Origin of the sequence: Paenibacillus salivarius (assembly GCF_051307165.1) — a bacterium.
GTDB lineage: Bacteria > Bacillota > Bacilli > Paenibacillales > Paenibacillaceae > Fontibacillus.
Map to the genome: position 1 here is coordinate 2145614 of NZ_CP195592.1, position 922746 is coordinate 3068359.

858 protein-coding genes, 4 tRNA genes, 11 pseudogenes, 4 riboswitches and 3 other annotated features (1 of these 880 running past the window's edge) are annotated in these 922746 nt (G+C 50.4%); of the genes and pseudogenes, 561 read left to right on the forward strand and 312 right to left on the reverse strand.

Annotated elements, in window-relative coordinates:
- The 5 genes from ACSFXJ_RS09540 to ACSFXJ_RS09560 form a co-directional block, all read left to right on the forward strand.
- A protein-coding gene (locus ACSFXJ_RS09540; protein WP_435924923.1) for an ABC transporter permease crosses the window boundary here: on the forward strand, positions 1-383 show its final stretch. It extends 580 nt beyond the left edge of the window; only the last 383 of its 963 coding nucleotides appear in the window; its start codon lies off the left edge, out of view; its stop codon occupies positions 381-383.
- A gap of 12 nt (positions 384-395) precedes the next feature.
- The gene (locus ACSFXJ_RS09545) at positions 396-1391 is read left to right on the forward strand and encodes an ABC transporter ATP-binding protein (RefSeq protein WP_435924924.1); all 996 of its coding nucleotides are present in this window, start codon (positions 396-398) and stop codon (positions 1389-1391) included.
- Positions 1388-2329, forward strand: a complete 942-nt coding sequence (locus ACSFXJ_RS09550) for an ABC transporter ATP-binding protein (protein ID WP_435924925.1) — start codon at positions 1388-1390, stop codon at positions 2327-2329. The genes ACSFXJ_RS09545 and ACSFXJ_RS09550 overlap by 4 nt, the downstream gene beginning before the upstream one ends.
- Before the next feature lie 136 nt (positions 2330-2465).
- A complete protein-coding gene (gene bshC / locus ACSFXJ_RS09555; protein WP_435924926.1) occupies positions 2466-4106 on the forward strand; it encodes a bacillithiol biosynthesis cysteine-adding enzyme BshC in 1641 nt (546 codons plus the stop codon).
- Positions 4107-4177: 71 nt separating this feature from the next.
- Positions 4178-5446, forward strand: coding sequence for an adenosylhomocysteinase (locus ACSFXJ_RS09560; RefSeq protein WP_435924927.1), 1269 nt, complete (start codon positions 4178-4180; stop codon positions 5444-5446).
- Between the two features lie 323 nt (positions 5447-5769).
- Here the strand turns inward: ACSFXJ_RS09560 and ACSFXJ_RS09565 are convergent.
- Positions 5770-6914 (reverse strand): IS3 family transposase gene (locus ACSFXJ_RS09565; protein WP_435924928.1). Its coding sequence is split into 2 segments (ribosomal slippage): positions 5770-6641 and positions 6641-6914, totalling 1146 coding nucleotides; the frame shifts between segments, so codons are not numbered across the junction.
- Positions 6915-7160: 246 nt separating this feature from the next.
- Here ACSFXJ_RS09565 and mraZ point away from each other — a divergent pair.
- From mraZ to ACSFXJ_RS09710, 29 genes and pseudogenes are all read left to right on the forward strand, one after another.
- Entirely contained in the window at positions 7161-7598 is a 438-nt protein-coding gene (gene mraZ / locus ACSFXJ_RS09570) for a division/cell wall cluster transcriptional repressor MraZ (protein WP_435924929.1), read from the forward strand.
- A gap of 93 nt (positions 7599-7691) precedes the next feature.
- Positions 7692-8666, forward strand: a complete 975-nt coding sequence (rsmH, locus tag ACSFXJ_RS09575; protein ID WP_435924930.1) for a 16S rRNA (cytosine(1402)-N(4))-methyltransferase RsmH — start codon at positions 7692-7694, stop codon at positions 8664-8666.
- A gap of 1 nt (position 8667) precedes the next feature.
- Positions 8668-9045 (forward strand): hypothetical protein, encoded by a 378-nt coding sequence (locus ACSFXJ_RS09580; protein ID WP_435924931.1) that lies wholly within the window; start codon positions 8668-8670, stop codon positions 9043-9045.
- 23 nt (positions 9046-9068) lie between these two features.
- Positions 9069-11315 carry a penicillin-binding transpeptidase domain-containing protein gene (locus ACSFXJ_RS09585; RefSeq protein WP_435924932.1) on the forward strand — a complete coding sequence of 749 codons (2247 nt, stop codon included), beginning with the start codon at positions 9069-9071 and terminating at the stop codon, positions 11313-11315.
- Between the two features lie 79 nt (positions 11316-11394).
- Positions 11395-13353 (forward strand): stage V sporulation protein D, encoded by a 1959-nt coding sequence (locus ACSFXJ_RS09590; RefSeq protein WP_435924933.1) that lies wholly within the window; start codon positions 11395-11397, stop codon positions 13351-13353.
- An 86-nt stretch (positions 13354-13439) separates the two neighbouring features.
- Positions 13440-14930: a UDP-N-acetylmuramoyl-L-alanyl-D-glutamate--2,6-diaminopimelate ligase gene (locus ACSFXJ_RS09595; RefSeq protein WP_435925719.1), complete on the forward strand. Its 1491-nt coding sequence runs from the start codon at positions 13440-13442 to the stop codon at positions 14928-14930.
- Positions 14930-16327, forward strand: coding sequence for a UDP-N-acetylmuramoyl-tripeptide--D-alanyl-D-alanine ligase (locus ACSFXJ_RS09600; RefSeq protein ID WP_435925720.1), 1398 nt, complete (start codon positions 14930-14932; stop codon positions 16325-16327). The genes ACSFXJ_RS09595 and ACSFXJ_RS09600 overlap by 1 nt, the downstream gene beginning before the upstream one ends.
- Positions 16328-16349: 22 nt before the next feature.
- On the forward strand, positions 16350-17315 hold the full coding sequence (gene mraY / locus ACSFXJ_RS09605; RefSeq protein WP_435924934.1) for a phospho-N-acetylmuramoyl-pentapeptide-transferase: 966 nt from the start codon (positions 16350-16352) through the stop codon (positions 17313-17315).
- 2 nt (positions 17316-17317) lie between these two features.
- Entirely contained in the window at positions 17318-18742 is a 1425-nt protein-coding gene (murD, locus tag ACSFXJ_RS09610) for a UDP-N-acetylmuramoyl-L-alanine--D-glutamate ligase (RefSeq protein ID WP_435924935.1), read from the forward strand.
- Between the two features lie 49 nt (positions 18743-18791).
- Positions 18792-19889: a stage V sporulation protein E gene (gene spoVE / locus ACSFXJ_RS09615; RefSeq protein ID WP_435924936.1), complete on the forward strand. Its 1098-nt coding sequence runs from the start codon at positions 18792-18794 to the stop codon at positions 19887-19889.
- A 4-nt stretch (positions 19890-19893) separates the two neighbouring features.
- A complete protein-coding gene (gene murG, locus ACSFXJ_RS09620) occupies positions 19894-21012 on the forward strand; it encodes an undecaprenyldiphospho-muramoylpentapeptide beta-N-acetylglucosaminyltransferase (protein ID WP_435924937.1) in 1119 nt (372 codons plus the stop codon).
- Positions 21013-21210: 198 nt separating this feature from the next.
- Positions 21211-22116, forward strand: a complete 906-nt coding sequence (murB, locus tag ACSFXJ_RS09625; RefSeq protein ID WP_435924938.1) for a UDP-N-acetylmuramate dehydrogenase — start codon at positions 21211-21213, stop codon at positions 22114-22116.
- A 17-nt stretch (positions 22117-22133) separates the two neighbouring features.
- On the forward strand, positions 22134-23414 hold the full coding sequence (murA, locus tag ACSFXJ_RS09630) for a UDP-N-acetylglucosamine 1-carboxyvinyltransferase (protein WP_435924939.1): 1281 nt from the start codon (positions 22134-22136) through the stop codon (positions 23412-23414).
- A gap of 76 nt (positions 23415-23490) precedes the next feature.
- A complete protein-coding gene (locus ACSFXJ_RS09635; RefSeq protein WP_435924940.1) occupies positions 23491-24252 on the forward strand; it encodes a cell division protein FtsQ/DivIB in 762 nt (253 codons plus the stop codon).
- A gap of 236 nt (positions 24253-24488) precedes the next feature.
- Positions 24489-25739, forward strand: coding sequence for a cell division protein FtsA (gene ftsA, locus ACSFXJ_RS09640; RefSeq protein ID WP_435924941.1), 1251 nt, complete (start codon positions 24489-24491; stop codon positions 25737-25739).
- A gap of 57 nt (positions 25740-25796) precedes the next feature.
- Entirely contained in the window at positions 25797-26912 is a 1116-nt protein-coding gene (gene ftsZ, locus ACSFXJ_RS09645; protein WP_435924942.1) for a cell division protein FtsZ, read from the forward strand.
- Between the two features lie 193 nt (positions 26913-27105).
- Positions 27106-28190: pseudogene (locus ACSFXJ_RS09650) on the forward strand (LysM peptidoglycan-binding domain-containing protein).
- 102 nt (positions 28191-28292) lie between these two features.
- A complete protein-coding gene (gene spoIIGA, locus ACSFXJ_RS09655; protein WP_435924943.1) occupies positions 28293-29297 on the forward strand; it encodes a sigma-E processing peptidase SpoIIGA in 1005 nt (334 codons plus the stop codon).
- The gene (gene sigE, locus ACSFXJ_RS09660) at positions 29288-30010 is read left to right on the forward strand and encodes an RNA polymerase sporulation sigma factor SigE (protein ID WP_435924944.1); all 723 of its coding nucleotides are present in this window, start codon (positions 29288-29290) and stop codon (positions 30008-30010) included. The genes spoIIGA and sigE overlap by 10 nt, the downstream gene beginning before the upstream one ends.
- Positions 30011-30103: 93 nt before the next feature.
- Positions 30104-30886 carry an RNA polymerase sporulation sigma factor SigG gene (gene sigG / locus ACSFXJ_RS09665; protein ID WP_435924945.1) on the forward strand — a complete coding sequence of 261 codons (783 nt, stop codon included), beginning with the start codon at positions 30104-30106 and terminating at the stop codon, positions 30884-30886.
- A 574-nt stretch (positions 30887-31460) separates the two neighbouring features.
- On the forward strand, positions 31461-31799 hold the full coding sequence (locus ACSFXJ_RS09670) for a YlmC/YmxH family sporulation protein (RefSeq protein ID WP_435924946.1): 339 nt from the start codon (positions 31461-31463) through the stop codon (positions 31797-31799).
- A 60-nt stretch (positions 31800-31859) separates the two neighbouring features.
- Positions 31860-32711, forward strand: a complete 852-nt coding sequence (gene pgeF / locus ACSFXJ_RS09675) for a peptidoglycan editing factor PgeF (protein WP_435925721.1) — start codon at positions 31860-31862, stop codon at positions 32709-32711.
- Positions 32712-32718: 7 nt separating this feature from the next.
- Entirely contained in the window at positions 32719-33411 is a 693-nt protein-coding gene (locus tag ACSFXJ_RS09680) for a YggS family pyridoxal phosphate-dependent enzyme (RefSeq protein WP_435924947.1), read from the forward strand.
- Positions 33411-33860: a cell division protein SepF gene (locus ACSFXJ_RS09685; protein WP_435924948.1), complete on the forward strand. Its 450-nt coding sequence runs from the start codon at positions 33411-33413 to the stop codon at positions 33858-33860. Before ACSFXJ_RS09680 ends, ACSFXJ_RS09685 begins: the two co-directional genes overlap by 1 nt.
- A 37-nt stretch (positions 33861-33897) precedes the next feature.
- Entirely contained in the window at positions 33898-34143 is a 246-nt protein-coding gene (locus ACSFXJ_RS09690) for a YggT family protein (RefSeq protein ID WP_435925722.1), read from the forward strand.
- A 9-nt stretch (positions 34144-34152) separates the two neighbouring features.
- The gene (locus ACSFXJ_RS09695; RefSeq protein WP_435925723.1) at positions 34153-34935 is read left to right on the forward strand and encodes an RNA-binding protein; all 783 of its coding nucleotides are present in this window, start codon (positions 34153-34155) and stop codon (positions 34933-34935) included.
- A 71-nt stretch (positions 34936-35006) separates the two neighbouring features.
- Complete coding sequence (locus ACSFXJ_RS09700; protein WP_435924949.1) at positions 35007-35519, forward strand: DivIVA domain-containing protein; 513 nt, start codon at positions 35007-35009, stop codon at positions 35517-35519.
- 56 nt (positions 35520-35575) lie between these two features.
- Positions 35576-35855: a binding site (T-box leader), on the forward strand.
- A 63-nt stretch (positions 35856-35918) separates the two neighbouring features.
- On the forward strand, positions 35919-39014 hold the full coding sequence (ileS, locus tag ACSFXJ_RS09705; RefSeq protein WP_435924950.1) for an isoleucine--tRNA ligase: 3096 nt from the start codon (positions 35919-35921) through the stop codon (positions 39012-39014).
- Positions 39015-39120: 106 nt separating this feature from the next.
- A complete protein-coding gene (locus tag ACSFXJ_RS09710; RefSeq protein ID WP_435924951.1) occupies positions 39121-39489 on the forward strand; it encodes a DUF5665 domain-containing protein in 369 nt (122 codons plus the stop codon).
- On the opposite strand, the gene ACSFXJ_RS09715 is transcribed toward ACSFXJ_RS09710, so the two are convergent.
- Positions 39476-40213: a TraR/DksA C4-type zinc finger protein gene (locus ACSFXJ_RS09715; RefSeq protein WP_435924952.1), complete on the reverse strand. Its 738-nt coding sequence runs from the start codon at positions 40211-40213 to the stop codon at positions 39476-39478. The genes ACSFXJ_RS09710 and ACSFXJ_RS09715 overlap by 14 nt on opposite strands.
- A 221-nt stretch (positions 40214-40434) precedes the next feature.
- On the opposite strand from ACSFXJ_RS09715, the gene lspA reads away from it, so the two are divergent.
- From lspA to pyrE, 10 genes are all read left to right on the forward strand, one after another.
- A complete protein-coding gene (lspA, locus tag ACSFXJ_RS09720) occupies positions 40435-40932 on the forward strand; it encodes a signal peptidase II (protein ID WP_435924953.1) in 498 nt (165 codons plus the stop codon).
- On the forward strand, positions 40929-41876 hold the full coding sequence (locus ACSFXJ_RS09725; protein ID WP_435924954.1) for an RluA family pseudouridine synthase: 948 nt from the start codon (positions 40929-40931) through the stop codon (positions 41874-41876). Before lspA ends, ACSFXJ_RS09725 begins: the two co-directional genes overlap by 4 nt.
- Before the next feature lie 206 nt (positions 41877-42082).
- A complete protein-coding gene (locus ACSFXJ_RS09730) occupies positions 42083-43336 on the forward strand; it encodes an LL-diaminopimelate aminotransferase (RefSeq protein ID WP_435924955.1) in 1254 nt (417 codons plus the stop codon).
- Positions 43337-43858: 522 nt separating this feature from the next.
- Positions 43859-44398 (forward strand): bifunctional pyr operon transcriptional regulator/uracil phosphoribosyltransferase PyrR, encoded by a 540-nt coding sequence (gene pyrR, locus ACSFXJ_RS09735; protein ID WP_435924956.1) that lies wholly within the window; start codon positions 43859-43861, stop codon positions 44396-44398.
- 1 nt (position 44399) lies between these two features.
- Positions 44400-45311, forward strand: a complete 912-nt coding sequence (locus ACSFXJ_RS09740; protein ID WP_435924957.1) for an aspartate carbamoyltransferase catalytic subunit — start codon at positions 44400-44402, stop codon at positions 45309-45311.
- 55 nt (positions 45312-45366) lie between these two features.
- Entirely contained in the window at positions 45367-46650 is a 1284-nt protein-coding gene (locus tag ACSFXJ_RS09745; protein ID WP_435924958.1) for a dihydroorotase, read from the forward strand.
- A gap of 61 nt (positions 46651-46711) precedes the next feature.
- Complete coding sequence (gene carA, locus ACSFXJ_RS09750; protein ID WP_435924959.1) at positions 46712-47848, forward strand: glutamine-hydrolyzing carbamoyl-phosphate synthase small subunit; 1137 nt, start codon at positions 46712-46714, stop codon at positions 47846-47848.
- 1 nt (position 47849) lies between these two features.
- On the forward strand, positions 47850-51062 hold the full coding sequence (gene carB / locus ACSFXJ_RS09755) for a carbamoyl-phosphate synthase large subunit (RefSeq protein WP_435924960.1): 3213 nt from the start codon (positions 47850-47852) through the stop codon (positions 51060-51062).
- 80 nt (positions 51063-51142) lie between these two features.
- Positions 51143-51880 (forward strand): orotidine-5'-phosphate decarboxylase, encoded by a 738-nt coding sequence (gene pyrF / locus ACSFXJ_RS09760; protein ID WP_435924961.1) that lies wholly within the window; start codon positions 51143-51145, stop codon positions 51878-51880.
- Complete coding sequence (gene pyrE / locus ACSFXJ_RS09765; RefSeq protein WP_435924962.1) at positions 51877-52515, forward strand: orotate phosphoribosyltransferase; 639 nt, start codon at positions 51877-51879, stop codon at positions 52513-52515. Before pyrF ends, pyrE begins: the two co-directional genes overlap by 4 nt.
- Before the next feature lie 74 nt (positions 52516-52589).
- Here the strand turns inward: pyrE and ACSFXJ_RS09770 are convergent, their stop codons facing one another.
- Positions 52590-54221 carry an S-layer homology domain-containing protein gene (locus ACSFXJ_RS09770; RefSeq protein WP_435924963.1) on the reverse strand — a complete coding sequence of 544 codons (1632 nt, stop codon included), beginning with the start codon at positions 54219-54221 and terminating at the stop codon, positions 52590-52592.
- Between the two features lie 183 nt (positions 54222-54404).
- On the opposite strand from ACSFXJ_RS09770, the gene ACSFXJ_RS09775 reads away from it, so the two are divergent.
- The 8 genes and pseudogenes from ACSFXJ_RS09775 to ACSFXJ_RS09810 all read left to right on the forward strand — a co-directional run.
- Positions 54405-55202: an ABC transporter ATP-binding protein gene (locus ACSFXJ_RS09775; RefSeq protein WP_435924964.1), complete on the forward strand. Its 798-nt coding sequence runs from the start codon at positions 54405-54407 to the stop codon at positions 55200-55202.
- A complete protein-coding gene (locus ACSFXJ_RS09780; RefSeq protein WP_435924965.1) occupies positions 55165-56259 on the forward strand; it encodes an efflux RND transporter periplasmic adaptor subunit in 1095 nt (364 codons plus the stop codon). The genes ACSFXJ_RS09775 and ACSFXJ_RS09780 overlap by 38 nt, the downstream gene beginning before the upstream one ends.
- Entirely contained in the window at positions 56259-59168 is a 2910-nt protein-coding gene (locus ACSFXJ_RS09785; RefSeq protein ID WP_435924966.1) for an FtsX-like permease family protein, read from the forward strand. The genes ACSFXJ_RS09780 and ACSFXJ_RS09785 overlap by 1 nt, the downstream gene beginning before the upstream one ends.
- A 16-nt stretch (positions 59169-59184) precedes the next feature.
- On the forward strand, positions 59185-60081 hold the full coding sequence (locus ACSFXJ_RS09790) for an ABC transporter ATP-binding protein (RefSeq protein WP_435925724.1): 897 nt from the start codon (positions 59185-59187) through the stop codon (positions 60079-60081).
- A complete protein-coding gene (locus ACSFXJ_RS09795; protein WP_435924967.1) occupies positions 60078-61583 on the forward strand; it encodes an ABC transporter substrate-binding protein in 1506 nt (501 codons plus the stop codon). The genes ACSFXJ_RS09790 and ACSFXJ_RS09795 overlap by 4 nt, the downstream gene beginning before the upstream one ends.
- Before the next feature lie 336 nt (positions 61584-61919).
- Positions 61920-61993, forward strand: a tRNA-Met gene (locus ACSFXJ_RS09800).
- Positions 61994-62011: 18 nt separating this feature from the next.
- A tRNA-Ile gene (locus ACSFXJ_RS09805) sits at positions 62012-62085 on the forward strand.
- A 278-nt stretch (positions 62086-62363) separates the two neighbouring features.
- A pseudogene (locus ACSFXJ_RS09810) lies at positions 62364-63341 on the forward strand (serine hydrolase domain-containing protein); the annotation flags it as partial.
- Positions 63342-63527: 186 nt separating this feature from the next.
- Here the strand turns inward: ACSFXJ_RS09810 and ACSFXJ_RS09815 are convergent.
- Both ACSFXJ_RS09815 and ACSFXJ_RS09820 read right to left on the reverse strand, forming a co-directional pair.
- The gene (locus ACSFXJ_RS09815; RefSeq protein ID WP_435924968.1) at positions 63528-64373 is read right to left on the reverse strand and encodes a manganese catalase family protein; all 846 of its coding nucleotides are present in this window, start codon (positions 64371-64373) and stop codon (positions 63528-63530) included.
- 83 nt (positions 64374-64456) lie between these two features.
- Positions 64457-64795 (reverse strand): L,D-transpeptidase, encoded by a 339-nt coding sequence (locus ACSFXJ_RS09820; RefSeq protein ID WP_435924969.1) that lies wholly within the window; start codon positions 64793-64795, stop codon positions 64457-64459.
- A 239-nt stretch (positions 64796-65034) separates the two neighbouring features.
- On the opposite strand from ACSFXJ_RS09820, the gene ACSFXJ_RS09825 reads away from it, so the two are divergent.
- Positions 65035-65120 (forward strand) — tRNA-Leu (locus ACSFXJ_RS09825).
- Between the two features lie 149 nt (positions 65121-65269).
- On the opposite strand, the gene ACSFXJ_RS09830 is transcribed toward ACSFXJ_RS09825, so the two are convergent.
- Positions 65270-65611: a hypothetical protein gene (locus ACSFXJ_RS09830; RefSeq protein ID WP_435924970.1), complete on the reverse strand. Its 342-nt coding sequence runs from the start codon at positions 65609-65611 to the stop codon at positions 65270-65272.
- 147 nt (positions 65612-65758) lie between these two features.
- Between ACSFXJ_RS09830 and ACSFXJ_RS09835 the strand changes: the two genes are divergently transcribed.
- The 5 genes from ACSFXJ_RS09835 to ACSFXJ_RS09855 all read left to right on the forward strand — a co-directional run bounded on the left by ACSFXJ_RS09835 (position 65759) and on the right by ACSFXJ_RS09855 (position 71558).
- Positions 65759-67117, forward strand: a complete 1359-nt coding sequence (locus tag ACSFXJ_RS09835) for an IS4 family transposase (protein ID WP_435922015.1) — start codon at positions 65759-65761, stop codon at positions 67115-67117.
- 351 nt (positions 67118-67468) lie between these two features.
- Positions 67469-69721: an Ig-like domain-containing protein gene (locus tag ACSFXJ_RS09840; protein ID WP_435924971.1), complete on the forward strand. Its 2253-nt coding sequence runs from the start codon at positions 67469-67471 to the stop codon at positions 69719-69721.
- A gap of 139 nt (positions 69722-69860) precedes the next feature.
- Entirely contained in the window at positions 69861-70775 is a 915-nt protein-coding gene (locus ACSFXJ_RS09845) for a ComEC/Rec2 family competence protein (RefSeq protein ID WP_435924972.1), read from the forward strand.
- Positions 70772-71002 (forward strand): DUF3006 domain-containing protein, encoded by a 231-nt coding sequence (locus ACSFXJ_RS09850; RefSeq protein ID WP_435924973.1) that lies wholly within the window; start codon positions 70772-70774, stop codon positions 71000-71002. The genes ACSFXJ_RS09845 and ACSFXJ_RS09850 overlap by 4 nt, the downstream gene beginning before the upstream one ends.
- Positions 71003-71039: 37 nt before the next feature.
- Entirely contained in the window at positions 71040-71558 is a 519-nt protein-coding gene (locus ACSFXJ_RS09855) for a DinB family protein (protein WP_435924974.1), read from the forward strand.
- Between the two features lie 66 nt (positions 71559-71624).
- Here the strand turns inward: ACSFXJ_RS09855 and manA are convergent, their stop codons facing one another.
- A complete protein-coding gene (gene manA / locus ACSFXJ_RS09860) occupies positions 71625-72569 on the reverse strand; it encodes a mannose-6-phosphate isomerase, class I (RefSeq protein WP_435924975.1) in 945 nt (314 codons plus the stop codon).
- A 107-nt stretch (positions 72570-72676) separates the two neighbouring features.
- Between manA and ACSFXJ_RS09865 the strand changes: the two genes are divergently transcribed.
- Positions 72677-73717 (forward strand): LacI family DNA-binding transcriptional regulator, encoded by a 1041-nt coding sequence (locus ACSFXJ_RS09865; RefSeq protein WP_435924976.1) that lies wholly within the window; start codon positions 72677-72679, stop codon positions 73715-73717.
- Between the two features lie 39 nt (positions 73718-73756).
- On the opposite strand, the gene ACSFXJ_RS09870 is transcribed toward ACSFXJ_RS09865, so the two are convergent.
- A complete protein-coding gene (locus ACSFXJ_RS09870; RefSeq protein WP_435924977.1) occupies positions 73757-74371 on the reverse strand; it encodes a superoxide dismutase in 615 nt (204 codons plus the stop codon).
- A 208-nt stretch (positions 74372-74579) separates the two neighbouring features.
- Between ACSFXJ_RS09870 and ACSFXJ_RS09875 the strand changes: the two genes are divergently transcribed.
- Positions 74580-74828, forward strand: a complete 249-nt coding sequence (locus ACSFXJ_RS09875) for a DUF1450 domain-containing protein (protein ID WP_435925725.1) — start codon at positions 74580-74582, stop codon at positions 74826-74828.
- A 49-nt stretch (positions 74829-74877) separates the two neighbouring features.
- On the opposite strand, the gene ACSFXJ_RS09880 is transcribed toward ACSFXJ_RS09875, so the two are convergent.
- Positions 74878-75504 (reverse strand): helix-turn-helix transcriptional regulator, encoded by a 627-nt coding sequence (locus ACSFXJ_RS09880; RefSeq protein WP_435924978.1) that lies wholly within the window; start codon positions 75502-75504, stop codon positions 74878-74880.
- A 120-nt stretch (positions 75505-75624) separates the two neighbouring features.
- Between ACSFXJ_RS09880 and ACSFXJ_RS09885 the strand changes: the two genes are divergently transcribed.
- Both ACSFXJ_RS09885 and ACSFXJ_RS09890 read left to right on the forward strand, forming a co-directional pair.
- Entirely contained in the window at positions 75625-76278 is a 654-nt protein-coding gene (locus ACSFXJ_RS09885) for a PIG-L deacetylase family protein (RefSeq protein ID WP_435924979.1), read from the forward strand.
- 21 nt (positions 76279-76299) lie between these two features.
- Positions 76300-76902, forward strand: a complete 603-nt coding sequence (locus ACSFXJ_RS09890; protein ID WP_435924980.1) for a phosphatase PAP2 family protein — start codon at positions 76300-76302, stop codon at positions 76900-76902.
- A 33-nt stretch (positions 76903-76935) separates the two neighbouring features.
- Here ACSFXJ_RS09890 and ACSFXJ_RS09895 read toward each other — a convergent pair whose 3' ends face one another.
- The 4 genes from ACSFXJ_RS09895 to ACSFXJ_RS09910 all read right to left on the reverse strand — a co-directional run bounded on the left by ACSFXJ_RS09895 (position 76936) and on the right by ACSFXJ_RS09910 (position 79319).
- Positions 76936-77478, reverse strand: coding sequence for a DoxX family membrane protein (locus ACSFXJ_RS09895; RefSeq protein ID WP_435924981.1), 543 nt, complete (start codon positions 77476-77478; stop codon positions 76936-76938).
- A 61-nt stretch (positions 77479-77539) separates the two neighbouring features.
- Positions 77540-78079 (reverse strand): DoxX family membrane protein, encoded by a 540-nt coding sequence (locus ACSFXJ_RS09900; RefSeq protein ID WP_435924982.1) that lies wholly within the window; start codon positions 78077-78079, stop codon positions 77540-77542.
- A gap of 181 nt (positions 78080-78260) precedes the next feature.
- Positions 78261-78464, reverse strand: coding sequence for a hypothetical protein (locus ACSFXJ_RS09905; RefSeq protein WP_435924983.1), 204 nt, complete (start codon positions 78462-78464; stop codon positions 78261-78263).
- A gap of 90 nt (positions 78465-78554) precedes the next feature.
- Positions 78555-79319, reverse strand: coding sequence for a polysaccharide deacetylase family protein (locus ACSFXJ_RS09910; protein ID WP_435924984.1), 765 nt, complete (start codon positions 79317-79319; stop codon positions 78555-78557).
- A 169-nt stretch (positions 79320-79488) separates the two neighbouring features.
- Here ACSFXJ_RS09910 and ACSFXJ_RS09915 point away from each other — a divergent pair.
- From ACSFXJ_RS09915 to ACSFXJ_RS09925, 3 genes are all read left to right on the forward strand, one after another.
- Positions 79489-79561, forward strand: a tRNA-Val gene (locus ACSFXJ_RS09915).
- Between the two features lie 366 nt (positions 79562-79927).
- The gene (locus ACSFXJ_RS09920) at positions 79928-81229 is read left to right on the forward strand and encodes a PIN-like domain-containing protein (protein WP_435924985.1); all 1302 of its coding nucleotides are present in this window, start codon (positions 79928-79930) and stop codon (positions 81227-81229) included.
- A gap of 536 nt (positions 81230-81765) precedes the next feature.
- A complete protein-coding gene (locus ACSFXJ_RS09925) occupies positions 81766-83091 on the forward strand; it encodes a hypothetical protein (RefSeq protein WP_435924986.1) in 1326 nt (441 codons plus the stop codon).
- 396 nt (positions 83092-83487) lie between these two features.
- Here the strand turns inward: ACSFXJ_RS09925 and ACSFXJ_RS09930 are convergent, their stop codons facing one another.
- Entirely contained in the window at positions 83488-83769 is a 282-nt protein-coding gene (locus ACSFXJ_RS09930; protein ID WP_435924987.1) for a phosphatidylinositol kinase, read from the reverse strand.
- A gap of 1014 nt (positions 83770-84783) precedes the next feature.
- Between ACSFXJ_RS09930 and ACSFXJ_RS09935 the strand changes: the two genes are divergently transcribed.
- On the forward strand, positions 84784-85230 hold the full coding sequence (locus tag ACSFXJ_RS09935; RefSeq protein ID WP_435924988.1) for a GNAT family N-acetyltransferase: 447 nt from the start codon (positions 84784-84786) through the stop codon (positions 85228-85230).
- A 76-nt stretch (positions 85231-85306) separates the two neighbouring features.
- A complete protein-coding gene (locus ACSFXJ_RS09940) occupies positions 85307-85549 on the forward strand; it encodes a DUF3892 domain-containing protein (protein ID WP_435924989.1) in 243 nt (80 codons plus the stop codon).
- A gap of 79 nt (positions 85550-85628) precedes the next feature.
- Here ACSFXJ_RS09940 and ACSFXJ_RS09945 read toward each other — a convergent pair whose 3' ends face one another.
- Positions 85629-86363, reverse strand: coding sequence for an MBL fold metallo-hydrolase (locus tag ACSFXJ_RS09945; RefSeq protein WP_435924990.1), 735 nt, complete (start codon positions 86361-86363; stop codon positions 85629-85631).
- A gap of 115 nt (positions 86364-86478) precedes the next feature.
- Here ACSFXJ_RS09945 and ACSFXJ_RS09950 point away from each other — a divergent pair, with 115 nt between their 5' ends.
- Together ACSFXJ_RS09950 and ACSFXJ_RS09955 are read left to right on the forward strand one after the other, a co-directional pair.
- Positions 86479-87036 (forward strand): copper amine oxidase, encoded by a 558-nt coding sequence (locus ACSFXJ_RS09950; protein WP_435924991.1) that lies wholly within the window; start codon positions 86479-86481, stop codon positions 87034-87036.
- A gap of 95 nt (positions 87037-87131) precedes the next feature.
- Positions 87132-87449 carry a DUF1292 domain-containing protein gene (locus ACSFXJ_RS09955; RefSeq protein ID WP_435924992.1) on the forward strand — a complete coding sequence of 106 codons (318 nt, stop codon included), beginning with the start codon at positions 87132-87134 and terminating at the stop codon, positions 87447-87449.
- Positions 87450-87508: 59 nt separating this feature from the next.
- On the opposite strand, the gene ACSFXJ_RS09960 is transcribed toward ACSFXJ_RS09955, so the two are convergent.
- Positions 87509-88984, reverse strand: a complete 1476-nt coding sequence (locus ACSFXJ_RS09960; RefSeq protein ID WP_435924993.1) for an aminotransferase class I/II-fold pyridoxal phosphate-dependent enzyme — start codon at positions 88982-88984, stop codon at positions 87509-87511.
- A gap of 172 nt (positions 88985-89156) precedes the next feature.
- On the opposite strand from ACSFXJ_RS09960, the gene ACSFXJ_RS09965 reads away from it, so the two are divergent.
- Complete coding sequence (locus ACSFXJ_RS09965; RefSeq protein ID WP_435924994.1) at positions 89157-90452, forward strand: MFS transporter; 1296 nt, start codon at positions 89157-89159, stop codon at positions 90450-90452.
- Between the two features lie 278 nt (positions 90453-90730).
- On the opposite strand, the gene ACSFXJ_RS09970 is transcribed toward ACSFXJ_RS09965, so the two are convergent.
- Positions 90731-91354: a YktB family protein gene (locus ACSFXJ_RS09970; protein ID WP_435924995.1), complete on the reverse strand. Its 624-nt coding sequence runs from the start codon at positions 91352-91354 to the stop codon at positions 90731-90733.
- Between the two features lie 235 nt (positions 91355-91589).
- Between ACSFXJ_RS09970 and ACSFXJ_RS09975 the strand changes: the two genes are divergently transcribed.
- The 10 genes from ACSFXJ_RS09975 to ACSFXJ_RS10020 all read left to right on the forward strand — a co-directional run bounded on the left by ACSFXJ_RS09975 (position 91590) and on the right by ACSFXJ_RS10020 (position 103339).
- Positions 91590-92186, forward strand: a complete 597-nt coding sequence (locus tag ACSFXJ_RS09975) for a hypothetical protein (RefSeq protein ID WP_435924996.1) — start codon at positions 91590-91592, stop codon at positions 92184-92186.
- 157 nt (positions 92187-92343) lie between these two features.
- A complete protein-coding gene (gene gndA / locus ACSFXJ_RS09980; RefSeq protein ID WP_435924997.1) occupies positions 92344-93753 on the forward strand; it encodes an NADP-dependent phosphogluconate dehydrogenase in 1410 nt (469 codons plus the stop codon).
- Between the two features lie 150 nt (positions 93754-93903).
- Positions 93904-94416: a shikimate kinase gene (locus ACSFXJ_RS09985; protein ID WP_435924998.1), complete on the forward strand. Its 513-nt coding sequence runs from the start codon at positions 93904-93906 to the stop codon at positions 94414-94416.
- Between the two features lie 35 nt (positions 94417-94451).
- On the forward strand, positions 94452-95744 hold the full coding sequence (gene aroA / locus ACSFXJ_RS09990) for a 3-phosphoshikimate 1-carboxyvinyltransferase (RefSeq protein WP_435924999.1): 1293 nt from the start codon (positions 94452-94454) through the stop codon (positions 95742-95744).
- Between the two features lie 24 nt (positions 95745-95768).
- Positions 95769-96194 (forward strand): CoA-binding protein, encoded by a 426-nt coding sequence (locus ACSFXJ_RS09995; RefSeq protein WP_435925726.1) that lies wholly within the window; start codon positions 95769-95771, stop codon positions 96192-96194.
- A 162-nt stretch (positions 96195-96356) separates the two neighbouring features.
- Positions 96357-98093, forward strand: a complete 1737-nt coding sequence (ptsP, locus tag ACSFXJ_RS10000; protein ID WP_435925000.1) for a phosphoenolpyruvate--protein phosphotransferase — start codon at positions 96357-96359, stop codon at positions 98091-98093.
- A gap of 176 nt (positions 98094-98269) precedes the next feature.
- Complete coding sequence (locus ACSFXJ_RS10005) at positions 98270-98956, forward strand: response regulator transcription factor (protein ID WP_435925001.1); 687 nt, start codon at positions 98270-98272, stop codon at positions 98954-98956.
- Positions 98953-99990 carry a sensor histidine kinase gene (locus tag ACSFXJ_RS10010; RefSeq protein WP_435925002.1) on the forward strand — a complete coding sequence of 346 codons (1038 nt, stop codon included), beginning with the start codon at positions 98953-98955 and terminating at the stop codon, positions 99988-99990. Before ACSFXJ_RS10005 ends, ACSFXJ_RS10010 begins: the two co-directional genes overlap by 4 nt.
- A 118-nt stretch (positions 99991-100108) precedes the next feature.
- Complete coding sequence (locus ACSFXJ_RS10015) at positions 100109-100804, forward strand: ABC transporter ATP-binding protein (protein ID WP_435925003.1); 696 nt, start codon at positions 100109-100111, stop codon at positions 100802-100804.
- A gap of 3 nt (positions 100805-100807) precedes the next feature.
- Positions 100808-103339, forward strand: coding sequence for an ABC transporter permease (locus tag ACSFXJ_RS10020; protein ID WP_435925004.1), 2532 nt, complete (start codon positions 100808-100810; stop codon positions 103337-103339).
- A 71-nt stretch (positions 103340-103410) separates the two neighbouring features.
- On the opposite strand, the gene ACSFXJ_RS10025 is transcribed toward ACSFXJ_RS10020, so the two are convergent.
- Positions 103411-103935, reverse strand: a complete 525-nt coding sequence (locus ACSFXJ_RS10025; RefSeq protein ID WP_435925005.1) for a type 1 glutamine amidotransferase domain-containing protein — start codon at positions 103933-103935, stop codon at positions 103411-103413.
- A gap of 135 nt (positions 103936-104070) precedes the next feature.
- On the opposite strand from ACSFXJ_RS10025, the gene ACSFXJ_RS10030 reads away from it, so the two are divergent.
- The 4 genes from ACSFXJ_RS10030 to ACSFXJ_RS10045 all read left to right on the forward strand — a co-directional run bounded on the left by ACSFXJ_RS10030 (position 104071) and on the right by ACSFXJ_RS10045 (position 106922).
- Complete coding sequence (locus ACSFXJ_RS10030) at positions 104071-104514, forward strand: hypothetical protein (RefSeq protein WP_435925006.1); 444 nt, start codon at positions 104071-104073, stop codon at positions 104512-104514.
- Between the two features lie 106 nt (positions 104515-104620).
- Positions 104621-104962, forward strand: coding sequence for a bacillithiol system redox-active protein YtxJ (gene ytxJ / locus ACSFXJ_RS10035; protein ID WP_435925007.1), 342 nt, complete (start codon positions 104621-104623; stop codon positions 104960-104962).
- A gap of 112 nt (positions 104963-105074) precedes the next feature.
- On the forward strand, positions 105075-106079 hold the full coding sequence (gene ccpA / locus ACSFXJ_RS10040) for a catabolite control protein A (RefSeq protein ID WP_435925727.1): 1005 nt from the start codon (positions 105075-105077) through the stop codon (positions 106077-106079).
- A 135-nt stretch (positions 106080-106214) separates the two neighbouring features.
- Positions 106215-106922: a 5'-methylthioadenosine/adenosylhomocysteine nucleosidase gene (locus tag ACSFXJ_RS10045; protein WP_435925008.1), complete on the forward strand. Its 708-nt coding sequence runs from the start codon at positions 106215-106217 to the stop codon at positions 106920-106922.
- Here ACSFXJ_RS10045 and ACSFXJ_RS10050 read toward each other — a convergent pair.
- Complete coding sequence (locus ACSFXJ_RS10050) at positions 106917-108122, reverse strand: acetoin utilization protein AcuC (RefSeq protein WP_435925009.1); 1206 nt, start codon at positions 108120-108122, stop codon at positions 106917-106919. The genes ACSFXJ_RS10045 and ACSFXJ_RS10050 overlap by 6 nt on opposite strands.
- Positions 108123-108152: 30 nt before the next feature.
- Positions 108153-108785, reverse strand: a complete 633-nt coding sequence (locus ACSFXJ_RS10055; protein ID WP_435925010.1) for a GNAT family N-acetyltransferase — start codon at positions 108783-108785, stop codon at positions 108153-108155.
- A 209-nt stretch (positions 108786-108994) separates the two neighbouring features.
- On the opposite strand from ACSFXJ_RS10055, the gene acsA reads away from it, so the two are divergent.
- Positions 108995-110719 carry an acetate--CoA ligase gene (gene acsA, locus ACSFXJ_RS10060; protein WP_435925011.1) on the forward strand — a complete coding sequence of 575 codons (1725 nt, stop codon included), beginning with the start codon at positions 108995-108997 and terminating at the stop codon, positions 110717-110719.
- 59 nt (positions 110720-110778) lie between these two features.
- On the opposite strand, the gene ACSFXJ_RS10065 is transcribed toward acsA, so the two are convergent.
- Both ACSFXJ_RS10065 and rpsD read right to left on the reverse strand, forming a co-directional pair.
- Positions 110779-113877, reverse strand: coding sequence for a transglycosylase domain-containing protein (locus ACSFXJ_RS10065; RefSeq protein WP_435925012.1), 3099 nt, complete (start codon positions 113875-113877; stop codon positions 110779-110781).
- 261 nt (positions 113878-114138) lie between these two features.
- Positions 114139-114738, reverse strand: coding sequence for a 30S ribosomal protein S4 (gene rpsD, locus ACSFXJ_RS10070; RefSeq protein ID WP_435925013.1), 600 nt, complete (start codon positions 114736-114738; stop codon positions 114139-114141).
- Between the two features lie 465 nt (positions 114739-115203).
- Here rpsD and ACSFXJ_RS10075 point away from each other — a divergent pair, with 465 nt between their 5' ends.
- From ACSFXJ_RS10075 to ACSFXJ_RS10095, 5 genes are all read left to right on the forward strand, one after another.
- Positions 115204-117183 carry a sensor domain-containing diguanylate cyclase gene (locus ACSFXJ_RS10075; RefSeq protein ID WP_435925014.1) on the forward strand — a complete coding sequence of 660 codons (1980 nt, stop codon included), beginning with the start codon at positions 115204-115206 and terminating at the stop codon, positions 117181-117183.
- A 111-nt stretch (positions 117184-117294) separates the two neighbouring features.
- Positions 117295-118131 (forward strand): hypothetical protein, encoded by an 837-nt coding sequence (locus tag ACSFXJ_RS10080; protein WP_435925015.1) that lies wholly within the window; start codon positions 117295-117297, stop codon positions 118129-118131.
- Positions 118132-118224: 93 nt separating this feature from the next.
- Positions 118225-119340 carry an aminopeptidase gene (locus tag ACSFXJ_RS10085; protein WP_435925016.1) on the forward strand — a complete coding sequence of 372 codons (1116 nt, stop codon included), beginning with the start codon at positions 118225-118227 and terminating at the stop codon, positions 119338-119340.
- A 79-nt stretch (positions 119341-119419) separates the two neighbouring features.
- The gene (locus ACSFXJ_RS10090; protein WP_435925017.1) at positions 119420-119665 is read left to right on the forward strand and encodes an HPr family phosphocarrier protein; all 246 of its coding nucleotides are present in this window, start codon (positions 119420-119422) and stop codon (positions 119663-119665) included.
- A 228-nt stretch (positions 119666-119893) separates the two neighbouring features.
- Complete coding sequence (locus ACSFXJ_RS10095; protein ID WP_435925018.1) at positions 119894-120181, forward strand: DUF1507 family protein; 288 nt, start codon at positions 119894-119896, stop codon at positions 120179-120181.
- Positions 120182-120238: 57 nt separating this feature from the next.
- Here the strand turns inward: ACSFXJ_RS10095 and cax are convergent, their stop codons facing one another.
- Positions 120239-121309, reverse strand: a complete 1071-nt coding sequence (cax, locus tag ACSFXJ_RS10100) for a calcium/proton exchanger (protein ID WP_435925019.1) — start codon at positions 121307-121309, stop codon at positions 120239-120241.
- Positions 121310-121441: 132 nt separating this feature from the next.
- On the opposite strand from cax, the gene ACSFXJ_RS10105 reads away from it, so the two are divergent.
- The gene (locus tag ACSFXJ_RS10105; RefSeq protein ID WP_435925020.1) at positions 121442-121804 is read left to right on the forward strand and encodes an Asp23/Gls24 family envelope stress response protein; all 363 of its coding nucleotides are present in this window, start codon (positions 121442-121444) and stop codon (positions 121802-121804) included.
- 53 nt (positions 121805-121857) lie between these two features.
- Here ACSFXJ_RS10105 and ftsW read toward each other — a convergent pair whose 3' ends face one another.
- Together ftsW and ACSFXJ_RS10115 are read right to left on the reverse strand one after the other, a co-directional pair.
- Entirely contained in the window at positions 121858-123111 is a 1254-nt protein-coding gene (gene ftsW, locus ACSFXJ_RS10110; RefSeq protein WP_435925021.1) for a putative lipid II flippase FtsW, read from the reverse strand.
- Positions 123112-123123: 12 nt separating this feature from the next.
- A complete protein-coding gene (locus tag ACSFXJ_RS10115; RefSeq protein ID WP_435925022.1) occupies positions 123124-123465 on the reverse strand; it encodes a YugN family protein in 342 nt (113 codons plus the stop codon).
- A 204-nt stretch (positions 123466-123669) separates the two neighbouring features.
- Between ACSFXJ_RS10115 and ACSFXJ_RS10120 the strand changes: the two genes are divergently transcribed.
- From ACSFXJ_RS10120 to ACSFXJ_RS10155, 8 genes are all read left to right on the forward strand, one after another.
- Positions 123670-124830 carry an amidohydrolase gene (locus ACSFXJ_RS10120; RefSeq protein ID WP_435925023.1) on the forward strand — a complete coding sequence of 387 codons (1161 nt, stop codon included), beginning with the start codon at positions 123670-123672 and terminating at the stop codon, positions 124828-124830.
- A gap of 44 nt (positions 124831-124874) precedes the next feature.
- Positions 124875-125300 (forward strand): CBS domain-containing protein, encoded by a 426-nt coding sequence (locus ACSFXJ_RS10125; RefSeq protein WP_435925024.1) that lies wholly within the window; start codon positions 124875-124877, stop codon positions 125298-125300.
- A 90-nt stretch (positions 125301-125390) separates the two neighbouring features.
- On the forward strand, positions 125391-127082 hold the full coding sequence (locus ACSFXJ_RS10130; RefSeq protein ID WP_435925025.1) for a DNA repair helicase XPB: 1692 nt from the start codon (positions 125391-125393) through the stop codon (positions 127080-127082).
- Complete coding sequence (locus ACSFXJ_RS10135) at positions 127079-128929, forward strand: helicase-associated domain-containing protein (RefSeq protein ID WP_435925026.1); 1851 nt, start codon at positions 127079-127081, stop codon at positions 128927-128929. The genes ACSFXJ_RS10130 and ACSFXJ_RS10135 overlap by 4 nt, the downstream gene beginning before the upstream one ends.
- A 100-nt stretch (positions 128930-129029) precedes the next feature.
- The gene (locus ACSFXJ_RS10140) at positions 129030-129467 is read left to right on the forward strand and encodes a YlbF family regulator (protein ID WP_435925728.1); all 438 of its coding nucleotides are present in this window, start codon (positions 129030-129032) and stop codon (positions 129465-129467) included.
- A 39-nt stretch (positions 129468-129506) separates the two neighbouring features.
- Positions 129507-129770, forward strand: a complete 264-nt coding sequence (locus ACSFXJ_RS10145) for a YlbG family protein (RefSeq protein WP_435925027.1) — start codon at positions 129507-129509, stop codon at positions 129768-129770.
- A 97-nt stretch (positions 129771-129867) separates the two neighbouring features.
- Positions 129868-130773, forward strand: coding sequence for a selenium metabolism-associated LysR family transcriptional regulator (locus ACSFXJ_RS10150; RefSeq protein WP_435925028.1), 906 nt, complete (start codon positions 129868-129870; stop codon positions 130771-130773).
- Between the two features lie 19 nt (positions 130774-130792).
- The gene (locus ACSFXJ_RS10155; protein WP_435925029.1) at positions 130793-131683 is read left to right on the forward strand and encodes a PHP domain-containing protein; all 891 of its coding nucleotides are present in this window, start codon (positions 130793-130795) and stop codon (positions 131681-131683) included.
- Positions 131684-131761: 78 nt separating this feature from the next.
- Here the strand turns inward: ACSFXJ_RS10155 and ACSFXJ_RS10160 are convergent, their stop codons facing one another.
- A complete protein-coding gene (locus tag ACSFXJ_RS10160; RefSeq protein WP_435925030.1) occupies positions 131762-133510 on the reverse strand; it encodes an Rqc2 family fibronectin-binding protein in 1749 nt (582 codons plus the stop codon).
- 171 nt (positions 133511-133681) lie between these two features.
- On the opposite strand from ACSFXJ_RS10160, the gene ACSFXJ_RS10165 reads away from it, so the two are divergent.
- The 20 genes from ACSFXJ_RS10165 (at position 133682) to spoVM (ending at position 159009) form a co-directional block, all read left to right on the forward strand.
- On the forward strand, positions 133682-136480 hold the full coding sequence (locus tag ACSFXJ_RS10165) for a calcium-translocating P-type ATPase, SERCA-type (RefSeq protein WP_435925031.1): 2799 nt from the start codon (positions 133682-133684) through the stop codon (positions 136478-136480).
- 107 nt (positions 136481-136587) lie between these two features.
- Positions 136588-137418: a diaminopimelate epimerase gene (gene dapF / locus ACSFXJ_RS10170; RefSeq protein WP_435925032.1), complete on the forward strand. Its 831-nt coding sequence runs from the start codon at positions 136588-136590 to the stop codon at positions 137416-137418.
- A gap of 202 nt (positions 137419-137620) precedes the next feature.
- Complete coding sequence (locus ACSFXJ_RS10175) at positions 137621-139507, forward strand: bifunctional homocysteine S-methyltransferase/methylenetetrahydrofolate reductase (RefSeq protein ID WP_435925729.1); 1887 nt, start codon at positions 137621-137623, stop codon at positions 139505-139507.
- 35 nt (positions 139508-139542) lie between these two features.
- Positions 139543-140424: a YicC/YloC family endoribonuclease gene (locus ACSFXJ_RS10180; protein ID WP_435925033.1), complete on the forward strand. Its 882-nt coding sequence runs from the start codon at positions 139543-139545 to the stop codon at positions 140422-140424.
- A 51-nt stretch (positions 140425-140475) separates the two neighbouring features.
- A complete protein-coding gene (gene remA, locus ACSFXJ_RS10185) occupies positions 140476-140736 on the forward strand; it encodes an extracellular matrix/biofilm regulator RemA (protein ID WP_044479181.1) in 261 nt (86 codons plus the stop codon).
- Positions 140737-140749: 13 nt separating this feature from the next.
- The gene (gmk, locus tag ACSFXJ_RS10190; RefSeq protein WP_435925034.1) at positions 140750-141349 is read left to right on the forward strand and encodes a guanylate kinase; all 600 of its coding nucleotides are present in this window, start codon (positions 140750-140752) and stop codon (positions 141347-141349) included.
- Between the two features lie 24 nt (positions 141350-141373).
- Positions 141374-141595 carry a DNA-directed RNA polymerase subunit omega gene (rpoZ, locus tag ACSFXJ_RS10195; RefSeq protein WP_435925035.1) on the forward strand — a complete coding sequence of 74 codons (222 nt, stop codon included), beginning with the start codon at positions 141374-141376 and terminating at the stop codon, positions 141593-141595.
- Between the two features lie 161 nt (positions 141596-141756).
- Positions 141757-142977, forward strand: coding sequence for a bifunctional phosphopantothenoylcysteine decarboxylase/phosphopantothenate--cysteine ligase CoaBC (gene coaBC, locus ACSFXJ_RS10200; RefSeq protein WP_435925036.1), 1221 nt, complete (start codon positions 141757-141759; stop codon positions 142975-142977).
- Positions 142974-145529, forward strand: a complete 2556-nt coding sequence (gene priA, locus ACSFXJ_RS10205; RefSeq protein WP_435925037.1) for a primosomal protein N' — start codon at positions 142974-142976, stop codon at positions 145527-145529. The genes coaBC and priA overlap by 4 nt, the downstream gene beginning before the upstream one ends.
- Positions 145530-145640: 111 nt before the next feature.
- Positions 145641-146123, forward strand: coding sequence for a peptide deformylase (gene def / locus ACSFXJ_RS10210; RefSeq protein WP_435925038.1), 483 nt, complete (start codon positions 145641-145643; stop codon positions 146121-146123).
- An 8-nt stretch (positions 146124-146131) separates the two neighbouring features.
- Positions 146132-147076: a methionyl-tRNA formyltransferase gene (fmt, locus tag ACSFXJ_RS10215; protein WP_435925039.1), complete on the forward strand. Its 945-nt coding sequence runs from the start codon at positions 146132-146134 to the stop codon at positions 147074-147076.
- The gene (rsmB, locus tag ACSFXJ_RS10220) at positions 147073-148506 is read left to right on the forward strand and encodes a 16S rRNA (cytosine(967)-C(5))-methyltransferase RsmB (RefSeq protein WP_435925040.1); all 1434 of its coding nucleotides are present in this window, start codon (positions 147073-147075) and stop codon (positions 148504-148506) included. The genes fmt and rsmB overlap by 4 nt, the downstream gene beginning before the upstream one ends.
- A 147-nt stretch (positions 148507-148653) precedes the next feature.
- Positions 148654-149592, forward strand: a complete 939-nt coding sequence (locus ACSFXJ_RS10225; RefSeq protein WP_435925041.1) for a copper amine oxidase N-terminal domain-containing protein — start codon at positions 148654-148656, stop codon at positions 149590-149592.
- A gap of 728 nt (positions 149593-150320) precedes the next feature.
- Positions 150321-152897 carry a DUF5704 domain-containing protein gene (locus ACSFXJ_RS10230; RefSeq protein ID WP_435925730.1) on the forward strand — a complete coding sequence of 859 codons (2577 nt, stop codon included), beginning with the start codon at positions 150321-150323 and terminating at the stop codon, positions 152895-152897.
- Between the two features lie 240 nt (positions 152898-153137).
- Positions 153138-154184 carry a 23S rRNA (adenine(2503)-C(2))-methyltransferase RlmN gene (gene rlmN, locus ACSFXJ_RS10235; RefSeq protein WP_435925042.1) on the forward strand — a complete coding sequence of 349 codons (1047 nt, stop codon included), beginning with the start codon at positions 153138-153140 and terminating at the stop codon, positions 154182-154184.
- Between the two features lie 6 nt (positions 154185-154190).
- Positions 154191-154964: a Stp1/IreP family PP2C-type Ser/Thr phosphatase gene (locus tag ACSFXJ_RS10240; protein WP_435925043.1), complete on the forward strand. Its 774-nt coding sequence runs from the start codon at positions 154191-154193 to the stop codon at positions 154962-154964.
- Entirely contained in the window at positions 154961-157117 is a 2157-nt protein-coding gene (pknB, locus tag ACSFXJ_RS10245) for a Stk1 family PASTA domain-containing Ser/Thr kinase (RefSeq protein ID WP_435925044.1), read from the forward strand. The genes ACSFXJ_RS10240 and pknB overlap by 4 nt, the downstream gene beginning before the upstream one ends.
- A gap of 52 nt (positions 157118-157169) precedes the next feature.
- On the forward strand, positions 157170-158078 hold the full coding sequence (gene rsgA / locus ACSFXJ_RS10250; RefSeq protein WP_435925045.1) for a ribosome small subunit-dependent GTPase A: 909 nt from the start codon (positions 157170-157172) through the stop codon (positions 158076-158078).
- 4 nt (positions 158079-158082) lie between these two features.
- Positions 158083-158754, forward strand: a complete 672-nt coding sequence (gene rpe, locus ACSFXJ_RS10255) for a ribulose-phosphate 3-epimerase (RefSeq protein WP_435925046.1) — start codon at positions 158083-158085, stop codon at positions 158752-158754.
- Positions 158755-158928: 174 nt separating this feature from the next.
- Entirely contained in the window at positions 158929-159009 is an 81-nt protein-coding gene (spoVM, locus tag ACSFXJ_RS10260) for a stage V sporulation protein SpoVM (RefSeq protein ID WP_036621610.1), read from the forward strand.
- 94 nt (positions 159010-159103) lie between these two features.
- On the opposite strand, the gene rpmB is transcribed toward spoVM, so the two are convergent.
- A complete protein-coding gene (gene rpmB, locus ACSFXJ_RS10265) occupies positions 159104-159292 on the reverse strand; it encodes a 50S ribosomal protein L28 (RefSeq protein ID WP_044479170.1) in 189 nt (62 codons plus the stop codon).
- 176 nt (positions 159293-159468) lie between these two features.
- Here rpmB and ACSFXJ_RS10270 point away from each other — a divergent pair, with 176 nt between their 5' ends.
- From ACSFXJ_RS10270 to ACSFXJ_RS10350, 17 genes are all read left to right on the forward strand, one after another.
- A complete protein-coding gene (locus ACSFXJ_RS10270) occupies positions 159469-159828 on the forward strand; it encodes an Asp23/Gls24 family envelope stress response protein (RefSeq protein WP_435925047.1) in 360 nt (119 codons plus the stop codon).
- 14 nt (positions 159829-159842) lie between these two features.
- Positions 159843-161606, forward strand: a complete 1764-nt coding sequence (locus tag ACSFXJ_RS10275) for a DAK2 domain-containing protein (RefSeq protein ID WP_435925048.1) — start codon at positions 159843-159845, stop codon at positions 161604-161606.
- A 23-nt stretch (positions 161607-161629) separates the two neighbouring features.
- Positions 161630-162499 carry a DegV family protein gene (locus ACSFXJ_RS10280; RefSeq protein ID WP_435925049.1) on the forward strand — a complete coding sequence of 290 codons (870 nt, stop codon included), beginning with the start codon at positions 161630-161632 and terminating at the stop codon, positions 162497-162499.
- Between the two features lie 37 nt (positions 162500-162536).
- Positions 162537-164582 (forward strand): ATP-dependent DNA helicase RecG, encoded by a 2046-nt coding sequence (recG, locus tag ACSFXJ_RS10285; RefSeq protein ID WP_435925050.1) that lies wholly within the window; start codon positions 162537-162539, stop codon positions 164580-164582.
- Between the two features lie 676 nt (positions 164583-165258).
- Positions 165259-167562: an endo-1,4-beta-xylanase gene (locus ACSFXJ_RS10290; RefSeq protein WP_435925051.1), complete on the forward strand. Its 2304-nt coding sequence runs from the start codon at positions 165259-165261 to the stop codon at positions 167560-167562.
- A 94-nt stretch (positions 167563-167656) separates the two neighbouring features.
- A complete protein-coding gene (locus ACSFXJ_RS10295; RefSeq protein ID WP_435925731.1) occupies positions 167657-167944 on the forward strand; it encodes a stage VI sporulation protein F in 288 nt (95 codons plus the stop codon).
- Between the two features lie 159 nt (positions 167945-168103).
- Positions 168104-168853, forward strand: coding sequence for a TetR family transcriptional regulator (locus ACSFXJ_RS10300; protein ID WP_435925052.1), 750 nt, complete (start codon positions 168104-168106; stop codon positions 168851-168853).
- Positions 168854-168883: 30 nt separating this feature from the next.
- The gene (gene map / locus ACSFXJ_RS10305; RefSeq protein WP_435925053.1) at positions 168884-169630 is read left to right on the forward strand and encodes a type I methionyl aminopeptidase; all 747 of its coding nucleotides are present in this window, start codon (positions 168884-168886) and stop codon (positions 169628-169630) included.
- Positions 169631-169853: 223 nt separating this feature from the next.
- Positions 169854-171107, forward strand: a complete 1254-nt coding sequence (locus ACSFXJ_RS10310) for a DNA polymerase IV (RefSeq protein WP_435925054.1) — start codon at positions 169854-169856, stop codon at positions 171105-171107.
- Complete coding sequence (locus ACSFXJ_RS10315) at positions 171104-171580, forward strand: hypothetical protein (RefSeq protein ID WP_435925055.1); 477 nt, start codon at positions 171104-171106, stop codon at positions 171578-171580. Before ACSFXJ_RS10310 ends, ACSFXJ_RS10315 begins: the two co-directional genes overlap by 4 nt.
- Before the next feature lie 1105 nt (positions 171581-172685).
- Positions 172686-174911 carry a hypothetical protein gene (locus ACSFXJ_RS10320; RefSeq protein WP_435925056.1) on the forward strand — a complete coding sequence of 742 codons (2226 nt, stop codon included), beginning with the start codon at positions 172686-172688 and terminating at the stop codon, positions 174909-174911.
- A 57-nt stretch (positions 174912-174968) separates the two neighbouring features.
- Positions 174969-176162: a HEAT repeat domain-containing protein gene (locus tag ACSFXJ_RS10325; protein WP_435925057.1), complete on the forward strand. Its 1194-nt coding sequence runs from the start codon at positions 174969-174971 to the stop codon at positions 176160-176162.
- Between the two features lie 43 nt (positions 176163-176205).
- Positions 176206-177582 (forward strand): glycosyltransferase family 2 protein, encoded by a 1377-nt coding sequence (locus tag ACSFXJ_RS10330; RefSeq protein ID WP_435925732.1) that lies wholly within the window; start codon positions 176206-176208, stop codon positions 177580-177582.
- 112 nt (positions 177583-177694) lie between these two features.
- Positions 177695-178501: a response regulator transcription factor gene (locus tag ACSFXJ_RS10335; protein WP_435925058.1), complete on the forward strand. Its 807-nt coding sequence runs from the start codon at positions 177695-177697 to the stop codon at positions 178499-178501.
- Between the two features lie 66 nt (positions 178502-178567).
- Positions 178568-179932 (forward strand): nucleotide sugar dehydrogenase, encoded by a 1365-nt coding sequence (locus ACSFXJ_RS10340; protein WP_435925059.1) that lies wholly within the window; start codon positions 178568-178570, stop codon positions 179930-179932.
- A 26-nt stretch (positions 179933-179958) separates the two neighbouring features.
- Complete coding sequence (locus ACSFXJ_RS10345; protein WP_435925060.1) at positions 179959-180888, forward strand: hypothetical protein; 930 nt, start codon at positions 179959-179961, stop codon at positions 180886-180888.
- 112 nt (positions 180889-181000) lie between these two features.
- The gene (locus tag ACSFXJ_RS10350) at positions 181001-181498 is read left to right on the forward strand and encodes a Crp/Fnr family transcriptional regulator (RefSeq protein ID WP_435925061.1); all 498 of its coding nucleotides are present in this window, start codon (positions 181001-181003) and stop codon (positions 181496-181498) included.
- A 59-nt stretch (positions 181499-181557) separates the two neighbouring features.
- Here ACSFXJ_RS10350 and hmpA read toward each other — a convergent pair whose 3' ends face one another.
- Entirely contained in the window at positions 181558-182781 is a 1224-nt protein-coding gene (gene hmpA, locus ACSFXJ_RS10355) for an NO-inducible flavohemoprotein (protein WP_435925062.1), read from the reverse strand.
- A 452-nt stretch (positions 182782-183233) separates the two neighbouring features.
- Between hmpA and ACSFXJ_RS10360 the strand changes: the two genes are divergently transcribed.
- Complete coding sequence (locus tag ACSFXJ_RS10360) at positions 183234-183896, forward strand: YitT family protein (RefSeq protein WP_435925063.1); 663 nt, start codon at positions 183234-183236, stop codon at positions 183894-183896.
- Between the two features lie 26 nt (positions 183897-183922).
- On the opposite strand, the gene ACSFXJ_RS10365 is transcribed toward ACSFXJ_RS10360, so the two are convergent.
- On the reverse strand, positions 183923-184105 hold the full coding sequence (locus tag ACSFXJ_RS10365; protein ID WP_435925064.1) for a hypothetical protein: 183 nt from the start codon (positions 184103-184105) through the stop codon (positions 183923-183925).
- 73 nt (positions 184106-184178) lie between these two features.
- Complete coding sequence (locus tag ACSFXJ_RS10370) at positions 184179-184682, reverse strand: DinB family protein (protein WP_435925065.1); 504 nt, start codon at positions 184680-184682, stop codon at positions 184179-184181.
- 141 nt (positions 184683-184823) lie between these two features.
- On the opposite strand from ACSFXJ_RS10370, the gene ACSFXJ_RS10375 reads away from it, so the two are divergent.
- Positions 184824-185399: a CGNR zinc finger domain-containing protein gene (locus ACSFXJ_RS10375; protein ID WP_435925066.1), complete on the forward strand. Its 576-nt coding sequence runs from the start codon at positions 184824-184826 to the stop codon at positions 185397-185399.
- A gap of 96 nt (positions 185400-185495) precedes the next feature.
- Here the strand turns inward: ACSFXJ_RS10375 and msrB are convergent, their stop codons facing one another.
- Complete coding sequence (gene msrB / locus ACSFXJ_RS10380) at positions 185496-186464, reverse strand: peptide-methionine (R)-S-oxide reductase MsrB (protein WP_435925067.1); 969 nt, start codon at positions 186462-186464, stop codon at positions 185496-185498.
- 388 nt (positions 186465-186852) lie between these two features.
- On the opposite strand from msrB, the gene ACSFXJ_RS10385 reads away from it, so the two are divergent.
- Positions 186853-187560 (forward strand): TerC family protein, encoded by a 708-nt coding sequence (locus tag ACSFXJ_RS10385; protein ID WP_435925068.1) that lies wholly within the window; start codon positions 186853-186855, stop codon positions 187558-187560.
- A gap of 48 nt (positions 187561-187608) precedes the next feature.
- Here ACSFXJ_RS10385 and ACSFXJ_RS10390 read toward each other — a convergent pair whose 3' ends face one another.
- Positions 187609-188430 (reverse strand): AraC family transcriptional regulator, encoded by an 822-nt coding sequence (locus ACSFXJ_RS10390; RefSeq protein WP_435925069.1) that lies wholly within the window; start codon positions 188428-188430, stop codon positions 187609-187611.
- Positions 188431-188574: 144 nt separating this feature from the next.
- Here ACSFXJ_RS10390 and ACSFXJ_RS10395 point away from each other — a divergent pair, with 144 nt between their 5' ends.
- The 12 genes from ACSFXJ_RS10395 (at position 188575) to ACSFXJ_RS10450 (ending at position 201975) form a co-directional block, all read left to right on the forward strand.
- Positions 188575-189681, forward strand: coding sequence for a Gfo/Idh/MocA family protein (locus tag ACSFXJ_RS10395; RefSeq protein WP_435925070.1), 1107 nt, complete (start codon positions 188575-188577; stop codon positions 189679-189681).
- A gap of 45 nt (positions 189682-189726) precedes the next feature.
- On the forward strand, positions 189727-190503 hold the full coding sequence (locus ACSFXJ_RS10400; RefSeq protein ID WP_435925071.1) for a sugar phosphate isomerase/epimerase family protein: 777 nt from the start codon (positions 189727-189729) through the stop codon (positions 190501-190503).
- On the forward strand, positions 190496-191578 hold the full coding sequence (locus tag ACSFXJ_RS10405) for a Gfo/Idh/MocA family protein (RefSeq protein ID WP_435925072.1): 1083 nt from the start codon (positions 190496-190498) through the stop codon (positions 191576-191578). Before ACSFXJ_RS10400 ends, ACSFXJ_RS10405 begins: the two co-directional genes overlap by 8 nt.
- A 25-nt stretch (positions 191579-191603) precedes the next feature.
- Entirely contained in the window at positions 191604-192572 is a 969-nt protein-coding gene (locus ACSFXJ_RS10410; RefSeq protein ID WP_435925073.1) for a sugar phosphate isomerase/epimerase family protein, read from the forward strand.
- Between the two features lie 206 nt (positions 192573-192778).
- Complete coding sequence (locus ACSFXJ_RS10415; protein ID WP_435925074.1) at positions 192779-193099, forward strand: winged helix-turn-helix transcriptional regulator; 321 nt, start codon at positions 192779-192781, stop codon at positions 193097-193099.
- Between the two features lie 60 nt (positions 193100-193159).
- Positions 193160-193729 (forward strand): FAD-dependent oxidoreductase, encoded by a 570-nt coding sequence (locus ACSFXJ_RS10420; protein ID WP_435925075.1) that lies wholly within the window; start codon positions 193160-193162, stop codon positions 193727-193729.
- A 175-nt stretch (positions 193730-193904) separates the two neighbouring features.
- Complete coding sequence (gene ric, locus ACSFXJ_RS10425; protein WP_435925076.1) at positions 193905-194615, forward strand: iron-sulfur cluster repair di-iron protein; 711 nt, start codon at positions 193905-193907, stop codon at positions 194613-194615.
- Positions 194616-194869: 254 nt separating this feature from the next.
- The gene (gene nirB, locus ACSFXJ_RS10430; RefSeq protein ID WP_435925077.1) at positions 194870-197305 is read left to right on the forward strand and encodes a nitrite reductase large subunit NirB; all 2436 of its coding nucleotides are present in this window, start codon (positions 194870-194872) and stop codon (positions 197303-197305) included.
- 41 nt (positions 197306-197346) lie between these two features.
- A complete protein-coding gene (nirD, locus tag ACSFXJ_RS10435; protein ID WP_435925733.1) occupies positions 197347-197685 on the forward strand; it encodes a nitrite reductase small subunit NirD in 339 nt (112 codons plus the stop codon).
- A gap of 126 nt (positions 197686-197811) precedes the next feature.
- Positions 197812-198591, forward strand: a complete 780-nt coding sequence (locus ACSFXJ_RS10440) for a formate/nitrite transporter family protein (RefSeq protein ID WP_435925078.1) — start codon at positions 197812-197814, stop codon at positions 198589-198591.
- Between the two features lie 207 nt (positions 198592-198798).
- A complete protein-coding gene (locus tag ACSFXJ_RS10445; RefSeq protein ID WP_435925734.1) occupies positions 198799-199560 on the forward strand; it encodes an ABC transporter ATP-binding protein in 762 nt (253 codons plus the stop codon).
- A 3-nt stretch (positions 199561-199563) separates the two neighbouring features.
- Positions 199564-201975 carry an FtsX-like permease family protein gene (locus tag ACSFXJ_RS10450; RefSeq protein ID WP_435925079.1) on the forward strand — a complete coding sequence of 804 codons (2412 nt, stop codon included), beginning with the start codon at positions 199564-199566 and terminating at the stop codon, positions 201973-201975.
- 64 nt (positions 201976-202039) lie between these two features.
- Here the strand turns inward: ACSFXJ_RS10450 and ACSFXJ_RS10455 are convergent, their stop codons facing one another.
- The gene (locus tag ACSFXJ_RS10455) at positions 202040-202756 is read right to left on the reverse strand and encodes a Crp/Fnr family transcriptional regulator (protein WP_435925080.1); all 717 of its coding nucleotides are present in this window, start codon (positions 202754-202756) and stop codon (positions 202040-202042) included.
- 333 nt (positions 202757-203089) lie between these two features.
- Here ACSFXJ_RS10455 and adhE point away from each other — a divergent pair, with 333 nt between their 5' ends.
- The 20 genes from adhE (at position 203090) to ACSFXJ_RS10555 (ending at position 230397) form a co-directional block, all read left to right on the forward strand.
- Entirely contained in the window at positions 203090-205705 is a 2616-nt protein-coding gene (adhE, locus tag ACSFXJ_RS10460) for a bifunctional acetaldehyde-CoA/alcohol dehydrogenase (RefSeq protein ID WP_435925081.1), read from the forward strand.
- Positions 205706-205953: 248 nt separating this feature from the next.
- A complete protein-coding gene (pflB, locus tag ACSFXJ_RS10465) occupies positions 205954-208224 on the forward strand; it encodes a formate C-acetyltransferase (RefSeq protein ID WP_435925082.1) in 2271 nt (756 codons plus the stop codon).
- A 68-nt stretch (positions 208225-208292) separates the two neighbouring features.
- The gene (gene pflA, locus ACSFXJ_RS10470; RefSeq protein WP_435925083.1) at positions 208293-209036 is read left to right on the forward strand and encodes a pyruvate formate-lyase-activating protein; all 744 of its coding nucleotides are present in this window, start codon (positions 208293-208295) and stop codon (positions 209034-209036) included.
- A 208-nt stretch (positions 209037-209244) separates the two neighbouring features.
- The gene (locus tag ACSFXJ_RS10475; RefSeq protein ID WP_435925084.1) at positions 209245-210621 is read left to right on the forward strand and encodes an ABC transporter substrate-binding protein; all 1377 of its coding nucleotides are present in this window, start codon (positions 209245-209247) and stop codon (positions 210619-210621) included.
- A gap of 82 nt (positions 210622-210703) precedes the next feature.
- Positions 210704-211588 carry a carbohydrate ABC transporter permease gene (locus ACSFXJ_RS10480; protein WP_435925085.1) on the forward strand — a complete coding sequence of 295 codons (885 nt, stop codon included), beginning with the start codon at positions 210704-210706 and terminating at the stop codon, positions 211586-211588.
- Entirely contained in the window at positions 211588-212415 is an 828-nt protein-coding gene (locus ACSFXJ_RS10485) for a carbohydrate ABC transporter permease (RefSeq protein WP_435925086.1), read from the forward strand. The genes ACSFXJ_RS10480 and ACSFXJ_RS10485 overlap by 1 nt, the downstream gene beginning before the upstream one ends.
- Before the next feature lie 48 nt (positions 212416-212463).
- Entirely contained in the window at positions 212464-214308 is a 1845-nt protein-coding gene (locus ACSFXJ_RS10490) for a cache domain-containing sensor histidine kinase (RefSeq protein ID WP_435925087.1), read from the forward strand.
- Entirely contained in the window at positions 214305-215915 is a 1611-nt protein-coding gene (locus ACSFXJ_RS10495) for a response regulator transcription factor (RefSeq protein WP_435925088.1), read from the forward strand. Before ACSFXJ_RS10490 ends, ACSFXJ_RS10495 begins: the two co-directional genes overlap by 4 nt.
- 19 nt (positions 215916-215934) lie before the next feature.
- The gene (gene nagZ / locus ACSFXJ_RS10500) at positions 215935-217575 is read left to right on the forward strand and encodes a beta-N-acetylhexosaminidase (RefSeq protein WP_435925089.1); all 1641 of its coding nucleotides are present in this window, start codon (positions 215935-215937) and stop codon (positions 217573-217575) included.
- A 136-nt stretch (positions 217576-217711) separates the two neighbouring features.
- The gene (locus tag ACSFXJ_RS10505) at positions 217712-219994 is read left to right on the forward strand and encodes a copper amine oxidase N-terminal domain-containing protein (RefSeq protein ID WP_435925090.1); all 2283 of its coding nucleotides are present in this window, start codon (positions 217712-217714) and stop codon (positions 219992-219994) included.
- A gap of 153 nt (positions 219995-220147) precedes the next feature.
- Entirely contained in the window at positions 220148-220609 is a 462-nt protein-coding gene (locus ACSFXJ_RS10510) for a Fur family transcriptional regulator (protein ID WP_435925091.1), read from the forward strand.
- Positions 220606-220842, forward strand: a complete 237-nt coding sequence (yidD, locus tag ACSFXJ_RS10515) for a membrane protein insertion efficiency factor YidD (protein ID WP_435925092.1) — start codon at positions 220606-220608, stop codon at positions 220840-220842. The genes ACSFXJ_RS10510 and yidD overlap by 4 nt, the downstream gene beginning before the upstream one ends.
- Before the next feature lie 345 nt (positions 220843-221187).
- Positions 221188-223167, forward strand: a complete 1980-nt coding sequence (gene metG / locus ACSFXJ_RS10520) for a methionine--tRNA ligase (protein WP_435925093.1) — start codon at positions 221188-221190, stop codon at positions 223165-223167.
- 431 nt (positions 223168-223598) lie between these two features.
- The gene (locus ACSFXJ_RS10525; RefSeq protein ID WP_435925094.1) at positions 223599-224669 is read left to right on the forward strand and encodes a metal ABC transporter solute-binding protein, Zn/Mn family; all 1071 of its coding nucleotides are present in this window, start codon (positions 223599-223601) and stop codon (positions 224667-224669) included.
- A 36-nt stretch (positions 224670-224705) separates the two neighbouring features.
- Positions 224706-225488 (forward strand): metal ABC transporter ATP-binding protein, encoded by a 783-nt coding sequence (locus ACSFXJ_RS10530; RefSeq protein ID WP_435925095.1) that lies wholly within the window; start codon positions 224706-224708, stop codon positions 225486-225488.
- A 57-nt stretch (positions 225489-225545) separates the two neighbouring features.
- A complete protein-coding gene (locus tag ACSFXJ_RS10535) occupies positions 225546-226349 on the forward strand; it encodes a metal ABC transporter permease (protein ID WP_435925096.1) in 804 nt (267 codons plus the stop codon).
- Between the two features lie 28 nt (positions 226350-226377).
- Positions 226378-227091, forward strand: coding sequence for a cytochrome c biogenesis CcdA family protein (locus ACSFXJ_RS10540; RefSeq protein WP_435925097.1), 714 nt, complete (start codon positions 226378-226380; stop codon positions 227089-227091).
- A 112-nt stretch (positions 227092-227203) separates the two neighbouring features.
- On the forward strand, positions 227204-227629 hold the full coding sequence (mntR, locus tag ACSFXJ_RS10545) for a transcriptional regulator MntR (protein ID WP_435925098.1): 426 nt from the start codon (positions 227204-227206) through the stop codon (positions 227627-227629).
- A 118-nt stretch (positions 227630-227747) separates the two neighbouring features.
- The gene (locus ACSFXJ_RS10550; RefSeq protein ID WP_435925099.1) at positions 227748-229373 is read left to right on the forward strand and encodes a family 10 glycosylhydrolase; all 1626 of its coding nucleotides are present in this window, start codon (positions 227748-227750) and stop codon (positions 229371-229373) included.
- Between the two features lie 64 nt (positions 229374-229437).
- A complete protein-coding gene (locus tag ACSFXJ_RS10555) occupies positions 229438-230397 on the forward strand; it encodes a patatin-like phospholipase family protein (protein WP_435925100.1) in 960 nt (319 codons plus the stop codon).
- Between the two features lie 2 nt (positions 230398-230399).
- On the opposite strand, the gene ACSFXJ_RS10560 is transcribed toward ACSFXJ_RS10555, so the two are convergent.
- Positions 230400-230723, reverse strand: a complete 324-nt coding sequence (locus tag ACSFXJ_RS10560) for a hypothetical protein (RefSeq protein ID WP_435925101.1) — start codon at positions 230721-230723, stop codon at positions 230400-230402.
- 6 nt (positions 230724-230729) lie between these two features.
- Positions 230730-231743, reverse strand: a complete 1014-nt coding sequence (locus ACSFXJ_RS10565; protein WP_435925102.1) for a DUF1385 domain-containing protein — start codon at positions 231741-231743, stop codon at positions 230730-230732.
- A gap of 160 nt (positions 231744-231903) precedes the next feature.
- Between ACSFXJ_RS10565 and ACSFXJ_RS10570 the strand changes: the two genes are divergently transcribed.
- The 32 genes from ACSFXJ_RS10570 (at position 231904) to ACSFXJ_RS10725 (ending at position 258972) form a co-directional block, all read left to right on the forward strand.
- Entirely contained in the window at positions 231904-232398 is a 495-nt protein-coding gene (locus ACSFXJ_RS10570; protein ID WP_435925103.1) for a YqhR family membrane protein, read from the forward strand.
- 131 nt (positions 232399-232529) lie between these two features.
- Complete coding sequence (gene aroQ, locus ACSFXJ_RS10575) at positions 232530-232976, forward strand: type II 3-dehydroquinate dehydratase (protein WP_435925104.1); 447 nt, start codon at positions 232530-232532, stop codon at positions 232974-232976.
- A 115-nt stretch (positions 232977-233091) separates the two neighbouring features.
- Positions 233092-234165, forward strand: coding sequence for a M24 family metallopeptidase (locus tag ACSFXJ_RS10580; protein WP_435925105.1), 1074 nt, complete (start codon positions 233092-233094; stop codon positions 234163-234165).
- 82 nt (positions 234166-234247) lie between these two features.
- Positions 234248-234805, forward strand: coding sequence for an elongation factor P (gene efp / locus ACSFXJ_RS10585; RefSeq protein ID WP_435925106.1), 558 nt, complete (start codon positions 234248-234250; stop codon positions 234803-234805).
- 219 nt (positions 234806-235024) lie between these two features.
- Positions 235025-236278, forward strand: a complete 1254-nt coding sequence (locus ACSFXJ_RS10590; RefSeq protein ID WP_435925107.1) for an aspartate kinase — start codon at positions 235025-235027, stop codon at positions 236276-236278.
- A gap of 140 nt (positions 236279-236418) precedes the next feature.
- Positions 236419-236685, forward strand: a complete 267-nt coding sequence (locus ACSFXJ_RS10595; protein WP_435925108.1) for a YqhV family protein — start codon at positions 236419-236421, stop codon at positions 236683-236685.
- A 38-nt stretch (positions 236686-236723) separates the two neighbouring features.
- The gene (spoIIIAA, locus tag ACSFXJ_RS10600; RefSeq protein ID WP_435925109.1) at positions 236724-237749 is read left to right on the forward strand and encodes a stage III sporulation protein AA; all 1026 of its coding nucleotides are present in this window, start codon (positions 236724-236726) and stop codon (positions 237747-237749) included.
- Positions 237742-238260, forward strand: coding sequence for a stage III sporulation protein SpoIIIAB (gene spoIIIAB, locus ACSFXJ_RS10605; protein WP_435925110.1), 519 nt, complete (start codon positions 237742-237744; stop codon positions 238258-238260). Before spoIIIAA ends, spoIIIAB begins: the two co-directional genes overlap by 8 nt.
- Positions 238261-238321: 61 nt before the next feature.
- Positions 238322-238525 carry a stage III sporulation protein AC gene (gene spoIIIAC / locus ACSFXJ_RS10610; RefSeq protein WP_435925111.1) on the forward strand — a complete coding sequence of 68 codons (204 nt, stop codon included), beginning with the start codon at positions 238322-238324 and terminating at the stop codon, positions 238523-238525.
- A 10-nt stretch (positions 238526-238535) separates the two neighbouring features.
- A complete protein-coding gene (gene spoIIIAD, locus ACSFXJ_RS10615; protein ID WP_435925112.1) occupies positions 238536-238925 on the forward strand; it encodes a stage III sporulation protein AD in 390 nt (129 codons plus the stop codon).
- A gap of 17 nt (positions 238926-238942) precedes the next feature.
- A complete protein-coding gene (gene spoIIIAE / locus ACSFXJ_RS10620) occupies positions 238943-240136 on the forward strand; it encodes a stage III sporulation protein AE (RefSeq protein WP_435925113.1) in 1194 nt (397 codons plus the stop codon).
- A gap of 35 nt (positions 240137-240171) precedes the next feature.
- Positions 240172-240981, forward strand: coding sequence for a stage III sporulation protein AF (spoIIIAF, locus tag ACSFXJ_RS10625; RefSeq protein ID WP_435925114.1), 810 nt, complete (start codon positions 240172-240174; stop codon positions 240979-240981).
- Between the two features lie 13 nt (positions 240982-240994).
- Positions 240995-241639 (forward strand): stage III sporulation protein AG, encoded by a 645-nt coding sequence (gene spoIIIAG / locus ACSFXJ_RS10630; RefSeq protein ID WP_435925115.1) that lies wholly within the window; start codon positions 240995-240997, stop codon positions 241637-241639.
- 29 nt (positions 241640-241668) lie between these two features.
- The gene (locus tag ACSFXJ_RS10635) at positions 241669-242451 is read left to right on the forward strand and encodes a SpoIIIAH-like family protein (RefSeq protein WP_435925116.1); all 783 of its coding nucleotides are present in this window, start codon (positions 241669-241671) and stop codon (positions 242449-242451) included.
- A 201-nt stretch (positions 242452-242652) separates the two neighbouring features.
- Positions 242653-243138 (forward strand): acetyl-CoA carboxylase biotin carboxyl carrier protein, encoded by a 486-nt coding sequence (gene accB / locus ACSFXJ_RS10640; protein ID WP_435925117.1) that lies wholly within the window; start codon positions 242653-242655, stop codon positions 243136-243138.
- A gap of 15 nt (positions 243139-243153) precedes the next feature.
- The gene (gene accC, locus ACSFXJ_RS10645) at positions 243154-244497 is read left to right on the forward strand and encodes an acetyl-CoA carboxylase biotin carboxylase subunit (RefSeq protein ID WP_435925118.1); all 1344 of its coding nucleotides are present in this window, start codon (positions 243154-243156) and stop codon (positions 244495-244497) included.
- A gap of 105 nt (positions 244498-244602) precedes the next feature.
- Positions 244603-245010, forward strand: coding sequence for an Asp23/Gls24 family envelope stress response protein (locus ACSFXJ_RS10650; RefSeq protein WP_435925119.1), 408 nt, complete (start codon positions 244603-244605; stop codon positions 245008-245010).
- Positions 245011-245159: 149 nt separating this feature from the next.
- Positions 245160-245699 (forward strand): alkaline shock response membrane anchor protein AmaP, encoded by a 540-nt coding sequence (gene amaP / locus ACSFXJ_RS10655; protein ID WP_435925120.1) that lies wholly within the window; start codon positions 245160-245162, stop codon positions 245697-245699.
- An 11-nt stretch (positions 245700-245710) separates the two neighbouring features.
- Positions 245711-245944: a DUF2273 domain-containing protein gene (locus ACSFXJ_RS10660; RefSeq protein WP_435925121.1), complete on the forward strand. Its 234-nt coding sequence runs from the start codon at positions 245711-245713 to the stop codon at positions 245942-245944.
- 209 nt (positions 245945-246153) lie between these two features.
- Positions 246154-246609, forward strand: a complete 456-nt coding sequence (gene nusB / locus ACSFXJ_RS10665) for a transcription antitermination factor NusB (protein ID WP_435925122.1) — start codon at positions 246154-246156, stop codon at positions 246607-246609.
- A gap of 31 nt (positions 246610-246640) precedes the next feature.
- A complete protein-coding gene (gene folD / locus ACSFXJ_RS10670; protein ID WP_435925123.1) occupies positions 246641-247498 on the forward strand; it encodes a bifunctional methylenetetrahydrofolate dehydrogenase/methenyltetrahydrofolate cyclohydrolase FolD in 858 nt (285 codons plus the stop codon).
- 50 nt (positions 247499-247548) lie between these two features.
- A complete protein-coding gene (gene xseA / locus ACSFXJ_RS10675) occupies positions 247549-248928 on the forward strand; it encodes an exodeoxyribonuclease VII large subunit (RefSeq protein WP_435925124.1) in 1380 nt (459 codons plus the stop codon).
- A complete protein-coding gene (gene xseB, locus ACSFXJ_RS10680; protein ID WP_435925125.1) occupies positions 248903-249157 on the forward strand; it encodes an exodeoxyribonuclease VII small subunit in 255 nt (84 codons plus the stop codon). Before xseA ends, xseB begins: the two co-directional genes overlap by 26 nt.
- 19 nt (positions 249158-249176) lie before the next feature.
- The gene (locus ACSFXJ_RS10685) at positions 249177-250052 is read left to right on the forward strand and encodes a polyprenyl synthetase family protein (RefSeq protein WP_435925735.1); all 876 of its coding nucleotides are present in this window, start codon (positions 249177-249179) and stop codon (positions 250050-250052) included.
- 78 nt (positions 250053-250130) lie between these two features.
- Positions 250131-252044, forward strand: coding sequence for a 1-deoxy-D-xylulose-5-phosphate synthase (dxs, locus tag ACSFXJ_RS10690; protein WP_435925126.1), 1914 nt, complete (start codon positions 250131-250133; stop codon positions 252042-252044).
- A gap of 86 nt (positions 252045-252130) precedes the next feature.
- Positions 252131-252979, forward strand: a complete 849-nt coding sequence (locus ACSFXJ_RS10695; protein ID WP_435925127.1) for a TlyA family RNA methyltransferase — start codon at positions 252131-252133, stop codon at positions 252977-252979.
- 116 nt (positions 252980-253095) lie between these two features.
- The gene (locus ACSFXJ_RS10700) at positions 253096-253575 is read left to right on the forward strand and encodes a hypothetical protein (RefSeq protein WP_435925128.1); all 480 of its coding nucleotides are present in this window, start codon (positions 253096-253098) and stop codon (positions 253573-253575) included.
- A 17-nt stretch (positions 253576-253592) separates the two neighbouring features.
- The gene (gene ahrC / locus ACSFXJ_RS10705; protein ID WP_435925129.1) at positions 253593-254039 is read left to right on the forward strand and encodes a transcriptional regulator AhrC/ArgR; all 447 of its coding nucleotides are present in this window, start codon (positions 253593-253595) and stop codon (positions 254037-254039) included.
- Positions 254040-254055: 16 nt separating this feature from the next.
- A complete protein-coding gene (gene recN, locus ACSFXJ_RS10710; RefSeq protein ID WP_435925130.1) occupies positions 254056-255780 on the forward strand; it encodes a DNA repair protein RecN in 1725 nt (574 codons plus the stop codon).
- A gap of 115 nt (positions 255781-255895) precedes the next feature.
- Positions 255896-257233: a SpoIVB peptidase gene (spoIVB, locus tag ACSFXJ_RS10715; protein WP_435925131.1), complete on the forward strand. Its 1338-nt coding sequence runs from the start codon at positions 255896-255898 to the stop codon at positions 257231-257233.
- 234 nt (positions 257234-257467) lie between these two features.
- Positions 257468-258271 (forward strand): sporulation transcription factor Spo0A, encoded by an 804-nt coding sequence (gene spo0A / locus ACSFXJ_RS10720; protein ID WP_435925132.1) that lies wholly within the window; start codon positions 257468-257470, stop codon positions 258269-258271.
- A 248-nt stretch (positions 258272-258519) separates the two neighbouring features.
- Positions 258520-258972, forward strand: coding sequence for an AAA family ATPase (locus ACSFXJ_RS10725; RefSeq protein WP_435925133.1), 453 nt, complete (start codon positions 258520-258522; stop codon positions 258970-258972).
- 145 nt (positions 258973-259117) lie between these two features.
- On the opposite strand, the gene ACSFXJ_RS10730 is transcribed toward ACSFXJ_RS10725, so the two are convergent.
- Complete coding sequence (locus ACSFXJ_RS10730; protein WP_435925134.1) at positions 259118-259333, reverse strand: hypothetical protein; 216 nt, start codon at positions 259331-259333, stop codon at positions 259118-259120.
- Between the two features lie 153 nt (positions 259334-259486).
- Positions 259487-259927, reverse strand: a complete 441-nt coding sequence (locus ACSFXJ_RS10735; protein ID WP_435925135.1) for a hypothetical protein — start codon at positions 259925-259927, stop codon at positions 259487-259489.
- Between the two features lie 149 nt (positions 259928-260076).
- Here ACSFXJ_RS10735 and ACSFXJ_RS10740 point away from each other — a divergent pair, with 149 nt between their 5' ends.
- From ACSFXJ_RS10740 to ACSFXJ_RS10750, 3 genes are all read left to right on the forward strand, one after another.
- Positions 260077-260406 (forward strand): ArsR/SmtB family transcription factor, encoded by a 330-nt coding sequence (locus ACSFXJ_RS10740; protein ID WP_435925136.1) that lies wholly within the window; start codon positions 260077-260079, stop codon positions 260404-260406.
- A complete protein-coding gene (locus tag ACSFXJ_RS10745) occupies positions 260399-261364 on the forward strand; it encodes a cation diffusion facilitator family transporter (RefSeq protein WP_435925137.1) in 966 nt (321 codons plus the stop codon). The genes ACSFXJ_RS10740 and ACSFXJ_RS10745 overlap by 8 nt, the downstream gene beginning before the upstream one ends.
- 130 nt (positions 261365-261494) lie before the next feature.
- Positions 261495-261710, forward strand: a complete 216-nt coding sequence (locus tag ACSFXJ_RS10750; protein WP_435925138.1) for a hypothetical protein — start codon at positions 261495-261497, stop codon at positions 261708-261710.
- A gap of 50 nt (positions 261711-261760) precedes the next feature.
- On the opposite strand, the gene ACSFXJ_RS10755 is transcribed toward ACSFXJ_RS10750, so the two are convergent.
- Positions 261761-262135, reverse strand: a complete 375-nt coding sequence (locus tag ACSFXJ_RS10755) for a potassium channel family protein (protein ID WP_435925140.1) — start codon at positions 262133-262135, stop codon at positions 261761-261763.
- Between the two features lie 57 nt (positions 262136-262192).
- The gene (locus tag ACSFXJ_RS10760; RefSeq protein ID WP_435925141.1) at positions 262193-262486 is read right to left on the reverse strand and encodes a DUF2627 domain-containing protein; all 294 of its coding nucleotides are present in this window, start codon (positions 262484-262486) and stop codon (positions 262193-262195) included.
- Between the two features lie 145 nt (positions 262487-262631).
- Here ACSFXJ_RS10760 and lpdA (ACSFXJ_RS10765) point away from each other — a divergent pair, with 145 nt between their 5' ends.
- From lpdA (ACSFXJ_RS10765) to lipB, 5 genes are all read left to right on the forward strand, one after another.
- Positions 262632-264053 carry a dihydrolipoyl dehydrogenase gene (gene lpdA / locus ACSFXJ_RS10765; protein WP_435925142.1) on the forward strand — a complete coding sequence of 474 codons (1422 nt, stop codon included), beginning with the start codon at positions 262632-262634 and terminating at the stop codon, positions 264051-264053.
- Between the two features lie 118 nt (positions 264054-264171).
- On the forward strand, positions 264172-265194 hold the full coding sequence (locus ACSFXJ_RS10770; RefSeq protein ID WP_435925144.1) for a thiamine pyrophosphate-dependent dehydrogenase E1 component subunit alpha: 1023 nt from the start codon (positions 264172-264174) through the stop codon (positions 265192-265194).
- A gap of 2 nt (positions 265195-265196) precedes the next feature.
- Positions 265197-266183 (forward strand): alpha-ketoacid dehydrogenase subunit beta, encoded by a 987-nt coding sequence (locus ACSFXJ_RS10775; protein WP_435925145.1) that lies wholly within the window; start codon positions 265197-265199, stop codon positions 266181-266183.
- Positions 266184-266259: 76 nt separating this feature from the next.
- Entirely contained in the window at positions 266260-267672 is a 1413-nt protein-coding gene (locus tag ACSFXJ_RS10780; RefSeq protein WP_435925146.1) for a dihydrolipoamide acetyltransferase family protein, read from the forward strand.
- Between the two features lie 19 nt (positions 267673-267691).
- Positions 267692-268372 carry a lipoyl(octanoyl) transferase LipB gene (gene lipB / locus ACSFXJ_RS10785; protein ID WP_435925147.1) on the forward strand — a complete coding sequence of 227 codons (681 nt, stop codon included), beginning with the start codon at positions 267692-267694 and terminating at the stop codon, positions 268370-268372.
- A gap of 148 nt (positions 268373-268520) precedes the next feature.
- On the opposite strand, the gene prli42 is transcribed toward lipB, so the two are convergent.
- A complete protein-coding gene (gene prli42 / locus ACSFXJ_RS10790; RefSeq protein ID WP_435925149.1) occupies positions 268521-268613 on the reverse strand; it encodes a stressosome-associated protein Prli42 in 93 nt (30 codons plus the stop codon).
- A gap of 83 nt (positions 268614-268696) precedes the next feature.
- On the opposite strand from prli42, the gene ACSFXJ_RS10795 reads away from it, so the two are divergent.
- The gene (locus tag ACSFXJ_RS10795) at positions 268697-269830 is read left to right on the forward strand and encodes a M20/M25/M40 family metallo-hydrolase (protein ID WP_435925151.1); all 1134 of its coding nucleotides are present in this window, start codon (positions 268697-268699) and stop codon (positions 269828-269830) included.
- A 46-nt stretch (positions 269831-269876) separates the two neighbouring features.
- On the opposite strand, the gene ACSFXJ_RS10800 is transcribed toward ACSFXJ_RS10795, so the two are convergent.
- Together ACSFXJ_RS10800 and ACSFXJ_RS10805 are read right to left on the reverse strand one after the other, a co-directional pair.
- Positions 269877-270425, reverse strand: coding sequence for a tetratricopeptide repeat protein (locus tag ACSFXJ_RS10800; protein ID WP_435925152.1), 549 nt, complete (start codon positions 270423-270425; stop codon positions 269877-269879).
- A gap of 22 nt (positions 270426-270447) precedes the next feature.
- Complete coding sequence (locus ACSFXJ_RS10805; protein WP_435925153.1) at positions 270448-270633, reverse strand: Z-ring formation inhibitor MciZ; 186 nt, start codon at positions 270631-270633, stop codon at positions 270448-270450.
- 81 nt (positions 270634-270714) lie between these two features.
- Here ACSFXJ_RS10805 and ACSFXJ_RS10810 point away from each other — a divergent pair, with 81 nt between their 5' ends.
- From ACSFXJ_RS10810 to spoIIM, 3 genes are all read left to right on the forward strand, one after another.
- Entirely contained in the window at positions 270715-271278 is a 564-nt protein-coding gene (locus tag ACSFXJ_RS10810) for an NUDIX hydrolase (RefSeq protein ID WP_435925155.1), read from the forward strand.
- Positions 271275-272471 carry an endonuclease Q family protein gene (locus ACSFXJ_RS10815; protein ID WP_435925157.1) on the forward strand — a complete coding sequence of 399 codons (1197 nt, stop codon included), beginning with the start codon at positions 271275-271277 and terminating at the stop codon, positions 272469-272471. Before ACSFXJ_RS10810 ends, ACSFXJ_RS10815 begins: the two co-directional genes overlap by 4 nt.
- Positions 272472-272595: 124 nt before the next feature.
- A complete protein-coding gene (spoIIM, locus tag ACSFXJ_RS10820; protein ID WP_435925158.1) occupies positions 272596-273231 on the forward strand; it encodes a stage II sporulation protein M in 636 nt (211 codons plus the stop codon).
- Between the two features lie 423 nt (positions 273232-273654).
- Here spoIIM and ACSFXJ_RS10825 read toward each other — a convergent pair whose 3' ends face one another.
- Complete coding sequence (locus tag ACSFXJ_RS10825; protein ID WP_435925159.1) at positions 273655-274311, reverse strand: transcriptional regulator; 657 nt, start codon at positions 274309-274311, stop codon at positions 273655-273657.
- A gap of 295 nt (positions 274312-274606) precedes the next feature.
- Between ACSFXJ_RS10825 and ACSFXJ_RS10830 the strand changes: the two genes are divergently transcribed.
- The 16 genes from ACSFXJ_RS10830 to ACSFXJ_RS10905 all read left to right on the forward strand — a co-directional run bounded on the left by ACSFXJ_RS10830 (position 274607) and on the right by ACSFXJ_RS10905 (position 288666).
- Positions 274607-275083: a Fur family transcriptional regulator gene (locus ACSFXJ_RS10830; RefSeq protein ID WP_435925160.1), complete on the forward strand. Its 477-nt coding sequence runs from the start codon at positions 274607-274609 to the stop codon at positions 275081-275083.
- Positions 275084-275186: 103 nt separating this feature from the next.
- Positions 275187-275426 (forward strand): DUF4227 family protein, encoded by a 240-nt coding sequence (locus ACSFXJ_RS10835; protein ID WP_435925161.1) that lies wholly within the window; start codon positions 275187-275189, stop codon positions 275424-275426.
- A 69-nt stretch (positions 275427-275495) separates the two neighbouring features.
- Entirely contained in the window at positions 275496-276416 is a 921-nt protein-coding gene (gene xerD, locus ACSFXJ_RS10840; protein ID WP_435925162.1) for a site-specific tyrosine recombinase XerD, read from the forward strand.
- Between the two features lie 30 nt (positions 276417-276446).
- The gene (deoB, locus tag ACSFXJ_RS10845) at positions 276447-277634 is read left to right on the forward strand and encodes a phosphopentomutase (protein WP_435925163.1); all 1188 of its coding nucleotides are present in this window, start codon (positions 276447-276449) and stop codon (positions 277632-277634) included.
- A 17-nt stretch (positions 277635-277651) separates the two neighbouring features.
- A complete protein-coding gene (locus ACSFXJ_RS10850) occupies positions 277652-278479 on the forward strand; it encodes a purine-nucleoside phosphorylase (RefSeq protein WP_435925164.1) in 828 nt (275 codons plus the stop codon).
- 24 nt (positions 278480-278503) lie between these two features.
- Entirely contained in the window at positions 278504-279835 is a 1332-nt protein-coding gene (locus tag ACSFXJ_RS10855; protein ID WP_435925165.1) for a pyrimidine-nucleoside phosphorylase, read from the forward strand.
- A 203-nt stretch (positions 279836-280038) separates the two neighbouring features.
- Positions 280039-281232, forward strand: a complete 1194-nt coding sequence (locus ACSFXJ_RS10860) for a D-alanyl-D-alanine carboxypeptidase family protein (protein WP_435925736.1) — start codon at positions 280039-280041, stop codon at positions 281230-281232.
- Between the two features lie 89 nt (positions 281233-281321).
- Positions 281322-281675: an anti-sigma F factor antagonist gene (gene spoIIAA, locus ACSFXJ_RS10865; protein ID WP_435925166.1), complete on the forward strand. Its 354-nt coding sequence runs from the start codon at positions 281322-281324 to the stop codon at positions 281673-281675.
- Positions 281672-282124 (forward strand): anti-sigma F factor, encoded by a 453-nt coding sequence (gene spoIIAB / locus ACSFXJ_RS10870; protein WP_435925168.1) that lies wholly within the window; start codon positions 281672-281674, stop codon positions 282122-282124. The genes spoIIAA and spoIIAB overlap by 4 nt, the downstream gene beginning before the upstream one ends.
- 11 nt (positions 282125-282135) lie before the next feature.
- The gene (sigF, locus tag ACSFXJ_RS10875; RefSeq protein ID WP_435925169.1) at positions 282136-282891 is read left to right on the forward strand and encodes an RNA polymerase sporulation sigma factor SigF; all 756 of its coding nucleotides are present in this window, start codon (positions 282136-282138) and stop codon (positions 282889-282891) included.
- 140 nt (positions 282892-283031) lie between these two features.
- Complete coding sequence (deoD, locus tag ACSFXJ_RS10880) at positions 283032-283739, forward strand: purine-nucleoside phosphorylase (RefSeq protein ID WP_435925170.1); 708 nt, start codon at positions 283032-283034, stop codon at positions 283737-283739.
- Between the two features lie 154 nt (positions 283740-283893).
- Positions 283894-284541, forward strand: a complete 648-nt coding sequence (locus tag ACSFXJ_RS10885; RefSeq protein ID WP_435925171.1) for a stage V sporulation protein AA — start codon at positions 283894-283896, stop codon at positions 284539-284541.
- Positions 284538-284963: a stage V sporulation protein AB gene (locus ACSFXJ_RS10890; protein WP_435925173.1), complete on the forward strand. Its 426-nt coding sequence runs from the start codon at positions 284538-284540 to the stop codon at positions 284961-284963. The genes ACSFXJ_RS10885 and ACSFXJ_RS10890 overlap by 4 nt, the downstream gene beginning before the upstream one ends.
- A gap of 33 nt (positions 284964-284996) precedes the next feature.
- Entirely contained in the window at positions 284997-286643 is a 1647-nt protein-coding gene (locus ACSFXJ_RS10895; protein WP_435925737.1) for a spore germination protein, read from the forward strand.
- Positions 286644-286749: 106 nt separating this feature from the next.
- The gene (gene lysA / locus ACSFXJ_RS10900) at positions 286750-288081 is read left to right on the forward strand and encodes a diaminopimelate decarboxylase (protein ID WP_435925174.1); all 1332 of its coding nucleotides are present in this window, start codon (positions 286750-286752) and stop codon (positions 288079-288081) included.
- Positions 288082-288231: 150 nt separating this feature from the next.
- A complete protein-coding gene (locus ACSFXJ_RS10905) occupies positions 288232-288666 on the forward strand; it encodes a peptidylprolyl isomerase (protein ID WP_435925175.1) in 435 nt (144 codons plus the stop codon).
- An 86-nt stretch (positions 288667-288752) separates the two neighbouring features.
- Here ACSFXJ_RS10905 and tlp read toward each other — a convergent pair whose 3' ends face one another.
- The gene (gene tlp, locus ACSFXJ_RS10910) at positions 288753-288971 is read right to left on the reverse strand and encodes a small acid-soluble spore protein Tlp (RefSeq protein WP_435925177.1); all 219 of its coding nucleotides are present in this window, start codon (positions 288969-288971) and stop codon (positions 288753-288755) included.
- A 169-nt stretch (positions 288972-289140) separates the two neighbouring features.
- A riboswitch (FMN riboswitch) is annotated at positions 289141-289318 on the forward strand.
- 271 nt (positions 289319-289589) lie between these two features.
- On the opposite strand from tlp, the gene ribD reads away from it, so the two are divergent.
- The 17 genes from ribD (at position 289590) to ACSFXJ_RS10995 (ending at position 305448) form a co-directional block, all read left to right on the forward strand.
- Complete coding sequence (gene ribD, locus ACSFXJ_RS10915) at positions 289590-290696, forward strand: bifunctional diaminohydroxyphosphoribosylaminopyrimidine deaminase/5-amino-6-(5-phosphoribosylamino)uracil reductase RibD (RefSeq protein WP_435925178.1); 1107 nt, start codon at positions 289590-289592, stop codon at positions 290694-290696.
- 46 nt (positions 290697-290742) lie between these two features.
- Positions 290743-291426: a riboflavin synthase gene (ribE, locus tag ACSFXJ_RS10920; RefSeq protein WP_435925180.1), complete on the forward strand. Its 684-nt coding sequence runs from the start codon at positions 290743-290745 to the stop codon at positions 291424-291426.
- 34 nt (positions 291427-291460) lie between these two features.
- Entirely contained in the window at positions 291461-292693 is a 1233-nt protein-coding gene (locus ACSFXJ_RS10925; RefSeq protein ID WP_435925182.1) for a bifunctional 3,4-dihydroxy-2-butanone-4-phosphate synthase/GTP cyclohydrolase II, read from the forward strand.
- A 16-nt stretch (positions 292694-292709) separates the two neighbouring features.
- The gene (gene ribH / locus ACSFXJ_RS10930) at positions 292710-293177 is read left to right on the forward strand and encodes a 6,7-dimethyl-8-ribityllumazine synthase (RefSeq protein ID WP_435925183.1); all 468 of its coding nucleotides are present in this window, start codon (positions 292710-292712) and stop codon (positions 293175-293177) included.
- 69 nt (positions 293178-293246) lie between these two features.
- Positions 293247-294062: a segregation and condensation protein A gene (locus ACSFXJ_RS10935; protein WP_435925185.1), complete on the forward strand. Its 816-nt coding sequence runs from the start codon at positions 293247-293249 to the stop codon at positions 294060-294062.
- A complete protein-coding gene (scpB, locus tag ACSFXJ_RS10940) occupies positions 294031-294636 on the forward strand; it encodes an SMC-Scp complex subunit ScpB (protein WP_435925186.1) in 606 nt (201 codons plus the stop codon). The genes ACSFXJ_RS10935 and scpB overlap by 32 nt, the downstream gene beginning before the upstream one ends.
- A gap of 158 nt (positions 294637-294794) precedes the next feature.
- Positions 294795-295493 carry a DUF2953 domain-containing protein gene (locus tag ACSFXJ_RS10945; protein WP_435925187.1) on the forward strand — a complete coding sequence of 233 codons (699 nt, stop codon included), beginning with the start codon at positions 294795-294797 and terminating at the stop codon, positions 295491-295493.
- A gap of 160 nt (positions 295494-295653) precedes the next feature.
- A complete protein-coding gene (gene ytfJ, locus ACSFXJ_RS10950; protein ID WP_435925189.1) occupies positions 295654-296136 on the forward strand; it encodes a GerW family sporulation protein in 483 nt (160 codons plus the stop codon).
- A gap of 159 nt (positions 296137-296295) precedes the next feature.
- Positions 296296-297336, forward strand: coding sequence for a D-alanyl-D-alanine carboxypeptidase family protein (locus ACSFXJ_RS10955; RefSeq protein ID WP_435925738.1), 1041 nt, complete (start codon positions 296296-296298; stop codon positions 297334-297336).
- Positions 297337-297359: 23 nt separating this feature from the next.
- Positions 297360-297992: a nucleoside recognition domain-containing protein gene (locus ACSFXJ_RS10960; protein WP_435925191.1), complete on the forward strand. Its 633-nt coding sequence runs from the start codon at positions 297360-297362 to the stop codon at positions 297990-297992.
- A gap of 7 nt (positions 297993-297999) precedes the next feature.
- On the forward strand, positions 298000-298533 hold the full coding sequence (locus tag ACSFXJ_RS10965; protein ID WP_435925192.1) for a spore maturation protein: 534 nt from the start codon (positions 298000-298002) through the stop codon (positions 298531-298533).
- A gap of 191 nt (positions 298534-298724) precedes the next feature.
- Positions 298725-299492: a pseudouridine synthase gene (locus ACSFXJ_RS10970; RefSeq protein ID WP_435925193.1), complete on the forward strand. Its 768-nt coding sequence runs from the start codon at positions 298725-298727 to the stop codon at positions 299490-299492.
- 246 nt (positions 299493-299738) lie between these two features.
- Positions 299739-300266 carry a peroxiredoxin family protein gene (locus tag ACSFXJ_RS10975; protein ID WP_435925195.1) on the forward strand — a complete coding sequence of 176 codons (528 nt, stop codon included), beginning with the start codon at positions 299739-299741 and terminating at the stop codon, positions 300264-300266.
- A gap of 21 nt (positions 300267-300287) precedes the next feature.
- Positions 300288-301961 (forward strand): cytochrome c biogenesis protein ResB, encoded by a 1674-nt coding sequence (resB, locus tag ACSFXJ_RS10980; RefSeq protein ID WP_435925197.1) that lies wholly within the window; start codon positions 300288-300290, stop codon positions 301959-301961.
- Entirely contained in the window at positions 301958-303220 is a 1263-nt protein-coding gene (ccsB, locus tag ACSFXJ_RS10985) for a c-type cytochrome biogenesis protein CcsB (RefSeq protein ID WP_435925198.1), read from the forward strand. Before resB ends, ccsB begins: the two co-directional genes overlap by 4 nt.
- A 74-nt stretch (positions 303221-303294) precedes the next feature.
- Positions 303295-304011 carry a response regulator transcription factor gene (locus ACSFXJ_RS10990; protein ID WP_435925200.1) on the forward strand — a complete coding sequence of 239 codons (717 nt, stop codon included), beginning with the start codon at positions 303295-303297 and terminating at the stop codon, positions 304009-304011.
- Positions 304012-305448, forward strand: a complete 1437-nt coding sequence (locus ACSFXJ_RS10995; RefSeq protein WP_435925202.1) for a HAMP domain-containing sensor histidine kinase — start codon at positions 304012-304014, stop codon at positions 305446-305448. It abuts the gene before it with no gap.
- Positions 305449-305548: 100 nt separating this feature from the next.
- On the opposite strand, the gene serA is transcribed toward ACSFXJ_RS10995, so the two are convergent.
- Positions 305549-307138, reverse strand: a complete 1590-nt coding sequence (gene serA, locus ACSFXJ_RS11000; RefSeq protein WP_435925203.1) for a phosphoglycerate dehydrogenase — start codon at positions 307136-307138, stop codon at positions 305549-305551.
- A gap of 210 nt (positions 307139-307348) precedes the next feature.
- Positions 307349-307576 (reverse strand) — a binding site (T-box leader).
- A 161-nt stretch (positions 307577-307737) separates the two neighbouring features.
- On the reverse strand, positions 307738-308658 hold the full coding sequence (locus tag ACSFXJ_RS11005) for a hypothetical protein (RefSeq protein ID WP_435925204.1): 921 nt from the start codon (positions 308656-308658) through the stop codon (positions 307738-307740).
- Positions 308659-308754: 96 nt separating this feature from the next.
- Between ACSFXJ_RS11005 and ACSFXJ_RS11010 the strand changes: the two genes are divergently transcribed.
- The 3 genes from ACSFXJ_RS11010 to serS all read left to right on the forward strand — a co-directional run bounded on the left by ACSFXJ_RS11010 (position 308755) and on the right by serS (position 311222).
- Entirely contained in the window at positions 308755-309348 is a 594-nt protein-coding gene (locus ACSFXJ_RS11010) for a CPBP family intramembrane glutamic endopeptidase (RefSeq protein ID WP_435925205.1), read from the forward strand.
- The gene (locus tag ACSFXJ_RS11015) at positions 309345-309677 is read left to right on the forward strand and encodes a hypothetical protein (protein ID WP_435925207.1); all 333 of its coding nucleotides are present in this window, start codon (positions 309345-309347) and stop codon (positions 309675-309677) included. Before ACSFXJ_RS11010 ends, ACSFXJ_RS11015 begins: the two co-directional genes overlap by 4 nt.
- A gap of 270 nt (positions 309678-309947) precedes the next feature.
- On the forward strand, positions 309948-311222 hold the full coding sequence (gene serS, locus ACSFXJ_RS11020; protein ID WP_435925209.1) for a serine--tRNA ligase: 1275 nt from the start codon (positions 309948-309950) through the stop codon (positions 311220-311222).
- A gap of 26 nt (positions 311223-311248) precedes the next feature.
- Here the strand turns inward: serS and ACSFXJ_RS11025 are convergent, their stop codons facing one another.
- Positions 311249-312136, reverse strand: coding sequence for a polysaccharide deacetylase family protein (locus tag ACSFXJ_RS11025; RefSeq protein ID WP_435925210.1), 888 nt, complete (start codon positions 312134-312136; stop codon positions 311249-311251).
- Between the two features lie 95 nt (positions 312137-312231).
- Here ACSFXJ_RS11025 and ACSFXJ_RS11030 point away from each other — a divergent pair, with 95 nt between their 5' ends.
- The 3 genes from ACSFXJ_RS11030 (at position 312232) to prsW (ending at position 314123) form a co-directional block, all read left to right on the forward strand.
- Positions 312232-312594 carry a hypothetical protein gene (locus tag ACSFXJ_RS11030; protein WP_435925212.1) on the forward strand — a complete coding sequence of 121 codons (363 nt, stop codon included), beginning with the start codon at positions 312232-312234 and terminating at the stop codon, positions 312592-312594.
- A 185-nt stretch (positions 312595-312779) separates the two neighbouring features.
- Complete coding sequence (locus tag ACSFXJ_RS11035; protein ID WP_435925213.1) at positions 312780-313400, forward strand: genetic competence negative regulator; 621 nt, start codon at positions 312780-312782, stop codon at positions 313398-313400.
- 33 nt (positions 313401-313433) lie between these two features.
- Positions 313434-314123: a glutamic-type intramembrane protease PrsW gene (gene prsW / locus ACSFXJ_RS11040; protein ID WP_435925215.1), complete on the forward strand. Its 690-nt coding sequence runs from the start codon at positions 313434-313436 to the stop codon at positions 314121-314123.
- Between the two features lie 27 nt (positions 314124-314150).
- On the opposite strand, the gene ACSFXJ_RS11045 is transcribed toward prsW, so the two are convergent.
- Positions 314151-314402, reverse strand: a complete 252-nt coding sequence (locus tag ACSFXJ_RS11045) for a hypothetical protein (RefSeq protein WP_435925880.1) — start codon at positions 314400-314402, stop codon at positions 314151-314153.
- Positions 314403-314442: 40 nt separating this feature from the next.
- On the opposite strand from ACSFXJ_RS11045, the gene ypeB reads away from it, so the two are divergent.
- From ypeB to ACSFXJ_RS11300, 51 genes and pseudogenes are all read left to right on the forward strand, one after another.
- Positions 314443-315798: a germination protein YpeB gene (gene ypeB / locus ACSFXJ_RS11050; RefSeq protein WP_435925217.1), complete on the forward strand. Its 1356-nt coding sequence runs from the start codon at positions 314443-314445 to the stop codon at positions 315796-315798.
- Between the two features lie 149 nt (positions 315799-315947).
- Positions 315948-316601, forward strand: coding sequence for a flagellar brake protein (locus ACSFXJ_RS11055; protein ID WP_435925218.1), 654 nt, complete (start codon positions 315948-315950; stop codon positions 316599-316601).
- Between the two features lie 353 nt (positions 316602-316954).
- Positions 316955-317662: a (d)CMP kinase gene (gene cmk / locus ACSFXJ_RS11060; RefSeq protein ID WP_435925220.1), complete on the forward strand. Its 708-nt coding sequence runs from the start codon at positions 316955-316957 to the stop codon at positions 317660-317662.
- The gene (locus ACSFXJ_RS11065; protein ID WP_435925222.1) at positions 317659-318240 is read left to right on the forward strand and encodes a lysophospholipid acyltransferase family protein; all 582 of its coding nucleotides are present in this window, start codon (positions 317659-317661) and stop codon (positions 318238-318240) included. The genes cmk and ACSFXJ_RS11065 overlap by 4 nt, the downstream gene beginning before the upstream one ends.
- A gap of 122 nt (positions 318241-318362) precedes the next feature.
- The gene (rpsA, locus tag ACSFXJ_RS11070; RefSeq protein WP_435925224.1) at positions 318363-319598 is read left to right on the forward strand and encodes a 30S ribosomal protein S1; all 1236 of its coding nucleotides are present in this window, start codon (positions 318363-318365) and stop codon (positions 319596-319598) included.
- Between the two features lie 170 nt (positions 319599-319768).
- Positions 319769-321091, forward strand: a complete 1323-nt coding sequence (der, locus tag ACSFXJ_RS11075) for a ribosome biogenesis GTPase Der (protein WP_435925225.1) — start codon at positions 319769-319771, stop codon at positions 321089-321091.
- Between the two features lie 15 nt (positions 321092-321106).
- Positions 321107-321718, forward strand: a complete 612-nt coding sequence (plsY, locus tag ACSFXJ_RS11080) for a glycerol-3-phosphate 1-O-acyltransferase PlsY (RefSeq protein ID WP_435925226.1) — start codon at positions 321107-321109, stop codon at positions 321716-321718.
- Complete coding sequence (locus ACSFXJ_RS11085; protein ID WP_435925228.1) at positions 321711-322751, forward strand: NAD(P)H-dependent glycerol-3-phosphate dehydrogenase; 1041 nt, start codon at positions 321711-321713, stop codon at positions 322749-322751. Before plsY ends, ACSFXJ_RS11085 begins: the two co-directional genes overlap by 8 nt.
- A 107-nt stretch (positions 322752-322858) precedes the next feature.
- Positions 322859-323131: a stage VI sporulation protein F gene (locus tag ACSFXJ_RS11090; protein WP_435925229.1), complete on the forward strand. Its 273-nt coding sequence runs from the start codon at positions 322859-322861 to the stop codon at positions 323129-323131.
- A gap of 139 nt (positions 323132-323270) precedes the next feature.
- Positions 323271-323450: a DUF2768 family protein gene (locus ACSFXJ_RS11095; protein WP_435925231.1), complete on the forward strand. Its 180-nt coding sequence runs from the start codon at positions 323271-323273 to the stop codon at positions 323448-323450.
- A gap of 42 nt (positions 323451-323492) precedes the next feature.
- On the forward strand, positions 323493-324140 hold the full coding sequence (locus tag ACSFXJ_RS11100; protein WP_435925233.1) for a hypothetical protein: 648 nt from the start codon (positions 323493-323495) through the stop codon (positions 324138-324140).
- A gap of 11 nt (positions 324141-324151) precedes the next feature.
- A complete protein-coding gene (locus tag ACSFXJ_RS11105) occupies positions 324152-324499 on the forward strand; it encodes a 2Fe-2S iron-sulfur cluster-binding protein (RefSeq protein ID WP_435925235.1) in 348 nt (115 codons plus the stop codon).
- Between the two features lie 30 nt (positions 324500-324529).
- Positions 324530-325300, forward strand: coding sequence for a hypothetical protein (locus ACSFXJ_RS11110; RefSeq protein ID WP_435925237.1), 771 nt, complete (start codon positions 324530-324532; stop codon positions 325298-325300).
- 432 nt (positions 325301-325732) lie between these two features.
- Positions 325733-327211 (forward strand): stage IV sporulation protein A, encoded by a 1479-nt coding sequence (spoIVA, locus tag ACSFXJ_RS11115; protein ID WP_435925739.1) that lies wholly within the window; start codon positions 325733-325735, stop codon positions 327209-327211.
- Between the two features lie 241 nt (positions 327212-327452).
- Complete coding sequence (locus ACSFXJ_RS11120) at positions 327453-327725, forward strand: HU family DNA-binding protein (protein WP_435925239.1); 273 nt, start codon at positions 327453-327455, stop codon at positions 327723-327725.
- A gap of 90 nt (positions 327726-327815) precedes the next feature.
- Positions 327816-328076, forward strand: a complete 261-nt coding sequence (gene mtrB, locus ACSFXJ_RS11125) for a trp RNA-binding attenuation protein MtrB (RefSeq protein WP_435925241.1) — start codon at positions 327816-327818, stop codon at positions 328074-328076.
- Positions 328077-328152: 76 nt separating this feature from the next.
- Positions 328153-328692: a hypothetical protein gene (locus tag ACSFXJ_RS11130; protein WP_435925242.1), complete on the forward strand. Its 540-nt coding sequence runs from the start codon at positions 328153-328155 to the stop codon at positions 328690-328692.
- Positions 328693-328802: 110 nt separating this feature from the next.
- Positions 328803-329672 (forward strand): heptaprenyl diphosphate synthase component 1, encoded by an 870-nt coding sequence (locus tag ACSFXJ_RS11135; RefSeq protein ID WP_435925244.1) that lies wholly within the window; start codon positions 328803-328805, stop codon positions 329670-329672.
- Between the two features lie 8 nt (positions 329673-329680).
- Positions 329681-330406: a demethylmenaquinone methyltransferase gene (locus ACSFXJ_RS11140; RefSeq protein WP_435925246.1), complete on the forward strand. Its 726-nt coding sequence runs from the start codon at positions 329681-329683 to the stop codon at positions 330404-330406.
- Positions 330399-331271 carry a UbiA-like polyprenyltransferase gene (locus tag ACSFXJ_RS11145; protein WP_435925248.1) on the forward strand — a complete coding sequence of 291 codons (873 nt, stop codon included), beginning with the start codon at positions 330399-330401 and terminating at the stop codon, positions 331269-331271. The genes ACSFXJ_RS11140 and ACSFXJ_RS11145 overlap by 8 nt, the downstream gene beginning before the upstream one ends.
- Positions 331271-331897: a UbiX family flavin prenyltransferase gene (locus ACSFXJ_RS11150; protein ID WP_435925740.1), complete on the forward strand. Its 627-nt coding sequence runs from the start codon at positions 331271-331273 to the stop codon at positions 331895-331897. The genes ACSFXJ_RS11145 and ACSFXJ_RS11150 overlap by 1 nt, the downstream gene beginning before the upstream one ends.
- Positions 331878-332744 carry a menaquinone biosynthetic enzyme MqnA/MqnD family protein gene (locus ACSFXJ_RS11155; RefSeq protein WP_435925250.1) on the forward strand — a complete coding sequence of 289 codons (867 nt, stop codon included), beginning with the start codon at positions 331878-331880 and terminating at the stop codon, positions 332742-332744. The genes ACSFXJ_RS11150 and ACSFXJ_RS11155 overlap by 20 nt, the downstream gene beginning before the upstream one ends.
- On the forward strand, positions 332741-333715 hold the full coding sequence (locus ACSFXJ_RS11160) for a polyprenyl synthetase family protein (RefSeq protein ID WP_435925251.1): 975 nt from the start codon (positions 332741-332743) through the stop codon (positions 333713-333715). The genes ACSFXJ_RS11155 and ACSFXJ_RS11160 overlap by 4 nt, the downstream gene beginning before the upstream one ends.
- 97 nt (positions 333716-333812) lie before the next feature.
- Positions 333813-334256, forward strand: a complete 444-nt coding sequence (gene ndk / locus ACSFXJ_RS11165) for a nucleoside-diphosphate kinase (protein ID WP_435925252.1) — start codon at positions 333813-333815, stop codon at positions 334254-334256.
- A complete protein-coding gene (locus ACSFXJ_RS11170; protein WP_435925254.1) occupies positions 334247-335077 on the forward strand; it encodes a CheR family methyltransferase in 831 nt (276 codons plus the stop codon). Before ndk ends, ACSFXJ_RS11170 begins: the two co-directional genes overlap by 10 nt.
- A gap of 70 nt (positions 335078-335147) precedes the next feature.
- Positions 335148-335327, forward strand: a complete 180-nt coding sequence (locus ACSFXJ_RS11175) for a hypothetical protein (RefSeq protein WP_435925256.1) — start codon at positions 335148-335150, stop codon at positions 335325-335327.
- 225 nt (positions 335328-335552) lie between these two features.
- Complete coding sequence (gene aroC, locus ACSFXJ_RS11180; protein ID WP_435925258.1) at positions 335553-336722, forward strand: chorismate synthase; 1170 nt, start codon at positions 335553-335555, stop codon at positions 336720-336722.
- The gene (gene aroB, locus ACSFXJ_RS11185; RefSeq protein ID WP_435925260.1) at positions 336722-337825 is read left to right on the forward strand and encodes a 3-dehydroquinate synthase; all 1104 of its coding nucleotides are present in this window, start codon (positions 336722-336724) and stop codon (positions 337823-337825) included. Before aroC ends, aroB begins: the two co-directional genes overlap by 1 nt.
- Positions 337818-338195 carry a chorismate mutase gene (gene aroH / locus ACSFXJ_RS11190; protein ID WP_435925261.1) on the forward strand — a complete coding sequence of 126 codons (378 nt, stop codon included), beginning with the start codon at positions 337818-337820 and terminating at the stop codon, positions 338193-338195. The genes aroB and aroH overlap by 8 nt, the downstream gene beginning before the upstream one ends.
- A gap of 365 nt (positions 338196-338560) precedes the next feature.
- Entirely contained in the window at positions 338561-340123 is a 1563-nt protein-coding gene (gene trpE, locus ACSFXJ_RS11195; protein ID WP_435925263.1) for an anthranilate synthase component I, read from the forward strand.
- 20 nt (positions 340124-340143) lie between these two features.
- Positions 340144-341184 (forward strand): anthranilate phosphoribosyltransferase, encoded by a 1041-nt coding sequence (trpD, locus tag ACSFXJ_RS11200; RefSeq protein ID WP_435925265.1) that lies wholly within the window; start codon positions 340144-340146, stop codon positions 341182-341184.
- The gene (gene trpC, locus ACSFXJ_RS11205) at positions 341174-342013 is read left to right on the forward strand and encodes an indole-3-glycerol phosphate synthase TrpC (RefSeq protein WP_435925266.1); all 840 of its coding nucleotides are present in this window, start codon (positions 341174-341176) and stop codon (positions 342011-342013) included. Before trpD ends, trpC begins: the two co-directional genes overlap by 11 nt.
- Positions 342006-342644 (forward strand): annotated as a pseudogene (locus ACSFXJ_RS11210) (phosphoribosylanthranilate isomerase); the annotation flags it as partial. The gene trpC and the pseudogene ACSFXJ_RS11210, both read left to right, overlap by 8 nt.
- Positions 342645-342671: 27 nt before the next feature.
- Entirely contained in the window at positions 342672-343880 is a 1209-nt protein-coding gene (trpB, locus tag ACSFXJ_RS11215) for a tryptophan synthase subunit beta (RefSeq protein ID WP_435925741.1), read from the forward strand.
- The gene (trpA, locus tag ACSFXJ_RS11220; protein WP_435925267.1) at positions 343877-344698 is read left to right on the forward strand and encodes a tryptophan synthase subunit alpha; all 822 of its coding nucleotides are present in this window, start codon (positions 343877-343879) and stop codon (positions 344696-344698) included. Before trpB ends, trpA begins: the two co-directional genes overlap by 4 nt.
- A gap of 145 nt (positions 344699-344843) precedes the next feature.
- The gene (gene hisC / locus ACSFXJ_RS11225) at positions 344844-345941 is read left to right on the forward strand and encodes a histidinol-phosphate transaminase (protein ID WP_435925269.1); all 1098 of its coding nucleotides are present in this window, start codon (positions 344844-344846) and stop codon (positions 345939-345941) included.
- A 38-nt stretch (positions 345942-345979) separates the two neighbouring features.
- Complete coding sequence (locus tag ACSFXJ_RS11230; protein WP_435925271.1) at positions 345980-347077, forward strand: prephenate dehydrogenase; 1098 nt, start codon at positions 345980-345982, stop codon at positions 347075-347077.
- 304 nt (positions 347078-347381) lie between these two features.
- Complete coding sequence (locus tag ACSFXJ_RS11235; RefSeq protein ID WP_435925273.1) at positions 347382-348158, forward strand: SDR family NAD(P)-dependent oxidoreductase; 777 nt, start codon at positions 347382-347384, stop codon at positions 348156-348158.
- 29 nt (positions 348159-348187) lie between these two features.
- Positions 348188-349066, forward strand: coding sequence for an ROK family protein (locus tag ACSFXJ_RS11240; RefSeq protein WP_435925274.1), 879 nt, complete (start codon positions 348188-348190; stop codon positions 349064-349066).
- 257 nt (positions 349067-349323) lie between these two features.
- Entirely contained in the window at positions 349324-349917 is a 594-nt protein-coding gene (locus tag ACSFXJ_RS11245) for an RNA polymerase sigma factor (protein WP_435925276.1), read from the forward strand.
- Positions 349914-350516 carry a zf-HC2 domain-containing protein gene (locus ACSFXJ_RS11250; protein ID WP_435925277.1) on the forward strand — a complete coding sequence of 201 codons (603 nt, stop codon included), beginning with the start codon at positions 349914-349916 and terminating at the stop codon, positions 350514-350516. The genes ACSFXJ_RS11245 and ACSFXJ_RS11250 overlap by 4 nt, the downstream gene beginning before the upstream one ends.
- Positions 350517-350631: 115 nt before the next feature.
- Positions 350632-351231, forward strand: coding sequence for a histidine phosphatase family protein (locus ACSFXJ_RS11255; RefSeq protein ID WP_435925279.1), 600 nt, complete (start codon positions 350632-350634; stop codon positions 351229-351231).
- Positions 351232-351347: 116 nt separating this feature from the next.
- A complete protein-coding gene (locus ACSFXJ_RS11260) occupies positions 351348-352439 on the forward strand; it encodes a hypothetical protein (RefSeq protein WP_435925281.1) in 1092 nt (363 codons plus the stop codon).
- Positions 352440-352533: 94 nt separating this feature from the next.
- Positions 352534-353040: a gamma carbonic anhydrase family protein gene (locus ACSFXJ_RS11265; protein ID WP_435925283.1), complete on the forward strand. Its 507-nt coding sequence runs from the start codon at positions 352534-352536 to the stop codon at positions 353038-353040.
- Positions 353041-353063: 23 nt separating this feature from the next.
- Positions 353064-353246 (forward strand): IDEAL domain-containing protein, encoded by a 183-nt coding sequence (locus ACSFXJ_RS11270; RefSeq protein WP_435925284.1) that lies wholly within the window; start codon positions 353064-353066, stop codon positions 353244-353246.
- Between the two features lie 71 nt (positions 353247-353317).
- The gene (locus ACSFXJ_RS11275; RefSeq protein WP_435925286.1) at positions 353318-353749 is read left to right on the forward strand and encodes a DUF2487 family protein; all 432 of its coding nucleotides are present in this window, start codon (positions 353318-353320) and stop codon (positions 353747-353749) included.
- Positions 353750-353944: 195 nt separating this feature from the next.
- Positions 353945-354487: a ubiquinol-cytochrome c reductase iron-sulfur subunit gene (locus ACSFXJ_RS11280; RefSeq protein WP_435925288.1), complete on the forward strand. Its 543-nt coding sequence runs from the start codon at positions 353945-353947 to the stop codon at positions 354485-354487.
- Positions 354488-354503: 16 nt separating this feature from the next.
- Complete coding sequence (gene qcrB, locus ACSFXJ_RS11285; RefSeq protein ID WP_435925289.1) at positions 354504-355175, forward strand: menaquinol-cytochrome c reductase cytochrome b subunit; 672 nt, start codon at positions 354504-354506, stop codon at positions 355173-355175.
- 24 nt (positions 355176-355199) lie between these two features.
- Positions 355200-356075: a c-type cytochrome gene (locus ACSFXJ_RS11290; RefSeq protein WP_435925291.1), complete on the forward strand. Its 876-nt coding sequence runs from the start codon at positions 355200-355202 to the stop codon at positions 356073-356075.
- An 84-nt stretch (positions 356076-356159) separates the two neighbouring features.
- Positions 356160-356795 (forward strand): DUF1405 domain-containing protein, encoded by a 636-nt coding sequence (locus ACSFXJ_RS11295; protein WP_435925293.1) that lies wholly within the window; start codon positions 356160-356162, stop codon positions 356793-356795.
- A gap of 45 nt (positions 356796-356840) precedes the next feature.
- Positions 356841-357749: a sporulation protein YpjB gene (locus ACSFXJ_RS11300; RefSeq protein WP_435925294.1), complete on the forward strand. Its 909-nt coding sequence runs from the start codon at positions 356841-356843 to the stop codon at positions 357747-357749.
- A gap of 47 nt (positions 357750-357796) precedes the next feature.
- Here ACSFXJ_RS11300 and ACSFXJ_RS11305 read toward each other — a convergent pair whose 3' ends face one another.
- Positions 357797-358660, reverse strand: coding sequence for a YitT family protein (locus tag ACSFXJ_RS11305; RefSeq protein ID WP_435925296.1), 864 nt, complete (start codon positions 358658-358660; stop codon positions 357797-357799).
- 152 nt (positions 358661-358812) lie between these two features.
- Here ACSFXJ_RS11305 and ACSFXJ_RS11310 point away from each other — a divergent pair, with 152 nt between their 5' ends.
- The 16 genes from ACSFXJ_RS11310 to ACSFXJ_RS11385 all read left to right on the forward strand — a co-directional run bounded on the left by ACSFXJ_RS11310 (position 358813) and on the right by ACSFXJ_RS11385 (position 373950).
- Positions 358813-359145, forward strand: a complete 333-nt coding sequence (locus ACSFXJ_RS11310; protein ID WP_435925298.1) for a nucleotide pyrophosphohydrolase — start codon at positions 358813-358815, stop codon at positions 359143-359145.
- A gap of 51 nt (positions 359146-359196) precedes the next feature.
- Complete coding sequence (locus ACSFXJ_RS11315; RefSeq protein ID WP_435925299.1) at positions 359197-359739, forward strand: tetratricopeptide repeat protein; 543 nt, start codon at positions 359197-359199, stop codon at positions 359737-359739.
- Positions 359740-359768: 29 nt separating this feature from the next.
- Entirely contained in the window at positions 359769-360572 is an 804-nt protein-coding gene (gene dapB / locus ACSFXJ_RS11320; protein WP_435925301.1) for a 4-hydroxy-tetrahydrodipicolinate reductase, read from the forward strand.
- An 18-nt stretch (positions 360573-360590) separates the two neighbouring features.
- Complete coding sequence (mgsA, locus tag ACSFXJ_RS11325; RefSeq protein WP_435925302.1) at positions 360591-361013, forward strand: methylglyoxal synthase; 423 nt, start codon at positions 360591-360593, stop codon at positions 361011-361013.
- Positions 361010-361723, forward strand: a complete 714-nt coding sequence (gene bshB1, locus ACSFXJ_RS11330) for a bacillithiol biosynthesis deacetylase BshB1 (protein ID WP_435925304.1) — start codon at positions 361010-361012, stop codon at positions 361721-361723. The genes mgsA and bshB1 overlap by 4 nt, the downstream gene beginning before the upstream one ends.
- 45 nt (positions 361724-361768) lie before the next feature.
- Entirely contained in the window at positions 361769-362923 is a 1155-nt protein-coding gene (gene bshA / locus ACSFXJ_RS11335) for an N-acetyl-alpha-D-glucosaminyl L-malate synthase BshA (protein ID WP_435925306.1), read from the forward strand.
- Between the two features lie 54 nt (positions 362924-362977).
- A complete protein-coding gene (locus ACSFXJ_RS11340; protein WP_435925308.1) occupies positions 362978-364297 on the forward strand; it encodes a CCA tRNA nucleotidyltransferase in 1320 nt (439 codons plus the stop codon).
- On the forward strand, positions 364284-365255 hold the full coding sequence (locus ACSFXJ_RS11345; protein WP_435925310.1) for a biotin--[acetyl-CoA-carboxylase] ligase: 972 nt from the start codon (positions 364284-364286) through the stop codon (positions 365253-365255). The genes ACSFXJ_RS11340 and ACSFXJ_RS11345 overlap by 14 nt, the downstream gene beginning before the upstream one ends.
- Positions 365256-365553: 298 nt before the next feature.
- Positions 365554-366423: a 3-methyl-2-oxobutanoate hydroxymethyltransferase gene (gene panB / locus ACSFXJ_RS11350; protein WP_435925312.1), complete on the forward strand. Its 870-nt coding sequence runs from the start codon at positions 365554-365556 to the stop codon at positions 366421-366423.
- Positions 366420-367325 (forward strand): pantoate--beta-alanine ligase, encoded by a 906-nt coding sequence (panC, locus tag ACSFXJ_RS11355; protein WP_435925314.1) that lies wholly within the window; start codon positions 366420-366422, stop codon positions 367323-367325. Before panB ends, panC begins: the two co-directional genes overlap by 4 nt.
- Positions 367318-367701 (forward strand): aspartate 1-decarboxylase, encoded by a 384-nt coding sequence (panD, locus tag ACSFXJ_RS11360; RefSeq protein ID WP_435925316.1) that lies wholly within the window; start codon positions 367318-367320, stop codon positions 367699-367701. The genes panC and panD overlap by 8 nt, the downstream gene beginning before the upstream one ends.
- Positions 367702-367807: 106 nt before the next feature.
- Positions 367808-368434: a tetratricopeptide repeat protein gene (locus ACSFXJ_RS11365; RefSeq protein WP_435925318.1), complete on the forward strand. Its 627-nt coding sequence runs from the start codon at positions 367808-367810 to the stop codon at positions 368432-368434.
- Positions 368435-368583: 149 nt separating this feature from the next.
- The gene (dinG, locus tag ACSFXJ_RS11370) at positions 368584-371445 is read left to right on the forward strand and encodes an ATP-dependent DNA helicase DinG (protein WP_435925319.1); all 2862 of its coding nucleotides are present in this window, start codon (positions 368584-368586) and stop codon (positions 371443-371445) included.
- 38 nt (positions 371446-371483) lie between these two features.
- Positions 371484-372146 carry a redox-sensing transcriptional repressor Rex gene (locus tag ACSFXJ_RS11375; RefSeq protein WP_435925321.1) on the forward strand — a complete coding sequence of 221 codons (663 nt, stop codon included), beginning with the start codon at positions 371484-371486 and terminating at the stop codon, positions 372144-372146.
- Positions 372124-373422: an amidohydrolase gene (locus tag ACSFXJ_RS11380; RefSeq protein ID WP_435925323.1), complete on the forward strand. Its 1299-nt coding sequence runs from the start codon at positions 372124-372126 to the stop codon at positions 373420-373422. Before ACSFXJ_RS11375 ends, ACSFXJ_RS11380 begins: the two co-directional genes overlap by 23 nt.
- 42 nt (positions 373423-373464) lie before the next feature.
- Positions 373465-373950 carry a cell wall elongation regulator TseB-like domain-containing protein gene (locus tag ACSFXJ_RS11385; protein ID WP_435925325.1) on the forward strand — a complete coding sequence of 162 codons (486 nt, stop codon included), beginning with the start codon at positions 373465-373467 and terminating at the stop codon, positions 373948-373950.
- Positions 373951-374006: 56 nt separating this feature from the next.
- On the opposite strand, the gene ACSFXJ_RS11390 is transcribed toward ACSFXJ_RS11385, so the two are convergent.
- On the reverse strand, positions 374007-374300 hold the full coding sequence (locus tag ACSFXJ_RS11390) for a hypothetical protein (RefSeq protein WP_435925327.1): 294 nt from the start codon (positions 374298-374300) through the stop codon (positions 374007-374009).
- Between the two features lie 394 nt (positions 374301-374694).
- Here ACSFXJ_RS11390 and ACSFXJ_RS11395 point away from each other — a divergent pair, with 394 nt between their 5' ends.
- The 15 genes from ACSFXJ_RS11395 to ACSFXJ_RS11465 all read left to right on the forward strand — a co-directional run bounded on the left by ACSFXJ_RS11395 (position 374695) and on the right by ACSFXJ_RS11465 (position 389424).
- Positions 374695-375228: a hypothetical protein gene (locus ACSFXJ_RS11395; protein WP_435925329.1), complete on the forward strand. Its 534-nt coding sequence runs from the start codon at positions 374695-374697 to the stop codon at positions 375226-375228.
- Positions 375221-376723: an AAA family ATPase gene (locus ACSFXJ_RS11400; protein ID WP_435925330.1), complete on the forward strand. Its 1503-nt coding sequence runs from the start codon at positions 375221-375223 to the stop codon at positions 376721-376723. Before ACSFXJ_RS11395 ends, ACSFXJ_RS11400 begins: the two co-directional genes overlap by 8 nt.
- Positions 376724-376860: 137 nt before the next feature.
- Positions 376861-377733: a 3-hydroxyacyl-CoA dehydrogenase family protein gene (locus ACSFXJ_RS11405; RefSeq protein WP_435925332.1), complete on the forward strand. Its 873-nt coding sequence runs from the start codon at positions 376861-376863 to the stop codon at positions 377731-377733.
- The gene (locus tag ACSFXJ_RS11410; protein ID WP_435925334.1) at positions 377730-378935 is read left to right on the forward strand and encodes an acetate/propionate family kinase; all 1206 of its coding nucleotides are present in this window, start codon (positions 377730-377732) and stop codon (positions 378933-378935) included. The genes ACSFXJ_RS11405 and ACSFXJ_RS11410 overlap by 4 nt, the downstream gene beginning before the upstream one ends.
- A gap of 14 nt (positions 378936-378949) precedes the next feature.
- Positions 378950-380245: an asparagine--tRNA ligase gene (asnS, locus tag ACSFXJ_RS11415; RefSeq protein ID WP_435925336.1), complete on the forward strand. Its 1296-nt coding sequence runs from the start codon at positions 378950-378952 to the stop codon at positions 380243-380245.
- Between the two features lie 17 nt (positions 380246-380262).
- Entirely contained in the window at positions 380263-380955 is a 693-nt protein-coding gene (locus ACSFXJ_RS11420; protein WP_435925742.1) for a DnaD domain protein, read from the forward strand.
- Between the two features lie 230 nt (positions 380956-381185).
- Complete coding sequence (locus tag ACSFXJ_RS11425; RefSeq protein ID WP_435925338.1) at positions 381186-381719, forward strand: RNA polymerase sigma factor; 534 nt, start codon at positions 381186-381188, stop codon at positions 381717-381719.
- Positions 381716-382204 carry a hypothetical protein gene (locus tag ACSFXJ_RS11430; RefSeq protein WP_435925340.1) on the forward strand — a complete coding sequence of 163 codons (489 nt, stop codon included), beginning with the start codon at positions 381716-381718 and terminating at the stop codon, positions 382202-382204. The genes ACSFXJ_RS11425 and ACSFXJ_RS11430 overlap by 4 nt, the downstream gene beginning before the upstream one ends.
- Positions 382201-383298 (forward strand): hypothetical protein, encoded by a 1098-nt coding sequence (locus ACSFXJ_RS11435; protein WP_435925342.1) that lies wholly within the window; start codon positions 382201-382203, stop codon positions 383296-383298. Before ACSFXJ_RS11430 ends, ACSFXJ_RS11435 begins: the two co-directional genes overlap by 4 nt.
- 118 nt (positions 383299-383416) lie before the next feature.
- Positions 383417-384118 (forward strand): response regulator transcription factor, encoded by a 702-nt coding sequence (locus ACSFXJ_RS11440; RefSeq protein ID WP_435925344.1) that lies wholly within the window; start codon positions 383417-383419, stop codon positions 384116-384118.
- Complete coding sequence (locus ACSFXJ_RS11445) at positions 384115-385122, forward strand: HAMP domain-containing histidine kinase (protein ID WP_435925346.1); 1008 nt, start codon at positions 384115-384117, stop codon at positions 385120-385122. Before ACSFXJ_RS11440 ends, ACSFXJ_RS11445 begins: the two co-directional genes overlap by 4 nt.
- An 80-nt stretch (positions 385123-385202) precedes the next feature.
- On the forward strand, positions 385203-385973 hold the full coding sequence (locus ACSFXJ_RS11450; RefSeq protein ID WP_435925347.1) for an ABC transporter ATP-binding protein: 771 nt from the start codon (positions 385203-385205) through the stop codon (positions 385971-385973).
- A 7-nt stretch (positions 385974-385980) separates the two neighbouring features.
- Positions 385981-387903, forward strand: coding sequence for an ABC transporter permease (locus tag ACSFXJ_RS11455; protein WP_435925349.1), 1923 nt, complete (start codon positions 385981-385983; stop codon positions 387901-387903).
- 24 nt (positions 387904-387927) lie between these two features.
- The gene (locus tag ACSFXJ_RS11460) at positions 387928-388536 is read left to right on the forward strand and encodes a DedA family protein (RefSeq protein ID WP_435925351.1); all 609 of its coding nucleotides are present in this window, start codon (positions 387928-387930) and stop codon (positions 388534-388536) included.
- A 21-nt stretch (positions 388537-388557) separates the two neighbouring features.
- Complete coding sequence (locus ACSFXJ_RS11465; protein WP_435925353.1) at positions 388558-389424, forward strand: undecaprenyl-diphosphate phosphatase; 867 nt, start codon at positions 388558-388560, stop codon at positions 389422-389424.
- Positions 389425-389529: 105 nt separating this feature from the next.
- Here the strand turns inward: ACSFXJ_RS11465 and ACSFXJ_RS11470 are convergent, their stop codons facing one another.
- Entirely contained in the window at positions 389530-389922 is a 393-nt protein-coding gene (locus ACSFXJ_RS11470) for a RidA family protein (RefSeq protein WP_435925355.1), read from the reverse strand.
- 105 nt (positions 389923-390027) lie between these two features.
- On the opposite strand from ACSFXJ_RS11470, the gene ACSFXJ_RS11475 reads away from it, so the two are divergent.
- On the forward strand, positions 390028-390372 hold the full coding sequence (locus ACSFXJ_RS11475) for a winged helix-turn-helix transcriptional regulator (protein WP_435925357.1): 345 nt from the start codon (positions 390028-390030) through the stop codon (positions 390370-390372).
- A 208-nt stretch (positions 390373-390580) separates the two neighbouring features.
- Here the strand turns inward: ACSFXJ_RS11475 and mtnB are convergent.
- From mtnB to ACSFXJ_RS11500, 5 genes and pseudogenes are all read right to left on the reverse strand, one after another.
- Positions 390581-391231, reverse strand: a pseudogene (gene mtnB, locus ACSFXJ_RS11480) (methylthioribulose 1-phosphate dehydratase).
- An 86-nt stretch (positions 391232-391317) separates the two neighbouring features.
- Positions 391318-392163, reverse strand: a complete 846-nt coding sequence (proC, locus tag ACSFXJ_RS11485) for a pyrroline-5-carboxylate reductase (protein WP_435925359.1) — start codon at positions 392161-392163, stop codon at positions 391318-391320.
- Between the two features lie 53 nt (positions 392164-392216).
- Positions 392217-393464, reverse strand: a complete 1248-nt coding sequence (locus ACSFXJ_RS11490) for a glutamate-5-semialdehyde dehydrogenase (protein ID WP_435925361.1) — start codon at positions 393462-393464, stop codon at positions 392217-392219.
- A gap of 40 nt (positions 393465-393504) precedes the next feature.
- Positions 393505-394608, reverse strand: a complete 1104-nt coding sequence (proB, locus tag ACSFXJ_RS11495; protein ID WP_435925362.1) for a glutamate 5-kinase — start codon at positions 394606-394608, stop codon at positions 393505-393507.
- A gap of 378 nt (positions 394609-394986) precedes the next feature.
- Positions 394987-396192, reverse strand: coding sequence for a pyridoxal phosphate-dependent aminotransferase (locus ACSFXJ_RS11500; RefSeq protein WP_435925364.1), 1206 nt, complete (start codon positions 396190-396192; stop codon positions 394987-394989).
- Between the two features lie 161 nt (positions 396193-396353).
- On the opposite strand from ACSFXJ_RS11500, the gene ACSFXJ_RS11505 reads away from it, so the two are divergent.
- Entirely contained in the window at positions 396354-397178 is an 825-nt protein-coding gene (locus ACSFXJ_RS11505; RefSeq protein ID WP_435925366.1) for a carbon-nitrogen family hydrolase, read from the forward strand.
- Here ACSFXJ_RS11505 and ACSFXJ_RS11510 read toward each other — a convergent pair.
- Positions 397166-398074, reverse strand: coding sequence for a LysR family transcriptional regulator (locus ACSFXJ_RS11510; RefSeq protein WP_435925368.1), 909 nt, complete (start codon positions 398072-398074; stop codon positions 397166-397168). The two genes, ACSFXJ_RS11505 and ACSFXJ_RS11510, sit on opposite strands and share 13 nt — an antisense overlap.
- A gap of 192 nt (positions 398075-398266) precedes the next feature.
- Between ACSFXJ_RS11510 and lepB the strand changes: the two genes are divergently transcribed.
- Together lepB and ACSFXJ_RS11520 are read left to right on the forward strand one after the other, a co-directional pair.
- Positions 398267-398821 (forward strand): signal peptidase I, encoded by a 555-nt coding sequence (gene lepB, locus ACSFXJ_RS11515; RefSeq protein ID WP_435925370.1) that lies wholly within the window; start codon positions 398267-398269, stop codon positions 398819-398821.
- A 32-nt stretch (positions 398822-398853) separates the two neighbouring features.
- Positions 398854-399090 (forward strand): hypothetical protein, encoded by a 237-nt coding sequence (locus ACSFXJ_RS11520; RefSeq protein WP_435925372.1) that lies wholly within the window; start codon positions 398854-398856, stop codon positions 399088-399090.
- 100 nt (positions 399091-399190) lie between these two features.
- On the opposite strand, the gene ACSFXJ_RS11525 is transcribed toward ACSFXJ_RS11520, so the two are convergent.
- Positions 399191-400486 carry a hypothetical protein gene (locus ACSFXJ_RS11525; protein WP_435925374.1) on the reverse strand — a complete coding sequence of 432 codons (1296 nt, stop codon included), beginning with the start codon at positions 400484-400486 and terminating at the stop codon, positions 399191-399193.
- Between the two features lie 217 nt (positions 400487-400703).
- Between ACSFXJ_RS11525 and leuC the strand changes: the two genes are divergently transcribed.
- The 13 genes from leuC to ACSFXJ_RS11590 all read left to right on the forward strand — a co-directional run bounded on the left by leuC (position 400704) and on the right by ACSFXJ_RS11590 (position 418375).
- Positions 400704-402128 (forward strand): 3-isopropylmalate dehydratase large subunit, encoded by a 1425-nt coding sequence (leuC, locus tag ACSFXJ_RS11530; RefSeq protein WP_435925376.1) that lies wholly within the window; start codon positions 400704-400706, stop codon positions 402126-402128.
- A gap of 26 nt (positions 402129-402154) precedes the next feature.
- Positions 402155-402745 (forward strand): 3-isopropylmalate dehydratase small subunit, encoded by a 591-nt coding sequence (leuD, locus tag ACSFXJ_RS11535; RefSeq protein WP_435925378.1) that lies wholly within the window; start codon positions 402155-402157, stop codon positions 402743-402745.
- A 142-nt stretch (positions 402746-402887) separates the two neighbouring features.
- A complete protein-coding gene (locus ACSFXJ_RS11540; protein ID WP_435925379.1) occupies positions 402888-404390 on the forward strand; it encodes an N-acetylmuramoyl-L-alanine amidase in 1503 nt (500 codons plus the stop codon).
- 46 nt (positions 404391-404436) lie between these two features.
- Positions 404437-405039, forward strand: coding sequence for a GerMN domain-containing protein (locus tag ACSFXJ_RS11545; RefSeq protein WP_435925381.1), 603 nt, complete (start codon positions 404437-404439; stop codon positions 405037-405039).
- Positions 405040-405214: 175 nt separating this feature from the next.
- Positions 405215-406651 carry an N-acetylmuramoyl-L-alanine amidase gene (locus ACSFXJ_RS11550; protein WP_435925382.1) on the forward strand — a complete coding sequence of 479 codons (1437 nt, stop codon included), beginning with the start codon at positions 405215-405217 and terminating at the stop codon, positions 406649-406651.
- Between the two features lie 29 nt (positions 406652-406680).
- Entirely contained in the window at positions 406681-407292 is a 612-nt protein-coding gene (locus ACSFXJ_RS11555; RefSeq protein ID WP_435925384.1) for a GerMN domain-containing protein, read from the forward strand.
- A gap of 74 nt (positions 407293-407366) precedes the next feature.
- Positions 407367-410099 (forward strand): S-layer homology domain-containing protein, encoded by a 2733-nt coding sequence (locus ACSFXJ_RS11560; protein WP_435925386.1) that lies wholly within the window; start codon positions 407367-407369, stop codon positions 410097-410099.
- A gap of 868 nt (positions 410100-410967) precedes the next feature.
- Positions 410968-411636, forward strand: a complete 669-nt coding sequence (gene nth / locus ACSFXJ_RS11565; RefSeq protein WP_435925388.1) for an endonuclease III — start codon at positions 410968-410970, stop codon at positions 411634-411636.
- A 36-nt stretch (positions 411637-411672) separates the two neighbouring features.
- Positions 411673-411957 carry an NAD/NADP transhydrogenase alpha subunit gene (locus ACSFXJ_RS11570; RefSeq protein ID WP_435925389.1) on the forward strand — a complete coding sequence of 95 codons (285 nt, stop codon included), beginning with the start codon at positions 411673-411675 and terminating at the stop codon, positions 411955-411957.
- Positions 411958-412142: 185 nt separating this feature from the next.
- Positions 412143-412616 carry an IS200/IS605 family transposase gene (gene tnpA, locus ACSFXJ_RS11575; protein WP_025848656.1) on the forward strand — a complete coding sequence of 158 codons (474 nt, stop codon included), beginning with the start codon at positions 412143-412145 and terminating at the stop codon, positions 412614-412616.
- Between the two features lie 329 nt (positions 412617-412945).
- On the forward strand, positions 412946-416635 hold the full coding sequence (locus ACSFXJ_RS11580) for a dynamin family protein (RefSeq protein ID WP_435925391.1): 3690 nt from the start codon (positions 412946-412948) through the stop codon (positions 416633-416635).
- Between the two features lie 106 nt (positions 416636-416741).
- On the forward strand, positions 416742-417923 hold the full coding sequence (purT, locus tag ACSFXJ_RS11585) for a formate-dependent phosphoribosylglycinamide formyltransferase (protein ID WP_435925393.1): 1182 nt from the start codon (positions 416742-416744) through the stop codon (positions 417921-417923).
- 62 nt (positions 417924-417985) lie between these two features.
- A complete protein-coding gene (locus tag ACSFXJ_RS11590; protein ID WP_435925395.1) occupies positions 417986-418375 on the forward strand; it encodes an N-acetyltransferase family protein in 390 nt (129 codons plus the stop codon).
- 97 nt (positions 418376-418472) lie between these two features.
- On the opposite strand, the gene ACSFXJ_RS11595 is transcribed toward ACSFXJ_RS11590, so the two are convergent.
- Positions 418473-419363 carry an AraC family transcriptional regulator gene (locus tag ACSFXJ_RS11595; RefSeq protein ID WP_435925397.1) on the reverse strand — a complete coding sequence of 297 codons (891 nt, stop codon included), beginning with the start codon at positions 419361-419363 and terminating at the stop codon, positions 418473-418475.
- Positions 419364-419520: 157 nt separating this feature from the next.
- Positions 419521-420102, reverse strand: a complete 582-nt coding sequence (locus tag ACSFXJ_RS11600; RefSeq protein WP_435925399.1) for a hypothetical protein — start codon at positions 420100-420102, stop codon at positions 419521-419523.
- 231 nt (positions 420103-420333) lie between these two features.
- Between ACSFXJ_RS11600 and ACSFXJ_RS11605 the strand changes: the two genes are divergently transcribed.
- The 9 genes from ACSFXJ_RS11605 (at position 420334) to ACSFXJ_RS11645 (ending at position 430793) form a co-directional block, all read left to right on the forward strand.
- The gene (locus ACSFXJ_RS11605) at positions 420334-421992 is read left to right on the forward strand and encodes a response regulator (protein ID WP_435925401.1); all 1659 of its coding nucleotides are present in this window, start codon (positions 420334-420336) and stop codon (positions 421990-421992) included.
- Positions 421989-423779, forward strand: a complete 1791-nt coding sequence (locus ACSFXJ_RS11610; protein WP_435925403.1) for a sensor histidine kinase — start codon at positions 421989-421991, stop codon at positions 423777-423779. The genes ACSFXJ_RS11605 and ACSFXJ_RS11610 overlap by 4 nt, the downstream gene beginning before the upstream one ends.
- Positions 423776-424756, forward strand: a complete 981-nt coding sequence (locus ACSFXJ_RS11615) for a substrate-binding domain-containing protein (protein WP_435925405.1) — start codon at positions 423776-423778, stop codon at positions 424754-424756. Before ACSFXJ_RS11610 ends, ACSFXJ_RS11615 begins: the two co-directional genes overlap by 4 nt.
- A gap of 182 nt (positions 424757-424938) precedes the next feature.
- Positions 424939-425964 (forward strand): galactose ABC transporter substrate-binding protein, encoded by a 1026-nt coding sequence (locus ACSFXJ_RS11620; protein ID WP_435925407.1) that lies wholly within the window; start codon positions 424939-424941, stop codon positions 425962-425964.
- 172 nt (positions 425965-426136) lie between these two features.
- Positions 426137-427648 (forward strand): sugar ABC transporter ATP-binding protein, encoded by a 1512-nt coding sequence (locus ACSFXJ_RS11625; RefSeq protein ID WP_435925408.1) that lies wholly within the window; start codon positions 426137-426139, stop codon positions 427646-427648.
- 23 nt (positions 427649-427671) lie between these two features.
- Positions 427672-428679: a galactose/methyl galactoside ABC transporter permease MglC gene (gene mglC / locus ACSFXJ_RS11630; RefSeq protein ID WP_435925409.1), complete on the forward strand. Its 1008-nt coding sequence runs from the start codon at positions 427672-427674 to the stop codon at positions 428677-428679.
- 171 nt (positions 428680-428850) lie between these two features.
- Entirely contained in the window at positions 428851-429366 is a 516-nt protein-coding gene (locus tag ACSFXJ_RS11635) for a CAP domain-containing protein (protein WP_435925410.1), read from the forward strand.
- Between the two features lie 200 nt (positions 429367-429566).
- Positions 429567-430238 carry a PspA/IM30 family protein gene (locus tag ACSFXJ_RS11640; protein ID WP_435925411.1) on the forward strand — a complete coding sequence of 224 codons (672 nt, stop codon included), beginning with the start codon at positions 429567-429569 and terminating at the stop codon, positions 430236-430238.
- Between the two features lie 48 nt (positions 430239-430286).
- Positions 430287-430793, forward strand: a complete 507-nt coding sequence (locus ACSFXJ_RS11645; RefSeq protein WP_435925412.1) for a DUF4178 domain-containing protein — start codon at positions 430287-430289, stop codon at positions 430791-430793.
- Between the two features lie 91 nt (positions 430794-430884).
- Here ACSFXJ_RS11645 and ACSFXJ_RS11650 read toward each other — a convergent pair whose 3' ends face one another.
- Positions 430885-431778 (reverse strand): DMT family transporter, encoded by an 894-nt coding sequence (locus ACSFXJ_RS11650; protein WP_435925413.1) that lies wholly within the window; start codon positions 431776-431778, stop codon positions 430885-430887.
- A gap of 99 nt (positions 431779-431877) precedes the next feature.
- On the opposite strand from ACSFXJ_RS11650, the gene ACSFXJ_RS11655 reads away from it, so the two are divergent.
- The 6 genes from ACSFXJ_RS11655 (at position 431878) to gyrA (ending at position 440331) form a co-directional block, all read left to right on the forward strand.
- Positions 431878-432768 carry a LysR family transcriptional regulator gene (locus ACSFXJ_RS11655; protein ID WP_435925414.1) on the forward strand — a complete coding sequence of 297 codons (891 nt, stop codon included), beginning with the start codon at positions 431878-431880 and terminating at the stop codon, positions 432766-432768.
- A 212-nt stretch (positions 432769-432980) separates the two neighbouring features.
- On the forward strand, positions 432981-433787 hold the full coding sequence (locus ACSFXJ_RS11660) for a GDSL-type esterase/lipase family protein (RefSeq protein WP_435925415.1): 807 nt from the start codon (positions 432981-432983) through the stop codon (positions 433785-433787).
- A 33-nt stretch (positions 433788-433820) separates the two neighbouring features.
- Positions 433821-434804, forward strand: coding sequence for an ABC transporter ATP-binding protein (locus ACSFXJ_RS11665; RefSeq protein WP_435925416.1), 984 nt, complete (start codon positions 433821-433823; stop codon positions 434802-434804).
- Entirely contained in the window at positions 434797-435786 is a 990-nt protein-coding gene (locus tag ACSFXJ_RS11670; protein ID WP_435925417.1) for an ABC transporter permease, read from the forward strand. Before ACSFXJ_RS11665 ends, ACSFXJ_RS11670 begins: the two co-directional genes overlap by 8 nt.
- A 110-nt stretch (positions 435787-435896) precedes the next feature.
- Complete coding sequence (parE, locus tag ACSFXJ_RS11675) at positions 435897-437882, forward strand: DNA topoisomerase IV subunit B (protein WP_435925418.1); 1986 nt, start codon at positions 435897-435899, stop codon at positions 437880-437882.
- A 13-nt stretch (positions 437883-437895) separates the two neighbouring features.
- Positions 437896-440331: a DNA gyrase subunit A gene (gene gyrA / locus ACSFXJ_RS11680; RefSeq protein ID WP_435925419.1), complete on the forward strand. Its 2436-nt coding sequence runs from the start codon at positions 437896-437898 to the stop codon at positions 440329-440331.
- Between the two features lie 77 nt (positions 440332-440408).
- Here gyrA and ACSFXJ_RS11685 read toward each other — a convergent pair whose 3' ends face one another.
- The gene (locus ACSFXJ_RS11685) at positions 440409-441251 is read right to left on the reverse strand and encodes an aldo/keto reductase (RefSeq protein WP_435925420.1); all 843 of its coding nucleotides are present in this window, start codon (positions 441249-441251) and stop codon (positions 440409-440411) included.
- A 60-nt stretch (positions 441252-441311) separates the two neighbouring features.
- Positions 441312-442553, reverse strand: a complete 1242-nt coding sequence (locus ACSFXJ_RS11690; RefSeq protein ID WP_435925421.1) for an MFS transporter — start codon at positions 442551-442553, stop codon at positions 441312-441314.
- Between the two features lie 117 nt (positions 442554-442670).
- On the opposite strand from ACSFXJ_RS11690, the gene ACSFXJ_RS11695 reads away from it, so the two are divergent.
- Entirely contained in the window at positions 442671-443057 is a 387-nt protein-coding gene (locus ACSFXJ_RS11695; protein WP_435925422.1) for a winged helix-turn-helix transcriptional regulator, read from the forward strand.
- 92 nt (positions 443058-443149) lie between these two features.
- On the opposite strand, the gene ACSFXJ_RS11700 is transcribed toward ACSFXJ_RS11695, so the two are convergent.
- On the reverse strand, positions 443150-444016 hold the full coding sequence (locus ACSFXJ_RS11700; protein ID WP_435925423.1) for a LysR family transcriptional regulator: 867 nt from the start codon (positions 444014-444016) through the stop codon (positions 443150-443152).
- Positions 444017-444127: 111 nt separating this feature from the next.
- Here ACSFXJ_RS11700 and ACSFXJ_RS11705 point away from each other — a divergent pair, with 111 nt between their 5' ends.
- Together ACSFXJ_RS11705 and ACSFXJ_RS11710 are read left to right on the forward strand one after the other, a co-directional pair.
- A complete protein-coding gene (locus ACSFXJ_RS11705; RefSeq protein WP_435925424.1) occupies positions 444128-445207 on the forward strand; it encodes a branched-chain amino acid aminotransferase in 1080 nt (359 codons plus the stop codon).
- Between the two features lie 106 nt (positions 445208-445313).
- Entirely contained in the window at positions 445314-445739 is a 426-nt protein-coding gene (locus tag ACSFXJ_RS11710) for a MarR family winged helix-turn-helix transcriptional regulator (protein WP_435925425.1), read from the forward strand.
- 45 nt (positions 445740-445784) lie between these two features.
- Here the strand turns inward: ACSFXJ_RS11710 and ACSFXJ_RS11715 are convergent, their stop codons facing one another.
- Both ACSFXJ_RS11715 and ACSFXJ_RS11720 read right to left on the reverse strand, forming a co-directional pair.
- Positions 445785-446558: an RluA family pseudouridine synthase gene (locus ACSFXJ_RS11715; RefSeq protein ID WP_435925426.1), complete on the reverse strand. Its 774-nt coding sequence runs from the start codon at positions 446556-446558 to the stop codon at positions 445785-445787.
- 2 nt (positions 446559-446560) lie between these two features.
- On the reverse strand, positions 446561-447424 hold the full coding sequence (locus ACSFXJ_RS11720; RefSeq protein WP_435925427.1) for a class I SAM-dependent methyltransferase: 864 nt from the start codon (positions 447422-447424) through the stop codon (positions 446561-446563).
- Positions 447425-447596: 172 nt separating this feature from the next.
- Here ACSFXJ_RS11720 and ant(6) point away from each other — a divergent pair, with 172 nt between their 5' ends.
- On the forward strand, positions 447597-448451 hold the full coding sequence (gene ant(6) / locus ACSFXJ_RS11725; RefSeq protein WP_435925428.1) for an aminoglycoside 6-adenylyltransferase: 855 nt from the start codon (positions 447597-447599) through the stop codon (positions 448449-448451).
- A 120-nt stretch (positions 448452-448571) separates the two neighbouring features.
- Positions 448572-450311, forward strand: coding sequence for an ABC transporter ATP-binding protein (locus tag ACSFXJ_RS11730; RefSeq protein WP_435925429.1), 1740 nt, complete (start codon positions 448572-448574; stop codon positions 450309-450311).
- On the opposite strand, the gene ACSFXJ_RS11735 is transcribed toward ACSFXJ_RS11730, so the two are convergent.
- On the reverse strand, positions 450308-451150 hold the full coding sequence (locus tag ACSFXJ_RS11735; RefSeq protein WP_435925430.1) for a GNAT family N-acetyltransferase: 843 nt from the start codon (positions 451148-451150) through the stop codon (positions 450308-450310). The genes ACSFXJ_RS11730 and ACSFXJ_RS11735 overlap by 4 nt on opposite strands.
- 158 nt (positions 451151-451308) lie before the next feature.
- On the opposite strand from ACSFXJ_RS11735, the gene ACSFXJ_RS11740 reads away from it, so the two are divergent.
- Positions 451309-452088 carry an ABC transporter ATP-binding protein gene (locus ACSFXJ_RS11740; protein ID WP_435925431.1) on the forward strand — a complete coding sequence of 260 codons (780 nt, stop codon included), beginning with the start codon at positions 451309-451311 and terminating at the stop codon, positions 452086-452088.
- Between the two features lie 89 nt (positions 452089-452177).
- Positions 452178-453017, forward strand: coding sequence for a prohibitin family protein (locus ACSFXJ_RS11745; RefSeq protein ID WP_435925432.1), 840 nt, complete (start codon positions 452178-452180; stop codon positions 453015-453017).
- 8 nt (positions 453018-453025) lie between these two features.
- Here ACSFXJ_RS11745 and ACSFXJ_RS11750 read toward each other — a convergent pair whose 3' ends face one another.
- Genes ACSFXJ_RS11750 through ACSFXJ_RS11765 form a run of 4 tightly spaced genes read right to left on the reverse strand, consistent with a single transcriptional unit; the run spans position 453026 to position 457235 of the window.
- Positions 453026-454165: a GerAB/ArcD/ProY family transporter gene (locus tag ACSFXJ_RS11750; protein ID WP_435925433.1), complete on the reverse strand. Its 1140-nt coding sequence runs from the start codon at positions 454163-454165 to the stop codon at positions 453026-453028.
- Positions 454166-454180: 15 nt separating this feature from the next.
- Positions 454181-454405, reverse strand: a complete 225-nt coding sequence (locus ACSFXJ_RS11755) for a hypothetical protein (protein ID WP_435925434.1) — start codon at positions 454403-454405, stop codon at positions 454181-454183.
- An 11-nt stretch (positions 454406-454416) separates the two neighbouring features.
- Entirely contained in the window at positions 454417-455619 is a 1203-nt protein-coding gene (locus ACSFXJ_RS11760) for a Ger(x)C family spore germination protein (protein WP_435925435.1), read from the reverse strand.
- On the reverse strand, positions 455616-457235 hold the full coding sequence (locus ACSFXJ_RS11765) for a spore germination protein (protein ID WP_435925436.1): 1620 nt from the start codon (positions 457233-457235) through the stop codon (positions 455616-455618). The genes ACSFXJ_RS11760 and ACSFXJ_RS11765 overlap by 4 nt, the downstream gene beginning before the upstream one ends.
- Before the next feature lie 171 nt (positions 457236-457406).
- On the opposite strand from ACSFXJ_RS11765, the gene ACSFXJ_RS11770 reads away from it, so the two are divergent.
- Positions 457407-458450, forward strand: a complete 1044-nt coding sequence (locus ACSFXJ_RS11770) for an HD-GYP domain-containing protein (protein WP_435925437.1) — start codon at positions 457407-457409, stop codon at positions 458448-458450.
- A gap of 73 nt (positions 458451-458523) precedes the next feature.
- Here the strand turns inward: ACSFXJ_RS11770 and ACSFXJ_RS11775 are convergent, their stop codons facing one another.
- On the reverse strand, positions 458524-459150 hold the full coding sequence (locus ACSFXJ_RS11775) for a L,D-transpeptidase family protein (protein ID WP_435925743.1): 627 nt from the start codon (positions 459148-459150) through the stop codon (positions 458524-458526).
- A gap of 215 nt (positions 459151-459365) precedes the next feature.
- Between ACSFXJ_RS11775 and ACSFXJ_RS11780 the strand changes: the two genes are divergently transcribed.
- From ACSFXJ_RS11780 to ACSFXJ_RS11805, 6 genes are all read left to right on the forward strand, one after another.
- The gene (locus ACSFXJ_RS11780; RefSeq protein ID WP_435925438.1) at positions 459366-460379 is read left to right on the forward strand and encodes a phosphotransferase; all 1014 of its coding nucleotides are present in this window, start codon (positions 459366-459368) and stop codon (positions 460377-460379) included.
- Between the two features lie 25 nt (positions 460380-460404).
- Complete coding sequence (locus ACSFXJ_RS11785; protein ID WP_435925439.1) at positions 460405-461547, forward strand: GIY-YIG nuclease family protein; 1143 nt, start codon at positions 460405-460407, stop codon at positions 461545-461547.
- Entirely contained in the window at positions 461528-462025 is a 498-nt protein-coding gene (locus ACSFXJ_RS11790; RefSeq protein WP_435925440.1) for a hypothetical protein, read from the forward strand. The genes ACSFXJ_RS11785 and ACSFXJ_RS11790 overlap by 20 nt, the downstream gene beginning before the upstream one ends.
- 61 nt (positions 462026-462086) lie before the next feature.
- A complete protein-coding gene (locus ACSFXJ_RS11795) occupies positions 462087-462767 on the forward strand; it encodes an MOSC domain-containing protein (protein ID WP_435925441.1) in 681 nt (226 codons plus the stop codon).
- Positions 462768-462911: 144 nt separating this feature from the next.
- On the forward strand, positions 462912-463454 hold the full coding sequence (locus ACSFXJ_RS11800) for a polymer-forming cytoskeletal protein (protein WP_435925442.1): 543 nt from the start codon (positions 462912-462914) through the stop codon (positions 463452-463454).
- A gap of 135 nt (positions 463455-463589) precedes the next feature.
- Positions 463590-464813, forward strand: a complete 1224-nt coding sequence (locus tag ACSFXJ_RS11805) for an MFS transporter (protein ID WP_435925443.1) — start codon at positions 463590-463592, stop codon at positions 464811-464813.
- Between the two features lie 64 nt (positions 464814-464877).
- Here ACSFXJ_RS11805 and ACSFXJ_RS11810 read toward each other — a convergent pair whose 3' ends face one another.
- Together ACSFXJ_RS11810 and ACSFXJ_RS11815 are read right to left on the reverse strand one after the other, a co-directional pair.
- Entirely contained in the window at positions 464878-468345 is a 3468-nt protein-coding gene (locus tag ACSFXJ_RS11810; protein ID WP_435925444.1) for a DUF4982 domain-containing protein, read from the reverse strand.
- 54 nt (positions 468346-468399) lie between these two features.
- Positions 468400-469272 (reverse strand): AraC family transcriptional regulator, encoded by an 873-nt coding sequence (locus tag ACSFXJ_RS11815; RefSeq protein WP_435925445.1) that lies wholly within the window; start codon positions 469270-469272, stop codon positions 468400-468402.
- 250 nt (positions 469273-469522) lie between these two features.
- Between ACSFXJ_RS11815 and ACSFXJ_RS11820 the strand changes: the two genes are divergently transcribed.
- The 7 genes from ACSFXJ_RS11820 to ybaK all read left to right on the forward strand — a co-directional run bounded on the left by ACSFXJ_RS11820 (position 469523) and on the right by ybaK (position 478403).
- Positions 469523-470449 (forward strand): ABC transporter permease, encoded by a 927-nt coding sequence (locus tag ACSFXJ_RS11820; protein ID WP_435925446.1) that lies wholly within the window; start codon positions 469523-469525, stop codon positions 470447-470449.
- Between the two features lie 16 nt (positions 470450-470465).
- Entirely contained in the window at positions 470466-471338 is an 873-nt protein-coding gene (locus ACSFXJ_RS11825) for a carbohydrate ABC transporter permease (RefSeq protein WP_435925447.1), read from the forward strand.
- 93 nt (positions 471339-471431) lie between these two features.
- Complete coding sequence (locus tag ACSFXJ_RS11830; protein ID WP_435925448.1) at positions 471432-473120, forward strand: ABC transporter substrate-binding protein; 1689 nt, start codon at positions 471432-471434, stop codon at positions 473118-473120.
- Between the two features lie 929 nt (positions 473121-474049).
- On the forward strand, positions 474050-475387 hold the full coding sequence (locus ACSFXJ_RS11835) for an ABC transporter substrate-binding protein (protein ID WP_435925449.1): 1338 nt from the start codon (positions 474050-474052) through the stop codon (positions 475385-475387).
- Positions 475388-475393: 6 nt separating this feature from the next.
- Positions 475394-476287, forward strand: a complete 894-nt coding sequence (locus tag ACSFXJ_RS11840; RefSeq protein ID WP_435925450.1) for a carbohydrate ABC transporter permease — start codon at positions 475394-475396, stop codon at positions 476285-476287.
- 3 nt (positions 476288-476290) lie between these two features.
- Positions 476291-477124 carry a carbohydrate ABC transporter permease gene (locus ACSFXJ_RS11845; protein ID WP_435925451.1) on the forward strand — a complete coding sequence of 278 codons (834 nt, stop codon included), beginning with the start codon at positions 476291-476293 and terminating at the stop codon, positions 477122-477124.
- A 778-nt stretch (positions 477125-477902) separates the two neighbouring features.
- Positions 477903-478403, forward strand: a complete 501-nt coding sequence (ybaK, locus tag ACSFXJ_RS11850; protein ID WP_435925452.1) for a Cys-tRNA(Pro) deacylase — start codon at positions 477903-477905, stop codon at positions 478401-478403.
- 42 nt (positions 478404-478445) lie between these two features.
- Here ybaK and ACSFXJ_RS11855 read toward each other — a convergent pair whose 3' ends face one another.
- Positions 478446-479261 carry a lipase family protein gene (locus tag ACSFXJ_RS11855; protein ID WP_435925453.1) on the reverse strand — a complete coding sequence of 272 codons (816 nt, stop codon included), beginning with the start codon at positions 479259-479261 and terminating at the stop codon, positions 478446-478448.
- Between the two features lie 223 nt (positions 479262-479484).
- Between ACSFXJ_RS11855 and ACSFXJ_RS11860 the strand changes: the two genes are divergently transcribed.
- Complete coding sequence (locus tag ACSFXJ_RS11860; RefSeq protein WP_435925454.1) at positions 479485-479940, forward strand: hypothetical protein; 456 nt, start codon at positions 479485-479487, stop codon at positions 479938-479940.
- A gap of 107 nt (positions 479941-480047) precedes the next feature.
- On the opposite strand, the gene ACSFXJ_RS11865 is transcribed toward ACSFXJ_RS11860, so the two are convergent.
- The 5 genes from ACSFXJ_RS11865 to ACSFXJ_RS11885 all read right to left on the reverse strand — a co-directional run bounded on the left by ACSFXJ_RS11865 (position 480048) and on the right by ACSFXJ_RS11885 (position 485435).
- Positions 480048-481919 (reverse strand): LTA synthase family protein, encoded by a 1872-nt coding sequence (locus ACSFXJ_RS11865; RefSeq protein WP_435925455.1) that lies wholly within the window; start codon positions 481917-481919, stop codon positions 480048-480050.
- 95 nt (positions 481920-482014) lie between these two features.
- Positions 482015-483076, reverse strand: a complete 1062-nt coding sequence (locus ACSFXJ_RS11870; protein WP_435925456.1) for a glycosyltransferase WbsX family protein — start codon at positions 483074-483076, stop codon at positions 482015-482017.
- 165 nt (positions 483077-483241) lie between these two features.
- The gene (locus tag ACSFXJ_RS11875) at positions 483242-484414 is read right to left on the reverse strand and encodes a MalY/PatB family protein (RefSeq protein ID WP_435925457.1); all 1173 of its coding nucleotides are present in this window, start codon (positions 484412-484414) and stop codon (positions 483242-483244) included.
- Between the two features lie 97 nt (positions 484415-484511).
- A complete protein-coding gene (locus ACSFXJ_RS11880) occupies positions 484512-485075 on the reverse strand; it encodes a beta-class carbonic anhydrase (RefSeq protein ID WP_435925458.1) in 564 nt (187 codons plus the stop codon).
- 36 nt (positions 485076-485111) lie between these two features.
- Positions 485112-485435 carry an iron-sulfur cluster biosynthesis family protein gene (locus ACSFXJ_RS11885; RefSeq protein WP_435925459.1) on the reverse strand — a complete coding sequence of 108 codons (324 nt, stop codon included), beginning with the start codon at positions 485433-485435 and terminating at the stop codon, positions 485112-485114.
- Positions 485436-485579: 144 nt separating this feature from the next.
- On the opposite strand from ACSFXJ_RS11885, the gene ACSFXJ_RS11890 reads away from it, so the two are divergent.
- The 21 genes from ACSFXJ_RS11890 to ACSFXJ_RS11990 all read left to right on the forward strand — a co-directional run bounded on the left by ACSFXJ_RS11890 (position 485580) and on the right by ACSFXJ_RS11990 (position 510162).
- Positions 485580-487097: a carboxypeptidase M32 gene (locus ACSFXJ_RS11890; RefSeq protein WP_435925460.1), complete on the forward strand. Its 1518-nt coding sequence runs from the start codon at positions 485580-485582 to the stop codon at positions 487095-487097.
- Between the two features lie 150 nt (positions 487098-487247).
- The gene (locus ACSFXJ_RS11895) at positions 487248-488255 is read left to right on the forward strand and encodes an ABC transporter substrate-binding protein (protein WP_435925461.1); all 1008 of its coding nucleotides are present in this window, start codon (positions 487248-487250) and stop codon (positions 488253-488255) included.
- Positions 488256-488289: 34 nt separating this feature from the next.
- Positions 488290-489069, forward strand: a complete 780-nt coding sequence (locus tag ACSFXJ_RS11900) for an ABC transporter ATP-binding protein (protein ID WP_435925744.1) — start codon at positions 488290-488292, stop codon at positions 489067-489069.
- 3 nt (positions 489070-489072) lie between these two features.
- Entirely contained in the window at positions 489073-489915 is an 843-nt protein-coding gene (locus ACSFXJ_RS11905) for an ABC transporter permease (RefSeq protein ID WP_435925462.1), read from the forward strand.
- A 188-nt stretch (positions 489916-490103) separates the two neighbouring features.
- On the forward strand, positions 490104-491093 hold the full coding sequence (locus tag ACSFXJ_RS11910) for an aromatic acid exporter family protein (RefSeq protein WP_435925463.1): 990 nt from the start codon (positions 490104-490106) through the stop codon (positions 491091-491093).
- Positions 491094-491260: 167 nt separating this feature from the next.
- On the forward strand, positions 491261-491806 hold the full coding sequence (gene cotE / locus ACSFXJ_RS11915) for an outer spore coat protein CotE (RefSeq protein ID WP_435925464.1): 546 nt from the start codon (positions 491261-491263) through the stop codon (positions 491804-491806).
- Between the two features lie 136 nt (positions 491807-491942).
- Positions 491943-493385, forward strand: coding sequence for a putative amidoligase domain-containing protein (locus ACSFXJ_RS11920; protein ID WP_435925465.1), 1443 nt, complete (start codon positions 491943-491945; stop codon positions 493383-493385).
- A gap of 148 nt (positions 493386-493533) precedes the next feature.
- Positions 493534-496248 (forward strand): DNA mismatch repair protein MutS, encoded by a 2715-nt coding sequence (mutS, locus tag ACSFXJ_RS11925; protein WP_435925466.1) that lies wholly within the window; start codon positions 493534-493536, stop codon positions 496246-496248.
- A gap of 37 nt (positions 496249-496285) precedes the next feature.
- Positions 496286-498286, forward strand: a complete 2001-nt coding sequence (gene mutL / locus ACSFXJ_RS11930; protein WP_435925467.1) for a DNA mismatch repair endonuclease MutL — start codon at positions 496286-496288, stop codon at positions 498284-498286.
- Positions 498287-498310: 24 nt separating this feature from the next.
- Complete coding sequence (locus ACSFXJ_RS11935; RefSeq protein ID WP_435925468.1) at positions 498311-499090, forward strand: class I SAM-dependent methyltransferase; 780 nt, start codon at positions 498311-498313, stop codon at positions 499088-499090.
- Positions 499080-500054 (forward strand): tRNA (adenosine(37)-N6)-dimethylallyltransferase MiaA, encoded by a 975-nt coding sequence (miaA, locus tag ACSFXJ_RS11940; RefSeq protein WP_435925469.1) that lies wholly within the window; start codon positions 499080-499082, stop codon positions 500052-500054. The genes ACSFXJ_RS11935 and miaA overlap by 11 nt, the downstream gene beginning before the upstream one ends.
- Positions 500055-500079: 25 nt before the next feature.
- On the forward strand, positions 500080-500319 hold the full coding sequence (hfq, locus tag ACSFXJ_RS11945) for an RNA chaperone Hfq (RefSeq protein ID WP_331847509.1): 240 nt from the start codon (positions 500080-500082) through the stop codon (positions 500317-500319).
- Between the two features lie 118 nt (positions 500320-500437).
- Positions 500438-503095, forward strand: coding sequence for a PBP1A family penicillin-binding protein (locus ACSFXJ_RS11950; protein ID WP_435925470.1), 2658 nt, complete (start codon positions 500438-500440; stop codon positions 503093-503095).
- A 104-nt stretch (positions 503096-503199) separates the two neighbouring features.
- Complete coding sequence (locus ACSFXJ_RS11955) at positions 503200-503775, forward strand: DUF402 domain-containing protein (protein WP_435925471.1); 576 nt, start codon at positions 503200-503202, stop codon at positions 503773-503775.
- Between the two features lie 136 nt (positions 503776-503911).
- Entirely contained in the window at positions 503912-504445 is a 534-nt protein-coding gene (locus ACSFXJ_RS11960) for a YdcF family protein (RefSeq protein ID WP_435925472.1), read from the forward strand.
- Positions 504446-504523: 78 nt separating this feature from the next.
- On the forward strand, positions 504524-505501 hold the full coding sequence (locus tag ACSFXJ_RS11965; RefSeq protein WP_435925473.1) for an AAA family ATPase: 978 nt from the start codon (positions 504524-504526) through the stop codon (positions 505499-505501).
- 14 nt (positions 505502-505515) lie between these two features.
- The gene (gene hflX / locus ACSFXJ_RS11970; RefSeq protein ID WP_435925474.1) at positions 505516-506841 is read left to right on the forward strand and encodes a GTPase HflX; all 1326 of its coding nucleotides are present in this window, start codon (positions 505516-505518) and stop codon (positions 506839-506841) included.
- Between the two features lie 26 nt (positions 506842-506867).
- The gene (locus ACSFXJ_RS11975; protein ID WP_435925475.1) at positions 506868-508121 is read left to right on the forward strand and encodes an aminotransferase class I/II-fold pyridoxal phosphate-dependent enzyme; all 1254 of its coding nucleotides are present in this window, start codon (positions 506868-506870) and stop codon (positions 508119-508121) included.
- Between the two features lie 72 nt (positions 508122-508193).
- Positions 508194-508604, forward strand: a complete 411-nt coding sequence (locus tag ACSFXJ_RS11980; RefSeq protein ID WP_435925476.1) for a MerR family transcriptional regulator — start codon at positions 508194-508196, stop codon at positions 508602-508604.
- Between the two features lie 17 nt (positions 508605-508621).
- Positions 508622-509950: a type I glutamate--ammonia ligase gene (glnA, locus tag ACSFXJ_RS11985; RefSeq protein ID WP_435925477.1), complete on the forward strand. Its 1329-nt coding sequence runs from the start codon at positions 508622-508624 to the stop codon at positions 509948-509950.
- 122 nt (positions 509951-510072) lie between these two features.
- On the forward strand, positions 510073-510162 hold the full coding sequence (locus ACSFXJ_RS11990) for a YjcZ family sporulation protein (protein ID WP_435925478.1): 90 nt from the start codon (positions 510073-510075) through the stop codon (positions 510160-510162).
- Between the two features lie 6 nt (positions 510163-510168).
- Here ACSFXJ_RS11990 and ACSFXJ_RS11995 read toward each other — a convergent pair whose 3' ends face one another.
- Together ACSFXJ_RS11995 and lexA are read right to left on the reverse strand one after the other, a co-directional pair.
- Positions 510169-510489, reverse strand: coding sequence for a hypothetical protein (locus tag ACSFXJ_RS11995; protein WP_435925479.1), 321 nt, complete (start codon positions 510487-510489; stop codon positions 510169-510171).
- A 332-nt stretch (positions 510490-510821) separates the two neighbouring features.
- Entirely contained in the window at positions 510822-511448 is a 627-nt protein-coding gene (gene lexA, locus ACSFXJ_RS12000; protein ID WP_435925480.1) for a transcriptional repressor LexA, read from the reverse strand.
- Between the two features lie 270 nt (positions 511449-511718).
- On the opposite strand from lexA, the gene ACSFXJ_RS12005 reads away from it, so the two are divergent.
- The 23 genes from ACSFXJ_RS12005 to ACSFXJ_RS12115 all read left to right on the forward strand — a co-directional run bounded on the left by ACSFXJ_RS12005 (position 511719) and on the right by ACSFXJ_RS12115 (position 534688).
- The gene (locus ACSFXJ_RS12005; protein WP_435925481.1) at positions 511719-512084 is read left to right on the forward strand and encodes a LysM peptidoglycan-binding domain-containing protein; all 366 of its coding nucleotides are present in this window, start codon (positions 511719-511721) and stop codon (positions 512082-512084) included.
- A 178-nt stretch (positions 512085-512262) separates the two neighbouring features.
- Positions 512263-512436 (forward strand): DUF896 domain-containing protein, encoded by a 174-nt coding sequence (locus ACSFXJ_RS12010; protein WP_435925482.1) that lies wholly within the window; start codon positions 512263-512265, stop codon positions 512434-512436.
- A gap of 50 nt (positions 512437-512486) precedes the next feature.
- On the forward strand, positions 512487-513026 hold the full coding sequence (locus tag ACSFXJ_RS12015; protein WP_435925483.1) for a hypothetical protein: 540 nt from the start codon (positions 512487-512489) through the stop codon (positions 513024-513026).
- Positions 513027-513055: 29 nt separating this feature from the next.
- Positions 513056-513850: an HAD family hydrolase gene (locus ACSFXJ_RS12020; RefSeq protein ID WP_435925484.1), complete on the forward strand. Its 795-nt coding sequence runs from the start codon at positions 513056-513058 to the stop codon at positions 513848-513850.
- A gap of 16 nt (positions 513851-513866) precedes the next feature.
- Positions 513867-514280, forward strand: a complete 414-nt coding sequence (locus ACSFXJ_RS12025; protein WP_435925485.1) for a FixH family protein — start codon at positions 513867-513869, stop codon at positions 514278-514280.
- 353 nt (positions 514281-514633) lie between these two features.
- Positions 514634-518071: a methionine synthase gene (gene metH, locus ACSFXJ_RS12030; RefSeq protein WP_435925486.1), complete on the forward strand. Its 3438-nt coding sequence runs from the start codon at positions 514634-514636 to the stop codon at positions 518069-518071.
- An 82-nt stretch (positions 518072-518153) separates the two neighbouring features.
- Positions 518154-519080, forward strand: a complete 927-nt coding sequence (gene rnz / locus ACSFXJ_RS12035; protein ID WP_435925487.1) for a ribonuclease Z — start codon at positions 518154-518156, stop codon at positions 519078-519080.
- 208 nt (positions 519081-519288) lie between these two features.
- Positions 519289-520089, forward strand: coding sequence for a TIGR01457 family HAD-type hydrolase (locus tag ACSFXJ_RS12040; protein ID WP_435925488.1), 801 nt, complete (start codon positions 519289-519291; stop codon positions 520087-520089).
- Between the two features lie 78 nt (positions 520090-520167).
- Positions 520168-520986: an Fpg/Nei family DNA glycosylase gene (locus ACSFXJ_RS12045; RefSeq protein WP_435925489.1), complete on the forward strand. Its 819-nt coding sequence runs from the start codon at positions 520168-520170 to the stop codon at positions 520984-520986.
- Positions 520976-521830, forward strand: coding sequence for a deoxyribonuclease IV (locus ACSFXJ_RS12050; protein WP_435925490.1), 855 nt, complete (start codon positions 520976-520978; stop codon positions 521828-521830). Before ACSFXJ_RS12045 ends, ACSFXJ_RS12050 begins: the two co-directional genes overlap by 11 nt.
- 31 nt (positions 521831-521861) lie before the next feature.
- On the forward strand, positions 521862-522224 hold the full coding sequence (locus ACSFXJ_RS12055) for a cyclic-phosphate processing receiver domain-containing protein (protein WP_435925491.1): 363 nt from the start codon (positions 521862-521864) through the stop codon (positions 522222-522224).
- Complete coding sequence (locus tag ACSFXJ_RS12060) at positions 522208-523299, forward strand: SAM-dependent methyltransferase (protein WP_435925492.1); 1092 nt, start codon at positions 522208-522210, stop codon at positions 523297-523299. Before ACSFXJ_RS12055 ends, ACSFXJ_RS12060 begins: the two co-directional genes overlap by 17 nt.
- Positions 523300-523480: 181 nt before the next feature.
- Positions 523481-524995, forward strand: a complete 1515-nt coding sequence (locus ACSFXJ_RS12065; RefSeq protein WP_435925493.1) for a protein kinase domain-containing protein — start codon at positions 523481-523483, stop codon at positions 524993-524995.
- Between the two features lie 15 nt (positions 524996-525010).
- Positions 525011-525913: an SAF domain-containing protein gene (locus tag ACSFXJ_RS12070; RefSeq protein WP_435925494.1), complete on the forward strand. Its 903-nt coding sequence runs from the start codon at positions 525011-525013 to the stop codon at positions 525911-525913.
- Between the two features lie 13 nt (positions 525914-525926).
- On the forward strand, positions 525927-526604 hold the full coding sequence (locus ACSFXJ_RS12075) for a hypothetical protein (protein ID WP_435925495.1): 678 nt from the start codon (positions 525927-525929) through the stop codon (positions 526602-526604).
- Positions 526601-527443, forward strand: coding sequence for a hypothetical protein (locus ACSFXJ_RS12080; RefSeq protein WP_435925496.1), 843 nt, complete (start codon positions 526601-526603; stop codon positions 527441-527443). The genes ACSFXJ_RS12075 and ACSFXJ_RS12080 overlap by 4 nt, the downstream gene beginning before the upstream one ends.
- A gap of 6 nt (positions 527444-527449) precedes the next feature.
- Positions 527450-529327, forward strand: coding sequence for a pilus assembly protein CpaF (locus ACSFXJ_RS12085; RefSeq protein ID WP_435925497.1), 1878 nt, complete (start codon positions 527450-527452; stop codon positions 529325-529327).
- On the forward strand, positions 529317-531395 hold the full coding sequence (locus ACSFXJ_RS12090; RefSeq protein ID WP_435925498.1) for a type II secretion system F family protein: 2079 nt from the start codon (positions 529317-529319) through the stop codon (positions 531393-531395). The genes ACSFXJ_RS12085 and ACSFXJ_RS12090 overlap by 11 nt, the downstream gene beginning before the upstream one ends.
- 15 nt (positions 531396-531410) lie before the next feature.
- Positions 531411-531902: an ABC transporter permease gene (locus tag ACSFXJ_RS12095; protein WP_435925499.1), complete on the forward strand. Its 492-nt coding sequence runs from the start codon at positions 531411-531413 to the stop codon at positions 531900-531902.
- Positions 531903-531923: 21 nt separating this feature from the next.
- A complete protein-coding gene (locus tag ACSFXJ_RS12100; RefSeq protein WP_435925500.1) occupies positions 531924-532352 on the forward strand; it encodes a hypothetical protein in 429 nt (142 codons plus the stop codon).
- 34 nt (positions 532353-532386) lie between these two features.
- Positions 532387-532941, forward strand: a complete 555-nt coding sequence (locus ACSFXJ_RS12105) for a hypothetical protein (RefSeq protein WP_435925501.1) — start codon at positions 532387-532389, stop codon at positions 532939-532941.
- On the forward strand, positions 532928-533905 hold the full coding sequence (locus ACSFXJ_RS12110) for a hypothetical protein (RefSeq protein ID WP_435925502.1): 978 nt from the start codon (positions 532928-532930) through the stop codon (positions 533903-533905). The genes ACSFXJ_RS12105 and ACSFXJ_RS12110 overlap by 14 nt, the downstream gene beginning before the upstream one ends.
- A 105-nt stretch (positions 533906-534010) precedes the next feature.
- Positions 534011-534688: a winged helix-turn-helix transcriptional regulator gene (locus tag ACSFXJ_RS12115; protein ID WP_435925503.1), complete on the forward strand. Its 678-nt coding sequence runs from the start codon at positions 534011-534013 to the stop codon at positions 534686-534688.
- 56 nt (positions 534689-534744) lie between these two features.
- On the opposite strand, the gene ACSFXJ_RS12120 is transcribed toward ACSFXJ_RS12115, so the two are convergent.
- The gene (locus tag ACSFXJ_RS12120; protein WP_435925504.1) at positions 534745-535254 is read right to left on the reverse strand and encodes a C40 family peptidase; all 510 of its coding nucleotides are present in this window, start codon (positions 535252-535254) and stop codon (positions 534745-534747) included.
- Positions 535255-535541: 287 nt separating this feature from the next.
- On the reverse strand, positions 535542-536183 hold the full coding sequence (locus tag ACSFXJ_RS12125; protein WP_435925505.1) for a thiamine diphosphokinase: 642 nt from the start codon (positions 536181-536183) through the stop codon (positions 535542-535544).
- Between the two features lie 143 nt (positions 536184-536326).
- On the opposite strand from ACSFXJ_RS12125, the gene ACSFXJ_RS12130 reads away from it, so the two are divergent.
- A complete protein-coding gene (locus tag ACSFXJ_RS12130; RefSeq protein WP_435925506.1) occupies positions 536327-536962 on the forward strand; it encodes a trimeric intracellular cation channel family protein in 636 nt (211 codons plus the stop codon).
- Positions 536963-537047: 85 nt separating this feature from the next.
- On the opposite strand, the gene ACSFXJ_RS12135 is transcribed toward ACSFXJ_RS12130, so the two are convergent.
- Complete coding sequence (locus tag ACSFXJ_RS12135; RefSeq protein ID WP_435925507.1) at positions 537048-537776, reverse strand: alpha/beta hydrolase; 729 nt, start codon at positions 537774-537776, stop codon at positions 537048-537050.
- Positions 537777-538031: 255 nt separating this feature from the next.
- Between ACSFXJ_RS12135 and pdhA the strand changes: the two genes are divergently transcribed.
- Genes pdhA through lpdA (ACSFXJ_RS12155) form a run of 4 tightly spaced genes read left to right on the forward strand, consistent with a single transcriptional unit; the run spans position 538032 to position 542897 of the window.
- Positions 538032-539099, forward strand: a complete 1068-nt coding sequence (gene pdhA, locus ACSFXJ_RS12140) for a pyruvate dehydrogenase (acetyl-transferring) E1 component subunit alpha (protein ID WP_435925508.1) — start codon at positions 538032-538034, stop codon at positions 539097-539099.
- Positions 539100-539140: 41 nt separating this feature from the next.
- Positions 539141-540121 (forward strand): alpha-ketoacid dehydrogenase subunit beta, encoded by a 981-nt coding sequence (locus tag ACSFXJ_RS12145; protein WP_435925509.1) that lies wholly within the window; start codon positions 539141-539143, stop codon positions 540119-540121.
- 40 nt (positions 540122-540161) lie between these two features.
- Positions 540162-541475, forward strand: a complete 1314-nt coding sequence (locus tag ACSFXJ_RS12150; protein WP_435925510.1) for a dihydrolipoamide acetyltransferase family protein — start codon at positions 540162-540164, stop codon at positions 541473-541475.
- A 6-nt stretch (positions 541476-541481) separates the two neighbouring features.
- Entirely contained in the window at positions 541482-542897 is a 1416-nt protein-coding gene (lpdA, locus tag ACSFXJ_RS12155) for a dihydrolipoyl dehydrogenase (RefSeq protein ID WP_435925511.1), read from the forward strand.
- Positions 542898-544385: 1488 nt separating this feature from the next.
- On the opposite strand, the gene ACSFXJ_RS12160 is transcribed toward lpdA (ACSFXJ_RS12155), so the two are convergent.
- Together ACSFXJ_RS12160 and ACSFXJ_RS12165 are read right to left on the reverse strand one after the other, a co-directional pair.
- The gene (locus ACSFXJ_RS12160; protein ID WP_435925512.1) at positions 544386-546887 is read right to left on the reverse strand and encodes a DsrE/DsrF/DrsH-like family protein; all 2502 of its coding nucleotides are present in this window, start codon (positions 546885-546887) and stop codon (positions 544386-544388) included.
- On the reverse strand, positions 546884-547177 hold the full coding sequence (locus ACSFXJ_RS12165; protein ID WP_435925513.1) for an ArsR/SmtB family transcription factor: 294 nt from the start codon (positions 547175-547177) through the stop codon (positions 546884-546886). Before ACSFXJ_RS12165 ends, ACSFXJ_RS12160 begins: the two co-directional genes overlap by 4 nt.
- Positions 547178-547286: 109 nt before the next feature.
- Between ACSFXJ_RS12165 and ACSFXJ_RS12170 the strand changes: the two genes are divergently transcribed.
- The 9 genes from ACSFXJ_RS12170 to ACSFXJ_RS12210 all read left to right on the forward strand — a co-directional run bounded on the left by ACSFXJ_RS12170 (position 547287) and on the right by ACSFXJ_RS12210 (position 556240).
- Complete coding sequence (locus tag ACSFXJ_RS12170) at positions 547287-548333, forward strand: peroxiredoxin family protein (protein WP_435925514.1); 1047 nt, start codon at positions 547287-547289, stop codon at positions 548331-548333.
- 102 nt (positions 548334-548435) lie between these two features.
- Entirely contained in the window at positions 548436-549290 is an 855-nt protein-coding gene (locus ACSFXJ_RS12175) for an undecaprenyl-diphosphate phosphatase (protein WP_435925515.1), read from the forward strand.
- A gap of 96 nt (positions 549291-549386) precedes the next feature.
- A complete protein-coding gene (locus ACSFXJ_RS12180) occupies positions 549387-549845 on the forward strand; it encodes a GNAT family N-acetyltransferase (RefSeq protein ID WP_435925516.1) in 459 nt (152 codons plus the stop codon).
- 14 nt (positions 549846-549859) lie between these two features.
- Complete coding sequence (locus ACSFXJ_RS12185) at positions 549860-550294, forward strand: NUDIX hydrolase (protein WP_435925517.1); 435 nt, start codon at positions 549860-549862, stop codon at positions 550292-550294.
- 12 nt (positions 550295-550306) lie between these two features.
- A complete protein-coding gene (locus ACSFXJ_RS12190) occupies positions 550307-550900 on the forward strand; it encodes an AAA family ATPase (RefSeq protein WP_435925518.1) in 594 nt (197 codons plus the stop codon).
- 73 nt (positions 550901-550973) lie between these two features.
- Positions 550974-551768 carry a thymidylate synthase gene (thyA, locus tag ACSFXJ_RS12195; protein ID WP_435925519.1) on the forward strand — a complete coding sequence of 265 codons (795 nt, stop codon included), beginning with the start codon at positions 550974-550976 and terminating at the stop codon, positions 551766-551768.
- Positions 551769-551814: 46 nt separating this feature from the next.
- A complete protein-coding gene (locus tag ACSFXJ_RS12200) occupies positions 551815-552315 on the forward strand; it encodes a dihydrofolate reductase (protein WP_435925520.1) in 501 nt (166 codons plus the stop codon).
- 123 nt (positions 552316-552438) lie between these two features.
- Positions 552439-553935 (forward strand): glutamate synthase subunit beta, encoded by a 1497-nt coding sequence (locus ACSFXJ_RS12205; protein WP_435925521.1) that lies wholly within the window; start codon positions 552439-552441, stop codon positions 553933-553935.
- A gap of 73 nt (positions 553936-554008) precedes the next feature.
- Positions 554009-556240, forward strand: coding sequence for a DNA topoisomerase 3 (locus ACSFXJ_RS12210; protein ID WP_435925522.1), 2232 nt, complete (start codon positions 554009-554011; stop codon positions 556238-556240).
- A 76-nt stretch (positions 556241-556316) separates the two neighbouring features.
- On the opposite strand, the gene ACSFXJ_RS12215 is transcribed toward ACSFXJ_RS12210, so the two are convergent.
- Positions 556317-557096 carry an HAD family hydrolase gene (locus ACSFXJ_RS12215; protein WP_435925523.1) on the reverse strand — a complete coding sequence of 260 codons (780 nt, stop codon included), beginning with the start codon at positions 557094-557096 and terminating at the stop codon, positions 556317-556319.
- A gap of 16 nt (positions 557097-557112) precedes the next feature.
- Positions 557113-558027, reverse strand: coding sequence for an ArsR/SmtB family transcription factor (locus ACSFXJ_RS12220; RefSeq protein WP_435925524.1), 915 nt, complete (start codon positions 558025-558027; stop codon positions 557113-557115).
- A gap of 197 nt (positions 558028-558224) precedes the next feature.
- On the opposite strand from ACSFXJ_RS12220, the gene ACSFXJ_RS12225 reads away from it, so the two are divergent.
- From ACSFXJ_RS12225 to ACSFXJ_RS12245, 5 genes are read left to right on the forward strand one after another with little or no spacing between them, the layout of a single operon-like run.
- Complete coding sequence (locus tag ACSFXJ_RS12225; protein WP_435925525.1) at positions 558225-558959, forward strand: phosphonate ABC transporter ATP-binding protein; 735 nt, start codon at positions 558225-558227, stop codon at positions 558957-558959.
- Between the two features lie 8 nt (positions 558960-558967).
- Positions 558968-560251 carry a hypothetical protein gene (locus tag ACSFXJ_RS12230; protein WP_435925526.1) on the forward strand — a complete coding sequence of 428 codons (1284 nt, stop codon included), beginning with the start codon at positions 558968-558970 and terminating at the stop codon, positions 560249-560251.
- A 28-nt stretch (positions 560252-560279) separates the two neighbouring features.
- Positions 560280-560978 carry a response regulator transcription factor gene (locus tag ACSFXJ_RS12235; protein WP_435925527.1) on the forward strand — a complete coding sequence of 233 codons (699 nt, stop codon included), beginning with the start codon at positions 560280-560282 and terminating at the stop codon, positions 560976-560978.
- Positions 560975-562414: a sensor histidine kinase gene (locus ACSFXJ_RS12240; RefSeq protein ID WP_435925528.1), complete on the forward strand. Its 1440-nt coding sequence runs from the start codon at positions 560975-560977 to the stop codon at positions 562412-562414. Before ACSFXJ_RS12235 ends, ACSFXJ_RS12240 begins: the two co-directional genes overlap by 4 nt.
- The gene (locus ACSFXJ_RS12245) at positions 562398-562940 is read left to right on the forward strand and encodes a GNAT family N-acetyltransferase (RefSeq protein WP_435925529.1); all 543 of its coding nucleotides are present in this window, start codon (positions 562398-562400) and stop codon (positions 562938-562940) included. The genes ACSFXJ_RS12240 and ACSFXJ_RS12245 overlap by 17 nt, the downstream gene beginning before the upstream one ends.
- Positions 562941-563012: 72 nt before the next feature.
- Here the strand turns inward: ACSFXJ_RS12245 and ACSFXJ_RS12250 are convergent, their stop codons facing one another.
- Complete coding sequence (locus ACSFXJ_RS12250; protein ID WP_435925530.1) at positions 563013-564236, reverse strand: glucose-1-phosphate adenylyltransferase; 1224 nt, start codon at positions 564234-564236, stop codon at positions 563013-563015.
- Positions 564237-564429: 193 nt separating this feature from the next.
- Here ACSFXJ_RS12250 and glgB point away from each other — a divergent pair, with 193 nt between their 5' ends.
- The gene (gene glgB / locus ACSFXJ_RS12255; protein ID WP_435925531.1) at positions 564430-566361 is read left to right on the forward strand and encodes a 1,4-alpha-glucan branching protein GlgB; all 1932 of its coding nucleotides are present in this window, start codon (positions 564430-564432) and stop codon (positions 566359-566361) included.
- Positions 566358-567788: a glycogen synthase GlgA gene (glgA, locus tag ACSFXJ_RS12260; RefSeq protein WP_435925532.1), complete on the forward strand. Its 1431-nt coding sequence runs from the start codon at positions 566358-566360 to the stop codon at positions 567786-567788. Before glgB ends, glgA begins: the two co-directional genes overlap by 4 nt.
- A 46-nt stretch (positions 567789-567834) precedes the next feature.
- On the opposite strand, the gene ACSFXJ_RS12265 is transcribed toward glgA, so the two are convergent.
- A complete protein-coding gene (locus tag ACSFXJ_RS12265) occupies positions 567835-569580 on the reverse strand; it encodes an alpha-glycosidase (RefSeq protein WP_435925533.1) in 1746 nt (581 codons plus the stop codon).
- Between the two features lie 246 nt (positions 569581-569826).
- On the opposite strand from ACSFXJ_RS12265, the gene ACSFXJ_RS12270 reads away from it, so the two are divergent.
- From ACSFXJ_RS12270 to ACSFXJ_RS12285, 4 genes are all read left to right on the forward strand, one after another.
- Complete coding sequence (locus ACSFXJ_RS12270; protein WP_435925534.1) at positions 569827-570666, forward strand: transporter substrate-binding domain-containing protein; 840 nt, start codon at positions 569827-569829, stop codon at positions 570664-570666.
- Between the two features lie 95 nt (positions 570667-570761).
- Positions 570762-571424 (forward strand): amino acid ABC transporter permease, encoded by a 663-nt coding sequence (locus ACSFXJ_RS12275; protein WP_435925535.1) that lies wholly within the window; start codon positions 570762-570764, stop codon positions 571422-571424.
- Positions 571411-572133, forward strand: a complete 723-nt coding sequence (locus ACSFXJ_RS12280; protein ID WP_435925536.1) for an amino acid ABC transporter ATP-binding protein — start codon at positions 571411-571413, stop codon at positions 572131-572133. The genes ACSFXJ_RS12275 and ACSFXJ_RS12280 overlap by 14 nt, the downstream gene beginning before the upstream one ends.
- A 168-nt stretch (positions 572134-572301) precedes the next feature.
- A riboswitch (cyclic di-AMP (ydaO/yuaA leader) is annotated at positions 572302-572485 on the forward strand.
- An 11-nt stretch (positions 572486-572496) separates the two neighbouring features.
- Entirely contained in the window at positions 572497-573177 is a 681-nt protein-coding gene (locus ACSFXJ_RS12285) for a 3D domain-containing protein (protein WP_435925537.1), read from the forward strand.
- A 3-nt stretch (positions 573178-573180) separates the two neighbouring features.
- On the opposite strand, the gene ACSFXJ_RS12290 is transcribed toward ACSFXJ_RS12285, so the two are convergent.
- A complete protein-coding gene (locus ACSFXJ_RS12290) occupies positions 573181-573969 on the reverse strand; it encodes a polysaccharide deacetylase family protein (RefSeq protein WP_435925538.1) in 789 nt (262 codons plus the stop codon).
- A gap of 179 nt (positions 573970-574148) precedes the next feature.
- On the opposite strand from ACSFXJ_RS12290, the gene ACSFXJ_RS12295 reads away from it, so the two are divergent.
- Genes ACSFXJ_RS12295 through mobB form a run of 5 tightly spaced genes read left to right on the forward strand, consistent with a single transcriptional unit; the run spans position 574149 to position 577975 of the window.
- Positions 574149-574847, forward strand: a complete 699-nt coding sequence (locus tag ACSFXJ_RS12295) for a dihydroorotate dehydrogenase electron transfer subunit (RefSeq protein ID WP_435925539.1) — start codon at positions 574149-574151, stop codon at positions 574845-574847.
- Positions 574840-575772: a dihydroorotate dehydrogenase gene (locus ACSFXJ_RS12300; RefSeq protein WP_435925540.1), complete on the forward strand. Its 933-nt coding sequence runs from the start codon at positions 574840-574842 to the stop codon at positions 575770-575772. The genes ACSFXJ_RS12295 and ACSFXJ_RS12300 overlap by 8 nt, the downstream gene beginning before the upstream one ends.
- 34 nt (positions 575773-575806) lie before the next feature.
- Complete coding sequence (locus ACSFXJ_RS12305) at positions 575807-576151, forward strand: hypothetical protein (RefSeq protein ID WP_435925541.1); 345 nt, start codon at positions 575807-575809, stop codon at positions 576149-576151.
- The gene (locus ACSFXJ_RS12310; protein ID WP_435925542.1) at positions 576144-577421 is read left to right on the forward strand and encodes a molybdopterin molybdotransferase MoeA; all 1278 of its coding nucleotides are present in this window, start codon (positions 576144-576146) and stop codon (positions 577419-577421) included. The genes ACSFXJ_RS12305 and ACSFXJ_RS12310 overlap by 8 nt, the downstream gene beginning before the upstream one ends.
- Positions 577418-577975 carry a molybdopterin-guanine dinucleotide biosynthesis protein B gene (gene mobB / locus ACSFXJ_RS12315; protein ID WP_435925543.1) on the forward strand — a complete coding sequence of 186 codons (558 nt, stop codon included), beginning with the start codon at positions 577418-577420 and terminating at the stop codon, positions 577973-577975. The genes ACSFXJ_RS12310 and mobB overlap by 4 nt, the downstream gene beginning before the upstream one ends.
- An 83-nt stretch (positions 577976-578058) precedes the next feature.
- Here mobB and xerS read toward each other — a convergent pair whose 3' ends face one another.
- The 5 genes from xerS to ACSFXJ_RS12340 all read right to left on the reverse strand — a co-directional run bounded on the left by xerS (position 578059) and on the right by ACSFXJ_RS12340 (position 580954).
- Positions 578059-579147, reverse strand: a complete 1089-nt coding sequence (gene xerS / locus ACSFXJ_RS12320; protein ID WP_435925544.1) for a tyrosine recombinase XerS — start codon at positions 579145-579147, stop codon at positions 578059-578061.
- Positions 579144-579812 (reverse strand): spermine/spermidine synthase, encoded by a 669-nt coding sequence (locus ACSFXJ_RS12325; RefSeq protein WP_435925545.1) that lies wholly within the window; start codon positions 579810-579812, stop codon positions 579144-579146. Before ACSFXJ_RS12325 ends, xerS begins: the two co-directional genes overlap by 4 nt.
- 107 nt (positions 579813-579919) lie before the next feature.
- The gene (locus ACSFXJ_RS12330) at positions 579920-580327 is read right to left on the reverse strand and encodes a MarR family winged helix-turn-helix transcriptional regulator (RefSeq protein WP_435925546.1); all 408 of its coding nucleotides are present in this window, start codon (positions 580325-580327) and stop codon (positions 579920-579922) included.
- 52 nt (positions 580328-580379) lie between these two features.
- Positions 580380-580649: a hypothetical protein gene (locus ACSFXJ_RS12335; RefSeq protein ID WP_435925547.1), complete on the reverse strand. Its 270-nt coding sequence runs from the start codon at positions 580647-580649 to the stop codon at positions 580380-580382.
- Positions 580613-580954 (reverse strand): hypothetical protein, encoded by a 342-nt coding sequence (locus ACSFXJ_RS12340; protein WP_435925549.1) that lies wholly within the window; start codon positions 580952-580954, stop codon positions 580613-580615. Before ACSFXJ_RS12340 ends, ACSFXJ_RS12335 begins: the two co-directional genes overlap by 37 nt.
- A gap of 974 nt (positions 580955-581928) precedes the next feature.
- Between ACSFXJ_RS12340 and ACSFXJ_RS12345 the strand changes: the two genes are divergently transcribed.
- Both ACSFXJ_RS12345 and ACSFXJ_RS12350 read left to right on the forward strand, forming a co-directional pair.
- Positions 581929-583470 carry a 2-isopropylmalate synthase gene (locus tag ACSFXJ_RS12345; RefSeq protein WP_435925550.1) on the forward strand — a complete coding sequence of 514 codons (1542 nt, stop codon included), beginning with the start codon at positions 581929-581931 and terminating at the stop codon, positions 583468-583470.
- A 59-nt stretch (positions 583471-583529) separates the two neighbouring features.
- Positions 583530-584333 (forward strand): methyltransferase domain-containing protein, encoded by an 804-nt coding sequence (locus ACSFXJ_RS12350; protein WP_435925551.1) that lies wholly within the window; start codon positions 583530-583532, stop codon positions 584331-584333.
- A gap of 47 nt (positions 584334-584380) precedes the next feature.
- Here the strand turns inward: ACSFXJ_RS12350 and ACSFXJ_RS12355 are convergent, their stop codons facing one another.
- Positions 584381-585307 (reverse strand): L-lactate dehydrogenase, encoded by a 927-nt coding sequence (locus ACSFXJ_RS12355; RefSeq protein WP_435925552.1) that lies wholly within the window; start codon positions 585305-585307, stop codon positions 584381-584383.
- Between the two features lie 201 nt (positions 585308-585508).
- On the opposite strand from ACSFXJ_RS12355, the gene ACSFXJ_RS12360 reads away from it, so the two are divergent.
- The 4 genes from ACSFXJ_RS12360 (at position 585509) to ACSFXJ_RS12375 (ending at position 588787) form a co-directional block, all read left to right on the forward strand.
- Positions 585509-586465 carry a polysaccharide deacetylase family protein gene (locus ACSFXJ_RS12360; protein WP_435925553.1) on the forward strand — a complete coding sequence of 319 codons (957 nt, stop codon included), beginning with the start codon at positions 585509-585511 and terminating at the stop codon, positions 586463-586465.
- Positions 586466-586520: 55 nt separating this feature from the next.
- Positions 586521-587819, forward strand: a complete 1299-nt coding sequence (locus ACSFXJ_RS12365) for a WD40/YVTN/BNR-like repeat-containing protein (RefSeq protein ID WP_435925554.1) — start codon at positions 586521-586523, stop codon at positions 587817-587819.
- A gap of 167 nt (positions 587820-587986) precedes the next feature.
- Positions 587987-588172, forward strand: coding sequence for a hypothetical protein (locus tag ACSFXJ_RS12370; protein WP_435925555.1), 186 nt, complete (start codon positions 587987-587989; stop codon positions 588170-588172).
- A 207-nt stretch (positions 588173-588379) separates the two neighbouring features.
- Positions 588380-588787, forward strand: a complete 408-nt coding sequence (locus ACSFXJ_RS12375; RefSeq protein ID WP_435925556.1) for a DUF2500 domain-containing protein — start codon at positions 588380-588382, stop codon at positions 588785-588787.
- Positions 588788-588832: 45 nt separating this feature from the next.
- Here the strand turns inward: ACSFXJ_RS12375 and ACSFXJ_RS12380 are convergent, their stop codons facing one another.
- Positions 588833-590158, reverse strand: coding sequence for an FAD-dependent oxidoreductase (locus tag ACSFXJ_RS12380; RefSeq protein WP_435925557.1), 1326 nt, complete (start codon positions 590156-590158; stop codon positions 588833-588835).
- A gap of 236 nt (positions 590159-590394) precedes the next feature.
- Here ACSFXJ_RS12380 and ACSFXJ_RS12385 point away from each other — a divergent pair, with 236 nt between their 5' ends.
- The 3 genes from ACSFXJ_RS12385 (at position 590395) to ACSFXJ_RS12395 (ending at position 592785) form a co-directional block, all read left to right on the forward strand.
- Positions 590395-590817, forward strand: coding sequence for a cell wall hydrolase (locus ACSFXJ_RS12385; protein WP_435925558.1), 423 nt, complete (start codon positions 590395-590397; stop codon positions 590815-590817).
- Positions 590818-590857: 40 nt separating this feature from the next.
- Positions 590858-591307: a spore coat protein GerQ gene (gene gerQ / locus ACSFXJ_RS12390; protein ID WP_435925559.1), complete on the forward strand. Its 450-nt coding sequence runs from the start codon at positions 590858-590860 to the stop codon at positions 591305-591307.
- A gap of 158 nt (positions 591308-591465) precedes the next feature.
- Positions 591466-592785, forward strand: a complete 1320-nt coding sequence (locus ACSFXJ_RS12395) for a hemolysin family protein (protein ID WP_435925560.1) — start codon at positions 591466-591468, stop codon at positions 592783-592785.
- An 86-nt stretch (positions 592786-592871) separates the two neighbouring features.
- On the opposite strand, the gene ACSFXJ_RS12400 is transcribed toward ACSFXJ_RS12395, so the two are convergent.
- From ACSFXJ_RS12400 to ACSFXJ_RS12410, 3 genes are all read right to left on the reverse strand, one after another.
- Positions 592872-593726 carry a hypothetical protein gene (locus ACSFXJ_RS12400; protein ID WP_435925561.1) on the reverse strand — a complete coding sequence of 285 codons (855 nt, stop codon included), beginning with the start codon at positions 593724-593726 and terminating at the stop codon, positions 592872-592874.
- Positions 593671-594285, reverse strand: a complete 615-nt coding sequence (locus ACSFXJ_RS12405) for an RNA polymerase sigma factor (protein ID WP_435925562.1) — start codon at positions 594283-594285, stop codon at positions 593671-593673. Before ACSFXJ_RS12405 ends, ACSFXJ_RS12400 begins: the two co-directional genes overlap by 56 nt.
- Before the next feature lie 170 nt (positions 594286-594455).
- Positions 594456-595034: a TraR/DksA C4-type zinc finger protein gene (locus ACSFXJ_RS12410; RefSeq protein ID WP_435925563.1), complete on the reverse strand. Its 579-nt coding sequence runs from the start codon at positions 595032-595034 to the stop codon at positions 594456-594458.
- A gap of 112 nt (positions 595035-595146) precedes the next feature.
- Between ACSFXJ_RS12410 and ACSFXJ_RS12415 the strand changes: the two genes are divergently transcribed.
- Positions 595147-595344 (forward strand): hypothetical protein, encoded by a 198-nt coding sequence (locus ACSFXJ_RS12415; RefSeq protein WP_435925564.1) that lies wholly within the window; start codon positions 595147-595149, stop codon positions 595342-595344.
- A 74-nt stretch (positions 595345-595418) separates the two neighbouring features.
- Here the strand turns inward: ACSFXJ_RS12415 and ACSFXJ_RS12420 are convergent, their stop codons facing one another.
- Both ACSFXJ_RS12420 and ACSFXJ_RS12425 read right to left on the reverse strand, forming a co-directional pair.
- Entirely contained in the window at positions 595419-596651 is a 1233-nt protein-coding gene (locus tag ACSFXJ_RS12420) for an aminopeptidase (protein ID WP_435925565.1), read from the reverse strand.
- Positions 596652-596717: 66 nt separating this feature from the next.
- Positions 596718-598118 carry a TrkH family potassium uptake protein gene (locus ACSFXJ_RS12425; RefSeq protein ID WP_435925567.1) on the reverse strand — a complete coding sequence of 467 codons (1401 nt, stop codon included), beginning with the start codon at positions 598116-598118 and terminating at the stop codon, positions 596718-596720.
- Between the two features lie 91 nt (positions 598119-598209).
- On the opposite strand from ACSFXJ_RS12425, the gene ACSFXJ_RS12430 reads away from it, so the two are divergent.
- The 4 genes from ACSFXJ_RS12430 to ACSFXJ_RS12445 all read left to right on the forward strand — a co-directional run bounded on the left by ACSFXJ_RS12430 (position 598210) and on the right by ACSFXJ_RS12445 (position 601501).
- A complete protein-coding gene (locus tag ACSFXJ_RS12430) occupies positions 598210-598476 on the forward strand; it encodes a hypothetical protein (protein WP_435925568.1) in 267 nt (88 codons plus the stop codon).
- Positions 598477-598500: 24 nt separating this feature from the next.
- Positions 598501-599580 carry an AI-2E family transporter gene (locus ACSFXJ_RS12435; protein WP_435925745.1) on the forward strand — a complete coding sequence of 360 codons (1080 nt, stop codon included), beginning with the start codon at positions 598501-598503 and terminating at the stop codon, positions 599578-599580.
- Positions 599581-599723: 143 nt separating this feature from the next.
- Positions 599724-600191, forward strand: a complete 468-nt coding sequence (locus ACSFXJ_RS12440) for a hypothetical protein (RefSeq protein ID WP_435925569.1) — start codon at positions 599724-599726, stop codon at positions 600189-600191.
- A 173-nt stretch (positions 600192-600364) separates the two neighbouring features.
- Positions 600365-601501, forward strand: coding sequence for a zinc-dependent alcohol dehydrogenase (locus ACSFXJ_RS12445; RefSeq protein WP_435925570.1), 1137 nt, complete (start codon positions 600365-600367; stop codon positions 601499-601501).
- Between the two features lie 67 nt (positions 601502-601568).
- Here the strand turns inward: ACSFXJ_RS12445 and trxA (ACSFXJ_RS12450) are convergent, their stop codons facing one another.
- Complete coding sequence (trxA, locus tag ACSFXJ_RS12450; RefSeq protein ID WP_435925571.1) at positions 601569-601901, reverse strand: thioredoxin; 333 nt, start codon at positions 601899-601901, stop codon at positions 601569-601571.
- The gene (locus tag ACSFXJ_RS12455; RefSeq protein WP_435925572.1) at positions 601898-602275 is read right to left on the reverse strand and encodes a MerR family transcriptional regulator; all 378 of its coding nucleotides are present in this window, start codon (positions 602273-602275) and stop codon (positions 601898-601900) included. Before ACSFXJ_RS12455 ends, trxA (ACSFXJ_RS12450) begins: the two co-directional genes overlap by 4 nt.
- Positions 602276-602455: 180 nt before the next feature.
- Between ACSFXJ_RS12455 and ACSFXJ_RS12460 the strand changes: the two genes are divergently transcribed.
- The 9 genes from ACSFXJ_RS12460 (at position 602456) to ACSFXJ_RS12500 (ending at position 610695) form a co-directional block, all read left to right on the forward strand.
- Positions 602456-602947: an isochorismatase family protein gene (locus ACSFXJ_RS12460; RefSeq protein WP_435925573.1), complete on the forward strand. Its 492-nt coding sequence runs from the start codon at positions 602456-602458 to the stop codon at positions 602945-602947.
- Positions 602948-602958: 11 nt separating this feature from the next.
- A complete protein-coding gene (locus ACSFXJ_RS12465; protein WP_435925574.1) occupies positions 602959-603462 on the forward strand; it encodes a hypothetical protein in 504 nt (167 codons plus the stop codon).
- Positions 603463-603523: 61 nt separating this feature from the next.
- On the forward strand, positions 603524-604303 hold the full coding sequence (locus ACSFXJ_RS12470) for a TIGR00266 family protein (protein WP_435925575.1): 780 nt from the start codon (positions 603524-603526) through the stop codon (positions 604301-604303).
- A 73-nt stretch (positions 604304-604376) separates the two neighbouring features.
- A complete protein-coding gene (locus tag ACSFXJ_RS12475) occupies positions 604377-604811 on the forward strand; it encodes an Rrf2 family transcriptional regulator (RefSeq protein ID WP_435925576.1) in 435 nt (144 codons plus the stop codon).
- Between the two features lie 217 nt (positions 604812-605028).
- Positions 605029-605889, forward strand: a complete 861-nt coding sequence (locus ACSFXJ_RS12480) for a VOC family protein (protein WP_435925577.1) — start codon at positions 605029-605031, stop codon at positions 605887-605889.
- Between the two features lie 34 nt (positions 605890-605923).
- Positions 605924-606562 carry an NAD(P)-dependent oxidoreductase gene (locus ACSFXJ_RS12485; protein WP_435925578.1) on the forward strand — a complete coding sequence of 213 codons (639 nt, stop codon included), beginning with the start codon at positions 605924-605926 and terminating at the stop codon, positions 606560-606562.
- A 346-nt stretch (positions 606563-606908) separates the two neighbouring features.
- A complete protein-coding gene (locus ACSFXJ_RS12490) occupies positions 606909-607475 on the forward strand; it encodes a GNAT family N-acetyltransferase (protein ID WP_435925579.1) in 567 nt (188 codons plus the stop codon).
- Between the two features lie 129 nt (positions 607476-607604).
- Entirely contained in the window at positions 607605-608750 is a 1146-nt protein-coding gene (locus tag ACSFXJ_RS12495; RefSeq protein ID WP_435925580.1) for a hypothetical protein, read from the forward strand.
- Between the two features lie 121 nt (positions 608751-608871).
- A complete protein-coding gene (locus tag ACSFXJ_RS12500) occupies positions 608872-610695 on the forward strand; it encodes a hypothetical protein (protein WP_435925581.1) in 1824 nt (607 codons plus the stop codon).
- 69 nt (positions 610696-610764) lie between these two features.
- Here ACSFXJ_RS12500 and ACSFXJ_RS12505 read toward each other — a convergent pair whose 3' ends face one another.
- A complete protein-coding gene (locus tag ACSFXJ_RS12505; protein ID WP_435925582.1) occupies positions 610765-611277 on the reverse strand; it encodes a DUF3231 family protein in 513 nt (170 codons plus the stop codon).
- A 171-nt stretch (positions 611278-611448) separates the two neighbouring features.
- Here ACSFXJ_RS12505 and ACSFXJ_RS12510 point away from each other — a divergent pair, with 171 nt between their 5' ends.
- Entirely contained in the window at positions 611449-613005 is a 1557-nt protein-coding gene (locus tag ACSFXJ_RS12510) for an ABC-F family ATP-binding cassette domain-containing protein (protein WP_435925583.1), read from the forward strand.
- A 63-nt stretch (positions 613006-613068) separates the two neighbouring features.
- Here the strand turns inward: ACSFXJ_RS12510 and ACSFXJ_RS12515 are convergent, their stop codons facing one another.
- A complete protein-coding gene (locus tag ACSFXJ_RS12515; protein WP_435925584.1) occupies positions 613069-613737 on the reverse strand; it encodes a hypothetical protein in 669 nt (222 codons plus the stop codon).
- 155 nt (positions 613738-613892) lie between these two features.
- Here ACSFXJ_RS12515 and ACSFXJ_RS12520 point away from each other — a divergent pair, with 155 nt between their 5' ends.
- The 17 genes from ACSFXJ_RS12520 (at position 613893) to ACSFXJ_RS12600 (ending at position 628473) form a co-directional block, all read left to right on the forward strand.
- Positions 613893-614633 (forward strand): RNA polymerase sigma factor, encoded by a 741-nt coding sequence (locus ACSFXJ_RS12520; RefSeq protein WP_435925585.1) that lies wholly within the window; start codon positions 613893-613895, stop codon positions 614631-614633.
- Positions 614634-614736: 103 nt separating this feature from the next.
- Positions 614737-615546: a VOC family protein gene (locus tag ACSFXJ_RS12525; protein ID WP_435925586.1), complete on the forward strand. Its 810-nt coding sequence runs from the start codon at positions 614737-614739 to the stop codon at positions 615544-615546.
- Positions 615539-616336, forward strand: a complete 798-nt coding sequence (locus tag ACSFXJ_RS12530; RefSeq protein ID WP_435925587.1) for a VOC family protein — start codon at positions 615539-615541, stop codon at positions 616334-616336. Before ACSFXJ_RS12525 ends, ACSFXJ_RS12530 begins: the two co-directional genes overlap by 8 nt.
- Positions 616337-616350: 14 nt before the next feature.
- On the forward strand, positions 616351-617136 hold the full coding sequence (locus ACSFXJ_RS12535; protein WP_435925588.1) for a VOC family protein: 786 nt from the start codon (positions 616351-616353) through the stop codon (positions 617134-617136).
- Positions 617133-618611 (forward strand): effector binding domain-containing protein, encoded by a 1479-nt coding sequence (locus ACSFXJ_RS12540; RefSeq protein WP_435925589.1) that lies wholly within the window; start codon positions 617133-617135, stop codon positions 618609-618611. The genes ACSFXJ_RS12535 and ACSFXJ_RS12540 overlap by 4 nt, the downstream gene beginning before the upstream one ends.
- 122 nt (positions 618612-618733) lie before the next feature.
- On the forward strand, positions 618734-619234 hold the full coding sequence (locus ACSFXJ_RS12545) for a GNAT family N-acetyltransferase (protein WP_435925590.1): 501 nt from the start codon (positions 618734-618736) through the stop codon (positions 619232-619234).
- A gap of 179 nt (positions 619235-619413) precedes the next feature.
- Positions 619414-619971, forward strand: a complete 558-nt coding sequence (locus ACSFXJ_RS12550; RefSeq protein ID WP_435925591.1) for a biotin transporter BioY — start codon at positions 619414-619416, stop codon at positions 619969-619971.
- A 3-nt stretch (positions 619972-619974) separates the two neighbouring features.
- Positions 619975-621450 (forward strand): AMP-binding protein, encoded by a 1476-nt coding sequence (locus ACSFXJ_RS12555; protein ID WP_435925592.1) that lies wholly within the window; start codon positions 619975-619977, stop codon positions 621448-621450.
- A gap of 8 nt (positions 621451-621458) precedes the next feature.
- Positions 621459-622610, forward strand: coding sequence for a thiolase family protein (locus tag ACSFXJ_RS12560; RefSeq protein ID WP_435925593.1), 1152 nt, complete (start codon positions 621459-621461; stop codon positions 622608-622610).
- Positions 622607-622993, forward strand: coding sequence for an FAS1-like dehydratase domain-containing protein (locus tag ACSFXJ_RS12565; protein WP_435925594.1), 387 nt, complete (start codon positions 622607-622609; stop codon positions 622991-622993). Before ACSFXJ_RS12560 ends, ACSFXJ_RS12565 begins: the two co-directional genes overlap by 4 nt.
- Positions 622994-623356 (forward strand): MaoC family dehydratase, encoded by a 363-nt coding sequence (locus ACSFXJ_RS12570; RefSeq protein ID WP_435925595.1) that lies wholly within the window; start codon positions 622994-622996, stop codon positions 623354-623356. It abuts the gene before it with no gap.
- Positions 623349-624182: an SDR family NAD(P)-dependent oxidoreductase gene (locus ACSFXJ_RS12575; protein ID WP_435925596.1), complete on the forward strand. Its 834-nt coding sequence runs from the start codon at positions 623349-623351 to the stop codon at positions 624180-624182. Before ACSFXJ_RS12570 ends, ACSFXJ_RS12575 begins: the two co-directional genes overlap by 8 nt.
- Positions 624175-624975 carry an energy-coupling factor transporter ATPase gene (locus ACSFXJ_RS12580; RefSeq protein WP_435925597.1) on the forward strand — a complete coding sequence of 267 codons (801 nt, stop codon included), beginning with the start codon at positions 624175-624177 and terminating at the stop codon, positions 624973-624975. Before ACSFXJ_RS12575 ends, ACSFXJ_RS12580 begins: the two co-directional genes overlap by 8 nt.
- Positions 624960-625811 carry an ATP-binding cassette domain-containing protein gene (locus ACSFXJ_RS12585; protein ID WP_435925598.1) on the forward strand — a complete coding sequence of 284 codons (852 nt, stop codon included), beginning with the start codon at positions 624960-624962 and terminating at the stop codon, positions 625809-625811. The genes ACSFXJ_RS12580 and ACSFXJ_RS12585 overlap by 16 nt, the downstream gene beginning before the upstream one ends.
- The gene (locus ACSFXJ_RS12590) at positions 625808-626596 is read left to right on the forward strand and encodes an energy-coupling factor transporter transmembrane component T family protein (RefSeq protein WP_435925599.1); all 789 of its coding nucleotides are present in this window, start codon (positions 625808-625810) and stop codon (positions 626594-626596) included. Before ACSFXJ_RS12585 ends, ACSFXJ_RS12590 begins: the two co-directional genes overlap by 4 nt.
- A gap of 106 nt (positions 626597-626702) precedes the next feature.
- The gene (locus ACSFXJ_RS12595; protein ID WP_435925746.1) at positions 626703-627662 is read left to right on the forward strand and encodes an NAD(P)H-dependent flavin oxidoreductase; all 960 of its coding nucleotides are present in this window, start codon (positions 626703-626705) and stop codon (positions 627660-627662) included.
- A 37-nt stretch (positions 627663-627699) separates the two neighbouring features.
- A complete protein-coding gene (locus tag ACSFXJ_RS12600) occupies positions 627700-628473 on the forward strand; it encodes a GNAT family N-acetyltransferase (RefSeq protein WP_435925600.1) in 774 nt (257 codons plus the stop codon).
- 83 nt (positions 628474-628556) lie between these two features.
- Here the strand turns inward: ACSFXJ_RS12600 and ACSFXJ_RS12605 are convergent, their stop codons facing one another.
- The 4 genes from ACSFXJ_RS12605 to ACSFXJ_RS12620 are packed head-to-tail and all read right to left on the reverse strand — an operon-like array spanning position 628557 to position 631338.
- The gene (locus tag ACSFXJ_RS12605) at positions 628557-628901 is read right to left on the reverse strand and encodes a YxeA family protein (RefSeq protein ID WP_435925601.1); all 345 of its coding nucleotides are present in this window, start codon (positions 628899-628901) and stop codon (positions 628557-628559) included.
- Between the two features lie 21 nt (positions 628902-628922).
- Positions 628923-629654: an ABC transporter permease gene (locus tag ACSFXJ_RS12610; RefSeq protein ID WP_435925602.1), complete on the reverse strand. Its 732-nt coding sequence runs from the start codon at positions 629652-629654 to the stop codon at positions 628923-628925.
- 14 nt (positions 629655-629668) lie between these two features.
- Positions 629669-630421, reverse strand: a complete 753-nt coding sequence (locus ACSFXJ_RS12615; protein ID WP_435925603.1) for an ABC transporter permease — start codon at positions 630419-630421, stop codon at positions 629669-629671.
- On the reverse strand, positions 630418-631338 hold the full coding sequence (locus ACSFXJ_RS12620) for an ATP-binding cassette domain-containing protein (RefSeq protein ID WP_435925604.1): 921 nt from the start codon (positions 631336-631338) through the stop codon (positions 630418-630420). Before ACSFXJ_RS12620 ends, ACSFXJ_RS12615 begins: the two co-directional genes overlap by 4 nt.
- Positions 631339-631504: 166 nt before the next feature.
- Here ACSFXJ_RS12620 and ACSFXJ_RS12625 point away from each other — a divergent pair, with 166 nt between their 5' ends.
- The 13 genes and pseudogenes from ACSFXJ_RS12625 (at position 631505) to ACSFXJ_RS12685 (ending at position 648143) form a co-directional block, all read left to right on the forward strand.
- A complete protein-coding gene (locus ACSFXJ_RS12625) occupies positions 631505-632215 on the forward strand; it encodes a response regulator transcription factor (protein ID WP_435925605.1) in 711 nt (236 codons plus the stop codon).
- Positions 632216-632217: 2 nt separating this feature from the next.
- Entirely contained in the window at positions 632218-633621 is a 1404-nt protein-coding gene (locus ACSFXJ_RS12630) for a sensor histidine kinase (protein WP_435925606.1), read from the forward strand.
- A gap of 243 nt (positions 633622-633864) precedes the next feature.
- Entirely contained in the window at positions 633865-634707 is an 843-nt protein-coding gene (gene erm / locus ACSFXJ_RS12635) for a 23S ribosomal RNA methyltransferase Erm (protein ID WP_435925607.1), read from the forward strand.
- 138 nt (positions 634708-634845) lie between these two features.
- Complete coding sequence (locus ACSFXJ_RS12640; protein ID WP_435925608.1) at positions 634846-635985, forward strand: 5-methyltetrahydropteroyltriglutamate--homocysteine S-methyltransferase; 1140 nt, start codon at positions 634846-634848, stop codon at positions 635983-635985.
- Positions 635986-636065: 80 nt separating this feature from the next.
- Positions 636066-636227, forward strand: a complete 162-nt coding sequence (locus ACSFXJ_RS12645) for a hypothetical protein (RefSeq protein WP_435925609.1) — start codon at positions 636066-636068, stop codon at positions 636225-636227.
- A 156-nt stretch (positions 636228-636383) separates the two neighbouring features.
- Positions 636384-637442: a Cfr family 23S rRNA (adenine(2503)-C(8))-methyltransferase gene (locus ACSFXJ_RS12650; RefSeq protein WP_435925610.1), complete on the forward strand. Its 1059-nt coding sequence runs from the start codon at positions 636384-636386 to the stop codon at positions 637440-637442.
- A 449-nt stretch (positions 637443-637891) separates the two neighbouring features.
- Positions 637892-638101: pseudogene (locus tag ACSFXJ_RS12655) on the forward strand (ATP-binding cassette domain-containing protein); the annotation flags it as partial.
- Between the two features lie 152 nt (positions 638102-638253).
- Positions 638254-639612: an IS4 family transposase gene (locus ACSFXJ_RS12660; RefSeq protein ID WP_435922015.1), complete on the forward strand. Its 1359-nt coding sequence runs from the start codon at positions 638254-638256 to the stop codon at positions 639610-639612.
- Positions 639606-640889, forward strand: a pseudogene (abc-f, locus tag ACSFXJ_RS12665) (ribosomal protection-like ABC-F family protein); the annotation flags it as partial. The gene ACSFXJ_RS12660 and the pseudogene abc-f, both read left to right, overlap by 7 nt.
- A 129-nt stretch (positions 640890-641018) precedes the next feature.
- Complete coding sequence (locus ACSFXJ_RS12670) at positions 641019-642416, forward strand: right-handed parallel beta-helix repeat-containing protein (protein WP_435925611.1); 1398 nt, start codon at positions 641019-641021, stop codon at positions 642414-642416.
- Between the two features lie 299 nt (positions 642417-642715).
- Positions 642716-643606, forward strand: coding sequence for a metallophosphoesterase (locus ACSFXJ_RS12675; RefSeq protein ID WP_435925612.1), 891 nt, complete (start codon positions 642716-642718; stop codon positions 643604-643606).
- 572 nt (positions 643607-644178) lie between these two features.
- Positions 644179-645047: pseudogene (locus tag ACSFXJ_RS12680) on the forward strand (LysR family transcriptional regulator).
- Positions 645048-645878: 831 nt separating this feature from the next.
- Positions 645879-648143, forward strand: a complete 2265-nt coding sequence (locus ACSFXJ_RS12685; protein ID WP_435925613.1) for an MFS transporter — start codon at positions 645879-645881, stop codon at positions 648141-648143.
- 764 nt (positions 648144-648907) lie between these two features.
- Here ACSFXJ_RS12685 and ACSFXJ_RS12690 read toward each other — a convergent pair.
- The 3 genes from ACSFXJ_RS12690 to ACSFXJ_RS12700 all read right to left on the reverse strand — a co-directional run bounded on the left by ACSFXJ_RS12690 (position 648908) and on the right by ACSFXJ_RS12700 (position 651406).
- The gene (locus tag ACSFXJ_RS12690; protein ID WP_435925614.1) at positions 648908-649834 is read right to left on the reverse strand and encodes a GNAT family N-acetyltransferase; all 927 of its coding nucleotides are present in this window, start codon (positions 649832-649834) and stop codon (positions 648908-648910) included.
- Between the two features lie 85 nt (positions 649835-649919).
- Positions 649920-650570, reverse strand: a complete 651-nt coding sequence (locus tag ACSFXJ_RS12695) for a response regulator (protein WP_435925615.1) — start codon at positions 650568-650570, stop codon at positions 649920-649922.
- Positions 650567-651406, reverse strand: coding sequence for a sensor histidine kinase (locus ACSFXJ_RS12700; RefSeq protein ID WP_435925616.1), 840 nt, complete (start codon positions 651404-651406; stop codon positions 650567-650569). The genes ACSFXJ_RS12695 and ACSFXJ_RS12700 overlap by 4 nt, the downstream gene beginning before the upstream one ends.
- Positions 651407-651594: 188 nt before the next feature.
- Between ACSFXJ_RS12700 and ACSFXJ_RS12705 the strand changes: the two genes are divergently transcribed.
- Positions 651595-652985, forward strand: a protein-coding gene (locus ACSFXJ_RS12705) for an IS1182 family transposase (RefSeq protein ID WP_435925617.1) whose coding sequence is annotated in 2 segments (ribosomal slippage) — positions 651595-652177 and positions 652177-652985 — 1392 coding nt in all. Because the reading frame shifts where the segments join, the coding sequence is not laid out codon by codon here.
- A 79-nt stretch (positions 652986-653064) separates the two neighbouring features.
- Here the strand turns inward: ACSFXJ_RS12705 and ACSFXJ_RS12710 are convergent.
- The 9 genes from ACSFXJ_RS12710 to ACSFXJ_RS12750 all read right to left on the reverse strand — a co-directional run bounded on the left by ACSFXJ_RS12710 (position 653065) and on the right by ACSFXJ_RS12750 (position 661937).
- The gene (locus ACSFXJ_RS12710) at positions 653065-653613 is read right to left on the reverse strand and encodes a TlpA family protein disulfide reductase (RefSeq protein WP_435925618.1); all 549 of its coding nucleotides are present in this window, start codon (positions 653611-653613) and stop codon (positions 653065-653067) included.
- Positions 653597-654352, reverse strand: coding sequence for an ABC transporter ATP-binding protein (locus ACSFXJ_RS12715; protein WP_435925619.1), 756 nt, complete (start codon positions 654350-654352; stop codon positions 653597-653599). Before ACSFXJ_RS12715 ends, ACSFXJ_RS12710 begins: the two co-directional genes overlap by 17 nt.
- Positions 654345-655166: an ABC transporter permease gene (locus tag ACSFXJ_RS12720; RefSeq protein WP_435925620.1), complete on the reverse strand. Its 822-nt coding sequence runs from the start codon at positions 655164-655166 to the stop codon at positions 654345-654347. The genes ACSFXJ_RS12715 and ACSFXJ_RS12720 overlap by 8 nt, the downstream gene beginning before the upstream one ends.
- 5 nt (positions 655167-655171) lie before the next feature.
- Positions 655172-655717, reverse strand: a complete 546-nt coding sequence (locus tag ACSFXJ_RS12725; protein ID WP_435925621.1) for a nitrous oxide reductase accessory protein NosL — start codon at positions 655715-655717, stop codon at positions 655172-655174.
- Entirely contained in the window at positions 655714-657027 is a 1314-nt protein-coding gene (locus ACSFXJ_RS12730) for a right-handed parallel beta-helix repeat-containing protein (RefSeq protein ID WP_435925622.1), read from the reverse strand. Before ACSFXJ_RS12730 ends, ACSFXJ_RS12725 begins: the two co-directional genes overlap by 4 nt.
- 380 nt (positions 657028-657407) lie before the next feature.
- Positions 657408-657659, reverse strand: coding sequence for a VOC family protein (locus ACSFXJ_RS12735; protein ID WP_435925747.1), 252 nt, complete (start codon positions 657657-657659; stop codon positions 657408-657410).
- A gap of 178 nt (positions 657660-657837) precedes the next feature.
- A complete protein-coding gene (locus tag ACSFXJ_RS12740; RefSeq protein ID WP_435925623.1) occupies positions 657838-659235 on the reverse strand; it encodes a catalase in 1398 nt (465 codons plus the stop codon).
- A gap of 119 nt (positions 659236-659354) precedes the next feature.
- On the reverse strand, positions 659355-660221 hold the full coding sequence (locus ACSFXJ_RS12745) for a GNAT family N-acetyltransferase (RefSeq protein ID WP_435925624.1): 867 nt from the start codon (positions 660219-660221) through the stop codon (positions 659355-659357).
- Positions 660222-660437: 216 nt separating this feature from the next.
- On the reverse strand, positions 660438-661937 hold the full coding sequence (locus tag ACSFXJ_RS12750; RefSeq protein WP_435925625.1) for an alpha/beta hydrolase family protein: 1500 nt from the start codon (positions 661935-661937) through the stop codon (positions 660438-660440).
- Between the two features lie 537 nt (positions 661938-662474).
- On the opposite strand from ACSFXJ_RS12750, the pseudogene ACSFXJ_RS12755 reads away from it, so the two are divergent.
- A pseudogene (locus ACSFXJ_RS12755) lies at positions 662475-662567 on the forward strand (TetR-like C-terminal domain-containing protein); the annotation flags it as partial.
- 91 nt (positions 662568-662658) lie between these two features.
- On the opposite strand, the gene rarD reads toward ACSFXJ_RS12755, so the two are convergent.
- From rarD to ACSFXJ_RS12770, 3 genes and pseudogenes are all read right to left on the reverse strand, one after another.
- On the reverse strand, positions 662659-663537 hold the full coding sequence (gene rarD / locus ACSFXJ_RS12760) for an EamA family transporter RarD (RefSeq protein ID WP_435925748.1): 879 nt from the start codon (positions 663535-663537) through the stop codon (positions 662659-662661).
- Between the two features lie 138 nt (positions 663538-663675).
- Positions 663676-663987 carry a hypothetical protein gene (locus ACSFXJ_RS12765; RefSeq protein WP_435925626.1) on the reverse strand — a complete coding sequence of 104 codons (312 nt, stop codon included), beginning with the start codon at positions 663985-663987 and terminating at the stop codon, positions 663676-663678.
- 98 nt (positions 663988-664085) lie between these two features.
- A pseudogene (locus tag ACSFXJ_RS12770) lies at positions 664086-664352 on the reverse strand (SRPBCC domain-containing protein); the annotation flags it as partial.
- Between the two features lie 231 nt (positions 664353-664583).
- On the opposite strand from ACSFXJ_RS12770, the gene ACSFXJ_RS12775 reads away from it, so the two are divergent.
- Positions 664584-664940 carry an MmcQ/YjbR family DNA-binding protein gene (locus ACSFXJ_RS12775; protein ID WP_435925627.1) on the forward strand — a complete coding sequence of 119 codons (357 nt, stop codon included), beginning with the start codon at positions 664584-664586 and terminating at the stop codon, positions 664938-664940.
- Between the two features lie 115 nt (positions 664941-665055).
- Here ACSFXJ_RS12775 and ACSFXJ_RS12780 read toward each other — a convergent pair whose 3' ends face one another.
- The 5 genes from ACSFXJ_RS12780 to ACSFXJ_RS12800 form a co-directional block, all read right to left on the reverse strand.
- On the reverse strand, positions 665056-665637 hold the full coding sequence (locus ACSFXJ_RS12780; RefSeq protein ID WP_435925628.1) for a hypothetical protein: 582 nt from the start codon (positions 665635-665637) through the stop codon (positions 665056-665058).
- The gene (locus tag ACSFXJ_RS12785) at positions 665618-666265 is read right to left on the reverse strand and encodes a hypothetical protein (RefSeq protein ID WP_435925629.1); all 648 of its coding nucleotides are present in this window, start codon (positions 666263-666265) and stop codon (positions 665618-665620) included. The genes ACSFXJ_RS12780 and ACSFXJ_RS12785 overlap by 20 nt, the downstream gene beginning before the upstream one ends.
- Positions 666266-666556: 291 nt before the next feature.
- The gene (locus ACSFXJ_RS12790) at positions 666557-666886 is read right to left on the reverse strand and encodes a CatA-like O-acetyltransferase (protein WP_435925630.1); all 330 of its coding nucleotides are present in this window, start codon (positions 666884-666886) and stop codon (positions 666557-666559) included.
- 273 nt (positions 666887-667159) lie between these two features.
- Positions 667160-667558, reverse strand: a complete 399-nt coding sequence (locus tag ACSFXJ_RS12795) for a YkvA family protein (RefSeq protein ID WP_435925631.1) — start codon at positions 667556-667558, stop codon at positions 667160-667162.
- A 78-nt stretch (positions 667559-667636) separates the two neighbouring features.
- Positions 667637-668509 carry a cation diffusion facilitator family transporter gene (locus ACSFXJ_RS12800; protein WP_435925632.1) on the reverse strand — a complete coding sequence of 291 codons (873 nt, stop codon included), beginning with the start codon at positions 668507-668509 and terminating at the stop codon, positions 667637-667639.
- A gap of 305 nt (positions 668510-668814) precedes the next feature.
- Here ACSFXJ_RS12800 and ACSFXJ_RS12805 point away from each other — a divergent pair, with 305 nt between their 5' ends.
- The gene (locus tag ACSFXJ_RS12805; RefSeq protein WP_435925633.1) at positions 668815-669186 is read left to right on the forward strand and encodes an ArsR/SmtB family transcription factor; all 372 of its coding nucleotides are present in this window, start codon (positions 668815-668817) and stop codon (positions 669184-669186) included.
- 128 nt (positions 669187-669314) lie between these two features.
- Here ACSFXJ_RS12805 and ACSFXJ_RS12810 read toward each other — a convergent pair whose 3' ends face one another.
- From ACSFXJ_RS12810 to ACSFXJ_RS12885, 16 genes are all read right to left on the reverse strand, one after another.
- Positions 669315-671525: a heavy metal translocating P-type ATPase gene (locus ACSFXJ_RS12810; RefSeq protein WP_435925634.1), complete on the reverse strand. Its 2211-nt coding sequence runs from the start codon at positions 671523-671525 to the stop codon at positions 669315-669317.
- Between the two features lie 261 nt (positions 671526-671786).
- Positions 671787-672014: a hypothetical protein gene (locus ACSFXJ_RS12815; RefSeq protein WP_435925635.1), complete on the reverse strand. Its 228-nt coding sequence runs from the start codon at positions 672012-672014 to the stop codon at positions 671787-671789.
- A 43-nt stretch (positions 672015-672057) separates the two neighbouring features.
- Positions 672058-672702 carry a hypothetical protein gene (locus ACSFXJ_RS12820; RefSeq protein ID WP_435925636.1) on the reverse strand — a complete coding sequence of 215 codons (645 nt, stop codon included), beginning with the start codon at positions 672700-672702 and terminating at the stop codon, positions 672058-672060.
- A gap of 26 nt (positions 672703-672728) precedes the next feature.
- Positions 672729-673208: a hypothetical protein gene (locus ACSFXJ_RS12825; protein ID WP_435925637.1), complete on the reverse strand. Its 480-nt coding sequence runs from the start codon at positions 673206-673208 to the stop codon at positions 672729-672731.
- On the reverse strand, positions 673205-674098 hold the full coding sequence (locus tag ACSFXJ_RS12830) for an ADP-ribosylglycohydrolase family protein (RefSeq protein ID WP_435925638.1): 894 nt from the start codon (positions 674096-674098) through the stop codon (positions 673205-673207). The genes ACSFXJ_RS12825 and ACSFXJ_RS12830 overlap by 4 nt, the downstream gene beginning before the upstream one ends.
- Positions 674099-674111: 13 nt before the next feature.
- Positions 674112-674585, reverse strand: coding sequence for a hypothetical protein (locus ACSFXJ_RS12835; protein WP_435925639.1), 474 nt, complete (start codon positions 674583-674585; stop codon positions 674112-674114).
- Between the two features lie 66 nt (positions 674586-674651).
- Complete coding sequence (locus tag ACSFXJ_RS12840) at positions 674652-675218, reverse strand: hypothetical protein (protein ID WP_435925640.1); 567 nt, start codon at positions 675216-675218, stop codon at positions 674652-674654.
- A gap of 53 nt (positions 675219-675271) precedes the next feature.
- Entirely contained in the window at positions 675272-676156 is an 885-nt protein-coding gene (locus tag ACSFXJ_RS12845) for a YwqG family protein (protein WP_435925641.1), read from the reverse strand.
- 317 nt (positions 676157-676473) lie between these two features.
- Positions 676474-677232: an ABC transporter permease gene (locus ACSFXJ_RS12850; protein WP_435920756.1), complete on the reverse strand. Its 759-nt coding sequence runs from the start codon at positions 677230-677232 to the stop codon at positions 676474-676476.
- Entirely contained in the window at positions 677229-678014 is a 786-nt protein-coding gene (locus ACSFXJ_RS12855; RefSeq protein WP_435920757.1) for an ABC transporter permease, read from the reverse strand. Before ACSFXJ_RS12855 ends, ACSFXJ_RS12850 begins: the two co-directional genes overlap by 4 nt.
- A complete protein-coding gene (locus ACSFXJ_RS12860; RefSeq protein WP_435920758.1) occupies positions 678011-678724 on the reverse strand; it encodes an ABC transporter ATP-binding protein in 714 nt (237 codons plus the stop codon). Before ACSFXJ_RS12860 ends, ACSFXJ_RS12855 begins: the two co-directional genes overlap by 4 nt.
- 92 nt (positions 678725-678816) lie before the next feature.
- On the reverse strand, positions 678817-679827 hold the full coding sequence (locus tag ACSFXJ_RS12865; RefSeq protein WP_435920759.1) for a HAMP domain-containing sensor histidine kinase: 1011 nt from the start codon (positions 679825-679827) through the stop codon (positions 678817-678819).
- A complete protein-coding gene (locus ACSFXJ_RS12870) occupies positions 679824-680501 on the reverse strand; it encodes a response regulator transcription factor (protein WP_435920760.1) in 678 nt (225 codons plus the stop codon). Before ACSFXJ_RS12870 ends, ACSFXJ_RS12865 begins: the two co-directional genes overlap by 4 nt.
- A 199-nt stretch (positions 680502-680700) precedes the next feature.
- On the reverse strand, positions 680701-682065 hold the full coding sequence (locus ACSFXJ_RS12875) for a glycoside hydrolase family 2 TIM barrel-domain containing protein (protein ID WP_435925749.1): 1365 nt from the start codon (positions 682063-682065) through the stop codon (positions 680701-680703).
- Positions 681947-682666: a sugar-binding domain-containing protein gene (locus ACSFXJ_RS12880; protein ID WP_435920761.1), complete on the reverse strand. Its 720-nt coding sequence runs from the start codon at positions 682664-682666 to the stop codon at positions 681947-681949. The genes ACSFXJ_RS12875 and ACSFXJ_RS12880 overlap by 119 nt, the downstream gene beginning before the upstream one ends.
- Positions 682667-682679: 13 nt before the next feature.
- Positions 682680-686030, reverse strand: a complete 3351-nt coding sequence (locus ACSFXJ_RS12885) for a DUF5107 domain-containing protein (protein ID WP_435920762.1) — start codon at positions 686028-686030, stop codon at positions 682680-682682.
- A 167-nt stretch (positions 686031-686197) separates the two neighbouring features.
- On the opposite strand from ACSFXJ_RS12885, the gene ACSFXJ_RS12890 reads away from it, so the two are divergent.
- Positions 686198-687085, forward strand: a complete 888-nt coding sequence (locus ACSFXJ_RS12890; RefSeq protein WP_435920763.1) for an AraC family transcriptional regulator — start codon at positions 686198-686200, stop codon at positions 687083-687085.
- Between the two features lie 42 nt (positions 687086-687127).
- Here the strand turns inward: ACSFXJ_RS12890 and ACSFXJ_RS12895 are convergent, their stop codons facing one another.
- Positions 687128-687559 (reverse strand): VOC family protein, encoded by a 432-nt coding sequence (locus ACSFXJ_RS12895; protein WP_435920764.1) that lies wholly within the window; start codon positions 687557-687559, stop codon positions 687128-687130.
- A 114-nt stretch (positions 687560-687673) separates the two neighbouring features.
- On the opposite strand from ACSFXJ_RS12895, the gene ACSFXJ_RS12900 reads away from it, so the two are divergent.
- Entirely contained in the window at positions 687674-688621 is a 948-nt protein-coding gene (locus ACSFXJ_RS12900) for a helix-turn-helix transcriptional regulator (protein WP_435920765.1), read from the forward strand.
- A gap of 127 nt (positions 688622-688748) precedes the next feature.
- On the opposite strand, the gene ACSFXJ_RS12905 is transcribed toward ACSFXJ_RS12900, so the two are convergent.
- From ACSFXJ_RS12905 to ACSFXJ_RS12930, 6 genes are all read right to left on the reverse strand, one after another.
- Entirely contained in the window at positions 688749-689045 is a 297-nt protein-coding gene (locus tag ACSFXJ_RS12905; protein ID WP_435920766.1) for a putative quinol monooxygenase, read from the reverse strand.
- Between the two features lie 10 nt (positions 689046-689055).
- Positions 689056-689694 carry a nitroreductase family protein gene (locus tag ACSFXJ_RS12910; RefSeq protein ID WP_435920767.1) on the reverse strand — a complete coding sequence of 213 codons (639 nt, stop codon included), beginning with the start codon at positions 689692-689694 and terminating at the stop codon, positions 689056-689058.
- Positions 689695-689728: 34 nt separating this feature from the next.
- Positions 689729-690121 carry a MarR family winged helix-turn-helix transcriptional regulator gene (locus ACSFXJ_RS12915; RefSeq protein WP_435925750.1) on the reverse strand — a complete coding sequence of 131 codons (393 nt, stop codon included), beginning with the start codon at positions 690119-690121 and terminating at the stop codon, positions 689729-689731.
- 247 nt (positions 690122-690368) lie between these two features.
- On the reverse strand, positions 690369-690761 hold the full coding sequence (locus tag ACSFXJ_RS12920) for a collagen-like protein (RefSeq protein WP_435920768.1): 393 nt from the start codon (positions 690759-690761) through the stop codon (positions 690369-690371).
- 178 nt (positions 690762-690939) lie between these two features.
- Positions 690940-691365, reverse strand: a complete 426-nt coding sequence (locus tag ACSFXJ_RS12925; RefSeq protein ID WP_435920769.1) for a DUF1259 domain-containing protein — start codon at positions 691363-691365, stop codon at positions 690940-690942.
- Positions 691366-691416: 51 nt separating this feature from the next.
- Positions 691417-691836, reverse strand: coding sequence for a DUF1259 domain-containing protein (locus ACSFXJ_RS12930; protein ID WP_435920770.1), 420 nt, complete (start codon positions 691834-691836; stop codon positions 691417-691419).
- A gap of 157 nt (positions 691837-691993) precedes the next feature.
- Between ACSFXJ_RS12930 and ACSFXJ_RS12935 the strand changes: the two genes are divergently transcribed.
- Entirely contained in the window at positions 691994-693610 is a 1617-nt protein-coding gene (locus tag ACSFXJ_RS12935) for a GMC family oxidoreductase (RefSeq protein WP_435920771.1), read from the forward strand.
- A gap of 700 nt (positions 693611-694310) precedes the next feature.
- On the opposite strand, the gene ACSFXJ_RS12940 is transcribed toward ACSFXJ_RS12935, so the two are convergent.
- From ACSFXJ_RS12940 to ACSFXJ_RS12970, 7 genes are all read right to left on the reverse strand, one after another.
- Positions 694311-694940: a hypothetical protein gene (locus tag ACSFXJ_RS12940; RefSeq protein ID WP_435920772.1), complete on the reverse strand. Its 630-nt coding sequence runs from the start codon at positions 694938-694940 to the stop codon at positions 694311-694313.
- A 237-nt stretch (positions 694941-695177) separates the two neighbouring features.
- Positions 695178-699653 (reverse strand): beta-L-arabinofuranosidase domain-containing protein, encoded by a 4476-nt coding sequence (locus ACSFXJ_RS12945; RefSeq protein ID WP_435920773.1) that lies wholly within the window; start codon positions 699651-699653, stop codon positions 695178-695180.
- 111 nt (positions 699654-699764) lie between these two features.
- Positions 699765-703055, reverse strand: coding sequence for a family 43 glycosylhydrolase (locus ACSFXJ_RS12950; protein ID WP_435920774.1), 3291 nt, complete (start codon positions 703053-703055; stop codon positions 699765-699767).
- A 91-nt stretch (positions 703056-703146) separates the two neighbouring features.
- Complete coding sequence (locus tag ACSFXJ_RS12955; protein ID WP_435920775.1) at positions 703147-706641, reverse strand: carbohydrate-binding protein; 3495 nt, start codon at positions 706639-706641, stop codon at positions 703147-703149.
- A gap of 140 nt (positions 706642-706781) precedes the next feature.
- Positions 706782-707774, reverse strand: a complete 993-nt coding sequence (locus tag ACSFXJ_RS12960; protein WP_435920776.1) for an S-layer homology domain-containing protein — start codon at positions 707772-707774, stop codon at positions 706782-706784.
- A gap of 87 nt (positions 707775-707861) precedes the next feature.
- Entirely contained in the window at positions 707862-711065 is a 3204-nt protein-coding gene (locus ACSFXJ_RS12965; protein ID WP_435925751.1) for a family 43 glycosylhydrolase, read from the reverse strand.
- Between the two features lie 365 nt (positions 711066-711430).
- A complete protein-coding gene (locus tag ACSFXJ_RS12970; protein WP_435920777.1) occupies positions 711431-711904 on the reverse strand; it encodes a VOC family protein in 474 nt (157 codons plus the stop codon).
- Between the two features lie 100 nt (positions 711905-712004).
- On the opposite strand from ACSFXJ_RS12970, the gene ACSFXJ_RS12975 reads away from it, so the two are divergent.
- The 3 genes from ACSFXJ_RS12975 to ACSFXJ_RS12985 all read left to right on the forward strand — a co-directional run bounded on the left by ACSFXJ_RS12975 (position 712005) and on the right by ACSFXJ_RS12985 (position 714833).
- The gene (locus tag ACSFXJ_RS12975) at positions 712005-712913 is read left to right on the forward strand and encodes a helix-turn-helix transcriptional regulator (RefSeq protein WP_435920778.1); all 909 of its coding nucleotides are present in this window, start codon (positions 712005-712007) and stop codon (positions 712911-712913) included.
- A gap of 85 nt (positions 712914-712998) precedes the next feature.
- On the forward strand, positions 712999-714174 hold the full coding sequence (locus ACSFXJ_RS12980; protein WP_435920779.1) for a serine hydrolase domain-containing protein: 1176 nt from the start codon (positions 712999-713001) through the stop codon (positions 714172-714174).
- Between the two features lie 20 nt (positions 714175-714194).
- Complete coding sequence (locus tag ACSFXJ_RS12985; protein WP_435920780.1) at positions 714195-714833, forward strand: phosphatase PAP2 family protein; 639 nt, start codon at positions 714195-714197, stop codon at positions 714831-714833.
- Between the two features lie 147 nt (positions 714834-714980).
- On the opposite strand, the gene ACSFXJ_RS12990 is transcribed toward ACSFXJ_RS12985, so the two are convergent.
- From ACSFXJ_RS12990 to ACSFXJ_RS13005, 4 genes and pseudogenes are all read right to left on the reverse strand, one after another.
- Entirely contained in the window at positions 714981-716249 is a 1269-nt protein-coding gene (locus tag ACSFXJ_RS12990) for a cytosine deaminase (RefSeq protein ID WP_435920781.1), read from the reverse strand.
- A complete protein-coding gene (codB, locus tag ACSFXJ_RS12995; RefSeq protein ID WP_435920782.1) occupies positions 716218-717495 on the reverse strand; it encodes a cytosine permease in 1278 nt (425 codons plus the stop codon). Before codB ends, ACSFXJ_RS12990 begins: the two co-directional genes overlap by 32 nt.
- 339 nt (positions 717496-717834) lie before the next feature.
- Positions 717835-718350 (reverse strand): annotated as a pseudogene (locus ACSFXJ_RS13000) (RCC1 domain-containing protein); the annotation flags it as partial.
- A 78-nt stretch (positions 718351-718428) separates the two neighbouring features.
- Positions 718429-718896, reverse strand: coding sequence for a DinB family protein (locus ACSFXJ_RS13005; protein WP_435920783.1), 468 nt, complete (start codon positions 718894-718896; stop codon positions 718429-718431).
- A gap of 371 nt (positions 718897-719267) precedes the next feature.
- Here ACSFXJ_RS13005 and ACSFXJ_RS13010 point away from each other — a divergent pair, with 371 nt between their 5' ends.
- Positions 719268-720014 (forward strand): EcsC family protein, encoded by a 747-nt coding sequence (locus ACSFXJ_RS13010; protein WP_435925752.1) that lies wholly within the window; start codon positions 719268-719270, stop codon positions 720012-720014.
- Positions 720015-720091: 77 nt separating this feature from the next.
- Here the strand turns inward: ACSFXJ_RS13010 and ACSFXJ_RS13015 are convergent, their stop codons facing one another.
- From ACSFXJ_RS13015 to ACSFXJ_RS13065, 11 genes are all read right to left on the reverse strand, one after another.
- Positions 720092-720442 (reverse strand): thioredoxin family protein, encoded by a 351-nt coding sequence (locus tag ACSFXJ_RS13015; protein WP_435920784.1) that lies wholly within the window; start codon positions 720440-720442, stop codon positions 720092-720094.
- A gap of 94 nt (positions 720443-720536) precedes the next feature.
- Entirely contained in the window at positions 720537-721787 is a 1251-nt protein-coding gene (locus ACSFXJ_RS13020) for an MFS transporter (protein WP_435925753.1), read from the reverse strand.
- A gap of 128 nt (positions 721788-721915) precedes the next feature.
- A complete protein-coding gene (trxA, locus tag ACSFXJ_RS13025; RefSeq protein ID WP_435920785.1) occupies positions 721916-722236 on the reverse strand; it encodes a thioredoxin in 321 nt (106 codons plus the stop codon).
- 151 nt (positions 722237-722387) lie between these two features.
- Positions 722388-723041 carry an ArsR/SmtB family transcription factor gene (locus ACSFXJ_RS13030; protein WP_435920786.1) on the reverse strand — a complete coding sequence of 218 codons (654 nt, stop codon included), beginning with the start codon at positions 723039-723041 and terminating at the stop codon, positions 722388-722390.
- A 153-nt stretch (positions 723042-723194) separates the two neighbouring features.
- Positions 723195-725780, reverse strand: a complete 2586-nt coding sequence (locus ACSFXJ_RS13035) for a glycosyl hydrolase (RefSeq protein WP_435920787.1) — start codon at positions 725778-725780, stop codon at positions 723195-723197.
- A gap of 202 nt (positions 725781-725982) precedes the next feature.
- Positions 725983-727221 carry an MFS transporter gene (locus ACSFXJ_RS13040; RefSeq protein WP_435920788.1) on the reverse strand — a complete coding sequence of 413 codons (1239 nt, stop codon included), beginning with the start codon at positions 727219-727221 and terminating at the stop codon, positions 725983-725985.
- A gap of 30 nt (positions 727222-727251) precedes the next feature.
- Complete coding sequence (locus tag ACSFXJ_RS13045; RefSeq protein ID WP_435920789.1) at positions 727252-728271, reverse strand: ROK family protein; 1020 nt, start codon at positions 728269-728271, stop codon at positions 727252-727254.
- A gap of 175 nt (positions 728272-728446) precedes the next feature.
- Positions 728447-729082 (reverse strand): Vat family streptogramin A O-acetyltransferase, encoded by a 636-nt coding sequence (locus ACSFXJ_RS13050; RefSeq protein WP_435920790.1) that lies wholly within the window; start codon positions 729080-729082, stop codon positions 728447-728449.
- 116 nt (positions 729083-729198) lie between these two features.
- Positions 729199-731799, reverse strand: a complete 2601-nt coding sequence (gene ppsA / locus ACSFXJ_RS13055) for a phosphoenolpyruvate synthase (RefSeq protein ID WP_435920791.1) — start codon at positions 731797-731799, stop codon at positions 729199-729201.
- Between the two features lie 198 nt (positions 731800-731997).
- On the reverse strand, positions 731998-732438 hold the full coding sequence (locus ACSFXJ_RS13060) for a hypothetical protein (protein ID WP_435920792.1): 441 nt from the start codon (positions 732436-732438) through the stop codon (positions 731998-732000).
- Positions 732439-732465: 27 nt separating this feature from the next.
- A complete protein-coding gene (locus ACSFXJ_RS13065) occupies positions 732466-732723 on the reverse strand; it encodes a hypothetical protein (protein ID WP_435920793.1) in 258 nt (85 codons plus the stop codon).
- A 160-nt stretch (positions 732724-732883) separates the two neighbouring features.
- On the opposite strand from ACSFXJ_RS13065, the gene ACSFXJ_RS13070 reads away from it, so the two are divergent.
- A complete protein-coding gene (locus ACSFXJ_RS13070; RefSeq protein WP_435920794.1) occupies positions 732884-733249 on the forward strand; it encodes a YidH family protein in 366 nt (121 codons plus the stop codon).
- 60 nt (positions 733250-733309) lie between these two features.
- Here ACSFXJ_RS13070 and ACSFXJ_RS13075 read toward each other — a convergent pair whose 3' ends face one another.
- From ACSFXJ_RS13075 to ACSFXJ_RS13090, 4 genes are all read right to left on the reverse strand, one after another.
- Positions 733310-733843, reverse strand: a complete 534-nt coding sequence (locus tag ACSFXJ_RS13075; protein ID WP_435925755.1) for a YdhK family protein — start codon at positions 733841-733843, stop codon at positions 733310-733312.
- A gap of 130 nt (positions 733844-733973) precedes the next feature.
- A complete protein-coding gene (locus ACSFXJ_RS13080) occupies positions 733974-734507 on the reverse strand; it encodes a DinB family protein (RefSeq protein ID WP_435920795.1) in 534 nt (177 codons plus the stop codon).
- Between the two features lie 69 nt (positions 734508-734576).
- The gene (locus ACSFXJ_RS13085) at positions 734577-735524 is read right to left on the reverse strand and encodes a helix-turn-helix transcriptional regulator (protein ID WP_435920796.1); all 948 of its coding nucleotides are present in this window, start codon (positions 735522-735524) and stop codon (positions 734577-734579) included.
- Between the two features lie 99 nt (positions 735525-735623).
- Complete coding sequence (locus tag ACSFXJ_RS13090; protein ID WP_435920797.1) at positions 735624-737300, reverse strand: carbohydrate-binding protein; 1677 nt, start codon at positions 737298-737300, stop codon at positions 735624-735626.
- Positions 737301-737585: 285 nt separating this feature from the next.
- Between ACSFXJ_RS13090 and ACSFXJ_RS13095 the strand changes: the two genes are divergently transcribed.
- Positions 737586-738446: an AraC family transcriptional regulator gene (locus ACSFXJ_RS13095; RefSeq protein ID WP_435920798.1), complete on the forward strand. Its 861-nt coding sequence runs from the start codon at positions 737586-737588 to the stop codon at positions 738444-738446.
- Between the two features lie 47 nt (positions 738447-738493).
- Here the strand turns inward: ACSFXJ_RS13095 and ACSFXJ_RS13100 are convergent, their stop codons facing one another.
- The 6 genes from ACSFXJ_RS13100 to ACSFXJ_RS13125 all read right to left on the reverse strand — a co-directional run bounded on the left by ACSFXJ_RS13100 (position 738494) and on the right by ACSFXJ_RS13125 (position 741986).
- A complete protein-coding gene (locus ACSFXJ_RS13100; RefSeq protein WP_435920799.1) occupies positions 738494-738808 on the reverse strand; it encodes a DMT family transporter in 315 nt (104 codons plus the stop codon).
- Positions 738809-738811: 3 nt separating this feature from the next.
- Positions 738812-739147: a DMT family transporter gene (locus ACSFXJ_RS13105; protein WP_435920800.1), complete on the reverse strand. Its 336-nt coding sequence runs from the start codon at positions 739145-739147 to the stop codon at positions 738812-738814.
- Positions 739148-739242: 95 nt separating this feature from the next.
- Positions 739243-739340: riboswitch (guanidine-I (ykkC/yxkD leader) on the reverse strand.
- Positions 739341-739390: 50 nt separating this feature from the next.
- Positions 739391-739906, reverse strand: a complete 516-nt coding sequence (locus ACSFXJ_RS13110; RefSeq protein WP_435920801.1) for a GNAT family N-acetyltransferase — start codon at positions 739904-739906, stop codon at positions 739391-739393.
- A 34-nt stretch (positions 739907-739940) separates the two neighbouring features.
- Positions 739941-740393, reverse strand: coding sequence for a MarR family winged helix-turn-helix transcriptional regulator (locus ACSFXJ_RS13115; protein ID WP_435920802.1), 453 nt, complete (start codon positions 740391-740393; stop codon positions 739941-739943).
- Between the two features lie 184 nt (positions 740394-740577).
- Complete coding sequence (locus ACSFXJ_RS13120) at positions 740578-741354, reverse strand: TerC family protein (RefSeq protein WP_435920803.1); 777 nt, start codon at positions 741352-741354, stop codon at positions 740578-740580.
- 182 nt (positions 741355-741536) lie between these two features.
- On the reverse strand, positions 741537-741986 hold the full coding sequence (locus tag ACSFXJ_RS13125; protein ID WP_435920804.1) for a MarR family winged helix-turn-helix transcriptional regulator: 450 nt from the start codon (positions 741984-741986) through the stop codon (positions 741537-741539).
- 149 nt (positions 741987-742135) lie between these two features.
- Between ACSFXJ_RS13125 and ACSFXJ_RS13130 the strand changes: the two genes are divergently transcribed.
- Positions 742136-742618, forward strand: a complete 483-nt coding sequence (locus tag ACSFXJ_RS13130; RefSeq protein ID WP_435920805.1) for a glutathione peroxidase — start codon at positions 742136-742138, stop codon at positions 742616-742618.
- A 74-nt stretch (positions 742619-742692) separates the two neighbouring features.
- Here the strand turns inward: ACSFXJ_RS13130 and ACSFXJ_RS13135 are convergent, their stop codons facing one another.
- From ACSFXJ_RS13135 to ACSFXJ_RS13165, 7 genes are all read right to left on the reverse strand, one after another.
- A complete protein-coding gene (locus ACSFXJ_RS13135; RefSeq protein ID WP_435920806.1) occupies positions 742693-743901 on the reverse strand; it encodes a macrolide family glycosyltransferase in 1209 nt (402 codons plus the stop codon).
- Between the two features lie 12 nt (positions 743902-743913).
- Positions 743914-745341, reverse strand: a complete 1428-nt coding sequence (locus ACSFXJ_RS13140; protein WP_435920807.1) for a sensor histidine kinase — start codon at positions 745339-745341, stop codon at positions 743914-743916.
- Entirely contained in the window at positions 745338-746051 is a 714-nt protein-coding gene (locus tag ACSFXJ_RS13145; RefSeq protein WP_435920808.1) for a response regulator transcription factor, read from the reverse strand. The genes ACSFXJ_RS13140 and ACSFXJ_RS13145 overlap by 4 nt, the downstream gene beginning before the upstream one ends.
- A 215-nt stretch (positions 746052-746266) precedes the next feature.
- The gene (locus tag ACSFXJ_RS13150) at positions 746267-746629 is read right to left on the reverse strand and encodes a YxeA family protein (protein ID WP_435920809.1); all 363 of its coding nucleotides are present in this window, start codon (positions 746627-746629) and stop codon (positions 746267-746269) included.
- Between the two features lie 15 nt (positions 746630-746644).
- Positions 746645-748576, reverse strand: a complete 1932-nt coding sequence (locus tag ACSFXJ_RS13155; RefSeq protein ID WP_435920810.1) for an FtsX-like permease family protein — start codon at positions 748574-748576, stop codon at positions 746645-746647.
- Positions 748563-749330, reverse strand: a complete 768-nt coding sequence (locus ACSFXJ_RS13160) for an ABC transporter ATP-binding protein (protein WP_435920811.1) — start codon at positions 749328-749330, stop codon at positions 748563-748565. The genes ACSFXJ_RS13155 and ACSFXJ_RS13160 overlap by 14 nt, the downstream gene beginning before the upstream one ends.
- A gap of 165 nt (positions 749331-749495) precedes the next feature.
- The gene (locus ACSFXJ_RS13165; RefSeq protein ID WP_435920812.1) at positions 749496-750026 is read right to left on the reverse strand and encodes a GNAT family N-acetyltransferase; all 531 of its coding nucleotides are present in this window, start codon (positions 750024-750026) and stop codon (positions 749496-749498) included.
- A gap of 215 nt (positions 750027-750241) precedes the next feature.
- Here ACSFXJ_RS13165 and ACSFXJ_RS13170 point away from each other — a divergent pair, with 215 nt between their 5' ends.
- Complete coding sequence (locus ACSFXJ_RS13170) at positions 750242-750412, forward strand: hypothetical protein (protein ID WP_435920813.1); 171 nt, start codon at positions 750242-750244, stop codon at positions 750410-750412.
- A 60-nt stretch (positions 750413-750472) separates the two neighbouring features.
- Here the strand turns inward: ACSFXJ_RS13170 and ACSFXJ_RS13175 are convergent, their stop codons facing one another.
- The 4 genes from ACSFXJ_RS13175 to ACSFXJ_RS13190 form a co-directional block, all read right to left on the reverse strand.
- Positions 750473-752101, reverse strand: coding sequence for a thiamine pyrophosphate-binding protein (locus ACSFXJ_RS13175; RefSeq protein ID WP_435920814.1), 1629 nt, complete (start codon positions 752099-752101; stop codon positions 750473-750475).
- Positions 752098-753705 (reverse strand): ATP-binding protein, encoded by a 1608-nt coding sequence (locus ACSFXJ_RS13180; protein ID WP_435920815.1) that lies wholly within the window; start codon positions 753703-753705, stop codon positions 752098-752100. The genes ACSFXJ_RS13175 and ACSFXJ_RS13180 overlap by 4 nt, the downstream gene beginning before the upstream one ends.
- A gap of 153 nt (positions 753706-753858) precedes the next feature.
- Positions 753859-754212, reverse strand: a complete 354-nt coding sequence (locus tag ACSFXJ_RS13185; protein WP_435920816.1) for a helix-turn-helix domain-containing protein — start codon at positions 754210-754212, stop codon at positions 753859-753861.
- A complete protein-coding gene (locus tag ACSFXJ_RS13190; protein WP_435920817.1) occupies positions 754191-754634 on the reverse strand; it encodes an AraC family ligand binding domain-containing protein in 444 nt (147 codons plus the stop codon). Before ACSFXJ_RS13190 ends, ACSFXJ_RS13185 begins: the two co-directional genes overlap by 22 nt.
- A gap of 375 nt (positions 754635-755009) precedes the next feature.
- On the opposite strand from ACSFXJ_RS13190, the gene ACSFXJ_RS13195 reads away from it, so the two are divergent.
- A complete protein-coding gene (locus ACSFXJ_RS13195) occupies positions 755010-757421 on the forward strand; it encodes an Ig-like domain-containing protein (RefSeq protein ID WP_435920818.1) in 2412 nt (803 codons plus the stop codon).
- Positions 757422-757493: 72 nt separating this feature from the next.
- On the opposite strand, the gene ACSFXJ_RS13200 is transcribed toward ACSFXJ_RS13195, so the two are convergent.
- From ACSFXJ_RS13200 to ACSFXJ_RS13225, 6 genes are all read right to left on the reverse strand, one after another.
- Complete coding sequence (locus ACSFXJ_RS13200; RefSeq protein ID WP_435920819.1) at positions 757494-758201, reverse strand: hypothetical protein; 708 nt, start codon at positions 758199-758201, stop codon at positions 757494-757496.
- A 101-nt stretch (positions 758202-758302) separates the two neighbouring features.
- Positions 758303-758839, reverse strand: coding sequence for a GNAT family N-acetyltransferase (locus tag ACSFXJ_RS13205; RefSeq protein ID WP_435920820.1), 537 nt, complete (start codon positions 758837-758839; stop codon positions 758303-758305).
- 168 nt (positions 758840-759007) lie between these two features.
- Positions 759008-760231 carry an MFS transporter gene (locus tag ACSFXJ_RS13210; RefSeq protein ID WP_435920821.1) on the reverse strand — a complete coding sequence of 408 codons (1224 nt, stop codon included), beginning with the start codon at positions 760229-760231 and terminating at the stop codon, positions 759008-759010.
- A gap of 145 nt (positions 760232-760376) precedes the next feature.
- Positions 760377-761399: an ROK family protein gene (locus tag ACSFXJ_RS13215; RefSeq protein WP_435920822.1), complete on the reverse strand. Its 1023-nt coding sequence runs from the start codon at positions 761397-761399 to the stop codon at positions 760377-760379.
- Positions 761400-761453: 54 nt separating this feature from the next.
- The gene (locus ACSFXJ_RS13220; RefSeq protein WP_435920823.1) at positions 761454-762515 is read right to left on the reverse strand and encodes an ATP-binding protein; all 1062 of its coding nucleotides are present in this window, start codon (positions 762513-762515) and stop codon (positions 761454-761456) included.
- Positions 762512-763228, reverse strand: a complete 717-nt coding sequence (locus ACSFXJ_RS13225) for a response regulator transcription factor (protein ID WP_435920824.1) — start codon at positions 763226-763228, stop codon at positions 762512-762514. Before ACSFXJ_RS13225 ends, ACSFXJ_RS13220 begins: the two co-directional genes overlap by 4 nt.
- A 167-nt stretch (positions 763229-763395) precedes the next feature.
- Between ACSFXJ_RS13225 and ACSFXJ_RS13230 the strand changes: the two genes are divergently transcribed.
- A complete protein-coding gene (locus ACSFXJ_RS13230; protein WP_435920825.1) occupies positions 763396-765303 on the forward strand; it encodes a serine hydrolase domain-containing protein in 1908 nt (635 codons plus the stop codon).
- A gap of 149 nt (positions 765304-765452) precedes the next feature.
- Here ACSFXJ_RS13230 and tnpA (ACSFXJ_RS13235) read toward each other — a convergent pair whose 3' ends face one another.
- The 10 genes from tnpA (ACSFXJ_RS13235) to ACSFXJ_RS13280 all read right to left on the reverse strand — a co-directional run bounded on the left by tnpA (ACSFXJ_RS13235) (position 765453) and on the right by ACSFXJ_RS13280 (position 779319).
- The gene (gene tnpA / locus ACSFXJ_RS13235; RefSeq protein ID WP_148450401.1) at positions 765453-765926 is read right to left on the reverse strand and encodes an IS200/IS605 family transposase; all 474 of its coding nucleotides are present in this window, start codon (positions 765924-765926) and stop codon (positions 765453-765455) included.
- Positions 765927-766112: 186 nt separating this feature from the next.
- On the reverse strand, positions 766113-766925 hold the full coding sequence (locus ACSFXJ_RS13240; RefSeq protein WP_435920826.1) for a nucleotidyltransferase: 813 nt from the start codon (positions 766923-766925) through the stop codon (positions 766113-766115).
- Between the two features lie 148 nt (positions 766926-767073).
- A complete protein-coding gene (locus tag ACSFXJ_RS13245) occupies positions 767074-767703 on the reverse strand; it encodes a hypothetical protein (protein ID WP_435920827.1) in 630 nt (209 codons plus the stop codon).
- Positions 767704-767916: 213 nt separating this feature from the next.
- Positions 767917-772530, reverse strand: coding sequence for an NTTRR-F1 domain (locus tag ACSFXJ_RS13250; RefSeq protein ID WP_435925756.1), 4614 nt, complete (start codon positions 772528-772530; stop codon positions 767917-767919).
- A gap of 156 nt (positions 772531-772686) precedes the next feature.
- Positions 772687-773328, reverse strand: a complete 642-nt coding sequence (locus ACSFXJ_RS13255) for a FusB/FusC family EF-G-binding protein (protein ID WP_435920828.1) — start codon at positions 773326-773328, stop codon at positions 772687-772689.
- A gap of 295 nt (positions 773329-773623) precedes the next feature.
- Positions 773624-774418, reverse strand: a complete 795-nt coding sequence (locus ACSFXJ_RS13260) for an SDR family NAD(P)-dependent oxidoreductase (RefSeq protein WP_435920829.1) — start codon at positions 774416-774418, stop codon at positions 773624-773626.
- Between the two features lie 114 nt (positions 774419-774532).
- Positions 774533-775549, reverse strand: a complete 1017-nt coding sequence (locus tag ACSFXJ_RS13265; protein ID WP_435920830.1) for a helix-turn-helix domain-containing protein — start codon at positions 775547-775549, stop codon at positions 774533-774535.
- Complete coding sequence (locus ACSFXJ_RS13270) at positions 775536-776249, reverse strand: DNA alkylation repair protein (RefSeq protein ID WP_435920831.1); 714 nt, start codon at positions 776247-776249, stop codon at positions 775536-775538. Before ACSFXJ_RS13270 ends, ACSFXJ_RS13265 begins: the two co-directional genes overlap by 14 nt.
- A 76-nt stretch (positions 776250-776325) precedes the next feature.
- Positions 776326-777219, reverse strand: a complete 894-nt coding sequence (locus ACSFXJ_RS13275; protein WP_435920832.1) for a hypothetical protein — start codon at positions 777217-777219, stop codon at positions 776326-776328.
- 153 nt (positions 777220-777372) lie between these two features.
- On the reverse strand, positions 777373-779319 hold the full coding sequence (locus ACSFXJ_RS13280; protein WP_435920833.1) for an ATP-dependent DNA helicase: 1947 nt from the start codon (positions 779317-779319) through the stop codon (positions 777373-777375).
- 324 nt (positions 779320-779643) lie between these two features.
- Between ACSFXJ_RS13280 and ACSFXJ_RS13285 the strand changes: the two genes are divergently transcribed.
- Positions 779644-781587, forward strand: a complete 1944-nt coding sequence (locus ACSFXJ_RS13285) for an Ig-like domain-containing protein (protein WP_435920834.1) — start codon at positions 779644-779646, stop codon at positions 781585-781587.
- Positions 781588-781654: 67 nt separating this feature from the next.
- Here ACSFXJ_RS13285 and ACSFXJ_RS13290 read toward each other — a convergent pair whose 3' ends face one another.
- The 14 genes from ACSFXJ_RS13290 to ACSFXJ_RS13355 form a co-directional block, all read right to left on the reverse strand.
- Positions 781655-783349 (reverse strand): M3 family oligoendopeptidase, encoded by a 1695-nt coding sequence (locus ACSFXJ_RS13290; RefSeq protein WP_435925757.1) that lies wholly within the window; start codon positions 783347-783349, stop codon positions 781655-781657.
- Between the two features lie 285 nt (positions 783350-783634).
- Positions 783635-784072 carry a hypothetical protein gene (locus ACSFXJ_RS13295; protein ID WP_435920835.1) on the reverse strand — a complete coding sequence of 146 codons (438 nt, stop codon included), beginning with the start codon at positions 784070-784072 and terminating at the stop codon, positions 783635-783637.
- Positions 784073-784267: 195 nt separating this feature from the next.
- Positions 784268-785179 (reverse strand): tyrosine-type recombinase/integrase, encoded by a 912-nt coding sequence (locus ACSFXJ_RS13300; RefSeq protein WP_435920836.1) that lies wholly within the window; start codon positions 785177-785179, stop codon positions 784268-784270.
- 452 nt (positions 785180-785631) lie between these two features.
- Complete coding sequence (locus ACSFXJ_RS13305) at positions 785632-786564, reverse strand: aldo/keto reductase (protein WP_435920837.1); 933 nt, start codon at positions 786562-786564, stop codon at positions 785632-785634.
- Between the two features lie 90 nt (positions 786565-786654).
- The gene (locus tag ACSFXJ_RS13310; RefSeq protein WP_435920838.1) at positions 786655-787110 is read right to left on the reverse strand and encodes a MarR family winged helix-turn-helix transcriptional regulator; all 456 of its coding nucleotides are present in this window, start codon (positions 787108-787110) and stop codon (positions 786655-786657) included.
- A gap of 587 nt (positions 787111-787697) precedes the next feature.
- Positions 787698-788681 (reverse strand): BtrH N-terminal domain-containing protein, encoded by a 984-nt coding sequence (locus ACSFXJ_RS13315; RefSeq protein ID WP_435920839.1) that lies wholly within the window; start codon positions 788679-788681, stop codon positions 787698-787700.
- Entirely contained in the window at positions 788678-789247 is a 570-nt protein-coding gene (locus tag ACSFXJ_RS13320) for a PadR family transcriptional regulator (RefSeq protein WP_435920840.1), read from the reverse strand. The genes ACSFXJ_RS13315 and ACSFXJ_RS13320 overlap by 4 nt, the downstream gene beginning before the upstream one ends.
- Positions 789248-789613: 366 nt before the next feature.
- The gene (locus ACSFXJ_RS13325) at positions 789614-790771 is read right to left on the reverse strand and encodes an NAD(P)/FAD-dependent oxidoreductase (protein WP_435920841.1); all 1158 of its coding nucleotides are present in this window, start codon (positions 790769-790771) and stop codon (positions 789614-789616) included.
- Positions 790772-790776: 5 nt separating this feature from the next.
- Complete coding sequence (locus tag ACSFXJ_RS13330; RefSeq protein WP_435920842.1) at positions 790777-791508, reverse strand: methyltransferase domain-containing protein; 732 nt, start codon at positions 791506-791508, stop codon at positions 790777-790779.
- Positions 791498-792652 (reverse strand): type III polyketide synthase, encoded by a 1155-nt coding sequence (locus ACSFXJ_RS13335; RefSeq protein ID WP_435920843.1) that lies wholly within the window; start codon positions 792650-792652, stop codon positions 791498-791500. The genes ACSFXJ_RS13330 and ACSFXJ_RS13335 overlap by 11 nt, the downstream gene beginning before the upstream one ends.
- 139 nt (positions 792653-792791) lie before the next feature.
- Entirely contained in the window at positions 792792-793250 is a 459-nt protein-coding gene (locus ACSFXJ_RS13340) for a DUF2269 family protein (protein ID WP_435920844.1), read from the reverse strand.
- A 14-nt stretch (positions 793251-793264) separates the two neighbouring features.
- Positions 793265-793993, reverse strand: a complete 729-nt coding sequence (locus ACSFXJ_RS13345) for an NAD(P)-dependent oxidoreductase (protein WP_435925758.1) — start codon at positions 793991-793993, stop codon at positions 793265-793267.
- A gap of 240 nt (positions 793994-794233) precedes the next feature.
- A complete protein-coding gene (locus ACSFXJ_RS13350; RefSeq protein ID WP_435920845.1) occupies positions 794234-794566 on the reverse strand; it encodes a winged helix-turn-helix transcriptional regulator in 333 nt (110 codons plus the stop codon).
- 125 nt (positions 794567-794691) lie between these two features.
- A complete protein-coding gene (locus ACSFXJ_RS13355; protein WP_435925759.1) occupies positions 794692-795600 on the reverse strand; it encodes an ArsR/SmtB family transcription factor in 909 nt (302 codons plus the stop codon).
- Between the two features lie 176 nt (positions 795601-795776).
- On the opposite strand from ACSFXJ_RS13355, the gene ACSFXJ_RS13360 reads away from it, so the two are divergent.
- Entirely contained in the window at positions 795777-797267 is a 1491-nt protein-coding gene (locus ACSFXJ_RS13360; protein WP_435920846.1) for a glycoside hydrolase family 43 protein, read from the forward strand.
- A 106-nt stretch (positions 797268-797373) separates the two neighbouring features.
- On the opposite strand, the gene ACSFXJ_RS13365 is transcribed toward ACSFXJ_RS13360, so the two are convergent.
- The 5 genes from ACSFXJ_RS13365 to azlC form a co-directional block, all read right to left on the reverse strand.
- Positions 797374-798351, reverse strand: coding sequence for an NAD(P)H-quinone oxidoreductase (locus ACSFXJ_RS13365; RefSeq protein WP_435920847.1), 978 nt, complete (start codon positions 798349-798351; stop codon positions 797374-797376).
- Between the two features lie 33 nt (positions 798352-798384).
- The gene (locus ACSFXJ_RS13370) at positions 798385-798708 is read right to left on the reverse strand and encodes a MazG nucleotide pyrophosphohydrolase domain-containing protein (protein WP_435920848.1); all 324 of its coding nucleotides are present in this window, start codon (positions 798706-798708) and stop codon (positions 798385-798387) included.
- Between the two features lie 73 nt (positions 798709-798781).
- A complete protein-coding gene (locus ACSFXJ_RS13375; RefSeq protein WP_435920849.1) occupies positions 798782-799663 on the reverse strand; it encodes an SPL family radical SAM protein in 882 nt (293 codons plus the stop codon).
- Between the two features lie 61 nt (positions 799664-799724).
- A complete protein-coding gene (locus ACSFXJ_RS13380; RefSeq protein WP_435920850.1) occupies positions 799725-800051 on the reverse strand; it encodes a branched-chain amino acid transporter permease in 327 nt (108 codons plus the stop codon).
- Entirely contained in the window at positions 800048-800776 is a 729-nt protein-coding gene (azlC, locus tag ACSFXJ_RS13385) for an azaleucine resistance protein AzlC (protein WP_435920851.1), read from the reverse strand. The genes ACSFXJ_RS13380 and azlC overlap by 4 nt, the downstream gene beginning before the upstream one ends.
- A gap of 115 nt (positions 800777-800891) precedes the next feature.
- On the opposite strand from azlC, the gene ACSFXJ_RS13390 reads away from it, so the two are divergent.
- Positions 800892-802283, forward strand: coding sequence for a PLP-dependent aminotransferase family protein (locus ACSFXJ_RS13390; RefSeq protein ID WP_435920852.1), 1392 nt, complete (start codon positions 800892-800894; stop codon positions 802281-802283).
- A gap of 38 nt (positions 802284-802321) precedes the next feature.
- Here the strand turns inward: ACSFXJ_RS13390 and ACSFXJ_RS13395 are convergent, their stop codons facing one another.
- Positions 802322-803512, reverse strand: coding sequence for a pyridoxal phosphate-dependent aminotransferase (locus tag ACSFXJ_RS13395; protein WP_435920853.1), 1191 nt, complete (start codon positions 803510-803512; stop codon positions 802322-802324).
- A 153-nt stretch (positions 803513-803665) separates the two neighbouring features.
- Between ACSFXJ_RS13395 and ACSFXJ_RS13400 the strand changes: the two genes are divergently transcribed.
- The gene (locus ACSFXJ_RS13400) at positions 803666-804643 is read left to right on the forward strand and encodes an aldo/keto reductase (protein ID WP_435920854.1); all 978 of its coding nucleotides are present in this window, start codon (positions 803666-803668) and stop codon (positions 804641-804643) included.
- Positions 804644-804710: 67 nt separating this feature from the next.
- Here ACSFXJ_RS13400 and ACSFXJ_RS13405 read toward each other — a convergent pair whose 3' ends face one another.
- The 8 genes from ACSFXJ_RS13405 to ACSFXJ_RS13440 all read right to left on the reverse strand — a co-directional run bounded on the left by ACSFXJ_RS13405 (position 804711) and on the right by ACSFXJ_RS13440 (position 812697).
- Positions 804711-805910: an oxalate decarboxylase family bicupin gene (locus tag ACSFXJ_RS13405; RefSeq protein WP_435920855.1), complete on the reverse strand. Its 1200-nt coding sequence runs from the start codon at positions 805908-805910 to the stop codon at positions 804711-804713.
- A 411-nt stretch (positions 805911-806321) separates the two neighbouring features.
- Positions 806322-806660, reverse strand: coding sequence for a bacillithiol system redox-active protein YtxJ (ytxJ, locus tag ACSFXJ_RS13410; RefSeq protein WP_435925760.1), 339 nt, complete (start codon positions 806658-806660; stop codon positions 806322-806324).
- Positions 806661-806766: 106 nt separating this feature from the next.
- Positions 806767-808824: an iron ABC transporter permease gene (locus ACSFXJ_RS13415; protein ID WP_435925761.1), complete on the reverse strand. Its 2058-nt coding sequence runs from the start codon at positions 808822-808824 to the stop codon at positions 806767-806769.
- A gap of 11 nt (positions 808825-808835) precedes the next feature.
- Positions 808836-809852: an ABC transporter substrate-binding protein gene (locus ACSFXJ_RS13420; protein WP_435920856.1), complete on the reverse strand. Its 1017-nt coding sequence runs from the start codon at positions 809850-809852 to the stop codon at positions 808836-808838.
- Positions 809853-810012: 160 nt separating this feature from the next.
- A complete protein-coding gene (locus tag ACSFXJ_RS13425; protein WP_435920857.1) occupies positions 810013-810936 on the reverse strand; it encodes a DMT family transporter in 924 nt (307 codons plus the stop codon).
- Positions 810933-811787: a helix-turn-helix domain-containing protein gene (locus ACSFXJ_RS13430; RefSeq protein ID WP_435920858.1), complete on the reverse strand. Its 855-nt coding sequence runs from the start codon at positions 811785-811787 to the stop codon at positions 810933-810935. Before ACSFXJ_RS13430 ends, ACSFXJ_RS13425 begins: the two co-directional genes overlap by 4 nt.
- 130 nt (positions 811788-811917) lie before the next feature.
- Positions 811918-812361 (reverse strand): acetyltransferase, encoded by a 444-nt coding sequence (locus ACSFXJ_RS13435; protein WP_435920859.1) that lies wholly within the window; start codon positions 812359-812361, stop codon positions 811918-811920.
- A 156-nt stretch (positions 812362-812517) separates the two neighbouring features.
- Complete coding sequence (locus ACSFXJ_RS13440) at positions 812518-812697, reverse strand: small acid-soluble spore protein H (protein WP_435920860.1); 180 nt, start codon at positions 812695-812697, stop codon at positions 812518-812520.
- A 226-nt stretch (positions 812698-812923) separates the two neighbouring features.
- Between ACSFXJ_RS13440 and ACSFXJ_RS13445 the strand changes: the two genes are divergently transcribed.
- Positions 812924-813388 carry a hypothetical protein gene (locus ACSFXJ_RS13445; protein ID WP_435920861.1) on the forward strand — a complete coding sequence of 155 codons (465 nt, stop codon included), beginning with the start codon at positions 812924-812926 and terminating at the stop codon, positions 813386-813388.
- A gap of 82 nt (positions 813389-813470) precedes the next feature.
- On the opposite strand, the gene ACSFXJ_RS13450 is transcribed toward ACSFXJ_RS13445, so the two are convergent.
- From ACSFXJ_RS13450 to ACSFXJ_RS13485, 8 genes are all read right to left on the reverse strand, one after another.
- The gene (locus ACSFXJ_RS13450; protein ID WP_435920862.1) at positions 813471-815135 is read right to left on the reverse strand and encodes a DUF6138 family protein; all 1665 of its coding nucleotides are present in this window, start codon (positions 815133-815135) and stop codon (positions 813471-813473) included.
- A 46-nt stretch (positions 815136-815181) separates the two neighbouring features.
- The gene (locus ACSFXJ_RS13455) at positions 815182-817449 is read right to left on the reverse strand and encodes a hypothetical protein (RefSeq protein ID WP_435920863.1); all 2268 of its coding nucleotides are present in this window, start codon (positions 817447-817449) and stop codon (positions 815182-815184) included.
- Positions 817450-817519: 70 nt separating this feature from the next.
- Positions 817520-818593, reverse strand: coding sequence for a suppressor of fused domain protein (locus tag ACSFXJ_RS13460; RefSeq protein ID WP_435920864.1), 1074 nt, complete (start codon positions 818591-818593; stop codon positions 817520-817522).
- A gap of 361 nt (positions 818594-818954) precedes the next feature.
- The gene (locus ACSFXJ_RS13465) at positions 818955-819584 is read right to left on the reverse strand and encodes an RNA ligase family protein (protein WP_435920865.1); all 630 of its coding nucleotides are present in this window, start codon (positions 819582-819584) and stop codon (positions 818955-818957) included.
- Between the two features lie 10 nt (positions 819585-819594).
- The gene (locus tag ACSFXJ_RS13470; RefSeq protein ID WP_435920866.1) at positions 819595-820554 is read right to left on the reverse strand and encodes an AAA family ATPase; all 960 of its coding nucleotides are present in this window, start codon (positions 820552-820554) and stop codon (positions 819595-819597) included.
- A gap of 297 nt (positions 820555-820851) precedes the next feature.
- Positions 820852-821505 carry an NUDIX hydrolase gene (locus ACSFXJ_RS13475; RefSeq protein ID WP_435920867.1) on the reverse strand — a complete coding sequence of 218 codons (654 nt, stop codon included), beginning with the start codon at positions 821503-821505 and terminating at the stop codon, positions 820852-820854.
- A 164-nt stretch (positions 821506-821669) separates the two neighbouring features.
- Positions 821670-822146: a nucleoside deaminase gene (locus ACSFXJ_RS13480; RefSeq protein ID WP_435920868.1), complete on the reverse strand. Its 477-nt coding sequence runs from the start codon at positions 822144-822146 to the stop codon at positions 821670-821672.
- Between the two features lie 95 nt (positions 822147-822241).
- Positions 822242-822712: a CBO0543 family protein gene (locus ACSFXJ_RS13485; RefSeq protein WP_435920869.1), complete on the reverse strand. Its 471-nt coding sequence runs from the start codon at positions 822710-822712 to the stop codon at positions 822242-822244.
- A 161-nt stretch (positions 822713-822873) separates the two neighbouring features.
- On the opposite strand from ACSFXJ_RS13485, the gene ACSFXJ_RS13490 reads away from it, so the two are divergent.
- Positions 822874-823743 (forward strand): YitT family protein, encoded by an 870-nt coding sequence (locus ACSFXJ_RS13490; RefSeq protein WP_435920870.1) that lies wholly within the window; start codon positions 822874-822876, stop codon positions 823741-823743.
- A 22-nt stretch (positions 823744-823765) separates the two neighbouring features.
- On the opposite strand, the gene ACSFXJ_RS13495 is transcribed toward ACSFXJ_RS13490, so the two are convergent.
- The gene (locus ACSFXJ_RS13495) at positions 823766-824887 is read right to left on the reverse strand and encodes an NAD(P)/FAD-dependent oxidoreductase (protein WP_435920871.1); all 1122 of its coding nucleotides are present in this window, start codon (positions 824885-824887) and stop codon (positions 823766-823768) included.
- Positions 824888-824998: 111 nt separating this feature from the next.
- Here ACSFXJ_RS13495 and ACSFXJ_RS13500 point away from each other — a divergent pair, with 111 nt between their 5' ends.
- A complete protein-coding gene (locus ACSFXJ_RS13500) occupies positions 824999-825763 on the forward strand; it encodes an SDR family oxidoreductase (RefSeq protein WP_435920872.1) in 765 nt (254 codons plus the stop codon).
- A 172-nt stretch (positions 825764-825935) separates the two neighbouring features.
- On the opposite strand, the gene ACSFXJ_RS13505 is transcribed toward ACSFXJ_RS13500, so the two are convergent.
- Positions 825936-826931, reverse strand: coding sequence for a DHA2 family efflux MFS transporter permease subunit (locus ACSFXJ_RS13505; protein ID WP_435920873.1), 996 nt, complete (start codon positions 826929-826931; stop codon positions 825936-825938).
- A gap of 10 nt (positions 826932-826941) precedes the next feature.
- Between ACSFXJ_RS13505 and ACSFXJ_RS13510 the strand changes: the two genes are divergently transcribed.
- The gene (locus ACSFXJ_RS13510; protein ID WP_435920874.1) at positions 826942-827316 is read left to right on the forward strand and encodes a TetR-like C-terminal domain-containing protein; all 375 of its coding nucleotides are present in this window, start codon (positions 826942-826944) and stop codon (positions 827314-827316) included.
- A gap of 32 nt (positions 827317-827348) precedes the next feature.
- On the opposite strand, the gene ACSFXJ_RS13515 is transcribed toward ACSFXJ_RS13510, so the two are convergent.
- Positions 827349-828437, reverse strand: a complete 1089-nt coding sequence (locus ACSFXJ_RS13515) for a glycosyltransferase (RefSeq protein WP_435920875.1) — start codon at positions 828435-828437, stop codon at positions 827349-827351.
- Between the two features lie 116 nt (positions 828438-828553).
- Complete coding sequence (locus ACSFXJ_RS13520; protein WP_435920876.1) at positions 828554-830806, reverse strand: NTTRR-F1 domain; 2253 nt, start codon at positions 830804-830806, stop codon at positions 828554-828556.
- Between the two features lie 267 nt (positions 830807-831073).
- Here ACSFXJ_RS13520 and ACSFXJ_RS13525 point away from each other — a divergent pair, with 267 nt between their 5' ends.
- On the forward strand, positions 831074-832462 hold the full coding sequence (locus tag ACSFXJ_RS13525) for a glycosyltransferase (protein ID WP_435920877.1): 1389 nt from the start codon (positions 831074-831076) through the stop codon (positions 832460-832462).
- A gap of 58 nt (positions 832463-832520) precedes the next feature.
- Here ACSFXJ_RS13525 and ACSFXJ_RS13530 read toward each other — a convergent pair whose 3' ends face one another.
- The 3 genes from ACSFXJ_RS13530 to ACSFXJ_RS13540 form a co-directional block, all read right to left on the reverse strand.
- The gene (locus ACSFXJ_RS13530; protein WP_435920878.1) at positions 832521-836390 is read right to left on the reverse strand and encodes an immunoglobulin-like domain-containing protein; all 3870 of its coding nucleotides are present in this window, start codon (positions 836388-836390) and stop codon (positions 832521-832523) included.
- 36 nt (positions 836391-836426) lie between these two features.
- Positions 836427-836774, reverse strand: coding sequence for a phage tail protein (locus ACSFXJ_RS13535; protein WP_435920879.1), 348 nt, complete (start codon positions 836772-836774; stop codon positions 836427-836429).
- Positions 836775-836980: 206 nt separating this feature from the next.
- Complete coding sequence (locus ACSFXJ_RS13540; RefSeq protein WP_435920880.1) at positions 836981-839368, reverse strand: polyprenyl synthetase family protein; 2388 nt, start codon at positions 839366-839368, stop codon at positions 836981-836983.
- Between the two features lie 181 nt (positions 839369-839549).
- Between ACSFXJ_RS13540 and ACSFXJ_RS13545 the strand changes: the two genes are divergently transcribed.
- On the forward strand, positions 839550-840305 hold the full coding sequence (locus tag ACSFXJ_RS13545; protein WP_435920881.1) for a serine/threonine protein kinase: 756 nt from the start codon (positions 839550-839552) through the stop codon (positions 840303-840305).
- Positions 840306-840761: 456 nt separating this feature from the next.
- Here ACSFXJ_RS13545 and ACSFXJ_RS13550 read toward each other — a convergent pair whose 3' ends face one another.
- The 6 genes from ACSFXJ_RS13550 to ACSFXJ_RS13575 form a co-directional block, all read right to left on the reverse strand.
- Positions 840762-841247, reverse strand: coding sequence for a nitroreductase family protein (locus tag ACSFXJ_RS13550; protein WP_435920882.1), 486 nt, complete (start codon positions 841245-841247; stop codon positions 840762-840764).
- Positions 841244-841579, reverse strand: a complete 336-nt coding sequence (locus tag ACSFXJ_RS13555; protein WP_435920883.1) for a hypothetical protein — start codon at positions 841577-841579, stop codon at positions 841244-841246. The genes ACSFXJ_RS13550 and ACSFXJ_RS13555 overlap by 4 nt, the downstream gene beginning before the upstream one ends.
- 171 nt (positions 841580-841750) lie before the next feature.
- Positions 841751-842770 carry a 2,3-butanediol dehydrogenase gene (locus ACSFXJ_RS13560; protein WP_435920884.1) on the reverse strand — a complete coding sequence of 340 codons (1020 nt, stop codon included), beginning with the start codon at positions 842768-842770 and terminating at the stop codon, positions 841751-841753.
- Positions 842771-842774: 4 nt separating this feature from the next.
- The gene (locus ACSFXJ_RS13565; protein WP_435920885.1) at positions 842775-843398 is read right to left on the reverse strand and encodes a TetR family transcriptional regulator; all 624 of its coding nucleotides are present in this window, start codon (positions 843396-843398) and stop codon (positions 842775-842777) included.
- A 231-nt stretch (positions 843399-843629) separates the two neighbouring features.
- Positions 843630-844463, reverse strand: a complete 834-nt coding sequence (locus ACSFXJ_RS13570; RefSeq protein ID WP_435920886.1) for a methyl-accepting chemotaxis protein — start codon at positions 844461-844463, stop codon at positions 843630-843632.
- Positions 844464-844663: 200 nt separating this feature from the next.
- Entirely contained in the window at positions 844664-845413 is a 750-nt protein-coding gene (locus ACSFXJ_RS13575) for an SDR family NAD(P)-dependent oxidoreductase (protein ID WP_435920887.1), read from the reverse strand.
- 175 nt (positions 845414-845588) lie between these two features.
- Here ACSFXJ_RS13575 and ACSFXJ_RS13580 point away from each other — a divergent pair, with 175 nt between their 5' ends.
- The 4 genes from ACSFXJ_RS13580 (at position 845589) to ACSFXJ_RS13595 (ending at position 852222) form a co-directional block, all read left to right on the forward strand.
- On the forward strand, positions 845589-846227 hold the full coding sequence (locus tag ACSFXJ_RS13580) for a TetR/AcrR family transcriptional regulator (RefSeq protein ID WP_435920888.1): 639 nt from the start codon (positions 845589-845591) through the stop codon (positions 846225-846227).
- A gap of 303 nt (positions 846228-846530) precedes the next feature.
- Positions 846531-847763 carry a nitrate/nitrite transporter gene (locus ACSFXJ_RS13585; protein WP_435920889.1) on the forward strand — a complete coding sequence of 411 codons (1233 nt, stop codon included), beginning with the start codon at positions 846531-846533 and terminating at the stop codon, positions 847761-847763.
- Between the two features lie 42 nt (positions 847764-847805).
- Positions 847806-851723: a molybdopterin-dependent oxidoreductase gene (locus ACSFXJ_RS13590; protein WP_435920890.1), complete on the forward strand. Its 3918-nt coding sequence runs from the start codon at positions 847806-847808 to the stop codon at positions 851721-851723.
- A gap of 118 nt (positions 851724-851841) precedes the next feature.
- On the forward strand, positions 851842-852222 hold the full coding sequence (locus tag ACSFXJ_RS13595; protein ID WP_435920891.1) for a DnaJ family domain-containing protein: 381 nt from the start codon (positions 851842-851844) through the stop codon (positions 852220-852222).
- A gap of 1 nt (position 852223) precedes the next feature.
- Here ACSFXJ_RS13595 and ACSFXJ_RS13600 read toward each other — a convergent pair whose 3' ends face one another.
- The 5 genes from ACSFXJ_RS13600 to ACSFXJ_RS13620 all read right to left on the reverse strand — a co-directional run bounded on the left by ACSFXJ_RS13600 (position 852224) and on the right by ACSFXJ_RS13620 (position 856184).
- Positions 852224-853009, reverse strand: coding sequence for an ABC transporter permease (locus tag ACSFXJ_RS13600; protein WP_435920892.1), 786 nt, complete (start codon positions 853007-853009; stop codon positions 852224-852226).
- A 14-nt stretch (positions 853010-853023) separates the two neighbouring features.
- Entirely contained in the window at positions 853024-853905 is an 882-nt protein-coding gene (locus ACSFXJ_RS13605; protein ID WP_435920893.1) for an ABC transporter ATP-binding protein, read from the reverse strand.
- Complete coding sequence (locus ACSFXJ_RS13610) at positions 853892-854836, reverse strand: ABC transporter ATP-binding protein (protein WP_435920894.1); 945 nt, start codon at positions 854834-854836, stop codon at positions 853892-853894. The genes ACSFXJ_RS13605 and ACSFXJ_RS13610 overlap by 14 nt, the downstream gene beginning before the upstream one ends.
- A 2-nt stretch (positions 854837-854838) precedes the next feature.
- Complete coding sequence (locus ACSFXJ_RS13615) at positions 854839-855486, reverse strand: TetR/AcrR family transcriptional regulator (RefSeq protein ID WP_435920895.1); 648 nt, start codon at positions 855484-855486, stop codon at positions 854839-854841.
- Positions 855487-855641: 155 nt separating this feature from the next.
- Complete coding sequence (locus tag ACSFXJ_RS13620; protein ID WP_435920896.1) at positions 855642-856184, reverse strand: CueP family metal-binding protein; 543 nt, start codon at positions 856182-856184, stop codon at positions 855642-855644.
- Positions 856185-856422: 238 nt separating this feature from the next.
- Here ACSFXJ_RS13620 and sleB point away from each other — a divergent pair, with 238 nt between their 5' ends.
- Positions 856423-857049: a spore cortex-lytic enzyme gene (gene sleB / locus ACSFXJ_RS13625; RefSeq protein ID WP_435925762.1), complete on the forward strand. Its 627-nt coding sequence runs from the start codon at positions 856423-856425 to the stop codon at positions 857047-857049.
- A gap of 48 nt (positions 857050-857097) precedes the next feature.
- Here the strand turns inward: sleB and ACSFXJ_RS13630 are convergent, their stop codons facing one another.
- Both ACSFXJ_RS13630 and ACSFXJ_RS13635 read right to left on the reverse strand, forming a co-directional pair.
- The gene (locus tag ACSFXJ_RS13630; protein ID WP_435920897.1) at positions 857098-857271 is read right to left on the reverse strand and encodes a hypothetical protein; all 174 of its coding nucleotides are present in this window, start codon (positions 857269-857271) and stop codon (positions 857098-857100) included.
- Between the two features lie 62 nt (positions 857272-857333).
- The gene (locus tag ACSFXJ_RS13635) at positions 857334-860261 is read right to left on the reverse strand and encodes a glycoside hydrolase family 3 C-terminal domain-containing protein (protein ID WP_435920898.1); all 2928 of its coding nucleotides are present in this window, start codon (positions 860259-860261) and stop codon (positions 857334-857336) included.
- Between the two features lie 152 nt (positions 860262-860413).
- Between ACSFXJ_RS13635 and ACSFXJ_RS13640 the strand changes: the two genes are divergently transcribed.
- Both ACSFXJ_RS13640 and ACSFXJ_RS13645 read left to right on the forward strand, forming a co-directional pair.
- A complete protein-coding gene (locus ACSFXJ_RS13640; RefSeq protein ID WP_435920899.1) occupies positions 860414-863923 on the forward strand; it encodes an S-layer homology domain-containing protein in 3510 nt (1169 codons plus the stop codon).
- A 138-nt stretch (positions 863924-864061) separates the two neighbouring features.
- Positions 864062-865762 carry a stalk domain-containing protein gene (locus tag ACSFXJ_RS13645; protein ID WP_435920900.1) on the forward strand — a complete coding sequence of 567 codons (1701 nt, stop codon included), beginning with the start codon at positions 864062-864064 and terminating at the stop codon, positions 865760-865762.
- Positions 865763-865814: 52 nt separating this feature from the next.
- Here the strand turns inward: ACSFXJ_RS13645 and ACSFXJ_RS13650 are convergent, their stop codons facing one another.
- The 13 genes from ACSFXJ_RS13650 to ACSFXJ_RS13710 form a co-directional block, all read right to left on the reverse strand.
- A complete protein-coding gene (locus tag ACSFXJ_RS13650; protein ID WP_435920901.1) occupies positions 865815-867293 on the reverse strand; it encodes an Lsa family ABC-F type ribosomal protection protein in 1479 nt (492 codons plus the stop codon).
- Between the two features lie 280 nt (positions 867294-867573).
- Positions 867574-868695: an AI-2E family transporter gene (locus tag ACSFXJ_RS13655; protein ID WP_435920902.1), complete on the reverse strand. Its 1122-nt coding sequence runs from the start codon at positions 868693-868695 to the stop codon at positions 867574-867576.
- A gap of 172 nt (positions 868696-868867) precedes the next feature.
- Entirely contained in the window at positions 868868-871162 is a 2295-nt protein-coding gene (gene metE, locus ACSFXJ_RS13660; RefSeq protein WP_435920903.1) for a 5-methyltetrahydropteroyltriglutamate--homocysteine S-methyltransferase, read from the reverse strand.
- 165 nt (positions 871163-871327) lie between these two features.
- The gene (locus ACSFXJ_RS13665; protein WP_435920904.1) at positions 871328-871837 is read right to left on the reverse strand and encodes a DinB family protein; all 510 of its coding nucleotides are present in this window, start codon (positions 871835-871837) and stop codon (positions 871328-871330) included.
- An 88-nt stretch (positions 871838-871925) separates the two neighbouring features.
- Positions 871926-874196 (reverse strand): glycoside hydrolase family 3 N-terminal domain-containing protein, encoded by a 2271-nt coding sequence (locus ACSFXJ_RS13670; RefSeq protein ID WP_435920905.1) that lies wholly within the window; start codon positions 874194-874196, stop codon positions 871926-871928.
- Positions 874197-874400: 204 nt separating this feature from the next.
- On the reverse strand, positions 874401-875150 hold the full coding sequence (locus ACSFXJ_RS13675; RefSeq protein WP_435920906.1) for an ABC transporter permease: 750 nt from the start codon (positions 875148-875150) through the stop codon (positions 874401-874403).
- A complete protein-coding gene (locus tag ACSFXJ_RS13680) occupies positions 875151-875912 on the reverse strand; it encodes an ABC transporter ATP-binding protein (protein ID WP_435920907.1) in 762 nt (253 codons plus the stop codon).
- 174 nt (positions 875913-876086) lie between these two features.
- The gene (locus tag ACSFXJ_RS13685; RefSeq protein ID WP_435920908.1) at positions 876087-876428 is read right to left on the reverse strand and encodes a DUF1048 domain-containing protein; all 342 of its coding nucleotides are present in this window, start codon (positions 876426-876428) and stop codon (positions 876087-876089) included.
- Positions 876429-876813: 385 nt separating this feature from the next.
- Positions 876814-877611: an alpha/beta fold hydrolase gene (locus ACSFXJ_RS13690; protein ID WP_435920909.1), complete on the reverse strand. Its 798-nt coding sequence runs from the start codon at positions 877609-877611 to the stop codon at positions 876814-876816.
- 32 nt (positions 877612-877643) lie between these two features.
- A complete protein-coding gene (locus ACSFXJ_RS13695) occupies positions 877644-878255 on the reverse strand; it encodes a hypothetical protein (RefSeq protein WP_435920910.1) in 612 nt (203 codons plus the stop codon).
- 127 nt (positions 878256-878382) lie between these two features.
- Positions 878383-879468 carry an aspartate-semialdehyde dehydrogenase gene (gene asd / locus ACSFXJ_RS13700; RefSeq protein WP_435920911.1) on the reverse strand — a complete coding sequence of 362 codons (1086 nt, stop codon included), beginning with the start codon at positions 879466-879468 and terminating at the stop codon, positions 878383-878385.
- Between the two features lie 94 nt (positions 879469-879562).
- Positions 879563-879831: a binding site (T-box leader), on the reverse strand.
- A gap of 48 nt (positions 879832-879879) precedes the next feature.
- The gene (locus ACSFXJ_RS13705) at positions 879880-880356 is read right to left on the reverse strand and encodes a heme-degrading domain-containing protein (protein ID WP_435920912.1); all 477 of its coding nucleotides are present in this window, start codon (positions 880354-880356) and stop codon (positions 879880-879882) included.
- A gap of 109 nt (positions 880357-880465) precedes the next feature.
- Positions 880466-881185: a 2-phosphosulfolactate phosphatase gene (locus ACSFXJ_RS13710; protein ID WP_435920913.1), complete on the reverse strand. Its 720-nt coding sequence runs from the start codon at positions 881183-881185 to the stop codon at positions 880466-880468.
- 138 nt (positions 881186-881323) lie between these two features.
- Here ACSFXJ_RS13710 and ACSFXJ_RS13715 point away from each other — a divergent pair, with 138 nt between their 5' ends.
- Together ACSFXJ_RS13715 and ACSFXJ_RS13720 are read left to right on the forward strand one after the other, a co-directional pair.
- Complete coding sequence (locus ACSFXJ_RS13715; protein WP_435920914.1) at positions 881324-882625, forward strand: MFS transporter; 1302 nt, start codon at positions 881324-881326, stop codon at positions 882623-882625.
- A 112-nt stretch (positions 882626-882737) separates the two neighbouring features.
- Positions 882738-883604 carry a phosphosulfolactate synthase gene (locus ACSFXJ_RS13720; protein WP_435920915.1) on the forward strand — a complete coding sequence of 289 codons (867 nt, stop codon included), beginning with the start codon at positions 882738-882740 and terminating at the stop codon, positions 883602-883604.
- Positions 883605-883685: 81 nt separating this feature from the next.
- Here the strand turns inward: ACSFXJ_RS13720 and ACSFXJ_RS13725 are convergent, their stop codons facing one another.
- From ACSFXJ_RS13725 to ACSFXJ_RS13750, 6 genes are all read right to left on the reverse strand, one after another.
- Complete coding sequence (locus tag ACSFXJ_RS13725) at positions 883686-883862, reverse strand: transcriptional regulator (protein ID WP_435920916.1); 177 nt, start codon at positions 883860-883862, stop codon at positions 883686-883688.
- 94 nt (positions 883863-883956) lie between these two features.
- Complete coding sequence (locus tag ACSFXJ_RS13730; protein ID WP_435920917.1) at positions 883957-884418, reverse strand: GNAT family N-acetyltransferase; 462 nt, start codon at positions 884416-884418, stop codon at positions 883957-883959.
- Positions 884419-884562: 144 nt separating this feature from the next.
- Positions 884563-885201, reverse strand: coding sequence for a nitrite reductase (locus ACSFXJ_RS13735; protein WP_435920918.1), 639 nt, complete (start codon positions 885199-885201; stop codon positions 884563-884565).
- 64 nt (positions 885202-885265) lie between these two features.
- Positions 885266-887710 (reverse strand): heavy metal translocating P-type ATPase, encoded by a 2445-nt coding sequence (locus ACSFXJ_RS13740; RefSeq protein ID WP_435920919.1) that lies wholly within the window; start codon positions 887708-887710, stop codon positions 885266-885268.
- A 183-nt stretch (positions 887711-887893) separates the two neighbouring features.
- Positions 887894-888085: a hypothetical protein gene (locus ACSFXJ_RS13745; protein ID WP_435925763.1), complete on the reverse strand. Its 192-nt coding sequence runs from the start codon at positions 888083-888085 to the stop codon at positions 887894-887896.
- Between the two features lie 15 nt (positions 888086-888100).
- The gene (locus tag ACSFXJ_RS13750; protein WP_435920920.1) at positions 888101-888898 is read right to left on the reverse strand and encodes an FAD-binding protein; all 798 of its coding nucleotides are present in this window, start codon (positions 888896-888898) and stop codon (positions 888101-888103) included.
- Positions 888899-889121: 223 nt separating this feature from the next.
- On the opposite strand from ACSFXJ_RS13750, the gene ACSFXJ_RS13755 reads away from it, so the two are divergent.
- The 3 genes from ACSFXJ_RS13755 to ACSFXJ_RS13765 are packed head-to-tail and all read left to right on the forward strand — an operon-like array spanning position 889122 to position 892308.
- On the forward strand, positions 889122-890462 hold the full coding sequence (locus ACSFXJ_RS13755; protein ID WP_435920921.1) for an ABC transporter substrate-binding protein: 1341 nt from the start codon (positions 889122-889124) through the stop codon (positions 890460-890462).
- Positions 890463-890516: 54 nt separating this feature from the next.
- Complete coding sequence (locus ACSFXJ_RS13760; protein ID WP_435920922.1) at positions 890517-891413, forward strand: carbohydrate ABC transporter permease; 897 nt, start codon at positions 890517-890519, stop codon at positions 891411-891413.
- A 22-nt stretch (positions 891414-891435) separates the two neighbouring features.
- Positions 891436-892308, forward strand: a complete 873-nt coding sequence (locus ACSFXJ_RS13765; RefSeq protein ID WP_435920923.1) for a carbohydrate ABC transporter permease — start codon at positions 891436-891438, stop codon at positions 892306-892308.
- Between the two features lie 69 nt (positions 892309-892377).
- On the opposite strand, the gene ACSFXJ_RS13770 is transcribed toward ACSFXJ_RS13765, so the two are convergent.
- The 5 genes from ACSFXJ_RS13770 to ACSFXJ_RS13790 all read right to left on the reverse strand — a co-directional run bounded on the left by ACSFXJ_RS13770 (position 892378) and on the right by ACSFXJ_RS13790 (position 898851).
- Positions 892378-893559: an MFS transporter gene (locus ACSFXJ_RS13770; RefSeq protein WP_435920924.1), complete on the reverse strand. Its 1182-nt coding sequence runs from the start codon at positions 893557-893559 to the stop codon at positions 892378-892380.
- Between the two features lie 151 nt (positions 893560-893710).
- Positions 893711-894013, reverse strand: a complete 303-nt coding sequence (locus ACSFXJ_RS13775) for an ArsR/SmtB family transcription factor (RefSeq protein WP_435920925.1) — start codon at positions 894011-894013, stop codon at positions 893711-893713.
- 58 nt (positions 894014-894071) lie between these two features.
- Positions 894072-895850, reverse strand: coding sequence for a DUF5050 domain-containing protein (locus ACSFXJ_RS13780; RefSeq protein WP_435920926.1), 1779 nt, complete (start codon positions 895848-895850; stop codon positions 894072-894074).
- Positions 895851-895998: 148 nt separating this feature from the next.
- On the reverse strand, positions 895999-897828 hold the full coding sequence (locus tag ACSFXJ_RS13785; protein ID WP_435920927.1) for a UbiD family decarboxylase: 1830 nt from the start codon (positions 897826-897828) through the stop codon (positions 895999-896001).
- Between the two features lie 300 nt (positions 897829-898128).
- Entirely contained in the window at positions 898129-898851 is a 723-nt protein-coding gene (locus tag ACSFXJ_RS13790; protein ID WP_435920928.1) for a YebC/PmpR family DNA-binding transcriptional regulator, read from the reverse strand.
- Between the two features lie 131 nt (positions 898852-898982).
- Between ACSFXJ_RS13790 and ACSFXJ_RS13795 the strand changes: the two genes are divergently transcribed.
- Positions 898983-899924 carry a serine hydrolase domain-containing protein gene (locus ACSFXJ_RS13795; protein WP_435920929.1) on the forward strand — a complete coding sequence of 314 codons (942 nt, stop codon included), beginning with the start codon at positions 898983-898985 and terminating at the stop codon, positions 899922-899924.
- Between the two features lie 52 nt (positions 899925-899976).
- Here the strand turns inward: ACSFXJ_RS13795 and ACSFXJ_RS13800 are convergent, their stop codons facing one another.
- A complete protein-coding gene (locus ACSFXJ_RS13800; protein ID WP_435925764.1) occupies positions 899977-900645 on the reverse strand; it encodes an NAD(P)H-dependent oxidoreductase in 669 nt (222 codons plus the stop codon).
- A gap of 223 nt (positions 900646-900868) precedes the next feature.
- On the opposite strand from ACSFXJ_RS13800, the gene ACSFXJ_RS13805 reads away from it, so the two are divergent.
- The 3 genes from ACSFXJ_RS13805 to ACSFXJ_RS13815 all read left to right on the forward strand — a co-directional run bounded on the left by ACSFXJ_RS13805 (position 900869) and on the right by ACSFXJ_RS13815 (position 904824).
- A complete protein-coding gene (locus ACSFXJ_RS13805) occupies positions 900869-901585 on the forward strand; it encodes a YwiC-like family protein (protein WP_435920930.1) in 717 nt (238 codons plus the stop codon).
- A gap of 32 nt (positions 901586-901617) precedes the next feature.
- Entirely contained in the window at positions 901618-903327 is a 1710-nt protein-coding gene (gene ilvB / locus ACSFXJ_RS13810) for a biosynthetic-type acetolactate synthase large subunit (RefSeq protein ID WP_435920931.1), read from the forward strand.
- Between the two features lie 132 nt (positions 903328-903459).
- Positions 903460-903558: riboswitch (purine riboswitch) on the forward strand.
- An 87-nt stretch (positions 903559-903645) separates the two neighbouring features.
- Positions 903646-904824, forward strand: coding sequence for an MFS transporter (locus tag ACSFXJ_RS13815; protein WP_435920932.1), 1179 nt, complete (start codon positions 903646-903648; stop codon positions 904822-904824).
- Between the two features lie 194 nt (positions 904825-905018).
- Here ACSFXJ_RS13815 and moaA read toward each other — a convergent pair whose 3' ends face one another.
- The 17 genes and pseudogenes from moaA to ACSFXJ_RS13900 form a co-directional block, all read right to left on the reverse strand.
- On the reverse strand, positions 905019-906032 hold the full coding sequence (gene moaA / locus ACSFXJ_RS13820) for a GTP 3',8-cyclase MoaA (protein WP_435920933.1): 1014 nt from the start codon (positions 906030-906032) through the stop codon (positions 905019-905021).
- Between the two features lie 5 nt (positions 906033-906037).
- Complete coding sequence (moaD, locus tag ACSFXJ_RS13825) at positions 906038-906277, reverse strand: molybdopterin converting factor subunit 1 (RefSeq protein WP_435920934.1); 240 nt, start codon at positions 906275-906277, stop codon at positions 906038-906040.
- Entirely contained in the window at positions 906274-906720 is a 447-nt protein-coding gene (locus tag ACSFXJ_RS13830) for a molybdenum cofactor biosynthesis protein MoaE (protein ID WP_435920935.1), read from the reverse strand. The genes moaD and ACSFXJ_RS13830 overlap by 4 nt, the downstream gene beginning before the upstream one ends.
- Before the next feature lie 125 nt (positions 906721-906845).
- Complete coding sequence (locus tag ACSFXJ_RS13835) at positions 906846-907865, reverse strand: ThiF family adenylyltransferase (RefSeq protein ID WP_435920936.1); 1020 nt, start codon at positions 907863-907865, stop codon at positions 906846-906848.
- 39 nt (positions 907866-907904) lie between these two features.
- Positions 907905-909404, reverse strand: coding sequence for a nitrate/nitrite transporter (locus ACSFXJ_RS13840; RefSeq protein WP_435920937.1), 1500 nt, complete (start codon positions 909402-909404; stop codon positions 907905-907907).
- A 171-nt stretch (positions 909405-909575) separates the two neighbouring features.
- The gene (locus ACSFXJ_RS13845; RefSeq protein WP_435920938.1) at positions 909576-910091 is read right to left on the reverse strand and encodes a hemerythrin domain-containing protein; all 516 of its coding nucleotides are present in this window, start codon (positions 910089-910091) and stop codon (positions 909576-909578) included.
- Positions 910092-910112: 21 nt separating this feature from the next.
- On the reverse strand, positions 910113-910760 hold the full coding sequence (locus ACSFXJ_RS13850; RefSeq protein WP_435920939.1) for a response regulator transcription factor: 648 nt from the start codon (positions 910758-910760) through the stop codon (positions 910113-910115).
- Positions 910757-911821, reverse strand: a complete 1065-nt coding sequence (locus ACSFXJ_RS13855; RefSeq protein WP_435920940.1) for a sensor histidine kinase — start codon at positions 911819-911821, stop codon at positions 910757-910759. The genes ACSFXJ_RS13850 and ACSFXJ_RS13855 overlap by 4 nt, the downstream gene beginning before the upstream one ends.
- Complete coding sequence (locus tag ACSFXJ_RS13860) at positions 911818-912279, reverse strand: GAF domain-containing protein (RefSeq protein WP_435920941.1); 462 nt, start codon at positions 912277-912279, stop codon at positions 911818-911820. Before ACSFXJ_RS13860 ends, ACSFXJ_RS13855 begins: the two co-directional genes overlap by 4 nt.
- A 32-nt stretch (positions 912280-912311) precedes the next feature.
- On the reverse strand, positions 912312-913013 hold the full coding sequence (gene narI, locus ACSFXJ_RS13865; protein ID WP_435920942.1) for a respiratory nitrate reductase subunit gamma: 702 nt from the start codon (positions 913011-913013) through the stop codon (positions 912312-912314).
- Positions 913010-913570, reverse strand: coding sequence for a nitrate reductase molybdenum cofactor assembly chaperone (narJ, locus tag ACSFXJ_RS13870; RefSeq protein WP_435920943.1), 561 nt, complete (start codon positions 913568-913570; stop codon positions 913010-913012). The genes narI and narJ overlap by 4 nt, the downstream gene beginning before the upstream one ends.
- On the reverse strand, positions 913563-915104 hold the full coding sequence (gene narH / locus ACSFXJ_RS13875; protein ID WP_435920944.1) for a nitrate reductase subunit beta: 1542 nt from the start codon (positions 915102-915104) through the stop codon (positions 913563-913565). Before narH ends, narJ begins: the two co-directional genes overlap by 8 nt.
- Positions 915094-918772, reverse strand: a pseudogene (locus ACSFXJ_RS13880) (nitrate reductase subunit alpha). The gene narH and the pseudogene ACSFXJ_RS13880 overlap by 11 nt, the downstream one beginning before the upstream one ends.
- 438 nt (positions 918773-919210) lie before the next feature.
- Positions 919211-919597 (reverse strand): DUF2500 domain-containing protein, encoded by a 387-nt coding sequence (locus ACSFXJ_RS13885; protein ID WP_435920945.1) that lies wholly within the window; start codon positions 919595-919597, stop codon positions 919211-919213.
- Entirely contained in the window at positions 919597-920010 is a 414-nt protein-coding gene (locus tag ACSFXJ_RS13890) for a VanZ family protein (protein ID WP_435920946.1), read from the reverse strand. Before ACSFXJ_RS13890 ends, ACSFXJ_RS13885 begins: the two co-directional genes overlap by 1 nt.
- Before the next feature lie 8 nt (positions 920011-920018).
- Positions 920019-920714 carry a YjjG family noncanonical pyrimidine nucleotidase gene (locus ACSFXJ_RS13895; protein WP_435920947.1) on the reverse strand — a complete coding sequence of 232 codons (696 nt, stop codon included), beginning with the start codon at positions 920712-920714 and terminating at the stop codon, positions 920019-920021.
- Between the two features lie 16 nt (positions 920715-920730).
- Entirely contained in the window at positions 920731-922407 is a 1677-nt protein-coding gene (locus ACSFXJ_RS13900; protein ID WP_435920948.1) for a methyl-accepting chemotaxis protein, read from the reverse strand.
- Positions 922408-922746 lie beyond the last annotated feature (339 nt).

Here is a 922746-nt window from a genome sequence, read left to right on the forward strand (position 1 = left end):
TCAACATGTCATGGATTGTCCGCGGTGAAATTATGCAGCTCAAAAACCGGGAGTTTGTTCTGGCATCCCGTTCGATGGGCGCTGGTTCCGGCCGTCTTTTGTTCAAGCATTTGCTTCCGAATGCGGTAGGTCCTATCATCGTAACGGTAACCTTGTCCGTGCCGAACGCGATTTTCGCCGAAGCGTTCCTGAGCTTCCTCGGCCTTGGCGTACAAGCGCCTGTCGCATCGCTCGGTTCGATGATTAACGATGCTTTGACCGGCTGGTTGTATTATCCTTGGCGCATGCTGTTCCCGGCGATCGTCATCAGCTTGACGATGCTGGCGTTTAACATTTTTGGCGACGGTCTTCGCGACGCGCTGGATCCAAAACTGAAAAAATAGGAGGTGGATGTGATGGAGCCGATTTTACAAGTGAAAGATTTGCATGTCTCCTTTCAAGTTAAAGGCGGTGAAGTGAAAGCCGTACGCGGCATGAACTTTGAAGTAGGAAAAGGGGAAACGGTTGCGATCGTCGGTGAATCCGGCAGCGGCAAGAGCGTAACGGCCCAGACGATCATGCGCCTGATCCCGTCCCCTCCGTCAATCATTAAGCAAGGCGAAATCCTGTTCCAGGGACAGAACCTCATTAAAGCAAGCGATAAACAAATGGAATCGATTCGCGGTAAAGATATTGGCATGATTTTTCAGGACCCGATGACCTCTTTGAATCCTACGATTAAAGTAGGCAAACAAATTACTGAAGTGCTAATCAAACATCAGAAAATGTCAGCGGGCGAAGCGAAAGAAAAAGCCATTGAAATGTTGAAGCTTGTCGGCATCAAAAATGCGGAAGCCCGCTTTAACCAATACCCTCATGAATTTTCCGGCGGTATGCGGCAGCGCGCGATGATTGCGATCGCGCTCGCTTGCCGCCCCGCATTGCTTATTGCGGACGAACCGACCACCGCGCTCGACGTAACGATTCAGGCACAGATCATGGATGTCATGAAAGAAATGCAGGAGCGCCTCGGCACTTCCATCATTTTGATCACGCATGACCTTGGCGTTGTCGCCGGCATGTGCGATCGGGTTATCGTCATGTACGCGGGTGAAGTCGTGGAAACCGGTACGAAATGGGAAATCTTTAAAAATCCGCAACACCCTTATACGAAGGGATTGCTCAGATCGATGCCGCGTCTCGATCAGAAGAAGGGCGAACCGCTCATCCCGATTATCGGGACTCCGCCGGATTTGATCAAGCCGCCGATCGGTTGCCCGTTTGCGGCCCGCTGCGACCAGGCGATGAAGATTTGCGAACGGATCGATCCGGGCGCAACCGTATTTAGCGACACGCATATGGCGCGTTGCTGGGATCTTCATCCGATGGCCAAGGAGGGACAGTCTTCATGAGCAAAAATTTGATCGAGGTCGAAGGCCTCAAAAAATATTTCAATGTCGGCGGCGGCAATGTGCTGAAGGCTGTCAACGACATTAGCTTTTCGATCGCCGAAGGCGAAACGCTGGGCCTCGTCGGTGAATCGGGCTGCGGTAAATCTACCGCGGGACGGACCATCCTCCGTCTGTATGAACCGACAGGCGGCAGCGTTCGTTTTAACGGAGTCGACATTAACCAGCTGTCTCCGAAAAAAATGAAGGCGATGCGCCGGGACATGCAGATGATTTTCCAAGATCCGTATGCTTCCCTGAACCCGCGCTTCACGGTTACGGACATTATCGGCGAAGCGCTCGATATTCACGGGATGGCCGGATCGCGCGCCGAACGGAAAAAACGGGTGGAAGAGCTGCTTGACATGGTCGGTCTCAATCCGGACCACGCGACGCGTTATCCGCATGAATTCTCCGGCGGACAGCGTCAGCGGATCGGCATCGCCCGGGCGTTGGCGGTAAATCCTAAATTTATTATTTGCGATGAACCGATTTCGGCTCTGGACGTATCGATCCAGGCTCAGGTTGTCAACCTGCTGAAAGATTTGCAGGAGCGCCTTGGTCTTACGTATCTGTTTATCGCCCATGACTTGTCCATGGTGAAGCATATTAGCGACCGCGTCGCAGTTATGTACCTCGGTCGGATCGTGGAATTGGCGGAAAGCGAAGAATTGTACGCTAACCCGATGCATCCGTACACCAAGACGCTGTTGTCGGCGATTCCGATTCCGGATCCGGAAGTGGAAGCGAACAAAAAGCGCATTTTGCTTGAGGATAACGGCAACGGCCCGATTCATTCGGCGAAAGACGGCCCCGCAAGCGGCGGCGCGTTCGATCTGGAAAACTCGGAACTGGTCGAAGTGTCCAAAGGCCACTGGGTTTCCATGCCGAAAAAGGGATAACACGAATTTAGAGTTTGGCTCCTGTGCCGCTTTGTGCGGTGCGGGAGCTTTTTTGCATGATCCTTAGCGCTTTGGCGGCAGGTATGCTATATTTTTATAGTACGATGCAACGGAGGACAGGAGGAACAATAACCTGATGAATATTGTGCAGGAGCCTTTGCCGGGCGGACAGCCTTTGGCGGAAGCGCTCATTCAACATTTTAATGAAGTAAGCCGATTTTACGAATATAACCCGGTCAGCGATCACAGCTGGTCCGATAGACTTGACTGGCTTGACACCGGCAGTGATTTGAAAGTGGATCGCCGTAAACTTGTGGAAATATTGCGGGAATATAATCGTAAACATAATCCGCATGAAATGGTGGAAGGCCATCTCGATCAGCTGGAGCAGCCGGGAACGGCAGTTATTGTCGGAGGGCAGCAAAGCGGGCTCTTCACCGGCCCTCTGCTTGTCATTTATAAAGCGGTGACGATCATAAAAGCGGCCGAGGAAGCTTCGCGCAAGCTTGACCGTCCCGTCGTTCCGGTCTTCTGGATCGCGGGGGAAGACCATGACTGGGATGAAGTGGACCATGCGTACGTATTGTCTCCCGAGCTGCAGGTGACGAGGATTCGCCTGGAGCAGGAGCGGCATGACAAGGGGCGTCCGGTCAGCTGGACGGCACTAGACCAACAAGCATGGGATCAAGCGGCTAAACAGCTCCAGGAACTGTTGCCCGACACCGAATTCAAGGAGGGATTAATGCGGCTGTTTTCCGAGGCTGCGGCTTCCTCGACGACCTTGACGGATTGTTTTGCCAAGCTGATGGGAGAATGGTTCGGCAAATACGGACTCATTTTGCTGGATTCGGCGGACCCTGAATTGCGGCGCTTGGAAATCCCCGTTTTTGAAGCGATGATCGAGCGCAACGATGCACTGGAGGAAGCTTACATAAAGACTGCGTCGGAAATACAGCGGCAGGGGTATCCGGTGCAGGCTGAAGCCCGGGAACATGGTGCGAATTTGTTTTACGTCCATGAAGGCGAACGATTGCTGTTATATAAACAGGACGGGAGCTTCGGAGACCGCAAAAACAAGGTCAGTTTCACGAAAGACGAGCTGCTGCAGGAGCTTCATCTCCATCCGGAGCGGTTCAGCAACAATGTGCTGACCCGGCCGCTTATGCAGGACGCGCTGCTGCCGGTGCTCGGCACGGTGCTGGGCGCCGGGGAAACGGCGTATTGGGGGTTGACCCGGGATGCGTTCCGTGAGCTGGGCTTGCGAATGCCGATTCTGCTCATGCGGGAATCTTTCACTGTGCTTGAGGGCACGCTGCAAAAGCATTTGGATAAATACGGCCTGACCTGGGCGGACATCTCGAACCGCGAGACGTTTCAAGCGAAGCGCGAAGCTTGGCTGGCGGGTCAGGACACCCTGAACGTGAGCGGCCGCTTCGCCGAAATTAAGGCGGCTTTTACGGGGATGTACGAGCCTTTGATCGAGCAGCTCGGCGGCATTCAGGGCGGACTCATCAAACTCGGCAATGCCAACCGGGATAAGATTATGGATCAAATCGAATATTTGCACGGCAAAGCGAAGGATGCGCTGGAGAAATCGAACGAGACGGGATTGAGGCATTTCGACCGGATCGAGCTTTCCTTGTTCCCTCTCGGCAGACCTCAGGAAAGAGTTTATAATGTTTTTTATTATTTGAACCGCTACGGCACGGATTGGATTGACGGTTTGCTCGGAATTCCCTATGATGTAACGGGGAAGCACCGTGTTTTATATCTGTAGGAAATGAAGGAAGTAACCTGAACATCGGATTTTCAATTAAATTATGAATATACTTGTTGGAGGTAGACGACATGAGCTCATCAGCTATTCAGAACAGCATTGTTGCGGACTTGAAGCTTGCGCCCGAAGGACATTTGAAAATCGATTGGGTGGAAGCCCACATGCCGGTGCTGGGACGCATTCGCAAACAGTTTGAAGAGGAGCAGCCGTTCAAAGGTTTGAAGGTGGCGATCTCGCTCCACTTGGAAGCGAAAACTGCCTATTTGGCCAAAGTAGTTCAGGCTGGAGGAGCCGAAGTGACGATTACAGGCAGCAACCCGTTGTCCACGCAGGATGACGTTTGCGCCGCGCTCGTCGAAGACGGTGTGACGGTGTTTGCAAAATATAATCCGGAACCTGCCGAATATAAGCAACTGCTCGTCCGTGCGCTCGAAACCAAACCGGATCTGATTATCGACGACGGCGGAGATCTTGTGACGATTTTGCATTCCGAGCGTCCGGATTTGCTGGAGAACATCCGCGGCGGGGCCGAAGAAACAACGACCGGCATATTGCGTCTTAAAGCAATGGACAAGGAAGGCAAGCTCAAGTTCCCGATGGTTGCCGTCAACGACGCATACTGCAAGTACTTGTTCGATAACCGTTATGGAACCGGGCAATCCGTATGGGACGGCATCAACCGGACGACCAACCTGGTCGTTGCCGGCAAAACCGTCGTTGTCGTCGGCTACGGCTGGTGCGGCAAAGGCGTGGCCATGCGTGCGAAAGGCCTGGGGGCCAACGTCATCGTGACGGAAGTCGACGCAATTAAAGCCGTTGAAGCCTACATGGATGGTTTCCGGGTAATGCCGATGCTGGAAGCCGCGAAGATCGGCGATTTCTTCGTGACGGTAACCGGCAACCGCGACGTCATCCGCGGCGAGCATTACGACGTTATGAAGGACGGAGCCATTTTATCGAACGCGGGCCACTTTGACGTGGAAGTAAACAAGCCCGAGTTGGCGGAGCGTTCCAGCTCGATTCGGACGGTGCGCCGCAATATCGAGGAGTACCAGCTTAAAGACGGACGCAAAGTGTACATTCTGGCCGAAGGAAGACTAGTCAACCTGGCTGCCGGCGACGGGCATCCGGCGGAAATCATGGATATGACCTTTGCGCTTCAGGCTTTGTCGCTCAAATATGTAAACGAGCAGTATGAGCGGATCGGCAAAACGGTCCTTAACGTTCCTTACGAACTGGACGAACAAGTCGCCCGCTATAAGCTGGAAAGCTTGGGCATGAACATCGATACCCTGTCCGACGAACAGCGCACGTACCTGGATAGCTGGCAGGAGCATTAAGAAAACCCGTTTGAAAAGCGACCGGTTGCATGAGCTGTGCTAAATACAGCATTTTCGCTTAAATACGGAAGCAGAGCAATTGTTTGTTGCATTTTTTACAACATTTACACAAAAAAACGGCGCATTCCTTTGTTTTCAGCAGCTAATGTTGCATAAAGTGCAATTTGCGGCCATGTTTTTGGCTTTTGAAGCTGAATTGTTGTATTCTATACAGCTTTGCTTACCTTTTTGGCAGGTACAAGCGAGGCATCTTTATCAAAAAGCTCTCCCTTATGCGGGACTGACCCCCGTTTGTGAGACAGGGATCAAAACACCTTACAAGTCTAAGCAGCCAGTTGCCGGAAATGAACCGGTGACTGGTTGTTTAGTTTTGTTTGAATGCGAATTGAGTTATAGTAAGTAATGTAGTCTCGAACGGTCTGTTCGACGATTGCCGTCGTCGTACAGGTTAAACCTTCGAGATAGAACGTTTCAGACTTTAGTGTGGAATGAAACGATTCGATGGGGGCATTATCAGCGGGCGTTCCCTTGCGGGACATGCTCATGGTAATGCCTTTTCCTTTTATAGCCGCCTGATAAGCCTGAGACGTATAAACGCTGCCTTGATCGCTATGGAGCATCATACCCGGTACAGCTGGTAATTGGTTTAACGTGTCTAGAACAAGAGTCGTGTCTTGCTTGTCTGCTATACTGTAAGCCACAATCTCTCCATTAAACAAGTCCAAAATACTCGACAGGTACAATGTTTTTCCGCCAAACGGCAAATACGTAATGTCTGTTACGAGTTTTTGCATGGGGACATCGGCCTGAAACTGACGCTTTAACAAGTGTTCTGCGATGTAAGCTGGCTGCCCTGTAGGTTTGCGTTTCTTCACTTTGACACGACATTGGAGCCCCTCTCGCTGCATAATCCGCTGCACGCGTTTATGGTTAATCTTACATTCCATCCGAAGTAATGCCGTAATCTTCCGGTAACCATATCGAAATTTATGTTGAATGCAAAGTTCCCGGATTTTCTCCACCGTTGGTTCTGGACATTTTGCCTCCATAGTTGCTTTCCAGCGATAATAGGTGGCTCTTGCAATGCCAAGCCACGCACAAGCCTGCGTCACCGTGACTTCTTCTCGAATAGACTCGATCCAAGCAACAACGACTTCTGGTTCCACCTCCTTTCCAACTCCATGTACTTTTTTAGCAGGTCCAACTGCTGCTTTAAAAATCGGTTTTCTGCCTGTAGCTTTTCTAACTCTGAAGAGTGTTCTGGCCCCTTTCCATAGCTATATTGCTTACCCACAGGCTGCTCCAGCCGGTGTACGTCACCTTCTCGGTACCACTTCATCCATACCTTCAGCTGTGTCTTATTCCGTATCCCGAGTTGCTCCATGACCTCACGAACCGGAACTCCTTCTAATTTCATTTCAATGGCTTTCATTTTAAGTTCGAATGGGTAGCTGACTCTTGTTGCCAATGCAAAAACACCTCCAAGGTTATCCCCATATCTTACGACATGGTTTAATTCTCTTGAAGGTGTTTTAATTTGTCTCACGCTTTGGGGTCAGTCCCTGCATAGGGGGAGCTTTTTTGAGTTTAAATTTACCAATAAAAAAAGTTTGAAGTCGAGAAGGATTTTGGTGGTGAATAGAGAATAAGTAGTATTCATAGTGGTGGAAAGTGGTGCAAAGTGGGGGAAAGAGGTAAGGAGTGAGTACATCCAATGTTTATGGGGGAGTTCCAACATAGCATTGACGAAAAAGGCCGGATCATTATCCCGGCTAAATTTCGCGACCTCCTCGGGACCTCTTTTGTCGTAACCCGCGGTCTGGACCAGTGCCTCTTCGTTTATCCGATGCAGGAGTGGGAAGTGCTGGAACAGAAGCTTAAAGCTCTGCCGCTGATGAAATCCGATGCCCGGGCGTTTACGCGGTTTTTTTTCTCGGGGGCAACGGAATGCGAATGGGATAAACAGGGAAGGGTAAATTTACCGGCAACCCTGAGGCAGTACGCCAAGCTGGAGAAGGATTGCGTTGTGCTCGGCGTGTCGAACCGGGTAGAAATTTGGAGCCGGGATACGTGGGAGCAATACTTCCAGCAGTCGGAGGATACGTTTAACGAGATCGCCGAGAAGCTGGTGGACTTTAATTTCGATCTATAAATCATCATTGATCACGAAGCAGTACGGGGAGCATCCTCGGAATCGAATCTTGCTGGTTTTGAACGATAACTTGAAAAAACGGAGGCGTAAGTCTTGTTTCATCACATCACGGTGCTTAAAGAAGAAGCGACAGAAGGGCTACGCATCAAGCCGGACGGCATATATGTGGATTGCACTCTGGGCGGGGGCGGACACAGCTCCGTCATTTTGTCCAAGCTCGGGGAAGGCGGCCGATTGATCGCTTTCGACCAGGACGACTGGGCGCTGGACAATGCCAGGGAACATCTTGCCGGTTACGGCGACCGTTTAACGCTGGTCAAAAGCAACTTCCGCCATTTACAGCAAAAATTGCTCGAGCTGGACGGGATTCCACAGGATCAGGGAATTCCGCAGGTCGACGGCATCCTGTTTGACCTCGGCGTTTCTTCCCCGCAATTTGACGAGGGGGAACGGGGGTTCAGCTATAATGCGGATGCTCCGCTCGATATGCGGATGGATCAATCGGCATCCTTGACCGCCAGGGAAATCATCAATGAATGGCCGGAACGCGAAATTGCCAGGGTTTTGTTCCAGTATGGCGAGGAAAAATTTTCGCGACGCATCGCTAAGGTGATTGCGGAACGTAGGCTGGAAGCGCCGATCGAAACGACGGGCGAACTGGTGGAACTGGTGAAGGAAGGCATACCGGCGGCGGCGCGCCGTACGGGCGGACATCCCGCCAAGCGGAGCTTCCAGGCGCTCAGAATCGCCGTCAACGACGAACTCGGCGCGCTCGAAGAAGGTTTGCATGCCGCGGTACGCTGCCTGGCGCCGGGAGGAAGAGCTTCGGTCATCACTTTTCATTCGTTGGAGGACCGGATCTGCAAACAGATTTTTGCAAGCTATGTTGAAAAATGCACCTGTCCTCCGGATTTTCCGATGTGTGTATGCGGAGGCCGCGGACAATTGAAGCTTATAAATCGTAAACCGGTAATTCCGTCGGATGCGGAACTGGAAATGAATCCGCGGGCGCGCTCGGCCAAACTGCGCGTGGCGGAGAAATTGGGAAAACAAGCGGAGGAATTGTGATATGGCTTATACACGGGGGAACCTGGCGGTAAAAGAAAAAGCAGCGGAACGCAAAGTCCAGACAGAGCGATACCGCGAAACGACGAAGGTCGTAACCCGGCGTTCGTCGCTCCCCGTTCGGGAAAAACTGCTGTACATGGCAACGGTGATTTTTTGCGTCGCGGTCATGGGCGCATTGCTGCTGCAAAACTCGAATCTCTACAATATCAAACGGCAGATATACAATGTAAATGCTGAAATTCAGACGATGACGGTCAAGGTGAAGGAATTGTCCCTACAGAAGGAAAAACTGGAGGAACGAATTCCCGAAGAAGCCGCCAAACTCGGTTATGTCAAAACAGAGGAAGACGGGTTTCATATCGAGGTTCCGGCAAACTAAATTTATGTTAAAGAGGTTCCAAAATGATTAAGAGAATAAGACTTCGGACGCTGCTGATAGGGGGATGTATTACCCTCTTTTTTGCTGTATTGATGGGAAGAGTGTTCTGGCTCCAGGTCGTTCAGGCCGATTTTTGGCAGAATCATGCGGAAGAGCTCTGGTCAAAGAAAAAGATACTGCCTGCCACGCGCGGCACGATTACCGACCGGAACGGGGACGTGCTGGCCATCGATGCGCCGGCTTATACGGTAGCCGTCAATCCGCAGGTGATCAACAAGCTCGGAATCCAGGGCGAAGTGGTGGATGGTCTTAACAAGCTGCTCGGCAAAGATCGCACGGAGCTGGACAAGCTGGTGAACGCGAAGAAAGAAGACGGCCAATTTTATACCCAGCGGGAAGTGCGCAACGAAGGGTGGAAGATTGACCAGGAGCTCCGCGATCAGGTGGAGTCGTTCGCTAATGACTTGGAAGAGAAGCATAAAGTCGACGATGTCGGGATTTATCTGATCAAGGAACAAAAACGCTATTATCCCAAGCAAAGTCTTGCCGCCCACGTGCTGGGGTACACGGATCGCGAAGGCAAAGCGGTATCGGGACTCGAAGCTTACTATGATACGGAATTAAAGGGGCAAAACGGCTCCATCGAATATAAGAGCGACGGTCGAGGTATCGAAATTCCGAAAGCGAGCGAAATATACACTCCGGCGAAGAACGGTAAAAACATCCAGCTGACAATCGACTATACGATCCAGTATTATGTTGAGGCTGCGATGAAGGAGGCTTTTAAGGAGCTTCAGCCGATCAGTATGACGGTGATTGCCGCCGATCCGAATACGATGGATATTTTGGCCATGGCGAATATGCCGACTTATAATCCCAACGAGTACTGGGTCGATGTGGACCAAAAAAACTTTTACAATCACGCGATCAAGTCGGTTTACGAGCCGGGCTCGACCTTTAAAATCGTCACTTTGGCGGGCGCCGTGCAGGAAGGGCTGTTTCACCCGGAGGCGTATTACAAATCGGGGAGCATACGCGTACCCGGTCAAACGATTCATGACTTGAAACGCTCGGGCTGGGGCGAGATTACTTATTTGGAAGGCGTCAAAAGGTCCAGTAACGTCGCTTTCGTCAAACTGGGCTATGAAATGCTTGGACCGGATAAACTCAAGCAATATGTTGACAACTTCGGGTTCGGGCAAAAAACCGGGATCGAACTGCCCGGCGAAGCGGCAGGCCGGGTAACCCCGCAGCAGCAGGCCGACTTTGCGGCGATGGCTTACGGACACGGACAACTCCTTGTAACGCCGCTTCAACAGGTTGTCGCTATCGCGGCGGTCGCTAACGGCGGAAAGTTGCTCGAGCCGCATATCGTCAAATCGGTTACGGACCCGCAAACCGGCGAGACCGCCAAATCGGAACCGGTGATGGTCCGCCAAGTGATATCTCCGGAAAAGGCCAAGGAAGTTGGGGGTTATCTCGAGCAGGTCGTATCCGACCGTAAAATCGGTACGGGGCGCCATGCATACATCGATGGCTACTCGGTTGCGGGGAAGACAGGGACCGCGGTAAAAGTCGTAAAAGGGGAATATGACTACACCAAGCAGGTCGTCTCCTTTATCGGCTATGCGCCGGTGGAAAACCCGAAGATCGCCATGATCGTCCTGATCGACGAACCGAGGGACTCCGATCTGGGGGGCGGCGCGGCGGCGGCTCCGATTTTTCAGAAAATCGCGAGCCAGACCTTGCAGTATTTAGGTGTCCCGAAAAAGTACGACAAAGATTCCGCTAAAAATGCGCAGACCGTCAGCAGCGGAATCAAAGTTCCGGATCTGAAGGGGCTATCCCTGGAGGAAGCGAAAAATACGCTCAAGGGCAGAGGGATATCGTACGCAACGCTCGGAAGCGGCAAGGAGCTTGTATCCCAGTTTCCTAAAGCCGGGATTACCTTGAAATCGGGGCAGCATATGTACCTGTTGACCGAAGACGTAAGTACGATGACGATCCCGAATGTCAAGGGAGAGTCGCTGAGGGAAGCGATGGAGCTTCTATCCGCGCTGCAGGTTGCGGTGACCGCCGAGGGGCAAGGCTATGTGGTTTCCCAAACCGTATCGGAAGAAAACGGTCAGCGGAAAGTGCATCTTGTCCTGGAGCCGCCGGACAAGGAAATTGAAGATTCCGGGGATGCGGAAGAGGGAACGTCTGCGGATGACGGTGAGGCGTCCACGAGCGGAGATGAAGCAACCTCCGAATCCGGATCTTCTCCATAGCTTGTTCTAACCCCTGTTTGTCCTGAATATTCATGTGATGAGATCATCCATGGGTCAGGATGGAACAGGGGGGCAATCGATGAGAATATCCAAAGTAACCGTCAGACGTAGACTGTTCTTGCTGCTCGGGCTTTTGTGCCTGTTGTTTTCGGCTCTTGCCGTACGGCTTGCCTATGTCCAGATCGTCAAGGGCCAGGAGCTGTCGGCCAAGGCCGAGGAGTCGTGGCGCCGCGAGATTCCTTATTCCGCCAAGCGCGGTGAAATCAGCGACCGGAACGGAAATGTGCTGGCTTATAATATTACGACGCCTACCGTCATGGCGATTCCGGTTCAAATCAAGCAGAAGGAGCGGACAGCCAAAGCGCTTGCCCCGCTGCTTGGAATGACCGAAGAGTCGGTGCTAAAAGCGATTTCGAAGAATGAATCCATAGTCAGGCTTCGGCCCGGCGGACGCAAAATTACGATGGAAAAAGCGCAGCAAATTCGTGATTTGGCTCTTCCGGGTATTGTTGTTGCCGAAGACAACAAAAGGTATTACCCTTATGAAGGGCTCGGAGCGCATATCCTCGGCTTTACGGGCGTCGACAACCAGGGGCTGACCGGAATCGAGAGCAAGTACGATAAGCAGCTCAGCGGAATGAACGGAAATGTTTCTTATTTGTCCGACGCCGGCGGGAGATTGATGCCCGGTTCCTCGGAATTATACATGGAGCCGAAGGACGGCCTGAACCTGACGCTGACGATCGACAAATCGATTCAAAGCATTATGGAGCGGGAATTGGATCAGGCGATGGACAAATATCAAGCCAACTCCGCGCTTTCGATCGCGATGAATCCGAAGACGGGCGAGATTCTGGCCATGGCGGCCAGACCCGGTTATGAGCCGGCAAAATATCAGGAGGTGGATTCCGAAGTATATAACCGGAATCTGCCGATCTGGATGACGTACGAGCCGGGTTCCACGTTCAAAATCATTACGCTTGCCGCCGCCCTTCAGGAAAAGAAGGTGGATCTGAAAAACGAGCAGTTTTTCGATTCCGGTTATGTCAAAGTCGGGGGAGCGACGCTCCGCTGCTGGAAAAGAGGGGGCCACGGCAGCCAGACCTTCCTGCAGGTCGTGGAAAATTCATGCAACCCGGGATTCGTCGCTTTAGGACAGCGGCTTGGAAAAGAGACGCTGTTCAAATACATCAAGGATTTCGGCTTCGGCACCAAAACAGGGATTGACATGGCCGGTGAATCGACAGGCATTTTGTTCAAATTGTCCAAAGTCGGGCCGGTGGAGCTGGCGACGACTTCCTTCGGTCAAGGGGTATCCGTCACGCCGATTCAGCAGATTACTGCGGTGTCCGCGGCGATCAACGGGGGGAAGCTCTTTAAACCATTCGTAGCCAAGTCTTGGACGAACCCGGATACGGGGGAAGTGGTTTACAGGCAGGAGCCCGAGCTGGTACGCCAGGTGATTTCGGAAGACACCTCCAGACAGATCCGCGAAGCGTTGGAGAGCGTCGTCGCAAAGGGAACCGGCGGCAATGCCTTTATCGACGGCTACCGGGTTGGCGGTAAAACGGGTACCGCGCAAAAGGTCGTGAACGGCCGGTATTCGCAAAACGAGCATATCGTTTCGTTCATCGGCTTCGCGCCGGCGGACGACCCGCAAATCGTCGTTTATACGGCGGTAGATAATCCGCAAGGCATTCAATTCGGGGGCGTCGTGGCGGCCCCGATCGTCAGGAATATTTTGAAGGATGCGCTGGAATACATGAACATTCCGCCGCGGCAGGATCAGCTCTCCAAGAAATACAAATACGGTGAGACACCAGTCGTAACGGTACCTGATCTTATCGGTCATACCACGACGGAAATTTATGAGGATTTGAACATGAATTTCAATCTTGCAAGATCCGGTGCGGGCAATATCGTCATCAATCAAGCGCCTAAAGCCGGAACTAGAGTGGAAAAAGGATCGACAATCCGTATTTATATGGGAAGCGAAAAAGATGCGGAGCAGCTCGACGACCATCAACATAGCGAGTAGTGAATAATATTCCTGAACTTCTCAATTTTTGGTGATAATATGGATATTGTTGTTTCTGGAGTAATTGATGAGAGGGGTAACTAATGATGCTGCTGAAAGATTTGGGAACTCATTTGATAGCATCCGAACTGAAAGGTGACCCGTCTACGGATTGTACGGGAATCTCGATTGATTCGCGCAAAATAGAACCCGGAGATCTGTTCGTCTGCCTTCCGGGCCATACCGTCGACGGTCATAACTTTGCAGGGAAGGCGGCGGAGCAAGGGGCGAAGGCGCTCGTCGTCGAACGCTGGCTGGATGATGTGCCGCTCCCGCAACTGAAGGTGAAGGACAGCAGATTGGCGATGGCGGTGCTCGGAAACATATTTTTCGGCTATCCCAGCTCGAAGCTGAACGTCATCGGAGTTACGGGGACAAACGGGAAAACGACGACGACTTATTTGATTGAAAAGATTTTTGAAGACCAAGGCAAGCGTACCGGACTGATCGGGACCATTCAGCGCAAAGTCGCCGGACAGACGTTTCCGATGTCGGGCACCACGCCGGAGTCCCTCGAGCTTCAACGTTATTTGCACGAAATGAACGAAGCGGGCGCGGAGTACTGTGTCATGGAGGTTTCCTCCCATGCTTTGGAGCAGGGCCGGGTCAAAGGGACGAAATTCCGCACCGCGGTGTTTACCAACTTGACTCAGGATCACCTGGATTACCACAATACGATGGAGGAGTACCGGGCGGCAAAGGGTCTGCTTTTTTCCCGTCTCGGCAATACCTACGAATCGGCTTCGGAGGAACGCAGCTATGCCGTATTGAACGCGGATGATCCGGCTTCGGCCTATTTCGCCAAACAGACGGCGGCGGAGACGATTTATTACGGCGTGGATCGCGACGCCGACGTGCGGGCTTCGGACATCTCCATTACCGCGCGCGGGACATCCTTCCATGTGGAAACATTCCGGGGTAACATCGATATTCAGCTGAAAATGGTAGGCAAGTTTAATGTATATAACGCGTTGGCGGCCATTTCCGCAGCATTGCTGGAAAACGTTCCGCTTAGCGATATCAAAGCCAGCCTGGAGTCTATCAAAGGCGTGGAAGGCCGCGTGGAGGCGGTGGACGAAGGACAGGATTTCGCCGTGATCGTCGATTATGCCCACACCCCCGACGGCCTGGAAAACGTGCTGAATACCGTGAACGAATTTGTTACGGGACGGGTATTTTGCGTGTTCGGCTGCGGCGGAGACCGCGACCGGACCAAGCGCCCGCTGATGGGGAAAATCGCCGCAAGGCTGTCCGGCTATTGCGTCGTCACCTCCGATAATCCGCGGACGGAGGATCCGGACCTGATTTTGAAAGATATCGAGGCCGGGTTGATCGAAGACGGGGTGTCCGGAGATCGGTACGAGCTGATCGTTGACCGGCGCGAAGCCATTCAAAAGGCTATTGAAATGGCAAGCCAAGGCGATGTAGTATTGATTGCGGGGAAAGGCCATGAGACGTACCAGTTGATCGGAAAAGAAGTTCATGATTTCGACGACCGGGTCGTGGCCAAAGAAGCGATAAGGGGTTTGGACAAGTGATCAAACGAACATTAACGGAAATTGCCGTCATGTGCGGCGGAAGCGCCCCGGCGGACGGAGATTCCGACATCATTATAGAGGGGGTCGTCACCGACTCCCGAAAGATAAAACCGGGCTGCCTGTTTATCCCTCTGGTGGGCGACCGTTTCGACGGGCATGATTTTGCCGGGGAGTGTTTGGCGTCCGGCGCGGGTGCGGTACTTTGGGCCAAAGGCAAAGGGAACCCTCCGGGGCCTGCCGTGCTTGTGGACGATACGCTCGAAGCGCTGCAACGGCTGGCCAAAAGCTACTTAAACGCCTGCGGAGCCCGGGTTGTGGGCATCACGGGCAGCAACGGCAAAACGACGACGAAGGATCTTGTATACTCGCTGCTTGCCACGACGTACAAGGTGCATAAAACGCAAGGCAACTTCAACAATCATATCGGCCTTCCGCTGACGATCCTGTCCATGCCGGAGGATACCGAAATCGCGGTGCTGGAAATGGGCATGAGCGGCCGGCACGAAATCGAACTGCTCTCCAAGCTGGCCGAGCCGGAAACGGCCGTTGTCACGAATATCGGCGAGTCGCATCTTCTGCAGCTTGGATCAAGGCTCGAAATCGCCCGCGCCAAGCTTGAAATCGTTTCGGGCATGAAGCCGGGAGGACTGTTGGTCTATCATGGGGACGAACCTTTGATCCCGCAGGTCCTGGCTGAGGCGGAGACCGTCAAACCGGAAGGGCTCAAGACGGCAACCTTCGGCCTGAGCTCAAATAACGACGACTACCCGACCGGAATGATGTTTAAGGATCAAAAAACGTTGTTCACCTCCCTAATCGGAGGGGATACGACCTTTGAACTCCCGCTGCCGGGCGAACATAACGTCGTTAACAGCCTTGCCGCCTTGGCGGTAGCCCGGCATTACGAGGTTAGCGTGGCGGCAATGCGCGAAGGATTATCCGGAGCGGAGCTGACGGGAATGCGGATCGAAACGGTGACCGGCATCAGCGGGATTACGATCTTGAACGACGCCTATAATGCCAGTCCGACATCCGTGAAGGCAGCCATCGGCGTGCTGGAAAATAAACGCGGTTACCGCAAAAGAATCGCCGTGCTTGGAGATATGCTTGAACTCGGGGAGGATGAAGAACGATTCCACCTGGAAATCGGACGGTTTCTGACCCCGGAAAAAGTGGACGCCTTGTTTACTTTTGGCCCGCTTTCCCGTAAAATCGCGGAGGGTGCCGCAGAAAAATTGGAACCTGATGTCATATTTGCATATGATGATAAAATCGAGCTTATCGGCAAACTGGTTCCCATGCTTCATCCGAACGACGTGCTGCTCGTGAAGGCTTCGCGCGGCATGAGGCTGGAAGAAGTCGTCGACGCAGTCAAAAACAGCAATCTACAAGGATAATATCGGCGAAAGGGGTGATCCCATGGACTTTGGACTTATACTATTAACGACGTTCGTATCATTTGTTTTAGCGGTGATCTCGGCCCCTTTGCTGATCCCTTTGCTGCGGCGGATGAAATTCGGACAACAAATCCGCGGCGAAGGGCCGCAGAGCCATTTGAAGAAAGCGGGTACGCCAACGATGGGCGGCATCGTCATCATCTTGGCGTTTACGCTCGCATATCTGAAATTTTCCGCGATCAATACGGATTTTTATGTCATACTCGTTGCCACGCTGGGTTACGGGCTAGTCGGTTTTTTGGACGATTACATCAAAATCGTATTTAAACGGTCCCTGGGACTTACGCCCAGACAAAAATTGATCGGGCAACTGCTGTTTGCCGCCATCGTTTCGGCGCTGCTGATATCGGAAGGCCACAGCACGGCCATCGGCATTCCGGGAACCTCCGTTTCATTTGATTGGGGACCTTGGTTTTACTATCCGTTTATCGCTCTAATGATGCTGGCCATCAGTAATGCGGTCAATTTTACGGACGGGCTGGACGGACTGTTGTCCGGGGTAAGCGCCATTGCGCTCGGTGCATTTGCCGTCATCGCCATGCAGGCGACAAATCTTCCGGCGGCGGTATGCGCGGCCGCGATGATCGGCGCCGTGCTCGGCTTTCTCGTGTTTAACGCCCATCCGGCGAAAGTCTTCATGGGCGATACGGGCTCTTTGGGGATCGGCGGGGCGATCGCCGCGATCGCGATCGTGACGAAGACGGAGCTCCTGTTTATCGTGATCGGGGGGATTTTCGTTATTGAAATGCTGTCCGTCGTCCTGCAGGTCATTTCATTTAAGACAACGGGGAAGCGAATCTTTAAAATGAGCCCGATCCACCATCATTTCGAATTGTCGGGATGGTCGGAATGGCGCGTCGTCGTCACGTTTTGGGCTACCGGCATCGTGCTTGCCGTAATCGGACTTTATTTGAACAAGGGGTTGTAGAGATGAAGCATCCAGATGAATACCGGGGGCGCCAGGTGGTTGTCCTCGGTTTGGCCAAGAGCGGCCTTCAGGTCGCCAAAACCCTTCACCGGAGCGGTGCAATCGTAACCGTCAACGATAAAAAGGCAAGGGAAGAATGTCCCGAAGCATCCGAACTGGAGGCTTTGGGAATTTCTGTTGTATGCGGGGGGCATCCGGACGGGCTGATCCATCCCGGCGTGGACCTGGTGGTTAAAAACCCGGGCATTCCGTACAGCGCGCCGCCCGTGGTCAAAGCGTCGCAGCTCGGCATCGAGATCGTGACCGAGGTGGAGGTCGCCTGGCATTTGACGCAGGCTCCAATCATCGGGATTACCGGCTCGAACGGGAAAACGACGACGACGACATGGATCGGACGCATGTTGGACGCCGCCGGACTTGAACCGATCGTTGCCGGGAATATCGGAACCCCGCTTTGCGCGGCGGCTGAAGATGCCTCGCCCGACAACAGGCTCGTCGTTGAGCTCAGCAGCTTCCAGCTGAAGGGGACCCGGGAGTTCCGGCCGAGGGTGGCGGTGCTGCTTAACGTGGCCGAGACGCATCTGGATTACCATGGAACGATGGAAGATTATATTTCATCCAAAGCCAAGCTGTTTGCCAACCAGCAGGAGTCCGATACGGCCGTGATCAACTGGGACGACCCGGTATGCCGCGAGCTGGTTCCCTATATCAAAGCCAAGCTGCTTCCGTTCTCTACCGCGGAAGAACTGAAAACGGCCGGGGTTTACGTTTCCCCGGCGTTCGTTCCGGACGTTCAGGATGAGCTGGAACGCGAGGTCGTCTATCGGGACCCGGCAGGAACGGAACACCGGATCGTAAAAGTTGCCGAAATCGGCCTGCCCGGCCGCTTTAACGTAGAGAACGCCCTGGCTGCCGTAGCGGCGTCGATTGCCGCCGGAGCCGAGCCTTCCGCGCTTGCGGAACCGCTCCGGACATTCCGGGGCGTGGAGCACCGGCTTGAGTTCGTGGAAATCAAGTCCGGAGTCGCTTACTATAACAATTCCAAGGCTACCAATTCCAAAGCCACCTCGATGGCGCTCGGGGCGTTGGATAAACCGGTCGTACTGATTGCCGGAGGGCTTGATCGCGGATCCGATTACATGGAACTGCTTCCCGTATTCCAAGGTAAAGTAAAAGCGGTCGTGGCTCTCGGACAGACCAAAGAGAAAATCGGGAAAGTGGCCGGGCTCGCCGGTCTAAGCGATATCGTGCTGGTCGATACTGTAGACAGCGCCGCCGTTACGCTGCGGACCGCCGTCAAGGAGGCGGCTGCGCTGGCCGAAGAGGGAGACATCGTGCTGCTCTCTCCGGCTTGTGCTAGCTGGGACATGTTCTCGTCCTATGAAGAGCGTGGACGCATTTTTAAAGAGGCGGTGCATACCCTTTAAGTAGGGGGGTGGAAAAGCCCCTACTTTCTGTTAAGAGGTGGCTTCCACGATGGGCAAGAGCCTTGGAAAACCGGATTTCTGGTTAATCGCCAGCATTCTCGGCCTGTTGACGATCGGTATCGTGATGGTTTACAGCGCCGGTTCAGTCCTCGCTTTTCATAATTACGGGGATTCATTCTATTTTGTCAAACGTCAAATGTTGTTCGCCGGACTTGGGCTCGCAGCCATGTTTTTCATGATGAACTTCGATTTTCGGATTCTGAAAAAATATTCAAAGGTACTGCTGCTCATCTGTTTCGGCCTGCTTGTGATCGTGCTGATTCCGGGGATCGGCGTCGTGCGCGGGGGCGCGCGAAGCTGGCTCGGCATCAGCTCGTTCGGTATTCAGCCTTCCGAGTTTATGAAACTCGGCATGATTTTGTTTCTATCCTACTTGCTCAGCAAGGAAGATTACAGAATTACGCATTTTACGAGAGGGCTGCTGCCGCCGCTCGGCATGATCGGTGCCGCATTCGGCCTGATCATGCTCCAGCCGGACCTCGGTACGGGGACGGTCATGTTCGGCGCGTCGCTTTTGATCGTTTTTACGGCAGGTGCTAGAATCAAGCATCTCGCGGGTCTGGCCGCCTTGGGCGTGCTGGGCTTTGTCGGGCTGATTCTGGCGGCGCCCTACCGTCTGCAGCGGATTACGGCGTTCCTTGATCCCTGGTCGGATCCTCTCGGCGCGGGCTACCAAATCATCCAATCTCTGTACGCGATCGGCCCGGGGGGCCTGGCGGGACTTGGACTCGGAATGAGCCGGCAAAAGTACAGTTATGTCCCGGAACCTCAGACGGACTTTATTTTTTCGATTTTGGCCGAAGAGCTCGGGTTTATCGGAGGACTGCTGGTCCTGACGTTATTTTTGATATTGGTGTGGCGAGGAATGAGGGTAGCGATGACGGTGGACGATTTGTTCGGCAGCCTGCTGGCGGTAGGGATCGTCGGGATGGTCGGCATACAGGTCGTCATCAACATCGGCGTCGTCATTGGCCTCATGCCTGTCACGGGCATCACGCTGCCGCTCATCAGTTACGGGGGTTCCTCCTTGACGCTGATGCTGACGGCGCTAGGCATTTTACTTAATATATCCCGTTTTGCGAGGTGAGGTTATGCGCGTCATTCTGAGCGGCGGAGGCACGGGGGGACACATCTACCCCGCGCTGGCCGTTGCAAGCAGGTGCGCCGCGGAAATTCCCGGTTCCGAGTTTTTGTATATCGGCGGGCAGAGAGGTCTGGAAAGCTCTCTCGTCCCGAAATCGGGCATTCCGTTTGAAGCGATCGATATTACCGGCTTCCGTCGGAAGCTGTCGTTGGATAATGTGAAAACGGTCATGCGTTTTCTAAAAGGCGTGCGGAGCTCCAAAAAAATGCTGCGCGAATTCAAGCCCGATGTCGTGATCGGCACGGGCGGTTACGTCTGCGGACCTGTCGTATATGCCGCGGCCAAGCTTGGAATTCCCAGCATTATTCATGAACAGAATGCGGTTCCGGGCTTGACGAACCGTTTTTTAAGCAAATACGTTTCCACGGTCGCGGTCAGCTTTGAGGGCTCGGAATCCGCTTTTCCGGGTGCTTCCAATGTTATTTATACGGGCAACCCCCGGGCGACGACCGTTCATGAAGCGGATAAAAAGAAAGGCTTCGAAACCTTGGGCCTTGATCCGGCGAGCTCTATCGTACTCGTCGTTGGAGGAAGCCGCGGCGCTAAGGCGATCAATGATGCGATGGTCGACATGGCCCCTTACTTGAAAGAGCTTGGGCATTTATCTTTTGTCTATGTGACCGGGGACAATTATTACGAGCCGACACGGGAAGCGATTCAGTCCAAACTTGGTGGCCATTTGCCGAAAAACTTGATGGTTTTGCCTTATGTGCATAACATGCCTGAAGTGCTTGCGGCCACGTCTCTGATCGTAAACCGGGCAGGCGCCTCCTTTTTGGCCGAAATGACTTCGCTCGGTTTGCCGTCCATCCTGATCCCGTCCCCGAACGTGACGAACAACCATCAGGAGAAAAATGCAAGGACATTGGAAAATGCCGGGGCGGCCCGGGTCATCCTGGAGCCTGAATTGACCGGCAAGGCTTTATACTCGGCGATCAAAGACATTATGAATGACAAGAGCCGGCATGCATCGATGTCGGATGCTTCAAGACGGCTCGGAAAACCGGATTCCGCCCACCTGATTGTGGAGGAAATGCGGCGTCTCGCGGGATCGGGCCGCCGTTGACCGAAAGGCGCAAAGTCCGGCTCTGGGCGATTGTCACACTATCCGGAGGGAAGGCATAAGATACCCTATAAATCGTGACATTCTTGGAATTGGAGGAATCGTAAAAGAAGAACGCGCTTCTTTACCGTTCCTTCGCGGACCCAGGTGCCGGCGCCAAGCCGGTGATACATGCCGGATTAATCAGGGAGGGAATTAGCGATGCAGCAATGGATCACAAAATTACTACAACATAAAGTCGGGACGGTGCTTCCAAACGAACCGATGTCGAAATATACTACCTGGAAAATCGGCGGCCCGGCTGATGCTTTAATCGTCCCGGAAAATCAAGAGCAACTTGCGGATCTCATTCGGATTCTTCGCGAGGAGGATATCCCGTGGATGACGATCGGCAAGGGCTCCAACATGCTCGTTTCGGATAAGGGCGTCCGCGGCGCCGTTATCAAATTGGGGCAGGAGTTGGAGGAAATCCGTTTTAACGGGACGGAAGCGGAGGCCGGAGGCGGAGCGTCTTTCGTCAGGCTGAGCATTATGGCGGGGAAGCACGGGCTGACCGGCCTGGAGTTCGCCGGCGGTATACCCGGTACTGTAGGGGGAGCCGTGTATATGAATGCCGGAGCACATGGGTCCGATGTGTCACGCATATTCAAATCAGCTGAAATTGTTCTGGAGACAGGTGAAATGGTAACTTACGGGGCAGAGGATATGGAGTTCTCATACCGCCATTCCGTGTTGCACGGACAGCGCGGCATTGTGACCCGGGCCCGCTTTTCGCTCGAAACCGGCGACCGGCTCGAAGTCGCGGCGGCGATGGCGGCTTACAAGGACCGGAGACGCAAAACGCAGCCGCTCCAGCAGCCGTGCGCGGGAAGCGTATTCCGCAATCCGCCGGGAGACCATGCGGCAAGATTGATCGAGTCCGCAGGCTTGAAGGGCCGGAGGGTCGGCGGTGCCGAAGTATCCGAATTGCACGCCAATTTCATCGTCAATACCGGGCAAGCGACAGCAGAGGACGTTCTTACGCTCATGGAGCAAATCAAGGACACCATCGCTTCCAAATTTGAGATCGCACTGGTGCCGGAGGTCTTCTTCGTGGGTGAACGGTAATACTCGGAGGTGATACATTGGACAAATTGGTGATCGAAGGCGGGAGACCCCTATCAGGATCCATTCGTATCCATGGTGCGAAAAATGCGGCACTGCCGATTATGGCGGCCAGTCTGCTGTCTGAGGGCAGAGTGCAACTTCGAAATGTTCCCCGTCTGCTTGATATTGATGTCATGCTCGGAATTTTGAACCGATTGGGTTGCAGTGCGGTTCATCGTGAGGATACCGTAATTGTGGATACCGGGAGCGCCGATTCTTGCCACGTACCTGAGGATCTGATGAAACAGATGCGATCATCCATTTTTTTGATGGGCCCGCTTCTGGCAAGGTTTGGCGAGGTTTGTATCTATCAGCCCGGAGGGTGCGCGATCGGAGAACGGAAAATCGATCTGCATTTAAGGGGGCTGCAGGCCCTGGGCGCAGTCGTCGAGGAAAACGATCATCAAATTTGGTGCAGAGCCTCAAGATTGCGGGGAAATGATATCCACCTTGATTTCCCCAGCGTCGGAGCAACGGAAAATATCATGATGGCCGCTACTTTGGCGGAAGGAACGACCGTCATTACGAACGCCGCCCGCGAGCCGGAGATTCAGGATTTGCAGCATTTTCTCAACAAAATGGGCGCAAACGTGATGGGGGCCGGAACGGACACCATTACGATCAGAGGCGTGAAATCGCTCGAGCCGTGCGATTACGAGATCATTCCCGACCGGATCGTTGCGGGAACGGTTCTTATCGCCGGAGCCGCCACCCGGGGAACAGTGACGCTCACGCATAGCAATCCGGCCCATCTGACTTCGCTTTTCCACGTACTGCGCCGCGCCGGTGTTCAAATCGGGACGTGCGATGATATAATAACCGTAAGCAGCAGCGGGCGTCCAAAGGCTGTCGAGAAAATCGTGACATCACCTTATCCGTCCTTTCCGACGGATTTGCAATCCCAGGTGATGGTCCTGTTGTCGCTGGCCGACGGGCTCAGCCTGATGAAAGAAACGGTGTTCGAAGGAAGATTCAAGCATGTCGATGAATTGGTGCGCATGGGAGCCGACATTTCCTTCGATCTGAATACGGCCTTTATTCGCGGAGTGCCAAGGCTTTACGGCGCCGCGGTGGAAGCCACGGATTTAAGGGCCGGAGCCGCGCTGGTCATCGCCGGTCTGGCAGCCCAGGGCAAGACGGTTGTCGAACAGATTCATCACATCGACCGCGGTTACGACCGGATCGAACTGATGTTTCAGCGTCTCGGCGGCATGATGCACCGGGAAACGACGGCCATGAGACAATTGGATTTGGCCTGATCCATGTCCCCTCCCCGGAGGGGATAAAGGCTGAATGGAAGTATACAAGCTGAAAAAACGATATCGGAGAATTGGTATGCCAAAAGCGAATGTGCCCGCCCTTAAAGAGCCTCGCGCCAACAAGAAGGGCAGCCGAAAAGTTGCCGGAATTTTGTTCTTGCTCGTTCTGATTTTGCTTTGCGTGTTATTCTTTCGTTCTTCCCTAAGCAAAATTTCCGAGATTCACTTTGAGGGCAATACGTATTTGACGGATGAAGAATTGCTCCATATTTCCGGTTTGAAGACCGGAGCCCCTTTTTTCGGGACAAGCGCCTCCAAGATCGAGGCGAAGCTGACCGAAGCGAAATCGATTGAAAAAGTCGTGGTCGACAAATCCTTTCCCGGCAAAGTGAATGTGACGATTCAGGAATATCCGGTCGTCGCTTATTCGCTGAATGGTGAGGGGGGAATTGTAGGATTGCTGGCCAATGGGACAAGCATGAAGATCAAAAATGGAGTCGCCCCGATCGGGAAGCCGATCCTGACCGGATGGGCTGCCGACGATCCGAATTTGTCCAAGCTGTGCACGGCCCTGTCGAAAATTCCCGATTCCCTGACCCAGGAAATATCGGAAATTACGCCTTCTTCCACCTTGTCCTATCCCGATCGCGTCAAAATGTACACGCGATCGCATTTTATCATCATTACGTCGATCTCCGTATTGCCGTCCAAAGCGGAGTATATGAATTTGATCATGGACTCCCAGGAACCCGGAACGCTTACGCTACTTGAAGCGGATACCTATGTTCCTTTTGAACCTGTGGAAAACGACGAAGAAAATCAGACTACTCATGAGTAACAATTAATGATAAAATACATTTTATGGGCTAGTTTCCTGTCTCCCTCTTTTTTTTGCTGATTTTTTCTTCGTTTTATGCAAAAAGTGGAAGTCAAAAAATTTGTAGAAAAAAGAGGGATAGGTTAAACTGCGTTGAATATGTAGAGAGTGCATTTTTTTGATTATAGAATTACGTTGAAAGACGTCTTTCTCATAATGATATTATATTTATATGGAAAACAGGAGGTGCCAGGGGCTTGAGCAACAATGACATCATTGTTAGTTTGGACATCGGTACATCCAAAGTTCGTGCTATTATTGGGGAAATTACTAATGGAACCTTTAATATTATTGGGGTTGGATCTGCCGACTCGGAAGGAATTCGTAAAGGCGCGATTGTAGATATTGACCAGACGGTTCAATCGATCCGCAGCGCTGTGGATCATGCGGAACGAATGGTGGATATTCAAATATCGGAAGTGTATGTCGGCATTTCTGGAAATCATATTGGACTCCAAACGAGCCATGGAGTTGTAGCTGTTCAAAATGAAGACCGGGAGATCGGAGAAGACGATATCGACCGGGTTTTGAAGGCCGCCGAAGTGATCGCGCTCCCTCCGGAGCGTGAAATTATTGACGTTGTGGCTAAACAATATATCGTGGACGGGCTTGAAGGCATCCAGGATCCCCGGGGCATGATCGGGGTTCGTCTGGAGGTGGAAGCCACCATCATTACCGGCGCTAAGACAGCGATACATAATTTGCTTCGCTGTGTGGAAAAGTCGGGCTTGAAAGTCCGGGATCTCGTGCTTCTTTCTTTGGGAGCAGGCCAATTGGCACTGTCCAAAGACGAGAAAACGATGGGTTCGGTCCTTGTCGATATCGGCGCGGGTTCTTCGACCATCGCGGTGTTTGAAAACGGCACGATTTCAGCGACATCGACCTTGCCGATCGGCGGGGATTTCATCACCAACGATATTGCCTACGGACTTCGCACGCTAACGGACCAGGCCGAGAAGGTGAAGCTGAAATACGGCTGCGCTTCCATCGACGATGCGGCCGCCGATGTTACCTTTAAGGTTACACGGATCGGAAGCAACGTGGATAAGGAGTTCACCCAGGAGGATCTTGCCGCGATCGCGGAGCCTCGGGTCCAGGAGATATTTCAACTGATCAGGGATGAAGTCAAAAGGCTTGGTTACAATGAACTTCCCGGAGGTTATATACTTACGGGAGGCACCGTATCCTTGCCGGGATTGCTTAAAGTCGCTCAGCAAGAATTGGCGTCTTCCGTGCGGATAGCCGTGCCCGATTATATCGGCGTACGCGATCCTGGTTATGCGGGCGGCGTCGGCATTCTTTATAAAGTAATCAAGAACATCCGGATTCGAAATGCTGCGCCGCCCAAAAAGGCGGCAAACCGTCCGAAAGCCGCGGGAACGCAGGAAACGGTCAGCAAGACGGGCGTTATGGAACGCCTCAAGAAATTATTCAGCGAATTTATATAATCAGGATTTGTACGATGGACGGGCCATCCATGCATAATGAGGGGGAGATGGAAGAGTATGTTGGAATTTGATTTTGAGATGGAGAGTTTGGCGCAAATTAAAGTCATTGGCTGCGGCGGCGGCGGAAGCAATGCCGTTAACCGAATGATTGAGAACGGTGTCCAGGGAGTGGAGTTCATTACGGTGAACACGGATGCCCAGGCACTGCATTTGGCCAAATCCGAGCATAAACTGCAAATCGGCGATAAATTGACGCGCGGACTCGGCGCGGGCGCCAATCCTGAAGTCGGCAAGAAGGCGGCGGAGGAATCCCGCGATTTGATCGCCAACACGCTGAAAGGCGCCGACATGGTGTTCGTAACGGCCGGGATGGGCGGCGGCACAGGAACGGGGGCTGCCCCGGTCATCGCCGAAATCGCCAGAGAATGCGGCGCGCTGACCGTCGGGGTCGTCACGCGTCCGTTCACTTTCGAAGGGCGCAAGCGTTCTTCGCAAGCCGATATGGGGATCGAAGCGCTCAAGGAGAAGGTAGACACACTGATCGTGATCCCGAACGACCGATTGCTTGAAATCGTCGACAAGAAAACGCCGATGCTCGAAGCATTCCGCGAAGCGGACAATGTGCTTCGTCAAGCGGTTCAAGGTATTTCGGACTTGATCGCCGTACCTGGCTTGATTAACCTTGACTTTGCCGACGTCAAAACGATCATGACCGAGCGCGGATCCGCTCTGATGGGCATTGGACATGCTACAGGGGAGAACCGGGCGGCCGAAGCTGCACGGAAGGCGATCATGAGCCCGTTGCTCGAAACTTCGATCGAAGGCGCGCGCGGCGTAATCATGAATATTACCGGCGGGGCGAACCTGTCGTTGTACGAAGTCAATGAAGCTGCGGAAATCGTTATCGCCGCATCCGATCCTGAAGTGAACATGATTTTCGGTGCGATTATCGACGAAAACATGAAGGAAGATATCAAGGTTACGGTGATTGCCACCGGATTCGAGCACAAAGCTCCTCCGGCCATTCCAGGGCGCAAGCCTGTCGCCGGTACGGCCGAGCCTCAAGAGAACCGCTCTACGTCATCCACGCTGAGACCTTTCGGTAACCAGCCGAGCGGGGATCAATTGGATATTCCGACTTTCCTGCGGAATCGCCGGAACAATAACGAATAAGGATTTGTTCGCAAAACAGCATCGTATCTTCCCCGAAGACCTTGTCCCTCATTGGGATAAGGTCTTTTTTTGCGTTCTTTTCATAGGATGTTTATAGTGCGTATTCATCATTCGGATTCTCTGGCTACAGCATTTCGTGATATATAGAAGCTTTATTCTAGTGTTATTTTTGAAGGAAAGAAGGGAATCAGGGATGCAAATCCATGTGGTGGAACAAGGGCAAACATTGTCGGGAATCGCTCAATTGTACGGTGTCGGCGCACAACTGGTCACCCAGGCGAATGAACTCCCGGATCCGAATCGCCTGGTGGTCGGACAAACATTAGTCATCCCGATCGCCGGAAGCTATTATTGGGTGCAGCCGGGCGACAGCCTCTGGTTGATTGCTCAAAGGTTCGGCTTAACCCCCGAAGAGCTCGCCAGCATGAACGGCATTGCCTTGAACGCCACGCTATCGGTCGGAACCAGGCTGTATATTCCTCCCCGTCCAAAACGAAGCGCCGAATTTAATGCGTATGTCGAACCGCGCGGGCAAACCGTCTCCCCGGCCCTGGAAGAAAGCTCCCGGAAGGCTGTTCCGCACTTGACTTATCTTGCCCCGTTCAGCTTCCGGGTTTTACGTGACGGATCATTGAATGAGCCTCTGCTCAATTCATTTCCCGCTATAGCCAGGGAGAATCGTGTCGTTCTGATGATGGTTATCACGAATCAGGAGAACGATCGATTCAGCGCGGAGCTCGGTAGAATCATATTGAACGATCAAGCCGTACAGGATCGGTTTCTGGACAATATCGCGGCTACGGCCAACGAATATGGTTTCAGGGACATTCATTTTGATTTTGAGCATTTGCGCCCGGTTGATAGAGAAGCATATAACGCCTTTTTGCGAAAAGCGAGAGACCGGTTTAAACAGCACGGTTGGCTAATCTCCACGGCTCTTGCTCCCAAAACGAGCGCAACGGCTATGACTGGACCTTGCCGTTTGTGCCTGGAAGCGTCGCCCGGGCTGTCAGCCCGCAGCAGGCGATTCAAATCGCCGCCCGAAACCATGTTGCGATCGAGTTCGACTCGCGTGCTCAAGCGCCCTTTTTCCGTTATTCGGATGGCGAGGGGAGAAGACATGAGGTCTGGTTCGAAGATGCGCGTTCCATTCAGGCCAAATTCGATTTGATCAAGGAATTGGAACTGAGGGGGATGAGCTATTGGAAGCTGGGTCTTTCTTTCCCGCAAAACTGGCTGCTGATCGAGGATAACTTTCATGTCGCCAAAAGAGTCTAGCTCGACAAAATAAGTGCCGTTCGGCCTGCAATTTTAGACAGACTTTACGTAAAGAAGTCTTTATACTGATACCATCTTTACGTCATAGGCAGGTGATGGGGCATGGTCGTTTATCTCGATCTTATTTTTCTGATGAACCTGCTTATCGATGGAAGCCTGATTGCGGTTACCGCATGGATGAGAAAGCGGAAAATCGCGATCTGGCGCCTGTTGCTGTCCGCTGTGGCCGGCGCTTCATACGTGGTGATGATGTTCCAACCGCAGCTTTCGTTTATGTTCACCTTTCTGGTCAAGTTTCTGTTTTCCGTCGTCATGATTTGGATCGCTTTCGGGTTTGGAAGTTTGCAAACCTATTTACGCAATTTGGGCGCTTTTTATATCGTCAATTTTGCCGCGGCCGGCGGTGTTTTGGGAATTCATTATTTGTTCCAAAGCTCGGGAGAACTATGGAACGGGATCTGGTACTCCGCTTCGGGCGGACTGGAATTTTCGCTGGGGATCGGGACCGTGTTTGTGCTGGCTGCTTTTTTCGCCGTCATGGTATGGTTCAGGCTTGTGCTGTCTTCCAGACGCAGGCAGGAAATGATGACGACTTACCTGGCCGAAGTAACGGTACGGATTGACGAGACGGTGATTTCGTGCACCGGGCTCGTCGATACGGGAAACCAGTTAACCGATCCTTTAAGCCGGTTGCCGGTCATGGTGATGGAAACGTCGCTTTGGCAACCTTATTTGCCCGAGAGCAGAGGCGGTCCGGAGGCCGGAACCGAGGCGGACAACCTTATTTTAGAGTGGACGGAGGATGATTCGTTTCTCTGGCGCGACCGTCTTCGGCTCGTACCTTACCGGGGAATCAACAAAGGCTCGCAGTTCATGCTTGCCTTGAAACCGGACGAAGTGACCGTTCGCCTGAACGGCCGGGTAACGATTACGGATCGGGTGCTGATCGGACTGGACCGGGGGCGCCTTTCGGCGGAGGGAGCCTACCGGGCCATCATTCATCCGGCGTTGACCGAGGGCGAGGAAACCGCCGAGTCAAAAAGTACGGCGAAGGACGGCCGGACATCAGGGAACGTAATATGGGAGGAAAAAAAGACATGCGTGTAAAATGGAAGTTGAAGCTACAGCTGCAATACTATCGTCTATTGTTTTTATTCGGACTGAAAAGCGAAGAAATCTATTATATCGGCGGAAGCGAAGCCTTGCCGCCTCCATTGACGCGCGAGGAAGAAGAATATTTGCTTGAACGGCTTTCCACCGGGGATTCCGCGATCCGGGCGATGCTCATTGAACGGAATTTACGGCTTGTCGTATATATCGCCAGAAAATTCGAGAACACGGGAATCAACATCGAGGACCTCGTCTCGATCGGGACGATCGGACTGATCAAGGCGGTCAATACGTTCGACCCGGAGAAAAAAATCAAATTGGCGACTTACGCTTCACGATGCATTGAAAATGAAATTTTGATGTATTTGCGCAGGAACAGCAAGATTCGTACGGAGGTTTCTTTTGACGAACCGCTCAATATCGATTGGGACGGAAACGAGTTGCTGTTGTCCGACGTGCTCGGCACGGAAAATGATACGATCTATCGGAATATCGAGGAACAGGTCGACCGTAAACTGCTGCACAAGGCGCTGGATAAGCTCACCGAACGGGAGCGGATGATTATGGAGCTTCGCTTCGGGCTCGTCGACGGTGACGAAAAAACGCAGAAAGATGTAGCCGATATGCTTGGAATTTCCCAATCCTATATTTCAAGGCTGGAGAAGCGGATTATCAAGCGGCTGCGTAAGGAATTCAACAAGATGGTGTAGGAAGGATGGCCAGGGAACCTCAATTTCCGGAATAAAAATACAGCCCTAGGAGATAATGATCATTAATGTTTCTCCTTGGGAGGTAAAGACTTGATGACCCGAAACAAAGTCGAGATTTGCGGCGTTGATACGTCTAAATTGCCCGTTCTAACCAATGCGGAAATGCGTGAATTGTTCCATTCTTTGCAGCAGGACCACGTAAGATCAGCCAGAGAAAAGTTAGTGAATGGCAACCTCAGACTCGTACTGAGTGTCATCCAGCGGTTTAACAATCGGGGGGAGTTTGTGGATGACCTGTTTCAGGTCGGCTGCATCGGACTCATGAAAGCGATCGATAATTTTGATTTATCGCAAAACGTCAAATTTTCAACCTACGCGGTTCCGATGATCATCGGCGAAATTCGCCGCTACTTGCGGGACAACAATCCGATCCGCGTCTCGCGCAGCTTGCGGGATATTGCGTACAAGGCGTTGCAGATGCGGGACAGCCTGACGAACCAAAATTCGCGGGAACCGACGATCTTTGAAATTTCGGAGGCGCTCGGCCTGCCGAAGGAAGATGTCGTTTTCGCCCTGGACGCCATCCAGGACCCGGTTTCCTTATTCGAGCCGATCTATCATGACGGTGGCGATCCGATCTATGTGATGGATCAAATCAGCGATGACAAGAACAAGGATGTTTCCTGGATCGAGGAAATCGCGTTGCGGGAAGCGATGCAGCGGCTCGGGCGCCGGGAAAAGATGATCCTTTCGATGCGCTTCTTTGAGGGAAAAACACAGATGGAAGTCGCCGACGAAATCGGCATCTCCCAAGCCCAGGTATCCAGACTGGAGAAATCCGCCATTTTACAAATGCAAAAACATGTAAAGTCGTAATTGTTAAGGCCCTTTCGGGGCCTTTTTTATATTCCCCTTGAACCGGATTCGCTCAAAAGGAACCCGCCCATCGATTCGTATGGGCAATCGGCGGGTGAGGACAGGCTAACGAAACTGTATAACCTAATTTGAACAAAATGGCGTGTTTTTGAAATCTAACGAAACGTGGTATTGCTATTTTGGAGAGAAGCACTGGATAGGCGTCCGAAAGAGCCGAATAACGTTCTCTCGTTTCTTTAAATCGGCCAAACCGCTGAAATTGACGCAATAAGAATATGTCGTTTCGTTAGAGTGGGCCGGACGTGAGCGGGTACGACAAAAGGTTAGACTCATTGGGTTACCTTAAGTCATAACGCAATCAAGCGGTTTAGAAATATTAATCCCAGCTATGAGCATTTTCCGGGAAATGAACGGGCGGCCGCCAGCGGCCTGTTCAGACCTCTATGTTGACCATCGTTAGATCCTGGGCATTTCAATATTCCGGAAGGAAGTTCCGGTCAAGAAATAATGATGTTTTGGACCGCCCGCACATATAGTAAAGGGATAGCATTAGGCGGGCAGGGGGCGATAGGTAATGGATAATGTGGTCAGAGCAAGCATGAAAATTTCCGATTTTCAAACGAAAGACGTCATTAATGTGGTGGACGGCAAGCGGCTCGGGCATATCAGCGATCTGGAACTGGACCTGCGTCAGGGGGTGATCGAGGCGATTGTCGTACCGTCCGGATACAAATTTCTCGGTTTATTCGGCAGCGGCAGCGATTTGATCATCCCTTGGAAAAATATCGTCAAGATCGGATCGGATGTCGTATTGGTAAAAATGGAGGAACTCAGAGAATCCCGGATGGCGTCTGCTTATGAAACCACCGTTTACATTGACAGGGACGGAAGGGCGGAACGACGCGGTTCATAAGCGCACGGACCGGAATTTATGGTAAACTGTGTGAGACATACCGGGAGAGGAAGATGGATGATGGAACCGTTCGTAAGGAATGATATGGAGCGTTTGCCTGAGCGTTACGAGCTTCAAGCCTGGAGCAAGATGATGCCGGGACTCAGCGCCGGATTTACGGGAAGAGCCGGGGGCGTTTCGAAAGGGCAGTATGACAGCCTGAATTTGGCGTATCATGTAGGCGACGATCCGGAGGACGTTCTTGAAAACCGTCAACAACTGGCCGGAGCGCTCGGATTTCCGGCCGAATCGTGGACCTGTGGGGAACAGGTCCACGGAGCCGATGTTGCCGTTGTGAAGGCGGAAGACCGGGGAAAAGGCTTCCGGGACAGGAGCAGCGCGTTTCAGGCGACCGACGGATTAGTGACGAACGTACCCGGAATTTTGCTGACTTCTTTTTATGCGGATTGCGTTCCGCTTTACTTTTTCGACCCCGTACATCGGGTCGTCGGACTCGCCCATGCCGGTTGGAAGGGAACGGTAGGGCGGATTGCGGAAGCGATGATCGCGAAAATGGAGCAAACCTACGGGAGTTCCAGGGACGAAATACGGACGGCGATCGGACCGAGCATCGGCGCATGCTGTTATGAGGTGGATGAGCATGTTATGGGTAAAGTAAGGGAGGCGCTGGCAGAAGCCGAATGGGACCGGTGGGAACCTAAAATAGCGGAGCCATCCGTAAATTCGGACCGAACCATGCTGAACTTGAAAGAAATGAATCGAATGATTATGATAAAAGCAGGAATATTGCCGACACATATCGAATGTACATCATGGTGTACAAGCTGCGAAAGCGACCGGTTTTTTTCTTACCGCAAACACGGCGGGGTTACCGGTCGCATGGCAAGTTGGGTTGGTATGAAAGAGAGGTGATCCCTTCTTGACGCTCGAAGAACGGATACAACATGTCAATGAACGGATCAAGGCGGCCTGTGACCGGTCCGGGAGAAATCCAGACGAGGTTAAGGTCATTGCCGTGACGAAATATGTCTCCGCCGAAATGACGCGTTCTGTGTTGGAACATGGCGTCATTCACATCGGAGAGAACCGGACGGACGTCGCGCTCCCGAAATGGGAGGCGCTCGGCGGGCAGGGAGTATGGCACTTTATAGGCCATCTCCAGAGCAGAAAGGTTAAATCGATCGTCGGAAAATTTGAATATATTCATTCGCTGGACAAGCTGTCGCTCGCCATGGAGCTTCAAAAAAGGGCGGCGGCGGACGGTGCGAAGGTGAAGGCGTTTTTGCAGGTCAATATTTCCGGGGAAGTATCCAAGCAAGGAATCAAGCCGGAAGAAGCGGAAGCTTTTTTGGCTGAAGCGGGGAAGCTTGACCATGTTCAGATTGTCGGGCTCATGACGATGGCGCCGGAGGTGGACGATCCCGAGTTGACCAGACCCGTATTCCGGGGACTTCGCGAACTGCGGGATGAACTGAACGCCAAGGGAGCGGCCAAGGAACCGTTGACCGAATTGTCCATGGGGATGTCCGGTGATTTTGAAGTGGCGATTGAAGAAGGGGCGACCTGGGTCCGCCTCGGAACTCTTTTAGTAGGGAAAGGGGAAGTGACGTAATGGGAGTAATGAATCGATTCATGAACTTCTTAGGCCTGCAGGAGGAAGAGGAAATAGTGGAACGCGAAAGCTTAAGGGACCAGGCTGAACCGGAATTTGAAACCCCGAGCTTCGAAACCCGTAGAAATCAGAGGGGAAGCAATGTGGTCAGCATTCATTCGCAAAAGAACGTCAAGGTGATTCTTTATGAACCGCGCTCTTATGACGAAGCCCAGGAGATCGCGGATCATTTGCGTTCACACCGGAGCGTCGTCGTCAACCTGCAGCGGGTTCGCAACGACCAGGCGATGCGAATTATCGATTTTCTGAGCGGTACGATCTATGCGTTGAGCGGGAGCATTTCCAAAATTGGAGGAAATATTTTCCTGTGCACGCCGGATACCGTAGAAATTCAGGGAGCGATAACCGAAATATTGACCGAAGATTACGATTACAACAAAATGAGGTGAAGTCAGCTTGGGAAACACGATCGATACGATTGTTTCAATGATTTATAATATTTACACCACTTTGATCATTATTTACATTTTAATGTCTTGGCTTCCGAACGTCCGGGAAAGTTTTATCGGCGAGCTGCTAGGAAAACTTGTCGAGCCGTTTTTGGCCCCGTTTCGCCGGTTTATCCCACCGCTTATGGGAATGATCGATTTTTCCCCGATCATAGCGTTATTCGTTCTCCGTTTGGCGGCAATCGGCTTGAGCAGCGTGCTCAGATATATCTTCCCGGGGTAATGCGGCATGATGCGAACAGACATCTATGAACATTTCAAACCGGAAGAGCGCCAGTTTGTTGACCGGGCTTGGGAATGGGTCGTGAATGCGGGAGATTATCACGAAGCGAAGCTGAGCGACTTTCTCGATCCGAGACAAGGGCAGATTTTGCAAATGCTGGCGAACCGCCATCCGGACGTTGCCTTAAGGCTGGACGGCGGTTATGACGGCGCGGAACGGCGGAGGGCCTTTATCGCTCCCGATTACCGGGATCTCGAAAGTGAACCGATGCGGCTTAAAGTGCTCAGCATCACTTCCGTGGACCAGAAACTGGCTGAGCTTGCCCATGGCGATTATTTGGGGGCCATACTTGGCCTCGGTCTGAAAAGGGACAAAGTCGGGGATATCCATGTCCGAGAGGACGGATGCCACGTCCTTGTTGCGGAGGAGATCGCTCCGTTCATTACCTTGAATCTGCATCAGGTGCACCGGGCAAACGTGATGACCGACATCCTGGAATTGGACGCTCTGAGGACTTCGGAAACCGAACTCATGCCGCTGGACTTGACGGTGGCTTCTTTGCGTTTAGACGGCATCGTCAGCGATGTTTTCAGGTTAAGCCGCAGCAAAGTGCTGGCGCCGATCAAGGCTGGCCGTTGCAGAGTAAATTGGCGAACGGAAGAGGATCCGTCCAAGCTGCTTAAAGAAGGAGACGTCGTTGCCCTGCAGGGATTCGGGCGGTTCAAGGTGCTTGAATGTGACGGGGTGACCAAAAAAGGCAGACTTCGTGTCAAGATCGGTAAATTTCTGTAAAGGATTTGCAGGAGATCGGCAATTCCTGTCGAAATTATGTGGAAGTTGAATTTCATTAGGAGGTACGGAGTATGCCATTGACACCGCTGGATATACATAATAAGGAGTTCTCCAGACGCATTCGCGGCTATGATGAAGACGAAGTGAACGAATTTCTTGACCAGGTCATTAAAGATTATGAAATCGTGATCCGCGAAAACAAGGAGCTGCATAATCAACTTCTTGCCGTCCAGGAGAAGCTGGATCATTTCGCAAATATCGAAGAGACGCTGAGCAAGACGATTATCGTGGCTCAAGAGGCAGCGGACGAAGTGAAAAACAACGCGAAGAAGGAAGCCCAGCTGATCGTGAAGGAAGCGGAGAAGAACGCGGACCGGATCGTGAACGAGGCGCTTTCCAAATCGCGGAGAATCGCCATGGAAGTCGAAGAGCTGAAGAAGCAGGCTTCGATTTACCGGGCGCGTTTCCGCACTTTGGTGGAAGCCCAGCTCGATTTGCTGAGCCAGGAAGGCTGGGAATCTCTGGACAGCCGGGAGCGTTCACTGGACCAGGACCGGGACCACGAGATCAAAGAGATTTACTAGGACAAGCCTCCTCCGGGTTGACATACCCGGCGTAAATCAGTTATAAATACATTGATATGGATTTGATGATGGGAATACAGTACGCGGCGGTCATTGTTCCCCAGAGAGTTGGCGGGTTGCTGAAAGCCAACGTTCAAGACGCTGACGGAAGATCCTCCCGGAGAAGCCTGGCTGAATTCCCGTATAGGGAATCGTAAGTCAGGCCGGAAGCCGACCGTTATCCTGGCCCCATATGAAGCGTATGGGATTAAGGTGTCATGCATGCCGTCGAACGGTTTAGGTTTCGGTTATGCATGAAATTAGGGTGGTAACGCGAGCGCAAGTCTCGTCCCTTTCGGGGCGGGGCTTTTTTTGTTCGTTAAACTTGCATTCAGGAATAAAGGAAAGGAAGAGACAAACATGAAAAAAGTCGATGTCAAAGAACAGGCCCGCACCCGCGACCTGCGTATCTTAAACAAGTGGAACAGCGAGAATACGTTCAAACGCAGTATCGAGAACCGGGAAGGCCGTCCGAATTACGTGTTTTATGAAGGTCCGCCGACCGCCAACGGCATGCCGCATATCGGCCACGTCCTAGGTCGCGTTATCAAGGATTTTGTAGGCCGTTATCAGACGATGCGGGGCTACCGGGTGGTACGCAAGGCCGGATGGGATACGCACGGGCTTCCGGTCGAATTGGGCGTGGAGAAGGCGTTGGGTATTTCCGGAAAGCAGGAAATCGAGAAGTACGGCATCGAAGAATTCGTCAAAAAGTGTAAGGACAGTGTGTTCGGTTATGAAAAACAGTGGCGTGAATTTACCGAAGCGATCGCTTACTGGACCGACCTGGACGATCCGTATATTACGCTGGACAACAAATATATCGAGAGCGTATGGAACATCCTGGCCACGATTCATGATAAAGGCCTGTTGTACCGCGGTCACCGGGTAAGCCCGTATTGCCCGTGCTGTCAGACCTCGCTCAGCTCCCATGAAGTGGCGCAGGGCTATGAAGACGTTAAAGATCTGAGCGCCACCGCCAAATTCAAACTGGACGAAACCGGCGAGTATGTGCTTGCATGGACGACGACGCCTTGGACGCTTCCTGCTCACGTCGCGTTGGCGGTAAATCCGGACATGGAGTACGCCAAAGTTAAACAGGAAGACGGCGTATACATCGTCGCCAAAAATCTGGTCGAGAAAGTAATGAAGGGCGACTATGCGGTTCAGTCGGTCGTTAAAGGCTCCGAACTGGTCGGCAAAACGTACGCGTCTCCTTTCAGCTACATCAAGGCCGAAAAAGTAAACGTGATCGTTGGCGCTTCGTTCGTGACGGATGCGAGCGGTACGGGGATCGTTCATATGGCTCCCGCGCACGGGGAAGACGACTACCGGACATGCCGCGAGAACGGCATCAGCTTCGTAAGCGTCGTGAACGGCCAAGGCCGCTATACGGAAGTCGTGAGCGATTTTGCCGGACGTTTCGTCAAGGATTGCGATCTGGATATCGTTAAAACGTTGTCGGAGAGAGGCCTCCTTTACAGCAAGGAAAAATACGAGCACAGCTATCCGTTCTGCTGGCGTTGTAAATCCCCGCTCCTGTACTACGCGATGGACAGCTGGTTCATCGAAACGACGGCGGTCAAAGATCAGCTGATCGAGAACAACAACTCGGTGACCTGGTACCCGGGTCATGTCAGGGAAGGACGTTTCGGGAAGTTCCTCGAAGAGCTGGTAGACTGGAACATCAGCCGAAACCGCTATTGGGGAACGCCGCTCAACGTCTGGGTGTGCCAGGATTGCGGCGAGCAGTTTGCTCCGCACAGCCTGGAAGAGCTGCGCGCCCATGCGGCTCATGAAGTAAGCCCGGACCTGGAACTGCATAAACCTTATGTGGATGAAGTCAAAGTCCGTTGCCCGCACTGCGAGGGAGGCGTGATGGAACGGACGAGCGAAGTGATCGACGTTTGGTTCGACAGCGGCTCGATGCCGTTCGCTCAGCACCATTACCCGTTCGAAAACGTGGAGACGTTCGAAGAGCAGTTCCCGGCCGACATGATTTGCGAAGGGATCGACCAGACCCGCGGCTGGTTTTACAGCCTACTGGCCGTATCGACGCTCTTTACCGGCAAAGCGCCATATAAGGCGGTAATCGCGACTGGCCACGTCCTCGATGAGAACGGCCAAAAAATGTCCAAGTCCAAAGGAAACGTCATCGATCCTTGGGATATCATCAACGAATTCGGCACCGACGCGTTCCGTTGGGCGCTTCTGTCCGACAGTGCGCCTTGGAACAGCAAGCGGTTCTCCAAGGGAATCGTGGGTGAAGCCAAATCCAAAGTCGTGGATACGCTCGTCAATACGCATGCGTTCCTGACTTTGTATGCAGGTATCGACGGTTTCAAACCGGAGGAGCATGAGTATCGTCCGTCCGCCAACAAGCTGGACCGCTGGGTTCTGTCCCGGTTGAACAGCTTGATTCTGATCCTTGAAAAAGGATTGGCCGTCAACGACTTCGTGAACACCTCCAAAGCGATCGAGTCCTTTATCGACGAGCTCAGCAACTGGTATATCCGCCGTTCGCGCGACCGTTTCTGGGGCAGCGGGCTTGGCGAAGACAAAGTGTTCGCTTACCAAACGCTGGTTCATGTGTTGCTGACGTTGTCCAAAGTCATGGCTCCGTTTACGCCGATGCTGTCCGAGGATATTTTCACGAATCTCGGCGGCGGGGAGAGCGTGCATCTGACCGATTATCCGAAAGCGGACGAATCGCTGATTGATCCGGAGCTCGAAGCGGATATGGAAAGCGCCCGCCAAATCGTGGAACTGGCACGGAATGTCCGTAACGAAACCGGGATCAAGACGCGCCAGCCGTTGTCCAGCCTGATCGTCTCCATGGACCGCGACTTCAAGGTTGCTGAATATGAGGAGATCATCAAGGATGAGATCAACGTGAAGGCGATCGAAATCGAGACGAGCGACAGCGGGTTCGTGGACTTTACGTTAAAGCTGAACCTGAAGGTAGCCGGAAAGAAATACGGCAAAAATGTAGGCTTCCTGCAAGGCTTCCTCAAGGGACTCCCGCCGGAAGAAACGCTTAAAATCGTGGAAAACGGTAGCGTGAACGTTACTTCGCCGGAAGGGGAAGAATTGAACGTTACCGAAGAAGAACTGCTCGTCGAAAAACAGGCCAAATCCGGCTTCGCTTCGGCTTCCGGTTACGGAATCACCGTTGCGTTGAATACGGACATTACGCCGGAACTGGAGCAGGAAGGATGGGTGCGCGAAGTCGTGCGCGCCGTCCAGGATACCCGCAAAAAGCTGGATCTGAAGGTCGAGCAGCGCGTGCATTTGACGCTTGACGTCGACGATGAGCTGAAGGCGGCGATTCAAGCCTTTGAACATGTGCTTCGCGAAAATGTACTGATCACCGACGTAGATTTCGGCCAAGCGGAAGGGCAAGCGGAAACGGTCGATCTGGGCACCAAAACGATCACGGTGTATATTCGTCCATAAGACGATCATACTAGGATTAACCAAGAAGGAACGAGTCCGGGGCGTGAGTATCCTCCTATAAGGAAGATAAACCCCGCGGCTCGTTTCATTTTTCTCGGAGGTGCCGATGAAGCGTCGAAAACGGAGGAGAGATTCCCTGGCCAAAACGGAAAAATACGAAGAGCCGATCCCCGTGACTCCCGAAGAGCAAATGGGGGCCTTATACAGGCTAACCTTGCAATGGACGCGTGAGCTGGAGAGATCCAGAATCACCGAGTACACGCAGCTCCTTAACCGGCCCTGGCGTTTAGTATGGCTGAATGTATTGTCCGGCACGGCTCGCGGCGTCGGAATCGCGATCGGATTTACTTTTTTCGCCGCAACGATTATTTATGTGCTTCAGGTCCTGGGTGCTCTCAACCTGCCGATTATCGGAGATTATATCGCCGACATCGTCCGGATCGTGCAAAGACAACTCGAGCTTAATACTTATTAGACCCGGTTCCGAGGGAATCTTCGCTTTCCAGATGCTCGGTAGCCTTCATATGCTTGCGGTATACGCCGTTCCGGTAGAAAAATACATTATTTCCGTATATATCGGTGGCGACGAAGGATTCATAGGGCTCGACAAAGCCGTCGAGTTCTCCGGACGCTTCGATTTCCATATCGTTGTAATCGTCGATTTCGTTATCCTCCGCGAGGGCGGGAGAATTGGATGTCCCGTAGCTCTCCACGATCTGCCAGGCATCTTCTCCGTCAAAGCCGTTTTGGTCGCTTTGCTCGTCGAGGCTGGTTCGGCCGAACGGAGGCATCAGAAAAAGCTCTTCGACAGGGCGGGAAGCGGAAACGAACGTTTGCGGGCTGTCTTCCTTGCAATAGGATGTTTCCGGTATCGCCTTCAACCGCTCATAGCTGATCGGTTCACCGCATGTTTCGCAATAGCCGTATGTGCCTTCAGCTATCCGTTCCAGCGCTTCTTCAATCCGGACAAGCATGAGTTCTTCGTTCTCGATTAACGCGATATCTTTGCCTCGTTCAAACATCTCGGTTCCGACGTCCGCGGGATGGTTATCGTTCGTTGAGAGCTCTCCAGTCGTATCCCGCAAGGAGTTGCTGAGGCCGTTATGGTCTTGCTCTTTCAGCCTGCGGACAATATCGTCCCTGGCGGCCAAAAGGTCGGATTTAAGCTCGGCAAGTTGCTCGTTCGTCAGGTGGGACATGAGAAATTCTCCTTTCGGTATTTCCTTGAAGTCAATTCGTAATACGGAATCGTACAGCTATTTTACGCAAATGCATGACGTTTTACCTAAGGAAAATCCTTTCGCGCATGGACGGGCCAATTCCCGCTGTGCTACAATATATGAGTTCTTAGACGTGGTTAATTCTGCCTGGATTTTTATTGATCCGGAGGAATAATGAAAAAAATGAGGTGACTTCCCGCGTGATCTACTTTCTGATCGCATTGATTGTGTTTCTTGTCGACCAAGGGACGAAGTATCTGATCGCTACCGGCTTGTCCATTGGCGAACAAATTCCGGTCATTGGCGACTTCTTCCTGATCACTTCCCACCGAAATACCGGCGCGGCATTCGGCATTCTGGAAGGAAAACGCTGGTTTTTCATCGTAATCACGACGGTGGTTGTGGCAGGCATTGTTTGGTATATAACCAAAATCAAATCTTCACCGAACAAACTGCTTCCAACGGCGTTATCGCTTGTATTGGGCGGGGCCGTCGGCAATTTTCTCGACCGTGCCGTCAGCGGCGAAGTAGTTGACTTTTTGCAGTTTAATTTCGGTTCTTATACGTTTCCGATTTTCAATGTGGCCGACTCCTGCATTGTCATCGGCGTGGCACTGATCGTGCTGGATTCATTGCTTGAAATGCGTCGGGAAAAACAAGCGAAAGCCGGAAGCAGCGAACAAGAGGAGCAGGTATGATTTCGGATCATTCTTTTATTGACGCTGAAGAAGAGAGCATGGAATGGACAGCCGATGCCGAGGCGGCCAAGGAACGGATCGACAAATTCGTCAAGGCGCAAACCGGCGAACAATTTTCCCGGAGCCAAATTCAACTGTGGATTGAACAGGGGAATATCGTCGTTAACGGCAATCAGGTGAAAACGAATCACAAAATCGCTGCCGGAGACGTCATTTCCCTAACCGTACCGGAAGCGGAACCGGTAGAGATCGTTCCGGAGGACATTCCGCTCGACATCTACTATGAGGATAGCGATGTTATCGTGGTGAACAAGGAGCGGGGGATGGTCGTACATCCGGCTCCGGGGCACGCCAGCGGGACGCTGGTCAATGCGCTGATGCACCATTGCAAAGATCTGTCCGGAATCAACGGGGAGCTGCGTCCCGGTATCGTCCACAGGATCGACAAGGATACTTCGGGGCTGATCATGGCCGCCAAAAACGACAAGGCTCATGCTTCCCTTGCCGCCCAGCTTAAGGAACACTCCGTAACCCGCAAATATTTTGCGATCGTCCACGGCAACGTCAGCCATGACCAGGGGACGATTGACGCGCCGATCGGCCGCGATCCGCAGGACCGCAAGATGTACACGGTAATCGAACGGAACAGCAAGCATGCGGTAACTCATTTTCAAGTGGCGGAACGCTTTGGCGATTACACGCTGCTGGAGTTGAAGCTGGAGACCGGCAGAACGCATCAAATCCGCGTGCACATGAAGTTTATCGGCCATCCGCTCGTGGGGGATCCGATGTACGGCCGAAGCAAAGGAATCAAAATGTCGGGACAGGCGTTGCATGCCGCCGTGCTCGGATTTGTGCATCCGTCCAGCGGGGAATATTTGGAGTTTACCGCTCCGCTTCCCGCCGATATGGAGGATGTATTGCAAGCGCTCCGTAACCGGTAGGCTTGAACTTTAAATAAGCATCTTTGATCAGGCTGTGCGGTAGGCACGGCAGGAGCAAAGGTGCTTTGTTTTTTGTGTAATGAAATGAATGCCGACGTGCTTGTATTCTTCAAAAAGTACAAACGATCTGGTGATTTATCCATTCTCTAAAAATCCCGTATCCCGCATAGTTAAAAGGGAAATTTAGCAGAGGGAGAGATCTTGCTATGGGAATCGAACAGTACATGGATACATTTATTCAGCACCAATTTGCGGAACGTATCGGCGGTGTAAATTACGGAAAAGACACCGCTATTTATAAATTCGAGAAAATCAAACGCGCCAAAGCGGCGGCGAAAAAGGATTTTCCCGATGTGGAATTGATCGACATGGGCGTCGGCGAGCCGGATGAAATGGCCGATGGGGGCATCGTGGCCAAACTCGCGGAGGAAGCCGCCAAGCCTGAGAACCGCGGATATGCGGACAACGGCATTGCCGAGTTCAAGGAAGCGGCGGCCCGTTATTTACATGAAGTTTTCGGCGTGGAAGGGATCGACCCGGCTACGGAAATCGTGCACTCGATCGGGTCCAAGCCCGCTTTGGCGATGCTGCCTTCCTGTTTTATCAATCCTGGAGACATCACGATCATGACGGTACCCGGATATCCGGTTCTCGGAACCCATACCAAATATTTGGGCGGGGAAGTATATACGGTACCCTTGACGGAAGAAAACCAATTTTTGCCGGACCTGGATTCGATACCTGAGGATGTCGCCCGCAAAGCGAAATTGATTTATTTGAATTACCCGAACAACCCGACTGGGGCCAGCGCCACTGCAGCGTTTTTTACGAGCGTTGTCGAGTGGGCCCGTAAATTTAACGTGGTAGTGGTCCACGATGCACCGTATGCGGCCTTGACCTATGACGGATTGAAGCCGTTAAGCTTCCTGTCCGTGCCAGGGGCGAAGGATGTGGGCGTGGAACTGCACTCCTTGTCGAAATCATACAATATGACGGGCTGGAGAATCGGCTTTGTCGCAGGGAATCCGCTCATCGTCAAAGCGTTCAGCGACGTGAAGGACAACAACGACTCCGGCCAATTTATCGCCATACAAAAAGCCGCGGCTTACGGTCTTGCCCATCCGGAAATTACCGAAAAAATCGCGGAGAAGTATTCTCGCCGCCATAATTTGCTGGTAAGTGCACTTAACGAGTTGGGATTCCGGGCAAAGAAGCCGCAAGGCTCGTTTTTCCTCTACGTTGCCGCTCCCAAAGGCGTCGAAGGCGGACCGTCATTCGCATCGGCGGAGGACTTCTCCCAGTATCTGATTCGCGAGAAGCTGATTTCCACCGTTCCTTGGGACGATGCCGGCCACTATGTCCGTTTCTCGGTAACGTTTGCCGCGAACGGTCAAGAAGAGGAGCAGCGGGTCATCGCGGAAATCAAACGGCGGCTTGGCGAAGTGAAGTTTATTTTTTAGGAAGATGTTCTTTTGAGAAATCGGGAGAGCGCAGCCGGGCAAACAGCTCGACCATCAGGCCGATGAGATTCCGACTCTTATGAAAATGAATAGCTTGACGCATGCACCACCTGCCGCCTTGGTTTTCCAGGGCGGTTTTTACATTGCAACTGTTGTATAAATATAAATTATGGTGTATATTTATAAATAAATGAATGCGAATCTCCGGAACAGGCGTCATGATTCACCGTTCTTTGACAGTAATAATCATCCAGTCCGACTGTCTTGACAGGCAAGCCGTATTCTGTCATAATTCATGTAAATCAATAGAACCTTTAATTCAGTCCCGTGAGGCTGGCAAGGTAACGTGAATGAGGATTCCGACAATACTAGGTATATTGCTGCGGCAGTATACATCCGGGATCCGCATGACAGTCATGGTCATTTACCATGGCTAAAAACTCCTTGCCTGGGTCAGGCAAGGAGTTTTTTTGTACCTACCACGGATGCTGAATGCAATTTTATCCCGAGGAGGCAGATCAGATGAGCAGCGAGAGTCATACAATTATGGATGAAATGGCCATTCGCCGTGCCTTAACCAGAATCGCCCATGAAATTCTTGAGCGGAACAACGGTATTGAGGGCTGCGTACTGGCCGGCATTAAGACACGGGGTGTGTTTTTGGCCAAACGGCTTGCGGAACGACTGGAAAATATCGAAGGAACGCCGATCTCCTGGGTAGAGCTGGACGTGACCCCTTACCGTGACGACAGGGGCGAGCGAGGTTCCGAACGGGCAGAGGTTCAGATCGAGGTGCATGGCAAAACCGTCGTGCTTGTCGACGACGTACTGTATACCGGTAGAACGATCCGGGCGGCAATGGATGCGATCATGGATTGCGGGCGCCCGGCTTCGATCCAATTGGCCGTCCTTGTGGACCGCGGTCACCGGGAATTACCGATCCGCCCGGATTATATCGGGAAAAACGTTCCGACATCGAAAGCCGAAGAAATCGAGGTATTCCTGGTAGAAACCGACGGCAGTGACGAGGTACGGATTACGCAAAACCGGGGGGAACAGTGATATGACGATGACGGCATCCTCATTAAAAGAACACAGCCTGCTCGGTCTCAAGGACCTTAGCGCTTCCGAGATCGCCTCGATTCTGGATCGTGCCGCATATTGGGAGGCACGGAGCGAGAAGGTCGTTCCGGTCCTGAAGGACCGGTTCGTTGCGAATATGTTTTTTGAAAACAGCACGCGAACCCGCTTCTCCTTTGAGATGGCGGAAAAAAGACTGGGAGCCGAGGTGCTGAATTTTTCGGCCGCGGTGTCCAGCGTGGAAAAAGGCGAATCGATTTACGATACGGTCCGCACCTTGGAGTCAATGGGGATCGATGCCGGTGTGATCCGGTTAAAGCCGGTCGGTCTGCTGGCCGAACTCGCCGAGCGGATCTCGGTACCGCTCGTTAACGCCGGAGACGGCAATAACGAACATCCGACCCAGGCACTGCTCGACATGTACACGATGAGAAAGCACTTTGGTGAGCTGAAAGGCTTGAAGGTTTCGATTATCGGGGACATTAAGCATAGCAGGGTCGCCCGTTCGAACCTTTGGGCGTTGCAAAAATTCGGTGCGGAGGTCAAACTTTGCGCGCCGGACAGCATGCAGGCTCCGGAGCTTGCGGCGTACGCTCCTTATGTTCCGATGGATGAAGCGCTCTGCGCCGATGTCGTCATGATGCTACGGGTGCAATTGGAACGCCATGCGGAAGGACTGCTCAAGTCGGCGGATCAATACCGGCTCGAATACGGCCTGACGGAAGAACGGGTCGCCAAGCTTGCGCCACACGTGATCATCATGCACCCGGCTCCGGTAAACCGGAACGTGGAAATCGATGACGCGGTGGTCGAACATCCCCAATCGCGGATTTTTCCGCAGATGGCGAACGGAGTGCCGATTCGGATGGCGGTTATGGAAAGAGCGATGAGATAAAGCAAGGAACTTATTTTAAGGATTCTATAGATTGTAAAAAGCGGAGGTTCCATCGATGCAGCTTATTATTCGAAACGCAAGTGTCCTGAACGAGAGCGGAGATTTGGAAAAAAAGGAAATCCTGGTTGAGGACGGTGTGATTCGGCAAATTGCAGCCGCAGGCAGCTTTGCCGGAGAAGCCGGTAACGCAACCGTCATCGACGCCGAGGGCAAACTGGTAACCCCGGGATTTATCGATATGCACGTCCATCTGAGGGAACCGGGCTTTGAGCATAAGGAGACGATTGAAACCGGCGCACGTTCGGCGGCGAAGGGCGGATTCACGACGATCGCCTGCATGCCGAACACCAAACCGGTCACCGACACTCCAGAAGTCGTTTCGCTTGTCCTGAATAAGGCCAAGGAAGCGGACTTAGTCCGGGTGCTGCCATATGCGGCGATTACGAAGAACGAGCTTGGCCGGGAACTGACGGATTTCGCAGCCTTGAAAGAGGCCGGGGCGATCGGGTTCACCGATGACGGTGTCGGGGTCCAAAACGCGCAAATGATGAAAGATGCGATGAATCTTGCGGCTTCGCTCGGCATGCCGGTCATCGCCCACTGCGAGGACAACTCGCTGGTGGAAGGGGCGCCGGTGGCGGAGGGCGAATTTGCCAAACGTCACGGGTTGAAGGGGATTCCGAACGAATCGGAAGCGATCCATGTCGGGCGCGATATTTTGCTGGCCGAAGCGACGGGCGTACACTACCATGTTTGCCATGTCAGCACCGAGCAATCGATCCGCCTCATTCGCCAAGCGAAGGAAATCGGCATCAAGGTGACCGCGGAAGTTTGCCCGCATCACCTGATTCTTTCGGAGGAGGATATTCCGGGGCTGGACGCCAACTGGAAAATGAACCCGCCGCTGCGTTCCAAGCGGGATGTGGAGGCTTGCATCCAGGCGCTGGAAGACGGAACGATCGATATCGTCGTTACGGACCACGCACCGCACAGCGCGGAAGAAAAAGCGAAGGGAATGCAGCTTGCCCCGTTCGGAATCGTCGGGTTTGAAACGGCGTTCCCGCTGCTCTACACCAAGTTCGTTGCCGAGGGCCGCTGGACGCTCGGGATGCTGGTGAAGCGGATGACGGAGGATCCGGCCCGCGTGTTCGGATTGAATACCGGACGTCTGGTGGCGGGTGCGCCTGCCGATTTGACGATCGTCGATCTGGATCTGGAGAAAGAAGTGAACCCCGAGGAGTTTGCCTCCAAGGGCCGCAACACGCCGTTTACGGGATGGAAGCTGAAAGGCTGGCCGGTTAAGACGATCGTTGCCGGCAAAGTGGTATGGAGCGAATAAATCATAAGGATGCGATTCAATCGTATTTTTAAATAGACATAATGTAAAGGAGTGCTGCAGGATGCAGGCAAGATTGTTATTGGAAGACGGCACGCTGTTTACCGGAACATCGTTCGGCGCGGAAGTCGAAAAAACCGGCGAGGTCGTTTTTAATACGGGAATTACGGGATATCAGGAAGTATTGTCTGATCCTTCTTACTGTGGACAAATCGTTACCATGACTTATCCGCTGATCGGAAACTACGGAATTTCGAGGGACGACTTCGAGTCGATCGCTCCTTCGATCCACGGATTCGTCGTCCGCCGTTATGAGCCTACGCCAAGCAACTGGCGGGCGCAGTACAGCCTGGGCGACCTGCTTAAGGAGTACGGAATCCCGGGCATTACCGGGATCGATACCCGTATGCTGACCCGGATTATCCGCCAGCACGGGACGATGAAAGGCATTTTGACGACATCCGCCAAGTCGGTCGTCGAACTGACGGAAATGATGGCGACGACGAGCATCGACGAGCTGCGCAACCAGGTTGCCCGGACATCGACGCCAAACGTCTATAGCAGCCCGGGGTCCAAGGAACGGATCGTGCTTGTGGATTTCGGTGCGAAGAGCGGGATTCTCCGCGAACTGAACAAGCGGGACTGCGACGTCGTTATCGTGCCTCATGACACGACGGCCGACGAAATCCGCCGGCTCCATCCGGACGGGATTCAACTCTCCAACGGACCTGGGGATCCGAAAGACGTTCCTTACGCGGTTAAAATGATTTCGGAGCTGCTCGGAGAATATCCGATCTTCGGCATCTGCCTTGGGCATCAGCTGCTTTCGCTGGCCTGCGGAGCCGATACGGAAAAGCTGAAATTCGGTCACCGCGGCGGCAACCATCCGGTGAAGGATCTGGAAACCGGACGCTGCTACATCACTTCCCAAAACCATGGTTATACCGTAAACGAAGCTTCGCTTGCCGGTACGGACCTGGTCGTAACGCATATCAACAACAACGACAAAACGGTCGAGGGCGTCAAGCATACGAAATACCCTGCTTTCTCGGTGCAATATCACCCGGAAGCGGCGCCGGGACCTTATGATAACAGCTACTTGTTCGACCGCTTCATCGAGATGATCAGAACGCATAAGCGGGAAAATCCGCAAAAGCCTCGTCAAGCCGAACTGATGGCCGCAGCGAAAGGAGTACTGTAACATGCCTATCAACAAAGAACTGAAGAAAATACTCGTCATCGGATCCGGTCCGATCGTGATCGGGCAGGCGGCGGAATTCGATTACGCCGGCACCCAGGCCTGCCAAGCGCTGAAAGAAGAAGGCGTGGAAGTGGTGCTGATCAACAGCAACCCGGCCACGATCATGACCGATACCAATATGGCGGATAAAGTATATATCGAGCCGATTACGCTGGAATTCGTGACGCAAATCATCCGCCAGGAGCGCCCGGACGGACTCTTGCCGACGCTCGGCGGCCAGACCGGCCTCAACATGGCGGTCGAGCTTGCCCGCGCCGGCGTGCTGGAGCGCGAAAACGTGAAGCTGCTGGGTACCCAGCTCTCCTCGATCGAAAAAGCCGAGGACCGCGACTTGTTCCGCGAGCTGATGCGCGAGCTGGAACAGCCGGTTCCCGAGAGTATGATCATTACAACGGTCGACGAGGCGCTTAACTTCGCCGAGGAGATCGGCTACCCGGTGATCGTGCGTCCGGCGTACACGCTGGGCGGTACAGGCGGCGGCATCTGCGCGAATGTGGAAGAACTGAAAGAAACGGTCGCTTCGGGGATCCGCTACAGCCCGATCGGCCAGTGCCTGATCGAGAAGTCGATCGCGGGCATGAAAGAAGTCGAATACGAAGTCATGCGTGACGCGAACGACAACTGCATCGTGGTCTGCAACATGGAAAACTTTGATCCGGTCGGCGTACATACCGGGGACAGCATCGTCGTGGCGCCGAGCCAGACGCTGTCGGACCGGGAATACCAAATGCTGCGTTCCGCATCCCTTAAGATCATCCGCGCGCTGAACATCGAAGGCGGCTGCAACGTGCAGTTCGCGCTGGATCCGCAAAGCTTCCAGTACTATGTAATCGAAGTAAACCCGCGGGTCAGCCGCTCTTCGGCGCTGGCCTCCAAAGCGACCGGGTATCCGATCGCCAAAATGGCGGCAAAAATCGCGCTCGGCTATACGCTGGATGAAATCGTTAACCCGGTAACCGGCCAAACTTACGCTTGCTTCGAACCGACGCTGGATTACATCGTCAGCAAAATCCCGCGCTGGCCTTTCGACAAATTCGTGAGCGCCAACCGCAAGCTGGGCACGCAAATGAAAGCGACCGGGGAAGTCATGGCGATCGGACGGACGTTCGAGGAGTCGATCCATAAAGCGGTTCGTTCGCTGGAGATCGGAACGCACCGCCTCTATCTGAAAGGCGCTGAAAAGCTGGAGAACGATACATTGAACCAACGACTTGTCAAAGCCGACGATGAACGCCTGTTCCTGGTGGCGGAAGCATTCCGCCGCGGCTACACCTTGCAGCAAATTCAGGATTTGACGCAAATCGACTGGTGGTTCCTGGATAAAATCGAAGGACTCGTTCAATTCGAACGCAAAATCGCTTCGGAATCCGAACTGACTTACGAAACGCTGTATGAAGCGAAGCGCCGCGGTTTCACCGACCGGGCGATCGCCGAATTGCGCGCGTCGGGGCAGCCGAAGAGCACGCATCTGACCGAAGAAAGCGTAACGCTGTTCCGGAAGGAAAGAGGCTTGCGTCCGGTCTATAAAATGGTCGACACCTGCGCCGCGGAGTTCGAGGCATCGACGCCTTACTACTACTCCACGTACGAAACCGAGAATGAAGTCGTCCATACCGACAAGGAGAAAATTCTCGTTCTGGGCTCCGGGCCGATCCGGATCGGCCAAGGGATCGAGTTCGACTACTCTACCGTACATGCGGTATGGGCCATTCAGAAGGCAGGGTACGAGGCTGTTATTATCAATAACAACCCGGAAACGGTCTCGACGGACTTTAACACCTCGGACCGGCTCTATTTCGAGCCGCTCTTCTTCGAGGACGTCATGAACGTCATCGAACAGGAGCAGCCGGTCGGCGTGATCGTCCAGTTCGGCGGCCAAACGGCAATCAATCTCGCGGCGCCTTTGAAGGCGGCCGGCGTGAAAATCCTTGGCACTTCGCTCGAAAGCATCGACGAAGCGGAGGACCGGAAAAAGTTCGAAGCGCTCCTTTCGAGACTTCATATTGCACAGCCGAAAGGCAGCACGGTCACATCCGTGGACGAAGCCGTCGGCACGGCCCAATCGCTCGGCTATCCGGTATTGGTGCGTCCGTCTTATGTCCTCGGCGGCCGGGCGATGGAAATCGTCTACTCCGATGCGGAGTTGCTGAGATATATGGAAGAAGCGGTGAACATCAATCCGCAGCATCCGGTGCTCATCGACCGGTATATGCTGGGTAAAGAGGTTGAGGTCGACGCGATTTGCGACGGAGAAACCGTGCTGATTCCGGGGATCATGGAGCATGTCGAACGCGCAGGGGTCCACTCCGGCGACTCGATCGCCGTGTATCCGCCTCAATATCTTACAAATGAATTGAAAACCAAAATCGCCGATATCACGATCAAAATCGCGAAGGAATTGAAGACGGTCGGATTGGTGAACATTCAGTTCGTCATCTACGAGAATGAAGTGTACGTGATCGAGGTAAATCCTCGCTCTTCGCGGACGGTTCCTTTCTTGAGCAAAGTGACGAATATCCCGATGGCCAACGTGGCCACGAAATGTATTCTCGGTACGAAGCTGAAGGATTTGGGTTACGAAACCGGCTTGTGGCCGGAAAGCGAGCAGGTATCGGTCAAAGTCCCGGTATTCTCCTTCGCGAAACTTCGCCGCGTGGAACCTACGCTCGGACCGGAGATGAAATCGACCGGGGAAGTCATGGGACGCGACCCGCAGTATGCCAAGGCGTTGTATAAAGGCCTGATCGGGGCGGGAATGAAAATTCCGTCCACCGGCGCCATCATCGCCACGGTAGCGGACAAAGACAAAGAGGAAGCGGTAGAGCTGCTCCGCGGCTTCTCCAACCTCGGATATAAAATTATCGCTACGGAAGGTACGGCTTCCGCGCTGATCGAAGCCGGCATCCATGTAACCACCGTACACAAGCTGACGGAGGGAGAACCGAACATTCTGGATCTTATCCGCAACGGTGAGGCCCACTTTGTGATCAATACGCTCACCAAAGGAAAAGAACCGGAGCGCGACGGCTTCCGGATCCGCCGCGAAGCGGTGGAAAACGGAATCGTATGTATGACTTCGCTCGATACGGTTCGCGCTTTGCTGAACATGCTGGAGACGATTAACTTCTCCTCCCAGGCGATGCCGAGTTTCTAAACAGCAATTGAATAATTAACGAAGCGGCTCCGACTTGCAACTCAAGCATCGGGGCCGCAAGTATGATTGGAGGAGAACCTATGGCGATTTCATACGAGCAGGCAGCCGGAAAACTGATGGTTGCGCTGGACTATCCTTCCGCGGAGCAGGCGAAAGGCCTGATTCGCGAGCTTGAAGGAATTCCGTGTTACATGAAGGTCGGGATGCAGCTTTTTTACACCGCAGGGCCGGATTTTGTGAAGGAATTAAAAGCAAAGGGATATTCCGTTTTCCTGGATCTGAAAATGCATGACATCCCGAATACGGTAAAAGGAGGCGCGAACAGCATTACCCGGCTTGGAGTCGATATGTTCAACGTCCATGCGGCGGGCGGCGTCAAAATGATGGCCGCTGCCAAAGAAGGCGTCCTGGAGGCGATGGCAAACGACGCTTCCTTGCGGAAGCCACTCTTGATCGGGGTGACTCAGCTTACCAGTACCGACCAGGAGACGCTAAACCGGGAGATCGGCATACCGGGCAGCGTCGAGCAGGCGGTGTTGTCTTATGCGGCTTTGACCAAGGAAGCGGGCCTTGACGGCGTGGTGGCTTCTCCTTTGGAAGTACAAGCCATCAAAGGGCGGTTGGGGACATCGTTCATTACCGTAACCCCGGGGATCCGTCCGTCGGGAAGCGCCGCGGGCGACCAGTCCCGGACACTGACGCCGGGCGAAGCCGTCGGACAAGGAACGGATTATATTGTGGTCGGCCGTCCGATTACCGGAGCCGCCAGCCCGCGCGAAGCCGCGGAACAAATCATTGAGGAGATGATGGGAGCATGAGTACTCATAAAATAGCAAGTGATGTGGCGGGGAGTTTGCTGGATATCGGTGCCGTCGCGCTGCGTCCGCACCAGCCTTTTACGTGGACATCGGGCATTAAATCACCGATCTATTGCGACAACCGGTTGACGATGTCATACCCGGAGATCCGCGATTTAATCGCCGAATCTTTTGCGGCGGTGATTCGCGAATCCTATCCCGGGGCGGAGGTTATCGCCGGAACGGCAACCGCGGGCATCCCGCATGCGGCGTTTGTATCCCAAAAGCTAGGACTTCCCATGGCTTACATCCGCGACAAGGCGAAGGGACACGGCAAGGAAAACCAGATCGAAGGGCTGGTCAAGCCGGGGCAAAAAGTGATCGTGATCGAAGACCTGATCTCCACCGGCGGAAGCTCGATCAAGGCCGCGGAGGCTGTTCGCGAGGCGGGTGCCGAAGTGCTTGCCGTGCTGGCCATTTTCAGCTATCAATTGGACAAGGCGGTTCAAGGATTTGAAGCCGCCGGTATTCCTCTGCAAACCCTGTCCAATTACACGGCCCTGATCGACGTGGCTATCGAGCGCGGCGTGATTCAACCGGAGGACTTGGCGCTGCTGAAGTCGTGGCGAGAGGATCCGGCTTCGTTCGGAAATTAATCGAAAAAGGAACTGTCATCGTCCTTGCTGAATTGGGACGCGACAGTTCCTTTTTTTATAGTTTTCCCACAGAGTTAGTTTTGACGACTTTTGATCGCTTCGTATTTTTCCGCATTCCGCAGCGCAGGCCAGATTTCCGGCGATTCTCCGCCGATATGCCAAAAAGCGATCCCCGCGATATTCCGGTCCAATGCCATCATGTATTTTTTCGTAAGCGAGCGTGTTTCCTCCAGCCAAATCCGATGCTTGGCGCCGGAAGAGCGGTACTCCATCGTATATTGTCCCAGCGCGGAGTTCCAGGCCGGTCTGAGCCCCGACGCCTTGATCCGGCCGTTTTGCTCGGGAAGCCTCAACTCCTCGGTATTCACCGTTGCCCCGCTTTCGTTCACTGTCCAATCCCGGGTATATAAAGGCAAGGCTAAGATCACTTTGGAAGCCGGGACTTTTTTCAGCAAGGTATCCAGGCCTCTTTGCACCCAGGGAAGCGAAGCGACGGAGCCGGAGGCGCCGCCCGACCAGTGTTCGTCATACCCCATCAGAACCATATAATCCGCGCTTTTGCCCAATGCAGCGTAATCGAACGCCTCGGTCCAATCCGTTCCGAGATCCGGCGAAACGTCGACGGAAAGCACCATGCCGTTTGCATGCAGTTGGCCGGCAAGCGATTCTACGAATGAAGTGAGTGCGGCTTTATCTCCGGGAGCCACATTTTCAAAATCCAGATTGATCCCCTTCAGGCCCAGCTTCAGCGCTTGATTTTTGATTTTCGCGATCACGGCAGAGGTTTTTTCTTTGGACGAAAGCAGGGTATGCGTATTCTCCATGTTCAATCGGTTGCCGAACATCGCCCATACCTGTTTCCCGTTCTTTTTGGCCCATGCGGCAAGCGAGGAATTGCTCTCATCGGTGAGTCCGCCGTTCTCTTCCAGAAAGAACCATCTCGGCGAGATCACATTGACTTCGGAGTTCAGGATCGATTGCTTGTATTGTTCATCCGTTTGCCCGTATTGCCAGCCGATCTGGATGCCCGGGTCCGGCTTGGCCGATAGTTTTCCCGACCACGTTTTATTTTGCAGGAGACGTTCCAGGATCATTGCGATTTCCTGTCGCGTCAACGGTTGGGTCGGATTGAACCGCCCCGCGCTTCCCTCCATTAAACCGAGCCGTGAAATGATGCCAACGGAAGACCGGGCCCAAGTAGAAATCAAGGCTTCGTCCTCGTATTGACCGACGGTAGCCGACGTGCCCCGGTCCTCATTCAAAATACGGACGATCATCACTGCGGCTTCCTGCCGCGTCACGGGCTGAGACGGTTCAAATTTACCCGCCCCTTTGCCTTCCGTCAAACCCAGCTCGGTTGCGGCTTGGATGTCGGGGTAGTACCAAGTGCCCTTCCTGACGTCCCAGTATGCCGGAATGGGAGAATCCACCGCTTCCAAGCCCAAAATGCGGTTCATCGTGACGAGGAACTCTGCGCGGGTAATCGGCCGGGTTGGAGAAAATAGATGTTCCGACGTTCCTTTTAAAATATTTTTATCATATAGACGAATGATCGCTTCTCTCGCATAGCTATTCCCGATATCGCGGAACGGCTGCTCCATGCCGGATGCGGGCGTCTGCGGTTGAATGAAGGATGAAGTAAGTAAGCTTAGCGCAATAATCGCGCCTTTCAATTTTCTGATCGGAACCGCCTCTTTTCCAGACACAAAGGAATCTTTCATTATACTATCAAAATTGCTAGACTCGTTCAGTGTTAAAAATATGGAAATAAATTATCAATATCGTAAAAATCCTTGTAACTTTTTGGAATGATATATCGTTTATAATGCAGGCAAGGACGCACCAATTTGGAAGAGTGACTAAAATCATACATAGGAGATCGATACAAGATGCGTTGGCTTCGCAAACCGGTTAAGCCGGAGAAGGAAGCGCCAGCCGAAACCGCGGCAGCGGAGGAGGTTCAGGCTTCCGAAATTCTAACGATAACTGAAGAGCCCTTGGAAAAAGAAGAAGCGGGTCCTGTTTTGACCGTACGGGACGTGCATCGTTCTTTTCCGGTGGGCGGCGGCGAAATTCATGTCCTCAAGGGCATCAACATGGAAGTGCAGACAGGTCAACTGGTCATGCTCAAAGGGAGATCCGGCTCGGGAAAAACGACGCTGCTCAACATGCTTGGCGGCCTTGACCAGCCTTCTTCGGGAGAAATTTTGTTCAGGGGTCAGCAGATGCACGAGCTAAACGATGACAAAAGAACGCTGCTTCGGCGCAATCAAATCGGCTTTATTTTTCAGGCATATGCCTTGCTTCCCTTGTTATCCGCCTGGGAAAATGTCGAATTGTCGCTCCGGATGGCCGGCGTTCCGCCCCAGGAGTGGAAGGGAAGGGTAAGCCATTGCCTTGAACTGGTCGGGCTAGGCAAACGAATGTTCCACCGTCCTTTCGAACTGTCGGGGGGCGAACAGCAGCGCGTGGCGATCGCCAAGGCGATTGCGCACCGTCCGAAATTGTTGCTCGCGGACGAACCGACGGCAAACCTTGACTCCCAAATGGGGGCCCAGGTGATGGCCGTATTCAAAAACATCATACATACGGAGCAAATGACGATTTGTATGACTACTCACGATCCTACAATCTTGGAGGTAGCAGACCATGTTTACGAAATGGTGGATGGAAAATTTATCAACTAAAAAAAGGGGGCTCGGCCGGATCCTCGGTCTCACGACCGTTTGTTTCGCCCTTGTCGTGTCGGCAGGCTGCAGCCTGCTTCCTAACGAGAATGAGGAAGAGGTTCTTCCGGTCATCACCCCGCCTACGATTTCGAAGAAACCGGAATACGAGGTTCGATCGGAGCCGATTGAGCTCAAGGTCAACGCCGTGGGCAAGCTGATGAGTCAACGCGAGGAGCCGCTTTATTTTACGGAAGAGGGGCTTCATGTTCAGGAAGTGAAAGTGAAGGCCGGCGACAAAGTGTCCAAAGGCGACGTGCTGGTCGTTTTAGATGTGAAGGATTTACAGAAGGATCTGCGAAAGAAGCGGCTTGATTTCCGCCAGCAGGAATTGACGATGAAGGAAACGCTGCGGACAAAGGATGAAATGAGCGATATCGACTTCGAGAAAGCGCAGATCGTGTTCGAGGAGCAACGCCAGGAGTTGGTGGATCTCGAGCAAAAGATCGCCGACGGTACGCTCAAGGCCCCGTTCTCCGGGACGATCGTGTCCATGAACGCACAGAAGGGCGCCACGGTAAAGGCTTACGAATCGCTCGGCATCATTTCGGATACTTCTTCCCTGGTCGTAGCCGCATCTTTTGCCAAGGAGGAACTTGAGAAAATCTCCGTCGGCATGGCGGCCGAAGTGGATATCAATGCCCTTGGGGTATTTAAAGGCAAGGTCAAAGTCATGCCGACGGCCACGGATTCCTCGGAAAACGGCGGAGGGGGCGGCGCAGGCGTTCCTCCGGAGAAAGATTCGATCGACAAATACTTGATCGTTGAGCTCGATGAATGGCCGAAGGAAGCGGAACGCGGACGCCAGCTCAGCGTGTCCATCGTAACCCAGCGCAAGGAAAACGCGGTGCTGATTCCGATCTCCGCGCTGCGCTCCATCGGATCGCGGACTTACGTCCAAGTTGCGGAAGCGGACGGCTCCAAGCGGGAGGTTGATGTCGAGGTCGGATTGCAAACATCGACGGACGTGGAAATCCTTAAAGGACTCACGCCGGGGCAGAAAGTAGTGGGTCGCTAATGGGTGTTCCTTTATTGCGATTATTGTTCCGCAAAATGTGGAATACGAAATGGCTGACCTTAAGTACGCTGCTAGGTCTGATCGTTGCGGTATCTTTTACCGTCAGTATTCCGATGTATTCGGACGGGTCGTTAAAACGGGTCGTATCCAGCACTTTATTGGCGGAGAGCGAAGGTCTCCCCGCAGGCTCCCTCGTGATGAGCTACCAGGCTCCGGGCGGAACCAAGACGGAATTGTCCGGACTCGAGTCGGTCAATAAATATATCGTCGAAGACGTGCCGAAAGAAATCGGCTTTCCGTTTCAAACTTACGTCAACACCCGTTCCATCCGGGGAACCGAGGTCTATCCCGAGGATCCGACAAAGGTGGATGCCAGCCGGACGAGAACGATGGGCATCTCCACGATGAGCGGGCTCAAAGATCGGGTCTCGGTCACCGGCGGACAGTTGTTTTCCGATAGCGCCGGGGGCGGGACGGCCGTAGAAGCGGTAATGCTTGAAGAAGCGATGTACCGTCAGGACCTGCACATCGGGGATGTTATGGAATATCCCGTATATAGCGGTGCGGACGTCACTCTCAAGGTGAAGATCGTCGGCGTGTTCCAGCCGGTGGACGCCACCGATCCGTATTGGTATCAGGGACTCGAAGGCATGATGAACACGTTTTACGTCAGCGAATCGGCGTTTAACGACGGTTTGCTCAAGCAGTTGAACATCCCGCTGCACAATTCCAGCTGGTATTACGCGTTTGATCTGCGGGAAATCAAGACGGGGCAGCTGACATCCCTGTCAAGCACGCTGGATCGGCTCAATGTCGAGTTGTACCAGAAGCTCAAGGAGACCAAGGTCGATATTTCATTCGGCAGCTTGCTCGACGATTTCCGCAGGCAAAGCCTGCAAATGCAGACGCTGCTGTTTACGCTGGCCGCACCGATGATTGCCATGGTTTTTTATTTTATCGTGATGAATGCGCGCCAGTCCCTGGATAAACAGCAGAGCGATATTGCCGTGCTGCGGAGCCGGGGGGCTTCGACCAAACAAATCATATTCATTTATTTGCTGGAAGGATTGTTGCTGGGGATCGTTGCGATGGTGGCCGGACCGCTGCTCGGATGGTTTATGTCCAAGAGTATCGGCTCCGCCGACGGGTTCCTCGCCTTTGTCAACCGGAAGTCGATTCCGGTAGGTTTTAATACCGATGCGCTGCTGCTCGGAGCGGCGGCCGTCATCATTGCGATTTTGGCGACGGTGCTTCCGGCGATCTCTTATGCCAGAGCTTCGATCGTCAACGCCAAACGAAAGCAGGCCAGGTCCGATCAGCGTCCGGGCTGGCAAAAATGGTTCATCGATATCGTGCTGATGGCTGCCGCGGGCTACGGCTACTATTTGTTCTATGAACGCCAGGTGCTTACGTTTCAGACCGGGATGACGACGGATGAGCTGCAAGTGCAGCCGTTTCTGTTCTTCGTGCCGGCCATCGCGATTTTCTCGATCGGCTTGTTCTTCCTGCGGGTATTCCCATGGATTTTGAAGCTGATCGGATGGCTCGGCAAGAAGTGGCTGCCGGTGCCGTACTATTTAAGCTTGACGCAGCTTTCGCGCTCGGCTACGTCTTATTATCCGCTGATGATTTTGCTCGTGTTGACGCTTGGGCTTGGTATCTACAACGCCTCGGCCGCGCGGACAATCGATCTGAATTCGACGGAACGTACGCTTTATAAATACGGTGCCGACGTCATCATGCAGACCGTCTGGGAATCCACGCCGGAAATGTCCAAAACTCCGCAAGGCGGTCAAGGGCAGGGCGGATCCGGCGGCGGCGCGGGCGGAGGTCAAGGCGGAGGCGGCGGAGGACAGGGAGGAGGTCCCGGCGGCGGCCAAGGCGGCGGTCAAGGACAGCAGCCGACGAAGCTCATTTACTCGGAGCCTCCGTTTGAGGTGTTCCGCAAGCTGGACGGCGTTGAACACGCCGCCCGCGTTCTCCAGACCAAGGGCAACATCATCATTTCCGGCCGTTCGGCCGGCCAAGGCAACGTGATGGGGATCGACAACGTCGATTTCGCCAAGGTCGCCTGGTTCCGCAACGATTTGTTTCCCGCGCATCCGTATCAGTATTTGAACCTGCTCGGGATGAACGAAAGCGCGGCCCTCGTGCCGTCCAATCTCGCGGAGAAGTACCAGCTCAAGCCGGGCGACGTGTTTACGGTGTCTCTTGGAGAAGCTACTCTCGAATTCGCGGTTTACGGCATCATCCCGTACTGGCCTAGCCAATATCCGGATGAAAAACCGTTTATCATCGCGAATCTGGACTATATTTATGATCAATCGCCGCTGATTCCTTATGATGTTTGGCTGAAGATGAAGCCGGACGCCAAGGTGGGTCCGCTGATGACGAAGCTGAGCGAGCAAGGGGTCGACCTGTATTCGGTCAAGGATGTCCGCAGCGAGCTGGCCGCCCAAAGCAAGCATCCGACCCGGGGAGGCGTATTCGGGATTCTGAGTTTAGGATTTATGGTCTCGGTAGTCGTATCCCTTATCGGATACGTGCTGTATTGGTTCTTTAATCTTTCCGGCAGAGTCGTGCAGTTCGGCATTTTGCGGGCGATGGGATTATCCCGCAAACAGCTGACGTTTATGCTGTTGACGGAACAGATTTTAACGGCGGGCCTGTCGATCGTTCTCGGGATTGTCATCGGCAAGGTGGCCGGGAAGCTGTACTTGCCGTTCTTGCAGACGGCGGATAACGTGACGACCCAGGTACCTCCTTTCCGGATCATTTTCAACTCCTCGGATACGATGAAGCTGTATGTCGTCGTGTTGGTGATGCTGATCATGGGAGCCGGCCTGCTCTTCTGGCAAATCCGGCGGCTGCGTGTCCATCAGGCAGTGAAGATGGGGGAGGAACGGTAATATGAGCGACACGAGCATGATTCATTGCGAAGGACTCGTAAAAATATTCAAATCGGAAGACATCGAGGTCGTCGCGCTCCAAGGCTTGAATTTAACGGTGGAGCAAGGCGAGATGATGGCGATCATCGGCAACAGCGGCAGCGGGAAATCGACGCTGCTCAATATTCTCGGCGGCCTCGACCGGCCTTCTGCCGGTCAGGTTCATGTCGGAGGCTGGGATTTGCTCAAAATCCGCGACGACCAGCTTGTGGAATACAAGCGCAACACCGTCGGCTTCGTATGGCAAAATAACGCGCGCAACCTGCTGCCTTATTTAACGGCGCTGGAAAATGTGGAAATGCCGATGCTTCTGACGGGCAAGCTGGATCGGGCTTACGCCAAACAACTGCTGGAATGGGTCGGGCTCAAACACCGGATGCACAACAAGCTGCATCAGCTGTCGGGCGGGGAGCAGCAACGGGTGGCGATTGCGATCTCGCTTTCGAACCGTCCGAAAATGCTGCTCGCCGACGAACCGACCGGGTCCGTCGATACGTCGACCTCGGATCAGATCATGAAGATTTTCCGGGATGTCAACAGGGAGCTCGGCATTACGATCGTGATCGTTACTCACGACCTTGCCCTGGCCGGCAAGGTGGACCGGGTCGTTGCGATCCGCGACGGACTGACCAGTACGGAATTTGTCAAACGGAATCCGAATCTGGATCTGGCGGCTGCCGGAGAGGCCGGGTTCGGCGGCGGAGGTTTGCAGGAAGTGCATGAAGCGTTTGTCGTCGTCGACCGGGTCGGAAGGCTCCAGGTACCGAAAGAGTATCTTGAAGCGGTTGGAATCGGAGGGCGCGCAAGCATGGAGTTTGACGGCGAGAAAATCGTGATCACGGCGCCGAAACCACTGGAGGGGGATAAGTCATGAACAAGAAAGGGCACGGAAAGTTGCGGAAAGCCGTAATGGCTTCATTGACGGCGGTTCTGGCACTGTCGCTATTGGCAGGCTGTACCGGAGGCAAAGCTTCGGAAAAGAACGAGGAAAAGGTGCTGCGCATCGGTTTGCTGTACGGAAGCGCGGACGATTCCTGGTTCCGCCAGCAGTATACGGACCTTTTTGAATTTACGAACAAAAATATTAAAATCGAAATCGTGCCCGGTATCGACCAAAATCAATACCGGTACAATGACGGAACGCAGCCTTACGTTCAGCCGGATACGTTGGAGAGCATGAAGAAAATCATGACCGGCAGCAATCCGGTTGACGTCGTCGTCGCGGATACGAGCACGTTGAAGCAGCTGATTCAGGAAAATATGCTGAAACAGCTGGATCCGCTGATTCAGGAAGATAAATTCGATACTTCGGATTATGTTCCCGCGGTTCTCGATGGACTCAAGGATTTGGGCGAAGGCAGCTTGTATGCGTTGACTCCTTCGTTCTATTCTTCGGCGCTGATCTATAACAAGAAAATTTTTGCGGATGCGGGCGTCGAGCCGCCAACGGACAAATCGACCTGGGATGATATTTTTAATAAGGCGCGTCTGGTCTCCAAAGGGGAAGGCAAAGACCGGGTATTCGGATTCTCCTTCAACCGGTATAGAGGCAATGACCCGTATTGGGATATGCAGACCTACATTAATAGCCTCCAACTGAGAATGTACGACGAGAAAGCGGAGACGATGACCGTAGACAATTCCCCGCAATGGGTAAAAACCTGGGAGACGTTCAGCAAGCTGGCAAAAGATAAAATCATCCCTGACGCCAATTCCGCTAATCTGGGCGAGAATGAAGTATGGACCGCGATCAGCGGCGATCTGTTCTTGTCGGGCGATGTTGCCATGACCATTGCGGATAACTACTATATTAACGAAATCGTGGATGCCAACAACAATGCATCCAAGATCAAAAACTTCACTCCGGTCGAATGGGATCTCGTTACCGTACCGGTGCATCCGGAAAAACCGGATGTCGGCGGAAGCGTTAATTTTAACAACACGTTTTCCATTAACACCAACGCACCGAATCCTGAAACGGCTTGGGAGTATATCAAGTTCATTAACGGATCGGAATATGCGCAGTTGAAATCGCGAAGCAATACGTATGAAATGGTGTCGCGCAAATCCTACATTCAGCCAAAACAAGGATTGTCTTATAACATTCAAGCATTTTATCTGTTGAAGCCTCTTCCGCCTACCAATCCGAAGGACGATAAAATGATGATGGAGAAACCGGGATTGTACAGCATTTCGGACGTAGGCCGCCAGTATTTCCAACAGGTGCTGGACAACAAGAAAACACCGGAGGAAGCGCTCAAGGAATGGGCGGATAAGGGCAATGAAATGCTGCAGAAAATCAAGCTGAATCCTAAAACCCAATTCCAGGGCGACGGTACTCCGTATGTTCCCGAAGAGGGCGGAGTGAAATATTAGATTTTCGAAGAAGCTGCCGTTTGTAAAAAAAACGGCGGCTTTTTTTGTCCTTTTTTGGGTAATCTATAGGTAACGAAGAGGTTGAACAAAACGCCAGGAAAGGAGTAAAAATGAAATGCGCTGGGTATACTTTAATAAATTGTACAGAACCAAATTTCAAGCAGGCTGCCTTGCACGGAGACTTGAGCATGACGGATGGATTTACGGATTCGATGAAATGCGCGCAATTGAAATTTTCCGCTCCCGTCGGGGGAAATATGGTGTGAGATTTATTCCATAAATCTCTTGACTTATGGAGACATATTCGTGTATATTATTAATTGCGCTATTTAATGACGCGGGGTGGAGCAGCCCGGTAGCTCGTCGGGCTCATAACCCGAAGGCCGCAGGTTCAAATCCTGCCCCCGCAATTTATTTTTCCGGAATCCGGGCCCTTAGCTCAGTTGGTTAGAGCGGTCGGCTCATAACCGATTGGTCACAGGTTCGAGTCCTGTAGGGCCCATAGCGCCTGAAACGACACCCCCTTGCGAAGCAAGGGGGTTTTTTTATCCTTGTAGTATATAGTAACTACTTCGTAGTTCTTAATCATTCAATGTAGGACGAGTCTCATCTTACATTTTTGTTAGATAGATCCGGAAAATGTAACGTATATCGAACGAATTCTACATATAAAATGCGCTACTCTCGAATCAAGAAAAGGTAGACACTTAAAAAATAGGAGTGGAACGTTTGATGAGTCGGAGAGTGTGGTTACGGTGGACGGGATGGGTGTGCATCATGATGGTTATCGTTTTATTCGTTGATTCGGTGACTAATCGGGTCAAAGCGGAAGCAGCCAATGCTTCGTTCCGGGATATCGGGGAATTTAAGCAAGAACTGGACGAACAAGTTCCAACGTTACAAAAGAAATACGGCGTGCCCGGTGTTGCGATCGGTTTGGTTCACGAAGGCCGGATAAGCGAAATTCTTCATTATGGTTATGCGGACAAGAAAAAGGGGATTCCGCTCAGCGAAAATACGTTGTTTCGGGCAGGGTCAATTTCTAAAAGTGTAACGGCGTGGGGCATCATGAGCCTGGTTGAGGAAGGGCGTATTTCATTGGATGACCCGGTTGAAAAATACCTGACCGAATGGAAATTCCCCGAATCGGGCTTCGACCATCAGGAAATAACGATTAGAAGGTTGTTGAGCCATACCGCAGGTTTGCCTCCTCATAAAGGATACGTGGGCACGGAACCGGATGAGGAGCTTTATAGCTTAGTTGATTCTCTAAACGGAAAAGGAAGGTTCAACGAGCCGACAAAGATTACCGGCGAACCCGGGACGCAAGCGGACTATTCCGGCGCTGGATACACCATACTTCAGCTGTTGATCGAAGAGGTTACGGGAATATCCTATGAAGCGTATATGCAGGAACAAGTCTTGAAGCCGCTCGGGATGAACGCAAGTTCGTTCCGGCAAGATGCCGCCGATCCTTCTTTATCGAAAGCATACGGTTATTTCGGTCAGGAAATTCCGAACTATCTTTTTACGGAAAAAGCGGCGGCCGGTCTAAAAACAAACGCATCGGACATGTTGGCATTGATTATTGCTTCTCTGGACCGAGGAAACAAACTGGCTGAAGAAATGCAAAAGCCCGTGATGGGCGAAAATGGACTCGGGCTCTTTGCCAGGAAGTTATCCGACGGCAAAACGTTCATGTACCATTCCGGCGACAATCGGGGTTGGCATGCCCTTTACGGATTCGTTCCGGAAACCGGGGACGGGGTAGTCATTCTTACGAACAGCGACAACGGCATCGATTTAAGGCAAGATATTTATCATGCATGGATCGAATATGAAACCGGGGCGACGAGACCCGTAATTATAACGGCTGATCTTCGCATTAGCAAAAAGAGGCAATCCCTTAACGATTCGGGGATAGCCTCTTTTTCAAAGGGATATTTACTTTTCCTTATTCACCAAGTAAGGCGGAGTGCCCGGCGTGGAGTGCTGATGGTCGGCCGGAGGCAGCAGCTCCGGAGCTTCTCCGAAGGCCGGCGGGTTGGCAACATATTCAAAATGGCCTGTGCCGTCATAAAGCGGCCCGTTGGCCCAACGGCCCTCGCTGCTTTCCTCGCCCTGGGAGAAATTGTAGAACTGCCGGGTCGCTTCCTCGACCATCAGTTCTCTCGGGAAGGAGGCGGGGGCGATCGGTCCGTCCAGCTTTTCTATTTCCTCGATCGCGGCAAGCCACTGGTTTTGGTGGAAGGTGTCTCTCGCGATCATGAAAGACAGCATGTCCCGGACGCCAGGGTCCGTCGTTTGCTCGTATAACCGGACAACCTGGACGAGGCCTTGGGATTCCGCGTTCAAATTGGCCCGGAAATCGGCAAGCAGGTTGCCGCTGGATACGATGTATCTTCCGCTCCAAGGATACCCGTTGCTGTCCGACGGAGTCGCTCCGAGGCCGGCAACGATCGCGTGCTGCGGATTCATCCCGCCAAGTACGGCTCCCATGATCGGGTCTTTGGCGGCTTCTTCCTGCATGTCGGCAGGCGCGCCGTCCAAAAGCTGGGAAATCATCGTGCACAGCATTTCAACATGCGCGATTTCCTCGGTCCCGATATCGAGCAGCATATCGCGGTATTTTTGGTCACCCCGACAGTTGAATCCTTGAAAAAGATATTGCATCATGACGGACATTTCGCCGTATTGCCCGCCGAGGACTTCTTGGAGTTTGCGTGCGTATGCCGGATCAGGTCTGTCGGGTTTTGCTCGGTACTGTAGTTGCTTGATGTGGAAAAACATGAAATCCCTCCTGATGTATAGATGGCTTTCAGTTCGAGTAATAATTACCCGCCGCATTTTTTTCTAATCATCAGGAGATTTTCTTACTCTCTGATCGTCACTGCCGTTCCGATGGGAACCAGGTTAGCCAGTTGAGTGACATCTTCGTTGTGCATTCGGATGCAACCATGAGAAACTTCCTTTCCGATGGAAGAAGGGTCGTTCGTGCCGTGAATCCCGTAATGAGGACGGGATAACCCCATCCAGTAGACACCGAAAGGCCCCCCGGGATTCGGGGCTTTATTCACAATGGTGTAATTGCCTGTCGGGGTTTTGGTCAACATTTTGCCGATGCCGACAGGAAAACTGCGGGTTACGACATTATTGTCGAGCAGATAAAGTGTTCTGTCCGATAAATCCACGATGATGCTATAGTTTGGCATTCGGAACGCTCCTTTTTTGTTACCCAGAATATGATATGCAGAAGGAAAAGTTGAATCCGGGAGATAAACCGATAGCTCGTTCACTTGCATGCTTGCCATGCATCGCCTTGTCGTGCTATAATCAACACCGCAGGATTTTTTTGTGATTGCGCTTGAAAGTGCGATAATTTTTAATGGAAATTCTGCTCGAAATTCATCGGGTTATCGCCTTTATTTGGCGGTGAGCTCGCATCTTTTACGCCGGGGTGGCGGAATAGGCAGACGCACAGGACTTAAAATCCTGCGGTAGGTGACTACCGTACCGGTTCGAGCCCGGTCCTCGGCATTAACAAAAGTGGTAACTAAAAAATACGTCTCACCGTTATCATGCGGAGGAGGCGTATTTTTTGAATTTATGTGATTGTTTATGGATAAATTTACCACGTTGGATCAAGCCCTTGCGTTGAAGTTTGATAAGAAACCTATATTTGTTGGCTAAGGTTGATAAATGATGGCCAATAAAATCGTCACAGCTAGGAAAATTAACGTCAGCATACCGAAAATGGCAGTAACAAGCAATCGAGAATTCATGAATAATAACTTTGGTGACATCAACCCGAAAATAAAGAGAGTAAATGAAATTCCAGTAGAGTATAACATTCCAATTTCAAACTTGATGTCCTCTACGATTGATACAGATAAAACAGTAAACAGCACCTCTGCCAAAAATACAAGGAAAAATAGTCCACGGATAATTCTGAATCCTAAACGAATAGGTTCTTGAATTTCCGGTCCTTCATAGTAGCTAGTGATGTGTTTATCTTCTATGTAACTCAACTTTCGCACCTTGAAAATTAGTGTTAAGCCTTGATATGACTAGGATTTCTTATTGAAAAATCTCGTTCTTGACAGAAAAACACCTTTCCGTTTGGTAAAATGGAAGTAGCTAAACAAACCATTCCAAACAGAAAGGTGCGTAACTCTATGGTACAACACAACTTCCTGTCTGAAAAGGGCCAAGAACGAATCTCGACTTTATTTTCCGCTTTGCAAATCGGACAACTGTTGCGCAAAGCCGGCATTTCCAAGTCGTTCGGATTGTCCAGTCTTGCCATCTTTCAGCTGATCTTTACGCTCGTGTTTGAAGGGCGCAATTGGTTTCGTCTTCTGCATAGCGACCGCCGCCAGTCGTTGCCTGGCAAAGATGTAGTCTATCGATTCTTAAACCATCCACGCTTTGCCTGGCGACGATTTTTGCATGCCTTGAGTCTGAAGGTCGTTCAGCATTTTGATTCCTTAACCTCTTCGTCCCGCGTTCGGACGTTCATCATTGATGATTCGGTTCTTCGCAGGGATCGCAGCAAGAAAGCCGAGTTGCTTGCCCGCATCTTCGATCATACGACGGGGAGATATGCTCGCGGCTACAACATGCTCACGCTCGGATGGTCGGATGGCTTCAGCTTTGCGCCCATCGATTTTGTCATGCTCAGCTCGGCCAAGCTGACGAATCGCTTTTGCGAGATGAAGGAACGTCTGTCCAAGCGTACCCAAGGCTACAAACGCCGCATCGAGGCGCTTTCACGCAAACCGGATGCCGTGGCGGCTCTGCTTGATCGAGCGATTCAGGCTGGATTTAGCGCTGACTTTGTCCTGATGGACAGTTGGTTTACCCAAGCGCCTCTGTTGCGTGAACTGATGGCGAAAGGTCTGCATGTCATTGGGATGGTCAAGGCGATGAAACAACGATACCGGTTCGACGGAAAAAGCCTGACGCTCCATGAACTGTATGCCCTGTTGCCAAAGCAGAAAAACAAAGAAATCCTTGGCTCGGTCATCGTTCAAACCGCCTGCGGTTTGCCGATCAAATTGGTCTTTGTGCAAAACCGCCATCGGCGGCGGGATTGGCTGGTTCTGCTCAGCACCGATTTGGCGTTGGAAGAGGCTGAAATCGTTCGCATCTACGGCATGCGTTGGAGCATTGAGACGTTCTTCAAATTTGCCAAATCGTACCTGAAGCTGGGAACGGAGTTTCAAGGTCGTTCGTTTGATATGCTCATCAGCCACACCACGATCGTGTTTACCCGTTATCTCGTAATGGAATGGGAACGCCGTCACAACAACGACGCGCGGTCGTTGGGCGGTCTGTTTTTCCTGTTTTCCGACGAAGTTCGAGACCTGGATCTCAAAACGGCTTTGCAGCATCTGATCGCATTTTTCATGGCGTTCACGGAAGCGAAATCCAAACGGGATCAGTCTGCCGTTGTATGTCAACTCCAGCAATGGATTGCGAGTTTGCCCAATTATATCAAGGCTTTGTTCGGAAAATTAAGCTGCGAAAGTTGAGTATGTAACTATAAAATCTTTCTTTACGCCGTTTCCTTTCTTCCCGCTGAATAGTTGACATTTGCGTTCTAAAGTTCCTTTGAGCACGGTTGAGCATAGAAATCTCAATTCTCCTTTACCATTCTCCGTTTTTATAACTTTATTGTAAGATTCTACATGATATTCCTTAATCCTTCTTTAAGATAGTCAATCTTCGACTTTTTTAGCCTTTCCTGTTGCTGATCTTTTTTATAGGCCGATGGTCATATTTTTCGAAAAAAGCTTACTAATAATCTCCTAAAATCCGATATAATACGCATAGGCCTGGAAAAGGATGGTTTCCAACAAAGAACAATCAAAGGAGAGGAACGAATGACTGCGAACAGGAAAATGACGGGATGGATCCTGTCGTTGGCGCTGCTGCTTGCCGTGGTGTTTCCAAACGGCGCACTTGCGGCTACCGGGGATCTGGTATCCATTGAAATTGAAGGTTCGGGAACGACGGTGGATCTCACCGTAGGCAAGTCAACAAAACAGCTGAAGGTTTGGGGTACATTTGAAGGCTCGACCGTGAAACGGGATTTGACGAACACCGTCAAATGGACGTCCAGCGACGATACGATCGTTACCGTATCCCAAGGAGGTTCCCTTACGCCACTGAAAGAGGGGACGGTCACGATCCGCGCGGATTACGATGCCGCGACTTCCTCGATTCAAGTAAGAGCGAACGATTCCTATAAGGAATTGAAGCTGGAATATCAAAATGAGGGCAAGTTCAAGCTCGACGCCAGCGAAGATAAATTGGCCGTGAAGGCGATTGCGGCGGTCGAAGGTTCCACAACCGGCGCTACCAAGGATGTTACCGCGGATGCGGTGTGGACGAGCTCGGACACAAGCGTTCTGACGATCGACAAAGGACAGATCAAACTTGTCTCGGCGGGTACAGCTACGGTTACCGCTAAATACTCCGGGCTTACGGCTACGTTTAAAGCTACGGTAAGTTCGCCGTATTCGGAGCTGAGCCTGAACTATACGGTTACGGACAGCAACGGCAACGCTCAAACACTGCCTGCGAAGGATATCGAACTTGTCGTCGGCGATCCGGAGGTTGCCCTACAGGCAGTTTCCACCGCCGCAGATGACAAAACAGTAACTCAAAACGTTACGGATAAAGTGACATGGACCACTTCCGACTCTTCCGTCGCAACGGTAACGGAGGACGGTAAGCTTAAGGCGGTCGGACTCGGCAAGGTCACGGTAACCGCCCAGTATCTTGGCGTTAGGGCGGAGACGGACGTATATGTCCGGACGCCGTACGAAGTCATTTTGTTCAATCCTTCCGATGAACCGAATCTGTTTATCGGCGAAAAGCTGAACGTTGCCGCGGAAATGAGAAGCGGAGCAGGGAAAAAGGACGATGTCACCGCATCGGCTACCTGGACGTCTTCGAACCCGTTGGTGGCTAAAGTGTCCGGCGGAGAAATCTCCGCGATGACCGCAGGAATCGCAACGATCAAAGTGACCCATTTGGGGATCAGCAAAACCATGAAAGTTACCGTGTATCCGTCCTTGACCAGCCTGAAAGTGGAGAAGACGGAATTGGAAATGTTCAAGGGCGAATCCCTGAAGGTACCGGATGTGATCGGAACCAAGCTGGATGATGAAGAGCTGGACTTCAGCGATGAGGTCGAGTGGACCTCCAGCAATGACGATATCGCAAAAGTCGAAGACGGCAAGATTAAAGCCGTTGCCAAAGGCTCCGTCACTTTGACGGCCAAGCTTCCGGACACCACAGTAACCGCCGGTACGTCATCGGTTCGCGGCACGACGATTACGGTCAAATTGACGGTTAATGAAAAAGTGCTTACTTTAATTACGGAAGAAGAAAAGCTTAGCGTGATCATCGGCAAAGAAACCGCGCTTCCGAAAGTAAACGTCGTTTGGGAAGACGGTGAAGAGGCCGATATGTCAGATAAGATCGAATGGAGCTTGACGGGCTCCAACGCGGTGATCAAAACGACCTCCGCCGGTAAAGTGATCAAAGGGCTGTCTAAAGGTTCCGCTACGCTGAAAGGAACGTATTCGAACAAAACGATCAGCATCCCGGTTACGATCGAGCAAGAAATCGTCAAGATTGTCGTTGAACCGGGCAGCGTTGAACTCAATATCAAGAAATCGAAATCCATTAAAGTAACCGGTTATTATAAGGATGGTAAAACGATTAGCTTGTCCAGTAAGGTTGGATGGGAATCTTCCAATACGAATGTAGCTACGGTTTCTTCGACTTCCGTGAAGGCGATCGCCGAAGGTACGGCTACGCTGACGGGATCCTACCAAGGCAAAAGCGTCAGCGTCAAAGTCAGCGTTGTTCCTAAGTTGACGAAGCTTACGGTGGACGAGAAGACGCTTAAACTCGCTCCGGGTTACGTGAAGACGGTAGTCCTGACGGCTGAGTATGATAATGGCACCAAACCGGCTGTTACCGGCAGCGCCACATGGACCAGCTCGAAGCCTTCCGTTGCGAAAGTAACGGCCGGAAAGATTGAAGCGGTGGGCAAAGGCAGCGCGACGATCAAAGCGGTTTATGGCGGTAAGACGGTAACCGTCCGTGTTACGGTAAAATAACGCAGGTTTTGTTTGCGATTGCGGCTGGCCCTTCGAAGGAAGGCCGGCCGCTTTTGATTTTTAAGACTCACGACGCTGTATGATTAAAAACCGGTATGATATAGTAAAAAAAGAATTCATATAAAGGAACCTATCATCTATGAACAGACGTAAACGGAATTATTTTCAAGGAATTAGACTTGGCTTTTGTATTCTTATCGTTTGCTCTTTATTATCGGGATGCACACTGGAATACGGAGACTTCGCCAGCCTGGAGAAGAGCAACGAACGACCTCAGCAGAATTCGCTCGATACGTCAAATCGGTTAAGAGTGATTTTTCTGGATGTCGGTCAAGGGGCTTCGCAGCTTCTGATCAGCCCGTCGGGGCGTACCATGCTGATCGATGCGGGGAATAACGACCGGGAACAGCAGATGCTGGATTATTTGCGGCAATATGGCGTGGACCGGATCGATATCGTCATCGGCACCCACCCGGATGCGGATCATATCGGCGGATTGGACGCCGTCATCGACCACCATGAGGTCGGGGCCATTTACATGCCAAAGATTCAGTCGAATACGAAAACCTTTGAATCCCTGCTCCTCTCGATCAAAAACCGGGGGTTGAAAGTCAAAACCGCCAAAGCCGGATTGGACCTGGATTGGGACGATGAGGTCAAGGTTAGCATGCTCGCCCCGGTGGGAACCTATGACGACAATAACAACATGAGCGCGGTAGTCAAAGTGACGTATGGGGAAACTTCCTTTTTGCTGACGGGGGACGCAGAGCGGGAAAGCGAGAACGGGATGATCGGCTCGAACGCCGATTTGCGCGCCGATGTGCTGCTGGTGGGGCACCATGGATCGAAATCGTCAACAAGCGCGTCTTTTTTGAAGAAGGTGGCTCCGCAATACGCCGTTATCCAGGTCGGAGAGAACTCTTACGGGCATCCGAAGCAGGACATTCTGGACCGGCTAAGCAAAAACGGGGTTAAGGTGTACCGTAACGATTTGGACGGCACGGTTGAGATCGACTCGGACGGGCAGCATTTGAATATCTCGACAGAGAGGTGAAGCGTTTGAAGCGGACCGCGATCGTTGAAGGATTTGAAGGGGAATATTGTATCCTGGAGATGGACGGAAGGACGAAAGATGTGCTTAAGTCGGACGTAGATCCGGCTGCCGTGCCGGGGGATGTCGTGGTTTGGGATGGAAGCCGGTGGACGCCGGATGCGGAGCAGACGGAGGCACGGAGCAAGACCATCAAAAAACTGATGGATGATGTATGGGAAGATGAATGAATAAGCATTGCGACTACATAAAAAGGGAGAGAGCAAGATGCTGACAAGACCGCTAGAAGGTGAATACGCCGATCATTTTAAGACGTATATCCAGTTGGTTCCGGAAGGGGACGTGCTGGCCTATTTGGAGAAACAAGTGGATGAGGTTATCGCGCTGCTTGGAGCCATTACCGAGGAACAGGGCGCTTACAAATATGCCGAAGGGAAATGGAGTTTGAAAGAGGTGCTGGGCCACGTTTCCGATACGGAACGGATTATGAGCTATCGTTTGCTGCGAATCGCCCGCGGCGATAAGACCCCGCTTCCCGGCTTTGACGAAAATGAGTTCATGAGTCTGGCGAATTTTGATCAATCCACGGTGAATGAGCTGCTGCAGGACTTTGCGGCGGTCCGCATCGCGACGTTGTCCCTGGTCCGCAAGCTCGATGACGAAGCCTGGGCGCGCGTCGGCACGTTCAGCGGCAATCCGGGATCAGCCCGGGCTCTCGCCTACATTGTTGCGGGCCATGCCACTCATCACTTGAACATCATTAAGGAACGTTATTTGAATTCATAGAATTTCGCGTTGAAAACAGCAAGACGCCCAGGATGTCGGATCGACAGTCCCGGGCGTCTTTGTCGTTTATTCGTGCGAAGTAATCAGCATCATTTCGCCTTCCAGTCGATACGATCCGAAGTCCGCAGGCAGAATGAAGTGATCGCCTTTCGCAAGGGGATAGTTCCGGTCTTGAACGGTAAGCTGGCCGGAGCCTTCAATCACGCTGCAAATCGTATACTTTGCGGATGCCGGCACGTTGGCCGCGCCCGCCACATTCCATTTTTCCACGGTAAAAAAGGAATTCGATACGAACGTAGTGACCGTGCGGCCTTCCTCATCCTTGCTCTCATAAGCTACGGGCTCATATGCCTGAGGGATCGTCGTTACTTCGATCGCTTTGTCCAAATGCAGGTCGCGAAGATTTCCGTCTTTGTCACGGCGGTCATAATCATAAACGCGATAAGTCGTATCCGAACTTTGCTGGGTTTCGAGGACGACAATCCCTTTGCCGAGGGCGTGAATCGTTCCGCTCGGAACATAGAAGAAATCTCCCGCTTTAACCGGAACTTTGGTCAACAGATCGTCCCATTTTCCTTCTTGAATCATACGGACCAATTCTTCTTTCGTATTGGCTTCATGTCCGTAGATGATCACGGCTCCAGGCTCGGCGTCGACAATATACCAGCACTCCGTTTTGCCGAGCTCGCCGTTTTCGTTTTTCCCTGCGTAAACGTCATCCGGATGGACCTGAACGGACAGGTCGTCGGAGGCATCCAAAATTTTGGTCAGCAGCGGAAAAACAGCCGAATTGGAACGGAACAGTTCCGGATGCGAGCTCCAAAGTTCTCCAAGCGAAGTTCCCTTCAATGGGCCGTTCTTGACCGTGCTTTGACCGTTCGGATGGGCGGACACGGCCCAGCATTCACCGGTGAGGTCACTTGGGATATCGTAGCCGAACAATTGCCGGAGTTTGGTGCCGCCCCAAATGCGTTCCTGAAATACGGGTTCCAAAAAAATCGGTTCGTTCATGATTAAAAATTTCCTCCTTGGCCATTCACTTGACAAACTTGACAGAACATTAATTTGTAAAGTAGACTACGCTTAGTGTAGCATGATTCGGAAGGATTGAAAAGAAGATGGCCCGTAAAAAGAAGGTTTCCATGCAGGATATTGCCGATCGGCTTGAGGTTTCCAAGAACGCGGTCTCGCTGGCTTTGCAGAACAAAAAAGGCGTGGGCGAGGAAATGCGGAGCCGGATACTGCAAACGGCAAAAGAGATGGGTTACTCGCTGACCGGAGACAAGCCTCAAGGCAGCGGCAATATCGTCGTGCTCGTGCCGGAACGGATTATGAGTTACGAGGATAACGATCATTTTCAGTTTTATCACGATATGATCTGGGGCCTCGAGAAAAGCATCCGTAAACAGGGGATGAGTGCCGTCGTTGCCCCGATTGACCGGGAGATGGAAGCCAAGCTCGAACTGCCCCGCCATTGCAAGGATATCGCCTATCAGGGCATTATTATGTTCGGTATCGTGGACAAATCTTATGCCGAGATGGTGTGGCGTCTGGATTCCCCTCTTGTGATGCTGGACTGCTACCACCGGGAGCTTCCTTGTCCCGTGGTTGCCTCCGCCAATATCGAGGGGGCCGGTGAAGCGGTATCCTTTTTATTGGGAAAAGGACACCGGGAGATCGGTTTCATCGGCCCGACCAACTTGACGACAAGCCATGAGGAGCGCTGGTACGGCTACTGGAGGGCTATGCGGGAGAATGGATTGGCTATCGACGAGAAGATGATCCTGACTTCTTCCACGGGCTTTGATTATACCGAACGGGAAATCGAGTCGTTCTTGGACGGGCTCAAGGGATGGCCCGACGCGTTTTTTTGCGGCAATGACCGGATCGCTTACTTGCTTTCCAGGCAGCTGATCAAACGGCGGATCAGGATTCCGGAGGATGTATCGATCGTCGGCTTCGACGGACTGAAATATGTGGATGAAAGCGGGCTAAAGTTGACGACCATGAGAGTGGATAAAGAAAAAATGTGCGACGCCGCCGCAAAGCTCCTGCTCTCAGTATCCGGCCGATGCCGGGAAGCGATACGTATGTTTGTTCAGCCATTGCTTGAGGAAGGCAATTCGGTACGCGAAAAAGAAGGCCGGATATCGGGATAATCCCGAGTCCGGCCTTCTTCTTTATGTTCCTATGCCTAATTATTTGTTCAATGCGGCTTCGTAACGTTTTTCAACTTCAGCCCAGTTGATGACGTTAAAGAATGCTGCGATGTAATCAGGGCGTTTGTTTTGATATTTCAGGTAGTAAGCATGCTCCCAAACGTCCAGGCCAAGGATCGGCGTTTTGCCTTCCATGATCGGGGAGTCTTGGTTCGGCAAGCTGTATACGGACAATTTGCCGTTGTCTACCGCAAGGAATGCCCAGCCGCTGCCGAAACGAGTCGTAGCCGCTTTGGAGAAATCTTCCTTGAACTTGTCGAAGCCGCCGAGTTCGTTGTTGATCGCGTCAGCCAATTTGCCGGAAGGTTGTCCGCCGCCGTTTGGACCGATCGTTTCCCAGAACAGGGAGTGGTTGGCGTGTCCGCCGCCGTTGTTGCGAACCGCGGTACGGATGCTTTCAGGAACGTTGTCCAGATCCGCGATCAGTTCTTCAACGGATTTCGATTGAAGCTCAGGCGCGGACTCCAAAGCCGCGTTCAGGTTCGTTACGTAAGTATTATGATGACGGTCGTGGTGAATCATCATCGTTTGCTCGTCGATATGAGGTTCAAGTGCATTGTTGGCATAAGGAAGTGCTGGTAATTGATGTGCCATTTTTTATCATCCTCTCCATAGAATATGTAATGATTTTTTTAACACTCCCTATTATAATTATCTCCGATTACTTAGTCAACATAGATGTATGTTAAGTATGTTAAATGTCGTCCAAGGCATTGACAAACCGCTTCAGGTTCATCATAATGAGTCATCGGTTGAAGCTTTTGCTTTATTTTTAAAATAGTTGGGGTGAAGTCAATTGGGTATGGGCATCGTGGTCGTCGAAGTATGCGACAGCAATTTGATGAGCGCATTGGAGCTGGAGCAGCTGGAGGAGGAGTACCCGGAAATTGCGGTGCTTCGCCTGGACTGTCTAAATTTATGCGGCCTTTGCAAAATCAGACCTTATGCGATGGTTAACGGGAAAAAAGTATTCGCCAAGACCACGGAAGAATGCATTTCATTAATCCGGCAAACGATAGAACAAGAGCTGAAGGCTTTTGACGAAATATAAAAAGTAACCTCCTGCAGCCTGTAAAGAAGGCCAGGAGGTTGTGCATTTTTTATCTTTTAATTACATAGACGCATCTTTGGCCATCTTGGGCCAGGCATTCCGTGCGCTCGACCTTCGTATCCAGCAGCGATTCGAACAGCTTCAGCTCGCACTCGCAGGCATGATTGTAACGGTTCGCGATCTGCGAAATCGGACAGTTATGCTCCATGAGGACATAATCGCCCTGCTCGTTTTGCCCGCATTCGGTCATATAGCCGTTTTCGTTTTGGATCTCGGCGAGCTTCTGCACTTTTTCGGGAAGGTCCTTTCCCGCCATTTCGGATTCGTACAGTCGCGTCAATTTATGTTTACGGCGATCGAAGAGAAGGTTTACCGACTCTTTGCCGAATTCGTTCTCCAGTTCGCCGAGCAGATCAAGGGTTAAGGTATGGTACTTCTTCGGGAACATGCCCTCCGCAAGTTCGGTGAGGCCATAGACCGCGGTAGGACGCCCTGATGTTTTGCGTACCATTTTCGACTCGATCAATCCGTCCCGTTCCATCGTGCCCAGATGGCGCCGAACCGCCATTTCCGTAATCCCGAGCCGGTCTGTAATTTCTTTGGTGCTTAGCGGACCGGAGGTTTTCATCATTTGCAGGATTCGGTCGCGTGTGGACAAATCTTTTGTTTGACTCATGGTAGATCACCTATATATATTGGATTCTACTGCATTGTATTGAAATATGTTATCTTAGTCAATATAAAAGTATAGTAAGTATAGTTAATATTACGGAAAAATCCGAGGAGGCAGTCTATCATGTTTAAAAATAAAACCGTAGCGTTCATATATGCTCATCCGGATGACGAAACGTTCGGTTGTTCTTATTTGATCCGGCAAATTGCCGACGAGGGCGGTGTTCCCGTATTGCTGACGGCCACGCGGGGAGATGCGGGGAAAACCGGACGTCTGGGTGAAATGACCCGGGAAGAACTGGCGGCAAAGCGGGAAATCGAACTGGAGAACGCAGGAAAAATATTGGGCATTCAGGTGATTGAGCAGCTTGGCATGGGGGACGGTAAGCTGAAAGAAGTGGATCCCGCACTTTTGCAGGATAAAATCGCCGATTTCCTGGTGCGTCATCAGGCCGAAATGGTCGTTACTTTTCCGGAGGACGGCATTTCCGGTCATGCGGATCATATCGTGATTCATCATGCGGTCAACCAAGTATTGTTTGACGGTAGGGCCCCTTCGGTTCAAAAATTGTATTATAATCGAATGGGTACGTATGGGGCTGAATCTTCCAGCTTGTTGGTCATTGAAGAAGCGGGGAAATGGGATGTGAAACGCAGAGCGCTTGCAGCCCATGAATCGCAAATTTTAAGCATAGAGCGCGTTTTTGGCAAGCTCGGACCGGAAGTTCCGCCGAATCATCGGCTGGAGGCGTTTGAGCTTGCATGGGAGCGAGGATAACCGAAGGGGAGGAAACGGGTATTGAAAGGTTGGGTTACGGCCGCGGTCCTGGCTGTCTGCTTTGTCGTCTTAGGGATGGGCATACATACGGATGCGGTTAAGGAGATTGACTGGGCCGTCGGGGATTTTTTCTTTAACCTAAGAGCGGATGGGTTAAATCCGGCGGTTAAGGCGTTCTCGGGGCTTGGATCGACCATGGGTTATGTCATTATCTTTGTCATTGTATTGATCGGCGCATTATGGCTTCGCAAATGGAAGTCGGCCGTTTGGCTGACGGTCGGCCTGGTTGCCGGATGGCTTCTCAACAAAGGGCTGAAAGCCTTGTACCACCGGGAGCGCCCGGTATTGTGGGAGAATCTGGTGGAACCGGACGGGTTCAGCTTTCCGAGCGGCAATGCGATGGTCTCGGCAGCGTTTTACGGTCTGCTGGCCTTGATGCTATTGCGTTCGCGAAAAGGATGGGTTAGAAATTGCGGGATCCTGGCCATGATCGTCGTCGTCTTGATCGGAGTCAGCCGAATGTACTTGGGCGTGCACTTTGTAAGCGACATTGCGGGAGGCTTTTTGGCCGGAGGATGTGTCGCAGCCGTCTGCTACCAGTTATGGAGAAAAGCCGGGGAATGATCCCCGGCTTTTTTGCTTATAGGTGCTATTTCGTTATGCGGTATGTTTAACTTTCATTTTCGGATTCGGATTCGTACTTGCAACCGTTTCGTCCGCTTTGTTTTTGCGGAAAAGGTTCCGCAGATAAGGAAGAACGTAGCGGTCAAGTCCGATTTTACCGGCATTGGCGGCAGCGACGACGACAAGCACTTCAAGCAACAGCATTTGGGCGTTGGTGCTTACGGTTCCCGAGAAGAGGAACGCGGCGTTCATCACAAGTCCCATCAGGGCGGCGAAAGTAGTGAATGTGCCGAGCAAGAGTCCGAGACCGACCAGGAACTCGCCGTAAGGAACAAGGACGTTGAAGAGGTCTACGTTCGGAAGAGCGAAGTGCTCGAGGAATGCGGCCCACCAGCCTTGTACGGCGGGATGATCACCGGCACTGTTGGCGATTGCCCCGTTTAAAAATCCGGCGGCGTCGAATCCGCCCGTAATTTTGTGCCAGCCGGCCGTAATCCATTCGTAACCAAGGTAAATCCGAAGCACGGTAAGGAACCACATTGCGAATTTGTTTGTTCTGAGGAAATTGTTAAACATAGTTATCACTCCTATGGTTAGTTTTTTCTTTATAATGGTGATTCATTTCACAATTATTGAGTTAGGCAGTATGTTTCATTTTCATGTTCGGGTTTGGTGTGTCAGCAACCGTTTCGTCCGCTTTGTTTTTGCGGAAAAGGTTCCGCAGATAAGGAAGAACGTAGCGGTCAAGTCCGATTTTACCGGCATTGGCGGCAGCGACGACGACAAGCACTTCAAGCAGCAGCATTTGGGCGTTGGTGCTTACGGTTCCCGAGAAGAGGAACGCGGCGTTCATCACAAGTCCCATCAGGGCTGCGAAAGTGGTGAATGTGCCGAGCAAGAGTCCGAGACCGACCAGGAACTCGCCGTAAGGTACAAGGACGTTGAAGAGGTCTACGTTCGGAAGAGCGAAATGCTCGAGGAATGCGGCCCACCAGCCTTGTACGGCGGGATGATCACCGGCACTGTTGGCGATTGCCCCGTTTAAAAATCCGGCGGCGTCGAATCCGCCCGTAATTTTGTGCCATCCGGCCGTGATCCATTCGTAACCAAGGTAAATCCGAAGCACGGTAAGGAACCACATTGCGAATTTGTTTGTTCTGAGAAAGTTGTTAAACATATGTATCACTCCTATGGATTAGTTTTTGATTTGTTTTTGTTGGATGATCATCTTGATGTCTTTATTATAAGTGATAAATTTCACATGGTATGTGATTTAAATCACAGATGATTAAATTTTTATTATTAAATTTTTAAGAGCCTTTCGCTAAGGGGCGAGAGGCTCTCTTCATTGTTCTGTACTATCTATTTTTGCTGTTGTTACTTTGGCGGGACTCGGCTGTTTGATCTTGATGTGCGGCGGACTTTTCTTCATGGCCATTCAACATCTCATCAACGACATCCTCAATCATGTCCGTGGAAGATGTCGGATTTTTGGGAACCGGTATGGGATCGACACCAGGGCCGTAACCAAGGCCTTTATATTCTTCTTGTTCCTTTTTCATCTTTGATCCATCCTTTCCGCTGATCTATGTAAACCGATAACCTGCGGGAGTCATCATGAATCATCCGCAGGCCGATGGATTTTTGCGGTGTTAATGGCTGGCTTTAATATGGCCTTTCGGCGCGACTTTATGCGAAAGCAGCTCGGATACCGTGACAAAGGAAAAGCCCTGCTTTTTTAACTCCGGAAGAATGATTTCCAGAGCTTTTAAGGTTTGCGTGCTGTTGTGGACAAAATCATGCATCAGGACAATATCCCCGTTTCGCGTTTTATCCAACACCTTGCTCACAATTTTGTTAACCCCGGGCGCCTTCCAATCTTGAGTGTCCTGGTGCCAGGACCATAACACCATTTGCAGATGATGTTGTTTGGAGAGGGAAATAATACGATCGTTATAATACCCTCCGGGAGGACGGAAGAGGGCGGGCTGTTGACCTGTCGCCTTGAATATGGCCTCCTGGGCTTTCGCCAATTCTTTATCCATCCGGCTGGAGGAGATACCCCGAAATGAAGGATGGGAGAAGGAATGATTGGCGATTTCATGGCCTAATTTCAATTCTTGACGGACAATTTCCGGGTGCTCCTCAACTCGATTGCCGATCAGGAAGAAGGTTGCTTTTGCCTGGTACTTCTCCAAAATCTTCAATATTTCTACCGTTTGATGGGGATCAGGTCCGTCGTCGAACGTCAATGCAATATACTTCTGATCGGTGGGTACCTCCCATACGATGTCTCCCCGTTCTTCATAATATCTACGGTCCTTGAACTGGGAGGCCGGGTTAGCCTCGGCCCTTAATGACGGCAAAGTAATGGCGAAGGCAAGGGCCATCGCAAGTGCTGGTTTAAGTTTCAACATCGGTACAGCTTCCTCCAGTACATGTTGTCATCCCACCGGATGCCTGCGAACTCGGTATTTGCTTATTTTTGCTTCAAGACGATAAATTTATCCGGCAATTTTGAGAAAAAAGGATTGACAACTGCTTGCCCCCTTGGTAAGATATTTCTTGTACTCACCAATTTTATACGATCTGTTAGCTCAGCTGGGAGAGCACCATCTTGACAGGGTGGGGGTCAGTGGTTCGAGCCCACTACAGATCATAGCCGAGAGCCCTTGTGTAACAAGGGTTCTTTTCTTTTTGTCTGCATTGGTATCCACCTTGAAATAGGCATCTGGGGACAATTTGGGGACAAAACGAAGGTTTTATTCATTTGAATTTAGACGTTAAGTAACTACATTGAACTAAATTAGATTTTCTTGCAAATTTATCACATTTGCCCGGCCATTCCTCTTTAAAATGGGCTAATTCTTCCATATACCACTTTGGTGTGTCGTGCCACAAAAACATTTTATTGATATTGTCGATCATCGATCATCTAGCGAGCATTTTTTATAGTTATAGTTTTAAAAGGAATACTTAATTATATGTCGAATTGGTAATAATCGTCGGATAGTGGAGGGGAAAGATGAAATCATTATTCTCGGGGTTTTACACTCCAACTGAAGAGGAATTTAAACAGTTATGGAACGAATGCACATTCGTATTTGATGCAAATGCACTGCTTAACCTTTATAGGTATTCAAAGGAATCGAGAGATTTATTGTTTTTAGTGATGGAACTAATTAAGGACAGAATGTGGATTCCTCATCAAATTGCTTTAGAATATCATAAACATATGCTTGATGAAATACATAATCAAAAAATAGCGTATTCGAATATTTCTAACCAAGTGAAATCAGCAGTTACCACTATAGAAGCGTATCTTAAGGATCTTCGTCACTCGAACATAATGATTGAAAAAATAAGCGGTATTCTGAATGATGCGTACGATAAAATTGAACAGGAATTAGATTCTCAAAAATCGAGTCAACCTGACTTGGATCGCATTAGAGACAAAATAGACTTGATTTTTGATAACAAAATTGGACAGGAATATACTCAGGAAAAGCTTGATGAGATATATAAACAGGGTGCTTACAGATACGAGAATGATATTCCACCTGGCCACAAAGACAAAGGAAAAGGCACAAATTCAACCGTGAACAACGGACTCAAATATATAGATAAGTATGGAGATTTGATTTTTTGGCTACAGATTCTTGATAAATCAAAAGAGAAATCAGTCAAATCAGTAATCTTAATTACTGATGATAAAAAGGAAGACTGGGTTTATATAATTAAGGGAGAACGAAAAGGCCCACAACCAGAATTGGTACATGAATTTATGAGAGAAACTGGTGGAAAGCGGTTTTATTTGTACAACACTGAGCAATTTCTTAAATATGCAAATCGATTTTTGAAATTTCCAGACGAAACACTAGATACTACAGAAATTGATAAAGCAATAGAAAATGTGAAAACCACAAAGGAGTTACTAAACGAACTTCAGGGAGCAACAGTTGTTGACGTTGATATCTATAAAAAGGAAAAATATAGACAGAGAAAACTAACGTTGTTTGGATATATGGCTATTTTAAGAGTAAATGAAGAGGTATCTCCCCAGTTATTAGCTACAATTTTTATTAGCGATCTTACAAAATTAACTGGAGGAGATTTTGTGACTCTTAATGTATTTTCTAATGAGAAGGATGAAATTGTGGTACATTTCAGGTCATCTGAAATTTTAGATGAAGATATTGTTGAAAAAGTGAATAAAACTTTAACCAGTAATCAACTCTTATTGTCAAATAATGTTTTTAGGGTGCTAAAGCTATTTCCGACAGATAATAAGACTCAAAATTTTTTAAACATTCAAGATCTAGAATAGCTATCGAGCCTAATCCCTTATCGGATAGGCTCTTTTTTGTTTTACGAAAGAAGGAGAACAATTCGATTAATTTATACGATCGTATAGAAGAGATAAACGAAAATTCTGCTTGATAAACTCGAGGATCTTGGCAAAACAATTCAACTACTTGGCATAATTAAGTTGAAATGTACTTTTCGAATCGAAAAAATCGCAAAAGAGCCCCTGACATATTAGTCTGTAGGCTTTTTTGCATTTATGCTTAACAGAAGTCGTAACATGTTCGATTTCATTGGCAATCCTCGATTTTTGAACCGTTAACAAAGAAACAACCGGACACTATAGCCTTAGAAATATACGAGTACACGTTTGCCTCCTTCGAGTGTTTACAACTTCTACTAGGAACTATAGCGTATTGCTAAGTGTTTACGGGCGAGTATTTTTTGGTAACTAAGATCATAGTTTGATAAATAAAATAAATGTCGTGTTAATATAATCCCATTATTCATAAGTGGTGTATACTCTATAAGTAGGTAATACTAGGAAGGGTGTATCAATTGATAACGTTTATTTCTCGTGTTGAAAATCACCAAATACATAAGTTGTTGGATAATGGACTCGAACAAACAAAAAAGATCCTTCATATTGACAAACTGGATAATCAAGCAAAGGAAAGTGTGGAAAGAATCGAATATGTCTACCAACAAATCAATCATGCAATTAATAATTTCGATCAATTGTTAGTTCCTGTTAATACTCTCAATAACGGAGCAAATCAATTACAACATGTGAACAATTGTCTTGTGAACTTTTACAGCAATCGACAAATTTCTTATTTGAATGAAGCTAATAATTATCTGGACAACTTTTTACCACAAATCACCTTTTTGTTATCGCCAAACACACCCCAAGAGGTTGAAAATTTTAGAGATAGTATTAGTAGCTTCAGACGTTCAGTAGCTCAGCATGCAAGAAATTCAGAAGATCAGTTTAAGGAAATAGTTGACGAGAATAATACTTTGCGTAAAAGGATTACTGAGCTTAACAATCAAATTAATTCGGAAAAACAAAGAATTGATAATATAATTAATGGATTCCAGCAGCAAATATCTTCTTACCAGCAACAGTTTTCCCAAGCAGAAGATAAACGTCGGGAAACTTTCGTTCAAGTTATGGAGGAGCATAGGGATAAGTTCGATGAGGAAAAGGAAAACCGTCTTAACTCATATAATGAGATTATCTCTCATTTAAATGAGAAAAATATAGAATATGAGCAACGGCTAATCTCAAAAAATGATAAGCTTGAATTAAATTATAAACATAAAATGGAAGATTTCGAAAACGCTGTTCAGGAAGTACTACAAACAATAAATAATCAAAAACAACAAGTTGAAGAACTTGTAGGAGTTGTTACAGATACAGGATTAGCCAGTGGTTACCACGCTGTTGCCAAGGAAGAAAAGAGGGCTAAGCGATTCTGGAGAGGTGTTACCGTTGCAGCAATGCTTCTTTTAATATGCTTTGCGGTTTTTATTGCTTACGAGTCTTATACTAAAGAATTTAATTTAACTGCTTTGAGTGCTAAATTATTTGGAGCATTATCAGTTGGAACACTTGTAGCTTTCTCTGCAAGACAAGCTAGTTTGCATGGTCAAGCTGAGAGGACAAACAGAAAAATGGAATTACAACTAAAAGCTATTGGCCCATATTTAGTCGGTTTTGAAGAAAGTGAAATATTAGAGATTAAACGTTCACTGGTAAATAAATTTTTTGGGCAGGAAGATGAAACTGCTACTAATGATGAACTTCCAAACGCGTCCATGGATGCAGTTAAAATGGCCTTGGAAACATTACAACAGTTTCTCGTTAAAAGTAAGGGCTAAAATTTTTAATAATGGTGAAGAAACTACCCCATCTATTGTATTGGATGGGGACATTTCTATGAGAAAAATGAGGAAAAGATTTATCAGGACACAAAAGCCCTAAGAATAACGCTGAAGGAACGAGGGATTTACGTTAATAAGAGGAACAAAACTCAGATGGCTTACAGTTCCTTACCTTAATGCGTGGCGCGGCTACACTGAAGTTTTTGTAATGACTTGTGAAGTGATGCGCTCAGAGATAGGCATCCGTTTTGGATAATACTCGGCCGATCTGGAAAAAACGAAAAGCAGTTCCAAGGCATAGGCCAAATATGGTTCGAGCCCAATACAGATCATACAGAAAAACCCTTGAAGCATAAAGCTTCAGGGGTTTTTCTGATGCAAAAAATACGGTATTCAAATGAAAAACGGAAGTAAAAATAAATTGGTGATAAAAGGAAAGGGGATGCGTCTCGGAAAAAAGCGCCGACGTGGGAAAAAGCCTGGATGGAATCCGAATTGCCTGTAAGTCGATGCATTAGCGGGCATTCCGGACATTTCGGATGAAGGAATGGCAAGAGTAATGTAGTCCTGGTCCACATGGGCAATAAACCCATCATGAGACTGCCCGTCTGAAGTAGTTATACCAACATACTTATTCATACAACTCAATGCGATTTGTTGATAATTGGTATCCATGGATAACCTCCTCGAAGTTTTTACTTAGCTACAGTCTATGGACTTATACCTACATCGCTCGCGGCAAATGCCTATACGTGACAAATAAAATTCCTTGGGACGGAAATTCTCGAGAAGGTTGGACCGCCGTTTCAAAAAATAAAGAAGATGCGCCTCTATTTCGAATAGAAGCGCATCTTCGAAAGGGAAATGGTCACTCTTCAAGAAGACCGGACTTGGTGGCTGTGCCATCAGAAGTCAATCGGTACATCCCTAGAACAACGGGATTAGCCTGAACCAGCCCTTTTTGCATGAGATCTTCGAGGGATTGATTCACAGAGGATGTATCCTCGTTTGAAAGGCGGTCAGTAATCTGTGTTGGTGTTTGCCACTCAGTTGATAATGCCAATAGTACGGTTCGTTGTAGGGGGGCAAATTCATGGTTTATCCTCCTCGCTTTTTCGGCTTTCGATCATCGATCGCCTTTACCTACGGGTTGGGATGGTTTAGCCCCCAATTTCCGGGTAACAATGGATAATAACAGTTTCCGGAGGGAGACAGGGGGGATTTTTTTGTCCGATCAACATCGTATTGTTACGGCTGTCGCTGCTATAACGTTGCTTACCTTGCTAGCCGGCTGCGCGTTGAGTGCGGATCCGGCCACATTAGACAGGCAGGCCAAGGTCCACGCGCCTTGGTGGTTTGGCTCGCCCGTTTCGGAAGGCGTTTATTCTCCGGCGGTACGGGAAGAGGTGTATTCTTCGCATACAAAGCGTCCGTAAGCCGTCCATCGACACGGTTTATTCTTCATCCCATTTTCGGGAATATCCCTTCTTGGTTACGTAAAACATGGAGGAGATCAACAGGATAGCGATCAGCACGCCTACCGCAATCGTTACGCCCATCATCATGGTGCGTTTCAACTCCTTTCCGCGGGTCCTATTAATGAGACAACTATACACGAAAAGCTTTTTTTTGTATAATGTGACGGTCTGTTCGTGGAATGGATAGTAGATTTACTGGGAGGCTTTGAAAATGGCTGCTGTGATCATTCACGTAGAATCGGAAGAACAACTGGAGCAGTGCTTGGAGATCCGTAAAGAAGTGTTTGTGGCGGAACAGAACGTTCCGATCGATTTGGAGATTGACGAATTCGACCGGGTTGGCCCGGACGCGCATCATATACTCATCGAGATCGACGGCAAATATGCGGCAACGGGAAGGCTTACCTATTACAAGGATAACTCGGCAAAAATGCAGCGGATCGCCGTCCGCAAGGCATACCGTTCCCAAGGCGTCGGAAGGATCCTGCTTATTGCGCTCGAAGAACTGGCGCGGGAGCTGGGGTTGTCCGGGTCCGTGCTGGATGCCCAGTGTCAGGCCGAGCCGTTTTACAGTAAACTCGGATACGAGACGATCTCGACCGAACCGTTTGACGACGCGGGAATCCCCCATGTGCGCATGGTCAAATCGCTAAAGTAAGCTACATAGATCTCAAATATAGGGACATGCTATTCATATCTACCGAAAAATAATTGAAGAGGAGATGTGATGGCAGATGGGACCTGATACGCGCGAACGTTTTATTGCGGTTCAAAAGAACGGGGACGGTGACCTTACCTCCTTTAAAACTTCCAGCGGCCGGATCTTGGATTATGAACAAGCGAAGCAGGAAGTACAGGCGGGAGCGATCGCCGGAGTCAATTTGTTCAAAGGCAGGGACGGGGAGATGTACATTCGCGGCGACGCCGATGGCGACCCCAGCAACAATTTGGATGCGCTGCCGCATTTTAATGCGTAATCCGATTTCACCGCTCCAAAAAAGGCTGCCCTAAGTCATATGATATATGGCTTTGGGGACAGCCTTTTTTATGTCGGCTTTACAGCGTATAAATTTCATGCTGGCGAAGAAACTCCATTTCGGCGGTGCGGCCGATAAAGCTCTCCATCTCATCGCCGTAATGCATGAGCAAGGTTTTCTTGCGGATTTCCGGAGGGAGGGTTAATAGTTCGTCCAATGTCGTATGTACGACTCCCTGTCCGGTCAATTGAACTTCGTGCAGAATTTTTCGGCAGTTCCTCTCCTGGACGAGCCGCTTCAACAGCTCGGGCTGAAACGTTTTGTCCGCGCTGTAAAAGATCTCGCCGTTAATGTACAAGGAATAACTCGCTTTTCCCGGGATATGCGGAGTTTGAATCAACTCCAGGCTGAGCGAAGGGGAAAGGCGGTGGATCGTCCCTTCCGTAAGCGTTCTGACTTCGAAGGCATCGTCCAGCGAGGAAATCCCCTCCTGGGTTAATCCTCCTTTAAGCGTATTTTCCCACAACGGGGTAACCAGCTTGTCTGCGATGTACAAGACAGGTTTGCGTCCCACCTCGAATTTCATCCGGAAAGCGAGCTCTTCCAGACCGCCGACATGATCCCCGTGAATATGGGTCACGAGCAAGGCATCGATGTCCGTAAGCGATTTGCCAAGTTGATGCAAGGCTAGCGGAGCGGTAATTCCGCAGTCGATGAGCAGCGTGAAATCGTCCGCATAGAGAAGCCCGTTATTGTTATAGTATTTTTTGGCGAAGGCTCCGCCCGTACCGAGCATTTGCAGCCGAATCGGCATAAAAATCCCTCCTTTTTTAAAAAATATACAATCTTTCTGTAAACGACCGCAACTTGCTTTATTCGGTGGAGTATAAATTTACATCAACAAGATTCAATTGGAGGGGTTATAACTCATGAAATGGAGAAGGGTAGCAATCCTTGTCGTCGCTTTCTCCCTGATGGGAGGTTCACTGCTGTTTGCCGATGCCGCTTCCCAGAAGGTTAAAATACTTTTAAACGGCAGCGAATTGCAAGACGGCGGATATATTATCGACGGAAAAACTTATGTCCCCGTGCGTGAACTGGAAGGATTCGCGGAATATAACGATTCCACCAAGACAGTGAATTATTATAAACCGAATGTTCATATTACGCTCCTGACTTCCAAGGAAAAAGTATTCACGGAGCTGGAGAAGACCGGAAAGCTTACGTTTAACGTGTTTGCGCAAATCGATAACCTGAAGAAGGATATCAACGCAATGAAGGTCACCATTACGGACCCTAGCGGGGACTCGAAAGTGATTCAAAACGATGAATTTGACGCAAGACAAGGGAACTTCAGTTACAGAACCAAGGATTACACGTATGATTTCAAATCCGCAGGCTCTTATACGATAAGCGTATATATGAGAGCGGCATCCGGATCGGATTACGTCCTGGTTTCCCAGAAAAAAATTGATCTCGTGAAATAAGCCTCCCGGTCATGCCAAAATTGACCTGCTTTCCATAAAATGATACGATACGAGGGAAACCGACAGGTTAAATCCACCATAAGTGAGGTATTTGAATGAGCGACCATAATCACGATCACGGCGAAGCTTGCGGGTGCGGGCACGACCATGATCATGAGCACGAAGAGTTCGTATTGACGCTGACGGATGAGCATGGCAACGACGTTGAAATGGTTCTTGTCGAAACATTCGATGTTGGCGAGAAGGTATATGCGCTCCTGCTGGAACGCAACAACCCGGAAGCGGACGGGATCATTCTTCGCATGGAAGAAGAAAACGAAGAAATGGTGCTTTACAATATCGAAGACGAAGACGAATGGCGTCAAGTGGAGGAAGCTTACAACGAGCTCGTCTCCCAGCAGGAAGAACTTTAATTCCATATTTAAGCCAAAGCAAAAAGCTCCTGTACAGGAGCTTTTTTTGTTGCGTTTATTTAGAAGATCGGATCCGCTTCGACGATGACCTTGACCTCGTTAATGTAACGGTCTTCCGGCCCTTTTACCGGGAGCCCGACCTCCACATGATCAACGATATAGTCGATATTGCTCTGGGAAATAACCTCGCCCGGCAGCAAAATCGGGATTCCCGGCGGATACACGTAGATAAATTCGGCGATAATCCGGCCTGCCGACTCCCGGAACGGAATGACTTCCGTATCCGCGTAGAAGGCGTCTCTCGGGATGAGGGACAGCTGCGGAATTTCCGGAACTTTTACGATGAGTTCGTTCGCATTGTTCTCTTTGTAATACATTTCGGACAAATGCCGCAAGGCCTTAATCAGCGTATCGACCGATTCCCGGGTGTCTCCGGGGGTAATGATACAAAGAATGTTGTACATGTCGCTAAGCTCAACCTCGACATTGTAATGCTCGCGAAGCCAGTTTTCGGTCTCGTAGCCCGTAATCCCCAGATGGCGGACATGAATCGTCACCTTGGTCGGGTCCATGTCATAAGTGGCTTCGCCGCCGAGGATTTCCCGGCCGAAGCTGTACAAACCCTGGATACGGTTAACCTCGCCCCGCAGATAGTTCGCCAGCTCCAGCGTGGCCTCGACCATCTTCCTGCCGTGGAGGGCCAGGTTTCTGCGGGAAGTGTCGAGGGAGGCCAGCAATAAATAAGAGGTCGACGTCGTCGTCAGCATGCTGATGATCGTTTGGACCCGGCGCGGGTTGATGTAACCGTTTTTGACATTGAGATTAAGCACCGAGCTTTGCGTCATCGAGCCGCCAAGCTTATGCACGCTCGTCGCCGCCATATCGGCCCCGGCCTGCATGGCCGACATCGGAAGCTCTTCGTGGAACTGAAGGTGAACGCCATGAGCCTCGTCAACGAGGACAGGCACATGGAAGCTGTGTGCCAAATCCACGATTTCCTTCAGATTCGCGCAAACGCCGAAATAGGTCGGATTGATAACCAATACGGCCTTGGCGTCCGGATGGCGCTGAAGCGCGCGGCGAACCGAGGATGTCGTGATGCCGTGATCGATGCCCAGATTCTCGTCTTGCGCCGGTGAAACGAACACCGGTTTTGCGCCGGCAAAAATGATGGCCGACATTACCGATTTATGAATATTTCTCGGCACGATAATTTTATCACCGGGAGAACAAATGGATAGTACCATGGTCATGATGGCACCGCTGGTCCCTTGCACGGAGAAAAAGGTATAATCGGCGCCGAACGCGTCGGCGGCCAGTTTTTGGGCTTCTTCAATGACCCCGGTAGGCTGGTGAAGATCGTCCAGCGGGGCGATGTTGATCAGGTCGATCGAAAGTGCGTTATCGCCGATAAATTCGCGGAATTCCGGATCGGTTCCGAAACCTTTTTTATGTCCTGGAATGTGAAACTGAACGGGATTGCCGGCCGCATGTTTTTTTAGGGCGGTAAAAAGCGGCGTAAGCTGGTGATCCATTAGGGCCATCCCTGCCTTTCGATAAATTTTAACAAGGATGAGTATAGCAAAACGGGCCCGGAATGCAAGCATAGGAATTGGAAGTCTCCGGATTTAAAGGTTATGTTGGCATCCAATCAGGTAAGAATGGTAAAAGAGGAATCGAAAATGAGGGGAAGGGAGAGGAAATTCGATGGAAATCGCAGGCAAGCTCGCAACCAAAAGACTACTGACGCCGACATTCGTAAGCTTATGGGTCATCATGTTCCTGGTGGAGTTTGTAAAGGGAGCGTTAATTGTATCCATTTTGCCGGTATATATGGGGGACGTACTAAAGTTAAGCGCGTTTGCCATCGGATTGTCTTTTTCGAGCCAGTACATCGGGGACAATTTGTTTCGCAGTCCGGCAGGGTGGCTGATCGAGCGGATCGGATTTAGAACGACGATGACGATCGGCCTTTGCATGACGTTCGGGGCTGTCTTTATTATTACCTTTATGAAAACGATGGGATTTATCGTGCTGGGCTGCGCCTTGCTCGGGATCGGGACGGCGCCGCTCTGGCCCTGCGTGTTGATGGGCATCACGGCGGTCACCGAAGAAAAAAACAACTTTGCGACCGCAATGGGGGTCATTCAAATTTCCAGTCTCGGCGGAACGGGACTCGGACCGGTTATTATCAACTTCCTGGTCGGAGTTTCATATACGCTGGTATTTTGGGTGTTACTGGGGTGCATCGGTTTGGTCATCCTTGTTTCGCTTATGCTGCCGAAATCTGCGGAAGGGAGCGGGTCTGCGGCGGGGAGGTCCCCCCAATCGGCCGAGGGGATGGGCAGCGAATTGTGGAAAAGCGGTCCTTCGGGGGTTCTGCATACGATCAAGCAAACGCTTCGTCATATCCGAACCCACCTCAAAGTCAGCCCGCTACTGTATCCGGCGCTGTTTCTGCAATCTTTTGCGGTCGGATTGCTGACCCCGGTCATCACCTTGTTCGTCCGCAGCGAGCTCGGCATGTCGCCGGAGGAATTCAGTTTCCTGCTGATCGCGGGCGGAGGGGTCACCGTGCTCGGACTCATTCCCGTCGGCAAGCTGGCGGACCGCTTCGGGACAAGAATCTTTTTGAACACCGGCTTTCTCTTGGCCGCGGTGTCGGTAGGTTTCTTCGCGTTCACGCGTTCAATGCCGGTCGTCTGGCTGCTGGTCATGCTGATCGGGGTGAGCTACGCGTTCATTTTGCCGACTTGGGATACGATGATATCCAAGATGCTTCCCGACGGTGAGAAAGGAACGGTATGGGGCCTCTTTTTGACGATCCAGGGGACGGGGATGGTCGCGGGGCCGATCATATCGGGGAAAATGTGGGACGGTTGGGGGGCGCCTGCCCCGTTCGTCGCCAGCGCCGTCTCGATGGCATTGCTCTTCGTGATCCATCTGTATCTGTCGCGCAGAGGGCCTTCGACGCCTGGCGGGGGAAAACGTGTTCGAGCCTGACAGGCAACTAAAGGGAAAACCTCCCTTTATTTCTGGGCTTCAGGGCAAAACCGGGAGAATAACGGGAAAACCTCCCGTTATTTCGGCGGTTTCGGCATCCTGAAGCGAACTTTGGACCAAATAGCAGGAGGAATTCCTTCTAAATGGCGTTCTTAACCGAAAGTGTGAAAAATAACGGGAGGTTTTCCTGCTAGTGATGTTTTGATGATCGACCTTGGGACGAAGAGATGAAGAAACGAAGAGAAGTTAACAAGCCGCCGAGTGAAGGCAAAACGGCCTCAGAACGCCGCCTTGTACAACGGAAGCAGCGTTTCGAACGTTTCCTCGATTTTTGCCGTCAACGCGGCTCCGTCGCGCAGGACCGGTTGATCCCGGTCGATGTGCAGACCGCACATGATCTCCGCTTTTTTGACGGTCCGAAGCTTGTCCGCCATCGTTTGTAGATCCGCCGTATCCGTGTCGGCATGAAGCTTTCCGCCCGGGTCCATATGGTCCGTCGACCAGATGTATTCGCCCGGCACGCTGCGTTTCAACTTGGCGGCATTTTTATGCATATATTCGGCAAACACCGTTTTATTCGGGCTTTCATAAATGATCGCGAAAATCACGAAAAGGTGAGTCGGAAACATGCCGACCTCGAAATGCGGGAACGCCTTGTAGCCGCGTTTGCTGCCTGCCCAGGCGACCCATGTATCCTTCGGCGGATTGACTGTGCGGCGGGCATGCTTGGCGACATGAGGGAACATCTCTTCCCCGCACAACGCGGACAAATAGGGGGCGAGCGAACTTCCCAGCTCTTCCAGCTTCGGTCTCACTTGACCGATAATCGCCTCCATGCGGGGCTCGAGCCCCGGCACCGTCAAACAATCGAAATCCTGACCGGTAAATCCGTTAAATGTCATTTTCTTACCTCCATTGCTGCCGCTTGCAAGCTTGATTACCAGACGATTATATCACATTTTCCGCTTACCGCCTTTTTGCGTCAGAACCAGCCCGAAACGGGTAAAAATAATCAATAAATCCGTTTCCATTACATAAGATGAAGTAAGAAACTGTAAGCCGCAAGTGGGAGGGACGATAAGCCCGGGCCACCCGAGCAAGGCCGGCACGGGTTTAACAAAAAAGGGAGGGAGTGCCATGAATAAAAGCTATGAAGTGGAATACTGCAACCTGGAACTCCGATTCGACCGCCGGCACATTCAGCAGCTGATCCGCGATTTGATCCAAGACGGATATTCTTTATATTGGAGCGAGAACGAGTCCATTTTCATCATTTCCGTACGTACGGGCCGCAAGCTGACCAAGCTTCGTTTTCAGCGTCTTGCGAAAGGATACAAGCTGGTGGGCGATTATGTGATTAAAGACGCCAGGCTGGCCGATTGGCTCGAGAAGCTGATCGGGGATCTTCGGGGGCACGCCGTCGTCAAGCGCATCAAGGACCGGCAGATTTTGATCGAAAATATTTTGTTCGGGGAAGTCATCCGGCTGGTGGAAATCAACGGCATGGAGCACAAGGTCATTTATCAGAAGAGCCCTGTCGTGGACATGGAGAAAATGACGGAAATGTTCGCTTCGCAGTCGGCGGAACGGCAGTTGGAGTCGCTCCAGCAAGAGCTCGACCGGGAACTGGAGAACCTGTATGAGGCGATGCAAAAGGGGGATCTCGAATCGGCCGAACAATGCAAAGAAAAATTGCGCAAGCTCCGGATACAGCTGATCCGTCTCGAATGGTAGAACGGGATTTGGCGCAATCTATGATTAATCTCATTGCAGACCCCCTTATTAATGGGGGTTGTTTTGTGACTAGGGAGCTTGCAGGGGTTCACTTCTGTACGCAAAAGAGTTAAAATGATATTATTGATAAAAATATAGTGAGCAAAGGATGGAGACCATGTCAAAACAACAGATAGGCGTTATCGGCCTGGCCGTTATGGGCAAAAATTTGGCCCTGAATATTGAAAGCAGGGGCTTTACCGTATCGGTATTTAACCGCTCCCCGCAAAAAACGCACGAATTGCTTGAGAACGAAGGCAAAGGCAAAAACCTTGTCGGCACGTTCTCGGTAGAGGAATTTGTGCAATCCCTGGAAACGCCACGCAAAATTTTGATCATGGTACAAGCCGGTTCCGCTACGGACGCTACCATTGAAAGCCTGCTTCCTCACCTGGATCAAGGCGATATCATCATCGACGGAGGCAACGCCTACTTCCCTGATACCCAACGCCGCAGCAAAGAGCTTGAAGCCAAAGGCTTCCGCTTCATCGGCACCGGGGTTTCCGGCGGTGAAGAAGGCGCGCTGAAAGGCCCTTCCATCATGCCGGGCGGACAAGAAAGTGCCTACAAACTGGTTGAGCCGATTCTGACGGCCATTTCCGCCAAAGTGAACGGCGATCCTTGCTGTACATATATCGGGCCGGACGGCGCCGGGCACTATGTAAAAATGGTGCATAACGGCATCGAATACGGCGACATGCAGCTGATCGGCGAAGCTTATCACCTGCTGAAGGACGTGCTTGGCGTCGATGCCAAGGAATTGCATGAAATTTTCACCGAATGGAATAAAGGGGAGCTGGACAGCTACCTGATCGAAATTACGGCCGACATCTTCTCGCAATATGACGAAGAAACCGGCAAACCGATGGTAGACGTCATCCTTGACGCCGCCGGACAAAAGGGCACGGGCAAATGGACGAGCCAAAGCGCGCTCGATCTCGGCGTTCCGCTCTCGATGATTACGGAATCGGTATTCTCCCGTTTCCTGTCCGCGATGAAGGAAGAACGCGTGGCCGCAAGCAAAATTCTCAGCGGTCCGGCGAAGAAATCGTTCAGCGGCGACAAAGCCGAATTTATCGAGAATGTCCGTAAAGCGTTGTTCGCAAGTAAAATCGTTTCTTACGCCCAAGGTTTCGCGCAAATGCGTGCCGCTTCGGACGAATATGGCTGGGATCTGAAATACGGCAACATCGCGATGATTTTCCGCGGCGGTTGCATCATCCGTTCGCAGTTCCTGCATAACATCAAGGAAGCGTATGACCGCGATCCGGCGCTCAAAAACCTGCTGCTGGATTCCTATTTCAAAAATATCGTGGAAAGCTATCAGGATGCATGGCGTAAAGTGGTGGCAGCCGCTGTCGAGAACGGAATTCCGGTTCCGGGCTTCGCAAGCGCATTGTCCTACTACGACAGCTACCGTACGGAGCGCCTGCCGGCAAACCTGCTTCAGGCACAGCGCGATTACTTCGGCGCCCACACCTTCAAACGTGTGGACAAGGAAGGCGTATTCCACCATCAATGGTTCTAATCCAAGCTTTTTTAGGCGCCACGGCAGCGGTTTTCCGCTTGCCGCGGCGTCTTTTTTTACGGAAGGATGCCTTATTGCTCCAGCTTGTGTTATGATATGGAAAAGTTAAATTCAAGACCCCAGAGCATTCATTCAAAAGTAGGTGAGAACTTGCACAGCAACAAAGAAATCATCGTGCTGATCGGCATGATGGGGACCGGCAAATCCACGGTGGGTGCGCACCTCGCCGAGGAGACGGGGTACAGTCTGCTGGATCTGGATGCTTTGATCGTTCAGAAGGCGGGTTGTTCCATCCCGGAGCTGTTTGAACAAAAGGGAGAAGCTTTTTTTCGCGATCTGGAGACGGAAGTTCTATGCGAAGCGATGAGCATGCCCGGATCCATTCTTGCGACCGGAGGCGGAGCGGTTCTGCGGGAGAGAAATTGCCGGGAAATGCTCGATTCGGGATGGGTCGTCGCCCTTAAAGCCAGCGCCGAAGATATCGTTGCAAGAGTGGGGGAAGACCCGAACAGGCCGCTATTGGCCGGCGGAGCCAGGGAAAGAGTGGCTGCTTTGCTCGAAGAACGGAAGCACGCTTATGATTTCGCCCACGTGACGATCGATACGACAGGCAAAAGCGCGGAAGAAGTGTCTGCGGAGATTTTAATGCATTACCGCGCCTAATCACTAATAAAAATGAAAAAGGGGATTAATTACATATGGACTTGATCGTTAGGCCCACGGCCGAGCTCAAAGGAGAAATCGGAGCATTGTCTTCAAAAAACTATACGACCCGTTATTTGCTGGTCGCAGCTCTTGCCGAAGGAACGAGTACGGTTTATTATCCCGCGCACAGCGAGGACAGTGACGCGATGCGCCGCTGCATTGCAGACCTGGGCGCGGTTCTGGAGGAAGATGACGAGAAAATCGTGATCACCGGCTTCGGCAAGCATCCGAAAGATGTGAAGGAGCTTAATGTCGGGAATGCGGGCGCGGTGCTGCGGTTTTTGATGGCGGTCGCGTCCCTTTGCCCGGACGTGACGTTCGTAAACACGTATCCGGACTCTTTAGGGAAGCGCCCGCACAGCGACCTGATCGAGGCGCTCTCGTCCATGGGCGTGGAGATTGAGCATAATGACGGACGCCTTCCGATCCGGCTTCGCGGCGGCGCTCCGAAAGGCGGCAAGATCCGGGTATCCGGGGAGGTCAGCTCCCAATACTTGAGCGCGCTTCTTTTCCTGACGCCGCTGCTTGAGGAAGATAGCGAGATTGAAGTATTCGGCGATCTGAAATCGAAGGTGGTCATCGGCCAAACGCTGGAGGTGATCGAGCAAGCCGGGATTACCATCCATGCCTCCGCCGATTATATGAGCTTCAAAGTGCCGGGGCGCCAAAGCTACCAGGCCCGGGAATATACGGTGCAGGGAGATTACCCGGGGTCCGCGGCGGTGCTGGCGGCAGCGGCGGTGACGAAGTCCGATGTCAAGATCCACCGGCTCATGGAGCGCAGCAAGCAGGGGGAACGCGCCATCGTCGACGTGCTGCAGATGATGGACGTTCCGCTCAGCCATCGGGACAATACGGTTCACGTGCTCGGTAACGGCCGGCTTCGCCCGGTCGAGTTCGACGGCGACGCCGCGACCGATGCGGTGCTCGCGATGGTGGCGGCCGCCGTGTTTGCCGACGGAACTTCCCGTTTTTACAATGTGGAGAATTTGCGGTACAAAGAATGCGACCGGATCACGGATTATTTGAACGAGCTAAAAAAAGCGGGCGCCCAGGTAGAGGAACGGCAGTCGGAAATTATCGTGCACGGCCGACCTTCCGGATTGGAAGGCGGCGCAACGATCAACGCCCATTACGACCACCGGGTCATCATGGCTTTGACCGTCGTCGGCTTGCGCTGCCGCAAGCCGCTGCTGATTAAGGATGCGCACCATGTGGCCAAATCGTATCCGCAATATTTCGACCACCTGGCGGCGCTTGGAGCGTCGGTAGAGTGGGTAAAATAATGGAGGAGAAAGGTGTGATTGGCAATGGCATTTGAAAATCCGAGCCGCGAGCAGATCAAGGAAATTTTGCTGAATGCCGGAAATATCGCCGTCGTCGGATTATCCGACAAAACCGACCGGACCTCGTATATGGTAGCTCAGGCTATGCAGAGCAACGGGTATCGCATCATTCCGGTTAATCCGTCCGTCAGCGGCGAAATTTTGGGCGAGAAGGTTTACGCTTCCCTGAAAGACATTCCCGAGCCGGTGGACATCGTCAACGTGTTCCGCCGCAGCGAATACACGCCGGAGGTAGCGCACGAGGCCGTGGCCATCGGGGCGCGGGTGCTATGGCTCCAGCTGGGCATCGCCAGCGACGAAGCCTACGAAATCGCTTCGCAGGGCGGCCTGACGGTCATTATGGACCGCTGCATTAAGGTGGAAGACAGCATCTTGATCGGCAAACGTTAAGAAACCTATCGCAATCCAGGGACCCGGGTCTTCATTGATCCGGGTCTTTTTCTTTTTAATTTAGGGAGAAATTCCTTTGACAAATTTGTGAAGCTGGGCTTACCATAAAGAATTAGAGAGAGGGTATCCTATGGTTGAAATAGGATTTTAGGGGGTCGAAACATGATACAGGGTATCGGAGCAGCAGCGGGCGTAGCGATCGGCAAAGCTTTTGTGCTGCCCGCCTGGGAGTGGGATGTGCCGGATCGCCGGATGGAAAAGGTCGATCTTGCCAAAGAATTCGAAAGATTATACGAAGGCATCCGTACGTCCAAAACCGAAATCGAGTTCATGAAGAATGAAATTAAAGAAACGGTCGGTGTCGAGGAGTCCAGCATTTTTGACGCCCACATCGCCATTTTGGAAGACCCGGTGTTTATGAGTGAAATCCAGGGGGTCATCGAACGTCAATACAAGGCAGCCGAGGTGGCGGTCAAGGAAGCGATCGACCATTTCGTCACCATGTTCGATCTGCTGGATGATGAATATATGAAAGAGCGGGCGCTCGATATTAAGGATGTCGGCAACCGGCTGCTGAAGCACTTGCTCGGTACGCCGGAAATTACGCTGCCCGCGGATACGCAGCCTTATATTTTGGTTGCGAAGGAGCTCTCGCCGTCGCAGCTTGTCCACTTGAACCCGGACAACGTGCTCGGGATGGTGACGATGGCCGGGGGGAAAACCTCCCACTCCGCCATCATGGCCAGGGCGATCGGCATACCGCTTGTGTCCGGCCTGGAAGAACAAAAGCTGGATCGTCCGATCCAGACCGGCGACCTGCTGATCATCGACGGTGACGAAGGCCTGATTTATTTGGAGCCGGAGCGCCATCTTGTCGACAAGTATGCCGAAATTGCGGAAATGCAGCGCCGGAGAAAGGAACAGCTGCAGCTGCTTGCGTCCGTCGAAGCCGTCACTAAAGACGGATACCGCATTCGACTGGCCGGCAATATCAGCTCGGTCAAAGATTTGGAGCTTGCGGTCAAATACGGAGCCGAGGGCGTTGGCTTGTTCCGTACGGAATTTCTGTATATGGACCGGCCGACGTTTCCGACCGAAGACGAACAATTTGAAGTTTACCGCCAGGTTGTCGAGAAAGCGGGAGGTCATTCGGTCACGATCCGGACGCTCGATATCGGCGGGGATAAACAGCTGGAGTATTTTTCTTTGCCGGATGAAGAAAATCCGGTCCTCGGTTACCGGGGAATCCGGATCAGCCTGGACGCGAACGAGCTGTTCAAAACCCAGCTCACCGCCATTTTGCGGGCCAGCCATTACGGCCACGTGAAAATATTGTTTCCGATGGTTTCTTCTCTGGGTGAAATCAGGCAAGCCAAACGGATGCTCGAGGAAGCCAAGCAAGAGTTGAGAGAAAGAGGAATTCCTTTTAGCAATGCGGTGGAATCGGGGATTATGATTGAGGTTCCTGCCGCAGCGGCCATCTCGGATTTGCTGGCGAAGGAGGTCGACTTTTTCAGCATCGGTACGAACGACCTGGTACAATACGTGCTGGCCGTGGACCGGATGAATGAAAAAATCGCCCATATGTACAATCCGTATCACCCGGCGGTCCTTCGTTTATTGAGACAGACCGTATCGGCCGCCAAAGATGCGGGCATCCCGGTAAGCGTCTGCGGAGAATTGGCCGGCGACGAAAGGGCGCTGCCGATTTGGCTCCATCTGGGGGTTACCAATCTGAGTATGTCGCCGCAGGCTTTGCTCAGAGTCAAGCACCGCGTGCTGAACACATCGGAGGCCGAAGGGCAGGAAGAAGGCAAACGTTGCTACGGGTTGACCTCAAGCGAAGAGATCGAGGCGGAGCTGACCCGCTTTTTGGGCAAAGATCCCGTTCGGGGATAAAAGATGGAACCATTATGTCATCATAAAACTGCTCCCTATTGCGGGGGCTTTTTTTATGTGCGTGAATGTTCGGAATTCAAAGTGAACGACCTCCACACGTATCGGTAACATTGTGTATAATAAGTCAAAATAGGGAATAAATCGCCGCGGAAAGCGGAAAAAGGCAGGACTGCGATATGACAACACTGCTTATCGTCGAAGACGACATGAGTTTGAATAAAGGAATCGCGCTGACGCTGGCCCAGGACGGGATTGAAATCGAACAGGCCTATGACCTGAAGACGGCGGAGAATCGGTTTGCCGGGGGAGACATTGACCTCATCGTACTCGATGTGAATTTGCCGGACGGGAGCGGCCTTGATTTTTGCGAAAAAATCAGGCAGACCTCGCGGGTACCGATCATCTTTTTGACGGCCAACGATATGGAGTCCGACATCGTGCTCGGCTTCGAACTGGGCGGGGACGACTATATTACGAAGCCGTTCAGCCTGATGGTGCTTCGTTCCCGGGTGATGGCGGTGTTGCGGAGAAGCCGTTCCATTCATGAGGACAAGTTGGCGATCGGCCCGCTGGTCCTCGATTTCGGGAGAATGGAGTTCCGTAAACGAGGGCAGAGCCTGTCGCTCAGCAAAACGGAGCAGAAATTGTTAAAGGTGCTGGCGTCCAACCGGGGCCGCATCCTGACAAGAGAACAGCTCATGGACCGGGTATGGGACCGTGAGGCGGAGTTTGTGGATGAAAACGCGCTGACGGTGACGGTGAAGCGGCTGCGGTCCAAAATCGAGGACGACCCGTCGGCGCCGGATTATATTAAAACCGTTTACGGGCTTGGGTACGTATGGGCCGAAGGGGACGGGAGATGAGAAAAAAACGCGGACGTCGGTATTGGAGCGTGATCTATGCGATTTTTGCCGGGATGTTCCTGCTGTTGACGGCGGGGTACGTCGGAGCGGTAACATATAATACCGGTTTGGATCCGGCAATTGGGTGGGCATCCGTTTTCTTCGTTCTTTTCTTGTTGCTGCTCGCCGCCGCCCTGATTTGGACGATGCAAAGGGAGGCTTCCTTCACCGCAGAGGTGTTAAGCGAAATGTTGGACGGGGCCATCAGCGGCCGGCCGCGGCAAACGGGCTATACGGAAAGTGTGGCCTCCGCGCTCGAGCACAAAGTCACCCGCTATGTGGAACTGACCGGTACCCATGAACGCAAGCTCGAAACGGAGAAGAGCCGCATCAAATCTCTTATCTCCGACATATCCCACCAGACGAAAACCCCGCTTTCCAACATCATTTTATACATCGGACTGTTGGAAGAAGCCCCGGGGCTCGGCGAAGAAGCGCGCCGGCATGTCGCCAGCATCAAGGATCAGTCGGCCAAGCTGGACTGGCTGATTCGGTCCCTGGTCAAAATGTCGCGGCTCGAAACCGGCATGATCACCATCCGGCAGGATCCCGCTCCCGTCATCGAGACGATAACCGGCGCCGTTTCGCAGATTTACGCGGCTGCCGAGCGGAAAGGGGTCGCAGTCCGCATTCAATGCGATCCCGCGATCATGGCAAGGCATGATCCGAAGTGGACCGCAGAAGCGCTGTTTAATCTGCTGGAGAACGCGGTCAAGTACGGTAAATCTTCCGGCGGAAGCCTCCATGTTTCGGTTCAGGCGAACGAAATGTTCACCCGGATCGACATCGCCGATAACGGAATCGGCATTCCGGAAGACGAACGGAACGATATTTTCAAAAGGTTCTTTCGCGGAAAGGGAACGGCGGAATATGAAGGAGTAGGCATAGGCTTGTATCTGACCCGCGAAATTATCGCCGCCCAAGGGGGATACGTCAAGGTATCCTCGGTTCCCGGCGAAGGCTCCGAGTTCTCCGTTTTTTTGCCGGCGATTTAAGCACGGGAAAGAAAGTGACCATTCCGTTATATTTCTGACACCGCGGTGTCAGATTAATTTGCTACATTGAGTCTGTACCGGCAGGTACGGACTTTATTTTATTGATGGGAGAACGGTTATGTCCATATTGCAAATTGATCAGTTGAAGAAATATTACGGCAAGGGCGAATCGGTCGTCAAAGCGCTGGATGGGGTGTCTCTTACCGTTGAACGGGGAGAGTTTGTTGCGATCGTGGGCACGAGCGGAAGCGGCAAAAGCACGCTCCTCCATATGATGGGCGGATTGGACCGGGCGACGGAGGGCAAGGTTTTTGTGGATGGCAACGATATTTTCGGCATGAATGACGAACACTTGACGATATTCAGAAGGCGGTCGGTCGGCTTTATTTTTCAAAGCTATAATCTGATTCCGATCTTGAATGCCTATGAAAATATAGTGCTGCCGATCGAGCTTGACGGAACCCCGGTAGATAAAGAACATGTGGACCGGATCATCGGAGCCCTCGGGCTTAAGGAAAAGGTGCATCATCTGCCGTCAAGCTTGTCCGGAGGGCAGCAGCAGCGGGTGGCGATCGCCCGGGCGCTTGCGACCAAACCGTCCATCGTGCTGGCGGACGAGCCGACGGGGAACCTGGACAGCAAGACGAGCCAGGAGGTCATGATTCTTCTCAAGCAGCTGAGCGAAAAATTCGATCAAACGATCGTCATGATCACCCATAACGAAGAAATCGCCCAAACGGCCGACAGGATCATCCGGATTGAAGACGGCCGCATCCAAAACCGACCGGATATCGTGCACGGGGCGGGGAGGTAAGCCATGATCATGCGGACGAATCACGGGAAATCCGTTGCGCGGTTGGCGACACGCAGTCTGCAAAGCAACCGCATGCGGGGGCTGATGATTGTTTGTGCCATCGTATTGACGACGATGCTGATTACCTCGGTGTTTACGATGGGCTTCAGTATCAACAAGTCGATGGAGCGGACGCAGATGAGGACGGCGGGCAGCGACTTCCACGGTAGCTTCAAATACCTTACTCCGGATGAGGCGGATCAGTTGGCGAAGCATCCCTTGATCAAAGAGTATGGGCGGGCCGTCCTCGTGGGTTGGGCTACGAATGAGGCGTTCAGGGGCTCCAGCGTGGAAATCGATCAGGTGGATGAAAACTCCGCCAAGCATAGCTTTGTCCGTTTCATCGAAGGCGGGTTGCCGGCCGGGGAAGATGAAATCGTCATGAACGACTGGGCTCTCGATCTGCTCGGCATCCCTCATCAATTGGGCGCGAAGGTAGACCTGGATATGGAGATCGATGGGAAGCCGATGTCCAAGACCTTCAAACTGTCGGGTTATTTTAAAGCCGACCAGTATCTGGCCATGTCGGGAATGGCATTTGTATCCGAGGCATTTGTCAGGGAAAATCTGTCCGGGATCGATCCGCTTCAAACCAGGGCGACAGGTTCCTACGTGAACACGACGCGGCTTGAGGTCCTCTTTAACAATTCCTTCGGTATCGAGGACAAAATCAAGAAGGTGATGTCCGACACCGGCGTGGATGCGGACTATGGAGTGAATTGGGCTTATGCCAGCGTCGGCATTTTCGAAGATCCGATTAATGTGCTTCCTTTTGCCGGACTGATCCTCATCACGATGCTGAGCGGGTATTTGCTGATTTATAATATTTTTCATATTTCGGTCATCAGGGATATCAAATTTTACGGTTTGCTCAAAACGATCGGGACGACGCCGCGGCAGCTCCGAAAGATCATTACGATGCAAGCGAACCGGCTTTATTTGATCGCATTGCTGCCGGGGCTTCTATTCGGGTACGTGGCCGGACGGTGGCTAACTCCGATGATGAACGCTTTTTCGTCGCAGGAGGATGTGATGACGTTCTCGGCAAGTCCGCTTATTTTTGTAGCCGCCGCGCTGTTTTCGTATCTGACCGTCCGGATCGCTGCAAGCAAACCGGGACGTACCGCTTCGCGAATTGCGCCTGTCGAAGCCGTGAAATTTACGGGGTTGAATGATGGGGGAAGGAAAAAGAAAAGACTTTCGACACACGGGGCCAAATTATTCCGCATGGCCTTGGCGAACGTGCTTCGCCATAAAAAAAAGCTGGTGCTCATGCTGGCCTCCTTATCGCTGAGTCTGATCCTGTTCAGCATTGTTTACACGGTAATCGGCTCGCTGAGCGTGGACAAATACTTGAGCTCGTTTATTTCCGGCGACTTCGTGTTGAAAGAAAAGCCGGCCAATGGCCCGGCCCATTTGGATGCGGGAACGACCGCGGTTACGGAGGAGATTGTAAAATCCCTGGAGGGCAGCGATGGGATCGAGAGTGTCGATAAGGTGTATTATCAGCCGATATTTTTAAAAATCAACGAAAATATCAAAAGCCTGCTGGAGCCTTTGGCTGAAAACGAAGACCCCCGAAAGCCCATGTTCGGATCCATTTTGAATATGGGAACCATTGAACTCCAGCTCCATGGAATCGGTCCGGGCTGGTATGATGTTCTGCAAAAGGATGATTTTGTTTCCGGCACGTTTGACCGGCTTAAGTTTGATTCCGGGAATTACATCTTGATCACGGAAACGATTCTGGATGGAGACAAGGATCTCTATGCGTCGTATTACCAACCGGGGGAAAAAATAAAATTCGATGGAATGGATAAAGAATACGAGGTAATGGCGGTGTTGAGGCAGGATGCCCTCTATGCTGCCGGAACGCAGTTTTATACGGGCGGAGGCTTTAATGTATTTTTTCCGGCCGAGGAATTTGCACGTGCGATTGAACATCCGGGGATCTTGTCGGCGACTGTCCATGCCGATCCCCCCAAGCTGGACCAAGCGGAACGAATGTTGCGAGCGCTGGTCGACAGCAACTCCGATCTGATGATGAAGTCCAGGGAGGACTACAAGCAAGAAATGAACGGATTTATCCGCGTCTTTCAAACGATCGGTTACGGGCTCACATTCATTATCGCGCTCATCGGCATCTTGAATTATTTGAACACGGTCACCACCGGCATCATTTCCCGGCGGAATGAATTCGCGATACTGGAAAGCATCGGCATGACCGGAAAACAATTAAAAACGATGTTAATATTTGAGGGGATGTATGGAGTATTGTTCGTCGGGATTATCGGCGGCACGGCCGGGCTTTACCTTACCTATCTGGTCGCAAAGGGAATTGCGGATAATTTGGCCTTTACCGTATTCCACATGTCCGGTTGGCCGATCTTGTCGGCAATTTTGATTCTGTTTGTCGTCTCCTTCGTGATCACGCTTACCGCCTACCAATCACTGGCCAAGGCGACGATCGTGGAGAGGCTGAGAGAGGCGGAGTAACCACCGCGAAATGAAAAACGGACCGTTCAAGGGCAGCCTTGTCCGGTCCGTTTCATGTCTCATTGTGCTTTTTATCGCGCCGCCAAAGCGTCTACAAACGCTTTTCCGTATTCGGGCAAATCCGGCGGGCGTCTCGCGGAGATAATATGTCCGTCGGTGACGACAGGCTCATCCTTCCAGACCGCACCGGCATTTTCCATATCGTCGCGGATCCCCGGCGTGGAAGTGACGGTGACCCCTTTCAGGATACCGGCGGAAATCAGCACCCAGCCCGCATGGCAAATTTGTCCGATCGGTTTTTTGGCCTGATCCAGTTCGCGAATCATATCCAGCACTTTCCCATATCGGCGAAGCTTGTCAGGAGCCCAGCCTCCGGGCACGAGAATCCCGTCATAGTCGCTGGCACGGATTTCCTCGAACGCAAATTCGGCCTCGGCGGGCACGCCGTATTTGCCGATGTATTTTTTACCTTTCTCCAGGCCCGCCAAATGCACCTCGGCCCCTTCTTCACGAACCCGATAGATCGGGTACCAGAGCTCCAAATCCTCAAATTCTTCATCGACCAATGCGATTACTTTTTTGCCAGTTAATCTCATATTCGTCTCCTCCTGTCTTCCGAAACTCTTGACGAAACTCGGTTTCAATATTTTAATTGTATCAAAAATACTAGTTTCTTTCGCGTATATTTCGTAATTCCCAATAAAATGTAGAGGTTTTGATGAGGTGATCCTGTGGCCTTTTTGTGCCGTTGCGGACAAAATATGAGCCTCGGTTTTCGGCTGATTATTTTCGAACATAAGTACCAGGTCGACCGGGTTCCGATTCTAGAATGCCAAGAATGCAATTACTATGAATTATTGCCTTTCGTTAAAGCGGATCTGATAGATTTGATCCGGCAATTGAAGCAGCGTGAGAAATGCGGACGCGTATTTTTTACCGAATTGAATGAATTGGCCGATGTGATGTATGGACTGTACTCACAAAGGGAAGAGATGGATAGAAAATCGTTTGATCACCTTCTTGTGAAGAATTGCGAGGAGCGGATCAACCTGTTGCTGGATTTATACGGGTGCGCCCAAAAAATGAACGATACGGCATGGATGAATGAAATCACGGTCAGGCTGGCCCCTTTGTCGAAATATGTAAAAGAACGTCAATTTCTTGGAATGAAATAAAAGGATTTCATAATAATTTGTCAGTTCATGTTGTTTTTAACCTCCCCTTTTTGGTAAGATATTGATAGAAAAAATGAAAATCGTTTTCTGAAAGGGGATGGAAATTTTGTCCGCCTTAGCGAGGATCACTTCGATTGACCATCTGCACAGCGCTTTGAGCGCGTCTTCGGAACAACCGCTTTTGCTGTTCAAGCACAGCACGAGATGCCCGATCAGCAAAGGTGCTTACCGGCAAATGGAAAATTATTTGAATGACGCTCCGAATGAAAAAATTACATACGGGCTGATTTACGTTGTAGAGGACCGTGAAGTATCCAATGAAGCTGCGGACAAGCTTGGTGTCAAGCATGAGTCGCCGCAGGCGATTCTGATCAAGGACGGCCAGGCAGTATGGCACACGTCCCATTCCCGCATTACGGAAGAAACGCTGAAAGTAAATCTGATGTAAATGAAGCGTTATCATTGCACAAAGTAGTATTTTGTCGTATCATAAATTTAATTGATGCACAGGACTTTGAGGCGATGGACGAGTGAAAATCTATGGCAATGGAGAGAAGAATGTGACGGTTACCATTTACGATGTGGCACGTGAAGCGGGCGTCTCGATGGCTACGGTTTCACGGGTTGTGAACAACAATCCGAACGTGAAGCCGCAAACCCGGAAGAAAGTTTATGAAGCGATTGAACGTTTGGGATATCGTCCGAATGCGGTGGCAAGAGGCCTTGCCAGCAAGAAGACGACTACGGTAGGCGTAGTAATCCCGGATATTTCGAATTCAATTTTCGCGGAAATTGCTAGAGGCATCGAAGATATCGCCAATATGTACCATTATAATATTATTTTGTGTAATGCCGACAAGAAGAAGGAAAAGGAAATCCGTGTTATCAACACCCTGCTTGAGAAGCAGGTGGACGGGCTGTTGTTCATGGGCGGAACAGTGACGGAAGAGCATATTCAAGCCTTCCAGACTTCCTCCGTACCGATCGTGCTTTGCGCGACGAGCGACGAGAACGGAATGATTCCATCGGTCGACATCGATCATGAAGCGGCTGCGTTTGATGCCGTTAGCACGCTTGTCCGCCACGGACACCGGCATATCGCGATGATCAGCGGAACCTTGCAGGATCCGGCGAACGGTTATGCTCGCTTCCAAGGTTATAAACGCGCGTTGGAAACGGCGGGCATTCCTTATGACGAGGATCTTGTCCGCATCGGCAACTATCGTTATGAATCCGGCGTGGAAGCGATGAAGTATTTCCTGGGCTTGAAAAAGCGCCCTACAGCCATTTTTGCCGCAACCGACGAAATGGCCATCGGTGCGATTCACAGCATCCAGGACGAAGGTTTGAAAGTACCGGACGATTTCTCCATTATCAGCGTCGACAATATCCGGATGGCCTCCATGGTGCGTCCGCAGCTGACGACGGTTGCCCAGCCGATGTACGATTTGGGTGCCGTGGCGATGCGTCTGTTGACGAAGCTGATGAAGAAGGAAACCGTTGAGAATCCGCGGGTTATTCTGCCTCACGAAACAATTTTGCGGTTGTCCGTCAGTCATGTTTAAAGGCTGATTTTAAATTATAAATAGATTAGACAGACAAATATATGAAAAAGGTTATAAACGGAAAAAAAGCTCCTGCTAAGGAGCTTTTTTTAGGATCATCCGGAACTTAACATTCGATATGGAGTGTGAAGAGTCATGACCACGATCGGAATTATCGGAGCCATGGATGAGGAAATCGCTTTGCTGCTTCAAGGTTTGGAGGGGCAGGAGAGGACGGTTCAGGCAGGCTTGGCATTTATATCGGGACGGTTTCGCGGCAAGAAGGTTGTCGTGTGCAAATCGGGGGTCGGAAAGGTGAATGCGGCCGTAACCGCGCAAATTTTGATCGACCGGTTTACTGTGGATGCGGTGTTTTTCACGGGAGTGGCCGGGGCATTGAATCCGGGACTCGATGTCGGAGATATCGTCATATCTTCCTCCTGCCAGCAGCATGATATGGATTGCTCGGCCATCGGCATCCCACGGGGGATCACCCCGTATCAGGAAGTATCCGATTTTCCCGCCGATCCCCGGCTGATCAAGCTCGCGGAGGAGGCATGCGCAAGGATCTGCAAGGATCACAAATTCATGGTCGGCAGAGTGCTGTCCGGGGACCAATTTATAGCGGATCAGGAAATGGTCCGTTTTCTGCATGAAAGCATGGACGGGGCTTGCGTGGAAATGGAGGGCGGCGCGGTCGGACAGGTTTGTCACATGAATTCGGTTCCTTATGTCATGCTGCGTTCCATGTCGGACAAGGCGGACGGAACGGCGGACGTGAATTTTGCCGAGTTTACCGCCGCCGCTTCCAAACGCTCCTTTGAAATCGTGGAAAATATGATTCAACATTTTAACGGGCTATAAAGTCAGTTCCGGGTAATCCTGCATGGCAACCGCGAGAGTCTCGCGGTTTTTTGCCGTGATTTCGGATCTTCTCGGAATTCCTTCCCAACGTGACAAATCGTCGAGCCAGGTTTCGGGAAGCGGCAGCTCGGTTTGGCTTTGCCACTTGTCGATCCAGGATCGCGGAAGACGCCCCTCTGCGGCCTCTTTTTCCTTAGGAAGGTCCAGCGACCTTTTTAACGGATGATGGCTCATTTCAAGCCACAGCAGGCTCCAGGCCCGGGGAACGACGCGCCACATGTCATATCCACCGCCGCCGACGGCGACCCAACGTCCTTCGCAATAGGTATGGGCCAGCTTGTGCAAAATCGCGGGCATTTTACCGTAAATGTCCATGCTGCAATGCATATGGCTTAACGGGTCCAGCGCGTGCGCGTCGCAGCCGTGCAGGCTGACGATCAGATCCGGCTTAAAATAGGCGGTCAACCGGGCGATGGATTGTTCGAAACATTCCATCCAGGAATCATCCTCGGTATAGGGCTGCAGCGGAATGTTCAAGCAAGCCCCGTATCCTTGATGCTCGCCTCTCTCATTGATATGGCCCGTACCGGGGAATAAATATTTGCCGGTTTCGTGGATGGAATAGGTACACACCTCCGGGTCAGAGTAAAAACTCCATTGAACCCCGTCGCCGTGATGAACATCGGTATCGACATACAGCACTCTTGCCCCGTAATGACGTCTGGCATAGGCGATGGCAATCGCCGCATCATTGTATACGCAGAAGCCCGCCGCTTTGGCGGACAGGGCATGATGAAGTCCGCCCCCCAAATGAAGGGCGTGGGCCGCCTTGCCCGACATCACGGCTTCTACGGCCGTAATCGTGCCTCCGGCGACATAGGAAGCCGCTTCATGCATTCCCGCAAAATAAGGCGTATCCTCATCCATCAATCCGTACCGGTCTGCACGGTCGATCCATTCCGAATCCGGCTCGGCCTCGCTTAGCGCTTTGACGGCCTCGATATAACCCGGCTGATGAATAAACTGCAATTCTTCTTCGGTGGCGGGCCTGGAGTCCAGCATTTGGGAGGGGGAAAGAGCCCCGATATCCGTAAGGAGATCCAGAGTGAGCCGCAGCCGTAGCGGGTGGAACGGATGATGATCGTGAAACCGGTAGCTGAGCGCCTTATCGTGATGGACAAATAAAGCGTTTCCAGACATGTTGTCACTGTCCTTCCTTTGAATCTAGTATCAATACATAAAGCGCTGCTGGAAACGGATTCTGTCAAACCGCTCCTCGGATTCGATCGGGACCTCCTTGCCGATCCGGACCATCAAACAGTTGGCGGGATGCGAACAGATTTCCGGATCGTCCGTGGCGTACCAAACCATATCGACCGTCTGCATCAGGCGCTCCATCATTTTTCGGTAATCCCAGACGGATAGGCCGCTATTTTTGAGATCCCAATGCCAATAGTACTCCGTCGTAAACACGATGTACTTCTCCATTTGACCGTCCTCAAACGCGGTCCGGATCATGCTTGACCCGATTTTCAGCGAACGGTATTCGTCCGCCACCTCGATCGCTCCGAGTTCGATCAAATCTTCCATATTACCCTGCGACCAGCGTTCCATTTCGTCGGGATAGTGGAAGGTAACGTAACCGACGATCAGGTCATTCTCCCGGGCCAAAATAATCCGCCCTTCCGGAAGCCCGGCAATTTCGATTAAGGCTTCCAGTTGATCCTCCGGCCGGCGGAATGCGTCCAGGTCCGGATGCATGCGCAGGGTCCGCAGATGGGACGGTGTTACCGGGCCTTCCAGAACAATTTCACGATCTTCGTGGGGCAGGGTGTGGCGGATATACGTTTTTCGGTGTTCCATCAATGCCGCCTCCTTTGCTCATTCCACTCACTTATAACAGAAAAATGAAAATTTGAAAAGTATAGCCGCTGGTCAAGGCGTGTGATATAATGGTTTCCGACATAAATTTTTCACATTTTTCACTTGACATCTTGACAAATGCCTAACCCCTTCACTAAAACGATATTTGTATCCGTTTTCAAGATTGATGATAAAGGGAGGATGGAACGATGAGTCAATTGCAAGGAGAAATTATTTCGGCAGGATCCCCTTCTTCCAATTTGGGGAATTATGAGGAAGCGTATGCAAATTTCAGCTGGGAGGATGTTGAAAAACAGTTTTCCTGGTATGAAACGGGGAAGGTCAACATGGCGTATGAAGCGATTGACCGTCATGTTGACGCGGGGAAAGGCGAGCGAATCGCGCTGTTGTTCAACGACCCGACGAGGCAAGAAGTTTACACTTTCCAAGAGCTGCAGGAAAAGTCGAACCGGTTTGCAAACCTGCTTCGCAGTCAGGGGATCGCCAAGGGAGACCGGGTATTTGTGTTTATGCCGCGAAGTCCGGAATTATACGTCAGTATTCTTGGGATCATCAAAATCGGCGCGGTGGTCGGCCCCTTGTTCGAAGCGTTTATGGAGACCGCGGTCAAAGACCGTTTGGAAGACAGCGGCGCCGTCGCTCTCGTGACGACAACCGCTTTGCTGCCAAGGGTAAAACGGGATGAACTCCCTTTGCTTAAATCTATTTTTCTCGTTGGTGAACAAATCGAGCCGGAAGAGGGCATTGTCGATTATTTTAAAGGGATGGAACAGGCTTCGCCGGAAACCGAGATCGAGTGGGTGAACCGGGAAGACGGTTTGATTCTGCACTATACATCAGGGTCAACAGGAAAGCCTAAAGGCGTATATCACGTGCACAATGCAATGCTGCAGCACTATTATACGGGCAAGGTCGTTCTTGATCTGCAAGAAGACGACGTCTACTGGTGCACTGCCGATCCGGGCTGGGTTACCGGTACGTCGTACGGTATTTTCGCTCCATGGCTCCACGGGGTCACCAACGTCGTCAGAGGAGGCCGGTTTAGCCCCGGGGACTGGTACGACACGATTCAGCGGAACAAGGTAACGGTATGGTACAGTGCACCGACCGCTTTCCGGATGTTTATGGGCGCAGGGGAAGATATCGTGAAGCAATACGATTTGTCTTCGTTGCGGCATATTCTGTCCGTAGGCGAACCGTTGAACCCGGAAGTTGTGCGCTGGGGCCACAAGGTTTACGGACACCGGATCCACGACACCTGGTGGATGACCGAGACGGGGGGACAATTGATCTGCAACTATCCGTCCATGCCGATCAAGCCGGGATCGATGGGACGGCCTGTTCCGGGCATTGAGGCGGCCATCATTGACGATAACGGCAAGGTGCTGCCGCCGAACCGGATGGGGAATTTGGCGGTCCGCACGCCATGGCCGTCCATGATGAGGCTGATCTGGAACAACGCTCCGAAGTACGAGGAATATTTCCGTATTCCGGGATGGTACATTTCAGGCGACACGGCTTATATGGATGAAGACGGATACTTCTGGTTCCAGGGACGGATCGATGATGTCATCAACTCCTCAGGGGAGCGCATCGGACCTTTCGAAGTGGAAAGCAAGCTGGTGGAGCATCCTGCGGTCGCCGAGGCGGGCGTGATCGGCAAGCCTGACCCGACGCGAGGGGAGATCATCAAGGCGTTTATTTCCTTGAGGGAAGGCTATGAACCGACCGATGAGCTGAAGGCGGAAATCTCCCGGTTCGTCAAGGAAGGATTGTCCGCACATGCGGCTCCGCGGGAAATTGAATTTAAAGATAAACTGCCGAAAACCCGATCGGGTAAAATCATGCGGCGCGTTCTGAAAGCCTGGGAGCTGAATCTCCCGGCCGGTGATTTATCAACGATAGAGGATTGAGGTTAAAAAAAGAGCTGCACTTCAGAAATTCATTTTTCCGAAGTACAGCTCTTTATTGTTTATAGGCTCGGCATGCTTGCTGCAGCCGATGGCGAGGATTCTCCCGCATCGTTGAATGCCGTTACCTGAATCCAGCCGACGTTGCTGTCGCTTTTGAAGGTGAACGATGTTCCTGCAGTGGAGCCCATCTTGTTAAACGGGCCGCCTTCGGAATCGGCGAAGTAGATGTTATAGCCGGTGATCTGATCGGTTTCCGTTCCGGCAGCCCAGCTCACCACAACGCCGTTCTCGCTTCTTTGGATACTCACCTGTCCCGGCGTGCTAGGCGGGGAAGAAAGATCTCCCGGCGTCGAAATAGGATCAGTTCCTCCGATGCCGCCGTTATCTCCCCAATTATCCGGTATCCAGCTGTCATTACCGACGATCGCGCTCGGCTGGGATTCCTTACCCGCCACATCGACAGCCGTCACGTAATAGGTGGTGCCGAAACCGCCGCTACCGGTATCGGATATCTCCGTCGCTTCCCCCGCAAGAGCGGCCTGGCCGGTGTATTTGAACGTACCGCCGCCCTCAGAACGGTAAAGACGATAACCCACGACGTCTTTTTCCGCATTCTTGCTAAAGGTTACCTTCGCTTTACCGCCTCCGGAAACCAGCTGGACATTCGCCGGCGCCGCAGGGGCGCTTCCGTCGTCGGTCCGCGGATCCGGCTTCGTCGGAGCGTCTTCCCCGGCATCCTTAGGCATATAATAGCTAAGCGATTTGCGTTCGCCTTTCATCGAGGCGAAGGCCTTTTGTAATTCATCGACCAGTTCCTTGATCGATTTCTCGCGCTTCACGACCACTTTCTCGCGAACCATATCGGAAGGCGTGGTGTCATGCGGGATGTAATTCACGCCTTCATAGGTGATGTATTTCATCCGGACAAGGACGTCTTCCGATTCTTTAGGCACATATTTGGCATTAAAAATGTCGGTGACCAATTTCCCGGATTGTCGGGTGAGCTCGGTCGGAAGTTTGCCGCTATAACCGGACACGGTGGCTTTAACGATGCCGTCCGGTTTCGTAAACTCCTTGGTCGCGAACAGATCGGGCTCCTTCTCGGTTACCTCGTTCATCACCAGGGACCAAATGGATCGAGCTCGGGATTTGCCCGCATCGGACAACGTATTGACCGAATCTTTGTAACCGATCCAGACGCCGAGAGTCACATCCGGCGAATATCCCATAAACCATACGTCCGCATAGTTTTGCGTCGTGCCCGTTTTGCCGACGACCGGAATTTCCCCGTACTTTTTAAAAGCTGACTTAATCGATTTCCCCGTTCCGTCTGTAATTACCGTACGAAGCATGTCGGTCATAAGATATGCCGTCTGCTTCGAAAAGACGCGCTGAGGCTCGGCTTCGTGCTTATACACGATATTACCTTTCGAATCGGCAATTTTGGCGATCATGTAGGCGTCGTTGAATTCGCCGCCGTTCGCGATGGCGGAATACGCATTGGTCAATTCTTCAACGGTCACGCCGTACTTCAGGCCGCCAAGCACCCCGGTCTGGGCCGAGTAGTCCTGTTCCTCGAGCGTAGTAATGCCGAGCTTTTTGGAAAAGTCCCATGCCTTTTCGATGCCTACGGTTTGATTGAACAATTTCAGGGCCGGTATGTTGCGGGACTCGTTCAGTGCCGTCCGGGCGGTAACAAGCCCTTTATAGCCGCCGCTCGAGTTCACCGGAATGTGGTAGCCCTTCTGATAATCCCGCAGAATGATCGGCGAGTCGTCGATGATGCTGGCGGGTTGAATCAATCCTTCCTCCATCGCCGGCAAGTAAGCCGCGATCGGCTTCATCGTCGAACCGGGCTGGCGGATCATTTGAGTAGCATAATTCATTTGCTCCGTATAAAAGTCCCGGCCTTCGATCATGCCCAAAATCGCTCCGGTACGATTGTCGATCATCATGGCCGCAACCTGTTCCAGGCCTTTGGTTTTGCTCTCCGGGGAGAAATTGTCCTTGTTCTCCGAAACTTTGTGCATCGCATTGTAGACTTGTTTATCGATCGTGGTATAGACCCGATACCCGCCCGTCAGCAGCTCTTGTCTCGCTTCCTCAAGAATCTGCGCGTTGCCTTCAATTTCTTCCCTGGTCATTTCCGGATTGTTTACCATGGCTATCGCCAAGGCGCCTTGCCGCTCCGTTTCTAGCATTAAATAAGGAAATGTTTCATAAGCTTTCTTAGTCGTGGGTGCAAGCGATCCTTTAAGATCAAACGCTAAAGCTTCGTTATACTGGGCATTCGTGATTTTGTTCTCTTCCAGCATGCGCTGCAGCACAAGGCGCTGCCGCTTCATGGCCTTTTCGAATGCATCCTCCTTGAATTCCCCTTTGCCGTTGAAGACCGAATACGTGGAAGGGGACTGAGGCAATCCGGCAAGGTAGGCGGCTTGGGCAATATTCAGGTCGTTAAGGTTGGAAATATTGAAGATGCCTTTGGCTGCCGCTTTAAGCCCATATACCTGATAGCCGTTGGAGCCGTTTCCAAACGGAACCTTATTCAAATATGCCGTAAGGATCTCATCCTTGGACAAAAAGCGTTCCAGCCGGAGCGCGAGCAAAATCTCTTTCACTTTCCGGTTGTCCGTCCGGTCCAGATTCAGGAACACGCGGCGGGCAAGCTGCTGCGTTAAGGTGCTGCCGCCGGTTTGAATGTCTTCCTTCAGAAGGCGCTGTTTGACGGCACGCAACGTGCCTTTGAAGTCGATCCCAATATGTTCTTCAAAATTGTTGTCTTCAATCGCTATGACGGCATCGATCACCGACGAAGGGATCTCTTCGTAGTTGACGGGCCGCCGGTCTTCCTCAGAACGAAGCTGACCGATCGGCTGTCCATCCCGGAAATAGGCGAAACCGGTCATTTCATTATGATTGATTTTTTGCTCGATATCGGCACGCGATCTCACGGGCTCGTCTTTGACGATCGACGAGACGTATCCGAACACGGCTCCTCCGGCAAATAAAGCCCCGGCAAAACCGAGAAGCACCAGCCAACCGAATGTTTTCCACACCCAGCGTCCTTTGCCGCGTTTTTTGCGCTTAGGGGCTGATTTCTTGCTGCGGGAAATGCTCTGCCCGTTGTCCGAACCGTTATCGTTCTTATGAACCATCGACGTTCCTCCTTTTTAACAGCAACATTATAGCACAAAAACCCGGGTTTGACTTCCGTCAAGAGGATGGAATGTGAATCGGGAGGGTTGCAAACCGGTAGTGTCGGGGCATAGCAGGCTGCACATACATCCGACTTTTGGGCTTTCCAAGCTGATGTCGTCGGATTACTATCACAGTGATCTCTTTTAGCTTAAGTAGGGGATATCGGGGAAATGAAAAAAACCGGCCAAGCCAGAGGCTTGAGCCGGTTTTTGCAATTCTTAACGGTTGTAGAACTCGACGATTTGCTTTTCGTCGATGTCTTGGGACAACTCGGAACGTTCTGGCAGGCGGATGAACTTGCCTTCCATAGCGTTGTCGTTGTACTCCAGGTAAGCCGCAAGATGCGTGCGGTTTTCCAAGGCTTCCTTCACGGAAGACAAGCCGCGGCTTCTTTCACGAAGGCTGATCACGTCGCCAACGTTGACGCGGTAAGAAGCGATGTCCACTTTCTTGCCGTTTACGGTGATATGACCGTGAGCGACCAATTGACGCGCGCCTGCACGGGAATTGGCGAAGCCCAGACGGTATACGAGGTTGTCCAGACGGCTTTCGAGCAAGATCATGAAGTTTTCACCAGCGATACCTGGCGCTTTTTGCGCTTTGGAGAACAAAGTACGGAATTGTTTTTCTCCCAAACCGTACATGTGGCGCAATTTTTGTTTTTCCAAGAGCTGCGCTCCGTAGTTGGATACCTTTCTCCGTTGGTTAGGACCATGTTGTCCAGGAGGGAAAGGGCGTTTCAAGTCTTTGCCTGTCCCGCTCAAAGAAATGCCGAGACGGCGGCTCAGTTTAAATTTAGGACCAGTGTAACGTGCCATTGTATAGGTAGACTCCTTTATTCATGTAATTTTCGTGTAGGGTTCTACTTGCGCGGGTTTTGTTTGGTCGGGCGGAGGATAGAAAATAAAAATCCGCTCTCTGACAAGAAAGTTCAGCCGCTGTCTTGTCAGCAACAAAAACCGAGAGGGTGCTCGCATGCGTTACGCCCTAATCAAGATCCTATCCAGATCTTTTATCAACAATAAATATTATATGAATCGCCATTATATTGTCAAGCGGGGGTTTTTGTTTAATAAGCGAGAAATATGTCGATAGGGCTTTTGTCCTAAAATTATAGGGTAAAATGAAGGATTTTTAATGCAAAACAGTTAGGAAGGTAGTAAAATAACATATATAATATAACGGAAAATAAGATGATCTGGCCAGTTGCAAGTTCAGGCAGAATTACAAAGCTTCGTGTACACCATCTCACTGCAATACCGCAGAGAAAGAGGAGCTTAGTCATGACAAAACGATCAATAGATGACGACATCATGCAGCCAATCAAGCCGGATAACAGCCTCGCTCTGCCGCAACCGCTGGAGAAGGAGGGGCAGAGTTACTGGCCGGGTCTACAGGACATTACAACCTATGACTATCCGTATTTATCATCGCTTCTTCATAGTTCGTACACGGATTGGATGCAAGAGCTGGAAGACCTCTGCGTCCCTCACCGGGCCTCGTGGCATTTTGCGGATTTTTCCGGAGAAATGCTGGAGCCGGGAGCTTCCGAGTTGCCTGAAAAAGAACATAACGTCATGATTGAAACGATCCGGTTCTGCCTGAAGCTGGGAGATACCTACGTCGCCGATTTTCCCGGGGGAGTGTGCATCGCCGTACCGATTTTGACGCGTCATGCGGGAGAAGCGTTTGCCGCTGTCGGATGTTTGCTGCATGGCCTTAAGGAAAACGAGATTGACGGTGCGCGCTCTTGGGTAAACATGGCGGCCCGCCTATACCGAGTCTGTTTCTATAAGAGATTCGAGTCCCTTTTTGTTTCGGACGTATTGCAGATGAACAAACAAGCGGACAGGGAAGAGTACAGAAGATCGGTCTTATTCCAAATCGTCCAAAAATTGCACGACAAAATCGATGTCGACTCGGTTCTCACCGAAGTGTTCGAACGGATTTCCGGGATGTATCCCGAGGCGAACGTCGAACTGCTGATGTCCCAGGATCACCGCAGCCGGGATCCCCGGGTGAAATCGCTGCAACTGCAAGGTTCGCGGGATTCGATGTGCGTCCAGGCTTTTATGGAAGGCAGGATGCTGCGGGAAGAACAAACGGACGGCGACGGCCGGTACCATCTGAATATTGCCGTTCCGCTGATGGGAAAACAGGGCGTCTACGGGGTCTTTCATCTGCAAATTCCCGGAGGGCAGCTTGAGGAAATCGACCTGCAACTGATCAACATGCTGGCGGATACGGCCGGTTCGGCCTTCGAGAACGCGAAATTGTACGAGCAGTCCAATCTGCTTGTCAGCGAGCTGCGCCTGATTAACGAATTGACGAAAAGGCTCAATCAGAGCTTGAGGTTAAAGGAAGTTTTCAAATTTGCGACAGAGGAAATGCTGTCGATCTTCAAGGCGGAATATTGCTGCATTACCCAAATGGAAAAAGAAGGCGAATTTTTTGAAATTATGGCCAGCAACGTCCCTTCGCTTTCCAAGGAGTTTTTTCCGAAAAATTACGGATTCAGCGGCCTTGTATTTTCGACGCGCGAACCTATTATTTTGTCCGATTACAAGGAGTACGACCAGATTACCTCAAAGCTGATGGAAGACACGGGGGCCCGTTCCCTCATCGTCGCACCGCTGCTTGTCAGGGGAGAAGTGATCGGGACGATTATGCTGGCGCACCGGTCAGAGCGTTTTTTCTCGTATGAAAATTTCAGGCTGCTACAGGTGCTGTCCTCTCACATCGGGCTGGCGATCGCGAACGCATCGCTGCATGCGGAGGTCCGGCGAATGGCCAACCACGACATGTTGACGGGGCTGTATGCCCGCCATTACATGGACGACCGGATTCAGGAGCATCAGAAGCGGGATGAAGAAGGCTCGCTGATCATCGTCGATATCGATATGTTTAAGCAAATCAACGATACTTTCGGTCACCAGACCGGAGACAAAATATTAAAGCAAGTATGTGCCATTATCAAAAGCTCGGTGCGAAAAACGGATATTCCCGCAAGATGGGGCGGCGAAGAGTTGGCGATTTATTTGCCGGGAGCCGGCGCCGACGCCGGTTATCAAATCGCCGAAAACATCCGGCTGCGGGTAGCGGTTGAAACGGACCCGAAGGTCACCGTATCCTGCGGCGTAGCCGAGTGGACGAAAGACAGCGGGAAGATCAGCGTGGAATCGCTTTTTGATCTGGCGGATATGGCCCTGTACAAAGCTAAGAAAAACGGAAGAAATCAAACGCAAATCGGCTTGAATCCCTAAAGCGTAGCCTGATCCCCTGCATAGATTCCCGCACGTGGGACAGGCTACTGCATAACATACCCAATCCGGAGACGGCATAAAATGTTCCGGTAGGAAAAGAGGCGTCATGTTATGCAAAAAGGATGGATCAGGCCGATTTGTTTTTTGTTCATCCTGCTGCTGTTGCCGGCTTGCGGGCGAACCGATTCGAGAAATGCGGAGGATTGGTTTGCGCTGACCTGGTCGGGGCTCGCGGGATGCGATTCCTTGTCTTTTCGGGGCAATGCGGCAATTTATCGCGGACAGTCACAATTGGAGGAAACGGTGAATTATTCGGGGCAATTGAGCGATCATCATCAGTTGACCATGCGTGCCGTACGCTCTTCTACCGATTCCGGCGTCGGTAACGGCGGAGTTCAGGCTGCGGCTGAAGGCAAGAGGAAGGCATATCAAACCGAACTCAAATGGAACGGGAGCGCATGGGGGCTAAAAACGGATCATTACGATGCCCTCGAGCTCGGCATGGCCCGGATTAATCCGCTCGATCAGCTCGAGGAAATCCGTTCGACGAGCAAATCCATAACCTCCGAAAAGGCCGCCGCTAGGGGGACAAGAGTGCTGAGAATCGAGCTCGACCCCAAGGAAGCGAAGGACCGGCTTTCGAGTAAGCTGACCGAAGAGATGAATGCGGTGAAGAGAGGATGGAAAGGGCGGCTTTCCAGTGTTCCGGCCGATCGCAGGCAAAATGTGGAACGCGAGCTGGAGGCCAAATGGAAATTAGGTATGGAACAGCTGGCGGCCATGCTGGAGCAGGCGGATGCCAAAGCCGTGTACCATTTATCGATTAACCGGAATACCGGCTTGCCGACCAGGCTTACCTCCGAAACGAGCTTGAACTATGTCGGCCCGAACGGCTCCCGGGAAAACGAGGTGCTCTATACGGACAACCGTTTTGAAAATTTTCGCTGACCCGGGCTTCGGGCTGACTTCGAAGTGACGAAGTGCTACAATAAAGAAGAAATATTTTTAACCATTGTTCAATACGGAGGCGAACACATTACTATGCGAGATCCACGGATACAAAAATTGGCCGAAAACCTGGTAGGTTATTCCATTGACGTTCAACCGGGCGAAAACGTGCTGGTCGAAATGATCGGTGAAGAACGCGATTTGCTTAAGGCTGTGATCGAGGAAATCGGGAAAAAGGGCGGCAACGCGTTTGTCGAACTGACGGACAAAACCGTTCAGAGCACCCAATTGAAATATGCAACCGAGGAAAGCATCAAGGCTTGGGCGGAATACGACCTGATTCGGATGAAGATGATGGATTGTTATATCGGCATCCGTGCCGGATCGAACGTCAACGATATGTCCGACGTGCCCGAAGACAAAATGAAGCTTTACAACTCGCTTTATTCTCACCCGGTACATAGCGAGCAGCGCGTTAAAAAGACGAAATGGGTCGTCTTGCGCTATCCGAACGCCAGCATGGCCCAATTGGCCAATGTGAGCACAGAGGCGTTCGAGGACTTCTACTTCGACGTATGCAACCTGGATTACGCCAAGATGGACCGGGCGCAGGATGCGCTTGCGGATCTGATGAAGCGTACGGATAAAGTCCGCATTGTCGGACCGGGCACGGATTTGTCCTTTTCGATTAAAGGCATCGGCGCGGAAAAATGCTCCGGGCAAAAAAATATCCCTGACGGCGAAGTATACAGCGCTCCCGTTCGCGATTCCGTCAACGGCACGATCAATTACAACGCGGCTACCTTGTATAACGGAGTTACGTTCGAGAACATTAAATTCCGTTTCGAAAACGGAAAAATCGTCGAAGCGACTAGCAATGATACGAAACGCTTGAACGATATCCTCGATTCCGACGAAGGCGCAAGATATATCGGGGAATTTGCGATCGGGTTCAACCCGTACATTTTGCATCCGATGAAAGATATTTTGTTTGACGAAAAAATTGCCGGCAGCCTCCACTTTACGCCTGGGCAAGCCTACGAAGAGACCGACAACGGAAACCGCTCGTCCATCCACTGGGATCTTGTTCTTATCCAGCGTCCGGAATACGGCGGCGGGGAAATTTATTTCGACGATGTTCTGATCCGCAAAGACGGCATCTTTGTCCTTCCTGAACTGGATGGTCTGAATCCGGATAATTTGAAATAAGAGAAAATCCCTTGCCTGGAAAACGGATTCAATGTATCATAAGAATATGTTTACTTAAAGATGACACGGAGGGATCGCTATGGCCTCGAACAATCAAGCAATTGTGGAAATTGCCCAAACGGCAGGTAAGTTCACTTCTTCGATCGTTCTGCAAGCAGATAACAAGTACATCGATGTAAAAAGTATCCTTGGATTGTTTACTACCCTTGTGAACACTCAAAGTTATGAACTGCATGTTCATGGGCCGGATGCGGATGAAGCCAAAGCCGCGGTAGCGGAAGTATTCGCCAAGCACGGATTGAACGTGAAGGTAGTGGCCGAATAAGCGGCTCCAATGCCCCTGTTTCCTTGTGAGACAGGGGCGTTTTTTTTATGATTCAGTCTTGCCTCCCCGGTGCTGCAAGCCTGGCTATTCGAACACGAACGTAAAGTCACCGTCCTCTCTCCCAAAAAGGTTTAATTTGGCGAGGTTCTTGTATTGGCCTTCGATTTCGTCTAATATTATGAATAGAATAAAAGTGTGGAGATTATGGAGGACATAGGGGGGATGAACATGACTTCATCTGATTTGCAGGAACAATTGAATCTTAAAGCGCTTAATCTTCTGAAGGAAGATGCAGATAAAATAGAGAAGCTGATTGAAGTGCAGATGGAGAATCTGGCTACGCGTTACTGTCCTCTCTATGAGGAAGTTCTGGATACCCAGATGTACGGTTTCTCCAGACAGGTCGATTATGCGGTCCGCATCGGTTTGGTTCAGGAATCTGTGGGCAAACAGATTTTAAGCAAGCTGGAACGCAATTTGGCTCTCCTTTATGAAGCCATGAATAATAAAGAGTAGTTTTACCGTAGCAAAAAGCGCATGATCCGGGTGACCGGACCATGCGCTTTTCATCTTTTATACGAGGTAGAAGGAGAAGCCGAGAATACAATACACGGCGATGAGGAGCAGGCCTTCGTACCAGTTCGTCTGCCCGTCCTGCGTAATCGATTTGGCGATAAAGACCGCAACGCCGATCGCGGCAAGCTCGATGACGGTAAACACGATATCCATCGGTTTGCCGAACAGATGGCTGATGAAGATCAGCACCGGCGCGACGAACAAGGCGATTTGCAAGCTGCTCCCGACGGCGATTTCCACCGCTGCCCCGATCTTGTTCTTCATCGCGAGCATAATGGCCGCGCTGTGTTCGGCTGCGTTCCCGACGATCGCCACCACAAAGGCGCCGACAAAAATTTCGCTGAGCCCGAATTTGGCCGTAAAGGTATCGAGACTATGTACGAGCCATTCACTGACGAAGGCGACCATGACCGTTGCGACCACGAGATAAACAATCGACATCTTCTTGGACCAGGCCGGTTCATGTTCGTGCGGCAGTTGTTCGTCTTCCTTTTCCGTGACATCGGCCAAGTAATTTTTATGAGTAATCATGGAGAATACGAGCCAGAGCAGGTAAGCGACGATCAATATGCCGGCTACGACAAGGCTGACTGCATTCCGGTCTTCCTCGTGCAGCACATGCGTATTCAGGAATATAGCGGGAACGAAAAGAGCGATGATCGCGACAATCATCAAGGATCCGTTCATTCCGGCCAGGGATACGTTGTACTTCTGGACTTTGTACTTCAGGCCGCCGGCAAACAGGCTGAGACCGAGGACAAGCAGCAGGTTGCCGATAATGGAGCCGGTAATGCTGGCTTTGACCATATCGAATTTCGCTTCCCGGATCAGCATGATCGCGATGATGAGCTCGGCAGCGTTGCCGAAGGTGGCGTTCAGGAAGCCGCCGAGACGCTGCCCCGCATAGTGCGCTACGCTTTCCGTCGCTTTCCCGAGGAAGCCGGCGACCAAGATAACGGCGACAGCAGAGATAATAAATTCCAACGTGGCGTTCCAATGGGCATAGTGTCCGATGGCGCTGAGTACAAAGAAGAGGATAAGTAATCCCGGTGACAAATACTTTTTCATGTTTTCACCCCCAGATTCAATATAACCAATAACGTGATGATTATAAACGAAAGGGTCGCGAACAGTCTATATTTGCCTAAAAGGAAATTAGCAATTACAATGATTAATAATGAGGTTGAAGGAGGAATTACCATGACCGAGCAATTACAACTCGATACGGGGCTCATTCGGATCTCCGATGACGTCGTTTCCAAAATCGCGGGAATGGCGGCGCTTGAAACCCCCGGTATCGCTGCGATGTCCGGCGGTCTTTCGGAAGGATGGGCAAAAAGGTTAAGCGGCAAAAACGTGCAGAAGGGCGTCACCGTTGAAGTCGGTCAATTGGAAGCTGCGATTGATCTGCGGATCATCGTGCTGTATGAGACTCCGATTCACGAAGTATGCCGGATGCTCCAACAGAACGTCCGGGAAGCCGTGGAAACCATGACCGGCCTGAAAGTGGTTGAAGTGAACGTGAAAGTCGAGGGCGTAGCGTTTAAGGACGACGAAGCTTGACCGCAAAATAAAAAGACTCCAGGTAATATACCTGAAGTCTTTTTTTGTGCGGCTCAGCCTTGTTGCCGGCGCTGCCGGCGGCTGTTCCAGTCGTAAGACTGGGATTCCTTGACGACGACGGATTTCGTACGCTCCTGCTTGGCCGGCAGGGAGGATTCCCTCGAAATGCTGAGCACGATCCCCATCGCCACCATCATGACCAGCAAGGAGGAGCCGCCGTAGCTGATAAACGGAAGCGTGACCCCGGTCACGGGTATCGTTCTCGTGACGCCTCCGATGTTGACGAAGGCTTGAATGGCGATAAGACCCATAATGCCGACGCCCATCAGCGTGCCGAACGAACTGTGGCAACGGAGGGATACAAGCAGCCCTCGCCAAATGAAGTATACATAGAACAGCAAAAATAAGATCGTTCCGATAAATCCGAACTCTTCTCCGATGACGGAGAAGATAAAATCGTTATAGGCATTAGGCAAATAGTGAAGCTTCTGGATCCCTTGTCCGAACCCGGTGCCGCTGACTCCGCCGTGACCGATCGCCGTCAGCGATTGAAGCAGATTGTAGCTCGCATCCTGGGGGTCATGCCAGGGATCGATAAAAGCCTGGATTCTGCCCATTTTGTAATTGTTCGCGGCGGCGGCGGTCTCGCTAGGGTTGATCTTGTCCCAAAGAGCTCCCGCGCCGATCACGATGCTGGCGCCAAGAATGAGCAGGGCGATCGAGCCCATAATGTGCTTCAGATTGGCGCCGCCCGCGAAAATGATCAGTCCTGCCGTCGCGACGAGAATAAGGCAGGATCCCAGATCCGGCTGAAGCATGATCAAGCCTGCGACAAAGCCGACGATGACCATGACAGGGATATATCCCGTCCGCAAATCCCGGAACCGCTCGCCTTTTTTCGAGATCAGCGCCGCAAGATACATGATCGTCGTAATTTTGGCCAGCTCCGTCGGCTGGATACCCAAAGCGCCGATGCGGAGCCAACTGCTCGCCCCGTTGATTTTACCGACGGAGGGGACGATCAGCAGCAGAATAATCGCCAGGATAAAAACCGGAACAAACAGCTTCTTGTACTTTTCGTAAGGAATGTTCATCGTGATAAACATGCCGAAAAGGCCCGCTGCGGCGAAAATAATCTGCTTTTTTGTAAAATACATCGGATCGTTTCCAAAGCTACTGTTGACCTGCGCGATGCTGGAGCTGGAGCTGAACACCATAACGATTCCAAAGCCCACTAACAGCAAAGTCAGAATAAGCAGTTGAAAATCGGGTGTTCCCCGTCGGGGCTCTTCTTTGTTGTCTCTCATTGAAAAAAGGACCTAAGCCTCGAGAAGTTTCTTCAATTCGGCAAGCTTGTGGCTAGCGGTATTCATGACCGTTGCCGGAATCTCGGATTCATATTCAAGACCGTGAGGGAAAGTGGCCCGCCCCATATAGACCGCTTCAATCGCGAGAACCGTATCCGGGCGCTCCAACTTACCTTCAACGGCGCGCGTATTAATACGAAGGAAGTATTCATCGTTGCCGAATTCAATTTTATAATCGTATGTAGCACGGTAGTATTCCCATTGCCAACGAATAAAGCCTACCTTTTCCGCGGATTCGTCCAAATAGGCCAAATCGCTCTTCAGTCCGTCCAAGCCTGTATTTTCAACAATCATCTTCCAGAAGGCCTCCTTCAAAATTCGTAAAAAAGTCATGAAAGTTCTCTTTCCCATGATATTATGTTTCCATCACTTGTGCAAGCATCGGAAAGCCTTGATACAGCGGCGGCATTCGCGTTTTTTTCACGTTTGCGTCCATATAAAGACAACCTGTAATCTGCTACAATGGAAGAAGGGAATGCTGCAAAGGAAGTGGATAAAATGGAAAAGGAAGCGCTTTTGGCATTGCTGCCGGGCATGGTGAAGGACAGACGGCATTTGCACCGGCATCCGGAATTGTCCTTTATGGAAAAAGAGACATCCGCTTATGTCGCGGACCGGCTGCATAAGCTTGGGATTGAAGTTTCGCGGGGAGCTTCGGGCTTCGGGCTAATCGGTAAAATCCTCGGGTCCAAACCGGGCAGAACCGTGGCCTTGCGCGCCGATATGGATGCGCTGCCGATCCAGGACGAGAAAGAGTGCGACTATGCCTCAACCGTACCCGGCATTATGCACGCCTGCGGTCATGACGGGCATACGGCCGTTCTTCTGGCGGTGGCGGAGTACTATTCCCGGCGAAGGGAAGAGCTGGCCGGCGAAATCCGGCTGATTTTTCAGCCGGCCGAGGAGGTTTGCCCCGGCGGGGCGTTAACCATGATCGAGGCCGGTGCGCTGGACGGCGTGGACGTCATCTACGGCGTTCATCTTTGGACGCCGATTCCGGTGGGCACGGCGGGAAGCGCGCCAGGACCGTTCATGGCTTCGACGGACGAATTCTTTATTGAAATCCGGGGCCGTGGAGGTCATGGCGGTATGCCGCACAAGACGGTCGACAGCGTGGTAGCGGGCTCCGCGCTAGTGCTTCAGCTGCAAACCGTGGTCAGCCGAACGGTTGATCCGCTTGCCCCGGCGGTCGTTACGATCGGTTCCATTCAGGGCGGCACCGCGCAAAATATCGTTGCCGACCGCTGCCGTTTGGCGGGCACGGTCCGCTGCTTTGACGAAGAGACGCGGACGCTGATCCGGGACCGGATCCGGCAAATTGCCGAAGCTACCGCAGCGGCATACGGTGCCGACGCGACTGTGGAATATATGATGGGATACCCGAGTCTAGTCAACGATCCGGTTGAATATGAACGATTTTACGGAAAGGCGGCACTTGAAGCGGGATTAACGCCGATGTTGTCGGAGCGTATTATGCCGGCCGAGGATTTTGCTTATTATTTGCGGCGGGTTCCGGGTTGCTTTATGCTCGTGGGAGCGGGAAATCCGGAAAAAGGAGCCGTTTATCCGCATCACCATCCGAAGTTTGATATCGATGAGGAGGCCATGCTTCACGCAGCGTCCCTTCTCATCGCGATGCGAGACGCTTACTGCGAATAAAATCGTTTCTCCGATGGAATTCTATTGTCCGAAGGAGGATGATTATGAAAAAAGTGCATGAAATCATGACCCGGGATTGCGTCACGGTGACCCCCGAGGACAACATTTTCGAAGTCGCCTGCAAAATGAAGGACAATGATACAGGCTTTATTCCGGTTGTAGAAAAGGGCGGAGACAAGCTGCTCGGAGTCATTACCGACCGCGACCTGGTTATCCGCGGCATCGCCGAGAAGCATCCGGGATCCACGGCGGTCGAAACCGTAATGACCCGCGGCATCAGGACGGCCTCGGCGGATACGTCCGTCGACGAAGCTGCGGAAATGATGGCCGAACAGCAAATCCGCCGACTTCCGGTCTGCGAAGGCGACCGCCTGATCGGGATCGTCTCGATCGGCGATCTGGCCGTAAGAAATATTTTTGCGGACAATGCGGGCGAGGCCCTGTCGGACATTTCGCAGCAGGTGCACTAACGGCAGCCGAACCTAACATGCGGGGAAGAAGTTCGCGGCCGGGCGGCCTGCGGGCTTCTTTTTTGTGAAACGGACAAGGAGGGACATCAGATGAGTGCGGACGGCGCATGCATTGTGCAACGAGATTTGACGATACTGCTGGAAACAAGCCATTCGGGATTCGATGAAGCCAGGCAGTTGCTTGGGAGATTTGCCGAGCTCGTCAAAAGTCCGGCTAATTTTCATACATATAAAATAACGCCGTTATCGTTATGGAATGCGGCCGCTGCCGGCTTGACGGCGGAGGAGCTGATCGGCGACCTTGCCCGTTTATCGCGGTTCGATATTTCAGGCGGAGCGCTGGAGGATATTCGTAAATGGATGTCCAGATACGGAATTTTAAAGCTGAGGTCGCTTGATAGCGATCCGGGACAGCTGTGCCTGGAGTGCACCGTGGACGAGCCCGGCTTGCTGGAATCATTCACCCGGGACAAGGGGCTGAAGGAGTTACAGCTGAAAATGACGGATGATCCCCGCCGGGCTACGCTGCCTTCCGTTTGGCGCGGCGCCTTGAAGCAGGAGCTGGCCCGAAAGGGGTATCCCGTGCTTGATGAAGCGGGGTACCACCACGGACAGCCGCTGCCGTCCCGGCTTAAGGATGTGACGACCGGGGGCAAGGCATTTCGGTTGCGCTCTTATCAAACCGCTGCCGTTCAGGCGTTCGCGGGCGAGCAAAACGGCGGGGGAAGCGGCGTACTCGTTCTGCCTTGCGGTGCCGGAAAAACGGTGATCGGGCTTGCGGCGATGGCGCATTTTCAGTGCGAAACTTTGATCCTCACTTCCAATGTGACCTCGGTCCGTCAATGGATTGCCGAAATTGCGGACAAGACGACATTGCCGCCACAGGCGATTGGCGAGTATTCGGGCGAACGCAAGCAGGTTTGCCCCGTAACGGTCTCAACCTATCAAATATTGACGCACCGGGGAAAAAAAGAAGAAGGCTTCAAACATATGAGCCTGTTCAACGAACGTGACTGGGGGCTCATCATCTATGACGAGGTTCATCTTCTGCCCGCTCCCGTGTTTCGCGCCACCGCGGACATCCAGGCAACCCGCCGTCTGGGGCTGACCGCGACGCTTGTCCGGGAGGACGGCTGCGAACGGGACGTATTTTCGCTGATCGGCCCGAAACGATATGAGGTACCCTGGAAATCGCTCGAGGCGGACGGATATATCGCTCAGGTAGAATGCCGCGAGGTGAGGGTCGGAATGCCCGACATGCTCAAGGAACGTTATTCGCTCGCGGAAGGGCGGGAGAAGTACCGGATCGCCGCGGAAAACCCGAGGAAAACCGAAATTGTGGATAAGCTCGTGAAACGTCATACCGGGCGGCAAATTTTGATTATCGGGCAGTATTTGGACCAGCTCCGCAACCTTGCGGAGGCTTTGGGCGTTCCGCTGATCACCGGCGCGACGCCCCAGGAGGAACGGGTACAGTGGTTTGCGCGGTTTCGCCGGGGAGAAATTCCGGTACTGGCCGTCTCCAAGGTCGCCAATTTCGCCGTAGATTTACCCGACGCCTCGGTGGCGATTCAAATTTCCGGCAGCTTCGGCTCGCGTCAGGAAGAAGCGCAGCGGCTCGGCCGGATTTTACGGCCGAAGCAGGACGGAAGCGGGGCGTTTTTCTACACCCTCGTATCCGAGGAGACGCGGGAGCAGGATTTTGCTTTGCGAAGACAGCTGTTTTTGATCGAACAGGGTTATGAATACAGCGTAAGCTTTGAACGGGAGGAAGGGGCATGATCATGCACATTTTCCGCAGGTTCGCCGGACTTCCCTTCAGTCTGGAGCGGGTGGACGAGGCCGCGTCGGGACGGGGGGCCGGCGCCGATCTGCGTGCGGCCGTCCCCTCCCTGCTCCGAACAGGAGAACTCGCCGCCGTTAAAAAAACTTGGGGAGAAAAGCTTTATTTCATTCCGATGGACCGGTTGCCCAAGATGTGGGAGCGGCTTGCGCCTAAGGCACTCGAGCCCAGGGACGGAGAGGCGGTGGCATTGGAACAAGAAGCCGGGCCGGGGCTTGCCGCGGATTTATTTCGGGCTCTGACTTGGATCGGCCGGCACCGCCTGCCGGTGACCGCCAAAGGCACGATTCACCAAAAAGCCGTTCAGAAGCTGACGGAATACCTGTATTTACGGGAAAACGATGTGGCGGAGCTTGGTCTTAGATATCCCCACCAAGACGCTTACCCGCCGCAATTCGCTGTAATGCTGGATCTGCTGCAGGCGCTTCGCCTGCTTGAAAAGGAACGCTCCTTCTGGGGGCTAAAAGCCGAGGAATTGGAAGGCTGGCTTGAACTTACGCCGGACGATATGGAAGCGGTGCTCTACCGGGAATTGCTTCACCGTTACGTGCCCGACGATGCAGCCATGATGCATTTTGTGTTTAGACTTGGCTGCCGGGACCTTAGGGAAGGAAGCTGGTACCCGCTTGAGGAGCTTTATGCTTCATTACAGGAGGCCGGGTATTTGTCCGAAACGCTGCCTGAACGGTTTTACGCTTGGACCGAGGGCTGGTTGAGGGCGCTGGCCGGGTTCGGCTGGATGGATACGGGCAAGGATCCGCAAGGAAAAAGGCTGTTTCGCTGGCGCCGCAAACCGGATCCGGGTGCGGCGCTGGCGCTGTCTTCCACGGAGTCCCTAGGGGAAGGTTCGCCCGGTGCGGGACGCCCATTGTCTCCCGGTGTTATTTATGTTCAGCCGGATTTTGAAATTATGGTTCCGCCGGATGTGTCCTACCGGGTGCGCTTCGAGCTGGAGGCCTTCGCTGACAACGTAACCTTTGACGCGATGTCGGTTTACAGGCTGTCCAGGTCCAGTGTGGCGCTGGCCGCCGAGCTCGGCCGATCGCCGGAGCAGGTTCTTGAATTTCTGGAAGTCCATTCGGCCGGAGGACTGCCGGAAAATGTGCGTCTGGCCCTTTTCCAGTGGGCCGGCGAATTGGGACGAACCTCGCTCGGGGAACAGCTTCTTCTGCAGTGTGCGGATGAAGCAACGGCCGACGTGGTTGCAGGCCTATCAACGATCAAAGAAAGCGTGGAACGGATCGGACCGAAGCACTTTATCGTTGATGGCAAGCAAGCGGCAAAAGTCCGCAAAGCGTTGGACGATGCCCGTCTTTCGCCTCCGCGGTCCATGGCCGGCGAGGGATATCCGCGACTGGACGGGAGGGCGTCTTCCGCGGAGGGACGGCCGGGATTCCGCGGAACCTCCGCCGATCAGGCTTGGATTCACGCCGGCAAAGAAGTTCATTTCTACACTCCGACCGTCGAGACGCCGGATCCCGAGGAGCTTTTTCCCGGGTATACCGAAATACCGGCAATGTGGAAAAAGGAGATGCGGGATTATCACGCCTCCACGGCAAGGGAGATCATGTCCAGAGCCATTGTCTGGAAAGCGAAAACGGCGCTGCAAATGGACGGAGAAACCGTTGAATTTATTCCTTCCGCGCTAAACGGCGGGGAAAAATGGACGGTTAGCGGCCGACTGCTTACTCATTCATCAGGTCAAGACGATATAGCAGGCGTCGAGGCCGAACTACGCCCTGAACAGTGGAGAGGGATGCGTCTCATCATGCCGGAAATCTCCTAAGGCGCAGGCATCTCCTCCTTCCGCTGGCAGAAACATTGTGATATGATTAATTCGTCTACTTTCAGGTGGACTAATTTTGAACAGAATCGAGTTGAAATTCATGAGCGTCACGGAGGTCAACACGGTCGATATGGCCGCGCTGCTGATAAACGCCTATGAATTAGGCGATATGATAAATAAATCCGCCGCCGTTTCCGATTACTTATACTGGAAGCGCCGCGTGGATGAGGATGAGGATGTTCAAGCGCTCGTCCGGAAGCTGGAAGCCAAGAAGGAGCTGTTCGAGGAAACGCAGCGTTTCGGTCATTTTCATCCGAACTATCACGAAGCCAAGGATCGGGTGGCCGAAGTAGAGAAGGAACTGGAACAATTCGAAGCGGTACGCCGGTTTAAGGCCGCGGAGAAGGAACTGGACGATATTCTTCACCAGATGTCGGAGACGATCGCTTACGCCGTATCGGAGACGATCAAGGTGCCGAGCAACGACCCGAATCCGACGGGCGGCTGCGGCAGCGGAGGCAAATGCAGCTGCGGCTAAAGCTTCGATATTCGTTACATGAGGTAGGGAGGGAGAATCATGTTTCCGGAACGTACAGGCTACATTATATGGGTCAGTGATTTGAAGGCCGCGAGAAATTTGGACAAATACGGGAGCGTGCATTATTTATCCCGCCGGATGCACTATGTGGTCATGTATGTGAATGCCGATCGTGCGGAAGAAACGATGCGCAACGTTCGCAAGCTTCCGTATGTACGCAAAATCGAACGTTCTTACCGTAACGAGATCAAGACGGAATACAGCAAGGATATTCCCGACAAAACTCAGTATTACGGTCTTTAAGAGGAAGTTCAAAAATTGTTATCCTTATATACATGATGTTTGCGGCCTCTGGGCCGCTTTTTCTTTAGGTATCGGACGAAAGGAGCGAAGACAGGGCATGGCTTTAAACTACCATCAGCTTCATATTTTTTATACGGTTGCCGAGCGGGGCAGCTTTTCGGCGGCCGCGCACGCGCTGCATATGACCCAACCTGCGGTGACGATGCAAATCCAGGCGCTGGAAGACTACTTCGGCAGTAAGCTTCTCGTCAGATCGACCAAGAAAATCGAGTTGACGGAGGCCGGGCAGACGTTATATCCGTTTGCGCGAAGGAGCATCGAATTGATGCGGGAAACGGAAAAGGCGATGGCACGGTACGCCTCCAAGTTGGAAGGCCGGTTGCAACTCGGGGCGAGCCTGACGATCGGCGAATATGTGCTGCCGCGGCTCTTGGGTCCGTTCGGCAAAGTTTATCCCGACATTTCCATCGTGTTAAAGGTCATGAATACGACGCAAATTATTGAAGAGATCGTCGGTCACCAGCTGAATTTCGGTCTCGTGGAGGCCCCGGTTCACCATCCCGACATGGTTTCGGAGCCGGTCATGGAAGATGAGCTCAAGCTGATCGTACCTTCGGGGCACCCGCTTTCGGGAAGGGGTTCGGTAACGCTGAAAGACGCGGTATCTTATCCTTTTGTGCTGCGGGAAAAAGGTTCGGGAACGCGTCAGGTGATGGAAGACGAATTGGAGCGGTTAGGCGTGGAGCCTGAACGGTTGGAGACGGTCATGGAACTTGGGAGTACGGGGGCGGTAAAATCGGCGGTCGAATCGGGACTCGGCGTGACCATCATCTCCCCATCCTCCGTCAAGCATGAAGTGGCGTTAGGATTACTTGAGGTGGTCGAGATCGAGGATGCGATGTTTAAACGGCAATTTTATTCCATCCATTTAAAATCGACCCTGCTGCCGGTTTCGGCGGTAACGTTTTTGACCTTTTTGCGGGAATGGGAAAAATCAAAATAGAAAGCTGGAGGTGCCATGAATGACGATCAATAACAATTTCGGTCCGGATAGCCGTTTTGACTTGCATACCCACACCCTGGCATCGGACGGAATGAATTCTCCGGCGGAAAACGTCGGATTGGCTAAGAAACAGGGGCTGGCGGGCCTTGCCGTCACGGATCACGATACGGTGGCCGGCGTAAAGGAAGCATTGGCGGAAGGGGAAAAGCTGGGGATCGTCGTGGTTCCCGGCGTCGAAATCAGTACCCGGGCCAAGGGCAAGGATATCCATGTGCTGGGCTATTTTTTAAACCATGACGACCCGGCGCTGCTGGAGAGATTGTCCGCACTCCGCTCCACTCGGGATAAAAGAAACGGTTTGATCATTGAAAAACTTCGGCAGCTGGGCATTCCGATCACACTGGAGGAAGTCATGGCGGGGCTTGGCCGGGAGCTTCGTCCGGACGAAAGCGTGGGCCGTCCGCATATCGCGGATGCGCTTGTTCGCTTAGGATTCGCTATGGATCTTCGCGATGCCTTCGACCGGTATCTCGGCGAAGGAAAGCCCGGTTACGCATCTTTGCCCCGGATCGCTCCCGAGGAGGCGATGAACTGGATCCGCGATGCGGGCGGAGTTCCCGTGCTTGCCCATCCCGGGCTGTACGATGACGACGAATTGGTCAGGGAGATTATCGCTGGCGGCCGGCCTGCCGGGCTGGAGGTGTTTCATTCCGATCACGGGCCCGAGGATGAGAAACGATATATGTCCATAGCCGAACGATATGGATTAATTCCTACCGGGGGTTCGGATTATCATGGCGTACGCCAGGGGAAAGTGTTTCATGGCGACATCGGCAGCCGCTTTGTTTCCGGGGATGTGCTCAACCGGATCCAAAAAGCCTCATCTTCCGCCGCACCGACTGAAAATTAGGCATAAAAGGGCCGCATCGGATCTCGATGCGGCCCTTTTATGTTTCTATTTTAAGCCGTTAACGCCGTTGCAGGGTCTTTAACCGTTCTTGACCGTATTCGGCAAGCTTTTCACCAATGTTTCGTCCGGCGTAACAAACAGCGTGCGTTGGTGATCGTAAATGACGAACCCCGGCTTCGCCCCGCTCGGTTTGCGGACATGGCGAATCAGGGTGCAGTCCACGGGCACGCTGCTCGATTGTTTGGCCTGGCTGAAGTAGGCGGCAAGCTGGGCCGCTTCATTCAATGTCGGATCGCCGAAGCCGGTGCCGCGAATGACGACATGCGAGCCCGGAATGTCCTTCGTATGAAGCCATGTATCGTTCGGAGCGGCGAGCCGGTTCGTTACATATTCGTTTTGCAAATTGTTTTTGCCCACAAGCATTTCGAAGCCTTCCGAGGAGGTATATACGTGCAGCGTCGGGCGGTCGTTCTTTTTCTTCTTTTTGCCCTTTTTGCTGCGATCGCGCAAATATCCTTGCTGAACCAGTTCCTCACGGATTTCGTCGATATCGCTCAGCGTCGCGTCCGAGAGCTGCTGGAGCACGCCGTCGAAATAAGCGATTTCCTCGCGGGTTTTCGCGAGCTGCTCATCGATGACGGCAAGGCTGTTTTTGAATTTGTTGTACTTTTTAAAATAACGCTGGGCGTTCTCCGAAGGGGTGAGAAGCGGATCTAGCGGAATCGTCTCCGTTCTCTGTTCCTCGTCGTAATAATTGACCAGTTCGGCGCTCTTGTCCCCTTTGGAGATCAAATGCAGCGAGGGCAGCAGCAGCTCGCCCCAAATCCGGTAACGCTCCGCGTCATCCGCTTCCGCCAGATCCTGTTCGAGATTGGACAGCTTTTTAATGTTTTTGTTCCGCTCATTTTGCAAAAAGCGCAGCAGATCGCTCGTTTTCTGCTTGACCGTATCCCGCAGCGCCTTTTCTCCGAAATAGTCCTCCATGCAATCGCTGATCGAGCCGTAGCTTCGCACTTTTCCCTGGAGCATGGTCAACCGGACCGCGGAAAATACGCTCTTGCCGCCGGCGTTTTCCCCGATCATCGGAGCATAGCGGTGTTCGCGGACTTCGTCCATCAATTGCTTGAAGGCTGTCCAGAGCTTTTCCAGCCCCGGATCTTCCGCGTCTTCCCCGCCGTATGCCCGGAAATAGATTTCCCCGGCTATAAGCGGGCTAATTCCGCTAAACGCGCCGACGAGCCAGCCCGAGCCCGGATTGTCGATGTCCGCCTGGCGGCGCGCGTCAAGAAATTCTTCTTTTCCGATCGTCAGCGGGTCCAGTTTATGCTGCTGCGGCGGCTCGGTATAGGTGAATCCGGGCATGACGATCCGGTAGCTGCTGATCGCCGGTGTTACGTGATGGATCCCGTCCAGTTGGGCTCCCGTAGCGGGGTCGAGCAAAATAATGTTGCTGTGCCGCCCCATGAGCTCGATGACGAGCCTTTTTAAGGATACGTCGCCGAGTTCATCGCGCTGGCGCACATCGATATGAATGATCCGCTCCATACCGACCTGGCTGATCGCCTCAATGACGCCGCCTTCGCAATGCTTGCGCAGAAGCATGCAGAACATCGGCGCCTCCAGCGGATTCGGATACGATTGATCCGTAAACTGCACGCGCGGATATGTCGCATTCGCGGACAGCAGCAACCGGCGGCCTCCGCCCGCAGAGCGGAGTTGAATGACGATGTCGTTCGGTGAAGGTTGATGTATTTTGTTGACCCGGCCGCCCACGGCCGCTTGCAATTCGTGAACAATGGAGCGCGTTACTATTCCGTCAAGTGACATAATTTAAATTCTCCTGTCTTTCGATCTCGTGCTCCCTCTATGATACAAAACTTCGGGCGAAAACTTAAGAGGCTCCGCTGTGATAATTTGGGACTGGCCGGAATACATTTATCCTAGTGGAAAAGCCTTCACGCTGTATACCGCAATAAATACGGGAGGGGAATTGGGAGGATGGAACAAAAACACTGGCACCAGTGGAGTGGGAAAGAGCTTCTGGAACGGTTCTGCGTCACGCGTGAACAGGGCCTGACCCAGGAGGAGGCGGCGCGAAGACGGGAGCAGTACGGGATGAACGAGCTGTCCGAGGGAAAGCGGATTTCCCCGTGGCTGCTGTTCATAAACCAGTTCAAAGACTTCATGATGCTCGTCCTGATGGGCGCCACGCTGATTTCCGGCATTCTCGGCGAATATTTGGACGCGATCACCATTATAGCGATCATCGTGCTGAACGGAGTACTGGGTTTTATACAGGAATTCCGGGCCGAACGGTCCCTGCGTGCGCTGAAAGAACTGTCCGCTCCCCACGCCAACGTGCTGCGGGAAGGGTCCGTCCGGCATATTCCGGCGAGGGAACTGGTTCCGGGCGATATCGTCGTGCTGGAAAACGGGGACCGCGTTCCTGCGGATATCCGCTGGCTCGCGACCCATAGCCTGGACGCGGAGGAATCGGCCTTAACGGGCGAATCCCATCCGGTCGCCAAGCACGCGGAACCGATTCAAGAAACCGAGGTGCCGCTCGGCGATCAGAAAAACATCGGGTTCATGGGAACGATGATCACGCGCGGCAGCGGACGAGGCATAGTCATCCGAACCGGGATGGATACCGAAATGGGCAAAATCGCCGATCTCATTCAAAATACCGAAAGCCAGGAAACGCCGCTGCAAAGACGGTTGGAGCAACTCGGCAAAATTCTGATTTTTTTAGCGCTTGGGCTTACGGTTCTCGTCGTTCTTATCGGGATTATGCATGGACAGCCTGCGGCGGCGATGTTCTTTGCCGGAGTAAGCCTGGCGGTGGCGGCCATTCCGGAAGGGCTGCCCGCCATCGTGACGATCGCGCTGGCGCTCGGCGTCCAGCGGATGATCAAACGGAAGGCGATCGTGCGCAAGCTGCCTTCCGTGGAAACGCTCGGCTGCGCATCGGTCATTTGCTCCGATAAAACCGGAACGCTGACGCAGAACAAAATGACCGTCACGCGGGTTTGGGTCGAAGGCCGCTCGCTTGAAGTGACGGGCGACGGTTATGAGCCGACCGGAGATATTCTGGAGAACGGGCGGCCTGTCGACTTGAAGAAGGACCAAAGCCTGCGCCGGTTGCTCCAAGTCAGCGCACTGTGCTCCAATGCGGTGATTTATGAGGAAGATGCGGACATGCGGGGCCGTAAAAAAAGCAAAGAGGAAGCCGTGGTCATGCAATGGAAGCTTAAAGGCGACCCGACCGAAGGGGCGCTCGTTGTCCTGGCTTCCAAGATGGGGCTGTCGCCGGGGGCGCTCGGCACGACTTATCAAAGGGAGCAGGAATTTCCGTTCGATTCCCAGCGCAAGATGATGTCGGTTGTCGTAGGGCACCAAGGCGGGAAAATGGCTCTGGTGAAGGGCGCGCCGGACATGTTGCTTGATAAGTGCTCCTACATTTTATGGGAAGGCAAGGTCGTGCCGTTCACGGGAACGCTGAGAAACCGCGTCCAGGCGGAAAACGAAGAGATGGCCCGCGGCGCGCTGCGCGTCCTTGGGCTGGCTTACCGGGATGTGAAGCCGAACGAGCATGCGGATAACGAGGAATGCGTCGAGTCCCAGCTTATTTTTGTCGGGCTCGCCGGAATGATCGATCCGCCGCGCCGCGAGGCGAGAGACGCTATCTCCGTCTGCCGCAAGGCCGGGATCAAAACGGTGATGATTACCGGCGATCATCGTCTCACGGCGGAGGCCATCGCTGCAGATCTCGGCATTTTGCCGCGCGGAGGGGCTTCCATGTCCGGGAAGGAACTGGCCGGATTGAGCGATGAGGAGCTGGACAAAAGGGTCGACTCCACTTATGTATATTCCCGGGTCGCTCCGGAACATAAGCTTAGGATCGTCAAGTCGCTTCAGCGCAAAGGCCATGTCGTGGCGATGACCGGGGACGGAGTCAATGACGCTCCGGCGATCAAGGCCGCGGATATCGGCATTGCCATGGGCATCACGGGTACGGACGTATCCAAGGAAGCCTCCTCCTTGATTTTGAGCGACGATAACTTCTCTTCCATCGTGGCGGCGATTGAAGAGGGAAGGAACATTTACGAAAACATCCGCAAGTTCATCCGCTACTTGCTGGCATCCAATGTCGGCGAAATATTGACGATGTTTTTCGCCATGCTGGCCGGACTGCCGCTTCCCTTGCTTCCGATCCAGATTCTGTGGGTCAACCTGGTCACGGACGGATTGCCGGCCATGGCGCTCGGGGTGGATCAGCCAGAAAAGGATTTGATGGAACACAAGCCGCGGGGCGCGAACGAGAACATTTTCGCGCGGCGTTTGGGCTGGAAAATTTTGAGCCGCGGTTTTCTGATCGGCCTGTGTACGCTCGGGGCGTTCTGGCTGACTTACCGGATTGCTCCGGAGGATCCGGCACAGCTTGCCACCGCGCAATCGGTCGCCTTCGCCACGCTCGTTATGGCCCAGTTGATTCATGTGTTCGACTGCCGCAGCTCCCGTTCGATTTTCCATCGAAACCTATTGCAGAACAAGTATCTTGTCGTTGCCGTCTTGTCCTCCGTGCTGCTGCTTTTGGCCGTCATGTACATCGAACCGCTGCAACCGGTCTTCAAAACGGTACCGCTCGGCTTCCGCGAATGGGCGATTACGCTCGTTGCCGCAGGCATTCCGACCTTTTTGCTCGGTGCAGGCAGCGTATGGTCGGGTAAACGCCGCCGGAACTACGGCGGCCCGCGCCCGATGTTCCCTGCGAAAAGTACAAATTTTCGTGCATAGAATCAATACCCCTACACCCTGTATGGCGGTAAACTAACCCCATAACGATAGCTTTGCAGCATGCAAAAAATGCAAATCGCTGCAAAGCTCACAAGGGGTGGAAGGGCATGGAATTCACGAAAATGCATGGACTCGGAAATGATTTTCTTGTCATATATGGACAGAAGGAGCTTCCCGAGCACGTATCCGAATTGGCCGTCAAGTGGTGCAACCGGTTTTTCGGAGTCGGCGCGGACGGACTCGTATTCATTTTGCCTTCGGAGAAAGCGGATTTTAGAATGCGCATTATCAATTCCGACGGAACGGAAGCCGAACAGTGCGGCAACGCCATCCGCTGCGTATCCAAGTACGTGTATGAGAACGGGTACACGGACAAAGAACGGATTACGATCGAAACGCTCGGGGCCGGCGTTCAGCAGGTCACGCTGCAGATTGAGGGGAACGCGGTAAAAACCGTAAGGGTCGACATGGGCGAACCGATACTGGACGGCTTATCCGTGCCGACGACGCTCTCCGGCAATCCCGTGCTGGCCCAGCCGATCGAAACGGACGGGGAATCGTTCAGCTTTACGGCCGTATCGATGGGAAATCCGCACTGCGTCATTTATGTCGACGACGCGCCGAATTTCAATCTCGGTACCTGGGGGCCCAAGCTGGAGGTCCATCCGTATTTCCCGCGGAAAATCAACGTGGAGTTTGCGACCGTTACCCGGCGCGACCGGGTGGAGATGCGCGTTTGGGAGCGCGGGGCGGGCCCGACGCTTGCCTGCGGGACCGGAGCCTGCGCGACGCTGGTCTCCTCGGTGCTCAACGGTTTGACGGACCGTTCGGCATGGATCGGGCTGGCGGGCGGGGACCTGTTCATCGAATGGGATGAGCGCGACAACCACGTCTATATGACCGGACCGGCGGAGACCGTATATCAGGGGATCATCTGACGGCGAAAAACGAAGCATTTTCAAAAGGGGTGGCCGGAAGGCGGCCCTTTTTTCGCGTAAGCAAGATTTTCGGACCAATTCTTATCATTCAGGTGGATTTATGTTACATTAGAATGAACTTACGCTGGAAGTACCTTTCCTTGTTGCTGTTACGAGCGTGAAACTCTTACTATACATTATCGTTTTTTGGGGGTAAGGAATGATGAAGCCTGATTTGCGCAAAAAATGGGAAGACGGACTGTTGGTCGGGGACGGTGCAATGGGAACCTATCTGTACAATTTCGGCTTTCCCGTGGGGATATCCTTCGAGGAGCTGAATTTGCTTCAGCCCGAGGTGATCGGCGACGTTCACCGCCGGTATATTTCCGCCGGATCGGAATTGATTGAAACGAACAGCTTTTCCGCCAATTTTTACAAGCTGTCCAAATTCGGACTGGAGTCGCAGGTGGAGGAGATCAACCGGGCGGCCGTGCGGATCGCGCGTCAGGCCGCGGGCGACAACGTATACGTTGCCGGAGCCGTAGGCTCGATCCGCGGCGGAAAACGGGTCAATGTCACGGCCCAGGAACTCGGCCGTTATTATGAACAGCAGATTGCCGCTTTGTTGACCGAAGGGGTGGACGGGCTGCTGTTCGAAACGTTTTACGATTTGAGCGAAATGCGCATTGCGCTTGGCCGTGCCCGCAAACTTACCGATATTCCGGTCGTTTGCCAATTTGCCGTGGATCAGGTCGGACGTACGTTGGACGGCCATACCATTGCCGATGCTTTCGGCATTTTACGGAGCGAAGGCGCCGATATGCTCGGCTTCAACTGCCATTCGGGCCCGAAAGGCATTATGAGCGTCATGTCCGAATTGGGCGGACCGCTCGACGTGCCGCTTTCCGTATTTCCTAATGCAGGTTTGGCCGATTATGTCGATGGAGAATATGTATATGGGGCCGCACCGGAATATTTCGGGGAATGCGCCGTTTCCTTCGCGGAGCTCGGAGCCCGTCTGATCGGGGGCTGCTGCGGAACGACGCCGGAGCACATCGCGGCGACCGCCGAGGCTTTGCGGGAGTATCGGGTTACTCCGCTCTCCGAAGGCAAGCCGTTGCCTGAACCCCGTGAGCGTGCCGTCGTCGGGGACGCCGGTGAAGATGCCCCGAGAGGTTCGCGGTATGTGCAAGGGCCGACGATCACCGAACTGGTGAAGGAACGCCACACGGTCATCGTTGAACTGGATCCTCCGCGCGATCTTGATATCGGTAAGTTCATGGAAGGGGCGGCCGCGCTGAAGGAGGCGGGCGTCGACGCATTGACGCTGGCCGACAATTCCCTTGCGGTGACCCGGATGAGTAATATGGCCCTCGGCCATTTGGTGCAGGCGGAGCTAGGTCTGCGGCCTCTCATTCATATTGCCTGCCGCGACCGCAATCTCATCGGTACGCAGTCGCATATGATGGGCTTTGACGCGCTGGGTATCGACCATGTTCTCGCGGTGACGGGCGATCCTTCCAGATTCGGGGATCTGCCCGGGGCCAGCTCGGTTTATGACCTGACTTCCTTTGAGATTATCCGCATGATCAAGCAGTTGAACGAGGGGATCGCCTTTTCGGGTAAACCGCTGAAACAAAAAGCGAAATTCGTGGTCGGCGCGGCGTTTAACCCGAATGTGAAGCATCTGAACAAAGCCGTGGAACGGCTGGAGAAAAAGATCGCCTCCGGCGCGGACTATATTATGACCCAGCCGGTATACGATCCCGAGCTGATCGTCCGGATCAAAGAAGCGACCGCGCACCTTGACATTCCTATTTTCATAGGCATCATGCCTTTGGCCAGCGGAAAAAACGCGGAATACCTGCATAATGAAGTGCCGGGCATTCAACTGCCGGAGGGTATTCTGAAACGGATGGAAGGACTGCAGGGGCCGGAAGGACGGGCCATGGGCGTCGAAATCGCCAAGGAACTGCTCGATACCGCGATGGAGCATTTTAACGGTATTTATTTGATGACGCCGTTCATGTTCTATGAAATGAATGTCAACTTAACGAACTATGTTCTTGAGAAATCGAATCGCATGGCGTCCCACTTGTCTCGTTCATAATTATCAATTACAATAGGATAACGGATGTGATGCCTTTGTCTCACAGTATGACAGGATACGGCAGTTCCGCCAGACAAAGCGGCGGGTACATTGTGCAGTTTGAGATTAAATCCGTCAACCACCGCTACTCCGAGGTGATCCTGCGTTTGCCGCGGGAATGGACATGTTACGAGGATGGTTTGCGGCGCCAGGTTCAACAAGTGTTGAAGCGCGGACGGGTTGATGTATATATCGGAAAAGAGCAGGATGACGCAAGTACCCTGCCTTTTGTTCTGAATACCGGTGTGGTGGAGTCTTACCTCAGGGCGGCGGAAGAGCTGAAGACGAAGTATGGCCTGGAAGCTTCTTTGAGCGCCAAGGATATATTGTCATTACCGGATGCGCTGATTCCTCCGGATCCGTTGTCGGCAGAGAACGGCACGGACTGGGAGAGTCTTTTGAAAGAAGGACTCGAGGAAGCCTTGAACGGCCTTCTTGAAATGCGCGAACGGGAAGGGAATCATCTGGCCCTGGAGATGGACCGGCGCCTCTGCAAATTGGAGGAGCTTCATGCCGAACTGGTAGCCATTGCTCCGCAGGTGGTCGGCGAGTACCGGACGCGGCTTCGCAGCCGGCTGGCCGAACTGCTTGATGGAGAGCTGGACGAAGCCCGGTTTGCGATGGAGGTCGCGGTTTTTGCCGACCGTTCCAATATCGACGAGGAACTTACGCGGCTCTCAAGTCACTTCGCGCAAGTGCGGACGCTGCTAACGGGTTCGGAGCCGGTGGGGCGCAAGCTTGATTTTTTGATACAGGAAATGAACCGGGAAACGAATACGATTGGATCGAAAGCCAATCATCTGGCTCTGGTCAACCGTGTCGTGGAAATGAAAGCGGAACTGGAGAAAATCCGCGAACAAGCGGCTAATCTCGAATAACGTCACAACTGGCACAGGCGAGTCAAGTATAATAGGGGGAAGCACCTTACTATGGCTATTAAACTTATTAATATCGGCTTCGGAAACATCGTTTCGGCGAACCGGATTATTTCAATCGTAAGTCCGGAGTCCGCCCCGATTAAGCGGATCATCCAGGAGGCAAGAGACCGCCACATGTTGATCGACGCTACATACGGCCGACGCACCCGTGCGGTGATCATCACGGACAGCGACCATGTCATTTTATCGGCTGTACAGCCCGAGACGGTGGCCCATCGCCTGTCTGCCAAAGATGACGACAACGACGAATAAAATGGAGAGAAATATGGCTAAAGGGTTACTCATTGTATTGTCAGGACCATCAGGTGTAGGCAAAGGTACGGTTTGTAACGAGCTGCGGCGGCGTTTGCCCGGGCTCGTCTATTCCGTTTCCGCGACTACCCGGACTCCTCGGCTCGGGGAAGAGCATGGAGTGAATTATTTTTTCAAAACGCGCGAACAGTTTTTGGAGATGATCGAGAAGGACCAACTGCTGGAATACGCGGAATACGTGGGGAATTTCTACGGAACTCCGCGGGATTTCGTCGAGCAAACGCTCGAGAGCGGCAAGGACATCATTCTCGAAATCGAAGTTCAGGGCGCGCTTAAGGTGAAGGAGAAATTTCCGGAAGGTATTTTTATTTTTCTTTTGCCGCCTTCTCTTGATGAGCTCAAAGGCAGAATTCAGGGGCGGGGAACGGAGACGCAGGCAACCATCGACCATCGGATGTCCGTGGCGGCCGACGAAATCGGCTTGATTTATAATTATGATTATGCGGTCGTAAACGATGAAATCGAGCTGGCTTGCGAAAGAATAGAAGCGATTATCGTTGCCGAACATTGTAAGGTCAAAAACAAAGCCAAAGAATTGCAAATTGGCAATTGAGTCCATAAGAAGAGGTGTTTTTAAATGCTGTATCCATCGATCGACAAAATGCTTGGCAAAGTCGGCAGTAAATATTCTCTCGTAGTCGCGGCTTCCCGCCGTGCAAGACAGCTGAGAGAGGGAGAAAAGAGCGAACTGAAGAGCCCGAGATCCCACAAACAGGTCGGCGTGGCCCTGGAGGAAATTTACGGGGATTACGTCAAGCTTAAGCAGGGCACTCAACCGGAATCGGAAGAACTTAAATAAGCAAAATGACCTCGTGGGTCGCCGGATTTGAATAACAGCCTCATTAACAACCGCGAGGTTGTTATTTTTTTCATTTTTAAAGGTTGTTCAAAAAGTCAACGGTGCTGATAATCTGATTTTTTGGACACGCATTTTATCTAATGGAAGCGGGGGGAACGGATATGTTGCACGGGAAAAAGATATTGCTGGGCATAACCGGAGGCATAGCTGCCTTTAAGGCGGCCTCGTTGTGCAGCAAGCTGGTTCAGCAAGGGGCCGAGGTCAGAGTTATCATGACGGAGTCGGCGACCAAATTCATTTCGGCGCTGACGCTCCAGGCTTTATCCAGAAACCCGGTGTATACCGATACGTTTGATGAAAAGATCCCGGAAAAAATCGCCCATATCGATCTCGCCGACTGGGCGGATCTCGTGCTGGTGGCACCGGCGACGGCCAACATCATCGGCAAAATGGCGGTAGGCATCGCCGACGACATGCTTTCTACGACGCTGCTCGCCACGCAGGCCCCGATTATGGTGGCGCCCGCCATGAATGTGCATATGTATGCGCACCCTGCGGTATCGCGAAACCTGGCCGAGCTTGCCGCCCGGGGCGTGAAGCTGGTCGAGCCGGGCGAAGGACTGCTTGCTTGCGGTTATACGGGCAAAGGCCGGCTGGAAGAACCCGAAACGATCGTGCAAGTCGTCAATGACTTTTTTGGCCGGCTCAAGCGGCGTTCCGAGCTTCCGCTCGCGGGGAAAAAGGTCGTCGTTACCGCCGGAGGCACGGTGGAGCGAATCGATCCGGTCCGTTATATTTCCAACGATTCCTCCGGAAAGATGGGCTTTGCCATTGCGAAAGCGGCCCATGATCTCGGCGCCAGCGTGACGCTGATCGCCGCGAACACGCACTTGCCGTATCCGGCGGGAGTTCGCGCAGTACGCGTCGAATCCGCGCAGGATATGTATCAAGCGGCCATGGCGGAGTGGGAAGACACGGACATCATGGTGAAAGCGGCGGCGGTGGCGGATTATCGTCCTGCCGAAGTCGCGGACCGAAAAATCAAAAAGAGCGAGGACACTTTGACCCTGGAACTGGTTAAAAATATCGATATATTGCAGGCGCTGGGACAGCAAAAGACGAAGCAGCTGCTGATCGGCTTCGCCGCGGAGACGAACGATCTGGAGAAATACGCGATGGATAAGCTCCGGCGTAAAAATTGCGATCTCTTGGTCGCCAACAACGTGACGGAGGAAGGCGCAGGCTTCGGGACGGATACGAATGTGGCTGCGATCTATGACAAGGAAGGTCTCGTCAAATCGCTGCCCGTGATGCCGAAGGAGGAGCTAGGCTTGATCATTATGGAGCTGGCGGCGGAGCGTCTTGCGGGAGTAACCCGATGACATACCGCATTGCCAAAGTAATTGTGGATGTGCCGAGCCGGGAAACCGATCGGCCTTTTGACTATTCGATCCCGGCGGAGATGCGGGAATGGGTCGAAATCGGCAGCCGGGTCGGGGTTCCGTTCGGGAAACGGACGGTCCAGGGATTCGTGCTGTCCTTGCACGAGGATACGGAGATGGACCCGGGACGGATGAAGCCGATCCAGGAGCTGCTTGACCTGATGCCGCCGCTGCCGCCGGATCTGGTGGAGCTGGCGGCGTGGATGAGCCGGAAATATGCGTGCAGCATGATATCGGTGCTGCAGGCGATGACCCCTGCTGCTTTGAAAGGCAAGGCGGAGCGCTACATCTCGGTGGCTGACACCGATTCTGCGGTTGGCGTCGGCGGAGAAGGGAACGTCTCCGGGGACGCTTTGGCCGTGGAAGCTTCATTGCCGCTGCTGACCGGAGAGGAACGGGAGATCGTCGACTATGTGCGGTCCTCCGGCCAGGTGACGCTGGACCATCTGAGCCGGCGCTATCCGAATCTGTCCGGGGAGATCAAGGGGTTAATCCGGAGCGGAGTATTGTCGGAGACTCAGCTTATCAAGGACAAGGTGCGCAAGAAGACGGTGAAGACCGTCGCGGCTGCGGTCAGCGGCGAAGAGGCGGAAGCCGCTTTGGCTTCGTTCAGCGCGCAGGCCCGGAGGCAAAAGGAAGTGCTGCAATTTTTGCTGGAGGTCGGCGTGCCGATGTCTTTGCAGGAGGTGCTTTCGACGCTGCGAGTCACGGCGGGAACGGTAAATAAGCTGGCCGAAAAAGGATTCGCCGTCATCGAGGATGTCGAGGTGTTTCGGGATCCTTATAAAGACCGCCATTTTCAAGGTACGACCCCGCTCGAAAGGACGCCCGAACAGGATGTGGTTTACGGTAGGGTAGCAGGCGTGCTGGATGAACGGAAATTCGGAGTATTTTTGCTGCACGGCGTGACGGGGAGCGGGAAGACGGAAGTATATCTTCAGACGATCGAGCGCTGTATTTCGCTCGGCCGGCAGGCGATCGTCCTCGTACCGGAAATATCGCTGACTCCGCAAATGGTCGAGCGCTTTAAGGGGCGGTTCGGCGGGAAGGTGGCCGTCATGCACAGCCGCCTGTCTACCGGCGAAAGATATGATGAATGGCGCAAAATCCGCGAAGGGCGCGTGCAGGTGGCGATTGGCGCCCGGTCGGCGGTGTTCGCTCCGTTTCAGGACCTCGGTCTGATCGTGATGGACGAAGAACACGAAACCTCTTATAAGCAGGAAGAGACGCCAAAATATCACGCGCGCGATGTGGCGGTCCGCCGGGCACGGCAGCATGGGGCGGCCGTCATTTTGGGCTCGGCGACTCCGTCGCTGGAGAGCTATCACGCCGCCCGCTCGCAGGTGGACGACGAGTTTGCTCCGCAGCTGCTGGAGATGAAGCAGCGTCCTTCGGGCAGCCGGCTTCCCGCCGTGCATATCGTAGATATGCGGGAAGAGCTGCGCGACGGCAACCGCTCCATGTTCAGCCGCAAGCTGCATGAAGGAATCGCCTCGCGTCTGGAGCGGGGGGAGCAGACCGTGCTGTTCCTGAACCGGCGCGGGTTCTCGACGTTCGTCATGTGCCGGACCTGCGGCTATGTGGCGGGCTGTCCCGAGTGCGATATTTCGCTGACGTATCACCAGAAATCGAACAATTTGCGCTGCCATTATTGCGGTTACGCGGAAGCCGCTCCGTCGGTTTGCCCCGAATGCGGAAGCGAACATATCCGGTATTTCGGCACGGGCACGCAGCGGGTTGAAAGCGAGCTGGCCAAGCTTTTCCCCGGTATCCGGGTGATCCGCATGGATGTGGACACGACGACGGAGAAAGGCTCGCATGAGAAGCTGCTGCAGGCGTTCCGCGAAAAAAAGGGCGATGTGCTGCTCGGGACGCAAATGGTAGCAAAGGGACTGGATTTTCCCGATGTGACGCTCGTCGGCGTCATTGCCGCGGATACGGCCCTGAATTTGCCGGACTTCCGCTCCGCGGAAAAAACGTTTCAGCTGCTTACCCAGGTGGCCGGACGGGCAGGACGGCATCAATTGCCGGGTGAAGTGTTCATTCAAACTTATACGCCCGACCATTATTCGATCATTCATGCCAGCGGGCATGATTACGGATCGTTCGTCAGGGATGAACTGAATCACCGCAAAAATCTTCATTACCCGCCGTACAGCAGGCTGATTCTTGTGACGCTGTCCCATGAAAAGCTGCCCCTGTTGCTGCGGATGGCGGAGAACTTTGCGGGAGATTTGCGCTTAAAAGCCCAGCGTTTGGGCTGGTATGGGAATCTGGACCGTTTTGCGGCGGAGGCGCTCGATATTCTTGGGCCGGTAGCCTCGCCCATCCCGCGGATCAAGAACCGGTACAGATTCCAGTGCATGGTGAAATACCGGGGCCCGCTCGACGCCGTCCGGCTTGTCCGGGAAACGGCGGCCGAGACGCTGGGGAATCTGCGGGACGCGTCGCTGCAAATCAGCATCGACGTCGATCCGCAGATGCTGATGTAACAATGGGGCAGATGCCGGGGCAGTCAATGTGATTTGTAAGTCCGTGTGCATGTGAATAAGCGGTATGATGTATATTTTTATTATGAGTTTTTTTGAAGGATGGTGGGTAAAGTGGCTTTGAGAATTATTGTGATGGAACCGGATGAAGTGCTGCACCAGGTGGCGAAGGAAGTCACCAAGATCACGCCGAATGTTCAGAAGCTTCTGACCGATATGGCGGACACGATGTATCATGCGGAAGGCGTCGGTTTGGCGGCTCCGCAGATCGGCATTTTGAAACGCGTCATCGTCGTTGATGTCGGAGACGAGCACGGGCTGATCGAGCTGATCAATCCGGAGATCGTATCCCAGGAAGGCGAACAATTCGGTCCCGAGGGCTGCCTGAGCATTCCGGGTTACCGGGGAGACGTGCGCCGGGCGCAAACCGTGACGGTCAAAGGGCTTGACCGGAACGGGAATGAGGTGACTTATACCGGTTCGGATTTGCTGGCCAGAGCGTTCCAGCATGAGATCGACCATTTGAACGGCGTGCTGTATACGGATGTGGCGGAACGCGTGTATGAAATTACGGATGAAGGCGAAGAGAAGGAGTGAACTCTCCCGTGAAAATCGTATTTATGGGGACGCCGGCATTTGCGGTTCCCTCTTTGGAAGCATTACTGAAAGAAGGTTATGAGATTGCGGCCGTCGTTACTCAGCCGGACCGTCCGCAAGGACGGAAAAAAGTGCTTACCCCGACACCGGTCAAGGAAGCGGCTTTGAAGCACGGATTGCCCGTTTTGCAGCCTCAGCGATTGCGGGCTCCCGAAGCGGTGGAGGAGCTTGCGGGGCTGGCGCCCGACTTGATCGTCACCGCAGCTTACGGGCAAATTTTGCCGAAGGCGGTGTTGGATATGCCGCGATACGGTTGTTTGAACGTTCACGGCTCGCTGCTGCCGAAATACCGCGGCGGCGCGCCGATCCAGCGTTCCATCATCAACGGGGAACGGGAAACGGGCGTGACGCTGATGTATATGGCGGAGGGTCTCGACACGGGGGATATGATCGCCAAAACGGTCGTGCCGATTGAGGATGAGGATACGGCCGGTACGATATTCGAAAAATTGAGCGCCGTCGGGGCGGAACTGCTGATCAAGCAGCTTCCGCTCATTCTGGACGGCACGGCGGAACGGGTTCCGCAAAATGACGCCGAATCCACCTATGCCCCGAATTTATCCAGAGATGACGAACGGATTGATTGGAGCGCTACTTCGCGGGATATTTTTAACCGGGTGAGAGGACTCGTTCCCTTTTCCGGCGGATTTACGCTGTGGGACGGAGAGGTATTCAAGGTCTGGGCCGTCGCCAAGCCTAAGGAAGGCGGTTCATCGGGTTCCGGCGAAGCGGCTCCGGGGACGGTGCTTGATCTGTCCGCTGCCGGCATCGAAGTCAAAACCGGGGACGGCTCCGTGCTGCTCACCCGGATTCAGCCTGCGGGCAAAAAGGCGATGGATGCGGCTGAATTTGTCCGCGGCGGCGTGATGAAGAAAGGAACCGTCCTGACATGAGCGAAAGGAAGGGGCCGAATCGGCCTCAAGCGAAAGGGCGCGGCGGGGGTTCTGGGAACGGGCGGCCAGTGCCGTCCAAATCATCGGCCCGGGATACGGCGCTGCAAGTGTTGACGGCCGTTGAGCAGGAAGGGGCTTACAGCAACCTGCTGCTGAACGGAGCGATCCAAAAGGCGGGTTTATCCGGCGCCGACGCCGGTCTTGCGACAGAGCTCGTGTACGGTACGATTTCCCGGTTGAATACGATCGATTATTTTTTGGAGCAGTTTGTCGCCAAAGGATTGGCCAAGCTTCAGCCGTGGGTCCGCAGCTTGCTGCGGCTCAGCTTCTATCAAATCTATTATTTGGACCGGATCCCGCCGCATGCGGCGGTCAACGAAGCGGTAAATATCGCCAAACGCCGTGGACACCAAGGGATTTCGGGCATGGTGAACGGGGTGCTCAGAAATGTGCTCCGGCGCAAAGAGGAGTTGGTTTTGCCTGCGGATTTGACGCCAGTGAAGCGGATTGCACTTGCCCACTCTCACCCGGAATGGCTGGTGTCGCGCTGGGTGGAGCAGTTCGGGGAAGAGACGGCGGAGGCGATCTGCCGGGCCAACAACGAACCTCCGTCCGTTAGCGTCAGAGTCAACCTTTCCCGGGTAACGAAGGAGGAGCTTCTCCGGCAAATGAAAGAGCAAGGGCTGGATGCGGTTCCTTCGGAGATATCTCCGGATGGGATTATCGTACGAAGCGGCGGCAATATGGCCTTAACCTCATGGTATAAGGAAGGTTTGTTGTCCGTTCAGGATGAAAGCTCGATGCTGGTCGGACGGGCCGTTTTGCCGGAGCCCGGGATGACGGTGCTGGACGCCTGCGCGGCTCCAGGGGGCAAAACATGCCATATGGCCGAGCTGATGGATGGCCGGGGCGAAGTGATCGCCAACGACATTCATCCGCATAAGGCGAAACTGATCGAGGATCAGGCGGAGCGGCTTGGACTCGGCAGCGTCGTCCGGACGGTATCGGGAGATGCCGCCAAGCTTGCGGAACGGTTTGCGCCGGAGTCTTTTGACCGCCTGCTTCTGGATGCCCCTTGTTCGGGTCTTGGCGTCATCCGCCGCAAGCCGGATTTGAAATGGGCCAAGAAACCGGAGGATATTGCGGACATTTCGCGCCTGCAACGCGAACTGCTGGATGCGGTCAGCGGGCTGCTCAAGCCGGGCGGGGTGCTTGTGTACAGCACCTGCACGATTGAGAAGGCGGAAAACAGCGCCGTCGTCGGCGATTTTCTGGACAGGCACCCGGAGTTTCGATTGGCGGACGAGCAGGCGGGAGCTGGATTGCAATTAACCGCCGCCGATGCCAGGGAGCCTATGGGATTGCAACTTCTGCCGCAGGATGCCCATTCGGACGGTTTTTATATTTGCCGCTTAATGAAGCGGTTGTAGTATTTTGCATGGACGGAAAATAACATTTACAAAATCCCTTAAATGGGATATAGTGGAAGTGGTGAAGCACACCTTTGTTCTCGCGATGCGATGGATAAAGGTGTGCTTTTTGTTTGGCCCTAAATCATACATAGGAGAGTTGGAACGATGAAAAAATGTTTAGCGGTTTTGCTACTGATGGTTGTTGGAGCCGGGTTATTGCAGACCGAGTCGAAGATCCAGGCGGCAAAGAAGAATATCGTCGGCCATCCGGAGTTGGCGGTGCTGGTCGATGGGCGTAAGGTGATTTTTCAGGGCGGGGATCCGGTCATGGAAGATGGGCGTGTACAAGTTCCGTTACGGGGAATCGGCGATGCGCTTGGTGCGGAAGTCAAGTTCGATGGAACTGCAAAAGAAGTTATATATACCAAAAGCGATAAATCGATCGTGCTGACCATCGGAAGCAAACAGGCCATGGTGGACGGCAAAGCCGTGACGATGGATGCGGAAGCCAAAGCCGTCAAAGGCCGCACGTATGTGCCGCTGCGCTTTGTCAGCGAAAACCTGGGCGAATCGGTGAGCTGGGATCAGGCGGGGCAATGGGTCTGGATCGGGAGCAAGGAGGTGCCGAATATTGCGGATGTGACTGAGCTTGAGGATTTGAGTGCGTATAGGAAGTATTTTAAGAATGATGATGAGGGGTATAAATTGCTTAAAACTAGCGATCAAGAATTTACTAAGGTCAGAATCATAAATAAGAGTCAGTTGCCTATTCAGATGGGGAATAAGATTATTTATGATATTGATCTTGTAAAGGATGAAAAAAATACAATCCAGGTACGCTACAAAGGAGGATACGGGTTAGGCATCTACCTACTTACAGAAGATAATGAATCTAGGGAGAGGGTACCTGAAAATGGATTAGGGGAATCCAAACTTTCAGATGGAACAAAAATTGCTAATTATTATATTAGCTTTATTGGAGACAAGATTTTACTCAAGGATGATGAATGGAAGAAGTTCTCCATAAAAGATGTGGAATTTATCTGTTTCAGATCCTTCTATGATGAAGATAGTGTCCATCTACTAGCTAATCCCTTTAAATAAGGTAGGTTGAAGAGATCATGGCATTAAGAAAAAATACGATTTTGCCATGCATTGTGGCCATTTTTATGTTTATTTCAATTTTTGAATTTTATGCAACTCCAATATCATCTGCTGGAAATCCAAATTCTCTAATAGTATCAAAGAGTGAACAAAACGAAAACATCTGTTATACAGTAGGAATGGGTTATGCGGATATATGGACTAACTCAGCAGGTCAATATATAGCTGACCCTTATAGTGGTCTAATAATAGCTCCTGGACAAACAATTGTCTCACATGATGAATGGGCCTACCAGTTTAGCTTCCCTGGCAGAAAGATTAAAAGTGTACAAGTTACTCCTTATCCGAAATCAAACTTGGTTAGTGGTGAGACGCAAGATTGGACGAATAAAATGTTTACCACCGCGCGTTATGGTGAGTCATATGATGTTTGGAAAACAAGGATTGCAACTGTAATAGATGTATATCTAAAAGGAGAAACTGGGATAGGGACAGATACGGTAATTAAAACGATTAGTGTTAAAGCAATTCTAGATGCACCAAAGTCACCTATCATCACCCCCGGCCCACCCTTCGCAGACGGGGTCACCTACCAGCGCCAATACTTCCCTTTTCTTTTTCGGATAGAACTGGAACCCCTTGAAGGACAAGCTATTATCAAGCATTTCACGACGACGGGCCAACCCTTAAACGGCATCGATGGATTTAGGGATCGGACAGAAAAATTGATGAAAGACCGGCCCTATGGATACACGCATACGCCGGAAACGAGCAACTATAAGTACGTAGGCTATCAGGAAAGCACACAAAATGAACCTGTGGGTGGACCCCAAGCAACCGGCGATCCGCCGGGTTTTACGTATAATGGACAGTTTCCGATTTACTATGTTTATTTTTACTACGAAAAGAAAGGTGGGTCTCCGCCGACGGATGGATGCACGAATCCTTCCCCCAGCGGGCAGGTGAAGGATGTTCCTTTAAACGGTCCGGATGTAAGTGCGGTCATCAAAGCGGACAGCCGGGGGGGCGAACGATTTGACGTTCTGGACGGGATTCCGACAACGGAAAGCCTGTATGGGAATGTGATTGCCAAAAGCTATTTATCCAAATACAAATTTGTGGAAATGAGCGGGAAGTGCACCTTCAATGTTACGGTCAACAAGGATTACGAATTGTCTTGGGATCCGGGCAAAGAAGTGACGGCCCCCGACGGGACAACACATACGGAACCTGACCCCCAGACGGCAACCGAATCGGTATCCAAAAGTTATGCCATCGAACGGGACTATTCTTACTGGGTCATTGAAAATCTGGAAGTATATAAAATCGGTGAGGCCGCGCTTTGGAATTATGCGTTCGACGGCAGCGGGATTCGGATTGCGCCTGGCGGATATTCACCGCCAACCTATACCTCTGCACCGACCAGCGGCTTTACGCCGCCTAGCCCTCCCAGCCAGGTAAACGCATCTACGGAACGCAGGTCCGGCGGCAAGACCCGACCGAGCGTGCCTGATCAAGATTTAAGTTCGGATGCGGAGAACGCCGTCGATCAAGTGAAGGTCAGTAATGATACGCTAACGTTCAACGGGAGCACGATTATGGACGGAAGCCAAACGGAAATAAGCGGAGCCAGGCCCGGAACGATTCCGGAAGCACCGCTAATCGGAGAAAATGTGCTTTACAGCCCAGGAAACGTAATTCCGGTCAGCAAGACGAATAAAGCGGATCAGCCGAGCACCGGTACGATCTATTACGCAATTATGGGCGGAAATATAAATGGCGGAGCGGATACCAGCTTTCCGATTTACGGCATCAACAGCGTCACGGTACATACGCCGGTGGTGATCTACCCTTCCGTATCGGATGACAAAGCGCATAACCAAAAGACGAACCCGGCGGCCGGACGGTCCGCGATCATCCTTGAGCGCAACTTTACCGTGGAGATGCCAAATAGCGGCCAACATACCGATTACCTTGGTTACGGGAATCGAAATTACGTTAAATACATAGGCAGCAAACAGGTTCGTTTTCCTTTCGATGTTTATGACGGGACCAGAACGTTTTTTTATCCGAAAAACAGCTGGATCGAAGTCGATAAGCATAAAGAATCTTTTACTTTCTACTTGCCGGTATGGGTGGATGAAGGGTTCTATAATATCGAGTTTCGGACGATCGCCCATAATGCGCCGACCGCGGCGACCTCGCAATCCAATGCCAACTTGAATCTGACCCATCATGCGGCATATGATACCGTCCCTGTGGATGTGGTTGGAAGGCTGTATGATTTTCGAATTACGGATATCGCCGATTACAGTTGGGAGACGGTGTTCCGTTCCTCCGTCGGCTCCGCTTTACCGACAGGTGCGGCATATTGGGTCGGGCTTAACGGCATCGACGGCGCTCCGCGGGGGAATGGATCCCGGTTTACGTTGCCGGTTCGGCCGGGAAGCCATCCGGTTTACAATAATGCCGTCATCAAGACCGGGTATCATTTTAAGTTCGAGCTGAAGACGAAAGGGAATATGTTCGGGCTTACGGATCGAATCCGGATCACGCCTTCGTTTGATTTTGTCGATGCAAAAACGGGTTCCAGACTCCCGGTCGATTTGTACTACCATGCCGGAAATCACAAATACGTCAAGATTGGTTCCCCGGCGGATCAGGTGGAGCGGTACGTGATTTTGAACGATCGTTTGCGCAATGTGCCTTTGGAGGAATTAACGGATACGGCGCTTTACAAATACGATCACGATTATACTTTCAATCAGATTGCAGGGGTCGGAAGGGCCAGGTATGTCAATTGGTTCATCGAAAAAGCGACAAAACAGAAAACGCCTATCGGCAGCCTAAGCCTGCTTGAGCTGAACGAGGGTACCCGCACGCTGATCGGCCCGAAAACCGGAATTCCTGCAGGGGTAGATCCGGCAAGGGCTAACGCATCCATCCAAAAATGGTACGGCGAATACAGTTTGCCTGCCGATGTTTATGTTGTGGCGGCCGGAACCCATGTCGCGGAATACGGGCGGACCCATAACGGGCTTACGGAACGATCGCCGATTTTTTTGCGCGACGGATATATTATCGTCAACTTTAACATTGAATCGATCCGCAGCGGAGCGCCGTCGAATCCCTATTTGCAGTATATTAACGCTCCGCTGATGAACCAGTGGTATCAGATGGAAGGCTATTCCCGGATGGCGACCGATTCATACGGCAGAACTTTTGCCTTACAGGATGGGGATGTCGTCTTTTATGATGCGAATCGTTCCAGCCGGGACGACTTCGTTCCGATGGTCACGCATTGACCGAAAGAGAAACTGAACAGGGAAGCGCCTGAGGGATAAGGCCGGGAAATACGTCGGAAAAGGCCGGGGTATGTCCCGCGCTTTATCCTTTTTTGACATCGAAAGTCGCCGCTTCGCTGACCCTCCGTATCTATAAAAAAGGGCCCTCAGCACCCCGCACTTTAGTGTAATCGCGATTTGTGCTAAAATAGGAAGAATGATTGGGCATAATCGATTAAATTTACGAATAGGTGTGTGAGAATGAAACCTTTTATATATGATTTTTCTTTGGAAGAGCTTCAGCAGTGGGCAGTAGAAAACGGGGAGCCCGCCTTTCGCGGCGGACAGATTTTTGATTGGCTTTACGCCAAGCGGGTTAACTCTTTTGAAGAAATGACCAATTTGTCCAAAGGGCTTAGACAGAAGCTGGACGAGCAGTTCGCTTTTGTCACTTTGAATGAGATCGCGAAATACGAGTCGAAGGACGGCACCGTCAAATTTTTGTTCGGTCTGCATGACGACCATGCCATTGAGACGGTTATTATGAAGCATAATTACGGGAACAGCATCTGCGTGACGACTCAGGTCGGATGCAAGGTCGGATGTACGTTTTGCGCCTCTACGCTAGGCGGTCTTAAACGGAACCTGACGGCTGGAGAAATTGTCGCCCAGGTGGTCCAAGCCCAGAAAATTCTCGATCCTCGCGGAGAACGGGTAAGCAGTATCGTGATTATGGGTACCGGCGAACCGTTCGAGAATTATGAAGCCACGATGAAATTTTTGCGGATTATGATCCATGAAAAGGGCTTGAACATCGGTCAGCGGCATATTACTGTATCAACAAGCGGGATTGTCCCGAATATTTATAAATTCGCGGATGAGGATACCCAGATCAATTTGGCGATTTCGATCCATGCGCCGAATGATGCGTTGAGATCCAAGCTGATGCCGGTCAACCGGCGGTTCCCGTTTGACGATGTGATGGAAGCATTGCGTTACTACATCGCCAAAACGGGCCGCAGAGTCACGTTCGAATACGCCCTGATCGGCGGCGTGAACGACCAGCCGGAGCATGCCGAAGAATTGTCGGAAGTTCTGAAAAACATGCTCTGTCATGTCAATCTGATTCCGGTCAACCATGTGCCGGAGCGGAAATATGTGAGAACATCCAGAAACGACATTTTCAAGTTTCAGCGTGTTTTGGCGGAGAAGGGGATTAACGTCACGATCCGCCGGGAGCAAGGCCATGATATTGCGGCTGCCTGCGGTCAATTGCGGGCGAAGCATATGGAGTCTGGTGCGAGGTGATGTCATTTGATGAAGACGGTTTTCTTAACTGATATCGGGCGGGTTCGCTCGGTCAATGAAGACAGTTCCTGGGTCGATCGGCTCGATCAAGGGTATACCCTTGGGATCGTCGCCGACGGTATGGGCGGCCACCAGGCCGGGGATATCGCCAGCCGATTGGCGGTGGATACGATTGTGCAGGATTTGCGCCACCTTCCTTCCGGTCTGTCCGTGGAGATTTGCGGTGAAAAGCTGAAGGATGCGATTCTGCATGCCAATGACGTAATTTACCGGGAGGCTTCGGCACACGAAGAATACCACAATATGGGTACGACCGTCGTTGCCGTGCTGCTGGGAGACCGGGAAGGCATGATCGGCCATATCGGGGACAGCCGGGCCTACAAGTTCTATCAGGGAGGCGTAGTCCAACTGACCGAGGATCATTCCTTGGTCAACGAGCTGTTGAAATCGAAGCAAATCAGCGAGCAGGAGGCATCGATGCATCCGCATCGCAATGTGGTGACCCGGGCGCTCGGAACGGATCCGCAGGTCGCTGTAGACCTGGTTCCCGTTTCCTTGGAGCCAGGAGAGATTCTGCTGCTATGCAGCGACGGGCTCAGCAATTATGTAACGCCGGAACAAATGACCCAGACGCTCGGTTTGGAAGGTCTTGAGCTGAATGACCGCGCCGACCGTCTGCTTCGGCTTGCTCTGCTCGCGGGCGGCGACGACAACATTACGGTTGCGCTGCTGGAGCAATGCGGAGAAGACGGGTCAAGCGTAAAGGAGTGGAATTCATGATCGGACACGAATTGGGCGGTCGTTATCAAATTATCGAACGGGTCGGAGGCGGCGGAATGGCGCTGGTGTACAAGGCGCAGGACATTTTGTTGAACCGGTTCGTAGCCATCAAGGTGCTGCGGCAGCAATTTGTGAATGACGAGGAATTTATCCGCCGTTTTCGCAGGGAAGCCCAGTCTGCGGCATCTTTGTCCCATCCGAATATCGTCAGCGTGTATGACGTCGGCCAGGAAGAGGACATTCATTACATTGTGATGGAGTATGTGGAAGGCCAGAATCTGAATGAAATCATTAAAGAACGCGCGCCGCTGCAGGTAGAGGAAGCGGTCCGGATCGCTTCGCAAATCGCCGATGCTTTGGATCATGCCCATCATAATCAAATCATTCATCGCGATATTAAGCCTCATAATATATTGATCGGCCGCAACGGGCGCGTGAAGGTAACGGATTTCGGCATCGCCAGGGCCGTGACTTCCGCGACGATCACGCAGACGGGCTCGGTCGTGGGCTCGGTCCATTATTTTTCGCCGGAGCATGCCAAAGGCGTCGCTACAGGGGAAAAGTCGGATTTATACTCGCTCGGAATCGTTTTATATCAAATGCTTACGGGTCAATTGCCCTTCTTGGGAGAAAGCCCGATCAGCGTAGCTCTTAAACATTTGCAGGAGCATTTTGAGGAGCCGCGGTCCGTCAATCCGATGATCCCGCAAAGCGTGGAAAATATTATTCTCAAGTCGATGCGCAAAAATCCTGCCGAACGCTATCAATCGGCCTCGGAAATGCTGCGCGATCTGGAAACCTGCCTGCTGCCGGAGCGGCGGACGGAATCCAAGCTGTCCTTCGCCGACGAAATCGATGAGGACAGCACGAGAATCGTTCCTGCCATTAAACCGACGAATAAGGCGGCGGCCGGAAGCTCCAAACTTACGCGCGATTCCCAATCGCAGGACGAGGGAAAGGCCCCCAACAAGTCGTCGGGCAAAGGGAAAGCCACGCTATGGATCAGTCTGACGGTCATTGTGCTTTTGGCAATGCTTGGCGTTGCCTGGTATGTCAATAAAATGGTCACCGTCCCCGAGGTGAAGGTGCCGAACGTGCTGAATCTCACCGAGCAGGAGGCGACGACAAGGCTGGAAGAGCTTGGCCTCGAAGTCGGCGACGTAATTGAGCAATACAAAGAAGGGGTCGCCGAAGGCATTGTTTATATGCAGAGCAAGCCGGAAGGGACCACGGTCAAGGAAGGCGCGGCGATCGATTTGACCGTCAGCATCGCGCAGGAGCTTCCGAAAATGCCTTCATTGACCACTCAGAATTATGAAGATGCCGAGGAACAGCTTATCCAGCTCGGCATCGCCCGAGACCGGATTCGAAAGGTCGAAGAATTCAGCGAGGAAGAGGTCGGCAAAGTCATCCGCCAAAGCCCGGATGCCAACGCGGAGTACGATCCGGAAACGGTAGATATAGTGCTTACAGTGAGCAAGGGCAAGGAAAGCGTGAATATGCCGGACCTCGTAGGCAAAACGCTGGACGAAGCGAAGGCGATGTTGGCGGAGAAGAATATCCCGATCGCGAAGGACGGCATTCAGGAAAAGCCGAGTTATGAGGTGGAGGCCGGCAAGGTGCTGGAACAATGGCCTTTCGCGCCGAAAGAACCTGTGCCGTCGGATTCGGAAGGCGTGACTCTGTTCATCAGCTCGGGGTACCCGGCCGAGGCGATCCAGTACACTTATGAAATCCCGGTAACTCCGGCTGTCGATGGCCAAAAGAGCAAGATCGAAATCAAATACGGAGACGCACGGGGCGACGATCGCAAGTGGGGCACCAAAACGATCGGCAAGCCGCAGTATTTGTCGGTTGACCTCGTGCTGGCGCCGAACAAGGACGGGTATGTCTCCGTCATTCGCGACGGAACGCTGCTTGAAACGTATCCGATCTCTTATATTGACGCCAAGCAAGGAACCGTGCCGGAGCTTTCTCTCCCTGAAAATGAACCGGTAGACGACGGTTTTATGAATTCGAATGACGGGGAAGAGATTATTCCCGAAACCGGAATGATCAATAACGGCTCCGTAGCCAAAGCCGATAAATCGAACGGCAACGGAAAAGCCAAAGGGAAAAACAAGGGTAACGGCAATGGGAATGAGAACGAATAAATCATTGAAGCGCTAGTTAAGGCAGACACATATGAAAGTGAGGCCGGCATGCATGCCTGAAGGCTTGATTGTTAAGGCATTAAGCGGATACTACTATGTGAAGCCCGCCGACGCGGCACCCGGGGAAACCGTGCAGTGCCGCGGACGCGGTATTTTCAAGAAAAAAGGATTGACTCCGCTCGTCGGGGACCGCGTTGTGTACACGCCTACCGAGAACGGGGAGGGCACCGTCGATGAAATTTTGCCGCGCGAATCGGAACTGATTCGCCCGCCGATCGCCAATGCGAAGCTCGCGGTTTTGCTGTTTTCGTTAAGGGAGCCGGACTTGAATCTGCAGCTGTTGGACAAGTTCCTGGTTCATATCGAGCACGCCGGGCTCCGTACGCTGATCTGTTTAACGAAGGAAGATTTGCTGGATGAGGCTGACGAAGGATCGGACGGCGACATGACGGCACAAGTCAAAGCGCTTTACGAACAAATCGGATACGATGTCATTGTGACCAGTTCCTTAACCGGAGCCGGGACCGAGGAGGTCAAATCCCGGTTGGCGGGGGAGATCAGCGTATTTTCCGGCCAGTCCGGAGTAGGCAAATCGTCGCTTCTGAATGCCATGCTTCCGGGACTATCCCTGGAAACGAGCGAAATCAGCATGAAGCTGGGACGCGGGCGGCATACGACGCGCCATGTCGAACTGATCGAACTGGAGAACGGGGGCTATGTAGCGGATACGCCGGGCTTCAGCCAGCTTGATTTTCTGGAGCTGGGCGTGGAGGAACTGTCCACGTGCTTCGCGGAGTTTCACGAGTTTGCGGAGCAATGCAAATTCCGCGGCTGCAGCCATCTTCACGAACCGGGCTGCAAAGTAAGGCAGGCGGCCGAGGCAGGCGAAATCGCAAAAAGCCGCTACGATCATTACGTGCAGTTCCAGGAAGAGATGAAAGAGAAAAAACGGAGGTATTAGCTTCATGTCAAATATCTATATCGCACCGTCTATTTTATCCGCGGACTTTGCAAAGCTTGGTGAAGAAGTGGCCGACGTGGAACGGGGAGGAGCAGACTGGCTGCACGTGGACGTCATGGACGGCCATTTTGTTCCGAATCTCACATTCGGACCGCTCGTGATGGGAGCCATCGCACCGTTGACCAAATTGCCGCTGGATGTACATCTGATGATCGAGAAGCCTGAAAGCTATATACCGGCTTTTGCGCAGGCGGGAGCGCATGTGATTACCGTGCACGCCGAAGCCTGCGTCCATCTGCACCGCGTCGTCCATATGATCAAGGAGCACGGAGTCAAGGCGGGGGTTGCCATCAACCCGGCGACTCCTGCAGCCGCGATTCGCGAGGTGCTGGAGGATCTCGATCTGGTGCTGGTCATGACGGTGAATCCCGGCTTCGGCGGGCAAGCCTTTATTCCGGCGACGCTGCGCAAAATCCGTCAGATCCGGGAATGGAAGCAGGAGCTCGGCCTGGACCATCTGCGGATCGAAGTCGACGGAGGCGTAGCCGCCGCGACGGCACCGCTTGTCGTTGCCGCAGGCGCTGACGTCCTGGTCGCCGGGAATGCGGTGTTCGGCCGCAGCGACCGGAAGGCAGCGATAGACGAGATCAGGGAAAGCATTCATTCCGGAGTCTGATTGCGAGGATAATAACGGCTTATCCCTTGGCATAGGGGAGCGCCTCGGCGCATACAATGGGTTACATGAGCAGGGTTCTCATGTAGCCTTTTTTTTGTGGTGAAAATGAACACGGGTAGAAGGCAACAATCATAGAATATGGGGAAGGCATGAGAATGATGGGGAGGGTGAACGATGAAATTTTACACATTCAAGCTGCCTAAGTTTCTGGGAGGTTTCGTCAAGGCTGTATTGAACACGTTTCACAAAAACTAGGGCGCTAACGAGAGATCGGATCGGTAAAGCCAGGAAGCACCAAAAAAGCACCTCTTCAGGAAAGGTGCTTTTTGTCTATATGCTTATTCAAGTTTTACACGCGAGTCACTTTACCGGATTTCAAGGCCCGAGTGCTGACGTATACGCGTTTAGGTTTACCGTCAACCAGGATCCGAACTTTTTGTACGTTTACGCCCCAAGAACGGCGGTTGCGATTGTTAGCGTGGGATACATGGTTACCACTGCTTGGCTTTTTGCCAGTTACATAGCATTTGCGAGACATTTATTACACCTCCTGTTCCAATACACCTGTCACTAAAAACATAACAATACTTATATATAATATCATAGCGAAAAAAGCTCCGTCAACCAATGATAAAACAATATTTCTTTCTCTTTATTCTTATAGTACAATATTGTTTAGTCCATAATAATTTCAAGGGAGGAGTGAGAATAGGCGTGGCTATACAATTGAATACCGAATATGGACATATCGATATATCGGATGAAGCGATAGCGGTTATCGCCGGATCGGCCGCCATGGAATGTTATGGACTGGTGGGAATGGCAAGCCGAAAGCAATTTAAAGACGGCATCGCCGAATTGCTTGGGCGGGAAAATCTGGCCCGGGGTGTGGAAGTGAACCTGGATAATAATCGATTGGCAATTCATCTTTATATTATAGTCAGTTATGGCACGAAAATTTCCGAGGTCGCACACAACATACAGCAAAAAGTAAAATACGTGCTGAGTGAAATCGTTGGGCTTGAAGTCGCCGAGGTCGGCGTCGTGGTTCAAGGCGTACGTGTATCAAGCTAGGAAGGGGAATTCTCTTGAGTAAGCGTTCTTTAAATGGAACAGATTTTACCGCCATGGTTCTTGCCGGGGCGGAGCGGCTGAGCAAGCATGCCGAGCATGTAAACTCGCTAAACGTATTTCCGGTTCCCGACGGGGACACGGGGACGAACATGAATTTGACAATGACGGCCGGTGTAACCGAGCTGAAAAATAATGGAGCGGGGGGCCTAGGCAGCCGGGCGGGAGTTCTGTCCAAAGGACTTCTGATGGGCGCACGCGGCAATTCCGGGGTTATTTTGTCCCAGTTGTTCCGCGGGTTCAGCCGTTATGCCGCTTCATACGAAGAACTGAATACGGTTCAATTTGCGGCCGCGCTGCAAAGCGGCGTCGATACCGCCTATAAAGCGGTGGTGAAACCGGTTGAGGGAACGATCCTTACGGTGGCGAAGGAAGCAGCCAAGCATGCGGTTTTTTACGCAAGACGGACTACGGATGTTGCGGAGCTTATGACCGAGGTTCTGGCCAAAGCCAAAGAAGCGCTTGCCAGTACGCCTGAGCTTTTGCCGGTCCTGAAACAAGTCGGTGTCGTGGACTCCGGCGGTCAGGGACTCGTTTATATTTATGAAGGATTTTTGGAGCAGCTGACCGGCAAAGCGCAAACTCACGTACCTGTACAGGCGGAAAAGGCGATTCCGTCAACTCCGGACCGGCAACCTCTGCACGTGGCGGCGGATTATTCCGTTTCCGCGCAAGCCAAGCTGGAAACGGAAGATATTGAATTTTTGTACGATATGGAATTCTTTATTAACCGTTTGCTGGGAGAGGGTCCGAATTCGCAATTCGACGAGGATCAATTCAGGAAAGCGCTATCACAAAATGGAGACTCCATCATTGTGATTGCCGATGACGAAGTGATTAAAGTTCATGTTCACTCCAAAGCGCCTGGCGAGGTTCTTAATCTTGCGTTGCGTTACGGGGAAATTACGCAAATTCATATTCTGAACATGCGCGAGCAGCATCGCGACCTGCTTACGGCAGGTATGGACGCGGCTCCGATGCCGGAGCTGTTCGCCGAAATTCCTGCGGAACCGTCCCGTCCTGTGGACCCGGCCGGGCTGCCTGCCGATGAGATGGCTCCTTACGGATTCATAGCCGTCGCTTCGGGACAAGGGATCTCCGATATTTTCAAGAGCCTTGGCGTGGACGTCGTTTTGTCCGGCGGGCAGACGATGAACCCGAGTACCGAAGACTTCGTTAAAGCGATTCATTCCATTTCGGCACAGCATATTTTTGTGCTGCCGAACAATTCGAATATTGTGCTGGCAGCACAGCAGGCCCGTGATTTGCTGGAAGGCGAACGCAGCGTGACCGTCATTCCGAGCAAAAGCATTCCCCAAGGCATCGCGGCAGCTTTTGCATTCCAGGAGGATGAGAGCGCCGAGGCGAATGCGGACAATATGCTGAATGCGGTGCAGCACGTAAAGACCGGACAAGTTACATATGCGGTCCGGGATACGGTTTTTGACGATTTGGAAATCAAAGCCGGGCATTTTATCGGAATTGCGGATTCCAAAATCGTAAGCACCGAAGAAGGTCTCCTGGAAACATCCCAGGGCTTGCTGTCCAAAATGCTGGTCAGCGGCGATGAAATTGTGACCATTCTGGTGGGCGAAGAGGGAACCGATGAAATGACCGAGTCCCTTGCAGCTTGGATTCATGAGGTTTATCCTGACGCCGAAGTGGAGATCCACAGCGGCGGCCAGCCGATCTATTATTATTTGTTCTCGGTTGAATCCTAAAGCGTGAAAGGATGGAGATCTCTATGAAGCAGGCGATTATAGTTGCCGACAGCACGGCGGATGTCCCGAAGGCGATGGTCGAGGAGTATGGAATTCATATCGTACCGATGCGGCTCGCCTTCGGGGACGAATCCTTTCTGGAAGGCATCGACATTACGGTAGAGGAATTTTACGATAAACTGACCAAGTCCCGCGATTTGCCGACCACTTCGCAAACCTCTCCATCCCAATATGTGGAGGTATACCGCAATTTGATGCAGCAGCATCCCGGGGCTCCGATCATTTCGATTCATATTTCTTCCGGGATGAGCGGTACGTATCAATCGGCGGTGCTCGCCAAAAGCATGCTGGAGGAAGAAACGGGAGAAGATCTCGACATTACCGTAATCGACTCCCTGTGCGCTACTTACGGATTCGGTCTTCAGGTCGTTCTGGCCGCGCGAATGGCAAAACAGGGGGCCGCGGCGTCGGAGATCAAAGACGAAGTGGAGCGTGTCGGCAAGAGCCGCAGACTTTACTTTTTGGTGGATGTGCTCGATTATTTGCAAAAGGGAGGCCGGATCCGGAAGTCGGCAGCGATTGTCGGTTCGCTTCTCAATATCAAGCCGATTTTGTCGGTGGATCAAGAAGGCGTCATTTATCCGGTCGATAAAATCCGGGGCCATAAAAAGGCCGTCTCCAAAGTCATCGAGCTCTTTAAGAACGACTTCGACGATCTGAAGGATGTAAACGTGGCGGTGTGCGACGCCGTCAATCCGGAAGGTGCCGAGGAAATGATCCGGCTGTTGTCCGAGCATTTCACGCTGCATGAGATCGTGCGAACCAGCATCGGAGCGGTGGTCGGGACGCATGTAGGCCCCGGCACGGTAGCCGTGTTTGTCTGGCCGGCATGATAGCTCGGCTCATATAGTTTCAAAGTGAGGGATTTACGTGGATTTGAATGAAATCCCCGTAAGGCAGGTCAGCGGCGTGAGCGCTCTTAAAGCAGGAGAGCTTCACGCCTTTGGCGTCTTTACGGTGAATGATTTAATCGAATATTATCCGTTCCGCTACGAGGATTACCGGCTTCGCTCCCTGACGGAAGCCAAGGATGGCGATAAAATTACCGTCCAGGCTAAAATCATAGGGGTTCCGGTACTTCAGCGTTACGGCAAAAAATCGAGATTGACGTGCAAAATGGTGGCCGAGGACTGGATGTTTACGGCGACATGGTTTAACCGTCATTTTTTGCGGGATGAACTTACGGCGGGCCGGGACATTATTTTAACGGGAAAATGGGACTTGCGCCGGAGCCAGCTCACGGTGTCGGAATCGGAATTTCCCGATAAAGGGACGGTCCGTAGCGGCAGTCTTCAGCCTGTTTATTCGGTCGGCGGGAAAATCACGCAAGCCTGGATCCGCAAAACGATCGGACAGGCGTTGGTGCAATACGGGGAGATGATTCCTGAAAATCTGCCTGCCGAGCTGCTCAGCAGATATGATTTAATGCCGCGCAAGCGGGCAATTCAGCGGATCCATCAGCCGCAGGATAGCGAAGAAGGACAGCTCGCCCGGCGCAGGATGGTGTACGAGGAGTTGTTTTTGTTTCAACTGAAGCTTCAGGCCTACCGGGCCATGAATCATGAGCGTATGGACGGCGTCCGGCATGAGGCGGACAATGCGACGATCCGCGAGTTTGTGCGGAGTCTGCCGTTTGAGCTGACGGATGCCCAGAAAAAAGTGGAGCTGGAGATTTTGCAGGACATGCGGTCACCGTACTGCATGAACCGGCTGCTCCAGGGCGATGTCGGCTCCGGCAAGACGGTCATTGCGGCTATCGCACTGTTCGCGGCGGTCAAGTCCGGTCATCAGGGGGCGTTTATGGTTCCGACCGAAATTTTGGCGGAGCAGCATGTCCGTTCGTTGACGCGGCTGTTCGAGCCGTTCGGCATCACGGTCGGTTTGCTGACGGGCAGCGTGACCGGCCGAAAACGCAAAGACCTGCTTGCTTCGCTGCAGCTCGGCCTGACGGATATCGTCGTCGGCACTCACGCGCTGATCCAGGAGGACGTATTTTTCCGTTCGCTCAGTCTTGTCGTCACGGATGAGCAGCACCGTTTCGGCGTGAACCAGCGCAGCATTTTGCGCCGCAAGGGCTTCAGTCCCGATGTGCTGACGATGACGGCGACGCCGATCCCGCGGACGCTGGCCATTACCGCTTTCGGCGACATGGACGTGTCTACGCTGTCAGAGCGGCCGAAAGGCCGGAAGCCGATTTCGACTTATTGGGTCAAGCACGATATGATGGACCGGGTGCTCGGTTTTATCTCCCGGGAAATTTCGCTGGGCCGCCAAGCCTATCTCATCTGTCCGCTGATTGAGGAATCCGACAAGCTGGACGTGCAGAATGCGATCGATCTTTATGTCGGGATGCAGCAGGCGTTTCCGGATTTTAAGGTCGGCCTTCTGCACGGAAGGATGACGTCCGCCGAAAAAGACGAGGTCATGCGCTCGTTCTATGACGGCGAAGTCCAGCTGCTCGTCTCGACGACCGTCGTGGAGGTCGGCGTCGACGTACCGAATGCGACGCTGATGATTATTATGGACGCCGACCGTTTCGGCTTATCGCAGCTGCATCAGCTGCGGGGACGGGTCGGCCGGGGGGAGCACGAGTCGTACTGCGTGCTCATTGCGGATCCGAAGTCGGAGGTCGGTCAGGAGCGCATGCGCGTCATGACCGAGACGGACGACGGCTTCGAAGTGGCCCGGCGGGACCTGGAGCTGCGCGGTCCCGGGGACTTCTTCGGCACCAAGCAGAGCGGGGTGCCGGAATTTCGAATCGCGGACATGGTCAGCGATTTCAAGGTGCTCGAGGCGGCGCGGGACGACGCCGCCCGGCTGGTGGGCGATCCGTCCTTTTGGACGGCGCCCGCGTACGTTCCGCTGCGGAGCTTTCTCCAGCGGGAGCAGATTTTGCAGGGCGAGCTGCTTGATTAAGCATGGTGATAGAAATGACGGTGTCGGGATATCCCGTCTCCGTCATTTTTTTGCTCCGTTGCTTGGAAAAAATCCAATGGAAGCCCGGCTTAGTCTTCGATTTCGGGTTCCTCGTTGGAAAAGATCCAATCAAATGCCCGGAAACGGGCGAGATATACCTGAATCGGTCTTCCCGGTTGGATTTTGTCCAATCAAACTGCTTCATGTGGCTGCTCATTGAAGGTTTCGTTGAATTTTATCCAACGATGAAGTACGCTCCCCTTCACGTGAAGAGCGGGGCCCAAATTCATGCTTGTCAACATCTACCAAAGATAATATAATTTTGCTATAACTAGCCATTATATACCATAAAATTCCTTGCTTTTTCGATCATACATACCTTCTTCATTGATTTCATGTTCCTCTCCAGCGTTTACCGCTTTTCCCTTACGCCAAAACTGCCGCACTTTGATTTCGCCAGCTACTATGTTTCTATGCTTCTATAATCTTGTGCTCCTATGTTTCATGCTCCTTGCTCTCAGCTTACTCCCGGCTTATTCCTAGCTTCCTATACTTACTTTCCGTAGTCAGCCATGACCCACCCTCAGTTACCCTTTGTTGAAAGGTGGTGATTGCTCGAAAAATGCTCGAAAGCGATGCACTGCGAAAATCTATTTCAGGAAGGAGAATGATTGGAATGAGACAACGGTTTTTCATGAAAGCGCTTAACGCCTTGGCAATCCTAAGCTTGCTGTTCACGATGTATTCCGTTTCGCCTGCCCGGGCGGAAAGTACGCTGCTCCTGCAAAGCGACTTTGAGGACGGGACTACGCAAGGCTGGGCTCCGCGGGGTGGCGTGGAAGGGCTGAACGCGGTTGCCGCCGCGGCGCGCAGCGGTTCATACGGTCTGGAAGTCACCGGCCGCACGAAGACATGGCATGGTCCGACACTGGACGTGACGGCGCAAATGGAGCCGGGTCATACTTATTTGTTTACCGGCTGGGTCAAGCTACCCGCCGGAGCGGCCAACACGAATATCTACATGTCGATGCAGCGTACGACGCCGGCCCGGACCTATTATGAAAACCTCACCTACGCCGCGGCGAGCAACAACGGCTGGGTCAAGGTTGAAGCGGAATATGAGCTGTTGGAAGCGGCGGACAACCTGTCGATTTATTTTGAAGCCCCAAACAGCGCGGAGACCGGTATATACCTCGATGACTTTAGCCTTCAGCAACTGCCCGATCCCGATCCGATCGTCATTGAAAAAGATATCCCTTCATTGCAGGATGTTTTTGCCGGCGACTTTCTGATCGGCACGGCATTCAGCAACAGCGAGCTGTTTAAAGCCGCCGATAAGGAGTTGATGATCAAGCATTTTAACAGCGTAACTCCCGGCAATGTTTTGAAATGGGACAGCACCGAGCCGTCCGAAGGCAACTTTGATTTTAGCGAGGCGGATAAGGCGGTCCAGTTCGCCGCCGATAACGGGATGGAGTTAAGGGGACATACGCTGGTATGGCATTCGCAAACGCCGGACTGGGTGTTTTATGACAATCAGGGGAACTTGGCCACCAAGGAGCTGCTGTATCAGCGGATGAAGGCTCATATCGAAACCGTCATGGAGCGCTACAAGGGGCAAATTTACGCTTGGGATGTCGTGAACGAGGTTATCGACGCCTCCCAGCCTGACGGACTCCGCCGCAGCTTGTGGTACCAGATTGCCGGAGAGGAATATATCGAAAAGGCATTCGAATTCGCCCACGAGGCGGATCCTAACGCCATCCTGTTCATCAACGATTACAATACCCATGAATCCGCAAAAAGCCAGGCGATGTACAATTTGATCCAGCGGCTGCAGGCCAAGGGAATACCGGTCCACGGCGTGGGCCATCAGACGCATATCAGCCTTTATTATCCGACGTTGACGGAGATCGAAAATTCCATCGTCAAATTTAAGAGCCTTGGCCTGGAAACCCACATTACCGAGCTTGATGTCAGCGTTTATCACAGCGACTCGCAGAGATACGATACGTTCCCGGAAGATTTGAAGCAAAGACAAGCCACGTTGTACAAGCAGTTGTTCGATATTTTCAAAAAGCATAAGGACACCGTGACCAATGTTACGCTGTGGGGAAAAGACGACGGTAACACCTGGCTTCGCACCTTCCCGGTTGCCCGCAACAATTGGCCGCTTTTATTCGACGAATATTTGCAGTCCAAACCGGCTTACTGGGCCATCGTGAACCTTCCGGCCGTTCCTTCTCCGCCGTCCGGATTGAGCGCCGGCGCGGGGGACGGCGTGGTCTCGCTGAATTGGAACGCCTCCGCCGCCGCAACCTCCTATGCGGTTAAACGTTCTTTAACGAGCGGCGGGCCTTACGAAACGATCGCGAGCGTGACGGGAACAAACTATTCGGATACGGCCGTGACGAACGATATGACGTATTATTATGTCGTCAGCGCGGTCAACTCGTCCGGCGAGAGCGCGAATTCGGTCCAGGCCAGCGCCACGCCGAAGCAAGGCACGACTCCGCCTCCCGGCGATTTGGAGCTGCAATATAAGGCGGCGGATACGAATGCTACGGATAATCAGATCAAGCCCTTTTTTATCATAAAAAATAAGGGAACGGCCGCCGTCAATCTGAACGAGCTGACGATTCGCTACTGGTATACCGCAGACTCGGACATCTCCGCCACGTTCTTTTGCGACTATGCCCAAATCGGCTCCTCCAACGTGATCGGCAAACACGTAAAAATGAGCGAAGGAAAATCGGGAGCCGATTCCTATCTGGAAGTCAGCTTCGGCGCTTCGGCAGGAAGCATCGCTGCCGGCGGTAACTCGGGCGAAATCCAAACGCGCAACCACAAGAGCAATTGGTCCAACTTTAATGAGGCGAACGATTATTCGTTCAACGCGGCACATACTTCCTACTCCGCATGGGACAAAGTGACTCTTTACAGAAACGGCCAGCTCGTTTGGGGAACGGAGCCGCAATAATTCGCGGGATTTAAGGTTAACCTGCACTATGTACAGCCTCCCCGTCATATGCTAGAGAGAAGGCCTATGAACGGGGAGGTGTAAATTGCCTTTGGTGAACTACTATCAGTTTGGAATCAGCCCGCAGCTGGTGGAACGCATTAAGTTCAAAATGAAAAATCCGACCGTGAAGGATCGGGTTAAAAGTCTAGTGGAGGGTTTGACGAAGATCGACCTGCAGGATCGAGCGAAGGTACGCAGGCTCGTGAGAGCGGCCTCGTCCCTTCTGAACGAACGCTTGACGGGAGCGCAGGAAGAGCAAATCGTGCAGTTTGTCCTCGCGCAAAAGATCGATCCGAAGAACAAGCTTCATCTATTAAAGCTGTGGGGAATGTTTCGTTAAATCGGTATTGTCAAGCTAAATATGAGCCGGTCCGAACCGGCCCAATCGGTCAGCCGGGATGAACCGGCTGACATTTTGCTTTGCCGTTTGATTTTGGCGGGAATATATTGTATTTTTAAATTGACATGACAGTAGGTCAAAATATAAAGGGAGGAAACCATGACTCCACGGACGAAAGAGCAAAACGAACAAATTCGACTCCGGCGGATGAAGCAGATTTTGAAGGCTGCCGCCGATGTGTACCTCGACAAAAACATGCTGATGGAAATTCGCGATGTGGCTGCCGCGGCCGGCTTGGGTTATGGAACGGTGTACCATTACTATAACAATAAATCCGATTTGCTATATGATTTGTTGCTTCAAGGGCTGGAGCGGGCCGCGGATATTTGGCTGGCGGAGCCTGTCGCCGTTACGGGCCGACGGGAGGTCATAGGAAACGGCGGATCCCTCGGCCCGGTTCCTTCAACCGCGGTTGCGCAAGCTCGAACCGTATCCGCATCCCCATCCGCGCCCGTGTCCGGAGCGGCCCGGGACCGGAACGGCAACGGCCACGGCAACGGCCTTGCGTCCTTGGCCGTCAGACTGCTTCAAGCCTGGGCGGAGGATCGTGCTTTTTATTTGGCCTGCCTCCTGGGCGCCGATCATTACCGGCAGCTTCCCGCCGGGCAGGCGGAACTTCTGGCATCGGCATACCGGAAGCAGGTGCTGCTCCCTCTGGCCGGATCGTTAACCCTGGGCGGAAGCGGCGGCGAATCGGAAGCGGCGGACGTCCCGCGTGCCGGCCCAGAGGCTTTGGAACGGCGGGCGGAATGGCTGCTGGCCGGGCTGACGGGGTGTGCTTTGCCGTCATTGCGGCGCGGAACCTTACGTAAGGAAGCCGGCGAAATCGTACGATTTTTGTTTATTTAAATTTCATCCATAGATTGGAGCGTTAACCCGATGATTATTCTGAAATCTCCCCGCGAAATTGAAGAAATGAAGGCGGCCGGCCAAATTGTGGCGGATTGCCACCGCGAGGTGGCCAAACTGATCCGGCCGGGGATTACTACGCTGGAAATCAACGACTTTGTTGCCAAACATATTATCAAGCTTGGCGGTAAACAATTTACGAAAGGATACAATGGATTTCCCGCCGAGACCTGCACTTCGGTCAACGATGTGGTTGCCCACGGATTCCCTTCCTCAAAACCGCTCCAGGAAGGGGATTTGCTCAAGCTGGACATCGTGGCTCAGCTTAACGGCTGGTTCGGCGATTCCTGCTGGTGCTATGCGGTCGGCAAAGCCTCTCCGGAAGCGGAAAAATTGCAGCGGGTCACGAAAGAGTGCCTGGAGCTCGGCATTCGGCAAGCGATTCCCGGCAACCGGCTCGGAGACATTACATCGGCGATCCAGACCCATGCCGAGTCGCACGGATATTCCGTCGTCCGCGATCTGCTCGCCCACGGCATCGGCCGAACTCTTCATGAAGAACCGAACTACGAGCATGTCGGTGCCCCCGGAAAAGGGATTCGGCTGAAAGAGGGAATGGTGTTTACGATCGAACCGATGATCAATCAAGGCACCTTTCGCATCAAAATCGACCAGGACGGCTGGACGGCCAGAACGGCGGACGGCAAGCTGTCAGCCCAGTTCGAACACACGATTGCGTTGACCGCGGACGGTCCATTGGTGTTGACGGCTCAGTAAACCGGTCCAATCCTTAAGAACAACAGCTCGGGAACGGCAAAGGCGAAAGAGGGCCTTTGCCGTTCTTTTTCTTATTCCAGCATTAACCTGTTGCCAAAGCGAATATTTGTTCGTATTATGAATATAATAAGAACAAACGTTCTGTTTCGTGAATGCTTATTCTTTCGGCACACCGACAAGAACGTTCGGCCTGAGTTCGCAAGCTTTTATGGAGGGGTCATCGATGTCCAAACAGATCTTTTTGATCGATGCGCAGTCTTTTTATGCTTCGGTGGAGAAGGCAGCTCATCCGGAGTATCGCGACAAGCCCGTGGCCGTGGGCGATCCCGCCAGAATGAACGGAATTGTGCTGGCTGCTTGCCCGATCGCCAAAGCCCGCGGGGTGACGACCGCCTCCCGGGTCGGCGAAGCGCTGGCGAAATGCCCGGAGCTCGTCGTCATTCGGCCCCGTATGAGGATGTATATCGGGGTCTCGCTTTTGATTACGGAAATTTTTGAATCCTACACTGATCTTGTGGAGCCGTTCAGCATCGACGAGCAATTTTTGGATGTGACCGGTTCGCTTTCCTTTTTCGGATCCGCATACGAATTGGCTCAGCGGATCCAACACCACGTCCTGTTGTCCACCGGCGTCTGGACGAGGGTGGGAATCGGCCCGACCAAGGTGCTGGCCAAAATGGCGACCGACAACTATGCCAAAAAAAATCCGGAGGGCATATTCGAGCTCACGTTCGAAAACCTGGAATCCACCTTGTGGCAGCTTCCCGTTCACCAAATGTTTATGGTGGCTTCCGCAATGACCCGGCATTTTACCCGGATGGGCCTAACCACCATCGGGGACATCGCACGCCTGGAACTTGCGGATTTTAAACGCCGCATGCGGCGGGAAATGGGCAAGCAGAGCGATATTCAGGCGGAGTACTACTGGCAAACCGCCCGCGGCATCGATCCGAGCCCGGTCATTTCCGGCATACGCCATCAGCTGAAATCGGTCAGCCACGGCAAGACGCTTCGCTGGAATCTGTACCACCGGCTTCGGGACATCGAAATCGTCCTGCTTGAGCTGGTGGTGGAGGTATGCCGGCGCACCAGACGCCACCGCCTCCTCGGTTCGGTCGTGACGGTTTCGGCCGCGGAAACGAACGGCGTCCGCTCCACTTCCTTCAGCCGGCAGATGACGCTGCCGGAACCGACGTCCCTGACCCATGAAGTGGCGGCGGCCGTAAGCAAGCTATTCCGGAAATACTGGAGTGGCCTGCCCGTCAGCCATCTGAGCGTAGCTTTGTCCGGGCTGACCGAGGACCGTGAAATTCAGCTCACTTTGTTTGATAACCGGTCTCGTACGTATGACAAAGAGCGGGCCGTCGATCACATTAAAGACCGGTACGGCAGCGATGCCATCATCCACGCTTCTTCCTTGATGGAGGCCGGCGTCGCACGGGAAAGAGCCGGACAGATTGGAGGGCATTACAAATGAGCAAACTTGACGGAAACGAACGCTGGAAATCGAAAATGCTGCTGACGGAGCACGCCGAGCAGTACGAGGAACAGCACCAGGGGAGCGAGCGAAAAATCATTACGTCGGAGGAGCGCGGCATGCTTCGCGACTACATTTTGCTGCCCCATATGGAGAAAATGGTCGAGAGAAATATTTCCGAGGTGGAGCACTCCAATAATCTGTTGAGACGCTCGTATCTCATGGCGGGAAAGTATATTCTCAATCAGATTATAAAAGACTCCTACAATTTGCGGCGGGAGCTGAAGCGACGGAATATCAAAATCCTCGGCGAGGAGCAATCGGACCTGGTCATCTATTACCGCTATTACTGCCGGGGGTACGAGGAGCGGTTCGGCATGACCCGCGATGTCATGCGCTCGGAGATCAGCTTGCGGCTAACCCGCTATACGTCCGAGCTGGGGGCGCTTTTGAAGGAGAACGTGAAAGCCTAAAAAACGGACTGCATACCGATCGAATCCGGGAAACGATACGATGAGCGCATGCCTTGCCTTACAAGCCTCCAGCCTCGGAACAGAGAACGGGAGCTCACCACCCCCGGGAGCACAGAAGCCCTGGGGCCGTTTGAACTCCCATATGCCAATATCGATTCATTAACAGGACGCCGATAGGCGTTTTTTTAATGTTGAGGACCGCAACGAACGTGACAACCTTATTTGGGCAAAATAAGGCGTTTTGAATTTCTAACGAAACCCAGTCACGCTATTGTCCCTAAAAGCGCCCCCGATGGACCTCAATTGACAATTTAGCGATACCCCGTTTCGTTAGAATTTTATCCGGGTCATAATGCCGCGAATAAGAACATATCGTTTCGTTAGGAAAATGTACGGATCGAAACGACCTCGATGAAGCCCTTCGGAAGCAACTCCTCGGCGCGAAGTCCCCCGGCAGGGACTTTTTTGATGCGCAAAAAACGATTCGGGACGGATCCCGGAGGATGTGCAGGAGGATGGTCCCCATCCGCTTGGGAAAAAAGTCTACCATTCGGGCGTCAGGTCCCCGTCCGTAAAACGCGTGAAATTCAAGCAAGCAACCATTAGGCCCAGGATGGGACCAGGGTATGTTTTTTATCACATGGGATGTCAACCCGGAATTCGCGAAAAAGCGCGCCGTTATGCGATTTTGTAACATGACTTTGGTATCAAAACTGTAACCTTTATGGAAAAGGGTGTAAAAAATGAACGAAACTTTGTAATTTTTCGTGCGTCTAATAAGGGCGAAAAGGCACAGGTGCTGCATTCTTTGAAACGTGTATTTGCAAATGCCTCATGATAATGCACAGGTTTTCAAAGCGTTTTCAAAGGCGGAATGAGGAGACTGCAAAGCAGGCGCGAATTTCCTCATTCTGGGAAAGAGGTGCCAGGAAAGCGACAGGTTCCCGGGAAAGGACCCATAAACAAAACACTCCCATTAGCCTAGTTACATCATGGGTTAACTTGGTTAATGATAGAAGTAATTTGAGGAGTGGAGGTGCGTGCGGGACCGTACTGTTCATCGCCTGCATACAAAAAGACAGCGAGGTGAAAAAATTAAATACCAATGACGACATTAGCGAGAAAGAAGCTGGCTATTTGGATCGGGCTCGGCGCGGCCTTGATCGCCGGCGGGATATTTGTGGTTACATTGCTCCTGCCTCCGTCCCACATCAGCTTCGCGACCTCCGAAGGCGCCGAGATCAAATTCAAAACGTCTGGCGATCAATTCATGGAGTACCAGGGCGACGGCGTATGGGAGGAACTGTTCGTAAAAGGCGTCAATCTCGGAGCGACGGTCCCCGGACATTTTCCCGGAGAATTTCCGCTCACGGAAGACGATTATCTGCGCTGGTTCAAGCAAATCGATGAGATGGGCGCGAACGTCATTCGGATTTACACGGTGCACAATCCGGTATTTTATAAGTCGCTCGTAAAATACAACCGGGACAAAGAAAAAGATCCTCTGTACTTCATTCAAGGGATCTGGTCTCCCGAGGAGCAGCTCATCGAACTGAAGGATGCGTACAATCCGGGCATTAAAGAGAAGTTTCACAAGGAGATTGAAAAAGCGGTTAAAGCGGTGTACGGCGATTTGAAAATCGACCCGGTCCCGGGCGAATCCGGAGGAAAATATACCGCGAACGCGGGCCCTTATTTAATGGGCTGGCATATCGGCACGGAATGGGATCCGGAAATGGTCGACAATACCAACAAGGTGCATGCCGGAACGGAGCCTTATCAAGGCAAGCATTTTGCGGCGACGGAGGAAGCGAGCCCGTTTGAAAGCTGGCTTGCGGAACTGGTCGACCAGACGGCCGATCTGGAACAGGGTTACGGTTGGGAACATCCGATCACGTTTACGAACTGGGTGACCACCGATGTTCTGGAGCATCCCGGAGAGCCGCTGTTCGAGGAGGACCTCGCCAGCGTCGATGCTACGCATATCAAGCCGGTAAATTGGGAAGCCGGATATTTCGCCGCCTATCACGTTTATCCGTATTACCCTGATTTTTTCCACCTTGATGAGACGCTGGAAACGATCCCGGACGGCAACAACGACTACAATACCTACAAAGCTTATTTGAAACAGCTGAAAGCCCACTACAAAGATATTCCGATCATGGTTACGGAATATGGGGTTCCATCTTCGGTCGGCATCTCCCATTTGGGACGCGGCGGAAGAAATCAGGGCGGGCACAGCGAGGAAGAACAGGGCGAGATCAACGTATCCCTCACGAAAGACATTTATGACGAAGGGTACTCGGGAGCCATTCTCTTTATGTGGCAGGATGAATGGTTCAAGAAAACCTGGAACACGATGCGCCTCGAAATTCCGGAGGATCGCCGTTCCTACTGGCTGAACGTTTTGACGAACGAGAAGCTGTTCGGCATTTTGTCCATGGGGCCCGGTAAGGAAGATGAGATCATCATCGACGGCAAGCTGGACGATTGGAACGAACTGCCCGAAGGGGAAGTCCAAACGTGGGACGCTCCTTCCCCAGGCATGAAGCAGCTGCGCATCACGCATGACGAAGCTTATGTTTATGTGGGATTAACGCTGGATGAGCCGTTTGATCCGGCAGCCAAGCAGATTTATCTCGGAACGGATACTTTGGCAGGCGGGGACCAGCCGAAAAAAGAGCTGCCCGGCAAAAGCCTGAGCGACGGTCTGGAAAATATGATCGTGATCGGGACGGATGAGGAATCGCAGGTCAAAACGGCTCCGACGTACGATTTTCACCGGCGCCTATATGGCGAATACGGTTATTGGATGCTGGATGAGCAAACCGAGGAGGAGAAAGTGGAATTCCAACCGTGGAAGTTGGCAGTCAGTCTGTTGATGACGCCGCCCGACACCCGGTTCGCCAATCCGTTTAAAGACATGACGGTCGGAAATTTGGTCCGGGGGACGACGGACCGCGAAAGCGACGAGTTCAACTCGCTGACTTCATGGCAATACAGCGGTAATGAAGTAGAGCTTCGCATCCCGTGGATGCTGCTTGGTTTTGCCGACCCCAGCTCTCTGCAGGTGATCAGTTACGGACCGCTGAAAAAAGACCGCACGTTTACGACGGAAAAAACATCGGGCATCACTTTCGTGCCATGGATCGTGGACCGCAAAACCGGCGAAGCGTCCTGGCCGGGAGACAGCGCTACGCTGGATTTGAATACCCAGCCGAAATATACTTGGTCTCCTTGGGAAACCGTCAAGTACACCGAGCATTTGAAGTCGGGATATTACGCCCTGAAGGAGTATTACCAAAGCTTGCCGGACCATAAAGCAAAATAGTGTCCGCGAAAGTGGCATCTTGTTTATGCAGGTAACCGGAAGGAGGAAAATTCAGTTATGGATTCGCATCTTACCTTGGCAATCTATTTTATTTACGTTTGCCTCGGGTTAATCGGAGCAGGCATACTCCTGCTTTTCGGATTCAGGATTCGGGCGTTAAACACGGAAAAGAAAAGTGAAATGTACTTGCAAAAGCATCAGGACTATTTCAAATTTATTCAAACTCACCTGGGCGGTTCGTCGGATTTGCCGCTGCCGCCCGGGAAGCTGACCAAGCTCGAGCGGCGCGTCATCCAACAGAAGCTGATCGAATGGATCGAGGGGCTGAAGGGGGATTTGCAGGGCAAACTGATCAAGTTGTGCCATGACGCGGGCTTTGTCTCGGATGACATCAAGCTCCTGGATAGCTTGTTCTACGGCCGCCGGATTGCGGCGGCATACCGCCTCGGCGGAATGAGGGCATCGGAAGCGGTGCCGAGAATGCTGACGATGCTCGAGACGCAAAAGTACAGCCCGCTGTCGATCGTGATCGCGAGAGCGATCGCCAAAAGCGCGGAGCGCGGGGATCAGCTCAAGGAAATGCTGCATCACTTGCTCCGCCACGGCAAGCCCATTCACAATATGGCCGCCGATATTCTCATGGAGACGGGGCTCGATACAAGCCGGCTGCTGCTGAAGCTGCTGGAGGACGAAAATCCCGACTTCGTCAAGGTGGCGCTGGTCGCCATGTGGGGGCAAGCCGTTCCCGAGGTCGTTCCCGCGCTCGACAGACTGGTCGGTGCGGGGGAGAAGGATGTGCGGGCCGAAGCGGTTAAGCTGTACTTGAGCTCGAACCCCGTGCTGAAGGATGAGACGATCCGGGAGTTGATGGCCGATCCGGATTGGGAAGTCCGGGCCGAGGTCGCAAAATCGCTCGGCAACATGCATGCGGCAGGAAGCATTCCGCTGCTGCGCACGGCATTGCAGGATACGAACTGGAGGGTGAGAAACCACAGCGCGGAAAGCTTGGCAAAGCTCGGCGAGACAGGGTTCGAAGTGCTTTGCCAAATCGCCAAGCACGGCTCCGGGGTTGAGCGCGAAACCGCCCTTTACCATATCGAGAAGTCGATGCTCGAGGAAGGCGAACACCAGAAGCTGGACCAGATGGTCGCCTACAACAAAAAAAAGCTGCTGTACGAACGGTATTTCGGCGTTTCCGAAAACAAGCCGGTTCGGCAAGTCGCAGCGGTCGGAGGGGATTACACTGCTTAGGGATATCTTGCTCATTTACGGCCTGTTTGCGACGTATTACGTGATGACCGTAAATGTGATCTATTTTTCGATCATGGCATTTTCGTTTCGCAACATCATGACGATTTTCCGAAGGGCGGCATTTTCAAAATATAACACTCTGTCCGGTTCGGAGCTCGTCCCGTCGATTTCCCTCCTGGTTCCGGCCTATAACGAGGAATTGACGGTCATCGAAAACGTGAAGTGCTTAATGACGCTGAACTATCCGACCTATGAGGTCATCGTGATCAACGACGGGTCCAACGATAACACGCTGGGCGTGCTCAGGGAGGAATTCGGGCTGGAGCCTTTGCCGAATCCGGAAATGAGAAACTCGATCGACTGTTCGGCGATTAATGCGGTTTACTACAATCCTCAGTATCCGCATCTGTATGTAATAGATAAACCGAACGGCGGTAAAGCCGACTCGCTGAACGCGGGCATTAATTTGTCCCACTATCCTTTGATTTCTTCGATCGATGCGGATTCGCTGCTGGAGAAAGACGCCTTGATCCGGATGGCCCGCATGTATATGGAAAATCCGGAGGAAACCGTCGCGATCGGCGGGGACGTTCGGATCGCCAACGGCTGCGTCATCGAGAACGGCGCGGTCAAGGAAGTATCTCTGCCGCGCAAAATGTGGCCGATGTTCCAGGCGGTCGAGTATCTCAAGGCGTTCCTTGGCGGCCGTATCGGCTGGAGCTCGATCAACGGGCTGATCATCGTATCCGGGGCCTTCGGTCTGTTCCGCAAAGACTATGTCATCGCGGTCGGCGGTTACCGGGGCGGTTATCCCGGCGAGGACATGAACATCATTATCAAGCTTCACCGCTACATGCTGGAGAACAAGCTGAAATACCGGATCGCGTTCTGTCCCGAGGCCGTCTGCTGGACGCAGGCGCCGGACACGTACAAAATTTTGTCCAACCAACGCAAGCGGTGGGGACGCGGTAATCTGAAGAACATGATCGAAAATTACGACATGGCGTTCAATCCGAAGTATAAAGTGATGGGCTTGCTCACGATGCCTTACAACATTATTTTCGAGGCGCTGAACCCTTACTTTAAAATAACAGGGCTGCTCGCCCTGATTGGATATACGATGATGGATATGACGCATTGGCGCGTACTGCTCGTATTTTGGCTGATCAATTTCCTCAGCGGTTATTTGCTCAGCATCGGGGCGCTACTGCTGGAGGAGCTCGCGTTTAAACGCTTCCGCAAACTGTCCGATCTTGCGCGCATGATGTTCTACTCGGCGGTCAAATTTTTCGGGTACGCTCAACTCGGCGGTCTCTGGCGGATTCAAGGCCATATTCAATATTTGCGCAACAACAACTCCTGGGGCACGATGACCCGGCAAAGCTGGCAAGATAAGGGCAGCACGGCCAAATCGGCATAGCTTGACCCCGTACCTTTTTCGGGAAGGGAGTTGATAGCAACAAAAACCGTTTCAAATATTGAAGTTCCATGCGAAAAATTTTTAATAAAAATATCAGGAAGGCGGGAGAAAGATGCCAAACACGACTTTGCAAAGCGAGAGGGAATTAACGGTTTCATATCCGGAAATCGCGCAAATGGTAAAGGAAACGGCGTTCGATTCGAATGGGGTTCTGTTCATTTCTTGCGCAGGCGCGCCATCTTATATGGAAACGCAAGTGCGCGGCATTTTGGAATCCCAACCGGGTTTGAATTATAAAATGTGGAGCGGAAAAGAGCCGGGCAGCCTGTTTTTGCTGATGCCGGGCCAAACGCTCGACGCGGTCCACTTCCAGGGTTTACTGCTGAAGCAGCGGCTTCAGGAAATCATTCCGGACTTTGATCCGCGGATGACGCTGGCGAGCTTTTCCGCCCATGAAGAGCTTACGGAGCAGGTTCTGAACCAAATGGAGGATTCCGTCAAGAACCAGATTTCCGGCGAGATTCATATTTTTACGAGCAAGGAAGCCCATACCACAAAAAGCCGGATCTTGATCGTTGAAGGAGACGCCACCGTAAGGGAGTTCCTGGAGATTCGCCTGCAAATGCAGGGGTATGAAACGATCGTGGCGGACAACGGGCTTTCGGCGCTTGAACTGATCGAATCCTGGAAGCCCGACCTGGTGTTGACGGAGCTTAATCTGTACGGTATCGACGGACTTCCTTACATCCATCATATTCAGCAGCTGCAGGTGCCCGAGACGCCGAAAATCGTGGTGTTGACGGAGCAGCGCGTGGAGCAGACGATCAGTCTCTGCTTCCAAAACGGAGTTGACGATTACGTGACGAAGCCGTTCTCTCCGGTTGAACTGGATGCCCGCATTCGCCGCTGCATCAGTTAATCGTATTACGGATTCACCGAACACCGGTAATAAATACACCTATACAGAAAAAACGGAGGTTGGAGCATGAACAATCAATATCGTACTTTACTGGAAGCCATCGAATCGAAAAACGCAGTGCTGGGTGTGGTCGGCCTTGGTTACGTCGGCCTTCCCCTGGCGGTTGAAATGGTAAAGCAAGGCTTCAAGGTGGTCGGTATCGACCTGGATTCCTCGAAGATCGAAAGAATTCAACGCGGGGATTCCTACATTCACGATATTTCTTCCGAGACTTTGGCAGAGGTCGTAGCCACCGGGCGTTTCAAGCCGACTACGGATTACAGCTCCCTGAGAGAAATCGACGCGATCAGCATCTGCGTGCCGACTCCGCTCAGCGAAAATCAGGATCCGGATACTTCCTATATCGTCACGGTCGTTGATCAAATCAAGCGCTATATGAAAAAAGGGATCCTGATCACGCTGGAAAGCACCACTTACCCGGGAACGACCGAGGAGCTGATCCAGCGCGAGCTGGAAGCGCTGGGCTACGTCGTCGGCGAGGATTTCTTCCTGTGCTTCTCTCCGGAACGGGTGGATCCGTCCAATACGAAATTTAATACGTTCAATACGCCAAAAGTGATCGGCGGTACGACCGAAGCGTGCCTCGCTCTCGGCAATGCGCTGTACAGCAAGTATGTGCAGACCGTCGTTCCCGTAAGCTCGCCCAAAGTGGCCGAGATGTCCAAACTGCTGGAAAATACGTTCCGCAGCGTAAACATCGCTTTCGTCAACGAAATGGCCATGATGTGCGACCGGATGGGCATCGACATTTGGGAAGTCATCGACGCGGCCAAAACGAAGCCGTTCGGATTCATGCCGTTTTATCCGGGTCCGGGAATCGGCGGACACTGCATCCCGCTTGATCCGATGTATCTGTCCTGGAAAGCGAAAGGCTTCCGTTTCTACAGCCAGTTTATCGAGCTGGCCCAGTCGACGAACGATAACATGCCGTATTACGTGGTAAACAAGACATCGAAAATTATGAATGAGTATGCAAAATCGATCAAAAAATCGAAAATTCTGATTTTGGGGATGGCATACAAGCCGGACATCGCCGATTTGCGCGAGTCGCCGGGGCTTGAAGTTTACGAGCTGTACAAAGACAGCGGAGCCGCCGTGGAATACTACGACCCTTACGCGACGAGTTTCCGGGACAAAAACGGTGTCACCGTTCAAAGCGTGGAATACAATCTGGACAAATTCAAAACCTACGACTGCATTGTGCTCGTTACGAACCACACCAATCTGGATTACGGAGCCATCGCCCATCTCGGGGTGCCGATCGTCGATACGCGCAACGCGTTCCGCGATTTTAAACTGCCGCATATTTACAAGATCGGCCATTCGGTACAGCACGCCGAGCAGCAGGATGAGGTTCTGATCGTCGGATAAGGGTTATCGTAGAAAGGGAGGCGGAAGTGAAAAATCGAATGTTTAAAATGAGCCGCAGGAGTCAGCTCTTCATCCTGTGCGGAGGAACTCTGGTGTTTCTTCTGCTGCTCGTCATCCGCCCTTCCGCTTCGGAGGCCAAGGCGACCTGGCTTTGGAATACGAAGCTGATTCAGCAGCAAGGAGAAGATATCATTGCTTTTGCCAAAGAGCAGGGAGTGAAGATCATCTTTCTGCAAATTGGCGGAGACGTGAAGGAGGAAAGCTACCGGGATTTTATCCGGCTGGCTTCCTCCTCCGGCTTGAAGGTGCATGCCTTGAACGGCCAGCCGGAGTGGGCGCTTCGCGCACAGCGGGACAAGGCGAACGCATTTCTGGATTGGGTACGGAATTATAACGCGAATGTTTTGCCGGAGGAACGGTTTTCCGGAATTCAGTTCGATGTCGAACCTTATTTGCTGGATGATTGGCGCACGCGCCAGACCGCCATCGTCAAAGAATGGGTGGCAAACGCCCGCATCTGGATCGACAAGGCGAAGGCAAGCGATCTGGAAATCGGAGCCGCGGTCCCGTTCTGGCTGAACGACATCGACTATCCCGGTACCGAGGGCAAGGGCTCCGGGGGCATCAAGATGAACCGGTGGATGGTCGACCAGTTCGATTATGTCGCCATTATGGCTTACCGCAATGAAGCGGACAAAATTTATCAAGTGGCCGAGCCGACGCTTGAGGAAGGAGACCGTCAGAACAAAGAGGTTTGGGTCGGCGTCGAGCTGGGCAAAACCAAGGAAGGACCCGGCGTTTCTTTTCACGGAAGGTCCTTTGTGTTTCTGAACGGCGAGATCAACAAGCTCGTCAAACGGGTCAAAAGGCATTCCTCTTTCGCCGGCATAGCGGTCCACAGCTTCGAGCCCTGGCGTGACAAGCTGGCCGAGTGGGAGAAGACGCTGGAAAAATAAATATAATGGTAAATTGCGCACCCCGGGTCTGAAAAGCCCGGGGTGTCCTTGCGTCTTCTTTTTTTGTTATAATGATAGGAATAGTAATTTTATTCGGGAACGGAGCGATACGATGATTTTACATAAAGGGGAAATTTTATTCCGTCAAGGCGATGATGGGGCCTTTTTGTATCATATCAAAAGCGGGCTTTTCAAAGTGACGCGCCTGCATGAGAACGGAAATATGGTATTATTCAATATTTTGTATCCCGGTGAAACGGTACCGCATCATTCCTTGATTTCTCCCAAAGAAACCCACGGAACGGCGATCGCTTTGATGAGAAGCGAGGTCGAAGCCATTCCCGCGCAGGATTGGTACAGGGAACTTCAGGAGGATCCGAAAAAACCTCTTGAAATCGCCAGGCTGCTGCAGGAGAAAGTAAGGTTCATGCAGGAGCGTTTGGACCATTTGACGGTAGGCACGCCGGCGGAACGGCTGGAGCTCCTCACCAAGTGGCTCGGGCAACACGCAAACGGAGTCCCGCTCACGGATTATTTGACCCAGGAGGAAATCGGACAGTTGATCGGCGTCCGTCGGGAGACCGTCAACCGTTTGCTGAGAAACCATTAATTACATAGAAACCCCAAGGCTTCGCGTACTACGCAAGGGACCTTGGGGTTTTTTGGTTATTATTGCGGAGCGATTTCGTTTTCCAGACTGTCGGCAGGGCCGAAAAATTCGAAATGGATTCTTTCCTCGGGAACTCCCCACTCCTTAAGCGCCTTGTTCATAGCCCGCATGAACGGAGTCGGACCGCAGAAATAAAAGTCGGCTTCCGGGCTAGCCACCGTTTTGAGCCATGGCAAATCGATAAATCCGCTTTTGTCGCAGCTTTCGCCGGGACCCGGATTTTCATATACGTGGTAGGAGCGAAGTCTGTCCGCATGCTTTTTCGTCAATGAATCGATATGCTCTTTCATGGCATGATGAGCCCCGCAACGGGCAGCATGAATGTAGACGACATCGCGCCCGTCTCCGCTTTCCATCAGCGTTTCCAGCATGCTGACCATCGGAGTCAGCCCTACGCCGCCGCTAAGCAGCACGACGGGAATTTGCTTCGTTTGATCCAGCGTGAAATCGCCGGCCGGAGCACTGATATCGAGCGTATCGCCTTCGTTGATCCGGTTGTGCAAATAAGCGGACACGACCCCTGCCGGATGATCGCCGATCGCATCTTCCCGTTTCACGGAAATCCGGTAATAATCATGGCCCGGCGAAGTCGACAAGCTGTAATGACGGAGGTGCGTGTACTCCTGGCCTTCGGGCTTCACGCGGACCGTGATGTATTGCCCGGGTTTGTAGGAAGCGATCGCGTTCCCGTCTTTCGGTTTCAAATAGAAAGAGGTGATTACATCGCTTTCCTTCACCTTGCGATCCACGATAAAGCTACGGAATCCGCGCCATCCGCCGGGCTGCTGTTCGGCTTCCTTGTACATTTCCGCTTCGACGCTGATGAACACGTCGGCAATGACGCCGTATGCCTTGCCCCAAGCCTCGATGATTTCGTCCGTTGCCGCGTCTCCCAGCACGGTTTTGATCGCGGCCAGCAAGTTTTCACCGACGATCGGGTAATGTTCCGGCAAAATACCGAGCGCGCGGTGTTTTGTGGCGATTCCCTTAACAACCGGAAGAATTTCTTCCAGGCGGTCGATGTGGGCCGCCGCCGCATAAACGGCGTTGGCGAGCGCCGTAGGCTGTTTTCCTTGCCGTTGATTGGCGTGGTTAAAAATGTTAAGCAGTTCGGGGTGGTTTTTAAACAACATTTGATAGAAATGTTTAGTAATCGTTTGTCCGTGAACTTCAAGCACCGGGACGGTAGACTTGATCACTTCAATCGTTTTTGCGTCGAGCATAAATCGAACCCTTCTTTCTTGGAAATATCGATTACCTATTAAGTATAGGCACCCGTTATTCGAGGCAATAGTGACTTTGATCACATCAAAAATTTCCGAAATGTGAATTTCGTACAAAAAGCAATGAAATTGGTCACAGTTAAACTAAAAATTTATTATTTACATCATGAAGCTGTTTAGTCATCAATCGGAATGTGGTATAATAAAGTAAGACAAAAACAGAAAGGATCAGGATACCATGAGTTCCCGAAGGACGAATTCCCCAAGGACGATTTGGAAACGTTATGATCTCTCTTACACTTAGCTTTTTTCGTGGAGCGTCGGTTTATGGCCAACAACCCTACGAAAGAAGCGTGCGAAGATGATGGTTCGAAGGATGAAGTCCTCAAGGACCTTCTTAACCGTAGGGAATGGCCGTAAGGTCAAACAAACTGCGATAAGAGGGATTCCCAATGAGGAAGAAGACAGGATGGAAAGACCAGGCAAGACCATTATTGACGATGTTGTTCGGTGCATTTGTACTCGCATTTACTTATTATCACATTAATTTTCAAAACGGATTGTCGGAAGGCGGTTTTGTGGGGCTCGCGCTCCTCGGCAAATATTTGTTTGATTTGCCTCCTGCGCTTTCGATGATCGCAATGGATGTTCCGATTTTTATTTTGGCCCTATTTTTGAAAGGCCGGAAATTTATTGTGAATACGCTTGTGGCTTCCATGGCGTTCTCGGCATTTTACGAATTGTGCGAAAAGTTCTCGCCTTTAAAGGTGGACTTGACCGGCAATTTGCCGTTGGCGGCGCTGCTTGCGGGACTGTTTACCGGTCTCGGCGCGGGGCTCGTCCTTCGGACGGGCGGAGCGACCGGCGGGGATGATATATTATCCATGATGATAAGTCAGTGGTCCGGCTTAAAAATCGGAACTGTGTTCATCTTGATGGATGCCGCCGTACTAATGATCTCATTAATTTATTTGCCTTTCAAAGAAACGATGTTTACTATTATGGCGGTGCTGATCGCGGGCAAAGTCATTACCTGGACCGTGCAATATGGACGGACAGCGAAGGCCCCTCGAAGCCTCCCATACGGTATGGAAAAGAAAACAGCTCGAGCCTAACGGCTTCGGGCTGTTTTTTTGTCCGGTTATTGTTCGTCTTGCGGATGATTTTTGTCCCATTCTTCGGCCTTGGCCGTGCCGATGGCGATGGCGCGGCCTTCCTCATAGCCTTCCTCGAGCAGGGCGTTGGCAATTTCCACGGCTTTTCTGCGGACTCGCGGATCCAGATTTTTCATGGACGGGGGATAATCGTTTTTGTTCCAGGGCATGGACGAAAGCCTCCTTGTTTTATTGGATTATATCCCGTGATTACCCCGATCCGGCAGGCCGCGAAACGTTAGCTTATGCCTTGGAAGTTCTCCAGGAACCCTGCTGCTTGCGGATCAGCACGATCTGGCCGGCGTGATAAGCGTCGTGCAACAGCCAGCGGGCGATTTCTTCGCCGAGAGGAACGTCGTTGGAAGTGCTGGAATACGGCGCTTGGAGGTCGCTTTCTTTGAGCCCTGCGATCATTTTTCTGAGCTCGTAGGCAACCCGCTCCGTTTCGGCGACGGTTTCCGTCCAGCCCGCGGAACCCTCCGGATGCTCCAGGTTGGTGAAGGTTTCCTCGTTGGTTCCGACTCCGGGAGATGAAGGGGTATTTTTCAGGCGGTTCAGGATGCGTTTATTGTAGTAATTCAAATGGTTCACGGTTTCGCGGATGGAATTGCCTCCGCTGGGCGGGGCCCATTCTGCCTGCTCCGAGGTAACACCTTGGAGAGCAACGGCCAGGGGAACAATCCACTCTTCGCGATCCCAGGTATTATCCTTTTGGACGGACAGCAAATGAACGGCGTTGATGCTCATGCATTCAGCTCCTTTTTGAAATATGTAACTGGCTAAGTGAATTTTAAAGGGTTACAATGAGATTGTAGCACAATAACTAAGGGGATGTAACCACTTAATTTTTAAATAGATAGTTACAGAGTGATGGTGGAGGTCATAGGTTTGGAAACGGTATGGAGCGATTTTATGAACAGCGAGTGGCGGGATTGGAAAGGGAGCGGGCGAACCGGGGACCAGCTCGGCGAAGAGAAATGGGAACATTATTTTTTGAACAAGTGGGGGTTGAAGGCAAACGTCCCCGCCGATGAAGAGACGCTTGAAAGGTTGAGGGATTTCCGCGCACGTCTGATGGGGCTATCCCAAAAATGTGTTCGGGGAGAAACGCTGTCCGGCGTTGATTTGGAGTACCTGAACCGCATTTTGGACAAGGGGCCAGTGAAAAGGCGGGTGACGGAGCAAGCGGGAATCATCGGCTTTGAAAGTTTTCCTTTGCGGGAGGATTGGGACCAGGTCATGGCCGAGGTGGCAGATTCATTTGCGCGAACGCTGGTCGACGGGGAGACGGAAAGGATTCGGATTTGCGACAATCCTGATTGCGGCTGGATTTTTTATGACGATACCCGTAACCGGACCAAAAAATATTGCGAGGACAAAACCTGCGGGAACTTGATGAAAGTGCGGCGTTTTCGGGCACGAAAAAGGCAGGAGCAGCGCCGTAAAGAGGAAGAATCCGATTAAAGTAAAGCCCGTCCCATTTGAGAGATCCTTATAAAAAATAAGCCCCTCTCGTTTTGAAATAACCGGAAGGGGCTTTATTATCGAACCGACTTTATTTTATTCAAACAAAAATCTGTACTCTCCGTAACCTTGCTCTTCCAGCTCATCCTTCGGGACAAAGCGGAGCGCGGCGGAGTTAATGCAGTAGCGGAGACCGGTCGGTTCCGGTCCGTCGTCGAACACATGACCCAGATGCGAATCGGCTTCGCGGCTGCGGACCTCCGTCCGGATCATGAAATGGCTCGTATCGACGTTTTCCTTAATATTGTAGGCCCGTAAAGGCCGGGTAAAGCTGGGCCATCCGCAGCCTGCATCGAATTTGTCGCGCGAACTGAAGAGCGGCTCGCCCGAGATGACGTCCACGTAAATCCCTTCCTCGTCATGATCCCAATATTCGCCCGTGAAAGGTCGCTCGGTGGCATTGTTTTGTGTCACTTCAAACTGGATTGGCGTGAGCCGGTGTTTCAGCTCGTCCCGGTTGACGGGACCCGACCAATGGCGTTCGATAAAATCTTCCCGTCCGGAGCCTTTACGGTAACGTTTGTAGTGAAGCGGGTTCTTCTTGTGGTAGTCCTGATGGTACTCCTCCGCCGGATAGAACGGGGCGGCAGGGATAATTTGCGTCACGATCGGCTTGTCAAACCGGCCGCTCTGGGCAACCTCAAGTTTGGAAGCCTCCGCTTCTTCACGCTGACGCTCATTATGATAAAAGATCGCTGTCTTGTACGATTCGCCCCGGTCATGAAATTGTCCGCCTTCATCGGTCGGGTCGATCTGCTGCCAGAACAATTCGAGCAGCTTGCGGTAAGGAAAGACAGCCGGATCGAATGTGATTTGAACCGCTTCGTAGTGCCCCGTTCCCCCGGAGCAAACTTCTTCGTATGTCGGATTCACCGTGTGGCCGCCGGTATAGCCGGAAACAATTCCGTGAATGCCCGGCAGCTCTTCGAACGGCGTTACCATGCACCAGAAACAGCCTCCAGCAAAGGTGGCAAGTTCCAGGCTCTGTGCATGCGATGAGTTCATGCTGATCCCTCCACTTTAGTAGATGATGATGCGTTGTAACCTTTTCCGGCTTCCATTATAACGTTTTTTGGAGCAAAAGCCCAAACGTGCGACTTATGTTCTCTACGAAAATGTCTAGCGCAATCGAATCGTTCATGCTATAATTATTTCAAATTACAAAACATGCATAGTTTCCCAAAGGGGAGTAGCTAGATACGGTAAAGTCGTCATTACGGGTGAATAACCCCGGCTTTATCGGCAACCTTACGTTGTTAGCGAGACCTTTGCCCGCAAATATTGGGTAAAGGTCTTTTTTGATGCTTAAATGCGTCGTGCCCAATATGAGCACGGCGTATTTTTTTTGCCGGAAACTACCGCGTGCCGAATTAGGAAGGAGAGGGGGAGAAATATGGATATATTGAGCCCGGATTTTTGGATGGCCTTATTTTCCATTATACTGATCGATCTTGTGCTTGCCGGAGACAACGCCATCGTCATCGGGCTTGCCGCGAGAAACGTGCAAAAGGCGGATCAGAAAAAAGTAATTTTGTGGGGGACCGTCGGTGCGATCGTCGTGCGCGTCATCATGACGCTGCTGGTCCTCGAACTGTTAAAAGTGCCCGGTTTGCGTTTGGCCGGCGGACTGGCGCTGCTCTGGATCGCTTACAAGCTGCTCGTTGATGAGAAGAGTCACGATATTAACGCGGGCACGCAAATGTGGGCGGCCATCCGGACGATTATTATAGCGGACACGATGATGGGGCTGGACAATGTGCTAGCCGTTGCAGGAGCCGCGCATGGAGACTTTGCGCTCGTCATTATCGGACTGGCCGTTTCCGTACCGATTATGGTATGGGGCAGCACTCTGATTTTGAAACTGACGGAACGTTTCCCGTTCGTAATCACGATCGGTGCAGCGGTACTAGCTTGGACAGCCTCGAAGATGCTGGTCGAGGAACCGCTTATTCACGATTGGTTCACGAACGGCTGGCTGAAGTACGGCTTTGAAGTCCTCGCGATTATCCTGGTCGTTTTGATCGGAACGCAAATGAAGAAGAAGAGAGAAAAAGAACGCAGAATCGAGCAGACGCTGAAGCAGGGCAATCTGCCGACCTGACGGCAAATGCCGCGGTACCCATAATATATGGGGGCCGCGGCGTTTTTGTTAATCGGGCTCCGTGTTCCGCGACGATTGGCGGAACTGTTTCGGCGACATGCCGAACCTTTTGCGGAATACTTTGTGGAAATAGTTATAGCTTGGAAAACCGGAGCTTTCGGCGACATGCTCCAAAGTCAGCGGGCTGAAGAGAATCCGCTCCCGAGCCATGTTCAAGCGAACGTCAAGGGTGTACTGGATGATGCTTGTGCCGAACGCCTCCTTGAACAGATGAACGGCGCGGGATACGCTGATTCCCGCATGGGCGGCCGCATCTTCGAGCCTGATCGGAGAGGCAGCATTTTCCTCAATATACGCTTTGATCCGATGGGCAAGATAAGTCGGATAGGTGGGAAGCGGCTGTTGCAGCAAATTCCGGTCGATCTCGCTGCATAAAATTTTTAAATAGTACTCTGCGATCTCGGGAGCGGGATTGGCGATGCGCTGCTGTTCCAGCATGATTTGCCGGAATGCGCCGATGATGCCTTCGGACAGCGGAACCTTTACCTTGGAGGGGCGGGACTGCTTATTCCACCAGGCTTCGACCCATTCGCCGACCAGAAACAGATGATAATCGCCGCTGGTGACGACAGGCTCGCCGGGCGCTTTTTCCCCTGCATCGATGCGGAGCTCGTACGATTCTCCGGGTGCAACGAGCAGAATATCTCCCGGCTCCAGGGACTCGATCCGGCCGGATACCCTCGTTTTGGATCTGCCGATCGTCTGAAGCCGGATGAGGTAATTTTCCATGCCCTCGGGTTGGAAGCTATGAAACGGCTTGCTGTGAAGCGAATATCCGGCTAGCAATATTTGCAGGTTTGGATGATCCATAAGGGCGCTCTCCTCTGTCTTCTTCGAAAATAATGACCAGATTGTTCATGTTCCAATCATATTATTCATTTTACAACATGGCAAATTGAACTACGATGTAGAAGAGTCGACTTACAACATATCGCTTCAGGAAGAGTGATGAGAATGACACAAATGAACATTGGAATTATCGGCTGCGGCAACATCAGCCCCGCTTATTTAAACTACCTGGCCCAAAGCCGCACCGCAAAGGTCCATGCGCTTGCGGATCTGCTGCCGGAGAAAGCGCGGGAGCGGGCGGAGCAGTACGGCATCGCGAATGTATGCACAGTCGAGGAGATGCTGTCCCATCCGGAAATCGGGCTGATCCTCAATCTGACGATTCCTTCGTCGCATGCGCAGATCAACATGATGGCGCTAATGGCCGGGAAGCACGTGTATGTGGAGAAGCCGCTCTCCATTTCATTGGAAGAGGCGAAGGCGACTCTCGATCTGGCAGCCGCAAAACATTTGCGCGTCGGCTGCGCGCCGGATACATTCCTCGGCTCAGGCATCGAGACCAGCCGCCGGGCGATCTCGGACGGGTTGATCGGCAAACCGGTTGCCGCAACCGCTTTCATGATGGGGGCCGGGCCGGAAGGCTGGCATCCGAATCCCGATTTTTTCTACGCGGAAGGCGGGGGACCGATGTTTGACATGGGCCCGTACTATTTGACGGCGCTGGTTCACTTGCTCGGCCCGATTTCCCGGATCGGGGCGATCACGTCAAGTCCGTCCCCGCAGAGGCTGATCAAATCGGGACCGAGGGCCGGAACGGGCATCCCCGTAAGTACGGCGACCCATTACAGCGGCTCGCTTGGATTTGCCGGGGGAGCGGTCGGCACGATAGTCACGAGCTTTGACATTCCGGGCGGAAGCGCTCTGCCCTGGATCGAAATTTACGGAACGGAAGGGACTTTATCCGTTCCGGACCCGAACATGTTTAACGGCGAAGTTAAATTCCGCCGCCATGACTCGGCAGATTGGGTAACTCTGCCTCCGGTCTTCGAATCCGAACCGAATGAACGCGGGAGAGGATTGGAGGATATGGTGCAGGCGATTTTGACGGATCGTGAACATCGGGCAAGCGGGGTGACCGCATATCACGTGCTGGAAACGATGCATGCCTTTGAACGCTCATCCCGGGAAGGGCGTCATATCGAGTTGACCAGCGCTTCGTGGCTTAGACTCAATGAAGAAGGAATATTGGAATCGGCGAAAACTTACGTATAGCCACATAAATGGGAGAATTCCAAATAAAAATATGAGGTGATCGACATGGCGCAAACACGGATTGGCTTACAGCTTTACACCGTTCGCGACGCAATGGAACGGGATTTCGAAGGCACGCTCAAAAGAGTGGCCGAGCTCGGATATCAAGGCGTGGAGTTTGCCGGATTTTACGGCCGTACGCCGGAGCAGGTCAAGGACATTTTGACCGAGACGGGGCTGGTAGCATTGGGGGCACATACGCCGTATGTCAGACTCCGCGATGTGCTGGACGAGGAAATCGCCTTCAACAAGAAAATCGGCAACCAATATCTCGTGTGCCCTTTTCTGGAGGAGACGGACCGGAACTGGGAAGAGGTTATCGAACATTTGAAAGTGATAGGTCAGCGTTGCGCAGAAGAGGATATGGTGCTCTTTTATCATAATCATGAATTTGAGCTGACGGAAACGCTGGATGGCCAGCCGGTGCTGGACGCCATCTACTCCCGGGTTCCCGCAGATGTGCTTAAGGTAGAACTGGATTCCTGCTGGGTCAGCTATGCGGGATACAATCCGCTTGAGTACATTACCGAGTACAAGAACCGCCTGCCTCTGCTTCATTTGAAAGATATGATCACAAGACCGGACGGTTCGGCGGAAACAGTCGCCCTCGGCAAAGGCGAAGTGCCTATCAAAGAAATCGCCGATACGGCGCTTGCGATCGAAGTGGAATGGCTGATCGCCGAGCAGGACAATTGCGGGGACGTGGATCCGCTGGAGTGCATCGCGACGAGTATGAATTGGATCAAGGACTATGCTAAAAATGGGGGAAAAATCAATGTCTAAAACGTTAAAAGTCGCTATTATCGGCTGCGGAGGGATCGCAAACGGAAAGCATCTGCCAAGCCTGGCAAAACAGCCGGAAGTTCAAATGATCGCTTTCTGCGACATTATCGAGGAAAGAGCGGCCAAGGCTGCCGCTGAATATGGGACCGAGGGAGCCAAGGTGTTTACCGATTACCGCCGGCTGCTTGCGGAAACGGATGTCGATGTCGTCCATGTCTGCACGCCGAACGACTCGCATGCCGAAATTACGGTTGCCTCGCTGGAATCCGGCAGACATGTCATGTGCGAAAAGCCGATGGCAAAAACGGCCGCGCAAGCGCGTGAAATGCTGGATGCCGCCAAGCGCACCGGCAAAAAGCTCAGCATCGCTTATCAAAACCGGTTCCGCAGCGACAGCCTGTATTTGAAGGAGCTTTGCGAGAACGGCGAGCTTGGCGACATTTACTTCGGCAAAGCCCTTGCGTTAAGACGCCGTGCCGTACCGACATGGGGCGTATTCCTGGACGAAGAGAAGCAAGGCGGCGGCCCGTTGATCGATATCGGAACGCATGCGCTCGATTTGACGCTATGGCTGATGGACAATTATGAGCCGAAAAGCGTCACCGGCTCTGTCTTCCACAAGCTTGGCAATCGCGAAAATGCGGCGAACGCTTTTGGACCTTGGGATCCTGAGCAGTTCAAGGTGGAGGATTCCGCGTTCGGCTTCATTACGATGAAGAACGGAGCGACGATCGTGCTCGAATCCAGCTGGGCGCTCAATGTACTGGAGTTCGGCGAAGCCAAAACTTTGCTGTGCGGTACCGAAGGCGGAGCGGATATGAATGACGGCCTGCGTCTGAACGGGGAAAAGATGAGCCGGCTGTATGAAACGAAAGTGGATTTTGGCGCGGGCGGAGTCGCTTTCTTTGAAGGTGAGCAAGAGACCGATGCCGTCCGGGAAGCAAGATCCTGGGTGGAAGCCGTGCTGGAAGACAAGGAACCGCTCGTTAAGCCGGAGCAGGCGCTAGTCGTTACGGAAATTCTGGAGGCGATCTACGAGTCGGCCAAAACGGGCAAAACCGTTTATTTTGATTAATCATTGTTATAGGAGGCGATAACGTATGAAATTAGGCGTATTTATGGTTCTGTTTGGCGGACGCCCGTTCGAGGAAGCATTGGATTTGATTGCGGCACAGGGATTGAAAGCGGTTGAGATCGGAACGGGCAGCTACCCGGGCAACGCTCACTGCAATCCGGATGTCCTGCTTAATGATAAGTCCGCTCGCGATCAATTCAAAAAGGCGGTAGAATCCCGTGGACTCATGATCAGCGCTCTGAGCTGCCACGGCAATGCGCTTCATCCGCAAAAAGCGGTTGCCAAGGAATTTCACGATAATTTCGTGAAGACCGTCCAATTGGCGGAATTGCTGGAAGTGCCGGTCGTAAACACGTTTTCCGGATGCCCTGGCGATCACGAAGACGCGAAGTATCCGAATTGGCCGGTCGCTCCTTGGCCTAACGATTATCAGGAAATTTTGGATTGGCAATGGAACAACAAAGTTATTCCTTATTGGACGGAATGGGGCAAATACGCGGCCGATCATCATGTGAAAATCGGTCTGGAGCTGCACGGCGGCTTCTCCGTGCATACCCCTGCAACGCTTCTCCGGCTCCGCGAAGCCGCAGGCGAAGCGATCGGTGCCAACCTGGACCCGAGCCATATGTGGTGGCAGGGCATCGATCCGGTGCAGGCCGTTTCCATTCTCGGCCGGGCAGGAGCGATTCATCACTTCCATGCCAAAGATACTTCGATCGATCCCGTCAACGTGAACCGGTACGGTATTACCGACATGCAGCCGTATACGAATATGCTCGATCGCGCATGGCAATTCCGGACGGTCGGATACGGGCATGACATGAAAACATGGGCCGATATCATCAGCGCTTTACGGCTTCACGGATATGATTATGTCGTGAGCATCGAGCATGAAGACGGACTGATGTCGGTCGAAGAAGGCTTCACGAAAGCGGTAAAAAATCTCCAGCAAATTTTGATCGAAGATTCGAGTACGGATATGTGGTGGGTATAACTTGCCGCATCGCGAATATATTTGCATTAACGGCTGCCGTCCGGCAGCCGCTTTTTCATCTCGATTGAATTCATGTATAATGAAGGGTAATTATGGAAAAATGTCCGAGTGTTCATTTACGCGAAAATGTGCTATGATGTAATATACTAACAAATTGTAAGCTAATGCATCCGCGTAAAATCGGTTTTAATTAGAGGTGAAAGCAAATGGCAGAAGATCATCACTTTGCGATGTGTCCTCGCTTTGAGTCCGCGTTCGTGATTTTGGGGAAACGCTGGAACGGCCTCATCATCCGCACGTTGATGAGCGGTCCAAAGCGGTTCAAGGATATCTCGAACGGAATTCCGGCAATGAGCGATAAAATGCTGTCCGAACGCATGAAGGATTTGGAGAACGAAGGCATTGTCGTGCGGCATGTATATCCCGAAACCCCGGTCCGGATCGAGTACGAGCTGACGGAAAAAGGGAGAGCGCTAAGCCCCGTCATGGAGCAGGTACAAAATTGGGCGGAGCAATGGATCGAGTGAAGTCACGTGCCGTTATCCCGTAGCGGAGCGGCACGAATAATATAGAAAGCGGGTGTACTTGTGGCTGAGGTAATCGTAATCGGAGCGGGACCGGCTGGAGCGAGTGCGGCTTTGTTTTTGGCCAAGGCAGGGAAGGAAACCCTTGTTCTTGACAGCAATGCAAGCATGACGAAGCGGGCCTGGATTGAGAACCACTATGGAGCAGGAGATATTTCCGGACCCGATTTGCTGAAAATCGGCAAGGAGCAGGCTCAAAAGTTCGGAGCCAAGTTCATTGAGGAAAAAGTGACCGTCGTGGATGCGAATGGCGGCAGCGCCGTTACCGTTAAGACGGAATCCGGCCGCAGCTACGAGGCTTCCCACGTCATTCTGGCGACCGGAGCGCTGACGGATTTGGCGGGTTCGATCGGCCTTGATCTCAAGGAAGGAAGAGAACCGCGAATCAAAACCGTAATTGAAACGGACGGGTACGGGCGCACGAGTAAGCCTAGGATTTGGGCGGCAGGTACGGCCGCAGGTGTAAGCGTTCACACCATTATCACGGCCGGCGACGGCGCGAGGGTAGCGATCGAGCTGATCAGCGAGCTGAACGGAGAACGCTACGTGGATCACGATGTATTGAAGTCTTAATACCTTGAATGAATTATTTTTCGGAACTTCCCAGCGAGAAAAGTCTCATGGGAAGTTTTTTTGCATATTTTGACACAAGGCAAGTGATTGGAATCACAAATTCAAAATCGTATGTGCGGTAGGCTGAAAATAGCGAAAGTACGATCCATCAAAGAGAACAGGAGGGAGAAGGTCCATGGCCGAACGTAACCTGCATTTTGAAGGTAATGATTTGATCCGGGATATCGTGCTGCAATTTCCGAAATCCGCGGATTATTTCCGCCGCCGGAAAATTGATTTTTGCTGTGGCGGAAACCGTCCACTCCTGGAGGCTGCCGAAGAAAGAGGAATCGATATCGAGGAACTCTTGTCCGGATTGAGACAGCTGGTCGCCGATCATCCCGAAGCGGGAGAGCGGGATTCGTGGGAGGAGGCGGGCTCCGAAGAGCTGGTTAGCCATATCGTAAACAAACATCACGCATTCTTGCGGGAGGAGCTTCCTGAGCTTTACAAAAGCGTATTGAAAGTGGCGCGCGTTCATGGGGACCATGATCCGCACTTGCTGGAAATGGCGCAGTTGTACACGGAGCTGAGCAATGAGCTGCTTGAGCATACCGCGAAAGAGGAAGCCGAAGTGTTTCCGAAAATGATCAATTGGGAATCCGGGCAAGAGCCGGAAGTACTGGTCAAATTACGTGCCGCAATTGAGGAACTCGAGGATGAGCATGAGGGAGCGGGCAAGATTTTGAAGCGTCTTCGGGAAATTACGGGAGACTTCCAGCCGCCGGGCCATGCATGCACGACCTACCGTGCGACATATGCTCGTCTGGAAGAACTGGAAGGAATGACGTTCACGCACATCCATCTGGAGAACAATATTCTGTTTCCACGGTATGTGGCTGTTTAAGAGCAAGAGAAAATTCGGATGCTTTTGTCCCCCCCTTCAATAAGGGGAAGGGGAAAGTCATGTGTTTTTCAATAGGGAAACACATGAAATTTTTGAATATTATTGTGATAAAATTCACATTTAGTGTGAAATAGATCACAATATACTTCGATTTTTAAATATATAATAGGAGCATAAAACAAGACGATCCAATGAAACATTGACACCAATTATGTGAAAAAATGAACACCCGATATTGAAGGAGGACTTCCAGCATGGGAACAGATAGAGAAAAACTAGTGGTGATCGGCAACGGGATGGCGGGCATCAGCGCCGTCGAACAAATTTTGAAATTGACGAAGAAGTTTGATATTACGGTTTTTGGCAGTGAACCGCATCCGAACTATAACCGGATCATGCTGTCGTATGTGCTTGAAGGCAGCAAAACGATCGACGATATCGTCCTGAACGATTTGAACTGGTACCGCGATAACGATATTACGCTCCATACCGGTACGACGGTGGCCAAAATCGATGAGCAGGCCAAAGAAGTCGTCACGGAGAACGGCATGCGGGTACCTTATGACAAGGTATTGATCGCAACCGGTTCGAACTCGTTCATTCTGCCGATTCCGGGCAGCGACAAAGATGGCGTCGTCGGTTTCCGCGATATTTCGGACTGCAACCGGATGCTGGAAGCGGCAAAAACATGCAAAACCGCTGCCGTCATCGGCGGAGGACTCCTTGGGCTGGAAGCGGCAAAAGGCCTCGTTCAGCTCGGGATGGATGTAACGGTTGTCCATCTTATGGAAGATTTGATGGAACGCCAGCTTGACCATCAAGCCGCTTCGATGCTGAAGGCGGAGCTGGAACGTCAGGGCATCAAATTTAAAATGCAGGCGCAAACGAAGGAAATCTACGGCGACGATCGCGTGCAAGGACTCCGGTTTGCCGACGGCAGCGAGCTTCCGGCCGAGTTTGTCGTCATGGCCGTCGGGATCAAGCCGAATGTGGCGGTAGCCAAAGATAGCGGAATCGAAGTGGGCCGCGGCATCATCGTCAACGATTACATGCAGACGTCGATGGAAGGCGTTTATTCGGTCGGCGAATGCACCGAGCACCGCGGCGTTTGCTACGGTCTGGTTGCTCCTTTGTTCGAGCAAGGCATGGTATTGGCCAAACACATTAGCGGAGTCGAGACCGCTCCGTATGAAGGATCGGTCATGTCGACCAAACTGAAAATTTCGGGCGTCGACGTGTTCTCGACCGGCGAATTTATCGACGGACCGGAGCATACGGTGATCGCGAACAAAGACGACTGGAAACGTACCTACAAAAAAATATTGCTTAAAGACGGCGTAATGGTTGGGGCCGTGTTGTTCGGCGACATTACGGATTCGGCGGAGCTGCAAAAGCTGATCAAAAATAAAACCGTCATGACGGATGAGCTGTACGCATCGCTGATGGGAACGGGCTGCTGCGGCGGCGGAGCCAAAAAGGCAACCTCGGTCGAAACGATGCCGGACGAAGAAATCGTCTGCGGCTGTAACGGAGTTACCAAAGGGGCCATCGTGGATGTGATCACGAACCAGGGATTGACCACTGTCGATGAAATTAAAGCGTGCACCGGAGCAACCCGTTCGTGCGGCGGCTGCAAACCGGTCGTCGAGCAAATTCTCCAGTATGTGCTTGGGGATGGTTTCAAATCGGCGGCCAAACAAGGGATTTGCGGATGCACGACGTTAAGCCGCGATGAAATTGTCGCCGAGATCACGGCCAAGGGGCTGCAAACGACGAAAGAAGTCATGAACGTGCTCGGATGGAGCCAACCGGAAGGTTGCTCGAAATGCCGTCCGGCCATCAACTACTACTTGGGCATGCTGTACCCGGATACGCACGAAGACGAGAAGGAATCGCGCTTCGTCAACGAACGGATGGCCGCAAACATCCAGAAGGACGGAACCTATACCGTCGTTCCCCGGATGTACGGCGGCGTGACCACGCCTGAAGAACTGAAAAAGATCGCCGACATTTCGCTGAAATACGATGTGAAGGTCGTCAAAGTGACCGGCGGACAACGGCTTGACCTGATCGGCGTGAAGAAAGAGGATTTGCCGAAAGTATGGGAAGAGCTGGATATGCCATCGGGTTATGCCTATGCAAAATCGTTGCGTACGGTTAAAACCTGCGTCGGCTCGCAGTTCTGCCGTTTCGGCACCCAAGATTCGATGGGAATGGGCGCAACGCTGGAACGCAAATTCGAACGGCTGGACTTCCCGGCTAAATTCAAGCTTGCGGTTAACGGCTGCCCTCGGAATTGCGCGGAATCGTGCACGAAAGACATCGGGATCGTCGGCAACGACGGCGGATGGGAAATCTTTGTCGGCGGCAACGGCGGGATCAAAGCCCGCTTGGCGGATTCGCTCTGCAAAGTGAAGACCGATGATGAACTGATCGAAATCGTCGGTGCGGTCATGCAATACTACCGTGAAACCGGAAACTACCTGGAAAGAACGTCGGAGTGGGTGGAACGGGTCGGATTGGACCAAATCAAGGCCGCTGTCGTCGATAACGCGGAAAACCGCAAAGCGCTCATGGATCGCATCGAGTTTGCGCTGAAGCAAGTCGAGGATCCTTGGAAGAAGATGCTGCGTGATGACGAAAACCGCCAAAAATTGTTCGGCCGTCTCGAAATGAGCAATCAACTGTAATAAAACCATATGAAGCGGGAAGAGAGGTAATGGACATGAGTATGGAAAAAGGAACGGAATTTTACCCGGCAGGAGCTTTGGATCAATTTCTGGTGCAGATCGGCAGGGTGGTTGAACTCGGAGGGCGGCAAATCGCCGTCTTCCGGTTATCCGACGGACGGGTATTTGCGGCGCTGAATCAAAATCCGCACCCGAAGGGCGGACCGCTTGCGGAAGGGATCGTATCGGGACATTATTTGTACGACCCATTGTACGATTGGAAAATCGATTTGACGACCGGCCTCGTACAGGCGCCGGATACCGGCCAGGCTCACATGTTTCCGGTCAAGGTGGAAGACGGGCAGGTTTGGATCGGTGCCCATGAACTCCAGGCCGTATAACAATTTTAAATAAAAAAGTCCATTCAAGAGGAACTAATGAATGAGATCAGGCAAGGGCCGCATCCGATTCAATGCTTCTTCTTGATATAGACCAAAACGCTTGGGAGAGTTAGGGGAGGATTACGGATGTTCACGCAAAATGTGGAAGCCATCGTAGAAGCGGCAGTCAAGAAAAAAGAAAAAATGAATGAAAGTCTATCCCGGTATCTTGTATCCGCTATGTTGGCAGGGGCGTATGTCGGCCTTGGGATCATTCTGATTTTCAGCGTCGGCGGACCGCTCGCGGCGGCAAAATCGCCGTTCCAAACGATGGTGATGGGCATGTCCTTCGGGCTCGCCCTCACGCTGGTCGTGTTCGCCGGTTCCGAGCTCTTTACGGGGAACAATATGTTTTTTACGGCGAGCACCCTGGCGGGGCGAACGACGATCAAGGATACGCTCAAAAACTGGGGAATCGTGTTTTTCGGAAATTTGGCGGGGGCGGTGGTCCTTTGCCTGCTCATCGTAGGCTCAGGGCTCTTTAAAACAGCCGCTCCCGAACACTTGATCTTTGCCGCTTCCGCCAAGAAGATGGGCGCGCCGGTCATGGAGCTCTTTTTCCGCGGCATTTTGTGTAACTGGCTTGTTTGTTTGGCGCTATGGATGGCTAACCGGGCCAAAGAGGATATCGCGAAACTCGTCCTGATCTGGTGGTGTTTGTATGCCTTCATCGCAAGCGGATATGAGCACAGCGTAGCGAACATGACCCTGCTCAGTCTGTCCGTGCTGCTGCCGAACCATCCGGATACGGTCAGCTTGGCCGGCTGGTTCCACAACATGATTCCTGTAACTCTCGGCAATATCGTTGGCGGAGCCGTTTTTGTAGGGATGGCTTATTGGTTTATTTCTCCGGTCCGTAAAAAATAACATACTGTCATGGGAGCCGGAAGCTTGCCCTTGCGCAAATATGCGCGGGGGCATTTTTATTTTCACCAATAATTAATAATAACAGGTACCTTGCAATATTCAATACCTGGTGTTACGATATGCATAGATTGCTACTGTACATTGTGTAGTACTGAATAAAGAATACACGTTGGGAGGATGGTTCAAGTGGAAGGGACGGAAACAAGGATGCAAAAAACGGTGTTAATCGAATCGGTTGACTTATGCAAAACCTTCATTACGGGGGCCGAACGGTATCCGGCGGCAAAAGGTATTAATTTGGAGGTGTATCAAGGCGATTTCACCGTGATTATGGGCAGCTCGGGTTCAGGCAAATCCACGTTGCTTTATCTGCTAAGCGGCTTGGATACGCTAACCTCCGGAAAAGTGTTTTTCAAGGGGCAGCGAATCGACGAATATTCGGAAAAGGACATCGCCCGATTCCGTTCCCAACAAATCGGCTATGTGTACCAATCGATCAATCTGATTCCGGATTTCACCCTGCTGGAAAACGTCGCCTTTCCGGGTTATGTGGCAGGACGCAGCAAAGGGGAGGTAAATAAACTAGCCTTGACCTTGTTGAAAAGAATGGGGATCGGAGATCAAGCGGGACGTTTGCCTTCCCAAGTCTCCGGCGGTCAACAGCAGAGAGCCGCCATTGCCAGAGCCTTGATTAACTCGCCTGAAGTAATTTTCGCCGATGAGCCGACGGGGGCGTTAAGCCAGGAGCAAGGCATGGTCATTTTGGATATATTGACCGAAATGAACCGGAACGGCCAATCGATCGTGATGGTGACGCACGATATAAAGGCGGCTTGCAGGGCGGACAGAGTGATTTTGGTCAAGGATGGAACGATCGATGGTGTTTTGGCGCTGGGTAAATATGCACCGGAACAGTTGAAAGCCAGAGAAAACCAAGTTTATATGTTCATGTCCCGGAAGGGGGGTTAGCCGATGTATGCGGTATGGAAGCTATGCTGGACAAACCTGAAAAACAAAAAAGTTCAAAACAGCTTCATTGCAATCATCATCATGCTCGCAGCCCTGCTCCTTTCGACGGCTGCATCCGTGCTGAGCGACACGAACCGGAAGTATGAAAATACGCATGCCCAGGTACGTGGCGCCCATCAAATCGTACAGCTGGAGAGCGGTATTCACGATCCGATTCGGGTGCATGAGTGGTGGGCCGGGCAGGAAGGGGTGTCCGTCTCCGAGTTGATGCGGTACAGGGCTTTGTCGAGTATGACTTTCGGCGGAGCGGAGATCTCCAATGTCGACTTGTTCATGACGGAAGCGCCAAACGGTCCTTATCCCGTAGACCGCCTTTTGTTTGCGGAGGGGGAAGAAACAAGCTCGCCGGAGGCCGGAACCGCCTGGATTCCCACCTCCCTTGCGTATTCCAATGACATTCATGTCGGGGATGAAGTAGAATTCAAGACGGACGAAGGTAGCTTTCAATTAACCGTGGCCGCCGTCGTCGTGGATATTTCCTATTGCTCGCCTTTTACCACCAACGGCCGAATCTGGCTGAACCAGCAGGATTATCGTACGCACCTGTCCGTGCTGCCGGGCGAAGACAAGTATATGATCGGATTGCGGTTCGACGACTACGGCCAAAACAGGGAATACTGGGAGCGATTCGAGCAGTTTTTAGGAACTCCCTACCTGGAGTCGGTGAAGGATTTTGAGAGTTTGTCTTCTTATTATATAATCGCGAACCAAGTGATCAGTTTTGTCATGCTCTTTCTTGCCGTTGTCATGATCGGCGCAGCCCTATACACCTTGGGTTTCACGATTTCCGATGCGGTTCTGTCGAGCTACCGGACGATCGGGATCATCAAATCGGTCGGCTTGTCCCCGACAAAGGTAGTTATGGCCTATGTGACGCAGTATACATTTCTGGCGGTCATTGCGGTCATCCCGGGCATATGGGTTAGTCATCTATTTTCAGGCAAGATTGTGGACGGTTCCATGGCCTATCTCAGTATGGGATCATCCCAAGGGAATTCCTCTTTTTCCCCGATCTCCCTTTGGCTTGGAGCAGCTGTCATTGCGCTGATCTTTCTCTTCGCGCTTCTCTTCTCTTTAAAGGCTCGTCGGGTTGAGCCCGCACAGGCCGTCCGTTACGGCATGCCGGAGAAGGAGTATTCCCGTAAGTCAGGCGGAAGCGGCCGCTGGAAAAGAAAGCTGTTCCGGTCGGGCATCCTCCCGATTACAGTGATGATCGGAATTCGAGGCGTAACGAAAAATAAGCGTGGTTCGCTGCTGATCGTTTTGATAACGGCAATGTCTTCCGCGGTACTTGTTTTTGGCTTCCTGTTCGTGTACAGCATTTCTTCCATCCATGAGACCATTGCGAAATGGGGGTATGATTCCGCGGATTTGTCCGTAAGAATCGATAATCCCGCCACATTGACCTTTGAAGAGTTTCAAAATGAGGTGCTTACGGATCCGAGAGTAAAAAATTATTCTCGCTACGGAGACGCAAATGCCGTTCTGCCGATAAAACCCGGACCTGAAACCGGAACGAAGCAGGAAACGATGGGAATTTTGCTCACGGTGGCCGACGGGAACTACAATGAAATCGGATATGAAAATGTGGAGGGCCATAACCCCGCCGGTGATCATGAAATTTCGATCGGCGTGAATGTAGCTAGAGCTCTCGGCATAAGCGCAGGAGACCCGCTGGACATTTACATCGAGGGCAAAAGACATTCGCTGACCGTTACCGGAGTTTATCAGGCGATCGCGAATATGTCCTATACGGGCCGCATCACCGCCGATGTCATCGGGAAAGAAGGTCCCACCTATGGAAAAGGGATGAACACGATATTTATCAATCTGCAGGACGGCGTACCGGTCGATCGATTCGTTAGCGAGCTGCAACAAAAGTTCGGAAATGAAATTTGGGCGGCAAGTCAGGCTTCTTTGGTCGACGAGGTGTTTTCCCAAGCCTTTGCCATCATCGTATTGCCGATGTCGATCATGGCTCTGCTGTTCATAGGAATAACGTTTATGATCATCTACAGCATTTGCCGAATCCATATGAAAAAAGAGAGCAGAACTTATGGCATTTACAAATCCATCGGTATGACCTCAAGGCAGATTCGCGGTTCAGAAATAGTGGGGATAATGCTGTTGTCGGCGATCGGCGCCTTGATAGGGGTTCCGGTTGGCTTGGTCGGCCTTCCGCCTTTGTTGAATTTGATTTTGAGCGATTACGGGATTGTCGATGTTCCGCTTCGGTTAAACGGAGGAGGCGTGGCGCTTATGGTACCGGTGAGTATGATCGCGGCTTGTCTGGGGTCCTGGTTTTCAACGAAACCGATTAAAAAGATTTCTGCGAGGCTTCTAACGCTGGAGTAACCGGTCATACGAAAAAGGACGGGCAGGATTCGTATCCGCATTCGTCCTTTTTCGGTGCGAAGGTTTAAATTCGGCAGATTTCATTCGGGCAAAGCTCGCAATGGCAAATGTCCTGGAGCATCACAAGGTCCTTAATGACGATCATGCCGTTTTCGTATTCGATGGCATCCTTTTTGCGCAGGTCGCTAAGCATGCGGTTTACGCTCTCGCGGGTGGCGCCGATCATATTCGAAAGGTCGGTATGGGTAATTTTTTTGTTAATGAGAATATTATCCCCATGCTGTTCGCCGTACGTGTTGCTCAAACGGATCAGAGTCGAGCAGAGAGCTCCCGGCTTGCCGTACATCATCAGGTCGCGGAATTTCGTCTGCGTCAGCCGATGGTGAATGCCCATCCATTTCATGAAATCGATGGCAAAATCACAATGCTGGCAGATCATGATCTCCAGGTCTTTTTGCTCGATGAGTCCGATTTCGCTGTCTTCAATCACTTCCGCGGTAAAACTATGCTTGCTGCTGAAGAATGGGTCCGCTTGGCCGACCATATCCCCGCGTCCGTACATATACAAGATCAATTCCTTGCCTTCATCGGTCGACTTGGTCAGCTTGACGCGGCCGCGCTTGATATAGAACAGTTTATCGGAAAAGTCACCTTCCCAGAACAGATGTGTGCCTTCGGGATACGCTTTTTCTTTCATGGTGACAAGCAGACGATTGAAGTTTTGTTCGGTGAAGCAGTTCGTATTTCCGCGGGGCAGGGTGGCGCTCATAGTTTCACTCATTTTAAAAGTCCCCTTTGTGATTCAATTTTTTCTGAAAATTTTAAATTAATTATAACCCTTTTATCCGTAATTTGGAGGGGTGGGAAGCCGTAAAAAGTGTCGAAATTTCAACATTGTGACTAATTTCACTTTAACTAATGAAAAAAGTATCACAATAACTGAAAAGTTTCAACTTTTTTAAAGAATGTGAAAAAATTCACTATACAAACCGAAATGTCTATGCTATGCTAGATCCATAAAGAGAAGCGCAAAGCTTCATTAGGATAAACCTGAACGTGAAATTTTTCACTAAAGAAAAGGTTATCCGATACCCCACTTAGGAGGATGAGAGATATGGCCGTAAAGAATGAAGTTACCACGAAAACGGAACCGACTGCACAGGATTACATCCAAACGTTGATTGACAAGGGGAAGAAAGCATCCGAAGCCTTCATGGGCATGGACCAGGAACAGATCGATAAAATCGTTCAAGCCATGGCCTTGGCCGGACTCGACAAACACATGCACCTGGCAAAGATGGCGGTTGAAGAAACCGGACGCGGCGTATACGAAGACAAGATCATTAAAAACATGTTCGCGACCGAGTACATTTATAACAGCATCAAATATAACAAAACGGTCGGCGTAATTGAAGACAATGCGTACGACAGCTTCCAAAAAATCGCCGAGCCGGTCGGCATCATCATGGGGATTACCCCGGTTACGAATCCGACCTCGACGACGATCTTTAAAGCTTTGATCGCCATCAAGACGCGGAACCCGATCATCTTCGGTTTCCATCCATCCGCTCAAAAATGCAGCACGGAAGCGGCGAAAATTTTGCTTGAAGCAGCCGTGAAGCACGGCGCTCCCGCGGATTGTATCCAATGGATCGAAAATCCTTCCATGGACCGCACCAATGCATTGATGAACCATCCCGATGTGGCTTGCATCCTGGCAACCGGCGGTTCCGCGATGGTCAAAGCGGCATACAGCTGCGGCAAACCGGCCCTCGGCGTAGGACCGGGTAACGTTCCTTGCTTCATCGAAAAAAGCGCCGACCTGGATCAAGCGGTCAATGACCTCATCCTCTCGAAAACGTTCGATAACGGCATGATCTGCGCTTCCGAGCAAGCGGTCATCATCGAAGAACCGATCTTTGATCAAGTGAAGAAGAAAATGATCGCCAACGGCTGCTATTTCGTCAATAAAGAAGAAGCCGCCAAGCTGACCGCCGGAGCGATCATTGCCGATAAATGCGCGGTGAATCCGAACATCGTAGGCCAGCCGGCCGTGAAGATCGCCGAAATGTGCGGCATCGAAGTACCGGCCGGAACCAAGATTCTCGTAGCCGAAATCGACGGCGTAGGTCCAAAATTCCCGTTGTCGGCCGAAAAGCTGAGCCCGGTTCTCGCTTGCTACAAAGTGAAAACCGCCGAACAAGGCATCGAACGCGCGCTGGAGGTTGTTCAATTCGGAGGCATGGGGCACTCGTCGGTCATTCATAGCAACAACGAAGAAATCATCCAAAAATTTTCCGACCGCATGCCGACTTGCCGGATTCTCGTCAACCAACCTTCCTCGCAAGGCGGTATCGGCGACATCTACAATACCAACCTGCCATCGCTGACTTTGGGCTGCGGCTCGTACGGACGCAACTCGACTTCGTCGAACGTAACGGCCATCAATCTGATCAACGTGAAAAGGGTGAACCGTCGTACCGTGAATATGCAATGGTTTAAAGTACCGAACAAAATTTACTTCGAGAAAAATTCGACCCAATACCTTGCCAAAATGCCGGATATTTCCCGCGTCCTGATCGTAACCGACCCGATGATGGTGAAGCTCGGATATGTGGAAAGAGTGGAGCATTATCTCCGTCAACGCCAAACTCCGGTAGCGATCGAAGTATTTTCGGACGTTGAACCCGATCCATCGACAACGACGGTAGAACGCGGTACGGAACTGATGGCGAAATTCCAGCCGGACTGCATCATCGCGCTCGGCGGCGGCTCGCCGATGGATGCTGCGAAAGGCATGTGGCTGTTCTATGAGTATCCGGACACCGATTTCCACAACCTGAAGCAAAAATTCATGGATATCCGCAAACGGATCTACAAATATCCGCGTCTTGGACAAAAGGCGAAGTTCGTTGCGATTCCTACGACTTCGGGTACCGGTTCGGAAGTGACTTCGTTCGCTGTCATTACCGATAAAGTTAATGGCAATACCAAATATCCTTTGGCCGACTACGAATTGACTCCGGACGTTGCGATCATCGATCCAGAGTTCGTATACAGTTTGCCGAAAGTAGCCGTGGCGGACACAGGCATGGACGTCTTGACCCATGCGATCGAAGCCTATGTATCGGTTATGGCGAACGATTTCACGGACGGCCTTGCCATCAAAGCGATTCAGCTCGTATTCCAGTACCTGGAGAAATCGGCGCTGACCGGTGACAAATTGGCCCGTGAAAAAATGCATAACGCTTCGACCTTGGCAGGTATGGCCTTCGCCAACGCCTTCCTCGGCATTAACCACAGCTTGGCGCATAAATGGGGCGGTCAATATCACACCGCTCACGGCCGTACTAACGCCATCCTGATGCCGCACGTCATTCGTTACAATGCGAAGAAACCTACGAAATTTGCGGCATGGCCGAAATATACCAACTTTGTGGCCGACGAACGCTACGCGGAAATCGCCCGCATTCTGGGATTGCCGGCACGTACGACGGAGGAAGGCGTGAAGAGCCTGATCAAAGCCATCCGCGATCTGAACAAAAAACTCGGCATTCCGGAAAGCTTCCAGGAACTGGGCTTCGATGCCAAGGATTTCGAATCGCGCGTCGATTACCTGGCGGACCGCGCTTTCGAAGACCAATGTACGACTGCGAATCCGAAGCTGCCGCTGGTTACCGAGCTTGCTGATGTATACCGCGACGCGTTCTACGGCAGATTTGAAGAATAAGTGAACAAATGACCTACTCGTGACAAATATCACTTTAAATGTGATATTTGTCACAATCCATTTCCGGGGATCGATATATGATAGACGTATAAAAGATCCCCGGTACATTGATAAGTACCGTTGCTTAAATCCAATGATCCAAGGGCTTATCAGTGACGGATTTGTGAAAACTATCACAAATTTTAGGGATCATGAACGCGGACGAGTCCTTCAAACCGTGTTCCTAAAATATAGATGGAGGGATTAAGATGTCGGTGATTGAAAGAGAAGTACAAAAAAATCAAGAAGTACAGACGGCATGGAGAGGCTTCAAGAAAGGGAAATGGATGACCGAGGTTAATACCCGGGATTTCATCGAAACGAACATCAAGCCTTATATGGGTGACGAATCATTCCTGAAAGGCGCCACGGATAACACTAAAGCTCTGTGGGACATTATTTCCGATCTGACCAAAAAAGAACGCGAAGCCGGAGGCGTGCTTGACGTCGAGCTGAATAAGCCTTCGACCATCATTTCTCACGCACCCGGATATTTGGATAAAGAAAAGGAACAAGTCGTCGGCGTGCAAGGGGAAGCTCCTTTCCAACGGACGATCCACCCGTTCGGCGGGATCAACATGGTTATCAACGCTTGCAAAGCTTACGGATTCGATCTTCCGGGCGAAATCGTCGAGCTGTTCACTACGATTCGCAAAACACATAACCAAGGGGTATTCGACGCTTACACCTCCGATATGAGAGCAGCCCGCAAAGCCGGCATTATTACCGGTCTTCCGGACGCATACGGCCGCGGACGGATCATCGGCGACTACCGCCGCGTAGCGCTGTACGGCGTGGATTTCCTGATTAAACAAAAACAAAAAGAGCTGAAAAGCTTAGAAGTTGACGTCATCGACGAAGACGTGATCCGTCTTCGCGAGGAATTGTCCGAGCAAATCCGTGCCCTGGGCGAACTGAAGCAATTGGGCGAAATGTACGGCTTCGATATTTCGAGACCTGCCGAAAATGCGAAGGAAGCTTTCCAATGGTTGTACTTCGGCTATCTGGCAGCCATCAAGGAACAGGACGGAGCGGCCATGTCCCTCGGACGCGTATCTTCTTTCCTTGATGCTTACATCGAACGCGATTTGGCCGAAGGAGTACTGACCGAAGAATCCGCTCAGGAGCTTGTGGACCATTTCGTAATGAAGCTGCGGATCGTCAAATTCCTTCGTACACCGGATTACAACGATTTGTTCAGCGGCGACCCTACCTGGGTAACCGAATCGATCGGCGGTATGGCCGTGAACGGCAACACCAGAGTAACCAAGAACAGCTTCCGCTTCCTGCATACGCTGTATAATCTGGGACCTGCTCCGGAACCGAACTTGACCGTACTCTGGTCGGAAAAACTGCCTGAAGCGTTCAAAAAGTACTGTGCCAAAGTTTCGATCGAAACCAGCTCGATCCAATACGAAAACGACGATCTGATGCGTCCGATTTACGGCGACGATTACGGTATCGCCTGCTGCGTATCCGCAATGGAAATCGGTAAGCAAATGCAGTTCTTCGGCGCCCGCGCCAACCTGGCCAAAGCGCTCTTGTATGCGATCAACGGCGGTAAAGACGAGAAATCCGGCGCGCAAGTCGGCCCCGAATATCCGGCCATCACTTCCGAATATCTCGATTACAACGAAGTGATGAAACGTTTCACGCCGATGATGGAATGGCTGGCCAAACTGTACGTGAACACCTTGAACGTCATTCACTACATGCATGATAAATACTGCTACGAACGGATCGAAATGGCGCTGCATGACCGCGACATTCTCCGTACGATGGCTTGCGGTATCGCCGGCTTGTCCGTAGCGGCAGACTCGCTGAGCGCCATTAAATACGCCAAGGTTAAACCGATTCGCAACGAGCAAGGCATTGCCGTTGATTTTGAAATCGAAGGCGAGTTCCCTTGCTACGGCAACAACGACGATAAAGTCGACCAAATCGCCGTGGGTCTTGTGGAATCCTTTATGGGCATGATCCGCAAGCACAAAACGTACCGCAATGCGATGCCGACGCAATCGGTGTTGACGATCACTTCGAACGTCGTGTACGGCAAGAAAACGGGAACGACGCCGGACGGACGCAAAGCGGGCGAACCGTTTGCTCCAGGTGCGAACCCGATGCACGGCCGCGACAAGAAAGGCGCGCTTGCTTCGCTTAGCTCCGTTGCCAAACTGCCTTACGAGCACAGCCTTGACGGTATTTCCAACACCTTCTCGATCGTGCCTAAGGCGCTCGGCAAAGAACCGGAAATCCGCAAATCCAACCTCGTTTCGATGATGGACGGATACTTCGGCAGCAAGGCGCATCACCTGAACGTCAACGTCTTTGACCGCGAACAGCTGATGGATGCGATGGAACATCCGGAAAATTATCCGCAATTGACGATCCGCGTATCGGGATATGCGGTTAACTTCATCAAACTGACCCGCGAACAACAGCTTGACGTCATCAACCGGACCTTCCACGGTTCGATGTAATGACCTGCAGGACACCATAATTTTTCAATCTATCATCGGCGGCAGCCATACTAAAGGAGTGACGGAAGATGCTTAAAGGTCGCATACATTCATTGGAAACTTTCGGAACGGTTGATGGCCCGGGTATACGTTTCGTACTCTTTATGCAGGGCTGCCTGCTGAAATGCCAATATTGCCATAACCCGGACACCTGGAGCCTGACGGACGGGAAGGAGATGACGGTGGAAGAGGTGCTCGCCGAAATCGAGCCTTACCTGAACTACTACCGTTCCTCGGGCGGCGGGTTGACGGTGTCGGGCGGGGAAGCGACGCTGCAAGCGCCTTTCGTAACCGAGCTGTTCCGCGAAGCCAAGAAGAGATGGAACCTGCATACGACGTTGGATACGAACGGCTACAACGAAGGGGACAAAATCCGGGATCTCCTGGATGTTACGGACCTTGTCCTCCTGGATTTGAAGCATATCGATAACGAGAAGCACATTAAACTGACGGGCAAGCCGAATGAGCGTATGCTGAAGATGGCGCACTGGCTATCCGACCACGAACGCAACATGTGGATCCGGCACGTATTTGTTCCCGGCATTCACGATGACGAGCAGGATTTACTGGATCTCGGACGGTTTATCGGGGGATTGCAGGGCGTGGAGAAGTTCGAAATTCTCCCTTACCATCAAATGGGAATCTACAAATGGCAAGAGCTAGGTTGGGACTACCCGCTCGAAGGCGTACCTTCTCCGACGGAGGCCGAGATAGAGCGTGCGAATCGGCTGATCGAAGCAGGAAGACAGGAAGCTGCGGCAGCAGTTCGTTAAATCAGATGTTAATAATCTTAACAAGAAAATAAGCAACAAACGAATCAAGCGGTTAAACCGGGCATGATATGTCAGGTTTAACCGCTTTCTTTTTGACAATAAGATGATATTATCCCCTTAATAGAAAAATGTCCTCCTTATCAGCAGTGGTGGCGCTTTCTATAATAAAGATGTAACACAAACCGAACTTGAGGAGGGTCATAGAAAGATGAAGAAAAGCATGATGCTGCTGATGACGCTGATCTTCGTGGCTTCCGCCATGCTGGCAGGTTGCGGAAAGTCGGGCAACAATAATGCCCCTGCAAACGAAGGACAGCAGACGACGAACAACGGCGGTGGGGCGGCTACTAACGACGAACCTTTTGAAATCACGATACGTCATACCCAAGTAGGGGAATCCAAAAAATTTCGCTTGGCGCTTTTGAACGATGTCGTCAAGAAAACCGAAGCAGCCGTTCCCGGATTAACGATTAAGCTGGACGGCGTCGATTCCGAAGTGAATCGTAAAGAGAAGCTGAGAGGCGAAATGGCTGCGGGCAAGCCGCCGGAAATCTTCGACGTGTTCGGAAGCCCGGACGCCGCCCTTTACGCCAAAGAGGGACTCATGCTCGATATTACCCCGATTTTGGAGGAGCTCGGCCTCAAGGACAAATTCAGCACCCTCGCTCCGTTTACGGTAGATGACAAAGTGTACGGACTGCCGATCGGCGGTTCCATTGAAGGCTTTTTCTACAATAAAGAATATTTTGAACAAAAAGGACTGCAAGTTCCTAAAACGCTTGCCGACCTGGAACAAATCGCCGAAACGATCAAGGCCGACGGCAAAATTCCGTTTGCTCAAGCCTCAAAGGACGCCTGGATACCGTTAATGACGACGAACAACCTTTGGTCGTACTATGCGGGACCGGAAATTACGTACGGGTTCAAAACGGGAGATACGAAGTGGACCGACGAAAACGTAGTGAAAGCGATCGCCAAGCATAAGGAATGGGTGGACAAAGGCTATTACAAAAAAGGCGAGCTCGGTTTTGAATACGCGGACATGAGAAATCAGATCATTACGGGGGAAGCCATCATGATGATGGACGGATCATGGGCGAACTCGGTATTCCGCGACCCGGAGCAAGCCGGGGATATGGTCGGAAAAATCGGATTTTTCAATATGCCTCCGGTAAATGAAGGCGATCAGGTGGTCGTGATGCAGGACGCGAACAACGGCTACGGATTTTCCGCCGCGGTTGCCGAGGATCCTCGCAAGCTGCAAGCCGTTAAAGAATTTATCAAAAACATGTGGACCGATGAAATGCAGCTCCGCGGGTTGAAGGAAGACGGCGTACTGCCGGCGATGAAGATGGATCTGGAACAGATGAAGACGACGTCCGACGATCCGCTCATGCAGGATATTTTTAAGGCCGTGAGTGAAATCGGAACTTCTTTCCCGGCATTTGACGCCCTTGTTCAGGCGGAAGTGAATACGGCGCTCAGTATGGGCATCCAACAAATTATCGGCGGGGAAATCGATCCGGCGAAAATGCTGGATAACGTGCAGGCCGCTCAAGACGGGGCCAACTCGATGGCGGAATAATTAGCAAGCATTCACGAAGGGCGCCACCCGCCTCGAAGAAAGTATATGGGGTGGCGCCTTTCTCACATCATAGGAGGTTGCCATGAACAAAGCGCTTAGAAACCCGCTGATTTATATCCTTTTCGTGCTGCCGGCATTGATCTTGTTCCTCGCCTTTTTCATATACCCGGTTTTCACAGCGATAAACAACAGCTTCACGAGCTGGAACGGCATATCCAAAAACGTGACTTACATCGGCTTTGACAACTACGCCACGGCATTCAAGGACGAAGCGTTCTGGAGATCCGTGAAGAACAATGTGTACTTCATTTTGTTTTCGTGTTTGATTCAAGTTCCTTTAATCGTGATTTTCTCGCTGTTGATCGCCAACGTGAAACGCCTGAAAGGACTGTACAAAACCGCGGTTTTCATGCCATCCATTATGTCCACCGCGGTCATCGGAATATTGTGGGGGTTCATCTATAATCCGGATTTCGGCCTCGCCAATCAACTTCTCGGGGTATTCGGGATTTCCCCGGTCTACTGGCTGTCCGATAAAAACTGGGCGATGCTGTCCATTTTGATTACGAACGCTTGGCAGTGGACCGGTTTTTACATCGTGATGGTGCTTGCCGCCATACTCGCCATCCCGAAGGAGTTGGAGGAAGCGGCGGCGATCGACGGCGCCACGGGTTTCCAGCGCGCATTCAAGATCACGATTCCGCTGGTGATGCCGATCATTTCCGTCGTCATCATGCTTTCGATCGCTGGAGCGATGAAAGCGGCCGACATCGTGCTCGTCATGACGAAGGGCGGACCGGCCGGTTCCACGGACGTGATGGCGACATACATGATTCGATATGCCATTACGAGCTTCAAGCACGGTTTCGGCAATTCGATCGCGGTCTTGATATTCGTCTTTACGATTATCATTACGGTCATTTACCAGGTCTTGGTCGTTAAACGGACAGAAAGGATTGAATACTGATGAGAGCCCTGAAAAAATCGATACCTCACGTCTTTCTGATGGGATATTTGCTCATCATTTTATATCCGTTTCTGTTCGTTCTGTTTTCTTCCGTAAAAATCAACAATCAGGACATCGCCAGCAACCCGTTCGGCTTGCCGCAATCCATCACGTTTGACAACTACGTCAACGCTTGGGTCAACGCCAAAATAAGCACGTATTTCTTCAACAGCTTATATATCGGGGTACTGTCGGCTGTACTGTCGATCCTGTTTGCCGCCATGATGGCCTTTGCGGTGACCCGGATGCGGTTCTCGAAGATCAGCGCGGTCGTCTTCCAGGTGGTGCTCTTGGGGATGCTGATTCCGAACAACTCGCTGCTCCTGCCGATTTACGGCATAATGCGCAAACTGGATATTCTGGATACGCATATGGCATTGATCCTGCCTTACGTGGCCAACGCGATCCCTTTTTCCGTCATTATCCTTGCGGCCTTTATGCGGTCCCTCCCCGGGGAAATTGAAGAAGCCGCGGTCATCGACGGACTCGGCTCCGCCGGCATGTTCGCCAGAGTGATCATCCCGCTGACCGTACCGGCGATCGTGACCGTGTTCATCATCAATTTCCTGGGCAACTGGAATGAATTTTTGCTGGCCAACTATTTTCTGTCGGACGAAAATTTGCGGACGCTTCCCGTTGGGATGGTCGGATTCCGCGACGCTTACAATACCAACTATGCCCAAATGTCGGCAGGGATTGTGTTCAGCGTGCTTCCGGTCATGATCATTTACGCGATTTTGCAGGAAAAGATCATAGAAGGAGTTACGGCAGGCAGTGTCAAAGGATAACAGGGGCGAATCTTGCCCGCGAATCCATTTTAGGGAGCCGGACTACCGATGAATCTGCGAATCAAACTGTTTACGGCGTTTTTGGGGCTCGTCATTATTCCGCTGTTTATTCTGGGCATCATCACGTTTTTTGTGACGTTCCGTTCCATCGAGACCAAGTATAGCGAGCAGGCCGAATATTCGCTGAAGGCCATTGCCTATAGCATCAAAAATGTTTTTCACGAAATGGACACGGTGACCGACAACGGGATCGCCAAAGGCGTGTTCCAGGAAGCCCTGGTGTCGAAGGATCCGGATTCGCAGGATTTGACGGCGGCCAACCAGTTGGAGCTCAATGCCAACCAACGGAATTTTCGTTCGCTTTTGTATAACCACCCGGCGATCGATTACGCATTTTTGTACAATGTCCATGATTCCAAGGACTCCAAAGTGATCACGATTTTTAATAAGGAAGATTTCGAGACGCTTCCCTACGAACAGTTCAAAGAGCATCCGTTGTATCAGGAGGTCATGGAACTCAACGGGGTTCCGAAGTGGATTGCGCCGCATGAGTATCCGGAGCTTACGGGATCAGACAATGTGTTCACCCAGATCCGCCTGGTCAAAGATTTAACGAGCTTCAAACGGGTAGGCGTGCTCGTCGTACAGATCAAAAATTGGGAGTTCGAAAAAATATTCCAAAGCATGACGATGGGCAGCAAAATGCGGGATACCCGTTTTTTTCTGGTGAACGACAAAGGACAGGTGCTGTACGACTATGAGTCGGAATTGACGGGTCAAACGCTGGATCAAGGCATTCAGAACAAGCTGACCTTGACGAAAGATTCGATGAGCTTCAAAGGAAAGTTTAACGGAGAAGAAAGTGTCATATCCATTTACAATTTAAAAGAGTATCCATGGAAGCTGGTGTCGGTGACCTCCTGGAGTTATCTGTCCCAGGAACTGGTGACTTTCGCCAAATGGTTTGTCGCGATTATATTGGTTTGCGTCCTAACGGCCATGCTTTTCAACCTGCTGTTCATGAACCGGATTACGGGGACGATCGGCGTGATCGTACGGTTTATGCGAAAAGTCGAAGACGGCGATTTCAATGTTCGCGTCGATGAGAAGGGCGATGATGAGCTGCTTTTGCTGCAGCAGGGCTTCAACAACCAGGTGGACAAGATCAACGAATTGTTCCATCAGGTCAAAAGGGAGCAGCTGCAAAAGGCGAACGCGGAACTGCGCGTCCTTCAAGCGCAAATCAAGCCGCATTTTCTGTTTAACACGCTAGAGTCGATCAATGTGCTTGCCGTTCAAAATGAAGGGCGGAAAGTGAGCGAAATGGTCCTTCGTTTGGCCAGCATCCTTAGAATCAGCATCCAGGACAAGGAGGAAATTCAACTCGGCCTGGAAATCGAACATTTGCGAAGCTATTTGGAAATCCAAAAATTCCGCTTTGAAGAGCTGTTTGATTACGAGTTGGATATCCCTGAGGAGATGATGAGCTGCATGCTGCTGAAGCTGACGCTCCAGCCGCTCGTCGAAAACAGCATTCAGCACGGATTCGAAGGCATAGACTATAGAGGGTTGATCAAAGTGACCGGGGTCCTCGAGGAGGACCGCATATTGCTGAGGGTCGAAGATAACGGCATCGGCATGACGAACGAGCAGTTGACCAAGATACAGTATGCGGAACCGGATATGGAAGCGGATTCGGGCTCGGATTCGGGAAGATCCGGCGCCGGTCTTTATCCGAATCATGAACGCAGGGGACTCGGGCTGCGAAGCGTTTATGACCGCATCAGGTTTAAATACGGCAGCAAGTACGGAATGTTCATTTGTTCACGTCCTGGAGAGGGAACGGTGATCCAGTGCGTAATTCCAAAATATGAATTGGGTGACAAACGATGAAACTGAAGGCTTTATTGGTTGATGACGAGATTCATATTTTAAACAATCTTGCCAGGGTGCTACCTTGGGAAGCCATGGACTTCGAAATTGTCGGTCTTGCCAAAAATGGCGTAGAGGCGCTGGAAACGGCGACGCAGCACGAGCCGGACCTGATCCTTTGCGATATTCGAATGCCGGTGATGGATGGAATGACGTTCATTCAGAAAGTGCGCGAACAAGGATTGACCAGCGAAATTCTGCTGCTTACGGGGTACCAGGAATTCGAGTACGCCAGGACGGGGATCAGATACGGGGTCAGGGATTATATTTGCAAACCGATCAACTATTTTGAGCTGGAAGAGGTCGTCCGGAAGCTTGCCGTCCACATTCGGGAGAAGCGGGACAAACAGGGCAAGGAGCAACGGTTGAACCGCGTCGCCACGCTGGCGAGCGAGAAATACCTGCTTCATTTGCTATTGGGCCAGGATACGGAAGAAGAGAGCGTTCTGTGGGATGGAGAAGAAGAGGCCGAAGGACGGAAAGTGCACGGCCTGCTCCTGTTGGATTTGGAAGGCTATGCGTTCAAATCCATGTCCTGGAGCGTACATGAACGGAAAGCCTGGAATTTGCATATCAAAAACGCAATTAAAGAAGTTTTTTACCCCATTGCGGGGCAGGGTACGGTTTTGCAGGTAAGAGAGGGGGAATGGTGCCTCATCTTCCACTCGCCCTTGCGCGAGGAAATGACGCGTGAACTCCTGGAACCCGGATGCAAGCAGCTGCAAAGCATTATAACGGACAAGAAAGATATGATGATCCGGATGTGTCTGGAGCAGCGTTCTTTCGAGCTTTCCGAGATTGCGAACATATATAAGCGGATGCAGCAGGCTCTGATTTTAAGCCCGGCCGAAGAATGGCTTCCGGACATCGGGGCGATCAGCGCGGGAGACTCCGGAACCGGATTGCACAAGGAAAATAAAGGCTCGCCATGGCTGTTTATCGAGCGAATCGCAACCGGGCTTCGTACCGGAAGTCACGAGAGCCTGGCGCAGGTCGCTTCGGAACTGAAATATTACGTGGGCCATTTGACGGAAAACCAGGCCGGCAGGGCGGAAAAGCTGCTGAACTACATGCTGATCCATCTGCTTCGGGAGATGCGGGAGCTGCAAATGCTGACCGTCGAACAGGAAGAAGCGGTCTGGATTAATTTGCAAGGTCCGCTCAGCGTAAAAGAATTAATGACCTTGGTCGTTTCGCTGCTTGACCTTTGCCGCGAGTCGCTGGCGGCAAAAAAATCGTCGGAAACGCTGATGATGTCGGCGCAAAGCTACATCCAGCACCATCTTGGAAACGACTTCGGCATCGAGGACATCGCCGAGTATTTGGGGATCAGCTGCAGTTACTTTTGTTTGTTGTTCAAAAATCATTTCGGTGAAACCTTTGTGGAGTATTTGACCAAGCAGCGGATTGAAATGGCGAAATTCCTGCTGAGCGGCACGGAGAAATCGGTAACCCGGATCGGGTCGATCGTCGGTTACCAGGAGCGGCGTTATTTTACGAAAGTGTTCCAAAAGTATACCGGGATGACGCCTTCGGAATACAGGCAGAGGGATTCATCCGCATCCTGAAGGGAAAAGGTGACGATTGATGGATTTAGCCAAACTGAGTTTGAAGGAAAAGATCGGCCAGTTGTTTATATGCGGGTTTCAAAGCGCGCAAGTCGATGAACAAATCCGCACGTTGGTGAAAGATTATCATGTCGGAGGCACGGTGTATTTTCGGCGGAACGTGGAATCGGTGCAACAACTGGCTGCGCTGTCCGCCGATGTGCAGGCGCTTCCGCGAAGCAAGCCCGATATCCCGCTGTTTATCTCGATCGATCAAGAAGGCGGAATGGTCGCGCGTCTTGATCATGAAGGGATGAGCCGCATTCCGGGCAATATGACGCTCGGTGCCGCCAATGATCCGCATCTTACGGAAGAAGTGGCCGGACTTGCGGCACAAGAGATGACCGCACTCGGCATCAATTTTAATTTTGCGCCTTGCGTTGACGTGAACAACAATCCGGGAAACCCGGTCATCGGCGTCCGCTCTTTCGGCGAGGATCCCGAATTGGTAGCCGTTCATGGGGTCGCGGCTATCCGTGGTTACCAGCAGAACGGCGTTATTGCGACAGCGAAGCACTTTCCCGGCCACGGCGATACGGCGGTGGATTCCCACCTGGGATTGGCGGTCGTTCCGCATGACAGGGAGCGTTTGAACGGAATCGAGCTCACCCCATTTCGAAAAGCGATCGATGCAGGAGTCGATGCGATCATGACGGCGCACGTCATTTTTCCGGCGTTTGAACCGGAGGAAATTCCCGCAACCTTATCGCGAAAGGTACTCACGGATCTTCTGCGGTCGGAGATGGGATTTGACGGAGTCATCGTGACGGATTGCCTGGAAATGCATGCCATCGCCAAATCTTGCGGCATCGCCGAAGGCGCGGTGAGAGCCATCGAGGCCGGGGCGGATCTCGTGCTCGTCAGCCATACGTTGTCCGATCAGATTGCGGCGATTGAGGCGGTATACGAAGCGGTCGCTAGCGGCCGGATCCTTGAAGAAAGGATCGACCGATCCGTAGAACGCGTGCTTGCCTTGAAAGCCAAACGGATCGGGGGGCTTGCTGCAGGACGCGGTGAAGGATCCCATGCAGTACCTATGCCGTTGACGCCGCCGGAAACGGGCGGTCCATTGCTGGCGGAGGCCTCGGAACGGAGCGTGACCCTGGTTAAGCATGACGGGAGCCTGCCGCTTAATACCTCCGATCCCATACTGGTTATATGGCCAGAACTGCGTCACCGTACAGAGGTCGATGAACCGTCGGTGCATCGGTACACACTGGCGGATGCGCTGAGGCCTTATGCGGACCGCGTCGTTCTTTCCGTGATCGGGACCCGCCCGTCGGATGCGGAAATCGAAGAAGTGCTCAAGCAAAGCGCGGATTTCAGGCAAATCGTCGCCGTCACCTATACGGCGGAGAGCGAAATCCCCGAGGGTCAGAGCAAGCTGATCAATTCGATTAAACGAAATCGCAGGTCCGAGTTGATTGTCGTCTCCTCTCGAAATCCTTATGATCTAAACGCATTCCCGGATGTCGGAACATATTTGTGCCTCTACGAAAATCGCCCGGGTTCCCTTGATGCGCTGGCCAAAGCATTAACCGGAAGACTCCGATGCGAGGGCGCGCTTCCGGTGAGCCTGAACAGCGACTATCCGGCAGGTTTTCGACACGTTTCCCAATAGCGATATCAGGCAGTATCCCTGTTTGGACAGGGATCTGCTTTTTTCATTTTTTATTAGCAACTTTTTTAGTTAAAATGCGTTAAATTAGATATGTGACACGAGAGAGTTACAAATGGGAGTAGAGAAGGAGTCAGTCATGAATTTCAAACGATTGCTAATTACGACAATGATAGCGGCATCGCAAGTTGCGGCGGTGCTGCCCGCAAGCGCGGACGCAGCCGTGCCGACGGTGCCCGCTACGGAACAGACGGAAACCGTGAATCCGAACGATTCCGTAAATCAGGCGGCAAATCCCGGACAAGCCGGAGAACAGGTGATCCAAGGAACGGATACAACGGGGAACACGAATGGAACGGACACTTCCGGATCCGGTCAGGACGGAACGGGAGCGAATGGAACGGGAGCAAATGGAACGGGAACGAACGGAACGACGGAAAATAACGGATCCGGCAGCACTACTACGAACAACAATAACAACACGAACAGCACGACAACTCCGCAGCAGCAAATTCCGGCAGTCGATGGAAGCTCGACGAACGGAGGAGAAGGCAAGCTCGTCCTGACGATGAACAGCAAGAAAATATATAAAAACGGTACTGAATATATTGCCGGTCACCCGATGGAAGTCAAGAAAGGGGTATCTTACGTCCCGGTTCGCGCGATTGTAGAAAGCGCAGGCTTACAAATTTCATTCGACAATAAAACGAAGGAAACGATTATCCAGCGCGGAACCGATGAGCTCCGTTTTAAAATGAATACCTCGAGCTACAAAGTCAACGGCGTTACGACGAAAATGAGCGGAACGTCTTATATCGTCAAGAACAATTTTATGATTCCGTTGACCGCGGTAACCAAAGCATTGAATATGCCGTATACGTGGGAACAAAAGACCAAGCAAGTTATTATCAGCATCTCGACCAAGCCGCAGGCTTCGTTCTCGATCGGCAACGCCGAAGTCATTGCCGGCGAAACGCAGGTGCAGTATTTGACCAATTCCTCTTCGCCAAGCGGTCTTCAGATCGTAAATGAAGAGTGGACCGGACGCGAGGACATGTTTATGGTGCCCGGTCAATACGTCGTTACTTACCGTGTACAGGATTCCAGCGGCCAATGGAGCGATCCGTTCTCTTTGACGGTCAATGTCGTTAAGCCGCATACGCCGCCGGTAGCCAACTTTACGACGGATAAAGATACTTATAAAATGGGCGAATTGATTACCTATAACGATCTGAGTACGGACGAAGTTGAAATTACGGACCGCATTTGGGAGAACAAGGAGTTCGCTTTCTTTGCTCCGGGACCCGTGACGATTAAGCTGACGGTGGTTAACAGATTCGGTCTGACCTCGACGATCGAGAAGACCATTAACATCACCAACGAAACGTTGTATACGAGAGACGATTTCAATAAATTGTTCACGCCGGTCGGGGAAAAATTCGTTTTTGACGGCACCCAGGTTCCGAGCTGGGCGAGAGCAAACTATTCCATTACGTCCGAACCGACAACATTGATCCGAAGCAACAGTCCTGAAACGGTATATTCCGACGGTGTCGTATATCGCGAAACCGCGATCGGAGATACGCGGTTCATGATTCACCATGTGAACCAAACCGGCAAAAATGTAAAGATGTACGTTATTGCCACGAACAACAGCGGGGAAAGCGCCCGGTTGACCCAAGTCAATTTGGGATTTGCCGGCCCTAACCAATATGCGACAGGCGTAGGTAAAGCCTCCGTTCAGCGCTACTACGAATCGATGCAAACCGGAAACAAATATAAGGATGTATGGATCGCTCCGGGAGAAAGCAAAATCGTTTTGACCGAGTTGAATGCGACCGTCATGAAGCCGGGAGAAGTCATTTCCCTTCTTGCGGATGTGTACAGCGACCACTCGCTGCAATATAACGTAATTATGCTTGACGCCAACAAAGATCCGTTCGTATCCCTTCCGTACCTGAGCACGCTTGAGCGCGATGTTCACAACCGCGGCACGTACCCTGACGCGACACGGAATATCGAATACTCCGAACTGATCGGCAACACGCCGATGCGTCTCCTCCTGGGTGACAACTCCAGCGATCCGTTCCTGGTAGGCTGGGATGGCCCGAAAAACGGGGAATACGCGCTGAACGCAGGTAACTTCGGCGTCGTTTACCGCATTAAACTGTATCGGGTTGCCCCGAACACGCTGATCACGTTCAACCCTCGAGGCGGTTATTATACCGGATCGATCATGGTCAACGGCAATATCGTTCAGCTCACGACGAGCGGAGGCTTGAGCGCGCCGAACGAAAACAGTGTGCTGTACCGCACTGGAGACCGCGAGCAAACGGTAGAGATGCTGTTCACGGCTGCACCGGGCAGTAACTTGTCCGTCAACCTGCTGTTCCAGCAAATGCCGGAAAAGAAGCAGCCTTAACCTACGGAATTTAGAATAAGACCCTGCGGCAAATCTTCGTCATCGGCGGAGGTTTGCCGCTTTTTCATTCCCGCGATTCGCGCATTTGACGGAGATTGGGATTTGCGGCATTATTAGTAGTGACGCATGAAGGTTGAACGGGAGGAATGTCGCATGCTGTCAACAGAGGAAATCCTCGGTGTCATGTCGGCTCAAGGCCTACGGATTACGGACCAGCGCAGAAGCCTGGCCAAGCTGTTCGCCGAAAGAGACGGGTATTTGACGCCGAAAGACGTATACGAGTATATGTGCAAGCAGTACAGCGGTTTGAGTTTTGATACCGTTTATCGGAACTTGCGGGTTATGGAGGAGCTCGGAGCGATCGAACAGGTCGTGTTCGAGGACGGCCTTAAATTCCGGGCCGGCTGCAGCAGCGAAGGCCATCATCACCATCATATGATTTGTCTGCAATGCCAGAAAACATATCCGATTCATTTTTGTCCGATGCCGTTGACCGATGCGCCTGAGGATTTTAAGGTCGTGAAGCATAAATTCGAGGTGTTTGGCTATTGTAAGGAATGTCAACGGGATGGGGCGGAAAAAGCGGCGGTTCAAGGCGGGAGCGCCTCGAAATGAGCCTTCCCCGCAAAATCGCGAAAGTACCGATCCATTTTTACCGGAAAGTCATTTCGCCTCTTAAGCCGCCGACATGCCGGTTTTATCCCACCTGTTCGGCTTATGCGCTTGAAGCGATTGAGGTCCATGGGCCGATAAAGGGGGCGTGGCTCGCGGCAAAGCGGATCGCGAAATGCCATCCGTTTCATCCCGGCGGGATCGATCCGGTTCCCCCGAAGAAGGATGCGCCTTGACATGAGGGAGAAGTTTTTCATAATATAAAGGCATAACGATATTTCGATGAACGGATAAGTACAGGGGATTGAACCAGTAGCAGAGAGCCGGGGAAGCTGAAAACCGGTCTGGAACCTCCCTGGAAAATGGTCCTGGAGAATCTGCTTTCGAGCCGGCTTGTTTGACGAACGGTAAGGGAGTGGCGCGAATTCCGGCGTTATCGGAAGGTCAGAGATGACCGGCTGAGCCTGCCGTCTGCAAAGCGGCGGGGAATTTGGGTGGTAACACGTGAGTATACTCTCGTCCCATGATTGGGACGGGGGTTTTTTATTTTCATTTATCTTTTGAAGGAGATGACCTTGAATATGTCGGAAAAGAAGACGTTTTATATCACAACCCCGATTTATTACCCAAGCGACAAGTTGCATATCGGGCATGCTTATACCACGGTGGCGGGAGATGCGATCGCCCGTTACAAGCGTCTGCGCGGATATGACGTCCGCTACTTAACAGGTACGGATGAGCATGGCCAGAAGATCGAACGCAAGGCGAGCGAAGCCGGCAAAACGCCGCAGCAATTCGTGGATGACATCGTCGTGGGGATCAAAGACCTCTGGAAAAAGCTCGACATTTCGTATGACGATTTTATCCGGACGACCGAAACCCGTCATAAAAAAGTCGTTGAGGATATTTTTGACCGGCTTGTGCAAAAGGGCGACATTTATAAAGGCGAGTACGAAGGCTGGTATTGTACGCCTTGCGAATCGTTCTTCACGGAGCGCCAGCTTGTCGACGGCAATTGTCCGGACTGCGGTCGCCCGGTGGAACTGGTCAAGGAGGAAAGCTACTTTTTCCGTATGAGCAACTATGTGGACCGCCTCCTGAAATACTATGAAGAGAATCCGGAATTTATCCAGCCGGAGTCGCGCAAAAATGAAATGATCAACAATTTCATCAAGCCCGGGTTGGAGGACCTGGCCGTCTCCCGGACGACGTTCGACTGGGGGATCAAGGTAAAGGGAGATCCGAAGCATGTCGTTTATGTTTGGATCGATGCTCTGACGAATTATATTACGGCGCTCGGATACGGAACGGAACACGATGAGTTGTTTAACCGGTATTGGCCGGCCGACGTGCACCTCGTGGGAAAAGAGATTGTCCGGTTCCATACGATTTACTGGCCGATTATGTTGATGGCGCTGGATTTACCGCTTCCGAAAAAGGTGTTTGGGCATGGATGGCTCCTGATGAAAGGCGGCAAAATGTCGAAGTCGAAAGGGAATGTGATGGACCCGAACGTGCTGATCGACCGGTACGGTCTCGATGCGACCCGCTATTATTTGCTTCGCGAGGTTCCGTTCGGGTCGGACGGCTCGTTTACTCCTGAAAGCTTCGTGCAGCGGGTGAATTCGGACCTGGCGAACGATCTTGGCAATTTGCTTAACCGCACCGTTGCGATGATCGGCAAGTATTTTGACGGCGAAGTTCCTGCTTATCGTCCGAACGTAACGCCATATGATGCGGATTTGTCGAACTTGGCCCGGGAAACGGTGAACAAGGTCGAGGAAGTAATGGAAAACCTGGAGTTTTCCGTCGCGCTTTCCGCGATCGGCGCGTTTATCGGCCGGACGAACAAATATATCGACGAGACCCAGCCTTGGGTGCTTGCAAAAGATGAAGCGAATAAAGATCAGCTCGCTTCCGTCATGGCTCATTTGGCGGAATCGCTGCGGATTGCTGCAATCTTGCTGCAGCCGTTCCTGACTCAGGCGCCGGCCAAAATCTGGGCGCAGCTCGGTTTGACGCCGGGCGAGCTGACGAGCTGGGAAAGCGCCAAGTCGTTCGGCCTCGTTCCCGCGGGGACAAAGGTAGGCAAGGGCGAGCCGATCTTCCCGCGGCTTGATGCGGAGCTTGAGGTCGAGTTCATCTCGAACTCGATGTCGGGCGGCGCGTCGGCAGGGGCGGCGGAGCCTCAGCCGGCAGGAAGTGCCGCTTCGGAATCCGTGAAGCCGGAGCCGAAGGAGGAAATCGGCATCGACGATTTCGCCAAGGTGGAGCTGCGCGTCGCCGAGGTTCTGGCATGCGAGCCGGTACCTAAAGCCGACAAGCTGCTCAAGCTCCAATTGGACCTTGGTTACGAGCAGCGTCAGGTCGTATCGGGCATTGCCAAGTTTTACAAACCGGAAGAGCTCGTCGGCCGCAAAGTCATTTGCGTGACGAACCTGAAACCGGTGAAGCTGCGCGGCGAGCTGTCCCAAGGTATGATTCTCGCAGCATCGCAAGGAGACCAGCTCACGCTGGCAACTGTGCCGGATTCGATGCCGAACGGCGCGATCGTAAAATAATTTTGTTTAGGAAGAAAGCCAAGGGTTCTGCCCTTGGCTTTTGCTTTTAGTCCGGGCAATTCTGTATGAAAAATCGTACACAATTCCGCTTTTAGGCGAATTCCGGACAATTCTGTATGAAAAATCGAACACAATTGCGCGTTTTTTCGGATTTCGAACAATTCTGTATGAAAAATCGTACACATGTCCACCTCTAGCGGGATTGCGGTCCTTTTCTGTATGATTTTGAACGTCATTGGAAGGCCATTGGGGCGGATATTCATATACACATGGCACCGTACCGCACTGTTATTCATCATTCGTGTTACCGCTTAAAGCCGGAAGGCGTTTTTTTTATCTCTGATCTACCAATAATAAATAGATGTTGACATTCGAATTATAGTCACCCTATAATCATATTTGTAATTATTACGATTAAGGGAGAGGGAGAAATGAAATTTTACATAAACAGAGGAAGTAAGGTATTCATTACGGCGGCAGCCCTGCTGCTCATGCTCATCGGTCTGGCCGGATGCGGAAAGGGAGCGGACTCCGGCGGGCAAATCGTAGAAGGCAAAGTCAATGTGGTGACCAGTTTTTATCCTATTTACGAATTCGCCACCGCGATCGGCGGGGAACAGGCGAATGTGATCAATCTGCTTCCGGTCGGGGTGGAACCGCATGATTGGACACCGCGGAGCCAGGATATTCTGAGTACGTCAAAGGCGCAGCTATTCCTGTACAATGGGGCCGGCCTGGAAGGCTGGGTGCCAAATTTCCTGAAGGGAATGGGCAGTGACGCCAAGGTTTTGACGATGGAGGTCAGTCAAGGCATTCAGCTGATTAACGCTGAGGGCGATGACGGGCACAATCACGGGGCAAGCGAATCAGAGGACCATGCGCATGAGGGAGAAGAACACGCTCATGAGGGAGAAGAACATGCGGATGAACATGCAACCGACGAACATGCCGATACGGCAACGGAGTCGGTTCCGTCCCATCATATCGACCCGCACACCTGGGTCAGCCCGAAATCCGCAAAAACGATGGCTTCAAATATTAAGGACGCATATATCAAAGTCGATCCCGAGCATAAGAATGATTATGAAGCGCGTTACGCGGATCTAGCCAAAAAGCTTGACGAGCTCGACGCCAAATTTACCGAGGCATTGTCCAACACGTCCAAAAAGGAAATCGTCGTCTCGCACCAAGCATTCGGTTATTTATGCAGAGACTACGGATTGACGCAGCATGCGATTATGGGCCTTTCGCCTGACGCCGAACCGAGAGCCCAGGATCTGGTCGCTCTTAGCAAATTGGTTAAAGAAGAAGGGATCAAGTATATTTTCTTCGAAGAGCTTGTTTCCGACAAATTGGCCAAAACGCTGGCGGGGGAAGCAGGGGTGGAAACCCTTGTGCTGAATCCGGTGGAAGGGTTGACGAAGGAGCAGCAAAAGGCGGGGGACAATTATTTTTCGCTGATGGAAAAAAATTTGCAAAATCTGATTCTCGCCCTACAATAAAGAGAGAACTGCATACTACCGAAAAGGAAGATAAAAATGAAATCCGTACTTGCCGCGGATGCGGCTTACTGTCATGAGCATATTATCGAGCTTGATCGTGTATCGTTTTCATATAAGGACCAGCAGGTCATCCAAGATTTAAGTTTGGTTGTAAAGGAAAGGGATTTCGTCGGAATCATCGGCTCCAACGGAGCCGGTAAAACGACGCTGCTGAAGATGATGGTCGGTTTGCTCCGACCGTCCGCAGGCGAAATCCGAATGTTCGGAGAGCCGATCCGCAAGTTCCGCGACTGGGACCGGATCGGCTACGTCCCGCAAAAAAACGCATTTAATCCGCTGTTTCCCGCAACGGTTCGGGAAGTGGTCATGTCAGGCCTGTACAGCAACAAAAAGCTGTTTAAGCGAATCGGGAAAGAAGACCATGAAAAATGCGAGGAAGCGCTTGAAGTGATGCGTATTGGCGATATTGCGGGCAAACGGATCGGCCAGCTTTCGGGAGGCCAGCAGCAGCGGGTGTTTCTCGCCCGGGCCTTGATTAACCAGCCGGACCTGCTGATTCTGGACGAGCCGACGGTCGGCATCGATGCGCAAACCCAAGCTGATTTTTTTGAACTTATTTTTCATATGCATGCCCACCACCATATGACCTTTCTTATGGTATCCCACGACATTGAAATGATCGAAGGCTACCTGGGCAAGGAACCTCGCGACCGCTCGGGAGGAATCAAGTTTTACGTGCGCCACTCTCACGAACAGGACTGCGCGATACCGGGCTTACAGCATTCGATCGTGGAGGAAGCGCACAACGTCAACATTTAAAAGAGAAGCCGGATTTTTTTACGCACGCACTTAAAGAGATATTAGGAGATGTGACATTTGGAGATTTTAACTGCTGATTTTTTTCAAAGAGCGCTGACAGGAGGGCTTCTCATCGGGTTGACGGCTCCTCTGATCGGCATTTTTCTTGTTCTCCGGCGTCTTTCCATGATCGGGGATACCCTGGCACATGTGACGATTGCCGGTGTAGCGCTGGGATTTCTGATTGAAGTTTACCCTATCGGCGTCGGCCTGGTGTTTGCCGTTGCGGCCTCGTTCGGCATCGAAAAGCTGCGTAAAGCCTACAAAAGCTATGCCGAGCTTTCCATTGCCGTGATTATGGCCGGCGGGGTGGCGCTGGCCTCACTGTTCTTTACGTTGGGGATGGGTTACAATAACGATGTGGTTAGTTACTTGTTCGGCAGCATATACACGCTCGACACGATGGATCTGTATGTCGTAGGAGCGGTTACCGTGATCGTCGTGATTGTCGTTTCCGTTTTTTTCAAGGAAATGTTCCTGCTTACGTTTGAGGAAGACGCCGCTTCGGTCAGTGGAATACCGGTCAAGCTGCTGAATATGCTGATTACGGTCATGACCGCGCTTGTGATCAGCACCGCGATCAAAATCGTCGGCGCTTTGCTGGTCTCCGCGCTGTTGACGATTCCGGCCGCATGCAGCTTAATCATTGCACGGAGCTTTAAAATGTCCGTCGTTTTCTCGGTCGTCATCGCGGAAATCGCCGTTGTCGTGGGCTTGATGATTGCGGGGATCTGGAATCTGGCACCCGGTGCGACGATCGTTCTTCTGCTGATTGCCATGCTTGTACTATCATTAATCGGAAAAAAAGGATTTTCCGCCTGAACGATAGATTAAAAATGTGGAGGTAGATATGGCTGACATTAATCTTTGGGTTGCGTTCGGGGCCGGCATCGCCTCTTTCATTTCTCCTTGCTGCCTGCCATTATACCCGTCCTATCTGTCTTATATCACCGGCATGTCGGTGCAAACGCTAAAAACAGAGCAAAACAAACGGGAAGTCCGGTTTCGTACGATGACCCATACGCTGGCATTTATCCTTGGTTTTTCGGCCGTTTTCTATACGCTTGGTTTCGGAGCCGGCTTGTTCGGCGAGTTTTTTAACGATAACCGGAATTTGATCCGCCAGTTGTCGGCCATTCTGATCATCTTGATGGGCCTTTTTTTGCTCGGTATCTTTCAGCCGCAATTTTTAATGCGTGAGCGGAAGCTGGACTTGAAATTCAAACCGGGCGGGTACATAGGATCGTTCATTTTCGGAGTCGGATTTTCCGCTGGCTGGTCTCCTTGCGTCGGACCGATTCTGGCCGCGATCATCGCGTTGGCGGTCAGCGAACCCGGGACGTGGTTTAGCTTGATCACCGCCTATTCGATCGGTTTTGCCTTACCTTTCTTTGTACTGGCATTCTTCATCGGGTCTACCCGATGGATCCTCCGGTACTCTTCCGTACTGATGAAAATCGGCGGAGCGTTGATGCTTCTGATGGGCGTGCTGCTGTTCACCAACCGTATGGCCCAAATCACCATTTGGCTGCAACAGCTCACGCCGGAATGGTTGAAGTTCTGATCCTGGTTTCCTCGGACTTGCCAATTGACAAGCTTAACATGTATCATTAAACAAGTAATGGGATTTGCTGCGGCAAGTCCTTTGTCAACTCATGGAAAAGAGGTTATACCAGATGCCAACGCCCAGTATGGAGGATTATTTGGAGCGTATCTACAAGCTGATCGACGAAAAAGGATATGCCCGGGTTTCCGACATTGCGGAAGGGCTGGAGGTTCATCCTTCGTCCGTTACCAAGATGATTCAAAAGCTCGATAAAGATGAATATTTGATCTATGAGAAATATCGGGGGCTCGTTCTGACGAACAAGGGGAAAAAGATCGGCAAACGGCTTGTGGATCGTCATGAGCTGCTTGAGGAATTTTTGAAGATGATCGGTGTCGATCAGGATAACATCTATAAGGATGTCGAAGGGATCGAACACCATCTGAGCTGGGATTCGATCACCTGCATCGCCGCATTGGTGGAGTATTTCAAACGCGAAGAATCCCGGGCGCAGGATTTGCGGGAAATCCGTATGGAGCTGCTGGGCGAATCGTAGAACAGGCATCTGTCTGAAACCGGACAGATGCTTTTTCTTTGGGAAAATTTAATTTCACCGCAACTCTTGGAAAGCCGGGCGCGTTTCAAATAGTAGATAACATTTTTGGAGGTATTCGATGAAATTATTGCGCACGATGTTAATTCCTCTTCTGATCGTCATGCTGGCGTGGCCGGTAACATTTACGGATCAGAATGTCCAGGCCGCCTCGTCTCAAGATATCCGGCTTTATCTGGACGGAACGCTGCTAGCTAGCGATACGTCTCCTTATATTAAGGCGAAAGAGAACGTTACGATGGTTCCGCTTCGAGTTATCAGCGAGGGGCTGGGAGCGGTTGTGGAGTGGTCTGCCACGGCAAGAACGGCCACGATTCAGAAAGACGGCAATACGCTAATTCTCGGTATCGGTCAAAAAACGGCCTCCGTGAACGGCAGCTCCGTACCGTTGGACGTGTCCGTCGAAAACAAAAGCGGCCGAACGATGGTGCCGATTCGTTTTGTAAGCGAACAGCTTGGACTCGTCGTGAACTGGGATCAAAAGCTCAGAACGATTTCCCTGATTTCGTCGGCGGGTTCCGCTGAAACGCCGATCGAAACGCCTGAGCCGACCTTGCCGGAGAATCCATCCGCAAGCCATGAGATGCGAGGAGCCTGGGTGTCCACGGTATCCAATCTGGACTGGCCGAGCAAAGCTTCTTACGGGAAGGCCGACGCTCAGAAACAAGAATACGTCAAACTTCTCGACGAATTGCAGGGAATGGGGATTAACGCGGTGTTCGTTCAAGTTCGTCCGTCGGCAGATGCGATATACAATTCGGCGCTCGTACCTTGGAGCTCTTACTTGACCGGTACGGCTGGGAAGGATCCCGGTTATGATCCGCTGCAGTTTCTGATCGAGGAAACCCACCGCCGCGGCATGGAGTTTCACGCGTGGTTCAACCCGTTCCGCGCCAGCACGGGAAGCGATGCTTCCAAGCTTCCTGCAAATCATGTCGCCAACTTGCATCCCGACTGGATCGTAAAATTCGATGGGAAGCTGTACATTAATCCGGGCATTCCGGAAGCCCGTCAGCACATCATTGATGCGATCCTGGAAGTCGTGCAGGGCTACGATATCGACGGCGTGCATCTGGATGATTATTTTTATCCTACCGGCGAAACGGCCTCGGCGAAATTTAGCGACGACAGCACCTACAAAAGTTATAACGATAGCCGGATCGGCAATAAGGGAGATTGGCGAAGGGATAATATCAATCAATTCGTGCGCGAGCTCGGAACGAGCATCCATCAAATCAAGCCTGACATCGCATACGGAATCAGCCCTTTTGGGGTTTGGCGAAACAAGGCGAGCGATGTGTCCGGTTCGGATACCAAAGCGAGCATAACGGCATACGACAGCACTTATGCCGATGTCCGTACCTGGATCAAAAACGGATGGATCGATTATGTGGTACCGCAAATCTACTGGAGTATGACGAGAAAAGAAGTCCGCTACGATATTCTTGCCGATTGGTGGGCGGCTCAGGTGAAGGGGACGAACGTCAAGCTTTATATCGGACATGCGCCTTATAAACTGGGAACGCCGGAGGCCGGATGGAACAGCGCGGATGAAATTATAAGACAACTTGATTATAACCGGGGCATCCCGGAAATTTCGGGCAGCATCTTTTTCAGTGCGAAAGATTTAAGAGAAAACCCGCTCGGCCTCATTCCGCTTCTTCAAAACTATTACAGCGATTATTAAGAATAGGGCAGGCCCCCTTCCTCATACATAAGCAATAGACTTGTGTATGGAAGGGGGTTTTTTGTTGCTCATCAACGGTGTTTTTGAAGGTGGAGGAGTTAAAGGCATCTCCCTGGCGGGCGCCGTAAAAGCAGCGGAATGTCACGGAGCCCGATTTCACCAGGTGGCCGGAACCTCGTCGGGGTCCATCGTCGCGTCCCTGATCGCAGCCGGTTATAATGCCGAGGAAATGAAGGAAATGATTATGGATACTTCTTTTTCCACCTTTTTACGCAGGGCACCCATCTTTAATACGGCGATCATCGGGCCTGCCATAAGGGTATTATTGAAGAAGGGATTATATTCCGGTGAAGCGCTGGAGGAATGGATTCGCGGCATTTTGCGATGCAAAGGAGTCAAAACGTTCGGCGATCTTGAGGCAGGTAAGCTGAGAATCATCGCCTCGGATATCACCGGCGGAAAAATCATGGTGCTTCCGGACGATCTGCCGAAAATCGGCCTGCGCCCGGAAAACTTTGAAGTGGCCAGAGCCGTGCGGATGAGCTGCAGCATTCCGTACTTTTTTGATCCGGTACTACTCAGATTGCCTGCAAAACACGCCAAAGGAAAAAAATTCAGCGAACAATTTCTTCATATCGTGGACGGGGGAGTGCTTAGCAATTTCCCGCTCTGGCTGTTCGACCGCGATCAGCAGGGGAGGAAAGAAAACAAGGTTCCTACCGTCGGGTTTCAAATGGTAGGGAAAAATAGCGGCAAGCCTCATGTTATTCGCGGGCCTTTTTCCATGCTTCAGGCTTTGGTGGAAACGATGCTGTCCGCGCATGATGAACGGTATATCGAACAATCGAACCGATACCGCACGATTAAAATACCGACGCTCGGAATCGGTACGACTCAATTCGATATCGAAAAAGAAGAAAGCCTGCTGCTTTATGAATCCGGATTAAGAGCCGGCAACCGTTTCTTCGGAGACTGGAATGTACAGTATTACGAAGAACAGTTCATAAAGTATCAGCAGGCATAAATTTAATGGTATTTCGGCAAGTCGTCCTCATTTTTTCCTTTGTTGCCGTCGATGACTTGAAAAGGATAGGACTTGCGTTTTTTGCCGGACGGAGGCCGGCGCTCGGCGGCTACCTTGGCCATCGTCCGGGCCGAAGGTTTGACCTTCGGCTTTTGTTTTGCGAATTTTCGCGGCGGGAACTTGTAAAGCAGGAATACGATTCCCACGACAATCAACGGTATGATAAGACCACCGATCCGAAATGTTCCGCCGTTAAACAGTCCATCCACAATGCTGAAAACGGCAAGCGCGATTAAAATCCAGAACAGAATGGCCTGTTTTTTCATAAATGATCATCCTTTCACGGGATCCAGTGAAGAACGGCCGACTGCATTTTCCAAGGTAGAGGATTGCTCCAGGCTCTCATCGAGTTGGCGCATTCTGTTAAACGACGCGATCGATACTTCGACCTGATCGTCGCTCGGTTCTTTTGTGGTCAGCAATTGAAGCCACAGCCCCGGATAACCGAGGTATCGAAGTACAGGAATGTCCCTTACCGAGTTCGTAAAACGGAGCAATTCAAAAGATACGCCGATGACGATCGGCAGAAGGAGTACACGGATGTATACCCGTTCCCACAGAGTGTCCCAACTGAAAATCGGCAAGGAATAAATGACGATTCCGACGATAACCGTCAAAATAATAAAGCTGCTTCCGCAACGATAATGAAGGCGGCTGTACTTCTGCACATTGGCCGGCGTCAATTCTTCGCCCGCTTCGTACGCACTGATCACTTTATGCTCGGCACCGTGGTATTGGAACAGCCGTTTGATGATCGGCGTCTGGGACATCAGCCAAAGGTAGCAGAGCAGAAGAAAGATTTTAATGACGCCTTCAATAAGACTGTGCAGCGTCTGATTGGTAAATGCATGCTGGAACAAAAATTGTTCGAGCACGGCCGGGACAAGCGTGAAAATCAGCTTCCCGACAATAAAGGATAAAACCCCCACGACGGCGACGCCCAAAATCATGGAGAGTGAGAGGCCCGATTCTTCCTTGGCTTTTTCCTTCTCTTTCTGTTTGGCGCGCTCTTCCGGATCCGTCTCGTCATCGGCCAGCGCCTCCGCCGAATAGTTTAAATGCTTCGAGCCTTTGGCACTGGAGTCAACGATACTGACAATACCTCGAAGAAACGGTACTTTTCTAAGCTTCTTCACCCAGGTTTTATCCTGTTTGGGAACTTCCAAAAAGGTGATTTCTCCATTTTTGCGGCGTACAGCGGTGACATTGACATGTTTGCCGCCGAACATGACGCCTTCCATTACGGCTTGGCCGCCATATATTGTTGGTGTGGATTGCTCAGGCAACGACTTCACCTTCCTAGAAAATGTAATATTCATTTCATAATAATGATTAGAACATTTCCATTGTATCGAACTTCGGGTTTAAATTCTAGTTTGATTAGTCTTTTTTGATTTGCGCATACTATCCGTATCCAGAAATGTTTGACGGAAGGGAAGAGGATTCGTGGATCAACATGATTACAGAAGAAAACACAAAACCAACATTTGGACGTTTGCGCTGCAAATCGGCCTGTTCGCCGGGCTGATTTGGGGGGCGGTCAAAGGTCTCTTTTACTACATGAGTTTTACATCCGTCGTCCCGGGATATTTGGTCGAACCCTTTTTCAAGCATGCCTACCTGGATTCGCAGCGGGGATATTACATCGGATGGGTGTTTTTTATTCTGTTTTCCATATTGGCCACGATGATTTATACGCTTGTTTTTCGGAAGCTGAAGGGCCCGTTGCCGGGCATGATATACGGAATCGTATGGTGGGCGGTCATCTTTGTTCTCCTAGGACCGCTCCTGCATATGACGCGTCCGATTCCGAAATTGTCCTTCAACACGGTATTTACGGAGTTCTGCCTTTTTCTGCTCTGGGGATTATTCATCGGATATACTGCCGCAGAGGAGTTTACGGATGAGCGAGGGCGCGAGCCGAACAAGGGATCCAGATAGTACAAAAAAGCTTTCAAACATCATCCTTCGTGTGTTAAAATAACCCATGGTTGTTTTTTCTGAAAATGTCCGATAAGAGCGGTCTTTCAGCCGTTTTGAACGACCTCTTATCTCAGGGAAGGGTGAGCAGGATGTTACGCATCCTCGTACTGAACGGGCCGAATCTGAACATGCTCGGGATCCGCGAACCCGGGATCTACGGAACGGAAAGTCTCGGCGATATTGAAGAGAGACTCGGTTCGCTTGCGGAACGCGAAGGAATCGAAATTGCATTTTATCAATCGAACCATGAAGGTGCTATTATCGACCGTATTCATGCCGCTTACGGAGCTTGCGACGGAATTTTGATCAATCCCGGTGCGCTGACCCATTACAGTTACGCGCTTCGCGATGCGTTGACCACGGTCAACATTCCCGCGATTGAAATTCATTTGTCCAACATTCATGCCCGCGAAGCATTCCGCCATCATTCGGTGATCGCACCGATCGCTATCGGACAAATCGCCGGATTCGGAGCGTTCGGCTATGAAATGGGACTCCTGGCCATGAAGCGTCATCTGGAGCGTCCGGGAGCCTAAATAGACACCGGATCAATGACAGGAAAAAGAATATGAGTAGACGTTTCAAAAAGTCGCCTTTCATCACGAAGGAAAACCGACTTTTTGAACACGTACTATTTAAGGAGAGTTTATTATGGGGAGCATTCGAGTTGCCGGACTGCGAAAAGCGATGGAAGATCGCGGAATCGAAGCCGTCTGGATTACCGGTGATGTGAACCGCCGCTATTTGACGGGTTTTACCGGTTCATCGGGCTATGTGTTGGTTACGCGGCAAAAGGCTTTTCTGCTGACGGATTTTCGCTACATGACGCAGGCTGCCGAACAGGCCTCCGGATTTGAAATTGTGGAGCATGGAGCTTCCGTGAACGAGAGCTTAAAACAGCTGTTGGCCGAGGAAGGGATCGACAGGCTCGGGTTCGAAGAGGATAAGGTCGTATTCTCGCAATATCGGGCCTATGAGCGCGATCTTAAGCCGGTAGAGCTTGTCCCTGTAAAGGAATTGGTGGAGGAGCTCCGCCAATTCAAGGACGAAGATGAGCTGAAATTGATGAAAGAAGCGGCCGATTTGGCCGACAAGACGTTCCTGCACATGCTTGAGATTCTTAAACCGGGCGTATCGGAATGGGACATGGCCTTGGAACTGGAAACGTTTATGCGGAAAAACGGCGCGTCAGGCCCTTCTTTCGATACGATTATCGCTTCCGGCGAACGTTCGGCGATGCCGCACGGGGTTGCCAGCGAAAAAATGCTGGGTCGTGACGAATTTGTGACGATGGATTTCGGTGCATTGATGAACGGATATTGTTCGGACATCACGCGCACCGTATTTCTCGGACAGCCTTCCGCCAAGCATCGGGAAATTTACGATATCGTGCTGGAAGCCCAAATGCACACGCTGGAGTTCCTTCGGCCGGGCATGACGGGTCGCGAAGGGGATGCCCTGGCACGGGATATTATCACGAAGTACGGATACGGCGAACAATTCGGTCACAGCACGGGCCACGGACTCGGCATGGAAGTGCATGAGTCGCCACGGGTTTCCAAATTAGGAGATACCGTACTTCAGCCGGGTATGGTCGTGACGGTGGAACCGGGCATTTATATCCCGGGTTTCGGCGGCGTGCGGATCGAGGACGATGTCGTCATCACCGAAAACGGTGTAAAACGGTTGACCGAGTCAACCAAAGAATTTATTATTTTAGGCTAGAGACATTTTTTAAGGTCGTTCAAAATTGTTGAAAAGCTAACTTTTTGAACACGTATTTCATTCAATTTGAGGAGGTTCTTTTGTGATTTCAGTAAACGATTTTAAAACAGGCTTGACCGTCGAGGTGGACGGCGATATTTTTACGGTTCTTGATTTTCAGCATGTAAAGCCAGGCAAGGGTGCGGCATTCGTCCGCTCCAAACTGAAAAACCTCCGCAATGGCAACACCGTGGAGAAAACCTTCCGCGCCGGTGAAACGATCGGCCGCGCGCTGATCGAAAACCGCGATGTCCAGTATCTGTATGCGAGCGGACAAGACCATGTGTTTATGGATAACGAAACCTATGACCAGTTCAGCTTGTCCGAAGAACAGCTGAAGTGGGAACTGAACTTCCTTAAAGAAAATATGAATGTGAAGATCGTCAGCTATCAGGGCGAAATTCTCGGGATCAACCTGCCGAACAGCGTCGAGCTGAAGGTCATCGAAACCGAGCCGGGAATCAAAGGCAATACGGCAACCGGCGCGACGAAAAACGCGAAAGTTGAAACAGGGCTGAATGTTCAAGTGCCGCTCTTTATCAACGAAGATGACGTGCTTCTGATCGATACGCGCGAAGGCAAGTACATTTCCCGCGCATAGTGACGGCCGGATTTCAACCGCGGGGCCTGGACGGGCTCCGCTTTATCTTTCCTCCATCCGATCCGGATGGGGGAATTTTTTGTAATGTTGCCAAAAGCATTGACTAGTTTCGGGTCCTTCGTATTATACTGGTTTAAAGCGTTACTGATAGAAATATGCGATGAACGCGTCACAGGCAGGAGTGCCGGATAGGATTGAGCACATTAGGGAGGGTCTGACTTGGCTTTATATGTTATGAAATTCGGAGGAAGCTCCGTCGGCGATACGGAGCGCATGCAGCGCGTTGCCCGGCGCGTCGTGGAGAAACAGGATGAAGGGCATCAGGTGATCGTGGTCGTTTCCGCGATGGGAGATACGACTGACGATCTGATCGATCAGGCGAAGATGCTCGGCAATGATCTGTCCCTACGGGAAATGGATATGCTGATGACGACCGGGGAACAAATTTCCATCGCGTTGTTGTCTATTGCCATTCAACAGCTGGGCCGTAAAGCAATCTCGTTCACGGGATGGCAGGCAGGCTTTCGCACCGAGGACGTGCACGGGAAGGCACGGATTACGGATATCCGTCCGGAACGGGTAGTCAAAGCGCTGAAGGAAGGAAATATCGTCGTTGTCGCCGGATTCCAAGGCATGACGGAGGACGGAGAGATCACGACCTTCGGGCGCGGCGGTTCCGATACGACGGCCGTAGCCATAGCCGCCGCGACTTCGGCCGATTATTGTGAAATTTATACGGATGTGGACGGCGTCTATTCCACGGATCCGAGAATCGTTCATAACGCGCGCAAGCTTGCGGAAATCTCGTATGACGAAATGCTGGAACTTGCCAATCTGGGTGCAGCGGTGCTTCATCCCCGCGCAGTGGAATACGCGAAGCACAACCAGGTACGTCTCGTCGTCCGCTCCAGTTTTAACCATAATGAAGGAACAGTGGTCAAGGAGGAAGTCAATATGGAACAAGGTGTAGTAGTCAGCGGTATCGCTTACGATAAAAATGTGGCTCGGATCAGCATTCTCGGGGTATCCCATGTACCTGGCGTCCTGGCTAAGGTATTCGGCTCGCTGGCGGATGCTAAAATCGATGTCGACATTATCGTTCAGAGCGGGGTAAAAGACGGCAAAGCCGACTTTAGCTTCACGGTAGCTTTGTCCGATCGCGAGAAAGCGCTCGGCGTGCTGGAAGGGATCCGCGGCGAACTGCCTTTCGAAGAAGCGACTTCCGAAGACGATTTGGTGAAAGTATCGATTGTCGGTGCGGGTATGGTCAGCCATCCGGGCGTAGCCGCACAAATGTTTGACGTGATCTCCAAAGAGGGCGTGAACATCAAGATGGTCAGCACTTCGGAGATTAAAGTTTCCTGCGTCATCGATGCGGGCAAGCTGAACGAAGTGGTTAAGGCGCTGCATACGGCATATGGACTTGATACGGAAAATCAGGTATTTGTCGGAGGTCCGAAAGATCGCCGATAAGATAACGGCATGAACTGAATATAAGAGCGATTGAGCTGTCCTACGGTAGTTTTCTGCCGGGGCGGCTCTTTTTTTTTACTAAAATAGCGGGTTCGGGCATATCGATGATATGAGGAGTATTGGACAAGAAGGAGGTCATTATGCTCGATAAATTTGTGACCGGGATGGCCGGTTTGAGAATCATGTCAGGGACGATTGAAATATTGGCCGCGCTTCTGATGTTGAAGCTGGGACGCGTCGACAAGGCGCTTGCCGTCAATTCGGCGCTTGCCTTCGTCGGGCCGAGTATCTTGATTATTACCACCTCGATCGGGCTGGCCGGCATGGCGGATAAGCTGTCCTGGTCAAAGATGATATGGATCGGATGCGGCGTTGCGTGTCTCTTAATCGGCATTTTGAAGAAATGATAGATTTACCGTCATAAACGAAAAGTACAGGCATAAACATGAAACATACTAAGAGTTTTGGAGGTACGAAGGTGGACCAAACCTGGTTATCCGTATTTCCCGACAATCTGCGCTCCCTGATTACCAAATTGCCGCCTACTCTATTTAACGGTCTGGAAGAGGTGAGAATCCGGGAAGGGCGGCCGCTTGAAGTCAACGCCGGAGGTCGATGCTATTTTGTGACCCCGCAGGGCGGACTTACCCGCGAGCCTGGAGCCTCTTTCATACCCGGGAGGCAGGACAGCAACCGGTTGCTCGATCTGATGACGAACCACTCGCTTTATACGATGGAGGAGGAGCTGCGAAAAGGCTTCATCACCATCACCGGGGGGCATCGGATCGGACTGGCCGGCAGGACCGTGCTTAGCGGGGGGAAGGTCGAACATCTCCGGGATATCAGCGGATTTAATATCCGAATCGCCCGGGAAGTGGCAGGGATCGCTGATCCTTTGTTGCCGCATTTGCTTGATTTCAAGCATCGAACCGTTTCCCATACCCTGATCCTGTCGCCTCCGCAGCAGGGGAAAACAACGTTGATCCGGGATCTTGCCCGTCAGATCAGCTACGGAACCTGGGGGCATCCCGAGGCGAAATGGCAGGGCTTGAAGGTTGCCGTCATCGACGAACGCTCTGAAATCGCAGGAAGCAAAAGAGGAGTTCCCAGTTTCGATCTTGGTCCCCGGACGGATGTCATGGACGGCTGCCCCAAAGCGGAAGGCATCATGATGATGATCCGCTCCATGTCGCCGGACGTTCTGATCGTCGATGAGATCGGACGTCCGGAAGATGCGGAGGCCTTGGCGGAAGCGCTGAACGCCGGTGTGAGGGTCATTGCGACGGCGCATGGCTCAGGCCTGCAAGATTTGCCCGCAAGGCCGGCATTGTCCAAGCTGTTCGAGGATTCGTTCTTTCAGATGTATGCCGTGCTTAGGCGTACGGAGAGGGGCCTGTCATTCCGTCTCTGGGACGGAAAGAAACGCAAGGCTCAGGACCCGGGCTGGAAAGGCAGGGAGGAGCATGGTTAAAATATTCGGCGCCGTGCTGGTCATCGCCGCCGCCACGATTGCCGGCTGGGTTCAGGCCAGGCAATACGCGAATCGTCCAAACCAGATTCGCAGGTTGATCCACGCTTTGAAGCGGTTGGAGACAGAGATTATGTACGGTTTCACCCCTCTCCCGGACGCGCTTGAACGAATTGGCGAACAGAGCGGGGAGCCGATCAGGAGGATTTTCGGAGGCGCCGCCGAGCAGATGAACCCCCCTTTGAACCGGACGGCCCAGGACGGCTTGCAGCACGCGATTGAAACGGGATGGAGATTCACCGCCATGAAAACGGCGGAAAGGGATGTTTTGAAGGAGCTCAGCTTCACGCTTGGGACAAGCGACCGGCAGGATCAGCTTGGGCATATTGCGACCGCAATCCGGCAATTGGAAAGCGAAGAAGCGGCTGCACGCGAGGAGCAAGGCCGCTATGAAAAAATGTTTAAAAGCCTCGGATTGCTGTGCGGTGCGTTCATCGTCATTTTGTTCTACTAATCCCGTAACCCTCTCTACTCTCGTGACTTGCCTGTGAATATGTTAGCGAGGTGCCAATTCAATGAACATAGAAGTGAACGCCATTTTTCAAATCGCGGGCATCGGGATCATTATCGCCATGATTCACACGGTGCTGAAGCAGATGGGCAAGGAGGACATGGCCCATTGGGTGACGCTGATCGGTTTCGTCGTCGTATTGTTCATGGTCATCCGGCTGTTGGACGGTCTGCTGCAGGAAATCAAGTCGATCTTTCTCTTCCAGTAGGTGAGCCGACGTGGAAATGATACAGATTGTAGGGCTGGGGCTTGTGGCGACGGTGCTTATTTTGGTCATCAAGGAACAAAAGCCGATGTTCGCCTTCCTGATCGCGGCAAGTACCGGCATATTCATTTTTTTATATCTGATCGGAAAAATCGGCGGCATTATCGAAGTGCTCGAGCAACTTGCGGAATCTACCGGCGTACAGATGATCTATCTTAAAACGATTCTGAAAATCATAGGCATCGCCTATATCGCCGAATTCGGGGCACAGATCGTTAGGGATGCCGGACAGGAAAGCATCGCTTCAAAAATCGAGCTGGCGGGAAAAGTGATGATCATGGTGCTGGCCATCCCGATCATCAGCATCATCATCGAGACGGTCATCAAACTGCTGCCGGCCTAAGCGAAGGTGGGACAAGAATGCGACTAGGGGATTCCGCTTGGCGGCTGAAAACATGGCTTCTGCTTATCTTCGGGCTGGTATTGTTCTCGGTCCCGATCCGGGTTCTGGCAGAGGATACGTCGGATGGCTGGGTGAAACGGCAAGCGGAAGAGCTGCCCACGGATCAGGTGGAATCTTATTGGCAGAGTTTGATGAAGGATTACGGCGGTTTTTTTCCGGACGGGCAGCTGCCTTCTTTTATGGAAATGCTGGTTTCCCAGGACCAGGGCTTCTCGTTGAAAGCCGGTTTGAGCGGGCTGCTCCGGTACATGTGGCATGAAGTGCTTTATAACGGTCACATTCTCGTGACGATCGTGCTTCTCTCGGTATTCAGCATGATTTTGGAGACGCTGCAGACCGCATTCGAGAGAAACCAGGTCAGCAAAGTGGCTTACTCGATCTGCTATATGGTCATTCTTGTGCTCGCGATCAACAGCTTTAACGTGGCGATCAGTTACGCGACCGGGGCGATTACCGGGATGATCGATTTTATGATGGCGATGGTGCCTCTTCTATTTACGCTGCTGGCCTCCATGGGCAATGTCGTAACCGTATCGGTAACACACCCGCTGGTCGTGTTCATGGTACACACGGTCGGAACGCTCGTTCATAAAGTCGTCTTTCCGCTCCTGTTCTTTTCCGCGGTGCTTCACATTGTCAGCTCTTTGTCCGAAAAGTACAAGCTGACCCAACTGGCGAACTTGCTGCGGACGATCGGGATGGCCTTGCTGGGCATTATGCTTACGGTGTTCCTGGGCGTCATTTCCGTGAAAGGAATCGCAGGTTCCGTCGCTGACGGCGTTACGCTGCGTACTGCCAAATATCTGACGGGTAACTTCGTTCCGGTTGTCGGTAAAGTATTTGCGGACGCGACGGATACGGTCATCTCGGCTTCCTTGCTCGTTAAAAATTCAATCGGGCTGGTCGGCGTCATTATCCTGCTGTTTTTATGCGCTTTTCCTGCGATCAAAATCCTCACCTTGGCTCTGATCTTCAATTTGTCGGCAGCGGTGATGCAACCCTTGGGAGGATCTCCGATTATCACCTGCCTTGAAACGATCGGAAAAAGCATGCTTTATGTGTTCGCGGCTTTGGCGGCGGTCGGGATGATGTTCTTTCTGGCGATCACCATTATGCTGACGGCCGGCAATGTCACGGTGATGATGAGGTGATCCGAAATTAGACGGGGGAAGGCGGTGAAGCAGGCTTGGATTTCTTGGGAGAATGGCTCAGAGAAATCATTATCGTCGTTTTGATCGCGGTGTTCATCGATTTGCTGCTCCCCAACCGCTCCATGGAGCGGTACGTCAAATTTGTGGTCAGCCTGCTCATTTTGCTGACGCTGCTGTCCCCGGTCATGCGGTTGTTCTCACCCGATGCGGAGCGGCAAATCGAAGCGGCTTTTGCGGACGGTTGGGGCGGATCGGATGCTTCCGAACTGGCGGCAAGCACGGAGGTCATATTACGGCAAGGAGAAGAGTTGAGAAAGCAGCAGGAAGAAGAGGCGCTCCAGTGGGCCGGGGAAGAAGCGGCGAGACAGATGAAGCAGCAAATCGAGCGCGAAACAGGGATGCCCGTTAAGAGGGTTACCGTCAAAATATCCGAAAGAAAACCCGCGGAAGAAGGGGAGGCGGGGAGCAAAGATGCTGGGGTAGACCCGACCATCCAGTCTGTCGAAGTCATTATGAAGCAGACGGAGAAGATTGAGGCGCTGGAAGAGACGGCCTCATCCGAGCGAAAAGTCAAGGTTGAACCCGTGGAAAGAGTTGAAGTCAAGATCACGGATTCGTCAGCAAGCGGTGAAGGGGAGGGGGATCGGAATGATCAAGGCAATATGGAAGACGTAAAAACAAGCGAAGCGATGGCAAATGCCGAAAGTTCGGAAGTTGCCGGGCGACCTACCGATTCAAGAGGGCACTCCGTTCCGGTTCAAGCTATTGAGGACCTGCTGTATCGGGATTGGGGAATCGCGAAGGAGGCCGTTTCGGTAAGGGAAGAGGACGAGAGTGAAAAATGAAAGGGGGATACGGATGCCGGGCTGGCTTAAGAAACTGGAGAAATGGATCGGTCAAGGGGAAGGCGGGAGCAAGAGAACCCACACGTTCAGGCTGCTCCTGATCATCGGGCTCGTCGGGATTGCCATCATGATCTTCAATTCTTTCGTCAATGTGAAGCGGGTGGAACCCGGAGGGGAGGGGAGGGAGCCGCCGGTTATGCAAGAACTGACGGATTCGTCTTTGGCGGGCAGTTCCGCGGAAGACAGTCCATTTGCAAATATTGAGCATTCGTTAGAAAACAGGACGAAAGAAATTTTGGAAAAAATCGTCGGGGTCGGCGCGGTCGATGTTCTGGTTACGATCGATTCGACCGAGGAAATCATCGTTCAGCGAAATATGAAAGATACCCAGGAAATTACCGAAGAATCCGATGCAGACGGAGGGAAGCGTAATATTACCCAATACTCGCGGGACGGTCAGATCGTCACGTACGATTCTTCAGGAGCCGAACAACCGATTGTCACGAAGAAAATCAAGCCCAAAGTTCGAGGCGTGCTGATCGTGGCCAGAGGTGCCGAGAACAAAACGGTTAAAGGATTGATCGTGGATGCGGTGGAGAAAGGACTGAATGTTCCGGCTTACCGGATCTCGGTCGTACCGCGGAAGCAATCACAATAAATCAATTTATTTTAGGGAGGAATCCTTCAATGAAAAACAAAAGACAAACAGTATGGCTCGTTTCAATGCTCAGTTTGATGGTCGTCTTATCGGCATATTATCTCTTTACCGAAGATACGCCTAATGCGAACAAGACGGCTGACGGAGGGCAAGTAACGACGATGGACGGCGGCGGAATAAACGGAATTAGCGGATCTGCCGGGGATGCGGCAACAGGCGATGAGGTGATTCTGTCCGAAATCGTGTCGGAGGACGGACAAAACGCGGTTGTCACCGATGAAAGTAAAGAAGGCGCTACGGACAACCAGGGTACGGCCGAGAACACCGGAACCGCGGAGCAGCCGGCTGACAAGGAACCGAACCAAGGAGACCCTGCCAACCAGACGGAAGGAAAAACAAAGGAAGAAGCTGCCAGTAAAGACGATGAAGTGCTGAAGCAGCTTGAATCCGCAGGAGTCGCGGCCTCCGACTCGATCACCTCGTACCAGTTGGAGCGCGTCGAGCAAAACAATCAGAAGCAGGACGATTTGATGCAGACGATCAATGATAACAGCAAACCGTTGGACGAAGCGGTTATGGCGCAAAAGCAACTGAACGAATTGCAGGAAAAAGAGGAGATTATCTACGGCATCGAAGAAAAATTGCAGCAAAAATATGCGAATGCGGTTGTCCGGGAGGAAGACAACAAATTCAAAGTTCTTGTCGAAAGCGAGAAGCTTGAAGCCAATGAAGCGGTCAGCATCATGGATTTGGTCATCAAGGAACTCGGCGTTTCCCAGGATAAAGTAAGCGTTCAGTATATAACCAACTAAAAACGCAGCGGTCCAGGATTGGTCGAATGATGACGAAGCGACGGCATTGGTGCCGCCTAAAAGGGAGAGTCCGAGGTCACCTTGGGCTCTTTCCATTTCATTCGATTGTGATATAATACATAAAGTTACGGCGAAGGGCATCATTTTGCTGGATTTTATGGCCAAAGCTTTGCACGAAAAAGCTGAAGGAGTGAATTGAACATGTTTAATTTAAATGAAATTAAAGAATTGATCGAACTGGTGGATAAAACTTCCGTACACGAGCTGGAGATTGAAAATGAAGGCACGCGCCTCAGCATCCGCAAGCCAGGGAAGAGCGAAATCGTACAGCTGCAGCCTGCCGTTCAGCAGGTCAACGCACAAGCCGTCGTTCCTGCCGTTCCGGTTCAAGCTCCCGCTGCGAACGCTCCTGTGGAAGAGGGACGTCAGGCGGATCCTGCCGCAAATTTACATAAAATCGTTTCTCCGATGGTAGGGACGTTTTACCGTGCGGCATCCCCGGAAGCCAACCCGTTCGTCAATATCGGCGATAAGGTCGGTGAGAAAACGACGGTGTGCATCATTGAGGCGATGAAATTGATGAACGAGCTTGAGGCCGAAGTCAAAGGCGAAATTGTCGACATTCTCGTTGAGAACGGACAACTGGTGGAATACGGACAGCCTCTCTTTCTGGTTAAGCCCGAGTAAGGAGGATGGAATCAAGTGAAATTTCAAAAAATATTGATTGCTAACCGCGGTGAAATCGCGGTCCGGATTATCCGTGCTTGCCGCGAAATCGGGATCGCCACCGTTGCCGTTTACTCGGAAGCGGATAAGGATTCGCTTCACGTCCGGCTTGCGGATGAAGCATACTGCATCGGACCGACGTTGTCGAAGGACAGTTATCTGAACTTCACTAACTTGATGAGTGTCGCGACGCTGACCGAATGCGACGCGATCCACCCCGGATATGGATTTCTGGCGGAAAACGCGGACTTCGCGGAGATTTGCGAGTCCTGCAATATTACGTTCATCGGTCCTTCCCCGGAAGCGATCACGCGAATGGGCGACAAGGCCGTAGCGAAGCAAACGATGAAGGAAGCGAACGTTCCGGTTATCCCGGGTTCGGACGGATTGATCGAAGACCTGGACGAAGCGGTGCGGATCGCCCGCGAAATCGGATATCCGGTCATCATCAAAGCGACGGCCGGAGGCGGAGGAAAAGGAATACGTCTTGCCGAGAACGAAGATTCGCTCATCAAGCAAATTACGACCGCGCAGCAGGAAGCCCAAAAGGCGTTCGGCAACGCCGGCGTTTATCTTGAAAAGTATTTGACGGGCATGAAGCACGTCGAGATTCAAATTATTGCCGACAAACACGGCAATGTCGCGTATCTGGGCGAGCGGGACTGCTCGGTACAACGCCGGCGCCAGAAGCTGGTGGAAGAAGCTCCGTGTCCGGTATTGTCTCCCGAGAAACGGAAGGAAATGGGCGAAGCGGCCGTTCGCGCCGCGCTTGCGGTCAACTATTCCGGCGCAGGCACGCTCGAGTTCTTGCTTGGGCCTGACGGCCAGTTCTACTTCATGGAAATGAACACCCGGATTCAGGTGGAGCATCCAGTTACCGAGATGGTTACGGGGATCGACCTGATCCGCGAGATGATTTCCGTAGCGGAAGGCAATCCTCTTTCTTTCTCGCAGGAAGATGTGCGTTTGAACGGCTGGTCGATCGAATGCCGGATCAATGCGGAAGACCCTTCCCGCAACTTCATGCCATCGCCGGGGAAAATCGGATTCTATCTTGCTCCGGGCGGACCGGGCGTTCGGGTAGACAGCGGTGCATATCCGGGATATATGATTTCACCGCACTACGATTCGATGATCGCCAAACTGATCGTTTGGGGAGCGACCCGCGAGGAAGCGATCGCCAAAATGAAGCGCGCCTTGTCCGAATTTGCAATTGAAGGCATCCATACGACCATTCCGTTTCATCAGAAACTTCTGGAGCATCCGGTGTTTCTGAAGGGCGATTTTGATATCAAATTCCTGGAAGAACACGAGATTTAGAAACAACCCTCCAGGTTTGTCATAATGGGCCCGAAATGATATAGTATTTATAATAAGTGCGTACTCTTTACCAAGAGAGTTACTTATTGAGAGGTGGATGATAGAATGAGTTCTTTGCCTACGGAATTCGAACGGACAGACATCGGAGAAATTCAAATCGCCCCTGAGGTCATCGAGGTGATTGCAGGCCTGGCTACCGTCGAAGTAAGAGGCGTTGCGGGCATGAGCGGAGGCTTTGCCGGCGGAATCGCCGAGCTTCTCGGAAGAAAGAATTTGTCCAAGGGCGTTAAAGTCGAAGTCGGCCAGCGCGAAGCGGCCGTTGATGTTTCCGTTATCGTGGAATACGGTAACCGCCTGCCGGAGGTAGCCACGGAAATCCAGCGCAATGTGAAGCGCTCGATTGAAACGATGACCGGACTGACTGTGGTGGAAGTTAACGTACATATTCATGACGTTATTTTCAAGACAGCAGATAAGCATGAAGAGATCGAACCTAGCCATAGGGTGAAATAATGCCTGGCTCCAAACCCCCGACCGCGCGTCAGGGGTTTGCTATAGTTACAGACAAAGAGGACTATTAGAGGTTGTTCAAAAAGCGTGCGTTCCTTCCTTGCCGAAAACCTGGCTTTTTGAACACGCATGATAAGGAGGCTGTACCCGTCGTGGCCAAAATTTTGGACAGACTTTTGCTGTTTATCTACAGCTTGAGCATCGGAATACTATCCGTCTTCGCAATCCTCCTGCTGACCGATACCGTACCTTTGAATTTGGAAGAAACGAACGAGAAGACACTCGTAATTGCGTTGATTGTCGTTTTCGCCGTTCTGTTTCTCCTCAGCATCCGTTTTTTCTACATTTCCATTCGCCGCGACCGTCATTCGCAATCATCGATCGACCAGCGTACCGAATACGGGGATATTCAGATTTCTACGGAGACGATCGAAAATTTGGCTTACAAAGCCGCCGTACGCGTCAGAGGAATCCGCGAGGTGAAGACAAGAATCCGGATCACCGATTCCGGGCTGGAAATTATGGTCCGGGCCATGGTCGACGGAGATTCATCCATTCCGGCCTTGACCGAGGAAGTGCAAAAGCAGGTCCACGATCATGTTTCGGATATAACGGGAATACCGGTATCATATGTATCGGTTTATATTGCTAACCTTGTCCAGTCGCCTGTCGTGAAAAGCCGGGTTGAATAGGGGGAAGCGCCTTGTTTTGGAAGCAGTTATGGGAGAGCCACAGGGGACGCCTGCTCGGGCTGGCGGCAGCTATATTTTTGTGCCCTATTTATTTGTTTTTCGGATTTTGGAATATGCTGTTTTGCGCTCTTTTGCTGTTTACCGGATACACGGTCGGCAAGTATAAGGATTTGGACCAGGGGTCCATCCTGCCATGGGGCGAACTGAAAAACTGGCTGGCGTCGCGCTGGCGCCCCTTTAAATGATTCCTGTGATATGCTTTCTCCGGAAAAAGAGCATTTTTTCAGTCTTGCCCGTTTTGCGGAGAGAGCATGTTACAGGTTTTTTTTGCGTAAAGAATACGATCAAAAGTCAAGATATATAAGATGGATCATGAAATAGAGGCTGGCAAGGGAGTTCATCGGCTGTTCATCTTATATCGATTTGTGGAGAAACATGTTCAAGGAGGCAACTCATGAAACGGAGATTGGCGAGAGAAATTACGGTACAAAGCTTGTACCATATGGAAATGAATGAAGTGGATGCGGAAGAAGCGGTGACGATGCTGTTATCGGAGGCGGCCGGCGAAAACGAAGGGGAAGTGGAACCGGCCGGTCTGGACGGCGCCAAAGCGAAGGCGTTCATCCTGGAGCTCGTGAACGGAACCTGGAGCCGGAAGGAAGCGATCGACGGATTGCTTTCCGATTACTTGAAGGGGTGGCAGATCAGTCGCTTGTCGAAGGTGGACCGGCAGATTTTGCGGCTCGCCGTTTATGAAATGATTTTCCGCGAAGACGTGCCTGGCAAGGTTGCGGTCAACGAGGCGATCGAACTGGCAAAGCACTTCGGTACGGCGGATTCGGGGAAATTCGTGAACGGCGTATTGGGTAAAATGATTCAAGATATCGATCAGCTTAAGCTGAAAATATAAACCATATCATACTGTGAGGGAGAGGATTGCGTTGACAGCACCAATTATTAACGGTAAACAAGTTTCGGAGGACATCCGCGGCAGCATTCGCGTTGAGGTTGAACGATTGGTCAAGCAGGGATTGAAACCGGGGTTGGCCGTCGTCCTGGTCGGAGAAGATCCGGCTTCCCAGGTTTACGTTCGAAATAAGGAGAAGGCTTGCCACGATCTCGGATTTTATTCGGAGGTCCATCGTTTGCCGGCGTCTACAAGCCAGGAGGATCTTCTCTCCCTGGTGGACAAGCTGAACCGTCAGGACAATATTCACGGCATTTTGGTGCAATTGCCTTTGTCGAAGCACATTAACGAAAAGTCGGTCATCGACGCGATTGCGGTGGAGAAGGATGTCGACGGATTCCATCCGGTCAATGTCGGGAACCTGGTCATCGGGGATGACAGCCTTCTGCCTTGTACGCCAGCGGGAGTCATCGAGTTGATCAAACGGACGGGGATCGAAATCGCCGGCAAGCATGCCGTGGTCATCGGACGCAGCAACATCGTAGGAAAGCCGGTGTCTCTGCTACTTCAGCGCGAGCATGCGACGGTGACGATGTGCCATTCGAAAACCGCAAACATGAAGGAATTAACGAAGCAGGCGGATATTCTTGTCGTGGCCATCGGACGGGCCAATTTCGTAGATGCCTCCTTCGTCAAACCGGGTGCCGTCGTCATCGACGTGGGCATGAACCGGCTCGAGAACGGCAAGTTGGCCGGTGACGTCGATTTTGAAAGTGTGAAGGAAGTGTCCGGGCCGATCACGCCCGTACCTGGCGGTGTTGGACCGATGACGATCACGATGCTCATGCAAAATACGTTGATCGCGGCCAAACGTCTCGGCGGTCTGTCCTAAGCTTCGGCTTGCAGGCTGGTTCATGTTTTGTGCAGAAAGGGGGAAGCCCCATGGAACAGCGCATATTAACGATTAAGGAACTTAACCGGTATATCCGGATGAAAATGGATTCCGACAACCTGCTGTCCGACGTCTGGATTCGCGGCGAGATTTCCAACTTTACGCATCATTCCAGCGGACATATGTACTTCACGTTGAAGGATGAAGGCAGCCGGATTAAGAGCATCATGTTTGCTTCCCATAACCAGAGGCTTCCGTTTATTCCGAAAGAAGGTACCCGGGTCATCGCCAGAGGGAATGTCACGGTGTACGAGCGGGACGGCCAATACCAGTTCTACGCGACCCATATGCAGCCTGACGGGATCGGCAGTTTGTATTTGGCTTACGAGCAGCTAAAAGGGAAGCTGGAAGCGGAAGGCCTGTTCGCGCCGGAGCGGAAGCGGGCTTTGCCCCGCTTTCCCCGGTCGATCGGCGTCATTACGTCGCCGACCGGCGCGGCGGTCCGGGACATCCTGACGACGCTTGCGCGGCGTTATCCGCAAGCGTCCGTCGTTCTGCATCCGGTGCTGGTACAAGGCAAAGGGGCCGCTCTGTCCATCGTCAAGGCGATCCGGACGATGAACCGGATGGGCGAGGCCGACGTGCTGATCGTCGGCCGGGGCGGCGGCTCGCTCGAAGAGCTGTGGGCGTTCAATGAAGAGCCGGTCGCGCGGGCGATCTACGAATCGGCGATTCCCGTCATTTCGGCCGTCGGGCACGAAACGGACTTTACGATCGCCGATTTCGTCGCCGACCTGCGCGCCGCCACGCCCACCGCCGCCGCGGAGCTCGCCGTGCCGCACACGGCCGAGCTGAAGGCGCAGCTGCGCCAGCGCGAGCAGGTGCTGCAGCAGGGCTTGCAGCACCGCCTGGCGCAGGCGCGCGAACGGCTCCGCCGGCTGACGCAGTCGCCGGCGCTGAAGCAGCCGCAGCGGGCGCTGCTCCAGCACGCGGAGCGGCTGGATACGCTGCATTCGCGGCTGCAGGCGCGGATGGCGTCCCGCCGGGAGCTGACGGCCGCCAAGCATGACCGTCTGCACCAGCGATTGATGCGGTACCATCCGCAGGAGAACCTGCTCTACGCCCGGCGCCGCCAGAGCGAGGCCGAGCGGCTGCTCCGCCAGACGATGGCCGCCCTGCTGAAGGAGAAATCGCAGCAGCTTGGGTACGGAATCCGGCAGCTTGATGCGTTAAGCCCGTTGAAGGTGATGGCGCGAGGATACAGCCTTGTGTATGACGAACAGGGCAAGCGGTTGATCAAATCGCTTGACGAAGTGGAACCCGGCGATATGATCAAGGTTAAAGTAACGGACGGGGAATTGGATTGCCAGGTTTGGGGCATGCGGAAAGGAGATGGGGATGACCATGACGCAGGAACAAGCGGAGCTTAATTTCGAAGAAGCGATGAACCAGCTGGAGGATATCGTATCCCAGCTCGAGCGCGGCGACGTGCCGCTGGAGCAGGCGATCGATCTTTTTCAGAAGGGAATGCAATTGTCCCGGCTCTGCGGCCAAAAGCTGTCGCAGGTCGAGCGGAAAATCGAAATGATCGTGGAAGCGGACGGCGACATTTCGAAGCAGCCTTTTAATCCGCTTACGGAGGATGATTCTGTTGGCTAATAGTTCGATCAAGGGATATATCGAGGAAGTTGCCGCCCTGGTCGGCGCACGGCTTGAAAGCTTCCTGCCGGAAGGCTGGGAAGTGCCGGAGAACTTGACGGAATCGATGCGGTACTCGCTGATGGCAGGAGGCAAGCGGCTTCGGCCGCTGCTCGTCATTGCCGCGGCGGAGTCGCTGGGGGCGAGCCGGGAGGCCGCGCTGCCCGTCGCCTGCGCCGTGGAAATGGTGCACACCTATTCGCTCGTTCATGACGATTTGCCGGCGATGGACAACGATGATTATCGGCGCGGGAAGCTGACGAACCACAAGGTGTTCGGGGAAGCGATGGCGATATTGGCCGGGGACGGGCTGTTGACGCAAGCGTTCTACAGTGCGGTACAAGCTTCCCGGAAGCACGGGGTGCCGGCGGAGCAAGTACTCTCTATCGTCGAAGAGCTCTCGGTTTATGCCGGACCGGCGGGCATGGTCGGCGGACAGGCTGCGGATATGGAGGGGGAGCAGGGGTTGACCCGTCTTGACCAGCTTCAATATATCCATGAGCACAAAACCGGCGATTTGATCGTCTTTTCGGTGAAAGCCGGAGGACGAATCGCATCCGCGACCGAAGCTCAGCTGTCCGCACTGGAAACCTACGGACGCGCCGTCGGTCTGGCTTTTCAAATCCAGGACGATATTTTGGATTTGACCGGCGATGAAGCCAAGCTGGGCAAAAAGACGCAAAGCGACGTAAAGCAGGGCAAGGTTACATATCCTTACTTTATCGGAATGGAGGCATCCCTGGCCGAGGTTGAACGCTTGACCCGGGTTGCCAAGGAAGCGGTTACGGACGGAAGCATACCGGAGCCCGGCCGACTTCTTGAAATTGCAGATTATTTGCTGCATCGGGACCATTGAAGCTTGGCATTTTCGACAATAATGTTTGATGTGATATAATAACATCCATGAAATCATTCAGGAAAGCGGGGAATTCGGGTGCTGCTTTCACAAATCAAAGGGCCCGGCGATCTGAAAAATTGCACAATTGAGGAATTGACGCCGTTGGCCGCTGAAATCCGCCAGTTTTTGATTGAGAAGCTCTCCATCACGGGTGGGCATTTGGCTTCGAATTTGGGTGTGGTCGAACTGACCATTGCGCTGCATTATTGCTATAACAGCCCGGAGGATAAGTTTATTTTCGACGTCGGTCACCAGGCCTACGTGCATAAAATATTGACCGGCCGGATGGACCGGTTCGATACGCTGCGCAAACAAAACGGGCTATGCGGTTTTGTCAAACGAAACGAAAGCGAACATGATGTCTGGGAAGCCGGCCATAGTAGCACATCGCTGTCCGCGGCAATGGGGATGGCCTTGGCCCGCGATCTTAAGGGCGAGAAACATAAAGTGGTAGCGATCATCGGCGACGGTGCGCTTACCGGCGGGATGGCGTTTGAAGCGCTGAACCATATCGGTCATGAGAAGAAGAACCTCATGGTCATTTTGAACGATAATGAAATGTCCATCGCTCCCAACGTCGGCGCGATGCACAATTATTTAACAAAAATCCGCTCGGATCGCAATTATTTGCGCGCGAAGGATGAAGTAGAGCAGTTTCTGAAGAAGGTACCGGCGATCGGCGGCAAGCTGGCCAAAACGGTGGAAAAACTGAAGGACAGCCTGAAATATTTGATGGTTTCCGGCATTCTGTTCGAAGAGCTGGGGTTCAAGTATCTCGGCCCTGTCGACGGTCATGATCTGCCAGGGTTGATCGATTCGTTCAATCAGGCGAACAACGTCTCCGGTCCGGTGCTTGTTCATGTGCTTACGACCAAGGGCAAGGGATACACGCCGGCCGAAGAAGATTCGCATAAATGGCACGGAATTTCACCGTACAAAATCGAATCCGGCCAGGTGCTCAAAGCAGTTGGCAATCCTATGTATACCGAAGTTTTCGGTAAAACCTTGATCGAACTGGCCGAACAGGATGAGCGAATCGTCGCCGTAACGCCGGCGATGCCCGGAGGTTCGGGCCTTGTTAAATTCGCCGAACGTTTTCCGGACCGCATGATCGACGTCGGCATTGCCGAGCAGCATGCGGCCACCATGTGCGCGGCTCTTGCGATGGAGGGAATGAAGCCGGTATTCGCGGTATATTCCACGTTCATGCAGCGGGCATACGATCAAATCGTGCATGATATTTGCCGCCATAACGCAAATGTCATGTTCGCGATTGACCGGGCCGGCTTTGTCGGAGCCGACGGAGAAACGCATCAAGGCGTATTCGATATCGCTTTTCTGCGGCATATTCCGAATATCGTGCTGATGATGCCTAAGGATGAAAACGAGCTGCGTCACATGATGAAGACGGCGCTCGATTACAATGAAGGCCCGATTGCCTACCGTTATCCGCGGATCAATGTCCCCGGCGTGCCGATGGACGAGAAACTGGTTCCCATTCCGATCGGAACCTGGGAAATGCTCCGCGAAGGAGACGGACCTGTCCTTATTGCCGTCGGTCCTATGGTTCAGGTCGCGGAGGAAGCGGCGGAAGCGCTGAAGCGGGAAGGCATTCAGGCTGCCGTCGTGAACGCCCGGTTTTTGAAGCCGCTCGATGAGGGAATGCTGCTTGAACTGGCTCGTAAAGGAAACGGCATGTTTATCATTGAGGAAGCATCGCAGGCGGGGAGTCTCGGAAGCGCGATCCTTGAATTTTATGCCGAACACGGACTATCCGGCCTGGACATCGGCCTGATGGGCGTTCCGGACCGGTTCATTGAACACGGGAGCATTAAGGACCAATTGCAGGAGGTCGGCTTAACCGCCGACAACGTTGTCCATAAAGTTTTGGCTCATTATCGTTCCGGGCAACCTTTTTCGTTAGGCAAGAAAAAAGTGCTGCCAAACTAAAATTGGATTAATACAAAGTCGGTTTCAGCACCGAGATGGTCCGGGCGAATTTAAGATTCGATTTCGGGAAAGTCAGGAGAATTCAAGTGTCCGTATCTAAAGAACGAATTGATGTCCTGCTTGTGGAGCAGGGGTATTTTGACAGCAGAGAGAAAGCGAAGGCGGCGATCATGGCCGGGCTTGTTCTGAGCGGATCCGAGAGGATCGAGAAAGCCGGCACGAAAGTGCCGAGGGACATTCCGATTACCGTGAAAGGATCGATCCATCCTTACGTAAGCCGGGGCGGACTGAAGCTGGAGAAGGCGTTAAACGTATTCGGCATCGACCTTGCCGGACGGGTGATGCTCGATATCGGCTCTTCCACGGGCGGGTTCACGGATTGCGCCTTGCAACACGGGGCAAGCTATGTATACGCGATTGACGTCGGTTACAATCAACTGGACTGGTCGCTTCGGAACGATGACCGCGTCAATGTGAAGGAGCGGACCAATTTCCGCTACATGACGCCCGAAGACCTCGACGGACCGGTTCCGGACTTTGCGAGTATCGATGTTTCTTTTATTTCGCTTAAAATTATTTTGCCTCCCTTGCTGCAGCTGTTAAAACGACCTGCGGACATTGCCGCGTTGATTAAGCCGCAGTTTGAAGCGGGACGCGAAAAAGTAGGGAAATCCGGCGTCGTTCGAGACGTCAAGGTTCACCAGGAAGTGATCGAAAGCATTTTGAATTATGCGACTGAGCTGGGATTTTCGATCAAAGGACTTACCTTCTCTCCGATTACGGGAGGCGAAGGCAATATCGAGTTTTTGGCCCATTTGGGATTGGACGCGGAAACCGGAAATCCCGATCGGCCCGATTCCGAAGAAGTCAGGGAAATGGCCCGTCGCATCACCCAGGAAGCTGCAGGAACCTTTCATGCAAACCCGTCGAAATGACGGGTTTTTGTTGTAATCGGAACAAATGTTCCCTATAATAAAACTATCTGAAATGTAACGGAAGCGACAGGGACTTTTCTGATACGCGTCGAATAAGACATTCGAGGTGATCAGATGTGGCTGTCATATCCGATGGGCTGTTGATGGTTCTTATTGGCGGGGCCGCGATCTATCTCGTAATTCGCGGGCTCCGTTCCTGGGTGCGCAAGCCGTTCGGCTTGCGGTCCTTAACGGGACTGGTGCTGAACGAGGAGATTGTGGAGCATCCTGTCGTCGATTTGCTGAAAGAGGCAGGCTATGAAGTGGTCAGCGACAAGCTGAAGGTTCCGCTGGCTTTTCAGGTGGACGGCAGCATCCTTCACAGCCGCTTGTTTATCGACTATATCGCGACGAAGGAAGGGGAATTCTACCTGGTGAGAACGGCAAGGGAAAGGCTCCCCATCGAGTGGACAGGCAGCGGAATCAGAAAGGAGCTCTTGCCTTATTTGCTCCTGTATCCGGCATGCGCGGGCGTTCTTTATGCAGATGCGGATCAGGGTATTTTGAAACGGATTGCCTTAACAACGGATGAAGACGAAGAAGAATCAGCCCCCTAAGGGACATGGAGGACGTTATGAAGGGTCAAAGACATATTAAAATACGCGAAATCATTACAAACCGGGAGATCGAAACCCAGGACGAGCTTGTCGATGCGCTGCGGAATGCCGGCTTTCAGGTGACGCAGGCGACGGTTTCCCGGGATATTAAGGAACTGATGCTGATCAAGGTGCCGACGGATGACGGAAGATACAAGTATTCCATGCCGACGGCACAGCGGTACAATCCCGTTCAAAAATTGCAGCGCGCGCTTGTCGACAGTTTCGTAAGCATCGATCATACCGGCAATTTGGTTGTCGTCAAGTGTTTGCCGGGCACGGCCAATTCGGTCGCCGTTTTGATCGATAACATGGAGTGGCCGGATTTGCTGGGAACCATTTGCGGCGACGATACGATTCTGATGATTTGCAGGAACGAAGAGTATAGCCAGTTTATCATTGATCAAATTATGGGATTTTTCTGAAGGGAGTTGCCGAGCGGTGTTAGTCCATCTTTCGATTCGTAATTTGGCTGTCGTGGAAGCGGTGGATGTTACGTTCCATCAAGGTTTTCATGTGCTTACCGGGGAAACGGGGGCAGGGAAATCGATCATTATCGATGCGCTGGGCCTGATTGCCGGTGGGCGCGGGTCCGCGGATTTGATCCGGTACGGCTCGGATCGCGCGGAAATGGAGGCTTCATTTGATTTGCCTGAAAGCCACCCGGTATGGGCCGCTCTGGAAGGTTACGGGATTGGCGGAGATCCGGCTGAATCGCTGATTATTCGCCGCGAAATCAGCAGCCAAGGGAAGAGCACGGCCAGAATCAATGGACAGCTGGTGAATTTGACCATGCTTCGGGACATCGGGGAAAGTCTGATCAACCTGCATGGGCAGCATGAACATCAAACACTGCTTCGACCGGAGCGCCATTTGGAACTGCTTGATGCGTTCGGCTCGGACGAGATCGCCCCGGTTAAGTCGAGTTATCAGGAAGCGTATGCTTCTTTCGTCAAAGTGAATAAGGAATGGAACGAGCTGCGCAATACCAGTCAGCAAACCCTGCAGATGCTCGATTTATACCGTTTTCAGCTGGAGGAAATTTCCGCTGCCGCGCTGAAACCCGGTGAAGATGAATTGCTTTCGGAAGAAAAGATCAGACTATCCCATAGCGAGAAAATGATGGATTCGGTATCTAAGGCTTACGACCTGCTTTATGGTTCACAAGGGCTGGAGGCGGTAGCCAAGGCGATTTCCCGGTTGAACGAAGTGGCTTCCTTTGACAGTAAACATGTCAATCCGCTGCTGGAGCAATTGCAATCGGCATATTATCAGCTTGAGGATGCTTCCTTCGGTTTACGTTCTTATCGGGAAAAAATTGAATTCAATCCCGACCGTTTGGATGAAGTGGAGGACCGATTGGACCTTATCTCCACGCTGCGCCGCAAGTACGGGGATAATATCGAAGGGATTCTTGAGTATTATGATAAAATCCGACGGGAAACGGATATGCTTGAGAATAAGGATGATTTGCTGGAAAAGCTGCAACAACGCAGAGAGGAACTGTTGGCCGACCTTATGGAGAAGGCGGTTAAATTGAGCGAAGTGCGCAGGCGCAAAGCCGATGAACTGGCGGTGCAAATCGAAACCGAATTGAAGGATTTGCAGATGGCGAGAACTTCAATGCAGGTAAAGCTTGTTTGGAACGAGGATCCGAATGGCGTGGAATGGGAAGGCCAAAAAATACGACCAGGCAAGCATGGTATCGACAATGCCGAATTCCTCATTTCGCCGAACCCCGGTGAGCCGCTCCGCCCTCTTGGGAAAATCGCCTCTGGAGGCGAATTGTCGCGGGTTATGCTGGCGCTCAAGAGCATCTTTGCCCGTCACGATGAAGTTCCCGTTCTCATTTTTGACGAAGTGGATACCGGAGTGAGCGGCCGTGCGGCCCAGTCGATCGCCGATAAACTGTTCCGGTTGTCGCGAACCTGCCAAGTGTTCTCCATTACCCATCTGCCTCAGGTGGCTTGCATGGCGGATCGGCAATACCTGATCGAAAAAGTCGTGGAAGATGGACGAACGATGACTCGGGTGGATGAATTGTCGGATCAGGAACGCGTTATGGAATTGGCGCGAATGCTGGGGGGCGTGGAAATCACGGAGAAAACAAAGCATCATGCCCAGGAAATGCTGAACTTGGCTCAGGCGCAAAAGGTGTCAATTTAAAGGTTGGGTTAATGTTTGACAGTAATAAAAGGCCTGCCCCGGGGCATCTTATAAGTACGCAATTGGCGACCACCTTTTTCGTCAAGCGAAAGAAGCTAAGGGAGCGTGACAGCCTTTGAACCCGAACATCAGGAATAGACTGCTCGGCCTTTTATTTGCTTTTTTCTTATGCTTTCTGGGAACTTCTGCAGCCGATGGCCGCTTGCCCGAATTGCCGGATGAACTCCGGCTGTTTCAGGGGCAGGGCAGGCAAATCCATTTGGCTCTGCCGGTACAAGCAAGTATTTCGGTGGACCGCCCCGATGTCGTCATGTTGAACGGGCAAGCATCTCCTTCGATGACGGTTTCGCTGGGCAAACCGGTTCGGTTGTCTTCTATCCAAAGCGGCGAGGCAAAGCTCCGCATGAAATTATTCGGACAAATTCCTCTTAAAACGGTAAAGGTCAATGTTATCCCCGACCTCAAAGTGATCCCCGGCGGCCAATCGATCGGCGTCAAAGTGAAATCGGCAGGGATACTGGTCGTAGGCCACCATCAAGTAACCGAAAACAACAAAAAAGTGTCACCTGGTGAAAACGCAGGTATTCAAGTCGGCGATTTAATTACCCATATGAACGGCGTTGAATTGAAGGATGTCAAGGACGTGGCGGAAATTGCCTCTCAAGCTGGGAATACGAGTAAGCCTCTAAAGGTGACCTATAAACGGGGCAACAAAACGTTTACGACTTCTTTATCGCCTGCTTTTGATGCGCAGGATCGAGCATGGAGGCTGGGCCTTTATATCCGTGATTCAGCGGCCGGCGTCGGAACTTTAACGTTCTATGCACCGGATCAGGGAGTTTACGGTGCGCTTGGACATGTCATTACGGATATGAACACGCAAACTCCGATCGTTGTCGGAAGCGGACAGATTTTACAATCCAGCGTGACTTCGATATCGAAAAGCGAAAGCGGTGAACCGGGGGAGAAAAGAGCCCATTTCATCAAAGAAGGCAAAACGCTGGGGAATATTGAGCGAAACACGCATTTCGGCATTTTCGGCAAGATGAACCAAAATCCGGACCACAGCGTGTATCAGAAGCCGATTCCCGTTGCTTTTTCGGATGAGGTCAAGGAAGGGTCGGCGGAAATTTTGACAGTCGTCGAAGGGCAAAAAGTGGAGCGATTCAAGGTCGAAATCGTTCATGTATCCAAGCAAAGCGCCCCAGAAACGAAAGGGATCGTTCTGCGCATCACGGATCCGCGGCTCATTGATAAAACCGGCGGAATCGTTCAAGGTATGAGCGGAAGCCCGATTATCCAAAACGGCAAACTCATCGGGGCGGTTACCCATGTATTCGTCAATGATCCCCGTTCCGGATACGGATGCTTTATCGAATGGATGCTGCAGGATGCGGGCATCCTTCAAGGGACCTCCGGCAGCACCACTTCCCAACATCTTAAGGCGGCATGATCGCCTTAAGATGTTTTATTTTTAAGGAGCAGCAGGTCATGGATTTGTCGAAAAGAATTGAATTAGACAGAATGGTGTAAATAAATGTATTATTATATATCAACGAAATAAAAAAATAAAGAAAAATAATTTTCGACAGAAGGAATTTACTTCTGAATGTCGAAACCTTATTCTGGAAGAAAAGAATGGGAAATAAAATAACTTATTCAAATTACTTAAGGAGGACAAAAGTCAGTGCAGAAAATTGAAGTGTTGTTGGCGGATGATAATCGGGAATTTACGAATTTGCTCGCGGAATACATTTCGGGGCAGGACGATATGGTCGTCTCGGGAATTGCTTATAACGGCGAAGAAGTGCTGGAGATGATCGACAACGCTTCGAAGGTTCCGGATGTTTTGATTCTGGACATCATTATGCCGCATCTGGATGGACTCGGCGTATTGGAGCGTCTTCGCGATCTTGGTTTAAACCCCCAGCCTAAAATAATTATGCTGACGGCATTCGGCCAGGAGAATATTACGCAGCGAGCCGTACAACTTGGAGCATCCTACTACATTCTTAAACCTTTTGACATGGAAGTGCTCGCAAACCGGATTCGTCAACTTGTCGGAGTTCAGACGTCTTCCGGTGGTACCTCCTCGGCACCTTTTGTTAAATCCAATGTCGTTCCTCTTGGTAAGGGCAAAAATCTGGATGCGAACATTACGTCGATCATACATGAAATCGGAGTTCCGGCGCATATTAAGGGATATCAATATTTACGCGAAGCGATCACGATGGTTTATAACAACATCGAAATCCTTGGTGCGATCACCAAGACGTTGTATCCGGCCATTGCCGAAAAGTTCAAAACGACGCCTTCGCGCGTGGAGCGGGCTATCCGCCATGCCATCGAAGTGGCTTGGACGCGCGGCAACATTGACAGCATCAGCCACCTGTTCGGATACACGATCAATATCAGCAAATCCAAGCCGACCAACAGCGAGTTCATCGCCATGGTGGCCGACAAGCTGCGGATCGAGCATAAGGTTTCTTGAAAGTCAGAAGTTACGCGTAAAAACGACGATGATTAGAATCTCGTTCGTTGAAAAGTGGATCGTTTCATGATTCCGAAGAGCCTTAGCGCGTTGTTCCGGTAAACTTGATGCATAATAAAGCGCAAAAATCGCATAAAGAAAAGCGGAACCGCGGCCTCAGCGGTTCTTTTTTCATGGTGATCGTTAAGTGGGGAGAAACCCTATAAAGTGTCACACCGATATGTTTATTTATCAAAGGATGAAGAATAATGGAGTGCGTTATTTTTATCGGGATACAGGCTTCCGGGAAATCGACATTCTACAAAGAAAAGTTCTTTAAAACTCACATGAGGATAAACCTGGATATTTTAAGGACAAGGTATCGGGAGAAAATATTTCTCGAAGCGGCATTTCGGACCGGTCTGCCAATTGTAGTGGATAATACGAATCCGACGGTTGAGGAGCGGAAAAAATATATCGAGTTAGCCCGAAATCATAAATTTAAGATCATAGGTTATAACTTTGAACCGGATTATGATCTGTCTTATGAACGCAATGAACAAAGGCAAGGGAAAGAAAAAGTGCCCGTGGTAGGCATCAAAAGTACCTTGAAGAAGTTGCAGGAGCCTTCGTATGGTGAAGGGTTTGACACGTTGTACTCGGTTCGGTCACAAAATCAAGGATTCGTGATTCAAGAGATACCGAATAAAAATAAAAGTTAAGTACAAAAACCAAAAAACTCCAGACAAAATTGTCTGGAGGAGAAGAAAAGGTTATGAAGAATAACTTCAAACAAAGTATAGCATTTAAATATTCTCCTTCTCAATATTAAACCAATGGTAACAATGGAATAATAAAGTCTCCGATTTATTCATCGGCAGGCTTTTTTGCGTTCCGGTTCAACAAAGTTTTTACATGCCCGATTTCGTTAAACGGTATCCAATCCATCTTCTCCGAGGTAGTAATGTTTACTCCTGTCCGGTCTTCTCCCCAGCTTGGCAGTCCGGATATTTTTGACCCGTCCAAAAGCGTAATAACGATTTCTTGTCCTGCCTCGATTGCCTTTGCGATATATGTGTACATGAAAGCTTCCTTCCCGTTCGGTTTTTCTTGATGGCTTCAATATACGATTATATCGCGCCGCCATGGATTAGGGAGTCGGAAAGTTTTGACAAATACAAAGTTAAAGAGTGATCGGAGAAACTCAGTCATGTTCGATTAGCATAAAAAGATCGTTCAATGGTTAGTTTGGTTCGTTTTCTCGTTTTTTTCTTTTTCCAGCTCCAGCAGCTTGATTTCTAACTTTAATTTTTCGATATCCTTGTCGATATTTTGTTGGCTGTTGCCTGTACTGGGGCTTTCCTTCAATCCGCCCAAACTCATGAGCGAAAAAATCACACTCACGACCCCATACGAAATCACTTCATTTGGGACTAATGCGGAACCGATTCCCGCCAGAATTCCGATCAATCCCGCTGCAGCATATACCACGGCCGATATTTTAGGTTTCTTAAAGACAAACGCCATACCGATGACTAGAAAAACACCGATAAAACTGGTCCATCCCACAAAATTTTCATGCTCCGACAGCGTGACATCCATGGGAGCCGGTTGGCCGGCCTGGTAAAAAGCAAATAAAGCAAATAATAGCGAAAGTATTCCTGTTGCAATTCTCATGATCCGATATGTCCTCCTTGATGTTTATAAATTTTATATCGGTCATCTGCAAAACCGAGTTAATGTTCTGATGACAATTGACAAAAATGAAGATAAGGATTATTCTGTATATGAGCATATGTTCATATATAAAATCAGGAGTGATTATAATGGAGAAAGACACTCATTCATTTTTAACGGAAACGACGATTGATCAGGTATCCACGATTTTTAAAGCATTGGCGGATCCGACGCGGATCCGGATTTTGTACTTGTTGGCCGAGGAAGAGTGCTCCGTGACGCATATATCGGAGGTTTTGGGATTATCGCAGTCAGCGATATCTCATCAACTTGGCTTTCTCCGCAATTTAAGACTCGTTAAATTCAGAAGATCGGCGAACACGATGTATTACAGTTGCGATGATGAGCATGTCATATCTTTGCTTAGACAGGCCGTCGACCACGCATCTTGCGAACACGGGGGTGAACGGAATGAGTAATCATGATCATGACCACAAACATCAGCATGGCGGCCACACGCATTTCCATTCCCACGGGCATTCGCACGGCCATGATCACCATGGGGCCAGATCCGCAAGCAAGAGCGGCCTTCTGATCGCCTTGGGCATCACGGCTTCGATAGCGGTCCTGGAATTTGTCGGCGGGTTGGTGACCAACAGCTTGGCCCTTTTGTCCGATTCCGGACATATGATAAGCGATGCCAGTTCGTTGGTATTAAGCTTGCTGGCGATCTGGTTCGCATCCCGTCCCGCTTCGGCCCGGAAAAGCTATGGTTTTTACCGGACGGAAATCCTGGCGGCATTGCTGAATGGAGTTACGCTATTCGTCATTGCCGGGATTATCATTGTCGAAGCTTACGAACGCTTCCTCGATCCGCCGACCGTCTCCAGCGGCCCCATGATGTTGATCGCATTCATCGGGCTCCTTGCTAACTTGGCCAGTGCCTGGGCCCTTTTGAGAAAAGGTGACGTTAAAGGAAATATCAATTTCCGCAGCGCCTATCTGCATGTGCTAGGCGATGCGCTCGGCTCGGTTGGAGCTATTATCGGCGGGGTAGTGATGTGGGCGTTCGGTTGGTACATTTTTGACCCGATTGTCAGCGTGGTTGTGGCGCTCCTGATCCTTAAAGGCGCTTGGGGCGTCATCTCACAATCCGTACACGTCTTGATGGAAGGCGTCCCGAGCACGATCGACCAGGATGAAGTAAAACGCAGTTTGTTAAATATCGGAGGAGTAAAAGAAGTCCATGATCTGCACATCTGGACGATCACCTCGGGAATGGATTCGTTAAGCGCCCATGTGATGGTTGAGGAGCATGAGGATCAACAACGGGTGCTTCAGGAGGCGATTACGATGCTCGAGGAGAAATTTCGGATGACGCATGTGACGATTCAGATCGAAACGCCAAAGATCCGGCACATCGTGTTGCAGGTATGAGTTAGGGGGCCCGGAATGAGTATTTTTAATGCGGTAAGTATGCAAAGCAAACCCCTCGCAATATTTGGTTCTTTTAAGGTCCTTGTGTGATAAAATGATGTTACATGTTTAAAAAAGAGGTGATTCGCAAATGACGAATGGTCAAGACTTGGACCTGGAATCATTTCGAGAGTGGATGGACCGATCCGAATGGAGCGAGGAGGAACGGGGGCGCATTCGTGAATTGATCGAAACGGTAGAAAAGTTAAGCGCCGAAAATGCAAGGCTGCGCAAAACGATCCTTCGGCTTTCTTCGGGCAGCAGCCCGCGGATGTCCAGCAAACTGAGGGACGCGTTATATGAATAAACATAAAAATCTTTCCCGTCGGTATGGTGTGCGGGAAAGATTTTTTCGTTCTAGGACTCGGCGTCGGCAAGCTCAGGGTCTTCCGTTTGTTCTTTGTTCTTGCGGGTCCGGGGCAAAATAATGCCTGCCGCAATTTCAAAAATCGTACCGAATGTCAGACCGATGCCGGCAAAAACATAAATCATCGTAAACACCTTGCCAAGCGAGGTTTGCGGCACGAATTCGGGATGGCCGACCGTGGTCAGGGTGACCACGCAAAAATAAAGGGCGTCAAGCCAATGGAGATTCTCCACTTTCACGTAAAAGAGAGTACCGGATAGCAGTGTGGCCGCGATCAAAATGAAAAGCGTCCGAAAATGATGCCTTTTGATCGAGTGGCGCAGTCCGCCAAGCAGTCTTTTTAAAGTTAATGCAAAAGATAGCATCGTGCACTTCCTTATGAGTTTGTAAACTGTGAAGTTCTAAAGCGCAGGCAGATCAGATCAGGACTGACTGCCGGAGGCGGTACGGCGGGCTTTTTTTCGAGGTCCGACATAATTCCGCTTGCGGTCCCGGAAATAAATCCAGCCGCCCAGAAAGCCGATGCCGACGGCAAAAAGCAGCAGGCCGACAATGAAGTTAAGCCAGTCGAACGACACGGCGGACAAGGTATCGTCCCCATGCTGGGACATATATATAAATAAGGCATCCTTCATTTTCAGGAACCCGGCCATGGCCGCAATTCCCGGAACAACGAGGATGATAATGGCGATAAAACGGGATATCATCAGTCTCATCGGTGCGGGACTCTTCCTTTCGGCTTTTTTTTCATCATACATTTTTCTTCGGTTTCTGTCCATTTGAAAGCAAATTTGTAATAGTCCGAAAACAAGGTACAATAATGAAAGATGAATATTCAATAAAGATGGGTGGAGAGTAAACATGGCTATTTCATGTGATGTGGCGGTACTCGGAGGCGGAACAGGAGGGTACATCGCCGCGATCCGCGCGGCTCAATTGGGGAAAGAAGTCGTCATTATCGAACAGGACAAGCTCGGCGGAACTTGCCTGCATCGGGGATGTATTCCGAGCAAGGCGCTGCTGCGGAGCGCGGAACTTTACGCAAATATGAAAGAGAGCGAAAGCTACGGGATCGAAACGAACGGGGTTACGCTCGTTTTTCCGAAAGTACAAGAGAGAAAGCAAGCCGTCGTGGAGCAACTGCACAAAGGTGTTCAATATTTGATGCGGAAGCATAAAATTCAGGTTATACAAGGTAAAGGGCGGATTATCGGGCCCTCTATCTTTTCGCCGAAGAGCGGAGCGGTGGCGGTAGAACTGAACGACGGAGAGATGGAAACCGTGGTGCCTGCCAACCTCATCATTGCTACGGGCTCACGGCCCCGAACATTGCCGGGATTGACGCCGGACGGCATCCATGTGCTATCCAGCGATGAGGCACTGGTGCTTGAGGAGCTGCCGGGTTCGATGCTAATCATCGGCGGCGGAGTCATCGGCGTGGAATGGGCGTCGATGCTGAACGATTTCGGGGTTCAAGTCACCTTGGTGGAAGCGGCCGAGCAGCTCCTCCCCGCCGAAGATGAAGAGGTGGCCCGCGAGCTGCAAAAACAGCTGGAGCGTCGGGGCATCACGGTGATGACCGCAGCGAAGGTGCTCACGGATACGTACGAAGTCAAGGGCGAGAGCGTACATATTTCGGTGCAGCGGGGAGAAGAAGCGATTGTGCTTCAAGCGGACAAGCTGCTCGTGTCGGTCGGAAGACAGGCGAATGTAGAAAATATCGGCCTGGAAAACACGGACATCGGCCTGAATAACGGCTTTATTCGGGTGAATGAACACATGCAGACGACGGAGCCGCATATTTACGCGATCGGCGATTGTATCGGCGGGCTGCAGCTGGCTCATGCGGCCAGCCATGAGGGGTTGGTTGCCGTAAACCACCTGGCGGGCGAACCGTCTCACGGATATGTCGTCTCCCAAGTACCGCGTTGTGTGTATTCACGACCTGAAGTGGCCTCCGTCGGCTTAAACGAAAAGGAAGCAAAACAAAAGGGCTTGAACGTCAAAACGGCAAAAGTTCCTTTTTCTGCGATCGGCAAGGCGCTGGTGCAAGGCGAACGTGAAGGATTTGTAAAAATGGTCGCCGATGCCGATACGAACGATCTCGTCGGCGTGCAGATCATCGGAGCCCATGCGACCGAATTGATCGCCCAAGCGGCGATCGCCCAATTGCTGGATGCGACGCCGTGGGAAATCGGACAAGCGGTATTCGCGCATCCGTCGCTTTCCGAGATTATCGGCGAAGCGGCGTTGGCTATCGAGGGACGCTCCATGGCTTTGTAACAAGTATTATTTTCTTTTTCGGCGGAAAGGGATTATAATAAGGTTAACCCAAGTCTTAGTACCAGGTTTTAAGATGAGATTAAAACTTGGTGGGGTCCAATTAAAGGAGGTAACTCCCATGAATGCGAAAAGTTCAACCAAAACTCAGCCAAAACATGAGCAGCTCGGTTTGACGGATGCCGAAGTCGTGGACATGTACAGATATATGCTGCTCGCGCGTAAATTCGATGAACGGTGTTTATTGCTGCAACGGGCGGGTAAAATCAATTTTCACGTCTCGGGAATCGGACAGGAAACGACGCAGGTCGCTGCGGCGTTTGCGCTGGATCGTGAACGGGACTACTTTTTGCCGTACTACCGGGATTACGGATTCGTGCTGACCGTCGGGATGACTCTCAAGGAATTGATGTTGTCGGCGTTTGCCAAGGCGGAAGATCCGAACAGCGGAGGACGTCAAATGCCGGGTCATTTCGGCAGCAAACGGCTGCGGATCGTAACGGGCTCCAGTCCGGTGACAACTCAGGTTCCGCACGCCGTAGGCGTAGCGCTGGGAGCCAAAATGCAGAAGAAGGATATTGTTTCTTTTGTAACCTTCGGAGAAGGCTCCAGCAATCAGGGAGATTTTCACGAAGGACTTAACTTTGCGGGAGTTCAAAAGCTGCCTGCCATATTCTTATGCGAGAACAACCAGTATGCGATTTCCGTTCCGATCAAAAAGCAGCTCGGCGGTAAAGTGGCCGATCGTGCGCTTGGTTACGGTTTTCCGGGAATCCGCGTCGACGGTAACGATGCCCTGGAGGTATTCCGGGTCGTCAAGGAAGCACGCGAACGCGCGGTCCGGGGAGAAGGCCCGACATTGATCGAATCGATGATGTACCGGCTTTCCCCTCATTCCACGTCGGATAACGATCTGGCTTACCGGACAAAAGAAGAAGTGGATGAAAATTGGCAGAAAGACGGCATACCGAAAATGAAGCAGTATTTGCTTGACCATGGTCTTTGGAGCGAGGAGCAGGACGAGGCGCTGCTTCGGGACATTTCCCGGGATCTGAAAGAAGCGATTGAGGCCGCCGAACTGGCTCCGTTTCCGAAGCCGGAAGACACGCTCCTGCATGTGTATGCCAGCGAAGGGGAGGTCTAATCATGCCGGTGATGGAATATATCGATGCGATCCGTCTCGCGATGAAAGAGGAAATGGAGCGGGACGAGAACGTGTTTGTGCTTGGTGAGGACGTCGGGGTAAAGGGCGGCGTATTTACGACCACGAAAGGATTGCAGGAGCAGTTCGGGGAACTGCGCGTCATGGATACCCCGCTCGCGGAGTCCGCGATTGCGGGGGTGGCGATCGGTGCCGCCATGTACGGAATGAAGCCGATCGCGGAAATGCAATACTCCGATTTTATGCTTCCGGCAACGAACCAGATCATTAGCGAAGCGGCCAAAATCCGCTATCGTTCCAACAATGATTGGAACTGCCCGGTCGTGGTTCGCGCTCCGATCGGGGGCGGTATTTTCGGCGGATTGTATCATTCCCAATGTCCGGAATCGATCTTTTTCGGAACGCCGGGTCTTAAAATCGTAGCTCCTTATTCGGCCTACGATGCCAAAGGATTGCTGAAGGCAGCGGTTCGCGATCCGGACCCGGTCCTGTTCTTCGAGAACAAAAAATGCTACAAGCTGATCAAAGAGGACGTGCCGGAAGACGATTATATCGTTCCGATCGGCAAGGCGAACGTGCTGCGTGAAGGTACGGACATTACCGTCATCGGCTACAGCTTGCCGTTGCATTTTGCGATGCAAGCGGCGGAGGAACTCGAAGCGGAGCAAGGCATCAGCGCGCATATCTTGGATTTGCGGACGCTTCAGCCGCTGGACAAGGAAGCGATCGTGGCGGCCGCCCGCAAAACCGGCAAGGTGTTGATCGTGCATGAGGACAACAAGACGGGCGGCATCGGAGCGGAAGTATCGGCGATCATTGTGGAGGAATGCCTCTTCGAACTGGATGCCCCGGTACAAAGACTTTGCGGTCCTGACGTTCCGGCCATGCCGATCAGCCCGCCGATGGAAAAATTCTTTATGCTCAGCAAGGATAAAGTGAAAGAAGCGATGCTGCAGCTGGCACTTTATTAGGAATTCGGAAATCGCGGTCTGACTTCTTTGAAAGTACGTCGATAGACGTTTTCTTAACTTAGGGAGTGAATGAGATATGTCATCCAATAAACAACTAACCGATGTCGTGATGCCGCAGCTTGCGGAATCACTCGTGTCGGCCACGATCGGAAAGTGGCTGAAAAAACCGGGGGATCCGGTCGAGCAATATGAACCGATTTGCGAAGTCATCACGGATAAGGTCAATGCGGAAATCCCTTCGACGCTGGATGGGATCATGGGCGAGCTTCTGGCCGAGGAGGGCCAGGAAATCTCCGTCGGCACGGTCATTTGCCGGATAGAGACTGGAGTGGCGGCGGACACCGCCGACGCTTCCGGAACAACTATCCCGTCTGCAGGTAGCGTACCTCCATCCGTGCCTGCTGCGGAGCCCGCCGGCGCCTCGCAAAGAAGCCGGTATTCCCCGGCGGTTCAGACGTTGGCGGCCGAGCATGGCATTGATCTTCGGTCCGTGCCGGGTACCGGTCTGGGCGGACGCATTACACGGAAAGACGTACTCGCCTTCATCGAAAAAGGAGGCGCCGGTGCCGTCACGCCGTCAGCTTCGACTAAAGCCGAGCAGCAGGTGCATATTCACGCGGCGGCTTCCACAACGTCATCACCGACACCGGTACAGCCATCTGTACCGCCAGCCAATCCCGGCGGCATATCCGCCGATTTGAGCCGGGCGGCATTCGAGCCGGTACGCCATTCGGGCCTGCACCTAACCGAAACGCCGCGGATTCCGACGATCGAAGTGGAAGGCGGGGACCGCTCGGAATATTTTATTGACGTGACTCCGATCCGAAACACGATCGCAACGCGGATGCGGCAGAGCGTTTCGGAAATTCCGCACGGCTGGATGATGATCGAAGTGGACGTGACCAACCTGGTCCAGCTTCGCAACAAAATCAAGGACGAGTTCAAACGCAAAGAAGGCGTCAACCTCACCTACCTGGCCTTCTTGCTTAAAGCGGTCGTCAGCGCCATCAAAGATTATCCGATCATGAACTCGGTATGGGGCGTCGACAAAATTATCGTCAAACGGGATATCAATATTTCTCTGGCGGTCGGGACGGAAGATTCCGTGTTGACCCCTGTCATCAAAAAAGCCGATCAGAAAAATATCGCCGGTCTCGCCCGGGAAATCGAAGAGCTGGCAACCAAAGTGCGGGCAGGAAAACTGAAGCTGGACGACATGCAAGGCGGTACGTTTACCGTCAACAACACCGGGTCGTTCGGATCGATCCTGACCCAACCGATCATCAATTATCCGCAGGCCGCGATCCTTACCTTTGAATCGATCGTCAAAAGACCGGTCGTCATCAATGACATGATTGCCGTGCGTTCGATGGCCAACCTGTGCCTGTCGCTCGACCATCGGATTTTGGACGGCGTCATTTGCGGACGGTTCATGCAACGCGTTAAAGATAATATGGAGAGCTATTCCCTGGATACACAAGTTTATTGATTCGAAAGGAACCTGTGTCATGACGAAATCATTAGCTGTCGTATATATCCCGCAAATGGAATACGGGGAAGCCTGGGAACAACAAAAACAACTGGTCAAAGCGATCGACGGACAGCAGCAGGAGGAACACCTGCTGCTTCTTCAGCATCCGCCGACCTATACGATCGGTTCGCAGCGCCACCCCGAGCATTTACTGCTCGGACCGGATCAGCTTCGCGAAAAGGGAATCTCCGTTTATGAAATCGACCGCGGCGGAGATATTACATACCATGGACCAGGCCAACTCGTAGGATACCCTCTGCTTTGGCTCGACGGCGGTAAAAACTTGGATTTGCACGGATATTTACGCAGCCTCGAGCAAGTGATCATCAATTACCTGGCCGGGTATGGCATTTCGGGATCAAGAAAACCGGAGTATACCGGAGTGTGGGTCGGCGACGAAAAAATATGCGCCATCGGCGTGAAGTTCAACAAATGCCGTCAACGCAAAGGATTTATCACAAGCCACGGCTTTGCATTCAACGTGAAATCGGGCATTCAGGAGGAAGGCTTCCGCGGGATCGTTCCTTGCGGAATTCAAGAATATGGCGTTACTTCCTTGGAGGATGTGACGGGGCGCTCCTTCACGGTGGAAGGTATCGCCCGCGATATCGTCCCGTATTTTAACGAGGTATTTGGATATAATGGAGTTTTGGTTTAGTTGTTTTGGTATTGGGGTTATGTAATGTTTTTTATTAGCTGCCAAGCGGAGGTTTTGAGACTGGGGCTCTTTAGGGAGCGCGCGGCGGCTTGCGACAGCAAGTCAGCGAGCGGCGTACGGGGAGCACCGGGCGCAAAACCGGAGCGAATTAAAACAACGGCTGCAACAACGCGATCAACGTAGAAGCCACCATGGCAAACAGCATGACGTAAACGACGATTTTAAACCATTTATTTGGCATATCATAAAACTCCTTCTAGGACAATAATTTTTGAGAGCAGTTACTCCTTATAATATCGTAAAAATGAAAGCGGGGAAAGTCCAGTGATCAACAAGGATAGAGTCATCGGAGAATTTTTGGAGCTGGTACAAATCGACAGCGAGACGAAAAACGAACGCCGGATCGCCGATATTTTAAAAGCTAAGTTTACGGAGCTCGGCCTCGATGTGGTGGAGGATGACTCCGCGGAGCGAACCGGTCATGGTGCGGGAAACCTGGTCGCCACGCTCAAGCCAAGCGGGAACCTGGCGGCTCCGGTACCGCCGCTTTTGTTTACGTGCCACATGGATACGGTTGCTCCGGGCAAAGGGATTAAGCCGATTGTCGGGGAGGACGGATGGATCCGCAGCGACGGTACGACGATTCTCGGCTCGGACGATAAAGCCGGTGTAGCCGCCTTGCTGGAAGTCATTCAAGTGCTTCGCGAAAAAGAGCTCCCGCACGGACAAATTCAATTTGTCATTACGGTAGGAGAAGAAATGGCATTGACGGGTTCCCGGGCCATGGATGCGGGCTTATTGGAAGCGAAATACGGATTCGCGATCGATTCGAACGGCGAAGTAGGTACGATCTGTGTCGGCGCACCGACGCGGGCGCAAATCGACATCGAAATTTACGGGAAATCGGCGCATGCGGGCGTGAATCCGGAAGACGGGATCAGCGCGATCCAGGTTGCGGGAAAAGCGATCTCACGGATGAATCTTGGCCGGATCGACGAGACGACGACCGCAAATATCGGAAAATTCGAAGGGGGCGGCGAAACTAACATCGTTCCGGATCATGTAAAACTTTATGCCGAAGCGCGGAGTACGTCGCTGGATAAAATCAACAAACAAATCGAGAGCATGAAGCAAGCGGTCGAGTCGGTATGCGGAGAGTACGGAACGACATTCGAATTTCGCAGCGAGTTGGCCTACCCGGCCTTTCATTTTACGGAAGAAGACGAAGTGGTCGTGCTGGCCAAGAAGGCGGCCAGAGAATTGGGATTGTCCGGCGAAACGTTTATTTCCGGTGGCGGAAGCGATGCGAACGTGTTTAACGGCTTCGGAATTCCGACCGTCAATTTGGCGGTAGGCTATGAGAACATCCATACGACGGAGGAACGGATCAAAGCGGAGGACATCGTCAAAGTGGCGGAGTTTGCGCTGGAAATCGTGTCCCAGTCCCTTAAAAAATAATAAGCAACGGCCGCCCGGATGCTGAAAAGCTCAAGGGCGGCTGCTGCTATTGTATGACCGCCTGAAGCGGCCGTAGAATATTCCGGCTTTGCTCCTCATTCCACACGGTGTGCCAATTGGTCCGGTGAATGATTTGCAGGGCGGCGGAAATATCGTGCAAATATTTTTCGATTTTGATGAGCTCTTCTTCGCCAGGCCGGTAAATCTCGAGCCTGCCCAGCAGCCGGTTCATCGTACTGTGCAAATAACAGGAACTCGCACCAAACCGGGCTTTGGACATATAGTGCGAATCATCGGCAAGTTTTTCGAAAATGGCTGCCGCTTCGTCATATCTTCCTTCGTCATGCATGATTTCAGCGTAAATAAAAGCGGCTTCCCGGTAGGGAGGTTTGGCTTCCGAAAGTCGTAAAGGATCGAGCCGGGATAACCAAGCTTTGGACGCATCCACATACCCTTGGACGTAGAGCTCTTCAATCAAAGCGCATAAATGATAAACATCGCCATTGGCGAGTTCGCTAGCGGTATCGAGCTTGCCCATTCGGACGGCGCGGCGAATTTGCCCGAAGGTCAGCTCGCATTCCCCTGTTTTTTCCAACTAAAACACACCCCCATTTTCATTAACCCAGAACTTGTCGAGTTAAACCTGGATTTGTCGATAATTTTGGTTCGGCCAATCGAACTTCGATGAAATCTTTGACGGCGGTATTTTTCCCGGCTTCTTTTATCCACTGGGAGAGCAGAATACGGATTTGCCAGGCTTTGCCTTGGGCCAGCATGCGTTGTCCGGTGAAATAGCTTTTCATGGCGCGCTCCTTTTCACGAGGGTTTGATATAATAACACCATATGTTCGAAACGGACAAGTTATGACAGGAGGTTATTTTGTATGGCACAAGATCAATTGAAGGAAAAGACGATATCCACGGAACCGATTTTCAACGGAAAAATCATTTCTCTCCAAATCGACACGGTGGAGCTGCCTGACGGAACAAGAGCCACAAGGGAGGTCGTTCGCCATCCGGGCGCGGTAGCCGTGGTGGCCGTGAAGGACGGGCGGCTGCTTCTGGTCGATCAATACCGTCAACCGTTGGGACGCTGCGAATTGGAAATTCCGGCGGGGAAGCTGGAAAAAGGGGAGGATCCGCTGGAGGCGGCCCGTCGGGAACTGCAAGAGGAAACCGGCTATCAATGCGGAAAATTAACCCTGCTGCATTCGTTCTATACTTCTCCCGGTTTTGCGGACGAAATCATTCATGTCTATTTGGCCGAGCAGTTGACCTCCGGCGAAGCGGCTCCGGACGAGGACGAGTTTCTTGAAGTGGTCGAAGCCTCGTTCGATGAAGTTCAGCAATATATCGCCGAAGGCCGGATTGCCGATGCCAAGACGATTTTGGAGGCCTATATCTGGCAGCTCGGGCTCGCGCAAGGTTCGGAGTTTGCCGGAAAATGAACGAACAAACGAGCGAATTGAAGTCTTTTTACGCGGACCTGCACATTCATATCGGGAGAACCGGGAAAGGGGCTCCGGTTAAAATCAGCGGAAGCCGGGATTTGACCTTCGCGAACATCGCCAAAGAGGCGGCTGAGCGCAAAGGGATTCAGCTGGTCGGGATCATCGACTGCCATTCGCCGGGCGTGCAAGAGGACATCATGGCCTGCCTGGATGCGGGAGAAATGAAGGAGTTGAAGGACGGCGGGATTGCTTATAAGGGAACGACCCTTTTGCTGGGAACCGAGCTGGAAATTCGCGAGCCCGGCATGGGACCGGCGCATTTGCTCGCTTTTTTCCCGGATCTGGCCACGATGCAATCTTTCACGGGTTGGCTGGAAAAGCGGATGAAAAACGTGACGCTAAGTTCCCAGCGCATATATGCCCCTGCCAGAACGCTTCAGGAGGAGGTTTACGACCGGGGCGGCATGGTCATTCCGGCGCATATTTTCACGCCGCACCGGAGCATCTACGGCAGCTGCGCTCCACGGATGGCCGATGTGCTTGATCTTGATCTCATCAGCGCGGTAGAGCTCGGACTCAGTGCCGATTCCGAGATGGCAGGCCTGCTTAGCGAGCTGGATCCGTTTACGATTTTGACGAATTCCGACGCCCATTCGCTCGGGAAAATCGGCAGGGAGTACAATGAGCTGATCCTAAGCGAACCGAGCTACCGCGAATTTGAGAAAGCCCTTAAGCGCGCGGACGGCAGAGGGGTTGCCGGGAATTACGGCCTAAATCCCCGGCTCGGCAAATATCACCGGACCTATTGCGGCGGCTGCAGCTATATTATCGACGAAGCCGAGGCGGCCGTGGAGCGATGCCCTTATTGCGGCAGCCCGAAGCTCGTCCGGGGTGTGCTCGACCGCATCCGCTCGATCGCGGACCGGAAGGAGCCCAAGGTACCGGCGCACCGTCCGCCGTACCATTATCAAGTCCCGCTCGAATTCATTCCGGGACTGGGGAAGGCCAAGCTGGAGCTGCTGCTGCACACCTTTGGCACGGAAATGAACATTTTGCATCAAGTTCCGGAGGAAAAATTGGCCGCCGCCGTCGGCGTAGAGCTGGCAGGCGCCATCGTTGCGGCGCGCAGCGGCAAGCTGAAGCTGGAATCGGGGGGCGGAGGCATTTACGGCAAGGTCGCCAAATCTTAAATTTTTGCGGCGGCTTGCAATAAGCATATGAAGGAAGGCTTGTTCATAGATTAGGTTAAGCAGGTGAACGGTTGACGAAGAGCGAGCCGTTCCCACGATTTTATGAACAGGAGTGGTTCCTCATATGCTGAAGCCCTTTCGTCAACCCGGCAGCGATCAAACGCCTCTTTACATCTTTGTCGGCGTCCTTTTTCTCATGGGCGTCGTATTCGGGGCGCTGATGGTGAATGCGCTGACGCTCGAGCAGCAGCAGGATCTTTCGCGGTTTTTGGGGAACTTTTTTGTGTCGGTCAACGAGGGGGAAGGATTTACTCCCTTGCCTTATTGGGAAGTTGCCGGCTTGCATTTGAAATGGCTGGGGCTCATCTGGCTGCTCGGTCTTTCGGTCATCGGCCTGCCGGGCATTTTGATCTTGGACTTTTTCAAAGGCGTGTTGATCGGATTTACGGTAGGATGCTTGGTGGGGCAGTACACCTGGAAAGGGCTGCTGTTTGCTCTTGTGTCCGTGGCGCCGCATAACTTGATCGTCATCCCGGCCTTGCTTATAAGCAGTGCGGCCGCCATCAGCTTCTCCCTGGGGATAATCCGCAGCCGGGTGCTGCTAAACCGCTCGGGAGGCGCTTCAAAGCCGTTCTTGTCCTACACGGGCCTCACGCTTGCGATGGCCGCCGTGCTGTTGGCGGTTGCCACATTCGAGACCTGGGTGACCCCGAATATGATGGCTTGGGTTACGCCGATGCTGGGGCAGGGAGCTTTGTAGATACCGGGACTTAGAAAAATCACGATATTACACCAGAATCAAGAACGCTTCCGAAGTGAACTTTCACTTTTCCGGAAGCGTTCTTCTTCATTTTACGAATTGTTGCGCCGGAAGGGCAAAGGGCGGTGCTACTGAATTAGGATCTTTTATGGGAAAATATGAAACGATAAATCGTTATGGGCAACAACGGTCGCTTCTTAGCAGGTGCGCAAGGCCACAAACTTGTACACAGATCTCTAACGGTTGCTATAAGCGTTAAACTGCGTTTTTTTGAACTTTAATAATCTAACGGTTGTAAGCAGCGTTATCTCCTTATTTTTAGTGAAATCAGGTGGAAAATGAACGATTAGCGATGAATACAACCGTTAGAAAATAGGAACATTGATTTTTACCCGAATAACGAACATAGCAACCGTTAAATCTTTAGAGATCATTGTTCAACCGAAAAGTCCGGTATCGCTGTTTTCCGCTGTTTACGATCAACAGTTTCTTGTCGACAAGGGATCGAAGAATAACTCGGGTACGATTCTCCGTAAGCCTTAAATGTGCGGCAAGCTCACGTCCTTCAAACGGGCGCATCACTCTGCGGGCAAACCTTAAGGATTCCGCCTCCGCCCAATTCAAGGCACCGATACTGTTTAGCGATAGAAATTTCCCCACGAAAGAGAGCACCAATTGCTTGCAAAGTCCCGGATCATCGCGAATCGATAAATAAGCGATCGGCAGAAAGTACCAATCATCGAGGGCCAGTGCGGCCTGCTTCATGCATAGATCCTTAAAGCGACCGGCTTCCACATCTCTGGCATGACTGCCGTAATCCTGAATTTCGATGCAGCCTTTTACGGAACCCGGCATGTATGCCAGGTCCAGGTAACGGAATTTGTTGTTGAAGTCTCTGACTTCATACTCGGGAAATAGGTCATCCAAATTTCCGATGGCAGGAAACCATACCGACCGCAGAAATGTGACGGTTCCATGGCCTAAACCACGTTTAAGCAGTTCCCTTCGCCGGGGATTCTTCTCCTCGCAAATCTGCTTGCTCAGCCAGCCGTTATAAACTTCCTCGAATAAAGTACTCAACTCAACACCGCCCCCATCCAAATTATCGAATTACGCAAAAAAACCGCCTCAATACGAACCTGCACAAAAGGCAAGAGATTTCGTATCAAAGCGGTATGTGCTTCACACCGTGGTAGATATATTCATAATGTACCATGTTGGGTTTTTGTTCTGCAAGATAATGTTGATTTTACTTTGACTTTAAATTTTGGTATCAAACTCAAGGTCCAGTTTATGTTTGACTTTGTTCAAGCGAACCCCCTATAATGAAAGAAGTGATTATAGGTGTATTGCGGTAAATCCTGGGGGGGAGAACATGGAAGCAAAGATCGAAAAAATTAAACAGCAGCTGCAATCCCACGGTTACAAACTGACGCCCCAACGGGAAGCCACGGTACGAGTACTGCTTGAAAACGAAGACGACCATCTCAGCGCGGAAGATGTATTCATGCTGGTAAAGGATAAAGCTCCAGAGATCGGGTTGGCTACCGTCTATCGGACGCTGGAGCTGCTAAGCGAACTTCATGTCGTGGAAAAAATCAATTTCGGGGACGGGGTTGCCCGGTACGATTTGCGGACCGATACGACGAAACATCACCATCATCACCTGATTTGCGTTCAATGCGGAGCGATGGACGAGATCAAGGAAGACTGGTTAGGCCCGCTTGAGGAACGCCTGGAGAAGGAATTCAACTTTACGGTGCTCGATCATCGTCTGGATTTCCAAGGCATTTGCTATCGATGCAAGGACAAGAACGGGGATCAGTCCGGCGACGGGAACAAGAAATCATAAAGTAAAACTCCAATCGGTTTTGCCGGGTGGAGTTTTTTTGTTGTCCTCATAATTCCTTTTTTCGAGTTATATACTTTAGTAAAAAAGGAAGAGGAGACGCTTCATGATGGTGATCTCGTTAAGAAAATGGTTAATGACGGTAAAATATGCTTTAATATTTATGGCGCTGGCCTATGTATTCTATCATTCTTTCGGCATGCTTAAGGAATACGTATTTTTGCCGGACAAGTACCGCATCCCGGACGGTTCCGCCGTGAAGGTGTTCAAGGCCGAGCCGAAGGAAACGTCGAGAGTGGAATTCCTGGCCGAAAGATTGAAGCTCTTTTTCTGGTATGGGGAATAATAAGGCTTCAGAAGCAGGGAAATGAGTCTGAAATGTTGAATTGTTGTATGTGGAAAGGAGGCGCCGGAGATGGAACAGGTTGCGGCCTCTTTTGTTTCATTTTTGGCTGGACAGAAGGATCTGAGCGATTCGACGCTGGAGAGTTACAGCCGGGATGTTCGCCAATTCCTTGAATATTTGCGGGAAAGGGGCAGCGCCGAGCTTGGCGAAGTGACCCGTGCGGGGGTGCTGCTCTATTTTGCCGCGCTTCGGGATGCTGGCAAAGCCCCGGCCACGATTACACGGACTTCCGTAGCGTTGAGGGCGTTTTTTCAGTATCTCGTTCAGGAGAAAATCATCGATCAGGATCCTTTTTTGGCGATCAAGCTGCCGAAACTGGACAGAAGCCTGCCAGACGTGCTGACTATAGATGAAACCGAGCGTTTGCTGGACATGCCTGATCCAGGAAGCCTCCTGGGACTCAGGGACCGGGCGATGCTCGAGTTATTGTACGCCACAGGCGTCAGGGTGAGCGAGCTGCTCGCTTTGCATATCGAGGATATCGATACGGCGGTTCGTTTTTTGCGATGTTCGGGGGAGGCCGGCAAGGAACGGATTTTGCCGTTCGGAACGGTTACCGCGGATTGGATGGGCCGATATTTAAAAGAAGCCCGCCCAAGCTTGGGTCCTAGCGATCCATGGGATCCTCTGTTCCCGAACAGGGCGGGAGGCCGGATGAGTCGTCAGGGCTTCTGGAAGGTGATTAAGAAGTATGGACATGCCGCCGGGATATCCAAGGAAATTACGCCGCATACGCTAAGACATTCTTTTGCCATCCATTTGCTTGAAGGCGGAGCGGACATCAGGTCGGTTCAGGAAATGCTGGGGCATGCGGATTTGGCGACATTGCAAATCTATTTGAACCACGCCCGGCCGAACCTGAAATCCGTGTATGACAGCTTTCATCCCCGGGCAAAACGCCCGAATGGTTTGGACACGCCATTGGGATAACTAACAGGAAAGATTGAAGGAGTGACGAAAATGGAAAGTGGCAAACGTTTTGACAAAATTTCCGTGATTGTACTGGACAGCGTAGGCATCGGCGAACTGCCGGACGCCATTAAATTCGGAGACAAAGGGGCGCATACCCTTGGACATATCCTGGAATCCGTTCCCGGAACAAAGCTGCCCAACCTGCAAAAGCTCGGACTCGGCAACATCGCCGACCTGCCTCATATGGAACCGGCCGCATCTCCGGCCGCTTATTACGGAAAAATGGCCGAAATTTCATCCGGCAAAGATACGATGACCGGCCATTGGGAGCTGATGGGCCTCAAAATCGAGACCCCTTTTCAAACCTATCCCGACGGATTCCCGCGCGATCTGATAGCCCGATTCGAACAGGAAACCGGACGTAAAGTGATCGGCAACAAGCCGGCTTCCGGCACGGAAATTTTGGTTGAGCTCGGCGAAGAACATATGAAAACGGGAGCCTGGATCGTTTACACGTCCGCGGACAGCGTTTTTCAGATTGCGGCTCATGAGGAGGTTATTCCCCTCGATGAGCTTTACCGGGCGTGCGAAATCGCCCGCCGGCTTACGCTGGAGCCGGAGCATTCGGTCGGACGCGTCATTGCACGGCCTTTCGTCGGCCAACCCGGCGATTTCAAACGGACGCCGAACCGGCATGATTATGCGGTTACTCCGCCGGAGCCGACGGTACTTAACGCCCTGAAAAATGCGGGCAGGGATGTGGTTTCGGTCGGGAAAATCAACGATATTTTTTCCGGAGAGGGGATTACTTCTTCTTTTCCGACAAAGAGCAACCGGCATGGCATCGATGAAACGATCCGTCTGATGGCGGAGCCGTTCAACGGGCTGTTGTTCACGAATCTTGTCGACTTCGACTCGCTTTACGGACACCGCCGCGACCCGGAAGGCTATGCGCGGGCTTTGGAAGAATTCGATGCGTCGGTGCCAGACCTGCTGGAACGGGTAGGGGAGCGGGATCTGCTGGTGATTACGGCGGACCACGGCAATGATCCGGTTCATGCGGGAACGGACCACACGCGCGAATACGTGCCGCTGCTTGTCTACGGTAAAGGGCTGACCTCGCCGCACAGTCTTGGCGTTAGAGGGACTTATGCGGATTTGGCGGCGACGATTGCCGACAATTTCGGAGTTCATGCGACAGAACACGGAAAAAGCTTTTTGAACCTGTTGAAATAGAAAGGGAGAGATCAAGAATGGCGAATGTACTTACGATTGGCATGATCAGGGAAGCGGCGGATTTCATCCGCTCCAAAACGAAAGTGACCCCCAAGACGGGGCTCATCCTCGGCTCGGGACTCGGCGTCCTCGCGGATCATATTGAAGAGGCGGTCAGCATTGCCTACAAGGATATTCCGTACTTTCCGCAATCCACGGTGGAAGGGCATGCCGGCGAGCTTCTGATCGGCAATCTGAACGGCTCTCCGGTCATTTTGATGAAAGGCCGTTTCCACATGTACGAAGGTTATGGCCCCGAACTCACCGCGTTTCCCGTTCGAGTGATGAAGGAGCTGGGCGTCAAAACCCTGCTGGTTACGAATGCGGCCGGAGGAGTTAACACCTCATACGAGCCGGGCGATTTGATGCTGATCTCCGATCATCTTAATTTGACCGGCACGAACCCGCTGATCGGGCAAAACGACAATGAGCTCGGACCGCGTTTTCCGGACATGTCCCAAGCTTACAGCCGCAAACTGCGCGAGTTGGCCCGCAGCAAAGCCCAGCAAGCAGGGGTGTCGCTTCAAGAAGGCGTTTATGCGGGGCTGTTGGGTCCTTCTTATGAAACGCCTGCCGAAATCCGCATGCTTCGTACCCTTGGCGCGGATGCCGTAGGGATGTCGACGGTTTCGGAAGTGATCGTGGCCCGACATGCGGGCCTTGAGGTGCTTGGCATCTCCTGCATCAGCAACATGGCTTCCGGCATTCTGGACCAGCCGCTGTCCCACGAAGAAGTGATCGAAACGACGGATCGGGTGCGGGAGAAATTCCTTAATCTGGTTCTGGCGATTATCCCTGAAATGTAAAAAACGTAAGGAGGCGGGAATCCGATGAGAGCTGTTGACCTGATCCGCAAAAAAAGAGACGGACTTGAGCTGACCGGCGAGGAAATCGGCTATTTGATCAAAGGGTACAGCGAGGGCACGATCCCCGATTACCAGATGGCCGCATGGGCGATGGCGGTTTATTATCAGGGAATGAGCGCCCGCGAGACGGCGGATTTGACCCTTCATATGGCTTCCTCCGGAGACATGATCGACCTTGGCTCGATCCACGGCATCAAGGTGGACAAGCATTCCACCGGCGGGGTCGGAGACAAGACGACGATCGTGATCGGGCCCCTCGTCGCCTCCGCGGGCGTCCCGGTCGCCAAAATGTCCGGGCGCGGGCTTGGACATACCGGAGGCACGATCGATAAACTGGAGGCCATCAACGGTTTCTCCGTGGAACTCGGGCAGGATCGCTTTTTCCGCCAGGTCAACGAGATCGGGCTTGCCGTTGTCGGGCAGAGCGGAAATATGACGCCGGCCGATAAAAAGCTGTACGGTCTGCGCGATGTGACCGCGACGGTCGATTCGATTCCATTGATCGCAAGCTCGGTCATGAGCAAAAAAATTGCCGCCGGAGCGGATGCGATCGTGCTGGACGTCAAAACCGGCAGCGGTGCGTTCATGAAAACGCTTGATGACTCGATCCGGCTTGCCAAAGCGATGGTCGACATCGGAACCCAGGTCGGGCGAAGCACGATCGCGGTGATTAGCGACATGGATCAGCCGCTCGGCTACGCCATCGGCAATAGTTTGGAGATCCGCGAGGCGATCGCTACGTTGCGGGGGGAAGGACCGAAAGACCTGGAAGAAGTCTGTCTCATCCTGGCCTCGCATATGCTTTTGCTGGGCGGCAAGGCGGACAGCGAGGAAGATGCGCGCGAAAGGTTGATGAATAATCTTCAGACCGGAGCGGCGTTGGATAGGCTGAAGATGTTGGTGGAAGCGCAAGGCGGGGATACGGGGCAGATCGATAACCCGGATCTGCTGCCGGAGGCCGAGCTTCAGGTGGAAGTGAAGGCGGAGACCTCCGGGTATATCGAATCGATCCAAGCGGAAGAGATCGGAATCGCAGCGATGCTTCTCGGTGCCGGCCGGGAGACGAAGGATTCGGTGATCGACCTGGCGGCGGGCCTCGTTTTGCGCAAAAAAATCGGCGATCCGGTGGAGGCGGGCGATGTACTGGCCGTGCTCCACTTGAATCGCCAATACGAAAGCCGGCTGGAGGAAGCCTCTAGCAAAGTAAGGGAAGCTTACGGCATTTCGGAAACCAAAGTGCCGCAAAGACCGCTCGTGTTTGCCCTGGTGACGCCGAAAGGAATACGGCGGTTCTAGCAGAAGGCTTAGTTTCGTAGACGGTGGCTGTATAGATAGATTGTATTTTTTCCAAGCAAAGCAAAAAAAAGCAAAAAAAGCAGTACAGGGCTAGACACCTGTACTGCTTTTTTTATTTGCTGCCGATTTCTGGAATAATTCATCCATATTAAGGCCATACTAGGTTAGCAGAATCCATATTTTAGCTAAAAGGAGGACTAATGTTGAAAAAGCGGTTGTTAATCGGCTTCACAGCCATGATTTTGGCCTTCCAGTCTTGGCCTGCCGCGAGCTTTGCGAACCATGGCGCGCCGCATGAGCCGGTGGATAGCAAACTGGCGCTTGCGGACAACGCCATTTCGGCGATTCTGATGGATGCGGATACGGGGACCGTCATTTACGAGAAAAAAAGTCATGAGCAGCTGCCTCCGGCCAGTATTACTAAAATCATGACGATGCTGCTTACGATGGAGGCGATCGATAAAGGGACGCTCAAGCTGACCGATAAAGTTGTCGCCAGCGAATACGCCTCATCCATGGGCGGGTCGCAAATTTTTCTGGAGCCCGGGGAAGAAATGACTGTCGATGAGCTGTTGAAAGGCGTGGCGATGGCGTCCGGCAATGATGCGTCCGTCGCGCTCGCGGAGAAAATCGGGGGTACGGAGCAAGCCTTCGTGCAGATGATGAACGATAAAGCGAAGGCGTTGGGGCTTAAGGATACGCACTTCGCGAATTGTAACGGTCTACCCGCCGCAAACCATTATTCGTCCGCTCACGATATCGCCGTAATCAGCCGGGAATTGCTGAAACACGGAGGAATTACGAAGTACACCGGTTCATACCAGGATTACCTGCGCAAAGATTCGGAGAAGCCGTTCTGGCTCGTAAACACGAATAAGCTGGTAAGGTTTTACAGCGGCGCTGACGGGTTAAAAACGGGCTATACTTCCGAGGCGAAGTTTTGCCTAGCGGCTACGGCTGTCCGTGACGGTTTGCGCTTGATCGCAGTCGTTCTCGGCGAACCGAATACGAAAACCCGCAATAGCGAAGTATCGGCCATGTTCGATTACGCGTTCTCCCAGTATGCGCTGCATCCGATTTACAAGGCGGGAGAAGTGATCGGCAAAGTGAAGGTTCAAAAAGGGAAGGCGGCTCAGCTCGAGCTGGCGACTCCGAAAACGATCAGCGTCCTTGTGAAGAAGGGGACGGCACCGGGTTCGATTTCCCAGAAGCTGGAGGTTCCCGATAAGCTCGCCGCTCCGGTGAAAGAAGGCCAGGTCGTCGGCAAACTTATCGTTTACCAGGACGGAAAAGTGTTGAACGAGTTTGAACTGAAGGCGGCTTCGGAAATCAAAAAAGCAGGCTGGTGGACGATGTTCAAACGGGCCGCGTCCCACTTGTTTTTTGTAGATTCATAGGATTTTTCTTCTAGTTTTGTCAGCAGGGAGGATTCCTCCGTGCGGCTGTAGAATTGTTGTGTTCATGTCAGGGAGGAGAGTGAACAGACGTGAATTTGAAAGTGGAAATGGAAAGACATCGGGGTACGCTCGTCGTACGTTTGATCGGGGAATTGGATCACCACACAGCGGATCAAGTACGCATATCCCTTGATGAGGAGATCGCCCGGGGGGGCTGCCGCCACATCGTGCTAAGCCTCGAGTCGCTGCAATTTATGGACAGCTCGGGAATCGGGGTGATCTTGGGCAGATACAAGCTGATTAAGCAAAAAGGCGGGCGCATGGCCGTCTGCGGCGTGAATCCGCCCGTTTATCGGCTGCTGGAGATGTCCGGCCTGTTCAAGATTATGTCCGTCTACGAGAACGAGAGCATCGCTCTTTCGGAATTGGAGGTCGCCCTATGAACCAGATCGACCGCAATTTCATGACGCTGCAGTTTGCGGCCAAATCGGAAAACGAATCTTTTGCCCGGGTAACGGTTGCCGCCTTTGTGTCGCAGCTGGATCCGACGATGGACGAAATCACCGATTTGAAAACCGTCGTTTCCGAAGCGGTGACCAATTCGATTATTCATGGTTATGACAATGATCCGAGCGGGATCGTGACGATTTCCGCAACGATCGAAGGCGACACGGTGACGCTGACGGTGGAAGATAAAGGCCGGGGGATCGAGGATGTGGAATTGGCGAAACAGCCGCTGTACACCTCCAAGCCCGAGCTGGAAAGATCCGGTATGGGCTTCACGATCATGGAAAATTTTATGGACGAGTTTGATGTGACGAGCGAGATGGGCGGAGGCACTTCCATCCGGATGAAGAAAAGGATCGTATCTAAGAAAGCTTTATACAATTAGGGGTTGGAGCTATGGATGCCGAAGTGAAGCAAGCCTCGAGAGAGTATTTGGACGATACGGAAGTGAAGCGGCTTATCGCCCTCAGTCAGAACGGAGATTCCGCAGCCCGGGATAGGCTTGTGAACTGCAATATCCGCTTGGTCTGGTCGGTCGTTCAGCGGTTTATGAACCGCGGCTATGAACCCGAAGATCTGTTTCAGATCGGCTGCATCGGGCTCCTGAAATCGGTCGACAAATTCGATTTGAGTTATGACGTCAAATTTTCGACGTATGCGGTTCCGATGATTATCGGAGAAATTCAGCGGTTTTTGCGCGATGACGGAACGCTGAAGGTCAGCCGCTCGCTCAAGGAGATGGCCAACAAAGTCCGCAAAAAGAAAGACGAGCTTTCCAAGCTGCTCAATCGGCTTCCGACCGTCAAGGAAGTAGCCGATGAGCTGGGCGTGACGCCCGAAGACGTCGTCTTTGCCCAGGAAGCGAACAAGCCTCCGTCTTCCATTCACGAAACGGTGTTCGAGAACGACGGGGATCCGATTACGCTGATGGATCAAATTGCCGACGAATCGCAGGAACGCTGGTTTGATAAACTGGCGCTGCACGAAGCCATTGACGGGTTATCCGAGCGGGAAAGGCTGATCGTCTATCTACGGTATTACCGAGATCAGACCCAATCGGAAGTGGCCACAAGGCTGGGAATTTCCCAGGTTCAAGTTTCGCGTTTGGAAAAGAAAATATTGCAAAGCATACGCGATCAGATCGCGCAATAGCTTGGCGATATGAAACCGTCCCCTTTCCGGGCGGGCCGACGATTCGGCCGGCGATGCCCGGGAGGGGATTTTTCCTTTCATATCCTTTATAATAATTCTATGCGCAAATGCAAATTTGAAAGGGAAAGGAAACATCAGCCATGAGTGTACATATTGCCGCAAAACCGGGAGAAATTGCAGAAACGATTCTGTTGCCGGGCGATCCGCTTCGGGCCAAATATATTGCCGAAACTTATTTAACCGACGTCGTTTGCTACAACGAGGTTCGCGGAATGCTCGGATTTACGGGAACTTATAAAGGGAAAAAAATTTCCGTGCAAGGCAGCGGGATGGGGATTCCTTCCATTTCGATCTACGTGAATGAGCTTATTCGGGAATATGGCGTCAAAAATTTGATCCGGGTCGGAACCTGCGGAGGCATGCAGGAGCATGTCCATGTCCGGGACGTCATTCTTGCCCAGGCCTCCTGCACCGATTCTTCCATGAACCGTCATGTGTTCGGCGGTTTTGACTTTGCTCCGATCGCGAGCTTTTCGCTATTGAAATCGGCTTATGAACATGCCGTTGAAAAAGGGCTGAAGCTGCATGTCGGCAATATTTTCAGCTCGGACATGTTCTACCGGGACGACACGACCGTGACCCAGCTTTTGATGAAATACGGGGTGCTCGGCGTGGAAATGGAAACGACCGCGCTTTATACGCTGGCCGCAAAATACGGCGTGAATGCGCTCACGATTTTAACGGTAAGCGATCACCTGTTGACCGGAGAAGAAACGACGGCGGAGGAACGGCAAACGACGTTTAACCAAATGATGGAGGTTGCGTTGGAAACGGCTGCCGGTTTGTAATTCAAAATAATCCATCGAAATATGAACGGCGCAAAAAGGCCAGATGAGGGGAGGCTTATTCCTTGTCCAGGCCTTTTTTGCATGCGCTCCAGGGAGTAAGGAACCGCCTGACTTGGCATACTATGGGCAATACGGCTTTAAAGGGGTGTTATGGATGGACAAAGGGCATGACCCTTCCGTTTATTTGCGCCTTCGCAAACAGGTGGCGCTACCGGCGGGATCGCCTGTCAGACTAGGGGATATCGCCCGAATCCTGGCTGATCCGGGTATTGAGCCCCAGCTTTTGGAGCTCGTTCTCGATCGGCCGGACTATTGCGATGGAAATCTGATTGTCATTGACGTCCTTCAGGTGATTTCCGCGATTCAGCGGCGTTATCCGAACGTGAGGGTCGAAACGTTGGGAGAGCCGCACGTGCTGATCGAGATGATTACCAAGCCTAAAAAGCCTTCCCTGGTTCTTTTTGTCATCGTTTGGCTGCTGTTGTTTTTCGGGGCGGCTTTGACCATCATGAACTTTCACGCCGATGTCAGTATGCCGGCCGTTCAGGTCCGGATCGTCGAGATGATTACGGGCCGGAGGGATGAGCACCCTTATCTGTTTCAAGCTGCTTATTCCGTCGGGATCGGGTTCGGCATGATCATATTTTTCAATCATTTGTTCAAAAAGAAATGGAACGAAGAGCCGACGCCGCTTGAAGTGGAAATGTATCTATACCAGGAAAACCTGAACCAGTATGTCATTGCCGAGGAATTCGAAAAAATGCGGAAAGCGGAAGCCGCCAAAAAGGGGAACCGCAAGTGAGCGGGCTTCTTGGACAAGGGGTTTCCGTTTTTCTCGGCCTGGCGGGCGGAATTGCTGTTGGCGGCGGGGTAATCGCCCTCTATATCGTGCTGGATGTGATTCCCCGATTAGCCCAACTTACGAGGTCCTACGACAAGGTTCACTGGTATGAGGGGGCCATGGTTAGCGGTTCCTTTCTCGGTACGGTTGCGGATTTTTGGGATTGGCAGGTTCCCGGTCCTTGGATCGGCACAGGGATTGTCGGTTTGTTCAACGGCGTGTTTGTAGGCATGCTGGCGGCGGCGTTGACCGAAGTGCTGAATGTGCTTCCGATTTTGGCGAAAAGGCTGCACATGCAAAGATATATGCTTGGTCTCCTGTTCGCGATGGTTTGCGGCAAAGTGGCCGGGTCGTTGTTTGAATGGTTTATTTACAGGCAGTAATCGTAATCGTTCAAGGAGGTAGTGACATCAATGATGGATCACGAGCGGGGAAGAGACGGACGGGAGGATCGTCCGCAGGAGACGCCGGAGTTTATGCCAGGGTTTGGCGAGTACGTTTGGCCCGAAGAAAGGCAGCAAGCCGAGGAGGCGCGACGCCGCAAAGTCGAAACGGAAAGATCGGATTCCGTGAAGGAATCGATCGAGTACTGGCAGAAGAGCGACCTGATCAGCACCAGCGTCGAAACGACGAAAAAGACGCTGGAAGAAGTGGTCGGCCTGGGCCAGGGCTTCGACATCGTGTTTCGGGAGATGACGTTCGGCGGCGTGAAGACGGGGCTATTTTTTATTAACGGGTTTGTAAAGGACGCCATTCTGCAGGAGATTCTCAAGAGGCTGACGTATCTTACGCCGGAGGATCTGAATGCCGGAGCCCTGCATGCTTTCTTCGAGTTATACATTCCCCATATCCAGGTCGAAGTGACGAAGAATCTAAGCACCGTGATCAACAACGTACTCGTGGGCCAGGCCGGATTCTTTATCGAAGGAGAAGAAACCGCGATCGTGCTGGACACCCGGTCTTACCCGGCCCGCAGTCCGGAGGAGCCGTCGCTGGAGCGGGTCGTTCGGGGGGCCAGGGACGGTTTTACGGAGACGCTGGTGACCAACGTGATCCTGGTCCGCAGGCGGCTTCGGGATCCCGGCGTCAAATTCGAGACGATGAAGGTCGGCCGTCGTTCCCAAACCGATGTATGCGTTGCTTTTATTGATGATATCGTGGATAAAGCGCTCGTCGATAAGGTCAAGGAGAAAATCCAGAACGTCGAATTGGACGGCATTCCGCTGGCGGATAAACAACTGGAGGAAGCCATTCTAAAAAAGGGGTGGAACCCTTTTCCATTAGTCCGCTACTCCGAACGCCCCGACGTCGTGGCATCGCATTTGATGGAAGGCAGAGTCGTCATCTTTGTCGATACTTCCCCGAGCGTCATGATTTTGCCGACTACGTTTTTCGATCTGTGCCAGCATGCGGAGGAGAACCGCCAAACTCCTTTTATGGGCACCTATTTGCGCTGGGTGAGATTTTTCGGGATATTCGCCTCCCTATTCCTGCTTCCGATCTGGCTGCTTGTCGTCATTCATCCGGAACTGAAGCCTGCCGCACTGGATTTTATCGGACCGCAAAAAATGGCCAAAATCCCCTTGATCGCCCAGTTCCTGATCGTCGAATTCGGGGTCGATCTGATGCGGATGGCCGCGGTTCATACGCCGACGCCTCTCGCCTCGGCCATGGGCTTGATCGCGGCGATCCTGATCGGCGATATCGCGGTGCAAACCGGGTTGTTTGTCAACGAAGTCATTTTGTACATGGCGGTGGCCGCCATCGGGATGTTCGCGACGCCAAGTTACGAGCTGGGTCTTGCCAACAGGGTGGTCAGATTGATCATGCTGGTGTTGGTGGCGCTGTTCGGAGTGCCGGGATTCGTAGGCGGAGTCACCGCGTTCATCATTTACCTCAGCCTGCAGCGTTCGTTCAACTCTTCTTATCTGTGGCCATTTATTCCGTTTAATGCAAAGGCGATGGCCGGCATTGTGTTCAGGGTACCGGTACTGACATCGAAACAAAGACCGTCGTTCAACAAGACCAGGGACAATACGCGTATGCCGCGAAATAAAAAGTAACCGGGCGTGTCCATGAAAAAACACAAATGATATTCACAAAAATCCATTTTTCAGTTCGCCCTTTGTTTGCTATACTAGTGAAAATTGAAAGTGGAGGACTGAATAGATGTATTTACACGGTACCAGCAAAATCAACAATAAAGGACATCTTGAAATCGGCGGTTGCGACACTGTCGAACTGAAAGAAACATACGGCACCCCTTTGTACATCATGGATGAAGCCCTCATTCGGCAAAGATGCCGCGAATATATGGATGCATTCCGGGCGTCGGGTTTGTCTTTTCAAGTGGCATATGCGAGCAAGGCCTTCTGCGTGATGGCAATGTGCCGTCTCGCCGAAGAAGAGGGGCTCTCGCTTGACGTCGTTTCCGAGGGGGAGCTGTATACGGCGCTCCAAGCCGGATTCCCGGCGCAGCGTATTCATTTTCACGGGAACAACAAAACTCCGGAAGAATTGGAGATGGCCATCTCGGCTAATATCGGTTGTTTCGTCGTGGACAATTTCATCGAAATGCATTTGCTTCAGGCATTGGCGGCGGAAAAAGGCGTCACGGTTAACGTCCTGCTCCGCGTAACGCCTGGGGTCGAGGCGCATACCCACGAGTATATTTCGACAGGTCAGACCGACTCCAAGTTCGGTTTCGATATCGGGAACGGATCCGCGTTCCAGGCGGTAGAGCTGGCTTCACGCAGCTTGAACCTGAATTTGCTCGGTCTGCATTCCCATATCGGTTCGCAAATCTTTGAAGTGGAAGGCTTCAAAATGGCGGTGGACCGGGTAGCCGAGTTCTCGTTGCAAGTCAAAGACAAACTGGATGTTGTATTTAAAGTCATTAATTTGGGCGGCGGTTTCGGAATCCGCTATACGTCTGAAGATACGCCGTTGAAAGTATCCGATTACGTGAAGGCCATTACGGATTCGGTCAAAGATTCGTTTGGGGGCGCATATCCGCAGCTGCCTGAAATTTGGGTCGAACCGGGCCGCAGTATCGTCGGCGATGCCGGAACGACGCTCTATACGGTCGGAACGAGCAAAGATATTCCGGGCGTCCGCAAATACGTGGCCGTTGACGGGGGGATGACCGACAATCCGCGTCCGGCTTTGTACGAATCCAAATATGAAGCCATGCTGGCCAACAGAGGGCTTGATGCGGCTGAAGAGACGGTTTCCGTGGCCGGCAAATGCTGCGAAAGCGGAGACATGCTGATTTGGGACCTGGAGCTGCCGAAAGTGAAATCGGGTGATTTGCTTGCCGTAGCGTGTACGGGTGCATATAACTACGCCATGGCCAGCAATTATAATCGTATTCGCCGCCCTGCGGTCGTTTTTGTCCAAAATGGCAAGAGCGACCTCGTCGTCAAGCGTGAATCGCTCCAGGATATCGTTTCCTGCGACGTGATTCCCGAGCGTATTGCGAAGCAGCCTTCGTTGAAGTAAATTCCCCTGAATTTTAGGGGGACTACTAGATAGCTCCCGGGAAGTCTTCGGACCTTTCCGGGGGCTGTTTTGCTCTCAAAGGAATTCCGTAGTAAACTGGAATAGGTTTGTCCAATAGGGATCGTATTAACGAAGAAGGAAGTGACCTATATGAAAAAGGGTAAAATCGTATTGGAAAAAGGCGGAGAAGTGGAAATCCAATTTCTGCCGGAAGAAGCGCCGGGAACGGTTGCGAACTTTGAAAAGCTGGCGAATTCCGGATTTTATAACGGACTGACGTTCCACCGCGTTATTCCGGGCTTTGTCGCTCAAGGCGGCTGCCCGATCGGTAACGGAACCGGCGGTCCCGGCTACACGATCAAATGCGAAACGGCGACAAATACGACGAAGCACGAGCGCGGCGTACTGTCCATGGCGCATGCGGGTAAAGATACAGGCGGCAGCCAGTTCTTCATCGTATATGAACCGCAGCCTCATTTGAACGGCGTTCATACCGTGTTCGGCAAAGTAACGTCGGGCATGGATCTGGTCGATCAAGTCCGCCCGGGAGACAAAATGAAGGAAGTTACCGTCTGGGATGAATAGTCAGTAAAAGGCCGGACAGAGAGCATCGGAAACTTGCTCTTTGTCCGGCCTTTTTGCGATGAAAAGCCGTTTATTGGCAGGGTAGCTTAGTGATCGTGAGCTTCGTCTTTGACTTCCTCGCGGAAGCCGCGGATCGCATCCAGACGCTTGGCGTTTTTTTCTTCGATTTGATTTTTCTCGCCGGTGGAAATTTCATCCGCATGCTCGGCCAAATAATCCTGGCCTTCACGGAAATTACGAATCGTATTTTGAATGCTGTGTTGGAGTTTTTCGACATTATCAGAGCGATCATCCGGTTTTGCCACGTTACATTCCTCCTGCTTATTGATATGGAAATATGGGATCGAGGATAGTTTCACACGGGATCCGGCTTTTTATTCCGCGAAAGTATGAAAGGAATGTCCTTGATTTTTCAGAAAGTTAATGATAACATTCGGGGTGCAAGACAGTTATTTTAACAATCAAAAATGAATAGCATTCCTTCGGGGTTGGGTGTAATTCCCTACCGACGGTGATGGTGAGCTTCAAGGGGGATTTCCCCGATTTCGAACGCGAGCACAAGTCCGTGACCCGTATGCGTCGTTAACGAGCATGCGGCTGAGCCGGTGAGATTCCGGGACCGACAGTATAGTCTGGATGGGAGAAGGAGACGCGGGAACACATGACATTTTAGAATGAATGTGCTCTTAATTTAGCAGAAACTCGAACATGTTATTAATTTCACAACCGGTGAAATTAATAATTTTGTTAAAGTTGTCGGCGATATGACCAGTCATGATTATTTTTGGCTTGCCTTTACCGCCGCGATGCTGCTTATTTATTTGCGTTGATATATCCTCTTGATCTCAAACCTGCCGGAATGCTCCGGCAGGTTTTTTGTCATTCGTACGACTGCCGGATCAAGGCAAAGGAGGTACGGGGTTTTGCATCGGATCGACGATGAGTACTACATGGAATTGGCGCTTCAAATGGCCGAACGCGCACTGGGCCAAACCGAAATCAATCCGGTCGTCGGCGCCGTCGTCGTGAAAGACGGGGCTGTTGTTGGCCTGGGTGCGCATTTGAAGCGGGGGACGCCCCATGCGGAGGTCCACGCCTTGGATATGGCCGGAGCGCTGTCGGAAGGAAGCACGGTGTACGTCACGCTGGAGCCCTGCAGCCATTATGGAATGACTCCACCTTGCGCCGAAAGATTGATCCGCGAAAAGGTAGCCAGGGTCGTTGTCGCCTGCGAGGATCCCAATCCCCAGGTGGCCGGACGGGGTATCAACATGCTGCGGGAACAAGGCATCCATGTGGATGTAGGCGTTCTTCGGGAGCGGGCGGTTAAATTGAACAGAAAGTTCATCAAGTTCATTTCGACCGGGTTTCCGTATGTAACAATCAAAACGGCAAGCACGCTGGACGGGAAAATCGCCTCAAAGACGGGCGACAGTAAATGGATTTCCAATGAAGAGGCGCGAGCGATCGTCCATACGATGCGCCACCGCCATCAAGGCATCATGGTCGGGATCGGCACGGTCCTGGCGGATGATCCGCAGCTAACGACACGGCTTGAGGTCCCCGGGATATCCCCGGTACGCATTATTGTGGACTCGGTGCTGCGGATTCCGGAGGAGAGCAAGGTAGTCAACGACGGTCTTGCCCCGACCCTGCTGCTGACAACCGCCAGAGCGGATGCTGGCAAAGCCGAGGCTCTGAACAAGAAAGGAATCGAAGTGCTGTTTTGCGGTGAGGGTCCCGAGGTTGACCTAAAGGCGGCGCTGGGCATGCTCGCGAAGCGCGGCATTTCCTCCATTCTCGTTGAAGGCGGGGGAAGACTGAACGGGGCGTTGCTGGAGCAGAAGCTGGTCGATGAAGTCGTGATGTTTATCGCACCTAAACTCATCGGCGGAGAAGCATCGCCGGGAAGTTTTATTTTTTCGGGGTACGAAAAAATGAGCGAAGCGGTTCGATTAACGGAAATGGAAATCGAGCAGCTTGGCGACAATGTTTGTATTCGGGGAGTTCCCGTTTGGTCTGACGCTTAGCCGTCGGTTCGATCAAAGGAATCTCTCCAGGAAGGGTGGCAGATTTATGTTTACTGGACTTGTAGAGGAAATCGGAACGATGAAGTCGATCAGCCGAAAAGGGGAAGCCATGGTGCTCGGCATTTCGGCCGGCGTAATCATGGATGACCTGAAGCTCGGGGATAGTGTTGCCGTTAACGGCGTATGTCTGACAGCCACCGCGATCGGTGCGAATTCATTTACGGTTGACGTCATGCCGCAAACATACAGGCACACGAATCTAAAAGATTTGAAGCCTGGCGGAAAAGTGAATCTGGAACGGGCGATGGCCGCGGGCGGACGCTTCGGCGGACATATCGTGCAAGGCCATGTGGACGGAACCGGGGCGATTGTCCGGACCCGCCATGATCAAAATGCCGTCGTGTATACGATCGAACCGGCCAGCCCCTCTCTTTTCAAATATATTATCCCTCAAGGCTCGATTACCCTGGACGGTATCAGTTTAACGGTGACGGAAGCCGGAGGAGGACGTTTCTCCGTTTCCATTATCCCTCATACCCTGGCGGAAACGGTGCTGGCCAATAAGCGGCCGGGCGATACGGTGAACATCGAATGCGACGTCCTTGGGAAATATGTGGAGCACTTGTTGAACTTCAAGGTCCGTGGAACGGGAAGTCATTCTCAGGAAGAAGAGACGGATGCTCGGGGTGGCATTGATCTTCCGTTTCTGAGCCGGAATGGTTTTGCCTAATATTATTAATCTGCAAGACGAGGAGTGAAAAGACATGAGCGATATCCAACTGGATCGGGTTGAAGAAGCCATCTATGATTTGATGCGCGGTAAGGTCATAATTGTCGTCGATGATGAAGACCGCGAAAATGAAGGCGATTTTGTCGCCCTGGCCGAAAAAGCTACGCCTGAAGTGATCAATTTTATGATCACCCAGGGCCGGGGGCTCGTTTGCATGCCCATTACGCAAGAGCGGGCCGAAGAATTGGAGCTTACGCCGATGGTTGCGCAAAATACGGATTATCATGGAACGGCCTTTACCGTATCTATTGACCATAAAGACACAACGACGGGAATTTCCGCGTATGAGCGTTCTTTAACGGCTCGCGGCATTATGGACCCGAACGCCAAGCCGGCAGATTTTCGCCGCCCTGGTCATATGTTCCCGCTGATTGCCAAGAAAGGCGGCGTCTTGCGACGGGCCGGTCATACGGAGGCTGCGGTCGATCTTGCCCGCATGTGCGGCGCATATCCGGCAGGGGTGATCTGCGAAGTTATCAAGGAAGACGGGACGATGGCGAGATTGCCGGATCTCGTGGAGATAGCCAAGCAGTTCGATCTAAAGCTCATCAGCGTCAAGGATTTGATCCATTACCGCAATGAGAAGGAAAATCTGGTCAACCGGGAAGTCGAGGTCCGCATGCCGACCGATTACGGTGAATTCCGGGCGGTCGCCTACACGAACGACATCGACAACAAAGAGCATGTCGCTTTGGTCAAAGGCGAGATCGATGGGAATGAGCCGGTCCTTGTGCGCGTCCATTCGGAATGCCTCACGGGAGACGTATTTCATTCCCACCGGTGCGACTGCGGCCCGCAGTTCGAAGCGGCTCTCCGCCGGATCGAGCAGGAAGGCAGAGGGGTATTGCTCTACATGCGTCAGGAAGGTCGCGGTATCGGCCTTATAAACAAGCTGAAGGCATATAAGCTGCAAGAGGAAGGGCTTGATACGGTGGACGCGAATCTGAAACTCGGTTTCCCCGCCGATCTTCGGGATTACGGGATCGGGGCGCAAATCCTGAAAGATTTGGGCATCCGCCAAATCCGTCTTCTTACCAACAATCCGCGCAAAATCAAAGGGCTGGAGGGTTACGGCCTGGAGGTCGTCGAGCGGGTTCCGATTCAAATGAAGGAAAATGTGGACAACACCAGTTATTTGCATACGAAGCAAGCGAAGCTTGGGCATCTGCTGAAATTCGACGATGTTGAACAAGACGAAAAAATTTGAAGGGATGAATGATCAAATGGCACATGTATTTGAAGGAAATCTGGTTTCGAAAGGTCTGAAATATGCGATTGTCGTAGGGAGATTCAACGAGTTTATTACGAGCAAGCTGCTGAGCGGGGCGCTGGATGCGCTAAAACGCCATGGCGTTCAGGACGATGAGGTAAGCGTGGCCTGGGTTCCCGGCGCATTTGAAATTCCGTTTGCGGCTCAAAAGCTGGCGGAAAGTGGAAAATATGACGCTGTCATTACGCTCGGTACAGTCATCCGCGGTTCTACTTCCCATTATGATTATGTATGCAATGAAGTGGCGAAAGGGGTTGCCGCGATCGGTCTGAAGACCGGCGTGCCAACGATTTTCGGGGTGGTGACCACGGAAAATATCGAGCAGGCGATCGAGCGTGCCGGTACGAAGGCCGGAAATAAGGGATGGGATGCCGCGATGGCGGCCATCGAAATGGCGAACTTGACGAATCAGCTAAAATAGTGCTTATTTAATGTAGTACCCTTCTTTTTCGGGGTACTGCATTTTCTTTTTTTTTTTTTGCGATTTGCGATGGGTGGAGGATGTTCATTGACGACGGTATTATATAAGCTGGAATCGTTCGAGGGGCCGCTGGATCTTCTCTTGCACCTGATCGACAAGGCGGAAATCGATATACATCAAATTTCGGTCAGCGAAATTACGGATCAATATTTGGAATATTTGCACAATATGCAGGAGCTTGAACTGGAAGTCACCAGCGAGTTCCTTGTTATGGCGGCTACGCTGTTGTCCATGAAGAGCAAGCAGCTGTTGCCGAAGCCGCCTGTGATCGAATTTGACGATGAATTCGACTATCTGCTGGACGAGGAAGAGGATCCGCGCGAGGAGCTGATCCGCCAGCTGATCGAATACCGCAAATTTAAGGGGATCGCCGAACATCTTCATGAGCGCGAGTGGGAGCGGAGTCTTATTTTTTCCAAGGAACCGGAAGATTTGACCCCCTATATGCCCGAGGTCGTGGAGAACCCTGTCAAGGGGCTGCATGCCGCCGATCTCATTGCCATGTTTCAGAAGGCGATCCGAAAGGCGGTGAAGCGCAACACCGTTGCGAAAATTCATCGTGACGAAATATCGGTCAAGGACCGGATCAGGGAGATTGTTTCCTCGCTGGAAAGCGTCGGCAAGGGAGGCAGGGTATTGTTTTCCAAACTGCTTCATCAGGAAATGTCCCGGCATGAGATTGTCGTCACCTTTTTGGCGGTATTGGAGTTGATGAAAATGAAACAGATTGTATGTTTTCAAAACAAGTTGTTCGACGATATCGTCATGGAATGGAGAGGGGAAGGAAAGGCCGATGAATTATCAGGAATTGAAATCGATTATTGAGGGCTTGCTGTTCCTTGCGGGAGAAGAGGGAATCAGCCTGAAACAGCTGACGGAGGTGACCGAACAGAGGCAGGAACTGGTCGCCGACGCGCTGCAGGATATGAAGGACTCTTTCGAGCGGGCGGGCCGGGGGCTGCAAATCGTGCAGATCGCCGGAAATTATCAACTCGCCACCTTGCCGCAGCATGCGCCTTATTTCGAGAAGCTGGCCTATTCGCCTTCGCGTTCCGCGTTATCCCAAGCCGCATTGGAGACCCTATCCATCATTGCTTACCGGCAGCCGATCACCAGGATCGAAGTGGAGGAAATCCGCGGCGTCAAATCCGAACGGGCCATCCACACGCTGGTTAACAAAGACCTTATTGAGGAGGTTGGCCGTGCGGAAGCGATTGGGCGCCCTATTTTGTATGGAACAACCAAGGCGTTTCTCGATTATTTCGGTCTTGCCAGCCTGAAGGATCTGCCGGATCTGGCGGATTTTGAAAGCGTGGAGGACTTGGAGGAAGAGACGCAGTTGTTGTTTCAGAAGCTCGAAGAACAGCAGTTGACGTTTGACGATGTCGATGAAACTTAATATGGGCTTTACGTCATGAAACCTCGCGATGAGCGAGGTTTTTTGGTGTTATCGATCAAAAAAAGCATGAGCCGAATTGCCAATTCTGGAATTCAATTAAGTAAAACAAGCCATACTATTCGGAGTTTGTTATCTGAAAAAGCATGGAGGGCACTCCGATGTGGATTTGGCTCGGAAGTATCCTGATATTGTTACTGTTGTTACTGTTGCTGCTGCTCCTGATCTTCATGTCCAAAATAAAGATAACGTTGATGGCCAAAAAGGTGAACGGGGACGAAACGATACTGATTGACGTCGTATTGCTGTTCGGGCTGCTTACGTTTCATTACCGAATCCCCACGATCGGGCTTAAAAATTGGCAGGAAGGCTTATGGGTCGAAAGCGACCGCAGCGACAATTTATTTTCAAAACATTCCTCGGCAGGCGAGCAGGAAGTCAATAAAGATACCTTGAACCGATGGAAGGAAGAGTTCAAGGAAATTCTTGCGGCAACCGCGGATTTGAAAGTTTGGCTGCACCGCACGCTTCGCCGGATATCCTTGCTGAATCTGGAATGGTCGACGAATATTGCCCTTTCGGATGCGGCTCATACCACCACGCTTGCCGGAGCGTTATGGCCGCTCAAAACGACGCTGGTCGGTTGGCTGTCTTATCACCTTCCTTTAAAACAGCAGCCGAAGCTGTTTGTCGTTCCGGTGTTCGGAAGCCCGCCATTGTTTGCCACAGAGCTCCATTGTACCGCCGAGATACGCTGCGGATACGCGTTATACGCCGGATTTATTCTCGTGGTTCGCGTGCTGAAAGTAAAAGGCGGAGCAAAAAAATGGTTAAACATGTTGAAGAAAAACAGAGAATAAGTTTCAGACGAACACTGAACCGCTTACGTACGTCGATACAAATAACGATTGCAGGTAAAAAATGATTGATGACGATGATGTACATACTCCAACTCAAAATGCGCACAATACAGAAAGCACAGATGAATCTTGATTTTAGCGCAAAGAGGAGGAATTATACGTGGTCGAACATCCGATACAGGGTTTAATGAAGACGGCGATGGAAAACATCAAGGATATGGTCGATGTCAACACGATCGTAGGCGAGCCGGTCGAAACGCCGGACGGAAGCGTCATTCTTCCGATCAGCCGCGTCGGGTTCGGGTTTGCCGCCGGGGGCAGCGATTTTAATATCGATGAAGATAAAAACGGAGCTTCGTCCGAAGGCGGCAAAGCAAGACCGTTCGGCGGCGGTAGCGGGGGCGGCGTATCGATCAATCCGATCGCTTTTCTCGTTGTCGGCAAGCAGGGCGTTCACATCGTTCCGCTCGATAATCAAACCCACTTGATGGAAAAGATTATCGATGCCGTCCCCGTCGTTATCGACAGAATCCAATCGATGATTCCGTCGGGTGGCGTAACAAATCAGGGGGCGCAGACCGCTGCTGCAAACCCGCCTGCCGCGAGTACAAATGCGGGACCCGTTATACAGCCGTTTGCTTGACAGCCGTTCCCTTTCCGGGACCCCGGGAGGGGTCTTTTTTTGAAGATAACAGCTTAGGTTCGGGCTCGGACATACTCCCATAGCCTGCTGCATATAGTATTTATCAGATCGCACTAGCGAAGTCGGAGGGTAATGATGAGGACAACAACGAGATTGCGTATGATAACACTGCTCGTCGCCGGTCTGATGCTGGCGCTTCCGCTCCAAGCCGGAGCCAAAGGGAAACCGCCGGAAGAACCGCACACTCATGCCCAAGCAGCGGCGTTGATTGATGTTACTTCCGGGAGAATACTGTACGATTTTCATGGAGAACAGGAGTTGCCGATCGCCAGTCTGACGAAAATCATGACCGCCATCGTGGCTATCGAACATGGAAATCTTAAGGATTCCGTCAAAGTCGGCAAAAATGCTTTCGGAAAAGAAGGCTCCTCCATTTACCTTCAACTCGGCGAGGAAATGACCTTGGAAAACATGCTGTACGGATTGATGCTGAGATCCGGCAATGACGCGGCAACAGCGATTGCGGAACATGTCGGCGGATCGGAAGAAGGTTTCGTCCATCTCATGAACGAGAAAGTAAAGCTGCTCGGACTTAACCACACCAGGTTTCAAAATCCTCACGGTTTGGACGCCAAAGGGCACTATTCTTCAGCGAACGATTTGGCCAAGCTGACCGCTTATGCCCTGCATAATAAGGTTTTTAAAGAAATCGTGCGAACTCCGGTAAGAAAAGCCCCGAATCCGAATGATCCTTGGGATTACAGCTGGAGCAACAAGAACAAGATGCTCAGATTGTATGAAGGAGCCGATGGGGTGAAGACGGGGTACACAAAAACGGCCAGACGCTGCCTAGTCAGCTCGGCGACGCGAGGCGGCCAGCAGCTTGTTGCCGTCACGATTAATGACGGGGACGACTGGAACGATCACCGCAAAATGCTGGACTTCGGATTTGAGAATTATCCGTTAAAAACATTGGTTGAAAAGGGACAAACCATTGAAGGCGGTTATACGGCAGGCACGGCGTTCCGGTACCCGATCACCGATGATGAAGCCGGCGAGGTTCGCGTCAGACTTCAGCTGAAAAAACCGGACGCGTTCGGTTATACCGGAGAGTTGTTGATAATGACGAAAGATAAACAAGTCGGAACGGTACCTGTCTATAAAAGTAGCAGGGTGTTGCAGAGCGAAACGGACGATTAAAGCTGGTAAAGGGGGCGGCGGAGATGGTCAACAAAATATGGCTAGGACTGATTTTGATCGGCTTTGCTTTTGCGGCGGTCAAAGGGGATATCGAGGTGGTGACGAAAGCGGCATTCGATGGAGCGGCGACAGGCGTAACCGTCTGTTTGGGATTGATCAGCGTGTTGGTATTTTGGCTGGGGATTATGAAGCTCGCGGAGGACTCCGGCCTGGTGAAGACCATCTCGAGGTTGCTGGGCCCGGTGGTATCCTATTTGTTTCCCGACGTGCCCAAAAATCATCCCGCCATGGGGTTCATCCTGTCCAATATGAGCGCCAATCTGCTTGGTCTCGGAAATGCCGCTACTCCAATGGGCATCAAGGCGATGCAGCAATTGCAGGAGCTGAACCCGGATAAGGAAACGGCATCTCCGGCCATGTGTACCCTATTGGCGTTAAATACGGCGAGCATTACGCTGATTCCTACGACTTTGATCGCGATCCGCTTGAATTTCAACTCCGCCAACCCAGCCGAAATCGTCGGTTCAACCTTGTTGGCGACAGCGATCGCTACGTTCGCTGCGATCGTGGCCGACCGGTGGTACCGGAAACGGAATGCTTGGAAGAAGCCGCCGCTCGCTCCTCCAACCGCGCCTACTTTAACGCTGAAGAGGTGAGAACCGCTTGTTGAACTGGATCAATATGTTATCCGCCTGGGCCGTACCGGTCATGATCGCCTTTATTCCTCTCTATGCTTATTTGAAAAAAGTACCGGTCTACGAATCCTTCGTCGAGGGGGCGAAGGACGGCTTCTCGACCGCGATCGGCATCATTCCTCATTTGGTCGGCATGATGGTCGCCATCAGCGTTTTTCGGGCTTCGGGGGCATTGGAGTTTTTCGTCGGCTGGATGGCTCCATTGATGGAAAAGCTGCACGTTCCGGAGGAGGTGCTGCCTTTGGGCCTGCTTAGACCTCTTACGGGAACGGGGTCGCTGGCCTTCACGACGGATCTCATCAAAACCTATGGTCCGGATTCCATGATCGGGCGAATCGCGTCAACGATTCAGGGGAGCACGGATACGACGCTGTATGTGCTGACCGTATATTTCGGAGCTGTCGGAATTAAAAACGGAAAATATGCCTTAAAAGTCGGGCTATTTTCAGATGTCGTCGGATTCGTCGCAGCCATTGCCGTTTGTTTGCTTTTATTCGGATAGACGATCATTTCAGGACTTATACATAACGATATAACGAATATTTTGGACCGCTGTCTCGGGTTGCCTTCCGTAGATGCGGTTTTTCTATGGGAAGATCCTGACGGCATGACTCTGTTTTAAAGAAGGGAGACTCCCGCTATTGTGATTTGGTGCCCGGGTGGGTATCATGAGTATGAGGTGACTTAATTATAATGGAGAGATTGCAAAAGATTTTGGCCGGCGCCGGTGTCGCATCGCGCCGCAAATGTGAAGAATTGATAACGAGCGGGAGGGTGCAGGTCAACGGCGAGACCGTAACGGCACTTGGGACGAAGGCCGATCCGAATACGGACGTCATTACCGTGGACGGCAAGTCCATCGGCGCGGAAAAGAAAGTATACATCGTCTTTAATAAACCGAAAGGCGTAATTACGAGCGCTTCGGATCCGCAAGGCCGCAAAATCGTCACCGATTATTTGAAAGGCATTACCGAGCGGCTATATCCGGTAGGCCGCCTGGATTATGATACCGAAGGACTGCTCCTTCTAACCAATGACGGCGAATTCGCCCATTTGCTCACCCATCCGAAACATCATGTGGCAAAAACCTATCTTGCGACGGTAAAAGGCGTTCCCCACGGAACATCGCTGGACAAGCTGAAAAACGGCATTATGCTGGAAGACGGCATGACTGCACCGGCCGAGGTAGAGTATCATGACATCGATCCGGAAGGGAAACAATCAACGATTTCGATCACGATTTATGAAGGACGGAACCGCCAGGTTCGGCGCATGTTCGATGCAATTCAACACCCTGTGATCAAGTTGAAACGGATTTCCTTCGGCGATTTGTTCCTTGGAAATTTAAAAAGAGGAATTTATCGCCATTTGACCAAGGAAGAGATCGAGGGTCTTGTCAAACTGGCAAAACAAGCCGGAAAGCCGGGCAAACCGGGTAAACCGGGCAAAAGGCAGCAGTAAACAAGTTGAAAGGGACTGCGTCAAAAACGTTGGATGTTTTTGACGCAGTCCCTTTCACTTTTGGTGTCGATGTCCGAATGGATGTTGAACGTCTGTATTTTTATTATATAATCATTAGGACACATAATATTCATATTTGCCCGGTTGGAACCAGGCTAAAATTGTGGCGAATTTCGCTATAATGTTCATAGGATATTCACTTTTTGTCCATTGATTATGATGTAAGTCACAGAAAGGGAGTTGAATATGGGGAAGGCGAGACGACCTGTCCAAATCATTATATTACTGTTCATCGTCATCCTTGGCGGGTATGCAATCAGCTCGGCCGTGTTCGGAGGCGGAAGCGGCAAGCCTGAACTGGGCGGAAAACCGCCTGCCATCAAATTGCTCGGGGACGACGGCAAGGTACATACCCTGGAAGATTATAAAGGCAAAGCCCTCGTGCTCAACTTTTGGGCGACCTGGTGTACGTATTGCGTCGACGAAATGCCGGCCCTTCAGGCTCAGTGGGAGAAATGGCGGGATCAGGATGTCGTCGTTCTGGGCATTAACACCGGTGAAGACGAGATGACCGTACAAAACTTCGTTGACCAGCTCGGAATCGATTTTCCTGTATTGTATGATTCGAAAAATGAAGCCGTTCGGGATTACGGGATCGTACCGATGCCGACCACGTTCTTTATCGACAAGAAAGGAAAAATTGCCTCAATTCATCAAGGCGAGCTGAATTTAACGACGTTGAATGACCAAATCAAACAGCTGGTAGAGCCTTAGGACGGATGGAGGGAATAAGTTTTGATCAAGAATACGAAATGCGAATGCGGGCACCAGAACCCGATCGGAACGGTGCTTTGCGAAGCTTGCGGCAAGCCGCAGGATGAGCAAGCGGCCTCGACCGAACTGCTCGAGATGCGCTACGATGGCGCGGCGCGCCGGTCACAGCGGGCCAATCCGAATTTTATCGATAAAATTTGGAACTTCTTTTCATCCGTCAAAGTCGCGATTTATTTGATTATACTTACCTTGCTCGGTGCGAGTCTCGGTACGATTTTTGAGCAGGAGAGCATGTTCGTCAATTTTGACCCGACCACCTTTTACAAAGAAAAGTACGGGACGATCGGAGATATTTACTATAAGCTCGGATTTTCCCACACTTATGAATCCTGGTGGTTCATCACGTTGCTGGTCATGATCGGGGCTTCGCTCGTGATCTGCAGTTTGGACCGGGTGCTTCCACTTTACAAAGCGCTTTCAAAACAGAAAGTTCGCAAGCATATGCAATTTCTTACCCGTCAAAAGGTGGTGTATCAAGGACCGATCAACACGGAAGACGGAGAGGCATGGACGGAGAGGGCCGTAAAGCCGCTCAGGAAGAAAGGATACCGGGTCTATAGGGATGGTGACGCCCTCTTGGCGGAGAAGCAGCGATTCAGCCGCTGGGGCCCTTACGTGATCCACATCGGCCTGATCATATTCTTGCTCGCCGTGCTGTTCCGCGGTTTGCCGGGACTACACGTGGATGAGCATTACTGGTTCCCCGAAGGGGAGATCACGAAGATTCCCGATACGAACCTGTATTTAAAGAACGAAAAGTTCACGGTCGAGTACTACACGGAAGAAGAAATGTCCGAGGATTTCCGCGGACAAGGGAAGATCGTTCCCAAGCTGTACGAAACGCAGGCGGTCCTATACGAATGCACGGCGAATTGCGACGATCCGTCCAAGGAGCCGGAGTTGAAAGAGGTGGACCGTCATGCGATCCGCGTCAACGACCCGTTGAATTACAAAGGCTTTAAAGCGTATCAATTCGATTTCGATTTGACGCCCAAGCTTCGTTCGGTGAAGCCGGCGCTGGTCAACGTGGAAACCGGGGAGCAGTACGGCAAGTTCCAACTGGACATGATGAATCCGCAGCGGGAGTTTCAACTCGGTCCTTATACGCTTTTGCTTAAAAACAAATTTTTGGATTTTTCTTTGAATGAGCAGGGTCAGCCTATCTCCAAATCGAAGGATCCGAACGCCCCGGCATTTTTGTTTTTGATCAAAGGCCCCGGGTTGCCCATGGAAGGAAGCCAGTATCTTTACTTTCCGAAACAGGTCGACAAGGAGCGTTTCCAACAGGATGCCATCAACGAGAAATTGGGCGGAGTGCAAAACAAGCTGACACTTGATGTGCTGGGCATGGAGGATGTGGATTTCATCCAGTCCTCGAGTTATTTGAACATCCGGGTCGACCGGGCCATGCCGTTTGTTTGGCTGGGTCTCGGCATCGTCATGCTCGGTCTCGTCATGGGATTTTACTGGCAGCATCGGCGGATTTGGCTCCGCATCGACGACGGCAACCTGACTTTAGGGGGACATACGTCGAAGAACTGGTTCGGCTTGCGCCGTGAAGTAGCCGCGTTTCTCAAATCGATGAACGTGGAAGTGGATGAGAAACAATTGGACAATGGGGGTAACCGGTCATGAGTTTTTTGGAAATCAGCAGGCAGGCTTTTGTAGTCGCGTTTTATTTATACTGTTTGTCTTTTATTTTTTACGTCGTGGCCGTAACGGGCAAAACATGGAGAAACCGGGATCCGGTTCGTCATGAACGGAAATGGGGCGCCATCTCGTTCGCTACTTCTTCGCTCGGGTTGCTGTCGCATCTCGTTTATTGCGTTACGCGCTGGGCATATAGCGGACATATTCCGGTCAGCAATATGTATGAATTCATGACATTTTTGTCGATGATGATCATGGTTGCATTTACGGTGGTCTTTTTGATTTACCGGAAAATATTGCTCGGCATGTTCGCCCTTCCGATCGCTATCATCGTTATGGCGTATGCGGCGGTTTTTCCGCAGGACGTGCAGCCGCTGATTCCGTCGCTGAAATCGATCTGGCTCTACATTCACGTCACGCTTGCGGCGCTTGGAGAATCGTTCTTTGCGGTGGGTTTTGCCGCCGGATTAATGTATCTTCTCCGCAGTATTGACTTTAACGCAACGGACAAATCTTCCCGCCGTCAAAAATGGTGGGTTGAATTTACGCTTTTTTCTATTATTATAGTAGTGGGCTTTATTGTATCGGTTTTCACATTCAGAGCCGCCGGATATGAAGCCGTATTTACTCAAAATACGACAGAGATTGACAGCCAAGTAGAGCAAAATAGTACAATAGGTAAAGAAGTGTATAAACTTCCTCCGATTGTGGCGCCGCACGGAAGCAAGGCCGAGAGCATTCAGCCTTTCCTCGGCATGGATAAGCCATGGTTCGAAGCTCCGTCATGGATGAAAGGCGCGAACGCGGGCCGGAAGTTCAATACGGTGATCTGGGCTGTCTTCTCGGGCATCCTCATCTATGCATTGCTGCGGCTTTTGATTCGCCGTCCGCTCAGCAAATTGCTGGCGCCGTCGCTGAAAAGCATGAATCCGGACGATCTGGACGAAATCAGCTACCGCGCCATCGCGATCGGATTTCCGATCTTTACGCTCGGCGCTCTCGTATTCGCCATGATCTGGGCACAGCAGGCGTGGGGCCGTTTCTGGGGCTGGGACCCTAAAGAAGTATGGGCTCTTATTACATGGCTGTTCTACAGCGCCTATTTGCATCTGCGTTTGTCGCGGGGCTTCCAGGGACGCAAATCTTCCTGGCTTGCCGTACTCGGCTTCCTTGTCGTGATGTTCACCCTTGTGGGCGTCAATCTCATCATCGCGGGCTTGCATTCCTACGCGGGTACAGACTGATCGTCATCATTATCGAAATTGAAAATTACGAAATCCAGAGTTACTTGTAAGATGATTGAAGGGGTTGAAAGTCCATGTCAGATCAAGAAAACCGCATTCTTGTAGTCGACGATGAGGAACGGATCCGCCGTCTGCTCAAAATGTATTTGGAAAAAGAAGGGTATGAAATCGATGAAGCCGAGGACGGCGAAACCGCTTTGAAAAAAGCGACGTCCAATGACTACGGCCTGATTTTACTCGATGTCATGCTCCCGGGAATCGACGGAATCGAAGTGTGCAACCGTCTTAGACAAGTGAAATCCACGCCGGTCCTCATGCTGACGGCCAAAGGGGAAGAAATGAACCGCGTGCAAGGTTTTGAAGTCGGCGCGGACGATTATGTCGTGAAACCGTTCAGCCCGCGGGAAGTCATTTACCGGGTCAAAGCGATCATGCGGCGCGCATCGGCTACGGCTTATTTGTCCAAGGAAAACGGAACGAGCAACAACATCGTATTCCCGCATCTCATCATCGAGCATGACGCCCACCGGGTTACGGCCAACGGGCAGGAAGTCAGCTTGACGCCGAAAGAATACGAGCTTCTGCATTATTTGGCCGTATCTCCGGATAAAGTGTTTTCCCGCGAGGAACTGCTGAAGGATGTTTGGAATTATGAATTTTTCGGCGATTTGCGTACGGTCGATACCCATGTCAAACGGCTTCGCGAGAAACTGAATAAGGTTTCTCCGGAATCGGCCGCCATGATCACGACCGTTTGGGGTGTGGGCTACAAGCTGGAGGTTGCGAAATAAGTGAACTTCTTAAGAACGCTTGTCGGAAAGCTATGGATTACGATCATTTGTCTGGTGGCCTGCGTCCTTTTGTCTGTGGGACTGGGGTTTCTCCCTTATATCGATACGAACTTCCAGAATCCCGGGGCGATCAAAAAGCTGTTTGTCCTCGTCTCGATGATCGGTTTCTCGCTGACAACGTTCTTCGCGTTGTTTTTGATTACGAAAATTACGCAGCCGATGCAGCGGCTGATCCAAGCGACGGATTCGATTCGCAAAGGAAAATACGATACCCGGCTGTCGCTGAAGACGAGCGATGAAATCGGCGTTTTGTCGAACACCTTTAACCACATGGCGGAGGAACTCGAGAGAACGATCCGCAGCCTGAACCATGAAAAGGAACATTTGGCCAGCGTCTTACGGAGCATGAATGATGCCGTCATTACCTTGGATGTCGACGGCAATGTCATTCTGACCAATCCGCCTGGGGAACACGTATTGCAAATGTGGGGCGATCTGCAGGATGAAGATGGGGAGGTTTCCGGCCCTTCATCCGGTACGGCAGGTAAGGTTCCACGTCCGCTCCACCCAATGTTTCGCAAGGTACTGGACCAGGAGACCGATCAAAGCATGAACGTCCATGTTAAAAAGGGAGTTTGGTCCGTACATATGGCGCCGCTCGCCTCAGACGGAGGCATCCGGGGGGCCGTCGCGGTGCTTCGCGACGTGACCGAGGAAGTCAAGCTGGAGAAAATGCGGCGTGATTTCGTCGCCAACGTATCCCATGAGATCAGGACGCCGCTTTCGATGATGCAAGGTTACAGCGAGGCGCTCCTCGACGGCATGGCCGCTTCGCCGGAGGAAAGCGCCGAGCTCGTGCAGGTTATCCATGACGAGTCCTTGCGTATGGGCCGTTTGGTCAGGGACTTGCTCGATCTGGCACGTATGGAGGCCGGACATACCGATATGCCGATGAGGGAGATGGATTTCCGGGATCTTGCCGAGCGGGTGTACCGTAAATTCCTCGTCCGGGCCAAGGACAGCGGCTTGGAGCTTTTGTTCAAGCTCGGCGACGGGCCGCTCAAGCTGGAAGAGGCGAGCGAGGACCGTCTCGAGCAGGTATTGACCAATTTGCTCGACAATGCGTTCAGGCATACGCCGGAAGGGGGCACGATCGAGATTTCCGCGGATCTCAAGCAGGAATCCGGCAAATCCGTCGTGCACGTGTCGATCAAGGATAGCGGGGTCGGCATTCCGGCAGACGATCTGCCGTTCGTGTTCGATCGATTCTACAAGGCCGACAAAGCGCGTGTCCGTGGAGAAAGCGTCGGAACGGGGCTGGGACTTTCCATTGTCAAAAATATCGTGGATTCCCACGGCGGCACGATTTATGCCGAAAGCGAAGTAGGGAAGGGGACGGTATTTCATATCCTGCTTCCTGTCGAAAAGCCCCAATAAACCGAATAAAAAGAAAAACACCCTTTGCGAAAAGGGTGTTTTTTGTTGAACCTGGAAGATAAATCTTGTTCAACGTGAAACATATCGGATACGGATCGGCTTATTTGAAAACAATTTGCTGGGCCTTGTTGATTTCAGGCAGCTTGGTCAGCTCGTTCAGTACTTCTTTCGGCGTTTCTTTGTCGACGCCCAAGACCATGATCGCTTCGCCGCCCACAATTTTACGTCCAACCTGCATCGTTGCGATATTGACGTCGTTTTTGCCGAGCAGTGTTCCGACGCTGCCGACGATCCCCGGCTTGTCATTGTGGGAGATAAAGATCAGGTTGCCTTCCGGAGCGATATCGACCGGGAACTTGTCGATTTGAACGACACGGGCGCCAAATCCGTTCAGCGAAGTTCCTGCGATTTTGCGTTCCTCGCCGTCCTGGGTTTTCAGGGTCACGCTGATCAAATTCGTAAAGCCTTTCGTTGCCGAAGCCTGGGACACAACGACATTGATGTCGCGGGCTTTCGCCAAATGTACGGAGTTGACGATATTGACGTCGTCTCCGAAATGGCGGGATAACACACCCTTGATAATATAACGAGTCAGCGGCTGTGTATCCACATCCGCCAGGTCGCCGGCATAATCGACGTGGATTTCCTTAACGGCCTCATTGTTCAGTTGGGCCGCAAATGCGCCGATCTTCTCGCCGAGTTCAAAGTAAGGCTGAAGCTTGTTCATAACGCTCGGAGCTACCGGCGGCATGTTGACCGCGTTTTTGAACGGCTCGTTGCGCAGGATATGAAGCACTTGCTCGGATACGTCGATCGCCACGTTTTCTTGAGCCTCAATCGTCGAAGCGCCAAGATGCGGTGTTACGATGATTTTCGGGTTGTGCAGGAAAGGATGGTCCGCTTCAGGCGGCTCTTTCTCGAACACGTCGAAGGCCGCACCGGCAACGATGCCTTGATCGATCGCTTCCACCAACGCCATTTCGTCGACAACGCCGCCGCGGGCGCAGTTGATGATGCGCATTCCTTTTTTCATGACCTCGAACTGAGGACGCGAGATCATATGCTTCGTTTCCGGAGTCAGCGGCGTGTGCACTGTCATGAAATCGGCGTTGCGGACGATATCGTCGACAGTGGCGAGCTTGACGCCAAGCTTTTCCGCGCGTTCTTCGGTCAGGAACGGGTCATACCCGAGGATATCCATACCGAATGCCTTAGCCCGTTTGGCCACTTCGCTGCCGATCCGGCCCATGCCGAGCACGCCGAGCGTTTTGTTGCGAAGTTCCACGCCGAGGAATTTGCGGTCCCAAGTCCCGGAAACCGTTTTGGCGTAAGCTTGCGGAATATGCCGCGCGAGTGCCATCATCATCGCGAAAGCATGCTCGCAAGTCGTGATCGTGTTGCCGTCCGGCGCGTTGATGACAACAATCCCGCGCTTCGTTGCCGCTTCGAGATTGATATTGTCGACGCCGACGCCGGCGCGGCCGATAACTTTCAGGTTTTTACCGGCTTCCATAATTTTTTCCGTCACCTTGGTTTGGCTGCGGACGAGCAGGGCGTCGTATTCAGGAATGATTTGAACGAGTTCGTCCTCGCTGAGTCCTGTCTTTTTCTCTACCACGACGTCGCTTGCATCCATAAGCTGCTGGATCCCCATATCGCTGATCGGATCCGATACTAGTACTTTAAACATGATTTCTGGCCTCCTAATGGGTTTGGTTTGTATATGGGATTGCTTTTCGGACATGCTCGGTTGCCCTAACCGCCGTGAAAGCACTCACTCACAGAACGCTTTTCTCCATTACCGTTACACTGTACAAAAGGATGAGGGTGCAGATCTTACCGTGCATAAGCACGGGAGTCCGAATGCAAAAAAACTCTCGATCCGCATACTACTGCCGTAGTAAGGGACGAGAGTTGTTCGTGGTACCACCCTAATTCACTGCTCCTTCACAGGCGCAGTCTCAGTGTCAAAATGACGGAATGATAACGGAGTTCTTCCGACTGCGCCTACTAACAGGGTTCGACGCAGTGACTCAGGAGCGCTAAAATTGTCGTTCCGCTACCGGTTTGCAGCACCACCGGCTCTCTGGGAGCTTTCTGACAATTTCCTTTCCTTCAACGTGTTTAACGAAATCTAATTTTCCATAATGTATCACGACATGTTTAGAGGTGTCAATACCAATTCGAGGATTTGACTCCGGGACTCGGGTCACCTTGAATACTTGCTGTTTTTTCGTTATCATTTTAGATAATGTCGAAAAAGGTCTACACTGTGAAAAGCCAGGCAAATCAATATTCTTCCGTGAAGAACGGCAGCTCGGGAAGTTGCTCGGAAGCATAGTATGTCGATTTCCATTTCATGAACTCTTTGCTTTGCACAGCTTCAGTTTCTGTGACAATTTTCACAATGGAGGACACAGAATGAAGCTTTAGGGCCGAAGCCTTACCGCTGTTGATCATTTGATCGATTTTGGCCGTCAAATCCTGAGGCTGGTATGCCGTGAACAGTTTGTTTTCAAGCATGATATCCGACACCGCTTTATTCTTTTGGGCGAGCGAGTACGTTTGCCATTGCTTGATCGTCGTTTCCGGCTGGAACGTATAACTTTCCGGAATGCCGTTGTTCAGTTTGGCGCTCCATTTGAGGATCGCCGCGTAAAATTTGTTTTGCGCCTTTAAACCGAAGTCCACGGCGTTTTTCGTAAATTCATCCGACGTAAGGTTATGGATCAGCGTGATGCCGGTTTCGCCGTTCAAAAAGGATAAGTTCCGGTCGATCCCTTCGTCAAACAGCTTGAGACTTTTGAGAATGTCCGTCTGAGCCTGTTTCAGCAGGGGAGACGACCCGGCCACGGAGTTCGCGGATATCTGTTCGTACTGCTTGCGGGCCTCGTCGCGGACGTCTTTCAGCGTTTTGGCGGAAGCTACTTTTGAGTCTTTTTGACCCAGCTGCTCATTCAAAACCGCATATTCTTCTTTGAATTGCTGGTAAGGTTGATATACGGCGTAGTAAAAAGTTACGATGTCCTGCTGGTTATAGGAATCCGCCGTTTCGATCTCCAGCATGGAAGCTTTGAGGTTCAAGTACTTGGCTTCCGTCCGGTTAATGCCCATATTCAACCCGAGAAGAAAAGTCGCAAACGCGGTAACCAGGGTAAAAAGAAAACCAAGGGTAAACCAGACTTCCGATCTTGATTTTTTTCTTTTCATAGGGACGCTCCTTGCAAAATGTTTTTTGTCCGTGAGTTCAAGGTGCCGATGTGAAGCATTATTTTCTTTCGAAATTATAAGGACAGGTAGGAAAAGATGAAGAAATTCAAATTCGGCAACGTGAAAGTCAAACAAGTCGATCCGGCAGAGTTAAGCGAACGATTGCTGCTGGTCAACCTTTACTTGACTCAGGGACTTGCTTTATTTATCGGCTTAATCGTCATTTTTTTTCAGAAAAGAAATTTATTTTTTGTTTTGAAGCTTCCTGAAACGTGGGATTTCCTGTATTGGGGCGCCGGATTGGCGGTTGCCATGCTCCTGGTTGATGTCCTGATTTCCAAAATTGTTCCGGAAGAATCGATGGACGATGGCGGACTGAATGAGAAGTTGTTTAAGGGAAGACCCGTATGGCACATCATCATCATCGCACTTGTGGTCGCGATCTGCGAGGAATTGCTGTTCAGGGGAGCGATTCAGCACGGAATCGGTCTTTATTGGACCAGTGTTCTCTTTGCAGCGATCCATTTCCGTTACCTGAGACACTGGATCCCGACCGGGTGGGTTTTCCTCAGCAGTTACGGCCTTGGCTTTATCTATGAGCAGACGGGCACGTTGTGGGCCCCGATTGTTTGCCATTTTCTCATTGACCTTATTTCCGGACTAGTTATCAAATATCGGAGGGAAACATGAACGAACGTTTGAGCAGGTCCAACCGGAATTCCAGAAGCCGAAATACCGGCAAAAGAACTCGCCGAATGCCGGAGCGGGAAGCAAGCGAAACGGACATGAACGCTTCTTACCCCGAGCTTGCCTACGAGCCGGCCTTGAAAGAATCCGGAGAAGACGAATTGCTTGATCTGAATCAATTGCCGACAAGAAAAGACAAGTTTCCATCCCAACGTATCAAACTGACGAGATGGTTTTACAATTCGTTGCTGTATATTTTTATCGCGATTTTGATTACGCTCTTGTGGTGGGGAATCAGCGATTCCCCTTGGGGACAAGGCCACGGGCTTTAAAGGGTTGAACGAATGCGTTCCATAAGCTATAATGATTCAAATTTCAAATTCGTAAATCGCCGATGAAGAGATTCCAACTCGGAGGCGTTCTCGCCAAGAGCTGCACCGCTTGCTCTAAGTTTACCGGCCCGCCCGTTATCGCGGATCCAAGAGACCGACAGCCTCGACGAGGCTCCGGTAAGTTGGGTGGCACCGCGAGCAGAGCGCTCCTCGTCCCAAGGATGAGGGCGCTCTTTGTGTTTTTTACAATTTGAAAGGAGCGGTGCACACATGTTGGATATTCGCTGGATACGGGAACATGCTGCCTTGGTGCAGAGTGCTGCGGATGCAAAAAGGCTTGATTTTACCGTGGAGGAGCTGCTTCGTTGGGATGAACGGCGGAGACGGCTTTTACAGGAAACGGAGAATTTGCGGAAGGAACGGAATGAGGGATCGAGGCAAGTGGCCCATGCGGCCAAGCATGGCGATCCGGCAAGCACGGAGAGTCTGAGGGGAACGTTAAAGCGATTGAATCGGTTGCTGGACGAGAAATCGGCAAAGCTGGCGGAGGCGGAACGGGAGTTTAAGCGCAACATGCTGCTTGTGCCGAACGTTCCTTCGAACGATACGCCTCCCGGATATTCGGATGCGGACAATGTGGAATTGCGGCGCGTCGGGGAGCCTCCGGCTTGGAATTTTACGCCTAGGGATCATGTGGAGCTTGGCGTGTTGCACAACTTGTTTGACATGCCGCGGGGCGTTAAAGTCGGCGGGAGCCGAAGCTATTTTCTTCAAGGGCTCGGACTAATGTACCACCGGGCGGTACAGCAGCTCGCTCTCGATTTGCTGCTTGCCGAAGGTTTCGTCCCCTATGAAGTGCCTTTACTCGTCAAAGAGGAGCAAATGACGAATACCGGATTTTTTCCGTCGGGGGCAGATCAGGCTTATTCGGTCCGGGAAGATGGTCTTTGGCTTGCGGGGACCTCGGAGGTGCCTCTAGTTTCCTACTTCAGCGGGGAAATTGTCGATACGTCGGAGCCGCTAAAGATGGCGGCGGTATCGACCTGCTTCCGAAACGAAGTCGGCTCGGCGGGACGCGATACTCGCGGTCTTTACCGGGTTCATCAGTTTTCCAAGGTGGAGATGGTCGTTATCTGTAAGCCCGATCCCGCCGTTTCGGAAAAGCTCCACCAGGAAATCACTTCGCATGCGGAGCGGCTTTTGCAGCAGCTGGAGCTTCCATACCGCGTGATGGCCGTATGCGCCGGAGACATGTCGCAAAAAACGTATAAGCAGTATGATATCGAAACCTGGATGCCAAGCCGAGGCGCTTACGGCGAAACCCACTCCTCGTCAAACCTGCACAGCTTTCAGGCCCGTCGATCGAACATCCGCTGCCGCAATGAAGAAGGACGGCTCGAGTATTGCCACACGCTGAACAATACGGCGGTGGCGTCGCCCCGGATTCTCATTCCGCTGTTGGAAAACCATCAACGGGAGGACGGTTCGATCTACATTCCGCAAGCGCTGCGCAAATATATGGGGGGAAGGGAAAACCTCCGGTAAAGGCCTGGAGGTTTTCGGTTCATACATTATTCGGAAGCTTCGGGGGCTTCGGATATCGTTCGGGGATCCACAAAGCCGTAGCCCTTTGCTTCCAGCTTGGTCAAAAGTTCATCGAGCGCTTCGACCGTCCAGGGAAGCTCGTGCATAAGGATATTGCTGCCCGCATGCAGCTGTTCCATCACGTTTTTGATGACGGCGTCGGGTTTGTTTTTGTTTTTCGAATCCCAGTCGAGCGATCCGTTGGACCACGTCATATATATCATGTCGTTATCTTCCACGATCCGATGCAATTGCTCGTTGCCCGAACCGAAAGGCGGCCGGAAAAACCGGGGGCGCTCTCCGATCGTTTCCTCGACGATGGTTTGAACATCCTCCACCTGCTTGCGGGCGCTTTCGGCGGATTCCTTTTTCAAGTCGATATGGTCCCAACTATGATTGCCGATGATTTGCCCCCGCTCGTGGATCAATGTCAAAAGATCGGGATTCGCCTTGACCCTATAGCCGTTGACGAAGAAAATCGCCTTCGCGTTATGCTTGTCCAGCGTATCGATCAGACCTTCGATCATTTCCTTCTCCTTCGGTCCGTCGTCGAAGGTTAACAGCACTACTTTTTTCTCGGTTCCCTCTTCGTTTGGAACTACATTGTAAGCCTTGTTAATGTGGTAAAGGCTGGCCGGGGTTTGCTGACCCGGGGAAGCCTGCTCATCCGGAGCAGGTACGGTTTCTTCGCTCTCGAGGCTGTCCTCTGAACCCGCGGACGGCTCGGTTTCCACAGGTGTGGAAGGCTCCACGGACGGATTGGCGACCTCGGCGACATTCGTTGCCGGCACTTGAACGGTTTGATCCTGCCGGGTTCCGCACGAGGCGAGCAAAAGGCAAAAGGATGCAAGCAGCAGCGCCCGCTTCATGTTCATGTGTATCATCTCGCTTTCCTGTATTTATGCCGCATGAGTTTGTGTCAAAGCGCGAACACTACAACTGATTTTAACATATCCAAGGAGGTATTCAGATGAAATCTTCCTCATTTTTATGCGGCTTATTTCTCGGAGCTGTAGCCGCCATGTGGGCTTCGCGCCGAAAAAACGGGATCATGTCCATGATGGGGGGAGCGGGGTCGCTCCTTAAGACGTCCGGTGAAGGACAGAAAAATGCCACAGGCAGCAGTTCGCACGCCTCGTCCAATTCGGGAAACAACGGAGCCGCAGCATCGGCCCAGGTGTCTCCCAGTCCGGTTTCTTCGTCCCATGCGAATCATTCGAAGGAATACAATTTAAATCAAATTACGGATTTCATTAAAGGCAATCCGTCGGTTCGCCGCGAAGTGGAAGCGATTCTGAAAGAGACGAATACGGTGATCCCGGGCTTATCGTAATGATTCTGATCACGGGTCATTTTCCGTTTCCGTAAGAGGGAACGGAAAATGATCTTTTTTTGACTATTTTATTTCGTGCAATTACTTAAAATAAGTGATAACATACTTACAAAGAACCATTTCCAGCACATATTGAAGCAGGTTTCATAATCTGTTATAACACGGCATGGAGAGGAGGATCCTGTATGAGGATTGAGAGACTTGGTCAGGATAAAATACGGATTTTCCTCACGTTTGACGATTTAAGCGAACGCGGTATTCAAAAAGAGGATATGTGGCAGGAAATTCCGAAAGTCCACGACCTGTTCACCGAGATGATGGATCAGGCTTACAATGAAGTGGGCTTTGACGCCACAGGGCCTTTGGCCGTTGAAGTGTTCGCACTCCCTGCGCAAGGGATGGTCGTCATCGTTACAAGAGGCAAATACGATCACCATCATTTTGGGATCGGAACGCCATATGAGGATGAATTGCCGGAAGAAGTATATGAAATGGAAGTGACCCTGGAGAGAAGCGAAACGATTCTCTATTCATTCGATGATTTCGAAGTGCTGATCGAGGCGGCTCACGTTCTGCAGCATATGCTTGATGATGCCGGCAGACTGTATAAATATAACGGGAAATGGATTTTGAGGCTGGACCCTGACGGAATTGATGAAGCGAAAATACCGGCGTTGATCGCGGTCCTTGCTGAATTCGGCGAAGCGACTTCGGTGACTCCGGCGATGCTGGACGAATACGGTGATGTCGTTATGGACGATCACGCGATCCGGGTAATTTGCAGCCATTTTAAACGTCAGGATTAATCCGGTAATCATGAGATAAAGGGGGAATAACCGTTGCTCTTCTTCTCGATTGCCACGGCAGCGGTTGCTCCCGGTATCGCTCTCTTGACTTACATTTATCTGAAGGACAAGTATGATGCCGAACCGCTTCATATGGTCATCAAGGTGTTTTTGCTGGGTTTTTTGATCGTTTTGCCCGTCATGATCGTTCAGCGGGGATTGTCGATCTGGCTCGGAGATCATCCGTTGGTGTCCGCATTCGGCATTTCCGCCGGCGTGGAGGAATTTCTGAAATGGTTCGTCCTGTTCCATATGATTTATAATCATACCGAATTTGACGAACCGTATGACGGAATTTTGTATGCCGCCGCGATATCGCTCGGTTTTGCGACCGTGGAAAACGTGATCTTCGCTCTGGCGAGTCATGCTTCGATCGGAACTTTGCTGATTCGGGCGCTGCTTCCGGTATCCGGCCATGCGATGTTCGGAGTCATGATGGGGTATTACCTGGGCAGGGCGAAATTTTCGTCCGGTTGGAAAAGCCGAAAATTTTTGCTCTACTCGCTGCTGCTGCCATTGTTCTGGCACGGGGTTTACGACTGGATTCTTGATAACGTATCGCAATACTGGATCTGGTACATCGTCCCGCTTATGGCATTTCTTTGGTACGGCGGTATCGGCAAAATGATTCGTGCAAACAACCGCTCCCCGTTTCGGGTCACCGAAGCGAGCGGGCAAGACTAATTTGAACGCAAATAGGGCATCCTGATTTCAGAAGCTATGGCTTGGGCCGGAATTTCTGGAAGGGGTGCCTTTTTTGTGCGGATAAAAGTGAAAATTGTTTGCAAAAAATGCGGAGAGCGTTTTATTTTGCGGGGGAGAAAAGATAAGGGGCAGATCGACACCGGCTTTAAACAGTGCGTATGCGATAACCGCGACCTTTTCGAGATCGAGGAAGAGAACTTGTAAAAGACGAGTCTTTCGTTTTCTTTTAAATGCATAAAGCTCCCAACTTCTTGTCAAACTATCCTCAGACAGTTGAAGAAGGGAGTAGAGTCCACCGATGTATAAACGATTAAGCGCTATTTTATTTCCTGTCGCCACCATTTTGCTAATCGGTTCATTGGTCTGGGGCTATCAGGAGAACAAGGAGAAAAACGCGATCCTGATTAAGGCGGAAAACCAGTATCAGCGGGCATTTCACGACCTTTCCTACCATGTGGACAAATTGCATAACGAATTGGGAAATACTTTGGCCGTACATTCTGCTTCAACCGGTACGCACCGGAAAGGTTTAGTCAATGTATGGCGGATTACGAGCGAGGCGCAAAACGAAATCAACCAGTTGCCCCTTACGCTTTTGCCTTTCAACAAGACGGAAGAGTTTTTGTCCCGGATCTCCAAATTTTCGTACCAGACGGCTGTCCGCGACCTGACGAAGCAGCCATTGACGGATTCGGAGCTTAAAAATTTGAAAGAGCTGTACAAAAGCTCTGCGGAGATTACTAAAGATCTCCAGTCCGTTCAGCAGAAAGTCATCAATAACCGGCTGCGCTGGATGGATGTCGAGACGGCGCTGGCAAGCAACAAGGAACCGCGGGACAACACGATTATCGATGGTTTTAAAACCGTAGATAAGAAGGTGGGCGAATATCCCGAGCTTGATTGGGGCCCTTCGGTGTCCAGCATGTACAACAAGCGTTCCGTCAAAAAGCTTGGCGGGACTCCGGTAACCGTGGAGCGGATCAAAGAGGAATCTGCACGCTTCACCGGTACCCGTGATCCGAACGCCATCAAGGTGGTCGAAAACGGACGGGGAACGGAGTGGGCCTCGTATACGGCGCAGATTCAAGGGAACCGCGGTGAAATGACAACCTTGGACTTCACGCATAATGGCGGACACCTGATTGCTTACTCGGATGGACGAACGGTCGGCCAAAAGGCCGTAAGCGTCACTCAAGCACGGGCGAAAGCCGAACAATTTTTGCATGGAAAGGGTTATCAGAACATGACCCCGGTTTCTTACGATGAATACGGAAATACCGGAACATTCACGTTTGTAAGCAAAGAGGGAGATGTACTGATTTACCCGGAAAAAGTGACTGTTCGTGTCGGGCTGGACAATGGCGAAGTGACAGGACTTCAAGCCAGCGACTACGTTTACGAACGCGAAAACCGGCAGCAGCCTGGCAAGCCGAAGCTGACGCTTGAGCAGGCGCGTCAATATCTGAACCCGGAGTACAAAGAGAAGTATCATCGCCTCGCTCTCATCGAGAACGAAATGTCCGAGAAAGTTCTGACGTATGAGTTCGGCGGCTCGATTAACGGTTCGGATTACAAAATATTCATCAACTCGGAAACCGGCGGAGAAGAAACGATCGAAAAGATACGAAATACCGGAACCGCTTCGCGTTCATGATTATGAAAAAGGGGAGCGTCCTTTCGAGGACGTTCTCCCTCTTTGTTTTTGACGTTCTTTGCCGAAATATCTCCTCCAACTCCTTGCCTCATGCTATAATCTTATAGAAAGCGTTACAGCATGATTTTTAACTGGGGTAGGTGGGAACATTGTTACCAAAGGTAAACGAGCTGGTTTATATTCAGGTCGCCTCTGCGGATAAAAACGAAGCGGATAAAGAATGTAAATCCCGTATCGCCGATGAACAGGACGAATTTTTTTTGATCGAAGTCCCTATCGAGATCGGAAGCGGAAGAATGAAGCGTCTTTTTGTAGGGGACGAGCTGTCCGTTTATTTTTTGACTGATAACGGTGTAAAAAATTATTTTAATACATACGTGACGGGATTTGCCGATGACGTCGTGCAGTTGATCCGCATCCGCAAACCGGATCCGGAATCGATCACCAAGGTTCAAAGGCGCCATTTTTTGCGCGTTGTGGCAGAGCTTGAAATTGCAGTCAAATTGAAGGACGGATCCCGGTTTGTCGCGACAACCGACGATGTCGGCGGGGGAGGGGTATCTTTCCTGTGCGACGGCAAAAATAAAATTATCGTGGGCGATCAGTTGTATTGCTGGCTCCTCATACCGTACAAGAACGGTACGCTCGAGCACGCTCCGTTTGAAGCCGAAGTCGTCAGAGTCAAGAATCTGGAGACCGGCCGGAATCTGGTGATGCTGAAATTTATCAGCATTTCCGACATGGAGCGGCAAAAAATTATTCGCTATTGCTTCGAGCGCCAGTTTGATTTCCGGAATCGTTGATGATTAATGGAGGGAGCATCGTTATGCGGGAAAATGAAGAGTCCGCCTCCGCGTATACCGCCTTGTTTCTTAAATTTTCCGAGACTTCGGAATTATGGCTCAAACGCCTTGCAATTACACTCCTGGTCGGGTTAATTTTTTCCCAGGCGGCGTTGAGGATACCCTTTTTTCGGCATCTGCTCGTTTCATACGACAAGTTCGAAGGACATCAGGTCCAACGGCAAAATACACCTTAGCGATCATCCGAAAGGAGTAACGTTTTTGCACTCCGGGGCTTTGTGTGGTATAATTTTCACGTCGCAGGCAATGCCTGCTTTTTTCTTGAGACCGTTGTTTTGAGGAGGAATGCCCTTTTGGCAAGCGGAGCGTCATCATCAAATGACAAAATCAACATTGCCATTGACGGACCTGCCGGGGCAGGAAAGAGTACGATTGCCCGCAAGGTTGCAGGCATGCTGTCCTACATATATGTCGATACTGGCGCGATGTACCGGGCAGCGACCTGGTATTTTCAACAGCTTGGAATCGGACCCGAAGATGAGGACAAGGTGCTTCAAACACTGCCTGAACTGGTTATTGAATTAATACCCGGGGAAGAAGGACAGCGGGTTCGCGTCAACGGTCAAGAGGCGACCGAAGAAATTCGTTCCCTCGCGGTCAATGCCCAAGTTTCAAGGTATGCCCAAATCGAAGGGCTGCGCACAAGACTCGTCTCGCTGCAGCGTCAAATGGCGATTCGCAAAGGCGTCGTCATGGATGGGCGCGATATCGGTACGACCGTTCTTCCCGATGCCGAAGTCAAGGTTTTTATGACGGCGAGTGTCGAGGAACGGGCAATGAGACGATATAGGGAAATGAAGGAACAGGACCGGATTACATTGGAACAGCTTATCCGGGATATGGCCGAAAGGGACCGTCTGGACCGGGAGCGGGAAGTTTCGCCGCTTCGACAGGCCGAAGATGCAGTCCTGCTGGACACGACGGATATGACGCTGGAAGAAGTTGCGGACACCATCGTATCCATGTGCAAAACATTTGTGGGAGAGAGAAAACCGGAATGATCTACAGTTTTTGCCGGGGCGCGCTTCGCCTCATTTACAAACTGCTCTTTCGTTTGGAGGCCAGCGGTTTGGAGCATATTCCCGCACAAGGGGGAGTGTTGCTCTGTTCCAATCATATCAGCTTGCTCGATCCGCCAACGATCGGCATTCTGCTGAAACGGAAAGTTCACTTTATGGCGAAGAAGGAATTGTTCGATATTTTCGGCTTCGGCTGGTTAATCAAACAGCTGGGCGCTTTTCCCGTCAAACGGGGCGGGGTGAGCAAGGAATCGATCAAAACTTCGCTGATGCTGCTCCGGAACGGCCATGTGATGGGAATTTTTCCCGAAGGTCACCGGGTGAAGGGCGATGAAGAGGGAATGGGCAAGAGAGGCGCAGCAACCTTCGCGCTTAGAAGCGATGCCGCCGTGATTCCCGTCGCCATTATCGGCAATTATAAACTTTTTAAAAAAATGAGAGTCGTATACGGGGCGCCGGTGGATCTGTCGGCTTACAAAGGAAGCAAGGATCCGGACGCGGCCGAATTGGCCACCGAAGCGATCATGTCGCGGATCAGGGAGCTCAAGAAACAGGGCTGACCTTGGGATTCCGATGCATGAACGCAGGGGACATTTGGAAAGCTAGTTAGGAATATTGTTTTGAACTTCGCTTTTAGCGGGTTTAAATAAATGGGTTTTTCTGAATTGAGGAGGGTATTCAAATGTCGGAAGAAACAAAGCATGAATTGGAAGCTGCCGAGACGGCAAGCCAGGAAGAAATGGAACAAATCGTATCCTTGAAAAAAGGGGACACCGTAAAAGGAACGATCGTCAAAATTGAAGATAACCAAGCTTATGTAAGCATTGGATATAAATACGACGGCGTAATTCCTATTCGCGAACTGTCCTCCGTACACCTGGACAGCGCAGCTGACGCAGTTCAAGTCGGTCAAGAAGTGGAAACGAAAGTTGTCAGCATTGACGACGAGAAAGAACGCCTCGTTCTCTCCAAACGCGCGATCGACAGCGAAAACGCATGGGAAGAGCTGCAAAAGCGGTTTGACAGCCAAGAAACGTTTGAAGTTACGGTTGCCGATGTCGTTAAAGGCGGCATCGTTGCTGACGTAGGCGTACGCGGCTTCATTCCGGCTTCGATGGTCGAACGTCATTTCGTGGAAGATTTCAGCGACTACAAAGGCCGCACTCTTCGCGTAAAAGTGAAGGAACTGGACCGCGAGAACAACAAGGTCATCCTTTCCCAAAAGGATGTGCTTGACGAAGAATTCGAAGCCAACAAGCTTAAAGTTATGGGCGAATTGAACGAAGGCCAAGTTCTTGAAGGAACGGTTCAACGTCTGACCCAATTCGGCGCATTTGTCGATGTGGGCGGAGTCGACGGCCTGGTTCACGTATCCGAAATCGCTTGGAACCATGTCGAAAAACCTGCCGATGTTCTTTCCGAAGGCGACAAAGTGAAAGTCAAAGTTCTGAAAGTGGATCCGGAAAAGGGCAAAATCAGCCTCAGCATCAAAGCGGCTACGCCAGGTCCATGGGAAACAGCGGCTGAGCAGTTCCATACGGGCGACATCGTGAGCGGTGAAGTGAAGCGTCTCGTCAACTTCGGTGCATTCGTAGAAATCGCACCTGGCGTAGAAGGACTCGTTCATATCTCTCAAATTTCGCATAAACATATCGGTACGCCTCATGAAGTGCTGAAAGAAGGCCAAAGCGTTCAAGTGAAAATCCTTGACGTCAATCCGGGCGAAAAACGCGTCAGCTTGAGCATCAAGGAAACCGAGGAAGCTCCGGCTCCTGCTCCAAGAAGCGAAAAGCCTTCCAAGGGCAGCAGCGTGAGAAAAGAAGATCTGGGCGACAACCCTAACGTTTCGCTGAGCAACCAAGGACTGAGCATCACGCTGGGCGAACGTTTCGGCGATAAACTGAGCAAATTGAAATAAGCGGGAAACAGGCAGCGATGGATCGGCGGACCCTTTGAACCGGGGTTCGCCGATTTTTATTTCATGGTACCGTTAGCCAACCGTCTGATTTTTTGCTATGATGTTCTAGGTATAAGTTCAAACGGACATGAAAAATTAAAATATATATCCAATTTCAAGGAGGTATGCGTATGGCAAGACCTGTTGTGGCCATTGTAGGCCGGCCGAATGTCGGAAAATCGACCATATTCAACCGGATTATCGGCGACCGCTTGGCCATCGTGGAAGACAAGCCGGGAATTACGCGCGATCGGATCTATGGTTCGGCGGAATGGAACGGTAAACCATTCAGCATCATCGATACCGGAGGTATTGAACTGGATGATGAGGAACCGATTCTGAAGTCGATCCGCATGCAGGCGGAGCTGGCGATCGAGGAAGCGGACGTCATCGTATTCATGTGCGACGCCAAGTCGGGCGTAACCGGCTCCGACGAGGAAGTGGCAGGCATGCTGTTCCGTTCGGGGAAGCCGGTCATTGTGGCTGTCAATAAAGTGGACAATATCGGCCGGATGGATAATATATACGAGTTTTACAATCTCGGATTCGGCGATCCGATCGGCGTTTCCGGAAGCCACGGAACGGGCATCGGCGACCTGCTTGATGCGATTACCGACAATTTGCCGGAGTTGCCGGACGATGAATACGAAGACGATGTTATTCGCGTCGCCCTGATCGGACGCCCGAATGTCGGAAAGTCTTCGCTGGTTAATGCGATTCTGGGAGAAGAACGCGTCATCGTCAGCGATATTGCCGGAACGACGCGGGATGCGATCGATACCCCGTTTGAGAAGGACGGGCAAAAATACGTCCTGATCGATACCGCCGGGATGCGCAAACGTGGCAAGGTCTATGAAACGACCGAGAAATATAGCGTAATGCGGGCCATGAAGGCGATCGAGAGAGCCGATGTCGTTCTGGTCCTGATCAACGGCGAGGAAGGCATAATCGAGCAAGACAAGCATATTGCCGGCTACGCTTATGAAGCGGGTAAGGCTTCGGTCTTTGTCGTCAACAAGTGGGACATCGTCGAGAAAGATGACAAGACCATGCATCAGTTTGAGCAGAAAATACGCGATCATTTCCTGTTCATGACGTATGCCCCTGTCGTCTTTCTGTCCGCAAAAACGAAGCAACGTTTGCACAAGCTTTTGCCGGTCGTTCAGCATGTAGCGGACCAGCATACCAAACGGGTGCAGACGCATCTGCTTAATGACGTGGTGTCCGATGCGATTGCCATCAATCCGCCTCCGACAGACAAGGGACGCAGATTGCGGATCAATTACGTCACCCAGGTTACCGTCAAACCTCCGACGATCGTCGTTTTCGTCAACGATCCCGAGCTGATGCATTTTTCGTATGAAAGGTATCTGGAGAACAAAATCCGGGCCGCTTTTGATTTTGAAGGAACGCCGATCCGCTTGTTTACGCGGCGTAAGTCAGATGAAGGTTAAAGGAGTAGAAATCCAGTGATTTTACCTGTCATTGCTGTAATCGCATCGTATTTGCTCGGTTCTGTCAGCTTTAGCGTAGTTTTGGCCAAAGGGCTAAAAGGGATAGATATCCGTCAGCACGGAAGCGGCAACGCGGGGGCGACGAACATGCTTCGCGTTCTGGGCAAAGGACCGGCAATTATGGTCCTTGCCCTGGACGTGTTGAAAGGGATCGCCGCCGTCTGGCTCGGCCGCTGGATGGGGACGGACTCGGATTGGATTCCGGCCCTTTGCGGTATTGCCGCCATTATCGGTCATAACTGGCCGGTCTATTTCCGCTTTCGCGGAGGAAAAGGGATATCCACAACGATTGGCGTTATGGCTACCCTGGTCTTTTTCCCGGCGCTTTATGCCGGCATTATTGCAATCCTGTCGATCGTGTTTACGAGATATGTTTCTCTGGGATCTTTGATTTTCGTGTTTCTTACCCCTGTCTTTCTTGCGGTATCCGGCGAATTCGGCCCTTATTTTTGGGCGAGTTTGATCATTTGCGCCTTCGCATTCTGGAGACATCGATCGAATATCATAAAAATTGCCCAGGGCAAAGAAAATAAACTCGGATCCAAAGGAGGAAAACGCGTTGTCTGATAAAGCTGCCGTGCTGGTGGCAGGCAGTTGGGGAACCGCGCTCGCCAGCGTGCTTGCCGACAAAGGGATGGACGTAGCCGTTTGGACTCGCAATGAGGAACAAAAGAGCGAAATCAATGAACGGCATCGAAACGAACGTTTTTTGCCGGGAGTCAAGCTCCCGGACAATTTGCGTGCGACGACGAATATGGAAGAAGCGGTGAATGGAGCGAAAGCGGTCGTTATTGTCGCTCCGTCATCGGCCGTACGGGAAGTCACCCGGCAATTGAAGCCGTTCTGGCATGAGGACATGCTCGTTGTCCATGCGACGAAAGGCTTTGAAACGGAAACGCTGAAGCGGATATCAACCGTGATCTCGGAAGAACTCGGGTGCGAGGAAGGCAGAATCGTCGTGCTGTCCGGACCGAGCCATGCGGAGGAAGTCGTGAAGCGCTGTCCGACCACCGTGGTCGTGGCGTCGGCCGATGACAAGCAGTCGCAAGCTGCTCAGGATCTATTCATGAATTCCTATTTCCGGGTATACACGAACCGTGATATGGTTGGTGCGGAACTGGCTGGAGCGTTAAAGAACATCATCGCCCTCGGGGCGGGGATGTCGGACGGCTTAGGCTACGGCGATAACGCCAAAGCGGCGTTGCTTACGCGGGGTCTGGCGGAAATTACGCGGATCGGCGTGGAAATGGGGGCCAATCCGCTAACGTTTGCCGGTCTTGCCGGGGTAGGCGACCTGGTCGTTACGGCCACGAGCCGGCACAGCCGAAATTGGCGGGCCGGATTCATGCTCGGCGAAGGAAAATCGGTTGACGAGGTTCTGAGTTCGATGGGGATGGTCGTGGAAGGGATCCGGACCACCAAAGCCGCGCACACCATTTCCGAGAAATATCAGGTTCAAATGCCGATCGCAAAACAGCTGTATAACGTGCTTTTCGAGGGCCTCGATCCAAGAACGGCCGTCGAAGCGCTGATGGGCCGGGACCGCAAGACCGAGATGGAAATGATGTCGCTTGAAACCTGGGAACAATGGCACACTTGATCTAGCCGGTACGACGAAAGACTAAAAACGTCGCTTTTCCGCGCAGGCCCAGTCCTTTTCCGTACTCCCCTCATAAACTGTGAGAGGACTACGGAGGAGGCGAGAAGATGAGTAAAGTATCGAAGGATGCGTTGAATGCCATCAACAAAAAAACGGGCAAAAATATAACCGAAGGCGCGGTCAAAAAACTGGCCAGCCAAGTGAAGCCGTCGACGATGCAAAGTGAGGCGGAGTTGAGAAAACTGATCAAGCAGGTTTCCGCCATGGCCAAATTACCCGTCACGGACAGCACGGTCAATGAAATTGTAACGGCCGTCAAAAAAAGCGGGATGAACCCGAACAATATGGAAGCATTAATGAAAATGATGATGAAAAAATAAGAAGTGATTAGAGGGACTTTCCTGCGGGAGGTCTCTTTATTTTTGCGCTATAGATGGAGCGGATAGCCTGATCACCAAGGAGATGCTATAATATTCATCATATGAATACGGTGAAAATGGGATTGGGAGTGTGTCGTTCATGGACGCGATGACGAAGATGTGGTTATCCATTGCGGCGATCCTTGTCATGGGATTGTCCGTATTTTTGATTACGTTTGCCCGGACGAAAACAAAAGGCATCCTCAAGGGCATATTGTCGCTGATTGCTTTCGTAATCATGCTTGCCGGCTTTTTGACCGGAATCGTGTCGATTATTTAATCCGGAGGTTTCGGATGCCCGATTAGAGAAGAGGATAGGATCATGACCGAGAAAACGCAAACTGTTGAAAGTGATTACCCGGAGATTTTTCAAGCCTTGCAAGTGTTGGTTCAAAGCTGTAAAGAAGCCGAAGGCAAATGGCTTCTCGGCGGCAGCTGCGGTTTATGGCTGCAGGGAGTGCCTCTGGCTGCAGCGCCGAGGGATATCGATGTGTATACGGATCTTGAGCATGCGGAATGGTTGCATCGCTTACTGGCTGAATTCGCCGTGGACAAGCCCCGGTTGGATCAAAGCGGCAATTATGTTTCACAGTTAAGCCACTACCGGTTGAATAGGTTGACGCTTGAACTGGTGGGCGGATTTCAGGTGAAAACGAAGGAAGCGGTATACAAGACGGAGGTCGCGGAACTACTTGCCCCGGCATCGCAAACGGCAAGGCTCGGGACGTTGGACATCCGGTTGATGCCATTGGCGCATGAATTTGTTTTCAACGTGCTAAGGGCAAGACCGGATCGCTATGCGCCGATTGCCGGCGTCATCCGCCGCCATCCGCAGCTGCACTTGCCGTTGTTATCCGAATTGCTGGAGCGCAATCTTTGGACTTCCGGCCAGATTGCCAAAATGGCGGACCTATTGGACCAGCCGCTCTTGTCGGGCCGGTGGGGCGAGCTCGGAAACGGCCTGGGGTAAGGAGGGCGTTCATGGATACTCAAATTACGTTTATGCCCCAGCAAAAAACGTTAAAAGTGCGCCCCGGAACGAATGTGCTTCGCGCATCCCGGGAAGCGCGGCTTTCCATTGCCACCCGATGCGGCGGGAAGGCAGGCTGCCTGATGTGCAAAGTACAGGTCGAACCCGGATCGGAAGCGGGATTGTCCCGGCCGACCGACGCCGAGCGCCGCAAGCTGGGACCGCTGCTCGCACAGGGAATTCGTCTGGCCTGCCAGGCGAATATTATCGGGCCCGCCGTCGTCACATTGCCGGAGGATCCGTTAAAAGCGGCGATCCGCAAACAGCTGGAGCAAAAAGAGGACGATGAGCTTTGGTAATCGACCCATCATCAAACAGCAAAGGATGAAGTGATTTTGGATAGGCTGGTTGGAAAGAAGCAGTTGTTTAAAACGATGTTCCGCACCGTTTGCATGACGGCTTTACTGGCGGGCTTTGCGGGGTTGCTCTCGGGCTGCCTTTATCCGGGGGAACAGCGGACGGACAGAAGAGTAAGCTATATGGAAAGTGTAGACCGATTGCAAAGAGCGGTCGATCAGTTTCAGAGCGATCAAGGCATTTTACCGATCATTACCGCGGGAGACGAGACGCCCCGCTATGAAAAATACAGAATCGATCTGGAACTGCTGTTGAACCGGGGGTATCTCGAGCAGATTCCGTTAACCGCTTTCGAAAAAGGCGGCAGCGCGTATTTCCTGATCATCGACGAAGAGACTGATCCGACCGTCAAGGTCATGGATTTGCTGACGGTTCAGAAAGTCAATGACGTGCAGCGCCTGGTGGATCAATACCGGAAAAAGCATGACGGAATGCTGCCGGTGGACGAACAGCAACCTGGATACGAAGGGCTTCATTTCGTGAATTTGGAGCAGGCCGGAGCGGAAAACTATCAAATGGTCAGCGTATATTCCGGTCAATCTTTGAATTATTTGATAGATGATAGCGGCAAGGTGTACGTCGATTATGCGTTTGATATTATGCAGGCCATGGGTAAAAGTACCGGAAATCCGCAGGAGAATACGGATTTGAGGGAAGTTCTGACCAATGAATCCTATTTTGTTCCGGTTAAATCGCTGCCTTATCGCCTTGAAAACGGAATGCCCGTGCCTCATACGGATTGAAACGTAAACAAAATATAATACGGGCTTTTTATGCACGACCGGCCGACGGGATTTTCCCGGCGGCTTTTTTTGCGTATAAATTCGATATTGAACTAGTCATAACTGCATCGATAGAGTCATAACCATTCAATATGGCGAATAATGACCCCCGCCTTGCTGGGACGGAAAGGCGTGCTCAAAAAAAGGAGGGTCCGGACGGTAATTTCCGTCATAAAACCGCATCTGGTACATATGATTTTACTAGTCCAAATGCATGTACGAGTTACGCCGCTTCGTTTGCAGTAGATCCACCGGAGTTTGCGGCGGCGGACACGGTACAGGGAGCTGCCGCTCCTGACGTAGCTATGATTTTAAAATGTTGGTGAATAACGAAGCGGATGCTCGGGGAGCATTTTTCCTTCGGCGAATTTTGAGGAGGGGATATCATTGGTATTGGAGAAAGTGGACATTTTCAAGGACATTGCCGAACGTACCGGAGGGGATATTTATCTGGGGGTCGTCGGAGCCGTCCGCACCGGCAAATCAACTTTTATTAAAAGATTTATGGAGACGGTGGTACTCCCGAACATTGCCAGCGAGGCGGATCGGGTACGGGCGATCGATGAGCTCCCGCAAAGCGCCGCGGGCAAAACGATTATGACGACGGAACCGAAATTCGTTCCGAACAACGCGGTGCAAATCAAGGTTTCGGAAGGGCTTGAAGTCAATGTCAGACTGGTCGATTGCGTAGGATATGCAGTCGAGGGCGCGAAGGGCTACGAGGATGAAAACGGTCCCCGGATGATCTCGACTCCATGGTTCGAAGAGCCGATTCCGTTCCAGGAAGCAGCGGAAATCGGCACGCGCAAGGTGATCCAGGAGCATTCCACGCTGGGGGTCGTCGTGACGACGGATGGAACGATCGCCGACATACCGCGTTACTCCTATGTGGAATCGGAAGAGCGGGTCGTAGCCGAGCTGAAGGAAGTCGGCAAGCCGTTCGTGCTGGTTATCAACTCCACGCGGCCGAACAGCGAGGAAGCTCAGCAGCTACGGGGCGAGCTGGCCGAGAAATATGATATTCCCGTCATTACGCTTAGTGCGGCTACGATGACGGAAGAAGACGTTACCGGCGTTTTGCGGGAAGTGCTTTATGAGTTCCCGGTACATGAAGTCAACGTCAACCTGCCGAGCTGGGTCATGGTGCTGAACGAAAATCACTGGCTCCGCAGCAATTACGAAAATTCCGTACGTGACACGGTAAAAGATATCCGCCGGCTCCGCGATGTCGATCGGGTTGTCAGCAATTTCATGGAGTACGACTTTATCGACCGCGCCGGGCTTAGCGGCCTGAACATGGGGCAGGGCGTAGCGGAAATCGACCTTTACGCTCCCGATGATCTGTATGACCGCATCCTGATGGAAGTGGTCGGCGTGGAAATCCGCGGCAAGGACCATTTGCTGCAGCTGATGCAGGAGTTTACGCATGCCAAACGGGAATATGACCGGTTTGCGGAAGCGCTCGAAATGGTCAAGACGACGGGTTACGGCATCGCCGCACCTACGCTTGCCGAGATGGCGCTGGATGAGCCGGAGCTGATCCGTCAGGGCTCCAGATTCGGCGTCAGACTGAAAGCGACGGCACCGTCGATTCATATGATCCGTGTCGATGTGGAATCGGAATTCGCCCCGATTATCGGCACCGAAAAGCAGAGCGAGGAGCTCGTCCGGTACTTGATGCAGGATTTCGAGAACGATCCGATCAAAATCTGGGAGTCCGATATTTTCGGCCGTTCGCTTCATTCCATCGTAAGAGAAGGCATTCAAGGCAAAATCGCCATGATGCCGGATAACGCGCGCTACAAACTGCAAGAAACGCTCGGCAGAATTATTAACGAAGGGTCGGGCGGATTGATCGCGATCATCTTATAACCGTTTTCAAAAGGGCAGGCTGAACGTTCAGCTTGCCCTTTTTTCGCGTTTCCCCGCAAAAAACTTGAAAATATTGATTCACTGTATTACTATAAATTTGTTCCGCGCCTTGGAGTGATGGCCAAAACGGCTTTTTAACCAGGCTTTTGCCCGATATGCACGGTTCAACGTATAATCTACGGTAAAACGGAAACACAGAATATCAGAATGGTATAATACCCTGATAGGGAGGTGAACCCTGATGAACAAATCCGACTTGATCTCTCAAGTTGCAGAGAGCGCAGAATTGTCGAAGAAAGACGCTACTAAAGCGGTTGACGCTGTGTTCGAAGCCATTTCCGAAGCGCTCCAAAACGGAGACAAAGTACAATTGGTAGGTTTCGGCAACTTTGAAGTACGCGAACGTTCCGCCCGCAAAGGCCGCAACCCGCAAACCGGAGAAGAAATCGAAATCCCTGCGAGCAAAATTCCTGCTTTCAAACCAGGTAAAGCGCTCAAAGACGGAATCAAATAAGATTTCTACATATTTTCCGAGATTAGGAGTCCGTGGGCATTCTTGTTCACGGCCTTTTCTTTTAATACAGTTGGGAAGGGGTGCACCAGAATGGATCAGCAATCCGGACTTGCGGGCGGTCCCGTGCAGGAATCGGGCAACGGCGATTATTTCGTCGTGAAGGCCAAGGATCAGGGCGTTACGGTCATCGGCCTTACCCGGGGAAAAGATACGCGCTTTCATCACACGGAAAAACTCGACAAAGGCGAGATATTGATCGCGCAATTTACCGATCATACCTCTGCGGTGAAAATAAGAGGTAAGGCTGTCGTATATACGAAGTATGGAATTATCGATACGACGGAGGAATGATTTTTGAAATTGCAGGCATAGCCTGCTTTTTTCTTTTGTACAATGGGATATATACCCGAAAATAAGGGGGATCCCCGTGAAATTGATTTGGCTATCCAGGTCGCTGATCCTGACCGTTGGAACCGCGTTGCTTATTGCTTTATTCACCCGGCAGGGAGCCGCCATCTTCGAAGAGAGCCGGGCTGCGTCAGCTCCCGTATTTGACGAGGCGAAGCCGCAGGAATTAAGGGACGATAATCTGGTTGACGGTTTGTCCGCTCTAAAGCTGCCGGTTCCCATCGCCAAAGTGGATTTGAACGGGAGCATCCTGGCCCTGGACCTTAAGGTAACGGAGGACAGGTTCGATAAAGGAACACTATACGAAGGCATAGCGGAAGTGATATCCTTCACGTTTGAACGGACGACGAACATAGATCAGCTGCTGCTTCGATTGGTGGCGGAAGACCGGTGGCTAGGCACAAGGTACCTGTTGCTGGCCGCAGATGTGCGCCGGGGGGAATTTCCGGAATCTTCGCTGATCGCGTTGCGGGAACTGGGAAACCGCGAGATGCCCAGAGAGCTGCGGAGCTGGTTGCGCGTGACGGAAACGCATCTTTGGAAGAGCGGTGTCAATTAGGTTTCGCTTCGTGCGCTCCCCAAAAACATATGCTATAATAGACAAGATTGTGACATCTTTGAACTTTTTTTGGACGTTGGATGTCAGGAATAGCGGCTCGGAGGCATAGAATGAGACCTGATCGCATTACAGAATTGGCCCAAAAGTATGTCGAATACGACATGATTTCAACCCACACGGAGCTACCGGACTATCCGGTTCCCCGTGTTCGTTTGCTTTATACGTTTTTAAATGACAGCAAGCGCTTCGACTCCCGGACGGCGGAAACTTGCGCGCTCGCCGCTTTTCTTGTGCAGCTTGGATTGGATACGCACGACCGTATCGATCTTGGCGACAGCCCCAAAGAGGAGCCGGCCATGCGTTCCCGGCAGTTGAAAGTGCTGGCGGGCGATTATTTCAGCGGGGTTTTTTACGAGTTGCTTGCCCAGGCGGGACAAATCGGGATGGTATCTTCAATGAGCGCTGCCATTTGCGAAGTGAACCGCATCAAAGTGCGGCTCTATTCCGGCTTGAAGCGGATGCTTCTTCCTGCAGAGGAGTACTTGAAGGAATCCGTCTTGTTGAAAATGGCCCTTTTTCGTTCTTTTACCCGCCAGTTGGATCAATCGGTTCAACACATTTGGGACCTGCTGCTGACGGAACTCAGCCGCTGCGAGGTGATGCTGGCCGAGTTAAAGTCCAGCAGAGAAGTCCCGTACGAACGAAAAGGATATGCATACTTGAGGATTTGGGAATCCGGAACCGCTGAAGACAAAGAGATGATTTCCCGCGACAACATCGGAGAAAGGGAATGGAGCGCTCTTCTCGGAAAGTATAAGGTCGTGGAGCAGCTTACGGCCATGCTCCGCCAGTCGGCGGACCGGGTACGCGAGTTGATTCCGGAGTGTAAAGGGGACAAGCTGCGGGCGGAAATCTCCGGCATCATCGAATCGATGCTTGAAGCTCTTTCCCCGCAATACCGTGCAATTCAGGAAGGGTAAGGTGGAATATGAACAGTTCATCTTCTAAACCGAAAGAACAATTCGTTCATTCCGTCTTCGAGAGCATTGCTCCCAAATACGACATCATGAACGATATATTGAGTTTTCGCAGGCATAAGGCCTGGCGCAAGTTTACGATGAAGAAAATGAACATGTCCCCTGGGGACACGGCCATCGATCTTTGCTGCGGGACCTGCGATTGGACCATCAGCATGGCCCAGACGAGCGGTGGCAGCATTACGGGGCTTGATTTCAGCAACAATATGCTGGAGATCGGGCGCCGGAAAATCACGGAGTACGGGCTGCAGTCGCAAATTACCCTAGTTCAGGGAAACGCGATGGAATTGCCGTTTGATGACAATTCGTTTCAATATGCGACGATCGGGTTCGGCCTCAGAAACGTTCCGGATCTCCGGCAGGTACTCCATGAAATGAAACGGGTCGTTAAACCCGGAGGCATGGTCGTGTGTTTGGAATTGTCCAAGCCGACCTGGCAGCCGTTCAAAGGTCTTTATTATTTCTATTTCAAACATCTCCTTCCGATGCTCGGAAAATTGATCGCCAAGCGGTATGAACAATATAAATGGCTTCCGGATTCGCTCGTTCAGTTTCCCGGTAGGGACGAACTGGCGCAAATTTTCCGGGAAACCGGGCTCACCCGGGTAGAAGCACATGCTTTGACCGGAGGAATCGCCGCTTTACATATAGGGATGAAGGAGAAGACAGATGTTTAGAAAAGCCAATATTTTTTTGCAGATGATCAAATTTGAACATACGGTATTCGCATTGCCGTTTGCGTTCATGGGCGCATTGCTAGGATCGGTCGCCATTTCGCATCAGCTTCCTTCATGGGCGCAAATCGGTTGGGTTCTCCTGGCCATGTTCGGCGCACGCAGCGCCGCGATGGGATTGAACAGGCTTATTGACCGCGTCAGCGACGCCAAAAACCCGCGTACGGCGAACCGGGCGATTCCGGCCGGTCTGCTCAAAATCGGAGAGGTCGTCCTATTTATTCTCATCTCTTTCGCACTGCTGTTCTGGGCCGCCGCCGAGTTGAATCCGCTCGCGATGAAGCTGCTGCCGATCGCCGTTATTATGCTCGTCCTATATTCTTACACCAAGCGTTTTACATGGCTTTGCCACGTCTTCCTCGGTTTTACGATCGCGCTCGCCCCGCTGGGCGGTTGGGTCGCCGTGGCTGGCAAAGTGGATGCGACGGCGATGGTGCTCTTCGTAACGATCGCATTTTGGGTTGCCGGTTTCGATGTCATCTATTCCTGTCAGGATGTCGATTTTGACAAGAAGGAAGGCCTGTACTCGATTCCGGTTCGTTTCGGTGTTGCCAAATCGCTCTGGATCGCAAAAGCGTTTCATATCCTAACGGCAGTCGGTTACGTTGCTCTTCTTTTGATGACGGATCTCGGATGGTGGTACATCATCGGGATGCTGATCGCATACCTGATCTTGTTCTACGAGCATTATATCGTTTCTCCGAGCGATCTTAGCCGCCTCCAGACGGCTTTCTTTACGATGAACGGGGTGCTCAGCATCGTCGTATTTACTTTCACGCTCATCGATTTGGTGGTGCGTCATTCTTGATGAACAACAGAAACGCGGTAAAATCGCTCGTTGTCGGGATCACCGGCGCGAGCGGATCCATTTATGGGGTGACGCTGGTCAAAACGCTGCTCGGTCTCGGAATGACGGTACATCTCGTTATTTCGAACGCGGGATGGCGGGTAATCAAAGAGGAATTGGGCTGGGAAACGACGGATCGGGATTCCGTGCTCCGTGAACAGTTCGGAGGGATGCCGGGCCGTTATTTTTATCACCCGATCGGTGATATCGGCGCATCGATTGCCAGCGGGTCTTTTATCGTGGATGGGATGGTGATTATGCCATGCTCCATGGGTACGCTATCATCGATTGCGAGCGGAAGCTCCGACAATTTAATGACCCGCGCCGCGGATGTCATGCTTAAGGAAGCAAGGCCTCTCGTACTCGTTCCCCGCGAGACGCCGCTGCACGCGATACATCTGGAGAACATGCTGAAGCTGTCCAGACTTGGCGTGCGGATGATTCCGGCAATGCCCGCATTTTACTTCGGACCTGAGACCATCGATGACCTGGTTCGTTTTTTGGTAGGCAAGGTAATGGATAATCTGGGGATCGAACACGCTCTTTTTACCAGATGGGGGGATCACAGTGAACAACCGAGAGAATGACGACATCCTCATCGGAAAAATCAAGTACACCAACGTATGGCCCATATTCCATCATTTCAAGACGGCGGATTTGCCCGAGCCGGCGACGCTGGTGACCGAGGTGCCTTCGCTGCTCAATCGGAAAATGCTTGGCGGCACGCTCGATATATCGCCGGTTTCCTCGTTTGCATTCGGTTATGGCGCAAAACGGTTCATGCTTCTTCCGGACCTTTCCGTCAGCTCCGACGGTCCGGTAAATTCCATCCTGCTTTTTTCGCGGAAACCGCCGGAGCAGATTCGAAACGGCCGGATCGCGTTAACAAACACTTCGGCCACCTCCGTAAATCTGCTGAAAATCATTATGGAAAAGGCATATGGCGGCAAGCCGGTATATTGGGATAGTGAGCCTGTACTGGATACGATGATGGAGAATAGCGACGCTGCGCTCTTAATCGGAGACCATGCGATCCAAGCGTCTTGGAGGGATCACGGTTATATCGTCACCGATTTGGGGGAAATCTGGAAACAATGGACCGGTTACGGCATGACCTTTGCCGTTTGGGCGGTGCAAAGGACGTTTGCCGACGAGAATCCCGCATTTTTGTCGCGCGTTTCCTCCGCCTTTGCGGACAGCAAAAGGAAGAGCCTTGCGGATTTGAAGCCGCTCGTCGATCAAGCGTGCAGCGAAATCGGAGGGACGGCGGATTACTGGCAGCATTACTTTAGCAACTTATGCTATGATTTTAGTGAACAGCGGCAAAAAGGATTGGCCTTATATTTTTCTTACGCACACGAGATGGGGCTTCTGCCGGACGAGGTCCGGATGGATATCTGGAGTGACAATACACGGACACGGGTGAAAGAATGAAATTAATGGATATTTTCGGGGCGCTGAAAAGGGATATGGATTTTATCGAACGGCAGTTGTACCGGAGCATCGATGGCGATGAGGAACTGCTCGGCGAAACGTCTATGCACCTGCTAAAAGCCGGGGGAAAGCGGCTTCGTCCTATCTTTGTGCTGCTGGGCGGTAAATTCGGCACGTATGATCTGGACAAGCTGCAGCATGTGGCGGTTCCGCTGGAACTGATCCATTCGGCTTCGCTTGTGCATGATGACGTGATCGATGATGCGGGTACTCGGCGCGGCAAGCCGACCGTCAAAGCAAAATGGGACAACAAGGTCGCCATGTACACGGGCGATTATATTTATGCCAAAGCGCTGATGCTGGCGACCAAACTGGAGTATCCCGAACTGCACCGGATTTTGGCCAAAGCGATGGTGCAAATGTCGGTGGGAGAGATGGAGCAGATTCGTGACTTTTTCAACACCGGGCAATCGGTGCGCCACTATATGCTGCGGATCCGCCGCAAAACCGCGCTCTTGATCGCGATCAGCTGCCAGCTCGGAGCTCTTGCGTCGGACGCGCCGGCGAAAGTGCATCACGCGCTTTACCGCTACGGCTACAATGTCGGCATGGCGTTTCAGATCCGGGACGACTTGCTCGATTTATGCGGCACGGAGAAAAGCATCGGCAAACCGCCCGGGAGCGATATGCGTCAAGGGAACATTACGCTTCCGGTCATCTTTGCCCTGCAGGAGCCGGACCTGAGGGAACGGCTGCTAAAGGAAATAGCTCTCGTCAGGGAGCAGGGAGCGAATGCCGACGCGTCGCGGGCCATTGACATGATCGTCTCGAGCTCCGGAATCCGCCGGGCGGAAGAACTGGCGGATCGATTTATCGCCAAGGCGATGGATGCGCTGGACTGCTTGCCGGAGAATAAATGGAGAACCCATTTGAAAGATATTGCTGTTTTTGTGAATAAGCGATCTTATTAGGCAAATTCGTCTGCGGAAGCCTTATCATCGGCCGTCTTTTCTGTTAGAATACGGGTGATGTTGCAATTATCGATGTTGCCTAGATCGGAGGAGAACGATGGAACGTACATTTTTAATGGTCAAACCGGATGGAGTACAGCGTGGATTGATCGGCAGAATTATTAGCCGGTTTGAGGACAAGGGCTTCAAGATGGTGGCCGGAAAGCTTGTACAAGTATCGGTGGAACAGGCAAAACGGCATTACGCGGAGCATGAAGGGAAACCCTTTTTTGATGATCTGGTATCATTTATTACTTCCGGACCGGTTTTCGCTATGGTATGGGAAGGCGACGACATCGTAACTTTGTCAAGAGCGGTCATCGGCAAAACGAAAGTGACCGAGGCTGCGCCCGGCACGATCCGCGGCGACTTCGCGGCCCATACGCCGTTTAATTTGATTCACGGTTCCGACGGGGTGGAGAGTGCGGAGAGAGAGATCACCAACTTCTTTGAACCTAAAGAGCTCGTCGGGTATGAAAAGAGCATTGCCCCATGGATATGATTCGTAACCGCGAAGCGGCCGGAACGGAGTCGGAAACGGTTGCACCGGATCCCGATTACACCGGATTTATACAGAACATCAAGAAAAGCACCGGCATTGATTTGGCGCAATATAAGGAAGCTCAGATGAAGCGCCGGTTGACGACGCTCCGTAACAAGAACGGGTTCCTAACTTTTGATGCGTTTTTTTCGGCGATGCAAGCGAACAAGTCATTATTTTATGAATTTTTGGATAAGATGACGATCAACGTATCCGAATTTTGGAGGAATCCGAATCGTTGGGAAGTGCTCAGGGATACCGTGCTGCCAAGTCTGTCGTCAGGAAAATCGAGGCTTCGGGTTTGGAGCGCGGCCTGCTCTACCGGCGAGGAACCGTATACGCTGTCGATGATTTTGGCGGACATGGGTCTTCTGCAGAATACATATCTGCTTGCGACCGATATCGATGAAGGGGCCTTGGCAAAAGCCGCGGAAGGCCTATATCTGGATCGCTCGCTAAAGGACATTCCCAAGGATGTGGCCGGACGATATTTTACTCCGGAAGGAGCGGTCTTCCGGTTTGATAAGAAATTGAAAGCTGCGGTGACGTTTAAGAAACAAAACATGCTGCTTGATCCGTTTGAAGATAATTTCGATCTGATCGTTTGCCGAAATGTCATGATTTATTTTACGGAAAAAGCGAAGCATGATTTATATCATAAATTCGCTAAGGCATTGCGTCCAGGCGGCATTTTGTTTGTCGGCAGCACGGAGCAAATCTTTTCCCCGTCGCAGTATGGGCTGGAGCCCGCGGATACGTTCTTTTACCGAAAAAAAGCTTAAGCCCGGGTATATAACCACCCTATTTTCCCTATAATGACTGACAACAGGATTAGGGAGGCCAGGAAAGCTTATGGATAAAAGAAAGGTTATCGACGCTTATCGGCGGGGTTTCCTTACACTGCAGGAATGCGCCCAAATTCTCGGTATGGAGAATGCGCAGATGGTAGGTCTGCTCGGCGATGTCCCGGATCCGGACGAATCGGAGCGGAGCCCGCTTTTCAACAGCCGCAAGGCAACCGGCAATGTATGACTTTTCGCGGTACATCCACCGCTTTTACGTTAAATAATTCCGTTTTCGGGTACGCCGTTTCTTTTGCCGCCAGGCTGAAGGGATGGCGTGTTTTTATATGTAATTTCAAAACCGGGGGAGGTTTAACTTTCTTGTCAAAAGGAAGGTCCTATACTATAATGAGCAGAAGAATTATCGGATTTTAGCTCTTTACAGTTTAACAGTTTAAAGGGGGAACGCATCATCATGACTTTACGTTATTTAACCGCAGGGGAGACGCACGGTCCCCAGCTTACCGCCATTATTGAAGGCCTGCCCAGCAACCTGAAACTGGACTTCGAGGCCCTGAATTTCGAACTGGCCCGCCGCCAGAAAGGATACGGCAGAGGCCGGCGGATGCAGATCGAGAAAGATACCGCCCAAATCGTCGGCGGCGTACGTCACGGTTATACGACCGGCGCACCGGTAGCGCTTGTCGTTGCCAACAACGATTGGACGCACTGGCGCAATATTATGAATATCGAACCGATCGAAGGTACGGATGAAGAGAAACGCCGGGTACACCGCCCTCGTCCGGGACATGCCGATTTGAACGGCGGACTCAAATATAATCTGAAGGATCTTCGCAATGTGCTGGAGCGTTCCAGTGCCCGCGAGACGGCCATTCGCGTGGCGGTCGGCGCGATAGCCAAGCAGTTCCTCGAGAATTTCGGAATTAAGATTGCCGGACAAGTGATCCGGATTGGGGAAATCGAGGCACCGGCCCACAATTTGCCGCTGGATGAACTTGCCAGGGTAACGGAGGAATCTTCCGTACGCGTCGCGGATGCCGAAACCGAGAAAAAGATGGAAGCTTATATCGACCGGATCAAGGAAGAGGGCGATTCCATCGGCGGGATCGTAGAGTGCATCGTGGAAGGCGTTCCTGTCGGACTCGGCAGCCATGTCCAATACGACCGCAAGCTTGACGGCCGAATCGCCCAAGCGGTTATGTCGATCAACGCTTTCAAAGGCGTGGAAATCGGCATCGGTTTCGAAGCCGGCAAACTTCCGGGCTCCAAGGTCCATGACGAAATCCTGTACAGCGAAGAGCGCGGATACCACCGGGCAAGCAACCGTCTCGGCGGGTTTGAAGGCGGAATGACGAACGGAATGCCGCTCGTTGTCCGCGGCGTGATGAAGCCGATTCCGACGCTTTACAAACCGCTGCAGAGCGTGGATATCGATACGAAAGAGGCGTTTGCGGCTCAGGTTGAGCGCTCCGATGCCTGCGCCGTACCGGCAGCGAGCGTTGTGCTTGAACATGTGGTGGCATGGGAAGTGGCCAAGGCGTTCCTGGAGAAATTCGGCGGCGATTCGATGGATGAAATCGAACGCAATTACAAGAGCTACCAAGCTCAATTGGAGAATTACTGATGCGGACGCTTCAGGTGGATTTGGGAGAACGGTCTTACCCGATTTATATCGGAGGCGGACTGCTGGGCGAAGCTGGAGCGTACTTTGAACGGCATCAATTGAGCAAAAAAAGCCCGGTCTTGATCGTCACGGATGACAACGTCGCACCGTTATACCTGAAACAGGTGGAGAATGCCCTTGCGAATAGTGGATACCGTACCGTCAGCAAGGTGGTCAAAGCCGGCGAAAAGTCGAAATCGCTGGACGTGTTCGAGGAAGTCATGACGACGGCCATCGAGGGAGGCTTGGACCGCCGTTCCGCGGTCGTTGCGCTCGGGGGCGGCGTCGTCGGCGACCTGGCCGGCTTCGTGGCGGCTTCCTACATGCGCGGCGTTGCGTTCGTGCAGATGCCGACGACGATTCTGGCGCATGACAGCAGCGTAGGCGGCAAGGTGGCAGTCAACCACAGGCTGGCTAAAAATATGATCGGCGCTTTCCATCAACCGGAAATGGTATTGTATGATGTGGCTACCTTACAAACCTTGCCGGACCGCGAAGTCCGCGCGGGGCTTTCCGAAATGATCAAGCACGGCTTGATCTGGGATGCCGAATTTGCCGAATGGTGCAGAGAGCACACGGCGGACCTGCTGGCCTTGGATTCCGAAGCGTTGGAATACGGGCTTACAAAAGGCTGCCAAGTGAAGGCGCAGGTCGTTTCGGAGGACGAACGGGAGCTCGGATTACGGGCCATTTTGAATCTGGGGCATACCTTAGGGCATGCGCTTGAAGCGATCGGCGGTTACGGCGAGTTTTTGCACGGCGAGGCGATTTCGATCGGTATGGCAGCTGCGGCGCTGATTTCGGTGAACAGGGGCGCAGACCGTTCCCTTTACGAAGAGACAACGGGGATTTTACGAGGGTTCGGATTGCCGACCGTCATGCCGGTTCATTTGGATGAAGATGCCGTAATCGGCGCGATGATGCACGACAAGAAATTCAAGGAGCAAAAGATCGTGTTCGTGCTCCCGCAGTCCATCGGGAAGGTGGAAATCGTATCGGATGTCACGGTGGATGAGGTTCGCCGGGTCATTCGGGAATTAAAGGAGGAAGCACAGCGTGTATAACCGGGGAATTCGCGGCGCGACGACCGTTGCCCGCAACGAAGAGTCGGATATTTTGGAAGCTACGGCTGCCATGCTGAAGGAGGTCGTCGAGCGGAATGAAATCGAGCCGGAGGACATCTGCAGTGTCTGGATTACCGTTACACCCGATCTGGATGCGACGTTTCCGGCGCGGGCCATCCGGGCGTTGAGCGGCTGGGATATGGTCCCTTTGATGTGTTCGACGGAGATTCCGGTCAAAGGCGGGCTTCCCAAATGCATCCGCCTGCTGATTCAGGTGAACACCACCAAAGGGCAGCGGGAAATGAAGCACGTTTATTTGAACGAGGCGCAAAGCCTGCGTCCGGATTTGGCGACTTCTTCGGAATCGTAATCCCGATCTGGCGACGTTTTTTGTTTTTTATGTTGCCAAACCGGCAGGATATAAGGTATATTAATTTTAAGATTTTTAGGGCGGAGTTTCGTGACCGGCAGGAGTGCCGGACAGAGACAACGGGCCTGGCAATGTTCAAGTTGAGTTGAGTAGAGTAGAGTTTAGCGGAGTAGAGCTGAGTTGAGCCGAGCGGATTGCCGGGCGGAACAAGAATGCAGTTGTCGTATTCGGGATAAGACGGATATGGCGGGAATCGGCGTTTTGCCGTTGCATTTTTGATTCATGCTAACTTAAGCATATGATGCAAACCTCTACTTCGGTAGAGGTTTTTTTGTTTTATAACCACGAAAAGGAAGTGAGCTGTAATGACAACCCCGCAAGCTGAACAGGTCATCGCGATGGCCAAGGACTACAATCTGATTCCCGTCGTCCGGACGCTGCTCGCCGATATGGAAACCCCGATCCGCATTTTCCGCAGAATCGCCCAGCGGGAAAGGGCATTTTTGCTGGAAAGCGTGGAGGGAGGCGTCAATTGGGCCCGTTATTCGTTTATCGGAACGGATCCATTTCTGATGATGACCGCAAAAAAGGGCGAGGTTGTCATGGAACGGCAAGGCGTTCGGGAAACGGTAAGGTCGGATCGCCCGGTGGATGAATTAAAAGCAGTGCTGAGAAGCTACCGAAGCCCGGAGCTTCCCGAGTTGCCGCCGTTTACCGGCGGAGCGATCGGATTTTTCGGATACGACCTGCTTCAGTATTACGAGAAGCTTCCGGCGCACCGTGTCGACGACCTGGGGTTGCAGGATATGCAGTTCATGTTTTGCGACCAGGTGATCGTGTTCGACCATGTCAAACAGCGGATCATGCTCGTGGCCAACGTCCATATCAAGGAAGGCGATAAGGACGACGACATCCGCAGGGCATACGCGGAAGCGGAACGAAAACTGGATGAGGCGGCGAACCTGCTGCAGCAGGAGGGACCGGGCGAAAGCTTCAACCGGAGGCCGATTCCCGGGAAGGTGGATCTCGGCGATGTAAAATCCAACCTGACCAAAGAGCAGTTTATCGCAAATGTGGAAAAAGGGAAGGAGTACATCCGGGCCGGCGATATTTTTCAGGTAGTGCTTTCCCAGCGTTTCCATATCGAAACCGAGGTCGATCCGCTTCACGTGTACCGGGTGCTCCGGACAATGAATCCATCCCCTTACATGTACTATCTCAAAATGGACGACGAAATTATTGTCGGTACCTCGCCGGAAGCGCTTGTGAAAGTCGAGGGGGATGTCGTGGAGACGCGACCGATTGCAGGCACAAGGCCCCGGGGGGAGACGGAGGAAGAAGACGCAAGGCTGGAAGCCGAGCTGCTGAAGGATGAAAAGGAGCGTGCCGAGCATCTGATGCTGGTCGATCTGGGCCGCAACGATCTGGGCCGGGTTTCCGATTTTGGTACGGTCAAATGCGATTCCTATATGGAGATCGAGCGTTACTCGCATGTCATGCACATGGTTTCGAAGGTTTCCGGGAAACTCGCGAGGGACAAAGACTTCTTCGACGCATTTCTATCCTGTTTGCCTGCGGGAACCGTGTCGGGCGCACCCAAACTGAGGGCGATGGAAATTATCGCCGAATTGGAAAATGAGGCCCGCGGCACCTATGCGGGAGCCATCGGTTATCTCGGCTTCTCCGGGAATATGGACTCCTGCATCACGATCCGTACGATCGTGTTCAAAAAGGGCAAAGCATATGTGCAAGCCGGAGGAGGCATCGTCTGGGATTCCGTGCCGGAAAACGAATACCAGGAATCGGTCAACAAGGCGAAGGCGCTGCTGACCGCCATCAGGACGGCGGAACAGATGTTTCCGGCTCCACCGAAGACCGATAGTTTGATTAATCAGGATTACCTTTACGAATATATGCCGAAAGGATAATTTAAGAGAGGAGAAGGGCGATGAACGGACAGGAAACGGTGCAAAAAGGGCTAGGACGCTTAATTGAAGGCCATGATTTGGAACGCCTTGAAGCGCGGGGCATTATGGAGGCGATCATGAGCGGCGAGTCGACGCCGGCGCAAATCGGGGGCCTCCTGACGGCTTTGCGGATCAAGGGGGAGACGGTGGATGAGATCACCGGCTTTGCGGAAGCGATGCGGATGCATGCCAGCCGATTGATTACGGAGCCGCGCCAATTGTTGGACACCTGCGGAACGGGCGGATCGGGCATTCATAAGTTCAATATCTCCACGACGTCCGCGATCGTCGCCTCTTCGGTGTCGGTCAGGGTCGCGAAGCACGGCAACCGATCCGCTTCCGGCCGGGCCGGTAGCGCGGACGTGCTGGAAGCGCTGGGGGTGAATATTCAACTCACCGCCGAACAAGCGAAGCGATGCCTGGATGACATCGGCATCTGTTTCCTGTTCGCACAGCTGTATCATCCTTCGATGCGCCATGCCGCCGCGCCCCGGAAAGAGCTTGGTGTAAGAACGGTGTTTAATATGCTTGGACCTCTCACCAATCCGGCCGGCGCCGATCGTCAGGTGCTTGGCATTTACGACGGCAGAAAGACGGAAACGATTGCGCGCGTGCTTCGCGAACTGGGTTCCAAACGGGCCCTCGTCGTAACGAGCGCGGAAGGATTGGATGAAATCAGCATTTCTTCGCCGACCAGAGTGTCGGAACTGAAGGATGGAAATGTAAGCAGTTATGAAATTACGCCCGAGGATTTGGGCCTTCGAACTTACCGGCTGGAGGAAATGATGGGCGGCGATCCTACGATGAACGCCCATATTATCCGCCGGGTGCTTCAAGGGGAAAAAGGGGCGTACCGCGACGTGGTTCTGGCCAACGCGGGAGCCTGCATCTACGTTTCGGGACTTGCGGACAGCATCCGCGAAGGCGTCATCATCGCCGCCGAATCGATCGATTCCGGCAAGGCTTATGCCAAGCTGGATCAGCTTATTCAAACAACGGGGGAACTGGGCTATGTATCTTGATCGGATTGTAGAGACGAAGAAACACGAAGTGGAACGATTGGCCACCGGCTTTTCGCTGGCCGAGGCGGAGCGTGCGATCGGGGACATGGAGCCGACCCGGGGATTTCACCGGGCGCTGACGCAAGGACGCAAGCGAGAGCTTGGATTGATCGCCGAAGTGAAGAAGGCCTCGCCTTCCAAAGGGCTGATCCGTCCCGATTTTCATCCGGTAAGCATCGCCAAAAGCTATGTGGGGGCGGGCACAGACTGCATTTCCGTGCTGACCGATGAACAGTATTTTCAGGGAAGCGCCGCGTATTTGACGGCGATTCGGGCCGAGGTGGACGTTCCGCTGCTTCGCAAGGATTTTATTATCGACGAACGCCAAATCTACGAGGCGAGATTGATGGGAGCGGACGCTGTGCTGCTGATTGCCGCGATTTTGAGCGATGCCCAGCTTCGCGAATATTTGCGGACCGCCGCCGCTTTGGGTTTGGATGCCCTGCTGGAAGTGCACGACCGCGAGGAACTGGAGCGTGCGCTTAGCCTCGGCTCGGCCAAACTCATCGGAATCAACAACCGGAATTTACGGACGTTCGAAACTACGCTCGAGACGACGGCCAGGCTGTCGGAGCTGGTGCCGGATGACGTCACTTTGATCAGCGAAAGCGGCATTCGGACAAAGGAAGACATCGATTATTTGATTCAAGCAAAGGCTAGGGGCGTTTTGATCGGCGAAACGTTCATGCGCAAGGAACGTGTCGAAGAGGGGGTTTTCGAGTTGATGGGACCGGTTTTGCACGGTTCTTCCACTCCGGAGCCCGAAGGGAGCTTATCCTCGAATGAGTGAAACATCCGTAAAAATTTGTGGACTTCAAAGCGTTGAAGTGCTAAAATCTATGATAAACTTGCCGGTCGATTACGTCGGCTTTGTATTTGCGAAAAGCAAGCGCCAAGTTTCCGGTTCGCAGGCTGCAGAGATGGCGGGGGTGCTAAAAACCTGGCAATCAGGCGGTATCCCGGAGAGCGTCGGCGTGTTCGTGAACCCCTCCATGGAGGAGCTGCAAGCTATTATAGACAAGGTCCGGCTCGATATTTTACAACTGCACGGGTCGGAGAGTCCGGCGTATTGCCGGGAAATCAAGGACCGGTTCGGCGTGAAAGTCTTCAAGGCCTTTTCCGTGAAAAGCGACGGCAAGCTTCATGGAGATTTGGAAGTTGCGGCGTACGAAGGAGCTATCGACGGAATTTTGCTTGATACGTACGATCCGCATTACGGAGGCGGGTCAGGGGTAGCCTTTGCCTGGGAACAGGCGGCACCCTACCGGAAATGGGCCAAACAGCGGGGGATTCCGTTTTTGGCCGCCGGAGGTCTGCATGCCGGCAATGTCGGGGATCTGATCGCTTTGATGTCCCCGGACGGTGTCGACGTATCCAGCGGCGTTGAAAGTGACGGAGTTAAAGATATCGCCAAAATCGCGGCATTTGTGGAAAGGGTGAAGGGGAACATGACACAGAATAGGCAGGTACCGGACGAACATGGCCGCTTTGGCCCTTTCGGAGGACGCTATGTACCGGAAACTTTGATGAACGCGTTGATCGAGCTGGAGGAGTCGTACCGGAAGTTTCAGGACGACCCTGAATTCCAGGCGGAAATCGACTATTTGCTGAAGCAGTATTCCGGGCGTGAAACGCCGCTGTATTATGCGGAGCGTTTGACCGAGCATCTTGGCGGAGCAAAAATATATCTCAAGCGCGAAGACCTTAACCATACGGGAGCGCATAAAATTAACAACGCGATCGGTCAGGCGATTTTGGCCAAACGGATGGGTAAGCGGAAGGTCATCGCCGAAACCGGGGCGGGACAGCACGGCGTGGCTACGGCCACGGTAGCGGCGTTGCTCGGGCTGGAATGCAAAGTGTTCATGGGCGAGGAAGATACGAAACGGCAGCAGCTCAACGTATTCCGGATGAAACTGCTCGGGGCGGAGGTTGTGCCGGTGCTTTCAGGCACGCGCACGTTGAAGGACGCATGCAATGAGGCGCTCCGTTACTGGGTCAGCCACGTGCATGACACCTTTTATATTCTCGGATCCGCAACCGGCCCGCATCCGTATCCGATGATGGTCCGCAATTTTCAGCGGATTATCGGAGACGAAACGCGCCGGCAAATCCTTCAGGCGGAGGGACGGTTGCCGGATATGCTCGTCGCTGCCGTAGGCGGCGGGAGCAATGCGATCGGGATGTTCTATCCGTTTGTGGAAGATAAGGACGTGAAGCTGGTCGGCGTTGAAGCTGCAGGTAAAGGCGTGGACACGGAATATCATGCGGCGACGATGACCAAAGGAACGAAGGGCGTGTTCCAGGGCTCCATGAGTTACTTGCTTCAGGACGCTCATGGACAAGTGCAGCCGGCACATTCCATTTCGGCGGGGCTTGATTACCCGGGAATCGGACCGGAACACTCCTACCTGAAAGATATTGAACGGGCAAAGTATTACCCGATTACGGATCGGGAGGCTTTGGACGCTCTGCAGCTGCTCAGCCGGCTGGAAGGCATCATCCCGGCGCTTGAATCGGCTCATGCGGTTGCCCAAGTCGTGAAGCTCGCACCGGAAATGAACAAGGACGATATCATCGTCATTTGCTTATCCGGCCGCGGCGACAAGGACGTCGAGTCGATCATGGCCTATACCGAAGGAGGCGCTGAGCAATGAACGGAGCTGCCGTAAATGCGATGGAACAGACGTTTGCAAAGCTGAAGGAAAGCGGGAAAACGGCGTTGATCCCGTTTATCACGGTCGGGGATCCGGACCCGGAAACGACAGTGGATATTATCGTGGAACTGGAGCGGGCCGGCGCCGACATTCTGGAGCTCGGCGTTCCGTACTCCGATCCGTTAGCGGACGGTCCGGTCATCCAAAGGGCATCCGAGCGGGCGCTTGTCCGCAGGATTACGATCGAGACTTGCATCGAAACGGCGGTGAAAGCGAGAGAACGAGGCGTACGTATGCCGTTCGTGCTCTTCACCTACTACAATCCCGTGCTCCAAACCGGGCTTGACCGGTTCTTCCAATTGCTTCAGAACGCCGGAATCAGCGGACTGATTATTCCGGATTTGCCGTTTGAGGAATCGGAGGAGGTTCTCAGGCTTGCCGATCAGGCGGGTGTCCTGCTTGTTCCGCTCGTGGCCCCTACGTCCGAAAGCCGAATCGCGAAAATTTTATCCCATGCGAGAGGATTCATTTATTGCGTTTCCTCGCTTGGCGTCACCGGGGAGCGGAACTCTTTTCATCAGAACGTGGATGAATTCATCCTGTCCGTGAAAGCGCAGACCGATCTTCCCGTCGCCGTCGGCTTCGGGATCTCCAATCGGGAACAAGCGGAGCGTTTCTCCAAAATTTGCGACGGCGTCGTCGTCGGCAGCGCAATCGTTCGCAAAATCGAAGAGAATTTGCCGCTGCTGCGGGACAATGAAACCAAGGAACAGGGATTGTTGCAAATTCGCGACTTTGTGTCATTATTAAAAATATAAAAAAATATAAGATCAGCAAATGAATAAGATGCAGGCAAGGAAGTAAAATGATTGCGATAAGACGGTCTCGGCCGCAGGAACATTTTACGTACTTGCCTACGCATCTTTTTCAGTCGTACGTCTTATATCGAGGGAGGAACTATACATGTTGCCGAAACCCCAGATCGTCAACCTTCCGGTATACCAGCCGGGGAAACCGATTGAAGAAGTGAAGCGGGAACTTGGGCTCGATGAAGTGATCAAGCTGGCTTCCAATGAAAACCCGTTTGGTTGTTCTCCTCGCGTCCGAGGAGCTATCGAAGCAGAGCTCGCAAACATCAGCCTATATCCTGATGGAAGCGCCGTCGAATTGACCGAAGTGCTTGCCGGGCATCTTGGCGTCGACAAGGACCAGCTTATTTTTGGATGCGGCTCCGACGAAATTATCGCTTTGATCACTCGCGCATTCTTCCTGCCGGGAGACGAAACCGTCATGGCGGACCAAACTTTCTCGGTTTACAAAACCAATGCCGATATCGAAGGCGCGGTAAGCATCGAGGTTCCTTTGAAAGACGGCGTCCATCATTTGGAGGCGATGCTTGAGGCCATCTCCGAGAAGACGAAGGTCGTGTGGATTTGCAATCCGAACAATCCGACAGGAACGATTGTGCCTGACCGCGAATTGCTTTCCTTCCTGGACAAGGTGCCGAAACAGGTGCTGGTCGTCCTCGACGAGGCTTACGCCGAATATGTGACGAATCCGGAATATACAAACGGCATTAAGCTGTTGTCCAAGTATCCGAACGTCATCGTTTTGAGAACATTCTCCAAAATCTTCGGGCTGGCTTCCCTACGGATCGGTTACGGAATCGGACAGCCTGAAATCATTAAGCTGATCAACCGGGTGCGCGAGCCTTTCAACACTTCGCGAATCGGTCAGGCCGCCGCAAAAGCGTCGATTGTCGACCACGAATTTGTTGCCGACTGCCGTGCCAAGAACAGTGAGGGGATTCAATACCTCAGCGAACAATTCGATCGTTTGGGGCTCTCTTACTTTCCGGCCAACGGGAATTTTATTTTGGTGGATGTAAGAACCTCCGCGGTCGAGATGTTCCAGGCGCTGCTGAAGCTTGGAATCATTATTCGGGCCGGTTTTGGAAAATATCCGAACCACATCCGGGTTACGGTCGGTTCGAAGGAACAAAACGCAAAATTCATCGCAGCTTTGGAGCAGGTATTAAGTTCTAGAGGGGCTAACGTCTAGCCAGTAATCACTACTTTTTTCGAAATCGAGTGGATAATATGACAACAACTAAAGTAGCTATATTCGGAGTCGGGCTAATCGGCGGATCTCTGGCGCTGTGTCTGAAGGGGAAACCGGGGATTACGGTCGTCGGACACAGCCAGCGTCCCGGCTCCTTGAACCGGATGATCGAAAGAGGAGTCGTGGATGCCGCCACGCTGTCCATGGAGGAAGCGGCGACGGACGCCGATTTTATTTTTCTGTGCGTCCCGGTCGGTAATTTGGAAGAGTATCTCGAAAAGCTATATTCGCTACCCTTGAAGCCAGGCTGCATCATTACGGATGTCGGCAGTACGAAGGCTTCCGTGGCGGCCAGGGCGCAAAGCTTCTCGGCGCCGGACGTCCATTTCATCGGCGGCCATCCGATGGCGGGGTCAGAGCGTTCGGGAGTGGATGCGGCATCTACTTTGCTGTTCGAGAACGCTTATTACGTGCTCACACCGTCCCCGGGAGTTCCCGAGGAAGTTTATGAGCGGCTGGAGAAGCTGCTGGCCTATACCAGAGCTCAAATCGTCCGGGTAGATCCCGTCATGCATGACAGGATCGTCGGCGCGATCAGCCATCTGCCGCATATCATCGCCGTTGCCCTGGTCAATCAAATCTGCGATTACAACTCCGGCAACGGATTGTACCGTACGCTGGCCGCCGGCGGTTTTCGCGACATTACCCGGATTGCCTCCAGCGATCCTCTGATTTGGCGGGATATTCTCCTCAGCAACCGGGATGTTCTTTTGTCTCTGCTCAGAGACTGGAACGATGAGATCGGCAGCTTTATCGCCATGCTTGAAGGGCGGGACGGAGACGGGATCAGACAAGCTTTCGAGAAAGCGAACCGATTCCGCGGAGAGCTTCCGGAACGCCGGAAAGGCGCTATTACGTCGTTGTTCGATTTATATATCGATGTTCCCGATCATCCCGGGATTATCGGACAGATTGCCACGGAGCTCGGGATGCGACATATCAATTTGAGCAACATGCAGATCATCGAGAGCAGGGAAGACGTACCCGGCGTGATGCGCCTTTCCTTCAGGCAGGAATCTGAAATGGAGAAGGCGAAAGAGCACCTTAATTCGCTGGGTTATTCGGTCTACATTTAGATGAACAAGGCTTTTTAAGCCTTGTTCATAAAAAAATGAAAACGCTTCTAAAAAAGTGTTGACAGAATGAAAACGTATACATATAATAAAAGTACAGTATGGTTTCTCTCCACTCCTATCCAATATCTTTTGCTCGGTAGTGAGCAAGCACCGCTTCTTTGGAAGCGGTTTTTTTTTGCTTTTCGGTGATGTTCGGGTAAGATCTTTTAATATTCCACATGAATTGAATCTTATCTATCGCATTGCTCTTGTCGTTTGGTTTAGAATAGGGTTAGGATGATAAGACGACTAGGAGGTTCGAGACATGGACTTAGGCTTAAAGCATAAAAGAGCACTCGTGACCGGCGGAAGCAAAGGCATCGGACTGGCAACGGCCCGGCTTCTTGCAGCCGAAGGAGCTAAAGTAGCCATTGTCGCGCGTAGCGAAGCGAATTTAGAGCTTGCGGCACGTGAGATCGAGGATCGGACGGGGATTGCCCCGATTTGGATCGCTGCGGATGTTTCGATCCGGGAAGAAGCGGAGCGGGCCGTCCGGGAAGCCTCGGATCGCCTCGGCGGTCTGGATATCTTAATCAATAATGCCGGAACATCCGCGGCCAAACCGTTTGCCGAGACGGATACGGAAAATTGGACCGCGGATCTGGATTTGAAGCTGTTCGGGGCTATTCATTGCGCCAGAGCGGCGTTGCCGCATTTACGAAAGGCCGAAGGAGGAGGAACCATCGTCAACGTTACGGCGATCGGCGGGAAAACACCCGGAGAAGCGTCGCTTCCGACATCCGTAAGCCGTGCGGCCGGACTGGCGCTGACAAAGGCGATGAGCAAAGATTTGGCCGCGGACGGAATACGCGTTAACGCGGTTTGCATCGGGCTCATCCATAGCGACCAGATCGAACGGAAATGGCGGGCGACAGCGCCTGATCTTACTTGGGAGGATTACGCTAGGCACGCCATTCCTTTGGGACGGATCGGTGAAGCCGAGGAGGCTGCCAATGTTATCGCATTTTTAGCATCCGGCGCTGCTTCCTACGTAACGGGAACTTCAGTAAATATCGATGGCGGAAAGTCTGCCGTCTTATAATCAAACATCATCAAAGGAGCGTTTTTAGCATGAACATCGCAGCAATTGAAGCAGGCGGCACAAAAATGGTTTGCGGCATCGGAACCGAGGACGGACAAATTTTGGACCGGGTCAGTTTCCCGACCACGAAGCCTGAGGAAACGGTCGAGCAGATTATTCGTTATTTTGAAGATAAAGAGTTTAGTGCTTTCGGAGTAGGCAGTTTCGGTCCGATTAACGTCGATCCAGCCAGTCCGTTATATGGACATGTTACGACGACGCCAAAACCGGGATGGACGAATTATGACTTTTTGGGTGCATTGAAGCGCAAATTCGATGTTCCGTTCGGCTGGGATACGGACGTTAACGCAGCCGCTCTTGGCGAAGCGACATGGGGAGCGGCTAAGGGGCTTAGTTCCTGCGCTTACTATACGATCGGCACGGGAGTTGGGGTAGGCATTATCGCCGAAGGGCGGCCGGTGCACGGACTGGTTCATCCTGAAGGGGGACACATCCCTATTCGGAAGCATCCGGAAGATTCTTTCGCGGGAAGCTGTCCTTATCACGGGGACTGCCTGGAAGGAGTGGCTGCGGGTCCTGCGTTGGAACGCAGATGGGGAGTCAAAGGCCACGAACTGCCCGAATCTCATCCGGCTTGGTCGCTGGAAGCCTACTATATCGGTCAGGCGGTAGCCACTTCGGTCCTGATGCTCTCCCCGCAAAAAGTCATCCTCGGCGGTGGCGTAATGGGGCAAAGCCATCTGTTCCCTTTGATCCGGGAAGAGGTGCAGCGCACCCTTCAAGGGTATGTCAGCGCGCCGGAGCTGAGCGAAGGGATCGACAATTACATCGTTCCGCCGGGACTCGGAAATGATGCAGGCCTGAAAGGTGCCGTTGCGCTTGGTATTGCCGCGTTGAATCAGCGCTAACCGTTTCAAAAACCTGCCGTCAGGGTACTGTGATCCAGAAGGCCCAAATTTCCGGGAATTTGCCTGCAAGTGGATGAATTTATTTGGAATTCCCTGCATTCGTGGTATAATGTTTGGTGATTATCGGTAAATACTAAGTAATTTAAAATAAAATTTACATAGTAGACCGCAACTTTTTGAATCCTGTTCGGTAATAATGAGAGAGAAGGATCGAACGGGAAGAAGTGCATGGATGGGCGAGGAGGATCGCTACTCAAATGACGGATTCCCAAATGATTCGTGAAATTAAAGAAGGCAATACGGAACTGTATTCGGAGCTGATGCGCCGGTATCAGAGGAAAATATTGGCCTTCGTATACCACATGTTGAAGAGCGCTCATCTGGAGCTGCTCGCAGAAGATATATGCTCGGAAACGTTCTATAAAGCATTCCGCAGCTTGCATTCTTTCCGTGAAGTGGATGCTTCATTTTCCACCTGGTTGTACACGATTGCAAGAAATACGGTGCTCAGTGAGCTTCGCAAGCAGCGCAGCGCCAATATTCCTTTAGAGGAAAGCGGCTTTGTGCCGGTCGCCCCGGGCGACGTGGCTCCTGAACAAGCGATTTTGCGGAGTGAAAAGGTCGGCAAAGTTCGGGAAGCGATAAACAACTTGCCGGAAAAGCAAAGATCCGCTCTTATTTTGCGCGAGTACGACCAGTTGGACTATCAGGAAATCGCCAGCATTCTCGGCCAGAGTGTCAGTGCGGTGAAATCGCTGTTGTTCCGTGCGAGGAGCAGTGTTAAAAGTCAGCTTGAACCCTACTTTTACGAACCGATTTACGAGCATTACGAAGGGATGAAAAGCAGATGAATTGTAATGAGGCCCAAGAATTGTTCGGAATGATCCCCGATTTGCCGGAGGATCATCCACAGCGAAAAATGCTGGAGTGGCATATTTTGGGCTGCGAGTCTTGTGCGGAAGAATACCGAATCTGGATGGAAAGTCTGGATTTCGTTCAAGCTCTGCCGGTCGAAATCAGCGACGAACAAGCGGAAGAAATCAACCGCAGGGTCATGGACCGGATTTATGCGGAATCGCCTTGGCTGGCTCCGGATATCCGGGACAAGGCATATCCGAGAAAGATCCGCCGGCGCGTCTTTATTTGGGCCTCTTGCTTTCTGGTGTTGTTTTTGTTCAGTTCCCTGATATACATGTTTGGAGGACGGACAAGCGACATGATGAAAACCGAACAATTGGCTACCGGCATATTGCCTGCAGTGGTGGCAACTTCGGATTCCGAAATGTCGTCGGGCTTCACCCTTACGCTGCCAAGCGTATCGCGCGGGATCGTCGAACCCTTTGTCGTTCAGCTGGGTCCGGCATATCCTCAATATTGGATGCTTTTATCGATGGCGGGATTGATGCTGGCCGTGGTTTCTTGGAGAGGGATTCGCAGATACCGCAGATAAGATTCAAGGAACAAGATTATAACGCTTCTTTCGACCTAGGCCGAAGTGAAGCGTTTTTTGTTTTAAGCTGATATAATGAATTAACAACCGAGCTAGACCTATAGGAGGGGAAAACATGCTTGTTGGTTTAATCCGTCATGGACTGACCGAATGGAATGCAGCGGGTAGAATACAGGGACAAACCGACATTCCGCTGAATGATGAAGGCCGAAGACAAGCCCGGCTATTGGCGACGAGACTGCTTCAAGACCGGGAATATCAATGGGATTTCGTAATTACTAGCGGTTTGTCTCGTGCGGAAGAAACCGGGAAAATTATAGCGGATGAATTGGGCATTCCCCTTTATGACCCGGATTCACGAATTATCGAGCGGGCTTTTGGCCAGGTTGAAGGTTTGACCCAGCTTGAAAGAGAGGCAAAATGGGGCGCCGATTGGAACCTGCTTGAGCTCGGTCAGGAAAAAGATGAGGATTTGCGAAAGCGGGCACTTGCGTTTTTGACGGATCTGGGAGAAAAATACGGCGACAAAAACGTGCTCGCGGTTACGCACGGTGGTTTGTTGGCCCAGCTGTTAGCGGCGCTGTACCAGGAGGAGTGCACCCAGCGAATCGGCAACTTGGCGTTAACGATTCTCGAGAAAGAGGAGGCCAGCTGGAGGCTCCGTCTATACAATTGCACACGCCATCTAGATGAACTGAAAGAAGAAGTGAAATAGGATCAAGCAACCCGGCATTTTGCCGGGTTGCTTTGTTTTTGCGCGGAAACGTTCAAAAAACGAATAAATTATGAAAAAAATCCCATAATGGTAGTAAAACGGCGAGGCGGGATGATATGAATCTGGCGGACATGCTTACGTATGCCGATATCGGACAGCTCAGCAGAATAGCAAACCATTACCAATGCGAATGCAACGGGAATTCCAAGCACGAATTGATTCAATCGATTCTGCAAACCATCGGGCGCAGGGAGTTTATCGAACATCATGTCGGCGGTATGAGTATGGAAGATTTGCGTTTTCTGAACAGTCTGATTTTTGACGGTCGCCGCCAATTCAGTCTGGAAGAGCTAATCGCCTGTGCACAGCAATCGCGTTTTACGGAAGACGCGAGAGAACGGGAAAGCCCTAGAGACATCATTGCAAGATTCCGGCAGAGAGGATGGCTGTTTCAAGGGACGACCCATCATACCAAATATTTGTTTGAAGTGCCGGAAGACTTAAAACGGCGTTTCCGTGACGCTTTGGAACACCGTTTCAGAGCCGAAGTCGTGAAGTCCGGCGGCGAACCTTCCATGTACAGGGAGGAGCCGGACCTGCTCTCCGAAGACCTGAACCTGTTACTGCAATATATACGGAAGCATGAGGTCCCTCTTAATAATGAAGGGGTGATGTATCGGCGGAACCAGCAACAAATTCTGGAGACTCTGCATATTTCCGAGCCCCTTGTCGGCCGGGGCTGGCGTTTCGGGTACGGCCGCCGCTTCAAGGATTATCCGAACCGCTTTGCTTTGCTGTATGACTATGCCTGCCATGCCAAGCTGATCAAAGAGGATAGGGAATGTTTGCAAGTGACTGCGGCGGGGGAGACGTTTTTGCAGGAAGAGCGACGAGAACCCATGATGCAGTTCGTCGCCTTTTGGTTAAGACTTTATAAAGGGCCGATCCCTAACTTAGTTTCTTTGATTTATTGGATCGAACGTTGTTCCAGGGATTGGGTGACGGCGTCTTCGCTCTTTGCCGGGATGTCGACTCTGATCAAGCCTTTCTATTACGATTCCCCCGAATCGATTTTCGAACAGCGCATCCTACAAATGATGCTGCATCTGGGGATGGTACGCCTTGGAGATAACGGCCTGGGAGAAACCTATCTGCAGACGACCCCGTTCGGCAGGGCCGCAGTTCAGAAGCTGGTGAAAAATCAGTAAAAGACACGTTTTGCGCTCGTTGACAACAGGCGGACGGACTGTTAAAATCACTCCCAATCAATGTGAACGCATTAATCATGGGGGTGTGACGATCATGCTGCTTGATTATCAAGGGAAAAAGCCTATCCTGGATCCGACGGTATTTGTCGCGGAGGGCGCGAAACTGATCGGAGATGTCAGAATCGGCGCGGAATCGAGCGTTTGGTTCAACGCGGTGCTCCGGGGAGATTTGGCGGAAATCGTCATCGGCAATCGGAGCAACATTCAAGACGGGGCGATCGGGCATGTGAATACGGGACAGCCGCTCATCGTGAAGGATGACGTAACGGTCGGCCATGGGGCCATCATTCACGGTTGCACGATAGGCCAAGGCACATTAATCGGTATGGGGGCTATTGTCTTAAACGGAGCCGAGATCGGTGAATATGCTTTAGTAGGAGCAGGCTCTCTCGTCACGGAAAACACAAAATTACCATCCTATACTCTTTCCCTCGGTTCGCCGGCAAGGGTTGTCCGAGAACTGACCGAGAAAGATTTGCAACGAATGAAATTGACAGCGGAAAGCTATGTGATCAAGGGAAAAGAATATAGGATCTCTTAACACTACGGTTGGAGGTGCATCCTATGGATCAGATGAAGGTGACTTATGAAGCAATGCTCAGTTTGGCGGCGGAGATGATTTGGGACGAGGCGTTACGCAAACACCGGTCGGAGCAAATTTACAGCGAGATCGACAATGCTCTGGCACAAGGTGACGAGCAGGCCTTCCGGCTTCTTACGGATGAACTGAAGACATTGGATAAATAAAAAGAATGCCTTCCCGGGCATTCTTTTTTCTTTGTATTATATATGTATAGATAATAAGGAGGAGAGATTGGATGAAATTCAGCGAAGTAGAACAGAAGAGCTGGGAAGAGCTGCGTCCGTACCTGGACACTTGCCTAATTCCCGTAACGGGGTTAACGGGCAAAGAACAGCCGTATGAAGTGACGGGGGCATTGGAAAAGCTAAGGGATGTCATGGATTGGGTGGAAGTACCTTTTCAAGGCAGAATTGTTACATATCCTTCTTTTCAGTATGGAAACAAGGAGATTGCTTCTCAAATCAATGAGGTTTGTCATCACGTCAAACAGGCGGGCTTTAAGTTTGCGATCGTCATCTCGGCCGAGGTTGAACTGGATCGGAACAGCCTGCCTCAAGCCGACTTGGTCTTTACTCCGGCTCAATTCCCGGACGCGGACGATAAATCTGCAAGCTTGCAAATCAAGAGCGAAATTCAACGGTTGTGGCAAGAAGGGAGCAAGGGTTGATTGTGACAAATTATCGACACTTTTGAGGCGTTTCCCTCCGAATCGTGGAAAAGATGTGTCAAATTCTTGACGCTCTCAGAAGGCTAATATATTATAAATATGTCTTGCACATTAGTGTGATAATTGTCATTGAAAACGAAGAAAGACCAAGAAGAACGGAGAAAGAATTGGTTGGCAAAGGGGGTTGAAGACAGTATGAGCAATCAGCACGAAGAGCATGAAGCATCGCATAAACCGCCCGTACGTAAGGAAATGTCCCGTCGGCAATTTCTTACATATACACTGGGAGGCGCTACCGCCTTTATGGCTGCGGGCGTGACGCTACCAATGGTTCGTTTTGCCGTTGATCCGATTTTGCAGAAGAAGAACGAAGGCGCTTTTGTGAAGGTGGTTGAGGTAAGTAAAATCACAAACGAGCCTCAGGAATTCAACTTCGAATTGAAGCAGCAGGACGGATGGTACTTAAGCACAGCGAGTCTCACGGCATGGATTCGCAAAGACGAGAGCGGGAAAATTTATGCGCTTTCACCGATCTGTAAGCATTTGGGCTGCACGGTCGGCTGGAATAACGACAAGAACTATCCGGATGAGTATCATTGCCCTTGCCACGGCGCGCATTATACGAAGGAAGGAAAACAGCTTGCCGTAGCGTCGAAACCGCTCGACGAATATAAGGTGATGCTGAAGGACGATTGGGTTTACTTGGGAGAAATCATCCCGAATACCATCGTGAAATAAGGAGGCGTAGATTCGGATGTTTAAAAATGTTTACAACTGGATTGACGAACGTCTTGACATCACGCCGATCTGGAGAGATGTTGCCGATCATGAAGTGCCGGAACACGTTAACCCGGCCCATCATTTTTCGGCGTTTGTATACTGCTTCGGCGGTCTGACGTTTTTTATCACAGTAATCCAGATTCTGTCGGGAATGTTTTTGACCATGTATTATGTTCCCGATATCATTAATGCCTATAACAGTGTCGAGTACCTGCAAACTCAGGTCGCATTCGGACAAATCGTACGGGGGATGCATCACTGGGGAGCGAGCTTGGTCATCGTTATGATGTTCCTGCACACGTTGCGCGTTTTCTTCACAGGTTCATACAAAGCGCCGCGTGAAATGAACTGGGTTGTCGGCATGCTCATCTTCTTCGTCATGATCGGACTCGGTTTGACGGGATACCTGCTTCCTTGGGATAACAAAGCTTACTTTGCAACCAAGGTTACGCTGGAAATTGCAAACTCCGTCCCTGTGTTGGGACCGGTCATTAAGGAATTGCTGCAAGGCGGTACGATCGTCGGCGCCGAAACGCTGACGCGCTTTTTCGCCATTCACGTGTTCTTCCTTCCGGCCGTGCTGCTGATCCTTCTGGTGGGACACTTTATCATGATCCGCAGACAGGGGATTTCCGGCCCGCTGTAATAAATTAAGAAGGGAGGCATTCACATGGCTCATGGAGACAAATCGAAACAGGAAAAGGTCGTATTTGTCGGAGATTCCCGCGTCCGCAAAGGTAAAGGGTTTATCACACCTCCCGACTATACGGCTTACCCGGGTAAATCGGAGGCCTTTATTCCGAACTTTTTGCTTAAGGAATGGATGGTAGGGGTTGTCGTTCTCGTCGGCTTTCTCGTACTGACCATTTCGGAACCGGCTCCGCTGGGCTTCCCGGCGAATCCGAGCGCTTCGGTAATTCCGATGCCGGACTGGTACTTCCTGTTCCTGTACCAATATTTGAAATATCCTTATGCTTCCGGTGACTATGTCGTCCTCGGAACATTGGGAATCCCGACCGTCGCTTTCGGGGCGTTGCTGCTAGCACCGTTTTTGGACCGTGGCAAGGAACGCCGGTTTTACAAACGTCCGATTGCATCCGCGTTGATGTTCCTCTCGCTGGTTTCGTTGGTTTACCTGACGAACTTTGCTTGGACGCATTACAAGCATGAGCTGGAAGCTTCCGGTACGCAACCGGAGCATATCCAACGCGAAGAAAAGGCAAGGGAAAACCGTGAGAAAGGCTTGCCGACTTCAAACGCGATCAAGACGGAAGAAATCGCGATCGTCGATAAGGATGATCCCGCGATGGAAACCTACAAAACCGCGACATGCATCACTTGTCATGCGGCCGATTTGAAAGGTGCGGCAGGACCTTCATTGCGAGGCGTTGGCGACAAGCACAGCAAGGAAGAGATCCTGACGATCATCAAGGAAGGCTACAACAACATGCCTCCGATGTATCAAGCCGCCATCGGCGCGGGCTTAACGGATCAAGATGTCGACCATTTGGCCGAATGGCTTGCGAAACAAAAAGCCGAACAGTAAAATAGAAGAAAGTGAAAACCTGATCGTGCTGCGGTCAGGTTTTTTTTAATCTTTCATCTTTACATATCGAAATGGGGTAGAAGCTTGAAATTATCCTTCTTCTGGAGCCGCGAATTTTTGACTTCCAAAAGCATGCTGTGGTTATTGTTTATTTGCAACCTGCTGGGAACGGTTTACGGTTATATTTGGTATGACGGCCAGTTACGGTACACCTGGGAACATCATGCGAAATGGCAGCTTGTGTTTGTCCCGGACAGTCCTACGGCCAGCTTATTCTTTACCTTATCCCTTCTGTTCCTGCTGTTCCCTGTCTTGGATAAATGGAGAGGGCTCCGAACATTGATCGAGGGGCTGGCGGTCGTAACCAGCGTGAAATACGGGATTTGGGCGGTAAGCATGATCTTTGCGGGGGCAGCCCAAGGCGGAGACCTCATCTGGCAGGATTGGATGCTTGTATGCTCGCATCTGGCCATGGCTGTTGAAGCGCTTTTGTTTGTCCGTATGTACAAATTCGGGGCAGGTATGCTTCTTTGCGCAGGGGCTTGGACGCTGCTGAACGATACGGTGGATTATACTTACGGCGTGTATCCTTGGCTTCCGGAAACCTTGTGGGACGATGTATCTGCGGTTATGGTATTCACGGTATGCCTGACATTGGCCAGCATCGCCGCCGGCTGGTTGGCGATGAAGTCGGCCGGTAGAAAGAAAGCGAAGTTCTAAGCGCGGACAACCCGCCATACCATGTTGGTAAGGAGGGGATTGTCCGTGGGTGCAGCGAAAAGAAAATGGTTATGGTCCATATTGATTTGTATTTCGGTGCTCGCCGGCGGATTGCTGCCGCAGAGCCGTTTATACGCCTCAGCGGAGGCGTCCGGCGGGTCGCCTTCAGAGGAAGCAAGGATTCAGGAGCGCGAGCGCAAAGAAAGACTGGCAAGGTTTGAACAGGCAGCTGAGGAACTATACCGGAATATGCAAGAAGTGAATCCTCAAGCGGCCCTTCAAAATATGGAGCTGCTCACCGATTCTTTGGAAGGCCTTTCCTTTAAAGGCTTGACCTCGGTGGAAGGAATTCACGCTCTGGCGGAGAGCATTATGGAAGTGCGCGAAACGCTGGTCAACGTCCGGATTTCCCGGGAGGATTGGAGCGAGTCATCCGCAAGGCTCAGGTTGGCCGTCAACAGCTTGACTCACAAGGATAAAGCGTTATGGCTGCAATATTATAAGGTCATGTCGGATGATCTGGACTCCATGGAAAAAGGGAGAGCCCAAGGCAGTCAGGCCTTAGTCAGGGAAGCCTATCTATCGTTAAAATCGCATTACGAGGTAATACGGCCCGCCGCGGTCATTCGAAGAGACGCATCCGGGATTAACCGTTTTGATACCTGGATGTCTTATGCGGATCGGCTGAGCGGCGAAAATGCCATGGATGAAAAAGCCTTGGGCGCTGCTTTGGATCAGGCGGATGGACTACTAAAGGAGTTATTCGGCCGGAGAGCGGATGAGCCTGTCTTTTTTCCGATAACGGGCTACGGAGATCCATGGAATTGGGGACTGTTGATCGGCGGCTGGATCGTACTTGCGCTGGTATATGCGGGACTTCGTAAATATCGGGCGGATCAGGCGGTCATGTCGGTGCACGGCAAAAAAGACAGAGCGGACAGTTACAGGTTTTAAATAAACAAAACCGCAGGGCATATTTATTGCCCCGCGGTTTTTGTTCGTTACTCTTCCCTAAAACCTTCCCCATGAACGTCATGGACATCGCTGATAATAATGAATGCCCGGGGATCGACGGATTTGGCGATTTCCGTGAGCCTCCGGATCTCCTGACGGGATACGACGCAGTATGCCATGTACTTCGATTGCTTGGAATAGGCCCCGATGGCCGGGATCAGGGTGACTCCGCGTTCCATCTCTTTCGTAATGATTTCAGCCATATCGGGCGCATGATCGCTAATGATCGTCAACGCTTTGGCCGAATAAGCCCCTTCCTGGATAAAGTCGATCACTTTCGACGCGATAAATACGGCGACGAGCGTGTAGAGAATGTTCTCTTTGTCTACATAAAATAGCGACAACCCGATGATGATGATATCGATCGTCAAAATGACCTGACCCATGCTGAAGCCGAATTTGCGGCCCAGAATCCGGGCAACGATGTCCGACCCCCCTGTCGTGCCGCCGAACCGGAAAACGATGCCGAGCCCGGCACCGAGCGTGACCCCCGCGTATAGAGAAGCGAGAATAAAATCGGTTTTAAACGTTTCGATCCAGCCGGATTCTATCATTTTTTCGAAAATCCAAAGAAAAAAAGACAAGGATCCGATCCCGATTCCGGTATAAATGATCTGACGGCCCCCGAGAATTTTCCACCCGAGCAGAAATAGCGGAATGTTAAGAATTAAGTTGGATAGCGACGGCGATATGCCGAAAGCATACTTCAGCAGGATCGTTACCCCGGTAACGCCGCCCTCCATCAATTGATTGGGTATAATAAAATAGAGTAGTCCGAAGGCATAGATAGCGGTGCCGAGCAGTATCGGCAGTATCGTTTTCAAGTAGCCTTCCACTTTGCTGCTGTTCATTTCGATTGATCCCTCGCCCTGTCGTTGTGGTTGGTTATTTTTACATTCCATACTAGTATACCTTCTTCCGTGGAGATTAAAAAAGGATTTGTTTTCAAATGGGCTTTACGTTAACATAGGGATGAAACAGACTTAAGACGGAGGGATCGCTCTTGAAGGAAAAGTCTCTCGCAGAGCTTCAGAGGGAAGTCGACCGGTACATATCCCAGTTTAAAGAAGGCTATTTCAGTCCTCTGTCGATGCTGGCCCGGATGAGCGAGGAAGTCGGGGAGCTGGCACGGGAAGTGAATCATACCTTCGGCGAAAAACCGAAGAAAGCGGATGAAGCCGACAATTCCATCGAGCTGGAGCTCGGAGATATTTTGTTCATTACGATCTGTTTTGCCAACTCGCTTGGCATAGATCTGACGGAGGCGCATGATAAAGTCATGCATAAATTCAATACCCGGGACGCGGATCGTTGGACGAAAAAGGACACCGAATAGGTCCTTGCATCATATGCTGTAGCAAATCACCCATGAAATGGGGGGCGGCATATGAAGGCGGAGGATTATTTAAAAAAAGCTTACCGCAGCATCTACGAAAATGATTTTGAGCAGGCGATCCAGTGGTTTGAACAGGCGCTTGCCCTGGAACCGGACAATGCGGATATTCATTACCGCTGTTCCATCACCTGCGCCCGGAGCAACCGGCTGGAGAAAGCAATGGCCCATGCCCGCTTGGCTTCGGCGCTGGAGCCGGAGCAGGAAGAGTTCAAACTGCACTTTGACCGCATGCAGTCCAAAGAATTGACTATGATGGCCAAACGGCTGTTGGAAGGGGATGGCTCCGCGAATGAAGCCAATCCGCCAAGATCGGCCCCGGCGGCTTCGTCCGCGGCAAATTTGCTGGAACGGGCGGTTCATTTGGATCCGCTCTCCGTAGATGCCCAGGCCTGGCTGGCCATTGCCTATACCGAGCTGGGAAAGTACGAATCAGCGTTTCAAGCTTTGACGGAAGCGGCCGCGTTGCCGCAAGACGAGTCTACCGCCAAACAACTGCGGGAGTTAACGCAACGAATCAAGAAATATATGAATTAATCATTATTCCAGAGAATCGGGGGATCAAGATGGGAGACAAGATTAGAGTAGCTGTTGCGGGAGCGGCCGGCAGAATGGGAAAAGAGGTCGTAAAAATGGTCCTTACGGACCCGGACCTGGAGCTGGTGGCAGCCATCAGCATCAGCGACGAAGGGGCCGATGCGGGTACGATCGCAGGCATGCCCGCATGCGGCGTAAACATAACATCGGACCTCGAACTGGCGCTTGTGGAACAAAAGCCGCAGGTGCTGGTCGATTTTACGACGCCGGCGTCCGTTTATTCGAATACAGAGTTGGCGATTAAGCACGGAGTAGCTCCGGTGGTCGGGACGACCGGCTTCACGCCGGAGCAAATCGAACTTCTGGACAAGCAGTGCCGGGACAAAGGCATAGGCGGATTGATCGCTCCGAATTTTTCGATCGGCGCCATTCTGATGATGAAGTTTGCCGCACAGGCGGCGAAGTATTTTCCACATCTCGAAATTATTGAATATCATGGAGATCAGAAGCTGGACGCCCCGTCGGGGACGGCGATCAAAACCGCGGAGCTGATCGCGCAGAACCGGGAAGAAATCCGTCAAGGAAACCCGAAGGAAGAAGAGACGATCGAAGGTTCAAGAGGCGGTTATTATAACGGCTTCCGGATTCACAGCGTCCGTCTTCCGGGCGTATTTGCGCAGCAGGAGGTCGTTTTCGGGGGCTTCGGACAGACGCTGAAAATTCGTCACGATTCCTACGATCGCGCAGGCTATATGCCAGGCGTCAATTTGGCGATCAAACGGGTGCTGGAATATCAAGGAATGATCTACGGATTTGACCATTTTGTGGACTGATAAGGGGAGCATAAGAAGATGTTGAATGTAGCGTTTATCGCCCATGACCGTAAAAAAGATGATCTCGTCAATTTTGCCGTTGCTTATGAGCATGTATTTAAGGATAAAAAATTATATTCGACCGGCACGACCGGCATGAGAATCATGGAAGCCACGAGTTTGAAGATTCACCGTTTTTTGTCCGGTCCGCTCGGCGGAGACCAGCAGATCGGATCATTGATCGCGCAAAACGAGATGGACCTTGTTTTGTTTTTCCGCGACCCGCTGATGGCGCAACCGCATGAACCGGATATTACCGCATTGCTTCGTCTTTGCGATGTGCACGGCATTCCGGTGGCGACGAATTTGGCGACGGCGGAAATTTTGGTCCGGGCGCTGGACCGGGGTGATTTTGCTTGGCGCGAGCTCGTGGAACAAAACAAACCGGGGCTGGGACAATGAGCGAAAAACTGGATTTCCTTATTTTCGGAGCCCATGCCGACGATGCGGAAATCGGGATGGCCGGCACGATCGCCAAGCATGCCGCAGCCGGATTCCGTATCGGTTTATGCGATTTGACCGAAGCGGAGCTTTCTTCAAACGGCAATGTCGAGCTCAGAAAACAGGAAGCCGCTGAGGCGGCCGAAGCCCTTGGCGTGGCGGTAAGGCTTAATCTGGGCTTGCCGGATCGCGGCCTAACGGGCTCGCCGGAGCAAATCGCCACGGTGACCGAAGTCATCCGCGAATATAAGCCGGCCGTAATTTTCGCACCTTACTGGGAAGACCGTCACCCGGATCACATAGCTTGCAGCAAGTTGATCGAACAAGCCGCTTTCAATGCCAAGCTGCGCCGGTACATGCCGGACAAGCCGGCCATTCAAGAACCTGAAGTTTATTTTTATTTCATCAATGACTGGAAGACACCTGATTTGCTGGTGGACGTCACGGATGTTTATCCGATTAAAGAAAAAGCTCTCGGCAGCTACCGTTCGCAATTCGGTCAGGCATCGGAAGATGAAGATAGAACAGCAACCCCCTTGACGCAAGGGTATGTGGAACGAGTCAAGGCCAGGGATGCGCTGCTCGGACAGCGAAAACTGATACCATACGCGGAAGGTTTTGCGGTAAAAACACCTTATCTGGTCAATCTTTTCGGGTCAAGGCGAACATAGACTGTTATACGAGTGCACATGAACTTAAAAGGAGGCCCCCGCCTTATGGACCCATTTTTGAAAATAGGCATCACCTGCTATCCGACGCTCGGAGGCTCGGGGGTGGTTGCGACCGAACTGGGGAAGCTGCTTGCGGAAAAAGGACATGAAGTCCATTTCATTTCCCACAGCGTCCCTTTTCGGCTCGGCAGTTTTCACAAGAACATCAAATATCACGAGGTAGAGGTTAGCGATTATTATGTGTTCCGCTATCCTCCTTATGATTTGTCGCTGGCCACGAAAATGGCTCATGTCGCCAAATCGCAGAACCTGGATGTCCTGCACGTTCATTACGCCGTACCTCATGCGGTTTGCGCTTTTTTGGCCAAACAGATGGTCGGAGACCAACTGAAGGTCGTAACGACGCTGCACGGCACGGATATTACCGTGCTTGCCCAGGATGAATCCTTGAAGGATTTGATCCGCCTGGCGATTAACGAAAGCGATGCGGTGACATCGGTTTCCCGCGATTTGATCCGGGAGACGCGCGAGGTTCTGGACATTACGCGTGACATCGATTTGACGTACAATTTCGTGGATGAAAGGGAATATTATCCTCGGAAGGTCTGCGCATGCCGCCAGGATTTCGCCAAGCCGGAAGAAAAAGTGCTCATGCATATTTCCAACTTCAGACCGGTAAAAAGGGTAAGCGATGTCGTGGACGTCTTTGAAAAAGTGAACCGTCAGGTTCCTTCCAAGCTTCTGTTTGTCGGCGAAGGGCCGGACCTGCCGAAGGTGCAGTGGAAGATCAAGGAGATGGGACTCGAGGATCGGGTTCATTTTCTGGGTAAGCAGGATGATATCGCCCAGGTCATTTCAATGGCGGATGTTCTGTTGCTCCCTTCCGAAAAAGAGAGCTTCGGGCTCGTCGCGCTAGAAGCGATGGCATGCGGGATCCCTACGGTCGGATCGGTGGCCGGAGGCATTCCCGAACTGGTCGCCCACGGAGAGACCGGGTTTCTTGCTCCGATCGGGGATACCAACGCAATGGCGGAGTACTGCATATCCCTGTTCAAGGATCCCAAGCTAGCGGAACGCATTCGGCAAGCGTGCCTGGACCGCGCCAAAAACGAATTCAGCAGCGAAATTATCACCTCGGTCTACGAATCGATCTATTACCGGGTACTGGAGCGGAAAGTGCCAAGCTTTAACCGGGCCTGAGGATCATTTGGAACCGGGCTTTCCCATGAAATGAACGGTTGGAGGTTACAAATCATGAACCGCTGGAAGATGGTAGACCCCCTGATGCGTCGTCAGGGGGAAGCGGTGTTGCGCCGACTTACGGAATCCGGTCATGAAGCCTATTTCGTCGGCGGCTGCGTGCGCGACGAGCTGATGGGCAGGCCGGTTCACGATATGGACATCGCCACTTCGGCCCGGCCGGAGGAAGTGATCGCCTTATTCGATCGCACGGTGCCGACAGGGCTTCAGCACGGTACGGTCACGGTCATCATGGACGGACATCCCTACGAAGTGACGACGTTTCGTAAAGAATCGGCATATGAGGATCACCGGCGCCCTTCGAGCGTGGAGTTTGTAGACGCTCTACTGGAAGATTTGCGCCGCCGCGACTTTACGATGAACGCGATTGCCGCGGACGCAAACGGGGAATTGACAGACCCTTTCGGCGGCCAAGGCGACATCGCATCGGGGATCATCCGTTGCGTCGGCCGGGCCAAAGAACGGTTTGATGAAGATGCCCTCCGGATGGTCAGAGCGATCCGGTTTGCTTCCGTGTTCGGCTTCAGGCCGGTGAAAAGCCTATGGTCCGCCATGAGGAGCGGAAGAACGCATATTGCCTATATCGCTACGGAACGCATCCGTATAGAGTTTGAAAAAATGATGCTCGGCCCAAAGCCGCTCAGAGGACTTGCTTTGCTGCAACGCAGCGGCCTGCTGCAATACGTCAAGGCGCCGGTGCCAAAGACCGCTTTCGAAGCTCCCGAAAATGAAATTCACGATATCCGGCTCCAATCGATCGAAATTTGTCCGCCCGAACGTCCGGAATTAAGATGGTCGCTGCTTCTGCAGCGGCTTCGCGTTCCGGGAGAGAGCGCGGCGGATTTGATGAAGGCGTGGACGTTTTCCAACGCGGCTTCGCAAAGAACGTCAGAGATCATCCTTTTTGATGAAAGCTGGAGTGATCTTACAAGGGGGAGCGACGATCCGAAGGCTCTTCGAAAGGCATGGATCGAAATCCAGCTCCGATTCGGGAAGGAAGTCGCCGAAGGGTGGATCGTTCGCGAACAACGGCTCCTGCGGACCGAGCGCGAGCATGGCGACGGTTCTCCGAATCGCGGTCGACTGCTGCAAGAGGCGGAAAAATGGCATAAGGAGGTTCCCGTGCATACTTTGCGGGAAATTGCCATCCGCGGAGGAGACGTGATCAAGCATCTCGGGCAAAAAGGCGGACCCTGGCTTAGTCCATTGATGGATCGCCTGCTGCTGCAGGTTGCCGCGGGCGAACTCCCAAATGAGCGTGAGGCGCTTTTGGAACAAGCGAAAGTAGTGGTGAATGAACATGGAACATCATAAACTGCTGGATATGCTGAAAGAGCATCCCGGACAATTCATATCCGGCGAAGAGATCAGCCGGCGGCTGTCCATTAGCCGGGCAGCCGTTTGGAAGCAAATCAATAAACTGCGGGAAGAGGGCTATGAATTTGAAGCCGTTTCCCGCAAGGGATACCGTCTGGTTGGTTCTCCGGACAAGCTGGAGGCCCTAGCGATCCAAAAAGCGCTTCGAACGCGCATTTTCGGCAGGAAGCTAAAGCTTATGGATGTGACGACTTCGACCCAAGAGGAAGCGAGGCTGCTTGCGGAAGGCGGGGCCCAGGCAGGTACGGTGGTCATTGCCGAGGAACAGACCGTGGGGCGGGGACGCCAAGGCCGAAAATGGTATTCCCCGCCGCATAAAGGGATCTGGATGAGTCTGCTGCTCCGGCCGGAAAGGCCGTTATCCTTCGCGCCCCAACTCACTTTGCTGACCGCCGTTGCCGTCTGTCGGGCAGTCCGATCCGTAAGCGGCGTGAATGCGGGCATCAAGTGGCCGAACGATTTACTGGTCGACGGCAAAAAGATTTGCGGCATTTTGATCGAATCGGCCGGAGAAGATGAAATGATCAAATACTGCATCGCCGGGATCGGCATTGACGTCAATTTGACCCTCGAGGATATTCCCGAGGAGTTGCATCCGGTCGTTACGTCGCTGCAAATCGAAGCCGGCAGCAGTCAGAATCGATCCGAGCTGATCGGGGCTGTCCTAAACGAGCTGGAACAGCTATATGCCCTGTATGAAGAGGAGGGCTTTACGCCGATCAGACATTTATGGGAGGCGCTGTCTGTAACGCTCGGCAGACGGATATCCGTCAAAACCCCCCGTGGAGAAGTGTGGGGAAAGGCGGAGATGCTGGACGAATCCGGCGCGCTGGTTTTGTTGGACGAAAACGGCAACGAAATGACGATTTTCTCAGGCGATGTACAACTTGGTTGATGTAAAATCATTATTTTTTTGTTATACTGTCCTCATGAGGCGGTATCACGGATGCGAACTGCACTCATGAGGGCACACTACAATCAGTTGCTTTGCCTTTATGCAAAGCTACGGAGTTTGGCGCATATGACGTTGGATTCTGCTCTGAGCCGAAGAGGACCGAGACAGAAAGAACGAGCGAATAGCGACTCTTCTTTGGATTTCGGACCTTTTTAGTGCCTAACTAAAAGGTTTTTTTGTCGTGCCATAATTGATGTGGTATCCCGGCAAAGTAAACCAAAGGGAGATGGAAAGCAAGATGGTAGGAAAACAGGCATTGAACATTGTGAAAATGAAAAAAATGAAGCGGGACGGCGTACCGATCACGATGATCACCGCGTATGATTATCCTTCCGCACGGCTTGCGGAAGAAGCGGGGGTCGATGTGCTGCTTGTCGGCGACTCGCTTGGCAATGTGGTGCTGGGGTATGACTCGACGATTCCGGTTACGACCGAGGACATCGTATATCATACCCGGGCGGTTGCCAGAGGCGCGCAGCATACGTTTATCGTAGCCGACCTGCCGTTTATGACATATCACGGAAGCATCGACGAGACGCTGCGTACAGTCCGTCAGATTATGCAACACGGCGGCGCCCATGCCGTGAAAATGGAGGGCGGCGCGGAGATTGCGATGTCGGTTCAGGCCATTGTTCAGGCCGGCGTGCCGGTGCTGGGGCATATCGGGCTGACTCCGCAATCCGTGAACCAGATCGGCGGTTACCGCGTGCAGGGCAAGGATGAGCAGGACGCCCGGAGGCTGCTGGAGGATGCCAAGGCGTTGGAGCGGGCCGGCGTATTCGGCATCGTGCTGGAGCTGGTCACCGACGAAGTGGCCGCGGCAATTTCGAAGGAAATCAGCGTGCCTACGATCGGGATCGGAGCAGGAAGGGGCGTGGACGGGCAGGTGCTTGTTTTCCACGACTTGCTGAAATACACTCCGGAATACCGCGAGAAACGATTCGTCAAAACGTATGCCGACATCGGTGCCCAAATTCGCACCGGGATCGCAGAGTATGTGAATGATGTGAAAAATAAAGCTTTTCCGGAAGAAAAACACGTGTTCTCCGCCGAAGATGGCGTGCTTGAATCGTTATACGGAAAAGGGAAGGTGGAAGCCGGTCAATGAACGTATTCAGGGAAATCGGAGCCTTGAAAACATTTTTGAAACAAGAAAGAGTTCGCGGCGCCCGGGAAGGGAAGTTTCCGAAAACGGGTCTTGTCCCTACCATGGGATATTTGCATGAAGGCCATGCCAGCCTGCTCCGCCGGGCACGGCAGGAAAACGAGATCGTGGTGCTTAGCATTTTCGTCAACCCGATCCAATTCGGTCCGAATGAAGATTTCGAGCGTTATCCGCGGGATGAGGCGAAGGATTTGGCGCTCGCCGAACGTGAAGGGGTGGACGCGGTCTTTTTGCCGAGCGTGGAAGAAATGTACCCTCAGCCGACCAAGACTAAAATCAGAGTCGAGGGCTTGACGGAAGGGCTGTGCGGTGCCTCAAGACCGGGACATTTTGACGGCGTGACGACGGTAGTGGGCAAATTGCTTCACATCGTGGGGCCGACGAACGCTTATTTCGGACAAAAAGATGCCCAGCAAGCGGCCGTGATTGCTCAAATGGTTCAGGATCTCAACTTTGATGTCAGCATCGTGCCTTGCCCGATCGTACGCGAAAGCGACGGACTGGCGTTGAGCTCGCGAAACGTCTATTTAAGCGACGAAGAACGCAAAGCGGCCCTTGTTCTGTCAAGAAGCTTGCTTCGACTGCAGGCCTCCGTGGCAGCGGGAGACGGAATCATCACAGGCGAGGCGCGCAAAGCGATTGAGGAAGCGATTATGGCGGAGCCGCTGGCCGTCATCGATTATGTGGAAATCGTGCATTTTCCGGCGCTAGGCGCGGTGGAAGAAAACGCCTCCCTTCGGGATGTTGAAGGAGACGTTTTGGTGGCGCTGGCGGTAAAATTCGGGAAAACGCGTTTGATCGACAATGTCCTTTTAACGAAGAAGGGGGAAAATCTCCATGTATAGAACGATGATGAAATCAAAAATTCATCGGGCTACGGTCACCGAAGCGAATTTGAACTATATCGGCAGCATTACGATCGACGAAAGCCTGATGGAAGCGGCCGATTTGCTTGAAAACGAAAAAGTGCAAATCGTTAACAACAATAATGGGGCTCGGTTGGAAACCTACGTCATTCCCGGACCTCGCGGAAGCGGCGTCATCTGCCTGAACGGAGCGGCTGCGAGATTGGTTCAGCCCGGCGATAACGTCATCATTATTTCTTATGCCCAAATGTCGGCGGAAGAGCTGAAAACCCATAAACCGACGGTAGTGTTCGTGGATGAAAACAACCGTCCGGTTGAAACGGCCAGCCAGGAGCTGCACGCCACCGTCCGCTAACTGAGGCCCGCTATGCAATTACTGCCTGCGGGAATGAAATCGGCGCCCGAAACAAAAAATGAATACATGGCGCACTGATTTCATTTTCGTTAAAGGTGGGATGCGGATGATGTTTCAGCATATGTTTGCGGAAATGAATGAAATGTTGGATGATATCATAAAATTTTACCCGGTTGCCATCGGCGATCAAAAGCAGGAGCTGGCAAGGAAATGGCATCTGCTCAAAGCGATGAGCGACGGCATCATTGAAGAATGGCTGAACTTTGAAGAAAAAATGGCCGAATTCCGTCAAACCTGGGCCAGCTTGGCCGGCAGCTGCGAAATTCCCGAAATGAAATGCGGTGCGTTCGTAAAAGGGCAAGGCTATTACAAGCTGCTGATGTTCCGCCAGGCTCTGGAACAATTTCGCGCGGTGCTCGACGAGTTTCCGGACAGTGCCGTGGCTCGGACTTACCTGGCCATGTGCCATATGTATCTTGACGAGTGCGGGGAAGCCGTGCCGCATTTCTGGAAGGTGCTGGAGGGCACCGAAAATAAACGCCTCAGATCCATTATTTATAATGCGCTCGGATGCATCGAAGCGCAGCGGGGCGTTAGAACCAAAGCGAAGGAATATTTTACGCTGGCCCATGTTCACGACCCTTCGCTTGCGGAGCCGCTGGCAAACCTGGAGGCGTGCATGCACAGCTCCGGCAAGCTGAAATACGGGAATGAACTGACATCATTGTTGTAAGAACGAGGAGCGATGCTTAGTTTCCTAACAGGAACGCATCGCTTTTGTTTTGTCCTTCGGCCGGGAAGCCCCAAATGTGAACAATTTTCAAAACGGCCTACTTCTGTTATGCTTTAAAAGAGACTGGAACGAAAGGGACATATGAAGTAATGAAATATGCCGTACTCGATTTTGAAACGACAGGCAACCAGTCCTCTGATGTCATTATTCAAGTGGGGCTTGCCATTATAGATGATAGTTTGACGGTTTCCCGCGTTTTTCATTCTTATGTAAAACCGGGCATCCCGATCCCGCCGTTTATCACGAAACTGACCGGGATTACGGAAGATGACGTCAAAGATGCGCCGGAGCTGGATGAAGTTATGATGGAACTCGTCCCTTTGCTGGATGACGCCGTTCTCGTCGGCCATAATGTGGCTTTTGACTTCAACTATTTACAGAGCGCTCTGGATAAATCGGGATATTTGCCTTTTACCGGGCGGATTCTCGACACGATGGATTTTTTGAAAATCTTTTTTCCGTCGTTAACGACTTACCAGCTGGGCATGGTCGCCTCCGAATTCGGGGTGGAGCATGAACGTCCTCACCAGGCGGACAGCGATGCGCTTGCGACCGCGCTTATTTTTTTGAAGTGCCTGGAAGAATTGGCCGGATTACCCTTAATTGTCCTTCAACGGCTGGCGGATTTATTTGCCGGGGAGGATAGCGACTTGGGCTGGTTTTTTGATGCGATGCTGCAGGAAAGGCAGTTGAATTCGGAACCAAGTCCGGACGGGTTTACGTATTACCGTCAGTTCGCGCTTCAGGTAGACGACTGGATGGATATCGAGCCTGCGAGAAGCTCCATGCTTGGCAATCCGCTGCAGGACGTTTCGTTCGAACAGTTCATGGAGCAGGTCAAGGAACGGCTCAAGGAAAAGCTTCCGGACTATGAAGAACGCGAAGCGCAGAGTGTCATGCTCGGCGAAGTGAGCCGAGCTTTTGACGAGGACAAGCACCTGCTGGTCGAGGCGGGCACGGGAACGGGAAAGTCGCTGGGTTACTTGCTTCCGTCGATATATCATAGCGTGAAGCAGGACGAGAGGGTCATGGTCAGCACCCATACGATCAATCTGCAAGAGCAGTTAAGGGAAAGGGACATTCCTTTGCTGACCGAGGTCGTGCCGTTTCCGTTCCGCGCGGCCGTATTCAAAGGCAGACAACACTATTTGTGTTTGCGCAAATTTGAACATAAAATTAGTAGAAGAGATTTTGCCACACCGAAAGAAGAGGTGATGACGGCCGCGCAATTGATTGTGTGGCTGGCGCAGACGGAGACGGGGGATGACGAGGAACTCAACCTCGGCAACCGCGGCGGAGACTTCTGGGAAACGGTGGCCAGCGAATCTGATTCCTGTCTGGGACGCGCCTGCCCGTGGTTTCGTAAATGTTATTATCATAAGGCGAAGCATGAAGCCGGGGTGGCGGATGTGGTCATTACGAACCATTCCAAGCTATTCACGGACATTCAGGCAGGCCACCAGCTGCTTCCCGCCTATGAGCGGCTCGTCATTGACGAAGCGCATCATTTGGAGGATGTGGCGGGAAAACATCTCGGGTTGCAAATGAAATACTTCACGGTGGTTCATACGCTTACACGGCTTTATAAGGACAGCAAAACGGGGCAATTCCCGAACCTGAGAACCATGCTCCAGCAATCGGGCGCCGAAAAATCCGCGGAGTGGTGTTCCGTCATAGACAATCTGTATCCTTCCCTGCTCGATGTGAAAGAACATTGGGACCGGTTGTCGGAGCAGTTGTTTGCGCTTATGCCGGAACGCGGAGATGCTCCGCCGGGAGAGCCGGGCCAATTCGTTTATCGGCTTAGACCGGACAAGAAACCAAAGGGTTGGGACGCGCTCGTCGCTCTGGAAAACCAGATTTACGTCACGCTGGGCGATGTCCTGCGAAAAGGCGAAAAACTTTTGGCCGAATTGAAGGACGACGAACAGGATTTGGGCTACGAAAGCCTGATCACGGATATCAACGGGCTGCTTAAGGATCTTGGAACCGAACGCGACGCCTTGCGTTTCTTCATGAAGCTTGAGGATATCAATACCGTGTATTGGATCGAAGGAAACGGCAATTTCCGAAGCAAATCGCTGCAAATTTTTGCCGTTCCGATCGATGTCAGCGCGCAGTTAAAGGGCTATTTCTTTGATGTGAAAAAAAGCGTAGTCATGACCTCTGCTACTTTATCGGTCGATAAATCGTTCCAATATATGATCGACCAATTGGGCTTGACGGATGCCTCCGAGCAGGGAAAGCTGATTACGTCGATGCTCCCCTCCCCGTTCAATTACCGGGAACAGGCATTGCTTGTCATTCCGCGGGATTTTCCGAGCGTGAAGGGGAACGTGGGCGACGACCACTTTGTGAACACCCTGGTACGCTCCCTTGCGGATACGGCGGCCAAAACCAAAGGACGGATGCTGGTATTGTTCACCTCCTACCGGATGTTGAGGCAGGTGTACGACCCATTGAAGGAACTTCTGGCGGATGAAGGCATAACCGTGATCGGACAAGGCATGGACAGCGGTAGCCGAACCAAGCTGACCCGCCGTTTTCAAGGGCAAGAAGCATCCGTATTGCTAGGCACAAGCAGTTTTTGGGAAGGGGTGGACATCCCCGGGGAAGCTCTCACGTGTCTCGCGATTGTCCGACTGCCTTTTCAGCCGCCCAACCATCCGCTCGTGGAAGCGAAGAGCGAACGGCTTCAGCAGGAAAAGAAAAATCCTTTCATGAAGCTGTCCGTACCGCAAGCCGTCATCCGATTTAAGCAAGGCTTCGGACGACTGGTCCGTTCTTCTCAAGACCGCGGCATCGTGGTTGTTTATGATACACGCATCCTTGAATCATACTACGGTAAATACTTTTTGTATTCCTTGCCCGGACCGAAGATGGAGCATATGCCGCTTACGCAGATGGTTCCGCGCATATCGGAATGGCTGGACGCCGAAGACGGACAGTAATCGTTGTTCAAATCGTACCAATGAGGGGGAAATATATAATGAAGTCGGAAAAAATTTCGGATGCCGTGGTGCGCAGATTACCCGTGTATTTACGCTTTCTAAATGAGCTCAGCCGCCGGGAAGTCCCGACGGTGTCTTCACAGGAGCTCGGTCAAAAGCTCGATTTAAACCCTGCTCAAATCCGCAAGGATCTTGCTTATTTCGGGGACTTTGGCCGCAAGGGAATCGGTTATGACGTTTCCTACTTGATCGAAAAGATCCGCCAGATTTTGAACCTGGACCAGCAGATCAACGTGGCCTTAATCGGTGCCGGTAACCTCGGGCATGCGCTGTCCAACTACAATGCTTACTTGAAGGATACGATGAAAATCGTCGCTGTTTTTGACGCTTCTCCGGACAAAATCGGAAGCCAAATCAACAATATAACGATTCAGCCGATTGATGAGCTGGTGGAAACCGTAAAAAACAAGCAAATTCGGATCGGTATTATCACGGTGCCCGCTCCGGAGGCTCAGCGTGTGGCTGATCAACTGGTTGCCGCGGGAATCGGGGCGATTTTGAATTTTGCTCCTATTATTCTTAAGGTCCCTTCAGACGTGCGCGTACATGCGGCCGATTTCACAACCGATCTTATGAGCTTGGCTTACTATCTGGATGGCGGAAAGGAATTAAAAGAACATGACACGAAAGTGGCTGATTAAAGACGGAACCTTCGCGGTGCCTGACCGGGAAACACCGGTCATCCGCGGTTACATGTTGATCGAAGGCAGTACCATTACTTATATCGGAGAGCAGCGCCCGGAAGGCGTGGAGGGAGCGGAAACCTTTGACGGCAAAGGCTTGCTGTTCCTCCCGGGGCTGGTCAATACGCACGGGCACGCGGCGATGTCGCTGCTGCGCGGTTACGGGGACGACATGGTGCTGCAGGAGTGGCTGCAAACCAAAATGTGGCCGATGGAAGCGAAATTTACCGGCAATGATGTATACTGGGGGACTGCGTTGTCCGTCTTGGAAATGCTGAAAGGCGGCACGACGACTTTCCTGGATATGTATGATCATATGGATCAGGTAGCTTCCGTCGTGGAGCAGTCGGGCATTCGAGCCGTGCTCACGCGCGGAGTGATCGGCTTGTGCCCGCCGGATGTGCAGCAGCATAAACTGGAAGACGCGATTGCGTTCGCCAAAGGCTGGCACGGAAAGGCGGACGGACGGATTACGACGATGATGTCGCCGCATGCTCCTTACACCTGTCCGCCGGACTATATCGAAAAAATCGTTCAGGCGGCGCATGACCTGGATTTGCCGCTACATACGCATATGTCGGAAACCCGGGCAGAGGTGGAACAAAATGTGGCGGATTACGGAGTACGGCCGGTTCAGCATTTGCTGAACCTTGGGTTGTTCAGCCGTCCGTCATTGGTCGCTCATGCCGTTCATCTGAACGACGAGGAAATCGAAATATTGGCTGCTAACAAGGTGGCCGTTTCCCACAACCCGGGCAGCAATCTCAAACTGGCCAGCGGCGTCGCCCGCGTTCCGGAACTGCTTGCCGCCGGGGTTACGGTATCGCTCGGCACGGACGGTCCGGCCAGCAACAACAACCTCGACATGTTCGAGGAAATCAGGTTGGCAGCTTTGATTCATAAAGGGGTTTCCGGTGACCCGACAGCCATTCCGGCACGGGAAGCGCTGCGGATGGGAACGGAGTACGGGGCGAAGTCGCTCTATTTGCAAGACACCGGTAGATTGGCGGCAGGCATGAAAGCCGACTTCATTGCGGTAAATACGGAGCAGGCCCATTTCCTGCCGCGTACCGATTATATATCCCATGTGGTATACTCGGGCGGAGCCAAAGACGTAGAGCATGTTTGGGTCAACGGCAAACAAGTCGTAAAACACGGTATGTGCCTCACGCTGGATGAGGAAAAAGTCCGTTTTGAAGCACAGGCCGCTTTCGAAAGCCTTCTTGGCCGCTAGGGCGTAGCGGATGATAATGTTCATGGGGAAAGGAAGAGAGGCTTGAGGAACAGAACCAAATGGATCCTGATCTCCATTCTGATTTTGGCGCTCGCGCTCTTTGGCCTTCACCGCTTTTATCTTTATGTTCAGCAGGATATATGGCAGGGAGAGGAAGCGGCTGTCCGGCAGGCTAAAGAACAGACCGGGCTCGTCTCTTCCACAAAGGTATGGAAATCGGTTTGGGACAGTGTGTGCTGGGTTGTCGAAGGCAAGGATGAATCCGGGCAAGAAATCATAGTTTGGCTTCCGGAAGGCGGAGAGCCGATCGTCAAGCCCCTTTCCGAAGGGGTGTCCGAATCGGGGATCCGGAAGATCATTCATACGGATTATCCAGGTATAACAATCGTCAGATTGGTGCCTGGAATTTATAACAATGAGTTGGTTTGGCAGCTATTTTATAAGGAAAAAGCGCATCATTTCTACCGTTTTTTCCGGTTCAGCGACGGTAGCGTTCTGGACGAAGTATTTACGCTGCCGAACAGATAACCGGAAAGACCCGCTTACGTACGCTGAAAAGAGTGTCCGTAAGCGGGTCTTGTTTTTTACAAATTATTTATGGAATCCAGAATTTCTCCAACAGTAACATCGCTCAATTGCTTTAACAATTTGTCGGCTTTCGTTTTCTTCCGCAGTGAGCCGCCTAATACGATTTCGACTTTCTGGTCCTTATCAATAAGTACGGAATCCACTTGTAAGGCTTGACTTAACAATCCGGTTATGACCGCAAGCTGCTGAGGGGTTAATCCGGACAGAAAACCTAAATCCGCTTTATTGAGCTGCCGCTTGTCATTTTTGTTGTTGTTATTATTATTGTTGTTGTCAGAACGTTTAGGCATGTCATCCCCCCCTGCGGAATTCATGTTTCCCTTATACAGTGACGATCGCTTGTGCCCCTGCTCCTCCTTCTTGACTCCCAATGCCAAGAACAAACGAAACACTGATCACGACGACGACAATTAGAGTTATGATTCTCTTCGATTCGTCATTGTCCATCTTTTATCCTTTCCTTTCCGCAGGCCAATACTTCATACTCTGGCTGTTCCCGTTTATGTATATCATATTTCCGGTCAACCAAAAAGGTGAGGGCATGCTTCAACATTACTTATCAAAAATTTGAAATAAACTCACAACTTTCATTAGAAATCGTATATATAATATGATATACTCAATTCTGTTGGTTTAATATATCACCTATGATATCAATTAATATAGATTAAGGGGGACTGTGACGTGAAATTGCGTGTAGGACCTGTCGTGGCGAGTGTGGCGGTATCCGCACTCCTTTTATTTGGAGGTTGGTTTGGTTACAAGCAGTGGGCTGTGGAGAGCCCGTTTGAACATAAAGTGAACAGCTATGAAGGGGTAAAAAGTGTTCAAGCTGATATTACCCCAAAAAAGGTAGACTTGAAACTCGACTTGGAACCGGGCTCCGACTTTGGAGGTTTGGTCCGTCAAATCGAGAAGGATGGCAAAAAATATATCGGAAGCCGCGAATTGAAGCTGACCGTGGAGGAGAACTCGTCCGAGAAGCTGGATCAGGTTTGGGAGCAAGCCATGTTCCCGATCGCCCAGGCGATGGAGAATAAAGCTTATACGGAGATCACGGCAACTCTGGACAAGCTGCAGCAGAGCGAAAGCGGATTGTCCGCCAAGGCGGATATGGACGACAAGAATGTTTATATTACGCTGACGGACGGTAAAGCGAGCAAGTATATTATTTTGCCAAGAGTTCCGCAAACGATGGGGGTGTGGCCGAATGCGTAAGTGGATGCTTGAAATCGCGGCCGGATTTGTGCCTGTATTGCTGATTTTCCTGGCGTTCGTCGGTTATAACGTCGTTCCTCTTGTCGTCGGTTTTGTGATGATCGGGGCTCTGTTTGCCGTAGCCAAAATGCGCGGCGGCATCGTCGCGACGGCGTCCCAGGAACGCAAACGCAAAAAAATCGGGTCTGCCGCGTTAACCTTTGACGAAATCGGCGGGCAGGACAGCGCCAAACAGGAACTGCGCGAAGCGCTCGATTTTATGGTGCGCCATGAAGAAATCAAAAAATTCGGGATTCGTCCGATAAAAGGGATTTTGCTGACCGGGCCTCCGGGAACGGGGAAAACGCTGATGGCCAAAGCGGCGGCGCAATATACGAACGCGGTTTTTGTCGGCGCGTCGGGCAGTGAATTCGTAGAAATGTACGTGGGTGTCGGCGCCAGCCGGATCCGTGATTTGTTCAAAGAGGCGCGCACGCGTGCAGCCAAAGAGAACAAGGAGAACGCCGTTATTTTTATCGATGAGATCGATGTCATCGGCGGTAAGCGGGAAGGCGGGCAGCAGCGGGAGTATGATCAGACGCTCAATCAGCTGCTTACGGAAATGGACGGTATTTATTCGTCCGAAACTCCGCGCATTTTGCTGATCGCGGCAACGAACCGCAAAGAGATGCTGGATGGCGCATTGCTCCGTCCGGGTCGTTTTGACCGGCATATCCAAGTGGATCTACCCGATAAAAAAGGCCGGATGCACATACTTGAGATCCATGCCAAAAATAAACCGATTGCCACGGATGTGAACTTGGAAAAGCTGGCGGAGGAATCGTACGGCTTTTCCGGAGCCCAGCTGGAGAGCGTCATGAACGAGGCTGCGATCTACGCGATGCGGGACAGCTGCGAGGAAATCAGCCAGCGCCATTTATCGATGGCGGTCGACAAAGTCATGCTGGGCGAGAAGACGGACCGGCAATCGACGGAAGAAGAGAAGCGCCGCGTCGCCGTCCATGAGCTTGGACATGCCGTGGCTGCGGAGGTTGTCGCTCCGGGCAGCGTGAATCAGGTAGCGCTCAGTCCGCGCGGACGCGCCCTCGGATACGTACGGCATAATCCGCAGGAAGAAAAGTACTTGTACACCAAGCAATATTTGGAAGGTCAGATTATCATCGCGTTGGCGGGAGCCGCAGCGGAAGAAATTTATTACGGCGGCAGAAGCACCGGATCCAGCAATGATTTCGAGCAAGCGCTGAATCTCGTCCAGACGATGATGACTTCGGGATTAACATCGCTCGGCATTATTCATATGGATATGGTTACCAAAGAAGTGCTTATGAACGAGAATTCCAAGATATTGGATGATCTTGCGGCACGCTCGAAGCAGCTACTGGTCGATCATGCAGCCGTGTTCGAAAAGTCGCTCGATATCCTGTTAAAAGAAGAACGCCTCTCCGGAGACGAATTCCGTTGTCAATTTCGTGACAGCCTCACTTTACCGGCATAATTATTTATGCCGGTTATTTTTTTTTACTTTTTAGCCGTGCTAAGATATTATTATATGTTGGGTATTAATTGATGTATTATTCGACATCAGGGGTACAATATCAGGTATAGACCATGAAAGGATGGAGCGAGAGAACCATGAACTTCAAAAGAATAGGTGTCATTGGTGGCGGCACGATGGGCCAGGGCATCAGCGAAATGCTGGCGGCCAAAGGGCTTGACGTGCTACTCGTAGAAGAAACGACAGACAAACTAAACCATGCGTACAGCATGATCGAAACAAGCCTGGACAAGCAGCTTGAGAAATGGGCGATTACCCAGGCGGAAAAGAAATTGATCTTATCCAAAATTCATAAAGTGACACATTTCGCCGAACTCGGCACTTGCGATATGGTGATCGAGACGATCTCCGAAGATTTGGAATTGAAAAAGGAAGTCTTCAAGCAATTGGACCAAGTTTGTCCGAGCAACATCATTTTGGCCAGCAACACGTCGACGCTCAGCTTGACCGAAATTGCCGGTTCCACGATGTATCCGGAGCGCGTCATCGGCATGCACTTCATTTATCCTGTTGCCAAAATCAATCTGGTCGAAATTATCCGCGGCTTGAAAACGTCGGAATCGACCTTTGAAGAAACAAAACGGTTTGTGGAAGAAGTCGTCGATAAACGGGGAATCATGGTTTATGAATCTCCGGGCTTTGTCACGTCCCGAATTATTTGCATCATGATCAACGAGGCGCTTCACGTGCTGGGCGAAGGCGTCGCTTCCGCCGAGGATATCGATAACGCGATGCGTATCGGATATCAGTTCCAATACGGACCGCTTGAAATGGCCGACCGTTTTGGCCTGGATTCCGTCCTCGCCGCTCTGGAACGGATGTTCCGCGAGTTCGGAGAGCTGAAATATCGCCCTTCCTTTGTCCTGAAGAAGATGGTACGCGCGGGCTCACTCGGTGTGAAGACGGGCGAAGGCTTTTTCAAATACGACAAGGATGGTGACCGGCTGTGAAAATTTTAGTCATTAACGCGGGTAGTTCCTCGCTGAAATATCAATTGTACGACATGACGGATGAATCCGTAATGGCTAAGGGTTTGGTAGAACGGATCGGGATGGATTCTTCCATTTTGACTCACAAACCGACGGGAAAAGAAGAAGTTACCGAAGTTAGCGATATCTTGGAGCACACGACGGCCATTCGTAAAGTGCTCGAAAAGCTGGTCGACAAGGAGCACGGCGTGCTGGAATCGATTGACGAAATCGATGCCGTCGGCCATCGCGTCGTTCACGGCGGCGAAGCTTTCAAAAGCTCGGCGCTCATCACCGGCGAAGTAAAATCGGAAATCCGCCGTCTGTTCGACTTGGCACCATTGCATAACCCGCCTAGTATGATGGGGATTACAGCGGCGGAAGCGAACCTGCCGAACGTACCGCACACGGTTGTATTTGATACGGCGTTCCACCAAACGATGCCTGAGAAAGCGTATCTTTACGCGATTCCGAAGGTGCTGTACAAAAAGCACAAGGTTCGCCGCTACGGGTTCCACGGCACTTCCCACTACTATGTAAGCAAGGCGGCTGCCGAATATTTGAACCGTCCGCTTGAAGACCTCAAAATCATTACTTGCCACATCGGTAATGGCGCCAGCTTGACGGCCGTTCAAGACGGCGTTTCCGTCGATACTTCCATGGGGATGACTCCGCTGGAAGGGTTGATCATGGGTACGCGGAGCGGCGATCTCGATCCGGCGATCGTACCGTTCGTCATGAACAAAGAAGAGCTGACGATCAACGAAGTGAACTCGATGTTGAACAAGCACAGCGGTCTTTTGGCGATCTCCGGAGCGAGCAGCGACATGCGCGACATTACCGACGGCATGGAAGCGGGCGAGCCGAACGCGACGCTGGCGTTTCAAATGTACGAATATCGTCTTCGCAAATACATCGGTTCCTATGCGGCAGCCATGAACGGCGTCGACGTGATCGTATTTACCGCAGGCGTGGGAGAGAACTCCGCGATCGTGCGCGAAAAAGTGTGCGAAAACCTCACGTATCTCGGCGTCGAGCTGGATAAAGAAGCGAACAAAATCCGCTCGGGCGAACCGCGCCGGATTTCCACGCCGAATTCCAAAGTGGAAGTTCTGGTCGTGCCGACGAATGAGGAGCTTGTCATCGCGCGCGACACATTAAGAATCGTTCAGGAAATGAAATAAGGGAGAGATATTGCATGGCGAACAAAACCGTGATTCGTCAGGTCAATGAACACGTCGGTGAAACCGTCGTTATCGGCAGCTGGCTGAACAACAAGCGTTCCAGCGGGAAAATCCAATTTCTGCAGCTTCGGGACGGAACCGGCTATATTCAGGCTGTAGTCGTGAAAAGCGAAGTGTCCGAGGAAACCTGGAACCATGCCAAAAGCTTGACTCAGGAATCCTCGATGTACGTAACCGGCGTCATTCGCGAAGAACCGCGCAGCCAATCCGGTTATGAAATGACCGTTACGGATCTGGAAATTATCCATCTGACCGAAAATTATCCGATTACGCCGAAAGAGCATGGCGTTGATTTTCTCATGGACCATCGTCACCTGTGGCTCCGTTCTTCGAAGCAGCGGGCGATTATGGTTATCCGCGCCGAGATTATCCGGGCGGTACAAGAGTTTTTCGACAAGAACGGATTCACGCTGGTGGATCCGCCGATCTTGACGCCGACTTCCGCGGAAGGGACGACGAACCTGTTCCATACGAAGTATTTTGACGAAGACGCCTATTTGACGCAGAGCGGCCAGCTTTACATGGAAGCCGCGGCGATGGCGCTCGGGAAAGTGTATTCCTTCGGTCCGACCTTCCGGGCGGAAAAATCCAAAACGCGCCGCCACCTGATTGAGTTTTGGATGATCGAGCCGGAAATGGCGTTTACCGATCATGAGGAAAGCTTGAAGGTACAAGAGCGTTTTATCGAGCATGTCGTGCAGTCGGTAGTCGCGAATTGCCGGACGGAGCTTGAAGCGGTGGGCCGCGATATTTCCAAACTCGAAAATATCAAGGCGCCGTTCCCGCGGATTACTTACGATGAAGCGATTGAATTCCTGCATACTCAGGATTTTGACATTCCGTGGGGCGAAGATTTCGGAGCTCCGCATGAAACTGCGATTGCCGAGCGGTATGACAAGCCGGTATTCATCACGCATTATCCGGCCGGGATCAAGGCGTTCTATATGAAGCCGGACCCGAATCGTCCCGAAGTAGTGCTTTGCGCGGACATGATCGCTCCGGAGGGCTATGGGGAAATCATCGGCGGTTCGCAACGGATCGACGATCCCGAATTGATGGAGCAGCGCTTCAAGGAGCATCATCTTTCGATGGAAACATACCAGTGGTATATGGACCTGCGTAAGTACGGTTCCGTCCCTCACTCCGGCTTTGGCCTGGGACTTGAACGTACGGTAGCTTGGATTTGCGGCCTGGATCACGTCCGGGAGACAATTCCGTTCCCGCGGACGCTGTACCGGTTGTATCCATAAGCAAGGGAATCATGAGAATGATGACCGATAGCTGGAAAAGCGGGGCCGAAGGGATTGCTCTGGGACTTGCGGCAGGCACGGTCAACGTTCCGTATGCATTGCTGGCAAATTACCGGATGCTTGGGCTGTCCGATACGGAAGCGATGATGCTTTTGCAACTGCTTGCTTTCAAGCAGTCGGAGCGCAACGATTTTCCGACCATGGACCAGCTGGAAAAACGCATGGGGACTGCTCCGGGCGAACTGTTCTCCGTCATTCGCCGCTTGATGAAGGACGGTTGGCTGAGCATCGACGAGGTTCACGAGGAATCGACGGGCATTCATTCCGAACAATACAACCTGGCGGGGATGTATGCGAAGCTGGGTGAAGCGTTGGCCCGGCAAATATCGGACGAGGAAAAACAAGCCGCGGAAAGCCGTCAGGCTGCCGGGGAGGCAAACGGGAATCAGGAGCGTAATCTATTCGTTATTTTTGAAAAAGAATTCGCCCGCCCGCTGACTCCCATGGAATGCGAGACGATTTCCGGATGGGTGGATCAGGACGGTTACCCGGACGAATTGATTTTGCTTGCTTTAAAAGAAGCGGTATTTGCCGGAAAAGTGCATTTCCGTTATATTGACCGGATTTTGCTTGAATGGAGCCGCAACCGAGTTAAAACTGCCGAAGATGCCAAAGCGTATGCGCAAAGATTCCGTTCGGGAGCTAGGTAAGCGAAGCTGAATAACTACGTTAAAGTCAGCCAGGTTCATTCTGGCTGGCTTTTTTCATTTACAAGGTGAAAAAATAACGGTAAATAAAGGGCTTATTTTATATAACTTGTATACTCGGTGAGATAGGAACTTTATTTTTCATTATTTTTTTCTATTTATTTTGCAGGGGTATGCCCGGTTAGCTTCGTCTATTATTTCGGAAGGAGGGGAGAGTTATCGGCGAGGATTCATTGATTGAACGTATGAAGCAGGGCGACCGCGCATCGTTTCGCGAATTCGTCAAGCAGTACGGCACCTTCGTGTTCCGTGCCGCCTATTCGGTTTTACATGACGAAAAAGAGGCGGAGGACGCGGCACAGGAAACGTTCCTGCAAGTCTATAAATCTCTTCCCTCCTATCGTGGTCAAGGCATTAAAACATGGCTTTCAAGAATAGCGATCAACAAGGCGATCGATCTGAAGCGGCGAAAAGACCGAAGGCGGGAGGAGCAATGGGATCCCGCGGATATAGCCGATGCGGTCCCGGCAGTGGGCGATGATTTCGTGCAAGAGATGATGGAAGGCGAACGAAGGAACGAGCTTCGCGAAAAGATATCGGAGCTTCCTTCCGGTCACAGACAGGTAGTTACAGCTTTTTATCTGGAAGGAAAAAGCCATGAGCAGATCGCGGGCGAGTTGGAGCAAACGGTAAAAACGGTGGAATCGAAGCTGTACCGGGCAAGAGCCTGGATTCGCGAGCATTGGAAAAAGGAGGAATGGAGATGAGCCAGTTGGGCGGTACACAGCAGGAAATATGGAGAAAGTATATCCGTGGCGAACTGGGGACGGATCAAACGGAAGCATTGGACGCCTTGCTCCGGGAGGATGACGCCATGTTTCAATCCTATATGCAGACGCTCATGGCCATTGAAGAACAACTACCCGTACTCCCGGCATCCCCGGATGTTTTTGCCGACCGTGTTCTCTCCGCCATTCGAGAGCCGTCCGAATCTATGAACAAAACCTCGAGACCGGCCCGTAAACGTTGGAATCAGCCCGCCATGCATTATGTTCTCGCGGCATCCATTACATTATTGCTGTTGGGCGGAGGGGTGTTCGACTTGCTGTCGGCGGGAGCCGGAGCGGTGGCGGAACGCCAGAACGCCGATCCTCCGCTAAGCGAACGTCTGATGGAGCGGGCTGCCAAGTGGATGGATCGCCATAACGTAGAAGAACCTTTAAAAGATATGAGAAAGGATGGAACGCAATGACGTATTACCGCAGCCGAATGTTGGCATTTCTATTGAATTTTATACCGGGCCTAGGCCATCTATACTGGGGAAAAAAAGGGAGAGGGATTACATATCCGATCTTGTTCTTCGGCGGAATCTTCTTCGGATTGATGGTGGCGATGGCAACACATACGGGTGAGTTTGTCCTGTTCACGGGAGTTATGGCACTTCTTCTCTGGGGTATTTCCATGCTGGATCTGCTGATCACCATGCTTCGCGAGCCGGCGGCGCAGGAAAGGAATCCCTTTGATCCGGATGGACTCCCTCGGAGAGGCGATGCCGAAAAAGAACGCTTTTTTACGATTTTGCTGTCGTTTATCCCGGGGCTTGGGCATTTTCAGTTGGGCATTATGCAGCGCGGCTTGTCCTTTTTGATCATGTTTTTCGGCCTGATTACGATGCTCTTTGTCGTGACGGGAGTGACGCATGAACCGGTATTCCTGCTTTTCCTGGCCTTGCTGCCGATTATCTGGCTGTACTGCATGTTTGACGCCGTACAGCTGATTCACCGCAAACAGGCGGGAGAAATGCTAACGGACCGTTCCTTGCTGGACGAATGGGAATCGGGCCGGATCGAAGGGCGCCGCAGCAAAGTGCTGGCAACGCTGTTGTCCGCCTTCCCGGGAGCGGGCCAAATGTATTTGGGATTGCAAAAGAGGGGCCTTCAGCTGATGGTGTTGTTCCTGGGAAGCTTTTACGTGATCGACGTAATGAGGCTGTCCGTCTTCTTGTTTATCATTCCGGTAATCTGGTTTTACAGCTTTTTTGACGGGCTTCAGCAAACGAGCCGCTACGGCATTCTTCCGATGGAGGACATACCGCTGGTGAGAAGCAGAGGAAACGGGCAGCATTTGCTGGGTCTTATGCTTCTACTGCTTGGCATCTATTTTGTCGGGATGGAGTTCATCGTTCCGGCGCTGGATCGTTGGTTCCCTTTCCTCGAGCTTAACTATATGATCCGGGAATATTTACGTCCGGTATTGGTTGCCGTCATCCTGATCGGCGGAGGAATCAAACTTTTGTCGGGCGCAAACCGCCGCAAGACGTTGTCCTGGGAGGACGAAGAACTTTAACGGAAGTACAAGTAGAGAGAGTTGCGGGCAGCTGCAAGTCTCTCTATTTTTATTTGCCGTCCTATTTTTGCTACAATGCAGTCATAAGCAACAATCCAAAGACAGGAGAAAATTCGGTATGTTCAAAATTTTTATCGTGGAAGACGATATCAGTCTCGTCAAACTTTTGCAAGACTACTTACATAGATTTGGCTACAGCACTTATGCGGTTACCGATTTCGACCTTGTCAAGCAGGAATTCGAACAAGTATCCCCCCATCTGGTCCTGCTTGACGTCAATCTGCCGAAATATGACGGTTATTATTGGTGCCGGCAAATCAGAGCGTTATCCCATTGTCCGATCCTGTTTTTATCCGCACGCGACGGGAAAATGGATCAGGTTATGGCGCTGGAAAACGGGGCCGATGATTATATCACGAAGCCGTTTGATTACGATATTGTGATTGCGAAGATCCGAAGCCAGCTTCGAAGAGCTTACGAAATGGCCGCCGCATCGGGCGGGGAGCGCATGGTTGAGCTTGACGGACTGCGTCTGGACCGGGATCGGCTGCAATTAAGCCTGAATCAGGAAATAATCGAACTCAGCTTGACGGAAGTCAAAATGCTGGACGAGCTCATGCGCAGACCGAAAGAAATCGTCAGCCGGGACCGGCTGCTCGAAAAAATATGGGATGAGGAAGCTTTTGTCGACGACAATACGCTTAACGTGTATGTGACCCGGGTCCGTAAAAAGCTATCGGCCATCGGCATCGAAGATGCACTTCAAACCGTGCGCGGTCAAGGCTACCGGCTTGTGCCGAACTGGGGGGAGCTGGCGTGAAGCTATTCCTGAAAGAACAACGGCCGCTGTTGGCGATCTTTTTATTGCAAATGCTGACGGTTTCAGGGGTTTTCTGGCTGGACGGATACCGAAACATACCCATGATTCTTTATGCCGCGCTGCTCAGCGCTTGTCTGCTTGCGGTCTATTTCGTCTGGCGCTTTATTACGAACCGGTCGTTATATCGTACGCTTGAGCGGGCCGGCGATTTGGACAGCTTTAAGTCGATTGCTCCGAAAACCCCGATTTCCGAAGCCGTGCATCGGAGCCTGAAACGGCAATACCGGCAGTATGCCTCCGAGCTGAACTCGCAGCAGAACAAAATCAACAGCCATGTTCAGTTTATCGGCCAATGGGTTCATCAGATGAAAACGCCGGTTTCCGTCATCCACTTGATGGTCCAGGATCGGGACGACGAATTTGCCATGGCCATCGGCGATGAAATCGACAGGATCCGCAAAGGGCTTGATCTTGTGCTGCATACGGCCCGGCTGGATTCATTCTCCCATGACTTTGTGGTGGAGCAGGTGGATCTTGAGCGGCTGGCCAAGTCGGCCGTCACGGCGCAGAAGCGTCTGTTTATCCGCAGCAAGCTGTTTCCCCGGTTTGAATTCAACACGACGGATAGACCGTTAAAGGCTGCGACCGACGAGAAATGGCTTAGTTTTGTTTTGACCCAAATGTTAACCAATGCTGTGCGATATACGGCAAAAGAGCAGGGGAACATCATCATTCGCGGCTTCATTCAGGATGGCGGGCCCGTCCTTGAAATTCAAGATGAAGGGGTGGGTATTCCGGCCAGCGATTTGCCAAGGGTGTTCGATCCCTATTTTACCGGAGAAAACGGAAGAAACTTTAGGGAATCCACCGGCATGGGACTTTATTTGGTCAAAAAGATTTGCGACGAATTGGGTCATCGGGTCGAATTGGAATCCATGCAGGGACAAGGGACGACCGTGAGAATCCGTTTCGGCCGGGAGCACGATAACCTTACAAGGAAGTAAGGTAAATGTAAGACTGATCGATGGCTTGCCGTTCCGCACTATAGATATAATGGGACCATCACAGAAGAGGAGGCGCCGTCATGGCGGTATTGGAGGTTAGAGAACTAACCAAAATCTATGAAGGAAAAATAGCGACGAGGGCGCTGGACAATGTGACCTTTTCTCTCGGTCAGGGGGAATTCGTCGGTATTATGGGACCGTCGGGAAGCGGGAAAACCTCGCTTCTGAACACGATCGCCACCATCGATGAACCGACGTCGGGATCCGTGCGGATCGGCGGGCAAAACCCGCACGAGCTTGGAACTGAAGAGATGGCGTTGTTCCGGCGGAGAGAGCTGGGTTTCATTTTTCAGCATTTCAACCTGCTCGATACGCTCACCGTTGAGGAAAATATTATCTTGCCCCTAACCCTCGATGGTACGGCGGTTTCGGAAATGAAACAAAGAGCCGGAGATATCGCCCGCAGATTGGGGATCGGATCGGTGCTGGAGCAGTACCCGCAGGAAATTTCCGGCGGGCAGATGCAGCGTACGGCTATTGCCCGCGCCATGATCCACCACCCGTCGCTGGTGCTTGCGGATGAACCGACGGGGAATCTCGATTCCAAAGCGTCGCGCGATTGTTTGGAGGCCTTCGCGATGATGAATCGCGAGGAGCGCACGACGATCATGATGGTGACGCATGACGCTTTCGCGGCCAGCTTTTGCCACCGGGTCATTTTTATCAAGGATGGCAGGCTGTATAACGAAATTCACCGTGGGGATAACCGCCAGGCTTTCTTTCAGAAAATTATCGACATGATGTCGCTTTTGGGAGGGGATACCGATCACCTTTCGACAGTTCGCATATAGTCATGTCTTGCGCAACAAGCGAACCTATGCCGCTTATTTTTTGAGCAGCGCCTTTTCCGTGATGGTGTTCTTCGTCTGCGCCCTGTTTCTGTTTCATCCGGATTTGAAGAAACAGGTTGCCTGGAACTCGGCCCTTCTGGTTCTGGCGCAGGCCGAAGTCATCATGTTCGTCTTTTGTTTTTTGTTCGTGCTTTATTCCGTCGGCTCGTTTCTGCGTTCCCGCAAGCGGGAGTTCGGAATTTTGCTGCTGCACGGGATGACGGTCCGGCAGTTGCGGAAAATGGTGTTCATGGAGAACATGCTGATCGGGGCGGGAGCGTTGGGCTGCGGAATCGTCGCCGGGTTGCTCACTTCCAAGCTGTTTTTGATGGCGGGATCGAATTTGCTGGGGATCGATGCTCTGACTTTTCATGTCTCCGTGTACAGTCTGATGTTGACGATCATCGCTTTTCTGTTGCTATTTCTTGCGATTTCGCTTAGTACCACGATGCTGCTCGGTTCCACGCGCTTGATCGATTTGTTCCGGTTCGGCGGGAACCGTGAAGTACGTCCGAAGTTCTCCTTAAGCCTGGCTTTGCTTGCCGCGGCATTACTTGCGATCAGCTATACGCTGGCAGCTACGGCGACTGCCTCGTCGGTGAAGGTTCGGATGATTCCGGTAACCTTGATGACGATTGCGGGGACCTATTTGTTTTATACGCAAGGCAGTACGGCTTTATTGAATTTGTTGCGAAGCAGACGGTCTCTCTACTGGAAAAAGACGAACCTGGTGTTGTTCTCCAATTTGTCTTACAGGGTGAAGGATAACGCCCGAATGTTTTTTCTGGTTACGATCATTTCGACGATCACGTTTTGCGCCATGGGCGTATTTGCTTCGATCAACCGGCTGTCGGGCGAGTTTGCCCTGGATCATCCGGCGGCCATCGGCTACGTGTCCAAGGCGGAAAACGATGGAGGGAAAGCCCATCTCGACCTCATTTCCCGGGAGTTGTCCCAAAAGGGTATCGATGTTAACAAAATAGAGACGCAAATCGTTTATGTACATGTACAGTCCACGACGCTGGCTTCCAGGCCGGATACGCTTGCCGTGATCGGTTTCTCGGATTATGAACAAGCCGTGCGGGCCGCGGGCTTTGCTTGGAGGGAACGAACGCCTGGCACGGGGGAAGCGCTCATTTTGATGGCGTCTCAGCGGGAGAAGCTTCTTCTTGAAGGGAGAGAACCGGGCCGTTACACTTTGGGGGCCAAAGGGATTGATCTCCAGGAGATCGGCGTAACCGAACATGTTGCCATTCCGGATTATTTGACGCCGGAGCTTGGCGATGACCGGGAGGGAACGTTTGCCGGACTCGTCGTGAATGATGCGGTGCTTCAAGAATTGGCCGCAGATCCCGATTCCCGAAGCGAGTCGTACACCGCCTTTTATGCCGAATCGGTGGAATCAACCACTGGAATCGCCGAATCGCTGGCTGAAGACGGAAAGGTGACCTATGACAGCGGAAAATCCTATGCATTGACCGTCAGCGGCACTTTGTTCGCGATTCAGCGGACTACATACGGGGCGTTGTTGTTTTTTGCGCTGCTCGTCGGAACCGTGTTTTATATCGCTGCCGGCAGTTTTCTGTATTTCCGGTTATATAGCGACCTTGACTTGGACCGTCGTCAATATGCCGCCTTAACCAAGCTTGGAGTCACCCGCAAAGAGATGGAGCGTATGGTCTCCAGTCAACTGGGACTCCTGTTCTTCCTCCCGATCGCGGTGGCGATGCTGCATAGCTTGTTCGCTTTTATCGCGCTGCAAAGTTACCTGTACATTTCCATCGCCTGGGAGGCCGCAGTGATTTTAATCAGTTTTTGTCTTGTGCAGGTGGCGTATTTCGGATTTATTCGTGCCCGCTATTTGCGGAACTTGCAGAAAGAGAGTCTTTAAGACTAAACATGTTGGAGGTAAACCATGGAAAACTGGATTACGGAGTTGATGGAACAGTTCGGATATGCGGGGGTTTTACTGCTCATCGCGCTTGAAAACGTATTTCCTCCGATCCCGTCGGAAGTCATTTTGACGTTCGGTGGTTTTATGACGACTTACACCAGTCTTACTGTGCCCGGGGTCATCGTCGCGGCGACGGTCGGATCGGTTCTCGGTGCGGTGATTTTGTACTGGATCGGATATTTGATCAATGTCGATAGGTTGGAAGGTTGGGTTGACCGTTACGGGCGTTTTCTGCGCTTGAAAAAAGAAGATATCCGCCGCGCGGATGCCTGGTTTGATAAATACGGTTACTGGACGGTGCTGTTTTGCCGCATGATTCCGCTGATCCGCAGTCTGATCTCGATTCCGGCGGGGATGTCGAAAATGAAATTCGGCTTATTCCTTATTTACACGACGATCGGAACGCTGGCTTGGAATATTCTCCTCGTATGCTTGGGGGCCGCGGTTGGAGGCTCTTGGGAGAAAATCGTGGAAGTGATGGACGTTTACTCGAATATCGCATACGCGCTCATCGCGGTTGCCGCTCTGGGATGCATGTATTTATTTTTGCGCAAAAGAAAAAGAGCCTAGGGACGGCTGAGGGGGAGAATCATGGACATCATCGGAATCATTAAGGCCATCATCCTCGGTTTGGTGGAGGGACTGACGGAGTTTGCGCCCGTTTCCTCCACCGGTCATATGATTATCGTGGACGATATGTGGTTGAAGACGGAGCAGCTGTTTGCTTCGAAATACGTGGCCAATACGTTTAAAGTCGTGGTGCAGCTCGGGTCGATCTTGGCCGTGCTGGTCGTTTTCAAAGACCGGTTTATTCAACTGCTCGGATTGTCGCGATTTGTGCGGAAGAACGGAAGGAAGGATATACGGGAGGCCGCCGGTCGCACAGAGGGGCCTCGTCTCAAGCTGGCTCAGGTGATCGTCGGGCTTATCCCGGCCGGTATCCTCGGCTTTTTGCTGGAGGATTGGATCGACGAATATCTGTTTTCCACCGGAACGGTGCTGATCGGACTGGTGGTCGGCGCGCTGCTGATGATTGCGGCGGACCGGTTCGGCCCGGCAAAGCCGAAGGTGGACTCGGTCGATCAAATCACCTACAAACAAGCCTTCATGGTCGGCCTATTTCAATGCGTGTCGATCTGGCCGGGCTTTTCCCGTTCCGGCTCGACGATTTCGGGAGGGGTGCTGCTCGGTCTGAGTCACAGGGCTGCGGCGGACTTCACCTTCATCATGGCCGTGCCGGTTATGGCCGGTGCCAGTGCGCTATCCTTGCTGAAGAACTGGCAGTATTTCACGGCGGACGCGCTTCCGTTTTTCATCGCGGGTTTTATCAGCGCCTTTTTGTTTGCCCTGCTGTCGATCCGCTTCTTCCTGAAGCTGATTAACCGGATCAAGCTGGTGCCTTTCGCCGTTTACCGTATTTTGCTTGCCGCGGTGATCGGAGTGCTTTATTTTTGGTAAGTCGGCGGTTCAGTATTTATAACATGTACAGCGGCAGAAAAGGATCCCATTGGAGTCCCGGACTGCCGCTTTTTATTACCCAATGTCGCCCTACTTACAGCCCGGTTAGTCCTTATGGGCCACGGCGCTGATTTCGATCAGCTGATCAGGGAACGCCAGGTACGTCACACCTAGAAGAGTGCCGGCGGGGCGGTGCTGGCCCATGTATTCTTTGAACAGACCGATGCACGTTTCAAAATGTTCTTGGGGGTTCGTCAAGTAAATCTCCACGTATGCGAGTTGCGACCTGGTGACCCCGAATCCGGACAGCACGCGGTCGAGATTTTCCAACGTCTGCCGGGTCTGTGCTTCAATATCGCCGGCACCGACGAAGGAGCCCTCCATATCGTGGGAAAACTGCCCGGAGATGTAGATCGTTCCGTTGACGGAATAGCCCTGGGTTACGCCGTTCCCCTCTTCCCATGCAACACCGTGATCGTAAGTTTTAATATTTGCCATTTTTTTCTCTCCTTTAGTTCAAAGTAAGGCTAGTATAAAATGGGGGTAAATAAAAAAACAGTACGCACTTTAAGGATAGGTACTATCAGAAAGGATAGTGTGAGTATGGGGATGGCTGGATACAGAGGCAAAGTCAAAAACTTGCAAGATACACCTTTTGGATATACCTTGTCAGTGATTGGCGGGAAATGGAAGATGGTTATTATCTATCTCCTTGCGGAAGCAGAGAACCAAACTGTTCGTTTTAATGATCTGAAGAGGCAAATAGGAGCGATTACTTTTAAAACGTTGAGTTCGCAGCTCAAGGAGTTGGAGGCGGACGGTATGGTGTTAAGAAGAGAGTATCCTCAAATTCCCCCGAAAGTGGAATACAGTCTTACGGCGAAAGCGAAAACATTAATCCCTGCTTTGGAGGAGTTGTGCGAGTGGGGGGCAAAAAACCGAAATTAACTTGCATTTAAGTTCGCCCAATGAACTAACCGGAAAATGTACCGTTAATTTAATGCAAACAAACGGTATCCTTGTTATAACAGGAAAACCTCCCGTTAATTCGGCGGTTATTGCCATTTGAGGCGAATGACCGGTCGAATAGAGGGAGGTTTTCCGTTTGTTTTTGAATAATGCGGTGGATCGGTTAATTTAACAGGAGGAATTCCCGTTATTTTGGAGGAAGCATTAACTGACGGTATAGCACCTCGAATATGAATTCGAATGCTTCCAACCGGCGCTTGGCTTCTATGATGTCGCAGCCCCAGGCATAGATGCCGTGGCTACGGAGCAGTAGGCCGGGAATATCCGACTTCAGCGCTTCTGGAATTTGTTTTGCGATCATCGCGATCGCCGAAAAATTAGGAAGCACCGGAATTTGTATCACCTTATTGTCCGCTCAAATGCCCAGTTCTTTGATCAGCTCAATATCACGGGCCGGTACATAGCCCAGATCTCCATAGTATTCGCTGAGAAGACTGTTGAAAACGGTGTGCACGTGGAAAATGGCGCCGCAGCCGGTCATGCGGTAGATTTTGGCGTGAATGGGCGTATCGTCGATTGGTATGAGCCCGGTCACTTCGCATGGCTTGCCGTCGGTGTTGACGAACAGAAAGTTTCCTTCCGGCGGATTCGCGGAGTCGTTTTTACTACCGGCAGTGATGGCGAAATGAAACCGGTCCGGCGAGTAAGAGCCGACCCGAGCCGACAAGCTTCCGCTCATGCCGGGGAACCATCCGCGGCCGGCGAAGTCGGCCTTAACGCGGCGAAGGTTCTCCAAGGCGGTCTGTTTTTCTTCAAACGGAATGTCAGGAAAATCCATCTTATCTACAGGCCTCCTTCCCGCCGTAAAACCGGATTCCGAATTATGCCGCCAAAATGCTTCCGCATTCCCGCTAGGGTTGCTAATTACAACAACGCCTCTTTCACGGCTTCACCCATCTCGCGGGAACGTTCCGCGCAGCGGTGTACGGCAGCCTTGACCGCATCCTCAAACCCGCGTGCGGCAAGAACCTCAAGTGCAGCCTGAGTCGAACCGTTCGGCGACGTAATATCTTTGCGCAGTTTAGCCGGCTCTTCGCCGGTTTCGATCATCATGTTGGCTGTGCCGAGCACGGTTTGCACCGTCAAATCACGGGCCTGCTGCGCGGACAAACCGCCCTCGATCCCCGCGGCGATCATCGCTTCCATCATATAATAAATGTAAGCGGGGCCGCTGCCGGAAATGCCGGTTAAAATCTCCATTTTTTCTTCCGGAATGACGCTGACGCTTCCTACCGCTTCGAAAATGGACATCACCTGGCTTGTCTGCTCTTGCGTAACTTCCGGCGAAAAAGAGATTCCGGTCGCACCGAGCCCGATCGAACTGGACGTATTCGGCATCGTTCTGGCTACCGGAACTTGTTTGTCGAGCAGCGCTTGGATCGTGGAAATGGAAAGGCCTGCGATCACCGAGACGATCAGTTGACTTTCCTTCAAAAGGGGGCCCAGCGCTTTTATTGCTTCTCCGGCATCCTTGGGCTTCATGGCAAGCACGATAACGGAACTTTCCGTAAGATGTTTATTCTTATCGGCTTCGCTGTTTCCGGTAACGACGCCGTATTGATCGGACAAAGTCTTGAGCCGCTCGGCGCTGCTGCGATTCAACATGACGATTTGCTGCGGTTCGGCGACGCGCTTGTGAATCATGCCTCGCACGATCGCTTCGGCCATGGAGCCCGCGCCGTAAAAACAGATTTTCGTATTGGTGTTCATTGCTAACTCCTCCTGTATGTAACGGTCGCCAGGACCGTTATTCGATCACCATATTACTGCCGAATCTGACCGTTGCCGTGAATGATATACTTGCTTGAGGTCAGAGCCGGAAGTCCCATCGGTCCACGGGCATGAAGCTTCTGGGTGCTGATGCCGATTTCCGCGCCGAAGCCGAACTCAAAGCCGTCGGTAAAGCGCGTCGATGCATTGTGATATACCGCGGCTGCGTCCACTTCCTGTTGGAACCGCTGCGCATGAGCGGTGTCGGCCGTAACGATGCATTCGGAATGTTTCGTGCCGAAACGGGCGATATGGGCCAGCGCTTCATCTAGGTCATGGACAATTTTCACGTTTAATATATAATCGTTGTACTCCGTTGCGTAATCTTCATCGGTGGCCGGTTTGGCCCAATCTACGAGCTGACGTGTCGCTTCGCAACCCCTGAGCTCAACCTTGGCTTCCCGGAAGCGTTCCGCCAAATCGGCCAGATGCTTCTGGGCGTATTCCTGATGGACGAGCAACGTTTCCATCGCATTGCAGACGGAAGGTCGCTGCACTTTGGCGTTGAGCGAAATCGCCGCCGCCATTTCGGGTTCTGCCGAGGCGTCCAGGTACGTATGGCAAATGCCGGCGCCGGTTTCGATAACGGGCACGGTGGCGTTTTGCACCACGGTCTGGATCAGGGAGCTGCCTCCGCGCGGAATAACGACGTCCAGCAGTCCGTTCAGCTTGAGCATTTCGTCCACGGAGGAACGGTTCGGATCTTCGATGAGCTGGACCGCGTCCTTCGGAATGGACGATGTAGCAAGCGCCCCATGAATAATCTCCACGATTTTGCGGTTGGACGATAGGGCGGATGAGCCGCCGCGAAGCACGACGGCATTGCCGGTTTTGAGACATAGACCCGCAGCGTCGACCGTGACATTTGGTCGGGCTTCATAAATGATGCCGATCACGCCGAGCGGAACGCGCTGTTTCACGATGTGCAGCCCGTTCGGGCGATCGATCGTTTCGAGCACGTCACCGACCGGATCCGGGAGATCGGCGATTTGCCGCAGCCCCTCGGCGATCCCGGCGATGCGCTGCTCGTTCAGGGCCAGCCGGTCCAGCAAGGACTCGGACGTGCCGTTCTCGCGGCCGCGCTGCAAGTCATCCCGGTTGGCCGCGATAATCGCTTCGCTGTTGTCGATGATCGCTTGGGCGGCAGCCAGCAGTGCTTCATTTTTTTGGTCCGTGGTCAAGGAGCTTAGGACGGCGGCCGCTTTACCGGCCAGTTCTGCTTTGATTCTTACTTCACTCATACGAAAAACCTCCTTTAATATTATGAACTATGAACTATCATTATTTTAATGAAATCCATTCGTCCCGATGAATCACTTCGAGACGGTGAACCTCGTTCATCCGTTTCATCACTTCACTGCTGGATAGGCCCAGGATGTCCTGCAGCTGTTCCGCATCGTAATTGACAATGCCTCGTCCCAGCAATTCGCCGTCCGTATTTTGCACTTCGACGACGTCGCCGGTATGGAAGTTTCCTTTAGCGCTGCGGATGCCTACGGGGAGCAGGCTGCGGCCGCCGTGAATAAGCGCTTCTTCCGCACCGGGGTCGACGGTCAATGTGCCGATCGGGGTCGACATAAAGCCGAGCCATTGTTTTTTTCGGGGCAGGGCGGAATGGTGATTTTCAAAATAGGTCCCGCGTCCGCTTCCGTCCACCGATTGACGAAGCTCGCCCGGATGCTCCACTTTGCCGATGAATACCGGAACTCCGCCGCGGGAGGCGATTTTGGCGGCATCGATTTTGGAGCGCATGCCCCCGGTTCCGACCGATGATCCGGCCCCGCCGGCGATGGCGTAAATCTCCTCCGTAATTTCCTGCACCCGCTCGAACCGCTCGGCCGAAGGATCGATTCGAGGATCTTTGGTATAGAGGCCGTCGGTATCGGTCAAAATGAGTAGCTGATCCGCCTTGATCAAATTGGCTACAAGGGCGGACAACGTATCGTTATCCCCGAACTTCAGCTCATCGACCGAAACGGTATCGTTCTCGTTAATGATCGGCAGGATGCCCCGTCCAAGCAGCTCCTCGAGCGCCATGCTGGCGTTCCCCATCCGTTTGCGGTTTTGGAAATCGGACCTCGTCAGCAGCACCTGGGCGGCGGACACGCCGTGAACCGATAGCGCCTCGCGATAAGTTTGCATCAGCAAGGCCTGGCCGACCGCGGCTGCGGCCTGTTTCTCATGCAGCAGCTTCGGTCTTTCCGGATAGCCGATTTCGCGGAATCCCGCGGCGACGGCGCCCGAGGTGACAAGCAGCACCTGCATATCGGCGGATCTTAGCCCGGCAAGCTCCGAAGCGTAATAGTTGAGGGCGTCGCGATTCAATCCTCCTCCCGGTACGGTCAGCGAGCTGCTGCCGATTTTAACGACGATGCGACGTGACATGGAGATCACTCCTACTCCTAATGAAATATGATAAATAAATCCGGCGCAAGTTCGCGGCCAGAAAAACAAAAAAACTTTCGTCCTTATACGCAAAGGACGAAAGTTAGACTTCCGCGGTACCACCTTTATTGATGATTTATCATCCGACTCCGGTAGCCCGGTAACAGGGGCGCTGTCCGGCGTTTTCGGCCGGCCGCTCGGGGGTAGGATTCGGAAACGGCGGTCCGCAAATTCTTACAGCCAAGGAATTTGCTCTCTGAAAGGCCGCGGGGCTTCTTACTGGTCCCGTCATCGCGTTTATGTGTTGAATTACTGATAGAATACCATGCCGTACAGGGCTTTGCAAAAGAAAATGGCGGACTATGCATCAAAACGAGCTCAAAAAATGCCTAATTTCCCGATCCGGTCCACCGCTTCAACCAGCCGTTCTTCCGACGTCAGCAAGCCGATCCGGACGAAGCCCTCCCCGTGCCGTCCGAATCCCGTACCGGGGGCGACGGCTACTTTAGCCTGTTTTAGCAGCAGATCCGCGAAGGTGGCGGAGTCATAATTATTCGGCACCGGAAGCCAAGCAAAAAAGGAGCCTTCGGATTTACGGGCATGCCAGCCGATACCTTCCAGCGCACCGAAAAAAGCGTTCCTTCGGGACTCGTACACGTACACGAGATTGGCGACACACTGCTGCGAGGATGTCAAAGCGGCTTCGGCCGCCTTCTGGATCCCGCCGAATAAGCTGACGTAAATGTGATCCTGGAGCAAATTGATATATGAAATGATCCGTTGGTTTCCGACCGCAAAGGCGACGCGCCAGCCGGCCATGTTATACGTTTTGGACAGCGTATAATACTCCACGCCGACCTCCTTGGCGCCTTCGGCTTGCAAAAAACTGACCGGACGTTTGCCGTCAAAGCCGATCGCCCCGTAAGCAAAGTCGCTGGCGACGGCGATGCCGTGTCCGGCGGCGAAAGCAACCGTGTCTTCATAAAAGGCGAGCGGGGCCGTTGCGGCCGTCGGATTGTTCGGGTAGTTCAAAAACATAAGCTTGGCGCGTTCCCGTATGCCCGGCGCAATGGCGGCGAAGTCCGGCAAAAACGCGTTGTCTTCACGCAGCGGCATGAACGACATTTCAGCGCCGGCAAGGGCGATTCCCGACCAATAATCCGGGTAGCCCGGGTCAGGTACAAGACAGACGTCGCCGGGATTGAGCAAAATTTGGCTGATCTGCACAAGACCGGTTTTGCCTCCGAACAGGATCGCCACCTCCGTCTCGGGATCGAGCACGACGCCGTAATCTTCCGCATATCGCTTGGCTACCGCTTCTTTTAGAAAGGAATATCCCCGGAAAGGGGAATATTTGTGAAACTGCGGGTCGGCAACGGCCGCCTGGGCAGCGTGAACGATGTGTTCCGGAGTCGGGCGATCCGGATTCCCCTGTCCCAGGTTGATGATATCGTGTCCCGCAGCGATTTCGCGGTTCACCTCGGCGACCAGGGTGGCAAAAAATTGTTTCGGCAGCTTTTGCATCATTTGGGCGGGTTGTATGTCCAGTGGAGGAATGCCTCCGTGCGCTTGATTTGGCTTCATGAGCTTCACCATCCGGTTCGTGATCGAAAAATATTATGATAAATTTATCATGATTTATCCTAGCTGCATAGAGAGATTTGGGGCATACGGTTGCATGGTTATGCTTTCGCGATTAAGATGAAAGTCAAATCCTTCGTACGAATTTTAAGGGGGTTGAAAGCATGCTTGAAGAGAATGAGAGTGTTAAGCCGGAGGAATGGCAGATCGCCTTAATTCAAACGGATATCGTGCTCGGCGAACCGGAGCTGAACAAGATGGCGATGGAGAAAAAAATGGAGCAGGCCGTCCGCTCGGCGGTCAAACCGGATTTGATCGTACTCCCGGAGATGTGGAACACCGGATATGCGTTAGAACATATCGAGGAACTCGCCGATCCTGATGGGTACGAAACCCGGAAATGGGTATCCGGGTTTGCGAAGAGGCACGGCGTCCATGTGGTGGCCGGCTCGATTGCGGAGAAACGCGGAGACCGGATTTATAATACGATGCTGGTATTTGACCGGAATGGCCTTGAAGCCGGAGCTTACTCCAAAATTCACCTGTTCGGATTGATGGAGGAAGAGAAGCATTTGGCTTCAGGCGACAGGACGGTCTCGTTTGAACTTGACGGAATCAAGGCGGGTGCCTCCATTTGTTATGATATCCGCTTCCCGGAACTGGCGCGGACCCTTGCGTTGAAAGGTATTCAAATGCTGTTCGTTCCGGCGGAATGGCCGCATCCCCGTCTTCATCATTGGCGGACCTTGCTGACGGCCCGGGCGATTGAAAATCAGATGTATGTCATCGCCTGCAACCGGACCGGCATCGGGGGCAATGACGTCTTCTTCGGCCATTCGCTCATCATTGACCCTTGGGGCGAAGTGGTCGCCGAGGGCGGAGAAGGGGAAGAGATCGTTACCGCCCGGGTGGATCTGAATCTCGTCCGCCGGGTAAGGGAGCGCATCCCGGTATTCACCGACCGGAGGACGGATGTTTACGATTTGTAACGCTCGGCCAGCGTCGATTTAAACGTTTCGATGAACGCTTCCGCCGCTTTGGACAAATACCGTCCTTTCCGGTAGGCGATCACCAGCGTCCGGCTTGGGTCTGAGGCGAGCGGCAGATATACGGGAATCAGCTCGCTCCGTTTTGCGCGGGCGATAAATCGGGGCACGAGCGTAATCCCCATGCCAGCCGCTACCAGGGATTGCACGGTTTCGATATTGTTGCTTTCGAAAACGACATTCGGCTCAAAGCCCGCGTTTCGGCACAAATCGATCGTCAGCTTGCGAAAACCTTGGCCTTTTTTAAGTACGATAAAAGGCTCGTCCTTGAGCCGCTCCAAGGAGACCTTTTCGGTCCGCGCTTCCAGCGCGGCGAGCGGATGCTGCGGAGGAACGGCCAAATCGATCATTTCCTCGCCGATCGGTTCATAAGTAAGGCTCGGCTCCTGCAGCGGAAGCGAAAGGAGGCTCAAATCCGTACCTCCGCCCGCGGTCAGCTTCTCGAGGTTGAGCGAGGTATCCTCGAGCAGGGCGACCTGGATTTCGGGATACGCCTCCTTGAACGTGGGAAGAACATAAGGCAGCAGGTGGGAACCGGTAATCGGCATACTGCCGATGACGACACGGCCGGCCCGCAGCTGTGAAATATCGTCCATTTCCTGCCGCAGCTGCTCGACCGCGTCCATGATTTTTTTGGCGTGCTCGATAAAACTGGCCCCCGCATAAGTGAGCTCCACGGTGCTCGTGTTCCGCTGGAATAGTTTGACGCCGAGCTCCTGTTCCAGTTTGGACAGCTGCTGGCTGAGCGAAGGCTGGGCGATATGAAGCTTATCGGCAGCCCTGGAGAAGTTCCGTTCCTCGGCTATTTTCAGCGTATATTGCAGTTGACGAAGTTCCATACCATCATCCTTTTTAATAATTTGTATCAGGTGTTCCACTTATAAGCGAAACCTATCATCATTATATCCTACATAGGCTGATCCCGAAAGCAGACGGGGGATTGCCTGGAGCGTAAGAAACATCAAGTTTGAGATTGTCGGGGAATTCCAGGTATAATAGAACCAAAATGCTTGTTTTGGAGGTATGTATCTTTGAAAAAGATCTGGAAGGAGATTCAAGGCTGGGGCGCTGCGGTCGTGATCGGGTTTGTACTCAGTTTGATTATCGGTATTTTTGTGATTCAACCTTATAAAGTCGACGGCCATTCCATGGAACCGACCTTGAACGACAAACAGCGTATATACGCTTGGAAGGTCAGCCACACCTTTGACAGACTGCCGGATTACGGAGATATCGTCATCATTGATAGCCGCGTCGACAGGGAGCGTTCGTTTATGGACGATCTCAAGGAACATCCGCTCATCAAAATTTTGACCGGCGGGGAAGAGGAAGCAATATTCTATGTCAAAAGAGTGATAGGCTTGCCAGGAGATAAAATAGAGATCCGAGACGGCAAAGTATACCGCAATGGAGAAGAATTATACGAGCCGTACATCAAGGAACAGATGGAAGCCGGCGTGGAGCAAAGCTGGGAAGTTCCCGCGGGTCACGTTTTCGTCATGGGTGACAACCGGAACAACAGCAATGACAGCCGGAATATTGGCCCGGTTCCGCAAGACCATGTGATGGGAATCGATTCATTCTAATATTGTGCAAGGACAAATGAGGAGAGAAAGAAATGACAGACGCATGGGAACGTTGTCCCGAATGCAAATCCGATAATGTGGTTTCCAGAAGCAAACTATACTATTTCTTGTTGTGGTTTGCGGCCGGCGGCTGCCTGCTTTGGTTGGGTTTGCTCGTATACTGGCCGTTGGTTATTGCCGGATTTGTTTTTATCATCATATCGGTGTTCAGCTTTATGAGGAAGCGTGTCAACCGCTGCAGAAACTGCGGACATAAATGGAAACCGTAGGAAAGCGATAACAAACGTCGTGAAGCATCAGATCCATAAATTCTCTAAACGTTAAAAGCCCCCCTTGTAAAGGGAGGGCTCTTTCATTGCCGTGATCGGACTAATTCAGAACATACTTGGCAAGGCGGTTCTTCGTGTCGATGTAAAACGTATTCGCATCATGAAAACGTACGTCCGCCTGGTTAAAAAGAGCGTCCTCGAGCAGGATAGAATTTTTGATTCCCAAAGTGCGGGCGTCCAAGACATAGTAGACCGCCTTCTTCGGTTCGGGTTCATAGGCAAAATACCAAGGTTGCTTTTGTTCGACAGCCCCAAAGACCATAGTCTGATCATCCAACCTTTTCAATCTGCCCTGTCCCGGCAAATCCGAGAACGTCTTTTCCGCGATCAGTCTGTTGCTTGTGTCATATAAGCTAAGTTTATTATGGTCCTGAATCACAAAGTTGTTGCCGACGGACATGTATAAGGAGTCATAGATCGTGTATGCGTACATCGTTCCGTATTCAGCTACTTGCGACGATTTTGGCAGTGTCCTGCTCCATTTTTTTTGCCCGTCGGGCGAATAGCCGTATAGGGTCTCCACACCGGTTTTAGCGTTACGGATAGGAACGAGAATCGATCCGCCGCTCAGAACGTCGAAGTCGGCGTGTACGATATTGATATAATCCTGCGGTTGAACGGCCGTCACGATTTTCTTGCCGGTAGAGATGGAGTAAATATCGATGGTCGTCGTGTTGCCCGGCGCTTGTGGGTTTAGCACGCTTATGTAATTTCCCTGAATATGTCTTATGCCCCCGGCAAACTTTCTTGTAACGACCGGTTTACCTTCATTCGAGAAAAGGGACAGGGTCTCATTATGTTTTGAAAAAGTAATGACGGCAATTCGTCCGTCTTCAAGCACACGGTAACTGATTGTCTCATTAAACGTTTTGACCCATCTTTGCTTATTGTTTGAATCCAGGGCGACCAACTTGTACATTTTTTTGCTACCGTTCACTTCTTCATCAAGGTAATAAAAGTTTCCAAAACGATCCATATCAAACGAATTGTACTTTAATGGGGAAGTACGAACCCACTTCTGCCGTCCGTTTTCGTCGTCCAGGGCAAGCAATTTGTATATCTGTTTGGTCTTGCCTGTTGAGCGGTCCGACTGGTACAGGAATGTGAAAAAAGTCCGGGAATCCTCGTTAACGACGGGAAATGACCTGCTGCCTGCGAAATAATAGTCTTTGGAATATTCGTCGGTTGTCGTATCGGCCGGTACGTCTGCAGTCCAAAGGGGACTTGGGAGGGTTGTATACTCTGCCGCGGATGCAATGTTTGTTACGGGATTCGGGATAACCGCGAATAAGGCGGCTAAAAAGAACTGCAAAGCGCGTTTAGCGATAAGTCTCATAGTTCAAGTATCCTCCTGTCTAGTAAATCTAGCTATGTAATGTCCTTAGTATAACGCGATTTTTTACATTGCAACACAAGAATTCCCGTTCAATGCAACACTTCTTATAGGATGAACCTATCGCTTTTATAGTTTTTATATCTTGGAACAATTAGAGCCGAAATGTTATATTGGTTTCAACAGAAACATGTTCGAATTCTTTGATGGGGTGAGTTTAATGACCAGCAAAAAAACAATGTACGAAAAAATCTGGGATAACCACGTAATCTACCAAGAAGAGGGCAAACCGAGCATCTTGTACATCGATTTGCATCTCGTTCACGAAGTAACCTCGCCGCAGGCGTTTGAAGGCTTGCGTTTGAGCGGGCGCAAAGTTCGCCGTCCTGAGCTTACTTTTGCGACGATGGACCATAACGTTCCGACCAAGGACCGTTACAACATTTCGGATCCGATTTCCAAGCAGCAAATCGATACGCTGTCCAACAACTGCCGCGATTTCGGCGTTACGCTGTACGATTTGGACACGATCGACCAAGGCGTTGTTCACGTTATGGGACCTGAACTCGGATTGACCCATCCGGGCAAGACGATCGTTTGCGGCGACAGCCATACGTCGACTCACGGGGCTTTCGGCGCTCTCGCTTTCGGAATCGGAACGAGCGAAGTGGAACACGTGCTGGCGACTCAATGTTTGCAGCAAGCCAAAGCCAAGACGCTGGAAGTGCGTTTTGTCGGCAAGCGCAAACCGGGCGTTACGGCAAAGGACTTGATTCTGGGCGTTATCGCCAAGTACGGCACCGATTTTGCAACAGGTTATGTTATCGAGTATACGGGTGAAGCCATCCGTGAGTTGTCGATGGAAGAGCGGATGACGGTCTGCAACATGTCGATCGAAGCCGGAGCCAGAGCCGGATTAATCGCGCCGGACGAAACGACGTTCAACTATTTGCGCGGCCGTGAGCATGTGCCTCAAGGAGAAGCTTTTGAACAAGCCGTAGCCGAATGGAGAAAGCTGACGACGGACGAAGGCGCCGAATTCGATCGCGTCGTGGAATTCGACGTGGATTCCCTGATTCCGCAAGTCACTTGGGGAACCAGCCCGGGCATGGGAACCAGCATCAGCGACCGCGTTCCGAATCCTGCGGACTTCGCTACCGAGAATGAACGCAAAGCGGCTGAAAAGGCGCTCGAATATATGGGATTGACGCCGGGAACGCCGATGACCGATATCGAAATCGATTATGTATTTATCGGTTCCTGCACGAACGGCCGGATCGAAGATTTGCGCGCGGCTGCCCAGGTCGCCAAAGGATACAAAGTGTCCGATAAGGTAACGGCTATCGTCGTGCCTGGATCCGGACGCGTGAAAATCCAGGCGGAAAAAGAAGGGCTGGATCAAATCTTTAAAGAAGCCGGATTTGAATGGCGCGACGCAGGCTGCAGTATGTGCCTGGCGATGAACCCTGACGTGCTTCAGCCGGGACAACGCTGCGCATCGACCTCCAACCGCAACTTTGAAGGACGCCAAGGCCGCGGCGGCAGAACGCACCTCGTATCTCCGGCCATGGCGGCGGCTGCGGCAATCAAAGGCCGCTTCGTCGATGTCCGCGAGTGGAATGTGAAGAGCGAAGTCGTAAGCTAACAGGCGAAGAGGGGAGAATACAAACCATGGAAGCATTTAAAAAACTGACCGGCATCGTCGGTCCTGTGGACCGCGTCAATGTCGATACCGACGCTATCATTCCGAAGCAATTTCTGAAAAGAATCGAACGTACGGGATTCGGACAATTTTTGTTCTATGAATGGCGTTTTGACACGGAAGGCAATGTGAATCCGGAATTCGAACTGAACAAACCCCGCTACAACGGGGCCTCGATCCTGATTTCGCGCGTCAACTTCGGCTGCGGCTCCTCCCGGGAGCATGCGCCTTGGGCGATTCTCGATTATGGATTCCGCTGCGTGATCGCGCCTTCTTTTGCCGATATTTTTTACAACAACTGTTTCAAAAACGGCATTTTGCCGATCAAACTGTCGGAAGAGCAAGTGGAAGATTTGTTCCAACGCACCGCTAAGCATGAAGGTTATCAAATGACCGTGGACCTGGAAAACAAAACGATCACGGACGAATATGGCCTGAGTCTTTCGTTTGATCTGGATGAACACCGGCGCCAGTTCCTTTTGCAAGGGCTGGACGATATCGGCCTGACCCTTCAGCATGAAGATCTGATCGCCGCTTATGAGGCGAAGAAATTCGCATAATGTCTTTTTAACAGGAACCGCCCGAGGATTTGCGTTAATCCGGGGCGGTTTTTGTCTTTCTATGAAAATATAAGTCTATCAGTTAACGTCGATTTCTGATATTATGGAAGCAATTAGTAATCTTGGAGGCAGGGATTCCATAATGAAAAAAATCGGCTTTCTGATGTTTTTGGCAATTTTTCTGCTGGCTTTCGCCGGAACGGGTCAAGCAGCACCGGGCGGAACGCATATTTATCTGGACGGTGTGGAGCTGAACCAGCCGGCAAATGCCCAAGCGGGCAATATTGACGGCAATGTCATGGTTCCGTTAAGGGTCGTGATCGAAAGCCTGGGCTATGAGGTGAAGTGGGATCAGAAAACGGGTTCGGTGACGATTCTCCAGGGTGAAAAGCAATTGCAGCTTACGGTAGGCAACCGGTCGGCCAATGTCGACGGTGAAAGCGTTGCCTTGTCGGCTCCCCCGATCCTGCAAAATAATTCGACGATGGTTCCGCTCAGGTTTGTCGGTGAACAAACCGGACTCAAGGTAAGCTGGAACAACGATACGAAATCCGTCTATCTGTATAGTCCGGACGGAGGTGGCGGAAGCGCCATACTTCCTGGCAAAGGAACTTCTTCTCCCGAAACCGGGAGCGGGGAAAGCGTATTTCCGGAAGATGCGGTTACCGGGGAGAACAATGCTTACATACCAGACGTAACCACAGGAAATAGCAGCGGGCAATCCGCTGATCTAAGCTATGTCAAAGGGATCAGCTTTAGCGAGAATCGCCTGATGATCGCGGCCGACGGACCGATTCAACCGAGTGTATTTATGATGAGCGGCCCTGATCGGCTGGTTGTCGATATCCCGAACGCGACTTTCGCGGATAGCATAAAGGAGACGCTTCAACTTGACGAGACGCTCCGGGGACAGTTTCCGGTTTCCGGTTATCCGGACGTGTCGCAAATCCGCTATTCCTTGTTCAGCAGCAATCCTTCGACGGTAAGAATCGTCGCGGATTTACAGCGGGCGGTCCAATACCAGGTGACGAACGACGGCAGCGGTTTGGTCCTCGTCGATTTGTCCTCTACAGCTACAGAGCCATCCGTCCAACCGGGCGGAAACGGCAAACCGCTTGTTGTCATCGATGCGGGACACGGCGGCAGCGCACCGGGCGCGGTCAGCATTACCAACCGACTGGAAAAGGATTTCACCCTCGCTGTGGCATTGAAGGTCGAAACGTTGTTGAAGCAAGAGACGGGATTGTCTTACGTCATGACACGAACCGATGACGCCACAGTATCGCTCGCGGATCGTGCCAAACTGGCCAATAATCTTAACGCAAGCGCCTTTGTGTCGATTCACGGCAACAGCGTGGACAGCAAGACGAGCCCGAGCGGCTCCGAGACTTATTATTCCAGGGACGAAAGCAAGCCGTTTGCGGACGTCATGCACAAGCATCTGGTGGAATCCACGGGATTGGCGGACCGGAATGTTCGCAAAAAAAGCCTGCATGTGACACGGGAAACGAAAATGCCTGCGGTTTTGCTTGAAGTCGGTTATCTCAAACATAAAACGGACGAGGCTTTGATGTATTCCGAAGACTTCCAACAGCGCGTCGCGGAAGGCATCGTGGCCGGAATCAAGGAATATTTGGGATTGTAGCCCGTATCGACGGAACTAGGAAGGTTTTCAAAAAGGAGGTAGGGTCATGAAAAAACTAGGGGTTACCGGACTTCTTCTGATCTTGCTACTACTGTCGGCCGGATGCGGCCAAAAACCGCAGGCGGCGCCGGTAGATAATGAACCCGTTCAGGAAGCTCAGGTCAACGATGCCGAAACGGTTAATCCGCCGGAACAAGGCGCGACTAGCCATGGTGCCGGAAACGAGGAAGGTAAAGGAACGGAAAGCGTAGAAGCTCCGCAACCTGCCACCCTGCAAATCGCGACGTATTTTACGGATGACGATATGATGGAACTTAAGCCGGTGGAACGGGAAATCAAGTACACGGACGAGCTTGCGAAGTACGAGGGAGCTTTTAAAACGTTGCAAACCGCTGAGCCGGGAATGATGTCTTTGTGGGAAAAAACGATTTTAAACTCGGTTCAATTCGCAGGTGGGGAACTCACGGTGGATATTTCGTTGCCAGATGAGGCGCGTTTTGGCGCCGGGGGCGAATCGCTGGCCATCGATGCCCTTAAACAAACCTTTTTCCAGTTCGACGAGGTCAAATCTTTGGAATTGACGGTGGACGGAGAAAAGCTGGAAACCTTGATGGGGCATGTCGAATTGGAACATCCTTTTAAAAAATAGATAGGTCTACCCTGGAGCAAACGCTCCGGGGTTTTCTTATTTTGGCAAAAAAAATAGCATAATATCGCAACTTTTGAGGATTTTGGGCGTCTAATGTTTCGTCTGGTGATGCCTGGGACTCTGGCTGTTCACCCGGTCATCATGAGGCAAAATTTTAGGATGGTAGGGGTGACGGATGAAAAAAATAGGGTTTTCGGTGTTTATGTTTTTTGCTATGTTTTTGTTTGTTTTACCGCAAATCGGACAAGCCGCCTCGGCAAGTACCAGCATTTATCTGGATGGTAAGGCGCTTACATTGCCCGAGAATGGCGAAGTCCGCAATGTAAAGGGAAATGTGATGATTCCAATTCGTGTCGTCGTGGAGGAGCTGGGTTTTGACGTCGAATGGAAAAAACAGACGCGCACGGTAACTATACAGCAGACAGGAACCGTATTAAAACTGGTCGTGGACAAAACCACGGCAACGGTAAACGGCAAGGAAATCAAACTCGCGGCCGCTCCGATATTGGCAACCGATACGACATTGGTACCGCTTCGGTTCGTCGGCGAGCAGATGGGACTCACAGTCAGTTGGAACAATGAGAAAAAGGCCGCATATCTCATTACCCCGGATTCCGGAAGCGGAAACGGGACAGGCGGCTCCACCGGAAACACCGCGCCCGGAGACGGAGGCGGTCAGTCAGGTGAAACACCGGCCGTTACCGAAAATCTGGCGAATGTCGGCGGTATCAGCTTTAGCGAAAACCAGCTAATGATCGCCGTGGACAAAAATGTGAAGCCTAGTATTTTTACGATGACAGGACCTGACCGGATTGTGGTAGACATTCCTAACGCGAAGTTTGCCGATACGTTTTCGAACAACCAGATGCTGGACCAGACGAAAAACGGCTATATCGATGTCACGGATTATCCCGATGTATCGAAAGTCCGCTACGCCTTGTTCAGCGAGCAGCCATCTACAATTCGTGTCGTTCTGGATATGAATTATGCGAAGAACTATGAACTGATCAATAACAATGACGGACTGATTATCGTTAACCTCAACACGGATTCCGGGACGGTGCCTGGCGGCGGCGGGAAAAAACTTGTCGTCATCGACGCCGGTCACGGCGGCAGCGACCCTGGGGCAATCAGCGTCACCAAAAAGAAAGAAAAGGATTTTAACCTGGCTGTCGTTTTAAAAGTCCAGGAACTGCTCAAGCAAGAATCGGATATCGATTTTGTGTTGACGCGAAGCAGTGACACATATCCGACGTTGCAGGATCGGGTCAAAATTGCGAATGATCTGAACGCGGACTTGTTCATTTCGGTTCATGCCAACTCGGGCAGCGCCACCGCTACCGGTGTGGAAACGTACTATACCCGCTCCGAAAGCAAGGCTTTGGCCAATGTCATGCATAAGTATCTTGTTGAATCCTCGGGCCTGAAGGATCGTGGAGTTCGCACAAAGAGCCTGCATGTGACGCGTGAGACGAAAATGCCTGCCGTGCTGCTTGAATGCGGATATCTCAGCAATAAGAGCGATGATGCCGTGCTTTATACGGCAGATTTTCAAAACCGGGTGGCCGAAGGAATCGTCAAAGGCATCAAGGAATATCTCGGCTTGCAATAACCCCATGACGGTAAAAGGAGGAAGCGACAATGAACAGAAAAACTTGGACAATCGGGATGCTCGTTCTCCTGCTCGCTTTGAGCACCGGATGCGGACAAAAGCCTGAGGCTTCACCGGCAAACGACCCCGTGGCGAGCGGTTCCGGAGACACCGGCACGGAAACGGTTCAGACAGGCTCGGCCGCTGCGGGAGAAACCAATACCGTACCCGAGAAAACGGAAACTCCGGTTCAAAGCGAGACCGACCGGACGGTGAAGAAAACGATCGAAACCTACTATACCGACGATCAAATGCTAGATCTTAAAAAGACCTCCGCAGAGATTAGTTATAAGGATGAAGCCGAAAAATATTTATCCGCTCTGCAAACTTTGAAAACTAGCGGCGATAGCGCATTGTTCCCACTGTGGGGAAAAGTCGAATTTCATACGGCCAAGCTGGAAAACGGTCAACTGACCGTCGATATCACGCTCCCCGATGAAGCTCGGCTTGGCGCAGGGGGCGAAGTGCTTGCCCTCGATGCGCTGAAGCAGACGATGTTTCAGTTTCCGGAAGTCGAGTCGATCGAGTTGCTGGTGGACGGTAACCAAGTGGACACTTTGATGGGCCATGAAGAGCTCGAGCATCCGATGACAAGAAATTAGTCGATTTTTAGAGGAACAGGATGACCGGGCGTCGAACATGGTAGAGTGACCATTTTTTAAAAGGGGAGAATGTAATGTCATCTTATAAACGTAGTTTTAGACGCAGCACGAAGAAGGCAGTATCCACCATGCTCGTAACGGCCATGTGCCTTGGCGGGGGAACCGCCGCTTTCGCGGATGAGGTGCAACCCTCCGCAGCGACAACAGCAACGACGACGGCGGCTTCTTTGATATTTAGTGACGTGAAGGACGGTTTTTGGGCTGAAAAGCATATTTATAAGCTGGCGGCCGAAGGAATCATTTTGGGGGATGCCGGCAAATTCCGCCCCGGAGACAGCGTAACCCAACAGGAAGCCATTACGATGGCTATCCGCTTCATGAATCTGGAGTCCAAGCTGGGCGACGGTTCGGGAGCGACGACGGACCTCAAGGTAGGGAATTATTTTAAACCTTATCTGGAACTGGCATTGAGTCAAAAGCTGATCGACAAAACGGAAGAAGTGAAGGCCACTGGAGCGAATGAATCTTGGGGCGAGAAAAAAGCTTCCCGTGAATGGATCGCCAAGCTTTTGGTACGCGCACTCGGAAAAGATACCGAAGCCAAGGCGGCTGCCGGAGCATCCACCGGTTTTGCCGATCAGGCCAGCATTTCGTCATCCGCCCGCGGTTACGTCAATGTAGCGGTACAGCTTCAGTTGACCAACGGGGTAGAGGGGAACAAATTCGATCCGCTCGGCAAAGTAACGCGGGCCCAGTTGGCGACGTTCTTCAGCCGTGGAGGAGAATACGTGACTCCGGGCTACAGTAACGTATACGAAGGCATTGTCACCGAACTGACGGATAACAAACTGACGCTTTATGCGGACGGCAAAATGAAGAGCTTTTCGTTGGATAGCCGTTCCGTGTATTTCACGAAGGATTCCGAGACGAAAACGACCAAAAGCGCTTTGCAACTGTACACCAAGGTGTTGGCCGTGGACAAAGTAGGCTCGGCGGCTTATGTGGAAGTGCGGGATTCGAAGCAGCAGCTGGAGAGCACTGAAGGAACATTGCTGAAAAAGCTACCAGGAAATAAATTGCTCGTGCTAGTAAACAATGAGGCCATTACTTATACCTACGACTCGAACACGAGTTTTATCGATCGGAACGGGAATCCGATCAGCATCGATAATGTGACGGAAGACAGCACCATTGTCGTTCAGCGTGAAACGTTCAGCAGTGAGAAAAAGCCGGTCATCGTACAGGTCAAATCGGCGATCGTCAACAAGTCCGGCAACGGTACGGTGGATGCGGTCAGCCTGAGCGACAAAACCGTCCGTATCAAGGATTCCTCCGGTAACGCAGAAACGTTCAAGTTTGATGACAGATCGGTATTCGTATATCAAAATCAACTGCTGAATAATGCGGGTGAAATTCAGGCGGGAGCTTCCGTGAAATATACGGTTGAAAACAGCGTTTTGACGCGCCTGGAAATTACCCAAGGCATGGAGCGTACCGTAACCGGAACGCTGCTGAGCATTGATGGGGATAAACTGATCAGCTACACGAATGCTTCGGGCAAGGCGGAGATCAAATCCCTAGCCGACAAGCCCGTTGTCGTCATCAACGGAATTGCGGATGCTACGCTCGACGATTTGATCGCGGACGTGAACGGCGGGGATAAAGTGGAACTGACCATCAATCCGGACGATCAGATTACCAAAATCGTTGTAACCGGAAGGCAATCGGAGCAATTGTCCGATCTCACGGTCGTAAAATATGAGGCAAAATACAAGGCCCTTATGGTCGTTGACTCGGCCAAGAAGGTTCATGCTTTTACCTTGGACGACAAGACGAAAGTGGAGTATAACACTACAACCCCCACGTTGTCAGGCGCCGAATCTTTACTGTCCGAAGGTAGAAAGATTAGCGTGACGCATATTGGGGATCGCGTGCTGTCACTGTCGATCGTGTACAAATATGAGGGAACTTTCCTAACCGTTGATACGACAGCCAAGAAAATTTCGATTTTGCTTCCAAACGGGAAAACGGCAGTGGTGCCGTATCAAGGGACCGCGCCTTCCATCGAAATGTATGGAAAATCGGGCGCAACCTTGGCGGATCTAAAAGTCGGCGACCCGGTAACTGCCGTCCTGACGACGAATCAGGATGCACTCCAAACCCTGGCCGTGAAAAAATCGGTTCAATTTGAAGTCGTATCCGTAAATACGTCGAACAGCCGCATTCGTGCAACGGCGGACGGAATCACAAGAGATTTTTATGTCGATAAAGCAACCCTGCTTGCGGACAACGGCACGGCGATTAAAGTATCCGACATTCAGGCCGGTCAAACGATTAACGTTAATTTCAGCGGCCTGACGGCAACATCGCTTCAAGTCGTTAAGCTTACACTAGGCAAAATTCTGAGCGTGGATGGTTCGGCCCTTACCGTCAAGCCGTTCTCCGGTTCATCGGAGTCCTTCTCACTTACGGCCGGCGTCAAAGTCGTAAGAGGAACTTCCGTCAGCACAGGCACCACCAGCTTGACGACTTCCGATCACGTAGAAGTCCGCAAGGGTACGGACGGTTCCATTATTGTCAACGTATTGACTCCGCTTGAGCGCAAAGTCTCAAGATATAATACGATTACTAAGGAGCTCCAAGTGTGGAGATCTGACCTGACCGACAACAATTACCGTTTTACGATCACGCCGGAAGTATATATTCACCAAGGTGACACGACATTATCCGTGCAATCTTTACAGGAAAATGATAAAATTGTTCTGTATTTCAACGGCGATAAACTCGTTGAAGTGGAAAAACAATAGTCATTTTTCGTGAGAATAACCGTCTTGATACGGGATCATTCCCGTTCAGGACGGTTTTTCAACGTTCGGGGATTGCGATCCATGAACGAATTATTAAGCTTCCGCAATGAGAAGAGGAATTAATAATTCGGCTTTTCAGCGCCGAGAAGGTTGCGTGAAGGCAGTGTCAGAGGAGCGGAGCGTAGGAGGAGCCTACGTGAGCACCGGAGGACACGCCTGAATGCAAGATTCGAAGTCGAGTAGGCTTCCATGAGAGGCACCGCGATCAAAAGACGGATTATTAAATTTCCGCAATTAGATGAGGATTTAATAATTTGGCTTTTCAGCGCCAAGAAGGTTGCGTGAAGGTCGTGTCAGAGGAGCGGAGCGTAGGAGGAGCCTACGTGAGCACCGGAGGACACGCCTGAAAGCAAGATTCGAAGTCGAGTAGGCTTCCATGAGAGGCACCGCAATCAAAAGACGGATTATTAAATTACCGCAATGAGAAGAGGAATTAATAATTCGACTTTTCAGCGCCGAGAAGGTTGCGTGAAGGTCGTGTCAGAGGAGCGGAGCGTAGGAGGAGCCTACGAGAGCACCGGAGGACACGCCTGAATGCAAGATTCGAAGTCGAGTAGGCTTCTATGAGAGGCACCGCGATCAAAAGACGGATTATTAAATTACCGCAATGAGAAGAGGAATTAATAATTCGGCTTTTCAGCGCCGAGAATGTTGCGTGAAGGTAGTGTCAGAGGAGCGGAGCGTAGGAGGAGCCTACGTGAGCACCGGAGGACACGCCTGAAAGCAAGATTCGAAGTCGAGTATCTTCTATGAAAGGCATCGCGATCAAAAGACGAATTATTAAATTACCGCTAGGGGGTGGGTAAGAGTGAATGCTGCTGGCGTGCGTCATATCCTCGACACCATCGCCGCCATGTTTCCCGATGCGCACTGCGAACTGAACCACAGCAACGCGTTTGAGTTAACGGTGGCCGTTCTGCTGTCCGCACAGTGTACCGATGCGACCGTGAACAAAGTGACCGCCGATTTGTTCCAAAAATATAAAACTCCCGAAGATTACATCTCTGTTCCGCTCGAGGAATTGGAGCAGGATATCCGGAAGATCGGTCTGTTCCGGAGCAAGGCGAAGCATATCCAAAATCTTTGTCGGATTTTGATAGAACAGTATGGCGGAGAGGTACCGAGCGAGCACGATAAGCTGGTCGAACTGCCGGGTGTCGGGAGAAAGACGGCGAATGTGGTCGTTTCCAACGCGTTTGGAGTACCTGCCATCGCGGTCGATACGCATGTGGAGCGGGTAAGCAAGCGGCTGGGTCTGGCAAACTGGAACGATTCCGTACTGGAAGTCGAAAAGAAGCTCATGAAGCGGGTTCCTCGGGATGAGTGGACGCAAACGCATCATCGGCTCATTTTTTTCGGCAGATACCATTGCAAGGCCCAGAATCCGAACTGCCAGGTATGCCCGTTGCTCGATGTGTGCAGGGAAGGCAAGAAACGTATGAAAAGGTCACAAGTAAGGAAAAATAGAGAAGAGTGACAAAACAAGATTATGATAGTAGAGGATGAGATTCCAATGAAATGTATTTCCGTTTATACCGACAACTTTGAGCTATTTTCCGATTTGTTCGAGAAAGCCATCGAAATCGATCTGCAGGAAAATGATGAGCAGGAAATTGAAGGCGTCACGATTAGCGATTCCGGAGAAGTTCCGAAGCATTATCTCGAGCGCATGTCCGTGAAGCCGGAGGTTGTTGTCATGAAAGACCGCGACAAAGGAATTACGATTTTACAGCATGGCAAGGTGTTTGAAATCTTAATTCCATCCGAAGCGGATGAAGCCCCTGCGGCCTCATTGTAAAATCGAAAAGCGACTGCCCGATTGCGGCGGTCGCTTTTTATTATGGCTTTAGCCAGTTGAGCTCGCGAAGCGTGCGAAACAAAAAACCACCCGCTATGCGGGTGGAGGGATCTAGGGTTTGACCAACAAGACCATTCCCATAAAATTGAGATGTTCAGGCTCAATAATGAAAGGAATGGTCTTAGATGGCAAACAAGAGCTATAGCCTAGCTCACACGAAGTGGATGTGCAAATATCACATCGTGTTCACCCCGAAGTATAGACGGAAAGAGATCTATAATCAAGTGAGGAAAGACTTGATCGAAATATTCAAGCGTTTATGTAAATACAAGGGAGTGGAGATCATAGAAGGTCACATGATGCCAGATCATGTACATATGTTGGTGGCAATACCTCCAAAAATCTCAGTATCATCATTCATGGGATATCTAAAGGGAAAGAGCTCACTAATGATATTTGAGAAGCATGCCAGCCTGAAGTATAAATATGGAAATCGGAAATTTTGGGCGGAGGGATACTACGTCAGCACGGTGGGCTTGAATGAGGCCACTGTCGCAAAATATATACGTGAGCAAGAGGCACATGATCAAGCAGTTGATAAACTGAGTGTAAAAGAGTATGAAGATCCATTCAGCAGAAACAGTAGCAAGAAGAAGTAAACCAGTTTAACTGGTAAGTGAAAGTGACAAATAACACTGAGCCTGAACAACTTTATTGTCAGGCTAGCGTCTTTAGGCGCAGTTTGGCAACGAGGGGTTATACCCCAAGAGCAAACCACCCGTTGGACGGGTGGTTATGATTTTGCGAAGCCCAGACTTACTTCGTTGGAAATTATCCAATCAGCGGATATTCTAAGAGTTGCCCGGTATATAAATTATTCGGGGGAAGGCTTCCATGTCGTTTTTCGGTAGGGTAAAATGAGAAAAGAATTGGACTTTTCGGCATTACCGTGTTTAAGGGACAGAGCCGGGAAGAAGGAGTGTTGAACATGGAAACGATTACATCAAAACCGGGTTTAGCTTTGCAGGAAAAGCTTGTCCGTCTTGAAAAATGGTATGCCGGTCAAGGAGATACGGCTGAGGAACATAAAGTTCGCGATCTGCGAAAAAAATCGTTATCCGGAAAGCTGACCTTATCGTTTTGCGGTCACTTCTCCGCGGGAAAATCCAGTCTGATCAATGCTTTATGCGGCAAGCCGGTGCTTCCTTCCGGACCGTTGCCGACGACGGCCAATATCGCGGCGCTGCACAACGGAGCTCCGAAGGCGGTATTGACTCCGGCACCCGTTCAGGGAGCGGATGGACGCATAACCTTAAAGGAACCTCAAGCCGTTTCACTTGACGGGATGAACGAATATTGCCGGGATGGCGAAGCATTCGAAAAAGTCGAAATATGGGACCGGATCCCTTTGCTGGGGGAGCACGGCGTCTTGCTCGATACCCCGGGAGTGGACTCGGGCGAATCCGCTCATGCGGCCGCGACGAATTCGGCGCTGCATCTGGCCGATATCGTTTTTTATGTCATGGATTATAATCACGTGCTTGCGGAAACCAATCTGGCTTTTGCGAGACAGCTGGCCGATTGGGGGAAACCGTTGTATCTTGTCGTAAACCAGGTCGACAAACATAGGGAAGAGGAAGTTCCGTTTGAAAGATACCGGTTATCGGTGGGCCAGGCTTTTGAACTTTGGGGGATTAAGGCGGAGGGGGTGTTCTACACTTCCCTCAAAGAAGCGGAACACCCTTTAAATATGCTCGATGATCTAAAGGAAACGATTAAAGCGCTGCTCCGGAATCCCGATGAGCTATTGGAGTACAGCATTGACCGTTCGCTTCAGCACGGTGGCGAGGAATTCCTGAAACGCTGCACTGCGGCCGAACAAGATGAGACGGCGGAGCTTCTGCAGCTATCCGGAGGCGAAGATTCGCCGGAAACGCTTCGGCATGATTTGCTTGTCCTGGAACATAAGCTGGGAGCGGGAAAGGATACGGGGGAGCGGTTGCGTCAGGAATGGATCGAAGAGCTGGATACGCTCATTGCGAACGCATACCTCATGACCCCGGCATTGCGAGAGGCGGCGGCACAATATTTGGAGAGCCGTCAGCCGGGCTTCAAGGCGGGGCTGTTTTTTCAGCGGAGCAAACGCGAACGGGAACAGCGGCAAAGGGCCGATGATTTTCTGGCGAAGCTGAAAGAACAAGTATCGGCGCAGCTGGACTGGCATGTCCGCGATTTGCTCCGCTCGCTCGGCCGGTCGCACGAGCTCTGGGACCCGGCTTGGGAAAGCCGGATGGACCAGGAGCTTCCGCAGGCGGAGGAAGCGTGGATCAGCGGCCCGGTCCGGGAAGGCGCGGTCATGTCCGGCGAGTATACGCTCCATTATACCGCCGAAGTCGCGGCCGGCATCTCCGGCCGGTACCGCCGCGCAGCCGTCGCCCTGGCGGACGGGCTGCTGGATTCGGCCGCGCCGCGCTTCGCCGCGGCGCGCGAAGAGCTTGCCGCGCAGCGCGAGGCGCTGCTGGCGCGTCTCGCCGCGGCCGAGCGCCTGCAGGCCCTGCGCGCGGCCGCGGCCCTGCGCTCCGAGCAGCTGCAAGCGCTGCTCGGCGCAGCCCCGTCCCTCCCTCCCGGCATCCTGCCGGAGGTGAGGGACGTGCCCGGGCAGCCGCTGCTCGCGCAGCAGCGGCAGCAGCCGCCTGCGGCGCGTGCCGCAGGCGCGCCGGACACCGCCGCGGGGCCGGGCCCCCGCGCGGCGTTGGCGCCGCCGGCCGCCGGAGCGGGCCGGCAGCGCATCACGGCCGCCGCCGAGGCGCTGGATGCCGCGGCGGCGGAGCTGGCCCCGTACCCGGCCTTTGCGTCCGGGGTACGGGAACTTCGCGCCCGCGCGGCCCGCTTGCGCGGCGGCCGGTTTACGGCCGCGCTGTTCGGAGCGTTCAGCGCGGGGAAATCATCCTTCGCGAATGCGCTGCTCGGCGCGAAGGTTTTGCCCGTATCGCCGCATCCGACAACGGCGGCGATCAGCAGAATCCTCGCTCCCGAGGGAGGCATGGAACACGGCCAAGCGCTGATCACGTTCAAGTCCCCGGAGACGATGCGCGAAGACCTTGCGAACTCGTTTGAGGCGCTCCAGCTTGGGCCCTGGAAGGAGCGGAGCTGGCGCTCCGAGGTGGAGAAACTGCGGGCGGTGGATGTTCCCCCTTCCGGCCGGGCACATTACAGTTTTCTCAAAGCGGCTGCAGCCGGTTGGGAACAAAGCTCGCAAAAATTGGGAACCCGGCAACAAGCGGATCTTGAGCAGTTTGCATCTTATGTGGCCGAAGAGAGTATCGCCTGCTTTGTCGAAGGCGTGGATCTCTATTATTCTTGTCCTTTGACCGAACAAGGCATCGTCATCGTAGACACGCCGGGCGCGGATTCGATCCATGCAAGGCATACGGGCGTTACTTTTCAATATATGAAAAACAGCGACGCATTGATTTACGTCACGTACTATAACCATGCTTTTTCCAGGGCGGACCGTCAGTTCCTCGCTCATCTGGGGCGCGTGAAAGGGAGCTTTGCGCTGGATAAAATGTTCTTTATCGTCAATGCCGCAGACTTGGCCTCCACTTCCGAGGAGTTGGCTTCGGTCGTGGAGCATGTTGCCGGCGGCCTGAAGGGGGCGGGAATCGATCAACCGCAAATTCATGCCGTTTCCAGCCTTGCCGCGCAATCGGCTAAGGCGGACGGAGACTTGCAACGTTTCTCGGAATCCGGATTCGCTTTGTTCGAAACGAAGTTTTTCGACTTCATCGGGAATGAACTGACCCATCTTGCGCTTGAGGCAGCCGGCCGCGAACTGGAGACCGTGAGACAGCGGGCGGTGGAGTGGGGCGAAGCTTTGCGGGAGAGCCGGGAGAATCGGGCGCATAAACTCGCCCTCATTCAGGAAGACCGCGTTCGGTTTACCGAGCTGCTTCATAACCTTGCCGCATGCGACAGAAGCCCATTGATTCTTCAGGAGGCCGAGGAACTGCTGTTCCATGTCCGAAACCGGCTGAAATTGTTGGCGGGCGATCTGTTCCAGGAGTTTTTCCATCCTTCGCTGCTGCGGGACGAAGGGGACTTGAAGCGGAAGTTTGCCGCTTCTTTCCACGGCTGGGTCAGCCAGCTGTCGCTGGAACTCGAACGCGAACTCCAATCGACTTCGCTTCGGCTCGAGAAGAAGTGCGATGCGGTGCTTGCCGCCGAATGCACGGCATGGACGCAAAAATTAAAGGAGGAGTTACGAAGCGTTCCCGTGTTCTCTTCGGATGTCGCGTCCCTGACTTGGGAAACTCCGGAAGTCGGTGAAGGTAAGTTGGAGCATCTCCTGCAAACCCGCGACTATTCAGGGTACTTTAAGAGTCCGAAAGCATTTTTCGAGGATGGCGGAAAACAGAAGCTGCGAGAGGCTTTGGAACAACCGCTTGCCGATGCCTTAAAGCAGGCGGTTGACGATGCCGGCCGCGGACTTGGCGAGTATTATTGTTCGGAAGCGCACCGGCGCTTTGCCGCAATAGCCGATAGATTTAAAGCCGAATGGGACGAATGGGAATCCGGGATGGCCGGTTTGGGGGACGCTCCGGAAAACGAAGCGAATTGGGAGGAAATTCTCCTACGACTTACCGCATCGGGATCACGGATCGCCCAGCTTTTGTAACTTTTTGCTGCCAAAATGTGAAACTTCCTCCCGACCTCTTGCATTATTTGTCGCAAAACCTGAAAATAGAATAAGAAGAAGACAAGCAAGGGGGAAAACAGGACTCATGTGGGGTGCTCCTGTATCAGAACGCGCCAAGAGCATGATGCTTCTTGGAGGCGGGGAACTGGGAAAGGAAGTCGTCATTGAAGCACAGCGGCTGGGTCTGCGGACGATCGTTGCCGACCGTTACGAGCATGCACCGGCGATGGGCGTTGCCCATGAAGCCTATTGCGTAGATATGCTGGACGGGGAATCCTTAAAAGCACTGATCATCCGGACATCACCGGACATCATCGTTCCCGAAATCGAAGCGATTGCCACCTCTGTGCTGGTGGAATTGGAGCAGGAGGGTTTCAAAGTCGTACCTACGGCCAGAGCCACGTTGCTGACAATGGACCGGGAAGGGATTCGACGGCTTGCGGCCGAAGAGCTGGGTCTGCGTACCGCGGATTACCGCTTCGCGGACAGTCTCGAAGACCTGGAAGCCGCCGTTGCGGAAATCGGGTTACCTTGCGTGATCAAGCCGCTGATGAGCTCCTCCGGGAAAGGCCAAAGCGTTTGCCGGAGGCCGGAAGATGCGGCTGAAAGTTGGAGACTGGCCTTGGAAGGCGCGCGCGCCAAGAAAATGCGCGTCATTGTTGAATCGTTCGTCCCGTTCACGAGCGAAATTACGCTCCTGACGGTCAGAACGTCATCCGGCACGATTTTTTGTCCGCCGATCGGCCATGTTCAACAGGATGGGGATTATGTGGAGTCATGGCAGCCCCATCCCTTGACGGAGGACCAATGCCACGAAGCGCAGGCCGTAGCTCGGAAAATTACGGATGCCCTCGGCGGCTACGGCGTGTTTGGAGTGGAACTGTTCGTTACGGAGGATGGAATTGTATTCAGCGAGGTTTCTCCAAGACCGCATGATACGGGAATGGTGACCATGGTCACTCAGGATTTGTCGGAATTTGCCCTGCATGTGCGGGCGATTCTCGGTTTTCCGATTCCGTCGGTGGAACTTTTGACGCCCGGCGCGTCGGCAACTTTAAAAGCCGATGCCGAAGGGGAAGATTTTCAAATCGGAGGATTGGACGAGGCGCTCGGCTTGCCAAGAACGCAGGTCCGCGTTTTCGGCAAACCGCTCTCCAAGGAAGGCCGACGGATGGCCGTCGCCCTAAGCAGCGCAGATAATGTAGAAACAGCCCGCAGCCGCGCCAAGCAAGCGGCAAGTCTATTAAAGGTGGTTTGGTCAAATTGAGTACTCAGGTTTGTGCTCCAACCCTAGTGATCCGAAGAAGTTGCTCCGAGGATGTGCATCAAATGCTTCCATTGATGCGTCAGCTTCGCTATCCTACCACGCCCGGCGTCTTGAAGGAACGTCTCGCCATGCTGGAAAACCATGACCAGCTCTGCAGTCTGGCTGCCGAACTGGACGGGGCCGTCGTGGGTACGATTTTTTTGAAGCAGCATCAAACTCACGATATGGAGAACCCGGTTACTTTAATTACCGCGTTGGTTGTCGATGAGAAACATAGAGGTACCGGAATCGGCAAACGTCTGCTTTTCGAGGCGGAGACATGGGGGAGAGAGCGGGGCAGTTCGGAGTTATTCGTATCGGTAGCCGGGGAAAACAATCTGACTTCCAAATCTTTTTACGAATATTCCGGTTTCACCTGCATGGGTTACCGATTAAGCAAAACCTTACTGTGAGCAGTTTTCTTTCTATAAGTAAAAAGACGCCGAACGGCGTCTTTTTTTCGTGAACCGAACCGGAACCCGAAATTTCGGGTACGGATTTTTTTGCGGATTATGCCATCGACTTTTTGCGAAGGACAGGAATCCAGATTTCGCTTTTAAAATCGGGGATGCCGACATCCTTTTGTTCGTTCCATAGGATTTCGGGCCCTTCGGCCAATTCGAAGCCGGTGGACGGGAGCCACTCCGAATAGATTCGCCCCCATACATTTTGCAGCGTTTCCGGAAACGGACCGACCGCCTCGAACACAGCCCATGTGGAGGCAGGCACTTCCAGAGCAGCCAAACCGGGTTCTTCCGGACATGGGAGAGTGGTAGCAACGCCGATATAATGGTCCAGCCCGCCCTTTTCCTCCATGCGACCTTCCGAAAAGTTCGTGGATGCGCTGATCAGCCCGCTTGGTTGAATGTTGGACAGACGCTTTAAGGCGGCGATCCTATTCTCGTCCAGGCTCTCCCACATGGAAGCGATCTCCGGGTTCACTCCTTCGAACACGATGGAAACCCGGCGCATGAGGCCGATGATTCGAAACTCTTCCTTTTCTTCAATCCGATACTTCATTTCATGTCCTCCCTTAATCGTCAATTGGAAGGTCATTTGCGGATATGCCTTGATTAGGGCGTCCGGGCTTCGCGCCTCGGAAGGCGACATGCCGTGCAAATGAATAAACGCCCGGGCAAACGAATCCGGAGATTGGTACCCGTATTTTAAAGCGATGTCGATGACCCGCATCCCGGTCTGTTTCAAGTCCGAAGCCGCCAGCGTGAGGCGCCTGCGGCGAATGTACTCGGAAAGCGGTATTCCCGCCAGGAAAGAGAACATTCGCGTGAAATGATACTCCGAGCATCCCGCGAGCCGAGCCACCCGGTTCATATCTATTTCTTCGGTCAGGCATTCTTCGATATATCCCATCGCTAGATTCATGTTTTTCAGCATATCCACGGATGATGACCTCCTTTAATTGAAGAATACCTGAAACGGAGCGTCGGTACCCGTCATTTCCTGCACCGGTTTTGCGGGAAAATTTCATTAAAAAAACCGTTAGGGCAAAAATAACGATGCCTAACGGTCTTCTCAAAAGCTAATGGATTTCAGTCAATTAATTCGCTGCATACAAGCGGTGCTGTTCCAATGAAGCGGCGGTGTGGCAGTAATTCCGGCGGTAAATTTCCATTTCGCCGCGGAAAGTAAGCTTCAGATGCGGGCAGGAAGAGAAATCGTCCGGAGTCGTTAGACCTGCGGATTTATCAAGCAGCCTGATTCCCGCTTGCTGGAAGACACTGCTGACAAATTGCGAACAAAAGTAGGAGTTTTTACCCCCGAGCTCCATGTTCAGGATAACGCCCAAAATACCAATAAAGTTGTAACTGTACAAATCACGATTTTCTTCGAATTGACGGACGTAATCTCTCATTTGATGGTATGTTTCTTCGCTGACCGTAAAGCTATAGACGGCACATGTGGCACGTTCGAACACTCTTGAATGAATATTTTCCTTGACAAAACCACCGAATATCGGTAACAGCGGGTGTTTTCTGCCGAAGCTGTACACTTCGCTGAGCTCGGGATCGAAGGCGATCGAAGCATGATTATAAGGTGCTCTCGTATACAGCCCGATCATTTTAGCTACGATGGTATTAGGATTGCTGAGCAAAATAAAAATTTGTTTGTTTGTTTTCATCTTTCATCCAACCGCCATTTATTTATTGGGTATCTATTCCATATTTTGATGTGTTCCATTTGATATTAACATGGTACGGCCTTTCGTGGAATACCGAAACAGCCCTGAGGCGGAAATAAACCTGGACCAAGGTCGTGGTTTGTCTACGCTTGTCCCGAAGGACCCGATTTACAAATTGAAATCGATGGGATAAAATCGGGGGGAAATCGAGGGAAAAGGATGGTCGCCCTAATGTATAAGCTGGTTTTGGCCGACGATGAAGAAGATGTAAGAGAAGGATTGCTGCAATTAATCGATTGGGAAGGGCTCGGCTGCCGGGTGATGGATACGGCGGAGAACGGAAAGGAAGCTGCCGAGCTGGTGGAGAAGCATTTGCCCGATATCGTTGTAACCGACATTCAAATGCCGTTTATGAACGGGCTGGAGCTTGCCGAATGGATCCGAAGCGCCTATCCGGATACTAAAATCGTAATTTTGACCGGATATGAGGAATTTGAATATGCGCAGAAGGCGATTCGACTCGGCATCGACGAATATGTGCTCAAGCCGTTTTCTTCCGCGGAGCTTTCGGCCGTATTGAGCAAGGTCAAGCGTCAAATCGACGAGGAAAGGGCCGCTAAGGAAAATGTGCAGCTTTTAACCGAGCATTATCGTAAAAATCTGCCGGTGCTGCAGAGCCTATTTCTATCTTCCCTGGTGTCCCGGCGCCTGACGAAGGCGGAAATCCGGGAAAAATGCAGGCACTATGAACTGGACCTGGACGGCGAGGGCTATATGGTTTCGGTGCTGCGGATCGATCCTTACGCCACCGTATCCAACAGGGAACCGGAGATTGTCGAGGGCAAACATTCACCGTCGCTTCGGGAAACGAACGATACGCAGCTTCAGCTCTTTGCGGTGCTGAATATCGCAGACGAGCTGGCAAGCCCATCCCTTGCGGGAAAGGTGTTTATCCATCATGACGAAGTCGTGCTGCTTCGCATTTTTGATAGCGCTGACAAAGATGCGGAAATCGTGAGGACGCTTGAATTGCTGGAGGAGATCCGCTTCAGTGTCGAGCGTTATTTGAAGCTGACGATTACGATCGGTGCGGGTTCGGCCATTACCGATATCGGGGAAGTGTCGGCATCCTATCAGGAAGCCCAGCGCGCTTTGGACTATCGGCTGATTTTAGGGAATAACAAGATCATTTGGATCAATGACGTCGAATCCCGTCAGATCGTTACGTTTGTTTTTGACGAGGTAAAAGAACGGGAACTGATCCGCTGTTTAAAGGTCGGCAGCGAATTGGAACTGGAACTGCTGATGGACGAGCTGTTCGGCGGGCTGTTGGACAGCCGAATCTCGTTCCAGGATTTTCAGGTCTATTTGATGATGATGCTGACCGCGGTGATTAAAGCAGCGCAAGATGTACACGTGAATCTTGCCGGGTTGCTTGGGGACGCCGCGATGGTACTCGGACAATTGTCCAAAATGTCTCATGCCACGGAGGCGAGGGTTTGGTTTACGGACATTTGCCTGAGGCTGATGCACCAAGTCGCTAGCGAACGTCAAACCGGTTACGGCAAGCTCGTCGAAGAAGCGAAGGATTATATTCAGCTTCACTATGGCGAGTCCGACATTTCCATCAATAAGGTTTGCAAGCATCTTCACATCAGTACCGGTTACTTCAGCAATATTTTTAAAAAGGAGACAAAGACCACCTTCGTAAACTACCTGATGGGGGTGAGAATGGAGGCCGCCCAGCAGCTCCTCAGAACGACGGATTTGAAGTCCTTTGAAATTGCCGAACGGGTCGGTTTTTCGGATCCGAATTATTTCAGCTTCTGTTTCCGCAAGAAATTCGGCATTTCCCCTAAAGAATACCGGGGCGGAGCACAAATCACATGAGCCGGCTGCGCAAACTGACCCGGTTTTTCTCGGGGTTTCATGTTCGTAAAATTCAGGTGCTGATTTCTTTATCCTCCATTACGATTACGGTCTTTGTCGTCGTACTGGTCAGCGCCCTGCTTTTTAACCGGTTCAGCAAGGCCGCGGAAGAGAATGCCTATATGAACCTGGGCCAAATCATCGAACAGGTCAACGCTAATCTGGAACTGTATGTCAGCGGAATGCAGGATGTTTTTGATATCGCGGAGGCGAGAATCAATGAAACTTTGGATGTACCTGACGACCAGGGGCTGGGCGAGCAGCTCGGCACGATGTTGATGACGCGCAAGGATTTGGTTTCGATGGCTTTGTTTACGAAGGAAGGGGACCTGGTTCGCGGCGTTCCGGCGTATCCGATGCGGCAAAACACCAAACTGACGGAGCAGCTTTGGTTTGAATCGGCGCTTCAAAATCCTGATACGCTGCAGTTTACTCCTCCGCATATTCAAAATCTTTTCAAGTCGGATTACCGTTGGGTCGTGTCCATGAGCAAAATGATCACGTATCGCGACGATTCCCGCGTAAGGCAAGGCGTGCTTGTCATGGATATCAATTTTCGGACGATCGATGAACTCAGCCAGCGGGTAAGCCTCGGAAAAAAAGGATACGTCTACATCATCGACAGCGTCGGAAATATTGTGTATCACCCGCAGCAGCAGCTCATATATGCGGGCTTGAAGTACGAAAATCTGGAGCCGGTACTGAATTACGCTTTCGGGAGCTATGTGGACGAGTCCGATGGCGAACAAAGAATCATCACGATTCAGACCGTAAAGCCGGCCGGATGGAAAATCGTCGGCGTCGCTTATGCGGATGAATTTTTGACGACGAAAAAGGAACTGAGCGGATTTTTATACGGTTTTCTTTTGGCTGCCGTCGCTGTCATTCTGGTCATTAATCTTTATGTTTCCGACAAAATCTCGCAGCCGATCCGCCGTCTCGAACGGTCCGTCAAAAAGGTGGAGCAGGGCGATTTCGGGACTACGGTATATGTCAGCGGCGCCTACGAGGTGGAGCAGCTGTCGAAACGGTTTAATCTCATGCTGCGGCGAATCCGCGAGCTGATGGATCAAATTATTCAAGAGCAAGAGGCGAAACGCAAAAGCGAGCTCGATGTGCTTCAGTCCCAGATCAACCCTCATTTTCTCTACAATACGCTCAATTCGGTGACCCGGATGGCGGAGCTCGGGAAAACGGACGAAGTGGTGACGACAATCACGTCGCTGTCCCGTTTTTTCCGGATCAGTTTGAGCAAAGGGAAACATATCATTTCCGTGCAGGAAGAACTGGAACATGTGCGGCATTATTTGATTATCCAGACGATCCGGTTCAAAAATAAATTTCGTTATGAAATCGTTGCCGATCCGGAGACGTTGGGGCTCCAGACGTTAAAGCTTATTTTACAGCCGCTCGTTGAAAATGCGATTCATCATGGTATCGAAAAATCCGCCGAGGAAGGGTTTATCGGTGTGTATGCCCGAATACGTGAAGATCGCCTCGAATTCGTCATTAAGGATAACGGAATCGGGATGACGAAGGAGACGGTGGATAAACTGATGTCGGGAAGCTTGCGCAGCGAAAGCGGGTCCGGTGTCGGGGTAATCAACGTCCAGGAGAGGATCAAGCTTTATTACGGCAAGACCTACGGACTTCATTACGAAAGTGAACCGGAGGAAGGCACGACCGTAACCATTCATTTGCCGATGGTGAGGCCGGAATTCCCGAAGGAAGGGGGCGATGAATCGTGAGATTCATTTTTCGGCGGGGCAAGCGTATGCTTCCGCTTCTCTTGATGCTTCCGCTGCTTTCCTCCTGCACGGCTACAGGCGATCTGCAAAATGGCGATCAGGTGCTCGTCGTGGATATGATCGTGAAAATGGACCGGGGGGATTATTGGAGCACGATCAAAATGGGGGCCGAGGTGGCGGCTAAGGAATACAATGTTCGATTGAATTTCCTCGCCCCCGAAAACGAAAATGATTACAAGGATCAGATTAGGCTTATGGAAGAGTCGATTGAGCGCAGGCCGGACGCCATCGTTTTGGCTGCGAGCGATTACGAAGCCCTTGGGCAGGTCACCGACAGGACGTCCTATTACGGCATTCCCGTGATATCGATGGATTCGGAGGTCGCCTCCACCAAGGTGAAGACATTTGTGGGGACGAACAATTATGAGGCCGGCCAAAAGGCGGCCGAACGCTTGGTCAAGCTCATCGGCGAGCAAGGAGAAATCGGCATCGTGAACTTTGTAAAAGGAGCGCGTAACGCCGACCAGCGGGAGGAAGGATTCCTGGATTACGTAGCCAGGTTTCCGGGCATCCGCGTTCTGGATACGAGATACTGCGGTTCGGACGAAACGCTCGCATACCGGCTTACGCGCGACATGCTTCAAGCTTATTCGGGGCTTGACGGGATTGTGTCGCTGAGCGCGGAATCGTCGATCGGGGCCGGAAGGGCGGTTGAGGAGCTCGGTTACGGCGGGACCATCAAAATGATCGCTTTCGACAATCCGCCGGAAATGCTTGAACTCCTTCAGGAGGAAACCGTTCAAGCCATGGTCGTTCAAAATCCGTTCAACAACGGATATTTGGCGGTAATGGCGGCGGCAAAGGCGGCTCACGGAGAACGGCTCGAGGATAAGATTCCGACGGATACGAAGCTGATCGATCTGGACAACATGCTGTGGCCGGAAAATCAGAAGCTGTTGTTCCCCTTTGTAAAATAACGGATTTCCGAATACTCTCCTTCGAATGAAGGGGAGTATTTTTTCCTCGATAACCTCATCAGAATTTTTATAGAACACCTCAGAATTTTAGATTCGCAAAGAAATGGATTCAAGGCATAATGAGAACGTATCCAGCAGGATAAATAAAAGATAAATAAAACAAGTTCAGGAGGTCAGTACAAATGAAAAAGGTCGGTACTGCGGTATTAGCGGCATTATTGCTTGGGGCTACGATGGCCGGTTGCTCTGCCGGAAACAAGGAGAGCGGCGGTGACGGCGAACCGAAAGTCGGCGTAGCGATTTATAAGTTTGACGATACATTCATGACGGGCGTTCGCAATTCGATCGAGAAAAACGCCAGCGGCATCGCGAAAGTGGACATTGTCGACAGCCAAAACTCCCAGCCAACTCAGAACGACAAAATCGACTTGTTCTTGACGAAAAAGACGAAAGCTTTGATCGTGAACCCGGTTGACCGTACGGCTGCCGGCGTCATTATCGATAAAGCGAAAGCGAAGGATACTCCGGTCGTGTTCCTGAATCGCGAACCGCTTCCGGAAGATATGAAGAAGTGGGATAAAGTGTATTACGTCGGCGCAAAAGCGGAAGAGTCGGGCACCTTGTCCGGACAGATCATCGTGGACTACTGGAAAGCCCATCCGGAAGCCGACAAAAACGGTGACGGCGTACTCCAATACGTCATGCTGAAAGGCGAGCCGGGCCATCAGGACGCCGAGCTTCGTACGCAATATTCCGTTCAGGCCGTTGAAGACGCGGGGATCAAGGTTGAAAAGCTGGCCGAAGATACGGCAATGTGGGACCGCGTAAAAGGTCAAGAAAAAATGGCGGCCTTCCTGGCATCCAATGGCGACAAAATCGAAGCCGTCTTCGCCAACAACGATGACATGGCACTCGGCGCCATCGAAGCTCTGAAAGCGGCCGGATACTTCACCGGCGACAAATACATGCCTGTTGTCGGCGTTGACGCAACGGCACCGGCCATCCAAGCGCTCGAGCAAGGAACCATGCTCGGTACGGTGCTTAACGATGCCGAGAACCAAGGTAAAGCGGCCGTCACTCTCGCATCCCTGCTTGCCAAAGGCAGCGAAGTCAACAAGGACAGCGTCGGGTTTGAAATCACGGACAATCAATACGTTTGGATTCCTTATCAAAAGGTAACGAAAGAAAACGCGGCCGAGTTTAAATAACCGCTGCGTACAGGCAGCAGGACTTCTCGCAATAGAAGCTAAAAGGGAGGTTCGCGACCGGAAAAGGGTACGAACCTCCCGATTTATATAAGCTGAATTGATGGATGGAGCTTTGGAGGGAATGCGCTGCTGGGCCTCTTTTCGGATCAGAACAATTTAGGGGGGCGAAATCATGACGGATCAGAAATATGCGCTGGAGATGAAGGAGATCTCCAAGGAGTTTCCCGGCGTTAAAGCGCTGGACGGGGTTACGTTACAAGTGAGACCCGGAACCGTGCACGCCTTGATGGGCGAGAACGGGGCGGGGAAATCGACCTTGATGAAATGCCTGTTCGGGATTTACAAACCGGACGGCGGCGAAATTTACATCAATGGACAAAAGGCGGAAATCAACAATTCCAGCGATGCGCTTGCTCATGGAGTTTCGATGATTCACCAGGAATTGCACCCTGTGCCGTTCCGTAATGTCATGGAAAATATATGGCTCGGCCGTTTTCCGCTCATTGGATGGGGTCCGTTCAAATTTGTGGACCACAAGAAGATGAATGTGGAGACGCGGGAGCTGTTTAAACAATTAGATATCGATATAAGTCCGGATACGATCGTCGGCAATTTGTCCGTATCCAAAATCCAATCGATCGAGATCGCAAAAGCGGTATCCTTCCATTCCCAGATTATCGTGATGGACGAACCTACTTCTTCCTTGACCAGCGTGGAAGTGGAGCATTTATTCCGGATCATCAATGATTTGAAAAAACGCGGCGTTTCCATCATTTATATTTCGCACAAAATGGAAGAAATTTTGCGGATCTCCGACGATGTGACCATTATGCGGGACGGGAAAAAAATAGGAACCTGGCCTGCGATGGAAATGACGACGGATCTCATCATTTCCAAGATGGTCGGCCGCGATTTGACGCAGCGCTTCCCTGACCGCCACAATGTGCCGAACGGGGTCATTATGAAGGTGGAGAATTTGACTTCTCCCGATCCGCGTTCGTTTAAAAATGTTTCGTTCGAGCTTCGGAAGGGCGAAATCCTCGGGGTTGGCGGACTGGTCGGCGCACAGCGGACCGAATTGATCGAAGCCCTGTTCGGGCTCCGCGCGATCCAGAGCGGAACGATCTCCATAAACGGCAAGGAAGTGAAGATCAAAAATGCCGGGGACGCCAAAAAACACGGTTTGGCTTTGTTGACGGAGGAACGCCGGACGACGGGGATATTCCCGGTACTATCCGTTCATGAGAATGCCGCGATCGCCAATCTTGGGCGGTATGTGAAGCCATACGGTTTGCTGGATGAGCGCCGGAAAAAAGAAGAAGCCGATAAGATGGTCGAAAAATTGCGGACAAAAACGCCTTCGATGAAAACGCCGATCATGAACCTGTCCGGAGGCAATCAGCAAAAGGTGCTGCTTGCCCGCTGGTTGCTGACGGAACCCGAAATACTGCTCCTTGACGAGCCGACACGGGGGATCGACGTCGGCGCGAAATTCGAAATTTATTCCATTATTGCGGATTTGGCCCAACAGGGCAAAAGCATCATCATGATTTCATCCGAGATGCCGGAACTGCTGGGGATGTCCGACCGGGTGCTGGTCATGTCCGAAGGACGACTGACCGGAATACTGGATGGAGAACAGGCAACGGAAGAGGAAGTTATGCGGCTAGCAGCCCAGCACTAAGGCTGAGAAGGAGGAGAAAAATCATGAATACTAAAAAAATGCAGAATTTCGTAAATCAATACGTCATTTATATTGTTCTTGCGCTGCTCGTGGTGGGGATCGCCGTCTACGATCCGAATTTTATCGGAATCAATACGCTGCGCGATATCCTGATTCAATCATCAACCCGGGTGATTATCGCACTGGGAGTCGCATTTATTCTCATTACGGGCGGTACCGACTTGTCGGCCGGACGGATGGTTGGTTTAACCGCCGTCATCTCCGCCTCCATGCTTCAAGTGGAAGAATATCCGCGTCGTTTCTTCCCGGATCTTCCTCAGCTGCAAATGTGGATACCCATCGTTATCGCGATCGTCGTGGGCTTGATCTTCGGGATGATCAACGGTCTGATCGTAGCGAAATTCAAGGTTCCGCCGTTTATCGCCACGCTGGGGACGATGGTCGCCATTTACGGTCTGAACTCCCTGTATTTCGATACGGAGCCGAACCAGTCGCAACCGATCGGCGGACTGCGCAATGATTTTACGACCCTCGGTTCGGGAAGTATCGGCAGCGGCGAATTCTCGATTCCGTATATCGTACTTATTGCGATCGCCGTTTGCTTTATCGTATGGGTGATGTTCAATAAAACCCGGCTCGGCAAAAATATGTACGCGATCGGCGGAAACGAGCAAGCGGCCAAGGTATCCGGCATTAATGTTACCAAATATTTGATTTTTATTTATGCCATCGCAGGCGCACTTTACGGTTTGGCCGGCGTGCTTGAAGCTGCCAGAACCGGCGGGGCCACGAACAACTACGGTAACATGTACGAGCTTGACGCGATCGCGGCCTGCGTGGTCGGGGGCGTATCGACGACCGGCGGAATCGGTACGGTTCCGGGCATTATGGCCGGCGTGCTGATCTTCACGGTGATCAACTACGGTTTGACCTTCGTCGGTGTCGGACCGTACTGGCAGCAAATCATCAAAGGCGCCATCATCGTGGCGGCGGTTGCCTTCGATATGCGGAAATACGCTTCCAAAAAATAAGTAGGCTTTTTTGAGAATAAGGCCTTCCTCGGGCGATGCTTGGGGAGGGCTTCTTTCCATTTTTCCAAATTTCCATTAATTTCGTATCCACTTTACAGAAATCCCGTGTTAAAATATGACAAGGATCTCGTTAATTGTTGGAAAAAATACTGACTAAAGAGGAGAAATATCATGAAAAGAATTAGCATGAGATGGATCGCAGCGGGCTTGGTATTCTCCGTCTTGGCGGGGATGGCAGCAACGATACCGGCCGGTACCCGGACCGCGAGCGCCGCTCAAACGAAGGAAATGGCCGCGGTTTATGCGAGGATACAGGCAGAGCGGGCAACGGAAGTCGTTGCACTGGTCAACAAAGAACGGGTGAAGGCCGGTCTAAAGCCGCTTGTCGTGCATACGAATTTATCTAAAATGGCAAAAACGAAAGCGATCGACATGTACAAAAACAAGTATTTCAGCCACAGTTCGCCTTCTTACGGTTCACCATTCGACATGATGGACGCTTTTAACATCACTTACAAATATGCAGGCGAAAATATCGCGATGGGTCAAAAGAGCGCCAAGGAAGTCGTGGAAGACTGGATGAACAGTCCGGGTCACAAGGCGAATATTTTGAACTCGCATTACAATTTAATCGGTGTCGGCTATTATAACGGATATTGGGTTCAGGAATTTATAGGTACCAAATAACCAATACCTCGGAGTTGTTTCCCGCAGAAAAAACCTGCTTTTCGGAACAGTTTCGAGGCTTTTCGTTGTTCCCGAGAGTTGAAATGCGGAATTGATGATTCTAATTTGAATATAAAAATTTTCTCCTGAATGAAACCTTGGAAACTCCGGAACGTAAACATTTATCAAGAAGTTAAAATTTTTGGGGAGGCAAGAATTCCATGTCCATTTTTAAAAGATTACGTGATTTGACCATGTCCAACATTAACGCGATGATTGATAAAGCCGAAGATCCGATCAAAATGACGGATCAGTACATCCGCGATATGCAAGAGGATCTGGAGGACGCCGAGAAGGCGGTTGCCGCACAGATTGCGATCGAGAAGAAGTTCAAGTCCCTGTTTGAAGAGCAGGAAGCGCTCGTCGAGAAGCGGACCCAACAGGCCCACACGGCTGCTCAAGCGCAAAACATCGATTTGGCCCGCCGCGCTTTGGAAGAAAAGAAAGCGGCCGAAGCCAAAATGAACGAGTATAAAGCGAACTATGAGCAAAACAAAGCTTCAGCCGACAATCTTCGCGCCAAGCTGGAAGAGATGCGCAAGCAATTGACGGAAATGAAAAATAAGCGCGAAACGCTGGTGGCCCGTTATAACGCGGCGAAGGCCCAAAACGAGATCAACAAGGCGATCGGCGGCTTCAATACGGACAGTGCCGCAAGCGGACTGAAACGGATGGAAGAAAAAATGCTGCAAATGGAAGCCCAGGCGGAAGCCAGCAATGAACTGACGTCGAAAGGGAAGTCCCTTGACGACGAATTCGCCAGCTTGAACAAGGACTCCGAGGTTGAAGCGGAGCTGGCGGCTTTGCTGAAGCAATACGAAGAGAAACAATAATCGGTGACGCACGAAAAGCGCGAAACGAAAAGAGAGGCTTGACCGAAGATGAGCGTATGGAAAAGAATAGGGAATCTGTTCGCCAAGCCGGAGCCGCCGCTCGTGGAAAAGAGCATGCTGGCATTGGCTCCGGGAGACATTTGCGAGGTTTCCCTGGTGACCTATGAAGTGACCGGACGCGTCAACAACCGGGGCCGTAACGCCGCAGTCCTCACGCTTCAGGATGGGAGCAGCATCAGCTACCTGCTCATCGAGGAGCGCGAAAATCTGCAATATCAGCTGTATCAACCGATTGACGGACGACTTGAAGATCCGTCGGAAGTTCCTACGCAGATGGAGCTGGACGGCATTGAGTATTTTCTGGAGGAAGAATACGGCGGATACGTCGCAGTCGTCGGCAGAACTCCTTTTATGCAGGGCGGGGAGCAGCACGTGTGGCAGTTTCAGTCCGACGACGGAAAGCTGATGCGCATTGAATGGCAAAACGGACGTTTTATGCTTTACGAAGGAACCAAGGTCATACCGGCTGACGTCAAGGTCATTCGCGCCAGCTAATCAACAAAAATCAAGGCAGTGCGCAAGCACTGCCCAAGACTGCCGAGAAATTCTCGGCGGTTTTTTTATTTTCCAATACATTTTGATTAAACTACCTGTTGCTTGCGGTTAAGCCCGGCTTTTTCGAATTGACCAGCACGATGCTGCCTACGATGAGGACAAGTCCCGCGACCAGCTGAATCGTGATTTTCTCATCAAAGAACAGGACGCTGACCATAATCGAGATGAGCGGGATCAAAAAGGTAAATGAGCCGACTTTCCCCGCTTCGCCGGAACCGACCAGCTTGAAGAAGACGAGCCATCCAAGGGCAATCACGAAGACGGATATGAACAGCAGATCCGACATGAACGAAGCGTTCCATTGAATGGCCGACCAACTTTCGAATGCGGACCCCGTTCCTAATAATACGACTCCTCCGATCGTGATCTGAAGGGCAACGACCCAAAGCGCGTCTACCTGCGTCGAAGTCTTTTTCATATATAGTGTCCCAAGGGCCCAACTGACCGCACTGGCGACGGCGAGCAAGATCCCTACCCAGGAAATGGGGCCTGTACCGACGCCAAGGCTTATTGCGGTCACGCCGAGAAAACCAAGAATCAATCCAATCATTTTCAAGCTGAACATCTCTTCTCCTAACCACAGCCAAGAGAAAATGCCGAGAAGCACCGGCTGAAAGAAGACGATTGCCGAGAAGAGTCCGGCAGGCATGTATTGCAGTCCAATCGTCTGCAGGCCGTAATAGAGCATAATATTGAGCACGGAAGAAAACAGGTAAATATGCCATGTTTGCTTGAAATTCAAAGTTTTATAGCGCGGTAGCGCGATAAGAACCAGCAATAATCCGCCGATCAGGGTACGAAGACCCGCAAAAAGCAGCGGTGGGGTATATTGAAGCGCAAATTTGGAAAGCGGCCAGTTGACCCCCCAAATGACCACAAGAAATATAAGATAACATGCTGTTTGTTTCTTGGAAAGCTGTGACATCGAACTCTCAACTCCGTTGTTTTTTTATTTTATAATGTTACAATGACTTTTAGAATAAATAAAATGAATGTTAATTATGATGGAGATAACAGAATTGTTATGAACTATTCTCAACTTCAGCTGTTCGCCTTTATCGCCGAGACGGGGAGCTTTACCAAAGCCGGCCATGAATTGAATATGACCCAGCCCGCCGTTAGCCGCGCCATGTCTACATTGGAAACCGAATTGGGAGTGAAATTGATGATTCGGGATCGCAAAAACGGCATCCTGCTGACGGATATCGGGCAAAGACTTCTGGTCCATATCAGGGATATTTTAAAAGGCTACGATAAAGTGTATCAGGAGATCACCGCGGAGAAAGGGTTTGAGGTCGGAACGATCCGGATCGGTGCGTTTCCGGCCGTGTCCGCACACTTCCTGCCCCGAATTTTGCGTACCCTCAGGGAGCGTTATCCCGGGCTTGACTACGATCTGCGCGAAGGATCCATCGATGACATCCGGGAATGGCTCGCTTCCCGCATCATCGATGTCGGCTGGATCATTCCGCCGAACGATGATTTGGAAATTATTCCGTTTCTCGAGGATAAACTGTTCTTGCTGTTGCGGGAAGATCATCCGTTGCAGCAGCGGGCCGCCATACATATCACGGATCTGGACAATGAGCCGATGATTATATGTAAAGGCGGTTATGACAACCCGATTCATGAAATATTTGACCGGTTTCAAGTCAATTTGCGTCCCGAATTTGTCGTCAATAACGTCAACACGGCGCTGAACATGATTCAAGAAGGGTTGGGCATGGGGATCATGTCCCGAATTTCCTTGTCTTTGTCCGTCCTGCCGCCGAATGTGCGGATTCGCATGCTCGAGCCGCAGCCCACCCGGCAAATCAACCTGGCCGTTCCTTCCTTGGAAGACGCTTCGATCGCCGTCAAGTTGTTCATTCGGACGGCGAAGGAGATTTGTGCGTTGATGGAAGGAGACGGTTGAGGCAAGAACCTCTAGGTTCACGCTTGCGAAGGAGAGCCGTCTACGCTCTAGGGCATTGCACAACCGCTGTCTTTTCCTTGGTGTTCGCGACTCCGGTTTTCGGATTTGGCTTCGTCCGGGGCATTTGCATCTTGCAATAATAAGTCTTATGTTATTTACATAAGTTGGGTAGGTTAATATCGGAATATGACGAATGCGGAGGAAAGATGACGATGGGATCGACTTCTCGGATATGGCGAATCGCCGGATTCTTTTCCGCCTTATCGACGTTGCTGCTATTAGGCGGATTCCTTTTTGCGGTTGTCGATATCACTAATCCGAAGGCTTTGAACGGCACAGGGACGGTAGCACCGCCTCGGGAGGAGCGACCGGCCAAACTCGTGAACTGGGACTTGACGGCTATCGGTGATTCGCTCGCGAAGGGGACGGGAGACGACACTGGGAAGGGATTTGCGCGCAGAACGGTGGAGTTGCTGAAACAACAAGGGGTTTCCTCCACAATGATCAACAATCTCGGTATCAACGGACTAACGACGGAGAAGCTGCTCAAGTCGCTGAATGACCAGGGCGTAAGGAATGCGATCGGACAATCCGGGATTGTCCTGCTTTCGATCGGCGGAAACGACCTGTTTAACGGAACGGAGCACCTGCTTTCCGGAGAACGGCTCCCTACACCGGAGGAATTGGATGACACGATTGACAAATCGTCCGTCTTTTTCCGGCAGGCGGTTGATAGGCTGCATGAAATCAATCCGCAGGCCGCTTTGGTTTACGTCAGCCTCTACAATCCGTTTTCCGATTTGGAGGAGATGCGCGAGATCGGAGACAATGCGACGATGCGCTGGAACGAAATGGTGCAAAAAACGCTGGCCGAATATGAAGGGACTTTGGTTGTGCCGACCTATGATTTGTTTACACAGAACGCGGCGCGTTATTTGTCGGGCGATCATTTTCATCCCAACGGGGACGGTTACCAGGCAATCGCCGTACGGATCGTGCAGAGCATCGGGCGGAAATGAGAATATCGGAACATGACGAAGGGGGCTACTGCGATGGAACTACCTCGGGATGCGGTGCCGGATCAGCGGCAGGCCGTCCTGTCGGTACGGGGGCTTAAGAAAAAAATCCGCAGCAAATGGATTGTTCATGAGGTCACGTTCGATGTGAATGAGGGGGAGATTTTCGGTTTTCTCGGGCCCAACGGAGCCGGAAAAACGACAACGATCCGCATGCTGGTCGACCTGATCCGCCCGACCGAGGGCACGGTCTCCATTTGCGGATACGATGTGCAGCGGGAACCGGAACGCGCGCTTCGGTATGTCGGCTCCATCGTGGAGAATCCGGAGGTCTACACATATTTGACGGGGCGGGAAAACCTCGAGCATTTCGCCCGGATGATTCCGGGCATCGACGACAAGCGGATCGACGAGGTGGTGCATACCGTGAGTCTAGACGGGCGCATCGACGACAAGGTAAAGACTTACTCGCTCGGGATGCGGCAACGGCTTGGAATTGCCCAAGCGCTGCTTGGCCGGCCAAAGCTGCTTATATTGGACGAACCGACCAACGGGCTCGATCCGAAGGGCATCAAAGAGATGCGCGATTTTATTCGGCGCCTGGCGGCGGAAGGCATGGCGGTTTTCGTATCCAGCCACCTGTTGAGCGAAATTCAGCTGCTTTGCGACAGGGTCGCGATTATTAGCAAGGGCCGCGTGCTGACGGTAGGCAGGGTCGAAGAATTGATCAAGGAGAGTTCCAATTATGTCGTATGGGAGCTTGTCCCTCGTAACCGGGGAGAGGAGCTGTTGCGGGCCGCGGGAGTCGACATCGTCCGGGAGGCGGAGGACGTGCTCGACGACGCCATTATTGCGGGGATCGGCCAACAGGCGCTCGTCACCCGGATGGAGGCGGATGCGGCTGCCGAACTCGTACCCGAAATGGTGAAGGCAGGAATCCGGATCCACGCCGTACAAAAGGTCAATCCGACGCTGGAACAGCTGTTTTTGCAGATGACGGAAGGTGAGAGCTTTGAATAACATTCTTCCTTTGGTAAAAAATGAAACGATTAAGATGATTCGTAAAAAGCGTTTTTACGTCATTTTGCTCGTATTGATCGTTCTGGTGCCGATGTTTGCTTACGCGCAGATGCGCGAATCCCAGGAAAAAAGGGAGAAATACGGCAACGATTGGCGCAGGGAAGTACAGCAGGCGATTACGGACAACCAAAATTCGCTGGGCAGCGACCGGGTGCCGGAGGAGTGGAAAAGGTACCGCCAGATTTATATCCAGCAGTTGAAATATTACTTGGAGCATGATGTGAATCCGCAGGAACCCGGCGGGGTGACGTTTACCCGGGAGTTTCTGGACAACGCCGCAACGTTGTTCATCCCGCTGCTCATTATGGGCATCGGATCGGATATCGTTTCCTCGGAACGCACGGGCGGGACGATCAAAATGCTGCTGACCCGGCCGATCCGCCGCTGGAAAATCCTGTTCGGCAAGCTGGTCGCCTTGCTCATGTTCGTTTCGCTTATCGTCGTTTCGACCTCCGTGATCTGTTATCTGATTTCCGGTTTGTTTTTCGGTTATAAAGGGCTTTCGCTGCCCGTATTTACCGGGTTTCAGCTGCACGGTGCGGAAGTGGACCTATCGGGAGTGCATGCGGTGCCGCAGTGGCAATATATCCTCATGCAAACCGGCTTGATCTGGTTCGTCAGCGTGATCGTCGCTTGTCTGGCGTTTATGGTGTCGGTATTGGTCCGCAGCACCTCGGCGAGCATCGTCATCATGATGGCGGCGCTGATTGCCGGAAATATATTATCCAATATGGCTTCCGCTTGGACTAGCGCCAAATATTTATTCATGGTTAATCTCGGCTTGACGAATTATTTGTCGGGGACGCCGGCGCCGATCGAAGGGATGACGCTCGGATTTTCACTTATTGTCCTCGCCGTTTGGGGGGGCGCTTCCCTCATCGTTTCATTCCTCGTCTTTACGAAACAGGATATATTGAATTAAAATGGACAAGGACAACAAAACATCTGTTTGCATTTAATGCATAGTGAGATCGTTCGAACGATCTCTTTTGACCAAAAAAGGACTATAAAGTAGTTAAAGGGGGAGCATGAATGGCCGAACAAATCGATTTGTTCGAAGAAGCCTCCGGGCCAAACCCCGGGCGTGCGGATTCGGGATACGACGCGGACGACATTCAAGTGCTCGAAGGGCTTGTCGCGGTACGTAAACGTCCAGGTATGTATATCGGCAGTACGAGCTCGTCGGGACTTCATCATCTGGTATGGGAGATTGTGGATAATGCGGTCGACGAGCATTTGGCGAAATTTTGCGACAAAATCGAAATTTCGCTGAATAAAGACGGTTCGGTGACCGTTATCGACAATGGCCGCGGCATACCGACGGGAATGCACAAGACAGGGATTCCTACACCGCAGGTGGTTTATACGATATTGCATGCCGGCGGAAAGTTCGGCGGTTCGGGATACAAGAAATCCGGCGGGTTGCACGGCGTGGGCGCTTCGGTAACGAATGCGCTTTCCGAGTGGCTGCAGGTCGAGATTTACCGTGAGGGCAAAATTCACCGAATGCGGTTCGAATACTGGGTGGATGACAAGGGAGTCGAGCATGTGGGCGAGCCGGTGACGGGTCTCGAGATCGTGGGGAATACGAACCGGACGGGCACGAAGGTGACGTTTAAGCCGGACAAACGCGTATTTGTGAACGGAATCGGATTGAATTACGATACGCTCGCGGAACGTTTGCAGGAGATCGCTTTTTTGAATTCGGGATTGAAGGTTATCCTGAAGGATGAGCGGTCAGACCGGTCCGACGAGTTTTTTTACGAAGGCGGCGCGAGCCAGTTCGTTCAATTTTTGAATGACGGCAAGGATGTGCTGCATGATGTGGTTCATTTTTATGCGGAGCGCGATGAAATCGAAGTCGAGGTGGCGTTGCAATATAATGCCGGATACACGGAAACGTTGGCTTCATTCGTAAACTCGATCCCGACGCGCGGCGGCGGAACCCATGAAACGGGATTTAAAACGGCTTATACCCGGGTGATGAACGATTATGCGCGGAAAAACGGAATGTTGAAGGAAAAGGAGAAAAACCTGGAGGGCAACGACCTTCGCGAAGGAATGATGGCTGTCATCAGCGTCAAAATGTCCGAAGTGGAATTCGTCGGCCAGACGAAGGACCAGCTCGGCAGCGCATCCGCGCGGAGCGCGGTGGATGCGGTCGTAGCCGAGAAGATGGCGTTGTTCCTGGAAGAAAATCCTCAGGTGGCTCAAACGCTGATCAAGAAGGCGGTTCAGGCTTCGAAAGCGCGTGAAGCGGCTCGGAAAGCACGCGACGAAATGCGTACCGGCAAAAAGCGGAGCGAAAGCTCGAACCTGGGGGGCAAGCTGACGCCGGCCCAATCGAAGGATTTTACGCGCACGGAACTGTTTATCGTCGAAGGGGACTCGGCGGGAGGCTCCGCCAAGCAGGGACGGGACTCCAAGATTCAGGCGATCCTGCCGTTAAAAGGTAAGCCGATGAACCCGGAAAAGGCCAAGCTGGCCGATATCCTGAAGAACGACGAGTATAAGGCGATCATTTCCGCGATCGGCGCCGGAATCGGGCCGGAATTTGCCGTCGAAGACAGCAATTTTTCCAAAATTATTATTATGACCGACGCCGACACCGACGGTGCGCACATTCAAGTATTGCTGTTGACGTTCTTCTATCGTTATATGAAGCCGCTGATCGATGCGGGCAAGGTCTACATCGCCCAGCCTCCGCTCTACAAAATTACGCGGCGCTCAGGCAAGCTGGAGACGGTACGCTATGCCTGGAGCGACGAACAGCTGCAAAATTATTTGAAGGAGTTCGGCAAAAACTTCGAGCTGCAGCGGTACAAAGGACTCGGGGAAATGAATCCGGAGCAGCTTTGGGAAACGACGATGAACCCTGAAACGCGCACGATGCTTCAGGTTCAGATCGACGATGCCGCGAAGGCGGAACGCCGCGTCTCCACGCTGATGGGCGACAAGGTCGACCCGCGCAAACGTTGGATCGTGGAGCATGTGGATTTTACGGAGTATGAGGAATAGAAGGTGACATGATTTGAGTTCATTGGAAAACTTTTTACCGGCTTTTCTTGAAGAAGTCGTTGGTGACCGCTTCGGCCGGTATTCCAAATACATTATTCAAGATCGGGCCATTCCCGATGTCAGGGACGGATTAAAGCCGGTGCAGCGGCGGATTCTGTACGCGATGTATGATTCCGGCAACACGCCCGACAAGCCCTACCGCAAGTCGGCCAAAACAGTCGGGGATGTCATGGGTAACTACCATCCGCACGGCGATTCCTCCATTTACGAAGGTATGGTGCGTATGGCGCAACCCTGGAAAATGGGGCATGTGCTCGTCGACGGCCACGGCAACTGGGGATCGCAGGACGATGACCCGGCCGCAGCGATGCGGTACACGGAAGCCCGCCTGTCGCCGATCGCTTTGGAACTGCTTCGGGATATCGAAAAACGCACGGTTCCGTTTAAGGACAACTTCGACAATACGGCGATGGAGCCGGTCGTGCTGCCTTCGCGTTTTCCGAACCTGCTTGTCAACGGGGTGAGCGGGATTTCCGCCGGTTTTGCGACGGAAATTCCGCCTCATAATTTACGGGAAGTCATCGATGCCTGCATCGCCGTCATGGAAAAGCCGGACCTCTCGCTTGAGGAAATCCGCACATATGTCAAAGGACCGGATTTTCCGACCGGCGGCATTATCATGGGCGAAGACGGCATCCGCGAAGCGTACGAAACGGGACGGGGCCGCATTTATTTGCGTTCCAAAACCGATATCGAAACGCTGCGCGGCGGCAAACAGCAGATCGTAGTCACCGAAATCCCTTATCAGGTCGTGAAATCCCGTCTCGTGACGGCCATGGAAAATATCCGGCTCGAGAAAAAGGTCGACGGAATCGCCGAGGTACGGGACGAAAGCGGACGGAACGGCTTGCGGATCGTCGTAGAACTGAAGAAGGATGCGGATGCGCAAGGCATTCTTGCTTATTTGCTCAAGAAGACGGACCTTCAGGTCACTTACAACTTTAATATGGTGGCGATCGTCAACAAAGCGCCGCGCCAGCTCGGATTGAAGCCGATGCTTGAGGCGTACATCGCCCACCAGCGGGAAGTTGTGACGAACCGCACGAAGTATGAGCTCGAAAAGCTGGAAGACCGGGCCCATGTTCTGGAAGGTTTGGTCAAAGCGCTGAACATTTTGGACGATGTCATTGCTGCGATTAAAGCTTCGAAGAACCGGCAGGATGCGCAAAACAATTTGCAGTGGATGTTCGGTTTCACCGAACGCCAAGCGGATTCGATCCTGACGCTCCAATTGTACCGGCTGACGAACCTGGAAATTAACCAGCTCCAGAAGGAGTTGGAGGATATCCAGAAGAAAATAGGCACATTGCGCGGCATTTTGGAGAGCGACAAAAAGCTGATCGGCGTCATTCGCAAAGAATTGACGGAAATTCGCGACAAATACGGAGTGGATCGGCGTTCCGAAATTCATGGCGAAGTCGAGGAGCTGAAGGTCAACCTTGAAGTATTGGTAGCCCAAGAGGATGTCCTCGTTACGTTGTCGCACGAAGGCTACATCAAACGGACGAGTATGCTGTCCTTCACGCGTTCCGGCGGGGAACGCGAAGGCTCCGGCGTAAAGGAAGGCGATTATATCAAGCATGTGCTTGACGTCGATACGCTGCAGAACATTCTGATCTTTACCCAGCGCGGACAATACTTCCTGCTCCCGGTGCATCAAATTCCGGAATTTAAATGGAAAGACAATGGGACCGCCATCGTAAACGTCATTCCGCTCGCGAAGGAAGACCGGATCGTAAGCGCGATCCCGCTCAAAAACTTTGAGGAGCCGGAAGCGAGCCTGGTGTTTGTCACCAAGCGCGGCCAAGTCAAACGTACGGAACTGAAAGACTATGAGACGAAGCGCTCAGGCGCCGTCGCCGCTTGTAAGGTGGCGGACGGCGATGAAATCGTCAGCGTGACGCTCAGTCATGGCCGTCAAGATATTTTGCTGCTGACCAAGCAAGGGATGGCGATCCGGTTTGCGGAAGCCGAAGTGAACGCGATGGGTCGCGTTTCGGCAGGCGTTCGGGGGATTTCGCTCAAAGAGGACGACGAGGTCGTCAGCGCGATTTGGGTTGAAGGCGACGAAGGCGAAGTGCTGGTCGTCTCGGACTTGGGTTACGGCAAACGCTCGCTGCTGCTGGATTATCCGGTGCAAAGCCGGGGCGGCAAAGGAGTTCAGTCGTTCGAGTTCAAGGAAGGCAAGCGGGTCAAACCGAACGGAAGCCGTCTGATCGGCGGGTTCCATTGCAGGGAGCCGCTGGCATTGGCCGCCGTTATGCACGATGGTGCCATTCATCACTTCAGTACTGAGGATGGGCCGCTGGCGGATCGTAAATCGATCGGCAAGCTGTTGATTCCTATCGATAAAAAAGACGAAATCGTCGATTTGTTCATTCGCGAATAGTCGCAAATGAAGAAAGGCTGCCATTCAGCAGAGAAACCTGCTTGAATCGGCAGCCTTTTTTTATTGAATCATCGCCATTAAAAGTTAAAGTTGTCCGGGTCCGGACCCACCCGCCGATCTTCATTCAATCCGTCGATCCGGTTCATATCTTCTTCGCTCAGGGAAAAATCAAAGATCGAGGCGTTTTCGATAATCCGCGCTTCTTTGGTTGATTTCGGTATGGTTACTACGCCGTGCTGGAGGTCCCAGCGCAAAATGACCTGGGCCACCGTTTTACCGTATTTGGCGCCGATTTCTTGAAGCAAAGGTTCATTCAGCAGCTCCCCTTGCATCAGCGGAGACCAGGCTTCCAATTGAATGCCTTGCTCCCGGCAGTACAGAAGCAGATCTTTCTGCGTCAGGCGCGGATGAAATTCCACCTGGTTGACCATCGGCTTGATTTCCGCCCCTTCCATCACATCCTTCAAATGATGAATTTGGAAGTTGCTCACCCCGATCGCTTTCACCCGGCCATCTCGGTACAAGGTTTCCAGGGCGCGCCAGGAGTCCTTGTATTTGCCTTTGACCGGCCAGTGGATGAGATACAAATCCAGATAATCGAGACCGAGTTTTTCCATGGTGGCTTCAAAAGCGGCCAAAGCCGAATCGTAGCCCTGGTCGGCGTTCCACAGCTTGGACGTCACGAACAGTTCCTCGCGCTTCACGAGCGACTCTTCGAGGGCTTCGCGGATCGCAGTTCCGACCCCGGCTTCATTCTCGTACACGGCCGCGGTATCGATGCTCCGGTAACCGTGCCGGATGGCGGCTTTGACCGCATTGACGAGTTCTTGTCCTTCTTCGACTTTAAAAACGCCCAGACCAAAGCCCGGCATTTGTACTCCGTTGTGCAAGGTTACGGTATCCTGCAAATGGTTAATCATAATTCTTGGTCATCTCCTATGATGAAGTTTTTTAAATGGTATCGCATTCCATAAAATAGCTTACCCGTTTTGCTCGGCCGGATTCAAGCCGCACTCAGCCAACGTGTTTTTTTCATGCCCGGCATCTTTTTCTTCGAATGCCCGGGCCCGGCCGGTAAGGACCACTGCGGCCAGAACCATCAATCCTCCCACCCAGGCGGTGTGCCGGAGGCCGAGGTGATCGGTGACGATCCCGCCAAGAAAGGCTCCGAGGGCGATGCCGGCGTTAAAAGCGGCGATGTTGACGGCAGACGCGATATCTTTCGCCTTGGGAGCGTAACGCTCGGCCAGCATCACGACATAGACTTGCAAACCGGACACGTTCATAAAGGCAAATAGGCCCATGAGAAAAATGGTGGCCAGTCCCGCGATTTTCATCGGAGCCGTGAAGTACAGGGCGAACAGCACCAGGGACTGAATACCGAACATATAGAACAGGGCGTTTACCGGTTTGCGGTTGGCCGCTTTGCCTCCAAGGAGATTGCCGATCGCAATAGCGATTCCGTACATCAAGAGAATCGCCGCTGCCGTTTTCTCGGGAAATCCGGTTACTTCATGAAGCAGCGGGGATAAATAAGTAAAGACGACGAAGGTGCCGCCGTATCCCAACGCGGTGATGACGAAAGCCAGCAACAGGCGGCTATGGGTCACGAGTTTGAGCTGATCGCTAAGCTGCGTTTTCGTGCCTTTACGCAAATTCCCTCCCGATACAAGAATCAGGTTGGCTAGAAAAGCAGCCACGCCGATGAGAGCAATGGCGACAAAGGCCGTCCGCCAGCTCCAATGCTGCCCGACCATCGTGCCCAGAGGTACGCCAGTGACCGTAGCCACGGTAAGCCCGGAGAACATAATGGCGATGGCGCTGGCCCGCCGATTCTCGGGAACGAGGTCGGCCGCGATGGTCGATCCGATAGACATAAACACGCCGTGCGCCAAAGCCGAAATCACGCGTGCGGCAAGCAGGACGCCGATGCCGCCGGCCATGGCGGCCAGGCTGTTGCCGGCGATGAAAACGATCATAACCCAGAGCAGCAGCGTTTTTTTCGAAACCCCGGAGGTTAACGATGTGAGCACCGGAGCTCCGAACGTAACGCCCAGGGCATATAACGTAACGGTAAGTCCCGCCGTAGTGACGGATATATCAAAGTCATCAGCGATCAAAGGAAGCAGCCCTACGCTGATAAACTCGGTTGTCCCGATCGCAAAGGCGCTGACCGCAAGTGCCAACAGCGCCAGCATGCTTCTCTTTTTTTCTATAGTCACAGGGTCTTCCACTCCTCTATGATTTGTCGTTGCCGGCCGGCATATGCTATTATCATTTATCAAGACCGTGATGAACAGTACGTACTTTCAAGTGATATAGGTACTAAAAAGTGCCTAATGGATAAACAAAGGGAGGAAGACGCCTTGGCGAAAAAATATAATATTTCGGTGGAAGCCACATTGGAGGTCATCGGAGGGAAATGGAAATGCGTTATCTTATGCCATCTTACGCACGGTAAACGAAGAACGAGCGACTTGAAACGCTTGATGCCCGGAATCACGCAGAAGATGCTGACCCAACAGTTAAGAGAACTGGAGAAGGACGGGATCGTCAACCGGATCAGCTATAACGAAGTGCCTCCGAGAGTCGAGTATGAGCTGACCGAGTACGGTTGGAGCCTTCAGGGGATATTGGATTCCCTGTGCGCTTGGGGCGAGAAGCATATCATCAAGGAATACGGGGATAAGAGCGCCGTGCTGGAAGACAGCATTCTAAACCGCTAAACCGGAAATGCGCGGCAAAAAAAGCCCGGTCATCCCTTGCGTGTAGCACAGTGGTGGCCAGGCCTTTCATACGTACGCGGAACACCTTAAGCCTAAAAACTGGTAAGATGGCGGATAAATGCCTGGATCGTGTTATCCATATACATCGTTTTTCGGTACACGAGACCGACCTGTTTGCGCGGCTTAGGATCGGCAAGCGGAATGACGGCGATTTCCGGTTGATGAAGCGTTTTGGCGTAGGAAAGGGGAAGCACGGTACCGCCTACCTGCTGAAGCACCATTTGAACCTGGGATTCCATCGTCGATAACTCCATGACGGGATTTAGCGATACGCCGGCATCTCCGCAAGCGGCATTGATCATTTGACGAACGAAAAATTTAGGCTGGAAAAGCACAAGCGGAATACCGGCAAGCTGATGAAGCTCGACTTTTTCAGAAAATGCCAGGGGATGCTCTTTGGATACCGCCAAAACCAGTTCTTCATCATATAACGGGAGATTGATCAGCTGTTCGTCTTCCAACGGTAAAAAAACGACGCCCAGATCCAACCGGTTGCTCATCAATCCTTCATAAGTTTCATCGGTTGCCAGTTCCACGACGTTCAGTTCGATTCCCGGATATTGCCGATGAAAAGAAATGAGCGCGCCCGTAAGTAAGTGGTTGCCGGAACAGCCGATTCGCAGCCGCCCTCTTTGGAGTCCGGCAAGCTCGCCGATTTCAAGCTTTGCCTGCTCCAGTTCGTGGACGACGCGGCGCGCATGCTCCAATAAAACCGATCCAGGCTGGGTCAAATAAGTCTTTTTGCCGGAGCGATGAAATAACGGCGTGCCCAGTTCCTGCTCAAGCAGGCGGATCTGATGACTCAACGTGGGCTGCGTGATGCCCAGCCGGTCTGCGGCTTTCGTAAAATGCAACTCTTCGGCCACGGCCAAGAAGTATTCCAGCAAACGATACTCCACTTCCTTCACGCCCCTGTTCATTGAAAATTTCTATGATTATAATCGATATCATAATATTGATCAATATTAAAACAAGGAGTATAGTAGGAGAAAATAACCGGCCAAGAGAGGATGCGCGTAAAAGTGAACCAGATCAAAATCGAACGTAACCCGCAGTTAAAAAGCAAACCCGATTCCGGCCAGCTCGGTTTCGGCAAATATTTTACCGACCATATGCTGGTGATGGACTATTCCGAAGGATATGGATGGGGAGATCCTGAGATCGTTCCCTATGGGCCCGTTTCCCTGGACCCTTCGGCGATGGTTTTTCATTACGGTCAAGAAGTGTTTGAAGGAATGAAGGCCTATAAAACAGCCGACGGGAAAATTTCGCTGTTCCGGCCCGATATGAACCTGAAACGGCTTAATGCCTCATGTGAGCGCATGAGCATTCCCCAGGTGGATGGGGATCTCCTGCTTAACGGAATTGTTGAGCTCGTCGGTGTCGACCGGGAGTGGATTCCGGAAGGAGAGGACACATCCCTCTACATTCGTCCGTTTATTATTGCTACGGAGCCGTGCCTTGGCGTACGGGCTTCCAAAGAATACAAGCTGCTCGTCATTTTGTCCCCGGTTGGTTCTTACTACCCTGAGGGAATTCACCCGGTATCGATTTACGTCGAGGACGAATATGTGAGAGCCGTACGCGGCGGAACCGGGATGGCAAAAACGTCCGGCAATTATGCTTCGGGCATCAAGGCGCAGGAGGAAGCGAAGCAGGAAGGGTTCTCCCAAGTGCTTTGGCTGGACGGCGTCGAGAAGAAATACATTGAAGAAGTCGGGAGCATGAACGTATTTTTCAAAATCGCCGGCGAGGTCATTACGCCTGAATTGTCGGGAAGCATCCTGGCGGGGGTAACGCGGGATTCGGTGATCGCCATGCTCCGCTCCTGGGGCATTCCGGTCATTGAACGGAAAATCACGGTCGCCGAGCTGTTTGAAGCCGGACGGCAGGGGAAGCTCGAGGAAGCGTTCGGAACCGGTACGGCAGCGGTCATTTCTCCGATCGGAACGATGAAATGGGAAAGTGAGCAGATCACGATTGCCGGAGGAGGAACCGGTGAAATCTCCAAGAAGCTGTACGATACGATTACCGGCATCCAGAAGGGCGTGCTTGACGATCCGTTCGGATGGCGGAAAGCCATATTGTAAATTGATGTCTTGCCTTAAACTGGAATCCGGCAGGATTTTCGGACTCGCTGTCGAACTACTTGAAATAAATAGATAACCGGTTTATTTCACGAGACGGGGGTACACAATGCATACTGTCGAATTTGCCAGGCTGTTAGGCGTGATTATGAAGGACTTTCAATCCCACATGGAGGAAGAACTGGCGCCTGCGCTAACCACGTCGCAGCTGGCTGTGTTAGAGGTGCTGGAACGCGAGGGGAGCTTGAAGCCTTCGGACCTGATCCCTTTTCTCTCGACCACGCCCGCCGCGGTCACGATGCTGCTTGACCGAATGGAGCGAGGAGAATTGATCCGACGGGACAGAGATGAAGGAGATCGCCGTATTGTGTGGGTATCGATTACGGAAAAAGGCAAAAGCGAGGTCGCGCGAGGGGTTCAGGTACGGGACGATTATTTGAACCAGGTGCTGGGCCGAATCTCGGCGCATAACCAGCAGCTGCTCGTCTTTTTGCTCGGAAAAATATCGGGCTCTGTTTCAAAAGCGGCAGAATAGAAAAAAAGGCTATCCCCGGGTTCGAAAACCGAAGGGATAGCCTTTTTACATGCCGCCGTTCGCGCCGGATTTGCAATCATCGGCCATATGGGAATACAAGTGCCGTTCCCACAAGTCCCATGGATAGAGACGGGGAGGCAGCGAGATCAGATCGATCGGCTCCTTGCTGACCGGATGCGGAACTCCGACGTAAATGGACCAGAGAGCAATTTGTTCGCCAGGCTTGTTCACCGAAGCCCCGTACTTTTGATCTCCGTACAGCGGGCAACCGAGCGCGCTTAGCTGCACGCGGATCTGGTGCGGCCTTCCCGTGTGCAGTTTGATTTGCAGCAGGCTTAGCCCCTTATCCGGAGAGCTGGCGACAACCCGGTAGTCAAGCACGGCGTCTTTGGCTCCCGGCGTGCCTGGCGGAACGACCGACACCGTATTCGTGCGTTCGTCCTTTAACAAGGTGTCCGTCAGTCTGCCTTTCGGTTGCAACGGGATTCCGCGGACGACAGCGACATAGGACTTCTCGAAACGACGGGTCCGAACCGCATCCGACAAGCGGGATGCGGCTTTCGACGTTTTCGCGAAGATCATCGCTCCGCCGACCGGACGATCCAGCCGGTGCACAAGGCCGAGGTAGACATTTCCCGGCTTTCCGTAACGTTCCTTGATGTCCTCTTTCAGCAGGCTCAGCAGATCGGGATCGCCGCTGGCGTCCTCCTGGGTCGGCACGTTCACCGGCTTTTCGACCCCGAGCAGATGGTTATCTTCATACAGGATCGCCATCGCCGGGTGACCGGAGGTCTGCATGGAGCTTTGACTTTCAGCCATCTTTATTCCTCCCAGCGGCCCAAAATCCCGCAAGGCAAATTCAGCCCTGATTTCGTGATCGGCAGGCCCAGTTCGCCGGCCGAGATGCGTCCGCCGTATTGTTTCTTCACGGTCATGGACAAGATGTTGTGAAGCACGGTCGGAGAAATGCCGGTCGTATAGGAGTTGATCAGGAAAAACAGCGGTCTGTCGGACAGGATCGAAAGACAGGATTCCACGAACGGATACAAGCTCGTCTCGAGCTTCCACATTTCTCCGCCCGGGCCACGTCCGTAAGAAGGCGGGTCCATGATGATCGCGTCGTATTTGTTGCTGCGACGCTGCTCCCGCTGTACGAATTTGAACACATCATCCGTAATGAAACGGACCGGACGGTCGCTAAGCCCGGACAAGGCCAAGTTTTCCTTTGCCCATTGGACCATCCCTTTGGCCGCGTCGACGTGAACGACCGAAGCGCCGGCGGATGCGGCCGCCACCGAGGCACCTCCCGTATAGGCGAACAGGTTAAGCACCTGAATCGGACGCCCCGCGCCGGCGATCTTGTCCATCATCCAACGCCAGTTGGCCGCTTGTTCCGGAAACAGCCCGGTATGCTTGAAATTGGTCGGCCGGATATAAAATTTAAGCCGGTCATAAGAGATCGTCCAGCGTTCCGGCAATTGTTTCTTCATTTCCCACTGTCCGCCGCCGGAGGAGCTGCGATGATAATGACCGTGCACCTCGCGCCAATCGCGGCTTTCATCCCGAATCGGCCATATGATTTGCGGATCCGGCCGGCGGAGGACCACATCTCCCCAGCGCTCCAGTTTTTCACCGTCCCCGGTATCGATGACTTCATAATCTTGCCAATCATTTGCTACGTACATGTCGTAAACCTTCCTTCGGTTTCGTTGATTCGCTAGTTATTGTACCTTATTTTTCTATGGGCATGCCACCCTGCGGGAAAAGTTCCTACGAATAAAAAGTACAAGGAGTAGGGGAGCCGTCCGTCGAATTATAAAAAGGATGTGCGCGGAATACGGAACGGAGGGATAAGGGTTGAGAAATACGGAAGAAATGATGCGACTCCTTGTGGATTTCGCCATGAACGATGATCGAATCCGATTGGCAACACTGGAAGGGTCCCGTACCAACAAAAATATTCCATCGGATCCATTTCAGGATTATGATATTTCTTATTTTGTCACCGATATGGAATCTTTCAAGAAAAATGACCGGTGGCTTGACGTTTTCGGGAATCGAGTGATGATGCAAAAGCCCGAGGATATGGCGCTTTTCCCGTCGGAATTGGGGAATTGGTTTTCCTATTTAATGCTGTTTGAGGATGGGAATAAAGTAGACCTGACATTAATTCCGTTAAGTGAAGTCGAAGATTATTTTGCCGACAGTGACGGTCTGGTCGAGGTATTGCTCGATAAAGATGCGCTGATCAAACATGAGATTGTCCCCGACGACCGTCAATATTGGATCAAAAAGCCGACCCCAAGAGAATTTGATGATTGCTGCAATGAATTCTGGATGGTATCAACCTATGTCGTCAAAGGGTTAGCGAGAAAAGAAATTCTTTTTGCGGTTGATCATTTACATGAAATAGCGCGACCTAATTTATTGAGAATGATGGCTTGGCAAATCGGTTCGGAGCAAGGGTATGATTTTAGCTTGGGTAAGAACTACAAGTTCATCGATCGTTACCTTCCGGATGAAGATTGGGAAAAACTACTTACAACATATGCTGCGAATGGTTATGAGGCGATGTGGGAGTCTTTGTTTACTTGTTATGCGTTGTTCAGAAAATACACCGCGGCCGTGTCGGTCTGTCTCGGATATAAGTATCCGGATTACGATGATGCCATAACAAAGTATACTTTAAAGGTCTATTCCTCATTGACATGAAAGATATGAACGGGTTTACTTCGTCGCGGGAGGTTTTGTTTATAATCAATTGTGGGTCTTTGAAACGACGGTAACTTGTGATAGTCTGTTGAGCAGTACAAAAAATAGGGAGAGAGTGACATGCTACGCCGCTTTTTTTCATATTACAGGCCTTATAAGAACCTGTTTATACTTGATTTTACTTGCGCCGTCGTTGCCGGACTGCTCGAGCTCGGGTTTCCGGTCGCGGTCAACCACTTTGTCGATGAGCTATTGCCCGGCAAAAACTGGTCCATGATCCTCTGGGCATCCGTGGCGCTGCTGGGCGTCTACGTATTGAACACGGTGCTGAATTACATCGTGACCTATTGGGGGCACATGCTTGGCGTCAACATCGAAACGAATATGCGAAAAAAAATGTTCGATCATCTGCAGAAGCTTTCGTTCCGTTTCTATGACAACCATAAGACAGGCCATCTTATGTCACGGATCTCCAACGATCTCGACAATATCGGGGAAGTGGCCCACCACGGTCCGGAAGACGTATTTATCGCCGGGATGACGCTGATCGGTTCCTTTTTCCTGATGCTGGCGATCAACTGGAAGCTTGCCGTGCTGACCTTTTTGGTCGTGCCCGTGCTGGTGTGGACGGCGCTTTACTTTAACGGGAAAATGACCAAAACGTACCGGGGACTGTTTACGGCACTGGCGGATTTCAATGCCCGGGTCGAAGAAAACATCGGCGGAATCCGCGTCGTTCAAGCGTTCGCCAATGAAGAGCACGAAAAGAAGCTGTTTGAGGAAAATAACGGAAGTTACCGCGCAACCAAGCTCCGGGCGTATAAAATTATGGCCGGGAGCATGTCGGTCAACTATATGTTGATGCGGCTCGTCTCCTTGTTTGTCATGATAGCGGGCACCTGGTTCGTGATTCGCGGAGAGTTGTCGTACGGTGAGTTTGTCGGCTTCCTGCTGCTTGCAAACGTATTTGTGCGGCCGATCGAAAAAATCAACTCGATCATCGAGAGCTATCCGAAGGGCATTGCCGGATTTAAACGGTATCTTGAAATTATGGATACGGAGCCCGATGTGGCCGATGTCCCGGAAGCGGCGGATGCAGGCGCTTTGAAAGGGGATATCCGGTATCGGCAGGTAAGCTTCGGATATGATGACGGTACACGGGTATTGAACGATATCGATCTGCAGATTCATGCCGGAGAAACGGTGGCGTTCGTCGGGCCGTCGGGAGCCGGTAAAACGACGTTGTGCAGCTTGCTCCCGCGTTTCTATGAAGTAACGGGAGGCGCAATCATGATCGACGGTAAGGATATTCGAAGCTTGACGTTATCCTCGCTCCGCCGCAATATTGGCATCGTACAGCAAGACGTCTATTTGTTTTCCGGCACGATTCGAGAAAATATCGCTTACGGTAAGCTTGAGGCGACCGATGAAGAAATATGGGAGGCGGCGCGGAGGGCGCAGCTTTCGGAATTCATCCACTCTCAGCGGGAGGGAATGGATACCGTGATCGGGGAGCGTGGGGTCAAGCTGTCCGGAGGCCAAAAACAAAGGCTCGCTATAGCACGCATGTTTTTGAAGAATCCGCCCATTCTGATTCTTGACGAGGCCACCTCGGCGCTGGATACGGAAACCGAGCTGGCGATTCAAGCCTCGTTGGCCGAATTGTCGGAGGGGAGGACTACACTGGTGATTGCCCACCGGCTTGCAACAATCAAAAATGCGGATCGCATCGTCGTCGTGACGGAAGAAGGCATTTCGGAGCAGGGGCGTCACCAGGAGCTGGTTGCGGCGGGCGGCCATTACAGCCGCCTGCACCAAGCCCAGTTCGGCGCTTATGCGTTAGCGCCGGAGCAGGTTTAAGCCCGGGAGCCCGTGTATTCATAATAATCCTGGGCCCGGACCGTCCGGAATCCGGTTTCCTCGTAGAGACGCCGGGCATTCGGGTTGTCGAACGCAACCTCAAGCCAGACTTCGTATCCGCCCGCGTGTTCGCGGTCTACGATCTGCCGGAGCGCCGATTTGCCGATCCCTTGCCCCCGGCATTCCGCCGCTACGGCAAATCCATAGATCCAAGCCTCGCGCCCAACCGGGGACACCCGGATTTTACCCGCGGGTTCTCCGGCGGAAAGCACGATTTCATACTCGGACATTTCCAGCGGGTCAATCGAAGCGTAATAGTTTAAGGATTCTTCTTCGCTCATTTCAAAGCCTTCACGGTCCACCCGGGCCATGAAGGCTTTGTCTTCCACTCCGGCTCTTCGAAGAACGGTGTCCGTTCTTACGGGCAGCTTCAAATCGCACGCTTCCTCATATTTCATTTGCGACTCCGAAAAGGAATAGGAGAAAGGCGCAGACGCGATAAAGCTTTTGGCCGAAGCGCTGCTTTCCGGCGCATTCAGCAATATTTTGGCATAGCGTTTGGATTCCGCAACCGCCAGAGCTTTTTGCAGCAGGGTGGTGAATATACCCTGTCTACGGTAATCGGGATGTACCATGCCGCAAATTTCCAACGTGCCGGCGATGTCGTAGATGCCGAGAAAAGCGACCAGCCTTCCGTCTCTGTACTCCGCCAGGTCCTCTCCTCCCGTTTTTCGCCGTGCGTTAAGCATATCCCAATTCAGTTTCAAGGTTATGCCGTCGCGGGATTCGCATTCCTTTTGCAATTTGGCTACTTCCTCATAATCGATAATATGATTCAAATGATCACTTCCTTTTGTAAGTATCTTAGCTGATATCCAGGTCCATGGCACGGAAAATATGCGTGCGCCTGCCTTGACAAATAAAATCCGGGGGAGTAGCTTGGAACTACTTGGTTTATTCATGTCGGTTTAACGTAAATATTCAGGAGGGCGCAGGTATGGGAAACTGTATTGAAATGAAAGATGTCAGCTGGTATCGCGATGGTAAAGCGGTTCTTGAAGGGATAGACTGGAAAGTCGGCGAAGGGGAGCACTGGGCTCTTTTCGGTTTGAACGGATCGGGGAAAACGACGCTGCTGAATTTGCTCTGCGGTTATATTTGGCCGACAAGCGGAGAAATTCATGTTCTTGGCCACAAATTCGGAGAGGTCGATCTTCGGGAGCTCCGCAAGTCGATCGGTTGGGTGAGTTCGTCCCTACAGGCGAGAATTCACGGAAGCGACAAGGCGCAGAACCTCGTCGTCAGCGGAAAGTACGCTTCCATCGGGCTGTACGACAAACCGTCGGATGAAGATTTTGACCGGGCTTCGGAGCTTATGGACCAGTTGCGCTGCGGACATTTGAAGGATCGGACCTATCAAACCTGTTCTCAAGGGGAACAGCAAAAACTGTTGATAGCCCGGGCGCTCATGGCAAATCCGAAGCTGCTCATTTTGGACGAGGCGACAAACGGGCTCGACTTTATTTCCAGGGAAGGGCTGCTGGACAGCATTCATGAGTTGGCCTCGCTGCCGGTCGCCCCGACGATGCTTTACGTAACCCATCATACGGAGGAAATCCTGCCGATGTTTTCCCGTACCCTGCTTTTGCGCCGGGGAGAACCGTTCAAACAAGGCCCTACGAGAGACGTTTTGGATGGTGGATCGTTATCGGAATTTTTCGAGATGCCTGTTCAGGTGGACTGGAATAACGGCCGTGCGTGGCTGTCCCGATCCTAGTCGGCAATTTTTGCCACCAAAACGCTTTCCGCGCGTAATAATGAATATAGCTGTTTTTTGACGGCAATAGATCATGCGGAGGGATGTACATGGAGACGGGAACCAATCCGGGAGCAAAAAGAAATTTCAAATTAAAAGGGCTGACAACGGCGGTCGTAGTCGGATTACTTGTGTTGATCGTGGGCGCGAACAGCTTCGCCCAGGTCGAATACGGACATGTCGGTTTATACAAAACATTCGGGAAATTGAACAGCAATGTTTTGTCGCCGGGAATTCATTTGAAAATACCGTTTATTCAATCCGTAATCCAGGTCAATACCCAGGTTACGAAGGCGGAGACGGATACGAGCGCATCGTCCATGGACTTGCAGCCGGTATCGACGCACGTGGCGGTCAACTATTCCGTCGACAAAGAATCCGCCTACAATCTGATGAACAATATCGGCGGCAGCTTCGACGCCGTCATTATCAATCCCGCGGTTCAGGAAATTGTGAAGGAAGTTACCGCGCGTTACCAAGCGGAGGATCTGATCGCGAAACGCGATGTCGTGGCCGGCGAGATCAGCGAGCATCTGACGAACCGTCTGGCAAAATACGATTTACTCGTCAAAGAAGTCAATATCGTGAACTTCAAATTCTCCGACGCGTTTAACCAGTCGATCGAAGCCAAGCAAGTCGCGCAGCAGCAAGCGCTGAAGGCAAGCAACGATTTGAAACGGATCGAAATCGAAGCCCAGCAAAAAATCGCCCAGGCGGAAGCCGAGGCGGAGGCGCTCAAGCTGAAAAAACAAGAAGTGACGCCGGAACTGGTGCAGTTGAAGCAGATCGAGGTGCAGGAAAAGGCGCTCGAAAAGTGGGATGGAAAGCTGCCTGCGGTTACCGGGGGAGCTACACCCTTTATCGACCTCAATTCTTTAACGAATCAATAATCATGTACTTAAGAAATCGCCGATTTTTGATCGGCGGTTTCTTTTTGGTCCGCAGGCGGCTTGTTATTCTTCCGTTTCCCTTTGATGATCATCATTACCCAATAGACGGCCGGAATGACCAATTCGCCAAAAGCCAGGACGGGCGCAAGGTTCCACAAAAAATCGGATAGTTCCGGCTGGGACCTGGTAATCGCTATCGACATGACGCCGATAAATGCGATAACCGGTAGGGTTAACGGTTTGTGGTCCTTAATCCCCGTCAACTGTGCAATACATAGGACCGCCGTAAAAATAAGAAATGAGATTTTAATGTAAATACTGGTCAGCCATAAAATGATGAGAATCGGGTCCATCGATTCGATATAGGAGCCTACTCGTATAAAACGGATCAACTCCAAATCCGGATATGTAAGGTTCGCGGTAAGATCCTTGCCGAAGGTGAGCAGGATCGGGATCATATGTGACATAATGATCGCGATGGAAGATAAGGCGGTTATAAAGAATGTTCGATATACTTTTTTCGTGTCCTTTAAGTAAGGATACATGACGAAAAGAAATGAAAGTTCGCCGTACATGCCCATATTCAAATAGATTCCGGTCGACAGATCCCGGATATTGAGGTGGGTTACCAGCGCGATCAAAGCGTCGAATTCGATTTCCTGCATCGCAAGAATAGGGATAAGCAGGAAGGCTAACGCGCTAATGAGAAAAATGCCCTGGGCACTGCGGAAGATGACGGTTACGCCTGATCTGACCGCATAACCGATACAAACGCAGAATATAAACAAGATCGCCCAATGCGGCGTGCCGCTTAAGTACTCCGTAAGCAAAAAATCGGCCATTTCCCGCAAATTGATCGCCGAAAGCAGCAATTTAATCATGACGATATATAAAATGAAGAAAGCATGGGGGATTCTGCCTACCAATTCTCCCCCATATTCGGTGATAAACTCGTCGGGCCGGGCTGAACCTACCTTGTAGGAAGGGTAAATCATCAAAATTGTCAAAAAGGCTCCAAGCACGGTGGCGATCGGCGTAGAGAATCCGCTCCCTGTGATTAGCATCCCCAGCAAAAAAGCGATCACCGTTGTGAAAATATGCAAATTGTAAAGGGAAAAAACTTGGAGCAAGGTAACGCTTTTTTTCATTGTTCTTCCTCCGGATCAGAATCTCCCGATCATCCAGGACTGAACCGTTTGAGCAACCGCCTCAAACAGGATCGGAATATTCCATTTGTTTTTGAAGTAATAGAGTGTACCCGCCAACAGGAAAAATAAGACGGATATCGTAAGGACAATACCCCGGTCTTTCAGGCTCACTCCGCGACTACGTTGCCTAAACCAGTCATAAAGGATGATCAGAATGAACAGGCATCCAATCCAAGTCATCGATTTTCCTCCTAAAACGATTTTTCTTTAGATGTTTCCTGGGTCGTAGAACGGTACGCCCCGCCGGTCTGATTCAGTTCAATATTCACTTTGATGTCGATGGGAAGCTCGGAGGCATAGTACTCGCGCCACTCGTTTTTCAATCGATTCCATGTTTTCGGATATCTCCAGCCCAGGTATTGGCTCATTAAAAACGAGTCGGACTGGGCTTTTCTCGTTTTCTCAATGACCTGGGACAATCGCTTTACAATATCTTGTTCCAGAGCGTCTTGGATCTGGGACAATTTTTTCGGGTCTCTCAAATCGATTTCGGATTGGGATGACAACACATATCCTTTGGCGGTGCTGTTGATCTGAAACCTGAGTTTTCCTTCTTTCATTTTGGGTCTGATTTTAGTTCCGACCCCTTGGGCGACGACGCTAATTTCCTTGCCGTCGGAAGGGGAGGGAATACTGATGATCGAAGTGTCCAACTGAGAGCTAATCCAAAGGGCACCTCTTAATTCTTGAGCCGACAGCTTTAATTTTGACATTTTTCCCGCACTCATGATGGCAGCCCCGCCTGAAGCAAGCCATTCATTTTTTTCCGATTCTCCGCCTTCACCCTCGGGTTTCGAATTCACTTTGAGAAGGGGCAATAAGATATCGCCACCCAAATATTCAGCCATCATGAAGTCTTTGGCCGTGGTATCCAGCGTTGAGTGCCGGGCGACAAAACTGCTTAAAATATCGGAAATAAAACGTTCGAACACCAAAGGAGTTTTTTTGATGTCGGTGACCTTTCCTTCCATGACGAAAAGGTTGGCGCTAAGATGGAAGGCAGGCTGCCGGTTGACAAATTCCAGAATGGAATCGATCCCGTCTTCCGCTAATTTTTCCCCGATGACAATGTTCCTGGTTTGACCGAATGAAATGGACCGGGAGATATCGGATTGGATAACCCGAAAAGCCTGACTAATGTTGTCCGCGGTTCTGGTGATATATGAAAAGGGCGGCCCACTCTGACTTGAACTTCCTCCCGCTTGTCCGGGAGTCATCCGGATAGGAAGAGGAAATCCCAGGGTGAGTTCCACGCCTCCGTTCTCCGCTTTATCCACAAGCATGATGAAGGTAAAGCCCCGGTTATTCAATTCCCTGGACGACCAGCAACCGCAAACACAGGCCAACATCAAGAAAACAAGGCCTAATTTTACGAATATGGTAGTTGTTTTCATGGCTTACCGTCCTTTTCCCGGACCCAGCCCCGGGAATTGCTTTTTTGACGAGTGTTATTGCTATTGTTTGTCGTTCGGTCCGGACGTTTCCGCATGGTCCACCAAGGCGCCCGGACGATCGTGTCTTTCATATCGCTACCCGAATAAGGAGCGATCGGGGATAAATAAGGAACACCGAAGGATTGTAAATTGATCATGTGAATATAGATCAAAATTAATCCGCAGGCGATGCCGTACAATCCGAACATGGTCGCGAGCAGCATGATCGGAAAACGAAGCAACCGGAAGGATAGCCCCAAATCAAAATGCGGGATGATGAATGAAGCAATCCCTGTCAATGAAACGATGATGACCATAGCAGCGGATACAATGCCAGCTTCCACGGCCGCCGTTCCGATGATCAGTGCTCCGATGATGGAAACGGCTTGGCCAATCGACTTCGGAATCCGGACGGAAGCTTCCCGCAGCGCCTCGAAAGCGACCTCCATCATAAATGCTTCCAAGAACGCGGGAAACGGGACAATCGCCCGGGATGCGGCAAGCGTCAACAGCAGCTGCTTCGGAATCATTTCCGGATGAAATGTGCTTACCGCGATATATAAGGAAGGCAAAAGCAGCGAAATAAACAAAAATAAATATCTGATCCACCGGATCCATGTCGCCGCTACGAACCTTTGAAAGTAATCTTCGGCGGATTGAAGCAACATCGGCAACGTAACGGGAACGATGATCATCATCGGCGTTCCGTCCAGAAGTAAGGCAAGCCGGCCTTCCAGCAGCGCAGCCGATACCACATCCGGTCTTTCCGAATATTGAATTTGAGGAAAAGGGGAATACGGATTGTCTTCGATCGCTTCTTCGATATAAGCGGATCCTAAGGCACTATCGACCTCCAGATAGGACAGTCTTCGTTTCATTTCCTTGACAAGCTCCGGTTTACATATGCCTTCCATATAAGTGATGACTACATCGGTTTTCGTATTCTTGCCGATGATTATGGCCTCTGTTTTGAAATCCGTACTCTTCAGGCGTCTGCGGAGCATCGTTAAATTAATCTCCAAATCCTCGATAAAAGCTTCCCTCGGCCCCCGGATCACGGATTCGTTAGGGGCTTCATCAATGGAACGCGTGGGATAGCTGGAGATGGAGAAAGTGACCATTCTGGGATCGCCGTCAATCAAGAGAAGAGCACCGGCATCCAAAATTGCATGGATTCCTTCGTTCAAATCGTTCACGATTTTGCTGGTCGAGACGTCCAGCGATTTATCTTCGAACAAAATTTGATAGATATCTTCTTTCTTCAAATCTTCGGATTCCCGGTGAAGGCTCCGAATGATAAAATTCTGGGCGGCCTCCTGGTTAATCATGCCCCGGATGTAAATCAATACGCACTCTTCGCCGGAGCTGAGGGCAAACCTGCGGTAAATGACATCCGAAGAATTGCTGAACCGGTTTTCAATCCATTCCAGGCGGGGGGATAGTCCCGGTTCCGTGGCTTGATGCTTTTCCGGCAGTGTATTTGGCGGTTGTCCGTCCGGCTTTTGGGATGTTGATGAAGATTTCAGTGAACTTCCACCAGCATGGGATGAACGCAAACGTCTTCTCCAAAAAGGCAAAGGAACCGCCTCCTTTCGATCAAAGATGTCATTATAAGGTTTGCGGAAGAAAGGAAAATTATTCTGGATAAATACATACTTTGGAACTATTTAATAATGAAGCCTTTTCATCGATATTTATGTTAACGATGCGCTGACAGTCCCGGTTCATCGCGAGAAAGGAGGATTCGTGTGAAAACTCATATTATGGAGCTTCTGGAAGGGGACCGCCTTAGAGTCGATATTTTTAACAAGGCAGGACTGCACGTTCTTCCGAAAGGAACGATCATACATAAAGAAGAAATCGCATTACTTATCAGACAGAGCATTCATTATGTCGATATCGAGCCGAGAGAGGACAAGCTTCCTTTGTCACAATTGGACAGAAGCGGTTTTACGAAGCGTTTGAAGGAAAATTTCGAGTCGACCGTTCAAGGTTACCAAGCGTTATTTCTAGAGGCGCTAACAACGGGGAAATTCAATCGGTCCATGGTGGAAGAGAAGCTTCAGCCGATGCTGGAAATCATGGATTACAAAAAAGATGTCGTTGAATTGCTGATCACTTTGGGCGAGGAGGATGTAAACCTATATAATCATTCCATGAAAGTAGGTATTTTGTCCTACTACATTGCTTCCTGGCTGGGATACTCGCGGGAAGAATGTTATGAAATAAGCAAAGCCGGATATTTGCATGATATCGGTAAAAGCAGGCTGCGCCAGGATTTGCGTAATCGTGGAGAGCATTTGAATGAAGCGCAGTGGGACGAATTCAAGCGACATACCAGATACGGATATGAAATCATACGGGATTCGATGTCTGATCCGACGCCTGCACTAGTCGCTCTCCAACATCATGAGAAGGAGGACGGAACTGGTTACCCGCAAGGACTGAAAAAGGAAGAAATTCATCCCTACGCCAAGATCGTTGCCGTCGCTAATCAATATGTGGAATTGACTTCCGCGAACGGGGGAAGCGGACGGATCGGTCTGCTCTCCGTTCTGCGCAAAGTGTACGAATTGGGATTCGGAGAGCTGGACGAGCAAGTCGTTCAAGCGCTTACCCGCAACCTGCTGCCTCATTTTATCGGCAAACAGGCTGAATTGAGCAACGGGGAAACCGCCACGATCGTTTGGAACAATCCGAGCGAATTTTTCCGGCCGCTTGTACGGGTAAAAGACCGGTTTCGCGATTTGGCCATGGAACGGGACATCGTTATCGAAGAAATCTATATGTAAACACAACACCGGCTCCCGCAATATTGCGGCGAGCCGGTGTTGTTTAAGTTTAAGTTATCCGCGTAAAACAGCCTCATTCAATCAAGCCCAGTTCCAGGTAAACACGGTTTGTCACGACTCCGTCTACCGGTAATTGACGGTCACGCTGGAAGTTTCGAAGCGCTGCCGTCGTATCTCCGAGAAATTTGCCATTGCTGATTCCTTTGAAATAACCAGCGCTTTTTAAGCGGGTTTGAACCAGTTGTACGTCTCCGCCGACATCTCCTTCGGCCAATGCCCTGGGATCTTGGTTCGGATAACCGAGCAAATGCCCGTAGATTGTCACTTTCGTGCCCACCGGAATCAAATCGTAAAGTTCAAGCACGTCCCGGTTATTCATCCGGATGCAGCCGTGACTCCGATGTTGCCCGATCGAGTCCGGACGATTCGTCCCGTGAATACCGTAAAAACCCCAGGGCACATTCAGGCCAAGCCACCGGGGACCGAATGAGGGGCCCCAGTTTTTTCCTTTGTAGATAACGCTGTACTCCCCGACGGGAGTCGGAGTGGAGGTATTGCCGACGGCAACGGGATAGGTCTTTACAATCTCACCGTGAAGCCGCACAATCAGCTTGTGTTTGATCGGATATACTTCGATCGAGATGCCGCCGTCGTCGGCTACAATTGGAATGGAAGGATGCGCATCCGCGGGAGCGGACATGACGAATAGTCCGGTAAGAAGCAAGCTTCCGATCAAATAAACGATATTGGATTTAGGTATCGAACGATTCATCATCATCCCCGAATAAGATTGATTTATTAATCGTAAGAGTTCCCGCAAGAGTTGTAATTTATGCCGATGAATCGTTTTTGTTATATACTATTTTTAGTTACGATAAAGTGATTAAACACCCAGTAAGCTCGGGAGAGGATTAAATGTCAAAATCGACGATCAAACATTTTTGGCCGGACTGGAACGGAAATATCCGAAAAGGGGACAGCGGTTGGAACAATACGACCCGTTATGTAGAAAACAAAGGACTCAGTTGCGTACTGCGTATTTATGAAACGCATAGGGACAGGGATAAGATCGTTTTTGAGCATGAGCTCCTCGATAAGCTCAAGGATCTTTCGCTTCCGTTTCAAACCCCGGTTCCCGTGAGAACGCCTGATGGTGAAACCATCATGCAATTGGAGGATGGAAGTGGGCGATATGCATGTTTGTTTGAATATATCGAAGGCAGACGGCCCGAAGGGCACCGCTTTCAGGCAGCCCATGATTTTGGAGTTGCGACGGCGACGCTGGTAACCGCGCTTGCCGGGGTTAAAACAGATTTGACCCCGGCTTACCGCCCTTACTATGAATTGCAGCAATCCTATCCATCGTGCACACCGGAAACGGTACGGGATTTTTGCGAAAATCCGCCGAAAGTATTTCGGGATCTGCAACCTTCCATTCAGCAGATTGGATTGGTCTATGAGGATGTGGAATCTCGGCTTGACCGCTTAAAAAAACTGCCTCATCAGCTTGTTCACGGAGACTTGAATCCTTCCAATCTGCTCGTTGCGGAAGAGCGGCCGGACACGATCGCTGCGCTGCTTGATTTTGAGTTCTGCACGCGGGATGTCCGGGCAATGGAACCGGCGGTCGTTATCGCGGATTTGCTCGGCAATTCCGACCGCAAAAAGCTCATTCCTGAATTTTGCGAAGGCTTCGGCAGCAAATTGCGCCTTGAACCTGAAGAAATATCAGCGATTCCGGTACTTTTGAAATTGCGCAAAGTCGATGTTTTCCTCCACTTTCTGAGCAGGTTCGAGAATGGGACAGACGGTCCGGACGTGCTGCGTGCCCAAATTTCGACGCTGTCGGCAGGACTGGATGAACTGAAGCGGGAAGAGACATGGATCCGCGAAGTGCTTCGGGAATATTTGCTGGACTGGCTGGCATGAATGATCTAAAAGGAGATTCGGACTATTGAAAGCAAAGTTGCTCGACCTTCCTTCGTCGCCTGGCGTATATCTGATGAAAGATGCCCTTGGCGGAGTTATTTATGTCGGAAAGTCCAAAAATTTGAAGCAGCGGGTGCAGTCGTATTTTTACAATTCCAAATCTCATTCGAATAAAGTTAAACGTATGGTAAGCAATATCAAAGATTTGGAGTACCGGGTCACGGACACCGAGTTCGAGGCTTTTATGCTGGAGTGCCGGCTGATCCATGAATTAAAGCCGGTGTACAACAAAAAGATGAAAAACCCGCTTGCCTATCATTATATCGTGATAAGGTTCATCAAAGGTCTACGCCGAATTGAAGTCACGAATCGTCCGGACGACGCGGAGAATTGGAACTGCTTTGGTCCCTATTCGGCCAACAAGAGGACTATCGAAAAGGCCGTTCAAGGATTTCAGGAATGCTATAAGATATCCTGCAATCAATCCGTTACTGGTCATTCGCCATGCTTGAATCATTCGTTGGGTTTGTGTATAGGGACTTGTCTAGGTGGGGAGCCGGTAAAGGAGTACGACCGGATTTTAGACCGTTTTGTTGCGCTTCTGGATGGCAGGGATCACGGATTATATTCCGAGTTGGAGCAAAGAATGGCTTCGGCGGCCGAACGATTCGATTTTGAAGCGGCAGCCAAATACAGGGATTGCCTTGATGCGTTAACATTTCTGTTGAACAAGGAAAAAGTGATCGTTTTTACGGAGGAATGCCGCAATATCATACTTTTTGAACCGTTGGGCGAAAGTACGGTAAAATGTTTTCTCATTAAACGGAATCATGTGCTCTTCAGCGGAAAGTACAAAATTGGGGATGTATCTGCAGATCGGCTGGTCAGTGAGGTTATCGGGCTGATCACAACCCGGTTTCGTCAGGAAGAAGGCGAATATTTTCATAACGAAGTCACCCGGGATGAAATTGACGAAGCTCAAATTATTTACAATTATGTGCATGGGAGAGCGGACCAGTATGCTCTGATTCCTGACGAGTGGGTTGAGAACGGGGAGACGGATAAGATTGGATGTACCCTGAAGAAGCTTGTCAACGAGCTGGTCAGTCAAATGAAATCACATTTGCACATGGAAGGGACAATCGCACATGAATCATTATCCCAATGAAATCGAGGATTTTCACCAAGCGATCTTGAAATTGAGAGGAATTACGGGGATTGAAAGCGGCGTCGATAATCTGGAGCCGATTGATGGGGACATTTTGGGCTCCGCTCCATTTGCGCACCTGCCGCACGCGGCACTGTTGCGGACTCAAGGCGGGATGGAAAACGAGGTTCTGATTCAATTTGAAGTCATGATTGATTATTCGCTTGAAAGCATGCATTCTGTTGAATTTCTCGCTTGGTTCGTACGGGATTGCGCCCGAGGCGGAACCCAAATTCAGATGAGGCCTTTTGCGCTTCCTCCCGACTCTCCGTTCGGAAGGCAATTGGGCACGTCGCTGAAATTCCATATCGATCTTTTTATCGATGGAATCGAGGATACGTTGGAACCGGCATATGAAGTAATTCGCAGGCTCACCAAATCGCTTGAATCGGCGATTCGTTTATATGGGATTCCGCTCGTTGATGACATGGAGCTTTGAATTTATTTTCAAACCGATTATACTCTTATCAACAATCTTCTTATAGATCCGGGGGAATGATATGAGCAGCATCGAAATCGTTTCAATTAATACGGGAAAACCACAGCCACTTAAGTATCAAAAAAAGGAGATTGCCAGCGGCATTTTCAAACAGCCCGTAATCGAACCCATTTACCTTTCACGGCTAAATTTTGACGGTGACGAGCAGGCTGATCTGAAGCATCACGGCGGGAAAGATAAGGCGGTCTGCGTTTATCCGTACGAACACTATTCGTTTTGGGAGAATGAGCTGCATACCCGTTTGGAGTTCGGAGCGTTCGGGGAAAATCTGACCACCCGCGGGCTGTTGGAGTCGGAGGTTTGCATCGGCGATATCTTCGAACTTGGCGAAGCGGTCGTGCAAGTCAGCCAACCACGGCAACCCTGCTACAAATTGGCGGCAAGATACGGTTATACGGAGATGCCGCTAAGACTGGAGGAGACCGGCTTTACGGGTTTTTATTTCCGGGTGCTGAAGGAAGGAACGGTTTCACGGAACGGGGAGATGAAACTGGTATCCCGCCATCCCCAAGCGGTAACGCTTGCCTTTGCCAATCAAATGATGCACCGGGAGAAAGATAATTTGGATGGCATGCATAGTATACTCGAAGTGGAGGAATTGTCCGAAAGCTGGCGAAATACTTTTCTCAAACGGCTTGGCGGACAGGAAGTGAGCGTAAAGGAAAGACGGACGGGGCAATAAAATGAATGCTATAGCGGGAAAGTCCATGAAATAAGAGTATTGTGAAAAAACGAACGTATATTGTAATAAAAATCACATAGTTTCCCCTATCTATTACATATAATGATTTTGTATTTAAAACATATAGAGATAGGGGAGATTCCTGTGAAGGCAGCAGTAAAAGGTTTATTGGCAGCAGGATTGGCGGCAGCATTGTTGTCCGGTTGCGGTAACAGCAACGACAATGCGGCGAAAGATGCGAATAACGGCAAGCAGGCGGATGTCGTTACGACAGCGTCGATCGTTAATCAGGGAGATGCGTTCGTGAACGCGGTGAGCGACAAAGGAACATGGATTATCGCGGTGCTTAACGATCTTACGATTGATAAGGATGTCACCGTTAACGGGGAATTCCACGATAAAGGTGCGGCGGACGGAGATATCTACCGCAAAATCGCGCTTTACGCTCAAGACGCTGACCACAATATTACCGCTAGTTACACACTTACAGTACCTAAATTGACAGTGCAAAGCGAGAATTTGCGCATCCAAGGCGGAACCGTGAAAGGCGACGTTTATGTTGAAGCTAACGGCTTCAATCTTCATGAAACGGCTTCCGTCGACGGCAATGTTTACTTTGCGAACGAGGATGTAAAGGCTAGCGCAAAAATGGACGGCAAAGTAACGGGTGCAACGGAAGTAAAATAACGGCTAAAAGCTTAAAGCAGGAAGATCCTTGGATCGTCCTGCTTTTTTTATGCGTGCAGCTTTCCAACAAGCTTTATAATATTGTATGATATTCCAGGTAAGGCACTCGAAGGGAAATGGAGTGGATTTTGTTCAATGTATTGGAAGAAAAATCTGATTCTCTTCCTTGGCAGCCAGACCATATCGCTGTTCGGATCGGCTTTGGTCCAATATGCGATCATGTGGTACATAACGCTGACCACGGAATCCGGCGTTATGATGACGTTGTATATTATTTGCGGTTTTATTCCGACCTTTTTATTGTCACCGTTTGCGGGCGTCTGGGCGGACCGCTACAACCGTAAGATTCTTATCATGCTGGCGGATGCGCTTATCGCACTGGCTACATTGATTCTCGCCATTTTGTTCTTGCTTGGTTACGATGCGGTCTGGCTTTTATTTGTGATGGCCGCGGTCCGTGCTCTCGGCGCCGGCATACAGACCCCTGCGGTCGGAGCCATCTTGCCGCAAATCGTCCCGCAGGAGATGCTGACGAAGGCGAATGGGATCAACGGAACGCTGCAAGCGGTCATCACCTTTGTGGCGCCTATCGTAAGTGCCGGGTTGTTATCCGTGGCTTCCATTGAAGCGATTTTCTTTATCGACGTTATCACCGCCGCGATGGCGATTATGACGCTGCTGCTCTTTTTCAAAATTCCGGTTCATGTGAAAGCGGTCGGTAGTCAGGCGATCAGTTACCTGGAAGATTTTAAACTGGGATTAAAGTACATTAAGGAACACGTATTTTTGCAACGTTTGTTTTTGTTTTTCGCCATATTTTTTGTTTTGATGGCTCCGGCTTCCTTTTTGACGCCGCTGCAAGTGACGCGGAGCTTTGGGGATGAATATTGGCGGCTGACCGCGATCGAAATCGCCTTTTCCATCGGCATGATGGCCGGGGGCGGAATCATTGCGGCATGGGGAGGTTTTGCCAACAAGGTTTTGACGATGACGCTTGCAAGTTTGATCATGGGGGCATGTACATTGGCTCTCGGCCTAGTTCCCGTATTTTGGATCTATTTGTTCTTCATGGCTGTGTTCGGTGTGGCGATGCCGATATTTAATACCCCGACGAACGTGCTTGTTCAGGAAAAGGTGGAGGAAAGCTACCTCGGAAGAATCTTCGGCGTGTTCGGGATGATCTCCACGTCAATGATGCCGATCGGAATGCTGATTTTCGGCCCGATTGCCGACGTCATCGCCATCGAATGGTTGTTGATCGGAACAGGTGCGCTCATCCTTATTCTGTCGGTATTCCTTGGCCGGAATAAAGTGTTGATTGAGGCAGGGAAACCGGCCGCCGTACAAGAGTCGTTTTAACTCGCATTCATCGTATGAAAAGAAAGCGCGAGACGGAAAGAATTCCGCTGCTCGCGCTTTTTCTTTATTTGAATTGGAACCACTTGAAGTTAAACCGGCTGCCGGGCAGGAATACAAAGGATACGGTTCGAATCCCCGTGATCCGCTCGAGTTCGAATTCCCGTTCGCAATAGCCTTCGGAGAACGCAAATTCCACCATCTGTCTCGATTCGCCGTCCGTCCCGCTAAACAGAATATTGATCGTATTTTTGTCGATCGGCGAATGTCCGCAAATGACGAGTTTCGTGGCTCCCGTATCGCCGAAATCCATCTCTTCGTATACCAGGGATACATTGTTTCCGATATTTTCGATCGATTGCTCCGCCAGCGTAAACGTATCGCCATAAAGGCGGTTATGTTCAAGGGCGCTAAGCTGCTCATAAGCTTTTACCGGCTTTTTGAACTGGAACCCTTTCAGATGGATCTTTTTCTGCAGAATAAAGGTCAGTGAGGTGATTCCTTTTAGCCTCTTCGGCAAACGGTATGTTTCCTCCTGATACATATTCCAGATCGACGGCTTTTCATATTCGGCGGTCATCAGCAGTTCGGCATCGGGCTGGCCGGGAACGCCTTCCCAAATATCGAACGTAAACTTTCCGCCGTCCAGGCAGAAGATCGGCAAGGTGATTTCATCCGCGCCGAAGCTTCCGAAGTCTATATTGTCAAAACAAATCCAGCTTTCACGGTCCCGTTCGGTGGCGACGCCGCGATCATTGCCGTTCGACAGATTGCGGCTGGCCCCGCTGTGCAAACCGGCGGATACGAATTCATACGGGTTAAGATGCGCCGCTCCCAGGCCGGTAATGTTGAATTCCATCAAGGAGTACAAGCGGATCTTATCGGCTCCGTTCCTGGTGCCGCACCGCAAATAAATATCCCCGTCGCCAAGCGCGGTAATTACCGCTTCATGGCCGTTCACTTCCAGGGAAGCGACATTGCTGTCCACGCCGGCGGCATTGGTGACCCGCCACTCGACATCCCGGTACGTGGCATCCTCCGGATGCAGCTTGACCCGAACGGGAAGAGAACGTTTGTCGCCGGACAGCTGATTCCCTTCGGATGTGACGATTTCCAGCTTTCTTACGGGAATTTCCGTCTCAAAACGTTCCTGTTCCTGCTTGTTTAATTGCACGGCGTCCTGACCGACATAAGCGTAGAGCGTCGTTTCTTCATCATGGGTGTCTTGACGGGAAACGGCGGTTAATGAAATTTCGCACGCGGCCACCCCTTTGGAAGAGGCGCGTACGATTATATCCCCGGATTCCGTTGACGCCGCGATGATCGCAAGCAGCTTGCCGCTGAACATTTTGCGGCTCGTTCCTTTGTACGAGTCATAGTCGGTACTGTCCCCGTTGTCCAACCCCACCAAACGGCCTGGACCTTCTACCGTAACATGAACCCGGTTATTCGCATTTTCCACCGGACGGCCATCCGCATCGATAGCGGAGATTTCCAAGAATACGAGATCCGATCCGTCGGCCGTCAAGGTATCCTTGTCAGGGCGCATTACAAGCGTCGCAGCATCCCCGAAAGAAGCCTTCACGTCCTCGGCAACCGGCGTGCCGTTCTCGTCGTAGGCCACGGCGCGCAGAACTCCCGGAGTATAAGGGATTTTCCATTCTCCAAGAAGTTTGGTTCCATGGGCGTGGTCGATGTCAAAGGTGCCTTGCGAAATTTCATTAAAGAACAATTCCACCTTCGGCGCATTCGAGCATACCCGGACATCGATCAACTGACCTTCGGAAAAATCCCAGTACGGCAAAATATGAACCATCGGTTTCTCTTTGTAATCCGTCCATTCCGCCTGATAAATGAAAAAGGAGTCCTTTTTGAAGCCGGACGTATCCAATTGTCCGAAATAGGAGTTTTTCGTATGGTACGGAGTCGGCTCCCCGATATAGTCGAATCCGGTCCAAATAAATTGTCCGAGGGAGTAGGCGGCATCCCGGTCGGCTATGATGCACGCTTCCGTGCTTTTGGCACCCCAGCTCGTGGAGCTGTTTCCAAGGGAGGAACATTGCTCATCATCGTCCGACAGCACCGGCTGGGAGAACGGGAAGTGATAAATCCCGCGGCTCTGAACCGTCGAAGACGTTTCGCTACCGTAGATGATCCAATCCGGATGCTCCTTGTGATGCTGCTCATAATAAGACTCCGCATAATTATATCCGGCAAATTTAACGATATCCGCGCACTTCCGGGCGTTTTCCCAAGGCATGTAGTTGGAGCCGATCGTGACGACCGCGTTATGTTTCGGATCATGGACCCAAACCTCGTCTTGAAGCATGGTCGTCACCTGCTGGCCGCGTTCGTCGGCATGGGTATCGTAAATTTCGTTGCCGATGCTCCACATCAGCATACTCGGCCGGTTCCGGTCGCGGCGCACCCAGCTTGCCACATCCCGCTTCCACCATTCCGGGAAAAATCTTGCGTAATCAAATGGAGTTTTACTGCGTTCCCACATGTCGAAGGCTTCGGAAACGATCAGTACGCCCATTTCGTCGGCCAACTCCATAAGCTCGACGGCAGGCATATTGTGCGCGGTGCGAATCGCATTGACGCCCATTTCCTGCAGCAGAGCAATCTGTCTCCGTAAGGCCGTCTTGTTGACGGCTGCGCCGAGGGCGCCCAAGTCGTGATGCTGGCAAGCGCCGAAGATTTTGACGTGACGGCCATTAAGGAAAAAGCCTTTTTCGTTATCGAATTCCATCGTCCGAAAGCCGAACGTTTGCGTTTCTTCCTCGGTCACGGCACCGTCTACGAGCAGCTCGGTCCGGAGTTGATAGCAGTAGGGATGAACGATATCCCAAAGCTCCGGTTCCTGAACCCGGATACTTGCGGGGACGGTCGCCAACGACCGGCTTGAATCTCGGGAAACCCCAATCTCCGCTTGGTTGACCACTTCTCCGGAAGCGTCCAAAATGCTGTGTCGCAGCACATAATCCGCCGCCTTAACCTCCTCGCCAAATTCCACTTCGGCTTGGATCTCCACATTCCATGCGTTGCCGTCTTTTTGGGTCGAAATGTAAATGCCGTCAGGAACAAGGCGGGTTTGCGGGTAAGTTTTCAGCCAGACGTTACGGTAAATCCCTGCCCCGGAATACCATCGGGAATTGGGGGACTCATGCACGACGCGGACGTAAATTTCGTTCGATCCTTCCTTTATGTATGGAGTAATATCCATTTCGAAGGTAGAGTACCCGTATTTCCAGGTTCCCGCTTCTTTACCGTTGACGAAAAGCGTGGAGTCCATATATACGCCTTCGAAACGGAGGGCGAATATTGATCCGGGTTCGGGCTTTTCCAAGGTAAATGTTTTGCGGTACCAGCCTTCCCCGGTTTCGTACAGGTTGTTGGAGTCGTAAATAAGCCAATCGTGGGGCAGTGTTACCGGCGACCATGCCACGGATGATGCGGTGATGTCGCCGAATTCCGTATGGAGCGGCTGCTTGACGAAAAACCAGTCGTTATTGAATTTTCGTTTCTTGCTCATTACATCGGGCTCCTTTAAGTTCATATGTTGTCTCATCCATTATAGACCATTTGTTCAACGAAGGGCATGGTTGCCGTGCAAAGCCTTATATTCCGAAGGAGTGCATTTTTTGTAATTTTTAAATACCCGGTTAAACGTTGCCAAACTCCCGAATCCCGAACTCATCGCCACCTCCATCACGGACAGATTCGGATCGATCAGCAGTTTTTCCGCATGCATGATTCGATGCTGGTTGAGATAGCTGTAGTAGGACATGCCCATAAATTGTTTGAACAGCCGCATAAAGTGGAATTTGCTGAAACCCGCCAGGTCCGCAAGCTCCTCAACTTGGATGTCTTCGGTGCAATGCTCGTTCATATAATTGCAAACCTGAATGAGCTTATCGATATATTTGAGCTTTTTTACACCTTCGTCGCGAGGCGAGTGCCGCTTTTCATTCATGAAATTCCGGCCCAGAACGACTAAAAACCGGATAAGCAAGGAATAGGAAGAAGCCTCCCGGAGGAGCGATTTGCTGAAATATTCCTCCATCAGTTCAAGAAGAAGCGGCCTCAGCGATTGATGAAGCTTTGGATTTTGCCCGGAAGTGATGTGCAGGCAGGGACGCAGCAAATGAAACGTGGAGTTGAAACCGTCTATGTTATACAAGGTGGAACAGTCAAACTGCAAAATCATTCTTTTTCCCGATTCGGGCGCAAAAAGCCGGTGCAGCTCGCCGGAGGGGATGACGAAGATATCGCCGGGCTGCAGCACGTACTTGATATCGTCGACGACGGCTGTGTAGATATTCTCGATCGGCATGATAATTTCCGCGGCGGTATGCCAATGGATCGGATAATCCTCGGCCTCCTGGTTCAAATAAAGCCGGATCCCGAAATGCTCGCGGTAGGCAACCGTTTCTTTGGCACCATGCAAAATTTCGATCATGATTCACCAGTCCTTTCCGGTCGAAGTTCGCAATATTTGAGAAGCGATTAGCTAAATTCACGAAGAACGACAAAGACAAAGCCGATATAATAAAGCCAATTGAAACCGCATACATATCGCAAAAACGGGTAAACAAGCGATCTGGAAGCAGCCGGTACACTTTCTATCATACGAGCGAAGAATTGCCGGAATTCACGAAATATTCGATGTAGGACCGGAGACGGAAGATTAGAAGAAAGGCAGTGAGGCTATGGCACACATCAAAACGAAAGACGCAACCCCGCTTTGGCTGCATGTCCGTAAGGAATGGAAGCTTTACTCGTTTCTTGTCATTCCGGTGATCTACTTTCTTATCTTCAAATATGCGCCGATGCTCGGGAATATTATCGCGTTCCGCAAATATCGCGGCGGACCGAACTTGTTCGGGACGGAATGGGTCGGATTCGACTATTTCAAGATGTTTATGAAAGATCCGAGTTTTTGGCGGGCCTTCAAGAACGATCTTGTATTGAGCACGACTTATTTGCTCTTCCGCTTTCCGTTGACGCTCTGTTTTGCGCTTCTGTTGAACGAGATCGTCAGACTCCGGCTGAAAAAATTCGTTCAGACCGTCTCTTACTTGCCGCATTTTATATCGATGGTCATTGTAGCGGGGATGATCAAGGAAATGTTATCTCTGAACGGACCGATCAACGCGCTGATCGCAAAGCTAGGCTTCGAGAAAATCCCGTTCATCTCTTTGCCGGAGTGGTTCCCGGCGATTTACGTCACCTCCGGGCTTTGGCAGGGGCTTGGCTGGGGCACGATCCTGTATTTGGCGGCGATGACCGGGATCAATACCGAGCTTTACGAAGCGGCCAAAATCGATGGCGCGAACCGTTTCCGTCTGGCCTGGCACGTGACGATCCCCGGTATTTTGCCGACGATCATGACGCTGCTCATATTGGATATCGGCAATATATTGGGCTCGAATTTCGAAAAAATATTGCTGCTATACAATCCGCTGACGTATGAGACGGCGGACGTCATATCCACCTACGTATACCGGATGGGGATTACGGGCGGCAATTTCAGTTACGCGACGGCCGTTGGCCTATTCGAAGGCGTGATCGGCTTGATCCTCGTTACCATTGCAAACCAGGTATCCAAGAAAACGACGGATTCCAGCCTGTGGTAGAAAGGAGCCTACGTAAATGAAAGTATCGTTGTCATATCGCGGCTTCCAAATATTCAACGGATTGATCATGACAGTCGTTGTTTTTATGACGCTCTATCCGTTTGTATATCTGGTCGCCCAGTCGTTCAGCGGAGAGGCCGCCGTCTATGCGGGAAAGGTTTCGTTTTATCCGGTGGATTTCACGACCAAAACCTATGAGGTCATTTTGAGCAAACCGGACTTTTTCAGATATTACGGGAACACCATTTTATATGCCGTCGTCGGAACGCTGATTTCCGTGGCGGCGACCGCGGTGTTGGCTTACCCGCTATCCAAGGAAAGACTGCGGATGAACAAGTTTTTTATCCCGTTCGTGCTGTTTACGATGTATTTCGGCGGGGGGCTGATTCCGAATTACATATTGGTGGCCAAGACGCTCGGCATGCGCGACTCGATTTGGGCGATCGTTATCCCCGGAGCGATCAGCGCCTTCAACGTCATTCTGATGAAAACGTTTTTCACCAGCTTGCCGAACGAGATCGAGGAAGCGGCGAAGGTGGACGGATTGGACGTTTACGGAATATTCGTTAAAATCACGCTGCCTTTGTCGAAGCCGATTATTGCAACGATGGTGTTGTTCGTCATTGTGGGCATCTGGAACAACTGGTTCGGGCCGTCGCTTTATTTGCAATCGAAGGATAAATGGCCGATTGCCTTATATTTGCGGCAAGTGATCGAAACCGCGATCAGCCCAACCGAAATCGGGGCCACATCCGAGGAAGCCAACCAGATCGCCGCAACCGTCAAATCAGCTGCCATGGTGCTCACCTCACTGCCGATCATCTGCGTATACCCGTTCGTTCAGAAATATTTTGTCCAGGGGATGATGATCGGGTCGGTTAAGGGGTAAAAGGCGTGCTTAATATTGCTGTTATATAAAATGAACAAGTTCTTTTCCTACGTTCATTTTTTATATAAATGAAATATTCAAGGGAGGCACGGTATGAGAAAAAGAGGAATTCGGAAATGGTCGGGAGTCATTCTGTCATTGCTTCTTGCCGTAAGCCTGGCTGCATGCTCAGGTTCGAACGGAAACGGAGCGCCGGAGACGGCCAAGCCGGAATCGACGGACAACAAGACGGAAGGAAATCAAAATAACGATGCCGCGCTTGATTACACTTTCGGCGAGAATCAAACCTTCCGCTCCAACGAACCGGTAACCTACTCGATGATGTACAGCGATCATGAGAACTATCCCTACAAGGAAGACTGGAGATTATGGAGCGCGATCCAGGAAAAGACGAATGTAAGCTTCGATCTGTCCATCACGGCGAGAACGGAATATGAGAATCAAAAATCGCTGCTCGTAAACAGCGGCGACGCGCCATATATTATCCCGAAAACGTACGAGGAAGCTTCCTTTATTCCGAGCGGACAAATCGTACCGATCAGCGATTATGTCCAGTACATGCCGAATTATTCGAAAGCGGTCAAGGATTGGGGAATGGAAAAAGACCTGACGACCAAAATGCAGGCTGACGGCAAATATTACGTACTGCCGGGTCTTTGGGAAGTTTCCGGCGGCGGATATTCGTACATCATCCGAAAGGATGTGTTCGAAGCTGCCGGTGTCGATGTAACCGGAAATGAAGGGAATTGGACTTATGAGGATTTCTATCAGGCGATGAAAAAGGTGCAGGAGCATACCGGGAAGAAAAACATTTTCTCCGATCAATTCAAGGGCGAAGCGACGTTAAACATCGCGGCCGTTGCGTACGGCGTGACCGGCGGTTGGGGAGTGGCCAACGGTCTGCAGTTCGACGAAGAGAAAAAACAATTTTATTTTGCGAATACGACGGAAAGTTTCAAAGAATATGTGACTTATTTCAACAAATTGATCAAAGAAGGCATTATGGACCCGGAATCGTTCACGCAGGAGGACGATGCGGCGCAAGCCAAGTTCTATAAAGGCGATAGCTATATCATCAACGGAAATTACCAGCTGATGTCCGATTTCAAAACGAAAATGCAGGATCCGAACGCAGAGCTGTACATGATCGTGCAGCCCGGAGGGCCGAAAGGAATGCTGCAAATCGAAGCGTCCCGGCTGGAGAACGGAATCATGATCAGCCAGAACGCGCTCAAGGATCTCGGCGAGGAAAAGTTCATCAAAATGCTCCGTTTTGTCGACTGGCTCTGGTACTCCGAAGAAGGGCAAACGCTCAGCCTATGGGGTGTTGAAGGGGAGACCTATACGAAGGATGCGAACGGAAACATCGCGCTCAATCCGGACATTACGTACAACGGTCTTAACCCTACGGCAACGAAGAAATTGAACGCCGATTTCGGCTTCGGAGGCGGAGTATTTGCTTACGGCGGGTCCGCCAAGCTGAAATTGTCGAAGATGACCGACGGCGAGAAGGATTATAACGATCGAATCTTAAAAAACCGACAGCCTCGTACCCTTGCACCGCCGATCATGGGAACGCCGGATCAAAGCGAGCAGATGAACCTGATCTCCAAACCGCTTATCGATTACGTGAAAACAATGACCTTGAAATTTATTACGGGCCAGGAAAGCTTGGATAATTGGGACACATACGTAAAAACGGCGGAAGCCAACGGGAGCGCCCGATACACCGAAATGGCGAATGAAATTTTTGAAAGCACGAAGGGCTTGCTTGGTTATTGATTATGAAGCGAGATGTTGGTCCGGGACGCCTGAAGGGGTGTTCCGGACTTTTTTAATGGGAAGACTCTGCGGCGAGCTCAGAGTGTATGAAATTTCAACCATAATTCCGTGGAAATGGCTTGTTTGAGCTCAATGTGTATGATATTTCAACCATAATTCCGCGAAAATGGTCTGTTTAAGCTCAATGTGTATGAAATTTCAACCACAATCCGCGAAAATGGTCTGATCGAGCTCAATGTGTATGATATTTCGACCATAATTCCGCGAATATGGCCTGTTTGAGCTCAATGTGTATGATATTTCAACCACAATCCGGAAAATGGCCTGTTTGAGCCCAATGTGTCTGATATTTCGACCACAATTCCGCAAAATGGCCTGTTTGGCCTCAATGTGTACGATATTTCAACCACAATTAAGCGAAAATGGCCTGTTTGACCTCAATGTGTATGATATTTCAACCACAATCCGCGAAAATGGCCTGTTTGAGCCCAATGTGTATGATATTTCAACCACAATTCGCGAAAATGGCCTGTTTGACCTCAATGTGTATGATATTTCAACCACAATCCGCGAATATGGCCTGATCGAGCCCAATGTGTATGATATTTCAACCACAATTCCGCGAAAATGGCCTGATCGGGCCCAATCTCTATTACTTTTCAACCATGAACTGAAAGGAGACGTGCAGTAATCATTTCACTCCGGCCGCCAACAGCAATTCTTTCGAACGCACATCCATCCCCTGCCCAATTCCATCCCCTAAAGGCCTCGATCCCGCCTCACTTTATCCATGCATTTTAAACAACGCTAAAAAAGTTCTCCTATTTTTAAATGTTCGTACATATGTTATTTTAGGCCGAAAGCGTATTCATTGAGGTTTTGGTTAATCGGTTCAGTTTTATTTGAAACCAGATGAGGAGGGTCAAGTCATGAAGAAAACATGGCTGGTTTTATTGACGGCGCTTTTGATGACAACGGTGTTATGGGGATGCGGAGGCAAGTCTTCGTCTTCCTCTCAGGGGGAGACTGCGGTGCTGGATGGGGGAGCGGGCGAAAACGCCACCGAACTATCCTATTGGACTTTCGTGGAGCTGCACGGCCAACACTTTGAGAAGATGCTTCAGAAATGGAACGAAGCCAATCCGGACCGTCAAATCAAGCTGAAGGTCACTGTCATGCCTTATGACGATATGCACAACAAGCTGTCCATTGCCGTCCAAACCGGGGTTGGCGCACCGGATATTTCAGATATCGAGCTCGGGAAATTTCCCGACTTCCTGAAGGGAACCCCGCAACTGGAAAAGCTGAACGATGTCATCGACCCTTACCGTGACACGATCGTAAAATCCAGGGTCGACATTTACAGCAAAGACGGAGATAACTACGGTATTCCTACCCATGTCGGGGCATCGGTGGCTTTTTACAATACCGAAATTTTGGAGCAGGCCGGCGTGGATTATAAAACGATCGAAACATGGGAGGATTACAAACAAGCCGGGATCCTGGTCTACGAAAAAACCGGTAAATATATGGGGACCGCCGATACCAGCGCGGGATGGCAGTTATCCCAATTGCTGGCCCAGCAAGGGAAGGACTTTACGGACGAAGCGGGCAATCCGGTACTGAACTCCGAAGAGATGGTGAAGGCGCTCACGCTTTTGAAGGATTTGCAGGATAACCATGTGATTGCGACCATTGCGGGCGGGCAGCCCGATACGGAGGAAGCCTACGGTGAATTCAACGCCGGAAACTATGCGACAGCGTTTATGCCGTTATGGCAAATGTCCCGTTATACGAACTATATGAAAGATCTTTCCGGAAAAATCGCGATCGCCCCGATTCCCGTCTTTGAAAAAGGCATGCCGAGATCCGTCGGTGGCGGAGGAACGGGAACGGTTGTGACAAAGACGGCGAAAGACATTCAACTGGCTAAGGATTTTCTCGCCTTCGCGAAGCTGTCGCTTGATGCCAACAAAGAAATCTGGAATACGCTCGGCTTTGATCCGGTCAACATGGACGTTTGGGCCATGAAGGACGTGACTCATAATCCGGATAACCAGTTCATCCAATACTTTGTCAACAATCCGTTCGACGTTCTGAATGAAATCAAGGACGAGATCATGATGTCAAAATCCGTTCCCGCCTCGCCTACGATCAATAACGTGTTGTATACAGTGACGCTCAATGAAATTTTTGAAGACGGCAAAGACATCAAAGCAGCGCTGGACGACGCGCAGGAACAGGTGGAACAGGACCTGAAGGAGTAGGAATCCATGATCAAGAGATTTCTTTATTCGCAGAAAATCGCTCCCTATGTATTCGTGCTGCCGTTTATCCTTGTATTTCTCGTATTTTGGATTTATCCGCTCGGAAGTTCGGTCAGCATGAGCTTTCAGAAGGTGACGCTCGGTCAGGAGGCCCAGTGGGTGGGCATGAGCAATTACGCAAAACTGCTGGGCGATAAGGTGTTTTTTAAAGCCGTCATGAACAGTGCCGTGTATATGGTACTCACCCTGCTTATTTTGATTCCGGTCCCTATGCTGCTGGCCGTACTGATGAACGGAAAATGGCTGTGGGGAAGGGAGTTTTTCAAATCTTCCTTCTTCTTTCCGGCGCTCACTTCGGTTGTCGTCGCAGGGACGATTTTCCGGCTCATGTTCGGCGAGATGGAAGGGTCGATGATCAACAGTATATTGGGCTATTTCGGCATTGAACCGATCAAATTTTTGAAAGGACAGGTAACCGGTTATATCGCCTTGGTGGCGCTCGCGGTTTGGAGGTGGACCGGGGTGAACGTGCTCTATTTTTTATCCGGCCTTAAAAGCATTCCCGACGATTATTATGAAGCCGCCTCCATCGACGGAGCTTCAAGGTTTCAGAGGTTCACGCAGATTACGATCCCGCTCCTGAAGCCGACGACAGTCTATGTGCTTACGATTAGCATTTACGCCGGACTCGCCATGTTCATCGAGAGCATGATGCTATGGAACGGGAACAATTCGCCGAAAAATATAGGTTTAACGATCGTAGGATATTTATACCGGCAAGGGATCGAGAAAAACAACCTGGGTTACGCGGCGGCGGTCGGAATCGTCCTCCTCGTAATTACGATGATCATCAATCTGGCGCAATTGTCGTTCTCTGGATTGTTCAAGAAGGAGGAGTAACCGATGAAAAGAGAACTTCCCGCCAAAATCATCCTTTTTGCGATATTTTCGGTCATTTGTCTATTGATCCTGATTCCTTTCTACGCGGTGACGATCGCCTCCTTCAAGCCCGGGGAGGACCTGATCAGGTATGGTCTGAACTTGCGGTTCGATTTGTCGGTCATGAGCCTGGACAATTTCGCATATTTGTTTACGGGGGATCACGCCTATTTCACATGGTTTTTCAATTCCCTGCTGTTGACGGTCGTGCAGGTGGTGCTGACGCTGATCGTCAGCGCCACGGTCGCGTACGGGTTTTCGGCCTATGAATTCAAAGGGAAAAATGCGTTGTTCATTTGCGTACTGCTCATTATGATGGTGCCGTTTGAAATTTTGCTGCTTCCTTTATATACGCTGACGTTTAACCTCGGATTGATGAACACCTATTCCGCGATCGTTTTGCCCGGCGTCGCCGGGGCGGCCACGATCTTCTTCTTCAGACAATACTTGAGCGGGATTCCTAAAGAAATTATCGCGGCCGGCCGGGTTGACGGGGCTTCCGAGTACGGGATTTATTTGCGCCTTATTTTGCCGGTGATGAAGCCTTCATTTGCGGCAATGGCGATTTTGAACGGGATGAACAGCTGGAACAACTTCCTCTGGCCGTTTATGGTGCTTAGCGATGACCGAAAATACACGCTTCCTATCGGGTTGAAGACACTGCTGACCCCATACGGGAACAATTATGATTTACTGATCGTCGGTTCCTTTTTCTCGATCATTCCGATTTTTATTCTGTTTGTCGCTTTCCAAAAATATTTTATCGATGGGATGACTGCGGGGGCGGTCAAGGGATAAACAAGGCCGTTAATCTTAGCCGTCCCGTAAGGCCTGTATATGTATTATTGAAGGGAGTCGGCATGCAATTTTTTAGGAAATACGAAAAAAATCCAATAAAATCGAGGAATTTTATGATCGTGTTCAAAGAGACGGTGAGGTAATAAGATAAGGCGGGAATTCCCAAAATATGTCGAATAACGGCGTTTTATCTTAAGTTGAATGTAAAGTATGATATAGACATCACCAAAGGAACCGATCCCCATCGGTATCTGGGGTGATGCGCTGAAATCTCGAGCGAGGTGACTCCCGATGATCTAAGTAAGCGAAGCATACCGGAAGCGTCTGTAATCACAAGGAAAGGCGTCCGTGACAACGTCTTTTTAGCAGATAGCGGGTATGTGGGGACCCAAGTTGGCAGATGGCAACAGTAACCGATGTCGAGGAAATGCAACTTAACGCAAGCGTATCGCTTGCCATGAAGGAGCGCGATTCCAATGCAAACGGTTAGCGAAGCGTACAACCAACGATCTTCACATCAAGGGATGCGTCCGTGAAAGCGCCGCCCGTGAGCATCGTGTACGCGGGAACTCACCCCATATGCAGGACATGGGTTTTGACTCCTGATGGAGTGGAGTAACAGAAAAAATGATGAACATGACCATGTCGTGGATATGGTTTGTTAGCAGGAGGAACAGGGAAAATTGAATAGCATAATCGGTGCGTAAATCCCCGGTAGCGAAGGCTGGCGGGGGTTTACGCATGTTTATGATACTTGCTAATTTACAGGGGGCCCATGATGTCTGAAAATAAAACGAACGCAATGCGCATGTTGGATAAATCGAACGTTCCGTACACGATGTTGGCATACAATCATGAAGACGGAAAAATTGACGGCTTGGCGGTTGCATATAAAATCGGAAGGGATCCCGATCATGTGTATAAAACGCTGGTCGCACATCAAGGCAATCAAATTTATGTCTTTATTATCCCTGTTGCGGCGGAACTTGATTTAAAAAAGGCGGCAAAAGCCGCCGGCGCAAAAAAGCTCGAGTTGCTGCCCGTCAAGGACCTTTTGAAATGGACGGGGTATATCCGCGGAGGATGTTCGCCGGTTGGGATGAAAAAGCTTTATCCTACGTTCATCGATGTGAGTGCGGAAGCGTTGGAAAAAATGGTGGTCAGTGCCGGGAAAATCGGCACCCAAATGGAGCTTGACCCGATGCAGCTTGCCCGCCAAGTAAACGCGAAATTTTTACCGGTAATTAAAACTAGCCTGGAGACGACAAAAGCCGAGTAGCTTACTTGAAGCACCCGGCTTTTTTGAATAAGAACGTTGGTTTCAATTCGTTGCATTAGTTTCTTGCATAGTCAGTTCCGTTTCCGGGCAGAATCCCGGATTCTTTGAACAAAGCTCACTTGTAAATTCCGGGTGAAGACGGGCCAGCTCCGCAAAATAACTTCCGATCACGTGGTTGAGACCTATGGCACCTTTCTGAAAGGAGAGTTTCGAGGGCGTTCGGACATGACTGTAGTAAAATTTTTTGTCACGTTTGGGCAGCTTGTATATAGGTGGTGGTGCATGGGTGACGATATCGAACAGATTGGCGAAACGGTAGCTTCTCGGGACATACTTGGCAAAAGCATTCACAAAATCGGGATCCCCAACCCGGGGAGACCCGAACGTAAACAGAACGGGTGAATAGGCAGAGTTGGCTGCGATATCGACAGCACTTAATGTTGCCAGTGCACCGCCAAGGCTGTGTCCAGTGACATATAATATTTTGTCCTGAGATAGTTTCGAGAGCTCCGACAGAATTCCTTGGCGGGCCGAAGAATAAATTTGAGTGAAGCCGCGATGTGTGAGGCCTTCTTCTTTCATGTATTTGAACGATTGTTGCGAGGCGATGATATCGGAGACCCAATCGGTCGTTGTGCTGGTTCCCCGGAAGGCGATAATGATTTCCTCGGGCGATTCCAAAATAAATCCGAAACGTTCCCAGATACGGCTGAACGATTTCGCGCGAATCGTATATCTGACCGCATAATTGGTCGGCACAACAAACGAGCCGTCCGTATTGGCAAATTGGGTGTAGGTCTGCCCGCAGACGGCTGCCAAAAAGATAGCCCGTTGTTCAATACTGTTTTTAATGCTCACCTGGACCCCGCCCCTCTATGATTCATTAAATATGACAAAAAGGCGGAATAGGTGCTTGCGGAATTCAGAAAAAGAAGAGGAAAAAAATCTTTGTTATGAAGCAGAACCATTTCCTCGCGTGGTTGAATTTGCAGCAAGCGTTTATATGAGGTATTAATAGTAGTACAATTTGGAAGTGATGGTGTTTATTATTTTTTTTAGTGGAAGGGAGTGTGAAAGTACTATGACGAGTAAAATGAGAAAGATGATTGGCACGATTGCGTTTTCTCTTTCGCTTGTTGCAGGTGCTTTTAATGCTGTTTCGGCAAATGTTGACTTAAAGTCTAAACAATCAGAAGAGATAGAGAATACTTCATCTCATGTTACTGGAGAATGGGAGTTAAAGCTAGAAGGAGGACAGACAACTTATACAGAAACTCTATCTATCGCCAAGGGATCCGGTAATCTTAAGTTACAAGCCAAAAATATGGGAAGTCAATCGTTTCGAGTAACACTCCAAAGCGTTGATTATCCTCAATATGGCGTGATTTTAGATACGACTGTGAAAGCCGGTAAAACATTTGATTGGACGAAAAACGGCGGTGGCGTTCCTTCAGGAGCATATATATTGCAGGTACATGGCAGTACGGCTAATCCAAAAGGTGTCGTATATCTTAAAAGTGCAGATACTCCTTGGTAAACTCTCTCTTGGCCTGGGATCAAATTGACCTTAAAATAGCAAAGGCCTCTTATTATTCTCATCAATAATAAGAGGCCTTTTATACATTAAGTATAAAACGCGTTTGCCTATTCCTCCGATTTTTCCCGCTCAGGCAATTGCGTCACATAGCTGTCCGACAATCTGAGAAGCTCCAGTGCCCGGTTAAATTCATCCTCGGTAGACTGCGGCGGTTTGGTTTCGTCGCCATCCAGGGAATAATGCTCGCCGTCTTCAAACCCGCTTCCGGAAAGGAACAGTTCGCCGTTGTTTACGAAGGAACCGGTGGGCAAATAATAGCGTTCGGGGAGCAGATTGTAGGAAGGATGATTCAACAAGTCCTGCCCGAAATGAATATGATTTTCCAACGAAACACCGAGCAAGTTGCATACGGTCGGCAAAATATCGACCTGTCCGCCGAGCTGCTTCATGACGCTTGGGGTCGTCATCTCGGCCGATGAGATCATGAGCGGGATATTTATCATGTCCCGTTCCTTATATTCATGTCCGAAGATCTCCTCCAGCAGTGACTTATCATGATCCTCCAGAGAAAAGAGTGGCAGTCCCCGATGATCTCCGTAAAGTACGATCAGGCTGTCTTCCCACACGCCGTTACGCTTGAGTTCATCAATAAAATGGCCGAGCGCGTAATCGGCGTAATTTTGCGCCCGAATGTATTCACCGACCAAAGTTCCTTCGAATCGTTCGGGAAGAGTCATATTGTATTTGCTTTCCGGAATGGTGAACGGGTTATGAGCCGACATGGAGATCACGTGGGCGTAAAAGGGTTGTTCGGTATGATTCATTTTCGCCAATTCTTCGGCCGTTTTTCCGTAAAGCACCTCATCCGAAGCTCCATAAAACACAAGGTCTTCTTCTCCAAAAAACGCCTTGTCATAGTACCTGTCGAATCCGAGAGCGGCGTAAAGCTCGCCGCGGTTCCAAAAATCAACATCGTTCGTATGGAAGGTCGCGGTGTCATAACCCTGGGCTTGAAGAAGCTTCGGCAGACTAGGCAGCTCTTTGGGAGCATACATCTGTGTCGCAGCGCCGTCCGCCGGAACATAGAAAGAAGTGTTCACCATGAATTCGGCATCGGATGTATTTCCCTGTCCCACTTGTTGATAAAAACGGGGAAAGTAGTAGCTGCTGTCCGCGAGTTGATTCAAGTTGGGCGTAATTTCCTGTCCGTCGATCGAAAGATGAATCAAGAAGTTTTGAAAGGACTCCATTTGGATGATGATCAGGTTTTTGCCCTTTGCGGCCCCATATAAGGCCGGTTGAAGGGGAGAAGAAATCCCTTTTTCCTCGTTGATGGCCGCCTGGGTGATTTCCTTGATATCTATTTTTTCTTCTTCCTCGTCCGCCAACAGCGTGTAAGCCTCGTAATTCAAGATCCCCATTTGTTCGGCTTTGACCGTTTCATTCATACTTGCCCGGTTCGGAAAAATATTCAAGGAGCATATCAAAATCGATAAGCAGAACATAGCCGCTACGACCTTGCGGTTGCTCGGATGCGACATGGATTTGATCCATCCCCGTGCCTTGTTGCGCCTGAAAATCACATAGAAGGCGATAATGATCAGATCCAGAAACAACAACAGATAGGAGGGGTGAAGCACCGCAAATATACTTTTTTTGACGGCCCCGACTTGTTTGGCTTGGCCCAATACCTGCGAAGTCGCAATGATACCGAAATGGTTGTGGTAAATGATCAGCGAAAAGAACAAGACGGTGATCAAAAGATTCACAATTATGTAGATAGCCAGCTTGTGTTTTGTCGCGAACCATTCGATCAGACAAAATGCGAGCAGCACGCAAGGAATTTCTTTGAGCCAGGTGGTCCAGGTGGGACCGTCCTCAAACAAATAAAACCAGGCAAAATAGCTTTTTGCCAGCATGATCAGCGAGAAAAATACGATCGATCGAATGCTGAGCGTACGTTGGACTCGAACCGACATGGGAAATTAGCATCCTTTTCTATTAAGATGTAGTCATTTTATTACTAGAATTGGTGGAAATCAACTGATAGAAATGAAGAAAAGTGTCAATCCGTTTAGCTGCTTTGAAACGTCGGGCTTAACGCATTTTTCACGGCCTCGAGATAAGCGAAGCGATGGTGTTGATCCGGCTCCAAATAGGTGCCTTCAGCCCACTCGTTCCAAGCATTTATGAAGATAAATTCGCTCTTATACAAGACTCTTGACCATTTGATTTGGTTGGAGAGGTACCTGTGGAATTTCTCCGGAGTGGCTCCGACGGTGCTTTGTCCCCGGATTCCCATCCGGGGGGTATTATCCCAGCCAACATAAGCTCCGGGAAAAAGAGCGCCTCGGTCGCTTCGGCGGGATCGGTTTAGGATCTGCTGCCATACCAGGTCGTAGTCGATGACCGTATGTTGATGATGCTCCATTTCAAGCTTGCGCCAGATTTGGGTCGATCCGCTATGGGCGAACGTGTAATGAGGCTCAAATTCCACATTGGCGTCAAATCCCTTTTGATCTACAATCGGAAAACCTCCCAGCGTACGGACAAAGTAAATACCATTTAGGCCGTGTGCTTGAGCCAGCCGTCTCCAAAAGCCGAGCATTTCGTCGCAGCGGGGAATATCCGCCGGTCTGTAGATCAGAAACATGGGTTTACCGTTAACTCGAATATAGCGAGGATCACGGAAAGCAGGGAGCAGTTCATAAAAGTGTTCTTCCCATTCCCGTTCATCTCCGTAAGTTTGCTCCAGCAAAATATGTTGGCTGCCCCCGTCCCATCGCCGGGTCCAGGACTCGTTCGCCCAGGACAAGCAAAAGGGAAAGTCCGGCTCGCCAAGAGCAAGCATTTGCTTAATAGGGCGTTCCAGCAATTGCTTTCCGTTAAACCAGTAATGATAATAGCAAAATCCGTAGATCCCGTAGCTTTTGGCGACATCTGCCTGCCACTTTCTCGCTGAAGCATCCGTAAGATCGTAATAATAGTCGTCGAGAGGAAGTTTAGGCTGCAAATGGCCAGGATAGAGCGAAGAAGCTTTTCGCGTGTTCGTCCATTCGGTAAAGCCGTTTCCCCACCACTCGTCATTTTCGGGAATCCGGTGAAACTGGGGCAGATGAAAAGCGATAAGCTTCAAGAGCAGGTCACCTCCTGTGAAGGAATTAATTCCGTGCGCAGTATGCTTTCAACATACTGGATATTGTATGTAATGGAGGGGCTTTTGTTATAGGACAAATGTGCAGTCCGCAAAAAAAGATCAACCCGCCGGGAAGACGGATTGATCCACATTACAATGCCTGGTTTAACTTTTGCCGACTGCCTGGACGAATCGCTCCAACGCTTCCGTCAGCAATTCTCGAGGACAGGCAAGATTGATACGGAGAAACCCTTCGCCGCCCTTACCGTAAATCGAGCCTTCGGTAAAGGCGATTTTGGCTTCCCTGTACATAAGCTGTTTCAGCTGTGCCCTGGAAAGACCGAGTTCCCGGCAATCCACCCACAGCAAGTAGGTTCCTTCGGAGCGGACCGGATGAAGCATAGGCAAGCGCTCCGATAAAAATTCGATGGTGTAGTCGTGATTGGACTTGACGTAATTTAGTAGCTCCTCCAGCCAAGGCTCGCTTTCGTCATACGCGGCGATGGTTGCGGCCGGCCCGAAATAGTTGACGGAGCCGAGGCCGAGCGTATGGATACGGTCTTCGAAATGCCGTCTCATTTCCGGGTTGGATATGACGGTAAAGGAGGTTTGAAGCCCCGGAATATTGAAGGTTTTCGAAGGGGCGAGACAGGTCACGGTCCGTTCCGCATAAGCCTCGGAAATGGAGGCAAAAGGGTAATGGCGGTGCTCCGGAAAAACCAGGTCGCAGTGAATTTCGTCGGCAACAACCTTGACATCATACCGGACGCAGAGGTCGCCCAGACGTACGAGTTCTTCCTTCGTCCAAACCCGGCCGCCAGGGTTTTGCGGGCTGCAAAGGAGCAGGAGCTTCGCTCCTTCGCGCATCCATTTCTCCAGCAAGTCGTAATCCATTTCATAACGGCCGTTATTGAGAATCAATGGGCTTTCGGCCAATACGCGGCCGTTTTTCAGAATGACGTCATAGAAAGGATTGTAAACCGGCGATTGCAAAATGACGGCGTCACCGGGCTCCGTCAACATTTGTACGGCAAGGCTGAGCGAGGGAACGACGCCGGGGGAATCCGTCAACCAGTCCGCTTTCAGGTTCCATTGATGACGCCGCCCGAACCATCCCGTGATTGCTTCCGTATATTCTTCGGTACGGATGGTGTAACCGTACATTCCTTGCGCAGCCCGATCCGAAACCGCCCGGATGACAGCCGGAGGGCACTTGAAATCCATATCGGCTACCCACAGCGGAAGCACGTCGGGATCGCCGAACAATTTTTCCCCCATATCCCATTTATAGCTCATCGTCCCGCGTCGGGTGGTACGTTCATTAAAATCAAAATTCATCGGTTAAGCCATCCTTTCGGCATGTTTAAATGTAAGGTTGTTTAAAAAAAGGACGCGAACCGCTTTCGGTCCGCGCCAAACATGAAAGAGATGTCTGTTACGCATTGTATCCGTCAACGACAAGCTCAAGTTCTCCGGTTGTGGAATCGATGAGCATTCCGTGAACGGGTACATGGGGGGGAAGTAATGGATGATTTTTTACGATCTCCACAGTATGGATTACCCCTTCTTTCTCATTATTAAACCCGCGCAGCCATTTCTTGAGTTTGATGCCCGAATGCTCCAGCGTGTTGAGGACGTCGTCGGAGATTCCTTTCTCCTGCATGGTTCCGATCATATGCTCCGCGTTCAGGGAAGCCATGCCGCAGCCGGTATGTCCCACAATGAAAACTTCCTCCGCTTTCAACTCGTAGATGGCAACGAGAAGACTGCGCATGACGCTCCCGAACGGTTGGGAAATGACGGCGCCTGCGTTTTTAATAATTTTTGCGTCTCCATTTCGAAGATTCATGGCTCTCGGTAGAAGTTCGACCAATCTTGTATCCATACAGGTGACGATCACCATCTTTTTGGTCGGAAATTTGTCGGTTACGTATGCTTCGTATTCTTTGTTGGCGACAAAGGTGCGGTTGTACTCCAAAATCGTTTGTAATTGGCTCAAGATGAATCTCCTCCTTGGAATGGTTGTCTTGTTGACTTAACGCCGATCCGAAATCCGGATATTCGATTTGTAAAACTGTGACGGGCCGTCGAGACGAAAGGTCCGGAGCGACATTTCTCCGGTAAGACGCAGTTCTTCCTCAAAAAATACGGCCTGCATCCGGTCGATCCAAAACGGAAACTGGTCGTTTTCCATGGACATGTCATAATCTCCCGGGACGGAAGCAATCTGCAGCGTTGGAACCCCGCTCATGCCGCATCCGCAATTTTCGGTGTCATAGACCAGGCGGAGCAGGCCGGGACGTCCGTCCAACGATTCGCGGATCAGCTGTTCCGCGCCGGAATCGAGAGAAATTTTCAAAACCGACATCTCCTTTGCGCTTTTAGAATGGTGAAAATTTGGATATATACAATTAAATAGGTCGCCTTAAAATTTGATTATACGTTTTATAAAAAGTATCATCAAGAGGAGCAGACAATTTCTTTAGGTGAGGTGGGACTTGTCATGAAACAGGAAACGGCCGAAAAATGGAAATCATTCGTTGAGTATTTGCGCAAAATCGACAGCTATAACGAGGCTGTATCCTTGATGCATTGGGATCTTCGAACCGGTGCGCCGAAAAAGGGAGCCGAGGCCCGCTCCGAAACGATCGGGTTGCTTTCGACCGAAGCGTTCAAACTCCAAACTTCCGCTGAAATGGGAGAGTTTTTAAGTTATTTGAATCATGAAACTGTGCTTGGCGAGCTTGATGAACCGGGCCGCAGACTGGTGAAGCTGGTTCAGGAGGAATACGACCGCAGCGTGAAAATTCCGGCGGCCAAGTATCAGGAGTATGCGGAGCTGACCGCTCACGCCGAGACCGTTTGGGCCGACTTTAAGGAAAATAGCGATTTCGCCGGTTTTGAGCCATATCTGACACGGATCGTGGAGTTGACCCAGGAATTCATCGATTATTGGGGTCCGAAGGAAACCAGGTACGATACGCTTCTGGATATGTACGAGCCGGACTTGACGGTAGAAAAGCTGGATGAGGTATTCGGTCAGCTTCGCGACCGGCTTGTACCGATCGTGGATGCCATTACGGCTTCTCCGCACAAGCCGCAGGCCCCTTTCTTGAACCAATTGTACGACAAAGCCCAGCAAGAAAAGTTCGGCAAGTTTTTGCTGGAGCAGATCGGGTACGATTTCGAAGCGGGCCGCTTGGACGAAACGGTGCATCCTTTTGAAATTACCTTGAACCAAGGCGACGTCCGGATTACGACCCATTATTTGCAGGACGACGTCACGAGCGCGATTTTTAGTAATTTACATGAAGGCGGACATGCGCTTTACGAGCAAAATATCAGAAAGGAATTCGCCGGAACCCCGCTCAGTGAGGGGACTTCCATGGGGATTCATGAATCTCAGTCCAGGTTCTGGGAAAACTTCGTCGGACGCAGCCGTCCGTTTTGGGAACGCTACTTTAGCGATTTGCAGCAACACTTCCCGGAACAGTTAAAGGATGTGTCGGTGGAGGAGTTCTATAAGGCCGTCAACCGGGTGGAAAACTCGTTGATCCGGATCGAGGCGGATGAGTTGACCTATAATCTTCACATTATCATCCGCTATGAAATCGAAAAAATGATTTTCAATGAAGGGCTTCCGGTCAGTGAATTGCCGAAAGTGTGGAATGAGAAATATCAATCATATCTCGGTTTGACTCCGCCGAATGACGGGCTGGGCGTGCTGCAGGACGTCCATTGGTCGGGCGGAAGCTTCGGATATTTCCCTTCCTATGCGCTCGGCAACATGTATGCTGCCCAAATCGCGAATACGCTGAGGAAGGAAATCCCGCAGTTCGAAGGGTTTATTGCCGAGGGTAATTTCCAACCGATCAAAGAGTGGCTGACGGAAAAAATTTATCGGCACGGCAAGAGCCTAAAACCGGCGGAAATCATCAAAAACGTGACGGGAGAAGATTTGAATCCGGACTATCTCGCCGATTATTTGGAGCAAAAGTACAAAGCGATTTACGGAATTTAATCAATGACGGCAGCGAAGAGCCCCCGATTCCACCTGATGTGGACGGGGGCTTCTTTTTGTCCGAAGATGGCCTTAACCATTTACTGGACCTTCGCATACACTGCAATCAAAGTCTAATGATTTTCAAACGGCATGAAAGAGGTGAAAGGCATGTTTTTGAGACGTTTACCGGTGCTTGCACTGGCATTGGTTATTTTGCTTGCCGGAGCGCTTAGCGGATGCGGCGGCAAGGAAGGAAAGACCGTCAAAATCGGCGAGGTGACCCGTTCCGTCTTTTACGCTCCGCAATATGTCGCTTTGGAGAAAGGCTTCTTCAAGGAGGAAGGCCTGAATGTCGAACTGCAAACGACGGCGGGCGGCGATAAAACGATGACGGCATTACTGTCGGGCGCGATCGATGTCGCTTTGGTCGGTGCCGAAACCTCGATATATGTGTATCAGCAAGGCGCGGAAGACCCGGTTATCAATTTTGCGGGTCTGACCCAGACGGACGGCACGTTCCTGGTGTCCAGGGAACAAGCGGCGGGCGATTTTGACTGGGAGGACCTGAAGGGAAGCGTCTTCCTCGGCCAGCGCAAAGGCGGAATGCCGCAAATGGCGGGCGAGTTTACCTTGAAAAAGCACGGAATCGATCCGCACGCCGACTTGGAACTGATTCAAAATATCGAATTCGCCAACATCGCCGCGGCGTTTGCCTCAGGCACGGGACAGTACGTTCAGTTGTTCGAACCGCAGGCCTCCATTTTCGAACGCGAAGGCAAGGGGCATGTCGTCGCCTCCTTCGGAACGGAAAGCGGCAAGCTGCCCTATACCGTTTATATGACGAAACAGAGCTATATCGAGAAAAACAAGGATCTGGTGCAAAAATTTACGAACGCCATTCATAAAGCGCAAGTATGGGTGCAGGAGCATTCTCCGGAAGAGACGGCCAAAACGATCGCGCCTTATTTTAAGGATACGGACCAGGATATTCTCGTAAGCTCCGTCAAGCGATATTTGGAGCAAGGAACCTATGCCGAAACCCCCGCGTTGCCGGAGGATGCCTGGAACAATTTGCTGGATGTGATGGAAAGTGCGGGTGAACTGAAAGAACGGGTGGAGCCGGATAAAATCGTCAATAACGGATTCGCGGAAGCGGCCGTACAATCACAGCCTTAGAACGATGCCGGAAAGGAGCGTGACAAACATGGCTATGGTTCCTGTCGTTGAACTGAAAGATCTCGATCTTGCGTATGTAACGGACCGGGAAGCGGTGCTTGCACTGGAAGGGATGAATTTAGCGGTCAGTCCCGGCGAATTCATTAGTCTGGTCGGTCCGAGCGGCTGCGGCAAAACCACGCTTCTGTCCGTCATCGCGGGCTTATTCCCCCCATCCAGGGGGGAAGTGCTGCTTCATGGCAAGCCGGTGAGGGGGCCATCCCGGGAAGTGGGGTATATGCTGCAGCAGGACTATTTATTTCCGTGGCGGACCATTATGGACAATGCGCTGCTCGGACTTGAATTGACGGGTAGGTTGACCGACGAAAGCCGGTCCGAGGTCATGAAGCTGCTGGATGGCATGGGGCTCGGCAATACGGCGAATCAGTATCCTCATCAATTATCCGGAGGCATGAGGCAGCGCGTAGCCCTGGTTCGGACGCTTGCGACAAACCCGGATCTGCTTCTCTTGGATGAACCTTTTTCCGCGCTGGATTACCAAACCAAGCTGCAGCTTGAGGACTTGATCGTCGAGACGCTGCAGGAACGGGGAAAGACGGGAATCCTTGTGACGCATGATTTATCCGAGGCGATCGCGGTCAGCGACCGGGTCGTTGTGCTGGCCGCCAAACCGGGACGGATCCGCAGAACTTACAAGGTTCCGGACAATATCCGGAAGGCGCAGCCGTTTTATGCGCGGGAGGAAGCGGGTTTCAACGACCTGTTCCATGAAATTTGGCGTGATCTTGAATCGCTGGAAGGAAAGGAGGAGTAACCGATGGAGAACGAAGCGGTCTCCCGGAACGAGCCGGCCTCCGGCACGAAGGGCTGGGCTCACGAAAAATGGCTGCAGCATCGCAGCCGTAAACGGCGAATGAGCCGGCTTGTACTCACAACGCAGCTGCTTCTCCTTGCCGCCTTGATCGGCCTGTGGGAACTGGCCGGCAGGCTCGGATGGGTGGATGTTCTCATTTTCAGTTATCCTTCCAAAGTCGGCGCGCAAATTGTAAAGGACGTGGTGACCGGGGAGCTGTGGCCTCATTTGGCGATGACGGTGGGGGAAACGGCGGTCGGATTTTTGCTCGGAACCTTGGTCGGCACATTGCTGGCCGTGCTGATCTGGTGGTCCCCTTTTTTATCCAAGGTACTCGATCCGTACATGGTCGTATTCAACAGCATGCCGAAAGTCGCGCTCGGCCCGATCTTCATCGTTCTTTTCGGGGCGGGCTTTACGGCGATCGTCGTAACGACGTTATCGATCACAGTGATCGTGACGACGCTCGTGGTCTATAACAGCTTCAATGAGGTGGATTCGAATTTCATCAAGGTGATCCGCACCTTTGGAGGGAACCGTAGGGATATTTTCGTAAAGGCGATTCTTCCAGCATCATATCCGGCAATCGTATCTACCTTGAAGGTGAATGTCGGAATGGCTTGGGTCGGCGTCATCGTCGGCGAGTTCCTCGTGGCGAAGGTCGGACTTGGATATTTGATCGTCTATGGATTCCAGGTGTTTAATTTCACCTTGGTGCTCGCAAGCCTTGTAATTATTGCCGTCGTGGCTACGGGAATGTATCAGCTTGTCGTCTATTTGGAGCGGAAACTGCTGAAGCAGCGGTGACATCCGGGATGATTGGCTCTGAATGATTGCAAAACTGCGAAGGCTAATTTGTCCAAACAAGGGCTTCCGGACTTCTGACGAACCGGCAGCCCTATTTCTGTGTGAAGGCAACGATTGTCCCTTATAAAAAAATCAAGTACGATAGGGTGTAAGTTTTACACATATACATAAAAAGGTAGGGTGGAACTATGGGATTCAGGGTGATCAAAACGGCGATTGCCACCTTGCTTGCGGTCGTGGTCGCGGAAGCTGCAGGCGTGGAAGGGGCCAATTCAGCGGGATTGCTGGCGATTTTGGGCGTGGACGTCACGAGAAAACGCAGCATCGCATCGGTCTCTTCCCGGTTTTTCGCGTCCTTGCTTGGCGTATTGCTCGCTTTTTTGCTGTTTTATTTGTTCGGCTTTCACCTCTGGGTTCTCGGCCTCTATATCCTGATCGGTTTCCCGTTAATCAGCAGAGCCCACTTTAAAGAAGGCATCGTGACAAGCTCGGTCGTCGTTTTTAGAGTCTTTGGCGGGGAAGAGCTCAGCTTTTCCGTGTTTCTGACGCAAGTCGAACTGCTGGTCATCGGGCTGGGTGCGGCCATGCTGGTGAATTTCGCCTATATGCCGAAAGCGGAAGATAAGCTGATGAGCATCCGGAAGCGGGTGGACGGCTTGTTTGCGGTGATTTTCGCCCATTGCGCCAAATCGCTGAGGGATCCTTATTATATTTGGGACGGCAGGGAGCTGATCGAGGCGGAACAGCTTGTCGAGGACGGTCTGAGTTCATCCAAGCTTGCCTTGGAGAACCAACTGATTTCACCGAGTGAAGCGTGGTCCGTTTATTTTTATATGCGCAAGGAGCAGCTTGGCCGGATCGAGAGCATGCTGGAGCTCATTTCCCAAGTGTATCAGCGGATGCCTCAAGGCGAAATTACGGCTTTGCTGTTCGACCGTTTAAGCGAGGATGTCATTTGCGAGGAATATAAGGGCCAAACCGAAAAAATGCTTTTCGAGCTCGAAAAAGATTTCAAAAGAATGGAGCTGCCGTCAACCCGGGAGGAATTCGAGATCCGGTCCGCTTTGCTCCAGTTGTGCCGGGAACTGGGTCAATTTTTGAATATCGCCAAACGTTCCAAAGCGCCGGCTTCGTTGCGGAAGGGCAAGACGGCGGGAGATTTTGCAGACGGGAATTGATTCGTTAGCATTTGATTTGAATCTTGCATGTATAGGTTATTCCGGCATAAAACCGGGCTTTTCTATACATTTTTCTCACTTGACCTATTTATTTTTAAGTTGGGCTTCAACATTCGCCCAGTTCCTGCATACATATGTATGGAATGATGTATGGAGGAGGTTTAATCATGTCATTGAAATATCAAAGTAGAGAGATCATCACGAAAGCGATCTGCGGGAAAGGTCGTAAGTTCTCTACCGTAACACATACCGTGACTCCGCCACACAAACCGTCAAGCATACTGGGGGCGTGGATCATCAACCATCAGTACGAAGCGGTGGCCGCAGGAGACGGAATTGAAGTTATTGGTACTTACGACATCAACATCTGGTATTCCTACGACAAAAACTCGCAGACGGAAGTAGCCAAAGAGACGGTATCTTATGTAGAGAATGTGCCGCTGAGTTATCTTGATTCCAGACATCGCGCTTCAACGGTGGAGGTTACTGCGGAGGCAACGCAAGAACCCAGCACCGTTGAAGCCAGCGTAGCGGGTGACGGACGGGTGGCGGTTCGCGTGGAGCGCGAATTCGCGGTTGAACTCGTTGCCGAAACCAAGCTGAACGTTCTTGTCGTGCCCGGTAGCGGGGATAGTGAAAAGGATTATGATTTTGGATCCGATTACGGTGACTACGAAGATCTGGATCCGGACCTCCTCGACGACGAACTGTAAGGCTGTGGCTGTTCACCCATCCCGGCACAACTGAATAAGTAGTTACGGTCTACTATATGCGGCAGGGGCGTCGTCGTCGAGGGCGGCTGCCCTCTTTTTGTTGTATTTCATAAAAAAGTCGGGGAGGGTATGGTGCATGGCCATTCTGAAAATATATATCCCGCCGGGAGGTTTCCGAAGCAGGCTGATCAGGGAACTGGAGAGCCGGCCTGGTCCATATAAGTTTCTTAAACCGAAGGCGGCAGGCTCAAAAAAGCTTGGAGATCCGTCTTCGGCTGCGATTCGTTACGGCCGGGTATGGGTAAGCGATCCGGCAAAATCATCGGAGCACGTATTGAACCGGAACGCGCTGCGTTTTCATACCCTTGCTGCGGAAAAAAAAGAACACCGGCTGGAAGCATCCGGTCTTTCGGCCTCGTTCGCGGGCACTACGGGGATTTCGCATCGGAAGTTCCGCCGCGTTTTTGCGGTCACGGCCTTTCACCTGCAGGCATTGACAGCAGTTCCGGTGCAAACCGGAAGGGGACTTCCCGGGGGAGAAGCTGAACCTAACAGGGCTTCGACGCTGTGGAAAAGGCTTGAACGAACGGCCGTAAGGGCCTTATACGCATTTGGCCTGGATTTCGGGGAGGTCGTGATCGCCGCAGGAGAAGAGGGCAGCTTCACGGTGGAAGGAATTTCAACCATGCCGGAAATCGCTGTCTCCCGTGCCGTTCCGGCGGTCGCCGCGGCCATGGACGCAATCCTTTCGGAATTTGAAGCGGATCACGAAGGAAAACGCGAGCTGTTGCTCGGGATGGACCCCGAATTTTTGCTGGTAAACGAAATGACGGGAAAGGTGGTTCCGGCCTCGCGGTTTTTGGGTCATAAAGGGCTCGCGGGTTGCGATGTGCTGCGCTATCGGGGACAGAGAATGTTTCCGCTGGCCGAATTGCGTCCTATGCCGGGGGGAGAGCCGAGGGAGGTGCTCCGCCATTTGCTTCTCGCCTTCCGCGCAGCCCGGGAGGCTATTCCGCCAGGAGGAATCCAGTGGCAGGCCGGCGGGATGCCGCTTCCGGGGTTTCCGCTTGGCGGTCATCTCCATTTCAGCGGTATTCCGCTTACCGGCGAACTGCTGCGGACGCTGGACAACTATTTGGCATTGCCCGTGGCGCTGCTTGAAGATCGCAAAAGTTTTCGCCGCCGCCCGGCATACGGGTTTCTTGGGGATTTTCGCCGAAAGGAGCATGGAGGCTTCGAATACCGCACGCTTCCGAGCTTTCTGATTTCGCCGGTCGTGACCAAAGGCGTGGTCGCTTTAGCCAGATTAATCTGTGAAAATGTTCCGCGGCTCACGGGACGGCCGCTTCAGGAAGACGAACAATTTCACGCCTTCTATTCCGGCGAACGCGAACGTCTTCGCAGGGCGTGGCCGAAGCTTGCCGGAGATCTTGCGTTATTGCCGGGATACTCCGGTTACGGGAAGTATCTCGGACCTTTTTTTGACGCGATTGACAAGGGACAGACTTGGGACGAATCCGCCGACATCCGGCGTTCGTGGAGAATTCCGGTGGATTCCGGCAAGAACCCGGTGCTGTAGACCGGGGATGATATTCGCTCGTACGCCTCGCTACCTTTCTGTTATAATAGATATCTAAAAGTAGAAGCACGTGTTCGAAAAGTCAGGGGCTATTCGAACATCTTCTTTAAGCTTTTGAATGACATGAAGGGTAAGTTGGAGGTTGTATATGGCTACTTATACGCCGATGATTCAGCAATATTTAAGTGTCAAAGCCCAAGCTCAGGACGCTTTTCTTTTTTTCCGGCTGGGCGATTTTTATGAAATGTTTTTCGATGATGCGCTGCTGGCTTCCAAAGAGCTCGAGATTACGCTCACCGGGCGCGAAGGCGGAGCGGAAGAGAAAATTCCGATGTGCGGCGTTCCCTATCACTCTGCGGAAAACTATATTCAACGATTGATCGAAAAGGGTTACAAGGTCGCCATCTGCGAACAAGTGGAAGATCCCGCCTCCGCAAAAGGGGTTGTCCGCCGCGAAATCGTCCGGGTCGTGACACCCGGTACGGTGATGGAAGGCAAAACCGTCGGCGAACGGGCAAACAATTATATTATGTGCGTAACCGAACGAAGCGGTATGATGGCGCTCACGACATGCGATCTTTCGACGGGCGAGCTTTATGTTACCTCTTCTCCATCCAGCAAGGAGTGGCTGAGGGACGAGGTCGGGCTGTACGATCCTTCCGAAATTATCGGGGATGAGGCGCTCCTGGACTGGATTCGGGAGCAGGTGACGCCATTGGGGAAAACGATGGTGTATACCCCTTGGTCCAAGGGCAAAGACGAGGATGGCCGCAAACAATTCGGCGAAGCCGCATGGCTTCGGCTGGAACAGGAGCGGAGGGACTGCATTTCGCTGCTTGTCGGTTATTTGGGGGAAACCCAGAAGCGATCCCTTGGTCAGCTTACGAAAATAGCTGCATACGAACCGGAACAGTACATGATTCTCGATCCGTTTACGCGCCGCAATCTGGAACTGGTGGAGACGGTGCGGGAACGTTCCAAGAAGGGTTCGCTGCTCTGGCTTCTGGACCGGACCGAAACGTCGATGGGCGCGCGGCTGCTTCGTCGCTGGATCGACAAGCCGCTGCTGCAGCGTACCCGGATCGAGGATCGGCTCGAAGCGGTTGCAGCGCTGGTCGACGGTTTTATTTTACGTGAGGACCTGCGGCAATCGTTGCTCGAAATCTACGATTTGGAACGGTTGACCGGGAGAATCGCTTTCGGCAGCGCCAACGGGCGGGATCTGATCGCGCTCAAGTCCTCGCTGCGCCATGTGCCGGCGATCAAGGGACTGTGCGCGGCTTCGCCGTCCACTACGCTGAAGCGTATCGCGGATGACATGGACGTTTGCGGCGATCTCGCCGATTTGATCGAAGCGGCGATTGCGGAAGAGCCTCCGGTATCGGTCCGCGATGGCGGGGTGATCAAAAGCGGATATCACGCCCGGCTGGACGAGCTTCGCGAAGCGGGGACGAACGGCAAACGCTGGATCGCGGAGCTCGAAGCCTCGGAGCGCCAGGCCACCGGCATCAAGTCGCTTAAAATCGGATACAACAAAGTGTTCGGCTATTATATCGAAGTCACAAAATCCAATCTTTCGGCTTTGCCCGAGGGCCGTTATGAACGGAAACAAACTCTGGCGAATGCCGAACGTTTCGTGACGCCCGAGCTGAAGGAAAAAGAAACGCTGATTCTGGAAGCCGAAGAACAGATGGCCGATCTGGAATATAGGCTGTTCAACGAGCTCAGGGAGCGGATCGCCGCGGAAATTCAGCGGCTGCAGCGCTTGGCGGAACGCATCGCGGAAATCGATGTACTCCGCTCTTTGGCCGCGGTGGCGGCGGAAGGCGGATTTGTAAAGCCGGTGCTGACGGACGGCTACGATCTTGTCGTGGAACAAGGGCGGCATCCGGTCGTCGAGTCGGTGATGAAGGATAGCGCGTTTATTTCCAACGGAACGGCCTTGAAAAACGACGAGGCGTCCATTTTGCTGATTACCGGACCTAATATGGCAGGAAAGAGTACGTATATGAGACAGGTCGCCCTCATCTCGATCCTGGCGCAGATCGGCAGCTTCGTCCCTGCGGCCAAGGCGGAGATTCCGCTCGTGGACCGGATCTTCACCCGGATTGGAGCGGCGGACGATCTGATCGGCGGACAGAGCACCTTTATGGTCGAAATGGCGGATATCCAGGTGATGACCGAAAAAGCAACCTCGAAAAGCTTGATCATTATCGATGAGCTGGGCCGGGGGACTTCGACGAGCGAGGGCATGGCAATCGCCCAGGCGGTGATCGAATACGTCCATGACCATATCGGATGTAAGGCGCTCGTATCCACGCACTTTCATGAGCTCGCCCATCTGGAAAACAGCTTGACCGGGCTGAGAAACTACCGGATGGCGGTACAGGAAAGCGGAGACAAGGTTCATTTTCTCCGTAAACTCGTACCTGGGGCGGCCGATACGAGCTACGGCATTTACTGCGCCCGTTTGGCCGGACTGCCCGGCGGGATTATCGAACGCGCTTACGGGCTGCTGCAAGGCTTCGAGCAGGCTGCCGCAGCCGTAACCGCCGGGGCTGACGGAATAACGGGCGGCGCAATCGAAGCACCGAAGGAACCTGCAGAGCCGATGTCTAATGAAAGTATAGCGGAACCTGTGCAATCGGGCCGGGAGGAGCCGTCCGAAACGGAAGGGCTGGAGGTTGTGCAGCTGTCGATTTTTGCGGACGAGCCTCCGGTGAAGAAGGCAAAGCCTCCTCAAGAAGACGCAGGGATGCGTCAAATCGTAAACATGGTCAAAAATGCCGATTTGATGAATATGACTCCGCTGGAAGCGATGCAGTTAGTGAATGAGCTGAAGCAAAAGGCGAAGAATTTGTAGGTTCAATGCAAAACTTTGCAGGGCAGGAGGAAACGTTGTGGCAAAAATAACGGTACTGGACGAGCATGTCGCCAACCAGATCGCGGCGGGAGAAGTCGTGGAGCGGCCCGCATCGGTCACCAAGGAGCTAGTTGAAAATGCGATCGACGCCGGAGCCGGAAAAATCGAGGTGCAGGTGGAGGAAGGCGGCCTGGATCTGATCCGGGTTACCGACAACGGATCAGGGATCGATCCGGATGACTGCGAAACCGCCTTTTACCGCCATGCCACCAGCAAAATTTCGTCCGGCCGCGATCTGTTTCAGATCCGCAGCCTCGGCTTCCGGGGCGAGGCGCTGCCGAGTATCGCCGCCGTCGCGAAAGTCAGGCTGGTGTCTTCGAGCGATGACAGCGGGCTTGGCCGGGTTATCGCGATTGAGGGCGGTACGCTGAAGGAGAACGAAGATATCGCCGCGCCTCGGGGTACGGAGATTACTGTAAAGGAATTATTTTACAATACTCCGGCAAGGCTGAAATACATGAAGACGATCCAAACGGAACTCGGACATATTTCCGATGTGATGTATCGTCAAGCGCTGGCGCACCCGGAAATCGCCTTCGGCTTGAAGCATAACGGAAACACGCTGCTTCAAACGCAAGGAGGCGGCGATTTGCTGCAAGTGATTGCGGCGATTTACGGGATCAATACGTCAAAATCGATGATTCCCATTTCAGCGGAAAATCTCGATTACAAAATATCGGGATACATCGGACTGCCGGAATTGACCCGCTCGAACCGGAGCGGCATGTCGCTGATCGTGAACGGGCGGTTTATCCGGAATCAGGGCGTGCAGCAGGCGATCCTCCGGGCCTACCACACGCTGCTTCCGATCAACCGGTATCCGCTGGTCGTGCTTTCGCTGGACATGCACCCTTCTTTGGTCGATGTCAACGTGCATCCGGCCAAGCTGGAGGTGCGGTTCAGCAAGGAGACCGAGCTGAACGCATTCGTGGAGGAGAGCGTGCGGAGCGTGCTAACCCAACAGGTGCTTATTCCGCAGGTCGTCAAGCAACCGCTCGGCAAAGGGAACTCCGGATCGGTGATCCAGGAGCAGTTTCATTTCCCGGCGCGGATGGAGGCGGCGCCTGCAAGCGCGCTTCCGGCGTCCGGCTCGGCAGCCGCGCCGGACAGGACGGCGGGCTCATACGCACCGCCGCCGACGCAAGCCGCCGCAGGCGGCTTCACGCTGCGCGAGCAGCCCGCGGCCGGCGGAGCCTACGGCGGCGCGCCGGCCACGCCGCCGCAGCAAGGTCCGCAAGGCGGCTATGCGCCGCCTGCGGCACGCCCACCCGGCGCGGCCGCGCAGCCCGGCCGTGCCCCGCAAGGCGCACCCGGCTACGCCGATGCGCCGGTGCAGGTGCCTCCTGATGCGCGGGAGGCACTGTACGGTTCGCCCGGCAAGCCGCCGGAGCTGCCGGCGTTTCCCGAGCTGTCCCTGATCGGACAGCACCATGGCACTTACCTGATCGCCCAAAACGAAAACGGGCTGTATCTAATCGACCAACACGCTGCGCACGAGCGTGTCAATTACGAATATTACTACGAAAAATTCGGCAATCCGGCCGATGCTTCGCAGGAGCTTCTTCTGCCGATCACGCTGGAGTTTACGCCGGCCGAGAGCGAAAAGCTCAAGGAACGGCTCTCCTGGTTCGAGCGGGCCGGGGTCATCATGGAGCATTTCGGCGGCGGCACTTTCCGCGTCGTTTCCTGCCCTTACTGGTTCCCGCAAGGGGAAGAAGCGGATATCATCGGGGAGATGGCGGAGTGGGTGCTCGGCGAACGGGCGATCGATCTCGCCAAGCTGCGGGAGAAGTCTTCGATTCTCGTATCCTGCAAAGCCTCGATCAAAGCGAACCAAAAACTGACAAACGAAGAGGCGGACACCCTGCTGCAGCGGCTGGCGGCTTGCAAGCAGCCGTATACCTGCCCGCACGGCCGGCCGATCGTCGTCTCTTTTTCGAACTATGATCTGGAGAAGCTGTTTAAACGGGTCATGTGACGGAGTGAACGGAGGTACCATCTAGTGATTATTACGACAGGGGATCACCCCGCACCGGAAACGGTGCAAAGGGCCGCCCGTCTTTCCAAAGAGTCGGGGGTCCGTTATGTCCCGAGAAATCGGACTTCGCTTCCGAAATTGTCTGCCAGGCATCAGGATCAGGACATTCTGGTCATCCTGGAAGGCGGGGCCAGATTATACCGTCCCGCGGCGGAAGCGATGCAGTTTCATCCGAGCATGGCGTTCGTCCGGGCCAAGCGGCTGCTCAAAGGAGAGAGCGACCCGATGCTGGATGCGGCCAGAGTGGCGCCCGGCGACGTCATTATCGACTGTACCGCGGGGCTCGGTTCGGATAGCGCGCTCTTCTCCCTGGCGGCGGGGACAAGCGGCAGGGTTCTCGCCCTGGAAGAATCCCTTCCGCTTTGGGGATTGCTGCGCGAAGGTTTTGCTTACTATGTATCCGGGGTAAAAGAGTTTGACGAAGCTTTGCGCCGGATCGAAGCCAAGCGAGCGGAACACCTCGAAATTTTGCGGGGACTGCCTGACAATAGCGCGGACGTTGTTTATTTCGACCCGATGTTCCGCGATCCGATTCATGAATCGTCGGCGATTTCGCCATTGCGTTCCTATGCGAACAACGGGCCGCTGGCGCTTGAAGCGGTCGAGGAAGCCTGCCGGGTGGCCCGAAAGACGGTCGTATTGAAGGAGAAGAAAGGGAGCGGCGAATTTGAACGGCTCGGATTCGAAGCCGCCTCGCGTTCCCATACCAAAATCATGTACGGAGTGATTTCGCTTGACAAGTAGCGCAAAACCGAAACTGCTGGTGCTGCTCGGACCTACCGCCGTCGGCAAAACAGCCCTGAGCATTGAGATCGCGAAAGCGTACTCCTGCGAAATTATTTCCGGGGACTCCATGCAAGTATATCGGGGAATGGACATCGGCACCGCCAAAATCACGCCCGATGAAATGCAGGGAGTACCGCATCATTTGATCGACGTGCTTGATCCGGATGAGGCTTTTTCCGTCGCCCGTTTTCAAGAGTGGTGCAAGGAGCTGATCCCGGATATCCACGGGAGAGGGAAACTCCCCTTTATCGTTGGAGGGACCGGTCTTTACATCGAATCGGTCTGTTACGAATTTCAATTTACCGAGGCGGGCGCCGACGAAGCGTTCCGCGCGGAGCAGCAGCGACTGGCCGAGGAACAGGGAGCGGAAGCACTGCACGCCCAACTGGCGGAAATCGACCCGAAATCGGCGGAGCGCTTGCATCCGAACGATGTCCGGCGAGTGATCCGGGCACTGGAGGTTTATCATCTGACCGGGGAGACGTTATCCGCAAGTCTGGCGCGTCAAAACAAGCAATCTCCCTACGATTTATGCTTCATCGGTTTGACAATGGACCGTCAAATGCTTTATAACCGTATTGAGCAGCGCATCGACGGGATGATGGCCCAAGGCCTCGTCGACGAGGTCAAAGATTTGCTTCGGCGGGGATATTCCCGCGACTTGGTCTCCTTGCAAGGGCTGGGATACAAAGAAATCATCGAGCATTTGCAGGACGGAGTGCCGCTGGACCTCGCGGTGGAGAAGCTAAAACGGGATACGCGGCGGTTTGCGAAGAGGCAACTTTCCTGGTTTCGCCACATGAAAGAAATCTCCTGGGTCGATGTGGGCGACGGCAAAAATTTTTCCGCAAATTTCGAAGCCGTACGTGCTATAATAGCAGGAAAGTTTCCAACAGTTCTTGAATATAATTCAAAACACTAATTGATTCCTAATGGGGGTACGGCTAATGAACAAGTCCATCAACATCCAAGATACATTCCTGAACCAAATGCGTAAGGAAAGCATCCCGGTTACCGTCTTTTTGACGAACGGCTTCCAAATCAGAGGAACGATTAAAGCGTTCGACAACTACATTATCGTCATCGACAGCGACGGTCGCCAGCAAATGGTGTACAAGCACGCGATTTCTACGTTCCAGCCGCAGCGCAATGTATCGCTGATGCAGGATTCCCAGAATGAGGCGTAACCCTAAGCTGAAACTTTTTTGCAAACAGTACGTTTAAATGTATAGGAAACGGAGCGGAGCAACCTGAACAAAGGTTGTTCTTTTCTTTCCGAGGCTATGAAGGGAGTCAGAGAAAACCATGTCTACGAAAAGACCTTCCAGACTGGAAAGGACCACCAAGTCCCCGAGCAAAAATAAAGCGCCGAAAGGGCCGAAAAAGAAAAGGCTGACGGCAAAACGGGTACTGTGGACTTCTTTTTTCACGATTGCGTTTGCTATTTTCTGTGCGATTGCAGGGTATATGTACATTACGGTCAACGGCGAGAAAATATTGGCGGAGAACAGGGACAAGTTGTTCATTTACGAAACGTCAAAAGTCTTTGACCGGAACGGCAAGCTGATGGGAGAACTATCCGTTAACCGCAGCGAGCCGGTGGAATCCGACGAGATTCCGGAATTGGTCAAGCAAGCCTTCATCGCGACGGAGGACAGACGATTCGAAGAGCATAACGGGGTTGACCTTTGGTCCATCGGCCGGGCGGCGGTGAAGGATATCATGGCCCGCTCGCTCGTTGAAGGCGGAAGTACGATCACCCAGCAGCTCGCGAAGAACATGTTCCTCGATTTCGATAAAACATTTTTCCGCAAAGCTACCGAAATGTCGATCGCGATGGCGCTCGAGCGTCATAATACGAAGGATGAAATCATCACCCTTTATTTGAACCGGATCTTTTTCGGACAAAAATCTTACGGAATCAAGGCCGCTTCCCAACGCTATTTCGGCAAAAGCGACCTGAAGGAGCTGGATTTGTGGGAAATAGCAACCCTGGCCGCAATTCCAAAGGGACCTTCCAAATACAATCCGGTCGCGAATCCGGAGTTGTCGAAACAAAGACGGGCCGTCGTGCTGGAATTGATGTATCAGGAAGGCTATATTACCGCTGCCGAACGGGATGAAGCCAAGGCGGTGGATTATACTTACGAGCCGCCTGAGAAGAGCGACAGTTACCAGGCATTCAAGGATTATGTAATCAAAGAAGCCGAGGAAAAATTCGGTCTTTCCGAAGACCAGTTGAACCGCGGCGGGTACAAAATTTATACGACGATGGACGCCCAGGCCCAAAAAGCGGTGGAAAAGGCGTTCGCCAACGACGATTTCTTTGAAAAGAGCAAGGACGATCAGCAGGTTCAGGCCTCGATCGTCATTCAAAACCATGCGAACGGCAGTCTGATCGCGCTTCTTGGAGGCCGCGATTATGAACGCAAAGGCTTCAGCCGATTGGACAGCCGCCGTCAGCCGGGTTCGGCGTTCAAACCGATCGTGTCCTATGCGCCTGCCCTGGAGAGCGGGCAGTTTACGCCGCAATCCCAGATTTCCAATGAAAAGCAGTGCTTCGGGGATTACTGTCCGAAAAACTTGCACGGGTACTCCAAAACGATCGACATGACTACGGCCTTAACGAAATCGGAGAATATTCCGGCCGTGTGGCTTTTGAATCAAGTCGGAGTAGGTACCGGCGTCAAGTATGCCCAGGAGATGGGCATTAAAATGGATAAAGATGACCGGAATCTGGCGATCGCGCTGGGCGGTCTGACTCACGGCACAAACACGCTGGAAATGGCCGGGGCGTTTAGCGTCTTTGCCAACGGCGGCGAATACAATGCGCCTTATTCGATCAAAGTGATCCAGGACCACGACGGCGTGGAGAAATACAGATACAATCCGCCGAAATCGAAGCGGGTACTCAGCGAGCAGACAGCATATTATATGACGCAAATGATGCAGAATGTCGTCAATGACGGTACCGGGAAACGGGCGAAGCTTAACCGGCCGGTAGCGGGTAAGACGGGCACGACGCAACATGGCATCAAAGGCTTAAAGAGCAGCAAAAACCGTGACGTCTGGTTTGTCGGGTACACGCCGGAATGGACGGCCGCGATCTGGATGGGATACGATAACCCCGACAAGAACCATCTGCTTAACGGCAGCAGCGGCCAGGCGGCCGCGATGTTCTCGACCATCATGACGGAGGCATTGAAGGGCGTGCCTGTGAAAGACTTCCCGGTTCCGGAAAACCTGCAGAAGGTCGAACCGCCGGAACAAGAGGTCGCGAAAGCACCGACAGGACTCTCGGCTTCTTACAATCAGGAAACGGGCGTCGTCACGTTGAACTGGACCGGGGTTGGCGAGGAAGCTGCCGTTTACCGGATTTACCGGCGTGAAATGTCGGAAACCGACTTTACCCCGTATATGGAGTCTTCCGCAACAACCGCAGAAGATATCAGCGTCGCGGTCGGAACGGGGTACGAGTACTATGTGACGGCTTATGATGCGGTCAACGATACGGAAAGCGAGCCTTCAAACACCGCTCAGGTGATGCTTGTGGCCGATGAGCCTCCAATGGATGACATTGATCCGGATCAAGGCGGGAATGGAGATTGGATCGGCGATCCGGGTACCGGTAACGGGAATCAGGGTCAAAACGGCAATCCGGGTACGACACCTGAACCTCCGGTTAACGGAAATGGCAATGGAAACGGCGCCGGCCAAGGCAACGGAAATGGCAACGGACACGGCAACGGAAACGGATCCGGTAACGGAAGTTCCGGCGGCAGTGAACCGGGCAGCGGTGCAGGGAACGGTTCCGGCGGGAATCTGGGCGAAACCGACCCCGGCGGCTTAGGGAACGATACTTCCGGAAATACCGGAACAGAGGCACCTCCGCCGGATGGCGGCGGCCAAGCGGAAGGCGTAGTCACCGACCCGTCCGGTACAGGGCAAAATTCAGGATTTTGACATAAAACTGCTTCTAGCGAGGGATCGCTAGGAGCAGTTTTTTTTGTGACTGACTTTCAAATATGTTAAGCTGAAAGTACATTGTGTTGAAAGGGATCAGTTCTATGAAACGTAAATTCGGAGACCGCGCGAATTGGCGCCGCATTACCCAGCGGCAATTCAAGTCCAAATTTGTGGACAGCGACAGCTTTCGCGGCTATATCACGTTGTACAACATTCAGGCACTGCGAGACCCGCTTTGGAAAACTTACGGGGGCCATACGTTCCGAATTGCCGATAAAGGCTATACATGGCTCCAGTATTATCCGAAAGGGGCCCATTATGTGGTGACCGCCATGTTCGACGACAAAGGCGAGATTGTGGAATGGTATATCGATGTTTGCAAAACCCAAGGCGTTACCGACCAGGGTGTTCCATGGTTCGATGATCTGTATTTGGACATCGTCGTTTTGAAGAACGGGGAAGTATTTCTGCTCGATGAGGACGAGCTTGACGACGCGCTGGCCAGGGGACTGATTACGGTCCGGGAATATGACCTGGCCATGGAGACGGCGAATGAGATTTTACAAGCGATTCGCGAGCGCGATTTCCCTTATTTTTCGATGTCGTTGGATCATTTCCGAACAGGCTTCGCCCTGATTGATCCGGTTCGTCCGGAAGGGGGACAAGACTCTGTCTAGATTTAAAGCAAGCTCCTATTCGTTTGGATCATCGAATCGTAGACCGCGACGACGCCGCTGGTGGTTATGGACCCTCGTAATTTGTTTCGTACTCGGTGCGGGGTGGTGTCTATACGCTCTGGCCCAAATCGGAAGCGTGGACCGAAACCCTGCCGCAAACAGAACCTATTCGGAGCCGGCCGATGTCGGCATTGTGCTGGGGGCTTCCATGTGGGGAGACGAACCGAGCCCGGGCTTGAAGGAACGGCTGCAGCTGGCTCTTGAAGACTACAAGGAAGGAAAGTTCGAAGTTTTTTTGCTGACAGGGGGACTGGACCATCCGGATTACCGCTATACCGAAGCGGAGGGAATGGCCAATTATTTGGAGGCGAACGGAGTCCCAAGGGAAAAAATGCTCCTCGAGACAAAGGCCACCAGCACCTATGAAAATTTGAAGTTCAGTCAGGATATCATGACCGGCAAAAACCTGGATTCCGCCATTATTATCACTCATACATACCATGGCAATCGGGCATATGAAATCGCAAAAACGCTGGGATACGACCAACCGGGTTTGTCTTTGACGGAAACGAAGGTATTGAAGCCGATGCAGTCGGTGATCCGGGAAATTTTGGCCTACAGCAAGTGGAAGCTGGATCAAATCGCCATCGCTTTTGGCTGGAAATCATAAAACTTCTAATAACGCGGCAGGAGAGAGAATACATTTAAGGATGACTTGGTTGATCAAACTCAAAGAGGTGATCCGTAAATGTCAGGGCGAGTGATGGCCAAAAGCGGCTCTCCGGAAGAGCGGCCTTCCAGACAGATCAATGTGATTCTCCGCAGCTCCGAGCCGCCTGTAGTAAACCAAAGCATCCCCGAAGCCGAAGGACTGCCGGGTGCCAAAAGCATGCCGCAGCAAGGTCTTTTCGCCGATTTGCAAAAAGAAATGGACGGATTGGTCGGACTGGACCATATTAAAGAACTGATGTATGAGATATTTGCGCTCTTGCAAATTGCGGGAATGCGCTCCGAGGCGGGTTTGTTGTCCGGGAGCCAGGTTTACCATATGGTTTTCAAAGGAAACCCGGGAACGGGGAAAACGACCGTGGCTCGGATCGTTTCCAAAATGTTTCAAAGAATGGGCGTGCTGGCCAAAGGGCATTTAATCGAGGTGGAGCGTGCGGACCTTGTTGGGGAATATATCGGGCATACCGCGCAAAAAACGAGAGACCTGGTCAAGAAGGCGTTAGGCGGCGTTTTGTTCATCGACGAAGCCTATAGTCTTGCCCGCGGCGGCGAAAAAGATTTCGGCAAAGAGGCAATCGACACACTCGTGAAGGCGATGGAAGATCAGAAAAACCAGTTCATCCTCATCCTGGCCGGATATTCCGACGAAATGGACTTTTTTCTGGCGACGAATCCGGGGCTGCCCTCGCGCTTCCCGATTCAAATGGATTTTCCGGACTACACGATCGATCAGTTGATCCAAATTGCCGAAGGAATGGTCAAAGAACGCGATTATATTCTGATGCCGCAGGCGATACTCAAACTGAAGCAGCATTTGCTTAAGGAAAAGTGCGAGAGCGAGCATCTATTCAGCAATGCCAGGTACGTGCGGAATATCGTCGAGCGTTCCATCCGCCATCAGGCGGTACGTCTATTGAATCAGTATGGCGGCGGTTCCCCCGGCAAGCTGGAGCTGATGTCGATCCGTACGGAAGATATGAAGCTGGAAAAGAAATAAGGAGCCGTGAACTTGTGACAAAAACACCTTACGACACAAACACGATTTTGCCGGACCGGGCCGTTCTGGTCAGTCTGATTACCTCGGATGCAAAACAAAGCGGCATGGACCCGGAATATTCGCTGGAGGAGCTTGTTCAGCTGGCCGAAACCGCAGGCGTGGAAGTAGCGGACCGGATCGTGCAGAACCGGGATAAAGCGGATCCGCGATTTTTAATCGGAAAGGGAAAGGTTTTGGAGCTTCGCGATCTTTTGCAGGCCCATGAGGCCAATACGGTCATCTTCGACCAGGAGCTGTCCGGAGCCCAGGTTCGTAATCTGGAAGAGATGTTGGACGTAAAAATCATCGACCGTACCCAGCTGACTCTCGACATTTTCGCCCAACGGGCCAAAACAAGGGAAGGTATCATCCAGGTTGAATTGGCACAGCTCACCTACTTGCTGCCGCGGCTATCCGGACATGGCGTCAATTTGTCCCGCCTGGGCGGCGGGATCGGGACGCGCGGTCCGGGCGAGTCGAAGCTGGAGACCGACCGGCGCCATATCCGGCGCCGGATCGGCGAGTTGAAACGGCAGCTGGAAGAGGTAACCCGGCATCGTAGGCTGCACCGCAGCCGACGTCAGGAGAACGGAGCCGTGCAGATTGCGCTGGTCGGATATACGAATGCCGGTAAATCGACCCTCTTGAAAGCGTTGACCTCGGCGGACGTGCTGGCTGAAAACCGGCTGTTTGCCACGCTGGATCCGACCTCCCGGATTATGGTATTGCCCGGCGGGAAGGAAGTCGTTTTGACCGATACGGTCGGGTTCATTCAAAACTTGCCGCATGATTTGGTGGCCGCATTCAGGTCGACGCTGGAGGAAGCCAATGAGGCCGACCTGATTTTGCACGTCGTCGATGCTTCTTCGCCGATGCGTCAAGAACAGATGGCGGTTGTCGAGCGGATTCTGGATGAACTTGGAGCCGGAGGCAAACCGCAAATCGTGCTCTACAACAAAATCGACATATGCAGTCCCGAGCAGCTTGCTCTTCTGCCGGCATCAAAGGGAACCCTGAGGATCAGCGCTTTCGACGAGCGTGATCTTGACCGGATTCGCGAGGCGGTTCAGCAGGAGCTTTCGGGTGGTTTGCGTTCATTTCGGATTCCGGCCGAGCGCGGCGATCTTACGAATGTACTTTACCGGATCGGCGAAGTGGTCGGCAAACGCTCCGATGAAGAAGACATGATTTATTCGGTCGACGTAAACCAGGGGGATTTCGATAAGTACGGCTATTTGCTGGCGCCTTTCACGATTCAAGAAAAAGAAAATCCGATGGATCGCGAGCATTTTGAACATTAACGAAGTATAGGGAGAGGAACGTCATCATGGCTGTTTTTTCAGATGAAATAGTGCAATGGGTAGAGGGAGCCGAACGGCAGGCGGAAGAGAAATTCCGCGAGATCGATCGTTTGGTCGACAGAAATCAATGGAAAGTGATCGAAGCGTTTCAAAAATACCAAGTAAGCGATTATCATTTCGCAGGCTCAACCGGATATGCGTATAATGATCGCGGACGCGAGGTGCTCGACCTTGTTTACGCCGATGTATTCGGTGCGGAGGGGGCGCTGGTGCGTCCGCATTTTGCGTCGGGTACGCATACGATCGCGACGGCGCTGTTCGGCGTGCTGCGGCCGGGAGACGGTCTGCTCTACATTACGGGCACGCCTTACGACACCTTGCATAAAGTGATCGGTAAACCGGGGGATGGAACCGGGTCCTTGCAGGATTTCGGCATTCACTATGATGAAGCTCCGCTCCGCGAAGACGGTTCGGTGGATTGGGATACGGTTTCCATGAAAATGAACGACAAGACCAAGGTCATAGGCATCCAGCGTTCAAGAGGATACGATTGGAGGGACTCTTTTACCGTAGAGCAGATCGGTGAGATGGTAGCCAGAGTGAAGGCGATGAAACCGGACTGCATCGTATTTGTGGACAACTGCTACGGCGAGTTTACCGAGGATCGGGAACCGACGCAGGTTGGGATCGATCTGATGGCAGGCTCTCTGATTAAAAATCCGGGGGGAGGCCTGGCGGAAACCGGCGGGTATATATGCGGCCGAGCGAAATTGGTGGAGCTTGCGTCCTATCGCTTGACAGCTCCCGGGATCGGTGGCGAGGTAGGCGCGATGCTGGGGACGACCCGGGGAATATATCAGGGATTATTTCTGGCACCGACGGCCGTAGGACAAGCCGTTAAGGGAAGCGTTCTGGCCGCCGCCGTTTTTGAACGGGCCGGGTTTGAAAGCCGCCCCCGCTGGGATGCGAAACGCACGGACTTGATTCAGGCGATTTCCTTTGCCGATCCGGAACAGCTGATCGCTTTCGTGCAGGGCATTCAACGCGCCGCAGCGGTTGACGGCCATGTCGTCCCTGAACCATGGGATATGCCTGGTTATGAACATCCCGTCATTATGGCGGCAGGTACGTTTATTCAAGGGGGGAGCCTGGAGCTCTCCGCGGATGCCCCGATCCGGGAGCCTTACATCGCCTATATGCAGGGCGGATTAACGTATTCCCACGTCAAATTCGGACTCTTGACGGCACTGCAAACGATGCGCGATCGAAAACTTTTATAACATGGATATTGACATGTTAGGATAGTTGACATAGAATTGGTTCATGATGAAAGTACCGGGAGGTTGCGAGCGATGAATGATGAAATTCGGAGAAATATGGCTTTGTTTTCGATAGGAACCGTCATGAAGCTTACGGATCTTACGGCAAGGCAAATCCGTTATTATGAACAGCATCAATTGATCGTTCCTGCCCGAACTACCGGGAACCAAAGATTGTTTTCCTTTAATGATGTCGAACGTTTGCTTGAGATCAAAAACCTGATCGACAAGGGCGTCAATATCGCCGGAATCAAGCAAGTGATGAACCCGCTGAACAAAGATTCGGAGTCGGCTACGGTCATCGGTGACTCTCAAAAGACGCACAAAGCGATTACGGATTCCGAACTTCTCAAGAAACTGAAGCAAGAACTTGTCCAAAACGCGGGTAAGCCGGGACAGGTATCTTTGATCCAAGGAGAGCTGTCCCGTTATTTTAAATTATAAAGTGGGGAGAGATTAGTTTGGGTTACTCAAAGGAAGACATTCTGCGCATTGCGAAGGAAGAAAATGTTCGCTTTATCCGCTTGCAATTTACCGACCTTCTCGGAACGATTAAAAATGTTGAAATTCCTGTAAGCCAATTGGAAAAAGCGCTTGATAACAAAATGATGTTCGACGGTTCTTCCATCGAAGGATATGTGCGGATCGAAGAATCGGATATGTATCTTTTCCCTGATCTTGATACATGGGTGATTTTCCCTTGGGTAACGGAAGACCGCGTCGCCCGCCTGATCTGCGATGTTTATATGCCGGACGGCACGCCGTTCGAAGGGGATCCTCGGTATATTCTGAAACGTGCTTTGAAAGAAGCCCAAGATATGGGATACACGGCCATGAATGTCGGACCGGAGCCGGAGTTCTTCCTGTTCAAAACCGACGAAAAGGGAAATCCGACGATGGAATTGAACGACCATGGCGGTTATTTCGACCTTGCGCCTACCGATCTTGGCGAGAACTGCCGTCGCGAAATCGTGTTGACGCTGGAAGAGATGGGATTTGCCATTGAAGCCTCTCACCATGAAGTTGCGCCAGGACAGCATGAAATCGACTTTAAATATGCGGATGCGGTCAAAGCAGCCGACCAAATCCAAACGTTTAAACTTGTCGTAAAAACGATTGCCCGTCAACACGGTTTGCATGCGACATTCATGCCTAAACCTTTATATGGCGTGAGTGGATCGGGAATGCACTGCAACCAATCGTTGTTCAAAGGCAAGGAGAACGCCTTCCTCGATGAGAGCGATCCGCTTGGCTTGAGCAAAGAAGCCCGCCATTACATGGCCGGGATTTTGAAGCACGCCAGAGCTTTCACCGCGGTAACGAACCCTACCGTGAATTCCTACAAACGTCTAGTACCCGGTTACGAAGCGCCTTGCTACGTTGCCTGGTCTTCGAGTAACCGTAGCCCGATGATTCGTATTCCAGCGTCCCGCGGATTGAGCACGCGTATCGAAGCGCGGAACCCGGACCCTGCGGCCAACCCTTACCTTGCCCTGGCGGTTATGCTTAAAGCAGGCCTCGACGGCATTAAGAACGAATTGCCGCTGACAAATCCGGTTGACCGTAACATCTACGTGATGTCCGAAGAAGAACGAGTGGAAGAAGGAATTCCAAGCTTGCCTTCCAACCTGAAGGAAGCGCTCGACGAACTGATTCGCAACGAAGTCATTTGCGAAGCGCTCGGCGATCACGCGCTGACTCATTTCTATGAACTTAAAGAGATCGAATGGGACATGTTTAGAACACAAGTCCATCAATGGGAAAGAGATCAGTATATGACGCTGTATTAATGGACAAAAACCCTTGCATCGAAGGTGCAAGGGTTTTTTTGTTATTTGGGGATGAGTCCAGACATTTAATGAATTAAATACATATGATTGAGTGAAGTCAAGATAATTGAGGAGGGGTTAATGTGGGTTACGACGGAAAAGCATTGTTTACTTCCACGGCAACGATTCTGGTACTCTACATTTTGCTCGTTATTGTTTTGAGAACATTCTAATTATGATTACGTGGACAACAAAGTGATGACCAGCAGTTCATAAAGCACCAGCGTTAAAATCGTTTCGTCATAGCCTACAGACGGGCTTCCGAAAAAAGCCCGATGGCCATGATGATGCGGGACGGCCAAGTGCATTAAGCCCCTGTCGCAGCTGACAAGTCTGCCTGTGACGACTTGGCCGTCCATTGTTTCGACTCGTACGATCCGATTTGTATACTGCCCGCAAACTTGGTGTAAATGAAATCTCATGGATGATAAGTGATGAACCATGTTCCGATCCGCCTGATAAATCACTCTATGCTGATAACCATCCTGTTGAATGCTCATGGAAATGGGATTCCTCCTTTGAAATAGGCAAAAATATAATTTATAGTATGTTTTTCTGTTCTCATACGTTCATCGCTTCAGTCTCCTTTGGCCACAACATCAAAATAACTTTTGGATTTATGGGGATGCTATGTGCAAGGAGTGATCGGCATCATGGTGCTTGCCCTGAAAAAATATCACAGACGCAGGTTATGGTTAAGAAAGCTGTGGCAAGGAGAAAGAAGCGGAATGAACCGCAAGTGGATCAATGATGATATTCGGCCCGTGTAACATGAAAACAAAAAAAGGCTGCCATCTATAATGGTAGCCTCTTTGCGTTGCGGACGTATAAATTAGTGCAAATCCCGGAACAAACCAACGACTTTGCCGAGAATAGTGACATGTTTGAGCCGGATCGGCTCCATGGTCGGATTTTCGGGTTGCAGACGGATGTGGTCTTTCTCTTTGTAAAAAGTTTTCACGGTAGCTTCGTCGTCTTCCGTCATGGCAACGACGATGTCGCCGTTGTTGGCGGTTTGCTGCTGCCGTACGATCACATAGTCCCCGTCATGTATACCCGCTTCGATCATGCTGTTCCCCATAACGGAAAGCATAAATATTTCGCCTTCAGCGGCATAATGCTGCGGAAGCGGAAAATAGTCCTCTATATTCTCGGTAGCCGTGATCGGTACGCCTGCGGTAACCTTGCCGACGACCGGCACCCGGGCGACGCTGTGTGCGAACATGCCGAGCGTATCGGAATCTTCCTGGCCAAGCAATTCGATTGCCCGCGGCTTGGTCGGATCCCGGCGGATAAACCCTTTCTTCTCCAAACGGTCAAGATGGCCGTGTACGGTTGAACTGGAAGCCAGTCCGACCGCTTCTCCGATTTCTCGAACGGAAGGAGGATAGCCCTTCATCCGGACCTCGTTGCGTATAAATTCCAATATTGCCTGTTGACGGCTGGACACCTTGGACATTTCGATAATCAACCCCATTAGTAACGTTTGGAAAAATTATAACATAGAACTGAAGTTCGTACAAACATAAGTTCTAAAAAGCACTTTTCAAAAAAAGCCAGGTCGCTCAGGGAGTTTATTCCCGATCAAAGGATGTTAAGGTAGAAGGTTTTAACATTCTGAACCCCAAAAAAGAAAAAGGGAACAATTGTTCGAAAAAATACTTGAATCAAACAAGTGTTCGTGTTATATTATTAACGAAATAAGAACACTTGTTTGGAGTGATGGGATATGTTGAAATACAGTACATACCAAAGCATTTACGATAAGCCTGCGCCTCGTACGCGTGCTTCTTTGACAGATAAGTTCGGCTTTTTGGGTTTGGGCAAAGGTTTGTTGAAGGTCTCCCTTTTGCTAATGCTGCTTATGTTGACGGGAACAGGGGTGGTTACGGCATTTGCCGCCGCCTCGGATGACCATGTTCAGAAGGAACAGACCATCGTTGTTGTGAAGTCGGGCGATACGCTTTGGGAAATCGCTGCCTCTCATAAACCGAAGGGACAAGATACCAGGATCTATATCGCTGCGATCAAACGCTTGAACGGCTTGTCGTCGGGCAGCATTCAAGCTGGAGATACGCTAGTGCTGCCGAATTAATTTATATCGATATATGACGAAATAAAGATTCAATAGATGTCTTTTTAAACTACCTCTTTATATGAAGGAATTTACAGAGCTTGATCAAGAGCCCCTCGCCTTGACAAGCTCTTTTTCACATGTCAAAGTAGGATTGTTGCACCTTATTTCATTAATAAATAGAAACAGGAGGGGAACCATGGACATAGATGCTTTGGTGAATCGAATTAATGAACTGGCCCGCAAAGACAAAACCGTCGGATTGACGGAGGAGGAAGTTTTGGAAAGATCCAAGCTGCGGGAAACCTATTTGCAGAATTTCAGAAAAAATCTCCGCCAGCAACTGGACCGAATTGAAATTGTGGATGAGTAAACCCGGCCTTCGGGCCGGATACATAACCATATGACTTAGGAGGAGAAGGAATGGGCTCGTTTGACAGAAAAGTGGAACGCAATCAGATGAAACTGAACAAAAAAGGAAAGGGCCCGCAAGTGAGGGGCGGCCGCAGCCAGGATCCCCGTAGCTCGCTAGGGTCGAAAGGCGAAGGAGAGGTATTTCGCGGACGGAACATCATCCTGCCACTATTACTCGTACTGCTGGCATTGCTCTACGCCGTAGTCGGGTTGATCGGCAGCGCAGCCGAAGCTAGCTCAGGCATCTTTTGGCTAACGATCGTATTATATGTGATTTTGGCTTTGGCGATCTTCTTGAGAAAACCCTACCTACGGATTAACAAAGGCTATCTGTATACGTCCAAATATAATCGCGACCGGCTTCTCGAAGCGGGGAATATAAGCAAGATCAAGGTCGAAAGCGACAAAATTACGATTGTGCCGAAAGGGAAAGATCAAAACTGGGTATTTTACCGGGTTCGTAACCGGTTCGACACCAACGCGATGGCTGAGCGCCTGCAACAGTATGCTAAAGTGCATAACGTCACTTTTGAAGAACATTCGAAGTAAAAATCATGTATGGGAGCGTGTGGAGAGGGATGGCGATTTCTGCGGTATGTTTTGATTTGGATGACACTCTGCTTTGGGACGAAAGGAGTGTAAGGGAAGCATTTGAGGCAACCTGCGAGGCGGCGCAAAAAGCGGTTGGAACCGATCCGACCGAGCTGGAGGAAGCGGTTCGGAAGGAAGCCAGAGAGCTTTACGAGTCCTATGAAACCTTCCCTTTCACCAAACTGATCGGCATCAATCCTTTCGAAGGGCTATGGGCGAATTTCTCGGCTGGAGAGCAACCGGAATTCCGAAAATTGGAGCAGCTTGCTCCGGTATACCGGAAAGAATCGTGGCGGCGCGGGTTATTGGCTCTCGGCGTGGATAACGAAGAGCTTGCTGGCGAGTTGGCTGAACTATTCGGGAAGGAACGGCGCTCCCGGCCTCACATCTACGAAGAAACGTTCCAAATTCTGGATGAGTTGAAAGGGAAAGTGAAGCTGCTGCTTCTGACGAACGGTTGTCCTGCGCTTCAGCAGGAGAAGCTGGATGGCGTGCCGGAGCTTTCGGGTTATTTTGATCACATCGTGATTTCGGGCAAGTTCGGCAAAGGTAAACCGGATGCTTCGATTTTCCGCCATGCCCTTGAATTGCTTGGGGTCGAACCATCCGAAAGCCTTATGGTCGGTGATAAGCTGACCACGGATATTCTCGGAGGTAACAGTGCGGGGATGACTACGGTTTGGGTGAATCGCGATAACAAGACGCGGACGGATGAAATCATCCCTGCTTTTGAAATCCGGCATCTGTCGGAATTGCATGACATTATAGCAAAGCAATCATGATGTCAGGAGGGTAATCATGAAACGAAAGACGGGTTTAATATGGTTATGTCTTGCTTTGATTTTGCTGACGCTTAGCGCCTGCGGCAAAAGCGGGAATAGCGCCCAGAATGCCTCGGTCGATTCCTTGGAGCCGATCAAGGTGGAGCTCCATGTGCCCGCCGAAGTGAAGGCCGGGGAAAGCATCACCTTCGAGGCTAAGGTAACTCATCAAGGGCAAGACGTGAATGATGCCAAAGAGGTTATGTTTGAGTTTTGGAAAGAGGGCGACAGTGCGGAAGATCATCGGAAAGAAGTCGTAGAAGGTGCCGGGGAAGGCAAATATGTGCTGGAAACGGGATTCGATGAACCCGGAACATATCATGTGATTTCCCATGTTACCGCCCGGGATCAGCATTCCATGCCGGAAGTGACATTCACGGTAACCGAATAGTCCGAAATGTTGAAGAAAGCGAGCCGGTGGGTGTTTTATTCCCCGCAGGCTCGCTTTTTATGTCGACTTTCCTTCAAAAACATTTCGCATCGGTTATAGTAATCACGAACTTTAATTCTTGATGCGATTTATTCGTTCGTCTTTAGAATACTCACTTCATGCATTGGATTACCGTGTATTGAAAGTGATTAACAGCATGAATTCATAGGGATTATCCTTCGCGGGTCCTTGTTTTTAAAGGAGTTTTGTATCCTTGCAAGATCGGTGGTCGGCAGGCATTTTTGAGATAGTCCTTTCCATTAACGCTTCATTCTGATAAACTAAATCTTAACGTTTTGCGGGAGGGAAAGATCATGAGTAAGCCTAGCTTGGAATCTTTAATGAAAGAAAGAATTTTGATCCTTGATGGAGCGATGGGAACCATGATCCAGCAAGAGAATCTGACGCCCGAAGATTTTGGAGGAGAAGAACTGGACGGCTGCAACGAGGTATTGGTGCTTACCCGTCCTGATATTATACAGGCAATCCATGAGAAGTATCTGGAGGCGGGAGCCGACCTGATCGAAACTAACACCTTCGGTGGAACCTCCGTCGTTCTTGCCGAGTACGATCTGCAGGACCGGATGCGCGAGATCAATCTGGCCGCGGTAAAGCTCGCCGTACAGGCCGCGGAAAAATACAGCACCCCGGAACGTCCAAGATACGTTGTCGGGGCGATGGGGCCGACGACGAAGACTTTAAGCGTCACCGGCGGGGTCACGTTCGAGGAGTTGACGAAAAGCTACGAAGAGCAGGCTGAAGTGCTCCTGGAGGCAGGCGTCGATGTATTGTTACTCGAAACCTCGCAGGATACGCTAAATGTAAAAGCCGGAAGCATCGGGATTTCACGCGCTTTCGAATCAACGGGAAAGCGGGTCCCGCTGATGATTTCGGGAACGATCGAGCCGATGGGAACGACATTGGCCGGTCAGAATATCGAAGCCTTTTATGTATCGCTGGAGCATTTGAAGCCGGTTTCCGTCGGGCTGAACTGCGCTACCGGTCCGGAATTTATGCGGGATCATATCCGTACGCTTTCCGAAATGGCGAAAGCGGGCGTAAGCTGTTATCCGAACGCCGGTCTGCCCGACGAAAACGGGAATTACCATGAATCTCCCGATTCGCTAGCCGTCAAAATGGCTGCATTTGCGGAGGCGGGCTGGTTGAATATCGCAGGCGGATGCTGCGGAACCACACCGGCCCATATCAAGGCGCTTGCCGAGAAGATGAGAGAGTTTAAACCAAGAGCAATAGCTGGCACACACCCGCCGGCCATTTCCGGTATTGATCCGGTTTATGTCGAGTACGCTAACCGTCCATACATGGTCGGGGAGAGAACGAATGTTCTGGGATCGCGAAAGTTTAAACGTCTGATTGTTGAGGGGAAGTATGAGGAAGCTTCGGAGATCGCCCGGGCGCAGGTGAAAAGCGGTGCCCAAGTCGTCGATGTGTGCGTACAGGATCCGGACCGCGACGAGGCGGAGGATATCAAACGGTTCCTCGAGCTGGTCGTCAAAAAGGTTAAAGTGCCTCTGATGATCGATACGACCGATCCCCAGGTACTTGATCTGGCATTAAGCTATTGCCAGGGCAAATCGATAATTAACTCCATTAACCTTGAAGACGGGGAAGAAAAATTCGAGAACGTCACCCCGCTCATTCATAAATACGGGGCTGCGGTCGTCGTCGGAACGATTGATGAACGGGGCCAGGCGATCACGCGGGGGGACAAGCTGGAGGTTGCGAAGCGCTCCCATGACCTGCTCGTCGGAAAGTACGGCTTGAACGCCGAAGATCTGATTTTCGATCCTCTCGTATTCCCGGTAGGGACAGGGGACGAACAGTATATCGGTTCCGCCAAGGAAACGATTGAAGGCATTCGTCTGATTAAGGAGGCGCTGCCGGCCTGCCATACGATCCTTGGGATCAGCAACGTGTCCTTCGGCCTTCCGGAAGCCGGGCGCGAAGTATTGAACTCGGTCTTTTTATACGAGTGTACCAAAGCGGGGCTCGATTATGCGATCGTCAACACGGAGAAGCTGGAACGTTATGCGTCCATTCCCGAAGAGGAACGGCGCCTTGCGGAAGAACTGATTTATAATACCAATGATGAGACGCTTGCGGCATTCGTGGCGGCGTTCCGCAACAAAAAAGTGGAGAAGCAGGAGAAGACCGTAAATCTGACGTTGGAAGAACGGCTTGCCTCATACGTGGTGGAAGGAACGAAGGAAGGGCTGATTCCCGATCTGGAAGAGGCTTTGAAACGCTATACCGCCCTTGAAGTCATCAACGGACCGCTCATGGCGGGGATGGAGGAAGTCGGCCGTTTGTTCAACAACAACGAGCTGATCGTGGCCGAAGTGCTGCAAAGCGCGGAAGTCATGAAGGCGTCGGTCGCTTTTCTCGAGCAATTTATGGAAAAGAACGAATCCTCCGTCAAAGGCAAAATACTGTTGGCGACGGTTAAAGGGGATGTTCATGATATCGGCAAAAACCTGGTGGAAATCATCCTATCCAATAACGGTTATCAAATCGTAAATTTGGGTATAAAAGTACCACCGGAACGCATTATCGAAGCGTGCAGGGAAGAGTTGCCCGATGCCGTAGGCCTGTCAGGCCTGCTCGTCAAATCCGCGCAGCAAATGGTGACGACCGCTCAAGACTTGCGGAATGCCGGAATTGACGTACCGATCATGGTCGGCGGGGCAGCCTTGACGCGCAAGTTCACCAAAACCCGCATCCGTCCGGAATATAACGGCATGGTCCTGTATGCGAAGGATGCGATGGACGGTTTGGACTTGGCAAACAAATTGATGGATCCGTCCCATAGGGAACAAATGAAGCTGGAGATCGAAGCGGAACAGGCGGCGGAAGCCAACGCGGCGCCGGCCCAGCCGTTGCCGGAGCTTAGCCGGGCGGTCCGCTCGAACATTTCCGCCGATGCTCCGGTCTTTATACCGCCGGATTTGGAACGCCATGTCCTGCGGGATTACCCGATCGATCATATTATTCCGTATATCAATATGCAGATGCTGCTCGGACACCACCTCGGTCTTCGCGGGTCGGTCGAACAGCTCTTGGCACAGGGGAATGAGAAGGCCGTTAACCTAAAAGAAACGGTCGATCAAATTCTCCAGGATGGAATGAGCAAAGGAATTCTTAAGGCTCAAGCGATGTACCGTTTTTTCCCTGCGCAATCGTCGGGGAACGATATTATCATCTACGACCCGAACGATACGACGCGGGTATTGAAAACCTTCACCTTTCCAAGGCAGCGGGTCGAACCGTTCCTATGTCTTGCGGACTTCCTGAAACCGGTCGAAAGCGGCGTAATGGACTATGTCGGATTTTTGGTGGTCACGGCCGGACAAGGTGTAAGAGAGCTTTCGGAAGAGTGGAAAAATCGCGGCGATTATCTCCGTTCCCATGCACTGCAAGCTGTTGCGCTGGAGACGGCGGAAGGCTTGGCGGAGCGGGTGCATCATATCATGCGGGACATATGGGGATTCCCGGATCCGCCGGAAATGACGATGAAGCAGCGCCATGGTGCCCGTTATCAAGGCATTCGGGTTTCTTACGGCTATCCGGCCTGCCCGGACCTGGAGTATCAGGGACCGCTCTTTGAATTGATGAAACCGGAAGATATCGGCGTTCATTTAACCGAAGGCTTCATGATGGAGCCGGAAGCGTCCGTTTCGGCGATGGTTTTTGCCCATCCTGAGGCCCAATACTTTAACGTGGATAAAGCTTAGATGACCCTGGCCCCAAAACCCTCCGATACATCGGAGGGTTTTGGCGATGCTGGAGACGTAAATTTTTAGGGGAGGCAGTTAGATGGAATTGTATTTCATGGGAACGAATGCCGGAGTACCTTCCTTGGAGAGAAATGTGACTTCGTTGGCGCTCAGGCTGCTGGATGAACGGCGTTCTTTTTGGCTGTTTGATTGCGGAGAGGGAACCCAGCACCAGATCCTTCGTTCTCCGCTAAAATTGAGCAAGCTAGAATGTATTTTCATCACCCATTTGCATGGCGATCATCTATTCGGACTTCCCGGTCTGCTGTCGAGCCGGGCTTACCAAGGAGGGGATACCCCCCTCGCTCTCTATGGCCCTCCCGGTTTGAAAAGCTTCGTCGAAACGGCCCTCGGGATCAGCGAATCCCGTATCGCCTATAAACTAGACATTATCGAGCATGAAGGCGGATGTATTTTTGAGGACGATTCATTCCGCGTCGAAGCCGCCAAGCTGGATCACAGAATTCCAAGCTACGGTTACCGGATTATCGAGAAGGATCTTCCCGGCAAGCTTGATATCGACCTTTTGAAAAAATACGGAATCACTCCGGGACCGCTATACGGCAAGTTGAAACGGGGAGAAACCATCGTTACGCCGGATGGCATCACTGTCGATCCGTCGCAGGTACTCGGCATGCCGAAAAAGGGGAGGGTGGTTACGATTCTCGGCGATACGCGTCCGTGCGCATCGGAAATTCCGCTTGCGGAAGGAGCGGATGCGCTTGTTCATGAAGCGACCTTTTTGCATGAACTGGCCGAAACCGCTCATACGTACCATCACAGCACGGCTAAACAGGCGGCGGAAGTTGCGCGTAAGGCGGGAGCTAAGACGTTATACCTGACTCATTTCAGCTCGCGATACAAATATGAGGATCAGTTGCAGCAGCTGTTGCAGGAAGCAAATGAGATATTTCCGGCTGCAAGGCTGGCGCGGGAACATGAAATTTATCCGGTAATACGGGGTTAAACCGATAATTATTTTCCGGGAAAGCGCAGGAAATGACAGGCAGTTTCAAAATATGCCCTTTGGTATTCGCGTGGATACGGCTCGCTTCGATGGCGTTCGACGCAAGCGGGCATAAAAATTCCGCTTTTGGACTGAATTCGGAAAAAGTAGGAAAAATTTGCTTGCGCATCGTAATTATTTGTACAATGGAAGGCAAGAGGGTGATGCTATGAATAACACAATTTTCCCTTGGAAGGCCTATTTGATTGACCTTGACGGAACTTTGTATCACGGCAGCCGTATGATACCTCATGCGGATTTGCTTATTTCAGCGCTCAAGGAAGCGGGAATTCCATATTTGTTCGTAACGAATAACTCTTCGCGCAGACCGGGAGAGGTCGCGGAACATTTGATGGAGATGGGAATTCCGGCGATGGAGGATGAAGTATGTACTTCAGCCGTTGCGGCGGCCGAATACATTGCGGAACAAAGACCGGGCTGCAAAGTGGCGCCGATCGGGGAGTCGGGCTTGATTGCCGCTTTGACCGGGGCGGGGCTTGTCCTGGACGAGGAATCCCCCGATTATGTCGTACAAGGGATCGACCGGGCTTTTACATATGAAAAGTTGACGAAAGCGACGCGCTGGATTCGAGGCGGGGCACGTTATATACTGACGAACCCCGATCTTCTGCTTCCTTCCCAGGATGGACTGATGCCGGGCGCGGGAACGATTTCCGCTTCGATTCGGGCGGCCTCCGGGGAAGAACCGGTCATCATCGGAAAGCCTTCCGGCATTTTAATGAAACATGCGATTGACCGGCTTGGCCTTCGCAATGAAGAAGTCGCCGTTATCGGCGACAATATGCTCACGGACATATCGGCCGGAGCCTCCGCAGGCTGCGGGACCATTTTGGCGCTTACGGGCGTAACTACCGAGCAAAACTTGAACGGTTTTATCGCTTCTACGGGCGTACATCCGGATGTCGTCTGCGGAAATCTGGAAGAGGTGCGAAGATTAATCTGCGGGTAACGGGTAATGTACAAGGGACTACTTACGATTACGTGCTATTTACGAATTTCATCATGTGAACGAAAGGAAAGATGAACCATGCCGGAGTTGCCGGAAATGGAAAACTACCGAATTCAATTGTCCAAGCACATTTTGGACATTCCGATATCAGGAGTGGTGGTAAACCGGGAAAAGTCACTGAATGTGGGGGCGGAACAGTTTGCCCGGGAATTGACCGGAAGACAGGTTATTTTTGTGGAGCGCCGAGCGAAGCATATATTGTTCCATTTGGACAATGGCCGTCGGCTCCTGCTTCATCTCATGTTGGGCGGACTGCTTTATTTGGGTTCCCCTACGGACCGTCCGGATCGGACTACCCAAATCGAAATCACCTTCGGATCGGACCTTGTCCTGTATTTTATGGGGCTGCGGCTCGGTTATTTGCATTCGCTAAGCGCGAAAGAGGCTGAAGAGGCTTTGGCCCATCTGGGACCCGAACCGCTTGGCCGGAAAATGAACGAGGAGCTGTTTGTTAAACTGCTGAGCAAAAGGCGCGGAAGCTTGAAAACCGTGCTGGTGAATCAAGATGTCATTGCGGGAATCGGCAACTGCTATGCCGACGAGATCGCTTTTGCGGCCGGGCTCAGACCGACCGTTAAGATACAGAATCTGAGTCCTGCAGATTTGTCTGGGCTTTATCGGGCGATGCAAACCGTATTGATCGAAATGACGGAAGCCGGCGGATACATGGAGATGCCGCTAACCAAGGATGATACGCTGACAGGGGGCGCCAACGACCTTTGCCGGGTCTATGACAGGGAGGGAGAAACTTGCCCGCGCTGCGGCGATCAGATCGTCAAAAGCGAGATGAATGGCCGGAAAGTGTTCTACAGTCCGGGATGTCAGCATGACCGCTGAACTTAAAATCGGAGGACATCTTAGCATCAGGCGAGGATATGCGGGTGCGGCGGAAGAGGCCGTCCGAACCGGAGCCGGGGCATTTCAGTATTTTCCGAAAAACCCCCGCAGTCTCACCGTGAAAAGCTTTGACCGCCGGGATGCGGAGCGATGCAGACAATTGTGCGAAAAACACGGCATCCTTTCCATAGCCCACACGCCGTACCCGAGCAATCTCGCGGTAAGCTCCAGCGATGGGAACGAACAATTCGAGCGGACGGTGTTATCCCTGCGGAATGATTTGGAGATTGCGGAATCGTGCGGCTCAATAGGGATTGTTGTTCATTTTGGCACATATAAAGATAGAAACCCCTTACAAGGTTACCAAAATATTATACAATGTATTAACGAAGTGCTTCGCGGCTGGCAGGGAAACGCCAAATTGCTGATTGAAAACCAGGCCGGCGATCATGGCGACATGGGGATGACTTTAGAAGAACTCGTTCAAATCCGCAAACTGTGCGATTCACCGCAAAACATCGGTTTTTGCCTCGACACGTGCCATGCCTTTGCCGCAGGAATGTGGAACGGCGAGTCCGACGATAGCTTTGCGGTCAAAGCCGCCGAGCTTGGATATTGGAACGGATTGGCCGCCGTGCATTTGAATGATTCCAAATACCCGGTTAAGTCGCGCAAAGACCGGCATGCCAGGCCGGGACAAGGGTATATTGGCGAGAACGGGTTTCGCAGTTTGCTGCAGATGGAAGCTATCCCGCAGCAGCCGCTGATATTGGAAAGCGAAACCGGGGAAGACGGAACATATAGAGAAGATATGGAACGGGTTAGGCGATGGGTGGAAGCCTAGTTCTGGAATACCGCGGAAAGGAAGAACGATTTTGATTCATGTTTATATGGACGACTTTAGGCGTTGTCCCGAAGGTTTTACATTGGCAAGAACGGTGGACGAATGCCTCGAGCTTCTTCGTTTGACGGAGGTGGACATTCTGTCGCTGGATTACGATATGGGGCCAGGCGAGAAAACCGGATCCGACATGGCGGCGGCCATGGTACGCGAAGGGCTGTATGCCCGGGAAATCTATTTGCACACTTCAAGTATGTATGGAAAGAAAAGCATGTATGAAATTATATACCAGAACAAGCCGGAGCACGTCATCCTGCATAACGGGCCGATCCCGTTCGACCTTCTGGACGAAATTGAGCGAAAAGCGGGAGGTAGCCGAATTGAACAGCGAGACTGAACAACAGCATGCTTCGGAAACCGAAACGATTACCCGATATATTTGTTCGGCCAACCATGGATTTGCGCCGTACGCCCAGGAAGAGCTTCGCAGAAGGTTCGGTTCGGTCAAAAGTACGGTGCTTGTACCGGGGGAAGTCTTTGTGGCATCACTGAAAGCAACCCCTTCCGAAGTGGCGGAGGAGATGTCGGATAGAGAACCGATGTTTCTTCGTCATATATTCCGGGTCGATTGGGAATGGAACGTGGACGAAAATTCGGGCGAAATGACGGAGCCCCTTCAGGGCGGGGAATGGGGCGATGACCTGCAGCGCTTTTTGCTGTCCGACGCAAGACTTGACGGCAAAAGGTTGGCAATCCAGGCGAGAAAAGCAGAACAATCGGTTTGGCCAGGAAGCGCTGCGGAATTAAAGGATTTGATTCAAGAGGGGCTTCATGATTTGAATGCTGAGTTTGTGGTTAAAGATGCGGACTATATAATATCCGTTTTTGCGGCCAAACACGGCCTGTATGCCGGCGTGGCCGTGCCGGACGAGAATTTGTCCGACTGGAACGGCGGAATGATCCGTTTTCAACGCGAACAGGGCCAGATTTCGCGCGCGAAGTTCAAGCTGCTGGAAGCGGAGGCGGTGTTCGGCATCGATTTTTCGGCTTTTCACGAGGCGTTGGATATCGGGGCAGCCCCAGGCGGATGGACGTCCTTTTTATTGGATAGAGGACTCACGGTAACGGCGGTGGATCCGGCCAAGCTTCACCCGGATGTACTTTCTTCTCCGCGTCTGACGCACGTTCGCAAAAATGCTAACAGCGTGAAGTTCCGTGACAACCAGTTTGATCTGCTGGTATGCGACATGAGCTGGAGCCCCAAATTGACGGCCAAAATGGTTTCGGATTTGTTGTACGCCCTTGTTCCTGGCGGCACGGCGGTTGTCACGGTGAAGCTGCTCAGCAAGAAACCGATGGCGCTCATTCAAGAAATCATGGAGATGTATCAGGAAGCTCGGCTTCAAGTTCAACGAGCAAAGCAGCTTTTTCACAATAGGGATGAAATCACATTATACATGATTAAATATTAATGAGATAAAAAAATTCTTTTTGGAAAAAGGCTTTACAGCTTGAACCTTTCTGGATTATACTAGTCCCAAAATTATACATTTCAAAGCAAAGGAAAGTATCCTGTGCCCTGTCTGCGGCTATTATGCTGCGGCGGGTGAGGACGCTTTCCTTTTTTTGCGTTTTGGGAAAGGAGGGATCTTGTTGCCGTTTGTACCGAAGTATGAACGCGGAGGGGTATTGGCGGGGAGATACAAAGTGGAAAGGATGCTCGGAACCGGAGGGATGAGCCGTGTATATCTGGCCTCGGACTTAAAGCTTCCAGGCAAATATTGGGCCGTGAAGGAGACACCGATTTTGGCTGAGAACGGAATGATGCCGGAGGAGGAAGCTTCAATTCTGGTTTCGCTGAATCATAACCGGTTACCGCGAATTTCCGATTATTTTCATCTCCGCGAAGACGGCTGTTCATATTTGGTCATGGACTATGTGGAAGGCATCCATCTGGACTTATATGTGCAGCGGATGGGCAAGAGCGTGCGAGCAGCAGACCTTGCGGGATTTGGATTGCAAATATGCGAAGGGCTGCATTACTTGCATACCCGCACACCGCCAATCATCCATCGGGACATAAAACCGTCGAATTTGCTCATTGATGAACGGGGTGAGATCCGGATCGTCGACTTGGGCATCGCGCGCAAGTTTAATCCGCAACGGGCCGAAGACACGCTGAAGCTAGGTACGATCGGTTTTGCCGCTCCGGAGCAATATGGAGGAAGCCAGAGCGATGCCAGGGCGGATTTGTACTCGCTGGGAGCGGTGCTGTTGTATTTGGCTACCGGCTCCAAATTTCATGCCTGGACGGATGAAGCTCAGGAGGAATTGAGGGTCAAAGGATTTGAAATACTCGAGCCGGTGATTTGCCGTCTGCTTCAATCCGACAAGGAGAAGAGATTCCAAAGCGCGCGAGAGGCGGGCGAATCGCTTGGGCATTGTATCGCGATGCAGCGCGGATCGGAGATCCGAAGAAAAACGGACGGTTATCGTTTCAGGCCTCGGGAAGAACGGGTGGCTCGTACCACGGTAATTTCGGTCATGGGCTCGACGCCAGGCGCGGGAACAACCCATACTTCCATTCTTTTGGCTCATACGCTGACAAGACAATCCCGTTCCGTAGCCATTGTGGAAATGGAACCGAAGTCGACCGCGTTTGAATGTCTCGGACGGTTTTTTGAAGGCGAGGACAGCTCGCCAAGATCCAAGGAGCCGCGGGATTTCCGGTTCCGGGGTGTGGAATATATTCGAGCGCCTTCCCGGCCGGAGCTGCTTCGGTTGTTATCGGAAGGTTATGAATACGTAGTATGCGATCTGGGAACGGGAGGGCGGAAGGAGTTGATCGAGGAATTTCAAAGGGCCGACCTGTCCATTCTAGTAAGTCCTGCCGCCGCGTGGAGAATGAGTCATCTCCAAGCGATTTCGGAACAGGCCGACACCAAGAGAAGGAACTGGGTTTGTTGCGTTCCATTGGCCTCTTTGTCGACGGTCCGCCGTCTTCGGAAATGGTTCGGAACCGGGAAGATTTATGCCTTGCCCTGGGAGCCGGAACCTTTCGAACCGGGAATTGAAACCATAAAATCGTTGTCCGAGTTATGCCTCGGCAGGATTCCGGCTCCTGAGTACCAGAGTAAGGTTGGATTATGGCGAAATCGAAAACGTTAAAAGGGGAGTGAAGGGGTGTACAGAATCAGCCGGAGAACGAAACAGATGATTTATGCGGGAGTTACCGGTGCCGGACTTGCGGGAATCATTTTGGCCGGGTTTATGTTGCATCAGGGAAAACAGATGAATGAGGAGAAGTCGGAACTGCAACACAGGCTGGAAACGGAAATCAAACAGCTCAAGGCTGAAGCGGAGGACAACAAAATCCAAGGTTTTGTTCTCTCTCGGGAACTTTTGGCCGGACATACCATTACTATGGACGATTTAACGGCCGTGGAATTGCCGAAAAACAGCGTTCCGTCGGATTTGCTGAAAACGAAGGAAGAGGTTGCGGGTAAGATCATCAAACTTTCGGTGCGCCCGAATACGCTGTTGACCGGGTCGCTCTTGTACGAGGAAGAAGCCGCATCCGACGATCTTCGTTTTCGCGAAATGGGATTTATTCAGCTCCCGGCAGCTTTACGCGAACAGGATGTGGTTGACGTGCGGGTCCAGTTCCCCACAGGTCAGGATTATATTTTGCTGTCCAAGAAAAAGGTAAGATCGCTCCATGATGGAACCGTAACGATGACGCTGAACGAGGAGGAAATTTTGGCGTTGTCCAGCGCGATTGTTGACGCATACATGCACAAAGCCTCTATATACGCAATCCTCTACGTAGAACCCAGCTTGCAGGCAAAGGCAGTGCCGACCTATCCGGCGAATGAGGCGGTTTTGATGCTTATCAAGAAAGATCCGAATATCGTGGAACGCGCCGAGCAAGCTTTGAATCTATCGTCACGCATCAAACTGGAAGCAGATCTTGCGGGTTTATCGTCAGCCGCGGCCGCCGAATTTGCCGGACAACAAGCCTCGAACGTTCGATCGGACGCCGCAATCGACAACGGCCAGCAGTTTGTCATGGAACCGTCGGATTGAAAGGGGGAAAGGGATGAAGACTTGGATTTTTGCCGGTAAAAGCGATAAGCGGGATTTGCTGCTGTATATGTGTAAAGTGTTGACGGGCACGGGAAAACGCGTTGCCTTGGCCGATATGACAGACGGAAGGAAATATCGTTACTTGTGCGGGTGTGTGAAGCAGGATATGGCCGTTTCCGAGTTTGCGGGGTTTGATATCACCGATGGAATCCCTGATGATCGTGCAGCCGAGTATGATTTCTGTCTCTATGACGTCGAAACATTGCATTTCGGTTCCATTCATTTTTGGGAACGCGCGGATGCGGTACTTTGGGTCACTACTTATGACCGGTACGAGGTGGAAAGCAGCGCGGAATGGTTTAAGCATTTGTTCGCCAGATGGCCGCAGCTTCATAACTTGGTCGTTCGCCCCGTCTTTATAAGAACCGTCGAGAGTTATTTGTCCGCCGACTACATCCTAGGATTTATGGAAGGATTGCCGATCCTATGGTATCACACAAGCGTGCAGATTCCGTGGAGCGAAGCGAATGCCTGCGTACAAATGGAAAATGAACATTCCAGAATCCTGCGGATGGACCGCATATCCAGACCTTATAAGAGAACGCTGCGCTCTTTGCTCGGAGATCTCGCCGACTGGAGCGAGCCGTACGCAAAAAAGGCGTTTCGGCATGCAGCGAGGAGGAGGGCATGAGCAAGGTCGTGTTTTGGGATTATGGTCATGGGGGAGCCGCGGAAATGGCCGCGTCTTGCGCGATTTGCATGGCTCTAACGGATCCGGGCCGAGTGCTTCTTTTTAATGAGGAGCCGTCCGGAACAGGAGTGGAAACGGGCTTTTTCCGCAGGGAAACCAGCCGATTGCCGGCTCCAAGCCCGGCGGTTGAAACCGGTAGGGAGGCGCTCCTTCGTTTGGCGGCCAATCACCGTTTGACCAAAGCGAATTTTATCGATTATACGCATCCGATCCTAAAAGGGCGGATGGACCTTGTCCGGGGAGGTCTTCCTGACGGGGGACCCGGGTCGGCCGTTGACGGGAACAAACTGGATTCAATCTACAGGGTGGCCGATCAAGTTTATGATTGGATTTTTACGCGTTCCTTGTCAAATCCGATATCTGATCAGGGATCGAACCGGGCCGGGGAATCTCGAGAGATCCGCATAGCGGTGTTGCGTCAAAATCGGGCGGAGCTGGAACGGTTTTTTGAGGGGAAGGCGGTTTCCACAGGAGGGGAGCCTTCGTTAGTGGATATGATCGTTTTTGATCATTATGACCCTTCTTCCCACTGGTCCGCCGGAAATATCCGGAGGCGATTTAACTGCTCCGTTCCTATATATACGGTGCCGTATAGCACTGCTTTCAGGGATGCCTGGAATGATGCGGAGCTTCTACGAAATATGCGGCTTCACCGACTGAAGGCTTTGGGCAAACCGGAAAGACAGGGTACGCTACCGGGCATTTACAAAGTATGCGAAGGGCTGCGGGGACTTGCGGGCGGGAAGACTTCCCGGAGCCACAGCGGAAAAGGAGCCTGATAAAGCATGGATAACGAAGCCGTGAATTTGCTTGGAATCCTTATTTTGCTCGGCATATGTCTAACCCTGTTATGGCACAGGTCCCGTACCTCCAAAGAAGAGACGGCTGTTGAGGAACTGGCATATGATCGGTTTTCTTTTCCGGAAATCATTTCTTTCGTCAAGCAACAAATTCATGAATTGAGCCGGAATCCGGCCAATGACTGGGGAATGAGCGAGGAAGCCTGGACGAGAAAAACGAAGGCAAGGGCAGAGCTTCGTCAGGCGCTCCGAGGTTGTACATACGGGGATCAGCAGGATAAGCAATATGTAAAATCGTTTATCCGGGACCTGCTTGTCGGCGGCTATGGAGTCCATGCGCAAAACATCGACCGGATCATTCCGTTTGACCATCGGGACCGGCTGACATCCCAGGACCGGTTTGAAATCGTTCTTTACTTATACGGACAAAGGTATGGGGGTGAAGCCCTTTCTTGTCTGATCGAAGATTATGGGCTGGACGAGCCGAAAACGAAAGCCGACGAGGAGGGAGAAATATACGAAATAGGCATTGACGAGGTGGACTTGGTTTTCTACCGGGAATATCGGATGCTTACTTTTGCGGAAAAGCTGGATCTGGTCGTACAGCGAGTGTACCAAATGTATAAAGGGTTTTCGGTCATCGATGCCTTGCGCGAGCAGCGGATCGACGGGGTCAGCGGAGGGGTCAACGGGATACCGGGGACAGGAACCGTTTGGCTGCAGGCGGATTTGGCGGACGGAATGTGGTGGAAGGGCAACGCCTTCGGGGACGAGAGCCTGACCGCACCCAGGTCATGGGATAGTGTATGGATTTTTTATAAAGGTAAAAGCATCCGTCTCTCCTTCCTCACTTTCGGTAGTGAATCCGAGTTGAAACGGGTGTGCCAAAATATTTACAAATTCAATTTGCCGGGACAACTTTCCGAATCGAACGGGTTCAAAGTCAATGAAATGAAGGACGGCTCGCGCGTGGTTGTCGTGCGTCCCCCCTTTGCCGAAACATGGGCGTTTTTTATCCGGAAATTCGATGTGAAAAGCGCCGTGCTGGAGACTCTGATCCAAGGCGAAAATGCCGGGCTGCCGGTGGAATTGCTGAAGTATTTGATGAAGGGAAGCCGGATTACCGCAATTACCGGTTCGCAAGGCTCCGGGAAAACGACGTTGATGATGGCGTTAATAAAGCATATTTACCCCTCTTTTCCGATCCGGGTTCAGGAAATGTCTTTCGAGCTGAATTTGAGAAGGCTTTATCCCACGCGAAATATTTTGTCTTTCCGGGAGACGGAGTACATTTCCGGTCAGGCCGGCTTGGACTTGCAAAAGAAAACGGACGGAACCGTCAACATTCTCGGGGAAGTGGCGACGGACGAGGTTGCTGCCTGGATGATTCAGATGGCGCAGGTAGCCAGTTTATTTACCGTATTTACGCATCATGCGAAAACGTTCCGCGATCTGATCGAATCGCTTCGCAATTCGCTCTTGAAAACCGGCATGTTCAGGGATGAATTTATCGCCGAAACCCAGGTGGCCGGGATAGTGGATTTTGATATCCATCTGAGGAAGGATCATCAGGGAAACAGGTATATAGAGCGAATTACGGAGTGTTTTCGGCCGGATGATCATTTCACGTCAAGCGGGGACACGGCAAATGGCCGCAAAGGTCCGGGGAAAAGGGCGGATGATATGCGATCGAAAGGTTATCGCGAAAGAGTCATTGTCGAGTACAGAAATGGAGCTTATGTCCCCGTTGAACCGATCTCCGCAGGTTGCGCCGCCGAAATGATCGGGGAAATGACGCCTCAGGATGCCGCGGGATTCGGAAAATTTATGGGCATGCATTGGAGGGAGACGATTGGAGCTTAAACAGGTGCTCATCGGCATTGTTGTCGTTTCGCTTGGATGTTTTCTGTGCTTGTTCAGCCTCGGGAAGCTGAAGGGCAGGCGGGAAGCGGAGGAAGGTTTTTCGTTACACTCGCATCGCCCTTCCGGAAGCCGTTTGCTGCGAAGCTTTTTCTCCAACTTGTTGTTAAGGGCTTACGCCGTTTCGGTGAAAATCCCTTTGCTTCAATTTTACGTCAGAAAAGTACGCATGCGATTATCCGTATTTCGCATATATGACGAGTTTCAATTAAGACGTCACACGATGAAAATCGTCATCATGATCCCGGGTTCGCTCATCGCGGTTATCGTGATCATGGCCTTCATGAATCCAAACGTCATTTTCCTCTTGACGCTGCTGATCGCCGCGGCCGTCGTTCAAGGCTTGCTTCTTGACAGTTGTGTTCATCGCATAGAAAAAAAGCTGCTGGAACAGATGCTCGAACTGTTCAAGGCCGTGAGACATTCCTATCAAAGACATGGAATGGTTAGCGATGCGATTGAAGAAGCCTGCGAGACTGTAAGCGAAGAAATCGGTTTGCTTGCGCATCGGATTCATGACGCGTTGACGGACGGCAAGCCTGACGAAGCGTTGGAGCGGTTCTATGAGACGGCACCCAACAGGTTTTTGAAAGCTTTTGCCGGTATTTCGAGGCTGGTTATGGAATTTGGGGACCGGAAAAAAGAGCGGGGCTCGTTGTACCTGCGGGCGCTCACCAGCCTTACGGGGGAAATCCAATTGGAACTGATCCGCCGCGGCAAGCTCGACTACCTGCTTAAAGGGTTGAATGCGATCGCCTTGATTCCCGTGTTTTTTACGAAGCCGATAGAAATGTGGGCAAGAAGCAATTTTCCTCTGATGGATCAATTTTATTTAAGCAAACCTGGGATGATCGTTAAAATCGGGTTGTTCGTCGTTATTCTGATTTGTTACATCCTGCTTCAAAAACTGAAGGACGAAGAGGAAACGAACTACCGTGCGGGGCGAGACAAGATAGCCTGGGAAGCCCGGTTGGCCCGTTTTACTTATGTACGGAAGATTGCCGGGTGGTTTACGCCACGGCGGGGATCCGCCTCTTACGACCGGCTCGGGCAATTACTGAAAGATACAAACCATCATCTTCAATTGGAGCTCTTTCAACTCAGGCGGGTCGTCTTATTTACGCTTTGTTTGACGGTTACGATCGGTACGTTGTCCATTCTACATTGGAAAAGCAGGAATTGGATTCTTTCCGAGCCTCCGGCAAACTACGTTTTTTTTGGAACGATGTCGAAGAAGGATGCGGAGAAGGCTGCGCGCTATGTTGAACTCGATAAACGAGTCATCGGGGAAGCAGGCAAACGGCAAAACAAAACGATTGAATCGGTAACCTCATCGATTGAGACTGCCTGGAATATCGGCGGGACCAAGCCGGATGAGCGGGAGCTTTCGGATTCGGCAACGCGCATCATGGATAAAATCAAGCGCTGGAACAACGAATATTTGAAATGGTGGGAAGTTGTACTGGCTATCGCGGTAGGGAGTACAGCATATTATGTCCCGCTTTGGGGGCTGATGTTCCAACGGAGGCTTCGGCTGATGGATATGCGGCATGAAGTATATCAATTTCATACGCTGATTACCATTTTACGAGAGCTGGAACGAATTTCGGTTGAAGAAATACTGGAGTGGCTTCATTCGTATGCCGTAATCTTCAAAATACCGCTTCAAAAATGCCTGCTTCACTTCGGCCATGGCGGAGAAGAGGCTTTACTTCAAATGAAAGAGGAAGCGGGGCTCGAAGAGTTCCGGCAGTTATCGGACAAGCTGTTGTTGGCCAACGAAAAGATATCGGTCGCCGATGCCTTTGACGAACTGGAAAGCGAAATGTCGTATCATTTTGAGCGCAGAAGGCTGGATTATGAAAAATCGGTGGACACGAAAGCCGAGCTTGGCCGGCTTATCGGATTCGCTCCAATGTATTGCCTGGTGTTCGCTTATCTCGTTATCCCGTTAATCTGGATGAGTTTTCAGCAAATGGGCATTTATTTTGACAAAATACAACAAATTTAAGGAGGCATTATATATATGAATAACGCATCATCCGCATTAAAGGTCGCGGCGGGAATCTTTTTGACGATCGCTTTGATCACGATTGTGGTCATTTTGTTCGTTTCGGCTCAGGAAGCGACAAAAACGGCGCAGAACAATTTTTCGGACATTCAAACCGAACTTTCGCAGGCGTCCTTTACGGTTTATGACGACACGACGGTGAGCGGTTCCCAGGTAACCAATGCGCTTAGGAAATTCAGTGACCGCGAGGAATTCGGAATCATGGTGAAAACGGGGAAGAATGGAACCGGTCAATGGTACGGCGACATCTTGCGCATCAGCGGAACTCTGACTAATGAAGAGTACGGGTCCGTGAGCGGAACAAGCCAGGCGGATATTAGCAACACTTGGAATGAGAGGCTGAACGAGTACGTAAATCCAAGCGGTAAATTTAAAGCCAAGGTAATCAAAGACAACTCGAATGTGGTGCGCGGGCTGGTCTTCACGCAGACAACGGTGACTCCATAGAGTCATCCCGGGTGAATCTTTATGGTTAACACGTTCAAAAGTCTGCTCTGGCTAGGCGCAGCGGTTACTTTTTGTCTCGGCGCGATAACGGTTGCTTTTGATTTCGGCAAGCAGACCGACGAAACGCTGCGGATCGTTTTGCCGCATGTGCAAATTCAAAAACGGAGCGTCGCTGTTCTTGATCAGGCGGCCTCCAGCACAGAGGAATCGATCATATATAGCGGTTCGCAAGTTTTGTACGGACTCAGGGGATGGAGCGAGGAGGGGGCGGAAGTCAGCGTGGAAGGAACCATCCTTTCCCCGGTCCGATACGTTGGCTTGCCCGGTGGATCATTTGACGATGATCTTACTCATGCCCTGTCAATCCTGGATCTTCGAGCCGATTACCGATCCACAGCTTCATACGATGGGAAGGGAAGGCTAACGACGATTTCCTTTTATAAGCTGTAATGCCGTTCAGGAGAAAAGGAAGGAGGCTTTCCTCATGAGCAACCCGCTATCTAAAATAACGGCGGCCCTGCTGGCAGTAGTTCTTTTGTTTCTGTTCCCTGCGGTCCAGACCGCACAGCGGGAAGAGGATCTCCGTGTATTGACGACGTATAACATGATGGTCCAGTTTACGGATGCGGTTAGAAACAAGGGGTATCTCTCACCGCAAATGTACAATGATTTTACCCGGGAACTTTCCCTGATCGGAGGGGTGTATGATCTTGAACTGGAACACAGGCATAAGAAGTACCACCCTGAATACGGGGATCCCGCCGATCCGGCGACGTTTAAAGACGGATTCAGCGTCGTTTACGATGCCTTTTACACCCGCGAAATGCTGCAAGTTTTGTTCCCGGAGACCCCGACTGCGATCGATCCGGATCAGCGAAAATATAAGCTCGAGGCTGGGGATTATATGACCGTATCCTTGGAACTCAGGTCCGCATCCACGTTGGCTGTTTTGTCCGAGTATATGTCCGGGCTTTTTGCGGGGAACGCCAAAGATCGGCGTTTGACTTACGGAGGCATGGTATTGAATGAAGATTACTGACTGGGCGATCCTATTTGTGTTGATAGCAGGTCCATTGCTTTTGATAGGAGCGTACAATGCCGAGCAACTGCGAGAGGTGAACCGGATGCAGATACGATACGCAACCGCATTACGTACGGCGGCGCATGATGCGGCCAGCGTCCTCCATCAAAATGAGCTGCAGTCTTTCGAATCCGGTTACGGATCGGCGAAATTCATGCGTTCGGATAAATACGCCGCGCTTGAAACATTGATCAATACATTGTCCTTAAACTTAGGCATATCCGATGACCCGCTTGCGAAGAATGCGTTGATGTCATTTATACCTGCGGTGGTCGTCATCGAGTATGACGGATACAGTTTATATGCCATGGATGAGTATACGCTAAGGGACGGGACCCCAATGGCGGAACACCGTTGGCGGCCCAAAAAACCTTACCTTTACCTTGATCCGGATGGAAACAGCCTTTCGTTTACACTCGATAGCCAAGTTTCCTTTATCGACCCGGTGAGCGGAGAATCGGTCACCGGGCTGCAACAGGAGCTTGGAAGCTCCTTGACCGTTCCACTGCTGAAGGATTCCCGAAGGTTTGAGGAGGTCCGAAGATCCGTTATTGTGAAAAGCATTGAAGAGGATTTGGCCAGGGCGGTGAATCGGCACAATGAGGTTTACCGAAAGCTTGGAGTTAAATATACATATACGCTTCCGACCATACCGCAGGAAGAATGGGACAATACGATCGACGATACGGGAGTGCTTGTCTTTCTCCAGGGTATTCCCGTCGGGAACCGGTACTTTAATAACTATGCGCTTGGCGGAGGAAGATTGTTGAAGAATCGCCCTGTTTATGGGGGAACCGATCCGTCCACAGGAATTAAATATGCTTCAAACGGTCAATGTCGGTTCCCATATCCGATCGAGGAAATTTATTCGAACGAAAAAGATGCCGCTTCCGCCGGTTACTTTGAGTGGAACTGTCCTTAAAGTTTGCCGATATTTTAATTACCCTCTGTCCGCATGGTTTGTGATTTTTATGACCATCTTAAATAGTACGATGGATTCTGAGTACGCGGCAGAGGCGGGGTTGATTTGAAGGATGATGTGCTGCTGATGCAAACCGGCGGAACAAATGATTTGCGCTGGCAAAATGAATTGGCGAATAAAGGATTTGAGGTCCGTGTTTGCTTCGGAATCAACGAAGCCGCCGATGAGATCGCGGAGGAACTTCCCGGAATTCTTGTCATGCATATCGAACGCGGCGGAGTCTACGTTCTTGATCTGATGGAACACCTGGGTAGAAATTTGTCTTTTCCCGTCATCGCCATTCTTAGGAAATGGGATACAAAGGAAGTCGTAGCCGCGCTCGAGGCTGGAGTGAATGACGTTATGGACGAGCAAGTCCCAATCGAGGAGCTATCTGCACGGATACGCGGATTGATTCGTCTTTTCAAGCGATTTGCGGAAGGATATTTGACCGAATTGGTTTTCGAAGATCTGCGTATGGAATTAAAAGGGCGAAAAACATACCGCGGCGAAGAATTGATCAAACTGACTCCTAAAGAATTCGATTTGCTAAAATATTTGGCGAAGCGGGCAGGTCAAGTTTGTCAGAGGGACGATATTTTGAAGGAAGTATGGGGTTACGACTTTTCCACGGGTACGAACGTGGTGGACGTATATATTCGCCATTTAAGGAAGAAGATCGATAAAGGGCGAGCGCGAAAGCTGATCCACACGGTAAGAGGGAACGGATATATGGTTCAGTAAAGCAAAAAAGACCCGAAGAATCGGGTCTTTTTATATGAAAAGATGATTTTAATAGATTACAGTACGCGACGAGCTTTCAGGTAAGTTCTCTTCCAATTGCCCGAGTTCAGGTTGGAAATCGTAACTCCAGGCTTACCGTAGGTGTGCAAAATTTTACCGTTGCCGATATATACGGCCACATGCGTTACGTTCTTTCCGTTTGCTCTGCTGCCGCTCGAGAAAAATACGAGATCTCCGACTCTCAGATTCGATTTGGATACCGCATAGCCTACTTTAGATTGGGCTGCCGATGTACGAGGCAAGTTTACGCCGTATTTCTTAAAAATGTGCTTCATAAAAGAGGAGCAATCAAAAACTCTTGTTGTCGATGTCGATGCGCCGAACTTATATGGCGTTCCCATGTATTGTTTTCCGTAGTTGACAACCTGGGTACCCTTGGATACCGCTGTGCTTTGAGCAGTTTGGACTGATGCAGCTTCAGCGCCGCCGGCAAGCAGGCCGCTAAATCCGATCGTCGATGCGATTGCAACCGTCAATACTTTTTGGAATGTGCTGTATTTTTTCATGTTGTTTGTTACCTCCAAGTTGTTTTGTTGACCGGTTCGAAATGAAGTATAACAGGTTTTTAACGGCCTAATAATTGGCAGGCAACTCTTAAATTCAAGCACCTCAACGGATTGAAGCGTATTATTAAAAAAAGATTAAAGTTTACAAAAAAGTAATCATTGATATTTTTAAATATATAAAAAACCATGAAAAAACATTGTAATATCAATGTTTTTTCATGGTTTCAAACGGTAACGAAACGAAGCGTAAAGGTTACAAAAATGTTTACTTTGATGCAAATACTTCGTCAATCCTTGCTCTGAATAATAAGAAGCAACCCGCTATCGATCCTGATTTTGCCTCGTTTCGCGACAAGCTTGTTGCTTACGCTGAGCGAATGCCCCATTTTCAGGGTCGCATTTTCAAGCGGATACATAAAACCTTCTATATGTATACCGGTGACTTCCGTCGTGAGAGGAAGCAGCGATACATATTTATAACCGCGATCTTCGATTTCGCAACTGGTTCCCGTTAGCGTGATATAGTTATGGGGATCACGGATGACGCTGGTAATCTGATGCTGCATTCCGCGGAGCATTAACTGGATATTGGATAAGGTGTGGTCAAGCCGTGTGCCGACAACGCCAAACATAACGATCTCTGTTGCGTGATGATCAATAGCCAGGTCAAAGGCCAGCTCCGTATCGGTCAAGTCCTTGTTTACAGCGTCACAGCGAATGATTTCTTTGCTGGCATCATTAATTTTTTTAAATTCTTCCGGGCTGACCGAGTCGAAATCTCCGACGGAAAGGTCGGGGGTGATGCCATGCTCAACCAGAAATAAAGCCCCGCGATCCGCACCGATCACCATGTCGTCTTGACGGATTTCCTGCACAAATTCAGGATCGATTGTTCCGCCGGCAAAAATGAGTACTCGCTTTGTTTCCATGCGGCATAACCTCTCTTCTGTTGAATTGCCCTAACCAATACAAGTATAATTCAGATTTTGGGCTTGCACAATTCGACTTGCCGGGAATACAATGGACTAGCGATATAGCAATTTGTTAGAGGGAGAGGGCAGGGAACAGTCAGATGCATTTATTCGACATATTCAGCATTATCGGCACGGTTGCGTTTGCGATGTCAGGCGCTTTTGTGGCTATGGAAGAGGAATACGACATTCTGGGTGTCCTTGTACTCGGTCTGGTCACCGCTTTTGGGGGAGGCATTATCCGCAATGTGTTGATCGGGGTTCCGGTCACGACGTTATGGGCACAGGGAGATTTGATACTTCTGGCTGTATTGTCGATCTTGATCGCGTTTATCCTTCCGATGTCATGGATCAATCACTGGAAGAAGACGGAGGCGCTTTTCGATGCGATCGGTCTTTCCGCTTTTGCGATTCAAGGGGCGCTTTATGCGAGCGATATGAAGCATCCGATCAGTGCGATCATTGTCGCTGCCGTACTAACCGGGATCGGCGGAGGGATTATCCGCGACTTGCTGGCGGGGCGTAAGCCGCTTGTGCTACGGGACGAAATCTACGCGGTTTGGGCCATGCTCGCGGGCGTTGCGATCTGGACCGGTGTTTTCAAATCGACGGTGGCACTTGTTTTGCTGTTTGTACTGGTTGTGTTCTTCCGAATGCTGTCCGTTCATTATAAATGGAAACTCCCTCGTCGTTCCTTGCAAACCGGGAGCATTGGTACAAAGTCGGAGAATATGTGATGATTAAAATATACTCGTGAAAATAAAAGAGGATCCATGCCATTACCGGGCGTGGGATCCTCTTTCTTCTTATATAGACTTTTCTTTACTTCAGAAAATAAGTCAGCGCATCCGGCAGTTCCTGCTGCCAAAAGCCCCAGAGATGCTTGCCTTCTTTTTCGAAATAATTCACTTTGGCTCCGCGCTCTTCCAGCAGGTGCTTTGCTTTCCGATTAAGCTCCACAAAATTGTAGGTACCGGTATCGGTAGTATAGTGATCCTCCTGCAAGCCCACAATCATGTAAAGCGATAGATAGGACAGGTCCGTTTGGTCCGCGATCATTTCAAGCGACCGGTCGTAGAATGCGCCGGAAAGACTGATGATTTTGGAAAACAGTTCCGGTTTTTTCATAGCCAAGTGAAGCGAGAAGGAGCCTCCAAGCGAATCTCCGGCAAGAATTCGGTCATCGGCCTGGCGCCGAACCGGATAATTGCTTTCCACAAAGGGAATAATTTCTTCAGTAATACAGTTGCAATAAGCTTCAAACCTGTTGCCGAAAGGAGCGTATTCTTCCGTACGGACCGAGGTATCCACCTCAATCCCTACAATAATAAAAGGTTCGATATCATCGTCCAGAATCAATTTGTTCGCGTGGGTGGCAATGCGGCCGAAATTGAAAAATTCCTCCCCATCCTGACAATAAACGACAGGGTAACTCAAAATTTCGTTATAGCCGGGCGGGAGATATATCCGCAGTTTACGCAGTTCTCCCAAGCTGTGGCTATGGATTTCTTCTTTTACGATCGTACGCTTTAAATAGCGGGAATCTGTCATGAAATGACACGCTCCTTGTCGACTTGTATTTTGCTTTTGACCTCTCGTTACGTTAAGATAACCGTTGGAACGGTAAACGCATACACTTCCAGTTCGTTCACCCTGTTATATAATTGTATTCAATCTGTTATACAAACATAAATAAATTTTTAAGTCAGTCTAGAGCATTTCCTTTGACTTAATGAGTGAAACAGATGTATAATAATTCTATAACAGCGGAACATGATAATCAAATATTTTGTCGAGGTGAAGAAAATGAGCAAGGTTCCTTATGAAGTATATACTGAGGAAGTCCAAGCTTTGTCCGTGCTTTCGCCGGATGGTGAAATTGTAAACAAAGATATGGACCCGAAATTGACAGATGATCAATTGAAAGAATTGATGTACCGTATGGTATTTACCCGCACTTGGGATGAGCGTGCCATTAACCTGGGACGTCAAGGACGCCTTGGTTTCTATGCTCCGGTATCCGGACAAGAAGCTACGATGGTCGGCAGTGAATTCGCACTGGACAAGAATGACTTTATTTGCCCGGGTTACCGCGATATGCCGCAGCTCGTATGGCATGGTCTTCCGCTTTATCAAGCTTTCCTGTATTCCCGCGGACATCAGCATGGCGGACAAATTCCGGAAGGCGTTAACGTACTTATGCCTCAAATCATTATCGGCGCACAAGTTCTTCATGCTATGGGGATCGCCATGGGTTACAAATTGAAGAAACAAAAACAAGTGGCCATTACTTACACCGGGGACGGCGGTTCCTCCGAGGGCGATTTCTACGAAGCGCTCAACTATGCTGGAGTATACAAACTTCCGGTTATTTTCTTTGTGCAAAACAACGGTTATGCCATTACGACTCCTTTCTCGAAACAAACGGCTGCCTTGTCCATCGCTCATAAAGCGGTTGCCGCCGGTATCCGTGGCGTGAAGATCGACGGTATGGACGTATTTGCGGTCATCAGCGCGGTGCGCGAAGCTGCAGAACGCGCTCGCAACGGAGAAGGCGCAACATTGATCGAAGCCGTAACTTACCGTTTCCGTCCGCATTCCTTGTCCGATGATACAAGCAAATACCGTACTAAAGAAGAAGAAGGACAATGGAGCGAAAAAGATCCGATTTCCCGTCTTGCCAAGTATTTGGAAAAGAAAGGCCTTTGGACCGAAGAAGATACGGCACGCGTGAAAGAAGAAGCCAAGGCAAAAGTGAACGAGCAAATCAAAAAAGCGGAACAAACCGAAAAAATGACCATTCCTGGCTTGATCGACAGCATGTTCGAGCAAACGCCTAAACATCTGGAAGAGCAAAAAGCCGATTTTAAATAAGCCTTGATGAAGTGAAGTTCTAATGAGGAGGATATGAAGCAATGGCACAAATGAATATGAAAGAAGCAATTCGCGATGCGATGCGCGTAGAGTTGAATCGGGATCCTAACGTCCTGATTTTCGGGGAAGACGTAGGTAATGTCGGCGGGGTATTCCGCGTAACTGAAGGTTTGCAAAAAGAATTCGGCGAAGAGCGCGTATTCGATACTCCGCTGGCTGAATCCGCGATCGGCGGTATGGCGGTAGGTCTCGGTATCCAAGGATTCCGTCCGATTGCCGAAATCCAGTTCGTTGGCTTTATTTTTGAAGCCCTTGACCAAATTTTGGTGCAGGCTGCACGCATGCGTTACCGTTCCGGCGGCCGTTATCATTCTCCGGTCGTTTTCCGTACTCCTTACGGCGGCGGCGTTAAAGCGGCGGAACTTCACACGGACGCTTTGGAAGGTTTGATCGCTCAAACTCCGGGTATTAAACTGGTAGTTCCTTCGAACCCGTATGACGCAAAAGGACTTATGATCTCCGCGATCCGCGACAACGATCCGGTATTTTTCATGGAGCACCTGAACTTGTACCATGCGTTCCGCGCAGAAGTACCAGACGGCGAATACACGGTTGAGCTTGGTAAAGCCAATGTCGTTCGCGAAGGTTCCGATGTAACGATCATCGCTTACGGCATGATGGTTCACACCGCGGTTAAAGCGGCTGAAGAGCTCGAGAAGACCAAAGGCATCAAAGCGGAAGTTATCGACCTGCGCACCCTGGTGCCGTTGGATATCGATACGATTATCGCTTCCATCAAGAAAACCAACCGTGCGATCGTTGTGCAAGAAGCTCAAAAATCGGCGGGTATGGCCGCTGAAATTATTGCTCAAATCAACGAAAAGGCAATCCTCCATTTGGAAGCCCCAGTGCTTCGCATTACGCCTCCGGATACCGTTTATCCGTTCGCGCAAATCGAGGATCAATGGCTTCCTACGCCAGCCCGCGTGATTGAGGGCGTAAACAAAGTTCTCGAATTCTAATTGACTTTTAAAACTAATTAAATAGCAGGAGGTCTTCCAGGTGGCAAAATTTGAATATCGCTTCCCAGAGCTGGGCGAAGGTTTGCATGAAGGCGAAATTATCAAAATGCATATCAAAGCCGGCGACAAAGTAACTGACGAAGATATCGTAATGGAAGTACAGAACGATAAGGCGGTCGTTGAAGTACCATGTCCGGTAAACGGTACGGTGCTTGAAGTGTTCGGTTCGGACGGCGCCGTGTTCCGCGTAGGCCAAGTCGTGGCCGTCATCGACGCGGAAGGCGACATTCCGGAACAGGAATCCGCTCCTGAACAAGCTCATGCACAAGAAGCTGACGCAGCTCAAGGCGGAGCCGAAACGAAGGATTCCCCGGCAGCGACAAGCCCGGCAGATGCGAAAGAAGGCGGCGCAGGCGCGGCAACTCCAGCGGCTCCGAATCGCGAAGTGCTGGCAACGCCTAGCGTACGTAAATTTGCCCGTGAGCAAGGTATCGATATTGCGCAAGTCAACGGTACAGGCAAAGCAGGCAAAATTACCCGTGAAGACGTTGAAGCCTTCAAGAACGGTGGCGCAGCGGCTCCAGCGGCAGCGGGCGAAGCGAAAGCAGCAGCAGCGGCTCCAGCAGCGGCAGCTTCCGCAGCCAGCGTGAGCGCTGACGAAGAACGCGTACCGTTCAAGGGTATCCGTAAAGCGATCTCCAACGCTATGGTTAAGTCGGCATACACCGCTCCGCACGTTACTATCATGGACGAAGTGGATGTTACCGAACTGGTTGCTTTCCGTACACGCATGAAACCGATCGCCGAGAAGAAAGGCATTAAAGTCACTTACTTGCCGTTCATCGTTAAAGCGCTCGTGGCGGCATCCCGTCAATTCCCTGCGCTTAACGCTTCGATCGACGAAGAAAACAACGAAATTGTATACAAGAAACATTACGATATCGGGATTGCTACCGATACGGATAACGGTCTGATCGTTCCGGTTATCAAAGATGCCGATCGCAAGAGCATCTGGATGATCGCCGACGCCATCCGTGATCTGGCAGCCCGCGGCCGTGACGGCAAGCTGTCTGCAAGCGAAATGAAGGGCAGCACGATTTCGATTTCGAATATCGGTTCCGCCGGCGGTATGTTCTTTACGCCGATCATTAACTACCCTGAAGTAGCGATCCTGGGTACAGGCCGCATCAGCGAAAAACCGGTTGTGAAAAACGGCGAAATCGTCGTGGCTCCGGTAATGGCTTTGTCGCTCAGCTTCGACCATCGTTTGATCGACGGCGCTACGGCTCAAAACTTCATGAACTATATCAAACAACTGCTCGCGAACCCAGAGCTGCTTGTTATGGAGGTGTAATACAACATGGTAGTAGGAGACGCTTCTCTGGATATTGATACACTGGTTGTAGGTGCAGGTCCCGGTGGATATGTGGCGGCAATTCGTGCCGCCCAACTGGGTCAAAAAGTAGTCATCGTGGACAAATCGGAGCTCGGCGGCGTGTGCTTGAACCGCGGTTGCATTCCTTCGAAAGCTTTGATCTCCGCAGCGCATGCTTTCGAAAACGCACAGCATGCCGACGCTTTCGGCGTAACTGCCGAAAACGTGAAGGTGGATTTCACGAAAACGCAAGAATTCAAAAACGGTGTCGTGAAAAAAATGACCCAAGGCGTTACCGGTTTGCTTAAAGGCAACAAAATCGAAGTTTTCAGCGGTGAAGTGATGTTCATTAACGAAAACGAAGCCCGTGCATTCAACGATCACGAATCGCCGCGCTACCGCTTTAAGCATTGCATTCTGGCAACGGGATCCCGTCCGATCGAATTGAAACCATTCCCGTTCGGCGGACGTATCCTGTCCTCCACGGAAGCTTTGGAATTGCAAGAAATTCCGGGCAGCCTGGTTGTCATCGGCGGCGGTTACATCGGTGCCGAGCTCGGACAAATGTTCTCGAAATTCGGCACGAAAGTAACGATCATCGAGGGCATGGACACCGTGCTTCCTGGCTTTGACAAGGATATGACTCGCCTTGTTGCCAAGAGCATGGAGAAAACCGGCATCGAAATCGTGACCAACGCGAAAGCGGAAAGCGCAGAGCAAACCGATAAAAACGTAACGGTGAAATACTCCGTGAACGGCGAAAGCAAAGAAGTTACTGCGGATTACCTGCTCGTAACTGTCGGACGTCGCCCTAACACCGACGGCGACCTGGGTCTGGAACTGGCCGGCGTTAAACTGACCGACCGCGGTCTGGTTGAAGTCGACCACCAAGGACGTACCAGCAACCCGAACATCTTCGCGATCGGCGACATCGTAGCCGGACCTGCGCTGGCTCACAAAGCTTCTTATGAAGGTAAAGTGGCCGCAGAAGCGATTTCCGGACTTCCGTCCGTAGTTGATTACAAAGCCATTCCGGCCGTCGTGTTCACGGATCCTGAATGCTCGAGCGTAGGTTACACCGAAAAAGAAGCGAAGGAAAAAGGCTTTAACGTTAAAGCCGGCAAATTCCCGTTCGCGGGCAACGGCCGTGCGACTTCGCTGAACCAGCCTGACGGTTTCATCAAAATCGTCGCCAATGCAGACAACAATGTCGTGCTCGGCGCGCAAATCGTCGGCATTGAAGCGTCCAACCTGATTGCCGAGCTTGGTCTCGCGATCGAAATGGGCGCTACCTTGGAAGACATCTCGCTCACGATCCACGCTCACCCAACGTTGGGCGAAATCGTGATGGAAACGGCTGAGCTCGTTGAAGGTCATCCGATCCACGTGATCTCCCGTTAATTTCCGATCTCAAGCTTCCGCGCCGGAAAACCGGCCCGGCAAGCTCTCCTAAGCATATTTAAGGCAGGACCTGACAATGGTCCTGCCTCTTTTTTTGCTTATCGGGTAGAAAATACAAGAAATATACGTAATGCGAAAAATGCCGTGTGAATGAAGCCGAAAATTGCTTTTCTCCTGCTATTCCCGGTGAGTTGATCTTTAACGGCTGTCCACCTTATTCTCGAGGCAAATCCTGATGATGGCCGGCTGATTGTGATTTCTGAGGATAATGGGAAGCTGGGTAGACTGCTTTCAGGGGAGTTGGCAAGGATGGATCGGACGAACGAGGGACTTATTGTGACTAGAATTAAGCCCGCTCATCGGAGTGGGCTGTTTAGTTGTGATTGAAGCTGCGAAATGAGATATTTCGAATCTGGACGATGCGCTAACGGAACATACAGCCTTTATTTGTCCGATTCAGGGTGAAAATTCGTTCTAACGGAACCCAGCGACCTTATTTGTTGCAATTGGAGAGAAATCCCGGCATTTAAGAGGTATTAGCGTCTCTCAGTTCCGTAAGAGTTTTCAAATCCCTTACTTTCTTGGCAATAACGTCTTTCAGTTCCGTTAGGAATCAATGAAACAAGCCCGCTTGTTGGAGCGGGCTGCTAGTTGTGTTCGAAGTTGCGAAATGAGAAATTTCGAACCTGGACGATGAGCTAACGGAACATACAGCCTTTATTTGTCTGATTCAGGGTGTAAATTCGTTCTAACGGAACCCAGCGACCTTATTTGTTGCAATTGGAGAGAAATCCCGGCATTTAAGAGGTATTAGCGTCTCTCAGTTCCGTAAGAGTTTTCAAATCCCTTACTTTCTTATCAATAACGTCTTTCAGTTCCGTTAGGAATGGAACAAGCCCGCTCGTTGGAGCGGGCTGCTTAGTTGTGTTCGAAGCTGCGAAATGAGATATTTCGAAACTGAACGATGAGCTAACGGAACATCAAGCCTTTATTTGTCCGATTCAGGGTGAAAATTCGTTCTAACGGAACTCAGCGACCTTATTTGTTGCAATTGGAGAGAAATCCCGGCATTTGAGAGGTAATAGCGTCATTCAGTTCCGTTAGAGTTTTCTAATCCCTCACTTTCTTAACAATAACGTCTCCCAGTTCCGTTAGGAATCAATGAAACAAGCCCGCTCGTTGGAGCGGGCTGCTTAGTTGTGTTCGAAGCTGCGAAATGAGAAATTTCGAACCTGGACTATGAGCTAAAGGAACATCAAGCCTTTATTTGCCCGATTCAGGGTGAAAATTCGTTCTAACGGAACTCAGCGACCTTATTTGTTGCAATTGGAGAGAAATCCCGGCATTTGAGAGGTAATAGCGTCATTCAGTTCCGTTAGAGTTTTCAAATCCCTTACTTTCTTATCAATAACGTCTCCCAGTTCCGTTAGGAATCAATGAAACAAGCCCGCACCGAAATCAACCGGAGCGGGCTTGTTTGCTTTACCATTAAATAAACAAATTAATTCCGGATTGATCCGCTTTGCCAAGGTAGTAGCCGACGCCGCCGATCTTGACTCCGTCGATCAGCTCTTCCCGCTGAATGCCCATCAGGTCCATCGACATTTGACAGGCGACGATTTCAACCCCTTGGTCGAGCGCGGATTGCATCAATTCTTCGAGCGACGAAATGTTTCCGCTTTTCATGACGCCGCGAATCATTTTAGGACCCATGCCCATCATGTTCATTTTGGAAAGGGATAGCTTCCGGCTGCCGCGCGGCATCATCGCGCCGAACATTTTGCCGATAAAGCTTTTGCTTACAGGGACTTTTTCCGGCTTGCGGATGACGTTCAGTCCCCAGAACGTAAAGAACATCGTCACTTTTTTGCCGCTGGCGGCAGCTCCGTTTGCGATAATAAAGGAAGCGATCGCCTTGTCGAGGTCGCCGTTAAAGACGATCATCGACGCGCCTTCCGGAGTTTCGCTCAGAGCGGGGGAGGAGGCAGGAGCCGCCAGCATTTTGGCGGGTTCCTCTTTACGCAGATAAGCTTCGATTATGCCGTTGTCTTGTTTCTTAACCTGAAGCGCCTTGTTCTTCGACATGCCTGCCCATGCCTTAATGTCTTCGTAAAACCCCGGATCCGAAGCGGTTACCCTCAGCACCTGGCCGTTCTGAAGTCCGTCCATTTTTTGTTTGACCTGAATCAACGGGCCGGGGCAGCACAGACCGCAAGCATCAAGCTCGGCATCGGCGCGGATTTCGCCGGTTGGCGCCGTTTCCGCGGCAGCGGCGGTTTCACGAACCGTCGTACCGGCCTCGGCTGGAGCGGATAAAGCCGATAAGCTCCCGGAACGTTGTCCCGGAATGTAATTAGCCATCAGGTAAGTTTTGTAGCCGCCGGTTAAATTCCGGACGCGAAATCCTTTTTGCTGCAAAATTCTTGACGCGGTGTATCCGCGAAGTCCCACCTGGCAATATACCCAAATTTCCTTCGACGGATCCAGTTCGGACAAACGGCCCCGGAGATCATCGACCGGAATATTGATGGAGTCCGGAATGTTTCCGTTCGCATGCTCCATCTCCGACCGTACGTCAACAAGGATGGTAGATGCAGCATCGCGAGTATCCAAATCCTTTGGTACGAAAACGGTTGTTCTACCGGAAATTACGTTTTCGGCCGTATAACCCGCCATATTGACGGGGTCTTTTGCAGAAGAATAGGGCGGCGCATAGGCCAACTCCAACTCGGACAAATCGGTTACATTACCATGGAACCGTATCGCAGTGGCTATGTCGTCGATGCGTTTATCGACCCCGTCATAACCGACGGCCTGCGCGCCAAGCACGACGCCTCGCTCGTCGAACAAAAGCTTCAGAGTCAAAGGGGTAGATCCCGGATAATAGGAAGCGTGGGAGCTAGGGTGTACGTAAGTTACATGGTAGGGCAGTCCGAGGCGTTGCAGCGTTTTTTCATTGTTTCCCGTCGCCGCGCCCGTCATGCCGAAAACCTTGATAATGGATGTTCCTTGCGCACCTTTGAACGAAGTTTCCAGACCGCATACATTATCTGCCGCAATCCGTCCTTGTTTGTTGGCAGGACCGGCCAAAGGAATGGCCGTTTTCGTTCCGTTGACGTAATCGGTGATTTCAATAGCATCCCCGGCTGCGAAAATATCTTTGACGCTGGTCTCCAGCTTGTCATTTACGATGATATGTCCCTTCGGACCGAGTTCAATGCCGCTGTCACGGAGAAATCCGGTATCCGGGGCAACGCCGATGGCCAGGATAACCATTTCGGCGGCCAACGTTATGCCGGCAGCGGTCTTCACCTCGATCGAACGGCCTTTCTCTTCAAAGCCTTGAACGCTTTGGGACATCAACAGCCGTACGCCGTGCTCTTCAAGCTCCTTGGCAAGCGAGCCGGCCATCTCCGCATCGAAAGGAGCCAGAATTTGCGGCCCGCCTTCGATTAAAGTGACATCAAGGCCGATCTCCTTTAAATTTTCCGCCATTTCGACACCGATAAAACCGCCGCCGATGACGATCGCCGAGGATATGCCGTCCTCGGTCACGCGTTTTTTAATCCGGTCCGTATCCGGAATGTTCCGAAGGGTATGGATTTTGCCGGATTCGATCCCCGGTAGATTCGGACGGAGCGGTTTCGCTCCGGGCGACAAAATCACCGCGTCGTAGCTTTCTTCATATTCGCCCCGCGTCTTGCTGCGGACGGTCACGGTTTTTCTGTCGGGATGAATTCCAATAACTTCGCTGTCTACGCGGACATCGATGTTGAACCTCTTCTGCATCGCTTCCGGCGTCTGTACGAGCAGTTTGGATCGTTCTTTGATCGAATCTCCGATATAATAGGGAAGACCGCAATTGGCGAACGAAATGTAAGAGTCGCGTTCGAACATGATGATATGCGCGTCTTCGTCCAACCGGCGCAAACGCGCCGCCGCGGATGCTCCGCCGGCAACGCCGCCGACGATAATGACTTTTTTGCTCATAATGATGGTTCCTCCTCCAGCATAATGCTTACCAGCTGTTTTATTTTTTCATTCGCGATGCTGTAGTTGACTTCCAGTCCGTTTCGTTCGGCGACGACAATTCCCATGGTGCGCAGTTTTTGCAGATGCTGGGATACGGTAGATTGCGGTAAATTCAGACATTCCTGCATATAGGACACATTGCATTCCTGTTTCTGGATTAAACCTCTAACGATGCACAAACGAACCGGATGGGCCAAGGCCTTCAAAACCTCGGCGGCTTCTTCATATGCTTTGAAGTTGTTATCCAAACGGGTCACTCCAATCCGTGTAATGGAATTGATGATCAATATATCGTAATATTACGATATAGTAATTTTATTGTCAATCTTGATAGTAAATCGCAAAGGAGAGAATGGATTGAGCAATCTTCAGTTAGGCCCATTTTTGCTGAACGGACCTTTGATCGCGAGCCTCGTATTCGGATTGGGCGGATGGATCGCATTAAAGCTATGGCTGCGGAAAAGAATGGATCCGGTCAAATCGGGGTTATGGACGAGCTTGTTATCCAACGCGTTTTGGATTTGGCTTCTGATATGGAAACTCAGTTATGCGGCGGTACATCCCCAGGAAACTCTCTCGTATCCGATGTCCTTGACCTATTATGACGGAGGATATACCGGCATTTGGATCGCCTCGATCGTCGCGGTGTCGTATTTGTGGTACGGGTCTCGTAAGAAGAAGGTCGAGTTATCCTCCCTGGCAGGAGGACTTGCCATTTATGTAACGGGAGGCTGGTTTTTCAGCAGACTTTTCGTCCTTATCTTGGACGATAATTCGTCTATGGCCGGGGTTGTAGGGCCTGTTTTGGCCGGATTGCTTCTGCTCTATTTTTTCGTTCAAAAAAGAGAAGCAAGCAAGAATATGCTTGTTTTAGTCATCGTTACGGGACTAGCCGCATACAGTGTCTACAATTATGTGAACGAACGATCCGCTTTAAATCGCTTGAATCAGCATACGTCGTCCCAAGATATCCCGATCGGCATAAAAAAGGGACAGCGGGCCCCCGACTTCAACTTAGCCGGATTGAGCGACGTCGAAGTGATGCTATCCGATTTTCGCAATAACGTAGTCATTCTGAACTTTTGGGCATCTTGGTGTCCGCCGTGCCGGGCAGAGATGCCGCATATGCAGCGTTTGCATGAAGAGTACGAGGATAAGGGAGTCGTAGTTCTCGGCGTTAATCTGACTTCTACGGAGGCAGGCGTGGAGACGGTAAGGAGTTATGTCCAAAAGGAAGAGCTTTCTTTTCCCGTCGGATTGGATGTTCAAGGAAAAGCGAGCGATTTATTCAGGATCGTTTCATATCCGACTACGTATATCATTGACCGGGAGGGCGTGATCAGGAAAGTGCTCCCGGGGACAATGAACTTCGAGATGCTGGAAAAAGAGATTCGCGGTCTGTAACAGTTGTTGATTTCCCCTATATAGAACTGGTAAAGTTATTAGGGGCCAAATCCGGATGATTTTCATAGGGTTAACAGTTTCATAGTTAAAGGAGCTTGAAGAATGGAGACGTTTTTTTCAATTTTAAAATCGATTATTTTGGGGATTGTGGAGGGGATCACGGAATTTTTGCCGGTATCTTCCACCGGACACCTTGTCATCTTTGAAAATTTTTTGGGTTTTAAGGGGACTACCCCATCCTATGTCGAAATGTACACTTATGTCATTCAGCTGGGAGCGATTCTAGCGGTAATCGTGCTGTACTGGGGAAAAATCAAGGATACCCTGGTCAACTTTTTTCCGCAGAAGGTCGGGTTTGAGAAATCCGGGTTCCGGTTCTGGCTGATGCTGGCGATTGCCTGTATCCCCGGAGGTATTTTCGGGATTCTGCTTAACGACTGGTCGGATGAGCATTTGTTCACCCCGGTCGTCGTTGCGTTCACCTTGTTCTTCGGTGGTTTGTGGATGCTTTATGCAGAGAAGAAATTCCGCAACAACAGCCCTGGCGGCGGAGGGGACGAGCTGAACGTTACGGTGAAGCAGGCGCTGATTATCGGGGCGTTCCAAGTGCTCGCCATCATCCCAGGGATGTCGCGTTCCGCTTCCACGATCATCGGGGGCTGGGTAGCCGGATTGACGACCGTAGCCGCCGCAGAATTCTCGTTTTTCCTGGCGATTCCGGTCATGGTCGGGATGAGCTTTCTGAAAATCGTGAAAATCGGCGGATTCTCTACGATGACTTCCACGGAGCTGATATCGCTGGGCGTCGGTTTTCTCGTTTCTTTCCTCGTCGCTCTTGCCGTCATCAGTAAATTCATCGCATACTTGCAAAAGAAACCGATGAAAGTGTTCGTCTACTACCGGATGGTGTTCGCGATTATCGTGTTGGTAGCAGGTATTGCTGGATTTTTCCACTAAACACTAAAAGAAACAACAGCCCGGACTGGAATATGCAACGATTCCGGTTCGGGCTTCGTTATTTTTGTTAATAGATCTTATCGGGGGTAAATGAAAATGAGCGAATCTTTACATATTACAGAGGCTTCATTCAGAGATTTGGACGATGCGGCCATTTTGTTTGACCAATACCGGTCATTTTATGGACAAACAGCGGACCTGGAAGGAGCCCGAAGTTTTCTGTTTAATTTAATGGAGCATAGGGAGTCCGTTATTTTACTTGCCCGAGACGGCCAAAACGGGGACGCGGTTGGCTTTGCCCAGCTTTATCCCGTATTTTCTTCGATTTCCATGCGGCGGTCTTGGATACTCAACGATTTATTCGTCATGGAGTCTTTCAGGGCAAAAGGCATTGGAAAAAAATTGCTATCCGTGGTATCCGACTTTGCCAGACAAACCAAGGCCAAAGGCATCGCCCTGGAAACGGGAAGCGAAAATAAGAAGGCACAGAAGCTGTATGAGGAATTGGGTTACGTTAAGGATAATGATTTTTATCATTACTATTTAAAACTATAAAGGAAGGCATGATCATGAAGAGAATCGATATCGTTTACGCATTGATCACGAGCCCCGATAAAAGCCGGGTATTGATGGTTCAAAATCGGGATAAAGATAAACGGGACAAATGGACATTGCCGGGAGGTACCGTGGAAGCGGGAGAAACGCTCGTTCAAGCTTTGATCAGGGAAGCAAAGGAGGAGGCCGGCGTAGACATCGACGTGCACGGAGTCGCCGCAGTCAATGAAGTCATTTTCGCGGACAGGCAGGAACACTTCGTTCTGCTCACTTTTCGCGCGGAGATTACCGGCGGCAAGGAGGCGACCCAAACGCCGGATGAAATATCCGCGGTCGAGTGGATCGAGACGGAGCGGGCTGACCACCTTATGCCATACTATAAAGAAGGAATTACCGGTCTGGTTCGCAGCGGGCTGGAGGTTCCGTATGTTGATGAGGGAAAGGAATAGGTCGGGAATAAGATGATCATCTGGATAAACGGCGCGTTCGGATCGGGTAAAACTTCGGCGGCGTATGAGCTTGCCCGCAGAACTCCGGATTCCTTCGTCTATGATCCGGAGGAGGTCGGATATTTTCTCCGCAAGCGGCTTCCCGGGGGAATGCATACGGAGGATTTCCAGGATGAGCCTTTGTGGCGGGAAATGAACTATTTGCTGCTAAAAAGATTAAGCGAAGCTTATGGTGGCGTTTTGATCGTCCCGATGACGGTCGTGAACCCGCAATATTTTTCCGAGATTGTCGGGAGGTTGAGGGCCGATGGAGCCGAGGTTCGGCATTTTGCGCTTTGCGCCTCCCGCGAAGTTCTGTTGAAGAGGCTGAAACAACGGGGAGACGGGCGGAATTCTTGGCCTGCCGCGCAAATCGAACGCTGCGTCGCCGCGCTTGGCGACCCTGTTTTTAAGGAACAAATCGATACGGACCGCATGAGTGTGGACGAAGTGATATCGCACATTGCTTCCGCCTGCGGCATAAGTTTGATGTCCGAGACGCGAAGCCGGTTCCGAAAAAAATTGGACCGCGTCCTCGTCAAACTCCGCCATATCCGATTCCGGTGATCCTGCCCACAAACGGCCCTTTTTTGCTATAATAGACAGGATGTCATACAAACGAGCGCGGGGTGTGCGATAGATGAGAAATTATTTGGATTTGCTTCAGGACGTGCTGGATCATGGAACGCCGAAAGAAGACCGTACGGGTACCGGGACGATCTCGGTTTTCGGCCGGCAGCTGCGTTTTGATCTCAGCAAGGGATTCCCGCTGGTGACCACCAAGCGGATTCATTTGAAGTCGGTCATTCATGAATTGCTGTGGTTTCTTAAGGGAGAGACCAATATATCGTATTTAAAAGAACATGGCGTTCGCATCTGGGACGAATGGGCCGATGAAAACGGAGACCTGGGACCGGTTTACGGATCCCAATGGCGTGCCTGGGAGGCGCCGGACGGCCGCAAGATCGACCAAATCGCGAACGTGATCGAAGCGATCAAAAAAAATCCGGATTCACGGCGTCATTTGGTGAGCGCATGGAACGTGGCTGAGGTTGATAACATGAAACTGCCGCCTTGCCATTTCGTGTTCCAGTTTTATGTCGCGAACGGAAAGCTGTCTTGCATGCTGACGATGCGGTCGGTAGACACGTTCCTCGGACTTCCGTTTAATATTGCCAGCTATGCGCTGTTAACGCATATGGTCGCCCAACAGTGCGACCTTGAAGTCGGGGAATTTATCTGGTCCGGCGGGGATGTGCATATTTACAACAACCATTTGGAGCAAGTAAAAACCCAGCTGGAGCGGGAGCCGTATCCGTTGCCTCAGCTTGTGATCAAGCGTAAGCCGGATTCGATTTTCGACTACGTGTACGAGGATTTCGAATTTGTGGGTTACCAGTATCATCCGACCATTAAAGCCGAGGTATCGGTTTAATCAAACTGTTCAATTTATGAAAATCGACTGAGAGGGCGGGAATAGTATGGGAATCACACTCATCTGGGCCATGGCGCGGAACGGAACGATCGGGCGCGACAACCAGCTTCCGTGGCGGTTGCCGGCGGACCTGAAGTTTTTTAAGGAGCAGACCACCGGAAAGACGATGGTGATGGGCCGGAAAACTTGGGAATCGATGGGGAGCCGTCCTTTGCCGAACCGGAAAAGCGTCGTCTTGACCGGTGATCATGGTTACTGGGCTGAGGGCGCGGAGGTTGTCCATTCCGTGGAGGAGGCGCTTGAATACGCTAATGGAGGCGAACTGATGGTCATCGGCGGTGCGGCCGTGTTTCAGGCTTTCATTCCGTTGGCCGATCGTTTACTCGTGACGCGGATCGATGAGGAGATCGAAGGGGATGTCTTTTTCCCGAAAATCGAATGGTCCGAATTTAAACTCGTGAAGGAAACCGAGGGAATTCGTGATGAGAAGAACCCTTATCATTACCGCTTTTTAACTTACGAAAGAGGAACAAAGGCTGTACAATAGTGCAAACTATCGTATTAATTATCCATTAATAACGAATCCCCCTGATGCTAACATCAAATTACATTGAAATGTGAGCATTCAAGCGCTTGATGTTACCGCTAAAATAGATGGGGGATTCATACTATGTCTAAACCAACTGGGTTTATGGAATATAGCCGACAGCTTCCGGGGGACCGGAGTCCTTCCGAACGGATCAAAGACTGGCAAGAGTTTCACGACCATATGTCCGATGAACAATTGCAGAAGCAAGGCGCGCGCTGCATGGACTGCGGAACGCCGTACTGCCACACGGGCATCGATATGGTCGGGGGAACTTCCGGATGTCCGCTTCACAATTTGATTCCGGAGTGGAACAATCTCGTGTATCGCGGGCAGTGGAAGGATGCGCTGGACCGACTGCACAAGACGAACAACTTTCCTGAATTTACGGGCCGCGTTTGTCCCGCCCCTTGCGAAGGCTCATGTACCGTCGGGCTTATCGGTCAGCCGGTAACGATCAAGACGATCGAACAGGCGATCGTCGACAAAGGCTTCGAAGAGGGATGGATCGTTCCCGAACCGCCGGAACGGCGGACCGGATACCGGGTGGCCGTGGTCGGTTCGGGCCCCGCGGGCCTTGCGTGCGCGGCGCAACTGAACAAGGCGGGCCATGAGGTGACCGTCTTCGAACGCTCCGACCGGATCGGCGGATTACTCATGTACGGGATTCCAACGATGAAGCTTGATAAGGCGGTCGTGCAGCGCAGAGTGGATCTACTGGCTGCCGAGGGTGTCAAGTTTGTGACGAACACCGAAATCGGTAAGGATATTCCCGCGAAGCAGCTCGTCGAAGAATTCGACGCCGTGGTGCTTTGCGGCGGAGCGACCAAACCGAGAGAGTTCAATATCGAGGGAAGCGAATTGAAAGGCGTACAATACGCGATGCCTTTTTTGAACGGAACGATCAAGAGCTACCTCGATTCGGGACTCAACGACGGACAATATTTGTCCGCCGAAGGTAAAGACGTGATCGTCATCGGCGGCGGGGATACGGGGTCCGACTGCGTCGCAACCGCATTGCGGCACGGATGCAGCAGCGTGACCCAATTCGGTACGCATGCCAAAGCGCCGCTGGAGCGGGATCCGATCGGCAATCCGTGGCCGCAATTCCCGAATGTGTATACGCTCGATTATGCGCATGAGGAAGCAAAAGCCTTGTTCGGCAGCGACCCGCGCGAATTCTCGATCATGACCACGAAATTCGTCGGTGACGAGGAAGGAAACTTGAAGGAGCTGCATACGGTACAAATTCAACGGATCGTGGATGAAACCGGACGCAAAATCTACCAGCCGATTCCGGGTACGGAACGCGTATTCCCGGCGCAGCTTGCGCTGATCGCGATCGGGTTCGACGGTCCGGAGCAAGGCATCGTAGGTGAGCTTGGCCTTCAGACGGATCGTCGTTCGAATGTGAAAGCGAGATACGGAAAATATAACACCAATGTGGATAAAGTGTTTGCGGCAGGAGACATGCGCCGCGGACAAAGCCTTGTCGTATGGGCTATTCATGAAGGCCGCGAGGCCGCCCGGGAAGTGGATAAATATTTGACGGCTACGTCCCGGCCAAAAATTATGATATAATAGATTTAGCTTCTGGGCTGCGCGTAGCGCGGCCCTTTTTATTGCAAGACGCAAGAAAGTGGGGCTAAATAGCATGAAAACGCTCGTTATCGCCGAGAAACCGGACATGGGGCGGACGATCGCCGCGGTCATCGAGCCGCGGGCCAAAAATAACCGCTCCTATATTGAAGGAGACCGTTATATCATCACTTGGGCGATCGGCCATCTTCTTGGGTTGGCCGAGCCTGACGCGTATGACGAAAAGTACAAACGCTGGAATTTCGGGGATCTGCCGATTTTGCCGGACCGCTTCAAAATTGTGCCGAACCCGAAAACCAAGGATCAGCTCAAAACGATCGGAGAACTCGCCAAACGGTGCGGCGAGATCGTCAATGCCTGCGATGCAGGGCGGGAAGGGCAATACATCTTCGCTTTGATCCAGCAGCAGCTGAAGTTGACGCAGCCGGTCAAAAGATTGTGGATTTCCGACCTGACGGCCGAAAGCATTTCAAACGGCTTCACCCATCTGCATGACAGTTCCGATTTCGAAAACCTGACGCTGGCCGCACGGGCCCGCAGCGAGGCCGACTGGCTTGTGGGCATGAATGCATCGCGGGCGTTCACAACGAAGCACCGCACGCTTTTGTCCGTGGGCCGGGTTCAGACGCCGGTTCTCGCACTTATTTATGACCGCCAAAAAGAAATTGAAAGCTTTGATTCTCTTACATATTACGAGATTAAGGCGGAATTTCAGCAGGATGAACGGAAATACACGGGGACTTGGCAGGGAGACCGGCTTACCGACAAGGAGAAGGCCGCGGCCATCGCAGACAGGGTTAGAGGCCGTCAGGGCCGCATTTCCGAATATGAGGTCAAGGATATGAGGGAATATCCGTTCAAGCTGTATGATTTGACTCTGCTTCAGCGGGAAGCGAACGCCAAATACGGCCATTCCGCCAAGAAGACGCTGGATATCGCCCAAGCCTTGTATGAAAAGCACAAGGTAATCACCTATCCGCGGACGAGCTCCAACTATGTTACCGAGCAAAATATCGACGGGATGCATAAGACGCTCCATATGCTAAAATCTTCGCCGTCGTACAAGGAGTTGGCGGATGGTGCCAACCCCGGCATCGTGAATGTGAACAACAAATCGGTATGCAATCCGGCCCGGGTGGAGGATCATCATGCGATCCTGCCGACTTTAAGGCGGCCGGGGACGTTAAGCAAAGAAGAGCAGCAAATCTATGATCTGGTTGTGCGGCGTTTTCTTTCTCATTTTTACCCTCCGGCGGAGTATAAGCAGCACACGGTTATTACGGAGGTTGAATCCGAGTTTTTCAAAACAAACGTGAAAGAACTGCGTTTCCTCGGCTGGAAGGTATGTCTTCCCGGAGAAGAAAGCGGAAAGTCAAGTCCGCGCGGGAAGAAACAAGATGAGGAAGACGATCCGGAGGAGCTGGTGAACGAGCCGTTTTCGATTGATAAAGACCGGCCGGTGCAATGCGTCAGCTCTGAAGCGAAAGAGAAAGCGACGCAGCCACCGAAAGCTTATACGGAAGGTACCCTGCTAAAAGCGATGGAGAGCGCTGGAAAGCAGCTTGAAAATGAAGAGCTTCGCGACGCGATGAAGGATGCGGGCTTGGGGACTCCGGCCACGCGTGCGGCAACGATCGAACGGCTGAAGAAGGTCGGGTACATTACGATGCAAGGCAAACGGATCACGGTCACGCAAAAGGGAAGAACCGCGATCGAGCTGATTCGTCATGCCGGCGTCGAACTTCTGACTTCGCCTGAAATGACGGGGCAATGGGAGAGAAGGCTGCACCAAATTTCCAAAGGCGAAGCCGAACGCGACAAGTTTATGGACAACGTCAAACGTTTCACGGTTTCCATCATCGAGAAGGTGCGTACACAGCCGAAAGCCGATGCGGCCTTGTTCGGCAGCGTCGAGGAAGAGAAGGCAAAGCGCGGAAGCAGATCCTCCGCGAAAAAGAAGGCTACCCGTGAAGGCGCTCCAAGCCCTTCGAATGGGGGCGCTTCAAGCCTCCAGCCGCTTGGTCCGTGTCCCCGCGAAGGTTGCGGAGGTCAGTTGATCGAAGGGAAAAAGGGTTACGGATGCACGCATTACAAGCAAGGCTGCGGCTTTGTCATCTGGAAGGAATTTGCCGGAAAGCAAATTTCCCGGACGATGCTGCAGTCCATGCTCGGCAAAGGCCAGACTCAATTGCTGACGTTCAAACAGAATGATGCGGATTTCAAAGCCCGCATCCTGCTGTCGGATCGGAATACCGGCAAATTGGAGCTGCAGCGTACGGACTCTTGATCCGAATCGAATGAAGCAAAAAGACGACTCATGCCTCCGTCACCGGAGATGAGTCGTCTTTTTAAATGCTTCCGTTTCATTTCGCCCCGGAAACCGTTCCCGGGTGCTTGCGGGACAAGGTAAGCGCTTCGGCGATAATTCCGGGAACTTCACCGAGCGAAGCGACGGTGTACATGGACGTGTCCGACGTCTTTTTTAAATCGATCAGATTAAAGGACCATTCATTCGGATGCTTGATGTAAATGGTATTGATTCCGGCGGACAGGGCGGGGGCGATGTCCGTACGCAAGCTGTTGCCGATCATCCAGGTGCGCTTGCGGTCAAAAGAACGAGATTTCAAAATTTCCTCCAGCGCTTGGACGTTTTTGTGCCGGCGGATATAAATCCGTTCCTCGAAATAATCGGCGAGCCTCATCTGTTCGATTTTCCGCTGTTGAATGGCCGTTTCCCCACCGGTATACAAATTAAGCTCATGACCTTGAGAACGAAGCAGATTCAGCGTCTCCACCATGCCGGGATAAGGCTCGACCTCACGATCATAGACGCTCATGCCAAGCTTCATCAGATGGTCTTCTTCGCCGATTTTTGTCTCCCGCTGCAGCTGGTTGCAGAAAAAACGGTAGGTTTCGATCATCGAGTGAGGAAAATGCGTGCTGACAAAACCGATTTGCTCCACGCCGGCGACATCGATTTCCGTCTGTTTGTTGCGAATGTCAGCCTCGGTGACGCGAGTCTCACCAAACCAGGCCAAAAGCAGCTCTGTAAATTGATCAAGAACCTGGTCGAAATAAATATTGCATTGTACAAGAGTGTCATCCAAATCAAAGATGACCTGTTGATGAAGTGTGTTATTCATGGAAGTCTCTCCCTTGTCATAAACGAATATAAGATTCTAGGAAAATCTGGAGCTCGGAAGCTCCGTCGGGACGAATGCTGAATTTCTCCGTATCCCGGTCCACCAGGTGAACGCAGAGCAACCCGGCTACGCGAAGCCGCATGAGATGGTGCATCAGAGTTTCGCTGGATTCATGGAGTTCTTCGACCAGCTCCTGAAGCGATTTCGGCTGATCCGCCAAATATCGCAGCAAACGCAGCCGTTCCGGTTTGACGAGGGCTCGCGTTAGGCGGAGCAGGCAGACGGGAGGCTCGTCCTCGTCCAATTCGGGGAGATCGAGCGGATATTGAATCAGCAATGTACGTTCATAGAAACAGTATGTATTAATCGGGCGGAAATGAATCGAAGGCAGAAGGACGACCTTGTTAATCGGGAGCCCCGGATCCAAAACCACGCCTCCCGAGGCATATTCGACGAGGGATTCCGGCTCCATTTTTTGGACAAGCGCCAATTTCTCCTCCGCATCTTCCTCCAGCAGGGTGACATACTGAGCTTCGATATGTCGGAAATATTCTTGATTCCATAGGGTAAGCAGGGGAGCGTATGTTTGTAGACGAGTTATATCATCATTATTCACATTGGGAATATAGGGTTTAAGTTTGCGAAGCAGCACATTTACCGGGGCATTCCCGAGTTCGTTCAAAAATTGTTCGATATTGGCGTTCTCGTCGCGTTCCAAAATCAGGGCGTAAAGCAAATCGTAATCCGAAAACGGCAAATCGGCGGCTTCCTCAAACCGTTTCCGGTCCGTTTCCCCGATCCGGGACTCGATGGTTTCTATCCATTCTTGCCCCAAATCCAGATTATTTACCCACTTGCGGGTTGTATATATGATAAAACTGCTTAAAAGCTCATATACCGGAGAAACATCGATTTTAACGTCATAATACATGACCAGACCTCCCAGGGATCAAAGCATACAGTTCCATTATGGCTTGTTGGGCGGCAGGTTGTCTACTATAATGTTTGATAGATGCATGGAATGTGCGACGAGCAGTCCAAGTTAAAGAGACAGTTCAAAAAGTCATATTTTGATTCGGTGCCGAAACCCCGACTTTTTGATCACGTACTTAGAAGGAGAATCCATTTATGATCAAGGTTGAGCGCTTACTTAAAAAGGTGGACGGCAATAAAATAACGGTGCTGCGGAATGTGAGCGTCTCGTTTGAGCAGGGAGAGATGATCGGCGTTGTCGGGCCGAGCGGAAGCGGCAAAAGCACGCTTTTGCGCTGTCTTGCGCTGCGGGAGGCGTGGAACGAAGGTAATTATATTTGGGATGATAAGCCGGTGGTCAAGGGCGGCGGCAAAGGCGCGGGGAAATACAGGTCCAAATTCGCCTATCTGGAGCAGAATCCTTCCTTATATACGGAAAAAACCGCATTGAAAAACGTGCTGATCGGACAAAAGGGCCAGACGTCGTTTTTGAGAAGACTGACGGGGATGGTCCGTTCCGACGACTATATGGGCGCGATGGACGAACTGGAGAAATTCGGCTTACTGGATAAGGCTCATCTCCAGGCGGGAAAACTTAGCGGAGGCGAACGCCAGCGGGTCGCAATCTGCCGGGCGTTGGTGCACGGGGCCGGATTCATAGCGGCGGACGAGCCGGTCGTCGGCCTGGACCCGCATTCCGCGGATAAAGTGCTTGCGACATTGAAATCGCTTTGCACCGATCAAGGAAAGATCGTTGTCGCGGCTTTGCCGATCGAATTGGCGGAGCGTTTTTGCACGAGAATTTGGGGAATCTATGACGGGGAGCTCAAACTCGATGTTACGGGCAGACGCCTGACCGCCCATGAGAAGCGCTCCGTCGACCTGGTATGAAGAAAAGAGTGATACAATTGCGTCACAGTAGATGGATTACCGCTGCTGCCGGAAGCCTATTGCTTCTTTTGCTCAGCGGCTGCAATATTATCAAAGACCCGAAATCATTGATGGAGACGCCCCAGCTGTCTTCCGACAAGGAGTCGCTGATCAGCGTCATCAATGCAGAGCTGAAGGGAGCGCAGCCGATCCGTCCCCGGGATGTCAGAGACATCAGCTCCATCCGTACCCCGGATTTGAACAACGACGGGGTGAAGGAAGCGATCGTCTTTTATGAAACCCCGGACGAAGCGGTGCGTATTCACGGCATGATTCTGGAACATCAAAAGGATACCTGGGTACCGAAGGTCCGTTTTGACGGAGAAGGCCAAATCCTGGAGACGTTCGAATTGAGGGATATAACGGGGGACGGCAAGCTTGAAATTATCGCCGGTTACTCCGGCGGGGAAGAGGATTCCCAAAAGGGCCTCAACGTTTATTCCTATGACGGCAACCAGGTCGAAAGTTTGATCTCGCTGCCGTATAACGATTTTCTGATCGACGATCTCAATCAGGACGGCTTGCTCGATTTGACGGTCGTCACGCTGAAAAGAGACCAAAATGCCACGGTTACGACCTATCAATACAACGAAACCGCCGGCGCGTTTCAGGAACTTGATCAGATCCAATTGGACGATCCCATCAAGGAATATTACAACACCGTCAGCGGCAACATCACGACGAAGCTTAAGGGCATTATCCTTGACGCCGCGTTCGGGACGCATTACGCGTATTCCCATCTGATCGTCATGAAGGACGGCAAGTTGATCGATCTGTTGCCTTCGCAAGATTCGACTTTCAAAAATTATCCCGTATATAGCGGGGATGTCGATGGCGACGGTATTCTCGAGGTTGGACGTTCCGAGAAGCCGAAGGGCTGGGAAGATCGGCCTTATGACGAAATCCCGCTTTTTTCATATTACCGGTGGGATGAGGATAAGGAAGATAACCAGGGTTTAAGTTTCGTCATGCAGCAATATATGGATTTGCAGGGGCGTTTTTACTTCAATTTCCCGAAAGAATGGCGTGAAAATATTACGGTCGATCCGAAATCGAATCAAAACGAACACCTGTGGTTCACTAAAATCGATAATGGCGAAACCGTGGCGGAAATCCGCTTCTTCTCCTTATCGGAATGGGAACGGAACAAGGAAGACTGGGAACTGCTGGCCAGAGATAATGACAAAGTGATCGGATTTTTGAGCCATACTAATGTGAAAATCAACAAAGGGGAAAAAGAAATCAAACGTTAGGATTTGATGAGTCGAGGGGGAGAACAGGTTGAGCAAAGTTTTGATTTTGGAAGACGAAGAATCGATTCGCAGTTTTATCGTGATTAACCTGAAGCGGAACGGTTTCGAGGTGTTGGAAGCGGCGGACGGGAATGAGGCGCTTGCCAAGCTGCAAAGCGTGCCGGATATCGATATCGCGCTGCTTGACGTCATGGTTCCCGGCATCGACGGCTTTGAAGTGTGCCGCCGCATCCGGGAAACGAACGAGCGGATCGGGATCATTTTTCTGACCGCAAAAGTGCAGGAGCAAGATAAAGTGTACGCTCTTTCCGTCGGGGCCGACGACCACGTCAGCAAGCCGTTCAGTCCGACGGAATTGATCGCGCGGATTCAGTCCCTGCTTCGGCGGGTCAACGTATACCGGGAGAGCAGTGCGAAGGTCTCCTTTACTTCCGGTCCGTTTACATTGGACTTAATTTCCAAGCAGTTTAAGAAGAACGGCCGGCTGATCGAGCTTACGCCTACGGAATTTTCGCTGATCCAGTACTTTCTGGAACAGGAAAACACGCCGCTTAGCCGGGATTTGCTGCTGGATCATGTATGGGGGAAAGAATACATGGGCGATCCGAAGATCGTGGATGTGAACATCCGCAGATTGCGGCAAAAAATCGAAGCGAATCCTTCCGAGCCGGCGTATCTGCAAACCGTGTGGGGACACGGCTATAAGTGGAAAGGCGAGGGACAATGATCAAGAAAGGCATCGGACGACAAATCGTCATGCAATATTTTATCGTCGTATTCGTAACCCTGCTCATGGTGGAAGTTATTTTTTCCTTGGCCATCCGGGTTTATTATTACGACACGGTTTATAACCACATGTACACCCATTCGACCTGGGCGTCCGATTTCTTTCAGAAATTCGTAAGGCTGAGCGCGGACCGAGATCCCGACTATTTTACGGAGATGCTTAGAACCTTCGAATTGGACAACACGGAGCTTATGATTTTGACCCGGAAGGGCGAAGTCAAAGCCAGCAGTAATGAAATCCAGGCCGATAAGGCGATCCAGACCAGCGATGTCACGCAGGCCGCGGCCGGCAATGTCGGGAAATGGGTTGGCAGACAGCCTTCCACGGGCGAAATGGTGATGGCGGTTTCCACGCCACTGCAGGTGAGAGGCGAAAACAGGTATATCGTCAGGTTTGTCACTTCCCTGGAAGCCATCAATTCGAATCTGATGAAGCTGACCCTGTTATCATCGGCGGTCTGTCTGGCGGTGTTGGCGCTGGTCACTCTGTTCAGCATCGGTTTGGCCAATTCGATCGTGAAGCCGATCAACAACATTCGGGCCGTTTCGGCGCAAATGGCGAAAGGGAAATTCAACGTTAGGATTAAAGGGAACTACCGGTATGAACTTGGCGAATTGGCCGCCACGTTAAATTATATGGCTCAGGAAATCGTTCGGAGCAACCAGATCAAGGATGAATTTATATCTTCGATTTCCCACGAGCTCAGGACGCCGCTTACGGGGATCAAGGGCTGGAGCGAAACGCTGACCCTCGGCGGATTCGATCCGGAGGAAACCAAGATCGGCATGGGCATTATCGCAAAGGAAACCGATCGTCTGATCGGTCTCGTCGAGGAAATGCTCGACTTCTCCAAGCTGCAGCAAAACGAAATGAAGCTGGTCATCGGGCGCGTCAATTTGAAGGAACTGCTTCAAGAGACGATGCTGAATGTTTGGGCGAAAGCGGAACAGAAAGGTATTCAGCTCAAGCTCGAGGACGTGGCCGAAGAGGAAGACCGCGTTATCATTGTGGTCGGGGACGGCAATCGCCTGAAACAGGTATTTCTGAACCTCGTCGATAACGCCATCAAATTTTCCAATGAGAACAGCTGGATTCATCTTGTCGTCAGCCGAATCGAGAACGGCTTCGTTACCGTGGATGTGATCGATACCGGGATCGGGATCAGCGAAGAACACTTGCACAAAGTGAAAGACCGGTTTTTCCAAGTCAATCACCAGGGAGGCGGAACCGGGCTGGGACTTGCGATCAGTCAGCAGCTGGTTGACCTGCATCATGGGGAAATCGATATCCATAGCGAGCTTGGAATTGGAACGAGGGTATCGGTCAAACTGCCGATTGCGGAAGACGAGGTGAACAACGATGAGAACCCTGCTTGACACGATCGAATCCTCTGGGGGGACGTTTCAAATGGCGCTTGCGGCGGAGCAAGACGCGGATTTGGTACGCCAATTGCTAACGGAAGCTGCCGAATGGATGAAATCGCGGGGGATACGTCAATGGAATCCGGAACAGTTTACGGAGGATGAAATTCGCAAATATTTTGCGACGCGCGACATCTTTTTGATGCTCGACGGCACCGAGCCTGCCGGTATGTTCACGCTGCAATCCAGTGACCCCGATTATTGGGGGACGCTTAACGACGCAAGGTTCAATTATTTGCACCGCTTGACGGTCAGACCCTCTTATCGACGGCATTCGCTGGGCCGGGAAATGATTTATTGGGCGGCGAGACATAGCCGGAAAGCGGGCCGTAAAGGTTTGCGTTTCGACTGCTGGAGCGAGAATCACAAGCTTAATCCGTATTACTCGGAGCTTGGGATGGAAAAGCGGGGAATCGGCGAACTTAACGGCCGACAATATATTTTGTATGAAATGAATGCCGGGTTGTATCAAAATTTATAACCAAAAAGAATTGCGATAGCCGAAAAACCGGTCCCTTGATGGGCCGGTTTTTTTGTATGTCTAACGTTGTTTTTAAGAAGAGAGTCCTTCCGCGCGGAGGCGGGCCGTTTTATCGTATACTTCCTTCAGCAGACGGGAAGGCTGAGGACGAACAGCCGGTTTGGCATGAACGGTTTCATACGGACCGACAACCATGATTTCTCCCTCGGCTCCTTTGACGATCGCGCCGTCATGAATCACCGCACCTTCGCCGATAATGGCGCGTTCGATCCATACTCCGCGTCCGATTCGGGCGCCGGGCATAATAACGCTGTCTCTGATCTTGGCATAGCGGCCTACTTCGGTTCCGCCGAAAATGACCGACCGTTCCGCAGAGCCTTCTAATGAGCAGCAATCGTGGATCATGGAGCTTTTCGCCTGAACGCTGCGGTTTTTAAAGGCTTTCGATTTTGCGACCAGTTGCTCCCGGGTATACATTGGCCATGCCTCGTTGATCAATTTCCAGTCCGAGTCATTCGAGAGCAGGTCCATGTGGGCTTCCCAAAGACTTTGAACCGTGCCGACATCCCGCCAGTATCCTTTGAATTCGTAGGCATGAAGCGGTTTGTCGCCTGCGAGCATTTTAGGAATGACGTCTTTTCCGAAATCGTGGCTGGATTTGGGATTCAGGGCATCTTCCATCAGATGCTGTTTAAGGAAATCCCATTTGAAGATATAAATGCCCATTGAAGCCAGGTTACTGACCGGTTTTTCCGGTTTTTCCGCGAATTCGGTAATTCTGGAATCGGCATCCGTCGACATGACGCCGAACCGGTGAGCTTCTTCCCAAGGGACTGGCATCACGGAAATCGTTGCCGAAGCCTCGGACCGAATGTGGAAGTCAAGCATCTCGCGGTAATTCATATGATAAATGTGGTCGCCAGAAAGGATCAATACATGCTCCGGTTCATGACTGTCCACATATTCCATATTTTTAAATATGGCGTCCGCCGTTCCTGCATATTCCTCAACACCAGCGTTATAAGAAGGGAGCAAGGAAATTCCGTTCGTTGCCGTACGCGGCAAGTTCCATGGTTCTCCTTCTCCAATATGGTCATGCAAAGATGCTGCTTCATATTGAGTGAGAACTCCGATGGTGTCGATTCCCGAATTCACGCAGTTGCTGAGAGGAAAATCAATAATACGGTATTGTCCGCCAAAATGGACGGCGGGTTTCGCAAGCTTTGACGTAAGCGGGGAAAGCCGCCTTCCTTCGCCACCGGCCAATAGCATTGCAATGCAGTCTTTCTTCTTCATTTCGTTTCCCTCCCGTAAGGTTTCGTCGTCTGTGTAGTACATACATAAACGAGATATAATGCTGTTGAAACTAGAATTATGGAAATCCAAAGAAAATATTACATTTATTTTTTCAACACGAAATTTTGTGTTCATTTTCGGGAAGTTTTGGGTAAATATTTAAGTGGGAACTATACATAAAGCAGGTGATGAATTGTCCGAGCCAGTTAAAACGGAATACGTATCGAGACAAGATATCTATTTATTTCATGAAGGAACGCTGTATCGCAGTTACCGGACTTTCGGCGCTCACGTTACGGAAGAGAACGGCGAGCCCGGCGTCCGGTTTACCGTTTGGGCTCCGGGGGCCCGCCAGGTATCCCTTGCCTCCGATTGGAACGGTTGGGACGGGGAGAACGATTTATTATATAAGATACCCGAATCGGGAATTTGGAGTCGTTTTTTCCCCGGCGTCGAACAAGGAACTTTTTACAAGTACGAAATCACGGATGCTACGGGAAACAAATTTTTGAAAGCAGATCCTTATGCTTTTCACGCTGAAGTCAGGCCGGCTACGGCTTCGGTGGTCAAGTCCATCGAAGGCTATAAATGGAATGATGCGGCGTGGAGACGCAAAAATCGCGTTCCGTACGGACGCCCGCTTAACATTTATGAGCTTCACTTCGGAACCTGGAAACAACGGGCGGACGGAAGCCTGTACACTTATCGGGAAATGGCCGACTTGCTTATACCGTATGTCGAACAAATGGGATATACCCATATCGAAATTATGCCCCTGACCGAGCATCCTTATGACTTATCCTGGGGTTACCAAGCTACCGGTTATTACGCCCCGACGAGCCGTTACGGCGAACCGGCGGATCTGATGTATTTCGTCGACCGCTGCCATCAAGCGGGAATCGGGGTTTTGCTGGATTGGGTTCCAGGTCACTTCACCAAAGACGCTCATGGACTTCGCATGTTCGACGGCACGCCGCTGTATGAATATGCCGATCCGGGCAAAGCGGAAAAACCGGGCTGGGGCACGCTTAGCTTCGATTTCGGAAAACCTGAGGTACGGTCGTTTTTGATCTCGAACGCGCTATATTGGCTGGAGATGTATCACTTTGACGGCTTGCGCGTCGATGCGGTAACCAGCATGCTCCGCCTTGATTTTGAAAAACCGGAAGGGCAGTATACCAGGAACGAGCGGGGCGGAATTGAAAATTTGGAGGCTGTCGCCTTTTTGCAGCAGCTGAACGAAGCGGTGTTCCGCTATTATCCGAACACGCTGATGATGGCGGAGGAGTCCAGCGCCTGGCCGATGGTGACGGCCCCCGTTCATGACGGCGGACTCGGTTTCAACTACAAATGGAACATGGGTTGGATGAACGATACGCTTGCTTATGTGGAAACCCCGTTTTGGGACCGGCCGAAGCGCCATAACCTGCTTACCTTTCCCATTTGCTATGCATACTCGGAGAATTTTGCGTTGCCACTGTCCCATGACGAAGTCGTCCACGGAAAAAAATCGCTGCTGGACAAAATGCCTGGTAATTATGAAGAAAAATTTGCGGGACTAAGGCTGCTTCTTGGTTATCAGATTACTTTTCCGGGCAAAAAGCTGTTGTTTATGGGAGGAGAATTCGGCCAATTTATCGAATGGCGGGATCAAGCCGAGCTCGACTGGTTTTTGCTGGATTACGAATCGCACCGGAAATTGAAAGATTACACGGCCGCCTTGAACCGTTTCTATCTCCAGGAGCCCGCGCTTTGGGAACTTGACCATACGTTTGAAGGATATGAATGGATCAATGCGGATGATGCCGGGCAAAGCGTTATTTGTTATTTGCGAAAAGGAAAGAAAGTGAAGGATACCTTAATGGTCGTCATCAACTTTCAGCCGGTTACCCGGGAACCTTACAGGATCGGGGTACCGAAAGCCGGCGTTTACGAAGAAATATTCAGCAGCGAGGATCCGGAATATGGCGGCGGGGGAAAGGTGTACAAAAAAGGCGTCATGACAGAGGAAGTAGCATGGCACAACCAGCCAAACAGTCTCGAACTGTCCCTGGCGCCGCTCAGTATATCCATCTGGAAAAAATCCGCGGCTAAACCAGCCCCCAAAAGGAGGAAGAAAAAATGAAAATCTTGTTTGCCGCCGCCGAAGCAGCCCCGTTCATCAAGACGGGAGGCTTGGCGGACGTGATCGGCGCGCTTCCTAAGGCGTTAAAAAACGAGGGACATGATGTTCGGATCGTACTTCCGAAGTATAAGGATATTCCGAATGCATATATGGATCAGGTGCAGCATCTTGGTGAAGTTTCGGTTCCGGTGGGCTGGCGAAAACAGTATTGCGGAATCGAATACCTTGTCTGGGACGGGATCCCGGTTTATTTTCTCGACAACGAGTATCATTTCGGGAGAGACGGCGTTTACGGGTATTGGGACGACGGTGAGCGGTTTGCGTTTTTGGACCGGGCCGTGTTGGAAATCTTACCGGCGATCGATTTTATTCCGGACGTTCTTCACTGCCATGATTGGCATACGGCGATGATCCCGCTGCTCTTGAAGGAGCATTTCGGTTGGAACCGGGATTACGCCGGAATTCGCACCGTATTTACGATCCACAACTTGCTGTATCAAGGCATTTTTCCGTACGAGGTACTCGGCGATTTGCTCGGATTGCCGGATTCGTATTTTACGCCGGACGGGGTGGAGTATAACGGCAATGTCAGCTTCATGAAGGCGGGGCTTGTCTTTGCGGACCATGTTACCACGGTAAGTCCGACCTATGCGTCGGAAATTCGGACGGAGCATTACGGATACGGGTTGGACGGTTTGCTCCGGTCACTCGGGGATCGGTTATCCGGCATTGTCAACGGCATCGATGTCAAGCTGTATAATCCTTCGACCGATCCGGAAATCCCTGTACGATACCGTACCAGCCTGAGCAAAAAACGGGAGAATAAGATCGAATTGCAGAAGGAACTCGGCTTGCCCCAAGCGCCGGACGTTCCGCTCGTAGCGATGATCACCCGGCTGGTCGAGCCGAAAGGACTGGATCTGGTCACGAGGATCATGGATGAATGGCTTCATTTCGACGACGTCCAGTTTGTCGTGCTCGGCACGGGGGACCGCGCGTATGAAGATTGGTTTAAGGAGGCTGCTTATCGCCATCCGGAAAAACTGTCCGTGCAAATCAGGTTCAGCGACGCATTATCTCGCCGGATTTACGCGGGCAGCGATATCTTCCTGATGCCATCAAGGTTTGAGCCCTGCGGGATCAGTCAGCTGCTCGCTCTCCGTTATGGAAGCATTCCCGTGGTCAGAGAGACCGGCGGGCTCAATGACACCGTTCACGCCTATAATGAATATACAGGGGAAGGGAACGGATTCTCGTTCACCAACTTTAATGCCCATGACTTATTGTTCACACTGAGACGAGCGATTTCATTCTACCAGCGACCGGAGGAATGGAAAAAAATCGTCGCCAACGCCTTTGCGGGCGATTACAGCTGGAACGGCTCGGCCAGGCAGTATATCGATATTTATGAACGCCTTACCCGGTAAAACAAAAGCCAGACCTCGGAATTGTTGTCCGGGTCTGGCTATCTTTTTATTTCAATTTGCGGTATAAAATCCGAAATCCGAAAGGATCCAATCCGATGTTCATCATCCCGTCCTTCGGTTTTACGCGCTCTTCGGATAACGCGTCCCGCCAATCTTCCGTTTCCATCGGGTGGGACAAAGTACGGTATTTACCGGTGTTATTCATCCAAACGGTGAAATGCATGTGTTCATCCATCCGTTCGTAGACGATGCAAGGATCGTTGCTGTTCGCCTGCAGAAAGCGGAACCGTCCTTGGCGCAGGGCACCGTGCTTTTTACGAAGCGCGATCATCAGTTTATAAAAGTCATAAAGCTCCCGATCCTGCTTACGGATATCCCATTCCATGCATTTTCGGCAATCGGGATCGCCTTCCCCGGTAATCCCGACTTCATCCCCGTAAAAGATGCACGGGGTGCCGATATACGTAAACAGAAAAACGACGCACAGCTTCAGCTTTCTTTTGTCTCCGCCGACCCTCGTCAGCAAACGCGGGGTGTCATGACTGCAAAGCATATTGAAGATGACTTCGTTCGTTTGCTGCGGATAACGCATGATCAGGGCTCCCATTTCATTGGAGAAACTGTAGCCGTCCATGCCCCCGTTGAAAAACTCGAGCACCTTATCGGCAAAAGGGTAGTTCATGACCGAATCGAATTGGTCGCCGAGCAGCCAGGTTAACGAATCGCTCCAGACTTCCCCGATAATGTAGGCCTCCGGATTCGCCTTTTTGACGACTTGCCTGAAATCGCGCCAGAAATGGTGATCGATCTCGTTCGCCACGTCCAGCCTCCAGCCGTCGAGCTTAATCTCCCGGATCCAGTATTCCGCCACGCCGAGCAGGTACTCTTTTACCTCCGGATTCGCCGTGTTGAATTTCGGCATATTCCCAAAAAAACCGAACGTATCGTACGTGGGGATTCCGTCCTTGATTCGGGGCGGATATTCATTGATGTGAAACCATTCCGCATATTTGGATTTCTCGCCGTTTTTCAGCACATCCTGAAACGGGGGGAATTGCTCTCCGCAGTGGTTAAACACCGCGTCCAGCACCACGCGGATTCCGCGCTCGTGGCAGGCATTGACGACGCGCTTCAACAGTTCGTTATCCCCGAAGTGCGGATCGACTTTTTTGTAGTCCACGGTATCATACTTATGATTGGAAGGGGAAACGAACAACGGTGTGAAATAAATCGCATTAACGCCCAGATCGGTCAGATCATCCAAATGATCAAGCACGCCTTGCAAATCTCCGCCGAAGAAATTGTCACGCGTGGGCTTTCCGCCCCAAGGCACGGTATGCTCCGGATCGTTCGAAGGGTCGCCGTTGGCGAAACGTTCGGGCATGATTTGATAAAAGACCGCCTTTTTGGCCCATTCGGGAACCTTGAACAGATCGATTTCATGAATATACGGAAATTCGTACAGCTCACCCGGCGGTGTCGGCCCTTCATGCTGAACGCCCGTGTCCAGCATATACACCGTTTCGGACCCGGAAGTGAGTTTAAATGCATAGGACAGCCGCTTAAACTTTGGTTTTACGGCGACTTCCCAATAATCGAACATCCGGTCATGCGCCGCTTTTTCCAATGGGATTTCCTGGTACGTTCCGTCCCAATTATATTTATCGCCCGTCATGGCATAAACATGCTCCACATCGTCACGCTTCGTCCGCACGCGCAAATGGATCGTCGATGCATCATAAGCATAAGCCCATTTATCCCGGGGGACATGGTAGAGAGCTTCAAGAAGCACGGGGCCACCTCCTCACGTCATCTTAATGAACTAGCAAGGTTTTCAGCAATTTATAACCCGATGGGACTGGATATGAACCATTATTCCACACTTTACCCTTGTATGATTCTCAGTCAAGGAAGGTTCCAAAATGAAAAAAAGATGAAAATGTGAAAAATGTCTTTGCATATATATACACATTCACTTATAATTAGCCTAGTAAATCGAACGATGGTCTAATAAATGTGCAGAAATGGAGAGAGACAGATGAAAAAATGGGGTATGTTAATTGTAGCGCTAATGTTGGTAACGAGTGTACTTGCCGCTTGCGGACAAAATAAAAATAACGCCGGCAACACGGCACCGGCCACGGAAAGCCAAGGTTCCGGCAACGGTTCGGGTAACGGCGGCGCGGCCAAGAAACTGATTATCGGAACAAGTGCGGACTTTCCTCCGTACGAATTCAAAATCATGAACGAAAAAGGCGAAAATGAAATCGTCGGCTTCGACATCGATATCGCTAAAGAAATCGCCAAGGACATGGGTGCCGAATTGGAAATCAAGGATATGAACTTTGACTCCTTGCTGAACGAATTGGATACCGGAAGAGTGGACCTGGTCATCTCGGGTTTGAGCCCTACGCCGGAACGCGCAGAGCAAGTCGGCCTCTCGAAAATTTATTACAAAGCTGAACAGTCGGTAGTAACCCGTACAGCCGATAAAGACAAGTACGCTACCATGGAGTCTTTGGAAGGCGTAAAAATCGGGGTTCAAAAGGGTTCGATCCAGGAGGGAATCGCCAAAGAAATCGCTGGCGCAAAACTTACCTCCCTCGCCAAAATCAACGATATCGTGATGCAACTGAAATCGAACCGTGTGGATGCGGCGATTATTGAAGGCCCTGTAGCCGAGTCGTTCGTTAAAAACGTGGAAGGCATCACCATTACCGACGCTAAACCGGTCACTGAAGACGAAGGTTATGTCATCGGGGTGAAAAAAGGCAATACGGAATTGCTTGACCAAGTTAACGCAACGCTTGATCGTCTGATGGGCGACGGTTCCATCGACAAATTCGTTACGGAAGCTACCGAACTTGCCGAGAAATAAGCAAGGCTCTCGTTCCATCCAAAAAATAGCGAGCAAAATCGCTATTTTTTGTTTTGTATACGTATCTAGGGTGAATTAGGAGGAATGGTGGATTCATGGATTTGTTTACGATGTTCTGGGAGTACCGCAGTTATTTTTTTACGGGTCTCCAATACACGCTGCTGTTGGCGGCTATCGGGGTATTGTGCGGCTTTGTGCTGGGCTTGATCATTACGCTGATTCGAATGTCTCCTTGGGGAATCGTCCGGTTTATCGGGCATGCTTGGGTTGAGTTTCTGCGTGGGACGCCGATGCTCGTTCAATTGTTTATTATCCATTACGGTTTTTCCACGGCGTTCGGTATCAATTTCTCGGCGATTGAATCCGGGGCGATCACGCTTTCCATCAACAGTTCCGCTTATTTGGCTGAAATTTTCCGGGCGGGCATTCAAGGCGTGGATCGGGGACAAAACGAGGCGGCCCGTTCGCTCGGGATGACCCGGGGCATGTCCATGCGTTTCATTGTGATCCCGCAGGCGATCAAGTCGGTGCTTCCGGCGATCGGCAACGAGTTCGTCACGATCATTAAGGAATCCTCCATCGTTTCCTTCATCGGGGTCACCGAGCTTATGTTCCAGTCGGGCGCGATCGTCACCATAACTTATAACGGTATGACTCCATATCTGATCGTCGCGATCATGTACTTTATTTTGACATTTACACTGTCCCGCGTTATGGGCATGTTCGAAAGGAAGTTGAAAGCCAGTGATCACCGTTAAGCAGCTTCATAAAAAATACGGGCAACTTCATATTTTGAAGGGCATCGATCTGGAAATCTCCAAAGGCGAGGTTGTCGTGGTCATCGGTCCGAGCGGCTCGGGAAAGAGTACCTTTCTGCGTTGTATCAACCGTCTGGAGGAACCGAGCGGGGGAGAAATCACCTTCGAGGGACAATCGATTACGGATAAAAAGCATGACATTAACAAAACGCGCGAAAAGATGGGCATGGTGTTTCAGCAGTTCAATCTGTTCCCTCACAAAACGGTCATCGATAACATCACGATGGCTCCGATCCGCGTGAAAAAGATGGATAAATCCAAAGCGGAAGCGATCGCCATGGATTTGCTCCGCACGGTCGGTCTGGAAGATAAGCGGGACGCTTATCCTTCTCAGCTGTCCGGCGGTCAAAAACAGCGGATCGCCATCGCACGCGCCCTGGCCATGGAACCGCACGTCATGCTGTTCGACGAACCGACCTCCGCGCTTGACCCGGAGATGGTCGGCGAAGTGCTCGATGTCATGAAGAGCCTTGCCGAAAAAGGCATGACGATGGTGATCGTGACCCACGAGATGGGCTTTGCCCGGGAGGTAGGAGACCGCATCCTGTTCATGGACCAAGGTGTTATTCTGGAGCAGGGCACGCCCCAGGAGGTGTTCGGTTCGCCGAAGCATCAACGCACCCGAGATTTTCTCAGTAAAGTATTGTAGTGTAAAACAATATCGACCGCAGGAGGATTTGCTCCGGCGGTTTTTTTCTATTTATAGCTACGTTTTTAACGATATTGTAATCACTTGTAACCGTGAAAAACCCCGTAGATTCAAGAGGGTTAGGGTGTTGGCAACATTTTCTTGCTCCATTGGTTACAAAATTGTGATATATTGAGTGAGCCGAAACCTGCCAGGGCAGGTGCGGGGGACGATTTACCGAACAGCCTTTTAACCGGTTAGCGCCGGAGAAAGCTGGTCTTTGGGGTGAAGCGCTGTGTTGCTTCTAGCGCGGGGAACAACTCCTCTTTTCCTAACCCGACAACTAACTCCGCAGGCACTACATCCAGGGAGGACATCGACAACATGAACAGACACTCGAACATTGGACGTATCTTTAAAACAACATTACTTACACTGGGGTTGGCGGGAACACTTCACGCTATACCGGCCCATGCGGACGCGTTACATAAAGCGAAGGATGGGGATACGTTTTACCTACTCTCGAAGCAGTACAACGTCGATATGAACAAATTGATGGCCGCTAATCCGTCCGTAAAAGCAACGAATATTTTTGCGGGACTCGATATCGTGATTCCGGGAAATGAGCCGGCCGCATCGAAACAGACCGTATCCGCCAAAGCGGCGGAAGCTCCGGTTATGCTGCCAACGCTAAAAGCTTCCGCAACGGACCAGGTTGTGGAAGCTTGGGGAAAAACATTTAACTATTCCAAAACGCTGGACGTGAAGGCGACCGCTTATTCTTCCGCAGCAAGCGAAAACGGAAAATGGGGAGCCGTGGACTATTTCGGAAATCCCCTGGAATTGGGAACGATCGCCGTAGATCCGAGCGTGATCCCGATGGGGACCAAGGTTCTCGTTACGGGTCATACTCATCCGAATTTGCCTAAACAAGCCTTTGTCGCTACCGCAGCCGATCAAGGCAGCGCGATTAAAGGAAATCGGATCGATATTTTCATTCCGGGCAGCCAGCAATCTGTCAGCGAATTTGGATTTCAGGACATCAAGCTTTATATTTTGAAATAAAACTTATTTATACTTCGTTACATGGAGCAGCTCCGGAAGCGTGACCAATTGATAGCCTTTTGCCCGAAGTGATTGAATCAGTTCGGGCAAGGCTTCGATTGTCCCCGACAAATCGGAAGTTGTGCCTCCTCCCGCATGCTGAAGAATGATCGATCCGGGACCTGCGGATTGAAGCACGTTCTTGACGACTTTTTCCTTTCCAATCCCTTTCCAATCCAGCGAATCCACATTCCAGTTCACGATGGTGTAACCGTTCTTTTTAAGCCACTTGACTTGCTCCTCATTTATTTCTCCGTACGGAGGCCGTATCAGCTTCGGACGGTATCCGATCAGATTCATAATGATATTTTCGGTACGCTGGATCTCGTTCTGAAATTGTTTTATAGACCGTTTCTTGAATTGCGGATGGCTGAAGGAATGGTTGCCGATGATATGTCCCTCCTGATGAATTTGACGAACCAGGTCGGGAAATTTTTTGGCCCGGTGACCGACCACGAAAAAGGTCGCTTTTACTCCTTCCTTCCGAAGAACCGCAAGAACCTGCGGAGTGAACCGGGGGTCCGGCACATCATCGAAAGTGAACGCGATTTGCTTGACTTCCGGTCCGCGGAATTTGAACGTTTCCGAATATTTACGTCGCAGCTCTCCTAGACTGGGAGCGCTTGTTTCCGGCTTTTTTTGCTGGTTGTCCGTATTTGCGAAGCTAGAGCCGGGAAATAGAACACCGGTTATCAAAGCCGAGATTAATATGACAGCACAGGCAACTGTCCGCTTTGCCACCGCCTTGCTCATTGGAAACGCCCCTCCCTTTTTTAATTTTCGTTTAAGTATAGGTATTCCCGTTATCCAAGCGAAATATGACCGCTGGTTTCGCGTGTGATATTTGTCACAGACTCTCTTTCGGAAAAATTGCATCTTTAAGTGAAGAAAAAGATAACTGTCAGCTGTACTGCAGGAGAGGAGAGAGCGTCATGTCGACGGTAGTGGCCAATGAACAGGTTGCACCGGGTGTTTTCCGCCTTAAGGTGGAGGGGAGATTCACCGGAAGAATGGGACAGTTTTATATGTTGCGGGCTTGGGATAAGTATCCGCTTCTTTCAAGGCCGCTTAGCATTTTTAACGTATCCGATTTCGAAATCGAGTTTCTATATCTCGTCTCCGGGGAAGGGACGGAGTTGTTCTCCAGATTGAAGCAAGGCGACAAGGTCGGCTTGGAAGGGCCGCTCGGCAACGGCTTCCCGGAGCCGACCGGAAAAACAGCACTGGTTGGCGGAGGGATCGGAATCGCTCCGTTTTATTATGCTCTGAAACAAATTCCGGAGGCCGACGTATACCTGGGGTTTAGTAAAGAGCCTTACATGGTGGACGAGTTTCGCGCCGGTACAAGCGGACAAGTGGTCGTGGATATTGGCGGATCGATTCTCGAAAAGGTCGATTTTCAGGCTTACGATACGATATTCACTTGCGGCCCGCATCCGATGTTGAAGGCGGTTCAACGAAAGCAGGCCGATACGGGAGGGCGGGCCCGGGTCTACGTGTCTTTGGAAAATCGGATGGCCTGCGGTATCGGAGCCTGCCTCGTATGCAGCGTGAAATGCAAGGACGGCCGCAAAAAGGCTTGCGCTGACGGACCGGTATTTCCTGCGGAGGAGGTCGTGTTTCATGATTGATATGTCAAGCAGTATTGCGGGAGTTCATTTTAAGAATCCCGTCGTCATGGCTTCGGGCACTTTCGGCTTCGGCAAGGAGTATGGAAGATACTACGATCTCAACCGGCTTGGCGGTATATCGGGAAAGGGCCTGACCCTTCATCCGAAGGAGGGGAATACCGGCTTGCGCGTGTACGAAACCCCTTCCGGGCTGTTGAACAGCGTCGGGCTTGAGAATCCGGGAATACCGGCCTTTTTGAAAGAAGAGTGTCCAAGATGGGAGAAGCTGAACCTGGCCAGGATCGTGAACCTGGGAGGTAATACGCTGGAGGATTACGTGAATGGAGCCTTATTGATCGAAGAGGATGCCCGGCTAAGAGAGAAGGAACAGCGTAATGCGGTGGACATGATCGAGCTGAACATTTCGTGCCCGAACGTGAAGGCCGGGGGGATGGCTTACGGCATCAAAACGGAAACGGCAAGGGAAGTGGTACGTGAGATTCGCCGGTCCACGACGCTGCCGTTGATCGTGAAACTGTCGCCGAATGCGGAAGATATCGTTTCTATGGCGGTGATGTGCGAACAGGAAGGCGCGGATGCGGTTTCCTTGGTCAACACGTTTTCGGCCATGAAGATCGATATATACCGACGTCGCAGCGTATTTGAAAATATGTATGCGGGATTGTCCGGTCCGGCAATCAAGCCGATCGCCCTGAGGATGGTGCACCAAGTCAGCAAAGCCGTAAGCATTCCGGTGATGGGTATGGGCGGCATCAGCAGCGCCGAGGATATCGTCGAATTTATCATGGCCGGTGCCCAGGTGATTCAAGTCGGAACGCACAACTTTATTCATTTAAGAGCCGGGGTTGATTTAATCCGGGATCTGGAGCAATTTATGCGAAAGGAAGGACTGGCTTCCTTGGACGAAATACGCGGCATCCTTTAAAATAAAGAATAGCAAATTTAAGGGGGCTTCGCGCATGCATCGTTTTGAGGATATCGAGCTGCAGGCCATTTCTGTCGGGCGAGATATGCTTCTGATCATTACCGGAGGAGAAGCGCATATCGGGGCCGCCTCGACCGCTTATCCGGGGGAGGGCGGAACGGTGATGGAGCAAACCTCCGCTGTTCCGGGACATAAAGAGCATACATTAACCGCAGGATTAGCCAAAAAGGCGGCAGCGGCGCTTCGCCGTACTGTGACCGTTGTCATGGGCATCCATTACGACGGGCTTGCCAAAGAGGAAATCCTCGAGATTTCGAGGAGAACCGAAGTTCTCCTGGACGATTACTTGAAGCTGGAACGGGGGAATCACGATGAATAATCCAGACAGAAGACCGGGTGAGGACAAATTCCGTCGCAAAGCGATTTCCGTTCAGGATGGACAAGCCAAAATACTTTCGCATATCCGCCTTGGCGAACTGGAATATGTCAATTTGCCGGAGGCGCAAGGCCGGATCCTTGGCGAAGATATTCGAGCACCGCATCCGTATCCGCATTTCCGGCGGTCCGGCATGGACGGGTTCGCTATTATAAGCAAGGATACGGAGGGGTGTTCGGCGGAATCGCCTATCAACCTGGAAGTGGTGGACGAAATTCCGGCTGGCAGTTTACCGTCCGTTGTTCTTGTACCCGGGACGGCCGCCCGGATTATGACCGGAGCCAAAGTTCCCGACGAAGCGGACGCGGTCGTCATGTTTGAAATGACGGAATCCGTAGAGAGCCAAGGCAAGGAGTATATCCGGATTATCCGGGAGATCAAGCCGGGCACCAACATCACTCCGGTCGGATTGGAACTATCGGAGGGAGACGTTGTTCTGGGGAAGGGCCGCCGGCTTTCCGCCGGAGAAATCTCGGTTCTTGCTACGTTCGGCATTTACAGCGTACCTGTCATCAAACGGCCGAAGATTGCGATTTTTTCAACCGGGTCGGAGCTTCTGGGGGTGGATGAACCGATTCAGGACGGCCGAATCCGTAACAGCAACACATACATGCTCGCCAGCCAAATTCGCGATGCCGGGGGCGATCCGTATATTCTTGAAGCGATCGCGGACGATTTGTCGGTTGCCCGGACAAAAGTACGAGAAGCCTTTGACCGCTATGACATAGTCGTCACCACCGGAGGTGTATCGGTCGGTGATTACGACATCATGGCCGATCTTGTTTCCGGAGGAGACGTGGATATGCTGTTCAATAAAATTACGATGCGCCCGGGAAGCGTGACGACAGCCGCGGTGAAGGACGGAAAGCTGTTGTTTGCGCTGTCGGGAAATCCGGGGGCTTGTTTCGTCGGATTCGAATTGTTCGTAAGACCGGCGATCGGTACTATTCTAGGCTTGGAGCAGCCGTTTCTCCGGGAAATACAGGCCGAACTCGGGCGGGATTATACGAAGATCAACAATTACACCCGGTTCGTTAGGGGAACGCTTGAGGTTCATGAAGGTCGTCTGGCGGCTTATCCGGCGCTGCTGGATGAATCCAGCGTCATGGTCACGATCAAGGACAGCGACGGGCTGATCGTAATTCCGCCTTCCACAACGGGTGTACAAGCGGGGGAAAAGGTAAACGTGCTCCTTCTTCCGGGGGCGAAATGAAGCCGGTTATCCAGATTTGCGGCTATAAGAACAGCGGCAAAACGACGCTAATCGCCGGCTTGCTCCCGTTGTTGCGTGCCATGCACCTTCGTGTCGCGGTCATCAAGCATGATGTCCATGGCTTTGAAGCGGATGTCGAGGGGACCGATACGTATAAACTACGTACTGCCGGAGCGGCCGCCACAGCGATCACTTCGCCCATGCGGACGGCGGTTATCGAAGAATGCGAAACCCCGCTCACCGCTTTGGTCGAGCGCTTCCAGTCCTATGATCTAATCATCGTTGAAGGATTCAAGAGGGAAGCATATCCCAAGCTCGTGTTGATGCGAAGCGAAGAGGACCTGGAGCTGGTTTCGGAGCTGGAGGGTATTCAAGGGATCGTTCTTCGCCGTGATTTATTCGGCGGTACAATGGATCTTTCCGCGGAGGAGCTTCTGAGCAGGCTTACGCAGAATACCCGATGGCCGGTATTTTATGGGGATGATGTTGAACATATCGCACAATTGATCGGTTCACTATGTAAATTGAACTCGGAAAACCAGGCAGAGAGCTGAACGGTTTTCTTGGAAGAAACGGGTGTGAAAATATGCCGGAAGCATATCCCACACCCGTTTTTTTGCCGAAGTCATGCGCTTGGTTAACCATCGTTGCCGATTCTCCGCTCGATCGCCTCGGACATCGTTTTATCGGTCAGATGCGCGTAAACTTCCGTCGTTTCCGTGGAAGCGTGCCCGAGCTGTTCCTTCGTTTTATAAATATCGTTTTGCAAATAATAGTCGGTGGCAAAAGAATGACGTAGCTTATGTACGGTCAAATACGGCTTTCCGAACCGCTTGGCGTACTTGATAATCATGGCTTGAATCGCCCGCTTCGTCATGCGTTTGCCTTCTTTTTGCCCGTTGGGAATCGTCACGAACAGCGCTTTTTCCCGTTTCGGCGTCTTATACCTGCTTTGCCGCAAATTCAAATAATGGGTCAAATCGTCCTTCGATTGCTCGCGGAAATAAACCGGAGTTTTAAACGTCTCGTCGTTGTTGCCTTTACGGAATACATAAAGCATCTTATTGGTCAAATCGAGATCATCCACGTTCAGATTCACCACTTCGGATACCCGGAGCCCCGAATTGAGAATCAGGCTGGCAATACAGGCATCGCGCTCTTTGTTCAATTCATAGGCGTGCAGGGCTTGCTTGTTCTCATGGATATCCTGCCCGTACCCCTCGGCGATATAGCCGATAAACTCGAGGATTTCGTCCTCTTCCAAAATCTTGCCTTTAAGTTTGGCCGCGGTATCCTTCGGCTTATGAATCCGCTTTATTTCCACCTTTGCCATAATGTTGCGTTTGAGCAGAGGATAGAAGTTCTCATCCTCGGCAATCTGGCTCAAATAATGAAAAAGGGAGCGAAGCGAGGACATTTTGCGGGAGACGGTGATTTTGGCGTTGGTCCCGTCCGTTCGCGTCGTCAAATGCAGCCGGTATCCGACGATGCTTTCCATGTGCAACACTTCGAGATCTTTTAGCGTAATCTGCGTATTCATCTCCGCTTCGGACAGACCTTCGGCCCGCAGCCAATTGAAAAATTGTTCGTAATCCCGTACATATTCAAGCAATGTGGAAGGGGATAAGTCGGGCAGTTTGTAATCGATAAATTGCTGTACGAACCAGGGCATCCCCACGGCCCGTTCGTCAAGTTTTTTCCGGTCAATCGCTTTTTGAATGTTCATGCTAGATCCCTCTGTACCAAAAATATGTAATCCGGCTCTCCAGTCGACTGGGGAACTTCGTAAATCCGGGTGTTTCCAAAAAAAGCTTCCAGTCTTGCGGCAAATTCCTTGGATTCGGTCGCGCTCCAAAACGTAAGACATCCGCCAGGGTTCAATAGGTTGTTCAATCTGGTTAAACCGGTATGTCCGTATAAAGAGCTGTTGTCGTCAAAAACCTTCCAATCCGGTCCGTTATCGATATCAAGGCAAATTAAGTCAAAAGTCTGTTCCGATTCGAATATCCAAGCGACCAGATCCGCATGTACCAGATTCGTCCTCGGATGGGCAAGTGCGTTACCGGATACGTGTGCCAAGGCTCCGGAGTTCCAATCGATGACCTTCTGTTCAATTTCGACGACGGTTACGCGGTTTACGCGGGAATCCTTGAGCGCTTCCTCCAGGGAAAAGCCGACGCCAAGACCGCCAATAAGCACTTCTTTTGGCGAATCGACATGCTGCAGGGCGCTGCGAACGAGCAAACGTTCCGATTCTCCGTTATATGTGGCCATTAAAAACGTTCCGTTGCTAATGATTTCAAAGTGTTTTCCCCTGCGCTGAAGCTGTATTTCCCCGCGCTCCGTGGCAGCGCGTTCAATCACCTCGACAGGTTCGTCCCAATGATTCATTCCTAGCACCTCCGATTGCTACAAAATATGCGACAAACCGGGTCCAATTCGAGCATAGAGGACCTGGGCTGGGATGTCAAATCAACAAAAGGGGTTCTGGTATCTTTTTAAAAGGTCCGGTTCAGCCTTGTGAGCAATTCGCCAAATTTAGCTTTGTCTTCCTCGGACCAATCCCGGATCAGGGCTCCGATTCGTTCGGACCGCGACTTTTTGGATTCCATCAATTCTTTTTTGCCGAGTTCCGTGATTTGCAGGGAGTAGGCTCTCCGATCCGACGGATCCGGGATGCGGAAGACGTAACCTTTTTGCTCCAACACGGCGGTTTGGCGGCTAACGGTAGACACATCCAGCCGGAATTCGTCAGCGAGCGCCTTCACGCCGGCTGCCCCATGAGCATCGATTTGGTGAAGCAGCAGGTAAGCCGAGCGGTCCAGATTTCCGTGCTTGCGGTTTGAAATGCGGCGGTACAAGATGGCCAGTTCTACTTCTATCGTATCCAAAGCTTGGTCGTCCATAGTAAAATACCTCTCTTTTTATATCCTAGTTTATCACAAGGATTATTGACAATTAATCATATAGTTGTATAATACAATAATGTACTTTCATCATACAACTAGTTTGGTGGAAAGTAAATTTTTGGGCCATACTACAATATAGAAAATAAGGAGAGAGTGCATCGATGTCTAAACAAGTGAAGAACGATTCGCTTCCCGAATCGGCCATGCTGGAAGAAGGCAGTCTGTTCAGACAGCCCCGGGCGGTGTGTACGTTTTTCTTACGTAACATGCTATTTAATGAGTCTATATCAAGACGGGCTTTACGAAGAGCATCCTCCATGATTTGTCCTTTTCTAATAAGGATGACTGGTTGTCCGACGATCGCGTAACGTGCCTTCTAGGATTTTTATCGATAAACCCGAGAAATATTGTAAAAGCACTCCCACCCACTAAGGCTGTGAATCCATTACGAACGCTCAGTGTATTGTCAATCGCAAGTGAAGCTCCAATGGTTCCGATTGAAATGGCCGACACGAAATTAAAAAAGGTCATTTGAGAAATTTCATTTCTACCCATAAGCCTGGTTAAAACTAATAATGTAATAAATGCAATAAAGAGTATAAGAGACAATTCGGTGAATGCCATATACAAGCTCCTTTCAAAATCGAGTTTAGATCAATTTGTAATTGTCTCGATCCAGTAAAAATTTATTCGATTTAAGGGCAGGCTTGGACAGACTTATGCCAAAGGTTGAACAGGCATGAAACCGCAGTAATACCGGCTATCTCAAAATAATTAATCTAATGAATTAATGAGATTAACTAAATGAATTTAATGGCATTAAACAATAAATATTTGGAAATTCATGTTGACTATTTTTTTGAAATCGGCATATAATAGCTCCAAGTTTCCAACGAAATGAACACACAGGCTATGAAAAGGAGCAGGCATGCGGGCTCTTATGTCCAGAGAGCGGTGAAGAAGCTGAAATCGCCGTCTTAATCCCGAACGCCGACTCGCCTTGGAGCCGTTGTCCCGATCCCGTAATGGGGGTTAAGGGCAACCGGATTGGCACACGTTACTGTGCGCGCCATGCGGATTTTTCCGTTTGGCCATGAGGCCGTGAAACGTTCTGGAATTGAGCGCTTCCGGTGAACCTGGGTGGTACCACGAAGAGCGTAAGCCCCTTTCGTCCCTAATGCGCGTGTTTTGCGTGCGGGAGGAAAGGGGCTTTTTACTATTTATCGGCAATGAAAAGGAGCAGGCCATGCGGGCTCTTAAGTCCAGAGAGCGGAGAAGAAGCTGAAATCGCCGCCTTAACCCCGAGCGCCGACTCGCCTTGGAGCCGTATTTCCGATAACAAGCCGCAGCTGCGTTTTGCCGAAGCTAGGCGAGCTTGCTTGATGTAGGAAATACCGGATTGTACCCGTTACCGTACAGGGAACCGACAGCGAGTCATGCTCGCCGGTTCCCGCCGAGGCCGCAGGCTGTGAAGTCTGCGGTAAATCAGGGTGGTACCGTGATATGAACCTCTTTCGCCCCTGCAAGGCCCGTCATGGGTTTTGCGGGAGTGAGAGAGGTTTTTTTATCAAAAATCAACGAAAAGGCGGGAATGAAACATGCGGAAAATTTATGTGTTCGACACGACGTTGCGGGACGGGGAGCAATCTCCGGGGGTCAGCTTGACGACGGAAGAGAAGGTGGAGATCGCCCTGCAGCTGGAAAAGCTCGGAATCGACCGGATTGAAGCCGGTTTTGCGGCGACATCGCCCGGCGATTTGCACAGTATTCGCGAAGTGGCGAAACGGCTCAAGCATGCAACGCTACTGAGTCTGGCACGTTGTCATATGAAGGATATTGATGCGGTGGTCGAGGCTTTGAAGGATGCGGAAGATCCTTGTCTGCATCTGGTACTCGCCACGTCCCCGATCCACCGGGAATACAAGTTGCGGATGGATAAGGCGAAAGTGATGGAAACCGCGGAGGCGGCAATCCGGTATGGTCGCAAATTTTTCGACAAGGTGGAATTCTCGGCCGAGGACGCCAGCCGTACCGAAATCGACTTCTTGTGCGAAATGACGGCGATGGCGATTCGAGCGGGGGCGACGGTCGTCAATCTGCCGGATACGGTCGGATTTGCCACTCCCGATCAGTTCGGAGCCATGTTCCGTACGATCAAGCAGACGGTGCCGGGCATCGAAAAAATCCAGCTAAGCACGCACTGCCATGACGATCTCGGCATGGCGACGGCAAATACGCTTGCGGCTATCGCCAACGGGGTGGATCAGTTCGAAGGAACGATCAACGGGATCGGCGAGCGCGCGGGCAACACCTGTATCGAAGAGGTGGCTTTGGCGCTCGAAACGAGAAGCGATTTCTATGGGGCGAAAACGTCGCTGAACCTCGGCGAAATCTACAAAACGAGCCGGATGGTCAGCAAAATGACGGGAATGAGCGTACCCGGGAATAAGGCGATCGTCGGTGCGAACGCTTTTGCCCATGAATCGGGCATTCATCAGGACGGGATGCTTAAAAACCCCAGCACCTACGAAATCATTACGCCGGAGACCATCGGGGCAAGCGCAAGCAAGCTGGTGCTCGGCAAGCATTCCGGCCGCCATGCGTTTAAGGAAAAGCTGGCCGACCTCGGCTACACGCTGAGCGAAGAGGATTTGAATATCGCGTTTGCGAAGTTCAAGGCTTTGGCGGACCGCAAGAAAAGTATTTTGTCCGAGGATATCCGAGCATTGCTTGAGGAGAACATCGCAAGCGGACCACGAGCTTATGTCCTTGATAGCATTCATGTTTCTTACGGGAATCGTTCGCTGCCGACAGCGTCGGTTCGCATCGTTAGGGAGGATGGAAGCTTCGCGGAAGAAGCGGCCGTCGGGAACGGTTCGGTAGATGCCGTCTATCAGGCGATCGCGAAAGCAACAGGAATCCACGCGGAACTGGAGGATTACTCGATTCATTCCGTCACGCAGGGAACGGATGCGCAAGGAGAGGTTCATGTCGTTTTGAAACAGGGAAATGAAACGGCAACCGGCAGGGGCGTAAGCACCGACATCATCGAAGCCAGCGCCAAAGCATACGTGGAGGCGGTAAACCGGCTTATAAGCCGTCGTGAACGCGAACGGGAAGGAAACATCGTGATTTACTAATAGGGATGGAGGGCCTGCGGCCGATTAACGGATGGACTAAATTCGGGGAGGTTATGCTTTTGGAACAGGAAAAAAAGGCATTGGAACGGGCGCGTTTGACCCATTCGGGAGTGATCGACAACCGCCGTCTTTCTACGGGAAACAAGAGATTGGCCGGGATCCTCAAGCCCGGAATGAGCGTTTTGGATATCGGATGCGGAACGGGCGCCATTACCTGCGGGATTGCCGAAGCCGTCGGACCGGCCGGAAAAGTAGTAGGCGTCGACAACAATCCGGATTGGATTGCCAAAGCAAGAGAGCAATACGCGGACATTCCCGGTCTGTCGTTCGAGGTGGGCGATGTCTACAATCTTCCTTACAACGGGGTGTTTGACGTCGTCACGGCCGCCAGGGTGCTGCAATGGCTCGCCCATCCCGAGAAAGCGCTTGAACAGATGATCAAGTCCGCCCGGTCCGGAGGAACGATTCATGTGCTGGATTACAATCATGAGAAGATCGAATGGAGACCTCCGGTTCCCGAAGTGATGGCCGAGTTTTACGAAGCTTTTCTGAAATGGCGGGCTGACGCGGGGATGGACAATGCGGTAGCCGATCATTTGGCGGAAATGTATGCGGATCATGGCCTGACACAAATTCAGGTGACGGATCAACATGAAATTACAAGGAAGACCGATTCCGCTTTCAAGTCCCAAACCGCAATCTGGGCAGGCGTGGCCGACTTTAAAGGGGCCCAAATGGTCGAAAGCGGGTATCTGACCGAGACGCAGAGGGCGGAAGCCGAAAAACAATTCAGACGATGGGAGGCGGAACGGGGAGAATATCAAGCGATGTATCTGCTGTCCGTTCAAGGCGTTAAGCCGTAGTTAAGTGCAAAACAACAGGGCCCCAATCATAGGAGCCCTGTTGTTCATTACAATTCCAATTTCGCGATTTCGGCTTTAAGCTTGTTCGCGGAGCTCTGGAAACGGGTCAATTCATCGCCGCTAAGTTCCAGATCCAACACTTCGCGTACACCGGTACGGTCCACGATGCTCGGTACTCCCAAGTATACGTCGGAAACTCCATTGTAATCGTTGAGCAAGGTCGAAACGTTCAGAACGGAACCTTCATTCTGCAAAATCGATACGACAATCCGGTCCAAAGCGAGAGCGATCGCGTAAGAGGTGGCTCCTTTGGCGTTAATGATTTCATAAGCCGCGTTCTTCGTGCTGTTGAAAATATCTTCGCGTTCCTTGTCCGTGAACTCCAGACCCATCCCCGCCACGTTGGCGATGCTCCAGAGAGGAACCTCCGAATCCCCGTGCTCCCCGACTATATGCGCGTGGATGCTTCGCGGGTTGATATTTTTGTTCTGTCCGATCAAGTAACGGAAACGGGCGCTGTCCAGCAAAGTTCCCGAACCGATGACGCGGTTGGAAGGGAAGCCGCTCTTTTTCAATGTAACATAGGACAAAATATCGACCGGATTGGTGGCAACGAGAATAACCGCATGGTCGTTGTACTTTACGATATTTTGGATAATGCTGTCGAAAATATCCGCGTTCCGTTTGAGAAGGTCGATTCTCGTCTCACCCGGACGTTGGGATGCTCCCGCGGCGATAACAATGACATCGGCATCCGCGCAATCGCTATAATCTCCCGCCCACAGCTTCACGCCGCCGGTAAAAGGAAGGCCGTGGTTCATGTCAAGCGCTTCTCCGACAGCTCTGTCCTTGTTCGCATCGATCAGTACGAGCTCGGACATCCGTTCACGAAGTAAAAGGGTGTAAGCGGTTGTTGCGCCTACCGCGCCGGTTCCTATTATAACGACTCTACTGGAACGTAATTGGGTTTTCATGGGTTCATCTCCTCGATTCATTTATTTTCAACTTGATATTCGCTTCTTACCATTGTACATTAAACTACCAAAATTTAAAGTAAATTTAAAAGGTTGGATTGTCTTTTTGTCTTAATGTCTTTGTAACCATTCTGTAAGGACGTACAACCTCTAATTATATTAATCTAGTAGTAATGAACATGAGAGAGGTACTTGATGCAAATGATGTCGAGAAAAAGAGAAGAAAAGTCCAACCCCAAATTCAAACCGATTGTCATTGCGGCGATCTTGCTTTCCTCCGTTTCACTGGTCATGTCTGCATATGCGGCAAACTCGGTTTATCACAGAGGTCAAAGCCATGACGCATCGTCATCCCCAGCAGTGATTTCGTCCCCCAAATTTGCAGCCTCCGGCGATGCGGTAACAGGAAATGAGGATCAACCTATCCTGGTAATGGAAGAACAGGTAATGAAGGAACAGGAAACGGACGCCGGAAGCGGAGCGCAAAAAGAATCAAATACGGAAAAGAAAGAAGAAAAACCGGCCGCAACGCCGGAGAAGAAAACCCAAAAGGTAATCTATCTTACTTTTGACGACGGCCCTGGAAAATATACTGACAAAATCGTTGAGATTCTGAACGAAAAGAAAATCCATGCTACATTTTTCATGATCGGCAATCAGCTCTCCGACCATGAAAAATCGGTTAAAGCCGCAGCCGAGGCTGGTAATTATATCGGTTTGCATAGTATGACCCACAACAAAAAGACATTGTACAAAAGCGGCGGTTCGGCCAAATTCATTAAAGAATTCAAACAGGAGCAGGCCATAGTCGAAAAAATCACCGGTACGAAACCTTGGTTAATCCGGGCGCCTTACGGCAGCAAACCCGAAATTGACAAGCAATTTCGGACCGAGATCGCGGACGCCGATTTTAAAATGTGGGATTGGACCGTGGATTCCAAGGATTGGAGTTATCCTGGCGAGCCTGAACGCATCATTCGGGAAGTGAAACGCCAGGTTCACCGCGATACCGAAGTCATTCTGATGCATGAGAAATCGCAAACGGTTCAGGCGTTGCCCGAAATTATCGAATACTTGCAGAAAAAAGGTTATGCGTTTGCCGTCTACAAACCGGAACAGCATATTTCCGTCAATTTCGCGAAAGATACCCGTCTTTAAGTCTACGAAGCCGGATATGGTATAATAGAGATTCGGAAAGCGAGGTGATTACCAGGTGAGACGATGGTGTAAGGCGGCAAGCAGTACGATATTAGCGGGCTTTTTGCTGCTGACAGCCTGTGCTGCGCCTCCCCCTGAGGCTCAAAAAAATTCCGCCGCTAAAGAGGAGAGTATGGTGGAAGACGGTCAGACTTTGACCGTAATCGAACCGGATAATTCAGTAAGCGATGCTGCAACCAAGCCGTCTGCCGAGGACGGCCAAAAAAAATATCAAATTCAAACCAGACTGACGGACTTCAGGCTGTTAAGCGACAGTCAAGGACTGGCCTGGGGCTCGACCAATCATGAGCTGCGTTTATATATGACGGAAGATCACGGAAAAACGTGGACGAATATATCTCCTTCCGCTTCGATCCAATTTGCGGAAAGTCCGAAATTCGGAAAAAATTTGTTTTTTATCGATAACAAGTACGGATGGATCGTCAGAGGATCCCTCGGCTCGGGGGAAGCGATTGTTTTACGCACCGATAACGGGGGATTAACGTGGAAAATGGCTTCCCTTCCGAAAGCCGATCAGGTCGTATCTTTCTATTTTCTTAATGAGAAGCAAGGATGGATTTTGACGATGGGCAATGAACCGGGCAACAGCGGGGCCAAGTCGATTTATGCGACCTCCAATGGCGGAGCGACCTGGGACAACATTATGAGCACGCCGATCATGCCGACGGGAATTCGGACGGCCGAGCATATTTTGCCGAAGACGGGATACCCGGCAGGCATGTCTTTTACCGATGGACAACACGGTTATATCACGATGATTGAAGCGGGGCTTCCCGTTTTGTATGCGACTGTTGACGGAGGAGTTCGGTGGGCGAAGAAGCCGTTTTTGGATACGTCCAAGTTTAAAACATGCAGTCGTTTTACCGTAGGTGCTCCCGATTTCTTCGCAAACGGAGGAAAGGAAGGATGGATTTCCGTCGGATGCGGGCGCGAGGAAGCCGTCAAGTTCAACGGTTATTTTACAGGCGATTCGGGAAACACATGGACCCTCGAAAATTTTGCCATGCCGTGGGAATCCGGAAGCGGCGAAAATCAATCCACGACGTTCATGAATTCCAGGGAAGGCTGGTCCGTTCAGCAATCTTCCGTCTATCATACGCTGGATGGAGGGGCGACCTGGACCATTCTGCCCGAAAACTCGAAACTGCAACAAGTCATTGGGGAGTACCCCGAAGTTGTGAAAATCCAGTTTTACTCCCCGGAAGTGGGATGGATGCTTGTCGCAAAAGCCGATAAAAAACGTTCTCTCCTGATGCAAACCGAGGACGGAGGGGTCAGCTGGCGCGTTCTTTAATAAGAGCGTGCCGGCTGTTTTTTTTGATGAATATTGAAGTTCATTAATTTGTGAAAAATATCACGTGCACTATAAAAAGTTTGTGATATATTTAACTTGTAAGAAAGATCACCACAAGCCTTGCAAGAAATCAGTCTTAACAAACTAAATTATAGGAGTGAGTCAAAATGAAAACAACGACCGAGAACACCGTAACCCGTAACTTCCTCCAATTCTGTTACACATGTGAAGATGCTCATCTTTGCACCACCGAGGAAACTTGCCAAGCATGCTGGGCGGAAGCGGGACTGGTTGAAATGGAAGCCGACGGAGCGAAAGAAACGCAAGACCTGCTGCAAATGTATTATGCCTGATTCTATAACTTTATCATTATCACCACCGTAACAGCCTTCGATTCTGGCCCAGGAGTCGAAGGTTTTTTTATGGAAAAATGGGACAAGGGGGCATATTTTCTACCTGTCCCGAATAACAAGTTTTGACCAAGTCAGCATATACATCTTACAAAAGAAAGGGAGAACAACCATCGAATCTTAATACTGAGGTGAGCAGGGGGGAAAAACATGCAATCGTGGATGGAAATGCTCGGTGTCATGAACACGGCTATTCCGGTTTTCATCGTCGTTATTCTCGGCGTCATCGGCATCACTGCGGCTGGAAGCATCAAACGTTCCTGGGCTAACAGCAAGCAGCCGGTTTTGACCGTTCCTTCGCTCATCGTCGGCAAAAGAATCGAAGTCTCCCATCGGCATGATCCGGCGCTTTCCGTGAACCGATCGGACAGCAAATACTTTTTAACGTTCGAGGTCGAAAGCGGAGACCGGTTAGAATTGAGCGTCAGCGGACTAGAGTACGGGCAATGCTCGGAAGGCGACGAGGGGAAGCTGACGTTTCAAGGAACCCGTTATTTGGGTTTTGAACGGCTTAGTAAAACATATAAGGCCGCCGTGCAGGAATATCGTCATTATTAGAAATAAAAAAGAGCTGTCCGCGGACAGCTCTTTTTGGTTTAAGGATCAATGGGCCAATACCTTGATTTTCGCTTTTTCATTCAGGAGCATTTGAGCAGCGGACCGGCCGCTGGAGAAGGCCCGTTCGGCAAGCTCGCCTTTGCCTTCGCATCCGTCGCCGCAAAACAGGAACGGCACGCCAGGCAATTTGACGGGCAGCAATTTATTGGTGTGAATGTTTTTGACGCTCGACACCATCGCTTTTTTGGATACCCGTTTTACGGCCGTATGTTCCCGCCAATCCGGATAATACGTATCGAAAAGGGATTCCATCTGCTGGGTTTTCTTCTCCAAATACTGCTTCTTCTGTTCTTCGTCCCCGATATCATCATTCAAGTATGCAATACCTTGCAACAGCTGGCCGCCGACCGGTACGACCGTATAGTCCGTCGCGGAAACGTCGCTGATAAACACCTTGTTGTCCATATCGCTAATGTAGTGGAAAGGACGGGCAACCACTTTGGAAAATCCGACGTCGTACACAAGCACTTCCGTACAAGTATTGTCTTTAAACGGCTCAAGCGGCCCGGCCCAAGGGGAGGATTCCAGGAGCTTGCACACCTGCTGTACGGGCATTGCAAATATAACTTCATCGAATTCCAACGCTTCGCGGGTCTTCGTGTTCAAAATATATTTACCGTTCTCCATAACAATGGATTCTACGGGTTCCTTGACAGCAATTTCCCATCGATCATTGCCATCGATTTTTTGAACAAGCTGATCCGTAATCGTTGCCCAGCTACCGAGAATATAATTTACCGGCCTATTGGAGAGGAACAAGTTGTGATAATACTCGGCGATCACTTCCCCGGATACTTTACGCGCATCTTCGGGGGTTATGAAGAAGTTGGAACTGACCAAATGCTCCCATAATTCCTTCACATCGTTGGAAGCGTTGGATTGTTCCAAATATTCGCCGAGTGTCCGGTAACGCTTCAATTGATGAATATTTCCGATGACGGCGGCGACTTCCGCCACAAATCTTACTTTTTCCATGGCAGTCAATACGTCGGTTTTCATAATGTTGACGAAATCGAGTGGGGCGGGAGTCAGGTTGCCGTGTTTGGCATAAACGACTTTCCTTTTGTCGACCTGTTTGCTCTGGAATTTGAGATCAAGCTCCTGTTCCATGAACTGTAGGGTATGTCTGTCAATGCCGTAAACGGCATGCGCACCGTAATTGAGAGTGAATCCCGCTTTCTCATAGGTAAATGCACGGCCTCCGAGCTGGGGGCTGCGTTCAAATACGATGCCTTCGGTATCCGGATTGCCAGAAAGATACGCGGCTGCCGTCAGACCGGCAAGACCACCGCCAATAATCGCAATTTTCATGGGAGAACCTCCTGAAAGGTTATAAATGAAAGCGCAAACACATTCTCTATTCAGTATATGCTATTCAAGGAAGCGCGTCCATAGAAATAGACACTAAATATTCAAAATTGCAACCGTATTCATCGACAAAATTCGATAATTTCCTTGACAAAGATTATTTTTTGACCGTTCGCACCAAGATGGGCGTTTGCACATAGGATGTATCGTCGAGTAGGAAGGAAAGGGGGAAACGGAGTTTGGCGGTCATTAAAACGAATTCGGAAGATGTCAAACTGCTTGCGAGGCTTATGCGGGCGGAAGCCGAGGGAGAAGGCGAACAGGGGATGTTGATGGTCGGGAATGTCGGGGTCAACCGGATTCTTGGCGGATGCCTGGACTTCAAAAACATTCGGAATATGAATGATATGGTCTTTCAGTCTCCCGGCGGTTTTGAGGCTACGCAGAAGGGCTACTTCTATCAAAGAGCCCGGGACCGGGACATTCGTCTCGCGACACGCGTCATCAACGGCGAAAGGATTTGGCCCGCATCCAATGCGCTCTGGTTTTTCAAGCCTGCCGGCGAATGCCCGGCGACCTGGTATGACCAGCAAAATACCGGCCGTTTCAAGTCGCATTGTTTCTTTGCCCCGTCCGGGGAAGATTGTCCTGATGTATATTAGCAGGTTTTTGCGAACATTTCATTGAGGAGGATTCATTCGTATGTTTAATCAATCATATCGTCCGGTTACGTATTCGATCGGAGGAGGAACGACGGGTACTTATCCATCCGGAGGAGCACCGATGGGCGGCCAATCCCCGCAGATGGGAGCTCAGCCTCCGCAGGTTCCGAGCGGCAGTCCGATGACGCCTACCGGAACCGTGGTGCCAGTGCAAATCCCGACCAACGAGCAATCGTTCATTGAGAATATTCTTCGCCTGAACTTGGGTAAAGTCGGGACTTTCTACATGACTTACGAAAACAACCGCGAGTGGAACGCCAAAATCTTTAAAGGAGTTCTCGAAGCGGCCGGCCGGGATCATATCATCATCAGCGATCCGAACACGGGCGTGCGGACGATCCTGCTGATGGTCAACCTGGACTACGCGACCTTCGACCAACCGCTCTCATATCAATACCCTTACGCCGCTTCGCCGGTAACGCGGAGATAATGTATTATATGCGGAGGGCCTTCCGACCGGAAGGTCCTTTTTCGCATGGAAAAAAAGCGGGCATGCAGGCCTGTATTGGTGGCATACACCGGGGTTTGACTGTGTAGTGTATAATAATATAATGAATAGTAATATATTTACATTAGAGGTGAGACGTATTGACTGACCCCTTACCGAGTCTTTTTTCATTAGGACTGATGCTCTTCCTGGTGCTGTTGAACGGCTTTTTCGTTTCCGCGGAATTTGCCATCGTTAAAATCAGAAGCGGCCGGATCGATGCATTGGTTGAAGAAGGACGAAAAAACGCCGTGATTGTGAAGAACTTGTTGAATCACCTTGACGGTTACTTATCCGCCTGTCAGCTTGGAATCACCCTTTGTTCGCTCGGCCTCGGCTGGCTGGGAGAACCCGTGGTGGCCACAATGCTGAACCCGCTCTTCGAGCTCGCGGGCCTGGGTGACAAACCCGTGCATATCATCTCGCTGTTTGTCTCCTTTCTGCTGATCGCCGTTTTGCACATCGTGCTTGGCGAGCTGGCGCCCAAAACGATAGCGGTGCGCAAGGCGGAGCAAATTACGCTTCTCTCGGCGCGTCCCATGAAAGTATTCTACAAATTGATGTTTCCGTTTGTCTGGCTCTTGAACGGTCTCTCAAACGGACTGCTCAGGTTGTTCGGTATCGCTCCGGTTTCGGAGCAGGATTCGCTCCATACGGAGGAAGAGATCCGGGTGATGATGAAAGAGAGCTCAGAGAGCGGACTGATCGACCAAACGGAAATGTCGCTGGTGGACAATATTTTCGAGTTCGCCGAAACGACGGCGCGAGAGATTATGATTCCCCGCACGGAAATGATTTGTTTGTATACGCAAAACACGCTCGATGAGAACCTGTCCGTCGCCTTGGAAGGATTGCGGACCCGTTATCCTGTTTGCGACGTTGATAAAGACCATATCATCGGATTTATTCACATTAAGGATTTAATTCGCTCAAATACGCAGGATTATCGGGACTTGCTCCGGCCGATCATGGCCGTTCCGGAATCGATCCAAATCAGCGAGCTGATGAAACGGATGCAGCGGGGGAGAACGCAGATCGCCATTCTGATCGATGAATACGGAGGCACTTCGGGAATGGTAACGCTCGAAGATATCGTGGAGCAAATCGTCGGGGAAATTCAGGACGAATTTGACGAGGAACGCCCGGGTATTGAGCAACTGGACGAAAATACGCATTCCATCGATGGATTGATGCTGATCGAAACCGTCAATGACCGCTTCGGTCTCCGGCTGGATTCCGAGGATTACGATACGATCGGAGGCTGGCTCTATTCGAGAATTGAAATCCTCCCGCCCCAAATCGGGCAAACCGTCGAGCATGACGGGTATACTTATGTTGTGGAGGAACTTGACAACAAGAGAATTTCGCGCGTTAAGCTGGTTAAGCAGCTGTATCTTCCGATGGAGGAAGCGGGCGCATAACATAATGGAGTCATAACATAATGGACTCATAACATCCGGAACATAGAAGGCGGGCAACCCCATTGGGGAGCCCGCCTTTATTTGATTTAATGATTGAATCCGTTTACGATGTCCACCATTTCTTCTTTGCTGACGTTGCCGAACGCATGGAAGAACACGTTTCCGGACAGCATCATATTTATTTGGGTCATGTCTCCTGTGCTGACATAAGCGGTATTTCCGTTCTCAAGCTGCACTTCTTCGGTATGGCTTCTGCTCATCGTCGAGAGCACGGAATCGTCCATCAATAAATCGAATATCAATCTGAGCATTTCCTCCTCATCCGACTTGTAGAGAAGGTGTGCGCTTTTGCCGAACGTGTTGGGGTCCTCGGGTGTTCCGGAAGGAATAATGACCTCCAAGGAGCTCAAGGTAAAACGTTCAGGGATATAAGTGATCCGCGGGAGTGAGAAGGCAAGGACTTCCCGGGCTTGGTCTATGTCCATTTCGACCGTGTTATAAACTCCGGCATCGACGAGATGGACTTCTTTCTTCATTTCACGCAATTCATCCTCGGTAAAGCCGTCGGGCGGGGGAGGTGTTTTTGCACCCGAAGAAGGCTGCCTTGTGTCGAACACCATTTGGGACATTCCGCTGCCCAGGTTGATCAGCTCCTGAAAAAACGGGGGTACCGCTTTGGTCACGACCGGCGGGCTGAACAGCATGGCTCCGAGGATCATGGAAGCGGCAACGATGCCCGAAATTTGCCACCGGTGGCGCCTTCGGGTACGGGCTCGCTTTCTATCGAGTTTTTTTTGTATTTGTTCCCATGACTTGCGCCGATCGGATTCGGAGGGAGCCGGAAGGGAGTCGATCGCCTGTTGAAAAGCCTCTTCAAATAAGGAATCAAACGGTTCGGGATATATCTGATCTTTGGGCAACTTGTTTTTTATGATCGGCACCCCACTCTCTGAATAGCATTTTCTTGATCCCTTCCCGGATCCGGAAAAGGCGTTGCTTCACGATATTTTCGCAAAGGCCGAGCTGCTCGCCGATTTCCTTGTAGCTAAGGCCCTGCTTCCAGCGCATTTCCATCATTTCACGGTACTCCGGTTTGAGCTTACTAAGATGGCGGACGATGTCTTCTTCCATCAGTTTGATTTCCACGATTTGTTCAACGGAAGGATTGGATAATCCGTTTGGTTCTTTATCCATATAAACACATTCCACGTCAAGGTGGTTACGGAATTTTTTGTTTTTTCGAAAATAATTGATCGTCGTATTGCGCGCGACCGTTTTCATCCACGCTTTCATTCCGTTTATATTTTCAAAATCCGGCTTTTTGGTCACGACTTTGATAAAAGCCTCCTGGATAATGTCCTCGGCTGCTTGGTGATCTTTGACCGCGTAAAAAATGGTCCCGTATACAAGGTCGTAAAAAGCATAATAAACATCTTCCTGTATTTGTTCGGACAGGTGATGAAAGTCGGTTCCGAGCAGCCATTCCAACCGTTCAGGCATGGTTTTCCCCTCTCTGGCCGTTAAGACGACTCTTTCTTCTATATTTTTTCAATAACCCGATTTTACTATAATAAGGAACGATTTACCATGCGGAAGGATAAATTTGCTTCTTCTAAAAAAGAAAAGGTCATTCTCCGCAGTTTGGGAGGATGACCTTTTTTTTATATTCATCAGTCTTCATCGGCAGTCAGATTATCGTAATCGGTTGCGTTTCGCTTGGCGGCCATGGCGGGGGAATCGGAGTTGCCGAATTTCTCCAGCGTATGCCAGGCATCGGCATCATCGAACTTTCCGGCGCTCCGCTGCCTGCGTTCTCCGGCTCCTGCGGGGGGAGGGGTGATCAGTTCCTCTTCGACCGGACGATAATCCAATACATTCCGTTCTGGAGTGTGCTCCATACAAAAAGCGGTATAAGGCACAGCCTGCAGTCTTTCGAACGGGATGTCCTTCCCGCATACGACGCATTTTCCATACTCCGAATTCCCGATCCGTTCGAGGGCCTGGCGGATTTGTTCAAAGCGATGGTTCAAATTATCGTCCACCGCCAGATCCCGGCTGCGTTCAAAGGTTTCCGTGCCGACATCGGCAGGGTGGTTATCGTACGATGACAATTCTCCCGTGGAAACCTTTAGTGATTGATCTAAATCAACAGTAGGCTCACCGGATTCAAAATGCTTTTCAAGCTCATTTTTCTCTTGCCGAAGGGCTTCTTTTAGTTCCCGTAATTGCTCTGTTGTCAAATGGTTCATGAACTTTCCCTCCTCGTATACGACTACCTAACGTTTACCCGGGAATGAAGGAGGATGACGCAACTTCGATTCTATTCTACAATGAAACTGTGAATGAGAAGGGGGAATCGTGATGTTGCTTTATATCGGAATTTTTTTGCTTGCCATCGTTGCCGCGGCCGGTACCATAATGGTCGGAAATTCGAAAGAGAACCGTACCGAGAACCCGGATTACGACAGACGGTCGAAGAAAAACGTCACCAAGCTTATTCTCATGTATGCCGGTTCCATTTTCGCTATCGCCCTGTTGATCATGGGAATACTGGATTAACCGACTTGAGCAAAAAAATATCCTGCGAAGGAATCGCAGGATATTTCGATATTTGTATGGCTAAATAGGCGATCTTAAAACGCCCAGTTCCCTTTGGCGAAGATTTGTTCTTCCTTGCCGTCCGCGGTAATGCCGAAAATATCCATCTCGGCAGAACCCACCATAAAGTCCTCATGCGCAAAGCTGGCATTCAGGCCGTGTTGGTTCAATTGTTCGCGGGTCATTGATTTGCCGCCTTCCAGGTTGAAAGCATAAGCGTTGCCGATGGCAAGGTGGTTGGAAGCATTTTCGTCAAACAACGTGTTATAGAACAAAATTCCCGATTGCGAAATCGGCGAACCGTGAGGCACCAACGCCACTTCGCCTAAATAGTGGGAGCCTTCGTCCAGCTCGACGAGCTGCTTGAGCGTCGCTTCGCCGACTTCGGCCGAAAAATCAACGATCCGGCCGTTTTCAAAGGTAAGTTTGAACTTGTCGATGATGTTGCCGTTATAACTAAGCGGCTTGGTGCTGGATACCGTACCGTTGACGCCGGTTTTCAGAGGAGCCGTAAATACTTCTTCCGTAGGAAGATTGGCCAGGAATGTTTTGCCCTGCGCATTGATGCTTTCGGCAGCAACCCAGATGTGGCCTTCCGGAAGCTCGATCGTCAAATCCGTTCCAGGGGCGATATAATGCAACTTTTTGTATTTTTTGTTGTTCAGATATTCGGATTTTGCGTTCAAATTGGCGATGTGCTCGCGCCAAGCCTGAATCGGATCCGGCTGGTCAATGCGAACCGTACGGAAAATCGCCTCCCATAAGGCGTCGACTTGTTCGGTTTCCGGAAGGTTCGGGAATACTTTCGCAGCCCAGGCGTTCGACGGTACCGCCACGATCGACCAGCTGAATTTATCGGCCATTTGCAGTTCACGGTATTTGCTCATCGCTTTTCCGTACGTTTTTTGATGGTTGGTGATACGCTGCGGATCGATGCCGGTCAACAAATCCGGATCCGAAGAAATGACATGCAGAACGGCCGCGCCGTTTTCCACATATTCAAGCATTTCGCCGGCATACCATTTCGGATCGTCCAAAAACGATTCATCCGCCGCATGTTCGTAGCGAAGCCGGGTGACTGTGTCATCGTTCCAGTTCACTTTGACAAATCTTGCTCCCGCCTCATAAGCCTGTTTCACGATCAGGCGCACCAAATCAGCCGCGTCCACGGTGGCAACGACGATCAAATTTTGTCCGGGCTGTACGTTAACGCCCACTTTTACGGCCAATTCCGCATATTTCTGCAGCTTCGCTTGAAAATCAGACATGTTGGTTCCTCCATATTCAAAAATAGTTATTGTCATATCATACTACGAAACATGTGCAGGTTCCAATTAACCAATGGTTATTTTTCCCTCGGGATATTTAAATAATTCCTTTTCGTTTTTCGGAGTAAGGGCGTAAGCTAAGGTCACCGGACCGACCCTGCCGAGAAACATGACGATACAGAGGACTACCTTGCTTATTTCCGTCAGCTTTGGCGTCAGATCCAGGCTTAATCCGGCCGTGGCGAAAGCAGACGTCGTTTCGAACAGCAGGGGCAGAAATGCCCTGTCTTCCAAAGCGGACAAAACCATAGCCACAAACACGACGAGAAATAGCGCAAGCCAGGTTTGGGTGATCGCCCGCAAAATCGCGCTCTTGGACAGTCTTCTGCGGAAAAACACAATGTCTTCGCGACCGCGGATCATCGCATACATCGCACCGATCAAAACGGCAAAAACCGTCACCTTAATACCGCCTCCGGTAGACCCGGGGGCTGCACCGATGAACATCAGCAAAATAAACAAAAATTGGGTGGAGGTTCTCATTTCCGCCACGCTTTCCGTACTGACTCCGCCCGATCGGGAACTGATGGAATGGAAGAAGGAGCTCATGATCCGTTGACCCCAGCCTTGCTGCTGCAGCGTTGCCGGGTTATTCGCCTCAAGAAGAAGCATGAGCAACGCCCCGCCGACGATAAGAAAGCCGGATACCGTAAGAACGACCTTGGAGTGCAGAGACAGTTTTTTTGTTGCCGGATAATGAAGAAGGTCCTTGATGACGATAAACCCGATCCCGCCAAGAACAATCAGAATCATGACAACGACGTTTACGAAAGGATCACCGGCATAAGCGGACAGACTGCTGTACTTGCCATGGAGCGGGCCGAACAAATCGAACCCCGCGTTGTTAAAAATCGATACACTGTGAAAAATACCGTAATACAAGGCCTGATGCCAGGGCATGTCAAACGTCCATCTGGCGAATAACAGCAACGCGCCGACGCCTTCAATTACGACGGCATAAACGATGACCCGCCGAATCAGCGTGACAAGGCCTTCCATGGAGTTGTAATTCATCGCTTCCTGCAGCACGAGCTTGTCGCGCAAGGAAATACGCCGGTTAAAGGCCAAAGCGATCAGCGTACCGATCGCCATAAAACCAAGGCCGCCGGTTTGGGTAAGCGCAAGAATGACAATTTGACCGAACAAGGAAAAGTGGGTTCCCGTATCCACCACCGCCAGCCCGGTTACGCAAGTCGCCGAAGTCGCGGTGAACAGGGCGTCGACCAAGTCCATCCGTCTGCCGTCCGCCGTGGCCATGGGCAGGGAGAGAAGGAAGGTCCCCAGTATGATAATGATGCCAAAACCAAAGGTAAGGACTTTGGCGGGAGTAAGCTTATGAGATTTGCTGCGTCGTTTGGACAATATATATTCACCTCGTGCAATGATATTGCTATTAGCGTAAAACATGATACGATTATGCAATAACAACCATTATATAGAAACACTGACGGATTGAAAATCACAGTGTGAATTTTCTTATAAAAGGAGTATTGGCAAAATGAAACTGAATGTTGTAGAAGCACAAATGCATCAAGATAATGAGGGCGCTTTTTTGGGTAAAACCATATTTGAGGTAGAAGGCCATAAAGCCGCTTATGAAATTACGTTTTACAGTAAAAAAGGAAAGGAATGGGATTATAGTCTGAATTATGCGGCCGAGTCCGGCATTGAAGCCGAGTTTTTGAGCGTTGATGAGAAATTGGAAGAAGACGACGATTTATTCGATATGCTGCTGGAGGCCGCCGAGCAAACGTTGAACAAATGACGTAAGGAGGTATGACGCCCATTGATGGATAAACCTTTTTACAGAAGATGTCTGGGTGCGATCATGGTCCTGACATTGATTTATTTGGTTCATAAGGTTCATTTTATATTTAATCCGCTTGTTACGCTGTTTAAGATCCTGATTGTCCCGCTTACGATTTCGGGATTTTTGTATTATTTGCTTAGACCGATCGTTCAGTATCTGGAAGGCAAAAAAATGAACCGGATCTTATCCATTCTGTTCATTTATTTGATGTTTTCCGGCATTGTCACGATTTTTCTGATGGTCGTCTGGCCGCCGCTGGAGAAACAGATCACGGAATTCATCAACAATGTCCCTAAACTGATCGACGGATTGCAGAATCAGATGAACGAGGTGCGTAAAAACCGGTATTTCTCGATGTTTGACAACGAAAACACCCGGCTGATGGAGAATATCACGGAGTATGTAAATACGGCGATTGAACGAGCGACAGGTTACATATCCCATGTTTTCAACTTCCTGAACGATTTCTTTATCGTCGTCGGTACGGTACCGATCATGCTCTACTACATGTTGAAAGAGGATCAGCGGGTTACGCCCGCGCTAGTCCGTATGGTTCCGAAACGGTACCGAAACGACGGAGAACAGGTTATCCACGATATCGATACGATGCTGAAAGGTTTTATTGCCGGAAGAATGACCAGTGCATTTGTGCTCGCGGTCATGTCTTTTTTCGGATTTTGGCTCATCGGACTTCCGTATCCTTTGCTCTTGGCGATTGTCGGCGCCTTGTTTAATTTTATACCTTATTTTGGTTCGTTACTGGGAGCGATCCCGTGCGTGATCGTCGCCTTTACCGTATCCCCGACTATGGTGATTTGGGTTGTCGTGATTGTTGTCGCGGTTCAGCAGATCGAAGGAAACCTGATCTCCCCGTACATTTACGGCAAGACCATCAATATCCATCCGTTGACGACGATCGTTCTGCTCCTTATCGCAGGCGATTTCGGCGGAATCCTGGGCATGTTTTTGGCGATTCCCGTTTATATGATGCTCAAAATAATCGTTATTCGTATCTATCATCTATTCTTGTCGGATAAAATCGAAGAGCTTAATTCCTGAGACCTATTCCATAGGACCTACATTCCATCTTGGGATTACCATATTCTGGACGAAATGTGATGAACATCATATCTTAGCGACAAAGCTTGCGAGATGATGATCTTACATATTTGGTTAAGAATAATGCTCGGGGGATGATAGAAATGGCAGTAACGGCCAAGAACGGGAAGTACTTTTATGCATGGAGCAAGATTCTTCCCGACGGTTCCTTTTACCTCCCGGATCAGGCCCTTCATGAATACCATATCCGAACCGATGAGAACGTCATATTAATGTCGGGTCGCAATACGGCCAAAGGATTCAGCGTCGTATGCAAGGAGATGATCAATAATTCTCCGCTCGCCAAGGTATTTGCCAGCCTGCCCGAACTGCAAAATTTTTCGCTTCCGGCAGGGCAAACGGTTACATTCAAGGAACGGATTTTTTGCTGGACTTATTTGGGCCATGATCATTATATCCGTCTGCCGGCTGAAACCTGGGAAAAGTTCGGGCTCACTCACGGCGACAAGCTGTTAAGCTTGCGGGCAACGCATCTTGCATTCAACAATTTGGCCGACGGACCGTATATTGAATTGGCCAAGCAGGTTCGCGGTGTTCCGGTTTACGAATAAGACAAGTCAAATATTGTTTGCAAGGCAAAGGCATTCCCGCTTTACGATTTACGGCGGGGATGCTTTTTATTTGATATCTAGGATATCAAACGGAAGCTCCCGGGGTAATCATTCATAATTCAACCTCATTTTGCGTAAAATGAACGCAATCAAGAAGGGAGCGACAACATGGCATGAAAGCAGTTACTTATCAAGGGAAACGAAGCGTACGCGTTAAAGATGTCCCAAACGCCAAGCTGGAAAAAAAGGACGATATCCTGGTCCGCATTTCTTCCACTGCGATTTGCGGTTCGGATTTGCATATCTACAACGGCGAAATTCTCGGCATGTATGACGATTATGTCATCGGCCATGAACCGATGGGTATCGTGGAGGATGTCGGTCCGGAAGTCACCCGTGTCAAAAAAGGCGACCGGGTCATCATTCCGTTTACCGTTGCTTGCGGCGAATGTTTTTTTTGCAAGAATCAGCTCGAGAGTCAGTGCGATCATGCCAATGATAACCGGGACACCGGCGGGTATTTCGGTTATTCATCCCGTTACGGGGATTACGCGGGCGGACAAGCGGAATTGATGAGGGTTCCGTTCGGCAATTTCGTCCCGTTTGTCATTCCCGAAAACGCGGAATTGGAGGATGAGAAGCTGCTGTTTCTATCCGACATCGTGCCGACCGCCTATTGGAGCGTCATTAACGGAGGCGTGAAAAAGGGAGACACGGTTATTGTGTTAGGGTGCGGCCCCGTTGGTCTGCTGACCCAAAAATTCGCCTGGCAAAAAGGAGCGAAGCGGGTGATCGCGGTGGATCATATCGATTACCGGTTGGAGCACGCCGAGCGAACGAACAAGGTTGAAATATTCAATTTCGAGAAAGTGGACCATTTGGAAGAGCATTTAAAAGAAATTACGCAGGGCGGGGCCGATGTCGTCATCGATTGCGTCGGCATGGATGCGAAAAAGTCGGTGGCCGAACAGGTCGAAACAGCGCTTATGCTGCAGGGGGGATCGCTCAGCGCGTTTAATATCGCGTCCAAAGTGGTTCGTAAAGGCGGCACGATTCAGGTAACCGGCGTTTATGGGCTCAAATACAATCTATTCCCTTTCGGGGATCTGTTCGAGCGGAATATCAACATCAAGACAGGACAGGCTCCCGTCATTCATCTGATTCCCGAGCTGTTCGAACAAATCCGGACCGGGCGATTTGATCCTACCGATATTATTACGCATCGGTTGTCGCTCGATCAGGCCGAGCATGGTTACAATATTTTCTCTAAAAAAGAGGAGAATTGTATTAAAGTCATACTCAAGCCTTAAAATCGCAGTCATTGCAACGATGGGAAACTCAAGCAAGCAGCCCGGCCGGCGGACTGCTTGCTTTTATTTATGATGCGATTTCCTGATGCTTCATAATCATTCTTTCATATGCCTCTCTCGGTCTTAACCCGACCAGCTTTTCCACCGGTTCTCCCCCATGAAAGAAAATGACGGTCGGCATCGACATGACGCCAAAGGAGGAAGCCAGTTCCGGGGCTTCGTCGCAGTTGACCTTCAGCAGATGAACCCGTCCCGCATAGTCCTCATGAATTTCCTCCAAAATGGGGCCAAGCACCTTGCAAGGCGGGCACCAAGGGGCGTCAAAATCGACAAGGGTTACTCCCTCCGCAGTCACCTCTTGCTGTAGTTCGGACAGGGTTGAGATACGTTTTATACTCATTTTTGAAACTCCTCCTTCAAGTTTGGATTTTCCTCAAGCACAAAGTCGATGCGCTCCTGAAGATTGGCTTTAATCGAGGTCAACAGGGAAATTTGATCGTCGATTTCTTTCAGTTTGCTGCGATATACGGGCAGAATTTGCTCGCAAAACGCTTCTTTGCTCGTCATCACGCAATGAAGAAAACCCGCGATTTGTTCGGTTGTAAGCCCAAGCTGCAGGTAGAATCTGATCGTATTGACCTGATCTATGGAAAAGCTGCTATAATCCCTGTATCCGTTTGGCAAACGCCGGGAAGAGATCAAGCCTTGCCTTTCATAGTAGCGAAGGGATCGAATGCTGGCCCCCGTAGCCTTGGATAGTTCGCCGATTTTCATATACTAAGCTTCACCTTCCTTTGGATGAGGAATCTAAACTGTATTGACATTATAAACCCTGACATTAATGTGAGGGTCAATATGTTTTTCTCGATTTGCGGAACCGTGTATAATGTAGGGGACGGCGGGTGCAACGCAAAACAACCGAATTCGTCATATTTGCAAAGGGAGGAAACCGGAATGAAACCGGCTTTATTAATTATCGATATGCAACTTGGTTTTTTGGCTGCTCCGCGGGCAAGAGGGGAAGTAGAGGGGGCTTGCGAGTATATTAATGCTACCGCCGAGCTTTTCCGTACAGCCGGTCTGCCGGTCGTCATCGTTCAGGACGTTGAGGTAGAAGGCGGTAAACAGTCCGAAGGTTTTAATGTCATTCCCGAAATTATCATGACCGGATCCGAACTTAAGGTAGAGAAGGAATACTCCAACTCGTTTTGGCAAACGCCGCTGGAGCAAATGCTTAAGGAGCAAGGCGTTGATTTTGTCGTCGCATGCGGATTTGCCGCCGAGCATTGCGTTACGTTTACCTATAACGGCGCCCGCGAGCGGGGATTCGGAGCCGCCATGCTCCAAAACGGCATTCTCGGAGAACATCCGCGCGCGGTGCAAGCGGTTTATGAGAGCCGGCCGTTAATCTCCTATTCCGTTATTGCTTCAATGTTGAAGCGGTAAGGAGGAGCGTGATGTTTGATCCCACCATTTTCGACAATTTAAAAGTCGTACTCGAGGGGGCCGTCTATGATTTGGATTTAGGCGGCGAGCTTCAGATCATCGGGCGCAGCGACCGGATCGAACTGGCAGCGATGTCCCGTTACTATGCCATTCAATTTCGGGTCCCCGGCAAACATGATGCGTGGGCGGAACTTCGGCTCTGGGCAGACACGGAAGATTTGGCGGGTGAAATCATGGAGCTGGCTAACGTGACGCTAGGCTGTCAGATGCAGCCCGTTTTTTTCAAATATGTGAAGGATGTCCCCGCCGAATGCCGGAAGATCGAGCAGTTGACTTCCGAGATCTGGGGAAATCATGTCAAGCAGGTACAGAGAATCGTTACGATTTACGGGGAGCCGGAAGCCGTTCCGTTGGATGAAATCACGGTTCAGTTTCAAAGGCGTTTCGGAGAAGAGGTTATCCCGGATTTACCTCAAATGCTCGAGCATATGCTTAAGATGTTAAAACGGTTATAGGCATGTTACGTATATTTTTACATAAAAAGAAGTGAAACCAAAAAACGAGGGGGCACATTCGATGAATGCGCATGAAATCGATTATCGGATTATGGGCGAGGAAATGCAATGCGTGGAGATCGCGCTGGATCAAGGCGAAAGCGTTGTCGCCGAAGCAGGCAGTTTTATGATGATGGATCAGGATATCCGGATGGAAACGATCTTTGGAGACGGGAGCAACCAGGGCGGAGGCCTGATGGGCAAGCTGATGGGGGCGGGCAAACGCCTCCTTACGGGGGAAGGCCTATTCATGACCGTATTCACGAATGCCGGCTACAACCGGCAGGCCGTCACCTTTGCTTCTCCGTATCCCGGCAAAATCATTCCGCTTGATCTGCGAATGCTCGGAGGCAAAATCGTGTGCCAAAAAGACTCATTCCTTTGTGCGGCGAAAGGGGTATCCGTAGGGATCGAGTTCCAGCGCAAACTGGGGGCAGGTTTCTTCGGCGGAGAAGGTTTTATTATGCAAAAGATTGAAGGCGACGGTCTTGCCTTCGTTCATTCCGGGGGGCTTGTCATCGAGAAGGAATTGGCTCCGGGCGAGGTTTTGCGACTGGATACCGGCTGTCTTGTCGCGATGACTTCGACGGTCGATTACGATATCGAGTTTGTAAAAGGCGTAAAAAGCGCCTTGTTCGGCGGGGAAGGCTTGTTCTTTGCGACGCTGCGGGGACCGGGCAAGGTTTGGGTTCAATCGCTTCCGTTCAGCCGATTGGCCGACAAGGTACTTTCCGCCGCCCGTTTCGGCGGAAAGGATGAAGGCAGCATTCTCGGCGGACTGGGCAATTTGTTCGAACGGTAAGATAAGGCATTGACATCCTTCCGGACTTCGTGTAACTATTATAGTTACATTGACATGGAACAGGGGGATCATCATGACCATCAGTTCACGGTTTGCCGTGGCCATTCATGTGTTGTCCCTGCTTGAACTGAACAAGGAAGGCGTAAATACCTCGGAATATATCGCCGACAGCGTGAATACCAATCCGGTCGTCATTCGACGGATCCTAGGCATGCTCAATAAAGCCGGGCTGGCACAGGCCCGTCCTGGCGTAGCCGGGGCAAGGCTGATGCGCCCTGTATCGGAAATTACCCTGCTCGATATTTACCGTGCGGTTCAAGTGGTGGAAGAAGACGCGTTGTTTTCGATTCATGAAAAGCCGAACTTGAAGTGTCCGGTCGGACGCAACATTCAGGCCTCGATCGAACCGATTTTCTCATCGGCTCAGGCCGCCATGGAACAAACCTTGGCGCAAGTCAAGCTTGAGGATATTGTAGGAAAGATCCAGGCGTCAGATGGGGCTTGCTAAATTTTGAAAAGCACGATACCGATTTACGGAAGGCTGTACCGAAAGCAGACAAATCTGCATAAGGCACAGCCTTTTTGGCGTCTCATCCTTGGGATTCATGAATTTTTCTATTGAGACAAATGCTAAGTGTTGACAACATGCTCGACTGTAACTATACTGGTTACATCAACTAGTTGTAACCTTGTTAGTTACAATATAATTATTGGAGGAATCTGACGTGTCATATATCATTCATCCGGAAACCGAGCTTGGCGCAGTACGCATAAAAGTCACTCATATGGAAACTTCGCTTCGATTCTATCAAGAGGTGATCGGTTTTCGGCTTCTTAAGCTGGAGGACGGGGTTGCCCAGCTTTCCACCGACGGCGAACATCCGCTGCTGATTCTCGAAGCCGACGAAAATTATCGCCGGATGCCTGAACGATCCGTGTCGGGTCTGTACCACTTTGCGATTCTGGTACCTGACCGCATCTCGCTTGGGCTGGCATTGCGAAACATGGCGAGCCATCAGGTTCCCATCGGTCAAGGCGACCATCTTGTCAGCGAAGCGTTATACCTGAACGATCCGGACGGCAACGGGATCGAAGTTTATGCGGATCGGCCGCGCGACACGTGGCAAAAGGATGAGCATGGGGAAATCCGGATGGCGACCGATCCGGTCGATATCGAAGGTTTGTTTGCCGTTTCCGAGGGACGCGAATGGAACGGACTGCCGCCGGGAACCAAAATCGGGCATGTTCATTTCCATGTAGCAAGTCTGCGGACAGCGGAGCAATTTTATTGTGATGTGTTGGGCTTCGAAATCGTGCTTCATTTCGGAAGCTCGGCGCTGTTTATATCGGCCGGGGGATACCATCACCATATCGGCCTCAATCTATGGGCGGGTCCCGGAGCGCCGGCGGCACCGGAAGATGCCGTAGGGATCCGGTATTTTACGATAACGCTGCCTGATCAGGAGACGCTGCAAGAGGTGGAGCAGCGACTAATCGCGGCAGAAGTGAATGTAAAGCAAGAGCCTGAAGGGCTTGCATTTACCGATCCGTTCGGAATCGGCATCCGGTTGGTAACTAGAGCTTAATAGTACAATTTTATATTTTCAGGAGGGTTTTATAATGGCTAATATTGCAGTCATCGGAGCGACAGGAAAAGCGGGAAGCCGCATTTTGAAGGAAGCATTGGATCGGGGGCATCAAGTGACGGCTTTCGTCCGTGATGCGTCTAAGGTGGAGAACAAGAGCATTCCGGTCGTGGAGAAGGATGTTTTCGACATTTCCACCACTGATCTGAAGCCTTTTGACGTTGTCGTAAATGCCTTCGGAGCACCGTTCGGCCAAGAGCATCTGCACGTGGATGCGGGAAATGTCTTGATCGAGGCGATAAAAGGCGCTCCGGACACGCGTCTCATCGTAGTCGGCGGGGCCGGCAGCCTGTTTGTGGATGAAGCAAAGACGGTCCGCCTGGTGGATACTCCCGAATTCCCTGACTTTGTCCGCCCGACCGCAACGAACCAGGGCAAAAATTTGGACATTTTGCAGCAAACCGAAGGGATCCAATGGACCTTCATCAGCCCGTCGGCCAATTTTGCGCTCGGCAGCCGAACCGGAACTTATCAAACCGGCAAGGATCAATTGCTGGTCAATTCCAAAGGGGAAAGCTACGTTAGTTATGAGGACTACGCCGTCGCGGTTGTCGATGAAATCGAGAATCCGAAACATATCAACGAACGTTTTACGGTCGTTTCCGAATCTTAAACGTTCAAGAATTAGAGAGCTCCGGCAGTTGAAAAGGAGCAGGATGCGTTTCATCGAACCGAGCCTCCAAGCGGCGCATCGAGACCCGCGAACCGGGGTGGCACCGCGAACGCAAATCTCGTCCCCAAGACATTCGTCTTGGAGGCGGGATTTTTTTGTTACGGATACCTGCATATCGGAAGCGACTATGCGATCCATGTTTACGCGTCGATCGCCCGCAAGTTTGGCGGCAAATTTAATCTTCGGTTAACGACACGAATCCCTTGAAGGGAAATTTTTCATTTCCGAACCGAGTCCTATCGCCTATAATATATAGTACGAATTCGGTACGAAAGGACTGAGCGCCATGCAGCTGTTCCCTCAATTGGAGACGGAGAGATTCATTTTGCGCAAGCTGACCTCCGCGGATGCCCGCGATTTGTTTCATTATTTCTCCAACGATGAAGTAACCAAGTACTACGATCTGGACAGCTTCGTGGAGCTACGGCAGGCGGAGGACTTGATTCAAACCTGGAACCGGAGGTACATGGAGAAGAAAGGATTCCGCTGGGCGATTACCGTCAAGCCGAACAACAAGGTGATCGGGACTTGCGGATACCACAACTGGTCCAAAGAGCACTATAAAGCGGAGATCGGTTACGAGCTAAATCCCGCCTATTGGCGTCAAGGCGTGATGACCGAGGTGCTGCAGGAGGTATTGCGATTCGGTTTCGAGGATCTCGGCCTGAACCGGATTGAAGCATTTATCGATCCCGACAATATCCGGTCCAGATATTTGCTCGAGAAGACCGGATTCCACGAAGAGGGGTATTTGAAGCAATGTTTCTTCGAGAAAAATCAATTCATGGATGCCGTGCTTTTTTCGCTATTGAAGCATCAGTATGAGGAACAAAGAGAGCAGTATTATTCGTAATCCGTAAAAGAATAATGTGATAGCAAAGTGCGCTCGTTGTCGAGCGCCTTTTTTACGTTGACTCTTTTACAATAAAATGGTTAAATGTGCAATTAAGAGAATAAGGACCTGAATTTTAGGAGGGGGAAAATGAAGCATAGAATTATTTCGTATATTCTGATGATTTCGATTTTATTATTGCCGACCGCGGTTATGGCGGAAAGTGCATCCCAGCCGATCCGAATTATTGCGAATGGAGAACAAGTGAATTTTTGGGATGGCGAGCAACCTTTTCAAAGTGAAGATGAGAGTCGTCACGTTTATGTTTCCGTTAAAGGAATAGCCAGCCGGGTAGGGATCGATATTTCCGATATCTCATCGGATGAGGTCACATTTTCATATGGACAGGACAAACGAGGCAGCATTGCCGTAAAAGAATATGACGGTGTCGCTTATGTGGATCTTGACCTCCTGTGTCAAATGACAGACGTTGATTTGTCCTACGACTCAAACACAAATACATACACCCTGATCAGAGAAATTCCGGTGGAGGATATTTACGGATTTAAAGTGAAGTACGATAAATACAGTAATTATAATTATACAGCCACCAAACTTAGCGTATCTCGGGGTCCTTATGATAAGTTCGGCAATGGTTACGCCCAGCTAAGTTTGAATATCGGTTATGATGAACCAGGTGGTGATGTTCCTGGACAGGTTGCAGAAGTGGAACAAATTTTAAAGCAAAGAATCGCTTCAAAAGTAGTTGACTCAATCATCAAATATATTAAAAGTTTAAAAGATACGTTGGAAATGAAGGAATTTAAGGATTCAAATTATGAAATCATCGTGACTTCGGATTTAGGCGGAGTTGATGTTAGTGTGTTCAAAAGACCGATCCCGACCAAAATTACGAAAGAGGATGTTTCCGGATTTAAAATTTCATACGATAAGAGCAGCAGGTTCAGCAAAAACCGCCTAACCATCATGAAGGGGCCTTTTAGCGGGGATGAACTGGATAATCGGTATGAGAACGGACTTTTTATTATAGGAATCGCTTATGATAGAAAGGCAGCCAATATTTCTGATCAATACGCCGAAGCTGCAGCTGTTTTAAAACAGAAAGTCGACGCCCAGCAGGTTAACGCGATCATTAATCAAGCGAAAACAGTCATGAAAAACGGGGATAAGGGCATAGCGACAAAACCGAAAAAATTCCAAACGAACGCATATGACATCTTGGTTAGTGGCGGCCCTTCCAGCGGTGTCGAAATCTTGATTAGCAGTAAAAAATAGAGTTATACAAATATGCGTCCTAAAATCGGGCGCCTTCTTTTTTTCGACTAGTATCCAAGATATTAACTCGGCCCAACGCTCGTGGTTAATGTGGATGTTTATGACTAACCGGGAGGAACATATGGGAAATCATACAAAAATGTATGTTGGAATTTTAACGTTCATGATTTTATTAAGCTTCGGGTTGGCGGGATGCGCTTCAAACAACGAACGTCAAGAGGGGCAACCTGTCTCAACTCAGGAAGAAGAGATCGAATTCGAACAAGATAACACAAATGAGCAATCTCCCTTAAACCTTGATGAACTGACAAAACGGTTTCAAGCCCGGTTCGGAGAGGAGCAAAAGTTTAGAGTAAAGGAAAAGGTTGAAGGATCGCCGGATGAAGTTTTGGTGTTTTATGCGGACGTCCCGGAAGGCGCCGAGGCTGCCGTCTACCATCTGAACGTCAGAACAGGCACCGTCGTGGATGGAATTAGCGGATCGCCGCTAGACAATATTATCCTGAAGGAGGCCCCTGATCTAAAAGACCTTCAAGGCGATGATTATATCTCCGCATTGGACGGATTGACCGCGCCATTAATCAGAGAAAAGGGCTATTCATTGGATGGGGATTCCGCCGAACCTTATTTCTCGGGTTTCATAGGCGACGGATTCATCGAATATGAAGTCCCGAAGTCAAAGGACGGCATCGATCAGCGAGTTAGGATTCAACTGGATCCCTTTACGAAAGAGTTTAGGGAACTGGGAAACGAAGAGGCTTCTAGAGAAAAGGAACCTGTTAAGACTACCGAAGTTCCCGATTACGGCGAACGGGATGCCGGCGCTTCGCTGGACCAGTTGAAGAAGCGCGGTTTTAATGTGATCGAAGATCAATCCTTTGATATTGACCTGGAACCTTGGGGGAAATCGAGATTTGTGTCGGGATTTTATTCGGTTGGTGAAATCAAGCAGCCGGTATTTTATATCTTGAGTTCCGAACATAAGGTGGTCTACACGCTTCCTCCTAACGATCAGGGAGGGGCGCGGTTTGAAGGAATATTGGCTGTCGGCTTTAAAGATATGAACGGCGACGAACAAAAGGATATTGTCATCATCGGGGACTACTTGGCCACACCGGGAAAACAGGGAGAAAGCTACTCGCCGCTTGTCTCGGTTTATTTTGCGATTGGGGATTCATACGCCCTATTGCCTTGGTACAATGATTTGCTGAATGATTCGGGACAAAACGATACGATCGCCAACGCGGTAAAACAGGGCCGGTTGATTTTAAATAAATTCAAAAATGTTTCAAAAAGCGATGACACGCAAGCTCCCTTGGATTTGCTCGCCTCTTGGATATGCACGGAGCAAGTTCTGGATACCGGGGAATACGATGACATGGATTTGCAAAGTTCCGTTTATGTATTTTCTCAAACCTCCACATTCACCGACAGCTATATCGCCTACGCGGTTGCGGAGCGAATGGGTGAAGGCAGGGATGCTTTTTTACACGGTGATAAGGATCTATTGAAAAAGGTGAATCAATATGATGAATTGTTGACCGAAATCTTGGGGGATATCAGCGTGTTTAACTATATAGAAAGCGGAGGGGGGTCGATATGGCAAATCATCAACGCTTATACCGAATTGAACAAACAATCCCTGCTCACGAAGTATGCGAAAGATTTGCTCCCGAACGAGCCGTCAAAACTAAAAAGCGGAACCAAAGATCTAAAGAATGAATGGACCGCGTTCCATGCCAAACTGAAGAGCACGATAAAGGACAAGCGGCTGGTCAATGATTTTTTTGAGGCGGAATTGACGGAATTTGATTTGGAACAGCTTCGGGAGATCGAAGAAAGGCTTCCCAAAACGATGGATACGTTTCTCAAGCTTGCATCGAAAGATCCGAAATCTTTGGAGATCATGGGGCTTGTACTACATAGTTTTGAGTCGGGATATTAATCAGTTTTGCATCATGGTTGAAGTATTGAAGAATCCCCCGCTTTACGGCGGGGGATTTTTCGATTGATGTTATTGCTCCTCCGGTCTTTTCACTTGCAGGGGAGGCGGGATCAGCCAGCCTTTTTCTTTGATCATCCGAAGAATACGGAGCCCAAATGCCGTTTTGGTGACATGATATTTGGCAAACAACGCTCCGATATCTTCGCGAATGCTCATTCCCATCATTTTGCTGCAGGTCACGAGTCCCAAGGCATTCTCGGCACCGATTTTTGCGGCGATCTCAGGATCGCCGAATCTTGCTCCCGCCGGAATGTCCTCCAATTTGACCGGAGGCCTTTCCGGAAGCTCGGGCGCGGGAGTAATCCCATTGTCCGTAAGTAATGCATCGCACTCTTTGATTTCCAGCCTTGCTTGGTCAATAAGCTCTTCCAGCACTTTTTTCAGATCATCGTCACCGGCATGGTTCAGGTAAGCGTGATAACACGATACCGTCCCTTTGGCCATCATGGACGCTTCCCATACCCCGAATATTTCTCCGTAATGCATCGGCTCATCCTTGGGATTGCCGCTAAGAATACCCATGTCATTCTTCTCCTTGTCCAAATTATTTTGCAGGTATATTATGTTCAGCTATCCTGTTATTGACTCGCGAAATATGCGGGGCTCATGTTCTAAATCATTGCGGGGCTTGTTGAAGGTTACCGATTCCATATATAATATGACGAGTATATTAAACAGAAAAGGTGTTAATTCATGAGCATATTAAATGTAGAACGGCTCAGTCACGGATTCGGGGACCGGGCGATTTTTAATGATGTATCTTTCCGGCTTTTAAAAGGAGAGCATATCGGACTGATCGGAGCGAACGGCGAAGGAAAGTCCACGTTTATGAACATTATCACCGGCAAACTGCAGCCGGATGAAGGCAAGGTCGAGTGGGCGAAACGGACCCGGGTCGGCTACCTGGATCAGCACGCGGTGCTGACGAAAGGCATGACGATCCGCGATGTATTGCGGAGCGCGTTCCAGTATTTGTTCGACCTTGAGCAAGAAATGAACGACATGTACGCCAAAATGGGGGACGTGTCGCCGGAAGAGTTGGAGCAGCTGCTGGAAGATGTAGGAACGATTCAGGATACGCTCACCAATCAAGATTTTTATTTGATCGATGCCAAAGTGGATGAAACCGCTCGCGGGCTCGGTCTTACCGATATCGGTCTGGATAAGGATGTCAACGATCTTAGCGGCGGTCAACGGACGAAGGTGCTGCTGGCAAAACTGCTGCTGGAGAAACCGGATATTCTGCTGCTTGACGAGCCGACCAACTATTTGGATGAGCAGCATATCGAATGGTTGAAGCGGTATTTGCAGGAATACGAAAATGCGTTCATTTTGATTTCGCACGATATACCTTTCCTGAACAGCGTTATCAATCTGATCTATCATATGGAAAATCAGGAGCTCACGCGTTATGTCGGCGACTATGAGAAATTCCAGCAATCCTATGAAGCGAAAAAGCAGCAGCTGGAATCCGCCTATAAACGGCAGCAGCAGGAAATTGCGGAGCTGAAAGATTTCGTCGCCCGGAACAAGGCCAGCGTGGCAACCCGGAATATGGCGATGTCCAGACAGAAGAAGCTCGACAAAATGGACATCATAGAACTGGCCAAAGAAAAACCGAAGCCGCAGTTTAACTTCAAGGACGCCAGAACGTCCGGGAAGCTGATTTTTGAAACGACGGATTTGGTCATCGGTTACGATTCTCCGCTTTCCCGTCCGCTGAATCTCAAAATGGAGCGCGGGCAAAAAATAGCGCTGGTCGGCGCCAACGGTATCGGGAAAACGACCCTTCTTCGGAGCATCCTGGGGCAAATCCAGCCGATCTCCGGCTCGGCACGTTTGGGAGACCTGCTCGAAATCGGATATTTCGAACAAGAAATGAAGGATGCGAACTACAATACGTGCATCGAGGAAATCTGGAACGAGTTTCCTTCGTATACCCAATTCGAAGTACGGGCCGCGCTGGCGAAGTGCGGACTGACCACCAAGCATATCGAGAGTAAAGTCGCGGTACTGAGCGGGGGGGAAAAGGCCAAAGTGCGCCTTTGCAAACTGATCAACCGTGAAACGAACCTGCTCGTATTGGACGAACCGACCAACCACTTGGATGTGGACGCCAAAGATGAGCTGAAGCGTGCGCTTAAAGATTACAAGGGGAGCATCTTGCTGATCTCCCACGAACCTGAATTTTACCGCGATGTCGTGACGGAAACCTGGAATTGCGAATCGTGGACGACAAAGGTGTTTTAAACCCCATATAGTTAGCAAAGCCCCGCCGATCGTTGGCGGGGCTTTGCTTCATGGTCTGACGAGTTATTTAAAAAAGTCCGCGATCTCATCAGGCAGCTTGCTTTCAATATGAGCAAGCCCCAAATGCCCGTCTTTTTCCATAACCCCATAGTTTTGCCCTAACGCATGATCGCCTATAAACAGCACGGTATATTTTGTTCCCGTATCGAATGGAAATTCATTGTGGGGTCCGTGCTGGTTAAATAAGGAGAGGAATGCATTCACGTCTTTTCCGTTCACTTCCCGCAAAAACTCATTATCTCTGAAAATTTTGATTTGTTGTACTTGCTGATTTTCAAACTCGGGATATCGAGACTCCCCATCCTCGCTCTGCAGCACATAGACGAGATAACCGGAGGTATTTGTTACAAAGCTTGAGTTCTTACTATTGGTTTTTACGGCTATCAATTCCCGATCCGGGTAACCTGCAATTTCATATACAGGAGTGTCCTCAGTGACAAATGAACCGCGTTTCACGTCCCCAAGTTCTATCAATCCCTTCGTATCGACGATCGTCAATTCCCAAGCATAGTGGTAGTGTTTACCTCCTATAGTGATAACATCTACCGCTTCATGAACCGTTTCCGATTCAGAAACCGCCGGATTAGGGGCTGCTCCGGAAATGGCTTCATGGCTTGCTTGAGAACAGCCTGCCAGCAAAATGACCATTAGGAAAATGTAAAATAGTTTCATCCAATCACCTCGATCATTAGACGAGGGATCATTCGAAATTGTTTTTTAAATTCGGAAAACTATGGAAAATATCAAATCTACTATGTTAAAATCTTATCAAATTCATATTGTTAACTTTGAAATCGCTTTCCATTCCAATTCCACGGAGTAAAAGAATGACCTCAAATGATTACTTTACTGCCTTACCCGATGACCCCGCCGGATTTTTGACCGAGATAAGACCTGAATTGCTGAAATATTGCCGATCCCTCACCGGACGGGAGTGGGAGGCGGAAGATCTCGTACAAGACACGATATTTAATGTGTTGAAACGGCTCGGGAAAGCGCCTGCTATTTCCCTTAGCAAACCTTATGTTTTTCGCTCCGCCCGCAATTTATGGATCGACCGTTGCAGGTCCCGTAGCCGGAAATTGGACATGCCGTTCGAGGAACTCGAAGAATTACCCGCACAGAGCGGTGCCGATGCGCTGATCACTCGCGAGCTGCTGGAGGAAATGATGTACCGTTTAATGCCTAAGCCGTTTGTTATCGTATTATTATGCGATGTGTTCGGAATGACGGCCAAAGAGGCGGGAGGCTGTATCCAAATGGCGGAAGGATCCGTGCAAGTCGCGTTATCGCGCGCCCGGAAGCGACTAAGGTTGTTGGCGCTTCGCGAAACGGAAGAAGAAAAGCCCGATGCTATAAAAGGGGAGGCGATTGGGAGTGGCTCCATCGCACGCCTCCTCGAATCCGTCACGACTGCCTTTCAGAGACAGGATCCTCGCTTGATTTATGAAGCATATTTGCATCTGTTCGTAAAAGGCTTCAATATCGCGGACATTCGCTCGCAGGACGGGCGCTTCTTTTTTACGATTCGCGATCCGGACGGAAATTTGTTCATGGTGAGCGATTAATTTAATGATTTTATAAATTGTTGCAGGTATGTGTATGGTTTGGTTTCACTTCAACGTTATATAGATGTTCCACCAAAATCGATTGAAGGGAGACTTAGCGACTATGGGATTAACGCCATTCGAACGGATCAACAGAGTGATTCTCCCCGTCCCCAATGTGAGGCAGGCGGCGGAATGGTATGTTACCGAGTTCGAGCTCCGCATGACCCGGATCGGGAGAAAGGAGATCGACCTCCAGATTCATGAAGGAGAGGCCGTTTTGACATTGACGGAATGTCCCGAACAAGAGAAATTCAAGCCGCTGGTTCATCTGGATGCCGACGGGCATGTTCCCTGCTTTAATTTCTATACGCATTGGGAGGATTTGCACCGTGAATGGCTTCAATCCAGAGGGATCGGGACGACGGAGATCATGCAGACCCCCTATATGAACGTTTGCGAAATGACCGATCCGTATGGAAATGTCGTCGGCGTTTGCCATGAAAAGTCCGATTCATTGTTTTATACTCCGAGCCCCGGACCGGTTCCTCCGATGTTGCATCGTGTTCTGGCCGTATTTATACCGGTTCGGGATGTCGTTTCCTCTATCCGCTGGTACACTGAAGTGCTCGGATTCGAGCTCGTCCAGCATTGGGGAGATGGGGCCGATCTCAAAATCGGGGAAGGAGAAACGATCGTAACCCTGATCGGAATGGGAGAGGAACTGCACCGCACGGCAATTCATGATTTGGGCGGCCGGGCTTATTACTCTTTGCAATCCTCCAATATTCAGGAGTCGTACCGGCAACTGAACCAGCTCGGCATTACCGCCGGGCAGTGCCGGGATCAAGACGGAGTCCGCATGTTTGAGGTGAAAACGCCGGAAGGATGTTTGATTCGCATTTCAGAAAAGGAGTTGATCACTGTTGGCTAATGATGAAAAGGTCTTAGACCAGGGGGTCTCGGTTCCGTTGGAAAATCGGGTCGCCAGCTTGTTTGTGCACGTCAAGGATCTTCGCAAATCCGCGGAATGGTACAGCCGGCTGCTGGGGCTGCCGTTAATGGAAGAAAGACTGAACGGGGGACCCGTGTATTGGTTTGATTTTCAAGGCACCCACCTGATTCTCGATTCCGATGCGGCAAACCGCGAAAATCCGGATTGGGACGAAGCGATGATGCCACGCCTGATGTTCAAAGCGAAGGATATCGATGAGGCGTACAGTTATATCCGGGAAAAAGGAGAGCCGTTCTTCGAACCTGAAAGACACGGGACGATGGCCTACTTCAACTTCCGCGATCCCGAAGGTAATGCGCAAATGGCTTGTTGGAGCGCCACTACGGAGGAATCGGATATGAGCGGAGACAGCCCGATTCTCCCGAGAATCGGCGGGGCTTTTATCGATGTCAAGGATATGCCCGCCGCCGCCCGCTGGTATTCCGAGCTGCTGGGGGTTCCGTTTGATGAGGAGGCCGCAAAGCAGCCGATTTATTCCTTGCCGGTATCGGGCGGTGCCGCACTGCTGCTTGACCAACACCGTTTTATAAACAAGGAATCGTTTACGGAGCTGTTTTTCTTCGAGACCAAGGATTTCGATGCCGCGCTTTCGTTCGTTCGGAGCGAAGGTTTCGATATGGCGGGAGAGCCGAGCTATTTTCCGGATTTGAATGAGTTCGCGCTGCTTGATCCGGACGGAAACAGAATCGTGGTCGCTTATATGAAATAAGGAGGAAAACTTACGTGCCAAAGCAAATCAGCAGTTCTTTAACCGTTTTGTCCGTGTCCGATCTTCCGCGCTCAAAGGCGTATTACAGAGACGTTCTCGGTTTTGACGTCACGGACTGGTGGGCCCAGCGGGACGGCTTGACCGGGCTGGCGTTGAAGCTTCATCAGGCCCCGGATCCGTCCCGGGTGCAACCGAACCCGCCCGAGCCCGGCGCGGATCTTGGCATCGATATTTCCGCTTACGTCGACAACTGGGCCGCGCTCGATAGCCTCTATGAAGAATTCAAATCAAAAGGTGCCCTTATCGCCAAAGAACCGGTCGTTTATGCGGACGGAGGTCCGTGGAAGGAATTCGTGATTGCCGATCCGGACGGTTATCATCTGGCATTCGGCGGAATAGACGGAAGCCGGGAACACTGCAGCATAGACCCTCATATCCGATCCGTCATTTTGTGGACAAGGGATCTGGACAGGGCGGTGGTGCACTACTCCAAACTGATGGGACTGGAAGTGCGGGATGAAGACCGCTACGACCATCTTCACGTCTTCCGGCTGGATAACGGCGTCGAGCTAACGATCGATTCCAACGGGATGGCGAATGTTCCAGTCCCCGAGCAAGGCCCCGTTCTTTTCCAACTCAGTACATACGACATTGATAAAGCGGCAAAAGAAGCCGGGAATATCGGATTTGAAATCATATACGGAATTCAACGGCTGCCTAGTGTCTCGTTCTTCAATATTAGGGACGAAGACGGAAATGTCGTGATGATTTGTCAAGAACATGCGGGGGTACAACCATGAACGTGGAAATTGTGGAAAGGCCCGAAATCAAAGCAGCTGTATTGCGGATCCCTAGAGACGGGAGCCTGGTGCGGGAAGCTTGGGCGAAAGTGGCTGAACGGCTTGATGGTCATCCGGCTGTGGCGGACAAAGAGCACGGTTACGTGTTCATTCCGGAATGGCAGTGGGCGACGGAAGTAACCGAGCTATGGGTGGGAATGCTGGTCGAGCAATTCGAAGGCTTGCCGGAAGAGCTTGAAACATTGACCATTCCGGCTAAAAAGTTTGCCAAACTGACGGTCCGCGGGGAGCGCAAGCATATGGAAGATGCATATGGCTATTTGTTCGGATGGTTTGAGCAAGGGCCTTTTCAAAGGGATGTGGGGCATGGCTCGTTCGGATTTGAGATGAACCGGTTAGCCCCCGTAAATCCTTTCGAGATCCCCGCGGACAAAATCGACTTTTTTGACTATGATATTTTCGCTCCGCTCGAAAACGGGAGCATCCCGCAACCGTTGGCACCGGACCGTTTTCCGGGTGTCATCCATGCGGAGGTTTGTCCCGGCAAAACGCGGCGGATTGTCGGGTCCGAAATTTTTATCGATCAGAAAAAAGTGAACTCCTGGGAGGAGATCCCGAAATTTTGGCAAACGTTTATGCCGCGGATCGGCGAAATTGCCGATGTCAGACAGCCTTTCGCCACGATCGGCTTATATCGTTATGAGCCCCCGTTTGGGCCCCATCAGGCTTTCCGGTATATTGCCGGTGTGGAAGTGGATGAGGCTTCACAGGCTCCGCTGCCGGAAGGAATGACGGAAGCGACGATCCCTGGAGACGACTGTCTATTAGTGACCTATCGCGGTAAGGCACGCGGACTTGGTCAGGTATGGGATTACTTCCATGGATATTGGTTCCCGCAGCAAGCCGAATACGACGCTATCCCCGACTATGAATTCGAGCGGCATGATGAGCGCTATCTCGGGACGGACGACGAAAATTCCGTGTTCGAGATGCGCTTTCCGATCCGGCGCCGGGCCCGGGATAAACGGTTAACCGATAAAATCGTCGTGGACGAAAAAGGCAGGCATGTCCTTCAGGATCTTCGCGGCGAACAGGTTCGAATGGTCAGTTTTCAAGACGCCACGCTGCATGGGATCGATATGCGGGATGCCAGGCTTAGGCATGTGAATTTTGTCGGCTCCGATTGGGAGCACATTTATTTTGCCGGCGTTCGCATCCATGAGATCCAAATGGGCGGAACGATATTTGAACATATCCGCCGTCCGGACGTCCCGGAAAGCCGATTTGAAGCGGAACCCGGCACCGACGGCTGGGTCAATGTGGAGCCCGTCGTTTTCCGCGAAAGCGACTTAAGCACCGCAAAATTCGAAAATTGCAATTTGAGCGATGTGAACATAACCGGTTGCCGCCTGGACGGGATGACGATTGACGGTATTCCGGTGACAGAGCTTCTGGAACGGTTTCATAAGGGCTAAAATAATCGGTTTTAGACGGTATTCTATACGTGTGCTAAAATAGTTATTATCGACAACAGGATCGGTGGGACCTATGCAAATCTGCATAGGTCTCTAATTTTACAGCATACGGAGGAACTTTCATGCAACCGACGTTCAGCAAAGTAACCACGGATGAAGAAGTGAGAGACTTAGCCGTCCTGGCTTCGGAAATCTGGCACGAGTATTTCGTACGTATTCTATCGAATGAACAGATCGACTACATGGTGGAAAAATTTCAATCCTATCCGGCCATGACCGATCAAATCCGTAACCAAGGCTATGAATACTATTTTTTGACCATTCAAGGCGCTCCTGTCGGATACCTGGGCATTAAACAGGAGGAAGGCAAACTGTTTTTAAGCAAATTATATATTCAAAATGATCACCGGGGGAAAGGTTATGCGAGCCGGGCCATGGAATTTCTGGAGGAACTATGCAAACAACGCGGCCTAAGCTCCATTTGGCTTACCGTGAACCGGTACAATGATTCCACGATTGCGGTTTACGAGAAAAAAGGATTCAGAACCATCCGGGAACAAGTGGCGGACATCGGCAACGGCTATGTAATGGACGATTTTGTAATGGAAAAACAGCTCGGCTGATCGAGATTGAAACGAGGAGAGCTTCCGATGAGCCTCAAATCTCCCCCTTGGAAGAGGTGTTTTACTAATTCAGGGGGGCTTATTTTAATTTAATTGTAAACCTATAAATAATTTTATGGTTTACAATTAACCATATCCAAGCTATCATTTACCTATCAATACATACTTGGAGGAAAAAGATGAGAACTAAAGAGATGGTATATGCAGCATTGTTTTCGGCCTTGCTTGGCGTATTGGGCATGATCCCGCCGATTCCGCTCGGCTTTATCCCGGTGCCGATTACCGCCCAAACGCTTGGCGTGATGCTGGCGGGCTGCTTTTTGGGAAGGAAAGTCGCTCCGGTCAGCATGCTACTGTTTACTGCGCTGGTTGCTCTGGGGCTTCCGTTGTTATCAGGGGGGCGAGGCGGCTTATCCGTATTCGTCGGTCCGACGGTCGGATATTTCCTTAGCTGGCCGCTTGCCGCATTTTGCATCGGATATGCGACCGAGAAGGTTTGGCCGAAGTTAAAACTATGGAAAGTGATTGTCATCAACTTTGTTTTTGGCGTCTTGTTGATCAGCTTGATCGGCGCGCCGGTGATGGCGCTGATGACACATACGTCCGTTTGGGCGGGACTGGCGGGTGCCGCCGCATATTTGCCGGGCGATTGCATCAAAGCGATCGTCGCGGCCGTCATCGCGGTACAATTACGGGCAGTAAGCCCGATTGAAGAAAAAGTGCAGGCCGCGGCATAGCGCATGAATCTCACGAAATCCATTATACGTCATGCGTCGCGGCAGCCGGACAAGGTCGCGATTTCCAGCGGCGAGGACGAACGAACTTATTTCGACTTGTCCCAATCCATGAAAAAAGTGGCCTATGGTTTGCGTAAACACGGGCTGAGTCAAGATCTCATCGGCATCCTCTGTTCAAACCGGACGGAGTTTGCCGATGTTTTCCTTGGCGCCGCTTATGCAGGATGCGTTCCCGTTCCTCTGGACCCCAAGTGGAGCACCGGGGAAATCAACGCGGTACTGCATCGATGCAGGCCCAAAATGCTTTTTGCCGAGTCTAAGTTCCTGAACGAATTGAATCTTCAAGCTCTGGCGTTGGATGTGATTACTTTGGCCGGTGATGAATCCGGTTCATTTACGAGCTGGATGGCATCATTGGTTCCGGAGGCGGAAGTCGACGATACGCAGGAGTTGTTGTTCATTGGATTCACTTCCGGGACGACGGGGGTGCCGAAAGGATATATGCGTACGCATCGGTCGTGGATCAACAGCTTCAAAGCATCGGATACGAATTTGAAACTGGAACCGTTCGAGCACGTGATGGCGCCGGGTCCTTTGGTTCATTCCTTGTCATTGTTTGCGCTTATCCAAAGCCTGTATTACGGAGCGACCTTTCACCTCGTGGAACGTTTTCGTGCGGAGGACATCGCTACGGTCTGCGAGCGGATTCCGGGAATGAACTTGTTTGCCGTGCCGACGATGATCGATTCGCTGCTGATGCAGGCCGATCCCGGACGAATCCAACTTTCGGCGCTGATCAGTTCGGGCGGAACCTGGACGGAGTCTTCGAAAAGCAAAGCCGTTAAAACCTTTGGCGGCGCCAAATTGTATGAAACGTACGGTTCCTCGGAAGCAAGCTATATAAGCTACTTGAATATTCGGGAGGACCGAAAGGCCGGTTCGGTGGGAAAGCCGTTTTCCGGGGTACGAATTTCGATCCGTGACGAACATTTTCGAGAGGTGCCCGTGGGGACGGTCGGACAGCTGTGGATTCGCAGCGATATGGTATTTGCGGGATATTATCGAATGCCTGAATTAACCGCATCCGTTTTTCGCGACGGCTGGCTTCTGCTCGGAGATTGCATGTACGCCGACGAGGAAGGATTCCTGTATATGGCCGGGCGCGCCAAAAACATGATCGTATCCGGAGGTTTGAATATTTATCCCGAGGAAGTGGAAGCGGTGCTGAGACGGCATCCGGCGATCGAGGAGGTCATGGTGCTTGGTCTGCCGGATCCGTATTGGGAGGAACAAGTGACGGCCCTCGTGAAGTGGAAAAGACAAGAAGCCGCAACGCTGGAGGAAATCAAACGGTACTGCCGTAAGCATTTGGCAAGCTACAAAGCGCCGAGACGGCTCATTGCGGTGGATCGGTTCATCTATACCGGCAGCGGAAAAATCGCCCGCAAGGCGATGAAAGAATCTATAGTAAGCGAGTGATCGTACCTATGGCGGAAGCCGTAATTGTCATGGCAAAAAGAACGCCGATCGGCAGGGCGGGCGGAGCATTGAGCCTGTTGGAGCCGGAGGATCTGCTGGCCCCGCTGATCCGGCATATCGTCAAAGAGATAAACCTCCAACCGGATATCATCGATGATGTCATTATCGGCAATGTAGTCGGTCCCGGCGGAAATATCGCGAGGCTTGCCGCCTTGGAAGCCGGCTTGCCGGTGACCGTCCCCGGCGTCACGGTGGACCGCCAGTGCGGCTCGGGTCTCGAAGCCGTTAACCTTGCAGCCCGGCTCATTCAAAGCGGTGCAGGCGAAGTGTATTTGGCGGGCGGCGTTGAAAGCGTAAGCCGCGCCCCATGGAAAATGGCCAAGCCCCGCACACTGACGGGATCGCCGGAGCTCTATGCGCGTGCCCGTTTTACGCCGGACAGCTACGGCGACCCCGACATGGGTGTTGCCGCGGAAAATGTCGCGGCCAAATACGGCATTTGCAGGGAAGACCAGGATCAGTACGCGCTGAACAGCCATCGGAAAGCGGTGCGTTCGCGCGAGACCGGCCGATTCCGTCAAGAAATCGTGCCTTTGAGTGTTGGAGGCGCCTGGATCACGGATGATGAATGCCCAAGATCCGATACGAATATGGACAAACTGGGAAGCCTGCGGCCGATCTTTCGGGAGCAAGGGACCGTCACGGCGGGAAACGCCTGTCCGGTCAACGACGGTGCGGCCCTTGCTCTGATCATGTCCCGGGACAAATGCCGGGAGCTCGGGCTTCGTCCCATTTTGAGCGTAACGGATGCCCAGGCTGCAGGCGTGGATCCGAACTTGCTCGGTATCGGACCTGTCCCCGCCGTGCAAAAGCTCCTGAAACGGTGCGGACTAGAGGTCGATGACCTCGATGTCGTGGAGTTTAATGAAGCTTTTGCCGCGCAGGTATTGGCTTCGCTCCGAGAGCTGCGGATTCCCGAAGAAAAGGTCAACCCCGGCGGCGGGGCTCTTGCGATCGGACATCCTTACGGAGCTTCAGGAGCGGTTTTGATTACCCGTCTTTGTGCGGAAATGCTCCATGCGCCATATAGGCGCGGGATGGCGACTCTCGGCATTGGCGGAGGCATCGGTCTGGCTACTCTGGTGGAGGCGATCCCATGAGAAGGAGCATCAAGCGCACCATTCACGTTACGGAAGAGTGGATATCCTCTTATGCCGAAAGCATCTCGGCCCAACTGCAATGGTTGAATGGCGATTTGATCGCTCCCTCCACGATGCCGGTTGCTTTTTGGCGGGAATTCGAGATTCCGGGCATGGAGCAAGACCGGCCGTTAATCCACGGAGCTCAGCATTTCAAATATGCAAGACCGGTTACGGCAGGCATGACTCTGGATTGCGAATTATCCCTTATAAAGAAAGAAAATAAAACGGGTAAACGGGGTTTGCTTACCTTTTTCACATATAAGCTGGTTTGCTCAAGCGGAGATGAGCCCGTCGTTACCTCGGAAACGGTACTAATCCGTATAGAGGAAGGTGTGTCTTGAATGATAAGGAGGCAAGTCATTACCGCAGAAATGATCCGTCAATATGCAACTGCTTCGGGGGATACAGCTCCCATACATCTGAACAACGATGCCGCCCTTCGGGCAGGATTCGGTCGTCCTATCGCGCATGGCATGCTGATCATGGGCCTGGCACAGTCGCATTATCTGTCGGAGTTTCCGGCGCATTGGATTACTTCCTACGACATGAAATTCGTTCATCCTGTGCAAGAGAATACGGAGGTCTGCTTTGATTTCTCGGTGAGCGGTGACGATGCGGGAAGCATCCGGGTGACCGTCGTAACGGCGAACGGAGAAATGATTGCATCCGGCACCTTATTCGTAAAGGAGGGGAACGGTGAGTAAATCCGCCATTATTACAGGTTCGACGCGCGGGATCGGGCGCTGTACTGCGGTTGAACTGGCAAAAGCCGGGTACCGGGTGATGGTGAACGGAACGAACCGGGCATTGATCGACGAAGTTGTGGGGGAGATTCGGCATCACGGCGGAACAGCGACCGGATATTGCGCGGATGTGACCGATGATACCGTGGTGGAAGCCATGGTCTCGACGGCGGTTGCCGAATTTGGACGCATTGATGTGCTTATCCATAATGCCGGCAATTTGCAGGACCGCAAATGCTTGCGTATGATGAAAGAAGACTGGCTTGCCGTGGCGGATGTCCATTTGAACGGAGCCTTTAACTGCATTCGCAGCGCACTGCCGCATATGACCGCGCATGGCGGCGACATTATCCTGATGACGTCGACGGCCGGTCTGTCAGGCTCCGCGGGGCAAGTCAATTACAGTGCTGCCAAAGCCGGCATACTGGGAATCGTATGGACGCTTGCGGAAGAGTTGAAGCGTTACCGGATTCGCGTCAATGCGGTAGCTCCCGCGGCCTTGACCGATATGACGAGGCCGGTTATTGAGCGACTCGAGCGAATGTGCGCCGAACGAAATGAACCGTTTCCGGAGTTTTGGAGGGTCGGCGAGGCGGAGGACGTCGCCCGATTTATCAGCGTCATGCTTGCCCGTCCCGAAAATCATTTATCCGGTGAAATATTCGGAGTCAACGGGTCAAGGATCACGAGGTGGCGAAAGCCGGCGCCTGACTTTTCGGCGGACGATGTGGAGACTTTTTTCGAATTATGGACAAGAGAGATAGAAGGGAAGTCCACGCATGCTTAAATTTGATCAGGTTCATTTTTATTATAAAAAGGGGCAGCCCATATTGGACAACGTCACCTTCTCCATCGGGCCGGGGGAGTTTGTGGCGATCGTCGGCGGAAATGGCGGCGGCAAATCGACGGCGGCCAAACTGATGAACGGGCTGCTGCTGCCGAGACAGGGCAAGATTACTTATGAAGGGCTGGACACCGCCCAGCCCGGTGATTTGAACCGGATCCGCGAACGGATCGGTTATATTTTTCAAAATCCGGAAGACCAATTCATTACGACCACTGTCAAGGATGAAGTATTATTCGGGTTGGAAAATATCCGCGTTCCCAGGGAGGAAATGGAGAACCGGGTCCATGAAGCGCTACGGGCCGTCGGGATGGAAGAGTATGCCGATGCGATGCCGCATCAGCTGTCGGGCGGCCAGCAACAACGCGTGGCCATTGCGGCGGTCCTTTCCATGAAGCCCGGGGTGATGATTTTTGACGAAGCGACATCGATGCTGGATCCGCAAGGCCGGGAGCAGATTCTGAGCTTGATGCAAGCTCTTCGGCATCAGGGCATGACGGTGATTCATATCACCCATCATATGGAGGAAGCCATCGGCGCCGATCGTATTATGCTGCTGCATGGAGGAAGGCTTGCCTATGATGGGGATCCGCGGCGTTTTTTTGAAAGTATGCCCGTGGAGGATTTTGGGCTCCGTCAACCCTTTGCCGAACGGCTTCGCCGATCCCTCCGCCTAGGCGTACCGCTGAATGCGGAATGGAAGGAGATGATCCGTCAGCAATGGTCTGGCAACTAAGCGGCATAAGCGTACAATACAGGGACAAAGCGGCAATTCGGGATATCAGCTGCACCATTCGGGAGGGAACATGGATCTCCGTCATCGGACAAACCGGGGCGGGGAAATCGACGTTCGCCAAAGTGCTGAAAGGACTTATCCCCGTCGCGGAAGGAGAGTACCTGATCGATGGACAGCCGGTAAGGAAAGACACCGAAGGACAATTCCCGGTTATCCCGGATATCGGTTATGTGTTTCAATATCCGGAGCATCAGTTGTTTGAAACGACCGTAGCAAAGGAGCTCGCCTTCGGGCCCAAACATCAAGGTTTATCGCAGAAAGAAATCAGAGGTTTAATGGAGAACGTGCTGCCTGAACTCGGCTTGACCGATGAGATTTTGGAACTGCCGACCTTTCAGTTAAGCGGCGGGTTAAAGCGTCGCGTCGCCATCGCCTCGATCCTCATGATGAACCCGCGTCTGTTGATCGTCGACGAACCGACGGCGGGACTTGACCCGGTCAGTCGGATCGCGTTGTTGAACTTCCTGAAACATTGGCAGCGGCAAAATAACCGGTCTCTCATTTTTATATCGCATCAAATGGACGATGTGGCGGAATTTTCGGATGAAGTGTTCCTGTTTCATGACGGGACGCTGACGGGTGGATTCGAACCGCAGGATTTATTTATCAATCGATGGCCGTTGTTGGAAACGCTGGGGCTTTCACTTCCGGAACCGGTTCAACTGTTGAAGCTCGTGGAGGAGTTATGCGGACAAACAATCGAGGTGGCAAGCTGCAGGGAGCGGGATATTTTTGAAGGAATCAAGCCATTTTTGCGGGCGGGGTGTTCTGTATGACGGGTAACGTGATTCTTGGTCAATACATTGAAACGGATTCCATATTTCATCGTCTGGACCCGCGAACGAAATTGTTGTGCCTTATTCTGCTTATGGCCGGTTTTCTGCTCATGGATCACCTTATCGAATATACGCTTGCTTGTGTTGTTGTGTTGAGCCTTATGGCGTTGTCCAAAGTTCCGATTAGCCTCTACTTAAGAGGATTGAAGCCTGTAATGTTAATCCTGATATTTACGTTGTTATATAATGCGTTCTTAACCAATGGGACGACAATCTGGTCTTGGGGCGTAATCTCCGTTTCCGAGGAAGGGGTTTGGATCGGGCTCCGTTTCGTTTTGCGGATCGTTCTCCTCATGCTTCTTGCTTTGATATTGACGTTGACCACAAAACCGCTCGTCTTGGCCCAAGGCATGGAAAAACTGCTGGCACCGCTGACTAAGCTCCGTGTCCCCGTGGAGCAATTTTCCCTTATGATCGTCATTGCTATCCGATTCATACCGACGATCGTGCAGGAATTGGACCGGATCATGTTGGCGCAAAAGTCGCGAGGATATGATATACGTTCTTTGCCTTTTCTAAAGCGAATGTTCGCTTATGTACCTCTGCTCATTCCGCTGCTGCTCACGACGATTCAGCGTGCAGAGCAACTGACAAATGCCATAGAGGCCCGCGCTTACGGGAATGGAAAAGAGAGGACGCGTTACAGTCAATTAAGTTTCCGGCTTGCGGATGTTTGGGCAGGGGGACTTACGATCCTGTTCATCGTAGTACTCGTAGTCATTTAATTATCCCTCGAATTCTGTTCGAGGGTGTTTTTTTTCATTTCACATTCATGCCCATTCGGTCTATGATGAATCTATGAAATTTATTCCAGGAGGCTATGCGATGTCGATGGCATGGAATACACGAGTGACGGAATTGTTGCAGATCCAGTATCCGATTATTCAAGGCGGGCTGGCCTATTTGGCATACGCCGAGCTCGCGGCCGCGGTGTCGAACGCAGGGGGCTTGGGACAGATAACCGCGATGAGTCTGGATAGTTCCGATGCGTTAAGGGATGAAATCAGGCGAGCCCGTCTCTTGACCGACAAACCGTTCGGGGTCAATTTTGCGATCGGCATGCACGGAGCAGGGTACGAAGAACGAGTAGAAGCAGCCATCGAGGAGGCGGTTCCGGTTATCAGCATTACCGGCGGGAATCCCGAGCCGATTCTGAACATGCTCAATAAGACGGATATCGCTTCACTCGTGCTCGTCGCCTCGCGAAGGCAAGCGCAAAAAGCGGAACAGCTCGGAGCAGATGCGGTCATCGTTGTAGGCCAAGAGGGCGGCGGGCATTTGGGAAGAGACGACGTGGGAACGATGGTGCTAGTGCCTCAGGTCGTCGATGCGGTAAAAATCCCTGTTATTGCCTCCGGTGGCATCGGCGACGGACGGGGATGGATGGCGGCTCTTGCGCTCGGAGCGGAGGGGATCGAAATGGGCACCCGTTTTATCGCCACCCGGGATTGCATTCATGCCTCGGATTCATATAAACAGGCTTTGATGGACAGCTCGGAGTCGGATACCGCCGTCATCAAACGTTCGATCGGAACGCCGGGGAGGGTGCTTCGCTCGGAATATGTCGATCGAATTTTGGAATTGGAACGCACGAATTCCGGTTATGAGGGCTTGAGGCATTTTATCAGCGGGGAAGCCAATAAACGCTGGATCTATGAGGGCCGCAAAAATGAAGGATTCGGCTGGGCCGGCCAAGTGACGGGAATGATCCATGACATTCCTTCGGTTTCCGAGCTGTTTGACCGCATGATCCGGGAAGCGGGGGAAATCCGCACAAGATGGGGAGGGTAAATCCCCGAATCGAAAGAGTAAGGATGGTGATTAAACGATGCCTTATATGCAAATTACCAAGAATAATATCGACCAGGAACATATCTGCTGCGCTCTCGGGGCCAAGGAGTATGAAGAAGCCGTTAAAGAAAAGAAGCGGTGGTTAAGCGAACGGATGGACGAAGGACTCCAATTTTATCGCCTCGATGAACGGGCAAAAGTGTTTATCGAGTATTTGCCCGCCGAAAACGCCTGGATTCCGATCGAAGCGCCCAATTATATGTATATCAATTGTCTTTGGGTATCCGGAAGGCATAAGGGGAGCGGCCATGGCAAACAATTGCTGGACCGATGCATCCGGGACGCGAAATCCCTGGGAATGGACGGCATCGTTCATTTGACGAGCAAAAAAAAGATGCCTTATTTAAGCGACAAACGTTTTTTTGAACATCTGGGACTTTCCGTATCGGACAAGGCGGAGCCATATTTTGAACTTCTGGTTCTGAAATGGAATGAGCAGGGAGCGGATCCCGTTTTTAGACGTATAAATCGTCTGCCGGATGAATTGATGGAAGAAGGTATCTGCATTTATTATACGGCCCAATGTCCATTCGCCGTAGGCGTGCTGAACGATCTTCGGAACGTTGCCGAGAACCGGGGAATTCCATTTCGGGCCATCCGGCTTCAAACGAAGGAGCAAGCCCGCCGATCTCCCGCCATCTGGACTACCTTCAGCTTGTTTTATAACGGTCGTTACGTGACGCATGAGATCATGAGTCCCGGTAAATTCGAAAAGATGCTGGAGAAGGTTGAGATTACTTCATCAGATTAATAAAATTGAATTTACTTTCCGGAAGCCATTGGCGGGAACGGAAAACACAAGTCCACCCGCCTTTTGGCTATCGAAAATCTTTTTTATTTTAAATACTTTAGCTGAACCTCCTTAGGCAATTCCTCAAAAGACACCTCTTCCCAATGCGTAACGCCTCGAATCAGCGTATGATACAAGCGGACATAAGCTCCTTGTCTCAATTGTTTTCCGGCCGAAAATCCAAGCTTTTTTTCTTTTCCCTGTTCATTGTAGGCAGTCAGTTCATAGCCGTAACGTTCGTTCTTATTTTGCACGCCCGAAGAGGTGATCATCGTATAGTAGACGGCTTTTCCCGCTGGGTTCTCGGGTCTCAACTTCTCCGGGCTGAACATCCCCAGCAGTGCAATCACTACCAAAATAATTCCGATAAAGAGCCAAGTTTTTTTCATTACAATTCCTCCAAAGCATAATCAAGATGACATACTATCATTCTTCTTCAATCGGCGAATCGGCATCGACGCAAAAATAAGAATGAAAACGATATTTACTACCCAAAACAGGTTGTTCTGCGTACCAGTCAGTTTATCTTGGTTAAGTACGCTCATGCCGATCGTTAACAAGGAGAACGGGAAAAATAGCCCCAGCTTGACGATGTACATCCCCAGACCGATAAAGACGGCGCACAGACTGATTCCGATCGGCGTAGCGAAGCTGCGAATACGCATGGAAAGTCCCAATTGAAGTGCAGAAACGGACAGAGAAGCAAACCATCCACGGATCGCCCAGCCTATAGTTTCTACCGGGAAAGGCCCGGGTAAGGAGAACAGAGTCCCGGCCAGCCAGTAGAATAACATGAACAGCGTTTGCGCGAACAAAATCAACAGGCTCACCACCATCCATTTAGCGAGAACAATACTTGCGACCGATACGGGTGAGGTCAGAACCATATTCCAATTCCGGTTCAGATGCTCCAACCTGCAAACATAAGCGGCGCAGATTGCAATTAAAATCGGCAGGAAAAACTCGCCGTAAAACAGACTAACCTGGGTCCATAGGCTATACCAGCCGTTTTGCAGGACACCTTGGTTAAAATAAAAATTGGCACATCCAATCAAAAGGCTTACGATTGGGAGAATAGCAAGCACGAGACCAATCCTGGAATGACGCAATTTGAGCAACTCGGCAGAAATACTTTGTTTCATCCAACTTCAACTCCTTAAATTTCACGCCGGCTTACGTGGAAGCTTCCGGCGGCATAGAAAACAAGGGCCATGATCAACGCTGCAGCTATGATCACCGGGCTTACCTCCTGTGCGATATAAGCGCCCGACGAATTAGCATATTGGTAAGCAACCGGCCCGAGATCCGTAAAATACGACCATATCAGCAGATGTCTGACAGCAGGCGGGAATAGACCGGCGGTCATTCCGATGAAGCCCCCGAGCATGCCGAGGCACAGCGCGAACGTCTGATTTTTGACGGCAAGGGATATCCATTGCTGAATTGCCGTAACCGCAAGCGTGGCGAGCAAGGCACCCCCAATAAACCGAATCAGCATGTCCGCCGGAGGGGAGCCGGGAAACTCTTTTATCAATCCGAAAACGATCACAAAAACGGCTTGAGTCAGGATTCCATACAGGAGCAGACTATTGGCGCAAAAATACTTCGCTGCATAGAGGCGGCCTCGGCTTAAATCTGTAGCAACTAGCATTTTCCAGGTGGATCCCTTATGTTCCATGTCACAAATCCGGGAGACAACAATAGCTGAAAGAATCGGCATAAAAAGTCCGTTCATGGACGTGATGCTAAACAGTACGGATTCCCAGACGGCGTGATCCGGGTTGCGGGCAATGGACATGGTGAGGGACAGGAAGCTCCACATCATCTCCACGACAAGAAATAATGTAATCATGATCCAGATCTTTTTGCGTCGGATTTTGAAGTATTCCAGTCCCAACGTAGTCATCATAAACTTCGCCCCTTTCCTGTGAATTCAAGGAAAATGTCTTCCAGGCTTTTCTTCCGTTCCTCGATTCGGGTGACCGGAATGTGATTGGATACAAGCTGTCTGTTGATCTCCGCCACATCCGTGTCATCAAGATTGTCAAAATGAAGCCGGCTGCCGTTCGGGTAAGGCGCATAGCCTTTACTCAAAAGAAGCCGTTCCGCTTGGGCATTGTCCCCGGTTTTTATCAGGATGTCGGTTCTGCTTTTTTTCCGCAGGTTCGTCATGTTGTCTTGAAACAGGAGGTTCCCTTCGCTGATAATGCCTACCGTCGTGGCGATCTGTTCGACCTCCGAGAGCAGGTGGCTGGAAAGCAGTATCGTCATCCCGTATTGTGCCGGCAATGATTTGATGAGTTCTCGGATCTCTCCTATTCCTGCGGGATCAAGACCGTTCGTAGGCTCATCGAGAATAAGCAGCTTCGGGAAAGCGAGGAGGGCCATAGCGATTCCCAGGCGTTGCTTCATGCCGAGCGAATATTGTTCCGCTTTTTTGTGTTTCTGATTTTCCAGCCGGACGATACGAAGCGCCTCATTCACGTTTTTGTCCGGTACGTTTCGAAGGCGTTGCATGACCTTCATATTTTCAAGCCCTGTCAAATGTCCGTAGTAGGAAGGGGATTCAATCAGCGATCCGGTGCGTTGCAGAATGGACGAGCGATGTTTGTCCAGACTTTTTCCGAAAATACGGATCGATCCTTCGGACGGCTTAATCAGGCCAAGCAACATTTTTAACGTAGTCGTTTTCCCCGCACCGTTGGGACCCAGAAACCCGTAGATTTCTCCCTCCTGCACATGAAGATCAACCTTATTTACACGGTTCAACCCTCCATACGTTTTAGATAGGTTTTGCGTTTGCACGATAGCCGAAGCGTTCGTCATGAAAAACAGCTCCATTCAAGTTCATTTTGAGGCGTTTCCTCTAATTCGACTGTATTGAATTCACCTTTCCTCAAGCTGAAGACTACCTTACGCCTACCTTAAATAGAGTTAAAAGTGCACATACGTGCCCATAGTTTCTGTATAATTAAAACCAGGTGAAGCGGATATGGAAAATATGAAAGACAGAAAAATATTAATTGTAGATGATGAACCGGAAATCAGAATGATGATTGAGAGGTTTTTGAGAAAAGAGGGCTTTTTCCGCATATACACAGCCGCGGATTGTACTTCAGCTCTGTCGATCTGCCGTACAGGCAGTCCGGATATCGCGATTCTCGATGTTATGCTTCCCGATGGAGACGGCTTCTCGCTTCTGTCATCCATCAGGCAGTTCTCGGACATGCCGGTTCTATTTCTCTCTGCCAGAGGAGAAGATGAAGATCGTTTGCTCGGATTGGGTTTGGGGGCAGATGATTACATGGTAAAACCGTTTTTGCCGCGTGAGCTTTTATTGCGGTTAATCGCGATTTTGAAACGGGTATACTCCTCTACCGTGGAAAAGCATCTGACCGTATTCCAATTGGGGGATCAGTCCATTGATCTGAATAGCGCGATCGTGCGCAGGGAGCAGAAGGAGTTGCCTTTGACGGCAAAGGAACACGCTCTTCTTGTCAAACTGTACGAGAACCGGGGGCGGATTGTCACGAGCGATGCCTTGTGCCAGGCAGTCTGGGGAGATGATTACTACGGATACGAAAATACATTGATGGTCCACATTAGGCGGATCCGAGAGAAAATCGAGCCGAATCCTTCCAATCCGGTCTATCTTCTGACCGTCAGGGGATTAGGTTATAAGCTGTTGGTGAAGGAGCAATAAGAGTGGAAGGGATTGTTCGCATATTACACCGGTTTGTAGGCACGACGATTTTTGTTTCGATATGTGTACTGATATTTAACTTCGTCTTGCTAGGCATGCTGGTGTTTAACGAAATCAACCAGAATCCGTCTCCCGAAGGCGTAGTCAAGAAAGTAGCTCAAGGATTAGGCAAACAGGACGGCAATTATCAACTGGTCGAGCAAGCCGCAGAGCTTCTTCAGTACAATAAGGCCTGGGCCATGCTCCTTGGAAATGACGGACATGTGCAATGGAGCTTCGATCTTCCTAAGGATGTTCCCCGTTCCTATAGTCTGACCGAGGTAGGTAAGTTCTCGCGTTATTATCTCATGGAATACCCGGTTTATATTTGGGAGCATGAAGATAACCTTGTTGTGGTGGGATACCCGAAGCAGAGCCGCTGGAAATATCAGTTGGATTTTTTCCCTGAATGGCTAAGATCGCTTCCTTTAAGGCTTGTATTGCTGATGCTCATCAATGTGGCTTTTGCCTTGCTGATCTCTGTCGTGATTGGCACGCGGCTGATGAAAAAGGTACGTCCGCTTGTGGAGGGAGTCCACGGACTTTCCAAGGATGAAGATGTCCGGCTGGAATCCAAAGGGATATTCCGCGATTTGGCCCAGAGCATTAATTCCGCATCGGCGATGCTTCAGAAAAAGACGGCCGCGCTCAAGGCGCGTGATGAAGCACGCTCCAATTGGATTGCCGGGATTTCCCATGACATTCGGACTCCGCTTTCCATGATTCTCGGATATGCCAGCGAAATGGAGGAAAATTCGGAGATTCCGCAGGAGGAGAGGCATCAGGCTGGAATTATCCGGCGCCAAGGCGAGAAGCTGCGCTCGCTTGTAAACGACCTGAATCTGGTGTCCATGCTCGAATATGAAATGCAACCCTTACATTTGAAACCCATCCGGTTATCGGTTTTGGCGAGACAAGTCGTCGCGGATTTTTTAAATAACGGATTGGATGATTCATATGACATTGAATTAATTCTGACCGATGAAGCGACTCAGATCTATGGAGACGAGAAACTGCTCCTTCGGGCCATCGGTAATCTTGTTCAAAACAGTGTGCGTCATAATCCGCAGGGTTGCAAAATCATACTTGAGACTTCATTATCCCCTGACGGTTCCCGATATCGGCTAGACGTTAGAGACAATGGGCGGGGAATCCTTCAGGAACAACTGGCGGAGATTACCGAATTGCCGTATTCCTCGAAGCGAAAAAGACCCGTCCAACAAGGTCACGGTCTGGGACTTCCCATGGTGGCAAGAATCGCTCAGGCTCATCACGGGCGGCTCATTCTTGAAAGCGATTGGGAAAATCAAGGCGGCTTGAAGGCGATCATGGAATTGCCCGTACGTCCGGAGCGATCGGAAAAATAGAGCGGATCCGAACGTTATTTTTGACTGAATAAGGTTAGCGTGATACGATTGTTCCGTATTTGATTAATTTTAAGCCTCGAGGAGAGACATCTCTTATGTATTGCATCTCATATATTCGAATTCGTTAATGAAAGGTACAGAACATTTATGACCCACTAGCCATTTTTTATGGGAATCTTAATGGGTCAATTTGTGCTGTGCCTTTTTCATTTACGATAACGAATGAATGAGGTGCTATTTGTCATGTCCAAAAACAATCTAAGATACCGTAAAGGGACATCGAATTTCTCCGGACAACACTTGTTAATCAATAAATTCCTGATAAAAGAACTGATCCGCATGGCAAGGATCGACCATGAAGATACGGTGATCGATATCGGTGCAGGAACAGGGGCTATCACGTTTCCCTTGGCGGAGAAAGCCGAGACCGTGATCGCGATCGAGAATGATCCTGCTTTTATCCGGAAATTAAAAAGCAAAATCCATGAAGCAAATAATATAAGAATCATGGAAATGGATGTCCTACGATTTGAACTTCCCCGACGTCCATTTTGTGTGGTGGCTAATATACCATTCTCCATTACCACTCCTATTTTCGATAAGTTTTTGGGGGACTCCTCCCAGCAATTGCAGCGTGCCGTGTTTATCATCGAGAAGGGGGCCGCCAAACGTTTTACGGCCACGCCGATCACCAATCCGCATATTTTGATATGGAGAATGTGGTACGATATCCGGCTTGTACGGACTGTTCCGTCAAACCACTTTTCGCCGCCGCCGCGTGTTGATTCGGCTGTTGTAACGGTGATCAAAAAGAATCATGCCGCGGTTCCTCTTAACCTGCAAGGGAAATTCAAGGCCCTTGCTTCACATGGGCTTCGGAATCCTCATTTACCGATAAGCGAGGCAATGGGGGAGGTATTTACACCTCCGCAAATGACGAAATTGGTGAAAGCGATGGGGGTAAACCGCAATCAACCCGTCTGCTCCTTAAATGAACAACAGTGGGGACTGCTGTTCCTCACAATGATAAAGCATGTTGAGCCTTATCGTTGGCCTAAGCAGGTCAAGAAAAATAGACGTTCATAAGCGAGGCGTCTGGAGTATCAAACATTGTTGTTATAGTTTAAGCCTATAACTAGATGAAGCTTTTTTGTATCACGCTATATCCATTCAGTTGTGCTATCTTAAATATATTCATCATTTTCTGAAAAAGGAGATTAACCTATGAGTACTCAAACCGAACCCAAACAACGATCCGTTACTCCGTTTCGATATGATATCGTCGGAAGCTTCCTGCGTCCCCCTGCGTTGAAAGACGCCAGATTGAAATACCAAAAAGGTGAAATTACCGCGGCGCAACTTAAGGAAGTGGAAGACGCCGAAATCGTTAAGCTTGTACAGAAGCAAAAAGAAGTAGGGCTTAAAGCCGTAACCGACGGAGAATTTCGCCGCTCCTGGTGGCATTTGGACTTTTTCTGGGGATTTGAAGGCGTTGAACGGACCCTGATTGAGCAAGGCTATCAATTTAACGGTGCCGAGTCCAGACCCGAAACGGCTCGCCTCACCGGCAAAATACGCTTCAGCGGCCATCCTTTTGTTTCGCATTATGCATTTTTGAAAGGAATTGCAGGCGAAGATGTGATTGCACGCCAATCGATTCCCGCAGCAGCACAATTCCTGTTCGAACTGGACCGGGCAGATAACAAACCAAGTACGGAGGCGATCTACCCGGACCGGAAAGAACTGATTTCGGATATCGCCAAAGCGTACAAGGCCGCTATTCTAGCTTTCTATGAAGCGGGTTGCCGCAGTATTCAAATCGATGATTGCACTTGGGGAGCGCTTTGCGACGAGCAGTTTATGGCGATCATGGAACAAGTCGGCGTGAACGTTGCCGATTATGCGAAGGAATTCGCGAAACTGAACGAAGAAGTCGTGTCCGGCCTGCCTAACGATCTCGTCGTAACGACGCATGTTTGCCGCGGCAACTATGTATCGACGTATGCAGGCGTAGGCGGAGGCTACGAGCCGATCGCGCAAACGCTGCTGAATATCGAAAATTACTCCGGCTATTATTTGGAATTCGATACCGAGCGCGCCGGCGATTTTAAGCCGCTCCGCTTCTTGAAAGAGAATCAGCAGGTCGTGCTGGGCTTGTTTTCTTCCAAATTCGGTGAGCTTGAAAGTAAGGAAGATATTCTGAAACGTATTGAGGAAGCGAAGCAATATGTGGATCTGGACCGGATTTGCTTAAGTCCGCAATGCGGCTTCGCTTCCACGGAAGAAGGCAACCACTTGACCGAGGAGCAGCAGTGGCGCAAGCTGGCGTTCATTAAAGAAATTGCAGAGGAAATTTGGAAATAAGCCGTAAACCTGCTACTTTACTTATATACGATATTATGCTAGATTAGCCATTAATAAATCGACTGAGGGAGGTGAAAGCGATGTTAACTGTTTTTAGAATTTTGTTCGGTAAAAACACCAAAATTGGTGATGATTTAGCGGCCAAAGGGAGTAGTCTGTCCTTTTTTACGCTAAACAACCAAACAAAACAGTTATCGGCGCTTTACCTCTATGGTCAAATAAATGACAAAGCAATGACTTAAGGTCCTTGTTTCTTTATTTGTGCATATCTTTTATTCAAACTTCAGCGCCGAATGTTCTTTCGGTGCTTTTTTTTTGTTCATTTTTAGCGTAAGGATCGATAACTCCCTTCTATTTGCTCTTAAAACACTAGAGAGTCTTATGGAAGGATGAGAACGATGCCATTCAAACAAAGCAATAAGTACAGAAGATTAGAAGAATTCTTAAAGGAACAACATCACCCAAACTATCGAATGCAACAAGTATGTAATGCCGTTTTTAAAGAAAAAATCGATAAATTCAGCAATATTCGTGTGCTCCCAAAATCGTTAAGGGAAATGTTAGTTCATGAGTTCGGAGAATCCATACTAAATATTGTTTCTTTAAAGGAACAACATTCAGAACAAGTCACGAAAGTCTTGTTTGAAATTTCAGGAAACGAAACAATAGAAACGGTAAACATGAAATATAAAGCCGGGTGGGAGTCTTTCTGTATTTCTTCCCAGTGCGGATGTCATTTTGGCTGCAAATTTTGTGCTACAGGCGATATTGGTTTAAAAAGAAATTTGTCTTCAGATGAAATCACGGACCAAATCCTTTATTTTTACTTAAAAGGTCATTCCGTGGATAGTATTTCTTTCATGGGAATGGGGGAAGCGTTAGCGAACATGCAAGTTTTTGATGCCTTGGATGTACTGACGGATCCCAAACTGTTTGCTTTAAGCCCTCGAAGGATAACGATATCAACGATAGGTTTGATCCCGGGCATTAAGAAGATGACTCAGAATTATCCGCAAGTCAATCTGACGTTTTCGTTACATTCTCCGTTTCATGAACAACGGGGGGAGTTGATGCCGATTAATGACAGATATCCGTTATTAGATGTAATGGACACGTTAGATGAGCACATTAGAATAACATCAAGAAAAGTGTATATTGCTTATATTCTGTTGCCCGGTGTAAACGATTCTATCGACCATGCTAAGGAAGTAGCAAGTTTGTTAAAAGGACGATATCAATCAGGCCGTTTATATCATGTCAATTTAATCAGATACAATCCAACCGTCAGTTCTCCTTTAAGATTCGGTGAAGTCGATGAAGGTCGTGTTTTCCGTTTTTACGAGACATTAAAAGCAACAGGCATTCATGTGACTATTCGAAGTCAATTCGGAATTGATATCGATGCGGCTTGCGGCCAATTGTATGGAAATTATCACAAGAACAACAACAAACAATAGCCCGAGAGGAGATGATGAACTTGTTTTCCATAGCATAAATTGTTAATATAAATATACAATCTTGAGAGGACTGATGAATGGACAATGATTAACTAATCCATATTTTTATTTGAAATGAATAACTTCAAATTACAAAATATAGGATTAGTCTATCCATTTTTATAAATCAGTTCACTTTTTATTTAGCAACATGCTGTTGGTGAATAAGAACTTATTTCATTAAAGTGAGAGACGATCCTTCCAATTACGAATTGGGAGGATTTTTTACGTCATTTTAGCCGAAGTCAAAAAGGGGAGAGGGAAATGAGCGATTCAGATACGATCGTGACGCATGTAAAACTCCGAATAAGTCGCTAATATCCATCAACTTATTCGGAGAAAATGATAAAGATGGATATGCCGACTTTGTATAAAAAGTAAAGCGTGTCATATACAAAGGAGGAAATATCATGTCAATGATACAAGTACAAGACTTAACTTTTTCTTATCCCAGCAGCTTTGATCCTATTTTTGAAGGCGTAAACTTTCAAGTCGATACCGATTGGAAACTCGGATTTATCGGAAGAAACGGTCGGGGTAAAACCACCTTTTTTAATCTTTTATTAGGGAAATATGAATATAGCGGGAAAATCTTTTCTTCGGTTGAGTTTAATTACTTCCTCAACTTTCGCACCTTGAAAATTAGTGTTAAGCCTTGATATGACTAGGATTTCTTATTGAAAAATCTCGTTCTTGACAGAAAAACACCTTTCCGTTTGGTAAAATGGAAGTAGCTAAACAAACCATTCCAAACAGAAAGGTGCGTAACTCTATGGTACAACACAACTTCCTGTCTGAAAAGGGCCAAGAACGAATCTCGACTTTATTTTCCGCTTTGCAAATCGGACAACTGTTGCGCAAAGCCGGCATTTCCAAGTCGTTCGGATTGTCCAGTCTTGCCATCTTTCAGCTGATCTTTACGCTCGTGTTTGAAGGGCGCAATTGGTTTCGTCTTCTGCATAGCGACCGCCGCCAGTCGTTGCCTGGCAAAGATGTAGTCTATCGATTCTTAAACCATCCACGCTTTGCCTGGCGACGATTTTTGCATGCCTTGAGTCTGAAGGTCGTTCAGCATTTTGATTCCTTAACCTCTTCGTCCCGCGTTCGGACGTTCATCATTGATGATTCGGTTCTTCGCAGGGATCGCAGCAAGAAAGCCGAGTTGCTTGCCCGCATCTTCGATCATACGACGGGGAGATATGCTCGCGGCTACAACATGCTCACGCTCGGATGGTCGGATGGCTTCAGCTTTGCGCCCATCGATTTTGTCATGCTCAGCTCGGCCAAGCTGACGAATCGCTTTTGCGAGATGAAGGAACGTCTGTCCAAGCGTACCCAAGGCTACAAACGCCGCATCGAGGCGCTTTCACGCAAACCGGATGCCGTGGCGGCTCTGCTTGATCGAGCGATTCAGGCTGGATTTAGCGCTGACTTTGTCCTGATGGACAGTTGGTTTACCCAAGCGCCTCTGTTGCGTGAACTGATGGCGAAAGGTCTGCATGTCATTGGGATGGTCAAGGCGATGAAACAACGATACCGGTTCGACGGAAAAAGCCTGACGCTCCATGAACTGTATGCCCTGTTGCCAAAGCAGAAAAACAAAGAAATCCTTGGCTCGGTCATCGTTCAAACCGCCTGCGGTTTGCCGATCAAATTGGTCTTTGTGCAAAACCGCCATCGGCGGCGGGATTGGCTGGTTCTGCTCAGCACCGATTTGGCGTTGGAAGAGGCTGAAATCGTTCGCATCTACGGCATGCGTTGGAGCATTGAGACGTTCTTCAAATTTGCCAAATCGTACCTGAAGCTGGGAACGGAGTTTCAAGGTCGTTCGTTTGATATGCTCATCAGCCACACCACGATCGTGTTTACCCGTTATCTCGTAATGGAATGGGAACGCCGTCACAACAACGACGCGCGGTCGTTGGGCGGTCTGTTTTTCCTGTTTTCCGACGAAGTTCGAGACCTGGATCTCAAAACGGCTTTGCAGCATCTGATCGCATTTTTCATGGCGTTCACGGAAGCGAAATCCAAACGGGATCAGTCTGCCGTTGTATGTCAACTCCAGCAATGGATTGCGAGTTTGCCCAATTATATCAAGGCTTTGTTCGGAAAATTAAGCTGCGAAAGTTGAGTTACTTCCCTTATCCGGTTGCGGATAAAGACAAGCTTACTTATGAAATCCTGGAAGAGATTTGCCCTCAAGCGGAGGATTGGGAGTTTCTGCGTGAAATATCCTATCTAAATGTGGATGCCGAAGTCATGTACCGGCCTTTTAAAACATTATCCAATGGGGAACAAACCAAAGTATTGCTTGCTGCACTGTTTTTGAATGAGGGACAATTTCTGTTAATTGACGAGCCGACCAATCATTTGGACACGGACGCACGAAAGATCGTCTCGGATTATCTAAGGAAGAAAAAAGGGTTTATACTAATTTCGCATGACCGTATTTTTTTGGATGGATGCGTTGACCATATTTTGTCCATCAATAGAACGAATATAGAAGTCCAAAGCGGCAACTTTTCTTCATGGAAGTTAAACTTCGATCGACAGCAGGAATACGAAGAGGCAACAAACCAGCGTCTACAAAAGGATATAGGGAGATTGCAGCAGTCCTCAAAGCGCTCGGCAGGCTGGTCTCATCAAGTGGAAGCTTCCAAAAACGGAACGACGAATTCAGGTTCGAAGTTGGATAAGGGTTACGTAGGTCATAAAGCAGCAAAGATGATGAAAAGAGCAAAGAGCATTGAATCGAGACAGCAAAAAGCGATTGAAGAAAAGTCCAAACTGCTGAAAAATGTGGAAAAAACGGAGCCGTTAAAATTAGAACCGCTGGATTTTCAGTCCAATGAATTGATCGTTTTGTCTGACGTGTCTGTCAAGTACGATGGCCAAATCGTGAATAAGCCGGTTAGCTTCATAGTTGAACAAGGTGATCGTATTGTACTTGACGGAAAGAACGGCAGCGGAAAAAGCAGCATTCTAAAACTCATTTTAGGAGATCCGATACAGCATACCGGTTCGATAAATTTAGGTTCCGGTCTCATCATTTCCTATGTCCAACAAGATACTTCCCATTTGAAGGGGCGGTTATCGGACTTTATCGAAGAACATCAGATCGATGAGACGTTATTTAAATCGATCCTGCGGAAGATGGATTTTGACCGGATTCAATTCGAAAAGGATATCTCCCAATATTCCGGCGGACAAAAGAAGAAGCTGCTTATCGCCAAAAGTTTATGTGAAAAAGCACATGTATACATTTGGGATGAACCGTTAAATTTTATTGATCTTTATTCCCGCATGCAGATTGAGGAGCTGATTCGGGCTTTCAATCCCACCATGGTACTTGTTGAGCATGACCAGGCATTTCAACAAACCGTTGCTACAAAAAGGATTTCTGTGTAGTTGTATTATGAATAGTTGAAGGGTGCGTAACTGAAATAAAAGGGGCATTACTTTTTTAAAAGATGAATATGTAATGCCCTTTTTTATTTTTTTCTTGCCGGTCACAATCAGCTATTGAGCTTAAAGGATGTGGGTAGCATTAACCAAAAAATGACCTCGTTGATTCTTTGGATTAGTATTATTATGCTGTTGTCGGTAGGTATAACTTACTTCATAGCTAAATCAGAAACCCATTCGCTTGAGACAAGGACTTCGGGAGCGGTCGGTGAAGATCAGGCAAGGGATTATTATGTCTCACCTCAAGGCAAAGACACCAATCAGGGGACAATGAATGCGCCGCTCGCCAGTGTTCAGAAAGCCATCGAACTAGTCAATCCTGGCGGATCCGTAATCCTTCTTGAAGGTGTATATCACCAGACTGTGAGTATCGAAAAATCAGGTTCCTCAGATCTGGGCTACATTTCTTTACGGAGTGCAACGGGGCAAACGGCAATCATGGACGGTAAAGGCGTACGGCAAGTTGATAATGGCGTCATCAGCATTGTAAATGCCAGCTATATACGCGTTGCAGGCCTTGAAATACGCCATTACAATACAAGTTCCGCCGATGTCACTCCCATTGGCATTTTTGTGAGCGGTAGCGGCAGCAATATTGAAATTGAAGGGAATACCATCCATGACATGGGGACCGGTGCCAGTCGGAAAGCAGGTGGCGGTAATGCACATGGTATTGCGGTTTACGGTAACTCGGAAGTTCCGCTAAAGGACATTGATATTATTCAAAATGAGCTATTCAACTTGAAGCTGGGAGCCAGTGAGGCTATGGCGATAAATGGTAATGTGGATGGGTTTCGCATTATGCAAAACATCGTTCACGATAATAACAATATCGGTATCGACATCATTGGGTTTGAAGGGACCGGACCGAACCCGGTTCAAGATCAGGCAAGAAACGGAGTTATTCAAGAAAATCATGTGTACAGCAATTCCTCTTATGGCAATCCCGCTTATGGAAACGACTACGCTGCAGCCGGCATATATGTTGACGGTGGTAAAGATATAAAGATCATCGACAATGATATTCATGACAATGATTTTGGGATTGAACTGGCCAGCGAGCATGCCGGAGGTGCAACTTCAAATGTAGAGGTATCATTTAACCGCATTTATCAAAATAGTGCAGCAGGCATAACGCTTGGAGGCTATGACGAATATCGCGGAAGAACGGAAAATAGTATCATTAAAGAAAATAAGTTTACCGAAAACAACGCCAAGCATCTTGGTTACGGCGAAATCAATTTGGCCTTCGATACGAGGAATAACGAATTGTACAACAATTCCATCAAAGCGAATGAGGATGGGCTGATGATCACCAACGAGTTCAGCCAAAACGAAGGGAATAAAGTTGACTTTAATCACTATAGCAGCGCAAATCAGACCCTTTGGATATGGAAAGGGGAAGAATTTGACGACTTCAGAGATTATCAAACACAGACTGGGAATGATTTGAATTCGGTTTTGAACTAAAGGTCGCTCAGCACTTTAGCTTATATTGAAAAAGGTAGGCCTTCAAAAAATAGATAAAATATGAAATTGGAGAGTGCGAATGTTTATCGTAATCGGCATGATCACCATGCTCATTTATGGTGGTTTAGTTTACTATATTGGTTGGCGCGGATACCGTTGGCTTCGACCGGAAGCTTCGACTACGCGGTTTAAAGTGATCTATATCATGGTGGTGGGACTCGCTGCCGTTTCGTTAATTATCGGCCGCATTCCAGGAATGAGAATTCTGGGGATCGTCGGGGCTTATCGGGGCTTATTGGATGGCCGTATTTTATTTGTTATTGATTCTGGTGCCGGTAGCCCATATGACCGTCATTTTGTTGCGTTTCACACGGGTTCCCCGGCAGAGATCCCAGTTTTGGGCGGGGGTTACGACCCTGGTTCTTATGGTTGTTTTACTCGGCTATGGTTCTTTTCTAGCCTATAATCCGGTCGTTCGCTCGTATACGCTCAATATAGATAAAGGAAACTCATCTACGGATTCGCTTCACATCGCCATGGCGGCGGATACGCATTTTGGTTTGCTGTCAGGCAAAGACCATGCCGAACGGTTGGTGAAAGAAATAAACGCGCTCAATCCGGATCTCATTCTGCTGCCGGGCGACTTATTCGACGACGATATTCAGCCTTTCATCGATCAAAAGATCGATACGATTCTTTCTAAACTTAAAGCACCACTTGGCGTTTATGCCACGCTCGGAAATCATGATAAACATAACGGCACGATGAAGGTATTGATCGATACGTTGGAGCGAAGCGGAATTAACGTTCTATATGATGAGACTATAAGCATAAACGATACTATTACATTAATTGGACGCAAAGACAAAAGCGATCTTGAGCGAATTTCGTTAGATGAGCTGATGACCAATGCCGACCTGGACAAGCCGGTGATTCTGATGGATCATCAGCCATATGAGTTGGACATCGCTGAGAAAGCGGGAGTTGACCTTATTCTTTCCGGTCATACGCACCGTGGCCAAGTGTTTCCAGGGAACTTGATTACAAATGCGCTCTTTGAGAATGACTGGGGTTACCTTAAAAAGGGGAGTTTGCATTCAATCGTAACGTCCGGATACGGATTCTGGGGGCCGCCGATCCGAATCGGCACGAGGTCTGAGATTGTGAGTATAAAGGTGCAATTCGAATAAAGACGAATGACTTGGAACATACTGGGAACTGATGGTTGGTAAACGGTGATGTTTAAAATATGGAAACTAACAAGATGGAAACTAACAAGATTGAATTGTTCAAAAAGTTTTTTGAGAAGCCTGGGATTTATTACGTGAACCGGTAATGAACCGCAGGCTTTTTCTTGAAAAATTACTAAACTTAAACGACCAATTAAATTTTTATAGGAAAGAATAGGTTCGATCGAAAAAAAGCATTTTAAACCTGATTTGAAGATAGGAAAGGAATTACTGAATTATAGGTCGATTTAATATATAAAAATAAACCGGCAGTATTAGGATAATCTTTTCCCTAAGTACTTCTTCACAAAACTCGTATTTTGTACATATGTCTGTAGGTTGATTTATTGCCCTCTTGTTGTTTGCACAAACAACACAACTAAATTTCTTTAATTCATTTCCATTATCCTGCCCGTTAGTTGAGAAAAAGGCCACAAAAAAATGGGAACGCGGACAAAATTTCGTCCAACGCTCCGTTTGCGCAGCCAGAACTCTGCGAAATCTGCTAAGGTTGTATAGCTAAACTATAGCACATATTGGAACAAGAGCTTCACTTTAAGAGAGCAGCCGAAAAACTGGGAGTCAGCCCACCTAACATCAGCCAGCAGATTAGGAGATTGGAAGAAGAATTAGGGGTACTGTTGTTCGGTCGTGTGGGAAAAACAATTGTCCTTACAGAAGCCGGAGCGATTCTTCATGAACATGGCGCTGCCGTGTTCGGGCATCTGATGCAAGCTAGCGACGCCATTGCAGATCTGAAGCAGATCCAAGGTGGATCGCTATCCATCGGCGTTTTGCCCGGTGACGCGGATCTCATGTTTAATGCCTTGCTGTTGAACTTCCATCAGTCCTATCCCACTATCTCGCTGTCCCTTCTGGAAACCATGAGGGTAACAGAACAAGTTCTGGATCGAAGCATCGATGTCGGTATAACTATTGGACCTGTGATCGATGAACGTCTCACGTCAATTCCCCTGTTTCATGAAGAGTTCTCATTGGCGGTAAGTAAGAATGATCTCCTTGCCACAGAGTGCTCCATCCCTCTGGACAAGCTGCAAGCTTTGAAGTTGGTCATGTTCCCACCCGACCATCAATACCGCAAGCTGATTGACCGCTTTTGCATGGACAAAGGGTTTACCCTGCACCCGCATATGGTGACGACAACGTTATCTTCCCTCATCCAGATGGTACAGTGCGGGGTTGGTACCTGTGTTCTGCCGCGAATGCTACTGAATAATCTTCACAATACAGATATCAAGTCGTGCCCCTGGGGAATCCTACACCTTCCTTGGACATTTGTCTTGTCTACCGCAGCGACAGGTATGTCGGATACGCCAGGCGTACGTTCATCAAGACTTTGAGAACCCATATTGAGACCGCTTTTAAAAACATGTGGAGGTGAGACAACTTCAATCTTATCCATCGGTTCTCCTCTTTTTTTCTTCAGTATGAAACGGTGACATACATCTGTCACCTTTTATGAATTATACTACATTTATAACAAGAAGGAGGTTATGTTTTATGTCAGCTATTGCCTATTTAAACTTTGATGGAATTGCAGAACGCGATTGAATTTTAATCGGAGGCTTTAAGCGCATTTGAAGTAAAAATAGTGAAATTTGGGGATAAGTTATGCTGGCTTTCCGGATTGGTTCCTGAATTTTTTCATCCTGTCTTTTTTTCGATTGCGCTTGCGACCGCTGTCAGTCGTTCCTCTGGAAAAAAGGTGGAAAATGGGCTTGTTTTAAGTCAAGCCTATGACTGATGCGAAAGAAGCACCCGAATTCGGCAACAGCTTATTTGTTTCCTTTTCTAATGTTGGCATCACTGTAGGGACATGGATCGGCGGCTTGTTTATTTCCCAGTTGGCGCGCTTGCTTTCATATCGATCATGATAAAGAAAGAAAATTCCAATTCATATGTAGAAAGGAAATTCTTATTCAAGCATTTGACTCCCTCGCGGTAGCCGTACTTCAAAAACTTTAGATCTGGATCGAAGTCCGCCTCCAGACGGAGGTTACCAATTCAATTTTGCCTTATACTTTTCTAAGTTGACTCTCGGATTTCCCATGCCACGATAATCAATTCAGAGAAAAACCCACTTTGCACTAGCGTCTGAAATGACTAAGTATGAAAAATGAAAGTCCATTGAATGAAATTTCGTTTACCACAGAATTTATCCAGCGTTAAATCGTGTAAGCGAACTGAACAGAATTCGAAAGGCGGAACATCCATGAAAATAATCAGTTCAAATACTCAAAAGAGAGTTAAAGGAAGGGTGTTACCTAAGCTTTCTCTACCAAGTGTCCCTCCCCTTGACTCAAGTTGGAAGGGAGCTGTACTCACTTTAACTCTCGTAACGTTATGCATTGTATTCGTGCAAGCGTACTATTATCTTGGATCACGGGGCATTACGGACTACTTCGTAGGTACCTTACTATCCCTGGTTGCAATCCTGATTGTTACGGGCATCGCTGCCGGGCTGTTGCATTGGGCGAAAAAAATACCTTCCCGTTACATATGGTTTATGACGGCTTCGTTTTGTTTGCTGCTGATCAGCTTTTTAGGCCCCATGCCTCTAACGTTGCTTGTTCTTTTTTCCATCATCCTTTCCTCTTCCCTGCTTGGCGCCTTGCTTTACCGCTTAATGAAGGGAGCATACCGCGATGCCGCAAGATGGGTGAGAGTAACCGCAGGCGGAGGCGCTGCTGCAGTCTTCGTTTTCATCTGCGTGCTGGGATACTGGCTCACGAGCGATGGTCATGCTGAGCTTCAAGTTCCCTACCCACTGCAAACCGTTAAAACATCGGAGCAATACCAGACGACAATGGCCGATCCGGCGGAACCCGGAGCATTTCGCGTAAAATCCATAACCTATGCAAGTGATCCAACGTACCGTAAGGATCTTGACGTCGAAGGACGACTTACGACAGAATCCGTCGACGGTTCTGCCTTTGTGGGCAACTGGAGTTCCCGGCGCACAAACACTTTTGGCTTTGGTCCGGAAGCCATGCCGTTAAACGGCACGGTTTGGTATCCTGATGGCGATGGCCCCTTCCCGCTAGTGTTAATTGTACACGGTAACCATCTCGCGACCGACTTTTCCGATCCGGGCTATGCCTATTTGGGCAATTTGCTAGCAAGTCGTGGATATATTTTGGCTTCGATTGATGAGAATTTTCTGAATATTTCTCCGTACGACGATCTGTTTATTCTCGATGGATTGAAAGACGAGAATCGCGCTAGAGGCTGGTTGTTACTGGAGCATTTAAAGACGTGGGATGAGTGGAACTCCGTTGAAGGAAATCCGTTCTATGGCCAAGTCGACATGCAACATATCGCGCTGATGGGACATTCTCGGGGGGGCGAAGCTATTGCAATAGCTGCAGCTTATAATGAATTGACGACATATCCCGAGGACGCAAACATCAAGTTCGACTACCATTTCAACATTCGTTCCCTTATCTCAATTGCTGGTACCGACATGCAATACAAACCGAGCGGTCAACCCATTGAACTCCAGGACATAAACTATTTGGCCCTGCACGGCTCCAACGATATGGACGTTAATTCTTTTGCTGGAGCGAATCAATATTACCGTACTCAATTCTCAGATAACAACGAATTCTTCAAAACTTATGTTTACATTTATGGTGCGAATCATGGACAGTTCAACACTGTATGGGGAAGACACGATGCTGTAGGGGTTGGGAACATGCTGTTTAACAACGCCGAACTTCTCCCTGGTGAACAACAGTTCCGCGCGGCAGAAGTGCTGATCTCATCCTTTTTAGAGGCCACACTCAAGGAAAATGACCAATACCGAACGGTGTTTAAAGATCTGGGTTACGCCAGGGAATGGCTCCCCGAAACGATGTATATTAGCAATTATTGGGATGGGAACACCACTATGATCAGCAGCTATGAAGAGGATTACGACCCTGGGACAACGACGTTGCCCGGTGGACGCTTGGAAGGAGAGTCACTCAAAGCCTGGAAGGAAGGCAAAGTGAAAATGGAACTTACGGATGACCAATACAGCGCAGTTTCCTTGGAATGGGATAACACGGCTGCACCATCCACTCCTGCCTACAAAGTCATTCTGCCCGATTCGGGTATCGAAATGTCTGAGAAAAGCACCATAGTATTTTCGATAGCAAACAATGATGCAGATCGTAAGACCGGTGAAACGGACGCGTTAGTCGATTTGACGGTATCTGTGGAAGATAAAAATGGAAACGTCAGCCGCTTGCCGTTAAGCCACGTTTCTCCCCTACTTCCCATGTTTGAAGGAGTCCTCACAAAACGGCCGCTTGGATTCTTTCAGACAATCAAGGAGCCGATTTTTCAAAACTTCACCTTTGATGTGTCGGACTTTATCGAAGCGAACTCCAACTTGGTGCCGCAGGGAATCAGAAAAATCAGCTTTGTTTTTGACAAAACCGCGAAAGGTAACGTTTTGATTAAGGACATCGGTATTCGTAACAACAAACTCTAACAGCAAATGACCTAATAAATGATAAACGCGCAATGCCTGACCGTACTCCCGTTACAATTACTACTTTATCTTTCATGGTTGCCATAATGATTCCTCTTCCTTCTATAAATAAATACTCATCCCTTTTTTTAGTTAAACCTACAATGGATGATTATCAAAACGGATTGTTTAATCAACATGTCTTGTATTGTAAAAATTAGGAGTATTCATTCAATGGCTAATAAAATCGTTTTTATTTGATATTTCAACACATGAAATGAAATTGTTCATTGTCGAAGAAATATTGGAGGAGTTATCATGGCAAAAACGGATCGAAGAATTGCCAAAACACAAGTTCTTGTCCTTGGCGCGGGATAAGAACTTGTACCGATAAAATAAAAAAGCCGCTAAAATAGCGACCTTCAACAGTTATACTATTATGAACTCACCCATAATTCTATAATTCACCTTATTTTTAGAAGGCTCTTCTTCCCTCTTCGCCAGTCCTGAATGAGTGATTGATGGAGTTCAACTTCATATGTTTTAGACGGTATGGTTAAGTTTACTTTTCTATTATTGTTCTGTTCGTCATTCGCCATTTGATGTCTCTTTTTTAATCGTAGCACAGCAAACATAGAAATGAATGTCGCTAATACTACTCCACCAATAGAAATGAACAGTACCAATAGTTGTATCTTCACCCATTTATCCTCCGTTCCTATTTTCTTGGCTTCCTTAAACCTATGAAAGATGGTCAAACCATAGCAAGGCTTCGACCGGTTTGTTTAGCTCAGGCTCTTCTCGTAGATGCTGATTTCATTTTCCGGCTTCATTCCGGCCTTCTCATAGAGACGATAGGCTCCCGAAGGATTGGCCGCATCCACGCCTAGCGAGACAAGCTGCTGACCTGCACGGTAGGAAGCCTTAAACACGGTCTGCAGCAACGCGAGCGCAAGACCGCGTCCGCGGAACGGACGGCGAACACCGATCTTCTCTATGAACAACAAATCATCACGCATGCGGGCGAGCGCAAATCCTGCAACACTTCCATCCGAGTCCCGAGCGATCATCCACCACTGTTCATTGAAGGTGGGCAGCTGCGTCTTTTCCAGCCATTTCTCAAAAGACGGTTCCGCAAAATCCCAATGGTCCGCGAAAGATTCGATATAAGCTTCATAGACCGCTCGCTCGTCAGCCCCTTTCACATATGGCCCGACAGTGAACCCGTCCGGCAAGTTGGCCGGCGCCGGCTCGGCATTAAGCCGGATTCCCATGCGTTTAAAGTACCGGACCGGGGCAAAGCCCCTGCTCTCAAATAACCGGACGGCGTCTTTGCATAACGTGGGAATCATGCTTTGCAAACGCTTGGGTACCCCGGATTCTCTCCGAAGCTCGGCAGCATACGTTTCAAGCGCCTTCACGAGCATCGAACCGATACCATTGCCGCGTGCAGCAGGCATAACGCATCCATAGCTGAACAACTTTTCTTCGCTGTCTTCTTCAAGAAAAGCATAACCGGTCAGCTTGGATTCGGAATCTTCGACAACCCACACCTGCTTGTCGAGATCAAAGCCGGACCACATGTCCAAGATATCGTCCAGTACGATATCCGGAGCACCCAGGTCTTCGGTATCGCAGGCGGCCACCAGGTCACAAACTGCCTGGGCGTCATCCATGTTAGGACGACGTAGACGATAGGTCGTTTTTGTCATTATCTAAACTCCTTATATGCTATTTTTAGACAGTCTAGCATAAAAACCATTTTCTTCCTATCTTCAAAACACCGATCCCATGGCTTCAAATTCTCTTTTTTCCGGATATAAGCCCCTGCTCTAAAGCATAGCGTGTTAACTGGACTCTGTTTTGAACCTGCAGCTTTTGCAAAATGTTTTTTAAATGGTTTTTGACTGTATGTTCCGATATCACTAGCTTTTCAGCGATTTCTTTATTAGTCAGCCCATCCGCCACGTTACTTAATATTTCCTTTTCTCTTAACGTCAAAGATTCATCAACGTCTCTCTTATTCGCAAGTGATACATCCTTCAAAATTTCAAAGGCCAGCTCTCGGCTTAAAGGGGCTTCTTCATTCACAATGGAGTTTAAGTACTTTATCCATGTTGAGGGTGCCAGATTTTTGAGCAGATAACCTTGCGCTCCTCGCTTTAAAGCCTCCAAAAGATGAAACATGTCATCCGAAACTGTGATCATAACAATCTTCACGTAGGGAAAGCGCAGTTTGATGCGCTGCGTCGTTTCCAAACCGTCCATACCAGGCATTTGAATATCCATTAAAATCAAATCAGGCATCCATTGTTCCGTGAAATCAATAGCTTCCTGGCCACTTGCAACAACACCTACAATTTCAAACCGGTCGTCCGCAGAAATGATGTCACATATCGCTTCCCTGGCATGGGCATGATCATCTGCGACTAATACTCGTGTTTTCATTCCTCGCCTCCTCCCTTTTGTATCTTAAGTGTTGTCAGCGCATGATCATTAAATATTCGAAGCTGCCATTTCATATCTTCCACGCGATCTTTCATAATGTTCAGCCCATAGCTTTCTTTCGAATCTACAAGTTCTTCCCGAAATCCCTCTCCATTATCTTTTATGGTTACTACCCAATCCGATTCATCCCCATGTGCCGCTATCCAGCCCTTTGAAGCACGTGCATGCTTTTGAATGTTTACGACCGCCTCGCGAATACAGGCTAATATCTCAATCTTTTCCTTCGAATTCATAGCATCTTCAGGTATGCTCCATTCTATTTCAATAGGGATAAGCACTTCATCAGCTACTTGCTTGACTTTATCCCTTAACGTTTCCTTGATGATCATATCATTATTGTCCGTAGTAGAATATCTAAGGTTTGCAATGGCTTGTCTAACATATCGATTCACTTCGTGAACGGTCTTTCGAACCGTATAAACCGATTCTTCATGGATTTGTCGATCTGTTGTGTGCTCAAGTTGATCAACCTTAACAGACAGCAAAAACAGCGATTGAGCTATTCCGTCGTGAAGCTCTTTGGCCAGTTGCTCACGGGCCTGAAGCGCTGCCTTTTGTGCCCGCTCAGCTTGAAGCTCAAGTTGAATCCTTTCCAGTTGATTGAACAATTGGTTTAGAAGAGTCACACTAACGAGATATACTAAGATTGGCGTAAGCCAGTTCCCCAAGTTCATAGAAATATAAGGCATGAGAAACTGGTGCCGGACATATTCCCATAAGCCTACAATCAATGTCGGTACGAATAAAATCATCCATTTGATTTGTTTATACGTCATGCACGAACAACTCCCCAAATTCCAATCTATATTTATATCAAAGCATATCGTAAACTCAAGGAAAAGAGGATTAAATTTAATTTAATCCTCAGGCTGTCGAGAAAGTCTCGACGGCCTTCTTTTGATTCAATTAATTTAAGACGGCACCGCGTTAATGTTGTATAATATATGTAACTACTCATGAACGGATGGTGTTTTTGGTGCTGAGATCTAATCGGGAAAAACAACAAAGCTATGAATTCGTTTCGATCGAAGAACTGGTTCCACAAGATCACTTGCTGCGTAAAGTAGACAAGTATATCGACTTCTCTTTTATTGAAAAAAAGGTTCAGCCCCTGTATTGTGCGGACAATGGACGCCCGGCCATTGATCCAGTCATCCTGTTTAAGATGATTTTTCTCGGCTATTTTTATGGCATTCGCTCCGAACGCCAGTTGGAACGAGAGGTTCAAACCAATTTGGCTTATCGTTGGTTTTTGGGTCTGGGCCTGACCGATAAAGTCCCAGACCATTCGACGATTAGCTGGAACCGGCGAACTCGCTTTAAGGATACGGATATTTTTCAAGAGATCTTTGATGAAATCGTTCTCCAAGCCATTTCACATAAAATGGTGGGCGGACGCGTACTTATCACCGATTCGACTCATGTGAAAGCCAACGCCAACAAGCACCAATATACCAAGCAGGAAGTTCTGCAAAACACCAAGGACTATATTGACGAACTCAATGGAGCCGTCACGGAGGACCGTAAAGCGCATGGAAAAAAGCCCTAAAAGAGCGAGAGGAAGTGAGTGAAACCAAGGAAATTAAAGTGAGCACCACAGATCCAGAGAGCGGCTATATGGTTCGTGACGGAAAGCCAGAAGGGTTCTTTTATCTCGACCACCGGACGGTGGATCTCAAATACAATCTCATTACCGATGTCCACATCACGCCGGGAAATGTCCATGATTCGGTTCCGTATTTATCTCGTTTAGACCGTCAGAGAGAACGTTTTGGTTTTCGAGTAGAAGCTGTAGCGCTGGATTCGGGTTATTTAACGACGCCGATTTGCCGTGGTTTACAAGAACGAAAAATTTTTGCAGTGATTGCACACCGGAGATTTCACCCCAAGCAAGGCCTATTTCCGAAGTGGAAGTTTATTTACGACGCCGAAAACAACACTTATATCTGTCCAGCAGAGCACCGTCTGACATACCGGACGACCGACCGAAAGGGTTACCGACAGTATGCGTCGGACCCGGAGCATTGCAAACAATGTCCTATGCTTGCGCAATGCACTCATTCCCGTAACCACCGAAAGGTGTTGACCCGTCACGTATGGGAGGACAGCAAAGAGTGGGTACGAAACAACCGGCTGAGCCGTGACGGCAAACAGTTGTACCGCAAACGAAAAGAAACGATTGAGCGAAGCTTCGCGGATGCCAAAGAGCTCCATGGGTTTCGCTATTGCCGTTTACGCGGATTGGCTAACGTCAAAGAACAAGCTTTGATGACGGCCGCTGTGCAGAACATGAAGAAGATGGCGATCCATCTGGATCGCCTGGAAAAGTGGGGATCCCCTCTTTATAAACCTTGAGAGTACACTGCAAATAAAAAAGAGAAACCCACCGTCTCAAAGACGTGGGTTTCTCGACAATCTGAGGATTAAATTTAATTTAATCCTCTTTGGCGTTTTCAAGATAATTGTATAGTTGATCTTCACTACTTATTTCACCGATTATCGAGTGTGCGACTTTACCTTCCTTATCAAGAATATAAGTAACAGGCAACCCTGTAACGGCGTACATACCTGATATTTTACCGGTAGCGTCGATAATAACAGGGAAATCGAATTGTTGCTGGGTTAAAAACTCATTTACGGTTCCTTTGGACTCTCCCACATTTACAAATAGGGTTTCGACATCGGAATCGCTATCTTGAAAAACACGATTAATGAGCGGCATCTCGTTCACACAGGGTCCGCACCAGGACGCCCAAAAGTTGATCACGACGGACTTTCCGCGAAAATCAGATAGAGCGATCTTTTCCCCTAGGGTATTTGTCGCTTGAAAATCCGGTGCAGTTACGCCAATATTCAAACGTTTGGTTGTTGGTTGGTCCTGACGATTGTGACTTCCGGATATAACTACATAGATAACTGCTAACAGTGCTAATAGACCTGATAAAAGGGTCAACCCCGATCTCAAATTAATCTTCATCTTCATCGCCTATTTTCTCGTTCTTTGTGATGAGTTCCATACTATGCTGAAACGCCTTGTGTAGTGGAAATTCGCCGAACAATTGATTATATTCTTCAACCGATCCTTCACCACAGTTTTGCCCTTCATTCAGAAAAAGGACATAGTCCGCAAGCTCTTCGGCAATATCAAGTTGGTGGGTGGAAAAGAGCACCGTCTGCCCTTGTGTTTGTACGGTTTTGACCAGGTTCACAAACTCCTTCATCCAATAAGGATCAAGACCATTGGTCGGCTCGTCCATGATCAGCAAGGCCGGCTTGGACAGAATCGCTTGTGCAAAGAGAACGCGTTGCCGCATCCCTTTGGAAAAAGTGCTGACGAGTTTGTTCTTTTGATTAGCCAGACCAACAAGACTCAAAACTTCCTGAACCCTTTGTTCAGGTACCTTGCGTAAAGATGCCCAGAAAGATAAAATCTCTTGGGCCGTCATCCCCTGGGGGAACTGAAAATCATCAGGCATATACCCGATTTGTTCCGCATACTTTTTTCTGTTGTTTTTCCATTGTAGCCCGTTTATGACGATTTCTCCGGAGGTGGGTTGAAGAATCCCCGCTACCATGCGCAGAACGGTGCTTTTTCCTGCCCCATTACCGCCGCATAATCCGACTATACTGCCCTTATTTAGCTGAAAGGAAATATTCCTAACAATCTTTTGGCTTTGTATCGTTTTATTTATATTTGAAGCAATAACAAAGTGTTCAGACACGGGATCTCCTCCTTTCCCAGATCCAGCAAACGCATGTTAAAGTGAAAAGCAACCAGATGAAAAAGAGGACGAAAAATGAAAAACTGCCGCTAGAGCTGTGAATCCAGCTTACCCATTTGTAATATTCGGGTCCAAGAACAGCACCGCCTCCAAGCTTGATCACGACAAATAGTCTTACGAATTCAGCAGGATTTAAGAATGTGAATATAATGAGAAGCGGTTTGATCCATAAGTATGGAAGGATCCCCAGGACTGCGATTAAAATCGTAGGCCAAGCAATGACCGTAAAGAACCAGATCAAAACCGATACCGTCAATGCTTGCCAACGATTCTTTGCCAAAGAGCCGATCCATAGCGCGATCGTTAGGAATAGCAGAACCAATCCATATGAAAATGAGAGAAAGAGCAGATAAGTATTGATTTCAAACATTTTACCATTCAACCCAGTAATTAATCCCATTAATCCATAACCAAAGGAAACGATAGTCAACAATACAACGGACAAACCGATGTATTTACCTAAGATAAAGGAGATCGTCCCAAGTGGATAGGCAGATAGCAACTGCCAGCTTCCCTCTTCTTTTTCCGCAGTTAATGAGAAGGATCCCAGAAATAGAGACATTAAGGGAAGTAAATATAGTGTCAAGCTTAATATCGACCCGGTAACACCGGAGTAGCCGCTGATCTCATTTTGAGAATTAACTAATAATAAACTCAGGCTGAATACGGAGAACAATATTAAGAAGGAGTACGCCCAAGGGTTTCTAAATCCGATCTTTATTTCTTTCTTTGCAACCTGCAGCAAATCCGACATGGCAATCAATGTCCTGATTTGTCTTCGCTCATATTACCATCATGGGTGTGTGCCCCTTCGTGGTTTTCCCCTTCGCTATGCATGTCCATCATATCCGAACTTTGTTCCCATGTGTGGTTGGCGAGTTCTTCCGAGCTCAGCAATTGACCTACACCCTGCTCTTGAATGAATTGTTCTGCGGATTTTTGGTCTTTAAAACTTATTAGCCCATAAGCCATCGGCGTACGAATGGAAGCATCATAGACATAAGCCGCCTTTCCGTACTCGATCCATTCTTTATCGTTGTAATCACGAACAAACTCCATTCCGATTTCACTAGTGCCATTTTTCGATTTCCATTCATTCATGCATCCAATATCGTCAAATTTGAGACTCTTACCTTCTTTCGTTACGATCTGTGTTGCAAAGGCATCATCCTTGACTTGCATGTTACAAATTACGCACACATCAACATCTTCATTGATGGCTTGCGGTTGATACGTTTTCTTTCCGCAGCCGGTAATGGCTATTAAGACGAAAATTAAACTCAAAGCAAAGATTCCCTTTTTCATGTTTTTTGCCCCCTTGAATAGAGTATGGTTAATATGGATATCAACAACAGCATAGAAGAAACTATCATCAAGAAAACTTTATCTGGAAGCGGTTTGTCATCAACGATAGAGTTCGATGTCAGTACGGGCTGATTCAGTTTCAGACTCGGAGAACTGTCCGTGGTCCAGGTATGCTGATTATCTTGCTCAACCATTCCGCTTAAGAAACTAATTCCTGGCGATTGAAAAAAAAGCTGAAAGGCCGGAGTTTCAGAGATTAAATTGCGATAGAACGGATTGATTGAATATTGGATATCGCTATTTCCGTCATTGTTCATATCGAGAACCTGAGCCGTATCCCAAAAGTTCTCCTCAATTTGATTTGATTCGCTATCCGTTGCCTCAGCTTCAATAACATTGGCAACAAAATCGTTATTATGAATGATGTTTTTCTCTGCACTCACAAATTGGATACCTATAAAATTTCTGTAAATCGAATTGTTTCTCAGCTCGTTTTTACTGGAACGCTCAAGATAAATCCCGACGCGGTTTCCTTCAATCGCATTCTTTTCAACGGTAGATCCTTGAACATCATACAGCAGAATGCCTTGCGAATTTACATTGTTCCTTTGCTTAACGAAGGAATTGTTCGAGACCACTACATCGCGTACACCCATGATCATTGCCCCGGTGACATTGAATTCGCCGATGTTTCCGATAATTTTTGTTCCATCAATGTACATACAATGGATTCCGTAACGCGAACCGAAAATGTAGTTGTTGAACACATCCAAATTCCTACTGTTATCCAGGTATATTCCATCCCGCATATTCGCTATTTTATTGTTTTTAATTCGGTTATTGTTTGACTTAAATAGATCGATTCCGTTTCCTTTCTCACTTAACGTTGATGCCCCCTGGCTTCTGTCCCAAGTAATGAAGTTATCTTCTAAGACTCCATCGTCGGCATTCTTTAGAAGAATTCCAAATCCGCGGGTTGAAATCTCTAAATTCCTTAAAACAACTCCATTTGCTTGGACAGAAATTGCTGAGGATTCTTCCCCTTCGTGTTTCTGTAAATTGCGGATTCCTTGTATGGATACACCTTCGGCTTCTATGGTTATCGCGGGTGTGGGAGATTCATTGATCAGAGATACGCCCTCCTCTCCCTCAAGATCCATCCTTTTATTGATCACGACCGGTCCGGAATATACCGCTTTCGATAACATAATGCGATCCCCAGGCTTCGCCTTGTCGACAATGTCCTGGAGTGAAGGGTTGGCTTCTTCCTTAGCTTCTGCTGCTGTTATTTCAAAAGATAAAATAGACATTAGATATCCTACTAAAATAATGGAGATTAATACGCTTCTTCTAATTTTATAATTTTTACGATATGTATAATGGATAGTTATCCTCCTTTCCTTTGTTCTATTTAAATTATTTCCATAAGATAATAAATCAAACCAATTATGTATGATATAGCCCGCTCGAGTGATATTTTTCATAAATATCAGAATTAATGTGAAGGATATGTGTCGTAAGGATGGATGCTGCCTGACAGCCGTTCTACTTTTCTGAAAGTAAGTTTCCTATACGCGCATTCTGCCCTTAAAACAAATAAAAGCAACCGTCTTTTTGGCCGGCTGCCGATTGATGTTTATTTTATTCAACTAAAGTTCTCCGTTCGAATAATGACCACTTTGCATCCTTTCTATGTTAATTGTTGCGCAATCTCCCAAATATGACCGCCCGGATCGACGAAGCTAGCAGTCCGTACTCCCCATGGCCGGTTCAATGGAGCGTTGAGTAGAGTGACGCCACGTGCATTAAGCTCGGCGCAGACAGCATCCACGTCGTCTATCCGAATGGTGAATTGGAACCGTGACCCTGCCTTTTGATTTGCGACCGCTTCTGGAGCTATGAGACCCTCCGCAGCAGCAATATCAAGCAAGTTAATACTCATGTTTGCAAAGTCGAACAACGGCGTCCCGTACAAGAACTTGTACCAATAAAACCAAAAAGCCGCTAATTTAGCGGCTTTGATAGAAATTATATTCTTACGCCACGATAATTGTGGAGGTATAACAGTTTTCAATAATTATGATTGATTGACCTCACTCATCCTCATGTAATTGCGTAAATCATCCCTTCTTCGGAGCAGCGATCTGATGTGCAACCCTGTCGGCTAATGTTGCATCAGCTTGGAATAAATAGCCTAACACAACCCTCTGAATCTCCTGTGAAGCCGCCGATAAGTCACCAGCGAGGTTCTGAACAAGATGATCCTGTTGAACTTGTGAGAGAGATTGGTAAAATTGTCCCGCTTGCGTGAAGTTATCGGCCTTCGGAATATCTGATCGAACGAGCCGGCCGGCTACGTAGCGCCCTGCTCCGCTCGTTACCTGTTCACTCGGTGACCAGTTTGCTTGATGGTTAATCGGAATTTTGCGGAAATCCGATCCAAGGCGATGCCGCTGTGAATCCCAATAAATATTGCTGCGGCCTTGCAGCATTTTATCATCGGACAGCTCGGCACCTTCCAGAAGATTTGACGGGGAGAATGCCAGCTTCTCGACCTGCTCCTGATAATTAGTAGGGTTCTTATCCAATACGAGTCGACCAACTGGCAGCAGCGGTAATTGACGCACATCCCACACTTTCGTGTCATCCAGCGGATCGAACGGCAGCGTCGCCTCATCCTGTGGGTTCATCAACTGCACATACAGCCCGTATTGGACTGGTGTGCCTTTGGCAATCGAGTCATACAGATCTTTACCCGAATAATCCGGGTTCTCGCAGGCCAAACGAGCCGCTTCTTGCGCATCGATATATTGCTCTCCAGCCAACGGAATCCAGCGATATTTGACGTAGAAGCGGACATTCTGTGCATTTTTCCAAACATAGGTGTTAACACTGTGTCCTGGCATATGGCGGAAGCTCTTGACCGTTCCTTCGTCCGAGTATAGACGTACAACGAAATGGGTTGCCTCCGGCGCAGTAGCAATGAAACCCCAGAATCGATTCGGATCGATGAGATTGTTAACTGGTGATGGCAGGAATGCATGAATTGATTCAGGGAACCGGATCGGGTCTCGTACGAGGAACACAGGGATATGATTACAAAGCAGATCGAAAACGCCATGCTCGGTATAAAATTTCGTCGAGAATCCACGCACGTTGCGGGATGTATCTGGTGTCCCTTTGTTGCTGACCGCAAATGAGAAACGAACTGTAACGGGTACCCGTTGTCCCGGCTGCTGCAAGAAGCACAGGTTCGTATAAGCGGCCATCGAATGAAGGGTTTCAAAATAACCCATGGCACCAAACCCCTTTACGTGGACCGGACGCTCTAATATCTTTTCGTGGACAAAGGTTTCTAGTGTTTCATGCAGCATGCTGTCCTGTTCCAGAATCGGTCCCCGTTCGCCTACCGTCTGCGAATGGTGTTCCGGCGACTGCATAGCATTCCATTGTGATGGAGCATGGCCCCCCTGCCAGCTTCGACCGTTTGTCTGATGGTTAGCATTGTTACCTTCCATTGATCCGCCCCCCATACCTACATTCTCGGGGATATATATGCATGGCTATGTACGGCTATGACAGCAAGTCAAATTGTATTTCATCCACGATCATTGATTATATGGGCTTTATCATTATACTATTCAAATTTTAACTGGAGCGAATCGCATATTGGCGTATAGCCTATCTTTTGATAGATGCTATTCGATGTGGGATTTGCTAAGTCCGTATATAAGACGCACTTGGTAAAACCTTTATCCAATGCAAGTTGGCTTATTTGCGCCACAATGGAAGTAGCGTAACCCTTCCTGCGCTCATATGGAGGGGTATATACAAATGCCACGCCAATAGCCGTTTGCATTTCCCTTGTATATCCTGCCATAGAAACGGGTATCCCGTTGTCCTCTAAAATATAGAGTTTTTTCGATGCTATTCGGTAGAGGTAAGAGTCTGCATCTTGCGGGATGGACATTACTGTTTTGCCATAAGTCTCCGCTGCATAAAATGCTTCAGCCCAGTATGGGAAAAAGTGAATATCCTTTTCATTCAGCAATCGAACGATACCAACCTTTTGAATGTCCGGGTTTACTGACGTAAGTTCATATATACGTTGGCTCATGGCTGTTTTAAAGGTTTTTCCCTTGCGTAAGGTATATTCTTTGGCAAAATACGCTGCCAAGTTTTTTTCGGTCATCACACCTGGAATTTCACGGTCTTTCAGCCCATCTATCAGACAGTTTATAGCTTCCCGGTTAATGATGTTGTCTGTTGCATAAAGCGTAATATTGTGTGGCGGTGTCATTATGGCGGTAAGTTGTATGCCCTTAGCATCCGAAATAGTTGCCATAAGCCAATTTACAGGGTCACGCCAGTCTGTTTTGTCTTTTCCTTCATGCCCGATTATGATATTGCCAAGAGGAATCAAATTTTGTGCTTCATGACGCATCAGCACATCATAGGTATCATTGTAAAACTCATGCACATCCGTATACAACTTGAATTGCATTGCAATATCACCCTTTCATCCGTTCAACGGTATCCAAATTATACCAAATAATCATTCTTTGTAACGGTTTAATAACCACAATTTTCTCATTCGATAACCCTCCAATGTAATATTTATTTTATGAAGACGCCAAAAAGCCCCATCCCATTAGGGACGGAGCTGCTCCGCGTTACCACCCTGATTGACGTTTATAATAGTACCAACGTTCCCCGTAATTTATAGCGAGGTTACGAACTTCACTTCCGGAAAGCGGCTATCCGGTCCATTCATTAAGATACCGCCCTGATTTTTCAAATACATATCGAAGAAATCAAGCATATAGGCATTGATAACGGAGGTTGCTCTTTCGGGCGCAATCTCTCCTGTAATGCCCAGCATGTTGAAAACCGGAGAAATGAACTGTACGTCGGCAAAATTCAAATGCTCCGTATTTTCGATATAGAGGACTTCTCCCCCTTCAACGACCGTTTCGCGCATCCGTTCAAGCTCCAACCTTTTATCTTCGGTTACTTGATCCTCCCACTCTCTAGTTGAGCCTATACGGCTAAGCTCTGCATCCTTGTAACCCCGGTTATCCATCACCATTTTTAATTTTTCGAAATAGCTTTCCGAGTGGATGAACAAAAACGGTTTTCGCAGACCCTCTCTGTCACGCAGCCGATAAAGCCCTCCATCGAGGTCTATTCCAACCGCGATGCGCGGATCGTAAGAAGCGTCATAGGCCGTCGCTCCGCCGATGGAATGGCCGAACACCCCGACATGACGAAGATCAATCCTCCCTTTTAGATGACTTGGAATTTGCCCCGATTGGATGAGCTCGAATTGGTCCAGCGCAAATGCGACATCGCCGGTTAGAACTTCTCCCAACTTGTCGCGATTTTCTCTACTCGTTCGGTAATCTTGGCCCGGCGTGAATAAGTCGTTGGTTTTGCTGGTCGTGATTCGTCCGTCCGGAAATTCGGTTGCAAATGTATTGTAGGTGTGGTCGATCACGGCCACGATATATCCGTGACTCGCGAGATTTTCGGCTTGCGACGTGTGGAGAAACCTGGAAGAGCCGTTGCCGGGATTCGCAAGGATCAGCGGGTATGAAGTCTGCGCCGAAGAGACTTCGGCCCCCGAATAAGAATGACTGGATACATACTTCAGGTGTTGTAAAGTAAATCCGGGAAGGCCATAGTCCGCGGCCATATAACGTAAAATGCGGGGATCGGGAACAAAGGGAGCGTACTTGCCGGTGTCGGCTTGAGCCGGATACCATACCTGAACCATCAATTCTCTCTTACCTTCTCCGGCTTCGTCGAACATCTCTTCCCTATTCGTATCCACAAAATGAAAAGTTAGCGTTCCTACCTTAAATCCGCCTGTTGGTTCAGGTAATTTAAATACAGGAAAAGCGTACATGAGACCCGCTGTTACGACCAGCATTATTGCTATAGCGGTATAAGATGAACCCAATATGAATCGTGGGATTTTTTTTAGGCCGTTTATTTTAATATAACTATAACCTGAAATGGCTAAAAACATGATCGTGATGCAATATGGGAAAAATATCTGAACTCTGAATCCTTCCACCGTCCAATGAATGACCAGTAAAAGTGTGGCGAACCCGCTTGCAACGGATACTGGAATTCTACGCCGTTCCTTTTTTAATAGAACAGTTAATGCAAACAACCCGATGTTTGACAATAAGAGCAATAGTTCAAACAACCTCATCTCCATTCTCCTTTCAAGAAATTCCATTTCCGTTCGTCTCAATCTTATCCTCCAGGCTAGCCTATGCCCCCTCCTTTCGCTACTAAAACGATTTCGGAATCCAAAATGTATCAGTTAACGTCAATTTAATCTGCGCGTTAGCTCTAAGTAGCTTGGGATTGTTTAGATATTCATCTAATCGGTAATCGGACTAAGTTCTTGTTCTTTACGGCCATCGGTACAAGAACTTGTACCGATAAAATAAAAAAGCCGCTAAAATAGCGACTTTCAATGTGGACTATGTTTTGTCCTTAAAGAATTACTTTTATAACGTCAACATTTTATCAATAGCTTTACTTTAATTTCCCGCCAAAAACCGGGAAGAAGCTATGCTCACCATAATCCTGGATGTGCTCTACATTCTTTAAGGTCTCCATATCTGCATCGCTGATCACAAAATCAAGCTCTGCATTGTTGCTCATGCGATCCGGATTCGCCGTCTTAGGAATGACTAAAAATCCAAGCTGGATACCATAACGGAGGCAAAGCTGAGCAACAGGGATCATTGAATGGTGGATTAGAAATGAAATGCCGTATCCCCCGCAAATCATGGCCAAACAAGTCGGAACCTTATTGGAGCGAACTCTATAGTAAGTTCGTTTAGACCGAACAGAAAACAGCCATCTCCGCCCCAACGGACGGAAATGGCTGATATGACGGTATCTGGCGGACCTGTATGCCGTCAGCTCGCCTTCGCAAGTTTAGTGCCGCGAACCGATGCCGTTGCGTAAACAACGAGCGCTGTCCAGATGAGCGCGAAGCCGATAAGCAAAACCGACGAAACCGATTCCTTGAACACGAATACACTCAGGAACAGCATGATCGTCGGCCCGATGTATTGTACGAAGCCGAGCGTGGACAGCGACATCCGGGAGGCTGCCCGTGCAAAGAAGAGCAGCGGCAGCGCTGTTACCACGCCGGAAAGAAGCAGTTCGACGAATGTAGCCGCAGGCAGCGTCCATGCCGTCGTCTTTCCTGCGGCGGCCAAATAGATCCAGTAGCCAATCGCGACGGGCAGGATTACAGCCGTCTCCGAAAACAAGCCTACAGAAGCGTCTTGCACGATCTTCTTCTTCGCGAGGCCGTACAAGCCAAACGTCGCGGCCAGTGAAATTGAGATCCATGGGAACCGTCCATAGTCGATGGCGATGATGAGCACCGCGGCGCCAGCGATGGCAATCGCGAGCCACTGGCCACGGTTTGGCTTCTCACGAAGGAAGACCACCGCAAGCAGTACGTTCAGCAACGGGTTCAAATAATAGCCGAGACTTGTCTCGACGACATGGTCGTTGTTGACCGCCCAGATGAAGATGAGCCAGTTCGCAGCGATCAGCAGTCCGCTAGCGGTGAGCGAAAGCAGGAGCGAGCGGCTAGCCGCAATTCGCTTGATGTCACCCCAGCGACGCTGGATTGCGACGAGAATACCCACAAAGACGAACGACCAAACAACCCGATGTGACAAAATCTCGCCTGCCGGCACATCGTTAAACAACTTCCAATAAAGCGGGAGAACTCCCCACATGATATACGCGATAATCGCATTGACTAACCCGTTGTTCATAATCAATTTCCCTCTTCTCACTCTGATGTCTTAACGGATTATACGCCTTGATTATCGTTTTAGTAAAGAGATTAGTATTTTAGCTCAAGTAAACTGTCTGTTAGCTTAATGAAGTGGCATGCGCATTACTTAGAAGATTTATATTTGCAACTTGTTCAATCCCTTTAATAGAATGGTTGTTTTTTGAATATCTCCACCGCGATCAATATACGCAGACCATTTTGGGAAAACTTCTTTGAAGAATACATTTCCTAAATCGGTTAAATCCGTGCTCCGCAGTTCCAGGTCTTCCTTGAGCGAACCATTCTCATGGAAAGGTTCTATAACAATTAACTCGTGCTCTACTAAAAAATTCATTAGTACCGTTGTCATTAAAGTAACTTGCTGTCGATAAGACAAGCTTTTGCTTCTTTTTAACATCGTGGGATAACTATATCTTAAAATACTCACGCCTATCACCTCGGATTTTTGCCTACTGACTTTGACTATTCTAACGTAAACAAAAAATCCCAGTCAAATGATGAGAATTCAAGGCCGTTAGTTTTTAATTACATTTTGCTCTGACTCTCTAGCACAGCCTGAAGACGGTCCAGGTTCTGCTCGTTGCTTGCCGGACAAAATGATTTTACTTTCTCGAATATGTTCTCGTCTTTAAATTGTTGACGGAATGTTACACGCGCCCGACCAGCCTTAGCGGTAAATGTCGCCGTCAACCTGAACTCAGGAGCGCCTTGGTGCTCCAGTACGATTCGCTTCCCCGGCTCGATCTCGATGAATTTGTTCTCGTTCGGATAATCCTTACCGTCCGGTCCGTGAAAGGTAAAGCGCCAGAAGCCGCCTTCACGGAAGTCGAATTCGTGGAACGTGCTCGTGAAGCCGTAAAATAAAAAGAATCTTAGCTACCGTACAAACGGTATATGATCCAATCTGTTCAACGCTACGTTTGTTACTTGTCCGAAATCATGATATCTTAATGATAGGAACTGACGTTCCGGTTGGTGATCAGATGAGGATATTGACAACAGAGTTTCCGGAGGTAATTTTTTATGATAAATAGAGAAGAAATTTTCTTATATGTAAAGGAAAAATTTGATTCAGAGCCGGACTATCCGTGGGTCAAGTATCCAGATTATGCGGTTTTAAGACATCTTCGCGGTGGCAAGTGGTATGGAGTGATTATGAATGTGCCAAGAGTCAAATTAGGTTTATCAAGGGAAGGAAGAGTTGATATCATTAACTTAAAGGTCCATCCAGAATTAACTGGTTTATTAAGAGGTCAACAAGGCATTTTGCCCGCATACCATATGAATAAGGAACATTGGATTACAATTGTTTTGGATAGTCCTTTTCCTAAAGGTGAAATTTTCGATTTAATAAATTCGAGTTACGAATTAACAAAATAAAATGCAAATTGTTAAATGGATAATAGCGGCATTAAGCCTAGTGTAATCTTTAAAATAAAAGAGCTATCCACGATGGATAGCCCTGCATGCATACGTATACTATTAGCTCTTCCCTCTACTTGCCTTTCGGCAGTACCTCAACCACGATCTCCGCCCATTTCTCTGAACTGTACGGCGACGACTCTCCCCCTACGAATACGTTCAGATTCAGTATGTTAATCAAATAACTTCCAGGCTCATGGATCGCGATCGACCCGCTAAACTCTTTATTCTCACTCATCTGAACGACTGATCGGTTGCCGCTTGTTTGATAGTCTCCATTATGAAACTTCATCACTTCCAAACCGAGACTCAGGATATAATCCGTATTGACAGACCCGCTAATTTCTATGGCTTCTCCAGCCGGCACCCGAAGGTAGCCTTGTGTTGGTTTATTAAACACGAGATTATTCGCATACGTATCATGGGTATATCGGACAGGAATCAAGGATGGATCTTTAACGATCCGATTGACGATGATGTCTGCAGATGGATTGTCACTGGAACTTATCTGCAGCGGATTCGGTCCTGGACGGAGATCCACGGAAAACTCAAACCGATTAAATTCATGGTTTCCGATTTTGATCGGCTTGTCGTTGGTCTTTGACCCTTTACTATCCGGAACGGCTAACATTCCGTCAGGACCCGAGCGTTGCATTAAATGAACGTCTTTGAACCAATGAACTGAACGTAATTCGCCCCTCCTCTGTCGTATAGACAGGGTGCAGGACCTTCGCTGACATTTCATTCCATGTTAACTTCAAAGTGCCCTGGTTCCATTTAAAGTTGATCGCCATCCGGGGCAACATTGAAACGGGAATATACAGCGTATTGTTTTTCATAAACGGTGGCAAAATTGTTGCCGCACCATCGAACAATTCAAGTTTTCCGTTTGATTCAGTATATAGTTTGGAGCTGCCAGGCTTGAAATGAACGACTGAAAAGTAAGTTGGATGTTCTGGTTTAAAATCGACCCAATAACTATTCGTTTTGGTGCTTTTCATGATCCTTCCAACATCCGCTAGCTCTAACCACTTGATCGGTAAGTAGAGGTTGCCGTTCTTCATAAGCAGCGGAGAAGCTTTTATGGACTTCGTATCCAATGTGATGGTTGACTTGTTCAATTTTGCAGATATTTTATGAGGTATCACTTGAAACACGGCCGCGTCACTTTCATCGATCGGCAGTTCAGATATCGATGCCTGAGCATAGCCAACCTGTACCGGAAGCACGACAGTAGCAAGCAACCCGGCACAAATCAAAATTTTCGTAATAATTCGTCTCACGACGCGATCACCACTTTCCATTTTTAATATAGACGAATATGTTGCAAAATGTTGTGGTGCGACTCATAAGGTATGAAACATGCTTTACGAACCTATAGATGCTTGAAGAATATTAAAGCTCAATTTGGTGATGCAACAAAACTCGAAGGCATATTAGATAAAAGTCGTTTTCAATATGTACGACCACAGGTATTCTACTTCACAACTCCGGAAGAAATGGAAATGTCCGCTACCAGTAACAACTTAACGGTTATTAAAAGTGTGTCAAATGTATTGATATCAGGAATTTTGTTATCCATGAGTCGTTACCTCCTCATATAAATGTTTCTGTAAATGCTCAACAAGTTTCCCTACATGAAAGCCATCTATAAAAGAGTGATGCACTTGAATAGAAAATGGTAGCAAAACTTTTCCGTCTTTCTCGTAGAATTTTCCCCAATCAAACATAGGATTGGATTTATCGCTTTTCCCCGCAAGGGTATGCGAAAAATGTGTAAATTGGATCCAAGGTAAAGATGAAAATTGGTATACATCGTTTGCAACCGGACCTGTAATATACTCCTTTTGATTTGCGATGGTTTCTTTTGCAATTTTAATATATTCTTTTATGTCATCAAACATTTATATCATTGGCGCACTTTGTTACAGTATGTATAAAGGCTAATGAAAACGGCCATTTGTTCTCCTTTACCTTTTTTATAAAGTTGGTAATGTCCAGTTCTAGACACACATTAATTGTGGTTGGAGTGCATTCCTGAAAATCTCGCAATGAAGTTTTCTCTTCCAAGTAGACGTATCGATGATTTTGTATGAGTTATCTGACATATTGAATTCGCCTCCACTATTATACTTGACCACATCAGCCCGTACGCACTCATGCAATCATACATAATACTAAACAAATAATTTGTAGAAAAGGTAACTAAACCAAATCAAAACGATCACCCAAATTAGTATGAATAAAGCACCCATTATCCAATTTTTCGGCTTGCCATTCTTTCTAATCTCTTCTGCTTGTTCCCTACACTCTTCAATTATGGATCGTGGGATCATTTTAAGAGCAAGAGTTATTCCAAGAGGAACAATTATTATATCATCCAGGTATCCTAACACCGGAATGAAGTCGGGAATTAAATCAACTGGGCTGAATGCATAGGCCACTACTAGGACAGAAACTAGTTTTGCATACCATGGAAGTTGTGGATGCTTATAGGCCAAGTACAATATGAAAACATTTTGCTTAATTTCTCTAGCTTTCTTTTTCAGTTTTTCAAGCCTCTTTGTTTGCTCCATTGGTTGAAAACCCACCCGTATTCAAGTTGGTGTTTCTACATTGATATCTTATAAGCCCTTGTCCGATATAGTGTGCTCTTAAATGAGCGGTTCCACGTGAACATGAACATCACCGATTTCGTTTGACTGCTTCAGCTCTCTTTCAACATTTGATGAAATGTCATGTGCATCTATTAAGTCTAAATTGGGCTCCACGAAAAGTACGATATCCACGCTAACACTACTTCCATAGTATCTGGCTCGTATATCTTTAATCCCTTTTACCCCGTTAACCGTTGTAATTGTTTCTTTGTATTCTAGTATTTTTTCCTCATCAAATCCATCAGTCAGATGGTGTGAAGCCTCCCGGAATATTTCCCATCCCGTCTTACAAATCAGTACGCCGACGATCACGGCTGTTAATGGGTCGATCCAGGGCATTCCGAATTGCGATCCAACGATCCCTACAACAGTACCGATACTTACCCAAGCGTCAGAAATATTATCCTTTGCAGCAGCCATCAGCGCCTGGCTTCTTACTTTTAAAGCAAGCTTTTTATTGTATCGGTATACAAAATACATCACAATAGCACAAAAAACGCCCGTGTACGAGGCCATTAAGTCCGGAGACTGTTTATCTCCCCCGAAAATAGAAGTCACTGCTCCATATAAAACCTGTAAACCAACGGCTAACATAATAATTGAGGCAATTAACGATGCGACGGATTCCGCTTTCCAGTGCCCGTAAGTATGATCGCTATCTGCGGGCCGGCGGGACAGGCGCATCCCGATTAAGACCGCAATAGATGCAACGATATCCGTTGCGTTGTTCAGACCATCGGCTCTTAATGCCTCCGAATCTGCAGTATAGCCTATAAGTAGTTTGAGAGCAGATAGGATGATGTAAGCCACGATACTTACAATAGCTCCTCTTTCCCCCATTTTTAAATTGTCATATTTCAGTTGATCCAACTCATGGTCCCCCTTATTGTGTTGGTAAATGGGTCATTGAGTTATGTTAACAGGTATCTCTCAAGTGAAAACGTTGTTTCAATCATACTACTAAATTTCATTTGTTAAACTAACTAGGTTTGAGTGAAAAAAGTTTCCTTAAAACAAAACAACTCCAGAAAAGCATCTTGCTCTTCGCTCAGTGTCTTGCTTGTCGTAACTTTATATGTTATTGTGATGACTATAGTTGCTTAATTGTAATGATTTCGTTTAACCAATCTTTATTGGTATAACCTTGTTAACGCCTAATAGAAGGGTGATCGTCCATGACACGTTCCATAAATGGGGCTGAAGAATGTGATACGAACTGCGCGGGTTCAACAGCGGATTTAGATGCTATTAAGGCAGAACTTATCGATAACCAGGCAGCGGTTCAATTTGCCGACTGGTTCAAGGCTTTCAGTGACCCGACTCGTGTCAAAATCATCAGCGCCCTGCTAAAAAGAGAGCTCTGCGTACACGACCTAACCGTGCTTCTCGAAATGGGGCAATCGGCCGTTTCGCACCAGCTACGATTATTGCGCAACCTCAGAATCGTTAAACGCCGCAAGGTTGGAAAAACGGTCTATTATTCACTCGACGACGCGCATATCGAACAAATCTTCCTCCAAACTCTCCAGCACACCAATCATGGATGATGTAACTTGTGCCGCAAATCATAAGGACTGCCCCTCGCCATTTTTCAATGGCTTGCGGACAGTCCTTGTTTCATTGTCCCTTCCTTCTCACGTATACATTAAGATGCTTAATCGAATGATCGCTTTCCTTAACCCAAGTTAGGTTTGATCTTCAGCACTCGCATGGCATTCAACACGGCGAGCAGCGTGACGCCCACATCCGAGAACACGGCTTCCCACATTGTCGCAATCCCGAATGCGCCGAGAAGTAGGAAGATGGCTTTGACGAGCAGCGCGAAAAGGATATTCTGCCATACGATACGCCGGGTTCTCTTCGCAATCCGGATTGCGGAAGCCAGCTTGGAAGGCTCGTCGGTCATGATTACAATATCCGCGGCTTCAATGGCAGCATCGGACCCGAGTCCCCCCATGGCCACACCAACGTCCGCTCTGGCCAATACCGGCGTGTCGTTGATGCCGTCACCGACGAACACGATCTTCTCTTTACTCGATTTTAGGCGGTCGATCTTCTCTAACTCTTCTACCTTATGCTGGGGTAACAGTTCGGACCGAACTTCGTCCACGCCTAACTTTTTACCGACCGCTTCGCCTACTGCCTTGATGTCGCCCGTCAGCATAACAATCTTTTTCACGCCAAGGCTTTTTAATGAACGGATCGCTTTCGCCGAGTCCTCTTTGACCTCGTCGGCAATAACCAAATAACCGGCGTATTGTTTGTCGACCGCAATATGCACGATGGTTCCCAGTTCGGTTGGCGTTGTGAAATCGACATGTTCCCGCTTCATGAGCTTTGCGTTCCCAGCCAGTACTTCCTTGCCCTCGAAAATAACTTGTATACCGTGTCCTGATATTTCGTTGTAATCCGAAAGCAATGCTTCATTTAATTCCTGCCCATATGCTTCCTTAATAGACTCTGCAATAGGGTGGGTTGAGTGCATTTCGGCAAAAGCGGCCTGGCACAACAACGCTTGTTCGGTCCATCCGTTTTGCGGATGAATGCCGGTTACTTTAAATGCGCCTTTGGTCAGCGTTCCCGTTTTATCAAATACTACATATTTGACGTCATTCAGCGCTTCCAAATAATTGCTTCCTTTAACCAGGACACCGTGCTTCGAGGAAGCCCCGATCCCGCCGAAGAAGCCGAGCGGAATCGAAACCACTAATGCGCAAGGACAAGAAATGACCAAGAACACTAATGCCCGGTACACCCACTCCGAAAAAGTCGCTCCACTGAAGAGCAGCGGAGGTAAAACAGCCAGCAAAACAGCGACGATAACGACAAAAGGCGTATAGTAACGTGCAAACTTCGTAATAAAGTTTTCCGTCGGCGCCTTTTTACTGCTCGCGTTTTCCACCAAATCCAAAATTTTCGCAACTGTCGACTCTCCGAATCCTTTAGAGACTTCAACAGTCAGAACGCCGTTTTTATTGATGAACCCGCTCAGCACATCGTCGCCCGCGGCCACTTCGCGTGGCACGGACTCACCTGTCAACGCCGAGGTATCCATGGCCGAAGTCCCTTCGATGACTTTACCGTCAAGAGGTACTTTTTCACCGGGCCGGACGACAATCAAATCGCCAATCCGCACTTCCTCAGGATTTACGCGTTTGATTTCCGTGCTTGTTTTTAAATTGGCAAAGTCCGGCCGGATATCCATCAGCGCACCGATCGATTTTCGCGACCGGTTGACTGCAATGCTTTGGAACAGTTCCCCAATCTGGTAAAAGAACATCACAGCCACGCCTTCGGGATACTCGCCGATCACAAAAGCGCCGACCGTCGCGATCGACATGAGGAAGTATTCGTCGAACACCTGCCCCCGTACGATATTTTTCAATGCCTTGAAAACAATATCTCCGCCAACGATAAGATAAGATGCAATAAACAGGATGAGTTCAAGTTCCCGGCTCAGAGATAGCGCGAACGCCACAGCGCCGATAGCAAGGCCGGCAATCAGCCTACCGACCATGATTTTAATGCTCTGGGCCCCATGATCATGGGAATGTCCGTGTCCATCATCTGCTGCCTCGGCAACATGATCATGATTATGGGCGTGATGATGATAGGAGTGCCCCCTTTTTTTGCTTCCCGCTTCTCCGGATTCCAAAATTTTTATACCTGGCTCAAGCTTACGTATTTTTTTCTTTGTTTGCTCGAGAATATCATCCGGACGTTCCGAAGCAATCTCCATGGTTAATGTTTTATTTGCATAATTCACCGAACAAGCGGATACTCCCTCCATCTTTTGGACGCCGTTCTCGATCTTCAAAGCACAGTTTGCACAGTCCAAACCCTCCAGTACTAATTTTCGCTTAACCGCAGGAATACTGGTCTCCATATTTTGTCGCATCCCTTCATTGTGATACATACATGAACATCTGTTCATATATAATATATTCCTAAATTCTTCATGCTGTCAACAAAGGGAAACAAACGGGCATACACTCGTTTTTCTACCCATTTAGATGAATATTTAATCAGCAATAGCACCAAGATCTTGCCAAAGAAAAAGACAAGAACTTGGTCCCATAAAACAGAAAACCCGCGTTGGACGCAGGCTTTTTGGGACTTTCTTGTCCACTCTCTATCTTTCTTTCAACTATTTATTCTTCTGCTTTACAACTCGCATCCCGCCGATGATAAGCATGATAATCCCAATTACCGCCAGAATAATCCGAACTAAGAATGGACTCAATGAAAACACAGTTTCACCTTGTAAATGCAAGCCGAACAAACTTTCATCCAGCCCCACAATCGCCAATATGGGCTTAAGAAACAAACTCAATGCTAGTAATACTATCCCCCAAATAATTTTGGTATTGTTCATTAATTCAACTCTCCAGTCATTTTAGTAACGGATTCCAATACGATTACCTCTTTTGACTTATCGGCTTTTTCCCGTTCCGTGATGCATAAAAGCGATCCATCATTTGTTTCTTTTCTTTTGGACTTCTGAGCAGAACTATCTTTCCGTCTTCATCAACGGTAAAATGCCCCTTGAATGCATCCGGCATAGCCTGATATTGTTTCTCGACTTGTTGAAGTACCTTTTCAAAACAGGGATAACCGTACTTTTTAATAAGGAAAGGCAGTCCGAAGCTTGATCTTAAATACTCATACTCTTCGTAATTATAGGGAGTAGACTCCGGCCTCTTTATCAAGATCTTAAGGAAATGACTCATGACCTTATCGATCTCTTCTTCTGAGGCATAATATGCTAATCCTCGAATTGCGGTTAGTCTCATATCCAAGTATCGTTCTTTTTTATAAGCACTCTGAAAAAATTCTTTCAGTTCCAATGTATTGCACCGGGTTAGACCATACAGAATTTTATATCGCGTTGCATTGTTTTTCAATTTAAAATACATCAGTTCTATCACACTGGCTTCATCTGTTGTTAAAAACTCATAATCTACATTATCTAATGCGGAGATAAACTTAGGATCATTCTCGCGAATGGGGGCATTCGTCAGGTACTTCATCGATTCCTTGTGAAGTTGTTGATCTAAAGACATAGCGTCATAACTCCTTTAGATTCGGTTTATAACAGTTTCTGTAAATCATACTCTTTTAATTTTGATTCTACGTATTCCCAAGCACTCGAAAGGTCCCTAAATATCCAACCAATTTCATTTAAAGCTTTACTACTATTAATCCCTACAATTAGGGTTCTAACCGCTTCCTCGGATTTATCCCCAACAATTACTGCTATCGGAAATGGTTTATTTCTGTACTTGTAGCTGCCAATATAAAATACATCTTCCAGTCGATCTCCCCACTCGTAAGACAATTCACTTAAATCTATGATTAGCCCGCCTGGATTCCAAGCCTCTAAGACCGCTTCACCCATGGCTCTCATATAAATTGCGTCTGAATTACCTGCCGAACCGAATCCATACTCCCCAATAAACTTAAGGATCATAATGTTGAGATAATTGACTGCATTTGATCTGCCAATATGAACTTCGTATTTAAGCTCACTCAATTCTTCTAACTTTTTTTGCTTTGTGGATATATTCATGATACTCCCCCAAATGAAGTTCTCATTTCATATAATTGCGAAATCGTTTGGTCAAGTCTGTCTTTAATGAGAATTGCATTAGCATATCGGTCTGGAATTCCTTCATAGCCATAATAAATACCTGCCAACCCTCCGGCAATGGCGCCGATCGTATCAGAGTCTCCCCCTAGATTAGCCGCCTTCTGGACGACTTCTTCGAAACTGGATGTATGAAGCAGAATATGCAGCACCCATCGAAAAGTATGTACGATGAAACCGCTTGGCGGACAATCCGGCAGCGATTCTAAATGCTCCTCGTATTCACTTCTTGCAACCTCAGCCTTGATAGATGGTCTTAAATCCTCCCCCTGCAGTAGACGGTGAGCGATTCGGTTGTACATAACGCAGACTTCGGTACACCTGGGATCATAATGCGTCATTCTGGACTGCATGGTCGTCACTCGTTCAACATCAGCCAGATCCTCATAAGCCAGCGCCACCGGCAGGCATCGCATGAGCGAGCCATTCCCGCCGCTTTGTCCCAAGTCCATGTGAGCAATAAAAGCGGCTTCAAACCAGTCTCCTTGATATTTCTCAAAAACATGGCGAATGATGTTTCCTATATCTTTAGGCCGTGATCGGTACCATTCCATAAAATAATGCCCGATCGCCTGCCTAAGATCCTCCGGGTTTTCGAGGATTCCGTTGGCTACGCAAAGCGTCATCATCGTATCATCGGTTACTTCTCCCGGTTCCAGGTTCCATACCCCGCCGCCGATGATTTCCGTCAAATAGCCATACTTGGCTTTAATCTCCCGCTCATTCATAAACTCAGTGGTTCCGCCAAGAGCGTCTCCTACAGCGACACCATACATCCCGCCTTTGATGCGATCCAGTAACTTATTGTTCATTCCAATCCCTCCTTCAACTTCCGATAACTTCAGCACGGGCAAGAAGTACCCACTGATTCACTTCATCGTATCCGGCTACTTCCGCAATCACACGAGAGCGCGGATACATCAACCCAGCAGGGGTTTCCGATTTCAGAGCGGATGTGTCCGTTATACCAACGGCAAGAGGCTCCAGTAAGTTAATCAAGGTACCTTGCGGAAAAAAGGCTTCTATGCACCCTTCCACCCGAATTCCAACCGGAAACAGACTTTGGGTTCGATGCCAATCTTCCATACCGAGCTGAAGCTGCTCGTGCCAAAGCTCCTCGAATTCCGCCTGGCTTATTTCATCGTAATAAGGTTCCTGCGCATCCAAAGGATGTTCTGCCAGCATAAAATGATAGAGATCATGTCTTCGATTCGATGTGATACAGATACCGTCATCCTGATAAACCATCTGCCTATAAGCTACACCGTCGTTATCAATTTCAAAATACCAGGTTCCCATTCCAGGCTCCTGTATATCTTTTAAGTATTTCAAAACAGTCACCCCAATCCGATGAGAAACTCTGCTTTAGTAGGTGGAACTTTCAATCCTAAAATCCGAATGGATATCAAATTCCGCTGACCCCTTACTTTCCGTCTTTCGCAAAACAAACTCAAAGGTGGGTTCATAATAGGAATCCTGCAAAGTTTCCCCGCCTAATATCTCTATGCTGTACCAGCCGTTTTCAATTTCAATGATGGGCTTATTGTATTGGCGGTAATGATCAAGTAAAGCGTTGACTCTTTCGTTCGTAAATTGTTCTAATATTCGCCAAGTAAACAGCATGAGGATGTTGTTTTCAACTTTAAGCGAATAGCCGTCACGTCTGAACTGTAAACGGCTATCTGTTTTTAACAATTCCGGGGTATCCCCGGATAGATTAAAAATAATGGTATACGGATAGTTTTCAATCCCTACCATGGGAAGGATGACACCATCAAGCACAACCTGATCGCCGCTCTCGTTTGTTGTAAACTCCATTGCTAAATCATCTGAAAGAAAATTGGCCTGTTTCCAGCTTTCCAGCCGCAAAATATCCCCGAGTATGAAATAATTGATAAGATCATTCAGTACTTCGTTAAATTTGTAGATCACGTTGTAAACCTCTCTTTTCCGCTGTTATCCGGAAGCTACGCTCTGGTGACCCCTTAACTCGAATATAGAGAGCAATACGTGTTTGCGAAGTTGCCTGCGAGCAGATCTTCTTTTCGAATGAAAAACTGTAATTCTCCGGCATCCCACCAGCAGAACCCCACGTCCTGATCGGAATCCAGCGCGAGCAATAACAACGTATCCTGCACTTCCTGCTTTGCTCGATCGGAATCTCCTTTGAAATGATCCGTGATCGTCTTTAACGCAGATTCCATGGAGTAGTTATACTCTTGGCCGGTCAATAAATGAAGTGCCGCTTCGTATTCGCAATCTCCGTGCTGGGTTGAGGGGTAACCGAACATCATTGCCAGATCGCTTGAATTCTCATCGTTCAATTCGAAGCACAGCTCCTCATACAGTTCATAATCATGCTCATCGTCTTCTATGAGGTCATAATCCACATAACCATAATTGGGAGGTTCCATCGTGGATCTGGCACTTACCCGATAACCGGTAAACTCACCCTCAAGCGCTGTCTCTTTTGGCGAAGGGCAACGTTTAGCTGCCTGAAGCTTGTTTTCCGGCAAATATATGACCTTGTGCTCGATTCCATATGCGGGTTCGTCCACGCCTACAAAAAAGTACAACATGCCATTTGCAGGCAGCCTTGCCGATATATCATGAGGTACCAATTCATTTAACCGGAGCTGGGCCAGGAACGTCATCGGAGTGCCCTCAGAATTCACCGGCCATTCAATGTCAGCAGGCAAATCCGGATCGCCTCCTATACGGGAAAGGCATGTTTCGTTGTAGGTTTCGATCTCATTTTTGGATAAGCGAATGCCCTGGCGGATAGTCTCTTTAAAATAATCCATGGCATGTTCAAAGTGATATTCGTTAACGATCCGCTCAAGTTTATTCAGATGATTTTCACTTAGCAATTCATACACACTCCTTTTACGAACCGATATATAATTTGTTTTCCGCAAAGATCGCCGAGTATCCTAATCGATACAATTCAAAATAGGGTGCGAACGGATCTCCCTTTAATCCATAGCGATGCCATTGGAGATAATAAGAAATCCAGTAATCGCAGGCAATCGAGTAATACGTACCTTGCATAAGACGGTTTATCCATATGTATCTCTCCTCTTTCGCTGATCCGCGCAGTGATGAGTCATTTCTAATCATATCCTAAGCAGGCATCATTTCTCAAATCATGAAATAAAACAAAAAGAGTCGCGTTAATCGCGGCTCTTCAGGCATCTCGCCTCCGGTAAAATACGATAGCTGCTGAAATAAAGATTAATGTCCATGATATTAAAATGCCAGTTCCTTGCAGCGGCGTCAGGACATTTGTCTCGTCTGGAATTGGCGGCATATACATATAAGCTCCAGCCGTATCCGGAAAATACTGCGTCAACCTTGGCAGAAAGTTTCTAATCAAAGGACTGACCACGAAATAATAACCAAGCAGTACCACTAAAGCGGTAGTGGTTCGTCTGAATAAGGCTCCCGTAGCCGCGCTGAGAAGGGTTGTTAATGTAAGGTAGCTTGTCGCCCCTGCTACTGCTTCTATCATGGTGTCTATTTCAAACCCTGCTGCGGAGTCTCTCATCCTTATATAAGTATAAAGCACACCGGATGCAGCAATAATTAAAGCCGCCGGAACGGTTATGACGGCCAATGCCAGATGCTTCGTGGATAATTGAAGCCCGCGCCAAGGCATCGTAATCAAAGTCGTTCGAATCTGTCCGCCGGTATACTCCGAACAAGCCGCCAAGATCCCCAGAATAATGAACCCTGCTTGAAGATATCCCATAGGAGCAAGACCTATTTCCAGTATGCTTTGCGTTCCTGTTGCATCTTGCAGACCGACCGAAGTAAAAGCTGCGGCTAAAAGGAAATTAACAATGAATGAGCCCAAAAGGGTGAGCCTCGTCAAAGGTAATGTTACTAATTTATTGAGTTCAGCTCCAAGAATTAGAGTTATCTTTTTACTAGAAGGGAGACTCATGCTGCAACATCCCTCCTATGGAATACAATAGCTGCAACAATGAAAATAACGGCTACCCAGGCAAACATGACTAAGCCGCCTGTGAACGGAGTAAAATAACTGTCGAATAAACTGCCTGTGGTTGGAGTGTTTGAATTGTCGCTCGTAAACATAAACATTTCAAAGCCAGCCCGATCGGGTAAGTAAAACGCCAACTTTGTAACCTTATAAAGCAGCACACTAAATGATACAACGGATGAATTTATGATGAGCACAGCAAGTGGGACAATGGAACTCTTTGTTAGAACAGTAATCCCAAATGCTAAAAGACCAGTGAATGCCCAGTAACAAACTGCACCGATCAGTCTAGACCATTCGAATGCAGGGGTATATTCACCAAGAACAAGACGCGTGGCAAACAAAGTTGTCATCATAGCAACAATACAAAGCAGTATGCTGGTCATTATCACAGCGCCTGCTTTGGCCAGCAATAAATGAAGCCTTGAAGAAACAACCATTAAGCTTGTTGAAATTTGTTGTCCCCCACCGGATTCACTGCTCTCTGTCAAATACTCACTGCTGACGGCAAGCACACCGAGAATAATGACACCTTGTACACCAAGAGCCAATCCAATATAGCCGACTTCCGCTAACCGTGTGCTTACTCCGGCGATGATCTCTTCTTTTTGAGCCATACTGTCCATGAGGGCTATAAACGCTGGAGCTAATGCTCCAATGAGAAAGGCTAGCCAAATGCCCGGCAGGGAGAACAATTTGGATATTTCCGCGTTGAATGCTCTCATATGACGACACCTGCTTTGTCAGAAGTCCGGGCAAAAAAGGCTTCCTCCAGCGAGGAGTGTTTACCGATGACCTCTTCCAATGTTCCATCCGCAACGATTTTTCCTTGCTTAATGATCACGACATCATCAACCGTCTCCGCAAGCTCGCCTATGAGATGGCTGGATAGTAACACCGTGTTTCCGGACTCGGCGCGTTCACGTAAAAAAGTCCGAATCCAGCGAATTCCTTCCGGGTCGAGCCCGTTCACAGGTTCATCTAGAACCAATATCTGAGGATTACCCAGCAGCGCAGCCGCTATTCCAAGTCTTCTCCCCATGCCCAGGGAGTATTTCCCCACTCTTTGACCCGCTGCATGAGCAAGACCTACGATTTCAAGAACTTCCTCGACACGTGAGCGAGGCAATCCTGCGGCACGAGCCATCCAGCGTAAATGGGCCCGTCCTGTTCGGCTACGATGAGCTCCAGATCCATCCAATGCGGCACCTATTGTTACTAGAGGGTTATGTAATTCAGCGAATGGCTTGCCATTAATGAGCGCACTCCCAGAGGTGGCACGATCCAATCCAAGCAGAATGCGAATTGAAGAGCTTTTCCCTGCCCCGTTTGGACCTAAAAAACCGGTCACTCTGCCGGGTCTGGCTTTAAAACTGATCCCCGATAAAATTTCCGTCGATCCGCGGTATTTGACTAAGTTATTAATTTCAAGCAACCATAACACTCCCTTTCTGTTATGGTTCCAATTATAAAGAAGCAAAGTTACATCTCGTTTATCATGTGGTTTACTTCTGGTTTACCTTTAGGTTAAGCTCTGCCGATAGCTATGCTTGTGCCATCTTCATTTGATGTAAATTCAGCCTTCAACTTCATTTTTTTCAACATATAATGACAAGTCGATAGTCCAATCCCCGCCCCGTGTTCATATGAAGAGTTATTTAGACCAGGACCTTTGTCCGCGACAATGATCCGTTCTTGTTCTACATCCACCACAATGTTTGCGTATTTCCCCGCTGCTGCATGGCGAATAATATTCTGAAATAAATTATCCAGAACCCGTGTCATCCATTTCGGATCGGCTTCCCAATAAAAAGTTTCGTCTGCCGGTAAATCCGCATCGAGCTGAATGCCTTGTTCTTCAAATACGGGATACCAGGCAGCAACAGATGCCCTTACTAAACGCCCGATATCTGTTGAAACAGGCACATAGGGATGTTTCCCCGAGGTAAGCAATGTATAGGTGAGCAAATCATCCATGAGATCCCCGACTCTCGTAATCGTATGGTTGATCTCTGATAACGAGTTTTGTCCTTCTGAACTCATGGGTTCTTTGTTTAATCTGTTAACATGCCCTCTCAAAATGGTAAGCGGGGTTCGTAAGTCGTGAGATAAGTTGGCAATAAGCCGATGCCGTAATGACTCTTCTTCATACTCCCGCTTCCGGCTGTCTTCCAGCTGCTGAATCATCCAATTAAAAGAGCTTCCTAACTGGTCTATCTCATCCATACGATCCGCTTGAACGGATATAGGTTTAGGAAAGGAGTTAGTTATAGCTGAAGATGACATGACTTCCTGTAAACTGGCGAGACGTTTTTGGAGATTCAAGAAGAACCGCCAAGATAAGATTACAAAAGCGACAATAATAAAACCGAATAATAACACGGTAACATAGAACAGATTTAACGTATTTACGCTTTTTCCATGGATATCCGAAACCCCAAAAAACGCACTGATGAAAATAAGAACCATCGGAGGAAGAAAGATAAACAGAAAATGCACCTTTAGAAACCGACGGAATAAGGATCTGTTTTGCTTCATAATTTCACCCGGTAGCCTATTCCCTTCAACGTTTCAATAATCTCCGGGGAATCGGGATGACGTTCCAGTTTTTGACGCAGCCGATGGATGTGCACCATTAATGTTTTATCTCCCGTTATGTAAGCTTCTTCCCAAACGGCTTCATAGATTTGTTCTTTTGTTAGAACCTGATTAGGGTGGCGCAGAAAATACATTAATATTTGATGCTGTTTCCCTGTCAATATAATTTCTTCACCTGTCCGTTTGTCAAATATCATTTGGCCTTCCGGATCTACTTCAATCTGATTTCCTAATGAAATACGTTCGGAAGGGGTTCCGCTTTTTCGACGGATTAATACCTCCAATCTTGCAACCAATTCCTCCGTATGGAAGGGTTTCGTTACATAGTCATCGGCAAATTGTAAACCGTCTACCTTGTCATCGATCGATGTTCGAGCGGTTAACAGCAAAATAGGAACAGCGGGAGCCGCTTTCTTTAAACGTCTTCCCACCGTAAATCCGTCCAAGCCGGGTAACATGATATCCAAAATAACGACTGCATGCTGATTGACTTCTTTTTCCGCGCCTTCGCCAGATAGCAGCCATTGAACCGAGAATCCTCGCTGTTCCAATTCTTCTTTTAGCAGGCTGCCTATCTTCTCGTTATCTTCAATATATAACACGCTTCTTTTCAAGGAATATCCCTCTCTCTGATTAGAGTTCACTATTATACAGATTAACATAATCTATAAAAATAGTTTCCAGTTAAGGGAATTTATCGGTCGAAAAAAGAGTTTCATTACGTATATCCTCAAAACAAAAAAGCCGCGGTTACGCGACTTTTAAATAGTTTTCCTGCCATGTTCTTCCAACGTTTTTCTGTGTGCAAAGTTCCTATAGATCTACTATTCTTTCAAGAACGCTAAACCCCGTTGGTCGATGTATCGCCAATCTTACCTGACCCGATAAACCTTTTGTTGGAATAATCATCTCGCAGGAGCTGCCTGGTTCCATAGGCGGAATATCGTAACGAGCTTCACTATCTTCGGGATTCGCTAGGACGGAAAGAGAATATCCCGTCACCGAATAACTGGGAAGATCTTTTTTGCATATGAACTTGCAGATGAGATCGCCCGTCCCCTCATTATGAGTAGTCTCCAAGATTAATGGAGATGCGGTCTGCCTCAATAACTGGTAAGACGGTTTCTCGACTCCGTATAGATCCGTTACTCCATGAACACGCTGGCGAAGTCGGCCCACACCGTCTTCTCCCATTTGAGTGCGGTAATCGTTGAGGCTAAAGAAAATAAAACCTGCGATGTTTGGATGCCGGCGATAAACCTCGGTCTTCTCCAGCAGGATTTCTATGCGCTTCGGGTCTCCTCCCGAAAAAGCCGGTTCGCAAAGTCCAAATTCGGCGACAACGATCGGTTTGTCAGGATATGCGGCTCCCAGCTTTTCGATCACCTCCTCCATATTGTGTTCTCCATGCCAAGTACCGATATAGTCATTCCACATGATCACGTCCCCCGCTCCGGTGGCGTCCTTGGAAGGCTCCAGATGAACGGTATTGCTGACATAATTGACCATGCGCGTTGGATCCAATTCCAGCGTATAGGATTTCAGTTGTTGCACGAATTTTTGCGTCTGTTCGGATTGACCATCCAGCTCGTTTCCCATACCCCAAGCAATGACACTTGGATGGTGGCGATGTCTTGAAATGGTTTCGAAAATCTGTTGTTTTGCAACAGGCATCGTCTCTTCGCCCGGTTCAAAGGGTTGCTGCCACAGCGGAAGTTCTTCCTGCACCAAAATACCGTTCCGGTCGCACCATTCCAGCAGCTTGTCATCCTGCTGCCAATGAAATCGGGTCAGCACACAGTTTGCATGCTTTAACTGCTCGAGCACTCGCTCACGGTCCTTTTCGGACTCAGCCATCCCTTTCATCGGATGAGAGCCCGGCATCCATTCCACACCTACAAGCCTGACAGGCTCTCCATTTAACAAAAGCCGGTTACCGGAGGCGCGAAACTCTCGGAACCCCAGCTTTACCTTTACTTCATCATGTATTCGGTCGCCCTCTTTTACGCGGATTGTCAATTCATAAAGATGGGGATGATCGAAATGCCACAATTCAACATCAGCCAGAGCAATATCGGATAATGGAATGGTGCGACAAGGAAAAGATGCGGTCCTTGAACCTTCCCAAATTGTTTGTCCGTTCCGTTCTACCAAAAGTTGAAGCTGGACTTGATTGATGTTGGTCTTCGGAGTTTCGTGAAACGTAACGGCCCCCTTGATGATTCCTTCTGATTTGCGTTGGTTTTTGCTCATGCAGCACGGGAATCGCATCGATCTGAACAAATTCGATGGCAGCTTCACCGGTAACCATCAACGTAACTTCTCGGATCATGCCTCCGTCGTCCGCCCAATCGAAACTGTTTACTTTCGGAAGGGCCGTGTCGCTGTACCGATTATCGACGGCAACGATCAACAGATTCCCACCCTGTACCAGATATGGCGTCGCTTCGATCCGGAAGGATGTATATCCGGAATTCGTATGGCTGCCAGCCTCTTGACCATTGATCCACACGGTTGCGTCCCGGTACACGGCTTCAAAATGAAACCAGATTCGGTTGCTGGAATCCATGTCCCGGATTTCAAACGGGTACTCATACCACCCCAGACCGCGATAGTCCTCCGTTTCCGGATCAACGTTCCACGTATGCGGTACCAGCACTTCCTTTTTGACAGGAAGACCGGTAGACCACCAACCTTCTTGCCGCCCCCGGTGCTCGGGGTCCGCAGCGAATCCCCACTTCCGATCCAGGGGGATACGGCTTATTCCCTGTTGTAACATGATAATCTCTCCTTCATAAGGAAATGTGAATGAGGGCACCTTGATGATTCGGTTCCAAGTTCAGGACCTCGCCCAAGCGTTGCTTTGCCTCCGCGGTTCGACCCAAGCCCAGCAATCCTAGTCCTATCATATATAAGCAATGGATTCGGTTTCGCTTGTTCAGATCATCTTCAAAAACTAGAAAGTCCGGCAGCGACACGGCAAAATAATCAATCTTGATGTCATCGAAAAGATGCTTTTCACCATAGTCGATCAGCTTATTAAACCTGCGCTTCGCTTCTTTTAAATTGCCGAGCTGCAGCCAGGCCAAGCCTTGATAGAAGATCATTTCCGGCGGCTGATCGTTGTAGTACATCGCACTTGCGGGCTCATCCAAACCTTGTGAAGCAAGTGCCCAGTGGGAAGCTGCCTTTTCCTCATTTCCAAGCTGTTTATAGGCATTGCCTAACGTATAGTGGATATGGTTCTCCTGCGCTCCCTCCAGCTTGCCTTCGCCCAAGTTGTCCGGATAGTGCAGCGCGCGGTCCAGCAGTTCGATCGCCAAGGCACCGTTTTGTTCATGCAAGGCCTGCTTGGCGAGTTCGACCAGTGTCAGCACGTATTGCCCGGTCACCTTGCCTTCTCCGCCTTCCCATGGATGGAATTTCCGGGACATTAATGCCTCAAGTGCTTCTTCATGCTTTCCTAGCAAATTTAAAAGCGTGATATACTCCAGAACCAAGTCGTCCCTTTTCTCCACAAGCTCCAAATGTTGATTAAAGCGGGAAAATCGATCTTTTGCAGGCATGCCGATTTTTTTGTAAAGCTGATCCAGCTCGTAAAAAACCCTTGCATCGGCCGGATTGCATTCGAATGCCTTCTCCAATGACAAGCGTGCAGCCTCGGAATCATTGCGTTTGTTGAAATAAGCCAGCGCCAGGTTTCGATGTACGGTTGGAAATTGTTGCTGCAGCTTTGCTGATTTTTCCCAATGCAGGATCGCTTCCTCCGAACGTTTTTTGTCGTAGAGAAAATTACCAAGGTAATAATGCGCCTTATCATCGGATGGGTGGAATTCCAGAGCGCTTGTCAGGATCTGCAGCTCGAATAAACGGTTCGGAAAGCAATAATCCGGAGGTGCAGCTTGACCCGCTTGACGCTGGGCGGCGGCTTCTTCAATTCTGCCTTCCTGCTGGTAGACGTACGCAAGTGCATAATGAAGCATCGGATATACGGAATTGCCTTTACTCATAATCCCCTGTTCAAGCACCTCGCCCGCTTCGGCATATAAACCGCATTCCGTATAATCAGAGGCCAGATTCATGCAATTATGAACATCGCCGCGCATGAATCGCATCAAATCCTCTACCGCTTTGTTGGCCTCCTCTTCTCTGCCGAGATCCAGCAGGATGAGCCCGCGCTCATAGAAAGCCCCAAAATCCGCAACGTCCAATTTCAAGGTTTCATCCGAAAAAGATAGCGCTTCTGTAAGGCGTCCCAGTTTCCGCAGCAACGCTGACTTCAAATGTCTGGCTTTATAGTTTCGGCTATTCCGAATGAGCGACTTTTCTACTAACTCTAACGCTTCGGCATATGAATGCTGGCTCGTCGCGAATTGCGCGAGCGAGAAATATCCGCTGTCCTGCCAGGCTGCGGACCACACTGCCTTATAGAAAGCAGCGAATGCCTCTTCCGGCTTATTTTGAAATTTCAACGCGAGGCCAAGCTGGTAATAGGCTTCGCTGTCGTACGGATTCGGGTTTCGCCAGGACAGGGAGTTAATGGCCGTACGGAAATGCGTTTCTGCTTCCGCAAACAGTCCTCTACGCAGCAAAAGTGTGCCGTAAGCGACATTAAGCCGAATATCGGTATGATCTCGTCTCAATCCTTCCAAATAATAGGACTCCGGCTCAAAGGTGGCATGGCGGTATTGCTCCAGATGCAGTCCTGCTAAATATAACTGCTCCGTAGTCTTCAGTTCTTCCGGAAGAGGCAGCGGCTTCGCCGGATCCGGCACCTGTTCGATCGCCGGCTCCGCAGGGCGGTACGTAATGAGGAGACGTCCTTCCCCATCAAATACCGAAAGCTGCAGATCATGCGCCTGATCCGCCTCGTCCAGACGGATTACCGATTCGTAGGTCGAGTCCGGCGAGAGTGTGTATTTTTCCCGGATGTAAGTGCGTTTCGTGCCCTTCAACTCTATAATGGCCTCTTTAAAGATAGAGGTTGCATAGGCGGATACGACCGCCGTTCCGGCAGTTTCGTTTACCTCAAGATTAACGGCAGCATCGATCGAAGCATTTTTCACGATGCCAATATTTTTATAAGGCATAAAATACTGCCTGAACGACTTTTCTTCAAAAGGCTGCAACCATGTAAAGTCCGGTTGGTTATCGGTGAAAACGCCTGTCATTAACTCGATATAAGGTCCATCTTCATCGGTCAAGTTGCGGTCCCAGGCTTGCCCGAAATCTCCGTTGCCCCATGTCCACTGTTTTTTTCCCGGAGAAATATGATGGTTCGCTACATGCAGCAATCCAGCCTGTTTATCATGGTCGTATCCTCCCACGAAGTTATAGTCCGACTTATAAGCCATATAGGAGGTCGGTACCGGGATATTTTTATAGCGGGAAATATCGACGCCCTCGGAATAGTCCATTTTGTAGTAAGTGCCTGTTGCCACCGGAAACCGGGACACATCGCGCTTCCCATGATCGAATACCGCAGTCACGTCCGGCGGGAAAACCGATTGGGTATGCTCATTCACCGCAACGGCCGGGTTGGCCCACCAAAGGAAGGTTTGCGGCTCCGGTGTACGGTTGTATAATTGGGCGGATATTTCCAAACAGGCTTTGCCCGGATACAGAGTAAAGCCGGTGGTCACTTTCGTTCCGTACATCCGGTCGATCTCGCTGACCCAAACCGTTGCGCTGCCGTCCTCATTCTTTTTGAATAAATGCTCTACTGGACCGAAGGTGTTCGGCCGATGATGCTGCGGCCAGTTGAACTCGATGCCCCCTGAAATCCAAGGACCTGCCAGTCCGACCAGCGCCGGCTTAATGACACGGTTATAGTAAACAAAATCATAATTGTTCGTTTTATCCAGTGCCCGATAGACACGGCCGCCGATCTCAGGCATCATTTCGATCCTCACATACTCGTTTTCCAGAATAACGATCCGGTAAGACCTGGTTTCTTTATCATCCAAAATTTTATCGATCACCGGATAAGGATAGACGCGCCCTGAGCTGCCTTGATAGACTCGCTTTTCCAGGAACATTGGATTTTTATCGGGTTCTCCGGTTCCGTAGGTCGGGATTTCGACAAATTCCTCCCACACGCGTACGGATACATGATCTGATGTTGCGGCTTTCGTTGTGTACACGGTATCTCCTCCTTTGCAACCTACAGACAATTTACTCCTGAAAAGCTGCGAATCCAATTGACGAAACTCGGCTCTTGATGGATGATATTCTTATTTCAGAATAAAATCGTCTGATTCAAGTTCTCATCGTAATGGAACATATCTTATAGATGGAGGTATAACGCTTTATGGAGGAAACCCGTAAAACAGATGGCTTCGAATCGGAAAAGCTGTTTGTACAGCCGGATTATATGTTAGAAGAACTCGCTTCTAACGAATTGACCCGTTCGTTGTTTGTCAGCGATATCGGCTGTTTTCCAAACGCGCGTTTTCATTATCGGGAACGAAATGAAGGATGTGATTCACATATTCTGATTTACTGCGTGGAAGGCGAAGGATGGATTGAAACTCGGGCCGATAAAAAGGTAAAAGTTGAACCGCGTGAGCTTGTGGTGATCCCCGCAGGAACTCCGCACCGTTACGGCGCTTCAGAGAATAACCCTTGGACAATCTATTGGATGCATTTGCGCGGTACGCATGTGCTCCGCCTGTTTGAAACCTACGGTTTGGATTCCGGCTTGCTGCTGCCTGTCGCCATGCATGCCAAATGGATCGAGGATTTTAACCGTTGTTATTCGCTTCTTATGGATAAGCCCTATTCCATGCCGGCGCAGATCCATGTATCACAGACGGTTCGGCATCTTTTAAGCAGCGTGGGTTTAAGCATGGGCGGCTCGGTTCATGACAAAAAAAGAGAGGACTACATGGAGAACGCGATTCGGTACATGACCGATCGATTATCAGGCTCTATAACCCTCCCTGAATTAGCTAATCATACCGGCTTGTCGAAGCAGCATCTGATCTATTTGTTTAATAAGGAGACAGGTTGTCCACCGATCGAGTTTTTTCTTCGCATGAAAATGCAAAGGGCGGGTCAAATGCTCGTACTTACCAATTTAAGCATCAAAGAGATATGCAATGAATATGGCATATCTGATCCCTACTATTTCTCGAGGCTGTTCAAAAAGTTTATGGGCTGTTCCCCTACTCAATTCCGGAATACGCCAAAAGGGTAAGGGGAAAAATCCCCTCCCCTTCCCGGTCAAAACCTATTATTTTCAGCTCCAACTGCTTGTAGAATCATTCATGAAGAATTGAAACGTAATGTTAAAACGATCTTTCACTATACCGAAGCAGGGACTGAATTCGGTTTCTTGCAACGGGAACATCACTTGCCCTTTTTCGCTAAATTTAAGATACATTTCTTCAATCTCGCTTTGTTGCGTGGCCGTAATGCAAATATTCACTTGATTTCCGATTGCATATGGTTGCCCCGGAAAGATATCCGCCACCATCAAATCATTTTCACCGGTTTGCAAGACGGCATGGGAAATGCGTGCTTTCACTTCTTCGGGCAAACCCGCGGCATCCTTGCCTTTCCCGTACGTCGTTTTGAACAGCAACTTTGAGTTCAACGCTTCCCGGTAAAACTCAATCGCTTCCGCAGCATCTCCATCCAGCAAAATAAACGACGTTGAGCGCATTGACATTTGATCATCTCCTTAAAAATTTAATTGTCCAATTTTTCTTGTTTTGGACTTCATTAGCATCTTATCGTACAATAGTGACAATAATTGTCCTAATTCATGAAATGGAGTTTATTCATGGCCAAATCCAAAAGACTGATCGAGATTATGATGACCATCAACAAAAAGAAGTCCTTCAACGCTAAAGAGCTTGCCGATGAATTCGGAGTTTCAACGCGGACGATTATGCGGGATATGCAGGAATTGAGCGCACTGGGGGTTCCTTTTTATTCGGAGGTGGGTCAGCATGGGGGATATAAGATGCTTAACGAGAGAATGCTCCCCCCTGTTGCTTTTACGGAAGGCGAAGCGCTTGCTGTATTTTTTGCCAGCCATGCATTGAGGCACTATACGGATCTTCCGTTCGAGGCGGAGACAGATTCAGTGTTGCGGAAACTTTACTCTTACATGACGGAAGATATTCGGGACCGTATCGACCGGATGCGGAAACGTTTTGATCTGGCTACGCCGATGAGACCTGCAAGCACACCGTATTTGAGCTTCTTGCTGGATGCTGCGATCGATCAAAAAGTGGTGCGCATCGAGTATGAATCGAAACAGCATAAGCAAATAAGAGATGTTCAGCCGATCGGAATATATGCCAGCAACGGATTGTGGTATTGTCCGGCCTATTGCTTTCACCGCCGCAATTTTCGCTTGTTTCGCTGTGACCGGGTTAGATCTGTCGAACTGCCCGAACTGCAAGCCGCCGATTTGACGCAAGTACATATAGGGAACTGGGAGACTTACCTTGATGAGGAAAGTCCGGCAATCGAACTTTATGTTGAGCTTACTGCAGCAGGGGTGCAGAGATGCCAGTCCGAACTGTGGCCGGCGCACAACATGCAAATTCATGTTCGGGAAGACGGCACAGGATGGCTGAAGAATGATATCCCCGAGAGCAGCCTTCCCTTTTTCGGCCAATTATTTATTGGTATGGGTACGGACGTAAAGGTAAAAGCTCCGGAAAAGTTGATCCAAGTGATGAGAGAAATGTTGGACAAAATCATGGAGCAATATCGGTAAAGATAATCCGGCACAATCTTTAATTTCCGGATCGGGTATTAAAAAGCCTTAAAAGAGGATAATTCTCTTTTAAGGCTTCTTTTTTTAACCGCATTACTTACTCTAATAACAGGCTATAGGTCTTTGATTATTTGCTGATGGGCTGACCTAAAAAAGCTTGAACTTGTAACGGAGCCGTCAAGTATGTTGGGGCTTTTGCTACGAACGCCTGGAAATGGCTGCTTGCATTGTGCGCCTCTACTGCTTGTTGGTCTTCCCACTGTTCGACCATGAGATAAGTGTCATCCTGATCCGTCTCCTTCAGGAGCTTATACGACACATTCCCTGCTTCCGCACGGGATGATTCAATAAGTTCTTGTACAGACTTCAGGAATTCGGCTTCTACTTCGCGGTTCACTTTCATTTCTGCATGAACAATAATCATGGTTTTATCCTCACTTCCACTCTGCAATTCGGTCAATAGGAAGACGACTTGTTCTGCGTGGCTCTTTGGCAGCTTTACCAACAGAAATAAGCATTACCGGTACATAGCGTTCCTTATCCATGCCAAATGCTTCCGCGATGCGGGATTTGTCATATCCGCCAATCGGATTTGTATCATATCCATGGGCACGAGCAGAAAGCATAAGCTGCATGGATACCAGGCCGCCGTCAATAAGTATCATTTCGCGAAAAGCTTGGGCCGGGATTCGGCTAAAAAGATCAGTATAGTTAGCCATGATTTGTTCTTTAATCTCTTGTGGCATGAACCCTTTTTCCACATCCGTGCTCATAATATCGTCGGCAAAGTCAAAAGCTTTCATATCCCCGAAAACGGCAATCACTGCGGACGAAGTCGTCACTTGGTTTTTGTTGCCTGGTGCAAGCTGTTCAAGCGTCGCTTTACCTTCAGGGCTATCAATGACAAGGAATCTCCAAGGTTGAAGATTAACGGATGAAGGAGCCAAAGTCGCTTCTTCCAACATTTCGGTCATTTCCTCACGGCTGATTTTGACCGTCGGGTCGTACAGCCGCACAGAGTGCCGGGAAGTAATAATTTCTTTAAAATCATTGCTTAGGGTAGTTGCAGTCATGTTATTCTCTCCTAATCTCTATAGTGAATTCGTCTTACCTGGTTTCTTTCATGTGTTGAATCCGGCTGTTCAGTTTCTGCAGAGCTTGAATAAATCCAAGTCGTTCTGATTCCGTGAGGTCTGCCTGCAGTTCCTCCAGAAATTGATCTTTCTCCGCGTTAAACATCGCTACTTTTCTTTTGCCTTCCTCGGTTAGCTGAACTAACGTAATCCGGTTGTCGCTCTCGGACCTCGTCCGCAGAAGAATTCCTTCCGCTTCCAATTGCTGAACATGACGGGTCACAGCAGCTGGATCAATAGACACGGCTTTCTGCAGATCCGACTGGCTAATTTGGCCACCCGTCAGTTTGCAAAGGAGTTCGAGCCGATTGGGACTAACTCCGGCACATCGTTCAAACCGGGTCGCAATATGCTTGTTTAAATGCATTAACAAGTACAGCAGGTCATCCGTATGACATGTAGAGATGATAAGGTCCTCCTCTATTCCATTGACCCGTCAATGGTTGATGGGTCAATGATAAATCATTATTTACAGAAAATCAAGTCCATAGGCAGAAAAAAAACCGCAACATTTGCGGCTTATAGTATACACGGATAGATCGTTTTAGATACATCCCATCGGTTTTTTATAAAATCGCACAACAAAGAGAACAGCCCGAGGGCTGTTCTCTTGCTTAGAAGCACGTGAATGAGCGAATCCGGTTCAAATCGATGCCAAAGTACCCCCAGAATAATCCGAACCATCTGAACCCTGCGACAGAAGTACGTCCGAGAAATACCGGGAAGAACCAGAATTGCTCTCCGTTGTTCAACCAAATGTACGTGTTGCGGAACAGGCAGCCCCTGATCGCGCCGGGATCGATGGCAAATGTGGTGGCCGACATTTGCGGTATGAATTGCGGTGGAGGAGCTGTCGGCGCTTGAACGCCTCCCGGCGCACCTCCCGGTGTGCCCCCCGGAAATCCTCCGGGGGATCCACCCGGAAATCCCGGTCCTCCCGGCCCGCCAGGGCCGCCTGGGAAACCCGGAAATCCTCCGCTGGTTCCCGGTGCTGGAAAAAATCCCAAATGTGATCGCTCCTTTCAGTTGACTAGGCATAATCATCATATGCATTCGCGGAGAAGGCGTTTGGGCGAATGCCTATGAATTATCCCGTTAAACCGAAGCTGAACGGTCAGATCTAAAAAACACAAAAATCCTCTCCAAAAGAGGATTTTTGTCGGAACATATTGGTCAAAGCCGGCTCTAACCCAAGAAAGCAATAGAACGTTTTACTTTCTTTGCAAATGCAATCGGATTATCGATCGATTCCCAGTGAATATACATTAGACGCGGTTCCTCAAACAGCCAGTGATTATGAACTGCCGTAACCTTAATTCCGTTTTTCCTGAGATTGGTCAGTAATCGGTTGACTTGATTTTGGAAGAGTGCCGTTTCTCCTAAACAGAGGGCGCGCCCCGAACTATCTAAAGATTCAAACGAGAAAAGTTGGTATCGGATTAATGGTGACGTCGTACGTCTTCCTAAAACGGATGCTTTAAACCTTCTATTTCTGGAGACAAAGCAAACCGGACCTTTTGTAATTGAATGCTCCGTTCCACCTAAAATGCTTGAAAATTGATTACATAGTCTTATAAAACGGGGACTTGCTTTAGCTTGTTGTTCAGACATTCAGGATCATCCCTTTCGTTAAATAATCAATGCACCCACAAGCCGACCGCATCAACCCAAGAATTTTATGGATGCTTTCGTTTTTTTGGCAAACACAATAGGATTCATGGTGGCTTCCCAATGCATGTACATTAACCGCGGACTTTCATTAAGCCAGTGATTATGAACCGCAGTCACTTTTATCCCGCGTTTCCGAAGATTTGACATCAGCCGATTAACCTGATTTTGATGTACGGCCGTCTCGCCTAAACAAAGCGCGCGTCCTGATTTATCAAGCGATTCGAACGAGAACATTTGCATTTGAACTAATGGGGATCTCGTTCTTCTTCCCAGGATTTTTTCCCTCAAATTCGTCATTCGCGTGACAAAACAAACCGGACCTTCTTCCACTTCCGATTCGCCCCCGAGTATTTTCGCAAATTGAGTACACAATCTTTTGAATTGTGGACTTACTTTCATCTGTTGTGCCATTTAAATCCTCCCTTTCATCATGTTCTGTCTATCCTATGACGAAAGCGAATAATGAACTTGGATGATTGTTCTTATTAATAAACTTATTTGTTAGTTAATAGGCACCTTTCCCGGAACAACTTAATAATCTGAATTAGTTTACAAAAGGGAGATCTTCATGAAAAATTTGACTTATGACTATATTGTTGTGGGCACAGGTCCGGCAGGATCCGTTATTGCTAAGACGCTTACGGATGACAAACGAACTTCAGTACTTGTCCTTGAATCGGGAGGAAACCATGATCAAGATATACCGATCAAGGATTCCACCTTTGCACCGGAGCTAGAAGAAAGCTACTCCCCAAATTACTTTTGGCAAGGAGAAGGAGTTCCTCAAGAAGGACTTGACGATCGCTCATTCGAGTGGACAACGGGACGTCTCTCAGGGGGAGGTTCATCCATAAATGGAGAACAATATGTACGCCCTACGGCAGCCGTACTCAAAAAATGGGAACGACTGCTAGGGCCTCTCTGGTCACCTGAAAGAGCCATACAGCGTTTCAAACGGTTGGAGAAATATAGCGGGTTAACTACAAATGTAGCTGCACACGGTTATAAAGGAAGGATTAATATCAGGCAAGCGCCTGAGAATCCGACATCAATGGCACAAAAATTGGCGACTGCCATCGAACGTGCTTCGGATTTTCCGATTATTCTTGACTATAATGATCCTGATACTCCCATGGGACCGTTTACACAATGGCAGTTGTACCAACAACCTGACGGCCGGAGAGAAAGCTCGTCCACCGCTTTTTTGTCTCCGGATATTGTGACGCCTTCAGGCCGGGGAGTAAACAGCCGTAAATTAACCGTCCTGTTCAGAACAACAGCTCTTCGTATTCTCTTTTCCGGCAAACGTGCGGCTGGAATTGAATTTTTGAAGGATGGTAAATCCGTCCGTGCTTACTCTCGCAAAAAGATCATTATATCGGCAGGCATCAATAGTCCTCAGATACTGATGCTGTCGGGGATCGGATCCGCTAGCATGTTAAAAAAGGCAGGCATCCCGGTTATCTTTCATAATCCGAATGTAGGGCAGCGGCTAAAAAACCACACGTTAAACTTCGCTGTATTTTCAACAAATTCCAACGATAACCCCCTCCCTTCCCAAGATCCAAATGCACTTTATACAGGAGGTGCTTTTTTGCCGGATCCGTCCGGTAATCGTCCTGAAGAGCGGGCCGTTCAACTTCTTGGAATCGGAGCCGATGGACGATTGACGATAGGAATTTTGTACTTGCAACCTAAGAGTAAAGGGAATATCCGCATCCAAAGCAAAGATCCGTTAAACATCGTATTAGCGGATGAAGGGTTTCTTTCTGATCCGGATGATATGGAGGCCGTAAAAAGGATTTACCGAACTTATATCAAGAATATTGCTCTCGAGCTTTCCCGAATTGATCCTGCTTATCAGCTTCTATCACCTTCATTTGACATCATTGATGATGATGAAAAGCTCGAAGCGTTTATTAAAGAAAATTTCGACCATAATCATCATCAGCAAGGTTTTCTGAGGATGGCGCCTCTATCAAAAGGTGGAGTTGTGGATCGTAGAGGAAATGTACATGGAGTCAGGGATTTGATCGTCGCAGATGCATCCATTGTCCCGTACACCGTGGATGGCAACACTTCTTCTGTCGCATATCTTATCGGCTATACTATATCGAGGCAATTATGTAAAAAAACAATCCGCAACAAAAAGCGGCGAACAAGAAAAGAATGGGCGGAAGAGTGAATTCCCGTTAGGGGCTGCCCAGCCGATCATAAAAATGCAGTTCCCTCCCCCGAATGGCTGCAACTCGTGAACCAGTGTAAACAAGCCTGGAATGAACGAAATAACCTTGAACGACCTGCCTTGCACTTGCATGCAACTTTACTGAAAATGCTTGCCTAGCGGCAGGGCCGGTTTTATTTTAATTTCTTTTTTATAAAGTCAATGAGCCGGGACTTTAATTCGTCCCCCTGCTCCCCCTTATGGTACATATCTGTTCCGTGATAACCGCTCTCATCCACAACTAGCTCCTTTTCAGCTGCTCCGGAAGCTTGATATAATTTACGCACCTGTTTTTCAATCGAGCCTCCTTAATCGCCAGGTGAAAAAACAAACAGGGATGGCGCCGTAATCTTTTTGACACCTGGAATCGCATCAAGAGGACCGCATTGTGCAGGGGAAGAAAGAATGATTAGCCCCTCAATAGGCAGCTCTTGGCGAACGCCTCCAATGATTGCTGTTGTACCGCCACATGATGCCCCTGCCAAAAATACTTTTTCCGCACCCCAACGTTTGAGCTCGCTTAAGGCTGCATCTGCATCAAGATCTAATGGTTCATTGTCTTGGTTGCTCTGTGAGGCCCCATGATTGCGATATTCAGGAGTAACGACGAGATATCCGTGAGGGATTTAGTACTTGCCGGTATGTTTCTCTTCATAATAAATCAGTTATCACTTTGAACCGTCGATAACGAAACGAAAACCGGACCGGCAAAGTCAGTAGCTTCCTCCCCTTTTGGATTGTGAAGACGGAACAGAAAAGCATCGCCTGCTTCGGATTGCCACACGATATAGTCCTTTATTCCTTCAGCACTTGAAGCTTGAAGATAGACCTCGGCGAAACCCAAGGGATGCTCGACAAGCTCTCCGCTATAATCGAATACTTCGCCGAACGTTTCCAATTCCTCTCTTCCTGTAGCTTCAAGCTGCGTTGGATCATAATTTTCAGGCAATGGTTCGATTTTGACATCGTACTCCGGATGACTTGTTAGAAACAGGCATCCTTCGGCAGCGTCGAAAGTAAACTTTTCGAATACATACAAGGAAAAGCCTTCACCTTGGTGCAAGGCGGCCTTGTAAGATTGATTACCATCGGCGGTCATCAATTCAAAATTTTCGGTCTCTGGACGCGACGCTTCGGGGGATTCCCCGGCTTCAGGAGCCGTGATCCCTTCATTAACCGGGTTTGAAGCTTCCGGTTTGCCGGAAGGTTCAGGTGTTCTAGAGCATGCTGTAAGCAATATAATCATGACGAAAAATGTGATTTTCAAGAAAACGGAATACTTTTGATGCACGTTTGATCACGCCTTTCATTCGTGAGTCCATGCCCACAATTTAAAAACAGTTAATAACAATGGGTGTTCCGCTATATTAATATGATTCCTTATGTGTTATTACCCCCAAAAGGGAAAAAGGACGAATTCATCGAATGAAGTTGGATCTCGAATTTTTGGAAGTGAACAACTGAATAGGACTGAATACAGTAAACAGGAGCAGATGCACTTAAGGCCATCTGCTCCTGTTTTACAATTTCACTCTAATATTTTGGTAGCCACGAACGCAAGATCCGTAATGTCGATCTTCTGGTCGCCGTTCAGATCGGCGATCTTCGCTTTCGCCCAATCAGGGCTGGTAGAGTCCTTGCCGTAATGGTAAGCAACGATCGCAAGGTCACCCACATTAATGACTCCGTCTTTGTTCAGATCCGCGGATACATCCTTAATGACTGCGGCCTTGAAGATGTCAATTGCACGGAGCAGATCGGTGACGGCGCCGTCAACCTGAGACTGCGTCGCGCCCGAGTTGTCTTTAACCGCTTTGGCCGCATTAATCGCAATGCCGAAGGCATCTTTGGCCGCTTGCGGATATTGACCTGGCAGCGTGCCTACGACTGCGGCGTTATACAAATTCTGTGCATTTGTAATCGCAGTGTTCAGTGCCGTCTTGTCGACGCCCACATCGGTGCTTCCTACAGAAATGACCTTCCGGTCCGTGGCCGCCTGGATCACAGCACCTTCCGACGTTCCCAGCTCCGCCCGGGTCACGGCAATCGCACCGCTCGTGTTCTGCACCCCGGATTTCACCTTGAAGGTTAGATCCAGAACCGGCGTGCTCGCTCCCGTGACGCCTCCGATATTGGCGGAAATCAGCCGAAGCTCCCCGGAATTCGCTTTATCCTCTTTTACAACTTGGATGTTGTTGTTCGCACCTGCCGCAATTACATAGTCAAAAACTTTGGCGTCATAGGTCAGAGTGAAGTCCTGGGCATAAACACTTTGGGTAACGCTGTTCAGATGAACCGCCACTTTAAAGCTGCTTCCGGCCTTCACACTGCTGTCTGCCGAAAGTGCAGCCGCCACTCCTTTTTGTGCTTCCTTATTGATGCTAACGGTATAAGCTTTTTCTGTGACTCCATCTTCAGCTACCACTCTAACGCTCAAAGTAGTCCTATCGGTGGGTAAAGATACTTTTCTCTCCGCGGTATCGTCAATTAATACATCATTAACATATACCAAAGCATTCGCGTTCTCAGGAGTGAATTTGACGAATGACTCGGCAGCATTTTTGGGAACAGAAACGGAATAATGGTTATCCTTTAATGTCGCCGGTGTTCCATCGGCTGTGACACTTTGAAGGTTCGTGCTATTGTTATAATCCTTCAAAATGGAAACCGTGCCGAATAATCTGCCGACGTAGCTCGACCCCCTGTTAGCAAACTTTACGGTTACTTTAGATTTTCCCGCCAACAAATTTGCCGGGATTTGATACCTAACATCATAAAATTGATCGGGGGTTTTAGCTTCTATGGTTTCTTCCTTAATAAGACTACCGTCCACATAAACGTTAAAGGTTCTTCCTTTATCACCGCTATAGTATCTGGTAGCTATATAATTCGTTACAGAAGGATCCACGGCCATATCATAACTAAGCCAGGCGGCTCCGGATGTCCCGCTCCAAGCTTGCCGGTACTGTTCCCCTCCAAAGGAACCACCCCCTGTATTCCCCTGCAGATTATGCGCCAATTCGTGCTGATCATTCGTGATTTGTACTTCATCGATCTTGGCGATCGCCTTTTTGGCAGCCGTCTTTTTAGTCAAAATGTTTTTTTGGAAAGTCGGTGAATCCAATGCGGATAAATAGAAGTAAATCCCGTATCTTTCCTTGTACAAAGTATAATAGGGCGTAAATTTCAAATGGCTATCTTCATCTGTATTTCGCAAGGTGAATTCCAGCTTTCCTTCCGTCTTGACCAAATTGTTCTTAATATCACGGACCCAGTCATTAACATTGTCATCCTTGATAAGGATGTAATCCTTGAAGGTCACGCCCGAAGGCAGATTTGCTTTCTGTGAAGCAAGATGCGGAATGGCGACCATTTGCTCTGTACCAAGGCCTGCACTTAAAACAAGAGGACCATAAGTAAATGCGGCCGCTTCAGGGTTATCATTAAGTGTGGATACCTGGACTTCTAAAGGAAACCTGAGTTCAATCTTATCCCCTGTTTTCCATACGCGCTGGATATCAATATATCCTTCGGTTGCTTCCCCGTGGAAAGTTTCTCCGTTAATCATAACAGCTGCTTTTTGCCCTTTTGCAACCCACTCCGGGGATCTGAATTTTATCGTAACAGCCTCGGAAGGTGCCGAATTAATGGTAAACGTGGCTTTGTCGCTTTGGGGAATATCCGTTGCCTGAGTCAATTGAAGGCCCTTTTCGGTCCAGTTCAATTTTGAACTCAAGTACATGTTGACATAAAGTTCTTGTTCGGTGTGAAAATAGATACTGTCATCCAGTTTCGTAAAATTCTCCATCCCGCTTCCCGTATCGCACCAGAAACTATCGAACTCGGTAGAAAATACTTTGAAATAACCGGTACCCATCGGTTTAAAGTACGTACTCATGCCGGTTTCCGGATTAATGGAGGACATAATCTCATTTTGCAATGTTTTCTCATAATAATTAGCATATTTAATATCTCCGGTAAGCCTGAACAACTCTCTAGTCAGCTTTAACATGTTGTATGCGTTACAAGTTTCATCGTTAATGTTATTCCTGTAATTATCCAACTGCCCGGGTTCCCTAAAATGCTCATTTTCGCTATTTCCGCCGGTGACATAGGTATGGTCGTTGACCACCATATCCCAGAAATTCTCCGCTGCTTCCAGGTAGAACGACTCTGCCTCGCCTAATGTGCGATAGCGGTTCAGTGCGCCAATAAACTTAGGGATTTGTGTGTTCGCGTGCTTATTCGCCAATACGTCTTGCCCATTGACAATGGACTTAAACAGAGAGTCTTCGTCAAACATATGGGCTGCCGTTAAATGATTCTGATTATTGGAGTATTTATATAATTCATACAATGCGTCGTTGATACCGCCATATTCAATATTCAAAACTCTTGTATGTGTTGCATCGTTCCATGTTTGAGTTCTGTTGTACGACCAATCTCCCAATTTACTCGCAATCTCCAAGGCGTCTCCATTTCCTTCGTATTTATAAACATCCACTAGCCCCATTATTATTTTATGCATGGTGTACCATGGCACCCAGCTTTGTCCCTCGATCTTTCCTTCAATCACATCAAAGTGGGTTTCCGGTGTGGCAAAAACATACCCGTTACTGCTTGCATTTTGACATGCTTTCAGCTCACTGATCACGTAATCAATTCTGCTCTTGATTTGTGCATGCTGTGCCGGGTTCTCTTTCGTTTGTTTATATGCCTGCGATAACGCTGTCAAATAATGTCCCAAGGTATGCCCTCTAAGATAGCTCCAGTTGCCTTCCCAACCGTTGTACAGCTCCGCTTTCTTAGGTAAACCCGCTACTGTTCTGAATCCCGACAAAAGACGGTCCGGGTCAAGCTTTAATAAATATTCAACATCTTTATTAAACGCATTCACATAATAAGGGTCGGTAACTTCTACCTGCTCCATATCGAAATTTTTGATTTTTGCCGAATCCCCTAAATAGATACTTGTTTTCACGACAACAGAAAACGTCTTAGTTAAGGTGACTGAACCAAACGTTACAGTCGCTTGTATAGTAACCGCAGTATCTACTCCAGGATCTGTAAGCTCTCCTGTGTTTGATATAACATCCGTATTCGAAGAACTCCACGAGATGGTACTTCCGTTTATGCCTTTAGTGGGAAAAGTAAGATTGCCCCTTGTGGTCTCCGGCAGAACAATCGCATCCAGATCTTGTTGTGCAATCCTCTTTTCGTCTATGACGCCGCCTTCCGCTTTATAAACGCCCCGGATCGCTTCATCTGTCGCTGCCACACTATAAATTTTGAATTCGTCCACGTTCAGTTTGGAGTAGCCTCCGCCATATAGCGGAGAGTTGAATCCTAAATATTTGTGATCCGTATTATTTGCTGCAATGCTGCCGCCCTGTTTATTGTATAAAACCTTTTGAGCTAGACCGTTACGATAAATCCCTACATTTTTTGTTGCATTGTCATAGGTGACCGCAATATGCGTCCACTCTCCAACGGGAAAGAAGGTGCTGCGATCCCCAGTCACATACGATTCCTGTACGCTTGTTCCCGTTGAAAGCTTTAACGGAACTGTATCGCTCAAGATGCTCAGATACCATCCCTCTCCCATCCAGTTTCCGCTTGGCTTGTTCCACATAATCATGTGTTCGCCTTTTAATGTAGAATCGGGTTTCACCCAAAAAGAAACCGTCAGATTCTGTGGTTGCAAGGCTGCCGACGTGCCTAAATCAATATAATTATTGGTTCCGTTTAGCTGTAATGCCTTACCGACCTTGCCATCCACATAATTTGCCGTCCCATTCAATATTCCTTGAATTCTGTTACTGGAGGAATCTGCAATATTATTTTCAAACTTTAATTCCAGCTGTTTTGAATCATCCAACCCTGCAGCATATGCCGGAATTGGGGAGCCTAAAAAACCGGACATCAGATTCGCCGCCAATGTTACCGATACGATATGAATTACCGTTTTTTTCCGCGACTCTTTTTTACCTTTTAGCCGTTTCATTGATATACATCTCTCCTTGCGTTTTATATGAGGAATTGAGCGTAATCAAAGCTAGCGTGAGAACGAGGGATGGCATGCAAAACACCCCATCCCTTCTCACTTTTGGTAGTCTTAGTCGGTTATTTTTGTGGCAACATACGCCAAATCTGTAATGTCGATCTTCTGGTCGCCGTTCAGATCGGCGATCTTCGCTTTCGCCCAATCCGGGCTGGTGGAGTCCTTGCCATAATGGTAAGCGACGATCGCAAGGTCGCCCACATTGATGATTCCGTCTTTGTTCAGGTCCGCGGATACTTCCTTAATGACTGCGGATTTGAAGGTATCAATCGCACGGAGCAGATCGCTGACGGCGTTGTCAACCTGAGACTGGGTCGCACTCGGGTTGTCTTTAATCGCTTTGGCTGCGTTAATCGCAATGCCGAAGGCATCCTTGGCCGCTTGCGGATATTGACCAGGCAGGGTACCTACGACTGCTGCATCATACAAGTTCTGTGCATTCGTAATCGCAGCGTTCAGTGCCGTCTTGTCGACGCCCACATCGATGCTTCCTACGGAAATGACCTTCCGGTCCGTGGCCGCCTGGATCACAGCACCTTCCGACGTTCCGAGCTCCGCCCGGGTCACGGCAATCGCACCGCTCGTGTTCTGAACCCCGGATTTCACCTTAAAGGTTAGATCCAGAACCGGCGTGCTCGCTCCTGAAATGCCTCCGATATTGGCGGAGATCAATCTGACTTCTCCCAAGGTGTCCTTGTCCTCCGTAATCAGCTCCACGTTATATGTTGCGGACGTTGCGCTCATATAGTCGAAAACGTCGGCATCATAACTCAATGTGATGTCGTGGGCATATATGCTTTCTTTCAGGTTGTTCAGGTTCACCCCGACGGTAAAGCTGCTTCCGGGCTTCACGCTGTCCGTTGCCGACAGGGCCACTGCAGGTTCCGCCGGTTCCGGCTCTTCCGTGGACGGCCAGACGGGATCCGCCGTGGAGGTGCTCGTCGTCAAATAAATCCGGTCAATCGTCAATCCGTCTTCCCTGCCCCAGAAATTCAATTCATGCTCGCCGGCCGTTAAATTCAATGGCGCTCCTCCAGGCACGACAGAGCCGCCGTTGCTGAGATTCACCCATTTGAACTGTCCGCCGCTGATTCCCTCAATCCCGTTGGAAGTGAATATATACTGCTGGTCCACTCCGACATGGACGGAATCGGAATTGAAATCGACGCTCTTGGCGAGGATCCATAAATTATAGGAGCCTGCTTGCGGGATATTGATCTTATATCCAAGCCTGGAACCTGTTGCGAGGGTCGCCGCATCCGTTCCGGACATATTGAAGCCGGTATCTGGCCCGAAGAACATCGCTTTCGTGGACTGTCCGTCGACCAGCGACCAGGTATGGCCGTCGATGGTGCCATGCACGTAGGCTTCCTTCGAGTTTTCCGCTGCTTTTTCGGCCTCAATGGCTACGAATGCGGGAGTATCGACAGTTATGCTAATTTGGGTTTTTGCAGCTTCGCCCAATTCTCCCCGATAACTTACGACTACTTGGGTCGTTCCGCTGGCTTTTGCGGTGATTTTTCCGTTCGAAACCTCTGCGATATTCGGACTTGGATTGTTGTAAGTTGCTTTTTGGGTTACATCTTCCTTGTGCCCGTCAAGATACTCAGCGGTAATTTTAAAGGTAGCGGTTTGACCGGAATCCAGAGCAAATGAAGGATTATCAACGGTAATCTTCTTCACCGTCAGTTCGCTGTTCAAGTCTTTTACCAGCATATTTAGGGTATCTGTCTTTCCGCCATAGCTTACATTGATGCGGGTTGAACCATAGCCTACTCCCGTTACAATTCCTTTATTGATACTTACGATGCCGCTTTGGTCTGCCGTTGCAACAGCCTGAGCAGTAACGTCGGCACTTGTACCATCGGTATATATTGCAGTAACTTTCATGCTTGCCTGGTTGGCTCCTGTCACCGTGTCGATTTTATATTTATCGATGGAAGCGTTGATCGCAGCGAGTTCGTGAGCAGCGCTCTTTTGCCCGAACTGCCAATAGTCTATCTTGAAGAGATGGCCTGTCGCTGCACCTTTGAACACTAAATAAACGTCATGGACCCCGGAAGCGCCGGATATACTTGTTGTTTTTGTCTGCCAGACCTGATCTCCGCCGGTGTTGGAAATAGGAAGCGTTCCGATCAATGTCCCTTCGGCACTATCAAGATGAAGTTCCAAGGTGCCGCCGTTAGAAGCGCTGGATACATTAGCAGAAAATATACCGGCACCGTTAGATCCAAAGTCCACATTTTTTACCTTTATATAGTCTCCGTTATCAATATGGTAAACGTTCATTCCACCTTGATGGGATGGCTCCGTTTTTATGCCCGATGCCCATGCCACAGTTTCCGCTTCATTTCTGACATATGGATTTACATTCATAAGCGCGGACGGACCCTGAGCAGTCATATTAATCGCCGGGAATGTGCCGTCGGGATTATATTTAAATTCCTCAACCGCTACGGAACGAGTGAAGCCTCCTCCTCCCGGCAACGCGCCATTATGATAAAAGAAGTAAGAATGACCTTTAAAATCTATGACTCCCGGATGGTTTGTAAAGCTTTTGCCTTGCGTGGACATAATGACGCCTCTATAGGTCCAGGGCCCGGTAGGGCTATTGCTGGTAGAGTACGAAATATATTCAGGTATGCCTCCGGCAGCATATACCATGTAATATAGATTTCCGCGTTTATAGAGCCACGGCCCCTCTTCGTATAATGTCGGCCTGGAGGCATTCCCTGTACGTTCCCCAAACCCTTCTTTGGTCAAAGGTACCGTTACAATACCAACGTTTTGGTCATAGGAAATCATGTCGGAATTTAATTTTACATATTTTAATTCAGGGTTTCCCCAATAAAGATAGGCCTGGCCGTCCTCGTCAATATAGGCAGCCGGATCAATATCGCCCCAAGCGCTGGCGACTAACGGATGGCCGAGAGCATCCACAAACGGTCCTGTAGGACTGTCAGAGACAGCTACTCCGATAACCGGTCTTCCAAGCGCACTGCTGGTAACTGTTGCGTAAAAATAGTATTTGCCGTTTCTTTCAATAGCATGGCCCGCCCATGCGTCGCCTTTTGCCCAACTAAACGTTTTGTAGGACAAGGGCGATCCATGATCTGTCCAGTTGACCATGTCTTTTGAAGAATAGACTCTCCATTCATTCATCGTAAAATAGGTTGAACCATCTTCATCGTGTCCGGTATATAGATAGACTGTATCGCCAACCACCAATGGAGCAGGATCAGCGGTATAAATCGTTTGGATGACGGGATTGTCTGCAAAAGAAGTAGTCGTGAAAACCATCAAGCTAATCAAGAATGCCATTACGAGGCATAAAGCCTTTTTCATTGACAAATCCCCTCCTCATTACATCTGATTATTGGATGTAAGGAATATGGACAGGGATAACAAGAATCCCCGTCCATATCTTTACCTAGGTTCAGTCAGTTATTTTAGAGGCAACATACGCCAAATCCGTAATGTCGATCTTCTGGTCGCCGTTCAGATCGGCGATCTTCGCTTTCGCCCAATCAGGGCTGGTGGAGTTCTTGCCGTAATGGTAAGCGACGATCGCAAGGTCGCCCACATTGATGACTCCGTCTTTGTTCAGGTCCGCGGATACTTCCTTAATGACTGCGGACTTGAAGGTGTCGACCGCACGGAGCAGATCGCTGACGGCGTTGTCAACCTGAGACTGGGTCGCACTCGGGTTGTCTTTAACCGCTTTGGCCGCGTTAATCGCAATGCCGAAGGCATCCTTAGCCGCTTGCGGATATTGACCAGGCAGGGTACCTACGACTGCTGCATCATACAAGTTCTGTGCATTCGTAATCGCAGCGTTCAGTGCCGTCTTGTCGACGCCCACATCGATGCTTCCTACGGAAATGACCTTCCGGTCCGTGGCCGCCTGGAGCACAGCACCTTCCGACGTTCCGAGCTCCGCCCGGGTCACGGCAATCGCACCGCTCGTGTTCTGAACCCCGGATTTCACCTTAAAGGTTAGATCCAGAACCGGCGAGCTAGCTCCTGAAATGCCTCCGATATTGGCGGAGATCAGTCTGACTTCTCCCAAGGTGTCCTTGTCCTCTGTAATCAGCTCCACGTTATATGTTGCGGATGTTGCGCTCATGTAGTCGAATTTGTCGGCGTCATAACTCACCGTGATGTCCTGAGCATATATGTTTTCTTCCAGGTTGTTCAGGTTCACTCCGACCGTAAAGCTGCTTCCGGGCTTCACGCTGTCCGTTGCGGATAGGATGACTGCCGGTTCCGTCGGTTCCGGCTCTTCCGTGGACGGCCAGACGGGATCCGCCGTGGAGGTGCTTGTCGTCAAATAAATCCGGTCAATCGTCAATCCGTCTTCCCTGCCCCAGAAATTCAATTCATGCTCGCCGGCACTGAAATTTAATGGACTTCCCCCAGGCACGACAGAGCCGCCGTTGCTGAGATTCACCCATTTGAACTGTCCGCCGCTGATTCCCTCAATCCCGTTAGATGTAAATTTATACTGCTGATCCACTCCGACATGGACGGAATCGGAATTGAAATCGACGCTCTTGGCAAGGATCCAAAGCTGATAAGCCCCAGCTTTCGGGATGTTGATCTTATATCCAAGCCTGGAGCCTGTGGCGAGGGTCGCCGCATCCGTTCCGGACATATTGAAGCCGGTATCTGGCCCGAAGAACATCGCTTTCGTGGACTGCCCGTCGACCAGCGACCAGGTATGACCGTCGATGGTGCCGTGCACGTAAGCTTCCTTCGAGTTTTCCGCTGCTTTTTCGGCCTCAATGGCTACGAATGCGGGAGTATCGACAGTTATGCTAATTTGGGTTTTTGCAGCTTCGCCCAATTCTCCCCGATAACTTACGACTACTTGGGTCGTTCCGCTGGCTTTTGCAGTAATCGTACCGTTTGAAACATCTGCGATATTGGGATTGGGATTATCGTAAACTGCTTTCTTCGTCACATCTTCCGTATGTCCGTCAACATACTCTGCGGTGACTTTAAAATTAGCCTTTTGTCCGGTATCCAGAGCAAATGAAGGATTGTCGACCGTAATCCGTTTGACCGACAGTTCACTGTTCAGGTCTTTTACGAGTATATTTATGGAATCCGTCTTTCCGCCGAAGCTGATATCGATCGTTGTTGACCCATACCCCACTCCGGTGATTACTCCGTTCTTTATATCGACAATACCGTTTTGTGCAGGTGTTGCGTTTGCCTGGGCAGTAACATCCTCACTTGTTCCATCGCTATAAACGGCTACAACCTCCATTTTTGCCGTGTTGTTTCCGGGAACCAGATCGATTTTGTTTTTATCGACAGATGCATTGATGGCTACAAGATCGCGAACCGCATTCTTCTTCCCGAACTGCCAATAATCTACCTTGAAGAGGTTACCTGTCGAAGCGCCTTTGTAAACCATGTATAGATCGTGAACTCCCGTTGCGCCGGAAATACTGGCTGTCTTCGTTTTCCAGGTATTTTCGCCGCCCGTATTGGAAATCGGTAAAACTCCGATCAACGGACCATCCGCACGATCGAGATGCAGTTCAATCGTTCCGCCGCTGGAATCGCTAGCCACATTCGCCGTAAATGTTCCAGCACCCTCCGTGCCAAAATCAACCTTGGAAACGGCCGTCCAGTCTCCATTGTTGATGCTGCTTACAGCAAGATTAATGCTGTTAACCATTCCTCCCGGCTGGGTCGTAGTCTCGGTAGATATCCCTCCGTTCCAGCCGATCGTTTCAGCCTCTACCCTTTTGTAAGGATCCAAATTTTTCAGTTGAGGAACCCCGGCGTAATCGCCCGTAATTGTTTCGATCACTCCGTTTGCATCAAAACTGACCTTATTAATATGTGCATTCCGATACCCATGCGGCTGGCCGCCCAATTCCGGTACCAGACCGCTCTCCGCCATGGCTTTAGCCACGGTCTGTGCATGGTAGGTCATGTACCATTGGCCGTTAAATTCAAACATGGCATGGTGATTGTTGCCTCCGACGCCGAAGAATACAGCAGGGTTCGGTAATATGGTTTTAACGTAGGTGAATGGACCCAACGGATGATCACTCACCATGTAGGCAATCGTTCCGGTTGGAATATCCGGCGGGTGTTGACCGGAAAAGTTTGTGCTGTAGGAGTAGTAGTATTTTCCGTTGTACTTGTTAATTCCCGAATCTTCAAACAGCCATGGCGGATTAATCGGTTTAGCCTTCCCCCCGCTGGCTGCCAAATCCAGGCTGATCATGTCATCGCCTAGCTTTGCAACGCGCGCGGTTCCCGGGTCTTCATCCTTTCCGGCCGGAATTCCCCCGCCAAAGTAAATGTATCCGCTTCCATCATCATCCATCAGCACGGCAGGATCAAACAGCCATGTCACATTTTCTACGCCTGGAGTGCTTCTGCTGATCAGAGCTTTCCCGATTGGATCCGTAAACGGTCCAATCGGACTATCTGCGGTGAGAACGCCGATCCCGTTTGCGCTATCCGCAAAGTACAGGAAAAACTTCTCTTTCCCGTTTATCGTTTTATGAGCGGCGGCAGGAGCCCATGAATTGTTTGCCCACTTGGCCGCCCCTTGCTGGCCCGCTACAGGAATTTCCCCGTGGTCGGTCCAGTTCACCATATCATCGGAGGAAACCACCGTAATCTTGTTGATACGACTATATCCGTTATCCTTAATCGTTCCGTTCGCATTGTACTCAAAAATATCATTGGTCATGTAAATATAAACTCTGCCGTCATAAACCATGGCATAGGGATCAGCCCCAAACTTGTGCGAAAATAGCGGATTGGCGTTGCCGGGCGTTTTGGCAAATGCCGGGGTAAGCGTATTTCCTTCCGCCGCCTGGACCTTTGCATTTAACGGGCTTGACGCGATGGCAAGCGTTAGAACCATAATCATGGACAGCAGTTTACTCCATATTCGCATTTTATTAATTCCACCCTTTCATAAATTGGTTAAAAGACGCTTAACATTTATGTAGGAGCTTCATGCTGCTTAACTTGAACGTTGACACCTCCTTTCCCGGCAGTTCAGTAATCTGAACAACCTCATGAAAGGTTTGACGTTTAGATGTTCAATAACCGGTAAATAATGACGGCTGCTTCCGCCCGGATCGCTGTATTTTTAGGTTTAATCATGCCGTTGTAGCCTTCAATGATCCCTTTCTTGACCAATTGCGCTAAGGCATTTACCGCGTAAGCGGATACATCTCCGGAATCACTGAAACTGCTTAAATCCGAGTCATTCTCATCGAGCATTCTTCCCGCAATTTTCATAGCGCGTTCGGCCGTCACCATCATATCTTGCCGGGAAATACTTTGCTTCGGCTGAAATTTGCCGTCGCCCGTACCCAGAGCAATTCCGAGTTTTTTGGCAATCCCTACTTCCTTGTAAAAATAGTCGGTTTGTTTGACATCCTTAAAGTTTCCTTCGATATCGGCATCCAGCTGCAGCGCTCTGACCAGTAAGCTAACGAAGTCCGCTCTTGTAATCTTCGCTCCCGGACTAAAAGTGGTAGGCGACGTTCCTTTAATGATTCCGGATGAGGCAAGAGTTTCGATTTCCATTCTTGCCCACTCATAACCTGCAAGATCGTCGAAGGTGGTCTTATTGTTGTAAACCGTTTCTTTCAAAGCCGGGTCCAATGCCTTTACGGATACCAGTTTAATGCCGGCATCTCCCTTGGTTTTCCCTTTAAATTGAATGGAGGCTAAAGCTGCATTCCCTTGCTCACCTGCCTTTTTTCCGATTTTCGTGAACGCGATCGTCATGGTTCCGTCTTCAGCCTTCGGAGTGATGAAGTAACCTTCTAACTTCGACTCGGCTTTATCCAGTTCAACGATTTTAGGGTCGAACCTGATGGAAGCTTCATAAGCATAGAGCCCATTCAGGTTGTCTCCATTCAAGGTTACCGTCAGCGTTTTGTCAGGAAGAGCTTGATCTGAACTTTTGGTTAGTGAAAAGCCCGTCTCCGTTTTTGTATATCCCGTAACGGGCATGAAAGCCGTTGTTAGCACAGCAATAAAACAGACCAAGATGGCTAATTTTCGTTTTTTCATAGGGCTCTCCTTATTTCAGCACGCCCCATCCCCTGCCTCTCTGAGCGGAACAGGGCGTACTGAGAGAAAATTTTTATAATGAATTAACTAATTTAGGATTTGGGTTGCAACGAACGCGAGGTCCGTAATGTCGATCTTCTGGTCGCCGTTCAGATCGGCGATCTTCGCTATCGCCCAATCCGGACTGGTGGAGTTTTTGCCATAATGGTAAGCGACGATCGCAAGGTCACCCACATTGATGATTCCGTCTTTGTTCAGGTCCGCGGAAACCTCCTTGATTACTGCGGACTTGAAGGTGTCGACCGCACGGAGCAGATCGCTGACGGCGTTGTCAACCTGAGACTGGGTCGCGCCCGAGTTGTCTTTAACCGCTTTGGCCGCGTTAATCGCAATGCCGAAGGCATCTTTGGCCGCTTGCGGATATTGACCAGGCAGGGTGCCTACGACTGCGGCGTCATACAAGTTCTGTGCATTCGTAATCGCAGCGTTCAGTGCCGTCTTGTCGACGCCCACATCGATGCTTCCTACGGTTATGACCTTCCGGTCCGTGGCCGCCTGGATCACAGCACCTTCCGACGTTCCCAGCTCCGCCCGGGTCACGGCAATCGCACCGCTGGTGTTCTGAACCCCGGATTTCACCTTGAAGGTCAGATCCAGAACTGGCGTGTTATCTCCCGAGATGCCTCCGATATTGGCGGAGATCAATCGGACTTCACCCAAGGTGTCTTTCTCCTCTGTCATCAGCTCCACATTGTACGTTGCGGATGTTGCGCTCATATAGTCAAATACGTCGGCATCATAAGTCAACGTGATGTCCTGTGCATATATGCTTTCTTCCAGGTTGTTCAGGTTAACTCCGACCGTAAAGCTGCTTCCGGGCTTCACACTGTCCGTTGCCGACAGGACAACTGCAGGTTCCGTCGGTTCCGGCTCTTCCGTCGACGGCCAGACGGGATCACCCGTGGAGGTGCTCGTCGTCAAATAAATCCGGTCAATCGTTAATCCGTCTTCTCTGCCCCAGAAATTTAATTCATGCTCACCGGCGCTGAAATTTAATGGACTTCCCCCAGGCACGACAGAGCCGCCGTTGCTGAGATTCACCCATTTGAACTGTCCGCCGCTGATTCCCTCAATGCCGTTAGATGTAAATTTATACTGCTGATCCACTCCGACATGGACGGAATCGGAATTGAAATCGACGCTCTTGGCAAGGATCCAAAGCTGGTAAGCCCCTGCTTTCGGGATGTTGATCTTATATCCAAGCCTGGAGCCTGTGGCGAGGGTCGCAGCATCCGTTCCGGACATATTGAACCCGGTATCAGGCCCGAAGAACATCGCTTTCGTGGACTGTCCGTCGACCAGCGACCAGGTATGGCCGTCGATCGTGCCGTGCACGTAAGCCTCCTCCGTGTTGTCCGCCGCTTTTTCGGCCTCAATCGCTACGAAGACCGGCGAACTGAAACGAAGAGTATATACGGCTGCTTCAACTCCGTCCCTTAAGACTTTCACCCTTGCTTCTCCGGGGATTGTCGTCGCTTGTGTGATGTTCACGGTCGCCTTGGGATCGTTTGCCGTCGCGGTAACTTGAGGCGGTGACGATCCTAGCGGAACATCTATGTCATAGACGTATATATTGGGGCTGAAGCCGTGCACGGGAATGCCGTCTATTCGAAGTTCTTTCAAGTTTCCATCATCATTCGGTCCTGCCAACTTGTCATCCAGCCGAAAATAGTCGAAGTCGACATAACCGCCTGCGGTTTTTGTTGCATAATTGAATAAAGCAAATCGATAGCCCATAAAATGCGGCAGCGTATATGACATTTGAAGCGTGTTTCCGATCGATGCCCAGCGTTCACCATCCAGACTGTAATAGAAATACGCTTTGTCCGTCCGATTCTTATAATCGAGTTCAATCCGTAAATAGACGACGTCCTTATCGATCGGGATACTAGCCGCTTCTACCGCCGACCCTGAGCTTCCGTTTACCATGACAACCGATTTTTCAGTTCCTTCCATTTTAACGCCGACAAAACCGTAGTTTTTCTGGAAAGCGGAAATTCCCGCAACATCCCCGTCCTTCATATGGCTGACATCGATAGCGATAGTTCCTGAACTTTCCGGACCGAACGTTCTCTGGGTAAGCGTATTTCTGGCATCCAGGATGCCGGTGCTTGTTCTCCCTGTCGTTAATCTTAAATATCCGGGACGGTCGGTCAGAGACCAATGCTTGTTGTCGGGGTTGTGGTTCCATTGCCATACGTTCGCGAGGTTGGAGCCGTTATAGTCATTTTCGCCGCTTGCGACTTCCGTATGATAAGCCCCGACTCTTTCGGGCCTTTGATCAAAGCTGTCGGAGGATACCCAGGAGCTCGAAAGATCGGCAGGAATGCCCGTATCGTTGACATCGCCGAAAACAGGCCATCCGTCATTGCTCCATGTCATGGGAACAATATAAGGGATACGTCCTACCGAGCCGTAATCCTGGAAAAGCATACCGTACCATTTCCCGTCAACCGCTTGCACGATCCCGCCTTGGGCTACTCCGGCTACATTGGAGAGACTTCCGGATTTTAGCGCAATCTTGCCCTCATACGGACCGTCGATTCTATCAGCCCGGTGTACCAGTTGAGTCCGAATCCCCCCGGCCGGCCATGAAATATTAAAGATATAATATTTTCCGTTTATTTTATAAATGTGAGACCCTTCAGCACCTAATCCGCCTGAACCTCCGGGAGCGCTTGCATTTTGAATGAGGATTTTGTTCATTCCTCCCGGTTTGACCGCCGTGGCATCCGAAGTAAGCTCGATAATCCGAATGGTGCCATTGCCATATACTAGATAGACGCGTCCGTCATCGTCAAACAACAGGGACATATCATGATAGACCCCGCCGGCTAGCTCATACTTTTCCCAAGGACCATTTTCGATGTCGGCGGTTTGAAAAATAAACGTTTTACCGATATCATTGGAAGCAAAAACGATATAAAACTTGCCGTTATGATATCTGATGTTACTAGCCCATGAGCCTTGCCCGTAAATATTTTGCCCATTGGAAAGCGTTTGTTTGTCACTTGCCGCAAGGATGTCATATACATAATTGACAATTTCCCAGTTTACGAGATCCCTGGATTTCATAATGGGAACACCCGGATTCATATGCATCGTTGTACTGGTCATATAATAGGTATCATCTACCCTGATTACACTAACATCCGGAACATCCGCCCATATAATCGGGTTTTTAGCAGTTTTATCGGCAGCATAGATAGATTTGGCTGGTAGAAAGCTCATTAATAAAGTACAAACTAAAACGAGTACCAATGACTCTTTATACATATTTAAATCCTCCCATTCAGGCTCTAATCCATCACGATAAATACCTAATAATACTATATTTGAAAATGATAGCGCTTTTATATTTGTGCCTAATAAGTCCGCCAATTCATAAATGTCCCCCCTTTTCACACTCGTAATCCCAATGCAAACCTGTCTGTTTTCCTGAATTTCTGCACTCATTATAACTGCGTCTCTACATAATCACGATGTAATTTCTTTTGTTGATTGTAGACTTTTTGGTGATCCAGGTTTCAATCGTATAGAAAAACAAACAAAAAGCCGCATTATATGCGGCTTTTAAAGTCTTTATAGATTTTAATTCATCCCATGAATAATTTGCTTGAAATTACTCGGTCAAGAAATTGATCTGCATCACTATTAAATTTCCAGGTGACCCCGAACTGATCCACCACCATTCCAAAGCACGAAGACCAAGGCGTATCTGATAACGGCATGATTACAAAACCGCCGACAGATAAATTGGTATAATATGTTTCAAGTGCCCGTTTATCTTCATTAACGATACTAATCAGTATATTGTTGCCTTTAACCCATTCGCCCGTCACACTCTTCATCGAAGGCGGAATATCCGACATCATGATTTTCCCGCTTGCGAATTCGATTGAAGACTCCATGACCATATTTTGTTCATTTTCCGGCATTGGATAATTTGGATCCTGCGGAAAATCCCCGAATTTTACCTTTTTTACCTCGTTTGCGTTTAGAGCCTCCGAATAAAATTCAATCGCTCGTGCTGCGTTTCCGTCAAAATTTAAATATGCAATAGCTGACATAAAGTCGTACCTCCTTCTTTTGATAAATGAAGTATAATTTATAAGTGGTGACAGCTGTATGTCACCTTTTATAAATAAGTACAAAAAAAGAGGAGCAGACGTGGAGAAGGTTGAGAGATTAATATCGATAATCATGATTTTGCTGAAAAAAGATGTCGTTTCGGCCAAAGAATTTGCACAATTATTTAACGTTTCCAAAAGAACGATTATTCGCGATATGGAAACCCTGAGCTTATCCAACATCCCAATCTATTCTGTTCATGGCGTTAACGGCGGATACGGTATTATGGACGAATACAAGTTTGATAAGCGTCTTTTAAGCAGCTCCGACTTGGAGAATATATTGACCGCGCTCGGCGGATTGGAACAAATTCTGATTAGCGAAGAAGTTGAATTGACGATCAAAAAAATTGAAGCTATGGTTAGTCCATTATCTCCAAATGGTTCGATCCAACTGTCATTTTATGATTGGAAGGGTCGGTCCGAAATTCGCCAATCCTTGAAGACTTGTCAACAAGCGATTTTAGCGAGAAGGTTCATTTCATTCGATTATATGGATAAAAACGGCCGGAATACGAAAAGAACAGTCGAGCCATATCAGCTTCATTTTAGCGAAATGAGTTGGTATTTAAAGGGATTCTGTTTGCAGCGTCAGGAATATAGAACATTTAAACTATCCAGAATCGATCATCTCCATATGGATGAAAAAACGTTTACCCCAAGAGATGATGCGTCGGAACATGATGAAGCCGGTTATCAACCGCAACTCGTCGCTATTAAGGCGTTGATTTCGCCCAGCATCAAAGACCGTTTTATCGAAAGGTATGGCCGAAAGTGTATTGAGGACTATAGTTCTGAATTTTTCTTAGCTACAATCTATGTTCCTGAAAACAGTATCGGCTATCAATTTTTAGCAAGTTTCGGTACAAATCTGCAAATTCTAGAGCCCAAATCATATGTTGAAGCATTTCGAAATTATTTGCTTCAAATGGTAGATAGATATTCCTGAAAAGTTTATTCTGTGCTTGGTAACAAGTTTCAATAACATCCTCTTCCGTTTTAAGAATTCTATTTGAGAAGGAGACATATCAGTCATGCTCGCTTCGAACATTACGAACCAATTAATAAACACGCTCAAAGCAAGTATCGGTAACAAGGAAATCGCCGGCGGCAACTTTATGGTGATCAAGAACGGCGAAGAAGTTTTTTATCACGAAGACGGTTTTGCCGATCTTGAGTCGGAGCGACCTATTACAAGAAATTCCATTTTCCGTTTATATTCAATGACAAAACCGATTACCGCCACCTCCGTCATGATGCTGTTAGAGCGTGGAGCTATTGATTTGTTCGACCCTGTCAGCCGCTATATTCCGGGCTTTAAAAACCAAAAGGTTGAAAAAAACGGCGAACTGGTGCCGGTCGGCCGGGAAGTCGACATTCATGATTTGCTGAACATGACATCGGGTTTGAGCTACGGCGGGACCGACAAAGCCGGGCAACATACGGAGGCGTTATTTCAAGAGCTTGGCAGCCGTTTGAATGGGGATAATCCCATCAATACAGTGGAATTCGCAAACCGGCTAGGTCAAGGTCCCCTCTCTTTCGAACCGGGCTCGTACTGGCAATACGGAACGTCGGCGGACGTCCTTGGCGCGATTGTGGAAGCGGTTAGCGGCATGCGGTATGGGCGATTTTTGAAACAGGAAATATTCGAGCCGCTGGGTATGAAGGATACCGGCTTCTGGCTGCCGGAAGAAAAAAGAGACCGCCTCGTTAAAACTTATCAGGATGACGGTCAGGGCGGCTTGAAGCTTTACGCGGAAAACCATCTCGGGATTAACCATCAAATGGACCTGGATCCGGCATTCGAGTCGGGCGGAGCGGGCCTTGCCTCCACGATCGATGATGCCGCAAAATTTGCATCAATGCTAATGAATCAAGGAAGGCTAAACGGAGTTCAATTGTTAAAACCCAGAACGGTTCAATATTTGACTTCAGCCAGCTTAACCGATAAGCAACAAAAAGGATTTGACTCTTGGCATACGTCACGCGGCCATAGCTATGGAAACCAGATGCGCATGATGACCGACCCCGGGAGAGCCGGATTTATTGGCAGCAAAAACGAATATGGCTGGGATGGCTGGTTAGGGACTTATTTTACGAACAGTCCTCAAGACGGGCTGACGTTTCTATTTATGATCCAAAAAAGAGATGCCGGTACGATGGCGATCACTCGCAAGCTTCGTAATATCGTGTTCAGTAACTTGTAAGAAAGGATCGAATCCTCTAGATGAATCTGAAATTGCAGCTTACCCGTGCCTTATTTATAAGCTTTTTGTGTGCCGTGGGGTTCGGGGGGATCGCTCTCCTGGTATCGGAAAACAAAATTGCTCAATTTGACAATGTGATTATTTCCTTTTTTCGAGGGTTGGAATCACCTTCCTTGACGGGCATCATGAAATTCTTTACTTATATCGGGAGCGGAATACCGGCTACGGTGATTTCGATCGCTGTTCTCTTCATGCTGTATACGGTCCTGCACCACCGTAGAGAATTAATCTTATTTATCTGGGTCGTCATCGGGTCAGCGCTCCTTAACGAAACGTTGAAGCTTGTTTTTCATCGCGCTAGACCAACTCTATATCGAATTGTTCATGCAAATGGGTTTAGTTTTCCCAGTGGGCACTCTATGGCGGCTTTTAGTTTGTACGGAGTGATTGCTTTTTTGCTGTGGCGGCATATTTCGACAGCCATGGGACGTGGTATATTGATTGTAGGCAGTTCAGCGATGATCCTTACGATCGGAGTTAGCCGAATTTATTTGGGAGTTCATTATCCGAGTGACGTTCTCGGCGGATTCTTGGCTAGTGGATGTTGGCTGGCCATTTCAATCTGGTTTTATCAGCGATATCAGGAAAGACGCCGGTAAGAAAGGTCTACACTCATATCCTCCGAAAATCAATGCACCAAAAATCCCCTCATGAATGCAGGAAGCTTCCGCGTTTCCTTCATGAGGGGATTTTTTGGTTAAGGCGCAAGCTCAAGCTCAGCTTGATGCATCTCACGCTTCCATCGATTATTTATTGAAAGTGACCTTTTCCGAACCTCCATCCAGAATGATCGACGATTCCCGCGGCTTCGTTTCCGCGATTTTGCGGCCGGCTCTGAACGAATAAAGCACTGCGGCCTGTTTACGTATGGCTTCATATTCGTTCTCTGCTTCAAGAACGATGAAGTTGGCAGGCTTCCCTTCTTCAATACCGTACATATCCTCGATATGCAACGTTCTTGCACTATTTTTCGTAATGAGATCGATCGAATTCACGATTTGATCGTAACCGAGCAGCTGCGAAGCATGAATGCCCATGTGCAGCACCTGAAGCATGTTGCCCGTTCCAAGCGGATACCAAGGATCGAAGATGTCATCGTGACCGAAGCACACATTAAGACCGGCTTCCAGCAGCTCTTTGACGCGAGTCAGTCCTCTTCTTTTCGGATACGTGTCGAATCTTCCCTGCAGGTGAATGTTAACCAGGGGATTGGAAACGAAATTCAGGTCGGCCATCTTCAGCAATCTAAACAATTTGTAAGTATATGCATCATTGTACGACCCCATCGCCGTCGTGTGGCTTGCCGTCGTGCGGGAGCCCAGCCCGCGTTCATAGGCTTCCTTGGCGACGACTTCCACGAAACGGGATTGCTCGTCATCGATTTCGTCGCAATGGATGTCGATGAGCCGGTCGTATTTTTCGGCGAGATCAAACGCAACCTTCATCGAATCGACGCCATACTCTCGCGTGAATTCGAAGTGTGGAATGCCGCCGACCACGTCGACGCCCATTTTCAGCGACTCTTCCAGCAGTTCCGCGCCGTTCGGGAAGGAGTGAATGCCTTCCTGCGGGAAAGCGACAAGCTGGATGTCGATGTAAGGCGCCATTTCTTCTTTCACTTCAAGCATCGCTTTAACCGCGGTCAAGCTGGGATCAGTGACGTCTACGTGCGTCCGCACATGCTGGATCCCCTGCGCGATCTGCCATTTCAACGCCGTTTTGGAACGCGTCTTGACATCTTCATGCGTCAGAAACGCCTTGCGTTGCGACCAACGCTGGATACCTTCGAACAAGGTTCCGCTCAAATTCCATTCCGGTTCGCCGGCCGTTAACGTGGTATCCAGATGAATATGTGGTTCGATGAACGGCGGCAGCACTAGCGAGCCGCCCACATCCATGACTTCCTCATTCGCGGTTGTTACCGGCGACTGCGTAATTTGCCCAAACTTCCCGTCTTTCACGATGATGTTCCATAAACCTTCTTTACCCCGCAATTTTGCGTTCTTTATAATCATTTGTTTTCCCCTTTTCTGTGGATTCTTTCGAAGGCACGATCAGCATCAACACGGTGTAGACCAACGCCGTACCGATCAATGCGTTCAATGGTGTTATTCCCGGAGCCAGCTGGGCAAAGGCAACGCCGATCACCCAGGCTGCCATCGCTATCCAGTTTACATTTTTAAAGGTCATATCGGCAAACGGTTTATAGTTTCTGCGCTTCACAAAGAAGTAGTCCGCGATGATGATGGCCCCGATGGACGGGATGGCCGCGCCCAGGACATTCAGAAAGCTGACGAAATTGTTGTACATCCACATGGCGAATACGGTGCCCACAATGCCGTTTACAATAACGAAAAACTTTTTCGGAATTTTCGTGATATTGGCGAAGCCCAGTCCGGAAGCATACAGGGCATTATCGTTGGTCGTCCAGATATTCAGACCCAACACGATGATTGCAGGAACGATCAAACCTTGCAGGAACATGACCTCCGAAATATCCGCCAGATTATAAGCCATTGCCCCAACCGCGCCGAACAGGAACATCAGTGAGTTCCCCAGGAAGAACGATATGACCGTTGCGGTCACCGCCTGCCGGGATGTCTGAGCGAATCGGGCAAAGTCGGGCGTTAGTGTACCGCCGCTTATGAATGATCCGATACAAATGGTCAAGGCCGCTGCCGTGGTGAGCGACTGTGTCGGCGTGTACTCAAGCAGCCCTTGCAGGCCTCCAAGCGAGTTCGCTCCTTCAAACATGGAGTAACCGCCGAGTATGGCAATGGCCGGAACCGCGACATAGCCCAGAATGACGAGCGACTTCATGCCGAAAATGGCGGATACCGTCATAGCGATACCAAACAGGAAGATCAACAGGTACACGTTCCAATCCATCGCTCTCGCGACCGGAACCGCGAACATGGCCACGCCGACACCGAACCATCCGACCTGCGTAAAGCCGAGCAGAAACGAAGGCAGGTAAGACCCTTTCGCGCCAAATGCATATTTCGCCAGCAAATGCGTGGAGAGCCCTGTTTTGGCAGCGATGTGCGCTAGCGCACCCGTGTAGATGCCGAGTACCAAATTACCCCCAAGCACAATTCCGATGAACTCCATGAACGTCAAGCTGACGCCCAGCGTCCCCCCTGCCAGCATGCTTGCCGAGAAGAACGTGAACGCCAACATGACGGAGAACGTCTTCATAAAATGGTTTCTCTGCGTTTTCGGCACCGCTTGCCACGAAAACTCTTGATCTTGTTTGCTCATCAGAATACCCCCAGGTTAAAGTGTCCTGGCACCAAAAAAAGCAGAAAAAAGAGGCTACTCGTCAAGTCTCGAACTGACAAGTAGCCTCTTTTTACATCATAATCCGCACGAAGACGCAGAGCATTCCCTCATGGAATATGCACTCATTCAAGCGTGATTATAAACATCCGCTGCCCTTGCCAGCCTCTCTGGACTGAATTAAAGGTACCAGTATTCAATTACTTACTATTATTTTGGAAAAGCCTACGTATGTCAATGTTATTATTATCCAACGGTTGAAAACCTCTTAAAAAGAGCGGGTTAGCTTTTCAAGACTTCTCACTAATTCGAGGTTTCCTCCAAATTGCATTGACCATATTCATTATCACCTACGGCCACCATCGTACCGTCCGATTTAAGTCCGATCGTATGAGCGCAGCCTGCCGCAACCGCGACAATATCCCGCCAACCGCTTACCTCGCACTGGCCATGCATGTTTGAACCCGCGGCTAACACCGTACCGTTCGATTTAAGTCCGATCGTATGATAACTTCCCGCAGCGATCGACACAATATCGCACCAATCACTTGTATCGCATTGACCATGCTTATTCCATCCCACAGCAGTCACTGTGCCGTCCGATTTAAGTCCGATCGTATGTGCATTACCCGTGTTTGTCGCCCTATGAACATTACCCGCCGCAACAGCTATTATATTGCGCCAGTCGCTTACATTACATTGACCCAGTTTATTATCACCCACCGCCATCACCGTGCCGTCAGCTTTAAGAACAATGGAATGACGATGACCCGCCGCGATGATACCTTTTGGCCATCGTTTCATCCTTAATTCAGCTTCAGGAAAAATGTAATCCACCTATTACCTCCTTCAAAACTAGATATGCGCCTTACTGTCATTCGCTTCCTCATTCGCTAATTCCAGAGGCATAGCTGTTCAAATCACTTCCCGAAATGCCTGCTTAACCCGCTCAATCTGGGCAAGGTGGGCACGGACATGCTGGATGCGTAATTCCAGAAGTTCTTTAAAGGTGTATTGCACTCCATCAAGATATTCACCGACACGTTCAAACTGCTTGGGAGTCAGATTTTCGAGAAGCGGCAACATACTGCCCCTAAGGATTTGGAACAAAAGCAGATACTGCTCGCGGTCTAACCTTTCATATCCCAGGTTATCCGCCCAGGCTTCCTGATCAAATGAGAGTAAAAGCGGTTTTTCTTCAGCCAAAACTTTTCTCAACCGATGTGTCGCCAGGATTTCGTCATCCGTCACATGGATGATAATCTGATGGATGCTCCATTTGTTAGGTGCAGGTTGGAAATGCAGTTCCTCTTCGGACAATCCATCGATGGCTTCACGAAGCAGGGCATAATCTTGACTGTACTCCTCGATCAACTTTTTCATCCGATCCTCTCCTCTATAAATGGTCGTGTAACAGTCATTATTATTTTTCTCTGTTATAACACATATCTATCGGGGTTACATTATATGTAAAATATAGAACATTCATTGAGCTACCTTTTTCTTTCTCGAACTTTGAACCGCTTTCATAATTAAAACATGATATCCGGTGAATCCCTTAAAGGTTAACTTGCTTTTTATTATACCTAAAATTTGGTGGATCTCCCAGAACATTTTACCTTCCAACGAGGCCTATATTCTGCCTATTCACACGCAGGACCTTAGTCGAGGTCCGGTACCCTGCCGCAGTCTGTTCCGATTCTCGCCGATACTCTTTATAATATAGCCAAGTCTTTTTGGAGGAGCGATTGATGATGAACTACGAACATAAAGTACGGAGTGAAATAGCCGATTGGGAGCGAAAAATGTTCAAACCCCCGGGCTGGCTTGAAAACACGTCAAAAAATATCGGTAAACGAATTAATCATTGGATTCCCCCGAAGGTGCAAAACATCATCACGACCACGATCCGTTCGATCGTGCGCACGGCATTGTTCGGCGCGGAATACACGCCGAGCCGTTCGGTAAAGCCTGCTCCGGAACTGGAGTCTGCCGATCAAGAAGCGAAGGAACTGTTTGCCATGTACCAAAAAATCGCGGTCGCTGAAGGCGCCGGTACGGGGGCTGGCGGCTTTATGCTTGGCATGGTGGACTTTCCCGCTTTAATCGCGATCAAGATGAAATTTTTGTTCGAACTGGCGCATGTATACGGATATGACACCAAACACTTCTCCGAGCGGGTCTTCATTCTCAAGGTGTTTCAAATGACGTTTTCGGGGCCGGATAATCGTGCCAGATTGCTCTCTTCCATCAAGAATTGGCATATCGAAAAAGAACAGTGGCTCTCGGACGCCGAATACTCCAAGAATATGGACTGGGAGACCTTTCAGATCGAGTATCGGGACGCCATCGATTTCCGGAAAATGCTGCAGATGATGCCTGGAATCGGAGCTTTCGCCGGTGCATGGGCAAATTACACTATTCTCGAGGAGCTGCGTGAGTTCGCCATGAACGCCTACCGCCTGCGCAGATTGCATGATGAGTTCGCGGTTTTGGGGTAGGCTTCTTATTGTTTAGCATTCGAATACCTTTAGAGACGAAATGCGAAAAGAATTTTCGAATCAAAAAAGCAGTTCTCTTATAGAGAACTGCTGTCTTGTGTCGCGAATTCATAAACTTGCCCAATTTGTTTATTCAATGTGTCAAAGCGAACAAATCGATCGGATCTGATATATTCTTTCTTTTCGACCATTAGCAACAGTGCAGGTACTGAAAAAACCAAAAACTTTGCGGCTACCTCTCCTACTTGATTAGCATTAATATGCCCCAGACGTATTTGAGGATAATTATCTAGTAATTCTCTTAGCTTAGGCAATATGGCGTGACACACATTACACTCCGGGCTGGATATATAGAGGAAACTCAGCTTATGCGTTTCAAGAAATGTTTCTACCATATCGATCGAGGTTAATTCATGCATCTCTTTCATGTTATCACACCTCCGGTACAACATACCCGACCAATTCCCATTGTTGATGATCAACTCTCCCGTATTCCTTCATAGATTCGGTAGACAGTATTCTCTAAGCTTTCCTCCGGGACCAGACGACCACCGGAATAAGAAGCAATGATAGAAAAGCTCCCGCCAAAGAGAGAACTGTATAGCTGGAGTGTGCTACCACCATACCGGACAGTGCGCCTCCGGAAGCTCCGCCCAAGGCAATCAAAACATCCACCGTGCCTTGCGTCTTTGCGCGAACCTGCGGAGGTGCGGCATCGACGATAGCTGCCGTTCCGCTAATCAAACCAAAGTTCCAACCTAAACCAAGAAGTGTCAAAGCAAGGATGAGTACCCCCATGGAATCGCCAGGTCCAAACGCGGCTACCAAACCCGACATTAACAACGTAAATCCGGAGGCGTACGACATGAATGAATATCCAAATCTATCGACTAGAACACCGGTAATGAGAGAAGGCAGATACATCGCGGCAACGTGAATACCAATAACAAGACCTACCTTGCCCAAACCATGGCCATGATGCTGCATGTGAACGGGAGTCATGGTCATAATCGCAATCATCACGATTTGGGTAAGAACCATAACGGTAGCGCCTAGAAGAATGCCTTTTTTATTCGCGCTTTTTTCATGAGCCCGGGATATTTCCGGTTGACCAGAAACGGCATCGGCTTGTTGTTTTTCAGCGATAGCCTTAGCAACAACGAACGGATCAGGGCGCAAAAAAAGCAGTAGGACCAGTCCGGCAACAATATATGCTACGGCCGCCAACATGAAGGGTCCAGATAACGGGGGAGCTCCTATAGAAGAAGCCAGATTTCCCGTGAGATTCACCAGATTCGGTCCGGCAACGGCGCCAAACGTCGTAAAGACCATCGCCATGCTTATCGCTTTTGCCCGTTGTGCAGGCAGTGCCAAATCCGTACCCGCATAACGCGCCTGTAAGTTGGTTGCCGTACCTGCCCCGTAAACCAGCATCGATAGAAAAAGCAGAGGAATGCTGTTGAATAGCGCTGCGAGAACGACACCAACGGCGCCGATGCCACCTGCAAGGAATCCCGTGGCCAGCCCGGCCCGGCGTCCCCATCGCTGGGAAAGGCGTCCGACCAAAAGCGCGGCGCCTGCAGAACCTAACGTAAACAGCCCTGTCGGAACTCCGGCATAGCTATCTGTTCCCAGCATATCTTGAGCTAACAACGCGCCGACCGTGATTCCCGCCGCCAAACCGGCTCCGCCGAAAATTTGTGAAATTATAACGATCCTCATCGTCCTTGCATGCAACTGACGCTGCTTTTCAGGCGAATTCACATAATCCATGAAGGAGGCTTGCAGGTTTGGTGCCTTATCCCCAAGTGTTACCGAACTTTCCCCCATTACTTATCTCCCTTATCCGATTGATAAAGATATCAGCCACAAGAATGTCGTGGCTGATATTCTTTCCGGCTTTAGTTGCTTGCAAGTCTTGAAATTTTCCCCTTGAGTACATCTTTTCCGTTTATTCCAACCATTTGATCCACCAGCTCGCCGTCTTTAAAAAGCAGCAGTGTCGGGATACTTCTCACGCCGAATTGCGAAGCCAATTCGATTTGTTCATCGACATTGACTGTCGCGATCGTTGCCTGACCGTTCAGCTCTTCCGCCAATTCATGTACTATCGGAAGTTGAATTTTACATGGCCCGCACCAAGGCGCCCAAAAATCAACCAAAGTTACACCCTTCTCGATTTGGCTTGAAAATGTTGCTTTTGTCAGTGCGGTTGCACTCATATGAAATCCTCCTTTGAAGTAAAAGTCAATTAATTCATGTATTCAATGGAATACTTGAATATATGAATTATAAAACTGATGACCTTCCAACGTCAAGCTGCACATCAAAAAAACGCAGCTCATGAGCTGCGTCTTCATTCAACGGAGTGCCTTAACTTGATTGCCATTCCTTCACGCTTTCCTCGATTCGATAGGCTTTGAACCCTTTTTTCTGCATGTGTTCGACGGCCTGCGCGGTATATACACAATACGGACCTCGGCAATAGGCTGCAATTTCAGTATCTCGGGGCAATTCTTGTAGGTAGTCCTCCAGTTCTTCCAGAGGAACCGATAAAGCCCCCTCGATATGTGCCGTTTCATACTCTTCCCTTGGGCGTATATCGAGTACAAGCAGATCACCCTTTTCCATCCGCTCCAAAACGTCTTTCTTGGATATGGTATGGACACGATTGTAATGTTGATCCATGTCCTGCTTGAGCCGCGGGATATCAGAAAGCTGATGTTCACAAACCTTCCACAAGGACGATAAAAATTCTGAAACTGTCGCATTTGATAAACTGTAAATCACATATGTCCCTTTTTTGGTGAATCTGACCAGGTTCGCGTCCAGTAATATTTGCAGATGGCGCGAGACGTTGGCAACACTCATTCCAGTCTGATGCGCTAAAGTTTCTACAGCTTTGGGGCCGTTCGATAACAAATTCAATATTTCCAGTCTTCGCTCACTGGATAAGCATTTCCCGATCCGGGCGTATTGTAAAAACAATTGTTCTTTATATAATTCAGCCAATTTAGATTCTTCCATCGTTTTCACCAACTTCCCGTATTCAACTGAACACTTGAATTATAAAATGATCTGTTTAGGAATTCAAGTTTCCCTTGTTGGATATCCGAAGCGTAAAAAGGGTCGAATCAGAGATGTTCCCTTTCCTCCGATTCAACCCTATTTTCATTCTCCTTAAGGCTCAATGCCCCATACAAGCTGGCCGTTCAAATACCCGGTAACTTGTTCATGGTCTACAAACTGACTTCCGGATGATTTAAAAGAGTAATCGTTAGCCTGATTGTAATTGGACCAGTCGGTTTTGGAGAAGCGTGCTTGAATTTCCGCGCTCTGGCCGGGATTCAGCATTCCCGCCGAGCTTGTAAAGCCAATTTCCAATGCATAATCGGCTCCGGCAACCGGAGTCTCCAGTTTCACGAAATTTCCGGTTACATTCCCACTTCCGATACTTGCCCAATCGCACCAGAAGCTTTGGGCCTTTTCCCCGTCGATTGTATAGTAATACCGCAGTTTTAAATCACTTAACGGAATCGCCGAATCCCCGTTATTGAGGATTTTGAATTTGGGTGAGATTCCGTTGGTGGAAGCGCTCGTGTTCCCGTTAAACGCCTGAATCGTCAAGTCTCCCGCGGGTACGGGAATACTGCTGTCCGCGACATTAACAGTAAGCACCGCGTCATTCCCTCCGCTGAAATGGAAAGTGATGGCATTTTGGCCTTGAGGCAGCGTGGATAGATAAGATTTTCTCAGAACGACGGCGGTGCTTGTTGCCGTATAATCCTGGCCTGCTGCAAGAGTATAATTTCCGTTGGTTACGCTTGCGAGCTGGTGTCCGTTTAAAGTAAGGGATACCGAAATATCCTGCTGCAAATTCACAGCTTTATCGAATGACGCATTCATCGGAGAAATCGCGGCGCTCGGTGTCGAATCGACAATTTTGACTTTTAATGAAGGGTCTTGACCTTGATTGAAATCAAAAACGATCGAATGCTCGCCTACCGGCAGCCCAGCCAGGAATTCTTTTTTCAGCACCAGCGTGCTTCCGTTCAAAATATAATCCTGACTCTCGGTCAATATATTGGCGCCGATCCGAAGAGCGGTTAACGTATTGCCGTTAAAGTTCACGGTGACGGATTTGTCGCTTTGAACCGGCGCATTTTTGTCAAATTCGACGCTTGTCGGCGTGATGGACGCGCTTTGGGTTGGATTCTCTACCGTTAAATCGGGCAGCTCATCCAACGTTATGACATAATCGCTTTGATAAAGCGTTGTCAGGGTAGCCGGATAATTAAAGGCGGTACTCATGAGATGCTCGCCGTACCAAGGGCAGAAATATAGCCAACCCGCTTTTTCCTCGGTCAAATTCTGTACGCTCGGGACGGTGTCGTTCTCCGTCATGGCCACCATTTTCTTGCCGTCGGTTAAGTCCACCAGCTGATAGAAGATCGAGGTAATGGCATCCTCATTGGGAACGCCGGACAAACCGTCATAGCGGTTATAAATCGTATTGTATTTATCATAGCCGACAATATCCACCTGGTCGTCGCCGGGATACCATGCGGGAGAAGTGCTGTACACATAGCTGTTGTAGGTCCAGATCAAGTTATGCAGGCCGTATGTTTCCGTAAGCTCGGTATAAAGAAGATCCCACAGCTGTTTGTAAACCTCCGCGCCTGCCGAAGCCCACCAGAACCAGGCGCCTTCCCCGTTTAATCCGCCGTTACCCTCCGCCTCATGATATGGCCGGAAAATAACCGGCACATTGTTTTCTTGCAGGATTAGCAATTGTTCCGCCAAATCTTCAATAGTCATCATGACGTATTGGTATTCTTTCGTACCGGGTACCACCGCATTGGCCGTATTAAAATTGGTTTCCGTCGGCTTGTAAGTAGCCTCCTTCCAATCCACAAACTCTCCGAGCTGATAAGTGGTGAAGTTGCGCGGCACATTGATATGCCAGGATGCGGTTGCGATTCCGCCACGGGTTTTCACCCAGTCGATGACCCGGTCGGTCGTGCCGTCCTCCCAGCCGTAAAGCGGATTATAGTTCATAAAATCGAACCCGCGGATGGCCGGATATTTTCCGGTTAAATTGTAGATCCAGTCAAATTCCAACTCGTAATTGCCGTCATTTCCGCCACCGTAAATCTCCTGTTGGCCGGAAATAATATGGTCTCCGTAAACATCGGTTAAATAATTCATCAAAAGCTGAGTTTCCGGAGTAGCCTCGGGATCGGTGAGAACAGGTTGTACTTCCAACGGATCAAGATCGGCCACATCCACGGTGAAGGTGTCAAAATAAGCGAATCCCCAACCGGCCTTTACTTGGATGGTATTGCTTCCTTGCTGCAGCTTATGAAAGCCAAAATCGAAATTCGACCATTCCGTCGTGTAAGGCAACATATACGAGCCCTTGGTGACACCGTTAACGGTTAAATATTGAAGTCTGCCGTCGGGACTCAACTCCTGCATATACCGGGTAGAGATCTCATACATGCCGGTTTCAGGGACGGTCACTGTAAAGGTTATAGTACCGGAATTCTGCATCCAGACGAATCCGCTCCCCGAGTATCCGGGTTTGGGTTGTCCGTAAATTTCTGTCGCCACTTGAAGATCTGAAGTGAGCTGGGCGTCTTCGCCTTCAATCGTAAAAAATGCGGTGTCTGCATGAACGGGCGCTGTCATCAATCCTGGTAGAAGAGTGAATACGAGAGTAAATGCCAACAAAATTGCGCTTGCCTTTTTGAGCCATCCTTTCATTCCCATCTTCCCTTTCCATGTTAAATTTGATAAATAAACAATCTATCAATTCATGGATGCGCTTTCATAGCTAACATAGCATATGTACCAAATTATGTAAATCACTGCTTTGAAAAATTTGCTTAGAGAATTAATACGAGCAGCTTTCTCGGATAAATAATAAAAGCCTGATAATTTAATCAGGCTTTTTTCCACTCATCATTTATATGACTTCTTTCCTCTTAAACAAATATGCATATAAAATAATTCCGGTTATTGCGCATAAGGCCGCACATAATCCAATGAAACCGTAGCCGGCTTGAAGTCCTCGAAACAGGCTCGTGGGCGAATCCGAACCAGCCAAGTGTTTGACGAGTTCCGTGATTCCGCCGATAAGGTAATTGCCTATCACGCTGCCTAATCCCATCAAGGTTACCGTGAAGGTGATAGCCGTATCGCTCCCCTTCGGGTATCTCTTCGCAATAAAAGCCATCACTGTCGGATAAATCATCGCAATCCCTATACCGGAAGCTGCAAAAAGGAAGGCAACATTTTCACCGCCGAATATAGCGATAAATGTACATAGGGCCGAAAATCCTGAGAAGATAATGAGCGAGACGACAAAACCTATCCGATCCGTTAGCGGACCCAGCAAGAGCCGGGCCAAGGCGAAGCATAGAAAGAAGACGGACAACATCCCGGATGCATTCACGGTATCCCAACCATAAGCTTTCTCTAGGAAATTAACGAGCCAGCCGCCAACGGCTAATTCAGATACAACACCGAACGTAAGAACCAGCACCATCAACCATATGACGCGGTCTTTCAGCAAAGTCTTGAATGGAATGCGATCTTCATGAGCAATGTCATCCCCCGGAAAGGTGCTAAACATAGCAATCACAATCGGGATAACGGATAAAAGCAACATCACCAGATACATCCCGCGCCAATCCAGGGTGTGGCCGCCAATCGTCACCTTCATCAGACCGGTTGCAATAAGCGGAGCTACCGTTGAGCTTAAGCCGTAAAAGCCATGCGTCATATTCATCATCATTCCCGTGTTTTTCACGAATATCCGGGCACTAAGAATGGCCAGGCCAATTTCCAGCATCCCGTTGCCGATATACATCAGGAAATATGAAGACGAGAAAAGCGGGTAATTTTGAGAGAAGAAAATGAGAATACCGGAAACGGCCATAGAGGCAAAGGCTGTCACGGTTACCCACTTAATCCCCCATTTTTTTGTCAAATAAGCTGTAAATGAACAGGCGATCAGATAACCGAGGGCGTTCAAGGATAACAATGTGCCAAGTTGTGATTCGCTTAACATAAAATCAAATTGAATGCGCGGTATTGCCGGTCCCTTAATATTTTCAGAGAACCCGAAGATGATGAATCCGATAAAAATGGTTGCCAACTGCAAGGCATATACTTTGTTGAACTTGCTTCTTCTTTTTTTCACTGTCTGCGTACCCCTAACTTGTTTTCTGTGCTACGTGACCTGCAGCCGGTAAGTGAGGCTTTCCAGAGTAGCGGTGACAAGACCCGTCATGTATTCCTGACGCGTATTGTTTCGAATCATAAGCTGCGGCATATGCTCCTCCGGAATATCCTTGATGCATTCCTTATAAAGGTCTTCAAGTTGTGACTCACGAGGTAACTCGCCGGTAATCGCTATCGTTACCGGGTTAATAATGGCGATGATCGAGGACAATGTCATAGCGGCCAACCGGATAAAGCCATCTTCTGTATGCAACTGCCGTAGCTGTTCCTCACGCGAAATGCCAAACGGTAAAAAGGATACCTCCCCGCTAAACGTCGTGTTCCCCGATATGATTCTCCCGTTTACGATAAAGCCTGCACCTGGAAAATGGTTCTTGGGAAACGTCACCACGGCAAACGATTTATCTTCATCGAAGTTTTGAAGATGGTAAAATCCGTACACGGTCATATTCATGTCGTTCTCGATCGTAATAGGAATTCCGAATTTTTCCTCCAAATAAGGTCCTAGCGGCTGTCCGGCTAATTCCGGAACATCGCATACCCCAATGACTCCCTGGTGAACGACGCCCGGAATCCCGACGCCAATGGCTTGAACATTCTGGTTGCCGTTGATGATTTCCTCAATCATTTGATCGATCATATCCCTGTCGATACGAGAGAGTTCGACCGTAGTCTCACTCATTGTCTCGCCAAGCAGGTTCACGATACTGTAGCTGATGGAATGTTTGCCGCCTTCCGTTCTAACAAGCAGACAGATAATACATCCGAAGTTTGCATTGTACTTATATTGTTTGGCTGGTCTGCCGCCATTCGACTCATCCGGTTCCAATTCGATGACTTCTCCGATAGCAAGCAGATCGTTAAGTATCGTTCCGCAGGTGGCAACACTAAGCTTGGTCAGGCCCGCAATGGACGCTTTGGTTGCTATCCCTTGCGACTTCAAGGCATTCTTAACCAGCTCAATATTCATCTTCTTAATCTGAACCGTGTTATTCGCGTAAGTTGACATTTCCACTCCTTATTAAAACACTTATTAAAATATATTTAATAAGTGAAGTATAAAGTTCGCTTTCCGTTTAGTCAACTAAAAAAAGTTACGTTAAAACTAAAAAATTTCTGCTCCTTAAAGCGAAAACGGGTAGCCAAGAACCCATGTTCTCGCCCCCCATTTTGCTCATTCCCGGCTATGAAATTCCCTTGATTTTTTTCAAATCCCCACTACATAGGATATCAAGATGATCAAAAATTTTAGGAGCAGGCCAATCCCACCATTTTATTTTGAGGAGATGATCGATGAGCTCGTCATCAAATCTTTTCTTAATAACTTTGCAGGGATTTCCGCCTGCAATATGGTAAGGAGGAACATCTTTTGCAACGACAGAATTGGCTGCGATGATTGCTCCATCCCCGATGTGCACACCAGGCATGACGGTGACATTTTGACCGATCCACACATCGTTTCCGATGACGGTGTCGCCTTTAAGAGGTAAGTCAGCAAGTGCCGGGGCCGATTTCTCCCAGCCATGGCCCATAATGTTAAATGGATAAGTCGTGACACTTCCCATTCTGTGGTTAGCCCCATTCATTACAAATTCTATGCCCTTTGCGATTGCGCAGAACTTGCCGATAATCAGCTTATCTCCAATAAATTCATAGTGATGCGTGACATGCTCTTCAAATTTATCAGCACCGTTTATGTCGTCATAATAGGTGTAGTCGCCGACAATAATATTTGGGCGTGTTACAACGTTTTTAATGAAGCATATACTTTTAATCGCTTCATTCGGGTAAATGGCAAGTGGATCAGGTCCAAATTGCATATGAAATTCCCTCCTTCGCAAAATCCATTGCATAAATTCAATTCACTAAAATTTTACATCACATAGTCATATCTCACATTAGAAAAATCAAATATAACTAAATATTCGGATGTAATTTACAATAGCTCGATATACCCCTCCGTTCCATTCACGCGAATTCGTTGGCCGTCCTTGATAAGTTTGGTAGCATGCTCAACGCCGACTACGGCCGGCAAGCCATATTCACGCGCAATAACGGCTCCATGGGTCATTAATCCTCCGACTTCGGTGACTAAGCCTTTTATGGAAACAAACAATGGCGTCCAGCTAGGATCCGTAAAGGAGGTGACTAATATATCCCCGTCTTCCAGATCAGCATCCTCCATGTTTAAAATGACACGCGCTCGCCCTTCTATGACTCCGGAAGAAACAGCGAGACCCGGAATGGCTTCGGCGGGGAGATGTTCCCGGTTGTACTTACCTGTAATGATTTCGCCGTCGGAAGTCATAACGCGAGGAGGAGTTAGTTTTTCATATAATTTGTACTCGTCTATTCGATCGCTGATGATCCGGTAATCCAATTGATGGGTGCGTACGACTTCATGAAGTTCCTCAAAAGTCAGATAGTAGATATCTTCTTTCTCACGAATGACGCCGGATTGCACAAGTCGCTCGGCTTCTTTCAGTAATGCCTGCTTATAAACGAAGTAGCGGCTAACGTAACCGTATTTGGGATACTCCCGATATCCAATGAAATTCCGGACGAGACCGATCATTCGTTTGGTTTCTTTAGCCTTTTGTTCGCCATCCGGCAATGCCTTCAAGCGATCCAATAGTTCTTGTTCTTTTGCCAAAGCTTCCTGCCGACCTTGTTCAAATTTCCGAGTCCCGGCATTCGGCTCAAAGTTTTTAATGTTGCCAAGAATCATCGGAACAAGCGTGATCGGTTTTTCGCTCCATCGCGTTCTCGTAATATCGATTTCTCCGCTACACCGCATGCCGTATTTGTCGAGAAAATCATGGATGGCGTCACGGGTTTCCTGCCCGCCTTTAAACTTAAGCAATCCATCCAAAAAGTCATCCTCTTTTGCATGTTCCAAATAAGCAATGACTTCCGGATAAGGGCGAATCACATCCGCAACATCCAATAACGCCAACCCCATTTCCGAAGTAATATTGTTCGGTACGGATTGAGAAAGCGTATCTGCTGCGTTTTTTTCGCCCAACCATTTGTACATATGCTCATTGATCCATGCCGAAGCCTCCATCGCCGTCATAAACACAGCCGTACTTTGCGGATCGAATAAAATCTTCTTTAGCTGCTGCTGGATATCTTCCAGGATAAAATCAAACAATTCCGATCCCGATTTTGCTTGGATGTTTTGTTTCAACTCCTCGATCGAGGTTTGACTTCGCTTCATCAAATCCGAAACGATCGTCGGGTCGTTCTCGAATTGTGCCGGCATATCCGCATTCCTTTTGCCCGGAACCGGTGCATTTTGATCAGTCTGTACCAATTTTATGAAATCTCGCTCTATTATGGTCATGAGTGCGCCTTTGATGAGCGGATCGGATTGGCCGATGTTATTGACCAAATTCTCTCTGCCGGCAGGTGAGGCCAGCATAGGCGCAACGTCGACAAACAATCTCCCGCCGGCTTTACGCATGGGCGCAGGAGTAATTAACAGGTAAAAAGACAATCCCAATGGTCTTATGGGATCAGTCATCATTTGTTGATGAGCAACGGATAGATAGACGTGATTTTCTTGATCCTTCGCTTCAGGGATCGGAAATAATGTCGTGATTGGCCGACTCTGAACAATATAAAAGGTATCGTCCGCCAAACACCATTCGATATCTTGCGGCTGGCCGAAATAGGCTTCGATCTGTCTTCCGATGCGAGACAAACTTATGATTTGTTGATCCGTAAGCGTTGGAGACGTTTGTAGCTCTGGATCCAACTGCCGGGTCTCTGTTCCGCCTTCTTTTCGTCCATAGATGGCCAGTTTCTTGGTTGCTATCCTTTTGTCGACGATTTCCCCTTCCTGTACCTTATAGCCGTCTGCAGTCACCAACCCGGAGACCAGCGCTTCTCCAAGTCCAAAACCGGCATCGATGGACAGCGACTTTCGGTTTCCGGTCATCGGATCGGCGGTAAATAATATACCGGATGCTTGCGGGAAAACCATCCTTTGTACGATCACGGATAAATAAACCTGGCTGTGGTCAAATCCGTTTTGCAACCGATAGATGACCGCCCGGTCCGTAAATAGAGAAGCCCAGCATTTGGCGATGTGCCGCAAGATGTCATCGACGCCGATGATATTTAAATAGGTGTCTTGTTGACCGGCAAAAGAGGCATGCGGCAAATCTTCGGCCGTCGCGCTGGAACGAACTGCATAGGCATGCTCCTCGCCAAGCCGTGAGAGCTGATGGGTAACTTCTTTCGCAACATCGGCAGGGATTTCCGCTTCCCAAAAGGTTTGCCTGATCTTTCTGCTGATTTCTGCGATTTGATCCCGATCTTCCGGTTTTAACAGGGTTAGTCGATTCAGCAAAGCATGATATGATTCGTTCTGTTCGATGGCTTTTTGGTATCCCAACGTTGTAACACAAAAACCTTCCGGTATTTGTATTCCTTGAATTTTTGTTAATTCCCCTAGATTAAAGCCTTTGCCGCCGACGAGTGAATGCTGCGTTTTTTCGATTTCCTGGAAGCCAAGAACCAACGAACTCATTCAACATCTCTCCTAACCATTAAATTGAGAAAAACAGTTGACAACAGTTTACCGGCATGGTAAGATAAAGATGTAAGATAGATAAATTGTGTCTATGCACGCTAATTTAGCCGTCTACCGATTATATCATCGTTTCTTTTCGTATGCAATTACAAAAAACCTGGCCTAAGCGCCAGGTTTTTTTTGATTTTCCCTCGGTTATGAATCCATCCCGGGATCCGGGCATATTTCGTGAATTTTAGCTATGAGATCCTCTGCGTTGGAATGGAATATTTGGTTGTCGTCCGTCCAAGTTGATTTCAGAAAATAAGAAGCATGAAAACGCCAGCCTTGATGTCCGGGGTTGAAATCCATTTGAACTACCCGTCCAGGCTTACCTTGGAAAACCCGCGAGCCGGGCCTGCGCCAGCTGCCGATCCGGATGATCCTGTCCGGGCTCTGACCTGTAATATAGGTAAACCGCTTATTGTACGGAATCTCCTTTAAATAAAACTTAGGGCTCCCCACGGCAAATGCTTGAACTTCTTGAAAGCCGTAAATCTTATCCAAAAGAAGCCCTGTTCTGTACGCAATAACTCCCCCTGCGCTATGGCCGATCAGGATGAGTTGCTTGGAGGCTGCTCCCTGCTCACGGATCATATTCGTTATGGTACCTACCCGCCGAGACTATCCATGGGCCAGATCATAGCCGGCTTCAACAAGTTGGCGCGCAAGCAGACGGGTTAACGAGTATTTGTTCGTACCATCCGCCATTCCATAAGGAAAGATCATCATCACTTTGACAGGAGGATAATATCTTTTGGCTATTTCTTTGGCTGCGTCTTCAAAATTGTTGCGATATGTCAATACGCCGGCAATAAAACACACCAACGTTTGATAGTTGTTCATACAAGTGCTGTTCGAGGAAACAAAAGCTTCGATCATATTTTTCTCCCCTTAATCCTTCTACGTCCGAATCCCATCAGATCCTCGACATATAAAATACACTTTTGATTCGGGAATTTCCAGCGGACACAAGCGGCATGATACAATATCAGCGAAGCTGTATGCAGTAAATCATTTATAGAGAGGACCGGTTTCATTCATGGAGCACCAACAAAACGAATACAAATATGTACAGCAGCACCTTGCCAATGAGCGGACGTTTCTCGCGTGGATTCGGACGGCCATCAGTGTGATCGGATTGGGGTTTTTGGCGGCAGGCGTCGTCTTTCGTACGACCACTTTCGAGCATTATGGGCATGTCGTTGCCGCAATTACGGGAATCGGGGCGGTCGTCATCGGTTGTACGATAATATATATGGCAACAATCAATTATCGAAAAAAGCAACGGGGCATTAATGCGGAGATCTTTCAATCTCCAAAAATAATTATCTGGTTTTCAGCGGTGGGAATGGCGTTGTTATCGATCTTTTTGTTGATTTTGGTGGTTTTGCTATTGTTTTATTAATAAAATGAGGACCCAAGCCATTGGGCCTGGATCCTGTCCGATTTAGTTCCCGATTTCATTTTATCGAGCCGATAGTTCACTCTCTGTTACCCATTTATGATTTTTTACTTGTTCCCCGTCGGTTGTCGATGTGTAATCGACCATGGAAACCGTGGTTTGCTGGGCGGAATCAATGACTGCTTTTGCGCCCATCATTCCTTCCATATGGTCCGCTTCTACGATCACTTCATCCCCCGGTCGGTAAGGTTTATCCCCGGCATCTTTAATTTCTTCGTGTATAATCCACTTGTGATTCGTTACCTTTTCTCCACCCGTTGTCGGTGTGTATGAAATGGTATAAACGGTAGTATCAAACGCCCCGACAATGCGTGCTTCCGCTCCATTCATTCCCTCCATGTGATCGGAGTTCATGATCGCTTTGCTTCCCGGTTTAAATTTTGGATCCGCTGCCTCCCTCAATCCTTTCGGCAGTTCGCCGGAGCTTGAATGATTCATGTGATCCATATGATCCATACTTTCTTGGTTTGACTTTTCTCCCTTGGTACAAGCAGCCGATAGTGCGGCAAGTAGCAAAACAAGAAAAAGAGTTAACATCTTCCGCTTCATATTCATCACCCCATTTAGAAAGTTACATACTGGAACAGGCTTGCAATTTAAAATTTACTATACCCCTGTACCCTATGTCAAATTGTGAGGATCTGTCCACGAAGCGTTAACGAAGAAATCAGTTGAATTCTTGCTTCAAACGTTCCAATTGCATAAGGTGATGCCGATAGTGCATTTCAATGAGCATGAACCATTCCACGGCGTTTAGGGCACCGAATGCCGGATGAATAATTTTGTTCCGTTCGGAAGCTTGGCTCAAAGCAGGTTCTATTTGTTGCATCCGTAGCAACACGCTTCGAAGACCATCCGAAAGCTGTTCTTTACTCTCGGGCTGCTGCGGGGTATATTGCGGTGAGGCGGGAACACGGACCCGAACCGGGGGAAAGCTTCCATTTTCAAAGGTTAACTTGCCCCGATCGGTTTTTTCTTGTTCAGTGCTTAAAGCTTCCGCTTTACCTGCCAAACAATGGTCAACATTTTGCAGATGAAGGAATTGTGCCGATTGAATCAGGTGCAAATACATTTGTCCGATAGACCATTCCTCCTCATTCGTTTTTTTAAGCAGGTGTTCCATCTCGAAATTTTCCAGCTCGTTCAAATAATACGCCACCGTCTTTTCAAACCGTTGAAGTGTTTCCGTTGTCGTTTTCATCAATATACAACTCCTCTTTTGTTTAAACTCACCTCCTTATTTTAGAAAAACGCTGCTGACAACAGTGTGTCAGTAGCGTTTTAATATTTTTTCAGCTTCTGAACGAATTCGGTTGCGAAAAGACTCCGGCTCGAGCACTTCGACACCTCCGCCCCAGCCCAGGACTTGCGGCAGCAGTTCCTCTACGTTCCGGACGCGAAAAGTAACGTACAGCCCGTCCTTCCGTTCCTCCGTTGCTTCCAAATAAAAATTGCCGGTCTCGGTGATTTTGTCGGCAATATCGGGATTGACCCGAGCCAAAATCAGGACATGACGGTCGTCCGGCGGACGGTAATGGTTCAGGTTAAATCCGTGGGGCAAGGAAAAACGCTCATCCAATACGGCTAAGTCCTCCATCCGTGACAATCGAAAATGACGAATACTTTGCCTCAGGTCGCAATGTGCGATTAAAATCCAACTTCCTTGAACGAGTGCCAGTCCATATGGAATAACCTCTCTTCTGCTCTTCCGGTTCCCGTCGAATTCCGGTATTTTCTTCAGATATGAAAAGCGTAGTTTTCGCCGATCCAAAATAGCGTTCCGGACTTGCCTCAGATAGTCCTTTTCCTTCCCGCTTGTACCAGGTTCCCGGAAATGAAGAAGACGCATCGTTTCCCGTATGCGTGCCGAATCGCTTCTAATCCGTTCCGGCAAAACAGCATCAATTTTGCGGCTCGCTGCCTTGGATGCGTTGCCGTATTCGGCATCCAGCCTTTGTCCGATAAAATCCGCTCCCATCAGGAGAGCCACGGCTTCTTCAGCCGTAAATTGAACCGGCGGCAGGAAATATCCATCCATCAGAGAATATCCCTGCCCGGGAGCGCCGACGATCGGAATGCCCGCTTCACAGAGAGCTTGGATATCCCGGTAGATCGTCCTAACGCTAGTTTCAAATTGAGCGGCCAAGTCCTCCGCACGGATCACCTTGTGCCGCTGCAGTTCAAGCGTAATGGCCAGATGGCGTTCGGTCTTATTCATTCTACTCCTCCATGACACCCGATTTAATCTTATAAAAAATGCTCCCCTTACAGTATCAGGCTTAATATCTTGCCTGTCTACCTTAAGGGGAGCTTGAAATTATTGAGCCGAAACCTCGATACGATCGATATTCGGGCCTTCAGTACCGGTAGTGACCACTTTTAATGTGTTGGTTCCGCTGTTCATCGGTACCTGGATCGTTTTCTCTCCCCAGGTTCCCCAACCGCCGGTTGCCGTAAAGGAAGCATTGCTGATTACTTTCGTGCCGTTCACATAGACGTCGAGGTTTCTTGTGCCGCTCTGAAGCGCGTACCTGAACTTCACATTTTTGGTGCCTGTCACTGAACAGATAATGTTGTTCCATTGAATCGCCGCACCGTTCGATGCGTTAAAGTTGACGAATCCCGTACCGCTATAACCGGAATAGCTGTTTTCCACAGCAGCGCTGGTCAATGTGGTACCCGTTTCCGCTTCATAAACGGTAGTGCTGCTGGGGTTGCCGTTACCCAATTCAGCTACAAATGTCGTGACGCTTTGAGCGGGAAGCTGTGCCGAAAACGAATTCCCTGTCACATTGACGGCAGCCCCGGCCGCCATATTCCGGGTGCTATCCGTTACCCAAGAGGAAACCGTCGATGCCGTACCGTTTTGCAGAACAAAGTTTTGGCTAACTGCCGAGGTTCCTTTGTTAATGGCAACGATAACGACCTTGTTGTCGCCCTTATAGGCGGAGGCGTAAACGTTCGTATTCGGATTCTTCGTTGCATCCACCCTTACATAGCCGGGACGGACAAATTTCGAAAAATGAGCCATATTGTAACCGCGCTTGCTTATCGTACCGTCGTCTTTCATAGGTCCGTAATGCCTGCGGATATACCACCATACATAAGCCTGAAAATCACCCTCTACCATTGCATTGTGGATATGATAGGAAACATCCAATGCTTCGGGCCAGCTATCCGCCGAGTTCGTATTGCTGTTCGGGTAGTATACTTCCGTCATCCAAAGGTCTTTTCCCGTCCCTTTTTCTTTGAACAAAGGATAAGCGAAATTGCTAAACGAAGTGCCGTATAAATGGGCGCCGAGAATATCCATGTTGGCCAGTGCCTGGGGATCGTTCAAGATAGGGTCCGACATGTTTTTCAAATATTGAAAAGATTCCGGCGCGATGACCCGTGTATTAATCGATCCGGCATTTTCTTTCATAAAGCGAAGCATTTCCTGCGGAGTCCACCATGTCCATTCATGAGCGTAATCGGGCTCATTTTGGACGGAAATCGCGTAAAGATCCACGCCGTTATTCTTCATGTAGGTTACAAAGTCGTTTAGATGCTGCGCATACGCTTCATATTTATCATATTTGAGCCGTTTTGCCGAGGTATCGCCATTGCGGTTAAATGTCTCCACCATATCGCTTGGAGGATTCCATGGGGAAGCAAAAACGATGGCTCCGAGTTCGATGGCTCGTTTGGCGGTTTCCACCTCTTGGTACCAATTGTCCGGGTTTTCGTCCACATGAATTCTTAAAATCGAAAAACCTAACTGGTTCGCCCCGTTTCCAAAAGCCGTTTCTCTTTGGGCCGCCGTTAAATCCCCGATCCAAATCGGGAAGTTGATGCCTCCAAAACCGCGAATCACTTGTTTTTCCGACGATAGATTCACGGTGACGTCGCTTGCCGCCGAGACTTTTGCGGGCGCCGGCATGACAATCATCAGCGGCAACGCTAAAAGAAGAGCTAATAATGCACAAATTGATTTTTGAATACGCAACATCATTTTCCCATCTCCTTATAACATAATGAGTCATCATTAAAAGAGGCAGAAATTGCATTTGCATAAGTTCATCAACATTTTACCCTGGACGTCCGGCTCGCCCTTTTGTAGAATTATCTTTAAAACTATTTTAAAATCTTCCAAAACCGTACCTTTAATCCTATGAATATGGAAACGCTTGCAAAAATATCCTGCATGCTAGGATGATTCCATTTTAAAATATTCAAAGCTTATCTTCTTTGCATCGTTTGCCGAATCTATTGCGCTAAAATACCAGGGGGGTACGAAATGATCACACCTTCTGAATTTATATACGATCCGATTCAAAGCGAGCTCCTTTATCTTCATCGAACAACGGCCTGCCGAATCGAAACCTACTATCACAGACATGACGCTTACGAGATTTACTTATTTCTTCGCGGGAATGTCAACTATTATATTGAAAATCGATGCTATCATTTGGAACCTGGCGATTTGCTTCTCATCAACCCGGAAGAGATGCACCGCTATTTTAGCCTCGATGATTCGGAATATGAACGCATTACGATCAACCTTAAAAAGTCTTATATCCAGCGTTTGTCTACACCGGCGACGAATTTATCGGCCTGCTTTGATTTCCGGCCCAAAGGAAAAGGCAATATCATGCATCTGTCCGAAGAACAGTTAAAACAGGTGCTACAGATAGCCGGAAATCTGGAGGAACTTCTCGCATCGGATGCATACGGAACGGATGTCAAAATCAATACGAATGTAGCGCAGTTACTGGTCTTGACGAATCTCGTTTTCCAGATTACCACCTTTATCCCAACGGACATCATGCCCAAACTGGTACGGAATACGATGGATTATATAGAATCCCGCTTGTCTCAGGAAATCACGCTTCAAGATCTGGAAGCAGCCTTTTATATGAACAGCATTTATATTAGCCGTCAGTTCAAAAAACATACGGGCCTGACTCTTCGTACATACATTCTTGGCCGTAGGGTCGCCTTGGCTGAATACTATCTCCGCGAAGGGGCTAGCATCACGGAGGCATGCTATAATTCCGGATTTAACGACTATGCGAATTTTATTCGAAGCTTCACCAAGGTTACCGGAATGACCCCCGGTAAATTTGTAAAGCAAGTCAGAACGTCGAATGATACATGAAAAACTAAAAACGAACTGCGTCTGCAGTTCGTTTTTTGTACTGTTTTTTAACCGATTAACTTCAACCCCACAGCAGAACCGAGCACCATGGCGATGAACAAAATTCTCAGCATATTTTTCGGCTCCCCGTAAAATATCATTCCGAGAATGGCTCCGCCGGACGCGCCTATCCCTGTCCATACTGCATATGCGGTTCCCATCGGGAGGGTTTTCATGGCCAAGGACAAAAATAAAAAGCTTAGGCCGAATCCCGCAAATAAAAGAAGGAATGAAGTGAAGTTACGGTCTTTGTTCAATTTATTTATCGAAAGAACTCCGAGCATTTCAAAGATACCGGCTAAAATAAGATATACCCAATCCATCGCTTAAGCCGCCTCCTCTTGTTTCTCTTTGCTTAGCATTTTCAGTCCGATCACACCCAGTAACAAAGTGCCGATCAGCACCATTTTGCCTGCTTGAACCGGTGCGCCAAACAAAACGATATCCGCTAATACGGTGCCGGCCGTACCCAAGCCGACAAAAACAGCATAGACCGTACCTACGGGAAGGGAGCGGGAAGCCAAAATCATCAATGTAAAACTTACGATAATAGCAATCACCGTTGCTCCCCATTCCAATATCCCATTGGCATGCTTCAATCCAATGACCCACCCCACCTCAAAAAATGCGGCGATAATTACCGACAACCAGGTTTTGTTCATTTCTTATCCCACTCCTCTATAAATTTGCGCTGCACTTAGCATTTCCAAATGCAGCAAAATAAAAAAGCCCGGGAAACAAACTGCGTTCGCAGTTTATCTCCCAGGCTTTTATCCCTCCGTGACACAACCTATCGGTTGCGAGTTATCTCTCGGACCAGCCGATCTTGATCGCGGAACCCTAGATAACATTTTAACTATGATCCTAAATTATACACAAATTTAATTCAATTTCAACCCTTATACTTAGAGTGTTTTAGTCATGATGAAATCCGTTTGTTCTTCGTCCCCCATATAAAAAGAGTGGCTCCCCGTTTGAACGAATCCCATTTTTTTATAAAAAGCAACCGCGTTTTCGTTTTTTTCCCAAACCCCAAGCCAGATTTTTCGTTTATGTCGTTCCAATGCTATTTCTAAGGCCTTGTTGATTAAGTATTTGCCCAGCCCCTGTTTGTGATGCGCTTTCCTTATATAAATTCGCTCGATTTCAAGCGACGCGTTCCCCATGTTTTCGGATTGTGCCTCATCGGTATTCACCTTCAAATAACCGGCAATCTCTTCATTGGAATATACAAAATGGAACTCCGTAGAGACATTAGACAATTCTTTCTCCAATTGGGCTAAGTTAAAGGCCCGATCCAGGTAAGCTTTCATATTTTCGGGAGAATTTTGATTCTTAAACGTATCATGGAATGTTTCAATGCTGATTTCTTGAAGTTTCGCCAGATCTTCTATCGTGCACTTTTTTAAAGTTATATTCATGTTGATTATTCCCCTTCTCTCTCCTTCTCAAAAATCAGTAATTCCGCTTGTTTCCTTTTTTTACGTACACCCAGTCTTTTTCTACGTTTTTTCTGACCCTTTGCAGCAGTTGGAAGATGGTATCCACTTCACTTTCGGAAAATCCGGATAACGCAACCTTATTGGAATAATCGTTCTCCCTTTTTATAAAAGGGTAAACATCCTTTCCTTTCTCCGTAGGGAACAGTTTTTTTATTTTGTGGTTGTCCGGATCGTCGTTTTTTTCAATAAATCCGCTGGCCTCAAGCTTCTTTATCGCACGAGCGGCTGTCGTTCGGTCTACCTTTATCATTTCAGCCAACTTTTCTTGAATGATTCCCGGATTTTCACATATTCGCACGAGGTACAAGTACTGACCTTTCGTAAGGTCAACTTGTTTAAATTCTATATTGCTTATCGAGTCCAATGATCTTGCGATCATTCCGATTTCACGAAGTACTTCCTTCATATTTCAACTCCGCTATAATTTGATTTTCAATCGAGATAAGAAAATATTACATCGTTAATGTTGTAAATGCAACATTATAGTGTATTTCTGTATAAACTCCTCTAGCTATCTAAAGGTCAAAAAGTAAAATGACCATCCTATGTAGGATGGCCATCATCAGGTAAAGAATTAAGAAAGTGGAACTCTAAAGCGGATTTGCCTGTGATTGTTTTTTATTCGACGGCGCAAACCAACCGATTAGGGCGATTGCAACCAAGACTACATAGAAGACAAGCGTCCACCCGGTGCTATGAGGAAAATGATGATCCAACACACCGATATCTTCATGGGCCAAGGTAATGACTGCGAGCTTGACGCCGACCCATGCTACGATGGCATATGCCGTAGTCTCCAGCGCTGGCCGCTGCGCAAGCAGCTTTACAAACCATGTGGCCGCAAATTTGATCAGGACGAGCCCGGCAATTCCGCCAAGTACGACAACCAGGAATTGTCCTCCATCCATACCGCCGAAATCCCGAAGCGGGGAATCCGGGAGTCCTAGTGCCAGAGCCACTGCCGCAAGAATGGAATCAATCGCAAAGGCAAGGTCCGCAATTGCAATTTTCCCTACGGTCGGCCAGAAGCTTTTTCCGGCAGCGTCTTCCTTGATGTCCTCGCGATTGTTTTTGTTTTCCTTGCCGAAACGCGCTTTGATGATGTGCTTTAACCCTAGGTAAAGAAGATAGGCAGCCCCGACCGCCTGAATTTGCCAGACGTTTGCGATAAACGAAATTGCAAACAGTGCTGCGAAACGAAAAACAAAAGCCAGAATAATTCCATAATTAATGGCTTTTTTCTTCTGATTCTCCGGCAAGTGTTTCGCGATAACCGCAAGAACCAGCGCATTATCCGCAGAAAGTAAGCCTTCCAATCCAATGAGAATCAGTAATGCCCATGCATACTCCAACCAAATGGATTCCAACAGTAATTCCCCTCTCTATGATCTGACTGTTCATGCCAAACTTTTTTACTTTCCCCCTCAAGTTTCGTTTGAAGCTTTTCCGGTCTTGATTGCACCGTTACTTACTTCGTTATTTACGTTGTCAAGTTATATCTCGTTTCATTCAATAAATAGCGGATTAAGAACGATTTGACGAATAATCTTCAACTTTCATCAGGAACTTCGCCCATCTTGCGTAAAAATGATTGGATTTGCTCACGCATAGCGGTGATATCCTCGATTCGAACCTTCGTATCTGCGTAAAGTTTTTTCGGGACATCGCTGACTTGCTCCTTCAAGGCGTGTCCAATTTCGGTCAGTTCTATGATAACATTCCGTTCATCCGCCTTATCGCGGGTTCGTGTAATTAAATTCATCGATTCCAGTTTCTTCAACAGTGGAGTGAGAGTTCCCGAGTCCAGGAACAGCGTTGCTCCCAATTCTTTGACAGTGACGCCGTCCCTCTCCCATAAGGAAAGCAACGTGATATACTGCGTATATGTCAGTCCGTGAGGAGACAGTAGCGGGCGGTACAATTTCATGATCTCACGAGAACATGTATAGAATGCAAAGCATAGTTGTTGATCGAGCTTCATGTAATCATCGGGTTGCATATCCGTTCACCTGCCATTATATTGTGTGCAATTAAATATGCGCGAATTATAGCATTCTTCATCTTGGTACGTCAAAGCGAGGAATCGGTTGAATTTCATAAATGCATTGTATACAATTAAATTTAACAAAATATATAGGAGGGATTTCATTGTCATTATACGATATTGAGGTAAAAACGATAAAAGGTACATTACAAACCTTGGAGCAATATCGCGGCCAAGTACTGTTGATCGTAAATACGGCGAGCAAATGCGGGTTCGCACCGCAATTCAAAGGGCTGCAAAGTTTGCACGATACTTATAGGGATCAAGGATTCGCCGTTCTCGGTTTTCCTAGCGGTCAATTTGCCAATCAAGAGCCCGGCACGGATGAAGAGGTGGCTCAGGCGTGCGAGCTGAATTTCGGGGTCTCCTTCCCGCTATTTTCCAAAATAGACGTCAAAGGCCAAAACGCGCATCCATTGTTTCAGCATCTGACCCAAGAAGCGCCGGGCTTGCTTGGTTCCAAAGCGATTAAATGGAACTTTACGAAGTTTTTGATCGACCGCAACGGAAAAGTGGTAAAACGGTTTGGACCCACGGAAGAGCCGGAAAAAATAGAACGCCATATCCAAGGTTTGTTGGGTTCATAAGCTGTCCCCCGCTCAGGCTGAAGGTCATCGCCGCATTAGTCGATAAATTAAAAAAAGCCGCGTCTCAGCGGCTTTTAAATCGATATCGAGCATTGTTTTTTAAAATCGAATATCTCATCAACGGCTTGGCGCGCCCCTCCTGAATTTCGAAAGGATTTGCCGACGTTTGCTGCGGCTTCCTTGAAGGCTGGCTGATTTAGCACATGATCTGCCGCCTCACGCAAATGATTGGCCGTCAGTTGATTCATATGTAATACTATGCCTGCTTCTAAATTGGCGACTTGCCCGGCAATGACCGGCTGATCCGCACTTTGCGGGATAACAATTAAAGGAACCCCGTAATAGAGGCCTTCATGGACGCTGTTCATTCCCCCATGCGTAATGAATAACTTAGCGTATTGCAGCACATCCGTTTGCGGCACATAGCTTTTGACAATAAAATGATTAGGAATTTCCCCTAAATCGGTTATATGGACTTTATCCCCTACAGACATGACTACGGTATGATCCGTGTCCCCGAATGCTTCAAAACAAAGCTTATAGAAATCCGCTGCCTGATTGAAAACAGTACCCAGCGAAATGTAAATTGGTTTTTTCTCCTGGATTACAGCAATGTCTAAACTTTCATGGGCTGGGCGCGATGAGATGGACGGACCTACGAACTTATAGGCTTGGTCAAATGTTTCCCCCTTCGGTTGAAACGCCCTTGTCGTATAAACGAGCGTCAACGGAGCAGGATTACAATACACTTCGTAAGGAGCAAGGATTTCCACACCGTATTTCTCCTTTAACATAACCGTCAGGCTTTGATACTTATCTTCAATCGGTTTTACAATGTCTTCCGGAATGTCCGCGAAGAACTCATTCAAATCCTCTTCAAAGTCGTCCTTCGTCTCTGCGAAGGTGCTGCAGGAGCTGACCGCGGGAAGATGAAGCATTTGGGCGAGCAAACGTCCGCAGCCGAACATGGAATCATGGATGATGTAATCAAAATGCTCCCCTTCGATCTGTTCAAGCACGCTCGGTATGACGATATCCGCAGTAAGTAATAGACCGTTGATTCTTTCGAGCACATATTTTCTTCCGCCTGAGACAAAGGCTTTGATGAATTTTTGATCGTCAAAGGTCCGAACTACTGCGCCCGCCATTTCAATCCGTTCCCGAAAAGCCTCTATGCAGAAGTAAACAACTTCTTCTCCACGCGAAACCAGCTCTTGAACAACTTCTATCGTTGGATTGATATGTCCTTCGGAGCCGCCGTTAATAAACAATACACGCGCCATTTAGAATCACCTCTAAGATATTCCGCTCTTTAGCCGAATTTCGACTCTTGTTCCCCGATGCAGCTCGCTCTCCACCTGAATTGTGCCGCCATGGGCTTCCACGATATCATGCGTAATGGCCATGCCGAGCCCTGACCCTTTGTGCAGCTCACCCGTATTCGTTCCGCGATAGTATCTGTCAAAAATTCGTTCCAATTCTTCTTTCCGGATCCCTTTTCCATAGTCTTCGACAACGATTCGAACGAAGTCCCCTTCTTTTTCTACGCTGACTTGAACGGCCACATCATCCTCGTTATGGACGATCGCGTTATAGATCAAATTGCTGACCGCACGGCGGATCAAAATTTCGTCAACATCCATTTTGATCGTCTCGTCGCTGTAGCGAAAATCGATATTGCGGTTACCGTAACGGGCATCATTGAGCGTATCGATCACGGCGTTTCGGACCAGGGTCACGATGTTGATGCTTTTCAAATTGAGCGTCAGTTTCTTGTTTTTTAGACGTGTAGAGAGATTTAAATCCTCAATCAGGTCTTTTAAATAATGCGATTTCCGTTCGATGATTTCCGCGTATTCTCGCATTTCGTCCTCTGTGAAATCATAATCCTTATCCTTCATCATTTCCGCATACCCCTGAATCGACGCGAGCGGCGTTTTAATATCATGCGTGATGTTGGCGATCCATTCTTCCTTCATCCGGTCCAGTTTTTTTCGTTCCGTTTCGTTTGCCCGCAGTTCCTGGCTTAGCACGTTCACATTATAAAACACGTCTTTGTAGACTCCCTTGGTTTCATAGTGGACGTCGTACTTTTTATGAGCCAGCTGCTTAATCCCGTCAATGAGGGCATGAAGCGGCCGCGTTAATCGTTTGCTGAACAGATAAGCGATACAAAGCGCAATGAAGCCGTCGACGCAAAGCAGTACCAATATCCCGAGTTGAAGAAACCGACCGACCTTCCGAATATCATAGGTGAGAATATTCCGTTCCAGATAAGGATTTTTAAAACCGATCAAATAGCTGTATCTTTCGCCGTTGCCCGCGATTTCTCCGGCGAAAACGGTCGACATCAGTTCCTTTTCCATATACTTATAGGTTTGAACGATGTCTATCGGCGCATAATTGGTTTTCGCGCCTTCGGGCACGCGGTATCCGTAGACCTGTTTGCCGTTCTCGTCCAAGATTTGAATCCAGGCTTGATTCAGCTCAAGGGTTTTCTTTCCTTCTTCGGTGATGTCCATCCCCGATTCGGAAACGGTAATTTCGTGTCCGAACGAGCGGGTAATGGTCTCGGCCGAGGCGTCTGTATTGCGAAGCGGATTTTTTGCGAAAATGTTCTGGTATATAAAAAGCCCGGATATCACCAGGATGTTCATGACAATAACGATGACGACAATGAGGACGACGGACGTCAGATACCTGCCGGTCAGCCGCCATTTCATCGTTCCGGTTCCTCCAGGACAAGCTTGTAACCGAGCCCCTTTACCGTCATCAAAAACCTCGGATTCGAAGGATCGTCCTCGATTTTTTCCCTCAAACGCCGGATGTGGACCATGACCGTATTGTCAAAACCGAAGGAATCCTCTCCCCATACATGATCGTACAGGCTCTCCTTGCTTATGATCCGGTTTGCATGCTTCATCAAATGGGTAAATAAGCCGAGCTCTTTCGGTTTTAGCTCGATAAGTTCGCCGTTTTTCTTCAATTCGAATTTCTGTTCGTCCAGCTCAAACGGGCCGCCCTTCAGGATGTGTTCCTTTTTATCTTCTTCCAGGATGGTATCCGCTCTTCTAAACCGGGCCTTGATCCGGTAGGCCACTTCTTTGGGACTAAACGGCTTCGTAATGTAATCGTCCCCGCCGATCGCAAATCCGAGGATCTTATCGATTTCTTCGGTCTTGGCGGATAAAAAGAAAATCGGCACGTTCGAAACGCTGCGGATTTGCTTGCATACGTCATACCCCTCACCATCGGGGAGCATGATATCCAATATGACGAGATCAGGTTGCTTGTCCTGAAACCGGATCCAGCCTTCTTCCGCGGTGGCGGCCGTAAACACGTGCTCGAAGCCTTCCTTGGCCAACACGGTTTTCAAAAGCTTAACGATATCCTCTTCATCATCAACGATCAGTATTTTTTGCTCTAGCGGCAATTCGGTCTGAACCTCCTTTCTGCAGGCGGGAAAGAAAAGGTATAGCTCTGATGCTTATCATCATCTTCCCCGTCCTGCCATTAACTATAACCGAATTTTTGAATCCGTGCTGATCGGGAATGCATAATTATTTATCGGTTTTTTCATCGGTTTCTCCCTCTAAAATTCATACATCTAGTTCATGCGTTCCCATGAGGTACCTCAAGCCTGGAAACTTACTTTCCGGCAGCTTCCAGCTTTTGCTTAGCCGCTTCCGGCAGTTCCGCAGCCTGAACTTCCTGATACGAACTAACATCGTCGCCCTTCAAATAAATCCGCAAGTAAGCGTCTTTCCGTAATTCCTTGCCTGCATTAAAAGTCAATTCCTTTTCTATTCCGCTGGAATCAAAGCCCTTTAACACGTATTCGTAGTTGACATACTTCTGCCCGGGTCCCGACTCCGTTCTCTTCCCGTCCTGATTAATCTGGACGTAATACTGCTGTGCCCCAAGGCGGTTTATATTGACGTTTTGGATGAAAACGACAAATCCGACAAGCACGACCAGCACGGCGATTCCTGCAATAAGTCCCTTTTTCACTTTGATCCTCTCCTTTTACTTTACATTCGTTATGATTTTGTAGTAGCTGTTCACGGTCATGAAATAATAGACGACGTAAATGCAAGCATACGCCCCCATGCAGATGACGACGGGAACGACCAGACTGGTCATCATCAGCTTCGATAACGCCGACAAGGCGACGGCGCAATGCGCGATTCCGAAAGCAAGCGGCAGGGCAAAAATAAACGACATTTGCTTAGCTACCGTTTTTCGGATCTCTCTTTTATTGACGCCGATTTTATGCAATATCACATAACGGGCTTTATCGCTGCTTGCTTCCGTCAGTTGTTTGAAATAAATGATGCTGCCTGTCGCGGCCAGGAATACCAAGCCGAGAAAGGCTCCCATGAAGACCAAAAGGCCGGTCGATTCCATGCCCCGCGCATAGTCTCCATAAAAACTCGATAATCCGGCGTTATCCGGCAAAATTGCTTCCAGTTGATCCGTCAGCTCCTTCGCCTTGTCCTGATTCGAAATGCCGTAAACTTGTGCTACCATCGCTTTGGCCTTCGACTGAAGCGCCGCAAACATCTCGTCGCTGACAACGATGGAGGAGTACACGGTTCCAGCGTTCATTACGCTGTATTTCTTCAATACTTTGAATCGGAGCGTTTCATTTACTCCGTTTCCATTCAACTTTAGCGTTGAACCCACATAATCCGGGGAAATCCCTTCCATATAAGCAGGTTCGAGCGCTGCAGCCTCGCTTCCTTCAAGGCTTAAGGCATCGTCCCGCCCCTGAAGCTTGGCCAACCGGTTAAAGTCATGATTCGAAATGACCGCAAAAGATTGCTCGTCCGTTCCCGTGCTTTGCTCCAGTCCGGAGGTATCGGCCTCCACTTCAAGGAGGTTAATGGACTCGTGATAGAGCAGCTTATGGCCCGAAGCTTCTTTAATGGCCCGATCGGCTTGGTCGTCCGCTTTTTCGTCCCCTCCGATAAACATAAAGCTGTTTGGATTCGCAAGTTCCGCATTCGTACGGTTGTTGTAATATAAGCTGTACGCCGTTCCGACCGCCGTTAACGTCGTCGCGCTCAGGATCGCGATGATCGTCAGCGTACGCGCATTCCCTTTCATCCGGTACAACAGCTGGGACGTCCCGATCAAATTCAAGCCTTTCCAGTAACTTTTTTTGTTTTTACGGGACAGCTTCAATAGCGTGACCGTCAAGGTGTTTAACAGCAGATAAGTGCCTAAAACGACCGATATCAAAATGACGAGCGGAGTCAGCATCAAGCCGATGGTTGCCCAAGCTTTGGATGTGAACAGATTTTGCAGTGCAAGCCAATAGCCGAAGCCGATGAGGACGAAGGACAACAAGGCAAGCAGAATGGAAGCCTTCGGCTCCTTTTCATGCTCTTGATCCGCATGGAACAGCTCGATGAGCTTGAAGCGGTAAATTAATCGATAAGCTTGAATCGACGTCATCAAAATAATGATCATAAATACGATAAACGTATTGACGATCGCGGCTGTGGATATCGAAAAGTCCGGTAGCGCCTCAAAGCCCATGATTTTCATCAAAATCATCACAAAAAAACGGCTGAGCACCGAGCCAAGCGCCATACCCGCGATCAGCGCCAGAACGCCCATCAGAAAGTTTTCGTAAAATAGCATCCGCCCGATCTGTTTTTTGCGGACGCCGAGCAAGGAATACAGTCCGACCTCCTTTTTGCGCTTGCGCGTGAAAAACGAATTCGAATACCATATGAAGACGGCGACGAATACGATCAGTACGACCGCAGCCCCGCTAAAAGCCGAACCGATTTTCGGCGAACCGTCCGAAGCCGATTGAATGGCGTTATCGTATTTCAGAGAAACAAAGGTGAAATAAATTACAACACTAAAAATCATCGATGCAAAATATAAGAAGTAATTTGTGAAGTTATTTCGGATGTTTTTCCCGGCAAGCTTAAACAGCGTCATGATGTTCACCTCCGAGCGTACCTAGGACATCGAGAATTCGTCCGAAAAATTCCTTCCGTGCCGCCCCTTCCTTATGAAGCTCCCGGAACAACTGCCCGTCGTTGATGAAAATGACCCGATTACAGAAGCTCGCCGCGTACGCATCGTGCGTGACCATCAGGATCGTCGATTGGTTTTCGAGATTCAGCTTGCTCAGGCTCTCAAGCAGGCTGGTCGCCGATTTCGAATCCAGCGCGCCGGTCGGCTCGTCCGCCAAGATGAGGCTTGGATTCGTTACGATCGCCCGCGATGCCGCCGCCCGCTGTTTTTGTCCGCCCGAAATATGATATGGATACTTATCGAGGATGGAGCGTATTCCGAACGTGTCGGCCATCCCATGGACCCGCTTTTCAATCTCTGCGGCAGGAACCTTGGACAGAGCCAGCGGAAGCAAAATATTTTCCTTTACCGTCAACGTATCGAGCAGATTGTAATCCTGAAAAATAAATCCGAGCTTGTTTCTGCGAAAATCGGACAGCTTTTCTTCGTTCATGGCGACGATGTTTTCCCCGTCGATCGTGATTTCTCCGGAAGTCGGCGTATCGATCGTCGAGAAAATGTTCAGCAGCGTCGATTTGCCGGCCCCCGACGGACCCATAATACCGACGAATTCCCCCTCATCAATGCTCAGATTGATGTTTTCTAAGGCCGTATATTGGTTACCTTTGGCGCCAAAAGTTTTGTTCACGTTTTTGGCTTGAAGTATTGTTTTCATTGGGATTCTCCTTAAATCAAAAGATTATTGATGACATCCTCCATCTTATAGACCGAACCTTACACCGTGTTAATCCCAACCTTACAGCAACCTTAAATTTACGCCAAAAACCCTCAGGGCTGATGATTGAGCTTCCCTGAGGGTTTTTGATTTTAATTAATGCCATTAAATTGTTGGGTTTTTATTATCGCGAATATTGTACACTTCTCTGTACAATTGATCTCTGACATTCATAAATTGCGATTCCGTCAAAAGCTCCGGATAACTCATGATGCATAAGGGCAATTCCGGGTTCTCCTCTCGCAGGGGAGGCTGAACATACTTATGGTTGCCTAACTTGAAACCAAGACGCTCGTAAAATCCGATCCTTCTCTGTTTCAGCTCTTCTTCAGGCGGCTCAACCTCCAGGACAACCGGTAAGGCGGATTGTTTGATAAACCGCTGCATCAGACGCTTTCCGATTCCCCCTCCCCTAATCGTCGGAGAAACCGCAATCATCTCCACAAATCTGAAGTCCTTCAGCTCCCACCCGGCGAGAAATGCGATCACTTCGCCTTGTTCATTCTCTTCCGTCATAAGCCGGTAATGCGGATTTGACAGCAATTTCTTTTGCCCTTCATAATTGCGAAATTCCGTAGTCGGAAAGGAATCCTTCATGATATTAAATACTTGATCGAACGTCTCATTTTGAATCATGCCTCTCACTCCAATACCTGTCAGTTTATTCATGCTGCTGCGCGCGTCGCACCCTTTTTACATGCTAACATATTATGTCCCATCCTGCCGCACTAACGGATATATCCGCAATCGGAAGGCGATCTAAAGCCCTAAAACCTAATGAATAATCCTTTTCGAAATGGTGTAATGTAAGTTTGATGCTTATCACCGATACAAGGAGGAGTTTAAAAACGATGTCCACAAGCAGAAACCACCAAGGCGCGCACGGAATCGGTCAAATCGAGGAGCAGTTGAATGATCAAGTCGAGGCCGCCGCAGAAATTCAAGGTGAAGCCGAAATCGACCGCCACATCAAACAAAGCGCCAAACGCCCGTTCAAGGTATCCGAAGAAGATAAGGAATAGCTTTAGCACATAAAAAAGTCATCTGCAAAAATCGTTTTACAGATGACTTTTTGCTTATTTCTAATCAAGCTTCATTTCACGTGCCAACGAGGAAGGAATTTCTTCTTTATCAACGATAACATCGATAACAAAAGGCTTGGTAGAACTCAATGCTCGTTTGAACACCTCTATAAATTCGTTCAGAGTCGAACAATATGCACTTTCCGCCCCCATCGAAGCCGCATATGCGGCAACATCAAGAGGTTGTTTGAAAATAGTGCCGTCCGTTCGGCCGGTGAACTGCCTCATCCCTTTCAATGCCATATCCAGTTGTCCGTTATTGATGACGATAAAAATGACCGGCAGCTGCTCAGCCACACAGGTAGATATCTCGGAGCCTAACATAAACAAACAGCCGTCCCCCGTCAGACAAATGACGTTCTGTTCTTGATCGGCGAATTTCGCCCCGATCGCCATTCCGATGGCATTGGCCATGGATGCGAAATAGGAATCGAAGAAAAATTTCACGCCAGGCTTTAAATCCAGCCAGCGGACGGCATGATAACCGTGGGCGCCGTCATCGGCGAAAATCGTCGTGTTTTCGGGGATGATATCGCCAACCGCTTGGCAGACTTCGGCAACAGAGAGCTTTTCCAACACAGGCAAAGGATCATGATATGAATTCGTTGTATGTAATTTGACGGTTTCTTTAGGATATGTACGTAAAATCTCCTCCAGATTTGTTCGTAAATCTCCGAATACATGAAGGTATTCCGACTTAATAATTCCTCCCATAAACTCATGCGCAATATCGAATTGGACTATTTTCCCCGGATAATATGAGCGGTCTAAGCCGGCCAAGGCTGTATCGCTAAGGCGCGACCCCATCACCAAAAGCAAGTCGACGCCGGATTCCAACAGATCCTTTGCTTTTTGATGTCCGCCTAATCCAAAGGGCCCGTAGTAGAGAGGATGCTCGGAATAAACACTTCCCTTTCCTCCGGGAGTCGTGACGATAGGGATATGAAAAGTTTCGGCAAATTCCGCCAATTCCTTCTGCGCGCCTGAAAGCACTATACCCTTCCCTGCAAGAATAACGGGGTTGCGGGCATTTCGAATCTGAAGAATCGCATCCTCCAGATTCGTGGCGATATAACTTACATTCCCGGATGGCAATTGAACGACTGGGTCGTTGACGGGAGAGATCATAACATCAAAAGGAATGCAGAGGTGCACCGGGCCTTTTCTTCCGGTCATAGCCTCGCGCAAAGCATAGGTAAGAATGGCGGGAAAAGTATCCCCGCGCGTAACCATTGTGCTAAACAAAGTGACCGGCTTCATGATCTCCGCCAAATCGATTCCATATTGCGAGGAATCTTGGCATTGCGGAATCCCTAATTCGGCTGCCGACTGATGACCGGTTATAAAAAGCACGGGTAAACTGTTCATTTTAGCGTGTGCCGCGGCAGTAACCAGATTGGTGCCTCCCGGTCCGGAAGTGGCGACCACCACGCCTAATTTTTGGTTTGTGAATGCATAGCCTCCGGCACTAAATCCTGAACCGCTCTCATGTCTTCCCAAAATAAACTCGATATCCTGGTTGCCGAATTCCAATATTAAAGGTGCAATCGATTTACCCGGAATTCCAAAAGCGTGTGTTATGCCAAGGTTGACTAAGGTCTCAACTAAGAGCTGTACAACGTTTTTCACACAGAACACTCCTCTAATATACTTGTCATAGGTAAATGAATATTGAAATCCGTACCGGTGCCCAATATAGAATCGATTGTGATCTCTCCGTTATGGTTATTGATAATTCGGTAGGAAACCGAGAGACCCAAACCCGTTCCGCTTTCTTTCGTAGTAAAAAAAGGATTTTGTATTTTGGTCAGGTTCTCTGGACTTATCCCGCTGCCATTGTCGGAAATCGTTATGATTAAATGGTTATTTCTTTTTCGCGTTTTTAAGGTTACGACCTCATTAGGTTCGGAAGCTTCAACGGCGTTTTGCAACATATTGATCAGGACTTGTTTGATCTGCGCGGCATCCGCAAACAAAATATCCTCGCCGGTAGTATGATAATCCCGGACATACCGAATATCATGAAGTGCGGCCTGTCCTTCCATCACGCGAAGTACATTATCCAGAAAATCATTGATATGAATCGGCTTAACGATCGGAACGGAAGGTTTTGACATCGTGACAAAGTCGGAAACAAGGTTCTTGACGCGCTCCAGCTCTTCATGAACATACCCCATATACTTCGTGGTTAGGGGATCGAGCTGGTGCGACCGAATCATTTGCACAAAGCCCATAATGACGGTAAGCGGATTGCGTATTTCGTGAGCCAAGCCGGCTGCCAACTTTCCGATCGCCGAAAGCTTCTCGCTGACGATGATTTGCTGCTCCAGCAAATAGCGCTCCGTAATATCGCGAAGTTGTGCATAAGCACCTTGAATCCTGCCGTTTTCAAAAATAGGTATAATATCAACAAGACATACGGTATGAATCCCTTTGACATTGAAGTGCACCTCGATGCCCCGCTGCCGCCGCCCCTCTGCAATGGCTTCCGCGATATGCGGCCCAAGCTCCGTGATATGAAGTGAAGACTCTCCTACCGCAATATAATCCGGAATCATGCTTTGTGCGATATGGTTAAAATCTACGATCACACCGTATTGATCGGCCAGGAGAATGCCGGTGTCCAGGTTATTTACCATGAGATGATGCAAATTTAACTGGCGCTGGTTCGTTTTTCTCAGGATCAGCTCCCGCCCCATCGATTCCACCATATTGACCAACATAGCAAGCTGATAATTGCTAAATTCGACGATGCTCGTCATCAGGGAGATGGTCCCTTCCAACACCCCATGTTCGCTTGGAAAAGAGAAAGGAACGCTTTGGCAGGCGGAATCGTGCAATACCAGATGGAAATGATCCGTTCCTACGGTTTGAAAAGGAATTTTCTTGTCCAAGGCAACCAGCGTTGCGCAAATGCCCACTTCTCTCTCGAGCATCAAACTCCCCTCTTTAATGTTTAACTGCGATAGATTTTCTTTCATGATCCGATCACCGAAGGAATCAATCACCACGCCTTCATCATCAGTGACCAGAAATAACACCATTTGACCATTGAGCAACTTAATCGTATTCTCACCAAAAACATTCGTAACTTCTAAAATATCGGCATAAAGCCGTTTTTGCTTCTGTAAATGTTCTTCAGTCACGGTTGTTAAGGGAGAAGGGATATCCGTTGGCTGCATTCCGTTTTCGAAACAACGTCGACGAATCTCCGCAAGGAAATAGTTTTCCATGTGATCGTACCCCCAGAATTACGAATTGTACTATATTCCCTACAGCATATAGTAATATTTCTCCACTTCCTGCCCGAACCCCTTCTTCATTTCGACTTTATCCTCCAAATAAATTGAGAATTCACCATTTTCTTCAATTCCGAAAATTACGTATTAGAACTCTTTTCGACGGAATTCATTTGGGGTGACCCCGTATTCCTTTTTAAAAACGCGATAGAATGAGCGCAAGCTGTTGAATCCGGAATCGAACGCGATATCGGTGACCGGATTCGTCGTGGATAACAGCAACATATGGGCAAAGGCTGCACGTTGGCCGTTGATATAATCGCGAAATGAAATGCGGAACTGTTCGGAGAAGATTCGGGAAATCATGAATTTGCTGATACCAAGCTCGATGGACATCAAATTCAGGTTGATCGGTTCCAAAAAATGCATGTCGATATAAGTCAGAATTTTAGGGATGAGCTCCATGTCTTTCTTGTGATCTATTTTTTCATGAACAAGCATGGCAAAGCATGTCCTAAAATTACCGAAGTATAGGCCTTGAGCAGACGTTGATCGTACTGTTCTTTATATAGTTTATACAACGTTGTCAAGAGATCGGGCAACACCTGATGATTGGCGACTACGGGATTGTCCGGGATATGGTGAAGCAAGTCCCCGGTAAAATCTCCGGGAAAAGTCGCTTCAAAAAAGATCAACAGGATCTGGTTCTTCTCTATGGTTTTGTAACTATGAGGCTGATTGGGAAAAATGATCGCTACGTCCCCTTCAGATAAAACATATTCGCTTCCATTGATGTGAATATTCATTTTGCCTGACAAGACCATAGCGATTTCCACATTCTTATGGAGATGTAGAGGATAGGTGTTATCGGTGGAGATAAAGGAATGAAACGCATGATCGCGATGCTGATATTTTATCTTCATAGCTTCCTCCCTATCGGCATGTATGCCTATCATCAAGCAACGAAGTACTGCAGTATTAAGAACATATTATGGATTTGCCCATGGAGGCACAAGGACCAAGAGCAACAGTTGGCACAAAAAAGATTGGTTTTTGGCAGGTAATTAAGTCCTAAAAGTTTTAAAGTATAGCCGAGTACCACTCACATTCCACTGAAGGGAGGAAGTGTAACAGGGTCCCCGTCGATTGATTCGGGTGAATTTTGTTATACGGCAAACATGAAAGGGAAAGGTAAAAGATTCATGAAGGCGGCAGCCGTTTTTTTGAGTTTTTCGGTAGCGCTTTCAGTTTTGGGGAATCAGCCTCTCGAGGCCTCAGGACAGGCGAATCAAGAAAAGATGCCTTCCGGGAGTACCCCTATCGTTGCTTTTCCGGGCGCTGAGGGCGGCGGTGCCTATGCCAGCGGTGGCCGGGGCGGCGACGTTTATATCGTAACGACCCTGGAGGATTACGGCGAAAAGGACAAGCCTATTGAAGGATCGCTGCGGTATGGGGTGTTATCCACGCCTAAAGAAGGGCGCACGATCGTTTTTCATGTTTCCGGAACGATCGAACTGAAAAGCACCCTGCGATTTAAAGATATTAAAAACCTGACCATCGCCGGGCAAACCGCCCCGGGCAACGGAATAACCATCGCGGGCTGGGATACCAACATCAGCAATTCGGAAAATATTATCCTCAGATATCTCTCCTTCCGTCCGGGCGCCACCAATGTTTATAACGGCAGCGATTCGATGGATGCGCTTTGGGGAAGAGACAACGACACCTTTATCATCGACCATTGTTCTTTCAGTTGGAATACGGACGAAACCCTGTCCTTATACCGAGGCGAAAACGGAACGATCCAATGGTCCATCATTTCGGAAAGCCTGACGCTTTCCGGGCATTCCAAAGGGAGACATGGGTATGGCGGCATTGCCGGCGGTGATAAAACGACGTTCCATCACAATTTGTATGCGAACCATACATCGCGAAACCCGAGACTCGGCGGCGGCTATACCGGTTCCGCGGATGCGGAACATGTGGCGGTTGTTCAGTTTTCCAACAACGTCATTTACAATTGGGGTTTCAACGGCGTTTACGGCGGGGGCTTCACTTTTACGAATTTTATGAACAATATCGAAATTGCCGGTCCGGGAACAAGGGATAACGTGTTGAACAGAGTGATTGATGCAGGAGAATCCACGAAACTCGGCGGATTTCACATCGACGGGAACCGAATTAACGGCAAGCTTACGGGATTGCTGGATGCATCATCGGAATATGTGAAATTTTCCGGTGCCGACAGCGGCGAGCAACTAACCACCCTTTCAACCAAGCCGTATCTATCGGCGGACAGCACGGGTGTGAATCACGGCATCACCAATAAATCCTTTGACGATTACGTAAATAAAGGCATAAAACATGCAAATGAACCCCTGCTGAGAAGCATCCTGCAACAAGCGGGCGCGACCTATCCCCGCCGTGACGCGATCGATGCAAGAATTGTGGCGGAAGTGGAACAAGGCTTGGGCAGATATATCAATACGGAACATGAGGTCGGAGGCTATATCTCGGACTTTGGCGCCGTAGAGGAACGGCGTGACGATCAATTTGACACGAATTTGAACGGAATCGACGATAAATGGGAAAAGAAAAATAAAATCTGGGGCATCGAAGACGCATATAAGACGGTTACGGACAGCGGTTATACCTGGTTGGAACTGTATATTAACGGTCTTTTTAACATGAATCATGCCGCCGAAAACCCTGAAGCCATCCTAATGGCCCCGAATAATAATGACCAGTTTATTTCAGGGAAAGAGATCGAAGTCAGGATTAAAGCATCCTCCAAATTCGGACACAAAATCAAGAAAGTGGCTGTTTATAACGGTTCCGAATATCTGGGGGACGCCGTCAAAAAAGGAAGCGCTTATACGTATTCGATCATGGGATTAAAGGATGCTTCCTACTATATTTCAGCAAGAGTGACGGATACCGAAGGCAACGAGACGCAAACTTCCGCCGCCAACATCCATGTCAATAACTCCCCCGCCGCTTTGGCTGATGCAGGCTGGACATCCGCTGATATCGGCAACCCGGACATTACAGGTTCCGGAAGCATGACCGGCGATACGATCACCGTTAAAGGAAACGGAAAGCTTGGCATGAGCGAAGGCAGCTTGAAAGAATCCGAATCGTACCAAGCATCCAAAGATGACTTTCATTTCGTATATAAAGAGTTGGACGGTGACTTTGAATTAACCGCGAAGCTGGAGGACATTGGAGCCGTTGACAATCACGCCTTCACCGGGCTGATGATCCGAGACGACTTGAAAGAAGACAGTGCCGCCGCAGCCCTGGGGGTTTCCTGGGTAAAGTTGTCCAAAGATACCAGCTGGTCCGCTTATCTGGCCGGAAGAAACCATACGGGCGAATCATTTGATGAATTGACCGAAACCTTAGACAGCGCCTCCAGCGCCGAAAAGGCCGGCATTCAATTGCTTCCGGATGTACCGTTCAAGTTGAACGGCGTTCCGCAAGGCTATTGGCTCAAACTGGGACGTCAGGGAGACACGTTCTTTGCGTATGGATCTATCGACGGAGAAGAATGGTCGCAGATCGGGGAACGAACGATCGTCATGCAAGATTCGGTTTATGTCGGCTTTGCCGTCGACAGCAATGATGTTGCCAATAAGATTGAACAATTGAACTACGCGAAGTTCTCCCATATTTCTGTGGAAAATAGCTTTACGCCAATGGACAGATAGTCTGGGAAATCAAAGAAAGAGCGCCTCCTTGACGGGTTTTCGACAAACTCATCATTTCGAGGCGCTCCTTTTCTAGTCTTCCATCTTTACCGAATCCACGGTTTCATTAACCATTCGTACCATGGCGTCGACGGCCGCGATCGGACTTCGATACTCGATCCGAAGAACATGCCGATCGAATTCGTAGAAAAATACGCCGGCAAATACGGAATCATCATAATATTGATTATGCTTACCCTTCAGACCGCCTTTCGACGTGGTTTCGACAAACTCGCCGTAGAATGCGTCCCCGTGTTCTTGAAGCTCCTTGCCCACTGCTTCATCCAAAGTCGTATTTTCCCTTACTTCATACATGAAGGAGGCTTCACCGGACAAATCGCTCGAAAACACGATTTTCTCGTCCTCAACCGCAGGATCACCCATACTTGTTCGCAAAGCGAAGGTTACACCATAGGGTTCGATCGTATATTCCCTTCCATCGAATATCGCCGTTTCATGCTCCAATGATGTCTCCAGTTTAACGTCGTCACCTGTCGTAATCGCTAACTTCGCTGATTCGGATTCGGATTCTGATTCGGGAGGATCAGGCTTAAGAGTAGGTTTTTCTTCGGCTTCCGAGACCTCTTCAACCGGTAGCGGAGCGTTCTCCCCTTTATGCGCAACATTCTCCTCGATTATCGTTTCCTGCCGAGATGGTTCGGGAGTATTGGGCTGCCCCATACAGCCGGCTACCATAACGAGTACCGATACAACCAACAATGGTGCCCATCTTTTGCTCATCGGTCTTCCCCCTCTCCGTCCTTCAATTTATTTCTTTTTCTCATTTGTTAGACGTTGGAAATGAAGGAAATGTTCTTCCCTTAACGCCTAATAGGCAGGAATTAAAATTCATGCTTTAATCCGATCACCGAATAATGATGTTCACTATAATCCTTATCGCCATAAATCCCTAATATATTATTGAATCCATGCTTGTTCCAAAAACGGAGAGCTTTCCAATTCTTAAGGTGTACTCCCAATCCGATCGACTTCCACCCCGCTTTTTCACATTCATCGCAAATTGATTTTATCGTCTCGGATCCATACGATTTTCCTTGGCGTTTTCCCTCTATCAAAAAAATCCCGATCCATACGGTGTCTTGATCCGGGTATCCATGATATAAATCGAAAAAGCCTACGACATCCCCATCCGAATTTTGCATTACCATAAAATAGTAATTGAAGATTTCCGCATTTGCAATCGGCGGTAAGTCTCCTTTTTCTATACAATTCTCTATATAATTTTCGGGGAAATCAGCTCCTTCCAATTTAGATTTATTCCTCCATGATTCGCAAATGCGGTTCAGCCGGTTAATGTCATTAAGCTTCGCTTTGCGAATCAGAAGCCGATCCGTATTCCAACTTTCCGGTATTTTCATTTGTTACCTCCGTTTCTCGAGCAGGAAAGTAATTTTCACATTCACGCATCGAATTTTATAATCATCTATTTAGACATATATCTAATTGAATACTATTGCTAAGCTTCTTACATGTCAACGCTCTTTGATAAAGAAAAAAGCCGCTTTTTAAGCGACTTCTTAAGTAATCTAGTTCCCCGCTTTAATTTGCTTATTCAGAACGAGGTTAACTTTCTCTACGCATATCAGCATAAAAATAAGAAATGCCAGCGTCACGAACGGGAACAAGGAAATGCTCACTTGTGTGGCGAGCACTCCGAATAGTGGAGGCAAAAATGTGGTTCCCGTATAGGCGACCGCCATCTGATAACCTATAAGCTTTGCCGAATTGGCACTCCCAAAACGCGCCGGAGTTTCATGAATCAGGCCGGGATAAATCGGGGCAAGGCCGAATCCGATGAGAATGAATCCGATCAAGGAAAGTACAGGCGGCAATGGCAGGAGCAGAATGATCCCGCCCGCAATGGCTATGATTTGACCCCAACGGATCAACAAACGATTATGGACCTTTAACGTAATAAATCCGGTGATGAACCTGCCAAACGTAATACCGCCATAATATAAGGAGATCCAACCGGCAGCCGTTTCTGCGGATATATTTTTGGCGCCGACCAAGTAGCTTGCTCCCCATAATCCGACCGTCATTTCAACTCCGCAATAGAAAAGAAAAGCGATGAGCGTCGGTTTAACGCCTCTCATCCGAAAGAGATTGACTTTGGTCTCCCCCTCTTTCATGGTTACCGCGGGTTCGGTATGATGCTCATCTTGCGAACCATTTCGGGAACGCTCAAGTTCACGACTCTCGGCGACACGCTTCCAAAGCGGGAGCGTAATAAACAAGATCAAGACAAGCGAGAATTGGATCAGGGAAACTGCCGTATACCCCCCTCTCCAGGAATTGTGATCGGCAATATAATAGGACATAATGATCGGCCCCAGCGTTGCGCCGACTCCCCAGAAACAATGTAGCCAGTTCATATGATGGGCTTTATAATTTTCAGCCACGTAATGATTCAATGATGCATCGACGGCACCGGCACCAAGCCCCAGCGGGATGGCCAGAAGGACCAGCCAAATCATCGATTGTGCCGTGGAAAATCCAAGCAACGCCGCTGCCGTAAGACAACAACTGATCAGCGTAACTTTTCCCGTCCCTAAGCGCTGAAGCAAAATTCCGCTTGCCAGACTGGATACGATCGTTCCGCCGGCCACGACCATTGACAATATACCCGCGGAGCCTAACGAAGCTCCCAGGTCGGGCCACATGACGGGCCAGGCCGACCCAAGCAAAGAATCCGGAAGCCCTAGGCTGATAAAAGCCAAATAAATAATGATTAAAAACCAGGTTGCCATAAAACGCTCCTTCCCACAATAAGACAACAACATTTGATGATACGAACATTAAATAATGACTTTATAAAGATTATTTAATAACTATGCATCCGCTCCCTTCCATTGTCAAGAGGGATATATGGGAACCTCCGAATTAAATTAACAGTCAGTTTCCCGGGGCCGATTCATTGAAAATGGATAAGGGGTGCTCCAACTCCTTGAGCGTCAGCCAACGCATACCCGCCTCAAAGTCATGCTGAAAGGTATGCTCCAAAATCACTTCCGGATATGTCGGCATCGGTTTCCGGTTCAAGTATGATTTCCATGACGTATTCCAAATCTCTTCTTCCACCATCTCTTGATATATCACGATGAGATCCGGAGCAAGAACCGCATTGACCGTTTGAATGATGTGACATAACGATTCCACAAACGTTTTCTGATCCAAATCTTCATACCAATCAATGTCCAAAGGAAGGAATTTGATTTCTCCGGCCATGCCGTTCTTTCCTTTGACAATTCTGCCATCCAAATATATCCCCATGCCCGGCGGGTACTTCATAGGGAAATAGATGCCCAGGACACAATGCTCTTCATCCAAAACCCGCTTTGCGCAATATCCGCTGATCGCGGCGTTAATATCGTTCTCCAACATCACGGGCAATCCAAATCGCCGTTCAACTTCTTCAATCAAGTGTACGCCCGTCAGCTCATGATGACTGCTCACCGTTATCTTCCCGTTGACGGCCTGTCCGGGGATACCGATTCCGATCACTTTGATTGAAGGATATGACGCAAGGAATTTTCCTATGATTTCGTATAAGCGTTCCCCGTCAAAAATAGGCATCAGATATTCATCTTTTTCCATCACGTGATCTTCCAAATTTACGACGACGACAGAAAGTAGATTCGTCCCTTGCTTTTCTTTCATGGAGATGACGAGCGCGAGGCTGTAATCATAATTGTATCGATAGGTGAGCGCGGGTCTTCCTCCGTTGGAAGGCACGGTCTCGTCTTCAAAAATCTCTCCAAGGTCGCACAGTTCCTTTACAAGCGAGTTCACCGTGACCACGCTCAGTTTTGTCAACGAGGCCAACTGCGGTTTGGTTGCCGTTTCAACACGTTTCATGACCTGCCGCACATTGTTTAAATTGATTTCTTTCATCAAGTTCGCACTTGCCTTTTTCATAAGCACCCCTCTATAAAATCAACTCATTCATTCTTTCTATCATAACATACACGGTCAGATCACATCGGAACCGCCAAGAATGAATTCAAAGGTAGTTCCTTTTTGCATGTTGTGCAGATGCAGTTCGCCCCCGTGCATCTCCGCAATTTGCTTGACGATCGCTAATCCAAGCCCGGAGCCTCCATCCTCCCGCCGAGCGGCGTCTCCCCGGACAAAAGGATCGAAGACGAACTTTTTCAATTCGTCCGGGATGCCGACTCCGTCATCCGTAATTGCAATGGAGAGTCGTCCTCCATTTTTCATGAGCCTGATCATGACTTGCGTGCCAGGCGGATTATGCTTTAAGGCGTTGGACAGGAGATTGGATATCGCTCTGCGCATCAAACCCGGGTCACACTCCGACCATATCTCCTCAGCCGGTATGTCCACCTCGATCCGGAAAAGTTTTTCATCGAACGGCTCGTAATATTCTGCAGCCATCTCCCTCAACAATTCGGCCAGATCCACCGAGATCAATTGAAGCGGATAATCCGGCCTGTCCAATTTGGACAAATGAAAAATCTGATCGATCAGTTCAGTGACATGTGCCGATTTACTATAGATCAGCTTTAAGCATCTCTCTCTTTTTTCCTCTTGATCGAATATTCCATGCTCCAAGGCCTTTGCATATCCTTGAATCGTCGTAATGGGCGTCTTCAAATCATGGGAAAGATCGGCCAGCATCCTCCGTTTGCCTTCCTGGAGTCTTCGATTTTCCGCCTCCGACCGTTCCAGAGTTTCCGCCATATCATTAAATCGCTGCTGAATGACGGAAAATTCATAACCGGCCGCAATACTCAAACGTTCATTATATTTGCCCTCCCCCATCCTTTGAATCGCCGAAGCAATCTTCTCTAACGGACCTGTAATCCGTTTGGCGGTCCATAGCGCGTAAAGTAGGCTGCATATGCCAAACATTACCAGGAATAAGAGCAATTGCAGCAGGTTTACTTCAACGACCTGATTATTAATATCCAGGATCAACGCTAGAAAAATCAGAAGGATCACGCCTAGTAAAGCCGCAAAAAGAACATAGGATTTCAGCAAAGCGTAAAACAACTTGTTGTTCCTTTTCACCGGCTCTCCCCCTTTTTTGCGAATTTATATCCAAGCCCTCGAATCGTTTGAATATAAAAAGGCTGTTTTGGAGAATCCTCGATCTTATCTCTAAGTCTGGATATATGAACCATGACCGTATTGGCATCCTCAAAATAGGGCTCCGACCATACCCGCTCAAAAAGCTGCTTCTTGGTAAATACGCGACCGGGCGATTGCATCAACATAGCGAGAAGTTTGTATTCCATCGCCGTCAGGGCGATCTCCTGCCCTTGCTTGAGAAGGACGCAATCCTGGTGGCATAGCCTTAACTCTCCGTGGACCGTATCCTCGGGAATATCAAGCTGCGCTGGATTCGATTCATTGAAGTCATAACTCCGGCGGAGCATGGCATGAATTCTTGCTACGGCCTCCAAAGGATTGAAGGGTTTGGATATAAAGTCATCCGCCCCCAGTTGCAAACCTAATACTTTGTCCTCATCCTGATTTTTTGCGGATAACAAAATGACGGGTATTTTATATTCCGTGCGCAAAAGCCGCAACAACTGCATTCCATCCAACTCCGGCATCATGATGTCCAACACGGCCAGGTCGATCTTTTCCCGCTTCAGACACGTCCATGCCTCGGAGCCGTTATAAGCTTCCACAATTCGAATGCGATCCTTTGCAAGAAAAGCACCCAGCAGTTCAACAATCTCCCGGTTATCATCCACTAGCAACACCGTTCTTAGCAAAAATCGGCCCCTCCCGCCCATTTCTTCTGTATCTGCCCCTAGTTTATCACGGACGAACACGAAATGGCGTCCATTTAAGATTATTTTAAGATTGGCGACAGAGCGGGTTAAGAAAGCCGGGTTATAGTAGCAATACCATGAAACATCACTTTTCGGGAGGCACATGAATGAGGCAAAAAAGCATATTATCGGCAATGATTCTTCTAGTTATTTTTAATATCGCGGGTATCAGTGCCGGAAAAGTCGCGGCAGAAGAAGGACTTACTTCCGACCGCCTGGAGCAGGCTCTTGATCCTATAGTCAAAGAAACGATGGCCAAGGATCATATCCCCGGCGTGGCGGTCGTCGTAACGATGAATGACCGGATTATTTTCAGCAAGGGCTTCGGCTATGCCGACATTGATTTAAAAATCCCTATCGATCCGGGAAGGACGCTCATGCCGATGGGGTCGCTAACCAAAAACTTGACGGCTACGGCGATCATGCAGCTATGGGAGCAAGGCAAAGTATCCATGGAACAAGACGTGAATTCTTATCTGACTTCCTTCAAGATCCCCTTATACCTGAAGCAGCCTATTACCTTGCACCATCTATTGACCCACACCGCCGGGCTGGATGAAGCCTTGTACGGGGTGTCCGCAACATCTCGATCCGGGACGATTCCCCAAGGGGTATACCTGAAAAGATATTTTAGCCAACAACCTCCCATCCGCACGCCCGGCAAGGAATATGCTTACAGCAATGCAGGATTCGGGCTTGCCGCTTACGTCTTGGAAGAGGTGAGCGGCAGCCGTTTGGAGGATTATTTGACGCGTCATATATTTGAGCCTTTGGAAATGCCCGGTGCTGCCCTTAATGCTTCAGAGTCGGCCGGATTGGCCCGCTCGTATGCTTATCTCAACGGTAAGTATAAACAACTCCCTTACTCTTACGTCAATATGCCCGGCGCGGGAGGAATTAGTGCCGTTCCGGAGGAATGGGCCCATTACATGATCGCTCATTTGAATGATGGTGTGTATCGGGGACAACGCATTCTCCGGTCCGATTCCATTGAACTCATGCATGCAAATCAATTTTCGGAACATCCGGATGCGGACGGAATGGGTTACGGATTTTTTCGTACCGGGACCAAGAAAGGACTGCTGACTCTGTGGCATAATGGCGATATTGACGGGTTCTCCGCAAAAATGGTTTTGGTTCCTTCCCGGAAAATCGGCATCCTTGTGATCGCCAATGCGGCTTCACAGGGCCTATCCGTCCATGATAAAGTTACGGCTGCCGTTACAGGCATGCTATCCGGACAAGACAAACACGGCAGTCAACGAAGTGTAACTCCAGCGGTGGATTTACGACAATATGAACGGGCGTATACAATGACGCTCGGACCTCTCCATGGATGGGGAAAATGGTTTCGATGGCTTGGGGCAAAGGATTTTCAGGTCAAAAGCGCCGGGGATCATCTGGTCATTCGTGGCGAATTTCCCGGAAGCACGGGAGGTTTAGAAAGCAGAATCTTTAATCCGATAGGCGAAAATTTGTTTCAGGATCAGGCTGAAGAGAACATCGTAACCTTTCATCAGGAGAATAAAATTTGGAAGCTGATCTTCACCCAAGGTGTAACGATTTCAGAGAAACCGCCATGGTGGCTTCATCCAAAGACCGCAATTGTTGCCTATGTTGCTTTAAGCTTGTTTTGGATTCTCGTTTTCATAACCGGCATGGTTAGATATTTAATACGTTTCGTTCGGCGCAAAAAACAGCTTCCCGGACCTGTCGCCTGGATGGCTTCCCTGTTCACCGTTTATACGATTGGACAATTGCTGTATGGCAATTCGGAACTTTTCGTTCACGGTTACCCGGCTTGGTATGCTTGGGGATTATCCTCTCTTCCCTTTCTTGCGCTGATCGGGGCGGTCATCTTAGGTATTCAAGTCATCCAATCCCGGAAATTCGGGAACGTCGATACTGGAAGTGCACGGCTTTGGGCATGCTTTTCTGTGATTTCGATCTTCCTTTGCCTGGCGTATACTTGGTTTTTGTTCTTTTGGAATATGCTTTCGATTCATTACACCTAGACTTCAAAATCATAACCACCCGTCCAACGGGTGGTTTGCTCTTGGGGTATAACCCCCTGTTGCCAAACTGCGCCTAAAGACGCTAGCCTGACAATAAAATTGTTCAGGCTCAGTGTTATTTGTCACTTTCACTTACCAGTTAAACTGGTTTACTTCTTCTTGCTGCTGTTCCTGCTGAAGGGATCTTCATACTCTTTCACGCTCAGTTTATCAATTGCTTGATCATGTGCTTCTTGCTCACGTATATATTTTGCGACGGTGGCCTCATTTAAGCCAACAGTACTGACGTAATATCCTTCCGCCCAAAATTTCCGATTCCCATACTTATACTTTAAGCTCGCGTGTTTCTCGAATATCATCAACGAGCTTTTTCCCTTCAGATATCCCATAAATGATGATACTGAGATTTTTGGGGGAATTGCTACTAACATATGTACATGATCCGGCATCATGTGGCCCTCTATTATCTCCACTCCCTTGTATTTACACAAACGCTTGAAAATCTCGATCAAGTCTTTTCTCACTTGATTATAAATTTCTTTCCGTCTATACTTCGGGGTGAACACAATGTGGTATTTGCACATCCACTTCGTGTGAGCTAGACTATAGCTCTTGTTTGCCATCTAAGACCATTCCTTTCATTATTGAGCCTGAACATCTCAATTTTATTGGAATGGTCTTGTTGGTCAAACCCTTGATCCCTCCACCCGCATAGCGGGTGGTTTTTTGTTTCGCACGCTTCGCGAGCTCAACTGGCTAAAGCCGCAATAAAAAACACTGACAAATATAATGTCAGTGTTTTTTGTATATTAGCTAATTTGCTCATTTAGATAGTGACGAAGTTTGACGATGATATCTTGATTCACCTCAAAATCATATGCTGGTTTTAAATCCTCAATTAATTTTTCTGCCATCAATAGTGCGTTAGAATAGGCTCTCTCCAATTCATCTTCATGTAACTTTGCCGTTATCAAAGAGAATTGTACATAATCTTCCGAGTTCAGATCATATTCTAGATTTTTGGTGTAATTCAGCCATCGTTCTACCTTCCGTCCCTTTACTCGCAGCAAATGTAAAATATGTTTTTGTACCTGCGACAGAACATCTAAGGAACGTGCCGTTTCTCCTCTTTTTAACACGTTTATGCCCATAAGCCAAGCGTTCACAAAGTTATTGAATGCAAAATTCACATTCTCATTTGTCATTCGTTCGGGCCCAATCCCGGCCAAATCATCCAAACAGGGTTTTAACAATCCCGTCGTGTCGTAAATAAACATGGATTCCGTGTCGGGAAAAACTCCGGTTGTCTTGAACGTTTTTATAATTTCTATATTGGATTCGGGCAAGAAATGAAATTCGCCTCGAATCAGGTTCGAAAAAATCACAACTTCCGTTTCGTATTCATTTTTAAACATCAAATCAAAAGCAGCGATTTCGGCAACCCATAGTCTCGATTGAAAATGATCGAACATACCGTCCTTTATAAAAATATAAAACTCAACGTCCGAGTATCGATCCCCTTCACCTTTTGTAAAGGAACCGTACATCATGCATGACGTTACCTTGGAGTCTTGTTCGCATTTTTCTTTAACGGATTGGATAATTTCCTTCTGCAAAACCATTTTATCTTTCCCCTTTGATCTAATTTATTGCTTCGAATCAGGGGAAATCTCAACGACTGGACAGCATGCGCAGCTCATTATAATGCTCCTTTCATTAACCTGAAGCCATGATATCAAAAATTAAAGCTCGTTACAAACGTAACACAGACTAGCTATCAAAGCGCAAGGTAAATACGAGCGCCCATTCCGCTTTGCTTAACGATTCCGGCGAAGGATCCAATGTATATATTCCATTTGAACTTGTGGCTTGCATGCCAAACACATGTACAGGCTGATTGGTCGTAAATGATTGCGGGTTCGAAAATTCCATCAGGCTTCGACCGGTCAACTTATCATCCCATGGAATTGTAAATGTAGCGAGGCTGGATCCTGACTGATGAACCTCACTGACTTTAATTGTACAAAACTTGTTTTGGCCTTCAAACGATACCGTCTCCACGGAAATGATGACTTCCACTTCGTTGCTGGCATTCTCTTTGCCTGAATTGAAAAACAAATCCCCTATCGATCCTGCAGAATCAACCTTCTGCCCGTTTTTCCAGATGTCTATGTTCAAGTTGGCATCAGGCTTTGGGCCTTCGTACTTTAGTTTGAATGCACCCGACATCGGGCCAAGGAACATCTGAAACTTGGCGGCGTCCCCTTGAAACAAATCAACAGGCGTTAACTTTATGGTCGTCGTTTCCGGCTGGTTTTCAGGAGGGATTACCTCTTTTCTTTCTTCGGAGCAACCGATAAGAAGGATCAACAAAATAAGTATGGCCGTTTTAAATTTCATTTGATCACCACCTTAATCATATTCGGAATGACTGGAAATCAGGCTTAAGTATAACATATTATTCCTTGCCCATACTCCCCATTTTGCTGCCGAATCCTAATTTGCCATACACTCCCTATCTTTGAGCATCGGAAGATGCAGAACAATAAGAAAAAAAGCCGTGATCCATTTTTTTAGAAGGGATCTCCGGCTAAATGAACTTTAAGGTTTACTTTATGGAAAAGTTGTTGCATTTATTGATCTTGTCTCTGCCGTAAGTGAGGTAACATCCACAAATGCGGTTACCTGAACGGTTACCGTATAGGTATTCGTTCCGGTTGAGGTCGCAGCATCAACCCAGGTATTTGAAAAAAGGAATCGCTGTGTTCCTGCTTGCTGCAAGTTCCTGGTGAAGGTTTGTAAAGAAAGTACAGTTGTGCCCAGACGCAATCGGATGATTGCTGTTATCGAGTTGTTTGCAGAAACAACTTCAGCCAATTGCAAAGCGTAATCAATTTTAATATCTTCTCCAGCTATTACAGGCACTGATAGTGTCAATACTGTAGTTTCCGTCCCCGCAACAAGAGATATAGGGACGGTTCCCGTTGGCTGGCTAAACGTAATGGTCGACCCTGGTCCCGTCGCCCCCCGAGTTCCGGTTGCGCCTCGTGGTCCGGTTGCGCCTCGTGATCCGGTTGCGCCTCGTGGTCCGGTTGCGCCTCGTGATCCGGTTGCGCCCGTTGGGCCAGCTCCACCCGATGATCCGGTTACACCCATCGGGCCAGTTACACCAGTTGGACCAATCGCCCCTGTCGGGCCAGTTACACCTGTTGGGCCGGTCGCCCCTGTCGGGCCAGTTACACCTATCGGGCCTGTCACACCAGTTGGGCCAGTCACACCAGTTGGGCCAGTCACACCCGTCGGACCTGTCTCTCCTGTTGGACCGTTTACACCTGTCGGGCCTGTTGCTCCAGTCGGACCTGTTTCTCCAGTAGGTCCAGTTACCCCAGTCGGACCGGTTACTCCTATTGGACCGGTTGCACCCGTCGGACCGGTTGCCCCTGTTGGACCGGTTGCCCCTGTTGGACCGGTTGCTCCTGTTGGACCGGTTGCCCCTGTTGGACCGGTTGCTCCTGTTGGACCGGTTGCCCCTGTTGGACCGGTTGCTCCTGTTGGACCGGTTGGACCCGTTGATCCAGTCGCTCCTGTTGGACCGATTGCACCCGTCGGACCTGTCGCTCCTGTTGGGCCGGTCGCACCCGTCGGACCGGTTGCTCCCGTCGGTCCAGTTACACCCGTCGGGCCGGTCACACCTGTTGGGCCGATTGCACCCGTCGGACCAGTCGCCCCCGTTGGACCGGTTACCCCAGTCGGACCAGTCGCTCCTGTTGGGCCGGTTACCCCTGTTGGACCCGTCGGACCTGTCGCTCCTATTGGTCCGGTCGCCCCCGTTGGACCGGTTACCCCTGTTGGACCGGTTGCTCCTGTTGGACCGGTTGCTCCAGTCGGGCCGGTCACACCTGTTGGGCCAGTTGCCCCTGTTGGGCCGGTTGGACCCGTTGGTCCAGTCACACCTGTTGGGCCGGTTACCCCAGTCGGACCGGTTACTCCTATTGGACCGGTTGCACCCGTCGGGCCGGTCACACCTGTTGGGCCAGTCACACCTGTTGGGCCGGTTACCCCTGTTGGACCTGTTGCTCCTGTTGGACCGGTTGCTCCTGTCGGGCCGGTCACACCTGTTGGGCCAGTTGCCCCTGTTGGGCCGGTTGGACCCGTTGGTCCAGTCGTTCCTGTTGGACCGGTTACCCCTGTTGGACCGGTCGCTCCTGTTGGACCAGTCGCTCCTGTTGGACCGGTCACGCCCGTAGGACCGGTTACCCCTGTCGAGCCTGTTGTTCCCGTTGGTCCAGTTACACCAGTTAGACCGGTTGCCCCTGTTGGACCAGTCGCTCCTGTTGGACCAGTCGCTCCTGTTGGACCGATTGCACCCGTCGGACCAGTCGCCCCCGTTGGACCGGTTACCCCAGTCGGACCAGTCGCTCCTGTTGGGCCGGTTACCCCTGTTGGACCAGTCGCTCCTGTTGGGCCGGTTACCCCTGTTGGACCGGTTGCTCCTGTTGGGCCAGTTACCCCTGTTGGACCGGTTGCTCCTGTTGGGCCAGTTACCCCTGTTGGACCGGTTGCTCCTGTTGGACCCGTCGGACCTGTCGGACCTGTCGGACCTGTCGCTCCTATTGGTCCGGTCGCCCCCGTCGGGCCGGTTGCACCCGTCGGACCAGTCGCCCCCGTTGGACCGGTTACCCCAGTCGGACCAGTCGCTCCTGTTGGGCCGGTTACCCCTGTTGGACCGGTTGCTCCTGTTGGGCCAGTTACCCCTGTTGGACCCGTCGGACCTGTCGCTCCTATTGGTCCGGTCGCCCCCGTCGGGCCGGTTGCACCCGTCGGACCAGTCGCTCCTGTTGGGCCGGTTGCCCCTGTTGGACCAGTCGCTCCTGTTGGACCAGTCGCTCCTGTTGGGCCAGTTACCCCTGTTGGACCGGTTGCTCCTGTTGGGCCAGTTACCCCTGTTGGACCGGTTGTTCCTGTTGGACCCGTCGGACCTGTCGCTCCTATTGGTCCGGTCGCCCCCGTCGGGCCGGTTGCACCCGTCGGACCAGTCGCTCCTGTTGGTCCGGTTACCCCTGTTGGACCGGTCGCTCCTGTTGGACCAGTCGCTCCTGTTGGACCGGTCGCTCCTGTTGGTCCGGTTGCTCCTGTTGGACCGATTGCACCCGTCGGACCAGTCGCCCCCGTTGGACCGGTTACCCCAATCGGACCAGTCGCTCCTGTTGGTCCGGTTACCCCAGTCGGACCGGTTACTCCTATTGGACCGATTGCACCCGTCGGACCTGTTGCTCCTGTTGGACCGGTTGCTCCAGTCGGGCCGGTCACACCTGTTGAGCCAGTTGCCCCTGTTGGGCCGGTTGGACCCGTTGGACCAGTCGCTCCTGTTGGACCGATTGCACCCGTCGGACCTGTCGCTCCTGTTGGGCCAGTCGCACCCGTCGGACCGGTTGCTCCCGTCGGTCCAGTCGCTCCTGTTGGTCCGGTTACCCCTGTTGGTCCGGTTGGACCCGTTGGTCCAGTCACACCTGTTGGGCCGGTCGCCCCTGTTGGTCCGGTTGCTCCTGTTGGACCGATTGCCCCCGTTGGACCAGTCGCCCCCGTTGGACCGGTTACCCCTGTCGAGCCTGTTGCTCCCGTCGGTCCAGTTACACCTGTTGGGCCGGTTGCCCCATTCGGACCAGTCGGGCCATTCGCTCCTGTCGGACCGGTTGCCCCCGTCGGGCCGGTCGCCCCCGTCGGGCCGGTTGCTCCAGTCGGGCCTGTTGCTCCAGTAGGTCCAGTTACACCAGTTACACCAGTTACACCAGTTAGACCGGTTGCCCCCGTCGGACCTGTCGCTCCTGTTGGACCGGTTGCCCCCGTCGGACCTGTCGCTCCTGTTGGACCGATTGCCCCCGTCGGACCGGTTGCTCCTGTTGGACCGGTTGCTCCTGTTGGACCGGTTGCCCCCGTAGGACCGGTTGCCCCTGTTGGACCGGTTACCCCTGTTGGACCGGTCACGCCCGTTGGACCGGTTACCCCTGTCGAGCCTGTTGCTCCCGTTGGTCCAGTTACACCAGTTAGACCGGTTGCCCCTGTTGGACCAGTCGCTCCTGTTGGACCAGTCGCTCCTGTTGGACCGATTGCACCCGTCGGACCAGTCGCCCCCGTTGGACCGGTTACCCCAGTCGGACCAGTCGCTCCTGTTGGGCCGGTTACCCCTGTTGGACCAGTCGCTCCTGTTGGGCCGGTTACCCCTGTTGGACCGGTTGCTCCTGTTGGGCCAGTTACCCCTGTTGGACCGGTTGCTCCTGTTGGGCCAGTTACCCCTGTTGGACCGGTTGCTCCTGTTGGACCCGTCGGACCTGTCGGACCTGTCGGACCTGTCGCTCCTATTGGTCCGGTCGCCCCCGTCGGGCCGGTTGCACCCGTCGGACCAGTCGCCCCCGTTGGACCGGTTACCCCAGTCGGACCAGTCGCTCCTGTTGGGCCGGTTACCCCTGTTGGACCGGTTGCTCCTGTTGGGCCGATTGCACCCGTCGGACCTGTCGCTCCTGTTGGGCCTGTCGCTCCTGTTGGGCCTGTCGCTCCTGTTGGGCCGGTCGCACCCGTCGGACCGGTTGCTCCCGTCGGACCGGTTGCTCCCGTCGGTCCAGTTACACCCGTCGTGCCGGTCACACCTGTTGGACCGGTCACACCAGTTGCCCCCGTCGCTCCAGTCGCACCTACCGGCCCTGTTGCGCCCGTCGGACCGGTCGCTCCCCTTGGGCCTGTTGGACCAACGACACCTATTATCAACTCAGCTTCAATATCATCAATCAGTACAGGAGCCGACCCGGCCTGCGCCAAAACAACAAAAGAAACTAATGCATGAGTAGTGCCTAAGGGTGCCGGCGTTGTAACATAATACAACTCCAGCCAACTTTTCACGGCAGTAACATCCGGTATCCGATCTCGAAAATGGTTTACGATCAAACCATAACCTAAAAAATTTGAGGATCCGCCGAAATAAGATACGGAAACAGAAACAATCGGACTTGGCAAAGGACCCAATTTAGCAAGTGAATACATGATTTCTAACGTATTTCCTGATGTTAAAGGAACGAACTGCGTAAGAAATGGACTGATACTCGTTGCATTTAGCTGTGAACTGTAAAAACCGGAATGACTGTAAGTGCTGTTGATTGCAGCACCCGAATGATTCCAAGGCACGAGCGTCCCCGTTTCAAATCCACCATTAATAATGATATTGCTTGTTGGCAACTGCACCCCCTCCAAATCCGTCAGCTTTTGTCAGGATATGATAGTATACTGTATTTTTTTAAAAATAGAGACGGCTTTTCCATTAGGGGGTTTGCTCATTTCCATATTCGATCATAAAAAAGACTGCCTTATAGGCAGCCCTTTTCAAAATAACTGTTATTTACCGGCTGAAAGAATAAACTTCTCCAGTGCTCCGGGATTGGTGATGCTTTGATTGCATCCTTGGTTCTCCATACACACGTAATGGCCAAAGGAAGCAAAATGATCCGGCGAAGACGATTTGGTCTTGACCGAGAAAAATGCAAGCTCATGTTGCCGATTGCAGAACAGGCAGTAGCCCTTCTTGTTCGTCGGCGTCATTCTCCCCTCAATACCGATGAATTTACCTTCGAACGGATAAACAATGAATAGTTTATTCGTTGCAATATCGATCCAGCTCAAATACGTCATGTATCGAAAGTCGATGGATCCGAGATCAGGTAATTTCAGTTTCTTATTTTTAGGAAATAGCTTCTGAATTTGTTTCACCGTTATCGGCGGAAATGGATCCAGGTAAGATTCCAACGCATCAAGAAATCTTTGGAATTCATAGGCCGTTTCGAAAGTCGAAATCTGTTCCAGCATTTTCTTTTGATCCTCTGTCAGCTCATGAAATGCTTCGAAAATTTTCGTGACGGCTCCATACCTTACAGTCTCCAGGACTTTCCGGTCCGCAGCGGATCTCAATGTGTTCTGAAGGAATTTCGCTTGATTCTTAATGACGTTAAATTGATGGTTTCTAATAAATGGTACGCTCACAGCTCTTCAGCCCCTTATTTTAATGAGTAATCATAAGGTGCAAAGCCTGTGATTAGAAACGATAAAGATAAGTTTGGGCGATCGAATCAAATCCTACCGCACCCCACGCAAAGTATCGCCCCAGATCAGGCTTTGCATGAGGACTTCCTAGCAAATGAGCAATCGTGCATTGCCATCTGTACTACCCCCAATCAAATATCATGCACAGATTATATCAGCAAATAACCAAAAAGTGCAATTTAAAAAGACCATAGGCGTACAGAAATTCATGTTTGCTTACCTTTGAAACCATGGATTAGAAAATAGTCGGTACCATTCCCCCGTCCATGCGGATTGGCGAACCCTTAAAGGCGGAAGCATAGGGACTGCAAATAAATGCAGCAAGTCTTCCAATTTCAACAGGCCGGATAAATCGCTGAATTTCGGATTGAGGCAGGTTTGACGCCATGAATTTATTTTCCTTTTCTGAAAAAGTCATCTCTTCATCGGGGAACAGGCCCTCTATGATTTGCTGTACATTTTCAGAGAGCGTCGGCCCCGGCATGATCGTATTGACGGTCACTTCGGTGCCCCGTGTCAACTTCGATAAGCTTTTGGATAGTGCCAGAAGCGCAGATTTGGTCATAGAATACTGCGGCATTTGGCCGGATGGCATCATAGCTTCTTCACTTGCGATGAAGATGATGCGTCCATAATCGTTTTCTAACATTTTAGGTAAATAAAACTTGGTTAATCCATTCGCGGCAAGAACATTGGTACGAAAGTAGGTTTCCCAAATTTCGTCGTCAACGTCTTCATAATTCATCATTTCATATATCCCCATATTGTTAACCAAGATATCGATATTGGGGAATTTCTCGAACAAGGCTTCCCTTTCCTGCTTATTAACAAGGTCCGCAGCCGCATTTTGCGGTGAGGTGGCCGGGAATTCCGCTTTCATCTCTTTAACCGTGCGTTCCACTTCTTCTTCGTTACGTCCGTTGATAAGAACATGAACGCCTTCTTTGGCGAGCTCCTTTGCGATGGCCTTTCCGATGCCTTTTGTGGATCCTGTTACTAAAGCCGTTTTATTCTGCAATCCCATATCCATTTCAATCTTCCTCTTTTCATCATGTAGTGGATAGAGAATATATTAACTTGTCGTGACGGTTCAGTAACTAGTCCCTGGTGCCAAAAGTCTTGCTTCACGCGCCAACTCGCAAATTCAGGAGATGGTTGTCCCCAGATGTTCATGCCGCCAATGGGAAGGCGTCTCGCCCTCCCACAGTCGGAAAGCGCGGTAAAACGAATTCTGATCTTCATATCCGACCAAAAAGGCGACTTCAGTAATATCGAGCGAAGGATCTGCCAAATATTCCAGTGCCTGCTCGTGTCTTGCTTGCGTCAATAGATGCTTAAAGCTTATGCATTCTTCGGAAAGCCGGCGCTGCAAGGTACGATGACTCATCCCCAGCTCCTTCGCGACAGTTTGAATGTCAGGGTGTCCTGCGGCAAGGCTCCGTTTCAACATCCATTTTACCGTATCGGTTAAGGATCGCCTTCCGATTTGTTCATCCAGCGATCTATCCAACACGGGTGTCAAGATCTCAACCAGTTCTTCATTGTGTGTGCTAAAGGGACGGTCCAAATCGCTTCGATCAAATGTAATCCGATTACAATCGGCACCTATGCTTATACTGCAGCCGAAATAAGTTTCAAGGTCCTGTATATTGCCCATAGGACGGGTAAATTCAACGGATTGTGCCTTCAAAGGCTGCCCTGTTCCCCGGCGCCCAAGCTCCAAAAGAAAAGCCAGCGTGATGCCTACCAGTAGCGGCGGACCGGCTTGTCCGGCTTGCAGCCAATCCAGTTCAACGGTACAGGTCTGGCCCTTCTCGGTGATCCGCAACTTTTCGGGGGGACACATTTGTTTGTAGCGAGCCATCCGCTTTAGCGCTTCCCGGTAATTCCGGGCGTGATAAGGAGCCAGGACGGTCGGCGGATATTTCGCGGTCTCAAAAGCGGTCGCCAGTCGGATGATACCTTGGGCAGTGTCGCCTACGAGATCGGAATAAGCCTGCCAGATTGCGAAATACTGAGCGGTAGTGATCACGGGATCCGTAATTACGGTAAGCGGGAGGCATGCTTTGCGAACAACGTCGTGGGCGGCAATCCCTAATTGCTGCAAGCCCTCCCAAAATCCCGGCGGCATTTTAACACGGTTTAGATCAGCATCTGACATATCTGCGTTTGAAACCAAGCTGCCCTTTGTCTACGGCCTTTTGAATGTTTTCGGAAGCATTCAAAAATTTGCTTTTGGACTTGCCGTTTTTGACTTCTACTTCTACCGGACCTACCGCCTTTGCGGTTTCGACCGCTTTTTCATGGAGAGGCGCATAAGAGACTCCCACCGTATAAATAAAATTATTCATCGCGTATTTCGCTCTTTCCGGAGCATCATGAATCGTATTTTCCACAAGTTTAAGCATGTCGGCAAGTTTGCTTTCGGAAAATTCTCCGTCCGGCCGATTTCCCAAAAGCCAGCAGTAACAACTCCAGCCTCCCGACATTCTCAACTCCTCATGGCTTGCGATCCATTTATCGGCTACCTCTTGCGCAATGTCCGTTTCCGCCAAAGTAACGGCGACTACATAATCGGAGAGCATAAAGAAATAAGCCGCATCCATCCAGCGCTCGAAATCCGCCTCCGTCATAGCTTTAGGGTCGGCAATTACGCCGGCAAAATACATGGCATCATAATTTCCCGTACCGTATAACCGTTCAGCCAGGGGTTGGTTGATTTTGATTTTTTTGGCGATCGGCTTCATTGCACCGGTCGCTACGCCAAAAAGCGGTTCGTGCGCGCCGTTGGACATATAAATCTTCTTCGTTCGCTCCTTACCGAGAGCTTCAAGTTCCTGCATGACCGTATCGAAATCCATGGGTAACACTTCCTTTTTGAAGTATTTCGAGAGTCTCTTTAATGCTTATTATACTAGTAATATCCTGGAACGCATCCTATAAACTCAGTCTCTGCTGGAGGATTACCGCCAGTTCAACCGCCGTCTCCCAGACGATAGGGCGGATTTCTTTTATTTTGACCAGAAGCGTTTCGGCCTCCCTGCTGTTCACGGTCCAGATCACGGGGATGTTCAAACCGAGCGCGTAGCCGGCCGCAAAATAAACCTCGGGCGCTTGTCCGGTTAAATCGGCAATAATCAGCTTGCTGTCTGAGATAAGTTCAAGAGAGTACTTTTCTCGATTCTGCGTTTTCAAATGTGTAAGCAGCCGCGGCAAATAACCGTATTGTTCGATTTTCGGAAACAGCCTGTCTTGCCACTCCGCAACCGTATCCCCCTCATCCGGAACTAAAACGGTACAGGCTTTTAGTTTTTTTCCTCCCGAAATGGCAGCCGCTTCTCTCCATCCCTTTTCCGTAAGTTGAAAAGACGTGCCTTCCCGGATGAGCAGTTGATCATTTCTCAGTTTGTCAATGATATATACCAATTCTTGTATATTCGGGGAATACGTCAGGTTATAATTGCCGGAAAGCGGATGAATGATGACCGGTTCCCCCGGGCCCTTAGCATTTCTGTACAGATATTGAAGCAGCCGGTTTCCTTTATCCTCGATGGTAACCGGGATTTCGGGAGAATTCGCGATGGTTTCCAGATCCCCGTCCGATAAAGCCACCCTTTCACCACACTCTGTTTGCTCGCGGATATAAGCGGATATTAAATGAATCAGTTCGCGTTTCTTTTGGTGCGGAAGCGAATGAACGGGTTCGTAGCTGGTTCTCAGCAGGCTGTAAGACCCGCCGGGTGAGCAGGAACAGCCTATATATCTATCGTAATCCCCTTCCGGAGAAACAGGAACAATGACGTCGCAGAATAAACAGCGTTTCTTTATCATTTGAATTCATCACCTCTTCTTTATGGCTACCCTCTACCATACCAATATTCGATCGAAAAATAGACAAGAAAAATATTCCTGTGGCGAGAAGAGCGATTGTGTTTTGTTACAAAAAAAAAACCGCCAGTTTGGCGGCTTTGATCTGCATGCGCTTCATGACCGTATTTCCACACCCTCCGGAAGCACGGACAACACTTTACATTTGACTTCCGGATTCGTCCGCAGTTCTTCCCCCAGCATCGCGACTATACCGCGGTCATCACGCGAACGGATGAGTCGGCCGATACCCTGACGAAGCCGAAGCAGCATGTATGGCATGTCCACTTCCAAGAACGGATCGGCGGCTGTTTTTCGTTTGGCGTTAAATACAGGATCATGCGGCGGAAAAGGCAGCGACCAGATGATGACGCTTGACAACGACGGCCCTGGAACGTCAAGGCCTTCCCATAAACTAACCGCACAGAGGACGCTTTCTTCTTCGCGTTGGAATGCTGAAATCAAGTGGCTGATTTCTCCGTCGCCTTCAAAGTAAAACGACAATCCGGCCAGTTCAGGCTCGGTTTGCGCCAGTTGCCTAAATTGACGCAGTTCCTCGCGCGTCCGGAAAAGAATCAACGCCCTGCCGCCGGTTTGCCGCAAAAGCCGCACCGCTTCCTTCATTTTGCCTTCAAAGCCGTCGGCAAGATTCCATGGCGGAGCCAGAACCTCCATCTGTTGCGGATACGCGTAAGGCGATGCGACCGAAAAGGACAGGAAATTCTCGATGCCGAGGCTGTCGGCAAGGTAATGAAACGAACCGTTCACCGACATGGTGGCAGAGGAAAACACGATCGGCATACGAAGACCGAACACATGCGTTTTCAGCACATCTTTTACGGTACCGGGCATGATCGAGAGCATGATCCCCTCCGGACTGTCTTCCACCCAACAGATCAATTTCGTTCCCGAATGTCCAAACAACATCAGCGCCTTCTGCATCATGTCCAAATGCTCCTCTACGATTCGGAGTTGATAGACGTCCAGCGTGTACAGCTCGCTTTCGAATACGAGTTCTTCTTCAATCGCCGTCAACAGCTCTCGAAAGCGGATTACTTCGCCAAGCAATTTATCGTTCAACAGAATTTCCTTCCGCTCTGAACCCGGTATGGCGCGGCTGTTCTGTCCGAACGCGTCAAACATCGCTTCGCTTTGCGAGATCGCATCGTCGATTAAAACGGCTAGCGACTCGCGGATTTCATTCTGCAATAGGCGCGTGATCAGTTCCTCAAATACGGTATGCTTCATTTTGTAGCCTAGCGCCTTCATTGCGGCCGACTCAAGCAAATGCCCTTCGTCAAACACGACGGAGGAATGCTCCGGCAGCAAAGGCAGCTGTCCTTCGCGTTTGCGGCCTTCGTACGTCCAAACATGCTCCAGGTAATAATCATGGGAGCAAATGATGATGTCGGCGGCGCGCCGGTAATGATCCCGCGACAGCGTCTGCCCGCAGCGGTGGCGGCGGTCGCAGGTGAAGCAGTCCTGGAAGGGATCCCAGCTGATTTTTTTCCATTCTTCGTCGTTAAGCTGCGGATAATTCCGCCGGTCGCCGTAAGCGTGAAAGTTTTGCATCGGCGCAGAGGAATATACGAACCCCGGCAATCCCGCCGAAATTTCTTCCCATTTCATGCTTTCATCGCCCTCAACCCTTGCCTGATCCAGTTTTTTTAGGCAAATATACTGATCCGGCGATTTCCCGAGCCGCGCGTCGATGACCAGATCCAAATGCCGGGCCAGCTTCGCGACATCGCCTTCCGGCTTAACCAACTGCTCGATCAAGGATTCGTCCGCGCAGGCAATCACAGCGGGCTTTCGCGTATAACGCGCATAACATACGGCATATAAAAGATAGACCAGCGTTTTGCCCGTGCCTACGCCGGCTTCGGCAAAAATCGTCTTTTTGTCGGCGAAAGCCTTTTCCAATTGAAACGCCATATAGATCTGCTCGTCCCGAACCTCAAAGCCCGCTTCCGGAAGCAGCTCGTAAAATACATCCGCCACCCAGTCAGCCGCTTGCTGAATAAAAGGCATGGCAGGATCATATGTAAATGGGTATGGTTCCACGTTTTACAATACCTCAGCTTTCCATTTCAACATCTTTTGTTACAAGTCATCTACTTGCAATGAACATCCCATTATCACATGCTTCAAGCGCAATTACAACCTGTATGCCTCTTTTTCTCCCCGCTTCTTATAGGAAATTCGGATAACCCTCCCCGTGCTTAATCCCCATTTGTGTAGTGTCCACCCGAAAACAATCGCTACCATTAGCCTATTTTTCCAAATATATGAAATGAGAGTTTTGCGGGATATCTCCCCCACCTGTCTTCCTTGATAATAAAATGGGGTAATGTTCCTTGAGAAATCATATTGAGAGGAGAAATGCCGATGTCGTCAATGACGAAAAGACTAACTGCAATCACCTTAAGCTGCCTGATCGCTTGGACCGCATGGCCCGGTTCGAGTCAGGCATCCGCAACTTCCGGGCAACCGCTCACGCCGAATGTGGAATGGAGTTCCACGTACGGAAACAATGCCGCATATTCCAAGGGAAATTCGGTCAACGCGGCCCCCGACGGAGGTTACGTCGCAGCAGGAAACATCATCGAGGAAAGTCCCTCCGGTTATTGGACCGAACAAAAAGGCTATATCGTCAAAGTGGATGAAAACGGCACTATTCAGTGGGAACAAACGCTGCAAATCGCTCCCGATGATGACTCTAAAGAAGGCGTTTCGGCCCTCCATGTTATTCCTACCGGGGATGGAGGCTATTTCGTCAGCGGAACGACGACGGACAGAACGTCTAGGCCGGCAACGGTTCCCTATTTGGCCAAGTTGGACAACCTGGGGAATATCGAATGGGCCGGTGCTTACGACGATTTTCCCGGCGGAAACCATAATGCCGAAAGCGCAGTGGAAACCCCGGATGGCGGATTTGTCGTGACCGGCTACAGCGCCAATGTTGCGGGCGTAGCTTCTGCCTTCCTGTTGAAAGTGGATGAAGCAGGAAACCAGGTTTGGTTTAAAAGATATCGATTTGGCGAAAATCAGTTCTTTAATGAAGTGTTGAATACGCCGGACGGCGGATTTTTGGCGGTGGGAAGAGTTGACGATGTCATGAGCTCCGATTACGACGCCTCCCTCATCATCAAGCTCGATCACGACGGAGAAATTGAATGGGAAAAACAGCAGCTCATCCCCAAAAGCGGACGTACCGCATACTCGGCGCAATTGACGCAAGACGGAAACTATATGATTGCCGGGACTATGCGCAAAGACGGGCAGCAAGCGGTGTTTGTGCTTAAAGCGGATACCAGCGGAAATACCATTTGGGAAAAAACGTTTACACCCGAAGATGGATCTTTCATTTTGAACCAGCTATCGGTCACTTCCGACGGATACGCACTTATAGGATCCCATTCGACCGGCAGCTATCCGAATACTCATCGTCAATACCAAATCTACCGATTGAACGAGGATGGCGAAGTTACGGCAAATCTGCGATTTGAAGGGCCCGGGCTTACTTCGGCGGGCAAAGGCACGGTAACGGAGGATGGCGGCTTCCTTATGGCGGGGCAAATTAAAATAAACGACCTATCTCGGATGCAGCTCATCAAAGTTTCGGGGGAAGGACAGGAAACGCCTCCGGTACAATTGACACGGATCCGCTTTACGGACCCGGCACAAGAGCTTGGCATCGGAGAGCTTAAGACCAGTGTCGTTGAGGCCGTATATACCGATGGATCGACGGCGGAAGTCACGAACCAATCGGTCCTTATCTCTCTCAATCAGGAGGTAGCTACCGTGAATACCAAAGGAGTCGTTACCGGCTTGGCTCCCGGAACGACGGAAATCATCGCTGAATTCGGCGGATATACCGCGAGTCTGCCGGTCACGGTAACCGATGTTCCGACAGAAACCCCTGGACGCTTTTACCTCGATTCCGAAGATTATTCATTGTCGGTCGGTAGTGAATTGGATATCCAAGCCCTTTTCACGGATGCGTCGGGGAACACTTCTGTTGTGAACGATGAGACCCGGTTTACGATTGCCGATCCCGAAATTGCGGAGATTGACAATCACGGTATGATTACCGGTTTAAAGCGAGGGCTTACCCTAGTAACGGCAAATTATAAGGGACAAACCTTCACGGCAAGTTTGCTTGTCGTAAACCCTTTTGTGCCGCCAGGGCTGGCCGATGAACAACAGCCGCAGATACCGGGGACTCCCGGGTTGAGCGTTGAGCAGGAGACGCCGTTATTCGAAGCACCTGAGGTGCCTGATGTCGACGATTCAGCAAACCCTCACCCGGAACCTGAAGCCCATAACTGAGCGAGAGAATCCAAATTTCCCGAAAAGCAGGAAAAAGCCGCCGATATGGCGGCTTTTCCATTTTCAATTATAGAGCGGCGTCATCTACGCGATTCAGCCATTCTTCGATACTGCCGATAACCGACGTGACGCAACCTTCCTCAAACGGCGAAATCAATCCGGCCACCTTCACAAGTTCGGTGAACGATTGGCTGCCGCCTTGACGGCATAGATGCAAATATTGGTCCCAGGCTGCTTCCCGATTTTCGTGCATCTTCTTCCAAAACTGAAATGCGCAAATCTGTGCCAACGTATAATCGATATAATAGAACGGAGTATTAAAGATATGGCTCTGTTTTTGCCAGAAGCCGCCTCGCTCCAGGTATTCGTTATCCGCATAGTCGCGGTGAGGCAAATACTTACGTTCAATCTCCCTCCATGCTTGCTTGCGCTCCGCCGGGGTGGCATCCGGATTTTCATAGACAAAATGCTGGAATTCATCGACGGTTACGCCGTAAGGGATAAATAGAAGTGCGCTTGCCAAATGGTCGAAGCGATATTTATCGGCCTCCTCCTTGAAAAAAAGATCCATCCAAGGCCAAGTGAAGAACTCCATGCTCATGGAGTGGATTTCGCAAGCCTCGTAAGTCGGAAAACCGTACTCCGGTACTTCAAAACTCCGGCTTTCATACACCTGGAAGGCATGGCCGGCTTCGTGTGTCAGTACATCAATATCTCCGGACGTTCCGTTAAAATTCGAAAATATAAACGGTGCCTTATACTCGCTAATGTAAGTGCAGTAACCGCCGCTCTGCTTGCCTTTTTTTGCCACGAGATCCATAAGGCCGTTCTCCTGCATGAAAGCGAAAAATTCGCTAGTTTCCTTCGAAAGCTCCGAATACATCTTCGCCCCGTTCCCGACAATCCATTCCGGATCTCCTTTGGGCGTTGCGTTGCCCGATTTGAAGGCGAAATTCTCATCGTAGTAGAGCAGTTTATCCACGCCGATCCGGTTCTTTTGACGCTCCCTCAGTTTGGTAGCGACAGGAACGATATACTCAAGCACCTGGTTCCGGAATTGGGCCACCATGTCGGCATTGTAATCCGTCCGAGCCATCCGTGCATAGCCAAGCTCCACGAAATTTTCGAAGCCGAGCTTTTTCGCGATGTTCGTTCTGATTTTGACCAGATCATCATAAATGCGGTCGAGAGTTTCCTCATTTTCGGACATAAAACCGCTGAAGGCTTCCATGGCGCGTTTTCGCATGTCCCGATCCGTAGATTGCTGAAACGGAACCAACTGGGATAATGTCCGCTCCTCGCCTTCGAACGGAATTTTTGCCGAGGCGATAAGCTTCGCATATTCGGTCGTCAGCTTGTTCTCCTGCTGGAGATCTTCAATGACCTCGGGACTGAAGGTTTTCAGCGAAAGCTCGGCAAGGCGGAATAGCTGCCTTCCCCATTTATTCTCCAATTCTTCGCGGAACTTGGAGCCAACGAGTGCCCGATAGTATTCAGTGATATACTCCTGAACGATCGGACCCTTTTCGTCAAAGAAATCCTGTTCCTCTTTATAGAATTCGTCGTTGGTGTCGATCGAATGCCGAATGCTGACGATTTGCTGCAGGGTATCAAACTTGCTCCGCAGCTTGTTGATTTCCGTCATCGCCAGATCTTGCTCTTCATATGTAGCAGCAGACGTAAAGCCGTTCAACAGGTCTTTGAACTTGTTCCCGAAAGCATCGACATCCGGGCGTTCATAGACGTACTCGTTGAATTTCATCATGTTCACCTGACCTCTCACAAAAAAAGTTCTTAACAATAACGATATCGAACGTTCCTGAGACATGATGTGATAAGGCAAATCCTTAATCCGTTAAGGGCAAGGCTATTTCTCAGCCTCCTTCCATGGGCAGGCTTGTTCGCCTCCGGGTGTTTAAACTCTTGAAGGAAATCTTTGTCAGCAGTTAATCATCATTATACTAAATTCCCTTTTTCGATGACAATTCGGAAATTCTAATTACGAAAAATGCAAAGGACTGCTCTTTTGAGCAGCCCTTCGGTCCTTTTAAAATGTGATTGTGGCTCTCCAGGATCCCCCGCCTTGAGTGCTAGTGTAGGTGCCCGTAACGGTTTTGCCGTCTGAAGCGATCGTACCGGTATATTCGTAACGATGACCATCGCTGCTGTTTCTGCTTAAAACCTGGACATTGTTGCCGGATCTATTGATCGTCAATACCGCCGTAATATTTTGTGCACCATTCATTGTCCACCTTGCATCGAAAATATGACTGTTCCCTCTCCGCCTCCAGAGCCCTTTCCAACCGCCTTCTTGTTCATGCCATTCGACACCCAAAACATGCTGGCGTGCCGTACTCCCTGTAAGCTCGGCTGTTTCGGGGAGGAACCCGTTTTGAGGATACACAAATTGACCATACCCGTAATCGAAACCATAAGGGGCGTAACCTAATGGATTGTAATTGTACTGAACCATGGGAATTCTCATGGGAATTCTCCTTTGTTCCGGTTATTTAGCAACATAGTATGGTGGGTAATCGCCTATGGTACCTGCGAAAGTCTATTTTGGGCGCATGGGTGGAATCTGATATCCAATCATATTAATTAACATATTCAATATTATGTAAACTTTAATATCAAATCGTTTCTTAAGTTTCTCTTTTGGGCAAAATTGTAAAAAGCATCAAAGGTTCGGTACTTCTATTGTCGTCATGGCGCTCCGTTTCTGCTCGTCATTAATATGCGTATAAATCATCGTTGTTTCAATCGATGCATGCCCCAAAAGTTCTTTGACGACACGGATATCCACATTGTGATTCAGCAGCATCGTCGCAAAGGAATGTCGAAGCTTATGACAGGATAATTTCATATCGGTCATCTGGGGATGATCCTGTTTGAATGCCTCGAAAACCTCGGTCGTGATTTTTTGAATCTGACGAATCGATAACCTTCTCCCTTTTTGGGATACGAAGAAGGCCTCTTCCTTGGCACTATAAGGTTGAATGCGCTCCTCCCCTACTTTTACGAGATACTCCACAACCAATTCAGGCAGCGGAACTTCATTCCACTTCCGGCCCTTGCCCAACACTTCGAGCGTTCCCTTTTCTTTTTTGAAATGAGACAGATTTAGTCTGTGAACTTCACCTACCCGCAAACCGCAGTATCCCATAAGCAGAAAAATCGCCAAATTCCGATTCCGGTAACGTCCATCTACATAGGTTAGCAGCTTTTTGAGATCCTGCTCCTCCAGATAAACCGGCATCTTATTTTTCTCCGTTTTGGATTTCTTGACCTCTAAAGCGGGATTTCTTGTGGCCAGCTCAAAATCGATCAACGAGGCGTAAAACGAACGAAGCGCGGATAAAGTCCGATTTCTCGTTTTATCGCCGGCCGATGACTGCTTGGAAACCAGAAAACTGACGACATTTAATTTCCCTGCCTGTTGAACCGGAAGCTCTTCCAGCGAATATAAGTAATCATAGATCTCTCTCATATACTCTTTTCTCGTGGCTTCGGTATAACCGGACTGCTTCATCCAAATCGTAAATGCCTGGATCGGCTCCGAATAGACTTCTTCTATGTAATGTTTATTCATCGATGTAATCCCTCGTAACCATGATTAGTTTAACAAAATTATCCGGATTTCTAGCATTTTTATACAATTTTAAACCATAAAACTACCCGTCTTCTTCAAAACAAATCGCTTAAAAACGAAAGTGCGCAAAATACGTGTTTGGCGCACTTATTATAGCACGTATGTTCCCCGAAGGGAACAGTGCTAAATGAGGAAGATGAAATTTTATCCCCTCCTTCACCTAGCCGGGATTTCTCGCAAAAACAAAAAGCCCTCATCTTTGGAAAGATGGGGCTTTCTTAAACCTATGAAAATTGGTCAAACCATAGCAAGACTTCGACCGGTTTGTTTATGTTCCGGTTTCATCGCGCCTTCTCATATGATAATTATGATGAATGCCACTACAATAGATAAGAACATTCTTTTACCTCTTTTCATAGCTCATCACACTTCTAAATCCAGATTGCTATTTCTTAGCGACTCATAAACTTATTTACTATGGCTCCAAATCCCTTAGCTGCTTTGACAGTATCCAGCCTATTCATTGTTTTTTCATCAAAGGAAATACCACCTACAGCAATATTTTGCTCAAGATGCCTGATTGAAGTTGTGCCGGGGATGATTAGAGTATTGTCAGCATGTTGCAATAACCAAGCTAAGCCAACCTGTACCGGTGAAACGCGCATCTCTTTTGCAACCTCTTGTACTACAGGATCGGCAGTAACTTTTGCTGAACCGGGAAGTCCTCCTCCAAGGGGAAAAAATGGAACCCAAGCGATTCCTTCCTTTTTACACAATTCAAGAATAGATTCCTGACTGCGCGAAGTAAGGTTATATAGATTTTGTACACAGACAATTCCTGCGGGTAATGCCTTCTTAAGTTCTTCGAAACTCACCGAACTTAAACCTATTGCACCGATCAATCCCTCGTCTCTTATAGCAATTAGCTCTGCCATTTGATCGTCAAAATTCACCTTTTGGCTTGGTTTCAAAGGAAATGTACCCGGCGCTATACGTCTGAAATTTACAATATCCAGATGATCTTTCTTCAGGCTTCGAAGATTATCCAGTATGTGCTGACGTAATTCTTCCGGACGCTGAGCCGGAAGCATCGGTACTGGTCCTCTTTTGGTCGGTTTTGCACCGATCTTCGTTACAAATACGGCATCCTTCTCTTTGCCCAATTCCTCTGCAAGATAACGATTAGCAATGCCGTTTCCGTAGAATTCTGCTGTATCAAAATGATTTACGCCAAGCTCATAAGCTTTTCTTAAAACAGCTTTTGCATCGGCTGCTTCTTTTACTTTGGGAAGCTGCATGGTTCCATAGCCCACTCTTGCTACTTCAATTCCTCCAAGATTATAAATTCCGCCCGGTCGATTTGTGTTTCCATTCAAATTTGACATCATGAATCTCCTTTGATTTTTAGTGTTTACATTTTACACTGTATACTATTATATATTTTTTAATGCAGGTTTCCCTGCATTAGATACTCTCTAATTATCATTCTCAGTCATAGCAGATACTAGCTTTTGAATAAGCCTTACTACTTCTTTGGTTTCTTCTTCTCCCAGACTTTTAAATGCACCTACCATCATGTTATAAACAGAATCCATTTCCGACATGATATGTTCTTTTCCGGCATCTGTGATCGTTACAAGAATGTTTCTGCGATTTTCTTTATCAATTTCTCGCTCAATCGCCCCCTTTTTCTCAAGTGTTTTAAGAATCGATGATATGCGGCCCTTAGTGGTATTCATTGTCTCGCTAAGATATGTCGGTGAAACAGGACGCTCACTTCTAAGCAGGATTTTAAGCACAAAATTTTCTCCTTGGGAAACCCTGGCTATTTTTGCTAAAACACTGAAGTCATTGCCCACCATCATCTGTTCAAAGGCTTTGATTGCATCCATGACATATTCAGGTTCGACTGGATTTAATATATTTTTCAAAGTTAACACCTCTTCTATGGCAGAAAGTTTACACTACAAACAATTCCTAGTCAACACCATTTTTTAAACACCCAGCCGATGGCCTTTATTCGAGCATATATTGGGTACGACGTGTCGGCAAAAGGTTTTCGGAAAACTTGAGATGGTCTTAGGTGGTAAGATAGCTGAAAAAGTCGATTATTAACAATGGCGCCTTCATGAGAGATAGCAGCCTTCATAAAGATGAAATCCGCCTACCCTAAGGAAGCGGGTGTTTACTTCAACTAACCTGCCTATTAGCTTAACAAAAAAGAGCAGCTACCTACCGGTAACAGCTCTATATTGAAATCAACTAACATTTCCCGTTATCGTGTATTCAGCGATTTTTTGCTACGTCCTGCCAGTTCGTATTTATAAGGATCTCGGCGTCGTCACCAAAAAATGCATTTCCCGCTTGCTTATCGCCTTTCAGCCAATACATAAACCAAGCTGTCATATATCCATCAGTATGGTTCAGCATTTCGCCGTGATCAGTGTTTACGGGTGCCTTCTAATCAGTAATCGGAACATGTTCTTGTTCCTCGACCTCTTTCCTCTTCCAGCAACTCTCACCTCATCTTTGTAAGTTGATTCATTGCTTCATATTCTTTGCTTGCTAATTCCAACAGAATCTCTGAAGCCTGGTTTAAAAATCGTAGTTCCTGAGTTTCTCCAGCTTTTTTGATAAGCTTAGATACTTCCTCCCACATCGGAGCAATTTCGGAAAAGAGATGATATGCATTTTGAAGAGAAGCATCATCAAATAGATTTAAACACTCTTCTAAGAAATCTCTGTACATATTTCTAAATAGAGAGCCTCCGGTTCCCCCACGCTCCATTAAAGTAGCTGTTAGCACCAGGTCATCTTCGATATTTCCGCTTCTTTCAAACCACTTATTAATCTCCACACTTGTTTTCATAATGCCTTTATAGCCCAAATTTTTTATGGGTGGATGAATATAATCAATTGCGTTATTTTTGATTGCTTTTGTAATAACATCCTTAAGATGGGGTACCTTCTCTCCTTTCTTGATTATGTAAGATAAATTATTTGAAGACATTTGACCTTTTTCGTTTCTGGCCAGCGCTAAATTATCAAGACTTGTTTTTACCATTCCCCCCTGTTGATTGGTATCTACTAAGTAAGCATAACTATCGTCATATCCGTACATGGCCACATAATGACCTGCAAAATGCACCTTGTTTGTGAAGTAATCCAGGTGATAACTGTCAAGCTTCAACCCTACTATACTTCCTTGATCTATGTTCTCTTTCACATTTTCCCATGCTTTTTTAAGGGATGAAGTCTCTTTCACTTCCAAATGAAGATTTAAGTTATTGACGATATTACGGGTAAGAAGATCCGGTTTTATCCTTCCCCCGATAAACGGAAAGGCCATATTTTTCATATCCCAATAGATAAAGCCCAGCCCTTCGCCAATTCCAAACAACATCGCCTCGGACATTTCGATTCCTAAGCTTTTCAGCAAGGTTCCGGTAGCAGTTGTTTCGCAGTGTTCACCGGAAAAAGGAGAAAAATTCTTTATGATCATACATCCATCCTCCTATCATCATTCTTCTTCAATAAATCCTTGATTAACATTTCCGTAAACTCAATTTCATGTGTAATCAGCAAAAGAGGATGTTTGAATAATGCTTGTACGTGCATAGGTAGCTTTACTCCACCTTGTGATACAAACTTTGCATTAATGTTGTTAGCAACTTGAGAAAGGAATGCATTTCTCTTTTGAAGAGCCGTCACAACTTCATCAGTGGTTAAGCATGGAATGCCTGCAAGCGCTAAATCAAATCGATGATCTCTTTCACGTGAAGATGATAAATAGTCCAGAGTCGTCTGTTTTAATACTTCCACACCCTGACTTGTTACTTCAAATTTCCTTGGCATCGGCCCTTTGCCCTGTTTGGTTGTATCTAAATAAGAATGAACGAGTTGCTTGTTATTTAATTTTTTCAAACCGACATAAATAGAAGTAGTCCCCATATCTCCCCACTCCCTGTAGCCTCGTTCATTTATTAATTGATTGATTTCATAACCGGAAACTTCCTTCCGTTCATAGATAATCTGTAAAAGCATAAATTCAACGTTCGTGATTTCCATAACATATCCTTCCAAAGTTATTCTATACCGTAATATTACATCGGTGTAATATTACGGTCAATTGAATTATTTAATGAAATGTGGTGTAAAACTTTGCCTTGTCGATACTTAATCTTCCCCTTCTTTCCATGTTAAAAACACGGCAGCTTTCGTTTCCGCATCTCAAAGATATTTTGCAGAGTATGGATCGCAGCAAGGTTCTGATGCGGAATATCAAAATGTTCCTTCTGACAATGAAGAACCTGATCAAAATGCATGGCCACAATACCCTACTTTGTCGTCAAGGGATTTAAACCTAGACGAAAAAGGCTGCCGAGAATTGTTCGACAGCCTGATAACTCCGATATTGTGTTGTGCCTCTGTTTTTTATTCCATCGGTCTCAACGGCTTCAATCTTGTCGCTCGAAATAAACCGTTTGCCAGCATAGGCGTCCATCGGGCCGCGCTTGGCAGGAGCTGATGAACGACAGGCTTATTCATAAGCCATTGCAGCAGGCTGCCCCATTTTAATGGGCCGGCGAATTCTTGCCGGATCGCTTGCGAATAGCGTTGCTCCCATTCCAGTAAAGAAATGCTTCCCCGCAAAAAATGGTCGACGAGCGGAGCGCATAAGGCAGCCGAGCGCGTCGCCATAGACATCCCGTCACCGCACAGCGGAGCGATCACCGCGGCAGCATCGCCAATTCGAGGAAGACCGTTCCATGGCGAAGGCTTATGCTGGAGATAGACGGGAGCAATAGCAGCTTGCGTTTTTTGGACCGGCACAGCGGTTGCAAGCCGCTCGGCCAGTCTCCGGTTGCGTCGCATCGCCGCTTCCAGAATAGACAACACCGATTTGCCCGTCTTCACAAATTCGCTGCGGTTCAATAGCGCCGCTGCATTCACACTGCCATCCTCCACCGGACACAATCCTAAATATCCACCTTGGAAAAAATACATTTCGATCACCGGTTCCATCCTTACACCGGCATAATGGGTTTTAACGCCAATATAGGCTTGCCGGCCCAAACCGGTTGCATCCGGGCGATGTCCTGCATTCACAACCCGCGAATTTGTTCCCCAAGCCGCAATGACAGCCCTGGCATGGAACAGGTTCGTATTGCTTCCGTACTTCGTTCGAACGGTGTAACCTGATCCATGCTGCTCAATTTCAGTTACCGTGGTCGATAGGTGCAGATGAGCTCCAGACTTCATCGCGGCTGTATGCAACGCCTCATCCATCCTATATCGGCTAAGTCCCCAGGCCGCACCAGGGATCGGAAGCTCAATTTCACCGCCCTGCCCGAAGATGAGCCTTGCCCGTTCAATCCGCGCCGGACAAAGAGACTCGAGCGTATCGGTTAATCCTAGAGCTTGCAACGTGCTCCGGGCTTCTGGCGAGAGGAATTCACCGCATACCTTATGACGCGGGAAAGTCCGCCGGTCAATCATGGCCGTCTCCCACTGGCGATCCGCGAGTACCTTAGCCATACAGCTTCCCGCGATACCTCCCCCGAGTACGATAACATCTACAGAATGCTCCAAATCGATCAGCCCCGTCCGTTTAAATATGAATCAGGCTTGCCGATTACGACGGCATAACGAAACAATGGCCTCCAGGAATACAACATCTGATTGACCCCCAATACCTGCTTAAGACGCTTCCAATCCTGAGAGCGGAAGCCTTTCGCCACGGACAATGGGCCGTCATTCAAAATATACCTGTTCGATGAAATAGCCCGGGTTGCAAGCCATACCGCAGCCCAAGCGATCCAGTGCCGATGGATATCATTAACGACAACGCCGAGCCGGGCCGCCCGAAGCATGCTTGCAATCGCATGGGGGAGCTCTTCCTCCGAAAAATGATGCAGAAACTGTGTTCCAGTCACGATATCCGTTATCGCCTCAGGGAGCGAAAACAAATTTCCGCGTATGACCTGAACGCGCGGCTCATCCAGATACAATTGTCGCGCTTCCGCGCAAGCTTCTTCTGTCAAATCGACCAACGTAATTTTCAAGGTAACGCCTTGCCTCGATGCCCACTGCAGAACACGTCGATTCACATCGCCTGATCCTGCACCGATGTCTGTAATGGATAACCGTTTCGGTTTGCCCGCCTCCTTCCACAATTGCTTTATTCCATACAGCGTCGGCGCGCTTGCCGCAAACAGCCGATTCAATCGGCGAAGCTCCCGTAATGCCTCACGTAGCTCCTCACCACCATTAGTGAAATCATCCATGAGTTCAGCCGCAGACGCCCGCTGACGCAGCTTAGGAAACATATTCCGTTTTCTCCTTACTGCGCTCGGATGGCACATTGGAAGCAACATAAGTAATTTGGATCATCTCCGCCGTCAAACCTGGACCGAAGGCTAACGCAAGTCCGGATGCCCGCTCCGTACCTCGCTCCTGCAGTTGTTCCCTCATTTTCTTCATGACGAACAAAATCGTTGCGGAGGACACATTACCAATTTCTCGCAGGACACCGAGACTTGGCTCAACCTGTTCATCCCTCAGACCGTACTTCGATTGCAGCGCTTCAACAATACCCTTGCCTCCCGGATGAATCGCCCATAATTCGGGAGGCTCGTCAACACCGAGATACGCTACTTCGGCCGGAACATGATTGCCTATCAATTTCGGAATATTCGGGGACAGATATAAGTCAAACCCATCATTACCGATCTCCCAAATCATTTCATCGGCACTTTCAGGCAGCAGCACCGAACGAACATCACCAAGCTGATAAACATGCTTTTGTTCCGAGGCTGCCGCACCGACGACGCAAGCCGAAGCTCCATCTCCGAAGAAAGAAGCGCCGAACAAAGCTTCCCGATCCTCGGAAGGCTGGATATGTAGAGTGCACAATTCCACGCACACAATCAACACGTTTGCCATCGGATCGCCGGACACCAGCTGCTTCGACAAACAGATCGCCTTCATCCCGGCTGCGCATCCGATGAAAGTGAGCGGGATTCGCATGACCGAAGGCGCAAGCCCAAGCTCGCGAATCAAGGCCGCATCGATGCCCGGCAGGAATTGCCCGGTACAGCTGACCGTGATCAGGTGTGTGATTTGCTCGGCATCCATCTTTGCATCCGCTAAAGCCGCTCTCGCGGCAGTTAAAGCGAGGGGGACGGATTCCCGCTTATAGACCGCCATCCGTTCTGTCGTCGACGGTACTTTCGAACGATCTTCTTGCGGCAAATAACGGCATGCCGAGGCTTCTTTTAGCAGCTCAGGCTCGCATGTATAACGGGTTTCGACTCCGCATTGCTTAAATATCCTTCTGGCCCAACGGCCAGAATCCGGATTTCCGCTAAGCCCGTCAACAATCCGACGTGCCGTATCAGCCTGGTCCATGCGATGAGGCGGCAACGCGGTACCGATTCCTATGATAGCAATCATTGGTTTTACAGCTGGCATAGCATCATTACCTCCTTCATATACGTTAGCGGCTTCAAATCAACGACACTCCATATCATTCCAAAGCCGTTCTCATCAGCTTGCCCAACTAATGAACATGACAAAACCCAGCCCGACTCGGACTGGGTTGTCGACTTTTTCAAAATGGCTTAACGACCATAAGCAACAATATGGCAATCATCAGCAGTTGTGCTGCCGTCTCGATCGGTGTAATCTTTTTTATCAGTTGTCCGAACTCGGTGGGTATTCCACTCCCCTGGTCTTGAATTTCAGGTATGATCTTTATGATCTTTTTCATACGCGGTTCGATCCATCCGTCGATCACGAAGACCATGAGCAGTGATAGAAGGATCGATACATTCAGCCACATTTGGGACAATCCCATCTTGTTAATGATCATAAGCCAAACTCCGGTTAAAATAAGTACGACTCCGCCAATTTTAGGGATGATGGCAAGCTTGGTCGTTAAATCAAAAGCAAAGTGCAATTGGCCGACGTTTCTAGCGGATCTTCGAATAATGGGCATTACAAAAGCGGGTCCAATAATGGCCATCGAAGCCAAGATATGCAAAACAATCAGTAAACTAAACAAACCCATGATCCCCCTTCTCCTTAGCGCGCCGTAATACTGCTATTGCTTTGATAGGCTAGGCCAACCCTTTTTCTTTTAAACGGACCTCCGAGCTCCATATGGTCCAACATACACATAACGACATCATCATAAGCCACGTTCAACTCTTGAAATCGGCTGAATAAGTGACCGGCTATCTCCGCCTCGGAATAGTCCTTGACCGTCTCCGGCATCGGAACAGGCAAGGTTTCCGTTGTTACATGTAAATGAACGGATTCCGTATGCTCGATCAAATCCATCATGGTTCCCGGGCACATTATGGACCAATCGAGCTCAGTCTGTTGTAATCTTTCGAAATTCAGGTTGTGGTTTCTATATTCAGGCGGGAAGCCGGGTAAATTGTTGCCGATAAGATTCGTATATGGAATATCCAGCAGTCCGGCTCCTCCCATCATCCATACCCGCCCGGAAAAACTAGGTTGGAATTCACACTGGCTTACGATGTTATCGACCAAATGAACAAATTCTTCTCCCTGCCCCGCATGGCCGGCTGCAATAATGGCGGCGTCTTGATGCGCGAGCGCCTCACCGACGCTCACCGGGTTCATCATATCATCCACGATCACCTTCACATGCTTTACGGAATGCTCACCTAGTTGGCCAAAAAGCTTCTCTGAATTTCGCACAAATGCAGTCATTTCATGTCCCATTTTTACCCCTTGTTCCAACACTCTTTTCCCCGTATTCCCCGTCGCACCAAAAACAATGATTTTCTTTGTTCTTTCCTCCTATTTGTATGGACTCCAACATTTGGTTAATTCAAGCTTAGCATCGCTTTAAAATGATGTTAAGAACGCACTTTTAAGTTGGGTACTTACTTAAAAGTAAGCATGACAAGGGATTTAGGTTGTCGACAGGAAAGATAATGCTAAACAAAAGCTGCCAGGGAGTCGCCCGGCAGCTTTTGTTTTGAGTTTATTGAATTCGTGTACAAGTTCATTGAGGCAGCTTTATGAGGCAGATTCTTCATATTTCCGTTTATTATGCTTTTCTCCCCAAGCGCACATGACTTCCGCTACAGGAATCAAAGTCTTACCGTATTCACTAAGGGAATATTCTACTTTTGGAGGGACAGTTGGGTAAACCGTTCTATCAACGATGCCTTCACGTTCCAATTCCCGAAGATGTTGGGAGAGCATTTTTTGCGAAACATCGGGTATAAGCTTTTCCAGATCGTTGAATCTCTTTGTGGATTCAATCAAGTGCCATAAAATCATGGGTTTCCATTTGCCGTTTAAAACATGAATGAGTGTCTCGATTGGACATTCGCGCTGATGAATCATGGATGAATCATCCCCTTACTTATAAGTAAGTGCACTACCTAAAATTTAACATATCCAAATTTTACGATAGCTCTACAATCAAGTCAAACAATGAAACTAATCGTGTCGACATGGTAAATAAACTCCTAGTCATTGAGAAATACCCGGATCACGATATCCTGGTCATGATTGCCGAACCCGGATCCGTAAAGCGTAAATCCGCCTACATGAACGGCCTGCTCTTCAACCGCGAAACGAAGCGTCCAAAAGGGTTCGTCCAGTTTGCTATTCTCGATTTTCACGTCCGACATCCGCTCTCCATCCATATAAGTCCCCGTATCGTCAATACGAATGGTCTTCAATAATCCGTATTGGTTCACATTTCGATGCCACCACTTCGGTGTATATTTGCCGCGCGCGGCTCGTCCGAAATCGGCCGGACTTGTCCAAGTGCCAAGCCGGATGCCGTTAAACGTGAAGGTAATATCCGACGGCCAATGATCTCTCAACCCTGGCGCTTCTGAAGCGATTTCCATCGATATTTCGATGGCGCGGACGGTTTGACCGGGAAGGAGATAGTTCGGCGTTTTGTACTCCACATACCCCTTCCCGAACCAAAGTATGGAAGCTTGAACCCGCTCGGGATCAAGAAAATACCGAGGATCGTCCCAAACCCCGATTTCCTTTTCCAGCGTGCCGAGCCCGCAAGTAGGATGTACATCAAAAGCGGTATAATGACCGACCGAGATGGTTTGCTCTTTGATCTTATCGCTTCTGGCGGCCGACGGGAGTTCGATTTCGACGGATTGCTGTTTGAGAAAACACATTTTGTGCGTCCCTCCGTTTCGTCGGATCCTGCGGCTCCCGATAAGTTCGGCTATTTCAAGTTTTCTTACATGCATGGTCACGATAGAGGGACTGAGCTCTAACCTCTCCGCTAATTCCTTTACGCTCATATCTTGATCGGCGAGCAAGCCCATAATTCTCCATCTGACTTCGCTGGCCAGCGCTTCATATAAGGCCATATATTGGGGTTCCCCGTTTGCTTTGATCATGTCCATATTAACACCTTCATTCTCATTGAAATCACATTTATATTAATTTAGTGGATAATTGGCGAATAGGCAACCCTAATCATATTGAAAGATACCTGGCATTGGTGTTTAATTTTCTTAGCGGACAAACACAATTTAAAATTCTATAAATGTGAATTTACTAAAGAGGTGGAGAAATGAAATACAATAACCCGGTCATTAAGGGATTCTATCCGGATCCAAGCGTTTGCAAAGTCGACGATACCTACTATTTGATCTGCAGCTCATTTCAATTCTTCCCTAGCGTACCGATTTTCGAAAGCAAAGATTTATTGAACTGGAAGCAAATTGGTCATTGTCTGACGAGAAAAAGCCAGGTTCAGCTCGAAACGGTCACCAGCTCGGGAGGGGTCTTTGCCCCTACCCTTCGTCACCATAACGGGCGCTTCTACATGACGACTACAAACGACACGACCCGTCAAAATTTCTATGTGTGGACGGACGATATTTATGGAGAATGGTCCGAACCGATTTACGTGGATCAGGGCGGCATTGATCCGGACTTGTATTTTGAAAATGATAAAACGTATTTCATGAGCAACGGCTCCGACGATATTGGCGTTCCGGGGATCGTTCAGTGCGAAATCGAGATCGAAACCGGTATGAAGCTGACGCCAAGCCGTACGATCTGGCAAGGATCCGGGGGCCGTTATCTGGAAAGCCCTCATATGTATAAAATTAACGGCATGTATTATCTGCTGGCTGCCGAAGGCGGTACCGAATATGGTCATATGGAAACATATGCGCGAGGGGCTTCCGTGACCGGTCCGTTCGAACCTTATCCTCATAACCCGGTTTTGACGAACCGGAATTTAGGCGGCTATCAGCTTCAGGGCGTTGGGCATGCCGATCTGGTTCAGGACAATCAGGGAAATTGGTGGCTTTTCCATCTCGGCTTCCGGCAAACTGGCCAATGGCTGACATACCATCACCTTGGACGCGAAGTCTTTCTGACCCCCGTCACTTTCGACGAGGACGGCTGGTTTACGGCAGGCCATAATGGTACCACCCTATTGGCTTTTGAAACCGATCGAATTCCGGAGAGCGTCGTTCAAGTCGAAAAAAAATCATATACTTTTGAAAATACGGAATGGGATAAGGATTGGTGCTACCTCAGACATCCCCTTGAACAGAACTATCTTTTAGAGCAAAATAAACTCACTCTTCAAGGGACTGATGTCTCGCTGGATCAACCGGGCACGCCAACCTTTATCGGCATCCGTCAAAAAGACTTCGACGCGGTCATTTCATGCGATGTAAGCCTTGCGCAGGGAGAGGCCGGCATCACGTTATATATGGATGAACATCATCATTATGATTTAGCCGTGCTTAAAGGCGAAAACGGTTATAAGGTGATCGAACGCCTCAATATCGGCGATATTAAATCCGTCGAAAATGAAATCGACCTGGGAGATCTCAATCAAGCTACCCTGGTTATACGGGCAAATCCTGAACGCTATAACTTCTTCCTTAAAAAAGATGGCAACGAGATTCACTTAGGATCGGCCCAATCAAGATACCTTTCCTCCGAGGTTGCGGGCGGCTTTACTGGCGTAGTCATCGGTCTATATGCATATGGTCAAGGCTCTCAAGTCGAGTTTTCAAAATTTTTGTGCGAGTATCAATAAGGACTTCCGTAAAAAACAAAAAATCTCTGCTCGACTGCGAGCGGAGATTTTTTTATGACGGATATTTTCTTTTACGATTCCCTTCTCCAACTCATTGTCCCTCGCTTCAGTTCCATTCCAATATGATTTTACCCGTATTTTGATTGCTGATCATGCGCTGATGCGCCTCTTCCGCTACTGAAATCGGATAAACGGAGTCGATGATCGGGGAGATTTCCCTTTTATCAAACAAAGGGATCACGTCACGGACAAAATCAGCGGTCAGCCGGGCTTTGTAATCATCGCTTCGGGGGGTCAGGAGCGTTCCGGTTAATTGGACATACTTCGACATCAACTGCAACAGATCGATTCGTTCGACGAAATTGCCTCCCAAATTTCCGATCAGCACCCATCTGCCTTCGGAGGCAATGCTGTTGAAGTTCTTTTCCCAATAAGAGGCTCCTATAAAATCCAAAATCACGTCCACGCCGCGTCCGCCGGTCGCTTTCAGCACCTCTTCGTCAAAGGACTGTTCCTTATGATGAATAGCGGTATCCGCACCGAGCTTTGTGCAGAAATCAAGCTTGTCCCGGGAACCGGCCGTCACGATGACTTTCGCGCCGCGCAGCTTTTTGGCAAGCTGAATGGCGGCCGTCCCCACGCCGCTTGCGCCCGCGTGAATCAGAACCGACTCTCGTTCCTGCAACCTAGCGATCCAAAACAAGGTCTGATAAGCTGTTAAAAACACCTCGGGGATGGCTGCGGCTTCCGCAAAAGATAATCCATCCGGGATATGCATGGCCCGATCCGCCGGCATAGCGGCATACTCGGCATAGCCTCCTCCGTTTACCAACCCCATGACTCTGTCTCCGACGGAAAAAGAACTGCCTTCCACGGCTTCCACAACGGTACCTGCGATTTCTACCCCTAATACAGGACTGGCCGCATATGCGATTGCCCCTTTCCGGTGAGCGATATCGGTGCGATTGACGGCGGCGGCGCTTACCTTAACAAGCAGTTCTCCCCGCCGGGGCTTTGGAGGCTCTATTTCCGCTAGCCGAAGCTCCTCCGCCCCTTCCGAACGGTTTACGACAATTCCCTTCATACGTTTACCCCCGTTTTAAAGGCTTCCGCTTATTTAATCTTCTTTCCCGTAGCGCTTCAAAAGTTTATCCTTATGCGCCTCCGCGACTTGTTCCAACGAAACCTCGTACATGTTTGCCAACAGTATAATGTTCCCCAGAACATCGCCAAGTTCTTCAATCAGTTCTTGCTCTAATTCATTACGCACCCGCTCCGGTTCATTGGGACGATCCCTCCCGATTTCAATGGCCCGAACGGCTCTTGAAACTTCTCCGACTTCCTCCGTTAAGAAACCAAGCCTTATAAAAGGACCATAATCCGACCATTGCCGTTGTTCATAAAAATCTTTTACCCATTTTTGAAACTCGTTGAATTCCATCTGATTTCTCCTCATTTAACCGCATAAATTATTGGTATTCTATCCTTTACACATGCTAAATGTTGCGTGTTTACTAACAGGTTTTTGCCCCGCCGTCCTTACGGCGATTTTGCATACTTTTCATTGTCGGATAAGCTTCGTTCTTTGATACCCGGATCATTTCGCTCGGGAAAAACTTCTTAAAATACTTTTCAACTTTAAGATGGATATCCTTTCGATACCAATCCGACAGCCCATGGGTTTCGAATAGCTCGGGCATCCCTAATCGTTCCGAACGTTTTCCCAGGGAGCCGTCCCCGATATTCAGCGTATCGATCCAGATCCGGTCGACAATCCCCTCCAACACCTTCGGGAAGTCAGGCGTGAACGGAAGCACGGGAGAAATGGCGGCCTGAGTAAATATACCGGCATCATGCGCCGCTCTTAGCGCTTTCAATCGCTGCTTGATTCCGGGGGCGACGGGAGCAAAGATTCGTTTCATATCCTCACGGTCCGTTTCAATCGTCATGGAGACCAGCACTTTGCATCTCTCTTTTAAAACGACCAGCAAATCCAGATCCCTTTGCACAAGCGGACTCCGCGTCTGGATTTGCAGCAGGTCGGGCGGATGGTCGATCATTTCTTCCAGGATCCGCCGGGTGATTTCGGCTTCACGTTCTATAGGTTGATACGGATCCGTGGCCGATGACATGAAAATATGAACCGGTTTGTTTTTTCTACGCAGGTTGACGACTTCTTTCCGGTAATTTTCGGCCGCATTGATTTTGACGTCCACCCATTCTCCCCAGGAAACGTCTTTGAACTTTTGAATCGGCATTTCCCTCACGTAACAGTACTTGCAGGAAAATGCGCAGCCGCTATACGGATTTAAGGAATGGGTGAATCCGATGTTCAAATACCCCGATGCTTCACTGAGTATTTTTTTCGATAAAATCTCTTTAATCTCTGCGGGCATTCGAACCTGTCCTCCCATCGTTTGAAATGTTGGCTGTAGTTATTTTATCGCAAACCGGGCCTCAAAAAACAAGTTGAATCAAAACCATATACGCTACAGTACCGCTTACGATCGATAACAGCATATTCTTTTTCCAAAAATGAAGGATCGCAACGATGCCGATGGAAATCAATTCGGGCAATCCATGGTTCCCGGCAACGAAATTCGCATCCTTTATACTATAAACGACCAATAAACCTATGGATGCCGAGGGTAACACTTTGCCGAGATATTGCACATAACTTGGTGCAGGCCGATCCGCCGGAAAAATAAGAAACGGTAGAAATCTTGTCAACATCGTTCCCACGACGACCATGGCGATGGTAATAATTTGCTGTAGTAGAGTCATTGGATTGCACGTTCCCCTTCTTGCCCTTTATTTTTCTCGAGTGGATTTCTCATCAACGTCAGTACCAAAAGAATCAGGATCATGGATGGAATGATGAAATTATCGCCTTTAAAAATAAATAGGCACACCAGCGATAGTCCTACCCCCAGCAACGCGCTGTGGTGCTTGGATTCCTTCATCCATTGTTCAATAAAGATGACGACAAAAAGCGCGGTCATTACAAACTCGATTCCCTCCAAGTTGATGCTTACCACCGAACCGAGCAATCCGCCTAACGTTGCCCCCGCTACCCAATAAATGTGATTCAGCACGGTCACAAAGAACATGTACCACCCTTTATTCACGCCTTGCGGGATATTTGCCCCGTAATTGATGGAGAACGTTTCATCGCAAAGGCCAAAAATCAGATAGTATTTTTTCAAGCCGGTTCCCCGGTACTTTTCCAGCATCGATATTCCGTAAAAAAGATGGCGCGCGTTCACCATTAAAGCAAGGAATAGTGCACCTAACGGATTAAACGCCCCCAACAGCAGATTGACGGATACAAATTCCATCGACCCGGCAAAGATGAGCAGGCTCATAAAGAAAGCATACCCTACCCCAAAACCCGACACGTTCATAAAAATCCCATATGCAATCCCCAAAAATAAAAAACCCGCCAAAATCGGGATCGTGGACGGAAAAGCCGCTCGGAATGCCAATTTTATCTCTTTTTTGTTCGTCATGTTGCTCGTTTCTCCTCAGTATGGTTTCTCGTTTCTATTCCATGTCATTTTAACAGTGCAAAACCATACAATCAACGGTATAATTGTATGGATTACATTTTTGCGAGGGATATTTATGCCGATCAATTCTTTTATGGAATACCCTATGTCCTGGAAACCAGACAAACAATCGTTGAAACGTCCGCTCTATCTTTCGCTCGCCTCGTTGCTGGAGCATGACATCCTTAACGGCTATTTGGCACCCGGCACGAAGCTTCCGCCGCAAAGGGAGCTGGCCGATTTTTTGGATGCCAACTTAACGACCATCACGCGGGCATACAAGCACTGCGAGCTTAAAGGCTTAATATACGGCGTTACGGGGAGCGGTACATTCGTCTCCCCCAACGCGGCGCGATCCATTACCATTTCGAAAGATAAAATGCGGGAAGAATGCATCGACCTAGGATTGGTAGGCTCGTTTGAGCAAAACAGCAATATGATCGTCGCTGAGGCGGCAAAAAACGTCATGCAGAAAAGTTATTTGGAATTGCTTTTTGATTACAATGACCCTACAGGGATTCCGCATCAAAAAAAAGCCGCACTCAATTGGATGGAGACATTCGGGATTCACGCAAAAGCGGAGAACACGGCTATCGTCTCAGGAGCGCAAAACGCCTTGACCATTACGCTGCTGGCTTTGTTTGAACCTGGGAAACGGATCGCGGTCGACACGTTCACCTACTCGAATTTCATCGAGATCGCGAAAATGTTCCGGATTAAGCTGATTCCGATTCCCGGCGACGAGCATGGCATGCTTCCGGGGGAGTTAGATCATCAGTGCCGGCAATGGGACATCCACGGCGTGTTTTTGATGCCGTCCTGTTCGAATCCTACAACCGTCATGATTCCGAATCAGCGCAAGAAAGAACTCGCTGACGTCATTCGAAAACATCAATTGATTGTCATAGAAGACGATATCCATGCCTTTCTGTCTTCCGGGATGATCGATGATTACGGACAACCGATGTTTCAGCTTCTGCCGGAACAAACGGTTTATATTTGCAGCACGTCCAAATCGATCTGTTCGGGCCTTCGCATCGCGTATATCGTATTCGGCGATGCCTTCAAAGCAAAGATCATCGATGCGATATTTAATATCAACGTCAAAACGTCTTCGTTGGATGCGGAGATCATTACGGAACTGATTTTAACGGGTAAAGCGGATGCCATTGTCGATGAAAAAAAGCGTTTGGCGTTGGCTGCGAACCGTCTATTTTCGGAGTTGTTTCCCCAAGTTCCCCACCCCGGACATCCGCTGAGCCTGTTCCGATGGCTTCCTTTGCCGGGCAACGTGAACGGCGCGAGCATGGAGAGTTACTTTCTCGATAAAGGGATTCGCGTTTACCACTCGGACCGTTTTCTAAGCGGAGCCAGAATAAAGGACAACTATTTAAGAGTTGCGCTGTCGTCGACGGCTTCTTTGGAAGAATTAACAAGAGGCTTGGAGATTTTAAAGGATAACCTCTAAATATAAAAACAGCTGCTTTTTCGCAGCTGTTTTTATATTTAGACGAGTCCGTATTCCTGTGCCAACTGTTTGAAAGCTTCCAGGGAACGTTCCACTTTTTCGGTGGGTATGCAGTAAGCCATGCGGAAATATCCTGGGCATCCGAACGTATCTCCGGGAACGAGCAGCAAGTTGTATTTAAGGGCTTTCTTGCAGAAGGCAGCGGCGTCTTCTTCCAAGGCTTTCGGAAACATATAGAACGTACCGCCGGGCTGGATGCAGCTAAATCCCAACTCCGTCAGCGCTTTGTACAATATATTGCGGTTCGTCTCGTAGACGGACAGATCGCTGACTTGGTCGATCACTTCTGCAACGGCAAGCTGGATAATGGATGAAGGGCAATTGTGGCCGATTCCCCGCGAGATTTGGCCGCATATATTCACGATGGTCTCGGCTTCCTTGCAATCGGGATTCACCGCGATATAGCCGATCCGTTCACCGGGAACGGATAAGGATTTACTGAACGAGTAACAGGTAATGGTATTCGCATAATACTTGGCGATATATGGGGCTTCCTGTCCGTCAAATACGATTTCCCGGTAAGGCTCGTCCGAAATCAAAAAGATGTCGTGTCCGTATTCTTTCTCTTTGGCGCGTAAGATTTCCGCCAATCTTTCGATGGTTTCCTCGGAATACACGATGCCGGAAGGGTTGTTGGGCGTATTAATGAGCACCGCGGCCAGATTAGGCGTGATCATCTTTTCGAATTCCGCAAAATGGATTTGAAAATCATCCGTGTTGGGGGGGACGATTTTTAGCACAGCTCCGGTTGTATTAACATAAGGCCCATATTCGGGAAAATACGGAGCAAACGTCAATACCTCATCCCCATCCGTGGTGACGGCTCGGAGTGCATGGGCAAGAGCGCCTGCCGCTCCCGATGTCATAAAAATATGCTCTTTGCGGTAATTCACCGAAAAGCGCCGTTGCAACGAAGCGGCTACTTTTTCCCGAACCGACGTAATTCCCAAACTTGGGCTATATCCGTGAACCTCCCCCGGATGCTCGCTTTCGGCCAGGCGGAGCAATTGCTTCGTGAAGTCCTCCGGGACCGGAACGCTGGGGTTGCCAAGGCTATAATCAAACACTTGGTCATAACCGATTTCTTTGGCCTTTTCGGTCCCGTACTCGGAAATTTCGCGAATGACCGACTTTTGCCCTAGCATACGTTTATATTTTTCTGAAATCATCCTTCCCTATCCTTTCCGCATTGAATTTATTTCCCATGATAACGATATTCTGTTGCCGCGTAAACCTTTAATTCTTTCAATGCCTCGTTGCCGCCGGTCCACACATTTGAGATAATGCAAACTATCTGATTTGATCCCGAAGGAGTGATTGACATGAAATTCCGTCGACTCGGCGGCAGCGGCCTCCAAGTATCCTCGTTAGGCCTCGGTACGAATGCGTTCGGCAAACGCGCCGATGAAGGAACGTCGATTCAAATTGTCCATTGCGCCTTGGACAACGGCATCAATTTTATCGATACGGCCAACATTTACGCGGGTACGGAATCCGAAAGAATCATCGGCTTGGCACTGAAAGGAAGACGGCATGAGGCCGTGCTTGCGACCAAAGCCGGACTTCCTGCGGGTCATGGCCCCAATCAAAGCGGCTCCTCCCGTTATCATCTGCAGCGGGAATTGGACGACAGCCTCCGGCGCCTGCAGACCGATTATGTCGATCTTTATCAGATTCACACTTTCGATCCCTATACGCCTTTGGAAGAAACGCTCCGAACCTTGGACGATATGATCTCCTCCGGAAAAGTCCGCTATATCGGTGCGTCCAACTACGCGGCCTGGGAATTGATGAAGGCGCTGAGCGTGAGCGAACGGCAGCGGTATGCACGCTACATTTCCACGCAATGCAGTTATTCTCTGGCCGATCGTACGCCGGAAAAGGAACTCGTCCCTCTTTGTCTGGATCAAGGAATCGGCATGATTCCTTACTTTCCTTTGGCCGGCGGGATATTAACCGGAAAGTATGCGGATGACCGGAAGCCTGCGGGCTCAAGAGCCGACACCGATCCGAACTTCACCAAATTCCTTACGGAGGAGCGGATTCAGCTTGGTATCGAGATCAGCCATTTGGCAACGGAACTCGGCACCACCCCTACCGCATTGTCACTGGCTTGGCTCATGCACCGGCCCGCCGTCTCCACCGTCATTGTCGGGGCGACCCGGGTCGATCAACTGCAGGATAGCTTGGAGAGCGTTTCGTTAAACTACGATGCCGAGACGGAAAACAGGCTGAATGTAGCGAGCAGCCGGTTTGTTAACAGCGAGCCGTTTGCGGTCTATCGGCTTCCTGAAAGATAACCATCCATATGAAAAACGACATCCGAATACCGGTTGTCGTTTTTTCGTTTGGAGATCTGCTGACGATTTACTCGTTTTTTTCGGCGTAAGTAAAACCCGGATACTTCACTACCGGCCATTTTTCCTTTCGAAGCGCGCTCATTAAATCGGGGTTCGCATGTAAGTTCTCTTTCACCAACTGGTTTGGCGTCAGCGCCATCCATTGATTCAATGATACATCTTCAAAAAGGTCGCTCCTGAACATTTCAAGAAACCACAAGCTCGTTTCGCCCGTGTTTTGGATGTAATGTCCGAAAGCGCGAGGGATATACCCTACGTCACCCGCCCGGTAATCGAAAGTGCGTGCCGTGCCTTCTCCCGCAAAGACCGTCATGCGCCCCTTCCCCGAGATATAGTACTGCCACTCGTCGGCGTTCGGATGCCAGTGCAGCTCCCTCATCCCGCCAGGTTTCACTTCGACCAAAGCTGCCGCGACCCGGGTTGAAATCGGAAAGTTTCTTGAATCCACGATGCGTACGGTACCGCCCGGAAAAACGAGCGGTTCCTGGGCGAGCAAACGGTGCGAGAAGCTCAGCGGCACCGTACCGTAAGGATCCGGGACCTGCTGGGTGCCCAGTGGTCCCGGGATGGTTCCTTGAAAAATATACACCTGTTGATCCGGTATATGATCAAACGCGCTTTGTGGCACGCCGAAATTCGCCGAAAGCACGTCCTTCGGCGTATGCGCGAACCAGTCGGAAATCGATAACGTATTGAGATCGGAAAAGCTGCCGTCATCAAAAACGAGCAAAAACTCGCAGCCTTGTTCCAAGCCTTGGATCGAATGCGGGATTCCGGGCGGGAAATACCACAAGTCGCCGACGCCGACATCGGCGATAAAGTTTTTTCCGTTCTGATCGACCGCCGTAATGCGTGCCTTGCCCACAAGCATGATCGACCATTCCGCTTGTTGATGCCAATGCAGCTCGCGAACGCCGCCCGGTGTCAAAGCCATGTTCACGCCAGCAAGGGTCGTCGCAATCGGAAGCTGCCGAACGGTAACCTCACGGGACCATCCGCCTTGATTCAGCTGCATATAGGTGTCGGAGAAAGAAAACTTGAGGTTCGGAAGCGTGCCGGCATCGGTGGTAGGCGGGACGAACATATCGGGATTTTCAAGGTCCCGCATCACGTCGCGAGGTCCTAAATCCCACCAACCGGCTCCGTCTTTTCTTATAGGTTGAGGGTTGCCTGCAGGCTGGCGACTCTGTCCAGGATTCATCATCATTCACCCACTCTTCTCTTCGTCTAACTAAAAACTATTCAAAGAATGAAGGATTATTCCCTTGGTGAGAGTTGGGCATTGCCCGCTAACGGTTGTAACAGTAGTTAATTCGCCAAAAACCCTCTATTTTATTTTCTAATGGTTGCCACTGCTGTTAATCATCAGTTGTAGACTTCTTTTCCCCCGAAATTGCCAAATTAAGCGCTGTGACAACCTTTAGCAATCATAAGCGCTGATTTTTAATCCAATAACGCCTGTGACAACCGTTACGATGGAAAAAACGTCACCCCATGCTAAGCGGGTTCCTCTCTTCCTTGGATTTACATTGGCATGGCCTACTCACCTTCGCCAAACGCCATAAAAAAAGACCGGGATCCCCCGGTCTTGCTTTGGAAAAATGGAATATTCGACGACCTAGTCCAGCACCGCGGTCATATGCTCCGTCGTAATGGCCCAATGGGATGCGGTCCAGTATTTCTCTTTATCTTTTACGTAGATGATCTGGGGAGATTCATGCTTCACTCCCAAATCCTCGGCGATCTGATTCGAGACCGGACGGGTTTCAATGACCTTGACCAAATAATAGTCGATACCGTCGTTCGGTTGCTTTCCCAAGTATTGCTCGAACTCATTCAGCGCGTTGGCGCTAACCGGACAGGTGGTGCTATGTTTGAACACGACCTTTCCCCGTTCGGCGGATTGTTCCCATATATTTTTCCATTCGTCTAACGTTGTGATTTCACTCCACTGCATCATCTGTCGACTCCCTTCTAGTTTTGCGTAACTATTCCCTTAGGGTAATTTTAGCAGCAGATTGATGATACCTCAAATTTCGTTTAAAATCTTGTGCTTTTTAAGCTTACCCTTTTTTTATAACCGAACGATACATCAAGAACAAGAAATACGGAGTTCCGATCAGCATAATAAGCAGACCTGACGGAATTTCCGTCGGTGCCATAACGGTTCTTCCTACGGTGTCGGCAAGGACGAGCAGCAATCCGCCAAGCAGCCCTGACAAAATGATCGACCGTCTCGTATGGTGCCCGATCATCAACCGCACCGCATGCGGAGCCATCAGCCCGAGGAATCCGATCGTCCCCACGCTGGCAACAGCTCCCGCGGCAAGCAAAACGCCGAGAATCATCGCATATAATCGAGTTCCCCGGACCGGTAAGCCAAAGCCTGTCGAGCTATCGTCGCCAAATGCCAGCAAATCGAATTTACGCCCCAAATAGTAAGCAACCGGAAGAAGCACAATCAGAAAGACAAGCAGGCTATAAAACTGATCCCAGCCCCGGCCATAGGTCGAACCTGTCAACCATATGAAGGAAGTCCCACCTCTGAAGCTTGCTTTGATCAGCATAACTTGAATACCCGCCGAACCGACGGCAGACACGGCGATGCCGAGTAGGATGAGTACAGACGGATTCAAATTCCGGCGCCATGCCAGGAAAAACACGATAGCTGCCGCGACAACCCCACCCGCGATAGCCGCAAAAGGCAGAACAATAATATTTACCGCCGGCCATATGACCATCACAGTCATCGCACCGAATCCGGCGCCCGCGGTCACCCCGATCGTCGACGAGTCGGCCAGCGGATTCCGTACGGCGCTTTGAATGAGAACGCCGCTAATGGCAAGCGCAATGCCGGCTGCAGCGGCAACGAGCGTGCGCGGAAGCCGTAAATTCAGCAGTACGGAATAGGCTTGTTCTCCCCCGCCAAAAAGGCCGCTCAGCAGTTCGCCGATCGGGATTCTCGTCCCGCCTAAGGATAAGCTCACGAGGATGGTAGCCAGGAGCAATAGGGCCATCGCAGTCGCTAGCGGTATAAATCGCATCCGGTTCAATGACTTGCCGATACTCATGGATGACTGGCCGGAGCCCGACCCGGAAATATTCTTTATTTTCGTCAGTACGAGCCAAATAAGCCATGGCGCACCGATCACCGCCATAACGGCTCCGACCGGTAATTCGCCCGCGCTGCTCCGAACCACGCGTGCAAGCGTATCCGCCGCGGTAATGAGCAGCGCTCCCCATAAAGCACTGGCGGGTATAAGGAGGCTATGCTTTCGTATCCCGCAAAGTCTGACCAGATGCGGAGCGACCAGGCCAACAAAGCCGATCGGTCCGACAACGCTGACCACGACCGCGGCCATCAGTACCGAAATACCGAGGCCCGCCGCTTTTATAAGTCCCACCCGCTGCCCGAGCGAACGCGCGGTTGACTCATCAAGCTCCAGCGCATCGAATTGCCGGCCCGAAAAAGACGCGGCCACAAGCATCGCAACAACAAATGGCCAGGCAAAGCCGACGCCGTCCCAGTCAAGCTGTACCAGTGAGCCTGAGCCCCACAAAAATAAATTTTGCGTTTCCGTCTGCTTGAAAATATGTATTGCCGATGTAAACGCTCCAAGTACCATGGAAACGATCATCCCTGACAACGCCAGCCGAACGGGAGTGGCTGTCTTGCCTCCGCTTAAGAAATAGGCGGCAGCGGCCGCCAAAAGTCCTCCCGCGACGGCCAACAAAAACGGGAATTGATGCTGTAAGGCCGGAAAAGCAACCATCCCCAGCACAACCATAAAATAAGCGCCGGCATTTATGCCAAGGGTATCCGAGGAAGCCAGCGGATTTTTCGTGATCGTTTGAAGTAACGCGCCGGCCGCGGCGAGAGCGGCGCCGGCCAAAATACCGATCACCGTACGCGGCATCCGGATATCCCACAGCAGATTATGCTCCATTACATCCTGGCGGTTCAATAATCCATCCAACACGGTGGCTGCAGGAATACTTGCCTCTCCAAAGCCTAGACTTAGAATAAATAGAACGAAAAGGACGGCAATGCCGCCCCCAAAAATTCCTATTAACCTCCAGGACATTCCGATAGAGTTACTTTTGTGTGTATTCTCTTTCATCATTAATGGACTCATTTCGTTAATGTTTTAACCACTTCGTCGACGATCACTTTGGAAGAAACCGGGCCGCCGAATACCCAAGTCGCACTGTCTAGCGCGTAAGTGCGGTTTTCTTTTACAAAATTAAGGCCGTTCCAAACGGAATTGTCCTTCAGCTCTTTCGTGAAAATGTTGTCATTCTCCTGGACGATGTAGAGCAAATTCGTATCTTGAACCGCAGGCAACGCTTCAACCGTTGAGGAAGTGAAACCGTATGCTTCGAATGTTTCCGGTTTCCAGTCATTTTTCAACCCGATGCGGTCCAACGTTTGTACGGCAAGAGAGTTATCCGTAAATAGACGCAAGGTTGCCGCATTTTGATAGCTGAACGCTTGTGTCAGCACATAATTAAGACCTTCCTTGCCTGCCTCGGCAAGCTTTGTTTTGGCATCTTCGTAGTGCTTATCCAAGTCCGCGAGTACCTTGTCGGCTTCCGCAGTTTTCCCTACGGCAGCGGCGATCGTTTTAAAGGTATCTTCCATAATCTTATACTGGTCGCCTTCCCCTTCCTGCGGATACAAACTAAATAGCAGGGTCGGCGCAATGCCTTTTAATTGATCGTATATCGGATCATGGCTGTCTGGAACGCCAATGATCAAATCCGGCTTCAGAGCGGCGATCGTTTCCAGGTTCGGCTCGTTGCGGAGACCTACGTCCGTCACGCTATCGTCCAGCGGAGCTTCGGAGGTGACATAGAGCTTATAGTTTTCGTTGTCGGCATTACCTACCGGTTGCATGCCGAGTGCGATAAGATCCTCTGTAAACGTCCATTCCAATACCACGACTTTTTGTGCAGGCTTGTCGAGTGTTATCTCTCCCTTAGAGTCTTTCAACACGATAGGACCGCTGGACTCGCTGCCCGAATTTGCCGCGGCGGCGTTGCCTGCCGTATCGTCGGATGCGGAATTATTCGATTGGCTTGAGCCGCAACCCGCAGCAACCAACAGAACAGACATCACCAATAATAAACTCAATAACCTTTTACGCATTCTCAGATCCCCCTAGTTTCTGATAATCAGCACATTCTATGTAATAAGCTTTAATAATGAATGATAATGATTATCATTGTTAATCATATTAGCTATGATATAATCGAACACCGGGAAAGTCAAAGAAAATTTTTCAAAACTATAATTAAACGGGATCGCTCTAACCTCGAAGCTCCGTTTTCTTTCGATAGAATGCGGTTAACGACGGGTCGGACAAAATCAATCCAGCTAGCGTCAGTAACATGCCAATGGCAACAAATATTGTAATCGGTTCGTGCAAAATCGCATAGGAAGCGGAAACGGTCACCGCCGGAACGAGATAGATGTATGTGCTTGTGCGTACCGCCCCGAGAACGCCGACGCTCCAATTCCAGGTGACAAAACATAAAGCCGACGCTCCCAAGCCGAGAAACAACAGATTAAACAATTGAGTTTCGTCCCCAAATCGTGAAAGATCGAATCGGAAACCCGGAAGGAAGCAAACCGGGAGCATAAAAACGAGTCCGTAAAAAAATACCCGCCGGGTACAACCGATGGCCGGCAGCCCCAGCCCGCTGATTTTGCGCATGAGAATCGAATATATCCCCCATACGATGCAAGACAGGAAGGCCAACGTATCGCCGATCGGATTCAGCGCCAATTCCCGGGTGCCGTGAAAGGAAATGAGCGCAATCCCCGACATCGCCAGCAAAAAGCCGATCAGAAACCGAAGATGCAGCGACTTTTCTCCAAGCAGGAAATGCGCGAGAACTGCCGTAATAAATGGGGCCGCGGATACGATGATCCCTACATTGGAAGCAAGCGTATATGTTAAAGCGATATTTTCCAATAAAAAATAAAGCGTTACCCCGGTTAGCCCGGCTCCTGCAAATAGAAGCTCCTCCTTGAACGGCCTGAACGGCATTCTCTTGGGATATATGACCCAAAGGAAGCAAAATCCGAGCAAAAAACGAAACAGCAGGATTTCATACGGAAGAAAATCCTCAAGCATAACCTTGGTCGAAATAAACGTGGTTCCCCAAATCAATATGGTCAAAAGCGCGGCTATGTGTCCAACCGTGGTGCGGCTATAACCTTCATTCATCGGTTTTTCGCCCTCCCGGCGGGCGCGGTTGCCGCATCCTCGCGGAATATTTTCATATATTGGCCGGGTGTGAGACCGATATATCGCTTAAAAAAATGCGTAAAATGGCTCTGATCGCTAAATCCGGTACACTGGGCGGCTGCGGCGGGAGTTACGCCCTGCTCCAACAGTTTTTTCGCGGCACCGACTCTGATCGTCTCCAAATAATTGTACGGGGATATCCCCATCTCCCGGGTAAAGGAACGTATAAAATGATATTTACTGAGCCCCGCGAGGCCGCTTAACTCATCCAGCGTTATTTTTTTCGGGTAATGGCTCTTCATATATTCACATACGTTGCGGAAACCGTTCCCCTTGTCCCCTGTCGCCGGCTTCGACGCAATCCCGGAATAATCTTGGATAAGCTGACCCATGAGAACAAAAAATGCCTCTTCCTTCATGAAATCCGTCTCGCCGTCGACGATCCATTGGTGCACTTCCTTGAGCGAGGCCGCAAGCTCCGTGCCGCGAAGGACCGGTTCCTCGAATACGGGCAAATCCTCCCTTCCTCCAATTTCGTATGCCAGCCTCAACATGCGGTCCGCCCCGATATTGAGACAACGATAGTCCAACACATGGTCATCGATCTGCTCGCAGGAGTGAATGACCCCCGGATTAAAAATAATCATATCCCCCGGGTAAATGATATACTCCCGTTGATTGCACTCCAGGAACCGCTCGCCTTCCTCAATAAAACCAAACACGTAATAATCGTGAAAATGATGCGGAAACTTTTGCATAATCCCCTCAAACCGGTAAGCTTCCACTTCCAATTCTGCATCGTAGCAAACGGTTCTTTTTTCTTTGACCATGATGTAACCTCCTTATGTATTCCCCTCCAGTCAATATACCAGACTGAATTCCATAATCATTGAATGATATTGCTCAAAATCTATCTCCAAAGAAAAAACCGCGATATCCGCGGTTTACCTGCACGTGGGATTATTCTTTTGATAGATGAATCAAAGGATAAGGTCTGCCCGAGTCATCCAGTTCGGAACGTCCGGTTTGAACAAACCCAAGCCGCTGATAGAAAGCGTATGCCCCTTCATTTTGTTCATTGACATCGACTTGCAGCCTTGCGCCTTTTAACCTCTCCGCATGCTGAATCAATCGTCTGCCGACGCCTTGGCCATGATGAACGGGATCGACAAAAAGCATTTCGATTTTAGTTCCGTTTAGGCCGATAAACCCTATCGGTTGTTCTTTTTCATTGACTTCGATCCAAAGCTCAACCTCTCGTAAAGCCCCGTTCCGAACAAGATTATGGTAAAATTGAAGATCCTCTTCGGACAAAAATGAATGCGTATGTACTACGGCCCGGTGCCAAATATCCACCAGGGTATCATGATGATGTTCCTCGAAAGGAAAAATTGCGTTTGTCATCGTTTCTTATAATCTCCTTACCAAATTTTCATTTCAACACTTAAAACGTAAAAAGTCGGGAAAAGTTTTGGATCCAACACAAATGATTACATATAATATATTATGTAAACTTATTACATGAACGAAGAGGGATGCATGAAGCAGCCCTCTCATACCTTATTTCTCGTTCAGTTGCGATAGAGAAACATCCTGCTCGTTTTCCGGTTCACCCAGCGGAAAGATTCTTGCGGTTTCGTTTTTTTCATCCACATGCTGAATGTAGATCGGGACACCGTTAAGGGTAACGTCCACCATTGTAGGTGAAGAAACAATTTCTTTGGCGCGCTGACTATTCATGCTATTCCTCCTGGAAATGATGGTCGCGAATTTGGAAAAACGCTTCATTCATAAGTTAACCCTACAGGTTTACGGTTATGCAGTTAAGCCCCTTAAATGCCGTTCGATGTTGGTTCGTCTTCTCCATATACATAGACTTTTAATGATGTTACTATGAACAGAGGAAAAAGCTCCCATACCATGTAACAATACGGTAGCCAAAAATTAAAAGCTTCTGGGGGAACTTATGGTTTTCTTTTTATTATTGGCCGGAGCCGCCGTGAATGCCGTTCTATGCATCATTGGGGGCGTTATTATTATTGTGGGGATCGTATTCTATCTCATCGGACTTCCTCAATCCAAACGTACCGAAAAAAGCAAAATCCGGGATATGATCCATTATAGTCTTCCCATCCTTACAACTTTGCTCATGATCATTCTATACATGGTTATCACCTACTGGTGCGCCCGAACAGAAGGAACCTTGGCTTTCTCCCGATCCGTGCCGGCCGATGTCGAGCTCCTTCAGGCAAAGAAACTTGTATTTTGGGGAATCCTACAAGGTGTATATTCCCTTGTCGCTTTTAAATGGCTGCTTCCCGGTTTGATCGGAGAATTGGGATTGAATCGGAGACAGAAATGGTGGATATCGTTTGGAGCCATCATCACGGTTGCTGGCGGGGGCGCTGTGTGGCTGACGTCAGCCATGTAAACGCCTTATTACCGGAAAATACGAAGAGCCCGCTTTTAAAGCGGACTCTTCGATCGTAACTGCTTTTCACGACCGACGACTGTCAACTCCACAGCACCAACAGTTGCTCCAGTCCTTGTTGAAGCTGTGGTTCCGCTTTGCGTATCGCCCCGGCCAGTTTGTTCCGACTCCTGAAAATCCGGCTAAGAACCAGCTCACGTTCATAACCTTTTTTGTCTTTCAGTGCTTTAGCCAGCGCTTCGGCAAGCTCAGGACGGTCGATGGTTGCTTTTTTGACGTGCCTTCCCTCGTCGCTGCCTCCCATCAAAATGGATACGAAGACCGGCATATGCTCCGCCTGAAAACCATGCGCCTCAATGAATGCCTCCGCATATCCATCCTGCACCATTTGATGCTCCGTATCCACAAGTTCCATATAGCGTTGAACTAACGGAAAATAGGATTCGCTATATAAGCCGAGACCCATTACGGCATATGTACCCGGCATCACCGATTTCTCGCCCGGAACGACATCCCGGTACCAAGCGAACTCCTCCATGGCTATTTCCGCATACTTCGCAAGCTTTGGAAATAAGGCCGGATAATCGAGCGCATTGGCAAAAAATTGGTGCAACTTGGATTTGGCAAGGTTTTTAATAGGCAAGAACTTCTTTTGGCTGGTCTTTAACTTCAATGCGTAGCTTTTGGGAAAACCTTGCTGCAGGAGATTGATGATATAATCCAATGCTTCCCCGTAAGCGCCCTCCTCTTCCGAAAGAATCCGGATGTCGATCGTCTGCGTAACATCATTATTCCCGGCTTCCATCCGATTTCCCCGATAACTGCTCGCATATTTCCCGCTGCCCGATTTCAAATAATCCACAGCCTGCCTGGATCCCAATTGCCCCGCGAGTTCGAGGTACTTCTGCCGGGTATCCGGTTCGGTAATACCGACTTGAAGCGCAACATAAAGGAAAAAGTCCAGCTCTCCGGCATCCGCAGAAGGAGGGTTCGTCCCTTCTTTTAGAATCCATTCGCTCCCGAACTCGTCGGTAAGGGTAAAATGCTTCGGCAGAAAGTAATCCTGCGCCCAGCTCTTGAAGGCGGAAGTATAGTGCCTGGTCCATTCCATTTTTCGGTTTGGATTCGAATCCAGCTTGGCCGAAAGCCGGCGGATCCATGGATCGATCTCTTCCGGTACCTGTTTCGTAAGGTCAGGATTGACCAAATGATGGGCGAAAAAGAACATATCCCGGTCTCCCGGCAGTATAGGCGGATCGGAGAGAATTTTGGTATGGACAAACTGCTCAAACGACTTTCGAAGCTCGCTGAGCTTGGTTTCATGAACCATTTGACGGTTAAGGATCAATTTCGAGCTCTCCCGCTCAAATTCAAATACGATTTCAAACCGGTAGTCAAAAAAGCGTGGCCCCAATTTATCCGAAAGGTACAGTTCATCGACAAACTCGCATAAGGCCGGGAAGAACTCTTCGGTGAGCTGCTTATCGCTTAACTCCTCTATATAAGAATCTGCTTCCATTTTATAAGAGCTGTCACTCCAGGAGAAAGGCTCGTAGACATCTATATGAACTTTCCCGTCCGCCCCGTTAAACTTGCCTTTTCTCCAAGCCACTCTCAGGTAATTCATGATTCCTGCCTGCAGCTTGCTTTTATTTTTGAGCTCGCTGATTCTTTTGCTTTCTTTCGAGTATATGGAAGTGATTTCCTCCGAAACTGCATCAAGAAATGCTTTCGCGGCCTGGTCCAATGATCTGCCTCCTGTTCAAAAGCGTCGTTTCTTTCGGTCTTCATCGTTACATGGAAGAATAATTGATAATGACGGCTTCACGGCTGGTTTCATCATAGGCGATCCACAAATCATCGCCCACCTCTACCCCGTACACCGGCTCAATCGTTTGGTATATACGGTAACTGATGCCGCCTCGTTCCGCCGTAATTTCCGCAAGCGGCCGTGAGCCATACGTTCCCGCATATCGAACCGAGGTTACTTTGGCCGCCCCCTGCTTCGCTTTGTGCAATCGGGCTTCTTTGAGATAGTCGTCTTTTCTCATGACGATCGGGATCACCACGCCTGCTTTTACCGGGAGACTTTTCGGTACAAAGAGACTGTTTATCTTGCGAATCCGCTCATGTCCCTCGGATACGATGACTTCCAGAATCTTGAGCTGCCCGTTTCCAATCGTTATCGGAAGCTCTTCTACTCGGATCACTTCTCCTTGCAAGGAAATTTGCTCCGCATGTTCAAAACCGTTCCCCTCTCCATAGCTGAAAAGACTCACAGTTCCCTGCATGGATGCAAGGCTCGCATTCTCTCCAACACGATACTCGAACCCGGAAGGTTGAACGACCGGAACGGAATATTCACGTCCATTCGCCGAAAAATGCAACAAAAGCGCTTGTCCGCGGTTCACTTTGCCATGGTTTTCGATGCGCGTGAGCACTGCGCCTCTGATCACTTCCGGAATCCGCTGATTATTGTTCTGCAGATCCTCTTGGCCAAGGAAAACAGCCCGGTTCTTCTCCCGGTTATAGCTGATCATCACTTGATCACCGATGTTTGCGCCATCCAGGAAAGAAATGACTTTCTTGATGGAAACCTCTTTTATTTGCCCCTCATCCTCAAAACGGACAACAAAGCGGACTTGCGGTAAATTGTTCACATAGACGCCCGTTTGCTCCATATTGACGATCGTCCCCGGGAGATGCAGCCCTTCGGCAATCTTCTTCCTTCTCGATCCCATGAGAAGACGAGGAAGAAGAGCCACACCCGTGAAGGTAACTACGGGAATCAATACCCACACCAACCAATTGATGATCAGCGCGCCGCCCTCTTTTACGTAGTTCCAGAAGCTATGAACGGAAAGACGATCCTCGCCTTCGGAAATCATCCATTTTTTGACCTGATCGTTACTCAGTAGCATGGACTTCTGGCTTATCAAATTCAATGAGCCTGTCTTTTCGTCCCCACCAACGTAAAATAGCACCTCGCTTCCCGTATCTTTAAAAAAACGGGTTTCGTTTTTAACCAATTCCTCATAGGAAAGCTTTCCGAGAAGTCCTGTGGCATCCGCAAACTCCCCGGTCTTCTCGTTGAAAATATAACCGAGCACCGAACCGTTAAGCTCATCTTCCGCGGTCGATCCGGCAATCAACACTTCTTCGTCGTTCAGCAGGAAAATCCGTGATTGGTAAACGGGCTTTGGCGTCGGTACAGCATCGCCCCATTGACCTTCATTTGCGTCATAAAACCTCGCTAATCCGGGATAATCGCCGTCCGTACGAATAAGCTTGGCATTATCGATTCCAAATGGCTTGGCAAATTGGGCGCTTGCCCGGTCCTGAGCGGCAAAAGGGGTTTCATCCGCGTCCTGCATAATCACCAACGGACGTTTGTTTTGTCCGAAAATACCGCTAACATAAGCCGTGCGGTCATCTTTTAAATCCACTTCGAAGACCGGAACCGCTTTATCGTTCTCAAAGCTCCCGTGCACTTCGCTTACCCGGACGGGCCTCGCCGGAAGTAGATCCGGATCGTTTAAAAGAACCGTATCCAGTTTACCGCCCTCGATTAGAGCCAAATACAAGACGGTATTCTGCGTCTCCCCCGTCACTATTAACCTTCCTCGCCATGAATAAACTCCCGTGCTCAAGTAGTTAGGGTCTTGAATCGTTCCTTGCGCAAGTTCCTCGTTCTCGCCGGAAGGCAAGAAGTAATTAAGCTGAAGTCCCGAGCTGTCATCATAAGTGGGAACAATGACGCCGCCTTGCTGGTAGGATACGACGTCCAGCTTGCCGTGTATATTTCTGCGTATGGTTGTCTCCTTCATTAACGTACCGGTTTCGGTATCAAAAACACGAGCCCTGTAATAATCCCAGTTGTTTTCTTCGGATAACCCCAACACTTTTTTTCCATTATCGAGCATATAAACTCCGGTAAATGAGGGCAGGTGATCATCGATATTCGTCAGATAACCCCTGTAGTCGTTCCATACGAACCAGCTCAAAATGATCGCGGGCATAAAAAATACGAGATTCATAAAAGATATTGCGCGAATTTTCATCTGTTTCTCCCAAATTAATGAAGTAAAATAAGTTCCGAAATTAAACCTGATGCGTGGAAAGGCTCACGCCTTACCCGATTGTGGCGACCACATTTCCATCCTGGTCTTTGATGTTGGTTTTAACGATTTGAACGATCATGCCTTTATAGGAAGTAAGCTGAATCGTTTCTTCCAACGGCTGCATTTTTTGCGAAAGCTCCTCCGTAGCCGCTGCGTCCAACTGCAATCGCACTTCTTCCTCGCCCGCCTCGTAACCGGTTACCCCGCCCGGCTCCAGGATCAACCGCAAGCCTTGGCTTGCCAGCGTCAAGGATTTGCCTTTCAAAAGGCGGCCGCGAAGCAGTTTGCTCACCGTTCCGGCCTGTTTGGCTCCCAACGTAAGCGTGGCCGGCGTTTTGCTAAACAAACGTTTCTTGCCGGGCTCCCATGCCAATTGATCCACGAACAAAAACCCCGTATTGGATCCATCCCGCTCCATTCCGGATTGAACGGCTTCCGCAATGGCAGGAATCTGAAGCAAGCAGTCCCGTGACAAATCCGTAATGAAGCCCGGAAGAGCCTCTTTGGAGGCTTCCAGCACGCCGAGCGTGCTCCATGTTTTCATCGCTTCCAGCTCGTCTTCCGATATGCCAACCATTTGTAGAAATTCTACACGTCCATTGGGCGTGTGTACGGCAGGTAGCTCGGGATCTTCGATGAAGGCCAGTGCGGTCAGCTTCGTGTCAGCTCCCTCGCAAATCGGGCCATTGGCATCCAAATAATCGCCTGAAGCGAAAATATTTCCGCTGTTGAACACATATCTGCCCATATTTTGAAGCAAATTCAGCGCCCATGCCGGTGGTTCTTCTTCATTTTCCTCTCTCGCGACCCGAAAAGTCAGCTCAAAACCGTAACCGCTATAATCCGGATTTTCCGATTCCTTATCGTAAAGCTCGGAGAATCCGAAGGTAACGATATGCCAATGAGGGAACGGAGTATCGGCCTGATATGCACTGAGGCCATCCAACGGGTCCTTTCCTCCCAAAATATAAGGAATTAAAGTGCCGTAATGTTTCGGCTCCTGATCCCCGTAAAGTTTCTTCATTTGTTCTTCGATGGCATCCCAACCGGATGCGTTGACTTCCTCGTTGACTTCCTCGCTCATCCTTACCCCTCCATTAATCGTCGATCACGATCATTTCATAAAATATGTACATAAAAAATAAAAATCAGGAGATCGGAGTCCCTATTGTCCATTGATAGATAAAAAAAGGGAGGGATTCCACAGCCTGATTATTGTTAGTATACGGCCTAATGAAGCCATCAGGCAACCGTTTTGCCCTAAGCTATATGGCAAAAGATTCCTTTGGCCTACTCGGATAAGCCTTTGTACCTTATGTAAATTCGCCTGGAAATTAGATCAAATGACTTATATGTAATGAACAAAATTTTATGGCATTACATGGTAATCCCTCCTCTTCTTTATGAGATACTATTTCACCGTCTGACCTAGTCAGAATCCAATGCTATAGCAACCCATTAGGCATGACCGGTTTTTTTAGCCAGTGTTCGTCCGTTTGGACATGATTTTTACGAACGAATTTGGCGACCGAGCGCTTGAATTCCTCATAACGGAATTCGGTTGCTAACCGGACAACATAACCTTCCTGCTCCCCACCGCAAAGGGATTGCTTCGTATAGCATTCTCTAGCGGCCTGCTCGCTCCAAATTCCCCGGAACAATACGGGGACAAGCGGGATTCCTAACTTTTCGGCCCATTCCGTGGTTTCGTCCCAGGATAGACAAATATTCCGGTCGTTCCAAACCGAGAAGAGCAAGAAATAGCCGGGCAAGGAAGAATAGTGCAACGAATGCTCCGCATACACATTTTCTCCGCACAGACGGTAACCCTCCGGAATCATATATTTGACTCCCCCATGCAGCGTTTTCACATAATGCCTGGATGGGTGATCCTTACTGTCAAGCGACCTGGCGTGAATGAAGTCCCGGTACATCGTCGTATTTTCCCCGTCCATCTTTTCCGTGATGACAACCTCCAGGCCGGTAAAATGGTTCGTATCCCGCAATATTTTATCATCGTCGGTATAGCCTCTGGACCAAGGCAGGTGCATCGTTTTCGGATATTTTACTTTCATAACATCACCTCTATTTGGCGAATGTGTCGGCTTCCGCAAAGAAATACAGTTCCGCAAGCATCCGGTCGCCAAGCAAATGATAAATCTTCGATGCTCCGGCATCCCCGCCATGCAAGATCTCCATATGGAAGCTTACCATGTTCACCACATGCATAATAAAATCGTCGTCGTATCCCAGTTGCTTTAGTACGTGGCAGGCAATGCCCGCGGATACATGCTCATGACCAAAGTACGAGTAATATCCCCGGTTCGGTTTCCAAACCTTGCAGAACGGTTTTCCCGCGTCATGAAACAAGGCTGCCATTTGCATTTCCCGCAGATATTCGCCTTCGTAAAATGCATGAATATATTCCAGAACGGCATACGTATGCTCGGAAAGCGTTTTGGAATGATAAGGATTTTCCTGATCGAAACCCAGCATCACGCTGAAATATGGAGATTCATGCAAATATTCAAAAAGTTCGTCATGACCGGGTTTCCGGTCAAGAACCCGCTCAAGCTCAGCACGGTCGAGCCCTGTTTCGGCAGAGGCATGAACGATATGCAATCGGTCGAAACCTTCGGCAAGTACGGGAAACTCGAAGTTTTTGATGTACTTCTCCAGCACTTTATCATCTAACTTGCGTTTTCTTTCCCGTACCCGTTCTCTAACCGTTTCGTAAGGCGTTATACAGATATGGCATTCCACCGGCACACCCTTAAATCGCTTCAAAAATTGGATCCGTCGGTCCCGAGCGACGTTCGTGGCGTCAAAAACGACGTTTCTTCCGGACGCCAGTGCTCGTTCGATCTCGGCATAAGCTTCATCAAAGATCCGGTAGGTGTTTCTTTGCCGCGATTCGCTGCCGAACAACCTTTCCCGGATCGTATCCGTGGCCACCAGAACGGCTCGTTCGTGCTTGCAGCATTGCCGGGCATAATAACTTTTTCCGCTGCCCGGTATGCCTGCCAACATGTGTATTGTACTCATTTCTCTCTCACCTCCTTTCCGTGAAATTAAAAGAACCGGAAGACGAATCAAAAACACATTCAATCCCCGATTCAACAAGTACAAATTGATTGAGCTTGCTTCCGAAATGTAAACATGCTTGTCAGAATTGATTACCAGCGCAACGGCTCTTGATTCCGCCACGATCATGTAATGCTATTTTCATACGAATTTTACCATCTTATCAGGATACACGCTGAAACCATGAAGCGATAGGTACGAAAGACACAACCGGGAATCGGCGAAGACTTCAAGTTTATAGCCGATGAAGACGATGCGCTACATCGGGACGGTGTCGTTTTCTAGTTTTCGATGGATCTTTTCGCAAATCTGATGATAGTACGATGCCTCATGTGGCACGAAGTGAGTCTTGATTACGGATTTCATCGTATCCGTGATTTTTCCGGCCGCATCGACGAGGAATCCCTTGATTTGAATCTCATCCAGTTCCCCCGACCATAATCGGTAAAAATCGTAAAACCTTGTTTTGAACAGGCCGGAAACCTCGGCGATTTGCAAATGAAAGTCCTTGAAAGTCGGATTGGATCTGTACAGGAAAATATGCGCAAGTTCCTTATCGATAAAATGGTCTTTTTCAACGCAATAATCCAAGACTCCCAAAAACTCCAGTTCCTGCGGAGAAACCTCTATCCCCAGTTCTTCTTTGATCTCCCGAACCCCGTCCGAAACGGATTCATGAGCCAGGATATGACCTGCGGCGGTAATATCCAAAAGATTCGGGTAATCTTTTTTCATTGGGCTTCGTAACTGAAGATAAATATAGTCCGTGTCCCCTTCTCTGGAAACGATCCAGCAATGGAACGCTTCATGCCAAAGGCCGAGCCGATGCACCTCTTCTCGCGTTGCGTTGCCGATATGCTTCTGCTCATCATCGAAAATTTTTAGCAGTTCCTTTTGCGGATCCATGTGCATGTGGTAGGACCTCCCTATGAAATCTATGAAACCGATATTGTCCCAGATTATACCACATGTACTGTTGCAACACTAAAATGCTGGGGCTGCTATTAGGCATAAAAAAAGCCTGCACAACCGGAGTTGATTCCGGTGTAACAGGCTTACTTCTGAATGTCAACCATTCATCTCGCGCGAAACCGGCGATGAAGTTCATAAACTTGTTCCGCCAGTTCGGGTACCGGGCCGTCAATGGCAGTATCGCGTATGACTTCCTGGATCGGAAGACTGCGGACGCGCGATGGCGCAACTCCCAATTCGCTTAACCACTGCGACAGCTGTTCGGAGGAACTTGCATAGACGATTCTTCCTAATCCGACCCATCCGTGCGCTGCGGCACACATTGGACAGTGTTCCCCCGACGTATAAACCGTTGCTTTGCTTCGCTCTTCCACCGTCATATGATTGGCCGCCCAGCGCGACAGCGCGAATTCCGGGTGCTGCGTATGGTCTCCGCCGGCTACATGGTTGTGGTCTTCGAAAAGCACTTCGCCGGACTCCGAGACAAGCAGCGAACCAAACGGTTCGTCACCGGTCCGGAGAGCCTCCTCTGCAAGTTCGATGCATCGCCGGAGATGCTTTAGATCCGTTTCATTAATCATGACTGAACCTCCACGATCCTCTTTATTTAACATTTGCTAGATGTATTCATGTTAACATGAGAATCCCTAAATGAAAAATATATTCAGTCCTGTGTTTACCATTCCGGCGGGCGAATCGAGGCATGCATTTTAACGATCATGCGGTAGTATACGTAGACGATGATATACGCTACCAAATAAGAGAGGAAAGTATAAAAAATATTCCATCCGTTACCATACCGGACCTTGTCCGCAAGATATCCCGAATACTCAAGCAGAGTCGTAACCATCGTTGTAACTATAACGCCGACCATATGACTTATTCGCGTCTTTCTAATCCAGAAAACCATAAAACAAGCCAGTACGGGGTATATGCCCAAATCTAAAGGCAATGCCGATACGGACTCATCGGTGGGGGTCGAAGGGTTAAAAGACCAAAACTTGAAGTAAAAGCCCAGTTCATTAATGATCAATGTGACCAGACTTGCAATAGGCATAGTAATTAAAATGATGATCGGCGACTTCTTGAACAAATATAAGCCGAAGAGCCATGGAATAATAAAGCCCGCTATCGCATTAAAGAGCAAAAACAATCAACTCCCTCAAGTCCATTATGATCGAAAGGAAGCCTCTTCATTCGGTTCGGGCATGTATATAACATTTTTCATAGTCCTGGAAGGCAATAAAAAAGATAATTTATACCGATAAGTTTTTTTTATAACTTAACTGTATAAAGAAGGCGTGAAAAATGAAGCGAAATCCATACGAAAGATTCAGAAAACCGATCCATGCATCACTCAAACCGTTTCAGGATGTCGGCGTAATCGTTCTCTCCGCCCTGCTCGTGGCGGTCGGCCTCAATTTGTTCCTCATCCCCCATCAGCTTTTATCCGGCGGGGTTACGGGGTTAGCTTCCATTATCGGTTATGTCACCGGATGGAATATTTCGTTGGTTTACTTTTTGCTGAATGTCCCCCTCATAATCTGGGGATGGAAGGCGGTCGGTCGAAGATATATTGTCCTTAGTCTTGTGTCGGTCGTCACCACCACCTGGTTGATGGAGCTGATTCCAGTGACGCAGGTAACCAAGGATCCGATTCTCGCCTCCGTATTCGGCGGCATTATTTCTGCTGCGGGGATCGGCTTTTCGTTACGCGTAGGCGGTTCTACCGGCGGGTTCGATATCCTGGGATCCATATTGACGAGCAAACGTGACATTCCTATGGGAAATATTCTGTTTATTCTAAACGGCATCGTTATTTTAGCGCTAGGTTTTTTTCAAAGTTGGGAACTGGCGTTATACTCTATGCTTTCCACCTTCGTTAAAGGAAAAGTGGTTGACATGATTCATATCGGGCATATCAAAGTCACCTGCTTTATCATCACGAAGCAAAAAGAGCAGATGCTTTGTCAGCTCCGGAAGCTCCAACATGGAATCACTTGCATCCATTCGGAGGGGGGTTACAGTGAGCAGGAAAATCACACCCTCATGACGGTAACGACCCGTTATGAACTGGCGGCCGTCCGGAAGACGGTGATGCAAACCGATCCAAACGCCTTTATGAATGTGGTTCAATCCTCGGAAATTGTCGGGAGATTTGTGAGACCGAAGACTTAGTGCTAGCTATATCCCAGGTACCTTAGTCGATAGCGTTTTGAATATCATAGTCGCCGATTTCAAGATCCAAATCCATACCCAGTGCGAGCTTCGCAAGTTGGGTTCCGATGAAAGGGCCCATCGTTAGCCCGGACGCCCCGAGTCCGTTCGCTGTGATGAGTCCGTTCCATCCGGGAACCCGGCCGATGACCGGAAGAAAACCGGGGGTAAACGGGCGGAATCCGACCCTTACCTCCTGGAAAGTTCCGTTATCCAAGCCTGGCGCTAACTCCAATCCTTTATTCAGAATTTCTTGCATGCCTCCGGCCGTGATTCTTGTATCATAGCCTTCAACATCGTTTTCGTGTGTCGCTCCGATCACGATTTTTTGGCGGTCAAACGCTAACAAATATTGATCCGTAGGCGGCATCACAACAGGCAAATGCCCGGTATCTTCGTTGCCAGGAACCTGCAGGTGCATAATTTGCGCCTTTTGGTAGCGAACCTTGAAGTCGATCCCCAACGGAGAAAACAGTTGATTCGCCCAAGCGCCTGCGCATACGATAATCTCGTCGGCCGACAAACTTTGTCCGCCAACGGAAACTCCTGTCACGCGATCGGCATGCGTCTCGAGCGCTGCTTCCCCATGGATAAGCACGGCCCCATTTTTCCGTGCCGAACGGATCAACGCCTCACGCAACGCTCGGCCGTCTACCCTGGCTGCCCCGCTAATGTGAACGGAATGATAACCTTCAGCCAAAAGCGGAAAACTTCGGCGAGTCAAATTTTCATCCAGCCGGGTAATTTCACCGATCTCCGGTGCATCCGGCTTCCGTTGACGGGCCCTCTCCTCCATTTTATCAATTTTCTCCGCATCTTTATGAATACTGAGCGCGCCAACTTGAGCGTACCCCGTTTCCGTTTCTCCCTCGTTCAGAAGCTCTTCAATCAACAAAGGGTAATAGCGGGCGCCGCCTTTCGCCAGGCGATACCAGGCTTGGTTGCGACGCTGCGACAGCCAGGGACAAATAATGCCTGCCGCCGCGTCCGTGGCTTGTCCTTTGTCTTTGCGGTCCACAACAACGACTTCGGCCCCTAATTTCGCCAATTTGTAGGCTGTCGATGCTCCAAGAATCCCTGCTCCGATAACGATGACTTTCTTCATGTTTACATCCCTTCCTTCTTGACTGTATCCATTATATCGAATAGGAAGGCAACATTCCGAAATAATTGCTGAAGTACAATGAGAACGAAAAACGGGAGGAGCTGAGATGCAATGAAAAAATTGAATAGGAAAATTGCTTTAGTCACGGGGGCAAGCCGTGGTATCGGGCGGGCTATTGCGCTTCGTTTGGCTGAAGAAGGAGCTTTGGTTGCCGTACATTACGCCATCAACCGCGATGCTGCCGAAGAAGTTGTTCGGGAAATAGAACGGAACGGCGGGAACGCCTTTGCCCTTGGCAAGGAAATCCAAGTGTTCGATGATGTGGAGGCTCTCTTTGCGGAATTGGATGAAGAATTAATGCGACGAACGGGAGATCGCATGTTCGACATTTTGGTAAATAACGCCGGAAAGGGCCTTCCGGTTGCGATGGAGGGAACGACGGAGGAAGCTTTCGATGAAATTTTCCGCATTAATGTGAAAGCGCCGTTCTTTATCATTCAACAGGCGCTTTCACGCCTTCGTAGCGGCGGTCGAATCATGAATTTGTCGTCAGCCGTAACGAGAATATCTTTACCGGGTATTCCGGCGTACACCATGACCAAGGGGGCCATAGACGCGCTGACGCTTTCATTAGCCAACCAGCTCGGCCCTCAAGGCATCACGATTAACGCGTTAAAGCCCGGTTTTGTTGCCACGGATATGAATGCATCCATGCTGGACGATCCCGATTCGAACAAATTCGGTGCCGAATATTCGATTTTCGGCAGATGGGGAGCACCTTCGGATATCGCTGACGTGGCGGCATTCCTCGCTTCCGAGGAAAGCCGCTGGGTCACGGGCCAATGCATTGACGTTAGCGGAGGGTCGCGACTTTAAAATTGATTCGACGGGAAATCGAAAATTTCTCATCTGCCGTCCTTCTCAGGCCTTCGTCTGAGAAGGAATTTCTTCGTTTGAGAGCGATTGTTTGGCATCCGCTTTTCGTTTAGGCATGAACAAGGTCAATAAAAATGCAAGGATCGCTACAATGACGACATAAGAAAAAGCATCACCGGTACCGAGTATGGATGCTTCCTTTTCGAGCTGAGTCTTGGACAAGGTCATGCCGGCTTGAATCGAACCCGTTACATGAACATTTGACCGGATCGTCATGCACCTTAAGCCCGAATTTATCGAACAACCGCCCTGTCACCGGGGACATGAACGCCATTAAAAGTGCGCCCGGCATCATTAGTAAACCGGATTCAAGCGCCGTATAGCCCCTGCTGGATTGCAAATATAACGGGAGTAATATCATATCCGCGTACATCACGATCGTGACCAAAATATTGATGACTAGCGTTAATGTAAAGTATTTATTGGTAAAAACGCACAGATCAAGCATAGGTTCGGCCGATTTCAGCTGACGAATGCAGAAGTGAACGAGAAACAAAGCCCCTCCGATCAAGCATGACAAAACGAGCACATCTCCCCATCCCCTGCCGCTCACCACGCTAAAGCCGTACAGAATTCCTCCGATACCGAGAGTTGAGTATAGAATGCCGGGTATATCTGCCTTTGGCCTGGAAGTCTCGGATACATTGATCAAAAATTTAAAAGACAACGTGATCACGATAGCAAGGAGCGGAATCATCCCGATAAACAACCATCGCCAAGATGAAGTCTCAATAACGATCCCCGCTAATGAAGGATCTATCGAAGGCGCGACAGCTACCGTAAGTCCTATGACGCCCATCGCGGTTCCCCGTTTTTTAACCGGAAAGATTTCATGAATCACGGACATTAATAATGGCATGACGATGCCGGCTCCTGCGGCTTGAACCAATCTGCCGATCAGCAACAAAGCAAAATTCGGAGATACCGCGGCTAACATACTTCCTGTCAATAGAAACAGCATCGATGCGATAAATAACTGATGGGTCGAAAATCGATTCATCAGATAAGCGGTGACCGGAATCAATATCCCGTTCACAAGCATATAATCGGTTATCAACCACTGGACCGTCGATGCACGGACATGGAACTCCAAAATAAATTCCGGCAATGCGACGGAGATGATGGACGAAGTGCTGGACGAGATGTTTCAAACCATTATGATTGATGCGGTTAAACATGCCGCCTCTTCCTCTTCTTCCTATCCGGCCCTCACTGCTTTTCTTGATCACTTATATCAGAATGCCGGGCTATACAGGGGGATGCTTGAGAATGCAGCTTTTTATGATCGGATAATCGGCATTTTTCTGGACATGATTTCAATGTGGGGGGAAGAAAGAAAATCACAGAATCGACCATTTCTTGTTCATAATGAGGTTATCGCTTCTTCCACGTTAGGGATTGTTAGCTGGTGGCTCAAGGAAAAAACACCGTACGGTCCGAATGACATGGCCAAGCAAATTTCGATATTGGTGAACGGGATAACGGATAAATAAAAAAGGCCTCGCTCATGGCGGGGCCTTTTTGTTCACTCTACCTTCGTTATTCCTAATTTATTTTCTAGAAGCTGTTTATTAAAAAGAATCCTTTCGTCCGACGGACGGAACTCACGGGCTTTCTCGTTATGTTCGTACGATTTTTGATAATTTCCCAAATTATAATAACAAACGCATAATTGCAAATGAGGGTACCATGTGTGGTAGGCCGGATAAGAAAAGCTCCATTGATTCGGATCCGGAACGATGCTTGCGGCCAGTTCATACCAGAATATCGCGGATGGATAATCGTTTTGTTGCTGAAAGTGATATCCGAGTCGGCTGCATGTCTCCGCACGGGGCGTTCTGGAAAACTCCATCGATTGAAGCAGGCTTTTCAATTCGTTGGCTCGATCCCCTAAGAAACGGAAGCAATCGGCTTTGTTAATGCATGCGTAAAACTTATCTTCGACCCATCCCGAATCCATTTCGATATTTCGGTTATAACTTTCGATCGCTTTTTCGTAATGGCCATTTTCCCTTAATTCATTTCCATAGTAAAAATTATCGCGGGCGCTTAAAACATCGCCTCTTTCCAACTTCTTTTGATAAATACTTAGTGTGCGTCCGACGGAATGGCGGATTTTTTTATGCGTTACGGATATATCTGCATTGATGATGTTACCATATACGTTCAGATATTGATGGGCATCCCCTACCCACTTGTAATTCTTATCTCTTCGAACGAGTCGGTTTCTCCGGTATCTTAGCGTTACGTTGCCATATTCATCCGTTCCCGCGTCGTAGAACATAGAAACGGAGTCCACGGCCGGGTCTAAAGTTTGCTTGAGTTCTTTTAACTTCCGTCTATCCTCCTCCAAAATCACATCGTCTGCGTCAAGATACAAAATATACTCTTTTGTTGCGTACTTAAACGATTCGTTTCTGGCCGCCGCAAAGTTTCCGATCCATTCAAAGAAAAAGACGCGGTCCGTATATTGTTTGGCAATCTCGACCGTCTTGTCAGTGGATCCCGTATCCACAATATTAATCTCGTCTACGATATCTTTAATGCTATCAAGGCATCGCGCAAGCACTTCTTCTTCATTCTTGACTATCATGCACAAGCTGATCGTGATCAAAAGGGGTCACGCTCCTTCGTTAATAACTTCCCGAAACGAATGGTATGACATGGGGTCATTAGGAAAAAAGAAGGGGTAGCACAAAGCTAACCCTTCTTCCTGGCTTTAACTAACCATTAAGCCCCTGGGGGACCGGTAGGTCCTGTCGGGCCTGTGGCTCCAGTAGGTCCTGCTGGGCCTGTCGCTCCTGTTGCACCCGTGGCTCCTGTTGCACCCGTGGCTCCCGCCGGACCTGTCGCTCCTGTTGCACCCGTTGCTCCTGCCGGGCCTGTCGCTCCTGTTGCACCCGTTGCTCCTGCCGGACCTGTTGCACCTGTCGCGCCTGTTGCTCCTGCCGGGCCTGTCGCTCCAGTTGCTCCCGTTGCTCCTGCCGGTCCTGTCGCTCCAGTTGCTCCCGTTGCTCCTACCGGGCCTGTCGCTCCAGTTGCTCCCGTTGCTCCTGCCGGGCCTGTCGCACCCGTCGCGCCTGTTGCTCCTGCTGGCCCCGTCGCGCCTGTCGCTCCTGTTGCTCCTGCCGGACCCGTCGCTCCTGTTGCACCCGTGGCTCCTGCCGGGCCTGTTGCACCTGTTGCTCCCGCCGGTCCTGTCGCTCCTGTTGCTCCCGCTGGACCTGTCGCGCCTGTTGCTCCCGTTGCTCCTGCCGGTCCTGTCGCTCCTGTTGCTCCTGCCGGACCTGTTGCGCCAGTTGCTCCTGTTGCTCCTGCCGGACCTGTCGCTCCTGTTGCACCCGTGGCTCCTGTTGCACCCGTTGCTCCTGTTGCACCCGTTGCTCCTGTTGCTCCTGTTACTCCCACCGGTCCTGTCGCACCCGTTGCCCCAGTTGCTCCCGCCGGTCCTGTCGCTCCTGTTGCTCCAGTTGCACCTGTTGCTCCTGCCGGTCCTGTTGCGCCAGTTGCTCCTGTTGCTCCTGCCGGACCTGTTGCGCCAGTTGCTCCTGTTGCTCCTGCCGGACCTGTCGCTCCTGTTGCACCCGTTGCTCCTGTTGCTCCAGTTGCTCCCGCCGGTCCTGTCGCTCCTGTTGCTCCCGTGGCTCCTGCCGGGCCTGTGGCTCCTGTCGCGCCTGTGGCTCCTGCCGGGCCTGTCGCACCTGTCGCTCCTGTTGCACCCGTGGCTCCTGCCGGACCTGTCGCTCCTGTTGCTCCTGCCGGGCCTGTCGCGCCTGTCGCGCCTGTTGCTCCCGCCGGACCTGTCGCACCTGTCGCGCCTGCCGGACCCGTCGCACCTGTTGCTCCAGTTGCTCCCGCCGGACCTGTCGCGCCTGTTGCTCCCGTGGCTCCTGCCGGACCCGTCGCACCTGTTGCTCCCGCCGGACCTGTCGCACCTGTCGCACCTGCCGGGCCTGTCGCTCCCGCCGGACCTGTCGCTCCTGTTGCTCCTGCTGGACCTGTCGCGCCCGTCGCGCCTGTTGCTCCCGCCGGACCTGTCGCGCCTGTTGCTCCCGTGGCTCCTGCCGGACCTGTCGCGCCTGTTGCTCCTGCCGGGCCTGTTGCTCCTGCCGGTCCTGTCGCTCCTGTTGCTCCCGTGGCTCCTGCCGGGCCTGTCGCTCCTGCCGGACCTGTCGCACCTGTTGCTCCTGCCGGACCCGTCGCACCTGTCGCGCCTGTTGCTCCCGTGGCTCCTGCCGGGCCTGTCGCACCTGTCGCTCCTGTTGCTCCTGCCGGACCTGTTGCGCCTGTTGCTCCCGTTGCTCCCGTTGCTCCTGTCGCACCTGTCGCTCCTGTTGCTCCTGCCGGACCTGTTGCACCTGTTGCTCCTGCCGGGCCTGTGGCTCCTGTTACACCTGTTGCTCCTGCCGGGCCTGTTGCTCCCGTTGCTCCTGCCGGGCCTGTTGCACCCGTGGCTCCTGCCGGTCCTGTTGCTCCCGCTGGGCCGGTTGGTCCAGGTACGCCGGAATCGGTAGATGAGAACAACGAGATGTCATCCACCAGAATATCCGGGCTTCCTACCTGAGGCAGTTTGTTAATCAAAACAATGGCATTGGCAGTTCCAGGGGGCGCTACGGAAGTCGTATGAAGAACATCGAGCCATGTGGCGTTATTATCGACATTCGGTATACGACCTGGAAAAATATTCGTAATTTCACCCGAGCCGAGAAAATTAAACGAAGCGTCATAAAAACTCACCTGAATAAGTACGAGTGGTGAGGGGCTCGCTCCGATTTTCCCTACGCTGGCGGAAATAACGAAACTTGAACCCGGAGTTGCTGGAATAGTTTGATGAATGAAGGAGTTAATGTTGCCTCCGATTAATTGGGCCGAGAACAAACCGGTATGCGAACGGGTACTTGTGATCGTTGCATTCACCGGTATCCAAGGAGCCAAACTACCGCTTTCGAAGTCGCCGTTTTGAATAAATTCTTGTATAGGCAATTGCGCATCCTCCTTTTCAATGAATTTTGATCTCCGTACTATCCTCCTTTGTTCACTTTGCTTCTCCTTTTCGAAGAAGCTTGCCATATTCTATGAAACATGTTTGTTTTTCGTATAGGCACTCATGCTATTTCATTGACACATTTCATTTCGGATGAACTGCTATTTACTAGAAAGGATAGATCTTTGACGGTTGCGGATAGGCAGATATTTCATAAATTGTAGAAGGATTCGTCCGAAAAAACCTAAAAACAAGGAGGATGGACGTTGGACTGGGAAACGATCATTTTAGAACAAATAAAGATGAATGATTTGACGGCGGCCGACGATCTTCTCGCAAAGCATCAAACCGACTTGCACCACCTGCCTGAATTTTATTATTTAAACGGATACCTTCACATCAAAAAAGAAAACCCGACTAACGCATGGCTGTGGTTATGGAGAGGACTTGAATTATATCCCGATGATCCGGTACTGACATATTTAATGCAAAACGTTTACAAACGGTTCAACAGACCGGGCCAAGCAGCCGTTTACATGAATAAATCGGAGACCCACAATCACGGAATCGATCCCATTAAATCCAAATTTCCGCTAGAGATATCCCTTACTCCTTTCACATCAGGCCACGCCGACCATAACCAAACGCTCCGCATACTTCAAGGAAGCATCGAAATTGCCAATCAAATGCATACCTCATCAATCGGTCTAGGACAGCACGGGGTGATATCGCACACCTTGAACTACTACCCCTACTATTTAAAATACCGCTCCGATTATGAGTGGTCATTGATCGGACAACGCAACTCCCCGGAGATAAACGGTTTACTGCGGAAGTTGTCCCTCCAATTGCAATCATTTTATGAAGTTTTTCATTTTCACTGGGGCACGAGCCTGACGTTGGACGGATCCGATATTCCGATTTTAAAGGAAGGCGGAAAAAAACTGATCATGCAGCATTGGGGGACCGATGTTCGATTGTATTCGGAAGCCGTAAAACGAAATCCTTATGTTCGGGTCAAAAACCGAAACGAAGATCAGATCAAACGGAATCTTCAACGGCTTTCCGAACAAATTTCCCATTGCATCGTATCCGATTTCGAGTTGTACGACTGGGTCAAAGACTACTATGATCAAGTTTCGGTCATTCCCGCCATGGTCGATTTGAGCAGATATAGCCCCTCCGAAGAAAAAAACAACAATGGCAAACCTCTCATCGTGCACGCCCCCACAGCTCCAGCCATAAAAGGAACCGCCTATATTTTAAAAGCGGTTGAGGCATTGAAGGACCATTATGACTTTGATTTCGTTGCCGTACAAGGAAAAAGTCATGAAGAAGCGATGGACATCTTCAAAAAAGCGGATCTCATCATCGACCAACTTCATATCGGCACCTACGGGCTTTTTGCGGTTGAGACGATGGCTATGGCGAAACCGGTCATTTGCTGGATCAGCGATGACATGAGGGAACGCTACCCTCAGGATCTGCCGGTTATCGTCGCCAATCCCGATACGATTAAAGAAAGTATCGAGCATGCGCTTAAAAACTTGGATATGCTTCCCGAAAAGGGACAACTAGGACGACGATATGTAGAAAAACATCACGATATGATCAAGAATAGCCGCCTATTGCTGTCGTTGTACGAATCTTTATAAGGAATTCCGGATAACAAAAAGCATGGTTGCGGAAAATCCGCAACCATGCTTTTGAATGTTATGGGTTCAAGCCTAAAGCCCGGACGATTAATCCCGCTAACTCTCCTCTAGTGATCACTTCGGAAGCTCGAAGCGTTCCATCCGGATAACCAATCGTCCATCCGCTGGTTACGGCTTGTTCCAAGGCATGGATTGCCCACACGGAGGCTTGGTCTCCATCTCGGAATTTGCTCAAGGATGGGCCTGCAAGATCATTTCCATCCTTACCGATTGCCAGCGCATTTACAAGGATCACAATGGCCTGCTCTCGAGTGAGGCCCGTATCCGGACCGAAAGCGCTCGATGACATGCCTTTGATCCAACCTTGGGCATATGCGGCTTCAACGGCCGATGCGGCCCAGTGTCCATCCATATCCGTAAACGTATTTTTATTCTCTTGGGCCGTTTCAAGCCCAAAAGCTTTGACGAGAATCGAAACGATCTCGGCCCGCGATGCCGGGCGGTCCGGCCGGACCGTTCCGTCGCCGTAACCTTGAATCCATCCCCGGGACGCCAACGTTTGAAGGGCGCCCGCAGCCCAATGTCCCTGCGCGTCTGTCCAGGTTACCGGCAAAGTCGGGGCGTTACCCGAGAGAACCGCGGGAACATAAGAGCCTGAATCCGTCATCTCAAAGCCGGCTCCAATCGCATTCCCGTCTTCTCCATAAATGATTTCTGCGGGGATCACCTCTTCCGTGCCGTCCGTATATGTGGCCAAAACGTACACGAAACGGGGTACGCTTCCGGATCCGGCTGGAAATCCGTCACGAAGCGGTAGAACGGCATGAGCGGCCTCCCCCGTGTTGTTGCCGATTTTTACTGACGGACCTGCAAGCTTCAAACCAACCTTCCCGGTCCATGCGTCGAACCTTTTTGCTTGCTCACCGTCGGCCGATTGAAGCGAAATTTCCACGCTCCGTCCTTGTGGCGAAAGTTTTTGAAGCTCTTCCTTCGATAGGTTGAGCGTTGCAAACCCCGATTGGATGGAGAAGCCGACGTTCGTAAATTTAGGCAATAACTTCGAATCGATCATGACCCTGCTTACATCCTTTTCACCCGTGAGCTTGATCGGAGCATATTTCATGCCCGAGGCTTTCGCCACGGAGATCTGTTGATCCAGGTAAGCAGCCGTAGGCTTATAAACGACAACCGCAAGCCCGTTTTCAAACAGGATGGATTGCTGGAGCGTTAAGGCCGAGTTTTGTATACTTCCTGTGCTGCTGCTGTTGCCTACTCCTCCACCACCATTCCCGTTACCCGCATTTGAACCGGGAACGGTGATGGAAATCGGCCGCGAGAGCGCCTTCGATCCATCGGCGTCCTTCGTGACCTCAAAAAGAATCGTGACCCGGGTGTCGGAAATAGGCTCACGGATTACACCGTCAGTCCGAACGACCGTAGGATGACTGCTGGTGCTGATCGCAACGCTAAACCCGGGAGGTACCTGCGGGAGCTTAAGCATCGTCTCCCCTTTTTTGGGGGCGGGAATGGAAATGATTGAACCGGCAACGTCCGAAGCGGTCAGGCTTTTGACATAAACGAGCTCGGACGGTGAACTGGACATTCCGTTTACCACTTGAATGACATAATATCCTTTGTCTTCCTCAAGCGAACGGAATACGAATTCCCCTTCAGGTGAAGCTGCAGCCTCCGAGACGAGCTCGCGTTCGCTGTTATACAATTCAAGACGGGCTAATGGCAAAGCCCCGGTTACGAATAAGGATTTTTCGCCGTTACTGCCGGCTGCGGCCGACACCGGGCGGGGGCGCACGTGAACTTCACGTTCGGCAGGCTCCGCCGTCCATCCTTCAGCGCCGAAACTATAACTCAGCTTATAAACGCCCGATATATTGACATCGACGGTCCCAATCCCCATGATGCCTTCTGCCAGAACGGTTCCATACACGCTGTCAACCACCGAGGCACCGGGATCTGTAAAGGCGTTTCCGGCTTCCAGCAATACGGGATTCGTGCCGTTGAGGCGAATATATGGCGTATTGGGCAGTGCTTTAAGAACCGTTAGACGGAATGTTTTTTGAACGGTAACGTTGTCCTTGGACACCGTCGCCGTCAATTGAACGGAGGCATCTCCGTCCGTATAACGGGGCCTGTTTACCCGTCCCTGATCGTCCAACACTTCCGGCCGGTCGGAGGACCAATCAATGTTCGTGTCAAACGCCCCGTTGATCGGCAGAGTAATGGAATCCTTGACGCCCTCGGGATAGTCCAGTATCAGAGTATCCGCCGCCAACTTTACCTCCTCCTCCGTGCTGATGGGCAGGGCAGGAATGAGCAACGTAAACGTCTTGGTCAGGGTGTATTGTCCTTTTGACAAAGTCGCTTCCAATATTACGGTCTGATCTCCCTGCATAAAACTTGGCAAGGTCACCCGGCCCCCGGAATCCAGAAAATCCGGATGCGAGGAGCGCCACGAAATATGAACGCCGTTTGGTCCGCTTGCCGGCAAAGAGAGGTCGGTCGTAACCGTGGTGACGGGGATTTCCAATGTTTGATGCACGAAGGACACCGCTTCTTCATCGCTGATCGGCAGACTCGATACATGCGCGGCAAATGCTTTTGTGCGTTCCAGTCCGTCCAGCCTTAACGCGGCCGTAAGCGTAACATCCGCATCGCCTTCCGAATAAGACGGCCTGTGAACGGTCCCGTCAACAGCAATAATGCCGGGTTCGCTGGAGGACCACGTGATGTCCGTTCCTCCATATCCTTTTACGGGTAGTACAAGATGACTCGTCACTGCGGTCAGATCGCCCAGCGTAAGCCCCTGCTCCGCTTTATTTAATGCCGTTTCGGTGGTTTCCCTCAATACATTTATTGCAAAAGTGCGGGTTGCCTCGGCTGCTCCCAACTTGACGGTTGCGGTCAACGTTACCGTACGGTCCCCTTGAACATAGGAGGGCCGGGTCACCTTGCCGTCAAGATCGATCGTGGCTGGGGCATCCGAATTCCAGCTAACGGTTGATCCGCCAAGTCCGGTTGCGGGAAGTATAATGTTTTGTGTAACCGAAGAAGCGCTGTCTCCGGGAGAGAAACCGATTTCTAACGCGGCGGCCGCATTTGCGGCTCTTTCCGCCTCGGTCGGAATCGTTAGTTTCGTTTCCGCCGCGTCACCGCTCCCTTTTGCGTTAATCGCCTTTATGGAGTAGATGACTTCTCCTGCCGGAAGTGCTCCGTTATCCTTATAAGATGTTAGGGGACCGGAATATATGATTTGCCCGTTTCGTTTGAGCTCGTATGAAGAAGCTTGCGACACGGCCTCCCATTCGAGCTGGACTGCGCCATCTTGGTATTCGCCCGTAAAATTTGCAGGGGCCGCCGGCAAAGATAACAATTCCCCATAAGATTCAAATTCAATAACGGATGCCCAAAAATCGTTTCTGTCATTTCCTTGATCGATGACGAGTTTGACGTAACGCGCTTCAACGGAAGGCAGCGAGCGCTGGACCATCGGATTTCTGTTCCCTTGCACCGCATCCGCGGTTTTCCATGTCACCCCGTCTATGCTGGTCATCAGACGAAAGGCATACGGATCCCGTCCATCATACCAATCATAGTAAAGCCCCATACCCGTCAATTTCCAAAGATGTAACGAATAAATATCCTGCAAATCTACCTGGATCCATTTTTCCCCCGCATCGGCCGTATACCAACGGCTTGTAGGCGCAAGAGAACCGTCGACCGCCTTTTCCGGTTCGTAAGGATTGACGAAGCCGCTTGAGGTTACGGGCTTTTGGATCGTAACATTCGATATAATCGCCGCTTCCGCATCCGATCCCAGCAACAATAACGCTCCTCCGATGAACGGCAGCAGAGGGGCCAGCAGCCGGACGGGTGTAAGCCCTGGAAGAACCTTATGTTTTAAATTCGGCACGCATTCACCACTTCCCTATATAAAGATTCGCATAGACTAGTTACGAGAAGGGTAAGCTCCTTCTATCGCAATGAAGTAGGAAACGCCAGGCATTGGTGAAGCGCCGCGCAGGTCAGGAAGCGCGAACGTGGTTTGACCGTCTCCCCCATAATTCGTTCCGAGCAGGCTATACAGCTCATAGTTTTGTGAAATTTGCATAGTCTGGCCCTCCGCTTTCACCCAGCCTTTCGGCGTAAAAGCATAAGGATAGAGTTGAATTTCGCCAAGCAGAGGTTCTACGGACGCCTCCGCTTTGACCGGGTTAAAGGTCGTGCCTCCGCTTACGACAGCGCCCAACAAAACTAGCATTAATGCGGGTTTAAGAAACGCACCTTTCTTGATCATGAATTTTCCTCCTTTGATTTAAGTTGTTTAAGCTCTTTTTTGCGACTTTTTTCATAGACAAATAGATATTATCACGGGACTTACATTTTTTGTATTTATTTTTTCTTCTTGACGAAATAACAAAAAGAGCCTGCGGCGCATCCTTCTTTGATGCCTCCACCGGCTCCATTTCAGGTTTGGACAGTATCTTGGGATGAGGTCATTGATTAACTATCCCTTGTAATCAAATAATTCAATAAATGCTTCAAAAAACCGGGACGATTCGGTAATTGGTTCCATGCTTCCATAGCCAGGCAATAATGTTCCCACATCTCTCTGGTGGCCCCTTCCCGTCCCAGTACCGTGACGAAGGTCGAATTGTTGTTTTCGATATCTTTACCGGCTGGTTTGCCCAGAAGTCGCTCATCGCCTTCTCCGTCGAGCAAGTCATCCTTGATTTGGAAAGCAATGCCGGCGTGATACGCGATCGTTTTTAAACCTTCTATCTCCGAATCTTTAGCCTGAGCAAGGATGGCGGGCGCGACGAGGGATACTTCAAAGGCAATCCCGGTCTTATAGAAACAGATTGCATTCAACTCCTCCTGCGTCAAAGCTTTGCCTTTGGAGTTTAAATCCATCGCCTGGCCCATGCATATTTCACCGGCCTTTTGGGACATATACCGCATCAGTTTAAGCACGAGACCGTTTTCGAATCCTTTGAGCGAAGACAACTCTTCGATCGCCTTCTGAATTAAATAAATACCGGTCAACTCGGCGATCGCGCTGTTGTGGACGTGATGTAGTGTAGGCCTGCCTCTGCGGGTCGGAGAATTATCCTGCGTCGGAAGATCATCAAATATTAACGACGCCGTATGCATATACTCCAATGATCTGAAGAGCGGGACTAATGCCGAAGCGGAAATCCCGTATTCCTTTACGCCCATAATCCAGGAGAGAACCGGCCTAAGCCGCTTCCCGCCGCTTTCGAGACTGTAATTGGCCGTTTCAATAAGCAAATGTTGAACGGGGGGAGCTTGCTCGGGCTTAGTAATTTGCAAAAGATCATTGATTTGTCGCCTGGCCGTTGCGACGATGTCGGAAAACCGCTCTTTTTCCTGACGATTGTTCTTCATTTCGGCAATCAGTTGGTCGCGCAGCAGTTTATCGAAAAAGTCCACATCCTCCGCATGGCGTACCATTTTCTGAATAACCGCAAAAAGTTCCGGCATGCCTTTTGTAAATATCGCTAATACTTCGTTATATTTTTTTTCGCCGGCCCGTTTAAAGTAGCGTTTTAATCCATTGATGGCGCGATCCAGAATAATTTCCCGAATCTTGTCGTCCGAGCCGTAAATACGATGAATCAAATTTGCGATAACGGACCAATACAATTCGAAAGGATTGATCAGATCCGGACGAATGTGACGGTATTTCAGATAATAGGTATACGGAGTTACCGCACCTCTCTCCATATCGTCGAACATATCGGCAAAATCATCCGCGAGCTGGTTGTAGAGACCGTAATAAAAGACCCGGAGATCAAACCCTTCATCCTTCGGAGCGCTAAGCACGGAACGGACAACCAGGCGCGAGGAAGAAGATTTTAAAATGACCGGAAGGAACAGTTCTTCATTCGTATAGTTCGCATTCAGCAGGCTCTTCGATCTGTCGATGTCCTGGGCATGAAAGAAAACATAGGACTGCTCAAAGAAAATATGCTGAGTTTCCGGCCTTTGGTACGTCTTGATAAATTCGTAAGCCTCGCGAAGCTCATCGTAAACAAACGTCATGAATTCCGCGTGGTTACCGAACTCGTCTTCCGGAGGGGGTACCGTTCTGGACAGCAATGTTTTACGGATCACGGATGAATATCTTGCTTTTTCCTCTGCGTTCAACATGTCGGAGTCCAGCAGGTCATCGATGAAAGGATATGTCAAGCCGTAGTAGTACCCCAGTTTGATAGCTTCTTCCAATTGACGGGAGCGTTCTGCGGGCCTGGCTTGGTCGTCTAATTCATCCATTACATGCATTACGACGCCGATGATGATCTTGATCAATTTTCGTTCCGCTTCTTCCGGATTCAACGCATGGGGAATCCTGGAGGAGACGTTTCGCAGTTTATCCATGACCCAAATGACGCCGTTTTCCACCCCTTCCTTCTGAGCCCAGCGGTAAAGCGCCGCTCCGTTCAAAAAGGCCGGACGACTTCTCGTGGCTTTGTTGTCTGGATGAATCAAGTGTTTTTTCACATCGGCGACTAAACGGTTTACTTTGATTTGCGTGTTTTGTGAATTGAAGTCTTTTCCCAAATCCCGCAAATAAATATATGAAATGCTCCTGTCCAGATAGTCATCCAGTTTTCCTGTCCGGTTTAGCCATCCCAAATAACGATAATAGTCGGTTGGGTCAGGTCTTTTCCTGTTAAGCGAAAACAAGGAAAGCCAGGCTGGCTGCCGGGTGATATGCCCTCTTTTCCACAATTGAAAATCCCGGATCAGCTCGGGAATATAGTTTTGATTCAAAACCAGATTCTGCAGCGAAACATAATATTGTCGAGCTTTTACTTCGGCCTGTTGATACCATGTATTCGCCAAATCCGTCAATTCCACATTCATTGATAAATACCCCATTTTTTGTTTTACATCGATTTATAATAAACTAAGAGTATCTTAACTATAACCCGAAGGAGAGTAAACAGACCTTATGCGTATTTTTTCTTCTTTGACCGCATTTCTCGCCGCATGGAAAGACTATCCTTCACCACCGGGTACCGTGTTAGGAAGTAGATTTGTAGTCATGGAGTTGATTGGAGAAGGAAGCTACGGTTTAACCTATAAATGTTCGGATCTAAAGGACGGGGGGCTTGTCGCCGTCAAACAGTCGCGACCGAGTAAAGGAGCATTTGCCAGACAACTACTGGAAAGAGAAGCCGGCATGTTGCAATCCCTTCGACATCCTCAGTTTCCCGAATTTATAGAATTGTTTACGGAAGGCAGTTATTTTTACCTCGTAATGTCCTATTTAAGCGGGGATACGTTTGAGGATTTGATTTTCGGGCAAGGCAAACGGTACGGAGAACAAGACTGCATTCTGATTGCCATGCAGCTGTTGGAGCTTGTATCCTTCATTCACGAACGGGGGTTCGTTCATCTCGATTTGCGGATTCCAAACGTTCTGAAACAGAACGATCTTTTGTTTATACTGGATTTCGGCTTGGCCAGAAAAAAGGGAGAGTCCTGTTTCCCCCGGGAAGCCGACCGGAAATGGAATGGAAAAAAACGAACATCATCTCTTTCTTTTAAATCCGCAGATGAGCGAACGGACCTGCAGGATATCGGTCATTTTATGTTGTTCCTCCTCTATTCCGCTTTTGAGCCCGAGAAGGCTTCCGGGAAAAACCAAAACAGTCAGCCCGAACGATCCTGGCAGGATGAGCTGGAACTTACTGAAGATTTGAAAACGATCATCGAGCGCTTGCTCGAGCTTCAAACACCATATGCCTGTTCATCTCATTTTATGAATGACTTGCGGAGGATCGCTAACGACTACTAGAATCAATACGAAACATCTACCCATTAATCTTCCAGATTTGTAATCCTAGTCCCCCGTATGATACTATCCGAATAAAATAAACAAGAACGACAGAAAGGAGAACTTATGTATGCTAAGAAAACTCATTGATAAGTTTCTTCATTCCGCATCGCACAGCCGTCGAAGGCAATACAGCAGTTCGGCAAAGCACTATGGTAAAAGGCACAGCAGTTCTGCTAAACACTACGGCAAACGGTACAGCAGCAGTCACGGATACGACCGCCCCATGATCGGTTCCTCCTCGGATGGTAAGCGGCGCCATGGCCATATGGGACATGAATATTACAAATCCAGAAGACGCAGTTCAAGCTAATGCAAAGCCCCCTCTTTCGAGGGGGCTTTGATTATACAGATCGAGATTCTTGCCTTTCTTTCGCTGTAACAACAAGTTCCAGGCTTCCGCTGCTTTGGCGGGCTTTATTCTAAGTGCGAAATTTTGGTTAATATCGGCGTTCTCGGTTTGGCTGCGGGTACTTCCTCCGGGTAGCCGACGGCGAGCATGCCGATCACATCATACTCCTGCGGCACTCCAAGAATGTCGCGATTCTGGGGCGTCGCCCCCATGGAAGACCAGTAGACCCCGGCTCCCGCTTCATGCGCGGCCAGCAGGAAATTTTGAACGAAGCAAGAAACGGCCATCACGTTTTCATCGCGTTCAAACGGTGTTGACCCGGGTTTGGACAATACCGCGAGAACGACCGGTGCTTTACCGAAGTCGGTTTTATGATTCAGTTTCCTTCTTGTTTCGGGCCCGACGATACGGATTTCCCATGGCTCGTTCATACGATGATTTGGGGCGAAGCTGGCGGCTTCCAGCCAGGATATCAAATCTTTTTCCTCGATCGTTTCGGCTTTAAAGGACTTAATATTTCTTCGGGTTTTCATCAGTTCCGTGACGGTCATTTTACATCGCCTCCATCTCCATTTTTATCATCGATTAAACCTGCCTCATGCAGTTCAAATGTATGAATAAACTCCTGAATGATGGATTCGGTCGCTTTTAGTTCTCCGCTGATCACTTGTTTGATAGATTCATATTCCGGCTTGTCTAGTTGCATCATCAAGGTCGAACGTTTGACGTTCAATCTATCCAGAAAGGAGATGGCTCTTCCCCGGCGGAACGTTTGGGCGCTGTGGGGACGTTTTTTGGCGTTTTCGTCCTGGTGAAGCCCACGGTTTTCCCAATGCTCTTTATGCATGTGATGGCCGCGGTGTTCGTGTCTTCCTTCGCGCAATTTGATTTCCTCCTTAAAAATGTACACATTTGTGCCCCGAAGTCTTTTGTATACAAATGTATACGAATTAACGAGGTTCTGTCAAGAATAACATAAAAGTCCGAACAAAAATAAAAAGCCACGATAAACGTGACTTTTATAAAAATATCAAGATATTAATAATTTTAGGCCTTAAAGCTTCATATCCACCAAAATCTTGCATTGTTTACGGTCTTTTGTCAGGAGTTCAAAGCCTTTGTCAACGATCTCATCGAGTGGAATCAGGCTTGTAATGACCTTGTTCCCGTCAATGATGCCTCTCGAGAGCAGGCGAATGACTTCGGGGAACAAGTTGACGTATGCGTAGGATCCGGTAATTTTCGCTTCGGTCTTCACAAAGCTGTTCGGGCTGAAGGTCACCGGTTGTTCCCATAGGCTAACCACCTTGAATTCGCCGCCTTTTCGAACGGCGCTTACTCCGCTCAAGAACGTGGCTTGTACGCCGGCTGCGTCAAAGGCTACGTCCACGCCGCCGTCAGTCAATTCTTTGATTTTTGCGACAGCGTCGGTTTCAACCGGATTAATCGCAAGCGTTGCACCGAGCTCGATTGCCTTTTCCCGGCGTTCGTCGGACACCTCGACCACGATGATTTCGCTCGCTCCCGCAGCCTTCACCGCTTGGAGCAGCAACAGTCCGATCGGCCCCGCTCCGAAGATGGCCGCGGAATCGCCGAGGCGTAGCGAGCTTTGTCGTACGGCGTGAACCGCTACTGCCGTCGGTTCAACGAGAGCACCGAGCTTGACGTCCATGCCTTCCGGCAATTTGAACGCATTTTCCTGTCTTACGACAGCATATTCCGCAAAGCCCCCTGACAAGGTGTACCCGTAACCTCCGCTGTTCGTGCACAGGTTTGCCATGCCTCTGCGGCAGTTGGAGCAATGCCCGCAAGGGATCAAGGGTTCAACGGCTACATGGTCCCCCGGCTTCAGGCTGGTCACGCCTTCCCCGGCTTCAATGACCGTACCCGAAAACTCATGTCCAAGCACCGGCTGGGTGCGGATCGGGAAAGTCCCGGCCAAATATTCGTGCATATCGCTTCCGCATATCCCCGCGTAATCCACTTTGACGAGCACTTTTCCGGCTTCCAAGGCAGGAATTTCAGCCTCTTCGACGCGAATGTTTTTGGCTCCGTATATTTTTGCTGCTTTCATGATGTTATCCCCTTTGCTGTAGCGATGAATTCAATCCGTTTAAGACCAGGTTTATGATATAATCGGCCGCCTCCCGGGGGTTATCTTCCGGTGAAGGCAAGTCGCTAAAGACGGGTTCGAGAAACGGGTTCTGTCTGGAAAAGATGACCGCCCCCATCACGAAATGAACGGCGTGCACGATCGATTCGAAACGGAACCTTCCTTGATGTTTGCCCGCTTCCAATATAGCCCGCAAATGCACCCAAGACGGATAGTACGCATTGGAAAGCATCCGAAGCCTCGGGCTCTGCATCATCATTTCCTGCTGAAGAATATGAATGAGCTCTTCATTTTCGTACCGGTAGGCGACAAATCCCTGGATATATTTCTTTAGAGCGTCGACCGGCTCGTCCAAGTTGTAAGAAAGCTTGGAAAAATAGTCGTTCAGCGGTTCGAACAAGGCATAGAGCAGCTTGTCCTTTCCCCCGAAATGGTAGGAAACTAAGGCAAGCGCCACCCCGGCTTCATCGCAGATTTGCCTGACGCTCGTTCCTTCAAATCCTTTACGGGCAAAAAGCTTCTTTGCCGCATCAAGGATTTTCGCTTTGACATCCTTCTCCCGATCCTGAACCTGTTCTTCTCGTTCCATCGATATCCTTTCCTGGTCTTGATGTATTTTTATATGTCAGTGTGCCGATTTCATTGATTTGTATGCCGAACGCTTGTTTTGAACGATCGTTTTGAACACTTGTTCAAGCAGCTGCATATTTAGTTTACTCCCGTCGAATAATTGTGTCAAATTTGAAACAATCGTAATAAAAAAAAGACCCGCATCCCCTTTGAACTGCGAATCCGAAATCGAAACTCAAAATAGTACGATCTAAACTTCGTAGGTAATGACTTTGCTGACGAATGCTTTCATTTTTGCGCTTGTGGAATTAAGCTGTTCGATACTGTCCATAAATCCGGAAACGAGTTGGGCCTGGTCGTTGGATGCCGCGGTAATCTCCTTAATTTCCCTTTCCATTTGCTCGATGGATTGCTGGATGGAATTCAAGGATTCTTCAATACGTTGGGTCGCTTGTTTGGTATCTTCCGAAAGTTTTCGCACTTCTTTTGCGACCACGCCGAATCCGGCACCCGCCTCTCCTACCCGCGCCGCTTCAATCGCCGCATTAAGTCCAAGCAAATTCGTTTGGGAAGAAATCTCGCGGATAAAGTTCGTCACTTCGGTTACGCCGGCCGAATTTTGAACGGCGGTTTGCGTATTTTGCAAAATTTCTTGCGAAGAAGCGGATAACTCCTCGGAATGAGCCGCGATTTGCTGAATGCCGCTAAGAAGATTCTCCGCGATCGATTCCGTTTCCGACATGAGATTTTCCAACATGCTTTGGTTTTCCATGCTGTAATTGACGGATAATACCGCCAATACTTCCCCGTTCTCATCCTTAATGGGAATATTCAGCACTTCAAGAGGCGTTCCGAACATTTCGGCTGGCACTTTAAAAATCGAAGCCTCCGTTCCGTTCTTTAGCTGTTTAAAATCCCGATGTTCCTCGAAGAGCGGCGTTCCTTCGGATAGGCCTAGTTTGAAGGTATTGCTTTCCATCCAGTAGACAATTTTTTCTCTGTCATAAATATTTACCCCCGCATCCTCACGGATGACGGCTCTGATATAAGGCATACATTCAATTAAAGAATCTAAAATGCTCATGTTGGGGCTCCTTTGTGTATGTAAAAAATGATGATCAATTATATATCGGCTAAGAATATAAAAAATTGTATATTACAAGTAGTTTTTTGTGACATGCAGCATTGACAGCAGGACGTTAAGGTATGATTTCCACTCATTTTGGGCATATAAAAAGAGCGTGTTCTGAATGCTTCAAAACACGCTCTTCGTATAGGTATTGCTTATTTTGCGAAGTAACCGCCGTCGATCGGCAACTCTACTCCCGTGATATAAGAAGATTCGTCCGAAGCCAGGAACAGAACGCCGTTGGCAATATCCTCCGCCTTACCCAAACGAGGCAGCGGGGTTTGAGATTGGAACCATTGGCGCATGTTCTCGTCCTTGAACATATCGACGGTCATCGGCGTTTCAATAAAGCCAGGATGCACCGAGTTCGCGCGAATATTATGCTTTGCGTAATCGACCGCAGTAGCCTTCGTCAGCATGCGTACAGCACCTTTACTTGCAGTGTATGGGCCGGTGCCGCTTCCGCCGGTCAGCCCCGCGATGGAAGAAATATTGACGATGGATCCTCCTCCCGCTTCGATCATATGCGGGATTACATATTTTTGACCGAGAAAAATGCTCGTTACGTTAATGGACATCGTTTTCTCCCAGTCGGCTACCGTAAGTTCCAGAAAAGGCGTCGCGTTGGAAACGCCCGCGTTGTTGACAAGAATGTCGATTTTCCCGTACTTGGCAACCGTCTCGTTCACGACCCGGATCCAGTCTTCTTCGGAAGCCACGTTGTGCTTGAAGCTGATCGCTTCGCCGCCTGCTGCGACGATCTCACTCGCAACCTCCTTCACCTTTTCCTCCTGCATATCGGTGACGGCCACTTTCGCGCCTTCTTTGGCAAACAGCAGTGCGTCGGCTTTCCCCATACCTCCGGCGGCACCTGTAATAATCGCAACTTTGTTCGCTAATCTCATGTTGAGCACACCTCGCGTTTAAATTAAATTTAAGAAAATGATAGTTTAACTATCACATTTTTAACTATAGACCTCTTCTCTTCAAATTGCAATCGGTTTCTACCGGCTTTTATTTTGTCCCAAACGCGCTATAATTTATAAACACCGAATTTCAATCGAAAGAAGTGAAAACCGAATGGCACAGCCCCGTCTTCGTGAAATGAAAAAAAATGCCCGTTACAAGAGCATTGTGCATACAGCGGAAAAACTGTTTCTCGATCAAGGCTTGGACCATGTCCAAATGCAAGAAGTCGCCGATGCGGAAGGCATTGGAATCGCAACGCTGTTTCGGTATTTTCCCAAAAAGGAAAAGCTGATCGTTGCCGTGGCCATCGCGAATCTCGAAAAAAACATAGAAACGTATAAAGAACTTGCGTATTCCGATCATTCGGCATATGAACGACTCGAGCTGGTGTTGGATTATTTGACCAAAGACGAGCATGTAAATAGCGGCGCCAAGTTCCGCGAAGCCTTTGAAAGTTATGCCTCTTTTGCCAAGAGTCCGCTTGAAGATATCCAAGACTACATCGATACGCAAAAGGAAATCGCCAAAATTTTTATGCGTATCGTCGATGACGGTTTGACGGACGGCTCGATCCGGACCGACATTCCGGTTAAAGAAGCGCTCATCACGATTATCAACGTATACGGTACCTTCGGAAACAACATCGCTCTTAAATCGCCGATTTCTTATTTGGAGGAGGATATTGCCCCGCACCATCAGCAGCGGATGTTAAAAAAAATGCTGCTGGCTTATATCCGGCCTTGTCCTTGATCTCCATGACTCAAAGTGTAATGTTTAGTAACACTATTCTTTTTAAACAGGATCAAATTCATGATTATGAATTTTTTGTGTCATTAATATTGACATTACATTCATTTACATTTATATTTTCATTATCAGTTTTCCTAATATCAAGAAAAGCTCCGCCACAAAGATGTGGCCGAGTATGGCAATGAGGCCGATGAAGCGTTATCCGTAAAATGATGCGGGTAACGCCAGTCGGCCTTTTTTTGTCCGAAACAGGGATTCAGCAATTTACGTCAGTAAAACTCACATCTGAAAGGAGACATTCTTATGGAACAAAAAAGTTTTTTGAAGTCAGGCCATTTCCCGAGTTTACTTTCTTCATTCTTGTATTTTGATGTCAGCTTTATGATTTGGGTACTGTGCGGGGCTCTCTCCCTCTTTATTACGAAGGATTTCGGATTGTCGGATACGCAGAAAGCCGCCATGGTCGCCATTCCGATTTTGGGCGGCTCCATCTTTAGGGTTCCTATGGGTATTCTAGCCGACCGGATCGGCAGTAAAAAGGCCGGATTGATCGGAATGGCCTTGACCCTAATTCCTTTGATTTGGGGATGGCTTGGCGGAACCAGTCTGCTTGAGATGCAGATGATTGGCTTTCTGCTCGGCATTGCCGGCGCAAGCTTTGCCGTATCGCTATCCTTGGCCAGCCGGTGGTACCCTCCGCAATATCAGGGCCTCGCGATGGGGATTGCTGGGGCGGGGAACAGCGGTACGGCGCTCGCTACCTTTTTCGGGCCGCAAATCGCCGAAGCGTACGGGTGGCATAATGTCTTTGGCTTGGCCCTGCTTCCGCTCGCCATCGTCATGATTCTCTATGCGTTCCTCGCCAAAGATGCCCCGGATGCGCCTGCTCCCAAACCGCTCAAAAGTTATCTCGGCGTATTCAAATATCCGGACACCTGGTGGTTCTCCGTCTTTTATGCCATCACATTCGGCGGCTTCGTCGGCTTCGCCAACTATGCGAGTATTTTCTTTTACGATGTGTACGGCGATAACGTTCATCCCGGAGGGCTCACCAAAGTCGAGGTCGGTTATCTGGTTACGATTACGGTTATTGCTGGAAGCTTCTTCCGGCCGCTTGGCGGATGGCTTGCCGACAAAATCGGCGGAATGCGCTTGCTGCTTGTGCTTTACTCCTTGGTCTCCGTATCCGCTTTTGCGATAGCAACGATGCCGTCTTCATTCGGTGTCATGCTGATTTATACCAGTACTATGATGGCCTGCCTGGGCATGGGGAACGGATCCGTGTTTCAAATCATTCCCCAGCGTTTCTCCAGCGAAATCGGCGTAATCACCGGGATTGTTGGTGCGGCGGGCGGACTGGGCGGTTATCTGCTTCCGACCTACATCCTCGGCCCCCTCAAGCAATCGACGGGCTCTCTAATGGCCGGATTTCTTGTCGTAGGCTCGATCGTGCTGATGACGACGCTCCTTTTTTACGCGGTCACCCGCTCCTGGAAAAAAACGTGGGCCAATGCCGAATCCGGCGTCAATTTCTAATCCGGAGATGGAGATATTTTGAATAATGGGCGGTGAACTGTTGTGGAATCCAAAAAAGTGAAAAGCGTCTGCCCCTACTGCGGGGTTGGCTGCGGCATCGTCATGGAAGTCGCCGAAAACCGGGTGATCAAAGTAACCGGGGACCGGGAGCATCCGGCAAATATGGGCAGGTTATGCACGAAAGGCGGCACATCCGCCCTCGCGTTGACGGAATCGGGACGGTTGGAGCACGCATATCTCCGTTACGGTAAAAATACGGCTGCCGTCCGGACGGAAATGGATCAGGCCCTTCGCGATACGGCAAGACGCCTTCGCTCCATCCTGGATGAGCACGGCCCGGAGTCGTTGTCCTTCTATTTATCCGGGCAGATGTCCTTGGAAGCCCAATACTTGGCCAATAAGCTTGCCAAAGGCTTTATTCGGACTCCCCATGTGGAATCCAATTCCCGGCTCTGCATGGCCGGGGCCGGCAACGGCTACAAGCTGTCGCTCGGCGCGGACGGGCCGCCGGGGTCTTATGAAGATATCGACAAGGCGGATCTGTTTTTCGTCATCGGTGCGAATATGGCGGATTGCCACCCGATCCTGTTTCTACGGCTCATGGATCGCGTAAAGGCAGGCGCGAAGCTGATCGTCGTCGATCCAAGGCGAACGGCCACCGCCGAAAAGGCCGACCTATTCATGCAAATCCGGCCCGGCACGGATCTTGCGCTTCTAAACGGGCTTCTTCATCTGCTCATCGAAAACGGCCGGACCGATCCCGGCTTTATTGCCAGATACACGTCTGGATTCGAACAAATGCCTGAATTTTTGGAGGACTATCCTCCGGGCAAAGTCGCGGCACTCACCGGCATACCGGAGGCGGATATCCGAAAAACCGCCGAGTGGATCGGTGAATCGCCGAAGTGGATGACGCTCTGGACGATGGGGCTGAATCAAAGCACTCATGGCACCTGGCATACGAACGCGATTTGCAATCTTCACCTTGCCACGGGAACGATTTGCCGCCCCGGAAGCGGTCCCTTCTCGCTCACCGGCCAGCTCAATGCCATGGGCGGCCGGGAAATGGGTTACATGGGGCCCGGCTTACCTGGCCAGCGAACGCTGCTCGACGAAGCGGACCGCAAGTTTACGGAGGAGCTTTGGCGCCTCCCTCAAGGAACATTGCGCTCCGATGCTAGCGGAGGCGCCGTGTCCATGTTTGAAAACATCAAATCCGGCGCGATCAAAGCCTGTTGGATCATTTGCACAAACCCGGTGGCGACCGTTCCGAATCGCAAAACCGTGACCGCGGCGTTGGAAACCGCCGATCTCGTCATCGCGCAGGACGCTTTCTTTGAAACCGAGACGAACAAGTTTGCGGACATTCTTTTGCCTGCGGCATTATGGGCCGAGGGAGAAGGCGTCATGGTCAACTCCGAACGCAATCTGACCTTGATGCAGAAAGCCGTCGATCCTCCCGGGGAAGCTCTTCCCGACTGGCAGATTATCGCCCGGGTCGCCTGCGAAATGGGTTATGCCTCCGATTTTTCTTATGGCTCATCCGCCGAGGTATATCGTGAAATCCAACAGGCATGGAATCCAAAAACCGATTATGATCTCCGTGGCGCGACCTACGAAAGACTGCGCGAATCGCCCGTTCAATGGCCGTGCGGCCCGGATGAAGCAGCGACGCGCAGAAATCCGATTCGTTACTTAAAAAAACGTGCAGCCGATGGTGACCCGGAGGTAGGTTTCCCGACAGCCGACGGAAAGGCCGTGTTTTGGGCGCGGCCCTTTCTGCCTCCGGCCGAAATGCCAGATAGCGAGTATCCTTTTGTATTAAACACCGGTCGTCTGCAGCACCAATGGCACACGCTCACCAAAACGGGAAAAATCCCGAAACTTGTTAAACTGAATCCCGGACCTTTTCTCGAAATTCATCCCGAAGACGCAAGTGCTCTTGGCATTCGTGACAAGGATTCCGTGGAATTGGCATCGAGACGGGGTAAGGCCGTTCTTCCTGCCGTCGTCACCGATCGGGTCCGGCCGGGAAACTGCTTCGCCCCCTTCCACTGGAACGATCTGTTCGGTCCGCTGTTGGCCGTTAACGATGTCACGAACGATGCCGTTGACCCGCTGTCCCTTCAGCCGGAGTTAAAATTTTGTTCCGTCTCGTTGACGAAGGTTTATGATCATACGTCCGAAGTGCAGCAGGCCAGCGTTTCCTCCTCGGTTCCACTAAGCTCCCCTCCCGGGGCTGCTGCGCCTAAGACGACGGAATCACTCTCCCCTAATGGAGATCATTCCGTCACCATTCTATGGGCCTCGCAGACGGGAAATGCGGAAGGCGCAGCCCTCTACTGTGCGCAAAAATTGAAAGAAGCCGGGCATCGCATCAAACTTGCGGATATGGGGCAATATCCCGCTGCCGCGCTTTCCGGGGAACGCCGGGTGTTGTTCGTAGTCAGTACGTTCGGCGCGGGCGATCCTCCGGATAATGGCGAAAGCTTTTTCCGCGAACTGAATCGGAAGGAGATCCCTTTCTTGCCGGAACTTGAGTATGCCGTGCTTGCCTTCGGCGATTCCAGCTACGAGATGTTCTGCGGGTTCGGTCAGAACCTGGATGTCAGGCTGGCGGAACTCGGCGCGAAGCGGCTATTGGACTGTACCCGCTGCGATACGGAGTACAGGGAGCAAGTCGAAGCCTGGACGGCAACGATCACGGAGCGGCTCATTCTAGTGAAGGGAAATCCGCGGCCATCGGTATCCACTGAACAATCTGTGAGGACAATGACAAGTACCGGGTCCGCCGCCACATTTAGCGAGGAGACCGAATCTTCCATGGCCAAGCCTCACGGATATGATCGCAATCGTCCTGTCATGGCGAAACTTCGGCTCCATCGGCTTCTGAATCTGAACGGCTCCGAAAAGGAAACCCGTCACTACGTCTTCGATCTCGCAGGGACAGGGCTCGCATACGAAGCAGGGGACGCTTTGGGCGTCTGGCCTAAAAATTGCCCCGACCTGGTCGAGGAGTTACTGGACTCGTTGAAGCTCGCCCCTTCTGCTGTCGTCATCGTCAAAGGCCATGGGGAAATGCAGCTTGCCGATGCGTTGCATAAGCATTTCGAAATTACCAGGATTACTCGTGAAAACCTCCGTTTTATCCAGGAGCGTTCCGGCAGCGAAACGTTAAAAAAGCTGCTGCAAGATGATCGGCAGGATCAACTGAAGGAATGGCGCTGGGGCCGGCAGCTCGTCGATGTTCTTCAAGAGTTTCCGGTGAGCATGACTCCTCAGGAACTCATCGGTCTGCTAAAGCCGATGCAACCCCGTCTCTACTCGATCGCTTCCGGCCCGAAGTCCAATCCGGACGAGGTTCATATCACGGTTTCGACGGTGCGTTACGACTTCCGGGGACGATTGCGCAAAGGTGTTTGCTCCACCTTTCTCGCGGATCTCGCAAAGCCGGAGTCGGAAATTCCGGTGTTCATTCAAAAAAATCATCACTTCCGCCTCCCTCCCGCCCCTGACGCAGCGATGATCATGGTCGGTTCAGGCACCGGAATCGCTCCTTTCCGAGGCTTTATGCAGGAACGCCGGGCAGGTTGCGCCGCAGGGAAAAACTGGCTGATTTTCGGAGAACAGCGGGAAAAATGCGATTTTTATTTTAAGGATGAACTCGAAAAGTTTCGTCAGGAAGGATTTCTGCACCGCCTGGATACGGCATTCTCCCGGGATCAAACAGAGAAAGTGTATGTGCAGCAACGAATTCTCGAAAATGGGGCTGAAATATGGGCCTGGCTTCAAGAAGGCGCCTACTTCTACGTTTGCGGCAACGCCGCCCAAATGGCGAAGGAGGTGGATTCCGCGCTCCAAACCGTTATTGCGGAGCATGGCCGGATGGATGCCGAAGCCGCGAAGTCGTACCTGAAAGAAATGTCGCGCGGCAAGCGGTATGCGAAGGATGTATATTGAAAATTTATCCTTAAAGAACTCAAGGACCGTTCCAAAGAACGGTCCTTTCCCGTATCGTTTTCAATTAAATTTTTGTGTATAATAATTGGAATATTTCTAATGAGGAGTCGATCAACCTATGGATTTTTTGCACACGATCGCAGAGGAAAAAATCCGGGAAGCGATCCGGCGCGGGGAATTGGATAATCTGCCCGGATCCGGCAAACCGCTCCCTCCGGACGATCTGGAAAACGTCCCCAAGGATCTGCGTCTGGGATTCAAACTGCTCAAGAATGCCGGGTTGATCCCCGAGGAGATGCAGCTCCGCAAAGATATCGTCACGCTTGGCGACTTACTCGCCGTCTGCAGGGACCATGCCGAGCGTGAAAAGCTTCAACGCGAGTTGTCGGCCAAACGACTCCGGTATCAAGCTTTGATTTCGGCACAAGGTTGGCAGGAATCGCAGGCGTTCAGCGAATACGAGCCTAAAATCCAAAAAAAGCTGACGGAAAACGATTAATTTAAAGCGGAAGGTCCTTCGCCTGGAACACGCGAATGCCAATCGCATATAGAACGATTCCCACTGCGGCAAGAACCGCAAACTCGATGGCATAACCATCTCCGTTTAAGATCGCATTTGTATCGAACAATGCGTTCAATGTCGCATATTTCAACCTTTCAAGACTGGTGTCGGCCTGGGATACAAGTTTAAAGAGAAAGAACGCGATGGGAATGCCAGCGCCCAAAGCCAATGAGTTTTTCGATAAATTGAAGACGCAGGAAAACAGGAATGAAATGCTGCTGGTCGCGAACATCAACAGAAACAAACCGACATTCAGCATCAGGAAATCCTTCGCACTGTAGTCGATATCTCCCTGAAATATTCGAATGGAGCCAAAACCGACAATCGTTACGATCAAAAACATGGCGACCAGCGATAGTACAAGGTAACCTGCTTGCGTTCCGACAACGGCGCTCCGTTTGGTTGGCGTGGACAGCAAATAAGCCATCGAACCCCTGTCGACTTGCGCGGCGATCAGGCTGTTGGCGGTCATGATGATATAAATCAGCGGTAAAAGAACCCCGTGAATCGAAAAGAAGGTTTGTGCCAGCATCCCAAGAAACGAAGTATTCCCCAACATTTCCGCCAACGGCGTGCCTTTTACCATATCCGATACTCCGGAAATCGTTTTTGGATCGAACACGGCAACCATGACAGCACTTAGCACGCTCATGACAATGGTAAATATAAGCCATAATTTTATGTTCGATTTCAGCGTCTGCTTAAAAACGGCCTTGTTCAGCATCGGTCCGTTCCTCCTCAATACAAGCTTTTGAAGTATTTTTCGAGCGAATTCTTAATTTCGGTGATGAACTTGATCCGATACCCGGTCAACGTCTTGGTAAGGATATTGATGTCGCGGTCATGCAATTGGACTACTGCTTGATTTTGGCTTTCGCGCAATTCCGAAAAGTCAAACGGCTCCGTAACAAACTTCCGATAATCCGCATGGGACAGGAACTCGATTTTATACACCTTACGCTCAGGATGCTTGACTTCCGAAGTCGATTTTACGGCGATCATTTTCCCCTCTTTCATTAAGGCGACTTTATCGCAGGTATGCTCAACCTCCTCAAACATATGGCTGGACATGAAGATCGTTTTCCCTCTCCTCTTTTCTTCGATTAAAAGCTCCACAAATTCGGCTCTCATCAGAGGATCGAGTCCGGTCGTCGGTTCGTCCAAAACAAGAATGTCGGGATCGCCCATAAAAGCGGCGACGATAGCCGTTTTTTGTTTCATACCTTTAGACATGCGCTTCAAATTCGCCGTCGGGTCTAGCTGCAGCTTTCGAATGATCGTTTCCGCATATGAAAAGTCCGCAAGCCCCATCAATTCCGCCTGCCTTTTCAGAAAAGCCTCACCGGTCGGGGCGTCCGGGAAGGCAATTTCGCCCGGGACGTATCCTACCGTTTTTTTAATCTCGGCGGCATCTTTCCAGCAGTCCAAGCCATGGATCGCAGCTCTCCCGCTTTGGGCCTTCAGGAACCCCATCAAATGGCGAATCACCGTCGTTTTCCCCGCGCCGTTCGTACCGACAAGACCAAACGCCTCTCCCTTTTCGATAGTAAGGTTAATGTCAAAAACGCCGCGCCCTTCCCCGTAGTCTTTCGTCAAGTTTCGGATTTCAATGAGCGGCATCGGAATGTCTCCCCCCTTCCGCATTTGGGTTCCGGTCATAAAACTTCATAAAGTAATCTTCCAACGTAAATTTGATTTCGGAAAGACATTTTAATTCGTACTCGGAAATCACCGACATGAAATCGTTGATGTCCCGATCGTTGACTGTCACTTTGACCCGGTTTTCGGCTACTTGAACGGAGACGACTTCCAGCCTCTTTGGCGCCTCCACCTCGATTCTGAACCGCTCAAAATCCGCTTTCGCCAAAAACTCGATTTCGAACGTTTTCCTTTCGCTATGACGCAGCTCATCGGCGATAAACGTGGAAACGAGCCGTCCGTCTTTGATGATGGAGATTTTGTCGCAGGTGGCATCGATTTCCGAAAAAATATGGCTCGACAGCAGCACTGTCTTTCCTCTTTTCTTTTCTTCATTGATGAAGTCGATAAATACGCCTTGCATCATTGGATCCAGGCCGCTGGTCGGTTCGTCGAGGACGAGAACGGCGGGATCGTGCATAAAAGCCGTAACGATGGCAAGTTTGCGCTTCATCCCTAACGACATTCGTTTCAAGCTCCCCGAAACATCAAGCTCGAACCTTTGAATCAAATCGCGTATATGTCCTAAATCCTTTAACCCACGAAGCTGAGCCATCATCTCGATAAATTGCGTTCCGGTTTGCGATTCCGGCAGTGCGATTTCTCCCGGCAAATATCCGAGGTTATGCTGGATCTCGCTTGCGTATTCCCAGCTGTTAAGTCCGTTAACCAGAGCGCGCCCCTTTTGCGGCCGGGAAAACCCCATAATATGACGGATCGTCGTCGTTTTCCCGGCACCGTTCGGCCCCAAGAAACCGTAAACCTCCCCTTTTTCAACCTGGAACGAAACATCAAACACCCCGCGGTTGTGTCCGTAATCCTTCGTAAGATGGTCTATCACGAGTACCGGCATCTTCAGGCCCCTTTCCCGATTCCGTCCATGGCGAACTTTACGGCTTGCTCGATATCCTCTTCACTGACGGTGAAATTATCGAGAACAACAAAACGCGATACAAAAAAACCGGATATAAAAGTGAGCATCATGCTTAGCATGGAGTCAGTCGACCGGTCCGCCAAATCGCCACGGCTTTTGAATGCCTCCAATACGGCTTTGAATCTGGGCACGATCTGCCCCGCAAAATAAGGAAGCAGCTCTTTTCTTAAATCTTCTTTATACATCATCTCCTTGATGAGGATCCGGAAAATTTCCCTGTTCGCCAAGAGAAAATCCGCCCGATCTTTTAAAAAACCTCTAAAGAATTGCTCGAACGTCAACGTATTATCGTTAAAGGTCTTTCTGAATACTTCATCCGCCATCTCCGGCAAAAAATCTTTAATGAACGGGATGAGAACCGCCAGCAATAAATTTTCTTTCGTCCCGTAATGCTTAAAAATGATCCCCTCCGACACTCCCGCGGCTTTGGCGATTTCAGCGGTCGAGGTATTGGAGTAACCCTTTTCGGCGAACAAATTCACGGTAGTTTCCACAATTTTTTGCTGCTTTTCCGTTTTGGTCTTCGTATTCTTTATTTCCAGCAGAGCTTCGAATAAATTATTTTTCATATGTCTTTCCTTTCAACGAAACACAAAAAGTGAGTAATTACTCACCAAGAGTATATTCCCTTGCTACCCAAGAGTCAATCACAATAATGAGTGATCACTTACCTGGCTTGCGTAAATAAAAAAACCGCGTGATTACGCGGTTTTTCGGAATGTTATCAAGATAACTGCATGTTGGAGATACAAGTGTTGTCGCCGGAAAATGTCGAAATTTCCGCCTCGCTGACCTTGCCTTCGTGTTCGATTTTGACATTCCATTTTTGATCACGCGGCAGCCAGAGGTCGATGAAGCCGTTGTCCAGGGATTGATAATCCCCCTCAACCACAACATTGCCGTCCTGGTCGCTTACCGTAACATTAAACGTTTCGTTCGCCATCTCGCCTTGGCATCCGGTTAAGCTATGAATCTCGCATGGATGCGTTTGGTTCTCGTAAGGAGCGATCGATACAAAAAATTCGTCGTCCGGCAAATCGTAGGTTGTTTTACGGTCGTCCTCGGCAGTGACGATGAGTTGCTCCGAAGTAATCGACGCGGATTTGGCCTGAAGCTTATCCGTACTGTAATCGTTCACAAGCTGCTTGATATCCGTCGTCGTCGCTACCGGCTTATCCGCCTTCTTTTTATCGCCGCAACCGGCAAGAAGCATCGTTCCAAGCAAAGCAGCGATCAAAACGATCGACATGAACCTTTTTCGTCTCATATGGGCACCTGTCCTTTTCTATCATACTCTCCTAAAATATTTCCAATCTATTCTATTATACACAAAACGAGGTTCCGAAATACGAACTCGAGAACGGTCATGAAATATTCATAATTCTGAAGGCAGGAACCTCAAATTACCACGGTGCCAAATGTTGTGGGTTGCCCTTCCTGCGCTATTGCCCATAAAATCGAACAGGAAAGGGGGAATTCCGCAAATGAAAATATTCCGGGGCTTCATGCTGGTCCTGATCATTTCGTTCGGAATCGGTATCTATGGCGGATCTTCGCAAGCCGCTGCGGCGCCTACATTGAAATTGGGCAGCGAGAACCGGGATGTATGGGATCTGCAATATCGCCTAAAAGCGCTCGGTATATTCAACCAACAGCTAACCGGCTACTATGGAGAATATACGAAAAATGCCGTTAAAGTTTTCCAGCAGAGATATGGGATTCAGGTCGACGGAACCGTCGGTCCCCAAACCTGGACAGCGCTTAAAAAGTACTCTCTGAATAAGAGTGAGATGGATATTTTGGCGAAAGTGATTTTCAGCGAAGCAAGAGGAGAATCGTATACCGGCCAAGTCGCCGTCGGTGCGGTCGTCATGAATCGGATCCAATCCGATCAGTTTCCCGATACGATTAGCGGCGTTGTCTTTCAACCCGGCGCATTCACGGCCGTGGACGACGGACAATTTTGGCTGACGCCGGACAGAACCGCTTATTTGGCCGCACAAGACGCCGTCCGTGGATGGGATCCGTCTTACGGTGCCTTGTATTATTTTAATCCGGGCACCGCGACCAGCGCCTGGATCTGGTCCCGTCCTCAGAAGCTTAAAATAGGAAGTCATATTTTTACGGATTAAAAAGTAAAGACAGGATCGGAAGAGTACTCCCGTTTCCTGTCTTTTTACCTATTTGTCAGCGCCGAACCGTCCGCCGTTACCCATTTTTTCGGCTTCTTCCGGAGGAAGCGCCGTGACGTCCGGCTGTTCCGGCATGAAGCCGGTTCGGGTATGAGGACGCGTGTCTTCATAGATGGTATCCGGATCCCCGTCCGTCAGATCACGCTTGTGGTCATAAGGCATATGGAATATCCCTCCTTATGGAGATAGATTTTCCTGTTCAAATCAAATTCATTCATTTCCCGCTATGGAGCGATGAAACGAAATTGGGAAAGCCTTACGCTTTTGTCCAGCTCCAGGAAGATCCGTTGGGTTCCCGTAACGTTCTCAAGATTGCATGCTGCAGTATGCCATGCGGGTTCGGAACCTGCTTCAGATCGCCGTAGGACGACTTCACCGATCACCTTCCCTTTTGGGCTGTCTATCCGGATGCTTAAGCGGGAATCCGTTTCGGAAAGAACTCGCGCTTCGAAGCGGACCGCGCCTTGCTGAAAGTCAACGTCATCATAAGCGGCCCATGCGGTAGCGCCTTCGCGGGAACGAATGCATGTCCCGTTAATTTGTCCCGTTCCGGTACCCGCCCCCTCTTCTCTCCACTCGTCCAAATATAGCCCCTCGTAATCGTCATAGTTTTCGGCTGCCGTCCACGCATACAAATTACGCGGCGGAACGGTTTCCCCTTGGACCATCAAAGATGCGTTAAGACGAATATCTTCCGAGGATGCTCCGGCCATAATCATGTACTCGCCGGACTCTACGCAATACCGTTCACGGGTGACGTCCCAGAAAGCAAGTTCGGAAACGGGAACCGTGAACTCCACCTTTTGTCTCTGAGCCGGTTGCAAGTGAACCCGCCGGAATCCGATGAGCTGCTTTTGCGGCCGGATGACCCGCGAAACCCCAGAGCGTACGTAAAGTTGAACAACCTCGTCCCCCGGAAGTTCTCCGGTATTTTCCACGTTAAATTCTACGGTGAAATGCTCTCCGTTAAGAGGCTGCGGGTCTTTGACGCGAAGTCCGGTATATTCGAAAGTACTGTACGACAATCCGTAACCGAACGGATAAAGCGGATCGCCGTCGAAGTAGCGGTAAGTTCTTTTTCCTTTAATGATGTCATAGTCCATGATATCCGGCAGCTGTTCTTCGGAACGATACCATGTCATGCTTAGCCGTCCGGCGGGATTGTACCTGCCGAATAATACGTCGGCTACGGCCGTTCCGAGTTCCTGGCACCCATGGGCCGTGTAAATGATGGCGGGGACCAGCTCCTCCAGTCCGTTCAACGCAAAAGGATAGCTTCCGACGATCACGAGCACCGTATTTGGATTCGCCTCGTGAACGGCACGGATCAGGCGTTCTTGATGCTCCGGCAGCGTTAATCCCGGCCGGTCAATTTCTTCCTTGCCGTTGATGAGCGGGTGGTTCCCCGCAAATACGATCGCAACATCCGCTTCACGGGCGGCCTTCACCGCTTCCTCAATCCCGTCGCTCACGGTTTCAAGACGGAAAGAAGTTGCTTCTTCGGGATCGGTCCCGTTTTCTTGGCTTAGTAAGCTTTGCGAATCGTTGATGATCAGTTCGGGTTCCTTCGAATCCGCTTCTGCCAAAGCTACATGGCGGCCGTTCCATGTTCGGATGCCGATCGATCCATCCTCCCTGCTGACGATTCCGATCTGCTCCTTGACGAACCAGCCCCAAATCTCCTTCGCCGTTGCCTGAAGGCGCTTTCTCTCGTCGGCTGCCGTAACATAATTTCCATTGGCTAGCGAGCGTAGCGTTTGTACGCCCCATCCCCAATCCGTCCGGCGAAAATACTCGTTTGCCGAGGCATAGGGACGGTTCACCACCAATCCGCCATCGTCCCACCCTTTCGTTCCGACATACATTCCGGTTCGGTCTGAACGTATGGCAATCCGGTCGTCCCCGTCACGAAAATCGACCCTTGCCCCCGCCAAAGCCGCGACGATTCCCTGAAGCGGGGTTACGACATACGGAGGATGTCCGGTGTACCAATCCCGGTATACAACGTCCGCAAGCGGCCCGATGACTGCGGCACGGCTGATGGAGCTTGCTTCAAGCGGGAGCGTACCGCGCTCATTTTTCAGCAAAACAACGGCTTCCCTGGCAGCTTTCAGCGCTGTCGCCCGGTGCGACGGATGATGGATGTTCGTTGCCGGAATTTGCGCGTAAGGATTTCGTTCCTGCGGATCGAACTGCCCCAACCGGAAACGGATGCGGAATACGTTACGGATGGCATGGTCCAGGTCCTCCTCGGCCAACAGACCTTGTCCAAGCGCCTCACGAATCGAGTCTTTTACCAACGCGGAATCATCCGTGACGCAATCGATGCCCCCCTTGATCGCAAAAGCCACCGCTTCCGCATAGGTACGGCAATACTTGTGATCATCGACGGTCATATGCATATCGGCTCCGTCGCAAACGACAAAGCCGTCCAGCTTCCATTCTTCCTTCAGCACACCCTTCACGTCCGGGTGTCCGATCGCAGGAACTCCATTGATCGAGTTGTAGGCGGTCATAAGGGAATGAACCCGCCCCTCTACCACGGCCCGCTCATAAGCCTTCAGATAATATTCCCTTTTGTTCCGGGGATCGATGGATGAAGAGCTTTTTAGCCGGTCCCTCTCATTATTGTTTGCGTAGAAGTGCTTCAACGCCGGTACCATTTTGATATAAAATGGGTGGTCACCATGCATTCCTCGAACCAATGACGTTGCCAAAATCCCGGTTAAGTAAGGATCCTCGCCATAAGCTTCCTCTGTTCGCCCCCATCTCGGGTCCCGTTCCAAATCCACCGTCGGCGCCCAAACCGTCAATCCGCCCGAGCCTCCCCGCTGCTCATAATAGCTTCGGGCTTCATCTCCGATCAGTTCTCCGATTTCTTGCAGCAATTCCGGATTCCAGGTGGAAGACAATCCGATCGTCTGCGGGAAAACGGTTGCAGGACCTTCCCTGGCAACAAAGCCATGTGCCGCTTCTCCCCCGACGCCATATTCCGGGATTCCAAGTCTCGGCACCGCCTCCTGACGCGACGGCATCAGCCCGATTTTCTCGTCCAGCGTAAGGCGGGAAAGCATGTCGTCCAGTCTGTCCTCCAGAGCGAGGTCCGCATTCCACATCGGTAAATCATGCAAGTGATCTTTCGTTTGGTCCATCAAGTCTCTTCCTCCAATTTGATTGGAATGAGTTGAAGTCATATTTCCTCTTCTAGTATAACGATTTTGCAAATAAAAATGGTTACCTTACTTTAAAAACATATCATATAATAAATTGATATATTTAAATTTTTAATGTTTGGAGGAAGATTATGTCGTATGTCCAACCGAAGCGAATTTGGGCTTTCCTGTTAATCGCAGTCATGATGGTATCGGGACTTCCGATTTCCGGACATTTTGCGTCGGCGCAAGCCGGCTCGGATATTGCCGGGCACTGGGCCGAACCCACTTTAAAGGAATGGATAAGCAGCGGAGATATTTCCGGTTATGAGGATGGCTCCTTTCGTCCCGATGCGAACATCACCCGGGCGGAATGGATGCATATCGTAAACGGCTTAATCGGATTCAAAACCGGACGGGACGTTCATTATTCCGATGTCCCTGAGAACGCCTGGTTTAAGCAAGACATTGAATTCGCTTTGGAGGCAGGTTACATATCAGGTTATTCCGACGGAACTATCAAGCCTAACCAACCCGTTTCCCGTCAGGAAGCCGCAGTCATGTTAAGCCATCTGGGTCAACTTCCGGCGTACAGCTCGGCCGTTAAAAATTTCAAGGATCCCATTCCCGCTTGGAGTCAAGGGAGCGTCGGCGCCGTTATCGCTGCCGGTTGGATGAATGGTTATCCGGATCAGACGATCGGCCCGAAACAGTACCTATCGAGGGCTGAAGCGGTCGTTATATTGGAACGTTCCCAATATCAAATCACGTTGGCTCAAAACAGCACGAAAGCGGATAATGAGCCGGATAGTAATTATAGTGCCGCCGGAAATTACGGGCCCGAAGTCGGCGAACAAACGATCAAAGGAGACGTGAAAATCCTAGCATCCGGCGTAAGATTGAAAAATAGCCGGATTACCGGCAACGTAACCATCGCCAGTTCTGTCGGTGACGGAGAAGTTACGCTTCAGGGAGTGACGATCGACGGAGAGCTGTACGTCAATGGTGGCGGTCAAAACAGCGTATTTCTGGAGGATACGATCGTAAGTTCGATGAATGTGAACAAAGACGACGGACAGATTCGAATTGTAGCTTCCGGAAGCAGTTCGATCCGCAACGCCACGGTTGATTCAGGCGCGAGTCTTGAGGAACGGCAATTGACGGGAAAAGGCTTTGAATCCGTGACCTTGTCCAAGCTGATTCCAGCAAACAGTACGGTGTTTCTCTCGGGTCGCTTCACGACCACGGCTGTTTATGCCTCCGGAATTCATACCATCCTTTCTTCCGGTCGAATCGATAAATTGGTGGCCGATCAAGAAGTCAACCGCGTCATCGTCGAGCTGGAGGAAAACACGCGCATCGGGCTAGCGTTCATCGGTAGCGGCGTGACGATCATCGGCAAGGGAATCGTTGAAAACTACGACAGACCACAGAGCAGCTCATCTGTTGGGAGTGGCGGCAATAACGGAGGAGGAAATACGGGACAGCCCGCTCCTACCGTCACTCAATTGGTTTACGAACCTAAAAGCATTACTTTGAATGCGCTTGGCTCCACTCAATCGGTATCACTTTCAGCTTTATTCAGCAACTCAACCACAAAAAATGTGACCGCATCTTCGGTATGGGCTTCCGATGATGAACGGGTTGCCGTCGTTTCAAGGGGAGTCGTGACAGCGGCCGGAGAAGGTTCTACATTGATACATGCTACCTACAAAGGTTTGTCCATCAGCATTCCGGTGACAGTTAAGATTGAAGACATCGGCGGACAACCGGAACCGACGGTGATTCGTCTCGAAGTTTCTCCGGTGACGATTGATTTCAACGGATTGAATCAAACGGCTACCCTTACCCTTACGGCTGTGATGAGCGATGGAACCCAAAAGGACGTCTCGGATGAAGCCGTATGGGCTTCGAACGATGAAATCATTGCCTCCGTAAGTCAAGGAATCGTTACGGCGGTGGGCCCCAGCAGTACGATAATTACGGCCGGATATCAAGGATTCGACTCTACCGTTCCGGTAACCGTAACCATACCGCCTGCAATTGTCCCCGCCTACTCGGTGCAAGCGACATTAGCTAATCATCAAGCGCAATATGCCGCAGGCAGTGAGATTCCTGTGAACTTCGACGTATATAAATCCGACGGTACGATAGATTCAGGTTTCAACGGGCTGCATAATGTCAAAATTTCCGGATACTCCCCCGCCCCTGACGGAAGCATCGGAAGTTTTGACAACTCGATCCTTAACATCAATTCTACCGATGTACAGCTTAACTTTAGCAACGGTTCGGCAACGGCTTTGATTCGGTTGAATTCGGCAGCCGCGCAAGCATTGAATTTTTCGTTGGATGGCATCCAAAATGGAGACGCGGGCATATCCGCATTAATCGCGGCCGCTGACCCCGCAAAACTGGCGATCCATACCCAGCCGAGCAGCTCCGTTGAACAGGGCCAGGTTTTCTCCGTTCAACCGGTCATCCATGTTTTAGATGCTTTCGACAATCCCTCATCGGCCGACCTTGACGTAACCGCCTCCGTGCACAGCGGAAGCTCCATCCTCACGGGAACGACGGTCGTGAAGGCGAATCAAGGGATCGCATCCTATACCGACTTGGCCTTAAACGGTACGGACAAAAATGTGAAACTTCTTTTTACAGCGGTTCACCTTACGGAAGCAATCAGCGATCCGATCGAAGTGAAAGGCCCTTTTGACTCCGGCACGGGTACAGTCAACGATCCGTTCGTTATCATGAATGCCGAGCAACTCAGCAATGTGAGGAATGAATTGTCCGCGCATTTCGTGCTTGGCGCCGATATTGATCTCAGCGGGTTAAATTGGTCTCCCATCGGTGTTTCAGGAAACGGATTTACCGGCATCTTTGACGGGGCGGGATATACGATCCGCAATCTTTCCATATCCTCGAGCAATCAATTGAATCTTGGATTGTTCGGGATTTTAGGTAACGGCGCCATTGTTAAAAACATGCATCTTGAAAATGTGGCCATCAATTCAGGCTATTCTAACGTCGGCGCCATAGCAGGATATATGGGTTCAGGCAGCTATTTGAATGCTTCATCTGTTAAAGGGACTGGTTGGATCGACGGGTATTACTATACCGGTGGGCTTGTGGGCAGAGTCGCCCTTGGCGCTTCGGTCAGCCGGTCTTTTGCCGACATTTCAGTGAAGGGCACCTTTGGAGCAGGCGGTCTTGTCGGCACCAATGAAGGATTGATCCAAAAGTCTTATTCATTGGGAGATGTAATCAGCAACGGCCAACAAGCAGGCGGACTCGCCGGAATTAACGGAGGAACCATTTTAAATAGCTTCTCCTTGTCGAAAATCGGGGGAGGCACTATTAATATCGGAGGCCTTGTCGGGGATTTGATAAGTACGGGCACAATAACGAACAGTTACGCTTCCGGTACCATTATCAGCACGGCCACAAATATTGGCGCCCTGGTTGGAGGAAAAAGCAGCAGTACATCAAAAATTAACAATAGCTTTTTTAACCAGGATCAAAACAGTTTCGCCGCCAACGGGTATGGTACCGGATTAACCGAGATGCAAATGAAATTCCAAGGTTCCTTCCAAGGATGGGACTTTACGGGAATTTGGGCTATTGATCCCGCTAAGAACCAGGGTTATCCTTATTTGCGGTGAGCCGGAAACAAAAACCACTCTAGTTATGGCTAGAGTGGTTTATTTTTTTTGTTGACGCGGAACAGCGGATTCGCAACTTTTTCCAGGATTAACCGTCAATATATCGAATCATTTTACAAAATTCCGAGGTGACCGTTTATGAAATTAAGGCATATTCGTTTGGCAACAAGGCTGTTCATGCTCTTATCTTTGATCCTGCCCACTCTAACAACAACTTCTTATTCCGCATCGGCAGCTTCCGAGTCGATCACGATCAAGGACCCTATCCTTGAAAGTATTGTCCGTTCAATCCTGGTAAAGCCTACAGGTTCCATTACCGCCGAGGATGCCGCCAAAGTAACGGAAATCGATACGATGAAATCATATGATGCCATGGTTCAGGGGGCTTCGGGTTCGCAAGACGAGGCGGGCGGCGAAATGTTCGGCACGTTCCCCGGCATTCAAAGCCTTGAAGGCCTTCAACATTTCACAAATCTAAAGCGTCTCCATATCGCTCAAGATTACACGCACTCTTATATTCCGGAGCATAAAATCAAAGATTTGGCCCCGCTGCGGAATTTGAGCAACCTGGAGGAACTGACCGTCTCTGCGGCTTCGCTCGAGTCGATGGACGGCCTGCAAAACTTGACCAAGCTTAAAAAGCTGACGTTGCAGTATAACGGATCATTATCGGATCTTAACCCGCTGCGGAACCTGACTTCTCTAGAGGAGCTTGATCTTACAGGCAATCACGTTCAAGATTTGTCGCCGATTAGCGGCTTGTCTAAGCTGCGGAAACTTGCATTGGATACAAACCCGCTCGTCGATGTGGAACCGCTTCGCGGGCTTAAAAAGCTGACCGAACTGTCTTTTTCCTATTTGACGATCGCCAATGACAACCCGAACCCGAAGCCTATCGGGCTTAAACCGTTAAGCGGCTTGACCAATCTCGTCCGTTTGAACATCGAAGCGGCCCGTATTCAAGATCTGACGCCGATCGCTTCGCTTTCCAGGCTGGAACAATTGGACGCAGGCCAGAACCCGCAGCTGAAGCATCCCGAGATCGTTGCCAAGTTCCCTGGTCTGACACGACTTTCTCTACCCGCGGTTGGCTTGACCGACGTATCTCCAATTTCCGGACTTACGAAACTGGAATATCTCGATATCAGCTTGAACCAGTTGAACTCGATTGAATCGCTTCAAGGGTTGACTCGGCTGCGTTCCATTAACGCCGTTGCCAACCGCATATCATCCATCAATGTCATCAATCATTGGCCGGAACTCGAGTACGCTTACTTCGGCAACAACTCGCTCGTTTCGATTGAAGGACTCAAAACCGGTTCCAATCTGAAACAACTCGAAATCGAAAACAACATCGTCGACTACCGTGAACCATCCGGCTCTTCGGCCGTCATTCAAGCGATGAAGAAGGCCGGTACCGAAGTTCTGTATACCAAATATGAACCTTTTCCGGAGATTTTGTTTCGTCAAGACCGAAACGTCTATGTGCTTGGCCGTATGGTCAGCTTGAGCGAAGCTCCGTTTAACCAAAGCGGAAGGTTCTACGTGCCGCTTCGATTCGTTTCGGAGGTGCTCGGGGCGGAAGTTCAATGGAACAAATCGGAGCGCAGCGTCACCATCCGTGAAGATAACCGCTTATTGAAACTTGTGATCGGCGAAAAAAATATCCTGGTTAACGGCAAACGCGTGGAAACCGATGCCGCTCCGACGATCGTCGGCGGAACCACGTTCGTTCCCGTACGTTTCGTATCCGAGCAGCTCGGCATCTTCGTTCAGGCTCTTCACGGTAGCGGCGTCATTCTCAAGCTCCCGGAGTCCTCTCCTTCTTCCTCATCTTAAGCAGTCAAAAAAAGGATGGCGTTCAATCCGCCATCCTTTTTTATCGGCCTGTTTACAATTCTACGACCTTCGTTGCGATATTTTCGCAAAATTCCCGGTCATGCTCGACAAACAAAATCGTCGGCTTGTGTTCCAGCAGCAGTTCTTCAATCTGCATCCGCGACATGACATCGACGAAGTTTAGCGGTTCGTCCCAAATATGCAGATGCACCTGCTCGCAAAGACTTTTGGCGATCAGTACCTTCTTCTTCTGTCCGCCGCTATAGGATGAGATGTCCTTTTCGAATTGAACTCTGGAGAAGTCCAGCTTTCTTAAAATCGCTTTAAACAAGCTCTCGTCGATCCCATGATCCCGGGCATAATCCGTCAAATTCCCCTGCAAATGAGAGGTGTCCTGAGAAACATAGGATATTTTAAGCTGGCTTCCTTTCCTGAAGGTCCCTGTATAACTCATCTCGTCGCCGCAAATCAGTTTTAAAATGCTCGACTTGCCTGATCCGTTGCGGCCAGAGAGCGCGATCCGGTCTCCCTGATCGATCGTAAACGTAACATCCCGGCATGCGGTTTTATCCCCATATTGAATCAAAACTTGTTCGAGTTCAACCAACCGGGTTTTATGATAAGCAAGCTGGGAAATTTTTAGACTTTCCGCACTTTCGACATTTTTCAGCAATTTGGACTTTTCATCTATGGCGTTCTGCTGCCTCTGTTCTATGGACTTGGAGCGCTTCATCATTTTTGCGGCCTTATGGCCGATGTAGCCTTTATCGACTTTGGAGCCGGAATTCCGCGTGCCGTTCTTTGTTTTCTCCACTTCGTGGGACCAGTTGCCAGTTCTTTTAGCGGACTCCGACAAGCGCTTGATGTCTTTTTTCAATCTCTCGTTTTCCGCAAGCTCAAAGTCATCCTGCCTTTGTTTATTCTCCAGCCAATCCGAGAAATTCCCCTTTTGAATTTCAATGTTCGTCCGATTGATGGAAAGAATATGGTCGACGCAGTTATCGAGAAAAGAACGGTCGTGGGACACGAGAATAAATCCGCTCTTCGACTTGAGATAATCGCTCACAAGCTTTCGCGCATGCATGTCCAAGTGGTTCGTCGGTTCATCGATCAGCAAAAAGCGGTTCTCTTTCAAAAACAAGGCAGCCAACATCACCTTGGTCTGCTCCCCGTTGGAAAGCGAATCAAAAGAGCGATACAACACGTCCTCGGACACTTTCAACAACGATAGCTCCCGCGATAGTTCCCATTGAACGTAGTCCGGATAAATGTCGCTGATGACGTCGAGCGTCCGAACTTCCGGGTTCTCAACTTTGTACGGAAAATATTCAAACTCAACCGCTGCCGATATGTGTCCGCCGTATTCGTATTTTCCTTGCAGCAACTGTAGGAATGTCGTTTTCCCGCGCCCGTTTCTGCCCGTGAATCCAAGCTTCCAGTCGGTATCGATTTGAAAGCTGACATCCTCAAATATCGGATCATAACTGCCTTCGTAGGCAAACGTTAAATTCGAAACACGGATTAGTGACATCAATTGATCCTCCTGTATAAAAAAATGAGCCGCAAGAAAGTCACCCTTCCCGCAGCTCAAATCTATACAGTGAAACTAACCCGAAGCGGATTAGTTCAGGATCTGCCGTAGGAGTGAAAAAGATATAGGGACTTTCTTGCATGCAAAAATAAAACTAACGATGGTTATCGTTTTGATTGTTTTATTTCTTAGCAAGAAAAATCCATTATCCTCTTCAACTCCCGTCTTCATGTTAAACGTATTTTAACATAGCCTTTTTTTCATTTCAATGTGCGGTCTTCTATTGAGGAGTTTCCGCAAGGACTTCTTCCTTGACTTCTTCTTCGTCGTTTTCCATTTTTTTGTTGAGAATAATTTCATAGACATATCGCAGAACTATTTTTATCGTCATATAAATCGGAATACAAATAATCATCCCGACGATGCCGAATAAATCGCCCCCGATCAAGACGACAACGATTACGGTAAAAGGATGCATATTCAGCTGATTCCCGAAAATGAGCGGCTCAAGGAAATTGTTTTGAATGACTTGAGCGACGACGATGATGATGATGGACACCACCATCATGGTCGGAGATTCGGACAAAGCGACCAGCGCAACAGGCACTCCGGCCAGAAAAGCCCCGATAAACGGAATGAAATTCAGGAAAAAGGAAATGATGACGAGCAGCAGCGTCGACGGCAGCCCGATGGCCAAAAAGCCGATATACAGCAGCACGCAAAGCGCCAGATTCACAATGACGCGGCCAGCGATAAAATTGTTCAGTGCGCTATCGACTTCATCCAGAAAAACTTTGCCTTTCGCTTTAAACTTTGCCGGAATCCATTTGAGCAAGGCAGGCTGTACGCGTCGATCATCCCTGAGCATAAAGAAGAGCATCACCGGAAAAGTAATCATGACCGTAAAGAAGTTCGAGATAAAACCGAACATTCCCGATACGTTTGACGATATCCAATTCACCGCAACGTCGAGGTAGGACGAAATTTGCGAAAGCATATCTTCATTGCTCTCCGGGATGAATTTTGCGATCGCTTCATTGCCTTGCAAATCCCGGATCAAAGATACGATATCTTGCGAAAGCCGCGGCGCATACTCCACAAAGCCCTGAATTTGCTCCGACAGCGTCGGTACGACCCAGAAGGAGCAGCCGATAATAAAAAGAATTCCCGCCAGGAAGACGAACAGAATCGAATAAATGCGTTTGACTCTCTTCTTTTCCAAATAGCGGACGAGCGGCCGCAGCGGATAATAGAAAAAAGCGGAGATCACCAGCGGCACGATCAGCAGGCTGAACAGCGACACAAACGGCAAGAAAATAAAATCCACGAGTGAGCAAAGGTAAATAATGAGCAGGGTTAGCGCTATCCCGGCTCCAATCACGAAAAACCTCTTTTTGAACATGTCCTTCCTCCTATTTTTAACATCCGACTCCATTGTTTTCAGTAATGGTCATGGCCCGTATTATACCAGATCGGTAATCTCTTGTCCTCTTTTGTTCGGCGTCAAAAAGGCTTCCCTTATTAGGGAAGCCTTCAATTTTCCATCCGCCTTTGAGAAGGTGTTACTGGCTCGGTTACACGGTCTTCACGATATATTTTTCCCGCGCAAGCCGGGTTGCCTCCACCATGTTACGCAAAGCGGCAAGCGTCTCTTCCGTTCCCCGGGTTTTTAGGCCGCAGTCCGGATTAATCCAGAACAGCTCGGGATTCAACACCCGCAAGGCCCGGTCGATCATGAACGTCATTTCTTCCACCTGCGGAACGCGGGGGCTGTGGATGTCGTACACGCCCAAACCGATTCCGAGTTTGTATGTGTTTTCCTCGAAGCTGTGTACAAGCTCGCCATGGCTCCGGGAAGTTTCGATCGAGATGACGTCCGCGTCCATTTCTTCGATCGAATCGATCATATCGTGAAATTCGCAGTAACACATATGCGTATGAATTTGCGTTGTATCCTGAACCGAAGAAGTGGTCATGCGGAAGGCTTTCACAGCCCAGGCGAGATAGTCTGCCTGCTCCTCCTCTTTCAACGGCAGCCCTTCGCGGACCGCAGGCTCGTCAACCTGAATCATGCCGATGCCGGCGCGTTCCAGCGCCTCTACTTCCTGCCTTAAAGCATACGCCAGCTGGTACGCGATCTGCTCACGCGTGATGTCTTCACGAACGAACGACCAGTTCAAGATCGTTACCGGGCCGGTAAGCATCCCCTTGACCGGGCGATTGGTCCGGGATTGCGCGTACTTCGTTTCCTCGACGGTCATCGGGTCCTCGAAAGCGACGTCTCCGTAGATGATCGGAGGTTTCACGCAGCGGGAACCGTAGGACTGTACCCATCCGTACCCTGTAAATGCGAATCCGGCCAGCTTCTCGCCAAAAAATTCAACCATATCCGTTCGTTCGAATTCACCGTGCACAAGCACGTCCAGACCGATTTCTTCCTGATATTGAATCCAGAGATCGATTTGTTCACGAATAAAACCGTCGTACCGCTCTTTGCTCCATTCGCCTTTCCGCCATAACTGGCGGGCTTTGCGTACTTCCGCGGATTGCGGGAAGCTGCCGATAGTCGTTGTAGGCAATAAGGGCAACTGCCATTTTGCTTGCTGAAGCTGATGACGTTCCGCGAAAGGGAGACTGCGTGCCGGACGTCCTGCGGTAATGGCGGCAACCGCCTCATGAATATCGGTCCGGTTACGTACCGTCGATTGTTTCAATGCGTTCGCAGCCTGGTCATAGTGCTCCAGTTCATTTGGAGTGCCCTTTTCGCTACCGGAGGATAAAGCTTTAGTGAGAAGCACGAGCTCATCGAGCTTTTCGTCCGCAAATGCGAGCGCATTTTTGAGCTCTGCCGTCAGCTTCGTCTCATTCTTTACGGTAACGGGTACATGGAGCAAGCTGCAGGAGGATTGAACAATCAAGTTTCCTTCTGAAACGAATCCTTTGAGTTCTTCAAGCAAATGAAGCTTATCCCCGAGCGGAGCTTTCCAAATCCCGCGCCCATCGATGACTCCGGCACCGAGTATTTTATCCTTCGGAAATCCATATGTTTTCAATGAAGCCAGATTCCCCGCCAATCCGTGCACAAAATCAATTCCGATGCCGCTCACGGGAAGCTGAACAATTTCGTTATAATGTTCGATCGATTCGAAATAGGTTTGCAGCATGATGTTAAGCTTTGGAGCCGACGTTGCCAATGACCCGTAAACGGTTCTCAAGCGGCGAAGATCTTCTTCATTCAGTTTCGTTACCAGAACCGGCTCATCGATCTGTACCCACTGCACGCCTTCATTTTCCAGTTCCCGAAGAATCTGTCCGTAAATCGGCAACAGCCGTTCAAGCCAGGCGTCCGTTTCGGATGGCTTATAGCCCTTGGATAATTTTAAAAATGTTAGTGGTCCCACGATGACCGGCTTTCCTTCGATCCCGAGATGCTCTTTCGCTTCGCGGTAAGCGAGCAACGGCTTATTTTCCGTAAGCGTCGGCGCTGCCCCATCCAGTTCGGGAACGATATAATGGTAATTCGTGTTGAACCATTTGGTCATTTCGCTGGCTGCCGCTTCCTTCGTGCCTCGGGCGATTCCGTAATAAACGGAAAGCGGCACAATCCCGCCTTCATAGGAAAATCGCTTCGGAACGATGCCGAACATGGCGGCCGTATCCAGAATGTGATCATAATAACTAAAGTCATTGACCGGAATGAGGTCGATCCCCTGCTCCTGTTGTTTGCGCAAATGACTTAACCGGATTTCCTTCAGCTTGTCCTCAAAGTCCGTTTCAGCCAATTTTCCGGCCCAAAACGCTTCCAATGCCTTCTTCCATTCCCGGTCCGCACCGATCCGGGGGTACCCCAACACACTGCTTATAGCCATCTCGTAACACTCCCATATGAATTGTTACAAGAAAGATATCACGGTTTAAGAGGTATAATGTAACTCCAATAAACTATATCCAGTTATAGCTAATAGCTATATCGAACTATCCATAATATGAAAAACAAAGAACCCTCCAAACGGAAGGTTCCTGCCGATTAAGTCTTATTTGCTCTGTTGAGCCGCGCGAATCGCCGCTCCTTCTTCTTCGTTCGGTCCATAAACGCCCGGAGGTACGACGCCTGCCTGACGCATCAAAATCGTCATTTGGCCGCGGTGATGAATTTGATGGCGCACCACGGTCTGCAGAACCCCGGCATAGGTGGTATCAATATGACCAAACAAAAGGATGCTCTCCGCCAACTTCTCATCGGACCATTGTTCTTTCAAAGCGACGGCGACAGCATCGCTCATTTTGCGATAGGCATCGACAATCTCGGCAGCACGGGTAGGCGTAGGGCGCTTAAATTCCGGACCGTCAATTTGAAGTCCCGCGGCTCCCAGCATGACGGGAAGAGCGCCGACCAAATGCCACCCCAGGTCTCCCAACGTTCTCTTTTGAGCATCCGAAACCGCTTGACCGAGAGAGTCGTCGCTTAAAGCTTCAAGCACCTTTGCAGTAAGGGCCCGTTCTTGTTCCCAGTCTTGGACAAATTCATTAATGCTGTGATACATCCACATTCGCTCCTCTACATTCGGATTTCCCAAAAAAGTATACCATTATCGGTTCCGATCTTCAAAAAGCACGAATGCGCCGATCTGTTCATCTAACCGTTGAAACCGGAAGTGTTCCTTCGGCCCGACGGATTCCGAGAACGACTTTCATGGCAGCGTCGATGTTCGGCGTTTCCGCGCCATACGCGGCAATGGCCGCCTTAACGTTCTTCAAATGCATGAGTTCGTATGGATTCCCCATAGAAAGGAGAACGTACGGTTTGGAGCTTCCGTTTAGCGAGTCTATCAGCTCCTGATAAGCATTCCAGTCCATATTTTGCATCGTACTCCGAAAATAATAGGAAGCCAAAATGATTGCGTCTCCTCGGGTAACGGCCGAGTTTATTTCGGAACGGCTCGATTCTTTCAAATCAATCGTTTCGATGGTTATTTTTTTGCTTCCCTTCATCGTTTTCAGTCCGGCTTCAATCCGTTTGGCTTGTTCGCCGGTCGGTGCAATGACAGTGACCACATCGCCGTCATTAAACCGAAAAGGCAGAAGCTGATTCTCGTTCACCAGCTCGGTGACGGCTGATTCGGCAATGCGCTGCTCAATCTGACGGTGACTGCTCGAACCGATGGTTTGCGCGACGTGGGCCAACTTCGTTTCGAGCGCTTCCCGAGGCGCGAAAAGGCCGTATTTTTGTTTCAGTTTCAAAATTCGGATGACGGATTCGTTGATGAGCTTCTCGTCGATATCTCCGCTTTTGACGGCATTAACGATGGTCCGGTGAGCACCTTCGATATTGTCCGGCATCAAAATAATGTCAACGCCCGCGGCAACGGCAAGCTTCACGGCTTCACTTTCGCCGAAGTGCTCGGCGATTCCCTCCATCGTAAACGCATCGCTGATCACGACGCCTTGAAAACCCAATTCTTCCCGGAGCAATCCGGTCATGATCTTTTTGGACAAGGTGGCCGGCAGATGGACATCGGATCCGTCTTTTTTCGATTTTACCGTGGTATCGTCCAGTGCCGGAAATGCGATATGAGAGGACATGACCATTTCCGCACCGTTTTGGATCGCTTCCTTGAACGGCTTCAGTTCAACGGCATCGAGCCGTTGTCTGTCCCGGTTTACTACAGGCAGACCCAAGTGCGAATCGACGGATGTATCTCCATGGCCGGGAAAATGTTTGACTGCGGCGATGACCCCGGATTGCTGAAGTCCCTGCATCATGTTCACGCCGAATTCCGAGACAAGACCGGAATCGGATCCGAACGAGCGGATTCCGATAATCGGATTGTCCGGGTTTATGTTGACATCCAGAACCGGGGCAAAATTCAGATTAATCCCGAGCGCCGATAGTTCGGTACCGGTGACTTTGCCCGCCTGCATGGCAAGCTCCGGTTGCCCGGTTGCGCCTAACGCCATGTTACCCGGCAAATTGGTACCGCCCGGAATCCGTTTGACGACGCCGCCTTCCTGGTCAATGCCGACCAAAAGCGGAATGTCGCCCGCTTCCTTCTGTAGCTGGTCCGTGAATGTCGTCAACTGTTTCGCATCGGTGATATTTTTATCAAAAACGATAAATCCGCCCGGCTGCTGGTCGTCCATGACTTCCGTAACGCCCCCGTTTAAGGAATAAGTCGGTTTCCCGTTCCACATCCTGAGGTCCGGCATCAGCATTTGCCCGGCCTTTTCATCCAATGTCATGTAACTGACGAGTTCGTCCCAGTTCTGTGCGGATATCGCCTCCTGCCGTTCAAACCGGATCACTCTCGTCAAAAAAACAGCGAATTCGGCTCGGCTTACGGGCCGATTCGGTTTAAACGTGCCGTCCGGATATCCGCCGATCAAGCCGTTGGAAGCTAGCAAATCGACGGGCTCTTTCCCCCAATGCCCCTGAATATCGGGAAGAGAAGCAACCTTGTCGCCATGTTCCATCCGATACTGCCGGGCCAGAATCGCAGCCGTCTCGGCACGGCTGATCGGTGCATCGGGACGTATCGTACCGTCTTCGAAACCGGCGATCAAGCCGATCTCGGCCGCTTTGGCCATTTCCGCATAAAAAGGATGCGTTACGGGCAAATCACGGAAATGGATATCTGCCGCCTGAATATCTCTATTAGGATACATCTCTCTGATCAAGTAAGTAATCGCTTGGGCACGGGTAATCGGATTGGCCGGTTTAAATATACCGTTCCCATATCCGGCTATCGTCCCTCTTTTCGATAAATAGTTGATTCCGTCTTCCGCCCATGAGTAGCCTTTGATATCGGTAAATTGGCTCTTGGCCGATACCTGATCCGCCGGATACGCAAAGTGGACTGCGCTTAACATTCCCAGGAGAATCAGTGATCTCTGCCATATTTTCAATGTAAACATCCTTTCGTCGTAACAGATACTGCTCGATCTTTTTGTGCCTAAGCTCATTTATTAGACGATTTTCGCGAGTAAATGTTTCGGCCGTTTCAGCAGTAATATAATGTAAACCATTTCGGTTCGGGAAAAAACCCAAAAAAACCGCGAACCATGGACGGGTCCAGGTTTGCGGTTTGGCGGCTAATCCTTAATAGGCAATTACCCTAACTGACGTTTGAATTGCATACTGGCGAAGAAGTAAGAAATGACCATAATGCCGACACACCAGGCAAGCGCAATCCAGATATCGTTCCCAACAGTCCCTTCATACAAAAGGGCTCGAATCGTATTCACGATGGAAGTCACGGGCTGGTTCTCAGCGAACGCGCGGACAATTTTGGGCATGGTTTCGGTAGGCACAAAGGCCGAGCTGATAAACGGTAAGAATATCAGCGGGTACGAGAAGGCCGTCGCCCCTTCCATCGTCTTTGCTGCCAACCCGGGAATGACCGCGAGCCATGTCAGCGCTAGCGTAAACAGTCCGAGTATCCCGGCTACGGCAAGCCAATCCAGGATATTAGCGCCGGAGCGGAAGCCCATCAAGAGCGCGACAAGGAAAACCACCACGACCGTGAGCGCATTGGAAACAAGCGAAGTCAACACATGAGCCCACAATACCGATGAGCGCTTGATCGGCATGGTGATGAATCGCGCCATCAGCCCGCTCTTTACATCCCCAAACAGCCGGAAGGCAGTGTAAGAGACTCCGGATGCGATCGCCATCAGCAAGATTCCCGGCAATAAATAATTGACGTAGTTGGCCGTGCCTGTCTCTATGGCGCCGCCAAATACGTAGACGAACAACAACATCATCATAATCGGCGTAATCGCCACCGTAATAATCGTATCCGGGCTCCGCATGATGTTGCGCATTAAACGACCAAGTAATACTCCTGTTTTGCTTTTCAATTATAACTCCTCCTTTTTGCTGATTATTGCGAGGAAAATTTCCTCCAATGTCGGCTGCTTCTCGATATACTCCACTTTCGCTGGTGGAAACATCTCTTTGAGTTGGGTAAGCGTACCGGTCGTGATAATTTTCCCCCCATGCAGGATGGCGATACGGTCTGCCAGTTGCTCGGCTTCCTCCAAGTACTGCGTTGTCAACAAGATGGTCGTGCCGCCGTCGGCAAGCTCCTTGACGGTATTCCAAACTTCAATCCGCGCTTCGGGGTCGAGACCTGTCGTCGGTTCATCGAGGAAAATGACGGGTGGACTTCCGATTAGGCTCATGGCAATGTCAAGTCGGCGCTTCATCCCGCCGGAATATTGATCCGCCCGGCGGCCTGCCGCATCGGTTAGGCCGAATCTTGCGAGCAGTTTGTCGACGACCTGAGCGGGATTAGAAATGCCACGCAGCTTGGCTATCATCAACAGGTTTTCCCTTCCTGTATGCATACCGTCTAAAGCTGCGAACTGCCCTGTCAAGCTAATGCTCTGGCGAACATGATCCGGTTGCCGCCGGACGTCAAAGCCGCAAATGGCTGCTTCACCGCTATCTGGCTTCATCAATGTCGAGAGGATGTGGACCGTCGTCGTTTTACCTGCTCCGTTTGAGCCGAGCAGCGCGAATATTTCGCCACGCCGCACTTCAAAATCCACCCCCTTTAAAACCTCCTTTTCTTTAAAGGATTTTTTTAACGCTTTTACGGAAATCGCTACATTACTCATCTTTGTTCCTCCTTATTTAAAGCTCCTCACGGAGCAAAATTACCAATTGCTTTTACCCCTCTATTCAGTCTTACAGATATTCTGTATTACTTATTACCAGGCAAAAAATATAACTGAACAGCGGAGGTCGCACGCATTTTCAATCAGCTATTCAGTCGGTAGGATCTATGGATTTCATTTCTTCTTCAACCGCTCCAAGATACTCTGATTCAAATCTTCGCGATTCTTGGCAAAATAGGTTCTGGCATTAGCAACCAGTTCATCGGCAAAGGACGCCACATCGTCCCCGGTAATATCCAACACTTGCCTGCCTTCCGATGCACCGGCTTCGAACAGCTCGATCAATTCATACTGGATGTGCAACATATCCATCCCGTTGCCCGCCGTGAAACTCCACATGTAGTTTTGAATTTTCTTAAATACGAATTTGTAGTCCTCTGGCAGGGCTTCCACCCGAGCCATCATCTTCTTATACTCTTTTTTATCACTCAACATTTTTTTGAACATTTCCATCATGCTCATTTTTCCTCCTTTTGTTTTAAACCGAACATTGTTTCAAAAAGATCGGACGGAATATCTTATGCAGCTAAATGGACTTCAAGGTATTGATCTTTAAGGATACAAAAATCTCAGCCATGACTCCCTATTCCGTCTGACTTATATTCTGTATAACTTAGTACCTGGGGAAAAATTTACTGAATAGCTTTTTAATTTTCGCTATTCAGTAACGCTTATTACACGTACAGTGTAACACTGAGTAGTAAAGGCGTCAACACTTTTTCTAAATTTGGGTTCACGCCCCTGCAATACCCATGAGGTATTGACCTTGCTCAATTTTGCTTTGCGGTTTAGCTAATTCTAACAAGTGAATATTGTGAAAAGTTTCTACTTTAAGTCGCGATTATTTTTCACCGACCTGTTGAAGCCATTCTTCCATGGCTTTAATCACGGCTTCTAATTGCTCCTCTGCAGTGATGGACGCGGCGTGATCCCCTTTTTGCATGCCGTAGGCGCCGAATTGCCCATGATTGCCGCCATCGATCGATACGAATGACGTGTTTGCGGGCAGATTTTTCTTGGAATCTTCCCAGGCGCTCCGATTTAGAACTCCGTCCTTGGTTCCCGTAATTTGCAGCGCCGACAGATCCGAACCGCTTAAGTCCCCACCATCATCAGCATAGGACGCAAGGAAATACACGCCTGAAATGGCATCCGGATGCTTGGCGGCAAATCGGGCACCGAATACGCCTCCCAAGGAATGCCCGCCAATCACGTATTTCTCTCCCGGATGCTCCCCGATGAACGAATCCGCATGGTTCATTCCGAACATGGCGAGGTTAAGAGGCATGGATGCCATGTAAACGCGATGCCCCGACTCCGCCAGCTTCCGGGCAAAAAGCGAATAGCTCTCCGGCTCTACCAAGCCGCCGGGATAAAAAATAACATTCGGCTCCATCGCCTCCGTTTCGGCTGGCTCGAATCGATAACCATTACTCACCTTGCTGACCGTTACTTTATTGTCGCTTTTCATGGCCGCTTCTGCCTGTTCAAGAGGTTCATAAGTGAGCATTTTCAAGGCAACCGCAAGGCCGATGAGTAATACGGCAACGGCTGCCAAGGACCAGGCCGTAATTTTCCGCCATCGACGCGAGCCCTGTTTTGCCCGTGCGGCAGCTTGACCTTCATTGATTCTGGACATTTCTTCTGCCCCCTCCTTCCCGACGTCTCAAGCTAGACCCCGCCGTCGTCAGTAGTCTCATAACCGTAATCGATCGTTTCGGTCGTTCCGTCGCTAAACTGGAGGTGGAACTTGTCGATTTTTATCTTGTGGAGCGCGCCTTGATATGTAAATAAGTCGAATAAAATCATATCCCCATCCGGTTCAATCGGACCCACATATTTCAGCGAAAACGTGCTTTCTCCGGAATGCTGATCGTACGACGGATCCCCTACCCGGTTAAACGTGCTAAGTTCCGCCGTATAATAATTAATGGTTTTGCCGGTCAGGTTTCTGCCTTCCCAGGTAACCCTGATTCCATCCGCACTGTTGGTGTTGTAATTAAACGTGATCGGTTCTCCGATTATTCCGCCGGTTGTTACTTCCGCGGCAGTTTGGGCTGATGAATCGTTGTCGGAGGCTGCATTGTCCCCGGTGTCCGTACCGTTTGAAGCCGGCTGGAATCCTTCTCGAAGATCGGGCGCCTTTGGCGGATTCGTTTCGGCACCGGTGTCTGCCGCACGGTTCAATGCCCCCAATTGGATGTGCGGCGCGGCATAAACCCCTACGAGAAACGAGATCATCATCGCCAACAAAAAAGACAAAATCAAATTCAGTGTTTTCATGTTGATTCTTTCACCCCATAGTAAAATAGACGCTATTCCACTAGATTACCATAAGGACCTTTGACCCAACAATCAGTAATCAAAGAAAAAATCCCGCCGTTATCGGCGGGATAGATTTCCTATTAAATTACTTCGGCTGAATATACCCTTCTGCTTTCAACAATTCGGCGATCAGCACCGCGCCTCCGGCTGCGCCGCGAAGCGTATTGTGCGACAGGCCGACAAATTTGAAATCATAGAGGGAGTCTTCGCGAAGCCGGCCCACGGAGACGCCCATGCCGCGCTCGATATCGCGGTCCAGTTTCGTCTGAGGTCTGTTTTCTTCTTCAAAATAGGTGATGAACTGCTTAGGCGCGCTAGGCAGATTCAACTCCTGCGGACGGCCTGCGAAATTCCGCCAACGTGCCAGGATCTCTTCCTTTGAAGGTTTGTTCTCGAAAGAGACGAACACGGTAGCCAAATGCCCGTCGGTAACCGGAACCCGAATACATTGCGTCGTAATCAGAGGGGCGCTAGCCTTCACGATTTCGCCGTTTGCGATACTGCCCCAGATGCGAAGCGGTTCCTGCTCGCTCTTCTCTTCTTCCCCGCCGATATACGGAATCACATTATCCAGCATTTCAGGCCAATCGGTGAAGTTCTTGCCCGCCCCGGAGATCGCTTGATACGTGGAAGCGACGACATTCGTCGGCTTAAAGTCGAGCAAGGCATGAAGTGCCGGGACATAACTCTGAATGGAACAGTTTGGCTTTACGGCGATAAAACCGGTTTTGGTGCCCAACCGTTTTCTTTGCGCTTCGATGATCTCGATGTGTCCCGGATTGATTTCCGGAATGACCATCGGCACGTCCGGTGTCCAACGGTGAGCCGAATTGTTGGATACAACCGGTGTTCCCGTCTTCGCATAGGCTTCTTCAAGCGCCTGAATTTCATTCTTTTTCATATCTACCGCGCAAAAAATAAAATCGACCTCGGCCGCGACCTTTTCCACTTCTGCGGCGTCCTGAACGACGATGCTTTTCACTTGCTCCGGAATCGGAGTTTCCAGCTTCCATCTGCCCTGAACGGATTCCTCATACGTTTTGCCCGCCGAATTTTTGCTTGCCGCGATAGTTGTGACCTGGAACCACGGATGCCCATCCAACAACTGCATGAAACGCTGGCCGACCATACCGGTTCCGCCCACGATACCTACTTTAAGTTTTTGTGACATGCTATTTAAATCTCCCTTCAAAAATAAAGATGATCAAATAAACAATTCCATTCATCGGGTCGGAACAAAAAAATCCCACCCCCAAGACATAAGTCTTAGGGACGAGATTTATTACCCGCGGTACCACCCTGAGTTCGCCGATATGTCGCCATACCCGCCTCTTCGAGTACGGCGTGGCCGAATTTGCCCGCTTATACTCTAGCTCTGTAACAGGAGCCCCTGTCGCACCATCCCCGCCCATACACAAGTTCCGATGCGCTGCTCTGAGTCTTTATTCAATAAATGATCCTTTACTCCTTTTCAGCGGACCGGAGCTCTCTGGAAAAGAACCGATTTATTTACTCGTCTCATCTTCGCATTTCAATATTGCGATAATAATATCAGATAATCAAGCTGACGTAAACCCCAATTCTATACTACATTATGGCGGATCAGGAAATTCCTTAGCCCCGCAATCAGCAAATCATGATCCTCCTGATCGGACAGACCCGAAACCGTGATGGTGCCTACAAGCCCTTCCCCTTCGACGTACAGCGGAAATCCGCCGCCTGCCCCTACATAATCCGCAAGAGGCAACCCGTAATCATTCTCCAGCGACTTTCCTTCCTCACGAAGTCGGAGAGCCACATGCCAGGAGCTTTTTCCAAAATGGTTGACTACGTTGTTCTTGCGGCGAATCCAATCCTCATTGTCTTTGGACGTCCCCTCCATGGCGTGGGCAAACAGTCTTTGTCCCGAGCGATATATTTCTACAGTGATATTTTTGCTGCGGCTCTTGGCTTCCTCCACGATGGCCAGACCCGCTTGAAGCGCCGTTTCGTTCGTGAAATGCTTGAAGCGAAGTTCGATTTCCTCCTGCTCCATTTGTTGAATTTGCATGTTCGTCATTTAGCGTAACCTCTCCCACAGCGACATTCAGCGGACTGAATGCGATTTTTCCAAAATTATATCACTGGATAAAAAATCTGCACAAGAATAAAACAACTATCGCTATTCGTCAATAGATCGCCACAGTTGTATTGGTGTCGACGAAGTCTTTTCCCACGACCGCATATTTCTCGTTTCGGGTGACTCTCATGACGAAGTCGGACTTCAACTCACGGGTACAAAATGCGATGTCCTCCTCCGGGAATGAAGGCTGGCCTGGGTCAAAAAACTTCCGAGCCGCTTCGGATCCGTTAATGCGCTCAATGAATCGTTCGGCGGAAACGGACTTGTTTTCAAGAATGCCGGCAATATATTCCGCACAGGCCAAATCATCGTCTCCCGTCGGATGGGAAGCGATCAGGCCGATTTTCATGGATGGATGACGTTTCAGCAAAGAGTCTTTAATGTACTCTGCCGTAGTTCGCGCATTCGTAAATCCCGTCACAAAAACATGTTTAGCATTCATTGCACGAAGCGTCGCCGTGACCCCGTTGGTCGTTTTTTGGATGAGATGCTTGCCGCCGATATTGAAATTGAGCATCCGTGTTGGCGAATTATCCAGCTCAAATCCTTCTATAGGCAGCCCGCGAACCTCCCCTGCCAAAATGTAATCAGGATGGTTGGTTTTGATCCGAACCGCCTCTTCCACGGTCTCCGCAAGCACGATTCCCCGGACCCCGTTCAAAAAGGCGGCATGCGCAACCGCAAAGGCACGAATGACATCGATGACTACATGGACGTCCGCGCCGCCCGATCCGATCTCATGCCCCTGAATGATCTCTATGTTCATAAACGCCTCCTCCCTAATCACAGTATATTGACCGGTACCCCGCTGGTGCTTGCCAGTAAAGTCCTGGCCTTTCGGAATACATCCATCGTGGATAGCAAATAATGAGGTAGACCAATTATTTGTCCGAGGAGCAGTGAAATGGAAAAGACCAAATCACGCAAACTGAACATTGCTTTTCAAAGCGATATCGAAATTTCCGATCATGAAACTGAACACGGCAATAAGGCCAAAACGAAAAAAACATCCGGCTCAAAGGGCCGAATCTGGGAATACGTCGCCCTGGCCACGATTCCGATCGTGCTCGTGTTTGGCAATTCCATGCTCGTTCCGGTACTTCCCGATATGCAAAGGGAGCTGGGAATCAGCAAGTTCCAGAGCAGCCTGATTATTACCATTTTTTCGCTAGCCGCGGGAATCTTCATTCCGGTAATCGGTTATCTGTCGGACCGTTTCGGCCGTAAAATCATTATTGTTCCGGCCCTCATCGTTTATGGGGGAGCGGGCATTCTGGCCGGGTTCGGTGCCATATGGGATTCTTACGCCGTTATTATCGCCGCCAGAGCGATCCAAGGGCTTGCCGCCGCCGGGACAGCTCCGATTGCCATGGCACTGGTGGGGGATCTCTACGAAGGCGGGACGGAAAGCCAAGCGTTGGGGCTGATTGAAGCCTCCAACGGGGCAGGCAAAGTGCTGAGCCCCATTATCGGATCGTTGCTGATGCTGATCGTGTGGTACGCTTCCTTTTTTGCGTTCCCCGTATTTTGCGCCATCTCGCTGGTGGCCGTCATTTTTTTGATCAAGGAACCGAAACGCAGTCAAAAGCAGGAATTGAAAAAGTACTTGGGGAAAATCGGCGAAGTTTTCAAGGAAAAGGGCCGCTGGCTGATCACCGCGTTTTTTGCCGGGTCATTGGGCCTGTTTATTTTGTTCGGCGTATTGTTCTATTTATCAAATATTCTTGAAGACAAACCTTACGAAATCGACGGGGTTATGAAAGGGTTGGTCCTGGCGATTCCTTTGTTGGGCATGGTGATCACCTCTTATACGACAGGATCTCTCATCAAGAAAAAGGGGCTTCTTATTCGCTGGCTGATGAATATCGGGCTGATTGCCATGACGGTGTCGCTCGCGGCAACCATATTCGCATTCAAGAACATTTTTGTTTTTATCGGCCTACTGACCATAAGCAGCATCGGCACGGGTTTGCTTCTTCCCTGCCTCAACACGATCATCACGGGGGCCGTGCAAAAAAGCGAACGCGGGATGATCACGTCCCTTTACAACTGCCTGCGGTTTTTGGGCGTTGCGGCCGGTCCTCCCTTATTCGGATGGATGATGGACAAATCGGACCGGATCGTATTTATTACGGTCTCCGCCCTATCGCTTATAACGCTGGGTCTGGTCTTCTTTTTGATCAAACCTCCACGCAAAATAGCTTAAAAGCCGAGCTTTTCACAACGTTTGCATTGGGCACATGCCGGAATCAAGTCGCATATGATACCAGTGTCACCTGGATGACGAAAAGTCAAAAAGAATTGAGGAGATTCCCAAAATGAAAAGTTCCTTACGTACAGTCTGGCCGCAGGAGCTGTGTGACCCAAGCGGACTTCGCATACCATCCGTGACGAGCAGGGCGGCCCGAAACGCTTCCCCCGCCTCCGGTTACGGATTGACGATGGTCATTGACAAAGGCCTGGGCAGGAACTCTTTTACGGATTTAATGGAGACGTCCTCGGACTTTATCACTTGCATTAAATTTGGTTTTGGTACGGCGCCCCTATACAAAACGGACCTTCTGATGTACAAGATCGATTTGGCGAAAAGGCTCGGAATCAAAGTGATGCCCGGAGGCACCCTTCTGGAAACGGCCGTGCAGCAAGATGTCGTCCCTTCTTTCTTTAATACCGTGTGCAAACTCGGTTTCGATGCCATTGAAGTTTCCGACGGTACGATCGAATTGCCAAGGTCCAAACGCGGTGAATTGATTCGGGAGGGCAAAGAACGCGGGCTTCAAGTGTTTACGGAGTATGGCAAAAAGATATCGGGTTCCCTCGTGGATGCCGCCAAACTTGCCGAAACGCTGGAAGCGGATCTGAAGGCCGGCGCGGACCTGTTGACGGTTGAAGCCCGGGAGTCCGGCATAGGCGTGGGCATTTTCGATGAAAAGGGAGATTGTCGTACCGAAGTCATCGACGACTGCCTAAAATTCATTTCGGATCCCGGCAAGCTGATGTGGGAGGCTCCGTTAAAGAACCAGCAGGCCATGCTGCTTCGGCGTTTCGGTCCGGGGGTGCATTTGGGCAATATCCATCCCGGTGATGTGCTGGCCCTGGAAACGATGCGCCGCGGACTTCGCCAGGATACGTTCGAATTCGGAATCCAAAGACAAGAGGAGCAAGAATTCGTGTATGTCATTTGATTTGGGGCTCCTTGCCTCAAAAAAGCCCGTTCGTGAAGTAACGGGCTTTTTTCTTTGGAATCATTGAATTTTATGTAGGGTTTAAACCGGCTCCCATTTGCAGCGAACCGGAGAAGTGATCGCTTCTTCCTTCTTCAGATCTTTGAATGCTTTATCGATCTCCTTCCGGTCCAAACCGGTCAACTGCTCCACTTCGCCTGCGGTTACGGGTTTTCCAGCCTTTCGCATCGCATCCAAAACCTGTTCCTTCACGCTCATGGAATTCACCTCCAATCTTGGTTTTGACAATAACATATCAAACCTTCGTTCCCAACGGGAGGCAGTTCGCAAAACGTTCAGAAATGGAAACAGATTATAACGACTTCGTCATAAACATGCTGTAGGGGTCCTCGACGTAATCCGAAAAGGGGCCGCAGTACTCGAACCCGCATTTCTCGTACAGCCTCCTGGCAGGCAGGAAGGCATCCATAGAGCCTGTCTCCAGACTAAGCCGCAGGTATCCGCGTTTACGTGATTCCTCGATAATATGTTCAAGGATCGCAAGAGCCACTCCCTTTTTCAAATGCTTGGTTTCGGTCCTCATCGATTTAATCTCTCCGTGTTCCGGATCCAGTTCCTTAACGGCGCCCATTCCTGCTAATTCATCCCCGATCCATGCGCTCCAGAATGTGATCTCCGGCTTTTTCAATTTCTCGAGATCCAAAGCATGGATGCTTTCGGGCGGCGAATGCAAAGTCATACTGTTCAAATGCTCTTCAATCAGCCGGGCAATGTCCGGCCCCGTCAAATCGTCCACTTTTATGCGTAATTCCATCTCCATCACTCCGAATCTAATTTTGGTTTAACTTTTTCTGTAATTCGTCTTAAGGATGAATTATACCAGCAAACGCTGCCGATTTGATTTTCCGAAACAAAAAATCCGGGCATTTTTTCGGCCCGGATTTTTATTTCCCTATCATTACGTTGCGATTTCGGTGTTTTCGAATAAGGCCTCAAGGCGTTCAAGCGAAATTCTGTCCACAAATCTGCTGAATTTTTCCTTTGGTTTGGCATTTGTCTTATAAAAATGAATAAGGACGGTTACTGCTTTTATAACCTCTTCCTCCGTGACCCCGGTGAGAAGCTTGCTCGCAAACTTCGCTTTAAGCCCTTTTGGATCGCCCCCGACATAAATATCGAAGGTGTCCCTCATTTTGACGACGCCGATATCCTTGAGCAACGGCTCGCTCGTTCCCAGGGCGCATCCGGCATAACCGATTTTTAACGGAGCGGGTGTTTCAATTCCCGCTATGGCCAAATTTAACGCTTTGGCCGTATTCAAACCCGCCTCTTCAGCTCCTTTGCAAAATTGGCAGGCGATCAAGCTTTTGGTCACAAAGCCTGCCGGGTACACCTCCAGCCCCGAGCTTTCGAGCTCCCTTCTGATGCCCGCCTCGTCTTCCCTGGGCACTTCAACATAAAGCTGCTTGAATCCCGTCATTTCGACAGCCGCTTCCGGTCCTGCAAGGTTCCCGATCGTAACCAGCTGTTTCGGGGTAAACAGGCTGCCGCCCTCCTGAACAGGAGGGGCGACGGCGATTTTAACGTAATCTTTCATAAGCCGCTCCCTTATAATTAATGCCATTAAAGAAAACAATTAATATGATTAATTTTGTCGAAGGTTACCGTATTTTGACGCGCTGCAGGCGAAGCGCGTTAAGCACGACGGACACCGAACTCAATGCCATGGCAGCTCCCGCTACCCAAGGAGCAAGCAACCCGATGGCGGCTACCGGAATTCCGAGCGTATTGTATCCTAAAGCCCAGAACAGATTCTGTCTTATGTTCGTCATCGTTTTACGGCTCATATAGATTGCGTCGGGAATGCTCGACAAATCGCCCCGCATCAGTGTCACATCGGCCGCTTCCATCGCCACATCCGTCCCGGTACCGATCGCCATTCCGATGTCCGCGGTTGCCAAGGCCGGTGCATCATTGATCCCGTCCCCGACCATGGCGACGACTTTGCCGTCTTCCTGCAGCTTTCTTACTTCCTCCGCCTTTCCTTCCGGAAGCACTTCGGCCCGAACATGATCGATACCGACCTGAGCAGCGATAGCTTTCGCCGTCCGCTCATTATCGCCCGTAATCATGATAACCTGTATTCCCATTTCTTTCAGCCGGCCGACCGCGGCTTTCGAAGTCTCTTTAATGGTATCCGCCACCGCGACCATCCCCGCATACCGGCCGTCAATAGCGGCCAACATCGCGGTTTTGCCGTCCTCCTCAAGCCGTGACATCGTTTCATAAGCCTGCTTTGCTTCCACGCCAAACTTCTCCATCAACCGTCGTGTCCCTACGAGAATCAACTTTCCTTCAACAGTGGCTTGAATACCGTAGCCCGGGATCGCCTCGAACGTATCCGTTTCGGCGAGAGCGATATTTTTGTCGCGAATCCCGGCTACAATCGCTTCGGCAAGCGGATGCTCCGAATTTTTCTCCGCTGCGCCAACCAGGGACAGAAATTCACGTTCATCGCCTTCCGGCAGCACATCCGTCAATTCCGGTTTCCCCTTCGTCACCGTCCCGGTTTTGTCGAGAATAATCGCATTGATCTTATGCGTTTGCTCCAAGTGCTCACCGCCCTTGAACAAAATGCCGAGTTCGGCCGCCCGTCCTGATCCCGCCATAATGGATGTCGGTGTGGCCAATCCGAGCGCACAAGGGCATGCGATAACCAGCACGGCGATCGCCTTCTCCAAAGCTTCCGCAAAGTCACCTGGTGTCACAAAGAAGTACCATACCAGGAAAGCGACGACGGCGATACCGACCACGATCGGCACGAAAATGCCGGAAATCACGTCAGCCACGCGCTGTATCGGTGCTTTCGATCCTTGCGCTTCCTCAACGACCTTGATGATTTGCGCGAGGGCGGTTTCCTTCCCGACACGGGTCGCCTTGATGCGGAGCATTCCGTTTTTATTGATGGTCGCGCCAATGACGGCATCTCCGGCTTTCTTTTCCACAGGCAAACTTTCCCCGGTCAGCATCGATTCGTCTACCGAGGAGACGCCTTCCAGCACTTCTCCGTCCACCGGCACTTTTTCGCCAGGGCGGACCAGTACGATGTCCCCGGCAAGCACTTCCTCCACCGGAACGGTAAGTTCCTGACCGTCACGAACGACCAAAGCCGTTTTGGCCTGTAAACCCATCAATGATTTGATGGCTTCCGATGTACGGCCTTTGGCAAGCGATTCGAACAATTTCCCCATAATTACGAGGGTAATGAGGACCGCGCTAGTCTCGTAATACAGGGATGGTCCGTGATGCATGCTGCCCCCTTCGGCCGCCCAAACCAAGGTTAGATACAAACTGTAGAAATAAGCAGCCGATGTTCCGAGCGATACCAGCACATCCATATTGGCACTACCGTTCCGGAGCGCTTTATAGGCACCGATATAGAAGGTAGCTCCGATAATAAACTGAACCGGCGTTGCCAGAATCAGCTGAAACCAGGGATTCATGAAAAGCTCCGGTGTATAGAGCCAAGATGTAAAGGAGAAATGGCCCACCATCGTCCACAGCAACGGAAATGCAAGAATTGCCGAGATCAGCAGCTTCAGTTTTTGCCGACGCACTTCCGATTGCTTATGGTCTCCTTTTTGTTCGCTCTCTTGCTTAGTTATAGCTTTATAACCAAGCTGTTTTACCTTGTTTTGCATGTCCGGTACGGTAATTTCTGCCGGCGAATATTCCACGTGCGCGGTTTCTAACGCAAAGTTTACGTTCGCGTCCGTAACGCCCGGAAGCTTCCGGAGTCCTTTCTCGATCCGGTTGGCGCATGCCGCGCAAGTCATGCCTTCCAGTTTGAAATCTACGGTTTCCTTCACCGTATCGTAGCCCAGTTTTTTGATCGTCGCTTCCATGCTCTGAACATCCACTTTGGAAGGATCGTAGGCAACGCTTGCTTTCTCCAAGGCGAAGTTCACATTCGCATTCGAGACACCATCCAGCTTATTGAGCCCTTTTTCAATCCGATTCGCGCAAGCGGCGCAAGTCATTCCGGCGATTTGCAATGTAGCCTGTTTACTTTGGGAATCCTTATTTGCAGCAACGGATGCGTCCATGTTGCTTCCTCCTCGTCATGCATCTTTTATTTCCTGTCACTAATATACCCCCCTACCCTATATTAGTCAACTCTTTTTTACTAAACCCCCGTACCCTATATTTTCTGATATTAAAAAAACAGCCCGAGCATCTTCTTTCATGATGATTCAGGCTGTCCCTTTTTATCCGTAAGATTTCCACAATTAAGTTACGATAACCACTTCCGGCTCCGGCACAAAACCGAAATTCCGGTCGATCTTCTCCTGCACCAGCGAAATCAAATACAATACATCCTCCGCTTTGGCACCGCCGCGGTTTTGAATCACATTCCCGTGCACCGGCGAAATCATCGCGTTTCCGCGTTCCGTTCCCCGGAGTCCCAAACGGTCCGCCAGCTTGCCGACCGGCTCTCAGACGGAATAGTTGTTTTTGAAAACTGACCCGCAGGACGGATAATCGAAATGACTTTTTCCCGTACGGTCGGCAATGATACCCTCCATCGCGGCCACGGAGGGGCTTTTCTCCGCCTTAAGTCCGTTTAAATAATCCATATAGTGCGCTACAAATACGCTCAGACTCGATTTTTCCACGACAGCTCTATCCAATCCGCGAAGAAAAGGTTCCAATGCTTCCGGCCGCTGCGGCCGCTGCTTTAATTGCAAGTCCGCTCCGGTAATGAACCAGTTCTTCCGTTGAAAAATGGACGTTTTGTATCCGTATTCGCACGCTTCGACATCAATCGTTTTTATGTTTTTGCCGATATCGTCCAAATCCACATAATAGACCTTGGTCAAGTAATCGCTGATATGATGGTCGAAATACTTTGCGTTCATATATACCCCGCCCCCAAACGTGCCGGGAAGCAGGTAGCAGAAATCGAAATCTCCGGTACCGATCACGGCTCCGGCCAATGCCAATAAGGACATCGGTGTCCCCGCCGACACATGCAGCCGGTCGTCGTTCAAAGAGATATCCAGATGTGAGCGGGTACTGATATACACCGTCTCGCGATCCGGATGATCGGGAAACAAAAGGTTGGATCCCATTCCGAAAAAAAACGGCCTAAGTCCGCCGGAATGCGCCGCTTCCAGCACCTCCACGATCTCGGCGTCTTTACGGGGCAGCGCCAAAAAGCGCGCGCTTCCGCCTATTTCATATGTTGAGTAATCGGATAACAATTGATCTTTGCGTAGGCAAGCCAGATCCATGCTTAACTCCTTCCTGATGCTAGGCCCCTGGCCATCAAGCATAAAAAATATACAACAATGTATAGTATGAATTCGTCTGAAGCAATTTGCAATCATTCGAATGATAAGATTTTATCCCCTTTTTATAAATATGTCCCCCTACATGATTCTTCCAGGATCGTTTACACTCAGGCTAACCAGCCAGAACCGCATAAGGAAACAAATTAAACTGGGGGGATTTCTTTTGAAAAGGTATTCATTCTTACTGCTGAGCATCATGTTTGTGTTCTCCATGTTTCTTGCCGCTTGCGGAAACAAGAATACGAACACTAGCGCACCTGCAAATGAAAACGCTGCCACGACAAACGACTCGAAGAAAGAGGAGGTCAAAGAAGCGGATCCCGTGAAGCTTCGCGTCTTCTCAACATTCGGAGGCACGGACGCCGCACGCGAGGCTTTCCAAGCCGCGATCGACGAATTTGTTGCCGCAAATCCGAATGTCACCGTAGAAAACGATACGATGTCGGCAAATGACGATGGATTCCGGACCAAGGTCAACACCGACATGACCAGCGGCAACGAACCCGATCTGTTGTTCTACTTTATCGGCGCGGATGCCGAAGGCTTCGTCAACGCAGGCAAAGTCGTGCCGCTGAATTCGATCCTGGATGAGAATCCGGATTGGAAAAACGGATTTTTGCCCGACGCCCTGAAACTGGCGACCCAAAAGGACGGCAACATTTATGCCGCACCGCTCACAGGGTTTTATGAGGGCCTCTTCGTAAACAAGAAAATTTTTGAGGAGAACGGTCTGGAATTGCCGACCGACTGGGATAAGCTGACGACGGCGGTCAAAACCTTGTCGGCCAAAGGCATCATTCCGCTTTCCGTACCTTTCGACCAATCGCATTATTTGATTGAGCATACGATTCTTTCCGCCGCCGGTCCTGAAGGCCAAAACAAAGGGCTTGCCGACGGCATCGACCCGAACTGGGAGAAAGCTTACTCCGCCATGAAGGAACTGTATGACTTGGGCGCCTTCCCGAAAGACGCCGCGACGATTGATTTGAGCATGTCCGGCAACTATTACAGCGAAGGACTCGCCGCCATGACGATCGAAGGCTCATGGGCGATCGGCGGCTGGAGCGACGCAACCCGCGACAACACGACTGTACTTCCGTTCCCTACGGTTCCTGGCGGAGCCGGAAGCGGAAACGACATTGTCGGCGGATTCGGATCCGGCTTCTATGTCTCCAAAGCCGCCTATGACGATGCTGCCAAAAAGGACACGGTCATTGAACTGTTGAAACATTTGACTTCACCGCAGAGCATCCAGAAAATCGCCTCCGCGAACGGCGGTACGCCTGCGGCTGACGTCGAGGTGACCGGTTTAGCGCAAGTCGCGCTTGACGGGTTTGCCATGGCGGCGAAAGCAAACTCCATCAATGCGCCTGTCGATAGCAAAGTTTCTCCGGAGACGTTCTCCGACCTGCGCGCCAGCGTTCAGCAGGTTGTTACCGGCAAGAAAAGTCCTACCGAAGCGATCGAGAGCGCCAAGAAAGTCGAGGACGCCAACAAGAAATAATCGATTCACGGTTGTACGCCGCCCCGGATTTATTTCGGGACGGCGTAGCCGTTTATGAACCTATCCATAATTCCACAGGCAAAGGTGATGAATATGAAGGGTGACCGCAAGTACATCTTCCTGTTTCTCCTCCCGTCCGCGGTACTGATGTCAATGTTTTTATACTATCCGTTCTTCAAAAGCGTGTACTTGAGCTTTTTCCGGACGAAAGGCTTTTTTGATAAGAAATTTGTCGGTTGGGACAACTTTACCCGGCTGTTTTCCGATAATCTCCTTGGCCAGGCGACACTCCACACGCTGGAGCTCATGCTTTACGTCATAGTTTTTCAGGTAGGCATCGCTTTGGTGTTGGCCGTACTTGTTGAAAGCATCGGCAAACTGCAAAGCGTGTACAGGACGGTATTCTTTTTCCCGGTCGTCATTTCCGGCACCGCGATCTCCCTATTGTTCGTTCTATTTTACAACTACAACTTTGGTCTTCTGAACAGCTTGCTGGCGAACTTCGGTATCGAAAAAATACTCTGGCTCGATGAAGGCAATGCGCTCCGGGCGGTCGCCATTCCTACGGTTTGGCACTATGTCGGGTTCTACTTCATTCTGTTCCTTACCGCGATGTCGAAAATCCCGTCGGACTATTACGAGGCGGCCCGCCTGGAAGGGATCGGCCCGTTCAAGCGAACCGTAATGCTGACGATCCCCCTCATTCTTAGCGATATCAAAGTCGTCATTACTCTTGCCATTACCGGAACGTTAAAAGTATTTGAATTCGTTTGGGTTATCGCCAAGGGCCAGAACGGAACGGAAGTACTGGGCACTTACATGTACAAAAAGGCGCTGGTCGACCAAAATTTCGGATACGGCTCCGCCGTGGCCATTTATATGGTCGTTTTCGGGGTCGTGCTCGCGATGGTCGCCAACCGGCTCATGAAACGGGAAGAAATTACTTACTAAAGCGATATTAGGGGTGTTCAACATGCAGCCAACCATTTCTGCGGAACCCCGGGTCAATCGGGGATCATCCGGGCGGTTTCGAATCGGCACCGCGATCAACTATATTATTTTGACGGCCTGGGCCATGACCACGATTTATCCGTTATTCTGGATCGTAAACAATTCGTTTAAGGTTTCACGGGATGTCATGAACGACTCGTTCGGTATTGCCTGGGAGCCGGTCATGGTCAATTATACGAACGCTTTTGACCGGATCAATATCGGCAAAAGCTATATTAACAGCATCATTATGTCGGGAAGCACCGTGCTTCTGGTGCTCATTTTCGGAGGATTGGCCGCCTATGTTCTTTCCCGGTTTCAGTTCAAAGGCAAACGGGCGATTTACTCTTTGCTTTACGCGACCCTGTTAATCCCGGCTTTCGCCACGGTCGTACCGGTTTACGAGCTTCTGATCAAGACCGACTTGGTAAATACCTATTGGGGATTGATTCTGCCACATACGGCAGGTAATCTGACTTTTGCCATCCTGGTCATGGCCGGGTACATGGCAACCATCCCGAAAGAATTGGAGGAAGCCGGATTTGTCGACGGAGCTAACCGTTTACAGATGTTCGTAAAACTGTTTGTTCCGATCTCCAGGCCGGTATTCGCTTCAGCCAGCATCTTCGTATTCCTCTGGTCTTACAACGACCTGTTTTCGGCTCTGATATTCGTCAATAAAGAAAATGTGCGGCCGATCGTCGCTTTGCTCAATGAAATCAGCTCCCAGTACGGCACGGATTTCGGACTGATGGCCACCGCCGTCTCCCTTACCGTAATTCCGGTTTTGATCGTGTACCTGTTCATTTCCAAGTACATTCAAAAGGGCTTGACCGAAGGGGCTGTAAAGGGATAACAAAAAAAGAGGGGCATTCATCCCCTCTTTTTTCATGCCAAAAAATCGTCATTCTTTTCCGGCTTTTTGTCATTCCGTTTTCGTCAAAGCGGATGTCGGAGCTGCATTAGACGCGCTTTGCGACAGCTTTACGGCAGCGACAACCGCAATCGCCACCCCGATCGCACCGAACCAGGTAACGGAGGACAGGGATACTTTTTCGACCGCAACGCCCCCGACGGCGGCACCCGCTGCCATGGCCAGCTGCATCATCGATTGATTAAGCCCCAGCAAAACACCGGAAGACGCCGGGTTGAGAGTCGTCATGTTATACTGCTGGGTCGGCCCGGAAGACCAGGCAGCGAAGGACCATAAGACGAGCAGTATCAGTACAGCGACCGGAGCACCGGAAAAGACGGATAGCAGTACCAGCATTGCGATATGAAGCAACATACCTCCAATAAGCGTATAGGTGGCCCCCCATTTGTCCGTACTAAATCCGCCGAATTTTGAACCGATGAGGCTTGCGATCCCGAAGGCCAGCAACGCCGGACTGAGCATATGTTCGCCGATGCCCGATACCTGCAGCAGATAGGGGGATAAATACGTATAAGCGATCGAATAACCGCCCAGCCAAAAAAATGTGATTCCGAGGCCGAGAGCTACTTTCGGATTTTTCAACAAGGCTAATTGCCGCTTCAGCGGAACCGGTTTATCGCCTTCCGTTTGCGGAAGAGTTAACCAAAGGATGACCATAGCGGCAAGTCCCAGCAGCGCTATACCGCCGAATACGGCTTTCCAGCCGATGGCGTTTGACACCCATCTGCCGATCGGAACCCCGATGATCAATGAGGCGGTAAAGCCCATCACCACCGTGGCGATCGAACCCGCTTGCCTGCCTTCGGGGGCGATTTTCGCGGCGATGTTCAATGCGGTAACGACAACCATCCCCGCACCAAGCGCCATAATGATTCGAGCGGCAATAAACGGCCCGTATCCGGGCAGCGCAAAAGCCAGCAGGTTTCCGGCCACAAAAACGCCGAGAGCGAAAACGATTAATTTACGCCGGTCCAAACGCCCCGATAATGCCATAAGGATTGGCGTGCCGACGGCATATACAAGCGAAAAAATCGTAATTAACTGTCCTGCCGCCGCTAATGTAATATCCAGATCTTCCGCAATTTTGTCCAAAATCCCGGAGATGATGTATTCCGAAGTTCCCACCAGAAAGCTAACGATAGCCAAAACGTAAATCTTCCACGCCTTACTCAAACTGTTCCACTCCTTAAAGATAAACTATAATTTATATAAAGATATTTCGAGATATATCGATATGAATAACAATAAAATATGACATATCGCGAAACATCGAATTGTTAGGCGGAAAAGTAACCTGGATTCTTCCCCAAGAACCCAGGTTCAATTAAATCTCTTGTTTCAAAATTTCCGCGATTCGAGAAATAGCCTCCTCGTCCCGCTGGTAATACGTAAACTTTCCGATCCGTCGGGTTTTAATGAGACCGGCCTTTTGCAGTATCGTTAAATACTGGGAAGCCGTAGACTGCGTCATTTGCAATTTGTCCGTGATCTGGCTGACGCATACCCCTATTTCGTTCATATCAATCCCTTCATGGGGTATAAAGTTTCGATCCGGGTCTTTGAGCCATTGCAAAATTTGCAGTCTTGACTCATTGGACAGCGCTTTGAAAATATCGATGGGTTTCATAAATTTTATTATATCGATAATTTCCGATATGTCAATTTTAAGTTTCAATTCACACCATTTATTTTGTCGTATAGATTCCTCCGCTATATAACAAGGTATAAATCATTCCGGAATCGGTCAATATCGCCGAATGGATCCGATCCTTAACCAACCGTATGCTTTTACCGTCCGATCCGATTTTGTAAATCCCGGGGCTGATGCCGTCCGAAACATAATAGAAGCCCGTCTTTCCCGAGAAAAGAGTATGAACCGGCTGGTTGCTCAACTTTGTTTCCTGCCCGGTCTTAAGATTATAGCGGTACAGTTCTCCTTGGAATGAAACTTTATCCGATTTCGAAGCTGCCGTGTAGTAAACCGATCCGTTGTAAAAATTCGTTTGAAGTACTTTTCTTTTCGCCAAAGTTACGTTGTTCGTTCCGTCCAGCCCTACGCTGTTCAAATATCCCGTGCCGGAGTCGAAGTAGTAAATTCGGTTATTTTCCAGCCAAAACGACTCTACCGATGAAACCAGTTTGGTCTGCGTCCGGTCAGCAAGGTTTATTTTGTAAATGGAACCCGTTTCTTGCAGATCGTCTTCTTTGTAACCGACCAGATACAAGTAACCATCCTTCTCAAACATCCCGCTACTGTAAGAATAACCGCTGCTTTCCCCGCTGATATGCCTGTTCAAACCGTAAGTATAGCCTGTTTGTCCATAGGCACTGGATTCACCCGTCAATGGATCGTTTAGGTTTAGGTTCGGGGAACTTGGATCCATCGGGGAAAATTCGGAAGTAATGATCCCGATATCCGTTTTGATATAGTTGATGAAGCTCTTAGCAGAGCTTATCTCGGTCAGAGATCCGTTCTCAATTTTATACAAGGACTCGCCGCCCATCGTCAAATCACCGACATGAAGAATGATATATAATTCATTGTCGATGGAGCGGATTTCACCTATCCAGCCAAATCCGGGTACCCACGATTTGATCGGGCCGATTTTTCCGGAATTCCCGGTGTCGAAGCTAAACGAGTACAACCATGATTGGCCATCCACGACGGTAACATAAAACATCTCGTTCCCCATCGTTTTCGTTTCGCTAATATACGGATTGCCCTGAAGTTTCACCGGCTCCGGTTTTCGGCCGTCAGTTTGCTTAAATAATTGCATGGTAGCCCCCATATTTGTATAGGCGGCTTTGTAAAAATACAATGTGTTGCCGTTTTTCATTAGCGGTGTCCCGTTTTTTTCAGAATCGACGGGTTTACGAGGATCCGTCAATAACTTGAAGATTTGATCCTTCAAGGTTGACGTTTTCGGAGCTTTCAAGTCCAGCTCCTCATCACCGATGATGATCAGTCCGTCGAGCCACTGGATCTGTTTGCCGATCGCTACGGCTGCGCTTCGCAGCGGAAGCATGATTCGCCCGTTCACTTTTTGCGGAGCTACCTCCATCTTGTAGTCTTTACCGTTAACCTTCATCATTTTGCTGTTTAAGGTGAAGGTAACCGATTTTTTGAGCGCAACATTTTGCAAAATGACAACATCCGGGCTTTTAGCCTTCCACACCGCTTCCCATTCGCCATTATTTGCATCGGCATATGATGCCAGTTCGCCCATCAGTCGGATGGGCACAAGCACGGAACCGTTTTTTTGTGCAAGCTGATACTCCTGATACCGCTCGTACAATACTCCACGATTAAGTGCTTTCCCTTGGTAATCGAACGGAATAATCACGGTTTCTCCGATTGCTTCGTCCAGTGTTTTCAAGCCTTTTTTCTCCGCCGCATCGGCTCCCGAAAGCATGCCAGTTAAAGAGAGCATTCCCGCAAGTATCATAATGATAATTTTCTTCATCAAAAAACCTCCGTCTATTGAACCGTATGAATAGATAGACGCAAGACCCGCAGTAAAAGTTTTCCTTTTCCGTTTTGCACTGAAAAAATAAAAGCACAGACCGAGATGGCCCATGCTTATATAACGCTATTCGAATGTTTTGATCATTTTACAAAATTCCGCTCAGGCTGCCGCCTTTGGCGAACAGGCGGTCGATCCTTTTCTCCACGCCCGCATCCGGCACCAATGGAGGAGCTTGATGAGGCTTGCTCCGCGCGTCAATAATTACGTTATCGCAACCCCAGTGCTTATCTTTGTAGAAGCTGTTCACACCGTGAATATCATGAGATGGATTGCTCCGCGTAAATGTAACCCATAGGAAGTTCCCTAACGTTTGGCTTACGAACGAACTATCGTCACAAACAATGATCATCGGGCATCCATCCATTCCGCCCCGCTCGGCCAACGCTTGTCCAAGCGTTTCAAATTCCTCTCTCGCCTTAGCATAGCTGACGAACGGGTTTGCCTGAATTGCCACCACGCCAGGCATGATCAACCGTGGATTTTCGAAACCGCGAATCTGGGCGAGCGATTCCGGAACCTCCCGGCAAAGCTCTCTTTTCTTGTCGCCGTAGGCCGCGAACACGACTTTGCTGCCGCTGTTGAGGCCGGTTCCCGAATAGTCGAGCGTGTCGATCGTCGTATTGGTTTGAAAATGAATATCCCGTTGTAAATCGATCCGTTCCAGAATGTACGCCATAAAGTCGGCTTCCTTGTGCGTATCGAGCGGAATTTGATCTTCAGCCGTAATGAAAAGGTATTTGGCCAAGCTTAACTGCCCTGTTCCCAGAATCCGGTTGGCGATCGTCAGCAGCTCCGCCGGACGTTTCACATCTTGATAAGGGGTATAACGCTCGCTTCCGATGGCGAACAATAGCGGATGAACCCCGGCCGCATCAACCGCATGAACCTCTTTGACACCGGGGATCTCTTGACGGACCGCATCTCCGGTCAATTCGTGAATGAGTTCGCCGAACGAAGTATCCTCCTGCGGAGGTCTTCCGACGACGGTAAACGGCCAAATCGCGTTCGGTCTGGCGTAAACTTTATGTACCCGCATCATCGGGAATTGGTGCACCAGGCTGTAATAACCCAAATGGTCCCCGAAGGGCCCTTCCGGTTTGGTTTCACCCGAATGGATTTCGCCGGTAATCACAAAGTCCGCGTCATTGCTGATACAGAATCCGTCCACATAACTGTAACGGAATCGGCGGCCTGACAGCATTCCAGCGACCGTCAGCTCACTAAGCCCTTCCGGCAGCGGCATCACGGCGGATAAAGTATGCGCCGGCGGACCGCCGACAAAGCAGCTTACCTTGAGCGGCATTCCCCGCTTGTTCGCCTTGTCCTGATGGATACCGATTCCGCGGTGAATTTGGTAGTGAACGCCGATCTCATGATCCTGATCGTAAGAGTTCCCGCTGAGTTGAATCCGATACATGCCAAGATTCGAATTCATGATCCCAGGTTTGTCAGGGTCCTCCGTATACACTTGAGGAAGCGTGACAAATGCCCCTCCGTCCATAGGCCAATGCTGAATCAGCGGAAGATCCGATATTTTGATTTCCTGCGCGGTAACCTGACGGCCGAACGATTGCTTCATCGGCAAAGCCGTCAAAGCCGAAAGCCCGGTGCCGAAGCTTTTGAACGGAGTTTTCAACGCGGACAAAGGGTTATTCCGCAGGGCGATGATATTTTGCGTGCGATTCCACGTTTTTCTGAATATGAATTTACTCCGCTCCATCGTCCCGAAAAGATTGGACGCCGCCCGGAACTTGGAGCCTTTTACGTTTTCAAACAAGAGAGCCGGTCCTCCGGCTTCATACACTCTTAAATGGATTGCCGCCATTTCGAGATAAGGGTCCACTTCTTCGCGAATCCGAACGAGATGGCCGTGTTTTTCCAAATCGATGATACATTGCTCCAAATTGCGGTACATAAAGGTTTTGCTCCATTTCTATTGACGTTATGCTATAAAGTTCATACTTATAAAAGCGCACTCAGTACTAGAATAATCTAGTTCAGCACATGTATCAACCGAATAAATCCAAAACCTCCAGGCCTGATCTGCTCATTGGATAAAATCCAACCAAACTTTATCGCTTGCTTGATTGGACATTCTCCAATCAGTAGCCGTCCGCGGAAAATGTAAGGCCAATTTCTCGTCATTCATTGGATTTTTTCCAATGAAAGAAAAACGGTGCAGAGTACATCCTCCGCACCACGATTCCTTTTTATATTACTCTTCATCAAATTCAACGTTATGATAAACCTGCTGCACGTCTTCCAGGTCTTCCAATGCGTCGATCAATTTCTCGAATTGAGGCACGGATTCGGCCGGCAGCTCGATATAGTTTTGAGCCAGCATCGTCAACTCGGCGACGGTAAATTCCGTAATGCCCGCTTGTTTGAACGCTTCCTGGACTTCGTGGAATTGATCCGGCTCCGCGTAAACGATCACGTTGTCCTCTTCTTCCACGATGTCGCGGACTTCCAGATTAGCTTCCATCATCAGTTCGAACACTTCATCCAGGGTCTTATTTGCGACGCCGATGACGGCCGTTTGGTCGAACATGTAAGCAACCGACCCGCTGACCCCCATATTTCCGCCGTTTTTGTTAAAAGCGGAACGTACGGCAGCCGCGGTACGGTTCACATTATTGGTCAAAGCGTCTACGATCAGCATGGAGCCGTTCGGGCCAAATCCTTCATAGCGAAGCTCCTCGTAGGTTTCCTCCCCGCTGCCTTTCGCTTTGTCCAGCGCCCGATCGATGATTGCTTTAGGTACGTTGTATGTTTTTGCCCGTTCCAGGACGACCTTCAAAGCGCGGTTCGATTCGGGATCAGGTTCGCCCTTTTTGGCCGCCACGTAAATCTCCACGCCGAATTTAGCGTAGACGCGGCTTGTATTTGCATCCTTCGAAGCTTTCTTTTCTTTAATATTGTTCCATTTACGACCCATGGTGTACCTGCTTTCTATATAAAATTTTCGTTTTCTATTATAACACCATATCCGTCATTGAAAAAACTATGTTCCTCATACGATTCGGGGTAAAATACGATTATCACCTTGCGAACAAAAGGAAGGAACCTATGAACTGGACCAAACTCACCGAGATTCTTGCCTCACTTGACCTAAGAAGCTGTCTCATTAACGCCGACGGGCGAAACGCATTCGAATACGAACGGGATTCCCAAGCCGCCAATGATATCGCCAAAATCAATTCCTGCACAAAAAGCGTGCTGTCCGCGCTCATCTGTATCGCGATGGATCAAGGGCTGCTTCCTCCGGCGGAAACCCGGATTACCGAGTTCTTTCCCCGCCTCGCCGCCGATCCGGACCCTCTGAAACAAACGATAACGCTGAAACATCTGTTGACGATGACCGCCGGCTTCGATTGGACCGAGTTCGGCGGGCAAAATTCTTTTCCCCGTATGACCCGATCCCCCGATTGGATTGAATTCGTTCTGGAGCGGCCTTTATCCGACCCGCCGGGGACGCGAATGGAATACAACTCCGGAGTCTCGCAGCTGCTGTCCGCCATTCTCGTCCAAGCAACCGGAATGTCCGTGACCCGCTACGCAGACCAGAATTTATTCGGCCCGCTCGGCATTGACGAATATAAATGGGAATGCGATCCGCAAGGCATTCACACCGGAGGATTCGGACTGTGGCTCCGCCCCCGGGACATGCTCAAATTCGGGCAGCTTTTTCTGCAAAACGGAGAATGGGAAAATAAAGCGCTGATTTCGAGAACCATGGTGTCGGCAGCCGTTCAACCCGCAATAAATACCGAACCGCCTCGCCGAGGCTGTTATGCCTGGCACTGGTGGACCGATAGATATCCGGATCCCAACGGAAACCATAGCGAAAAAGGTTTCGATTATTTTTACGCTCGCGGATACGGTGGCCAATACATCCATGTCGTTCCGTCACTTTCAACAGTAGTCGTCTTGTCGAACGATAAGCAGCAAAAGAAGCATCATCATGTGGATGTATTCCGGCAGCACATCGCGCCTTTATTGTTACGTTGAAAAAAGCTGCCGCCTCAAGCAGACAATCTGCTTTAAGCGGCAGCTTTTCGAATTATTTGACCCAGGATATCACTTCATCCGCAGCTCTCCGGGTTTTCTCCCCGGGTTCATTCAACCGATATCCGAACGCCGCCATGCAGGCAACGCCGAAATGTGCAGTATCGAGAATCCCCTCCTCCGCCAACAGACGTTCGATATTTTCCTTTTCAAACCCTTCCATCGGACAAGAATCGATACCGATCAGGGCTGCGGCAGTCATCATATTTCCGAGAGCGATGTACGTTTGCCGGCAACCCCATTCGAACATCGCTCTTTCATTTTCCGCAAGCTGGAAGCCGGTCTTCAGAAACCGGTCATAGGTACCTTGTTTCGTTGTAGCCACCTCGGGAGGCAGCTTCTGAACTTGGTGTAACATGCCATGGATATAATCGGAGCCCGCCTCCAGGTCCTTTGGCAGTCTGGACAAGACGACGACAAAATGGCTTGCGGTCGGCAGCTGTTTTCTGGCCCCGCTGGCATAATCGGCAAGCTTCATCCGGAGTTCCATGTTCTGAACGACCACAAACTTCCAGGGCTCGAAGCCGAAAGAACTCGGCGACAGCCGTCCGGTTTCCAAAATAAACTCGAAATCGGAATCGCTTATTTTTTTGCTGGCATCGAATTCCTTCGTCGCATGTCTGGATCGGAAGGCGTTCAAAATTTCATCTTTTGTCAAAGTCATGTTCATGTTCGTTTCCACTCCCGCTGCATTTTTTGATACAAAGTCCTCTCGAATTCATCATAATGGAAGTTCGTCTCCCTTTGAAGTAGGCACACGAATGTATGTCATATTTCACCTATACTCCATTTTGAAAGTGACCACCCTCACAACCCCCGCCGGCCAGAAAGGTAAAATAGTAGAAATAGCCCTTTCGATACTGGAAGAAAGCGAGGTCGGTTTACATATGAAAAAAGGCTATTTGCCTAAACAACACGGCGCATGGGCCATGCTGTTGATTCCCTTTCTGTCGGGCATGTTCGCCGCGCAACCGAAATGGATTCATGCCTTATTGTTTGCAGGCTGGCTCCTTGTGTATCTGTTCTCATTCCCCCTGCTTCAGCTGATCCGCACGAAGAAAAAACAACTATACGCCAAACCCGTATTCTTCTACGCCGCCCTGCTGATTCCTGTTGCGGCCGGTTTGCTCATATGGGAACCGGGACTCTTCGTCTGGCTCCCTCTGTTTATCCCGTTATTCATCGTTAACTGCTGGTTTGCTAAGCGCAATCGGGAGCGCGCATTCCTTAACGACCTGGCTGCGGTCATCCAATTCTGCTTCATGGTGTTCGTCGCTTACGATATCGGAGGCGGCAGCGACCGGATGTTGGCCGCCGAATTGTTCGTCCTGAACGTCCTTTATTTCACGGGCACGATCTTTTTTGTCAAAACGATTATTCGGGAAAAAAACAATCCCCGTTTCTACCGGCTGTCCATCGTTTATCATGTGCTGTTGTTGGCCATTTCCGCGGCGCTGTTCCCTCTTGCCGTCTTAATTCCGTTTGGCGTTCTATTGATCCGAGCAGTGTTTACGCCCCGGACGAAAATCACGGTCAAGCGCTGCGGCATTCTGGAAATCGTTTATTCGGCGCTCGTATTCTCCACGATTCTTATCGTGTATTAATATTTCCCCTTATATAAAAAGGAGTGGTAAAGATGAATGGGGCGAAGGTTTTGATCAAGTCTCTTCTGGATCAGCAAGTCGATACGATTTTCGGGTATCCTGGGGGTGCCGTTCTCCCGATCTACGATGCTTTGTATGATTGTTCCGATATCAACCATGTGCTTGTCAGACATGAACAAGCCGCCGTCCATGCCGCCGACGGGTACGCCCGGGCTACGGGGAAACCTGGCGTGGCGCTCGTCACGAGCGGTCCGGGCGCGACCAATGCCGTCACGGGAATTGCGACTGCTTATATGGATTCCGTCCCGCTTGTCGTGTTGACCGGGCAGGTCGCGACCGACCTGATCGGACTCGACAGTTTTCAGGAAGTCGACATCTACGGCATGACGATGCCGATCACGAAGCATAATTTCCTCGTTTTGAATCCGGAGGATCTCCCGCGGATCATCGGCGAGGCTTTTTACATAGCGACATCCGGACGCCCCGGTCCCGTTCTGATCGATCTTCCCAAAAATGTGATGACCATGCAGGTGGAACACCCCCGCTCCGAAACCGAATCCGGAAACAGTCGTGCTGACCGGACGGAAATGCGACTCCGAGGTTACCGTCCCGAACAGCCGATCGATCCTGACGATTTGGATCAAATCGCCGCCAGGCTGGCGGCTGCCGAACGGCCGGTCCTGCTCGCGGGCGGCGGATGCATGGCCGGTTCGGCCCCGCGTCTCCTTCAAGAGCTTGCCGATCGCCGCAACCTGCCGATCGTCTCTACCTTGATGGGAATCGGCGCCTTCCCTTCCCGGCATCCTTTGTATTTGGGCATGCTGGGCATGCATGGTACGGTAGCGGCGAATCGAGCCGTACAACATGCGGATCTGCTGATTTGCCTCGGGATTCGTTTCAGCGATCGCGTCACGGGAAAGCGAAAATCCTTTTCGCCGGATTCCTTCAAAATCCAAATCGATATCGATGAAGCGGAGCTGAACAAAAACATCGGCGTCGATCTGGCCATCTGCGGTTCCGTGGATGAAGCGCTGTCCGGCCTTCTTGACCGGCTTCCCGAGCCATCGGACGGAGGCGGACTTGAAAACTGGCACGGGCAAATTTCCGGCTGGTCCAAACGGGCTCCGGCGAACTTCAGCGGCAAAAGCCGCGGTAAATTGTCTCCGCAAGAGGTCATACACTCCTTAAGCGAACGTTCGGAAGGGCGTGCACTCGTCTCCACCGACGTGGGCCAGCACCAAATTTGGACGGCGCATCACTATGAATTCAGCGAGTCTCGCTCCCTGCTCACATCAGGAGGACTCGGGACGATGGGCTACGGATTTCCCGCCGCCATCGGCGCTGCCGTCGCTTGCCCGGATCGCCCCGTCATTTGCATTTCCGGGGACGGCAGCTTCCAAATGAACATGCAGGAAATCATGACCGCCGTCGACCTGGGGCTGAACGTGAAAGTGGCGATATTAAAGAACGGGTATCTTGGCATGGTTCGCCAGTGGCAGCAATTGTTCCATGACCGCAGATACTCGGCGGTTCGAATCAGTTCTCCCGACTTTGCCTCCCTGGCCAAATCGTTCGGCGCTGTAGGCCTTCAAGCGAGCACGCCGGAAGAAGCGCATCAAGCGATCGACATCGCCTTCAGTACCGACGGTCCCGTCATCATCGAATTCGACGTCACCGAAGAAGAGAATGTTTATCCGATTGTACCGCCCGGCGGAAGCAACCAAGATATGATCGTCGGCTAAATAGAAAAAGGTTCCTATGAAACTCGAAGTCATGCGAGGCAAATAGGAACCTTTTTTACTGTAAGTGAATCATTGGATTTAAATTCCCTCTTGAAAAACAGTTCGAATTTTAGTAGATTGTTATATGTTGAATATTTTCATAAATATATGACCTGTATAACCTCTAGAATATGGCTTGAGGGTTTCTACCAGGAACCAAAATTCCTGACTACAGAAAATGATCATTTCGTTTTTTGTAGTCAGGATTTTTTGTTTTCCGAGAAGAAACCCCCAAGCCTTTTTCTATCTTGATGGCAACGAAGAAAGGATGATCCACACATGAATCTAAAAGTGTACATTTTGGCTTTATCGACGATCGCGGTCGGACTGGTCGAGCTGATCGTGGGCGGCATATTGCCGACGATCGCGGACGATCTTCACATTTCGTTAAGAACGGCCGGACAATTGATCACGGTATACGCCTTAATTTATGCAATCGCCGGGCCTGTCCTGCTCGTACTCACCCGAAAAATCGAGCGCAAGAAATTGTATCTTGCCTCTCTATTCGTTTTTTTCCTCGGCAATGTCATGACCTTTTTTAGCACGAGCTATACGATGATGATGGTCGCGCGAGTCGTGTCCGCTGCAAGTACCGCACTGCTCGTCGTGCTTTCCTTGACCATGGCCGCGAAAATCGTGGAGCCCGCCTACCGGGCAAAAGCGCTGGGACTGATTTATATGGGCATTAGTTCCTCGCTCGTATTGGGCGTGCCGCTGGGCATCGTGATTTCAAACGTATTCGGTTGGCGTTACATTTTCCTTGGCATCGCCGTACTGGCTATCGGCTCCATGGTCATGATCTCCCTGTTTTTCGAGAACATTCCCGGAGAAGATACGATTCCTCTATCCGAGCAATTAAAAGCGGTCGGCAGCGCGAAAATCGGCACAGCCCATCTAGCCACCCTGTTTATGCTGGCAGGTCATTACACGCTGTACGCCTATTTTACGCCGTTTTTGGAAACGAATCTCCATATGAATTCCTATTGGGTCAGCGTGTTCTACTTTATTTTCGGGATGGCGGCTGTTAGCGGCGGAGCTTTCGGAAGTACCCTTTCGGACCGGATCGGCGCTCCCAAAAGCATCATTTTGGTCATTAGCGCCTTTGCGGTTGTCCTCTTCCTGCTACCGTTTACGACTTTTTCGCTCGTATTGTTTATCCCGCTTATGATCGTATGGGGCGCGTTAAGCTGGAGTTTGTCTCCGCCTCAACAAATCTACTTGATTCAAACCGATCCGGCGACATCCGATATCCAGCAGAGCTTTAACAATTCCGCATTGCAAATCGGTATTTCTCTAGGCTCGGCAATCGGCGGCATCGTATTGGACCAAACCGGTACGGTGACCAGCACGGCTTGGTTTGGAGGCCTTATTGTTCTTATATCTTTGGCTTGTGCGGTCTTTTCTTTGACAAGACCGGCGCTTGTAAGAGTTAACGCAACGGGCACGAACGGCAGATAAGCTCAAAAACGCAACCAAGGGCCGTCTCCCAGTCTTCATGACTGAGGGACGGCCCTTTATCGATTAATCGAACAGCAGTCTTTCCTCTTCGCGGCTATGAAGTTTATTGACCGCCAGCAAAGCCTGCAAGTTACGAAGAACTTCATGACTCAAACCTTTCGTTCTGGATAGAACCCCGTCATTTCCCCCTTAATTTACCCGCCGATATACGACATCCCTATCTTTTTCCGGTGCTTGGCCTTATATTCGGTCCGTTCGTCCGAATAGCGGTCGGTCCGGTTTTCCCAAACCGATCCGATCGCCCGGAGCAGTTCCTCATCCGTGGCTCCGTCTCGCAGCATGGCCCGCAGGTCGAATCCGTTTGTCGCAAAGAGACAGGTAAATAGTTTGCCTTCAGAAGATAATCGCGCCCGCGTGCACGACGAGCAAAACGACTCCGATACCGAAGTAATAAAACCGATCTTCGCCTTACTTTGATCGTACCGGTAATACTTGGCCACTTCGCCGAAGTACGCCTGCTCAACCGGCTTCAGGTCATACTTTTCGCCGAGCATTCCCAGCATTTCCGCCTTTGTCGTTACTTTCTCGTAACTCCAAGCGTTGTCGGTGCCCACATCCATGAATTCGATCATTCGCAATGTTATATTGCGGTCTTTAAAATACTCCGCCATCGGGATAATCTCCTGATCGTTCATCCCTTTTTGAACGACCATATTCACCTTCACCTCATAACCGAGACTGCTGGCAAAGTCGATGTTTTTCAGAATCCGTTCCGGTGTGATTCCCCGACCGTTCATCGTGCCGAAAAGAGCCGGCTCCAGCGCGTCGAGGCTGATATTCAGCCGTCTCAAACCCGCATCGTGCAGCTGTTCCGCGTACTGATGAAGCAAAAGGCCGTTTGTCGTGAGCGCGATATCCTCGACCCCGCGGATTGAAGCAATTTTTCGGACAAGCTCGCTTAAATCGCTGCGCAGCAATGGTTCTCCGCCCGTGAGCCTGATCTTCTTCACGCCCAAGGAGACGAACAGTTCCACAAGCCGGCTGATTTCCTCATAGGAAAGCAGCTGATTTTTCGGCAAAAACGCATAATTGTCCCCAAAAATCTCCTTCGGCATGCAGTAGGTACAACGGAAGTTGCATCGGTCCGTTACGGAAATGCGCAAATCCCGCAGCGGTCTATGCAGCTTGTCTTGCAGCGCGTCATCCATGATGATTACCCCCCGCTAACCGGCGGAATAAAGGCCACCACATCTCCGTCAACGACTTTGTCGTCAAGCAGCGCATATTCTTCGTTGACTGCGACTTGAATGGTGCCCGGCTCAAAAATAAAGCCTTCATAGGCGGAGGTGGCCCAATCGATCAGTTCACGGACCGTCGTTTCGGCCAGCGGAACGTTCTCTTGCGATTTGCCGGTCATTTCTTTCAGTCCCGCAAAATATAGAACCGTGATCATTTCGAACCCATCCCTTCACCCGGTTTTTTGGTCTGATGCCCAACCCATTCTTCTCCGTCTTCCCATATTTCCTTTTTCCAAATCGGTACGATTTGTTTGATTCGTTCGATCGCATGCTCGTTCGCCTCGTAAGCGGCCTTGCGGTGAGGGGATGAAACGACGATCGCTACGGCGATGTCCGACAGCTGCAGCTCGCCGATCCGGTGCACGATCGCAATCCGGGTTCCCGGCCATTTGGCTTCTACTTCGGCGCCGATTTCGGCCATTTTTTTCTCCGCCATCGGAATATAAGCTTCATAGGCAAGGTAAAGAGTCCGCACGCCCTGCGTCCATTCCCGGACATGACCCGTGAAGACGGTCACCGCGCCTGCCCCGGTATGCAGCACGGCATCGATGTAGGGCTGGACTTCAATCGGGCCCTCCACGATTTCAAAGCGTTTCATAAACCCAGCCTCCTGTTGTGTATATATTTTTAATTAATGTTTAAAAGTTGACTTTTCAGCACCGAGATGCCTCAAATGCTTCTTGGATATCACATCGTGATCAAAAGTCTACTTTTAAACTACCTTTACCCGAATAACTGATGGTAGATCTTCATGCCTTGATGTATATCATGTATGCCGTGGATAAGCAAGCGGCCGTTGCCGAATACCATGACCCGGTGTTCGGACAGCGTGATCTCCACAAAATATGGGGTAACCCTTATTGCCGCTTGTGCCGCCTTTCCCGCCCGTTCCGCATCCTCCAGACTAATCTTCCTGCCCGAGCTTGGCATCATTTGAACCGCGTTCCTGCCGCAAAGCACCGCCGCTTTCGTTTGCTCCTCGGCGGATAACGCCGGGTAGGTCGGGAATTCCCCGCAAGTTTCGCAATGCGGATTTCTAATCCGCGAGACTCCCGCATCTACCCGGGTTCCGTTCCACAGATCAAAGTGGTGAACTTTGCCCATCAAGTCCTTCTCATTGCCCGTGAGGATCTTTAGGGTCTCGGCGCATTGCAGCGCAGCCGTCACTTGTACGGCGGGAGCAATGACGCCGACCGTATCGCAGGTTTCGTTCAACGATGGAAGAACCGGCAGCAAGCAGCGGAAGCAGGCGGATCTGCCGGGAATGAACGGAAACACCACGCCCGCGCTCCCTACGCAAGCCCCATAGATCCAGGGACGTTTTGTTTTATGGGAGACGTCATTGATGGCGAGACGGGTTTCGAAATTGTCCGTCGCGTCCATGATGACATCGCTCTGTAGCGCCAAATGTTCCAGCAGCATACCATCGGCATGATCCATGTATGTCGTGATTTGGGCATCGCTCCGGATTTCCCGGAGCCTTTCTTCCGCCGCGGCCACTTTCGGAATCATTTCCAAGGCGTGCCGCTCGCTAAACAACTGCTGTCGCTGCAAATTGGACGCCTCGACAATATCCCGGTCCACGAGGTGAAGATGTCCGACCCCGGCGCGGACCAGCGTTTCGGCTATTGCCGAACCGAGAGCGCCGCAACCTATGACGGTAACGGTCGCCTCGGCCAGACGCTCCTGCCCCTTATTTCCGATCGGCCTGAACAGCGTTTGCCGCGAATACCGGTTCTCCATGTTGACGTCCCCTCCTTTTGCAAAAAACAAGAACCGTAATTATTGCGCTTGCCTATGATTCAATTCAGAGAAAATGCCAACATAACGCACATCCTCCCCGGTTTCATCTTTAACCGCACTAATGTTGAGCCATTGCAAGTAAATTTCACCGTTTTTTCGGCGATTCCAAATTTGTCCCTGCCACATGCCGTTCTCTTTGATACTCTTCCACATCTCTTGATAGAAGTCTTTGGATTGCCGGTCGGAACGCATAATGTTCGGTTTCTTTCCGAGCGCATCTTTTTCCGTAAAACCGGTCAAAGCCGTGAACGCCGGGTTGATCGTCATGATCGTCCCTTTTTGATCCGTGACGAGAATCCCCTGAACGGTCCGGTTGAACACTTCCGAGGAAATGTTCAGCTTGTTCTGGTATACCATCCAAATGACGAGAATCAAGCTCGCCAGGGCAACCTGGGACAAGAGCATAAACCCGATCGAATATTGTCCGGTGACCGAATGGATCGCCGAGAGCAACAAAGGAGGGAAAAATCCGCCGAGTCCGCCCATCATGGATACGATCCCGTTGACGGTTCCGGCCTGCTTGTTAAAATATTGCGGTACCAGCTTGAAAATGACCCCATTCCCGATCCCCGCACTCACGGCGATGGCCAAGCACCCTACCGTATACAGCGCAATCGTTGGCGAGAAGGCCAAAACGATCGCGGCTACCGTATAGAACGAGAACACGCCGATCAGCAAATACCAGGAGTTGAACCGGTCCGCGAGCCATCCGCCGACAGGGCGCATAAATGTGGCCAGCGCGATAAATCCGGCGGTACGGATCCCCGAATCCACTTTCGTCAGTTCAAAGTTAGTGACCAGGAAATTCGGCAGATATACCGTGAAAGCGACAAACGAGCCGAATGTAATAAAATAAAGCAACGAGAACAGCCAAAGTTTTTCGTTTTTATAGACGGCTTTGATCTGGGCCATCATCGGGGTTTTGACTTTCACTTCTTTGCGGTCGCCGAACAGGAAGTTCAAAGCCGCGAACACAAGCAGCAGTATCAGATAAAATTTGACCGTTGTCTGCCAGCCGAACTGATTCGCGATAATCGGAGCCGCAAACGTAGTCACCGCCGTCCCCATGTTACCGAGGCCATAGATCCCGTTGACAAATCCATGCTGTTCCTTCGGATAATACTTCGGCACCGAAGTGACGCCTACCGAGAATACGGCACCTCCAACGCCAAGGAACAATCCGCCGATCATCAAATCCAATGCGGAATCCGCTATACTAATATAATACACGGGAAAGAGCAGAAGAATAAAGCTTACCAGAAATACGATACGCGCGCCTACGAGATTCGCCCAATATCCCATAGGGATTCGGAGCACGGAACCGAGTACGACGGGAATGGCGGTTATGATCGCCGTTTGGCTGGCGGGAATGCTGATATCATCCCGCATAAACGATAACAAAGAAGAGATTATGACCCATACTGCAAAACCGACAATCAAATTCATCGTTTGCAAAGGCAATTGAAATTTTTTAATCAAGCTATCATCACCTTTTCCATTATAATGAATGAACCAAATCCAGATTCCCCATCCGTATTGTATCGCAGTCATTCTTTCGGACGGCATAGGGAATTCCCCTAACCGGAATTGAGAACTCCCTATCGTCACAAAAAAGCCCCAAATCATCCGGGGACGATTTAGGGCTCTGCATTAAACGATCAACGTATGAAGCTGTTCGGTCAATCGCTCGATATCCTCTTTTTTCATCACCTGTGCCGTCATCGGAAACAACACGGACTCTTCCTTCACAAAGTGCACGGTCAAAATCTCAAAAGCTTCCCCGGCATCTCTCGAAATGGCCTTCATTTCTTCGAGCCCGTATTCCCCCGCCGAATGGTGGAGAAAATGGTCGATGTAGGCCACGATCTCTTCATGCTCCTGCTCAATGGAAACAATCGGTCCCTGCTCATAGCCGATATATCGGCCCAGCAAAGGGAAGAAAAACGCTTCTTCCTTGGTCGTATGTTTCTGCAGCGGCTCTTTAAACTGCTCCAACAGTGTCCGAAGCCTTGCAAATTGTTCCCGGGCCAATTCTAGTGAATAACGGTCATTCTGCAGATTCAACACGATCGAATGCCATTCTTCCATCAAACCGGACAAATACCGGTGTTCGTTCTCAAGGATCCGCATGGCGGGCAATGCGCTGATCAAATTCGTGTGATTCATGTCAACACGCGTTCCTCTCCGTTAAAAATCAAGCAGCTTCTTTTTCAATGCATATTCCACAAGCTCCGGCCTTGTCTTCAAATTCAGCTTTTCCATCAGCTTGGCCTTATGGGCTTCGACCGTCTTCACGGAAATATGCAGCATCTCCGCGATTTCCTTATTCCCGTACCCCTTCGCAACCAGCGGCAGGATTTCGATTTCTCGCGTGGACAGCAGCTGATAAGGGTTGCTCTCATCCACGCGCTGATCTTTATTGATAAATTCCCTAACCAGCGATGTCGCGATTTGCGGATGGATGTAAACCCCGCCTTGATAAACCATCCGAATCGCGGTGATCAGCTGCTCGTCGGGCGAATTTTTAAGCACATAACCTCTTGCGCCGCTCTTCAGCACGTGAAATAAATACTCTTCGTCGTCGTACATCGTAAGGATAATAATTTTAGTATCGGGAAAATCCTCATTGATTTTGCCCGTTGCGATCAGTCCGCTCTCTCCGGGTGGCATGCTTAAATCCATCAGCAAAATGTCCGGCTTATGTTTGGCGACCATTTTGTAGGCTTCGATCCCGTCCGCCGCCGTGGCGACCACTTCCATGTCTTCCTGAAAATTCAGAATCATCGCAAAGCCGCTTCGTACGACCGCATGATCGTCCGCGATCACTATTTTCATGCTTCGTTCCCCCCAACCGGAATTTGCAATCGAACCGTTGTTCCTTGTCCGGGCGCGGAAACGATCTGAAGCTCGCCTTTCACCAATTCTGCGCGTTCCCTCATCCCGTAGAGTCCGAGACCGGTTCCTTTGGGATCCATATTGCTGATGTTAAAGCCCGCGCCCTGATCCTTGACGATCAGTTCCAGGTAGTCGCCGGATTCGAAAAGCCTGACCTCGATCTCGTCGACATCGGCATATTTCATCGCGTTCAATAAAGATTCCTGACAAATCCGATATACGACGGTTTCAACCTCGCTGTTGAACCGTCCTCCGTTCAATTCCGACGTGTAATGGACGATCACCCCGTACGTTTTCTCCACCCATTTGAAATGGGAGCGAAATGCGGCCTCCAATCCCAAATCGTCCAATGAAGCCGGACGAAGCTCGACCGACAGGTTGCGGATTTGATCCAGCAGACGGGTCAGCGAAGCTTCGGTTTGACGGATTTTTTGCAGGGCGTCTTCCTGCACATTTAAATATTTCAGCACGCGAAGGTCAACGAGCGAACTAAGCAGCTCCTGGGCCACGCTGTCGTGCAGCTCACGGGATATCCGCTTCCGCTCGTCTTCCTGCGCTTTAATGATATTTTTCATCATCGTATTGCGATTGAGATTTTCCTGCGTTGTCAGTTGGTTCGTCAAATCCCGCAGCATCAAAACGCGGATCCCGGACGCCTCATCGACCGAAAAAAAGCTCGCGGAGTACGGAACGGTGCCCCTATTCTTCGTTTCGATATATACCTGAAAGGAGGAGAAATCTTTCGCGGGATTCGATAAATAACAGTTCAAGCACGACATCTGCTCTTCTTCGCTCGTGTAGCCTCTGCAAGTAAAACAGAAAGACTTCGCTTCTTCCGAGTTAATGGCCGCGGCGAGGTCCGACCGGAGCAAGGTTCTCTCGGCGGTCTTGTTCATGGAGATGACCTCGTCCGAGGCATCGAACAACACGATCGCTTCCGGGCTGTTTTCGAACATTTTGCTTAACAATTCAGGAGAGACCTTGAGCATTTGGTTCATCATGAAATGGACATCTCCTTGATCAAGTAGTCTCCGAATGATCCGTTTAAATAAGCGGACAGACGCTGGAATTCCTCCCTGGTCATCCGTCCGCTCTCCCGGGACCCCGCAAGCAATACGCCTTCCACACGATCCAACAGGTATAAGGGAATTGCGACAAGGCTGAGCAGCCGTTCGGAAATGAGAATCGGGTAATTGATCATATCCTGGGGGTTCAATTCTTCCCGGACATGGGTCACGATAATCGGTTTCCCCGTCTTGAAGACGATCCCGGCGATCCCTTTCCCTGATTGGAGTACGATCCGCTTGTACCGGTTGTTCAAATTGCCCGAAGCATACTGCCAGGTAATTTCAAACCCCTCCGCCGCAGACTGGGCGAAAGCCAGCGATACAAAATCGTACCCCATGCTCTCTCTAACTTGATCTATGATAACCTGATATTCGCCAGGTGATGGCAACATGATGGTCTCTCCCTACCTAGTAAATGCTGTGTTTATCGATGTAACGATTTGTCTGTACGGTTCTTTCTATAAAGGATATAGCTTCTCCGCACATAATTCAAGGGCACGCTCCATACGTGAACCAGGCGGGTGAACGGCCAAAACGCGAAAATCAGAAGCCCTGCGATGATATGAAGTTTAAAGCTGAGCGGAACATTCACCATCATGGAAGCTTCCGGACGGAACATGAACAAATCTCTGAACCAGATCGATATGGAATCGCGATAATCGAATTCCGGCTGCACGTTGTTGGTGACGAGCGTCGAAAAAAGTCCCATGAAGACGATGAACAGCAGCAGCGAGTTGACGATCAAATCCGAGGTCGAGCTCAGCTTGCGAATCGTCCGTTTCGTGAACCGGCGCGCCGTCAGGAGCAGCATGCCCGCAAACGTGACCACCCCGAAAATGCCGCCGATATACAGGGCAAAAATATGATACAAATGATCGCTGACTCCCAAGGCGTTCATCCAGTTCTTCGGAAAGAGAAGTCCGCCGACATGCCCGAAAATAACCGGGATAATCCCGATGTGAAACAGAAGGCTGCCGATCATCAGTTGTTTCTTTTCGATAAATTCGCTGGACTTGGCCGTCCAGTTAAACTGGTCGTACCGATACCTGAAAATATGGCCTACCACAAATACGGCGACGCTCAGATATGGGAAAATGACCCATAAAAATTGATCCCACAGATTCATACTTCTGCCGCCTCCTTCCGGAGACAAAGCTTAAACGTCTCCCTCAACGCTTTTACCAGGTAAAAATACGGACTGTCCGCTTTCTCGAGAGACTTCAACAATTTAAAGGAACCGTCTTCGATGATAGCAAGCATCGTTTGCATGCTCGCTTCGGCATGTTCGTTGTCCACCCACTCCGCCGCATACAAAAATTCGCACATCATCGGCAAATAGTCCGGCAATTCCGTGTCCGTAACTTCAAGACCATACATTTCATACATGGCTTTCAGTGCGGTCAACATATTGCCCCGCTCCTTCGAGTCCTCATATTTGGCAAAGGTCATATACAGCGTTGACGATTTCTGAAAATCAAAGGTCTCGACGTACTTCTCCTCGATTTCGTCCATGCTGAGCTCCTGCATTTTTTCCTTATAGGCCTGGATCAGCGGCTGAATGGATGGGGCGAATGCCCCGTCCATCGTCAACTCCTGCATGCTCAGCTTGTCGGGATAGGCCAATTGCCGGGCGAAAAAACCGAACGTTTCTTTGTAATCGGTAAGCTTGACCAGATCAATCACGCCAGATCCCTCCGTAAAAGTTCTCTTCGTACTGCTGTTTGCCGCTCTTCATGCTTGGTTTCGGAGACGCCGGTCCGCAGCCGTCGCAATCCATGCCGAAGCCTTCCATCCCTTGCGCGCGGTATGGATCCATATAGCCTTCCTTGTGGGAAGTCGGAATCACGAACCGGTCCTCGTATTTGGCAATCGCCAGCAAGCGGTACATTTCTTCCACCTGACGGGCCGTCAAGCCTACCCGTTCCAGGCGGCTGTTGTCAAACGGCTGCTTCGTATTCTGCGCCCGTTGATATTGACGCATCATCGCCATGCGCTGCAAAGCTTCCTTAACGGTTTCCGTGTCCCCGGCCGTCAGCATATTCGCCAAATATTGAATCGGAGTTCTCATTTCTTCGATTGCCGGGAAAATCATGTCCGGGTTCTGGATCGAATCCTTGCCTTCGAAATGGCTCATGATCGGGCTAAGCGGCGGTACGTACCAAACCATCGGTAATGTGCGGTATTCCGGATGCAGCGGGAATGCCAGCTTGTATTCGATCGCCAGCTTGTAGACCGACGAATTCTGTGCCGCTTCGATCCACTCTTCGGAAAGCCCGTCCTTGCGTGCTTGCGCGATTACGGCAGGGTCGTTCGGATCGAGGAAAAGATCCAATTGCGCTTTGTACAGATCCTTCTCGTCCGGTGTCGAAGCAGCCTCATGCACGCGGTCCGCATCATAGAGCATTACGCCCAGATAACGGATACGGCCGGTGCAAGTTTCGGAGCAGACGGTCGGTAGACCGGCTTCGATTCTCGGGAAGCAGAACGTGCATTTTTCCGCTTTGTTCGTTTTCCAGTTGAAATATACCTTTTTGTAAGGGCAGCCCGTCATGCAATACCGCCAGCCGCGGCAAGCTTCCTGGTCGACCAGGACGATGCCGTCCTCATCCCGTTTGTACATCGCTCCCGAAGGGCAGGACGCCACGCAGCTCGGGTTGAGGCAGTGCTCGCACAAACGCGGCAGATACATCATGAATGATTGCTCAAAATTGAATTTGATCTCTTCTTCGATCTTTTCGATGTTCGGATCCTTCGGACCGGTAATATGTCCGCCGGCCAAATCGTCTTCCCAGTTCGGGCCCCATTCCAAATCCATCGTTTCGCCGGATACGACCGATTTCGGACGGGCCACCGGCTGATGCTTTTTCTCGCCGGAATTGGTCAATTTTTCGTAATCATAAGTCCATGGTTCGTAATAATCTTTCATCTCCGGCATATCCGGGTTGTAGAAAATTTTGCCGAGCGCGATTTTCGAAAGCTTGCTGCCCGATTTCAGCTCGAGCTTACCTTTGCGCAGCGTCCAGCCGCCTTTGTACTGCTCCTGGTCCTCCCAACGCTTCGGATAACCGATCCCCGGTTTTGTCTCGACGTTGTTGAACCACATATATTCCGCGCCTTCGCGATTCGTCCAGGTACTTTTGCATGTGACGCTGCAGGTGTGACAGCCGATGCATTTGTCCAGGTTCATCACCATGGCGATTTGCGCTTTAATCTTCAAGCCAGTCGACCTCCTTCATTTTGCGGACTGCCACATACACGTCCCGCTGGTTGCCGATCGGGCCGTAATAGTTGAAGCCATAGCTGAGTTGGGCGTAGCCGCCCACCAATTGCGTCGGTTTCAAATGGATTCTCGTCGGCGCGTTATGGCTACCGCCACGTTCCTTCGTAATTTCCGAGCCCGGAACGTTAATGTGTTTGTCTTGCGCGTGATACATGAACATCGTGCCTTTCGGCATTTTGTGGCTGACGACGGCTCTTGCCGTAACGACGCCATTCCGGTTGTACACTTCCAGCCAGTCGTTATCGTTGATTTGATTCGCTTCCGCATCCTCGCGGCTGATCCAGACGGTCGGCCCCCCCCCGGAACAAAGTCAGCATGTGCTGATTATCCTGGTACGTACTGTGGATATTCCACTTGCCGTGCGGAGTCAGATAACGCAGTACCAAGGTGTCCTTGTCGATCTGCGCCTGTTTGTCGTGCGGACCGAACACCATCGGCGGCAATGTCGGTTTGTAGACCGGCAGTGATTCGCCGTACTGCAGAAAAATTTCATGATCCAGATAAAAATGCTGGCGTCCCGTCAAGGTTCTGAACGGCACCAGTCGTTCGATATTCGTCGTAAACGGCGAGTATCTGCGTCCCGATTTGTTGGAACCGCTAAACACCGGCGTAGGGATGACTTCGCGAGGCTGGGCCGTAATACTTGCGAACGTGATGCGTTCAGCCGCACGGTCTGCCGAAATATCCTTAAGCTCCACGCCCGAATCCTGTTCCGCGGATTCCCATGCCTTCTGCGAAACTCGGCCGTTTGTCGCGGAAGAAACGTGCAATACCGCATTGGCCGCATGACGGGCCGTATGAAGCTTCGGACGACCGTTTTTGATCGTTTCGTCGTAGTGCGTGCCGTTGATTTTTTTCAATTCTTCGTACTCTTCTTTCACGGAGAACGAAACGCCGTGAGCGCCAACCTTGCCCGTCTCCAGGTTCGGTCCGAGCGTGATGTATTTGTTGTAAATTTGCGTGTAATCCCGCTCCACGATGGAGAAGTTCGGCATCGTTTTGCCGAGCACCGGCTCCACTTCGCCCTTCTTCCAATCCTTGACCAGTCCGTAAGGCTGGGAGATTTCGCTGACCGAATCGTGCCCCAGCGGTGACATAACGACGTCTTTATAAACGCCTGGCAAATGCTCCTTCGCCATTTCCGAGAAGGTTTGAGCCAGCGAACGGTAAATGTCCCAGTCCGATCTCGATTCCCACAACGGGTCGATGGCCGGATTGAACGGATGCACGAACGGGTGCATATCCGTGGAGGACAAATCTGTTTTTTCGTACCAGGTTGCCGCAGGCAGCACGATATCGGCGTACATCGGCGTCGCGGTCATCCGGAAGTCAAGCGCGACCAGAAGGTCCAACTTTCCTTCCACGTCATCGCGCCAAACGATTTCTTCCGGCTTCTCCTCTTCATTCGGCGTGGACAACAGTCCGTTGTGCGTCCCGAGCAAATGCTTCATGAAGAACTCCTGCCCTTTGGCCGAACTCGAAATGAGGTTCGAACGCCAAACGAAAAGCGAGCGCGGATAGTTTTCCGGCGCGTCCGGGTCTTCCACGGCGAACTTCGTATCGCCTGATACAACTTGTTTATAGGCGTGCTGAATGATGTCCGCGTTGTCGGTTTGACCGTTTTTCGCGGCTTCTTCGGCAAACGATAAGCTGTTCTTGTTGAATTGTGGATAAGACGGCAACCAGCCGAGTCGTGCCGCTAGCACGTTATAGTCGGCAGGATGACTATATTTCAGATCTCCGCCGGTCGGCGATTTGAGCGATTCCGTATTCATTTCCTCGTACTTCCATTGGTCTGTCGCAAAATAGAAGAACGATGTCGCATTTTGCTGACGAGCCGCGCCTTGCCAGTCTTTCGCAAAGGCGATGGCGGACCAGCCTTCAATCGGACGGCATTTTTCCTGGCCGACATAATGAGCCCAGCCCCCGCCGTTCACGCCTTGAGAAGCGGTCAGAATGACCAGGTTCAAAATCGAGCGGTAAATCGTGTCGCTGTTGAACCAGTGGTTGATCCCCGCACCCATGATGATCATCGATCTGCCGCCGGTGTCGAGCGAGTTTTGCGCGAATTCACGGGCCACTTGAACGACCAGCGATGCTTTCACCCCGGTGACTTTCTCCTGCCATGCCGGAGTATAGTGGGAAGCGGCATCGTCATAGCCTTTGGCTTCATACTTGCCGCCGCTGCGCTTCACGCCGTATTGACTGAGCATCAGGTCATAAACCGTGACCGCCAAATGGGTGGAACCGTCGGCCAGTGTTACCTTTTTCGCGGGAATGGTCCGTTTGAACGTCCCGTTGCCGGCTTGATCGAAATAAGGGAATACGATTTCCGTCCATTCCGAATCTTGCCCTTCGACCGACAAGGCCGGATCGATTTTCGTGCCGTCCTCGCGTTCGAGAATAAGGTTCCACTTCACGTCTTTCTCCCACCGTTGGCCCATCGTCCCGTTCGGAACGATGATTTCGCCGTTTGAGGCTTCATCCATGATGACCGGCTTCCACTCCGCATGCTCGGACGTATCGCCAAGGTCGCTGGCACGAAGGAAACGGCCCGCTTTATATTGATCCTCATGCGGCTCCAGCAAAATCAGGAACGGCATATCGGTATATTGCTTCGCATAGTTCAGGAACATAGGCTCCTGGCGTTGCATATAAAATTCGTCCAGGATGACATGCGTCATCGCTTGGGCCAAGGCGGCATCCGTTCCCGGATGAGGCGCGAGCCAGTTGTCGGCGAATTTTACGTTTTCGGCATGGTCCGGCGCCACCGAGACCACCTTCGTCCCTTTGTAACGTACTTCCGTCATAAAGTGGGCATCCGGCGTCCGGGTGAGCGGTACGTTGGAACCCCACATAATGAGGTATCCGGAGTTATACCAGTCGGACGATTCCGGCACATCGGTTTGCTCGCCCCAAATTTGCGGGGAAGCCGGAGGCAAATCCGCATACCAGTCGTAGAAGCTGAGCATTTCGCCACCCAAGAGGGATATAAAACGCGCCCCGGAAGCGTAGCTGATCATCGACATGGCCGGAATCGGCGTAAAGCCGGCGATGCGGTCCGGGCCGTATTTTTTGATCGTATAAATGAGTTGGGCCCCGATCAGCTTGGAAGCTTCCTCCCACGTGACCCGAACATGGCCGCCTTTACCGCGGGCCTGTTTGTATGATTTGGACAATTCCGGATTTTCCACAATGCTTGCCCAAGCGTCCACCGGATTGTTGTTGCTGGCCAAAGCGTCTCTCCACAACCGCAGCAAGCGGCCGCGCATATAAGGATATTTCACCCGGAGCGGGCTATATTCGTACCAAGAGAACGAAGCGCCTCTCGGGCATCCGCGCGGTTCGAATTCAGGCATGTCGGGACCGCAAGAAGGATAGTCAATCTGCTGATTTTCCCAAGTGATAATCCCGTTTTTCACGAATACTTTCCAACTGCAGGAACCTGTACAGTTCACGCCGTGAGTCGTCCGGACCACTTTGTCATGAGACCAGCGGCCGCGGTACATGTTTTCCCATTCCCGGCTTTTTTCCTCAAGAATCGACCAGTTTCCCGAATAACTTTCCAACGGTTTAAAAAATTTAAGACTGGATCTTCTTTTCATGTGAAGCGATCACTCCTTCGTCCAGAATGAAGTCAAGTAGAGGGGAATCCATTTGCATTCATTCTTCTAACTCACATTATGAAAGTGATTCCTCCAGGTTCCCATAAGGGAAATCCCTGAGGCGAGGGGTAAATCCCCTATTCACAAAATTGACGAAAAAGAACGAAAGGTGAACAAAAAGTAAAAACCCCAGCACCATGAGGGTGCCAGGGTTTTCATCCCGGTTCTTAGCGGCCGGCCGCTAACGAAACAGGGCGCTCTTATTGAGCCGTTTTATGCGATCGGTTGAATCTAAAGAAACTAGGTAACTTTATTTGAGCCAAACAAACCAAATTCGGAGGATCATGACGAGAATAGCGATACAGTGTTTCGTTACGTTCTAAGGAAGGGCGATTTTCTGAAAATAAGGATACCAGGTTTCGTTAGCGGAAAAAGAACTCAAGCAGAGTCTTTTCTCGCAAACCCTTTAAACCGTGTACCTTGATAGGTAACTTCCCCTTGGTCTCCGGCCACGATAAGCCCAAACTGATCCGGTTTCACCTGCAGTTCGATTCTGCTCCGATCTTCAAATTCAAATGTAATAAAATAACTCGTATTCGCGCTTGATTCGCCCGATCCGCCCCATACTTCGGTTCTTTTGTCGACAATCTTGCAGCGCTTGGTCAGCAATGCCGCCCGGTTGTTCGCAATCCCTATAGATATTCCTTTTATGATGACGTACAGAAATCCCCCGACGACCACCACGATCAAGAAACCCGCAAAAATTTTGAAAAATAGGGGGACCTCGTTCCAAAAATCCGTAAACCCGCCTGCAGAGCTATTCATTATGTGAACCTCCTCACCCCATGATACACAACGTATCCTGCTAAAAATCCAACGCTGTTCAACAGCAGATCGTCCACGTCAAAGCTACCTCTTCGTGAGAACAGTTGAATCGTTTCCAGAATGAATACACCGAACACAAAAACCATGAATGACTTAAGCAAGGTTCGATTCAACCCTTTCGGGATAAGCAGGCCAAACGGAATAAAGACGGCGATGTTCCCCAATAAGTTAACTGCCGACGCACCGGAACCAATCGCCTTAAAATACAGCCTTATCGTGTGCAGAGGACGCAAATTATACATGAAGTCCTCGCCGACGCTCCTGCCGAATCCCCAAATCATCCAATATGCAAGCAATGCCGTATACCCGATTAAAAAGATATTCGATAGGCATCGAATGTTCGCTTTTTTCATTGGCGCTGCTATGCGTTCTTTTCCAAAATCCCGACCAGTTCCTTCAAACTGGAAATTTCATAGGTCGGCTGAATTCCCGACGGATTCAGTTTACCTGCGGGATTAAACCAGCAAGTATCGGTTCCGTAATTGTTTCCCCCCTGAATATCCGTAGTCAAGGAGTCGCCGACCATCAATACCCGCTCTTTATCGTTAACGTTCAGCTTGTGGAACGCATAATCAAAAATGCCGGATTGCGGCTTTTGATACCCCGTTTCTTCCGAAACGACAATCTGTTCAAAGGCTTGACTCAATTCGGACTTGCCGATTCTTTTCAGCTGCACTTCTTTTATGCCGTTCGTAATAATAGCCAATCTGTAGCCGTGAGATTTCAAGTAGTCGCATAACTCCAAAGCTCCCGGTACCAGAAATGCCCCTTCCGACAAATGCGTCAAATACCGGGTACTGAAATGAGCCGCGTCCATCGTTAAGCCTTGCTCTATGAAAAATCGTTGGAAGCGTTCCACCCGTAGCTGATCCTGCGCGAGCTTACCCTCCTCGAATTCTTTCCACAACTGTTGATTAATCTTTTTGTAGCTCTCAAAATAAAGATCGCTCAGCTCGATTTCATGTTCTCCGAATGAAAGCGTGAGGGCGTTCAATTCCGATTGTGAAAAATCAAATAGCGTGTCGTCTGCGTCAAACAAAATAAGCTCGTAAGGCAAGTTTTTTCCTCCTTCATCAAAAACGAAACCGGTCTATTAATTGTTCCAGTGATTTCGCAATATTCTTCAACTCTTCCGCAGCATGGGCCACTTGATCCATCCCGGCCAGCTGCTCCTCCGTCGCCGCCAATATTTCTTCCGTAGAAGCGCTTGATTCCTGTGCGATCGAGGAAATGCTCTCCATGGCGGCGATAACTCCATTCTTATCCGAATCCAGTTGGGAAATTCCGCCGATGAGTTCCTCGATAGCACGGATAAACTCGGAAACAGAGCGGGCAATCAATTCAAAAGCCTGACCCGTCTCCTCGGAAACCCTTGCCGTTCTTCGTGCAACTTGCGTGCCTTGCTCCATGAAATCCTGGGTCTTCGAGATGGCTGCATTCACCTGATGAACCGTTTCCTCGATTCCCTGAACCGAGCTTGCGGTCTGTTCGGACAATTTCCGAATTTGTTCCGCGACGACGGCAAACCCTCTTCCGTGCTCGCCTGCTCTTGCGCTTTCAATCATCGCATTTAGCGCAAGCAAATGGGTCTGATCGGAAACCGCCCGGATCACTGCCGTGATTTCGGTGATCAACTCCGATTTTACGCCGAGTTCATCAACCTGTTCTTCAATTTTGGACGTAATTCCCGCGTTTTCATTCATCGCCTTTTGCAGTTCGCCGATACAATTCATTCCGGTTAGGCTGGCACTCTTCGTCTGATCAATGCTTGCTTTCATGACTTCGGCCCTGCCGTTAAGTTTCATGATTTCATCCGCAAGGCGATTCAATTTTTCTAAACCATCCTGAGCGCCGTTTGCCAATCCCCCCGCACCGTTCGCCAGCTCATCCGTCGCTCTGGATATTTCGGTTGCCGATGCCGTGGTTTCATCAATAATGTTGCTTAGCGTTTGCGCGCTGGTAGCGACCTTTTTGGAATTTTGCTGAATGTCCTTCACCATACCGCCGAGCGTTAGCCTCATGTGAGCCAAGCTTGTCGACATCGCTCCAATTTCATCCCGGCTCTGATAACGTACTTCTTTAGTAAAATCCCCATCCGCAAATTCTTGGATCCGTCCCGTCATCATCGTTAACGGATGGATCATTTTACGTGCCGCAATAGCCCCAATAATCAAAGCGACCGCTAAAATAACCAAGGATACGGTCACGGTCCAAATTAGAGAGCTGCGGATCACGCCGTGCATATTGTCCAAGGAAATGCCCACATTCAATACGCCGGACAACTCGGCGTTGTATGTAAAGTCCGTAGATACATTATATACCTTTTGCCCTTCCGCTGTCTCAAGAAGGGTGCCCACCGTTTCCTGGCGCTCCACGACTTTCGAAACATCCCCGCTTGCCGATGCTGCAGATGTCGCGTCATTCTTGGCGTCATCCCCCAATTGTTCCAGCATGTGGTTGTCGGAAACGATAAGATTGGATTCCGTGTCGGATAGCGAAATATATACGATATTCCCGTTGCTGTCCTCCTTGATCGTTTTGAAAATGTTCTGCATCGCCTGAAGATCGACAATCTCGTTATTGATGATGTCCCGCTTGATATTGCTCACCAAGGTCGTGCCGTCGCTTTTCATTTGACTCGTAACCGAACGCTGTATTTCAAAATACGATAAGGCCGTAAAAGAGATCGCACAAGCTGCAATCAGAACGGTGATCAGTCTAAGAATTTTGCCTTTGAGCGAATTATGCATCCTACATTCCCCTTTATCTTATCTATTCTGTAGGATTTTAATCAATCGCCCTGCATAAAGACTATGACTATTGTAATTGTGAAAAGAGGAAGAAAGGGACTAAAGGTTATCAATTCCAGCCGGGTTGCCGTCTAACAAACATTGTCCCCTCTTCATTCCGATTGCCCGCCAAATCTTTTTCTTCTATAATAAGGCGGTCGACTTCCCCTGAGCTTGATTCCACAAAATGAACGAGAATGCTTATTTGATCGAGATAGAACTTGTTGGACTCCTTTGGTTTAAGGTGATAATCTCCAAAAATGCTCAATCCGCGATCTATGATCTTAATTTGAATTTCAA

What these genes read in the sequence shown, in the direction of transcription:
- ACSFXJ_RS11895 (WP_435925461.1), top strand. Translation starts at nt 487,248, where the DNA reads ATGTTTTTGAGACGTTTACCGGTGCTTGCACTGGCATTGGTTATTTTG.
- ACSFXJ_RS13830 (WP_435920935.1), bottom strand. Translation starts at nt 906,720, where the DNA reads ATGAAACGCTTTGAAATCGTGGAGGGCCCGATTGAAGTCCAGCCCTAC.
- ACSFXJ_RS11400 (WP_435925330.1), top strand. Translation starts at nt 375,221, where the DNA reads ATGCGTAAGTGGATGCTTGAAATCGCGGCCGGATTTGTGCCTGTATTG.
- ACSFXJ_RS13900 (WP_435920948.1), bottom strand. Translation starts at nt 922,407, where the DNA reads ATGCATAATTCGCTCAAAGGCAAAATTCTTAGACTGATCACCGTTCTG.
- ACSFXJ_RS11545 (WP_435925381.1), top strand. Translation starts at nt 404,437, where the DNA reads ATGAAAAAACTAGGGGTTACCGGACTTCTTCTGATCTTGCTACTACTG.
- ACSFXJ_RS12180 (WP_435925516.1), top strand. Translation starts at nt 549,387, where the DNA reads ATGAGCGAATCTTTACATATTACAGAGGCTTCATTCAGAGATTTGGAC.
- spoIIIAC (WP_435925111.1), top strand. Translation starts at nt 238,322, where the DNA reads ATGAACATAGAAGTGAACGCCATTTTTCAAATCGCGGGCATCGGGATC.
- ACSFXJ_RS12190 (WP_435925518.1), top strand. Translation starts at nt 550,307, where the DNA reads ATGATCATCTGGATAAACGGCGCGTTCGGATCGGGTAAAACTTCGGCG.
- ACSFXJ_RS11965 (WP_435925473.1), top strand. Translation starts at nt 504,524, where the DNA reads ATGTCAGGGCGAGTGATGGCCAAAAGCGGCTCTCCGGAAGAGCGGCCT.
- ptsP (WP_435925000.1), top strand. Translation starts at nt 96,357, where the DNA reads ATGATACAGGGTATCGGAGCAGCAGCGGGCGTAGCGATCGGCAAAGCT.
- ACSFXJ_RS12175 (WP_435925515.1), top strand. Translation starts at nt 548,436, where the DNA reads ATGGAGACGTTTTTTTCAATTTTAAAATCGATTATTTTGGGGATTGTG.
- ACSFXJ_RS12570 (WP_435925595.1), top strand. Translation starts at nt 622,994, where the DNA reads ATGATAAGGAGGCAAGTCATTACCGCAGAAATGATCCGTCAATATGCA.
- ytxJ (WP_435925760.1), bottom strand. Translation starts at nt 806,660, where the DNA reads ATGCAGTGGAGTGAAATCACAACGTTAGACGAATGGAAAAATATATGG.
- murB (WP_435924938.1), top strand. Translation starts at nt 21,211, where the DNA reads ATGCAGCAATGGATCACAAAATTACTACAACATAAAGTCGGGACGGTG.
- ACSFXJ_RS10970 (WP_435925193.1), top strand. Translation starts at nt 298,725, where the DNA reads ATGGAGAGATTGCAAAAGATTTTGGCCGGCGCCGGTGTCGCATCGCGC.
- pknB (WP_435925044.1), top strand. Translation starts at nt 154,961, where the DNA reads ATGATCGGACACGAATTGGGCGGTCGTTATCAAATTATCGAACGGGTC.
- ACSFXJ_RS11470 (WP_435925355.1), bottom strand. Translation starts at nt 389,922, where the DNA reads ATGGCAAATATTAAAACTTACGATCACGGTGTTGCATGGGAAGAGGGG.
- ACSFXJ_RS13775 (WP_435920925.1), bottom strand. Translation starts at nt 894,013, where the DNA reads ATGAAACCCATCGATATTTTCAAAGCGCTGTCCAATGAGTCAAGACTG.
- ACSFXJ_RS09865 (WP_435924976.1), top strand. Translation starts at nt 72,677, where the DNA reads ATGGCCCGTAAAAAGAAGGTTTCCATGCAGGATATTGCCGATCGGCTT.
- ACSFXJ_RS09590 (WP_435924933.1), top strand. Translation starts at nt 11,395, where the DNA reads ATGAGAATATCCAAAGTAACCGTCAGACGTAGACTGTTCTTGCTGCTC.
- ACSFXJ_RS12270 (WP_435925534.1), top strand. Translation starts at nt 569,827, where the DNA reads ATGAAAAAATGGGGTATGTTAATTGTAGCGCTAATGTTGGTAACGAGT.
- ACSFXJ_RS10130 (WP_435925025.1), top strand. Translation starts at nt 125,391, where the DNA reads ATGAGTGCGGACGGCGCATGCATTGTGCAACGAGATTTGACGATACTG.
- ACSFXJ_RS10330 (WP_435925732.1), top strand. Translation starts at nt 176,206, where the DNA reads ATGACCGTAAATGTGATCTATTTTTCGATCATGGCATTTTCGTTTCGC.
- ACSFXJ_RS10905 (WP_435925175.1), top strand. Translation starts at nt 288,232, where the DNA reads ATGAAAAAGGGTAAAATCGTATTGGAAAAAGGCGGAGAAGTGGAAATC.
- aroQ (WP_435925104.1), top strand. Translation starts at nt 232,530, where the DNA reads ATGTTACGCATCCTCGTACTGAACGGGCCGAATCTGAACATGCTCGGG.
- bshA (WP_435925306.1), top strand. Translation starts at nt 361,769, where the DNA reads ATGGACCCATTTTTGAAAATAGGCATCACCTGCTATCCGACGCTCGGA.
- ACSFXJ_RS13565 (WP_435920885.1), bottom strand. Translation starts at nt 843,398, where the DNA reads ATGGAACGAGAAGAACAGGTTCAGGATCGGGAGAAGGATGTCAAAGCG.
- lpdA (WP_435925142.1), top strand. Translation starts at nt 262,632, where the DNA reads ATGGCTATTTCATGTGATGTGGCGGTACTCGGAGGCGGAACAGGAGGG.
- ACSFXJ_RS12930 (WP_435920770.1), bottom strand. Translation starts at nt 691,836, where the DNA reads ATGGCACAACAGATGAAAGTAAGTCCACAATTCAAAAGATTGTGTACT.
- ACSFXJ_RS13650 (WP_435920901.1), bottom strand. Translation starts at nt 867,293, where the DNA reads ATGTCACTAATCCGTGTTTCGAATTTAACGTTTGCCTACGAAGGCAGT.
- ACSFXJ_RS12935 (WP_435920771.1), top strand. Translation starts at nt 691,994, where the DNA reads ATGAAAAATTTGACTTATGACTATATTGTTGTGGGCACAGGTCCGGCA.
- ACSFXJ_RS09740 (WP_435924957.1), top strand. Translation starts at nt 44,400, where the DNA reads ATGACGATGACGGCATCCTCATTAAAAGAACACAGCCTGCTCGGTCTC.
- ACSFXJ_RS13300 (WP_435920836.1), bottom strand. Translation starts at nt 785,179, where the DNA reads ATGAATAAACATTACATAGAAGAAGTCTATTCGGAGCCGATCCAGGCA.
- ACSFXJ_RS13800 (WP_435925764.1), bottom strand. Translation starts at nt 900,645, where the DNA reads ATGACTTTGACAAAAGATGAAATTTTGAACGCCTTCCGATCCAGACAT.
- ACSFXJ_RS12045 (WP_435925489.1), top strand. Translation starts at nt 520,168, where the DNA reads ATGCCGGAGTTGCCGGAAATGGAAAACTACCGAATTCAATTGTCCAAG.
- mglC (WP_435925409.1), top strand. Translation starts at nt 427,672, where the DNA reads ATGAATACTAAAAAAATGCAGAATTTCGTAAATCAATACGTCATTTAT.
- cax (WP_435925019.1), bottom strand. Translation starts at nt 121,309, where the DNA reads ATGAAAAAGTATTTGTCACCGGGATTACTTATCCTCTTCTTTGTACTC.
- ACSFXJ_RS10080 (WP_435925015.1), top strand. Translation starts at nt 117,295, where the DNA reads ATGCAAAAAGGATGGATCAGGCCGATTTGTTTTTTGTTCATCCTGCTG.
- ACSFXJ_RS11490 (WP_435925361.1), bottom strand. Translation starts at nt 393,464, where the DNA reads ATGAGTGAAGTAAGAATCAAAGCAGAACTGGCCGGTAAAGCGGCCGCC.
- ACSFXJ_RS11955 (WP_435925471.1), top strand. Translation starts at nt 503,200, where the DNA reads ATGAAACGTAAATTCGGAGACCGCGCGAATTGGCGCCGCATTACCCAG.
- ACSFXJ_RS12130 (WP_435925506.1), top strand. Translation starts at nt 536,327, where the DNA reads ATGCATTTATTCGACATATTCAGCATTATCGGCACGGTTGCGTTTGCG.
- ACSFXJ_RS13400 (WP_435920854.1), top strand. Translation starts at nt 803,666, where the DNA reads ATGAAATTCCGTCGACTCGGCGGCAGCGGCCTCCAAGTATCCTCGTTA.
- nagZ (WP_435925089.1), top strand. Translation starts at nt 215,935, where the DNA reads ATGGATTTAGCCAAACTGAGTTTGAAGGAAAAGATCGGCCAGTTGTTT.
- metG (WP_435925093.1), top strand. Translation starts at nt 221,188, where the DNA reads ATGTCGGAAAAGAAGACGTTTTATATCACAACCCCGATTTATTACCCA.
- ACSFXJ_RS13490 (WP_435920870.1), top strand. Translation starts at nt 822,874, where the DNA reads ATGAAGCGAAATCCATACGAAAGATTCAGAAAACCGATCCATGCATCA.
- ACSFXJ_RS09715 (WP_435924952.1), bottom strand. Translation starts at nt 40,213, where the DNA reads ATGTCCCACCTGACGAACGAGCAACTTGCCGAGCTTAAATCCGACCTT.
- ACSFXJ_RS09875 (WP_435925725.1), top strand. Translation starts at nt 74,580, where the DNA reads ATGGGCATCGTGGTCGTCGAAGTATGCGACAGCAATTTGATGAGCGCA.
- ACSFXJ_RS11500 (WP_435925364.1), bottom strand. Translation starts at nt 396,192, where the DNA reads ATGAAGCCAAATCAAGCGCACGGAGGCATTCCTCCACTGGACATACAA.
- ACSFXJ_RS12500 (WP_435925581.1), top strand. Translation starts at nt 608,872, where the DNA reads ATGGGAAATCATACAAAAATGTATGTTGGAATTTTAACGTTCATGATT.
- ACSFXJ_RS13355 (WP_435925759.1), bottom strand. Translation starts at nt 795,600, where the DNA reads ATGATCAAAGCAAACGGGGAACCCCAATATATGGCCTTATATGAAGCG.
- ACSFXJ_RS12880 (WP_435920761.1), bottom strand. Translation starts at nt 682,666, where the DNA reads ATGTTACAACAGGGAATAAGCCGTATCCCCCTGGATCGGAAGTGGGGA.
- ACSFXJ_RS10175 (WP_435925729.1), top strand. Translation starts at nt 137,621, where the DNA reads ATGAAGCCTGATTTGCGCAAAAAATGGGAAGACGGACTGTTGGTCGGG.
- ACSFXJ_RS12580 (WP_435925597.1), top strand. Translation starts at nt 624,175, where the DNA reads ATGCTTAAATTTGATCAGGTTCATTTTTATTATAAAAAGGGGCAGCCC.
- ACSFXJ_RS11760 (WP_435925435.1), bottom strand. Translation starts at nt 455,619, where the DNA reads ATGAAAACAACTACCATATTCGTAAAATTAGGCCTTGTTTTCTTGATG.
- ACSFXJ_RS12645 (WP_435925609.1), top strand. Translation starts at nt 636,066, where the DNA reads ATGTTAACTGTTTTTAGAATTTTGTTCGGTAAAAACACCAAAATTGGT.
- rpoZ (WP_435925035.1), top strand. Translation starts at nt 141,374, where the DNA reads ATGCTGTATCCATCGATCGACAAAATGCTTGGCAAAGTCGGCAGTAAA.
- yidD (WP_435925092.1), top strand. Translation starts at nt 220,606, where the DNA reads ATGAGCCTTCCCCGCAAAATCGCGAAAGTACCGATCCATTTTTACCGG.
- panB (WP_435925312.1), top strand. Translation starts at nt 365,554, where the DNA reads ATGGTAGGAAAACAGGCATTGAACATTGTGAAAATGAAAAAAATGAAG.
- ACSFXJ_RS12205 (WP_435925521.1), top strand. Translation starts at nt 552,439, where the DNA reads ATGTCTAAACCAACTGGGTTTATGGAATATAGCCGACAGCTTCCGGGG.
- ACSFXJ_RS11780 (WP_435925438.1), top strand. Translation starts at nt 459,366, where the DNA reads ATGTCAAAATCGACGATCAAACATTTTTGGCCGGACTGGAACGGAAAT.
- ACSFXJ_RS13495 (WP_435920871.1), bottom strand. Translation starts at nt 824,887, where the DNA reads ATGAAGAAAGTCATCGTTATCGGAGCAGGGATTCTTGGAGCATCGACA.
- trpC (WP_435925266.1), top strand. Translation starts at nt 341,174, where the DNA reads ATGTATCTTGATCGGATTGTAGAGACGAAGAAACACGAAGTGGAACGA.
- ACSFXJ_RS10360 (WP_435925063.1), top strand. Translation starts at nt 183,234, where the DNA reads ATGAGGAAGAAGACAGGATGGAAAGACCAGGCAAGACCATTATTGACG.
- rpsA (WP_435925224.1), top strand. Translation starts at nt 318,363, where the DNA reads ATGTCGGAAGAAACAAAGCATGAATTGGAAGCTGCCGAGACGGCAAGC.
- ribE (WP_435925180.1), top strand. Translation starts at nt 290,743, where the DNA reads ATGTTTACTGGACTTGTAGAGGAAATCGGAACGATGAAGTCGATCAGC.
- ACSFXJ_RS13585 (WP_435920889.1), top strand. Translation starts at nt 846,531, where the DNA reads ATGGAACAAAAAAGTTTTTTGAAGTCAGGCCATTTCCCGAGTTTACTT.
- ACSFXJ_RS10735 (WP_435925135.1), bottom strand. Translation starts at nt 259,927, where the DNA reads ATGAGAATTGCAACAGGAATACTTTCGCTATTATTTGCTTTATTTGCT.
- ACSFXJ_RS11105 (WP_435925235.1), top strand. Translation starts at nt 324,152, where the DNA reads ATGGATACTCAAATTACGTTTATGCCCCAGCAAAAAACGTTAAAAGTG.
- ACSFXJ_RS13460 (WP_435920864.1), bottom strand. Translation starts at nt 818,593, where the DNA reads ATGAGCGAGGAAGTCAACGAGGAAGTCAACGCATCCGGTTGGGATGCC.
- ACSFXJ_RS09855 (WP_435924974.1), top strand. Translation starts at nt 71,040, where the DNA reads ATGCTGACAAGACCGCTAGAAGGTGAATACGCCGATCATTTTAAGACG.
- rpe (WP_435925046.1), top strand. Translation starts at nt 158,083, where the DNA reads ATGTCAAATATCTATATCGCACCGTCTATTTTATCCGCGGACTTTGCA.
- ACSFXJ_RS12250 (WP_435925530.1), bottom strand. Translation starts at nt 564,236, where the DNA reads ATGAAGAAGAAAGACTGCATTGCAATGCTATTGGCCGGTGGCGAAGGA.
- ACSFXJ_RS11755 (WP_435925434.1), bottom strand. Translation starts at nt 454,405, where the DNA reads ATGACTTGGATTGGATGCCTGTTCATTCTGATCATCCTTTATGACTGG.
- ACSFXJ_RS12945 (WP_435920773.1), bottom strand. Translation starts at nt 699,653, where the DNA reads ATGAAACGGCTAAAAGGTAAAAAAGAGTCGCGGAAAAAAACGGTAATT.
- ACSFXJ_RS12905 (WP_435920766.1), bottom strand. Translation starts at nt 689,045, where the DNA reads ATGATTATTGTTCATGCAGAAATGAAAGTGAACCGCGAAGTAGAAGCC.
- ACSFXJ_RS12720 (WP_435925620.1), bottom strand. Translation starts at nt 655,166, where the DNA reads ATGTCGGATTTGCTGCAGGTTGCAAAGAAAGAAATAAAGATCGGATTT.
- ACSFXJ_RS13425 (WP_435920857.1), bottom strand. Translation starts at nt 810,936, where the DNA reads ATGAATGAAGGTTATAGCCGCACCACGGTTGGACACATAGCCGCGCTT.
- ACSFXJ_RS13510 (WP_435920874.1), top strand. Translation starts at nt 826,942, where the DNA reads ATGATGGACGAAGTGCTGGACGAGATGTTTCAAACCATTATGATTGAT.
- ACSFXJ_RS12360 (WP_435925553.1), top strand. Translation starts at nt 585,509, where the DNA reads ATGATGTCGAGAAAAAGAGAAGAAAAGTCCAACCCCAAATTCAAACCG.
- ACSFXJ_RS09775 (WP_435924964.1), top strand. Translation starts at nt 54,405, where the DNA reads ATGCGTTGGCTTCGCAAACCGGTTAAGCCGGAGAAGGAAGCGCCAGCC.
- map (WP_435925053.1), top strand. Translation starts at nt 168,884, where the DNA reads ATGATTATTCTGAAATCTCCCCGCGAAATTGAAGAAATGAAGGCGGCC.
- ACSFXJ_RS12740 (WP_435925623.1), bottom strand. Translation starts at nt 659,235, where the DNA reads ATGGAAGGTAACAATGCTAACCATCAGACAAACGGTCGAAGCTGGCAG.
- ACSFXJ_RS12335 (WP_435925547.1), bottom strand. Translation starts at nt 580,649, where the DNA reads ATGGAGGATGCTCTTCGTAAAGCCCGTCTTGATATAGACTCATTAAAT.
- pyrF (WP_435924961.1), top strand. Translation starts at nt 51,143, where the DNA reads ATGGCGATTTCATACGAGCAGGCAGCCGGAAAACTGATGGTTGCGCTG.
- gmk (WP_435925034.1), top strand. Translation starts at nt 140,750, where the DNA reads ATGGCTAAAGGGTTACTCATTGTATTGTCAGGACCATCAGGTGTAGGC.
- ACSFXJ_RS12700 (WP_435925616.1), bottom strand. Translation starts at nt 651,406, where the DNA reads ATGACGTATAAACAAATCAAATGGATGATTTTATTCGTACCGACATTG.
- ACSFXJ_RS10960 (WP_435925191.1), top strand. Translation starts at nt 297,360, where the DNA reads ATGGTCAACAAAATATGGCTAGGACTGATTTTGATCGGCTTTGCTTTT.
- ACSFXJ_RS11580 (WP_435925391.1), top strand. Translation starts at nt 412,946, where the DNA reads ATGGAAACGATTACATCAAAACCGGGTTTAGCTTTGCAGGAAAAGCTT.
- ACSFXJ_RS10925 (WP_435925182.1), top strand. Translation starts at nt 291,461, where the DNA reads ATGAGCGATATCCAACTGGATCGGGTTGAAGAAGCCATCTATGATTTG.
- ACSFXJ_RS10120 (WP_435925023.1), top strand. Translation starts at nt 123,670, where the DNA reads ATGGAAAAGGAAGCGCTTTTGGCATTGCTGCCGGGCATGGTGAAGGAC.
- remA (WP_044479181.1), top strand. Translation starts at nt 140,476, where the DNA reads ATGGCTATTAAACTTATTAATATCGGCTTCGGAAACATCGTTTCGGCG.
- tnpA (WP_025848656.1), top strand. Translation starts at nt 412,143, where the DNA reads ATGGCAAACAAGAGCTATAGCCTAGCTCACACGAAGTGGATGTGCAAA.
- aroC (WP_435925258.1), top strand. Translation starts at nt 335,553, where the DNA reads ATGACTTTACGTTATTTAACCGCAGGGGAGACGCACGGTCCCCAGCTT.
- ACSFXJ_RS12095 (WP_435925499.1), top strand. Translation starts at nt 531,411, where the DNA reads ATGAATAACGCATCATCCGCATTAAAGGTCGCGGCGGGAATCTTTTTG.
- serA (WP_435925203.1), bottom strand. Translation starts at nt 307,138, where the DNA reads ATGTTTAAAGTACTAGTATCGGATCCGATCAGCGATATGGGGATCCAG.
- ACSFXJ_RS12460 (WP_435925573.1), top strand. Translation starts at nt 602,456, where the DNA reads ATGAAACCGGCTTTATTAATTATCGATATGCAACTTGGTTTTTTGGCT.
- carB (WP_435924960.1), top strand. Translation starts at nt 47,850, where the DNA reads ATGCCTATCAACAAAGAACTGAAGAAAATACTCGTCATCGGATCCGGT.
- ACSFXJ_RS10760 (WP_435925141.1), bottom strand. Translation starts at nt 262,486, where the DNA reads ATGAGACTGATGATATCCCGTTTTATCGCCATTATCATCCTCGTTGTT.
- ACSFXJ_RS10315 (WP_435925055.1), top strand. Translation starts at nt 171,104, where the DNA reads ATGAGCAAACTTGACGGAAACGAACGCTGGAAATCGAAAATGCTGCTG.
- ACSFXJ_RS09695 (WP_435925723.1), top strand. Translation starts at nt 34,153, where the DNA reads ATGCGAACAGACATCTATGAACATTTCAAACCGGAAGAGCGCCAGTTT.
- ACSFXJ_RS12245 (WP_435925529.1), top strand. Translation starts at nt 562,398, where the DNA reads ATGAGAACCCTGCTTGACACGATCGAATCCTCTGGGGGGACGTTTCAA.
- ACSFXJ_RS12610 (WP_435925602.1), bottom strand. Translation starts at nt 629,654, where the DNA reads ATGAAACAAAGTATTTCTGCCGAGTTGCTCAAATTGCGTCATTCCAGG.
- ACSFXJ_RS11620 (WP_435925407.1), top strand. Translation starts at nt 424,939, where the DNA reads ATGAAAAAGGTCGGTACTGCGGTATTAGCGGCATTATTGCTTGGGGCT.
- ACSFXJ_RS11890 (WP_435925460.1), top strand. Translation starts at nt 485,580, where the DNA reads ATGAAACAGGAAACGGCCGAAAAATGGAAATCATTCGTTGAGTATTTG.
- xseB (WP_435925125.1), top strand. Translation starts at nt 248,903, where the DNA reads ATGACGCAGGAACAAGCGGAGCTTAATTTCGAAGAAGCGATGAACCAG.
- ACSFXJ_RS10755 (WP_435925140.1), bottom strand. Translation starts at nt 262,135, where the DNA reads ATGCTATCTTTTGCATTAACTTTAAAAAGACTGCTTGGCGGACTGCGC.
- ACSFXJ_RS13470 (WP_435920866.1), bottom strand. Translation starts at nt 820,554, where the DNA reads ATGAGTACAATACACATGTTGGCAGGCATACCGGGCAGCGGAAAAAGT.
- ACSFXJ_RS12125 (WP_435925505.1), bottom strand. Translation starts at nt 536,183, where the DNA reads ATGGAAACAAAGCGAGTACTCATTTTTGCCGGCGGAACAATCGATCCT.
- ACSFXJ_RS13190 (WP_435920817.1), bottom strand. Translation starts at nt 754,634, where the DNA reads ATGAAGATAAAATATCAGCATCGCGATCATGCGTTTCATTCCTTTATC.
- ACSFXJ_RS13535 (WP_435920879.1), bottom strand. Translation starts at nt 836,774, where the DNA reads ATGATCAAGAAAGGTGCGTTTCTTAAACCCGCATTAATGCTAGTTTTG.
- ACSFXJ_RS13475 (WP_435920867.1), bottom strand. Translation starts at nt 821,505, where the DNA reads ATGCACATGGATCCGCAAAAGGAACTGCTAAAAATTTTCGATGATGAG.
- ACSFXJ_RS11175 (WP_435925256.1), top strand. Translation starts at nt 335,148, where the DNA reads ATGGATAAAAGAAAGGTTATCGACGCTTATCGGCGGGGTTTCCTTACA.
- ACSFXJ_RS11015 (WP_435925207.1), top strand. Translation starts at nt 309,345, where the DNA reads ATGAACGAACGTTTGAGCAGGTCCAACCGGAATTCCAGAAGCCGAAAT.
- ACSFXJ_RS10105 (WP_435925020.1), top strand. Translation starts at nt 121,442, where the DNA reads ATGACCGAGCAATTACAACTCGATACGGGGCTCATTCGGATCTCCGAT.
- ftsW (WP_435925021.1), bottom strand. Translation starts at nt 123,111, where the DNA reads ATGAGAGACAACAAAGAAGAGCCCCGACGGGGAACACCCGATTTTCAA.
- ACSFXJ_RS13600 (WP_435920892.1), bottom strand. Translation starts at nt 853,009, where the DNA reads ATGCTGAACAAGGCCGTTTTTAAGCAGACGCTGAAATCGAACATAAAA.
- ACSFXJ_RS12025 (WP_435925485.1), top strand. Translation starts at nt 513,867, where the DNA reads ATGAAACGAAAGACGGGTTTAATATGGTTATGTCTTGCTTTGATTTTG.
- ACSFXJ_RS12410 (WP_435925563.1), bottom strand. Translation starts at nt 595,034, where the DNA reads ATGAACCATTTGACAACAGAGCAATTACGGGAACTAAAAGAAGCCCTT.
- ACSFXJ_RS10975 (WP_435925195.1), top strand. Translation starts at nt 299,739, where the DNA reads ATGGGGAAGGCGAGACGACCTGTCCAAATCATTATATTACTGTTCATC.
- ACSFXJ_RS10280 (WP_435925049.1), top strand. Translation starts at nt 161,630, where the DNA reads ATGAAGCAGGCGATTATAGTTGCCGACAGCACGGCGGATGTCCCGAAG.
- ACSFXJ_RS09745 (WP_435924958.1), top strand. Translation starts at nt 45,367, where the DNA reads ATGCAGCTTATTATTCGAAACGCAAGTGTCCTGAACGAGAGCGGAGAT.
- gerQ (WP_435925559.1), top strand. Translation starts at nt 590,858, where the DNA reads ATGTTTAATCAATCATATCGTCCGGTTACGTATTCGATCGGAGGAGGA.
- ACSFXJ_RS12895 (WP_435920764.1), bottom strand. Translation starts at nt 687,559, where the DNA reads ATGTCAATGCGCTCAACGTCGTTTATTTTGCTGGATGGAGATGCTGCG.
- ACSFXJ_RS11170 (WP_435925254.1), top strand. Translation starts at nt 334,247, where the DNA reads ATGGATATGATTCGTAACCGCGAAGCGGCCGGAACGGAGTCGGAAACG.
- ilvB (WP_435920931.1), top strand. Translation starts at nt 901,618, where the DNA reads ATGAATGGGGCGAAGGTTTTGATCAAGTCTCTTCTGGATCAGCAAGTC.
- murG (WP_435924937.1), top strand. Translation starts at nt 19,894, where the DNA reads ATGCGCGTCATTCTGAGCGGCGGAGGCACGGGGGGACACATCTACCCC.
- ACSFXJ_RS11290 (WP_435925291.1), top strand. Translation starts at nt 355,200, where the DNA reads ATGGCTCATGGAGACAAATCGAAACAGGAAAAGGTCGTATTTGTCGGA.
- ACSFXJ_RS10085 (WP_435925016.1), top strand. Translation starts at nt 118,225, where the DNA reads ATGCGAGATCCACGGATACAAAAATTGGCCGAAAACCTGGTAGGTTAT.
- purT (WP_435925393.1), top strand. Translation starts at nt 416,742, where the DNA reads ATGTGGGGTGCTCCTGTATCAGAACGCGCCAAGAGCATGATGCTTCTT.
- ACSFXJ_RS09945 (WP_435924990.1), bottom strand. Translation starts at nt 86,363, where the DNA reads ATGCCGATTCGGCTGCAAATGCTCGGTACGGGCGGAGCCTTCGCCAAA.
- ACSFXJ_RS11520 (WP_435925372.1), top strand. Translation starts at nt 398,854, where the DNA reads ATGACAGACGCATGGGAACGTTGTCCCGAATGCAAATCCGATAATGTG.
- ACSFXJ_RS11820 (WP_435925446.1), top strand. Translation starts at nt 469,523, where the DNA reads ATGGCACACATCAAAACGAAAGACGCAACCCCGCTTTGGCTGCATGTC.
- ACSFXJ_RS10410 (WP_435925073.1), top strand. Translation starts at nt 191,604, where the DNA reads ATGAAATTAGGCGTATTTATGGTTCTGTTTGGCGGACGCCCGTTCGAG.
- ACSFXJ_RS11235 (WP_435925273.1), top strand. Translation starts at nt 347,382, where the DNA reads ATGGACTTAGGCTTAAAGCATAAAAGAGCACTCGTGACCGGCGGAAGC.
- ACSFXJ_RS11450 (WP_435925347.1), top strand. Translation starts at nt 385,203, where the DNA reads ATGGCGGTATTGGAGGTTAGAGAACTAACCAAAATCTATGAAGGAAAA.
- ACSFXJ_RS11275 (WP_435925286.1), top strand. Translation starts at nt 353,318, where the DNA reads ATGAAATTCAGCGAAGTAGAACAGAAGAGCTGGGAAGAGCTGCGTCCG.
- nusB (WP_435925122.1), top strand. Translation starts at nt 246,154, where the DNA reads ATGAAACGGAGATTGGCGAGAGAAATTACGGTACAAAGCTTGTACCAT.
- ACSFXJ_RS11655 (WP_435925414.1), top strand. Translation starts at nt 431,878, where the DNA reads ATGAACTATTCTCAACTTCAGCTGTTCGCCTTTATCGCCGAGACGGGG.
- ACSFXJ_RS12020 (WP_435925484.1), top strand. Translation starts at nt 513,056, where the DNA reads ATGGCGATTTCTGCGGTATGTTTTGATTTGGATGACACTCTGCTTTGG.
- ACSFXJ_RS12080 (WP_435925496.1), top strand. Translation starts at nt 526,601, where the DNA reads ATGAGCAAGGTCGTGTTTTGGGATTATGGTCATGGGGGAGCCGCGGAA.
- ACSFXJ_RS11065 (WP_435925222.1), top strand. Translation starts at nt 317,659, where the DNA reads ATGATCTACAGTTTTTGCCGGGGCGCGCTTCGCCTCATTTACAAACTG.
- ACSFXJ_RS11740 (WP_435925431.1), top strand. Translation starts at nt 451,309, where the DNA reads ATGGGAAACTGTATTGAAATGAAAGATGTCAGCTGGTATCGCGATGGT.
- dinG (WP_435925319.1), top strand. Translation starts at nt 368,584, where the DNA reads ATGAAATATGCCGTACTCGATTTTGAAACGACAGGCAACCAGTCCTCT.
- ACSFXJ_RS09580 (WP_435924931.1), top strand. Translation starts at nt 8,668, where the DNA reads ATGGCTTATACACGGGGGAACCTGGCGGTAAAAGAAAAAGCAGCGGAA.
- ypeB (WP_435925217.1), top strand. Translation starts at nt 314,443, where the DNA reads ATGTATAAACGATTAAGCGCTATTTTATTTCCTGTCGCCACCATTTTG.
- ACSFXJ_RS11805 (WP_435925443.1), top strand. Translation starts at nt 463,590, where the DNA reads ATGTATTGGAAGAAAAATCTGATTCTCTTCCTTGGCAGCCAGACCATA.
- ACSFXJ_RS10365 (WP_435925064.1), bottom strand. Translation starts at nt 184,105, where the DNA reads ATGCCCTGGAACAAAAACGATTATCCCCCGTCCATGAAAAATCTGGAT.
- rpsD (WP_435925013.1), bottom strand. Translation starts at nt 114,738, where the DNA reads ATGGCACGTTACACTGGTCCTAAATTTAAACTGAGCCGCCGTCTCGGC.
- ACSFXJ_RS11255 (WP_435925279.1), top strand. Translation starts at nt 350,632, where the DNA reads ATGCTTGTTGGTTTAATCCGTCATGGACTGACCGAATGGAATGCAGCG.
- ACSFXJ_RS13430 (WP_435920858.1), bottom strand. Translation starts at nt 811,787, where the DNA reads ATGGTCAAAGAAAAAAGAACCGTTTGCTACGATGCAGAATTGGAAGTG.
- glgA (WP_435925532.1), top strand. Translation starts at nt 566,358, where the DNA reads ATGAAAATCTTGTTTGCCGCCGCCGAAGCAGCCCCGTTCATCAAGACG.
- der (WP_435925225.1), top strand. Translation starts at nt 319,769, where the DNA reads ATGGCAAGACCTGTTGTGGCCATTGTAGGCCGGCCGAATGTCGGAAAA.
- mobB (WP_435925543.1), top strand. Translation starts at nt 577,418, where the DNA reads ATGAAGCCGGTTATCCAGATTTGCGGCTATAAGAACAGCGGCAAAACG.
- ACSFXJ_RS13090 (WP_435920797.1), bottom strand. Translation starts at nt 737,300, where the DNA reads ATGATGTTGCGTATTCAAAAATCAATTTGTGCATTATTAGCTCTTCTT.
- ACSFXJ_RS09900 (WP_435924982.1), bottom strand. Translation starts at nt 78,079, where the DNA reads ATGTTTAACAACTTTCTCAGAACAAACAAATTCGCAATGTGGTTCCTT.
- ACSFXJ_RS12160 (WP_435925512.1), bottom strand. Translation starts at nt 546,887, where the DNA reads ATGAGCAAAAAAGTCATTATCGTCGGCGGCGTTGCCGGCGGAGCATCC.
- ACSFXJ_RS13070 (WP_435920794.1), top strand. Translation starts at nt 732,884, where the DNA reads ATGGAGCACCAACAAAACGAATACAAATATGTACAGCAGCACCTTGCC.
- ACSFXJ_RS13065 (WP_435920793.1), bottom strand. Translation starts at nt 732,723, where the DNA reads ATGATCGAAGCTTTTGTTTCCTCGAACAGCACTTGTATGAACAACTAT.
- trxA (WP_435925571.1), bottom strand. Translation starts at nt 601,901, where the DNA reads ATGAGTATAAAACGTATCTCAACCCTGTCCGAACTACAGCAAGAGGTG.
- ACSFXJ_RS13125 (WP_435920804.1), bottom strand. Translation starts at nt 741,986, where the DNA reads ATGCAACCCGATGATTACATGAAGCTCGATCAACAACTATGCTTTGCA.
- ACSFXJ_RS10480 (WP_435925085.1), top strand. Translation starts at nt 210,704, where the DNA reads ATGAACAAAGCGCTTAGAAACCCGCTGATTTATATCCTTTTCGTGCTG.
- ACSFXJ_RS10390 (WP_435925069.1), bottom strand. Translation starts at nt 188,430, where the DNA reads ATGGATCATCCAAACCTGCAAATATTGCTAGCCGGATATTCGCTTCAC.
- ACSFXJ_RS09880 (WP_435924978.1), bottom strand. Translation starts at nt 75,504, where the DNA reads ATGAGTCAAACAAAAGATTTGTCCACACGCGACCGAATCCTGCAAATG.
- ppsA (WP_435920791.1), bottom strand. Translation starts at nt 731,799, where the DNA reads ATGAGTTCGTTGGTTCTTGGCTTCCAGGAAATCGAAAAAACGCAGCAT.
- ACSFXJ_RS10935 (WP_435925185.1), top strand. Translation starts at nt 293,247, where the DNA reads ATGGGTGGAGGATGTTCATTGACGACGGTATTATATAAGCTGGAATCG.
- ACSFXJ_RS12810 (WP_435925634.1), bottom strand. Translation starts at nt 671,525, where the DNA reads ATGGAGACCAGTATTCCTGCGGTTAAGCGAAAATTAGTACTGGAGGGT.
- ACSFXJ_RS12425 (WP_435925567.1), bottom strand. Translation starts at nt 598,118, where the DNA reads ATGTTTTACGCTAATAGCAATATCATTGCACGAGGTGAATATATATTG.
- ACSFXJ_RS12375 (WP_435925556.1), top strand. Translation starts at nt 588,380, where the DNA reads ATGCAATCGTGGATGGAAATGCTCGGTGTCATGAACACGGCTATTCCG.
- ACSFXJ_RS13440 (WP_435920860.1), bottom strand. Translation starts at nt 812,697, where the DNA reads ATGAATAGTCAGCGCGCCAAAGAAATTGTTTCTTCACCTACAATGGTG.
- hisC (WP_435925269.1), top strand. Translation starts at nt 344,844, where the DNA reads ATGTTGCCGAAACCCCAGATCGTCAACCTTCCGGTATACCAGCCGGGG.
- ACSFXJ_RS09700 (WP_435924949.1), top strand. Translation starts at nt 35,007, where the DNA reads ATGCCATTGACACCGCTGGATATACATAATAAGGAGTTCTCCAGACGC.
- ACSFXJ_RS10750 (WP_435925138.1), top strand. Translation starts at nt 261,495, where the DNA reads ATGACGAATGGTCAAGACTTGGACCTGGAATCATTTCGAGAGTGGATG.
- ACSFXJ_RS12890 (WP_435920763.1), top strand. Translation starts at nt 686,198, where the DNA reads ATGGAGGAAACCCGTAAAACAGATGGCTTCGAATCGGAAAAGCTGTTT.
- spoIIIAB (WP_435925110.1), top strand. Translation starts at nt 237,742, where the DNA reads ATGGTTAAAATATTCGGCGCCGTGCTGGTCATCGCCGCCGCCACGATT.
- ACSFXJ_RS13020 (WP_435925753.1), bottom strand. Translation starts at nt 721,787, where the DNA reads ATGGATTATGTGAATTCGCCTGAAAAGCAGCGTCAGTTGCATGCAAGG.
- carA (WP_435924959.1), top strand. Translation starts at nt 46,712, where the DNA reads ATGCAGGCAAGATTGTTATTGGAAGACGGCACGCTGTTTACCGGAACA.
- ACSFXJ_RS11150 (WP_435925740.1), top strand. Translation starts at nt 331,271, where the DNA reads ATGAACAACAGAAACGCGGTAAAATCGCTCGTTGTCGGGATCACCGGC.
- ACSFXJ_RS11095 (WP_435925231.1), top strand. Translation starts at nt 323,271, where the DNA reads ATGGACGCGATGACGAAGATGTGGTTATCCATTGCGGCGATCCTTGTC.
- ACSFXJ_RS10385 (WP_435925068.1), top strand. Translation starts at nt 186,853, where the DNA reads ATGGATATATTGAGCCCGGATTTTTGGATGGCCTTATTTTCCATTATA.
- ACSFXJ_RS13295 (WP_435920835.1), bottom strand. Translation starts at nt 784,072, where the DNA reads ATGAGAATTCCCATGGTTCAGTACAATTACAATCCATTAGGTTACGCC.
- ribH (WP_435925183.1), top strand. Translation starts at nt 292,710, where the DNA reads ATGGCACATGTATTTGAAGGAAATCTGGTTTCGAAAGGTCTGAAATAT.
- ACSFXJ_RS11830 (WP_435925448.1), top strand. Translation starts at nt 471,432, where the DNA reads ATGAGAAAAAGAGGAATTCGGAAATGGTCGGGAGTCATTCTGTCATTG.
- proB (WP_435925362.1), bottom strand. Translation starts at nt 394,608, where the DNA reads ATGTCACGTCGCATCGTCGTTAAAATCGGCAGCAGCTCGCTGACCGTA.
- ACSFXJ_RS13245 (WP_435920827.1), bottom strand. Translation starts at nt 767,703, where the DNA reads ATGAAATTTAAAACGGCCATACTTATTTTGTTGATCCTTCTTATCGGT.
- ACSFXJ_RS13085 (WP_435920796.1), bottom strand. Translation starts at nt 735,524, where the DNA reads ATGAATAAGACCGAACGCCATCTGGCCATTACGCTTGAACTGCAGCGG.
- lpdA (WP_435925511.1), top strand. Translation starts at nt 541,482, where the DNA reads ATGGTAGTAGGAGACGCTTCTCTGGATATTGATACACTGGTTGTAGGT.
- ACSFXJ_RS10140 (WP_435925728.1), top strand. Translation starts at nt 129,030, where the DNA reads ATGAGCGTCACGGAGGTCAACACGGTCGATATGGCCGCGCTGCTGATA.
- ACSFXJ_RS11845 (WP_435925451.1), top strand. Translation starts at nt 476,291, where the DNA reads ATGAAAAGAGAACTTCCCGCCAAAATCATCCTTTTTGCGATATTTTCG.
- ACSFXJ_RS12625 (WP_435925605.1), top strand. Translation starts at nt 631,505, where the DNA reads ATGGAAAATATGAAAGACAGAAAAATATTAATTGTAGATGATGAACCG.
- ACSFXJ_RS12380 (WP_435925557.1), bottom strand. Translation starts at nt 590,158, where the DNA reads ATGAAAATTGCGATTATTGGCGGTGGTCTTGCCGGTCTGACGGCAGCC.
- ACSFXJ_RS09780 (WP_435924965.1), top strand. Translation starts at nt 55,165, where the DNA reads ATGTTTACGAAATGGTGGATGGAAAATTTATCAACTAAAAAAAGGGGG.
- ACSFXJ_RS11860 (WP_435925454.1), top strand. Translation starts at nt 479,485, where the DNA reads ATGACGAGTAAAATGAGAAAGATGATTGGCACGATTGCGTTTTCTCTT.
- ACSFXJ_RS12540 (WP_435925589.1), top strand. Translation starts at nt 617,133, where the DNA reads ATGAACGTGGAAATTGTGGAAAGGCCCGAAATCAAAGCAGCTGTATTG.
- trpB (WP_435925741.1), top strand. Translation starts at nt 342,672, where the DNA reads ATGACACAGAATAGGCAGGTACCGGACGAACATGGCCGCTTTGGCCCT.
- ACSFXJ_RS10445 (WP_435925734.1), top strand. Translation starts at nt 198,799, where the DNA reads ATGCAAAAAACGGTGTTAATCGAATCGGTTGACTTATGCAAAACCTTC.
- ACSFXJ_RS10165 (WP_435925031.1), top strand. Translation starts at nt 133,682, where the DNA reads ATGGAACAAAAACACTGGCACCAGTGGAGTGGGAAAGAGCTTCTGGAA.
- mntR (WP_435925098.1), top strand. Translation starts at nt 227,204, where the DNA reads ATGCCAACGCCCAGTATGGAGGATTATTTGGAGCGTATCTACAAGCTG.
- ACSFXJ_RS09975 (WP_435924996.1), top strand. Translation starts at nt 91,590, where the DNA reads ATGAATAAAAGCTATGAAGTGGAATACTGCAACCTGGAACTCCGATTC.
- ACSFXJ_RS10025 (WP_435925005.1), bottom strand. Translation starts at nt 103,935, where the DNA reads ATGAGATTAACTGGCAAAAAAGTAATCGCATTGGTCGATGAAGAATTT.
- ACSFXJ_RS11650 (WP_435925413.1), bottom strand. Translation starts at nt 431,778, where the DNA reads ATGTCACAGCTTTCCAAGAAACAAACAGCATGTTATCTTATATTTCTT.
- ACSFXJ_RS11745 (WP_435925432.1), top strand. Translation starts at nt 452,178, where the DNA reads ATGGAGACGGGAACCAATCCGGGAGCAAAAAGAAATTTCAAATTAAAA.
- ACSFXJ_RS10335 (WP_435925058.1), top strand. Translation starts at nt 177,695, where the DNA reads ATGCCAAACACGACTTTGCAAAGCGAGAGGGAATTAACGGTTTCATAT.
- ACSFXJ_RS10015 (WP_435925003.1), top strand. Translation starts at nt 100,109, where the DNA reads ATGTCCATATTGCAAATTGATCAGTTGAAGAAATATTACGGCAAGGGC.
- ACSFXJ_RS09785 (WP_435924966.1), top strand. Translation starts at nt 56,259, where the DNA reads ATGGGTGTTCCTTTATTGCGATTATTGTTCCGCAAAATGTGGAATACG.
- ACSFXJ_RS10525 (WP_435925094.1), top strand. Translation starts at nt 223,599, where the DNA reads ATGAAATTTTACATAAACAGAGGAAGTAAGGTATTCATTACGGCGGCA.
- ACSFXJ_RS12560 (WP_435925593.1), top strand. Translation starts at nt 621,459, where the DNA reads ATGGCGGAAGCCGTAATTGTCATGGCAAAAAGAACGCCGATCGGCAGG.
- deoD (WP_435925170.1), top strand. Translation starts at nt 283,032, where the DNA reads ATGAGTGTACATATTGCCGCAAAACCGGGAGAAATTGCAGAAACGATT.
- ACSFXJ_RS10020 (WP_435925004.1), top strand. Translation starts at nt 100,808, where the DNA reads ATGATCATGCGGACGAATCACGGGAAATCCGTTGCGCGGTTGGCGACA.
- ACSFXJ_RS13480 (WP_435920868.1), bottom strand. Translation starts at nt 822,146, where the DNA reads ATGATTAATGAAACGGATCTAAAGCATCTCCGGCGATGCATCGAACTT.
- ACSFXJ_RS11460 (WP_435925351.1), top strand. Translation starts at nt 387,928, where the DNA reads ATGGAAAACTGGATTACGGAGTTGATGGAACAGTTCGGATATGCGGGG.
- ACSFXJ_RS10540 (WP_435925097.1), top strand. Translation starts at nt 226,378, where the DNA reads ATGGCTGACATTAATCTTTGGGTTGCGTTCGGGGCCGGCATCGCCTCT.
- ACSFXJ_RS10805 (WP_435925153.1), bottom strand. Translation starts at nt 270,633, where the DNA reads ATGAAAAGCTATTTCACCGGACAACGCATGCTGGCCCAAGGCAAAGCC.
- ACSFXJ_RS13095 (WP_435920798.1), top strand. Translation starts at nt 737,586, where the DNA reads ATGATCACACCTTCTGAATTTATATACGATCCGATTCAAAGCGAGCTC.
- ACSFXJ_RS09670 (WP_435924946.1), top strand. Translation starts at nt 31,461, where the DNA reads ATGGATAATGTGGTCAGAGCAAGCATGAAAATTTCCGATTTTCAAACG.
- ACSFXJ_RS09795 (WP_435924967.1), top strand. Translation starts at nt 60,078, where the DNA reads ATGAACAAGAAAGGGCACGGAAAGTTGCGGAAAGCCGTAATGGCTTCA.
- ACSFXJ_RS12595 (WP_435925746.1), top strand. Translation starts at nt 626,703, where the DNA reads ATGGCATGGAATACACGAGTGACGGAATTGTTGCAGATCCAGTATCCG.
- ACSFXJ_RS11900 (WP_435925744.1), top strand. Translation starts at nt 488,290, where the DNA reads ATGGTTCCTGTCGTTGAACTGAAAGATCTCGATCTTGCGTATGTAACG.
- ACSFXJ_RS13885 (WP_435920945.1), bottom strand. Translation starts at nt 919,597, where the DNA reads ATGAATAGCTCTGCAGGCGGGTTTACGGATTTTTGGAACGAGGTCCCC.
- ACSFXJ_RS12730 (WP_435925622.1), bottom strand. Translation starts at nt 657,027, where the DNA reads ATGTCTATTTTATCTTTTGAAATAACAGCAGCAGAAGCTAAGGAAGAA.
- ACSFXJ_RS13615 (WP_435920895.1), bottom strand. Translation starts at nt 855,486, where the DNA reads ATGAAAAATAATTTATTCGAAGCTCTGCTGGAAATAAAGAATACGAAG.
- hmpA (WP_435925062.1), bottom strand. Translation starts at nt 182,781, where the DNA reads ATGCTCGACGCAAAAACGATTGAAGTGATCAAGTCTACCGTCCCGGTG.
- ACSFXJ_RS12135 (WP_435925507.1), bottom strand. Translation starts at nt 537,776, where the DNA reads ATGACAGATTCCCGCTATTTAAAGCGTACGATCGTAAAAGAAGAAATC.
- ACSFXJ_RS10230 (WP_435925730.1), top strand. Translation starts at nt 150,321, where the DNA reads ATGAAAGACCGGCCCTATGGATACACGCATACGCCGGAAACGAGCAAC.
- ACSFXJ_RS10780 (WP_435925146.1), top strand. Translation starts at nt 266,260, where the DNA reads ATGTCATCCAATAAACAACTAACCGATGTCGTGATGCCGCAGCTTGCG.
- ACSFXJ_RS12950 (WP_435920774.1), bottom strand. Translation starts at nt 703,055, where the DNA reads ATGAAAAAGGCTTTATGCCTCGTAATGGCATTCTTGATTAGCTTGATG.
- ACSFXJ_RS10090 (WP_435925017.1), top strand. Translation starts at nt 119,420, where the DNA reads ATGGCCTCGAACAATCAAGCAATTGTGGAAATTGCCCAAACGGCAGGT.
- ACSFXJ_RS11265 (WP_435925283.1), top strand. Translation starts at nt 352,534, where the DNA reads ATGCTGCTTGATTATCAAGGGAAAAAGCCTATCCTGGATCCGACGGTA.
- ACSFXJ_RS13685 (WP_435920908.1), bottom strand. Translation starts at nt 876,428, where the DNA reads ATGATGGAAATGTTCAAAAAAATGTTGAGTGATAAAAAAGAGTATAAG.
- nirD (WP_435925733.1), top strand. Translation starts at nt 197,347, where the DNA reads ATGGAAAAAGGAACGGAATTTTACCCGGCAGGAGCTTTGGATCAATTT.
- ACSFXJ_RS12830 (WP_435925638.1), bottom strand. Translation starts at nt 674,098, where the DNA reads ATGAACAATAAGTTACTGGATCGCATCAAAGGCGGGATGTATGGTGTC.
- ACSFXJ_RS12005 (WP_435925481.1), top strand. Translation starts at nt 511,719, where the DNA reads ATGTTGAAATACAGTACATACCAAAGCATTTACGATAAGCCTGCGCCT.
- ACSFXJ_RS11730 (WP_435925429.1), top strand. Translation starts at nt 448,572, where the DNA reads ATGCTACGCCGCTTTTTTTCATATTACAGGCCTTATAAGAACCTGTTT.
- ACSFXJ_RS12285 (WP_435925537.1), top strand. Translation starts at nt 572,497, where the DNA reads ATGAACAGACACTCGAACATTGGACGTATCTTTAAAACAACATTACTT.
- ACSFXJ_RS13550 (WP_435920882.1), bottom strand. Translation starts at nt 841,247, where the DNA reads ATGACCGTCACGGAACTGATGAAAACCCGAAGAAATATTAAGTCCTTT.
- ACSFXJ_RS13350 (WP_435920845.1), bottom strand. Translation starts at nt 794,566, where the DNA reads ATGATTCATCAGCGCGAATGTCCAATCGAGACACTCATTCATGTTTTA.
- ACSFXJ_RS13240 (WP_435920826.1), bottom strand. Translation starts at nt 766,925, where the DNA reads ATGGTTTTGCAGAAGGAAATTATCCAATCCGTTAAAGAAAAATGCGAA.
- ACSFXJ_RS12215 (WP_435925523.1), bottom strand. Translation starts at nt 557,096, where the DNA reads ATGAATAACACACTTCATCAACAGGTCATCTTTGATTTGGATGACACT.
- ACSFXJ_RS12340 (WP_435925549.1), bottom strand. Translation starts at nt 580,954, where the DNA reads ATGGCATTCACCGAATTGTCTCTTATACTCTTTATTGCATTTATTACA.
- ACSFXJ_RS10855 (WP_435925165.1), top strand. Translation starts at nt 278,504, where the DNA reads ATGAGAGCTGTTGACCTGATCCGCAAAAAAAGAGACGGACTTGAGCTG.
- metH (WP_435925486.1), top strand. Translation starts at nt 514,634, where the DNA reads ATGAGTAAGCCTAGCTTGGAATCTTTAATGAAAGAAAGAATTTTGATC.
- ACSFXJ_RS11390 (WP_435925327.1), bottom strand. Translation starts at nt 374,300, where the DNA reads ATGCCTAAACGTTCTGACAACAACAATAATAATAACAACAACAAAAAT.
- moaD (WP_435920934.1), bottom strand. Translation starts at nt 906,277, where the DNA reads ATGATCACGGTTCTATATTTTGCGGGACTGAAAGAAATGACCGGCAAA.
- ACSFXJ_RS12405 (WP_435925562.1), bottom strand. Translation starts at nt 594,285, where the DNA reads ATGCCTGAACGGTTGGAATGGCTGCTCGGAACCGACTTTCATCACCTG.
- ACSFXJ_RS10990 (WP_435925200.1), top strand. Translation starts at nt 303,295, where the DNA reads ATGTCAGATCAAGAAAACCGCATTCTTGTAGTCGACGATGAGGAACGG.
- ACSFXJ_RS13155 (WP_435920810.1), bottom strand. Translation starts at nt 748,576, where the DNA reads ATGACGCTGTTTAAGCTTGCCGGGAAAAACATCCGAAATAACTTCACA.
- ACSFXJ_RS10505 (WP_435925090.1), top strand. Translation starts at nt 217,712, where the DNA reads ATGAATTTCAAACGATTGCTAATTACGACAATGATAGCGGCATCGCAA.
- ACSFXJ_RS12515 (WP_435925584.1), bottom strand. Translation starts at nt 613,737, where the DNA reads ATGAAACTATTTTACATTTTCCTAATGGTCATTTTGCTGGCAGGCTGT.
- ACSFXJ_RS13290 (WP_435925757.1), bottom strand. Translation starts at nt 783,349, where the DNA reads ATGAAATTCAACGAGTACGTCTATGAACGCCCGGATGTCGATGCTTTC.
- ACSFXJ_RS09635 (WP_435924940.1), top strand. Translation starts at nt 23,491, where the DNA reads ATGCCAAAAGCGAATGTGCCCGCCCTTAAAGAGCCTCGCGCCAACAAG.
- ACSFXJ_RS12505 (WP_435925582.1), bottom strand. Translation starts at nt 611,277, where the DNA reads ATGGGTATTCTTAGCGGCAATCCCAAGGATGAGCCGATGCATTACGGA.
- spoIIIAG (WP_435925115.1), top strand. Translation starts at nt 240,995, where the DNA reads ATGCCGGGCTGGCTTAAGAAACTGGAGAAATGGATCGGTCAAGGGGAA.
- bshB1 (WP_435925304.1), top strand. Translation starts at nt 361,010, where the DNA reads ATGAGCGAAAAACTGGATTTCCTTATTTTCGGAGCCCATGCCGACGAT.
- ACSFXJ_RS09970 (WP_435924995.1), bottom strand. Translation starts at nt 91,354, where the DNA reads ATGACATTTAACGGATTTACCGGTCAGGATTTCGATTGTTTGACGGTG.
- ACSFXJ_RS11910 (WP_435925463.1), top strand. Translation starts at nt 490,104, where the DNA reads ATGGGATTCAGGGTGATCAAAACGGCGATTGCCACCTTGCTTGCGGTC.
- rsmB (WP_435925040.1), top strand. Translation starts at nt 147,073, where the DNA reads ATGAGCGAAAGGAAGGGGCCGAATCGGCCTCAAGCGAAAGGGCGCGGC.
- ACSFXJ_RS12120 (WP_435925504.1), bottom strand. Translation starts at nt 535,254, where the DNA reads ATGAAAAAATACAGCACATTCCAAAAAGTATTGACGGTTGCAATCGCA.
- ACSFXJ_RS10395 (WP_435925070.1), top strand. Translation starts at nt 188,575, where the DNA reads ATGACACAAATGAACATTGGAATTATCGGCTGCGGCAACATCAGCCCC.
- ACSFXJ_RS11975 (WP_435925475.1), top strand. Translation starts at nt 506,868, where the DNA reads ATGGCTGTTTTTTCAGATGAAATAGTGCAATGGGTAGAGGGAGCCGAA.
- ileS (WP_435924950.1), top strand. Translation starts at nt 35,919, where the DNA reads ATGAAAAAAGTCGATGTCAAAGAACAGGCCCGCACCCGCGACCTGCGT.
- ACSFXJ_RS09585 (WP_435924932.1), top strand. Translation starts at nt 9,069, where the DNA reads ATGATTAAGAGAATAAGACTTCGGACGCTGCTGATAGGGGGATGTATT.
- ACSFXJ_RS11525 (WP_435925374.1), bottom strand. Translation starts at nt 400,486, where the DNA reads ATGAGACTTATCGCTAAACGCGCTTTGCAGTTCTTTTTAGCCGCCTTA.
- ACSFXJ_RS13275 (WP_435920832.1), bottom strand. Translation starts at nt 777,219, where the DNA reads ATGATAAAGAAACGCTGTTTATTCTGCGACGTCATTGTTCCTGTTTCT.
- ACSFXJ_RS10125 (WP_435925024.1), top strand. Translation starts at nt 124,875, where the DNA reads ATGAAAAAAGTGCATGAAATCATGACCCGGGATTGCGTCACGGTGACC.
- ACSFXJ_RS12435 (WP_435925745.1), top strand. Translation starts at nt 598,501, where the DNA reads ATGGATAAACCTTTTTACAGAAGATGTCTGGGTGCGATCATGGTCCTG.
- ACSFXJ_RS13260 (WP_435920829.1), bottom strand. Translation starts at nt 774,418, where the DNA reads ATGGATATGGGATTGCAGAATAAAACGGCTTTAGTAACAGGATCCACA.
- ACSFXJ_RS11875 (WP_435925457.1), bottom strand. Translation starts at nt 484,414, where the DNA reads ATGAATTTTGATTTTAATGAACGTACCACCCGACGCGGGACGATGAGC.
- ACSFXJ_RS13305 (WP_435920837.1), bottom strand. Translation starts at nt 786,564, where the DNA reads ATGTCAAATTTGAATGGAAACACAAATCGACCGGGCGGAATTTATAAT.
- ACSFXJ_RS13185 (WP_435920816.1), bottom strand. Translation starts at nt 754,212, where the DNA reads ATGCTTGTTCATGAAAAAATAGATCACAAGAAAGACATGGAGCTCATC.
- ACSFXJ_RS11345 (WP_435925310.1), top strand. Translation starts at nt 364,284, where the DNA reads ATGGAACATCATAAACTGCTGGATATGCTGAAAGAGCATCCCGGACAA.
- ACSFXJ_RS09545 (WP_435924924.1), top strand. Translation starts at nt 396, where the DNA reads ATGGAGCCGATTTTACAAGTGAAAGATTTGCATGTCTCCTTTCAAGTT.
- ACSFXJ_RS13795 (WP_435920929.1), top strand. Translation starts at nt 898,983, where the DNA reads ATGAACTGGACCAAACTCACCGAGATTCTTGCCTCACTTGACCTAAGA.
- ACSFXJ_RS11100 (WP_435925233.1), top strand. Translation starts at nt 323,493, where the DNA reads ATGACCGAGAAAACGCAAACTGTTGAAAGTGATTACCCGGAGATTTTT.
- ACSFXJ_RS12955 (WP_435920775.1), bottom strand. Translation starts at nt 706,641, where the DNA reads ATGCGAATATGGAGTAAACTGCTGTCCATGATTATGGTTCTAACGCTT.
- mraY (WP_435924934.1), top strand. Translation starts at nt 16,350, where the DNA reads ATGGACTTTGGACTTATACTATTAACGACGTTCGTATCATTTGTTTTA.
- ACSFXJ_RS10550 (WP_435925099.1), top strand. Translation starts at nt 227,748, where the DNA reads ATGAAATTATTGCGCACGATGTTAATTCCTCTTCTGATCGTCATGCTG.
- ACSFXJ_RS12650 (WP_435925610.1), top strand. Translation starts at nt 636,384, where the DNA reads ATGCCATTCAAACAAAGCAATAAGTACAGAAGATTAGAAGAATTCTTA.
- ACSFXJ_RS12510 (WP_435925583.1), top strand. Translation starts at nt 611,449, where the DNA reads ATGAGCATATTAAATGTAGAACGGCTCAGTCACGGATTCGGGGACCGG.
- xerD (WP_435925162.1), top strand. Translation starts at nt 275,496, where the DNA reads ATGGAACAGGTTGCGGCCTCTTTTGTTTCATTTTTGGCTGGACAGAAG.
- ACSFXJ_RS09790 (WP_435925724.1), top strand. Translation starts at nt 59,185, where the DNA reads ATGATTCATTGCGAAGGACTCGTAAAAATATTCAAATCGGAAGACATC.
- erm (WP_435925607.1), top strand. Translation starts at nt 633,865, where the DNA reads ATGTCCAAAAACAATCTAAGATACCGTAAAGGGACATCGAATTTCTCC.
- ACSFXJ_RS09965 (WP_435924994.1), top strand. Translation starts at nt 89,157, where the DNA reads ATGGAAATCGCAGGCAAGCTCGCAACCAAAAGACTACTGACGCCGACA.
- ACSFXJ_RS11635 (WP_435925410.1), top strand. Translation starts at nt 428,851, where the DNA reads ATGAAAAGAATTAGCATGAGATGGATCGCAGCGGGCTTGGTATTCTCC.
- ACSFXJ_RS11305 (WP_435925296.1), bottom strand. Translation starts at nt 358,660, where the DNA reads ATGAACAGCAGCAAAGTGGAAGGCTACTTGAAAACGATACTGCCGATA.
- ACSFXJ_RS12185 (WP_435925517.1), top strand. Translation starts at nt 549,860, where the DNA reads ATGAAGAGAATCGATATCGTTTACGCATTGATCACGAGCCCCGATAAA.
- ACSFXJ_RS11795 (WP_435925441.1), top strand. Translation starts at nt 462,087, where the DNA reads ATGAGCAGCATCGAAATCGTTTCAATTAATACGGGAAAACCACAGCCA.
- ACSFXJ_RS12790 (WP_435925630.1), bottom strand. Translation starts at nt 666,886, where the DNA reads ATGTTTGATGACATAAAAGAATATATTAAAATTGCAAAAGAAACCATC.
- spoVM (WP_036621610.1), top strand. Translation starts at nt 158,929, where the DNA reads ATGAAATTTTACACATTCAAGCTGCCTAAGTTTCTGGGAGGTTTCGTC.
- ACSFXJ_RS12775 (WP_435925627.1), top strand. Translation starts at nt 664,584, where the DNA reads ATGATAAATAGAGAAGAAATTTTCTTATATGTAAAGGAAAAATTTGAT.
- ACSFXJ_RS13740 (WP_435920919.1), bottom strand. Translation starts at nt 887,710, where the DNA reads ATGGACGCATCCGTTGCTGCAAATAAGGATTCCCAAAGTAAACAGGCT.
- ACSFXJ_RS13375 (WP_435920849.1), bottom strand. Translation starts at nt 799,663, where the DNA reads ATGCCCGCAGAGATTAAAGAGATTTTATCGAAAAAAATACTCAGTGAA.
- ACSFXJ_RS10955 (WP_435925738.1), top strand. Translation starts at nt 296,296, where the DNA reads ATGATAACACTGCTCGTCGCCGGTCTGATGCTGGCGCTTCCGCTCCAA.
- ACSFXJ_RS09730 (WP_435924955.1), top strand. Translation starts at nt 42,083, where the DNA reads ATGGGAATCGAACAGTACATGGATACATTTATTCAGCACCAATTTGCG.
- ACSFXJ_RS12685 (WP_435925613.1), top strand. Translation starts at nt 645,879, where the DNA reads ATGAAAATAATCAGTTCAAATACTCAAAAGAGAGTTAAAGGAAGGGTG.
- ACSFXJ_RS12660 (WP_435922015.1), top strand. Translation starts at nt 638,254, where the DNA reads ATGGTACAACACAACTTCCTGTCTGAAAAGGGCCAAGAACGAATCTCG.
- ACSFXJ_RS09690 (WP_435925722.1), top strand. Translation starts at nt 33,898, where the DNA reads ATGATTTATAATATTTACACCACTTTGATCATTATTTACATTTTAATG.
- ACSFXJ_RS12485 (WP_435925578.1), top strand. Translation starts at nt 605,924, where the DNA reads ATGGCTAATATTGCAGTCATCGGAGCGACAGGAAAAGCGGGAAGCCGC.
- ACSFXJ_RS13665 (WP_435920904.1), bottom strand. Translation starts at nt 871,837, where the DNA reads ATGTATCACAGCATTAATGAATTTGTCCAAGACTGGGAACAAGAACGG.
- ACSFXJ_RS11440 (WP_435925344.1), top strand. Translation starts at nt 383,417, where the DNA reads ATGTTCAAAATTTTTATCGTGGAAGACGATATCAGTCTCGTCAAACTT.
- ACSFXJ_RS10010 (WP_435925002.1), top strand. Translation starts at nt 98,953, where the DNA reads ATGAGAAAAAAACGCGGACGTCGGTATTGGAGCGTGATCTATGCGATT.
- trpA (WP_435925267.1), top strand. Translation starts at nt 343,877, where the DNA reads ATGAACGGAGCTGCCGTAAATGCGATGGAACAGACGTTTGCAAAGCTG.
- ACSFXJ_RS13645 (WP_435920900.1), top strand. Translation starts at nt 864,062, where the DNA reads ATGAAATTAAGGCATATTCGTTTGGCAACAAGGCTGTTCATGCTCTTA.
- ACSFXJ_RS13170 (WP_435920813.1), top strand. Translation starts at nt 750,242, where the DNA reads ATGTCCACAAGCAGAAACCACCAAGGCGCGCACGGAATCGGTCAAATC.
- ACSFXJ_RS13080 (WP_435920795.1), bottom strand. Translation starts at nt 734,507, where the DNA reads ATGAAAACGACAACGGAAACACTTCAACGGTTTGAAAAGACGGTGGCG.
- ACSFXJ_RS11380 (WP_435925323.1), top strand. Translation starts at nt 372,124, where the DNA reads ATGACACGAAAGTGGCTGATTAAAGACGGAACCTTCGCGGTGCCTGAC.
- ACSFXJ_RS12105 (WP_435925501.1), top strand. Translation starts at nt 532,387, where the DNA reads ATGAGCAACCCGCTATCTAAAATAACGGCGGCCCTGCTGGCAGTAGTT.
- ACSFXJ_RS12310 (WP_435925542.1), top strand. Translation starts at nt 576,144, where the DNA reads ATGAATAATCCAGACAGAAGACCGGGTGAGGACAAATTCCGTCGCAAA.
- ACSFXJ_RS13655 (WP_435920902.1), bottom strand. Translation starts at nt 868,695, where the DNA reads ATGTTCAAAAAGAGGTTTTTCGTGATTGGAGCCGGGATAGCGCTAACC.
- ACSFXJ_RS10530 (WP_435925095.1), top strand. Translation starts at nt 224,706, where the DNA reads ATGAAATCCGTACTTGCCGCGGATGCGGCTTACTGTCATGAGCATATT.
- dapF (WP_435925032.1), top strand. Translation starts at nt 136,588, where the DNA reads ATGGAATTCACGAAAATGCATGGACTCGGAAATGATTTTCTTGTCATA.
- ACSFXJ_RS11555 (WP_435925384.1), top strand. Translation starts at nt 406,681, where the DNA reads ATGAACAGAAAAACTTGGACAATCGGGATGCTCGTTCTCCTGCTCGCT.
- ACSFXJ_RS13715 (WP_435920914.1), top strand. Translation starts at nt 881,324, where the DNA reads ATGGAAAAGACCAAATCACGCAAACTGAACATTGCTTTTCAAAGCGAT.
- ACSFXJ_RS13465 (WP_435920865.1), bottom strand. Translation starts at nt 819,584, where the DNA reads ATGAAAGTAAAATATCCGAAAACGATGCACCTGCCTTGGTCCAGAGGC.
- pflB (WP_435925082.1), top strand. Translation starts at nt 205,954, where the DNA reads ATGTCGGTGATTGAAAGAGAAGTACAAAAAAATCAAGAAGTACAGACG.
- rsgA (WP_435925045.1), top strand. Translation starts at nt 157,170, where the DNA reads ATGCCTGAAGGCTTGATTGTTAAGGCATTAAGCGGATACTACTATGTG.
- ACSFXJ_RS12210 (WP_435925522.1), top strand. Translation starts at nt 554,009, where the DNA reads ATGAAAACGCTCGTTATCGCCGAGAAACCGGACATGGGGCGGACGATC.
- ACSFXJ_RS09835 (WP_435922015.1), top strand. Translation starts at nt 65,759, where the DNA reads ATGGTACAACACAACTTCCTGTCTGAAAAGGGCCAAGAACGAATCTCG.
- ACSFXJ_RS12795 (WP_435925631.1), bottom strand. Translation starts at nt 667,558, where the DNA reads ATGGAGCAAACAAAGAGGCTTGAAAAACTGAAAAAGAAAGCTAGAGAA.
- narI (WP_435920942.1), bottom strand. Translation starts at nt 913,013, where the DNA reads ATGAATCTGTGGGATCAATTTTTATGGGTCATTTTCCCATATCTGAGC.
- ACSFXJ_RS09710 (WP_435924951.1), top strand. Translation starts at nt 39,121, where the DNA reads ATGAAGCGTCGAAAACGGAGGAGAGATTCCCTGGCCAAAACGGAAAAA.
- ACSFXJ_RS11695 (WP_435925422.1), top strand. Translation starts at nt 442,671, where the DNA reads ATGGATAAACAAAGGGAGGAAGACGCCTTGGCGAAAAAATATAATATT.
- spoIIAB (WP_435925168.1), top strand. Translation starts at nt 281,672, where the DNA reads ATGAACCAGATCGACCGCAATTTCATGACGCTGCAGTTTGCGGCCAAA.
- asnS (WP_435925336.1), top strand. Translation starts at nt 378,950, where the DNA reads ATGGCGAACAAAACCGTGATTCGTCAGGTCAATGAACACGTCGGTGAA.
- parE (WP_435925418.1), top strand. Translation starts at nt 435,897, where the DNA reads ATGGCCGAACAAATCGATTTGTTCGAAGAAGCCTCCGGGCCAAACCCC.
- ACSFXJ_RS13320 (WP_435920840.1), bottom strand. Translation starts at nt 789,247, where the DNA reads ATGGAAATCACGAACGTTGAATTTATGCTTTTACAGATTATCTATGAA.
- ACSFXJ_RS12925 (WP_435920769.1), bottom strand. Translation starts at nt 691,365, where the DNA reads ATGTCTGAACAACAAGCTAAAGCAAGTCCCCGTTTTATAAGACTATGT.
- ACSFXJ_RS11430 (WP_435925340.1), top strand. Translation starts at nt 381,716, where the DNA reads ATGAGCCAGTTGGGCGGTACACAGCAGGAAATATGGAGAAAGTATATC.
- ACSFXJ_RS12600 (WP_435925600.1), top strand. Translation starts at nt 627,700, where the DNA reads ATGCCTTATATGCAAATTACCAAGAATAATATCGACCAGGAACATATC.
- ACSFXJ_RS12325 (WP_435925545.1), bottom strand. Translation starts at nt 579,812, where the DNA reads ATGAATCATTGGGACGAACCTGTCGAGGTGATTGAACGCGCTGCCACG.
- azlC (WP_435920851.1), bottom strand. Translation starts at nt 800,776, where the DNA reads ATGACGAACAAAAAAGAGATAAAATTGGCATTCCGAGCGGCTTTTCCG.
- ACSFXJ_RS13335 (WP_435920843.1), bottom strand. Translation starts at nt 792,652, where the DNA reads ATGCCAGCTGTAAAACCAATGATTGCTATCATAGGAATCGGTACCGCG.
- murD (WP_435924935.1), top strand. Translation starts at nt 17,318, where the DNA reads ATGAAGCATCCAGATGAATACCGGGGGCGCCAGGTGGTTGTCCTCGGT.
- ACSFXJ_RS11505 (WP_435925366.1), top strand. Translation starts at nt 396,354, where the DNA reads ATGCTTGAAGAGAATGAGAGTGTTAAGCCGGAGGAATGGCAGATCGCC.
- sigF (WP_435925169.1), top strand. Translation starts at nt 282,136, where the DNA reads ATGGATGCCGAAGTGAAGCAAGCCTCGAGAGAGTATTTGGACGATACG.
- mraZ (WP_435924929.1), top strand. Translation starts at nt 7,161, where the DNA reads ATGTTTATGGGGGAGTTCCAACATAGCATTGACGAAAAAGGCCGGATC.
- ACSFXJ_RS13435 (WP_435920859.1), bottom strand. Translation starts at nt 812,361, where the DNA reads ATGACAAACGCAATTTTTCCTTTCGAGGAACATCATCATGATACCCTG.
- ACSFXJ_RS12620 (WP_435925604.1), bottom strand. Translation starts at nt 631,338, where the DNA reads ATGACGAACGCTTCGGCTATCGTGCAAACGCAAAACCTATCTAAAACG.
- ACSFXJ_RS11815 (WP_435925445.1), bottom strand. Translation starts at nt 469,272, where the DNA reads ATGATCGAAATTTTGCATGGTGCCAAAGAAACGGTTGCCTACCGCGAG.
- ACSFXJ_RS10350 (WP_435925061.1), top strand. Translation starts at nt 181,001, where the DNA reads ATGATTTTACATAAAGGGGAAATTTTATTCCGTCAAGGCGATGATGGG.
- ACSFXJ_RS10830 (WP_435925160.1), top strand. Translation starts at nt 274,607, where the DNA reads ATGGAAGCAAAGATCGAAAAAATTAAACAGCAGCTGCAATCCCACGGT.
- ACSFXJ_RS12780 (WP_435925628.1), bottom strand. Translation starts at nt 665,637, where the DNA reads ATGCAACGCTCGGGTCCTGACGGAATGTTAGCCGTTCCGGATAGTAAA.
- ACSFXJ_RS12550 (WP_435925591.1), top strand. Translation starts at nt 619,414, where the DNA reads ATGAGAACTAAAGAGATGGTATATGCAGCATTGTTTTCGGCCTTGCTT.
- ACSFXJ_RS13010 (WP_435925752.1), top strand. Translation starts at nt 719,268, where the DNA reads ATGAACTACGAACATAAAGTACGGAGTGAAATAGCCGATTGGGAGCGA.
- ACSFXJ_RS10490 (WP_435925087.1), top strand. Translation starts at nt 212,464, where the DNA reads ATGAATCTGCGAATCAAACTGTTTACGGCGTTTTTGGGGCTCGTCATT.
- ACSFXJ_RS13030 (WP_435920786.1), bottom strand. Translation starts at nt 723,041, where the DNA reads ATGGAAGAATCTAAATTGGCTGAATTATATAAAGAACAATTGTTTTTA.
- spoIIM (WP_435925158.1), top strand. Translation starts at nt 272,596, where the DNA reads ATGCTGAAGCCCTTTCGTCAACCCGGCAGCGATCAAACGCCTCTTTAC.
- ACSFXJ_RS10560 (WP_435925101.1), bottom strand. Translation starts at nt 230,723, where the DNA reads ATGAAAAAACAGGCCATTCTGTTCTGGATTTTAATCGCGCTTGCCGTT.
- ACSFXJ_RS11140 (WP_435925246.1), top strand. Translation starts at nt 329,681, where the DNA reads ATGAACAGTTCATCTTCTAAACCGAAAGAACAATTCGTTCATTCCGTC.
- ACSFXJ_RS11660 (WP_435925415.1), top strand. Translation starts at nt 432,981, where the DNA reads ATGGGATCGACTTCTCGGATATGGCGAATCGCCGGATTCTTTTCCGCC.
- ACSFXJ_RS13075 (WP_435925755.1), bottom strand. Translation starts at nt 733,843, where the DNA reads ATGTTAACTCTTTTTCTTGTTTTGCTACTTGCCGCACTATCGGCTGCT.
- ACSFXJ_RS13050 (WP_435920790.1), bottom strand. Translation starts at nt 729,082, where the DNA reads ATGCAATTTGGACCTGATCCACTTGCCATTTACCCGAATGAAGCGATT.
- ACSFXJ_RS13360 (WP_435920846.1), top strand. Translation starts at nt 795,777, where the DNA reads ATGAAATACAATAACCCGGTCATTAAGGGATTCTATCCGGATCCAAGC.
- ACSFXJ_RS09895 (WP_435924981.1), bottom strand. Translation starts at nt 77,478, where the DNA reads ATGTTTAACAATTTCCTCAGAACAAACAAATTCGCAATGTGGTTCCTT.
- ACSFXJ_RS10155 (WP_435925029.1), top strand. Translation starts at nt 130,793, where the DNA reads ATGACGATCAATAACAATTTCGGTCCGGATAGCCGTTTTGACTTGCAT.
- trxA (WP_435920785.1), bottom strand. Translation starts at nt 722,236, where the DNA reads ATGAGTGCAACCGCACTGACAAAAGCAACATTTTCAAGCCAAATCGAG.
- ACSFXJ_RS12275 (WP_435925535.1), top strand. Translation starts at nt 570,762, where the DNA reads ATGGATTTGTTTACGATGTTCTGGGAGTACCGCAGTTATTTTTTTACG.
- ACSFXJ_RS13860 (WP_435920941.1), bottom strand. Translation starts at nt 912,279, where the DNA reads ATGTTGCCATCACCTGGCGAATATCAGGTTATCATAGATCAAGTTAGA.
- ACSFXJ_RS13060 (WP_435920792.1), bottom strand. Translation starts at nt 732,438, where the DNA reads ATGATCCGTGAGCAGGGAGCAGCCTCCAAGCAACTCATCCTGATCGGC.
- ACSFXJ_RS10730 (WP_435925134.1), bottom strand. Translation starts at nt 259,333, where the DNA reads ATGTACACATATATCGCAAAGGCAATCGAGGCAGGACAAGAAATCGTT.
- ACSFXJ_RS13380 (WP_435920850.1), bottom strand. Translation starts at nt 800,051, where the DNA reads ATGACTCTACTACAGCAAATTATTACCATCGCCATGGTCGTCGTGGGA.
- panC (WP_435925314.1), top strand. Translation starts at nt 366,420, where the DNA reads ATGAACGTATTCAGGGAAATCGGAGCCTTGAAAACATTTTTGAAACAA.
- ACSFXJ_RS13780 (WP_435920926.1), bottom strand. Translation starts at nt 895,850, where the DNA reads ATGAAGAAAATTATCATTATGATACTTGCGGGAATGCTCTCTTTAACT.
- ACSFXJ_RS10055 (WP_435925010.1), bottom strand. Translation starts at nt 108,785, where the DNA reads ATGGAACACCGAAAAACGTATATCCGCCACACCCTGCCCCACGAAGAT.
- ACSFXJ_RS12605 (WP_435925601.1), bottom strand. Translation starts at nt 628,901, where the DNA reads ATGAAAAAAACTTGGCTCTTTATCGGAATTATTTTGGTAGTGATTGCA.
- ACSFXJ_RS13735 (WP_435920918.1), bottom strand. Translation starts at nt 885,201, where the DNA reads ATGAAAGATTACGTTAAAATCGCCGTCGCCCCTCCTGTTCAGGAGGGC.
- ACSFXJ_RS12970 (WP_435920777.1), bottom strand. Translation starts at nt 711,904, where the DNA reads ATGTCAGCTATTGCATATTTAAATTTTGACGGAAACGCAGCACGAGCG.
- thyA (WP_435925519.1), top strand. Translation starts at nt 550,974, where the DNA reads ATGAGAAATTATTTGGATTTGCTTCAGGACGTGCTGGATCATGGAACG.
- ACSFXJ_RS13580 (WP_435920888.1), top strand. Translation starts at nt 845,589, where the DNA reads ATGGCACAGCCCCGTCTTCGTGAAATGAAAAAAAATGCCCGTTACAAG.
- ACSFXJ_RS09950 (WP_435924991.1), top strand. Translation starts at nt 86,479, where the DNA reads ATGAAATGGAGAAGGGTAGCAATCCTTGTCGTCGCTTTCTCCCTGATG.
- ACSFXJ_RS13630 (WP_435920897.1), bottom strand. Translation starts at nt 857,271, where the DNA reads ATGCCTTATGACCACAAGCGTGATCTGACGGACGGGGATCCGGATACC.
- ACSFXJ_RS11710 (WP_435925425.1), top strand. Translation starts at nt 445,314, where the DNA reads ATGCATACTGTCGAATTTGCCAGGCTGTTAGGCGTGATTATGAAGGAC.
- ACSFXJ_RS13330 (WP_435920842.1), bottom strand. Translation starts at nt 791,508, where the DNA reads ATGTTTCCTAAGCTGCGTCAGCGGGCGTCTGCGGCTGAACTCATGGAT.
- ACSFXJ_RS11375 (WP_435925321.1), top strand. Translation starts at nt 371,484, where the DNA reads ATGAAGTCGGAAAAAATTTCGGATGCCGTGGTGCGCAGATTACCCGTG.
- rlmN (WP_435925042.1), top strand. Translation starts at nt 153,138, where the DNA reads ATGAAACCTTTTATATATGATTTTTCTTTGGAAGAGCTTCAGCAGTGG.
- ACSFXJ_RS10325 (WP_435925057.1), top strand. Translation starts at nt 174,969, where the DNA reads ATGGATTCGCATCTTACCTTGGCAATCTATTTTATTTACGTTTGCCTC.
- metE (WP_435920903.1), bottom strand. Translation starts at nt 871,162, where the DNA reads ATGGCTATAAGCAGTGTGTTGGGGTACCCCCGGATCGGTGCGGACCGG.
- ACSFXJ_RS12590 (WP_435925599.1), top strand. Translation starts at nt 625,808, where the DNA reads ATGACGGGTAACGTGATTCTTGGTCAATACATTGAAACGGATTCCATA.
- ACSFXJ_RS11245 (WP_435925276.1), top strand. Translation starts at nt 349,324, where the DNA reads ATGACGGATTCCCAAATGATTCGTGAAATTAAAGAAGGCAATACGGAA.
- ACSFXJ_RS11510 (WP_435925368.1), bottom strand. Translation starts at nt 398,074, where the DNA reads ATGGAACTTCGTCAACTGCAATATACGCTGAAAATAGCCGAGGAACGG.
- ACSFXJ_RS09910 (WP_435924984.1), bottom strand. Translation starts at nt 79,319, where the DNA reads ATGTTGAAACTTAAACCAGCACTTGCGATGGCCCTTGCCTTCGCCATT.
- ACSFXJ_RS09930 (WP_435924987.1), bottom strand. Translation starts at nt 83,769, where the DNA reads ATGGATACCAATTATCAACAAATCGCATTGAGTTGTATGAATAAGTAT.
- ACSFXJ_RS13815 (WP_435920932.1), top strand. Translation starts at nt 903,646, where the DNA reads ATGAATCTAAAAGTGTACATTTTGGCTTTATCGACGATCGCGGTCGGA.
- ACSFXJ_RS12010 (WP_435925482.1), top strand. Translation starts at nt 512,263, where the DNA reads ATGGACATAGATGCTTTGGTGAATCGAATTAATGAACTGGCCCGCAAA.
- ACSFXJ_RS09685 (WP_435924948.1), top strand. Translation starts at nt 33,411, where the DNA reads ATGGGAGTAATGAATCGATTCATGAACTTCTTAGGCCTGCAGGAGGAA.
- ACSFXJ_RS12295 (WP_435925539.1), top strand. Translation starts at nt 574,149, where the DNA reads ATGTCGACGGTAGTGGCCAATGAACAGGTTGCACCGGGTGTTTTCCGC.
- ACSFXJ_RS13005 (WP_435920783.1), bottom strand. Translation starts at nt 718,896, where the DNA reads ATGAAAAAGTTGATCGAGGAGTACAGTCAAGATTATGCCCTGCTTCGT.
- lipB (WP_435925147.1), top strand. Translation starts at nt 267,692, where the DNA reads ATGACGAAATCATTAGCTGTCGTATATATCCCGCAAATGGAATACGGG.
- ACSFXJ_RS13270 (WP_435920831.1), bottom strand. Translation starts at nt 776,249, where the DNA reads ATGGATTTCGATACGGTCATGCAGGAACTTGAAGCTCTCGGTAAGGAG.
- ACSFXJ_RS11365 (WP_435925318.1), top strand. Translation starts at nt 367,808, where the DNA reads ATGATGTTTCAGCATATGTTTGCGGAAATGAATGAAATGTTGGATGAT.
- ACSFXJ_RS09920 (WP_435924985.1), top strand. Translation starts at nt 79,928, where the DNA reads ATGAAATCATTATTCTCGGGGTTTTACACTCCAACTGAAGAGGAATTT.
- ACSFXJ_RS10320 (WP_435925056.1), top strand. Translation starts at nt 172,686, where the DNA reads ATGACGACATTAGCGAGAAAGAAGCTGGCTATTTGGATCGGGCTCGGC.
- ACSFXJ_RS11590 (WP_435925395.1), top strand. Translation starts at nt 417,986, where the DNA reads ATGCTTCCATTGATGCGTCAGCTTCGCTATCCTACCACGCCCGGCGTC.
- pgeF (WP_435925721.1), top strand. Translation starts at nt 31,860, where the DNA reads ATGGAACCGTTCGTAAGGAATGATATGGAGCGTTTGCCTGAGCGTTAC.
- ACSFXJ_RS11005 (WP_435925204.1), bottom strand. Translation starts at nt 308,658, where the DNA reads ATGAAAAGAAAAAAATCAAGATCGGAAGTCTGGTTTACCCTTGGTTTT.
- ACSFXJ_RS12420 (WP_435925565.1), bottom strand. Translation starts at nt 596,651, where the DNA reads ATGTCTGATTTTCAAGCGAAGCTGCAGAAATATGCGGAATTGGCCGTA.
- ACSFXJ_RS11625 (WP_435925408.1), top strand. Translation starts at nt 426,137, where the DNA reads ATGACGGATCAGAAATATGCGCTGGAGATGAAGGAGATCTCCAAGGAG.
- ACSFXJ_RS12300 (WP_435925540.1), top strand. Translation starts at nt 574,840, where the DNA reads ATGATTGATATGTCAAGCAGTATTGCGGGAGTTCATTTTAAGAATCCC.
- ACSFXJ_RS10405 (WP_435925072.1), top strand. Translation starts at nt 190,496, where the DNA reads ATGTCTAAAACGTTAAAAGTCGCTATTATCGGCTGCGGAGGGATCGCA.
- ACSFXJ_RS12355 (WP_435925552.1), bottom strand. Translation starts at nt 585,307, where the DNA reads ATGAAAACCCAATTACGTTCCAGTAGAGTCGTTATAATAGGAACCGGC.
- ACSFXJ_RS13265 (WP_435920830.1), bottom strand. Translation starts at nt 775,549, where the DNA reads ATGTCAGATGCTGATCTAAACCGTGTTAAAATGCCGCCGGGATTTTGG.
- ACSFXJ_RS13765 (WP_435920923.1), top strand. Translation starts at nt 891,436, where the DNA reads ATGCAGCCAACCATTTCTGCGGAACCCCGGGTCAATCGGGGATCATCC.
- ACSFXJ_RS12415 (WP_435925564.1), top strand. Translation starts at nt 595,147, where the DNA reads ATGTTGCTTTATATCGGAATTTTTTTGCTTGCCATCGTTGCCGCGGCC.
- ACSFXJ_RS10400 (WP_435925071.1), top strand. Translation starts at nt 189,727, where the DNA reads ATGGCGCAAACACGGATTGGCTTACAGCTTTACACCGTTCGCGACGCA.
- ACSFXJ_RS13695 (WP_435920910.1), bottom strand. Translation starts at nt 878,255, where the DNA reads ATGAAAACACTGAATTTGATTTTGTCTTTTTTGTTGGCGATGATGATC.
- ACSFXJ_RS12475 (WP_435925576.1), top strand. Translation starts at nt 604,377, where the DNA reads ATGACCATCAGTTCACGGTTTGCCGTGGCCATTCATGTGTTGTCCCTG.
- ACSFXJ_RS09820 (WP_435924969.1), bottom strand. Translation starts at nt 64,795, where the DNA reads ATGCCAAACTATAGCATCATCGTGGATTTATCGGACAGAACACTTTAT.
- ACSFXJ_RS13500 (WP_435920872.1), top strand. Translation starts at nt 824,999, where the DNA reads ATGAAAAAATTGAATAGGAAAATTGCTTTAGTCACGGGGGCAAGCCGT.
- ACSFXJ_RS12555 (WP_435925592.1), top strand. Translation starts at nt 619,975, where the DNA reads ATGAATCTCACGAAATCCATTATACGTCATGCGTCGCGGCAGCCGGAC.
- accB (WP_435925117.1), top strand. Translation starts at nt 242,653, where the DNA reads ATGTTTAATTTAAATGAAATTAAAGAATTGATCGAACTGGTGGATAAA.
- ccsB (WP_435925198.1), top strand. Translation starts at nt 301,958, where the DNA reads ATGAGTTTTTTGGAAATCAGCAGGCAGGCTTTTGTAGTCGCGTTTTAT.
- ACSFXJ_RS13135 (WP_435920806.1), bottom strand. Translation starts at nt 743,901, where the DNA reads ATGGCGCGTGTATTGTTTATTAACGGCGGCTCCGAAGGACATATCAAT.
- priA (WP_435925037.1), top strand. Translation starts at nt 142,974, where the DNA reads ATGACATACCGCATTGCCAAAGTAATTGTGGATGTGCCGAGCCGGGAA.
- trpE (WP_435925263.1), top strand. Translation starts at nt 338,561, where the DNA reads ATGACAACCCCGCAAGCTGAACAGGTCATCGCGATGGCCAAGGACTAC.
- dapB (WP_435925301.1), top strand. Translation starts at nt 359,769, where the DNA reads ATGGGAGACAAGATTAGAGTAGCTGTTGCGGGAGCGGCCGGCAGAATG.
- ACSFXJ_RS13390 (WP_435920852.1), top strand. Translation starts at nt 800,892, where the DNA reads ATGCCGATCAATTCTTTTATGGAATACCCTATGTCCTGGAAACCAGAC.
- ACSFXJ_RS12990 (WP_435920781.1), bottom strand. Translation starts at nt 716,249, where the DNA reads ATGATTATAAAGAACGCAAAATTGCGGGGTAAAGAAGGTTTATGGAAC.
- ACSFXJ_RS11865 (WP_435925455.1), bottom strand. Translation starts at nt 481,919, where the DNA reads ATGTCGGTTCGAGTCCAACGTACGCTCAGCATTCGATCGATCGTATTT.
- ACSFXJ_RS11790 (WP_435925440.1), top strand. Translation starts at nt 461,528, where the DNA reads ATGAATCATTATCCCAATGAAATCGAGGATTTTCACCAAGCGATCTTG.
- ACSFXJ_RS12495 (WP_435925580.1), top strand. Translation starts at nt 607,605, where the DNA reads ATGAAGCATAGAATTATTTCGTATATTCTGATGATTTCGATTTTATTA.
- ACSFXJ_RS12290 (WP_435925538.1), bottom strand. Translation starts at nt 573,969, where the DNA reads ATGAGCAAGGCGGTGGCAAAGCGGACAGTTGCCTGTGCTGTCATATTA.
- sleB (WP_435925762.1), top strand. Translation starts at nt 856,423, where the DNA reads ATGCTGGTCCTGATCATTTCGTTCGGAATCGGTATCTATGGCGGATCT.
- ACSFXJ_RS12835 (WP_435925639.1), bottom strand. Translation starts at nt 674,585, where the DNA reads ATGGGAACCTGGTATTTTGAAATTGATAACGACGGTGTAGCTTATAGG.
- ACSFXJ_RS10595 (WP_435925108.1), top strand. Translation starts at nt 236,419, where the DNA reads ATGCTCGATAAATTTGTGACCGGGATGGCCGGTTTGAGAATCATGTCA.
- ACSFXJ_RS10775 (WP_435925145.1), top strand. Translation starts at nt 265,197, where the DNA reads ATGCCGGTGATGGAATATATCGATGCGATCCGTCTCGCGATGAAAGAG.
- cotE (WP_435925464.1), top strand. Translation starts at nt 491,261, where the DNA reads ATGTCATTGAAATATCAAAGTAGAGAGATCATCACGAAAGCGATCTGC.
- moaA (WP_435920933.1), bottom strand. Translation starts at nt 906,032, where the DNA reads ATGGATGACGCGCTGCAAGACAAGCTGCATAGACCGCTGCGGGATTTG.
- ACSFXJ_RS12040 (WP_435925488.1), top strand. Translation starts at nt 519,289, where the DNA reads ATGAATAACACAATTTTCCCTTGGAAGGCCTATTTGATTGACCTTGAC.
- ACSFXJ_RS10495 (WP_435925088.1), top strand. Translation starts at nt 214,305, where the DNA reads ATGAAACTGAAGGCTTTATTGGTTGATGACGAGATTCATATTTTAAAC.
- ACSFXJ_RS13845 (WP_435920938.1), bottom strand. Translation starts at nt 910,091, where the DNA reads ATGAATCACACGAATTTGATCAGCGCATTGCCCGCCATGCGGATCCTT.
- ACSFXJ_RS11835 (WP_435925449.1), top strand. Translation starts at nt 474,050, where the DNA reads ATGAAGAAAACATGGCTGGTTTTATTGACGGCGCTTTTGATGACAACG.
- ACSFXJ_RS10945 (WP_435925187.1), top strand. Translation starts at nt 294,795, where the DNA reads ATGTGGATTTGGCTCGGAAGTATCCTGATATTGTTACTGTTGTTACTG.
- ACSFXJ_RS10225 (WP_435925041.1), top strand. Translation starts at nt 148,654, where the DNA reads ATGAAAAAATGTTTAGCGGTTTTGCTACTGATGGTTGTTGGAGCCGGG.
- ACSFXJ_RS12015 (WP_435925483.1), top strand. Translation starts at nt 512,487, where the DNA reads ATGGGCTCGTTTGACAGAAAAGTGGAACGCAATCAGATGAAACTGAAC.
- ACSFXJ_RS10740 (WP_435925136.1), top strand. Translation starts at nt 260,077, where the DNA reads ATGGAGAAAGACACTCATTCATTTTTAACGGAAACGACGATTGATCAG.
- ACSFXJ_RS11600 (WP_435925399.1), bottom strand. Translation starts at nt 420,102, where the DNA reads ATGAAAACAAACAAACAAATTTTTATTTTGCTCAGCAATCCTAATACC.
- ACSFXJ_RS13215 (WP_435920822.1), bottom strand. Translation starts at nt 761,399, where the DNA reads ATGAAAAAGGCAAGTGCGAACTTGATGAAAGAAATCAATTTAAACAAT.
- hfq (WP_331847509.1), top strand. Translation starts at nt 500,080, where the DNA reads ATGAACAAGTCCATCAACATCCAAGATACATTCCTGAACCAAATGCGT.
- ACSFXJ_RS11230 (WP_435925271.1), top strand. Translation starts at nt 345,980, where the DNA reads ATGACAACAACTAAAGTAGCTATATTCGGAGTCGGGCTAATCGGCGGA.
- leuD (WP_435925378.1), top strand. Translation starts at nt 402,155, where the DNA reads ATGGAAGCATTTAAAAAACTGACCGGCATCGTCGGTCCTGTGGACCGC.
- ACSFXJ_RS12980 (WP_435920779.1), top strand. Translation starts at nt 712,999, where the DNA reads ATGCTCGCTTCGAACATTACGAACCAATTAATAAACACGCTCAAAGCA.
- ACSFXJ_RS09815 (WP_435924968.1), bottom strand. Translation starts at nt 64,373, where the DNA reads ATGTTTTTCCACATCAAGCAACTACAGTACCGAGCAAAACCCGACAGA.
- mtrB (WP_435925241.1), top strand. Translation starts at nt 327,816, where the DNA reads ATGGATCAGCAATCCGGACTTGCGGGCGGTCCCGTGCAGGAATCGGGC.
- ACSFXJ_RS12900 (WP_435920765.1), top strand. Translation starts at nt 687,674, where the DNA reads ATGGCCAAATCCAAAAGACTGATCGAGATTATGATGACCATCAACAAA.
- ACSFXJ_RS10050 (WP_435925009.1), bottom strand. Translation starts at nt 108,122, where the DNA reads ATGTCTGGAAACGCTTTATTTGTCCATCACGATAAGGCGCTCAGCTAC.
- prli42 (WP_435925149.1), bottom strand. Translation starts at nt 268,613, where the DNA reads ATGCCAAATAAATGGTTTAAAATCGTCGTTTACGTCATGCTGTTTGCC.
- ACSFXJ_RS13445 (WP_435920861.1), top strand. Translation starts at nt 812,924, where the DNA reads ATGGTTTTCTTTTTATTATTGGCCGGAGCCGCCGTGAATGCCGTTCTA.
- ACSFXJ_RS12470 (WP_435925575.1), top strand. Translation starts at nt 603,524, where the DNA reads ATGAATGCGCATGAAATCGATTATCGGATTATGGGCGAGGAAATGCAA.
- ACSFXJ_RS13205 (WP_435920820.1), bottom strand. Translation starts at nt 758,839, where the DNA reads ATGAAAATACCGGAAAGTTGGAATACGGATCGGCTTCTGATTCGCAAA.
- ACSFXJ_RS13415 (WP_435925761.1), bottom strand. Translation starts at nt 808,824, where the DNA reads ATGAAAGAGAATACACACAAAAGTAACTCTATCGGAATGTCCTGGAGG.
- ACSFXJ_RS13455 (WP_435920863.1), bottom strand. Translation starts at nt 817,449, where the DNA reads ATGAAAATTCGCGCAATATCTTTTATGAATCTCGTATTTTTTATGCCC.
- ACSFXJ_RS13635 (WP_435920898.1), bottom strand. Translation starts at nt 860,261, where the DNA reads ATGGACCAAACGAAAGATCACTTGCATGATTTACCGATGTGGAATGCG.
- ACSFXJ_RS12640 (WP_435925608.1), top strand. Translation starts at nt 634,846, where the DNA reads ATGAGTACTCAAACCGAACCCAAACAACGATCCGTTACTCCGTTTCGA.
- ACSFXJ_RS12675 (WP_435925612.1), top strand. Translation starts at nt 642,716, where the DNA reads ATGGCCGTATTTTATTTGTTATTGATTCTGGTGCCGGTAGCCCATATG.
- ACSFXJ_RS13690 (WP_435920909.1), bottom strand. Translation starts at nt 877,611, where the DNA reads ATGTCCAGAATCAATGAAGGTCAAGCTGCCGCACGGGCAAAACAGGGC.
- ACSFXJ_RS10005 (WP_435925001.1), top strand. Translation starts at nt 98,270, where the DNA reads ATGACAACACTGCTTATCGTCGAAGACGACATGAGTTTGAATAAAGGA.
- ACSFXJ_RS09940 (WP_435924989.1), top strand. Translation starts at nt 85,307, where the DNA reads ATGGGACCTGATACGCGCGAACGTTTTATTGCGGTTCAAAAGAACGGG.
- ACSFXJ_RS13850 (WP_435920939.1), bottom strand. Translation starts at nt 910,760, where the DNA reads ATGAAAATAGTGATCGCGGACGATCATGCGGTCGTACGAAGCGGCTTT.
- ACSFXJ_RS10065 (WP_435925012.1), bottom strand. Translation starts at nt 113,877, where the DNA reads ATGGTTCATAAGAACGATAACGGTTCGGACAACGGGCAGAGCATTTCC.
- ACSFXJ_RS11025 (WP_435925210.1), bottom strand. Translation starts at nt 312,136, where the DNA reads ATGAACATGAAGCGGGCGCTGCTGCTTGCATCCTTTTGCCTTTTGCTC.
- ACSFXJ_RS11135 (WP_435925244.1), top strand. Translation starts at nt 328,803, where the DNA reads ATGAGACCTGATCGCATTACAGAATTGGCCCAAAAGTATGTCGAATAC.
- ACSFXJ_RS11090 (WP_435925229.1), top strand. Translation starts at nt 322,859, where the DNA reads ATGAGTAAAGTATCGAAGGATGCGTTGAATGCCATCAACAAAAAAACG.
- ACSFXJ_RS12240 (WP_435925528.1), top strand. Translation starts at nt 560,975, where the DNA reads ATGATCAAGAAAGGCATCGGACGACAAATCGTCATGCAATATTTTATC.
- ACSFXJ_RS12910 (WP_435920767.1), bottom strand. Translation starts at nt 689,694, where the DNA reads ATGACTGCAACTACCCTAAGCAATGATTTTAAAGAAATTATTACTTCC.
- ACSFXJ_RS12305 (WP_435925541.1), top strand. Translation starts at nt 575,807, where the DNA reads ATGCATCGTTTTGAGGATATCGAGCTGCAGGCCATTTCTGTCGGGCGA.
- codB (WP_435920782.1), bottom strand. Translation starts at nt 717,495, where the DNA reads ATGAGCAAACAAGATCAAGAGTTTTCGTGGCAAGCGGTGCCGAAAACG.
- ybaK (WP_435925452.1), top strand. Translation starts at nt 477,903, where the DNA reads ATGTCTGAAAATAAAACGAACGCAATGCGCATGTTGGATAAATCGAAC.
- bshC (WP_435924926.1), top strand. Translation starts at nt 2,466, where the DNA reads ATGAATATTGTGCAGGAGCCTTTGCCGGGCGGACAGCCTTTGGCGGAA.
- ACSFXJ_RS13340 (WP_435920844.1), bottom strand. Translation starts at nt 793,250, where the DNA reads ATGGGTTTGTTTAGTTTACTGATTGTTTTGCATATCTTGGCTTCGATG.
- sigE (WP_435924944.1), top strand. Translation starts at nt 29,288, where the DNA reads ATGCGTGTAAAATGGAAGTTGAAGCTACAGCTGCAATACTATCGTCTA.
- ACSFXJ_RS13405 (WP_435920855.1), bottom strand. Translation starts at nt 805,910, where the DNA reads ATGATGATGAATCCTGGACAGAGTCGCCAGCCTGCAGGCAACCCTCAA.
- lexA (WP_435925480.1), bottom strand. Translation starts at nt 511,448, where the DNA reads ATGTCCAAGGTGTCCAGCCGTCAACAGGCAATATTGGAATTTATACGC.
- spoVE (WP_435924936.1), top strand. Translation starts at nt 18,792, where the DNA reads ATGGGCAAGAGCCTTGGAAAACCGGATTTCTGGTTAATCGCCAGCATT.
- ACSFXJ_RS09995 (WP_435925726.1), top strand. Translation starts at nt 95,769, where the DNA reads ATGGCATTTGAAAATCCGAGCCGCGAGCAGATCAAGGAAATTTTGCTG.
- ACSFXJ_RS09845 (WP_435924972.1), top strand. Translation starts at nt 69,861, where the DNA reads ATGAACAGACGTAAACGGAATTATTTTCAAGGAATTAGACTTGGCTTT.
- ACSFXJ_RS13760 (WP_435920922.1), top strand. Translation starts at nt 890,517, where the DNA reads ATGAACCTATCCATAATTCCACAGGCAAAGGTGATGAATATGAAGGGT.
- msrB (WP_435925067.1), bottom strand. Translation starts at nt 186,464, where the DNA reads ATGAACTCATCGCATGCACAGAGCCTGGAACTTGCCACCTTTGCTGGA.
- ACSFXJ_RS11465 (WP_435925353.1), top strand. Translation starts at nt 388,558, where the DNA reads ATGGACATCATCGGAATCATTAAGGCCATCATCCTCGGTTTGGTGGAG.
- spoIIIAA (WP_435925109.1), top strand. Translation starts at nt 236,724, where the DNA reads ATGAAACATACTAAGAGTTTTGGAGGTACGAAGGTGGACCAAACCTGG.
- ric (WP_435925076.1), top strand. Translation starts at nt 193,905, where the DNA reads ATGGCCGAACGTAACCTGCATTTTGAAGGTAATGATTTGATCCGGGAT.
- ACSFXJ_RS12865 (WP_435920759.1), bottom strand. Translation starts at nt 679,827, where the DNA reads ATGAAGCAAAACAGATCCTTATTCCGTCGGTTTCTAAAGGTGCATTTT.
- ACSFXJ_RS12085 (WP_435925497.1), top strand. Translation starts at nt 527,450, where the DNA reads ATGGATAACGAAGCCGTGAATTTGCTTGGAATCCTTATTTTGCTCGGC.
- ACSFXJ_RS11315 (WP_435925299.1), top strand. Translation starts at nt 359,197, where the DNA reads ATGAAGGCGGAGGATTATTTAAAAAAAGCTTACCGCAGCATCTACGAA.
- ACSFXJ_RS12565 (WP_435925594.1), top strand. Translation starts at nt 622,607, where the DNA reads ATGAGAAGGAGCATCAAGCGCACCATTCACGTTACGGAAGAGTGGATA.
- ACSFXJ_RS11030 (WP_435925212.1), top strand. Translation starts at nt 312,232, where the DNA reads ATGAAATCTTCCTCATTTTTATGCGGCTTATTTCTCGGAGCTGTAGCC.
- ACSFXJ_RS12220 (WP_435925524.1), bottom strand. Translation starts at nt 558,027, where the DNA reads ATGTATTATGACGTTAAAATCGATGTTTCTCCGGTATATGAGCTTTTA.
- ACSFXJ_RS11420 (WP_435925742.1), top strand. Translation starts at nt 380,263, where the DNA reads ATGATGACCGATAGCTGGAAAAGCGGGGCCGAAGGGATTGCTCTGGGA.
- ACSFXJ_RS11610 (WP_435925403.1), top strand. Translation starts at nt 421,989, where the DNA reads ATGAGCCGGCTGCGCAAACTGACCCGGTTTTTCTCGGGGTTTCATGTT.
- ACSFXJ_RS11260 (WP_435925281.1), top strand. Translation starts at nt 351,348, where the DNA reads ATGAATCTGGCGGACATGCTTACGTATGCCGATATCGGACAGCTCAGC.
- ACSFXJ_RS12750 (WP_435925625.1), bottom strand. Translation starts at nt 661,937, where the DNA reads ATGAGGTTGTTTGAACTATTGCTCTTATTGTCAAACATCGGGTTGTTT.
- ACSFXJ_RS10580 (WP_435925105.1), top strand. Translation starts at nt 233,092, where the DNA reads ATGGGGAGCATTCGAGTTGCCGGACTGCGAAAAGCGATGGAAGATCGC.
- ACSFXJ_RS12710 (WP_435925618.1), bottom strand. Translation starts at nt 653,613, where the DNA reads ATGAAGATGAAGATTAATTTGAGATCGGGGTTGACCCTTTTATCAGGT.
- manA (WP_435924975.1), bottom strand. Translation starts at nt 72,569, where the DNA reads ATGAACGAACCGATTTTTTTGGAACCCGTATTTCAGGAACGCATTTGG.
- ACSFXJ_RS11120 (WP_435925239.1), top strand. Translation starts at nt 327,453, where the DNA reads ATGAACAAATCCGACTTGATCTCTCAAGTTGCAGAGAGCGCAGAATTG.
- ACSFXJ_RS12735 (WP_435925747.1), bottom strand. Translation starts at nt 657,659, where the DNA reads ATGAGTATTAACTTGCTTGATATTGCTGCTGCGGAGGGTCTCATAGCT.
- ACSFXJ_RS10815 (WP_435925157.1), top strand. Translation starts at nt 271,275, where the DNA reads ATGAACGAACAAACGAGCGAATTGAAGTCTTTTTACGCGGACCTGCAC.
- ACSFXJ_RS11605 (WP_435925401.1), top strand. Translation starts at nt 420,334, where the DNA reads ATGTATAAGCTGGTTTTGGCCGACGATGAAGAAGATGTAAGAGAAGGA.
- ACSFXJ_RS13015 (WP_435920784.1), bottom strand. Translation starts at nt 720,442, where the DNA reads ATGAAAGAGATGCATGAATTAACCTCGATCGATATGGTAGAAACATTT.
- coaBC (WP_435925036.1), top strand. Translation starts at nt 141,757, where the DNA reads ATGTTGCACGGGAAAAAGATATTGCTGGGCATAACCGGAGGCATAGCT.
- ACSFXJ_RS10075 (WP_435925014.1), top strand. Translation starts at nt 115,204, where the DNA reads ATGACAAAACGATCAATAGATGACGACATCATGCAGCCAATCAAGCCG.
- ACSFXJ_RS11905 (WP_435925462.1), top strand. Translation starts at nt 489,073, where the DNA reads ATGGAGAACGAAGCGGTCTCCCGGAACGAGCCGGCCTCCGGCACGAAG.
- ACSFXJ_RS12545 (WP_435925590.1), top strand. Translation starts at nt 618,734, where the DNA reads ATGCAACCGACGTTCAGCAAAGTAACCACGGATGAAGAAGTGAGAGAC.
- ACSFXJ_RS11435 (WP_435925342.1), top strand. Translation starts at nt 382,201, where the DNA reads ATGACGTATTACCGCAGCCGAATGTTGGCATTTCTATTGAATTTTATA.
- ACSFXJ_RS12075 (WP_435925495.1), top strand. Translation starts at nt 525,927, where the DNA reads ATGAAGACTTGGATTTTTGCCGGTAAAAGCGATAAGCGGGATTTGCTG.
- ACSFXJ_RS12520 (WP_435925585.1), top strand. Translation starts at nt 613,893, where the DNA reads ATGACCTCAAATGATTACTTTACTGCCTTACCCGATGACCCCGCCGGA.
- ACSFXJ_RS10455 (WP_435925080.1), bottom strand. Translation starts at nt 202,756, where the DNA reads ATGAGTGAAACTATGAGCGCCACCCTGCCCCGCGGAAATACGAACTGC.
- ACSFXJ_RS10745 (WP_435925137.1), top strand. Translation starts at nt 260,399, where the DNA reads ATGAGTAATCATGATCATGACCACAAACATCAGCATGGCGGCCACACG.
- ACSFXJ_RS10810 (WP_435925155.1), top strand. Translation starts at nt 270,715, where the DNA reads ATGGCACAAGATCAATTGAAGGAAAAGACGATATCCACGGAACCGATT.
- ACSFXJ_RS12445 (WP_435925570.1), top strand. Translation starts at nt 600,365, where the DNA reads ATGAAAGCAGTTACTTATCAAGGGAAACGAAGCGTACGCGTTAAAGAT.
- ACSFXJ_RS12915 (WP_435925750.1), bottom strand. Translation starts at nt 690,121, where the DNA reads ATGCATTTAAACAAGCATATTGCGACCCGGTTTGAACGATGTGCCGGA.
- ACSFXJ_RS09560 (WP_435924927.1), top strand. Translation starts at nt 4,178, where the DNA reads ATGAGCTCATCAGCTATTCAGAACAGCATTGTTGCGGACTTGAAGCTT.
- serS (WP_435925209.1), top strand. Translation starts at nt 309,948, where the DNA reads ATGTTGGATATTCGCTGGATACGGGAACATGCTGCCTTGGTGCAGAGT.
- ACSFXJ_RS13370 (WP_435920848.1), bottom strand. Translation starts at nt 798,708, where the DNA reads ATGGAATTCAACGAGTTTCAAAAATGGGTAAAAGATTTTTATGAACAA.
- scpB (WP_435925186.1), top strand. Translation starts at nt 294,031, where the DNA reads ATGAATTATCAGGAATTGAAATCGATTATTGAGGGCTTGCTGTTCCTT.
- ACSFXJ_RS13230 (WP_435920825.1), top strand. Translation starts at nt 763,396, where the DNA reads ATGAGGCAAAAAAGCATATTATCGGCAATGATTCTTCTAGTTATTTTT.
- ACSFXJ_RS10440 (WP_435925078.1), top strand. Translation starts at nt 197,812, where the DNA reads ATGTTCACGCAAAATGTGGAAGCCATCGTAGAAGCGGCAGTCAAGAAA.
- ACSFXJ_RS11240 (WP_435925274.1), top strand. Translation starts at nt 348,188, where the DNA reads ATGAACATCGCAGCAATTGAAGCAGGCGGCACAAAAATGGTTTGCGGC.
- ACSFXJ_RS12225 (WP_435925525.1), top strand. Translation starts at nt 558,225, where the DNA reads ATGATCAAGGTTGAGCGCTTACTTAAAAAGGTGGACGGCAATAAAATA.
- spoIIGA (WP_435924943.1), top strand. Translation starts at nt 28,293, where the DNA reads ATGGTCGTTTATCTCGATCTTATTTTTCTGATGAACCTGCTTATCGAT.
- ACSFXJ_RS10635 (WP_435925116.1), top strand. Translation starts at nt 241,669, where the DNA reads ATGAAAAACAAAAGACAAACAGTATGGCTCGTTTCAATGCTCAGTTTG.
- ACSFXJ_RS12050 (WP_435925490.1), top strand. Translation starts at nt 520,976, where the DNA reads ATGACCGCTGAACTTAAAATCGGAGGACATCTTAGCATCAGGCGAGGA.
- deoB (WP_435925163.1), top strand. Translation starts at nt 276,447, where the DNA reads ATGGAAAGTGGCAAACGTTTTGACAAAATTTCCGTGATTGTACTGGAC.
- mutS (WP_435925466.1), top strand. Translation starts at nt 493,534, where the DNA reads ATGGCTACTTATACGCCGATGATTCAGCAATATTTAAGTGTCAAAGCC.
- ACSFXJ_RS09840 (WP_435924971.1), top strand. Translation starts at nt 67,469, where the DNA reads ATGACTGCGAACAGGAAAATGACGGGATGGATCCTGTCGTTGGCGCTG.
- ACSFXJ_RS11270 (WP_435925284.1), top strand. Translation starts at nt 353,064, where the DNA reads ATGGATCAGATGAAGGTGACTTATGAAGCAATGCTCAGTTTGGCGGCG.
- ACSFXJ_RS09960 (WP_435924993.1), bottom strand. Translation starts at nt 88,984, where the DNA reads ATGGATCACCAGCTTACGCCGCTTTTTACCGCCCTAAAAAAACATGCG.
- xseA (WP_435925124.1), top strand. Translation starts at nt 247,549, where the DNA reads ATGGAACAGCGCATATTAACGATTAAGGAACTTAACCGGTATATCCGG.
- spoIIIAE (WP_435925113.1), top strand. Translation starts at nt 238,943, where the DNA reads ATGCGACTAGGGGATTCCGCTTGGCGGCTGAAAACATGGCTTCTGCTT.
- ACSFXJ_RS10850 (WP_435925164.1), top strand. Translation starts at nt 277,652, where the DNA reads ATGGCGAATGTACTTACGATTGGCATGATCAGGGAAGCGGCGGATTTC.
- ACSFXJ_RS10045 (WP_435925008.1), top strand. Translation starts at nt 106,215, where the DNA reads ATGACCACGATCGGAATTATCGGAGCCATGGATGAGGAAATCGCTTTG.
- ACSFXJ_RS10310 (WP_435925054.1), top strand. Translation starts at nt 169,854, where the DNA reads ATGTCCAAACAGATCTTTTTGATCGATGCGCAGTCTTTTTATGCTTCG.
- ACSFXJ_RS12370 (WP_435925555.1), top strand. Translation starts at nt 587,987, where the DNA reads ATGAAAACAACGACCGAGAACACCGTAACCCGTAACTTCCTCCAATTC.
- ACSFXJ_RS13790 (WP_435920928.1), bottom strand. Translation starts at nt 898,851, where the DNA reads ATGGGTCGTAAATGGAACAATATTAAAGAAAAGAAAGCTTCGAAGGAT.
- ACSFXJ_RS13560 (WP_435920884.1), bottom strand. Translation starts at nt 842,770, where the DNA reads ATGAAAGCAGCAAAAATATACGGAGCCAAAAACATTCGCGTCGAAGAG.
- ACSFXJ_RS13180 (WP_435920815.1), bottom strand. Translation starts at nt 753,705, where the DNA reads ATGGAAAACTATTTCCTTGCGGAGATTCGTCGACGTTGTTTCGAAAAC.
- rarD (WP_435925748.1), bottom strand. Translation starts at nt 663,537, where the DNA reads ATGAACAACGGGTTAGTCAATGCGATTATCGCGTATATCATGTGGGGA.
- ACSFXJ_RS13365 (WP_435920847.1), bottom strand. Translation starts at nt 798,351, where the DNA reads ATGAAGGGAATTGTCGTAAACCGTTCGGAAGGGGCGGAGGAGCTTCGG.
- ftsZ (WP_435924942.1), top strand. Translation starts at nt 25,797, where the DNA reads ATGTTGGAATTTGATTTTGAGATGGAGAGTTTGGCGCAAATTAAAGTC.
- ACSFXJ_RS13640 (WP_435920899.1), top strand. Translation starts at nt 860,414, where the DNA reads ATGTCGTATGTCCAACCGAAGCGAATTTGGGCTTTCCTGTTAATCGCA.
- rpmB (WP_044479170.1), bottom strand. Translation starts at nt 159,292, where the DNA reads ATGTCTCGCAAATGCTATGTAACTGGCAAAAAGCCAAGCAGTGGTAAC.
- ACSFXJ_RS13620 (WP_435920896.1), bottom strand. Translation starts at nt 856,184, where the DNA reads ATGAGACGAAAAAGGTTCATGTCGATCGTTTTGATCGCTGCTTTGCTT.
- ACSFXJ_RS13285 (WP_435920834.1), top strand. Translation starts at nt 779,644, where the DNA reads ATGTCGTCAATGACGAAAAGACTAACTGCAATCACCTTAAGCTGCCTG.
- ACSFXJ_RS11750 (WP_435925433.1), bottom strand. Translation starts at nt 454,165, where the DNA reads ATGAAAAAAAGCGTTACCTTGCTCCAAGTTTTTTCCCTTTACAATTTG.
- trpD (WP_435925265.1), top strand. Translation starts at nt 340,144, where the DNA reads ATGAACGGACAGGAAACGGTGCAAAAAGGGCTAGGACGCTTAATTGAA.
- ahrC (WP_435925129.1), top strand. Translation starts at nt 253,593, where the DNA reads ATGAAGGGTCAAAGACATATTAAAATACGCGAAATCATTACAAACCGG.
- ACSFXJ_RS10510 (WP_435925091.1), top strand. Translation starts at nt 220,148, where the DNA reads ATGCTGTCAACAGAGGAAATCCTCGGTGTCATGTCGGCTCAAGGCCTA.
- ACSFXJ_RS12815 (WP_435925635.1), bottom strand. Translation starts at nt 672,014, where the DNA reads ATGAACAATACCAAAATTATTTGGGGGATAGTATTACTAGCATTGAGT.
- ACSFXJ_RS10370 (WP_435925065.1), bottom strand. Translation starts at nt 184,682, where the DNA reads ATGAGCATCAACGCCGTTCATTTGCTGTCCGTCCAAAAGGATAATACC.
- ACSFXJ_RS09870 (WP_435924977.1), bottom strand. Translation starts at nt 74,371, where the DNA reads ATGGCACATCAATTACCAGCACTTCCTTATGCCAACAATGCACTTGAA.
- ACSFXJ_RS09595 (WP_435925719.1), top strand. Translation starts at nt 13,440, where the DNA reads ATGCTGCTGAAAGATTTGGGAACTCATTTGATAGCATCCGAACTGAAA.
- ACSFXJ_RS10485 (WP_435925086.1), top strand. Translation starts at nt 211,588, where the DNA reads ATGAGAGCCCTGAAAAAATCGATACCTCACGTCTTTCTGATGGGATAT.
- ACSFXJ_RS11995 (WP_435925479.1), bottom strand. Translation starts at nt 510,489, where the DNA reads ATGAGCATTCAACAGGATGGTTATCAGCATAGAGTGATTTATCAGGCG.
- ACSFXJ_RS11035 (WP_435925213.1), top strand. Translation starts at nt 312,780, where the DNA reads ATGAGGATTGAGAGACTTGGTCAGGATAAAATACGGATTTTCCTCACG.
- gndA (WP_435924997.1), top strand. Translation starts at nt 92,344, where the DNA reads ATGTCAAAACAACAGATAGGCGTTATCGGCCTGGCCGTTATGGGCAAA.
- ACSFXJ_RS12820 (WP_435925636.1), bottom strand. Translation starts at nt 672,702, where the DNA reads ATGTCTTTAGATCAACAACTTCACAAGGAATCGATGAAGTACCTGACG.
- adhE (WP_435925081.1), top strand. Translation starts at nt 203,090, where the DNA reads ATGGCCGTAAAGAATGAAGTTACCACGAAAACGGAACCGACTGCACAG.
- ACSFXJ_RS13750 (WP_435920920.1), bottom strand. Translation starts at nt 888,898, where the DNA reads ATGGATCTGGCTTGCCTACGCAAAGATCAATTGTTATCCGATTACTCA.
- ACSFXJ_RS11705 (WP_435925424.1), top strand. Translation starts at nt 444,128, where the DNA reads ATGCGCGTAAAAGTGAACCAGATCAAAATCGAACGTAACCCGCAGTTA.
- ACSFXJ_RS12825 (WP_435925637.1), bottom strand. Translation starts at nt 673,208, where the DNA reads ATGAATATATCCACAAAGCAAAAAAAGTTAGAAGAATTGAGTGAGCTT.
- ACSFXJ_RS09885 (WP_435924979.1), top strand. Translation starts at nt 75,625, where the DNA reads ATGTTTAAAAATAAAACCGTAGCGTTCATATATGCTCATCCGGATGAC.
- ACSFXJ_RS13140 (WP_435920807.1), bottom strand. Translation starts at nt 745,341, where the DNA reads ATGAAATGGCGGCTGACCGGCAGGTATCTGACGTCCGTCGTCCTCATT.
- ACSFXJ_RS11715 (WP_435925426.1), bottom strand. Translation starts at nt 446,558, where the DNA reads ATGGCTGAAAGTCAAAGCTCCATGCAGACCTCCGGTCACCCGGCGATG.
- ACSFXJ_RS13110 (WP_435920801.1), bottom strand. Translation starts at nt 739,906, where the DNA reads ATGAATATAACTTTAAAAAAGTGCACGATAGAAGATCTGGCGAAACTT.
- ACSFXJ_RS09905 (WP_435924983.1), bottom strand. Translation starts at nt 78,464, where the DNA reads ATGAAAAAGGAACAAGAAGAATATAAAGGCCTTGGTTACGGCCCTGGT.
- ACSFXJ_RS12745 (WP_435925624.1), bottom strand. Translation starts at nt 660,221, where the DNA reads ATGCAATTCAAGTTGTATACGGATGTGCATGAGTTTTACAATGATACC.
- ACSFXJ_RS09725 (WP_435924954.1), top strand. Translation starts at nt 40,929, where the DNA reads ATGATTTCGGATCATTCTTTTATTGACGCTGAAGAAGAGAGCATGGAA.
- tnpA (WP_148450401.1), bottom strand. Translation starts at nt 765,926, where the DNA reads ATGGCAAACAAGAGCTATAGTCTAGCTCACACGAAGTGGATGTGCAAA.
- ACSFXJ_RS11775 (WP_435925743.1), bottom strand. Translation starts at nt 459,150, where the DNA reads ATGTCCGCTCCCGCGGATGCGCATCCTTCCATTCCAATTGTAGCCGAC.
- ACSFXJ_RS13395 (WP_435920853.1), bottom strand. Translation starts at nt 803,512, where the DNA reads ATGATTTCAGAAAAATATAAACGTATGCTAGGGCAAAAGTCGGTCATT.
- ACSFXJ_RS13805 (WP_435920930.1), top strand. Translation starts at nt 900,869, where the DNA reads ATGAAAAAAGGCTATTTGCCTAAACAACACGGCGCATGGGCCATGCTG.
- ACSFXJ_RS13725 (WP_435920916.1), bottom strand. Translation starts at nt 883,862, where the DNA reads ATGAGCGTGAAGGAACAGGTTTTGGATGCGATGCGAAAGGCTGGAAAA.
- ACSFXJ_RS12330 (WP_435925546.1), bottom strand. Translation starts at nt 580,327, where the DNA reads ATGGACGACCAAGCTTTGGATACGATAGAAGTAGAACTGGCCATCTTG.
- ACSFXJ_RS13855 (WP_435920940.1), bottom strand. Translation starts at nt 911,821, where the DNA reads ATGATGAACCAAATGCTCAAGGTCTCTCCTGAATTGTTAAGCAAAATG.
- ACSFXJ_RS12585 (WP_435925598.1), top strand. Translation starts at nt 624,960, where the DNA reads ATGGTCTGGCAACTAAGCGGCATAAGCGTACAATACAGGGACAAAGCG.
- ACSFXJ_RS11405 (WP_435925332.1), top strand. Translation starts at nt 376,861, where the DNA reads ATGAACTTCAAAAGAATAGGTGTCATTGGTGGCGGCACGATGGGCCAG.
- ACSFXJ_RS12145 (WP_435925509.1), top strand. Translation starts at nt 539,141, where the DNA reads ATGGCACAAATGAATATGAAAGAAGCAATTCGCGATGCGATGCGCGTA.
- ACSFXJ_RS13165 (WP_435920812.1), bottom strand. Translation starts at nt 750,026, where the DNA reads ATGATTCAAAATGAGACGTTCGATCAAGTATTTAATATCATGAAGGAT.
- ACSFXJ_RS10725 (WP_435925133.1), top strand. Translation starts at nt 258,520, where the DNA reads ATGGAGTGCGTTATTTTTATCGGGATACAGGCTTCCGGGAAATCGACA.
- ACSFXJ_RS10290 (WP_435925051.1), top strand. Translation starts at nt 165,259, where the DNA reads ATGAGACAACGGTTTTTCATGAAAGCGCTTAACGCCTTGGCAATCCTA.
- ACSFXJ_RS12200 (WP_435925520.1), top strand. Translation starts at nt 551,815, where the DNA reads ATGGGAATCACACTCATCTGGGCCATGGCGCGGAACGGAACGATCGGG.
- ACSFXJ_RS12725 (WP_435925621.1), bottom strand. Translation starts at nt 655,717, where the DNA reads ATGAAAAAGGGAATCTTTGCTTTGAGTTTAATTTTCGTCTTAATAGCC.
- ACSFXJ_RS13195 (WP_435920818.1), top strand. Translation starts at nt 755,010, where the DNA reads ATGCCTTCCGGGAGTACCCCTATCGTTGCTTTTCCGGGCGCTGAGGGC.
- ACSFXJ_RS13315 (WP_435920839.1), bottom strand. Translation starts at nt 788,681, where the DNA reads ATGATCATAAAGAATTTTTCTCCTTTTTCCGGTGAACACTGCGAAACA.
- ACSFXJ_RS13420 (WP_435920856.1), bottom strand. Translation starts at nt 809,852, where the DNA reads ATGCGTAAAAGGTTATTGAGTTTATTATTGGTGATGTCTGTTCTGTTG.
- mgsA (WP_435925302.1), top strand. Translation starts at nt 360,591, where the DNA reads ATGTTGAATGTAGCGTTTATCGCCCATGACCGTAAAAAAGATGATCTC.
- ACSFXJ_RS12100 (WP_435925500.1), top strand. Translation starts at nt 531,924, where the DNA reads ATGGTTAACACGTTCAAAAGTCTGCTCTGGCTAGGCGCAGCGGTTACT.
- ACSFXJ_RS13105 (WP_435920800.1), bottom strand. Translation starts at nt 739,147, where the DNA reads ATGAACAAAACCTGGTTGTCGGTAATTATCGCCGCATTTTTTGAGGTG.
- ACSFXJ_RS11560 (WP_435925386.1), top strand. Translation starts at nt 407,367, where the DNA reads ATGTCATCTTATAAACGTAGTTTTAGACGCAGCACGAAGAAGGCAGTA.
- ACSFXJ_RS13200 (WP_435920819.1), bottom strand. Translation starts at nt 758,201, where the DNA reads ATGAGCAAAAGATGGGCACCATTGTTGGTTGTATCGGTACTCGTTATG.
- ACSFXJ_RS13785 (WP_435920927.1), bottom strand. Translation starts at nt 897,828, where the DNA reads ATGTACCGCAATTTGGAGCAATGTATCATCGATTTGGAAAAACACGGC.
- ACSFXJ_RS10415 (WP_435925074.1), top strand. Translation starts at nt 192,779, where the DNA reads ATGGCAGAAGATCATCACTTTGCGATGTGTCCTCGCTTTGAGTCCGCG.
- ACSFXJ_RS11010 (WP_435925205.1), top strand. Translation starts at nt 308,755, where the DNA reads ATGAAGAAATTCAAATTCGGCAACGTGAAAGTCAAACAAGTCGATCCG.
- ACSFXJ_RS11645 (WP_435925412.1), top strand. Translation starts at nt 430,287, where the DNA reads ATGAGCGTATGGAAAAGAATAGGGAATCTGTTCGCCAAGCCGGAGCCG.
- ACSFXJ_RS11825 (WP_435925447.1), top strand. Translation starts at nt 470,466, where the DNA reads ATGAAAGTATCGTTGTCATATCGCGGCTTCCAAATATTCAACGGATTG.
- ACSFXJ_RS13210 (WP_435920821.1), bottom strand. Translation starts at nt 760,231, where the DNA reads ATGGCAACCTGGTTTTTAATCATTATTTATTTGGCTTTTATCAGCCTA.
- ACSFXJ_RS12855 (WP_435920757.1), bottom strand. Translation starts at nt 678,014, where the DNA reads ATGAGAGCATTCAACGCGGAAATATCCAAATTGTTCTCCCTGCCGGGC.
- ACSFXJ_RS13115 (WP_435920802.1), bottom strand. Translation starts at nt 740,393, where the DNA reads ATGAAGGAAGTACTTCGTGAAATCGGAATGATCGCAAGATCATTGGAC.
- ACSFXJ_RS11840 (WP_435925450.1), top strand. Translation starts at nt 475,394, where the DNA reads ATGATCAAGAGATTTCTTTATTCGCAGAAAATCGCTCCCTATGTATTC.
- ACSFXJ_RS13540 (WP_435920880.1), bottom strand. Translation starts at nt 839,368, where the DNA reads ATGAATGTGGAATTGACGGATTTGGCGAATACATGGTATCAACAGGCC.
- nirB (WP_435925077.1), top strand. Translation starts at nt 194,870, where the DNA reads ATGGGAACAGATAGAGAAAAACTAGTGGTGATCGGCAACGGGATGGCG.
- ACSFXJ_RS10885 (WP_435925171.1), top strand. Translation starts at nt 283,894, where the DNA reads ATGGACAAAGGGCATGACCCTTCCGTTTATTTGCGCCTTCGCAAACAG.
- ACSFXJ_RS10115 (WP_435925022.1), bottom strand. Translation starts at nt 123,465, where the DNA reads ATGATTGTTGAAAATACAGGCTTGGACGGACTGAAGAGCGATTTGGCC.
- ACSFXJ_RS13705 (WP_435920912.1), bottom strand. Translation starts at nt 880,356, where the DNA reads ATGACGAACATGCAAATTCAACAAATGGAGCAGGAGGAAATCGAACTT.
- ACSFXJ_RS12690 (WP_435925614.1), bottom strand. Translation starts at nt 649,834, where the DNA reads ATGACAAAAACGACCTATCGTCTACGTCGTCCTAACATGGATGACGCC.
- ACSFXJ_RS13890 (WP_435920946.1), bottom strand. Translation starts at nt 920,010, where the DNA reads ATGAAAAAAGCGAACATTCGATGCCTATCGAATATCTTTTTAATCGGG.
- ACSFXJ_RS11950 (WP_435925470.1), top strand. Translation starts at nt 500,438, where the DNA reads ATGTCTACGAAAAGACCTTCCAGACTGGAAAGGACCACCAAGTCCCCG.
- ACSFXJ_RS13570 (WP_435920886.1), bottom strand. Translation starts at nt 844,463, where the DNA reads ATGAGCATTTTAGATTCTTTAATTGAATGTATGCCTTATATCAGAGCC.
- ACSFXJ_RS13545 (WP_435920881.1), top strand. Translation starts at nt 839,550, where the DNA reads ATGGAGTTGATTGGAGAAGGAAGCTACGGTTTAACCTATAAATGTTCG.
- ACSFXJ_RS10450 (WP_435925079.1), top strand. Translation starts at nt 199,564, where the DNA reads ATGTATGCGGTATGGAAGCTATGCTGGACAAACCTGAAAAACAAAAAA.
- ACSFXJ_RS11920 (WP_435925465.1), top strand. Translation starts at nt 491,943, where the DNA reads ATGGCCATTCTGAAAATATATATCCCGCCGGGAGGTTTCCGAAGCAGG.
- ACSFXJ_RS12430 (WP_435925568.1), top strand. Translation starts at nt 598,210, where the DNA reads ATGAAACTGAATGTTGTAGAAGCACAAATGCATCAAGATAATGAGGGC.
- ACSFXJ_RS13720 (WP_435920915.1), top strand. Translation starts at nt 882,738, where the DNA reads ATGAAAAGTTCCTTACGTACAGTCTGGCCGCAGGAGCTGTGTGACCCA.
- ACSFXJ_RS11250 (WP_435925277.1), top strand. Translation starts at nt 349,914, where the DNA reads ATGAATTGTAATGAGGCCCAAGAATTGTTCGGAATGATCCCCGATTTG.
- ACSFXJ_RS10300 (WP_435925052.1), top strand. Translation starts at nt 168,104, where the DNA reads ATGACTCCACGGACGAAAGAGCAAAACGAACAAATTCGACTCCGGCGG.
- ACSFXJ_RS13605 (WP_435920893.1), bottom strand. Translation starts at nt 853,905, where the DNA reads ATGCCGCTCATTGAAATCCGAAACTTGACGAAAGACTACGGGGAAGGG.
- ACSFXJ_RS11665 (WP_435925416.1), top strand. Translation starts at nt 433,821, where the DNA reads ATGGAACTACCTCGGGATGCGGTGCCGGATCAGCGGCAGGCCGTCCTG.
- ACSFXJ_RS13730 (WP_435920917.1), bottom strand. Translation starts at nt 884,418, where the DNA reads ATGGAATTACGCATAAAAGTGGACGATTTGACGGGGCCGGACATTGCC.
- ACSFXJ_RS13610 (WP_435920894.1), bottom strand. Translation starts at nt 854,836, where the DNA reads ATGCCGGTACTCGTGATAGACCATCTTACGAAGGATTACGGACACAAC.
- ACSFXJ_RS12455 (WP_435925572.1), bottom strand. Translation starts at nt 602,275, where the DNA reads ATGAAAATCGGCGAACTATCCAAGGCTACGGGGGCCAGCATTCGATCC.
- ACSFXJ_RS13835 (WP_435920936.1), bottom strand. Translation starts at nt 907,865, where the DNA reads ATGGAGAACCGGTATTCGCGGCAAACGCTGTTCAGGCCGATCGGAAAT.
- ACSFXJ_RS12345 (WP_435925550.1), top strand. Translation starts at nt 581,929, where the DNA reads ATGCGGAAAATTTATGTGTTCGACACGACGTTGCGGGACGGGGAGCAA.
- ACSFXJ_RS11720 (WP_435925427.1), bottom strand. Translation starts at nt 447,424, where the DNA reads ATGTACGTAGCAAATGATTGGCAAGATTATGAAGTCATCGATACCGGG.
- rnz (WP_435925487.1), top strand. Translation starts at nt 518,154, where the DNA reads ATGGAATTGTATTTCATGGGAACGAATGCCGGAGTACCTTCCTTGGAG.
- aroA (WP_435924999.1), top strand. Translation starts at nt 94,452, where the DNA reads ATGGACTTGATCGTTAGGCCCACGGCCGAGCTCAAAGGAGAAATCGGA.
- ACSFXJ_RS13160 (WP_435920811.1), bottom strand. Translation starts at nt 749,330, where the DNA reads ATGAAAACAATACTTCAAGCCAAAAACGTGAACAAAACTTTTGGCGCC.
- ACSFXJ_RS10895 (WP_435925737.1), top strand. Translation starts at nt 284,997, where the DNA reads ATGGATCACGAGCGGGGAAGAGACGGACGGGAGGATCGTCCGCAGGAG.
- ACSFXJ_RS10095 (WP_435925018.1), top strand. Translation starts at nt 119,894, where the DNA reads ATGACTTCATCTGATTTGCAGGAACAATTGAATCTTAAAGCGCTTAAT.
- ACSFXJ_RS10150 (WP_435925028.1), top strand. Translation starts at nt 129,868, where the DNA reads ATGGCTTTAAACTACCATCAGCTTCATATTTTTTATACGGTTGCCGAG.
- panD (WP_435925316.1), top strand. Translation starts at nt 367,318, where the DNA reads ATGTATAGAACGATGATGAAATCAAAAATTCATCGGGCTACGGTCACC.
- lysA (WP_435925174.1), top strand. Translation starts at nt 286,750, where the DNA reads ATGTATTTACACGGTACCAGCAAAATCAACAATAAAGGACATCTTGAA.
- ACSFXJ_RS13100 (WP_435920799.1), bottom strand. Translation starts at nt 738,808, where the DNA reads ATGGATTGGGTATATCTTATTTTAGCCGGTATCTTTGAAATGCTCGGA.
- ACSFXJ_RS11340 (WP_435925308.1), top strand. Translation starts at nt 362,978, where the DNA reads ATGAACCGCTGGAAGATGGTAGACCCCCTGATGCGTCGTCAGGGGGAA.
- ACSFXJ_RS12525 (WP_435925586.1), top strand. Translation starts at nt 614,737, where the DNA reads ATGGGATTAACGCCATTCGAACGGATCAACAGAGTGATTCTCCCCGTC.
- ACSFXJ_RS12110 (WP_435925502.1), top strand. Translation starts at nt 532,928, where the DNA reads ATGAAGATTACTGACTGGGCGATCCTATTTGTGTTGATAGCAGGTCCA.
- aroB (WP_435925260.1), top strand. Translation starts at nt 336,722, where the DNA reads ATGCGGACGCTTCAGGTGGATTTGGGAGAACGGTCTTACCCGATTTAT.
- ACSFXJ_RS12985 (WP_435920780.1), top strand. Translation starts at nt 714,195, where the DNA reads ATGAATCTGAAATTGCAGCTTACCCGTGCCTTATTTATAAGCTTTTTG.
- ACSFXJ_RS11280 (WP_435925288.1), top strand. Translation starts at nt 353,945, where the DNA reads ATGAGCAATCAGCACGAAGAGCATGAAGCATCGCATAAACCGCCCGTA.
- pyrR (WP_435924956.1), top strand. Translation starts at nt 43,859, where the DNA reads ATGAGCAGCGAGAGTCATACAATTATGGATGAAATGGCCATTCGCCGT.
- ACSFXJ_RS11550 (WP_435925382.1), top strand. Translation starts at nt 405,215, where the DNA reads ATGAAAAAAATAGGGTTTTCGGTGTTTATGTTTTTTGCTATGTTTTTG.
- acsA (WP_435925011.1), top strand. Translation starts at nt 108,995, where the DNA reads ATGAGTCAATTGCAAGGAGAAATTATTTCGGCAGGATCCCCTTCTTCC.
- ACSFXJ_RS10475 (WP_435925084.1), top strand. Translation starts at nt 209,245, where the DNA reads ATGAAGAAAAGCATGATGCTGCTGATGACGCTGATCTTCGTGGCTTCC.
- ACSFXJ_RS12850 (WP_435920756.1), bottom strand. Translation starts at nt 677,232, where the DNA reads ATGAGTCTCCCTTCTAGTAAAAAGATAACTCTAATTCTTGGAGCTGAA.
- ACSFXJ_RS10145 (WP_435925027.1), top strand. Translation starts at nt 129,507, where the DNA reads ATGTTTCCGGAACGTACAGGCTACATTATATGGGTCAGTGATTTGAAG.
- ACSFXJ_RS11145 (WP_435925248.1), top strand. Translation starts at nt 330,399, where the DNA reads ATGTTTAGAAAAGCCAATATTTTTTTGCAGATGATCAAATTTGAACAT.
- ACSFXJ_RS10340 (WP_435925059.1), top strand. Translation starts at nt 178,568, where the DNA reads ATGAACAATCAATATCGTACTTTACTGGAAGCCATCGAATCGAAAAAC.
- ACSFXJ_RS09550 (WP_435924925.1), top strand. Translation starts at nt 1,388, where the DNA reads ATGAGCAAAAATTTGATCGAGGTCGAAGGCCTCAAAAAATATTTCAAT.
- ndk (WP_435925252.1), top strand. Translation starts at nt 333,813, where the DNA reads ATGGAACGTACATTTTTAATGGTCAAACCGGATGGAGTACAGCGTGGA.
- pdhA (WP_435925508.1), top strand. Translation starts at nt 538,032, where the DNA reads ATGAGCAAGGTTCCTTATGAAGTATATACTGAGGAAGTCCAAGCTTTG.
- ACSFXJ_RS09955 (WP_435924992.1), top strand. Translation starts at nt 87,132, where the DNA reads ATGAGCGACCATAATCACGATCACGGCGAAGCTTGCGGGTGCGGGCAC.
- ACSFXJ_RS13035 (WP_435920787.1), bottom strand. Translation starts at nt 725,780, where the DNA reads ATGAAAGGATGGCTCAAAAAGGCAAGCGCAATTTTGTTGGCATTTACT.
- ACSFXJ_RS13595 (WP_435920891.1), top strand. Translation starts at nt 851,842, where the DNA reads ATGGATTTTTTGCACACGATCGCAGAGGAAAAAATCCGGGAAGCGATC.
- ACSFXJ_RS11570 (WP_435925389.1), top strand. Translation starts at nt 411,673, where the DNA reads ATGAAATGTATTTCCGTTTATACCGACAACTTTGAGCTATTTTCCGAT.
- ACSFXJ_RS12805 (WP_435925633.1), top strand. Translation starts at nt 668,815, where the DNA reads ATGACACGTTCCATAAATGGGGCTGAAGAATGTGATACGAACTGCGCG.
- ACSFXJ_RS13710 (WP_435920913.1), bottom strand. Translation starts at nt 881,185, where the DNA reads ATGAACATAGAGATCATTCAGGGGCATGAGATCGGATCGGGCGGCGCG.
- ACSFXJ_RS13575 (WP_435920887.1), bottom strand. Translation starts at nt 845,413, where the DNA reads ATGAGATTAGCGAACAAAGTTGCGATTATTACAGGTGCCGCCGGAGGT.
- asd (WP_435920911.1), bottom strand. Translation starts at nt 879,468, where the DNA reads ATGTCACAAAAACTTAAAGTAGGTATCGTGGGCGGAACCGGTATGGTC.
- pyrE (WP_435924962.1), top strand. Translation starts at nt 51,877, where the DNA reads ATGAGTACTCATAAAATAGCAAGTGATGTGGCGGGGAGTTTGCTGGAT.
- ACSFXJ_RS11980 (WP_435925476.1), top strand. Translation starts at nt 508,194, where the DNA reads ATGAATGATGAAATTCGGAGAAATATGGCTTTGTTTTCGATAGGAACC.
- ACSFXJ_RS11540 (WP_435925379.1), top strand. Translation starts at nt 402,888, where the DNA reads ATGAAAAAAATCGGCTTTCTGATGTTTTTGGCAATTTTTCTGCTGGCT.
- ACSFXJ_RS11685 (WP_435925420.1), bottom strand. Translation starts at nt 441,251, where the DNA reads ATGATTAACCATTTGCAGGATACCGTAACCTTGCACAACGGAGTACAA.
- ACSFXJ_RS10650 (WP_435925119.1), top strand. Translation starts at nt 244,603, where the DNA reads ATGAGTTCTTTGCCTACGGAATTCGAACGGACAGACATCGGAGAAATT.
- ACSFXJ_RS12960 (WP_435920776.1), bottom strand. Translation starts at nt 707,774, where the DNA reads ATGAAAAAACGAAAATTAGCCATCTTGGTCTGTTTTATTGCTGTGCTA.
- pflA (WP_435925083.1), top strand. Translation starts at nt 208,293, where the DNA reads ATGCTTAAAGGTCGCATACATTCATTGGAAACTTTCGGAACGGTTGAT.
- ACSFXJ_RS09935 (WP_435924988.1), top strand. Translation starts at nt 84,784, where the DNA reads ATGGCTGCTGTGATCATTCACGTAGAATCGGAAGAACAACTGGAGCAG.
- ACSFXJ_RS11810 (WP_435925444.1), bottom strand. Translation starts at nt 468,345, where the DNA reads ATGAGCAAGAAACGAAAATTCAATAACGACTGGTTTTTCGTCAAGCAG.
- ACSFXJ_RS12465 (WP_435925574.1), top strand. Translation starts at nt 602,959, where the DNA reads ATGTTTGATCCCACCATTTTCGACAATTTAAAAGTCGTACTCGAGGGG.
- ACSFXJ_RS10835 (WP_435925161.1), top strand. Translation starts at nt 275,187, where the DNA reads ATGATGGTGATCTCGTTAAGAAAATGGTTAATGACGGTAAAATATGCT.
- ACSFXJ_RS11160 (WP_435925251.1), top strand. Translation starts at nt 332,741, where the DNA reads ATGAAATTAATGGATATTTTCGGGGCGCTGAAAAGGGATATGGATTTT.
- ACSFXJ_RS12615 (WP_435925603.1), bottom strand. Translation starts at nt 630,421, where the DNA reads ATGATGACTACGTTGGGACTGGAATACTTCAAAATCCGACGCAAAAAG.
- ACSFXJ_RS12695 (WP_435925615.1), bottom strand. Translation starts at nt 650,570, where the DNA reads ATGAAAACACGAGTATTAGTCGCAGATGATCATGCCCATGCCAGGGAA.
- ACSFXJ_RS11475 (WP_435925357.1), top strand. Translation starts at nt 390,028, where the DNA reads ATGGGGATGGCTGGATACAGAGGCAAAGTCAAAAACTTGCAAGATACA.
- leuC (WP_435925376.1), top strand. Translation starts at nt 400,704, where the DNA reads ATGACCAGCAAAAAAACAATGTACGAAAAAATCTGGGATAACCACGTA.
- sigG (WP_435924945.1), top strand. Translation starts at nt 30,104, where the DNA reads ATGACCCGAAACAAAGTCGAGATTTGCGGCGTTGATACGTCTAAATTG.
- proC (WP_435925359.1), bottom strand. Translation starts at nt 392,163, where the DNA reads ATGAACACCAATACGAAAATCTGTTTTTACGGCGCGGGCTCCATGGCC.
- ACSFXJ_RS10135 (WP_435925026.1), top strand. Translation starts at nt 127,079, where the DNA reads ATGATCATGCACATTTTCCGCAGGTTCGCCGGACTTCCCTTCAGTCTG.
- ACSFXJ_RS12440 (WP_435925569.1), top strand. Translation starts at nt 599,724, where the DNA reads ATGGCAGTAACGGCCAAGAACGGGAAGTACTTTTATGCATGGAGCAAG.
- ACSFXJ_RS10160 (WP_435925030.1), bottom strand. Translation starts at nt 133,510, where the DNA reads ATGTCACTTGACGGAATAGTAACGCGCTCCATTGTTCACGAATTGCAA.
- ACSFXJ_RS10770 (WP_435925144.1), top strand. Translation starts at nt 264,172, where the DNA reads ATGAATGCGAAAAGTTCAACCAAAACTCAGCCAAAACATGAGCAGCTC.
- xerS (WP_435925544.1), bottom strand. Translation starts at nt 579,147, where the DNA reads ATGAACATTCAAAAAGCGATTGACCGGAAAAAACTTGACGAACGGGCC.
- ACSFXJ_RS13680 (WP_435920907.1), bottom strand. Translation starts at nt 875,912, where the DNA reads ATGAGTAATGTAGCGATTTCCGTAAAAGCGTTAAAAAAATCCTTTAAA.
- qcrB (WP_435925289.1), top strand. Translation starts at nt 354,504, where the DNA reads ATGTTTAAAAATGTTTACAACTGGATTGACGAACGTCTTGACATCACG.
- ACSFXJ_RS12490 (WP_435925579.1), top strand. Translation starts at nt 606,909, where the DNA reads ATGCAGCTGTTCCCTCAATTGGAGACGGAGAGATTCATTTTGCGCAAG.
- ACSFXJ_RS12965 (WP_435925751.1), bottom strand. Translation starts at nt 711,065, where the DNA reads ATGAGCTTTCTACCAGCCAAATCTATCTATGCTGCCGATAAAACTGCT.
- ACSFXJ_RS11640 (WP_435925411.1), top strand. Translation starts at nt 429,567, where the DNA reads ATGTCCATTTTTAAAAGATTACGTGATTTGACCATGTCCAACATTAAC.
- ACSFXJ_RS13045 (WP_435920789.1), bottom strand. Translation starts at nt 728,271, where the DNA reads ATGTCAACTTACGCGAATAACACGGTTCAGATTAAGAAGATGAATATT.